The sequence below is a fragment of the Lelliottia sp. SL45 genome, assembly GCF_026672535.1.
Classification (GTDB): domain Bacteria; phylum Pseudomonadota; class Gammaproteobacteria; order Enterobacterales; family Enterobacteriaceae; genus Enterobacter; species Enterobacter nimipressuralis.
Window position 1 is genome coordinate 1,318,173 of the sequence record NZ_JAPPRH010000003.1, and the last position, 900,174, is coordinate 2,218,346.

A 900,174-nucleotide genomic window follows, 5' to 3' on the forward strand; every position below is an offset into this window, starting at 1 on the left:
CCAGTTTTCTGGTCTGAGTGGGGTGACGTTGTTGTCTGCTGCCCAAAGTGCGCGAGAGCCGGTGCAATTTGCCCAGCTTCTGGTGCTATTTGGTCAGTCATAAACCACAACGTATATTTAGTGAACTGCGGGTGCTGCAGTATCTTCATGAGCGGTTCCACCCCCGGCTTTTTGTCGCCAGACTCATAACTGCAAAAAGAACCATAAACGATTCCCGTCAAGTCGCTGAATTGCTTCCTGTTTAACCTTTCTGACTCTCTGATGAGTTTGATTTTTTCATGGATCTGTATTGACATAAAATCACCTATAGTTGAACATTATCACCTATCGTTGATTTAACTCATCGATAGGTGAATCATCATTTAGAGCAATTAAACCCCATTTAGAGCAATTAACCACACTAAAGGAGAATCGTAACAGATGAACAATCAGCTTGTAAGTAACACTGATGCGGTCCCGTATCAGGAATTCGCGCGTCTTATTGGCAAAACTCCTGCAGCTGTCAAAGGGATGATTGAGAAGGGCAAGCTGCCTGTGGTTGAAATGACCGATCCGCAGTCAACAAGCGGGAGAGCTGGGGAATATTGGGTATACCTGCCAGCATGGAACAAAGGCATGAAAATGGCCTATGACAGCCGCCCGAAAGAAATTCGCGACGGTTGGCTGATGTGGCTCGGCTTAGGGCAACCTTCACGGTAAATAGATTCATCTAATTCATTCACATTCAATCGAGAAATTGCATGTCAAAACCAATAAAGCATGGCTGCATTCGTCATATCACTAATGGTATGCGGGTGCTGATCGACTTAAAAAGCGTGGCCGCTATCCGTGAGCGCACTGAAACAGCCGACAAAGTTGAGGTGCATCTTACGTCTGGAGAAGTTTTTGAACTTGATGTTGCCTATGAGGAGATTGCAGGGCTGTATCTGGAATTTTTAGCAAAAGAACGTGGGGCTATGGCAAACCCCACCAGTATTTGAGCTTAGTTAATATCTAAAAAGCTTTTATGCGTGACAGGCATTTTAGATTGAATTGCCTCTCTCAACTGGACTGACAGTTTGTTGATTTCCTCAGCCTTCTCACGATTAGAGATCGCATCAGAGGAAGAATTAACCAATGAAATAGCTGAGTTTAGAATGGCAATTAATTCTTCATTTTGTTGATTAGTCATGAAATACCTCATGTGATTGGCTTGTTTTTGGCGATTCGATCCTATCACAAGGCCATGTGTCGGGCATGGTTAAAACCCGACTCCCTAAGGAGAAATTATGAAAGAGCCTCGCTGTATCGCACAGCTGCTACGTAGAGAAAGCCCTAACCAGATTAACTTCACCATCACTCACGGTCGCGGCCGCAAGGGCATCATCATCCGCACCCGAAAGCCGGGTGTTATCGAGAAGCTTCGCCATCTGGCTAAAAATAGAGGGTTCTGGTTATGACTGTTATGACACTTGATGTGATCCAGAAACAACCGACAGCGCTTCGCGGTCTGGTCTGCAAGTACCTGGCTCAACCTCGCTGGCAGGACACTTGCGATTTTTACAATCAGATGATGGAGCGGGAACGACTGACCGTTTGTTTTCACGCTCAGTTAAAGCAGCGTCATTCATTCATGCGTTTAGAGGAAATGGACGAAGCAGATCGCGAGCGTCTTGTCTGTGCTCTGGATGAACTGAGATTCGCATTCAGTCGGTTTCGCCAGCATGGCTCGACTAAGGCGACCTTCATCAGCCGTCTTACGGTTAGTCAAAGACGTTCTCTTTTCCGTCATGCCGGGCTTACGGATCAGGAGTTCAGTATGCCGCACTGGCGATTGAACGAAGAGGACTGCTACTGGCGCGACAAACTATTCCGCGCTTTGCGAGAGCTGTTTAGCCTTTTTGAGTACGCACCAACTATTTTAACCGCGGTAAAACCTGAGCAGTATTTACATTAATTAATCTGGATTCGTTTTATTACGCGCCTTACAGCGTGGGGACTCCTTTTGTCTGGAGATTGGAAAATGCAAAAACAAAATACAGCGCAGCGGGGTAGGTATTCGGTACTTCTGGCGCAGGCAGTAAGCGAAGCACAGCGCGAGACAGCGACCCGCTTCTCTTCTCAGTTTGACGGTCTTATCGCGCACATCAGTAAGTCAGAACTAAACCGCACCGAGATTATCGAGTTTTTAGGTCAGGAGTCGGAAAAGTTACACAACTCGATTTTTGGTAGAGCAGATTAACCACTTTTAACAGGAAGTAAAAATGAGCATACGCATCGAGATAAATAACCAGTACGTTATTACCAGCGACCGCTATCAATTTATTTTGCAGGAAAAGAAAACCGCTACATCTGGCAAGAATGAAGGTAAGGACTGGCTGGATGTAGTGGGTTACTACCCGACAATTTCTAAGCTCGTTTCCGGTCTTGTTTTGCATGACCTTTTAACGGGAGACGCCACTCGTTTCTCGGCGCTTGAAACTCAGATTGAGCGCGTAGCAAAGCAATGTCTGGACGCCTTCACTTCAAATGGCCGTTGAACCTCGGGGGCGTATTGCCCCCTCGCCACCGCCTCCTTTCTCGAAGCACACCGATGATACATTCGTCGGTGCTTATCCCTGGAATGCTCCACGCTCTGCAATTGGCCGTGACAGACCCCTTACACGTGGCGAATTCCGTCAGGTGCAAGGTGTTTTAGGTAAAGTTAATCGCCTGCCATACGTCTTAAAAACGTTGTTCAACTCTCGGTATGACTTTATCCGTCGTACTAAAAGCCCACTTCATGGTTTCTATTTCCTTAAGAACACCGTCGAGCAAAGGGTGGGGCCGCGTCTTGAGCGGGTCAATCAGCTTAATGGAATGAACGAGACCGCATCGCTAATCTTCATGAGCGAGCGAGAAAGCTATTCGCGTTTACCTGGTATGAGTGACAAGGCGCTCAAAAAGTTTGCAGCTCGTATCGCTTCGCAGCTCTATGTTGCTTATGAAGAATTAAGCGACGCTTGGGCAGATGCTCACGGCGGTAAAGAGACTCTTTTCACCGATGAGGCGCAGGCGCACTTATATGGTCACGTTGCCGGTGCAGCTCGCGCATTCAACATCACTCCGATGTTCTGGAAGAAATACCGCAAAGGGCAAATCACGATCCGCCAGGCATTTTCCGCTATCTCTCGTTTGATTAATGATGAATGGTGGATTAACCAGTTTAAGGCGCAGCGTATGCGCTGGCACGAGGCCTTGCTGATTGCCGCCGGTGAGGTGAACAAAGACCGCTCCCCATACGCCAGCAAAACGGCGATCCGCGACGTTCATTCTCGCCGCCTGGCTAATCTTGAATACCTCAAATCATGCGAACTGGAAAACAAAGTAACCGGCGAACGCATCGATCTCATCAGCAAAGTCATGGGCAGTATTTCAAACCCCGAAATTCGTCGTATGGAACTGATGAACACTATCGCCGGGATTGAGCGCTACGCGGCCGGTCAGGGTGACGTCGGTATGTTTATCACTATCACCACGCCATCGAAGTATCACCCGACACGTCAGGTCGGAAAGGGCGATAAAAAGACAGTGCAACTTAATCACGGCTGGAATGAAACCGCCTTTACGCCGAAGGATGGACAGCGGTATTTGTGCCGTATCTGGAGCCTGATGCGTACAGCTTTTAAAGATAACGATTTGCAGGTCTACGGGATGCGCGTTGTCGAGCCGCATCATGACGGAACGCCGCACTGGCACATGATGCTTTTTTGCAAACCAGAACAACGCAAACACATCACCGAAATCATGCGCCGTTATGCCTTAAAAGAAGATGGCGATGAAAAGGGGGCCGCAACACAGCGCTTTGAAGCGAAGCACCTCAATCAAGGTGGCGCAGCCGGTTACATCGCAAAATACATTGCGAAGAATATCGATGGTTACGCGCTCGATGGTCAGGTCGATCACGACACAGGCAAGCCTCTGACTGATACGGCCGCTGCTGTAACCGCATGGGCGTCAACGTGGCGCATCCCGCAATTCAAATCTATTGGCCTGCCAACGATGGGCGCATATCGCGAGCTGCGCAAACTGCCTCGCGGCGTAAGCATTGCTGATGAATTCGATGAGCGTGTCGAGGCGGCGAGGGCTGCAGCTGATGAAGGTGAATTTGACCTGTATATCGCAGCGCAGGGTGGGGCGAATGTTCCACGCGATAGCCAGACAGTCCGTGTGGCTCGTAACGTGACTGACGAGGTTAACGCCTACGAAGAGGACATAGAGAGAGTCGTGGGCATCTACGCGCCGCACTTGGGCTCTGAGCTGGTACACGTTACCCGCACAGCCGAATGGCGCATCGTTCCAAAGCTTTTAGCCGTTGAGCCTTTGACTTTAAAAAGCGGCATTGCCGCGCCTCGGAGTCCTGTCAATAACTGTGGAAAGCTCACCGGCGGTGGCGATCCAGTTATGACACCCACACCGTCTGAGCAAGCCGCAGCGGTGTTAAACCTGATTGATAAAAGGGTCATCGGATGGGATGACCCCGAAGTGATGAGGGTGCTCAGAGCTGCCTCAAAAGACGGCACGCCTCGCAAAAATCGTCAGCAAAGAAATGCGGCTCCGCTCAAAACGAGCGAGCAAGCGCCTTCAGCCAGGATGACCCATGCCGAAAGGGATCGCGTTGCAAAAATTCGTTGCGATTTAGCACAGGAAGGTATCACCCCGGAACGGTGGGAGCTTGACGCGCTGGCACGTGGGGCAACGGTGATTTATGGCGATAAAAAATTCAAGTATGCGGCTTTTAGTGAGTGGCCGGGTCATGCACATAAAATGGAGTGGGGTTTATGAAAGATTACATAATTCATACTTATTCTTATTGGTGTTCATTCACGATATCTTAACTGGTAAATCTGACCTGCCAGTTGAATTGAAACTACGTAACGTTGAGATTGAGGTGAAGGATAAATGAGCCACAAAAGTATGATGCCATTGCCGCCGATACATACTAGACAAAATATTAAACTGATGGCCGTCGTGCATCGGATACAGCAAATAATGGTTAACGAGAACCTGACACCTGCCGAGTTGGTCGGGTGTGCCAAAATAGTCAGAGATAATCACGGCAGGCTGTACGATATCAGCAATCCGAAAATGGAGGCGTTTACACCAGTGAAAGGCCCGATTATTCCGCCACCACGTCGACCATAGCAAACGCCGCCGGTGCTGAAACTTGCTTTCAGTGCTGGCGGGGTTGTACAACTCGCCTTGCGAGGCGTTAGCTTTAGTAAAATTGACTCTTAATTCAGGTAAGGGGTGGGCTGATGAGTGGTAACTTGTGGAGCACGGCTGGAATTCCGCACAAAGGGTGGTTGTGTGTTGAGGTAATCGATTTGCGTGCAGATGGTACGCCGTCAGAAGAAACTGATTATGCAGTGTGCCAAATGTGCGGAAATGAAAGGATTCGTTTTGTCCATGTTATGACGCATCCTGACCTGAGCGAAAGATTCGATGTCGGATGTGTATGTGCCGAGAAAATGAGTGACGACTATGAAGGGCCAAAGAGAAAAGAGTCAAGGCTTCGTAATCGTGCGGCCAGACGAGCTCGTTGGTTGCAGCGAGCTTGGCGCATATCGGCAAAAGGTAATAGCTTTCTTAACTTAGAAAACTACAACCTAGTTGTTTACCCTACGAAAACTCAGCGTTGGGGCTATAAGATTGGTGATAAATTTAGTCAAAAAACATATGCGACGGTTAATGAAGCTAAACTTGCGCTGTTTGATGATTTTTGGAGTGTAACGCAGGAAAACGAGAGTATGTGGTCATCCGATTAACGCACCCGCAAACCGGCACCCTGTATGCCGGTTTTTTTATGCCATTTTCCCGATTTTTTCCCGTTTTTTAGCTCTGCATGCATAAGCGCATCGAATCGCATGCATTTTCCTCCCTTGTCATGTGTAAGCGGCGCCAGTACTGGCGCCGCTCCGGCGTGTTCGTGCAACTGCATTAAAACCGACTCATAAAGCGGGCAGGCGTGGCGGGGAAAGCATTGCGCGCAGGTGAAAATGACAATTTCAATAAGATATAGTTGAAATCTAAAAAAAATGAGGGCAATATCATTCAAGCACTAGCGTTCCGCTTAGTATGTGGCAATCAACATATTTATATCGTCAGATTAAGCTTTTTTTTAAAGAAAAAAGCGTCCTTTATGGACCTATCGGTAAGGCCCCACCATCGCCACCCACGGCGATGCCGTAGCCGACGACATTGCGTACGGTCGAAAAGATAACACTGGCTGCTGCTGACGATTGTTGATGTAAACATCCTTGTTGTCCCACCCTTGAGCATGGGTAGACCGTACGTAACTTTGTTTGGTGAAATTATGGATAAATTAAAACCTTACAGCAAATCAAAAGCTCCTATCACCTCGCTCTCCAAGCTTGCGCAAACCCTGTCTGTCTCAGTCGATCAACTGAATGAAATAGCGGGACTTTCTGATGAAGAGAAGTATGTCTTGAAAGAACTCCCAAAGGCGGATGGAAGCAAGAGGATTGTGTATTCTCTTCATCCTAAAATGAGGCTATTACAATCTAGGGTGAATAAAAGAATTTTCAAGGAGTTGGTGGTTTTTCCTCGTTTTTTATTTGGTTCTGTTCCTGGAAAAAATGATGGCCTTAATAGCCATATCAAGCGTGATTATGTATCTTGCGCAAAAGCCCATTGTGGTGCAAAAACAGTATTAAAGGTTGATATAAGCAATTTCTTCGACAATATTCATAAAGATCTTGTAAGTGATGTTTTAGAGAATGTATTGAACATCAAAGATGAAGCGTTGAAGTATTTAACAACCTTATGTTGTAAAGGTGATTTTGTTGTTCAAGGGGCATTAACATCGAGTTACATTGCAACTCTTTGCCTCTATGAGCGAGAAGGTGATGTCGTTCAACGAGCCCTAAGAAAAAATTTAGTTTACACTCGGCTAGTCGATGACATTACTGTGTCATCGAAAATAAACGATTATGATTTTTCTCAAATATTAAATCATATTGAAAATATGCTTTCGGAACATGATTTGCCTATAAACAAACGAAAGACAAAAATATTTCATTGTTCATCCGAGCCAATAAAAATACATGGGTTGAGAATCGATTATAAATCTCCACGTCTACCAAGTGATGAAGTTAAAAGAATTAGAGCATCCTTGCATAACTTAAAGCAGTTATCAATAAAGAATAATACAAAGACAAGTGTTGCATACAGGAAGGAATTTAATCGTTGCATGGGGAGAGTTCATAAGCTTGGCCGCGTTGGTCACGAAAAGTATGAGCAATTTAAACAGCAACTTCTGGCTATCAAACCAATGCCATCAAAACGTGATGTGGCAGTGGTTGAGGCTGCAGTTAGCAGTCTAGAGACTTCGTTTGTGAACGGTAATAATGGTAAGCATTGGTATAAAAGAAAATACAATTTAACATTGTATAAGATGATTATTTTTACCCGTTCCGATGCATTTGATGAGGTAGTGAAAGGCTTTAGAGTTCGGTTAAGAAAGGTCCGTCCGATATGAATAATAAATTAAAAATTTTAATTTATGTGGTGATTATTTCCACCTCTGCCTTTATGGTTTTTTCTGCCATATCGGTCTATTTGACGATAGTAGAGCAAAAATTATTTGAAAACGATTTTTGCATAAGTAGTCAATGTCTGGATAATTTTGCAAAAAAAATGTCAGGAATTACTCTTTGGGCTCAAGCCTTTGGATGGTTAATGACGACCTTTGTAACTGTTTTTGGTGTTATAATAGCCTTGATGACTTATTATTCAGGAATTAAAAATAACAATAATAGTAATTACACAACTCACTTAACCATGTTCCGAGAGTTTGCAAGTGCTGAACTTTCCAAGCGAACGAGAATATACCCAGAGGGGGTAAATTTTTTTAGATGGTACAAAGTAATGTTCCCAATGGCGAAGAGAGGAGATATTTCGGTTTCCTCAAGTTATCTGAATGTGATAGCAAATATTCAGGCTGTGATTGAGGAGGCAAATTCACACATTACTGATGAGAACAAAGATTATAAATATAAAACACATCAAAGGAAAATGATAATAGCACTTGGTGAAATTGGTGTATGTATTAACAGTGGGCCAAAAAATATATTCATCGAAATTGAAGGTCAGGTGTTGGAATATATAGATACTATTAATTTGTCATTTGGCTATCAAATGGTTGAGTTAAGTAAAATCAAAAGAAGTTATACCTGATTAAGATGGGGTGGGGTTCCCCCACCACCCGGAAATGAATATGTTAACTAAAGTATGTAATCATTGAATTTTATAACCTCCATCCTTAACCAGTCGTTAATCTCTTTAAATCGCTCCTGCAGCGGCGTCAGCTCGTTACGGACAAACACCCGCGCCACCTTCTCAACATCTCCTAATGAGCCAATATTCTCGGGCTTGCCGCCCATCAGCTGGAACGGCACGCGGTGCGCATCGAGCAGGTCAGCAGCGCTCACTTTTTTGATATTGAAAAAATCATCCTTGGTGGCAACCTCACTCAGTGGAACGATTTTGATGCCGTCCGGTTTCCCGTTGGGCGCATAGAAAAACAGATTCTTAAAATTTCCCAGTCCCTTTGAATTACGCATCGCATCACGTAGCGACTCGACGTCGGTGCTGCTTTGCGCCGCGTCGGTCACGTACATGATGTACCCCGCGTGCGCGCCGTTCTGATAATACTTGCGACGAAACAGCGTGGCGGATTCATTCAGCCAGGCGGAATTGAGTGCGCTTAGGTATTCAGGCATCCCGTACAGCTCCTGATTAATATCAGGTTCAAGCAGGTGGAACACTGAGCCCGGCGCAAATTCGTGCGGGTGCGTGAAGCTCGATACGTACCAGTAAACACTATCCTCGACGCCACGGCGGGTGTATTTCGCAGGCGAGGTTTCCAGTTTCAGGAGTTGACCGGTGACGCTCATTCGCTTCTCAAGATACCCATTCGCAAAGACAAGATAATCAAGCACAAAGCGGCTGAAATCCTGACGCGACAGCAACGGGTGGGGGATGTAGGTGCTTGCCAGAATGTTACGCTTCACGTAAATCGGTGAGCTGTGGTGTACGGCGGCGCGCAGGCTTTTCGCCAGCCCCGAAAAATTGACCGGCGGCTCGTACCATTTCCCGTTATGAATACACTCGACATAGTCGAGGATGTCACGGCGATCCAGAACCGGAGAGGGCTCACCAAAAGTGAACGCCTCCATTTTTTGAGGTGTGCTGGCGGTCATGGTGACTGGTTTCTTCTGTCGTTTTTTCATCTTAGTTAATATCCAGAATTGAGGTTGAGTGCATCCCGCTACCGGCGGAAAGCGGTTCGTTTAACAGGGCGTGCATGGTCGCCCACGCGATATCCGCGTGGCTGGCCTCTTCGCTGCGACTCGCTTCATAGGTTGAGCTGCGACCGCTGCTGGTCATGGTTTTGCGGATAGCCATAAACGACTGCGTGATGTCGGTCGCACCGGCGTCGTATTCGAGACACCCGCGTCGAATGGTGTCTTTTGCTTTCAGCACCATCGCGGTCTTCATTTCCGGTGTGTAGCGGATGGCGCGCGCCGCCGGGAAGAACGAGCGCACGAGCTGGTAAACACCCTGGCCGATGCCGGTCGCATCGATGCCAATATAGTCGACGGTGTATTTTTCTGTCAGCGAGCGGATGGCCTCGGCCTGCGCCGCAAAGTCCATGCCTTTCCACTGGTGACGCTCAAGGATGCGGAACTTGCCACCGGCAACCAGTGGCGGAGCCAGTACCGCACAGCCTGCGCTGTCGCCGGTGTGTGACGGGTCATAGCCAATCCATACCGGGCGCCAGTTAAACGGACGGTCGGCATATTGTTCGAAGTCCTCCCATTCTTCCATCGCATCGACCATGCAGCGCTGCAGCTCCTCGAACGGGAACACCGAGGCCTTGTCGTCGACGAATTCGCACATAAACAGATTGCGGAAATCGTCGGCACTGTTTTCCTGTTTCAGCTGATCCAGATTGAACAGTGAGCAGCCCCCGGCGAGCGCGTCCTCGATGGTGACAATCTGCCGCCACTGCCCATCCGGGCACAGCACGCCACCGGCGAGCGCCTTGTGGCTGATATCGATGTCGACCCGTTCGTCGCGGTTGCTGCGCCCCCGATTAAACAGCTCGCCAGACCAGAACGGATACGCGCCGTGCGCCAGCGTGGACGGGGTCGAGAAATAGGTGGTGCGCAGGTGCGACTGTGACGCCATCCCCGACGCCACTTTGCGCAGCCGCTGGAAATTGGGTATCCAGAAAATTTCATCGACGTACAGGTCGCCGTTGTGGCTCTGCGCGGTGTTGGAGTTGGTCCCGAGGAAAATCAGCTCTGCGCCGTTGTTGCCGATGACAATCGGGTCGCCTGACAGGTCGACGTCGACCAGACGCGCAAAGGCGATGATGTATTTTCGAAACACGTATGCCTGCGTTTTACTCGCGGATAAAAATATCTGGTTTTGCCCGGTTTTCAGCGCGCGCAGAAGTGACTCACGCGCAAAGTAGAACGTCGCCCCAATCTGACGCGATTTAAGGATGTGGCGAATACGATGCTCAAGCCCGGCCCTGTGCCAGTTGAGCTGATACTCAAACGACTGGTCGAGGAAAATCTCTTCCAGCTTCCCGATAGCCTCCTCGCTGAAATAGTTACGTTTCGGTTTTTTGCGATCCCCTTTGTTACGGATCGCAATGTTGGGGTTTAAATCCACTTCATTTCCGGTCTGGCCGTAGCGGTTGATGCGTGCGAACCGTTCCATCTGGCGCGACAGAAAATCAGCGACCTTGAAATCATGTGGCGTCAGGTCAGGCTTCGCGTAAAGCTGAATCAGGCGCGCCTCTAATGTCGACTCGACACGATTAATCGGCGCGGTGTCTTCCCATCCGTCGCGCTGCTTCCAGCTCTGCACCGTCGGGCGCTTCACCTGCAGCATGTCGCAAATTTGCGGCACGGCGAACCCTTGCCAGTACAACAGGCGCGCCTGTCGTCGCGGGTCATTCAACAGTGATAAGTCGGTCGATATTGTCATTCTCACCTCGTTTTATAGGTACGAGGCAAGGCTAAGGAAATCATCGCGCGTATTCGCTAAGCCCCTGTTGTGTCAGATCTAATCGGATCGCAAGCGGTGGCTGATGCGGGTCGGAGTCGGGAAACTAACCCCGAACCGTAAACCCAACATCAGGACACCTGAACAATGGCAAAGAAAGTTTCTAAATGGTTTCGCATCGGCGTCGAGGGCGACACCTGCGATGGCCGTGTCATCAGCGGAGATGACATACAGGACATGGCCGACACCTTCGACCCGCGTGTCTATGGCTGTCGCATCAACCTCGAACACCTGCGCGGCATTCTTCCCGACAGTGTGCTCAAACGTTATGGCGACGTGACCGAAGTCAAAGCGGATATCATCAGCGATGACTCAGCCCTGAATGGCAAAAAAGCGCTGTTTGGCAAAATCGCGCCGCTTGACGAGCTGGTGAGCATGGTGCGTGCCGGTCAGAAGGTTTACACCTCGATGGAGATCCGCCCGAACTTTGCCAACAGCGGCAAATGTTACCTCGTGGGACTGGCGGTGACGGATGACCCGGCAAGCCTCGGCACCGAATACCTCGAATTCTGCAGCCGTGCCACGCAGAACCCGCTCGCCGGTAAAAAAGCTCACCCAGACGATCTCTTTTCCGTTGCCACGCTGGCGGAGCTGGAATTCGAGGACTTCCCCGACACCGTACTCAACAGCCTGACCGATAAAGTCAGAGCCATTTTCAGCCGCAAGCAGGTCAGCGACGATGCGCGTCTGGCGGATGTGCATGAAGCTGTCACCACCGTCACTGAGCAGGTGCAGACCAGCCTGACTGCTACTGATAAGCGCCTGGCTGATATGGAAACTGCATTTTCGCAGCTGCAGCAGGATGTGACCCGCCAGACCGAAGAAAACGCGCAGGCGTTTACCTCACTGAAAAGTTCCCTCGATAACACCGAAAGCCAGCGCCAGCCGCGCCGCGAACTCTCGAAGGGCGGAACCGGCGACGAGCTGCTGACCAACTGCTGATAACGCGCCGGGCGTGCCGCCCGGCCAGACACCTATTTTGAAAAACAGGAATAACGATGCGTAAAGAAACCCGCTTTAAATTCAATGCCTACCTGTCCCGCGTGGCGGAACTGAACGGGGTAGAAACCGATGACGTGGCGAAGAAATTCACCGTGGAGCCATCCGTGACGCAGACGCTGATGAACACCCTGCAGCTGTCATCCGCGTTTCTGACCAAAATCAACATCGTGCCGGTCGATGAGCTGAAAGGCGAAAAAGTCGGGGTAGGCGTAAACGGTACGATTGCGAGCACCGCCGATACTGCCGGGGATGACGAGCGTAAGACCGCTGATTTTTCGGCGCTTGAATCCAACAAGTACGAATGTGCGCAAATCAACTTCGATTTCCATATCCGATACAAACAGCTCGACCTGTGGGCGCGATTCCAGGACTTCCAGACCCGTATCCGTGACGCAATTATCAAGCGCCAGTCGCTCGACTTCATCATGGCCGGTTTCAACGGTATCGAGCGCGCGGAAACCTCAAACCGCAAAAACAATCCGATGCTGCAGGATGTCGCGGTGGGCTGGCTGCAGAAGTACCGCAATGAAGCACCGGCGCGCGTAATGTCAAAAATCACCGACGCAGACGGCAAGGTCATTTCTGATGTGATCCGCGTGGGGGAGATCGGCGACTATCAAAATCTCGACGCGCTGGTGATGGATGCCACGACCAACCTGATTGACGAGATTTATCAGGATGACCCTGAGCTCGTCGTCATCACCGGTCGTAAGCTGCTTGCCGACAAATATTTCCCGATCGTCAACAAAACGCAGGAAAACAGCGAGGCGCTGGCCGCTGACATCATCATCAGCCAGAAACGCATCGGCAACCTGCCTGCCGTGCGCGTGCCGTACTTCCCGGCAAATGCGCTGATGGTGACGCGCCTCGATAACCTGTCGATTTACTTCATGGACGACGCGCACCGCCGCGCCATCATCGAGGAGCCGAAGAAAGACCGCGTCGAAAACTACGAATCAATGAATATTGATTATGTGGTCGAGGCTTACGCCGCCGGTTGCCTGATTGAAAACATCACCCTCGGTAAGTTTGCTGCCCCGGTCGCTCCTGAAAGCACCTCTGCTCCGGTTGCTCCTGAAAGCACCTCGGCTCAGGTTGAATCTGAAAGCGCTGATGAGCCAGCAGACCAGAAAGACGGAGAGTAAGGCATGACGAGCCCCGCAGCGCTTCACATGATGCGGGTCTCGGCCTCTGAAACCGCGCGGCGGGGTGCTGCTCCGCTGCGCAATGCAACTGCCTATGAGCAGATGCTCGTTAAGCTGGCCGCAGACTGTCGCACGTTAAAACTAATCCGATCCAAAGAGCGCAAGGCAGACAAAAAGCGCGAGCTGCTGCCGTTCTATCTGCCGTGGGTGGCGGGTGTCCTTGCAAATGGCAAGGGCGCGCAGGATGACATTGTCATGACCGTTATGCTCTGGCGTCTCGATGCGGATGATATCGCCGGTGCGCTGGAAATCGCCCGTTACGCGATGACGTATGGCCTGACGATGCCGGTCGGCGGTCATCGCCGCAGCACGCCGTATCTGCTGGCCGAAGAGGTGGCTCTTGCCGCGCAGCGTCTGCGTGACGCTAAACAGTCACCTGAGCTGGCGCTGCTGCTTGATACCCTCGCACTGACTGAGCGTGCAGATATGCCCGACATCGTGCGCGCGAGGCTGCACAAAATCACCGGCTACGTGCTGCGTGACGCAGGGGAGCTGCCCGAGGCACTGGCGCACCTGCTGCGTGCGATCCAGTTAGAGCGAACTATCGGCGTGAAAAAGGATATCGAACAGCTTGAGCGTCAGCTAAAGCCGAAACCTGAACCCGCACCGAAAACGAATAAACCCCGCACGCGCAAACCCGCTGCTAAACCAGCGGCCCGGCGCGGACGTCCACCAAAGGCGGCAAAAGCTGCAGGTTAACCGAACGCTCCCCGAGCCGGGCGACACGCCGGTCAACGCGGGTATTGATTGCCCTGACTGCGACCGGCGTCCACCGCCCACCTATTTTTTGAGGTTGTCATGACGACACTGATTATTGAGCCCACAACAACGCCGCAGGACGTGCCGGGCGTGGTGATACCGCCACCGTGCGAGAGTGAGCCGGTGATTAAAAATACGGGCTTTTTTCCTGATGTCGACCCGCAGCGCCTGCGCGAAGAAATGCGACTGGAGCAGACTGTGTCCCCTGTGCGCCTGCGCCGGGCGATTAAGACCGCCATCGCGGAGACTAACGCGGAGCTGCGCGACTGGCGCGACCTGCAGCTCGACGCCGGTCACGCCACGCTCGCGGATGTTCCTTCCGACGAGCTCGACGGCGAAAGCGTGCGTTGCTTCCACTACTTTAACGCCGTGTGCTCGATGACGACCGCCACGCTGTATGAGCGTTATCGCGGCGTGGATGCAACCAGCAAGGGTGACAAAAAGGCCGACAGCATCGACAGCACCATCGATGAAATGTGGCGGGATATGCGCTGGTCAGTGGCGCGTATTCAGGACAAAGCGCGCTGCATCGTGGGGCAAATCTGATGAAGGTCTACGCGATGCAGGGCGACACCCTCGATGTGATTTGTGCGCGTTACTACGGGCGCACTGAGGGCGTCGTCGAGACGGTGCTGCAGGCGAATCCGGGGCTGTCTGAGCTGGGCGTCATTCTGCCGCACGGTACGGTGATAGAACTGCCCGAAACCGACAGCGCACCGAAAACCGAGACGGTGAATCTATGGGACTGAGCATGGAAAAAATCACGACGTTTGTCGCCTACTGGCTGGCCGTGGGGCTGGCGTATTTCGGGGCGATGTCGCCCGAGAAAATGGCGCTCTATGTGGGCGGCGGTTGCGCCATCTTTACCGCGCTGACCAATTACTGGTTTAAGCGCAAAACCTTTCGCTATCTGCAATCCCTCGGACTGGATAAGGGGGCGATGCGTGAGCTCAATCATTAAACGCTGCAGTGTGGCCGCTGTGCTGGCGCTGGCCGCACTGATGCCTGACTTTCGTCTGCTGAACACCTCGCCCGGGGGGCTGGCTTTACTAGCTGACCTCGAAGGATGTCGTCTGACGCCTTACCAGTGCAGCGCGGGAGTGTGGACGTCAGGCATCGGCCACACTGCCGGTGTCACCCCGAAAGGGGAAATCACCGGGCGACAGGCGGCGGCGAATCTTGTCGCGGATGTGCTGAACGTCGAGAGGCGTCTCGCGGTCTGCGTGCCGGTGGAAATGCCGCCGCGCGTGTATGACGCGCTGGTGAGCTTCTCATTCAACGTGGGAACCGGCGCGGCCTGTCGTTCGAAGCTGGTCTCGTTTATCAAGCGTCATCAGTGGTCGCAGGCGTGCGACCAGCTTACTCGCTGGGTGTACGTGAACGGTGTCAGAAACAAAGGGCTGGAAAACCGTCGCGCGCGGGAGCGAGCCTATTGCGTAAAGGGGATGCAATGAAAGTGCTGATGATTGTGCTGGCCGGACTGCTTGCCGGGGTCCTGTGGCTGCGCCACGATAACGAGAATCTGTCCCGCTCGTTTGAGCGAGCGAACCGGGTCGCCAGTGAGCAAAAGACCACTACCGGGATGCTGAAAAATCAGCTTTCGGTGTCGCAGGCAATTGCCAGGCGAAATGAAAACGCGCAGGTCAGGCTCAGTGACGAGCTGACCGCCGCCGGTGAGCTGGCGGCAAGGCGGGAACACACCATCACGAGGTTATTGAATGAAAACGAGGAATTACGCCGCTGGTATCGCGCTGATTTGCCTGATGCTGTGCGCCGGTTGCACACCCGAACGGCCTGCGCCTTCGCCGGTCATTGTTTACAACGCCTGCCCGAAGGTGAGCCTTTGCCCGATGCCGGGAAGTGAGCCCGTCACTAACGGCGACCTGAGCGCCGATATTCGCAGGCTTGAGGGCGCGCTGACAGCCTGCGCGCTCAAGGTTGAAACCGTCAAAAACTGTCAGGACAAACTCGATGAAGAAAGCTCACAGCCTGCGCCAGGCGCTCACTGACGCCGTACCGCAGATAAAAACGAATCCCGAAATGATGCGCATCTTTGTCGATGAGGGGAATATCGATGCGCGGCTTGCGGCATCGCTGTCCCATGAAAAGATTTACACGCTGAATGTGATTGTCTGTGATTTTGTCGGCGACCCGGATTTGATTTTCGTGCCGGTGGCCGCGTGGCTCAGGGAAAACCAGCCGGACATCTGCACGCTCGATGAGGGGCGCAAAAAGGGTTATCGATTCCAGATGGATTTAAACGACGGGGACAGTGTTGATATCAGTATCAGCCTGCAGCTTACTGAGCGCACGCTTGTCAGGGATGAAAAAGGCGCGCTGCACGTGAGCTATGCGCCTGAGCCAGCATTGCCCGAGCCGGTCACACGTCCGACTGAGCTGTATATCAATGGCGAACTGGTGAGCAAATGGGATGAATGAGTTAAAGCCATTTGACGACCAGCTTGCCGGGCTGATTGGTGCGCTGTCACCGGCGGGGCGGCGTAAGCTCGCCGCAGAGATTGCGAAAGAGCTGCGCAAATCGCAACAGCAACGGATTAAATTGCAAAAAGCGCCTGATGGCACGCCGTATCATGCGCGAAAGCGTCAGCCGCTTAGGGCAAAGTCGGGGCGAATCAAGCGCGCGATGTTTCAGAAACTGCGCTCCAGTCGCTACATGAAAGCCAATAGTCGCAGTGATGCTGCTGTGGTCGAGTTTACCGGCAAAGTGCAGCGTATCGCGCGGGTTCATCAATTAGGGCTAAAAGATAAGGCCAGTCAGCATTCTCAGGATGTGCAGTATCCTGAGCGTCGATTACTGGGATTGGGCTATGTTGAACAATGGCTTATTAATGAGTTAATTATTAAGCGATTATCCTGCTTTTCACTTTCAGGGCACTAAAAACGTAACAAGAAAGAGTTATATTTTCGCTAATGTTGTTTATAAGTAATGTAATGGCTATAGGTGTATAAATATAGGGATAAAAGTATAATTTCCATTAAAAGGGGTTGCCTTAGTTGCAACCCATTTTTAATGTTCACCCCCTCTAGGGAGAGAGGTTGAAATCACCTTGAGTTAATCATCAAGTGTGCTATCAAAAAAAGATTTGAAGTTATTCATGCATTTATTAGTTATGTCTAATATGGATGGCATGGTAACTCCTCCTTTATTCTCGAGTTGTAATATCCCCAAAATAACAATATAGGATACAATAAGCGCATAATATGCATGGGCATAAGTTTTCAGTGATGCTTTACTACTTCTGAAAGGGGAGAATACATCTCCGTGAAAGCGTTCATGCCTGTATGTCGAAATCATAAGCTCTAGGAGGGATTTTAGTTTCTCTTCTGGTGAAAGAAGATTACTTTGTATAGAGAGATTTAATATTGAACTCGAAGTATTAACCTTTGTCAATGCAGTGGTTTGTCGTAGTAAAAGACACATTAGTCGACCTGCATTTCTTCTTTTATTATATTCCAAGTTATAATATGTGCCTGGTATGCTCGGGTTCTCTATGAGATATGTTTTATAAAATTCTTTATAACGAAGCTTCCCTAAGCTACGGATTGCACGTTTTTTTATTCTGTCAGTATGGGGAGGGTTATTCTCTATATGGCAGTCAAGTATTCTAGATGCAATATAATCAGCTGTTTGTTGAGGTATATGCTCTGCCAAAATATTAGTTATGTTCGACCATTCATGTGGATTGCTTTTAAAGAGACTATCTACAAAATCACACATTGGCGAAGACTGCGTGTGATTATATTGCTTAAGATTTTGATCAATTACTCTGTAAAGGCTGTCAAATGCAGCATCAGGACGGTTTGGTAAAGAACCCAGGCAGTCTAAAATATGACCAATTGCAGCATTGAAAGGTTCATCTTTATCATTAGCGATTAGTGTTGTTGTAGCAAAGATCTGCTGAACATTATGTTTGGCCATCAAATCTAAAAATATTCGTTCACACTCAAATAGCTCCACAGCAGGCCAATTATTATGATTTGAAACGCGAATTGTACTTGTACTTTCATTCATATAATAACCCTCTCCTTTTCAAACGTTATAGATAGCAATGAATAAAATAATTTAAACGAACTTCGCTAGTAAATCACTTAAAAAATCGTTCATCTTATGTGGCCTTGTTCGAGAGCGGTTCTTTAGTGTGACTTAAGTTAAATTACATACCTAGAACTTGGGCAGTGTTCTATCCCAAAAGATAATGGCTCAAATGAAACTTCGGAACAGCAATAGCTCACGAATTGATTCTACTCTTGGTTAATTCGTCTTAATGGCGGAATGAGTTGCCGCCTGTTGTCTCAACTGCCATAGAACTCTTACAAATTGCCGCTGGCCTCGCCCGGCGGCATCCTTTCCGTATGAATAATTTAAATTCTCTGCAGGATATCGCACGCGCGATCCGCAACCTCATCCGTACCGGCATTGTGACCGATGTCAACCCCGTCGAGGGTCTTTGTCGTGTCCAGACCGGCGGGATGGAAACCACGTGGCTAAACTGGCTGACCTCTCGCGCCGGTCGCTCGCGTGTGTGGTGGGCTCCTTCTGTTGGCGAGCAGGTGCTGATTCTTGCCATCGGTGGCGAGCTCGACACCGCGTTTGTGCTGCCCTCCATTTTCTCTGATGACAATCCCGCGCCGTCTGCCTCGCCTGATGCGCTTCACATAGCCTTTCCCGACGGGGCGGTCATCGAGTACGAACCCGACAGCGGGGCGCTCACCGTGTCCGGTATCAAAACAGCCGACGTCACCGCGTCGGATTCCATTACCGCCACCGTGCCGGTGGTGCTGGTCAAAGCTGAAACCCGCATCACCCTCGATACACCCGAGGTGGTCTGTACCAACAAGCTCATCACCGGCTCACTTGAAGTGCAGAAGGGCGGAACGATGAAGGGCGATATCACGCACAGCGGCGGGAAATTTATCTCTAACGGCGTGCAGGCGGATGACCACGCACATGGCAATGTGCAGAGCGGCGGGAGCTGGACGAAGGAGACCAAATGACAGTGCGTTATCTGGGCATGAACAGCCAGACCGGGCTCAGTATTTCTGAGGCCGACCATATCAGGCAGAGCGTGCGCGACATTCTGGTCACGCCGGTTGGCTCGCGGGTGATGCGCCGCGAATACGGCTCGCTACTTTCAGCGCTGATTGACCAGCCGCAGACCCCGGCGTTGCGCCTGCAGATTATGGCCGCGTGTTACTCCGCGATCCAGAAGTGGGAGCCGCGCGTCACACTGTCGACCATTACCTTTGAGCGAGGCGAGGCTCACGGCGCGCTGTATGTCGATATTACCGGCACGCGCTCGACGACGACGAGCCAGCCCTTTTCACTCACCATTCCACTGAGTTAAACGCTATGGCTATTGTTGACCTGAGCCAGCTCGCCGCGCCCGATGTCGTGGAAGAGCTGGATTTTGAAACCATTCTGAGCGAACGAAAAGCGACGCTTGTCTCGCTTTATCCCGAAGACCAGCAGGAGGCGGTCGCGCGCACGCTGACGCTTGAATCTGAGCCGATTGTGAAGCTGCTGCAGGAGAACGCTTATCGTGAAGTCATCTGGCGTCAGCGCGTCAATGAGGCCGCGCGTGCGGTCATGCTGGCCTATGCCGCCGGTGCTGACCTCGACCAGATAGGGGCGAATTCCAGCGTTGAGCGCCTCGTAATTACGCCTGCAGACGAGACCACACTGCCGCCGACGCCTGCGGTGATGGAATCGGACACCGACTATCGCCTACGCATTCAGCAAGCCCCCGAGGGACTGAGTACCGCAGGATCTACCGGGGCATATCAGTTTCATGGCCGCAGCGCCGACGGGCGGGTCGCGGATATTTCCGTTATCAGCCCCGAGCCTGCCTGCGTCACCGTGTCGGTTTTGTCCCGCGAGAATAACGGCGCAGCGTCCGACGAGCTGCTGGCCGTGGTGCGTGCCGCGCTGAATGATGAGGATGTGCGGCCGGTCGCTGACCGCGTGACCGTCCAGTCAGCGACCATTGTCGACTACACCATCGACGCGGCGCTTTACCTTTACCCCGGCCCCGAAAGCGAGCCGGTGCTCAGTGCGGCAAAAGCGAAGCTGCAGACCTATATCAGCGCACAGCACCGGCTCGGGCGGGATATTCGCAAGTCAGCCATCTACGCCGCGCTCCACGTCGAGGGGGTGCAGCGTGTCGAGCTGGTAGCACCCGTGGCCGATATCGTGCTCGATGATACGCAGGCGTCTTATTGCACCGCGTACAGCGTGACGGTCGGGGGTAACGATGAGTAATAACCGACTGCTGCCGGTCGGCTCGTCACCGCTTGAGGTGGCGGCGGCGCGCGCCTGTGCGGATATCGAAAATACCCCCGTCCCGCTGCGCCGCCTGTGGAACGCCGACACCTGCCCGGCGAATTTGCTGCCGTGGCTTGCCTGGGCGTTTTCGGTTGACCGCTGGGATGAAAGCTGGCCGGAAGAAACGAAACGCGAGGTGATCCGCGCGGCGTGGTTTATCCATGCGCACAAAGGGACGATTGGTGCGGTGCGACGTGTGGTCGAGCCGCTCGGGTATCTGATTAACGTGACGGAATGGTGGGAAACGAACGACCCGCCCGGCACATTCCGCCTCGATATCGGCGTGTTAGAGACCGGTATCACCGAGGAAATGTATTACGAAATGGAGCGGCTGATTGCCGACGCCAAACCCGCGAGTCGCCATCTTATCGGTCTGAATATTATTCAGGATATTCCGGGTCATCTGTATTACGGCGCGCTGACCTATGACGGCGATATCACCACGGTTTACCCCGGATAAGTGAGAGCAAAATGACAGTAAAATATAAAACCGTTATCACCCGAGCCGGTGCGGAGAAACTGGCGGCGGCGAGCGTCCCGAACGGGAAAAAAGTTAATTTCGTGGCGATGTCCGTCGGGGATGGCGGCGGGAAACTGCCCGAACCGAACGCCAGTCAGACAAAGCTGGTCAATGAGGTCTGGCGTCATGCGCTGAATAAAATCAGCCAGGACAAAAAGCACAAAAACTATGTCGTCGCGGAGCTGGTGATTCCGCCAGAGACCGGCGGTTTCTGGCTGCGTGAAATGGGGCTTTACGATGACACCGGCACGCTGATTGCGGTCGGTAATATGGCAGAGAGCTACAAGCCCGAGCTGGCGGAAGGGTCGGGACGCGCGCAGACCCTGCGAATGGTTATCATGGTGAGCGATATCGACACGGTCGAGCTGTCCATCGATACCACACTGGTGATGGCAACGCAGGATTATGTCGACGATAAGCTCGCGGAGCATGAGCAATCCCGTCGCCATCCCGACGCCACACTGAAAGAAAAGGGTTTCACGCAGTTAAGCAATGCAACCGACAGCACGTCTGAGACGCTCGCCGCGACGCCGAAAGCGGTTAAGGCGGCGTATGACCTTGCTGATGGTAAATATACGGCTCAGGACGCCACCACAAAGCAGAAGGGCATTGTCCAGCTCAGTAGTGCGACCGACAGCACCTCGGAAGCGCTGGCGGCGACCCCAAAGGCGGTAAAGGGCGTTAATGATGACCTGACCAAAGTTAAGGAGAGCCTCGGAACGGCGGCAAAAGCAGATGTCGTCACGTCGATGACAGATACGACAGTCGGGCGAGTACCGGTGACGGGCTGGCACGGGCTGGGAGCTGTGGCACCCCGCACGCCTGCCGTAGCGAGTAACAATTACGACAATATCCCGACGGATTTACCTTCCGGTTTCTGGACGCACGCTGTCAGCGGTGGACCTTACGCCTATACCTTTACGCTTTATCAGGATGGTGGGGCGGCAAAGCAAAGTCGTCACCTGATTATTCCATCCGATCCAAAAGGCAAAATCGCGTTTCGATGGGATGGCGCAACGGGGACGGGTAGCAAGGATTATCAGTATTTTTACACCGATAAAAACAAGCCATCAGCGGCGGATGTTGACGCCGTTTCAGCATCGCAGGGCGGGACATTCCAGAAAGCCATAGCTGTTAAAGGCAATGGCGCAGCGGTAGCGCTGTGGCCGCTTGCTGCTGGTCAGTCAACTTATCTTCTGGGCAAGGATTACAACGGGGATAACGTATTTTATGTGGGGCGGGGAGGCGCAAATTATCATGTTTCGCTTTTTAACTATAAGGGCGGAACTGGATTAGTTTTGGGTGAAGATGGTTCTATTTCTGTAACCACAGCCAATGGCAGGGCCGTTAATTTGAGTGGCCCCATGAAAGCCACGGGTGAAATGCAAAGCTCAAGCGCTAATAGTTTCCGAATAGCTTACGGGAGTTACGGCACATTCTGGCGAAACGATGGCAACAGACTTTATCTGATGATGACAAACTCCGGTGATCAGTTCGGAGGCTATAACAACCTACGTCCATTTTACGTCGATATCTCTACCGGCGCAGTCACTATGGGGCATGGTCTTGCCGTGAATGGTGGAATCACTGGTAGCGGGAGATTTGTTCCGTCAGATTACGGTAACTTTGATTCACGTTATTACACGAAAGCGCAATCTGATGCGGGTTATATGGCTAAAACCGGAGCCTATACCAAAGCCGAAAGCGACGGGCGCTATCCGCTAAAAACAGCAACGGTGATCGATGTTCGTCAGGGAAGTCCTGGAACGATTGTACTGAAACGTAATGGCTGGAATTACGTTCCGGGCGGGTGTGCGTTTACGGGCTGGTATGTTGAAGGGGATGCGCCGGTTGATGACACTATTCAGTACAAGCCGATACAAATAAATATCAACGGTGCATGGCGAACCATTTCGGGGTAAATATGGAACTTAAAACACTCACGGCTTACGAGCCTGTCGTCAGAGAAGCTGACAATATTCTTTATCTGCAGGATGAGGACGGAAAAGACTGGTACGCCAGTCAGTCCCTGTTTTCAGCCACTAAGTTAAAAATTGCTTTTACCGATGACGGGATTATCCGCACGGCGGATTACGATGTTTCTGCGCTGTGGCCGGTCAATATGGCGGTGGCGGAAGTCACGAAAAAATCCGTGCCTGCAGGTTTCAATATCGATGGCGAATGGATGTATGACGGCAAAAAAATCATCCCCGCGCCGGTGGATCATGTGGCACGAGCAGAGGCAAAGAAGCAAAGCCTTTTGTCGGAGGTCTCGCAGATTATCTCGCCGCTGCAGGATGCGGCGGAGCTGGGGATTGCGACAGAGGAAGAATTAGCGCTCCTGACAGCGATGAAAACATACCGCGTCCTGTTAGGCCGGGTAGAACCCGCCAGCGCGCCAGATATTGACTGGCCGGTTAAACCAGAATGACCAGAGCCCTCCACCCGGAGGGCTTTTTGTTTGTTGTGTTATCCCTCCTCCAACGCCATTTCATCGCGCCAGTCGTGTACACAACAGAAAATAGTTGCACCCTTACACCACGGAGTTTAACGGATGAGCGACTATCATCACGGCGTGCAGGTCATCGAGATTAACGACGGCGTGCGCACCATTTCCACCGTCTCAACGGCCATCATCGGCATGGTCTGCACGGCCAGCGATGCTGACGAAAACGCATTCCCGCTCAATGAGCCGGTGCTGATTACCAGCGTGCAAACCGCTATCGGTAAAGCCGGTAAACAGGGCACGCTTTCACAATCCCTGCAGGCCATTGCCGACCAGTGCAAACCGGTCATTGTCGTCGTGCGCGTGGCTGAAGGTGTCGACGACCCCGACGACCCCGACGCGGCACAGAAAGAAACGATTTCGAACATCATCGGCACCACGGACGAAAACGGGAAATATACCGGCCTGAAAGCGCTGCTGACGGCGCAGACCGTCACCGGCGTTAAGCCGCGCATTCTCGGTGTGCCGGGGCTGGATACGCAGGAAGTGGCGACCGCGCTCGCGTCAACCTGTCAGAGTCTGCGCGCCTTTGGCTATATCAGTGCGTGGGGCTGCAAAACCATTTCTGATGCCATCGACTACCGCGAGAATTTCAGCCAGCGCGAGCTGATGGTCATCTTCCCTGATTTTCTGGCATGGGACACCACGGCGAACGCCACGACGAACGCCTGGGCGACGGCGCGCGCGCTGGGGCTGCGTGCCAGAATCGACCAGACGACCGGCTGGCACAAAACCCTGTCGAACGTCGGCGTGAATGGCGTCACCGGCGTTAGTGCCTCGGTGTCGTGGGATTTGCAGGAACCGGCGACCGACGCCAACCTGCTTAATCAGGCCGGTGTGACGACTCTGATCCGCAACGACGGCTTTAAGTTCTGGGGCAACCGCACCTGCTCGGATGACCCGCTTTTCCTGTTTGAGAACTACACCCGCACCGCGCAGGTGCTGGCCGACACGATGGCAGAGGCGCACGCGTGGGCGATGGATAAACCCATTACCCCGACGCTTATTCGCGACATCGTGGCCGGTATCAATGCCAAATTCCGCGAGCTGAAAAACAACGGCTATATCGTCGATGGCTCCTGCTGGTACGACCCGGAGTCGAACGACACCGCGACCCTGAAGGTAGGGAAACTGTATATCGATTACGACTATACCCCCGTCCCGCCGCTGGAACACCTGACCCTGCGCCAGCGCATCACTGATACCTATCTGGCGAACCTGTCGGACTCGGTCAACAGCTAAGGAGCTGCAAGCATGGCATTACCGCGCAAGCTTAAATATCTGAACATGTTCAACGACGGCCTGAGCTACATGGGCGTCGTGGAATCCGTCTCCCTGCCGAAGCTGACCCGCAAGCTCGAAAAATATCGCGGCGGCGGGATGCCGGGCTCGGTATCAATTGACCTCGGTCTCGATGACGACGCGCTGTCGCTTGAGTGGACGCTCGGCGGTCTGCCCGATGTCGACCTGTGGGCGCAGTACGCCTCGCCGGGTGCTGACAGCGTGCCGCTGCGCTTTACCGGCTCGTATCAGCGCGACGACACCGGCGCGATTTCTGCCGTTGAGGTGGTGATGCGGGGCCGTCACAAAGAGTACGACGGCGGCGAAAACAAACAGGGTGAAAGCGGGACGACCAAAATGTCGACCGAGTGCGCCTATTACCAGCTCACGATTGATGGCCGCGAAGTCATCGAGATTGACGTCATCAACATGGTGCTGAAAGTAGACGGCGTCGACCGTCTGGCTGAGCACCGCAAGGCCATCGGTCTGTAACCCCTGACCCGGTCAGCAATGCTGGCCGGTCACTTAACTTTGAAGAGAGAAACATCATGGAAAATATCAACGAAACCGCCACCACCGAAACCAAAAAACCGAACGTCGTGATCCTCGATACCCCACTGATGCGCGGCGAGCAGAAAATTGAGCAGATCACCCTGACCAAACCGAACGCGGGAACCCTGCGCGGTGTGTCGCTGGCATCACTGGCAAACTCTGACGTCGATGCCCTGATTAAGGTGCTGCCGCGCATGACCTATCCTGCGCTGACTGAGCACGAGGTCGCGCGTCTGGATGTGTCCGACCTGATTTCGCTCGCCGGTAAGGTGGTCGGTTTTTTGTCGCCTGTTTCGGAACACTAGAATTTCACGAAAACCTGTCGGTCGATGACCTGATGGCGGATATCGCGGTGGTTTTTCACTGGCCGCCATCAGAGCTGAATTCCCTGAGCGTGACCGAGCTCTTCACGTGGCGCGAGAAAGCGCTGCAGCGTAGCGGAAACCATCATGAGCAATAATGTCAGACTTGAGGTACTGCTGAACGCGGTCGACCGGGCAAGCCGACCGCTTAAGGCTATCCAGACCGCCAGCAAATCCCTTACCGGCGACATCCGCACTTCACAGAAAAGCCTGCGCGAGCTTAACGCGCAGGCATCCCGCATTGAGGGATTCAGGAAAGCCAGCGCGCAGCTTGCCGTCACCGGTCAGTCACTGGAAAAGGCAAAGCAGGAGGCGGCGGCTCTTGCCACGCAGTTTAAAAACACCGAGCGCCCGACGCGCGCGCAGGCACAGGTACTTGAATCCGCGAAGCGTGCAGCCGACGGGCTGCAAACAAAATACAACAGCCTCACCGAATCCATTAAACGCCAGCAACGCGAGCTCGGCGCGGTGGGGATTAATACCCGTAATCTGGCAAATGATGAGCGGGGGCTTAAGTCGCGCATCAGCGAGACCACTGCGCAGCTCAATCGTCAGCGTGATGCACTGGCGAAGGTCAGCGCACAGCAGGCAAAGCTCAACCGGGTGAAAGAGCGCTATCAGGCCGGTAAATCAATGGCCGGTAGTGCGGCGGCCGCAGGTGCTGCCGGGGTCGGTATTGCTACGGCGGGAACGCTGGCAGGTGTAAAACTGATGATGCCGGGCTTTGATTTTGCGCAGAAAAACTCTGAGCTGCAGGCGGTGCTCGGCGTTGAGAAACAATCGCCCGAAATGCAGGCGCTGCGTAAACAGGCGCGACAGCTCGGTGACAATACCGCTGCGTCTGCCGATGACGCGGCCAGTGCGCAAATCATCATTGCCAAAAGCGGCGGCGATGCGGCGGCCATTCAGGCGGCGACACCGGTCACGCTGAATATGGCGCTGTCGAATCAGCGCTCGATGGAAGAGAACGCCGCGCTGCTGACCGGGATGAAATCCGCGTTTCAGCTTTCCAACGACAAAGTCGCACACATTGGCGATGTGCTCTCGATGACGATGAACAAAACTGCCGCCGACTTTGACGGGCTAAGCGACGCGCTGACGTACGCCGCGCCGGTGGCGAAAAATGCCGGGGTCAGTATCGAGGAAACCGCCGCGATGGTGGGCGCGCTCCACGACTCCAAAATCACCGGCTCGATGGCGGGAACAGGAAGCCGTGCCGTGCTGAGTCGCCTGCAGGCACCGACCGGTAAAGCGTATGACGCCATCAAAGAGCTCGGGGTGAAAACGTCGGACAGCAAGGGAAACACGCGCCCGATATTTTCCATCCTGAAAGAAATGCAGCGCAGTTTTGAGAAGAACAATCTCGGCACCGGCCAGCGCGCCGAATACATGAAAACCATTTTCGGTGAGGAGGCCAGCTCGTCGGCGGCGGTACTGATGGCCGCCGCGTCGACCGGCAAACTCGACCAGCTTACCGCTGCGTTTAAAGCCTCGGACGGCAAGACCGAGGAGCTGGTTAAAGTCATGCAGGACAACCTCGGCGGCGACTTTAAAGAGTTTCAGTCGGCATATGAGGCGGTCGGGACTGACCTGTTTGACCAGCAGGAGGGCTCACTGCGCAGGCTGACGCAAACGGCGACGAAGTATGTGCTCAAACTCGATGGCTGGATCACAAAAAATAAGGGACTGGCGACCACTATCGGTGTGGTGGTCGGCGGCGCGCTGGCGCTGACTGGCGTAATGGGCGGGATTGGCCTCGTCGCCTGGCCGGTGGTGATGGGCATTAACGCCATCATTGCCGCTGCCGGTGTAATGGGCGTGGTATTCAGCACCGTCGGTGGGGCAATCGTCACGGCCATTGGTGCCATCAGTCTGCCGGTGGTGGCTGTGGTCGCAGCTATCGTGGCGGGTGCGCTGCTGATCCGTAAATATTGGGAACCGCTAGACGCCTTTTTCTCAGGAGTGGTGGAAGGGCTTAAAGCCGCCTTTGCGCCTGTCGGGGAAATGTTTGCCCCGCTCTCGCCGGTCTTTGACGCCATCGCGGAAAAGCTCGGTGTCGTCTGGAAGTGGTTTAAAGACCTGCTCGCGCCGGTGAAAGCCACGCAGGAAACGCTGGAGAGCTGCAAAAATGTCGGGGTTATGTTTGGTAAAGCCCTCGCCGATGCGCTGATGGCTCCGCTGAATATCTTCAACAGCCTGAGCGGGAAGGTCGGCTGGCTGCTGGAAAAGCTCGGGGTCATCAAAAAAGAGTCCGGTGACCTCGACCAGACTGCCGCGAAAGCGAATAAGGCCGCGCCGGGTGGCGGGTATATCCCGGCAACTGCGAGTTATGGCGGATATCAGGCGTATCAGCCGGTGACAGCTCCCGCTGGCCGGTCTTACATCGACCAGAGTAAAAGCGAATACAACATCACCCTGCAGGGTGGCGCTGTGCCGGGCAGCGACCTCGACCGTCAGCTGCGCGACGCCGTCGAGAAGGTCGACCGTGAGAAACGTGCGCGCCAGCGATCCAACATGAGACACGATTAAGGAAGGTGTAAACATGCTAATGGTGCTGGGTTTTTTTGTGTTTGAACGGCACACCCTGCCGTATCAGTCGATGCAGTATTCGAAAGATTATCGCTGGGCCTCAAACGACCGCATCGGCAAGCCACCGGCTTATCAGTTTCTCGGGGAGGGAGAAACCTCCCGCACCCTGTCGGGCACGCTTTACCCTGAAATCACCGGCGGTCGCCTGTCGCTGACAGCGGTCGAACTGATGGCTGATGAGGGGCGCGCATGGCCGCTGATTGACGGGACGGGCATGATCCTCGGGATGTATGTTATCGAGAAAGTGACCCATACCCACACCGAGCTTTTCAGCGACGGCCAGGCGCGAAAAATCGATTTCAGCCTGTCGCTGAAACGCGTTGATGACTCGCTCGCGGCGATTTACGGCGACCTGAAAACGCAGGCTGACAGTCTGGTCACATCAGCCGGTAACTGGCTGGGAGGACTGGCGGGATGATAACGGGAATGAATGTGCAGGCCGGGGCGAAGATAGCCCCGGCGTTTATGCTCAAGCTGGATAACGAGGATATCACGCAGGATTTTAGTGACCGCCTTATCAGCCTGACCATAACCGACAATCGCGGATTCGAGGCCGACCAGCTCGATATCGAGCTCGATGACACTGACGGCCAGATAGCAATGCCGCCGCGCGGAGCTACGTTGACGCTGTGGTTAGGATGGCAGGATTCCGCGCTGATAAAAAAAGGGACGTTCACGGTCGATGAAATTGAGCACCGGGGCGCGCCAGATACGCTGACCATCCGGGGGCGTAGTGCGGATTTTCGCGGGACGCTGAACTCACGCCGCGAGCAGTCATGGCATGACACCACGCTCGGGGTAATTGTCGATACCATCGCGCAGCGTAACAAACTCGCGGCCAGCGTCGCTGAGACCCTGAAAGCGATCGCCGTGCCGCATATCGACCAGTCACAGGAATCCGACGCGGCGTTTCTTTCCCGACTGGCTGACCGAAACGGTGCGTCGGTTTCTGTCAAAGCGGGAAAATTATTATTCCTGAAAGCCGGTAGCGCGGTAACGGCCAGCGGCAAGGCTATCCCGCAAATGACCGTCGAGCGCGGCGACGGCGACCGGCATCAGTTCGCCATTGCTGACCGCGAGGCGTACACCGGCGTCACGGCAAAATGGCTGCACACCAGAGACCCGAAACCGCAAAAGCAAAAGGTGAAGCTCAAACGCAAGCCGAAAAAGCAACATCTGCGCGCTCTGCAGCACCCGAAAGCCGTTAAAGCACCGACAAAGAGTCAGGCGAAAAAGGAGCAGGAAGCGCGCGAGGGCGAGTATATGGCCGGTGAGTCTGACAACGTGCTGGAGCTCACGACCATCTTTGCGACAAAGGCGCAGGCGATGCGCGCAGCTCAGGCGAAGTGGGACAAGATACAGCGCGGGGTGGCGGAGTTTTCGGTTACGCTCGCCACTGGCCGGGCAGATTTATTTCCTGAAACGCCGGTGGCGGTGAAAGGCTTTAAGCGCGTCATAGACGAGCAGGCGTGGATAATCAGCCGCGTGGTGCACAACCTTAACGGGAACGGTTACACGACGGGCTTAGAGCTTGAGGTGAAGGTTTCAGACGTTGAGTATGAGAGTGAGGAAATGGAATAGAGTTATCATTATATCTATTTGTTTTATATGAATAAAGTGAGTAAAATTAGCGCATCGGAATCGTTAAGAGGTGCTCACCATGTTTCACTGTCCAAAATGCCATCACGCCGCCCACGCGCGCACAAGTCGATATTTCTCTGATACCACGAAGGAGCGTTACCATCAGTGTACAAATATCAACTGCAGTTGCACCTTTGTCACGACCGAGACCCTTTCGCGTTTTATCGTTTCACCGGGTGAAGTCGTGCCAGCACCACCACACCCGGCAACGTCAGGACAGCATCAGATGCATTGGATGTGACAAATGAGAAAGCCCCACAATTGCGGGGGCTTCTTCGATTTGATAATTTAAGGTGTATGTTTTATTACAACGTGTGTAGTTAAGGTGTTTTGAAGGAAGTCATTTTAGGATAATCAGAAAATGATGTGAATTTTAACATGAGAAATTATATAACTTGGTAGCAATACAGAATATTGATAGTGTAAAGTATGTGTATTAAATTCTAGAACTTAATAAGGACAATTATGCTTCTGCCAAAACTAAACAAACAATCAAATAATCATCTGTTAATTGGAGAGAATGGAGCAGGTAAAAGTAGGCTCATGGCCGAATTAGCACAAGAAATAGCATATTCCGAACCATATGCCAATATTATCACTATTGCAAACACTATTCATAATAAATTCCCAACTTTACGTATTAAAAATTATTTTAGGCTACCATCAAATAAAATAAACCATGTAAGTGATGTAATGATAGATGCTTTGTCTTCTAAAAGATCACAGCTTGATAGTGGGAAGTCATTTGAGATCCTCCGGAGGGTGTTAGCTTATATTGGTTTCAATAGTAAGATCGAAGTGTCATTTAAATTAGTAAATAGCACGGACTCTCTGAAAAAAATAAACTCTTTGGAGTATACAAGATCTCTAGAGATATATGATATAATGAAAGTTAGATCTTTTTTGTCAAGAGTGCCGACAATTGAAACCGCACCAGGGTTATGGTCTAGCAATGAAAAAAACCCTAAGATCCAGATGGTAATAGATTTTGAATACCCAGGCATTGATTTGGAAACAGAATACCTACTTTCTGTCTTAAGATTGAAATATCATTTAACGAAGCTAAAAATTTTAAGTGATGTAAAGATCTCACTTTATAAACACGGTGAAAAAATAAATTTAAATGAAGCTAGTTCGGGCGAGTTAACTCTTTTAACTTCGTTGTCATGGATCTCGATGCACATAGATAAAAAGGCATATATTCTTATAGATGAGCCGGAGAATAGTTTGCACCCTAGATGGCAGCGTGAATATTTTAAAAATTTAAATGATTTGTTCTACCATTATAAACCAATCATTGTATGCGCTACCCATGCCCCTATGGTCATTTCAGGTGCACATAGTTCAGAATCTAAAGTTAGTATTTATAGGACTATAAATGGGAATATAAAAAAGCTTGCAGATCACCATTCAAAAAATATTGAAGAGATACTCACTGATGTATTTCAAATAATAACTCCTGAAAGTCGATATTTCAGCTATCTTATTAATAAACTAATAAATACTGCTTTAAAGAATAATATTGATGAAGCTGAACTGCATGAGCAATTAAAAAAGTTTAAAAAAATTACTGATGACCATAAACATCTTGAAATAATTGATTCAATACCAAATATTATCAAAGAGATTAAAAAGAATGGCTAAGTTTAAATATACTGAGGAAGAGGTGTTGGCAATACGCCGTTCGGTTGCTGAAGGCGGAAATATATGGTATAACAAAAAACTTATAAATGTAAAAAAAACTATAAAAAGCCATTACAGAGACAAATGCTTAAAATGCTGTTATTGTCAGCGATCTTTTAAAGGGGAATTTAATCTTGTCATTGATATAGAGCATATACTTCCTCAGTCACTCTATGCTAAGTTTATGTTTTCTCCAAAAAATTTAAGCATTGCTTGCAAGCGATGCAATATGCAAATAAAAAAAGCGAACATTGAATTTATAGTGGGTGGTTATCATAAAAAAAGAATTTTCAATAAGTCAACCTACAAATTTATACATCCTAATTTAGATGATTATAATAAGCACATTACGCGAATAAATATAGAAGTTGAAAACCTATCGATCACAAAATATATAGTCAAAAATAATAGCCTCAAAGGGTCTTACACATATAGATTTTTTAGGTTGTTTGATTTCGAATGTCAAGATTTTGATCTTGCACAAGGAATACCTATCATTGAGAGATACATTTAATTGTCATGCTTAAGTTAAAGTCATTGATGCTACAAACCATAATATCAGTAATTTGAATATTTCCGATTACACGAGACTGAGCTGTATAGATGTGAATACGTTGTTGATCATTGCGGGAGAGTGTTTGCACCTCTGAATGTGTACGATACTATTGTGTTAGAGCATATCGAAATAAACCCGCCTGAGCGGGTTTATTGTACCGATGTGGTCAACATGTGGACGTGACCTGAAATAAATCCTTTTATTTCATTGTGTTGAAGCGTTTCAAAAAGCTCCTGCGGGAGCCTTCCCCCCTCACCTCAAAACACTTTCTTGAACGGTCTGACGGTCACTTTCTCATAAACCCCTGCCGCGACGTACGGGTCTGCTTCGGCCCAGGACTGTGCAGCTTCCAGCGATTCAAACTCCGCAATGACCGTTGAGCCGCTAAAGCCAGCCGCACCGGGATCGTTGCTATCCACTGCGGGCATCGGGCCGGCGGTCAGTAATTTTCCTTCGTCATGTAACAGTTGCAGACGCGCGAGATGGGCAGGGCGCACGGAAAGTCGTTTTTCCAGAGAATCGGCAACATCTTCAGCGTAAATCACGTAAAGCACGGCGGAGCTCCTTAGCCATAAAAAGTGTCAATTACGTTATGTGAAAGCATCGATGACTGCAATGTAAAGATAACGACCTTGTTAAAACCATAACAAAGATGCGCCTTTTTTGGCCTCGCGAGCAGTTAAATCGCGAGAAGATGGAGTGCCTTATTGAATATGATTGCTATTTGCATTTAAAATCAGGGTCTGGTTTTTTAACTGTAACGATTATGACTTCGATGACCCTCGATTTACCTCGCCGCTTTCCCTGGCCGACGCTACTGTCCGTTGTGATCCACGGCGCTGTCGTGGCGGCGCTGCTCTACACTTCGGTTCATCAGGTTATTGAAATGCCAGCACCTGCGCAGCCGATTTCTGTGACGATGGTGTCGCCAGCAGACCTGGAGCCGCAGGTGGTTCCGCCTCCGCCGGAGCCGGTTGTCGAGCCTGAGCCAGAACCCGAACCTGAAATTGTTCCGGAACCGCCGAAAGAAGCGCCCGTGGTGATCCACAAGCCGGAGCCAAAACCTAAGCCGAAGCCAAAACCGAAGCCGGTGAAAAAGGTCGAGGAGCGTCCGAAGCGTGAAGAGCGTCCGGTCGAACCCCGCGCGGTGCAGTCAACCCAGAACACCGCACCCGCGAAACCGGTCATGAATAGTTCGCCGACGACGACGAAGCCGGTGGTGTCTGCTCCTTCTGGTCCGCGCGCGATGAGCCGCAATCAGCCGCAGTATCCTGCGCGTGCACAGGCCCTGCGTATTGAGGGACGTCTGCGTGTGAAGTTTGACGTGACCGCGGATGGCCGTGTCGATAACGTCGAAGTGCTCTCGGCGCAACCAGCAAACATGTTCGAGCGAGAAGTGAAAGCCGCGATGCGTAAATGGCGCTACGAGCCTGGCAAGCCGGGGAATGGACTTATCGTTAACATCGTCTTCCGCCTGAACGGCGGGGCGCAGATGGAATAAACAAGAAAGCCTCCAGATGGAGGCTTTTTTTATACCTGTGGCAGTGGGCGAGGTTTGCCCTGATTGTCCACCGCGACATAGATAAACAGCGCTTCAGTCGCCTTGTAGCGCTGGCCAATCGGCTCGGAAGAGACCTTCTTTACCCAGACTTCAATGTTGATCGATATCGACGTGTTACCGCGTTTGACGCAGCGTGCGTAGCAGCACACAACATCACCCACTGCGACCGGACGCAAAAACGTCATCCCGTCGACTCTGACCGTCACCACGCGGCCATGTGCGATCTCTTTTGCGAGGATCGCGCCTCCCATGTCCATCTGGGCCATTAACCACCCGCCAAAGATGTCACCGTTCGCATTGGTGTCGGCAGGCATAGCAAGTGTGCGTAAAACCAGTTCGCCCTGAGGGGCGTCATTCGTTATTGTCATTGTTTCTTAAGCTCGTTACGGAAGACGACAGGCGGGATGCTACTATGATTTACAGCTGGTGGGAAATACGAAAAGCAGACGGTCGGGAAGAGAAAAGGCCAGACAGCACGCTGCCTGGCCTTCAATTTTAGTGCTTATCGTCCTGAGGCATATGGCGATAGATATACACACCGCTGAGCAGCGTGAAAATCAGCGTCAACGCCGTCAGGCCAAAGACCTTGAAGTTGACCCAGATATTCTGCGGCAGCCAGAACGCAATGTAGATATTCGCCAGCCCGCAGAGGATAAAGAACAGCGCCCAGGCGATATTCAGGCGCGACCACACTTCCTGAGGAAGGGTGATCTCTTTGCCGAGCATGCGCTGAATCAGCGGTTTATTCATCACCCACTGGCTGAACACCAGCGCACCCGCGAACAGCGCGTAAATGACCGTCACTTTCCATTTGATAAATTCATCGTTATGGAAGAACAGGGTTAATCCCCCAAACACCGCCACCAGTACAAAGGTGATCAGCGCCATTTTTTCGACTTTACGATAACGCACCCAGCTGTAAATCAACACCACGGCCGTCGCGACGATTAACGCGGCTGTGCCGGCATAGATGTCGTAGAGCTTGTAAAACGCGAAAAACACGACCAGCGGTAAAAAATCAAGAAACTGCTTCATTCTTCGATTCCATTATCTGCTTTCAGGGAAACTATTGGCGAATCAACATATACAGGCGGAATAAATAGACCAGCAACACGGCTGAAATCAGGTTACTCAGCGTGTTTGCAACCACCGCACCGACGTTTGGCGTCAAGACCGCAAAGTTTGGTGCAAACAGCAGCAGCAGGGTTTTGGCCAGCAGCCAGCTGATCACCGCCGGGGCCACCAGGCGCATATTTGCCCATGCCAGTTTTGCACTGCTGCGCATGGCTGTAAATATTCCCATCTTGTCCTGCACCAGCATCACTGGGGCGAACGAGAGAATTATTGCCAGCAGTACACCCGGCACGACCACCAGCATCACCCCAATCTGCACCAGCATGGTGGTCAAAAAGATCAGGATGAACAGTTTAGGCAGTACAGGCGCGCTGGCACCGATGGCGCGCAGGGCGCTGACGCGATGTCCCGCAGAAATGAGCTGAACCATCAGCAAGACACCGCCCGCCAGAATCGCATTACCGATCAAGCCCGAGAAGGTCGATGCCGCAGAGGCGCGCAGCAAAATCTGCTGCTGTTCTGGCGTCATGTTCTGAACCAGATCAAACAACCCGCCGCTGCCGGCGAGATGATCGCCCTGGCTCAGGGTGGCAATTTGATCATCACTCGGCGAAAACGCATGGCCAAGCACCACCGTGATAAACGCGCAAAGCAAGGCGATCAGTAAAAAAGTAATGAACTGATTGCGGAAGAAATTCCCCGTGTCACGGTAGACGGACTTCGCCGTGATAGACATGCACTCTCCTTGAGTATTGCAGGTATTAATAAGCGGGCAATTGTACCCTGGATAACTCTGTCGTGGCAGCACCATGACTTGTATGGAAAAGCATATCTTTGTAAAGCCTCGGTCATTTTGCAAAATTGACCTGAGACGAGGATATGCGTGTCGGTTTGCACGGCAAAAATTAATCTGGATCAATGAATGTTAAATTACCAGACCAAGTGTGATCTGAGTTAGATCACTTGTTACTTATTTATGAGTATATTCACCGCGCCAATAAAACCACAACGATGGAGCGGATATGAAAAAGTTAGCAGTGGCAGCCCTGATCTTAAGCAGTATTTCTGGCGGTGCGTACGCACATGAAGCGGGCGAGTTCTTTATTCGTGCGGGTTCGGCAACGGTTCGCCCGACAGAGGGATCGGACAATGTGCTGGGGAGTCTGGGCGGCTTCAACGTCAGCAACAATACCCAACTGGGCCTGACGTTCACCTATATGGCAACGGAAAATGTCGGTATTGAACTTCTGGCGGCAACGCCATTCCGCCACAAAGTCGGCACCGGTCCGACGGGAAATATTGCAACGGTTCATCAGCTCCCGCCAACCCTGATGGCGCAGTGGTACTTTGGTGATGCCAGCAGCAAAGTGCGTCCGTATATCGGTGCAGGTGTGAACTACACCACCTTCTTCGACGAGAAGTTTAACGATACGGGTAAAGAGGCCGGTCTTTCCGATCTGAGTCTGAAAGATTCCTGGGGTGCTGCGGGGCAGGTCGGGCTGGATTATCTGATCGACCGCGACTGGCTGCTGAACATGTCCGTCTGGTATATGGATATCGACACCGACGTGCGCTTCAAGGCTGGCGGCGAACAGCAGAGCGTCCATACGCGCCTGGACCCATGGGTGTTTATGTTCTCGGCGGGTTATCGTTTCTGATCGCTTCAACGCTCGTAAAAAACTGGTCGTACTGCGGCCAGTTTTCATTGATCAACGCTATGCCACCAGCTCCGGCATATGCTTAAGTACAAATTCCAGCACCTTCTCACCGTCCAGTGAGGCAAACGGATAGCTTTCGATAACCGTGATCGGCTGGCCTTCACCAATCACTGCCCGTAATTCTTCAAGCTTATATTGAATGTGCGGCGCGACCAGGAAGGCGTCAAAAGCCGGGGCGACGCTGGCGAAATTATCCAGCCCGACGGCGCTTATCAGCAGTTTCATTCCGCGCGCATCAGCAGCATGCTGCATTTTCCTGGCAAGCGACTGGGCGGTATTGCCGAACAGACAACATATCAGTAACTTTTTCATCAGATTATCCTCATGGAAACTGTGGATACAGTATTCTTCGCGATAAAAAGAAAATGAGAGCTAACGCAACGTGTTGGTTGTTTTTTCATCGGCAAAGCGGAGGGAACAACGTTCCCGCTGGGGAACGTTGTGAGAGGGGCGTTACTTCTGAATCAAATAGCGAATGGTCGGGCCGTCCTGCTGAATATCCAACACGGTGTAGCCGTGATTTTTGGCATCCAGCGGAATGTTATTGATCGATTGAGGACAATCGCTCACCACCTCCAGAATTTCCCCTTTCTTCAATTGCGGCAGGGCTTCGAGGGTGGCGACGGCCGGGTACGGACAAGGTTCGCCAACCATATCGAGGCGATAATCAGGGACAATTTGCGTCATGCCACATTCTCCTGTGTTTCAGTGTTACGCGCGGTGCGACGAAAGAATCGTTTCTCCTGGGCGATAACCAGTAAAAAGGCGATCAACAGCAGGGCGTAGGTGACCAGCAGCCCGCCCAACGGACCAAAGGTGTTCAGCAGATTGACCTTATCCCAGCTGGTGGCGAGTGCAGGCGAGAGATCGTCCCAGTAATAGGCCAGAATAGTCGAGCCGATGACGTTGCCGAGACCCACCCACCAGTAGTGAACCTGTCCTTCCACGGCACGGTACATCCAGCCGGTTTCGCATCCACCCGCCAGCACAATACCGAAGCCAAACAGCAAACCGCCAATCACCGCATTCGGGCCGGCCCACATGATTTTTGGCTCCACGCCCAGCTGCACATAGCTGAAAATACCGATGGCGCTGACTGCCATTCCGGCAATGATCGCTTTTGCCATCATGGTGCGCCCGGTGATCCACATATCGCGGAACGCCGAGGTAAAGCAGATCTGCGCGCGCTCAATCAGCAGCCCAAAGCCAACGCCAAACAGCATCGCCAGCCCCAGTTTTGGCTGATTAAATGCGGTACACAGTGCCCACGCAATCATCGCGAAAAAGACCAGCATTCCCAGACGGAAACGGCGTTTCGCCTGATCCGGTTTTTGCGTGAGCGGGGAGGCGGCGCTGACTTTGGTCATTTTGACCGGAATGCGGAAGATAGGCAGCAGCGTGAAACGCGCGCCAAAGTAAGAACCGATGGCGGTCGCCACGGCGAAAAACCAGGCATGCAGGGAAAACTGAGGAATACCCGTGAAGAAGGCCGCCAGGTTGCACCCCATCGCCAGACGCGCGCCAAACCCGGCGATAATTCCGCCCGCGATGGCCTGCGCAATACGAATACGGCTGCGGGGCATACGCAGTTTGACGTTATTGGCCCATAGCGCCGCCGCAAAACAGCCGCCGAACATACCGATAATCATCATCCCGTCGATGCGGGTGAGCGGGGTGCCCTCCAGATGAATCAGCTTAAAATAACCCCACTCTTCGGCATGCACGCCCGCCAGCTGCAAAAGCTGTCCGCCCCAGCGGGTAAATTCACCCGTGACCGCCCAGAAGGTGCCGGTAATGCCGAAATAGTAGGTAGAGAGGATACCCGCAGCGATGACTGCAGGAACAGGGGACCAGAACTTAATCAGATAAGCCTGTTTGAAGTGTTGCCATGACATGTGTAAACCTCTGAACTCAGAAGGATTTAAAACGGCAGAGTGCCGAAAAGAAGGGGGATCATACTCTTACGATCCAATTTGAAAAGTGTCGTCCACCCAAAAGCTCGACCCGATCAATTTTGTCCTCACCCTTAAGTCGTAGAGGCTCTGCCGTTTGCCATCAGTTCATCACAAACACCGTGCGTTTTTTGCTGTCATCCTGTGACCATGCCTGAGCGACATCTTCCAGCCGTGCCCTGGTGGTGGCAATCGTGAATCCACCGGGAACCGCCCCCTGAAACATCTCACCCGTGGCCTGAATGAGCTGTGCCAGCGACAGGCTACCAATCCCGCTGCCCATTAACTGAATCGGAGAGGCGCGCAGTACCGCGCTCGGCAGCGCAATTTCCGCGCCGGAAAGTGAGCCGACCTGAACAAAACGCACCGGCGTCAGCCCTGGCGTATGCTTTGCCAGAGCGTTGAGAATAGCGAGCGCGCTCTGCCCCCACAGATAGTCGATCACCACATCAATCTGCTGGGCCGCCTGTTCAGCAAACGCCTGTGCGATGCGCGCGTTATCGTCGCTCAGCAGTATGCTCACATCCGCATTGAGGCGGGACAGTGCCTGCGGATTGCGGCCCGTGACGATGATCTTCCCGGCGCCACGGTAGCGGGCAATTTGCACCGCAAGCTGCCCGGCACTGCCCGTGGCCCCGTTGATGAGTACGGTCTCGCCTGGCTGAAACTGCGCGCGTGTCACCAGTGCGGCCCACGCCGACATCCCCGGATTCGCCATCGCGGCGGCGGTGGCATCGTCCAGCCCCTCAGGTAAGGGAATACAGAGATTCACATCGACTGGGGCAAACTCCGCCGTGCTGCCCCAGGGGGACGGCGGAAACGCAAAATAGACGCGCTGACCTGCTTCGGTGACGCCCGTTCCGTCGATCCCGGCGATAAAGGGCAGTGTGCCGTCAAAACTGTAGTGCTTACCGGAGGCCCGGCTTTTCACCACATGGCTGATTGCCGAGGCGGTAACGCGAACGAGGTGCTGGCCTGGCTCAATGTTGGGTGTTGCAAAATCGGCGTAAACCGGCCCAGCGAGCGGATCATAAACAACGGCTGCTTTCATACACTTTCTCCTGTTGTCAAATATGTGTAAAATGCACATATCTTTTAGAGCACTATACTCGCCAGGAAAATATATGCAATATGCACATAAATACGATGTCACGGATTTTCACGGCGCGCTGCTGGATATCATGGGCGTAATGAATCAGCCGCAACGCGACAACACCCTGCTGTCGGAGGCGGGCGTTTTGTTGGATCAAATTTTGTTCCCGTTGCTCATCACCATCGACCGCTACGGCCCGCTGGGCGTGGTCGAGCTTGCCGACAGGCTGGGGCGCGATTACACCACCGTCAGTCGCCAGGTTAAACGTCTGGAGGCACAAGCGCTGGTGCAGAAGAAGCCAGGCGCGACGGATAAACGGGTTTCCGAAGTATCCACCTCGGCGCAAGGAAAAGCGTTAACGATGAAAATCGCGCAGGCGCGTATGACGCTGATGAACCAGATTTTCAGCGACTGGCAGGAAGAAGATGTGGGGAGTCTGTTTCGGCTGGTGCGTAAATACGCGGACAGTATTAAAGGGGAATAACCGTCTGGCGGGTCGCCAGACGGTCAGAACACTCAGCCCTTGCGCGTCGCCGCTTTCATCGCAGCGACGAAGTCACGCAGTTCAGTCAGCATCTGCTCTGGCTTATCGACGTTGCGCTCGATAATTTTCACAATCGCGGATCCGGAGATAGCACCTGCGGCATTGGCATCAATCGCTGCGGTGACCTGCTCTGGTGATGAGATTCCGAAGCCCTGCAGAGGAGGGGCAGCGTGATACTCGGCCAGTTTTTCCACCAGATGATGCAGGGGAAGCGCTGCTTTGTTTTCCGCACCGGTAACGCCCGCGCGCGACAGCAGATAGGTATACCCGCGACCGTAAGAGGCAATCTGGCGCAGCAGTTCGTCATCGGCGTTTGGCGGGCAGATGAAGATCGGCGCGACGTTGTGACGCATCGCTGCCTGACGGAACGGTGCAGACTCTTCTACCGGCACATCGGCGACCAGCACTGAATCAACGCCCACGCGTGCACATTCGGCGTAGAAATTATCGATACCTTTGCTGAAGACCAGGTTGGCATACATCAGCAGGCCAATCGGAATGGTCGGATGCTTCTGGCGGATTGCCGCCAGCATCTCAAAGCACTGGGTCGGGGTCACGCCTGCGGCAAAGGCGCGCAGGGTGGCGTTCTGAATCGTCGGGCCATCCGCCAGCGGATCGGAGAACGGGATCCCCAGCTCCAGCGCATCGGCACCCGCAGCAATTAAGGTGTCGATAATTTTCAGCGACTGCTCCGGGCCTGGATCGCCCAGCGTGACGAAGGGAACAAACGCGCCTTCCTTGCGGGCTTTCAGTTCAGCAAATGCGTTATCGTAGCGTTCCATCAGATTTCCCCTCGTGCTTTCAGAATATCGTGAACGGTGAAGATATCTTTGTCACCGCGACCGGAAAGGTTAACCACCAGCAGCTGCTCTTTTTCCGGGTTTTCTTTAATCATCTTCAGCGCATGAGCCAGCGCGTGAGAAGACTCCAGCGCCGGGATAATCCCTTCGTTGCGGCACAGAGTTTTAAACGCTTCCAGCGCTTCGTCATCGGTAATCGAGACATAATCCGCGCGACCGATGCTGTTCAGATGCGCGTGCTGCGGCCCGACGGACGGGAAATCCAGCCCGGCGGAGATAGAGTAAGACTCCTCAATCTGGCCTTCGTCGGTTTGCATCATCGGCGACTTCATGCCGAAGTAAATCCCTACGCGACCATGTTTCAGCGGCGCACCGTGCTCGCCGGTTTCAATGCCGTGACCCGCAGGTTCGACACCGATCAGGCCCACACTTTCGTCATCAATAAAATCAGCAAACATGCCGATGGCGTTGGAACCACCACCGACGCAGGCGATAACCGCATCCGGCAGACGACCCTCTTTTTCGAGGATCTGCGCTTTGGTCTCTTCCCCGATCATGCGCTGGAATTCACGCACGATGGTCGGGAACGGGTGTGGGCCCGCAGCGGTACCAAGCATGTAGTGCGCGGTATCGTAGCTGCCAGACCAGTCGCGCAGCGCTTCGTTACAGGCATCTTTCAACGTGGCGGAGCCGCTGTGTACCGGGATCACTTCGGCACCCATCAGACGCATACGGAATACGTTCGGCGACTGACGCTCTACATCCTTCGCCCCCATGTAAATACGGCATTTCAGGCCGAGCAGGGCGCTGGCGAGCGCTGATGCCACGCCGTGCTGGCCTGCACCGGTCTCGGCGATGATTTCGGTTTTGCCCATCCGCTTGGCAAGCAGCGCCTGGCCCAGCACCTGGTTGGTTTTGTGCGCGCCGCCGTGGAGCAGATCTTCACGCTTGAGGTACAGGGTGGTTTTTGTGCCTTCGGTCAGGTTACGGCATTTGGTCAGCGCCGTCGGGCGACCCGCGTAGTTTTTCAGCAGGTCGGTGAATTCCGCCTGGAAGGCCGGATCTTTCTGCGCGCTGACAAACGCTTCTTCAAGCTGGCGCAGGGCAGGCATCAAAATCTGCGGCACGTACATGCCACCAAACTCACCAAAATAGGGATTTAATAAAGTTGTCATTTGCTCTTCCTTAATATGCACGCAGCGTCTTGAATACCGAGGCCAGCTTACTGGCATCTTTGATACCCGGCTGAGACTCCACGCCAGAATTGAAATCGAGACCCGCACAGCCTGCTTTCGCGGCTTCTACGCAGTTATCAGGGCTTAATCCACCCGCCAGCAGGACGTTGTCCAGCTTCTCACCGTTCAGCAGGGACCAGTCGAAGCGAACGCCGGTTCCGCCCTGGCCGTTATCCAGCACATATTTATCGACATGCTGGAGATCGCGTGGAGGCAGCGTGTCGCTCACGCTTTGCGCTTTCCAGATTTGCACCTGCGGTGCCAGTGCCTGGCGAAGTTCATTGATGTACGCCTGACCTTCGTTGCCGTGCAGCTGCACGGCAGTCAGCGATAAGTTTTCAGCTTTGGCGGCGACGTCCGAAACTGGCGCATCGCGGAACACGCCAACATAGCTCAGCGGAGCAGCGGCAATCACCTCGCGGGCCTGATCTTCCGTTACTACTCGCGCAGACGAGTCGACAAAAATCAGCCCGCCGTAGACGGCACCCGCCTCGAGGGCGGCGGCGGCGTCCTGAGGGCGCGTCAGCCCGCAGACTTTGTTCTCACCTAACAGCACGCGGCGGACAGCGGCATTCAGATCGTCGTGAGACATCAGCGCCGAGCCGATCAAAAAGCCGTTTGCGAAATGACTCAGCTCGCGAACCTGGGCATAAGTATTAATGCCCGACTCGCTAATAACGGTGACGCCAGCTCCGAGACGTGGCGCCAGCTGGCGCGTGCGGTTCAGGTCGATGGAGAGATCGCGCAGGTCGCGGTTATTGATGCCGACGACTTTGGCTTTCAGCGCAATGGCGCGTTCCAGCTCCTCTTCGTTGCTCACTTCCGTCAGCACACCCATATTCAGGCTGTGGGCGACGGCGGCCAGTTGTCGATACTGCTCGTCATCCAGCACGGAGAGCATCAGCAGGCAGGCATCGGCCTGATAAAAACGCGCGAGCCAGATTTGGTACGCATCAATAATGAAGTCTTTGCACAGAATCGGCTGCGGGGCAATCTGGCTGACAATCGGCAGAAAATCAAAACTGCCCTGGAAATATTTCTCATCCGTCAGCACCGAAATGGCTGACGCATGGTGTTTGTAGACCCCGGCAATACGCGCGGGATCGAAGTCGTCGCGGATCACGCCTTTCGATGGCGAGGCCTTTTTGCACTCCAGGATAAACGCGGTGCGCGCGCCCTGCAGGGCATCATAAAAACGGCGCTGACTGGGAACCACGTCATTCTGGAAACTGGCCAGCGGCTGCTGCTCTTTGCGCGCTTCTACCCAGATGGCCTTATCGGCGACGATTTTCGCTAAAACGGTCTGCATCATTTACCCTCTTGCCGCAAGTGCGGTAACGCGGTCGTAAGCTGCGCCGGAGCGCAATACGGCCATGACTTTTTGTGCGTTAGCCTGTAAGTCTTCTTCGCCGTGCAAACGCATCAACATTGCGACGTTGGCGGCGACAGCGGCCTCATGGGCGGCTTCACCTTTACCTTGTAGCAAGCGTGTCAGAATGTCACGGTTTTCTTCCGGGGTGCCGCCTGCCAGCTGTTCCTGATGATAGGGCGTCAGGCCAAAGTCGGCAGCGTCCAGCTGATAGCTCTGAATTTCGCCGTCGCGCAGCTCGGCAACCAGCGTTGGCGCATGGAGCGACACTTCATCCATTCCGCCGCTGTGGACCACGGCCGCACGCTGATAGCCCAGCACGCGCAGGGTTTCCGCAATCGGCAGTACCAGTTCCGGGCTGTAGACGCCAATCAAAGCCAGCGGCGGATGCGCCGGGTTGATCAACGGCCCCAGCACGTTAAACAGGGTGCGGGTTTTCAGCTGCTGACGGACCGGCATCGCGTGGCGGAAACCGGTGTGATATTTCGGCGCGAACAGGAAGCAGACACCCAGATCGTCCAGCGCTTCACGGGAACGTTCAGCATTCATGTCGAGGTTAATCCCGAACGCGGCCAGCAGATCGGAAGAGCCTGAGCGGCTGGAGACGCTGCGGTTACCGTGTTTCGCCACTTTCATGCCGCAGGCCGCCGCCACGAAGGCGCTGGCGGTAGAGATATTAATGCTGTTGCTGCCGTCACCGCCGGTGCCGACGATATCCGCGAACGCATAATCCGGACGCGGGAACGGGGCGGCGTTTTCCAGCAGGGCGGTCGCCGCACCGGCAATTTCCTGTGGCTGCTCACCGCGCACTTTCATGCTGACCAGCGCGGCGGCCAGCTGTTCTGGCTTCAGTTCACCGCGAACCACCGCAGAGAAAAGCTGGTGGCTCTCCTGCTGGGTCATCGTCTGGGCCTGATAGAGTTTTTCCAGAATCGGCTGCAGCGTGTTGGTTTGCTCCAGCTTCTGCAGCGCCCAGTTGAGCGTCTGCTCCAGCAGGCGTGCGCCGTTTGAGGTCAGAATCGATTCCGGATGGAACTGCAGGCCGCAGACGCGATCGGCGTCGTGACGCACGGCCATGACCATTCCTTCAAAAGAGGCGTTGATCGTCAACCCCGCCGGAATATTGCTGCCGACCAGCGAGTGATAACGCGCGACCGGCAGCGGGTTTGGCAGCCCGGCAAACATCGCCTGGCCGTCGTGTTCAATGCTGGAGGCTTTACCGTGCAGAATTTCACCCGCCTGGCCGACGTATCCGCCGTACGCTTCAACAATCGCCTGGTGCCCAAGGCAGATGCCGATAATTGGCAGTTTGCCGCGCATACGGGTCAGCAGCTCAGGCATACAGCCCGCTTCGCTCGGTGCACCCGGGCCAGGAGAGAGCATCAGCACCGGGTTTTGCATGGTTTCCAGGCGCTCAATCAGGGTTTGCGCCGGAACATGATTGCGGTAAATCACCACGTTGTGCCCGTTTGCACGCAGCTGGTCTGCCAGGTTGTAAGTAAAGGAGTCGATATTATCGAGCAGCAGAATGTCAGCCATCAGAAAATCTCCTGTGCGTGGTGTGCGGTGGCAATGGCGCGCAATACCGCGCGAGCTTTACTGCGAGTTTCGTCAGCTTCAGACTGCGGAACAGAATCGAGAACAATGCCTGCGCCAGCCTGGACGGTGGCAATGCCATCTTCCACGTAGGCGGAGCGGATGACGATACAGGTGTCCAGATCGCCGTGCGCGGTGAAGTATCCCACGGCACCGCCGTAGCTGCCGCGACGACGGCCTTCGGCTCCGGCAATCAGCTGCATTGCACGGACTTTCGGCGCGCCGCTCAGGGTGCCCATATTCATGCAGGCACGATAGGCGTGCAGCGCGTCGAGGTCATGGCGCAGCTCGCCAACCACACGAGACACCAGGTGCATCACGAAGGAGTAACGGTCGACTTTAGTCAGATCCGCGACATAACGAGTGCCTGGCGTACAAATGCGCGCCAGATCGTTACGGGCCAGGTCGACCAGCATCAGGTGTTCGGATAACTCTTTATGATCCGTACGCATCTCAAGCTCAATGCGGCTGTCGAGATCGCGATCTAAGGAGCCATCAGCACGGCGACCGCGTGGACGTGTACCGGCAATCGGATAAATTTCAATCTGGCGGCTAGGCGCGTCATATTTCAGCGAGCTTTCTGGCGACGCCCCGAACAGGGTGAAATCGTTGTCCTGCATAAAGAACATGTAAGGGCTTGGGTTGCTCTTCTTCAGCACGTCATACGCGGCCAGCGGAGACGGGCACGGCAGCGAGAAGCGGCGCGATGGCACCACCTGGAAAATCTCACCGGCGCGAATTGCTTTCTGCATCTGACGTACAACGGCACCGTACTGGTCATCTGTCTGGTTCGTTTCACACTGCATATGATCGATACGCTGGACCGGCAGCGCCGTCGGCTCTTCGGTCATCTGCTGCTGAAGCTGTTCGATACGCTGCGCCAGACGCTGTTTTTCCGAAACCGAAGGGGTGAACAGGCTCGCCTGAATGCGGGTGTACTTTTTCTGATGGTCAATCACCATCAGCGTTTCCGCCAGATAGAAGCAGTAATCCGGGCAGCGATTGCCTTGTTCGGTTTCAGGCAGATCTTCAAAACCGGCCACCAGGTCATAGGCAAACAGCCCGCCGAAGAACATCGCTTCGCGCTCATTCTCAGGCACTTCGACCAGGTTTTGCAGCAGGCGGAAGGCGTCAAATACGGAGAGGGAGCAGAGACGCGCGTCTTCGTCCAGCAGCTGGCTGACCGGCGGGAAATGCAAAATGCGTGTTTCCGGGCGCTGTTCGTTTTCGATACCCGCAGGCAGCGCCGCATCAAGCAGCGGGAGCAGGGCGGCACCGTTCTCAGACAGTGCTTTAATAGTGACAGTGTCACCTAATGCGGTAATGCGCAGTGCGCTATCAACCAGCAGCAGGCTTTTCAGATCGTCTTTGCTGTCGATGTCAGCAGACTCGAGCAGCAGGGTGGCCGGGCGTGCACCGCACACCTGGTGGAATAAGGCGGTAGGGTTGTGGCGATACACGGCTTCGCAGGTCAGCAACTCAAGGTGTGTTTTAGCGGTTTGCATATTGTTGTTCTCATTAATTCTGTTCATAAAAAAGCCCGCATCGTGGCGGGCCTGGTATCTGTTTGCAATTTGCAGACGAGTGACACTGCCCGAGGATCAGGAAGTGCGCCACCAACCGTGCAGAGAGAAATGTGCTTTCATTTTCAGATACCTTCTTGAGTGAACTTGCGTACTAGTTAACTAGTTCGATGGCGTATTGTCAACCCCTGATTTCAGAATTTGCGCTTAAGCCGTTATCATAGCCCTCTGTTATACGACAAACCTGTGATGGAAACCGCTTTGAGCGAGACAAAATACGCCGTGATTTATGATTTACACAGCCACACCCAGGCCTCTGATGGCCTGCTGACGCCCGAAGCGCTGGTTCACCGCGCGGTAGAAATGCGTGTAGGTACGCTGGCAATAACCGATCACGACACCACGGATGCTATTCCGGCGGCACGCGCGGAGATTGCCCGCAGCGCGCTGCCTTTGACGCTGGTATCCGGCGTAGAAATCTCCACGGTCTGGGAAAATCACGAAATTCATATTGTCGGCCTGAATATTGATATCGAACATCCGGCCCTGTGTGCGTTCCTCGAAGAGCAGAAAGCGCGCCGCAATCAACGCGCGGAACTGATTGGCGAGCGACTGGAGAAAGCGCAGATTCCCGGCGCGCTGGAAGGGGCACGACGCCTGGCTAACGGCGGTGCCGTGACGCGCGGCCACTTCGCCCGTTTTCTGGTCGAAGCGGGTAAAGCGAATAATTTTGCCGATGTCTTCAAAAAATATCTGGCACGCGGTAAAACCGGTTACGTTCCGCCACAGTGGTGTACAATAAAACAAGCTATTGATGTCATTCATCATTCTGGCGGCAAGGCGGTGCTGGCCCATCCAGGGCGGTATAACCTTTCGGCTAAGTGGCTGAAAAGACTGCTGGCGCACTTCGCCGAACAGGGTGGAGAAGCGATGGAAGTTTCCCAGTGCCAGCAGGCACCCAATGAGCGCAGTCAGCTGGCGACCTATGCGCGTCAGTATGGTCTGCTTGCGTCGCAAGGCTCGGATTTCCATCAGCCTTGTGCATGGATTGAGCTGGGGCGTAAGCTCTGGTTACCCGCAGGCGTGGAACCCGTCTGGGCACTTTGGGAGCAGCCGCAGCAACATATTGAAGAGAGGGAAGCATGAGTCAATTTTTCTATATTCACCCGGATAACCCGCAGGCGCGCCTGATCAATCAGGCGGTTGAGATCGTTCGCAAGGGCGGTGTGATTGTCTACCCGACCGATTCCGGCTATGCGCTGGGCTGCAAAATCGAAGACAAAGGGGCGATGGAGCGTATTTGCCGCATCCGTCATCTGCCGGACGGGCATAACTTTACCCTGATGTGCCGCGATCTTTCGGAAATTTCGACCTACGCCTACGTAGACAACGTCGCCTTCCGTTTAATCAAAAATAACACGCCGGGCAACTATACTTTCATTCTGAAAGGGACCAAGGAAGTACCGCGCCGTCTGTTGCAGGAAAAACGCAAAACGATCGGGATGCGCGTGCCGTCGAACCCGATTGCGCAAATGCTGCTTGAGACCCTCGGCGAACCGATGCTGTCGACCTCTCTGATGCTGCCGGGCAGCGATTTCACCGAGTCCGACCCGGAGGAGATCAAAGACCGTCTGGAGAAACAGGTAGACCTGATTATTCACGGTGGCTACCTCGGCCAGCAGCCGACGACGGTCGTTGATTTGACGGAAGATGCACCAGAAGTGATTCGTGAAGGCGTGGGTGACGTAAAGCCTTTCTTGTAAAGGTATAAGCGGCTATACTACGCGGCCATCAAAACAGCGGTAGACCGCTATTTTGACCCTAATTCGACGCCTGTGAAGGCGACACCTGAAGGATGCTCAATGAGCGAAAAATTACAGAAAGTGCTGGCGCGTGCTGGCCACGGTTCACGCCGTGAAATCGAAACGATTATCGAAGCGGGTCGCGTCAGCGTTGACGGCAAAATTGCCAAGCTGGGTGACCGCGTTGAAGTCGTTCCGGGGATGAAGATCCGTCTCGACGGTCATGTGATCTCCGTGAAAGAGTCTGCTGAACAGATTTGCCGCGTGCTGGCTTACTACAAGCCGGAAGGCGAGCTGTGTACACGTAACGACCCGGAAGGCCGCCCAACCGTCTTTGACCGTCTGCCAAAACTGCGCGGTGCGCGCTGGATTGCGGTAGGCCGTCTGGATGTGAACACCTGCGGTCTGCTGCTGTTCACCACCGACGGTGAACTGGCTAACCGCCTGATGCACCCAAGCCGTGAAGTGGAACGTGAATACGCTGTGCGTGTATTCGGCCAGGTTGATGAAAATAAACTGCGTGACCTGTCGCGCGGCGTTCAGCTTGAAGATGGTCCTGCGGCGTTCAAAACCATTAAATTCACCGGTGGTGAAGGGATCAACCAGTGGTATAACGTCACGCTGACGGAAGGTCGTAACCGTGAGGTTCGTCGTCTGTGGGAAGCGGTTGGCGTGCAGGTGAGTCGTCTGATTCGCGTGCGCTACGGTGACATTCTGCTGCCGAAGGGGATTCCGCGCGGTGGTTACACCGAACTGGATTTGACCCAGACTAACTACCTGCGTGAACTGGTGGAATTGCAGCCAGAAACCACGACCAAAGTGGCGGTTGAAAAAGACCGTCGTCGCGTGAAAGCGAATCAGATTCGCCGCGCGGTGAAACGCCACAGCCAGGTGAGCACCTCTCGCCGCTCTGGCAGCCGTAACAACAACGGCTAAACATAAACCCGGCGGCTGCCGGGTTTTTCTTTTCTAGTAGTCGATACCGATTTGCGCCTTTATTCCGGCGTCAAACGCATGTTTGACCGGGCGCAGTTCGCTGACCGTATCGGCCAGCTCTAGAATATCCCGATGGCAGCCGCGTCCGGTCACAATGACCGTCTGATGGACAGGGCGATTTTTCAACGCGTCCAGCACCTCTTCCAGCGGCAGATAGTCATACGCCACCATGTAGGTAATCTCATCGAGCAGGACCATATTCAGCGTCGGATCGGCCAGCATCCGTTTTGCGTGTTCCCACACGGCGAGGCAGGCGGCGGTGTCGCTTTCGCGGTTTTGCGTATCCCAGGTAAAACCGGTCGCCATGACCTGAAATTCCACGCCGTGCGGCTCCAGCAGATTACGCTCACCGTTTGGCCATTCGCCTTTGATGAACTGAATCACACCCACTTTCTGACCGTGGCCGACAGCGCGGGTGGCGGTGCCAAAGGCTGCCGTGGTTTTGCCTTTTCCGTTGCCGGTAAAGACAATAACAATGCCGCGTTCTTCCTGCGCGGCGGCGACTCGGGCATCGACCTGTTCTTTCAGACGCTGCTGGCGCTGCTGATGGCGTTCTTCACTCATTGCGAAATTCCTGGCTTACGGCCCGGCTGGGCATCAAATGTCATACCGGTTTTACGGCGGCTGTCGTCGCCCATCAGCCACAGATAGAGCGGCATAATCTCGGCGGGGGTTTTGAGCTTTTGCGGATCTTCCGTCGGGAACGCGCTGGCGCGCATGCCCGTGCGCGTGCCGCCTGGATTAATGCAGTTGACGCGCAGATGGCGGGTCTGATACTCCTCGGCCAGCACCTGCATCATCCCTTCGGTGGCAAACTTCGACGCGGCGTAAGCGCCCCAGTTAGCTCGCCCCTGACGCCCGACGCTGGACGAGGTAAAGACCAGCGATCCGGATTCAGATTTGAGTAATAAAGGAAGCAGCGCCTGGGTGAGGAAAAAGGTGCCGTTAACGTTAACCTGCATCACCTGCTGCCAGATCTGCGGGTCCTGCTCATCCATCGGACGCACTTCTCCGAGCAGACCGGCATTGTGCAGCACACCGTCCAGGCGCGGGTAGTGCGCGGCGATACGCTGTGCAAGCTCCGCGCAGGAGTCCGGCGTACAGGTCAGTAAATCGAGGATATACCAGCGCGGCGTCTCTCCGCTGGCGTCACTCATCTCTTGCGCCACGCGGCGCAGCTTTTCTTCATTCCGACCGAGTAGCATCACCTGCGCGCCGTGGCGGGAGTAGGTGAGTGCCGCTTCACGGCCAATGCCGTCGCTGGCACCGGTCACCAGGATGATGCGGTTTTGCAGTAGATCTTTTTGTGGTTGATAGTGCACGAATACTCCTGTGGCGCATGACGGGCCTGCGGCGCCTGCTTTTCTTTCACTTTTTGGCTTTATGCCCGAAACGGCGGGTGATTTCAATCAGTCTACAGGAGAGAAGGCTTCTGAATTAACAATTTGCAACGATTTCAGCCACAAGAAGACATTCTGGAAAGCGCCTCGCAGCGTTATTGTCGTATGCGAGACGCCTGGCAAAGGCTGTTGTACACTGGTCGTGAAAGATTCGTGGTTAAATCAAGGTGGAACACGTGGAATTACTTTCTGAGTACGGTCTGTTTTTGGCCAAAATCGCGACAGTGGTGATCGCTATAGCGGTGATTGCAGTGCTGATCGTGAACCTGACGCAGCGTAAGCGTCAGCGTGGTGAACTGCGCATTACCCGCTTAAGCGAGCAGTATAAGGAGATGCAGGAAGACATGTCGGTGGCGCTGCTGGATGGGCATCAGCAGAAACAGTGGCATAAGGCGCAAAAGAAAAAGCTAAAGCTTGAAGCCAAAGCGGCAAAAGCGAAGGCGAAACAGCATCATCAGGAATCAACGAAACCACGGGTCTATGTGCTGGATTTTAAAGGCAGTATGGATGCCCATGAAGTTACTTCACTTCGCGAAGAGGTCACGGCGGTACTGGCGGTCGCAAAACCTCAGGACCAGGTCGTTCTGCGCCTCGAAAGCCCGGGTGGAGTGGTGCATGGCTACGGTCTGGCCGCCTCTCAGCTGCAGCGCCTGCGTGAAAAACAGATTCCGCTGACGGTTGCGGTGGATAAAGTCGCAGCCAGCGGTGGCTATATGATGGCCTGTGTTGCCGATAAGATCGTAGCCGCGCCCTTTGCCATTCTCGGCTCGATCGGGGTGGTGGCGCAGATCCCTAACTTCAATCGTTTTCTAAAAAATAAAGAGATCGATATCGAGCTGCACACCGCCGGGCAGTATAAGCGTACCCTGACCCTGCTGGGCGAGAACACGGAAGAGGGACGACAGAAATTCCGTGAAGATCTCAACGAAACGCATCATCTGTTTAAGGACTTCGTTAAACGGATGCGTCCGTCGCTGGACATCGAGCAGGTAGCGACCGGTGAACACTGGTATGGCCTTCAGGCACAGGAAAAAGGGCTGGTAGATGAAGTGGGTACCAGCGATGACCTGCTGTTGAGCCTGATGGAGGGCCGTGAGCTAGTGGGCGTACGCTATACTCAACGTAAGAGAATGCTCGACCGCTTCACAAACAGCGCCGCCGAGAGCGCGGACCGCTTGCTGTTGCGTTGGCTACAACGCGGACAAAAACCGCTGCTGTAAACAAAAACGCGAGGCATCTGCCTCGCGTTTCGCGTTAATCGACCAGGTGATATTTCTCTGAGAGCGCATGGGCCAGGTATTTAAACATGTTAAATACCGCCGTGCTCTTAGGGGTGGGTAACCCTTGCTCATCGAGATAGTATTCGCCGCTGAACACCAGCACGCCGTTACGTTGCTCAACGCCGGTGGCTTCGATACCGGCCAGGGTATCTTCGTGTTCACGAATCAGTTTGTTGGCTTCGACAAGCAAAGTCTCACGATCGATAGGTTGGGTATTTTGCTGCATATTCCACTCCTTAAACAGTGGCAATAGTCTACGCCGGACGCGCACCCTGGGCAAATTTTCCCTGTTTTTCGCGGGGCTACGCGCCTGGTGCAAAGCTGGCACGATTTGCTTTTGCATGCTAATAAAGTTGCGTAACAGATTTTATCAGGTAGAGTGTGCGCTTTCGTCATTCTGGCAACAGAATTGCTTGACATTCGACCGAAAGCTCGTCGCATAGTCATTTTGATAAGAGTGAAATGCCCGATAACTCAATCACCTGGACAGGTTCTGCTGTTGTCCGGTAGGAAGAAAGGGGTTGATATCCCCTGGCGTCGTCGCAATATCAACAACGCGTCGCCAGCGGAAGGGAAATCAACATGCGGCGTATTCCTGGAAGAATTAAATTAGGTAAAGGTGAATATGGGTAAAGCTCTCGTCATCGTTGAGTCCCCGGCAAAAGCCAAAACGATCAATAAGTATCTGGGTAATGACTATGTGGTTAAATCCAGTGTTGGTCACATCCGCGATTTGCCGACCAGTGGCTCAGCCAGTAAAAAGAGCGCAGACTCTACCTCCACCAAAGGGGCTAAGAAGCCTAAAAAGGATGAACGTAGCGCGCTCGTCAACCGTATGGGTGTCGATCCCTGGCACGAGTGGGAAGCACAGTACGAAGTGCTGCCCGGCAAAGAGAAAGTCGTTAATGAGCTGAAGCAGCTCGCCGAAAAAGCTGACCACATCTATCTCGCAACCGACCTTGACCGCGAAGGGGAAGCCATTGCATGGCACCTGCGGGAAATCATTGGTGGTGATGAATCACGATACAGCCGTGTCGTGTTTAACGAGATTACAAAGAATGCGATTCGTCAGGCGTTTGAAAAGCCGGGCGAACTGAATATCGATCGTGTAAACGCTCAACAGGCGCGTCGTTTTATGGACCGCGTGGTGGGCTACATGGTTTCGCCACTGCTGTGGAAGAAAATCGCGCGTGGCCTTTCCGCTGGACGTGTTCAGTCCGTAGCGGTGCGTCTGGTCGTCGAGCGTGAGCGCGAAATCAAAGCGTTTGTGCCAGAAGAGTTCTGGGAAATCGACGCGAATGTCGCAACGCCAGGCGGCGATGCACTGCCGCTGCAGGTGACCCACGAAAAAGACAAACCGTTCCGTCCTGTTAATCGCGATCAAACCATGGCGGCGGTTGCGCTGCTGGAAAAAGCCCGTTATCAGGTGCTGGATCGTGAAGACAAACCGACGAGCAGCAAACCGGGCGCGCCTTTCATTACCTCCACGCTCCAGCAGGCGGCCAGTACGCGTCTGGGCTTTGGCGTGAAGAAAACCATGATGATGGCGCAGCGCTTGTATGAAGCGGGTTACATCACTTATATGCGTACCGACTCAACGAACCTGAGCCAGGACGCCGTAAGCATGGTGCGCGACTACATTAGCGATAATTTCGGCAAGAAATACCTGCCGGAAAGCGCTATCCAGTATGCGAGCAAAGAAAACTCTCAGGAAGCGCACGAAGCGATCCGTCCGTCCGATGTGGCTGTCGAATCCGAAGCCCTGAAAGACATGGAAACCGATGCCCAGAAGCTGTATCAGCTGATCTGGCGTCAGTTCGTGGCCTGCCAGATGAACCCGGCGAAATACGACTCTACAACACTGACCGTAGGCGCAGGCGATTTCCGTCTGAAAGCGCGCGGCCGTATCCTGCGCTTTGACGGCTGGACGAAAGTCATGCCAGCACTGCGTAAAGGTGATGAAGATCGTACGCTGCCAGCGGTGAACAAGGGCGATGAGCTTTCGCTGACGGAACTGATCCCGGCCCAGCACTTCACCAAGCCGCCTGCGCGTTTCAGCGAAGCGTCACTGGTGAAAGAGCTGGAAAAACGCGGTATCGGCCGCCCGTCCACCTATGCGTCGATCATCTCGACCATTCAGGATCGTGGCTACGTTCGCGCTGAGAACCGTCGTTTCTACGCTGAAAAAATGGGTGAGATCGTGACAGATCGTCTGGAAGATAACTTCCGCGAGCTGATGAACTACGATTTCACCGCGCAGATGGAAGACCGCCTCGACCAGGTGGCTAACCATCAAGCTGAATGGAAGAAGGTGCTCGACAGCTTCTTCGGCGATTTCACCCAACAACTGGAGAAAGCTGAAAAAGCGCCAGAAGAGGGCGGAATGCAGCCGAACCAGATGGTCCTGACCAGCATCGAATGCCCGACCTGTAGCCGCCAAATGGGTATCCGTACCGCGACTACCGGCGTGTTCCTCGGCTGTTCTGGCTATGCCTTAACGCCGAAAGAGCGCTGCAAAACCACCATCAACCTGGTGCCTGAGAACGAAGTTCTCAACGTGCTGGAAGGTGACGATGCAGAAACCAACGCGCTGCGTGCGAAACGCCGTTGCCAGAAGTGCGGTACGGCGATGGACAGCTACCTGATCGATCCGAAGCGTAAATTGCATGTCTGCGGTAACAACCCGACCTGCGATGGTTACGAAATCGAAGAGGGCGAGTTCCGCATCAAAGGCTATGACGGCCCGATTGTGGAGTGCGAGAAGTGTGGTTCTGAAATGCACCTGAAAATGGGGCGTTTCGGTAAGTACATGGCGTGTACCAACGACGAATGTAAGAACACGCGTAAGATCCTGCGTAACGGCGAAGTGGCTCCTCCTAAGGAAGATCCGGTTCCGTTGCCAGAACTGCCGTGTGAAAAGTCTGACGCATACTTCGTGCTGCGTGACGGTGCTGCGGGCGTGTTCCTCGCCGCCAACACCTTCCCGAAATCGCGTGAAACCCGTGCGCCGCTGGTGGAAGAGCTGTACCGCTTCCGCGACCGTCTGCCAGAGAAACTGCGTTATCTGGCCGATGCGCCGCAGCAGGATCCGGAAGGCAATAAGACCGTAGTCCGCTTTAGCCGTAAAACGAAGCAGCAGTACGTCGCTGCCGAGAAAGAGGGTAAAGCGACCGGCTGGTCTGCATTCTTCGTGGATGGTAAATGGGTTGAAGGTAAGAAATAATCTTTTCTTCCTGTGACTTACCTGAAAGGGCCGGACTTCCGGCCCTTTTTTATTGGTCGTTATTATTTTTTGTTCCGTACTATACACTCGGGCTATAAATGATATAGTGGTTATAGTTAACCCCTTTCTTATTATTAAATCGTCTTAAGCGATTATCCCTGTGCGCTAAATCGGATGGTCAGGCATGAAACTACAACAGCTTCGTTATATCGTTGAGGTGGTCAACCACAACCTTAACGTCTCTTCGACCGCAGAAGGTCTCTATACGTCTCAGCCCGGCATCAGTAAGCAGGTGCGTATGCTGGAAGATGAACTGGGTATTCAGATTTTTGCCCGCAGCGGTAAGCATCTGACGCAGGTCACTCCGGCCGGTCAGGAGATTATTCGTATCGCCCGCGAAGTGTTGTCGAAGGTTGATGCAATTAAATCCGTTGCCGGTGAACACACCTGGCCCGATAAAGGCTCGCTTTATATCGCCACCACCCATACGCAGGCACGTTACGCGCTGCCAGGGGTGATTAAGGGCTTTATCGAGCGTTACCCGCGCGTCTCGCTGCATATGCATCAGGGTTCGCCGACGCAAATCGCGGAAGCGGTCTCAAAAGGTAATGCCGACTTTGCGATTGCAACCGAAGCGCTGCACCTCTATGACGATCTGGTGATGTTGCCGTGCTACCACTGGAATCGTTCGATTGTAGTGACGCCGGAACATCCGCTGGCAGGAAAGGGATCGGTCACTATTGAAGAGTTGGCACAGTACCCGCTGGTGACTTACACCTTTGGCTTTACCGGACGTTCTGAGCTCGACACCGCGTTTAATCGTGCAGGGCTGACCCCGCGCATCGTCTTCACCGCCACCGACGCCGACGTTATCAAGACTTATGTGCGTCTGGGATTAGGCGTGGGGGTGATTGCGAGTATGGCCGTAGACCCGGTCTCTGACCCGGATCTGGTACGCCTTGACGCCCATGATGTCTTTAGCCACAGCACCACCAAAATCGGTTTCCGCCGCAGCACCTTCCTGCGCAGCTATATGTATGATTTCATTCAACGCTTCGCGCCACACTTAACCCGTGATGTGGTGGATACCGCGGTAGCGTTACGCTCGAATGAAGATATTGAAGCGATGTTCCAGGACATTAAACTTCCGGAAAAATAATCACACCCGGTATCTTTCCTTCCGGAAAGATACCGAAATAATGTCTTAAAGCTAAATTAGAATTATCATCATCCCCATTCTCTGCCGCATATAACCGCATAAACGTTATAAGTTTAGGGTTAAACTGTCGCAAATTTGCGACAAAAGTAGAAAGTAAATTCCCGCTACGCAAATTCCTCGTTTCAATTATTTATTTCTGGTCAAAAGATTAATTAATTCCCTGGAAACGATCGTAAATTCACTGGCTTTTCGACTAAAGTTTCTTTAGGATTTATCTCAACTCATGATTACTTGTACCGATTGTTTGGTATCGAAATGATAAGCGAAGTCGATTGTATGAGGTTAGCAATGCCGTCAGGAAGTGAAGATCCGCAAAGGGACCCAGCGCTTAAGCGTAAAGCCTGGCTGGCGGTATTTCTTGGCTCCGCCCTGTTCTGGGTGGTGGTAGCGTTACTGGTCTGGAAATATTGGGGATAGCGATGGCAGTTCACATGCGTACTGAACCGGTTAAAAAGATGTGTCAGCCAGGTGACAACGGCCATAAAGCACGTAAAGAGCCTGTAACGACCGTTCCGGCATCCTGGAAGCTCTCCGCACAGCAGCAAGCCTTTATTGATACGTTCGCAGAAGACGAACCCAAAAAACAATAATTGATAATACGGTTAGCCTGCGAATATCAGGTGAGAACCGTGTACTTTTGTACTCTTTAATAAATACACATCAGCAATAAAGAACGGGGAGCACCCCAAGTTACCACAGAAATATAAAGCCTGGTGTCAGATGATGAATACCCTACAAAACATGAAATACTGGTCCTGGATGGGGGCTTTTACCGTATCCGTCCTGTTCTGGGCGCAGCTAATCTGGCTGGCCTTAAACTAAATAGCAAAACCTCGCTCCGGCGAGGTTTTTTGTTTTCGTACCCCCTTCATCGATAATCCCGATTTATCAATTCGGGTTGTTATCAAAACGTTACGACATCTTTGTGTTATCTTTAATTACAGCCCCGATGATTGTCGGGGTATCCCTGTCATTAAGGAGGAGCTTATGTCGTTAACCCTACGCGAAGCCAGTAAGGACACGTTGCAAGCCGAGAATAAGACCTATCACTACTACAGCTTGCCGCTGGCCGCCAGGACACTTGGGGACATCGCGCGCTTACCCAAGTCACTGAAAGTTTTACTGGAAAATCTCTTACGCTGGCAGGATGACGAGTCTGTCACTGCCGATGATATCCACGCACTGGCGGGGTGGTTGAAAAACGCCCACGCCGACCGTGAAATCGCCTATCGTCCGGCGAGGGTGTTGATGCAGGACTTCACCGGCGTACCGGCGGTAGTGGATCTGGCGGCGATGCGCGAAGCCGTTAAACGTCTCGGCGGCGATACCGCCAAAGTGAACCCGCTTTCTCCCGTCGATCTGGTGATTGACCACTCTGTCACCGTAGACCATTTTGGCGATGACGACGCTTTCGAAGAGAACGTGCGTCTGGAGATGGAGCGCAACCACGAACGCTATGTATTTTTGAAATGGGGCCAGCAGGCCTTTAGCCGTTTCAGCGTCGTACCGCCCGGCACCGGGATTTGCCATCAGGTGAACCTGGAGTATCTGGGCAAAGCGGTGTGGAGCGAGCTGCAGGACAAAGAGTGGATCGCTTATCCCGACACGCTGGTCGGGACCGACTCGCACACCACGATGATTAACGGACTCGGGGTTCTGGGGTGGGGCGTCGGCGGGATTGAAGCCGAAGCCGCAATGCTTGGACAGCCCGTCTCGATGCTGATCCCAGATGTGGTGGGCTTTAAGCTGCTGGGCAAGTTGCGCGAGGGTATTACCGCTACAGACCTGGTGCTGACCGTCACCCAGATGCTGCGTAAACATGGCGTGGTCGGCAAGTTTGTTGAATTCTACGGCGACGGTCTGGACTCTCTACCGCTGGCCGATCGTGCGACCATCGCCAACATGGCACCTGAATATGGTGCGACGTGCGGCTTCTTCCCAATCGATGGCGTGACGCTGGAATATATGCGCCTGAGCGGGCGTAGCGACGAGCAAGTGGCGCTGGTCGAGGCCTATGCCAAAGCACAGGGGATGTGGCGCAATACGGGCGATGAGCCGGTCTTCACCAGCACGCTTGAACTGGACATGAATGAAGTCGAGGCGAGCCTCGCCGGGCCAAAACGCCCGCAGGATCGCGTCGCGCTGCAAAACGTGCCGAAAGCCTTTGCCGCCAGTAACGAGCTGGAACTTAATAACGCGCAAAAAGACCGCCACCCGGTCGATTATGTTATGAACGGGCATCAGTATCAGCTGCCTGACGGTGCCGTGGTGATTGCGGCCATTACCTCCTGTACCAACACCTCCAACCCGAGCGTGCTGATGGCGGCGGGTCTGCTGGCGAAAAAAGCAGTAATGATCGGGTTGAAACGTCAGCCGTGGGTTAAAGCGTCGTTAGCGCCGGGGTCGAAAGTTGTTTCGGACTATCTGGCGAAAGCCAAACTGACGCCTTATCTCGACGAGCTGGGCTTTAACCTGGTGGGATATGGATGCACGACCTGCATCGGTAACTCAGGACCACTGCCGGACCCCATCGAGCAGGCGATCAAGCAGGGCGATCTCACGGTGGGTGCCGTACTTTCGGGTAACCGTAACTTTGAAGGCCGTATTCATCCACTGGTGAAAACCAACTGGCTGGCCTCTCCGCCGCTGGTGGTCGCCTACGCCCTGGCGGGCAACATGAACATTAATCTGGCCAGCGATCCTCTCGGCCACGATCGGAAAGGCGATCCTGTGTATCTGAAAGATATCTGGCCATCGGCGCAAGAAATTGCCCGCGCCGTGGAGCAGGTTTCCACCGAGATGTTCCGCAAGGAGTATGCCGAGGTGTTTGAAGGTACGCCGGAGTGGAAAACCATCAAAGTGGAACGGTCTGACACCTACGGCTGGCAGAGTGACTCCACCTATATCCGACTGTCGCCATTCTTCGATGACATGGAAGCCCAGCCGAAACCGCTGGTCGACATCCAGGGCGCGCGCATTCTGGCGATGCTGGGGGACTCCGTCACCACCGACCACATCTCCCCGGCGGGCAGTATTAAACCCGACAGCCCGGCAGGGCGTTACCTGCAGGGACGTGGCGTTGAGCGTCGCGACTTTAACTCCTACGGCTCCCGTCGCGGCAACCACGAAGTGATGATGCGCGGTACGTTCGCCAATATTCGTATCCGAAACGAAATGGTGCCGGGTGTTGAGGGCGGAATGACGCGCCATCTTCCTGGTAGCGAAGTTGTGTCGATCTACGATGCAGCGATGAAATATCAGCAAGAAGGCACGCCGCTGGCGGTCATTGCCGGTAAAGAGTATGGCTCTGGCTCAAGCCGTGACTGGGCAGCGAAAGGGCCGCGTCTGCTGGGCGTGCGGGTGGTGATTTCGGAATCCTTTGAACGTATTCACCGCTCGAATCTGATTGGGATGGGGATCCTGCCGCTGGAGTTCCCGCAGGGCGTGACGCGTAAAACGCTGGGATTAACGGGGGAAGAGCGGATTGATGTTCGCGATCTGCAGAACCTGAAACCGGGGGCGACCGTTCCGGTACAGCTCACACGCGCGGACGGTAAAACCGAAGTGCTCGATTGCCGCTGTCGTATCGACACGGCGACGGAACTGACCTACTACCAGAATGACGGCATTCTGCACTATGTGATTCGTAATATGCTGAACTAACGGCGTTGGCCCGGCGTAAGCCGGGCCATATTTTTACTCGCTAAGAAGGTGACCCATCTTCGCGGCTTTAGTATCGAGGTAATGCGCATTTTTCGGGTTACGGCCCACAATCAGCGGCACACGTTCCACGATATTGATCCCGGCTTCGGTGAGGATCTCCACTTTGCGCGGGTTGTTCGTTAGCAGACGCACTTCGTCCACGCCCAGCAGTTTGAACATATCCGCACACAGGGTGAAATCGCGTTCATCAGCGGCAAAGCCAAGCTGATGGTTGGCTTCGACGGTATCGTAGCCCAGATCCTGTAGCGCATAGGCGCGGATTTTATTCAGCAGACCAATGTTACGACCTTCCTGGCGATGGTAGAGCAGCACGCCACGGCCTTCTTCGGCGATATGAGAAAGCGCCGCTTCGAGCTGGAAACCGCAATCACAGCGCAGGCTGAACAAGGCATCACCCGTCAGACACTCGGAATGGACACGAGCCAGTACCGGTGTTTGCCCTGAAATGTCGCCAAACACCAGTGCGACATGGTCCTGTCCGGTTGCCAGTTCTTCAAAACCCACCATCAGGAAATCGCCCCATGGGGTTGGCAGATTGGCTTCTGCCACGCGTTTAAGCTGCATGTGATTCTCCAGAGTATGCTGACACGTTTCGTGTCAGTCGCCCTTCGGCTTTAGTATCTCGCTATTTTGCCACAAGCCGACGGCGTTCACCTAGCTGAGGGCATACTATACGGACGTTAAACGCACAATCCGACATTTTCACGAATTGCGATAAATTCAGTTATGATTGTTGAGCTTAGCGAAAAAGGAGAGAACATGCTTTCAATTGCCCGCCGCACGGCTGCCGGTGCCGCCATTTTACTCATTATGCCCGTTGCGGTATGGATTTCGGGCTGGGCCTGGCAACCGGGACATAACAGCGCGTGGCTGAAAGCGCTGTACTGGCTGACGGAAACCGTTACCCAGCCGTGGGGGATCATTACCCACGGGATCCTCTGTGCGTGGTTTTTATGGTGCCTGCGTTTTCGGCTGCGTCCGGCGATCATGCTGTTTGTCATTCTGGGTGGGGCAATCGTCGTTGGCCAGGGAATAAAGTCATGGGTCAAAGATCACGTCCAGGAGCCGCGCCCCTTTGTGGTCTGGCTTGAAAAAACGCATCATATTCCGGTAGATACCTTCTACAATTTAAAGCGTAAAGAGCGCGGGCATCTGGTGAAAGATCAGCTGGCTGAAGCGCAGGAAATTCCGAAATTTTTACGCAAACACTGGCAAAAAGAGACCGGTTTCGCGTTCCCATCCGGGCATACCATGTTTGCGGCCAGTTGGGCGCTGTTAGCCGTCGGTTTACTCTGGCCGCGTCGTCGTACCGTGACCATTGCGATTTTACTGGTCTGGGCGACGGGCGTAATGGGCAGCCGTCTGCTGCTGGGGATGCACTGGCCGCGGGATCTGGTGGTGGCAACGCTTATCTCATGGCTGCTGGTGACGTTCGCGACCTGGCTTGCGCAACGGCTCTGTGGACCACTGACGCCACCGCCGGAAGAGAACAAAGAGATCGCGCAAAGAGAGCATGAAGAGGGCTGATGGTTGAAATTCGCCGTTTAGCCCACAAATCATCATGGACCCTATCACTTTTTCCGTTTCGCGCTTGCGGCTAAAATGGTAGTTTATAAGGCTGATTGCGGCGAGTTGAACAGACTTTATTCGCTTAAACCACATAACGGGACGTCATGTGAAATATCTACTCATATTCTTACTGGTGTTAGCGATTTTTGTTATTTCGGTCACGCTGGGTGCGCAAAACGATCAACTGGTGACATTCAACTACCTGCTGGCGCAGGGCGAGTATCGCGTATCGAGCTTGCTTGCTGTTTTATTCGCCGCGGGGTTTATCATCGGCTGGCTGGTTTGTGGCCTGTTCTGGCTGAAAGTTCGTGTTTCTCTGGCGCGCGCCGAACGTAAAATCAAACGTCTTGAAAATCAAATTGCGCCTGTGAGCGACGTGCCGGTAAATACTGGTGTGCCGGTCGTGAAGGAATAAACGAATATGCTGGAGTTGTTGTTTCTGCTTTTGCCTGTAGCCGCAGCCTATGGCTGGTATATGGGCCGCAGAAGTGCGCAACAAAATAAGCAGGACGAGGCAAACCGGCTTTCCCGTGACTATGTGGCGGGGGTTAACTTCCTTCTGAGCAACCAACAGGATAAAGCGGTAGACCTGTTCCTCGACATGTTAAAAGAGGACACCGGTACCGTTGAGGCGCATCTCACCCTCGGAAACCTGTTCCGCTCGCGTGGCGAGGTCGATCGCGCCATTCGCATCCACCAGACATTGATGGAAAGCGCCTCTCTCACCTACGATCAACGTCTGCTGGCAGTCCAACAGCTGGGCCGTGATTACATGGCCGCCGGCCTTTACGATCGCGCTGAAGACATGTTCAGTCAGCTGGTCGATGAAACCGATTTTCGCATCAGCGCTTTACAGCAACTCCTGCAAATTTATCAGGCAACCAGCGACTGGCAAAAAGCCATCGATACCGCAGAACGCCTGGTGAAGCTCGGGAAAGACAACCAACGCGTTGAAATCGCCCATTTCTACTGTGAGCTGGCCTTACAGCAGATGGGTAGCGATGATATGGACAAAGCCATGTCGCTGCTGAAAAAGGGCGCGTCTGCCGATCGTAACAGCGCACGTATCTCCATTATGATGGGGCGGGTGTTCATGGCGAAAGGCGAGTTTGGCAAAGCGGTCGAATGCCTTTTGCGGGTGATTGACCAGGATAAAGAGCTGGTCAGTGAAACTCTGGAAATGCTGCAAACCTGTTATCAGCAGCTTGGGCGTCCGGATGAGTGGGTGAGTTTCTTACGTCGCTGCGTCGAAGAGAACACCGGTGCGACGGCGGAGCTGATGCTGGCGGATGTCGTGGAGCAGCACGAAGGCAACGATACCGCCCAGGTCTATATCACCCGTCAGCTGCAGCGTCACCCGACCATGCGCGTCTTCCACAAGCTGATGGACTACCATCTGAACGATGCGGAAGAAGGGCGCGCGAAAGAGAGCCTGATGGTGCTGCGTGACATGGTTGGCGAACAGGTGCGCAGCAAGCCGCGCTATCGCTGCTCAAAATGCGGATTTACCGCCTACACGCTCTACTGGCATTGCCCTTCTTGCCGCGCCTGGTCAACCATTAAGCCGATACGCGGTCTGGACGGGCAGTAATTTTTTAAAACACTGCATGTTAGTTACAACATACTCTTTACGTTTTATGACCTGTTTAACTCCGTGCGGTCTGCCGTCATGCAGGACGGTAAATCGATTCTGTCAATTTCTGGCGCCGACAGGTAGAATGCTCGCCGTTTATCTATCCCGCGCCGCTGCGGCGCCCATAGACGAAAAGGGCTGGTCATGACGTCTGTTGCATCCTCTTCTTCCCGCGTAGTAACCGAATCTCCTGTTGTTGTTGCACTCGACTATAACAATCGCGACAGCGCACTCGCGTTTGTCGATCGCATCGACCCACGCGACTGCCGTCTGAAAGTCGGCAAAGAGATGTTCACCCTGTTTGGACCGCAAATCGTGCGTGATCTGCAACAGCGTGGCTTCGAGGTATTTCTCGACCTGAAATTCCATGACATCCCAAACACCACTGCCCACGCGGTAGCAGCTGCGGCTGAACTGGGCGTCTGGATGGTGAACGTGCATGCATCAGGCGGGGCGCGAATGATGACCGCCGCTCGCGAAGCGCTGGTGCCGTTTGGCAAAGACGCACCGCTGCTGATTGCCGTTACCGTACTCACCAGTATGGAAGCGAGTGATTTACGGGATCTTGGCGTGACGTTGTCACCGGCTGAGCACGCTGAACGCCTGGCGCGCCTGGCGCAAAATTGCGGGCTGGATGGCGTGGTCTGTTCCGCTCAGGAAGCCGTGCGTTTCAAGTCTGAGCTGGGGCAGGCATTCAAACTGGTTACTCCGGGCATTCGTCCTCAGGGCAGTGATGCGGGCGATCAGCGTCGTATCATGACGCCAGAGCAGGCGCTGGCGGCAGGCGTTGACTATATGGTGATTGGTCGTCCGGTCACGCAATCTGCCGATCCGGCGCTAACCTTAAAAGCAATTAATGCATCTCTGGGTAAGGGGGCGTAATGAGCGATTCTAACAGCCGTCTGGTCTATTCGACGGACAGTGGCCGTATCGATGAGCCAAAAGTGGCCGTGCAGCGTCCGAAGGGCGATGGCATTGTGCGTATCCAGCGTCAGACCAGTGGTCGCAAGGGCAAAGGTGTCTGCCTGATCACCGGCATTGACGAGGATGACGCAGCGCTGGCAAAACTGGCCGCAGAGCTGAAAAAGCGATGCGGATGCGGTGGCGCGGTCAAAGACGGCGTAATCGAAATTCAGGGCGACAACCGCGAGTTAATTAAAACCCTGCTCGAAGCCAAAGGGATGAAAGTCAAACTGGCAGGCGGCTAAAATAATAAGCCACGGTATTTACCGTGGCTTTTTTCTTGGTGCGTAAGTCAGAAAATTGCGTTCTGAATTAATCAAATCAAACAGTGGCTATTTAATATATCTTATTTACCGACCTGATGGCCGATAACACCACCTACGGCGGCACCACCTAATGTACCCAGCGTGCTACCATCGGTTAAGACTGCACCACCGAGAGCACCGGCACCTGCCCCGATCGCGGTGTTACGGTCACGTTTAGACCAGTTAGAACATGCGCTCAGAGACATTGCGAGGGTTACTGCCAAAACAGCTGCGGCTAATTTTTTGCTGGTTAAATTCATCATACTTTCTCCTGAATTATTGATTCACGGAAATAAGCTATCTGTAAGTATAGTCAAAAGAATACTTCAGCGTCATATTCCGTGAAACCTGGTCGCGCAGGTGTTACACAATCACGCAGGTGATAGTCACTTCCTGTTATATCGCTAATAGTAATTTTAAGTTTTTGGTATCGAAACGACAGGTAAATAATCTTAAAGGGATGTTCAGAATTATCTCAGATGCCAGAATAGGCTATGCGCCCGCAAAGACGGGCGCAGGAGAGGGTCAGCCAGAGTGTTTGACGATATCGACGGTCAAGCCGTCGCGCTGCAGTTGCTCGCGGTGCGCATTGCTCAGACGTTCATCGGTAATGACACGGCTAAAGCGGGAGATCGGCCCCATCATATAGGGATGCACCGCGCCAAATTTCGAGCTGTCTGTCAGCACAATGGCTTCACAGCCTTTTTCCAGAACCGCGTTTACCACATCGGAACGCATCATATCGCGGCCGGTAAAGCCGGTTTCCGGCTGCCAGCCGTCAATCCCGATAAAGGCCTTGCTGAAGTGAACCTGCTGAACATACTGACGCGTCAGCGGCCCGACCATGCTTTCGCTTTTTTTCTGGTAGATACCGCCCAGCAGAATCACCTCGCATCGCGTCTCTTTCAGCAGATGGGCGATATAGCTGCTCACGGTAATGATCGTGATGTCTTTCTGCTCCGCGAGCGTGCGGGCCAGCAGGGCGTTGCTGCTGCCGTTCTCGATAAACACGGTTTCACCGTTGTTGACCAGCGAGGCGGCAAACTCCGCCAGTTCACGTTTTAACGCGAAATTGGTCATCATGCGCGTTTCAACGTCTTCACTGTCCAGCGGTACGGCGTAACCGTGAGCACGACGCAGATAACTCTGTTTTTCAAGCAGATTCAGATCCTGACGAATAGTGACCTCTGAAACGCCGGTCGTTTTGGCCAGCTCGACGACACTCACGCGTCCTTTGTCGATCACCATCTGCAGAATGATTTGTTGTCGGGAATTCATAGCATCCATATAAACGCGGCGAACGCCGCGGGTTGAAAGTACGACAAAACGAAAAGGGGTAAAGGTTACACTTCCCAGGGGGCTTTAGACGGGTCGGGATCGGGCGAATGGCCCGTACCGTTCTGCGCCAGTAATTCAGATTTCAGGATCTCAAGATTACGGATCGCGGAGTGGTAATCGCCAGCGACCAGAATATCCAGCACCGTATCAATACGTTGTGCCACTCTCTGCGCGTCAACTTCAGACATCATCTCACCCTCAGAACGAAAAGTTAATAATTTCAATGATGCAGAAATTGCTTCCAAAAGAGAAGGGAAAAAATGCACTAACCAAATTACATAAATGAAAGTGATAAATTTATCCCTCCGCATACAGACGAGTTGGGTGGTGGATTAGTCTAAAACTGCGCGCAAGGCGCTTTTTTTATATGAGGAATTAGACTATGACAGTCATCAACCAAGCAACCTGCAAACTGTTCACCGATCCTGAACGTTTTACCCAACTCGCAGGCTATTACGAGGAGGAACGGCGCACTGTGTGGATGCTGCTACGCGCCCAGCCGCGTCCTTGCTTTAATCACGCATTAATTGAGGAGATCATGAATATGTCGTGGCTAGTGCGGCAATCCGGTTTTGCCGTCGACTTCTGGGTTACCGGCTCACTGGTTCCGGATATGTACAACACGGGAGGGGATTTACGCTTCTTTGTGAAGTGCATTCAAAACGGACGCCGCGAAGCGTTGCGCGCCTACGCTCGCGCCTGCGTCGATTGCGTTCACGCGGCGTCGCGCGGGTTTGATACAGGCGCTATCACGCTGGCGATGGTGGAGGGCAGCGCCCTTGGTGGGGGCTTTGAGGCCGCGCTGGCACACCATTTTGTGCTGGCGCAGCGCGATGCGCGTCTGGGCTTTCCGGAAATTGCTTTTAACCTGTTCCCCGGCATGGGCGGATATTCGCTGGTCGCTCGCCGCGCAGGTATGAAGCTGGCCGAGGAGTTGATCTACCGAGGTGAGTCGCACACGGCGGAGTGGCACGAGCAATTTGGTCTGGTGGATGTGTTGTTTGAGCCGGGGCAGGGATACGTATCGACACGCACGTTCATCGATACCTTACAGCCGAAGCTGAACGGCGTTCGGGCAATGCTTCGCGCCCGTCAGCGTGTGCTGCGGCTACCACGCAGTGAATTAATGGATATCACAGAGGACTGGGTGGATGCGGCGTTCTGCCTGGAGTCGAAAGACATTGCTTATATGGAACGTCTGGTGATGCTGCAAAACCGTCATAATGCGGCGGGCATGCGCAAAGCCAGTTAACGCATTTTCTTCGCCTGATAACGCTTGAGCCAGCGCTCGAATGCGGCAGCGGGCATCGGCTTAGCAAACAGAAAACCCTGCCGTTCGTTGACGCCGTTCTTGGTCAGAAAGGCGTCTTCTTTCGCGCTCTCCACACCTTCCGCGATGACCTGCAAATTCAGCGCCTGAGCCACGGCCACAATAGCGCGCACCAGCGACTGTGAAATCGACTGCTTATGGATATCGCGCACAAACACCTGGTCGAGCTTAATGGCGTCAATCGGGAAGCGGGCCAGCTGTGACAGGGAGGAATACCCGGTGCCGAAGTCATCGAGGTGAATTTGTGCCCCCAACTGACTGAACTGTTGGATCACCGACAGGGCCAGCTCCTCGTTTTCAATCAGGCAGCTTTCCGTCAGTTCCACATCAATCGGGCAGTATTCGAAATGAAGATCTTTCAGCGCCTGCTTGAGATCGCTGAATATCGTCTGGTCGGCGAGCTGTCGCGCAGAGACGTTCACCGCCACCCGCAGGTTGATACCTTTATCACGCCATTTCGCGACCTGACGCACCACGTCGAGCATGACCCAGCGCCCGAGGGGGACAATCAGCCCCGACTCTTCGGCGTAGGAGATAAACTCCAGCGGCGGGATCAGCCCGCGCTCTGGCGACTGCCAGCGCACCAGCGCCTCAAGGCTGCGCACTTCGCCGCGCCAGGTTATTTTCGGCTGGTAGTGAATCAGCAGCTGATCGTTATCCAGCGCTTTGCGCAGGTTCGTATCCAGCCACAGGTATTCGAATACCCGCTGGTTCATTTCTGGCGAGAAGACGCAGAACTTGCCGCGTCCGCTCTCTTTGGCCGTGTACATCGCCGTATCGGCGTTGCGAATAATGCTTTCGCGATCGGTGCCGTGCTGCGGCGCCAGGGAGATCCCCAGCGAACAGCCGGTGTAGATTTCGATAAGACCGATGCGGAAGGGCTGGCGCAGACGCGTCAGGATGCGCGAAGCCATCGCCTCAAGGGTGCTTTGTGAGGTGTTGGTCGCCAGCACGATAAACTCATCGCCGCCGAGACGCGCCAGCACCTGGCCCTCTTCCAGGCAGCTTAAAATCGCAAGGGCGACCGCCTGCAGCAGCTGATCGCCAAACATATGCCCGTAGGCATCGTTCACTTTTTTAAAGTTATCGAGATCGAGATACACCACGCCGACCTGAGCCTCGCCGCGCGTATCGATCGCGTCGCTGATCAGCTCATGAATGGCGTTGCGGTTGGGGAGGCCGGTAATGGTGTCGGTATTGGCCAGCACGCGCAGACGCTCCTGCGCGCGGCGTTCTTCAGTAATATCCGTGCCGGAACAGATAAGAAAAATTTCATTTTTCCCGCTGCCGCTGTGGACGAATTTGTTTCTGAACAGAAACAATCGTTGGCCTTTTCGGGTCTTGATCCAGCGCTCGACTTCGTAAGAACTGCCGTTACGGAAAAAACCGGAAATATTTCGTTTAGATGCTGCCGCTTCGCTGCGGCTCATGAACAGCTTAAAGACGTTTTGCCCGATCACTTCCTGCTCTTTCATGCCGGTATATTCTTCGCTCAGACGATTAAAGCGCTGAATATTGCCCTGCTGATCGAGGATCACAATTACCGAGTTAGCTTCAGAAACCACCTGTTCGGCAAAGGATAACCCCTGTACCAGGTCGCGAGCGACGGAAGGGGTGTCGTTCCAGGCAGAGGCCGTACCTGCCCACTCTTTTTTGTTGATTTTGCGCCCCACCAGATGGACGGGAACATCGGAGCCGTACAGGGAAAGGGTCAGGGTGATGCTGGAGGTAATAACGGTGAGCTGGCGAATCAGTTCTGCTTGATCGTCGCTTAAGGCGATGACCTGGGTCGTGTCCGAGTTTTCACTGGCGGCGAGATGGAGAGCATTACTGTCCGCTGTAAGACGCCACCAGGGGCTGTGTGTGCCCATGTAACGAAACAGCAAATTATGCTCCAGATCGTCAATCATGTTTTCTCCCGGACCTGCTCAATGGCGCAAAATTATGCATTTGCATTCGACTTTTCCGTAGTGACACAGCGGCATAACCGAGCTGAACTTATTGTTTTTCCCTACATTCTTATATTAAAACGAGAAGTGATAAAAAGGATACACGTGGATAAAAATTCCCGTAACCAAAGATGACGGTCTTCTTTTACTGTAGATAATTGTGATTGTTTTTGTGGGCTTCGAGAGGAATATATTAAGAAAAAGTGATGAATACACGATTTAGCAAGGGAAGAAAAATGTCGGCGTTCCCAAAAAGAAACCGCCGACATATTTAAGGCTTATCAGGCAACAGGGCGCGCGATAATACTGCGGGTTTCCATGCGCACTTCAGCAATATTGACATCAATCACATCGGTGACTTTGTAAACTGTCTCACCTTTGATCTGCACCGCGCCATTTTCCTGGCTGCAGGTCAGTTCATCGCGAACCGCATGCAGGAACGGGGCAGGGATAAAGGCAACGGCGCCATTGTCCACCAGACGCACGCGCATACCGCCGCGGCTAACGTCAATGATCTCTGCCGCAAAACGGGTCTCCGTTCCGGCTTTATCATTCAGGAAGCGTGCGTACAGCCAGTCACCGACATCGCGTTCAGCCATGCGGTTCAGGCGGCGTCGCTCTGCCATCTGGATGGTTGTCTCTTCCTGTGGACGGGCGATGGTTTCACCCTTGATGATCGCTTTCAGCAGACGGTGGTTCACCATGTCGCCGTATTTACGAATCGGTGAGGTCCAGGTCGCGTAAGCCTCGAGACCGAGGCCAAAGTGCGGGCCAGGCTCGGTGCTGATTTCGGCGAAGGACTGGAAGCGACGGATGCGGCTGTCAAGGAAACCAGACGGCTGCGCGTCCAGTTCACGGCGCAGTTTGCAGAAGCCATTCAGCGTCAGCACTTCCTGCGGATCGACGTGTACGTCATGCGTTTTCAGCAGGGCAGCCAGCGCTTCGGTGTTCGCCGGATCAAAACCGGTATGAACGTTGTAAATGCCAAAGCCTAATTTGTCGCGCAGCACACGGGCGGCACAAATGTTGGCGGCAATCATCGACTCTTCAACGATGCGGTTAGCGATACGACGCGGTTCAGCAACGATATCCAGCACTTCGCCTTTTTCGCCCAGTACAAAGCGGTAATCCGGACGATCTTTAAACACCAGCGCATGGGTTTTACGCCATTCGCCACGGCTCAGGCAGAGGCGCTGCAGCAGGGTAATTTGCTGAGCAATCGCTTCGCTTTCCGGCTTCCAGCTGCCGGTGTTCTCCAGCCAGTCGGAGACATCGTCATACGCCAGCTTCGCTTTGGATTCGATGGTCGCGGCGAAGAATTCGATATCGTCTTCAATCGTGCCGTCTGCGGCAACGGTCATGCGACAGGCGAGTACCGGACGGACTTCATTCGGACGTAGAGAGCAGAGATCGTCGGAGAGTTCACGCGGCAGCATCGGGATATTGAAGCCCGGCAGATAGTTCGTGAACGCGCGAATTTTCGCTGAGTCGTCCAGCTTGCTGCCTTCAGCAATCCAGGCGGTCGGATCGGCAATCGCGACGGTCAGGTGCAGTTTGTCGTCACTGCCTTCTTCGATATACAGCGCATCATCCATATCCTGGGTGCTGGCGCTGTCGATAGTGACAAAGTTCAGGGCGGTCAGATCGCGACGCGCCAGGCCTTCATCCATCATCTCGGTCGCAACGCCGTTTGGCGCCTCTTTTTCCAGATTATGACGGGCAAGCGTTACCCACCACGGCACGAAATGATCGTCGCTGTAGGTAATAAAATGAGTCAGTTCTGCGTAGAAACCGCGATCGCCTTTCAGCGGATGGCGACGCATCTGGGCAACGGCCCAGTCACCTTCTTTAAAATCGTGTTCAACGCCGCGTTCTGCGCGGCAAGGGATAGCATCTTTGAGCAGCGGATGGTCCGGCACAATAGACAGACGATCGTCTTTGCGATGCACTTTACCGACAAAACGGGTCAGGAAAGGTTCGATCAATTCTTCTGGCTCGGCGGATTCACGATCTTTTTCGGTGTGAATCACTGCCGTCACACGATCGCCGTGCATCACTTTTTTCATCTGCGGAGGCGGGATGAAATAGCTTTTCTGTGCATCGACTTCCAGGAAGCCAAAGCCCTTTTCCGTGGCTTTTACCACCCCTTCAGCGCGTGGCGTCTGGGAATGCAGTTGCTGTTTAAGCTGCGCTAGCAGCGGGTTGTCCTGAAGCATAGTGTTCTATTTTCGTGGCCATTGAGCGGCTGACAGTTTTACGCGAATCTCACTGCTACAGCAAGCGCATTTAGGGATTGTGCAGGGTTATTGGCCCTTGCTTAAGGCGATTTTCAGACGGTTGATCCAGCCCAAAAAAGCACTCCAGGTCAGTAAATGGATGGCGTCGGCGGCGGGAATACCCTCTTCAATAAGAGGGGAAAATTGCGCGGCGCTAAAGCGATCGGGAGAGCGGCTCAACAGTTCGGTCGCGGCAAGCACAGACGCCAGCGCGCCATAGCGCGAATTTGCCGTGTGCATATCGCTTTGCAGAAATTCCCCTACGCTTTCGAGCAGCGCCGGTTCGTGGCACAGAACTGGCGTTAATTCACGTAACAGCGGCTCTGCCTGCCAGCGGGAGAGCGATTCCAGCTGCTGAGCGGTGGCGTAGCGTAACTCCACGCCCGGGAAAATCGGCTCCCACGCATTCATATCCACATCAGGAATCAGCGCATGCGGCGGAATATGGTGCCCAGGCAGCCAGCGCACAGGGTGCCCCAGCAGTGCCTGAAATGCCGCTACCACGCGGGCCTGAAAACCGATAAAGCCAATAATCTGGTTGATGACAATAACGTCGTAGGTCGTCAGGCCGACCTCATCAAGCTGCAGCTGCGCTTTGCCATCGATAATATCCGGCGAACTGGCCAGCTGGCGGGCGTACTGGGTGATTTGGGCGAGGCGTTGATTACTTTCACGCGAGGAGTCAGGGCCGGGAAGTGGGGCGAGCAGGGCGGCATAGTGGTTACACAGTCGCTGAACACCACAGGCCTGCGCCACGGTCAACGCGGTGCTCAGGCGGTCATAGGCGCTGAGCGTGTGCAGGCGATTCACCGCGATATGCAACGGGAACAGTAAATCGCACAGCGCACGCGCCGGTTTCAGCCAGCTTTCGCACGGGGTCACAATCTCTGTGGGCAAGGCTAAATCGAGCAGAAAACGATCGTCGACATGAGCGGCCTCGGGAACCAACGGCAAAACATCATCCCGACAGTGATTTGTCTGGGTCTCGTGATACCAGTGGCCTTTGCCGGTAAAGCGGCGTTGTTCCATGTGCGTTCCTTGATCTCAAATGGCGATCAATATCCTGGCGCATGGCTTTCAGTGCGAAAAATATTGTTAGGTGATAACAAATAGCGGAACGGAATAACGACGGGAAAAAGGGCGGTTCTGGCGGGAGAAAAACTCTCTTCCCGTGCGGGAAGAGAGTGAAACACTTATTTGATTTCCAGCTCGTTCATTGCCGCGATGTTGAAACCGCCGTCAACGTGAACCACTTCGCCGGAAATACCCGCAGAGAGGTCAGAGCACAGGAAGGCTGCGGAGTTACCCACGTCTTCGATGGTGACGGTACGACGAATCGGCGTAACCGCTTCGCAATGCGCCAGCATTTTACGGAAATCTTTGATACCGGATGCCGCCAGCGTACGGATTGGGCCAGCAGAGATACCGTTAACACGCACGCCTTCAGGACCCATCGCGTTCGCCATGTAGCGCACGTTAGCTTCCAGAGAGGCTTTCGCCAGGCCCATCACGTTGTAGTTAGGGATAGCGCGCTCAGCACCCAGGTAGGACAGGGTCAGCAGAGCGGAGCCTGGGTTCAGCATGGTGCGGCAGGATTTAGCCATCGCCACAAAGCTGTAAGAGCTGATGTCGTGCGCGATTTTGAAGCCTTCACGGGTTACCGCATTCACGTAGTCGCCGTCCAGCTGATCGCCCGGTGCAAAACCGATTGAGTGAACGAAGCCGTCGAATTTCGGCCAGACTTTTGAAAGCTCAGCAAACATGCCATCGATGCTTTCGTCTTGTGCAACGTCGCATTCCAGAATGATGCTGGAACCCAGCTGCGCGGCGAACTCTTCAACGCGGCCTTTCAGCTTGTCGTTCTGGTAGGTGAACGCCAGCTCAGCGCCTTCGCGGTGCATAGCCTGTGCAATGCCGTAGGCGATGGACAGTTTGCTGGCAACGCCAGTCACCAGAATGCGCTTACCGGAAAGAAAACCCATAGCTTAGATCCTTATATTCATTGTTATGGCGAACGCCCTCTCATCGTGGCGATCGTCGTTAAAACGCGGCGATAATAGCACGTGTCGCGTTCAGAGTTAATCCGACCACTTTATATGGCCGGTGTCATTTATCCTTGCGCCAGGCATCAGCCGTCAGCGCCTCACCGAAATGCCCGGCGATCAGGCGCTTGGTCAGGTCGTGCAGCGGGGAGGCCAGCACATCGGCGGTGCTTCCGCGCTCCACCACTTCACCCTGATGCATCACCAGCACCTGGTCGCTAATGTGTTTCATCATTCCTAAATGCTGGGTCACATAGATATACGAAATACCCTGTTTCTCCTGCAATTCAAGCATCAGGTTGATGAGCTGTGAACGCATCGACATATCGAGTGATGCCAGCGCTTCGTCGGCGATAATCACCTTCGGGCGCAGGATCAACGCGCGCGCAAGCCCGAGACGCTGTTTCTGCCCCGGTGCCAGCATGTGCGGATAATAGCTGACGTGGTCGGGCAGAAGGCCGACCATGCGCAGCGTTTCGATAATACGTTTACGCCGCTCTTCTGGCTCCAGGTCGGTATTCAGTCGCAGCGGGAAATCCAGAATCTGCGAGATACGCTGACGCGGATTGAGCGACGTCGACGGGTCCTGGAAAATCATACGAATACGCTGACTGCGGAACGAATAGTCGCCAAACGACAGAAAATGGTCGTCGATCAACACATCACCCGCCGTCGGCTCGACCATCCCCGCCAGCATCTTCGCGAGCGTAGATTTCCCCGATCCGTTTTCGCCGATAATCGCCAGCGTCTGCTTCTCGCGCAGGGTAAAGCTGAGAGGCTTCACCGCTTCGACAGTTTGACGATGAAACAGCCCCGTGCGATAGCGAAAGGTCTTACTCAGGTTGCGAACTTCCAGCAACGTTTCGACCATTTACTCTCTCTCCATGTTCAGCGGGAAGTGACAGGCGTACAGATGGTTTTTCGCGCCGGTCAGACGAGGCGTTTCGATGCATTCGCGCTGGGCGTACGGGCAGCGAGGGCCAAGTCGGCAGCCAATGGGCAGCGACTCCAGCAGCGGGATGGCGCCCGGCAGGGTATTCAGTCGGCTTTTATGCGGCATCGCGCTGCCAAAATCCGGGATCGCGCGAATCAGCGCCTGGGTGTACGGATGGTGCGGCGTCGTCACTAAATCTTCGCTGATGGCCGTTTCTACCGTCTGACCGCAGTACATCACGTCGATCTTGTCCGCCCATTTGCTCAGCATCTGCAGGTCATGGCTGATGAGCAGAATGGTGGTGTTGTTGTTCTGATTCAGACGCGACAGCAGGCGGAAAATCTGCGCCTGGGTGGTCGGCTCCATGGCGTTGGTCGGCTCATCGGCGATCAGCAGGCGCGGCTGGTTGGCAAGCGCAATGGCGATCATCACCTTCTGGCACTCACCGTCCGTCAGCTCGTAAGGGAAACTGCGCATCGCATCTTTATGGTCTTTAATCCCCACGCGGTGCAGCAGCTCAATCGCGCGGCGTTTACGCCAGCCGACACGCTGCCACCAGCGGCCTTTATAGGTCCAGCCTGGGATATTTTGCATCAGCTGTTTCCCGACGCGTTCCGACGGATCGAGACACGACTGCGGCTCCTGGAAGATCATCGACACGTTATGACCCACCAGCTTGCGCCGTTCGCGAGGCGACAGGCGCAGGAGATCGATATCGTCGAAACGCATACGGTCTGCGGTCACGCGCCAGTTATCTTTGGCGACGCCACAGATCGCTTTCGCGATCAGGCTTTTACCTGAACCGGATTCGCCCACCAGCCCACGGATTTCACCCTCGGCCAGGGTAATACTGATGCGGTCGACCGCTTTCACCCAGCCTTCGCCGGTCTTAAATTCAATGGTCAGATTGCGGATATCAAGTAACGGCATTATTGCACCCCCGCATTAATGGCGCGGCGAATACCGTCGCCCAGCAGGTTGATCAGCAGCACGCTCACCATAATGGCGGCACCGGGCAGCATCACCGTCCACGGCGCGACATAGATCAGTTCGAGCGCATCACCGAGCATTGCCCCCCATTCAGGCGAGGGCAGCTGCGCGCCGAGATCGAGAAAACCGAGCGCGGCAATATCCAGAATCGCCATCGACAGGGCGCGGGTGATTTCGGTCACCAGCCCCGAGGCGATATTCGGCATCACCGCGAACCACAAAATATTCAGCGTAGTGGCGCCGTCAAGACGCGCCGCCACCACGTACTCTTTTTCCAGCTCATCATGCACCATGCTGTAAACCGAGCGCACCATGCGCGGCAGCAGCGCCAGCCAGACGGCAAACATCGCATGGGACAGGTGCGGCCCGGCGAACGCCACCACGATAATCGCCAGCAGCAGAGACGGGATCGACAGCAGGGTATCGAGAATATGGTTCAGCACCGCCGAACGCAGGCCGTGCGTGGCGCCCGCAAACACCCCGAGCGCCAGGCCAAAGAAGGTCGCGGCGAACGTGACGACGAACGCGCCGCCGACGGTCGGGGCCGCGCCACTTAACAGGCGACTCAGCACATCGCGACCTAAATCGTCCGTGCCCAGGAAGAACGACACTTCGCCGTAGCGCGACCACGACGGTGGTAACAACTGATAGCCGAGGAACTGCTGATCAAGCCCGTAAGGGGCAAACCAGCCGCCAAAAATACAGAGCAGCGCCAGGCCGCCACAGCCGTACAAACCGATCATCGCTGTGGTGTCGCCGTAGAATTTGCGCCATACGGTACGGACTACGCCGGGCGTGCGCTTCTCCCGGTATACGCTATCGTAAGGCATACGATTCCTTATGTTTCAGCGGGTTGGCCATGGCACCCAAAATGTCAGAAATCACGTTCACGATAATCACCAACGAACCGATCACCATCACACCGGCAGATATCGCCGCATAGTCTTGCTGACGAATGGCGTTGATCATCCAGCGGCCCAGACCCGGCCAGCTAAACACCATTTCGGTAATCATCGCCAGGGTCAGCATGGTGGAAAATTGCAGCCCCAGGCGCGGAATGACCGGCGGAAGGGCGTTATGCAGGACGTGACGACGTAAAACCGTCAGGCGAGAGAGGCCGCGAGTGGCAGCCGCTTTCACGTAGTTTTGCTCAAACACATCGATAGTGCTGGTGCGCATCAGGCGAATCACTTCCGTGGTTGGCGCGACCGCCAGCGTCAGCACCGGCAGCACCATGTGGCGCAGGGTACTGATGATCATTTCGTGACGCCAGACGGAGTCAGAAAGCCAGGCGTCGATAATCGCAAATCCGGTGACGGTTTTGACGGTATAAAGCAGATCAAAGCGACCTGAGACCGGCAGCCAGCCCAGGGTCAGAGAGAAGAACAGCGTCAGCAATAGCGCCAGCCAGAACACCGGAATCGAGAAGCCGAGCAGGGCGAGGGCGCTGATCAGCTTATCCTGCCATTTATTGCGAGTGATCCCCGCCAGCATCCCCACAGGAATGCCCACCAACAGGGCAAAACCAAAGGCCAGAATGCACAGCTCCATGGTCGCCGGGAACACCTCTTTTAACTGCTCAGAGATCAGCTGGCCGTTAATGCTGGAGACACCAAAGTCCCAGTGCAATACGCCGTTAAACCAGAACAGCCAGGCATCCCAGAAGGACGATCCCTGCAGCGGGGCATGGGGCGTGAAATAGCTCAGGCTAAAGCCGATAAAGGTCAGAAAAAACAGCGTCACTGCCAGCAGTAACAGACGGCGTAAGGTAAAAATAATCATGGTTTTTTCACCTCATCTTGTTTCTCACGCGACACGCCTGCGAACGAAGCGTTGCCGAATGGGCTGAGCACCAGACCTTTAATATCATAGCGATAGGCCTGCAATCGCAGAGAAGAGGCCAGCGGTAACACCGGCAGTTCGCGGGCCAGAATGTTTTGCGCTTCGTCGTAAGCCTCAATACGCGAGGCCAGTTGCTGGGACGACAACGCTTTTTGCAGCACCGTATCAAATTCACGGTTACACCAGTGAGCGTAGTTGGTCTGGGAACGAATAGCGGCACAGCTCAGCAGCGGGCGGAAGAAACTGTCGGGATCGTTACTGTCCGTCGACCAGCCAGAGAGCGTCAGATCGTGATTCATATCCATCAGGCGCGCCTCCTGGAAGCGGCCTTCGACGGGAACTATCACCACTTTCACACCGATCTGAGCCATATCCGCCTGGATCAGCTCCGCCGTTTTTAACGGACTCGGGTTCCACGCCTGCGAACTGGTCGGGACCCAAAGCTGCAACGTGAGGTTGGTCGCACCCAGCGCTTTAAGCTGCTCGCGCGCTTTAGCCGGATCGTATTCGGTAATTTTCGCTTCGTTGTCATAGGCCCAGGACGCACGCGGCAGAATCGACGCCGCCGTTTCAGCGGTACCGTAATAAATAGACTGCATCAGGCGCTGGTTATTGATCGCCAGTGCGAGGGCATGACGCACGGCGGGGTTATTCAGCGGCGGCTTGTCCGTATTAAAGGCCAAATAAGCGATATTCATGCCAGGGCGCAGGGTCAGACGTAAGCGCGGATCGTCGCGCAGTATCGTCAGCTGGCTGGCGGCAGGCCACGCGAGCACATCGCATTCGCCGGTCAGCAGCTTGGACAATCTGCCCGTCCCGCCGGAGCCGAGATCGACCACCACCTGCGGCATCAGCGGCGTACCGCGCCAGAAGTGTTCGTGACGTTGTAACCGAATATACTGACCAGCCCGGTATTCCGCCATCTGGAACGGGCCGGTGCCGACCGGCTGGCGGTCGAGCAGCTCCTGATGATCCACTTTTGTCAGCTTATCGGCATACTCGGCCGACATGACCGACGCATAGTGGGTAGCCAGGTGCCATAAGAAAGAGGCGTCAGGGCGCACCAGACGAAACTCCACCGTCCGGCTGTCCAGCTTACGCACGTCTTTAACCGTATCGGCAAACTGCAGGCTGTCGAAATAGGGGAAACTGCCGCCGTTGACGTTATGCCACGGGTGATTGCGGTTAAAAATACGCTGGAAGGTAAACACCACATCATCGGCGTTCAGCTTACGGGTCGGTTTAAACCACGGCGTCGACTGAAACGCCACATCGTCGCGCAGATGGAAACGGTAGGTTGCGCCGTTATCAAGCACTTCCCAGCTCTCGGCAAGCTCCGGCACCAGGCGGTAGGTGTAAGGGTCAACATCGAGCAGGCGATCGTAAAGCTGTGCGGCGAGGGTGTCGACAATCAGGCCGCTGCCTGCTTTTTGTGGGTTCAGGGTGTCGACTTGCCCGTTCACGCAATAGACAAAACCACTGTCGCGAATATCAGGAAGCGCAGTCTGTTCGGGCGCAGCAAAGACCAGGCGGCTAAACAGACCGAGTGCAATCAGGGACGATAAAACCAGACGCATAATTTTCAGGGTTTTAAGATTCGATCTGCAAAGTGTATCGCACTTACCCCTGATTCGTAAAAATGTCTGCAGGTAAGTGCCGATAATGTCAGCGCATTTGATGCTTTTTGAGCAATGCCCTTAATTGATGGTAGGTCAGACCCAGCAGTTCGGCTGCCTGCTTCTGGTTATATTTTGCCTCTTTCAGGCTCAGTTCGAGCAACTGGTGTTCCTGTTTGTGCTGAAACTGGCGCAAATCGAGCGGCAGAGAAGGGGTATCGGCATGCGGCGTCGGTTCTGGTTTCGTCGGCGCGGCGCGGTAAAAGGGATCGATAATAATGTTATCCAGCTCAGTCTCACTGCTGGCGTGGCGATACACGGAGCGCTCCACCACGTTTTTCAGCTCACGAATATTGCCCGGCCAGCGGTAGTCCAGCAGCGTTTCCCGCGCATAATCGCTAAAGCCGGGGAACAGCGGCATTCCCAGCTCGCGGCACATCTGAATGGCGAACTGCTCGGCCAGCAGCATGATATCGCTGCGGCGCTCGCGCAGGGGCGGGAGCTGCACCACGTCAAAGGCCAGACGATCGAGAAGATCCGCGCGGAATTTTTCCTCCGCCACCATTTCCGGCAAATTGGCATTGGTGGCGCACACCAGGCGCACATTCACCTGCAACGGCTGACTGCCGCCCACGCGCTCCAGCTCGCCGTACTCAATCACGCGCAGCAGTTTTTCCTGCACCAGCATCGGGGCGGTGGCCAGTTCATCAAGAAACAACGTCCCGCCGTCTGCACGCTCAAAACGTCCGGGGTGGCGTTTTTGCGCGCCGGTAAAGGCCCCCGCCTCATGGCCGAACAGCTCCGTATCAAGCAAATTCTCGTTCAGCGCCGCGCAGTTTAAGGAGATAAACGGCCCGTCCCATCGCCCGGACAGATAATGCAGACGGTTGGCGATAAGCTCCTTTCCGGTGCCGCGCTCACCGATTATCAGTACCGGCTTATTGAGCGGGGCCAGGCGCGAAACCTGCTCCAGCACCTCAAGAAAACTGTTCGCTTCGCCCAGTAAATTGTCTTTGTAATCAGCCATGATGAAATTAACCACTCGTTAGCGATATTCACCAGGTGAGAGTAGGATGTCCGTGGTGTAAAATCAACCACAATCATATAAATCAATAAGATAAAAACTTGGCACGGGAATTGTATTAGCTCATCAGCAGGGCATCGCCCGATAACAGAAATGTGAGGATTGAATTATGGGTATTTTTTCTCGTTTTGCCGACATCGTGAACGCCAACATCAACTCGCTGCTGGAGAAAGCGGAAGACCCGCAAAAGCTGGTGCGTCTGATGATTCAGGAAATGGAAGACACGCTGGTTGAAGTCCGTTCCACCTCTGCGCGTGCGCTGGCTGAAAAGAAACAGCTGTCACGTCGTATCGAGCAGGCTACCGCTCAACAGAGCGAGTGGCAGGAAAAAGCGGAATTGGCGCTGCGTAAAGATAAAGACGATCTGGCCCGTTCGGCGCTGATCGAAAAACAAAAGCTGACCGACATCGTTGCGACGCTGGAGCATGAAATCACGCTGGTGGATGAAACGCTCACCCGCATGAAAAAAGAGATCGCCGAGCTGGAAAACAAACTCAGCGAAACGCGTGCTCGCCAGCAAGCTCTGACGCTGCGCCACCAGGCGGCCAGCTCATCCCGCGACGTTCGCCGTCAACTGGATAGCGGTAAACTGGATGAGGCGATGGCGCGTTTCGAATCTTTTGAACGCCGCATCGACCATATGGAAGCCGAGGCCGAGAGCCACAGCTTTGGCAAACAGAAAACGCTGGATCAGCAGTTTGCCGATTTGAAAGCGGATGACGAAATCAGCGAGCAACTTGCGGTGCTGAAAGCCAAAATGAAGCAAGACAACCAATAATAATGAATGCGGCACTTCAACGTGCCGCAACGCATCGTAAGACAAGGAGACCCTATGAGTGCGCTGTTTCTGGCTATTCCCCTGACCATTTTCGTGCTTTTCGTTCTGCCGATCTGGTTATGGCTGCACTACAGCAACCGCTCTTCCCGGGGCGAGCTCTCGCAAAGCGAGCAGCAACGGCTGTTGCAGCTCACCGATGACGCGAAAAAAATGCGTGAACGCATCCAGGCGCTCGAATCCATTCTGGACGCTGAACATCCAAACTGGAGGGAGAATTAATGGGCGGACTGAATTTAAATAAAAAACTGTGGCGCATCCCCCAGCAGGGGATGGTGCGCGGCGTGTGCGCCGGGCTGGCGCGCTATCTGGATGTGCCAGTGAAACTGGTGCGTGTGGTCACCGTGCTGTCGATCTTCTTTGGTCTGGCATTCTTTACCCTGGTGGCTTACATCATTTTGTCCTTCGTGCTCGATCCGATGCCGGACAGCGCCATGTCATCGGAAGATGCGCCGACCAGCAGCGATTTGCTCGACTCGGTGGATGCCGAACTGGCCTCAGGCGAGAAGCGTCTGCGCGAAATGGAACGTTATGTCACGTCCGACACGTTCACGCTGAGAAGTCGTTTTCGTCAGCTTTAACAGAGAGATAAAAATATGAATCGCAACTGGCAGCAGGCCGGTCAGAAAATGAAACCGGGCCTTAAAATTGCAGGCAAATTCGTTTTATTGACCGCGCTACGTTATGGCCCGGCAGGTGTGGCGGGTTGGGCGGTGAAATCTGTTGCCCGGAAACCGATCAGAATGTTACTGGCCGTGGCACTGGAGCCGCTGCTCAAGAAGGTCGCAGGCCGTTTTTCCCGCCGTTATTTTTCCTGACACTTCCCTCATTTAATGCCTTCTCTCATCGCGAGAGAGGGCATCAGCCCCGTTTTGAATACCATTATCATTGTTTCATCCTTTCTTTGCGTTAGCTCACATTAATGAGCAGAGCCGCTTTTTATTTGCACTTTTGATCCCTGAGGTTCGTTGACAGAAATTTTTATGGGGAGTAGATTGCTTTCCGTGGGACCGCTACCATGGAAAACAACATGAACAATAAAATAACGCATTTAATTAATCTTATTTATGGCGATTCTTTTTCTTATAAGGATTTTAGTATTTTTCAGGAAAAGATAGGAAACGCACGTAAGGTTATTAGTCATCAGCGTAAGGCGAACTGGGATGAAAAGGATGTGGTATTAATTACCTATGCCGATCAGTTTCAAAATCGCAACGAAAAAGCGCTGCCTGTTTTTACGCGATTTTATAATCGCTGGCTTTCTGATTCATTTTCTCACGTCCATCTTTTGCCTTTTTATCCGTGGTCTTCGGACGACGGATTCTCGGTCGTCGATTATCACCGCGTTGCGCCAGAAACAGGTGAGTGGGGTGATGTGGCAGAGTTAAAAAAATCAACGAATCTGATGTTTGATTTTGTCTGCAACCATATGTCAGCCAAAAGTGAGTGGTTCAACAATTATTTAAACCAGGTTCCTGGCTTTGAAGAATTTTTTATCGCCGTAGACCCGGCAACGGATTTATCAGCCGTAACCCGTCCGCGCGCACTGCCGCTGTTAACACCGTTCTCAATGGCTGAGGGCACGGTGCGCCACCTGTGGACCACCTTCAGCGAAGACCAGGTTGACCTCAACTTTGCCAGCCCGCAGGTCCTTATCGCCATGGTCGATGTGCTTCTGAAATATCTGGCTGAAGGTGCCGATTACATCCGTCTGGATGCGGTCGGGTTTATGTGGAAAATTCCAGGAACGACCTGCATCCATCTGGAGCAAACTCACCGTCTGATTCAGCTGTTCCGCGCGATCACCGAAGAGGTTGCGCCCGGTACGGTCATCATCACTGAAACCAATGTCCCCCATAAAGACAACATTTCGTACTTCGGCGACGGTACCAACGAAGCGCAGATGGTCTATCAGTTTTCACTGCCGCCGCTGGTGCTTCACAGCGTGCATAGCCAAAACATTGAGGCCCTTTGCCAGTGGGCGCAGCAGCTGACGCTGCCTTCATCGAAGACCACCTGGTTTAACTTCCTCGCCTCCCACGACGGTATTGGCTTGAACCCGGTGCGTGGGATTATTCCTGAGAGCGATATTCTGGCACTGGTCGAAAAACTCCAGCATGAAGGCGCGCTGGTAAACTGGAAAAATAATCCGGACGGCAGCCGCAGCCCCTATGAAATTAATGTGACTTATCTGGATGCATTAAGTCGGCAAGACAGTACAGATGACGAACGTATTGCCCGATGCCTTCTGGCTCATGCCGTGTTATTAAGTTTTCCAGGCGTGCCCGCAATTTATATTCAAAGCATTATTGGCTCTCGTAACGATCATGATAACGTTGAGCGGCTGGGGTATAACCGGGCGATAAATCGGCGGAAATATCACGAGGGTGAAATTGATAACGAGCTGGAATGTCATAGTAGTCTCAGATACAAAATTTATACAGAATTAAAAAATATGCTTTCACTGCGCCGCCAGCAAAAAGCGTTTCATCCTGACAGCACAGCATTTTATGACGCACCGAATCAGCATGTTCTTAGAATCATTCGTGTCGCAGATAATGGTGAGCGGATCGCGGCGTTGTTTAACTTTAATGAACATGCGCAAATTATTTCCTCGGGAATTCACTCTGGGGTGGAATTACTTACGGGAACGCCTGTTAACGGAGATTCTGTAACCCTTAATCCGTGGCAGGTTATGTGGATTAAAGAAATCTAAAAGGACGATAAAAATGAAGATGCCTAAAATTGTGCTGTTATCAGCACTGGTTTCGTGCGCCCTGTTGTCAGGCTGTCGGGATGACAACAATAAAGTAGTCGCCATTGAATTCATGCACTCGTCGGTGGAGCAGGAGCGCCAGGCGGTAATCACTCAACTTATTGAACGCTTCGAGAAAGACAACCCGTCCATCAAGGTAAAACAGGTTCCGGTGGAAGAGGATGCCTATAACACCAAGGTGATTACGTTGGCCCGTACAGGCGCTTTGCCTGAGGTGATTGAAGTCAGTCACGACTACGCCAAAGTGATGGACAAAGAACAGCTGCTCGACCGCGATGCCATCAGCGCCGCGATTGGCGCTGTCGGTGAAAACACGTTCTACGACGGCATTCTGCGCGTGGTGCGCACGGAAGACGGTAAGGCGTGGACAGGTGTTCCGGTTAGCGCGTGGCTTTCCGGCGTCTGGTACCACAAATCGGTGCTGGCCGCTGCGGGGATTCAGGAGCCTGCAACCTGGGAGCAACTGCTGAAAGCCAGTCATTCCCTGAATCACCCCGAGAAAAAACAGTACGGTATCGCCTTACCGACGGCGGAAAGTGTCATGACCGAACAGGCATTCTCTCAGTTTGCGCTGTCGGGTGGTGCGAACGTCTTCGATGCGAAAGGGGATGTGGTCATCAATACGCCAGAGATGGCGAAAGCGCTGGCGTTCTATCGCGATCTGGCGGCTACCACCATGCCGGGCTCCAACGATGTGATGGAAATTAAAGACGCCTTTATGAACGGCTCCGCGCCAATGGCGATCTACTCCACCTATATCCTTCCTGCGGTATTTAAAGATGGCAATCCGGCCGATCTCGGGTTTGTTGTGCCGACGGAAAAATCCTCGGCGGTTTACGGCATGGTGACATCACTAACCATCACCAACGGGCAAACCGAGGAAGAAACCAAAGCGGCAGAAACCTTTGTCACCTGGATGGAGCAGGCTCAAAACGCAGCCGACTGGGTGATGATGTCGCCGGGTGCGGCGCTGCCGGTCAACAAACGGGTGGTGGATACCGCGTCGTGGAAAAACAACAACGTCATACAGGCGTTTGGTCAGCTTCCGTATGAGTTGATAGCCCAGTTTCCCAACGTTCAGGTCTTTGGTGCTGTCGGCGACAAAAACTTTACGCGTATGGGCGACGTCACCGGTTCGGGTGTGATCAGTTCGATGGTGCATGACGTGACGGTCGGGAAGAAAGATCTCTCCACCACGTTAAACGATAGCCAGAAGCGTCTGGCCGATCTGATTTCACAACGATAGGGGCGCACCGCGAAGGGAATTATGAAGAGGTTGTTTACTGGCCGTTCCGATCTGCCTTTCGCCATGCTGCTGTTGGCCCCCAGCCTGATATTGCTGGGGGGCCTGGTAGCCTGGCCGATGATTTCAAATGTCGAAATCAGTTTTTTACGCCTGCCGCTGAATCCGCGTATCAGCGCCACCTTTGTCGGTCTGGATAATTATATCCGGATTCTGGGGGATTCCGCGTTCTGGCACTCATTGTGGATGACCTTCTGGTATACGGCGCTGGTGGTGCTTGGCAGCACTGGCCTGGGTCTGGCCGTGGCGATTTTCTTCAATCGCGAGTTTCGCCTGCGTAAAACGGCGCGTTCACTGGTGATCCTCTCGTACGTCACACCGTCCATCTCGCTGGTGTTTGCATGGAAATACATGTTCAACAACGGCTATGGCATCGTGAACTATCTGGGCGTTGATGTGCTGCACCTTTACGACCAGGCACCGCTGTGGTTTGACAACCCCGGCAGCAGCTTTGTGCTGGTGGTGCTGTTCGCCATCTGGCGTTATTTCCCGTACGCATTTATCTCGTTTTTAGCGATTTTACAGACCATCGATAAATCGCTGTACGAGGCGGCAGAGATGGATGGTGCGAACGGCTGGCAGCGTTTTCGGATCGTGACGCTTCCCGCGATCATGCCGGTGCTGGCAACCGTACTGACGCTGCGGACCATCTGGATGTTCTACATGTTCGCGGACGTTTATCTGCTCACCACTAAGGTCGATATTCTCGGCGTCTATCTCTACAAAACGGCGTTTGCTTTTAACGATCTGGGAAAAGCGGCCGCCATCTCAGTGGTGCTGTTTGTGATTATTTTCGCCGTCATCCTGCTGACCAGAAAAAGGGTAAACCTCAATGGCAACAAGTAAACGCACCCTCAGTCGCGTCGGATTTTACGTCGGACTGGCGCTGTTTCTGCTCATCACGCTGTTTCCGTTCTTCGTGATGCTCATGACCTCGTTCAAAAGTGCCAAAGAGGCGATTTCACTGCATCCGACGATCCTGCCGCAGGCATGGACGTTGCAGCACTACATCGACATCTTTAACCCGCTGATTTTCCCGTTTGTGAACTATTTCAGGAACAGTTTGCTGGTCTCCCTGAGTTCGTCGGTTATTGCGGTATTCCTCGGGACGCTCGGGGCCTACGCGCTGTCGAAGCTTCGCTTTAAAGGGCGGGCCACTATCAATGCCAGCTTCTATAGCGTCTATATGTTCTCCGGGATTTTACTGGTGGTGCCGCTGTTCAAAATTATTACCGCGCTCGGCATTTACGACACCGAACTGGCGCTGATCATCACGATGGTGACTCAGACGCTACCGACGGCTGTTTTCATGCTCAGAAGCTATTTCGACACCATACCGGACGAAATTGAAGAAGCGGCGATGATGGATGGGCTAAACCGTCTGCAAATTATCTTCCGTATCACCGTCCCGCTTGCCATCTCCGGCCTGGTCTCGGTGTTTGTCTATTGCTTCATGGTGGCCTGGAACGACTACCTGTTTGCATCGATTTTCCTCTCAAGCGCCAGCAACTTCACATTGCCGGTCGGCCTGAACACGCTCTTCAGTACGCCGGACTATATCTGGGGCCGCATGATGGCCGCGTCGCTGGTGACGGCATTGCCGGTGGTTGTGATGTATGCGCTTTCTGAACGTTTCATTAAAAGTGGTTTGACCGCCGGTGGCGTAAAGGGCTGAGGCGGCCTGTTTTTAACAAGGAGTAGTCATGAAAAAATTAGTTGCGACAGCGCCGCGCGTAGCCGCGCTGGTCCAGTACGAAGATCGCCCTGTGGCGGCAAATGAAGTCAAGATCCGTGCCCGTTACGGCGCGCCAAAGCACGGAACAGAAGTGGTCGATTTCCGGGCGGCAAGCCCCTTTATTGACGAAGAGTTCAATGCTGAGTGGCAACTCTTCACACCGCGTGCTGAAGGCGCTGCGCGTGGTATCGAGTTCGGCAAATTCCAGCTGGGCAATATGATCGTCGGGGACATCATTGAATGCGGCTCAGAGGTCACGGATTACCAGATCGGGGATTCCGTTTGCTGCTACGGGCCGCTTCAGGAGACGGTAATCGTCAATGCCGTTAACAACTACAAGCTACGTAAAATGCCGCAGGGCGCATCCTGGAAAAACGCCGTCTGCTATGACCCGGCACAGTTCGCCATGAGCGGGGTACGTGATGCTAACGTTCGCGTCGGAGATTTTGTGGTGGTGGTAGGGTTAGGTGCCATCGGGCAGATCGCCATCCAGCTGGCAAAAAAAGCGGGTGCGTCCATAGTCATTGGCGTTGACCCTATCGAACACCGCTGCGACATCGCCCGTCGTCACGGCGCGGATTTCTGCATCAACCCGATCGGCAATGACGTTGGGCTGGAGATTAAACAGCTCACCGGAAAGCAGGGTGCCGACATCATTATCGAAACCAGCGGCTTCGCCGATGCGTTGCAATCCGCACTGCGCGGATTGGCTTACGGCGGAACCCTCTCTTATGTCGCATTCGCGAAACCCTTTGCCGAAGGATTCAACCTGGGCCGCGAAGCGCATTTCAATAACGCGAAGATCGTCTTTTCACGCGCCTGCAGCGAGCCGAACCCGGACTACCCGCGCTGGAGCCGTAAACGCATCGAAGAAACCTGCTGGGAGCTGCTGATGAATGGCTACCTCAACTGCGACGATCTGATCGATCCGATCGTGAGCTTCGAAACCAGTGCGGAAAGCTATATGACGTATGTCGATAAGCATCCGGAACTGAGCATCAAAATGGGCGTGACTTTTTAAGCAAGCGAGAACAAAAGATGAAAATTGCAACACAAAATCAGGCCTTTTTCCCGACCGATATTCTTGAAAAATTCCAGTACATCAAGGCAATGGGTTTTGATGGCTATGAAATCGACGGCAAGCTTTTGGTTGATAATCTGGCGGAGGTGAAAGCCGCCATAAAAGCCACCGGGTTGCCAGTGACCACCGCCTGTGGCGGCTACGACGGCTGGATCGGTGATTTTATCGAAGAGCGCCGTCTGAACGGTTTGCAGCAAATCGAACGTATTCTTGAAGCGCTGAGTGACGTGGGTGGAAAGGGCATTATCGTGCCTGCGGCCTGGGGGATGTTTACCTTCCGACTGCCGCCGATGACCTCGCCGCGCAGTCTGGATGGCGATCGCAAAGCGGTCAGTGCCTCCCTGCGCTGGTTAGATGACGTAGCGGCGCGTACCGGAACCCTCGTTTACCTTGAGCCGCTGAACCGCTATCAGGATCACATGATCAACACGCTGGCGGATGCGCGTCGCTATATCGAAGAAAATGCGCTCAAGCACGTGCAGATTATCGGCGATTTCTACCATATGAATATCGAAGAGGATTCTCTGACCGGCGCACTCCACGATAATCGTGACAGGCTCGGGCATGTTCATATCGCCGACAATCACCGTTATCAGCCTGGCAGCGGCACGCTCGATTTTGCTGCGCTGTTTGACCAGCTCCGCGCCGATGATTATCAAGGCTACGTTGTATATGAGTGCCGCGTGCGCGCGGAGGATCCGGCCAAAGCCTATCAGGCTTCGCTCAACTATTTACGTGACTGCTGAGGATGACGAGCGTGATGAGTGCTTCTACACCTTTGCCTCTGCGCGTCGCCATCCTTGGCGCCGGGCAGGTTGCAGACAAAGTGCATGCCTCGTATTACGCCACGCGCAGCGATCTGCAGATGGTGGCTGTCATGGACAGCCGCCTGGATCAGGCGCAGGCATTTGCTGAGCGCCACGCTATCGCAGGTGTGTATCAGGACGCGAGGTTGATGTTGCAGGAGGCAAAGCCTGACATCGTGAGCGTTTGCTCGCCGAATCGTTTTCACTATGAACATGTGATGGCGGCGCTGGAGGCGGGTTGCCACGTGATGTGCGAAAAGCCACCCGCTATGACCCCTGCGCAGGCAGACGAGATGCGTCTGGCGGCCCGGCATGCTGGAAAAGTGCTGGCCTACGATTTTCACCATCGTTTCGCGCTGGATGCGCAACTGCTGCGTGAAGCGGTCCAAAACGGCACCTTTGGCGAGATTTATGTCACCAGCGCGCAGGCGTTACGTCGTTGCGGTGTTCCCGGCTGGGGTGCCTTTACCAATAAGTCGCTACAAGGCGGTGGGCCATTGATTGATATCGGCATCCATATGCTCGATGTGGCGATGTACGTGTTGGGGTTCCCGGCGGTGAAACGCGTGACAGCACACAGTTTTCAAAAGCTGGGCACCACTAAGCATTGTGGACAGTTTGGTGAATGGGACCCCAAAGGCTATACCGTTGAAGATGCGCTGTTTGGCACTATTGAGTTTTGCAACGGGGGGATCTTACGTCTCGATACGTCGTTTGCCCTTAACATCCGCGAGAGATCGATCATGAACGTCTCATTTTGCGGTGAAAAAGCGGGCGCAACATTATTCCCGGCGCATATTTATGATGACGTGGGGGGCGAGTTACAGACGATTTTAAGCCGCGACGACGCGGACGATCAACGCCATTTACGCAGCATGGAAGCATTTGTGCGCCATGTGCTGGGCGAGCCGGTCATGATTGCCGATGCCGAGCAGGGGCTGGTGATCCAGCAGCTCGTGGCGGCGCTCTATGAATCGGCAGAAACACGGGAGAGCGTAGAATTATGCTGAACCTCTCTCGTCTTTCAGAACCCACGTTCAGCCCGCACAGTCTGAACAAGTACGCGTCGATCATGGCCTGTGGCAATGGCTATATGGGCATTCGCGCCAGTCATGAAGAGGACTATACGCAGCAAACGCGCGGCATGTATCTGGCGGGGGTTTACCACCGCGCAGGGCGCAACGAAACGAAGGAACTGGTGAACCTCCCGGATGTGCTGGGAATTGAACTGCAGCTGGACGGCGAGCATTTTTCGCTACTGGCAGGTGAGCTTCTCTGCTGGGAGCGTGAGTTAGCGTTCTCTAACGGCGAGCTACGCCGCAGCCTGGTCTGGCGTTCAACCAGGGGAAAACGCTTTCGCATCGACAGCCGCCGCTTTGTCTCACTGGATCAGCTGCCATTGGTGGCGCTGCAATTTTCCGTCACTCCCCTGGACGGCGCTGCGCGCATCAGCTTCTCGACGGGAATCGACGCGACGCAAACCAACAGCGGTCGACAGCATCTGGATGAAACCTCTGTTCAGGTATTTGATCAGCATTTCATGCAAGGCGTATATGAAACTCAGGATCGCTCGACTGACGTCGTGATCTCCGCGAGCTGTCAGCTGGATACCCCGAGTGAAAACTGTTTTACCGCCAAAAACCGGCGTCTGAACTGCCACCATACGCTGGAGGCAGAAGAGGGGCAGAAAGTTACGCTGGAGAAAATCGTCTGGATAACCCATCGCCACGATAAAGCACTTGAGCAGTCTGCCTTTGCACAAAAAGGCCTGGCCGAGCTAAAACGCTGCGCGGAGCAGGGCTACGACGCATTGCTGGAACAGTCTGCACTTGCCTGGGACATGCACTGGCAAACCAGCCGCGTTAGCGTGCAGTCCGACGATCCTCAGGATCAGCTCGCCCTCGACTACGCGGTCTGGCATTTGACGGCCATGACGCCTGCGCACAATGAGCGATGCAGTATCGCGGCGAAAGGGCTGACCGGCGAAGGCTATAAAGGCCACGTTTTCTGGGACACTGAGATCTTCCTGTTACCGTTCCACCTCTTTACGCGGCCGCAAACGGCCCGCAGCTTGCTGCGTTATCGCTGGCTGAACCTTGCCGGAGCCCGTGAGAAAGCACAGCGCAACGGCTGGGCGGGAGCGCTGTTTCCGTGGGAGAGCGCAGACAGCGGACAGGAGGAGACGCCTGAATACGCGGCCATCAATATTCGCACCGGCCTGCGGCAAAAAGTGGCGTCGGCGCTGGCGGAGCACCATATCGTCGCCGATATCGCCTGGGCCGTCGTGACCTACTGGCAAGCGACGCGCGACAGCGACTTCATGCGCAGTGAGGGGCTGGCGCTGCTCATGGAAACCGCGTCGTTCTGGATATCGCGGGCCACAGACGTGAATGGCCGGCTTGAGATCCATGACGTTATCGGCCCGGACGAGTATACCGAGCATGTGAACAACAATGCCTTTACCAACTATATGGCCTGGCAAAACGTCCATGATGCCCTGACGCTGATGGAACACTTTAATCGGCAGGACGATGCGTTTACAGAAGCGGCGCAGAAATTCCTGGCACGGCTGTGGCTGCCTTCCGCTGATGAGCAGGGGGTTATCCCGCAGGATGACACCTTTATGGCGAAACCTGCGATAGATCTTCGCCGTTATAAAGCGCAGGCCGGCAAGCAAACCATTCTGCTGGACTACTCCCGCGCGGAGGTCAATGAAATGCAGATCCTCAAGCAGGCGGACGTGGTGATGCTCAACTATCTGTTGCCAGATAAGTTCGACCGCAAACAATGTGCGGCGAATCTGGCCTTCTACGAGCCGCGCACGATCCACGACTCCTCATTGAGTCAGTCGATTCACGGCATTGTGGCTGCTCGCTGCGGTGATAATGCCCGCGCCTATGCGTTCTGGCGAGCGGGTGCGGCGATTGATCTGGGTGACGATCCTCACAGTTGCGACGATGGGATCCACGCCGCCGCAACGGGTGCAATCTGGTCGGGCGTCGTTCAGGGCTTTGCAGGGATGCAGATTATTGATGGCGAACTGCATCTGACGCCGCAACTGCCGACACACTGGCAGCGACTGCAATTCTCTCTTCAGTGGCGCGGTGCACGTCTTGATATTCTGGTTGAGGGCGCATCAGTGACGCTGCGTTCCAGTGCGCCGATAGCAGTGACGCTTTGGGGGAAAACACACCACCTTTTAGCCCATGAAACGCGCACTGTTGATTTACCTGAATTTGGGACCGCTACCACGGAGGGCGACAACAATGTTTAAGGCGGTGATTTTCGATCTAGACGGGGTGATTACCGACACGGCGCATCTGCACTTTCTGGCCTGGCAGAGCGTGGCGTCAGAGATAGGCATCCCGATTGATGAGGCGTTCAATGCCGGGCTGAAGGGTATTAGTCGGATGGACTCACTCGCCCGTATTTTGCGCCACGGTGGAATGGAAGAGGCGTTCAGCCAGAAAGAGTGCGAGCAACTGGCGCAGGCCAAAAATGCGCTGTACGTCGAATCACTTAAGGGGTTAACCCACGATTCACTTCTGCCGGGTATTGCGCAGCTACTGGCGGAAATCCGCGCGAACAAGGTGCGCATCGGGCTGGCGTCGGTCTCCCTTAACGCGCCCACGATCCTCCAGGCTCTGGGGATCGCCAGCGCTTTCGATTTTTGCGCCGACGCGTCGCGCATTCAGCTCTCGAAACCGCATCCTGACATTTTCCTGGCGGCCTGCGCAGGATTAGGCATCACACCGGAGCAGGCGATTGGGATTGAAGATGCGCAGGCGGGTATTGAGGCGATCAATGCCGCAGGCATGCTGTCGGTTGGGATCGGCGGCGAGTTATCTGGCGCAGATTTAACACTTTCTTCCACGGATGAACTGTCCTGGCCGCGTTTATCCGATTTCTGGCAGGCCATGCGCGGCCATAACGGGCATCACTTAAGGGGGCATAATGGCTCAGCTATCGCTTAAACATATTCAAAAAATCTACGCCAACCAGGTTCATGTGGTGAAGGATTTCAGCCTCGAAATCGCAGATAAAGAGTTTATCGTCTTTGTCGGTCCGTCGGGCTGTGGCAAATCGACAACTTTGCGCATGATTGCCGGGCTGGAGGAGATTAGCGCGGGTGAGCTGTTTATCGACGGGGTGCGGATGAACGATGTTCCGGCCAAATCGCGCGATATCGCAATGGTGTTCCAGAACTACGCCCTGTATCCGCATATGACCGTCTACGACAACATGGCGTTTGGTCTGAAGATGCAAAAAATAGCGCCAGCGGTCATTGAGGAAAGGGTCAGCTGGGCGGCGCAAATTTTGGGGCTGCGTGATTATCTGAAGCGAAAACCGGGGGCGTTGTCCGGTGGCCAGCGCCAGCGTGTGGCACTCGGAAGGGCGATTGTGCGCGAGGCGGGAGTCTTCCTGATGGATGAACCCCTGTCCAACCTCGATGCCAAGCTGCGTGTGCAGATGCGTGCAGAGATCAGCAAGCTGCACCAGAAACTGAACACCACCATGATTTACGTGACTCACGATCAAACGGAAGCCATGACCATGGCGACGAGAATTGTGATTCTCAAGGACGGTTATATTCAGCAGGTGGGCGCACCGAAGCAAGTCTATAACGAACCGGCCAATATGTTTGTTGCTGGTTTTATCGGATCACCGGCCATGAATTTTATTCGCGGGGCAATTGATGGCCGTTATTTCGTCACTGAAACGCTGCGTCTGGCGATCCCCGAAACGAAACTCGCTGTGCTGAATGCGATGGGGTATCAGCGCAAGGCAGTGGTCTTTGGCATCCGGCCCGAAGACATTCTCACGTCATCAGGCATCCCCATGGATATCACAGCCAAAGTCAGCGTGGCAGAACTCACCGGAGCAGAGTTTATGCTCTACGCCACAGTGGGGGGGCATGAGCTGGTTCTGCGCGCCGGCGCGGTCAACGATTACCGTGCCGGGAATAACCTGGCCATTCAGTTTGAAATGGATAAATGTCACTTCTTCGACGCTGATAGCGAAATAGCGCTGAGATAAAAGATTTCGTTGCCGGGAATTTTCTTTCCGGCTTTTTTAGTCGTTATTTTATAAAGGAATATACAAATGAGTACTCTACACAGAAGTGCTGCGCTTTTATTATGCGCAGGGGTAACGTGCGCCCAGGCGGCTGACAATCAAGAAAAATGGCACTTTAATATAGGTGCTATGTATGAGATTGAAAACGTCGAAGGGCAGGGCGAAGATAAAGATGGATTATATGAACCTTCCGTCTGGTTAAATGCCACCTGGGACGCATGGACTATTTCACTGGCCATGTATCAGGAAGGTCCGGTGGATTACAGCAGCATGACACGCGGGACCTATTTTGATCGCCCGGAATTTGAGCTGCGCTATCGTATTATCGGCAGCGACGATTTCACCCTCGGTTTGACCGGTGGCTTCCGCAATTATGGCTACCATTTTAAAGATGAACACGGCGCGAAAGACGGCACCGCCAATATGCAGCGCTATAAAATTCAGCCCGACTGGGATCTGAAACTGAGCGATGACTGGCGCTTTAGCGGCTGGTTTGCGATGTATCAGTTTGCCAACGATCTGGAAAAAACCGGTTATTCCGACAGCCGCGTAGAAACCGAAACCGGATTTACCTGGACCATTAACGAAACCTTTTCGGCGAAAGCCAATTACTATTTAGAGCGCGGCTTTAATATGGACGGCAGCCGAAATAACGGTGAGTTTTCCACGCAGGAAATTCGCGCCTATTTGCCGATCTCTCTGGGTAATACCACCTTAACGCCGTATACCCGCATTGGTCTGGATCGTTGGTCGAACTGGGACTGGCAGGACGATCCAGACCGCGAAGGGCATGATTTTAACCGCCTGGGTATGCTCTACGCGTACGATTTTATGAATGGATTATCCATGACGCTGGAATACGCGTACGAATGGGAAAATCACGACGAAGGCAAAAACGACCGCTTCCACTATGCGGGCGTCGGCGTGAACTACGCATTCTGACGGGGTGACTGCCAGGGGCTTTGACGCCCCTGGATTCAGCGAAGCGAGGGCGTTTCAGAGAGTGCCGTGTCAACAATGACCTGGCGTGGTGCCTCTTTTCCGGCGATACGTTTGAACAGGACATCGCAACTCTGTTCGCCCAACTGGCGGGTAGGGATTTCGAAGCCAGCCGGCGCAGGGGTCAATATCAACGACAGCAACGGATCCGTATAACCGGCGATCGCCAGCTGTTCCGGGATCATCAGGTTTAATTCATCCGCTGCGCGATACAGAGCGAGAAGTTTCATACTGTCCGTGGCGAAAACGGCACGCGGTGGGTGTGCTGAGGAGAGTAATTGACAGGCCGCGTCCAGCGCACTTTCGTGGGTATATCCGCCGTCGACAACCCAGTCAGCATTAAAGACAATGTTGTGTTTTTCGAGGCTGGCTTTATAACCCGCGAGACGGTCGATTGAGACGTGGTAATCAACGGGCGCATGCAGACAGGCGATTTTGCGATGGCCATTGCGAATAAACGTATCGGTTAACGTCATACTGCCGTGGAAATTATCCGTATCGACTGAATAGATATTCTGGAAATCGCCTTCGACTTTACCAATTACTACGACGGGAATGCCATAGGTATCAAGCCGTGGGAAAAAAGATTCATTGGCCGGGGAACTGAGCATAATAATTCCCTTAACCATTTTTTGCTTAATTTTATTTTCGCATTTCTGCAAATCATCTTCGCTACTTTTCGACGTTTGAAGAATAACGTCAAAACCTTCCTCTTCGGCTTTTTCCGTAATGGTATGTAACACGTCAGAGAAAAAAGGATTACCGGCTGTGGTCTTGGCTGAACGCGTGGAAATAACCATGATCGCGTCAAAACCTGAAGAGGTCAGGGCACGGGCCAGCTTGTTGGGTTGATAATTTAATTCATCAATCGCTTTTTGCACTTTTTCAAGTGCTTCCGGGGAGATATTTGTTTGCTTGTTTAGAACCCTGGACACGGTTGATTTTGATACGCCAGCAACACGTGCAATATCATAAATGGTGGGTGACATACACCTTACAACTCCATGATAGCGGTAGTGGGATTATATTACGGGAGAAAAAACGGGAATGACAGTGACAATGAATTGAAAATCAACGATCTGCCCCAATTTATTGTATTCTGAAGCTGATATCAGCGGTCTTCGGGGCAAAACAGGATGGCGATGAAGCGACTTAAAAACGAATTCAACTCACTGGTTAACCGTGGCGTAGACCGCCATTTGCGTCTGGCGGTGACGGGACTTAGCCGCAGCGGCAAAACTGCATTTATCACCGCGATGGTCAACCAGCTTCTCAATTTACACGCCGGAGCGCGCCTGCCGCTGCTGAGTGCCGCGCGCGAAGAGCGCCTGCTTGGCGTGAAGCGTGTACCGCAGCGCGACTTTGGCATCCCGCGTTTTACCTATGACGAAGGGCTGGCACAGCTGTACGGCACGCCACCCGCCTGGCCGACGCCGACGCGCGGTGTGAGCGAAATCCGTCTCGCGCTGCGCTTTCGTTCTAACGAATCCGTATTACGCCATTTTAAAGACACGTCCACGCTCTATCTGGAAATTGTCGATTATCCCGGCGAATGGTTGCTCGATTTGCCGATGCTGGCCCAGGACTACCTGAGCTGGTCGCGGCAAATGACCGGGCTTCTGCAGGGGCAGCGCGCGGAGTGGTCGGCAAAATGGCGCGAACTCTGCGCGGGGCTGGACCCGCTGGCACCGGCGGACGAAAACCGTCTGGCGGCGATTGCCCAGGCCTGGACTGATTATCTTCATCAATGCAAACAGCAGGGGCTGCACTTTATTCAGCCGGGCCGGTTTGTGCTGCCGGGCGAAATGGCGGGCGCGCCCGCGCTGCAATTCTTCCCGTGGCCGGACGTCGATGGCTGGGGCGAATCCAAACTGGCGATGGCGGATAAACACAGTAACGTCGGGATGCTGCGCGATCGCTTTAACTACTACTGCGAGAAAGTGGTGAAGGGGTTCTACAAAAATCACTTCCTGCGCTTTGACCGCCAGATTGTGCTGGTGGACTGCCTGCAGCCGCTCAACAGCGGGCCGCAGGCCTTCAACGATATGCGCCTGGCGCTCACCCAACTGATGCAAAGTTTCCACTACGGGCAGCGAACCCTGTTCCGCCGCCTGTTTTCGCCGGTGATCGATAAGCTGCTGTTTGCGGCGACCAAAGCCGATCATGTGACGGTCGATCAGCATGCGAACATGGTCTCGCTGCTGCAACAGCTGGTGCAGGACGCCTGGCAAAATGCGGCGTTTGAAGGGATTAGCACGGACTGTCTGGGGCTGGCCGCGGTGCAGGCGACGCAGAGCGGGCTGATTGATGTCAACGGTGAGAAAATTCCGGCCCTGCGCGGCAACCGTCTGAGCGACGGCGAGCCGCTGACCGTCTATCCTGGCGAAGTGCCCGCTCGTCTGCCGGGGCAGGCGTTCTGGCAAAATCAGGGTTTTCAGTTTGAGGCGTTTCGCCCTCAGGCAATGAATGTCGACCAGCCGTTGCCGCACATTCGCCTGGACGCGGCGCTGGAGTTTTTAATAGGAGATAAGCTGCGATGACCGAACCTTTAAAGCCACGCATCGATTTTACCGGCACGCTTGAGCAGGCGCGCGACGAAGCCTTTAAATCTGCCCAGGCTTTCAGTGGTCCGGAGGCCGAGAAATTCGCGCCTGTCGTCGCTGACGAACTGCTGTCGGACGAAGGGCCGGCAGAAGCGGTGGTCGAGGCGGCGCTGCGGCCCAAACGCAGCCTGTGGCGCAAAATGGTGATGGCCGGGCTGACGCTGTTTGGCGTGAGCGTGGTCGGACAGGGCGTTCAGTGGACGGTGAATGCCTGGCAAACTCAGGACTGGGTCGCCCTCGGCGGCTGCGCGGCAGGGGCGCTGATCGTCGGGGCGGGCGTTGGGTCGATTGCGACCGAATGGCGTCGTCTGTGGCGACTGCGCCAGCGCGCCCATGAGCGCGACGAAGCGCGCGATCTGTTACACAGTCATGCCACCGGAAAAGGGCGCGCATTCTGTGAAAAACTGGCGAGCCAGGCCGGGATTGACCAGTCCCATCCGGCTCTGCAGCGCTGGTATGCGGCGATCCATGAAACGCAAAACGACCGTGAAATCGTGAGTCTCTACGCGAGTATCGTTCAGCCCGTGCTCGATTCCCAGGCGCGGCGTGAGATTAGCCGCTCGGCGGCGGAGTCGACGCTGATGATTGCTGTCAGCCCGCTGGCGCTGGTGGATATGGCCTTTATCGCGTGGCGAAATCTGCGGCTTATCAATCGCATTGCCACGCTGTATGGCATCGAACTGGGCTATTACAGCCGTCTGCGCCTTTTCCGCCTGGTTCTGCTGAATATGGCCTTTGCCGGTGCCAGTGAACTGGTCCGTGAAGTGGGGATGGACTGGATGTCTCAGGATCTTGCCGCACGACTGTCCACCCGCGCGGCACAGGGGATCGGGGCGGGTCTGTTAACCGCGCGTCTGGGGATCAAAGCCATGGAATTATGCCGCCCCCTGCCATGGATGAATGACGATAAACCGCGTCTCGGGGATTTCCGTCGCGAACTGATTGGCCAGTTGAAAGAGACATTGAGCAAAAAACCGCAGTAAACGCTGAAGAATTCACCTCGCTGTCAATATTTGTTGACAGCGAGCTTCCAGCCAGACGATATCTGACATATCATTTTAAGGTTACTGGCTAAAGAGTGAATTTCCCATGCGTCTGGAAGTGTTCTGTCAGGACCGTATCGGCCTGACCCGCGAATTACTCGATCTCCTTGTTTTGCGTGACATTGATTTGCGCGGCATCGATATCGACCCTATCGGGCGAATTTATCTCAATTTTGCCGAAATCGAATTTAATACCTTTAGCAGCCTGATGGCGGAAATCCGCCGTATCGCTGGCGTTACGGATGTGCGTACCGTGCCGTGGATGCCGTCAGAGCGCGAGCATCTGGCGTTAAGTGCGCTGCTCGAAGCGATGCCTGAACCGTTTTTATCCCTCGATCTGAAAGGCAAAGTGGAGCGCACCAACCAGGCAAGCTGCCAGCTGTTCGGCCAGAGTCAGGAAAAACTGAGCAACCATCATGCGTCGCAGCTGATTGCCGGTTTCAATTTCCAGCGCTGGCTCGACAGCAATCCGCAGGGCACGCATAGCGAACATGTGGTGATCGGCGGCCAGAACTTCCTGATGGAGATCACCCCGGTGCATCTGCGCGGTGAGAATGACGTCAGCGTGCTGACCGGCGCGGTGATCATGCTGCGTTCGACCATCCGTATGGGGCGCCAGCTGCAGAATCTCTCCAACCAGGATGTCGGCGCGTTCAGTCAGATTATTGCCGTTAGCCCGAAAATGAAGCATGTGGTGGACCAGGCGCGTAAACTTGCGAATCTCACTGCGCCGCTGCTGATCACCGGCGAAACGGGAACTGGCAAGGATTTACTGGCACATGCGGTTCATACAGCCAGCCCACGCGCGGCAAAACCCTATCTGGCCCTGAACTGCGCGTCTATTCCGGAAGATGCCGTTGAGAGCGAGCTGTTCGGCCACGCGCCGGAAGGCAAAAAAGGCTTCTTCGAGCAGGCCAACGGCGGCTCGGTCTTGCTGGATGAGATTGGCGAGATGTCGCCGCGCATGCAGGCTAAACTGCTGCGCTTCCTCAACGACGGCACTTTCCGCCGCGTCGGGGAAGATCACGAGGTTCACGTTGATGTGCGCGTCATTTGCGCGACGCAGAAAAACCTCGTCGAACTGGTGCAAAAGGGCGTATTTCGGGAAGATCTCTATTATCGACTGAATGTACTGACCCTGAATATTCCGCCGCTGCGCGACTGTCCGCAGGACATTATGCCGCTGACCGAACTGTTCGTGGCGCGCTTTGCCGACGAGCAGGGCGTGCCGCGTCCGAAACTCTCGGCGGATTTGGGGTCGATGCTGACGCGCTACGGCTGGCCGGGCAACATCCGCCAGCTGAAAAACGCCGTCTACCGTGCGCTCACGCAGCTGGAAGGCTACGAGCTGCGCTCGCAGGACATTCTGTTGCCGGATTACGATGCGGGAACCGTGTCGGTTGGCGAAGAGGCGATGGAAGGCTCGCTGGATGACATCACCAGCCGTTTCGAGCGTTCTGTGCTGACCCAACTTTATCGCAACTATCCGAGCACCCGTAAACTGGCGAAACGCCTGGGCGTATCGCACACGGCCATCGCCAATAAGTTGCGTGAGTACGGTCTAAATCAGAAGAAAGCGGACGATCAGAACTGAGAAAATCCCGCGCGGGCGGGTTTTTTGCTATCCAAACATTAAGGCTTAACGTATGAGCAATGAAATACCTTTAAAGTTTTATGACATCGCGGATGAATATTCAAAGGAATCCGCAAAACCCGTCAGCGAAGCAGAGCGCGACGCGGTGGCCTATTATTTCCAGTCGCTGATCACGCGTTTAATGAATAACGAGGAGATCAGCGAAGAGGCGCAGAGTGAGATGGCCCGGGAAGCCGGAATCGATGAAACGCGGATCGATGAGATCGCAGAGTTTTTGAATACGTGGTGATGATCGCGTTCTGATATCGCCGTATTGAGTGCGATGTCCGCATGCTGCGCGACGCTGGCGTCGGACATCCGCATCTCGCTCAGGGGAGTTATCTCAATGAGCGAGATGCGGCTCAGAAAGATTTACATCCTCCTCAGATTTTATAACTCACGCCTTGCAAAACCGCATCCTGTTACCAAACGGATCATACCCTTCCAGAATTTTCCCCCACGCCTGCTCCATCGTTAAGTTCATCTCGCAACCGTTCGATAGTGTGCACAGGGACAAAGAGTATCGTTTCTGGGCAGACGTCAGACAAAAGAAAGCCCCGCATCAGCGAGGCTTTGAATATCTGAGCGCTGAGCGATGTCGTTACGCTTTCAGCACATCCAGCGCAGCGGTGTAGTCTGGCTCGTTGGTGATTTCGTTGACCAGCTCGCTGAAGATCACGGTGTCGTTTTCGTCGATCACCAGGACTGCACGGGCAGCCAGGCCTTTCAGTGGGCCTTCCGCGATACCTACGCCGTAGTTTTCGAGGAAATCAGGGCTACGCAGGGTAGAAAGCGTGATAACGTTGCTCAGACCTTCTGCGCCGCAGAAACGGGACTGGGCGAACGGCAGATCCGCGGAAATGCACAGCACCACGGTGTTGTCGACTTCGGTCGCCAGCTGGTTGAATTTACGCACGGACGCAGCGCAAACGCCGGTGTCGATGCTTGGGAAAATGTTCAGGACTTTGCGTTTACCGGCGAACTGACCCAGTGTTACGTCAGACAAATCTTTTGCCACGAGGGTAAAAGCCTGTGCTTTGCTGCCTGCCTGCGGAATGGAACCTGCAACAGAAACCGGGTTGCCCTGGAAATGAACGAGTTGTGACATAGATATCTTCCTGTTTACATATAGTTAACGTCGCGGCTAGTGTATGACAACAGCGGATAACACGGCAAACCTATTTTTCCCTACAGGAGTGAGTGATGAGAACCGTCAAGGTCTATGAAGAAGCGTGGCCACTGCATACCCCGTTTGTGATCTCTCGCGGTAGCCGTAGCGAAGCCAGCGTAGTCGTCGTCGAGATTGAAGAAGACGGTGTGAAGGGCGCGGGCGAATGCACACCTTATCCTCGCTACGGCGAGAGTCTCGCGTCGGTGATGGCGCAGATCATGACTATCGTTCCTGAACTGGAAAAGGGGCTGACACGCGAAGCGCTGCAACAGGCGCTCCCGGCGGGTGCGGCGCGTAATGCGGTCGACTGTGCGCTGTGGTCGCTGGAGGCGCATCGGCAGAATCATACGATCAGCGACTCGCTGGGCGTGGTACTGCCGCAGACCATTGTAACGGCGCAAACGGTGGTGATCGGCGAGCCTGCGCAGATGGCGTCAAGTGCTAAAGCGCTGTATGAGGCCGGGGCGCGGTTGCTGAAAGTGAAGCTTGACGATCATTTGATTAGCGAGCGGATGGTGGCGATCCGCAGCGCGGTTCCGGAAGCGACCCTCATTGTCGACGCCAACGAATCCTGGAAGAGTGAAGGGCTGGCCGCGCGCTGTCAGCTGCTGGCTGATTTGGGCGTGGCGATGCTGGAGCAGCCGCTGCCGTCGGCACAAGACGCCGCGCTGGAAAACTTTATCCACCCGTTGCCTATCTGCGCCGATGAGAGCTGCCACACGCGTGACAGCCTGGCCGGGCTGAAAGGGCGCTACGAGATGGTGAACATTAAACTTGATAAGACGGGTGGATTAACCGAAGCACTGGCGCTGGCTAAACAGGCGCGGGCTGACGGATTCGCGCTGATGCTTGGCTGTATGCTCTGCACCTCAAGAGCCATCAGCGCCGCACTGCCGCTGACAGAGCAGGTGAGCTACGCCGATCTTGATGGACCCACCTGGCTCGCCGTGGATGTCTCACCAGCGCTGAATTTTACCACCGGGACGCTTCACCTCTGAGATTGCCAGCGCAGCAGGCCGGTCATCGCTTTCAGGTATTTCTCGCTCGCTTCATCAGAGGAGACGGGCGGGAACTCGGCGGTAATGCAGTGCAGGCCGAGGTCTGCGCACCAGCTGCCAAACGAGCCTGGCGTTTCGTATCCGACGCTGGTGACCAGCGGCAGCGCGAAGGCGTCAGCCAGCCACTCGCCTAACTCCGTGTGGCGTGGATCTTCGATGCAGGCCAGCGGATCGTGAAACGACACCACCCACGCCGGTTGAAGATGATGAATGAGCTGGCACAGCCCCTGGGTTTCAGGCTCTGAGCCGGGTTTTTCACCGGTGAGGAGCACCACGTCACGCTCGTCCGCCGCGCTGTTCCAGCGATATACCGTCTCTCCCGCTCGCCAGTTGGCCGCAGGGAAATTGCGGTTCAGATCGACGCCGCGCGCGTTGGCCCGCAGCCCTAACTGGCAGCCGTCCGGATTAACCGTTAACACCACGTGATGACGACGCAGATCGGGCGCCAGCGTGCGCAGCGCGCAGGAGAGGGTGACGATGGAGGAGTTCTCATCCCCGTGCGTCCCGGCGATGATAAGCCCGCTGTGGCGGTCGGCCTGCGGGGCAGGAAACCAGATCAGCGGGGCACCCAGAAATGAGCGGCCATAATGTTCCGTTCCGGGCGGGAAAGCGCCACGTTCCGTTCTTGGGCGGGTAAGTGACATATGAAATCCTGATAGCGAGTTCTTTATAGCCAGTGTTGTGTAAAACACGCGCTTAATCAAATAGTTTCACGGGCCGGAGAAACTGATCCGATCTCAACTTTCCGCGCGAAGGTGTTTGCATTTCGCTGTTCTGAAACAAATAATTACGCATCTGCTTGTCACCCATCATTCCAAAGGGGATCTCATGAAGCATCCTGTTTCGCTGCTCTGTACTGCGCTGTGGCTGTGTGGACTCACTTCTGTTTCTTATGCAGCTGATATTCCTCAGGGAACGAAGCTGGCGGAAAAACAGGAACTGGTCCGCCATATCAAGGACGAACCCGCCTCGCTCGATCCGGCGAAAGCCGTCGGCTTACCGGAAATTCAGGTGATCCGCGATCTGTTCGAAGGGCTGGTGAATCAGAATGAAAAGGGCGAACTCGTCCCCGGTGTCGCGACGAAGTGGCAGAGCAATGACAACCGTATCTGGACATTTACCTTACGCGACAACGCGAAGTGGTCAGACGGTACGCCGGTAACGGCGCAAGATTTTGTCTACAGCTGGCAGCGCCTGGTAGACCCGAAAACGACGTCGCCATTTGCCTGGTTTGCGGCGCTGGCGGGGATCACTAATGCCCAGAGCATTATCGACGGCAAAGCCCAGCCCAATACGCTTGGAATCACGGCCGTGGATGCCAAAACCCTTCGCGTGCAGCTCGATAAACCGCTGCCCTGGTTCGCTAATCTGACCGCCAGCTTTGCTTTTTATCCTGTGCAGAAAGCCAACGTTGAGAGCGGAAAAGAGTGGACTCGCCCAGGCGCACTGGTGGGCAACGGTGCCTATGTTCTGAAAGATCGCGTGGTGAATGAGAAGCTGGTGGTTGAGCCGAATACGTCCTACTGGGACAACGCCCAGACGGTACTGAAAAAAGTGACTTTTATTCCAATCAACCAGGAGTCATCGGCCACTAAACGCTATCTGGCGGGGGATATTGATATCACCGAATCCTTCCCAAAAAATCTCTATCAGAAGCTGCTCAAAGATATTCCGGGGCAGGTTTATACGCCGCCGCAACTGGGCACCTATTACTACGCGTTTAACACTCAGAAAGGGCCCACGGCCGATCAGCGTGTGCGACTGGCCCTGAGCATGACCATCGATCGTCGGATTATGGCGGAGAAGGTGCTCGGAACGGGCGAGAAACCGGCGTGGCACTTTACGCCGGATGTGACTGCAGGCTTTACGCCAGAAAAGTCACCGTTCGAGCAGATGTCGCAGGCCGAGCTGAATGCGCAGGCCAAAATGCTGTTACAGGCTGCCGGATACGGCCCGCAGCGACCGCTGAAACTGACGCTGCTCTATAACACTTCAGAAAACCATCAGAAAATTGCGATTGCGGTGGCGTCGATGTGGAAGAAAAACCTCGGCGTGGATGTGAAGCTGCAGAATCAGGAGTGGAAAACCTATATTGATAGCCGCAATACCGGCAACTTCGACGTGATCCGCGCCTCCTGGGTGGGGGATTACAATGAGCCATCCACTTTCCTGTCACTGTTAACATCCACACACAGCGGCAACATTTCGCGCTTCAGCGATCCGGCGTACGACAAGATTATCAACCAGGCGACGCTGGAAACGACGGCGAAAGCGCGCAATGCGGATTACAACGCGGCTGAGAAAATCCTTGCCGAAAAGGCCCCGATCGCGCCGATTTATCAATATACCAACGGTCGCCTGATTAAGCCGTGGGTGAAAGGGTATCCGATAAATAACGCGGAAGATGTGGCGTATAGCCGGACGATGTATATCGAGAAGCATTAATATGAATAACAAGGCCCGTCTGAGAACGGGCCTTTTTTTGATTCGCCAGTCAGGGCGCGTCAATCGCCGGGTAGAGGCTGCTTTCCAGATACCCCACCAGGTGCCACATCTCACCGCTAAAAATAAACCATAAGCCAAATATAATAACGCTGAGAATAATTAGGATGAGTATGACTTCTGTTTTCCCCATAGCAAAAGTGACCCACCTGACCGCTGTTAATTCGAGGGGGCATTGTAGCGGGGCTTTAATCAATACTCCAGTTTTCAGGCGGCGAGCACTTTATTGCGGCCATTGTTTTTGGCGCGGTATAAGGCGTCGTCTACGCGTTTTAACAGATCGTCGATGCTCTCGTCCGGATTATGTCGCGCGACGCCAATACTCACGGTAAAGCGGGGCAGGCCGGGGATGACAATGCGCGCCACTTCGGCACGAATGGTTTCGGCCACCTGCATCGCAGCCTCAAGCGTGGTACGCGGCAGCAGGATCACAAACTCTTCGCCGCCCCAGCGGAACACAAAATCATCTTTACGGCTGCAGGCTTCGAGCATGCGCGACAGAGAAATCAGCACCTCGTCGCCCCTGGAATGGCCGAATACGTCATTAATATTCTTGAAATGATCCATGTCGACCAGTAACAGGCTGAACTGCTGCTGGGCGGGCAAATGGGACGGATGAGTCTGTTCAGTGATGAGATAAAACTGTCGACGATTTAGCAGGCCGGTCATGGAGTCCCGCAGGGCGGCGTGCTCCAGCTCGTGCTCAAGCCTTTTTTGCTCGGTGATATCGTGAACAATGCACAGCATTAATTTGTCGCCGTAAATCTCAATCGGACCCGCGTACGTTTGCACGTGGCGGGTGGAGCCATCGGCCAGCCGGTGGACAAAATTAAGGGGCTTATGCCCGCCGGGAAGACGGGCGATCTCCGTCATAATCGGCAAGATATCGCGCCCCAGGGTGTTAATTTCCCATGTGTGTTTTGTGCACATGTCATCGTGGCTGTAACCGTAAAAATTGAGGGCCGCCAGATTCGCGTCGACAATTTGCCCGTCACGCGCGGTATCTATGAGCAGCATGGGCGCGCTGTTAGTCTGGAAAAAGCGGGCGTAGAAACCCTGTTTTTTACGCTGGTAGTTGGCAGAGCGGCTCGCTTTCAGGCCGGAAGGGGCCTGGGAAATCAGCCCTTCAAACACAATGATTTCACCCGCACTTTCATGCTCGGTGAGGGACAGGCGACAGCTCAGGGTGGTTTCCTGATCGTTGCGCCAGACGGTCCAGATTTCGACAATTTCCAGCTCGGATTTGAGATCAGGAACGTACATTGCCAGCTGCTGCTGTGCACTGGCGGAATAAGCGCCCTGACGCATGTCATTCAGCGTTTTATTACGCATCATGTCGCTCGCCGCACTATTGGCGAAAATAACCTGCTCAGAGACGGGTGAGACTAACCAAACCGGTGTTTTGACGAAATTCAGCGCATCAAAGCTGTGTGGCAACATAGAGTCTTCCCAGTCATCGGCAGCCAACGCTCATGAAATTTGCGGTATCACGGTTATACACACGTGGGCATATTTCAAAACATACTCCACTTCATCACATCAGGCATGATTTTTTTGTGAATGAAGTGGGGGTTCTATTTGATTTTTACCAATTGGAATAATTTGTTTGTCAGATTTATTCTGTAATACCAGCCACGGCACCTGTTCTGCAGGAAGCGGGCGGGAAAAATAATAGCCCTGCAGATAATCACATCCCAGATTTGCCAGCATTTGCTGCTGTTGTTGGGTTTCAATACCTTCGGCGACCACCACCATATCCATGGTCCGGGCAACGTGGATAATGGTTTCGACAATCTTTTTGCTTTTATCGTTTTCCCGCATGCTATCAATAAAACTTTTATCTATTTTAAGCTCTTTAGCCGGAAGCACATTCAGCATCAGCAGGTTAGAGTATCCGGTGCCAAAGTCGTCGATGGAAACGGTAAAACCGGCGTGGTTAAACATATCTAATAATTCAATGCTGCGTTCCAGGTTTTTCAGGGCCGTGCTTTCGGTGACTTCGAGGATCAGTCGTGAAGGTTCGAGATTGTATTTCTGCATGGTGCCGGAAATCACCTCGAATATATCCTGTTGCTCAAACTGAATAGGGGACAAATTAAACGACAGCGTCCACTGGCTGAATCCCTGTTCCGTCCAGAAGCGCAGTTGTCTGCAGGCCTGATCAATGGCCCACACCCCCACCGGAATGATTAATCCTGTTTTTTCCAGCGATGGCAGGAATACGTTCGGCAGCAGCACACCCTGTTCAGGATGGTGCCAGCGCAACAAGGCTTCAAAGCCGTGAATCTCATTCACTGCGGCGTGGTAGGTGGGCTGATACCAAAGCTCAAACTGCTCGCGCTCCAGCGCCTGGGTGAGATCCTGCAGGAAAGACGGCTCTGCTGAGATGCTTTTCGACATCTCCGGGCGATAAATCGCCCAGCCGTTGCGCCCCTCCTGCTTAATGTGATGCATCGCGGCATCGGCTTTAAATTTCAGTTCGTGGAGGGTTTCACCGTGCTGAGGATAAAGGCTCACGCCAAGGCTTAAGGTGATATTCAGCGCGTGGCCGCCAATGGCGAAAGGGCGGCGAATATCGTCGAGCAGGGTCGTGGAGAGTTCGGTAATTTTCTCGTCATCGCAGTCGGGCAGCAGCAGGATAAACTCATCGCCGCCGAGCCTGGCGAGACTCATTCCCGGCGTCAGCCGGGCGGTAATGCGCTGCGCGACGCTTACCAGCAGTTCATCGCCAACCTGATGCCCCCAGGCGTCGTTCACTAGTTTGAAATGGTCGATATCCAGAAACATTACCGCAAACTGTTTTTTATTCAGCAGTGAGCCGTGCAGGCAATCCTGCAGGCTGAGATCCATCTGCGTGCGGTTGGCTAGCCCGGTAAGAGCGTCAAAGCGTGCTTTACGCTCCAGCTGGGTGTTGAGCTGGCGCAGGTTTTCCGTCAGGCGATGAGTGCGAAAATGGGAGTCCACCAGCGAGATAATCAGCATGATACCCAATAGCACGAGCGTGGTGGTGGAGACCCAAATTGACAGCCCTAACTCGCTCACTCCGCCCGGCATCATGTGCGCGGCGTGCTGAAAATTGGCTGCGCTCATTCCCGTGTAATGCATCGCGCAAATGGCAACGCCCATCACCACGGCCGCGGCGACGCGGTTGATAAACACGCCTTTGTGCCGCCGGCGCAGGTGAAAGGCAAGCCAGAGAGCGGCACCCGAGGCGACAATGGCGATTGCGACAGAGATCGTCACGAGGGTCATGTTCCAGCGAATGTCATCACTTAGCATCAGCGCCGCCATCCCGGTGTAGTGCATGGCCACGACGCCTGCGCTAAGGATCAGCGTGGAAAACAACCAGCGAAAAAAGGAGAGAGAATCACCCGGAACGGCAATATTAATGGCGCTGGTGGCCGCGACAATGGCGATGCCCAGTGAGCCGACGGTAAGCCAGACGTGATAACTCATGTCGATCGGCATTTTCATCGATAGCATACCGATGAAATGCATTGACCAGATACCTATCCCCAGCGTGACGCCCCCGGCCATGCGCCACCAGAGAGCGGCTTTGCGGCTGGCACCCGATATTTTGCCGGCGCTGTCGAGCGCCACAAATGAAGCGATAAACGCCACCAGGAATGAGATGGCAATGAGAACGGGGTCCCAGGACACATCGAGCATTATGCAATCCCACGCTAAAAAGTCGTTATTGAGTTCATCCGGTGCGTGACTCATCACCGCCGAGGCTTACTCTAACTAATTCCAAGATTAGTTGCTTATCAAAAATCAACAACAAACGCGTTATTTCTACGTGCAGGAACGCATCGAAGATATATTCTCTCATTAATGACTTAAGTAGCGCTACATGATTTTAATCAGCAGTAGCATTCGCTCTTAATAAACTTTGCGTTAATATTTAATCATCTGTTTGCTAACTATTGTTGTCACAAAGAAAATAGGGGTGAAAAGAATAAAGCGCTCATGGTTGAGGTTAAGCTGATTCTGTGTACTGACTTAAGGTAAATTTACGGCATCCGGAGGTGAATAATAAATGCCACTTAAAATGTGGTGGAAAAAGAAAATGCGAATGCTATAACCAATATACCTCCTCCGACTTGTTGTATGGGATCAATTATGCTTAGAAATATTAGCGTAAGAACCTTTATTATATATTTTCTGCTAGTCGTGCTTTTAATCATTGATGGTCTAGTTTGGACTTTATCGGAAAGTACAACGCTTTTTATCGCAGTAAATATTATTAATGTGCTTGCGGTCATGTTGCTGTGGTCCTACATGACAAAATATCTTGTGACGCCGATCAACACCGTGAAAAAAAGTATCGAAGAGGTCACCTCAGGCAATCTTGCCGTTTCTATCCCCGAGTTTGGCAACAACTGTGCGGGGCGTTTAATTCCGGGGATCAATAGCTTATCCAGTAACATCGCCACGCTGGTGCGGGAAATACGCGCCTCGTCGCAATCCGCGATGACCCTCTCAGAACAACTCTCCTCACGCAGCGCGGAATTGTCGGTGAAGACAGAGCAGCAATCCGCTTCGCTTATTCAGACCGCTGCCAGCATGGAGCAGATGGCGGCCAGCACCCGTAACAACGCCGATAACACCCGTCTTGCCAGCGAGCGTGCGAACCACGCGACGGTGCAGGCGCGCAAAGGGGGCGAGCTGATGGGGCAGGTGGCAAATAATATGCAGTCGATTACGGAATGCGCGCAGCAAATGACCGAGATCATCTCTCTGATCGACGGCATCGCGTTCCAGACCAATATTCTGGCGCTGAACGCGGCGGTCGAGGCGGCAAGGGCTGGCGATCACGGCAAAGGTTTCTCCGTGGTCGCCGGTGAAGTGCGTAATCTTGCCCATCGCAGTGCAGAGGCGGCGAAAAGCATTAAGTCGCTGATCGACGTGACGAGCAATAACGTGACGCAGGGCGTGACGGTGGTCGCGGAAGCCGAGAAAAATATGCACGAAATCGTCAACGGTTCCGGGCATGTCAGCAAACTGATGGATGAGATTTCGGCGAGTACCTCTGAACAGGAAAAAGGGATTTCGCAAATCACGCAGGCGCTGTCTGAGCTGGAGCGTGTGACGCAAAGTAACGTGGCGATGGTGGATGAACTGTCAGGCTCCTCCGATGTGCTGAAAAACCAGGTGATTGAGCTTCAGACGCGCACCCGGAATTTCAGGCTGGAGGGCGGCTCGCAACCTGACTGGCAGGAGAGTGTGCGCCAGGAGCACAGCGCCTTTCCCCGCCACGCAGAACACTCATACTGACTGATTGACTGGAAAAGCCTGGTTCGCCAGGCTTTATACTTTGTAGCGGTTACGTCCTGCCTGTTTCGCCTGATACAGCGCTTTGTCCGCCCTCGCTATCAGTTCCCGTGCGGTCACGCCGGGTTTCCATAACGCCAGCCCCTGGCTCACCGTCACGCGGTCGCTCACGGGAGAACCCGCGTGAGGAATATTCTGCGCCTGAAGCACCGCCGCAATATTCTGTGCAGCCGACTGTAACGCCTGCGAGTCCGCATCGGGCAGCAGCAAAACAAACTCCTCACCACCAAAACGCCCGACAATGCCGCTTGAGGTCAGCGCGGCGGATTCCAGCGCCCTGGCGATGGCCATCAGGCACAGGTCGCCTTTTTGATGCCCGTAATAATCGTTGTAAAGTTTAAAGTGATCGACATCGAGCATGATCAGCCCAAAGCTGTTTCCATCCTGCTGATGGCGCAGGATGGCCTGATCCATCTGCGTTTCAAATGACCGACGGTTCGCAATCCCGGTCAGCGGGTCGTTGTTGGCCAGCAGGCCCAGGCGTTGAATCAAATCCGAATTTTCCTGCTCGCGGCGCAGGGCGAGCAGAAACCAGCTGTTGAGAATACGTCGGCCTGATTCAATCAGTCCCGCCAGCAAAATCCACTGCAATCCATTCATGACCGTGAGGCCGTTGCGGTAAAAAAGTGAGGTAATCAGTATCGTCAGCCAGACCGGCAGAATAAAGCTCAGCAGGACTTTGGGATCAAAGTAGAGTGAGATCAGCGCGGTAAACAGCAGTAATGCGGCAGAAGGGAAGATGATGCGCAGATCGTTGCTGACGATCAGGACAAAGAAACAGCCCGCCCAGCACAGACTGAGGGCCACCACGGTCCACTTTGCTAACGTACCGAGCCACTGTGCGCTTTGCAGGGGGGCCATCCGCATGATGAATAACACGGCGGCGGAGAGGGTCAGGTCGGCCACCATCATGGTTTCCAGCACTGCCGCGGGGTGGTGGAAAAGGACCTCTGACTCGAAGGCGGAGAAATAGTTACGCCCCAGGATGAAAGAGGAGAACAACATATTTACCCACAGGAACCATGTCACACTGGTTTTAATGGCAATGGTCCGCATTTCTGCAAGACGAACATCGAAGGCCGCACAGGGCTTTTTCATCGTCACACTCGTAAAAGATACATTTAAAAACAAAATGGCAGCATTTCTGTAACTCTACTGTTTTGCATCTTTCTGTCCAGTGGTTAGAGTAGGATAAGGGTTAATTCATGAGCAAATTCAGCGCTATGCTGTCGGTAGATGTTGAATAACCTTTCGGGAAGGCTAGACTGACGATGTTCATGACAAAAAGGGGGAGTCACTGTGGAAGGCATTAAGGGATCGGACGTTAATGTTCCGGATGCGGTATTTGCGTGGCTGCTGGACGGTAAAGGCGGGGCGCGACCCCTTGAAGATGACGATATTATAGACAGCGAGCACCCCTGCTGGTTGCATCTGAACTACACCCATCCGGACAGTGCGCAGTGGCTGTCATCGACGCCGCTGCTACCAAACAGCGTGCGCGACGCGCTGGCCGGGGAGAGCCTGCGACCGCGCGTCAGCCGTCTCGGGGAGGGCACGCTGATTACGCTGCGCTGCATCAATGGCAGCACCGACGAGCGCCCGGATCAGCTGGTCGCCATGCGTCTTTATATGGATGAACGTCTGATTGTCTCCACCCGGCAGCGCAAAGTGCTGGCGCTGGATGATGTGGTCAACGATCTGAAAGAGGGGACCGGGCCGGTCGACTGCGGTGCGTGGCTGGTCGATGCCTGCGATGCGCTGACGGATCACGCCAGTGAATTTATCGAAGAGCTGCACGATAAAATTATCGATCTCGAAGATAACCTGCTCGATCAGCAAATTCCGCCGCGCGGTTATCTTGCTCTGCTGCGTAAACAGCTCATTGTGATGCGTCGCTACATGACCCCGCAGCGTGATGTCTACGCGCGGCTCGCCAGCGAACGTCTGCCGTGGATGAACGACGATCAGCGACGTCGCATGCAGGATATCGCCGATCGGCTCGGGCGCGGGCTGGATGAGATCGACTCCTGTATTGCGCGAACGGCGGTAATGACCGATGAAATCGCAACGGTGATGCAGGAGTCACTTTCGCGCCGGACGTACACCATGTCGTTAATGGCGATGGTCTTTTTACCCAGCACGTTTTTGACCGGGCTATTTGGTGTGAATCTCGGGGGCATACCAGGCGGGGCGTACCGGTTCGGCTTTTCCGCTTTTTGCATCATGTTAGTTGTTTTGATTGGTGGTGTTGCGTGGTGGTTGCATCGCAGTAAATGGCTGTAAATTTACACATTTTCAGGCGTTTTCTGGCTTCAAAACGCGTTTTTGTTTGAGCGAAGTCAATAAACGGCTACCCCGTTCGGTGCAGTATTACTCCCGCAGGTGAATGCAACGTCAAGCGATGGGCGTTGCGCTCCATATTGTCTTACTTCCTTTTTTGAATTACTGCATAGCACATATTGATTCGTACGACGCCGACTAAATTAGTCGGCTTTTTTTTGCCTCCAGAATCTCAGCGTCTACCCTAAAAGGGTCACCCCGATAAACTGGAGGGAAACATGAGCTATCTGCTTTCACTGCTTTACACGCAACTGTCGGTACCTGACTCGATACCCATCGATCCGGTGCCTGTCCCCGATCCGATCCCCCGACCGCAGCCAATGCCCGACCCGCCGCCGGATGAAGAACCGATTAAATTGTCGCATCGGTAGCGCAGATCTGCGAGGATACGCGCCAACTGACTGTGATTTTTTTACCTTGAGAGTACATTGTGACCGCTTTTTCTACGCTGAACGTTCTGCCTGCCGCCCAACTCGACAATCTTACCGAGTTGGGATATCTCTCGATGACCCCTGTACAAGCTGCCGCGCTTCCGGCGATTCTGGAAGGACGAGACGTTCGCGTGCAGGCTAAAACCGGCAGTGGAAAAACGGCCGCCTTTGGCCTGGGATTGCTCCAGCAGATTGATGCGGGCCTGTTCCAGACGCAGTCCCTGGTGCTCTGTCCGACGCGCGAGCTGGCGGATCAGGTGGCAGGGGAGTTACGTCGTCTGGCGCGCTTCCTGCCTAACACCAAAATTCTGACCCTCTGCGGCGGCCAGCCGTTTGGTGCGCAGCGCGACTCGCTGCAGCATCCGCCGCACATTATTGTCGCCACGCCTGGCCGTCTGCTCGATCACCTGCAAAAAGGCACCGTTTCGCTGGATGCCCTGCAAACGCTGGTGATGGATGAAGCGGATCGCATGCTGGATATGGGCTTTACCGATGCCATCAATGAAGTGATTCGTTTCGCGCCTGCGACGCGCCAGACACTGCTGTTTTCCGCAACCTGGCCAGAAGCGATTGCGGCAATCAGCGGACGGGTGCAGAACAACCCGGCTACCATTGAAATCGACGCGGTGGATGCGCTGCCGTCCATCGAACAGCAGTTCTACGAAACCTCGCAAAACGGCAAAATTCCGCTGCTGCAAAAGCTGCTGAGCAAACATCAGCCGGCCTCCTGCGTGGTGTTCTGTAATACGAAGAAAGATTGCCAGGCCGTCTGTGACGCGCTTGACGAGGCGGGGCAGAGTGCGCTCGCCCTGCATGGCGATCTGGAACAGCGCGACCGCGATCAGACGCTGGTGCGTTTCGCCAACGGCAGCGCACGCGTGCTGGTGGCAACGGACGTGGCAGCGCGCGGCCTGGACATCAAATCCCTGGAGCTGGTGGTTAACTACGAGCTGGCGTGGGACCCGGAAGTCCACGTTCACCGTATTGGTCGTACAGCGCGAGCGGGCAACAGCGGTCTGGCGATCAGCCTGTGCGCCCCGGAAGAGGCACAGCGCGCCAACATTCTGTCTGAAATGCTGCAGCTGAAACTCAACTGGATGCCCGCTTTGGGCAGTGTCAGTATCACGCCACTGGCCGCTGAAATGGCGACTCTGTGCATCGACGGCGGCAAAAAAGCCAAAATGCGTCCTGGGGATGTATTAGGCGCACTGACCGGGGATATCGGACTTGAGGGTGCGGATATCGGCAAAATTGTGGTGCATCCGGCACACGTCTATGTAGCGGTGCGTCAGAAAGTGGCGAACAAAGCGTGGAAACAGCTGCAGGGCGGGAAGATTAAAGGCAAAACCTGTAAGGTGCGTTTGCTCAAATAAGCCACAAAGAAAAGCGTCTCAGAGAGTCTCTGAGACGCCAGAGTATTACTTCACTTCCAGAACGTTCAGTCGCATTTCATCCAACTGAGACTCATCTTCTTCCGGCTGCCAGCCCGCAGGCTGCATCGGGATCTCTTCGCGGTCGAACGCCAGATCGCCACCGTTCACCACTTCCGCACCGTGCTTAATGCCTTTGAAATCGAACAGTTCAGTATCACACAGGTGAGAAGGCACAACGTTTTGCATCGCGCTGAACATGGTCTCAATGCGGCCCGGATAACGTTTATCCCAGTCGCGCAGCATATCGCCAATTACCTGACGCTGCAGGTTCGGCTGCGAGCCGCACAGGTTACAAGGGATGATTGGGTATTCGCGCGCCTGCGCAAAACGTTCGATATCTTTTTCACGACAGTAGGCCAGCGGGCGAATAACGATGTGTTTTCCGTCGTCGCTCATCAGCTTCGGCGGCATCCCTTTCATTTTGCCGCCGTAGAACATGTTCAGGAACAGGGTCTGCAGGATATCGTCGCGGTGATGGCCGAGAGCGATTTTCGTCGCGCCCAGCTCGGTGGCGGTGCGATACAGAATACCGCGGCGCAGACGCGAACACAGGGAGCAGGTGGTTTTCCCTTCCGGGATCTTTTCTTTGACGATGCCGTAGGTATTCTCTTCGACAATCTTATATTCGACGCCCTGTTGCTCAAGGTATTCCGGCAGGATGTGCTCCGGGAAGCCAGGCTGTTTCTGATCAAGATTGACCGCCACCAGGGAAAAGTTCACCGGTGCGCTTTGCTGCAGATTGCGAAGGATCTCCAGCATCGTGTAGCTGTCTTTACCGCCTGACAGGCAGACCATAATGCGGTCGCCTTCTTCAATCATGTTGAAGTCTGCAATGGCTTCACCGACGTTGCGGCGCAGGCGCTTTTGCAGTTTATTCAGGTTGTATTGTTCTTTCTTATTAACTGATTGATTATCTTGCATTTATACTTTACTCAAATATCAAATGGGGCACCAGTGGGACAAAACCATTTTAACGCGCCAGCGTCATGAGGCGCATTTCGACCTGCTCGCTGTTCACTACTTCTATCCATGAAGCATAGATTTCATACACCCTCTGCGCATTTTCGTGCCCCATCTGATTGGCAATAGAAGACGGGTTAGCGCCTGCTGATAGCAACCAGCATGCGAAAGTGTGCCGTGTATGGTACGGATTGCGGCGACGAATGCCAGCACGTTTTGCAGCAGAAGCGCATCGCGCTCCGATACGGCCCGTGAGGAGTGGGGTTTCTGAGTACCAGACCATACCAAACCTCAGGCCAAAAAAAGGCCTGCAGGCGTGCTTAACGCACAGCGGCAGGCCGATTATTTACCAACAAACGAATTTAGGGCTGCTGATCAGCAATCACCGTCAATTTTTCGTCAGTGGCTTTCTCTTCCTTGAGGGTTTCTTCCAGCAGCCTTGCCGCATCTTTGTATCCCAGCTTTTTAGCAAGAGCATGCAGTGTGCCGTAAGTGGCGATTTCATAGTGTTCCACTTTTTGGGCGGCGCCAATCAGACCCGCATCGCGGACCGGCCCCGCTTCGACGGAGTCGATGATTTCCTGCGCTTCTTCTGCCAGCCCTTCAAGGGCATGGCATTTCATGCGCTTGATTCGAACACCTTCTGTGCTTTCTACCAACTGATCTAGCCGTTCAATCTGGCCGCGGGTTTCTTCAAGGTGCTGATTAAATGCAGCAATCAGTTTGGGATCTGTCGCCGCCCGCGCCATTTTAGGTAACGCGCGGGTGATTTGTTTTTCTGCGCTGTAAATATCAGAAAGGTCATGAATGAATAAATCTTCGAGAGTCTTGATTGTCATTAAATACTCCTCTCACAATTCGACTTGTGAAAAAGTGATGCGCATCATTCACGCAGTCTTTAAGGGTAGCTGATATTTAGGGTAGGGGGCGCATAGAAAGGAATTAGCAATAAAATGAGAAACTTCCTGGCGGAGGCGTAAATTCAAAAACAGGAGAATGTTAAATATATTATATGCTAACGTTTGAGGGGGAAATACCTTGGATGAAATGACAATCTCTACCGGGATAATAAAGGCTGAATTAACAATCACTCAGAGGCTATCGACAGTGATAAATAAAACGTAAGCGCTGAACTCACATCAAATTGCTGGATCACGGGCATGTGTTTTAAGGCCATCACCATGAGCAGAAGCATAATGACGGCGTTATCCCCGCAAGTCTCATCAAGCCGGGCAGCGTTGCTTACCCCACCTGGCCTGATTTTGCCAGCAGTGCTAAAACTCTCTCCGTCACCTTATCTTCATATCCTTCCTGCTCGGGATGGTTGAACTTGACCAGTGGTGCCGAGCTTTTTTCCTCCTCGTATGAACTTGAAAGAAGGCCAGGATTGCCACTCATGTTATTAATTACCGAGGATAAAACAGTGATGGCAATCTTTGATGCGTGAAGGTCTATTTGTAGCTCATTAATTGTCTGCTCAAGGGTTTCAACGCGTTCGTTTAAGTCAGTCATTTGATCTCCTGATTATCGAGAAGGCCAGTGTTCAATTGAATTTGCGCATACACATTCAATTTTAGCCTAAGCGGAGAAAGAGACAGCCAATGTCTGATATCTATTAAAACTAACAATAAAAGGCGTGTTAATCCGCATCCAGTGCATGCAGTAATTCACTGAGATGACGCACGATATCGCCGAAATCAAAAATTAATGCCATCCACAGACAGGTTAGCAAAATCAGAGCAGCCAATGATAAGCGGGTAAGCACGGAAGAAATCCTTTCACGTGGATAGGGATAAGGCTCAGTATACGGTGATTTCCTTAAACTTCCCCTTTACGACGCCATCATAAAAGCGACCTTTTGACACGACCTGCAAAAAATCGTTATAGACGCGTACCGGAACCTGCTGATACCGCAGCGTCCGACGATCGAGAAAGCGGATTTCCAGCGTGGCGCTGCGTTCATCATAGCCAATGGAGGCGATACGTGAAGACCTTACAGGATGATGGACCATGATGATTTGTCCCATACAGCATAAAACAGGAGATTTATCATCTAACAGCAGGGGCGAGCGTGCAAGTGGGTGACGCGTAACACGGGGTGGAAAAATAATTACAGTGAATGTAATTCATTGAACTATATAAATTAAAAATTATTCTTTCCTGTTAGTTGACGGTAAACTTTAAACCGTTATATGCCTTTATGATTCTTCATCCGTTAATGCACTGAGAGTGTTTTACTGAGCTATCATCCAGAATTGACAGGATATGCCCGGAGCTGATGCTCCGGGCTTTTTTTTATCACTCGCTGGTCGATTTCTCGCCTTTTCCTGCCATCTGCGCCAGGAAGTCATAGCGTTTTTGCAGATCCGCCGCCGCGTCCTTCCACAATTGCTCGGCCACTTCTGGCTGCTGGGCATTGAGACGACGGAAGCGTTGCTCCTGCATCAACGTTTCTGCCAACGCATCAGACGGAGGACGTGAGTCCAGCGCCAGCGGCAGTTTCCCTTCATCGGCACGACGTGGGTCGAAGCGATAGAGTGGCCAGAACCCGGTCGCCGTCAGCTGGCGCATCTGATCGTGGCTGAGTGCCAGATCGTAACCGTGCTCTTCGCAAGGGCTGTAAGCGATGATCAGCGACGGCCCTGGATAGGCTTCCGCTTCCTGTATCGCTTTCACCGTCTGGTTGAGCTGCGCGCCAAGCGAAATCTGTGCGACATACACATGACCGTACATCATCATGCTGACGCCCAGGTCTTTACGCGCTTTGCGTTTACCGTGCTCACCAAACTTGGTGACGGCCCCCAGCGGGGTGGCTTTAGACGCCTGACCGCCGGTATTGGAATAACACTGAGTATCGAGCACCAGAATGTTCACGTTTTCCGTCAGGCTAAGAACATGATCCAGCCCGCCGAAACCAATGTCGTACGCCCAGCCATCACCACCAATCAGCCAGATCGATTTCTCGACCAGCGCGTCGGCGTCGGTTAACAGCTGCTGTGCGCCTTCCACGCCCTGAAGATGCTGACGCAGTTCTGCCACCTGCTCGCGACGCACCTCTGGTGTGGCGTCGCTGTGCAGCGCTGCATTTAATTCAGCAGGAAGCTTATCGGCAAACTGTTCCAGCAGACGCATCACGCGGGCGCGGTGCTGATCGACCGTTAGACGGAAGCCCAGTCCGAACTCGGCGTTATCTTCAAACAGAGAGTTTGCCCATGCCGGGCCTCGGCCATTGGCATCGGTAGTATACGGCGTAGAAGGCAGGTTACCGCCGTAGATAGACGAACAACCGGTGGCGTTCGCGATCAGCATGCGGTCGCCGTACAGCTGGGTGAGCAGCTTGATGTAGGGCGTTTCACCGCAGCCGGAGCAGGCGCCCGAGTATTCAAACAGCGGCGTAATCAGCTGGGAGGTACGGATATCGATACGTTCGAGCTTGCTGCGATCGATTTCCGGCAGGCCGAGGAAGAAGTCGTAATTCACTTTCTCTTCTTCGACGTGCTCCAGGCGCGACATCATATTGATGGCTTTGATTTCCGGATTTTGGCGATCTTTCGCCGGGCATACTTCCACGCACAGATTACAGCCTGTGCAGTCTTCCGGCGCGACCTGCAGCACGTACTTCTGCCCACGCATATCGCGGGATTTCACATCCAGCGAGTGCAGGCTGGCAGGGGCATTTTCCATCTCTTCTGGAGAAACCACTTTCGCGCGGATGGCCGAGTGTGGACAGGCCGCAACGCAATGGTTGCACTGCGTACAGAGATCTTCCTTCCAGATCGGGATCTCTTCGGCGATGTTGCGTTTTTCCCAGCGGGTGGTGCCCACCGGCCAGGTGCCGTCCGGCGGCAGGGCGGAGACGGGCAGGGCATCGCCTAGACCCGCCAGCATCGCGGCGGTTACGGTTTTAACAAAATCAGGCGCGGCGTCAGACACCACTGGTGGCCGGTTTGCACTGGCGGTATTCACCGGCTGAAGCGGGATCTCAGAAATAGATTCACGGGCCAGAGCCAGCGCTTGCCAGTTTCGCTCCACCAGATCCTGCCCTTTGCTGCTGTAGCTTTTGGCAATGGCACCCTGCAACGCGGTCAGCGCGCTGTCGCCCGGCAGAATATCCGTCAGGTGGAAGAAGGCCATCTGCATGACGGTGTTAATGCGTGCCGCCAGGCCGCATTCACGGGCAATTTTCGCCGCGTTGACGGTAAACAGACGGGCTTGTTTCTGATTCAGCACCGCCTGCACTTCCTGCGGCAGTCGCGACCACACTTCGTCAGCATTGTACGGCGTGTTAATCAGGAAAATTCCGCCCGGTTTCAGGCGTTCGGCCATCTGATATTTGTCGATAAACTGCAGCTGGTGACAGCCAACAAAATCGGCCTGCTCAACCAGATAGGCGGAACGAATCGGTTTTTCGCTGACGCGCAGGTGCGAGACGGTCAGGCCGCCCGCCTTTTTGGAGTCATAAACAAAATAACCCTGGGCATACCACGGCGTGGAGTTACCGATGATTTTGATATTGTTTTTGGTGGCAGAGACGCTACCGTCACTGCCCAGACCGTAAAACAGCGCTTCCAGCTTCGACGTCGACGGCAGGGTGTTTTCTGGCAGCAGCAGCGACAGGTTAGTCACATCGTCATAAATACCGACCGTAAAGCGCGGTTTCGGTTTTGCGGCGCTCAGCTCATTAAAGACTGCCAGCACGCAGTCAGGCCCGAACTCTTTCGACGACAAACCATAGCGTCCGCCGATGACGCGCGGCAGCGTTTCGCGCTCACCGCTGTTGAAGGCTTCGGCCAGGGCCGTCATCACATCCAGATAGAGGGGTTCTGCGTGCGCGCCCGGCTCTTTGGTGCGATCGAGTACCGCAACGGAACGGACGCTTTCCGGCAACACGGACAACAGATGCTTCGCAGAGAAGGGACGGTACAGACGCACTTTCAGCACGCCAACCTTTTCGCCGCGAGAAAGCAGCTCGTCGACGACCTCTTCACAGGTGCCAATCGCAGAGCCCATCAGCACGATAACGCGCTCGGCCTGCGGGTGGCCATAGTATTCAAACGGCTTATATTCACGCCCGGTGGCCGCCGAGAAATCACTCATCGCCTGCTCAACGTGATCATAAACCGCGTTGTACCAGGGGTTGGTGGCTTCACGGGACTGGAAATAGGTGTCGGGGTTTGCGGAAGTGCCGCGAATAACCGGATGCTCCGGATTCAGCGCGCGTGCGCGGTGGGCATCGATCTCGTCCTGCGGCATCAGCTCCAGAATCGTGTTGTCCGACAACGGGACGATTTTATTGATTTCGTGAGAAGTGCGGAAACCATCGAAGAAATGAATAAACGGCACCCGGCTTTTTAGCGTCACGATGTGGGAAATCAGCGCGAAGTCCTGGGCTTCCTGCACATTACTGGCACACAGCATTGCGCAGCCCGTCTGACGGACCGCCATCACATCCGAGTGGTCACCGAAAATCGACAGAGCATGGGTGGCAACGGTACGCGCTGCCACATGCAACACGAACGGCGTTAACTGCCCGGCGAGCTTATACAGCGTGGGGATCATCAGCAGCAGACCCTGCGATGAGGTGAACGACGTCGAGAGGGCACCTGTTTGCAGTGCGCCGTGAACCGCGCCGATAGCACCGGCTTCCGACTGCATCTCGACGACCCGGGGAACATCGCCCCAGACGTTTTTTAGCCCGTTGCCCGCCCAGGCATCAGCCTGTTCCGCCATGGTCGAACTTGGTGTAATGGGGTAGATGGCGATAACTTCGCTGGTGCGGAACGCGACGGACGCGGCCGCGCCATTACCGTCAATAGTGATCATGTGACACCCTTACATTGCGCAAAAAAGAGGGACCCGTGAAACGTCGACGAGTCCTGATAGTTATATCCCTATTTTAGCAAAGGTCAGGCTTTCCGATTTTCGCTTTTGTGTCCTGGCTATTCTTCGCATCAATGTGTAGATCAAGTTTCTGGCAAAAAAATCGCAAGAATTTGTTTCTCAGGTGCATAAATACGCAGTTCCGCTCTCGACGGGGCGGCGCAGGGTGCCTATTATGCTTAGATTTCGCAATTTGTATGGGGAAAAGAGAATGCGTTCAGCGTTTTGGGTAGGGTGTGCGGCGTTACTGTTGTCTGCGTGCAGCAATGAACCGGTTCAGCAGGCGACGGCGGCACATGTTTCACCGGGAATGAAAGCGGCAATGTCCAGCTCCGGGCAGGCCAGTTGCGCAATGGTGGGCGGATCGTTGTCTGTCGCTCGCCAGCTTGATGGCTCAGCTGTCGGGATGTGTGCGTTGCCTAATGGCAAACGCTGCAGTGAGCAGTCGCTTGCCGTAGGGTCATGCGGTAACTACTGATTAGTCTGCGCGTTTAAACATCAGCGTTTTATCTGCTGTCGCCAGCGTCAACTGATTTTCCGTCAGATCGACCTGCGCGCCTTTGCGCAGCATATTGCCTATCGTCGCATCCAGCTCGTTAAGCTGCTGATCGGTGCAGAGTTTGCGCGTCATCGCCATGGCTTTGACCTTCAGCTCGCCTTCCGATAATTTGCCTTCGCCGCTAAAGCGGTTACACATCACGCCGGAAACAGCCATTTTCTCGCCAAAGCGCATTTCCGGTGGCACCGCGGTGGGTTTGACCGCCGCGCCGTTTACGCTCTCCAGCACAAAACGGTGCCCTTCGAGTTGGTCTGCCTGAACAGACGCCTTTCCGGGATTAACACAACCTGCCAGCGCCAGGGTCACCAGGCTTAACGCCACGAGCTTTTTCATATTGCTTCTCAAACTATAAATCCGATAAATATATGTGAATATCTTTAACGATACCCTCCCGTTTGTCATGGGTGTTTATCTGAAAGTGCCGAAAGCCGGGCAGGGATATCCACCCGGCTATCAAAACGTTAGTGCGATTTAAAGCCTGCGGCAGTCATCAGGATGCGGAAGAACATCCCCACAGCAGCCAGTGCCAGCACGCTGCCTCCCCAAATAATGACTAACCACATCAGGCGTTTCCAGACCGGCTGTTGCATCAGTGATACCCCTCCCCATGTTGCACTTTTCCGCGAAACACGTAGTAGCTCCAGAACGTATAGACCAGAATAATCGGGATGATCAGCAGGGCGCCGACCAGCATAAAGCCCTGGCTTTGTGGCGGGGCCGCGGCCTGCCAGAGTGTGATGGACGGCGGAATAATGTACGGCCAGATGCTGATCCCAAGCCCGCTAAATCCGAGGAAAATCAGCCCCAGCGTCAGAACGAACGGTGCATTGTGGCTGTCGCTATCGTTCAGTTTTTTCCATGCCCAACCGCTCAGTGCGAGGACCAGCAAAGGCACCGGCAGCAGGAACCACAGATTGGGCAGGGTAAACCAGCGCTCGGCGATTGCCGGGTGCGCCAGCGGCGTCCACAGGCTGATGACCGCGATGACCGCTAACAGCGTCAGCAGCAGCTTTTTAGATACCCCGCGCATTTTCCCCTGAAGCGGATTTTCACTTTTCATCACCAGCCAGGTCGCGCCGAGCAGGGCGTACGCCACTGTCAGACCCACGCCACAGAACAGATTAAAGAGCGTAAACCAGTCAAATGGCCCGCCGCTGTAGGCGCGCTCGGTCACCGAAAAACCGTTAATCACCGCGCCAACCACCACGCCCTGGCTGAAGGTGGCAAGAATGGAGCCGCCAATAAAAGCTTTGTCCCAGAAAGGCCGGTGTGCGGGCGTCGCTTTAAAACGAAATTCAAAGGCCACGCCGCGGAAAATCAAGCCGATCAGCATCAACGTGAGTGGGATGGTCAGGGCATCAATAATCACTGCGTAAGCCAGCGGAAACGCACCGAAAAGCGCCGCCCCCCCGAGCACCAGCCAGGTTTCATTCCCGTCCCAGACCGGGGCGACGCTGTTAACCATCACGTCGCGATCGTCTGCGTCGCGGGTGGTAGGAAACAGAATGCCGATGCCTAAATCGAAGCCGTCCATGACGATATACATCAGCGTGGCGAATACGATAATCACAAACCAGATAATGGAAAGATCGATGCCCATTATGGTTTCTCCTTAATCACGAATTCAGTGCTGGCGGCAGAGAGCGGGCGAGCCGGACGGCCATCGTTTTCGGTCGGGAAGGATTCGTGTTCCTGCGGACCTTTTTTGATAAGCCGCACCATGTAGCTGTAGCCAACGCCGAACACCGAGGTATAGACGACAATAAAGGCCAGCAGGCTTACGCTCATATGCAGATCGCCATGGGCAGATACCGCATCTGACGTGCGTTGCAGACCATAAACGACCCATGGCTGACGACCCACTTCGGTGGTGACCCAACCGGCAAGGATGGCGATCAGACCGGACGGTCCCATCAGCAGAGCGAACCACAGGAAAGGACGCGAGGTATAAACGCGCTGCCTGTAGCGCAGCCAGACGGCGACAACGCCTAGCAGCAGCATCAGCATTCCCAGCCCCGCCATGATGCGGAATGACCAGAAGACGATGGTCGAGTTCGGGCGATCCTCTTTCGGGAAATCTTTCAGCGCTGGCACCTGTTTATCCAGGCTGTGCGTCAGAATCAGGCTGCCGAGCGCCGGGATTTCCAGCCCATAGCGGGTGCGCTCTTGCTCCATATCTGGCCAGCCAAACAACAACAACGGTGTCGGTTCACCGGGTGGGTTTTCCCAGTGACCTTCAATCGCCGCAATTTTGGCGGGCTGATGTTTTAACGTATTCAGGCCGTGCATATCACCGACCATCGCCTGAATTGGCGCGACAATCAGCGTCATCCACAGCGCCATGGAAAACATGTGACGAATAGCGGGCGTATTGTTACCGCGCAGAAGATGCCAGGCCGCAGATGCACCCACGAACAGGGCGCTGCTCAGGAATGCCGCAATGGACATATGGAACAGGCGATAGGGGAAGGAGGGGTTAAACACCACCGCGAACCAGTCGACCGGGACCACCACGCCGTTGACGATCTCATACCCCTGAGGGGTCTGCATCCAGCTGTTGGACGCCAGGATCCAGAAGGTCGAAATAATGGTGCCCAGCGCCACCATGCAGGTGGAAAAGAAGTGCAGCCCCGGCCCGACTTTGTTCCAGCCAAACAGCATCACCCCGAGGAAACCGGCTTCGAGGAAGAAGGCGGTCAGCACTTCGTAGGTCAGCAGCGGGCCGGTAATACTCCCCGCGAACTGCGAAAATCCGCTCCAGTTGGTCCCGAACTGGTAGGCCATCACCAGCCCGGACACCACGCCCATGCCAAAGTTGACGGCGAAAATTTTGGACCAGAAATGGTACAGCGAGCGCCAGACGGGGTTTTTGGTCTTGAGCCAAAGCCCTTCCAGCACCGCCAGATAGCTGGCGAGACCAATGGTGATCGCCGGGAAAATAATGTGGAAGGATACGGTAAAGGCAAACTGTATCCGCGCCAGATGAAAAGCATCTAAACCAAACATGCACAGCCTCAATGTCAATCGGTGTGGTGTTATGGTATAGGGGGCGGAATCGAACTATCAGAGGCAGAAATTTGAAATTTATGTATAACAGTTTGCGAAAACCATGGGCTTTAGTCATCTGATATAGTGAACAGTTAAGCACGACTAACGGATAAGGCCGTTAAACGTTCAGAGCATAAGAATTTTATTTTTATGAGTTTTCTTCATTAAAGGGGTTGTTTTGTTCTCTCACTCATGCGTTAATGGCTCCTCGGTTTGATACCCAAAAAAATATCTGACGTCGTTTCAAAGCATTTCTCATCACGTTGTGCCTCTCCGCAGCCTCTTGGGTCTTCTCTTTACACTCTGACACTCCGATTAGTTTTGTCTCAGACCATCATTGCCTTGAAAGGCCCAATTTGTCATTCACGTATTTACGTGTTCTGGAGATTCATATGGTTTCTTATATCCATTTTCGCTGCCCATGCTGTCATGGCTCGCAATACCGCACATCCGTTTTTGATGTGTCTGAAAAAAACCCACACGGTGCGAAATGCATTTTCTGCAAATCGTCCATGATGACCTTTGACCATCTGGCAACGTCCGCGCCATCTGAGCGTGCACACCTCAGTCATCGTCCGTCATAACACCGCATAAGCTATAACAGTTCATTAAAACTGCCAATTTTCTCCTGCTGATATACTATGGTGTGAAGCAAGGAGAGAACGATGAAAAAATACCAGCGCCTGGCGCAGCAAATCATTTCGCAAATCGAACTTGGCGTGTGGTTGCCGGGAGATAAACTACCGTCGTTGCGTGAGCAAGTTGCCAGCAGCGGCATGAGTTTCATGACTGTCGGTCATGCCTATCAAACGCTGGAAAGTCAGGGGCGAATCGTTGCTCGCCCACAGTCGGGATACTACGTTGCTCCACGCCCGATAAAGCAGCAGCCTGCGCCACCGGCGCAGGTGATGCGCGACGAAGTGGTCGATATCAATACCTATATTTTTGATGTCCTGCAGGCCAGCCGCGACCCCTCTGTTTTACCCTTTGCCTCCGCATTCCCCGATCCTCGGCTTTTCCCGCTTCAGCAGTTGAACCGCTCCCTTGCCAACGTCAGCAAAACCGCAACCGCCATGAGCGTGATTGAAAACCTGCCGCCGGGTAACGTCGATCTCCGCCACGCCATCGCCCGCCGCTACGCGCAGCAGGGGATGAATATTTCGCCGGAAGAGATTGTGATCACCGCCGGTGCGCTGGAAGCCCTCAATCTGAGTCTCCAGGCCGTGACCGAACCCGGTGACTGGGTGATTGTCGAAAACCCCTGTTTCTACGGTGCACTTCAGGCGCTGGAAAGGTTAAAACTCAAGGCGCTGTCGATCGCCACCGACGTGCGCGAAGGGATCGACCTCAACGCCCTCGAGCAGGCGCTGAACGACTATCCGGTGAAAGCCTGCTGGCTAATGACTAACAGCCAAAATCCCTTGGGCTTTACCCTCAGCGCCGAGAAAAAAGCCCATCTGGTGGCGCTACTGACGAAACATAACGTCACCTTGATCGAAGATGACGTCTACAGCGAGCTCTATTTTGGGCGCGAAAAACCGCTGCCCGCAAAAGCCTGGGACCGCCAGGATATGACTTTGCACTGCTCATCTTTCTCGAAATGTCTGGTCGCTGGTTTTCGTATCGGCTGGGTCGCAGCGGGCAAACATGCGCGCCGCATCCAGCAATTACAATTGATGAGCACGCTTTCGACCAGCTCCCCGATGCAGCTTGCTCTGGTGGATTATCTTGCCACCAAACGCTATGACGCCCATCTTCGCCGCCTGCGCCGCACGCTGGCCGAGCGTAAGCAGCAGGCGTGGCAATCGTTAATGCGCCATCTGCCGGCGGAAGTGAAAATTCACCACAACGACAGCGGCTATTTTTTGTGGCTGGAACTGCCTGCACAGCTGGACGCCGGGCTGCTCAGCGAGCAGGCGCTGGCGCACCATATCAGCATCGCGCCGGGCAAAATGTTTTCTACTTCCGACGTCTGGACACCGTTCTTTCGCTTTAATACCTCCTGGGCGTGGGGGGAGCGGGAAGAACAGGCTGTAATCCAGCTGGCGAAATTAATAAGCGTCATGCTGAAATAAGCGAAAAGGCTTATTTACCGCACGCGTAATATCCTCGTATAAATAAACAATGCTTATCCTGTGACCGGTGCCGGGTTTATTCCCGACTGCCGGTCATAGGAAATCTGCATACCGCCGCTCGCCGCTAACTCCTTGTCTATAATCCACTTAACAGGGAATGCGCCCTCTGTCACAACCTGATGAAATTTCCAAAGCCCGCAGGGTGCGGCGCATTTGCGCAGTCTACGTTTATTAAGGGAGATATTTTTACGGCACGGCTGCCGCCAAATTTCATTGCGACAGGAGTAAATCAAATGAGCAAAAAATTTGCCCGCAGCAGCCTGTGCGCGCTCGGCATGACCATCATGACCGCGCAAGCCGCAGAGCCGCCGAAAGAGATCGGCAAAGGCGAGGGAAGGCTGGATATCATCGCCTGGCCGGGATACATCGAACGCGGCCAGACGGATAAAAATTATGACTGGGTAACACAGTTTGAAAAAGAGACCGGCTGTGCGGTGAACGTCAAAACGGCAGCCACCTCCGATGAGATGGTCAGCCTGATGGCAAAAGGGGGCTATGACCTGGTCACCGCTTCCGGCGATGCCTCGTTACGTTTGATTATGGGGAAACGCGTCCAGCCCATTAATCCGGATCTGATCCCCAACTGGAAAACCCTTGATTCGCGCATCGTGAAAGGCGAATGGTTCAACGTTGGCGGCAAAGTCTACGGCACGCCGTATCAGTGGGGACCGAACCTGCTGATGTACAACACGAAAACCTTCCCGACACCGCCGGACAGCTGGGCGGTGGTCTTTAAAGAGCAAAATCTCCCGGACGGCAAAACCAACAAAGGCCGTGTACAGGCCTACGATGGCCCGATCTACATTGCGGATGCCGCGCTGTTCGTCAAAGCCACGCAGCCGCAGCTCGGCATTACTGACCCGTACCAGCTCACCGAGGCGCAATACGCAGCCGTACTGAAAGTGCTGCGTGACCAGCACGCGCTGATTCACCGTTACTGGCACGACACCACCGTTCAGATGAGCGACTTCAAAAACGAAGGCGTAGTGGCATCGAGCGCATGGCCTTATCAGGCTAACGCCCTGAAAGGGGAAAACCAGCCCATCGCCACTGTCTTCCCGAAAGAGGGGGTAACCGGCTGGGCAGACACCACCATGCTGCACGCCGAAGCCAAACATCCGATGTGCGCCTACAAGTGGATGAACTGGTCGCTGACACCAAAACTGCAGGGCGATCTGGCGGCGTGGTTTGGCTCTCTGCCGGTGGTGGCTGAGGGCTGTAAAGCCAGCACGCTGCTCGGCGAAAAAGGTTGCGAAACCAACGGCTATAACGAATTCGACAAAATCATGTTCTGGAAAACCCCAATTGCAGAAGGCGGAAAATATGTCCCGTACAGCCGCTGGACGCAGGATTACATCGCCATCATGGGTGGCCGTTAATCGCCCGGGAGCAGACCATGACGTACGCAGTTGAGTTTAACGACGTCTCCCGTCTGTACGGCGACGTACGGGCGGTGGACGGTGTCACCATACGCATTCGCGACGGCGAATTTTTCTCCATGCTGGGGCCTTCTGGCTCCGGCAAAACTACTTGTCTGCGCCTGATTGCCGGGTTCGAGCAGTTGAGCGGCGGGGCGATCAAAATCTTCGGCAAAGAGGCGAGCGAGCTACCGCCGTGGGAGCGCGATGTGAACACCGTGTTCCAGGATTACGCCCTGTTCCCGCATATGTCGATCATTGAAAACGTTGCCTACGGGCTGATGGTGAAAGGCGTCGATAAAAAGAAACGCCAGGCGCAGGCGCGTGACGCGCTGGAAAAAGTGGGATTAGGGTTTGCGGAAAAGCGTAAGCCCTCTCAGCTTTCCGGCGGGCAGCGCCAGCGTGTGGCTATCGCCCGCGCGCTGGTCAATGAGCCGCGTGTGCTCTTGCTCGACGAACCGCTCGGTGCGCTGGATCTGAAACTGCGCGAGCAGATGCAGTTCGAGCTGAAAAAACTGCAGCAGGAGCTGGGGATCACCTTTATTTTCGTTACCCACGATCAGGGCGAAGCGCTGTCGATGTCCGATCGCGTCGCCGTGTTTAACAACGGGCGAATTGAACAGGTCGATACGCCGCGCGAGCTCTATATGCGCCCGCGCACGCCGTTCGTCGCCAGCTTTGTCGGCACATCCAACGTGTTTGATGCCGCCGTGGCAAAACAGGTTTGCGGCATGGAGGGAATTTATTCGCTGCGACCGGAACATATTCGCCTCAATCAGAGCGGCGATGTTCAGGTACAGGGCGTGGTACAGGCGGTGCAATATCAGGGCGCGGCAACGCGGTTTGAGCTGCGTCTCGCCGATGGCGCAAAACTGCTGGTGAGCCAGGCCAATCTGAGCGGCGCGAATATCCCTGTGGATGTTGCCCCAGGCCAGCAGGTGCTGGCCTCCTGGTCGCGCGAGGCAATGGTGCCGCTGCATGAGGAAAGGTGAGATGGACATGAGCGTTTCTCCTGCACCATCCTCCCGTGGCCCGGTCAGCCGGATCACGACGCTGCTCTGGCGCAAACCGTCGCTAGGGCTGTTCCTGCTCCTGCTTGGGCCGCTGATGTGGTTCGGGATTGTCTATCTCGGCTCGCTGCTGACCCTGCTGTGGCAAGGTTTCTACACCTTCGACGATTTCACCATGTCGGTGACGCCGGATCTGACCTTTGCGAACATACTGGCACTTTTCAACCCTGCCAATTATGACATCATCCTGCGCACCTTGCTGATGGCCATTGCCGTCACGATTGCCAGCGCGATTCTGGCCTTTCCGATGGCGTGGTACATGGCGCGCTACACGCGCGGAAAATGGAAAGCTTTTCTCTATATCGCGGTGATGCTGCCGATGTGGGCGAGCTACATCGTTAAGGCCTACGCGTGGACGCTATTGCTGGCAAAAGATGGCGTCGCGCAGTGGTTTCTCGGTTATATGGGGCTGGAGCCGCTGCTGATGTCAGTGCTGACGCTGCCAGCGATTGGCGGTAACACGCTGTCGACGTCCGGCCTGGGGCGCTTCCTCGTCTTTGTCTATATCTGGTTGCCGTTTATGATCCTGCCCGTCCAGGCGGCGCTGGAACGCCTGCCGCCCTCGCTGTTACAGGCGTCAGCCGATCTGGGCGCGCGCCCGCGCCAGACTTTCCGCTACGTGGTGCTGCCGCTGGCCATTCCTGGCATTGCGGCCGGTTCGATTTTTACCTTCTCGCTAACGCTGGGGGATTTTATCGTGCCGCAGCTGGTCGGCCCGCCGGGTTATTTCATTGGCAACATGGTTTATGCGCAGCAGGGGGCGATCGGCAACATGCCTATGGCGGCGGCGTTTACCTTAGTGCCGATTGTGCTTATCTCACTCTATCTGGCGTTCGTGAAACGTCTGGGAGCGTTCGATGCACTCTGAACGCGCGAACGTGTTCCTGAAACTGGCGGCCTGGGGTGGTGTGATCTTCCTTCACTTCCCACTTCTGATTATCGCCATCTATGCTTTTAATACGGAAGATGGGGCGTTCAGCTTCCCCCCGAAAGGGCTGACCCTGAAGTGGTTTAGCGTGGCGGCATCAAGAAGCGATATTATCGATTCAGTGACGTTGTCACTTCAAATCGCGTCGCTCTCGACGGCCATTGCGCTGGTGCTGGGGACGTTGGCGGCGGCGGCACTCTGGCGCAGCGAGTTTTTCGGCAAAAACGCCATCTCGCTGCTGCTTCTGTTGCCGATTGCGCTTCCGGGGATCATCACCGGTCTGGCGCTACTGACGGCGTTTAAAACCATCAATCTCGAGCCGGGCTTTTTCACCATCGTTACCGGCCACGCGACCTTCTGCGTGGTGGTGGTGTTCAACAACGTCATCGCTCGCTTCCGGCGCACCTCGTGGAGCCTGGTCGAAGCGTCGATGGATTTAGGTGCCGACGGCTGGCAAACCTTCCGCTACGTCGTGCTGCCGAATTTAAGCTCTGCACTGCTGGCGGGAGGAATGCTGGCGTTTGCACTGTCGTTCGACGAAATCATCGTCACGACATTTACGGCGGGACATGAGCGTACGTTACCGCTGTGGTTACTCAATCAGCTTGGACGCCCGCGTGATGTGCCCGTCACTAACGTGGTTGCGCTGCTGGTGATGCTGGTAACGACCATTCCGATTCTGGGGGCCTGGTGGCTAACCCGCGACAACGAAAACGTGGTCGAAAGCGGGAAATAACGTTGATTTCAACAGGACAATGCTATGCAAACTCAACTGCTGATTAATGGTGAACTGGTCACCGGCGAAGGCGAAAACCAGCCGGTTTACAATCCTGCCACGGGCGAGGTACTGCTGGAGATCGCCGAAGCGTCTGCCGCACAGGTCGACGCTGCCGTGCGAGCCGCCGACCGCGCCTTTTCAGAATGGGGCCGAACCACGCCGAAAGCGCGTTCCGAATGCCTGCTGAAACTGGCCGATATGATTGAGGAACATGCCGACACATTCGCGCGCCTCGAATCGCAAAACTGCGGCAAGCCGCTGCACTGTGTCATCAACGACGAAATTCCCGCAGTCGTGGATGTGTTCCGTTTCTTTGCCGGTGCCGCTCGTACGCTGAATGGACTGGCGGCGGGAGAGTACCTCGACGGCCATACCTCCATGATTCGCCGCGATCCGGTGGGCGTAGTGGCGTCCATCGCGCCGTGGAACTATCCCCTGATGATGGCAGCGTGGAAGCTGGCTCCGGCGCTGGCCGCCGGTAACTGCGTGGTGATCAAACCTTCAGAAATCACGCCGCTGACCGCACTCAAATTGGGGGAACTGGCGAAAGGGATCTTCCCGGCAGGGGTATTAAATGTATTGTTCGGTCGCGGCAAAACCGTTGGCGACCCGCTGACGGGGCATGAAAAAGTACGCATGGTCTCCCTGACCGGATCGATTGCCACCGGCGAGCACATAATCGGCCACACGGCGTCGTCGATTAAACGCACCCACATGGAGCTCGGGGGTAAAGCGCCTGTCATCGTCTTTGACGACGCAGATCTCGACGCGGTTGTCGAGGGCGTGCGGACCTTCGGTTTCTATAACGCGGGCCAGGACTGTACCGCCGCATGCCGAATATACGCGCAAAAAGGGATTTACAACGCTCTTGTCGAAAAGCTTGGTGCGGCAGTGGCCACGCTGAAAACCGGCGCGCCGGATGATGAATCTACCGAACTGGGGCCGCTCAGTTCTGCGGCGCATCTGGCGCGGGTCTGCCAGGCAGTGGATGCAGCCAAAGCGCTCGGACACGTCAACGTGGTGACCGGGGGCAATAAAGTGGACGGCGCAGGGTATTACTTCCAGCCCACGCTGCTGGCGGGAGCAAAACAGGAAGACGCCATCGTCCAGCGCGAAGTGTTTGGCCCGGTGGTCAGCATGACGGAATTCAGCGATGAAGAGGAAGTTCTGGCCTGGGCCAATGACTCGCAGTATGGTCTGGCGTCATCGGTGTGGACGAAAGACGTGGGCCGCGCGCATCGACTCAGCGCTCAGCTGCAATACGGCTGCACCTGGGTGAATACCCATTTCATGCTGGTCAGCGAAATGCCGCACGGCGGCATGAAACTATCTGGTTACGGCAAAGATATGTCGGTGTATGGCCTGGAGGATTACACCGTGGTCAGGCACGTCATGATTAAACACTAGCGCTGTTTAACGCCCGGTAGCGCTGCGCTTACCGGGATTAAATCGTTGCCGGGTCAGGCGTCATCGCCACCCGGCAGTGTCTACCAGCCACAGACATCATGCTCATTTTCCGTGTCATACGCGCGCACGGTATTGACCAAATCTTTCACAACATCGGCTGCGACATCGGGAATTAACAGCTCCATTGGGGCCTGTGTCTCGTAATCGACCGACACGCCGTTGCTGTTATTCGTGACGGTGACGGTATACGTTGCCTTGCCCATTTTCTTACCCCTTATGTGTATTAACGACTTTTCCCAGGCCCGCGCCTTCAAGATTTGCCTGCGGATCGGCGAAGAAATCAATACTGAAGTAGGTATCGTCGGTCAGAAGCTCAATGCGGTGCCATTTTTGCGGTGGCGAAATGCCAAAAGAACCCGCTTCGATAATCAGTTCAAGATCGGGTTCAGTGGCTTGCGCATCCGGGAATCCATAATATTTCACCGCGCCCTGCATAACAGACAGGCGGCCATACACGCCCGCTTTGGTGTTGTGATGGGTGAACAGGGCCTTCGGTGCGGAGTCTTTGTTCCAGAATGGAGTGGCGCGGGTGTGAACAAAATTTTCAGGAATACGTAGCATAATAAGTTCCTTACGGGCGTTTAAATGCTCAAAGAGATTTCAAAACTTCCGGTTCAACAAAGAAATCGACGTTAAAAATCGTATCGTCAGTCATCGTTTCAATGTGATGCCATTTTTCAGGCGGAAACACGCCGAAATGGCCAGCCTTGATGATGAGTTCGCTGTCAGGGACCGGCGTGAACTCATCGGCATAACCTAAGTAACGTATCGCTCCCTGACTTACCGACAAACGGGGATAAACGCCCGGTCGCGTGCCTTTATCAAGATGGCGCTGGAAAATGCCAGCAGGGGCGGTGTCCTTGTTCCAGAAAGGGGTGGAACGGGTATGAATACAACTCTGCGGAATGCGTAACATAGTTTCTCCCTCTAAAGCCTGCTGTTATTACACCACTTTTCGGGCACAATCATTGTGCAAAATGTGCATATAGGATGCAACTTTAAAGGGGTAGGAAAAGGGGTAACTCAGGCGGGGAATTAACGTCTACGAAATACTTCATTGTTATTAACCATGTGATTTTAGTGGTTAATCTGTAACATTAAAACTTGATCTGTATCAATATATGACGCATATTGCGCGCGGTTATTTATCGATCGAGTGCACAGAATGACGCTTTATCAAAAGATGTTGGTGTTTTACGCAGTCATGGCAGCAATATGCGCCCTGATTACCTGGTTCCTGTCGAAAGACCGTAAACGCATTCGGTTTTTGAGCGCGTTTCTGGTGGGCTCGACCTGGCCGATGAGCTTTCCTGTGGCACTGTTAATCTCACTTTTCTGAAGCACGCTTCCAAAATTTAAAGACAAAATAGCATTCCGCTACGAGTGACTGTATAAATACACAGTGTGTCGACAAAGGAGTGCTTATGAACAGTTTTTACTCGCAGCAAGCCTGCTGCAATGTGCGCTGGCAGGACCTCCCTGGTTCTGGCGATCCCGTGGTCTTTATTCACGGCCTCGGCTGCGCCTCTTCGTATGAATATCCCCGCGTCGTCTGCGATCCGCAGTTTGGTGCGCGTCGGGCCATTCTTATCGACCTTCCCGGCAGTGGCTATAGCGACAAACCTGAACACTTTCTCTATCGCACCAGCGATCAGGCGAAGGTCGTTGTCGAACTACTGAACCATCTCAATATTGACGCATTCTGGCTCTATGGCCACAGCATGGGCGGCAGCATCGCTATCGAAACCGCCTGTCTTACCGAAAACCGAATTCGCGGGCTGATTGTCTCTGAACCCAATTTTCATGCGGGAGGAGGCATGTTCAGCCGCGCGATTGCCGCGCAGAGTGAGGCCTCATTTATTGAAACTGGCTATCACACTATGCTTGCCGCCGAAGCGTCTGCGTGGGCGGGGTGTCTGCGCAGTAATGCACCTTATGCCGTCTGGCGCGGTGCCGCGTCTCTGGTTGCGGGCGTTACCCCTGACTGGAGCGCACGCTTTTTGGCGCTGAAATGTCCGGTCACGCTGCTGTTTGGCGAACTCTCGCTGCCAGACGCCGAGGCCGAAGAGATGCGTCAGCAGGGTGTCCAGATTCTGGTGATCCCTGCCGCCGGGCATTCCATGTCGTGGGAAAATCCTTCCGCGCTGGCGCGCGCGCTTTCGGATTGTGTCTCAGAAGAGTGACAGCCCGCGCCTTTGCAGGCTGTCCTTAGGGTTAACGCAATATTGTTTGTAACGCCTGACGTGCGGCGGGCTGGATATCATGCGGGTGCTGATAGCCAATATTTTCAATCGCGCGGGTATAAAGCGCGACCAGCCAATCGTACACGTACACCGTGGCGGCGTGAACCGGCTGCTCACCCAGTTGCGTCAGTCTTGGCGTTGCGCTGCTGACGACAGGCGTCACGAAGATGGCCTGGCCTTTACGCACGCGGCTTGCGGGGCGAGTCGCCGCAGGTGTTTCAGCGTAGCCCAGCCAGCCGATGAAGTTACCGATGGCCGCATGCAGCTGTGCGGCACTGCTTTTATCGGCTTCTACGATGCGCTGTAACTGTTGCGGCAGATTCAGGCGATAGCTACTGATTACCAGCGTATCGGCAATCTGGGGGAGTGCAGCAACGTCCAGCCCCAGTCTGTTCGCGGCGGCTTCGTTACGGCTCCACTGGCGCAGATGGTTGATCCAGACTCGATGTGCCAGACGCGCTTTATCTTTGGTCTGGAAGACCTCATGGCCTTCGCTAGCGTTGTCGGCAAAGAGATCAATCGCGTCGGTGAACAAACCGTTAACCTGCTCTTCGCGGGGCTGCTGCACGGTAAGCAGCGTTTCGAAGGCTTTCAGCGGTGGCAGCAGCCCTTCAAGCAATTCGCCATGGCGGGCTGCGCTGGATTGTAGTGTGCGCACCATCGCTTCGGCCTGAGTGCGTTGTGCATCAGGCTCAACGGCCATCGGCGCGAGATAGCTTTGCATCAACGCACGAAGCTCGCGTTGCTGAGCGTTTTTCAGCGCTTGCAGGCGAGACTGGCGTTGCGTGGCAAGCGTCGCCTGCGACAGCCACTCCACCACGCGCTGCATGCTGTGCGTGTCGAGAGCCTGTAACGTTCCCCAGCGCTGGCCCGGTTTGCCGAGCAGGTGCTGCACCGCCTCATCCAGATTCTGTTTGGTGAGGAATCGCGCGTCGTGCGGCGTAATGGCCCATACCAGACCAGGCAGGGCGGACTCTTCCGTCGTCTGGGTATCTTTCACCCAGTTCAGCAAGGTTTTCGCCGTTTTTGCCGTTTGCTCGTGGCGGGCGGTAGCATTGCAAATCACCAGCACGTCGGGCTGCATCTGCTGGCGATAATGTTCCAGCAGCCATGTGCATTTGGCCTCTGCAAGCGGCGAGAGATCGGTCTCCGATGGCGCGGGAATATCAATAATATCGACGTTATCCAGCACACCGTTTTCAGCGGGCAGGACCAGTTCGCGTGTCAGGAATGCCAGCACGTCGACGGGAATGCTAATGGCATTCAACATCTCGCCATTATTCAGCGGGTGCAGCACGGCTTCCTGTGCGTCCGGCGCGGTGAACTCTGCGCGAGTGAGGAACCCTTCGCTGGGCAGGCCGAAATTATCGACCAGCAAACTCAGCGGTGCCGCCAGCTGGCGGGAGTGGCTGGTCTGATGCAGCACGTGGGCCAGTTTCAGCCACTGTTGGGTCAGTTCCTGCTGCTCACCCCACAGCAGCGACCAGACGCTGGCGCGAGTGCTTAAATCGAGGGAGGGGATCAGCTGCGCAAACTGATGCCACAGGCTATCGTCCATCTGCTGTTCAGAGGCGGGAACGGTGCTGCGCCAGTAGCGGGCAATGGTCGCCACTTCCTGGGCGGTGATCCCCGGAACGCCTTGCGGCTGGCGCAGGGCACGCCATTTTTCGACACGCGCTTCAATCACCGATTTTTCTACCGGGCGAATCAGCGTGTGCAGCGTGGTACGCGCAATAAACAGCTGGACCAGCTCGGCTTCCGTGACCAGGCTCAGGCGCAGCGGGAAGGCATCGTCGCTGACATCACTGGAGCGCGGCGTGAAACGTACGGCCATGTTCGTCAGGCCATGGCCGGGGTTGATATGGGAAAAATAGTCAAAGGTGCGCTGGCCGGGAGAAACATCCAGCCGACCGTTTCCGCTGCCGCACAGTGACGCCAGGAGATGCGCTTTGGCAGCCTGCGAATGGCCGTAAAGGCCAATGCTGCTGTGTCCGGTCAGGGCGCGGTCAAGCACCTGTCCGCGTGCCTGCGCGCAGGTGAGGCGGGCCAGCAGGGCGTCAGCATCGTTATCCAGCATCGGGGCATGCAGGCGCGTGTCGTTGATCCACTCGATTAACGCCTGAGAGGTGGCAGTCATCGCTGTCATTTGAGATATACGCTCCCGCTGTCGATCCAGTAGTGGCTTCCGCTATGACGGCGGTCGGCCAGGGTATTCAGTTTAAACGTTAAGGCGTCAGGCGGCACCGGTGTCCCGTCCTGGAGCCAGGCGTCGCTCAGCTCAAACGACTCCGGGCCTTCGTGTTTCGTTCCGCCGCGTAGCTGCAGGCGCACGTTCAGCACGCCGTCTCCGGCGATGGCTTTTGCCAGCTCTGCTGAGTTAATGCTCAGCGTATAGAGCGGTGTGGCGGGCCAGCGTGCGTTAGCCAACTGACGGAAGCCGAGCGTCACGTTACCGCGTAGCGGAAAGTGCAGTCGCGCATCCAGCTTCGCGCCCGGCTTATCGAGGTCGATGTCCTGATACCAGACGTTCTCTTCGCGCAGCGTGTTGACCGTATTATCCAGCACGCCGAGATAACGCACGGTGGAATAGGCACCGATGTCGGCAGCTTTGAAATTAAAGCGCGGCAAACGCAGGTCCAGGGCGAGGCTGCACAGCATCGCGCCGACGGCAGCCGTAGATTTTGGATTACCGATACGGCCCTGCTGGCTAAACGGATACCACTCATGTACGCGGTATTTATCCAGCCAGACGATGCGGTTGACCGGCACCGGCTGCAGGTGGCGAATCAGCGCTTGCACCCCAGGCAGACAGCCAGGGCGCCCGGTGATCAGCAAAATATCGCAGGCATAATGGGAAATCGCTTCGCACACGGCATGCAGCGGAGCGGCCAGCGTAAACTGGCCCGCCAGCATCGCGTCCTGCATTTCCTGGAAGTTCACATGCAGCGGAACCGCAAACAGATCGAACGCTGCCGAACCGGCGGGCAGCGCGTGGTCGATCGCCTGTTGCAGATAGTTCATCACGTTGCGGGTCGGCTGCTGTTTTAGCAGATCGCCGAAGGTGGCGTGTAAACCCGCCAGCGGATCGTCGATATCGCTGCTCTCCCAGGCGGCGAGGATCCCGTGCCCAATCGGCATAAACAGCTGCAGCGCCGTCTGCTGGCGTAGCACTGCCTGAGTATCAATGCGCCCGGAGTCGCCAAACAGCGAAGCCATCAGCAGAGAAGCATCGGCGATACCGGATTTTTGCAGCTGCGTTTGCAGGGCGGGCAGGACGTAGCGCTGGATCACGTCCAGCAGCGTGTCGTCGCCCGCCACTTTAAATCCTTCGCGGAACAGCAGCTGCGGGGTGATTTTGACATTGTTGCCAGAGCCGTCATCCAGCTGATAGTGGGTAATCGCCATATCAGTAGTGCCACCGCCAATATCGATGGAGGCCACGCGCAGCGAGCGCCCAGGCTGTGCGCCCGGCTCTACTTCGCGGTCCGGACAGGCGAGAGAGGCGAAGAACGCTTCTGTCTGGCCGCCGAAATGGGAAATGGCTTCGTTGTACAGCCACACGAGCTGTCCGCAGCTGGCTTCGTCCCACTCCATCTGGATAGCGGGAACCGGAACCACGCTCTTATCCTGCTGCTTGCGGCTGGCAAAATCGTCATCCTGCGGGTGCCAGCCCATCGCTTTCCAGACGATGGCGATGGCTTCAAACATGCGGCGGCGGAAAATCTCGCGCTCCTGTTTCGGCATCGCCGAGGGCAGGGTCAGGATCAGGGTACGCAACTGGCGTGGCGAGGCCGGGAAACCCAAACGCAGACGCGTGGCGACGCTGTTGATCTGGCCGAGAGCCTGAGCGAGGAGTTCGCACAGCATGTGCGTCATCAGCGTGCTGCGGCTGTACTGCGGTGAGAAGACCGGCAGACGTTCATCCGGCGGCAGGGTGAACAGCGGCTGCCCGTCATCGTTCATCAGGTTCATCAGCGGGAAGGCGGTTGCCAGCGGTTCCCGCTGGGTTTTGGCATTCATGCTGCTAAAGCGCCAGTCCTGAACTGTCGGGGTTTCATCCCACAGATAGCGACGCGGGCTGGAGATCCCGCTGTTGCCCTCAGTGCCCAGACGCTGCATCGCCAGTTTGCGCGCTTCATCGCCCACGCGCACGATTGAAGGCCAGACAAACGCATCTTCGCGGCCACTTTCAACGGAGAAGTGCTGCTTGCCAAAGCGGGCTTCAGAAAACTCAAGGCGGCTAGTAAATAGCGGCTCATTCAGGAACTGCGGTTCGCTTAAGGAGCGCACCTGCAGTTCGGCGGTCTGGCGTAAGCCGTCATTGGCATCGCCGTGATCTTCAATGATCACGCCGCAGGTGTGGGTGTTGCCGACATCGAGGATAAGATCGACCGGAATGGCGGGCGTACTCAGGGTGTGAGTAACAAATTTCACTTCCGGAACGGCGATCTGCTCGCCCAGCATAGTCATCAGGTTGAGCCAGTGGGCCTGATATTCAAAGCCGCGCATCGCCTGGTGCAGGTCGCGCTCGGAGCGGTTTTCGACGCTGGTGGCGTAGCCGCTGAATGCCTCCCGCAGCCAGCCGTCAATCCAGGTCTGATCGAGAAAACTCAGCACCTCGTCGTCGCGCCAGGCCAGCGCAAAACGGGTGCCGTTCAGAATATCGTTTTCGACCGGTGACAGGCCCGGCGTGGCGTGATCGGCTATCTGGCTGTCCAGCGCGAACGTGACACGGTGGGTGTTACCCGCGCTGTCCGGCGTCTCAAGCTTACGCACCTGCGCGCGCGCCCAGTTATCCGGGCCGTCAACAAAGGTACGCGGCGGATTAAAGCGTAAAAAAGGCACCGGAAGCCAGACGCCATCCAACACCGCCAGGGACTGATGCAGGGTAAACGTGCTTTCCGGTTTCACCACTTCAGGCTGACCGCCGCGTGCAGCGGGCAGGGTGTAGCGGCCATTGACCAGATCGTAATTGAGGCGCAGCAAAGGGCCATTGGCGGTTTTTCGCACGAACCGGCCCAGACTTGCCGTGTCCTGTGGCGTCAGGCCAAAATCAAGAAACTGTACGCCGCTGTTCGCAATCAGCGTGACGCTTTGTTTGTAGTCGCAAAGATTTACCAGCATAGGATCAGGCACCTGCTTTCTTGAACGTCAGCGGAACGACGGTTTTGGCATCATAACGGGCAGTACACTCCGCCACGTCGTTAGTCCCGGCTTTACAGGCGATTTCCGGCATCGGGTAGCGCGAACCGTCCGTACAGCGGGCATTGCCGCGGCTCTTAATCATCAGTTCGCCGTTGCTGTGAAGGCCCGAGAAAATGTCGCTTCGACAAATAACGTTATCGCCCTGAACCACACGAGCGGTCCCCTTGTTGTTCTGAATTTGATAACGCAGTGACGGTGCTTTCCCGGTGATCGGATCTTTCACGTCCAGCATGGCGCGCCAGGTGCCGTTGAGGAATTTCGTTGAGCCGGTTTTTACCTGAACGGCGTCCATCACCATGGCATCTTTTGGGATCGCGGAAATTATCACCGGTTCTGCGACCGGGGCCGGTGCAGGTTCTGCGGCTTTAACCGGCAGAATTTCGGCCTGATGCAGCGGCAGATTCATCGCCATCTCGACCGTTGGTTTTACCGGTTTCGGGGCAATAGCAATCGGTGCCGGAGCAGGCGTTGCGACAGGCTCGGCCGAAGGCGCCTGTTTTGGCCACAGCAGCGGAGTCGCGATGGCCGCGACAATCACGGCCGCCACAGGCAGAGACCAGAGCGGAACGCGGCGTTTTTTGCCTACAACCACAGGCGCAGGTTCTGCGGGCGCGGACACTTCAGGCATCACCACGGGCGCAGGCTCAGCGGAATAGAGGTCGTCCTCTGTCACACGAACCACAGGCGGTGGTGCGATGAGCGGCGCGTCGGCTTGCTCAAACACAATCGCCGGGGCGGGTTCTTCAGGCTCAGGCTCTTCAACTGGCGCAGGCATCGGCTCAGGCTTGAGGGATTCACGCAGGCAATCCAGAACATCCTCGCGCGCGTTTTCATTGAGATTCACAAAACCCCAGAACGCGATAACCGGCTTGCCGTCGACGAGGAACAGGAAATTTTCGCCGGGGAACTGGAATGCTTTTGAAAGCAGGGAACCAAACAGCTGTTGTGCGGTTTTAGGCGACTGGAGGCTCTTTTTGCTCAGCGATTCAACGCTTGAGAGGGTGTTCTCCAGATAGCGCAGGGCGCGAAAACGTGCGTCTTCATCGGCGGCATTCCAGCCCAGAACGTCACCGTCCACCGGTGAATACCAGTCGACACGGTCGCCGCCGTCGTTCACCTGCGGGATCGCCAGACAATCGACGATCGTCTGCTGTTTGCGCAGACGCAGCGCTTCACGGATTTGTAGTGCTGATTCAAATACGGCCTGTCCGCCGCCGCCAACGGCCTGAAAATCATCGAGATTGCCGCTGCGTAAAAGTGTTTTTGCCACGATTTGGTCCTGTAGACTTCTTCACCCCATTACTTTAACGAAATCGTTTTGCAAGCAAACGGACGAGGAGACGCTAAAAGCGGCGATTTCTTAGCGGATAGAAAGGTGCATTAGTGGTTGACGAAACAGCACACTTAAGGCAAATCACCGGGCGATGGCTGGCTGTTAAACCAGCGAAATTAATGGCTTTAGAATATCCTGATAGTGTTTCGTTATTTGCCACCCGCTCAGGGCTGTGCTGTTATTGACGTTCTATATATAAAAATCAAAAAGGCTTATAACCATGACCACAGGGAAAAAGCTGCTCGCGCTTGCGCTGAGTACACTCTTACCGGCAAGCGCTGCCTGGGCGGCAAACACAGATACGATCATTTACTGCTCTGAGGCGTCACCGGAGTCGTTCAACCCGCAAATCGCCAGCTCCGGCCCGTCATTCGTTGCCAGCTCTCAGGTGCTTTATAACCGTCTGATTAATTTTGATCCGGTCAAAAATACCCCGGTTCCGTCGCTGGCAGAATCCTGGACTATCTCTCCGGATGGCAAAACCTATACGTTTACGCTGCGTAAAGGCGTGAAATTTAACAGCAACAAATACTTCAAACCGACCCGTGATTTTAACGCCGACGACGTTATTTTCTCGGTGCTGCGTCAGAAAGACCCTAAGCATCCGTATCACAACGTCTCCCAGGGTAATTACGAATATTTCAATGACGTCGGACTGGATAAGCTGATCCAGGAAGTCAAAAAAGTCGATGATTACCATGTGCAGTTTGTGTTGAGTGAGCCGAACGCGGCGTTCCTCGCCGACTGGGGAATGGATTTCGCCTCGATCCTGTCAGCCGAATACGCAGACGCTATGCTCAAAAAAGGGACGCCGGAAAACGTCGACACCTGGCCAATTGGTACCGGCCCGTACGTGCTGCAGCAATATAAAGTTGATTCTCTGATCCGCTACGTTGCTAACCCGAATTACTGGGACGGCGAGGTGCCAACAAAGCATCTGATTTTCTCGATTACGCCGAACGTTGAAACGCGCCTCGCGAAGCTGCAAACCAACGAATGCCAGATTATCCCTGCGCCATCCCCGGTTCAGTTTGACGTGATTAAGAAGAATAAAGATCTGACGCTGCATTCCGTTGATGCGCTGAACGTCGGCTATCTGGCGTTTAACACCGAGAAAAAACCGTTTGATAACGTGCTGGTGCGTCAGGCGCTGAACTACGCGACGGATAAAACGGCCATTGTTAACGCCGTGTTTATGGGTTCCGGTACGGTCGCTAAATCACCGATTCCGCCGAACATGCTCGGTTTTAACAAAGATTTGAAAGACTACAGTTACGATCCGGAAAAAGCGAAAGCGCTGCTGAAGCAGGCGGGGCTGGAGAAGGGCGCAGAAGTGACCCTGTGGTCGATGCCGGTTCAGCGCCCTTACAACCCTAACTCCAAACGCATCGCGGAGATGATCCAGAGCGACTGGGCGAAGGTAGGCGTGAAGGCGAAAATTGTCTCTTACGAGTGGGGCGAGTACCTGTCCGGAATGCGTAAAGGCGAGCACGACAGCGCGCTGTTTGGCTGGATGTCTGATAACGGCGACCCGGACAACTTCGCCGATGTGCTGCTCGGCTGCAACAGCATCAAGACCGGCTCGAATGCCGCACGCTGGTGTGACAAAGGGTATAATGACCTGGTACAAAAAGCGAAGCTGACCAGCGAACCGGCGAAGCGTGCGGCGCTGTACAGCCAGGCGCAGGAGATTTTCTACCAACAGGCGCCGTGGATTGCGCTGGCAAACGGCAAAACGTTCTACGCCACGCGCAGTAATGTGACCGGGTATAGCGTTAGCCTGATGGGCAGTGATTTCTCCAAAGCGAAGCTGAACTAGCCAGATGCCCGGTGGCGTTGCGCTTATCGGGTCAACTGGACAGTGTATGTGTTAGCCGGGTAAGGCAATGCCGCCGCCCGGCGATATGACTCGATGACAAGGAGTGACAATGTCACATTTAGACGACGTGATTGCGCGCGTGGATGCCGCGGTGGAAGAGAGTGTCATCACTCACATGAATGAACTGCTCATCGAACTGAGCGAAGACAGCGAACTGAGCCGCGAAGATCGCTACGCTCAGCAGCAACGTCTGCGTAACACCATTGCGCACCACGGCAAGCAGCATAAAGAAGAGGCCGACGCCCGCCACGACCAGCTGACCAAAGGCGGCTCGATTCTGTAAACGTCAGAACTGGCGCCTGGCAACCAGCCAGGCGCCAATCACCAGCAGCACCGCACCGCAGACCGGGCCAATCAGCGCCCGCAGCGGGATCCCCTGGCTTTTCAGCACGTCCATCACCAGCCCGCCAATCAGCTGACTGGCGACCAGCACCGCAATCGTGGTGGCTGCACCGACATACTGATAACCGCTGATGCTGGCAAAGACAAAAAATGACCCCAGCAACCCAGGAATGAGCGTCCACCAGCGTATTGTGGACGCCAGCTCGCTGAAGCCCGCCACGCCGTTTTTAATCAGTAATATGCTGACAAACAAGACAATACCGACCAGTGAGTTCAGCAGCATGGCGATCAAAATCGTCGATGACGACTGGGTGATGCGCACCATCAGTGTGTTTTGCACCACCAGACCGATGCCGGCAGCCACCAGAAAGACCAGCGTCAGGGATTGGTTCATCCGATCGCGTCCGGTTCGTGGCGATCGTCGAGCTGGAGCTGCATAAAGGTCAGATCCAGCCAGCGGCCAAATTTGGTGCCCACCTGCGGCATCTGCCCGGTAATGACAAAACCGAGGGTATCATGCAGATGAATGGAGGCCTGATTTTGCGCTTCGATGCCCGCCACCATCACGTGTTTGCCGATGGCGCGCGCTTCAACGATCAGCGTTTTCATCAGTTCGCGGCCAATGCCTTTACCCTGATGGTCGGGATGAACGTAGACCGAATGCTCCACCGTATGGCGGAAACCGTCAAATGCGCGCCAGTCGCCGAAGGAAGCATAGCCTGTGACCACGCCGTTCTCTTCGCTGACCAGCACCGGATAGCCCATCAGCGTGCGCGCTTCAAACCAGGCAATACGGTTTTCCGTATCAACGGTGGTGTCGTTCCAGATTGCTGCAGTATGCAGCACCGCGTGGTTGTAAATCTCGCCGATGGCGGCGCAATCTTCTTTGCTGGCGTGACGGATAATCATCGGAACCTCGGGATCGGTTGTTCACTATAGTGGTACGTATTACTCACAATATTACACAAATGCCGCGCCAGACCGCTACGGCATAAGACATATTTTTTTGTTATGACAACGGCATTGAAATCGGGTCCATACACTATAGTATGACGTCATGAACACTATGCCAGACGATATGAATCAACGGATTAGCGCGCGAATTCGGGTGGAACGCGAATCGCGCGGTTGGTCGCTTAGCGAGCTTGCTGAGCGGGCAGGCGTGTCACGCGCCATGATCCACAAAATTGAACGCAGCGAAAGCAGCCCGACCGCAACACTTCTGGCGCGGCTGTCGGGGGCGTTCGGTATCAGCATGTCGACGCTCATCGCCCGCGCTGAGATGCAGGAAGGCAAGCTGCTGCGCTTTGCCAACCAGCCGGTGTGGCGCGATCCGCAAACGCATTATCTGCGCCGCCACGTTTCACCGCGTACCGATTTGCCAATCGATCTGGTTCAGGTCGAACTCCCCGGCGGCAGCGATGTGCCGATGCCTGCGTCATCCTACGCGCTGGCGCGTCAGCTTATCTGGTTGCAGTCCGGTGAACTGGTTTTTCAGGAGGGCGATACCCGCCATGAAATGCAGGCCGGAGATTGTCTGGAGCTGGGGCCACCTAACGACTGCCGCTTTATCAATGAGACGCAAAACCCCTGCGTGTATCTGGTGGTGCGCCTGAATCAGTCTGGCTCGTAATGATAAGGCAGTTGTCGGCAACAGGCGCTAGTCTCTAAGGACATTTGCGTAATAAGGAGCGATCCATGAGTCAATCTGCAAACACAAACCGCAGCCTTGTGCTGGCGTCTCGCCCACAGGGTGCGCCGGTCGCGGAAAATTTTCGTTTAGAAGAGCAACCGATCCCAACGCCTGCGGACGGGCAGGTTTTGCTGCGTACCGTCTGGCTGTCACTCGACCCGTACATGCGTGGCCGCATGAGCGATGCGCCGTCCTATTCGCCGCCGGTTGAAATTGGCGCGGTGATGGTGGGCGGCACGGTCAGCCGCGTTGAGCAGTCGAACCATCCGAAATTTAAAGCGGGCGAGTGGGTGCTGGGCTACAGCGGCTGGCAGGAGTATGAACTCTCTGACGGCACGGGCCTGGTCAAACTCGGCGATGAGGTGAAACAGCCATCCTGGGCACTCGGCGTGCTGGGAATGCCCGGTTTCACAGCCTACATGGGGCTGCTGGATATCGGCCAGCCGAAAGAGGGTGAGACGTTAGTGGTTGCAGCGGCAACCGGCCCGGTTGGGGCGACCGTCGGGCAGATCGGCAAAATCAAAGGCTGCTATGTGGTCGGCATTGCGGGTGGCGCGGAGAAATGCCGTCACGCGGTTGAGGTCCTCGGATTTGACAAGTGCCTGGATCATCGTGCAGACGATTTTGCCGAACAGCTGGCACAGGCCTGTCCGAAAGGCATCGATGTGTACTACGAAAATGTCGGCGGTAAAGTGTTCGACGCGGTACTGCCGCTGCTGAATACCTCGGCGCGCGTGCCGGTGTGTGGGCTGGTGAGCGGGTACAACGCCACCGGGCTGCCGGACGGGCCAGACCGTCTGCCTCTGCTGATGGCGACGCTGCTCAAGAAACGCATTCGCATGCAGGGCTTTATTATTGGCCAGGATTACGGCCATCGCATTCAGGAGTTTCAGGATGAGATGGGGCGCTGGATCAAAGAGGGCAAAATTCAGTATCGCGAGCAGGTGATCGACGGGCTGGAGAATGCACCTCAGGCGCTGATTGGCCTGCTGGAAGGCAAAAACTTTGGCAAAGTGGTGATACGCGTCGCGAAGGATAACTAATGGTACTCATTATGGCGGGAATCCCCGCCATAATATATTCTTAAAGTTTGACTATAATGTCTTTAATAATACCAGCATAGCTATCGGCCATACCGGATTCGGTGAGCCGAGGGCAAAAAAATGCATAAATTTTGGTTCTTGAATTTTTTAGCGTCATTCCAATACCAGTGTGAAGATACAGGATATATCGACAGGCACTCGTTCAGGTCAAAACGAGTGGATGAATAGCGCTTATTTTTTAAGCTGAAGGAAATGCACATGCTTGAATTGGAACATTTAGAAAAAGCACAACGCCTGAGCCTTACGATGCAAGTTGAGGTGAGCCTGAAAGGGGCGTTGATTGCCGGAGCGCTCAAACCTGGCGCCAGGCTTATTACCAAAGAGATTGCGGATAAATTAGGCACCAGTATTACTCCAGTTCGCGAAGCGCTTTTACGGCTGGTTTCCGCCGGAGCCCTGCATGCCACACCGGCACAGGCTTTTCTGGTACCGGAGATCACCCTCGATCGCTATACAGAAATAAACGCCATTCGTAAGCAATTAGAGTCAATGGCGGTTGCGGCAGCCTGTGAAAAAATGACAGACAGCAAGCTGCAGGAATTACGCGATCTGGCAGAGAAATTCCACGCTGCAATGCGTAACGGCGAGGCGCAGCGCGCCCTGCATGCCAATCGTGCGTTTCGCTTCAGGCTGTATGAATGCGCCCAGATGCCCACATTAACGGCGATGATTGAGCAACTTTGGGTGCGTATTGGCCCCTGCTTCAATTATCTCTACGAAGATGTACACGACATTTCAAAATACTCGTATCGCTACGATGAACTGCTGGATGCGCTTGAGCGCGGCGATGCAGTGGCCTGTGATAAAGCGATTGATAAACTCATTGACGGGTCGACGGCGCTTTTATTGCAGCAGTATTTTAGTTAAGTAATAGTTTAATCACTTTACACTTTTCTAATATAACTATTCCCTGCTTTAACTATTTCCCGGAAGAATTGCTCCTCCGGGAATGTTATTTTCCGTTCATTCTGGCTGTCCCGACAGAAAAAGAGACTGACTGGTTACGCTCTCTGATAAAAGGGGAGTGAATTGTACAACGGCGTCGAAAATACGCGTGCAAAAAAATCCCGCCCTGGTCAGGCGGGATTGGTTGCTATGCTCATTCATCGACGGATTGCGATTTTACTCAAAGCGATATGACACGGACATCCCCACGCCGTAATTACGCCCCGGAGCCGGTTCGTAGTAGCGGCCGTTGGATTCGTTAACGATGACCGATCCGACATACTCTTTGTCGAACAGGTTATCGACGCGCCCGAAGACGTCCATTCCCCAGTTGCCGTAGTTAAATTTGTAGCCCGTATTCAGGCCGACCACGGTGTAGGAAGGGGCTTTGGCGGTGTTTTCATCGTCCGCCATGATATCGCTCATATAGCGCACATCGGAGCCTGCGTACCAGCCTTCTTCCGGCTGCCAGCCCAACGACGCGTAGCCCATATTGCGGGCGATGCCCGGCATACGGTTACCGTTACAGTCGGCGTCGGAACAGACGTTGGTGCGGTACGTTGCATCCAGATACGTCCACGCCATTTTCAGCTTCCAGTTCTCGGCAAACTGCTGATCGAGGGAAAGCTCCACGCCCTGACGACGCGTTTTCCCGGCGTTTTTATAGCTGGTACGGCCGCCGGAACTGGCGTCTACCACAATCTCATCATCCGTATCGGTGCGGAAAAGCGCCGCCGTCAACAGACCATTGCCGACGCGGGTTTTGCTGCCCACTTCGTAAGTATTGTTGGTGGAGGGTTTCAGGCCGAAGTTCAGCCCGCTTTGATTCCCGGAACGGTAGGAGAGCTCGTTGATGGTCGGCGTTTCAAACCCACGGCCTGCCGCAGCGTAGACATTCCACCCATCGGTGATAGCGTATTTTAAAGAACTGGCAGGCAGCCATTTGTGGTAGCTTGCGTCGCCGCTGTCATCCCCGTTGGCGCCTTGCACGTAGTGATCGTTGGAGTCGAACCACACGGAACTGTAACGCACGCCTGCATCCAGGGAGAGTTTTTGCGTCAGTTGCCAGCTGGTCTGCAGATACGGGTCGACGTTCCACATCAGGTTACGTTCGTTGCGGCGTTTATCGCCTTTCACGCCGTACTCCGGCACGCCGTTGTTCATGACGAAGTTCTCGTAACCGCGACGATCTTCGCTCATGTTTTCGTAGTTCAGCCCGGTGGTGAAGGTCACGGGCACCAGCAGTTCGCCGCGATGCGTCCAGCGGGTGTCCACGCCCTGATAGTGGCGCTGCATATCGATCACACCGCCGGAGTGGGTCTCTTTCAGCTGCGGCTGATAGGGAATCGACTGATACTGAGTCATTTCACGCTCACCGGCGTACATCATCACGCTGAGATCGTCCTGCTCCGTCAGCTGGCGCTCGTAGCGCAGGCCAGCCTGGGTCTGCTTGATGGTTTTGCGCGTGTTGTACTGATCGGCACGCGGAGACTGACGCGGGTTATCGCGCCACTCCTGATAATCCAGTCCGCCCGGATCGTTAGCTTTCATGTCGACGCTGTTGAAAATCAGCGTCAGTTTGCTGGCGTCATCAATGCGCACGCCCAGTTTGGCGTTCGCCAGATTTTTACGCGCGCCGCTGTGGTCGCGATAGCCCTTCGTCGTGAAACGGGTCGTCGACACCGTGTAATCCACATCGCCCGCATGGGTGCCGTCACCCATTGCGCCGGTGGCTTTCAGGCCGTAGCGCCAGGTGCCGTAGCTGCCGTAATAGCTGCTCGCTTCAATGGTCGGCGGCTGCTGGCCGGTCTGGCTGGCGATATTGATCACGCCGCCGGAGGCATTGCCGTACAGGGCAGAGAACGGGCCGCGCAGCACTTCGACGCTGTCGATGCTGGAGAGATCGATATTTGAAGTCTGCCCCTGGCCGTCCGGCATGGTCGCCGGAATGCCGTCGACGTACATGCGAATACCGCGCACGCCGAAGGTGGAGCGGGCACCGAAGCCGCGCATGGAGAGCTGCAGGTCCTGAGCGTAGTTCTGCCGGTTCTGAATTTGTAAACCTGGCACGCTGCCGAGCGATTCAGAAAGGTTGATGCGCGGCGCAGCCTGACGCATGTCATCCCCGTTCACGACGCTAACCGCGGCAGGGGTATCGAGTTCAGAAACGGTCTGCGGCGTGGCGCTGACGATCATCGTTTGTTCTTGTGCAGCCAGTGCCGCTGCGGGGGCAAAGATCGTCGGCATCCACAACAGGGTGAGCGTGGCCTGACGGGCAGAAATGATTTTCATGAATAAAGAGCCGGTTGATGAAGAAAACGAACCAAATGGAACACATGTGCGTATGGTAAATCTTTTGTAAAGGTTTTGAAAACTTTAACAGCACGTTGCGTTAACAGAAGTGTAGATAAAAACGAAGCGGGGCGCGAAAGGGGAAACAAAGGCTCCACATTCAGGTGAATAATGATTACTATTCTCAACAATAAAACAGGATGAAGCGATGACTTCGTCTCAGGGAAGCAATGTCGGCATTACACATTTTTTTATCAAAGGGAGTCGTCATGTCATTACGTCATCTGTGCTCACCGCGTCTGCGTGGTTCTCTGCTGTTGGGTTCACTGCTGGTAGCGGGGTCGTTTAATGTTCATGCTGCAGAAGAGATGCTGCGAAAAGCGGTGGGTAAAGGGGCTTACGAAATGGCGGTCAGCCAGCAGGAAAATGCCCTGTGGGTTGCGACCACGCAAAGCCGCAAAACGGATAAAGGTGGCGTGGTTTACCGTCTTGATCCCGTCACACTTGAAGTGACGCAGGCCATTCATAACGATTTAAAACCGTTCGGCGCCACCATCAACAATGCCACTCAGACCCTGTGGTTTGGTAACACCACCAACAGCGCGATAACGGCTATCGACGCCAAAACCGGCGAAGTGAAAGGGCGCCTGGTGCTTGACGATCGCAAGCGCAGCGAAACCGTGAAGCCGCTGCAGCCGCGCGAGCTGGTGGCCGATGACACCACCAATACCGTCTATATCACCGGTATCGGCAAAGAGAGTGTGATTTGGGTAGTGGATGGCGAAACCCTGAAACTGAAAGAGACCATTGCTAACACCGGCGCATTCAGCACGGGTCTGGCGCTGGATGCGCAGGCAAAACGTCTTTACAGCACCAACGCCGACGGCGAGCTGATCACCATCGATACGACCACGCACAAAGTGCTGAGCCGCAAAAAAGTGCAGGACGACGGGAAAGAGCATTTCTACCTGAACCTGAGCCTGGATACCAAAGGGCAACGCGCGTTCCTGACCGACTCCAAACAACCGGAAGTGCTGGTGGTGAACCTGAAGGACGCAAGTGTGATCGAGAAAATCGCTGCGCCGGAATCGCTGGCGGTGCTGTTTAACCCGACGCGCAACGAAGCTTACGTGACGCACCGCGAAGCGGGCAAAGTCAGCGTGATCGACGCGAAAACCTACAAAGTAACGAAAACCATCGATACGCCAACCTTCCCGAACAGCCTGGCGCTGTCCGCTGACGGCAAAACGCTGTATGTGACGGTGAAACAGAAATCTACCCGTCAGCAGGAAGCCACCCAGCCTGACGACGTGATCCGTATCGCGCTGTAAAGCGAGTGTGGTAGCGCCGCGTAAATCTGGCGCTGTGGGGTAAAAAAAAAAGGAAGGCCCAGGCCTTCCTTGTTTATTGTTGCCGGGGAGCGTTGTCGCCTGGCCCGGCCTGTAAAATCTTAACGCGACGTCTCTTCGATCAACGGCGCGTCGTGCTGCACATCATCCGCCAGTACCGGCGCGGTGCTGTGGATTTCGTTTACACGCTTACGCACGCCAAACCAGCCAGCAACCAGCAGCACCGCCAGCAGCGGAATGGTGGCGATGGTGTAGGTGCCGTTTGGATAGTCAAACGCCATCAGCACCAGCACGCTCAACAGGAACAACAGGGTCAACCACGAGGTCACCGGTGCGCCCGGCATCTTGAAGCTCACATCCGCCGCTTTACCTTCCTTGATCGCTTTGCGCAGGCGCATCTGGCAGACCACGATAAACGCCCAGGAGGCGATAATGCCGATTGCCGCCACGTTCAGTACGATCTCAAACACCTGAGACGGGACCAGATAGTTCAGGAACACGCCAAAGACATACACCACCAGCGTTGCCAGAATCCCCGCGTACGGCACCTGCTGTTTGCTCATTTTCGACATGAACTTAGGCGCAGAACCGCCCATCGACATGGAGCGCAGGATACGGCCCGTGGAGTACAAACCGGAGTTCAGGCTCGAAAGCGCGGCGGTCAGTACCACGATATTCATGATGCTGCCCACGTAAGGCACGCCGAGCTTGGAGAAGAAGGTCACGAACGGGCTTTGACCCGCCTGATAGGCATTCCACGGCAGTAACAGCACCAGCAGTACCACCGAGCCAACATAGAACAGACCGATACGCCAGATGACGCTGTTGATCGCTTTTGGCACCATAGTCTGCGGATCTTTACATTCACCCGCGGCGGTCCCGACCAGTTCGATAGAGGCGAAGGCAAACACGACGCCCTGAACCAGCACCAGCGCAGGCAGCAGACCGTGCGGGAAGAAGCCGCCGTTATCGGTTATCAGATGGAAGCCGGTTGCGCCGCCGTCGAGCGGTTTACCGCTGCCGAGGAACACCGTACCGACCACCAGGAAGATCACAATCGCCAGAACTTTCACCAGCGCGAACCAGAACTCCATCTCGGCGAACCACTTCACGCCAATCATGTTCATGGTGCCGACAATCGCCAGCGCGCCAAGGGCAAACACCCACTGTGGTACATCGCCAAACGCGCCCCAGTAGTGCATATACAGCGCGACCGCGGTGATATCCACGATCCCGGTCATCGCCCAGTTGACGAAGTACATCCAGCCCGCCACATAGGCTGCTTTTTCGCCGAGAAACTCACGGGCATAGGAGACAAAGCTGCCGCTGGAAGGGCGGTGCAATACCAGCTCGCCGAGCGCACGCAGAATAAAGAAGGAGAAAATACCGCACACCAGATAGACCAGTGCGAGAGCCGGGCCAGCCATTTGCAGACGCGCGCCTGCACCTAAAAATAGCCCCGTACCGATAGCGCCGCCGATGGCGATCATCTGTACCTGACGGTTGCCCATCGCCTTGTGATAGCCCTCTTCGTGAGAGTTCAACCAGCGACGTTTCGCAGCGTGATGATCGGCTGCGTTTTTATTGCTTGTTTTCATTGAGATACCTGTTTACCTGTCTGAATCATCTTAGGGATGCCCGTACATGGCTGTCAGCAGACCAAACGATTGCTTCTGCGCAGCCAGATGTCGCCTTTCCAGTCATTCTGCGTATGGATAAGGCAAAACATGGCGAAGCATCCTACCCGCAATCCATAAGCGACGCAAAATATAACCGGTCTGAAAGTGATACGGATCGAATGAAATGGTGTGGTCAGAGCAGACGAGGATCACAACATGCTGAATAGTGACCAGTTTGCAGAGAAAATGACCCGTTAACTGCTGCTTTAATCATCAGGCGTGCTTAATAGTTGCGCAATGGCATTGATGAACTGAATTCATAAGCACAAGCTTTTCTGCGCTGTAGTGCTCATGAACCACTCCCTCTACAGTAAAAGCGTTAATCACGAAAACCCATGAGGAAAAGAGATGCAACAGCGACAACTCGGACAAAACGGTTTAACGGTTTCCGCACTGGGGCTGGGGTGTATGGGCTTAAGCTTCGGTTACGGCCCGGCGACGGACAAGGCGCAGGCCATTGCCCTCATCCGCGCAGCGGTAGATCGCGGCGTCACCTTTTTCGATACCGCCGAAGTTTATGGCCCGTATATTAACGAAGAGGTGGTCGGCGAAGCGCTGGCACCGGTGCGCGACAAAGTGGTGATTGCGACCAAATTTGGTTTTGACTGCGATCAGCCGGGCCAGGTACTTAACAGCCGCCCTGAACATATTCGCGCGGCGATTGAAGGATCGTTAAAACGCCTGAAAACAGAGGTGATTGACCTCTATTATCAGCACCGCGTCGATCCGGACGTGCCGGTGGAAGAGGTCGCGGGAACGATTGCCGATCTGATTGCCGAAGGTAAAGTAAAACACTTTGGCCTGTCAGAAGCGGGCGTCGACACCATTCGCCGCGCGCATGCGGTCTGCCCGGTCACCGCGCTGCAAAGCGAATATTCCCTGTGGTGGCGCGAGCCCGAGCAGGCAATTCTGCCGCTGCTGGAGGAGTTAAACATCGGTTTTGTTCCGTTCAGCCCGCTGGGTAAAGGGTTCCTGACAGGGGCGATCAACGCCCAAACCACCTTCGACAGCAGCGATTTCCGCAACGTGGTGCCGCGCTTTAGCGAAGCCTCACGGCAGGCTAACCAGCAGCTGGTGGATCTGGTGCAGCGCCTGGCTGCCGAGCAGGGCGTGACAGCGGCGCAAATCGCGCTGGCGTGGTTACTGGCGAAAGCGCCGTGGATTGTGCCGATTCCGGGTACCACCAAACTGCATCGTCTGGAGGAGAATCTGGGAAGCGTTAACGTGACACTGTCACCGGAAGCGCTCGCCCGTATTAATGAGGCGCTGGCGAGCATTGATGTGGTCGGCGATCGCTACCCGCAGCATTTGCAGGCGCGCGTCGGCAAGTAATTTAGGTCTTACGCAGGGCGTCGACCAGCAGCGAAAACGCGGTGGTGTGCTGGCGGCGGCTCGGGTAGTAAAGATGGTACCCGTCGAAATACGGGCACCATGCCTGCAGGGCCGGGATCAGTCGGCCCTTCGCAATGGCATCCTGCACCGTATCTTCCGGCACATACGCCAGCCCCAGACCTGCCTCGGCGGCATCAATCCGCTGCGGCAGGTTATTTAACGTCAACTGCCCCTCCACCCGCACGCGTATTTCTCGCCCGTCTTTTTCAAATTCCCAGGCATACAGCCCGCCGAGGGTAGGCAGGCGCATATTGATGCATGAATGGTTTGCCAGCTGCTCCGGCGTTTCTGGCATGCCGTGGCGCGCAAAATAGTCTGCCGAGCCCACCACCGTCATCCGCATATCCGGCGCGATGCGCACCGCAATCATGTCTTTGGCGATCTGTTCGCCGAGGCGCACGCCCGCATCAAAACGACCATCAACGATATCCGTCAGGCCGTTGTCGACGGTGACCTCAACGTGAATATCCGGGTATTGCAGCATAAAGGGTTTCAGCACCGGCCACAGCACTGCCGACATGGCGTGCTCACCGGCGGTAATGCGAATGTTCCCGGCGGGTTTGTCACGCATCTCGCGCAGGGCCGTCAGTTCCTGTTCGATCTCCAGCAGGTGTGGGCTTAAGCGCATAAAAAGCTGCTCGCCGGCTTCGGTCGGGGCCACGCTGCGGGTGGTGCGCGTGAGCAGGCGCATATCCAGACGCGCTTCAAGATTGCGCATTGCGTGGCTCAGTGCCGACTGCGACACGCCAAGCTGGGCAGCGGCGCGGGTAAAGCTCCGCTCGCGAGCGACTACCATAAACGACAACAAATCGTTGAAATTGTCTTTCAGCACGGCGAGGCTCCCGATATATGAATTTGGCTCATGGTTCCTTTCTGATTATGCAGTCTAATGCTGCTCACTGGTTTGCGCTACTGTTAACGCATCAGCAAAACAGGAGACAACATGAAAATTATCCGTAGTGGTTCGTTACCCTCAGCCCGTGGCCCGGAAGCGTGGTTTAGCGGAACCGTGCGCATTGATGCGCCGTTTCAGGCAACGGAACCTGCGTCCGTCGGCGGCGCGACGGTAACTTTCGAGCCGGGTGCGCGCACCGCCTGGCACACCCATCCGCTGGGACAGACTCTGATTGTGACGCAGGGACGCGGCTGGTTACAGGAGTGGGGCAAAGACGCCGAGGTGCTGAACCAGGGCGATATCGCCTGGATACCGCCTGGTGTAAAACACTGGCACGGGGCCAGTTCACAGACCGCGATGACCCATATTGCCATCGCCGAATCCGTGAACGGCAGCCCGGTGGAGTGGCTGGAAAAAGTGAGCGACGAGGAGTATCAGGGGCGTTAACCGCCAAATACCGCAATCGCCTGTTGCAGCCGTGTGGTGCGCTCCGTCAGGTGATTAGCGGCGCGGGTAACGTTATCGACCATCCCCGTATTGTTGTGGGTCATCACGCCGATACGGGAAATGGACTCGTTGATGAGCGTCAGGGCCAGCGTCTGTTCCTGCGTCGCATGGCCGATCTCTTTGATCAGCGACGTCACCTGTAACACATTGCAAATCATCGCCGTCAGATGGGTTTCGGTCTGTTCGACCATTGCCACACCGGCGTTGACGCTGGCGACGTTCTTCTCGATCAGCGTTTTGATCTCTTTCGCCGCCGAGGCCGAGTGCTGCGCCAGGTTGCGCACTTCGGCGGCCACGACCGCAAAACCACGGCCCGCTTCACCCGCGCGCGCCGCTTCTACGGCGGCGTTGAGCGCCAGAATATTGGTCTGGAAGGCGATTCGGTCGATCACACCAATAATATCGACAATCTGGCTGTTATCCTTCGACACTGACTGCATCATGCCGATGGTCTGCTTCATGGCGGTTTCGCCGCTGTGGGCGCTGCTGCTGGTGCGGTCGGCCATATGGATTGCTTCCCCGGCGGTTTGCGCGGTTTGCTCTACGGCGCTGGCGATCTCCTCCACGGCGGCAGCGGTTTGCTGCAAATCATCAGCCGTCTCTTCAGAGCGCGCCTGTAACGCAGCACCTTCTTTTGCCACCTGCTGGCTGATGGTGCTGATCCCGGCAATTTGCGTTCCGACGTCATCAACCAGAGAATTTAAATTCAGCCCCGACTGATTGACCAGGCGCATCATCATGCCCACGTCATCGACACGATCAAAATGAAAATAAGCGGGTTTTCGCCCGGAAACGACCTGTTGCATCTGGCGGACAATCTTTTTAAGAGGGCGGCAAACCTGCGCATTCAGATATAAGCCCAGCACAATAAAGAGCGCCATCAGCCCGGCGATTTGCATCACTCCTTTCGGTAATAAAAGGGATACCAGTAACGAAAGCATAGCGGTAACGGCAATACCGTAATTGACTCTTTTCGCCGTGCTTATTTTTTTAAAGAGAGAAAGAAAAGAGAATAACCCGCGACGAACCAGTAAGCCTTTATAAAAACGATGCCGGGTAAGCTGGTTATTTCTGACCCGCTGATAGAGATGTTCAGCGGCGTCTATCTCATCGCGCGGGGGGATATTTCGCACGGAAATATAACCGGTCAGCGTTTCGTTTTGATACACCGGCGTGACGTTGGCGCGCACCCAGTAGTGATCGCCGTTATGGCGGCGGTTCTTGACCAGCCCGGTCCAGCTCTGGCCCTGATGGAGCGTAAACCACATATCCCCAAAGGCGTCAGGCGGCATATCCGGATGGCGAATGACATTGTGCGGCTCGCCAATAAGATGTTCTTCTTTATAGCCGCTGGCTTCAATAAACGCAGAGTTGGCATAGGTAATATGGCTCTGCGTATTGGTGGTCGACATCAGCGTCGACCCTTCGTTAAGTAAATACTCGCTTTGTGTAACAGGAGTGTTATTTCTCATGAAAAACTCCATGGTGATGTCAAAAAAACAGAAAAGCCGCCCGAAAAATATTCAGGCAAGACAAAAGTTATTGTTGTGTTTATTACGGCCTGCGCATTCTTCCACAAAACAGGGTGAACAAGAAAGCACCTGAATTAACTATTTTTTATCTATTAAACATTGCTTATGTAATGAATTTGCAAAAAAAAGAGTGCCGCCATTTTTAATGGCGAATGAAATTCTCTCCTTAAGTTAAATATTAAGTGAAATATGAATAAACCACGGAAATTGAACTCCCGAAATACACTTTCGTTAACATGGACAGATCGCGGCGGCTAATCTGTTCTGCACGATAGGCTTATGAAGAGAAGGGGGATGCATTTCTGATTTCCGGCAAACTAAATGTAAATTAATTGTTTCTCAGAGGTGAAATCCCCCTTTAATAATGGCGACATGTTAAGTCAAACGAGAACACAACATGTCCTGGCGAATCAGCATTCTGGATAAAAGCCCTGTGGCGGTGAACGAAACGGCCGCCGACGCGCTGGCGCGTACCCTGAGTCTGGCAAAACAGGCCGAAGCGCTGGGTTTTCACCGCTTCTGGATTGCCGAACATCACAATACCGCGCAGCTGGCCAGCCCCTCGCCTGAGCTGCTCATTGCCTGGATTCTGGGACAAACCAAACACATCCGCGTCGGCTCTGGCGGCGTGATGCTGCAACATTACAGTCCGTACAAAGTGGCGGAAAACTTCAACGTGCTGGCGTCGATTGCCCCTGGCCGCGTCGATTTGGGCGTCGGGAAAGCGCCCGGCGGTTTGCCGCTCTCCACGCGCGCGCTGCAACAGGGGCTGCATCAGGACGAAAAGGGGAGTTTTGCCGATCAGCTGACCCAGCTCGATCGCTGGCTTACCCCATCAACTGACGTGCAGGACGACAGCGTCAAAGCCACGCCATTGCCCTCTGCGCCCGCGGAAAAATTCCTGCTCGGCGCAAGCGTTGAAAGCGCGCAGCTGGCGGCGAAACTCGGCTGGAATTTTGTCTTTGCCGCCCATCTCAACGGGGATGTGAATCTCCTGCGCGACGTGCTGGAAACCTGGCGCACTCACAGCGCGCTTAACGCCATCGTGGCGGTTCAGGCCATCGTCGCCCCGACTCAGGCGCAGGCCGATGCGCTGGCGGAAAAAGTGGAAGTGTGGGGCGTTGAGCTGGCGAACGGCCAGCGGGTAACGGTCGCCAGCGAAGAGCAGGCCTATGCCTTTGCGCGACAGGCCGAAAGCGAACCGCTGCGCATTGCCCGCCGCGCCCAGTCGCTGATCAAAGGCACGCCGGAATCGGTGCTCAATGAACTGGAAAACCTGCACCAGACATGGGGCATCGACGAATTTATTATTGATACGCCCGTGGCGGATGGAGTCGCCCGCACACAATCCCTGCGCTTACTGGCGCAGGCCAAATTTGCCGGGGAGGTGCTGGTATGAGCCTCGGACAACAGCTGATCGACTGGCGCCGTGAACTGCACCGCCATCCTGAACTGTCAGGGCAGGAAGTCGAAACCACCGCCCGTCTGCGCCAGTGGCTGTCGGGGGCCGGGATCACCGTGCTGCCGTACGATCTCCAGACCGGGATCGTCGCCGAAATTGGTCAGGGCCAGAAACAGATTGCCCTGCGCGCAGACATCGACGCGCTGCCGATTGAGGAGCGCAGCGGTGTGGAATTTAGCTCGCAAAATCCGGGCGTAATGCACGCCTGCGGTCACGATATTCACACCAGCGTGATTCTGGGCGCAGCGTTGCAACTCAAAGCCCGCGAAGCCACGCTGCCGGGGCGGGTGCGCATTCTGTTCCAGCCCGCCGAAGAGAATTTTGGCGGAGCGAAAAGCCTGGTCCGCGCCGGTGCGCTTCAGGATGTCAGCGCGATTTTCGGTATGCACAACGAACCCGGTTTACCGGTGGGGGCCTTCGCCACGCGCGGCGGGCCGTTTTACGCCAACGTCGACCGCTTTGTGATCCGCGTGACCGGTAAAGGGGCGCACGCCGCCCGTCCGCACGAAGGCTCCGACGCCATTCTGCTTGCCAGCCAGCTCGTCACCGCCCTGCAAAGTGTCGCCAGCCGTAACGTCAATACGCTGGATTCCGTGGTGCTGAGCGTGACGCGCATCGAAGGCGGCAACACCTGGAACGTACTGCCTGAGAGCGTGGAGCTGGAAGGGACGCTTCGCACCCATCGCATTGAAGTGCAGCAGAACGTCAAAGCCCGTGTCGGCGAAATCGCTGCCGGTTTTGCCAGCGCCTTTAACGCGCAGATTGATATCACCTGGTACGCCGGACCGACCGCGCTGGTGAACGATGAACGCTGGGCCGATTTCGCCACCTCCGTGGCGCGCGAAACGGGTTACGAAACGCAGCACGCAGAGCTGCACATGGGCGGTGAAGATTTTGCCGTCTATTTACAGCACATTCCCGGCGCGTTCGTCAGCATTGGCAGCAACAGTCCTTTCGGTTTGCACCATCCGGGTTTTAATCCGGACGAAGCCTTAATCGAACCCGCCGCGCACTATTTCTCGCAGCTTGCAGAAAAAGCATTACATCAAATTTAACCAGTAAGGGGTGACTATGTCTGCAACACGACAATTGCGTCTTGGGACCATATTGCATGGCGCATCGGGAAATATGTCCGCCTGGCGTCATCCGGCAGCCGTGGCTGATGCCAGCATTAATTTCAATTTCGTCAAAGAGACGGCGTTAAAAGCGGAAGAGGGGAAACTCGATTTTTTATTCGTCGCCGATGGACTTTATATTAATGAAAAGTCGATCCCGCATTTTCTGAATCGCTTTGAGCCGTTAACTGTTTTATCCGCTCTGGCGAGCATAACTTCGCGACTGGGGCTGGTCGGAACGCTGTCGACCTCTTACAGCGAGCCGTTTTCCGTCGCGCGGCAGTTTGCCAGCCTCGACCATCTGAGCAACGGGCGCGCGGGCTGGAACGTGGTGACCTCGCCGCTGGAAGGCTCAGCGAAAAACTTCTCCCGCGAAAAACACCCCGAGCACGCACTGCGCTATCGCATCGCCGATGAGTATCTCGACGTCGTGAAAGGGCTGTGGGACTCCTGGGAAGAGGACGCCTTTGTGCGCAATAAAGCGAGCGGGCAATTCTTTAATCCGCAGAAATTACACACGCTGGATCACCACGGTGATTTCTTCCAGGTCGCCGGGCCGCTGAATATTGGCCGCACACCGCAGGGCCGCCCGATTGTGTTTCAGGCGGGGGCCTCGGAAGACGGCAAAAAACTGGCGGCAAAACATGCCGACGCCATATTTACGCATCACGAGACCCTGGACGAAGCCAAAGCCTTTTATCGTGACGTGAAATCTCAGCTGGAATTAAACGGCCGCCGCGCTGATGAACTGCATATTTTCCAGGGCGTGAGTGTGATTGTCGGAAAAGATGCCGCAGACGTGGAAGAACAGTATCAAACCACCGCCGCGCTGGTATCGATAAACGACGCGCTGAATTATCTCGGACGCTATTTCGAGCATCACGATTTTAGCCAGTATCCTCTCGACGAACCTTTCCCGGATATCGGCGAATTAGGGCAAAACAGTTTCCGCAGTACCACCGATGAGATCAAACGTAACGCCCGCGAGCGGAACCTGACGCTGCGTCAGATGGCGCTGGAAGCAGCCTCCCCGCGCCCACGTTTTTCCGGCACCGCGGAAGAGGTGGCCGATGGCCTGCAGCAGTGGTTCGACGCCTACGCCGCAGACGGTTTCATTATTCAGGGCGGTACGCCAGACACCTTCCCGCGCTTTGTCGATCAGGTGGTGCCGCTCCTGCAGGCCCGCGGACTGTTCCGCACCGACTATCCGGGCACCACGCTTCGCGAAAGCCTGGGGTTAGACCAGCCAAAAAATCAGTTCACACAACAATAAGAGAAGACACGCTATGCAGAAAACCTCGCTCGTTCTGGCGCTCGCGCTGGCCTTTACCCCTGCCGTCTGGGCAGAAAATGTGAACATTAACGGCACCGGTGTGAGCATCGAGGCCAATAAAACGCCGGTGAATACCGTCAAAAACGGCGATGCCGTGGCGCAACTGCCGAAGGATTATCGCTTTGCGGTGCCGGGAAAATTCACCGTCGCCGTGGCGGGGCTGAACCAGCCGCCGCTTACCGTGTTCTCCGATGACAACAAAACCCTGCTGGGCAGCGAAGTGGACGTTGCGCGTCTGGTGGCTGACAGCCTCGGGCTGGAGCTGAACGTGGTGCCGACCTCCTGGGAGGACTGGCCACTCGGCGTGGCATCCGGAAAATATGACGCGGCGATCAGCAACATCACGGTGACCAAAGAGCGCAAAGAGAAGTTCGATTTTGCTACCTATCGAAAAGACTCCCTCGGTTTCTACGTCAAATCGACCAGCCCGATTAAATCCCTTGAGAAGGCTGAAGACATTGCCGGGCTGCGCATTATTGTCGGCTCCGGTACCAATCAGGAAGCGATCCTGCTGGCGTGGAACGCGGAAAACCTCAAAAAAGGGCTGAAGCCGTTCACCCCGGTCTACACCAAAGACGACGCGGCGCAAACGCTGGCGTTGCAGTCCGGGCGGGCTGATGCGTTCTTCGGGCCGAATGTGATTGGCGCGTGGAAAGCGGCCCTGACTGGCAAAACCAAACTGGTGGGCAGCGTGGATGGCGGCTGGCCGAAAGCGGCGCACATCGCCGTAACGCTGAAAAAAGGCTCCGGGCTGGTAGAACCGGTGCAAACGGCGCTCAACGGTGTGATTAAAAACGGGGATTACGACAAGGTGCTCAACCGCTGGGGCGAAGGTGTCGAGCGTATTCCGAGCTCAGAAGTGAACCCGGCCGGGCTGGGCGACTAAGGAGGTCACATGAGCGATCTGTTTCGCGACGTTTCGCCGGAAGATGCCGATCTTCAGCCCATCATTGACGGGCTGTTCGGAGAGTACGCCGCCCGTTACGGCGACTACTTTTCCAAAGACGCAGAAATCGAACTGACCGAGTGGTATCTGCCACCGCAGGGGCTTTTTATCGTGCTGGAGCGCGACGGCGAGATCATCGCCACCGGCGCGTACAAACCCTTTGACGCGCACACCGCCGAGATCAAACGCATCTGGACAAACAAAACGCTGCGCCAGCAGGGGCTGGCCGCGCGCGTGGTGCAGGAGCTGGAGCGCAGGGCGGTGCTGGCGGGGTACAGCGGTATCTATCTCACTACCGGTTTTCGTCAACCGGAAGCGGTGAGGCTCTATCTAAGCCAGGGCTACGCGCCGCAATTCGATCTCGAACGCGATCCGGAAGAGTACAGCCAGCCCCCCTTTGACGGGCGTCTGCGCTTCACCAAAACGCTGGTTCGCGAAGCGTTCAGTAAATCCGCATGAGGAACGACGATGAACAACAACGTTGAAACCATCAAAGTGGTCCCGGCGCGCTATCCCTGGCGCACCGTCGGAGCGATTGCCGCGCTGTTTGTGCTGGCGGTCGTCGTTCAGTCGGTGGCCTTTAATCCGCGCTGGGAGTGGGGCGTGTTTGCACGCTGGTTCTTCGATCCGGTGATTCTGGAAGGGGTCGGCCAAACCCTGCTGCTGACCTTAATCGGCACGGCGTTAAGCGTGGTGCTGGGCGGCATGTTAGCGCTGGCGCGACTCTCTTCGTCGTGGCTGTTAAGCACCCTGGCGTTTGGCTACATCTGGCTGTTCCGCTCGCTGCCGCTGATTGTGGTGCTGATCATCCTCTACAACTTCTCATATCTGTACGACACGCTCTCCCTCGGCGTGCCTTTTACTCAGATAACCTGGGGCACATTTGAGACCATCAACGTGCTGGGGCAGTTTTCTACCGCCGTGGTTGGCCTGACGCTGGTGCAGAGCGCTTACACCGCTGAAATCATTCGCGGCGGCTTTTTAGGCGTCGATCACGGCCAGTACGAAGCGGCTGCCGCGCTGGGCCTACCGGCCTGGCGCCGCACGGTGCGCATTATTCTGCCGCAGGCGCTTCGCACCATTTTGCCGTCCGGGTTTAATGAGATTATCAGCCTCGCCAAAGGCACCGCCATGGTGTACGTCCTGGCCATGCCGGAGCTGTTCTACACCATTCAGATGATCTACAACCGCACGCAGGAAGTGATCCCGCTACTGATGGTTGGCGCGGCCTGGTATCTGGTGATCACCACCGTGCTGTCGGTCATTCAGCATGTGGTGGAGCGCGGTCTTGCCCGCAGCGAGCGCCGCTCGGCGGTGAATCAGTCTCGCGCCAGTCAGCGCACTCGTTCCGTTACCCCATCACAGGAGCCTATCCATGCCAGCCTCTCCTGAAGGACATATTTCGATTACCGGCGTCAGTAAATTCTTTGGTCGCCATAAGGCGCTGGATAACGTCTCGCTGGAGATCCCGCCCGGTTCGGTGACGGTGATCCTCGGCCCGTCCGGCTCCGGTAAATCGACGCTGCTGCGCACCATTAACCACCTGGAGCGCGTCGATGAAGGCTTTATCCAGATCGACGGGGATTACATCGGCTATCGCCGTCAGGGCGACAAACTCTATGAGCTGAAAGAGAAAGAGATCCTCAAGCAGCGCGTCAACGTCGGCTACGTGTTCCAGAACTTTAACCTGTTCCCGCATCTCACGGTGCTGGAAAACCTGATTGAAGCGCCGATTGCGCATAAGCAGCTGAGTCGCAAAGCGGCGGTAGAGCGGGCATACGGCCTGCTGGATGTGGTCGGGCTTCGTGAAAAAGCCGACGCCTGGTCGCGTCATCTTTCCGGTGGCCAGCAGCAGCGCATCGCCATTGCCCGTGCGCTGGCCCTGCGCCCGCGGGTGATGCTGTTTGATGAGCCGACGTCGGCTCTCGACCCGGAACTGGTGGGCGAAGTGCTGGACGTGATCAAAAAACTGGCCCGGTCCGGCACCACGCTGGTGGTGGTGACGCATGAGATCGGTTTTGCCCGCGAAGTGGCGGATCAGGTGGTGTTCATGGTCGATGGCAAAATTGTCGAGCAGGGCAGTAGCGACGAGGTATTAAACCGTCCGTCCCACGCCCGAACGCGTCAGTTCCTGTCGAAAGTGCTGTAAGGAGAGGGTATGAAATACGGATTGCTGGCGCTGCTGGGCGTCGTTTCAGTGAGCCAGGCCAGCATTGATTTAAAGGCTAATGAACAGCCGCTGCCGGTGACGGTGGATCAGGCGGCGATCGCGAAGATCCCGCAGGGCTATAAATTTGTCGAGCCGGGTACGCTGACGGTCGCCATTTCTGCCCTTAATTCGCCGCCGCTGGCGCTGCTTGCCAGCGATAATCGCACCCGCATTGGCAGCGATCCGGATATCGCCCGGCTGCTGGCGGGGAGTCTGGGGTTAAAACTGAAACTGGTACCGACCGCCTGGGAAGACTGGCCGCTCGGGATCAGCTCCGGGCGTTACGACGTGGCGCTGGTGAACATTGCGGTGACAGAGCAGCGTAAAGAGAAGTTTGATTTTGCCACCTATCGCGTCGATTCACTGGCGTTTTCGGTGAAATCCACCAGCGACGTGCAGACAATTAAAAATGCAGAAGATCTGGCGGGTAAAAAGGTGATTGTCGGCTCCGGCACTAATCAGGAGCGCATTCTTCTCGGCTGGAACGAGGAGAACAAAAAGGCTGGGCGCGAGGCGGCGCTGCCGGTCTATCTGACGGATGACGCTTCCGGCAATTTGTATATTCAGTCCGGGCGCGCGGATGTGTTTTTCGGCCCGCAGTCAGTTTCCGCCTATAAAGCGGCGCTGACGGGCAAAACCCGGGTAGTGGGGCTTGGGCCGAAAAAAGCCTATGTTGCGACCACCACCAAAAAGGGGAATGAGCTGGTGTATGCCCTGCAGGCCGCGCTCGATGGGGCGATTCAGCGTGGGGAGTATCAGCAGGTGCTGGCGCGCTGGGGTGAGCAGGGCGAAGGCGTCGCGCGCTCCGAAGTCAATCCGCCGGGCATCACCTACTGATGTTCTACACTTAGAATTTGTTCTGAGTGGGGGCAGTATGATTAACGTGTATGGCGTACCCGGCTGGGGTTCGGCAATCAGCGAAGTGATGCTGACCCTGGCCGATATTCCCTATCGTTTTATCAACGTCGAAGGGTTTGATTCGCCAGGCCCGCAGCGCGCTCTGCTGGAGAAACTCAATCCGCTGTGCCAGGTGCCGACGCTTGAGCTGGAAAATGGCGCAGTGATGAGTGAAACGGCCGCCATCGGCCTGATGATTCTGGACCGTTGCCCGGAACTCGCCCCACCCGTGTGCCATCCCGACCGGGCGCAGTTTCAGCGCCTGCTGATCTGGCTGGTTGCCAATGTCTATCCTACGTTTACCTACGCCGATTACCCTGAACGCTGGGCGCCGGACGCACCGGAACAGCTGCGCGAAAATTGTATCGCCTGGCGAAAGTCGCTCTACCTGTGGCTGGATAATCATCTTAAAGCCGCGCCCTATGCGCTTGGCGAGCAGCTCACGCTCATTGACGTCTATGTTGCGGTGATGCGCACCTGGGGCCCGCGCCACGCGTGGTTTGCCGCCAATACGCCGCGTATCACCGCCATCGCCGATGCTGTCTGTCAGCGGCCAGAACTGCACAAGGTGTTAAAGGCGAATGAAATTATCTGATAAGTTGAAACGCTCACAACAACAGGAGCCTGCAATGCCACACGTTGATATCAAATGTTTTCCCCGCGATCTGAACGATGAACAAAAAACCGCCCTGGCGGCGGATATCGCGGAGGTGATTATTCGTCATTTTAACAGTAAAGACAGTTCAGTCTCTGTGGCCCTGAATCAGGTGCAGCAGGAAGACTGGAAAGCGCAGGTCTGGGATACGGAAATCGGACCGAAGCTGGATGAACTCATTAAAAAGCCTGGTTATTCGATGTAAGATTTAGGCCGGGTGGCGTCTCGCTTACCCGGCATGAAACGCTAGCCCATCACCCGCAACAACGTATCCAGCAGCCCCGGAAAGCGGGCATCCAGATCTTCTCTTCGAAGCGAAATCATATTCTCGCGCCCCTGCGGGCGCTGCCAGATCACGCCGCTATCGCGCAGCACGCGCCAGTGGTGGGTCATGGTTGATTTGGCAATGTCTTCCGGGCGCAGGGCGTTGCAGCTCAGTTCACTGCCATCGGCGAGCAGGCGGAGGACCTCCAGTCGCAGCGGGTTACCGAGGGCTAACAGCACATTTTCCAGCGTGATTTGTTCAGGTTCGGGGTGGTTGGCGATCATAGACTTCCTGGGTTAGCGGGAAGGTGAGCTATCTTAATGATAGGCCCATCCTTAAAAAAAATAGTTCGTATATACTCGTACAATAGGACTATTATAGCAGACGAACACACAGACGACCATTCCGGTCGTTCTACTCAAGTCAAACTGACTAAGGATTTATCATGCCCCGACCCATCCCTCTTGAGCGTTATCGCAACATCGGTATCTCCGCGCATATCGATGCCGGTAAAACGACCACCACCGAGCGCATTCTGTTTTACACCGGAATGAGCCACAAACTGGGTGAAGTTCACGATGGCGCGGCAACAACTGACTGGATGGCGCAGGAGCAAGAGCGCGGGATCACCATTACGTCCGCGGCGGTGAGCTGCTTCTGGCCCGGTATGGATCGTAATTTTGAACCGCACCGGATCAACATTATCGACACCCCAGGGCACGTGGATTTCACCATTGAAGTGGAACGATCCATGCGCGTGCTCGACGGTGCGGTGATGGTTTATGACTCCGTCGGTGGCGTCCAGCCGCAGTCGGAAACCGTCTGGCGCCAGGCGAACAAATACCACGTCCCGCGCCTGGCGTTCGTCAACAAAATGGACCGTCCGGGAGCCGATTTCTTCCGCGTGGTGCAGATGATGATTGATCGCCTGAAGGCCAATCCGGTGCCGATTGTCATCCCTGTTGGCGCGGAAGAGCACTTCAGCGGGGTGGTCGATCTCATCAAAATGCGCGCCATTTTGTGGGACGATGCCACCCAGGGCATGACCTTCAGCTATGCGCCGGTCCCGGACGATTTGCTGAGCACCGCCAAAATCTGGCGGGAAAAAATGGTCTCGGCCGCCGCGGAAGCCAGCGATGCGCTGATGGATAAATACCTGGAAACGGGCGATCTGGATGAAGCGGAAATCATCGACGGGCTGCGCATACGCACGGTCAAAGGTGAAATCCAGCCGATGCTGTGCGGCAGTGCCTTTAAAAATAAAGGGGTACAGCGCATGCTCGACGCGGTGATCGAACTGATGCCATCGCCCCTCGACGTGCCGGCTATTGATGGCGTGGATGATAAAGGGCAACCGGCGGAGCGTCACCCGAGCGACGACGAACCCTTCTCAGCGCTGGCGTTCAAGCTGATGACCGACCCGTACGTCGGCCAGCTGACCTTTATCCGTGTCTATTCCGGCGTGCTGAGAAAAGGCGATGCGGTGTACAACCCGGTGAAAGGGAAGAAAGAGCGTATCGGGCGTATTGTGCAGATGCATGCCAACGACCGTCATGAGGTCGATGAACTGCGTGCGGGTGATATCGCCGCCTGCGTGGGGCTGAAAGATGTCACGACGGGCGATACCCTGAGCGATCCGGATCACCTGATCACCCTGGAGCGTATGGAGTTCCCGGACCCGGTGATTTCTCTGGCGATTGAGCCGAAAACCAAGGCCGATCAGGAGAAAATGGGGATCGCGCTGCAGCGCCTGGCGGCAGAAGATCCGTCGTTCCGCCTGCACACGGACGAAGAATCCGGCCAGACGATTATCTCCGGGATGGGCGAGTTGCACCTGGAAATTATCGTCGACCGCATGAAACGCGAGTTTGGCGTTGAAGCGAACATTGGCCGTCCACAGGTCACCTACCGCGAAACCTTGCGTAAAGCGGTGAAAGAGATCGAGGGCAAATTTGTCCGTCAGTCCGGCGGTAAAGGGCAGTACGGCCACGTCGTGCTAAGCCTTGAACCGCTTGAGCCAGGCAGCGGCTTTAAATTTGAAGACGCCACCAAAGGCGGCGTTGTGCCGCGCGAGTACATTCCGTCCGTGGAAAAAGGCTTGCGTGAAGCCATGAACAGCGGCGTGCTGGCGGGTTATCCGGTGGTAGACGTGAAAGCGACCCTGACTTTTGGTTCGTATCATGACGTCGACTCCTCGGAAATGGCCTTCCGCATGGCGGCGATCTTCGGCTTTAAAGAGGGCGCGCGCAAAGCGGACCCGGCGATTCTGGAGCCGGTGATGCACGTGGAGGTGGAAACGCCGGAAGAGTACGCCGGGAACATTATGGGCGATCTCTCTTCCCGTCGCGGGATGGTGCAGGGCATGGAAGAGCGGTTCGGCAGCCAGATTATTCGCGCTGACGTTCCGCTGGCCGAGATGTTTGGTTACGCGACCACCCTGCGATCGATGTCGCAAGGGCGTGCAACCTACAGCATGGAGTTCCACCATTACGCCGAAGCGCCGCGCAACGTGGCCGATGACATTATTGCCAGTCGCGCGAAAGGCTAGCGCAGCCCGTTAAGCAGGAAAAATGCCCGGTGAACCGGGCCGACAAAATCAGCGCCGGAATTTATTCCGGCGCTTTTACGATCTTCCCACTCGTCACAAAAGTTCCCGCCCCCAGGTGATGCAGCGTATTGAGCTTATCCTCATCAAACTGCCAGCGTCCGGCGACAAACGCGCGTGAATCCGCTGCCGCAGCCACCACTTCGCCAAACAGCGTATCGTATTTTTCCGCCGCTGAGGTCGCAGGGAGTAAGCGACACTCCATCCACGCCAGACACCGCTCCTCTATCACCGGCAGGCCCAGCACCGGGCCGCTGACTGCCGGAATGCCATAGGCGTTAAATTTATCCTCATCGCGACCGCTGACGCTGCCCACGGCGTAGGTCCAGTTCGCGGCGGCGACGCCCGGAATAACGATACCAAACATGCCGCTGCGCTCGATCAGTTCGCGCGACCACGCGCTTTTATCCACCACAATCGCAATGCGCGGTGGCTCGAATTCGACGGGCATCGACCAGGCCGCGGCCATCACGTTGCGTCTGTCGATTTGCTCATCGCGGCTGGTGATAAGCACCGTCGGGCCGTGATTGAGAAGGCGGCTCGCATGTTTTAATTCAACGGGACGGACATGGTTCACAGGAACTCCTCATACAGGGGCAATACGGCATTAAACGGCTGAAACGCAGGTGAAATCAAGCTGCAACATGCGTGTCATGCGTTCGTCATACAGGCTCCCTACAGTGGCGAACACGAAATCCCAAAGAGGATAACAAGATGTACAGCACTATCACGCTCAACGGCGTGTCGTACGCGTTTGGTGCGAACACCGTGTTAAATCAACTCGATCTGCATATTGATGCGGGTAGCGTCGTCGCGCTGCTCGGCCCGTCTGGCTGTGGGAAAAGCACACTGCTGCGACTGCTCGCCGGGCTTGCACAGCCCGCACAGGGCGAAATCTTCTTTGGTGACAGACGGGTGGCGAAAGCAGGCTGGTCGCTGCCGCCGGAGGCCCGTGACATCGGCATGGTCTTCCAGGATTACGCCCTCTGGCCACACATGACGGTGGCCCAAAACGTGGCCTTCCCCCTGAAAATGCGCCACATCCCGCGCCGTGACATCGGCACGCGCGTGGCGCAGGCGCTGTCACGGGTTGGCTTAAGCGATTTTGCCGACCGCAAACCGGCGGGGTTATCCGGCGGCCAGCAGCAGCGGGTAGCACTCGCCCGGGCGATCGTCGCCGAGCCGCGCGTGCTGCTGTTCGACGAACCGCTCTCCAATCTCGATAGCGAACTGCGCGAATCACTGTGTCATGAGATGGCAACGCTTCTGCGCCAGCTCGGGACGACGGCCATCTATGTTACCCACGACCGCCGGGAGGCTGAACTTCTGGCCGATCGCATCGTGCATTTGTCTGCAGGCAGCGTCGCTGCCGATCGTTTGATTTCATCCTCAGGGGAGTTCGCATGAAAAGGTCATTTGCCGTTACTAAAGGAGTTTTTCTCGCCATGGCGCTATCTTCCGTCATGATGTCCAGCGCCCACGCGCTGACCGTCTACACCGCAGGGCCAGGATCGCTGGCCAAGAATCTGGCAACCGGGTTTGAAAAGAAAACCGGGGTGAAAGTGGATATTTTCCAGGCGACCACCGGCAAAGTCATGGCGCGTCTGGAGGCCGAACAGGCCAATCCGCAGGCGGATATTTTGATCTCCGCGTCCTGGGATACGGCAGAAGATCTGCACCAGCGCGGCTGGCTGTTACCGTACCAGAGCGCGAACGCGCAGCACGTGCCGGCTACGCTGAAATCCACGGATTATGTCGCCCAGGGCGTGTCGGCGCTTGGCATCGTCTGGAACACCAAAAGCGGCACCCCGGAGCCAAAAGAGTGGCAGGATCTGACCACCGATGCGTTCAAAGATAAAGTCACCACGCCCGATCCGGCGCTGTCAGGCGCGTCGCTGGACCTGCTGATCGGGCTGCAAAATGGCATGGGCGACAACGCCTGGACGCTGTTTGATAAGCTGAAAAAGAACGGCATGGTGGTCAGCGGCCCGAACGCGCAGGCGGTGACGCCGGTGATGCAGGGGGCGAAAGCGGCGGTATTTGGCGCGGTTGACTATGTCTCTTACGGCAATATCAATAAGGGCGAATCGCTTAAAGTCATTTTCCCGTCCAGCGGCACGGTGATCGCGCCGCGTCCGATGATGATCCTTAAATCCACCGCCCATGCCGACGACGCCAAAGCGTTCGTCGATTACGTGTTGTCGCCGGAAGGCCAGACGATGGTCGCCGATGCCTGGCTGATGCCCGCGCGCGACGATGTTCAGGCTAAACGTCCGCTGCTCAATGAGCTGAAAATCCTGCCGACCAAAAGCGAGGGTAGCAGCGAGCGCAGCGATATTCTCAAGCGCTTCAACACGCTTTTCTCCCTGTAATTCATTCGACGGGGGCAACCCCGTCTTCAGGATTGTCTCGTGAATCAACGATTTTTATCCGTGATGACGCTGGCGCTGCTGGTGATTCTGGTGGCGTTTCCGCTCGCGTTTATTCTCCTTCAGGCGGTATTTCCGCAGTTCAGTGCCGGATCGTTTTCCGGTGCGTTTGGCGGGGTCAAGGCGCTGTTAGCTGAGCCGCAGCTCCCCGGCATGCTCGGTGGCACGCTGCAGATTGCGCTCGGCGTGGCGCTGGTGAGCGCGCTGATCGGCTTTCCCCTCGGCGTGGCACGCGGGCTGTTTAATCTGCCGCTGCCGCGCCTGTGGGATTTGCTGTTTCTGATCCCGTTTTTAACGCCGCCCTATATCGCGGCGCTGTCGTGGATGCTGGTGCTTCAGACTAACGGCTATTTGCAGCAACTCACCGGGATTTCCCTGAACGATCTGCTGTTCAGTAAAACCGGGATTGTGCTGGTGATGGCGCTGAATATTTTCCCGGTGGTTTACTTCGCCGTTTCGCGCAGTCTGCTCGCCAGCGGGCAGCGTCTGGCGCGGGTCGCCCGCGTTCATGGCGCCAGCGCGGGCAGGGCGTTCTGGCACATCACTCTGCCGATGCTTTCCCCGTCCCTGGCAGCCGGGATGCTGCTGGCTTTTACCCTGGCGATTGAGGAGTTTGGCGTTCCGGCGGCGCTGGGAACGCGCGCGGGCGTAGTGATGCTGACCACCGACATCGAGAAAAAACTGGCCGACTGGCCAATCGATCTTTCGGGGGCGTCGATGCTGTCGGTGGTATTAGTCGCCATCGCCCTGTGCGCCTGGGGAGTGCAGAAAAAGCTGACCGGTCAGCATGATGTCACCAGTATCACCGGTAAACCGACGGAAAACATGGGCGCGGAGGCAGGGCGCTGGACGCTGCCGATGGTGGCATTCATGGCGCTGGTAGGAATAATTGCGGTGGTGTTGCCCGGCGCATCGATGGTGTTGTCGGGGATGTTGGGCACGTTATCGGGCGGCGTGACGCTCTCTAACGTGACGTTGTCACACTATGCCGCGCTGTTTAGCCAGCAGGGTGACGCCCTGGCGGCGCTGGGAACCAGCCTCTCCCTGGCATTCGGCGCGGCCTGCATCACCGGGCTGCTTGGCTTGCTGGCGTCGTGGCTGGTGGTGGTGCAGAAGATCACCGGGCGCGGCCTGATCGATGCGCTCTCTCTGATGCCTGCGGCGCTGCCCGGTGTGGTGGTCGGTGTCGGGTTGATCCTGCTGTGGAACCAGCCGTTCTGGGTAATTTCACCCTACAACAGCTGGGCGATCCTGTTGCTCTCCTACTGCTGTTTACTTCTGCCGTGGCCGGTGCGCTATGTCGGGAGCGCGCTGCGCCAGCTGGGCGGCAATCTTGAATCCGCTGCGCGCGTGCATGGTGCATCGGCGTTTCAGGCGCTGCGCTTTATCGTGCTGCCGCTGGTCTCCCCGGCGCTGCTGGCGGCGATGCTGATGGTCTTCGCCATTGCCTCGCGGGAGCTGGTAACGTCGCTGCTGCTTGCACCAGCTGGCACCCAAACCGTCTCGGTGTTTATCTGGCGTCAGTTTGAACAGGGCTCCGTGGGGCAAGGGATGGCGATGGCGACACTGACGCTAGTGACCGGGCTGGTGCTGATGCTCACGGCGCTTCGCATCATGCAGCGCGGCGCGGCCCGATAAAAAGCACTTTTACACCAGTGGGCAGGCAAAAATAGTTTATAAACAGGGAATATCTCTACAAGGAACTTCACTATGTCCCCATTTCTGAGCGCCTATTTTGCCCGCATCGGCTGGCAGCAGCCGGTTTCCGTGGATATCGACACCCTGCGGGCGCTGCATTTGAGTCACAACTGCGCGATCCCGTTTGAAAATATTGACGTGGTGATGCCGCGCGAAATCCAGCTCGACGATCAGAGCGTGGCAGACAAACTGGTTTCGGCGCGGCGCGGCGGGTACTGCTTTGAGCAGAACGGGCTGTTCGAGCGCGTGCTGCGCGAGGTCGGTTTTGAGGTGCGCAGCGTGCTGGGCCGCGTGGTGCTGGCGAATCCGCCGCAGATGCCGCCGCGCACCCACCGTTTGCTGCTGGTTGAACTCAACGGCGAGCGCTGGATTGCGGACGTCGGATTCGGTGGACAGACGCTGACGGCGCCGATTCGCCTGATCGCCGCAGAAGAGCAGGCCACGCCACACGGCGTCTATCGCCTGATGAACGAGAACAACGACTGGGTGTTGCAGTTCCGTCATCACGAGCACTGGCAGTCGATGTACCATTTTGACCTTGCGACGCAGTATTTCACCGATTACGTGATGGGCAATTTCTGGTCTGCTCACTGGCCTCAGTCGCACTTCCGCCACCACCTGCTGATGTGCCGACACCTGCCGGACGGCGGTAAATTGACACTGACCAATTACCACTTTACCCACTGGCAGGGCACGCGCGTGGCGGAGCAGATTAACCTGCCGGACGCCAAAGCGCTGTATACGCTGATGCAGGAGCGATTTGGGCTGGGCGTGGATGATCCGAAACACGGTTTTTCACTGACCGAACTGACGGCGGTGATGGCCGGGTTTGATACCCATCCCGATGCGGGGAAATAGAGTTGAAAGGGGCGAAAGCCCCTTTTTTTAATTGACGGCGAACGTTATTTCATTATCCAGGTAATATTTTCGTGCAGTCTATAATCCATATTTATTTTTAAATGACTTTAATGTGTTGGATTAAAAATAAAATTAAGGTATGTCTTTTATGTCATTGCGATGCAAATAAAGCATCACCGGTGCAATTTACACTGCCGCAGAATTAAAATAATATCCCCACTCAATGCAAGGGCGTGAATTTAAAGGCGACGTATCAGCCTATAGCACCATACATCCGCTGCTATAATTTAACGCTTATCCGTTGCTGTGCTGAGGATTCAGATGCGTCATCTGCCGAAAATTAATCAGCTAAAAAATCTTCGTGCGATTATTCAGCACGGGAGCATACGTTCGGCAGCGGAGGCGAATCATCAGACACAATCTGCGATGACCCGTAGCATACAGGAGCTGGAAAAAACCCTGGGTGTGGTACTGCTGGACAGAACCGCGCGCGGCGCTTTGCTTACCGAGGCTGGCCGCATTTTTGAACCGCGAATGAACCTCGTGCTCAACGAGCTGGAACGCGCCGTTGATGAGCTTCGCCAGCAGGAGAGTGCGGCCCAGGGCGTGGTGATGTTTGGTTGCTCACATCTGCCAGCCTTCGGGATCATGCCGGGTATCATTGAGCGATTTCAAACCCGTTACCCGCAGGCGACATTAACGGTGATCGAAGGGCAGCTGTCGGAGCTGTTGGCATCGCTGCGTCTGGGGCGGATGGACTTTTTTCTCGGTATCGTCACCCCCGATATTGCCCTGCAGGAGTTCAGCGAAGAGCTGCTGGGTAGGGCGAAATTTTGTGTTTTTGCCCACAGGGATCATCCCTTGTCACAGGCGCGGTCGCTTGCAGAACTGCGCAATGCGAAATGGTATCTCCCCATTGCCAGTGCCGGTTTTTTTAGCGCCATTGAGAGCGTGGTGTTTCCTGATGGCAAAGGCCCTGAAGCCTCTGTTCTGTATGGCGATTCCACCACTATTGCCGAACAGCTTATTTTGGGCGAGGGCTATCTTTCCGTGGGCCCGCAGGCCATGCTGGCGCTTCCGTGGTTGAAAGATAAGTTATGTCAGATAAATGTCGAGGAGATCCTGCCCGACGGAAAATACAGTTTGATCTACCGCCAACAGCAAACGCTCACACCCGTTGCAAAATTACTGATGAATGATATCCGTCACACATTTATAAAATATTTACCTGGTTAGCTATAATTACTTCTCCTGCTGGTGTTTTACACCAGCACACTAAAGGTCAGATTATGTTTATCTATTTTTCCCGTCCGCGGTGGGTTAATGCTGCTTCGCGCATGCCGACTATTATCTCTTTTTCGATAAACCTGCTTCTCCTGCTTATTATTATTCCGATATCGGTTTCTGTTCAGGCGATTGATAATATTACTGAAGGGCAAGTTATTACTGTTCCTGGCGATGCAGGCTCACCGGCGACGGCGCTTAATTTTCATATTAACGGAACGTTAAATATAGGCGTGAGCGGGGGCGAGACGGGCATTGTACAAAGTTATAGCGGCTTTGTGGCGTCAACTGCGGATTCAGAAGGTCACGTGGTGGTGACGGGCGACGGTTCTCACTGGGATAACACCAGTTTCCTCTATGTCGGGCATATGGGTCACGGAACCTTGCTCATTCGTGATGGCGGTTTGGTGACGAATCTCTCCACCGGTTTTATCGGTTTTAATGCTTTGTCATCGGGCACGGTCGAAGTCACCGGGCCGGGCTCCACCTGGAATACCGCCAATAGCCTGGGGATTGGCCGCGACGGAGCGGGTACCTTGATCGTCGCTGATGGGGGCGTCGTCAATGCCCGCACGGTCACGCTTGGGCAAAATGCGGGGTCAAGCGGGGTGCTGATTATCGGAGGAGAGGCCTCGCGCGCGCCGGGCAGCGTTGTCGGGGATCGGATTACTGCCGGAGAGGGTTCCGGCCACATTATTCTTAATCATAACGCCACGAACTACGTATTCGACAGCACCCTGAATGATGGGCTGGATAATGCTGAAGGCGCGGGCACCGGGTTGGTCGGGAATATCTCGATCGACGCTGTTAACGGCAGAACGCTGTTTAATCGCGATCACGGTGATTTTACCGGGCTGCTACAGGCTCAGGAAAATGGCGTGATAAGCGTCAACGGCGATATGTCTGGTGCGACGGTGTCCCTGCTGTCGGGCGGCACGTTGGAGGGCATCGGGCGTGTCGGGAGTACCACCAATGCAGGAACGATTTCGCCGGGCAACTCCATCGGCACCCTGACCATTGACGGGGACTATCACGGCGACGGTGGCAGAGTGCTGATGGAAAGTGTCCTCGGCGGCGATGATTCCCCCTCAGACCGGCTGCTTATTACCGGCAGCGCGTCGGGCAATACCACGGTTGAGATCGTGAATCTCGGTGGCGAAGGGGGATTCACGGAAAACGGTATACCCCTGATTTTTGCCGCGCAGCAATCGGACGGCGAGGCGTTTACGCTTCACGGTGATTTCACCACGACCGACGGTGAACAGGCGGTGGTGCATGGCGCGTATGCCTACACGTTTCGCACGCTGGAGTATGGGCAGGGGCGCTGGTGGTATTTGACCTCGGATCTCGCCGATCCACAGTCACCGGTCGCGCCGGTGCCTGAAGTGCCCAATCCCGAAACCCCTGTGCCCAACCCGGTCACGCCGGGATTACCGGTGTTCCCTGTCATCCCTGAAACGCCGGATGAAAATGTGCCGCAGCGTTACCATCCCGGGGCGGCCCTCTATGAACAGTATCCGCAGATCCTCGCGGAACTGAATCGCGTTCCTACCCTACAACAGCGCGTGGGGGATCGCTACTGGGTGGACGGCGTTGCGCCGCAAACAGAAAGTGCGCCTGGCGCCTGGGCGCGTATTGAAGGTACGCGTACGCACAGTGAGCCGGTCACATCCACGACCGACGCTCAGCGTACAACCACGCTCTGGAAACTACAGACCGGGCTGGATGTGCCAGTGCATGAAAACGCGCACGGATTGCTGACGGGCGGCGTGAACTTTAGCTATGGCAAGGCGGATGCGGATATTCGTGCTTACTCTGGCAAAGGCAGTATCAACACCACCGGTTACGGCCCTGGGATGACGCTGACCTGGTACGGCAATAACGGTTTTTATGTCGACGGGCAGCTGCAAATGATGTTTTTCGACAGCGATCTGGATTCCGACACGATCGGCAAACCGCTGACATCGTCCAATAAAGGGAACGGCTACGCAGGCTCCGTCGAAACGGGCTGGCGTCTCGATTCCGGCACCGGTTTTGCGGTTACGCCGCAGGCGCAGCTGATCTGGTCGCGCGTGGATTTCGACAGTTTTGAAGACAGGTTCGACAGCAAGGTGTCACTCAGCGAGGGGAACAGTCTGCTTGCGCGTCTGGGTGTCAGCGGCGATCGTCGCGACGAATGGCAGGCGCAGGACAAAACCCGGACACGCTCGTTGCTGCAAGTTACGCTTGATGTGTATCAGGAGCTGGGCGATGGCCGCTCTGTGGATGTCGCCGAGGTCAACTTCGCATCGCGCGATGCGCGGACGCAAATTGCGACGGGCGTTGGCGGCACGCTGGCGTGGAATGACGGGCGCTATGAGGTGTACGGCAACCTGGGCGTTCAGGCGAGTCCGCATAATCCATCCGATAACTACGGGGCCGGCGGGAATATTGGGGTGCGCGTCAAATGGTAACGTCCCCGCCTGGAGTGACGGGGAGGGTTTAGTTTACTCAGCGGCGCGATCTCACCACCTGATAGCGCCGCGTAAGGTACTCCACCGGCGCGCTCCAGACGTGAACCAGCCGGGTGAACGGGAACAGCAGGAAGATGGTCATTCCAAGCACCAGATGGACGCGGAAGATGTAGGCCACGCCGTCGAGATGCGCGGAAGCACCGCCGTGGAAGGTGACGACCGCCTGCGCCCAGTCGACCAGTTTCAGCATTTCGCTGCCGTCGGGGTGTTGTGCGGAGAACGGAATCGTCGCCAGACCGAGAATACACTGCACCAGCAGCACGCAGAGGATCAGGATATCCGCCGTGGACGAGGTCGCGCGGATACGCGGATTAGTGAGGCGGCGCACCAGCAGTCCCGCGCCGCCGACCAGCGTCAGCACGCCGCAGACGCCGCCGAGGATCATCGCCATCAGCTGTTTTTGCGACATCGGCAGGAACCACGAATAGACCCAGTGCGGCGTCAGCATCCCGAAGGCGTGGCCGAAAAAGATCCCCAGAATGCCGATATGGAACAGATTCGACCACAGCACCATGCCGCGCTTATCGAGCATCTGGCTGGATGACGCGCGCCAGGTGTACTGCCCGTAGTCGTAGCGCAGCCAGCTTCCCAGCAGGAACACCGTCCCGCACAGATACGGGTAGATATCGTAAAAGAAGACGTTCAGAAAGTGCATCATTTCGGGCCTCCGGCGCTGACGTCCACGTACTGAGGCGCGACGTCCTGGCTAAAGCGTCGCTGATATTGCTGCATCGGCGAGCTGTCGCACGCCGTGGCGTTGTCCTCAATAAACTTCACCTGTTCCTCTTCCCACACGGCATCCAGCGCCTGACGGGTGTCATCGCGCTGTTCTGTTGCCACCTGCTTGGTGACACTGTCACTTGTTAGTTTGCTGGCGGCGAGCTGAAGCAGGGCGTCGAACAGCTGATACTGCGGGACATCGCGCTGTTTTAGCCGCCCGCCGATCAGGGCCAGAATCGGCGCGACGTTTTGCAGCCCCTCGCGCGCTTCATCGTCAGGAATAAGACTCAGATACTCCAGATAGAGCGGCAGATAATCCGGCAGTTCGCGGCAGTCGAGCTGTAAACCGGCTTTCTCGTACTGGCTCATCAGATCGACCATCGCCTGACCGCGATCGCGGGATTCGGCGTGAACATGCTCGAACAGCAGCAGCGAGGTGGCCCGTCCGCGCTCAAACACTTCACACCACTGGGCCTGTTTATCCAGCAGCGCCGCGCCAAGATGCTGCTGCGCAAACGGCAGCAGCAGCGGGGCATCTTGTGCGATCAGAGAAAGGGCTTCATCGCGGCTCTCCCATAGCGCCTCGTCAGGGTATTCAATGAGCAGGGCGATAATTTTAAGAATTCGCATTACTCTCCCTCCCCGTGTTCACGCACCTCGGAGATATTAATGGCGTCGATGCGCTGGCTGTTGAACAGGTTGAATTTGGTGTCGGAGCCGTGACAGCCGTCGCCGAAGGTAAAGCCGCAGCCGTTTTTCTCCGGGAAGGCGTCACGCGCCATTTCACGGTGGCTGGTCGGGATCACGAAGCGGTCTTCGTAGTTGGCAATCGCCAGGTAGCGGTACATCTCCTCCACCTGTTCCACGCTCAGGCCCACTTCGTCGATGGCGCGCGTATCGGTCACCCCTTCGACGGTTTGCGAGCGTTTGTAGTGGCGCATCGCCATCATGCGTTTCAGGGCGCGCAGCACCGGGCCGGTATCGCCCGCGCTCAGCATATTCGCCAGATACTGCACCGGAATACGCAGGCTTTCGACGGCAGGCAGAATGCTGTCGGTCTGTGGCAGCCCCCCCGCATCGGCGTAGGACTGAATCGGTGACAGCGGCGGCACATACCAGACCATTGGCAGGGTACGGTATTCCGGGTGCAGCGGCAGGGCCAGTTTCCAGTCCATCGCCATTTTGTAGACCGGCGAGCGCTGCGCCGCGTCGATCACGTTCTGCGGAATGCCCTGTTTCAGCGCTTCCTCAATCACTGCCGGGTCGTTCGGGTTCAGGAACACGTCGCACTGACGCTCGTAAAGATCCGTTTCGTGCTCGGTGCTCGCCGCTTCTTCGATGCGGTCCGCGTCGTACAGCAGCACGCCAAGATAACGAATGCGGCCGACGCAGGTTTCCGAGCACACGGTCGGCTGGCCGGATTCGATACGCGGGTAGCAGAAGATGCATTTTTCAGACTTGCCGCTCTTCCAGTTGAAATAGATTTTTTTGTACGGACAGCCGCTGATGCACATGCGCCAGCCGCGGCATTTGTCCTGGTCGATCAGGACGATGCCGTCCTCTTCGCGTTTGTAGATGGCGCCGCTCGGACAGGTGGCGACACAGCTCGGGTTGAGGCAGTGTTCGCACAGGCGCGGGAGGTACATCATGAAGGTGTTTTCGAACTGGCCGTACATCTCCTTTTGCATCTTGTCGAAGTTACGGTCGCGGGCGCGTTTCTCGAATTCGCCGCCGAGCAGCTCCTCCCAGTTTGGGCCGCCGACGATTTTGTCCATCCGTTTGCCGCTGATCAGTGAGCGCGGGCGAGCGGTAGGGAGATGATCGCCCTCCGGCGCGCGGTGCAGATCCTGATAGTCAAAGGTGAAGGGTTCGTAATAGTCGTCAATGCCCGGCAGCGACGGGTTGGCGAAGATTTTCGACAGCACGCCCACGCGTCCACCGAGGCGCGGCGTGAGTTTTCCGGTGATGCCACGCACCCAGCCGCCTTGCCACTCCTCCTGATCTTCCCAGTTTTTCGGATAGCCAATGCCCGGTTTGGTTTTCGACGTTGTTAAACCACGCGTACTCCATCCCTTCGCGCCCGGTCCAGACGTTTTTGCACGTCACCGAGCAGGTATGACAGCCAATGCACTTGTCGAGATTCAGTACCATGCCGACCTGTGAGCGTATTTTCATTTTTTCGCCTCCTGTACCTGATCCCGACCTTCGCCATCCAGCCAGTTAATGTTTTTCATCTTGCGGATCATGATGAACTCGTCGCGGTTCGAGCCGACGGTGCCGTAGTAGTTAAAGCCGTAGGCCAGCTGTGCGTAGCCGCCAATCATGTGCGTGGGTTTTGGGCAGACGCGGGTGACGGAGTTGTGAATGCCGCCGCGACGCCCAGTCACTTCCGATCCCGGTATGTTCAGAATGCGCTCCTGGGCGTGATACATCATGGTCATCCCTGGCGGCACGCGCTGGCTCACCACCGCGCGGGCGGTGAGGGCGCCGTTGGCGTTGAAGGCTTCGATCCAGTCGTTGTCTTCAATGCCTAACTCTCTGGCGTCCGCTTCGCTGATCCAGACGATCGGCCCGCCGCGAGACAGGGTTTGCATCAGCAGGTTTTCGCTGTAGGTGGAGTGGATGCCCCATTTCTGGTGCGGCGTCAGGAAGTTCAGCGCTTTTTCCGGGAAGCCGTTTGGCGGAATTTCTCGCATGTGCGTCACGCTGCGGGTATCAATCGGCGGACGGTAGGCCACCAGGCTTTCACCAAAGGCGCGCATCCACTGATGATCCTGATACAGCTGCTGGCGACCAGAGAGGGTGCGCCACGGGATCAGCTCGTGAACGTTGGTGTACCCGGCATTGTAGGAGACGTGTTCGCTCTCAATGCCAGACCAGGTGGGGCTGGAGATGATTTTGCGCGGCTGGGCCTGGATATCGCGGAAACGAATTTTCTCGTCTTCTTTGTTGATCGCCAGATGTGTGTGAGTGCGCCCGGTAAATTCGCCGAGGGCTTTCCAGGCTTTTACCGCCACGTGGCCGTTGGTTTCCGGGGCCAGCGCGAGGATCACCTCCGAGGCATCAATGGCCGTATCAATCAGCGGTCGCCCTTTGGCCGGGCCGTCGAGCTTGACGTAGTTCAGCTTGCCGAGGAAATCGACTTCATCCTGGGTGTTCCACGAAATGCCTTTTCCGCCGTTGCCGAGTTTGTCCATTAATGGCCCCAGCGACGTAAAGCGCTCGTAGGTTTCCGGATAGTTGCGCTCAATGACGGCGATATTCGGCGCCGTTTTGCCAGGAATCAGATCGCATTCGCCTTTGCGCCAGTCCTGAATATCAAAGGGCTGGGACAGCTCCGCCGGGGAGTCGTGTTGCAGAGGCTGCAACACCACGTCGGTTTCGGTGCCCAGATGCCCGACGCAGACGTCGGAAAAGACTTTGGCGATCCCTTTGTAGATTTCCCAGTCGCTGCGGGACTCCCACGCCGGATCGACGGCGGCAGAAAGTGGATGAATAAACGGGTGCATATCCGACGTATTCATGTCGTCTTTTTCATACCAGGTGGCAGTCGGCAGGACGATATCCGAGAAAAGACAGGTGCTGGACATCCGGAAATCGAGGGTCACCAGCAGGTCGAGCTTGCCTTCGATGGCGGCCGTTTGCCACTCCACCTCCTCCGGTTTAACGTCGTCTGTGGAGCCAAGATCGTCGCCCTGAATCCCGCTTTCGGTGCCGAGCAGGTACTTGAGCATGTACTCGTGGCCTTTCCCGGAGGAGCCGAGCAGGTTCGAGCGCCAGACAAACAAATTGCGTGGATGGTTTTTACCGTTGTCCGGCTGTTCGCAGGCAAAGCGCAGATCGCCCGATTTTAGCGCCTGAACGGTGTAATCCTGCGCCGACATCCCGGCAGCATCGGCGCGCGCTTTGATGTGCAACGGGTTAAGCGAAAGCTGCGGTGCAGAGGGCAGCCAGCCCATCCGCTCGGCGCGCACGTTAAAGTCGATCAGGTGGCCGGTGAATTTGGCGCTATCCGCCAGCGGCGAGAGCAACTCCTGAGCGGTGAGTTTTTCATAACGCCACTGGCTGGCGTGGTTGTAGAAGAACGAAGTGCTGTTCATCTGACGCGGCGGGCGGTTCCAGTCGAGGGCAAACGCCAGCGGCAGCCAGCCGGTTTGCGGACGCAGCTTCTCCTGGCCGACATAGTGCGACCAGCCGCCGCCGCTTTTGCCGACACAGCCGCAGAAGACAAGCATATTGATCATCCCACGGTAGTTCATGTCCATGTGATACCAGTGGTTCACGCCCGCACCGAGAATGATCATCGACCGTCCATGGGTTTTATGAGCGGTATCGGCGAATTCACGGGCGATCTGTTCAATATGGCGACGCGGTACGCCGGTGATCTGCTCGCCCCAGGCTGGGGAGTAGGCTTTGATTTCGGCGTAATCTTTTACCGCGTTGTCATCTTCCAGCCCGCGATCCAGTCCGTAGTTCGCCAGGATCAGATCGTAAACGCTGGCGACCTGTTGCTGACGGCCATCGGCGAGGGTGAGGGTTTTCGACGGCACTTTGCGGATCAGCACCGGGTCCTGCTTCACGCTGCGAAAGTGCGGGTTTTCATTGCCGCCGAAGTAGGGGAACGCCACATTCGCGACCTGATCGTGGGTGATGAGCAGCGAGAGCGTCAGCTCCGTCTCCTGACCGGCAGCCAGCGGCTCCAGGTTCCATTTGCCTTTTTCACCCCAGCGGAAACCAATTGAGCCGTTAGGCGCTACCAGGCCACCGGCGATATCAAAGGCGACGGTTTTCCATTCCGGGTTATTTTCCTCACCCAGCCCGTCGGCCAGATCCGAGGCGCGCAGCATCCGGCCAGGGACCAGGCTGCCGTCGTCCCGCGCATCCAGCATCACCAGCATCGGCATGTCGGTGTAGCGGCGGCAGTAGTTGAGGAAATATTCGCTCGGGTTATCGAGGTGGAACTCTTTGAGGATCACATGGCCCATCGCCATTGCCAGAGCGCTGTCGGTGCCTTGCTTCGGTGCCAGCCATTGATCGCTCAGCTTGGCGACTTCCGAGAAGTCAGGGGTTATGGCGATGGTTTTGGTGCCTTTGTAACGCACTTCGGTGAAGAAGTGAGCGTCCGGTGTACGCGTCTGCGGCACGTTCGATCCCCAGGCGATGATGTAGCTGGAGTTGTACCAGTCGGCCGACTCCGGCACATCGGTCTGCTCGCCCCAGGTCATTGGCGAGGCGGGCGGCAAATCGCAGTACCAGTCGTAAAAACTCAGGCAGGTGCCGCCGAGGAGCGAAAGATACCGCGTACCGGCGGCGTAAGAGACCATCGACATCGCCGGGATCGGCGAGAATCCGGCGACGCGATCCGGGCCGTAATGTTTGATTGTCCAGACGTTCGCGGCGGCGATCAGCTGGTTGAGTTCTTTCCAGTTAGAGCGGATAAAACCGCCGTGGCCGCGCGCTTTTTTGTAGCTGCTGGTCTTTTGCGGATCGCTCATGATGGCATTCCACGCCAGCACCGGGTCGCTATGCTGGCCCAGCGCTTCGCGCCACAGTTCGATCAATTTCCGGCGCACCAGCGGGTATTTCAGGCGGTTGGCGCTGTAGAGATACCAGGAGTAACTCGCGCCGCGCGGGCAGCCGCGGGGTTCATGATTGGGCAGGTCAGGGCGGGTGCGGGGGTAGTCGGTCTGCTGCGTTTCCCAGGTCACCAGGCCGTTTTTGACATAGATTTTCCAGCTGCAGGAGCCGGTACAGTTAACGCCGTGGGTGGATCGCACGATTTTGTCGAACTGCCAGCGCTGGCGATAGCTGTCCTCCCAGTCGCGGTTGGTGTGCATCACCTGCCCATGGCCGTCGGCGAAGGTGTCGCCTTTTTGTTTGAAATAACGAAAGCGATCCAACAATTTACTCATGACGTTTCTCCTGACGGGGCGACGCCCACCCCGTGGTTACACTGCTCACAAAAGTGTTGAACGGAATAGTTATGATTTGACGTGTTTCTGCCGACGGCCATACACCAGCCAGGTGACAAACACGCAGACGATATAGAACACCAAAAAGACCTTCATTGCGCCGACGGGGGAACCGGTCATCGCCAGCGAAGTACCGAAGGCTTTAGGAATGAAAAAGCCGCCGACCGCACCGATGGCGGAGATAAACCCGAGCGCCGCCGCGGTATCTGACACCGCTTCCTGCTGGGCTTGCTCTTCCGTGCCGCCGCGCAGTTTGACGTTATAAATTGTGATCTGGCGGAAGATCACCGCGATCATCTGGAAGGTGGAGCCGCTGCCTAAACCGGCGGTCAGGAACAGGCCCATAAACACCAGATAGAAGGCGGTGAAATTGCCGGAACCGGAGCCGGGGAGCGTCAGGAACAGCAGGGCGCTGAAGGCGGCCATCAGGATAAAGTTCACCAGCGTTACGCGCACACCGCCGAGTTTGTCCGACACCACGCCACCCGCCGATCGCGCCAGCGCTCCGATCAACGGGCCAAAGAAGGCGAGGTGGAGAATGTTCACATCAGGGAACTGGGTTTTGGCGAGCATCGCAAAGCCTGCGGAGAAACCAATAAAAGAGCCAAACGTCGCCAGATAGAGCAGGCTTAGCAACCACAGGTGCGGCTGTTTCAGCACCGGCAACTGGCTGGCAATCGAGGCTTTCGAGCTGGCAATATCGTTCATGCCGAAAAAGGCGGCGAGAGTGGCAATAATCAGTAGCGGCACCCAGATCCACGCGGCGTTAGCCAGCGACAGCACAGAACCGTCATCCTGCGGTACGCCATGGACGCCGAGAAACGCAAACATCGGCAGGAAGATCACCGCCGGAGCCACCATTTGCATCACGCTGACGCCGAGATTACCCAGCCCCCCGTTAATGCCCAGCGCGCTGCCTTGTTTTGCTTTCGGGAAGAAAAAGCTGATGTTGCCCATGCTGGAGGCAAAGTTCGCGCCGGCAAATCCGCACAGCAGGGCGATGATGATAAACACCCAGTAGGGCGTGGCGCTATTCTGCACGGCGATCCCCAGCCACACGCAGGGAATAATCAGAATGACGGTGCTTAATATTGTCCAGTAACGTCCGCCAAATATCGGCACCATAAAGGAATAGGGCACGCGTAATATTGCACCAGAAAGAGAAGGTAAAGCGGTTAACATGAAAAGCTGATCGGTGGTGAAATTAAAGCCGACTTTATTGAGATTGACCGCAACCGCGCTGAATAACATCCACACGCAGAAGGCCAGTAGCAGACAAGCGACGGATATACAAAGATTTCGTCGCGCGATGTGTTTACCTTTATTCTCCCAAAATGCCGCGTTTTCCGGTTTCCAGTTATTTAAAAGATAATGATTATTCTTCTCACTTTGTTGTGACATATCGCCCTCGTACTTACCCGTAAAAACAGAAAAGAGAAGTGAAAACAGTCAGATGGATGACGTTATACGATTAAGGTTTTTGGAATTATTCAGATGCTTCTGAAAGGATAGATAAGAAAGCGAATCCCTGAGTTTACGAGAGGAGAGATGATTCGCTTTATGTGTTACTAATTGTAAAAAATCGCGGTTTTAAATACTCAATTAGGAGTATTAAAACAATTCCAAAGAAATTAATTTATCAAGATGTTTATTAAATGCGTCGTCATCCATTTCGGGCATATTTAACACGTAGATACCGTCCAGTCCGCAGACTAAACCTATCAATCGCCAGGCGATATTTTCGGGGCGGTCTGAGAGTGTAAATACCTTTTCTTCGGCGCCCTGACGGATAATGGCGACGGTATCCTGATGCCACATTTCCATGGTCATCACATAGGCGCTTTTAATGTCCGGATCGCGGCTCGCGAGGATCTGCGCTTCCCGCCACAGACGAATATAAGGCTCGAACAGACCCTCATCGCTGCCGAGCATGGCGCGCAGACGATGGCGACAGTCGCCCACCACCTCGGCATCGAGCAGTTCACGGATCAGACGCACGAAGGCCAATGCTTTCAGCTCTCCGGCGCTGGCGAAATGGTGATGGACCTGGCCGGAGGCAATTCCCGCTTCGCCTGCAATGCGCCGCACCGTCATGGCGCTGAACCCTTCGTTTAACGCGACGCGCATCGCGGCCTGCAAGATATCTTCCCGCCGTTCATCCTTGCTCAAATAGCTCATGTTCTCTCACTCTCAATGGCGACGAAACGAGTGTAACAAAAAGCTGGACACGCGTTCAACTTTCCGTAGGATCGCATCCTGGACACGTGTCCAGATTAGTGTGAAAGGGAAATTTATGTTTCAAAGGTGGTTAGCGTTAGTGATTATCGTGCTGGTGTATATTCCGGTCGCGATTGACGCAACGGTACTGCATGTGGCCGCGCCAACGCTGAGTATGACGCTCGGGGCCAGCGGTAACGAATTGCTGTGGATTATTGATATTTACTCGCTGGTGATGGCGGGCATGGTGCTGCCGATGGGCGCGCTCGGAGATCGTATCGGCTTTAAAAAGTTGCTGATGCTCGGCAGTATCCTGTTCGGACTGTCGTCACTGGCGGCCGCGTTTGCCCCGTCTGCGGCTTGGCTGATTGCGGCCCGCGCGACGCTGGCGATTGGTGCGGCGATGATTATCCCGGCAACGCTTGCAGGGATCCGCACGCTGTTTGTCGAGGCGCGTCATCGTAATATCGCGTTAGGTGTCTGGGCTGCGGTCGGTTCCGGCGGAGCGGCTTTTGGCCCGCTGGTGGGCGGCCTGCTGCTGGAGCACTTCTACTGGGGATCGGTATTTTTGATCAACGTGCCGATCGTGGTGATCGTGGTGGCACTGGCGGCGCGTTTTGTGCCGAAACAGCAGGGACGCCCGGAGCAGACGCTGAACATTTCGCACGCGTTAATGCTGATTGTGGCAATTCTGCTGCTGGTCTACAGCGCGAAAACAGCGCTGAAAGGCACACTTTCACCGGCTATCGTGGCGACAACGTTGCTCACCGGTGCGGTGATGCTGTTCATCTTCGTGCGTATTCAGCTGCGAGCCAGCAAACCGATGATCGACATGCGCCTGTTCTGCCATCGCATTATTTTGAGCGGCGTGGTGATGGCGATGACTGCGATGATCGCGCTGGTGGGCTTTGAACTGCTGATGGCGCAGGAGCTGCAGTTTGTGCACGGTTTTACGCCGTTTGAAGCGGGCATGTTTATGCTGCCGCTGATGGTCGCCAGCGGTTTCAGCGGGCCGATTGCGGGCGTGCTGGTCGGAAAACTCGGGTTGCGGCTGGTCGCGGCAGGCGGCATGGGGCTAAGCGCGGTGAGCTTTATCGGGCTGTCGATGCTCGATTTCAGCACTCAGCAGTGGCAGGCATGGAGCCTGATGGTGCTGCTCGGTTTTAGCGCCGCGAGTGCGCTGCTGGCATCGACTTCCGCGATCATGGCCGCCGCGCCGAAGGAAAAAGCGGCCGCGGCAGGGGCTATCGAAACAATGTCCTACGAGTTAGGCGCGGGTCTTGGGATCGCGATTTTTGGCCTGATGCTTACCCGCAGCTTCTCGGCCTCTATCGAGCTGCCGCAAGGGCTGAGCGCCACGCTTGCCGACAAAGCCTCTTCGTCGATTGGTGAAGCGGTCAAAGTTGCGCAAGAACTTACGCCGACGCTGGCAGACGCGACGATTGAAGCCGCTAAAGCCGCGTTTATCACCTCGCACAGCGTCGCCCTTGGCAGCGCCGGTGCCATGCTGATGATACTGGCGTGCGGGATATGGTTTAGTCTGGCGAGGGTGGAGCAGAAGTAAAAAACGCCCGGTAGCGTTGCGCTTACCGGGCATTTTTTTCGCGAATCATTTCTCCTGTGCCGCACTCAGTACACTGTGCAACAGGACATTCGCCCCTTTCTTAGACCACTCCGGCAGAATGTTTTCCGCTTCGTTGTGGCTGATGCCTTTTTCGCAGGGAATAAAGATCATGCTGGCCGGGGCGATTTTGCTGATGTAGCAGGTGTCGTGCCCGGCGCCGGAGACCATCGGTTTTGATGAATAGCCGAGGGCTTCGACCGCTTTTTCACTGCGCATAAGACACTGCTCGTCGAAGGCGATAGGCGCGTAGTCGAAGATTCGTTCGACCTTTGCCGTAACCCCTCGTGTGGCGAGACCTTGCGCCGCCTCACGCATCGCGGCTTCCATCGCTTCCAGCACGTCGCTTTGCGGATGGCGGAACTCCACGCTGCACACCACACGCGACGGGACGACGTTGCGCGAATTTGGGGTTATCTGCGCCATGCCGATGGTCGCGCGGCCGTCCGGTTTGTGCTGATAACCAATCTCTTCAACCATCAGCGCCAGTTCAGCGAAGGCGGTTAACGCATCGCGACGGCTGTGCATCGGCGTCGTCCCTGCGTGCGCGGCAAAACCGTCCAGCGTCAGGGTAAACCAGCGCTGGCCCATCGCGGCGCGCACCAGTCCGATATCGATAACCTCATCTTCCAGAATCGGTCCCTGTTCGATATGCAGTTCATAGCAGGCGTGAACCGGAAACGCGCGCGCAGGCAGGGTGCCGCGATAGCCGATAGCCTCCAGCGCTTCGCCTACGGTTATGCCTGCGTTATCCGTACGAGCGAGGGCGTATTCTTCGCTAAATTGCCCGGACCAGACGCCGGATGCCAGCATCGCCGGGGCGAAACGCGCGCCTTCTTCGTTCGTCCAGTTCACCAGCACGATGTCGCGCTCGGTTTCCACGTGATGATCGTTGAGGGTGCGCAGAACTTCCAGCCCGGCCAGCACGCCGTAGATCCCGTCGTAATTTCCGCCCAGCGGCTGGGAATCCACATGCGAGCCGGTCATCACCGGTGGCAGGGCGCGGTTTTTCCCGGCGCGGCGAATAAACATGTTGCCCATGCTGTCGACGTCGCAGGTAAAACCCGCTTCCCGCGCCCAGTCGCGCAGCAGGTTGCGGGCAATACGATCTTCATCGCTCAGCGCCAGACGCGTTACGCCACCGGCGGGCGTGCCGCCGATCTGCGCCATCATCCCGAGCGTGGACCAAAGCCGCTGCGCATCGATGTGGATCATGCTTTGTCCTTTTTCGTGTGGTAGCGGAAATCACAGCATTTTCCGCCCTGCATGATGGTGGTGGTGCGCGTCAGTTCGACGTCAGGCGCGTAGCCGACGATGAATTTCTCATCGCGGGCGCACGACAGCAGGTGACCGATCTCGCCCAGCCCCATTTCGTGATACATCTCGGCATACCGACAGCGGGTGACGTTATAGTTGTACTGCTGGTCGTCGGCGTCGATCACTTTCACGTCCAGCGCGTTGTCTTTCTCCCAGAGATATTGCAGGGCGATAAAACTCTTCACATCCGCGCCGTTCGGCTCCTGACGGGCAAAATGTGCCCCCGCGTCAATCGCCGCCTGTTCGATGGCTTCCCCAATTACCGCCTGGGCGCGGGCTTTCCCTATCTCGCGCACCAGGATTTCGTAAATAGGTTTAATAATTTCTGCTTCTATTTTGCGGCGGGCGAGAATGCCCAGCTCATTGTTATCACTCATCACATTGCCTCACTGCGTTACTTCGTTTTTGCGCCGCCCAGAACGGTTTGCGGCTGCCATTTGCCATCGACCACTTTGTAGACGGTAAAGGACGGGGATTTCAGATTGCCCTGTGCGTCAAAGGCGATCTGTCCGGTGACACCGGAATAGCTGATGGCGCGCAGGGCGGGCAGATATTCAGCCGGATCGACAGAGTTGGCTTTTTCCATGGCGGCAACCAGCACGCGGGTGGCGTCATAGGCGAACGGCGCATGCAGTTCGATATGGGTGTGGTAGCGCGACTGATATGCCTGCTCAAAGGCTTTACCGCCCGGCATCTGATCGACCGGCAGACCTGGCTCCAGCGCGACAACACCTTCGCCTTCTTTCTGTGCCAGCTGCAGGAACGTCTGGCTGACAAAACCGCCTGCGCCCATCAGCGTGGCGTTCATGCCCAGCTGTTTGATACGACGCGCCAGCGGAGCGGCCTGGCTATCGACACCGCCGAAGAACACCAGATCGGCGTTTTTGCTGCGAATGGCGGTTAAAACGGCGCTAAAGTCCACGGTTTTATCGTCAACGTACTGGCGGTCGACGATCTTCACACCCTGCGCGTCCAGCGATTTGATAAATTCATCCGCCAGCCCCTGGCCGAACGCGGTACGGTCGTCGATCACCGCAATGCGTTTGGCTTTCAGTGTTTTCACCGCGTATTCGCCGGCGAACTGACCACCGTCATCGTCGTGGCCCATCACGCGGAAACTGGTGTCAAAACCCTGTTTGGTATAGGCGTGGCCGGTGGCGACGGGCGCTACCTGGGCGATACCGGCGTCGTGATACACCCGCGCTGCGGGAATGCTGGTGCCGGTATTCCAGTGGCCGACTACGCCCGCGACGCCGCTATCGACCAGACGCTGAGCAACAGCCACCGCGGTGCGCGGATCGGACTGGTCATCTTCGGACTGCAGTTTAAAGGTCACGGCTTTGCCGCCGATGGTTGGATGCTGTTTGTTGATATCGTCAATCGCCAGCTGCGCGCCGTTCTCCAGATCTTTGCCGATACGTGCCGACGGGCCGGTGAGCGGGCCTGCAAGGCCGATGACCACGGTTTCGCTTTCCGCCGCCCATGACGCGGAAGAGGCAAAACCACTGAGCAGAAGAGCGGCGCTGAGCGCACTGATTTTTACGGTTTTCATTATATTTCCCTGGTGTTGGTTGGTGTGTTAAACGGGCATTTCGCCCAAATAAATTTGTGCAATCTGATCGTCATTGAGCATCGCTTTCGAGTCGCCGTGATGCACAATGCTGCCGCTGTCCATCACCCAGGCGCTATCCGTCACTTCCAGCGCCAGCCGGGCGTTTTGTTCGATCAGCAGCAGGGCCACGCCGCGCTCACGCAGCCCTTTGATTACCTGAAAAATATTTTCGACCATCTTCGGTGCCAGCCCCATGGACGGCTCATCGAGAATCAGCAGGCGCGGCTGGCTGAGCAGGGCGCGGTTCAGCGCCAGCAGCTGCTGTTCACCGCCCGAAAGCAGCCCGGCGAGCTGATGTTGACGCTCACCGAGGCGCGGGAAACGGTCGAAAATCTCGTCCATTTCGGCTTTCACATTGGCCGTGTCGCGCCGCAGCCAGGCTCCCATCTGTAAATTCTCCAGCACCGTCATGCGCGCAAAGATGCCGCGACCTTCCGGAACCATCACCAGCCCGTCGCGAAGCAGTGCTTCGGCTTTGCGTTTACGCACCGGCTGGCCGTTAAACGCAATAGTGCCGCCGAAGTTCTCCAGCCCGGTGATGGCGCGTACGGTTGAGCTTTTTCCCGCGCCGTTAGCGCCAATCAGCGTCGCTTGTTCGCCTTTTTGCAGGCTGAACGACACATCGCGTACCGCCTGAATCCCGCCGTAATGCACGTCCAGACGTTCGACTTTCAGTAACTCAGACATGGGCGTTGCCTCCAAGCCAGGCGGCGATCACCGCCGGGTCACGCCGAACGGTGTCGGGTGTGCCGACGGCCAGCGTTTTGCCGTAATCAAGCACCGTCAGGCGATCGCAGATACCCATCACCAGCTTCACGTCGTGCTCAATCATCAGCAGGGTTTTGCCATCGTCACGAATGCGGATGAGCAGTTCGCCAAGGGCGTTTTTCTCAGCCGCATTCATGCCAGCGGCCGGTTCGTCGAGGGCCAGCAGCAGCGGGTCGGTCGCCAGCGCGCGGGCGATTTCCAGCCGACGCTGATGCCCGTAGGCCAGATCGCAGGCGCGATAATGGGCGAATCTGGCGATACCGGTGTACTCCAGCCAGTGCCAGGCCAGCTCGCGGGTTTGCGCTTCTTCGGCGCGCGCCCGTTTGTGACGCGTAAGCGCGGCCCACAGGCCGTTGCGGGTGCGCACATGGCGCCCGACCATCACGTTTTCCAGTACCGACATCTCATTAAACAGACGCACGTTCTGGAACGTGCGGGCGATCCCGGCAGCCGTTACTTTGTCGATCTGCTTCGGAAAATAGGGCTTATCGGCAATCGAAAACTCGCCGCTGTCCGCCGGATACAGACCGGTAATGAGGTTAAAACAGGTGGTTTTCCCTGCGCCGTTAGGGCCAATCAAACCGTAGATTTCGCCCTGATTGATGGAGAGCGAAACATCGTCCACGGCGGTCAGGCCGCCAAAGCGTTTAGACATATTGCGAACGGTGAGCAGGCTCATGCCTTGACCTCCTTGTGGCGAACCGGCCAGATCCCAGACGGGCGCAGCAGCATCACCAGCACCAGCGCCAGGCCGTAGAACAGCTGACGCAGAATTTCCGGGTCGATCAGTACGGTGCCGAACAGCGCCTGCTGTACGGGCGCGGCCTGGCTGCGCAGGATCTCCGGCAGGGCGGTGAGCAGCACTGCGCCAAGGATCACGCCGGGGATGTGGCCCATCCCGCCGAGCACCACCATCGCCAGCACGGCAATGGATTCCTGAAGGGTGAAGGATTCCGGCGACACGAAGCCCTGGAATGCGCCAAACAGCGCTCCCGCCACGCCGCCAAAAGAGGCACCCATCGCAAAGGCCAGCAGTTTGTAGTTACGCACGTTGATGCCCATCGCGCGGGCCACGTCTTCGTCTTCACGAATGGCGTGCCATGCGCGGCCAATGCGCGAATGTTGCAGGCGCAGGCAGACAAAAATAATCAGCACGATCACCAGCATCAGTAGGTAATACCACAGCCACAGGGCCGGGACTTTCATGCCGAACCAGTGGTATACGCCGCTGAACTTCAGGCCAAACAGATTGAGCGTATCGACGCCGGTAATGCCTTTTGCACCGTTGGTGATGTTCACCGGGCGGTCGAGGTTACGCATCAGAATACGGATGATCTCCCCAAAACCGAGGGTGACAATCGCCAGATAATCGCCGCGCAATTTGAGCGTGGGCGCGCCCAAAATAATCCCGCACACCGCCGCGACCAGCGCCGCCAGCGGAATAATCAGCAGATAAGAGGTGTGCAGCCCGTCCGGGAACCAGACGGCGAGAAGAGGGAACGTCTCCAGCAGATGCGGGGACGCCAGCAGTGCTGCAAGATAGGCGCCGACGGCATAAAACGCGATGAAGCCCATATCCAGCAGGCCGGTGTAGCCCACGACGATGTTCAGCCCGAGCGCCAGCATGATGTACAGCAGAGCGAAGTCGATCACGCGCACCCAGTAGTTGCCGCCGAGCTGGCTTGCCACCACGGGAGCAATCAGCAGGGCGAGGACGAACAGGGTCATGCCGGACCAGAAGCGGCGCTCCGAGACGGGTGCCTGTAATGATGTTGTTGTCATAGTTTTCCCTACGCCCTGTGCGCCACGCGTTCGCCCAGCAGACCGGCCGGGCGGAACACCAGCACCAGAATCAGCACGATGAACGCAAAGACGTCCTGGTAGTTGCTGCCAAACACGCCGTGGGTGAGTTCACCCAGATAGCCCGCGCCCAGCGATTCAATGATCCCAAGCAGGATCCCGCCGATCATCGCACCGCGAATATTGCCGATGCCGCCCAGAACAGCGGCGGTGAACGCTTTAATGCCGGGCAAAAAGCCCATCGAGAAACTGGCGTTGCCGTAGTTACTCGCCATCATTACGCCTGCGAGCGCGGCGAAGATGCCGCCGATGGCGAAAGTCAGCGTGATAATGGCGTTGGGATTGACCCCCATCAGCGTGGCCACGCGCGGGTTTTCCGCCACCGCGCGCATCCCGCGCCCGAGACGGGTGTATTCCACAAGCAGCCACAGGCCGATCATCACCGCCAGTGCCAGCGATACCGTGACAATGCCGGTGACGGTAATGATCGCCGGGGGATGGTTCGCACTGCCGGAGGTGACGGCAATCGCGTCCATCGGCAGAATTTGCGGGAACATCAGCGGGTTGCGGCTCCAGATAATCATCGCCACGGTTTGCAGCAACACCGAAACGCCGATCCCGGAGATCAGCGGTGCCAGACGCGGCGCGTTGCGCAGGCGTCGATAGGCGAAGCGCTCCACGGCCATCGCCAGCAGGGCGCAGACCGCCATGGCGACAACCAGCGCGAAGCCGAGCTGTAGCAGCTGTGGCATATGCGGGAAGGTGCTGTTCAGCGCGTTCAGGGCCGACAGCGTGGTAAGCGCGCCGACCATCAAAATGTCGCCGTGGGCAAAGTTAATGATGCGCAAAATGCCATACACCATGGTATAGCCCAGCGCGATCAGCGCGTAGATGCTGCCCAGCATCACGCCATTAATCAGTTGTTGTATCAGTGTGTCCAACGTTATTACCCGACAGATTGCTCTTTCAGCGGGTAACATCCAATAATTGAATTAAATTGTAAAATACGCATATATTATTTCTTATGATAATTCGAGATTGATTTATCGCGATGATTTTAAAGAGAATAGTGAAACGTCATCTGAGCGAAATTACGGCCCTAAAATCAACATATGAATAAAACAGAACAATCACTGCAGCTGCCTGCTTATGCCGAAAGCCGTCTGGCGAACGATCCGCCCCTGCGTGCCGTGCGGGCCTTTGAGGCGATTGCCCGGCTGGGGAGCGTGACGCTGGCCGCGCAGGAGATGGCGATCTCGCCGTCTGCCGTTAGCCATCAGCTCAAGGTGCTGGAAGGGTATCTGCAAATGCCGCTCACAGAGCGCCAGGGGCGCAGGCTGGTCCTGAGCCAGCAGGGACGCGACTATTACCGCTCTATTCGTGCGGCGTTCAACGTGCTGCGTCAGGCGACGGAGCACCTGGTGGAGCAGGCCCAGACCCGTCAGGTGACCATCAGCCTGATTCCGCTGTTCGGCATGGGCTGGTTTATTCCGCGCCTGCCTGCGTTTATGCGCGCCAATCCGCAGACGGAAATTAACGTGGTGTATGCCAACCATCGCAACTATCTGAGCGATGCGTCGGATATGTCGATTCGCTTTGGTAACGGCCAGTGGGCGGGGTATCAGAGTGAAAAACTGATTTCAGGCCAGATGGTGCCGGTGTGCAGCCGGGCGTTTTTACGCGTGCACGGCCATATGGATACGCCGGAACAGCTGCTCCAGATGCCCCTGCTGCACGATGAAGAGCGCAGCACCTGGCAGCAGTGGTTTATCCAGCAGGGCGTTAAACGGCCTGCGCGCAAGAGCGGCCCGCTGTTTGAGGATGGCTTACTGACGCTGGCGGGTGTGCAGGCCGGACTGGGCTGCGCGTTGATGCGCGAGCCGCTGATCGCGCCCTATCTGGAGAGTGGCGAGCTGGTGAAAATCTTTGATGCGCCAATCGATGACGGGCGCGATTATTACCTGTGCGTCCGTCAGGATTCGGATATGACCGAAGATGGCAAGTTGCTGCAAGCCTGGCTCAGGCGCGCGGCGGTCAGCGCTACGGTGTAAACGAGCAGTTTTTATCCAGCGCTTCGATCTCGGTGCCGCTGAATCGGGCGTATTGTCCGGTGAGTCGCCAGAACGCGGGCTGCGTTTCGGTGTAGATCTCGGCGGCCAGAACCAGGCGACGACGCTCATCTTCACTCAGCTCGAGCAGCGTCCATGGGACAAAATAGCGGCCAGTGGGAGTAAGCTCAAACCACAGCGGGCAGCCGCAGCCGGGGCAGAACCAGCGTTCGCCGCGCACAGACGACGAGAAGTGCGAAGGGGAGATCGAACCGTCTTCCACGATGGGTTCGCCCTGAGTTTCCAGATACATCGCGATGCCCCCCGACCATTTCTGACACATCGTACAGTGACAGGCATAGACGTCGAGGGCCTCGATGTTGACGCTAAAGTGGCTCATTCCACACAGGCAGCGTCCGGTATAGAGGTGCATGGCGTACTCCTTTATCACGCCAGTGGACTGCGATAAAAAAAGCCAGCCACGAGGGCTGGCTTTTTTAACAGACAAACACTTAGAACTGGTAAGTCAGACCCAGTGCAACGATGTTGTCAGTGCTCACACCAGCAGCTTTGGTGAAGGCATTGTCGTCAACCAGGTTGATTTTGTAGTCAACGTAGGTGGACATGTTTTTGTTGAAGTAGTAAACGGTACCGACTTCAATGTATTTCACCAGATCCTGGTCACCGTAAGAACCGATGTCCTTACCTTTGGACTGCAGGTATGCCAGGGAAGGACGCAGACCGAAGTCGAACTGGTACTGAGCAACCGCTTCGAAGTTCTGAGTTTTGTTCGCAATGTAACCGTCACCGAAGTTGGTCATGTTGCGGGTTTCAGAGTAGGTGGTTGCCAGGTAGATGTTGTTCGCATCGTATTTCAGGCCAGCAGCCCAAACTTCTGCGTTTTCGCCGCCTGCGTTCAGGTTGCTTGCAGCGCGAACCTGGTTGTCAGTACGGTCAGATTTCGCATAGGTCGCACCCACGCCGAAACCGTCGATTTCATAGGTAGAAGACAGACCCCAGCCATCGCCGTTCGCGGTGGTGATATCACGGTCGTCGTTTTTACCCTGGTACTGTGCAGCAAAGTTCAGACCATCAACCAGACCGAAGAAGTCTGCGTTACGGTAGGTTGCAACACCGGTAGTACGGCCAGTCATGAAGCCGTCAGTCTGAGTCCAGGTGTCTCCGCCGTATTCTGGCAGAACGTCGGTCCATGCGCCGATGTCGTAGGCTACGCCGTAGTTACGACCGTAGTCGAAAGAACCAAATTCGTTGAATTTCAGGCCCGCGAACGCCAGACGAGTTTTGTTGCCTTTGTCGCCGTTGGATTCGTCGTTGTTGCCTTTGAACTCATATTCCCACTGACCGTAACCGGTCATCTGGTCGTTGATCTGAGTTTCGCCTTTGAAGCCCAGACGCACGTAAGTTTTGTCGCCGTCGTTGCCAGCGTCGTCAGAGAAGTAGTGCAGACCTGTTACTTTACCGTACAGATCCAGTTTGTTACCGTCTTTGTTAAAGACTTCAGCCGCGTTTACCGCGCCTGCTGCCAACAGAGTAGTCACTGCCACTGCAACTAATTTAAGTTTCATTTTAATAATCCTTATAATTTTCTTTTGGGCATTTCCTGAGCCATTAATAAACGATTTCTAAACGAGGTCGTTCGTCAATGGCATGCTATTTTTAGAAATGTTGTAGCCGCATTTCAATAATAAGTTTCAATTTATTGCTGATAATTTCAATTAGTGTGACCGGTGTCTGATAAAACGGCCAATATTCCGCAGATTTGATTATTTATTATTCGGTAATTGAGTATTTTCTAATATTTATAGTTATTGCCAATATAATTATCGATGGTTTTAATTTCATTGCGGAATTATAGATGAATTACCGCAATTTAATGAAGGGTGATAACGAAGAATCAAACAGTTATGAGACATTTGCTGTGAGAATAGGCGAGCATTACTGAAATATTCAGTCATAAACTATTGCGTGTTCGTCTATATCCAGGGCGATTAATAGCCATTTATTAATCCCAGAGGGGTGTCAGTTTATGTCAATAAGAATGTAAGAAGACGTTACGAGCGCGGGGAATATAAACAGAGATTAAATGTAAACACTATGTGAAAAATAGATAATCTGACGCAAGATCACATTTTATTTGTGCAGATAAAACAGAAGGGGGAGATTTCCCCCTAAATAGAATTATTTTCGGGTGGCGTACCAGCACAGCAGCGAGCCTGCGCAGACCATTAACGCCCCTTGCCAGAAGGAAAAAGAGAGCGGGGCGTTAAGCAGAACAGCCGCCAGCGCCGCGGACAGCACCGGGGTGAAATAAGAGACGGTGGCGAGCACAGAAACATTGCCATGCAGAATGCCGATATTCCACGCCGCATAGCCAAATCCGAGGGCAATTCCGCACATGAGCAGTTTGATCACCACCGGCACGCTGAATATCATTTCCGGCTGATCGCTGAACAGATATTTCAGCCACAGCGCCAGCGCGGTGAGTAACACGAACAGCGTAATGCCGTTCTGTCCTTTAGCGTATTTGCTGGTAACAGTGCAGTATGCCGCCCAGATAAACGCGCCAGCAAACGCCAGCCCATAGCTCAGCGGGTTGGAGATCACATTGGCGGTTATTTCGTCGATATGCAGACCCTTCTCACCGCCTAATACCCAGCAGACACCGAACAAGGCCAGCAATAATCCCGGCACAATCCACAGAGTCGATTTCTGCCCATTGAACAAAATGGCAAACACAATCGTCAGGCTCGGCCAGAGATAATTCACCATCCCCACTTCGATAGCCTGATGACGGTTACTGGCGTAGCCCAGCGAAAGGGCGAGACATATTTCATAGCTCACAAACAGCACGCTGCCGGCAATAAGATAGCGCGGTGAGAAGCGTCTGATAGTCGGGAATCCCACGGTGACTAAACAGAGTAAACCGCTGAGGGTGTAGATCATTGCCGCACCACCGACAGGCCCCAGTCCTTCGCTCACGCCGCGAATTAATCCCACCATGGTGCTCCACAGCACAATCGCGGCCAGCCCAATCAATGTTGCTCTTTTTCTGTCCATTGCTTTCCCAAACGCCAACGAAATTCAGGGGCAAATTTATAGCACTGTTTCCCGCGTTTTCGCGAATCAATCTACGAACCGCTAATCCCAAAGGGTTAAGCAAAGCCGCCAGAGCGGACTATTTAGGGGGCGAAGATCGAGGAGATTGATTTGACGCAAAAAAATCAGGGGCTTTGCTGCTAGTTTGCGGCGCGAAGTCTCCTACAGATAACGAGGACAGCAATGGACGTCAGCCGCAGAAAGTTTTTTAAAATCTGCGCGGGCGGTATGGCCGGAACAACAGCTGCTGCGTTGGGCTTTATGCCTAAACTCGCGCTGGCTCAGTCGCGTAACTATAAACTGCTGCGCGCTAAAGAGATCCGTAACACCTGCACATACTGCTCCGTGGGATGCGGGCTATTGATGTATAGCCTGGGCGATGGCGCGAAAAACGCCAAAGAAGCGATTTACCATATTGAAGGGGATCCGGATCATCCGGTGAGCCGTGGGGCACTTTGCCCGAAAGGCGCAGGCCTGCTGGATTATGTCCACAGCGACAACCGCCTGCGTTACCCGGAATACCGCGCGCCTGGCTCTGATAAATGGCAGCGCATATCCTGGGACGATGCCTTTACCCGCATCGCCAAATTAATGAAAGACGACCGTGACGCCAATTTCGTTGAAAAGAACGAGCAGGGCGTGACCGTGAACCGCTGGCTTTCCACCGGGATGCTCTGCGCATCTGCGGCAAGTAATGAAACCGGCATGCTGACGCAAAAATTTGTGCGCTCACTTGGCATGCTGGCCGTCGATAACCAGGCGCGCGTCTGACACGGACCAACGGTAGCAAGTCTTGCTCCAACATTTGGTCGCGGTGCGATGACCAACCACTGGGTTGATATCAAAAACGCCAACGTCGTGGTGGTGATGGGCGGTAATGCCGCTGAAGCCCATCCAGTGGGATTCCGCTGGGCGATGGAAGCGAAAAATAACAACGATGCGACGCTGATCGTCGTCGACCCGCGCTTTACGCGTACGGCATCGGTGGCGGATATCTATGCGCCGATTCGTTCCGGTACGGACATCACGTTCCTGTCTGGCGTGCTGCTGTATCTGATTGAAAACAACAAGATCAACGCCGAATACGTTAAACACTACACCAACGCGAATCTGCTGGTGCGGGACGACTTTGCCTTTGATGACGGGCTTTTCAGCGGCTATGACGCAGAAAAACGTCAGTACGACAAATCCTCCTGGAACTATCAGTTCGATGAAAACGGTTTTGCGAAACGCGATGAAACCCTCACCGATCCGCGCTGCGTGTGGAACTTGCTGAAACAGCACGTTTCTCGCTACACGCCGGACGTGGTGGAAAACATCTGCGGAACGCCGAAAGCGGACTTCCTGAAAGTGTGTGAAGTGCTGGCCTCAACCAGTGCGGCCGATCGCACCACCACGTTCCTGTATGCGCTGGGCTGGACGCAGCACACCGTTGGTGCGCAGAACATCCGTACCATGGCGATGATCCAGCTGTTGCTCGGCAACATGGGGATGGCGGGCGGCGGCGTGAATGCCTTGCGCGGACACTCCAATATTCAGGGGTTAACGGATCTGGGGCTGCTCTCCACCAGCCTGAGCGGCTATCTGACGCTGCCGTCGGAAAAACAGACCGATCTGCAGACCTATCTCGCGGCCAACACGCCAAAAGCGACACTGCCGGAGCAGGTGAACTACTGGAGTAATTATCCGAAGTTCTTCGTCAGCCTGATGAAGTCTTTCTACGGCGATGCGGCGCAGAAAGAGAACGACTGGGGCTTTGAGTGGTTGCCGAAATGGGACCAGGCCTACGACGTCATCAAGTATTTCAACATGATGGATAAGGGCAACGTCACAGGCTACATCTGCCAGGGCTTTAACCCGGTGGCCTCTTTCCCGGATAAAAACAAGGTTGTGCGCAGCCTCAGTAAGCTGAAGTACATGGTGGTGATCGATCCGCTGGTGACGGAAACCTCCAACTTCTGGCAGAACCATGGCGAGATGAACGACGTTGATACCGCGTCGATTCAGACCGAAGTCTTCCGTCTGCCGTCGACCTGTTTCGCGGAAGAAGATGGCTCCATCGCCAACTCTGGCCGCTGGCTGCAGTGGCACTGGAAAGGCCAGGATGCACCGGGCGAAGCGCGTAACGACGGCGAAATTCTGGCCGGTATTTACCATCGTCTGCGCGAGATGTACGCCCAACTGGGTGGTAAAGGGGCGATACCGCTGCTGAAAATGCGCTGGGATTACAAGCAGCCGGACCATCCGGAATCGGAAGAGGTGGCGAAAGAGAACAACGGCTATGCGCTGGAAGATCTGTATGACGCCAACGGCAATCTGCTGGCGAAAAAAGGTCAGCTGCTGAACAGCTTTGCGCTGCTGCGCGATGACGGTTCAACGGCCTCCTCCTGCTGGATCTACACAGGAAGCTGGACCGAGCAGGGCAACCAGATGGCCAACCGCGATAACGCCGATCCGTCAGGACTGGGCAATACGCTTGGCTGGGCCTGGGCGTGGCCGCTCAACCGTCGCGTGCTCTACAACCGTGCATCGGCGGATATTAACGGCAAGCCGTGGGATCCGAAACGCAAACTGATCGCGTGGAACGGTACGAAGTGGGCGGGGAACGATATCCCGGACTTCAACACCTCGCCGCCGGGCAGTGCGACCGGGCCGTTTATCATGCAGCCAGAAGGGCTGGGGCGTCTGTTTGCGCTCGATAAGCTGGCAGAAGGGCCATTCCCGGAGCACTACGAACCGATGGAAACGCCGCTCGGCACCAATCCGCTGCATCCGAACGTGGTTTCCAGCCCGGTGGTTCGCCTGTATGAAGACGACGCGCTGCGCCTGGGTAAGAAAGATAAGTTCCCGTACGTCGGGACCACCTATCGTCTGACCGAGCATTTCCACACCTGGACCAAACACGCGCGGCTCAACGCCATCGCGCAGCCGGAACAGTTTGTCGAAATCAGTGAAACCCTGGCGCGCTCGAAAGGCATCACCAACGGCGATCGCGTGAAGGTGAGCAGCAAACGCGGCTTTATTCGCGCGGTGGCGGTGGTTACGCGTCGTCTGCAGACGTTGCACGTCAACGGCCAGCAGGTCGAGACCGTGGGCATTCCGCTGCACTGGGGCTTTGAAGGGGTGGCGCAAAAAGGCTATCTCGCCAACACCCTGACGCCAAACGTCGGCGATTCCAACTCGCAAACGCCGGAATATAAAGCGTTTCTGGTCAACATCGAGAAAGCGTAAGGAGCGATTCAATGGCTATGGAAACACAAGACATTATCAAACGCTCCGCGACCAACGGCATGACTCCCGCGCCTCGTGCGCGGGACTATAAAGCAGAAGTCGCCAAGCTGATTGATGTCTCTTCCTGCGTGGGCTGCAAAGCCTGCCAGGTGGCCTGTTCGGAGTGGAACGACATCCGCGATGACGTCGGGCACTGCGTGGGCGTTTACGATAATCCGGCGGATCTCAGCGCCAAATCCTGGACGGTAATGCGTTTTAGCGAAACCGATCAGAACGGCAAGCTGGAGTGGTTGATTCGTAAAGACGGCTGTATGCACTGCGAGGATCCGGGCTGCCTGAAGGCATGCCCGTCCGCCGGGGCGATTATTCAGTACGCCAACGGGATCGTCGATTTTCAGCAGGATAACTGCATCGGCTGCGGCTACTGTATCGCCGGCTGTCCGTTCAACGTGCCGCGTCTGAACAAAGAGGATAACCGGGTATACAAATGCACCCTTTGCGTGGATCGGGTCAGCGTCGGGCAGGAGCCTGCCTGCGTGAAAACCTGTCCAACCGGGGCAATTCATTTCGGTACCAAGAAAGAGATGCTTGAGGTGGCGCAGGAACGCGTCGATAAGCTCAAAGCACGCGGATATGACCACGCGGGGATTTACAACCCGCAGGGCGTCGGCGGGACGCATGTGATGTACGTTCTGCATCACAACGACCAGCCAGAGCTGTATCACAATCTGCCTAAAGATCCGGCGATTGATACCTCCATCAACCTGTGGAAAGGAGCGCTCAAACCGCTCGCGGCGGCCGGATTTATCGCCACCTTTGCCGGTTTGATTTACCACTTACATCGGTATCGGGCCAAACAAAGAGGTGGATGACGACGAGGATGAACATCATGAGTAAGTCGAAGATGATTGTGCGCACCAAGTTTGTCGACCGCGCCTGTCACTGGACGGTGGTCATTTGCTTCTTTCTGGTGGCCGTGTCCGGGATCTCTTTCTTCTTCCCGACGCTGCAGTGGCTGACCGAAACCTTCGGGACGCCGCAGATGGGCCGAATTCTGCACCCGTTCTTTGGCGTGCTGATTTTCGTGGTGCTGATGTTTATGTTCGTGCGCTTTGTGCATCACAACATCCCGGATAAGCAGGATATTCCGTGGGTGAAGGGGATTGTTGAAGTGCTGAAAGGCAACGAGCACAAAGTCGCGAAAGTGGGCAAGTACAACGCCGGACAGAAAATGATGTTCTGGACCATCATGAGCATGATTTTTGTGCTGCTGGTGACCGGGGTGATTATCTGGCGTCCCTATTTTGCCCATTATTTCCCGATTCAGGTGATTCGCTACAGCCTGCTGATCCATGCAACCGTCGCCATCATTCTGATCCATGCCATCCTGATTCATATGTATATGGCTTTCTGGGTGAAAGGATCGATTAAAGGGATGATCGAAGGGAAGGTAAGCCGCCGCTGGGCGCAAAAACACCATCCGCGCTGGTATCGTGATGTCGAAAGACTGGAAGCGAAAAAAGAGAGCACGGAAGGGATGAAGTAACAGCATGCGCCGTCGGTATTTGCCGGCGGCGCTGCGTTTGTGCAGTCCTGGGGCAGGTGTTTTATCGGCTGCCCCAGGCGCTTTTCAGAACCGCTCCGCAATATAGCGGAACGGATAATCCGTCGGTTTTACTTTACCCACTTTACGCTTCGGCAGTTTTACCGGCTCAACGGGCAGGGTTTTGTAGGGGATTTGCGACAGCAAATGCGAGATGACATTCAGTCGCACCCGTTTTTTATCCTCAGAACGAGCGACAAACCACGGCGCCCAGGCGGTATCGGTGGCGGCAAACATCGCATCGCGCGCTTCGGTGTATTTATCCCACAGTCTGAACGATTTGATGTCCATCGGTGACAGCTTCCAGGTTTTGCGCCCGTCATCAATACGATCCCGCAGGCGGCGCTCCTGCTCTTTGGGCGTCACTTCGAGCCAGTATTTGATCAGAATGATCCCTGCATCCACCATCGCCCGTTCCATGGTCGGCGTGCCATCCAGAAACTTTTGCACCTGTTCAGGCGTACAAAAGCCCATGACGCGTTCAACGCCCGCACGGTTGTACCAGCTGCGATCGAAAATCACGATTTCTCCCGCCGAGGGCAGATGCGGCACGTAGCGCTGGAAATAGAGCTGACTTTTCTCTTTCTCTGTCGGCGCGGGCAGCGCAACGACGCGAAACACACGGGGGCTGACGCGCTCGGTGATGGCTTTAATCGTTCCGCCTTTACCTGCACCGTCGCGGCCTTCAAACACCACGCAGACTTTTAGCCCTTTACTGACAACCCACTGCTGAAGCTTGACCAGCTCAACGTGCAGACGCCGCAGCTCCTTTTCGTATGCCTTCTCTTTCAGCGGTTCGCGTTTCACATTTTCCGCCGGGCTTTTCGCTTTCTTGATGTTTCCCATGGCAATCCTCTTCGACAGAAGGGAGGGTAAGAACACTTTGAAGTGTAATCGTGCTCGCAAATCCTCGCGGGAATTATTTACACAACACCATGGGATCGGGTTAGAATACGGCATTACTGTATATAAACACAGGTGGTCGTAAAATGTTGACGCTGGACGGGGTAAGAATTGGCAAAAACCAGTTTACGGGCGAGAAAATTGAGAACGGGACATTTCGCCACTGCGACTTTTCCGGCGTCGATCTGACCGGCACGGAGTTTATCGGCTGTCAGTTTTACGATCGCGAAAGCCAGCAGGGCGGGAATTTTTCTCGCGCCACGCTGAAAGACGCCATTTTCAAAAATTGCGATTTAACGATGGCCGATTTCAGGAACGCCAGCGCGCTGGGGATTGAAATCCGCGAGTGTCGGGCGCAGGGCGCAGACTTTCGCGGCACCAGCTTTATGAACATGATCACCTCCCGCAGCTGGTTTTGCAGCGCGTACATCACCAAAAGCAATCTCAGCTACGCCAACTTTTCCAAAGTGGTGCTCGAAAAATGCGAGCTGTGGGAAAACCGCTGGAACGGCGCGCAGATCCTCGGCGCAACGTTTAGCGGCTCCGATCTGTCGGGCGGGGAGTTTTCGTCATTCGACTGGCGGGCGGTTAACGTCACCCATTGCGATCTGACCAATTCTGAACTCGGCGATCTGGACGTGCGCAGCGTCGATTTGCAGGGGGTGAAGCTCGATAGCTATCAGGTTGCGCAAATTATGGAACGCCTGGGCGTCGCGATTATCGGTTAAGGATATTCACAAGCCAGACCGAATGAATGGATTAACGTGTCAGAGCGCCAATTGGAACTGGCTCACCATACCCGTTTGTTCAATAATGGCTGTTGCAAATTTTTAACAAATGGCTGTGGTATGAATAAAACCGTTTTTTCACTGGCGCTGGGTACTTTTGGACTGGGCATGGCCGAGTTTGGCATCATGGGCGTGCTGACCGAGCTGGCGCACGATACCGGCATTTCGATCCCCTCTGCCGGGAGCATGATTTCGTACTACGCCTTTGGCGTGGTCATTGGCGCGCCGATCATCGCGCTGTTTTCAAATAAGTTCTCGCTAAAGACGGTTCTGCTTTTTCTGGTCGCCCTGTGCGTGGTCGGAAACGCCATTTTTACCTTCTCAACGTCCTATTTCTGGCTGGCCATCGGGCGGCTGGTGTCCGGCTTTCCGCACGGGGCCTTCTTCGGCGTCGGCGCGATCATTCTTTCAAAGATAGCACCGCCGGGAAAAGTCACCCTCGCCGTATCGGGGATGATTGCCGGAATGACGGTCGCCAATCTGGTGGGGGTTCCGCTCGGCACCTGGCTTGGGCATGAATATAACTGGCGCTACACCTTCTTTCTGATTGCGGCGTTTGACGCGCTGGTGATCCTGTCGGTCATTTTCTGGGTGCCGACTCTGTACGATAAAACCGAAACCCGACTCACGGAACAATTTCACTTTTTGAAGAAACCGGAACCCTGGCTGATTTTTGCCGCGACGATGTTCGGTAATGCCGGAGTCTTCGCATGGTTCAGTTTTGTGAAGCCGTTTATGGTCAACGTCTCCGGATTCTCCGCCGGGTTTATGACCGTTATCATGATGCTGATGGGGCTGGGCATGGTGCTGGGTAATCTGCTCAGCGGCAAACTTTCCGGTCGTTACAGCCCGCTGCGCATTGCGGCGACCACCGATCTGGTGATCGTGGTGTCGCTGTTGATGCTGTTTGCCTTCGGTGAAAATCAGGCTGCGTCTCTGGTGATGGGCTTTATCTGCTGCGCGGGGCTGTTCGCGCTGTCGGCACCGCTGCAAATTATGCTGCTGCAAAATGCGCAGGGTGGCGAGCTGCTGGGTGCGGCGGGCGGGCAGGTGGCCTTTAATCTTGGCAGTGCGATTGGGGCGTATTTCGGCGGGATGATGATCGTTCTCGGCTACAGCTGGAGCTACGTGACGTTACCGGCGGCGCTCCTCTCATTCGCCGCCATGTCATCGCTGCTGCTGTATGGCCGTCAGAAAGCCAAACGGGCGGAGGCTAACGCCAGCGCGTTAGCCTGATTTACGTTACGGAAGGTAAGGTTCGCCGAGGGTCAGCATTAAACGGTTGGCCCAGGCGAAGAACGCCGCAGATTGCACCAGATCGAGCTGTTCAAGCGTGTCCAGAGACTGCTTCTCCAGTGCCGCGAGATGCGCGGGTGTCACAGCGGGTGGCGTCACGGACAGCGCCGCCGCAAAATCAATTTCCGCCTGCCAGCGCGCCGATTGCCCCTCGCTCAGGGACTGCCCCGGCCGCACGGCCAGCAGCGCGTCTATGGCACTATCGTCCTTCGACAGTTGGCTCGCCTTACGCGCATGGACAGATGCGCAGTAAATGCAGCCGTTGATCTTGCTGGTCACCGTTGCCGCCAGTTCACGCTCCGCGCGCGGCAGGCCGCCTGGCGTGTAAAAAATCCCTTTATCGGTCAGCGTGCGCTGTTCCAGAACCGGCAAATTGCGCCCCAGCAGGCGGAAATAGTCTGAGTCCGTATGGCCAAATTTCGCAAGAATAGCCTGCTCGTCGGCGTTGAACTCTGCCAGCGGTTTTGACGCCAGCCACGGCTCCCAGCCCAGCTCCTGCTGCGTGAACTGTACCGGCGCCGGTTTGCCGCTTTTTGTCGCAGGCGTGCTGTGCCAGATCCCCGCCACCACCGGCGTGTCGCTTGCAGCCACGGTTTTGTCATTCAGCAGGCGCAACCCGGCGACGAGACGGCTCTGAAAACTCACGAACGCGATCAGCTGAGCCAGCGTCACAATGGCTTCTTTGCTCCATCCCGCTTGCGTCAGTGCGCTTAATGCGCCGGGCGTGGCCTCGACCGGGGAAAACGTCAGCAGACGCGCAAAGGTCAGCGCGGGCGTCAGCCGTGCGGAAGTCGGATCAGCCAGCCCAAAACCGGCGTAGTGGGCGGCCAGCGCATCGACGCGGTGCCATTTTGCCACTTTAGCGGCCACCGCCGCGCGTTCATCAAGGGGGAACGCCGCATCCTGCTGGCTAAAAAGTGTTTCATAGCTTCCCTGGGCATGACGGGTGGCGGCATCGCGCGTGGCGCGAGCCGTTGCCAGCGGCGAACCGGGGGCGATCTCCGCTAATTCGGCAACAATATCCTGACTTAAAGACATAGGGACTCCTTAAAGAATATGAGGGGCGATATGTTCAGCAATAAGCTCAATCGAACGTAAGGTGTCCCGATGGGACGGCTCAACGGAATGGACCTGGAATGAAATATCCGTCGCCCGTTTGAGGACGGAATCCTGAGCAAGGGAGTCCAGCACGGTGTGCGGCGCGCCGATATGGGCGTCGAACTGGCGAATATAATCTGTGACACTGTCACCGGTTACGGTATGACCCGCCGCTCGGTGCGCCTGTGCCTGCCGGGTTAACCCGGGCGTCGCGACGTTCAGAGCATACGCATCGCTGTCGGCCACAAACGCCGTGCGCGAGGCCAGAATTCGCGGCGCCACTCCCGAGGGCAGCGCGGCGAGATAGGCATCCACAATCGGGTTCTGAATCTGGTCGAGAGTAAGCTCTGGCTGGTCAGCCGGGCGAGGCTGAGTGCGGGAGAGCATCAGCCCGTGCCCCGCCCGGGCGGCGCGCACGGCGCCTTCAACGGAAAAGGTCGCAATCCACACGCGCTCTGCCAGCTGCGGCGCAGGTGGATAGAGATGGTTATCCGGATGCGTCAGGGAATCACCGCGCCAGGCGCTCTGAATCAGGTGCAGATGGTCGGCAAAGGTCGCGCCGCGCTCGTCGAACGTCAGGCCGAAAGGCAGAAACGAGGTCGGCGTACCGCCGGAGCCAAAACCAACTTCAAGGCGACCGTCCGCCAGCAGATCGAGGACCGCCGCGTCTTCCGCCACGCGCAGCGGGTTTTCCATCGGCAGGGTAATAATCGCCGTGCCCAGACGGATGCTTTGGGTCTGGGCCGCAACGTGAGCGAGGAACACCAGCGGCGACGGCAGGCCGCCTTCGCGCTCATGGAAATGGTGCTGAGCAATCCAGGCCGTATGAAAACCGTGGCGCTCGGCATGGCGGATCTGTTCTGTTGCCAGACGATAGCGCGCTTTCGCAGGCGCGTCGTCGAGCAGGCGGGTAAAGAATCCCAGGCGTTTACGCGTCATGCGTACTCCTTCGTAACGGGTGAAAAATGGGGGATGGCGTCGATCAGCTCGCGGGTATAGCTGCTCTGTGGCGAGGAGAAGAGCGCCTCCACCGTGCCATGTTCAACAACCTGACCGCTACGCAGCACTGTGACGCTGTGCGCAATGCGGCGAACGGTCGCCAGATCGTGGGTGATAAACAGATAGGTCAGCCCCAGCTGCTGCTGGAGTTGTTGAAGCAGGGCGAGGATTTGCGCCTGCACCGTGACATCCAGCGCCGAGGTCGCTTCGTCCAGTACCAGAATGGTTGGTTCCAGAATCAGCGCACGTGCGATGGCCACGCGTTGACGCTGACCGCCGGACAGCTCGCGAGCGGTACGACTCAGCAGCTCAAGCGGCAGGGCTACGCGGGTGGTCACCGCCTCGACGCGGGATTTGCGCTCCGCTCGGGCGAGCTTATTGAAGTTTTTCAGCGGCTCTTCGATGATCTCAAACAGCGTTTGCCGTGGGTCGAGGGAGGCAAACGGATTCTGGTAGACGAACTGAATTTTCTGCCGCAGCTGGCGGCGTGCCTCCACGCTGAGCCGGGTCGCATCGATATCATCGAGGGTGACGCGCCCGCTGTCCGCCTGCTCAAACCCCAGTAAAATGCGGGCCAGAGTGGTTTTCCCCGATCCCGACTCCCCGACCAGCGCGTGCGTGCTGCCGCGCTGCACATCAAAGCTGACGTTATCCAGCGCCTGTAAAGTGTGGCCTTTACTGAGAGTGAACTGCTTGCTGATGGCCTGAGCGCGAATGGCAGGAGAGGCCAGCCGAAGGCCTGAGACCGGCGCAATGGTCAAGCGCGAACCCTGCAAATCGCTCAGCAACTGGCGGGTATAGGCGTGCTGCGGGGCGCGCACCACGTCGGCGGTTGCCCCCTGTTCCTGAACTTCACCGTGCCGAAAGACCAGTAAGCGATCGGCACGCTGAGCGGCCAGGGCCAGATCGTGGGTGACGAACAGCACCGCCGTTCCCGATTCGCGGCGCAGGATATCCAGCAGGTCAAGAATGCGTTTTTGTACCGTCACATCCAGGGCACTGGTCGGTTCATCGGCGATGATCACATCCGGGCGCAACGCGATGGCGATGGCGATCAGTACCCGCTGCTTCATCCCGCCGGAAAGCTGATGCGGATATTGCTTCATCCGCTGTGCCGGGTGGCTTAGCCCGACTTTAGTCAGCAGCGCCAGCACCTGATTTTCTAGCTCGGTCTTTGTGATTTTGTGGTGAATATGCAGCACTTCGCCCACCTGGGCACCGATGGTTTTGACCGGATTCAGGGAGTTGCCAGGGTCCTGCGGCACCAGGCTGATACGCGCTCCGCGCAGGCTGTTGAGCCGTTTTGCTGACCACTGGCTGATCTCTTCGCCGTTCAGCACAATTTTGCCGCTGTCGCGACGGGCGTTGTCCGCCAGCAAGCCGATAATCGCCTGCGCAGTGGTGGTTTTCCCGGAGCCAGACTCGCCTACAAAGGCCAGCATTTCCCCGCGTTTCAGGGTGAAACTGACGTTGTGGACCACTTCACGCCACTGGCGACCGATGCGGTAGCTTAAAGTCAGATTTTCCACGGACAGAACGGTCATGAGCGGCCTCCGCTTAACTGTTGGCTGATACGGTTGGTGGCAAGCACCACGGCGATCACCACGATGCCGGGGAAGGTGGTCAGCCACCAGGCGGTGGAGAGATAGTTACGCCCTTCGGCAATCAGCAGCCCCCATTCCGGGACGGGCGGCGGGGTGCCGTAGCCGAGGAAACTTAACGTCGAAAGGGCGAGGATCGCCTGACCAAACTGCAGGGTCGCGAAGGCCAGCACCGCCGTCAGGGAGTTCGGCAAAATGTGACGCCACAGCACTGCCCAGAAGGTGCCGCCGCTGCCGTAGGCCGCTTCGACGTAATCTGCGTGACGAATACGCACCACTTCGCCGCGCGCCAGGCGGGCAAAACTGGCAATCGACGCCACACCGACGGCAATAGCCGCGTTCACCGTGCCGAAACCGAGCAAAATAATCACCGTCAGGGAGAGCAGCAGCGAGGGAATCGACAGCAGCACATCGACAAAACGCATCAGCACCGACTCCACGCGCCCGGCGAAGGCACCGGCGATAACCCCCATTGCCGTGCCAGCCACTAATCCCATCGCCACGGCCGCCAGGGCGGCGCTGAGTGAGTGGGATGCGCCATAGACAATGCGCGCGTAGACGTCGCGGCCAAGTTGATCGGTTCCCAGCCAGTGTCCCGCCTGGGGAGCTAAACGCTGTGCGCCTGCGATCCCTTCAATCGGGCTGTAGTGGGTGAGCAAACCCGGCGCCAGTGCGGCCAGAGCGGCAACGATAATCACGCCCCACGCCAGCCATAATCCGGGCTGAATGTCGACGGTGCGAAGGGCCGGGACGCGTTTTCGCGCCGCGGCGGCATAGTCCACCAGACTCATGATGCACCTCCGGTGACGGTTTGCAGACGAGGATCAAACAGCGGCATCAGCAGATCCACCAGCAGGTTAATCAGCACAAACCCCAGAGCCGAGATCATCACCACCGCCTGTAATACGGCGATATCCTGGTTGTTGACGGCCTGCTGCGTCAGCTGGCCCAGACCGCTACGGCCAAATACGGTTTCGGTAATCAGCGCCCCGGCAATCAGTTCGCCGAGCAAAATCCCGGCGATATTCAGCACCGGCAGCAGCGCATTGCCTGTGACGTGACGCCACAGCACGCCGGTTTCGCTCAGCCCTTTGGCGCGCGCGACGGCGACGAACGGCTGAGCGGACACCTGATCGAGACTGCGCATCAGAATTTGCGCCAGCGGGGCGGAGATCGGAATGGCGACAGTAACGATCGGCAGGATCAACCCCTGCAATGGCGACGGGTTAATCACCGGAATCAGCCGTAGCTGGAAGGAGAACAGCTGGATGAGCGCGATGCCGAGCCAGAAGGTCGGCAGCGAGATAAACAGTACCGGCACGGACTGAATGGCGTTACTCACCCAGCGCAGCCCCGGCAGACGTGCGGCAAACGCCAGCACGAAGGCCAGTATTACGGCCAGCGCGAATGCGGGCAGGGCAAGACTCAGGGTGTCCGGCAGATTGCTCGCGATCAGTTCGCTCACCGGCACGCCCGCCTGCAATGAAAAACCAAAATCGCCGCGCAGCATGGCAAACAGCGTGTGGAAATACTGCTGCCAGAGCGGGCTGTCTGCACCGTAGGCGACGCGCATCTCTTCGATTTGCGCCGGGCTTAAGCCCAGATCCGGGTTCTGAAATTTAATCAGCACCGCATCCCCCGGCAGCACCTGAAGCAGCACGAAGGAGAGGGTAAAGGCGGCCCACAGGACCAGCAGCCCCATTCCGGCCCGTCGCAGCAGATAATGGCTCATCATCGCCCCCTTAGAACCTATCCCAGAAGGGATTGTCAGAATGTCGTAACTGATAATTTCTGAAGGTGAAAAGATGACAGGCAGCAAATGGCGGATCAGCGATGAACTTTGGGAAAAAATGGCACCGCTTGCCCCCTGAGCACAAAACCTGCCATCCACTCGGTACGCACCGGAAACGCGTTGATAACCGCGCTGCCATGGACGCCATATTCTTCGTCCTCAGGACCGGTTGCCAGTGGAACGCCCTGAACGCCACCGGGATATGTTCATCGAGTTCTGCACACCGGCGCTTTCAGGAATGGCGCGATGCCGGAGTCTTCGAGCGCTTCTGGCAGAACGGTTTGCTTGCCTGCGGGCATCTGGACAGCATTGACTGGTCCTGGCTGTCAATGGACGGCTGTATGACCAAATCGCCGCTGTCAGGAACAAAAAAACAGGCCGTAACCCCACTGACAGAGGGAAACAAGGCGTAAAGCGCAGCCTTTTGACGGACGCCTGCGGGCTTCCTCTGTCGCTGGTTGTCTCAGCAGCGAACACGCACGACATCAAACTGGTTGCGGATACGCTCGATGCCCTTCAGACGGGTCGTCCGGGGCAAAAACTCAGACTCTGCCTGGACAAAGGTTACGATGCAGGCTGGCTGAAAACATATCTGCAGAGCCGCCGCTACGAGCCGCATATCCAGTCCCGTAAAGAAGAGTCAGATGCCAGTAAAAACACGGACTTCAAAGCCCATCGCTGGGTTGTCGAAAGAACTCATAGCTGGATGAATCGCTTTCGCCGGGTTCTGACACGATGGGAAAAGAAGACTGAAAATTACGAGGCCATGTTGCATTTTGCCTGTGGTCTTATTGTCTGGAATAAAGTCCTATTGAGATAGGCTCTTATTGTCTGGAATAAAGTCCTATTGAGATAGGCTCTTAGTGTTTATCGATCCATGCGCCATAGAACGATGGACGTCCTACCGCTTCGAAGTTCACCCCTTTCAGCCATGGCGCACCGGCGAAGACCTGCGGCTCTTCAAAAATCGGAATTACGTAGGCGTTATCCAGCAGATAGCGCTGGGCATCGCCCGTCAGCTGCAGGCGTTTTTGCGGATCGACTTCGGCGGAGATGTTCACCAGCAGTTCGTTGAGTTTGTCGTCGCGGAAGCTTTTCACCTTGTCGCTGGAGCCGCCTTTTTGCAGCAGCGCGTCGCGGTTGGCCGGATAGAACATGCTTTTCACCACATCCGGATCGGCGCGGCCGACTTCCGACACCGTCAGCGGCGTTTTCAGCGGGTCGAGGTTATCCAGCGTGCGACTGCCCGCATCACCCGCCTTGACGTTCAGCGCTACGCCGACCTGACGCCACTGTTGGGCCACCAGTTGCAGCACCTCTTTGTTTTGCGGCTGCGGCAGGGATTCATAGACCGTCAGCGCCAGTCGCAGTCCGTCTTTGGCACGGATACCGTCGCCGCCGGTTTTCCAGCCTGCATCATCGAGCAATGTGTTGGCTTTCGTCGCGTCAAAGGTCAGCTTGTCGCTGAGATCGACAAAGCCAGCGGCAGAATCGGCAATCACCGATTTCGCCTGCGGGTAATTCGGTGAGAAGAGGGTTTCGACGACCTGTTTCGCATTGGTGGCATGGAGCAGCGCCTGACGCACGCGAAGGTCAGACACCAGCGGGTTATCCGGGCGGAAGCTGATACTGTCGTTCACGCCGCGCGTTGGGGCAGCGTAGATTTTATAGCCCTGTTCGGTGGCCTGTTTTTCGTCGTAGGCCTGCACCTGACGGATAAAGTCAGCCTGGCCTGCCAGCAGCGCGCCGACGCGCACGCTGTCTTCCGGCGTGACGATAAATTTAATGCCATCCAGATTTGCCGGGCCTTGCTGGGCGAGATTTTTCGGGCCCCACTGGTACGCTTTGCGCGCCTCAAGGGTCACTTCCCGGCCCAGTTTTTCATCTTTCACCACGAACGGGCCGGAGCCGATGATGTGGCGCGCGTCGCCCAGCTCTTCAAAGCTGCGCTTCAGGGTGCTGAGTGACACCAGCCCAGAACCAATAGTGGCGGTGCCCTGTAAGAATCCTGGCGACGGTTTTTTGAAGTAGAACTTCACCGTCTGCGGATCGATCACTTCGCTGCGGTCGTAGTTGTTGATCACTTCGGAAACCGGCAGGCGCTGGGCTTTGTTGCCCAATCCATAGGTGTCGAAGTTTTTGGCCACCGCGTTGGCGTCGAGCGGCGTGCCGTCGGAGAACGTCACACCAGGGCGGATTTTAAAGGTGTATTCGGTTTTGTCGGCGTTGGTGGACCAGCTTTCGGCGATCCACGGCTCCACCTCCAGCGTTTTCGGGTTCTGCCAGGTGAGCTTGTCGGTGATCTGATTCAGAATGCCGCCGTTCGGATAGAAGCCGCCCGCCGGGGGATAAAGATTGGTGTGCGCCTGTTGTTCCAGATAGACAAGCGTGCCGCCTTTAACCGGTGTGTCGGCGGCGTGTGCAGCCGTCGCCGCGAGGATCAGCGCCGTCAGCAGCGGCAGGCGAAAAGGGGTTTGCATGGTGAATTCCTTTGTTATCTTCGTTTTAGCGTCGGATTCATCATCGGGCGCAGCTGAAAACAAAGGAACAAAGGAATTGAGATAAGGATTGCCGGAAATCGGAAATATACAAGCCGCCCTCGGTCAGGAGCGGATGAACTCTTTACACAAATTTCGCCAGCGGATCCGCTGCTGCAAAGGCAACTGCGCGATTGGCCGCGGGTGGATAGATCAGTTCGTTGGTGATGGCAATTTTGAGTTTTTTCGCCTCTTCACGGACCAGTTTCACCTCTTGCTCCCAGCCCTCGGTGTACACCGCGCCCCAGGCACCGAGATCGAGGCAAGTGACATAATTCACCTGGCGATACGGGTAGGGCTCGACGTTCAGCAGGCTGGCAGCGGCGTTGTGTCCGGCAAATTTTCCGAGCTGGATCGCATGCTGACAGGTCATCAGCGCCGTATTCCCCACATCATCCGTTTTCGCATGGGCGGTATCGCCGGTGGCGAAGACGTCCGGGTGCGCAGGGATTTGCAGCAGTTCATTCACCCGCAGACGCGCCTGAGCGTCGCGCTCGCCGTCAATCTGAGTCGTCAACGGATGAGCTTCCACGCCAGCGGTCCAGACCACGGTGGCAGCGTCAATGCGTTCGCCACTCTTCAGAATGACGCCTTGCGCATCGACCGCTTCGATTTCGCTGTTCAGACGCCACTCCACGCCCAGCTCTTCGCTGGCATTCGCAATCACATCGCGCAACGCTTCACTGTAACGACCGCCGATAACCGCACCGCGCTCAACTACGATGACTTTAGTCTGCGTATCTTCACCAAAGCGGGCACGCAAACGCGCCGGTAATTCGGTTGCCAGCTCAATGCCGGTAAACCCGCCCCCACAGACCACCACCGTGTTACGCGCCGGGGTAGAGGGCTGATGAACCAGGGCATCGAGGTGTTTTTCGAACACCTGAGCAGATTCAAGCTGATCGATATCAAAAGCAAATTCAGTCAGACCGGCCACCGCCGGGCGTTTGGCCTGGCTGCCGGTGGCCAGTACCAGGCGGTCATACGTTATGAGGGAAGTGTTGCCCTGGCTGTCGCGATACCACACGGCTTTCTCTTTGGTATCAATGCGTTCTGCGCTTCCCTGAATGTACTCAATGCTAAGCTCGGCAAACAGATCCGTCAGGGGAGCCACCAGTCCGGCGACGTTCTCTTCATAGAAACGCGGGCGAACGCGCAGCTCAGGTTGCGGAGCCAGCACGCTAATACGCAGATCGGTGCTCCCGTTCAGCGCCGCCAGGCGCGCTGCGCTCACCGCTGCCCACATACCGGAAAAACCACTGCCCACAATTAAAATATGCTTTTTCATTTTCGATCCTTTTGCTCATCAGGCTTTGTGTCTGACCTGACTGCAACTATACTTGTCGGAGTTAACTCCGACAACTTTTTTCTGAGTTAGCGAGCAAGCGCATGTGAGACGAGCTAAAAATCAGTGAGTTAACTGGGGAGGGAGTCATGGGCTATTTTTCCGCTCACGAACGCGGCTATAATAACCACGAATAATGAGAGCGGAGTTAATCATGGCCTTTTACAGTTCCGGTGTGGAGTACGCCATTCATAGTCTGATGTGCATGGTAGATGCCAAAGGCAACGAGCGAGAGTTGAGCGTCCGGGAGATGGCGGAACTGCAGGGTGTGCCTTACGACTATCTGGGCAAAATCTTTACTCGTCTTTCGCGGGCGGGGCTGGTCAACAGCACGGAAGGCAAGGGCGGCGGGTTTAAACTCGCGCGTCCGGCAGAACTCATTTCAGTGCTGGATGTGGTGCATGCCATTGATGGCGAGAAGAATATGTTTGAATGTCGGGAAGTGCGCCAGCGGTTGGCGGTGTTTGATGAAGCTCCACCGGCCTGGGTTTGCGACGGGCCATGCGGCGTGCGTTCGGTGATGGACAGCGCCCAACAGCGGATGGAAGAAGAACTGGCGCGCCACACCATTCTCGATCTGGCGCGCAAAATGTACCGTAAAGCACCCGATACATTCCTGATTGACGTACAGGACTGGATTACGGATCGCCGCAGCCCGTCCTGAATCCATTAAGAACGGAAATCAATCACCATACGGCCACGGATCTGGCCTTGTTCCATCTCTTTGAAAATCGCGTTGATGTCGCCGAGCGGTCGCATCGTGACTTTCGGTACCACTTTGCCTTCGGCGGCAAACTGGAAGGCTTCGACCAGATCCTGACGGGTCCCCACCAGCGAACCGACCACCTGAATTCCATCCAGTACCAGACGTGGAATATCCAGGCTCATGGCTTCTGGCGGCAGACCGACAGCCACCACACGGCCACCGGCACGCACCGCATCGACCGCAGAGTTAAACGCGGCTTTCGCCACCGCGGTGACGACCGCAGAATGCGCTCCGCCGGTTTTTTCCTGAATCACTTTCGCCGCATCTTCATTGCGGGAGTTGATCGTCAGATCGGCACCCATGTCGGCGGCCAGTTTCAGCTGCGCATCATTCACGTCGATGGCAATGACTTTGGCATTAAAGACGTTTTTCGCGTATTGCAGCGCCAGGTTGCCCAGCCCACCCAGACCGTAGATCGCAATCCACTGGCCCGGTTTGATGTGGGAAATTTTCACCGCTTTATAGGTGGTGACGCCAGCGCAGGTGATGCTGCTGGCCGCCGCGGATTCCAGGCCGTCCGGCACTTTTACCGCATAATCGGCGGTCACGATGCACTCTTCAGCCATCCCACCATCAACGGAATACCCGGCGTTTTTCACGTCGCGACACAGGGTTTCGTTGCCAGAGTTACAGTATTCACAATGACCGCAGCCCTGGAAGAACCAGGCCACGCTTGCGCGATCGCCCACTTTCAGAGAGGTGACGCCAGGACCGATTTGTTTGACGATGCCAATCCCTTCATGGCCGAGGATCACCCCGGTTTTATCGCCAAAATCGCCGTTCTTCACGTGAAGATCCGTGTGGCAGACGCCACAGCATTCCATCTTCAGCAGCGCTTCGCCGTGTTGCAGCGCGCGCAGGGTTTTATCGGTGACATTAACCTGATGATCTTGAGTAACGACAGCAGCCTTCATATGTATCTCCATGTTCATGTTCGGTATCTGCATAGCCAGTAAAAAAGATGAGAATCGTTCTTACTCCTTAAGGATTAATGCTTTGGCGGTTTTATACAAGGGCGGGGCAACATAATGTAATAATTTCGTTGTCATTCAGGCGATTAAAGCATCAATAAACCCTTCAAGCCCTGAATACAGGTGGGGATGAGGAACTGACAAAAAAACGTCATGGTTCTGTCATCTGGAAAACGTAACGTGTTGGCTTCCCAATAACCGAAGAGTTAAAAGACATGAAGCTGTTCAAAACCTTACTGGCCGTTAGCATTCTCCTTTCCGCCTCTGTGCAGGCGCAAAATATCCTGGAATTCCCACAGCCGGAAAATAATCCGGAAGAGTTTTATGCCGTCACCGAAATCCCGGCGGGCGGTATCATCAAATATGAAACCGATGCCAAAACCGGTTTTATTATTGCCGATCGTTTCCAGTCGATGCCGGTGGCTTATCCGGCTAACTATGGTTCCCTCACGCAGTCCCTTGCAGGGGATGGCGATCCGCTGGACGTGATTTTCTACACCCGCGCGCCAATGGCACCGGGTACGCTTATCAAACTGCGTGCGATTGGCGTGCTGAAAATGGTGGATGGCGGGGATAAAGACGACAAAATTGTGGCTGTCCCGGCGAGCAAAATCGACCCAACCTACGACGACATTAAAGAGCTGAGCGATCTGCCGAAAATCGAAGTGCAGCGCCTCGAATCCTTTTTCCGCGTCTATAAAGAGCTGCCGGAAGGGCGTAAAAAAGTGGATCTGAATGGCTTTAACGATGCCGCGACCGCGAAGCAGGAAATCAAACAGGCGTGGGACGCCTGGAAAGCAAAAAAACCGCAATAATAAACTGGCCCGGCTGAACGTGCAGCCGGGCGCAGGGTTACAGCTGTGCTTCTAGCCGGGCAATCTCCTCGCGCCACTGTTGCTGAAGCTGAGGTTTTTGATGCTTCGACTTACGCGCCATATCCTCAGCCAGCAGCGTCTCCAGCGCCACCAGTCTTTCGAGCAGATCGTCAAACTCTGTCGGCGCTGATTGCGCTGTATTGGCGGACACGTCAGGTGGGGTTAATCCGCTGCTTTCCCGCAGACGGGCAAACACCGCTTCGGCGTCATGCCATTCGCTGAGCCTGCCGTCCTCAATCAGCCAGAAGCGGTTACAGCTCTGGCTGATGAGCTGCCTGTCGTGACTCACCAGCAGCACGCCGCCTTCAAACTGTTGCAGCGTTTCGGCCAGCGCCTCTTTCCCTTCCATATCCAGGTGGTTGGTCGGCTCATCAAGCATCAGCAGGCTGTAACGGGCGAGCGTCAGGCCGACAAACAGCAGGCGAGAACGTTCGCCGCCGCTGAGGGTACTGACTTTCTGCCCGTGGCGCATCCACGGAAAACCGGCGCTGATGAGTGCCATTTTGCGCACCTGCGGGTCTGGCGCGAACGGCTCCAGCGCCTCCAGCAGCGGGGCATCGTCCGGCAGTTGGTGCAGCGTCTGGTCGTAGTAGCCCAGGGTCAAGCGGGGATGGATTTTCAGTTCATCCGTCGACTGTTCTGTGACAAATTGCCGCCAGATAAGCTTCATCAGCGAGGATTTCCCGCAGCCGTTACGGCCCATAATCGCCACGCGGTCGCCGCTCTTAAGCCTCGCGATATCCACGTCAAACAGCGCGGGCAAGCCGGGCACCGGAGGGACGGGAAGATGCGTCATCTCCAGCAACCGGTCGGCACGCAGCGCATCGCCACGCAGTGTTAACGTCCACGGACTGCCCGCCGTGAGATCGGTCTGGCTCTCTTTCAGGCGTTCGACCTGTTTTTCCATCTGTTTCGCTTTGCGGGCGAGATCTTCGTTGTCGTAGACCTTGCCCCAGGTCGCCAGCCGTTTGGCGCTGGCCGCAACGCGGTCGATCTCTTTTTGCTCGGCCTTATGCCGCTGGGCATCGCTTTCGTCTTTTGCGGCCAGCGCCTGACGGGCGGCGGAGCAAGGGAGGGCGAAGCTGTGCAGCGTTTTATCGCGCAGAATCCAGCTGCCGTTGGTGACGGCATCGAGCAGCTGTCGGTCATGGGACACCAGCACAAAGCTGCCGGACCAGTTCTGTAAAAACTGCTCCAGCCAGAGCATGGTTGGCAGATCGAGGTGGTTGCTGGGTTCATCCAGCAGGAGCAGGTCGGGATCGCTGATTAACGCCCGCGCCAGCAGCAGCCGTGTGTGCTGCCCGCCGCTCAGGGTCGACGACTGTAAGGCCATATCCTGCGCGGTAAAACCCATACCGCCAAGCAACGTTTCGGCGCGCCAGCGCAGGCTGTCGCGTTCCGCTGCGGGCAGTTGCGCCAGCACGGCGTCGAGCATTGACAGAGGATAAATCGATTCCGGCAGATGCTGCTCCACGCGTGCCATCAGGCAGTGGCCGGCGAGCGCTACCGTGCCGACAGAAGGGGACTCCGTGCCATCGAGGATCTTCAGCAGGGTACTTTTACCGCAGCCGTTATCGCCCAGCAGACCAATGCGGTCGCCTTTTTTCAGGGTAAAGGAGAGCGAGTCGAAAAGGGTGTTAAACGCTGTTTCAACGCGGAGAGATTGTGCAGTTAGTAATGTGCTCATTGTTGCTTACTCAAGTGTTACAGGCATGGAAATGCCTCGTCAAACATCGCTGACGATAACTCAGTAAGCCCGAGGGAAGGGATTCAGGTGTGGGTGTCTTCGCTCAAGCAGAAGTTATCGCAGCACGATACCGATAACGCTTGAGCTGGTGCGATCACCAAATGTATGTGAAACATTGAAAATTTCACTATACAGCATAATTAGCCTCCTTATTTATTCAGTGGGTTTATGGATGAAGGGAGTGTAGCGGGGTTTTACAGACCCGGCAAGCAGAGTGCCACCGGGCCTGGCGTTTGCCGGGTGGCGTTGTGCTACCCGGCGACTTACAGAGGGAAGGTTTAAATCGAGGTACGACGATAGTTCCGGTATTCCGGCATCCAGAAGTTGTCGTCGATGGCCTGCTGCAATGCATCGGCGGAGGTTTTCACCGCCACACCCTGTTGCTGCGCCATTTTGCCGACCGCAAAGGCAATCGCCCGCGATACGGTATGGATATCCTTCAGTTCTGGCAGCACCAGACCTTCGCCGTTGGTCACCAGCGGAGAGTGCTTGGCCAGGGTTTCGCTGGCAGACATCAGCATTTCGTCCGTAATGCGCGACGCACCGGATGCGATCACACCCAGACCAATTCCCGGGAAGATATAGGAGTTGTTGCACTGCGCGATGGGGTAGATTTTGTCCTTCCACACTACCGGATCAAACGGGCTGCCGGTCGCGACCAGCGCATTGCCTTCCGTCCATGCGATGATGTCCTGCGGCGTAGCTTCGACGCGAGAGGTCGGGTTAGAGAGCGGCATCACGATAGGGCGCGGGCAGTGTTTGTGCATTTCGCGGATGATCTCTTCCGTGAACAGCCCGGTTTGCCCCGAAACGCCGATCAGAATATCCGGCTTCACGTTGCGCACCACGTCCAGCAGGGAGAGCACTTCGTTATCCGTATCCCAGTTTTTCAGGTTTTCGCGTTTCTGCACCAGTTTGGTCTGGAACGGCAGCAGGTTAGGCATTCCGTCGGTCAGCAGACCGAAGCGATCGACCATAAACACCCGCGACCGGGCCAGCTCTTCGCTTAAGCCTTCGCGCTGGGTTTGCGCGATGATCTGTTCTGCGATCCCACAGCCGGCAGAGCCTGCACCGAGGAAAACAATTTTCTGGTAGCTCAGCTGGCTGCCAGCCGCGCGGCTGGCGGCGATCAGCGTGCCGACGGTCACCGCTGCGGTGCCCTGAATGTCATCGTTGAAAGAGCAGATCTCATCGCGATAGCGGTTGAGCAGCGGCATGGCGTTTTTCTGCGCGAAGTCTTCGAACTGCAGCAGCACGTCTGGCCAGCGGTGTTTTACGGCCTGGATGAAGTCGTCGACGAACTGATAATACTCATCGTCCGTTACGCGCGGATGGCGCCAGCCCATATACAGCGGATCGTTCAGCAGCTGTTGGTTATTGGTGCCGACATCCAGCACCACCGGCAGCGTATACGCCGGGCTGATGCCTCCGCAGGCGGTATAGAGCGAAAGTTTGCCGATAGGAATACCCATGCCGCCGATACCCTGGTCGCCGAGGCCCAGAATACGCTCGCCGTCCGTCACCACGATCACTTTGATGTTGTGGTTCGGCACGTTTTGCAGGATGTCATCCATGTTGTGGCGGTTCTGGTAGGAGATAAACACGCCGCGCGAACGACGGTAGATCTCGGAGAAGCGCTCACAGGCCGCCCCGACGGTCGGGGTGTAAATCACCGGCATCATCTCTTCGAGGTGATTTTGCACGAGACGGTAAAAGAGGGTTTCGTTGGTGTCCTGGATGTTACGCAGATAGATGTGTTTGTCGATTTCGGTTTTGAAGCCCTGGTACTGGATCCAGGCGCGTTCGGCTTGCTCTTCGATGGTTTCGACCACTTCCGGCAGCAGGCCAAGCAGGTTAAAACTGCTGCGCTCTTCCGCGCTGAAGGCGCTGCCTTTATTCAGCAGCGGGAACTCCAGCAGTACCGGCCCCGCGTAGGGGATATAAAGGGAACGATGATGTTTTGCTTTGTTGTCCATGTCACTCACTCGATTTTTTGAATATCCGTCCCTGGCACTGCGTATTGTCATCTTTCTGGCTTGCTGGCAGGGCGACGTCGACTGGCATTATAAAGGAGCTAAATGTTAATTACCGCAACACACAAACAAAAACACCATCGGTTTTGCCGATGGTGTCGTGATTCAGTGACGTGAATTATTTGTCTGCGTGGCGTTTTCTGCCGTGCGTGTGGGTGACTACCGTTTCGTTGCTGCCCTCGATCACCACTTTACGTTGGTTAGACAGCTTATAGTTCAGTCCCAGAATGTGACGTGCCTGACGGTTCGATTTCATGTTAACTCCTCAATCCTGTTGATAGTTTTAAGGACCAGTTTGCTTTCGCAAACGAAATGTAACCCCTTAGGTTGCAGATCCAGCATAGCAGGTATTTTACAGGGGGCGATGTTGACCACTCACAACGTAGTTAATGGTCTGCTGGTAGATATCACTGAGGATGTCATTATCTGAGGCCTCAACCCAGCGGGTGAGTTCCATTAAAATGTCATCTTCAGTGACCGCGCCATGCTCGGCGCGCAGGCCCTGTTCAATCGCATTCACCAGGGCCGGTTGTGCGGAATGAGTATTTGCTGAGTAATGTGTAAACATGCTGCCTCCGTGTCGTTATCTGTTTAATAATCCGGTACGCAATTCATAATTCACATTCAGAATGGCAAATATTCTTCCCGCTGTGGTTCAGATTCATCCTGGAAATAAAAATATCATATTTAACGTTTTTTTCGTTAACTCAGGGTTTCCAGCGACGCAGATTCGTATATTTTTCGTAGGGCATCGGGGACGGCCATGAAATCAATTCAACCACGCTTCCCCAGGGGGTTTTACCGTAGCAAAAGGCATTGCCTTCGCCACGTTCAGCGGGGAATGAAAGGGGTTTTGGCTCGGTAAACATCTCGCCGCCAGCAGCGGTAAAGCACGCTATGGCACGTGCAAAATCATCAACATAGACAGCGAAGTGTTGCAGGCCAAAATCACTGGGACGGGCAGCGGATTGCTGTTCTGGGCCGTGCATTTCAAACAGTTCAATACCTGGGCCATGAGGCATTGCCAGCATCCTGATAGCGCGGACTTTGGTCCCTGGAAATAGCCTCAAGGTATTTTCCTGGGCTTCGTCATCAATATTTTCACTGCCAGGATCTGCTGAACGATATATCACTTTTGATGCGAACGCTTTCTCAAAAAATAACGTGGCTTGTTCAATGTCAGGAACCGTAATACCAATGTGGTCAATTCCTCTTACTGAGGGTTGCATAATCATCTCCTGCTATAAAAAGAATAAATATAGCAGGAGACCGTTAGCCTGTTACCACTTCATTTCGCCGGTATTGACCTTCGCGCTCAATTCCAGGGAGCTGACTTCGGCAAGATCCGACCACTGTTTTTTCATGGTGTCGATCACGCCAGTTGACGCTTTATGCGCCGCCAGCGCCTGCTCAAATTGCTGCAGGTAGGTGCGGGTAAAATCGATGGCGGCGGTACCGGCAGGCGGGGTACCGAGGTAATGGCCTGGGATAACGCGCTCGGGTTTGTGCGCGGCCATTTCATCCAGGGTGTACAACCACTGCTGGCGGCTGGCTTTGGTTTGCGTGTCTGCCGTCCAGAGGTGAATGCCCGATGAGATGCCCGTACCGCCGAGAATGGCTTTGGCCGACGGGATCCATACGTAGGCGGCGTAGCTGTCTGCCTGCTCGATATCGATTTTCTCGCCGTCCACCATAAAGGTGGTTGATGCAATCACTTGCGGGACAATCAGTTCTGACGGCGCGCCGTCCTTCATCTGTGGCCCCCAGAAGGCCAGTTTGGCATCTTTGGTAGCCTTGATGTGATCCACCACCGCCTGGGTCGCCACCACTTTGGCATTCGGGAAGGCTTTCACCAGCGGCTGAAGGCCGAAGTAGAAATCCGGATCGCCGGAGGTAATCACAATCTTGCTGAGGGTTTTACCGCTGCGACGCACTTTCTCGACCAGCTGCTCGCCATCTTTGACGCTGAACTGCGCATCGAACAGCACGGCCTCTTTCGGCCCGGAAACCAGCGTCGAAGAGACGGCGAAGATACCTTTCTCCTGTGGGTTATAGGTATCCAGCGTTAAGGGCGCGGCAAAAACAGCGGGTGTGAAGAGGGCGCACAGTAGGGCAAGGCGATTGAGCTTCATCATTTTGTCTCGGTAGTGTCGGAAAGTCTCTATTGTACGGATCTCTCGATTTGCCAGAATTCCTGAAACAAGACATGCTTAGTTTCATAAATCGAGCAGATGGAGTCATAACAATGGATCGCGTGATTGCCGCCCAGGTCTATAACCGTATTTGCGAGCTGGGGAGTCTGAGCGCTGCGGCCCGCGCGCTGGGCATTTCTCGCCCGATGGTAAGCCGTTATCTGGAGCAAATGGAGAAATGGGCCGGAACGCGGCTGGTGCATCGCTCCACGCGTAAGCTCACCCTGACGCCTGCCGGGGAAAAGGTCTTGCAGAAAACCCGCAATCTCACACGGCTGTCGCAGGAGATTGAGGATCAGTCCTCCCGTGAAACGCCGTCCGGCACGCTGCGCGTAGCCTGCGCCCACTTCACGGCGATGCAGATTGTCGCCCCGATGCTGCCGGATTTTCTGACGCGTCATGCCAAAGTGCGCGTCGAAATGGACGTTAATAATCATCCCGTCAGCCTGGTGGGTGAGCGCATCGACGTGGCGATCCGCATTACCGACAACCCGGAACCTGGAATGATCGCCCGCCGTCTGGGTGAGTGCCGCTCGGTGCTTTGCGCCTCGCCAGAGTATCTGGCTGACCACGGCACGCCGCAAAGCCTTGAGGATCTCGCGCAACACAACTGCCTGCATTACAGCTTCTTTGCCGGACAGTCATGGAATTTTCTCACCGACGCGGGAGAGGTCGTTTCCGTTGCGGTGAGCGGCAATCTGAGCGCCAGTATTTCGTCGCTGCTGATGGAGGCCGCCATCCAGCACTGCGGGATCGCAATGCTGCCGGCGTGGGAAGCGCAGCCCGCGCTGGAGTGCGGCAAGCTGGTTCCCGTCCTCAGCGCATTCACGCCGAAACCGATCGGCATTTTTGGGATCTATCAGTCCAGGGATTATCAGCCTGCGGCCCAGCGCTTATTCCTGGATGCATTGAGCGAGTCGTTGATGACGAAGTGAGCAAACGCCTAAGAGTGTTCCGTGTTCCTCTCACATTGGTGTTGACGTTCTATACTTAATCCTTTGTAAGCCAAAAGGAGAGCAATAATGACGATTCATAAGCACGGTTCGGCACACTGGTCTGGCGATATTAAACGCGGCAAAGGAACGGTTTCTACGGAAAGCGGCGTCCTGAATCAACAACCTTACGGCTTTAATACCCGTTTCGAAGGCGAGAAAGGGACCAACCCGGAAGAGCTGATTGGCGCAGCGCATGCCGCCTGTTTCTCAATGGCGCTGTCACTGATGCTGGGAGAGGCGGGTTACACCGCGGATTCCATCGATACCACGGCGGATGTATCGCTGGATAAAACTGACGGCGGCTTTGCGATCACCAAAATCGCGCTGCAAAGCAAGGTAACCGTACCAGGCATTGAGCCACAGCAGTTCGACGGCATTATTCAGAAGGCGAAAGCCGGATGTCCGGTCTCTCAGGTTCTTAAAGCGGAAATCACGCTGGATTATAAACTGAACTAATCTCTGCAAAGCCGGGCGCTGCCCGGCTATTGTGCGTAGATGAGCGTTAACTGACCGCCGAGACGGCGGTTTTTTATTGGGCGCAGTCTGTCTCTTCGCGCAAGCGTGACGCTGTCACATTTCGTCAGGTCACAATATGGCTCTAACCACTCATCATGGGTGTCGTGCGTCAGGACATATCCCGCGAGCCTTTTGAGCGCACTACGGTTTTGCTGGGTGATATCCACCTGATTAGCTTTCGCAAAGCTTGCGATCATCACCAGCGGCTGAAGGGCATAGTGATGATAGGCCACGGCGCGTGGGCCGCGCTTTTGTTCGTTGGGTAATATGCCGTTCGCGGTAATCTGGCTTGCCGCGATGCGGTACTCTTTCAACGACCAGTCGAAGAGATCCCGGCGATCGAGCGCGACCGACGCCGCCATCACTGACCATGCGGCCCAGTAGCTGTGATTATTGGTTTTAGAAAGGGGTAGACCGTCCCAGTCCTCTTTCACCTGATCGGCAAGCAACGACAACCAGCGCGTCGTCGCACCATCGTCTTTTGCCGGTGCGTTCAGTTCAATCCAGCTGGTGGCGAGTGTCGCCAGCGCCCATTTACGCATCGACCGCCCGGTGTGGTTGGTTTGCGTCGAGGTTAACGCCCCGGCGTTTGCCCAGCTCGTAAAGCCATTCAGAACACACTCCCGCGTTTTCTCATCGCCGCTCTGTTTATAGCGCCAGACCATGTCGGCAATCCCGCGTTCAAAATCGGTTATGGCCTTTGTCTGGGCGCGAAAATCGCTTTCCGCCTGAGGGTTTAGCGTCGCGCGAGCGCTGTCCGACCCGTCGTATTTACTGCGAAACACAAGATTGCCGGTGTACGGCGCGGGGAGAGGAACACATTTGCCTTGCAGTCTGTGCGGCTGGGCTTTGACAAAACCGGGGGGCGGCACGAGCGGCGCCGAAAAAACAGACATGGGCAGAAGCAGCAGAACGAGTGTCAGACGCATCAAATGACTGTACGCCAGGATTGCACTTTTGGCATCGTGCGTTATCTCTTTTAAGATAGGTCCTTATTTTTTACAGAAAGAGAGACGGGAATGGCTAATCTGCCGTGGCGGATACGGGTGCGTATGTGGGCATTGATGAAACGTGCCGCTATGGTGCTGGGAATTGTGCTGATCGTGCTGCTGGCGGTGCGGGTCTATAAGACCGAAACCGGCCCGGCGCTGCATCCCTGGCATACTTGGACGGCGCACGAGATGTCTGTGCAGGAGGTTGATCGCGCCAGTTTCAATGATTATCTGACGCGCGAAACGGCGATTTTCCACGATCTGCAAACGGACGTGACGGACAAACTGGATAAAGCGGATCAGACGCCGCTGAACCGCTATTATCGTCACAGCCCTATGTGGCCGGGGCAGTTTCCCGATGACGGCAATCGTTCGTTTGTGCTGATGCCGGAAGGTAAACCGCAAGGCGCCGTTGTGCTGTTGCACGGGCTGACGGATTCGCCCTATAGCGTACGCAGTATCGCCGTTGATTATCAACAGCGCGGGTTTGTGGCCGTTGCGCCACGACTACCAGGACACGGTACGGCACCGGGTGCGCTAACCCATATCGACTGGGAAGCGTGGCTGGCCGTGGCGCGTATGGCGGTTCGCGAAGCCACGCGTCTTGCGGGCAGCGATGTGCCTCTGCATCTGGTGGGCTATTCCAACGGCGGGGCGCTGGCGATGAAATATGCTCTCGACGCCAATGACGATCCCCGTCTTCGCAAACCGCAACAGCTGATCCTGCTGTCTCCGATGATCCGCGTCCACGCGTTTGCGCGTTTTGCCGGTCTGGCGGGTTTACCCGCGCTGTTACCGTCGTTTGCCAAAGCGGCGTGGCTCAGCGTTCTGCCCGAATATAATCCGTTTAAATACAACTCCTTTCCGGTGAATGCCGCACGCCAGTCCTGGCAGTTAACCCAGGCTTTGCAAAAGCAGCTCAACAATCAGGTGCGCCAGAATAAACTGGCCTCGTTCCCGCCGGTGCTGGCATTCCAGTCGGTGATGGACTCCACTGTCAGCACGCGCGGGGTGGTCGATTCGCTGTTTAATCTGCTGCCGGAGAACGGGAGCGAGCTGGTCATATTCGATATCAACCAGGCGAGCACGCTGCGCCCGCTGTTCAGGCCGGGTTCGTATGTGGCGGTGAATGGACTGCTGCCGACTGCGCCGCGCCGCTTCGCGATCACGGTGGTGACCAATGCCTCTGCGCAGACGTTAAACACTGAAGCCCGCACCACGGCGCCCGGAGCGGTGAATGATACGGTTCAAACGCTCACGACGCCGTATCCACGCGATCTCTACTCCTTATCGCATGTGGCGATTCCGTTCCCGCCAACGGACGATCTGTACGGCAGCGAGCCTGTGAATCCGCACCATTACGGTATCAACCTGGGAAATTTCGCCCTGCGCGGCGAAACCTCGGTGCTGGTGGTAGGGATGGATTCGCTGATGCGCGTGACCTCAAATCCGTTTTATAGCTACATGCTGGAGAGGATTAATCAGCGAATTATCCCCGCAAAGGGATAAACGGGAAATATCCCCTGGCGGGGATAAAGAGGGCAAAGTGACAATTACTACATTTGGGCTGGTTATGTTTGTACTAAAAAATCTGAAAATGATTTGTTGAGGCAATATTATTAGTCGGCGGCTATAAATTATGATAAACAATCGCTTAAAGGCGAAATTATCATGGCGAGACTGACTTACCGTGCTGACTACACTCATTTATCGAAGCCAGTTAAATTCATCCTGTGAACCATTCGAACTCATTTCACTGGTCGAAAAAGCAAAACAGCGTAATGCCGGGCTAAACATTACCGGCATTCTGCTGTTTAACGGCGCGGAGTTTCTGCAAATCCTTGAGGGGAAAGAAGAGAACGTCGTTACGCTTTTCCAGAAAATCCGGGCTGACAAACGGCATAACGGCGTCGTGGAACTGATGCGCGATTACGGGCCACGCCGTCGCTTCGAAAACGTTGGCATGCTGCTGTTCGACCTGCAGGTAGATACGCCAAAATCCGTGCTGCAATCGGTGCTGCGCTACAGCAAACTCGAAAGCTACCTCACTTCTGAAGATCGAGTATTTAAATTCATTCAGCGCTTTATCACGCATAAAAAGCAGTCTGGTGCGAACGATGCATTTCGCCCCGAAAGCTGGAAACTGGAATCAGAACTGGCGCCTTTTGGACGAGGCGTCGAGGGGTTAATGACAAACCAGATATGCCAGTTTGCTTTCCAGCCGATTGTTGAGCCATCAGAGGGGAAAATCACCTCCCTGGAGGCGTTGATTCGCGGCAATGACGGGGGAAGCCCGGAGCGTTTCTTTAATGCCATTCATCCTGACAAACTCTATGAAATCGATCTTCAGACCAAAGCCTATGTCTTTGCGCTGGCAGAAAAAATCGGTATTGGCAGTCATAAGATCGCCATCAATCTGCTGCCAGGCTCACTAATCAATGTGCCCGATGCGGTAAGTTTCCTGCTGGAAAATATCGCGAAACACCATCTTTTGCCTGAGCAAGTGGTGGTGGAAGTGACGGAAAACGAGATGATTTCCGGCTTTAAACAGTTTAATAGCGCCATCAAACAACTGCGGGCAGCGGGGATCGGTCTGGCTATCGACGATTTCGGTTCGGGATATGCCGGGCTGTCGCTGCTCACCAAATTCCAGCCGGATAAGATCAAAATTGATCGGGAAATTGTCAGCGATATTCACCTCAGTGGCCCGAAGCAGGCGATCGTGAAATCGATTGTCAGCTGCTGTACCGATCTGGAAATTACGCTGGTGGCAGAAGGTATCGAGAAGATGGAAGAGTGGTGCTGGCTGGAATCGGCCGGGATCAGACGTTTCCAGGGCTTCCTGTTTTCCCGCCCGCAGCTCAACGGTGTCGGGGATATTCACTGGCCACTGATGACGCATTAACGCGCGATGAAATTTTTCTCTCCGCATATATAAACGCCTTGTTGTGAGAAGGGGACTGGCGATTATTGGTTCAGGAAAAAAGTGACAAAGACAAAACCTTACACACCAGGTAAGGGGATATCCATCGTTATGGTCTATTATCGGTGCGTCTTCTTTTTACAGGTGTGTTATGCGCAATCTTCTTCTTATGACCACATGGTTTATTCCCGCGCTGGCCATGGCAGCCAGCGATATTCCGCCGATTGTAAAGCAGTTTGGTGAGCAGCAGGGCATTCATAATATCAAAGAAATTGATGCTCCCGGCGGAGTAAAAAGCTGGATCGGGCAGTATCAGGACATGGGCGTCACGCTGTTTATGACGCCTGACGGGAAGCATATTATCTCTGGTTATCTTTATGATGATAAAGGTAAAAACATCAGCGAAGCCTATTTCCAGAAAGAGATTTACATCCCGTTAGGCCGTCAGATGTGGGATACGCTCAACAAAACGCAGTCGTTGAAAGAGGGCGCACAGACGGCTCCCCGGAAGGTGTATGTTTTTGCCGATCCGTTCTGCCCGTACTGCAAAAAATTCTGGGCCGAAGCCCAGCCGTGGGTAAAAGCCGGGAAAGTGCAGTTAAATACGCTGCTGGTGGCGTTTTTAAATCCGAAAAGTGGCCCAAATGCGACAGCCATTCTGAATGCAGCCGATCCGGTCGCGGCGTGGAAAGAGTATGAACTCTCCGGCGGTAAAATTCTGCCGGAGCTGAAGGGCACCTCATCGCGAGAGACCTTCAATTTGCTCCAGCAGCACCAGAAATTGATGGATGAGCTGGGCGCAAACGCTACGCCCGCAATCTATTACATGAATGACCGAAACGAGTTGCAGCAGGTGGTCGGAATGCCCGATCAGAAGCAATTACTGGAAATGTTCGGTCCAAAACCCGACTAGCCGGGGTTCACGAACCCCAGCGAGTTTTGATGTAGCTGACCGCTTCCTGCGCCTGCGGCTGGTTGAGATAGTCCTCTCTGAACAGAATCGTACCGTCGATGTGCGGTACCGATTCGTTCAAATCGAGCTGTTTTTTCAGCTCCGGCACACCGCCATTAACGGTCCAGTCTGGCTCATTTTTAGATCGTTCACCCACTTTATACAGCGCGACACCAATATAAAGGCGCGTGTTGGTCGGCTTAACGACGTCTGCCCACCATTTTGCCAGCACATCATAACGCGCGGCTTTGCGTGAGAAGGGCCAATATACCTGAGGCGCAATATAATCCAGGAGACCTTGCTTCACCCAAAGACGGGTATCGGCAAAGGCTTCGTCATAGGCTGCGGCACCGGACGTTTCGGATCCTAACGGATCGTGGGAGCGATTACGCCAGACGCCCGCAGGGCTGACGCCAAATTCGACGCCGGGATTCAGCTGCTTAATCGAGCGCGAAACTTGTTCAATGAGCTGTTGGGTGTTGTGTCGGCGCCAGTCGGCTTTTGACGCAAACCCGGCGCCATATTTCTGGAACGTCTGATAGTCATTGAGCGTCGAGCCGGGCGTTTCGGTGTAGAAATAGTCATCGAACTGCACACCATCGACCGGATAACGTGAAACGACTTCGGCCACAATACTGGTGATCCAGTCGCGGGCTTCAGGAATACCCGGGTCGAGCACGTAGCGATCGCTGGCGGTGCGGATCCAGTCGCGATGCAGAACAAACACGCTGGCCGGATTGAGTGAAATCGTGCGATTCAGTTCCGCGACTGTGCTCGGTTTAGTATTGGTCGTGACCCGGTAAGGGTTAAACCAGGCGTGGACTTTCATACCGCGTTTGTGCGCTTCGTCGAGCATAAACATCAGCGGGTCGTAGCCTGGATCTTGTCCGACGTGTCCGGTGAGCGTGTCAGACCAGGGTAAAATCTTTGACGGCCACAGCGCCGTGCCATCCGGTTTGACCTGGAAAAATACCGTGTTAATACCGAGGCTTTTCAGTTTATCGAGCTTATCGGTCAGCGCTTTTTGCTGCACGCTGTTGCGGGTAGCCGGGTTGCTGATATTCACGGAGGAGACCGGCGGCCAGTCGAGACGAGACACGGTCGCAAGCCAAATGCCGCGCATCGGGCCATGGTCACGTGATTTATCAGGCAGTGGATGTTTGGTCACCGGCGGAAGCGGGGTGACTAAGGAAACCGGCGGTTTGGATGAGCAGCTGGCGAGCAGCAGCGCGAGAAGAATAAGTGCGCCAGAACGTTTAACGTGTAAGGGCATCTGATATCAACTCTTTTTCAGTCGGCTGTTAGCCCAAGGGTCATTATGAAGCGGGTCAGATTCTTCAGGTGCCGCATCGTCCAGCGAGTCCAGATACAGGGCTTCAACTTCAGCACGCGCCCAGGGAGTGCGACGCAAAAACTTCAGACTCGATTTAACGCTAGGATCGCTTTTAAAACAGTTAATGTTGATCAGTTTGCCCAACTGAACCCAACCGTAACGGGCAACCAGTGCGTTGACTTGCATTTCAAGCGTTACGCCATGCAAAGGATCTTTGGAAATATGAGCTGCCATAGTGAAGTCCGGTTTCTGCTGTGAGTCGTCAAGGAGTGCAAGGGAAGGGTACAAGAAAGTCCGGTTATCGGCAAACAATCCAGGGGCTTTTCGCATTGGCGAAGCCGACGATTATGTTCGTTATCGCGTCTCGCGTTAAGACGCAATGACCTGTTTTTGTATCACACTGTATCAACGTCTCTGATACATACACAGGCTTGCAATAAAGGCCCATTCGTACATATCCGTTATACAAACCGATGTTGTTATATCCCCGTGAATCGTACTCAATCGGAGATAAGAACATGTTCAGCAAACTTGCATACTCAACTATTAAATCTCTCATTTAACATAATATACATTATGCGTACTATGCCGCTCCTGTGCGTAGATCCAAACATTGGTCGTCGTGTTCGTGACCGTCGGCAAATCTCCGCGCTCCAATCAACTTGGCCTTACGGTTTTAATGCACCTATTGCAGTTCGCTATTCGGGTGATGCTTTCTCTCGAATTGGCTGGTTATGGCCTGTCGATAAACTTGGCAAGCCTCTCAATGCACTCCCTTACTCCGCTGTTGGCTTCTATGTAGCTAAATACGTGAATAAGAAAGTGAATCTCGACATTATCAAAAAACATACTGGAGGTAATGAATGGAACAAATCCCTAAAGGAACGCCTCGACCTGATACCGGGCAAAGTCTTCCGCGTTCGGATGTCTCGCAATTTCGGGATGCAAACCCCATCGATGGACAATCTCAGCCTGGAATCTCTCGTCCAGATGACGCGACTATCATCGAGAACCACGCCGCTGCAGCTCGTCTTGAAGCAGAACGCCAGAAGGCAATTACGCAAGAGGCTGGCCGCTCTGTCTGTAAGCGATATTTTAACGGCGCGTCCACCGACGATAAATTTACTGAAGTTTTTGCGCAATTCGATGGTCAAGACACTCGACCCCAAGCTGCTGAATTTTACATCTATCGCGACCCCACGATTGGAAAGTTCGGATATTTCTGAAGAGGTTCGCCAGTGGCTCTATGACTCCGGTCTGACGTTTGCCCAGATTGGTGTTACTCCTTCTTTTGTTGCTGGAGGCAAGTAATGAATTTTGACTTATCAAAGCCTGAATCTTTGCGGTCTTACATTATGACTATGCAAACCATGTTTATACGTTTGGCTTCAATGCGTGAATGCTTTGATGATGATAAATGGCTGATGATGGCTTCTAATATGCTTCGTTGTTGGTTTACTTATGAAACTGAACACGTTGAATATAATCAATCGCTTATTAAGTTATTAACTGAGCGTAATTTACTCCCTGCTGATTTTAAGGATTACTTTAAATGAGTGATATTGAAATGAATACCGCTGATGTACGTTATGCAACTGCATTAGCTTCTATTCGTATGGTTTCTTCTGGTGCTGTACTTGATTTGTCTGAGGATGATTATACATTCCTTACCGCTAATAAATTATGGCTTGCTACTGACCGTAATCGTGCTCGCCGTTGTATTGAGGCCGCTGTATATGGTGCACTTGATTTTGTTGGTTTCCCTCGTTTCCCAGCTCCCGCTGAATTTATTGCCGCTACAATTGCATTTTACGTTCATAATGTAAATGTACAGTCTGCTTGCGCAATTATGGATGGCTGTGAGTTTTCTGAATATATTACTCAGGATATTGAGCAGCCCGTTTCTGCTCGCCAGTTATTTTCCTTTGTTCTTCGCATTCGTGGTGGCCTTCTTCGTGAGATTGAAGGTGTTGAGCGTAATGTTAAAACTCGTCTTCAGGTTGGTGCGTAATGGCTAAAGGTCGCGGTCGTTCTAAAGGTAAAGGTCGTCGCTCACCAAACCCGCGAGCTCTTCGCGGTGAAAAAACCAAAGGCGCTCGTCTCTGGTACGTTGGTGGCTTCCAGGCTTAATAATGAAGGGGGTCTCCCCCCTTCTCAACTTGATATAAGGTTTATTATATGACTCTTGAAATGAATCAGCCATCTCGTGAATTGCTTGATTTATCGCACTTTGTATTCTCGGCCAATGATATTGGTCGTTTAAAGGTTCTTTCCACTACAGTTGTTGCGGCTGGTGATTCTTTTGAATTAGATGCCCTTGGTGCGCTTCGCCTTTCCCCGTTACGTCGTGGTATGGCTATTGATAGTAATGTCGATTTCTTTACGTTCTATGTTCCTATGCGTCATGTTTATCGTGATACCTGGACTAATTTTATGCGTGCTGGTATGGCTGCCCAGCCTTTACAGCCTGAGTCTTGCTATCCTGAAATCTGGGGTAGTTCTTTCCTTGGCGTCCACCCTTCCAAGGATTACACGCTACCTAAATATTATTATCAGTCCTATCTTCAAATCTGGAATAATTTCTTCAAGGCCCCTTGGATGCCTGATGAGGTTCGTTCTTTAGCTGACCTGGATGAGGCTACTTGTCGCGGCGGTTTGCGTTGCTGTCATTTAAAAAATATTTGGTCTGCCCCGCTTCCTCCTAATACTCAGACTCACCGTAATTATAATGTTGAGGTTAATTCTGATTTTACTGGCGCTGTGGATATTATGGGATTGCAGGCTGTTTATGCTCAATTACATACTGAGCAGGAGCGTTCCTACTTTGCAACTCGCTATCGTGATGTTGTCGAGTCCTTTGGCGGCTCTACCACTATTGATGCTGATAATCGCCCAAAATTATTAATGCGTACTAATACCTGGGCCTCTGGTTATGATGTTGATGGCACAGACCAATCTTCTCTTGGCCAGTTCTCTGGTCGTGTGCAGCAGTCGTTTCATCATACTGTCCCCCGCTTTTTCGTTCCTGAGCATGGGGTTGTTATGACGCTCTGTTTAACTCGCTTCCCTCCGACATGTACATACGAGAACCCGCTCCTCGTTAATTTGCCGTCTATTGGCTATGACATGATTGCAGCCGACCCCGCTATTGTTGGTAACTCTGTCCCTGTTGAAACTTCATATAGTTCATTATTTCATCAGGGTAATTCTTCCATTAAGTGTAAAATTGCTCATTCTCAGTGGCTTCGCTATCAAAATTCTCATGTTGATTATAATTATCATGAGCTTCAGGGATTTCCTTTCATTTCTAAGTTTCCTAATCATTCGGATTTGCAGGGTAATATACTTGTTGAGCCTCAACAATATGATAAATGTTTTCAGTCAACTCAATTAGGCCACTATTCCATTCAGTCTAAATTTAATGCTCGTGTTTATCGTAATATGCCGACTGTACGCGATTCCATTATGACTTCTTGAATTGTGATGGTCGAATATTTTAATATTCGACCTGAGCAATTGGCCCGCGGCAGCGTTTAACTAACTTTAAGGATATTTAACATGCATCAATCATTCGTTTCCAAGCATAATTACGCACAGGTTTCCAACACTACAGGTCCAACTATTGTGCCTGCTAACCCGCCTTCTATTATGAATCTGAACTTCCCTTTATCACATTTTAATACATTCGTTAATGCCCAGGTTCTCGCTGATGTTAATGGTATGGTTGGTGTTGCCGTTGCTATGCAGCTCGATACCACTACTTCAGCTATGAAGATGCAGGTCGTTTCCTACTGCTTTAACATGGCTGCTTCCTCTAACGTATATCCACTTGTTGCACTCGGTATATACGACGCACCTGTTGACCATACTGGCGTTGCTGCTAACGTTCGTTATTATCCTATCAAGTTGTCTACATATAGCGCTGGCGCTTGCTCTGCTGAGGGCGCTATCACCGTTGATACTACTCCTGTTGAAACGTCCGGCAATCAGACGTATGCTGCGCTTGTATTCTTTTTCCGTGGTGTTCAGAAGGGCAATATTGACGGATTCTTTTCAATGAATCAGGTTCTTCGTGATGTCACATTCCTTCAACCTCTTAAATAAGGTTCTTAATTATGGCTATGATGGCTGGTATTGGTTCTGCTATCGGTTCTGTTCTTGGTTCCGTTGGTAGTTCTCTTTTCGGTGGCGGTGGTTCCGCCCCCGACCCATCTGGTATTATTAGCGACGCTTCGCTTAAAAATTCCATGTCTCAACCCGTTCCTCCCGTTCCATCTCCGTCTTCTATGGCTACTGGTGTTTCCAGTACCATGCAGGGTTCTAATCCCCCTCCTCCTGGCGCAACTCCCCAGCCCACACTATCGGGCTCTCAGGCCCCCAAGGATGACTTGCTTTCTTCTACGGCTAAAAATATGGCTAATGGTCTTCTTACGTCCGGCTCTCAGGAGGCTACTAATAAAATTATGCATTCGTTATTTCATAAAAATGATGCCGCTAAAGCTGGTTCCGATGCCCGTAAATATCTTTCTAATGCGTTTCCTGAATTAAATCCATGGGAGCGCTCTGGGGCTGGCGGTACTATGTCCGGCATTCAGGAGCAGCAGTTTTCCCAGCAAAAGCAGTTAACTAAAATGCAGCTGGATAATCAAAAGGATATTGCTCAAATGGAGATGGATAATCAGCTCAAAATAGCTGGTATCGGTTCTGTGACTTCTCGTCAAAATACTGCTGACCAGGTGTATGCCCAAAATTCTATGCTAATGAATAATCAGCGTGAATCTAACGCCCGTATCATGTCTATCATTGCAAATACTGAGTTGTCACAATCTCAAAAGGAAAATGCTATTGCTAATACTTTAAAGTCCTATGCTGAAACGCATAATATAAATTTATCTGCTGACCAGATTAAGGCGCAGACTAATAATATTCTCGCTGATACTGAAAATCTTAAAGGTGCTAAATCTTGGGCTGGTAAAGTTTGGTCCGATTTTAAAAACGAGGGTCCTTCTGCACCTAAATCTGCTTTTGATATTGCCTTTCCTTACTTTGATACTTCTCCAATCGGTACTATTTACAATAAATCGGCTGACATGTTTCGTAAGGCAACTGGCGTTCATGGCCCCATGTCTCGCAAATAGTTGTTACATTTTTCTTATTGTTTTATCTTGAATTTATGATTTAAATTGCCCTCCTCTTGTGGAGGGCTTTTTTATGGCTGAGATTGCATTTACTAAATTTTTTACTGTTGTTTTTGCTGTCATTTTTTGGTATTTCGCATTGTATCTTCCATTTCGTTTGCTTAAGGCGCTTATTGGTTGGCTTGAAAGGAATTAACTATGTTTACTCAGCCCATTTCTAGTTTTGACCCTATCTTTCAACCCGCCTTTCGTGAGTTGTTGGAGCCGTTCGTTTCTGCTGTGGGCTTTTCTACCCTTGTTCAGTCTCGTTCTCTCCAGATGCATCAGCAAGTCGAGAGCCGTTTAAAGCTCCTCTACGATATCCAGGTTGAATCCTTACGCCATTTTGAAGTTATCGACGACGATTTTTATTGCGATGGCCTCAAGCTCTCTAAGCAAGCCTCTATCGATTTTTTGACCTTATCCCTCGCCTTAGCCGAAGAAATCCAAGATGTTGAAGATGTCCGCGCTCAACTTGATATAAATAACACTATAGACCACATCCCCCACGGGGACGGTGAATGGTGGCTGTTTCATGATGAATCTGTCTCTACCTACTGGCGCAAGCTGGTCACTTCCAGACCATTGAAAGAGATACGTGAGTGTTATACTTCTCTGGGCATTTCCCCGCTTCTTCCAGCCCGAAAGGATGAGGCGTCGATATACTTGGAGAAGACTACAATGATGAGTAGACGTGCTTTGACTGTTCAACGCATACTTAACGCTATGCGTATTGGTCACACTAAGGGACATTTTTTTGTATTTGACACGCTTACCCTGTCTGATGATAGGCTACAGGCGTTTTATGATAATCCTAATGCGCTTCGCGACCATTTTCGTTCGGTAGGTCGTTCAGTTTTAGAGGCTGAGGGCCGCAAGATGACTGAGAGTTTTGAGGACTGTTTTCAATACTTTTGTGTGCCAGAATACGGCAGCACTACAGGTAGACTACACTTTCACATAGTATACATTATGCGCACCAATCATATAACCACTCAAATCTACCATCCACATCAGGCTGATTATGTACAACCGGAGTTCGCTCAATCCGGTCTTTTCCGCATCCCTCTGAAATCGATTCTCAGATTTTTGCCTGATTCACTCGCGCCGACAGCGCCTGGTGATTCTCTTTTCTTTCGCTGTACCTGTCGGACAGATAACCTGCGTGTCTTTTAAGAATCAGCGTGATTTTATAAAGCTCTTCTGTGACATCCACAATTCGATCGTACCAGGCTGACGGTTTCATCCGTCCTTCTTCATCAAACTCCTGCCACGCCTTGGGCACTGACGACTGATTTGGAATGGTGAACATTCGCATCCAGCGACCAAGGATTCGCATCTGGTTGACGGTATTGAATGATTGCGAGCCTCCGCAAACCTGCATCACGGCCAGCGTTTTTCCCTGGGACGGCCGAACCGCGCCTTCACTCAGCGGTATCCAGTCAATTTGCGCTTTCATCACCGAACTCATTGCGCCATGCCTTTCGGGAGAACTCCAGACCATCCCGTCACACCATCTGACCAGCGCCCGCAGTTCGAGCACTTTCGGATGGGTTTCCGGTGCGTCGTCCGGCAATGGCAGACCCGATGGATTAAATATCTTCACGTCGGCGCCCATTTCGGTCAATAACCGCCCCGCTTCTTCTGCGGCAAACCGGCTGTAGGAACGCTCCCGAATGGATCCGTAGAGAATCAGAATGCGTGGCGGCGTTGTTGGGTCACTGCCTGAAATTTTGCTGGTGACCGTATCATCAAAGAATTGTGGTTCGATGGCGGGTAAATGTTTCATGAAATGGCTCCGTTCTTAAACGCTGTACTTTTAAAGTTAACATATATGGATTACCATATGTGTTGTCAAATCTTATCGAGGTGCAACATGCTACAGCCTGTTCAGCTTTTTAAATTACTTTCTGATGAAACCCGTTCAACGATCGTGATGTTGCTCAGGGAGTCCGGAGAGCTTTGCGTATGCGATATCTGTGCAGCAACGACAGAGTCTCAGCCCAAAATTTCACGCCATATGGCGTTATTACGTGAGGCCGGGCTGGTTTCCGATCGTCGTGAAGGGAAATGGGTGCACTATCGCCTTTCGCCACATATGCCCGCGTGGGCGGCGGCGATTATTGACTCAGCCTGGAACTGTGAGCGTGAAAACATTCGCAACACCTTCAACAACGCTTCACCGGCTGCATGCTGAAATGCGTTTACATATTCGTCTGAATAGATATGAATGGAGTGACTGATGTTATTGGCCGGTGCAATTTTTCTGCTTACCCTCGTTCTGGTTATCTGGCAACCACGGGGTCTGGGCATTGGCTGGAGCGCCATGCTGGGTGCAGGTCTGGCTTTACTGACGGGGGTCGTTCATCCCGAAGATATCCCGGTGGTCTGGCAAATCGTCTGGAACGCCACCGCCACGTTTATCGCCGTGATCATCATCAGTCTTCTTCTTGATGAGTCCGGGTTCTTTGAATGGGCCGCGCTGCATGTTGCCCGCTGGGGCAATGGCCGTGGCCGCCTGCTGTTCACCTGGATTATCCTGCTGGGTGCGATGGTGGCCGCGCTGTTCGCCAACGACGGTGCCGCGCTAATTTTGACCCCGATTGTAATCGCGATGCTCCTCGCGCTGGGTTTCAGCAAAGGCGCCACACTGGCCTTTGTCATGGCGGCCGGATTTATCGCCGATACGGCCAGCCTGCCGCTGATCGTGTCAAACCTGGTGAATATCGTGTCGGCGGATTTCTTTAAACTGGGCTTTGCGCAATATGCCGCAGTGATGGTCCCAGTCAACCTCGCAGCGATTGCTACAACATTGGTTATGCTGCATGTGTTCTTTCGCAAAGAGATTCCCGCCGTTTATGACGTCTCTCTGTTGAAGCAACCGAAAATGGCCATTCGCGATGGCGCGACCTTTAAAATGGGCTGGCTGGTTCTGGTGCTGCTGTTAGTCGGATTCTTTGGTCTCGAGCCGCTCGGCGTGCCGGTGAGCCTGGTTGCTGCCGTCGGTGCGCTGCTTCTGTTTGCCGTCGCGAAAAAAGGGCATGCCATTAATACCGGCAACGTGCTGCGTGGCGCGCCCTGGCAGATCGTGATCTTTTCGTTGGGCATGTACCTCGTGGTCTACGGTTTGCGCAATGCGGGCCTGACGCACGCCCTCTCTGCTCTGCTCAACCAACTGGCCGATCACGGTTTGTGGGCTGCGACACTCGGGACCGGATTCCTGACGGCGTTTCTCTCCTCCGTAATGAACAATATGCCAAACGTTCTGGTGGGTGCCCTGTCGATCGATGGCAGTACCGCGACCGGCGTCATCAAAGAGGCGATGATCTATGCCAACGTTATCGGTAGCGATCTGGGCCCTAAAATCACCCCGATTGGTAGCCTGGCGACGCTGCTGTGGCTACATGTTCTGGCGCAGAAAAATATGACCATCACCTGGGGATATTACTTCCGGGTCGGGATCGTCATGACCATCCCGGTGCTATTTGTGACGCTGGTCGCGCTGGCGCTTCGCCTGTCTTTCACTGTGTAATGAGGTACTGATATGAGCAACATCACTATTTACCACAACCCAGCCTGCGGCACGTCGCGAAATACCCTTGAAATGATCCGCAACAGCGGGACGGAACCCAAGATTATCCTCTATCTGGATACCCCGCCCACGCGGAAAGAGCTGGTGAAACTGATTGCAGATATGGGGATCAGGGTTCGGGCGCTGTTACGCAAAAATGTCGAACCCTATGAGCAATTAGGGTTGGCAGACGACTCTTTCAGCGATGACCAGTTGATTGATTTCATGTTACAGCACCCTATTCTCATCAACCGGCCCATTGTCGTTACCCCTATGGGGACGCGTTTATGCAGGCCATCAGAGGTGGTGCTGGATATTTTGACGGAAGAGCAGCGCGGTGCGTTCACGAAAGAAGATGGTGAACCTGTTGTGGATGAACACGGAAAACAGATCAAGAAATAATGACTGTTCAAGGAAGCGCTCAGTTTTTCAGGCCCGTAGAGAATAACCTGAGCAACCTTCGCTTTTCACCGTCAGCCGTCTTATCAGGAAATACTCAATTTTTTGTGATAATCATTCTGACCTGTTGTTTACACTACACTTAACTCCCGGTTACTAAAAAGAAAGGAGTTCACATGAAACTATGGCCTGTGATGACGGGTATCGCTGTGGCGCTCACGCTGGTTGCATGTAAATCACCGACCCCACCAAAGGGCGTGAAACCTGTCAGCGACTTTAACGCCAGCCGTTACCTCGGTAAATGGTATGAAATCGCGCGCCTGGAAAACCGCTTTGAAAAAGGGATGGAACAGGTTACAGCGACGTACGGTCTGCGTAGCGACGGGGGGATTACCGTACTCAACCGTGGATATGATCCGATTAAGAACAGGTGGAAAGAAAGTGAAGGGAAAGCGTACTTCACCGGAGCGCCCACCACTGCAGCGCTGAAAGTCTCGTTCTTTGGCCCGTTTTACGGCGGCTATAACGTGATTAAACTGGATAAGGATTACCAGCACGCACTGGTCAGCGGCCCAAATCGCGACTATTTATGGATCCTCTCTCGCTCAACAACCCTTCCAGAGACGGTCAAGCAGGACTTCCTCGCGACGGCGCGTGAGCTGGGCTTCCCGGTGGAACAACTGGTCTGGGTCAAGCATTAAGGATTAGCAGATAGCGGGCGACAGAGAAAACCGCGCATAAAAAAAAGCCCCTGCAATGATGCAGGGGAAACACATGTCAGAGCTTATCGTTATTTTTTAGTTAAACACCATTCCGCCGTCAATCAGCAAAGACTGACCGGTCATGTAGTTAGAATCAGGCCCTGCGAGGTAAGAGACGCAGGCGGCGACATCTTCCGGTTCGGACAAGCGGCCAAGCGTGATGCGTTTGGCGAAGGTTTCAGTGCCGTAGCCCGCCGGTTTGCCTGCGGCATCGGAAATCTGACGGTCAATCTCTTCCCACATCGGCGTTTTCACAATACCCGGGCAGTAGGCGTTAACGGTGATGCCGAGCGGAGCCAGGTCTCGCGCGGCGGTCTGCGTTAAGCCGCGTACGGCAAATTTGCTGGAACTGTAGACCGCCAGTTCAGGATTTCCCGTATGGCCCGCCTGGGAGCAGGCGTTGATGATCTTACCGCCGTGCCCCTCTTTGCGAAAAGCGTCAATCGCGGCCTGAATCCCCCAGATCACCCCTTTCACGTTGATGTTATAAACCCTGTCGACAATCTCAGGCGTGATCGACTCGATAGGCGTAGACGGCGCGATCCCGGCGTTATTGACGATCACATCGAAGCCACCCAGCGCCGTTCGGGCTTTCTCTACTGCCGCAAACACCTGCTCACGGTTCGATACATCCACCTTCACGGCAATGGCTTTGCCACCGTTACGGATGATTTCATCGGCGACGGCTTTTGCTGTTTCGCCGTTGTAATCGGCAATAGCAACCGCAAAACCGTCCTTCACCAGGCGAAGCGCAATCGCTTTACCAATTCCCTGACCGGAGCCTGTTACGAGAGCAACTTTATGCATGTTTTTGTCCTTAAGTAGTTCACAAAATCTGACTGAGATGGAGCTGGCCCATCAGCAGCGGGTTGTCGCTATAGTCGACGGGAATGGCCACCACGGCAGGGCCGTCGACCTCCATCGCCGCACGTAGCGTGGGTTCCAGCGCGTCGGCACTCTCCACGGCAAAGCCTTTCGCGCCAAACGCATCGGCATAGGCTTTGAAATCCACCGGGCCGAAGTTCACGCCGGAAAGGCGCTGGTATTTTTTCTCTTCCTGGATAGCCACCATGTTGTAGCCGTTATCAACCCAGATAATGTGCAGAATGTTGGCTTTGAGGCGCACGGCGGTTTCCAGCTCCATGCTCGACTGCAGGAATCCCCCGTCACCGGACACCGAGACGACTTTGCGGCCAGGGTTGACCAGCCAGGCGCCAATCGCCCACGGCAGCGCAACGCCCATGGTCTGCTGACCGTTTGAAATCATCACCTGACGCGCGCGGAAGCTGTAGAGATAGCGGGCAATCCAGATGTGGAAACTGCCCATGTCGACGGTGAGCGTCACGTCGTTGTTAACGATGTCCTGCATGGCACGCACGATGCGCAGCGGATGCAGGGCAAACTGGTTAAGCGATGCGCCACGTCTGTCGAGCAAGTCACGCTGATGTCGGCGATCGAGGAGAACTTCAGTGGCGCGCGGGCTCAGCTCCAGCGTATGGCTGATCCGGCTGGCGAGCCGGTTTAGCGTGCCGGCAATATCCCCGACCAGTTCGAGGTCCGGAACGTAGTTACGCTCTTCATAGGCCGGAAGTACATCAATATGCACCAGAGTGGCGTCGCCGCTATTCCACATAGACGGCTCGTATTCCACCGGGCTGTATCCCACGCAAATAATCAGATCCGCCAGATGTAACAGCCTGTCGCCCGCCTGATTATTAAACAGGCCGACGCGTCCGGCGAAGCGGGTGAAGTGCTGTTGATTCACGGCTCCGGCCGCCTGATAGGTGCTGGTGACAGGAATACCGCTTTTCTCCAGTAGCGTATGCAGCGCCGCGCTGTTCGCGGGCTGGCTGGCCATCAGGCCCAGCAAAATGACCGGATTTTTGGCGTTTTCGATGAGCTTCGCGACGTCATTAATCGCCGCGTCAGGGGCCGGGCCCATGAGTGCCGATGTGCTGGCAGGCAAAATCGCGCCGGTGGCCGGCAGATCGACAATATCCTGCGGCAGGCTTACAAACGCCCCGCCCGGTCTGCCCTGCTCAGCGGCGCGAAAGGCATTGGATACCACCTCGGCAATGGCATCCGAAGAACTCACCTCCACGGCGTATTTGGTGACCGGGCTGAACATGCTGACGGTGTCCATGCTCTGATGGACCAGCTTGGCTTTATCTGCCCGTTTCACAGCCCCGCCCAGGGCAACAACGGGGTCACCTTCGCTGTTGGCCGTGGCGATACCGGTGATCAGGTTCGAACAGCCCGGACCGGAGGTGACAAGCGCCACACCGGCTTTACCGGTCAATCGCCCTACCGCTGCCGCCATAAACGCCGCATTCGCCTCGTGACGCACGGGAATGATGTTGATGGAAGAATCCAGCAGTGAATCAAAGACTTTATCGATTTTTGCGCCGGGAATACCAAAAACCTGTTTCACGCCCTGCGCTTCCAGCTGGCCGACGATCATATCGGCACCATGCGCCCACTGACGAGCCTGTTTATCACTGTTCACGATGATTCTCCTGTTAGTTTTCGACGGAACGGATCGCTGCATCGAGGTCGCCCGGGTGGAGATTAGCCTGCAAAAATGCGCTGTCGGCAGGCAGGTCAATCATCAGCTTGTGAATTTCACCGAACGTGAGTACGCCCTGCTCGAGCTGGTAATCGAGCAGATGCCCGCCGCCGCCCTGACGATCGTCAGTGATGAAGTGTTCGTGATAACCCGCCACGTTAATCCCCTGCATATGCTGCGGGGTACGGAATCCGACCAGAACCCCCTTGCGCTGGTTAAAACGGAACACCGGCTGGTCGTCGAGCACGTCGGTCATCGCGCGATAAGGCGGCGTCTGGCGAGGAACGGTACGGGTGTGTACGTGGCGGAAGTTGCCGTCGATACGCAGCGCGCAAAACAGATTATCCGATGGAATTTGCTGGTCTATCACGTCATGGATCTGCTGGCGGCTGACCGGTTCATCAAATGTTTTCTTATATTGCGGCTGGAACCAGGTCATCACGGCAAACGGTGTTTTTTGCTCCGGCTTTGCCGCGCGGGCGCTACCATCGGCACGCAGCTGGTAGACCTGGCTGCTAAAGGCAATCATTTCGCCATCCAGCTCGTTGAACGTGCCGAGGCCAAAATCGCCGTGCGAGAGCAGGCTGGCGATGGTGGTCTCCCCTTCATATACGCCGCTCAACAGGGCGCTCATTAGCGATGTCTGATAGATCACGTTGTCAGGGTGTTGCGCCGAGAATCCTCTAAGGGTTTCGCACAAACTCGCCTCACAATCGCATGCAGATGAATGCGTCATCATGCGTTTCCTCTTCAACTTTATTTATAAAGGTTAAATAAATGTTGACCCGATTCAGCAGAGAGTTCCAATATAGAAAGCATGCGGGTTTGAGACGTTTTTGATATGGAACTTCGTTATCTACGGTATTTTGTTGCGGTTGCGCGCGAACGACACTTCACCAAAGCGGCTAAAGCACTGGGGATGTCGCAGCCTCCCCTGAGCCAGCAGATCAAGCGGCTCGAGGAGGAAGTGGGCACCCCGCTGTTCAGGCGCCTGACGCGGGGCGTGGAACTCACCGAGGCGGGAGAAGCCTTCTATGAGGACGCCTGCAAAATCCTCGCGATGAGCGATGCCGCGCTGGAGAAAGCCAGGGGCATTGCGCGCGGGCTTAGCGGGAATTTGTCGATTGGGATCACCAGTTCAGATGCGTTTCATCCGCAGATCTTTGCGCTGATTCATCAGTATCAGCTTCAGAACCCGGCGGTGACGGTTCACCAGGTCGAAGCCAATATGTCCTCGCTGATGACGATGCTGGCAGAGGGGGAACTGGATATCGCCTTTGTGCGTTTACCGTGCGAGAGCAGCAAGCAATTTGAGCTGAAGTTACTCGACCGGGAACCGATGGTGGTGGCGTTACACCGTACGCATCCCCTTTCGGCGTGCGACGCGCTGGCGCTAGACCAGCTTCGGGATACGCCGATGATTTTATTCCCGCAGGAGGTTGCGCCAGCCCTGTTCGAGCGCGTTTACGGCTGCTGCGAGCGGGCCGGAATTGATATGCACCATACGCTGCAATCCTCGCAGCTTTCGTCCTCCCTGAGCATGGTCGCCGCAGGGGGCGGGTTCGCCCTGGTGCCACAGTCGATGGCCGCCATTTCGCCGACCGATGTGACCTATCATGCCCTGACCACACCGGAACTCTTTACGGATATCGCCCTCTGCTGGCGTCGTTTCGAACGCTCGCGGACGGTGAAACGTTTGTTAGGGATGCTGAAAGTGGATTGAGTTCCGGTATTCTGTTCAGCGGCTTTGCTCTAACGCTATCGCTTCACGCACTTTGACCAGTGCGGTGCGCAGATGCTCAATCGACACCGACCCCAGCGCGATGCGGATGGCCTGAGGGATGGTCTGCGCCGTACAGAACGGCTCAGCCGTTGAAACGGAGATATGGTTGTCCATCAGATCTTTTACCACCCGGTCGGCGCGCGCCTCTTCAGCCAGGGGAAGCCAGGCGAAATAGGAATTTGGATGAGTAATGCACGCCAGCTCGCCTAAGGAGTCCCTGAGTACCGCCTGCCGTTCGCGCGCATCGCGTCTTTTCAGCGTTTCAAAACGCGACACCGTACCGTCCTGAATCCAGTTACACACCAGGGTTGTCATGATGGATGGCGTATTCCAGCTGGTCGCCCGGACCGCGCGTTCCAGGGCCGGACGGTACGATTCAGGGCAAATCACCGCGCCCACCCGTAGCCCGGTTGCCACGTTCTTTGAAAATCCGGTGACGTAAACCGTGCGTTCCGGTGCATAAACCGCGACCGGCGGCGGTGGCCTGCCAATCAAATAGGCATACGCTGTGTCTTCAATAATGATGAGATCGTGGGCGCGGGCAATCCCGGCCAGCACTTGTCGCTGCTCGCGATTCATCACCCAGCCCAAAGGGTTGTGCAACGTGGGCATGGTGTACACCGCCCTAACAGGGCGTTTTTGGCAAATCTGCTGTAACGCGTTCAGGTCCGGGCCGTCAGCCAGCGACGGGACGGGGATCAGCTCCAGATGATATAACGTGGCCAGCGCTTTAAAACCGGAATAGGTCAACGCGTCCACGGCCACTACATCGCCGGGGCGCAGCAGCCCCATCACCGTGACGGTCAATCCGTGCTGGGCGCCATTGACGATGACGACATTGTCCGGCGCAGGGCGAAATCCCTGACAGGAGAAATGCCCGGCAATAATCTCGCGATCGGTCAGCCTCCCGGCATGGGGCTGATAGCGCAAGTGCGATTCGATATCACCGGCGTTCGATACTTGGCGTAACGCCTCGCGCAGCAGCTCTCCCTGCCCCGCTAACGCGGGATAGTTAAAGTTCAAATCCAGCACATCAGATGCCACGGCCTGTTGATCGACCCCGTGGCCGTGAGGAAGAGAAATCTCGCGGACAAACGTCCCTCGCCCGGTTTCGCCACTCACCAGCCCCATCGCTTCCAGCTCCGTATAGACGCGGGTCGCCGTCGCCAGGGAGATTTTTTCCCGCTGTGACAGATGGCGGTGGGTCGGCAGCCGGGTGCCAGGCGTGAGCGTCCCCGCCCGAATCAACGCTGCGAAGGTATCCACTATCGCTTTATACCGGGCTTTCATCGAATGTATCCATGACAATTTTTTGATTGTATCGGATTCATGAGACTACCATCGGCTTCACAGATGCTCAAGCCTGCGGGCGTGATGAAAATAAAGAGGTATATGTGGTCAATTCCGTAGTGCATAAAACGGATTCCAACGCGATGTCCGGCTGGCTGAACGGGCTGCTGGGCGTCATCATTTTCAGCGGTTCGCTACCCGCCACTCGTGTGGCGGTGCTGGATATGAATCCATTTTTCCTGACGTTCCTGCGGGCATCCATTGCCGGTCTTTTTGCCATGATGCTGATCGTCGGGTTTAAGGAAAAACGCCCGCAGTTGTCGCACATTTTGCCTCTCGTCGTGGTCGCGCTTGGGGTGGTGATCGGCTTTCCTCTACTGACGGCGCTGGCGCTTCAGCATGTCACCTCGGCGCACTCGATTGTTTTTCTCGGCCTGATGCCGCTCAGCACCGCGATTTTTGGCGTGCTGCGCGGCGGTGAACGGCCCAAAAAAGCCTTCTGGATGTTCTCTGTGCTGGGCAGCGTTCTGGTGATGGGCTTTGCCCTCTCACAAAGCGCGGCAGTTTCTCTTGTTGGCGATCTGCTGATGCTCGCTGCGGTGATCGTCTGCGGTCTGGGTTATGCCGAAGGCGCCAGGCTGACCCGTGTGCTCGGAGGCTGGCAGGTTATCAGCTGGGCGCTGTTGATTTCTCTGCCCTTTATGCTGACGGCCACAGTAATGACCCAGCCGGCCTCCTTCAGCCACATCGGATATTCCGCCTGGCTGGCGCTGGGATACGTCTCTCTTTTCAGCATGCTGATTGGCTTTATTTTCTGGTACAAAGGGCTTGCGCAGGGCGGGATCGCTGCCGTCGGTCAGCTGCAGTTGTTACAGCCGTTCTTCGGCCTGGGGCTGTCGGCGACGCTCCTGCACGAAAGCGTCAGTCCGTTGATGATCGTTATCACCGCAGGCGTCATTCTGTGCGTCATCGGTTCGCGGAAATGGGGCAAATGACGCGCTCCAGAATGTCCATGATGGAGGCATGGGACAGATCAACGAGCCGCGCCCTGTGCCGCTAACGACAGAAATGCGTTCACCGCGCCGCTTGTCTCCGTGTCACGGCTAATCAGCAGCAAATTGGCCGTTAACGCCGGGGCATTCAGACGGCGATAAACCAGGCCGGGAATATTCACCTGCTGCAGCGGTGCGGGAACCAGCGCAAGCCCCATTCCGGCGGCAGCGTGGGCCAGGACGCTCAGGGTGCTGTCAGAAAGGTGTGCGATCTGCAGCCTGCTTTGCAGCTGCTGGCTCAGCATGAGATACAGATTTTCATGCGTATCATGGGCGTCGTAGAGGATCAGCGGCTGCCCGGCAAGCATCTCGACGGTGAAGAGCGGACGCTCAGCCAGCGGATGTTCGTCCGACAATGCCACCAGAATGTCCCAGTCCCCTATCCTCTGCACTCTGATTCCGGCGGTCAGGGTTTTGCTGTGATCCGGCGTGTAGCCGATATCCTGCCGCCCGGCGAGAATGGCTTCCACCTGCTGCTGCGCCGGGACCTCCTGCAAAATCATCTCCACATCCGGATAGCGTTGGCGAAAATGACGCAAATCACGCATCAGTTTCCCGCTAAATACGGCATTCCCGGCAAACCCGATTCGCACCGTGCCGGTCTCTCCGCGCAGGGATCGCGCAACGGCGTGTCGGGCAAACTCGGCCTGCTCCAGCGTGCGTCGTGCCTCGGTCTGGAACAGTTTTCCCGCTTCGGTCAGCTCGACGCTTCGGCTGGTCCGAACCAACAACGCGCCGCCGAGTTCCTCCTCCAGCGCACGGATCTGCATACTCAACGCCGGCTGGACGATGTTCAGGCTCTGAGCGGCGCGGCCAAAATGCTTCTCTTCCGCCACGGCCAGAAAATAGCGTAACTGGCGTAAATCCATGTCGCACCTCCAGCAATCATTAAATCTGATTAATCTGTCATTTTATAGTATTGGATGTTATCGAACGCAGGGTGAATACTCCATGCATCTTTCATTAGCGGAGCACGAAAAATGGAAAACAGAACTGAAGATCGCCTGCAGATTACCGACCTGATCAACGGCTGGATCCACCGGGATTTGAACGAATGGGAACAGCTGCGTTCACTCTTTCACCCTGACGGCACTATCGAAGTCACCTGGTTTGAAGGGCTTTTCGGTGATTTTGTGACGGGTTCAGAGCGTATGGGGGCATCGGATATCCGCACCAAACATCTGATGGGCAGCCCGATTATTACCTTCAAGGGTGACAAAGCGATCGTGGAAACGAACGCCATTATTATCGCCGAAAACGTCAAACTGAACGTGGGCTGCAACGGACATAACCGTTTCTACGACCTGATGGAGAAACGCGACGGCGTCTGGAAATTGTTCCATCGTCAGAGCATTTACGACATGGGCACCTTTACGTTCCCGATGGGAATGGTGGAGATAGACGCGACGACTGCCGAGAAATACCCGCGTGAATACGCCGCTCTCGCCTACGTGCTGGAGAAGAGTGGGTTCCCGGTTAAACGTGTTTTTGCCACGCGCGGCAGTGAATTAGAGCGAAAAATGAAAGCTGACGGCCAGGCCTGGTTAAACGCCTGAACATAACCATCGCCAATCATCTACACTTGCTGAAACCCGCAAACTGGAGATGCGATGATGGCCGACTGGAACCCTTCTTTATATCTGCAATACGGCGCGGAACGCACCCGTCCCGCCGCCGAACTGCTGGCAAGAGTGGCGCTGAACGAGGTGACGGATGTGCTGGATTTGGGCTGTGGCCCGGCAAACAGCACCGCACTTTTGCATCAGCGCTGGCCATCGGCACACATTGTTGGCGTGGATAATTCACCGGCCATGCTGGAACAGGCGCGGGTGGCGTTGCCCGAATGCCAGTTTATTGAAGCCAATATTCAAACCTATCGTCCCGCGCATTCGGTTGATCTTATCTATGCCAACGCGTCCCTGCAGTGGATTTCCGATCACTACGAGCTGCTCCCGCACCTGGTTTCTCTGCTCAAAATGAACGGCGTGCTGGCGATTCAGATGCCTGATAATCGCGATGAGCCATCGCACGTTTTGATGCGTGAAGTGGCTTATGAGCAAGGTTTCCCGGACCGCAGCCGCGATCCGCTGCCCGGCGTTCATGCCTATTTTGATATTTTGACGGACGCGGGTTGCGACGTGGATATCTGGCGCACCACCTACTATCACAAGATGAGTTCGCATCAGGCGATCGTTGACTGGGTGAGTGCCACCGGATTGCGCCCCTGGTTGCAGGAGCTGAGCGAACATGAGCAGCGGAACTATCTGGATCGCTATCTTGAACTTCTGGAGCAGCAGTATCCGCTGCAGGAAAACGGGCAGATTTTGCTGGCTTTCCCGCGCCTGTTTATCGTTGCGCGTCGTGAACCTTAAAAGAACTTAAAGCGACAGGCGATAACGTACAAAATCGTCCGCTTCACTAAACTTGTCATACAGTTTTCGCGCAGGGTTGTTTTGACGCGTCACCCAGTACAGCGTTGACCACCCTTCGCGCTTTCCTTCCGCCTGGAGGGCCTCTATCAGCGCCTTTCCGGCACCGCTCCCACGCACATTTGCATCGACAAACAGATCTTCCAGATAGCATACGGGCGCGGTTGAAAATGTCCCTTCATGCAGCACACACAGGGCGAAACCCACGACTTTCCCGTCCATTTCCGCGACCCGACAGAGCAGTGCAGAATGCGGGCTCAGCGCCCTTTCCCATGTCGACGCGGTCACGGACTCATCGAGTTTGCATTCGTAAAACGCCGTGTAGCCATCCCACAGCGGCCGCCAGTCGGCATAATCCTCTGCACGCAACGCCCTTACGGTTATCGTCATAGGGTCTCCTCGCCGGTTAAATCGATCGTCATGTGAATACAACGCAGCTGCGCATCGGCCATTCTTGAATAATGAAATCCCTCGCTAACGGTTACAAAGCCTTGTTTCTGATAGAAAGTCTGCGCGTTGGGCGTTGAGGAGAGCGTTAATTGCGAAATACCGCGTGCGCGTGCCTCTGCTTTAATCGCCGCGATGATCCGCCCCGCCAGCCCTTTTCCGGCTGCGTCGGGGACGGTAAAGATCGCTTCCACGCTGCTGGCGGCCAGATCGAGATAGCCGCTTGCCACGATTTCTCCCTTCTCATCGTCGACCACGTAAAAGGGATTATCGATTATCACCTGACGGTAACTTTCCGGCATTGCCTCCGGCGTCCAGCGGGCGATCACGTCACTATCATAGCTACTCTGGCAGCCTGCACGGATAGCCAGATTGCGAACGAGCCAGAGTCTCTCGGCCTCTTCCGGTGCGGCCAGTCTTAACGTCATATTTTCCTCGGCTATTCAGTCACAGCAGAATGTGGTAATCATGAAAATAGCAGAAGGCAAACAAAAACATAACGACAAATAATGGAGATCCGAATCGTGAAAACGCCCACGTTAACCACTGAACGTCTGTTACTCAAACCGCTGGAAGCGGAAGATGCGCTGCAAATCCAGACATTATATCCGCGCTGGGAGATCGTGCGTTATATGGTGGCGAGCGTACCCTGGCCCTATCCGTCCGATGGCGCAGAAACATACGTGAACAACGTCGCCCTGCCGGATGTGGAAAATGGCGTGGCGTGGTTCTGGACGATTCGTTGCAAAGACAACCCCGATCAGCTGATTGGCCTGATCTGCCTGTACGACGTCGAGGATAACAATCGGGGATTCTGGCTGGCACCCGAATGGCAGGGTCAGGGCTATATGCGCGAAGCGAGCATTGCCGCGACGGACTTCTGGTTTAATACGCTGAACAAACCGCTTCTGCGTGCGCCAAAAGCCGCCGTCAATCAGCGCTCTCAGCGGATCTCTACCAGCAGTGGAATGCGCCTGGTAAGAACGGAAAAGAAAGCCTATGTCAGCGGCGAGCTGGATTCGGAGTTATGGGAAATCACCCGAGAGGAGTGGAACGCCTTGCAGCGTTCCTGAATGTTCATTACGTGAGCTGGTAATGCTTGTCCGGTAAGACGCGGGCGGGGATTTCCGGCTCATCGTTCATTTGCAGCAGATCGATCTCCATCGCATTGCAGATGGCATCCAGCGGCAGGTCGTTATTTTCCACGCCGAAGGGTTCTTCCAGCTCTTCAGCCAGCGCATCGAGGGAGATAAAGGTGTAAGAGATCAGCACCGAGACAAACGGCGTCATGTAGTGCAGATCGACCACCAGGGCGAACGGCAGCATAATGCAGAACAGATAGACCGTGCGGTGCAGAATCAGGGTGTAGGCAAACGGCACCGGCGTATTGGCAATCCGCTCGCATCCGGCTAACACCACGGACATGTCGTTCAGACGATTGTTGAGGCTGTGGAACAGAATATCTGACAGCTGCCCTTCCCGACGGCGCACCGCCAGCCACTCGCCCATGATCAGCAAAATACGGTTCGACGGCGAGTTTGAATCCATCACCGCGCGTAAATGTGACGCAGAAAGATAGCGTGAAAGCTGCTCCGCCTGCGGCTGGCGTCTGAGCGTCATGCGCAGGCAATGGGCGAAGGCGATCTGCAGACGCACGAACTCGCTGAGATGCGGATCGTCCGGGAGCGTGTTTTTCACCTCGCGAAATAGCGAGCGTGACGCTATCATCAGTTGCCCCCAAAGCTGGCGAGCCTCAACGTAGCGCGAATAACAGGCGTTATTGCGAAACCCGAGGAAGATAGCGATCGCCACGCCGAGAATGCTAAACGGCGCAACGGTCAGTTTGATCCCAAGGGAAGAGTACCAGGGTAACATCACGATAACAGCGATGGATAACAGGAAGTTAAGGAACAACCGGGTAAAGATTTTAGACAGGACGGAGCCGTGCCAGACAAAAATCAGGCGCAGCCAGTGCTGTTGAGGACGAACAATCATAGTCAGCTTCAGGTCAATAAAGAGCGCGACTATTAAACGTGATCGCCGTCACGGTTGCAAGCTTGTTACAGGATTGCTGCCCCTTTTTAACTGCGAGACAAAAAGCGCACGATGCCGAAGTGTGTTATAAAAAAACGGTGCATATAGTATGTTGTAACTAACGATGCTTTAAATAAAACCCGGCCGGAGCCGGGCGAGAGGATTAGCAGAGCGGTTTCACTGCCGCGCGCATCCCCTTCAGAAGAATCGCATCCAGATCGAGCGTAACCTGTTCTACCAATCCGCTCACTTTCGTCAGATCCTGCTCCCAGTGCTCGCTCACGCTGAGAACCGCTTTCACCAGTTCGCTGGTGCTGATCTGCTTGTCATGATGCTGCGCCCACAGCTGCTGATAGCGCTCCAGCCAGTGCAGATCGTCCTGCACCGGATAGTGTTCACCCTCACGCTCTGCACGATAAAACGCGATCAACGCGGCCAGCGCAAAGGTGAGACGCGCAGGTAATTTCCCGGTCGCCTTCTGCCCTGCCAGCAGCTGCGGCAGGATACGGGTACGGTATTTTGTCATCCCGTTCAGGGCAATCGACAGCAGCTGGTGTTTAATGTACGGGTTACGGAAACGCCCTGTCACCGCGCTGGCGAAGGATTCCAGCTCATCTTTTGGTAAATCCAGCACCGGGATGATCTCCTGGTAGATGGCCTTTTCCACAAATGCGCAGATTTCTGCGTCATTCATCGCGTCGCCGACGGTGTCCAGCCCCGCCTGGAAGGCCACCGGAACCAGTGCCGTGTGCGCGCCGTTAAGGATTGCGACTTTGCGCTCTTTATACGGTTTGATGTCGTCCACAATCAGGACGTTAAGCGGGAATTTATCGAGGCGCAGTTCGGCGGCCAGAGATTTAGGCCCCTGAATCACAAACAGATAGAAGTGTTCAGCGGTATCGAGGAAGCCATCGTGGTAGCCCAGTTCCGTTTCAAGCGCGGCCACTTCGTCACGCGGGTAGCCGGTGACAATGCGGTCCACGAGGGTGGAGCAGAAACTGTTGGCATCAACCAGCCACTGGGTGAATGCCGCTGGCAGCGCCCACTCCTGGGCATATTTCAGCACCAGTTCACGCAGCGCATCGCCGTTATAATCAATCAGTTCGCACGGAATAATCACCCAGCCTTTGTCGGCCGCGCCGTTGAAATGGCTGAAACGTTCGAACAGTAAACGGGTGAGTTTTGCCGGATAACTCACGGCAGGCGCATCGTCGAATTTGTCGTCGGCGTGATAGCTGATGCCCGCTTCGGTAGTGTTGGAGAACACAAAGCGCATATCCGGATTGTGTGCGAGTTTAAGGAATTCGTCGTACTGGCTGTAGACACTGATTTCGCGATTTACGGAACGGATCAGACGCGCGTCGCTCACAGCCTCGCCCTTCTCATTCAGGCCGCGAATGATCGTGGTGTACAGACCATCCTGAGTGCTCAGTGAAGGTGGGAAATCGCTCTGGATAGGACGAACAATCACCACCCCGGAATTCAGATCGGTGTGCTCATTCAGCAGGTCGATCTGCCAGTCGATGAACGCACGTAAAAAGTTACCTTCACCAAACTGGATGATACGTTCAGGATAGAGAGCACCGGGAAAATCACGACGATTGAGTGTGTTCACAAGGGGTTCCTTTTTAAATTAGTCATACAGCCCGATAAGATTGGTCCAATAACTTATCAAACTTTTCGACCATGAAACCCTGTTTTGATCAATTCATAAAGCAATTGTGAAAAATATTATAAAAACTTATAGAACACCGATGTCGCCGTCATTTCGCCGTCCGGCATCAGGGCGTAGCGCGGGATCTCACCGACCTTTTGCCAGCCCGCACGCTGATAGAACGTCTCAGCACCGCTGCCCGAAGCCGTATCCAGTACCAACACGGTTTTACCCTCTTCCACAGCCACCGCTTCCAGGGCTTCCATTAAGCGCATCGCCACACCGCGACGGCGGGCTTTTTCGTGGACCAGCAGCTTGGCTACATCCGCGCGGTGCGGCTGGTTCTCCGGTTGATCGGTGATGAGCTGCACGGTACCCAAAAATTCGCCACCTTCGTCTCGACAGGCCAGCACGGTGCGCTCCCGGCGGGCCACGCTTTCCGCCACGCCAAGCCAGAACTGACGCGCTTTTTCAGCCGAAAAAGGTAGCATAAAGCTCACCGACGCCCCGCCGTTAACGCAGTTTTCGAGGATGTCAGCCAGTGAGTCGAGATGCGAGAGAATATCGTCACGTGAAAGGGTGTGAATGTGCAGAGAGGCGGTCATGGGATTTCCTTGTGAAGAGACCGCCTCAGATTGCCTTTAACAATTATTTAACGCAAGCACGCCATTCATAGGCTTTTATTATGTCCGCTGTCTGCACTGTATCGCTGTTTCATGGCGAGGATTTTGTCGTGAGCGGTCTGTAGCCAGCGCTGCAAATCATCCTGCTGATGGTCGAATTCACAGATTCCCCAGGAGAATGTCAGGCTCCAGGGATGCAGCCCCCGCTGGTTGTATTCCGCGACCTGCTCATTGAGATACTGCATCGCAATCCAGGCCCCCTGCTCATCCGTATCGGCAAACAGAACCGCGAATTCATCGCTACCGTAACGCACCAGCAGATCCGCCTCACGGAACGAGGTGCGCATCAGCTCGGTCATGGCTTTCAGCGCCGCATCGCCTTCTGCTTGCCCGTAGCGTTCGTTGATTTGTCTGAAGCGGTCCAGATCCATCCAGGCGAGCGTCAATGGCTCTGCACGACGCCGGGCGCCGGATAAGGCAAACGCCGCTAACTGATTAAATCCACGCCGGTTAAACAGCCCCGTCAGCTCATCCGTCGTCGCCGCACAGGCGGCAGCGAACTCGTCTTCCGCCAGCGCTGCCAGGTCGCTCAGGGCGTTAAGATCGGCCGCAACAAAATCGCGGGGGACATAGTCCATCAAACACAGCGTGCCGACGATAGCGCCGTCGGGCAAGCGCAGCGGATACCCTGCGTAAAAACGTACGCCAGGCTGGCCTTTTACCAGCGGATTATCGGCAAAACGGGGATCATGTCGCGGGTCAGACACCACCAGCGGTGCGTTATTAAACAGCGTATGCCCACAGAAAGAGAGATTGCGCGGCAGAACGGCGGCCATGGCATTGTCTAAAGAGAGCGCCACCAGCGAACGTTCGTCGATCAGGTTCACCCTCGCCACCGGCACGGCAAACAGGCGTTTTGCCAGCCGGGTGATGCGATCGTAGGGTTGATGGTTGTTCGACTCCAAAAGCCTGGAATCACGCAGGGACAGCAGACGGTCTGATTCATTGGCAGGGATCGCGGGCGCTTTCATGATGTCTCCTGACACGCAGCTTTTTAATAGCTTAGCCTAAAGAAACGACTTGTCAGTGCGCAAAAATTCGATTTTTACCGCCGCGCTTAGCCTGGTAAAGGGCGGTGTCCGCCGCCTGCAGCCAGTCCGTTACGTTGGACATCTCGCGGGTTGCCCCCGCTATGCCAATACTGAGGGTGCAATTGACGGTTTCATGCGCCACATCTTGCATAATGGCGGCGGCCTCCATGATCCGCGACGCCACCACGTGCGCCTCATCGATGCTGGTATCCGGAAGCAGGATCACAAACTCATCGCCGCCCAGCCGCGCCGGGGTGTCTGTCTGACGTGTGGCAATGTGTAAAATCTCCGAGACCGAGGCGAGCAACGCATCCCCGACTTTATGCCCGAAACGATCGTTCACTTCTTTAAAATTATCGATATCAATGAACATCAGCGCCGATTCCCGGCAGGCCTGCTGAAGTTTATTCAGCTCGTGTTCGATGCGCTTTTCCAGCAGGCGCCGGTTCGCGATATCCAGCAGCGGATCCATCATCGCGATCCGCTCCAGCTCGCGGGATTTGATCCGCAGACGAATGGCAATACTGTCCGTCAGCACGCTAAGCGCAATGATGTAGATCGCAATCAGGGGCAAGGTGGCAAACATGGTCTGTTGCGAAACGGTGATAATAATCGCCATGCCCTGCAACAGCCAGGCAGCGAGAAACACCGCCAGCATGGCTATCGCCGCGCGCTTCATCAGGGCAAAACCGCCTGCGGACAGACGATCGGCCAGCAGGATCGTGGCAATCACCACCGAGGGCAGCGGATTCACGGCCATCATCGCGATCCAGAAGCCTCCTGCCCCTGCATCGATCACCAGATTTTGATGCTCTGCGGCCAGCGGCGTAGAAGACCGACTGGCGCGCAGCCAGGCGACGGTCGGCCAGACAAACGCGTTTAGCGCCAGCAAAAGCATTAGCCACACTGAACGTTGATGTTCAGTCAGGACAGAAAGAATAGGAATAAAGCAGAGAAAAGTGCCCAGGATACGCATCAGATACATACGTTTAACAAAACGACTCCCTGGTAAGCGATGGTTTTTACTCAGTTTATCAGTTCCGTTCATTACGCGATTTTTCCGATGTGTTATCACCGGTATCTTATTGAGCTTAAAAATACGTAGCAAGCAATTTATCAGCAAAGTGATAACATCAGGGCCGCATTCTGCCTGGGATGGATACGTTTACATCTGTTCCGTACTTTTTTGCGGTTCGACGACGCGCAGATCGTCTGGATGACGCGCACTGGTACGATTTCGCCCAGCTTTTTTCGAACGATAGAGATACTCGTCGGCTTCGGCTAACAGCTTATTAAAGACCTCCGTGAGTTGCCAGGATTCTGCTTTCGCACTCCCAAGCCCAATACTCACCGTCAAAAACAGCGTGTGCTGACCCCAGCTGAAGGGATGCGAAGCAACAGATTCTCTGATACGTTCTGCCAGCTCAACGCCCTGACGGGCATCAACGGTATTGGCCACGACCGCAAACTCTTCCCCGCCCATGCGCGCCACCAGCCCGTCCTCGCCCACCACCTGCTGCACCTGCCCGGCGAAAGAGGCCAGCACCCGGTCGCCACACTCATGACCATAGTTGTCATTAATACTTTTGAAGTAGTCGATATCGAGCAGCATCACGGTCAGAAAACGGGGATGACGATGGGACTCTTCGTGTTTCAGCGCTTCATACAAACCTGAGCGCGAATAGACGCGCGTCAGGAAGTCATAATCGGCGCGCAATGACACCTGATGAATCAGAGAGTTAATCGCCGCCACGCTCACGGAGACCATCACCGGGCAAATTGCCATGGTCGCGATGCCCAGACGCGCAGAGAACATCATCGGCGTCGAAAGCGGCGTCGCCACGGCAATATTAATAATCGAGTTCGCCACCAGGATGATCTCCACCCCGCCGGTGACAAAGGTCAGCAGACAGGTCGCGGGAAGCGAATAACGCACCGCACACCAGATCAGCGCCGGCAGCGGAAAGGCCAGGCTGCCCGCCCCGCCGATCACCACCGAGGCCAGGACAGAGACGATCAGTGCCACCACGGGCATAAAGTGTTCTACCCGCACCGGGTTCTTGATCTCAGGGATTTTAACGGTCAACAGGCACGGCAGAATCAGCACGCCAGTCGAGAACTGCTCGCTAAACCAGTCGGCAAACAGCGGCCAGAAAGTTTGACTGTCGATTCCGACGGAACCCATCGCCCCCACCAGTGCGCATAGCAGCGCGGCGATAAGGCAAAAGTTAAACAGGCGTAAGGCATTGATCGGGTCCGGAACCGTGCGGCCCCGACGTCTGTCCCGCGTCACCAGCAGCGCCACGGTCACGATAAACACCATATTGGAGAAGTTGATCACCACCGAGGCCATCCCCCAGTGGGTGGTCACCGCGTCGTACATCAGCATCGCGACATAGGACACCGCGTAATAGTGCAGGCGGTTAAGATACGCGTAACGGGCAAATACCCCGGCCATTACGCCATTCAGCGGCCAGAACAGTGAGAGCGCTTCCACCAGACGCAGTTCCGCACCAATAAAATAGAACAGCGTGGTCAGAATAAAAATACCGACCGCATTGCGAAGCGGATTATCGGGCAGAAAAGGCTTAAAGGATGTCAAAGAAGAAGGCATCAAATATCAATCCATATAATTGCTTAGCGCAATTATTTCGCGGTCATCAGCAGAATAATAAAAGATTAGCACGTATCTATAACATACATAGCCGGCATGCATAACCCATCAAGGTTGGGCGTTCATTTGCAGCACCAGCCAGTGGTGGATGACCGTCACAATGTAACGCTGCTGATCGGCATTTAACGCCTCGCCCCGGGGAATATGGTGCCATTTAGCGAGACAACCGCGACAGCAGGTTGCCGTAGCATGCTGGGCGATAAAGACCGGATGCCCGCGCATTGGGGTCTGCTTGCCGTCGTTGACGGGCATGGCCGCCGCCAGACGACGGGCAACAAAATCCGCGGCGTGTTGATCGATAGTTTCCGCCCCTTTGTCCCAGCAGTACTGCCGCTCTTTCGTGCCCAGTTTGAAGCGAGAACGAAAGGTTGAACGTGCCAGCCGGGCAAACAGATCGTCAAGGGTGTTCATCAGTAGACGGACCGCCCCAGCCGCTGGGTGAGTTTCTCCAGCACCGCCACGCCTGCCAGCGAGTTCCCGGCGTCATCCAGCTCCGGGCTCCAGACCGCAATCGCCATTTCGTGCGGCACAATCGCCACCACCCCGCCGCCGACGCCTGATTTAGCGGGCAGCCCGACGCGCCAGGCAAATTCCCCGGCGTTCTGATACATCCCGCTTGTCGCCATCAGCGCATTGACCTGACGCGCCTGCATCGGCGTCACAACTGCCTGATTATGTAGCGAGGAGAAGCCCTGATCGGCCAGAAACAGGAAAGTACGCGCGAGTTCCACACAGCTCATTTTCAGCGCGCAGTAGTGGAAATAGTTTTGCAGTACGGTAGCCACATCGTTATGGAAATTACCGAAAGACTTCATCAACCAGGCGATGGCGGCGTTTCGCGCCGAATGTTCAAACTCAGAGCGAGCAACGTTAGCGTCGTAACTCAGATCCGAAACGCCGCTCAGCTGGCGCACAATCTCCAGCATCCGCTGACGCGGCGCGCTAAGACGGCTTTGCAGCATGTCGCAGACCACCAGCGCACCGGCGTTGATAAAAGGATTGCGCGGTTTGCCCTGTTCGATTTCCAGCTGGAGCAGCGAGTTAAATGGCTGACCGGAAGGATCTTTCCCCACCCGCTGCCAGATCTCGTCTTCGTCATACTGACGCATCGCCGCAACCAGACTTAACACTTTGGAGATCGACTGAATCGAAAAGCGCTCGGCGGCATCGCCGGCCTGATAAAGCTCACCTTTCACGGTGCAAATGGCGATACCCAGCTTATTGCCACTGACGCACGCCAGCGCCGGAATGTAATCGGCAACCTTTCCCTGCCCGATTAACGGACGAACCTGCGCCAGAATCTCTTCCAGCATCTGATTATCGATGACCGCAGCCACATGTTGCTCCTTGCCTGGAGGCCAAAAACGGGCTGCGAGTATAACAGAGGCGAATGTGTCGCGTCAGGCGGGAAGACGAAAACGCGAAACCGCCTGCATCAGCAAATACGACTCATCGTGTAAGCGACGCGACGCCTGGGAGGCGGTGGTCACCAGTACATCCGTCTGTTGCGACACCTGATTCAGCGCCTGCAGCTGGCGCGTCATCTGATGAATACTCTCCCCCTGACTCATCGTGGCAGCAGAAATATCGTCAAGCAGACCGCTCAGATTTGCCACCAGCCCGGTCACCTGCTGCAGGTTGTTCTCAAGCTTCACCACCGCTTTCGATCCGTCTTCAATTCCCTGTAACGAGTGATTAATCAGCTCCTGAATGGTTTGCGTCGAGTGACTGCTTTTTCTCGCCAGCAATCCCACTTCACGCGCAACAACTGCAAACCCTCGCCCCTGATTGCCCGCATGGGCGGCTTCAATAGCGGCGTTCAGCGCCAGAATGTTGGTCTGAAATGCCACGCTGTCGATCATCGAGACGATCCCGCGCATCTCTGACGATCGTTCTACGATCGCCTGCATGGAAGCATTAACGGTCGACATCATGATATCGCCCCCCGCCGCCGTCTTGCGCGCCTCATCCGCACGCGAGCTGGCGAGCTTCGCGTACCCGGTATTGCCCTCCACGTGGGTTTCCAGCGTGGCGATGTGCGCCGTCACGTCGCTCAGTTCCTGTGCCTGACGCGCAGACTGCTGATACAGCTTCTGATTGCCTTCCGCCAGTTCGCCGATGTTTTCCACCATTGCGGTTGTGGCTTCACTCACCTGCGTCACCAGCTGCTGTAATCCGCGCTGCATGGTGCTAATACTGGCGCTCAACTGCCCGATTTCGCGGTTAAAATTGTTTACAGCCGGCGCGGTACCTGAGAGATCTCCGGCGGCGAGCTGGTTGATATGAGCGATAAGCCTGCGCAGCGGGGCAATCACCCAGCGCGACATCCCAAACCATACCGCCACCGCAATCAGCAGCAGGACCACTGGCGCCAGCAGGAACAGCGACTGCAAATCAGCGAGGCGATCCATCAGCGACTGGCGCCCTTCTCCTGCCCGTTGTTCGCTCAGTTGCTGATAGCGCGCGTAGTTATCATTAAAGTCGGTCTGAAACGCCTGGGCGGGGACGGCAAAAAAGGCGTCAATGGAGTGGGTCTTTACCAGCCCTTCCGCCTGCTCATTGATGGCGCCGTAGAATAACTGATAGCTATTAATCAGCGCCTCGTCTTTGAGCGGATTCAGCGCCAGCCAGCCCTTCCAGGCCTCCTGGGAAGCATTAAGCGCCTTTTGCGCTTCATCCATCAGACTGTTCCAGCTCCCTTCAGAGCCGGTCTCTTTATCCTGCATAAAATAGACGCCCGAGCGATTGAGCAGATCGCTTGCCGCCAGCAGGGAGACACGCGCCAGATCCAGTTTGCTTTGCTGCTGTTGCGTCAGCTGATTTTGTTGTTCATTGCGCTGGGCATCACGAAGCGAGGCGGTCAGGAGAATTGACGAGGAGAGCTGCAGGGCGGAGAAAAGCCCGATAATACAAAAGATGCCCGCCAGCAGACCAAACTGACGCTTCGCAATACGGCTGAAAATTTGCGTTAGGTTCATAATATTCTTCTGTAACAGTACGTTAGACGCGTGGGAGTCTACGAAACGCAAATGACAGAACCATGACACAAAAATGACAAAGGCCTTCGCGGTGAAGGCCTTTTAAGCAAGTTTAACAAGACCTACACGCGGTCTTTCCATACGGTCTGGATATTGCAGAACTCATGCAAACCGAAGTGAGACAACTCACGGCCAAAGCCGCTCTTCTTCACGCCGCCAAAGGCCACGCGCGCATCGCTGGCACTGTAGCCATTGATGAACACCCCGCCGCACTCCAGCTGGCGAGCAAACGCCTCGGCACGTTGCGCATCGGCGGTAAACACGGTCGCCGACAGACCAAAATCACTGTCGTTTGCAAGCATCAGGGCATGTTCCGCGTCTTTCGCCACGGTGATCGCGGCGACCGGCCCGAACAGCTCCTGACGAAACGCGGTCATCTCTGGGGTAACGTTGCCTAATACGGTCGCCGGATAGTAATTCCCCGCACCGGCCACTTTCTCTCCGCCGAGTAAAAGCGTTGCGCCCTCGTTAAGCGTCGCCTGTACCTGCTGATGCAGTTCATCACGCAGATCGAACCGCGCCATCGGCCCCAGATAGTTCTCTTCGTTATCGGGCGCGCCCATCTTCAGGGCCGCAGCAGCCGCGACAAAGCGTTCGGTAAACTGCTCTGCGATCCCCTCTTCGACAATAAAGCGTTTAGCGGCCGCACACACCTGTCCGGTATTCTGATAGCGTCCGGCGACGGCCGCTTTCACGGCCAGATCCAGATCCGCATCGTTCAGCACAATAAAGGGATCGGACCCACCCAGCTCCAGCACGCATTTTTTGAGAGCCGCAGCCGCCTGGGCGCCAATCGCCGCCCCGGCACGTACGCTCCCGGTGACGGTAATCGCAGCGATGCGACGATCGTTAATCGCCTGGCTGACGCCGTCGTTCGTGGCGTTGACCCAGCCAAACACCCCTGGCGCAAAACCGGCATCCGCGAACATCTCGCCGATAAGCGTCGCCGACCCCAGAACGTTCGGCGCGTGTTTAAGCAGATAGCTGTTACCGGCGAGCAGAATCGGTACCGCCCCGCGCAGCACCTGCCACAGCGGGAAGTTCCACGGCATCACTGCCAGCACCGGTCCCAGCGGGCGATACTCGATCACCGCTTTTTGATTTTCAACCTGCGTCGGATCCGCAGCCAGCATCGCCGGGCCGTGCTGGGCGTACCAGTCGCACAGACCGGCAGATTTCGTCACTTCGGCGCGTGCCTGCAAAATAGGTTTACCCATCTCACGGGACATCATTTGCGCCATCTCTTCTGCGCGCGCCCGCAGTGCGCTAGCAAGATCGCGCAGTTTCTGCGCCCGGTGAGTAACGCTTTCATTGCGCCACTGACGGAAACCGCGATCCGCCAGCGCGATTGCCTGCTCTAACTCGGCGGCGGTGGCCCACGGATAGGCCGCGAGGGTTTCGCCGTTAGCCGGATTAATTGACAGCGCATGGGTAGCCGGTGAATGAGTCATAGTCTTCTCCACGTAATAAGGGTTGATTGATTGTGGCTCACTCTGCTATTTCTTAAAAATGAATAATACTGACTCACTTATTCACGAATAGAGAATGCTATGGATTTAACTCAGCTCGAAATGTTTAACGCCGTCGCGCAGACCGGGAGCATCACCCAGGCGGCGCAAAAGGTGCATCGTGTTCCGTCCAACCTGACCACCCGAATCCGACAGCTGGAGGCGGATCTTGGCGTTGAGCTGTTTATCCGTGAAAACCAGCGTTTGCGCCTCTCTCCCGCCGGGCATAACTTTCTGCGCTACAGCAAGCAGATCCTCGCCTTGGTCGATGAGGCACGGATGGTGGTCGCCGGGGATGAACCGCAGGGGCTGTTCGCTCTGGGCGCGCTGGAGAGCACCGCCGCGGTGCGGATTCCTGAATCCCTTGCGCAGTTTAACCAGCGCTATCCGCGCATTCAGTTCGCCCTGTCCACCGGACCTTCCGGCACGATGATCGATGGCGTGCTGGAGGGCACGTTGAGCGCAGCGTTTGTCGACGGGCCGCTCTCGCATCCGGAGCTGGACGGGATGCCGGTCTATCAGGAAGAGATGATGCTGGTCGCCGCCGCCGGGCATGAAAAGGTGTCGCGCGCCACGCAGGTAAGCGGTCGGGACGTGTATGCGTTTCGCGCCAACTGCTCCTATAGACGGCATCTGGAGAGCTGGTTTCACGCAGACCGCGCCACGCCGGGGCGGATCCATGAGATGGAGTCGTACCACGGTATGCTGGCCTGTGTGATTGCGGGCGCAGGTATTGCGCTGATGCCCCGCTCGATGCTGGAGAGCATGCCGGGGCATCTTCAGGTGGAGGCGTGGCCGCTGGCAGAAAACTGGCGCTGGCTCACGACCTGGCTGGTGTGGCGACGCGGCGCAATGACGCGTCAGTTGGAAGCGTTTATAGCACTGCTAAACGAACGTCAGCCACCAGCACCTTCTCCATAAACAGGCTCAGCGGATCTTCGTCGTAGGGCGGAAACGCCGGGCGCGCCTGATAACCGCAGCGCTCATACAGCTGGATAGCCGCGTGCTGCTTGATACCGGTTTCGAGGCGCAACGTGTGGCAGTGGCGGCTCAGGGCTTCGTCTTCCAGCGCCGCCAGCAGTTTTTCCCCAAGCCTTTGTCCGCGATGGGTGGGATCGATATACACCCGTTTCATCTCCCCGCTGCCGTCGCCGTTGAGCACGATCGCCCCGCAGCCCACGGCATTCAGCTGGTTATCACGGATCACCATCATTAAAAGCGACCCCGCCGCCAGCTGGGTGAGATCGACCAGATGGTTGCTTTCCGCCGGGTAAAGCTCAGTTTGATAGCTGTCCAGGGCGGCGATCAGCGCCACAATATCCGGATGAGAGGCAGATTCAGAGGTAATGGAATACATGGCAGGCTCCTTTTGTTGTTTGTTATCAACATAGCTGCCACCTCGGTTCAGGTGTTCATACTTTTAACTTATCTCTGCACCTCGTTTGAGGATTGCCTGATAAAGGGTGCCAAAAATGCGGGGCACTGTAATTATATACAGTCATTATATTTAAACCGCGATAACCTCTCCCCCTACTGGCAGCATGCCCGCAGACTGCGGGCATGTAGACGGATAGGCGAACCCTATTGGCGCAGGAAGATTTTTCCTTTGAGATACAGCGTGGCTTGCCCGCCAATCAGCACCCGGTCGCCCAGCAGCTCACAGCGCAGATCCCCGCCTCTGGCCGACACCTGGCGCGCCTGCATCTGCGTTTTGCCGAGCTTTTCGCTCCAGTAGGGAATCAGCATACTGTGGGTGGAGCCTGTCACCGGATCTTCTGGCACGCCTTCGCCTGGGCAGAAGAAGCGGCTGACGAAATCCGCTTCGTCACCGGGGGCCGTAATACAGACCATTTTGTCGAGCGGGATCATGGATGAGATATCCGGGCTGATGGACTCAACCTGCTGCTGGTTTTCCAGCACCACCATATAGTCTCGCGCCACGCGAACCTCTTTCGCGCTGGTGATCCCAAGGGAGTAAAACAGCAGCGCCGGAGGATTATCGACGGACTCACTCGCCCACGCCGGGAAGTTGAGCGTCAGCCAGTCGCCGTTGCGCTTCACGGTCAGTTTGCCGACAAAACGGGTAGTGAAGGTAATTTCCGTATGCGGATAGTCGAGATATTCGAAGATCACATGCGACGCCGCCAGCGTGGCATGCCCGCACAGGTCAATCTCATCAAGTGTCGTAAACCAGCGCAGCTCAAAACCCTCGTCCGTACGCACGAAGAACGCCGTCTCCGACTGATTATGTTGCTTCGCCATGCTGAGCAACGTCTCGTCCGGAAGCCACTCCTCCAGCGGACACACTGCGGCGGCGTTGCCACCAAAGGCTTTATCGCTGAAGGCATCCACCAGATAAAAATCAATTTCTTGCATCGTCGTACCGCCTGTTTTTATTGTGCTGTTCTTTATATTCAAGGAAAACAACGTCCTTCGCTACAGGACGTATAAGCAAAATATTGAGATCTGCATCACATAATGATTGTCTTTTAGCCAGTTAAGGCTTTAAGATCGCCCTCTCATCTTTTCAGCAACGAACCCCAAATCTTATGCCTTCGAACACAGTTTCACGCAAGGTCGCGTGGCTACGTGTGGTCACGCTTGCCATTGCCGCGTTTATATTCAATACCACGGAATTTGTTCCCGTGGGTCTGCTTTCCGATATCGCTCAAAGTTTCCAGATGGAAACTGCGCAGGTCGGGATCATGCTGACCATCTACGCGTGGGTGGTAGCGCTGATGTCCCTGCCGTTTATGCTGCTGACCAGCCAGATGGAGCGACGCAAGCTGTTGATTGGCCTGTTTGTGCTGTTTATCGCCAGCCATGTGCTGTCGTTCCTCGCCTGGAACTTTACCGTGCTGGTGATAAGCCGCATCGGTATTGCGTTCGCTCACGCCATTTTCTGGTCGATTACCGCCTCGCTGGCCATTCGTCTGGCACCTGCAGGTAAACGCGCGCAGGCGCTGAGCCTGCTGGCGACCGGCACCGCGCTGGCGATGGTGCTCGGCCTGCCTATCGGGCGCATCGTCGGGCAGTATTTCGGCTGGAGAACCACCTTCTTTGCCATCGGTATGGGCGCGTTGATCACCCTGCTGTGCCTGATCAAACTCCTGCCGAAATTACCGAGTGAACACTCTGGCTCGCTTAAAAGCCTGCCGGTGCTGTTCCGCCGCCCGGCGCTGATGAGTATTTATCTGCTGACGGTCATTGTCGTTACCGCCCACTACACGGCCTACAGCTATATTGAACCTTTTGTGCAGGTTGTCGCGGGCTTTAGCGCTAATTTTGCAACGGTCTTGCTGCTGCTTCTCGGTGGGGCTGGCATTATCGGCAGTATCCTGTTTGGTAAACTGGGCAATCAGCACGCGTCGCTACTGGTGAGCGGCGCTATCGGTGCCCTGATGCTGTGTCTGGTGTTGCTGATGCCGGCGGCAGGCAGCGAAACAAATCTGGCGATACTGAGTATTTGCTGGGGCGTGGCGATGATGATTATCGGCCTCGGTATGCAGGTTAAAGTCCTGGCGCTGGCACCGGATGCCACCGATGTAGCGATGTCGCTCTTCTCCGGGATCTTCAATTTAGGCATCGGCGCGGGTGCGCTGGTGGGAAATCAGATCAGCCTGCATTTTTCTATGTCAGCAATTGGCTATCTGGGGGCGATTCCGGCGCTGGCGGCGTTGATCTGGTCGATTCTGATCTTCCGCAAGTGGCCGGTAGCGCTGGAAGAGCAGACACATCATGGGTGATGTCTGCCGAAGAAAGTAGCAATTGCCCGGGCCTACAGATTGTGTAGGCCCGGCTGTGTTAGTGGTAGGTCTTAATAATTTCCAGTACGCCGTTAATAATAAACTGCACACCCATACAGACCAGCAGGAAGCCCATCAGACGAGAAATCGCCTCGATACCGCCTTTACCCACCCAACGCATGATCGCGCCGGAACTGCGCAAACATCCCCACAAAATGACGCCGATTATGGCAAAGATCAGCGGTGGCGCCACCATGACGACCCACGCGGAGAAGGTTGTGCCATCACGTACCGTTGACGCGGAGCTGATAATCATCGCTATCGTCCCTGGCCCTGCCGTGCTTGGCATGGCGAGCGGTACAAATGCGATATTAGCGGAAGGCTCAGACTCCATCTCTTCCGATTTGCTTTTCGCTTCCGGCGATTCATGGGCTTTGTGCGCCGGGAACAGCATGCGGAAACCGATAAAGGCGACGATTAAGCCCCCTGCAATTCGTAACCCGGGAATCGAAATTCCGAAGGTATTCATCACCACCTGTCCGGCGTAATACGCCACCATCATGATGATGAAAACATACACCGATGCCATCAACGACTGGTGGTTACGTTCGGCGCTATTCATGTTGCCCGCCAGCCCTAAAAACAACGCCACGGTTGTTAACGGGTTCGCCAGCGGCAGCAGCACCACCAGCCCAAGTCCTATTGCCTGAATTAATTCCACCATAGTGCGTCGTCGTCCTTATCCATAATCAACACTGACAGTATACGGTGAAATGGCCTGACACAGCCATGCAGACAACGTAAGCAGTGTTTTCCGCTGAATTACGATAACCCAGCGTTATGTTTATGATTTAAAAGGACTCAAAAAAAGTTCATGAAACGTTTTAGCAAATCGTGGCATCGGCGGATACATTCGGTTGACTTATACTTGCCTGAGCAATAATATCTGCCGTGATTAAACTACTTGCCAGGGCAACCATTGTGAAAAGCACCAGTGATCTCTTTAACGAAATTATTCCACTGGGCCGTCTTATTCATATGGTGAACCAGAAAAAAGATCGCCTGCTCAACGACTATCTGTCTCCGATGGACATCACTGCGACCCAGTTCAAAGTGCTGTGCTCCATTCGCTGCGAAGTGTGCATCACCCCGGTTGAGCTGAAAAAGGTGCTCTCTGTCGACCTTGGCGCGCTCACGCGCATGCTCGATCGTCTTGTCTGCAAAGGATGGATTGAAAGGCGACCTAACCCCAATGACAAGCGCGGCGTACTGGTGCAGCTCACCAGCGATGGTGCGGCCATGTGCGAACGCTGTCATGAGTTAGTAGGACAAACACTGCACCAGGAACTAACAAAAAACTTAACGGCGGATGAAGTGGTCACTCTTGAGCATTTGCTGAAGAAAATCCTGCCGTAAACAGAAGAGGTATGACGATGTCCAGACGCAATAATGACGCCATCACTATTCATAGCATTTTGGACTGGATCGAAGATAACCTGGAATCGCCGCTCTCACTTGAGAAGGTGTCTGAGCGTTCAGGTTACTCAAAATGGCACCTGCAACGGATGTTCAAAAAAGAGACCGGTCATTCTTTAGGGCAATACATCCGCAGCCGTAAGCTGACGGAAATTGCGCAGAAACTGAAAGAGAGCAACGAGCCGATTCTGTATCTGGCTGAGCGTTATGGGTTTGAATCGCAACAAACCCTGACCCGCACGTTCAAGAACTATTTCGACGTGCCGCCGCACAAGTACCGAATCACCAGTATGCCCGGCGAATCCCGCTATCTGCATCCGCTAACACATTGTAATTGCTAATCGCCTGTAATAAGACGTAACCGAGGAAATCATGAAACGTATCGCCTCCGCCGCCCTCACCTTACTGGTGCTGGTCTCCGGCCAGACTTTTGCGGAGCAAACCACTCACGCTAATCAGCAGAACAGCCGCACCACGATGGTTCTGCCTACCGCACACGATCAATCACCGTTTGATTTCAATCATATGGGTGCGGGTAGCGACAAATCCGACGAATTAGGCGTGCCGTATTACAATCAGCACGACCTCTGATTCGTTTTTGCCCCGCGTTTGCGGGGCTTTTTTCATCCCCTGATGCGCGTCGCCCGACGCAGCCGCAATCCAAAGACATTGATGTACAGCCCCGCCATGATCAGCACCGCGCCGATCAGTTGCAGCATCGTCAGTTTTTCGCCCAGCAGAACTGCCGCACTCGCCAGCCCGACCACCGGCACCAGCAGTGACAACGGCGCCACGCGCCAGGTTTCATAACGCCCGAGCAGCGTTCCCCAGATGCCATACCCGACGATCGTCGCGACGAAGGCCAGATACACCAGCGACAAAATGGTGGTGAGATCGATCTCAATCAGGCTTTTCAGCATCAGCGCCGGGCCGTCAAACATCAGCGACGCCACCATAAACGGAATGACCGGGATCAGCGCGCTCCAGACCACCAGCGACATCACCGCCGGGCGCGCCTCGTGCTGCATAATGAGCTTGTTGAAGATATTTCCGCACGCCCAGCTCAGCCCTGCGGCCAGTGTGAGCATAAAGCCCAGCATCGCCACGTGCTGACCGTTCAGACTCGCTTCGGCGAGCACCAGCACGCCAAATACCGCAAGCGTAATCCCCGCCAGCTGTTTGCCCTGTAAACGCTCACCAAAGACAAACGCGCCAAGAATGATGGTGAAGAAAGCCTGCGCCTGTAACACCAGCGATGCCAGCCCGGCTGGCATCCCAAACTTGATGGCGCAGAACAGAAAGGCAAACTGACCAAAGCTGATGGTCAGGCCGTAGCCGAGCAGCAGACGAAACGGGATCTTTGGACGGGCGACAAAAAACAGCGCCGGGAAGGCCACCAGTAAAAAGCGCAAACCGGCGAGCATCAGCGGAGGCATATTGTGCAGCCCCACTTTAATCACCACAAAATTCAGTCCCCATACCACGACCACCAGCAACGCCAGCAGTCCGTCTTTGCGCGTCATACCCTGCCCCTGATTTATTAAATTTTTGTAAACAGATTCAAGGTAACGAAAAAAGCGAGTGAGGAAAAGATCATTAATTCTGGCAGTCAGACAAAGCGCTTACGGAAAAATTGGGTGGTATACAACTCCCCTTATGGCGTGATAATCATTGAGACATAAAAAAAGCATAAGCATATGTCGGGCAGGAAAATGAAATCATCACTCAGGCGCTCAACCGCAGCGTTGTTGGCATCGTCATTACTGTTAACCATCGGTCGGGGGGCCACGCTGCCCTTTATGACCATCTACCTCACGCGCGTTTACCAGATGAGCGTGGCGAATATCGGCTATGCCCTGACCATCGCCCTGACCATTGGCGTGGTGTTCAGCATGGGGTTTGGCATCCTGGCGGATAAGTTCGATAAAAAGCGCTACATGCTGCTGTCGATTCTGGCGTTTATCGCCGGTTTCGTGGCCATTCCGCTGGTGAATAATGTCACCCTGGTGGTGCTGTTCTTCGCGGTGATTAACTGCGCGTACTCTGTGTTCTCAACCGTACTCAAAGCCTGGTTTGCAGATGTACTGACGCCTGGCGAGAAAGCGCGCGTCTTCTCTCTCAACTACAGTTTTCTGAATATCGGCTGGACGGTCGGGCCGCCGATTGGCACTTTGCTGGTGATGTACAGCCTGCAACTGCCTTTCTGGCTGGCGGCCTTCTGCGCCGCACTGCCGCTGGTGTTTATTCAGGTGTATGTGCAAAAGAGTATTGCGGCAGACAGTGACAACGTCACCGTTCCGTGGCAACCCTCGGTGCTGCTTCGTGACCGGGCGCTGTTCTGGTATACGCTCTCTGGTCTGCTGGCCTCTTACGTCGGCGGCTCGTTCGCCAGCTGTATCTCCCAGTATGTGCTGGCGGCGGATTACACCAGTGAATTCGCAGAAAAAGTGGTCGCCGTGGTGCTGCCTGCCAACGCCGCGATGGTGGTCTCTCTGCAATATTTTATCGGTCGCAGGCTGAAGGCCAGCAATATTCGTCCGCTGATGGCGCTCGGGACACTCTTCTTCCTGCTCGGGCTGGGCGGGTTTATGCTCTCGGGCACCAATTTGATCTACTGGGGAATTGCCTCGGCGGTGTTTACCATCGGCGAGATTATCTATGCACCGGGTGAATATCTGCTGATCGATAACATCGCGCCGCCGGGGATGAAAGCGAGCTACTTCTCGGCGCAGGCGCTGGGCTGGCTGGGCGCGGCGGCGAACCCGATGATTACCGGACTCATTCTGACCCACCTGCCGCACTGGTCGCTGTTTGTGATTATGATGGTTGCGATTGTGGTGGCCTGGCTGATGATCCTGCGCGGGATGAGCGTGAAGCCCTGGGCTGAGCGAGTGGAAACGGCGTAGCGTGTTGCCGGGCTGCGTTGCGCGTGCCCGGCGTTTAACAACATAACTTGCGGTAACCTTAGTGGTGCAGCATCTCCTCCACCACCTGCTTTTTAAACATCTCATTCGGATAATAGGTCGGCCAGTTATCCATCTCTTTCAGCAGCGCCTCATGGGAGGTATTGCCCATAAAGAGATGGAAATGCGCCGAGGCACGCGGGCCGATAGTGTGGTCGCTGAACTGCACAAATTTTGGTGCTTTAGAGCTGGCGTCTTTACACTCAAACAGGTAACGCACGCCCTTCTTGCCTGACGCGTAGGTCAGGATCTTGAACCCGCTGTAGTCATAATGACAACTCGCCACCGTTTTGCCGGTGTGAAACTCCATCACGTTATTTTCAATGCCGATGGTGTCTACGTCCGTGGCGTATCCTTTGCGGTAGTAGGCTTTCACCTCGTCAAAGGATTTGCTTCCCTCTTTTTCCGCTTTCTTTTTGAAAACCGGATCCAGTGAACCGTCAACCAGGAAAGGATAAACGGACTGCCAGGTACCGTCCCAGTCGGAGAGCGTGCGGTCTTTAACGTCTTTATCCTCGAATACCCCGTTCGCCGCTTGTTGTTCCGCTTCGGTCATCTGGTGACCGTGCGAGTGGGCAAACAGATGGCCGCTGACCAGCAGCGCCCCCAGAGTCATTGCAAATTTTCCAATATGTGCTGCCAAAACGCGATCCTCACTCCATGTTATGAGAATGCGAATGTTATAATATAACATTTCAAAAAACAATAACCCTCAGATCGCCACTAAGCCGCGAACGCCCTCCTGCTCCATGTTCTCACCGCGCCCGCGCTGAATGATGCTTCCGCGCGACATCAGCAGGTAGTTATCCGCCAGTTCCGCGGCAAAATCATAGAACTGCTCCACCAGTAAAATCGCCATATCGCCCCGGCTGGCGAGCTGGCGGATCACCACGCCAATCTCTTTAATCACTGACGGCTGAATGCCTTCTGTTGGCTCATCGAGGATCAGCAGCTGCGGACGGCTTGCCAGCGCGCGGCCAATTGCCAGCTGCTGCTGTTGCCCGCCAGAGAGATCGCCCCCGCGACGGTGCTTCATCTCTTTGAGCACCGGAAACAGCTGCCAGATATCCTCCGGGACGCTTTTTGCCTCTCGTGCGGAAAAACGCGACATCCCCAGCAACAGGTTTTCCTCCACCGTCAGACGCGGAAAAATCTCACGCCCCTGCGGCACGTACGCCACGCCAGACTGAACGCGATGGTGCGGCCTGGCGTGAGTGATGGTTTTGCCCTGCCAGACAATCTCCCCGCTGCGCGCCGGAATCAGCCCCATCAGGCATTTGAGTAAGGTCGTTTTTCCCACGCCGTTGCGCCCGAGCAAACAGGTGACCTCCCCGCCAGGTGCATCAAAACTCACGCCGCGTAAAATGTGGCTGCCGCCGTAATATTGATTCAGTTCGTTTACCTGTAGCATGACGGCTCCTTTAGCGTCCCAGATAGACTTCAATCACCTGCTCGTTGGCCTGCACCTCGCGCAGCGAGCCTTCCGCCAGCACTCGCCCCTGATGCAGAACGGTGACGTGATCGGCGATGGTTTCAACAAAGCCCATGTCGTGCTCGACCACCATCAGGGAGTGCTTTCCGGCAAGCGTGCGAAACAGCTCTGCCGAATATTCGGTTTCTGCATCCGTCATCCCGGCGGCAGGCTCATCGAGCAGCAGCAAATGCGGCTCCTGCACCAGCAGCATGCCGATTTCCAGAAACTGCTTTTGCCCGTGAGAGAGCATCCCGGCGCGCCGGTCGCGCTCCGCGCTCAGGCGCAGCAGCGTTAACATCTCGTGGATACGGTCGCTCTGTTCTGACGTCAAACGCGCACGCAGACTGGCCCACACGGATTTATCGCCCTTCATCGCCAGCTCCAGGTTTTCCCACACCGTCAGGGCTTCGAACACGGTCGGTTTCTGGAATTTGCGCCCGATCCCCTGGCGTGCAATCGCCGCCGGATCGAGACCCGTTAAATCTATCGACTGATCGTAAATCGCCCGCCCGCTTTGTGGCCGCGTTTTGCCTGTAATCACGTCCATCAGCGTGGTTTTCCCCGCGCCGTTCGGCCCAATGACGCAACGCAATTCACCCACGCCAATGTTAAGCGACAGATCCGTCAGCGCCTGAAAACCGTCGAAATTGACGTTAATCGACTCCAGCTGGAGCACCGGGTCGGTCTGATCGCGAAAGCGGTCGCCGGGCAACTGCCGGGTAAAGAGTCCTTCGGCTGGTTGCATTATTTCTCTCCCTTACGAAAAAGCCCGTAGACGCCGCGCGGTAAAAAGAGCGTGACGGCGATAAAAATTCCGCCGAGAAACAGCTGCCAGTATTCCGGCATCGCCACGGTGAAATAGCTTTTCGCACCGTTGACCAGCGCCGCGCCAATCACCGGGCCGACCAGCGTTCCTCGCCCACCAAGAGCCACCCAAATCGCGGCTTCAATGGAGTTAGTTGGCGACATTTCGCCGGGATTGATAATACCCACCTGTGGGACGTACAGCGCCCCGGCAAGCCCACACAGCACCGCCGAAAGCGTCCAGACCAGCAGTTTAAAACCACGCGGATCGTAGCCGCAAAACGTCAGGCGGTTTTCCGCATCGCGCACCGCCGTCAGGATGCGGCCAAATTTGCTCTTCGCCAGCGCAAAACCGATGGCAAGCGAGGCCACCAGCAGGACAACGGTCGCCAGAAACAGGGCGATACGCGTGGTGGTTGCCGTCACCGAAAAGCCCAGCAGCGTGGTAAACCCGGTAAAGCCGTTGTTGCCACCAAAGCCGGTTTCATTGCGAAAGAACAGCAGCATGCCCGCGTAGGTCAGCGCCTGGGTCATGATCGAAAAATAGACCCCTTTGATTTTTGAGCGAAAGGCAAACCAGCCGAAGATCAGCGCCAGCAGGCCGGGGATCATCACCACCAGCAGCATCGCCCAGGCAAAATGCTGTGTGCCCCACCAGAACCACGGCAGTTCGCTCCAGGAGAGAAACGACATAAACGCCGGGAGGCTTTCGCCCGAGGCCTGACGCATCAGGTACATCCCCATCGCATACCCGCCGAGAGCAAAGAAAATACCGTGCCCCAGAGACAGCATTCCGGCATAACCCCAGACCAGGTCGAGGGCGACGGCAACGATCGCATAGCAGAGGATCTTCCCGACGAGCGTCAGCATCCAGGTGGAAACTGACAGCGGATGGCTGGCCGGCAGCAGCGCCAGAAACGGCAGGACCAGCAAAATGGCAAGTATCAGGCTGCCAAAAAGCGGGATAAAGCGTGGCGCTTTTCGCGCCAGGGTTAACGTCAGCGGCTGGCTCATCAGTCTGTCACCCTCCCTTTAAGTGCAAACAACCCCTGAGGACGTTTCTGAATAAACAGAATGATCGCCACCAGAATCAGGATTTTGCCGAGCACGGCACCCATTTGCGGTTCAAGAATTTTGTTGAAGATCCCGAGGCCAAATGCTGCCGCCACGCTGCCTGCCAGCTGGCCGACACCGCCCAGCACCACCACGAGGAACGAATCGATGATGTAACCCTGCCCGAGTTCCGGCCCGACGTTACCGAGCTGCGACAGCGCCACGCCTCCCAATCCCGCGATCCCCGATCCCAGACCAAACGCCAGCATATCGACGCGCCCGGTCGGCACGCCGCAGCAGGCGGCCATACTGCGGTTTTGCGTCACCGCCCTCACGTTTAGCCCCAGGCGGGTTTTGTTGAGGATAAGCCAAGTGAAGAACAGGACCAGCAGCACAAATCCCAGCACCACCAGACGGTTCCACGGCAGGATCAGATTGGCAAAAACCTGCACGCCCCCCGACAGCCACGCCGGGTTAGCCACTTCCAGGTTCTGCGCGCCAAAGGTCATGCGCACAATCTGGATAATCATCAGGCTGATACCCCAGGTCGCGAGCAGCGTTTCCAGCGGTCGACCGTAGAGATGGCGAATAATCGTGCGCTCCAGCGCCATACCGATCCCGGCAGTCACCAGGAAGGCCACCGGCAGCGCCACCACCGGGTAAAAAGCCAGCCACTGGGGCATAAACTGCGCCATCATTTGCTGAACCATCCACGTGCAGTAGGCGCCCAGCATCAGCATTTCGCCGTGCGCCATATTGATCACCCCCAGCAAGCCGTAGGTGATCGCAAGTCCCAGCGCCGCCAGCAGCAGTACGGACCCCAGCGACAGCCCCATAAAGGCCTGCCCCAGCAGATCGCTTATCAGCAGACGATGCTGGATTTTGCTCAGGCTGTTTTCCGCCGCCTCGCGCACGCGGGCGTCGGGTTCCGTTTGGGGCTGGGTATAAGGCAACAGACGGGTCTGGGTTTCCGGATCGGCTGAATGCCCCAGCAGCTCAACCGCCTGCAAACGCACCTCCGCCTGTGGGCTGACCAGCTGGAGATTTGCCAGCGCCACTTCCAGCGCCTGATGCACGCTGTCATCCTTCTCGACGAGCAGACGTTGCTGCAACATGTTCAGCATGTCCGGCGTGGCATCGCGCTGCAACTGAAGCGCGGCACGCGCTCTTTGCGTGACGTTGTCACTGGCGAGCAGGTGCGTGGACAGCGCCGTCGAGGCCAACACCCGCAGGCGGTTGGTCAGACGGACCGCTTTCGGCTCACCCGCCACCGTCGACGCTTCCCCCAGCGCGACCATCTCGCCATTGACACGGGCAAAAGCGTGCTTCTGCCCGTCAGCAAACAGGTTCTCTTTCTGCAGGGCCTGCAACAGTGGCAGGCGTTTGACATCCGGCGCGACGGCCCAGTGTTCCAGCAGTGCGGTTTGCTGGCTGCGGCTTGCGGCGACAAAGTTGTCCGCATCCGACGCCTGCGCCATCCCTGGCAGCAGACCGGCAAGCCAGACTATTGCGACGAACATTCGCATTACGCTCATGGCTTTTCTCCGTGCGATTAGGCTTAGTTACTGGCGGTTTTCATCGGCTGATCGGGCTTTTTATCATTGCCCTGAATGAACGGACTCCACGGCTGAGCGCGGACGGTTTTATCGGTCTGCCAGACGACGTTGAACTGGCCATCACCTTCGATTTCGCCAATCATTACCGGCTTATGCAGATGGTGGTTGGTTTCATCCATGGTCAGCGTAAAGCCTGACGGCGCTTTGAAGGATTGTCCGGCCATGGCGGCACGCACTTTGTCCACGTCGGTGGTTCCGGCTTTTTCCACCGCCTGCGCCCACATATGAATGCCCACGTAGGTGGCTTCCATCGGATCGTTAGTGACTACCGTATCGGCGTTCGGCAGTTTGTGCGCTTTGGCGTAGGCTTTATACGCGGCGACGAACGTCTGGTTGGTCGGGTTATCGACAGACTCGAAGTAGTTCCAGGCGGCGAGGTTACCCACCAGCGGTTTAGCGTCGATGCCGCGCAGCTCCTCTTCACCCACGGAGAACGCCACCACCGGCACATCCGTCGCTTTCACGCCCTGGTTTGCCAGTTCTTTATAGAATGGAACGTTGGAGTCGCCGTTGATGGTGGAGACCACCGCCGTTTTGCCGCCAGCGGAGAATTTCTTGATATTGGCGACGATAGTCTGGTAATCGCTGTGACCAAACGGGGTGTAGACCTCTTCAATGTCTTTATCCTGAACCCCTTTGGAATGCAGGAAAGCGCGCAGGATTTTATTGGTGGTGCGTGGGTAAACGTAGTCGGTCCCCAGCAGGAAGAAGCGTTTGGCACTCCCGCCATCCTCACCCATCAGATACTCGACAGCAGGAATGGCCTGCTGGTTGGGTGCCGCACCGGTATAAAACACGTTTGGCGACATCTCTTCGCCCTCATACTGCACCGGATAGAACAGCAGCCCGTTCAGCTCCTCGAAGACCGGTAATACCGATTTGCGCGACACAGAAGTCCAGCAGCCAAAGACCGCAGCGACTTTATCCTGGCTTAACAGCTGACGCGCTTTTTCCGCAAACAGCGGCCAGTTCGAGGCCGGGTCTACCACCACCGGTTCGAGCTTTTTACCCAGCACGCCGCCTTTGGCGTTGATTTCATCAATGGTCATCAGCGCCACGTCTTTCAACGGCGTCTCTGAGATCGCCATCGTGCCGGAGAGCGAGTGCATGATCCCGATTTTAATCGTATCGGCAGCCTGCACGCCGAAACTCATCCCCATTGCGACCACGGAAGCAGACAGTGCGAAAGCTTTGATTAAGGTACGACGGTGCATATTTTCACTCCTGAAAAACAAGCTGTGCGAAAACGTCCGGTACTATCTGGACGCAGAATCAAACGTGTCATTTTCAGGAGAGCAAAAAGGATGCCAGGATGGAAAATCGCGGAATTTCAGGGGGGTAAAAGTAGTAAACGGCGGGAAACGACTCAGAATGGCACAGCGCTGCATTAATAAAGTGCAACGCTGTGCCCGAAGCATTACCAGACTTCGTCAGCGATCTGCGTCACCAGACGCACTTTGTCCCACTGCTGGGTTTCCGTCAGGGTGTTGCCCTCTTCCGTGGAGGCAAAACCGCACTGCGGGCTGAGGCAAATCTGCTCTTTTGCCACGTATTGCGCCGCCTCTTCCAGGCGCGCTTTTACCCCTTCCGGGTTTTCCAGTTCGCCATTTTTGGTGGTGATCAGGCCCAGCACCACCTGCTGCTTGCCGGGACGAACAAAGCGTAACGGCGCGAAATCACCGCTGCGGTCGTTGTCATATTCGAGGAAGAACGCGTCCACGTTGACCGAACCAAACAGCACTTCGGCCACCGGCTCATAACCGCCTTCGGAGATCCAGGTGGAGCGGAAATTGCCGCGACAGACATGCAGACCGATGGTCAGATCGTCTGGTTTGCCTTCCAGCGCTTTGTTCAGCACGCGGGCATAGGTACGGGCCAGCTGATCCGCATCGTCCCCGCGCGCTTTGATCTGGCGGCGCTGATCGTCAGAACAGAGATAGGCCCAGACCGTGTCGTCCAGCTGCAGATACCGGCAGCCCGCTTCATAAAATGCATGGATCGCATCACGCCAGGTGGTCGCCAGATCGTCGAAATAGGCGTCCAGTTCCGGGTAAACCGTCGCGTCGATATCTTTACGCCCGCCACGGAAATGCAGCACGCTCGGGCTTGGAATGGTCATTTTCGGCTGGGCGTTGCCGCTGATGCTTTTCAGATAGCGGAAATCTTCCAGCATCGGATGGTCGCCAAAGCCCAGTTTGCCGGTAACGCGCACGCCGTGGGCCTTGGTCTGCACGCCGTTAAACTGGATACCCTGGTTTGAATCGTAGCGTTCCACGCCCTGTAAACCGTCGAAGAAATCAAAGTGCCACCAGGCGCGACGAAACTCACCGTCCGTCACCACGTGCAGGCCGCAGGCGCACTGCTGCTCTACCACCTGACGGATGGCGTCGTTTTCAACGGCACGCAGCTGACCGGCGTCAATCTCACCGCTGGCGAATTTCACTCGCGCCTCTTTAATCGCATCGGGACGTAAAAAACTGCCTACCACATCGGCACGGTACGGGGCGTGTTGTCGTTGCATGATTCTCTCCTTTGCTGCCAGCATTTGATTGCCAACAGTGATAATTCAGTAATTGAACTTTTAGACTTCTGGATGGCTATATGTCCAAAAAGATGTCATAACCCCTGCGTTGCAGCAAACGAGAAAATTTCATGGCAGATGAATTTTTTTCATCTTCAGGTCAATCATCCGTGGCAAAGGCGAAGTTTTCATCTTCCCAGCCAGTGATGCCGCCGATCATGATTTTGACCGGCAAGCTGAGGCGGGAAAGCTTCAGCGCCGCCCGATCTGCGCCGTTGCAGTGCGGTCCGGCGCAGTACACCACAAACAGGGTATCCTGCGGCCACTGCGCCATGGTTTCGGCGTTCATCGCCGACCAGGGCAAATGGATCGCCCCCGGCAGATGACGGCGGGCAAATTGCTCCGGGCGGCCCACGACGTGCAGCAATACAAAATCCTGCTGATGATGGGCTATGGCGTGGTGCACGTCGGCGCAGTCCGTTTCCACGCTCAGACGGCGCAGAAAATGGGCGACAGACTCTTGTGGGTCGGCGGCGGGAAACTCAGTGACATAACTCATGGTACTTTCTCCTGTATGGCGTTTGTGTTAACAGTACGTTATCCAAAAATTGAGTCAGTGAATGCCTGCGGTTATGCCAGAAAACAGCAAAATGATGACAAACTTACGACAGGTCCCGCGCCCGCGGGTGGTTGCCCTGGCGTACGACGGTCTGTGTACTTTCGAGTTTGGCGTGGCGGTCGAGATTTTCGGCCTCCCGCGCCCGGAAATGGGCGATGACTGGTATCGGTTTAGCGTGGCTTCCGTGGAGCAAGGCGAGCTGCGGGCAACGGGCGGGATCAGAATGGTGGCAGACGGTGATTTAACACTTCTGGAACAGGCCGACCTGATTATCGTTCCCGGTTGGCGCGGTGTGGAGGAAAACGTTCCGCCCGCACTGTGCGAGGCGCTTCGCCGTGCCCTCGCGCGCGGCTGCCATCTGCTCTCAATCTGTTCCGGCGTGTTCGTGCTGGCCGCTGCAGGCGTGCTTGACGGGCGAAAAGCCACCACGCACTGGCGCTATACAGAGACACTGAAAACGCGCTTTCCGGCAATTGAGGTGATTGAAGATGTGCTTTATCAGGACGAAGGGACAATTCTCACCTCGGCGGGCAGCGCCGCCGGAATCGATTTGTGCCTGCACGTCGTCCGGCGTGATTATGGCATGGACGCCGCGAACCGCGTGGCGCACCGTCTGGTGATTCAGCCACATCGCGATGGCGCACAAACGCAGCAGGTGAGCCGTCCGGTCGCGGTATTGCGGGAGAGCCAGCGATTCGGGCAGCTGTTTGATTTTCTGCATCAGCAGCTGACGGTGAACCACAGCGTGAGTTCCCTGGCGCGTCGTGTGGGAATGAGTGAGCGGACCTTTCTGCGCCGGTTTGCGAATGCCACGGGAACCACGCCCGCGCGCTGGCTACTGAACGAACGGCTGCTGCGGGCAAAGGAGTTTCTGGAAAATAGCCGCTTAAGTATCGACAGCATCGCAGAACAAACCGGGTTCGGCCATTCCGCTACCCTGCGCCACCATTTTCGCCAGCAGTATGATCTTTCGCCTGCGCAATACCGAAAACAGTATTTAGCCCGCCAGTGTCATGCCGATATTCGCTGAATTTAACGCAAAAAAAACCGCCATAATCTGGCGGTAAATGCTTGCATGGATAGATTTGTATTTTGGTATCTACGTCCGGTATTCCATAACCGGTAGCGGATCGCATAATAAACTACCATTCATTTCATAAACGAATATTAAACAAACGCCATCCGGCATTATCACGACTGGACATTATTCGCTGCTGTACTAATTTGCAGATATTTCATCAGCCCCTGACTGGCGCTTTGAATGGCGTTATCGTTAACCGCTTCAAGGTAAAATGCGCGTGATACGGCATAGGGCGCCTCTTCAGCAGGATAGACGTCATATTCGAAGTTTTTGCTTTTCGCCACGTTGTGGCACTCAAGATGCCACTGCTGGCCCTTCACCTGCGTGCTGTTGCAGGATACGCGGCCATAGTCACTGGTGAGATAAGAGCTGACTCGGGTTTCAGCGGCTTGCAGATAATCGGGTTTATCGTGGAAGTGCGCGTAACCCATATAGGCAGCGCCAACAATTGCGACAGCAATACCGATGGCGGAAAGAGAGGATGCTTTTGTCATTTGATCGACCTGGTCCATAGTCAAAAGCTTATTATATCGGAATCCTCCTAATCTTCTAGCACCTATTATTTGCAGGTTCTTCAACACGCTGAAATTCCCTTAAAAATGCTGGGTCCATTATTGGACTTGATACAAATTTGACGCTAAAAAACTGACAAATTCTTTTCGTTAGTTTGAATATCCGAATAATAACCCGACGCAACTATTGGCATAGTAGCCGCAAATATTACGCGGTGGTGATGAAATGGTTAAAACGTGTTTATCAATCGTACTGCTGACCTGCGCGTTGTTTTCGGGTCAGTTAATGGCGGGGCATAAAGGGCATGAATACCTGTTGGTACAGAATGCCGACCATCAGTTGCGTCATAGCGCGGACAGCGACGAACTGCGGTATGTGGCGGAGGAGTCTGCGGAGGGTTTGCGCGAGCACCATCACTGGCTAAAATCGCGCAAACCGGAGACCCATTTTCGCTGATTAAACCCCTTTACGCTTTGGCAGGGTTTTCATCAGATCTTCCGGGCTGACAGATGCCACCACGCTACCCGGCTGTGGCATCTTGAAGATGTGATTTTTCATCTTACCAATGACGTGCATTTCACACGGACGGCAGTCAAATTTCAGCGTTAACACTTCGTCACCGTTCACCAGCTGCATCGGCGTTGCTTTCCAGCTTTTGATGCTGCCTTTAGCCTGTTTCGGACACAGGTTAAAGGCGAAGCGCAGGCAGTGTTTAGTGATCATCACCGGCACATCGCCCTTCTCTTCATGCGCTTCATAGGCCGCGTCGATCAGCTGCACGCCATAGCGATGGTAGAACGCCCGCGCTTTGTGGTTGTAGACGTTAGCAAGGAAAGACAGGTGGGTGTCCGGATAGACCGGCGCAGGCACGGAAACTGCTTTACGGCTGCCGCGCGGATAGTTTGCCAGACGCGCGTCATCCAGCATCTCTGCCGTTTCGCGACGGAACGCGTTCAACAGGCTGTTCGGGACAAACAGCGCGGAGGGCAGGTTCACCTGAATATCCCGCGCGTAGTAGATTGTCTGCCCGAGCTTCGCCACGCCCTCTTTCAGGCTGTTCAGCGCTTTTTCGGCGTTATTCGCCTCTTCAAACTGACCGTCCAGTGTATGGGTCACGCTCACGCCATCTTCGCTGGTCATGGTCAGGATCAGCTGCTCTTCCCAGCCGCCCAGTTCGATATCCACGGCGATGCGACGTTCGCTGGAGGTTTTCAGCAACGCCTGCTGCCAGTTGTGGTCCAGGTTGCGATTGAGCGCCGCATTCGGACGCGCTTTATAGAGATCGGCAGGCATTTCATTTGGCCAGACGCGATACTGATTTTCGCCGGTTTTCTCTACCGTATTAGCGCGGAAACCGACAATTTCACGTTTGATCATCACATTCAGACCGTCGCCGTTGGCGAGCGTCTCGGTCACTTTCACGTCGAGATGGTCTTTCGCGACTTTTAGCACTTCTCCCACCGGCAGACCGATAAATTTCGGTGAATCGAACGCGCCGATATCGCCTTTTCGCGCATTCACGAAGTAGTCCGTGCTGCCACGGTGGAAGGTTTTATCCGTCGACGGAATAAAGAAATGCTCGGTACGCCCGGCAGACGCGCGCGCCAGATCGCCGCGATCGTCAATGATGGCATCCAGCATCTGGCGGTAGTGCGCGGTGATGTTTTTCACGTAGCTCATGTCTTTGTAGCGCCCTTCAATCTTGAAGGAGCGCACGCCTGCGTCGATCAGCGCCGCCAGGTTGGCGGTCTGGTCGTTGTCTTTCATCGACAGGAGATGTTTTTCGAACGCCACCACGCGCCCCTGATCGTCTTTCAGGGTGTACGGCAGACGGCACGCCTGAGAGCAGTCGCCGCGGTTCGCGCTGCGCCCGGTCTGCGCGTGGGAAATGTTGCACTGGCCGGAATAGGCCACGCACAGCGCGCCGTGGATAAAGAATTCAATGGTGGCGTCGGTGGCCTGGTGGATATCGCGGATCTGGTTCAGATTCAGCTCGCGCGCCAGCACGATCTGGGTAAAACCGACGTCAGAGAGAAACTTCGCTTTTTCGACAGTGCGGATATCGCATTGGGTGCTGGCATGCAATTCAATCGGCGGTATGTCCAGCTCGAGCACACCCATGTCCTGCACGATCAGGGCATCAACGCCGGTCTGGTACAGATCGGTAATCAGACGCTGGGCAGGCTCAAGTTCATCATCATGAAGAATGGTGTTCAGGGTCACGAACACTTTGGCACCGAAACGGTGGGCAAACGGCACCAGCTCGGCGATATCGCGCAGGCTGTTGCTGGCATTATGGCGAGCGCCAAAGCCCGGGCCGCCAATATAGACCGCGTCCGCACCGTGCAGGATCGCCTCACGCGCGATGGAGGCGTCACGGGCCGGGCTTAAGAGTTCAAGATGATGGGATTGCAGGCGCATACTTCGTCGTTATCCGTTATGGTCAAAATGGCGGCTATTGTAGTCAGAAGTCTACGACAGCGAAACCGTTTTGCGTACCTTTAACGGGGATAATGTATCAACGAATGAAAGTGCACGGTCTGCCCGCTGCTGTTGCGGTAGGCATGGGGTTTATCGCCCGCAAAACGCACGCCGGAATCAGGCAAAATCGTGCACCAGACGCCGTCGAGACACATCTCCAGTTCCCCACTGATCACCACCACATGTTCAATCACACCCGCTTCGTGCGGCGTCGATTCACTGATTGCGCCCGGCGCCAGAGTAATCGAAAAGTGGTCAAACTTTAGTGTCTCGTCCCACGGGAAAAGCGGCTTGACCACCATCGCCTGCTGCTGCGGGTCAAAGACGGGCTGCGGGTGCGTTTCCAGTGTAATAAAGGCGGAGAAAGGGACGTTCAGGCCGGTGGCGATTTTCCACAGGGTCGAGACCGTCGGGCTGGACTCGTTACGCTCGATTTGCCCGAGCATCGCTTTCGACACGCCTGTCTCGTCCGCCAGCTTCGACAGACTCCAGCCACGCGCCTGACGCTCGTTTTTCAGCGTTGACGCCAGATGTTGAGTGATATTCATAGATCCTCCCGTTGCCGGGAGTGTACCACTTGTACGCTATAGCGCACAGTGCTACATTCCCACGGACGCTATAACGCACAACGGAGTCTTTATGCGCCCTTCCTCCTCACTTTTTCCTGCGGTGCTGGCCGGTTTCGTCGCCGTGCTGGTGGGCTACGCCAGCTCTGCCGCCATCATCTGGCAGGCTGCGGCCGCAGCGGGCGCCACGCCCCAACAGATTGCAGGCTGGATGACCGCGCTCGGTATTGGGATGGGGGTAAGCACGCTCGCTCTCTCCCTGTGGTACAAATCGCCGGTGCTTACCGCCTGGTCCACGCCTGGCGCGGCGCTGCTGGCGACCAGCCTGCAGGGCGTCACCCTTGCCGAAACCATCGGCATTTTTATCTTCGCTAACGCGCTAATTCTGCTGTGCGGCGTGACGGGTCTGTTCGCCCGGCTGATGAAAATTATCCCACATACTCTTGCGGCGGCGATGCTCGCCGGTGTGCTGCTGCGCTTTGGCCTGCAGGCGTTCAGTCATCTTGAGGGCCATTTTCTGCTGTGTGGAAGCATGCTGCTGGCATGGCTTGTCGCAAAAGCCTTCGCGCCGCGCTATGCCATTGTCGCTACACTGCTGGTCGGAAGTGTGGCAGCCTGGGTGGGAGGTGACGTTGTCACGGATAATCATGCTTTTCGCGTGGTGCTTCCGGAATTTATCGCGCCGAAGTTTACCTTCACCACGCTCGTCAGCATCGGCCTGCCTTTCTTTCTCGTGACCATGGCGTCGCAAAACGCGCCGGGTTTCGCCACTATGAAAGCCTCCGGATATCCGGTCGCGGTTTCGCCGCTGATCATTTTCACCGGCGCACTGGCCCTGCTGTTCTCGCCGTTTGGCGTCTTTTCCATCTGCATCGCGGCAATCACCGCCGCCATTTGTCAAAGCCCGGACGCGCACCCGGACGCCAGCAAGCGCTGGCTGGCCGCGGCGGCTGCAGGCGTGTTTTATCTGCTGGCAGGCATTTTCGGCGGATCGATTACCGCGCTGATGGCGGCGCTGCCGCTCAGCTGGATCCAGACGCTGGCCGGGCTGGCGTTGCTGGGCACCATCAGTGGCAGTCTGTATCAGGCGTTACAGCATGAGGCGGAGCGCGATGCGGCCATCGTCACTTTTCTGGTGACTGCCAGCGGTGTAACACTGCTCGGGATTGGGTCGGCGTTCTGGGGGCTTATCGCGGGTGGGATCTGTTTTGTCGTGTTATCACGCTGTCGCCGCGCGTAGCTGCGAGGGGGTTAATCCGAGGGTCGCTTTAAAGCGATTGCTGAAATGGCTGGCCGAGCTAAACCCGCAGGCCAGCGCGATGTCGGTCAAAGGTTGCTGAGTGAACTGCACCAGATTCTTCGCCTTTTCCATACGCTGCTGCATGACGTACTGATGCGGCGCCATATTCATCGACTGGCGGAACATGCGGGCAAAGTGGTATTCGCTCAACGCCGCTACCGCAGCCAGCTCAGCCAGCGTTAACGCCTGGGAAAGATGGTTATTCACATACTCCAGTACGTTGCGCAGCACGTAGGGCGAGAGGCCGCCAGTGACGACGGGCAGTTTCCACTGCACGCTGGAATAGTTCTGGATCAGGTGGGTCAGCAACAAGGTGCTGGCAGTGCTGAGCGTCAGCTGGTTGGCCTGCTGCTGCCAGTCGCAGCCGAGCAAAAACTGGCGATAAAGCATCGCGATTTTAGGGTCGCTGGCGAAGGTTTTTTCATCCAGCGCGATCGCCGCCGGGCTTTTATCCCAGATCTTCTCACCCAGTTCGCGCAGGTGCTCGTCAGTGCAGTAGAGGTGCACAAAGGATAAATCGTCGCGGATGTCCCAGCTCGACTCGCTCTCTTTTGGCATCAGGCAAAAACGGTCCGGCCCGCCGCCGTTTTTCCAGCCGCTGGCCGTTTTGTGGTAACTCTCGTAGCCGTCCGCCACATACAGGCTCAGGGTATGGTGGTTACTTTTTACCGTCACCGTATCGTGCTTGTTGTACCACGCCGCCAGCTGGATGCCCGAATTGAGGGCGACCGTCTCCCGCAGCACGGCGTTCTGTTGGCGAAGGGTTTCAAAGGTGTCGTAAGCGTGAGACATAACCGTAACTGGCAAGTAAACAGATCGACAGTCTAAGAAGTGTTGCCCCGCGATACCAGTCATGGGGAAACAAAAAAGCGCAAGAATTTGCAAGTGAGCCGCAAGTGGCTGAAAGCGCGCCGGTTCAGTTCCGGTCACACTTCACTTTTACCCTTTGATAAGAGAGAACGATGAACGCACTTCTGTATGGGCTGGTGGTGGTGATCTGGGGGACGACCTGGATTGCGATTTTCCTGCAACAAGGACCGGTTGCCGCGCCGGTGTCCATTTTCTGGCGCTTTGCCGTGGCGAGCGCCGCGATGATGCTGGTCCTGCTGGCGCTGGGGCGTCTGCGTAAACTGGCGGTGCGCGATCATCTGTTCTGTATGGTTCAGGGCTGCTGCGTGTTTTGCTTCAACTTCTGGTGCTTTTACACGGCGGCGAAGTTTATCAATACCGGGCTGGAGTCAGTCATTTTCTCGATGGCGGTGCTGTATAACGCCATTAACAGCTTTATTTTCTTCGGCCAGCGTCCACCGGCGCGCTTCTGGGCCGCCGCGATCCTGGGGCTGCTCGGCATCATCACCCTCTTCTGGGACGATTTGCTGGCCAGCGGCTGGAGTCACGAACTGCTGCTGGGTATCGGCCTGTCAGCGCTTGGAACCTACGGTTTCTCGCTGGGCAATATGATCAGCCTTCGCCATCAGCGTAACGGCCTGGAAACCATGACCACCAACGCCTGGGCGATGACCTACGGTACGCTGGTGATGGGTGCGATTGCGCTGGTTCGCGGCGACAGTTTTGTCCCCGAGTGGACCATGAGCTACATCGGTGCGCTGCTGTATCTGGCGATCTTTGGATCTGTGATTGCCTTTGGCGCGTACTTCACCCTCGTCGGTCGCATCGGTGCAGGCAAAGCGGCCTACAGCACCCTGCTGTTCCCGCTGGTCGCGCTGTCGATTTCTACGGTGTATGAGGGCTACGTCTGGCACATGAACGCGGTGGCGGGATTATTGCTGATACTGACGGGGAACCTGGTGATGTTCACCCGACCGGAAACCTGGTTCAGGCGTCTGCGGATGGCATAAAAAAACCGGCGGTGTGAGGCCGCCGGTTTCAGATTATTTTTTGGTATTGTTCACATCAAACATGGTGGCATCCGTCGCCATGTCATCCACGACCTGTTTCAGCGTCGCCACGGTCATTGGTGAATTTTCGTTACTTAGCTCTTTCCCTTCGCCTTTACGAACCACTTTGATCACCGGTTTACCCGTTGACGCATCGATCAACTCACCTTCAAAGAAGAGATGGGTGTCCATCGTGCGGTGTCCTGTCGCCATTTGCGTACCTGCTACTACCAGCGCAACCGGCACCACTTCATAGAACTGCAGCCCTTCGCTCTTCGAACTCACACCCGTTACCGCACCGCGGAAGATCAGACTACGTGGCCCTGGTGTTGTCACCAGCGGTTTCGTCTGACCAATGGCCGCTTTCATTTTGGTATTGGTGTAGGCCAGCAGATCGTCCAGTAACTTTTGCCCTACCTGCGTGGTGGGTTTAGGCACCGGATAATAGGTGATTGGATTCCACACAATATTATCGTAATTAGACGGTTTGTAGGATGGATCTACCCAGCGCAGCGTCGGTTTTCCCGTTGCTGACGTTGTCTGCTGCAAGCCTGAATAATCTTTCAAAAAGCCCGAATATTGATCGGGTTGCGCCACTTTGGACGCGCAGCCCGCTAAAACCAGAAGGCCAGAGAGCGCTGCAACTTTAAAAAAAGTGTGAGTACGCATGGTTGTGAATCCCTGTTATGTGCAGATATGCATATGAAGTTATAGCAAAAGAATCAGGGGTTTGTTGTGACAAAAAGGGTGCTGGCGGCACAATTCAAAAAACAAACTGCCCGGAATAGTCACGGGCAGTGATTTATGGTTATTTAATATCCACTTGCCAGAAGAGATGTTTACCAAACGGATCGATTTCGTAACCCTTCACCTCTTTTCTCACCGGTTCGAAAATGGTGGAGTGCGCAATCATCACCGCAGGCATTTGATCGTGCATCATCTGCTGCGCCTCTTTGTACAGCGCCACGCGTTTCTCGTGATCGGTTATCGATTTCGCCTCGTTGATGATCTTATCAAACGGCTGATAGCACCATTTCGCCGAGTTCGAGCCGCCGTTGGCGGACGTACAGGTAAACAGCGGGCCGAAGAAGTTATCCGGGTCGCCCGTCGCCGTGGTCCAGCCCATCAGCGCCGCCTGGTGCTCACCGCCCTTCACACGCTTAAGGTATTCGCCCCACTCATAGGTGACGATTTTGGCCTGCACGCCGATTTTCGCCCAGTCAGCCTGAATCATTTCGGCCATCCGCCTGGCGTTCGGGTTATACGGGCGCTGCACCGGCATCGCCCACAGCTCGATACTCACGCCGTTGGCAAATCCCGCCTCTTTCAGCAGCGCTTTGGCCTTATCGGGGCTGTAATCGTAATCCTTCAGCTCGCTGTCGGCGCTCCAGATGCCCGGCGGCAGCAGGTTTTTCGCTGCGGTTCCCGTGCCATGGAACACCGCGTCAATGATCGCCGGTTTGTTGATCGCCATCGCCAGCGCCTGACGCACTTTCACGTTATCCAGCGGCGGCTTTTGGGTGTTAAACGCCAGGAATCCGGTGTTCAGCCCCGCTTTGCTCATCAGGTTGATATCGCTGTTGGCCTTCATGCGCGGCAGATCGGCAGGATTTGGGAACGGCATCACCTGGCATTCGTTTTTCTCGATTTTAGCAAAACGCACGGAGGCGTCCGGTGTGATGCTGAACACCAGTCGGTCGAGTTTTGATTTGCCCTGCCAGTAGTCCGGGAACGCGGTGAAGAGGATGCGCGAATCTTTCTGGTACTGCGTCAGTTTAAACGGCCCGGTGCCTATCGGGTCCATATCCACTTTTTCCGGCGTACCCGCTTTGAGCATCGCGTCGGCGTATTCCGCGGAGAGAATCGAGGCAAAATACCAGGCCAGATCGGCGACAAACGGCGCTTCCGGATGCGCCAGGGTAAAGCGCACGGTGTGGTCGTCCACCTTGTCGATGGCGGTTATCAGGCTGCCGAACTCCAGACTTTCAAAGTTGGAATAGCTGCCGTTGGAGACGTTGTGGTACGGGTGGTTAACGTCTTTCTGCCGCATGAAGGAGAAAATCACATCATCGGCGTTAAAATCGCGCGTCGGTTTATAGAATTTATTGCTCTGGAATTTAACGCCCTTGCGCAGATGGAAGGTGTAGACCTTGCCGTCCTCGCTGACACCCCAGCTTTCGGCCAGGCTTGGCACCAGCTCCGTCGTGCCGGGTTTAAAATCGACCAGTCGGTTATAGACCGGTACGGCACTGGCATCCACGCTGGTGCCAGAGGTGTATAACTGGGGATTAAAATTCTCCGGCGATCCTTCGGAGCAATACACCAGTGTCTTTGCCGCCACGGCGGAACTTACCGTTAATGCAGCAATTGCCAGGGTTAAGGTTGTCAGTTTGCTATTCATCGCATTTTCCTGTCTTTTTAATTCGACGGCTAATTAATTCTTTTGCCATTGCATAAATACCATTAAAGTGACAATGCAAACACCTGATAATACAAATAAAGAGAGAATCACTATGACGAATTCGCTTTCCAGTCAATTAACCCAACGCTTTTATCGCTACCTGGCCATCACCAGCCAGAGCGATCCGAAAAGCGCAACCCTCCCTTCCACACCAGGCCAGCACGAGATGGCGCGGGTGCTGGCAGAAGAGCTGGAATCACTGGGGTTGAGCGACATCGTGATCGACGAATTTGCCACGGTGACCGCCGTCAAAAAAGGCAATGTCAGCGGCGCTCCGCGCATTGGTTTTATTACCCATATTGATACGGTAGACGTGGGATTATCACCGGATATTCATCCGCAAATATTAACTTTTGCAGGAGAAGACCTCTGTCTAAATAAAGAGAAACAGATCTGGTTACGGGTGAATGAGCATCCGGAAATACTGGCTTATCCTGGCGAAGAGATTATTTTCAGCGACGGAACCAGCGTATTAGGCGCAGATAATAAAGCCGCGGTGACGGTGGTAATGACGGTTCTGGAAAACCTGACGGCAGAAGATCAGCACGGCGATATCGTGGTGGCGTTTGTGCCCGATGAAGAGATTGGCTTATGCGGGGCGAAAGCGCTTGATCTAAAACGTTTTGACGTTGATTTTGCCTGGACCATCGACTGCTGCGAAATTGGCGAGATTGTTTACGAGAACTTTAACGCGGCAGCGGCAGAAATCCGCTTTACCGGCGTAACCGCCCACCCCATGTCGGCGAAAGGCGTGCTGGTGAACCCGCTACTGATGGCGATGGACTACATCAGCCACTTCGACCGTCAGCAGACGCCGGAATGCACCGAGGGCCGCGAGGGGTATATCTGGTTTAACGGCATTCAGGCCGGGCAAAACGAGGCGGTACTGAAAGCCAATATCCGTGATTTCGACACAGCGAGTTTTGCCGCGCGCAAACAACAGATCGCTGACGTTGCCGGTAAAATCGCCGCGCAACACCCTACTGCCCGCGTCGAGCATCACATTGAAGACACTTACAGCAATATCAGCAATGCGATTGGGGAAGATCGTCGTGCTATCGACCTGATGTTTGAGGCGATGACGTCGCTCGGCATCACGCCAAAACCGACGCCGATGCGCGGAGGCACCGACGGTGCGGCCCTGTCGGCGAAAGGACTGTTGACCCCGAACTTCTTTACCGGCGCGCATAACTTCCACTCGAAGTTTGAGTTTTTGCCGCTGTCGTCGTTCGAGGCCTCTTACAAAACGGCCCTGCAACTCTGCCTGCTGGCGGCGCGTTAGGCCGGTTTGCGGGCAAGCAGTGTGGCGAAACGCAGTTTGATGCGGTTGCCATTGGCGTCGGTGCGGTGTAATTCACCGACGTCTTCATTATATTTCAGCAGTTCCCAGCCTTCGTAGTAGCGGCTCAGCTCGCCGCTTTTAAAGGCGAACGGGAAACCGACGGTGCACGGATAATCTTCCGTATCCATCGCCGCCACAATCAGGTTGTAACCGCCAGGCACGGTGCAGCGCTGCATGTTCGCAATCAGTCCTGGAATGGTTTTGGCTTCCAGGAACATCATCACCACGGTCGAGAGAATAAAATCGTACTCACCGTCAAAGCTCAGGCTGTTCAGATCCTGCACGGAAGCCTGCAGATTGACGATCCCTTCTTCCGCCTGGATGCGCGCGATGTTATCGATGCTCATCGGGTTTTTATCCCAGGCGGTTACGTCATAACCCTTCGCGGCCAGATACAGACTGTTGCGACCATTGCCGCAGCCCAGATCCAGGGTTTTGCCGGGTTTGACGATCCCGGCGCTGTAAACCACATCCGAGTGAGTACGGGTCAGGCCATATTTTTCCGTAAAATAGTTTTCATCAAAGTGAGTCATCTCTTTTCCTCAGCGTGCATAAGCGTGGCGTTATCTGAACGAACTAAAAGCTTTCCCTGCACCAGTAAAATGAAGGTGCGCACCAGTAAGAGCGCAATGATGCAGTTGGTAAAAATAAACAGCGGTACCGCAATGGCGTGGAAAAAGCCCGATGGACTGCTCTGCCCCAGATGCAGCCCGGTGGTAGCGAGCGCAGAAACGCCGAACGAGAAGCTCCAGAAGGAGGCGTTGAACGGCTGGGAGAGATACCAGGGCATCAGGCGCAGCATAAAGAGCAGCTGCAACAGCCCGTAGCCAAACAGCATTTTGGCGAAGGTATCTGCCTCGCCGCCGTTGACGCTAAACCAGGCGCTGCAGGCCACCAGCGCAGGCGCCAGCTGGATACCCAGAGAGGTGCGCAGCGCCGCCGGTAGCTCGCCAGAACTGCGCAGACGCTGCAATATCACTGGCTCAAGGCTCAACCAGGAGAAAACGCCGGCACCCAAAAATACCAGCCCGGCATCGTGGAAACCGAGCGCGCCGCAGGCCATCGCACTGATGAAATTATTGGCGACCGTCGGGAGATACAGGCCCGGCGTGGTGGCCTCTTCGGGGTGTTTCCCCCGCCACAGACCGGCACTTTGCCAGGCAGCATAGCTCAGCTGCACCACAACGCCGATACCAAACAGCACCAGCGAAACGGGTCGACACCAGGGGACAAACCCTATCGCCACCAGCAGTGTGGTGGCCGGAAACAGACTCACAAAACTGCTCATCAGTGGATGGCGCATCTCCGCAAGAACACTGTGCGGGAAGCGTACGGCGCGGGTAAGCATTGCCAGGGTCAGCAAAAACCAGATGAGGATCGCCACCAGCACCAGAATCTCACCCGGCCAACGGGAAACCGGCCAGATCGTGCTGGCATAGCGCCACGCGAAACCCATACCAATAGTCCCCAATACCATGCCAAAGTAACCGAATGGTAAGTTAAGAACCTGTTGGGATTTGTGCCTATTATGCATTCATTTTAAAGTATAAATTATATTTGAAATGCTAGTTTAAGGGGTTTCAGACGCGGTTGCCAGCACTTCAGAAGGCGTAAAGTTTGCTACGGTTAGTAAAGACCCTTAGCCGAGATCACGAGATGCAAAAATACCGACTCAGCGACGAAACCCGCCTCCACCACTGGCAGAACGGCGAAGCAAAAGCAGACGTAAAGCTCCGGCAAATCATCGCCACACGAGATTTCAGCGATGTGACCGCCGGGACAAAAGGCGGCTGGCTTGAGGATGAAAGCGCCTTGTCCCATGACGGTAACTGCTGGGTTTATGATGAAAACAGCGTAGTTTTCGCACAGGCGCAAATTCGCGATAACGCGCGAATCACCCAGCATTGTATGATCAGCCACGGCGCGAAAATCGCTGATAACAGCTGGGTCGACGGTTCACACATCAGCCATGGCGCACAGTTAAGTGACAACGTCACCGTTCAGTCTTCCGAAGTGCGCGGTATCTGCCATCTTTACGGCAATGCACGGATTCTGCATCAAAGCACGATCATTGCAGCCCTTGGCCTGACGCCGGATCGTGAACAGGTTCTGAAAATTTACGATAACGCCACCGTCAGCCAGTCCAGAATTGTCCATCAGGCGCAGATTTACGGGGAGGCGATGGTCAATTTCGCCTTTATCGAGCATCGGGCCGAAGTGTTCGAGAATGCGCTCATCGAAGGCAACGATCTGAATAACGTTTGGGTCTGCGATTGCGCAAAAGTGTATGGCAATGCCCGGCTGGTTGCCGGACGTGAAGACGATGCGATTCCGACGCTACGCTACAGTTCGCAGGTGGCTGAAAACGCCGTGGTCGAGGGGAACGTGATCATCAAACATCATGTGCTGATCGGCGGCCAGGCCTGGCTGCGCGGTGGCCCGATCCTGATTGATGACAAAGTGGTGATTCAGGGACGGGCGAGAATCAGCGGCGATGTGCTGATCGAGCATCGTATTGAAATCACCGACGATGCGGTGATTGAGGCATTCGGTGGCGATAACATCCATTTACGCGGTGAGAAGGTGATCAACGGAAAACAGCGCATCACCCGCACCCCGCTGCTCGGCGCGCTATAGACGAATGATTTTGGCGTAGCTGTTTACATCCTGGAACTCGCCGTTTAAAAATTCGGCTTCTTTCAGGCAGCCTTCCAGCTCAAAACCATTGCGCACGGCTACGCTGTTGCTTTGCGCATTCGCCACGCGGCATTTGATGACGAAACGGCGGACTTCCCCGCGCTCAGCGTAATAGCGCATAAATGCCTGCAACGCGTTTGACAAAATACCCTGCCCCTGGCTGCCTTTATCCAGCCAATAGCCGATGTAACCCGTCTTATTCGTCGGCTCAATCGAGTTGAATGACAGCACACCTTTCAGGGTCTGATCCTGAAAAATCAGGAACATTTTCGCGTAACCGCGCTGATGCAGCATGTGATTGCTGAGCACATTTTTGCGCGTGTCGTCTTCCGTTCCCACATACTGCGCCCAGTCAAAGGCGGTTTGTAGCCAGCTTTTGTTTTTGACCACCAGATTGTGCAGCTCAGCGGTATAGCGCTCGTCGATGGCCCGCAGTTCGATGCGGTCGGTAACAGGAATGATTTCAGGGGTGTTAGCCGTCATGGGTCCTCACTTTCCCTCTCCCGGTTTGGGAGAGGGAGTTCAGCGTTAGCGCATCACGCGATCGTCAACGTAGTTGCGTTTATCAGGCGCAGGCGGGAAATACTGATACAACCAGGTTTCACTGATCGCATCCCCCTGACAGCGCAGGAACATGCGCATTTCGACCGGATCGGTGGAATCGTCCGTTGGGTACCAGTCAAACAAAATACGGTAGCCGTCGAACGGTTCGACGTAGAGGATTTCGACCTGTTTCGCTTCGCCGTTAGAGAGCGTAATCACCGGCTCGATGCCTTTCGGCGCAGCGGCTTTCAGATCGCCCCCCACGAAGTCGATAGCAAAGCGACGTGCCCAGACTTTCGGGTAGTTTTCGCCTGGTGCCCAGCCTTCCGGGAAGCCGCCCATACCGGTGCGGGTGGCATAGACGTTCGCCAGCGGCGAGCGAACCGGCGGCTGTGCGCTCCAGTAGAGACGGTATTTGAAGTCCAGCTCATCGCCAGCTTTAACCGGTTTTTCCGGCTGCCAGAAGCAGACGACGTTATCCAGCGTTTCGCCGGTGGTAGGGATCTCCATCAGTCCGACGCTGCCTTTGCCCCACTGATTGCGCGGCTCAACCCACAGGCTCGGACGCTTGTTGTACCAGCCCATGATGTCCTGGTAGTGGGAGAAATCGCGATCAAGCTGCAGCAGGCCAAAGCCTTTCGGGTTTTTATCCTGGAAGGCGTTGAACTGCAGTTTTTGCGGGTTGTTCAGCGGACGACAGATCCACTCGCCGTTGCCCCGCCACATCGCCAGACGATCGGAGTCGTGGATTTGCGGATGGATAGTGTCACACATGCGGCGCTCGTTATTCCCGCAGCTGAACATGCTGGTCATTGGGGAAATGCCGAGCTGCTTGATGTCTTTACGGGCATACAGGTGGTTATCCACCTCCATGATCACCTGGCTCTTCTCGCAGTGGATCACGAACTTATAGGCACCGGTGATACTTGGGCTGTCGAGCAGCGCATAGACGGTAAACGTGGTGTCGTTCGGCTTGACGGTTTCAAACCAGAATGAGGTGAAGTCCGGGAACTCTTCCGGCGTATCGGTAAAGGTGTCTATCGCCAGACCGCGTGCAGACAGGCCGTACTGATAGGTATCATCCACGGCACGGAAATAACTCGCGCCCAGGAAGGAGACGATATCGCGACGCGCCAGTTCCGGCGCTTTAAAGGCGCGGAAACCGGCAAAGCCTAAATCGCTCTGCCCCTGCAGCTGTTGGGTGTCGACATCCGTATCGTTGTAGCTAAACAGCTCCGGGCGGAAGTGAATTTCACGCGCCTGGGATGTCGCAGAATCAAGCGAGAACATACGCACACGCCGGCGGAATCCCATTCCCATATGGAAGAACTGCACGTCGAGCTGGCGGTCTTCAATATTGTTCCACAGGGACTGTTTCTCGTCGTATTTGATGGCGTTGTACGCCTGCGGCGTCATGGTCGCCAGCGTATTGGGCAGCGGACGCGGCGCACCGCCCCACGCAGTTTGCGCCAGATCGTGCGCCATGGATTGCAGTACAGAGAAGTCAAAACGACGACTCTGACCGTCGGCAATATCCGATTCCGCGGCAAATGCCGCACGGGAAAACAGCGATGAGAGTCCAGCGGTACCGCTCAGCGCAGCCATTGCCAGCGAGCCTTGTAAAAAACGTCTGCGATTCATGCCTGAGAAAACGTCCTTATGGTCGTGTGAATGAGTTTCGCGGGCAGCGAAACGACGGCAAGAAAGAACGCACAGCCTAAACAAAAACGGTTAGAAATCCAATTGTTGAGCGGCGATATTCTGAGCAAAGCGAGAAATATTTTCTGTCGAGGGGAAAGGACTGAATTGACGGTAAAGTTATGTATAAATCGAAAATAAAAAGCCTCTGATGGACATCTGCATCAGAGGCGAAGAGGCGCAATATTATTATTTTACGCTGACATCAATGCCCGGGAAGTATTTCTTCGCAAGCTGGTCGATGGTGCCGTCAGCGCGGACTTTATCGATAGCCGCATCGAGCTGTTTTTTGGTGGCCTCGTCACCTTTGCGTAGCCCGAAACCGATCCCGCTGCCGAGGATAGTGTCATCCGACACCGGTTTGCCAATAAAGCCAAACCCTTTCCCCTGCGGCTTACTCAGGAAACCTGCCTGCCCGGCCGCGGACATCACCAGCGAGGCATCAATACGGCCATTCAGCAAATCACCCCAGGCCATATTCTGATCTTTATAAGACACCACGGTGACACCGTGCTTCTCCCAGTGCTCTTTCGCATAGGTTTCCTGAATGGAACCCTGCAACACACCGATGGTTTTACCTTTCAAACCTTCCGGCGTCGCGTCGACGCCACTCCCTTCTTTCCCGACCAGTTGGGAAGGAATACGGTAGATCGGCTGGGTGAAATCAATGCTCTGACGACGCTGCTCCGTAATGTTCATGGCCGAGTTGATGGCATCGAATTTCTTCGCCATTAACCCTGGGATCAACGCATCAAATGAAGTCTCGACCCAACTGCACTTTAGCTCAGCGGCTTTGCAAATCGCTTTGCCCAGATCGATATCAAAACCTTCCAGTTCACCCGACGCATTACGGCTTTCAAACGGCGGATATTCCGCTTCCAGGCCATAGCGCAGCTCGGTTGCAGCGAAGGAAGAAAAAGAACACAGCAATCCCATGCCGACAACTAACGCGTTAAATTTCATCTCAACACTCCTTAGCGTGGTTTAACCCGACACAGGGCCTGCGCACCTGCCCGTAATGTTGCCTCGTCTTTCGCAAAAGAGAGGCGGATCAATTTGTTATCTGTACCGTCTGTGTAAAACGCCGACAGCGGAATGGTCGCGACACCGGATTCAACGATTAGCCGTTTGACCATCTCACTGTCGCTTTCGTCGCTGAAGTGGCTGTAATCGGCCAGCAGGAAGAACGAACCTGCGCTCGGCAGCAAACGGAACGGCGACTCCGCCAGTAGATTTTGCAGTAAATCGCGTTTGCGCTGATAGAACGCCGACAGCGACAGCCAGGTCTGAGGATCGGCCATATGCTCTGCAAAGGCGTACTGCATAGGGGTATCGGCAGAAAACATCAGGAATTGATGCACTTTGCAGATTTCGTCCATCAGTTCAGCGGGAGCCACACAATACCCTACTCGCCAGCCGGTGACATGATAGGTTTTTCCAAATGATGAAATGATCACGCTACGCTCCGCCAGCTGCGGGTGCGTTGCCATGCCGTGATGCGGCTGGCCGTCAAACACGACGTGTTCGTACACTTCATCAGACAAAATAATGATATCCGTCTGGCGGGTAATCGCCGCCAGCTGTTCGAGGTCGTTCGCCGAGAAGACCTGACCGCTCGGGTTGTGCGGGGTATTAATGATGATCATGCGTGTGCGCGACGTCACCGCGGCGCGGACTTCATCCCAGTCGACGGCAAAATCAGGCACCGTCAGCTTAATCGCCACCGGTGTGGCGCCTTGTAAGCGCACAATCGGCGCGTAGCTGTCGAACGACGGCTCAAAATAGATCACCTCGTCGCCAGGATGCACCAGGCCGCTGATGGCCGAGTACAGCCCTTCGCTGGCACTGGCGGTAATCAGCACTTCGCTGCTGGCGTCATAACGGGTGCCATAGAGTGTGGCAATTTTATCGACGATGCGTTCTTTCAGCGGCTGCAGGCCGGTCATAGCCGCATACTGGTTATGCCCCGCCTCCATGGCGCGGGTTACGCCTGCAATGAGCTTAGGATCGCAGGAGAAGTTAGGTGCCCCCTGAGAAAGATTGATGGCGTTATGTTGAGCAGAAAGCTGCCCAATCACCGTAAAAATAGTCGTGCCAACGTCAGGCAGTTTCGAGCGGGTGTGCACGGGAGTACGCAGAGTCATCATCAATCCTTTCTCGTGGATATTGCATAACTATTCAACGCGAAGGCAGCTTTGGCGACAACCGAATTGTTGTCATAGTAGCCATGATGAAAACGCATGGCTGACCCATTTCGCCGGGCGCAATTCTGACAAAAACAGAGTTTTTATTTTTCCATTAAAAACTCATGCAGCGGTCACAATTATTAAATCACACTGGTGAAAACATAATAAACAAGACGAAATTTTCAGCACTGTTAATTAACAATTAATAACTCCCATCAATAAATAATAGTAATCCATCACTCATTATAATTGAGATTTCATTCCGTTACGGCGGAATTAATTCTTAACATTTTATAAGCGCATACTGTTTGCCGCCCTATTAAAAACAATATTAGGATTCGGGTGATTCTTGTAATGGGCAAAAGTTCATTTCAAATCATAATAAAAACCTTTCTAAGGAATGAAAAAAATGAATAGAAAAGTATTGGCACTTGTTATCCCGGCGCTTCTGGCAGCCGGTGCTGCTCACGCAGCAGAGATTTATAACAAAGACGGTAACAAACTGGATCTGTACGGTAAAGTTGATGGCCTGCACTATTTCTCTGATGATTCTGGTGTGGATGGCGATCAGAGCTACGTGCGTATTGGCTTCAAAGGCGAAACGCAGATCAACGACCAGTTGACCGGTTTTGGCCAGTGGGAATACAACGTTCAGGCGAACAACACTGAAGGTTCGTCTAACCAGTCCTGGACCCGTCTGGGCTTCGCAGGCCTGAAATTTGGTGACTACGGTTCATTCGACTACGGTCGTAACTACGGCGTACTGTACGACGTAGAAGGCTGGACCGACATGCTGCCAGAGTTTGGTGGCGATACCTGGGCACAGTCTGATGTCTACATGACCAGCCGCGCAAACGGCGTTGCAACCTACCGAAACAGCAACTTCTTCGGTGCAGTTGATGGCCTGAACTTCGCCCTGCAGTATCAGGGTAACAACGAAGGTGATGGCAACGGTAACGAAGGCACCAACAACGGCCGCGATATTCGTCATGAAAATGGCGACGGCTATGGTATGTCCACCACCTATGATTTCGGTATGGGCTTCAGCGCAGGTGCGGCGTATGCCTCTTCCGACCGTACTACCGACCAGGTTAACTCTGGTGGTGGCCGTTATGCTGGTGGCGATAGAGCCGAAGCATGGACTGCGGGTCTGAAATATGACGATCGCGATATTTACCTGGCGACCATGTATTCTGAAACCCGTAATATGACCATTTACGGTAACAGCGATGATGGCGGTATTGCGAACAAAACGCAGAACTTCGAAATTACTGCTCAGTACCAGTTCGATTTCGGTCTGCGCCCCTCTATTTCCTACCTGCAGTCTAAAGGTAAGGACCTGAGCTATAACGGCAACACCGATAAAGATCTGGTTAAATACGCTGATATTGGTGCGACCTATTACTTTAACAAAAATATGTCCACCTACGTTGACTATAAAATCAACCTGCTGGATGAAGATGATCAGTTCTATAAAGATTCTGGCATCTCTACTGATGATATCGTAGCCCTGGGTCTGGTTTACCAGTTCTAATTCTGCGCATAATCCAAAAACCCGCCACCCGGCGGGTTTTTTTTCGCTGATTGACAGGCACCTTAAGGTCAGGTGTTATGAACGACATGATAAAAACGCATACCTGGAGTGTTTATGTCGCGCCGTTCATTTCCGCACAATGCTGTGGACGCCTTTCTGGTCACCGCTCGTCATCTGAATCTCACCCACGCCGCGATAGAGCTGTGTCTCACTCAGGGTGCCGTCAGTCGTAAAATTGCCACACTGGAGTCCTGGTTCGGCTTTTCTCTTTTTGAACGTCATGCGCGCGGGCTGCGGCTTTCATCTCAGGGCAGCGCCCTGCTTCCGGATTTACAGGCCGCCTTCGAACACCTGCTGACCGTCGCGGAACAGGCGCGCGCGCAGCAAACGGTGGTGCGTCTGAAAGTCCCGACCTGCGCCATGCGCTGGCTGGTTCCACGCCTGCTTGAAGTGGAGCGCGATCAGCCTGAGCTGCAAATTGCCCTTACGACCACCACCGATCACACGGTGAATTTCAAAACCGAGTCTTACGATGCGGCTATCGTCTTCGGAACGCATCTCAGCGCGGGCGATCTGCTGTTCGAAGAGGCGCTCACGCCGGTGATGAGTCCATTACGAATGAGCGCCCCTCTGGAGTCGCTGACATTCCTGCACCCCACGCGGGATAAAACCGACTGGTCGTTGTGGCTGTCCAGGCAGGAAGAGCTCGCGCTGACAATGCAGCGAAATCAACACTTCGACACCATGGATTTGGCGATAACCGCCGCGATGCAGGGGCTGGGCGTGGCGATTGCGGACGAAACGCTGGTGAGAGAAGATATTCGCGCCGGGCGCCTGGCACGCCCCTTCAATACCAGCGTGAAAACCGGCGCCAGCTATCGGCTGGTGTTACGGGAATCACGCGCAAAAGCCGCCGGGCTGGCCGCGTTTCGCGCGTGTCTGCTCAATCCAGGCTCACGTGATGCTTCATCACCCGTTTAAACAGGCTCATTCTGGCGCGCATAAAGCGGTTTTCCAGGCGAAATCCTGCATGTTTATTCAAACCAATGCGTAACAGCACATCACGCCCTTTCCGGCAGGCTGGCCAGCGCGTCGGGCCATGTAGCGCATCACAGGTTCGGCTCGCGAAACGCGCAAAATTGACCCAATAATCTGCCACCTGCGCGGCAAAGGCCAAATCGCGCTCGTTCACATACTGGCTGGCAGGTTCCACCTTTCCGAGCGTGTCAAAGACATACGGCACTTCGTTGCCGTGCCACGCGCCGTTCTGATAGGTTTCGTGTTCCGCTTCCGCAACGTAATCAAACCAGTAGCGCCAGCAGGGTTCGCCGACCCGCTGCTGAGCCTGCATCACCACAAATCCCATGGTCGTAAAAGCCATATCACGACACACCTGCCGCCCCAGCTCTTCATCCCCCTTCACACCGGGATAAAGCAGCTTGATCAGCCCCAGGCCAAACCGACGTTCCCGACGCAGCTTCTGAATTTGCCCGGCAAGATCGATGCCAAATACCGCCATCACGCTGGCTTCGTCACTGTTGGAACCAATCATCACCGGAACCGGATGCTGGCGGGCCGAGAAAAACACATCCAGCATTGCTTCTGGCAGCACGCAGTCGCCGACAATCGGCGTCGGGGCAATATTAAGTGGCGCCGTCAGTGACCAGAACGCATCGGCGGGGATCGCCCGCAGCTGTTCAGCGGTCGCATTCTCAATGCCGAAATGCGCCGCCAGCGCCTCACCTTTTTGCAGTGCCTGCTCGCGCGGGGTATCAGGAAGGGTGTAACCGCTCTGCACGATCGCCTTGTGAAACAACCCTTTTGCCAGCGGCGAAGCCAGCAGTGACAGCACGCTTCGCGCCCCGGCGGATTCGCCAAACACGGTCACGTTATCCGCATCGCCGCCAAATGCAGCAATATTGTCCTGTACCCAGCGAAGCGCCGCGATTTGATCGTACAGCGCAAAATTATGCACCACATCTGCTTCCTCGCCGGCGAGCGCCGGGTGAGCGAAAAAGCCGAGATGGCCCAGACGGTAGTTAATGGTGACAACAATGACGTCGCGATGTGCCAGCGCTTTCCCCTGGTAAGGCGGTAATCCGCCCGCGCCAATGGTATACCCGCCGCCATGCAGCCAGACCATCACGGGAAGTGGCCCGGTCCGGTTTGCGGGAGCCCAGACGTTGAGATAGAGACAATCTTCCGAGAATCGCCCTGGGTCGCCCCCGCCCAGTTCCCGACAGTAGTCGATGTTTTGCCAGCTGGATGCCGAGAACGTACTGGCCGGGCGGATACCTTCCCAGGAGTCGGGTGGTTGCGGCGAGCGCCAGCGCAGCGCGCCAACGGGCGGCGCGGCATACGGAATACCGCACCAGACGTGCACATCATCATCAATAAAACCGCTTACTGCGCCCTGGCGGGTAGTCACTACTGGGGTCGTGGAATTTTCCATACTTGCCTTCTTTTTCCATCACACCCCAGCAGAGTAGCGATTTCAGAGCAAACCGCAACGCCGTTTACTGCGGTCTTCGGCCTGCTGATACAGCGCAAACTCGTCGTTTACCGGGCATCCCAGTGCGACTTCGAACGCTTCACGACTCGAATTTCCACGGCTGCGGGCCTGGGTTTCATTCCCCAAATTGGACTGGAAAATCCCCGCCGCACTCACCGGCAGAAAATCCTCATAAATAATCGGCTGCGCCACAACCCAGCCACGCTCAATGAGCGGCTGAGGATCGTCGCCCGGGCGGAACGCCTGTCGGTGCGCTTCGCCCGCAGGCGTCAGACGATAGCGGAAATAGGCCAACTCCTGACGGCGCAGGAACATTTCGCTGTCCGGGAAAGTCTGGAACACCTCTCGCAGATGCAGCTGATGCGTCAAATTATCCTTGCCGGTTCCGGCTTGATTCAGCAGACGGTCATACAGTTCGCGGCCTTTTGGCGTGAGCGCAACTCCGCGCTGTTCGATTTCGCCAAAGCGCGCCGTATGGGTGCCTTTATGCTCTCCGGCAAACAGCACCGGCTCCTCCAGCGCTTTAAAACTGGTCTGGCGCAGTAAAATCGGCACTTCACGACGCGGCGGCCCCTCAATCAGAATCTTCGGCTCAATGCCATATTTCGGCATCAGCTCCTGCACCCGGTCGATATCCAGGGTGCGCGGCGTAAGATGGTTGATATGACATCCCGGGAAACAGACCACATCGGCAATCAGACGGTGCTCATCGTGCAGCGCCTGATAGGTCTCCTGATCGACGGTGGCGTGGCGATGCCAGCGGAACGTCTCCAGTGCTTCTTGAACAAATTCGCGCGCCTGCGTATCAGTAAACTGCCCTTCTGACTCATGCAGCGCAATCAGTTCCAGGCAGCGCGGAGTAAAAATAGTACGTTGGGCGAGGATCTCAGCCGCGCGTTCGCGCAGGGCGACATTTTCGATAAGCTCCATGCGCAGCAACGACGTAAACACGCGGAACGGGTTGCGCGACAGCGCAGCGTCATCAATGGGACGAAACGCCGTAGAATGCACCGGGACGCCCGCCTGGGAAAGATCGTAATAGCTGACAGGATACATGCCCATAATGGCAAACATCCTGCGCAAGGTGGACAGCTCCTGAGCGCTCCCGACACGAATAGCCCCGTGGCGTTCGACGTTTAACCGCGCCAGCTCATCGGCGTTGGCCAGCTGTTCATGTAAGTGCGGATTGTTTTCCAGTACCGCCAGATTCACGTCCGCTACCAGTTCCAGCAGCGTGCCGTACTGCGGAACTTCCTGCTGGTACATCGCTGACATAGCCTGCGAAAAGTGTTCCCGAATATCATCAGCCGTGATGGTGTTCGCCATGATGTCATGCCTCCAGTGAATATTACCTGGAGTGTAGAGAAGGCCGCTGTCGTTGGGGGGAAGAATTTGCGATTTGTGATCCTGACAGACAAGTGGTTATTCCCTGCGCTTTTTCTCTTTCTGCGCGAAGAAAAAACCTCAGGAGAATCACCTCATCCCCGGGTGAAAAAATTCTTGTAACTCAAATAGATCAAATGTTAATAATATTTTGCTATCAAGTTATCAAAATTAAACATCTTCCCTTGTCACTCGCACGGCTCTGTTCTTAACATCGCATCATGGAAAAAAATGGTTTGTTTAGTCAGCGCATACGCTTGCGCCATCTGCACACTTTTGTGGCCGTCGCTCAACAGGGAACGCTGGGGCGTGCGGCTGAAACTCTTAATCTTAGCCAGCCAGCCCTCTCGAAAACCCTGAACGAACTGGAACAACTCACCGGCGCACGCCTGTTCGATCGCGGGCGTCTTGGCGCGCAGCTCACCTTAGTCGGCGAACAGTTTCTCACCCACGCCGTCAAAGTGCTGGATGCGCTCAATACCGCCGGTCAGGCGCTGAATCGTAAGGACGATCAGATCTCAGATGTGGTCCGCGTTGGCGCGTTGCCTACGGCGGCGCTCGGCATTCTGCCTTCGGCGATTGGTCAGTTTCACAAGCAGCAAAAAAACACCACGCTGCAGGTCGCCACGATGAATAACACCATGCTGCTGGCCGGGTTAAAGTCTGGCGAGCTGGATCTGGGCATTGGGCGAATGTCCGATCCAGAGTTGATGGGCGGTCTGAATTACGAGCTGCTGTTCCTGGAATCGCTGAAGCTGGTGGTTCGCCCGAATCACCCGCTGCTGCATGATACGGTCACCCTGAGCCGGGTCATGGAATGGCCGGTGGTGGTGTCTCCAAAAGGGACTGTTCCGCGCCATAACGCCGAAGTGATGCTGCAAATGCAGGGCTGCAAGCTGCCATCGGGGTGTATCGAAACCCTCTCGGCCTCCCTGTCGCGCCAGCTGACGGTAGATTATGACTATGTCTGGTTCGTGCCGTCCGGGGCGGTAAAAGAAGATCTCCGCCAGGGCACCCTGACCGCGCTGCCTGTTGCGTCGCCGGGCGCCGGTGAGCCGATTGGTATCCTGACCCGCGTAGACACCCCGCTCTCCTCGGGGGCGCAAGCGTTGCTGAGCGCCATCCGCAAGTCGATGCCGATTTAACCGTCTCCCTTCGCTTTCCAGCTGACCCGTCGTGATGACGGGTTTTTTATCGCTTTTAATCAAATAATGCGAAATTTTTTATTAACAATTGCAACAAACAATTTAACAGACTTATCATAGCCACGAATTCACCAAATGGTTCACACCCTATTTCATTCGGTGGATTTCAAAGCCGTATAAACGGTATTCATCGTATAAATCATCATTAAACCCGTATTCGGTTACCCATTTGGTACAGGCTCTGCGCCCGTGCCACCGGAGAAATACGAGGTCTTTAAGGAGATAGACATGGCATTTGGCAGCGCGCCACGCGGGGTTCCGAGACTCCTGCAGTGGCTCCTGGTCGTCCTGATGGCAATCATCGGACTGGCGGTCGGCGGGCTGGGCTTTAAGCTCGCCACCGTAGGCGGAAGCTGGTACTTCCTGATCATTGGCGTGATGATGGTTATCGCCGCCGTTTTAATCCTCATGAATCGCACCAGCGGCATCATTCTGTATGCCATCGCGTTTATCGCGTCGTTATTCTGGGCCGTCAGTGATGCAGGCTGGGATTTCTGGCCGCTCTTCTCGCGCCTGTTTACCCTCGCCGTGCTGGCCTTTTTATGTGCCATTGTCTGGCCGTTCCTGCGCGCAGCAAACGGCAACCAGGCCGTAAACAAAACCCCGGCGTTTACCCTTGCCGCCGTGCTAGCCGTGGCGATGCTGGTGAGCTTCGGCTGGATGTTTAAGCCGCAAACGCTGGTCACGGCTAACGAAGCGGTGCCGGTGAAACCCGTCGCCCCTGGCGAGCAGCAGAAAAACTGGGAACACTGGGGTAACACCACCCACGGGGACCGTTTTGCCGCGCTGGATCAGATTAACAAGCAAAACATCGGCGAGCTGAAAGTGGCCTGGACCGCGCACACGGGTGATATCCCGGTAAGCAACGGTTCTGGCGCAGAAGATCAGAACACGCCACTGCAGGTGGGCGACACCCTGTTTGTCTGCACGCCATACAGCAAAGTGCTGGCGCTGGACGTGGATTCCGGTAAAGAAAAATGGCGCTACGATTTCAAAGCCACCGCGCCAAACTGGCAGCGCTGCCGTGGCCTGGGCTTCTTTGAAGATCACAGCGTCGTGACAACGTCACAAACAGACACGCAACCGGCCGCCTGTGCCCGTCGTCTGTTCCTGCCAACCACCGATGCGCGCCTGATTGCCATCAACGCCGATACAGGCAAAGTCTGCGAAGACTTTGGCGATCACGGTATTGTTGACCTCAGCGTCGGCATGGGTGAAATCAAACCGGGCTACTATCAGCAAACCTCCACCCCGCTGGTGGCCGGTAATGTGGTGGTTGTCGGTGGTCGCGTGGCGGATAACTTCTCGACTGGCGAACCGCCGGGTGTGGTTCGTGCCTATGACGTGCACACCGGTAAACTGGCATGGGCCTGGGACCCCGGCAATCCGGAGCTGACCGGCCTGCCGCCAGAAGGCCAGACCTATACGCGCGGTACGCCGAACGTCTGGTCTGCCATGTCTTACGACGCAAAACTGAACCTGATCTATCTGCCAACCGGCAACGCAACGCCCGATTTCTATGCTGGCGAACGTACCGCGCTGGACGATAAATACAGTTCGTCAATTGTGGCGGTAGACGCGACTTCCGGTCAGGTGCGCTGGCATTTCCAGACCACACACCACGACCTGTGGGACTTCGACCTGCCTTCGCAGCCGCTGCTGTACGATCTTCCTGACGGTAAAGGTGGCACCACGCCGGTGCTGGTGCAGACCAGCAAACAGGGCATGATCTTTATGCTCAACCGCGAAACCGGCAAGCCGGTAGCCAAAGTGGAAGAGCGTCCGGTTCCGGCAGGTAATATTGAAGGCGAACGTTACTCCCCAACGCAGCCGTATTCCGTTGGCATGCCGATGATCGGCAACCAGACGCTGACCGAATCCGACATGTGGGGCGCAACGCCGGTCGATCTGCTGCTGTGCCGCATTCAGTTTAAAGAGATGCGTCACCAGGGCGTCTTTACCCCACCGGGTCTTGACCGCTCCCTGCAGTTCCCTGGCTCCCTCGGCGGGATGAACTGGGGCAGCGTCTCCGTTGATCCGAATAACGGTCTGATGTTCGTCAACGATATGCGTCTGGGTCTCGCGAACTATATGGTGCCGCGCGCGAACGTTGCCAAAAACGCCAGCGGGATCGAGATGGGTATTGTGCCGATGGACGGTACGCCGTTTGGCGCAATGCGCGAGCGCTTCCTCTCTCCGCTGGGCATTCCGTGCCAGAAACCACCGTTCGGCACCATGTCCGCTGTGGATCTGAAAAGCGGCAAGCTGGTGTGGCAGGTTCCGGTCGGTACCGTTGAAGATACCGGTCCGCTGGGCATTCGTATGCACATGCCGATCCCAATCGGGATGCCGACGCTGGGCGCATCGCTTTCCACCCAGTCTGGTCTGCTATTCTTCGCGGGCACTCAGGATTTCTACCTGCGCGCGTTTGATACCGCAACCGGGAAAGAGATCTGGAAAGACCGTCTGCCAGTGGGCAGCCAGTCAGGCCCGATGACCTACGTGTCGCCGAAAACCGGCAAACAGTACATCATCATTAACGCAGGTGGCGCGCGTCAGTCACCGGACCGTGGTGATTACATTATTGCCTACGCCCTGCCAGATAAAGCGTAAAAGCAGTAATGAAAAAGGGGCCGATTGGCCCCTTTTTTTATCGCCCGGCGACGTTTCACGTTTACGGACGTATGATGTTATCGATGGGGAAAGACATAGCAGCCCATCGATATGTCACCCACTCAGAATGTTTCCCAGTTATCCCCACCGTCAACCACCGCCTGACGCAATGGCGCAGGCTGGGTGGCCGGCGCCGCTTTATTCCCGCGACTGGCGGTTGTGCCGTTAAGACGGAACGCGCCCACGGCTTCGGTCAGACGAGCACCCTGTTCTTCCAGCGATGCCGCCGCCGCAGAGGCTTCCTCCACCAGCGAGGCGTTCTGCTGGGTTACTTTATCCATCTCAGAGATCGCCTGGCTCACCTGCACGATACCCCGGCTCTGTTCGTCGGAGGCTGCGGCGATCTCCAGCATGATATCGGTGACGCGTTTCACGGCTTCAACGATTTCATTCATGGTATTCCCCGCGGCAACCACTTCGCCGGAACCCTGGTCGATCAGGGTGACGGATTCATTAATCAGGCCTTCAATCTCTTTTGCCGCATTGGCGCTGCGGCTTGCCAGCGTACGCACTTCGCTGGCGACCACGGCAAATCCGCGCCCCTGCTCACCCGCACGGGCTGCTTCCACGGCGGCGTTAAGGGCCAGGATGTTGGTCTGGAAAGCGATGCTGTTGATCACCGCCGTGATTTCCGAGATTTTCTTCGAGCTGGTAGAGATATTGCTCATGGTTTTCACCACGCCAGAGACCATCTGGCCGCCACGGCTGGCTTTCCCGGAAGCGTCTTCCGCCAGTTTGCTCGCATGATGGGCGTTATCGGCGTTCTGTTTCACGGTCGCCGTCAGCTCTTCCATGCTGGCAGCGGTCTGTTCGATGGCCGCCGCCTGCTGTTCGGTGCGGGAAGAGAGATCGGTGTTACCGGCAGAAATCTCGCTGGTGCCACGGTAAATCTGCTCCGCGCCCTGGCGAACTGTCCCGACGGTATTCACCAGCGAGTGCTGCATGGTTTGCAGATCGCGGGTTAAACGCCCGATCTCGCTGCGACCGGTCAGGTCGTCCGCCATGGTCAAATCCCCCTTCGCAATCTGTTCGATGCGGCGGGCAGCGCGTTGCAGCGGATGAATCACCGTGCGGCGCAGTACCACGAAGGTCATCGCGGTCAGCACCAGCGCCAGCGCAAAGGCGCCGACCATAAACATCAGGCCAAGCTGAGTACGCTTGTGAGCGTCCGTCGTGAGGGCATTCGCGCGATCGGTACGGATCTTAATCGCCTTCAGCAGGATTTCGTTGTAGCCATCGTCCAGCGGGCGCGCAGATTCATTTTCGTGATTAATGATGGCTTCAAACATGCCGTTTTTGGCGTATTTCAACATCGGCTGCAGGCCGGTGATATAGGCATCAAAGCGGGTTTTCAGCTCGCCATCCAGCGCTTCGTCCGCAGGCGTGCGCACGGCACGATTCATATAGGCGGCGAAGCTCTCCTGCGACTGCTTAATACGCGTCTCGGCTTCAGCGATGTTTTGCTTCATCGCGTCCATCTCAGCGATACGGCTGGCCGCACCGGCATGGATCATATTGATGCGCGCCGTGCGTAAATGGTTCGAGCTATTCGACAGCCCCGTACGTACCTGGATTTCTGACGTGACATCCTGCAGATCCGTGTCAGCCTGCAGCAGGAAATACCCCGCCAGAGCCGAACTCAATGCGAATAACAAAATGATGCCACCGAGAATTGAGGAAAACAGCGGAACCAGCCGGATATGATGCAGGAAGCTCAGCGTTTGCGGGCTGCGCATCGTTTTTGTGTTGTCCATGACCGTCGACTCTCTTTATAGGTAAATGCGTGAAAAACACGCCTGTAAAATAGTCATCGGCACGGCAGGAAATTTGCTTATGGCTAAAAGCGCCAGACAGGTCACACTTTAGAGAAGAATATGCAGGAAGGGCCAGCGGCAAAAAACCGCTGGCAGAATAATTAGTTGCTGCCGAAATGTATGACGGTGCGGATCGACTTTCCTTCGTGCATCAGATCGAAGGCTTCGTTGATCTGCTCAAGCGGCAGACGGTGGGTAATGAACGGGTCGAGATTGATTTTCCCGGCCATTGCATCCTCGACCATCCCAGGCAGCTGGGTGCGCCCTTTTACGCCGCCAAATGCGGAGCCGCGCCAGACGCGCCCGGTCACCAGCTGGAATGGACGGGTTTTGATCTCCTGACCCGCCCCTGCCACGCCGATAATGATGCTCTCGCCCCAGCCTTTGTGGCAGCATTCCAGCGCAGAGCGCATGACATTCACGTTGCCGATACATTCAAAGCTGAAATCCACGCCGCCGTCAGTCAGTTCAACAATCACATCCTGAACCGGTTTGTCGTAGTCTTTCGGGTTGATGAAATCTGTTGCGCCCATTTCACCGGCCAGTTTGAATTTCTCCGGGTTGGTATCGACTGCGAGGATGCGCCCGGCTTTCGCCTGTACCGCGCCCTGAATCACCGCCAGACCGATCCCGCCGAGACCAAACACCGCCACGGTGTCGCCCTCTTTCACTTTCGCCGTGTTGTGTACCGCGCCGATACCGGTGGTCACGCCGCAGCCCAGCAGGCAGACTTTATCCAGCGGTGCCTGTGGATTCACTTTCGCCAGGGAAATCTCCGCACAAACGGTGTATTCGCTGAAGGTACTGGTGCCCATATAGTGATAAATCGGCTCACCGTTGTAAGAGAAACGCGTGGTGCCATCAGGCATCAGGCCTTTGCCCTGCGTGGCGCGAACGGCCTGACAGAGGTTGGTTTTACCGGATTTACAGAACTTACACTCGCCACATTCGGCGGTGTACAGAGGAATAACATGATCGCCCGGCTTCAGGCTGCTGACGCCTTCACCGACTTCCACTACCACGCCACCGCCTTCATGGCCTAATACCGCCGGGAAGACGCCTTCCGGATCGTCACCCGACAGGGTAAAGGCATCGGTGTGGCACACGCCCGTATGGGTGATTTTGATCAGCACTTCGCCCTTCTTCGGCGGCGCAACGTCAATTTCGACGATTTTCAACGGCTGGCCGGGGCCAAATGCGACAGCTGCACGTGATTTCATATTGCTTTCCTTTATGTGATGCCAGTGTTTTATTTTAGATAGGAGCGTAGCAAATGACCGACTTCCGCCATGCGAACCGCACGCTGGTCGGCGGTGGTTTCGCCCGTCACCAGCTCATCTTTAAGGTGAATTTCGACCATCTCGCCCATCAAACCGTTCGCCGCACCGCGAACCGCCGCGATTTGCTGCAGGATGGCAAGGCAGGGTTCGCCGGACTCCAGCGCACGTTCAAGGGCATCAACCTGCCCCCGAATGCGCCGCACGCGAGTCAGTACGCGTTTTTTGTCTTCGGGTGAATGAGGCATACGCCCTCCTCATGGATACTGTAGGGGGGTATAGTAACTACTTTCAGGTATCCATGTAAACAAGGGATTTGAGGCACTAAGCGATAGTAATACCAGGTGACTCATTAACGCGGTCCTTCATATTTCACTTAATCCTGAATGAAGCCTAAAATTTAAAACCGTAGAACGCCAACTAACATTATATCTGCAAATAGTTGATTTATTTTTATAACGTACACAAGTAATGGTTAACATCACTTAACCATGTATTACAAAATAATATTCGAAACAGGCGTAAAACATGACTCATTTCTTCTTCAATAATAAGGATATTGAAAATGATATGGTCTAAACACGTCGCAGTGACCTATGCTCGTCAGCAATAACACCTCCATAGTACGGGTTATTGCGCACGTGCAGTAGCCGCTGCAATTCGGGCAGGAGGAGTTAAGATTAATGGTGCCGATGCCATGTATTTCGGGCACTCACTTGAAATGGCTGGATTCAGTCAGGTGTACGGCACACCTATTGAGGGAGATGTTGCTGTCATTGACGCCCTCCCCGGGGAAAACCAGCACGGTCACGCATGTATTTATGATGGCTCTGGCACCTGGTACTCTGACTTTATCCAACATGGAATGTACCCCGGCCCACGCTATAGAGAATTAAAGCCAGCTTTCAAGCTTTACAGGCACTATTAACATGAAAAGTTTATTATCGCTGTTAATGATCACGACGTCAGTTCTCGCAAATACTCACGATGCGGCTACCCAGGCCGCTGCATTTAATAAATGGTATGTTACTCAGATTAGCGAAAATCACTTTCCTATCACTGACAATCATGAAATTGATCGTTATGTTACTGCATCCACAATGCAGAAACTACGTCATACGCAAGATCAAGATTATGATGATGAACCATTTTATGATGCAGACTTTTTTCTTAAAGCGCAGGATATTGGTGAAGATTGGCCCGATAATATTAACGTCGTTTCAGTAGACACCGATCCGATTTGCGTCAACATCTATATCGCGTTCGGCAAAAACAAGGCTCATACTATTATTGACTGCATGGTCAGAGAAAATGGGCGCTGGAAGGTGCAATCTGTTGCGGCTCGAGACATCAAATAATTCGACTTAAGTAAATTTTGTACTTTAGGAAGGCGTTGAAGAGCGCTCATTTGAAGTACCAGGGAAAATCCGGGAACCTGCCGACATCGGTCAGGTCCCGTAAACACACAGCACTGCAGATTTGGATACACCCTGTCCGTGGTGGATAGTGCATTTATAATCGTTCACCCTGCGTTTGTCATGGATATATTCATGACTGAAATACAACAGACTTAAAGCAAATCATTGGGTTAAAGCTCACCTTAAGAACGAATGTTTATTCGCTTAACTGGAATGGCTCTTTTTATGGATTGATGTCGGAAATAAACACAAAAAACCCGCTGACGAGAGCGGGTTTGGGACAGGCAGGAAAGATTATCAGGAACGCTTTTTCGGCATCATGCGCAGCAGCGTGTTGTCCTTCCAGTAATAGTGATGCAGCAACGCCGCAAAAGCGTGAATGCCGATGACGAAATAGCCGATATTCGCAAGCGTCACGTGCCACGCCTTCAGGCTGTCCACCAGATCGAAATTCGCTTCTGCCGCATGGGGCATCACCAGGCCAAAGGCCAGCCACGGGTTGCCGCGGTTGTACATCATCACCAGGCCAATTAATGGCAAAGCAATAAACAGTAGATACACCACCAGATGCCCCAGATGTGACATCCCGGTGATCATCGGTTTTGGCTTAGGCTGAATCGGCGGTGCCGGGAATTTCAGGCGTACCAGCAGACGCGCCACCATCAATACCAGGATCGAAATCCCGCAGGAAACATGAATCATATTAATTACCGGACGCGCGCTGCGTGGGAAGAATCCTCGCAGCTCCATCGCCGCGTAAGCCACGATAACCAGAAGAAACACCAGCCAGTGAATGCCAATTTGCAGGCCAGTATATTTATTACGCATATGATTTCCTGGAAAAGGTCGAACAAAGGGTCAACATAACGGGCTTTCCTTAAAAATTCATTAACTTTTCTTTATGGGTTTTCAAAAACTTCGCCTGCTCATGAATCATCTTCAATTGCCTCACCCGCCGACATGGTCTAAGCCTGGAGGAGTTTTCAAACTGTCGCATCGTTCAGTTCATACAGGAGTCAACCATGAGTAAAATTGGCATTAATGGTTTTGGTCGCATCGGACGCCTCGTCCTGCGCCGTCTGCTTGAAACTCAGGACAGCAACACCGTCGTCGCCATTAACGACCTCACCTCCCCCAAGGTGCTGGCGTATCTGCTAAAGCATGACTCGAATTACGGTCCCTTCCCCTGGAGCGTCGATTTCACCGAAGATTCCCTGATTGTGGATGGCAAATCCATCTCCGTGTACGCTGAAAAAGAGGCCAAACACATTCCATGGACCACGGCGGGCGTCGATCTTGTGGTTGAATGTACCGGTTTTTACACCTCGGAAGAAAAGTCCAAAGCCCACCTGGACGCCGGGGCGAAAAAAGTGCTCATCTCCGCGCCTGCAGGCGAGATGAAAACCATCGTCTTTAACGTCAACGACGACACGATTGACGCCAGCGACACCATTATCTCGGTGGCCTCCTGCACCACTAACTGCCTGGCGCCGATGGCGAAAGCACTGCACGACGCCTTTGGGATTAAAGTCGGGACTATGACCACCATCCACGCCTATACCGGCACTCAGGCCCTGGTCGACGGGCCGCGCGGGAAAGATCTGCGCGCCTCACGCGCGGCGGCGGAGAACATTATTCCGCACACCACCGGGGCGGCAAAAGCGATTGGGCTGGTGATCCCGGCGCTCAGCGGCAAGCTCAAAGGTCACGCCCAGCGCGTACCGGTGAAAACCGGATCGGTGACAGAACTGGTCTCGATTCTGGAGAAAAAAGTGACGGTAGATGAGATTCACGCCGCGCTAAAAAAAGCGACCGAAGGCAACGACTCTTTTGGGTATACGGACGAGGAGATCGTCTCTTCCGATGTGATCGGCTCGCACTTTGGCTCGATCTTTGATGCCACTCAGACAGAAGTGTCCGAGGCGGGCGACCTGCAGCTGGTAAAAACCGTCGCCTGGTATGACAACGAATACGGCTTCGTCACCCAGCTGGTGCGCACGCTGGATAAGTTCGCCGCACTCTGATTTACAGCGGGCAGCCAGGCTGCCCGCGTATCGCAAAATTACGACTGCAGATACACCACCTGGGTTTGCAGATATTCATGCAGGCCGTGTTTCCCGTCTGCCCCGCCGATACCCGATTTCCGCCAGCCCGCATGGAAGCCCTGCATCGCTTCAAAGTTCTCGCGGTTGATGTAGGTCTCGCCGAACTTCAGCCCTTTGATCGCTTGCATCGCTACATTCAGATTTTGCGTGTAAATGGACGAGGTCAGGCCATACTCACTGTCGTTAGCCATCGCCAGCGCCTCATCCAGAGAATCAAACGCCACCACCGGCAGTACCGGCCCGAAGGTCTCTTCATGCATGATGGTCATCTCCTGGCGCACATCCAGCAGCAGCGTCGGCGGATAAAAATAGCCTTTACCTTCCACCGCTTTGCCACCCAGCGCCACTCTGGCCCCTTCCTGCACCGCGCGCGCCACTTTTTGTTCCACACGCTCAAGGGCAGCGGCGTTAATCAGCGGGCCCATCGCAATATCATTCCGCTCGGCCGGATTGCCAAACTGCACCGCTTTCATCGCTTCACCCAGACGGTTCACGAAGCGGTCGTAAATGCCTTTTTGCACATACACGCGCTCAGCGCAATTACAGACCTGCCCGGTGTTAATGACGCGCGAATCGACAATCGCTTTCACCGCCAGCTCAAGATCAGCGTCATCCATCACGATAGCAGGCGCTTTGCCGCCCAGCTCCAGGCACACTTTGGTGATGTTTTTCGCCGCTGCGGTCATGATTTTCTCCCCGGCGGTGACGCTGCCGGTCATGCTCACCATCGCCACTTTCGGGTTGCCCGCCAGCTCCTGCCCGACGGTTTCGCCGCGCCCAAGCACCAGGTTAAAGACCCCTTTTGGCAGTCCGATGTCATCGACGATTTTGGCAAACGCAATCGCATTATTTGGCGTGAATTCGCTCGGTTTGATGACGATGGTGTTGCCCGTCAGCAGCGCAGGTGCCAGCTTGCGGGCAATCAGGAAGAACGGGAAATTCCACGGCAGGATGCCGGTCGTTACGCCCAGCGCACGTTTAAACACCAGAATGTTCTCGCCCGGACGGTCGCTCTGCAGAATCTCCCCTTCGTAGCGGCGCGCCCATTCGGCCATATAGTCGATGTAATCGGCGGTGAAACTGACCTCCACGTCGGCCAGCTGCTGAATTTTGCCACCTTCGGCCACGATCAGGGCGCTGATCTCACTGGCGCGCTCGCGAATACCGGCGGAAATTTTGCGCAGCCAGTTGGCGCGTTCAATCGCCGGGAGCGCTTCCCAGCCGGCCTGCGCGCGATCAGCTGCCTCTATCGCTTTGCGGGCGTCTTCGGCGCGCCCATCGGGAATACGGGAAATGACCTCTTCGGTGGCGGGATTAGTCACATCAATCCAGGTTTCACCTTGCCAGGCAACAAACTGTCCATCGATATACATAGGATGTTGTACGGGTACTGTCATGACCTGCTCCTGTAATTGCACTGTTTTTAACAAGTAAAATTAATGTTAAAAATTACAATCAGGCGTCAGGTTGCCTATCGTATCGCGCTGTTTTTGTGAGATATCTCAAAAAAGAAACGGGTCAGCAAAACAATGACATTACAGACCGGCAACATAAAATGCCCGTTTGCGACAGAGGGTTCGCAAACGGGCATCACTTACAGCAGAGAGCGACTGACCAGCGCGTCGGTGAGAGTGGTGTCGTGGCGCAAAATCTGCCACGCGGCTTCCACATCAGGCGGGATCTCGACGTGAGCGATAAAGTCCCGCCCCGCCGGGCCGTAGCCGTTCGCGTCGTCCCGCAGGCGCGGGAGTTCACCCAGCACCAACGACAGATAACGCTCAACCGGCCAAAGCCCCTCCCCGCCGCCACTAAACACCAGGCCGTTTTCGCTGTTTTGCAGATGCGGAGTGATCCCCGGATGGCTGATGAAGTGCGGCGACTCGCGCTCGTCACGGCACACTCTGGCAAAGGTCGCCATCGTGCGCCGCTGCATGGTCGGGTCCTGTACCACGAGAATGCGTTGCGGGATGGGTGCGTGCTGCTTCAGCAGGTTCCAGCTAAAGCGCGCATTTTCACCGCAGTTGGTGGACTGGTCGTCAATCAGAATACGGTCGTCAGGAATGTGCCAGAACTGACGTGCGATATCCGCCAGAATCGCCGCCTCGGCGCGTCCGGTGGTCGGCACCGTGTTATAGCGCGGGTGGCGCGCCGTCGCCGCGTACAGAAACGTCGTCGAGTGGCCGATACCGCCGCTAATTAGCAATGGGATCGCCTGTTCAGACGCGACCCGACAGGCGGCGTCAATGGTCGGGATCACCGCATTCCCGGCAAGGATCACTGCGTCAAAGGGCTGGTCGCGCGGGTTATCGTCCTGCGCCAGCCAGTTGCCCACCGTGTTAACCGCCGCCAGCGTGGTCTCGGGCAGGCAGGGAAAAAGTGTCAGCGTCATCGTTACCTCCTTACATCAGGTTACTTTCAGGGTAGCGCGTATGAGGTTGTGAAACAGAGGATCTCTCCGAAAGCCGCCCGCACGATACCGCAGTTGAGGGCAATCATATTTGATTTAATGAACTATTTCATATTCACTTGAATTATGATTTCTGCCACAGGTAGAATCCTTAGCCCACTAACTATTCAACTTTTCCAAAGGTAACCGACGTTATGCGCCTGCCTCAACGCGATCCTTATGCTCCTCGCGAGTGGCAGCCACATGAAAAACCCGCCCTGCTGGGGTCCCCTTCCACACCGCTGCACAGCACACCGAAAAGAGTGGCCTACGGCGTGGTCGGTTTACTGGTTTGCCTGACGGGAGCGCTTGGCAACGCGATGGTTGCCGCCAACCTGCAAAATCTGCAGGGGACATTCGCCGTCTGGTCGACGGAGATCGCCTGGCTCCCTGCCGTTTACGTGATGACCAACGTCTCGATCAATCTGCTATTGGTGAAGTTTCGCCAGCAGTTCGGGCTGCGCGCGTTTACGGAAGGGTTTCTGGTGCTGTATGTGCTGGTGACGTTTTTCCACCTGTTCGTTAACGATCTCAGCTCGGCGCTGATGGTGCGCGCCGCCCACGGCATGGTGGCCGCCGCCTTGAGTTCACTGGGGATTTACTATCAGATTCAGGCCTGGCCGGCGAAACATCGCCTGAAAGCGCTGACCATCGGTATCACCGGGTCGTCGCTGGCGATCCCCATTGCGCGACTGTTTTCGACGGAGCTGCTCCAGCTCGATGAATGGCGCGGGCTGTACTTTTTTGAACTCGGTCTGGCGCTGATTTCGCTCGGCTGCGTGATTGCGCTGAAACTCCCGCCGGGCGACCGCCGTAAAGTGTTCGAAAAGAAAGATTTCATCACCTTCTTCCTGCTGGCACCCGGTATGGCGCTGCTGTGCGCGGTGCTCTCGCTGGGGCGGCTCGACTGGTGGTTTGAAGCGCCGTGGATTGGCTGGTCGCTGGCTCTGTCGCTGGTGCTGATCCTCTCGGCCATCGTTTTCGAGCATAACCGCAGCAACCCCCTGCTCAATACCCGCTGGCTCTCCAGCGGCAGTATTCTGCGCCTGGGGTTGATTATGCTGCTCATCCGCATCGTGCTGGCGGAGCAAAACACCGGGGTGATCGGCTGGCTACAGTACGTCGGCCTGCAGAATGAACAGATGACGCATCTGGCCTGGTCGATCCTCGCCGGGATTGTCTGCGGCATAGTCGCCAGCTGCCTGACCATCAAACCCACCAGACTGGCCTGGCCGATAGTCACCTCGCTGGTACTGATGATTGTCGCGTCGCTGCTGGACAGCCAGTCGAACAATCTGACGCGCCCGAACCAGCTGATGCTGAGCCAGTTTTTGCTCGGCTTTGGCAGCGCATTTTTCCTCGCCCCGGCGATGCTGGCGGGTATTGGCGGTGTGATTGCCGATCCGCGCAATCTGGTCAGCTTCTCGGTGCTGTTTGGCATGAGCCAGAACGTCGGCGGCCTGCTGGGTTCCGCCATCCTCGGCACCTTTCAGACCTGGCGCGAGAAATACCATTCGAACTTACTGGCCGATCAACTCACCACGCTCAATCCGCTGGTCAACGAGCGGCTACAGATTTACACCCAGATGTATCAGAACCTGATTGGCGACAGCGCCCTGCTTAACACCCAGGCCGTCACGCAGCTGCAAACTGTCACGACGCTGGAAGCCAATATTCTGGCCTATAACGATACTTATCTGCTGACCGCAGGCATTGCCACCGCCACGCTGGTGTGGATTTTGTGGCGCTTGCTGCGCCTGAGAATCACCGCCCGTCTGGCGCTAAAACACGCCACGGGCACCAAATAATGGAAGAAAACCGAGAATGAACAGCGCATTACCTCCGGAGAGATTATGAGTCAGCAGGATGCCGCCAAAGAGCAGGCCACTACCCGCAATAATTTGCGCATTGTTTCCATTTTTACCGCAGCGGCGATAGGGATTGTCGGGGTGCTGGTGATCCTCTACGCCTGGCAACTGCCGCCCTTTACCCGCCACAGTCAGTTCACGGATAACGCCTATGTGCGCGGGCAGACCACCTTTATCAGCCCGCAGGTTAACGGCTATATCACCGAGGTAAAGGTGCAGGATTTCGTGCAGGTCAAAAAAGGCGATCTGCTGCTGCAAATTGATGACCGCATCTATCGCCAGCGCGTGCATCAGGCGCAGGCGCAGCTGGCAATGAAAATGGCGGCGCTGAACAATAATCTGCAACAGCGCAAAAGCGCCGAAGCGGTGATTGCCCGTAACGATGCGGCGCTAAAAAACGCGCGCGCCCAGAGTGTGAAAACGCAGGCGGATTTAAAGCGCGTTAACGATCTGACCGCCGACGGCTCCCTGTCGATTCGCGAACGCGATGCGGCGCTCGCCAGCGCTGCTCAGGGCAGCGCCGATATTGAGCAGGCCAAAGCGACGCTTGAGATGTCGCGTCAGGACCTGCAGACGGTCATCGTCAATCGCGGCTCGCTGGAGGCCGACGTCGAGAGCGCAAAAGCCGCGCTGGAGCTGGCGCAAATTGATTTGCAGAACACGCGGATTGTCGCCCCGCGCGACGGTCAGCTCGGGCAAATTGCCGTGCGACTCGGCGCCTACGTCACCGCCGGAACCCATCTCACTACCCTGGTGCCACCGCAGCACTGGGTGATCGCCAATATTAAAGAGACACAGCTCGCGGACCTGCGCGTTGGACAGCCCGTCACCTTTACCGTCGACGCCCTGAACGGCAAACGCTATCAGGGCCGCGTGCAGAGTATCTCTCCGGCGACCGGCGTCGAGTTCAGCGCCATCACGCCGGATAACGCCACGGGTAACTTTGTGAAAATTGCCCAGCGTATCCCGGTGCGCATCGAAGTGCTCGGCAAGCCCGAAGAGTCCGCCCTGCTGCGCCCTGGCATGTCCGTTCAGGTGAACATCGACACGCGGGAGGCGAAACAATGACGCTTCGCCCCGTCGTCTGCATGCTGGGTGCGCTGTGGCTGGCAGGTTGTCAGTCGGTGGATGTCGCGCCAGCCAAAAGCACGCTGCACATCCCCGCCGAGTGGCGCGAAACCCGTGGCCCGACCAGCCCAGCAGAGCAGCTGTGGTGGCGCAATTTTCACGATAATCATCTCAATCGCTACGTGGATCAGGCGCTGCAAAATAACAGCGACGTGCTGATCGCCCGCGAGCGGATCAACGAATATCAGGCGCAGGTCTATGCTGCCGACAGCAGTCTGTTCCCCTCCCTGGATGCGGGGGTAAGCGGCACCCGCGCCCGTGCCCAGTCAGCTGCGACCGGCCTGCCTGTCTACAGCACTTTGTATAAGGGAAGTCTCACTGCCAGCTACGATGTGGATATCTGGGGCGTCAATCGCAGCACCGCGAATGCCGCCGAGGCAACGCTGGAGGCGCAAAAAGCGGCGGCTGCCGCGGCGGATCTGACCGTCGCCTCGTCGGTGGCCTCGGGCTATGTCACCCTGCTTTCTCTTGATGAGCAGTTGCGCGTCACCCAGTCCACGGTGAAATCACGGGAAGATGCGCTGGCTCTGGCCAAACGCCAGTTCGAAACAGGCTACAGCTCGCGCCTGGAGCTCATGCAGTCGGATTCCGAGCTGCGTTCGACGCGCGCGCAGATCCCGCTGCTCCAGCATCAGATCGCCATGCAGGAAAACGCGCTCAGCCAGCTTCTGGGTGCGAATCCCGGTGCAGTGGCGCGCAGCGACAGTTTCAGCACGCTCACGCCGCTGCCGTTGCCGTCGCAGCTGCCGTCGACGTTACTCAATCGCCGCCCGGACATTGTGCAGGCGGAACGCCAGTTGATCGCCGCCGATGCCACGCTCGCCGCCTCCCGCGCCAGCCTGCTGCCGTCGATCAACCTCACCGCCACAGGATCGATACAGGATCGCACGCTGCCCGGTTTGCTCGACAACCCGCTGCAGCTCTGGAGTCTCGGCGGCAGCATCCTGGCACCGCTGCTGAACCGCCAGGCGCTGAACGCGCAGGTGGATATCTCTCAGTCCCAGCGTAATCAGGCGCTGTACAGCTATGAAAAAACCGTGCGCAATGCGTTCCGTGAAGTAAACGACAGTCTGGATGCGATCACGCGCTATCAGGAGCAGCTGACGGAGTTAATGGCGCAGCAGGATGTGGCCCAGGAGACGCTGCGCATCGCGCAAAACCGTTATCGCAACGGCTACTCCTCCTATCTGGACGTGCTGGACGCCCAGCGCACGCTGTTCTCGGTGCAAACGAATGTGGTACAGGTGAAAAATAATCTGCTGCTGGCGCAGATTGATTTGTATAAGGCGCTGGGCGGCGGGTGGTCTGAGAAAAACTAAGGGGTCAGTCTATGCAAAAAACGTGGTCTGCAGTAGATAACTATATGATTTCTTCTCTTATTCCCCAGGATAGCATGCTGGAAAGCGTTCTGGAAAATAACAAACGAGCCGGGCTGCCGGAGCATGACGTCGCGGCAAATCAGGGGCAGTTACTGGCTTTATTTGTCCAGATGACGCAGGCAAAGCGCATCCTGGAGATCGGCACTCTGGGTGCTTACAGTACGATCTGGATGGCGCGCGCGTTACAGCCTGACGGCAAAATTATCACCCTTGAGGCCGACCCTGTTCATGCCGAAACCGCCAGGCAGAATATCCGCCTTGCCGGGTTGCAGGCGCAGATTGAGCTTATCGAGGGGCCTGGATTGCAATCGCTTGAAGGTTTCGGCGATATCCCCCCTTTTGACCTGATCTTCATCGATGCCGATAAGCCGAATAATCCGGGCTATCTGGAGTGGGCGCTGCGCTACTCCCGCCCTGGCACCGTGATCATCGGGGATAACGTGGTGCGTGACGGCGAGGTAATCAATGAGCAAAGCAATGATGAGCGCGTACAGGGCGTACGGCGTTTTATCGATATGATCGGGGAAAACCCTCGCCTCACGGCCACCGCGCTGCAAACCGTGGGGGTAAAGGGTTGGGATGGATTTACCCTGGCAATGGTGAATAGCTGAACCGTGTTTAGCGCCCGGTAAGCATTGCGCCAACGGGAGATAAACACACACGTCTTACGACCCGCCGGGTGGCGGCGACGCCTAACCCGGCCTGCAAACTACCCCGTAATCTGCTCCATCGCCTGCAAAATACGCTTATCGGAGATCGGATACGGCGTGCCGAGCTGCTGCGCGAAGAAACTTACGCGCAGCTCCTCGATCATCCAGCGGATCTCCCGCACATCCTCGTCCTCACGGCGCGCCGGCGGCAGTTTGTTTAACCACTGCTGCCACGCCTGCTGAACACTCTCCACTTTCAGCATTTGCGCACGATCGCGATGCGGATCGACGGCCAGCTTCTCAAGACGTTTTTCAATCGCATTCAGATAACGCAGGGTATCGCCGAGGCGCTTGAAACCGTTGCCGGTGACAAACCCGCGATACACCAGCCCGCCCATCTGCGCTTTCACGTCAGACAGTGCCAACGCCATGGTCATATCCACGCGCCCTTTCAGGCGTTTGTTGATATTAAAGACCGCCGTCAGGATCTGCTCGACCTGTTTAGCGATGGTCACCACGGTGTCGTTCAGCCCGGCGCGCACTTTGTCGTGCAGGGCCGCAAAGCCCTCTTCCGTCCAGACCGGACCGCCCGCCTCGTCTATCAGCTTATCGACCCCACAGGAGATGCAGTCGTCAATCAGATCCAGCACCTTGCCGTACGGGTTGAAGTACAGTCCGAGCTTGGCTTTGTTCGGCAGTTTTTCATGCAGATATTTGATCGGCGACGGAATGTTCAGCAGCAGAAGGCGGCGCAGACCACGCCACATGGCCTGCTGTTGTTCCAGCGGATTATCAAACAGCTTGATCGCCACGCTGTCACGCTCATCCACCAGCGCCGGCCAGGCCTTCACTCTGTAGTTGCCGCGCTTCTGCTCGTAGTGATTCGGCAGATTGCCAAAACTCCAGATATGCAGCCCGCTCTGCTCGATACCGTCATCGGCAACCGCCGAGAGCGTCTCCTGCACTTTGCCTTTCAGCGCCTCTTTCAGCTCCGTCAGCGAACGGCCTTCGTTGAGCTTTTTGTTTTTATCATCCACCACCCGGAAGGTGATTTTCAGGTGATCGGGTACCTGATCCCAGTGCCAGGATTCGCGGTCAATGGTCACACCTGTCATGCGTCTAAGCTCTTTCTCAAGCGCATCCAGCAGCGGCAATTCCAGCGGCGTGACGCGGCCTAAAAAAGCTTCCGCGTAGTTCGGGGCCGGAACAAAATTACGGCGCACCGGTTTCGGCAGGGATTTGATCAGGGCAATCACCAGTTCGCGGCGCAGGCCGGGGATCTGCCACTCAAAGCCGCTCTCATCCACCTGATTCAGCAGCGGCAGCGGAATGTGCACCGTCACGCCGTCGGCGTCTGCCCCCGGTTCAAACTGGTAAGTCAGACGCAGCTTAAGGTTGCCCTGATGCCAGAAGTTCGGATAGTCGAGCTTGCTGACCTGCTCCGCGCCCTCTTTAATCAGCATGCTCTTTTCAAAGTTGAGCAGGTCCGGTGACTCTTTGCTGGCCTTTTTCCACCAGCTGTCGAAGTGACGCGCAGACACCACGTCATGGCTGATGCGCTGATCGTAGAATTCAAACAGCGCTTCGTCGTCCACGAGGATGTCGCGACGACGGGATTTGTGCTCCAGCTCTTCCACTTCGGCGCGCAGCTTAAGGTTTTCGCGGAAGAAGGCGTGGCGAGTCTGCCAGTCGCCTTCCACCAGCGCATGGCGGATAAACAGCTCGCGGGAGAGCGCCGGATCGATCAGGCTGTAGTTCACCTTACGCGCCGCCACGACCGGCAGGCCGTAAACGGTCACTTTTTCCGTCGCCATTACCGCGCCCTGCGCGCGCTCCCAGTGCGGTTCACTGTACGAGCGTTTCAGCAGGTGCTGCGCGACAGGTTCGACCCACTCAGGATCGATACGTGCCGCAATGCGTCCCCACAGACGGCTGGTTTCGACCAATTCGGCCACGATAGTCCATTTCGGCGGTTTCTTGAATAAACCGGAACCTGGGAAAATCGAGAAGCGGGCGTTGCGCGCGCCGGTATATTCCTGCTTATCGGCATCTTTCATACCGATGTGCGACAGCAGCCCGGTCAGCAGCGCCATGTGGATCTCGCGATACTCCGCCGGCTCACTGTTCACCGGAATGCCCAGCTCTTTCACCACCTGCCGCAGCTGGGTGTAGATATCCTGCCATTCGCGTACACGCAGATAGTTCAGATACTCGACCTTACACTGGCGGCGGAACTGGTTCGACGACAGCGCTTTTTGCTGCTCACCGAGATAATTCCACAGATTCACAAAAGCGAGGAAATCGGACTCTTTATCGTGGAAACGCTGATGCTTTTCATCGGACGCCTGCTTTTTGTCCATTGGCCGCTCGCGCGGGTCCTGAATCGACAGCGCCGAGGTAATGATCATCGCCTCGCGTACGCAGCCATGTTTCTGCGCTTCGAGCACCATGCGCGCCAGACGCGGGTCCACCGGTAGCTGGCTGAGCTGGCGGCCCAGCGGCGTCAGCTTATAGGCGTTCGCCTGTTCGTCGGTGGTGATCGCCCCCAGCTCTTCGAGCAGGCGCACGCCGTCCTGAATATTGCGTTTATCCGGCGCTTCGACAAACGGGAACGCTGCGATATCGCCAAGCCCGAGGGCGGTCATTTGCAGGATAACGGACGCCAGGTTGGTTCGCAGAATTTCGGGATCGGTAAATTCCGGGCGCGACAGGAAATCGTCTTCGGAATAGAGGCGAATACAGATCCCTTCCGACACACGTCCACAGCGGCCTTTACGCTGATTCGCCGACGCCTGTGAAACCGGCTCAATCGGCAGGCGCTGCACCTTGGTGCGATAGCTGTAGCGGCTGATGCGCGCCGTACCCGGATCGATCACATACTTAATGCCTGGCACGGTGAGTGAGGTTTCGGCAACGTTGGTCGCCAGCACAATCCGGCGGCCGCTGTGGGCCTGAAACACGCGGTTCTGCTCGCTGTTAGACAAGCGGGCATACAGCGGAAGGATCTCCGTGTGGCGCAGATCGCGCTTGCTCAACGCATCGGCGGTGTCGCGGATTTCGCGTTCACCGCTCATAAAGATCAGAATATCGCCGGGGCTTTCGCGGCCCAGCTCGTCAACGGCATCAAAAATGGCCTGCAGCTGGTCGCGATCCGTGTCGTCCGCCTCTTCCACAATCGGGCGATAGCGCACTTCCACCGGATAGGTGCGGCCAGAGACTTCAATGATTGGCGCGTTGTTGAAGTGGCGCGAGAAGCGCTCCGGATCGATCGTCGCGGAGGTAATGATGATTTTCAGATCCGGGCGGCGCGGCAGCAGCTCGCGCAGATACCCGAGCAGGAAATCAATATTCAGACTGCGCTCGTGGGCTTCATCGATAATGATGGTGTCGTACTGCATCAGCAGCCGGTCCTGCTGGATTTCAGCCAGCAGAATACCGTCGGTCATCAGTTTGACCATGGTGTTGTCACTGACGTGATCGCTGAAGCGCACCTTGTACCCGATGCAGCCACCCGGCTCGGTTTGCAGCTCTTCGGCGATACGGTTCGCCACCGTACGCGCCGCCAGACGACGCGGCTGGGTATGACCGATCAGGCCCTTGATCCCGCGGCCCAGCTCCATACAGATTTTTGGCAGCTGAGTGGTTTTACCGGAGCCAGTCTCCCCGGCGACAATCACCACCTGGTGATCGCGCACGGCTTCGAGAATTTCCTGTTTTTTCTGACTGACAGGCAAGTTTTCCGGGTATTCAATCGATGGTCGCGCCGCTTCGCGCAGCACGACTTTCCCTGCTGCCTGTTCAATCTCTTTCGCCATCTCCTGGTAAATGGCCTGTTGTGCATCAGGATTTTTAACCTTTTTAACGCCGTGCAGGCGACGCGCAAAGCGCTGCTTATCTCGCAGCATCAGCGTATCAAGCTGTTGCATCAGCATCGGGAAGGTTAATTTTAGTTGTTCTGTCATAGTGTTAGGGGGCAGTGCTCTGCCAGGCTAAATCTCACTTGAATGATTGCTATAGAGTACCACACCGCCGCTTTGACTGCCTTATTCAAAAAAAATCGAACATAGAATTCGATATATTGCGCTATCTCTGCGACAGGATTGTGAATAAAGTGTCAGCAAGCAACGGGGAAACCCCCAATCCAATACAATTTAAGGAATCACCCATGAGCAAAGTATTAGTTCTCAAATCCAGTATTCTGGCAGGGTACTCTCAGTCTGGTCAGCTGTCTGATTATTTCGTTGAACAGTGGCGTGAACAGCACAGCGCTGACGAAATCACCGTTCGCGATCTGGCTGCAAACCCGATTCCGGTACTGGATGGTGAGCTGGTTGGCGCGCTGCGTCCGAGCGATGCCCCACTGACCCCACGTCAGCAGGAAGCGCTGGCGCTGTCTGATGAGCTGATTGCTGAGCTGCAGGCGCACGACGTGATCGTGATCAACGCCCCGATGTACAACTTCAACATCCCGACGCAGCTGAAAAACTACTTCGACCTGGTCGCACGTGCTGGCGTAACCTTCCGTTACACCGAAAACGGTCCGGAAGGTCTGGTGAAAGGCAAACGCGCAATCGTGCTCTCCAGCCGTGGCGGTATCCACAAAGATACCCCAACTGACCTGGTTGCACCGTACCTGACCCTGTTCCTGGGCTTCATCGGTATCACCGACGTAAACTTTGTCTTTGCTGAAGGCATCGCTTACGGTCCGGAAGTGGCAACCAAAGCACAGACCGACGCGAAATCCGCTATCGACAGCCTGGTCGCTGCATAAGATTTTCCCCCTCTCACCGCCCGGTGGGAGGGTTTTTCCTCTCTCTTTATCCGCACCCTATTTCCACCACGCCATGACGCGCCCGCAAATAATTATACGGAATTATTCTGAAATATTTTTGGCAGGATTTTGATGCGAAGAGAAGTTAATTTTTTACAGCAGAAATGAATGCGAGCTATTTGAGGATGATACGTGTATGGTAGCAGGCCAATTACACAGGAAATGCCTATGTCCGATCGCAAAGATGGAAAAGCCCGCCGTAACTTTCTGATTAAATGCCCTTGCCCAAACTGCACTAAAGACTCTGAACACAGTTATACGCGCGTTCAAAAAGGGTCACTGCTCGTTTGCCCTTACTGCAGCACAATGTTCAAATCCAACCAAAAAGTCTGATTTGTTGATCCTCTGCGATTCTGACTACTGAGGCTTTCGCCGTCATCGTGGTTGCAGACTCGCAGAGATCAAAACAGGTTAGTCGCGCAGAACCACGTTAGCGGCAGCCGGGCCTTTCGCGCCAGCGCCCATCACGAACTCCACTTTCTGACCTTCAAACAGTGTGTTGAAATTATCGCCCTGCAACGCAGATAAATTGACAGAAACATCTTTGCTGCCGTCTACCGGAGAAATAAAGCCAAAGCCTTTATCTTCGTTAAACCACTTTACTAAACCAATAATTTTTGCAGACATATAAGGCTCCTTTATTCTGGCCTTTCGGCTGGCAAATTTGTTTAAATCGTAAACGCTGGGCATTAATGCACGGCAGGGCATAATAAGCAATGTTTATTTTAACCGTTCATCATCGATGCCCCTGAAAAGGCCGACGAAAATAATTTTGCCCTGACATAAACAGACAAATTTTATTTCTTTTGCGAGGATTTGGGGCGCAGGTTTTCATCAAAAACCAGACGCGTTCTGCCCGGCTCCACTTCCCGCAGCGGTTCTACCTGATGCAGGGTCATTTTGCAGCGCTCAACTAGCACCTGATATTCGCGCGTCCCCTGCTTTTTCCATTCGAGCTCCTGATCGCTCAGCTGACGAATGGCTTTTGCCGGGCTGCCGATAATCAAATAGTTGGCGGGCATTTCGGCTTTGGCTTTCACAAATGCCGCCGCGCCGACGATGCTGTTTTCGCCGATCACCGCGCCGTCCATCACCACCGCGTTCATGCCGACCAGCGCATTTTTACGGATCACGCAGCCGTGCAAAATGGCGCTGTGACCGATATGTCCGTGCTCTTCCACCACCGTATCTTGCTCAGGGAAGCCGTGCATCACACAGTTATCCTGAATGTTTGCACCGTCTTTTACCACAATCCGGCCAAAGTCGCCGCGCAGGCTGGCGTTCGGCCCGACGTAGACGCCTTTGCCCAAAATGACATCGCCAATCAGCACGGCGGTAGGATGAACGTAGCTCTCATCAGGCACGACAGGTGTAAGACCATCTATTTGATATACAGGCATTCTTCCTCCGTTATGGAATATTCAGGCCGCCAAAGCGCTGGAAATAGAGCGCCCCCGGTACCGGCAGCTCCCCGACCGAGGTTTCCCCTTTTTCACTGACAAACGCCAGGGCACCCGGTGCCACGCGCTGGTAGATGTTAATGCACAGCTGGCGGGCAGTTTGCCCGGCCCAGTGCGCGGGGAGTAGCTCCTCCGGCAGCAGCGGATCTTTCAGCACCACGCGGCGATAAAAATGGATCAGCAACAGCTGGATCTGGAAACAGCGCTCCGGCGTCAGCTCATCGGCTCTCGCCTCTTTCAGCAGAGGGAGTAAAGGCCGGAACGAGTCGATAAAGGTTTCGTACATCACGTTTTGTTCCGTGAGCTGCCAGCACTCTTCCACGCGGGAGCGCAGCGCCGCACGCGACAACGCCAGCGGAGAGTGCGCTTCAAAGCAGATCACGTTTTCGGCCACACCCGCTTCATGCAGCAGGGATTGCACATCGGCCATTTTCTGCGACGGTGAGGCCATCAGGCTGGAGGCCAGCGTGCCGAACCCCTGCCAGATGAGCTGTTTTTTCACATCGGCGAGGGTATTTTTATCCAGCCCTTCCGAGAGCAATAACAGCCATTTTCCGTCCCACGCCGGTAGTTCAGCGCGGTAAATTTTGTTCTCTGCGCGACGGGTTAACCGCAGCCCCTTATCGCTCAGACGATAAAAACTGCGCCTGCCAATTCGGGAGACATCCAGCCAGCCCTCTTTATTCAGGCGAAACAGCGCGGTACGCACAAAGCGCTCGCCAAATCCCATCCCTTCCAGCAGCGCAGCCAGGCTCCCGAGCCAGATTTCACCGCCACGGTGCGAGAGCGAATCGCCATATAAGGATGAAATCAGCGACGTTCCGCTGATGGGCACAGAGCTGACGGCGTGCTGAATAAAAGTATCGAGTTTACTCATCTGATTCATTCTGTTGTGATTTTTGTCCTGGATGAATCATAGCACACAGATACCGCGCAGCGCTGCGCTTGCCCGGCCTACGATAGTTTATAGGCCGGGCGGAGGGTTAACCGTTAGCCGCCACCTTGCGCAGATCAAACACCCGGCAGGCTTTGCCTTCGGAGCGTGGGATACTGCCGCAATTCACAATCGTCACGTCCGTCGAGATCCCGACCATCGATTTAATGCGATGACGCAGCTGATGACACACCTGGCAGCGCTGCTCGTGGCTCAGCACCAGGCTGCTCTCTTTCAGCTCGACTTTTACCGAAAGTGAATCAAGATGCCCGCGACGGTTCACTTCCAGCTGGTAGTGCGGCGACAGATGCTCAAACTTGACGATCTCCTCCTCCAGCTGTGACGGGAAGACGTTCACCCCGCGAATAATCAGCATGTCATCGCTGCGCCCGCTGATACGATCCATACGGCGCATGGTGCGCGCCGTCCCCGGCAGCAGTCGCGTCAGGTCGCGGGTGCGATAGCGGATCACCGGCAGCGCCTCTTTGGTCAGAGTGGTGAACAGCAGTTCGCCCTGCTCGCCGTCGGCCAGAGGTGTACCGTCGTTCGGGTTGACGATCTCCGGATAGAAGTGATCTTCCCAGATGGTCGGGCCGTCGGCGGTGTCGATGCACTCCATCGCCACGCCCGGTCCCATCACCTCTGACAGGCCGTAAATATCCAGCGCGGTAATCCCCAGTCGTCGCTCAATTTCATGGCGCATCGCCATCGTCCATGGCTCTGCGCCAAACACGCCGACGCGCAGAGAGCATTGGCTGGCGTCGCCACCCATCTGGCGCTCCAGCTCTTCAATCAGATTCAGGCAGTAGGACGGCGTTACCATGATCATATCCGGCTGGAAATCGCGGATCAGCTGCGCCTGTTTCTCCGTCTGCCCGCCGGACATCGGGATCACCGTCGCGCCTAACCGTTCAGCGCCATAGTGCGCACCCAGCCCGCCGGTAAATAAACCGTAGCCATAGGCCACGTGAATTTTGTCTTTCGCGGTGCCACCGGCCGCGCGCAGGGAACGGGCCACGATATTGGCCCAGTTGTCGATATCATTTTGGGTGTAGCCGACCACCGTCGGTTTACCGGTGGTGCCGGACGAGGCGTGAATGCGCACCACCTGCTCCATCGGCACCGCGAAGGTATCGAACGGGTAGTTATCCCGCAGATCCTGCTTGGTCGTGCAGGGGAATTTATTGAGATCGGACAGCTCTTTGAAATCGTCAGGATGCACGCACGCAGCGTCGAATTTGCGTTTGTACATAGGTACATTGTTATAAGCATGCTTCAGCGTCCACTTCAGGCGTTCAGTTTGCAGCGCCTGTAATTCGTCCACCGAGGCTGTTTCAATGGCATCAAGTTGTGTTGTTGTCGTTGTCATTTTGTAGGGTACTCGCAGGTAGTTTTGCTCAAACACGCTCCAGGATCAGGGCAATGCCCTGGCCCACACCGATGCACATCGTACAAAGCGCGTAGCGCCCGTTGCGTCGATGTAATTCATTGCTGGCCGCCAGCACCAGTCGTGCGCCGCTCATCCCCAGCGGATGGCCCAGGGCAATCGCGCCGCCGTTCGGGTTTACGTGCGCGGCATCATCCGCTAACCCCAGCTGACGCAACACGCCCAGAGCCTGCGATGCAAACGCTTCGTTCAGCTCAATCACGTCCATATCGTTAATGCTCAGACCCGCGCGCTCCAGCACTTTGCGTGTGGCCGGAACCGGGCCAAGCCCCATCAGTCGCGGTTCGACGCCGGCACTGGCCATCGCCACGATGCGCGCACGCGGGGTTAACCCCTGCTGCTGCGCCATCTCACGGCTGGCAATAATCAGCGCTGCCGCACCGTCGTTCACCCCCGATGCGTTCCCGGCCGTCACGACGCCGTTTTTACGAAACGGGGTTTTGAGGGCGGAAAGCTGCGCTAAGGTGGTGTCGGCGCGGGGATGTTCATCCACCCGCACTTCGGTGACAACGCCCTTTTTGCCCGCCACGCTCACCGGCACGATCTCCTGCGCCAGAATGCCGTTCTGCTGCGCCTGCGCGGTACGCTGTTGGCTGCGCAGTGCAAACGCGTCCTGATCAGCGCGGCTAATATTTAACAATTCAGCTACATTCTCTGCCGTTTCGGGCATGCTGTCAGTTCCGAATTGCTGATGCATGAGCGGATTCACAAATCGCCAGCCAATGGTGGTGTCGTACATTTCCGCCTGACGCTGGAAAGGCGTGGTGGCTTTGCCCATCACAAACGGTGCACGGGACATGGATTCAACGCCACCGGCGATCAGCAGATCCGCATCGCCCGCTTTAATTGCGCGCGCCGCAAACCCCACGGCGTCCAGTCCGGAACCGCACAGACGGTTGATGGTCGTGCCCGACACCGTCTGCGGTAAGCCCGCCAGCAGCGCGGCCATGCGCGCCACGTTGCGGTTATCTTCCCCGGCCTGGTTTGCGCAGCCGAAAATCACATCGTCAATACGTTCTGCATCCAGGTGCGGATAACGCGCCAGCAGCGCGCGCAGCGGGACGGCCGCCAGATCGTCTGCGCGCACGCCAGACAACGCACCGCCATAACGCCCCACCGGGGTACGAACACCATCACAGATAAATGCATCACGCATCAGGCTTCTCCTGTCACACTGCCGCCAATGCGGTGCGATTTACCGCGGAACAAGGCGACTGTTTTTTGTTGTTGGTTAGTAATTTCGATGTCGTACACGCCGGTCAGTTTGCCCTGATGTTTCACGCGGGCGCTGGCGGTCAGCTTGTCTCCGGCAAACCCAGGGCGCAGAAAATCAATGGAGCACGCCGAGGCCACCGCCGCCAGCCCCTGGCTGTTGCAGGCGTAGGCGAACGCCGTATCCGCCAGCGAGAACAGCTGGCCACCGTGGCAGGTTTTGTGGCCGTTGAGCATCTGCGGCGTGATGGTCATGGTCAGCACCGCGTAGCCCTCGTCCATCTCGATAATGTCGATCCCAAGCGCCTGGGCGCAGGCATCGTTTTCATACATGGCGCGGGCGTTGTGCCAGGCGTTATGACTCATAGCTACTCTCCAGAAGCGCACGCTGGCGCAGCAGTGAACAGGGGCGATAACGTTCTTCGCCGTAGTGGCGTTGCAGGTTTTCCAGCAGAATCAGCAGGCGCTGCCAGCCCAGACGTTCCCCCCAGGCAATAGGCCCGACGGGATAGTTCACGCCGAGGCGCATCGCGGTGTCGATATCCTGCTCGCTGGCCACCCCTTTCTGCAGGGCATCCAGCGCTTCGTTGATGATCATCGCCACGGTGCGCCAGATCAGCAGACCGGGATAATCCGCACTCTGCAAAACGCGTTTTCCCTGCTGCTGCAGGTGATAGATCGCTTTTTGCGTGGCGGAGTGCGGATTACTGGCCGCTGCGGCAATCACCACGGCGTCGCCGTCCATTCGATCGACCACCACCACCGGTGAATTAAGGCGCAGGGCGAGGCTTTGCGCGGTTTCGCCGGTGGTCTCCACCAGCAGCACTTCGTCGATTTCAGTGACACCGTCACTTCTTTTTGCGATGGTCGTCGGGCTAAAGGTCGCGCCGACCGGTTCCAGCCACTGGGCGGCTGGCCGCTCGCTGTGCCAGTCGTAAACCCCCTGCCCGGTTTTCTTGCCGAAACGTCCACCAAGCACCAGCTCCTGCTGAACCAACGACGGCAGAAAACGGCGCTCCTGCCAGAAAGCGTTAAACACTGAGCAGGTCACGGCAAAGTTCACGTCCTGCCCGATGAGATCCGTCAGCTCCAGCGGCCCCATCGGGAAACCGCCGCCTTCGCGCAGCGCAGCGTCGATGTCCTGCGCCGGGGCGACGTTCTCTTCCAGCGCGCGCCAGGCTTCGGAGTAGAACGGACGCGCCACGCGGTTGACGATAAATCCAGGCGTGGACTGGCAGCGCACCGGCTGTTTGCCCCAGTTCAGCGCCAGTTCGCACAGCAGATCCGCCACTTCGGTTGACGTCCCCAGCCCGCTCACCACTTCCACCAGCTTCATCACCGGCGCCGGGTTAAAGAAATGCAGCCCGGCGACGCGTTCCGGATGGCGCACCTCGGCAGCCACCGCAGTGATTGAAATCGACGAGGTGTTACTGGTGAGCAGCGTCTGCGGCGGGCAGATATCGCCCAGCTGTTTGAACAGCGCTTTTTTCACCTCAAGGCGCTCGGAGGCCGCTTCAATCACCAGATCGGCGGCGGCAAGCGCCTGGATATCGTTAACGGGGAGCAGACGCGCGACAATTTTTTCGCTGGCCTCGGAGGAGAGCTTTCCGCGCGCGACGCGGGATTCCAGCCGCGTGCGGATGCCTTCGACGGCGCGAACCACAGCGTCTGAGGCGATGTCGTACACCAGTACCTGATGTCCGTTGCTGGCGGCCACTTCCGCGATCCCGGCCCCCATGGTGCCGCTGCCGATCACGGCGACGGTGTGAATTCTCATCGTCATCTTATTTCCCCGTGAAATTCGGCGGGCGCTTGGCGAGAAACGCGCTCACGCCTTCGCGATAGTCGTCGCTGCGCCCGGCCAGTCGCTGATAATCACGCTCCAGATCGAGCTGTTCGTCCAGGGTGTTGGTTTCGGCGGCGTTCATCGCCTGTTTGATCAGCCCCAGACCCAAGGTCGGCTGAGAGGCAAAATGAATCGCCAGTTTCTGCGCGGTGGAAGAGAGTTCTTCATCGTCAACCACCTGCCAGATCATCCCCCAGGCGTGCGCCTGCTCTGCGCTCAGCTTATCGCCCAGCAGCGCCAGACCCATGGCCCGCGCACGTCCGGCGACGCGCGGCAGCAGCCAGGTGCCGCCGCAATCCGGCACCAGCCCGAGCTTGCTAAACGCCATCATGAAATTCACGGAACGCGCGGCGATCACCATGTCGCAGCCCAGCGCCAGCGTTGCACCTGCTCCCGCTGCCACACCGTTCACCGCCGCGATCACCGGTTTCGGCAGTTTTGCCAGGCGGCGTACCAGCGGGTTGTAGAAGGTTTCCACGGAGTAGCCGAGATCCGGCGCGGGGCCGTTCGGGTCGACGTTGCGGTCATTCAGATCCTGCCCGGCGCAAAAACCGCGTCCGGCACCGGTAATCAACAGGCAGCGGATAGTGTCATCCCGTTCGGCCTGCTTCAGGCACTCGGAAAGCTGCTGATGCATGACATCGTTAAAGCTGTTCAGACGCTCCGGGCGGTTCAGCGTAATGGTCATCACGCCCTGCTCAACATGACTCAGAATAAATTCCACAATTAGCGTCCTTTAAAGTCGGGGGTGCGTTTTTGTAAGAAAGCGGCGATGCCTTCCCGGCGGTCTTCCGTGGCAGACAGCAGCGTAAACAGCTGACGCTCCTGAGCCAGACCGGCCTGTAGCGGCACTTCCTGCGACTGGCGCAGCGCCTGTTTCGCGGCCTGCAACGCCAGCGGAGAATGACGCGCCATCAGTACGGCCTGCTTCAGGGCATATTCCAGCACCAGCGCCGACGGGAATACGTCGCTCACCAGCCCTGCCGACTGCGCCTGCTGCGCGCTAATGCTTTCGCCCGTCAGCACCATTTTGCTGGCGAGGGACTTGCCGACGCTGCGGATCAGACGCTGGGTACCGCCCGCGCCCGGCATAATGCCAAGCGTGATTTCCGGCAAACCAAAACGGGCGTTGTCTCCGGCGATCACCACGTCACACAGCAGTGCTAATTCGCAGCCTGCGCCGAGCGCAAAGCCGTTTACGGCGGCAATCAGCGGTTTGTTAAAAGCGTTAATGCGCGCCCAGAGCTGCGGGCGAACGTCGTTCAGCGTGGCGGGCAGATCTTTCTCCGCCATCTCGTTGAGGTCGGCCCCGGCGGCAAAGCAGCGCTCGTTGCCATAAATGACACAGGCGGAGATCTCGCCATCAACCGCAGCGGCTTCCAGCTCGTCCGCCAGTTGCGAAAGCAGCGCGTTGTTAAGTGCGTTGCGCGCCGCCGGACGGTTCAGCGTCAGCTGCAGCACGCGGCCATGACGGGTGACAATCAGCTCGCTCATGCCATCCCCTTCGCGTCAAAATCGACCACCACGTCGGCGGTCAGCGGCAGCGCCTGGCAGCTCAAGACATATCCCGCCGCCAGTTCGTCCGGCTCCAGGCTGTAGTTGGTCGCCATATCGACTTTTCCGCGCAGCACTTTGCATTTGCAGGTGGCGCAGACGCCGCCCTTGCAGGCATACGGAAGATCTGCGCCCTGACGCAGGGCCGCGTCGAGAATGCTTTCGTCATCAGCGGTGAGCGTGATTTCGCGGTCGCGGCCATCCTGACGGACAGTCACTTTCTGCCCCTGCGCCTGAATCGTCGTCGCGCGTTTCACGGCGCTCCCCGGCGTATTAAAGCGCTCAAGGTGTATAGTTTTCTCCGGCATCCCCAGCGCTTTCAGCGCCAGCTCGGCGTCGTCCATCATCGCCGAAGGGCCGCAGATAAAGGCTTCATCGAACAGGCTGAAATCGATCAGCGTTTTTCCCAGTTGCTGCAATTTTTCGCCGTCGATACGCCCGTGGAGCAGTTCACTGTCGAGGGTCTCCTGACTGAAAATATTCACCAGCTGCAGGCGCTGCGGCCAGGTGTCTTTCAGGTCCGCCAACGCCTGGCGGAACATCATGCTCTGGCTGCTGCGGTTGCCGTAAATCAGAGTGAAATGGCTCTGCGGCTCGACCCGCAGGGTGCTGGAGATAATCGCCAGCATCGGCGTGATCCCTGAACCGGCGGCAATCGCCAGATAGCGCCCGGTGCGTTCCGCCTGCGGCTGATAGCCAAAGTGGCCCTGAGGCACCATCACCTCCAGCGCCATGCCCTGTTTGATCTCATCGCGGGCATAGCGAGAAAAACGCCCGCCGTCGATGGCTTTCACCGCCACGCTGATTTCGCCCGGCGTCACGCTGCGACAAATGGAGTAGCAGCGGCGTAGCTCTTCGCCTGCCAGCTGCGCCTTGAGCGTCAAATGCTGACCGGGGCGGAAACGGTAGGCGTCCTGCAAAGTCTGTGGGATCGCGAAAGTAATGGTCACCGCATCGCGGGTTTCGGGTTCCACTTTTGCCACCGTTAAAGAATGAAACGTTGTCATGGCAACCTCAGATACATTTGAAATAGTCGAAAGGTTCACGGCAGGCGTTACAGCGATAGAGCGCTTTACAGGCCGTTGAACCAAATTCACTGATAACCGACGTGTCGGTGCTCGCGCAGCGCGGGCAGGCCACCTCGGCAGGGGCATGCGCATGGCAGCTGTGACCTACCGGTGGGCTGATGCCGTATTCACGCAGTCGCGCGCGGGCGTCGTCGGTCATCCAGTCGGTTGTCCAGGCCGGGTCAAGCTGCAGGACGATATGCACCGGCGTAAAACCGTGGGCGGTCATCGTCTCGCGAATGGCGCCGAGCAGATGCTCCGTCGCCGGACAGCCCGAATAGGTTGGCGTAAAGCCAATCACCCAGCCGCCCGCCTGTGCACAGACGCTGCGCACCATGCCTAAGTCGGTGATGGTAAGCACCGGCACTTCCGGGTCGGGGATCTGGCTTAACAGCGACCAGATTTGCGGGATTTCCGCCGGGGCGATCTCAGCGAGACGTTGCATAGCCACCTCCTCCTACCACTGCTGACCGGGATACATGCGCTGGAGATACTGCATCTCCGCCAGCATCGGTCCCAGATGTTCGGTGTGCAGCCCTTTTTTGCCGCCGGTGCGATACGCCGCCTCTTCCGGAATGTTCAGGCTGGCCTGCTTGAAACCGGCAAACACTTCCGCTTCCCACTCGGCGCGGAGTTCGCGCGGGTCGACGGCGATCCCCTCGGCAACAAGCTGCTCTTCCAGCGCATCGGCTTCGAACAGTTCGGCGGTAAAGCGCCACAGGGAATCGATCGCCTGCTGCATTTTTTGCGCCGACACCTCCGTGCCGTTGCCCAGACGCTCCAGCCAGCCGCGGCTAAAGCGCAGGTGGTAGCGCCCCTCTTTGATCGCTTTCGCGGCAATCGCGGCCAGCTGCGCGTCGCGGCTTTGGGTCAGACGGGTAAAGAGCGCCACGTGCCAGGCGTCGATGAAATACTGACGCACCAGGGTGTCGGCGAAGTTGCCGTTCGGCTGCTCCACCAGCAGCAGATTGCTGAACTGGCGCTCATCGCGGCCAAAGGCCAGCGTGTCTTCGTCGCCCTGTCCTTCCAGTTCGGCGGCGTAGGTTAAGAAATTGCGCGCCTGTCCGAGTAAATCCAGGCCGATATTGGCCAGCGCCAGATCGATCTCCAGCTCTGGCGCATGGCCGCACCACGCGCCGAGACGCTGCGACAGAACCAGACAGTTATCACCCAGACGCAGGGCATATTGCGTTGTTGCTTTCATATCCATCCTCACATGTGCTCGATGCCATCAGGGAGGGTGTAAAAGGTCGGATGACGGTAGACCTTGCTCTCTGCGGGGTCGAAAAATTCTCCGCGCTCTTCCGGCTGCGAGGCGACGATTTCGCTCGCTTTCACCACCCAGATCGAACAGCCTTCGCTGCGACGGGTGTAGGCATCGCGCGCATTTTCCAGCGCCATGCGGTCATCGGCGGCGTGCAGGCTGCCCACGTGACGGTGGGATAACCCCTGTTTGCTGCGAACAAACACTTCATATAACGGCCAGTAGACATTGCTCATGGTTAATTCCTCTTACGCGGCGGTGCGGGCGTGTTGTTTTTCTGCGTGCGCCAGTGCGGCTTCGCGCACCCACGCCCCCTCTTCCCAGGCTTTACGTTTCGCGGCGAGGCGCTCGTGGTTGCAGATGCCGCGTCCGTTAATCACTTCTTCAAATTCATGCCAGTCGATTTCACCAAAGCGGTAGTGGCCGCTCGCTTCATCGAAGTGCAGATTCGCATCCGGCACGGTCATGCCCAGCATCTCGACCTGCGCGACGGTGTTGTCGACAAAGCGCTGGCGCAGTTCGTCATTGCCGAAGCGTTTGATTTTCCACGCCAGGCTGCGGGCGCTGTTGGGGGAGTTGTCGTCGTTCGGTCCGAACATCATCAGCGCGGGCCACCAGAAACGGTTGATGGCGTCCTGCAGCATCTGGCGCTGAGATTCGCTGCCCTGCGCGAGTGCCATACAGGCTTCAAACCCCTGGCGCTGGTGGAAGCTCTCTTCTTTACAGATTTTCACCATTGCGCGGGCATACGGCCCGTAAGAGGTGCGGCACAGGGCCACCTGGTTAACGATGGCCGCGCCATCGACCAGCCAGCCAATCACGCCGATGTCGGCCCAGCTCAGGGTTGGGTAGTTGAAGATCGAGGAGTATTTCATCTTGCCGTCGAGCATCTTCTGGTAGATGTCTTCCCGCGCACAGCCCAGGGTCTCCGCCGCGCTGTAGAGATACAGCCCGTGCCCCGCCTCATCCTGTACTTTCGCCAGCAGAATCGCTTTGCGGCGCAGTGTTGGCGCGCGGGTGATCCAGTTTCCTTCCGGCAGCATGCCGACAATTTCGGAGTGCGCATGCTGACCAATCTGGCGGATCAGGGTTTTGCGGTAGGCGTCCGGCATCCAGTCTTGCGGCTCGATGGCTGTCTCCTGTGCGATGCGCTGTTCAAAGCGTTGTTCTTCCGTCACGTCGTCACCTTTATGATTCGTTAAATCGTCAATCATCGTTTAATGATGAATCACTTCGTTTCTTAAAAGTTACACAAAGGTTAAATATAACCCCAAGGAGTGTTTGTCTATTTTGTGATGTCGCTCGCAAGGCTTTTACTGCAAGCCGCTTATGGCGGGCGCTGTTCGCCTGAAGATTCATCCGACAAGATCACATTGTTAACAAATCATTAAAACATCACTTGCTTTTTATGATTCATAATCAAACTATCTATAGTGAAATTACGTAACATTTGGAGAAGAGAGATGCAGCAGTTAGCCAGCTTCTTGTCCGGCACCTGGCAGTCTGGCCGGGGCCGTGAGCGCAACATTCATCACGCCATCAGCGGCGAAGCCCTGTGGAGTGTGACCAGCGAAGGTCTGGATATGGCGGCAGCGCGTCGCTTTGCCATCGAACGCGGCGGTGAATCACTTCGCGCGATGACCTTTATCGAACGCGCGGCGATGCTGAAAGCGGTCGCCAAACATTTGCTGAGCCAGAAAGATCATTTTTATGCCCTGTCGGCTAAGACCGGCGCGACCCGCGCGGACAGCTGGGTGGATATCGAAGGCGGCATCGGCACGATGTTCACCTACGCCAGCCTCGGCAGTCGCGAACTGCCCGATGACACCCTGTGGCCAGAAGACGAGCTGATCCCCCTGTCGAAGGAAGGCGGTTTTGCCGCGCGCCACGTGCTGACATCCAAATCCGGTGTGGCGGTGCATATCAACGCCTTCAACTTCCCCTGCTGGGGGATGCTGGAAAAACTGGCGCCGACCTGGCTTGCCGGGATGCCCGCGATCATTAAACCGGCTACCGCTACCGCGCAGGTCACCCAGGCGATGGTCAAATCCATCATCGACAGCGGCCTGGTCCCGGTGGGGGCGATTAGCCTGATCTGCGGCGGTGCGGGCGACTTGCTGGATCATCTCGATTTCCAGGACGTAGTGACGTTTACCGGCTCCGCCTCCACCGGCCAGATGCTGCGTGTGCACCCGAATATCGTCGCCAAATCCATTCCGTTCACCATGGAAGCGGACTCGCTGAACTGCTGCGTGCTGGGGGAAGACGTGACGCCGGAGCAGCCGGAATTTGCGCTGTTTATCCGCGAAGTGGTGCGTGAGATGACCGCCAAAGCCGGGCAAAAATGTACCGCCATTCGCCGCATTATTGTTCCGCAACGGCAGACTGAAGCGGTCAGCCAGGCGCTGATCGCCCGTCTCGAAAAAGTGGTGGTCGGCGATCCGGCGCAGGAAGGGGTCAAAATGGGGGCGCTGGTCAACGCCGAACAGCGTGCCGATGTGCAGGAAAAAGTCGATCTGTTGGTGTCTGCGGGCTGCCAGATCCGTCTCGGCGGCAAAGCCGATCTACACGCTGCGGGCGCATTCTTCCCGCCGACGCTGCTCTTCTGTCCGCAGCCTGACGAGACCCCTGCCGTTCACGCGACGGAAGCCTTTGGTCCGGTCGCTACGCTGATGCCGTATCGTGACGCGGACCACGCCATGACTCTGGCCCGCGCCGGTGAAGGCAGCCTGGCCGGAACGCTGGTAACGGCAAATGCGAATATCGCCCGCCAGTTTATTTCCGGCGCGGCGCGGGCGCACGGGCGTATCCAGATCCTTAACAACGAGTCGGCGAAAGAGTCTACCGGCCACGGCTCCCCGCTGCCGCAGCTGGTTCACGGTGGGCCTGGGCGCGCGGGCGGCGGTGAAGAGCTGGGCGGGCTGCGTGCGGTGAAGCACTATCTGCAACGTACCGCCATTCAGGGCAGCCCGTCGATGCTCGCCGCCGTCAGCCAACAGTGGGTGCGCGGTGCGCAGGTGCAGGAAGATCGCGTACACCCGTTCCGCAAATACTTCGAAGAGCTGCAGCCTGGCGACAGCCTGCTGACTCCGCGCCGCACCCTGACCGAAACGGACATCGTCAATTTTGCCTGTCTGAGCGGCGATCATTTCTACGCCCACATGGACAAAATTGGCGCTGCGGAGTCTATCTTCGGCGAGCGCGTGGTACACGGTTACTTTGTGATTTCTGCGGCGGCGGGTCTGTTCGTTGATGCGGGCGTCGGGCCGGTTATCGCCAACTACGGCATGGAAAATCTGCGCTTTATCGAGCCGGTCAAACCGGGCGATACCATTCAGGTGCGTCTGATCTGTAAGCGCAAAACCCTGAAGAAACAGCGCACCGCAGACGAAAAACCAACCGGCGTGGTGGAATGGGCCGTCGAGGTCTTTAACCAGCACCAGCAGCCTGTCGCGCTTTACTCCATTCTGACCCTCGTGGCTCGCCAGCAGGGCGATTTCACCGACTGATGTGTCTTTTTACCGGGAAGGCCCCTTCCCGGTTTTTAATTTGGCAAGAGTGACAAATAACCTGGCAGGTGCAGGCAAACACTTTGCGCCCGCGCCTGTCAGGATAACGCTGCACAACACCAATAACACAATAATGATGAGGTCAACGATGGGAAGCCCTTCTTCTTTTTCTGCCCGTAAGACGGCACTGGCCGTGGCTGTCGCGTTGTTATGCGCCTGGCAATCTCCCGCGTTCGCCCATGGCGGCGAAGCGCATATGGTTCCGATGGATAAAACCCTCGCCGATTTTGGCGCCGATGTGCAATGGGACGATTACGCCCAGATGTTTACCATTGCCAAAGACGGTGCCTTTGTGAAGGTCAAACCGGGCGCGAATACCGCCATCGTCAACGGCAAGCCGCTTAAACTGCAGGTGCCGGTGGTGATGAAAGACAACAAGGCGTTCATCTCCGACACCTTCATCAACGATGTTTTCCAGTCGGGACTTGATCAGACCTTCCAGGTGGAAAAACGCCCGCATCCGCTCAACGCACTGACCGCAGACGAAATCAAACAGGCCGTCGAGATCGTGAAAACCGCGGCGGAGTTCAAACCCAATACCCGTTTCACCCAGATTGCGCTGGCCGAACCCGACAAAGCCAAAGTGTGGGATTTTGTCCTGAACGGCACGGCTGTCGATGCTCCGCGTCAGGCGAATGTCACCATGCTGGATGGTAAACACGTCATTGAGAGCGTCGTTGATCTGAAGGACAAAAAAGTCCTGAGCTGGACGCCGGTCAACGACGCCCACGGCATGGTGCTGCTGGATGATTTCACCGCCGTACAGCAGATCATCATGAGCAGCCCGGAATATGCGCAAGCGCTGAAAAAACACGGCGTGGACGACCCGCAGAAAGTGATCGGTACCCCGCTGACCGTCGGCTATTTTGACGGGAAAGACGGTCTGAAACAGGAAGAGCGCCTGCTGAAAGTGGTCAGCTATCTCGACACCGGCGACGGTAACTACTGGGCGCACCCGATTGAAAACCTGGTGGCGGTGGTCGATCTCGAGCAGAAAAAAATCCTCAAAATTGAAGAAGGTCCGGTGGTGCCGGTGCCAATGAATCCGCGTCCGTATGATGGCCGTGATCGTATCGCCACCGTCAAAAAACCGCTGGAGATTGTCGAGCCAGAGGGCAAGAACTACACCATTACGGGCGATATGATCCACTGGCAGAACTGGGACTTTCACCTGAGTCTCGACTCCCGCGTCGGGCCTGTCATCTCGACTGTGACCTATAACGACAACGGCAAAAAACGCCAGGTGATGTATCAGGGCTCGCTCGGCGGGATGATTGTTCCTTATGGCGACCCGGACGTGGGCTGGTACTTTAAAGCCTATCTCGATTCCGGTGATTACGGCATGGGCACCCTGACCTCGCCGCTGGTGCGTGGCAAAGATGCGCCGTCGAACGCGGTGATGCTCAACGAAACCATTCCGGATTACACCGGCACGCCGATGGAGATCCCCCGCGCGATTGCCGTGTTTGAACGCTACGCCGGGCCGGAATATAAGCACCAGGAGATGGGCAAACCGAACGTCAGCACCGAGCGCCGTGAACTGGTGGTGCGTTGGATCAGTACCGTCGGCAACTACGACTATATCTTTGACTGGATCTTCCACGAAAACGGCACCATTGGCATCGATGCAGGCGCAACGGGTATCGAAGCGGTAAAAGGTGTGCAGGCTAAAACCATGCATGACCCGAGCGCCAAAGACGATACCAAATATGGCACCCTGATCGACCACAACATCGTCGGTACCACCCACCAGCACATCTACAACTTCCGTCTGGATATGGACGTGGATGGCACCAACAACCGTCTGGTGGCGATGGACCCGGAGGTGAAACCGAACACCGCCGGTGGCCCGCGCACCAGCACCATGCAGGTGAATCAGTACAATATTGATACGGAGCAGCAGGCGGCGCAGAAGTTCGACCCCGGCACCATTCGACTCCTGAGCAACACCAGCAAAGAGAACCGCATGGGCAACCCGGTCTCGTACCAGATTATCCCTTACGCGGGCGGCACTCACCCGGTCGCGAGCGGCGCGAAATTCGCGCCAGACGAGTGGATCTACCATCGCCTGAGCTTTATGGATAAGCAGCTGTGGGTCACGCGTTATCATGCGAATGAGCGCTATCCGGAAGGCAAATTCCCGAACCGTTCGATTCACGACAGCGGTCTGGGGCAGTACAGCAAAGATAACGAATCCATCGATAATCAGGACGATGTGGTGTGGATGACCACCGGCACCACACACGTGGCGCGCGCCGAGGAGTGGCCGATCATGCCGACCGAGTGGGTTCATACCCTGCTCAAACCGTGGAACTTCTTCGACGAGACCCCCACGCTCGGCAAGAAGAAAGATGAGAAGTAGCAAATCTGGCCGGGCAAATGCCCGGCCTGTTTTTAACGGGATACCATTGAATTCTCGCCGGAAAGTGCCACGCTTTGTCTATTCCCGCCCTTTCTCAACGATGACGCGTAAATGACAGATAAGAGGCACACCCCGCAGCCCGAGTTAACCTCGTGGCCAACCCGCCAGGCGATGGTGTCTCGCGGTCTGACAATCAATATGCCGTGGCTGGCGTTTGCGCACGTCAGCTTTGCGCTGATGATTCTGCTGCGCAACACGCTAGTGCCCAGTTTCGATCCTGCACATATTTCAGGGCAGCAAATCGGGTTACTGGTGGATGCCGCAATGCTCGGGGTCATTGCCCTGTCGGCGGCGCTGGTGGTGATGAGCTGGCGACATATCGCCGGGATTAGCCTGGTGCTCTTTACCTCCGGCCTGCTGTGGGCGCTCTGCTGTTACTGGTTTATCGTTGACTGGCAGCTTCCTCACGCCTGGCCCCTGTGTACCATTCTGCTACTGACCGCCGTTACTGCGCTCTATTTCTATCCAGTGGGATTGCTCGCCTGCGTGCTGCCGCTGTGGTTGACCCTGCCGCTCGCAAGTGTCGTGCTTAATCATGGCCTGCCTGTCCGCTTTGCCGCGATGTGGACGGTGTTTACGCTGATCCTGATCTGCGGGCGTTTTATCCTGCTGCGCTGGTTCGACGAAGCCTGGCAGCGCAATCAACAAAACCAGCTGCTGATTGCCCGTCTCGACGCGCTGGCGCATCAGGACCCGCTAACGGAAACGGCCAACCGACGGGAGATGGAAAACGTGCTGGAGCGCGCGGTCAGTCAGGGAAAATCTTTCACGCTTATTATGCTGGATGTCGACTATTTCAAACTTTACAACGATGCGTATGGTCATCAGGCGGGCGATGAGTGTCTGGTGCGGGTGGCGCAGGCGCTGAAAGCGTCGGTTCGCTCGCCGGACGATCTGGTGTCACGCTATGGTGGCGAGGAGTTTTTGCTGATCCTCTTCGATTGCCCACCGGAAATGGCCGGTAAGGTTGCGAAACGTATTCAGGATAATTTGCGCGAGGCCGCGATTGCGCATAAGGCGTCGAAGGTGAGCGAGTATGTGACGGCAAGCATGGGGATCGCCGAAATGTCGGCGGGGCTGACCGCAGACGGCGTTGTCGCGCAGGCGGATGCGGCGCTCTATCGGGCGAAAGAAGGCGGGCGAAATCGTTGGTCGCAGTGATGATTTGTCGGGCAGCGTTGCCGCCACCCGACAAGGGCAATTAATACCGCACACACACCGACTTCGTTTCACACCAGCCATCCAGCCAGTCAGGACCAAAATCGCGGCCTGTGCCGGACTGCTTCATGCCGCCAAACGGCAGGTTGGCGTCGATCAGCGTATGGCTGTTCACCCACACGGTTCCCGCCTGTAAACGGTCCGTGTACTCCAGCGCTTTGCTGATATTTTGCGTCCAGACGCTGGCCGTCAGGCCATACTCCGTGTCGTTCGCCAGCTGGAGTGCCTCTTCCCCATCGGCCACTCGCACCAGATTTACCACCGGGCCAAACACCTCTTCGCGGGTCAGGCGCAGGCTGGCATCGGGGTTTACCACCAGCGTTGGCGCAACGTAATAGCCCTGTTTATCCGGGCCGCTGTTGCCGGTAATCAGCTCGGCACGGCTGAGCTGCGCCTCGTTGAGGAAGGTTTGTACTTTGTCGCAATGGGCGCGGGAGACCAGCGGGTTGATGTGTGCCGTGGGCGACATGCCTGGCCCGACGCTCAGGGATTTCACCGCCTGCTCAAAGTGGCTCACCAGGGTATCAAACAGCGGTGCTTCAATGTAAATGCGCGAACTGGCGGCACACACCTGCCCCTGGTTGAGGAAGCTGCCGGTCATTAGCCCTTCCACCACCCACGCTGGGTCGGCATCTTTCAGCACTATCGCCGGGTTTTTGCCGCCCAGCTCCAGGGTCACACCCGTTAAGGTATCGGCGGCGGTGCGTGCGATCTGTTTGCCGGTGGCCGTTGAGCCGGTAAAACTCACTTTGGCGATATGGGGATGCGAGGTTAATGCCGCGCCGCACACGGCACCGCTACCGGTGACGACGTTAAATACGCCATCGGGAACGCCCGCCTCGCTTGCCAGTTCGGCCACGCGCAGCAGGGTCAGTGGCGTGGTTTCCGACGGTTTGATCACGATAGAGCAGCCCGCAGCCAGCGCAGGCATCACCTTCCACATGCCAATCATCAGCGGGAAGTTCCAGGGGACAATTCCGGCCACCACGCCGACCGGCTCTTTACGGGTCCACGCCTGATAGCGCGCCCCTTGCGGCAGCGGAATGGAGAGATCGAGCGTTTTGCCCGCAATTTTGGTGGTCAGCCCGGCGGTGTAGCGCATCCAGTTCAGGGTGCAGCCCACTTCAAACGCGCGGGAGATGTTAATCGATTTGCCCTGCTCCAGGGTTTCGAGCTGCGCCAGCTCTTCCGTATGCTGCTCCACCAGATCGGCAAAACGCAGCAAAATGCGCTCGCGCTCGGCAGGCAGTTTCCCGGTCCAGCTGCGGGAGACAAAGGCGCGCCAGCCGGACATCACCGCGCGATCCACATCGTCCACACTCGCATCTGCCGTCGAGGCAATCACTTCACCCGTCGCCGGATTGAATATGTTCAGGCGCTTTTCACTTTCAGAGGCCGACGGGCGGCCCTCGATCCACAGGCCATGATGACGGTCTAAAAACTGTTGCACGCTTTGCAGGACGGCGGTCTGTGACTCAGACATAGGGTGCTCCTTCATTATTATTCGCAGGGTGTCATCGCAGTCTAAGATGGGTTTGCAAAACGCGCTTTTATCTCTGTGACATTCGTTTTGCCACCTGTGACAGCCCCCGCAAATCATGATAATTCCGGCTTATAACACTGTTATCAGCGAGTGTTCTTTCCTATAGTCAGCCCTGACCTCTGACAAAATGCAACACAAATGCAACAATGCAAAAACATTGACAGTGCAGCGAGATGAAAGATGGCGTGTGCAAGTGAGCAGGAAAAATATCAGCAGTGGCTGGCGCAAATTAACCAGGTGTGTGGCAGCTTTGCCGCGCGCCCGTTGCCGGGCCAGTTCATCGGTGAACTGGAAACCAGCTACGCCAGAAGCCTGAAGCTCAGCACCGTCACCGCCGCAGGCGTTAACCTGTTTCGCACCCGTCAGGAGATCAAAACCAGCAACGACGCCTGGTTTTACACTGTGTTTCAGCTCGAAGGTCAGGCTACGCTGGAGCAGGATGATAAGCAGATTGTGATCGACGCGGGTGACATTACGCTGATTGACGCCTCACGCCCCTGCTCGATCTACTGGCACGACAAATCGCGCCAGATTTCCCTGTTACTGCCGCGCCAGATTCTGGAACAGCAGTGCCGTTTCCAGGAGGTGAGCTGCGCCCATAAGCTGTCGCGCACGCTGCCCACCGTGCAGCTGAGCTATCGGCTGTTACAGGAGAGTATGGATAATGCGCAGCTGAGCGATATGGAGAGCGAAGCGGCGCTGGAAGCGATGGTGTGTCTGCTGCGCCCGGCGTTTCAGCAGCGCGAATCGGCGCCGCCGCGTAAAGAGCGTCAGTTCCAGAATGTGCTGTCGCTGATCGATTCCCATATTCAGTCGGAAGCGCTGCGACCGGAGTGGATTGCCACCGAGAGCGGGATGTCGGTGCGCAGCCTGTATCGCATGTTTGCCGATAAAGGGCTGGTGGTGGCGCAGTACATCAAAAACCGGCGGCTGGACCTGTGCGCGCAAGTGCTACGCGCCACAGGCGATGATGAAAAACTGGCGGGCATTGGCTATAGCTGGGGCTTTGCCGACCATAGCCATTTCTCTACGGCCTTCAAACAGCGCTTTGGCGTGTCGCCTGGCGAGTATCGCAAGCGCTACCGCTGATCACTTCTTCAGCCACTTTCCGTTGATACCCTTCACGTATTCGCCCGGCTGCGCGCGGGCCACCAGCTTTTGCCCGGCCATTTTCGCCACTTCATCCACCGGAATATTGTTGCTGTCCGCCAGTTTCTGGTAGCTTTCGGTACGCGCCGCGTTGATCTCGTTCACCAGCGCCAGCGTTTGTTTATCCTGGCGCAGCGGCGCGATATAGCCACTGAGCGTCTCGCCCACCAGCCCCTGCGCGCGCGCTTCGTTTAAGGTAATCGCCTGCGCCTGAGCGCTCATGCCCAGCGCCAGCAGACCGATTGCAAGAAGTCGTTTCATGGCATCCTCAGAACAGATCGCTGCGCGATTTCAGCAGGGTTTCGACGTCTTTATCCACTTTGATGTGGATTTCATGTTCGATTTTGACGTTCATATTGATGGTGATCGGCTCTTTCGGTGCCGCCACTTCGATGCGGGGCGTACAGCCTGATAGCATTGCGACCATGACCACGCCGAGCGCGCCTGTCAGCTTTTTCATTGTTGTTCCTCACATTCCTTGCCTGCCTGACAGCGGGCATCCGGTAACGCCGCGTGTTGCTCAAGCCATGCCTGTAAATTATCCCCATAGCGCAGGCTGCGCCACAGGGTAAAAAGATTCTCTTCGTGAGTGTAATTGAGGTTCACGGTGTTGCTTTTACCGTCGACGCGGCTGGTGCCGCTGATCGCCGCCTGCATGGTCAACACACCCAGATTATCTACATTGATTTTCGTCCACGAGCGAGAAATTTCCATATAGCGAAGCCAGTTAATCGCCACGCCCGCCGCCATGTTGTCTTTGACGATGGCATCTGCCGTGTCTTTATCCAGACGCAGCGTCATCGGGCCGGGGTTAGTCAGCCAGCCGTCTTTGATGATCCATTTTTCGTTCTCAAGCCAGAACGGCAGCGCCCCGCTCACCGGGCCGGACAGGGTAAACTGTTTCGGATTGACTGCACTGATAAGCTCGCTGGAGGAGATATTCTGCACCCGCAGCAGCGCCGGATCGTGCTGCGGCATCCGCAGCTGCTGCAGGGTGATTTTTCCGCCCAGCACGTCGGTGCTGACGTTGGTCAGCAGCAGCGGGTGGGATTCACTCCACGGGTAATCGCCCTGCAAATCGGCGGTAATATTGCGTGCGGTGACCTGGTTTATCACTTCGGCGATGCGCAGCGTGACCGGGCCGCGCGTGCCCAGAGACCAGGTGCCTTCGCTGAAGCGGAACGGCAGTACAAAATCGACGCCGTTGATCTGGTTGTCGGGCATCCAGACGCTGCCGCTTTTCACCACGCCATGACCACCCGCTTCGAATCCTTGCCCGGCGGCCGCTGAAAACGCCACCTGAGCGTACAGCTCGCCGTCGCGCAGATTCATTTTCCAGTCGGGCGGCACCAGCGGCTGGAAGACCGTCAGGGACTGTTTTGGCCACCAGGCCTGACCGCGCAGACGCTCCCCATCCCAGCGACCGTTCAACTGGACCGGGCCAATCGCCCCGGCGTGCAGATCGCCTTTAAACTGGAAGAACGTCGGATCGGTGCCATCGACGCTGAACTTGAGGGTCGACGGCGGTAACACGCTGCCGCCGGAGAACGACGTTTGCTCCGCATCCAGGGAGAGCGCGCCGCTAAAGTGCGGATTGTTTTCGCCACGCAGCCAGCGCACCGGCTGATCCAGCACCAGACGCGGCTTGCTCACCAGCATGGTGCCGTACTGCAGTTTATCGAAACCGGTCGAGAGCGCCGTCAGTTCGATGGCACTGTCGCGCCACTCTCCCTTCCCGGCCACATCCCAGCGGGCATTCATCGGCGTGAAGTGTCCCTCACCCCAGTAGCGCCACTGCCACAGGCCGCTGTCCGGCAGGAAGTCATTGGCTTGTCCGTCGAGGTGCAGCACGAAATCGCCCATGTCGTTTTCATGGGCTTTCAGAATCGCCTGCAGCCGACCATCCACCCCTTTTTGCGAGAGTTTAACGCCCGCCAGCGGCCAGCGGATTTCATCGATATTGAGCGAGTCGATAAGCCGACCGCGTGAACGCAACAGCGCGCCCGGCTCAAAGACGAGCTGCGGATCGGCGAGGCTGCCCGTCAGTTGGGCTGGCAGAATCGCGTACAGAATCAGGTCGCCCTGCTTGGCTTCGCCCGTCACCTGCAGCGGCATGGCGCTGTTTTCCATGCTCAGTTTGCCCGGTCCGAGGCTCAGCACGGCGTTACCTTTCCCGGCATCGCCCTGAGTCAGCACGTTCATACGACCGCTAAAGGTGGCGTTTTCCAGCCCCTGCTGCCAGTTGTCGACTTTCACGCCCACGCGGCCGCTCAGGGGCAGCCCTTCAAGATCCCAGTGCCAGCGTCCGTCGCTGACTATCAGCTGTTCAGCAGTGAGCTGCCACGGCAAATCCAGCAGCGGATCGGGGTTATCGCGGGCGGTCAGCACCAGCTGACCACGGTTTTCTTCCCAGTCGAGATCAGCGTCCACCGGTGATGAAAGCGGCGGCACCGTCAGAGTGGCCTCCGCATGGCCTTTCACCGGCACGCCGTCCGGCACCAGCGGCAGGGTAAATTCCCCTGCCAGCCTGATCGGCTGCGGGTAATCCGGCAGATGGACTTCAAACTCGCTGATGGTCAGGTTTTGCCCGCGAAGCTTGCCGCGCACCTTGACCTGTTCGCCCTGGTAGGTCACGTCCTGAACGGAGGGGGTTAAAGAGATGTTGAGTTTGCCCTGCCACTGCTGCCACGGAGAGAGCGTTAAGCGATCTATCGTCAGCCAGGTGTTCGGCAGCATCGACTGCCATTCGGCAAGGGTTTTGGGCGCGGTGTTAGCCTGTTCCGCCTGCGGCAGTTTGCTCAGGCAGGCGGTATTGAGATCGAGTGCACCGATATCCAGTTTCCAGCGGCTGGGGTGCGACAGCGTGGCGTTTTCCACGCGAGCGATTTCGCAGTCCTCCACCAGATAGCGAAGATCGGGGATAATAATTTGATTGCGGGTCAGACGCGGGCTTTTCTCGAAAGCAATGCGCGTCCCGACGGGGAGCCAGATTCCGGCAAGGGTTGGCACCCACTGGGCGAGCGTCATCAGCAGCGTCAGCGGCAGAAGAATGAACAACAGCAATAGCGCAATTGCGGCTTTGTATTTACCCCTCATGGGCAGTTAATATCCTGATTTAGCGAAAAAATAAGCCGACAGTGCCCGTCATTGTGGCATGTTTAGCCAGTCAGTTGAAGTCAACGCCATTTTTAAGGATAGTTGCTCTAGAATTATTCATAGAACTTATTGAATTCAATAATATTTTATAAATTGTAAGATTATTTTAATCATGCTAACGTGATGGTAAAATCACTGGAGAAAGTCTTATGAAACTCGCGGTATATAGCACAAAACAGTACGATAAAAAGTATCTGCAACATGTTAACGAGACTTACGGATTCGAACTCGAATTTTTTGACTTTCTGCTGACTGAAAAAACCGCCAAAACGGCGAACGGATGCGAAGCGGTGTGTATTTTCGTCAACGACGATGGCAGCCGTCCGGTGCTGGAAGAGCTGAAAAAGCACGGCGTGAAGTTCATCGCGCTGCGCTGCGCGGGCTTTAACAACGTCGATCTGGATGCGGCGAAAGAGCTGGGGTTAAAAGTGGTGCGCGTACCGGCCTACTCCCCGGAAGCCGTGGCTGAACATGCCATCGGTATGATGATGTCTCTGAACCGACGTATTCACCGTGCTTATCAGCGCACCCGTGATGCCAACTTCTCTCTCGAAGGTCTGACGGGCTTTACCATGTACGGTAAAACCGCAGGCGTCATCGGCACCGGTAAAATCGGCGTAGCGACGCTGCGTATTCTTAAAGGTTTCGGGATGCGTCTGCTGGCGTTCGATCCGTATCCAAGTGCTGCCGCGCTGGAGCTGGGCGTGGAGTATGTCGATCTGCCGACGCTGCTCTCTCAGTCGGACGTGATCTCCCTGCACTGTCCGCTGACCCCCGAGAACTATCACCTGCTCAATCAGAGCGCGTTTGACCAGATGAAAGACGGGGTGATGATTATCAACACCAGCCGTGGCGGTCTGATTGACTCTCAGGCGGCGATCGAAGCCCTCAAAACGCAGAAAATTGGCGCGCTGGGGATGGACGTGTATGAGAACGAACGCGATCTGTTCTTCGAAGACAAGTCTAACGATGTCATCCAGGACGACGTGTTCCGTCGCCTCTCCGCCTGCCACAACGTGCTGTTTACCGGCCACCAGGCGTTCCTGACCGCCGAAGCGCTGATCAGCATTTCAGAAACCACGCTGGGTAACCTGAAACAGCTGGAAAACGGCGAAGACTGTCCGAACGAAGTGGCCTGATGTTCCAGGCCGGGTGGCGTTGACGCGTACCCGGCCTCTATAAATCCCGCAGCATAAACACCGCCAAAAAGATGTGCGAATCAGGTTCTTCTTAGTCCCTCAGTCCGTAATAGATTTACTCATATTGATACCCGTCACCCCAAATCCGCTGGCTTCATAAATATGCTGAGCGCGAGCATTGTCCCCTGCCACACGCAATTTGATCTCTTTAATATCCTTCGCTCCTAAATACGCTTCGAAAGCAGCCAGCGACTGTTTACCCAATCCCATTCCCTGGCAGGCAGTGAGAATATGGAAATCGTAGATAAAAGCCGTACGCATAACCGGGTCGGGTTTGTACCAGAGATAACCGACATGGGCCGACTGCGCGATAATACACAACAGCACCTGGCCTGCGGTATTTACACCCTCGGGAAGCAATGCCGTTAATTCCTGTTTCGCTCTTGCCAGAGAATCCGGTTGCGATACGCGATAGTTTGATTCGATTTCATTGGCATAATCCTGAACAAAATATTCAAGATAAGCGGGATATTCATCTTCCGTCATTGCGCGGAATGTAATCACTTTTAACCTCTCAGGCCTAACCTTCTGATAGATAGCATAATAGTGATAAGCCCGTCGGCTTCACTCGTTAATGGAATTCACTGTTAACTACTGATTTGGGTGAGTTGGTTACGTAAAATGCGTTTTGATGACCTGCACCGGGTGCGGTGGGAATAATGTGTAAGGTTCTGGAGATGCTTTGAGCAAAAAACAGACGATGCTATCTTTGTCATTCTCTGAGCGTTGATAAGGTATCGACTGATATGGATTTGAAACTGTCAGGCGGATGTTTGTGCGGGTTTATCAGATTCACAGCGATTAACCCAGTTTCCACTCATTCCTGCTCCTGTGATATTTGCCAGAAGCATTCAGGTTGTCAGACCGCAGTATGGCTTGAATTCCACTCGGCGAATGTTGAATGGACGGGTGAAGGAGGCACACCTTCTTTATATCGCTCATCTAAAACCTCATCCAGAGCATTCTGCACCAGGTGTGGCAGTTCTTTAGGTGCGATTGATGACGCGCCGGGGACGGCTTTACTCAGCGGTGTTTTTGACCACAACGAAGCCGTCATTTTTTCGCCCCACTCCCACTCTTTTCAGGATATGAAACCTGACTGGTGGAGAAAAATCATGCCCGATACCGCTGGATAAAAAAGGACGTTTTGGGCAGTTTCTCAATATTACTCTTTGTTATTCGAAGCATTCGTTCTGCCTGAAGAAGCGGACCGCCGAAGCAGCGCGAGGTCCGCTGTGAGCGAAAAGCAGACGTTTCATAGCGCATATAGGCAGAGTTGGCGGGCAAGTTACTCCCTAAAATAGGGCAGTTGCATTATGTTAAACAAAACATCACAGTGGCAAACTCAATATCTATCGTTCCAGATCAATCAGAGCACGTTGCAGATGATGCTCTATAAAGTTCGTTTTTAATGCGCTATAACGATGTGCATCATTCTTACATAGCAATGCTGCTGTACGCTTTATCTCAGCGTAGTCACTTGCAATATCACTGTTTTTCCTCAGATAATCGCGGAAAGAAAGATGTTTTTGTATCTGAATGTCCCCTACTGAAAACGCATGCACTTGATGGCTACGCTGATCCCCTCCCTTAATGAAGTACCGGCGTCCTGCAATGCCGTTTTCACCGCGAGAAACATATCCGGCGTCGACCATTGCAGAGTTGCATTTATCCAGTTGGTTGATATCGGCAACTTCCAGAAGTATATCAATCACTGGCTTTGCTGAAAGGCCAGGCACTGACGTACTGCCAATATGATGAATCTTCCTAACCACGTCACCAAGCAATGCTTGTAGCAGAAAATTTTCAGCGTTAAACATAGCAGGCCATTTTTCATCGTATGGCGCCACAACGATTTCCCGCATGAATGCCCCTTCTTTTCCGTCAAATTATTAGCATAAGAGTAGCTAAAGTACATTGAGGCAACAACGTCCGCTCAGGCACGGAGCGGACGTGTCGTTCAGAAGGTCAGCTGTGAGCGAAAAGCAGACATTCGGCTCTCTGCTATATGCCATAATTAAGCGCACGCCTGAAATAAATGGATTGTGCTAGTGCGCCTTACTGTTTTGAAGAGATGTGACGTAAGTCATCGCTGCCGCCCCCAGCAGTAATAACCCACTCAAGCCGAAAGCACTTTGCCATCCCAGACTGTCGAATACCAATCCTCCTGCCGTTGAACCAAGTGCAATCGAAAGCTGGATCACCGCAACCATGAGACCACCACCCGCCTCTGCATCTTCAGGCAGCGCCCGTGCAATCCATGTCCACCATCCCGTTGGCGCCGCCGTGGCCAGTAACCCCCACAGGCTTAGCAAAACTGTAACCGCCCAGATGCTGTGTCCGAACAGCAATAATGTACCGGCTACCGTTGCCATAAGCAGGGGAATCATTATTAAAATTTGATACAACCTGGCATTCAGGAATATCGATACGGCTAATGTGCCGACAAAACCTGCTGCGCCTATTGCGAGCAAAATCAGTGAGAACCCAGCAGGACCTACGTTGGTCACGTTCTCAAGAAAGGGGCGCACATAGGTAAATAAGGCAAACTGCCCAATAAAGAAGAGCCCGCAGGCTAGCAGTCCTGTTAGTACAATGGCGTCGCTGAACAGACGAAGCAGAGTTCCCTCTAGCTTTTGTTTTTTATCGCTTTTCATAGTGGGCAGGCTGACCCATAGCCAGATGAACGCGGCTATCGCCAGGGGGACGATGCATAAAAAGGCCCCACGCCAGCCGACAGTTGTCCCCAGATAGCTACCAAGTGGCGCAGCCACAACGGTAGCCAGCGCGTTCCCACCATTAAAAATCGCCAGCGCACGGGGAACCTGATGCTGCGGTACGAGCCGAATGGCGGTTGCAGCTGAGAGTGACCAGAATCCACCGATGACGACGCCAATCAGGGCCCTACCCAGCATATAAACCGGATAGCTGGGTGCCACGGCGATAACCAATCCAGATATGGCCATCAGGACAGCTAGCCCCAGCAGAAGATATTTACGATTCAGATCTCCGGCGATATGGGAGATAGTCAGGCTGGTCAGTACCGCCAGCGCGCCAGATATTGCAATTCCCTGGCCTGCCAGGCCTTCCGTGATGTGCAGCTCGCGGGCAATAGGCGTCAATAGGCTGACCGGCATAAATTCGGAAGCGATTAGTACAAAAACGCAGAGCGTCATGGCAAACACGCCACCCCAGTGCGCATCTGTTTTTTTAGGTGATCTTTTAAGACTTACTATGGACATTATCAGCATCTCTTTATATGGACGCGGCGAGATTCAGAACAGCCGGGACAGACGCTATTCAGAGAATAACGAGAACATGTGGATGAGAATGGGGAGCGAACGATTAAAACCGCCTGCAATTAGCAGGCGGTTTCAGGTCGTTATCTTAAATTAGCTTTGAAAAACTGCTCAAATTTATCGAAAGGGATCTTGCCCGCAACGTTATCGTACAAATCAACGTGGTTTGCCCCCGGAACAATCACCAGTTCTTTCTCTTTACTGCCAATGGCCTTAAAGGCATCTTCGGCAAAATAGCGTGAGTGGGCTTTTTCGCCGGTCACAATAAGTGTAGGGATAGTGACTTCATTGGCGTAACTCAGAAGCGGCATATTCATAAATGACAGCGGCATCGTCGCATTCCAGGCCCCGGTTGAATTGACCGAACGCGCATGGAAACCACGCGGCATGCGATAATAATCAAAGAACTCTTTCAAAACAGGATGAGGATTAGCAGGTAACGTTTCCGGCAAAACACGATCCGATGCACTGACGTTACCCTTCTCATCAACATTAATGTCATGGCCGCCGGGCGCGTAAGTGCCATTTTCCGCATCTTTCCAACGCTGTGCGTTCAGATACTGTAGTACTGCGCGACGATCTTTAGTTGAATAGCGGTCTTTACCATCACCCACACCATGCCCCATCGCACGGCTCATGTCATACATCACGCTGGTCGCCACCGCTTTCACGCGGGTATCCATTGCGGCGTCGTTTAAGGCCATGCCGCCCCAGCCGCAAATACCGAGCAGCCCGATACGGTCGCGATCAACCTCTTTTTGCAGACCTAAGAAGTCAACTGCCGCGCTGAAATCCTCGGTATTAATATCCGGAGAGGCGACATTACGTGGAGAGCCACCGCTTTCTCCCGTATACGAAGGGTCAAACGCCAGGGTAACAAACCCCTGTTCTGCCAGCGTTTGTGCATACAGTCCGCTAGATTGCTCTTTCACTGCGCCGAAAGGCCCACTGACGGCAATGGCCGCCAGCTTACGCTCACCACGATCCTTCGGGATGTAGAGATCCCCCACTAGAGTGATCCCATAACGGTTCTGGAAGGTCACTTTACGGTGATCCACTTTCTTGCTTTCAGGGAATGTTTTGTCCCATTTTTCGACCAGCGAAACAGGCGCGTTCGGATTAGTTGTATCAGCATAACTCATGTTTGTGACTCCACTTAATGATGCACATAGCAGCATGGCGGGTATCGCAGTTGCCAGTTTTTGGGTGAAAACAGTCATCAAAACTCCCCTTATAAAACGTGATTGAAACAGGTTTCATACGGACAACACTGCTGTGCTTTGTAGCAATGCGCTCATTATAGTTAGCAGAAATAGTGCTGATTAGAGGGTGTTAAGTGCTAGGATTAATACCAAATTGTTCTAAATTAAGATGTGATTTTGGGAGCGGAATGATGGCGAAACGGGAAAACTATAACGATTTGTACCTGTTTATGCAGGTGGTACGGGAAGGGAGCTTTACAGCAGCAGCACATCGCCTTGGCCTGGCACAATCAGGAATAAGCCGTTCAGTTCGGGAACTTGAAGAACGACTGGGAGTTCAGCTCCTGGTGCGCACTACACGCAGATTATCGCTCACCCATGCCGGTGAAAAGCTCTACCGGACCATTGAAGCAGGATTCGACGCTTTAGATATGGGACTGGACACGCTGGCTCATTATCGCCAGTCCCCATCGGGGACGGTACGCATCAATGCCAGTCAGCATGCTATTGATAAATTGCTTCTGCCAAAGCTTGCGGTGTTTAAGAAGAGCTACCCGGATATCCGACTGGAACTCATTAGCGAAAGCCGATTTGTCGATATTATTGCCGAGAGGTTTGATGCGGGTGTTCGCCTGGGGCCTGAAGTAAGTAGTGGCATGGTTGCTGTGCGTATTTCCCCAGACATGGAGATGGCTGTTGTCGGCACGCCTGACCACTTTCGTCGCTATGGCTTTCCGCAAGCCCCCGCAGATTTAGCGGTTCATCCCTGCATAGCTTATCAGTTTGGCGACGGGAAACTGTACTCATGGGAACTTCACCATAACGGTAAAAAAATCACCCATCGGCCGCAGGGGCAGTGGGTTTTCGCGGACAGCTATATGGAGGCCAAAGCGGCCAGGCTGGGCCTGGGACTGGCTTATGTTCCGGAAGAGTTGGTATCTGAGGATTTAGAACAGGGTTCGCTCATCAGAGTTTTACAACGTTACAGCCAACGCCTGGAAGGCTCATTTCTATATTATCCGCACCGCAATGTGTCGCCTGCTCTACGAGCGGTTATCGATACATTGAGAATTTAGGACTGAGGACGAGCTTATACACATGTAAGGGTAAAAGGTCCGCTGTTGGCACACAGCAGCCGTTTTGACCGAACCTCGTCAAAAGAAGGGAGTTATGCAAATTTTGCCGACGATAGTGATGTGATTTGCAAACAGTCGCTATGTTTTGCGAGATGACAAAACCCAGCAGGAATGGCTGGAACCGCATTGTGCGTTGTCACACTGAGGCGTTAAAACTGCGTGACACCAGCCGTCCATTGAAAAACCGTCGCCTCGTAGGATTTGACGGTGTGATATCAGAATTAAATCTGCGCCATACCGCCGTCAACAAACAGCTCCATAGCATTGATAAAACTGGCGGCATCAGACGCCAGAAACGCAACGGCTTTGCCGACTTCCGCTGGCTCACCAATCCGGCCCAACGGAACCTGCGCCGCCAGCGCATCAAACAGGCCCTGACGCTGTTCCTCGGCAACCAGCCCCTCTAATCCAGGCGTTTTGACCGGACCCGGACTCACGACATTCACCCGAATACCCCGCCCCTGCAAGTCCAGCGCCCATGAGCGAGCAAAGTTTCTCACTGCGGCTTTACTGGCGCTATACACGCTAAAGTTAGCCGTCCCTTTTACCGAAACGGTGGAACCGGTGAGGATAATGGATGAACCGGCACCAAGCAGTGGCAGTGCTTTCTGGACGGTGAATAATACTCCGCGAACATTGGTCCCGAAAATTCGGTCATAATGTTCTTCCGTTATTTCACCCAGCGCCAGCATATCTCCGCCACCGGCGTTAGCAAACAGAATGTCCAGACGCCCCGACTCTTCTGCAATTTGTGCGTAAACATTATCCAGATCGCTAAGACGGGAGATATCGGCCCTAATCCCCTTAGCCGACGGGCCGATTAACGCTATAGCCGCATCCAGTTCCTGCTGACGACGTCCGGTGATGTAGACTTTTGCCCCCTGCGCCGCCAGTTCCTGAGCACTGGCAAGACCGATTCCTGTGCTGCCGCCCGTGACCAGGGCAATTTTGTCTGAAAGTGGTTTACTCATTATTCATATCCTCGGTTGTGGGTTCGAATGGGCCGTCATTCAGCCTGTGAACTCACACTAGCCGCAGAGAAATTATTGATAAATTAGCAAAAGTAGAAAACACTCTTTCTACAGGTGAATAATCAACTCCCTCACGGAGAGACAGAACTTGGATCAGTTAATGGCTATGCGTGCGTTTACGCGGGTGGTGGAAACTGGCAGTTTTACGCGGGCAGCGGATTCACTTAATCTGCCGAATGCCACATTAAGTAAGCTGGTTAAATCACTGGAGGCCCATCTCGGCGTGCGTCTTTTACATCGTACGACCCGGCGCGTCGTCGCAACGCCAGAGGGTCAGGACTATTATGAAAAAGCCTCGCGGGTACTCATTGATATTGAGGAGATAGACACGTCGTTTAGCGCCTTGCAGAGCAGACCTAAAGGGTATCTGCGTATTGATGTCGGCGGCTCTACCGCACGTGAAGTCCTGATCCCGGCGTTACCGGATTTTTTGCAGCGCTATCCGGAAATCAAAATCGATTTAGGCGTTTCCGATAGGCCGGTGGATCTTATTAGCGGAAATGTGGATTGTGTCATCCGTGGTGGCGCGCTCAATGACTCCTCGTTGATCGCCCGCCACATTGGTGATGCCCCAATGGTGACCTGCGCTACGCCGGGATACCTGAAAGCCGCTGGCGTACCTGCGTATCCGGATGAATTAAGAAATGGACATAAGCTGGTGAGCTATTTGTCTCCGCTGACGGGCAGAGCCTTTCCTTTTCGCTTTATCGTAGAAGGTGAAGAGCGGGAAATGAAGACACAGCATCACATCGGGGTTAACGAAAGTAATGCGCATTTGGCTGCGGCCTTGGCGGGAATGGGAATCATCCAGACCTTTTGCTATGCGACGAAAGATGAACTGAACAACGGCACACTGGTTGAGATCCTACAAGAATGGCGCCCCGCGAGTTATCCTTTTTATGTCGTCTATCCCCAGAACAGGCACATGACGCACCGGTTACGCGTGTTTATTGACTGGCTAACCGAGGTATTCCCAGCGGCACTACGCAGTTACCGGTAATCACACCTCTTACGATCCAGAAGGGCGCAAAAGATTCACCGATTCATCTTCTCTTGAGCCCTTCTCTAATGCCTGCCCTTGGGGTGATCTGCGCTGAGCGGAAGGTAAATTTTTGTCGGAATATGCCAACCGGAAACATCATCAATCAGGAAACATATCCTTTGAAATCTTCAATTCCCGGTGCTAAAACATGAAGAGCCGTTTTTAAGATTTGTTGTGTTTACTGATTCTCAACTCATAAGAGAATGCCGGAAAATGATTAAGCCAGCTCAGCCAGCGACAACCGTTACCACCACCGAAACCTTCGGCGGCGTGTGCGCATCTGTGACTGGCTCCTGACAAAACAGATTCTGACTCCCCGCCAAACCGGACGGGGAAGAAAATCTCTCCGTTCATGATTTACTGAATGGAGATACACCATGATTTCATCTGAAAATGCACTTTTAATTATCGATATGCAGCGGGGGCTTTTCCGTGGCCCCTCGTCACCCCATCTCGCAGACTCGGTTTTGTCAAACATTTGCCTGCTTTTACAAAAAGCCAGGCAAGCGCAAGTGCCAGTCTTTTTTGCCCGTCACACCGGTCCTGACGATTCCCCCTTCTCTGAGCAAAGTCCCTTCACACAGCTGATACCCGAAATGAGTGTGAATGCTGAGCAAGATGTCGTTTTTATTAAAAAGTACCCCAGCTGTTTCCGGGATACGAGCCTGCAGCTTCAGCTCGGCAAGCGGGGAATAAAACAACTTGTCATCGCTGGGATGAAAACAGAATTCTGTGTGGACACTACCTGCCGTGCAGCGCCGGAGTTGGGATTCAGGACTGTGCTGATTTCAGATGCGCACACGACAATGGATAACAGCTACCTGTCAGCTAATGAAATCATCAGCCATCACAACGCCACCCTTGCTGGCCCGTTTGTGACGCTCGCGACAGCAGCGGACTGGAACTTTTAATCTGAGAAATGAGATAAGACTGAGAGCCGCCCGCCAGGCTGCTGAAGTGCAAAAAGTCCGCTCCTGGCACAAAGTGGACTCCTATTTGGCTCAAACGAGAGTGCTAACGCAGAGTAGTTCTTGTGTCATTCACCCTGCCGCGCCGGGTAAATTTACGGCTCACTATAAAATCCGTCATCTACATTGCTAACGGATTTATAACGTTAAAAATCCGGAAGGGGCAAAATTATCTACTATCCTTAGTTCGTGGAATGCATTCCCAGTCTGATTTTTAAGTTTTGGTTTTTTAAGGTTTTACAGCTTTCCCTTTTATCTATGGCATTACCAGGCTCCTCAAGAGCCTTAATGTTGAAGGTGATAATGTTTCCTGTTTTTTCAATCAGTTCCTGGTTCCGAACGCAAAGATTAATCAAAGGACAACAGCTATGACTCACATTCACGAACACGCCTCCGTTAACACGACGTATCCTGATACGCGCCTGCCCGTGCCTGCCGCGAGCAGTAGCGCCGTCTCATGGGGCGCCATCTTTGCCGGTGCCGCAGCCGCAGCATCCCTCTCTTTGATATTGCTGATTCTGGGCGCAGGCCTGGGGCTTACGTCCGTGTCGCCATGGGAAAGCCGTGGGCTTGACGCGGGTACGGTGGGGATCGCTGCCATCGCCTGGCTGACGTTCACGCAAATTGTTGCGTCGGGTATGGGCGGCTATTTAGCCGGACGACTGCGCTCGAAGTGGGTCGATACCCACACCGATGAAGTTTACTTTCGCGACACTGCACACGGGTTTTTAGCCTGGGCTGTGGCAGCGCTGGTCTCCGCAGCACTGTTAACGAGCACGATGAGTGCCATCGTTGGCGGGGGCGCTAAAGTGGTGGGTACCGTTGCCGGAGGTGCTGCGGTGGCCACGGCGACGGGTGCAGCAAGTATGGCGAACGGATCGTCGGCTGTAGAGGGTTCGTCAATGAACTATTTCGTTAACTCACTGTTCAGGGCGAATAATCTTGGCACACCAGCAAACGGTGCAGCCGATCCCGCCTCTCCTGCCGCAGCGCCTGCTCCTGCAGCGCCCTCTCAGCAACACGTTTCACCAGCACAGTTAGGTGAAGTGACCGGCATATTTGCCAATAGCATAACCACCGGCGCTTTACCTCAGGAAGATCGTCAGTATGTCGCCCAGCTGATTGCTCAAAACACGGGTATCACTCAGCAAGAGGCTGAGCAGCGGGTACAGAGCACCTATGACAAAGCCCAGGCTAAATTAAAAGAAGCGAAGGAGAAAGCGCAGCAAGCTGCTGATACCGCACGCAAAACCACGAGCTATCTCATGCTGTGGACATTTATTTCTCTGCTGGCCGGTGCCTTTGTCGCCAGCCTGTGTGCGACCTTCGGTGGCCGTCAACGTGATTTATAATCTTTAATTAAGCGAGAGGTCTACAATGCGCTCATTATTACTGTTCTTCTTAGGTGTTCCTATTCCCATCATTATTCTGATTGCGCTGTTTTTCCATTAATGCGCTGGAATAACAGACTGGCTGTTTAATCAGTCATATCAGAATTATTGCCTGTAAAACATAAATGCCCGTAAGGGCATTTATGTTTTCGACTTTCCCTGATACTTAGATTTTAAGTGCCGCAACGATGGCGGCCTCCATTTTCTCCGGGGTGGAGATAGGGGCAAAACGCTTAAGGGGCTTGCCGTCGCGCCCAATCAGGAACTTTGTGAAGTTCCACTTGATTCGCCCACCCAGCACGCCGGGCAAGGCTTCTTTAAGGTAACGAAAAACCGGGTGCGCCGCGTCGCCGTTGACCTCCACTTTCTCGAACATCGGGAAACTCACCCCGTAGTTGATGCGGCAGGTCTGGGTAATGTCTTCAGCGCCGCCAGGCTCCTGCTTACCAAACTGGTTGCAGGGAAAACCCAGCACCACCAGCCCCTGGTCCGCGTACTTTTTGTAGAGCATTTCCAGGCCGGCGTACTGTGGTGTGAAGCCACAATGGCTGGCAGTATTTACCACCAGAACCAGCTTACCCGCATAGTCGGCCATAGAGATGAGCTGGCCTTGCAGGCTGGTGGCATTAAGTTGATGAAAAGTCGTCATGCGAAAACCTTATTCACTCAATCCACGGTTCAGGAGCATCGCTTCAATCTTCGGATCGTGCCCGCGCCACTGTCGATAAAGTTCAGCTAAATCACTGCTGTTCCCGCGCGACAAAATCGCTTCACGGAATTTCTGCCCGTTTTCACGCGTTAATCCGCCCTCCTCGACAAACCACTGATAGCCGTCGTCTGCCAGCATTTGTGTCCAAAGATAGGCGTAATAGCCTGCCGCATAACCGCCGCCAAAAATATGGGCAAAATAGCTGCTACGATAGCGCGGTGGCACGGCGGGCAGATCCAGCCCCTCTTTTTTCAGCGCGGCGGATTCAAACGCCTCAACATCGCTGACCGTTTCCTTCGCTCCAATTCCATGCCAATTCATGTCCAGCAACGCCGCACTCAGCAGCTCGGTCATGTCGTAGCCTTTATTGAATTGCGTCGCGCTGAGCATTTTCTCGCGCAAGGCGTCCGGCATCGGCTCGCCGGTCTGATAGTGACGGGCATAGTTCGCAAACACCTGCGGATGGCTGGCCCAGTGTTCATTAATTTGCGAAGGGAACTCCACAAAATCGCGCGGCGTGTTGGTGCCGGATAGCGTGGCAAAGCGCTGATCGGCAAACAGACCGTGCAGCGTGTGACCGAACTCGTGGAACAAGGTGATCACATCATCCCAGGAGAGCAGCGCCGCCTGGCCAGCGGCCGGTTTCTGGTAATTACAGACGTTGTAAATCACCGGGCGGGCGGAGAATTCATGGGATTGCTCAACGAAATTGCCCATCCACGCCCCGCCGCCTTTGGAATCACGTGCGAAGAAATCGCCGTAGAACAGCGCCATCCCTTCGCCGGTATGGTCGAAGATCTCCCACACGCGCACGTCCGGGTGATAGACAGGAATATCGAAACGTTCGACAAAACGGATGCCAAACAGCTGGCTGGCCGCCCAGAACACGCCATCGCGCAGGGCGTTATCAAGAGCGAAATAGGGTTTAATCTGCGATTCATCGAGAGCGTATTTATCAAGGCGTACGCGCTCCGCGTAATAGGCCCAGTCCCAGGCCTGCACGCTGAAATGCCCCTGCTCGCCATCGATCACTTTCTGAATGTCCGCCTGCTCGCGTTCGGCGCGCGCTCTCGCGGCTGGGACGATCCCGCGCATAAATTTCAGCGCTGCGTCAGGCGTTTTCGCCATCTGATCGGCAATGCTCCAGCTGGCATAACTCTCGAACCCCAGCAGTTGCGCGCGGCGTGCGCGCAGTTGTGCCAGGCGCAGCACAATCTCACGGGTGTCGTTTTCATCGCCTTTTTGCGTGCGCGTCCAGCCCGCCCTGAACAGTTTTTCCCGCGTCTGACGGTCGTGCAGCGCCGCAAGCGCCGGTTGTTGGGTGGTGTTGAGCAACGGAATCAGCCAGCGGTCGGCCAGCCCTTTCTCCGCAGCGGCACGCGCGGCCGTCGCGATCTCCTCGGCGCTCAGCCCCTCAAGCAGATGAACATCATCCACCACCAGCCCACCGGCTTTATCCGCCGCCAGAAGATGCTGATTAAACTGGCTGGTCAGGGACGCAGCCTCGGTATTCAGCGCTTTTAACTCGGCTTTTTGCTCGTCGGTTAGCTGCGCACCGGCCAAAATAAAGTGCTGATACGTCTCTTCCACCAGGCGACGGGACTCGGCATCCATCGACGCGGCCCCTTCCCGCACCGCCGCGACGCGTGAAAATAGCGTGTTATTCAGCCAGATATCGTTAGACAGTCCGGCCAGTTCGGTGGAAAAGGCTTCGTCCAGTTCCTGTAAAAAATCATTGGTATGCGCCGAGGTCATCGCGAAAAAGACACTGCTGACGCGGGAAAGCATCGCGCCGCTTTTTTCCAGCGCCAGAATGGTGTTGGTGAAATCGGGTGCGGCGGTGTTAGCAATGATGGCATCAATATCTGCGCGCTTCTGGCGCATCGCCTCGTCAAATGCCGGGCGGTAGTGGCTGTCTTCGATTACGTCGAATCGAGGCGCCTGGTAAGGCAATACGCTGACTTCAAAAAATGGATTGGAAACCGACATCGTTGACTCCTGGGCACATAGTTATCCTCCCAGAGTAGGACAGGCAGCAGTGAGCTGCAATCCCCATTAACGGCAGACTGCTTGCTGCCAGATATTCTGTTTCCGGGATGCTTAAGAAGCACGATAAGACCCGGTTTTGAATTCCAGGCGATATAAATGTATCGCTGTTATTTACTGATGACGTCACCTTTGTTGACGGAAAAGTCGATCATTTAGCGATACAAAAGTTGCCTTAACGGTGTGCCGGATGCCGTGCTATGGTTGTACAACACAAAAAGCGTTGAGGAACAGTGAGATGATCGTATTAGTTACCGGGGCAACGGCGGGTTTTGGTGAAAGCATCACGCGTCGCTTCGTCGCCAATGGGCATAAAGTGATTGCAACAGGCCGTCGTCAGGAGCGTTTACAGGAGCTGAAAGACGAGCTTGGCGATAGCATTCTGACGGCGCAGCTGGACGTGCGTAATCGCGCCGCCATTGAAGAGATGCTTGCGAATCTGCCTGCCGAATGGCGTGCCATTGATATTCTGGTGAACAACGCCGGTCTGGCGCTGGGTCTGGAGCCTGCGCACAAGGCCAGCGTAGAAGACTGGGAAAACATGATCGACACCAACAATAAAGGTCTGGTGTATATGACCCGCGCGGTGCTGCCTGGCATGGTCGAGCGCAACCGTGGGCATGTGATCAACATCGGCTCTACCGCCGGGAGCTGGCCTTACGCGGGCGGCAACGTTTACGGCGCAACCAAAGCCTTTGTGCGTCAGTTCAGCCTGAACCTGCGCACCGACCTGCACGGCACGGCAATCCGCGTGACGGATATCGAGCCAGGCCTGGTGGGCGGCACGGAATTTTCCAACGTGCGTTTCAAAGGTGATGATGCGAAAGCAGGCAAAACCTATGAGAACACCGAAGCCCTGACGCCGGAAGATGTGACCGAAACCGTCTGGTGGGTCGCGACGTTGCCAAAACACGTCAACATCAACACCGTCGAAATGATGCCTGTTAGTCAGAGTTTTGCGGGTTTAAGCGTACATCGCGGCTGATACTTCCCTGCCCGGCCTGCGGGTCGGGTATGGGATGCGCGGCAAAAGAATGGTAGTATTGAAGCGTTAACTCTCTGAGAAACCACATCCAATGGCCGCCGAATCGCAACTTAATCCTACCCAACCTGTTAATCAGCAAATCTACCGCATTTTGCGACGTGATATCGTCCATTGCCTGATTCCGCCTGGCACTCCGCTCTCTGAAAAAGAGGTATCGGTGCGTTTTGACGTGTCCCGCCAGCCGGTTCGCGAAGCTTTTATTAAGCTTGCGGAAAACGGGTTGATTCAGATTCGCCCGCAGCGCGGCAGCTACGTCAATAAGATTTCCCTCTCGCAGGTGCGCAACGGATGTTTCGTCCGTCAGGCGATTGAGTGCGCGGTTGTGCGTCGGGCGGCGTCGCTGGTCGACGAGCATCAATGTTATCTTCTGGAACAAAACCTCCACCAGCAGCGCATTGCGATTGAACGCACGCAGATCAACGATTTTTTCCAGCTCGATGATGAATTTCACCAGAAGCTGGCGCAAATTGCCGACTGTCAGCTGGCGTGGGATACCATTGAGAATATTAAAGCGACGATGGATCGCGTGCGCTATATGAGTCTCGATCACGTCTCCCCGCCGGAAATGCTGCTGCGTCAGCATCACGATATTTTTGCCGCGCTGGAAAAACGCGACGGAGACGCCATCGTCAAAGCGATGACCGTGCATTTGCAGGAAATTGGCGAGTCGGTTCAGCTTATTCGCCAGGAAAACAGCGACTGGTTTACGGAAGATTAATGAAAACCGCATCCCACGTAAATTCCTGGATGCGGCATACGATTTAACGTACCACTAATACCGGTATTTTGGCGTAGCGAATAACAGATTCCGCGTTCGAGCCAAGCAGATGGCTGGATAAACCGGGCGTCTTAGAGCCGATAACAATCACCTCATAATCGTCTTTATTGCTCATACTGATGATCTCATCGCGAACATTGCCAAAACGTACTTCGGTGTGAATATTCTCCGGCGCGATATCAAACAAACGTTTTAATTCATTCATCTTTTTCTCTGACTCGCTCACTATATAAGCCTCGAATTTTTTGATATCAGAGTTAAAGCCGCGCAGCAACGAGCGGCTGCTGATTGGCAGGATGTTCAGTAGCGTGATGGTGGCGTTATCCGCCTTCGCCAGGAACTCCGCGTGGCGTACCGCTTTATCGCTCAGATTCATTTCAAATACGTCCACAGGCATCAATATTTTCTTGTACATAAGCCCTTCCTTATCCAAATAAAAATAATTACTTATCTGTCTTCAGAGTGACATGCCTATTTGAAACAAAGGCTAAACCGTTCACTGAGGGAACTATCAATAAACGAAAACAATTGTCCGTTTTGTCAATTTACGTCTGAGCGGGGCTATGCGGATAAAATGCAGACAAAAAAGTGTGACCTTGATCAAAAACAAAAAAATGTTGCGGCAAGAGGCGTATTTATATTCTCCCGTCAGCGGCTGGAACTGTATATCGCCGTGATGTGTTGAGAAGAGGAGAAATAACCATGATGACTTACGACCGCAACCGCAACGCTATTACCACTGGCAGCCGTGTAATGATTAACGGTACTGGCCATATTGGGGTTATCCGCGCAATTCACGCCGAAGGGCTGGATGCGACCCAGGTACGCCGCAACAAAACGGTAGAAGTGGAAGGTTGTGAAGGCAAGTTCGAACCGATTGAACTGATTCGTCTGGGAATGCACTAACAGGTGCAATGACATGCCGCCGCACGCGGCGGCATGAGTCGTGATTATTTCTGAGAGACAGTCTGCGCCACGGTTGCTTTAGCGCCCTGCTCCAGCAACATTTTATATGCGTGCATTACCGCATCCACAAAACGCGCTTCCAGCGGCAGTTCATTGCCGAAAATCGCCTCAATTCCCAGCAGCGCTTTCACGCGGCTTTCGCCTTCGGCACTGCCCTTCACCGCAGCCTGAATCGTTGTCAGCAAGGGATCGCAGACTTCAATCGCGTTTCCACTTTCATCCACACCGCCGACATAACGCATCCAGCCTGCCACGCCCAGCGCCAGCAGCGGGAAGCTCTGCTGATGCACCAGATGCCAGCGCACGGAATCGAGCATACGCTGCGGTAACTTCTGACTGCCGTCCATCGCGATTTGCCAGGTGCGGTGACGCAGCGCCGGGTTACTGTAGCGCGCAATCAGCAGGTCAGCGTAGCGCCCCAGGTCGACCCCTTTTACCTTCAGAGTCGGTGCCTGTTCGTTGAGCATCAACGCATGGGCTGCACGGCGATAGTTTTCGTCTTCCATACAGTCGTTGATGTGCTGGTAGCCCGCCAGATAGCCGAGATAGGCAAGGAAAGAGTGGCTGCCGTTGAGCATACGCAGTTTCATCTCCTCGAACGGAATCACATCAGCCACCAGCTCTGCGCCTGCTTTTTCCCACTCAGGGCGCCCGGCGACAAAGTTGTCTTCAACTACCCACTGACGGAAAGGTTCACAGGCCACGCCTGCCGGATCGCGAACGCCGGTAATCTGTTCGATTTTATCCAGCGTCTCTGCCGTTACGGCCGGAACAATGCGATCGACCATCGTCGACGGGAACGTCACGTTCGCTTCAATCCAGTCTGCCAGCTCAGCGTTGACGGCACGGGCATACGCACAGGTGACGTTACGCATCACATGGCCGTTTTCCGGCATATTGTCGCAGGACATCACGCTGAACGCCGGTAAGCCCGCAGCTTTGCGGCGTGCCAGCGCTTCGACCACCACGCCCGGCGCGGATTTTGGCTGCTGCGGGTTTTGCAGATCGGCGGCAATCAGCGGGTGATCGAGCATCAGTTGCCCGGTCGCAGGTGCGTGGCAGTAGCCTTTTTCAGTGATAGTGAGTGAAACAATCGCCACCTGCGGCTCGCACATGGCAGCCAGCACGGTTTCCAGACTATCTACCTGCGCGTGAAGCGCGTTTTTCACCACGCCGACGACGCGAGCGGTCCAGGCATCGGCGGACATTTCCGCCACGGTGTAGAGATTATCCTGGGCTTTGAGATCGGCAATCTGCTGTTCGCCGCCAATCAGGTTGACTTCGGTGTAGCCCCAGTCGCTATGGTGCTCAGCCGCCAGGATATCGGTGTAAACGGCCTGATGGGCGCGGTGAAACGCACCGAAACCCAGGTGCACGATACGTGGTACCAGTGTGTTACGGTCATAAGCAGGAAGTGTCGCTTTGGCATTCAACAATTTATTATTCATGAGAAGGCTCATTTAGGTGAGAGGTCGTCGAATCTGAGGAGGTAGACCATCTCACGCAATTGGTATGACATCTTTGATTTTCATCAACTACCATACAAGAAGAGAAGAAAAGGCGGGATCACGCTCCCGCCCCATCAGATTACTGATTCACCGTATGCCCGAGAGGCACTGCCGAACCCGATTTTTCAGCGGCATCTTCCGCGAGGCTCAGATCGCGGTCGCGCACTTCCGGCATCAGGAAAGCAGACACCAGGCCAATCAGGGAGTAGACCACCATCATCGCCACAATCGGCCACCATGAGCCGGTCATGTTGCAGAAAATCCCCGCCAGCACCGGGCCAAAACCGACCGCCACCAGACCACCGGCCTCTTTTGAAATCGCCATCCGCGTGAAACGGTTACGCGAGCCAAACATCTCCGCCATGGTGATGTTTTCCAGCGCAAACAGCCCCAGCACCGCAAAGTTATGGATGATGATGATCGACAGCATGATCACCCCTGGGCTGTAGCTTTTATCGACGATAATCGACAGCATTGGGTACGCCAGAATAATGGCGGAAATATTGAGCAGAATGTACGGCAGACGACGCCCAACCTTATCGGAGAGCCAGCCCAGCAGCGGGATCGTGATAAACCCGAGAATGGAGCTGATCATCAGCGCGTCGGTCGGAATGCTTTTATTGAACAGCAGCGTCTGCACCAGATAGCCCGCGAGGAACGTCTGAATCAGACCGGAGTTCCCCGCCTGACCAAAGCGCAGGCCGGTTGCCAGCCAAAAGGATTTGCTTTTGAACATCGCACCCAGAGAGGTCTCTTCTGCCGTCACCACTGGGCTGCTCTCATCGTTGACCTTCTCAAACACCGGGCTTTCTTTGAGGTTCATTCGCAGCCAAATGGCGAAGATCATCACCACGACACTTGCAAGGAAAGGTACACGCCAGCCCCAGGCGACCAGCTCTTCACGGTCAAGGGCAAAGAACATTACCGCCCATATCGCCGTGGCGCTTAAGGTCCCGCAGTTGGTCCCCATTGCGACCAGCGATGAGATAATCCCGCGTTTCCCTTTCGGCGCGTATTCCGCAAGCATTGTCCCCGCACCCGAAATTTCCGCCCCGGCACCCAGCCCCTGGATAATACGCAGCGTCACCAGCAGAACCGGTGCAAAAATCCCGATCTGCGCGTAGGTTGGCAGTACGCCAATCAGCGTGGTACAGATCCCCATCATGGTGATGGTGATAAACAGCACCTTTTTACGCCCGATCCGGTCGCCCATTTTGCCGAAGATAAACGCCCCGACGATGCGCGCAATATAGCCCGCGCCGTAGGTCCCCATCGCCAGAATCAACGCCATCGCAGCGGACTGCTCCGGGAAGAATATTTCATGAAAGACCAGCGCCGCACCCAGCGAATAGAGCTGGAAGTCCATGAATTCCAGCGCGGTGCCAAGCCAGCCGGACACCGCCGCTTTCACCAGATCCGACGTCGTTCTTTGAGGTTGTGTCTGAGTCATAATGGCTATCTCTGAATGTAGGTAAGATGCGTACCACTTAACCGCGTGTGTTGTTATTGGCCGAACGTCAGCAAGACTTTGCAGCACTGCCGCTGGTCTTTCTCAAACAGTTCGATGGCGTCTGTCACATGGTGAAAGTCAAAAGTGTGGGTAATCAGTTTTTCTGGGTCGATCAGCCCCTTTTCCAGCCAGTCGATGACCACCGGGAATTTGTTGGCATTCAGGCGAGATGAGAATATCGACAGCTCTTTGCCGGTAATACCCTGCTGTGTTACCTGGCTCGGGTCGCTGGAGAAGCCCATCAATACGATGCGACCGCCCGGTGACGCGAGGGTGACCGCCTCCTGCAATATCGTCGGATGGCAGGCGGCATCGATGATTAACGTCGGTTTTATCCCCTTCTCATCCAGCGCCGCCTGCAGAGACTGTTCCGCGTTGTTGAACACCCAGTCTGCGCCGCTACGTTTAGCCATTTCAAGCCGTTCATCGATGCGATCGACGACGATAACCTGTTTCACGTTATAGACGCCTTTGAGCGCCTGAACGGTCACCAGCCCCATCGGACCGGCACCGTAAATCAGCGCGATGTCTTTGTCCGTCGGCTGAGCGTGCCCGGTGACGTTGGCCGCAATGGTGAAAGGCTCCACCATTACCGCGTGGCGATCGGAAATGGCATCCGGGATGGTCCACGCATTTTTCGCCGGAACCACGGCATATTCGCTGAACCCGCCGTCACGATGCACACCCAAAACCACCAGCGACGTGCAGACATTCGGTTTGCCGACTGAGCAAGGCCAACACTCTCCGCAGCTGATCACCGGGTCCACGGATACGCGTTGCCCGAGACGCGCTTTTTCCACGCCCTCTCCGACTGCGTCAATCACGCCAAAGAATTCGTGGCCAATGACACGTGGGTATTTCGCAAACGGGTTGTGACCGCGATAAATATGGCTGTCGGAGCCGCAAATCCCGGCTAAGGTGATTTTGACGCGGACTTCGCCCGGTGCCGGAACGGGCAACGGACGCTCTTCGATCAACAGCTCATTCGGTTTTTGAATAACGATGCTTTTCATGGTTGCTCCTGACCGATCCTTTTCTTACATAACGCGTTGTTATTAAGAAATTAATCAATCCTGTGTTTGACAATAAAGAGATAACACATCGCCCCAACAAAGGTGACGCAGGCCGCGACAACCAGGGCGAGATTAAAGGAATGCGTTTTATCGACGATCCAGCCGGTCACGACTGGCGCGAACGAGGCAAAAACAAAGCTGCCGAAGTTCTGGATGGCGGCAACGGAGGCGACTTTGCTTTCAGCGACCATCACCTGTACCAGGCCCCACGCGGAGGTTCCGGCAAAGTGGACGCAAAACAGGGCTAACGAAATAAAGGTGACGGCTTCCGCCGGGGACGACGATTGCACGACCAGCAAAGTGCCTAAAGCCGACAGGATCAACCCCACCACAATCGCCGTTTTGCGCGTTTTGGCGAGGTCATAGCCTCTTTTGGCAAGTGCATCGACCACCAGTCCGTTGACCCACATCCCGACGGCTGCCGCCAGGAACGGGATCGCCGAAACCCAGCCGGTCTTTGCCAGGCTAAAGCCCTGCTGGGCCTGCAGATAGCCGGGCAGCCAGGCGATATACAACCAGCCGGTGTAGTTCACGCCAGAGAACCCTAAAATCATTCCCCAGGTGGTGCGGCGTTTGAACAACGCACTCCATTCGCTAAAACGTAACGTTGGGCGCGGTTTTACCGGCGCGGAAAGGTATTCGCGTTCTTCCGGCTGGAAAGCGAACTGCGCGCGGTTGCGATACCAGGCGTACCAGCAAACGCCGACTATCACCCCCAGCAGACCAATGATCACGAACATGGCCCGCCAGCCCCACAGGATTTGCATTGTCACCAGTATCGGTGGCGCGATTGCCTGCCCAAGAACCGTGGAGGAGTTAAAAATCCCCAGCGCGGTCCCCCGCTCTTTTTGCACGTACCAGTCGGTGATGGATTTCACCCCGGCAGGCATAAAGGGCGCTTCGCCAATCCCTAAGCCAATACGCAGCAGGATAAAATGGCTAAAGGAGTTCACCATGCCCGTCAGGGCCTGCATCAATGACCAGAAGATCACGCCTGCGCCTAACACCAGTCGTGGCCCGTAGCGATCGAGCAATATGCCGGAAGGCAGTTGCGCCAGTCCGTACGAAAGTGAAAATGCGGAAAGCAAAAAGCCAAATTCTGTTGCCGACAGCCCCATGTCACCGCGAATGGCTTCACCGGCCACGCTCAGTGAGGAGCGGTCCAGAAAATTGACAATCCCTGCCAGGAATAACAGCACCAGAGTGAGGGTCTGGATTTTTTTAATCCGCGCAGGCTTGGTTAAACTTTCTGTATTGATAGTTTCAGTTGTCATACGGACTCCCGATCTCAACTTACCAGTTCCACAAGGTGCCATCTTCCAGGCGGGCGACCGGCAGATACGCCGGGTCGTACGGATATTTCGCGGCCAGTTTTTCATCAAACTCAATGCCGAGACCCGGCTTATCGCCCGGATGCATATAGCCGTTATCGAAGCTCCAGCTGTGCGGGAAGACCTCCAGCATTTGCTCGGAATAGCCCATGTACTCCTGAACGCCAAAGTTCGGCACCCACAGGTCGAAATGCAGCGCGGCGGCGTGGCAAATCGGCGACAGATCCGACGGGCCGTGCGAGCCGGTGCGCACCTGATAAAGCGAGGCGAAATCCGCAATCCGGCGCATCCCGGTGATCCCGCCCGCGTGGGTGATGGTGGTGCGGATGTAATCGATCAGCTGCTCTTCGATCAGCTGTTTGCAGTCCCAGATACTGTTGAACACCTCCCCGACGGCAATCGGTGTGACCGTGTGCTGGCGGATAAGGCGGAAGCACTCCTGGTTTTCGGCGGGCGTCGGATCTTCCATCCAGAACATGCGGTACTGTTCGATGCTCTTGCCAAAACGGGCCGCCTCAATGGGGGTCAGGCGGTGATGCATGTCATGCAGAAGATGCTCGTTAAAGCCGAACTGGTTACGCACGGCGTCGAACAGTTTAGGGGTGAAATCGAGGTATTTTTCCGTGGACCACAGCTGCTCTTCAGGCCAGTCGCCTTTGGTCGCCGGTTCGTAGGCCAGCCCTTTCCCTTTCGCCATGCCGTAGGTGGTTTTCATGCCCGGAACGCCGCACTGCACGCGGATCGCCTTGAAACCCATCTCTTTGTGACGCGCGTAATCTTCCAGCACATCATCGATGGTGTGCCCGGTAGTGTGGCAATAAACCATGACACCTTCGCGCGATGCACCGCCCAGCAGCTGATACAGCGGCATACCGGCGGCTTTGGCTTTGATATCCCACAGGGCCATATCGACAGCGGAAATCGCCGACATGGTGACTGGCCCGCGCCGCCAGTAGGCGCCTTTATAGAAGAACTGCCAGATATCTTCGATGCGGTGCGCATCGCGGCCAATCAGCTGTGGGCAAAGGTGATCTTTCAGATAGGAGGCAACAGAAAGCTCGCGTCCATTTAAGGTGGCATCACCCAGGCCGACGATCCCGTCGTCCGTGGTGATTTTAAGGGTGACAAAATTACGACCCGGGCAGGTGACAAAGACTTCGGCCCCGACAATTTTCATGATCCAGTTCCTTACATCGCTCAGTGTGATGCAAGGAATTTACTTAATTACGCAACTACCATACAAGTATAGCGATCAAAAAATCTTCCACAGATCACAAAACAAAGGCGCTTATGCGCGCCCCCAGCCTGCCACGATGATCAACATCCCACACAGTGCAATCAGCGCGCCAGCCCAGTCGTAGGCGCTGAGCTTCACACTATCGACCACCCGCAGCCAGACAAGCGCCGTGCAGACATAAACACCGCCGTAAGCGGCATATACGCGCCCGCTGGCCGCCGGGTGTAACGTCAATAGCCAGACAAACAGCGCCAGCGCGATCCCGGCCGGAAGTAATAGCAATACCGATGCCCCCCGTTTCAGCCACAGGTACGGCAGGAAGCAGCCGAGGATTTCGCACAGCGCGGTCGCAAAGAAAAGTAAGGTTGTTTTAATCATTTTGACGAGTGAGTGAGAATAGGTTTAACCATGATACGCGATAATGGCGCGACCATTACCCTGCCTGCCGCGTGGGTATGCCACCTTTTCAGATTGGTGTAGAATTGACCCTGGGTAAACCCACTACAAGGAATACGCAATGAGTACATTACGCAAACGCTTCTGTCTGGCGGCCATGCTCTCCCTGACGGCGTTCGCCTTTATGGCCCCCGCCTCCGCCAACACCAGCAAACTGATCATTGAGTCGGGTGACAGCGCGCAGAGCCGTCAGAATGCCGCAATGGATAAAGAACAATGGAATGACACCCGCAGCCTTCGCCAGAAAGTTAACAAACGCGTTGAAAAAGAGTGGGACAAAGATGATGTCGCTTTTGATATGCGTGATAAATGCCAGCAAAGCGCGAACGTGAATGCTTACTGGGAACCGAATACCCTGCGCTGCCTGGATCGTCGTACCGGTCGTTCGGTCGCGCCTTAATTTCGACAGCCAGAAAGGATGATTATGGCCAGCCCGTTAACGGTAAAACTCAGACCGCTGGAGCGCGAGGATTTGCGCTTCGTTCACCAGCTCGATAATAACGCCAGCGTCATGCGTTACTGGTTCGAAGAGCCTTACGAGGCGTTTGTTGAGCTGTCGGATCTGTACGATAAACATATTCACGACCAGAGCGAGCGCCGTTTCGTTGTCGAGTGCGACGGAGAAAAAGCCGGTCTGGTCGAACTGGTTGAGATTAACCACGTCCACCGCCGGGCGGAGTTTCAGATCATTATTTCGCCGGAATACCAGGGGAAAGGCCTTGCCACCCGGGCGGCGAAACTGGCGATGGATTACGGCTTTACGGTGCTCAACCTGTATAAGCTGTATCTGATCGTCGATAAAGAGAATGAAAAAGCCATCCATATTTACCGTAAACTCGGGTTTATGGTTGAAGGCGAACTGATTCATGAGTTCTTTATCAACGGCGAGTACCGCAACACCATTCGCATGTGTATTTTCCAGGATCGCTACCTGGCAGAACACAGAGCGACCGGAAGCCAGCTTCTGAAACCCACCGCACAGTGACGCGTTTTTACGCCGGGTAGCGGCTTCGCCCCACCCGGCTTACAAAACCTGCCTGTCAGTAATATTCAATACTGTTTTTAATGGTGTACTTGTGCGCCACCGCCGGTTTCACGCTGTCATCCACAATATGTAACTCGCAACTTACCGGGTTATTGTGGCGATCGTAATCACAGCTCTGTTTCACCGACCCTAGCGGTTTGTCGTTAAGCAGGCTGACCGCAGAGTAATCGAGTTTTTTGCGCTTATCGTTCGACGGGGTGGCTGACACCGACAGATGCTGATCGCCAGACACCGTGGTTTTACCCAGCGGATAGCCGTCAGCGTCGTAGCGGTACTTCACTTCCATCGCCTTGCCGTGTGCGGTGACAATAAATCCGTTATCGTCCGTATCCCATGTCACGCCCGCCGAGGGCAGCTCAGCCAGCTGGCATTTCCCCTGCAGCTTAATTTTTTGCTGCTGGGTTTCTACATCCAGATAAAAATTGGCGTCCAGCACCAGCGCCACGCCGGTGTTCGCGTCCAGATCGTGCAACTCCAGGGTATCGAAACACCCCTCCTGCGAGAGCGATCCTGTGACGCGTTTACTCACTTCCCCTTTCTCATTGAACAGCGTCTGGGTGAAGTCTTTTACCGGCCCGCGCAGGGGATCAAAATCAAATTCGTTCGAAAAGCTGGCCATCTCCGGCGTAAACGACAGCGGCGCGGAGGCGTTATCGCACCCCGCCAGCACGCCTGTCAGCGCAATCATTACTGCTAGTTTCTTCACATTCTCACCGATGCGTGAACATTATTACCTCACATAGTAGCAAATACAGAGGGTTACTTTTTAGCGAAACACAGCAGCAATGATGACATTTGTGAACCCGGCGACGCGTCAGGCCGGTACCGCCTCCACGATGGATAAATAGGACGGTGTGTGGATCACCCGGTTTATCTTCAGCCCGGCGTGACCTAACAAGTCTGCATACTCTCTTTCTCCGTACGAGCACGTCCACCGTCGAAACCCGACAGCAAGAGAAGATCAATTTCATACCTTCCCTGCTCGTTATCTTGCTCTTTGATCAGCGGCTCCAGAATTAATAAGCGGGAACTGGCTTTCATCGCTTTTCGACAGGTTTGTAATATCTGGCTGGCTTTTTCATCTGGCCAGTCCATCAAAATATATTTCAACATATAAATATCCGCCACCGGGCAGGCTTCGAAAAAACTCCCTGCAATGGTTTCCCAGCGGGATTTATTGCCTAGTAGATGCAAACTGTTTTCGCTAACCACGTTGTGGCGATCAAATAAAATACCGTGAAGAGTGGGATTGCGTCGCAAAACCGTCAATAAAAGATTCCCCAGCCCACCGGCTATATCAACGACCGTGGCATTTTCCGGGAAATGATAATTATCGGCCAGCATGTCGTTTTCGACGCTCGACATCGAGGCCATCCCGGCATGAAAACCGTCGTCGCCTGACGGTGTTTTTTTCGTTCCCCAGTACTCATAAAACGGCATACCAAATAATTCGTTAAAGACCGGCCTGCCTTTCACGATATCCGTCATCTCCCCGGCGGGCTGCCAGAGGGTTTTATCCGTTAACATCAGCACGGCTTCGCGCAAGGAGTACGGGGTGTCAGACCGCAAAAACTGTGCGGCGGGGGTCAGGGTAAACAGACCATCGTCAGTCATGCTAAATACCTCGCGAGAGGCCAGGGTTCGCATAACCCGATACAGATACCCGGCATCGACATTTAGCTCGTGCGCGAGCTGCTCTGCGGTTTTATCTTCGTCTTTAAGATGATCCGCAACGCGTAATAACGCAGCGGTACGCAGGGCAGCCTGCCAGACAAATCCCATGCACTGCTCTAGCACATACATTCCATCCTGACGCTCTTTTTCCGTCAAACTTTTTTGGCTTAACATTTTATTTCTCCTGTTCCGTAAAATTTAAAAGTACAGAATTAAAATGAAACGTCAGCCAATAAGCCTAACGGGCATGATTAAATAAGCCACTCGCTCAATTTTATTTTCATTGCCGACGCTGGAAATTAAAATCCACATTCAAAATAAATAATGTACAGGAAAATGGCCAACGAATGGATTTATTAGAAGGCTACTCATCGCTCGCTTAAATAATCACATCGCGCATTTAACCAGAATTAAATTCGCTCTCGGATTTTTCAGAAAATTTCGCGGCAATACAACTATTTACATTATGCCTGCTAAAATAAGACTCACACACAGAGAGAAGGAGCCACACATGAAACGGTTACCCTGGATTACCGCGCTGCTGTTAGCAGGCATTTCCCCTGCTGTTCTGGCCGCCCCCGACTCGTGCGAGCGCGTCAAAAGTGACATTCAGCAACGCATTATCAATAACGGCGTGCCTGAATCCGGTTTTAGCCTGAACATTGTGCCAAACGATCAGGCCGACCAGGCGGATGCGCAGGTGGTGGGACATTGCGCGAACGATACCTTTAAAATTCTCTACACCCGTACCGGCAGCAGCAGCGCACCTGCGGGTGGTGCGGGGACGCAAGACAATGCGCCGAACGAACCGCAGTAATTTATCTGCGGGAATTCCCTTAGCTTGATAAGGATTAATGTTTATTACCCCTGAATAGGTAAAACTCACTCCATCATTACCCGGTGCTTATCGCGGGTAAAACCCTACGCAATGACAAAGATGGAGTGAGTCATGTCCGATATCGAACATCACGGCGGGATCAGCCGTCGAACTCTCGTTAAATCCACTGCAATTGGCTCTCTGGCGCTCGCTGCCGGAGGGATTTCACTACCCTTCGGCCTGAAAAGTGCCGCCGCTGCCGTACAACAGGCGGTACAGCCTGCCGCGGATAAAGTGGTCTGGGGCGCCTGCTCAGTGAACTGTGGCAGCCGCTGCGCCCTGCGATTACACGTCCGCGACGACGAAGTTTACTGGGTTGAAACCGACAACACCGGCGAGGATGTCTACGGCAATCACCAGGTGCGCGCCTGTTTACGTGGCCGCTCGATTCGCCGCAGAATCAACCATCCCGACCGTCTTAACTACCCAATGAAGCGCGTCGGCAAGCGCGGTGAAGGCAAGTTTGAGCGTATCAGCTGGGATGAAGCCCTTGATACGATCACCCGCAGTCTGAAAGGCGTGGTGGAGAAATACGGCAACGAAGCCGTGTATATCAACTACTCCTCCGGCATCGTCGGCGGCAACATTACCCGCTCCTCGCCGTATGCCTCGCTGGTGGCGCGACTGATGAACTGCTACGGCGGATTTCTCAGCCACTACGGCACCTACAGCACCGCGCAAATCGCCTGCGCCATGCCTTACACCTACGGCTCCAATGACGGCAACAGCACCTCGGATATCGAAAACACCAAACTGGTGGTGATGTTTGGCAACAATCCGGCGGAAACACGTATGAGCGGCGGCGGGATCACCTATTTTCTGGAACAGGCGCGTGAACGCTCAAATGCGCGCATGATCGTCATCGATCCGCGCTACACCGATACCGCCGCAGGACGCGAAGATGAGTGGATTCCAATCCGCCCAGGCACCGACGCCGCGCTGGTCGCGGGTATCGCCTGGGTGTTAATCGACGAAAACCTGGTCGATCAGCCCTTCCTCGACACCTATTGCGTCGGCTACGACGAAAAAACGCTGCCCGCCGATGCGCCCGCAAACGGCCACTACAAAGCCTATATTCTCGGCCAGGGCGAAGACGGTACGGCCAAAACGCCGCAATGGGCGTCACGCATCACTGGTATTCCCGCTGACAGAATCATCAAACTCGCCCGGGAAATCGGTAGCACAAAACCGGCGTATATTTGCCAGGGATGGGGACCACAGCGTCAGGCCAACGGCGAACTGACATCCCGCGCCATCGCCATGCTGCCCATTCTAACCGGCAACGTCGGGATCAACGGCGGCAACAGCGGTGCCCGTGAATCCACCTACACCATCACCATTGAGCGGATGCCGCTCCCGGATAACCCGGTCAAAACCCAGATCTCCTGCTTCAGCTGGACCGATGCCATTGTGCGTGGCCCGGAGATGACCGCCACCCGCGACGGTGTGCGCGGCAAAGATAAGCTGGATGTGCCGATTAAATTCATCTGGAACTATGCCGGTAACACCATCACCAACCAGCATTCCGATATCAACAAAACCCACGATATTTTGCAGGACGAAAGCCTGTGCGAAACCATTGTGGTGATCGATAACTTTATGACCTCGTCGGCGAAATACGCCGATATTCTGCTGCCCGATCTGATGACCGTCGAACAGGAAGATATTATTCCTAACGACTACGCGGGTAACATGGGCTATCTGATTTTCCTCCAGCCCGTCACCGCGCCGAAATTTGAACGTAAACCGATCTACTGGATCATGAGCGAAGTGGCGAAGCGCCTGGGGCCGGATGTCTATCAGCAGTTCACCGAAGGGCGTACGCAGGAGGAGTGGTTAAAACTGCTGTACGCGAAAATGCTTGAGAAAGATCCACAGCTGCCGTCTTACGATGCCCTCAAAGAGATGGGCATTTACAAGCGCAAAGATCCGAACGGCCACTTTGTGGCGTACAAGCAATTCCGCGACGACCCGCAGGCCAATCCACTAAAAACACCGTCGGGCAAAATTGAGATCTACTCCAGCCAGCTGGCGAAAATTGCCAGCAGTTGGGAGCTGGAAAAAGACGAAACCATCAGTCCGTTGCCGGTGTACGCCTCAACCTTTGACGGCTGGGACGCTCCGGAGCGCAGCAAGTTCCCGCTGCAGTTGTTTGGTTTCCACTTTAAGGCTCGCACCCACTCCAGCTACGGCAATATTGATATCTTACAGGCCGCCTGCCGTCAGGAAGTGTGGCTTAACCCGGTCGATGCCGATCAGCGCGGCATTAAAAATGGCGATCTGGTGCGGGTGTTTAACGCCCGTGGCGAGGTGCGTATTCCGGTAAAAGTGACGCCGCGCATCATGCCTGGCGTCAGTGCGATGGGCCAGGGTGCATGGCACGATGCGAATATGAGCGGGGATCGTGTCGATCACGGTTCGTGCATCAACACCCTGACCACACACCGCCCGTCGCCACTGGCGAAAGGCAACCCGCAGCACACTAACCTGGTGCAGATCGAGAAGGTTTAAAGGAACGTTGTTATGAATGAAGTGTTACCGCGCGAATCTTTCGCACTGAGTGCCCGGGTGTTGGGAGCTTTATTTTATTTCTCACCCGACAGCGAGCAGGCCGCTCCGCTGGTGTCAGCGCTGACCACCAGCGACTGGCACCTGGACTGGCCGCTGGCGCAGGACGATTTACGGCCCATCGCTGAGACCTTGCGCGCCACCACCGACGAGCCGCTGACGGATGCCTGGCAGCGTCTGTTCATCGGCCCGTGGGCGTTGCCTGCGCCGCCGTGGGGTTCCGTGTGGCTCGATCGTGAATCGGTGCTGTTTGGCGATTCGACGCTGGCCCTGCGCCAGTGGATGCGGGAAAACGCCATCGCTTTCGAGGTACAGCAAAACGAGCCGGAAGACCATTTCGGCACGCTGCTGATGCTGGCCGCCTGGCTTGCCGAAAATGGACGCGACGCCGAGCGAGATCAACTCCTGGCATGGCATTTGCTGCCGTGGAGCCAGCGCTTTTTAACGGTATTCATTGAAGAAGCCGGTCATCCGTTTTATGTCGGCCTTGCTCAGCTTGCCCGCCAGACGCTGGCAAGCTGGCAATCCTCCCTGTTGATCCCGGTCGCCGACAAACCGTTGTATCGCTAATTGTCTCTTTGCACGGCACTTACCTGCCGTGCGAAACCCCTCATTTGTGACGGTGTCACTTCTTAAGTTTTACCTTTAGGACTATTCTGCCCGCATCCCCTGAGGCCTTACTCCATAAGGCGTAACACCCTGTTTACATTGCCATCTTCCCCGAACTGATTTTCTCTGCCGCTGGAACCCTTCCCAATCGCTTGCTATAGGTCATGTACCCCTGCCGAAACATGGCATAACAACAGGCAATCAATGGGTTGCTATAACGCATGCGCACAGGGAGACACACCGCAATGCACTCATCATTACTGACACGTACGCTGCTTTTCATCGGCGCGATTATTGCAGTTCTCGCTCTCCTCGCCTGGGGAATTGGGCTGGATACTATCAAAGCGCGCCAGGTTGACCTGCTGTATCTCGGTCAGCAGCACCTGATTTTAGTTTTCTCTTCCATGTTCTTTGCCCTGTTAGTCGGGATCCCGAGCGGAATATTACTGAGCCGCCCGGCAGCGCGTGGCACCGCCGAATACGTGATGCAAATCTTTAACGTCGGCAACACCCTGCCACCGCTGGCGGTTCTGGCCCTGGCGATGGTGGTACTCGGCATCGGTGACAAACCGGCGATTATCGCCCTGTTCCTGGCGTCGCTGCTGCCGATTGTGCGTAACACCTATGCCGGATTGTGCTCGGTTCCCGCCTCACTGCTCGAAGCCGCTAACGGTATCGGGATGACCAAATGGCAACGTCTGCGTCAGGTGGAGATCCCTAACGCCTGGCCGGTAATGCTCTCCGGCATCCGCATCGCCACGGCGATTAACGTCGGTACCGCACCGCTGGCCTTCCTGATCGGTGCCAGCAGCTACGGCGAGCTGATTTTCCCCGGCATCTATCTGAACGATTTCCCGACCCTGATTCTGGGTGCGGCGGCCACGGCGCTCTTCGCGCTGATTCTGGATACGCTTTTGGCTGCACTGGGCCGTCTGATGAGCCCACATATCGCACGATAACAATAACAAGGAGCAAGTATGAGACTGTCTTCACGCCTGGCGGCCCTGTTTACCGCCGCGCTGTTGGTCAGCCAGGCCCAGGCCGCACCGCTGATTCTGGCGACCAAGAGCTTTACCGAGCAGCATATTTTATCTGCCATGACCGTACAGTATCTGCAAAAGAAAGGGTTCCAGGTTCAGCCGCAAACCAATATCGCGACGGTCATTTCCCGTAATGCGATGATCAACAAGCAGATTGATATGACGTGGGAGTACACCGGGACGTCGCTGATTATCTTTAACCACATCAACAAACGCATGTCGCCGCAGGAGTCCTACGACACGGTGAAACGCCTGGACGCGAAACACGGCCTGGTGTGGCTCAAACCGGCGGACATGAACAACACCTACGCGTTCGCCATGCAACGTAAACGCGCCGAAGCCGAGCACATCAACACGATGTCCGAGATGGTGGCCAAAATTGAGCAGATCCGCAAAACCGATCCGGACAACAACTGGCTGCTGGGCTTAGACCTGGAATTCGCCGGGCGCAGCGATGGCATGAAGCCGCTGCAGGAAGCCTATCAGATGGAACTGGATCGTCCGCAAATTCGCCAGATGGACCCCGGCCTGGTGTATAACGCCGTGCGCGACGGTTTTGTCGATGCGGGCCTGATCTACACCACTGACGGGCGCGTAAAAGGTTTCGATCTGAAAGTGCTGGAAGATGATAAAGGCTTCTTCCCGAGCTATGCGGTCACGCCGGTGGTGCGCAAAGACACCCTCGCGGCCAACCCTGGTCTGGAAGAGGCGCTCAACACCCTTTCCGGCCAGCTTAATAACGACGTTATCACCGAGCTGAATAAAAAGGTTGATATCGACCATCAGTCACCGCAGCAGGTCGCCCGTGATTTCCTGCGTAGCAAGCAGCTGCTGTAAGGAGGCGCTATGGAGACAATTCACTACATTATTGATAACTGGGATTATTTATTAACCCTCACCTTTCAGCACCTGTGGCTGGTGGCATTAGCCGTCGGACTGGCGATTGTGACCGGCGTGCCGCTGGGCATTTTGATCGTGCGCCATAAATGGCTGGCGACGCCGGTGCTGGGCATCGCGACCATTGTTCTGACCATTCCGTCGATTGCCCTTTTCGGCCTGATGATTCCGCTCTTTTCGCTGATCGGTCAGGGTATTGGCGCCCTGCCCGCCGTTACCGCCGTATTCCTCTACTCGCTGCTGCCGATTGTGCGTAACACCCACACCGCGCTCGACAGCCTGCCGCCCGGTCTGCGTGAAGCCGGACGCGGAATCGGCATGACCTTCTGGCAGCGCCTGCGCTGGGTGGAGATCCCAATGGCCCTGCCGGTGATTTTCGGCGGCATTCGTACTGCCGTGGTGATGAATATCGGCGTCATGGCTATCGCCGCCGTGATTGGCGCGGGCGGCCTGGGGCTGCTGTTGCTGAACGGTATCGGCGGAAGCGACATTCGCATGTTGATTGCCGGTGCCTTAATGATTTGTCTTTTAGCTATTGTGCTCGACTGGCTGCTCCATCGCCTGCAGGTCGTGCTGACTCCGAAGGGGATTCGATAATGATAAAACTGGAAAACCTCACCAAACAATTTTCACAGAAAAATGGCCAGACCTTTAAGGCCGTCGACAACGTTAACCTGAACGTTCCTGAAGGGGAAATGTGTGTCCTGCTGGGGCCGTCAGGATGTGGTAAAACTACCACGCTGAAGATGATTAACCGCCTGATTACCCCGAGTAGCGGCACTATTCTGATTAACGGCGAAAATACCAACGAGATGGATACCGTCACCCTGCGCCGCAATATCGGTTACGTGATCCAGCAGATTGGTCTGTTCCCGAACATGACCATCGAAGAGAACATCACCGTGGTACCGCGCATGCTGGGCTGGAATAAGGCGCGCAGCAAAGCGCGTGCTGAAGAGCTGATGGATATGGTGGCGATGGACCCGCATAAATTCCTCAACCGCTATCCGCGCGAAATGTCCGGCGGCCAGCAGCAGCGTATCGGCGTGATTCGCGCCCTGGCGGCGGATCCTCCGGTACTGCTGATGGATGAACCTTTCGGTGCGGTAGACCCGATCAACCGTGAGGTGATCCAGAACCAGTTCCTGGAGATGCAGCGCAAACTGAAAAAGACGGTGATGCTGGTCAGCCATGACATTGACGAAGCGCTGAAGCTCGGCGACCGTATCGCCGTGTTCCGTCAGGGTCGTATCGTGCAGTGCGCCAGCCCCGATGAACTGCTGGCGAAACCGGCTAATGAATTTGTTGGCTCTTTCGTCGGCCAGGACCGCACCCTGAAACGCCTGCTGCTGGTGTCGGCGGGTGACGTTACGGATCAACAGCCGACGATCACCGTGCGCGAATCCACCTCCCTGCCGGAGGCGTTTGCCACCATGGATGACAACGACATCCGCGCCATCACCGTGGTGGATGGCAACGGCAAACCGCTGGGCTTTGTGAAGCGCCGCGAAGCGCGTCACGCCACTGGCTCCTGCGCAGACATGCTGCATCCGTTCCGAATGACGGGCAAAGCGGAAGACAATCTGCGCGTTGTTCTGTCGCGTCTGTATGAGAGCAACACCAGCTGGATGCCGATCGTAGATGAAGAGGGTCGTTATAACGGTGAGATTTCGCAGGATTATATTGCGGAGTATCTGAGTTCAGGACGAACCCGTCGTGCACTGAATATTCACAGCGACACGTAAATACTGCGGATAATAGCCGGGCAGTCAGGACTGCTGCCCGGTTTCGACGTTACGCGACGACCTTCTCAACGGAGAAGGTGCTGTCCAGCATCGACAGATCGATGTAACGCGCCAGATCGCGCTGCTCAGCGCGGGGCAGATACGGCAGTTCACCCACCAGCGGCCCCTGCAGTTTTTTGCTCAACACGTCGATGATTTCGGCGTAATGGGCAAGACCGGGGTTGATGCGGTTAGCGACCCAACCAATCAGCGGCAAACCATCGTTAGCAATGGCCTGTGCGGTCAGCAATGCGTGGTTAATGCACCCTTCCTGAATGCCGACAACCATCAGCACCGGCAATTGTTCCTGCACCACCCACTCCGATAACGGACGCAGATCGTTCATCAGGCTGCGCCAGCCGCCGGTGCCTTCGATCACCACGTGATCGACGCTATCGCTGAGGTTCGCCAGCCCGTTGGACAACAGGGAATAATTGATAAGACCGCTGTGTGCGACGCTACTTTCGTCTTCACTCAGCGCGATCGGGTTGATGGCCTGATAAGGCAGCTCAAGGCTTGAGACACTTTGCAGCACCAGCGCATCTTTATTGCGTAGTCCTTCTGGCGTCTCTTTACTTCCTTTCGCGACCGGTTTATACCCTGCCACACTTTTACCGCCTGCCGCCAGGGCCTGCAGCAAAGCGCGGGACACCACCGTCTTACCGACAGAAGTATCAGTACCCGTTACAAAGAAACGCTTAAGCATCACTCACTCCACCTTTTGGGCATATGCTTTGAAAATATAAACTAAGTAAATAATTCAGTGGAGTGAGTCTAAGGTATGCGCCGTCGGTCCAGATTGAGATAGCGCAATTTTTATGAGATCAGCGAAAAAGAGTTATCCCTGCAGCAGGCGGATCAATAGCGAACCGTTATACATGGCATCTTTCACCAGCGCGGCCCCGGCCATGGTGCCTTGATTGGAAAACTGCGTGCTCTCGACCACCATATTTTTACTGTAGGCCGGAAGGGATTGCTGACGAATGCAGTCAGAAATCGCCGGGAACAGGATCTCGGCGGCCTGATTCAGGGGCGAGCCAATCAGGATTTTTTGCGGATTAAAGAGATTCACCATAATCGCCAGAATACGCCCGACGTTATTGCCCACACCGGTAATGATGTCTTTCGCCAGCAGATCGCCCTGCCGCGCCGCGCCGCACAAAGACTCGACGGTCAGCGGCTGGCCGTGCAGCGACGAGCTCATCGACTGGCTAAGACGCAGCTGCGCCAGCTCCATCACGCTTTCGACGCTGGCGATGGTTTCGAGGCAGCCGTGATTGCCGCAGTAGCAACGCTTGCCGTAGGGATCGACCTGCGTGTGACCAATTTCCACCAGGCTGCTGCTCCCGGCATGTAACAAGCGGCCATCGGTAATCACGCCCGCCCCGACGTTATGATCAATCACCACCTGAATCACATCACGCGCGCCGCGAGAGGCGCCAAACAGCGCCTCAGCCATCGTCCAGGCGCTGATGTCATGCTGAATGTAGACCGGTACGCCGGTGTGATTCTCCAGAACTTCACCCAGCGGCATATCTTTGACGTCGTCATAAAACGGCATGCGGTGGACGATTCCATTTTCCGTATCAATAATTCCCGGCAGGGTGATCGCAATGGACGTCAACCGCTCCAGCTTTTGCTGGTGGCGAATAAAAAATTGATCGATATGAGCAATGATGCGTTCAAGCAGGGTTTGCTCTGACTGAAGCGGCAGTTCGAGACGGTCCTCGACCACCAGCTTGCTGCTCAGATCGCGCAGGGCAAGAATCACTTCCGCGCGGCTGATGCGAATCGACAGATAGTGCCAGGCTTCGGTTTCCACCACCAGCCCCACCGCCGGACGGCCACGGCTACCCGGTTCCTGGATTTCCGTCTCCTGAACCAGATGCGCTTCCAGCATTTCACGCACTATTTTGGTAATACTGGCTGGCGCCAACTGCGCCAGTCGGGAAAGATCGATACGCGAGACCGGGCCAAGCTGATCAATCAGGCGATACACCGCACCCGCATTGGTCTGCTTAATTTGATCAATATGTCCTGGCTGACTATCAGCAACCACCTCTTACATCCTTATTTTCGCGCTTCGAAATAAACTTTGGGCTATGGTGAAGCACTTCGCAGGCAATCGTCAAATTTAAACTTAGCCATGTGATTTGCCGCACATTTTTCGCCCTTTTTCAGGCCATTATTGGCCGCTTTGAGGCTGCAATCAGCTGGTTTTTGAAACGCTGTGCCGCATGGCTCTGTTCATGGTGTTTTGGCCACACCAGCCACATCTCAGAGACGGCATCCTCTTCAGCGATCGCCACCCAGCGCATTTCGCTGAGCTGCACACGTTTAAATGACGCCGGAAGAATCGATACCCCCAGCCCTGCCGCGACTAAACCGATTATCGTCATCGCCTCGCCCACCTCCTGGGTGATCACCGGCGCCTGCCCGTAGCGGCGCATCAGGCCCAGAATGTCGTCGTACAACCCGGTCCCGACATGAGGGTCGAAGAAGACAAAGGGTTCCTGCGCCAGCTGGGCAAGCGTTACCGAGTCCAGTTCGGCCAGCGGGTGATCGCGAGGAATCATCGCCAGCAGCGGCTCGCGCAGAATCACTTCCCAGGCCAGGGTATCGGGCAGATGGGTGTTGCGCATCAGCCCCAGATCCAGCGAACCTTCATTCAACGGGACAATTTGCTCCCGCGTATTGATCTCGCGCGTCTGAATGTGCACATCGGGATAATGGCGGCGAAACGACGACAGGGTATCCGACACCGCGCTGATAAACGGCGCCGACGAGGTGAATCCGATGCGCAGTTCGCCCGTTTCGCCCAGATGCAGACGTTCGGCGCGCGCGGCGGCGTCATCGACCAGACTCAGTATTTGTCGGCTGTCGGCCAGAAACTGCCTTCCCGCCTCCGTCAGGCTGACGCTGCGGTTGGTGCGGGCCAGCAAACGTGCGCCAACCTGCTGCTCAAGGATTTGGATCTGCTGGCTCAGGGGCGGCTGGGAGATGTTCAGCCGCGCGGCCGCCCGGCCAAAATGGAGTTCTTCAGCAACAGCGATAAAGTAGCGTAAATGGCGCAGCTCGATATTCATATGTTTAACGTATCATTTGAGATTATTAATATATTAGACAGAATATTTACAATTTCCTACTCTGAACTTGTGGTCATACCCGTCACCAGAAATCACGGGGATGTTTAAGCAAGGAATGAGTGTGAGTCGTACATCTACCGTTGATATCGCCCCGGCAAGCGACATTAATGATTTACCCGCAGCACCCGCGCCGAACCAGTTTATCAAACGTGGTACTTCCCAATTTATGCGCGTCACGCTGGCGCTATTTTCCGCCGGTCTCGCGACCTTCGCCCTGCTGTACTGCGTGCAGCCGATCCTGCCGGTTCTCTCTCATGAGTTTGGCGTCTCGCCCGCCAGCAGCAGTATTTCCCTGTCGATCTCAACCGGGATGCTGGCGGTCGGGTTGCTGTTTACCGGCCCGCTCTCCGACGCCATCGGACGCAAACCGGTAATGGTGACCGCGCTGCTGCTCGCGTCGGTGTGTACTTTGCTTTCGACAATGATGACCAGCTGGCACGGGATCCTGGTGATGCGCGCTCTGATTGGGCTGTCCCTGAGCGGCGTGGCGGCGGTCGGAATGACCTATCTCAGCGAAGAGATCCACCCGAGCTTTGTGGCCTTCTCGATGGGGTTGTACATCAGCGGGAACTCGATTGGCGGCATGAGCGGACGTCTGCTGAGCGGGGTGTTCACGGATCTGTTTAACTGGCGCATCGCGCTTGCGGTGATTGGCTGCTTTGCCCTGGCATCAGCGCTGATGTTCTGGCGTATCCTGCCGGCGTCACGCCATTTCCGCCCTACTTCCCTGCGGCCAAAAACGCTGTTTATCAACTTCCGCCTGCACTGGCGCGACCAGGGTCTGCCGCGTCTGTTTCTGATGGGCTTCCTGCTGATGGGGTCGTTCGTCACCCTGTTTAACTATATCGGTTATCGCCTGATGCTCTCGCCATGGCATCTGAGCCAGGCCTTTGTCGGCCTGCTCTCCGTGGCCTATCTCACCGGGACCTGGAGCTCGCCGAAAGCAGGCGCGATGACCGCACGCTTCGGTCGAGGGCCGGTGATGCTGGTCTCGACAGGGGTAATGCTCGCGGGCCTGCTGCTGACCCTGCTCTCTCCCCTGTGGGTCATTTTCGCCGGAATGCTGCTCTTCTCCGCTGGTTTCTTCGCCGCGCACTCCGTCGCCAGCAGCTGGATCGGCCCGCGCGCCCGTCGCGCCAAAGGCCAGGCGTCATCACTCTATCTGTTTAGCTACTACCTGGGCTCCAGCATCGCCGGGACTCTCGGCGGCGTGTTCTGGCACAACTATGGCTGGAATGGTGTTGGGGGATTTATTGCGTTGATGCTGTGCGCCGCGCTGCTGGTCGGGGCGAGCCTGCATAAACGTCTGCACTGACGGTTATGCTTCAAACGAGCGCGAAATGGGAAAGCTGAAACACCGCCACCAGCGCTGAGACATTCACAATCACACTGACGATGAACCTGGTTTTGAATGGCTGCTTTTGCGTTTTATGGCGGAAGAGTTGTTGGCCCGCCATCGCGCCGGGCCATCCTCCCACAAGGCCAAACACCAGCAATGTAGATTCCGGCACTCTGCGCCAGCCCTTGCGCGCCGCCGTTTTATCCACGCCATAGATCACCAGCGTAAGCACATTGGCGAGCAGGAGCCAGCTGGCAATGGTATGGGCGGTAAACATGCTTCCGATCGCTGAAACGATGAGGAGCAAGTAGCAGAAGCGATTGAGATTCATAGGCGCGGTCACGGTCGTTATTACGGTAAGTTGTGCGGCATTATACGGGGTCGCGCTGTCAGGGCGAAACGGATGTCATAAACCTGGAGCTGGCTGTTTAGCATCTTCTATAAAAGCCACGTCAATCATTACACCCGGCATCATTTCTTCAAGGCCGTCTGTCAGCATCTTCCCGGCTTCATGAAGCTTTTCCAGGGGCATCTGCGGCAGACTCTCCAGAATGAACCACATTTGCTGCGCGTCCACACTCAGGCGAGTTCTGATCCCCTGTCGCCAGTTCCAGCGGCGGCAGGTCACTCCGGCATCATCGCACCAGATAACTTCTCCCTGCGAAGGGTATTCAACTGCGGGTTCACCCTCTTTGACAGTATCAAAAGGTTCTGTGCCTTTTGCCACAACCAGCCGTGGCACCCCCTGATAGGCAGCGATATTTTCTCCCCCAACCGGAACGGCATACTTCAGACTGACGGCGTTATAGAGATCCACGACCGGATCAAGAGCGGGCATTGCGCCGTCGCGAAGAACGCGCTTACGCAGCGCATCAGCTGAGCACGGCGTGCGTTTTGGCCTGGCACCAAATCCCTGAAACACTTCTGCCCACGCGGCCAAATGTGCTTCGGCCCAGGCAGGGCTTCCAGCCAGAACGGCTTCGCAGGCTTCTTGCAGAGCGATTTCACCAACGCGCGGGTTACGTACCGGGGCGGCCTGTACACAGAGACTCAGAGCCCGGAAACCGGGGGCGATACCATAAACCTCTGGGGCAATTGACGGAGAGACAATGAACACGTGATAATCCTGTAATGACCAATTTATTCCATGATAATGACCAATGACCAAAAAAGTCAATTTAATGACCGACCCAAATGCGATTATGAATACCGTTAACGAAGCCGTATCGCAGCGGATTAAGCTGTACCGTAAGCAAAAGAAAATATCACTCGATGAGCTGTCCCGCCGGGCGGGCGTCAGTAAGGGCGCTCTGGTTGAGATTGAGGGGTGCAGGGCAAATCCCAGCATCGCCCTGCTATGCCGCCTGGCTGCTGCGATGGGCGTTTCAGTAGCGGATTTTGTTGATGTCAGTTCCAAACCGACCGTGCATCTCATCGCTGAAGATGAGATCCCTGAGCTTTGGAATGGCGAAAACGGGGGAAGAGCACGACTGCTCGCAGGATCCGGCGGCCCCGATATGACCGAGCTATGGATGTGGGAAATGCAGCCAGGGGAAAAATTTGCTTCACCCGGTCATCCGCAGGGAACGCTTGAACTGTTTTATGTACAAGAGGGGACGCTTACGCTTGGCGTACAGGAGCACCTGTATTCGGTGAATACCGGCTGTTCAGCAACGGCCAGAACCGACGTCCCGCATTTCTATGAGAACCGGGGTGAAAGTTCACTCACATTCATCATGACAGTACATGAAAAAGCATCCTAAGTGCTGCTCTGAGCACATAGCAGACTTTACTGTTCCGCGTCTAAACGTTCTTCGGCTCCGGGGTTCCCTGATGAAAAACTAACTTCCATTGCCCATTATCAGAACGCGCCCAGCACGATGAACGAAGGGAAACGCGACTACCCTCCGGATGAAACGTCCTGTAATGCAAGATGGCAAAATCCTCGCGAATGCTGATGAGGCGAAAGTCGTTGCTGAGAATGGCCGGGACACATTCTTCACCCATCAGAGACGCTATCGTCTCCTCACGAGTCACCAGGACGCCCGAACGTGTAATTTCCCTGAACTCAGGATGAAGTATGTGCTCAAGCCATTCAAGGTCGTTCCGTTTGATCCCATGAAGAGTGCATTCAAGTGCTTTTAGCTTTTCCAGCAGCATGGCGTTCATCCTCGTTGAAATTCCTGTCACCTGGTATTAAAGCTGCCAGAGTTAACGAATGCGATAACCTGATATCAACAATCTGATTAGTGCCCGTTGCTAAACATTTTTCAACCACTGACATCATTCGAACTTATTTATTAAGCACTTAGTCCAGTTATAGTTAACTCTCGCTAACGCCAACGCTCCCGAAACGTCGCCGAAATCGACCGTCTGATGCCGGACAAAAAACTCGCGCAGTTGCGTGGGTAAAAACGCTGCGCTATATCGCAACAGCGTGCTGTGCCAGAACGGTGCGGGCAAAGGGCTGCCCGTATGGCGCAGCAGCAGCTCATCTTTCCATTGGGAATCTAAAACGCTCTCGCAGAATGACTGGCGCAGGGCAATGGCGGGATCATCGGGGATACCAGCCAGCAGCAATTGACTGGGCAGTGCCACCAGCCTTAGATGCCGGATCACAATGTGCTTTCCCTGATATTTACGCCAGATATCGGTCAACTGCCCTGTTTTTTCAGGCAGCGGCTCCTTTTCTTCATACAGCGGCAGAGTCAGAGGCAGAAAGGTAAAATGGACGCTACTGACAGGAAGAACGTCGGCCAGTCGATCGCCCTCCGTGCGTTGCTCCAGTTCGCGAATGAGGCATACCACAGGCTCGGGCAATACCGGCTGTATGCCCGTTGCAAGCGCCAGTTTGTCAGGATCGTAGTAACGCTCTTTCCTGATTTCCCCGATAGCGGGGTTTTCCCGCCAGAGCGCGAGGGTTTTCTCATTCGTCACGCTGTACGCATTTTGCAGACGGGTGGCGTTCATAGCAGACCTGCCAGGGCGAGAGGGCTGAGTTCCCTTCACTGTACCCTCCTCTCTTCAGGCCGTCTCAGGATCTAACAGAGAGGTGCCATAGGAATTATCGATTGTACACAGCCAACGCTCATCCGTTTCCCGCCTGAAAACATAGGTCGCACGACGTGTGGTTTCGACCGTTCCCCCCTTGCCATCAGGAAAGCGAAGTACAGTTTCCATAATAACGAGCGCATTGCCGCCCCCTTCGATAACCTGCATCTCTCCCTGCTCAACAATAAGTTGATCCTGAAAATAATCAGAGATGGCAATAAACGCTTTGCGGATATTCTCTTTACCGGTGACGGTTAATCCCGGCTTCACCACCAGAGCAGCATCTTCAGCGTAATTCTGCATCAGAGAATCAAAGTCTTTAGCGGAAATTGCTCTGTCACAAGATTCAATAACCTGACGTAACGGATGTGAGTGCATAATGATTATCCTGTAAAGTATCCCACCTGTATTACCTGGTAACTCAGTGTATATGTATAGCTACTATATTTTATGAGTTGTTGAGATTAACACGTTATTTCAGGAGGCTTTGTGCGCACTCGCCCGTCATCCCGGTTGATCGTTATTTCGCCTGAGAATCGCGTTTTGCTCTTTTGCTTCTGCCATAACGATGACGCTCTGCGTGGAAAGACCTACTGGGCAACGCCCGGTGGAGGGCTTGAGCACAATGAATCTTTCGAGCAGGCTGCGTTGCGCGAATTACGTGAAGAGACAGGCCTGACAAGAGACTCAGCAGGTCCGCAGACAGCTTCCCGAACCTTCGAAATGATGCTGCCGAGTGGGGAGACTGTTCTCGCCGAAGAGCGTTTCTTTATTATTCATGCAGATCAATCAGATATCGACCGCTCAGGGTGGAGCAGCAATGAAAAGAACATCATTCGCGAGCACCACTGGTGGACAATCGAAGAGCTGAGACAGACCACTGAAATCATCCTTCCAGCCGATTTGATCATTGAAATACTTGAAGGTTCAGCTGTGTTTACTGCTGGAAAATGACGCTGATATCCGCGCCTGGCACCCGCAGCCAGGTCTGCGAAAAGTAAAATGCATGAAGTTATAAATGAAAAGCAGAGACAGATGACCACCTGGGATTATCCGTTTCGGCGTACTACATTCTCCCGCGTAGGTCCCTGAAAATAGAGGGTACTCACATGACAGCTTCGGGGCTGTAACAATACAAAACGTACCGCTTCCCAGATTGAACGCCCGTTCAACAACGCCTCACCCATTTTAACCGTGCCATTCGGCAGTTCATTTAAATCGGTCATTTCAAAATCGGGTGGATACAGACCGGTGACGCGAATATTCTCCTTCGCAAGCTGGTGTGACAGCGTCTGCGTAAAACCGCTCAGACCATGCTTACTCGCAAAAAATGCCGGATGTGCAATTGAATCTGTAAAGCCAGGAATACCACATGCTGAGATGATGGAAATAATATCAGCCGAGCTGGAACGTCTTAAGCAGGTAAGTAAAGCCTGAGTGAGTAAAATCGAGCCTGTAAGACCAGAGTTAATGGTAGTAACACATTCTGATGCGGGTTGATCCTCTAATTCCCCGGACAACCATTGTGCGGCGTTGAGAATAAGGATATCGACCGGTGCATCTGAATTTGTTATTAGCCCTGCGAACTCTTCTATGGATGCCACATGGGTTAAATCACAGACATAGCCCCTTGCCTTCCCGCCTTCTGCTGAGACGATACCGCAGGTTGTCTGAATATCTTCTGGCCGTCGCGCGCAAAATTCCACGTCAACCCCTTCGCGAGCCAGCCAGACCACCAATGCCTGACCAAACCCACTGCCACCTCCGGTGACAACCGCTCTTTTACCTCGCAACATTCAACCTGCTCCTGTATTGGCAATCCATGAAACGTTGACGGAGATAGTGCAGGTTAGTACAGCGAGACGTCTTCCCGTTTGTGCGATCTTATACAAAACAACATGTTAATTAACACATCCCCCTTTGAGGCCCTGTTCTACTGACGAGAAATAAAAACATGTCGCTTTTTCATGTTTCAATACAGATATAAAATATTAATTAACCGAAGATAAGGTTTATTTTAAATAATTTATAACGACAGCCCTGCCCCCGCCAGACAATATACTCCACAATTCAGCGCTGAAATTCATGAATACGCCATGAGATGAATATTCACTGTTGATTAACTCACCGTCGTGTCAGAAACGCGCATATCTGTTACATTGCCAGAACCATCGCCCGATTCCGACACGAGGACCTCATGAATAACTACAACTACCAACAACTCACCCGCACGTTCCAGCGTCTCTCCCGTTTCTCCCATCTCTCCTCCATCGCCAGTTGGGACATGTTCGCCATGATGCCGCCGGGCGGGAGCCAGGCGCGTGGGGAAGCACTGGCGGAAATGAGCGTGTTACAGCATCAAATCCTGACGGATAAAAAAGTGGGCGACTGGCTGGCCGCTGCCGAAAGTGAAGATCTTAATGACGTTGAACGCACCAACCTGCGCGAGATGACGCGCCATTTCCAGCAGGCCTCCCTGCTGCCGGAATCGCTGGTGGAAGCCAAGTCGCTGGCCGGGAGCAAATGTGAACACGCCTGGCGCACCCAGCGTCCGGCTAATGACTGGCAGGGTTTTTCAGCCAACCTGAAAGAGGTGGTGAAGTTCAGCCGTGAAGAGGCGCGTCTGCGTGCCGAAGCCAAGGGCTGCACCCCATACGATGCTCTGCTTGATATCTTCGAGCCAGACATGACCAGCGCCCGCCTCGACGTGCTGTTTGGCGATCTAAAATCCTGGCTGCCCGATCTGCTGTCACAAGTGGTAGAGAAGCAGTCACAAAAATCATTCGTTCCACCACAAGGTCCTTTCCCGACCGCCGTTCAGCGTGATCTGGGGCTGGAAGCGATGAAAATGCTGGGCTTCGATTTTAACGCCGGGCGTCTCGACGTCAGCGCCCATCCGTTCTGCGGCGGCGTGCCGGAAGATGTGCGCATCACCACGCGTTACGATGAAGACGAGCTGCTGAGCGCCCTGTTTGGTGTGGTGCACGAAACCGGCCATGCGCGCTATGAGCAAAATCTGCCGCGCAACTGGCTCGGCCAGCCCGTCGCACTGGCGCGCTCCACCGCCATCCATGAATCCCAAAGCCTGTTCTTCGAGATGCAGCTGGGCCGCAGCAATGCGTTCCTGAAACATCTGCTCCCGGCGGTACATGCCCGCTTTGGCAGTCAAGCGGCGTTTAGTGAAGAGAACTTCATCGCCTGGAACCAGCGCGTGAAACCGGGCTATATCCGTGTTGATGCGGATGAAGTGAGCTATCCGGCGCACGTGGTATTGCGTTACGAAATTGAACGCGCGCTGATCAACGGTGAAATCGAAGTGGACGACATCCCGGCCCTGTGGGACGAGAAAATGCAGGCGTGGCTTGGGTTGTCGACAAAAGATAACTACCGCAACGGCTGTATGCAGGATATCCACTGGACCGACGGCGGCTTTGGCTACTTCCCGTCATATACGCTGGGGGCGATGTATGCCGCACAGCTGTTCAGTGCGGCGAAAACGGCACTGCCGGGGCTGGAGTCCTCTGTTGCGGAGGGTGATTTCTCGGCGCTGTTTGACTGGCTGAACCAGAACATCTGGCAGCACGGCAGCCGCTTCACCACTTCGCAGCTGATTACCCAGGCCACGGGTGAAGATCTTAACAGCCGCTACTTCCGCGACCACCTCACCTCCCGCTATCTGTAATCCCCGGCGCCGGGGCGAGTACCCGGCGCTGTACATTCCGTTACACGCCGATACCAATGACTCACGGAAGCCTCGAATTCATAAGGATATAGTTATTTCAACGGCCCCGCAGTGGGGTTAAATGAGAAACCAAATTCGAGGGTATGAGAATGAAAAAAGTATTAGCTCTGGTTGTTGCCGCTGCTATGGGTCTGTCTTCTGCTGCGTTTGCTGCTGATGCTGCAACGTCTGCTACCCCAGCTCCGGCTGCTGCTGCGACCACGAAAGCGGCGCCAGCAAAAACTGTACACCACAAAAAACACAAGAAAGCCGCTGTAGAGCAGAAAGCTCAGGCCGCTAAAAAGCACCACAAAAAAGCAGCAACCAAACCAGCCGCCACTACCACTACGGCTGCGCCAACTGAGCAGAAAGCCCAGGCGGCAAAAAAACACCACAAGAAAGCCGCTGCTAAACCTGCTGTAGAGCAGAAAGCTCAGGCTGCTAAAAAGCATCACAAAAAAGCAGTAAAACACGAAGCGGCTAAACCAGCTGCACAGCCTGCTGCGTAATCGCACTCGCTAAACCGTGCCCCTCGTGGGCACGTTGCTAAACCGGCGCTGAGCTGTATTTATCGGCGCCGTTTTTTTATCCGGAGGGCGTATGCTGCGGCGCTATCGGTTTGAGTTCATTCTTATCACGCTTATTTTATGCGCGATTATCGCCAGCATGTTTTATCTTTCCTGATTGTAGCACGCTGATTTTACTCCCACTTTAACGCCGTCCCGTCTATAGTATTTTCATAGGGTTCAACTTTTTATAATCATAATTACCCCACCAGAGTGTGATATGCGGAAAACTGTTGTGTTGTTACTGGGAACGTTCTGTCTCTTTTCAGGCCTGGCACATGCAGACGATGGCGATGATAGCGCCATGGCTGCCAAAGAGATCAAAACGCTGTTCTTTGGTCATGATGACCGCACGCGTGTCACCGATCCGACCGGGGCGCCCTGGGATGCCATCGGGCAGCTGGAAACCGCCAGCGGCAACCTGTGTACCGCAACCCTGATCTCACCTCATCTGGCCCTGACCGCCGGGCACTGTTTACTGATCCCACCGAAAGGCAAGCCGGACAAAGCCGTTGCGCTGCGTTTTATCTCCCAAAAAGGTCTCTGGCGCTATGAGATCCACGGCATCGAAGGTCGTGTCGATCCGTCGTTAGGCAAACGCTTAAAGCCGGACGGCGACGGCTGGATTGTGCCGCCGGCGGCAGCCGAGTGGGATTTTGGTCTGATTGTTCTGCGCTATCCGCCCTCGGGGATCACTCCTCTGCCGCTGTTTGATGGCGACAAAGCGGCGCTGACGGCAGCCTTAAAAGCCGCCGACCGTAAAGTCACGCAGTCGGGTTATCCCGTCGATCACCTGGATTCGCTCTACACCCACACGGACTGCATCGTCACCGGCTGGGCGCAAAACAGCGTCTTATCCCACCAGTGCGATACGCTGCCGGGCGATAGCGGCTCTCCGCTGATGCTGAAAACCGACGGCGGCTGGCAGTTGATTGGCGTACAAAGTTCAGCGCCTGCCGCCAAAGACCGCTGGCGCGCCGATAACCGGGCGTTATCCGTGACCGGTTTTCGGGAAAAACTGGAAGCGCTGGCGCAGGAATAGCTCAGCCATATTTGATTTCACGTAATTCCATAATTGCCTCGATGGGCATCGGCTGGCTGAACCAGAACCCCTGCAACTGGTCGCAGCCCGCGAGGCGCAGCAGTTTCATCTGCTTTTCGTTTTCCACGCCTTCGGCCACCACCGCCATCCCCAGTGCACTGGCAATCCGCACGGTTCCGCTCACCAGCGCCGCCGCCTGTTCGTCGTTATCCACCAGCCCAGCCAGCGATTTGTCGATCTTGATGGTGTCGAAATTAAAACGGCGCAAATAACCGATGCTGGAGTAGCCCGTGCCAAAATCGTCCAGCGCGACGGCGATGCCCAGCGCTTTAAGATTCGAGATCGCCGCCCTGGCGCGCTCCGGGTTTTCCAGCACGTAGGTTTCCGTCACTTCCAGCTGCAGACGCGTGGCCGGGAAACGCGTCATTTCAATGACCTGCGCCACTTTGTCCTCAAATTCGGGATCGCGAAACTGCGCCGGAGAGATATTTACCGACAGCTTCAAATCACCAAAAGGCTCCAGATCCTGACAGGCGCGGCGCAGGACAAACTGCCCTAAACCATAAATCAGGCCGCTGGTTTCGGCGATACTGATAAACACATCCGGTCCCAGTTCCCCCGCCGGACGCCGTGGCCAGCGCAGCAGCGCCTCAACGCTGGTCATTTTCTGGCTACGCGCATCGATAATCGGCTGATACCAGATGTCGAACTCGTCGCGTTCCATGCCGCTGCGGATCTCATTTTCAATCGCCAGCTGCTGCTCGCGCACGCTGTTCAGTTCAGCGTCATACTGGGTGACGCGGCCCTTGCCGGTAATTTTCGAGTGATACATGGCGATATCGGCCCGGCGGAACAGCTCCGAGCTGGTGCATTCGATCAGCGTGCCGCTGGCAATTCCGATGCTGGCGCTGATGTGAATGGTGCGCTCTCCGAGGCGCAGGGGCGCACTCAGGAATTCAAGCACGTTACTGGCAAACGCCGCCGCCTGCGCCTGTGAATGGTCGCCGCCAATCAACATCGCAAATTCATCGCCCCCCATGCGGGCCAGCATGCCCCCTTCCGGCACCCGTTCACGCAGGGCGCCGGCCATCATGATGATCAGATCGTCGCCCACATCGTGACCGTAAATATCATTCACATCTTTAAAACCATCGAGATCGATAAAGACCACGCTTTTGACATCAATATCGCCGCGCAAACTCACCCGCTCCAGCTCCTCAATCAGGGCGCGGCGATTGGGCAGATGGCTCAGCCAGTCCGTCCGCGCCACTCGCCGGGCCTGATTTTCTCCGCGCGCCAGTTTGTACAGCCCGACGCTGCTCAGCAGAATAAACAGCAGGATCAGCCCCGCCGCCAGGGTCACAATTTGCGTGATGTCGTTCGACGCGGCGCTGGCCGCCTGCGCACCGGGCAGTCGCGGCTGCCAGTTGAGATAGCCCAGCAGCTCGCCCGCCGAGCTTTTCAGCGGAACGCTGGCTATGCTGGTGTGATTGACGGTGAAATTGAGATCTTCAATCTGAAAGGTATTGCCCAAATCGCTCAGAATTTGCGGATTCAGGTGGCGGGTGATCACCAGGTAACGGCGCACATCGTTGTGCACCTGCAGGCGGCCAATCATCGGGCGGATTAGCCCAATGCCGACAAACGCTACCCCCTGGCGCGTGCGGGTGATCCCAGCGTAGATATTTTTCTCAGCGCGCAGCGCGTCGGCGTTATCGCGAATCAGCGCCTTCAGGCCATTGCCAAAAAAATCGAGGTTTTTCTCGTGGAAGGCTTTGCTCTGAAACGACCCCCACAGCACGTTGAAATGCTCGTCCAGCACGAAGGTGCCGTCGTACAAATTATTGATTTTAAAGCCTGCCCCCCAGGTATTGTACAGCCACTCGGTGTTCAGCACCGGGGGATAAACCTCACGAACGGCATCATCCCAGACGGCATTATCAATCACCAGCGACCAGACGCGGTTGGCCGACGTCTGGATCGCCCCTTGTACGGAGAGCGCCGAACGGTGTTCATCTATTTCGTTGGTTTTACTGCTGATGAGGTGCAGGGAAAGGTAAAGCAGCGCGATGATGGAAACGATCAGGCCGATCCCGGCCATAAAAATCATGACAAACAGGGTTTTCGCGGTGGGAATATTGCGCCAGCTTAATGGGTTATACATTCGCCGCCCTCTCAAAAGCACTTCTTTCTAAGAGTAATACAGGTAGCGAATTTCGCTGCCCGTAAATACAGGCAGCGATCACATCAGGCCAGTTTTATCATGATCATGCCGGCGAGCAACAGGACCAGGCCAATCCAGCCTTTACGGTTCAGACGTTGGCCGAACAAAATCCAGCCCGCCGCCAGCGTTGCGGCGATACCGAAACCGCCCCACAGGGCGTAGGCCACGGAAAGATCGATCCCTTTCACCGCCTGGGACAGCGCGCTGAACGCCCCCAGCACTGCGGCGATTGACATCAGGCCGTAGACTTTACGGCGGAAGCCATCAGAAAATTTCAGGAATACGTTGGCGGCAATTTCCAGCACAATCGCCAGTGCCAGCCACGCCCCATGTACCCACTCAAACTGTTGCATGAGTTGGCTCCTGTGGCTGTTTTTTGCCTTTGCGGGTGCCCGATTTGATCAGCACAATGCCCGCGACCAGGGTGGTCAGACCGGCAATTTTCATCGTTGACAGGGTTTCATCAAATAACATCACGCTGAACAGCGTGATTAACAGAATACCGATCCCCTCCCACAACGCATACGCCACGCCGAGGGCGATTTTTTTAACCGCGAACGACAGGAAAATATACGAAAGGGAAATCATCACCAGCATTAAAATAAATCCGGTGTTGCCATCGCTGACGCTTGCCCATTTCATCGACAAGGTTCCGGTAATTTCAGCGACAATGGCCAGGGCTAACAATATCCAGTAAAACATGGTACTTCTCCTGCATGAGAATATAAATCACTGCAGCTTGTCGAAAACGACAAACCCAAAAATATGAAATAAATCAGATAGCCAGACGCATGGCGTCAGCTCAGGCAGAAGACGGGACTATAGCGCGTTGCGCCAGTGTTGCTCACCGGACAGCAGGCAGAGGGAGGTGGAAAATACAGCGGTGTTATTTGAAAAGTACGTCCTGAACAGATTGTCCATAATATTACAATTATCCGCGGTATTGCTTCTCGTCATTGCGGATGAAAATTGTCCTCGGTAGTTAAACACGCCTGATTTGTACCATAAGCTAAGGATTTACTCAAAACATTTTCAATTCTTTACCCTGCCCGTTTTATTTTCGTTCGCATATAAAATGCGCGTTGCCGTTATTATCATTATTATAAATAAAAAGCGTCACGCGGGAACTCACATGGCTAAGCCCATCATTACACTGAACGGACTGAAAATTGTCATCATGCTCGGCATGCTGGTGATCATTCTTGCGGGGGTACGTTTTGCCGCCGACATCATTGTGCCCTTTATTCTGGCGCTGTTTATCGCCGTGATCCTCAACCCGCTGGTGCAGCGCATGGTGCGCCTGCGCGTCCCGCGGGTGCTGGCGATTACGCTGCTTATCACGGTGATTATTCTGGCCATGGTGCTGCTGGTGGCGTATCTGGGCACCTCTCTGAACGAGCTGGCGCGCACTTTGCCGCAGTACCGTTCCTCGCTGGTCGTGCCGTTACAGCATCTCGAACCCTGGCTGCAGCGCGCCGGGATTGAAGTCTCCGTAGAAGAGTTGCTGAAGTACATCGACCCTAATGCCGCCATGACGCTGGTGACGGCGCTGCTGTCACAGCTTTCGAGCGCGATGACCTCGATTTTCCTGCTGCTGCTGACGGTGGTGTTTATGCTGATTGAAGTGCCGCAGCTGCCCGTGAAGTTGCAGCAGATGATGTCCCGCCCGGTTGAGGGGATGGAGGCGATTCAGAGGGCGTTGGACAGTGTTTCGCGCTACCTGGTGCTGAAAACGGCCATCAGTATTGTGACGGGTCTGGTGGCGTGGGCCATGCTTGCCGCGCTGGACGTGCGCTTCGCGTTTGTCTGGGGGCTGCTGGCCTTTGCGCTCAATTATATTCCCAACATTGGCTCGGTGCTGGCCGCCATACCCCCTATCGCTCAGGTGCTGGTATTTAGCGGACTGTACGATGCCCTGATCGTGCTGGCGGGTTACCTGGTGATAAATCTGGTGTTCGGCAATATTCTCGAACCGCGCATGATGGGGCGTGGGCTGGGGCTGTCCACGCTGGTGGTCTTTTTATCGTTAATCTTCTGGGGCTGGCTGCTCGGCCCGGTCGGGATGCTGCTCTCCGTGCCGCTGACCATTATCGTGAAGATTGCCCTCGAGCAGACGGTGGGCGGCCAGAGTATTGCCGTTTTGCTGAGCGACGTCAGCCATCGCTGATCGCAAACACCGGCTTCGCGATCCTGCCCGCCTCGCGGTAATACGCCAGCGCCGGACGCCACTCTGTAAGGGAAAACAGCGTGGCGTCGCCGCCGTGGCTGGCCTGCAGTTTCGGCCAGATTTCACGAAACTCCCCCTGCCACTCGGCCACGCTCATTCCGGCCAGGTAATTACGGATATGAAACCAGCGCACCTGCGGCTGTTGCCGGAACAACTTCCCGGACAGCAGACCGTAGCTGACAAACACGCCTGCCGCAGGCAGCGTATTCAGGATCTGCTCGGCCACCTCGCCACCCGTGGCGTCGAAGACAATATCCGTCTCTTTGGCGATGGCGTGGATCGCCGCCGTGTCATGGTGCGATATTGGCGTGATCCCCCGCGCTGCCAGCCGGTCGGCGTGAACCATTGAACGATGAATGCCGTACACGGATTCGGCCCCCGCCTGAAGCGCCCACAGCCCCAGCAGGAGCGCACAGTCCGATCCGGCGGCCGTCAGCAGCACGCGTTTTCCTCGTGGCGGAGAGTGTTTCAACATCAGCTGCGCGGCCAGCGGGTTGATGTACGCGCGCGCGGCAAGCACGGAATCGATAAAGTCGGGCACAGGAACCGCCAGATCCGCCGGGCAATCCACCACCTGCTGCCAGGTTCCTTGTCCGCGCAGCGGCAGCACACGTTTACCGGTCCAGTCGGGCGGCCCGTCAATCACCACCCCAACCCCCTCGTAACCTGCAATGGCAGGCAGCGGCGTGCGATGGCGATAAGCCCCGGTGATGGGAATCAGATCCGAGGCGTTGACCGGCGCGAACAGCATCTGCACCCGTAGCTGGCCGGGAGTCAGCGGCCCGCAGACGGAGGATTCCAGGTGCAGCACCGATTCCGGCTCACCAAAACGGCGATACATTAGCGCAACGTTGTTCATCAGCGGCCCCGAGCAGAGTTAAACCGCACGAGTTTACTGTCTCGCGCGACGAGGGAAACGACTATTTTGCCACAGGCAAATCGGCGTAGCGTGTCGTATACCCCGGCGACAGCATTTCGCGTTTCATCGCCCAGCTTTTCTGGCTGCCCTGACCGGCAAACCAGACCGTTCCGCGCCCGGAGAGATTGAGCCGATCGATAGTCTGCATCAGCGCCTGGCTGTTGTTTCGCGGCTGGTATTCATCAAACAAATTCAGCTGCGCGACCCCCTGGCTGAAAAAATCGCTCAGCATCACCCCCGCTTTCATATAGCGAAAACCGTCCTGCCAGATCCGCTCCAGCGCATGGCTGGCGACGCGGATGATATCGCGCGTGTCATTCGACGGGATCGCCAGACGACCGCTGGCCTGAGGGCCATAAAACACTTCATTTTCCGCGTGCGGGCTGGTGCGCATAAACACGCTGATCACGCAGCAGAACTGCTTTTCTGCCCGCAGCTTCTCGGCGGCACGTTCCGCGTAAGCGCACACCGCCTGCTGCATCTCGCGGTACTCCGTAATGCGGTGCCCAAAGGAGCGGCTACAGATGATCTGCTGTTTCGCTGGCGCGAATTCATCGATCTCCAGACAAGGCTCGCCGCGCAACTCACGCACCGTGCGCTCCAGTACCACATTGAAATGTTTACGGATCACCCAGGTTGAGCACTCCGCCAGCTGCAGCGCGTTTTCAATGCCCATCTGATTGAGTTTTTTGCCGATGCGCCGCCCCACGCCCCACACTTCGCCCACCGGCACCAGCGCGAGCAGCTTTTGCTGACGATCCGGATCGGACAGATCCACCACGCCATCGGTCTTGCGCCAGGTTTTGGCCGCAAAGTTGGCCAGCTTGGCGAGGGTTTTGGTCGGCGCGATACCGACGCCAACGGTCAGCCCGGTATTTTTCAGGATCTGCTCGCGGATCTGACGGCCAAACGTCTCAAGCGCGATGCAGTTGGCCACGCCGGAGACATTAATAAAGGCCTCATCGATGGAGTAGACTTCAATCGCAGGCGCCATCTCCGCCAGGATCGTCATCACGCGATGACTCAGGTCTGCATACAGGGCGTAGTTGGAGCTAAACACCGCCACTTTTTGCCGCCGCAGTTCGTCTTTAATCTTGAAGTAAGGCGCGCCCATCTTGATGCCGAGCTTTTTGGCTTCTGCCGAGCGGGAAATTATGCATCCGTCGTTGTTGGACACCACCACCACCGGTTTGCCCTGCAGATCGGGGCGAAACACCGTCTCACAGGAGGTGTAGAAGCTGTTGACGTCAACGAGCGCGAACATGTTTGTGCGATTTCACGGTGTGCGTTACCACGCCAAAGAGCTGCAGCTCGTCCTCTGACTGGAAAACGATGGGAGAATAGTGCTTGTTGTGCGGCAGCAGATGGAGGTACGGGCGGGTGCGCAGCTCTTTCACGGTGAACTCCCCCGCAATCGCCGCCACCACAATATCGCCATGTTCCGCCGTTAACGATCGGTCGATCACCAGCAGATCCCCGTCGCCAATCCCTGCGCCGATCATGGAATCTCCGCTCACTTTCACAAAATAGGTCGCACTGGGGTGTGCGATGAGCAGTTTGTTCAGATCGAGACGATCTTCGACATAATCCTGCGCGGGACTGGGAAACCCGCACGGGACGCGCTCCAGGAAAAGCGGTAATTCGATGATTTCTTTATGTTCACATGAAAAAACAGGATTCATGATAGCCAACCCGATAATAACTGTATATAAATACAGTATTATGCATTTAGCGATCAGATCAAGTCGATTCTGGCCCGCGAAAATGAAGCCGTTGAAGTCACACGGAATTTAAAAAGGAGAGATCATGCTGAAAGTCATCGCGGAAGATTTTATTAAACCGGAAGCCATTGAGACCGTACTCCCGCTCTACCGCGCGCTGGTGGAGGCCACCAAACGGGAGCCGCTGTGCATTGCCTACGATTTATATGTGGACGAGAAAGATGCCGGGCATTTTGTTTTTATCGAAGAGTGGCCGGATCGCGCCGCGCTGGATGCGCATTGCGCGAGCGAACACTTCAGACGGCTGGTGCCGATGATTAACCAGCACCAGCGAAAAGCGCCAACCTTTATTCTGATGGGCAGTTTCAGCCCTACAGTTTAAACGTGAAATCAGCGATATACCGCTCGCCGCCTTCGGCAATCGCCTTCGACAGCTTCTTGTAATAACGCTCAACGCCGTAGGCTTCGATGTGCTGGATTTGAGCGCGAACCGGCGCGCAAAACAGCTCGGGATTACCGGCCCCCACTCTTTTGCTGTTGGGCGGCAGCTCGGACGAAATCGCTTTAAACCAGGTGCGCACGGCGCTCTTCAGCGTGGCGGGCACTTTGGCGACGTCATCGATGCCCGTCAGCACCTGCACCGTGGGAAACTGGTTGGCCTCGACCGCTTTTTTGAGACGGTTAAAGAACTGGCTGAATAATTCAAATGAGCTTAAATCAGAAATCTTCTGTTTCGTGGAGCCACGGGTTTTGCTGGCCGCTTTCGCACCGCTTCTCCCGCGTTGAGGGCTTTCTTCGAGCTGCAAATCAAACAGCAGATTGCAGTGCTCCCGACGTTTTTTCACATCGGAGAACATCTCCAGAAACGTAGAGATAAACTGCGGCGTCATCAGATCGTGAAGCTCATGGTTCACCAGCCACTGGGAGCGCGCAAACGCGCCAGGTGTAATGAACCAGTCCGGTGTGTCGGTGAAGCGCCTTGACCGACCTTTGCTGTCAAATTCGACGAACTCTGCCCCGTTCGCAAAGGCGAAACGGCAGTTCTTCAGACTGATGATAGTGTGGTTCATGATCAACGCATCTTTGATAAATTTGGCTACCACCGCACTCATCACAAAAGCGGTGTGCTTATCATCACGGATGACATACTTCAGATCTTCGACAGACTTCACGCCGGGTTCAAGATTATCGAATTCCAAGAAAAGGTGATACATGCCGATGACTTCCTGATAGCGCCAATCCGCAAAGGATAACACAGATTAATAATGGGGTTGTTAATTGCCAGTATCCCTTTGCAGACACAACATACACTTCATGCACACTACAACAAAAAACATAGCACACTAACAAAAATAAAAATCATCACTTCACATAAAAAATAGACACTACAAACTCACTAAAATAAAACTTTTTCAGAATTTTATGCTGTTTTTACGCCCGCTCTTGCAACCGTTCTTTGCAGAAATGTTACATCTTTCACGCCCTCTCTCAGGCGCACTATCGGCGAAAAATGGGACTTTCCGATTTTTAAGTGCATAAAAAAGCATTTTATTGCATAGGTAAAGATCCCACGTTGAGGTGATGTTTAATTGTTTACATCCCTGTAATTCATTGAGCAGATTTATGATTAAGCCAGAAGCTCTCACGCAGGACCCCACCCCGAGAATGGAAGCGTTTACACACTATGCAAAACCGGATGATTATTTTCCGCTGTTTTGCACACTTTCCATACTCAAGCCTTTCCCCTTTCAAATGAAAATCAGCACAAAAACCAGGCGCGTTTTTAACGGATTTAATACAAATTAAACCGCAGTTTCAGAAAGTTGACTTGTAATCACTCTCCACGCATATTTCACAGCACGAATTAACAAGACAACGTTTGGAGGACTTGAGCAATGCCAAGCCGAGATTACCCGGACAAGCGTGTAGCACGCGGTACAGCAAAGGATGCTAACTTAAAAATGTTGAGCGCGAGGATTGAATCCACGCTGGTCGAATATGTCAGAGCCACAGCGTATGAAACGCGGCTGAGTAAGCAGGAAATTATCGCTGAGGCGCTAGAGCTGCACAGAAGAAGCCGAATGACGGAAGCGGCCACGGAATAAAGGCGTGGCCGCCGGTTTACCTGGACAGAAGGGGTTATTCCGCCAGCGCGTTCAAGGCAGCCAGGGCGTCATCCGGCAGCACCAGATCGCCAGCTGCCAGGTTTTCGCGCAGATGCGCCACCGACGACGTGCCAGGAATCAGCAGGATATTCGGCGAGCGTTTCAGCAGCCATGCCAGTGCAACCTGCATTGGCGTGGCACCCAGTGAATCAGCAACCACCTGAAGGCCGGACGATTGCAGCGGCGTGAATCCCCCCAGCGGGAAGAACGGCACATAGGCAATCCCCTGCTCCGCCAGCTCATCGATCAGCGCATCGTCGCTACGATTCACGATGTTGTAGAGATTCTGCACGCAGACAATCGGCGTGATGCGCTGCGCCTGCGCAATTTGCGTGGCAGTAACATTGCTCAGCCCAATGTGTCGTACCAGCCCCTGACGCTGTAATTCCACCAGCGTAGTTAAAGGTTCTTCGATCGATCCCTCTGCAGGGCCGTGAGCGCTAAACATAATGCGTAAATTCACCACATCCAGCACGTCCAGCTGCAGGTTTCGCAGGTTATCGTGCACCGCCTGCGTCAGCTCCTGCGCCGAAAAGGCCGGCAGCCAGGAGGCGTCAGTTCCGCGACGGGCGCCAATTTTCGTTACCAGCGTCAGATCGTCACGGTACGGGTGCAGTGCTTCCCGAATCAGCTGATTGGTCACATGCGGGCCGTAGAAATCACTGGTATCAATATGATTCACCCCAGCCGCCACCGCTTCGCGCAGCACTGCCAGCGCAGCCGCTTTGTCTTTTGGCGGACCAAATACACCGGGACCAGCAAGCTGCATCGCGCCATAGCCGAGTCGGTTAACCGTGCGAGTCCCTAACGTATAACTGCCACTTTTCTCAATACGGGTCATATGCGTCTACCTGTCTGACTGCCAATTAAGCAGTAGTAAAATTAAAGTTTAGCCCCACTACGTCGATAACAATGATGCAACTTCTGCACATCAAATGGGCTTCCGTCATGCTGAAAAATCTGCACGTTATTACCGGGATTGTCTTTGCTCTCACTATATTCTGCCTGTTGCAAGTCGTCACGGGGGGATTGTTTTATTCCGCTGTCAGCAATGACCGTCATAACTTCCAGAACTCAGGCAACCTGAATGCACAGCAGGAGAGCCTGAGCGACAGCGTCAACACGTTGGTCAAAACCCGCGTCACGGTGACGCGCGTCGCCATTCGTTATCTCAAAAATCAGCGCGACCCGGCCTCTCTGGCGGCGATCAATAAGCTGCTCGGTAACGCCAGCGATTCCCTGACCAAAGCGGAAAACTACTACAGCGCCTGGCAGGCCATGCCTCCGGTGAAGGGCCAGCGCCCGGAACTCACGGCTGAAATGCAAAAAGCCTACACCCAAATGCATGAGGTGATGCGCCTGTCGATTGAGTATCTGCGCGCGGATAACTATCAGGCGTATGGCGATCTCGACGCGCAGCTGGCGCAGGATGGAATGGAAGCCGTCTACACCCAATGGCGGGCGGAAAACAACACCCTGCTGAAAGCGGCGGCTAAAGAGAACCAGAACAGCTTTACCCATATGCAGTGGACGCTGGGCACCATTTTCCTGGTGGTAGTGGCGGTACTGATTGTGTTCTGGCAAGGATTACAGCACCTGTTGCTGAAACCTCTGCGCAGCGTGATGAATCATATCCGTACCATCGCCAGCGGCGATTTAACACAAGCTATTTCCATCGACAGCCGCAACGAGATGGGCCAGCTGGCGGCCGGGCTGCATGAGATGCAGACGTCGCTGGTTACGACCGTCAGCGCGGTGCGCGGCAGTACCGATTCTATCTACACCGGCGCGGGCGAAATCGCCGCGGGCAGCAATGACCTCTCGGCCCGTACCGAACAGCAGGCCTCTTCGCTGGAAGAGACGGCGGCGAGTATGGAAGAGCTGACGGCGACGGTTAAACAGAACTCAGACAACGCGCGCCAGGCGACGCTGCTCGCGAAGAACGCGTCGGAAACGGCGGATCGCGGCGGGCGTGTAGTGGATAACGTAATTCGCACGATGACCGAAATTGCCGACAGCTCCCAGCAAATTGCGCACATTACCAGCGTGATCGACAGCATCGCCTTCCAGACGAATATTCTGGCGCTGAACGCTGCGGTGGAAGCGGCGCGAGCCGGTGAACAAGGGCGCGGATTTGCCGTGGTCGCCGGGGAAGTTCGCACCCTGGCGAGCCGCAGCGCACAGGCGGCGAAGGAGATCAAAGCGCTAATCGAAAATTCCGTCAGCCGGGTGAATACCGGCTCCGGTCAGGTGAGTGAAGCCGGGGAAACCATGAAAGAGATCGTCGCAGCCGTCACCCGCGTAACCGATATTATGGGTGAAATCGCGTCGGCGTCCGATGAGCAGAGTCGCGGTATTGAGCAGGTGAGTCTGGCGGTTTCGCAGATGGATAGCGTAACGCAGCAAAACGCCGCGCTGGTGCAGGAGTCCGCTACGGCGGCAGCGGCGCTGGAGGATCAGGCGGAACAGCTGCGCCAGGCCGTCGCCGCATTTCGTCTGAACGTGCAAACGAAGACGATCTCCCCGCGCGCGGCAAACCTGAAAACACCGCAGGTATTACGCCCGGCGGCAGCCTCCGCCGGAGATGGCAACTGGGAAACTTTTTGATGCACTTAGCGGCTGCGCTTCGCGTGCCGCTCCCGGTTCTCCAGCTTAGCGTCGTCCGATTTTTGTAAGGCTACATAGCACGCACCGCTGCCGCCATGATGGGGCAGCGCAACGCAAACGGCCTGCACGGCGTCGAATTCCGCCAGCCAGCGCGCCAGGTAGCTGCGCACGATATTGGCATGCGAGCCCTCTTCACGGCCCTTGCCGTGGATGATAATCAGATTGCGTAAACTGTCCTGCTGCGCCTGCTGAATAAATGCAAACAGCATCTGACGGCACTGCTCCACCGGCTGGCGTAATAAGTTCAGGCTGGCCTGACGCGGGTATTTACCGGTGCGTAGCTTATCAATGACTCCCCGCTGAACGCCTTCGCGCTGAAACATCAGCGGTTCGGAAAGCGGCAGCACATCGAGGAAGCCGAGGGTGAGGAAGTTATCAAGTTGGGTAGTGTCGATACGCTGACGGGCACGCGGATTGCGGCTCGGTTGCCAGTTAATATCGGTGCTGCGCTTCAGCGGCTGGACATCATCCATGGCGTCAAGAAAAAGCGATTTGTCGTCAGGTTTCATGGTGCTCCTCCCGCTACATCTGAAGGCGTACTATACCTGCGCCCGGCGAGCGTCTCAATATCAGCCGAGCGCCCTGAAAAAATAATAACGCGCAGATATGTATTAAAAAAGCTAATAGATAATCATGAAGCCGCCTTAAAATAAATTTAACAGGTGATTAAGTGTACAGTTTAAGTTAAAAATAAGTTAAATCATGCACTCCGATCACTTTATTTTTAGAGGAAAGCTGTTATAACTAAATAAACCTGCAACACGGATAATAAGCGGGACTTGCACAAGGATGCACTGCTGTGTGTACTGTAGGGTCTGTCCGATGTCGGCAGGCTCTATTTTTTTATTTCTTTTCGTTGAACATTATTCCACGTGCGTGTCTTCTGAACTGCGTTATTAATGACGCCGTCAACGGTGTTTGTCGGGAATCACGTCTTTGGATTAAATAATAAGCGGCTTTGGGTAATATTTCTTCAACCGGCAACATCACCAGACGGTGCGCCAGCAGAGGGTCGCAGCCCAGCTCCTGCGGCAAAATGCTCAAAAAATCGCTTTGCGCCACCAGGCTAATACAGGACGAAAATGTTTCACACACTACGCCAATTTGCGGTATTTGTGAGCGATGGCGGAATATGTCTTCAAGTTGTTTGTAATAACTTCCGCGCGGCGTGGGCATCGTCCAGTTATAATTCATAAGCTCACTAATGGATTTTGCGCCAATCGCCGGATGACCTTGCCGACAAAATATGGCGAAGGGTTTTTCGAACAGTTTTTCAAAGGTAAATTCGTGATCGTAAGGTCCCTGATAATAGGTATTGATGGTGAAATCCAGCTCTCCCTGGCGTAATTCGTTGATCATCGACACCAGCTGCCCTTCCATAATTCGCACTTTCACCTGCGGATGCTGCTCGTGAAAACGGGTGATCACCGCAGGCATTAACGTCCGGGCCACGCTGGCTCCCATCCCGATATTGATCTGCCCGCCCTGCAACCCCTGACGCTGGCGAATATCATCCTGCGCGGCGCGCAGCTCTTCGAGGATCAGGTTGGCGTGCTGATAGAAACTCTCGCCGCATTCCGTCAGCGCCACGCCTTTACTGCGCCGCACAAACAGCTGCGCCGCCATCCCCTCTTCCAGCTCTTTGATGGATTTGGTTAACGCCGGTTGCGACAGATTCATCGCCCGGCTGGCACCACGAATACTGCCCTGACGCGCCACTTCGACGAACGCGCGGATCTGATGAAATTTGACCTGAAATGACATAGCCCGACCGATAACCGTTGTTTATCAGAGTAAAGAAATTGTCATCTACTTTAATGGAAATGGATGTGCGAGGGTAATTCCGGAACGGTTAAAACTGTGAAAAATTGGTTAGTGATAAGTAAAAACTATCACAGCGTGAAGCAGTTCACATATTTTCATGATGACAGGAAGAGAGATGGATTCATTGACACAATCCCTTCAAAAATTAATGCCTCAGCTGACAACATGGCGTCGTGATTTTCACCAGTATGCCGAATCCGGCTGGGTGGAGTTTCGCACCGCCGCAAAAGTCGCGGAGATCCTCGATAACCTGGGCTATACGCTGGCGATGGGCCGTGATGTGGTCGATGCCGACAGCCGAATGGGACTGCCCGACGCGGACACGCTGGCCGCGGAATTTGCCCGCGCCCGCCAGCAGGGCGCGCCAGAGAAATGGCTCAGCGCCTTTGAAGGCGGCTTCACCGGCATTGTCGCCACGCTGAACACCGGTCGTCCCGGGCCGACTCTCGCGTTTCGGGTGGACATGGATGCGCTGGATCTCAGCGAAGCCCTCGACGACAGCCATCGCCCGTTCCGCGACGGTTTTGCCTCCTGCAACCCTGGGATGATGCACGCCTGCGGCCACGATGGTCATACCACCATCGGCCTTGGGCTGGCGCATCTGCTGAAGCAGAACGAATCCCGGCTGAACGGCACCCTTAAACTTATCTTCCAGCCCGCTGAGGAAGGCACGCGCGGTGCACGCGCCATGGTGGCTGCCGGAGCGCTGGATGGCGTCGACTATTTTACCGCGATCCACATCGGCACCGGTGTCCCGACCGGAACCGTTATCTGTGGGAGCGATAATTTTATGGCGACCACCAAATTTGACGTCCGTTTCACGGGTGTGGCTGCCCACGCGGGCGGTAAACCGGAAGATGGCCGCAACGCCCTGCTCGCCGCCGCTCAGGCCGCACTGGCCCTGCACAGCATTGCTCCCCATAGCGAAGGGGCGTCACGCGTTAACGTCGGCGTTATGCAGGCGGGCAGCGGGCGTAACGTCGTTCCCGCCAGCGCGCTGTTAAAAGTGGAAACGCGCGGTGAAAGCGAGGCCATTAATCAGTACGTATTTGAACGTGCTCAGGCGGTGATCGACGGTGCCGCTGCGCTCTACGGCGTAAAAGCCGAAATGCGCCTGATGGGCGCCGCGACCTCTAGCGCCCCGTCACCGGCGTGGGTTGACTATCTGCGTGAACAGGCAAGCCAGGTGCCGGGCGTGCGCCAGGCCATCGACAAAGTGAAGGCCCCGGCGGGATCAGAGGACGCCACGCTGATGATGGCGCGGGTGCAGCAGAATGGCGGGATGGCCTCTTATATGGTGTTTGGCACCGATCTGAGCGCCGGTCATCACAATGAAAAGTTTGATTTTGACGAGCAGGTCATGGCGGTGGCGATTGAAACGCTGGCCCGTACTGCGCTCAATTTTCCGTGGACGCGAGGTGTGTGATGCAGGAGATCTACCGTTTTATTGACGATGCGATTGAAACCCGATGTCAGACCTTCACCGATATCGCGGATGAAATCTGGGATCACCCGGAAACGCGCTTTGAAGAGTTCTGGTCCGCCGAACGTCTGGCGAGCGCGCTGGAAGCCGAAGGTTTTGCCCTGACGCGCGATGCAGGCGGTATTCCGAATGCCTTTATCGCCAGCTTTGGCAGCGGCAAACCTGTAGTGGCCCTATTAGGCGAATTTGACGCACTGGCGGGTTTAAGCCAAACCGCGCACTGCGCCACGCCGCAATCAGATACACCCGGCGAGAACGGCCACGGCTGTGGACATAACCTGCTGGGAACGGCGGCGCTGGCAGGCGCAGTAGCCGTGAAAAGCTGGCTGGAAAAACACGGTGGCAGCGGCACGGTGCGTTTTTACGGCTGCCCGGGTGAGGAAGGCGGCTCCGGCAAAACCTTTATGGTGCGCGAGGGGCTGTTTGACGATGTGGATGCCGCCGTGACCTGGCATCCCGAAGCCTTTGCCGGGATGTTTAACGTCAGCACGCTGGCGAATATCCAGGCCTCGTGGCGCTTTCAGGGGATCGCCGCGCATGCCGCGAATTCGCCTCATCTCGGGCGCAGCGCGCTGGATGCCGTTACCCTAATGACCACCGGCACGAACTTCCTCAATGAGCACATCATCGAAAAAGCCCGCGTGCATTACGCCATCACCAACACCGGCGGGATTTCGCCGAACGTGGTGCAGGCTCAGGCCGAGGTGCTGTATCTGATCCGCGCCCCGGAGATGGCCGACGCCCAGCAGATCTACGAGCGTATTGAAAAGATCGCACAGGGCGCAGCGCTGATGACAGAAACCACCGTCGAACGCCGCTTTGATAAAGCCTGCTCCAGTTATCTACCGAACCGCACCCTTGAAGGAGCGATGTACAGCGCGTTGCAGCATTACGGTACGCCTGCGTGGACGGAAGAAGAGCGCGAATTTGCCGCTGAAATTCGTAAAACCCTCACGCCAAACGATCTGCAAAACAGCCTGAAAAATATCGCCGCTACGGGCGCAGACGAAGGTAAAGCCTTTGCCCGTCGACATCATGAGACGCTGCTGGTGGATGAGGTCGCGCCCTACGCCATCACCGATAATGTGCTGGCGGGTTCCACTGACGTGGGCGACGTAAGCTGGAAAATGCCGGTGGCGCAGTGCTTCAGCCCCTGCTTTACCGTCGGCACGCCGCTTCACACCTGGCAGCTGGTGGCGCAGGGTCGCACCTCTATTGCCCATAAAGGTATGCTGCTGGCGGGAAAAGTGATGGGCGCTACGGCGCTGAATCTGCTGCAGGACGCGTCGCTGCTGCAATCCTGCCGGAATGAGTTTGAACAACAGATAAAAGAACGACCGTACGAGTGTCCGATCCCACATAACGTGACACCGTCACCTTTAAAATAATAAAACACGCAAACAACAACACAACAGTCCCGAGGAACGCCCATGAGTATGTCTTCCATACCTTCGCATTCCCCATCCGGTAAGGTCTATGGCTGGGTTGAAAGGATCGGCAATAAAGTGCCGCACCCTTTCCTGCTTTTTATCTATTTGATTGTGATTCTGATGATCGCCACCGCCGTGCTGTCGGCTTTTGACGTTAACGTGCGCAGCCCGGCGGATGGCAGCATGGTGGCGGTGAAAAACCTGCTCAGCGTCGAAGGGCTGCACTGGTTTTTGCCGAATGTGATTAAAAACTTCAGCGGTTTTGCGCCGCTGGGGGCGATTCTGGCGCTGGTGCTGGGCGCGGGTCTGGCTGAACGTGTGGGGTTGTTACCGGCGCTGATGGTCAAAATGGCGTCGGTGGTGAACGCACGTTACGCCAGCTATATGGTGCTGTTTATCGCCTTTTTCAGCCACATTTCCTCTGACGCGGCGCTGGTGATTATGCCGCCGATGGGTGCACTGATTTTCCTCGCCGTGGGCCGTCATCCGGTGGCGGGTTTGCTCGCGGCCATCGCGGGCGTCGGGTGCGGCTTTACCGCCAATCTGCTGATCGTCACCACCGATGTGCTGCTCTCGGGGATCAGCACCGAAGCGGCGAAAACCATTGATACCGCCATGCACGTCAGCGTGATCGACAACTGGTACTTTATGGCAAGCTCAGTGATTGTGCTGACGATTGTGGGCGGCCTGATCACCGATAAGATCGTCGAGCCGCGTCTGGGTACATGGGAAGGCAGCCGTGATGAAAAGCTGGAGGCACTGAGTAAGGAACAGCGCCACGGCCTGCGCATCGCCGGCGTCGTCTCGCTGCTGTTTATCGCGGCAATAGCGCTGATGGTGGTGCCTGAAAACGGTGTCCTGCGCGATCCGGTAAAACACACGGTCCTGCCGTCGCCGTTTATTCAGGGCATTGTGCCGCTGATTATTCTGTTCTTCTTTATCGTTTCTCTCGCTTACGGCATTGCCACCGGCAAAATTCGCCGCCAGGGCGATCTGCCCCATCTGATGATCGAGCCGATGAAAGAGATGGCGGGTTTTATCGTGATGGTTTTCCCGCTGGCGCAGTTTGTGGCGATGTTCAACTGGAGCAACATGGGCAAGTTTATGGCCGTTGGCCTGACCGATGCCCTGGAGTCCGCCGGACTGAGCGGCGTACCGGCGTTTGTTGGGCTGGCGCTGCTGTCATCCCTGCTGTGTATGTTTATCGCCAGCGGGTCTGCCATCTGGTCGATTCTGGCGCCGATCTTTGTGCCGATGTTTATGCTGCTCGGCTTTCATCCGGCGTTCGCCCAGATCCTGTTCCGCGTGGCCGATTCGTCGGTAATCCCTCTCGCACCGGTGTCGCCGTTTGTGCCACTGTTCTTAGGCTTCCTGCAACGCTATAAGCCCGAGGCGAAACTGGGTACCTACTATTCGCTGGTGTTACCGTATCCGCTTATCTTTTTAGGGGTATGGCTGGTGATGTTAATCGCATGGTATCTTGTGGGGCTGCCAATTGGACCGGGGATTTACCCACGGCTTAATTAAGGGACAAAGGATGCTGAGATTACTCGAAGATAAGATTGCCACGCCGCTTGGCCCGCTGTGGATCATTGCCGATGAGCAGTTCAACCTGCGCGCGGTGGAGTGGGAAGAGCACAGCGACCGGATGGTGGAACTGCTGAATATCCACTATCGTGGCGGCTATGAGCGCATCAGCGCGACGAACCCCGGCGGGTTGAGCGCGAAAATGGCGGACTACTTCGAGGGCGATCTCGGCATCATTGATACCTTACCGACCGCCACGGCAGGCACGCCTTTCCAGCGCGAAGTGTGGCAGGTGTTGCGCTCCATTCCCTGCGGACAGATTATGCATTACGGTCAGCTCGCCGAGCAGTTAGGCCGCGCGGGTGCCGCGCGTGCCGTCGGTGCCGCCAACGGCTCAAACCCGGTCAGCATTGTGGTGCCCTGCCATCGCGTGATTGGCCGTAACGGCACCATGACCGGCTATGCCGGTGGTGTGCAGCGTAAAGAGTGGTTATTGCGCCACGAAGGCTATTTGCTGTTGTAGAAATCCAGGCTTTTAGTGCTTAATTTTCTATGATTTAGGTCATTATTCCACAATCAAGCTGTGGAATTTCAAGAAGATGGCGACACAATGTCGCCACTTGCCGCTATTGATGGTTTCCCAGGCTTACGCACACTCCAAAAAGATGTTAAAATTGACCAATATCAATTAAGGCTTGAGCAGACCTATGATCCCGGAAAAGCGAATTATACGACGCATTCAGTCTGGCGGTTGTGCTATCCATTGCCAGGATTGCAGCATTAGCCAGCTCTGTATCCCGTTTACCCTGAATGAGCATGAACTCGATCAGCTTGATAATATCATCGAGCGCAAAAAGCCTATTCAGAAAGGGCAAACGCTGTTTAAAGCGGGAGACGAACTGAAATCGCTCTATGCGATCCGCTCTGGCACCATTAAGAGCTACACCATCACCGAGCAAGGGGATGAGCAGATTACTGGCTTCCATCTGGCGGGCGATTTAGTGGGCTTTGACGCTATCGGCACCGGCCATCACCCGAGCTTCGCTCAGGCGCTGGAAACCTCCATGGTTTGCGAAATCCCGTTTGAAACGCTGGACGATCTGTCAGGCAAAATGCCTAACCTGCGTCAGCAGATGATGCGTCTGATGAGCGGTGAGATCAAAGGCGATCAGGACATGATCCTGCTGCTTTCCAAAAAGAATGCGGAAGAGCGTCTGGCAGCCTTTATCTATAACCTGTCGCGTCGCTTTGCTGAACGTGGTTTCTCCCCGCGTGAATTCCGCCTCACCATGACCCGTGGCGACATCGGTAACTACCTGGGCCTGACCGTTGAAACCATCAGCCGCCTGCTGGGTCGTTTTCAGAAAAGTGGCATGCTGGCGGTGAAAGGCAAATATATCACCATCGAAAACGGTGAAGCACTGGCGGTTCTCGCCGGTCACTCCCGCAACGTCGCTTAAGCCTCGCTTCTCTTCTGCCGGATCGATAAATTTTCGTGATTTATTGATCTGGCAAAACCTTATCCCCTGTTTCATTCAACATATATAGGTTACTCTTTTAATTACAGACTGTGGTGACAGTAGTAAGGAGACCTGTATGGCAAAGTATCAAAACATGCTGGTGGCCATCGATCCTAATCAGGACGATCAACCGGCGTTACGGCGAGCTGTCTATTTACATCAACGGATTGGCGGCAAAATCAAAGCGTTTTTGCCGATCTATGACTTCTCATATGAGATGACCACCCTTCTGTCGCCTGACGAGCGCACTGCTATGCGTCAGGGAGTGATCAGCCAGCGGACCGCGTGGATCCGCGAGCAGGCTAAATATTACATTGATGCGGGGATCCCCATCGACATCAAAGTCGTGTGGCATAACCGTCCTTTCGAAGCCATTATCCAGGAAGTGATCAGCGAAAAACACGACCTGCTGCTGAAAATGGCGCACCAGCACGACAAGCTGGAAGCAGTGATTTTTACCCCAACCGACTGGCACTTGCTGCGTAAATGCCCTTGCCCGGTGTGGATGGTGAAAGACCAGCCGTGGCCAGAAGGCGGTAAAGCGCTGGTGGCCGTAAACCTCGCCAGCGAAGAGAATTATCACAACGCGCTGAACGAAAAACTGGTTAAAGAGACAATCCAGCTTGCCGAACAGGTTAACCATACGGAAGTCCATCTGGTCGGTGCGTATCCGGTTACCCCTATCAATATCGCCATCGAACTGCCTGAATTTGACCCGAGCGTCTATAACGATGCTATTCGCGGTCAGCACCTGCTGGCCATGAAATCCCTGCGCCAGAAATTCAGTATCGACGAGAAAATGACGCACGTAGAAAAAGGGCTGCCTGAAGAGGTGATCCCGGATCTGTCGGAGCATTTGCAGGCGGGGATTGTGGTGCTTGGCACCGTTGGGCGCACCGGTATTTCCGCAGCCTTCCTCGGTAATACGGCGGAACAGGTGATCGACCATCTGCGCTGCGATCTGTTGGTCATCAAACCGGATCAGTATCAAACCCCGGTGGAGCTGGATGACGAAGAAGACGATTGAGAATTATTAAATAGAAAAAGCCGCCAACGATGGCGGCTTTTTTATGCCGGTTTGTCCGGCACTGAGGTTCGTCAAAGGCCCGGCAAGCATGTGCCGCCGGGCGATCGCGCGACTACAGCGCTTTCAGAATCGCGTCCACGCTGGCTTTCGCATCGCCAAACAGCATGTGGGTGTTCTCTTTGAAGAACAGCGGGTTTTGTACGCCAGCGTAACCGGTGTTCATCGAGCGTTTGAAGACGATTACGTTCTGCGCCTTCCACACTTCCAGAACCGGCATACCGGCAATCGGGCTGCCTGGATCATCCTGCGCCGCCGGGTTCACCGTATCGTTGGCGCCAATCACCAGTACCGTGTCGGTGTCGGCGAAATCATCGTTGATCTCGTCCATTTCCAGCACCACGTCATAAGGCACCTTGGCTTCCGCCAATAGCACGTTCATGTGACCAGGCAAGCGCCCTGCCACCGGGTGAATACCGAAACGCACTTTGATCCCACGCGCACGCAGCTTCTCGGTGATTTCCGCCACCGGATACTGCGCCTGCGCCACCGCCATGCCGTAGCCTGGGGTGATGATCACTGAATGGGAGTTTTTCAGCATATCCGCGGTGTCTTCCGCCGTGATTTCACGGTGCTCACCCACTTCTTCGTCACCGCTGGATGACGCGCCGTCCGTACCAAAACCACCGGCAATAACGCTGAAGAACGAACGGTTCATCGCCTTACACATAATGTAAGACAGAATCGCACCCGACGAGCCTACCAGTGCGCCGGTAACGATCAGCAGGTCGTTGCTGAGCATAAAGCCCGCCGCCGCCGCTGCCCAACCGGAGTAGGAGTTCAGCATCGATACCACGACAGGCATATCCGCCCCGCCGATAGAGGCCACCAGATGCCAGCCAAACGCAAGCGCGATAACAGTCATCACCAGCAGCGCGAGCACCTGCATGCCGGTGCTTTCGGTACGCACGAACACCACCAGCAGCAGGAAAGAGACCACCAGCGCCGCGAGGTTCATTTTGTGACGGTTTGGCAGCATCAGCGGCTTAGACGAGATTTTGCCGCGCAGTTTGCCAAAGGCCACGATTGAGCCAGTAAAGGTCACCGCACCGATGAAGATCCCGAGGAACACTTCGGTCAGATGGATATTGACCAGAATCGGTTCCATGCCCGGTTCGTGGTACAGATAGCTGTTAAAGCCGACCAGCACCGCCGCCAGACCGACAAAGCTGTGCAGAATCGCCACCAGCTCTGGCATTTCGGTCATTTCGACGCGTTTTGCCAGGCGAATACCAATCGCCCCACCGATAATCATCGCCACCAGGATCCACGCGACGTTGCCGGTATCCGGCCCGAAGATGGTGGCAATCAGCGCAATCGCCATCCCCGCGATACCGAAGTGGTTCCCGCGCTGCGACGTTTCGTGCTTGGAAAGCCCCGCCAGACTGCAAATAAACAGGATTGCGGCAACAATGTATGCAGCTGTTACTAATCCTCCAGACATATGCTACCCCTTAGCCTTTACGAAACATTTTCAGCATGCGCTGAGTCACGGTGAAACCACCGAAAATATTGATACTGGCGATAAGCACCGCGATGAAGCTCAGGAAGCTGATCCAGCCGCCGTGACCAATCTGCAGTAACGCCCCCACCACGATGATCCCTGAAATGGCGTTCGTTACCGACATTAAAGGCGTGTGCAGTGCGTGAGAGACGTTCCACACCACGTAGTAACCGACAACGCAGGAGAGCGCGAACACGGTGAAGTGGCCGAGGAACTCTTTCGGTGCCACGTCAGCGAGCCAGCCGAACAGAATAATCACCAGCGCCATCAGCGCGTATTTACGCCATGGAGAGATCGGTTTCGGCGGTTCTTTGGGTGCCGGTGCGGCTTTCTGCGCCGCCTGAGGCTGCGCGGAAACCTGAATTGGCGGAGCCGGCCAGGTGATTTCGCCGTCACGAATCACCGTCACGCCGCGCACTACCACATCGTCAAAATCAACGACCACGTTGCCATCTTTCTCTTTACACAGCAGCTTTAGCAGGTTCACAAGGTTCGTGCCGTACAGCTGGGAAGACTGCGTTGGCAGGCGGCCTGGCAGATCGGTGTAACCGATGATTTTCACGCCGTTGGCGGTGGTCATCACTTCGTTCGGTACGGTGTATTCACAGTTGCCGCCGTTCTGCGAGGCCAGGTCGACAATCACGCTCCCGGCTTTCATGGAATCGACCATTTCACGAGTGATCAGCTTCGGCGCGGGTTTGCCAGGGATCAGCGCCGTGGTGACGATGATATCGACCTCTTTCGCCTGCGCCGCGAAGAGTTCCATTTCCGCTTTGATGAACGCTTCGGACATCACCTTAGCGTAGCCATCTCCGCTGCCCGCCTCTTCCTTGAAGTCCAGCTCAAGGAACTCGGCGCCCATACTCTGCACCTGCTCTTTCACTTCAGGGCGCGTATCAAACGCACGCACGATCGCACCGAGGCTGTTCGCCGCACCGATTGCCGCAAGACCCGCGACACCCGCACCAATCACCATCACTTTTGCCGGTGGGACTTTCCCTGCCGCCGTGATTTGACCGGTAAAGAAGCGACCAAATTCATGGGCAGCCTCAACGATGGCACGATAGCCGGCGATGTTCGCCATGGAACTCAACGCATCCAGCGACTGCGCGCGGGAGATACGCGGCACGGAATCCATCGCCATAACGGTGACGCCACGCGCGGCCAGTTTCTCCATCAGCTCCGGATTTTGCGCAGGCCAGACGAAGCTCACAAGCGTGGTGCCCGGATTTAACAGGGCGATTTCGCTCTCGGTTGGCGCATTCACCTTCAGGATTACCGGTGCCTGCCAGATCTCAGACCCGCTCACCACCTCAGCGCCCGCCTGAATAAATGCCTCGTCATCGAAGCTCGCCAGTTTGCCCGCGCCGCTTTCAACCGCGACGGTAAAACCCAGTTTAAGCAGCTGCTCGACCGTTTTCGGCGTCGCAGCAACGCGGGTTTCATTGGCTAACCGTTCTTTTGGTACCCCAATACGCATAGTTTTCCCTTCCATCGGTTCTTGATGATGGTTTGTCGATAAATGACCGCGATTTGCATAAGCGTCGCCAGGGAGAGCCCTGACGGGTAAATAACCACGGAAAATAAAACAGTAACAAACTTTCTATAACCTACTGAAAATACCGCTTGTGATCTACAGCAAGAAAACACTATTTCTGACTTTATCTGTGAAAAATAAGTGATCGCGGTCTCTGACAGCGATATTTACCTTATTTTCCTCGCCAGGGCCGATAAATAGCTCAAGCGAAGCGGTAAAACATGATATAGCGCCGTATTAGAACAACCCATTAACATTAAATTAACTTGTAAAAGTCATATGCTTAATCAGTTTTACTGCTCAAACGCTTGTTTACTCGACATATCAGTAAATGTTATCGAATTTGATCCTGTCGTGAGCACAGGGAGTGAAAAATCGCGCAGACAGCGACGGGTTTTAAATGCCATAATCGGCGACGAATTCAAATTAACAACAACACCAGTACCTGGTTTGCGCAAGGCGAAGGATTATTTTTATGAAGCTTAAGAACACTCTCCTGGCGTCCGCACTCCTTTCTGCGATCGCCCTGTCCGCTAACGCCGCGACAGAGTTAACGCCGGAGCAAGCGGCAGCGTTGAAACCTTACGATCGTGTGACGGTTACCGGTCGTTTTAACGCCATTAGCGATGCAGTGCGAGCAGCGTCACTTCGCGCTGATAAAGAGGGTGCCGCCTCTTTTTATGTCGTTGATACATCTGATTACGGTAGCGGCGGCAACCTGCGCGTCGTGGTCGATCTCTACAAGCAAGATGCGAAAAAAGCGGATGCGCCGAAAAACCGCGTCATTAATGGCGTGATGGAGTTGCCAAAGGATCAGGCGATTGCGCTTGAGCCGTATGACACCGTGACCGTCCAGGGCTTCTACCGCAGCCAGCCTGAAGTGAACGATGCCATCACCAAAGCCGCGAAGGCGAAAGGGGCTGCCTCTTTCTATATCGTGCGCCAGATTGACGCTAACCAGGGCGGCAACCAGCGTATTACCGCTTTCCTGTACAAAGCCGATGCCAAAAAACGCGTTCTGCAAAGCCCGGATGTGATCCCGGCGGATTCTGAAGCCGGTCGCGCAGCGCTGGCGAAAGGCGGCGAAGAAGCGAAGAAAGTGGAAATCCCGGGCGTGGCAACCACCGCGACTCCAAGTGCTGACGTCGGTCGTTTCTTTGAAACTCAGACCACTAAGGGCGGCCGTTACACCGTCACCCTGCCGGACGGCACTAAAATTGAAGAGCTGAACAAGGCCACTGCCGCGCAGATGGTGCCTTTCGACAGCGTCAAATTCACCGGTAACTACGGCAACATGACCGAAGTATCCTACCAGGTGGCGAAGCGTGCAGCGAAGAAAGGTGCGAAGTATTACCACATCACCCGCCAGTGGCAGGAACGTGGTAACAACGTGACCATCAGCGCAGACCTGTACAAGTAAATCAGCAGGTGTGAAAAGGCGGCGCAATGCCGCCTTTTTTGTAACTTTTCTCTAATTTCTGCCTCACATCATTGCATGCCTGCAAGACACTCCGTAAAATCCCGCGCCTTAGTGTGATCCACCATTTTTATGCGCTTGTGCGAAATAATTATTCTGGATTTGGACCTTTCATAACAGGAAGCCAATGGAAAAGAAACTTGGCCTGAGCGCTTTAACTGCGCTCGTTTTAAGCTCCATGCTGGGTGCAGGCGTATTCAGTTTGCCGCAGAATATGGCGGAAGTCGCCAGCCCCGCGGCGTTGCTCATCGGCTGGGGGATCACCGGCGTCGGGATCCTGCTGCTGGCCTTTGCCATGTTATTGCTCACGCGCATCCGCCCGGATCTGGACGGCGGAATATTCACCTACGCCCGCGAAGGGTTCGGCGAGCTGATCGGCTTCTGCTCGGCCTGGGGCTACTGGCTCTGCGCGGTGATCGCCAACGTCTCCTATCTGGTGATCGTCTTCTCTGCCCTCAGTTTCTTTACCGATACGCCTGAACTGCGCTTCTTTGGCGACGGCAATACCTGGCAATCGATCGTCGGGGCGTCGGTGCTGCTGTGGTTAGTTCACTGGCTGGTACTGCGCGGCGTGCAGACGGCGGCGAGCATTAACCTGGTGGCGACGCTGGCTAAGCTGGTTCCGCTGGGCCTGTTTATCGTGCTGGCGTTTATCGCGTTTCGTCTTGATGTTTTCAGCCTCGATTTCAGCGGTGTCGCGCTTGGCGTACCGGTCTGGGAGCAGGTGAAAAACACCATGCTTATCACCCTGTGGGTGTTTATCGGCGTCGAAGGCGCGGTGGTGGTTTCAGCGCGCGCCCGTAATAAGCGCGACGTAGGCCGTGCCACGCTGCTGGCGGTACTGGCTGCGCTGAGCGTTTATCTGCTGGTGACGCTGCTCTCCATCGGCGTGGTGGCGCGCCCTGAGCTGGCTGAGATGCGTAACCCGTCGATGGCGGGCCTGATGGTCAGAATGATGGGGTCCTGGGGCGATGTAGTGATTGCGGCTGGGCTGATTGTTTCGGTCTGCGGCGCTTACCTGAGCTGGACCATTATGGCGGCAGAAGTGCCCTTCCTGGCCGCGACGCATAAGGCTTTCCCGCGCCTGTTTGCGCGTCAGAACAAAAACAGCGCACCGTCGGCGTCCCTGTGGCTGACCAACATCAGCGTGCAGGTCTGTCTGGTGCTGATCTGGCTCACAGGTTCTGACTATAACACCCTGCTGACCATTGCCTCCGAGATGATTCTGGTACCCTATTTCTTAGTCGGGGCTTATCTGTTAAAAATAGCCAGCCGCCCGGCACATTACATGGTCGGTGTTGGCGCTTGTCTCTACGGATTATGGTTACTTTATGCCTCAGGCCCCATGCATCTGCTGCTCTCTGTGGTGCTGTATGCGCCGGGCCTGCTGGTGTTTATCTACGCTCGCCGCACGCATCAGTTAGGTCACGCGCTCAAGCGTCGTGAAATGGCGTTGATTGGCATGTTACTGGTTGCTGCCGTACCGGCAACGTGGATGTTGATGGGATAAGCGCGATTTTTCCCATCGTTGAACTCTCAAGGAAAATACGATGGGAAATGCACCGCAACGCCCGATTCTGATTACTGGCGCTGGCCGACGCATCGGCCTCGCCCTTGCTCACCATTTTCTTAGCCAGCATCAGCCGGTGATCGTCAGTTACCGAACAGAATACGACGCTATTGAAGGACTGAGAAAAGCCGGTGCCGTCTGCATCCAGGCAGATTTCGCCACCGACGACGGCATTTTGGCGTTTGCCGACAAGGTAAAATCAACCACCGACAGTCTGCGCGCCATCGTGCATAACGCCAGTGCCTGGCTGGCGGAAACCCCGGAAACCTCGCTGAGCGAAACCCTCGCGGCGATGATGCAGATCCACGTCCACGCCCCCTATTTGCTCAACCACGCCCTGCAGGATTTGCTGTGCGGTCACGGTCACGCCGCGAGCGATATTATTCATTTCACCGACTATGTGGTGGAGCGCGGCAGCGACAAACATATTGCCTATGCGGCGAGTAAAGCGGCGCTGGACAACATGACGCGCTCGTTCGCCCGCAAGCTCGCGCCAGAGGTCAAGGTGAATGCTATCGCCCCGTCGCTGATTATGTTTAACGACCATGATGATGCGGAATACCGCCAAAAAGCGCTCAATAAATCACTGATGAAAATCGCGCCGGGCGAGAAAGAGGTGATCGATCTTATCGACTATCTGCTGACCAGCCGCTACGTCACAGGCCGTTCTTTTGGCGTAGATGGCGGCCGCCCGCTGAATTAGTGAAAGCGGCTCCAGAAGAAGATCAACACCCAGGCGCTGAGGCTCCAGCATACTACCGCCCCGCCCAGCGCCAGGGGTAAGCGCATCATGGTCGTGAAATACCACAGCGACAGAAGATAGATAAAATAGGGAATGATGGACCACATGCCAAACACGATGGTGGTGCGCAGCGCGTCAATGCCACGCTCTGACACCACGATATAGTGGGCAATGAGCGCAAAGGTCGGGAATAACGGAATCAGCCCGGCGATATAGTAATTTTTCGTCTTCGCTAAAATGCCAATCAGCACCACGACCAGCGCACCCAGCGCGGCTTTGATTAAGAGCGCCATTCTTTTCCCATAACAATCAACTAACAATACCGGTCAGAATAACGGAACTCAGGTTAATTTAGAAAGATTAATGGAAGGTTAAGGTTACGCGGTGTATGTTGGCTTTTTTCACGAAAACAGACGTTGTATGAATAAGATCGTTTTTGTTGAGGACGAACCCGAAGTCGGCCAGCTGATTGCCGCTTATCTGGGAAAACACGATATGGACGTTATCGTCGAGCCACGTGGTGACCGCGCTGAAGAGGTGGTGCTGCGCGAGAAACCGGACCTGGTCCTGCTCGACATCATGCTGCCCGGCAAAGACGGGATGACCGTGTGCCGCGATCTGCGCGCGCAATGGGACGGCCCGATAGTGCTGCTCACCTCCCTCGACAGCGACATGAACCATATTCTGTCGCTTGAGATGGGCGCGAACGATTATATTCTCAAAACCACGCCGCCTGCGGTGCTGCTGGCCCGTCTGCGCCTGCATCTGCGCCAGCGCGTTGCGACGGAAAACCAGACAGCCTCTGCCGCACTCACGCCCCACAAAGCCATGCGCTTTGGCACCCTGTCGATCGATCCCGTTAACCGCCAGGTGCTGCTTTCCGGGGTAGATATCGCGCTGTCGACCGCCGATTTTGACCTGCTATGGGAACTGGCCACTCATGCCGGGCAAATCATGGACCGTGATGCGCTGCTGAAAAACCTGCGCGGCGTCAGTTACGACGGTATGGACCGCAGCGTCGACGTCGCCATCTCGCGGCTGCGTAAAAAGCTGCTGGATAACGCCACCGAGCCGTACCGCATCAAAACTGTGCGTAACAAAGGCTATTTGTTTGCGCCACATGCCTGGGAAACCTGATAACCCGACACGCCCCGTTCGAGCGCTGAAATATCCCCGGACGACAACAGCGGCTGCAGTTCCATCAGCGTCTCTTCCGGCAGCTGATACAGATTCAGCGCCAGCAGCCGCGCAATATCCTCTTCCGGCAGTCGATATTTCAGTATTTTTGCCGGATTGCCACCGACCACGGCGTACGGCGGCACATCCTTGGTCACAACCGCTCCCGCCGCGACCACAGCCCCTTCGCCGATGGTGACGCCAGGCATGATCATGGCCCGCATTCCCAGCCAGCATCCATCCTGCAGCACCGTATCCCCACGCGGCTGATAGGCCTCTTTGATGGACTCCATAAACGGATAAAGGCTGAGCCAGTCCAGACGATGAGTGCTGTTCCCGCCCATCAGAATCACACACTCCGCACCGATACAGACAAAGTTGCCGATGAAGAGCTGGTCCAGTTCGCCGAGCGGTTCCCAGTTTCTGCTTACCTCATCGCCGAGCAGATACCGCACCACCGAGCGCTCAAAACCCTTGTCCCAGCAGTCGCTGTAATAACTGTGCGTGCCTTTGATGTGAATATTGGGGTTCGTCACCGTCTGGTGAAGATATTCCGTCCTCGACCAATGTTTATCTGACATATTTGACATCCTTTTCTGATGATATGAATGGCCTGATTATGCGCGATGGTGCTGTAACCGACTATCAACCACCCGCTACACAACGGAAATAAAAAACCGCCCGTAGGCGGTTAGTAGCAAGCTACCTGAGCGGTGGATCAACATCATCAGGTATGATGGGGTCAACGGGGTCAGTATCACCCGGCAGAGGGTCATCTACCGGTACAGGATCAACCCAATCTCGACGTTCAGTCACATTAACCTCCGACGAACGGTGTGTCAGGCACAGCCTGAGTCACTACTTTTTGCTTTTCTGCGGGCTCTTATCGTTGTCTTTCGGCGTATTATCCGGTTTTTTCGGCGTGTCTTTGTTGACTTGCGTAGAATAGTTTTTCACGGCTTACTCCAGTAGGATATGCAGCCATTCACTGCAGACTAAGTATAGGTCGGTGACCTCAATAAGCCATGCGAAGCGGCACTTCAGGCGGGTTCTGGCCCCTTCAAAAATCCCCCGCGCGGAGGGCGTTGATAAAAAAAAGCCACCCGCCGAAAGCAAGCAGCTTAACTGTTATCTGTGATGTGATGATGCTAAAAAGCGAGGAATAGCAAAGTCATGTCGCGTGGTCATCAAAGAAGATTGATCTTTACCTCGTAACCTTCCAGACCGATCATTGTTTCACGCTCAGTAAAATCTATGCCAGACACCTCTTTCCCGGTTTTTTTCCGAAGCTCTATGATTTTCTTTGAGATAAGTGCAGAAATCTCTTCCTCGGCTTTTCTTTTAAGATCATCAGCAGTCATAATTTCACCTCTTCTGTCCATCTACAGTGTCATACGCTAAATATGTGGGCAAATCCTGTCAGTTTCAAGTAACCCTCTAAAAATCATAGACTATTCTGCTCGAATTTTGCACGGCATCGCAGGAAAGAAGATGAACTCCGGCCTGCGAGCCGATAGGTTTCCTCAGAAACTAACATAGCTACGGCTGTTGATACGCCCTTTGTGCATTGAGAAAGAGAGAAATCCTAGTAATAGGTGATCGTGACATTCACCTTCGCGGTGAAGGCACCGGTAAACTCGTGATCGCTCGCATCGGTAACCTGTGGCGCAGTTTGTATGACCGCCGCCTGAAAATACGCCGTATTTTTCCCTTTTTGGGCAATCCCAACGCTTTGCTTCACGCCCATCCTGACCGCTTTACCCTCGCTGTTAAACATACCCACTTCTAACCCATTTAGCTTTTCGCCATTTTGATCGCTCACTGCCGAAATGGTCTCTCGTCCGGGCACAATGGTGTAGGGCTCATCAAAGGTAAACTCGACATTGTTGGTGTAGCTGCTGCAGGTAAAATCCATGCCAAAACGGGTCAGCTTCCCTTCACGCGGGAATGAACCGCTGCTGCTTTTGCGAAATTCCCCCAGGTCCACGGTCTGATGTTTGTTATCCAGCGAGCACGACGGCGCTGCCATATAGACGCCCGATCCGAGCGGTACGTCGACGCTTGAGGCGCCGCCAAGGCCGTCAATAGAGAACGTGAGGTGTGCCCCCGGCGGAATGACCGCTTCTGAGCGGTAATCCACCCACCCCAGTTTAATCAGCTCCACGCGCATCGATTCGATGGCGAAATTGTATTTGTTATCAAACCGGTACAGGGTTTTTCTGGCGTTGTACTGGGCACCAAACTGCACCAGCGTCGAGTCCTCTTTCCCGTTAATAATCGGGTATTCCACCCCGAGGCGTTTCCCCAGGACCATACGGGCAGACGGATAGCTGTCCGGCGGGGTCTCTTCGCTCAGCGACACCGCCTTGATGTACATCTTCATTTTGATGCCGTTGTTGGTGGTCTGCGCCTCCCCGGTCCAGTCCAGCGCCTTATCATTCACCGTGCTGAAGCTGAGGGTGATGTTGCCGTCAAAATTCGCCGGGGCGTCCAGGTCCTGACCGTCCGAGGTACAGGACAGGCGCATGTTGGGCAGAAACTGCGCGTAGTCCAGCGACAGCACGACGGTGTAGTCGGGGGTGTTTTCATCCACCGCAATCGGGTTTTCCCGGGTAAAGGGGGCGAACGGCAGCGCCCCCCCGGTGTCAATATCACAGTGCAACGCCCCTGCCCAACTGAAGGCAGGCAGCAGACACAACAGCAGGCCACACCAGAGTTTCATAATCAGTGTCCGTCAGAATGTCAGGGACTGATGCTGAACCGGGGATTCCCCCCCGAAATCATTCATCAGCGAATAATTCAGCGTGCCCGCTTTACCGCTCACCCCCGCCGGGAGTGCGTAACGCATTTCGCCTTTGGCCGGCACCATGCTCCTTTTATCCGCCACCGGCTGCGCGCTGCCTCCAGTCGTGACCGACAGCTCAGAGAAGCTGGCGTAATACTGCGTCGGGTTTTTCACTACCAGCCAGGCTTTGCCGCCGTCGTGGCTCACCTGCCACTGCAGTTTACTGACCGTCTCAGCCGGTTTTTCGGACAGCGTCGTCGGGCGCAGGAAGATTTTCAGACGCGTGCGCACCGCCACCTGCAGCTGGTTGCCTTTCACTTTGCTGACCGGCGGCACTTCCTGGATCCACAGCCAGTACACGGACTCCCGGTCCTGCGGAATGCGGCCCGGCAGGATAACCATACGCAGCTTCCCTTCACGCCCGGCACCGATTTTAAACAGCGGCGGCGTGAGGATGAGCGGCAGGTTTTTATCGCTGCCTTTCAGGTCTTCCACCCACGACTGAACCAGGTAGTCCTGGGTGGTGTCGTCGTTGAGTAGTTTGATGGAGGTTTCTTTATCACTTTCCAGGGCCACGACGCGGGTCAGCGCCGGGCGCACCGCCGCGGAGGCGGCATTCGTCAGTAACAGGAGGCTCATCAGAGCGGGAACGGCAAGTTTAGTGAGTTTCATGATGTTCTCTGCTTAGCGGCAAACCGCATTAATTTGCTGGTACCAGGGCTCAGAAGGGCCGCCGGCATCCGGTAATGTGAACTGGCACTGAGCGTGATTGCCCAGATCCACATGCAGCGTTGCGCTCCCGTCGGCCAGAATGCCGTTGAGGTACAACAGTCCGTTATCGGCCACCATGCCGACCTGCTCCTTCTCCTGCCACGCGCTGGCGCCAAACGGGGCGGGTTTGCCGTCCGGGAGTGATAACATCACGATCGCGCGGCGTCCTACTTTGGTCTGAAAACGGCGCACAACCACGGCGCCGTGGGTCGGAATGACGTTCTGCCCGGCATCAACCAGCTCGACGTTGTCGGCGGCGTGACGCGTGTCGAGCGACAGCGGGTTATCACGATAGGCCGACACCGACGGCACCACGGCACGGCCCCAGCGGTTGGTCGAGACCCCCGGCTGGCCTTCCACGCTGATGTCCCTGGCGCCCGGCGTTTCGATAATCGCGATGGTGTCCCCCAGCTGCTGCGAGAGCACGAGGCCGTCACCGTAGGCGACCACGCCGCCCGAGGCGCCTGCCGAGTACTGGCTGCTGCCCCGGCTGGTGCTGGCGCTGACGTTCATGTTGACCATGCTGTTGCGATACGCCATCGACGCGGCGGGCGAATACCCGCTGCTGTCGTGCTGGGCGGATAATGAATAGCTCAGGGCATTGTCCAGCTCCGTTCCGGACACCGTCGCCATCTGCGAGCCGCTGTCATGATTGCTGCTGTTGGTGCTCACGGACAGGGTGCGGCTGTTGCGGTCGCCCGCATCGAGCGGTATCGATAAGTTCAGCGAGAACTGGCGGTCATTATCACTATCGTCACCCGCGCCGGAATTTTTCTGATAGCTGTAGTTCAGACTGACGTTCACGAATTTAATCATGAAGCTGTAGCCCAGCGTCAGGGAGGTGTCGCGCGCATCCGAGTCGTAATAGCTGTCCTGTTGCAGGGTCAGATAGCCGTTACCGAAATCGCCCATCCCCTGGTTAAGGGTGGCCTGCACCTCGTTTTTGCGGTGACTGCGGGTGTTGCTGTCGCCCCAGCGCCAGCTGGCATAGTCCGGGAAATCCATAAAATCTTTGCTCTGGTAGCGAAAACCCATCACCTGCAACGAGGTATCGGTGCTGTCAAAACGCCGGGCGTACAACAGGCGCAGCGCGCGGCCGTTGTCGCTGATGTCTTCGTCACCAGTGTTGTCGCTGTCAGTTGCCGTCTGGTGACGCTCCAGCGCCCAGTCGAGCGACACGCTGCCCAGCACGCCGAGGTTGACCGCACTGCTCAGGGCCATGGACTGATACCCTTCCCCCGCCACAATCAAATCGCTCAGCGTGAACCGGTCCCAGCCGTACTGCAGGCTGCCCTGCGCCACGAGGGGCTGACAGGAAAGCCCGTCATCGCGGTAGCGCCCCGCGCTCAGGCTGTAGCGCCAGGTGCCGGGGCGCAGCATGTTCGGCAGCGCGGTGTACGGCACCGTGAACTGCTCCCAGCCCAGGTCAGATTTGTTAAACGTATCAAAGCTGTAGAAACGCCAGCTCCCGAGATTCACGCCGGAGTTCAGGCTCAGGTAGGCATTGTCGCTGCTGCCCGAACCTGAATCCTCACTGTGGTTGTCGGTGTGATACACGTAGCCGGAGTAGCCCAGACGCAGGGCATTGACCCCGTTATCCCACAGCGACGGGTCGATCATCTCAGTCTGCCCGGCCACGCTGGTCGCCGCCTGCGGGGCGCTGATGACCAACTGCTGCATCGACTCGTCGTAAGTGATCCGGGCGTCCGGCCATTTTTTGAGGAAGTCGTAACAGGTTTCATTCCGCGCTTTCGCCAGTTCGTCGAGATGCGTATCCAGCCCCGCCTGATGCAGCAGCGCCTGGGTCAGACAGGGCGTGGCGCTCTCCCCGGCCCGGGTGGCAATAAATTCGACTTTGGTTTTAAACAGAATATGGCCGTTGAGCACGATATCGGCGGTTTTGACCCCCGCGTCCACCTGATCCGGGTGATAAAATTGCTCAGGTATTTCCTGAGAATCTTTGCGCAGGAAGTCAGCGTCAAAGGCGCTGTCGTTTGCTGCTGCCTGAGAATAAGACGAAACTAAAGCAGACGCTAAAATGAAAACTTCCACTAATAAAGGATAATGATGACTTTTCAAAAGAGGCCTGCTTTTTTATGACACGTAATCAGCCAGTAATTAAAATTAAAAATTAATTATACGTAATATCGACAAAGGCTTTGGCTTTGACATTCCCGGCAGTGACGGCCGGTGTCGCCGTATTGGCTTTATAAGCCACTTTGAATTTAAGCTCGGTATTGCCCGCGCTTAACGCCTGAGATTTAGACGGAATACCGCCGTTAATATCAACCAGCGTGGCACCATCATTTTCTAAAATAGCGATACCCACGCCGGTCGCTGGCGCGTTGCTATCGATATTTAACAGAATAGCGTTATCGACGGTATCGGGTGTGCCGCTGAAAGATACGCGGGCATTTGTCATGGTGGTAATATCACAATCCTGCAGATCGATGGTGAAATCCTGCATGCCCGCGTAGCCGGCTGCAACGTCAAAAGAAGCCGGTGTCACATTCGCCAGTTCAATCAAGGATGACGTGGCGGCAACACCGTTAAACCCCTTCAGAGAACAGGTTGAAGCGGTGACTTTACCCGTAAATGTGATGTCGCCATCTGCAGCAAACAACGCAACAGGGCTAAGGCCCAGAAGAATAAAGGTGAGTACTTTAAGTTTCATAAAGTTAAATCCTACAAAATGAGTAAATGTTTGTCATAAGGCCAATTCAGTGGCTTTAGGGTGACGACGGGACAATTATAAGAAAATAACTTTATTTCTAAATGCGACATTTTTTATTTCGGAGTTAATAAAACATTAATAATTCACCTTGAATATCTTAAGAGATCTTTCTTGTTAACTAAGAAAAAGCAAGAACAACATTCGAATTAATTCATTAATAAATCAGCCATTGCTTTGACGCTAATACCTTTTACGATGATGATTACCTTATATAAAACAATTTTGGAGCATAACTCGCTATGGTGATCGCTTTACTTGACAACCGGGAGGAATATGAGCAGTGGTATATGCAAATTATTTGTTCCGAGGAAAATACCGAATATCCCAGTCTTCTCAATGCGCATGAAATTGAAACAGCACTGGGAGAAAACCTGCCTTTATCCTTTCCTTGCCTGGCATACCGACAGAAAAATGAGCTTAACTGTCTGGATGAAGAAATCGTGTACATCTATGAAGAAGAGTTTTCCAAATGGATAGATCGAATGGGAAAAGTCAAACGCCCTTCGTGACGCATAAGATGGCGTTACCTTCAACAAATGCTACTATGATTATTAACAAGGAATATCATTGAGCAGGTAATAAGGACTGGAAGTCAGCAAAATGAAACAGGAACGCATGGAGTCTCTTAAAATAAGGAAGTTTGATTTTAACCTGTTGGTGGTTTGAGATGCAGTGTCTACCACGGGTAGTGTGAAAAATGCGGCAACGCTGCTACATACCTCTTCTCCCAGCATTAGTCAGTCGCTACAAAAACTGAAGGATTATTTTGGTGACCCACTCTTTCTTCGCGACGGACAGAAATTACGTGCCACCACCATCGCTACGAAATTACATCTAAAAGTTAAAGACAGTCTGGAATCGTTGATCAGTAATGTTGAACATTTTGCAGACGATGAATACCATAACCAATTGGTTATTCAATGCCCAATTTATTTATCCATTAAAATTATTCCGATGATCAGCGCGTTTTTCGAGAAAGAAAAAATCACCTGCGAAATTATCCATCGGGTGAGCGACAACATGGTTGATAGTTTTAGCGATTCGTTATGGTTGCGCCAGGTTGACATGGTGTTTGGTGTCAATAAAAACCTGGGACTCTCAACGCAATCCTTCCTGATTGGTGAGGAAGACTTAGTCTTTATTTGCCGGAAAAACCATCCCAGACTGAAGACGACCTTTAGCGAAAAAGATGTGGAAAATGAGATGTTTTGCTATGTCCATACCGATGAACTGCCTGCCGTAATGACGCGTCAACGTGTTGAGAACAATCTGCGGTCCGACCGCAACTTTACGCTCAGAAGCCCGTCTTTTATCTCTATTCTCAGCTACATCGAATCATCAAACTCTGTCGCTATTGTCCCCCGCTGGCTGATGCAACGCTTCAAAGATGCCTTTAATATTAAAACGCTGGATACAAAAATTCCGCTGCCGGTAATAGAAATCGCCATGATTTATAATAAAACAAATCTTAATAAAAAAATGAACAGGCGTTTGTTCGCTTACCTGAATAAACGATTCTGAATAAAAATTCAAGACTGAATTCTAAAGTTAAAAGCGTAATTAGCAGATACCCTCGTAGCAGCTAACCAGGTTATACACAATGTCATTTACGCTCAGCCACCGAGAGTTATGAGCGCCTTTGATACTTTTACGACTCACAACGGAACGAGCAGATGAAACATCTTCCCAATGAAAATGCATTCAGAATGTGGTTCATAACTGAATATTTAGGCATTGACGGTAAATACCCTTCCATTTTCTCGCCTGCAGAGATTGAAATAGCCGTGCAGGATAAAATGCCTCAAGGATTTCCCTGTGTGGTTATTCTCATTCCTGATGGCGGTGTTTATCGATATGGTCAGGAGGAGATTCGTTATTTATATCGCCAGGACATTATCAAATTCGGGCACTATTTTGGTCTCGAATTCAAATAACACACCGTGTGAAAAGAGCGCCGTGAATCTTTAAGCCCGATGCGTTTGCATGTTGTCAGCCGGGGCAAACCCTGCTTTCATAGCCACTTACCTGGGGCATTGATGAACACAACGCAGACGCCCTGGTGCCCCAAAGGTAAAATCAGTTCGCTAACTCATTGTGTTAATGGTGTGATTTCATGAAAAAGCTGTTTGTGCAGTTTTATCTTTTGCTGTTTGTCTGTTTTCTGGTGATGACCATGCTGGTCGGGCTGGTTTACAAATTCACCGCCGAGCGCGCGGGCAGGCAGTCGCTTGATGACCTGATGAAAAGCTCGCTCTATCTGATGCGCAGCGAATTACGTGAAATTCCCCCGCACGACTGGGCGCGAACGCTGAAAGAGCTGGATCTGAATCTGTCGTTTAATATGCGCATCGAGCCGCTCAAGAACTACAATTTAGACCCCCAGACCACACAGCGCCTGCGCGATGGCGATATCGTGGCATTAGACGATCAGTACACCTTTATTCAGCGTATTCCGCGCAGCCATTACGTGCTGGCGGTCGGCCCGGTTCCTTATCTCTATTTTTTACATCAGATGCGCCTGCTGGATATCGCGCTGCTGGCGTTCATCGCCATCTCGCTGGCCTTTCCGGTATTAATCTGGATGCGGCCCCACTGGCAGGATATGTTGCGTCTGGAAGCAGCGGCCCAGCGTTTTGGCGACGGTCACTTTACCGAGCGCATCCACTTTGACAGCACCTCCAGCTTCGAGCGCCTGGGCGTGGCCTTTAACCAGATGGCCGATAACATCAATGCGCTGATCGCCAGTAAAAAAGCGCTGATTGACGGCATCGCCCACGAACTGCGCACGCCGCTGGTGCGTCTGCGTTATCGCCTGGAGATGAGCGAAAACCTGACGGAAACAGAATCCCTTGCGCTCAATCGCGATATTGGCCAGCTGGAAGCGTTGATCGAAGAGCTGCTCACCTATGCCCGTCTCGATCGCCCGCAGAATGAACTCAAGCTCAGCTCACCCGATCTGTCGGCGTGGATACGTAGCCATATTGACGATGTGCAGAGCGTGAATCCGCAGCGCACATTACTGCTCGATAACAGCCCCGGTGATTACGGCGCGCTGGATATGCGTCTGATGGAGCGCGTGCTGGATAACCTGGTGAATAACGCCCTGCGCTACAGCGAAAGCAGGCTTCGCATCAGCCTGCATCTGAACGGCAGCGAGGCCTGTTTAGCGGTGGAAGACGATGGCCCTGGTATCGCCGCCGCCGAGCGTGAACGGGTGTTTGAACCCTTTGTGCGTCTGGACCCCAGCCGCGACCGCGCCACCGGCGGCTGCGGGCTGGGGCTGGCGATTGTTCACTCTATCGCTCAGGCGATGGGCGGGCGCGTCAGCTGCGACGAAAGCGATCTCGGCGGTGCAAAGTTCAGCTTTAGCTGGCCGATCTATCACCACATCACCCTGCCTGTCACGGCCTGATGACGTTACTTCTCATCAGGTAACGCCTGTAAATGCCCATGCCGCACGCCGCGCTGGGCAATCACATCATCGGCGAAATGCTGAATGTCTCCCATATCGCCTTTTAACACCGCGATCTCCAGACAATCTTCGTGGCTGACATGGACATGCAGCGTAGCGACCGAAAGATCGTGGTGATGGTGCTGCGTCGAGACCAGACGCCGCGCCAGATCGCGTTTCTCGTGCTCATAGACGTAAGAAAGTACCGCGAATCCCTGCCTGCCATGCTCCTGGGTGGTCTCCTGCGCCAGCGTGCCGCGCAAAATATCACGGATGGCCTCTGAGCGGTTATTGTAACTACGGCGCTGACTAAGACTGTCCAGCATCTCCAGCAAATCATCATCAAGCGTAATTGTGACACGTTGCATCTGATATAACCTCAAAGTCTGGCGCGACGGCGCACGGGAAATGCGGGAAGAACCGCGTTTTGCAGTGTTTGTCCGGCGGCAGACGAAAAGGTTAATCGCTCACCGACGGTTTGCGTCTCCACGATGTTCCCCGCGTCCATCACCATGACCCGGTCGCAAAAGCGCTCGACCAGGCGTAGATCGTGAGTGATAAACAGGCAGGCAGTACCGAACTGCTGCTGGAGTTTTTTGAGCAGGCGAATCACGTTCGCCTGCAGCACCAGATCGAGATTCGACACGGCTTCATCAAGGATCAATAACCTTGGTTCAACGGCCATTGCCCGCGCCAGGCACACGCGCTGAAGCTGGCCGCCGCTTAGCTGCGGCGGGCGCTGAGTGAGTAGCGTGTCATCCAGCTCAACCGCGCGCAGCAGATCACGGGCGCGGGCCATCTGCTCTGCTTTAGACAGGGACAAAAGATGGCGCATCGGTTCACGCAGAATTTCACTCACCGTTTTACGCGGATTCACCGCGCTGATGGCATCCTGAAACACCATCTGAATTTCACGGCGAAACGTTTTTTGCCGGGATCGGTTGAGCTGTGAAAGCGGTGCGCCCTGCCAGAATACGTCGCCCTGGCTCGGGGATTCCAGCCCTACCAGCAGGCGCGCAAGCGTACTTTTCCCGCAGCCGCTGCGGCCCAGTAGCGCCACGGTTTCACCGGTTTTCAGACTCATGGCGACGTTGTTCAGCACCCACTCTGAGCGGGCGTATTGATGTGAAAGCGCAGAAACAGAAAGCAGTGTCATTGGGTCAACTCCATGCCATACAGGGCCAGATGTGCCGACACCAGCCCGCGCGTCACCGGATGCTGTGGCGCCCGAAACAGCGTCTCAACGTCGCCCTGCTCAACGATGACGCCGTTATCCATCACCGCCACGTCATCCGCGAGGCGCGCCACGACGCCCATATCGTGCGTCACCAGCAGCATACCGGGCGCGCGGGTGTGCATGATGTCATCCAGCAGATCCAGAATGCGCGACTGGGCCACGGCATCGAGATCGGTGGTCGGCTCGTCGGCGATGATAAACGGCGCATCGCACAGCACGGCCATGGCGATCATCATCCGTTGCAACATGCCGCCGCTCATCTCGAAGGGATAGAGCTTCAGCACGCGTTCCGCCTCGTCCAGCCCGACGGCGTTTAATGCGGTGATAAGCGCAGCGTCATCGGAATTTTTACCCAGCGCCTGACAGGTCTCCCTGGCGTGGGTAGCCATGGTATGCAGCGGATTAAAGGCGCTGCGCGGGTTTTGCATAATGGTCGCGATCTTAATCCCCCGCAGGGAGGCTGGCGCCACCATCTCGCCGTCGGCCAGAATCCGTCCTGCCGTCTGACGCACACCGGCAGGCAATACGCCGAGCGCAGCGGCACAGGTCAGGGATTTCCCGCTGCCGCTACTCCCCACCAGCGCCAGCACCCGCGCGCGTTTGAGCGTCAGCGAGACGCCGTTGACTAACGTGCGATCCGCCTCGAGCACGATATTCTGCAAATCAATCTGCTTTGGCATCAGTGGGCATGCTCCGTGACCAGATGAGGATCGAGGTGATCGCGCAGGGCGTCACCCACCAGATTAAACGCCATCACGCTGATAAACAGCGCCAGCCCCGGCCAGAACATCTGCAACGGCTGCGTCCAGATATACTGACGTGCATCGTTAATCATCACGCCCCACTCTGGCGTCGGGGCCGTCACGCCCAGTCCGAGAAATGACATCCCCGCGACGTGCAGCATCATATGACCGATATCAAGCGTCGCCAGCACCAGCAGTGACGGCAGCGCCGCCCCCGTCAGATGGTCGACAAAAATACGCACATGCCCGGCCCCCGACAGCCGCGACGCAAGGACAAACTCCCGCTGACGCAGCGCGATCACCAGGCTGCGCACCATCCGCGCGTACCAGGCCCAGTGGGAAAGCGCGATGGCGATGATGACGTTAGTCAGCCCCGTCCCCAGCACGCCCACGAGAAAGAACGACAGAATCGAGGTCGGAAAGGTCATGAACATATCTGCGATGCGCATGGTGAACTGATCCACGCGCCCGCCAAGCAACCCGGCCGCCCCGCCGATGGTCATTCCCAGAATCAGCACCAGCAGCAGACAGGCCATCACCGACCCCAGAGAGACGCGCGTTGCCGCCAGCAGACGCGAAAAGATATCGCGCCCCAGATGGTCGGTGCCGAGCCAGTGCTGGCTGTGGGGTGACAGAAGCCGCGACGGCAGATCAATCGCCTGCGGATCGTACGGCAGCCACCACTGGCTGGTGAGGGCAATCGCCGCCAGCAGGGCAATCATCATCATCGCCAGCCGGACAGGCCAGCGTGCAGAACGGTAAAAATTCACGCGTGCGCTCCTTCATGACGACGAATGCGCGGGTCAAGCGCCGCATTCAGAACATCCACTGCCAGATTGCAGAGGACAAAAACCACCACCATGATTAGCGTAAAACACTGAATGACCGGATAGTCGCGGTTAAAAATCGCCGAGACGGCGTAACGCCCAACGCCCGGCCAGGCGAAGATGTTCTCGATGATCATCGTCCCGCCGATCAGCTCGCCGATGTGCATTCCCACCGCCGTGATCATCGGCAGCGAGGCGTTGCGCAAAATATGGCGGCGCTCGGTCTGTTTATGGCTCAGGCCGCGCAGTCGCGCCCAGGTGACGTGCCGCTGCCCGGCAACATCCAGCATGCTGGCGCGCAGCAGCCGGGCGTTAATCGCCAGCGACATAAAGGCGATCGACACGGCGGGCAGAATCAGATGCTGCCAGTCGCCGTAGCCCATCGCCGGGAGCCATTTGAGATAAACCGAAAAGAACATCACCAGCAAAAACGCCAGCCAGAAGTTGGGCATAGAGACGCCCAAGAAAGAGATCACCCGGACGATGAAATCCGGCAGCCGATCGCGATGGCGCGCGGCCCAAATACCCAGAGGCACGGAGGTAAACAGGATCAGCACCAGCGCCGCACCGGCCAGCAGCAGCGTTGCGGGCAGAAAGTGCATCACGTCGTCCAGCACCGGGCGCTGGGTGGCGAAGGAGATGCCAAAATCCAGGTGCAACGCCCGCCACAGCCAGGTGCCGTACTGCACGATTAACGGCTGATCCAGGCCGAGCATCACGCGGGTAGAGGCCACCATCTCCGGCGTAGGCGGCAGATTAGAGAGACGCAGATAATCCAGCGCCGGATCGCCGGTGCCGAGTCTCAACATCAGAAAGATAATCACCGAAGCGGCGAACACCATCGGGATCAGCAGCAATATGCGCCGCAGTATATAGCGCCACATCAGGGTTTCACCGGCTGGATAAGTTCAAACGGAATGTCGGACGCAATGGGCGCAAACGGGATCACCCCAAGTTCAGGCTTCGCCACCACCATCATCGACACATAGCTAATCGGCAGATAGACCGCGTCGTTATGCAGGCGGGTCAAAATATCGCGGTACAACGCCTGACGCTGGGATTCATCGCGGGTGGAAAGCACTTCACCAATCTCTTTATCAATGACGGGCTTATCCGCGAGCCCCAGTTGCGCCTGATAATCGGCGTGGGACGGCACGCGCATCGAGCTCATAAAGGCATGCGGATCGTAAGGCGCGCCCCAGGTGCGGTTGAAAATCATGCCGAATCGACCGTCGCGCTGCCGGGCGTAGATACTGCTCTCCTCTTCCCCCACCAGCGCCACATCGACGCCCACCTGACGCATGTCGGCCTGAATGATTTCCGCCATCGATTTGCTCAGGGCGTCGGTGCCGATATAGGCGAGTTCTACCCGCAACGGTTGACCATTTTTCTCGCGGATGGCTTTACCGCTCACGGCCTTCCAGCCCGCCTGTTCCAGCAGCGTTGTGGCCTGCTTTGGATCGTACTCACGCGGCTTGAGACCGATGTTTGCATAAGGCACTGACGGTGCGAACAGCGTGTCCGCCACTTTTTGCGTGCCGTACAGGGCGTTATCGATCAGGGATTTTTTGTTCACCGCAGAGTTCAGCGCTTCGCGCACCACCAGATCGTCCGTCGGCGCTTTGGAGGAGTTCAGCGCCAGCATGACCGTTTCAACGGGCTGGGAAAGCTGGGTGCGGTAGTGTGCGCTTTGGCTGAAGCGGGCGAAGGTATCAAGAGGCAGCAGCCCTTCGTTACCATACAGCAGGTCAATATCACCTGTTTCAAACGCCACGGCGCGGGTCGTCGGGTCCGGGATCACCTTCACGGTGATCTGTCGGATGGCGGGCTTTTTACCCCAGTAGCGATCGTTGCGCACCAGCACGTCAACCTGATTAAGCCTGGACTCTTTCAACACCCACGGCCCGGTTCCGATTGGCGCGTTAATGCCGTTCATCGTTTCGTTATTTTTAAACTGCGACGGGGCGATAAAGCGGAACGGACGCGGCAGCGCGAGTTCCTGTAAGAACGGGTAATAGGCGCTTTTCAGGGTGATTTGCAGCTCAGAGTCGCTCAGGGCTTTAACATCCGTGATCTGCCGGGCCAGCTCCAGCCAGGCGTGGCGCTGGCGGTTATCGAGCACAGCGCGGAAGTTCTCGGCGGCGGCCTGCGCGTTAAAAGGTTCGCCGTTGGAAAACGTGACACCGTCACGAAGCGTAAATACCCAAGTTTTGCCATCCGCCGTGTGGGTCCAGCCTTTTGCAAGCCAGGGTATGACCGAACCATCGGCCTGAAACTTCACCAGCGGTTCGTAGACCATGCTCTGGGCAAACATTTGATTGGGTGTATAAAGATGGGGATTGAGCGGTCCTACATTGACGGGCCACGCGGTTGTCAGTTCGTCGGGGGCTGCTGCCTGTGCGAAGAACGACGCGCACGCCAGCAGCGCGCAGACAATACGGCCAGGTCTGGACAAGGATTGCCTCTTACCATTTAGGGGTAGATAAAACGTGTGACGATTTTAGGTTTTCATCATACTTTTTACCTGTTCTGGATCAACCGAGGGGCCGCAAGAGACGGGAAGTATACAAATTTCGTATATTTAACCCCCAATGGATAAGCATCCTGTGTCCCTGCCAGACCTATTCCGCACCGTAGCCTGACCCGGCGCACTGTGCTATATAATAAGTATGTTGTAACTACTGCGAGCGTTTTATGGCGACCTACGATCTTCTCGAGCGGCTGAACTCCACCTTTCACCAGATAGAACACGAACTGATGAGCCTGAGCGAACGGCTGAAAACCTGTCGGCTGCTGGCCGCGCGGGTTTTCAGCCTGCCGGACGTGGTGAAAGGCGCAGAGCACGATCCGCTGGATGTGATTGAGGTGAAACAGCACATCGGCAAGGAGGCGTTGGATCTGACGCTGGCGCATTATCGCCATCTGTTTATTCAGCAGCAGTCAGAAAACCGCAGCAGTAAAGCCGCCGTGCGCCTGCCGGGGGTGATTTGTCTCCAGTGCGACACGCCCCTGCGCGAACAGCTTGAAAGCCAGATTGCGCACATTAATACCCTCAAAGCCGCGTTTGAGAAGATCGTAACCGAAGAGTCGGGTCTGGCCCCTGCCGCGCGCTTTGAGTGGGTGCATCGCCAGTTGCCGGGCCTGATTACCCTCAACGCCTACCGCACGCTGACGCTGCTGCGTCATCCGGCGACCCTGCGCTTTGGCTGGGCGAACAAACATATCATCAAAAATTTCACCCGCAATGAGGTGCTGTCGCTGCTGGAGAAGAGCCTGAAATCGCCGCGCACCATGGCGCCCTGGTCGCGCGAACAGTGGATTGAGCGGTTAGAGCAGGAGTACGAGAATATTGCCGCGCTGCCTGCCGATGCGCGCCTTAAAATCAAACGTCCGGTGAAGGTGCAGCCGATTGCGCGCGTGTGGTATGCGGGAGAACAAAAGCAGGTGCAGTACGCCTGCCCGACGCCGCTGATTGCCTTGTACGACGCAGACCAGGGGGCGATGGTGCCAGACATTGGCGAACTACTGAATTACGATGCGGACAATATTCAGCATCGTTATAAACCTCAGGCGCAGCCGCTGCGCTTGATCATTCCACGGCTGCACCTGTATGTGGCGGAGTGATTACTTCAGGCTACCTACCATCTCTTCCGGGCGCACCCAGGTGTCAAACTCGGCCTCCGTCAGATAGCCCAGCGCCAGCGCTGAGGCTTTCAGCGTCAGCCCCTCTTTGTGCGCTTTTTTAGCGATTTCAGCCGCTTTGTCGTAGCCGATATGCGTGTTAAGCGCAGTCACCAGCATCAGCGACTCATTCAGTAGCTGGCTGATACGGTCGCGGTTTGGCTCGATGCCCGTCGCACAGTGCTCGTTGAAACTCTCCATGCCGTCCGCCAGCAGGCGCACCGATTGCAGGAAGTTATGGATCACCATCGGGCGATAGACGTTCAGCTCAAAGTTGCCTGACGCCCCGCCGAGATTCACCGCGACGTCGTTGCCGATCACCTGACAGCAGAGCATGGTCATGGCTTCGCACTGAGTCGGGTTCACTTTGCCCGGCATAATGGAGCTGCCCGGCTCGTTTTCCGGAATGCTGATTTCACCGATCCCGCAGCGCGGCCCGGAGGCCAGCCAGCGCACGTCGTTGGCGATTTTCATCAGCGAGGCCGCCAGCCCTTTCAGCGCACCGTGGGCGTGGACCAGCGCATCGCAGGTGCCGAGCGCTTCGAATTTATTCGGCGCGGTCACAAACGGCTGCCCGGTGATCGCGGCCAACTCTTTCGCCACGCGCACGGCATATTCCGGATGGGTGTTCAGCCCCGTCCCCACCGCCGTACCGCCCAGCGCCAGCTCCGAGAGGTGCGGCAGGCTATGGTCGATATGCTTGAGGTTGTGCTCCAGCATCGCCACCCAGCCGGAGATCTCCTGCCCGAGGGTCAGCGGCGTGGCGTCCTGCAGATGGGTACGACCAATTTTGACGATGTCAGCGAACGCCTGCGATTTTGCCGTCAGGGTCTGGGTCAGCACTTTCAGCTGCGGAATGAGATGCTCGCGCAGGCCGATGATTGCCGCCACGTGCATCGCGGTCGGGAATACATCGTTAGAACTTTGGCTTTTATTGACGTCATCGTTCGGGTGTACTTTGCGCTCCATCCCGCGTACGCCGCCCAGCAGTTCGCTCGCGCGGTTCGCCAGCACCTCGTTCATGTTCATGTTGCTTTGGGTGCCGGAGCCGGTCTGCCAGATGGCAAGGGGGAATTCGTCAGGGTGTTTATCGGCCAGCACTTCGTCGGCGGCGCTGATGATAGCGGTGGCTTTTTCGGCGGACAGCAGACCCAGATCCTGGTTGACCTTCGCGGCTGCGCGTTTGGTGAGCGCCAGGGCGTGGATCAGCGAGACGGGCATTTTCTCCGTCGAGATGCGGAAATGTTCCAGAGAGCGCTGAGTTTGCGCGCCCCATAGCTTGTCAGCCGGGACGTCGATTGCGCCCATGGAATCTTTCTCGCGGCGTTGCGTTGTCATTACTTTCTCCTTGATAACAATGAAATGGGGGACATTGCTCACATGCTGGATTAAGTATTGTTTGCTTCAGGAAAACGGTATGGCGCTTTGTGCGCTCTTGTGGTGAGTCGTGCCGGGTGAAGCGAAACCGCCACCCGGCACAAAAACTACTTAACGCACGCTGAACACTGGGACGACTGGATCTGTTTGAAGAAGTCGTTGCCTTTGTCATCCACGAGGATAAACGCCGGGAAATCTTCCACTTCAATTTTCCAGATGGCTTCCATCCCCAGTTCAGGATATTCCACGCACTCCAGGCTCTTAATACTGCCCTGTGCCAGCACCGCTGCCGGGCCGCCGATGCTGCCGAGATAGAATCCGCCGTGTTTGTGGCAGGCATCCGTCACCTGCTGGCTGCGGTTGCCTTTGGCCAGCATGATCATGCTCCCACCGTTGGCCTGCAGCTGATCCACGTAAGAGTCCATGCGCCCTGCCGTTGTCGGGCCGAGTGAACCAGAGGCATAACCTTCCGGGGTTTTCGCCGGGCCTGCGTAGTAGATCGGGTGGTCTTTCACGTACTGCGGCAGACCTTCGCCCTTATCCAGACGCTCCTGCAGTTTCGCGTGAGCGATGTCGCGGCCAACGATAATGGTGCCGTTCAGCGACAGACGCGTGGAGACCGGGTATTGCGACAGCTGGGCCAGGATTTCGCTCATCGGACGGTTGAGATCGACATGCACTGCTTCGCCTTCACCGGCCTGACGCAACTCCTGCGGAATGTATTTCCCCGGATTGTTTTCCAGTTTTTCGATCCAGATACCGTCGCGGTTGATCTTCGCTTTGATATTGCGATCCGCGGAGCAGGAGACGCCCATCCCGACCGGACAAGACGCACCATGGCGCGGCAGACGGATGACGCGGATATCGTGAGCAAAATATTTGCCGCCGAACTGAGCGCCTAAGCCTAAATTCTGCGCTTCTGTCAGCAACTCCTGTTCGAGCTGAACGTCGCGGAACGCCTGACCGTGTTCGTTCCCTTCCGTTGGCAGGCCGTCATAGTATTTGGTCGACGCCAGTTTGACGGTTTTCAGGGTGCTTTCCGCCGACGTCCCGCCGATAACAAACGCGATGTGGTACGGCGGACAGGCTGCCGTGCCAAGCGTGCGCATCTTCTCGACCAGGTAATTTTTCAGCTTGCCCGGCGAAAGCAGCGCTTTGGTTTCCTGGTACAGATAGGTTTTGTTCGCGGAGCCGCCGCCTTTGGCGATGCACAGGAATTTGTACTCGTCGCCGTCGACGCTGTAGAGGTCGATCTGCGCCGGCAGGTTAGTGCCGGTGTTCACCTCTTTATACATATCCAGCGCCGCGTTTTGCGAATAGCGCAGGTTATCTTCGATGTAGGTGTTATAGACACCGTGCGCCAGCGCCGCTTCGTCACCGCCGCCGGTCCAGACGCGCTGGCCTTTTTTGCCGGTGATGATCGCCGTGCCCGTGTCCTGACAGGTCGGCAGAATGCCTTTCGCAGCAATATCGGAGTTACGCAGGAACTGCAGCGCGACGTATTTGTCGTTTTCGCTGGCCTGCGGATCGCTCAGAATATCGGCAACCTGCTGCTGATGCGCGGGGCGCAGCATAAAGGAGGCATCGTGGAAGGCGTGCTGCGCCAGTAAAGTCAGCGCCTGCGGGTCAACTTTGAGGATCTCTTGCCCTTCGAATTCAGAGACAGAGACGTGATCGGATGTTAACAGATAGTATTCGGTTTGATCCTTTGCCAGCGGGAAAGGATCTTGATAATGAAAGGGTTTGTTCGACATTGTTCTCTCACTTACTGCTTCGGTCTGGTTATTTAAGAGCAGATGTTCCGCTGCCCTGCTTAAAAGCGAGTTTGCTTATCCTACACAATTTTTTAACAAAAACTGAGACTAGTACGACTTTTTACATGCGCAGGTTACTTCCGGGCGGTTTATTGCTTTAATACGCGAAGATAATTCCACATTTGAAACAGGGCTTGATAATGCAAAAACTCATCAACTCAGTGCAGAACTATGCCTGGGGAAGTCAAACTGCGTTAACGGATCTCTACGGTATCGCCAATCCTGACAACCTGCCGATGGCAGAGCTGTGGATGGGCGCGCATCCGAAGAGCAGCTCAAAAATTGAAGATGCCAGCGGCCAGGTACGCGCTCTGCGCGAGGTGATCGACGCGGACAAAGCGACGCTCCTGGGCGATGCCGTGGCCCAGCGTTTCGGCGAACTGCCGTTCCTGTTCAAGGTGCTTTGCGCCGCCCAGCCGCTCTCCATTCAGGTGCACCCGAACAAGAAAGCCTCTGAAATAGGTTTTGAGAAAGAGAATAAAGCCGGTATCCCACTGGATGCCGCCGAACGTAACTACAAAGATCCGAACCATAAGCCAGAGCTGGTGTTCGCGTTAACGCCGTTCCTGGCGATGAACGCCTTCCGCGAGTTCTCGGAGATTGTTTCGCTGCTGCAGCCGGTCGCGGGCGCCCATCATGCTATTGCCCATTTCCTCGAAAACCCGGACGCCGCAGGCTTAAGCCAGCTGTTTGCCAGCCTGCTGAATATGCAGGATGACGAGAAATCCCACGCGCTGGCGGTGCTGAAAGCCGCCCTCAATAATCAGCAGGGGGAACCCTGGCAGACCATTCGCCTGATTTCTGAGTTCTACCCGAACGACAGCGGCCTCTTCTCTCCGCTGCTGCTGAACGTGGTGAAACTGAATCCGGGCGAAGCGATGTTCCTGTTTGCGGAAACCCCGCATGCGTATCTGCAGGGGGTGGCGCTGGAAGTGATGGCGAACTCCGATAACGTACTTCGCGCCGGGCTGACGCCAAAATATATCGATATCCCGGAGCTGGTAGCGAACGTCAAATTCGTCGCCAAACCTGCCGCAGAGCTGCTGACTCAGCCGGTGAAAAACGGCGCAGAGCTGGACTTCCCGATTCCTGTCGACGACTTCGCTTTTGCGCTGCACGACCTGAGCGCGACGGAAACCGCGGTCTCACAGCAGAGCGCGGCAATCCTGTTCTGTGTTGAAGGCGAAGCGGTGCTGAGCAAAGGCGAACAGCGCCTGGTGCTCAAACCAGGTGAGTCGGCGTTTGTCGCGGCGAATGAGTCCCCGATCGCTATCAGCGGAAATGGCCGCCTGGCAAGGGTCTTCAATAAGCTATAAGTTTATCGACTCTCTTGCTAAGCTAGTGGAAGACTTAATCACCAGGCGGTTTTTACCGCCTGGTTTCATTTTATGGACAATCATGATGAAAAAATCGGTTATAGCGGTTGGTGTTGTTGTCGCATTAGGGGTGGTCTGGACGGGCGCCTCCTGGTTTACGGGCAAACAGCTGGAGAGTCGTCTGGCAGAGATGGTGGCGCAGGCTAACAGCGAAATCAAACGCACGGCGCCGGAAGCCGGGCTGGAATTAAGCTATCAGAACTATCAGCGCGGCGTCTTCAAAAGCCATATGCAACTGGTGGTTAAACCCGTTGCGGGCACCGAAAACGGCTGGCTGAAAGACGGTCACAGCGTGGTGCTGGACGAAGTTGTCGATCACGGTCCGTTCCCGCTGGCACAGCTGAAGCATTTCAATCTGATTCCGTCCATGGCGTCGGTAAAAACCACGTTGGTCAACAACGAAGCGTCTAAACCGCTGTTTGAACTGGCGAAAAATGAGTCGCCGTTTGTGGTGGAAACACGCATCAGCTACGCCGGCGATACAAGCTCCGATATCGCCCTGAAAGCGCTGAATTATGAAAAAGGCGACGAGAAAGTGGCCTTCAGCGGCGGCGATTTCAAACTCGACGCGGATCGCGACGGTAACGTGTTTACCCTGAGCGGCTCGGCGGAAAGTGGCCTGGTCAACGCGGTTAACGAATACAATCAGAAGGTTCAGCTGACCTTCAATAATCTCAAAGCCGACGGCAACAGCCGTATGACCACCTTTGGCGAGCGCATGGGCGACCAGCAAATCAGCCTGGGTAAAATGGCGATTGCCGTGGAAGGCAAAGAGATGGCCGTTCTGGAAGGGATGGAATTGGTCGGTAAATCCGATCTCTCCAAAGACGGTAAGAGCGTCAACAGCCAGCTGGATTACAGCCTGAATAGCCTCAAAGTGCAGAGCCAGGATCTGGGTTCCAGCAAACTGACCCTGAAACTCGGCAATATCGACGGCCAGGCGTGGCATCAGTTCAGTCAGCAGTATCGTGCGCAAAGCCAGGCGCTGCTGGCCGATAAAGAGCTGATGACCAAAAATCCTGAGCTGTATCAGCAAAAAGCGATGGATGCCCTGTTAAGCAACCTGCCGCTGCTGCTGAAAGGCGAGCCGGTGATCACGATCGCCCCACTGAGCTGGAAAAACAGCAAAGGCGAAACCAACTTCAACCTGTCCCTGTTCCTGAAAGATCCGGCCACCGCGACCGGTGAAGCGCAGACGCTGGCACAGGAAGTGGATCGCAGCGTGAAATCCATCGACAGCAAACTGACGATCCCGATGGATATGGCGACCGAGTTTATGACCCAGATTGCGAAGCTCGAAGGCTACAACGACGCCGATGCGGCTAAGCTCGCCAGCCAGCAGGTGAAAGGCATGGCGGCCATGGGCCAGATGTTCCGCATCACCACGCTTGAAGACAACGTGATTAGCACCAGCCTGCAGTATGCGAATGGTCAGGTGACGTTAAACGGTCAGAAAATGCCGCTGGAAGACTTTGTCGGTATGTTTGGTATGCCAACGCTTGGGATGCCGGAACCGGCTGAACCTGCGGCTCCAGCAGTACCGCAGCAGTAATACAGGTATCGCCCGGTCGTTGTTCGCCGGGCATTTACCTACCCGCCGGGTGCGCTGTGCCACCCGGCAGTTCTACGCAGAGAAATCCACCCCTTGCTGCCAGCGGTTTTCCCAGTGCGCAAGATACTCCGCCACCAGATCCGGCGCGTTGTGAATCACAATCACGTTTTCCGAATTCTTAAACTCCGCCGTTTTGGCAAAATTAAATGACCCGGTTTCGACCGTACTCCCGTCTACAATAATCACTTTATCGTGTTGAATACGGTAGTGATTATCCGTTCTGAGCTTAACACCGTTGTATGCCACATAGCGCATCGCCTGCAGGCTTTTCCCACTAACGTTGCCGTTCTGATCAATCACGATTTGCACATCGACGCCGCGCTTCTGCGCCGCCACCAGCGCGTTCATGATATCCGGGGCGCTAAACGAAAAGGCCATCATGCGGATCGATTTTGTCGCGTCATTGATGGTTTTGAGCACCAGCTCCTGGGCGCCCCCCTCCGGTGAAAAACCGACTTCTATATTGCTGGCGGCAAAGGAGATGGCGGGAACAAAGGCTAAAGCGAGCAGGGTTTTACAGAGTTGCATGGCGGTAATCGTTTTACAGAACTTAACAGGAGCGCAGAATATGCCTCGTAAGGCGGGCAAGGCTCTTGATCTGGATCACCGCCTCCTGATGCCCTCTGCCTAAAAGCGTGAAAAACAGGCGCCTGCCGGGCCGCATTTTTGTATACTGCGCGCTCTATTTTTCCTGGACAGCGGCACAGTCAGCTTTTAAGAATGAACATTAAAACACCATTACTGTTTTTGTCCCTGTTGGTGTTAGCTGGCTGTGGAAACAGTACGTTATCGCAAATGGATATGCCGGAACAAAAGAGTACCCGCGTTGTGATCGGATACTACGGTCGCGGGATCGACCCGATGATCCAGCAGTACATGCAAGAAAAAGAGGTGACCGGGATGAGTGTCGCCATTATTCAGCATAACGGCCCCACCGAATTTCACAGCTACGGCGTAACCGACGCAAAAAACCAGTACCCCGTCAGCCCGGATACCCTCTTTGCACTCGGCTCACTGAGCAAAGGTGTTACCGCCGAAGTCACGACCCTGCTGGTCAATGAGGGCAAACTCCGCTGGACGGATACGCTCGCGACCTTACTGCCCGAAGGCACACCCTTAAGTGCTGACGCGCAAAACATCACCCTGTTGCAGCTGGTCACTCACACCTCTGGCTTACCGCGCCAGCCGATGGATCTGTTGACTCTCGAAAATCTTGTGCGCTATTTCAGTACCGGCGAGAACTTCTATTCAGAACTCGACAGCGATAACGTGCTCAATTACCTGCGCGATTTCTCTGCGCCTGACTCACACGAACCGCAGTATTCAAACATCGGCTACGCCCTCCTCGGCTATATTCTGCACAGAAAGACGGGGGAATCGATCGAAGCCCTGGCCCAGCGGCTGATATTTCAGCCACTCGATATGCAAAACTCCAGCTATACGCCGGAAATACTGGCGTCATACCCGAGGCGTGCGCTCGGCCACGCAGGGGATCAACCCAAATTGATACGCCGTGGCGAACTGACGCCGGACTGGCATTTTCAGCACAACATGACCGCAGCGGCAAGCCTGTACAGTAGCGCCCGCGATCTGGCGGCCTACGCCCGGGCGCACGTCAGCGCGACGCAGGATAAGGCGATCAACCAGGCTTTCAAGGACGTCACCCGTACTTACTATTATCGGCACAAAGAGGCCGCCAATATCGCGTGGGTGAGTGATGAGACGGACGGCCAGAAAATGACCTATCAGGTGGGGTATATTGGCGGGTATTCCAGTTACATTGGCTTTGATAAACAGAATCAAAATGCGGTGATTGTGCTGCAAAACAGTTTCAACTGGAGTAATTACATCGGCCAGACGATTTTGACTCATCTGGCGAAAAAGCCGCAAAACCGTGCGGCACATTGATTCACATCGTTATTTCGTCGTTACCAGTCGCGCCGACACGATCTGATGCCCGGCCTGGACGTCTGATTTCTCAATTCGCTGCATCATGCGGTCTGCCAGGGTGTAACCCATCTCGCGCGCGGGCGTTGTCGCCCAGACAATAGGCAGATCGTCTAAAGCGTTTTCCCCGACATCCGCAAAAGCTCCCAGCGCCACCTGCTGGTCGAAGAAGGTCTCTACGCCACCCTCACCGCTCTGACGTCCGGCGCGGAGCAGGCCAAACCAGGCCCCCATGGCGATAATATCGTTGTAACAGATCACCGCGCTGATGGTGGGATTACTGCGCAGCAGCGCGCCCATCGCTTCGGCGGCTTTTTTCTGGCTCGATTCGCACTCAACCACCCACTCGCTGTGGAACGGCAGACCGTATTTGATCAGCGTCGAGCAGTAACCGCCCACGCGTTCGGCACGCGTAAGGGACGAACTCTTGCCGCCCAGCCAGGCGATGCGCTGATGCCCGCGACGAATCAGATGCTCGGTCAACATTTGTGCGGCCTGCATGTTATCGGGGCGCAGGGTATCGGCTTCATCGAGATAGCTGGCGCGTGAGGCAAATACCAGCGGAACGCCCTTCTGCGCCGCGCGCTCGCACAGCTCGCTCCCCACGCCAGACGCCCCCGCGATAATCACGCCGTCCACGCCCTGCGTCAGCAGCATATCCAGCCGGGAGAGCAGTTGATCCGCTTCGCGCCCGCCGTGGAGTAAAAAGACCATCCGCCCCTGCGCTTCCAGCGCTTCCGTTAGCCCGGCTGTGAGTTCTGCATAAAACGGCGACGTCAGATCGCGCACGATCAAGCCAATCACGCCGCTCTGCCCGCCGCGCAGAGACGCTGCCTGGCGATTACGCACAAACCCCAGTTGCTCAACCGCCTCGTTCACGCGCTGGCCCGTCGCGGGAGAAATGCGCCCTTTTCCGCTTAAGACCAGCGAAACGGTGCTGACTGATACCCCGGCCGCCAGCGCAACATCATTGATGGTGATCTTCTTCGCAACAGACATGTGAACGCGCAACTCCCTGATGTGCAGTCAGATAAAACGTTTTATCAATAGGTTCTATTTATACTGCTAATTAAAGCATGAGAATGTGATTCAGAGCGCACTAAAGTTTGGTAAAACGTTTTATCTTCTCGCCACAATGAAACAGATAAAACCCTTTTAACCATCAAGGAGTCGTTTTATGACGGCGAAAGCAGCACAAAAAATATCGCTGTGGGAGTTTTTCCAGCAACTGGGTAAAACCTTTATGTTGCCGGTGGCTCTGCTCTCTTTTTGCGGGATCATGCTCGGGATCGGCAGCTCACTCAGCAGCCATGATGTCATTACCCTGATCCCCTTCCTCGGCAACCCGGTGCTGCAGGCGATCTTCATCTGGATGAGTAAAGTCGGCTCCTTTGCCTTTAGCTTCCTGCCCGTCATGTTCTGTATCGCTATCCCGCTGGGGTTGGCGCGCGAGAACAAAGGCGTGGCGGCGTTTGCCGGTTTTGTCGGCTACGCGGTGATGAATCTGGCGGTGAATTTCTGGCTGACCGCTAAAGGTATTCTGCCCACCACCGACGCGGCAGTGCTGAAAGCGAACAACATTCAGAGCGTGCTGGGTATTCAGTCGATCGACACCGGGATCCTCGGTGCGGTTATTGCCGGTGTGATCATCTGGATGCTGCACGAGCGCTTCCACAATATCCGTCTGCCGGACGCCCTGGCCTTCTTCGGCGGTACCCGCTTTGTGCCGATTGTCACCCTGGTGGTCATGGGTCTGTTTGGTCTGGTGATCCCATTGATCTGGCCGGTCTTCGCGATGGGGATTACGGCGATTGGCCGCATCATCAACAGCGCAGGCGATTTCGGCCCGATGATTTTCGGTACCGGTGAACGTCTGTTGCTGCCGTTCGGTTTACAGCACATTCTGGTCGCGCTGATTCGCTTTACCGAAGCGGGCGGCACGATGGACGTGTGCGGCCACGACGTGAGTGGCGCGCTGACTATCTTCCAGGCGCAGCTGAGCTGCCCGACCACCCACGGCTTCTCTGAAAGTGCGACCCGCTTCCTGTCCCAGGGTAAAATGCCGGCCTTCTTAGGCGGCCTGCCGGGTGCGGCGCTGGCGATGTACCACTGCGCGCGCCCTGAAAACCGTCATAAAATTAAAGGCCTGCTGATCTCCGGCGTCATCGCCTGCGTGGTAGGCGGAACGACTGAGCCAATCGAGTTCCTGTTCCTGTTCGTTGCACCTGTGCTGTATCTCATTCACGCGGTACTGACCGGTCTGGGCTTCACCGTGATGGCGGTGCTGGGTGTGACCATCGGTAACACCGACGGCAACGTGATTGACTTCGTGGTGTTTGGCATCCTGCACGGTCTGTCGACCAAGTGGTATCTGGTGCCGGTTGTGGCGGCTATCTGGTTTGCGGTTTACTACGGTATCTTCCGCTTCGCCATCACCCGCTTTAATCTGAAAACACCGGGCCGCGATACCGATACCGCCAGCAGCGTGGAACAAGCCGTTGTGGGTACCGTTGGTAAATCCGGCTACAACACGCCAGCGATTCTGGCGGCACTGGGCGGCGCGGATAACATCACGTCTCTCGATAACTGCATCACCCGCCTGCGTCTGTCGGTGAACGATATGTCCAAGGTGGACACCAACGCCCTGAAGGCCAACCGGGCCATCGGCGTGGTACAGTTAAATCAGCATAATTTGCAGGTGGTGATTGGGCCGCAGGTCCAGTCGGTTAAAGATGAGCTATCGACGCTGATGCGTACGGTAGAAGCCTGACACCTCACCCCCTTCTGGCGAAGGGGGTTTTGACTTTAAGGACGAGCGCTATGTTTGATTTTTCAACCGTCGTCGATCGCCACGGGACCTGGTGTACCCAATGGGATTACGTTGCCGACCGCTTCGGTGCCGACGATCTGCTGCCCTTTACCATTTCCGATATGGATTTTGCCACCGCGCCGTGCATCATCGACGCGCTCAATCAGCGCATCAGTCACGGCGTGTTTGGCTACAGCCGCTGGAAAAACGACGAATTTCTCGCCGCCGTTGCGCACTGGTTCCAGCAGCGTTTTCACAGCCAGATTGATACGAACACCCTGGTGTACGGTCCGTCGGTCATTTATATGGTTTCCGAGCTGATCCGCGTGTGGTCGAAACCCGGCGACGGCATCGTGGTGCATACCCCCGCCTACGATGCGTTTTACAACGCCATCCAGGGCAACGATCGCAACGTCGTTCCGGTCGCAATGCAAAAAAACACAGCCGGCTGGGAGTGCGATATGGCCAGCCTGGAAGCCGCGCTGGCGAAACCGGAAAACACGATTTTATTGCTGTGCAGCCCGCAAAATCCGACCGGTAAAGTCTGGACGCGCGACGAGCTGAACACCATGGCCGAGCTGTGCGCGCGCTACGATGTGGCGGTGATCAGCGACGAAATCCACATGGATATGGTGTGGGGCGACCATCAGCATACGCCGTGGAACGAGGTGGCACGCAGAAAATGGGCGCTACTGACGTCGGGCTCCAAAAGCTTTAATATTCCGGCGCTTACCGGGGCGTATGGGCTGATTGGCGACGATGAAAGTCGCGCAAGCTATCTTAACGCCCTGAAGGGCCGCGACGGGCTTTCATCTCCGTCCGTGCTGGCACTGACGGCGCATATCGCCGCCTATCAGCAGGGCGAGCCGTGGCTGGATGCCCTGCGTGCCTATCTGGAGGCGAATTTGCGCTATGTGGCTGAGCAACTCAACGCTGCATTCCCGCAGCTGAACTGGCAGCCGCCGGAAGCGACCTATCTGGCATGGATTGATTTGAGTGCGCTCGGTATCGACGACAAAGCGCTACAGAACGTACTCATTGAGCAGCAAAAAGTCGCGATCATGCCAGGTTACACTTACGGCGTGGAGGGTAACGGGTATGTACGCCTGAATGCCGGATGTCCACGCAGTAAACTGGAACAGGGCGTTGAGCGGCTGATTGCGGGGATTCATTCTCTGCTCTGACAGGTTGCGCAATGGAATATTCCATTGCGCAAATAGCTTTTTACCCGCAAATGTTTTTATAATGTGGCGCACTTTAACCAGAAAATGAGTGCGACCATGATTGATACCCGCCTTCCCCTTACCGATATTCACCGTCACCTTGATGGCAACATTCGTGCCCAAACCATTCTCGATCTTGGCCGCCAGTTTAATTTGTCCCTGCCCGCTCAAACTATTGAGACACTCATTCCCCACGTCCAGGTGACGGCGAACGAACCGGATCTGGTGAGCTTCCTCAGCAAACTGGACTGGGGCGTGAAAGTGCTGGCGTCGCTAGATGCCTGCCGTCGCGTGGCGTTCGAAAATATCGAAGATGCGGCGCGCAATGGCCTGCATTATGTCGAACTGCGTTTTTCCCCAGGCTATATGGCGATGACCCACAATCTGCCCGTCGACGGCGTGGTGGAAGCGGTTATCGCAGGCGTGCGCGAAGGCTGTAAGGCGTTTAACGTACAGGCGAATCTGATTGGCATTATGAGCCGTACCTTCGGCGAAGCGGCCTGTCTGCAGGAGCTGGAAGCGCTGCTGGCCCATCGCGATCAGATCACCGCCGTCGATCTGGCGGGTGATGAACTTGGCTTCCCCGGCAGCCTGTTCCTCTCTCATTTCAACCGTGCGCGCGACGCGGGCTGGCATGTTACCGTTCATGCGGGCGAAGCGGCCGGTCCGGAAAGTATCTGGCAGGCAATTCGTGAGCTGGGTGCCGAGCGTATCGGCCACGGTGTGAAAGCCGTTGAAGACCGCGCGCTGATGGATTTCCTGGTCGAGCAGCGCATCGGCATCGAATCCTGTCTGACGTCTAACATTCAGACCAGCACCGTTGCGTCACTGGCGCAGCATCCGCTGAAGACGTTCCTCGCGCACGGCGTGCTGGCGACGCTGAACACCGACGATCCGGCAGTTCAGGGTGTCGATATTATTCATGAGTATAATGTTGCCGCGCCGCAGGCGGGACTGAGCCGCGAAGATATTCGACAGGCGCAGATCAACGGCCTGGAAATTGCGTTCTTGAGCGCAGCTGAAAAACAGGCCCTGCGCGATAAAGTCGCAGGCTAAGAAGTAAAAGGCCGGCAAATTTGCCGGCCTTTTTATTACGCCAGACAGAGCGTCGAGCGGTGTTTCGCTGATTCGATGCCCAGCTCAATCAGTTCCATAATCTGAATCGCCTGGCTTGCCGGAACCGGGTTTTCACCCGTGCCGTTCAGGGCATCGCGGATCGCCGCATAATAGGCCGGATAGTTCCCCGGCAGGGTCAGCCAGGTTTCCTGCACCTGCTCCTCCCCTTCGACACGCGTTAACACGCCGTCACGCATATCGTAGCCCCAGTCTTCCTGCGGCAGGCGTTCGCCGTTTTTCAGACGGTCTTCCTGCGGGTCCAGACCAAACTTCACGTAGCTCCCGCGCGTACCGTGCACGATATAGCGCGCAGATTCGGCCGCCGCCAGCATGGTGCCGTGCAGCACCACACGACGCTGCGGATAGGTCAAAATCGCGTGGAAATAGTCCGTGGCCTGTGCGCCCGGGCGCAGTTGCGCTAGATCGACCGTCACGCTGACCGGCAGACCAAACAGATTCACCGCTTGATCCAGCAAATGCGGGGCCAGATCGTACCAGATACCGCTGCCTGGACCGGCCTGCTCGCGCCAGCGGTTACGTACCTGTGGGCGGAAACGATCGAAATGGGATTCGAAGTACGCCACTTCACCCAGCGTCCCTTCGTTCATCAGCGCCTTAAGTGTGAGGAAATCACTGTCCCAGCGACGGTTGTGGAATACCGACAGCAGACGTCCCAGACTTTTTGCCAACGCGTCCAGCTCGCGTGCCTGAGACAGCGTCACGGTAAAGGGCTTATCCACCACCACATGCTTACCCGCTTCCAGCGCCGTTTTCGCCAGCGGGAAGTGGGTGTCGTTTGGCGTGGGGATGACGATTAAATCGATATTCGGATCGTTAAACAGGTGCTTAGGTTCAGACACTACCGGAACCGCAGGCCAGTCAGCATGCACTTTCGACGCATCGCTGCTTGAAACTGCCGCCAGCTCCATTCCAGGCGTACCGGCAATCAGCGGTGCGTGAAACGTCTTGCTCGCATAACCATAACCAATTAATCCGACGCGGATTTTGTCACTCATGTCGTTGCCTCTCGTCTTGTCTTTCACTCATTTCACACTATCAACAAGCCTGTCACAACCGTTTTGTAATGGATTACAAAAAGTAAAACAGCACGACTGACCAGCGGTCTTTGTTACAATTATATAACCTGCTGAATTCATACAGAGAAACCGTTCCCAAAGGACTTGCGATAGCGGAAATCGCGCTGTAACATTCTCAATCTGTATTTATGGATAAATCACAAACAAGAATCATGACGTCAATTATCAATCGAATCGTTGAATTAGCAGGATGGGTTGTCCTGGGTGTTTCCGTCATTTTACTCGGCGTTGCCAGCCATATTGATAACTACCAGCCACCAGAACCGGTTGCGGCGTCTCAGACCAAATAAGTTCTGCTGGCAAAAGAGTGACATATCCTGTCAGTTGCCGGTTGCCAGCCACGGTCATCAGAGTTAACCTTCTTCTGCAGGCGTCGTCCGACGCCTGAAACTTTCAAAGAAAACTCCTAATTTAGTCTTAACCCTTAAGTGGGTTGTTTACGTCTTTATTTATCCGTTTATTATTCGAGCGAATTACCCTACTGATAAAATTTACTTTTAAAAATGGAAGCTTATTAAATGACAGTTCAGGATTATTTATTAAAATTTCGCAAGATCAGTTCTCTCGAGAGCCTGGAAAAACTGTTTGATCATTTGAACTACACGCTGACCGATAATCAGGACATCATCAATATGTACCGCGCTGCCGATCATCGTCGCGCAGAGCTGGTTTCCGGCGGTCGTTTGTTCAATATCGGCGAAGTCCCTAAATCAGTTTGGCGCTACGTGCTGTAAGACGGTAGCCATCGGCGCGAAATGTTATATACTCACGCCCCGGTAAATTTGCCGGGTATCATTTCGTGCAGACTGAGGGAGATAACATGACCGCATCGCCTGGAGAAAAAATCGGAGGCTGGTTACTCGCCCCGCTCGCCTGGTTACTGGTGGCTTTGTTAAGCGCATCGCTTGCGCTGCTGCTGTATACAACGGCTCTCGTGACGCCGTATGCGCTTAAGAATCTGACCTCCCAGAGCACAATGAATATTGCGCTGTGGTTTATCTCCTTCGGTTTTGCCATTGCCATGTGGTATTACACCCTTTGGCTGACCATTGCGTTCTTTAAACGCCGTCAGAAAGTGCCTAAGCACTATATTATCTGGCTGCTGATCTCCGTGCTGTTGGCGATCAAGGCCTTTGCCTTTTCACCGGTTTCAGACTTACTGGCTGTGCGCCAGCTGCTGTTCCCGCTGCTGGCCGCTGCGCTCTTCGCGCCCTACTTCAGGCGTTCCGCACGGGTCAAAAAGACCTTCGTGAACCCGTAATAACCCTACAGTTATCCTGTTGTCGCCCGTTGTGGTTTATCCGATAATAGGCGGCTTTTTTATTTCAGGCTAAATAATGACCGATTACTTACTGCTCTTTGTCGGAACTGTGCTGGTGAATAACTTCGTGCTGGTGAAGTTCCTTGGCCTGTGCCCGTTCATGGGGGTTTCCAAAAAGCTGGAAACCGCAATGGGCATGGGACTGGCAACCACCTTCGTAATGACACTGGCCTCTATTTGCGCATGGTGGATTGATACCTGGATATTGATCCCCCTCGGCCTGATCTATCTGCGCACGCTGGCGTTTATTCTCGTGATTGCCTTTGTGGTGCAGTTTACGGAAATGGTGGTGCGCAAAACCAGCCCGGCGCTCTATCGCCTGCTCGGCATTTTCCTGCCGCTGATTACCACCAACTGCGCCGTGCTCGGCGTGGCGCTGCTCAACATCAACCTTGGCCATAATTTCCTGCAATCGGCCCTGTACGGTTTCTCCGCGGCGGTCGGTTTCTCGCTGGTCATGGTGCTGTTTGCCTCTATTCGTGAACGCATGGCCGCTGCCGATATTCCGGCGCCTTTTCGCGGTAACGCCATTGCACTGGTCACCGCGGGTTTGATGTCTCTGGCCTTTATGGGCTTCAGTGGTCTGGTGAAGTTGTAATGAATGCTATCTGGATTGCCATCGCCGCCATCAGCGTGTTGGGGCTGTTTTTTGGCATTATTCTGGGTTACGCCTCGCGCCGTTTTGCGGTTGAAGGCGATCCTGTCGTCGAAAAAATCGATGACCTCCTGCCGCAAAGCCAGTGTGGGCAATGCGGCTATCCTGGCTGCCGTCCCTATGCTGAGGCGGTAGGCAACGGTGAAAAAATTAACCGCTGTGCGCCGGGTGGCGAAGCCGTGATGTTAAAAATCGCGGCGCTGCTTAACGTCGATCCGCAGCCTGTTGATGGCGACGAGAGCGCGCAAGAGCCTGCGCGCGTGCTGGCGGTCATCGACGAAGAAAACTGCATCGGCTGTACCAAGTGTATTCAGGCCTGCCCGGTGGACGCCATTGTTGGCGCAACTCGCGCGATGCACACCGTGATGGCGGATCTCTGTACGGGCTGCAATCTTTGTGTGGCCCCCTGCCCGACGCAATGCATCGAGCTGCGTCCGGTCGAAACGACTCCCGACAGCTGGAAGTGGGATCTTCAAACCATTCCGGTTCGTATAATTCCTGTGGAACACCATGTTTAAGTTATTTTCTGCGTTCAGAAAAGAGAAGATTTGGGATTTCGACGGCGGGATTCATCCGCCAGAGATGAAAACCCAGTCCAGCGGCACGCCGCTGCGCCAGATCCCATTAGCAAACCGGTTCGTCATGCCGCTGAAACAGCACATCGGTGCGGAAGGCGAGCTGTGCGTGAAAGTCGGTGACAACGTGCTGCGCGGTCAGCAACTGACCTTTGGACGCGGACGTATGCTCCCGGTCCACGCACCGACCTCCGGGAAAGTGGTGGCGATTGCCCCTCACACGGTTCCCCACCCTTCGGCACTGGCCGAATTAAGCGTCATGATCGAGCCGGACGGTGAAGACCGCTGGATCGACCGTGACGGCTGGAGCGATTACCGCGCCCAGAGCCGCGAAGCCCTGATCGAGCGCATCCACCAGTTCGGCGTGGCCGGTCTTGGCGGCGCAGGCTTCCCGACCGGCACCAAACTGCGCGGTGGTGGCGATAAAATTCAGACCCTGATTATCAACGCCGCAGAGTGCGAGCCTTACATCACCGCTGATGACCGCCTGATGCAGGACTGCGCCGCGCAGGTCGTCGAAGGGATTCGCATCCTTGCCCATATTTTGCAGCCGCGCGAAGTGCTGATCGGCATTGAAGATAACAAGCCGCAGGCGATCTCCATGCTGCGTGCGGTGCTGGCGGGCAGCCACGACATTGGCCTGCGCGTTATTCCCACTAAATACCCGTCCGGCGGTGCAAAACAGCTGACGCAAATTCTGACCGGGAAACAGGTTCCGCACGGCGGCCGCTCTTCTGACATTGGCGTACTGATGCAAAACGTCGGTACGGCTTACGCGGTGAAACGCGCGGTGATCGACGGGGAACCGTTGACCGAACGCGTAGTGACGCTGACAGGCGAGTCCGTTTCGCAGCCGGGTAACGTCTGGGCGCGGCTGGGTACGCCGGTGCGTCATTTGCTGGAGCAGGCCGGCTTCTGTCCGGGCAGCGATCAAATGGTCATTATGGGCGGGCCGCTGATGGGCTTTACCCTGCCCTGGCTGGACGTTCCGGTCGTCAAAATCACCAACTGTCTGCTGGCCCCTTCTGCAAGTGAGATGGGCGAAGAGCAGGAAGAAAAAGGCTGTATCCGCTGTAGCGCCTGCGCCGACGCTTGTCCGGCCGATCTGCTGCCGCAGCAGTTGTACTGGTTCAGCAAAGGCCAGCTGCACGATAAAGCCACAGCCCACAATCTGGCCGACTGCATTGAGTGCGGGGCCTGCGCCTGGGTCTGCCCAAGCAGCATTCCGCTGGTGCAGTATTTCCGCCAGGAAAAAGCCGAGATCTACGCCATTTCGCTGGAAGACAAACGTGCCGCCGAAGCCAAAGCCCGCTTTGAAGCGCGTCAGGCGCGTCTTGAGCGTGAGAAACTGGCGCGTCAGGAACGTCACAAAAAGGCTGCCGTTCAGCCAGCCGAAAAAGATCAGGATGCCATTAACGCCGCGCTGGCGCGGGTTCGTGAGAAGAAAGCCTCTGCCGCACAGCCGGTGATCATACCGGCCGGTGAAAAACCAGACAACAGCGAAGCCATCGCCGCACGTGAAGCGCGCAAAGCGCAGGCCCGCGCCCGTCAGGCAGAAAAAGCCCAGGACGCACAGCCGAACGCTGAGAGCGATCCGCGTAAAGCAGCGGTTGAAGCGGCGATAGCTCGTGCCAAAGCGCGCAAAGCGGAGCAACAGGACAAGAGCGTCGAACAGGAACCGCCTGTCGATCCGCGCAAAGCCGCCGTTGAGGCCGCCATTGCCCGCGCCAAAGCGCGTAAAGCGGAGCAACAGGAAAAGAGCGTCGAGCAGGAACCGCCTGTCGATCCGCGCAAAGCCGCCGTTGAGGCCGCCATTGCTCGCGCCAAAGCGCGTAAAGCGGAGCAACAGGAAAAGAGCGTCGAGCAGGAAACCCCTGTCGATCCGCGCAAAGCGGCCGTTGAAGCCGCCATTGCTCGCGCCAAAGCGCGTAAAGCGGCCCAGCAGGGCCCCGAACCCGCCGCCAATGACGACCCACGCAAAGCCGCAGTCGCCGCCGCGATTGCACGCGTTCAGGCTAAGAAAGCCGCACAGCAGGCAGTAAACGAGGATTAAATGGTTTTCAGAATCGCAAGTTCCCCTTACACCCATAACCAGCGCCAGACGTCGCGCATTATGATGCTGGTTTGCCTGGCGGCCTTACCGGGCATTGCCGTGCAGCTCTGGTTTTTTGGCTGGGGGACGCTGTTTCAGATTGTCCTCGGCTGCGTCAGTGCGCTGGCCGCCGAAGCGCTGGTGCTTAAGCTTCGAAAAATGCCTGTTCCCCGCATTCTCGCCGATAACTCAGCCCTGCTCACCGGTCTGTTACTGGCGATCAGTATTCCGCCGTTTTCACCCTGGTGGATGGTGGTGCTGGGCACCGTTTTCGCGGTTATTATTGCCAAACAGCTGTACGGCGGCCTGGGGCATAACCCGTTTAACCCGGCGATGATCGGCTATGTGGTCTTGCTGATCTCCTTCCCGGTGCAGATGACCAGCTGGCTGCCGCCGCACGAGATTGCCGCGACGGTACCGGGATTTATGGATGCGCTTCAGGTGATCTTCACCGGCCACACGGCAACGGGTGGCGACATGACCACCCTGCGCATGGGCGTGGATGGTATCAGCCAGGCGACGCCGCTCGATACCTTTAAAACGTCGTTGCATGCCGGTCACAGCGTTGAGCAGATCATGGCGTACCCAATCTACAGCGGCGTGCTGGCGGGCGCTGGCTGGCAATGGGTTAATATCGCCTATCTGTTGGGCGGCGTGTTCCTGCTGTGGAAGAAGACGATTCGCTGGCACATTCCGGTGAGCTTCCTGGTGACGCTGACGATCTGTGCCACGCTCGGCTGGATGTTCTCGTCCGAGCCGCTGCCAAGCCCGCAGATGCATCTGCTCTCCGGCGCAACCATGCTGGGCGCCTTCTTTATTCTGACCGACCCGGTGACCGCATCGACCACCAACCGTGGACGCCTCATTTTTGGCGCGCTGGCGGGGCTGCTGGTCTGGCTGATCCGCAGTTTTGGCGGCTATCCGGATGGCGTAGCGTTCGCCGTACTGCTGGCCAATATCACGGTGCCGCTCATCGACTACTACACGCGTCCTCGCGTGTATGGCCACCGCTAAGGGATTCGCCATGCTGAAAACTATGCAAAAACACGGCGTGACGCTGGCGATCTTCGCCGCTGCCCTGACGGGGCTGACCGCGCTGGTGAATGAAATGACCAAAACGACGATTGATGAACAGGCATCGAAACAGCAAAAGGCGCTGTTCGATCAGGTGATCCCGTCAGATTTCTACGATAATGACCTGCAGAAAAGCTGCTTTATCGTGCAGGCGCCGCAGTTAGGCAAAGGTGAACACCGCGTTTTCATCGCCCGTAAAGGGGATACCGCCGTGGGTGCCGTGATGGAAGCGACCGCACCGGACGGCTACTCTGGCGCGATTCAACTGCTGGTCGGCACCGACTTCTCTGGTACGGTTCTCGGCACCCGTGTGACGCAGCACCACGAAACGCCAGGGCTGGGGGATAAAATCGAGCTTCGCCTCAGCGACTGGATTTTACATTTTGCCGGAAAAGTGATTCATGGTGAGAATGACACCGCCTTTGCAGTCAAAAAAGACGGCGGTGAGTTCGACCAGTTTACCGGCGCGACCATTACCCCACGCGCCGTGGTGAATGCGGTGAAACGCGCGGGGCTGTACGCCGAAACGCTGCCTGCGCAAATCAACAATCTTCCCGCCTGTGAGGAGTAATCATGAGCCAGGTTAAAGAGGTTATTGTCCAGGGTCTCTGGAAGAACAACTCCGCGCTGGTCCAGCTGCTGGGGATGTGCCCGCTGCTGGCGGTGACATCCACTGCCACGAACGCCCTCGGCCTTGGACTGGCGACCACGCTGGTGCTGACCCTGACCAACCTGTCGATCTCCGCCCTGCGTCGCTGGACGCCCTCAGAGATTCGTATTCCGATTTACGTGATGATCATCGCCTCGGTGGTGAGTATCGTGCAGATGCTGATCAACGCCTACGCGTTCGGCCTTTATCAGTCGCTGGGGATTTTTATTCCGCTGATTGTGACCAACTGTATCGTTGTGGGCCGCGCGGAAGCTTTCGCTGTGAAGAACGATCCGCTGATCTCGGCGCTGGATGGCTTTGCCATCGGTATGGGTGCCACCTGCGCGATGTTTGTGCTGGGCTCAATGCGTGAGATCCTCGGTAACGGTACCCTGTTTGACGGCGCTGACGCACTGCTGGGCGGCTGGGCGAAGGCCCTGCGTATTGAGGTCTTCCACACGGATACGCCGTTCCTGCTGGCGATGCTGCCACCGGGCGCATTTATTGGCCTTGGTATGATGCTGGCGTTAAAATACCTCATTGATGAGAAACGTAAACGCCGCGCCGCCGAGCGTAGCGTGCAGGAAGGACTCCCTGAGAAGGCTGTATGAATAAAGAGAAACGCATCACGATCCTGACTCGTCTGCGTGATAACGACCCGCATCCGACAACGGAGCTGAATTTCAACTCCCCTTTTGAGCTGCTGATCGCGGTGCTGCTCTCCGCCCAGGCCACCGACGTGAGCGTCAACAAAGCGACGGCGAAGCTCTACCCTGTCGCCAATACGCCGCAGGCGATGCTGGAGCTGGGCGTGGACGGCGTGAAGTCGTACATCAAAACCATTGGTCTGTTTAACAGCAAGGCCGAGAACGTGATTAAAACCTGCCGTATCCTGCTGGAACAGCATGGCGGCGAAGTGCCGGAAGACAGAGCCGCGCTGGAAGCGCTGCCTGGCGTGGGGCGTAAAACCGCCAACGTGGTGCTCAATACCGCTTTCGGCTGGCCGACCATTGCCGTGGATACGCATATTTTCCGCGTCTGTAACCGCACAAATTTCGCACCGGGTAAGAACGTCGAACAGGTCGAAGAAAAGCTGCTGAAGGTGGTGCCGGCGGAGTTTAAGGTGGATTGCCACCACTGGCTGATCCTGCACGGACGTTATACCTGTATCGCCCGTAAACCCCGCTGCGGTTCGTGTCTTATCGAAGATTTATGCGAATATAAAGAGAAAGTGTACGCCTGACTTTCCGTCACCTGCCTCCTCTGCTCAGTATATCAATCCCTTACTAAAGGAAGGTCTAACCGTAAACCTTCCTTTTGCCCATTTATTATCCGCTTCGTTCACTTTCAGACCTCTTGATTGTTCGGTTCATTAACACCCTGGCAGGTTAATTGTTTTTTCGTCAGCGAAATTTTCTATACATCTGTGATCGCGATCACTCTGATAACGTCATGTTGGATTTTTGTATATAAAAACCCACTAAGCCCTTGCGCGAACAAGCTATGACCGATCGTTCACAACAGATTAAACCAGTTGATTTTCAGAATATGGACCATATCACTACCACAATGACCATATAGCAGAACATATCGCCATACAGCCCTTTTTTACCGGTCTCAGTAGTGAAAAAAACCACCAATTCTCATGCTGAAAGATTTAACGCTAAATAACATTTGTCTGACCCGCGTATTATACCACTCTGGTTATATGTAACAGAGTATTACAAACACCTTGCCAGATGGGTCAGGATAGTGAACATTACCCGCCGTTTCCCCTCCCAATATAACTATAAGGCGAATGGACTCCGGTCAATTACGCTATGAACACCCCCGTTAATATGGGATGTAAAAAAAGAGGTATATGTGTCTACTGCAAACAATAAACCAACAGAAGAGAGCGTAAGTTTAAACGCTTTCAAACAGCCTAAGGCGTTCTATCTCATCTTCTCTATCGAGTTATGGGAGCGTTTTGGCTTTTACGGCCTGCAAGGGATTATGGCTGTTTACCTGGTTAAACAACTGGGTATGTCCGAAGCGGATTCCATCACGCTGTTCTCCTCTTTCAGTGCACTGGTTTACGGCCTGGTCGCCGTCGGCGGCTGGTTAGGCGATAAAGTTCTTGGCACCAAACGCGTGATCATGCTCGGCGCCATCGTTCTGGCTGTCGGCTATGCGCTGGTTGCGTGGTCCGGTCACGATGCTGCGGTTGTCTACATGGGTATGGCGACGATTGCCGTCGGTAACGGGCTTTTCAAAGCGAACCCGTCCTCCCTGCTTTCTACCTGCTACAGCAAAGATGACCCGCGTCTCGACGGTGCATTCACCATGTACTACATGTCGGTGAACATCGGTTCCTTCTTCTCTATGCTGGCAACACCGTGGCTGGCAGCGAAGTTCGGCTGGAGCGTAGCGTTCTCACTCTCCGTTGTCGGTATGCTGATCACCGTGGTTAACTTTGCCTTCTGCAAACGCTGGGTCAAAGACTACGGCTCTAAACCTGACTTCGAACCGGTTCACATGGGCAAACTGCTGGCGACTATCGTGGGCGTCGTGATCCTCGCCACCATCGCCACCTGGCTGCTGCACAACCAGGGCGTTGCTCGCGCGGTACTGGGCGTGGTTGCTCTGGGTATCATCTGCATCTTCGCGAAAGAAGCGTTCGCTATGCAGGGCGCTGCGCGTCGTAAGATGATTGTGGCCTTCATTCTGATGCTGCAGGCGATTGTCTTCTTCGTGCTGTACAGCCAGATGCCAACCTCCCTGAACTTCTTCGCCATTCGTAACGTTGAGCACGCCATTCTGGGTATCGCGTTCGAACCTGAGCAGTTCCAGGCTCTGAACCCGTTCTGGATCATGATTGGTAGCCCGATTCTGGCCGCTATCTACAACAAGATGGGCGACCGTCTGCCGATGCCGCACAAATTCGCCATCGGTATGGTGCTGTGCTCTGGCGCATTCCTGGTACTGCCGCTGGGTACCAAGTTCGCGACCGACGCGGGTATCGTGTCTGTTAACTGGCTGATTCTGAGCTACGCGCTGCAGTCTATCGGCGAGCTGATGATCTCAGGTCTGGGCCTGGCAATGGTTGCACAGCTGGTTCCACAGCGTCTGATGGGCTTCATCATGGGTAGCTGGTTCCTGACTACTGCGGGTGCCGCTATCATCGCAGGTAAAATTGCAAACCTGATGGCCGTTCCGGAAAACGTCACCGACCCTCTGGTCTCCCTGGAAGTGTACGGACGCGTATTCATGCAGATCGGTATCGCCACCGCAATTATCGCCGTGCTGATGCTGCTGACTGCACCTAAACTGAACCGTATGACCCAGGACGACGACAAAACCGCTAAAGCGACGGATACCGCTACCGCGTAATTGTCATCGGGAAACGACTGAAGAGAAGCCGCTAACTGTGCGTTAGCGGCTTTTTTTTTATTCTGCCGCGCATTACCATGACCCCAATCTCAGCAAAAAGGAGTTACCGATGAAACTGTTCTACAAACCAGGCGCATGCTCTCTTGCTTCACACATCACCCTGCGCGAGAGCGGCAAGGATTTCACGCTCGATAGCGTCGACCTGATGAAAAAGCGTCTGGAGAATGGCGAGGATTATTTCGCGATTAACCCGAAAGGACAGGTTCCGGCTCTGGCGCTGGACGACGGCACGTTGCTCACTGAAGGCGTCGCCATTATGCAGTTCCTGGCCGATTCAGTACCCGATCGCCATCTGCTGGCACCGACGGGCAGCATTTCCCGCTATAAAACCCTCGAGTGGCTGAACTACATCGCGACTGAGCTGCACAAAGGCTTCACGCCGCTGTTCCGTCCGGACACCCCTGAAGAGTACAAACCCACCGTTCGTGCCCTGCTGGAGAAAAAACTGCAGTACGTTAATGACGCCCTGAAAGACGATCAGTGGATTTGCGGCCAGCGCTTTACCATTGCTGACGCTTATCTGTTTACGGTACTGCGCTGGGCGCGGGCAGTGAAGCTGAATATGGAAGGATTAAGCCATATTGCGTCGTATATGGAACGCATGGCGGCACGTCCGGGCGTGGCGGCGGCGCTGAAAGCGGAAGGGTTGAACTAAGATATCTCTGCAGTGCCCGGCGGCGCTGCGCGCTTGCCGGGCACTGTTTTTAAAGCTGCGTCGCGCTAAAGTAGTGCTCCGGCTTCGCAATACGCTCCTGCGCCGCCACAACCTGCAACTCATACTCATCCATCTGTTTCGTCGCGATCATGATTTCATAGACCGCTGCGGTCACATGCTCCAGCGCGTCGCGCAGAGATGCGCCCTGCAACAGTTTCACCAGCAGTAAACCACTCGTCACATCACCCACGCCCACCGGCTGGCGAGCACCAAAGTCCACCAGCGGACGGCTGATATGCCAGGCGTCGTCTTTCGTCACCAGCAGCATTTCAAAGCGGTCCGGGCTAAACCCCGCGCGCGCCAGATGTTTTACCAGCACAATCTCCGGTCCCTGAGCTATCAGCTCACGTGACGCTGTCACGGCTTCTTCAATGCTGTTCACCGGATGCTCGCAGAGAATTTCCAGTTCGATGAGATTTGGCGCGATGATATCACTTGCCGGCATCGCATGGCGCACATGAAACTCCGCCACACCCGGCGCCACGATGCACCCTTTTTCCGGATGGCCCATCACCGGATCGCAGAAAAATTTGGCCGACGGGTTTGCCGCTTTAACCTGACGTACGATACCCAGGATATGCTCGCCCTGCTCCGCCGATCCCAGATAACCGCTTAAAACGGCGTCACAGCGCTTTAGCTGATCGATATCCGCGATACCCTGCACAATCTCCGTCAAATGCGATGCAGGCAGCACGCAGCCTGTCCATTTACCGTATTGTGTGTGATTGGAGAACTGAACGGTGTTGAGCGGCCAGACGTTGGCCCCAAGGCGACGCATCGGGAACTCTGCGGCGCTATTGCCGGCATGGCCAAATACAACGTGGGACTGAATGGCGAGGATGTTATTCATTTTTCTTACCACAACCCTGAAAAAATAAAGGGGCGTGGTTTCCCACGCCCCTCAAACACTTGTGATTACTTCCAGCAAACCAGACAGTAATTCTTCTTACCGCGACGCAGCAGGGTGTAGCGCCCGTACAGACGATCGCTTTCTGCGAAGGTGTATTCCGGATCGGCCTGCTTCTCACCGTTGATGGTGATGGCATTGGAGGCGATGGTCTTACGCGCCTGACCACGGGACGGCTGCAGCTCGGAATCGACCAGCGCCTGCATCAGATCGGCGCCCTTTTCCATCTCAACCATTGGCACGCCATCCTGCGCCAGCTGCTCGAAATCTTCCACGCTCAGATCGCTCAGGGTGCCGTTAAACAGACTGGCAGTAATGCGTTTCGCCGCCGCCAGACCGTCTTCACCGTGAACCAGGCTGGTGACCTGATCGGCCAGCACATACTGTGCGCGAGGCGCTTTACCGCTGTTCTTGTCTTCTTCTTCCAGAGCATTGATCTCTTCGATGTCCATGAAAGTGAAGAACTTCAGGAAGCGATAAACGTCCGCATCGGCGGTGTTGATCCAGAACTGGTAGAATTTGTACGGGCTGGTTTTCTTCGGATCCAGCCAGACTGCGCCGCCTTCGGTTTTACCAAACTTGGTGCCATCAGCTTTGGTGATAAGCGGTACGGTCAGACCGAATACCTGGTTCTGATGCAGACGACGCGTCAGGTCGATACCGGACGTGATGTTGCCCCACTGGTCAGAGCCACCAATCTGCAGCGCCACGCCGTGCAGTTTGTTCAGACAGGCGAAGTCATAACCCTGCAGCAGGTTGTAGGAGAACTCGGTAAAGGAGATGCCCTGATCGTCACGGTTCAGACGCTGCTTCACCGCTTCTTTGTTGATCATCTGATTAACGGAGAAGTGCTTGCCGATATCACGCAGGAAGGTCAGCACGTTCATGTTGCCAAACCAGTCGTAGTTGTTGGCAGCAATCGCAGAGTTTTCACCGCAATCGAAGTCGAGGAATGGCGCAACCTGCTTGCGAATTTTGTCCACCCACTCCTGCACGGTGTCTTCCGTATTCAGTTTACGCTCGGCGGCTTTAAAGCTTGGGTCACCAATCAGACCGGTTGCACCACCCACCAGCGCCACAGGCTTGTGGCCCATTTGCTGGAAGCGTTTCAGGCATAACAATGGAACAAGATGCCCCAAGTGCAAGCTGTCAGCGGTGGGATCGAAGCCGCAATAGAGCGCGATCGGGCCTTGCGCCAGTCGCTCTGCTAACGCTACTTCGTCCGTCACCTGGGCCACCAGGCCCCGCTCTTGCAATTGTTTAATCAAGTTACTGCTTGCCATCAAATTCTCCATGTATAAACGACTGCACCTCTGTCGGTACACGACTTTTCGCCTAGCGCGAAAGAGACATAGAATAAAGCGCCAGCCCATCCAGCGCTAGCGCTTAAAACAACAAATTTCGAGGATTACGGGGCCAGTCGGTCGATTTTCCACGCGTCGTTGTCGCGCTGGTATAAAAAGCGGTCATGCAGACGGTGTTCGCCGCCCTGCCAGAACTCCATCTGCTCAATGGGAACGCGGAAACCGCCCCAGAAGCTTGGCAAAGGCACTTCGCCCTGCTGGAATTTTTGTTTTAGCTCGAGGAATTTGCTCTCCAGCACGCCGCGTGCCGAAATGCGGCTCGATTGTTTCGAGACCCAGGCGCCAATCTGGCTGTCGCGAGGACGGCTGTGGAAATATTTCAGCACTTCGAGCGTTGAGAGGCGTTCGACTTTCCCTGTCACCATCACCTGACGCTCCAGCATATGCCACGGGAACAGCAGGCTGATGCGCGGATTGTTTTCCAGATGGTGAGCTTTACGGCTGCCGAGGTTGGTATAAAACACCAGCCCTTTTTCGTCGTAATGTTTCAGCAGGACGATACGCTGATAGGGCTGGCCGTTCTCATCGACGGTGGCGACGACCATCGCGGTCGGATCGGCCAGTTTGGCCTCACAGGCCTGTTTCAGCCAGCGCTCAAAAAGTACGAGGGGTTCAGCGGGAAGATCCTGGCGACGCAGGCCGCCTTTGGTGTACTCACGGCGCAGATGCGCAATTTGCTGCAATTCATCGTTATCTGACATGGCGTTAGCTGAAATTAGAATTGGGTGGCGCTATTGTGCGCCGCCCCTGTAAAAATCTCAACGCTTCGGATTTTGCAGCACACAGTTGTTGAGCACTACGCGGTCGCGTTTGTAGACGGTGGCATCGTCACCTTTGGACCAGAATACGTAGATCCCGTCCGTGTAGCGCGCGCCGGACGCGGACATACCCTGTTTCAGGTTCAGCATTTTATTGTCGTAGATGAAACTGGCTTCCTGACGCGGATTATTGAGCTTCACGGTCAGTGGTTTTTCATCACAGCGATACTCGAGGGTGTCGGTATTGAGGCGATCGACAACCTGGTTGTAGTAGCTACAGCCCGCGAGTAAGAGAGGGGCAAACGTAAGAAGAAGTTTTTTCATGAGCCTGTTCCGAAGACTATCCTGATCATGGAGGGTGAAGTCACCCTCCTGTATTCCTTTCGATTTTAACGGCAACGGGCAGGGCTGGAATTCAGTTAACTCTGATTATGCCGCGGATTGGCCGGAAAAATCGCGCCCAGCACGCTGGCTTCGCGCGCACCGGTAACGGAAGGCAGATTCCCCGGCAGACCGGCGACCGTGCGCCAGGCAAGCCAGGCGAAGGCCAGGGCTTCCATATCGTCGCCGCTGATGCCTGCCGCATCGGTAGTGGTCACCTCGGTGCCCGGTAACAGCCCGGCGAGGCGCGCCATTACCAGCGGATTTCGGCTGCCTCCGCCGCACACCAGCAGTCGCTCGCAGCCGCCGCTCAGCAGGACTTGCTCCGAAATCGAGATTGCCGTCAGCTCCACCAGCGTCGCCTGCACATCCTGCGGGGCCAGCGCCGGGAACTGCGCCAGCTGGCGCTCAAGCCAGCCGTAATTGAAATATTCGCGCCCCGTACTTTTTGGCGCAGGCGCGGCGAAATAAGGATCGCTCAGCATCGTTTGCAGCAGTGGAATAATGACTTTTCCCTCGCACGCCCACTGCGCGTCTTTGTCGTACGCTTTGCCACGCTGACGCCAGATCCAGGCGTCCATCAGCATATTGCCTGGCCCGGTATCGTAACCGCGCACCGGTCGCCCAGGAATGAGCATCGACAAATTGGCGATGCCACCAATGTTCAGTACCATGCGACGTTCATCCGGGTGCGCCAGCAATGCCTGGTGAAACGCCGGAACCAGCGGCGCGCCCTGCCCGCCAAGGGCGATGTCGCGACGGCGGAAATCCCCCACGACCGTTACACCTGTTTTGGCGACGATCTGGTTATTATCGCCAATTTGCATCGAATGCGGCGCGTCGCCAAGCGGTTCATGCCACACGGTTTGCCCATGACAGCCAATCGCCACGATGTCCTTTGGCTGAAGATTTTCCTGTTGCATGAGCGCCAGCACCGCATCGGCAAACAGCGATCCCAGCTGCACATCGAGCCGCCCCAGTTGCGAGAGAGTCAGTTGCTGTCCCTGGCAAATGCTCAGAATCGCTTCTTTCAGTTCTACAGGAATCGGCCAGCTCAGGCTTGCCTGCTGCGCCACCATGTTTTCATCAATTGCAGCAAGGACAACATCGACTCCGTCAAGACTGGTGCCTGACATGACACCGATATAACGACCCGATTTCATGCGCTTTCCTTAGGTTATCTGGGCTTGGGGTCACCACTCCACCATAAATGAAGGGGTATTTCTATGACCGGCTAATATTTTTTAACAATGTCCGATCTCAAGCACCCCGCCTCTTCCGTTTATGTCTCGTTAAGTCAAATTCAAGTACAATTTTCCTATTGTTAGTGCAAAGATATGATCTATGGCTCTCAATGCCATATAATTTAGCCATAACGGATGCTCAGTTTGGGCGTTGTTGGTGAACAGGAGATTCAAATGATTTTACGTGTACTGGGCGTTTCACTGATTGGTTTAACACTGGCTGGCTGCGTGAATAACGATTCCCTTTCGGGTGACGTTTACACCGCCTCCGAAGCCAAACAAGTTCAGAACGTCACTTACGGTACTGTTGTTAACGTTCGCCCGGTTCAGATCCAGGGTGGCGATGACAACAACGTGATTGGCGCGATTGGTGGTGCTGTGCTGGGTGGCTTCCTGGGTAACACCGTCGGTGGTGGCACCGGTCGTTCTCTGGCGACTGCCGCAGGTGCTGTTGCGGGTGGCGTAGCGGGTCAGGGTGTTCAGGGTTCAATGAACAAAACCCAGGGCGTTGAGCTGGAAATCCGTAAAGACGACGGCAACACCATCATGGTTGTGCAGAAACAGGGTAAAACCCAGTTTGCTAGCGGCCAACGTGTGGTCCTGGCAAGCAACGGTAGCCAGGTGACTGTATCCCCACGCTAATTCCATAATGGATGTGGCCTCAGGGTCACATCCATTACTCTTGAAAACATTCCGATTAATTAATCCCCTAAAACACATTCACCGCGTGAATTAATCACTTCCCCTTCTCTTGTTCCCGCGCAAAGTATTTTTTCTTTTATTACATTATCCTCCGCGTTCAGTTTCTTTTCTTAATAACGCATTATCTGTCAGTTAACAACCGTATGATCGTGATAAACCGATATCTGGGAAACCGCTACGTTTCCTTCTTGCTTGCCTGTCTGGTCTTTTATGGAATATTACATACTCTTTATTTAAAAACAGAGAGTATTATTCCGACCCTTTCGACATTAATTTTTCCTACGCTGACGATATTTCTTTTAGTCTTTCATCTGTTTATTGCCTTTTTTATGCTGATGAAATACTGGTGCGATAAAAACCGGATTTTCCTGCTCGCCATCGCCTTTGCCTTCGCGGGCTCCGCGGTGCTGATGCTGGGGACGCTGAGCAGCTTCCCGGCGTGGCTCACCTCGTTCGGCCTGCATCGCATTAATTATAACGACGCGATGATTTTCTTCATGTTCCGCAACGTGATGATGGCCTTCCTGATCACATGCGCGGCGGTACTTTATACCCTGCGCCATCATGGATTACCGCGCCGTGTACATGTAATAATTATTATCTGTTTATTTCTGTTTACCGTTTCAATGATTACTCTTGCGTGGATTTATTCGAGCCACAGTACATTACTTTCGATAGATCTTGTCAGTGATGACACCCGGCAGGTGACAATATTATGGAATCAAGTGATTAATCTCATTCTGATTATTTTCTGGATTGTCACTTTAATCACCATGCTGGTCATCACGCGTCTGCGCAATGAATTTTGGGTCAGCGGCAGCTTTTTGTGTGTCTGCTATATGATTACGCTGGTCACCCTGTTTGCTAGTGATTATGTGGGGGGATTTGCCTGGTACAGCTCGCGTCTGTTTGAAACGACCGCCACGTTGCTGATTATTTTTACCCTGCTGCACGATGTCTTCAGTCTCTACCGCGATTCCCATCTGAAATATCAGCAGTCTTATCAGAACTCGATTCGCGATGCCCTGACGCGTCTCTACAACCGCAGCTACTTCTACGAATCCTTGAACCATTTGCTCAGAACCACCAGCGCCAGTAAACCCGTGTCGGTGATTGTCAGCGATCTCGATCGCTTTAAGCGTATCAACGACACCTACGGTCACCTGCAAGGCGACAAAGTGCTGCAGTTTGTTGCCAATCTGCTGATGGATTCGGTCCGTCCTCAGGATATTGCCGCGCGCATCGGCGGTGAAGAGTTTGTCTTGCTGCTGGCGAATACCCCGTCAGAGGCGGCACGCCAGGTGGCCGAGCGGATCCGTATCCTGCTGAGCAGTTTCGATCGTGAAACCACCCACGGACAGCTTCCGGAGCCAATCACCATCAGCATGGGCGTGTACACCGCGACGTCATCTGCGGTTACAGCTGAAGAGTGCGTCGAGCGTGCGGATAAGGCGATGTATGAGGCTAAAGAGACGGGGCGCAACCGGGTGGTGGTGTACCGTTAAAAAGAAAGCCTTGCGATGCAAGGCTTTGTCATGACGTCAGTCGCGGGTTTGCAGTTCATTGATGTTTTGCTCAAGGCGAGCAATCATATCAATCAGCTGTTCCAGCTCGGCCGGTGAAATCCCGGAAAGGATCTCCCCCCGCGTTTTGCTGATCACCGCTTCCATCTCAGTGATGATAGGCGCTGCCTTTTCCGTCAGTTTAATGCGTTTAGCACGGCGATCGCTGGCGCAGGTTTGCCGGGAAATCAGCCCCTTCTCCTCCAGCTGATCGAGCGTACGCACCAGAGATGGCTGCTCAATGCCAATCGCTTTGGCCAGTTGAATTTGTGACTGATCGGGCGGCAACTGATGAATGTTATGCAGCGTGACCCAATGCGTCTGTGTCAATTCCAGAGGTTTCAGGCGATGGTCAATCAGAGCACGCCAGATGCGTACCAACCTTGCCAGATCAGAACCTAATGGCGATTCCAATTTCATCTCCTTATAATTAGCTTGCTAAGTTATTATACTGATTTTAGAATAGTGTGCAGCATTTATATTGGCAAAACAAATGCAATACTGCATTCATCAATTCCGAACGGATCATTTACACTTAATGAAGACACTTCATTGTGTTAACACTGGCCCCTCACCACTGCAAAGGATCTCTGCTCGTGAAGTTCTCTACTAGCTCCGCGGGGTTACCCCTTCAGGACCTGATTGTCGGTGCGTCTGTCTATTTTCCCCCAATTTTCAAAGCCGTTATGCTCGGCTTTCTGATCTGGCTTGTGGCTCACCGGCTGCTTCGCGACTGGATGTACTCCGGCGAAATCTGGCACCCCATGCTGATGGATCTTTCGCTGTTTACCCTTTCCGTCTGTCTCGCTCTGGCTCTGTTGATTGCGTGGTGAATATGTCGCTGAAAACCCTTAAATATTTCTCCAGCCTGTTGGTTCTGGCTCTGGCACTGGTCGCGGGCTGGTGGCTCTGGAATTTTTACATGCAGTCGCCGTGGACGCGCGATGGCAAAGTCCGCGCCGAGCAGGTCAGCATTACGCCGCAAGTCTCCGGGAGCATTACGTCTTTGCTGGTTAAGGATAACCAGCGGGTGAAGGCGGGAGACGTGCTCTTTCGCATCGATGAGACACCGTTTCATATCGCGGTACTGAACGCCCAGGCGCAGCTGGCAAAGGCGCAGTCCGATCTGGCGAAAGCCAACAATGAAGCCAATCGCCGCCGCCACCTGCCGCAAAATTTTATCTCTGCTGAAGATCTTGATACCGCGAATATCAACGTCAAAGCTATGCAGGCCAGCCTTGAGGTGGCAGAAGCCACGCTGAAACAAGCCCAGTGGCAGTTCACGCAAACGGTCGTTAAAGCACCCGTTGACGGATGGGTAACCAATCTTTCCACCCGCGAGGGGAACTACGCCACTCAGGGGCAGCCGGTCTTTGCGCTGGTAGACAGCCACTCGTTCTACGTTGTCGGCTATTTCGAAGAGACAAAGCTTCGTCATATCCAGGAAGGCGCACCGGCGCAGATCACGCTTTACAGCGGTTCCACCCGGTTACAGGGTCACGTCTCCAGCATTGGCCGCGCCATTTACGATCAGAGTGTCGAGACCGACTCCGGCCTTGTGCCCGACATCAAACCTAACGTGCCGTGGGTGCGCCTCGCCCAGCGCGTTCCGGTCCGCGTGGAGTTCGACAAACTCCCGGCAGACATCACGCTGGTCTCCGGCACAACCTGCACCGTCTCGATCGGAACGCGCTGATGGACCTCTCTGCTTTCTCCTGGCGCAAAATGCCGTGGTTCAAAGCAACCCCTGCGCAGTGGCGATATGCCCTGCGCAACGGCATCGCCATGTGTCTGGCCCTTTCGGTGGCTTATTATCTGAATCTGGATGAGCCTTACTGGGCGATGACCTCAGCGGCGGTGGTCAGTTTTCCTACCGTCGGAGGGGTGATCAGTAAAAGCCTCGGGCGCGTCGCGGGCAGCCTGCTGGGGGCCACGGCGGCACTGATTATCGCCGGGCACACGCTCAACGATCCCTGGCTCTTTTTGCTGAGCATGGCCGGCTGGCTGGGCTTGTGTACCTGGGCCTGCGCCCATTTTACCAACAACGTGGCCTACGCGTTCCAGCTCGCCGGTTATACGGCGGCGATCATCGCCTTTCCGGTAGTCAATATTCTGGATACCACCGAGCTGTGGGATATCGCTCAGGCACGCGTGTGCGAAGTGATTATCGGTATCCTCTGCGGCGGCGTGATGATGATGATTCTGCCCAGCACCTCGGACGGAACGACGCTTATCACCGCCCTGAAAACCATGCATGCTCGCCTGCTTGAGCACGCAAGTTTGCTCTGGCAGCCTGACTCCAGCGACGCGATCCGCCTTGCCCACGAGAAAGTCATCGGGCAGATCCTGACGATGAACCTGCTGCGTATTCAGGCGTTCTGGAGCCATTACCGTTTTCGTCGCCAGAACACGTTGCTGAACTATCTTCTTCACCAGCAGCTAAGGATGACCAGCGCCCTCTCCGGCCTGCGCAGGATGTTACTCAACTGGCCAAATCCGCCGGAAAACACGCGGGAAGTGATCGACCGTCTGCTGGCGGCGCTCGCTAACCCGCAAACCGATATCCTTACGGTGGCGCGGATTGTTGCCCCTCTCGCCCCGACGGATGAGTTTGACTACCGCCATCGCGCCTTCTGGCAGCGACTGCTCTATTTCTGTCGTTTATATCTGCGCAGCAGCCGCTGGATCAGAGCCGTTGAGGAAGCAACGCCAATAACCGAATTCGCGGTGCCGGGCAGCCCGGCGCTGACCCGTCATACGGATAATATCGAAGCGCTCTGGAGCGGATTTCGCACCTTTTGCGCCCTGATGCTGGTGGGCGCCTGGAGCATTACGACGCAGTGGGAATCCGGCTCGGCGGCGTTGACTCTGGCGGCAATCAGCTGCGTGCTTTACTCGGTGGCAGCTTCCCCCTTCAACTCCCTCACGCTGCTATTGCGCACGCTGGTGCTGCTCTCGCTGTTCAGTTTCGCGGTGAAATTCGGGCTGATGGTGCAGGTCACCGATCTGTGGCAGTTCCTGCTGTTCCTGTTTCCGCTGCTCACGACCATGCAGTTGCTGAAATTGCAGATGCCAAAACTCGCCGGATTGTGGGGGCAGCTGATCGTCTTTATGGGTTCGTTTATCTCTGTCACCAATCCACCGGTGTACGATTTCGCCGATTTTCTGAATGATAATCTGGCGAAAATCCTCGGCGTTGGTCTGGCCTGGCTGGCGTTTGCGGTCCTGCGTCCTGGCTCAGATGCGCGCAAAAGCCGACGCCACATTCGCGAGTTGCGCGCGGGATTTGTCGATCAGCTCAGCCGCAAACCCCATCTGAGTGAAAATGAGTACGAGTCGCTGGTTTATCATCACGTCAGCCAGCTGAACAACAGTCAGGACGAATTATCCCGCCGCTGGCTGCTGCGCTGGGGCGTGGTGCTGCTGAACTGCTCGCATGTGGTATGGCAATTGCGAGCGTGGGAAACGCGCTCAGATCCGCTGTCGCAGGTGCGCGACATCTGTATCTCTCTACTGAGAGATGTCATGAGCAAACGGGGCGTGCAGCAACGTCCGCTGGCGGTCACGCTTGCCGAGCTGCAGCGCATCAGTGAGACGCTCGCACGCCACCCCCTTCCGGCCGCGCGCGATTTAGCGTCTCTTGTCTGGCGTTTACACTGCTCCCTGTCGCAGCTGGAGCAGGCCCCGCCGCCAGGGACAATCAGCGATCAGATCACGCCGCAGGCGTAGCGTGCACCGCCACCGCCCAGCGGTTTAGGCTGATCGGACATGTTATCGCCGCCTACGTGGATCATCAGCGCCTTGCCTTTGATGTCATGAAGTTTTTTCAGACGCGGGGCCACAACGGGGTCGGTGGCTATTCCGTCGTTGTTCACCACCAGCACAGGCAGATCGCCCTCGTGGCCTAACCCTTCCGGACCTTCGTGTTTGCCCGTCTGATGGGGGTCAAAATGGCCGCCAGCGGCTTCTGCCGCAGAGGCTTTACCCTCTTTCAGTGCAGGCTGACAGCTGCCTTTAGCGTGAACGTGAAAACCATGTTCACCAGGAGGAAGTGCTTTGAGATCGGGCGCAAATTTCAGCCCTTTGTCGGTTTCGGAAATCGTCACCGTCCCGATGGACTGGCCGATCCCTTGTGAGGTAACGAGATTCATGTCGACGGTTTCGCTGGCTGCCTGCGCACCTGCGCACACAACCAGCGTCACGACTGCCAGAGCAAAACGCTTCATATGACCTCCTCGGGTTTAATTTGCCCCTAAAGTTTAGACCAGGGGCAACATTTTTACCGGAAAGTCAGGCTGATGCGCAGTTAAGGTACGTCGTAGCCCAGCGCGGCCTTGCGGATGCGGAACCACTGCTGGCGCGTCAACTGCAGCTCTTCTGCCGCAATCGCCGAGCGCACTCGCTCGATTTTGCCGGAGCCAATAATCGGCAGCGGCTGCGACGGCAGGCGCAGGATCCACGCATAAACGACTTGCTCAATGCTTTCGGCGTTTAGCTCGCGGGCCACGGTTTCCAGTTCATCTCGCAGCGGCTGGAAGGCCTCGTCGTTGAACAGACGACCACCGCCAAGGCAGGACCAGGCCATCGGACGAATGCGCAGCTGTTGCAGCTGATCGAGTGTTCCGTCGAGCAGCAGCGGCTGGTGAACCGGGGAGATTTCCACCTGGTTGGTCGCGAGCGTAAACGGCAGACGGGACTGGAGCAGCGCGAACTGCGCCGGTGTGAAGTTCGACACGCCGAAGTGGCGCACTTTCCCGCTCTGATGCAGCGACAGGAACGCCTGCGCCACGTCGTCCGCATCCATCAGGGGATCGGGACGGTGAATCAACAGCAAATCCAGATGGTCGGTGGCCAGATTGACCAGCGACTGCTCGGCGCTTTTGATGATGTGATCGCTGTCGGTGATGTAATGCCCCAGGGCATTTTCGGCGCGGGCGGTGGTGGCAATACCGCATTTGGTGACAATCTCCATGCGCTCACGCAGGTGTGGCGCAAGTTTCATGGCCTCGCCAAATGCCGCTTCGCACAGATAGCCGCCGTAGATATCGGCGTGGTCGACAGTGGTAATCCCGAGGTCGAGATGTTCCTCAATGAAACTGACCAGCTGGCGCGGGGACATATTCCAGTCCATCAGACGCCAGTAACCCATGACAAAACGCGAAAACTCTGGGCCCTGCGGGGCAAGGGCAATACGCTGAACCATAACAATTTCCTCAAGGAAGTGATGTCATGAGTATACGCATATCCGCCGCTAAAAAAGTGAAGGCTGCTGAGGTTCTTCCGTATCGGTCGGTTTGTTTGCGCGTAATTTGCGCAATAGACGCTGTCGGCACAGGCGTATGACGTCCTGTTTTTCCGCGTCGCTCATCTTTTGCCAGTTAAAACGCTCGTCGCGGCTGCGCATACAGCCGCGGCAAAAACCGCGTTCATCCGACTGACAAATTCCCCGGCACGGGCTCTGGATGGGGAAAAACTCCAGTTGCTCTGCCACACACACCTCCCGAAATCACTTAACACCTTCAGTGAAGACGCTAAACGCCGTGCCTGCAAGGGCTTTAGCACAGAAATGTGTCATTAAGGTTTCTCTAATCTTCGCTCCCTATACTCGCCTCATCAATATAACAAATGGTTTCTTAATGATGTGGTTCGCAAAAAAGTTACAGTGTAACGATATTAAATTTACCCTCGGTTGCGCCCTGTTCTTTACTCTCCTTAATGCCCTGTTTATTCAGCGCAGCTGGCAGATTATTGCCCCGTCGCATCTGCACGATTTTCTGTTTGCGGCGTCCGTGCCGCTGGTTCTGTTTTGTGGCTGGGTAATTATTTTCAGCCTGCTTAATATCCCCTTTATCCGTAAACCGCTGATGATTCTGTTGACCCTGGGCTGCGCCGGGGCCACGTACTTTATGTTCACCTATGGCGCTGTCATCGATCAGAACATGATGGTGAATATTTTCGAGACCAACTCGCAGGAAGCCACCGCGCTGGTCACGCCGCAAATGCTGCTGTGGATCGCGGCGATCGGGTTGATTCCCTCCATTGCACTGCTGTTTATTCGTATTCGTTCCGGGAAATGGTGGTACACGCTGCTTACGCGCGTCGCGGCCATTCTGGGTGCCCTGATGGTGATTATTCTGGTGGCCTCGGTCTTCTATAAGGATTACGCCTCGCTGTTTCGCAATAACAAAAGCATCGTCAAAATGGTGACGCCTGCTAACTACGTCAGCGCTATCGCCAAATACAGCAAAAACCGCTGGTTTGCAGGCGATCAAACGCTGGTACGCATCGGCCAGGACGCCCAGAAAGGGCCAGTCATTCTGGCGCAGAAGAAAAAGACGGTGCTGGTGCTGGTGATTGGCGAAGCCTCTCGCGCGGAAAATTACTCTCTCAACGGTTACGGGCGCGACACAAACCCGCAGCTCAAAAAAGAGAACATGATTAACTTCCCGCAGGCGTCTTCGTGCGGAACAGAAACGGCGGTTTCAGTGCCGTGCATGTTCTCCGGAATGCCGCGCAAAAAATATGATGCCGATCTGGCCCGTCATCAGGAAGGTTTACTGGATGTGCTGGCGCATGCAGGCATTAATCTGCTGTGGCGTGAAAACGACGGCGGCTGTAAGGGCGCCTGCGATCGCATTCCGCACACGGATATGACCCAGTGGAAACTGGATCAGTTCTGTAAAGACAAATCCTGTATCGATGACGTCAACCTGCACCGTCTGGACAACGTGCTCGATGGGCTGCAGCAGGACTCGGTTCTGGTGATCCACCTGATGGGTAGCCACGGCCCGGCCTATTACCAGCGCTATCCGAAAGCGTATCGCCAGTTTACCCCGACCTGCGACACCAACCAGATCCAGGACTGCGATCATCAGGCGCTGATGAATACCTACGACAACACGATCCTCTATACGGATAGCGTGGTCAGTAAAACCATTGATGCACTGAAAGCGCGTCAGACGACGATGAACACCGCGCTGATTTATCTCTCCGATCACGGCGAATCGCTCGGCGAAAACGGGCTGTATCTGCACGGCACGCCGTACATGCTGGCGCCGACACAGCAGACGCACATTCCGTTTATGTTCTGGCTCTCGCCGGATTACGTGAACAATTACAGTATCAACGAGCCGTGCTTACGCGATCGGGCGGCGAAAACAGAGGTGTCTCAGGATAATTTGTTCTCGACCGTGCTCGGGATGATGAACGTAAAATCAGCGGTTTATCATCCGCAGATGGATCTCATCAGTACCTGTCGAAAATCGTGATACTTGCATTAGACCGATTGGTCTATTACAGTGAGCGCCATGAGCAAAAATACTGAACACGATACACGCGAACATCTTCTGGCCACCGGCGAGCGTCTCTGTATGCACCGCGGGTTTACCGGAATGGGGCTGAGCGAGTTGTTAAAAACCGCTGAGGTGCCAAAGGGTTCGTTTTATCACTACTTCCGCTCCAAAGAAGCGTTTGGCGTGGCGATGCTGGAGCGGCACTATGCCAGTTACCACCAGCGTCTCGCCGCCCATTTTGCCAGCGGCGAAGGGTGCTACCGTGATCGTGTGCTCAACTACTATCAGGAAACGCTGAACCAGTTCTGTCAGCAGGGCATTATCAGCGGTTGCCTGACCGTTAAATTGTCCGCCGAAGTGTGCGATCTGTCAGAAGATATGCGCACCGCGATGGACAAAGGGGCCAGCGGCGTTATCGCCCTGCTGGCTCAGGCGCTGGAAAAAGGTCGCGCTGAAAAAACGCTAAACTTTAGCGGCGATCCTTTAACTCAGGCCCAGGTGTTGTACGCGCTGTGGTTAGGCGCAAATTTGCAGGCCAAAATTTCCCGCAGCGCCGTGCCGCTTGAAAGCGCGCTGGCGCATGTGAAGAACAGTATTACGACGCCTGGCGTTTAACAGGCGTTTTTATTTATTTATCTACTAGTCGACCGGTCTACTCAGGAGTCATGATGTCAACTGAAAAATTATTTACCCCACTGAAAATCGGTGCGGTTACCGCACCTAATCGCGTATTAATGGCCCCTCTCACCCGTCTGCGCAGCATTGAGCCGGGCGATATCCCAACGCCGCTGATGGGTGAATACTATCGCCAGCGCGCCAGCTCCGGCCTGATCATTTCCGAAGCGACCCAAATCTCCGCTCAGGCGAAAGGTTATGCGGGCGCACCGGGCCTGCACAGCCCAGAGCAGATCGCAGCATGGAAAAAAATCACCGCCGGTGTTCATGCCGATGATGGTCGCATCGCGGTCCAGCTGTGGCATACGGGCCGTATCTCCCACAACAGCATCCAGCCTGGCGGCCAGGCACCGGTTTCCGCGTCTGCCCTGAACGCCGGAACCCGCACCTCACTGCGTGATGAAAACGGCCATGCCATTCGCGTGGATACCTCTACCCCACGCGCGCTGGAACTCGATGAGATCCCAGGCATCGTCAATGATTTCCGTCAGGCCGTCGCGAATGCACGTGAAGCCGGTTTCGACCTGGTCGAGCTGCACTCTGCGCATGGTTACCTGCTGCACCAGTTCCTCTCCCCGTCGTCTAACCAGCGTACCGATCTGTACGGCGGCAGCGTGGAAAACCGCGCCCGTCTGGTGCTGGAAGTGGTGGATGCGGTGTGTCAGGAGTGGAGCCCGGACCGTATCGGTATCCGCGTTTCGCCAATTGGATCGTTCCAGAACGTGGACAACGGCCCGAACGAAGAAGCCGACGCGCTGTATCTGATCAAAGAGCTGGCGAAACGCGGCATCGCGTATCTGCACATGTCCGAGCCGGACTGGGCGGGCGGTCAGCCGTACTCTGAGGCATTCCGTGAGAAAGTGCGTGCGCGCTTCCAGGGCGTCATCATCGGTGCGGGTGCGTATACCCCAGAAAAAGCGGAAGATCTGATCGGCAAAGGTTTGATTGACGCCGTGGCCTTTGGTCGCGATTACATCGCCAACCCGGACCTGGTGGCACGTCTGCAGCGTAAAGCCGAGCTGAACCCACAGCGTCCAGAAAGCTTCTATGGCGGCGGCGCTGAAGGCTATACCGACTACCCTTCCCTGTAATTCCTCGGTTGTCCATTGATAGCGGCGATGATTCGCCGCTATACTAAAACATCGTTTCTGTTCAAAAAGATAAGCCATTGAGTTGGTCAAGAGGAAAATATGCGCCTACTTCATACCATGCTGCGCGTTGGCAACCTGCAACGTTCTATCGATTTCTACACTAACGTACTGGGCATGCAGCTGCTGCGCACCAGCGAAAACCCGGAATATAAATATTCCCTGGCGTTCGTCGGTTACGGCCCGGAAAGCGAGGAAGCAGTTATCGAGCTGACCTACAACTGGGATGTCGATAGCTACGAGCTGGGCACCGCTTACGGCCACATCGCGCTTGAAGTGGATAACGCGGCAGAAGCGTGCGAGCGCATTCGCAGCAACGGCGGCAACGTGACGCGCGAAGCGGGTCCGGTCAAAGGCGGCACCACCGTGATTGCCTTCGTGGAAGATCCTGACGGTTACAAAATCGAACTGATTGAAGCCAAAGACGCCGGTCGCGGTCTGGGCAATTGATCCCTCCGGGCGCGTTCTGCGCCCGTTGTTTTACTGCATCGCCTCGCAAAATTTGTCATAATACGCACTGCTTTTTTCCCTTGTAAGAGACCCTGATGTCCGATAACGCTCAACTTACCGGTCTGTGCGACCGTTTTCGTGGTTTTTATCCTGTTGTGATTGATGTAGAAACAGCCGGATTTAACGCTAAAACCGATGCGCTGCTTGAGATTGCAGCCATTACGCTGAAAATGGATGAACAGGGCTGGCTTACACCGGACACCACGCTGCATTTCCATGTTGAACCCTTTGAAGGCGCGAACCTGCAGCCAGAAGCGCTGGCCTTTAACGGCATCGATCCTACGAACCCACTGCGTGGCGCGGTGAGTGAATATGACGCCTTGCACGCCATTTTTAAAATGGTGCGCAAAGGCATGAAGGACAGCAACTGCAATCGCGCGATCATGGTGGCGCACAACGCCACGTTCGATCACAGCTTTATGATGGCTGCCGCCGAGCGCGCGTCGCTCAAGCGTAACCCGTTCCATCCGTTCGTGACCTTCGATACCGCCGCGCTGAGCGGGCTGGCACTGGGCCAGACCGTGCTCTCCAAAGCCTGTATTACTGCGGGCATCGATTTCGATGGTACTCAGGCGCACTCGGCGCTGTACGACACTGAGCGCACATCAGAACTGTTCTGTGAGATTGTGAACCGCTGGAAGCGTCTGGGTGGCTGGCCGCTGCCGATGGGCGACAGCGAAGAATAAAAAAAGCGACCGAAAGGTCGCTTTTTTTTTGCCTGATGCAAAAGAACTTATTCTGCGTCTGGCTCTTCGGTTTTGTACTTGGCAGCGGTTTCTTTGATCAGCTGCTGCAGTTCACCACGCTGATACATTTCGATCAGAATGTCGCAACCGCCGACCAGCTCACCATCAACCCACAGCTGCGGGAAGGTTGGCCAGTTAGCGTATTTCGGCAGCTCAGCGCGAATGTCCGGATTCTGCAGAATATCAACGTAAGCAAAACGCTCGCCACAGGCAGACAGCGCCTGCACGGCTTGTGCAGAGAAACCGCAGTTCGGCAGCTTCGGTGAACCTTTCATGTACAGCAGAATCGGGTTTTCAGCGATCTGGCGCTGGATTTTTTCAATAGTCGTGCTCATGTCTTGCTTCCTTTAACTTCTGTTACGGCGATCGTCTGACATTGTAGCGGGTCAGAGAGACATCGGAAAATAACATTTTCGTCACCTGCTTATATCTTAACGGTTGTCGGCTAAAGTTGCATTCCAAAGATAGCTTACCCCCTCACCCGGTGTGGTTTTGTTCAGGGAGTGAACAACGCGGCAACAATCTGACTTTTTTTTTTGCACTCGCTAACGAAACAGACTTTTAGACCGATAAATGCTATTAACTTCTCGCAGATTTTTAGATTAGAATCGACGGGCTTTGTAAATCATACGTGGGTACTATTGATGACCCACATCTAATTCAGGGGAATGCTCAGTGGCGCGGATAACAAAAATCTCGATCACGCTCTGTGCTTTACTGTTTACATCACTCGTTTTCACGCCAGCGGCTAACGCCTCGGAGCAGGCGCGGCACTCTGCCGTGCAGAAGTCACATCTGGCGAAAACCACAGAACGTAAGAAAAAAACACCTACCAGCACCCGTAAAAGCGAAAAGAAAAAAACCACTACCGCACGAAAGCAGTCCACCTCCAGTAAGGCCCTCACCAGTAAAACCCGCAGCAAACCCACCCGCACTGCCGCAAAAGTTGCAAAAGTGGCTCCGGAAAAATGCACCGTCCGGAAAGGCCACAAAACGAACTGCGTGAAAGTGGGTAAAACTGCGAAGCTCTCTGAGGTGCATAAAGTGCGCGTGCAGAAAGCGCAGAAAACCGCGATGAACAAGCTAATGGGGCAGATTGGCAAACCCTATCATTGGGGCGGTACCTCCCCGCGCACCGGTTTCGACTGCAGTGGTCTGGTCTATTACGCCTATAAAGATCTGGTGAAGTTCCGCATCCCGCGTACGGCGAATGAGATGTATCACCTGCGCGATGCAGCAGCCGTGAATCGCGGTGAGCTGGAGAGCGGAGATCTGGTCTTCTTCCGCACGCAAGGCCGCGGCACCGCCGATCACGTTGGCGTTTACGTTGGCAACGGCAAGTTTATCCAGTCGCCTCGCAGCGGCCAGGATATCCAAATCACCTCCCTGAGCGAAGATTACTGGGTTCGCCATTACGTTGGCGCCCGCCGCGTAATGACCCCGAAAACCATTCGCTAATCCCTGCCCTGCCGCACCGTCGGCAGGGTAAGTTCCTCTTTTGCATACCCTTTCAATTTGCTACTCTATCCTTGCACTCAATAGGGTTATTGCAGTGCAACACTATAATAAGGAGAGAAGCAATGTCGTTCGAATTACCTGCATTACCGTATGCAAAAGACGCCCTGGCTCCGCACATTTCGGCGGAAACCCTGGAATACCACTACGGCAAACACCATCAGACCTATGTCACTAACCTGAACAATCTGGTTAAGGGCACTGCGTTTGAAGGTAAAACGCTGGAAGAGATTGTGCGCAGTTCTGACGGTGGTGTGTTCAACAACGCCGCTCAGGTCTGGAACCACACGTTCTACTGGCACTGCCTGGCACCGAACGCCGGTGGCGAACCAACCGGTGAACTGGCGGCTGCCATTAACGCCGCATTCGGCAGCTTTGCAGATTTCAAAGCGAAGTTTACTGACGCTGCAATTAAGAACTTCGGCTCTGGCTGGACGTGGCTGGTCAAAGAGGCCGACGGCAAACTGGCTATCGTCTCAACGTCAAACGCGGGAACCCCACTGACCACCAGCGCGAAACCGCTGATGACCGTTGATGTGTGGGAACACGCGTATTATATCGACTACCGTAACGCTCGCCCGAACTACCTTGAGCACTTCTGGGCGCTGGTTAACTGGGAATTTGTGGCGAAGAACTTCGCGGCATAAATGAGACGCAGAAGGGGCAGCCCTTCTGCGTTTTTTGATTACTCTGTGACGCGAACAGGTTCCGGCTGTTTACGGCCCGATGTCAGGACCAGCAGCAGACCGAGCGCCGCAATAATCGCCCCCATCACCGGTACAAAAGCGTATCCCAGCCCGCCTGAAATCACCGCCCCACCCGCTGCCGCACCCAGCGCATTCCCGAGATTAAACGCACCGATATTCACGGAAGAAGACAGGCCCGGCGCATCGTGCGCCACACGCATGACGCGCATCTGCAATGGCGGAACCACGGCAAAGGTTGCAGCGCCCCACACCACCATCGCAATGGCCGCCCCAAACTCGTTGCGCGCAAGCCAGGGAATCGCGAGCATAATCACAATCAGCAGCGTTAAGAAGCCTTTCAGCGTCCCGGTGACCGAGCGATCCGCCAGTTTACCGCCGAGATAGTTGCCCAGTGAGAAACCGACGCCAATCAGCACAAGCATCGCCGTCACGAACAGCGGTGTGGCGTGGGTAATATCGTGCAGAACAGGTGAAATGTAGGTGTAGAGCGTAAACATCGCGCCCGCCCCGAGCACCGTGGTTAACAGCGCGGAGAGCACCTGTGGACGAACCAGCACCGACAGCTCTTTACGCACGTCCGGGCGCTCACCCGCCTCGCCTTTCGGAAGCGAGAAGAACAGGGCAATCATCGCCACTACGCCCAGCCCTGCGGTTGCCATAAACGACATCCGCCAGCCAATGACTTCACCAAGCCAGGTCGCCGCCGGTACACCGCCAATATTGGCGATGGTTAGCCCCATAAACATGGTTGCCACCGCGCTGGCCTGCTTGTGTTTTGGCACCACGCTCGCCGCCACCACTGAGCCTAAGCCAAAGAACGCGCCGTGGTTCAGGCTGGTCAGAATGCGTGACAGCAGCAGCGTGGTGTAATCCGGTGACAGCGCAGAGAGCACGTTACCGAGGGTAAAAATCGCCATCAGGAAGATCAGCGCATTGCGACGAGCACGATGCGACAACAGCAGCGTCATGAGCGGCGCACCAATCATCACGCCAATGGCGTAGGCGCTGATCAGCATACCTGCTGCCGGAATAGAGACATCTACCCCTTTTGCGATAACCGGCAACAGCCCCATCGGGGAAAACTCGGTGGTGCCGATGCCGAACGCGCCAATCGCCAGGGCCAGCAGGGGAAAATTGATTTTCATTGATTAACTCCGGATGCCGTGTCGTCGCGCGACACGGGACTAAGATGTCAAAAGCATGACATTAATCACAAAAAATGAGAAGTTAACAAATTAGCAAAAGATTTTTGCCGTGCGGGTAACAATCAGGGAACAGGCAGGAGACGAGGGAGAGAACTCTCCCCCGCTTGAATCAGTGCAGCGCAGCGGTCAGACCCGCAGCGACAATCAGAGCCAGAACAATAATGGTTGTCGTCAGCGAAAACTTCAGATCGGTACTCATCAATTTTTCTCCTTTTAATCACCCCACGAAAAGTGAGCTTGCTCATTTTTACACAGTTTACCCCAAAAATCTTCCTGGATTTAGGCTGATAACCGTTTTTGCTCTTCCCCTTTTCATCAAGATAAGACAAAATTCCACGCTAAATTTATAAGCGTACCGGCCACTGACCCCCTCCTGACGTTCTGAGTCGTTTTCCCGGCGTATCGCAATTCACATTGCGAGATAAGGGTGAGAGAAGGCAAACGTTTACCTTTAAGTATTTCAGGAGTTTAAGATATGGTCTGGAGTGACATGTAATGGCAACAATCAAAGATGTGGCGAAACGCGCAAACGTTTCCACTACAACCGTATCACATGTAATTAACAAAACGCGTTTCGTTGCGGAAGAGACGCGCAACGCCGTATGGGCCGCCATCAAAGAGCTGCACTACTCCCCGAGTGCCGTGGCGCGTAGCCTGAAGGTGAACCACACCAAATCGATCGGCCTGCTGGCGACCAGCAGCGAAGCCGCCTATTTTGCCGAGATCATCGAAGCGGTTGAGAAAAACTGCTTCCAGAAGGGCTACACCCTGATTCTCGGCAACGCATGGAACAGCCAGGAGAAACAGCGCGCTTACCTGTCGATGATGGCGCAAAAGCGCGTTGATGGCCTGCTGGTGATGTGTTCTGAATACCCGGAGTCCGTACTCTCCATGCTCGAAGAGTACCGCCACATTCCGATGGTGGTAATGGACTGGGGTGATACCCGCGCTGATTTTACCGATTCCGTCAACGATAACGCCGTTGAAGGCGGCTACATGGCAGGTCGCTACCTGATTGAGCGCGGTCACCGCGAAATCGGCGTCATTCCGGGTCCGCTGGAGCGCAACACCGGCGCAGGCCGTCTGGCAGGGTTCATGAAAGCGATGGAAGAAGCGCTGATTACGGTGCCAGAAAACTGGATCGTGCAGGGCGACTTCGAGCCGGAGTCCGGCTACCGCGCGATGCAGCAGATCGTCTCCCAGTCGCACCGCCCTACCGCGGTCTTTATCGGGGGTGACATTATGGCGATGGGCGCCCTTTGCGCAGCCGATGAGCTGGGGTTGCGCGTGCCGCAGGACATTTCAGTGATCGGATACGATAACGTGCGCAACGCACGCTACTTCACCCCGGCGCTGACGACCATTCACCAGCCGAAAGACTCGCTGGGCGAAACGGCGTTCAATATGCTGTTGGACCGCATCGTCAGCAAGCGTGAAGAGTCGCAGTCGATTGAAGTCCACCCGCGCCTGATTGAACGCCGTTCCGTGGCCGACGGTCCGTTCCGCGACTACCGCCGTTGATCTCCCGAGGGGCCGGTTATTCCGGCTCCCTCAGCCACTCTCTGTTTAGCGTTTCGCTGTCTCCCAGATAATCCAGCAGCCACGCCAGCGCCGGTGACATATCGTTTTGCTGCCACGTCAGGCAACAGGCCGCATCCGGGAACGGGTTTTCCAGCGTCAGCGCCACCCACTCACCGCGATCAATGCGTGGACGTGCAAAATGCACCGGCACCATTCCCACGCACAGCCCCGCAGAAAGACAGGTCGCCGACGTCTCCCAGTCCGGGGCGACCACACGCCGCTGGTTATCCAGTAACCAGGTAATCCGTTTTGGCAGCGATCGTGAGGTATCTTCCAGCACCAGCGACGGCCAATTGCGCAACGTATCATCGCTCAACGGGCCTGCAATGGCGGCCAGAGGATGATCGCGGGCGACAACGCAGGTCCAGCTCAGGGCTCCCATATCGCGAAAGGCATAGCGCCCGCCCACCGGGATCGCCTGGGTCGCGCCGATCGCCATCTCCACCCTGCCATCAGAGAGCGCATCCCACACGCCGTTGAACACCTCCTGCGAGACGCGCAGTTCTACATCAGAGAAGTGGCGGTAGAAATCGACCACCATCTGTCGGGTGCGTTCGGGTTTGACGATGTTATCGACCGCAATGGCGAGATGCCCGCGCCAGCCGTTCGCAATCTGCTGGCACTGCTCGCGAGTGATCATCATTTTTTTGATAACAGATCGCCCTTCTTTCAAAAACCAGACGCCCGCTGGCGTCAGAACAACGTCGCGGTGACGGCGCTCGAACAGCGGAACCGCCAGCCACTCTTCAAGCTGACGCACCGTATAGCTCACCGCAGAGGGGACGCGGTGGAGTTCCTGGGCCGCACCACTAAAGCTGCCGTTACGCGCGACCGCATCCACCACTTCTAACGAATATTCTGACCACATTTTCTGCCTGCAAAATTTTTGAATGCAATCACCAAATATTAGCGTTTCACAAGGCAGTTTGCACTCCCTACACTTTGCGCCAGTGATTACCTGCCCTCTTTAGGAAATAAAAAATAATGCAACCCAATAAAGGATTCCTGGTCTGGCTCGGCGGTTTAAGCGTGCTGGGCTTTTTGGCGACCGACATGTACCTGCCCGCGTTTGCCGCGATGCAGGCCGATTTACAGACCCCTGCTGCCGCCATCAGCGCCAGCCTGAGCCTGTTCCTCGCCGGTTTTGCTTTCGCGCAGCTGTTATGGGGTCCGCTCTCTGACCGTTACGGTCGCAAACCGATTCTGCTCCTCGGTCTGGCGATTTTTGCCGTCGGCTGCCTGGGGATGCTGTGGGTGCGTGATGCCACCTGGCTGCTGGTGCTGCGATTTATCCAGGCGTTCGGTGTGTGTGCCGCAGCCGTCACCTGGCAGGCGCTGGTGACGGACTATTATCCCGCGTCTCGCGTGAACCGCATTTTTGCCACCATTATGCCGCTGGTCGGGCTTTCTCCGGCGCTGGCTCCCCTGCTCGGTAGCTGGATCCTGGTGCATTTTGACTGGCAGGCGATTTTCGCCACCCTGTTTATCATCACGCTGGTGCTGATGTTACCGGCCTTCACGCTAAAACCTGCCCAGCCGAAACCGGCTGAAAACCACGATAATCGCGTCACTTTCCTGTCGCTGCTGCGTTCACGCGCGTATCGCGGCAACGTGCTGGTCTACGCCGCCTGTTCCGCCAGCTTCTTTGCGTGGCTGACCGGTTCGCCGTTTATTCTGCATGATATGGGCTACAGCCCGGCGGTGATCGGCCTGAGCTATGTTCCACAGACCATCGCGTTCCTGGTGGGGGGCTACGGCTGCCGCGCCGCGCTGCAAAAATGGCAGGGACAGCAGATGTTGCCTTGGCTGCTGGTGCTTTTCGCCGTAAGCGTCATCGCTACCTGGGCGGTTGGCTTTATTCCACACGTCGGGCTGACTGAAATTCTGATCCCGTTCTGTGTGATGGCCGTGGCAAACGGGGCGATTTACCCGATTGTGGTGGCTCAGGCACTGCGCCCGTTCCCTCATGCAACGGGCCGTGCGGCGGCGCTGCAAAACACCCTGCAGCTCGGTCTGTGCTTCCTCGCAAGCCTGATTGTCTCTGCGTTAATCGCTACGCCGCTGATGACCACCACCAGCGTGATGCTGGCTACCGTGGTTCTCGCCGCGCTGGGTTATCGCATGCAGGCCTCAGTGAAGACGCTGGCAGAGGACACTGCCGAAGCGAAATCGTCGCAGGCGTAATCGCGTGAGCAATTATGTTACATTTCAGTCATTAGGCTGCTAACAACTTTCAGTTGAATCGCTCTTTTTTGCGGCCTATACTAAATTTGGTTCATATAAATACGATAAATATTATGTGTTAACGGGAGCCGGAGTGCTCCCGTTTTACCATGGAAGGCCTTTCGGTAAGGGTTATCTCCCTTCCTCTGTTCTACGTCGGATATTAGCCTCACGGAAAAACCGTGGGATTTCTCACAAACCATAAAAAGCGGCTACGCTGTTTGAAGGTTCTGATCACACAACGTGATGGAGAAGCTATGAGTTCATCGTGTATAGAAGAAGTCAATGTTCGGGACAATAACTGGTTCCGGATCGTCAATGAATTACTGAGTCGGGCGGGCATCGCGATTAACGGGTCTGCTCCTTCAGATATTCAGGTAAAGCATCCCGATTTTTTCAAACGCGTGTTGCAGGAAGGTTCGCTGGGTTTAGGCGAGAGCTACATGGACGGCTGGTGGGAATGCGAGCGGCTGGATATGTTTTTCCATAACGTTCTGCGCGCCGGGCTGGAAAACCAGCTCCCCCACCACCTGAAGGATACGCTGCGGATCGCCTCTGCACGGTTGCTGAATCTGCAAAGTAAAAAACGGGCATGGATTGTCGGGAAAGAGCATTACGATCTTGGCAACGATCTTTTCAGCCGCATGCTTGACCCGTTGATGCAATATTCCTGCGCCTACTGGAAAGAGGCCACCACGCTCGAAGATGCACAGCAGGCTAAACTGCGTTTAATCTGCGAAAAACTGCAGCTTCAGCCCGGTATGCGGGTGCTGGATATCGGCTGCGGCTGGGGTGGGCTTGCCTGGTACATGGCGAAACACTACGGCGTGAGCGTCGTGGGCGTGACCATTTCGGCTGAACAGCAGAAACTGGCGCAAGAACGCTGCGCGGGGCTGGATGTGACCATTCTGCTGCAGGATTATCGCGATCTGGACGATCAGTTCGATCGTATCGTCTCCGTGGGAATGTTCGAGCACGTCGGGCCCAAAAATTACAACACCTATTTCACGGTTGCCGATCGTAACCTGAAACCGGAAGGTCTTTTCCTGCTACACACCATTGGTTCCAAAAAGACCGATCATTCGGTCGATCCCTGGATCAATAAATATATCTTCCCGAATGGCTGTTTACCTTCGGTTCGCCAGATAGCCGATGCCAGTGAGTCGCACTTTATTGTCGAAGACTGGCACAATTTCGGTGCCGACTACGATACGACACTGATGGCCTGGCACGAACGTTTTCTGGCGTCATGGACGGAAATTGCGGATAACTATTCTGAACGCTTCAAGCGGATGTTCGTCTATTACCTGAATGCCTGTGCGGGCGCGTTTCGTGCCCGGGATATTCAGCTCTGGCAGGTCGTGTTCAGTCGTGGCGTGGAGCATGGTTTGCGGGTCGCGCGATAAAAAATAAACCCCGGATATCCGGGGTTTATTTTATTCGTCTTCCGACGTCAGTTTACTCGCTAATTCTTTCGCCGCCAGCACCCGCTCTACGGTATCCACTACCGCCTGGGTCTGGGGATCAATTTCGATATTAATGCGATGGCCGAGTTTTTTCGCCCCCAGCGTCGTGCGCTGAAACGTTTCCGGAATTAAATGCACGCAGAAACGGGTTGGCGTCACTTCACCCACCGTCAGACTAATCCCATCCACGCCAATAAATCCTTTGTACAGGATGTATTTCATTAATGACGCGTCTTGTACCTTAAACCAGATCTGACGGTTATTTTCTGAGGTCAGGATTTTCGAAATCTCGGCGGTCGTCATAATATGACCCGACATTAAATGCCCGCCAATCTCATCGCTGAACTTCGCCGCGCGCTCAACGTTCACCATGTCGCCCACCACCAGCTCGCCGAGGTTGGTAATACGCAGCGTCTCTTTCATCAGATCAAAGCTAATACGGTTGCCGTTAATCTCTGTCACTGTCAGACAGCAGCCGTTGTGTGCCACCGATGCCCCGGTCTCCAGACCGTCGAGCATATATTCCGGCAGCTCGACCACATGGGTACGGAAATTAGGTTTTTCATCTATGGACACCAGTTTTGCAGTGCCCTGCACGATACCAGTAAACATGCTTACCACTCCTGTATTATCCCAACGGTAGTGACACCGTTTAATCGCAACACAATAACAGTTGGAAAAACAGGTTGCCAGCGGAGCGCATTTTCTGGCGATTTTTTCACTAGATAAATAGAGAAACCCCGCTACAATAGCTGGCATTCCCCCTGTTTTTTCTTCTTGCTGCCAGTTTCGGCGGGTTTTTTAGTCTCTCAAATAACAACAAAACAAAAGGTGTTCACGTGCAGAAGTACATGAATGAAGCGCGTCAGTTATTAGCGCTGGCAATACCGGTGATCATCGCGCAGGTCGCTCAAACCGCAATGGGATTTGTGGATACGGTTATGGCGGGTGGTTACAGCGCCACCGATATGGCCGCCGTTGCTATCGGTACCTCTATCTGGCTTCCGGCTATTCTGTTCGGCCACGGACTGCTGCTGGCCCTAACGCCGGTTATCGCCCAGCTTAACGGCTCAGGCCGACGCGATCGTATTGCCCATCAGGTACGTCAGGGCTTCTGGCTCGCCGGATGTGTCTCCGTTCTGATCATGATTGTGCTGTGGAACGCGGGCCATATTATTCGCTCGATGCACAATATCGACCCGGCCCTGGCCGATAAAGCCGTCGGCTATCTGCGTGCGCTGCTGTGGGGCGCGCCCGGTTACCTGTTCTTCCAGGTGGCGCGTAACCAGTGTGAAGGACTGGCGAAAACCAAACCCGGCATGGTAATTGGCTTTATCGGGCTGCTGGTAAACATCCCGGTGAACTATGTCTTTATCTACGGTCATTTCGGCATGCCAGAACTGGGCGGCGTGGGCTGTGGCGTCGCGACGGCGGCGGTGTACTGGGTCATGTTTGCCAGCATGCTCTCTTACGTCAAACGCGCGCGCTCAATGCGCGATATACGCAATGAGCCGGGTTTCGGCAAGCCAGATATGAGCGTGGTAAAACGTCTGGTGCAGCTCGGTCTGCCTATTGCGCTGGCGCTGTTCTTCGAAGTGACGCTGTTTGCGGTCGTCGCCCTGCTGGTCTCCCCGCTGGGGATTGTCGACGTGGCAGGCCACCAGATTGCGCTGAACTTTAGCTCGCTGATGTTCGTACTGCCGATGTCCCTTGCGGCAGCGGTAACGATCCGCGTCGGCTATCGTCTGGGGCAGGGTTCGACGCTCGATGCACAGACGGCGGCGCGTACCGGCCTGATGGTGGGCGTGTGCATGGCGGCCTGTACCGCCATCTTTACCGTGTTGCTGCGCGAGCAGATCGCCCTGCTTTATAACGACAATCCGGAAGTGGTGATCCTTGCCTCACAGCTGATGCTGCTGGCGGCGGTATATCAGATTTCCGATTCGATTCAGGTGATCGGCAGCGGTATTCTGCGTGGGTACAAAGATACGCGTTCGATCTTCTTTATCACTTTCACCGCCTACTGGGTGCTCGGGCTGCCGAGCGGTTACGTGCTGGCGCTGACGGATCTGGTGGTCGACAGAATGGGTCCGGCCGGTTTCTGGATGGGCTTTATTATCGGATTAACCTCCGCCGCGATCCTGATGATGCTGCGTATGCGCTTCCTGCAACGCCAGCCATCGAATGTGATTTTGCAACGCGCTGCGCGTTAATTACCCGCTAGCCGTCTACGGGCGGCTACTTTATCTTCATTTTGCGCGGGAATGAAGCAATCGCGTGAAATACGGAAGAAAATTGCATTTTCCCTCTTGCCTCATCCCGTCACTGTCGCTAATATTCGACCCCGTTGTCACAGACAACATGATGCGTCCGTAGCTCAGTTGGTTAGAGCACCACCTTGACATGGTGGGGGTCGGTGGTTCGAGTCCACTCGGACGCACCATCAAAAAAATCTGTACAGTGCGTCCGTAGCTCAGTTGGTTAGAGCACCACCTTGACATGGTGGGGGTCGGTGGTTCGAGTCCACTCGGACGCACCATTTCAGGTTACACCTCTTCAGCTTTACCTCCCTTTTCAACTTTCCAGAATATCCCTGATTAGCCCGTTAATAACAGGCATTGCGGCTCTCTCTCGACGACGTTTCCCATTTTACATTTTCACCGCTCAACCTTCTGCTTCTCTGCGCGAATCCTGTTTCATCCCCTGACGTAATGTGTCCCACAGGCGAGAACCTGACGGATAACGGCTTTCTGATAACGCTCCCGCTTCTGCTATAGAAATAGTGACAGCGTATATACTGTTTGATGTACGGGAAATCCGGCACTAAAAGCGGTGATGACTCAGAAATGGACGAGGGCAGACGGGCGAAAGGCGTTAACGCCCAGCGAAGTCGGTGCCCGGTTGCCCTCCAGGAATCAAACAATAATAACGGGTGAGAATGGATGAAACAGATTGCGATTATCGGTGCCGGCCCCACTGGCATTTATACCCTTTTCTCTCTGCTGAAAAATCAGACGCCACTGGCCGTGGATATCTATGAGCAGGGTGACGAGGCCGGTGTTGGCATGCCTTACAGCGATGAAGATAACTCGCGGATGATGCTCGCTAACATCGCCAGCATCGAAATTCCCCCGCTCTTTTCGACCTATCTCGACTGGCTGCTTACCCAGAGCAGCGAACACCTGGCACGCTACGGTGTGCAGAAATCCTCCCTTCATGACCGTCAGTTCCTGCCACGCATTTTGTTGGGCGAGTATTATCGCGACCAGTTTTTACAGCTGATCGCACAGGCGAAACAGCGCGGATTTACCGTCAAGGTGCAGGAGTCTTGCCAGGTTAAGGACCTGGAGGTGACGCCTCAGGGCGTCAAGATCTGGGTGGAGAACCGGTCAGAACCCGCGACGTACGATCTGGCGGTGATCGCCACCGGTCACGTCTGGCCGGACGAAGAGGAATCCACGCGCTCTTTCTTCCCCAGCCCCTGGTCGGGATTGATGGAAGCCACTATTCGCGCCTGTCGCGTTGGCATTATGGGCACCTCCCTCAGCGGGTTAGATGCGGCGATGGCGGTCGCCATTCAGCACGGTGAATTTATCGAGCCGGAAAATCAGCCCGTAGAATTCAGGCTCGACAAAGGGAGCGATGCGCTCGACATCGTGCTGATGTCCCGCTCGGGCATTCTGCCAGAAGCCGATTTTTACTGCCCTCTCCCCTACGAGCCGCTCACCCTCGTCACGGAACAGGCCATCGAAAAAGCGATCGCCGCAGGATCTGAGGGACTGCTCGATCGCGTGTTCACTCTGATGACGCAGGAACTTGAGCTGGCCGATCCACAGTGGAGCCACGCCATTGGCCTTGAAGCGCTGAACGTCGATACCTTCCACGACGCCTATTTTGCCGAGCGCCACAAACACGATCCCTTCAGCTGGGCGCAATCCAATCTCGATGAGGTCGAGCGCAACAAACGTGATAAACGCACGGTGCCCTGGCGCTACACCATTTTGCGGATGCATGAAGTGGTGCAGGAGATCGTCCCGCATCTGACGGATAAGGACCGCAAGCGTTTTGACGCCGGGCTGTCGCGCATTTTTATCGACAACTATGCGGCCATTCCCTCCCAGTCGATTCGTCGGCTGCTGGCGCTGCGCGAGGCCGGCATTATCAGCGTGCTGGCGCTGGGGGCAGATTATAAAAGGGATGTGCAGGACGACAGGACGATCATTATGGCGAAGGGAGAGCGTTATGAATTCGATCTCTTTATTGATGCCCGCGGGCAAAAACCACTGAAGACCAAAGATCTGCCGTTCCCGACGCTGCGCCAGCAGTTACAGGAAAACGGCGATGAGATCCCGGACGTCGGTGAGGATTATACCCTGCTGGCACCCGACAGCGTGCGCGGGCGCATCGCCTTTGGTGCTCTGCCGTATCTGATGCACGATCAGCCCTTTGTGCAGGGGCTGACCGTGTGTGCGGAGATTGGCGAGTCGATGGCGAAAGCGATCACCCAACGCGCTTCGCGCGCGCGTCGTCGCCTGCCATTCAGTGAGGAGTAAGGCCTGGCGGAGGGCCAGGCCAGGCTGCTGATTTAATCGCGCGTGCCCGAGGTGATTGCGTCAATCGCCTCAGGCCGCAGACGAATCTCCGCCGCGCGCCAGTGCCCCTGCATCCCTTCCGTGCGGCTCTGGCGTATCGCCGGTTCCGCAATCGCTGCAATCCCTTTGTCATCAATCCACTGATGGGTACAGATTTTCACATAGGCGCCCACCCACAGCCCGCCGGTGTAGCGCGCCGCCGCCATCGTCGGCAAGGTGTGGTTGGTCCCACAGCATTTGTCCGAAAACACCACGCTGGCGTTCTGGCCGATAAACAGCGAACCGTAGTTGCGGATCTTCGCCGCCGTGCCGTGCGGATCGCGGGTGTGCACCTGCAGATGCTCCGTCGCCATAAAATCGGCAAACGCGATCAGTTGCTCCTCGGTGTCACACAGCACGATTTCGCCCTGACGACGCCAGGCTTCACCCGCCGTGGCCGCCGTCGGCAGCGTGGTCAGCTGACGTTCGATCTCCATCAGCGTACCTTCGGCAATGGCGCGACTGGTGGTCGCCAGCCCGACGCGGGTATGGACGTCATGCTCAGCCTGCGCCAGCAGATCCGCCGCCAGAATACGCGGATCGGCGCTGTCATCGGCGACGGTGAAGATTTCACTTGGCCCGGCCAGGGCGTCAATCCCCACTTTGCCAAACACCTGACGCTTGGCTTCGTTCACAAAGGCGTTGCCCGGCCCGACGATTTTATCCACCGCCGGAACGCTGTCGGTTCCCCAAGCCATCGCCGCAATCGCCTGCGCCCCGCCGATTTTGAATATCCGATGTGCGCCCGCCAGATGGCAGACAGCAATCATCGCCGGATGAGCGGCGGGCGGCAGACAGGCAATAATCTGCTCGCAGCCCGCGACCGTTGCCGGAACAATCGACATCACCGGTGCCGAAAGGATCGGATAGCGCCCCCCCGGTACGTAGCAGCCGACGGTCTGCACGGGAATAATGCGGTGTCCGAGATGCACGCCCGGCAGGGTTTCCACCTCCAGCGGCTGCATGGTCGCCAGCTGCGCCTGGGCAAAACGGCGCACCTGCGCAATGGCGAACTCGCTGTCGCGCCGCGTCTGCGGATCCAGATCGTTCAGCGCGGTTTCAATCTCCTGCGCCGTCACTTCAAACTGCTCAGGCACCACGTTGTCGAACTGCTGCGAAAATGCCCGCAGCGCCGCATCGCCTTCCGTTTTGACGCGCTCGATGATGGCGCTGACTTTATCCGTTAATGTACGGTCGGCCTGCGCATCCTGCCCCTGCGGCCGCTTGATCCAGCTCACCTGTTCCGTAATCGCTTGTGCAGACATTACGCCTCCTCCATCTGGCCGAGTTTGATTTGCGCCAGCAGCGCCAGGTGGTCGTACACCACCCATTCATCGACGATTTTGCCGTTGACGATGTGGTAGTGGGACATGCCCATCACGAACAGACGCTCGCCCGTCGGTTTGCCCAGCGCGCCGTAGCCCAGGTGGTGGCCTTCGATAATCCAGCGCACCGCCACTTTCACCCCGCCCTCATCGCATGGATTCGAACAGATATGCTGCGGCAGCCATGCGCCATCAGGGATCATGCCGATCAGCGCCAGCGTCTGGTGCGTCACCGCCGCCGTGCCGTACAGCTCTTTCATTAACGGGCCGTGCCACTGCACGGTCGGGGCGTACACCTCTTTGATTTTGCCCAGCATCCGACGGTTATAGATTTCATGCAGCCAGCGCAGAAGCTGCTCTTCGGTGTCCGTGTGGGCGATAGAGACGTCACAGGCCACATCCGGCGGATACTGGCCGAGCATCCGGCCGTTCTCGCCAATATCGGTGACGCGAAAACCTTTATCGAACTGCTCTTTCGCCATGTTAAAGGCGATTTCATCGGTGTTCAGCCCAAGCTGCTTCATCAGCGACATGTTGTCGCTCACCACCCACTCACGGTAAATTTTGTTTTCGTGGATCATACAGTCGGCGACGGTACGGTTCACAAAGGTGCGATTGGTCGGTTTGCCCAGATGGCTGTACTGGGTGTGACGCCCGCTGCCGGTCACCAGATGCGAGGTATAGAAACCGTCCACGTCATTGCCGTTCCAGATAACCTGGGTCGCCATGCCGCGACGCTCCGGGAAAGCAATTAAGCGCTGGAGCGTATCCTGTACGACCTGCTCGCGGTTATAGAGGGTTCCCAACGCGTTATATAACACGCAGTTGTGGGTGTAATGGGTGTAAATTAATCCGACATCACGCTCATCCCATATTTTATGGGTACAGCGGACAATATAATCGACAATATCCGTATAGCAATCATCGAAGCCTCGCAATGATTGGGCACGCGGACGTTTTTCCGGAACGAGATCAATAAAGTCACGACGCTCGACCTGTAATACCGGCTCGTCTCGCGCGGGTTTGCTATTATTTTTCTCGGGTACTGCTGGAGCTTTATTGGTTGCTTCAGTTGAAGACATATGACCTCCTGCATTTCTTTTCAGACAAAAGGATCCCGCACCCGGAATGGATGGAGAAATTAACCGCAGAACCTAATACGGCGATGATATACAGCGTTAATAAAATAAGAATAGCGGGAGGCGAACCTCCCTTTTTATTTCACAATCTGATTTATTTCACAATCTGCGACCAGATCGCTAATTCATCGATACCCAAATATTCGCGAATAATTAAACCGTCACGTAATTCGAGCTGGGTAATACCGGTAATTGAAATGGGTTTACGGGTCGGCGCGCCAAATTTGCCGTAACCATCGTGCCAGGTCAGCAGAGACCAGCGCAGGGAGATGCGCACCGGCTCGTTCGGATCTTTGCGCACAATCAGGTGGTGCAATTGGGTTTCACTGTCCGCAAACGACGCGCGATAGCCCGACAGCCAGGCGCCGATCTCCTGCTCGCCCGTGGCCATGCAGTGCCCTGGCCCGCAGAGCGTCGCGGCAGGATGGTACAACCCCGGCACCGTGCCGCCGTTGCCGCCCGCCCACATGGTCAGATAGCGTTCCACCACTCCCGCCAGCGACCCGTCGATATCATCACCTTCCGGGCCACCCGCCCAGCGTGCGTCGAGGGTTTCGGCCGATTCCGGCTCAATGCCAAGCTGCTGCTGCGTGGCGGAAAGGCTGCGGGCGAACTCACGAATATCCAGCCCCAGCTGAGAGACAATCGCCGCCCGATCCTGGAGCAGCCACTCCTGGCGCACCGCGCCGTCGGCGCAAATGCGGTCTGCCCAGGTGCGCACCCAGACATTTTTCCCGGTCGGCGCACCGAAAAATCCCTCCCCCTGATGGCGAATCGACGCCACCGTGCGCTGCGCCGCATAATACTCCTCGCCCGGCGTGTGGCTGCACAGGATATCTTCCGTCAGCACGGAGCGTTGCGGGAAGCTGTGCATCGCCTCCAGGGTCAGGCGCATAAATTGCGACAGTTCGTTAAGCTGTTTTTCCGGCGTAATAAACACCACCGGCGTGGCGTAGAAATCCGCCAACTGACCGATATCCTTCTGCTCCCAGACCACGTGGGTCAGCGTCAGAATAAATTGCTGAATAGAGTCGAACTGGGGGCTGAAGCCCGGCAATCTGCTCATTTGACCTCCTGAGGCTGGAACAGAGATAAACCGTCTTTTTCGATGACTCCCGTGCGCGGGCGACGCGCCGAATGGCGAACCACCAGCATACCGGGCAGCGTAATTTGTTCAGGCTCGATGTTGCCGCTGTCGATCTGCTTCATCAGTAATTCCACCGTCGCTGTCACCATCGCCTCCACCGGCTGCGAGGCCGAGGTTAAGGCGTAGGACGGCCAGCCGGACGGCCCGATGTCGTCGTAGCCAATAATCGACACATCCTCCGGCACCCGCAGGCCAAATTCGTAGCGCGCCACGTCCATCACCATCACCGCCATATGATCGTTGGCGACAAAAATGGCATCTGGCGCAGGCGTCTTAGTGAAAAGCGAATACGCCGCGCGGGTGGTTTGCTGCGCGTCATAGTTACCGTTCACCACCTCTACGTCTGTGACGCCGTGCTCTGCGAGCGTATCGAGATACCCCCGCTGGCGGGCGATATTCACCGACGAATCTGCGACGCCGCCCACGTAGGCGAAGCGCTTGTGCTCTCCGGCGAGCAAGAATTCAGCAATCTGCCGCGCGGCGGCTTCGTTGTTGCTGTTGACGCTCGACGCCATTCCACTCTCTTCGCTGCGATTGAACAACACCACCGGAATTCCGGCGGCCAGACACTCCTGAGAGAGATCCAGCGACAGCGTCACCGACGCCAGCACAATGCCGTCGACGCGATACTGCATAATCTGGTCGAAAATGCGATCGACGTTGCCGTCCCTGTCGCCGACAAACAGCAGCAGGTGGTAGTTAAGCGTATCCAGCTTCTGCGCCAGCGCTTCCAGCACCTGCGGATAAAACTGGTTATCAAAATAGGAGATCACCACGCCGATAATGCGCGACCGGGCCGTGTTGAGCGAACGGGCAATCGCATTCGGGCGATAGCCCAGCTCACGCGCCGCCTTGAGCACTTTTTCACGCGTGGCGGGCGAAATGCTCGCCCCCGGCGTAAAGGTGCGGGATACCGCTGACTGCGACACCCCTGCCAGCTGTGCCACCTGCTGGCTGGTCACCGCCGCAAACGTCTTACGCTTCATTACCCTGGGTTCCTTATCCTGTCACTTCCACATTCAGGCCATGTGTTTCAAAGAGATAACATACCATCTTCGATAACCACCCCGTTAAAAGCGCCTCAGGAAGTGAGTGCTTTTTAGTCTTACACCACTTTTGCATGCGTATGCAACAGCCTAAATTATTTTTTTCACAATGGTGATATTGAACCTTTACAAAATTGAAACCTTTTCGTAACTTCAATTTTTGAATACGTATGCATGCCGTCAATTGTACCGGGAAAATTGGGATGTCATCAGAGGGACTGAGCCGGTAAACGTTGTACTTGATTGGTTATAACCCATTAATTTTTAAGAGGTTCACAACCATGTTTCGAGCACTGTTGCGCCGACCGGAAGCCCGGCTGTTTTTTATCATTAGCGTGTTGTTTTATATCTGTATTCACAGCATCGATGCGTTTCTGGCGCCCATGATGATCAATCAGGGCATCGAACCGCAGGTAATGGGCATCATCATGGGTGCCAGCGGTCTGGCGACGCTGATGATTCGTTTCCCGCTGGGGATCATCTCTGACGTGGTGAAGAGCCGCAAAATCTTTATCCAGATAGCGCTGGTGCTGCCAATCATCGCCTGGCCGATTGCCTGGCTTGAGCCGAATGCCATTACCCTGTATCTGGCGAAAGCCGCCGATGGCGTAACCGCCGCCACCTGGGTGCTGTATAACATTCTGTTTATTCGCTACTTTGATCGCAAAGAAGCCCCGGCGGCTGTCGCCCTGCTGGCGCTGGCTGGCCCCATCGGCGTGTTTCTCGGCAACTGCATCGGCGGCGTACTGATTCACTATTTTGCGAACAACATCGCATTTTTCGTCTCCTGTGTGTCTGCTCTTCTCGCCCTGTTCCTGACCACCCGCATTCGCGACGTCCACGATCCGGTGCAGGCACCGTCACTGAAAGCCTGTATCGCCGGGGCAAAACTTCAGCTCGCTGACCGCTCCGTCTGGCTGATCGGTATTCTGGCAACCATCGTGATTCTGGTTCCTTTTGCCACCCGGGACACCCTTACCCCCATCTACGCTGAACAACTCGGCGCCCGCGCCGGAATCCTGACGCTGCTGAGTAACATCCATCTGATCTTCTACGCCCTGGCGATTGCCCTGTGCAGCTCGGTGTTTTATCAGCGACTGGGGCTGGTCAAAACGGCGGTGCTGGGGATTTTGCTCCAGGTGATTTCGTCGTTTGGCATTCCGTTTACCAGCAATCTGTACCTGATTTATCTTCTGCAGGCGCTGGCCGGTTTCTCGTTTGGTATGGCGTTCGCGGCGTTCATGTCCCTGAGCGTGGTCAACACGACTTCCGATGAGCAGTCCACCCGCATGGGGTTATTCCAGACTATTTACTCCTGCGGCATGTTTGCCGGGCCGGTAATCATGGGCGTCATGATGCAACACATTAATCTCTCGTCCGGGTATCTGTTTATTGCCGGGCTTTCGATTATAGCGGCCATCGCCACCCCGCTTTCGGTGCGCTGGGTCTATTCCCGTAAAACCCGTCAGCCGGTGGAATTATCCACCAACCGTTCCCTCGCCTCCGCGCGAGAATAATTCCCGCTCATTATGTAATAACTATCCCGGTTCGCCGGGAGGGCATCTGTCATTTCGAGTATTAAAGGAGAACATTGTGGCTTATCAACTTAAATCCAGTAAACCGGTGCAGGAACGTCAGGAAGCGCAGCGACAAATACGGGAAACCGTTGAGCTGATTCTGGCGGATATTGAAAAACGCGGGAATAAAGCGATCCGTGAATTATCGATAAAATTCGATAACTACGACCGTCGGGATTATCGCCTGACGGACGCCGAAATTAATAGCTGCATGAAAAGACTCAGCCGCCAGGATATTCACGATATCGAATTCGCCCAGCAGCAGGTGTTTAATTTTGCCCGCGCACAAAAAGAGTGTCTGCGCGATCTGGAGATCGAAACGCGCCCCGGCGTTATTCTCGGCCATAAAAATATTCCGATTAACGCCGTCGGCTGTTATGTCCCGGGCGGTAAATATCCGCTGCTGGCATCGGCGCATATGTCGATAATCACCGCCAACGTCGCGGGCTGCTCACGCATTATCAGCTGTGCCCCGCCGTTTGGCGGTGAACCGGCGCCAGCGATTGTCGCGGCGCAGAAAATGGCGGGAGCAACGGAGATCTTCGCCCTCGGCGGCATTCAGGCGATTGGCGCGATGGCGCTCGGCACCGACACCCTCGCACCGGTTGATATGCTGGTGGGGCCGGGCAACGCCTTCGTCGCCGAAGCCAAGCGCCAGCTGTTTGGCCGCGTAGGAATCGATCTGTTCGCCGGTCCGACGGAAACCCTGGTGATCGCCGACGACACCGTCGATGCGGAAATGTGCGCCACCGACCTGCTGGGCCAGGCGGAGCACGGCGTTACAACACCGGCAATTCTGCTGACCAACTCGCTGACGCTGGCTAAAGAGACGCTGACGGAGATCGAGCGCCTGCTGGCAAAACTCCCGACCGCCGACGTCGCCCGTCAGTCCTGGCAGGATTACGGTGAAATTATCGTCTGCGACAGCTACGACGAGATGCTCGCCGAAGCGGATCGTATCGCCTCCGAGCACGTGCAGGTGATGACGGATCGCGACGACTGGTTCCTCAATAATCTCACCAACTTCGGTGCTCTGTTCCTCGGCCCGCGCACCAACGTGGCCTATGGCGACAAGGTCATCGGCACCAACCACACCCTGCCGACGCAAAAGGCGGCGCGCTACACGGGCGGCTTGTGGGTCGGCAAGTTCATGAAAACCTGCACCTGGCAGAAAGTCCTCAGTGACGAAGCCACCGCCGAAATCGGCAGCTACTGCTCGCGTCTGTCGCTGCTGGAAGGTTTTGCCGGGCACGCGGAGCAGGCCAACATTCGCGTTCGCCGTTACGGGAATACGGACGTGCCTTACGCCACGCCTGCGCCGGTTCGGGAAAAGGTGTCATCATGACCCTTCCCCAGACTCCCTCTTTTCATCTTACGGGAAAACGGGCGCTGGTCACGGGCGGCTCCAGGGGGCTGGGCTTCGCCTGCGCCGTGGCGCTCGCCCAGGCGGGTGCAGAGGTGTGGATTGCCGCCCGCGATCGACACACGCTGGAGCACGCCGCCGCGCTTGCGACTGAAGGCGGACTGACGCTGCATTCGCTGGCGCTGGATATCACCGATATCTCCCGCGTCGATGCGGCGCTCGCAGAGCTGCCCGCCTTCGATATTCTGGTCAACAGCGCCGGGCTGGCCCATCACGAGCCTTTCCTCGCCGTCAGCGAAACCCATTTTGACGCGGTGATGACCCTGAACCTGCGCGCCACGTTTTTCCTCAGCCAGCGGGTGGCGCAGCGGATGCGCGAGCACAACATGACAGGTTCCATCATCCATATCTCCTCGCAGATGGGCCATGTCGGCGGCCCGAATCGCAGCGTCTACTGCGCGTCAAAATTTGCACTTGAGGGGTTAAGCAAAACCATGGCGCTGGAGCTGGGTGGCGCGGGTATCCGGGTCAATACCCTGTGCCCGACCTTTATCGAAACCGAGCTGTCGCGCCAGTCCCTCGACGACCCGGATTTTCGCCGCTATGTGCTGGAGAACATCAAGCTGCGGCGTCTTGGACGCGTCGAGGATGTGATGGGACCGGTGGTGTTTTTGGCCTCCGATGCGGCGGCGATGATCACCGGCACTGCGCTGCTGGTCGACGGCGGCTGGACTGCCACATGAGAGGCCAAATGGACAAAACAGTGTGTGATAACACCGCGCTCCCGCTGGTGTTGATCGGCGGAACGCTCTGCACGGCGCGTCTGTGGCAACCGCTGATAGAGCGCCTGGCGCTCTCTTCCGTGATGTGCGTGAGCCTTACCGGGGCGGATTCCGCACCGCAGGCCGCGCAGCGCCTGCTGCAAAACCTGCCGCCGCGCTTTCTGCTGGCCGGGTTTTCCCTTGGGGCTATCGTGGCGCTACAAATAGCGGCCGATGCCCCGGAGCGGCTGGCCGGTCTTGCGCTTATGTCGGTGAATCCCCTTGCCGATGCGCCGGAAAATGCCGCCGCCCGACGCGAGGCCGTTCGCGCTGCGCGTGAGCAAGGGCTGGCGAACTGGCTGTCGGCCACCCTGTGGCAAAAGTATGTCGCCCCCGGGCGGCGCGCTGACGCGCCACTCCACGCGCTTGTCTGCCAGATGGCGCAGGAGAGCGGCCACGACACCTTTGCCAGCCAGACGGAGATCGCCCTCTCCCGGCAGGATAACCGCCGGGCCCTGAGTGCGCTCTCCTGCCCCATTCTTATCATTAACGGCGCGCACGATCCCATATGCACGCCCCACCATCACCAACTGGCCTCGGTAAGTGCGCCCCACGCCCAGCACATAACGGTTCCAACAGCCGGACATTTCGTGGTGCTCGAAGCGCCCGATGAGGTCGCCCCGCCGCTGCGCCAGTGGATTCAGGAGTCCCTTGATGCGACGCAATAAACTCAAACAATTGATTCAGGAACAGTCCCCCATCATCAACGGCTGGCTGGCGATCCCTTCCAGCTACAGCGCGGAGATCGTCGGTCATCAGGGCTACGACGCGGTGACGGTCGATTTACAGCACGGAATGATCGATTTCGCCAGCGCCCTGACGATGCTTCAGGCCCTGTCAGCCACGCCCGCGGTGCCGCTGGTACGCGTCCAGCATAACGATCCGGCGCAAATCATGCGCATGCTCGACGCCGGGGCCTACGGCATTATCTGCCCGATGATTTCTACCGCCGAACAGGCCGCGCGCTTCGTCGCCGCCTGCCGCTATCCGCCGTTTGGCGTGCGTTCGTTTGGCCCGGCGCGCGGGCTGCTGTACGGCGGAGCGGATTATCCGCAGCACGCCTGCCAGGAGATCCTGACGCTGGCGATGATTGAAACCCGCGAAGGGCTGGCGAATCTCGACGCCATTCTGGCAACCGACGGGCTGGACGGCGTGTTTATCGGCCCGAACGATCTGTCGTTAACCCTCACCGGCAGCGCCAGCGCGGAATCCCAGCACCCTGAGATGCTCGCCGCCGTCGAACGGGTGGTCAGCCGCTGTCGCCAGCAGCAAAAACTGGCCGGGATTTTTTGCACCTCCGGCGACGCCGCACGCCTGCGTATCGACCAGGGTTTTCAGTTTGTCACCCCCGCCAACGACGTGATGCAGCTTGGCCGCGCCGCGCGGGAAGCTATCGCCCTGGCGCGCGGTGCATCCGCTCCCACCACGGGCGCATCCGGTTACTAACAGGAGAAAAATTATGAAAGCACAACATATCACCCCGGCGCAGGCCAAAAGCCGCGTCATCACGCCCGATGAGATGGTGTCCTGCAATCTGGCGTTTATCGATTGCAAACTGCCCGGCTCGCACCTCAAGCAGAACTATTCATTCATCGGGCCGGGAGTCACCCAGTCATCGGCGCAGGTGGTCAATATTCCCGAACCGCACGGCTTTAATATCGGCGCAGCAGCGATGCCGAAAGGGGTGACCAATAACCTGCATCTACACTTTACCGCTGAGGTGTTTTTGATTCATGAAGGCACCTGGCGTTTTCGCTGGGGGGCGAACGGCGAAAACGAGGCTGAGTTCAGCGCGCCGGCCATTCTGTCGATTCCGACGTGGATTTTCCGTGGCTTTACCAACGTTAGCCCGCAAGAGACCTGCGGCATGGTCTACACGGTGCTTGGCGGGAATAACACCGGGGGGATCATCTGGCATCCGTCCATTCTGGCGGCGGCCAGCGAATACGGGCTGTATCTGAGCAAAGACAATATGCTGATCGACGTGAACGCGGGCGATACGCTGCCGGATGCCTCACAGCTGTTAACGCCGCTGCCGCCAGATGAGATCGCCGCCCTGCGCCACTATTCTGTCGAAGAGATGCGTCAGCGTGCCGTCACTGGCGACGATCGCCGCTGGTCAGCGGACGGCCTGCTGGATTCAGTTCTGCCGGGCCACGGCGGAGAGATCGCGCCGGTGATTGGTTTTGGTATGTCGCAGGACCGCCACTCGGCACCGGCGATTGTGAATCCGCACGGGTTTTCCGTCGAATGGCTGCGCCTCGCCGCTGAGCATGTGGTCGGGCGTCATCTCTGCCCGGACGTGCAGGTGATTATGGTGTTCAAAGGGTCGCTGAAGGTGACGTGGAATCAGGCGGGCGAAGAGGTGAGCGTGATCGCGCCGGAGCGCTCGGTGATTTCCGTTCCGGCCAACAGCTGGCGTCAGTATTGTGCGGTCGGGGGTGACGTGGAGTGCATTCTGACCACTCAGGGCGATCAGCGTAAACGCATTTACTGGGATAACGAGATTCTGGCGCAAGCCAAAGGCTATAACCGCTGTCTCGATCCGGACGGGTATGTGGCGGCGGTCGATTTGCTGCCAGTGACGGCGCGTAAGGCGGGTGTAAAACTGGAAGTGTTGCCGGGCTAACCGGCGATATAGGGCGGGTCTGTCCCGCCCTGAAAGCGTTATTCGAAGTAGACCTGAGGATTGTCAGACAGGGAGATAAAGGTTTTGCTCTCTTTATCCAGCGCGAGGATCTCGCCGCTTTCGATGTCATACACCCAGCCGTGCAGGCGGATGGCGTTATTGCGCAGCCCCACTGCCACCGATGGATGGGTTTTGATGTTGCTCAACTGGGCAAAGACGTTCTCCTGCACCATGCCATTCACTTTATCAGTCGGCGTGGCCCAGGTTTTCTTTTCCACCACGGCTTTGGCCGCATCGGAATAGCGCAGCCAGTGGGACACCGCCGGCATCGGGTCCAGATTCGCATTGTCGGCAATCGCCTTCATCGCACCGCAGTTGGAGTGGCCGCAAATCACAATATCGGTCACGCCCAGCGCTACCACCGCATACTCAATCGTCGCAGAGACACCGCCTGGCTCAGGGCCAAACGGCGGCACAATGTTGCCAGCATTTCGAATGACAAAGAGCTGTCCAGGTTCCTGCTGCGTCACCAGTTCGGGGACCAGACGGCTGTCTGAGCAGGAGATAAAAAGCGCTTTGGGATTCTGGCTGGACGCTAAACTGCGGAAGAGTTCTTTACGTTGCGGGAAAATCTCTTTTTGAAAGCTGAGAAAACCTTCAATGATATGTTGCATAGCAATGTCTCTTTTATCTGTTTTAGTTTAGGCATGATCGCGATCACGCTTGTGAAGTTTACCCACCGCGCTTTACTTCATACAAGAAATATATTTCTGCCCTGATTGCATGACGATGTCGTGTGCGTTTTCGGTGATGTTTTGTCCTTCAAAGGCGCCGTAGAGCCGCTGGAACGGGGCCTCCCGCAGTCGGTCGGTTATCGCACTGACCGCCGCCCCCGGCAGAGGAAGCATATTCGGGTAACTCCACATAAACGACACCCGGTCCGCGCCGGGCGTCACCTGTAAAATATCCCCGGCGAGCAGGACGCCGCTACCGCAATCCCAGTGCAGCACCGTTCCGCCCGCAAAATGGCCGCCCAGACGCAGCAGCCGGATACCAGGTAGCAGATCCTGAGTTTCCCCCTCCCAGAAGCGCAGCGCCGGGCTGTCGCGCATCACCCATTTCCGGTCGCTGGCATGGAGATAAACCGGCGCGTCAAACGCCGCCGCCCAGTCCTGCATGGTGGTGTAGTAATGGGGATGGGAGATCGCAATGGCGTGCAGCCCGCCCAACGCGTTAATCAGCGCGCGGGTGGCAGGGTCCAGCGTGGCGATGCAATCCCACAGGATATTGCCGTGCGGTGTGGTCAGCAGGATCGCACGCTGGTTGATGGCAAATTTGGGTACGGTTTTAAGGCTTAGCAGGCCTGGCTCAAGCTGCTGCCATTTGTTGGTGTGGCTGGTGACAACGGTGTCAAAATCCACCCACTGTTGCCCGCCAACGGGAACATACTGGCGCTCATCTTCACAAATCGCGCAGCGCTCCACGGCGCCCGTGGTGGTGTCATAGGATGTCCCGCAGGTTTTGCACAGTGTGATCATTTCCCCTCCTCTCAGCCGTCAGAGAAAGAGTATGGCAGGGATTGGCGTTACGTGCGGTGAGGTACTTTCACCGACTTTTTTATCCTATACTCTGCCAACAGCAAAACTGAACTCAGCAGGTGCATAATGGAAATTGATCTCGATAATCTGGTGTTTAACGGTCTGGAAGAGGCGCAAGAGCGCAACGCGGAACGTCTGGAAGATGCAGACAATAGAGCGCAGGCGGTTGTTGCCGACGATGATTGCGGCGATGCCTGCAAGATCTGACCGTCAACGCCGGGTGGCGGCTTCGCCCTACCCGGCTTTTTTAACGTCTACACCGTAGAGCGTTTGTTACTTTTTCACACTGTCCAGCGCCTGCTGTGCACAGGCTTCATCTAACTGACCGCCCGGCGCACCGCCGATACCGATTGCACCAATTACCTCGTCGCCCTCTTTCACCGGCAAACCACCTGCCAGCAATAAGAAACCTGGAACGTCACGCATATTCTGTGCGCCCGCGTTGCTTTGTGCGGCTTCCATCACCTTGCCGGAGGCATTTTTGGTGCTGAGCGCGGTAAACGCCTTCATCTCACTGGCTTTTACCGTATGCGGACCGGCGTTATCGGTGCGCTGCACGGCTTTCACCACGCCCGCACGATCCACTACCGTCACGCTGACCTGGTAATTTTTGGCGCTACAGGCCTGAATCGCCGCGCTCGCCAGGGCATTCGCCTGGGTCAGGGAGATATTTTTCTGCGCCAGGGTTTCTGCCTGCGCGGATACCGACATCATTCCTGCCACCAGCGCGGCTACCGTCATTAACGTTTTCATCGCAATTCCTCGAATGTGGGAGACACAGCGATGCTATCGGGATGCGCGGTTAAGCGGTATTCGGTTGATTACGCAGCCCACCTGGTAGTTATACGGATTGCAATTTGTCGTACTCACGGATGGCCTGCACCAGACTGCTCACGCCGAGCTTGACAAACAGTGCCGCGCGGTGCGCTTCAACGGTTCTGGGTGATAAATTCAGGCGCGCCGCCACCTCTTTATTGCTGCGCCCCTCCATCAGTTCGCAAAGCACTTCGTGCTCCCGCGCCGTCAATTGTTCAAACAGCGCTTTCACTCGCTTTACCTCCTGCCAGTGGGTCGTGCGGCGCTGGCTCTCCTCAAACGCGCGAGCGAGGGTTTCGATAAGCTTATCGGCATCGAGCGGCTTGGTGAAAAACTCGAAAACCCCTTGATGAAACGCCCGACGGCAGGCATCAACGGTGCCGTGCCCGGTCATGACGATCACCGGCAGCAGCGGCCACGGCCACGCCGCCTCTTCGAGCCAGGTCAGCCCACCTTTGCCCGGCATGCGCATATCCAGCAGCAGACAGCCCGCGAGCGCCCGGTCGCTGCTATACCTTTCGGTGAACGCCTCGATGCTGGCAAAGGTTTTCACCTCCCAGTGCATGCCCGAGAGAAGAAAGGCCATTGACTCTCTGATGGCGGCGTCGTCATCAATCAAATAGACCACATTACCCATGTGCGGCTCCGTTACCCGGTTCCAGTTGCAACACGATCTGCGCCCCGCCCTCTGGTGTGTTAGCGAGCGCAATCGTGCCATTCATGCGCATCATTAGCGATTCCGTGAGCGTCATCCCGAGACCAATCCCCTTTTCTCTGCCGCTGTAGAACGGCATAAACGCCTTCTCCAGCGCCTCCAGGCTGAACCCTGGCCCGCCGTCGGTCATGATAATTTCGATGACCCTGTTTTTACGCTGGCTGGTGATGTGTACCCAGCCGCGCGCGTTCTCCTGCTGGGCCTGAATCGCATTGCTGAGCAGATTGTGTAACACCTGCTCCAGCCACAGCCTGTCGGCCAGCACGGTGGCGGCGTCGGACGGGAAAGCGTGGCTGACGGTGATGTGCTCCGATTTGCGCTCATGCTCCAGCAAATTCACCACATGCTGCCAGCACTGGGCTAAATCTATCTCGCTCGGCGTGACTTTTTCCTGCACCACGTGTTCACGAAAGCGCGCCAGCAGTTCGCCGATGCGCTGAGTCTGAATCAGCGCCGCGCCGAGCGCATGGGCCACCGCCTGCGGATTCTCCTGCGCCAGCTGTCGCTGCGCCCCCTGAATCCAGGTCTGCGCCGCCGTCAGCGGCTGGTTGATTTCATGCACAATGCCGGCGGTGATCTCGCCGAGCGTATTCAGCCGCGCGTGCTGATAATACCAGGCTCGCTGCTCGGCGTTTTGCCGCTGCAAGCGTTGCCAGAGCACACCGCTCCCCGCCGCAACGATGGCCGCCCAGCCGACAAACAGCAGCGGGAACAGCGCCCAGGAGATTTGCAGCCAGTGCGGTTCAGCATCCGCCGTCAGGGTAAAGGGCTGCGTATGCTGAGGGAATGCCCGTTGCCAGTGCCAGAACGCCGTCGATGAGGGATGCGCATCGGCTGCTGACAGGCTGATAGAGAGATGGGAAAAACGGTGCGTGGCGGCGAGCAGCGGACGCAGATCGATCCGCACCCGGATCTGCCGCCACGGATTGTACAGCCAGTACTGGTCGTCACGGAGCGGCTCAACGCGAGCAGCATCCAGCGCACGGCCCGCTGTTTTTTCCAGAGCCAGAATGTGGGGGAATTTTTTGCGCAGCGCCGTCAGATCTTCATCGCCATTGAGCAGGGGCAAAACAGATTCGTTTTGCGTCAGCACCGCGCTGATGGCGGAAAAGAGCGCGGTAAATTCACGATCGCGCTCCCAGAACTGGCGGCGGATCTGTTCGGCATACAGCAGGACGCTGCTCAGCAGGCAGACAATTATCCACACCACCAGGGCACGCCGGATCAATTTTTGGCTGTTCATTCAGTCTTCAGGCGAGGTGATTTTTGCCTTAGACCTTAGCAGGTTGACGGATTAAGAACAAAAAAAAGCCGATACGTTCAGGTATCGGCTGCACAGCTCGTTCCAGTAGGTCATGCGCGTGTGGCGCAGCTCAGCGTGGTGTTTTGTCATGGAACCACTCCGGGTCGATGTTGGCGACGTCGACGCCGTACAGACTGGCGATCGGCAGCACCGATTCAATAACACGTTGCGCGCTGTTCTCCGTCTCTGAGTTGGCGACAAAAAACCGCCGTAACGTATTCAGCCAGTTTTGCATGGTCCCACTCCTCTCGATGGCGTCTGAACTCAGTTAACCCCCAAACTGGACTTAACGGAAATACCAATATCAGCTGACTATTTTCAGAATTCGCAAATACATCGCCTCTCGTCACTTACCCGTAACACGCTGTTCACTAATACCTTTTTGCATATAGCAAAGAACATTTTCTTATTTGGCGATAGATAACGCTTATGGGAGCGTATCCGGACAAAACAAAAACAACGGGATACTTGAGGGAACTATGGCTACACATAAAAAGCACTATCACACACTCGCACTGGCGCTCGGTTTACTGACCACAGGCGGCCTTTTATCGACCCAGGCGCAGGCCGATCAGCTGGCGGATATCAAAGCCGCTGGCGTGGTGAAAGTCGCCACGTTTGATGCCAACCCGCCGTTCGGCTCCATCGATGCCAAAACACACGATATCGTTGGCTATGACGTCGATTTCGCCAAAGCGCTGGCCAAAAAACTTGGCGTGAAACTGGAGCTGGTCGCCACGAATCCGGCGAACCGCATTCCACTGCTGCAGTCGGGGAAAGCCGATCTGATCGTCGCCGACATCACCATCACTCCGGAACGTGCTCAGGTGATTGATTTCTCCACGCCCTATTTCGTGACCGGTCAGCAGTTCCTGGTTCCGGCAAAATCGGCGGATAAACTGGATGATTACAGCAAAGCGCGCATCGGCGCGGTGAAAGGCACCACCGGCGAGCAGGCGCTGCACCAGCGTTTCCCGCAATCCCGCGTGCTCTCTTACGACGATATTCCGCTGGCGTTAACCGCCCTGCGCAACGGTAACGTGCAGGCGATTACCCAGGACAGTACCATTCTGGCCGGTTTACTGGCTCAGGCACCGGATAAAGCCGATTTTAAAATCCTGCCGGATTTGCTCAGTAAAGAGGAGATCGGCGTGGGGGTGAAGAAAGGCGAAACCGCGCTGTTGAACGTGGTGAATGACGAGCTGGTAAATCTTGAGAAAACCGGCGACGCCGCCAAAATTTATGACGTCTGGTTTGGCCCACAAACCGCCTCACCTCAGCCTCGCGCCTTTAAAATAGAAGCCCAGTAATATGCTCTCAGCGCTTTTTTCACGCTCCGCGGCCCGTGCCGCGGATTTTTCACATCTGGAGCAGGCAAGCGTTGAGTTCCGCGATGTGGTCAAACGCTACGGCGATCATCAGGTGCTGAAAGGCATTTCACTTCGCATTGATCCGGGGGAAGTGGTGGCGATTCTGGGGCCGTCCGGTTCCGGTAAGTCAACGCTGATTCGCCTCATCAATCAGCTGGAGTCCCTCAACGGCGGCGAGATCCTGATTGACGACAAACCTACCCGCAAGCTGACCGGCCCCGCCCTGCGCCAGCTTCGCAGCCGGGTGGGATTTGTGTTCCAGCAATTTAACCTTTACGCCCATCTGACCGCCAGCCAGAACATCAGTCTGGCGCTCGAGCATGTTCACGGCTGGAAAGCGCCGCAGGCGCAGGAGCGTGCCCTGACGCTGCTGGAGAAAGTTGGGATGGTGGAGAAAGCCAGCCACTACCCGGCCGAGCTTTCCGGCGGGCAGCAGCAGCGCGTGGCCATTGCCAGAGCGCTGGCCTCATCGCCGCAAATTATCCTGTTCGATGAGCCAACATCGGCCCTTGACCCGGAGATGATTGGTGAGGTCCTGCAGGTGATGAAGGCTCTCGCCCACAGCGGGATTACGATGATTGTGGTGACGCACGAGATGCAGTTTGCCCGCGAAATCGCCGACCGGGTGGTGTTCATTGACGGCGGACAGATTCTGGAGACCGCCCCGCCGGAGCAGTTTTTCCGTCATCCAGACCATCCTCGCGCCCGACAGTTCCTGCAAAAGGTGCTGAACCCGCTGCATCAGGAGCCATCCTGATGCCCGCCCTCGACTGGCAAGGGGTACTGACCGGACAGCCCTTGCAGTGGATGTTATCCGGTTTTCTGACCACCCTGTGGGTGACGCTCGCGGGGATGATCATCGCCAGCGTCTTCGCCATTCTGCTTTTGCTTCTCCGTCTGGCAGGCGGGAAAACGGGAAACGCTCTCGTGGCGGCGTGGGTCTCTCTGTTTCGCAACACGCCGTTACTGGTGCAGCTATTGTTCTGGTATTTCGCGGCCTGGAACGGGCTGCCGCAGGCACTTCGCAGTTTCATCAACGCCGATCACAGCTGGTCGATTCTGCCCGGGGACGTCTGGTGGTTTACACCGGAATTTCTCTGTTCCGCGTGGGGGCTGGGCGTGTTTACCTCCGCGTTCTTAATCGAGGAGATCGCCTCGGGATTGCAGGCGGTACCATCGGGGCAGCGACAGGCGGCGCTGGCGCAGGGGTTCTCCTCCTGGCGACTGTTCCGCTACATCCTGCTGCCTCAGGGGCTGGCAAACGCCTGGCAGCCGGTGGTCGGGCAGTATTTGAACTTAATGAAACTCTCCTCTCTTGCCAGCGGCATCGGCTTTGCCGAGCTGACCTATCAGGTGCGCCAGATTGAGAGCTATAACGCCCACGCGCTGGAAGCTTTTACCGTCGGCACCGTGCTGTATCTGCTGACGGGCGTGTTGCTGGGGCTGCTGCTGGTGAGGCTTGGGCCGTCCACTAAACGCCGCCCGCGTGCGCGTCATGCGGCTATCAACGCCGGGAGGGAACACGCATGATCGCCGGGCTGAATGTCATTATCGATAACCTGGATTATCTGCTCTGGGGACGGATGTCCGCCGGTCAACCTGGCGGGGTGTTGCTGACGCTGCTGATGGCGCTGGGAGCCGCGGTGCTGGCGCTGCCGGGCGGCATTGCACTCGCGGCGCTCGCCTGGCGGTTTCCGGGCCTCGTGCGCAACACGCTGTTTTTGTGGGCCGAGCTGATTCGCGGTATCCCGCTGATCTTCGTGATTTTCTGGATGTGGTATTTACTGCCGCTTTTAACGGGAGGCGATCTCCCCGGCGCGTTGACCGTAACCCTGGCGCTGGCGTGGTTTACTGCGGCCGCCGTGATGCACTCCGTGCTGGCCGGGTTGAGGGCATTGCCGGACGGGCAATTTGGGGCGGCGTTGACGCAGGGATTTGGTACGCAGCAGACGCTGTGGCTGATCCTGCTGCCGCAGGTGTTGCGCAATATACTGCCGTCTCTGTTGGGGATATTTATCAGTCTGCTGAAAGACACGTCGCTGGCTTTTATTGTCAACGTGCCGGAACTGACCACCGTTGCCGGCCAGGTGAACAACCGGGTGCAGATTTACCCGGCGGCCATTTTTATCTTTACCGGCGTGGTCTATTACCTGCTCTGCTGCTCGCTTGAGCAGATCGCTAAACGCTGGCGTTTCACCCCGCCAGCGCTTTAACCACCGTTTCCATCGCTTGCGTTGTCAGTTCACTGCGTTTCACGCGCTGGTTCGCCAGCGCGGTACGCAGCACGCCCGCAATGACGATATGCTTAGGCTCCTGCCCTAAATCCCGCATCTCAAGAACGACCTTCCCCACTACCCGGCACATTTCCTGATAAAGCGCGTCGTCTTTGGTCACATTGCCCATTGCTACCACTCCATTGCTTTAAAGGAGCAGCTTAAATGATTAACAGAATGGATACAAAAAAAGCCCGGCGATCGCTCGCCGGGCCTGGGTCTTATATCCAGGGATTAGTTGTTTACCGGGATCACAGCGCCTTTGTATTTGGTGCGGATCCAGTCCTGAATCTCTTTGGAGTGCAGCACGTCCACCAGCGCCACGATATCTTTCTTCTTCTCGTCGCCGCGATGTACGGTGATGATATTCGCATACGGGTTGTTCTCACCGCTCTCGACCGCGATCGGGTCGTGAACCGGGTCCAGACCTGCATCAATGGCGTAGTTGGCGTTAATCACGACCGCCGCGCCTTCGTCGTTGTTATACATCTGCGGCAGCAGAGAGGCTTCGACGTTCGGCGTGAACTGCAGTTTTTTCGGGTTTTCGACGATGTCGCTGATGCGCGCGGTCACTTTATCGATGCCTGGCTTCAGTTTGATCACGCCCTCTTTCTCGAAGATTGAGAGAATACGCCCCTCTTCGGAGACCGCATCACGCATGATGATTTTGCCGCCTTCCGGCAGATCTTTCAGGGATTTGTATTTTTTGGAGTAGATACCAATCGGCTCGATGTGAATCGCACCGGCACTGACGAAATCATAATCTTTGTCGCCCGCATGATCTTTCAGCACGCTGTTCAGGTAAGGAATGTGCTGGAAGTAGTTTGCGTCGATATCACGGCCTGCCAGCGCGGTGTTGGGCAGGATGTAGTCCTGGAAAGGTTTGATCTCCAAATCGATACCCTGTTTCGCCAGAATCGGCTTCGCCTGCTCCAGAATTTCAGCATGCGGGGTGTTGGACGCCCCTACGGTCAGTGTATCCGCCCAGGAGGCAAAGCTCAGGGCGCTCAGGGTTGCGGCGGCAATCAGTGTCAGTGTCTTTTTCATGATGTGGTTTCCTGTGTGTTTTATCGTTTATCTAACAGTGAAGTAATGACGTCGCCGCAGAACTGGATAATGAAAACGATGATCAAAATAGTCACCGTTGCCACCAGCGTGACATCACCGTGGTTGCGCTGGAATCCTTCCAGATAAGCCAAATTTCCCAAACCACCGGCGCCAATCACCCCCGCCATTGCGCTGTAGCTCACCAGTGCAATCAGCGTCACCGTAATGCCTGAGACCAGTGCAGGTGATGATTCCGGCAGTAAAACCCGAAGAATTAAGGTGCTCAGACGTGCGCCCATCGAACGCGTCGCCTCAATGACCCCTTTGTCCACTTCGCGCAGGGCGATCTCCACCAGACGCGCATAAAACGGTGCCGCGCCGACAATCAGCGCCGGGAGCGCGGCATTGGCCCCGAGAATCGTCCCGACGATGGTCTTGGTGAACGGGATCAGCAGGACAATCAAAATGATGAACGGAATCGAGCGGAAAACGTTCACCACAATCGAGATGACGCTGTAGACGGTGCGGTTGTGGAACAATCCGCCGCGCGCCGTCAGGAACAGCGCCAGCCCCAGGACAATCCCCAACACAAAGGTCGCGACGCCGGAGATCGCCGTCATGTAGAGCGTTTCCAGGGTGGCGGCCCATAGCTGGTCCCATTTCAGGTGCGGAAAAAGCGTCTCAGCCATGTTTAATTACCTCGCCATCAATATCGCTGTGCTTCAGGTCGGCGAGGATATTGTTCAGTTGCTCTTCGGATGCGACGACGTGCACCCATAATTGGCCGAAAACGCCGTGTGCCGTTTGCGTCATTTTGCCGTGTAGAATGTTAAACGGCAGGCCGTAACGCAGGGTCAGCTCCCCGACAATTGGCTTGTGGGTGCTGTGCCCGGTGAAGGTCAGGCGGATCACCGTGCCTTCCAGCTCGTTCGCCAGCTCCGGATTAAAAGCCTCTTCTTCGGTGTACTGGCTCACCTGGCGCACAAACTGCTGTGTGATCGGTTTTTGCGGATAGGTGAAAACGCCGAGGACATCGCCCTCTTCCACGACTTTGCCGTTTTCCATCACCGCCACGCGGTCGCAGATTTTGCGCACCACATGCATTTCGTGGGTGATCAGCACGATGGTGAGATTAAAACGACGGTTAATATCGAGCAGCAGATCGAGGATCTGATCCGTCGTTTGCGGGTCGAGGGCAGAGGTCGCTTCATCGCACAGCAGTACGTCCGGGTTATTTGCCAGCGCACGGGCAATGCCCACGCGCTGTTTCTGCCCGCCGCTGAGCTGCGACGGATAAGCATTCTCGCGGCCTTTCAGCCCCACCAGATCCACCAGCTCTGCAACGCGGGCGTTAATTTTGGCTTTCGGCACGCCCGCGATTTGCATTGAGAAGGCGATATTCTCCCTGACCGTACGCGACCAGAGCAGGTTGAAGTGCTGGAACACCATGCTAATTTTCAGGCGCGCCTGGCGCAGTGCTTCGCCTTTGGCCGAAGAGATCTCCTGGCCGCTGATGGTCACGCTGCCCGAGGTCGGCTTTTCCAGTCCGTTCAGCAGGCGAATCAGCGTACTTTTTCCGGCGCCGCTGTAGCCGATAATCCCGTAAATCTGCCCCTGTTCAATCGTCAAATTGACGTTATCAACGGCGGTAAGTGCCACTTTTCCGTTGTCAAAAACCTTCGAAATATTCCTGAGAACAATCATTATTTTTCGTTATCCGTTACGCATATAGCGGTTTAGCAGTATGGATGTCCAAACGATAGTAATCAGACGTTATGATGTTTTAAATGAACAAAATCGAATGTCTTATAACGCTGAGTAATATGTGGCGTGGCGACTGGGCGCAGGATGATTAGCTTATTTTCGGCAATGATTATCTGCACAATGCATATGTGGCAGCGTCTGGGGCGCAAAAACGGTCATTTTTGCCGCATTTTCTCCTTATATAGCCATCCTCACATCCAGAGCACTTTACGGCTTGCTGTCTTAACTGCCAAATTAGCCATTTATATTACTTTCCGTTCTAACAGGCAGTGAAACGTTCTTTCTTGAGGAAATTTCATAGTCCTATCATCCAGCCATGTCTCTGTTAAGGAAAAGACCATGGCGATTTATCACTCCGTGACTGAACTGATTGGCCGCACGCCGCTCATCCAGTTGCACAAGCTGGATACCGGCCTGTGCTCGCTGTTTTTAAAACTCGAAAACCAGAATCCTGGCGGCTCGATTAAGGACCGCGTGGCCCTGTCGATGATCAACGAAGCCGAGCGCAAAGGGCTGCTCGCACCGGGCGGCACCATTATTGAGGCTACGGCGGGCAATACCGGGCTGGGGCTGGCACTGATTGCGGCGCAAAAAGGCTATGCGCTGGTGCTGGTGGTACCGGACAAAATGAGCCGCGAGAAAATTTTTCATCTGCGCGCGCTGGGCGCTCAGGTGGTGCTGACGCGCTCCGACGTCAACAAAGGCCACCCGGCCTACTATCAGGACTACGCGAAGCGGCTGGCGCAGGAGATCCCTGGCAGCTTCTATATTGACCAGTTCAATAACGAGGCCAACCCGCTGGCGCACAGCACCTCTACTGCGCCCGAGCTGTTTGAACAGCTGGACGGCAGGATCGACGCGATTGTGGTTGGCGTAGGATCCGGCGGTACGCTCGGCGGGCTGCAGGCGTGGTTTGCGCAGCACTCTCCGCACACGGAGTTTGTGCTGGCCGACCCGGCGGGTTCAGTGCTGGCAGATCAGGTGGAGTCGGGCCGCCACCATGACGCGGGTTCGTGGCTGGTCGAGGGGATCGGCGAAGACTTCATTCCGCCTCTGGCGCACATCGAAGGCGTACATCAGGCCTATCGCGTCACCGACCGCGAAGCCTTCACCACCGCCCGCGACCTGCTAAAAACCGAAGGCATTCTGGCCGGCTCCTCCAGCGGCACCCTGCTGGCGGCGGCGCTGCGCTATTGCCAGGCGCAAACCATCCCGAAACGGGTGGTGACCTTTGCCTGCGACAGCGGGAATAAGTATCTGTCGAAAATGTTCAACGACGACTGGATGCGCCAGCAGGGGCTGATCTCCCGCCCGCAAACCGGCGATCTCTCTGATTATATCGCCCTGCGTCACGACGAAGGCGCGACCGTTACTGCCGCTCCGGATGACACCCTGGCGACCGTGCTGGCGCGTATGCGGCTGTACGATATCTCTCAGCTGCCGGTTTTAGAGAACGGTCAGGTGGTGGGCATTGTCGACGAATGGGATCTGGTCAGCCATATCGCGGGGGACGGCGAGCGTTTCGCCCTGCCCGTCACCGAGGCAATGACCCGCAACGTCGAGGTGCTCGACAAACATGCCTCTGAGAGCGCGCTGAAACCGATCTTTGACCGCGGTCTCGTGGCCGTGATTAACGACCGCGATCGCTTTCTGGGCCTGATAACGCGCAGCGATGTCCTCACCGTGTGGCGCAACCGTCTCCAACACTAAGGAACAATAATGATGAAAAACCTGGCAACCTTGAGCGTCCACAGCGGCGAGTTTAACGATCAGCACGGCGCGGTGATGCCGCCCATTTACGCCACCTCGACATTTGCGCAACCGTCTCCCGGCGAACATACGGGCTACGAGTATTCCCGCAGCGGTAATCCGACGCGCCATGCGCTGGAAACGGCGATTGCCGAGCTGGAGAGCGGAACGCGCGGCTATGCCTTTGCCTCCGGTCTGGCGGCGATCTCTACCGTGCTGGAGCTGCTGGATAAAGACAGCCACATCGTTGCCATCGACGATGTCTACGGCGGCACATATCGCCTGATTGAAAACGTGCGCAAACGCAGCACGGGATTGCAGGTGAGCTGGGTGAAACCTGGCGATTTATCGGCGCTTGAAGCGGCAATCCGCCCCGATACCAAAATGATCTGGGTGGAAACCCCGACTAACCCTTTGCTGAAACTGGTGGATCTCGCGGCTATCGCAGAGATTGCGCGTCGCCATCGCATCATTAGCGTGGCGGATAATACCTTTGCCTCTCCGGTGATCCATCGTCCGCTGGAGTTGGGTTTTGATATCGTCGTCCATTCCGCGACGAAATATCTCAACGGCCACTCTGACGTGGTGGCGGGCCTGGCGGTGGTGGGCGACAATCGCGAACTCGCTGACCAGCTGGGCTATCTGCAAAACGCCGTCGGCGGCGTGCTCGACCCGTTTAGCAGCTTCCTGACCCTGCGTGGCATGCGTACCCTCGCCCTGCGGGTGGAAAAACACAGCGCCAACGCGCTGGCGATTGCGCAATGGCTGGAGCAGCACCCGGCGGTCGAAAAAGTGTGGTTCCCTTGGCTGGAATCTCATCCGCATTACCAGCTGGCGCGCACGCAGATGGCCCTGCCGGGCGGGATGATTTCCGTGGTCGTCAAAGGTGATGCGCAACAGGCCACCGCAATTATCCGCAAGCTGAAACTCTTTACCCTCGCCGAGAGCCTGGGCGGCGTGGAAAGCCTGGTCAGCCAGCCCTACAGCATGACCCATGCGTCGATTCCGCTGGAGCAGCGGTTAGCCAACGGCATCGTTCCGCAGCTGATTCGTTTGTCCGTCGGGATTGAAGATACCCACGATCTGATCGCAGACCTCGAACAAGCGCTGAAAAATTAAGCGAAATGCGGCAGACGTTCCCTCTGCCGCAACAAGATAGCGTTTAGCCTTAACGCGTTGATAACAATCTTTTGTGAAACTGCACAGAATCTTTTTGAAACACCGTTTCCATTTTCCTTTTATCTGAAAATCAGCGTATAATGCGCGCCTAATCCCTGGGTGAATGGTTTCAGCGCTTGGAATACAAAAAACAACGTACAACTTCTCCTCTCCTTCGTTGGGCCAAGACTCAGGCACACTTTCTTCTGCACGCTCATTTGATGTCACCTATCCTTAGTGCGTGTCATTTAAAATTTCGCTACACAGGTTTGACTCTGCGGCAGTGCGCCCCCGGAGCGAGATTTCCATATCCTTCCCAACTTAAAGACTAAGACTGTCATGAAAAAGACGAAAATTGTTTGCACCATCGGCCCGAAAACCGAATCTGAAGAGATGCTGAGCAAAATGCTGGACGCCGGCATGAACGTAATGCGTCTGAACTTCTCTCACGGCGACTATGCTGAACACGGCCAACGTATTCAGAACTTGCGCAACGTGATGAGCAAGACCGGTAAAAAAGCAGCGATCCTGCTGGATACCAAAGGCCCGGAAATCCGTACCATCAAACTGGAAGGCGGCAACGACGTCTCCCTGAAAGCGGGTCAGACCTTCACCTTCACAACCGACAAATCCGTTGTAGGTAACAACGAAATCGTGGCTGTGACGTACGAAGGTTTCACCACCGACCTGTCCGTTGGCAACACCGTGCTGGTGGATGACGGCCTGATCGGTATGGAAGTGACCGCTATCGAAGGCAAAAACGTTGTTTGTAAAGTGCTGAACAACGGCGACCTGGGCGAGAACAAGGGCGTTAACCTGCCAGGCGTTTCCATCGCACTGCCAGCCCTGGCTGAAAAAGACAAACAAGACCTGATCTTCGGTTGCGAGCAAGGCGTTGATTTCGTTGCAGCGTCCTTTATCCGTAAACGTTCCGACGTGACCGAAATCCGTGAGCACCTGAAAGCCCACGGCGGCGAGAAGATCCAGATCATCTCCAAAATCGAAAACCAGGAAGGCCTGAACAACTTCGACGAAATCCTCGAAGCGTCTGACGGCATCATGGTTGCTCGTGGCGATCTGGGCGTTGAAATCCCGGTTGAAGAAGTGATCTTCGCGCAGAAGATGATGATCGAGAAGTGTGTGCGTGCACGTAAAGTGGTTATCACTGCCACGCAGATGCTCGACTCTATGATCAAAAACCCACGCCCTACCCGCGCAGAAGCCGGTGACGTGGCGAACGCCATCCTCGACGGTACCGATGCCGTGATGCTGTCTGGCGAATCCGCAAAAGGTAAATACCCGCTGGAAGCCGTGACCATCATGGCTACCATCTGCGAGCGTACGGACCGCGTCATGACCAGCCGTCTGGATAACAGCAACGACAGCCGTAAACTGCGTATCACCGAAGCCGTTTGCCGTGGTGCCGTTGAAACCGCTGAGAAACTGGATGCACCGCTGATCGTGGTGGCGACCCAGGGCGGTAAATCCGCTAAAGCCGTGCGTAAATACTTCCCGAACGCCACCATCCTGGCGCTGACCACCAACGAAACCACTGCTCGTCAGCTGGTTCTGAGCAAAGGCGTGATCCCACACCTGGTGAAAGAGATCGCGTCTACCGACGATTTCTACCGTCTGGGTAAAGAAGTGGCTCTGCAGCTGGTTGATTGTGGTCTGGCACGTAAAGGTGACGTTGTGGTGATGGTTTCTGGTGCGCTGGTACCAAGCGGAACGACCAATACGGCATCTGTTCACGTCCTGTAATCATTATCAAACGAATTGATTTGCTAAAAAAGCGCCTCCGGGCGCTTTTTTTATTTATGGCTTTAGCCATGTTTATTCAAAATGCAAATCGAGTTTTTCTATTTAAGAGCGATTTATCTAAGATGAATCCGATGAAAAATGTCTTTTTTAACATAGCTTTTTCGGCAAAAGGGGCAGATTCGTTGTTTCTTTGAGCGAACGATCAAAAATAGGTGTATTCCCATCAAAAAAATATTCTCAACATAAAAAACTTTGTGTAATACTTGTAACGCTACATGGAGATTAACTCAATCTAGAGGGTATTAATAATGAATCGTACTAAACTGGTACTGGGCGCGGTAATCCTGGCTTCTACTATGCTGGCTGGTTGTTCTAGCAATGCTAAAATCGACCAACTGTCTTCTGACGTTCAGACTCTGAACGCTAAAGTTGACCAGCTGAGCAACGACGTGAACGCAATCCGTTCTGACGTTCAGGCTGCTAAAGACGACGCAGCACGCGCTAACCAGCGTCTGGACAACCAGGCTACTAAATACCGTAAGTAATAGTACCTGTTAATAAAATGGCGCACATTGTGCGCCATTTTTTTTGCCTGTTATTCGCCCTACTGCATGACCACCTCTTTCTCGCCTTCAGACACCGCGTCTGATGAGCGACTGTTCTGCACCGACAGCACCGGATTCGCCACCGAGGCGGATGGGCCGTTTCCCGCAGAGACCGCAACCGGAATACCCGCTCGGCGCGACAGTGCTTTATCAATCAGCACTTTGTCATTACCCTCCAGCGACGCAAAGGACGCAAAGCCCGCGTTGTGCACGATTGGCGTGGTTTGCGGGTTCTCCCCTTCGACCTGAGCCAGCGGGCGATGTACTTCCACATAGCGTCTGCCATCGGGTTCAACGGAAAACTTCACCGGCTCGTTGATAATCTGCACGCGGGTCCCCACGCGCGCCTGAGCGAACAACGCTTTAATGTCCGGCGCATTCATGCGCATACAGCCGGAGCTGACGCGCAGACCGACACTGTCCGGCGCGCTGGTGCCATGAATCAGATACTCCCCGTTCCCTATCCCCAGACGCAGCGCAAAGCGCCCCAGCGGGTTGTTAGGCCCTGCCGGGACCACAGGCGGCAATTTGATACCTTGCGCCAGAGAACGCGCTCTGATGCCCGGTGTAGGCGTCCAGGTTGGATTCGGGATTTTCTGGCTCACGCGCGTGGTGCTGACCGGCGTCTCCAGCCCCAACTGGCCAATGCCTAAAGGATAAACCTGAACGATATTCTCCCCCGGCGGGAAGTAGTAGAGCCGCAGCTCGGCCAGGTTCACCACGATGCCCTCGCGCGGCGTATCCGGCAGCAGCATTTGCGACGGAATGGTAATCACCGTCCCGGGCGCGGGATAGACCGGTGCAATCGTATTATTGGTTTCGAGGATCAGTTGCGCCGCGGTATTAAATCGACGGGCAATCGCCTGCAAATTTTTGTCCCCTTCCTGGATAGCGTAGGTTTGATTTTGACCAATAAGGCGGCTGCCCGCTGGCGGCAACGGATAATCCATCGCGCTGGCAGAATTAAGGCCACCGAAAGTGCTGAGCAGTAAAAGTGTAATTATCGACGCGCGCTTCATGCTGAGATTCCTTATTCACTGACAGAACGCCAGAAAGCCGAAAAACCAGCGAGGTGGGAGCCACCTCGCGTAACAGAATGAATGCAGTCTTTTTAGTTTAGCTAATGTTGGACGCTTTGGAGCGGATTGCGCGGATCATCGCTTCCAGCCCCTGGGATCGGGAGGGGGTTAAATGTTGCGCCAGCGACATTTTTTCAAACCACGGGCGCACGTCAAAGGCCACAATGTCCTGAGCGGACATCTGGTGATACAGGATAAATACGACGGCAACCAGCCCTTTCACAATGGCAGCATCGCTGTCGCCCTGCAATTCAATCACGCCGTCGTCGGTCTGGCGCATCACAATCCAGACCTGGCTCTGACAGCCCTGGATAATGTTCTCCGGGCTGTGTGCTGCTTCGCTGAGCGCAGGTAAACGCTGTCCCAGCTCGATGATGTACAGGTATTTCTCTTCCCAGTTGGCGCAACGGGTAAAGTTACGCAACAGTTTGTCTCTGTCCGGCAACGCGGCCATGTCTTGCCTCTCTTAGCCCAGCAGGTGATGGATACGTTTCAGTCCTGTCACCAGCCTGTCGATCTCTTCCGTTGTGTTATACATCACCAGCGACGCGCGGCACATGGCCGGGACCTGGTAAAACGCCATCAGCGGCATCGCGCAGTGGTGCCCGGTGCGCACGGCCACGCCGTAGTTATCCAGGAAACTCCCCACGTCGTAGGCGTGATGTTGACCCAGATTAAAGGCAATGACCCCTTTACGCGAATCCGGTCCGTAGAGCGTCAGATCCGGCACGCTGGCCAGCTCCGCCAGCGCATAGCGCATCAGCGTCTGTTCGTACTCGGCAATCGCATCCAGCCCAATCGCTGATACGTACTCCACTGCCGCACCCAGTCCGATAATTCCGCCCGTGTTCGGCGTCCCGGCCTCAAAGCGCCACGGCGCTTTAGCGTAGGTCGTGCCCTGCGTCAGGCTGACGGTGGCGATCATCGACCCGCCCCCTTCCCACGGCGGCATCGCCTGCAGGATATCCTCTTTCACGTACAGCACGCCAATCCCGGTCGGACCATACAGTTTGTGGCCGGAGAAGACGTAAAAATCGCAGTCCAGCGCCTGTACGTCGGTAGCGTGATGCATCACCGCCTGCGCGCCATCCACCAACACTTTCGCACCGGCCTGATGCGCTTTGGCGATGATCTCGGCCACCGGGTTTTCGGTGCCAAGCACGTTGGAAATCTGGGTAATCGCCACCAGCCGCGTACGGTCGTCGAGCAGGGTATCCAGCAGCTCCAGCTGCAACGTCCCGTCCTGATTGAGCGGGATCACGCGCAGTTGTGCCCCCACACGCTCGCAGAGCATCTGCCACGGCACGATATTGGCGTGATGCTCCATCTGGGTGATGATGATGTTGTCACCCGCATGCACCTGCGCACTGCCCCAGCTGTTGGCCACCAGGTTGATGCCTTCAGTGGTGCCGCGCACGAACACCAGCTCTTCCGGTGAACGGGCGTTGAGGAAGGTCGCAAGGTGCGTGCGCACGTTTTCCATCCGCTGCGTCGCTTCGGCGCTAAGGGTATGAATACCGCGATGCACCGCCGCATAGCCGTGGCGATAAAACTCCGCCTCGGCGTCAATCACCTGATTCGGCTTCTGCGCGCTGGCCGCGCTGTCGAGATAGGCAAGCGGCAGACCGTTCACTTCACGGGTCAGGACGGGAAAATCCGCCCGCACTTTCTCTACGGGAAAACTCATGCTTCGCCTCCTGGCAAACGCTGACCAATGCGTGCCAGCACCTGCTGTTTCAGGGTTTCATCGCGCAGCGCTTCCGTCAGCTCCGCGGCGAACGCGTAGATGATCATCTTCTGCGCCGCCTGCTTGTTGATACCACGCGAGCGCAGATAGAACATCTGTTCATCGTCGATACGTCCAACCGTCGCCCCGTGGCTGCACTTGACGTCATCGGCATAAATTTCGAGCTGCGGCTTGGTGTCGACTTCCGCCAGACGGCCCAGCAGCAGATTGTTGTTCGTCATCTGCCCGTCGGTTTTGATGGCGTGTTGCGCCACGTTAATCAGGCCGTTAAACACCGCCCGCCCTTTGTCATTGGCGATGACTTTATGCATCTGGCGACTGTTACAGTAGCCTTTGTTGTGCTCAAGCCAGGTACGGGTATCGCACACTTCCGACTTCACCGGCATCGCCAGGCTGTTCATGCGCAACGTGGTGTTCTCGCCGTTAAGCTGCGTGCTGGTGTTGTGGCGCAGCACCGCCCCGCCGAGCAGGAAGCTGTGGCTGTACGCCGCCGCATCCGGGCCAATCAGCATGTCGTTGTGGGCAAAGTGATGGCTCACCGGGTTTTCAAACGCCAGCTTGATGTGATGCAGCTGGGCATTGGCCGCCACGTTCATCGTCAGGCGCGCGCCGGTAAAGTGTCTGGTCTCATTCAGGCTGACGTAATGTTCGATAAGGGTCGCTTCCGCCCCCTCAGCCAGGTCAAGATGATGACGATAGTGGGCCGTATTGACCTCTTCGCCCTCCAGCCCCTGCGTGATGTGTAAAAGCAGCAGCGGTTTCGCCGGGCGCTGATTACGCTTCACGCGGATATGCGTCACGCCTGACGCCAGGCTTTCGGTCAGATGCAGGAACACTTCCGGCTGCACCGGCGCAGGCAGAGACTGGCGCTGGTCATTGATCTCAACGTCAAACCCGCTGCCCTCAGTGCTGTCGCTCAGTTCCGGGTTATAACGCCCATCAACAAACACCAGACGTACGGCGTCAATATTCAGCGCCAGCGCATCGCGCTGGGCTGGCGTGACATCCGCCAGACGCGTGACAAACTGACTGTTGAGCAAGCCGTCCAGCGGCGTGTACTTCCAGTTTTCATGTTTGCGCGTCGGCAGACCGAGACGCAGCATCTGCTGCAGGTGCTGTTGCGCCTGTTCAGATCGCGTTTCGCCCTGGGTTTCAAACAGGCGATGCCACTGCTGCAGTGCGTTACTGCTGTTCGGTAAGCCAGCCATAGCCCTGCTCCTCCAGTTGTTTGACCAGAGTAAAATCGCCGGATTTAACGATGCGGCCCTGATACAGCACGTGGACGTAATCCGGTTTGATATAGTCAAGAATGCGCTGATAGTGGGTGACGATAATGAACGAACGTTTGCCGTCGCGCAGGGAGTTCACGCCGTCAGCAACAATTTTCAGCGCATCAATGTCCAGACCGGAGTCCGTTTCATCCAGAATACACAGCTCCGGCTCCAGCACCGCCATCTGCAAGATATCGTTACGTTTTTTCTCGCCACCGGAGAAGCCGACGTTCACAGAACGGGTCAGCAAATCTTCCGGCATTTTCAGCAGTTTGATCTTCTCTTCCATCAGATCCTGGAAGTCAAAGCGGTCCAGCTCCTCTTCTCCACGGTATTTGCGCACCGCGTTGAGGGAGGTTTGCAGGAAGAACTGGTTGCTGACGCCCGGGATTTCGACCGGATACTGGAAGGCCATAAAGATGCCTTCACCGGCGCGATCTTCCGGGGAGAGTTCCAGCAGATCTTTGCCCTTAAACTCGACGGACCCGCCGACCACTTCATAATCTTCACGCCCGGCCAGCGTCGCGGAGAGCGTACTTTTCCCGGAGCCGTTTGGCCCCATAATGGCGTGCACTTCACCCGGACGGACGTCAATATTCAGCCCACGCAGGATCGCTTTATCTTCCACACTGACCTGTAAATCTTTAATGCTTAACATGTTTTTTCCTTAACCGACGCTGTGCTCAAGGCTAATCGCGAGTAATTTTTGTGCTTCTACGGCAAATTCCAGCGGCAGCTCAGAGAACACGTCCTTGCAGAAGCCGTTTACAATCATCGAAATCGCATCTTCTTCGCTGATCCCGCGCTGCAGGCAGTAGAACAGCTGGTCTTCGCCGATGCGCGAAGTGGTGGCCTCGTGCTCAAGCTGGGCGCTGTTGTTGCGACACTCCACGTACGGGAAGGTGTGCGCCCCGCAGTCGGTGCCGATCAGCATCGAATCACACTGGGTGAAGTTACGGGCGTTGGTTGCCGTCGGCATGATTTTCACCAGGCCGCGATAGCTGTTCTGGCTGTGCCCGGCAGAAATGCCTTTCGAAATGATCGTCGATTTGGTGTTTTTACCGATGTGGATCATCTTGGTCCCGGTATCGGCCTGCTGATGGCCGCTGGTGAGCGCCACGGAGTAGAACTCACCGATCGAGTTATCGCCGCGCAGAATACAGCTCGGGTATTTCCAGGTGATCGCCGAACCGGTCTCGGACTGGGTCCAGGACATTTTGCTGTTTTCACCTTCGCACAGGGCGCGCTTGGTCACGAAGTTCAGGATGCCGCCCGTATTACCGTCACCAGGGAACCAGTTTTGCACCGTGGAGTATTTCACTTCGGCGTCTTTGTGAATGATCACCTCAACCACCGCCGCGTGCAGCTGATAGCTGTCGCGCACGGGCGCAGAACACCCTTCGATATAGCTCACGTAGCTGCCTTCGTCGGCCACCAGAATGGTGCGCTCGAACTGGCCGGTTTTTTCCGCGTTGATGCGGAAATAGGTCGACAGCTCCATCGGACAACGCACGCCTTTCGGCACATAGATAAAGGTGCCGTCGGAGGCGACCGCCGCGTTCAGCGCCGCAAAGAAGTTATCGTTGCTCGGCACCACGGTACCGATGTATTTCTTCACCAGTTCCGGGTGATCGTGAATGGCTTCGCCAAAGGAGCAGAAGATAATGCCCTGCTCGGCCAGCTTGCCTCGGTAGGTGGTGGCAACGGAAACGGAGTCAAAAATGGCGTCGACGGCCACTTCACGTCCTTCGCGCACCGGCACACCGAGCTGCTCGAAGGCCTCTTCCACCTCTTTGCTCAGGAACGTGTTGGCACCCGTCTGCTGTACGGCACCCGGCTGAGACGCGCAGGTGTCATCACAGCTGCCGCAGGATGGCGCGGAGTAGTAGCTGTAGTCCTGATAGTTGAGCTTATCGTAATGCGCTTTCAGCCAGTGGGGTTCTTCCATTTCCAGCCAGGCGCGAAACGCGCTCAGGCGAAATTCGAGCATCCACTCCGGCTCATTACGTTTGGCCGAAATCGCGCGCACCACCTCTTCGTTGATGCCTTTCGCCAGTTCGTCCGTTTGCAGGTGGGTGAAAAAGCCCTCTTTATAGTTGAGGTGCCCGCCACTCCAGGTGTTCACATCGTCAGTTGCTTCAGTATTACGAGACATAGTACCGCCTATACCCCAAAGCTTTCGCCGCAGCCGCATTCATTCTGCGCTTTCGGGTTATTGAATTTGAATAACTGGTTTAAGCCTTCGCGCACGTAATCGACTTCGGTGCCATCGATAAACGGCATCGCCTGCAGTGCGACAAACAGCTTCGCCCCGTCGGTTTCGAACACCAGATCGTCTTTTTCGGGCACGCTCACCGTGTCCAGCACGTAGCCGAATCCGGCGCAGCCAGTCTGTTTAACGCCGAGACGCAAGCCCACAATATCCGGCTTCTTCGCTATCAGCTCGTGAATATGCGCCGCCGCCGTGGGCGTCAGCGTCAAACCACGCCAGGCAAAATCAGCGGGATTAAAGGTTTCTGAATGCAATTCCATAGGTCCACCTCATCTGTTAAGCCACCAGGGGCATTACACCATGTTAGTGATAACGATTATCACTTCAACCCCCTGACAGCAGGGGCTTTCGGCTAAACCGCCCTTTTTGGCTACTTTTATTAAGCATAGACCTTGCGACGCAGGTTATTAGCCTATGAAAAAATTGTTTAATGCTTTGATGTATAACGCATTTGATGGGCTAAAACCGTGAGAACAGCGCAAGGGGAAAATATGTATCGGGAATACCTATTTATTTAATCGGTTTTAGAAAATCTTCAGAATCAAACGACTACCCGAAAATCAGGGCGTTATGTGATTTACGCAAACAAGGCATTCCAGGAAAACACCGAATCATCAGCGCGTCAGGGATAAGGGACTAAACTTTATGTGACACCAAAAGGAGATAAGTATGTCATCACATGATTTTGAGAATGAAGCCGATCGCCTGGCGAAAAAAGCCCTGAACAAAGCCGATGAATTTGCAGGCGAAGCGCAGTCCCAGTTTGGCGATGCGGTTGATTCACCGAAACATCAGCTGAAAGGCGCCGCACGCAAATACGCAGCACAAGCATCAGACGTCGCTTCAGAGGTCTCTGACAAAGTTCGTGATAATCCATTGACCGGGCTGATGGCGGCAGGCGCAATCGGGCTGATCATCGGTTTATTGGTCGGCAGGAAATAAGCCGCGAATAAGCAGCAAATATGACAGGCCCGAAAGGGCCTTTTTAGTCTTGTCAGGCGATTAGCCGTTGATAAATGAGACGGAAAAACCTTGTTCGCGCCAGTGATCTAACTGCTCCTGCTGACGCATTGACGGCGCATGGCCCGTCCAGACAAATATTTTTTGCCCCGGGAACAGCTCGGGTTTCGGCGAGTCGATCGGCTCAGCCAGCACATCAATATGCCAGCTCTGCTGCGACAGGCGCCCGGCTTCCAGCCATAAACGTGTACGATCGTCCGTGTCCCACCCAATCAGCAACGCTTCGTTGCCCGGTTTTTTGCGCGCTTCAGCCAGAAGCATCGCAATGAAATCGATCAGCACCCCATCCAGCAGGCTGGACATGTGTCGGGCGGTGTTGTGATCCAGGCTTAAACGCTGACGAACCGGAATGAAAATGTGATCGATGAGAACTTCTATGGCGTGGTCGCGACGGAATTCAGAAATTTTAAGTCGCAGTTTCGCGGGACTGGCAAACCGCAGCACCGTCATCATCTCTTCCTGAAGAGAGATCCAGTTGCTGTCCACCAGAGGAACGCCGACTTCCAATAACGCCTTTACCTTGCCAACCGAAATGCCGGTTTTCATGAGGCGTTTAATCTCCTCGATGCGCTGGATATCCTCTTCGTCAAACTGACGATGGCCCCCTTCACTGCGCTGCGGCTTCAACAAACCGTAGCGTCGCTGCCAGGCGCGCAGTGTGACGGGGTTGATTCCGCATCGTTCGGCGACTTCGCCGATACTGTATAAGGCCATTAACTCCCTCATGCTTAAACGCAATACTTCCATACCAAACCTGATCAACTTTAGCAGATTGTATAACCTGATTGTATAACTAACAATTGACCAGGGTACAAGTCGATTTTGTACAAGATGACGTGTACCTGGTCTGATTTGTACAACCTTTACGACGCTATCCCTGTTTTTTCTCCGGCCACGCCACGGCTGGAATCCCGCCAAAACGCGGGCTGGCAAACAGATGTCCCTGGAACTGGGAGATCCCCGCTGACTCAAGCCACATCCACTCTTCCGCCTTTTCGACACCCACGGCACACACCAGGATTTCAAGGGATGTACAGCATTTGATGATGGCCTGAATAATCGCCTGTCTCGGGCCGCTGCGATGGACATCCGCCACCAGATCGCGATTAATCTTGATTCGGTCTGGCTGGAACTGTGCCAGCAGTAATAGCCCGGCGAAACCCGCGCCAAAGTGATCGATTGCCACGCTGATACCGGCACTTTTGAGCTGCCGGACGGCGTCTTTAAATTCATCAAAGCGCGAAATCACTTCGCTCTCGGTGAACTCGACCACAATCTGCTCCGGCACCAGACCGTTGGCTTCAATCTCATTTAACAGAAATCCCACCGCGCCCGGCACATTTACCAGCGTCATTGGCAGCAGGTTGACGGATAAGGCCTGCTCCTGCAGGCGTAACTTGCCGGCCATGGCAAACGCCACTTTCTTACTCTGCAGATCCGCCTCGTAAATCTCGTTGCCAGAGAATTTTTTGAAGTAGGCATCCGGAGAGCCGCCGTCAGCGGTGCGGATCAGGGCCTCATAGGAGACCAGTTCCCGGGCAAAGGGATCGACAATCGGCTGAAAGGCAAAGCCGCAATCAGCCGATGCGTCGAGCGTCAGGGGTTCTGCCGGTGCAACATCGTCGTCCTGGATAAAGTCCCAGCTATCGCCGTCAGGAATTTCGTAGTAGTTGGCTTTTTCCGTCGCTTCAACGAAGGTACGGAAGAACTGCAATGCGCGATCGTTGTAGGTCAGCTGGTACTTGGTCGTCCCTTTATCAAGCACCTTCTGGAGCACTTCCTGGCGATCATAAGTGCGTAAATCAAACAGCTCCATTCCTGCTTTGCCAAAGCGTCGCGACGGCGCGTAATCGCACAGCAGCTCTACCAGGTTGTAGTGGCGCGGATCTTTGCAAATGTCGGCGTAAATGCGGAAAACGCTCTCTTCCGGCCCTTCCAGCAGCTGGAAAAAGTGCGTTCCATTAAACAGTAAAATCCCGGTGACGTCGGATTCCCCGTTTTTAATGTTCGCTCCCGCGACCATCTCTTCCAGCGCTTTCACCGGAACGTTTTCGCAGAGATGGCTGCGGTAGATTATTGTCGTGAGCATAGTCGTCCTGGTGAGTAGAAGGGTTACCCCCGCGGCGTGTCGCGAGGGTCAGGTCATTGTTATACCACATTAATTGATTAACAAATAATTCACATTTCAAACAGTTCAGCCGGATTCCACCGCCTCCCCGCGCGTTTGTACAGAAATTTCAGAGTGAAACATCTTGTACAATATATTCTGTACTGATATCGAATCAAACACATTGTAACTTACTGATAAAAAACAAATAGCACTTTTTGCTTAAAATTAAGGTAAAAAGTTGTACATCAAAAATGTACAACTTTTTAAAAAACGTATAACTTAAATCGTAACTTAGCTGACTACTTAATTTTACAGGAGTGATACATGCGTCAGAACAGCTACATTCCCGATAGCGGTAATGCGATTGTCCAGTACTTCGAGAAAGCTGCGCTACCTACTCAGCAAGAAACCCTGGGACAGATCGTAGTAGAGATCCTGAGCGATGGCCGTCATTTGAATCGCAAAAACCTGTGCACCAAGTTACTCAGCCGTCTTGATAAGGCGTCCGGTCCAGAAGAAGAGAGCCACTACCATGCATTGATTGGTTTGCTATTTGATCGTTGAGATCCAATAGCAAACCCATTTAACAGATCACCTGGTTTTTAAGTCAATTCTGACGAAGGAACGTTTCAGGCACAAAAAGACCTGGCAATCTTCAGCAGACCCCCTTAAAAGGGGATCTGACTTAATGCCGCACGGCGTGACGTCACCCTGCGGCAATCAGAGATGCAGTTATGAACAGAAGTGAAATAGAGCAATTAACAGATGAATTAATTGGAGAGGCGGTTTTATCTCTTCTGAAAGAGCACGGCCCTGTCAGCAAGCAGTCTCTCGTACGGAGACTGCGGGACATGGAGGCGAGTGAGGCCGACCCTCGCCGTCGCGAAGCCCTCGCGGCGGTGATAGCCGAAATCAGCGCCAGCGGTACGCCGTTCGCACAACGTAAGAGAGCCCGCCCTCAGAGGGATCTGAACGGTCTAAAAAGCGAGCAAAGCGATAATGTTTTCCCGCTGTTTGGCGATGGCAAGCCCAGCGGTTCAAAAAACATACACTAACAGCAACCGATCAATAACCCTTACGGTGAGAATAAATGAGACAAAATATTCAAGTTCAACCCGCTGCGTATACTGGTTTTCATGATACCGCGCTGTCTGAATATTTCCGTAATGCAGGCGACAGACTGGCCGATGAATCCGCGCTTTTCGCCTCTGCGGTGAGCTGTATCATGGCGTCAGAAGGGCATCTGACCAACAAAGCCATTATCCTGTGGCTGATTAACGCCCTTGAAACCACTGACGATGTGGTGATGGCAGACGTGATCCGCAAAACCCTCGAAATCGTGGTTGGCTATACCATGGACGATATCTAAAAAAACGATTTCGCCCCCGAAGGCCAGAAGAGCGTCGCACCCTGCTGCGTTTTCTCACTGGCCTTTTCTTTTGTCGACACTTTTGTCGAATGTCATGTCGAGCCTGGCGCTCAAAACCAGACAACTCCTGTTAAATCAATGAAATGAAATCTGGCACAGAACCTGCTAAGCGGTAATGTCAGATGACGCACATTCAACATATTGAATCGCATGCTGGTATTGCGGACCTCCGCATTACTATCAGTTCATTTCTTAACAGGTCTGTTATTGATGAAAAAAATCGCAAGCGTCTGCCCCTACTGTGGCGCAGGCTGTAAATTAAATCTCGTTGTAGAAAACAACCGTATCCTCCGTGCCGAAGCCGCTGAAGGCGTCACCAACCAGGGCACCCTGTGCCTGAAAGGCTTTTACGGCTGGGACTTTCTCAACGATACCCGTCTGCTCACCCCTCGCCTCACCCAGCCGATGATCCGCTATAACAAAGGAGACAAATTCACCCCTGTCACCTGGGAAGAGGCGATCCGCTACACCGCCAGCAAACTGAAAGCCATCAAAGAGCAGCACGGCCCACGCGCGATCATGACGACCGGATCGTCACGCGGTACTGGCAACGAAACCAACTACGTGATGCAGAAGTTTGCGCGCGGTGTGCTTAACACCAATAACGTGGATTGCTGCGCCCGCGTCTGCCACGGCCCGTCAGTGGCCGGTTTGCAGGAGACGCTCGGCAACGGCGCAATGAGTAACTCCATAAACGATATCGAGAACTCAACATGTCTGCTGGTGTTCGGCTATAACTGCGCCGATTCGCACCCGATCGTCGCCCGTCGGGTGCTCAAAGCCCGACAAAACGGTGCCAAAATCATCGTCTGCGATCCGCGTCGCATAGAAACTGCGCGCATCGCCGATCAGCATTTGCAGCTCAACAACGGCAGCAATATGGCGCTGGTCAATGCCTTTGGCTACGTTCTGCTGGAAGAGGAGTTGTACGACAAAAACTACGTCGCGCGCTTCACCGATGGCCTCGACGCCTATCGTAAAATCGTTGCGGATTACGCGCCTGAGAAGGTCGAACATCTGACCGGTATCCCGGCGCGCGACGTGCGTCAGGCGATGCGCACCTTCGCCGCCGCGCCGTCTGCCACGGTGATGTGGGGCATGGGCGTGACCCAGTTCGGCCAGGCCGTGGATGTGGTGAAAGGCCTGTCGAGCCTGGCGCTGCTGACCGGCAATCTCGGCCGCCCTGCCGTCGGCGTCGGCCCGGTTCGCGGGCAAAATAACGTACAGGGCGCGTGCGATATGGGCGTGCTGCCGAACATGTTCCCTGGCTATCAGGACGTGACAGATGCCGCCGTGCGCGCGAAGTTTGCTGACGCCTGGGGGATAGACGTCAACACCATGGACGACCAGGTCGGTACACGCATCACCGAAGTGCCGCACCTGGCGCTGGAAGGCAAAATCAAAGCCTACTACATCATGGGGGAAGACCCGCTCCAGACCGAAGCCGATCTGGGCCTGGTGCGTCGCGGCTTTGAGGCGCTCGATTTCGTGGTGGTGCAGGACATCTTCATGACCAAAACCGCCGAAGTCGCCGATGTGCTGTTACCTGCGACCTCCTGGGGTGAGCACGGCGGCGTGTTTACCTGTGCAGACCGCGGCTTCCAGCGCTTCGGTAAAGCAATCGAGGCCAGCGGCAACGTGAAACGCGACTGGGAGATCATCAGCCTGCTTGCCAGCGCGATGGGCTATCCGATGCATTACGACTCCAACCAGCAGATTTGGGACGAAATGCGCGAACTCTGCCCGCTGTTCTTCGGCGTCACCTACGAAAAAATGGGTGAGATGGGCCACGTGCAATGGCCATGTCCGACGCTGGATCACCCCGGCACGCCCTACCTGTACAAAGACAATCAGTTCGATACGCCCAACGGTAAAGGCCAGCTGTTTGCCGCTCCGTGGCGCGCGCCTGCAGAAGTGCCGGACGCAGACTATCCGTTAGTGCTGTGTACAGTACGCGAAGTCGGCCACTACTCCTGCCGTTCGATGACCGGCAATTGCGCCGCGCTGCAAAGCCTGGCCGATGAACCGGGTCGGGTGCAGATGAATCCGGTGGATGCCGACGCGCTGGGGGTAAGAGACGGACAGCTGGTGTGGGTGCGTTCGCGTCGCGGGAAAGTGATCACCCGGGCGAACGTCAGCGAGCGCATTAATCCGGGCGCGGTGTACATGACTTACCAGTGGTGGATCGGAGCCTGTAACGAACTGACTCAGGATAATCTGGACCCGACGTCGAAAACGCCGGAAACCAAATACTGCGCGGTTAAACTGGAGGCCATCGACGATCAGCGCTGGGCGGAAGATTATGCCGCCTCTGCCTATCAGTCGATGAAAACCCGGCTGATTGACGCGGTGAACGTTTAGCACCCCATCGCTTAACGGATAAAAACAAAAAAGGCCGCATGAGCGGCCTTTTAAACAAGCGGGAGTATTAATGGACGTGAACGCCTAACCGCCAGGCAAAGTAGATCTCTTCTTTCAGTTCGTTTGAAGAGAGCGCGAGCAGGTCGGCAAACTCCAGTTCAAGCTGTTTCAGCTTTTTCAGGTACTGCGCCGGGGACAGGTTGCTCTTATCGCGACGTAAAAACTCTACTGCCAGTTGGGTGGGGCTCATTTCGGTATCCATAACATCCTCTCTATGTACAAACCCTGACCAGTATAGCACGTTTGACTGACCATTTTTTGACCAAAAACAATTCCTCAAGGATGTTTACCTTTATTTAAACCACCGCTGTCGTCAGACGCGACGAACAGCACAGCCTCTCCTGCTCGTCGAAAATATCGATATGCCACACCTGATGACGACCGCCCGCATGGAGCGCGCGACAGACGCCGCGCACGCGCCCGCTGCGCACGGAGCGAATGTGGTTGGCATTCACTTCCAGCCCCACCACCTTTTGCACCCCGTCGGTACAGAGGTAACCCGCCACCGATCCCAGCGTCTCCGCCAGCACCACGGACGCGCCGCCGTGCAGAAGGCCAAACGGCTGATGCGTGCGGCTGTCCACCGGCATGGTGGCTTCAAGGACGTCTTCGCCGATACGGGTAAACTGAATATCGAGCAACCCGACCATATTCCCTTCGCCCATGGCATTGAGCACCTCAAGCGTCACGGTACGTTTCCAGATCATCCCATAATCTCCAGTAAAGCCTGCAATGGATGGCGAACGCCGCTTCCTTCAACGCGTTTCACCTGGCTGCGACAGGAGTAACCCGTCGCCAGACAGCGGTTTCGCGGCAAACGCTGCATGGCCTGATGCCATGACAACTCGTAGATACCCAGCGAATTCGCGTGGTTTTTCACTTCATGGCCGTAGGTCCCAGCCATCCCGCAGCAGCCGACGCTGACGTTTTCCAGCTTCGCGCCAAAGCGGGCAAAAATAGAGGCCCATTGCGCAGGCGCACCCGGCAGCGCGGTCACTTCCGTGCAGTGTCCAAAGAGATACCAGGCTTCACCGCTGACCTCTTTTGTCTCGGCAGAGTGCAGCGCCGCAGGCAGCCATTCATGCACCAGCATAACGCTGAAATCCCCGCGCTTGTCGCCCAGAGTCTGTTTGTACTCATCGCGATAACAGAGCACCAGCGCGGGATCGACGCCCACCATCGGCATGCCCAGCTGCGCGATACGGTTCAAAAAGTCCGACGTTTTCTGCGCCGTTTTCGCAAAGCGCGTCAGGAACCCTTTAATGTGCTGCGCTTTACCGTTCGGCGAGAATGGCAGCACCACCGGCTGATAGCCGACGCGCTCCACCAGCCGCACGAAATCGGCCACCACCTGCGCCTCGTAGTAGCTGGTAAACGGGTCCTGCACCACCAGCACGGTTTTCGCTTTTTGCTCGTCGCTCAGGGCCTCCAGCTGTTCCAGCGTCATATTGGCCGAACGGTGGCCCACCAGCTGGCGTTGCAGAGAAGGCGTGGAGAGCAGCGGCAGATCGACCATGCCGATATGTTTTTCGGAAAGTTTGCGCACCAGCGGCTGATTGATAAAGAAGTTGAACGTCTTCGGCGCGCGCGCCATCAGCGGGGCGTAGCTTTCGACCGTCGCCACCAGGTGATCGCGCACCGGGCGCAGATAGCGGGAGTGATACAGCTGCAGGAAGCGCGAGCGGAACTCCGGCACGTCGATCTTGATCGGACATTGCGTCGAGCAGGCTTTACACGCCAGGCAGCCGGACATCGCCTCTTTCACTTCATGGGAAAAATCATACTCACCTTTACTGGCGTGCCAGCTGTTCCTGGAACGCTCAATCAGCGTGCGCAGGCTGGCGCGTTTTTCCGGTAGATCGCTTTCGAGTTTCAGCGGGTCCACGCCGCGATCGGCCAGCAATCGCAGCCACTCGCGCACCAGCGTCGCTCGCCCTTTCGGGGAATGAATGCGGTTGCTGGTGATTTTCATCGACGGGCACATCGGGCTTTTCACGTCGAAGTTAAAGCACAGACCGTTGCCGTTACACTCCATCGCCCCGCGCCAGGAGGAACGCACCGCGATCGGGATCTGGCGATCATACGTGCCGCGCTTCACCGCGTCGACCTGCATCATCGGATCGTCCACACCCGCAGGCGGACAGATTTTGCCTGGGTTCAGGCGGTTATTCGGGTCAAATGCCGCTTTGATTTTGCGCAGTTCGCCGTACAGCTGCTCGCCGAAGAACGCCGGGCTGTACTGGGCGCGGAAACCTTTTCCGTGCTCGCCCCACAGCAGGCCGCCGTATTTTGCCGTCAGCGCGACCACGTCGTCGGAGATCTGCTTCATCAGCATCTCCTGCTGCGGGTCGCACATATCCAGCGCCGGACGCACGTGGAGCACACCGGCATCCACGTGACCAAACATGCCGTAGCTCAGGCCGTGGCTGTCGAGTAACGCGCGGAACTCCACAATGTAATCCGCCAGATGTTCCGGCGGCACGCAGGTATCTTCCGCAAACGGAATCGGTTTGGCCGCACCTTTCGCATTCCCCAGCAGGCCGACCGCTTTTTTACGCATCGCGTAAATGCGCTCAATGCCCGAGAGATCGTTGCACAGCTGCCAGCCAATCACGCCGCCCTCGCCCTGCGCGATCAGTTCGTCGAGTCGGGTACAGAGCATCTGCACCTGTGAGTCGATAAGCTCCGCATCATCGCCAGCAAATTCAACAATGTTCAGGCCCAGCATCTCTTTATCAGGCACATCGGTGATCAGCTCGCTGACCGAATGCCAGACGATATCTTCCCGCGCCAGATTGAGCACTTTCGAGTCGACGGTTTCCACCGACAGGGCGCGCGCCTCGACCATAAAGGGCGCGTTGCGCAGCGCCGCATCGAAGGAGTTGTATTTGACGTTCACCAGGCGGCGCACTTTCGGCAGCCGGGTGATATCCAGACGGGCTTCGGTGATAAAGGCCAGGGTGCCTTCCGAGCCGGTCAGAATACGGGTGAGATCGAACTCGCTCAGATCGTCATTAAAGACGTGGCGCAGATCGTAGCCCGTCAGGAAGCGGTTCAGTTTCGGGAATTTATCGACAATCAGCTGGCGGTTATCGCGACAGCTTTCGAGCACGCTGCGATAAATGCGCCCGACCGCCGTGTTGTCCTGCCCGAGGGTTTCAGCCAGCTGTACTGGAATCGCCTGGGTGTCGAGAATGTCCCCGCCCAGCAGCACCGCGCGCACGCCCAGGACGTGATCGGACGTTTTACCGTAAACCAGTGACCCCTGGCCGGAGGCATCCGTATTGATCATCCCGCCCAGCGTGGCGCGATTGCTGGTGGATAATTCCGGAGCAAAGAAGTAGCCGTAGGGTTTCAGGAACTGATTGAGCTGATCTTTAATCACCCCCGCTTCGACGCGCACCCAGCCCTCTTCCGGGTTGACCTCAATGATACGGTTCATATAGCGCGACATATCAATGATGATGCCCTGATTCAGGGCCTGCCCATTGGTGCCTGTCCCGCCACCGCGCGGGGTGAAGACCAGCGACGCAAATCGCTCCTGCGCGGCCAGACGGGAAAGCAACGCCACATCGGCGGTGGAACGGGGGAAAACGACCGCATCGGGAAGTAACTGATAGATACTGTTGTCGGTCGCCATCGTCAGCCTGTCGGCATAATTGGTGGCGGTATCACCTGTAAAACCCTGTTGCTCCAGTGCTTGCAAATAAGTCAGCACCAGCTGAACGACGCCAGGTGCCTGAGAAATCAATGGGATCATTACGGAAGACCCTAAATAGTGTTGTTGCCCTCTCGATAATCCGCGATGCGACAAGGCCGCAAGTGCGCGAATTATGACGGGGATAATCGTTTGCGTTGTGTTTGAATTGTTGTATCACATTTTTTTCTTATACGCCCATCAGTTTTACGGGCAGAATTCGCCTGTCAAAAATCGCTGAAATCACTAATGATTAAGGGATGCGATTTTCTGTTTCGGCCAGCCGGTCTGGTCTTCATGTAAGGTAAATTTCATTTATGGTCACTTCTCGTCAGCCCAGGGACGTTGCGCAAATACTGCTGTCGGTGCTGTTTTTAGCCATCATAATTGTTGCGTGTCTATGGATAGTTCGCCCCTTCGTCCTCGGTTTTGCGTGGGCAGGTACGGTGGTCGTTGCCACCTGGCCACTGTTATTACGTCTGCAGAAACTGTTTTTTGGTCGTCGTACTCCCGCCGTTCTGGTGATGACGCTGCTGCTGTTTCTGGTCTTTATCATTCCGATTGCGCTCCTGATTAACAGCCTTGTCGATACCAGCGGGCCGGTGATTCGTGGGATCACCAGCGGTGAGATGACCGTGCCGGATCTGGCGTGGCTTAACAGCATTCCGCTGGTCGGCACGAAGCTTTACAGCGGCTGGCACAGTCTGCTGGAGATGGGCGGCAGCGCGATCATGGCGAAAGTTCGGCCATATGTCGGCACCACGACCACCTGGTTTATCGCCCAGGCGGCCAATATCGGCCACTTTATGATGCACTGTACCCTGATGCTGCTTTTCAGCGCCCTGCTCTACTGGCGCGGTGAACAGGTGGCACAGGGCGTACGTCATTTTGCGACCCGTCTCGCAGGGACACGCGGTGACGCGGCGGTGCTGCTGGCAGCCCAGGCGGTTCGTGCGGTGGCGTTGGGTGTGGTTGTCACAGCGCTGGTGCAGGCGCTTCTCGGCGGGATTGGTCTGGCGATAAGCGGCGTGCCGTATGCGACCATTTTAACCGTCATCATGATCCTCACCTGTCTGGTCCAGCTTGGTCCGTTGCTGGTGCTGGTCCCTTGCATTATCTGGCTCTACTGGAGCGGTGATACTACCTGGGGTACGGTGCTCCTGGTGTGGAGCTGCGTGGTGGGCACCATGGATAACGTCATCCGTCCAATGCTTATTCGTATGGGCGCGGATTTGCCGTTGATTCTGATCCTCTCTGGCGTCATCGGCGGGTTGATTGCCTTTGGGATGATTGGGCTGTTTATTGGCCCTGTGCTGCTGGCCGTGACCTGGCGTCTGTTCTCCGCATGGGTGCATGAAATTCCACCGCCAGGTACCGACCCTGAAGTGGCGCTGCATAATCTCGAAGAGCTTGACGGCAAGAACAACCCGTAATGTATCGTCAGGCGAGGCCACTCGCCTGACACTTAAGCACGCCTAATATTTATTAAGACTTTTCTCAGGTTCATCCCGCTTCGTCTGGTCTCGCCCCGCGCTAAATCTTCATTGTTCTTAAACTATTGAGACGAATCTGATCGACGCTAAAACGTCGCATGTCCTACTATTAAGTCACGGTTATGAATCAACGCATTGATTTATAAGCATGGAAATCCCCTGAGTGAAACAACGAATTGCTGTGTGTAGTCTTTGCCCATCTCCCACGATGGGCTTTTTTTTGTCCTGCTTACGCTTGTTTTTACGCTCGTTCGATTTCACACGAACTCAGCATCCGCCACTTCTTCGGCAGTACCCGCGTCTCGCCAGTGACATTCACCGTCACCGCAGCGCGAATATCCGCCGAGGACAGCCCGACCTGCAGCTCAAATTCGCCTGGCTCAACCACTCTTTTACCGTCGCGGCGGGTGAAATTAAACATATCCACCGGCAGGCTGAAGGTGAGCGTCGCCTTTTCACCCGGTGAGAGCGTGACGCGCTGGAAGGCTTTAAGCTCCTGTAACGGTCGCACCATCGAGGCCACGCGGTCGCGCACATAGACCTGCACCACTTCGCTACCGCTACGCTCGCCGCTATTTTGCACCGTCACGCTCAGCGTCACCTCGCCCTCGACCGGGACAGACGTTTTCGCTAAACGCAGTGCATCGCAGGAAAATGTCGTCCAGCCGAGACCAAAACCGAAGGGATAGCGCGAGCCAAAGTGGAAGGCGAACGGCGTACCGCCGCTTTTCAGCTTGTGATTGTAATAGTACGGCATCGCACCCGCACTTTTCGGCACACTCACCACCAGCCGTCCCTGCGGTTCCGCGCGCCCGGTCAGCACATCGGCAATCGCCCAGCCGCCCTCCTGTCCTGGTGCCCAGGCCAGCAGCAGCGCCGCGACCTTGTCTTCCAGCCCCTGCAGGTTGTACGGACGCCCGCCCGTCATCACCACCACGACCGGCTTACCGGTTTCCACCAGCGCTTCCAGCAGTTGTTGCTGCACGCCGGGCAGGTTCAGGCTGTCGGTGTCGGAGCCTTCACCCACGGTACCGCTCTGGAATAATCCCGCCAGATCGCCCACGCAGGCGATGACGATATCGCTGTCCTGCGCCGCCCGTACCGCCTGTGGAATCAGACGGGTATCGAATGACACCGGCGATTGCTGCATCGGTTTGCCGCCGCTGTCACCAGGAAATACCGGCGCGCCCGCCATGCGGTGCTCAATGATGTGGCAGCCTTTGGCGTAACGCACCTGGGCATCGCCCAGATAGTGTTTCAGCGCGGCAAGCGGTGTGGTTACCTGCGACGTCTCTTCCACCATATCGCTGATGATCAGATGCACCGGGAAGCTGTAGCCGCTCAGCAGCGCCAGCGGATCGTCTGCGGTTGGCCCTACCACAGCCACACGCGGTTTACCCGCAAGCGGCAGCACGCCGTTGTTTTCCAGCAGCGTCAGCGAGCGGGTTGCCACGTCGCGCGCCACCTGTCGGGTTTGCGCATTTTGCAGATCGATATTCTCTTCGCGCGCATACGGCTGCTCAAACAGACCGAGGCGGAATTTTTCGCTCAGCACACGCGCGACAATTTCATCGATCTTATCCATCGAAATCAGCCCACGCTTCACGGCATCCGCCAGATGACGAGCGCAGTCGTCTTTCGGCAGCTCGACGTCCAGCCCGGCGTTGAACGCCAGCGCCGCAGACTCCGCCGCATCGTGGGAAATGCCATGATGCTGATGCAACAGGCTGACACCGCCGTAGTCGGCCACCACAATCCCGTCGAATCCCCACTGCTCGCGCAGCACCGTGGTGAGCAAGAAGGCATCGCTGTGGCCGGGCTGATTGTCGATATCATGATAGGCCGGCATCACGGAACCGGCGTTGGCCAGTTTGACTGCCATTTCAAACGGCAGCAGGAACGTATCATTCAGCTCGCAAAAACCGAGATGCACCGGGGCATGGTTACGCGCTCCCTCGCTGAAAGAGTGGCCGACATAGTGTTTGAGGGTCGCCAGCAGATCGCGTTTTTCGCCCTGCAATCCGTCGACATACGCGGTCGCCATGACCCCGACCAGCCACGGATCTTCACCGAAGGTCTCCTCGGTACGCCCCCAGCGCACGTCGCGAGAGACATCCAGCACCGGGGCAAGCCCCTGCTGACAGCCCACCGAGCGTGCCTCTGCGCCGATCTGCTGTGCCGCACGCTTCACCAGCTCCGGGTCCCAGGTCGAACCGTAGTTGAGGGAGGAGGGAAACAGCGTCGCGTCTTTACACAGCAGGCCGACCAGGCACTCCTCATGGAACAGCGCGGGGATACCCAGCCGGGTCTCTTCCATCATCATCCGCTGCAGACGGTTTGCCGCACGCACGCCGGTGTGCGCATCCACAATGTGCGTTCCCAGCGGACGGGTAATTTGCCCGACGCCCAGTTTGAGCCGCTCGCTCAACGCCGCCTGTTCGCTCACGCCTGCAAATTCGTCGCTAAGATCGCTGCGCTCACGGTGATTGCCGTCCTCATCCAGAACCAGCCAGTAGGCATGCATCTGCGCGAATTTCTCTTCCGGGGTCATACGTGCCAGCAGATCGGCGACACGCTCTTGCACGGGATATCCCGCATCCTTGTAGATGGCAGTCATGTTTTACTCCTGTGTAGCAGAATGAAATGCCGGGCTGGTTTGCCCCGCATCAGTGCGCGCTTCGCGCTTGCGGGCAAGCTCTTGTGCGATGGAATCCACCAGGCGGCTGTTCAGTTTGTAAATGGCGAGCAGCACCACCATGGCGATAAACAGCACGCACGGGATCAGGGTGAACAGCGCGTTGATCGTGGTCAGTACCTGCGGGCTTTGAATTGCCTGCCCGGGGACATAACTCACGATTCCCAGTACCCAACCTACCACCGCACCGCCGAGGGCGAGGCCGAATTTAATGGCGAACAGCGCAGTGGAAAAGACCAGCCCGTCCAGACGGCGACCACTGCGGTGCTCTTCGTAATCCACCACATCCGAGAACATGGTCCACTGCAGCGGCGTGGTGAGGTTCTGGATAAAGCTAAAGATGATGTTCAGGCCGAAAATCAGCCAGATTTGCGTCGGCGGCAGGAAGAAAATCATCGCGCCAAATATCACAAAGGAAATAATCGTCCACTGATAGGCACGCACCCGGTCAAATTTACCCAATAACCGTTCAGATAATAAGGCTCCGCTTAAAGAGGCCACCATTCCGGAAACGATAAAGGCAAAGACTAAATCCGGGCGTAGCAGCACATAATTGACGTAATACATCGTGGCGGAGCCGCGTGTGACGACTGCCGTCAGCAGTAAAATATTAAACACAAAAACAATGCGCCATTGGCTGTTGGCGGCCAGTAATTTTAAATCCGTGAGCATCGAGCCGGAGGTATCATTACGCGGAGAATAACGCTCGCGGGTCATAAAGAAGCAGATGAAGAATAAGATAATGCCTAACAGGCCCATTAGACTCATGGCATAGAAATAGCCTTTCTGCACATTTCCCTGGCCTAAATGGGAGACCAGCGGCAGGGCGATGACCGTGACGATCAGGCCGCCAATAAAGGACAGCCCAAAACGCCAGGATTGCAGGGAATGGCGCTCGCGCGGGTCCATCGTCAGGGCACCCGGCATCGCGCAGTACGGCACATTAATCGCGGAATAGATCAGGCTCAGCAAGGTGTAAGTCACACAGGCATAGGCAATTTTCGCCGTTGGCCCGACATCGGGGACATAAAAAGTAATCAGACAGCTTACGCCAAACGGAATGGCGAACCACAGCAGCCACGGACGGAAACGCCCGTGCCGGGTCTGGGTGCGATCCACCAGCGCGCCAATGCACGGGTCGACAAAGGCATCCACCACGCGCACCACCAGAAACATGGTACCCATGATCGCGGCGGGCAGGCCAAATACATCCGTATAGAAATATGCCAGAAATAAGGTAGCCGTTTGCCAGACCAGCGCGCTGGCCATATCACCCAGGCCGTAACCTATTTTATCTTTGGTACGTAATACAGAGGAGATTGTCATTGTTAATTGCCTTTTATCGGTTAAAACGTATTTCAACCAGTTGCGCAAGATGTAGGGTAATGCGCAGTAAGGCTCAATTATTAGCAGCGCTTCGCTGGCTAACAATTGTAGAAATTAACAGATTGATTACGATATTTGGTTAATTGCGCTAAGTGTGACGGGGAGCATAGTGGGGGAAAATAATGTCGCCGTCCCTTTGTGAATAAAAGGGACGGCGCGATCAATACTACTTATTCAGTTCAGCCAGGCTCAGCCAGGTTTGCACCACGGTGTCCGGGTTCAGGGACAGGCTATCGATCCCCTCTTCCATCAGCCATGCGGCAAAGTCTTCGTGGTCCGATGGACCCTGGCCACAAATCCCGACGTATTTACCCTGTTTCTTCGCGGCGCGGATGGACATCGACAGCAGCGCTTTCACCGCTTCGTTACGTTCATCGAACAGCTCAGACACCACGCCGGAGTCACGGTCCAGACCCAGCGTCAGCTGCGTCATATCGTTAGAGCCGATAGAGAAGCCGTCGAAGTGTTCCAGGAACTGCTCTGCCAAAAGGGCGTTAGACGGGATTTCACACATCATAATGATCTTCAGCCCGTTCTCGCCGCGCTTCAGCCCCTGACGCGCCAGCTCTTCGACTACCGCTTTCGCCTGATCCACGGTACGTACGAACGGGATCATGATTTCGACGTTAGTCAGCCCCATTTCGTTGCGCACACGTTTCACCGCGTCACATTCAAGGGCGAAGCAGTCGCGGAAGCTGTCCGCCACGTAGCGACCCGCGCCACGGAAGCCGAGCATTGGGTTCTCTTCTTCCGGTTCGTAGCGCTCGCCGCCCACCAGGTTGGCGTATTCGTTGGACTTGAAGTCCGACAGACGCACGATCACCCGCTTCGGATAGAATGCCGCACCCAGGGTGGCAATCCCTTCCGTCAGACGTCCGACGTAGAACTCTTTCGGTGAGTCGTAGCCCTTCATCATCTCGCGGATTTCGTTCTGCAGCTGAGGCGTCTGGTCGTCAAACTCCAGCAGCGCACGCGGGTGCACGCCGATCATGCGGTTAATGATAAATTCCAGACGCGCCAGGCCGACGCCTTCGTTCGGCAGACAGGCGAAATCAAACGCACGATCCGGGTTGCCGACGTTCATCATGATTTTCAGCGGCAGATCCGGCATGGTATCGACGCTGGAGCTTTTCACGCTGAAGTCGAGAATATCAGCGTAAACGTAGCCGGTGTCGCCCTCGGCGCAGGAGACGGTGACTTTCTCATCGTCTTTCATGCGTTCGGTGGCATCACCGCAGCCGACCACCGCCGGAATGCCCAGCTCGCGGGCGATGATCGCCGCGTGGCAGGTACGGCCACCACGGTTGGTCACAATCGCCGCCGCTTTCTTCATGATCGGTTCCCAGTCCGGGTCGGTCATATCTGTTACCAGCACATCACCCGGCTGAATACGGTTCATCTCGCTGATATCGTGGATCACTTTAACCGGGCCGGCACCGATGCGGTGACCAATCGCACGCCCTTCGGCGACAATTTTGCCCTGAGCATGCAGCGTGTAACGTTCCATCACCTGGCCGCGAGAACGCACGGTTTCCGGACGCGCCTGCACGATAAACAGTTTGCCGGTGTGGCCGTCTTTCGCCCATTCGATATCCATCGGACGTGCGTAGTGTTTTTCAATCTGAACGGCCTGTTTCGCCAGCTCCTGAACTTCCGCATCGGTCAGGGAGAAGCGGTCGCGTTGCTCCTGCGGCACGTCCTCGATTTCCACCTGTTTGCCGTGTTCCTGGCTTGGGGCGTAAATCATGCGGATTTTTTTAGAACCCATGGTGCGGCGCACAATCGACGGACGGTTGGCCGCCAGCGTCGGTTTGTGGACGTAGAATTCGTCAGGGTTAACCGCGCCCTGCACCACCATCTCACCCAGACCCCAGGCGGAAGTGATAAACACCACCTGATCGAAGCCAGATTCCGTATCGATGGAGAACATCACGCCGGAGGAGCCGATGTCGGAGCGCACCATGCGCTGCACGCCCGCAGAGAGCGCGACGCCGCGATGGTCATAGCCCTGATGCACGCGATAGGAGATCGCGCGGTCGTTGAACAGGGAAGCAAAGACATGCTTCACCGCCACCAGCACCGCGTCGTAGCCCTGAACGTTCAGGAAGGTTTCCTGCTGACCGGCAAAAGAGGCGTCCGGCATATCTTCTGCGGTGGCAGAGGAACGCACGGCGAATGACGCCTGCGCGTCGTCAGCAGAGAGTTGGTTATAAGCATCGTGAATCGCTTTTTCCAGCTCCGGCTGGAAAGGTGTGTCGATAATCCACTGGCGGATCTGCGCACCGGCTTTGGCAAGCGCGGTCACGTCATCAATATCCGTTTGGTCCAGCAGGTCGTAAATGCGCTGGTTAACACCGCTCTGGTCTAAAAAATAGTTAAACGCGTCGGCAGTTGTGGCAAACCCGTTCGGTACGGAAACACCCATACCCGACAGATTTGTAATCATTTCACCCAGGGAGGCATTTTTGCCTCCAACTCTGTCTACATCATTCATGCCGAGTTGGTTATACCAAAGCACCAGCGGTGACGAGCCATTGTTGGACATCGAAACAATCCTTTTGTGATATTTAAACGGAGTAAGTAACGCCTGACTTCGTATTTATACTGGCATATTTATTCCCGGCAAAAAAACGGTGAATCGTGTAAGCACTTTTATTTTTCAGTTTTTCGGACACTTTCCCATCATTCGCTAACCCGATGATTCCTATAGATTCGTGCTAAAACCCTTAAAACAAAGTGACTAATTTAAAAATGAAATCCACTTTTCAGTAAAATCAAAAACACCGTTTCATTTATAAATCAGACAAGTTCTTTGCTGTGTATTTTACTTTTTTAATTTATGCTTTCAGACAATTACGTACGATATTCAGGGTGGATAAAATGGATAATGCTGTGGATCGCCACGTTTTTTATATTTCTGATGGTACGGCGATCACCGCCGAAGTGCTGGGGCATGCAGTGATGTCGCAATTCCCCGTTGCGATTAACAGTATCACGCTGCCGTTTGTCGAAAACGAGAGCCGCGCAAAAGCGGTGAAAGAGCAGATCGATGCGATTTATCAGCAGACCGGCATTCGTCCGTTAGTCTTTTATTCCATCGTTATCCCCGAAATTCGCACCATTATTTTGCAAAGCGAAGGTTTCTGTCAGGACATCGTGCAGGCGCTGGTCGCTCCGCTGCAAAGCGAGCTAAAACTCGATCCGACACCCGTTGCCCATCGCACCCACGGCCTGAACCCCGGGAATCTGGTGAAGTATGACGCGCGTATCGCCGCCATCGATTACACCCTCGCCCACGACGACGGGATTTCGATGCGCAATCTCGATCAGGCGCAGGTGATTTTGCTCGGCGTGTCGCGCTGCGGCAAAACCCCGACCAGCCTCTATCTGGCGCTCCAGTTTGGTATTCGCGCCGCGAACTACCCGTTTATCGCCGATGATATGGACAACCTCGTGCTGCCCGCCGCACTGAAACCGCTGCAACATAAGCTGTTCGGTTTGACGATAAACCCCGAACGTCTGGCCGCCATTCGCGAGGAGCGTCGTGAAAACAGTCGTTATGCCTCGATGCGTCAGTGCCGCATGGAGGTCTCCGAAGTGGAAGCGTTGTACCGTAAAAACCAGATCCCATGGCTGAACAGCACCAACTATTCAGTGGAAGAGATCGCCACGAAAATCCTCGACATCATGGGGTTAAACCGCCGCATGTACTAATATGCTAGTACGATGGTTTATTTTCAGTTATCATCGCGTTCACGCTTCGGGGCAGAGTGGCCTCGAACTTGAATTCAGCAGGGATTGGTTTAAGGTGATGCCCATCACTTCCCGGTAGTCTGCCGATGAAGCAAAAAATTCTGAGAACTTCCATGAACAAAACTGACGAACTTCGCACAGCGCGTATCGAAAGTCTGGTGACGCCCGCCGAACTGGCGCAGCGCCATCCTGTCTCCGCAAGCGTGGCGGAACACGTGACAGCGTCACGTCGACGCATTGAAAAAATCCTCAACGGTGAAGACCGCCGTTTACTGGTGATTATTGGTCCCTGCTCCATTCACGATCTCGATGCGGCGATGGAGTATGCTCAGCGCCTGAAAGTGCTGCGCGATAAGCACCAGGATCGCCTTGAAATCGTGATGCGCACCTATTTTGAAAAGCCGCGCACCGTCGTGGGCTGGAAAGGTCTGATCTCCGATCCTGATCTGAACGGCAGCTACCGTGTGAACCACGGTATCGAGCTGGCGCGTAAACTGCTTTTGCAGGTCAACGAGCTGGGCGTGCCGACCGCGACCGAGTTTCTGGATATGGTGACCGGGCAGTTTATCGCCGATCTCATCAGTTGGGGGGCCATCGGGGCTCGCACCACGGAGAGCCAGATCCACCGCGAGATGGCTTCGGCGCTCTCCTGCCCGGTGGGCTTTAAGAATGGCACCGATGGCAATACGCACATCGCGGTAGACGCGATTCGCGCCTCGCGCGCCAGCCATATGTTCCTCTCGCCGGATAAAAACGGCCAGATGACCATCTACCAGACCAGCGGCAACCCGTACGGTCATATCATCATGCGCGGCGGTAAAAAACCGAACTACCACGCGGAAGATATCGCGGCGGCGTGCGATACGCTGCACGAGTTTGATCTGCCTGAGCATCTGGTGGTGGATTTCAGCCACGGCAACTGTCAGAAACAGCATCGTCGCCAGCTGGACGTGTGCGATGAGATTTGCCAGCAGATCCGCAGCGGGTCGACCGCAGTGGCCGGGATTATGGCCGAGAGCTTCCTGAAAGAAGGCACGCAGAAGGTGGTGGCCGGTCAGCCGATCGTTTACGGCCAGTCGATTACCGATCCGTGTCTGAGCTGGGAAGACAGCGCGTTGCTGCTGGAAAAACTGGCGGCAGCGGTCGATACCCGATTCTGATCTCCTGCCCCATTGTGCCGGGTGGCGCTCTGCTTACCCGGCCTCATCTCGTTTCTGCATAACGTCCTCAATCCGCAAGAATTGATCTCGTCACAAAATTTTCACAAAAACGCTTGCCGTGAAATTTCACTTTGTTGATAATGATTATCATTGTTACATTGATTGTTATTTATAAACACTATGTCACGCATTACTAACAGCACGGCAACGCGCGTACAAGAAGACACACAGCCAAAACCTGCTCCCCTGGAACGTCGCATCGACAGCAAGACTCTGCTGGGCGACGAGGGACGGGTCATTATTGAGCATGACGGCCAGCACTACCTGCTGCGCCAGACACATGCCGGAAAACTGATTCTCACTAAATAAACAATACCCAAACTATTCGCCAGCCACCCAGGTGATCCCCAGGCAGCCAGCGCTTTCGATTTCCAAATGGAGAGTTGCTATGCCATACCTGCATTCCGCGTCTTTGCGCCCCTCGCTGCTGGCGTTGGCCGTTGTCAGTGCCCTGCCGGGCGCTGCGTTTGCCGCCTCAGAAGAGATGACCGTCACCGCCACGGGTAACGCCCGGAGCACCTTTGAAGCGCCAATGATGGTCAGCGTGATCGACGCGACCTCCCCTGATAAACAGACCGCCAGCTCTGCCGCCGACCTGCTGCGCAATGTACCAGGCATTACGCTCGACGGCACAGGGCGCACCAACGGTCAGGACGTGAACCTGCGCGGGTACGATCGCCGTGGCGTGCTGGTGCTGGTGGATGGCGTGCGTCAGGGGACTGATACCGGCCACCTGAACAGCACCTTCCTCGATCCTGCGCTGATCAAACGTATTGAAGTGGTACGCGGCCCGTCTGCCCTGCTCTACGGCAGCGGCGCGATGGGCGGCGTGATCTCCTATGACACCGTCGATGCCAAAGATCTGCTCGAAAACGGTAAAAACAGTGGTTTCCGCGTCTTCGGCACCGGCGCCACGGGCGATCACAGCATTGGCATGGGTGCCAGCGCGTTTGGTCGTACCGATACGCTGGATGGCCTGGTGGCCTGGTCCAGCCGCGATCGCGGGGATTTACGTCAGAGCGACGGGTCCACCGCGCCTAACGACGAATCTATCAACAACATGCTGGCGAAAGGCAGCTGGAAAATCGACAGCGCCCAGACCCTGGGCGGTGCCCTGCGCTACTACAACAACGCCGCGCAGGAGCCTAAAAACCCGCAGACCCTCGATGCGGATGACAGCAGCAACCCGATGACCGACCGTTCCACCATCCAGCGCGACGCTCAGCTCTCATACGCTCTCGCGCCGGAGGGGAACGACTGGCTGAATGCCAACGCGAAAGTCTACTGGTCCGAGGCACGCATTAACGCCCAGAACGTCGACCGCACCGCTGAATTCCGCAAGCAGACGACCAAAGGCGGGAAAGTCGAGAACCGCACGCGCCTGTTCACCGACTCCTTCGCCTCGCACCTGCTGACCTACGGCGGGGAGTATTACCGTCAGGAGCAGAACCCAGGCGGATCTACCACCGGCTTCCCGGACGCGAAAATCGACTTCAGCTCCGGCTGGCTGCAGGACGAAATCACCCTGCGCGACCTGCCGGTGACCCTGCTCGGCGGTACGCGCTATGACAACTACCGTGGCAGCAGCGACGGTTACGAAGATGTGGATGCAGATAAATGGTCATCCCGCGCGGGCTTAACCGTGACGCCAGCCGACTGGCTGATGCTGTTCGGCTCCTACGCGCAGGCGTTCCGCGCACCGACGATGGGCGAGATGTATAACGATTCCAAACACTTCTCCATCGGCAGCTTCTACACCAACTACTGGGTGCCGAACCCGAATCTGCGCCCGGAAACCAACGAAACGCAGGAGTACGGTTTTGGCCTGCGCTTTGACGACCTGATGCTTGCCAACGATGAACTGGAGTTCAAAGCCAGCTACTTCGACACCAAGGCAAAAGATTACATCTCCACCACCGTCGACTTTGCGGCCGCCACCACCATGTCCTATAACGTACCCAACGCCAAAATCTGGGGCTGGGACGTGATGGCGAAATACTCGGCTGATCTGTTCAGCCTGGATATGGCCTACAACCGCACGCGCGGGAAAGACACCGATACGGGCGAATACATCTCCAGCATTAACCCGGATACCGTCACCAGCAAACTGAACGTACCGGTGGCGCAAAGCGGCTTCTCCGTGGGCTGGATCGGTACCTTCGTCGATCGCTCCACGCACATCAGCAGCTCATACAGCAAGCAGCCTGGCTACGCGGTGAATGACTTCTACGTCAGCTATCAGGGTCAGGAGCAGTTGAAAGGCGTCACCACCACGCTGGTGCTCGGCAACGCCTTTGACAAAGAGTACTGGTCCCCGCAGGGCATCCCGCAGGATGGACGCAACGGCAAGATTTTCGTCAGTTATCAGTGGTAATCACCTTGCCCCGGCTCGCCGGGGCGCTTATCTGGAAGGAAGAGACAATGAATCACTACACACGCTGGATTGAGCTAAAAGAACAAAACCCTGGCAAATACGCCCGCGACATCGCCGCCATGATGGGCATCAGCGAAGCCGAACTGACCTCCGCGCGCGTGGGCCACGACGCCTGGCGCCTGCACGGTGAAGTGCGTGAGATCCTCAGCGCGTTCGAAGCGGTAGGCGAAATCAAGTGCATTTGCCGCAACGAATACGCGGTACATGAGCAGATCGGCAGCTTTACCAATCAGCATCTCAGCGGCCACGCCGGGCTGGTGCTGAACCCAGGTGCGCTCGATCTGCGCCTGTTCCTGAATCAGTGGGCCTACGTGTTCCACATCAGCGAAGCCACCGCGCGCGCGGCGAGCGCCAGAGCATTCAGTTCTTTGACCATCAGGGCGATGCGCTACTGAAGGTCTACACCACCGACAACACCGATGTCTCTGCGTGGGGTGATGTTTTGACCCGTTTTATTTTTGCCGATAACCCGCCGCTGGCGCTGAAAGCCGCCGACGCAGTGGCTCACGCCGCTGAAGTGGACGGAAATACGGTGGACAGCGAATGGCGGGCGATGACCGACGTACATCAGTTCTTCAGCCTGCTGAAGCGCCATAACCTGAGCCGTCAGCAGGCGTTCCGCCTGGTCGGAGACGATCTGGCCTGCAAAGTGGATAACAGCGCACTGGGGCAACTGCTGGAAACTGCGCGTCAGGACGGCAACGAAATCATGGTCTTTGTCGGTAACCGTGGCTGCGTGCAGATCTTCACCGGCGCCGTGCAAAAACTGGTCCCGATGAAAGGCTGGCTGAACATCTTTAACCCGACCTTCACCCTGCATCTGCTGGAAGAGACCATCGCCGAGACCTGGGTCACGCGTAAACCGACCGCCGACGGGCACGTCACCAGTCTGGAGCTGTTTGCCGCAGATGGCACGCAAATCGCCCAGCTTTACGGCCAGCGCACCGAAGGCCAGCCGGAACAAACTCAGTGGCGCGCACAGATCGACGCGCTGGCGCCAAAAGGGCTGGCCGCATGAGAAAACTGCTTGCCCTGATTGTCGCGCTACCGCTGACGGCTTTTGCCGCAGCGCAGGAGAAAATTGTCTCGCTGGGCGGTGACGTGACGGAGATTGTCTACGCCCTGGGCGCAGAGTCATCGCTCGTCGCCCGCGACAGCACCAGCCAGTGGCCGCAACCGGCCACTGCGCTGCCGGACGTGGGCTATCTGCGTCAGCTGAACGCCGAAGGGATTCTGGCGATGCGCCCGACGCTGGTGCTGGCAAGTGCGCAGGCTCAGCCGTCGCTGGCGCTCAAACAGGTCGAGCAGAGCAACGTCCGGGTCGTCACTGTGCCGGGCAGTAACGATCTCAGCGTCATCGACGAAAAGGTGCGGGTGATTGCTGAAGCGACCCATCGCACTGAGCAGGGTGATGCTCTGCGTAAAAACCTGCGTCAGGCACTGGCGGCGCTGCCGTCGTCACCGCTTAATAAACGGGTGCTGTTCATCCTCAACCACGGCGGGATGACCGCCATGGCGGCGGGCCAGCAGACCGGCGCGGATGCGGCGATCCGCGCCGCCGGGTTGCAGAATGCGATGCAGGGTTTTGCGCGCTATCAACCGCTTTCGCAGGAGGGTGTAATTGCCAGCCAGCCGGATCTGGTGGTGATTTCGCAGGACGGCGTGAGCGCGATGGGTGGCGAAGACAATCTGTGGAAGCTGCCAGGTCTGGCGCAAACCCCGGCGGGCAAAAATAAGCAAGTGTTGCAGATTGACGATATGGCGCTGCTCGGGTTTAGCGTGCGCACGCCGCAGGCGATTCAGCAGCTGCGCGACAAAGCGGAGCAACTCCCCTGATGCCTCGCCGGATCACCCTCTCCCTGTGGGGACTGGCGTTGACGCTGGCGCTGATGACGCTGCTGGCAACCGGTTTTGGCGCGTTGCGCCTGCCGATCACCCTGCTGTGGAACGGCACCGATGACGCGCTACGCCAGATCTGGTTCACCATTCGCCTCCCCCGCGTGCTGCTGGCGCTGGTGATTGGCGGGTCGCTGGCGCTGGCAGGCTGTGTGATGCAGGGGCTGTTTCGTAACCCGCTCGCCGACCCCGGTCTGCTGGGTATCAGCAGTGGTGCGGCCTGCGCTGTGGCGCTGTGGGTGGTATTGCCCGTGACGCTGCCGGCGCTGCTGATGCTGTACGCTCCGATGCTGGCGGCGTTTCTCGGCGCGCTGGCGGCGACACTGGTCATTTTTCTGCTCAGCCAGCAGCGTGACAGCTCCCTGTCGCGGCTGCTGCTGGTAGGCATTGCCATCAACGCCCTGTGCGGTGCGGCGGTTGGCGTGTTGTCGTGGGTCAGCAATGATGCGCAGCTCCGCCAGTTGTCCCTGTGGGGGATGGGCAGTCTGGGGTCGGCGCAATGGTCGACGCTGCTGGCCGTCACCTCGCTGATGATCCCGACGGTGCTGATTATCTGGCGGTTAGCGGGTGCGCTGAATTTGCTGCAGCTGGGCGACGAAGAGGCGCACTACCTGGGGGTGGATGTCCGCGTGGTACAGCGTATTTTGCTGCTGTGTAGCGCGTTGCTGGTCGCCTCTGCGGTCTCCGTCAGCGGCGTAATCGGCTTTATCGGTCTGGTGGTTCCGCATCTGATGCGCATGTGGCTGGGATCGGATCATCGCGCGGTGATCCCCGGTTCGGTGCTGGCGGGCGCATTTTTACTGCTGATCGCCGACACTCTCGCCCGGACGGCCGTCGCCCCTGCGGAGATGCCGGTCGGCCTGCTGACCAGTCTCCTTGGCGCCCCCTGGTTCCTGTGGCTCATATTTCGTCGCGGAGGACAGCATGGCTGAACAATTTAGCGCGCGGGCACTGACTTACCGCACAGCAGAAAAGACCGTGATTCGTGAGGTCTCGCTCTCGCTGGAGCCGGGTGAACTGGTGGCGCTGATCGGCCCTAATGGCGCAGGGAAATCGACGCTGCTGCGTCTGCTGACCGGCTTTCTGAAACCCGCGTCGGGAGAGTGCGTGCTGAACGGGAGACCGCTGGCGGCCTGGAGTACGCAGACGCTGTCCCGCCATCGCGCGGTGATGCGCCAGCAGACCCAGCTGGGCTTCGACTGGCCGGTTGAAGCGGTCATCGGCATGGGACGTGCGCCCTGGACGCCGCAGCCGGAAGGCGCAGTGATCCATCAGGTGATGCAGATAACCGGCTGTCTGCCGCTGGCGGGAAGGCGTTACGCCTCCCTGTCGGGCGGTGAGCAGCAGCGGGTGCAACTTGCCCGCGCCCTGGCGCAGTTATGGTGCGACGGCGCGCCGCGCGGCTGGCTGTTTCTCGATGAACCGACTTCGGCGCTGGACCTTTATCACCAGCAGCATTTGCTGCGCCTGATGAAATCCTTAACCGCGCAGGGCGATCTGCACGTCTGCGTGGTGCTGCACGATCTCAATCTGGCCGCTCTGTGGGCCGACCGGATTGTGTTATTGCACGAAGGAGAGATTGTGTCGCAGGGGTCGCCGGAAAGCGTGTTGCGCGCCGGGGATCTGGCGCGCTGGTACGGGGCGCAGGTGCACGTGGGCCAGCATCCGGTGAATGCGGCCCCGCAGGTGTTTCTCGCGCCTTAGCTTGAACAACTCACTTCCAGCCGCTTGCCCCAGTCCGGTGGGCGGCTGACATAATCATCGCTGCGATCCGCAAACGGCGTGCGTAGGGCATCGTGCAGACGGTGCAGCTCTGCGTAATCCCCCTGCTCTGCTTGCTCAATCGCCCGCTGCGCCAGCCAGTTGCGCAGAACCATCGCCGGATTAACGGCTTTCATCTGCGCCTGACGGTCGTCGTCCTGAATTTCCTCGCGCTGCAAGCGCTCACGGTATGTGACAAACCAGCTGTCAAAGGCCGCTCTGTCGATAAACTCATCGCGCAGCGGCGAGGCGGCACTTTGCTGTTCCGTCTGACTCAGCATACGGAAAGTACGGGTGTAGTCGCTCCCCTCTCGGGCCATCAGCGCAAACAGCGCATTCAGAATATCGTTATCGCCCTTCTCCTGCGTCGTCAGCCCAAGCTTGCGGCGCATCAGCTTGCCGTATTCCTGCATCAGAACCTCCTGATAGAGATCCAGCGCATCGTTCAGGGCTTCCACATCAATAAACGGCGACAGAGACTGGGCGAGGCGCTGCAGATTCCACAGGCCTACCGCAGGCTGATTTTCAAAGCTGTAGCGCCCCTGATGATCTGAGTGATTGCAGATAAAATCTGGCTGATAGTCATCAAGGAAACCGTACGGGCCGTAATCCATGGTCAGGCCCAGGATCGACATGTTATCAGTGTTCATCACGCCGTGGGCAAAGCCGACGGTTTGCCAGCAGGCCATCAGCGACGCGGTGCGCGCCACGACATCACGGAACCACAGGATGTATTTGTCCGCGTCATCCTGCCACTGCGGCCAGTGATGACGAATGACAAAATCTGCCAGCTGGCGGACTTTTTCCGGCTCGCGGCGATAGTAATAGTGCTCGAAATGGCCGAAACGGACGTGGCTTTGCGCGATACGCATCAGCATCGCGCCCGGCTCGTAGGTTTCGCGGGCAATCTGCGTATCGCTGGTCACGATGGATAAGGCGCGCGTGGTGGGGATACCAAGCGCGTGCATCGCTTCTGAGGCGAGACTTTCGCGGATCGTCGAGCGCAGCACCGCGCGTCCGTCGCCCATGCGGGAATACGGCGTCAGCCCGGCCCCTTTCAGGTGCCAGTCGACGGTCTGGCCGTTCGCAAGTTGCTGTTCACCCAGCAGAATGCCGCGACCGTCGCCGAGCTGACCGGCCCAGACGCCAAACTGATGACCGCTGTAGACCTGTGCCAAAGGCTGCATGCCCGGAAGCAGCGCCTCGCCGCCCCAGACGCCAGCGCCAGTCGCGGGCTGGAATAGCGACGGCGGAATGCCTAACTCGCTGGCAAGGCTGTCGTTGTGCCAGATGAGCCGGGCGTTGGTCAGCGGCGTTGGATTAAGTGCGGTGTAGTAATCTGGCAGTTCATCGTGCCAGTGATCAGTAAAAGACAGGGTCATAAGTCCTCCTGCCTCTAGTGTAGAGGGTTTACCCGTGCTTAAACACGGGCGAATGGCAGGGTTATCGTTGAACGAGCGTGGTGACCTGACTCGCGGGGACTGCAGACCACAAATTCCCCTGCATGGCACTAAAACGGAAAGGCATCACCCGTCGCAGGACCTCTTCATCATCCACTCCCGCGATCATCACCGACAGGCAGTACGGCGAGATTTGTGCAAGGATCGCGCGCATAAAGGGCTCAAAGGAAAACTCCGCGACACGCTGCTGGATAAACCCTTTATCCAGCGCAACACGGGTAAACAGCCCGTCAAAAATGGCTTTATTCGACGCGGCACCGGCGCCGTAGTCGGCCAGCACCATCGGGAAATGGATCGCCATTCTCGCCAGCATAAGATCATCTTTGCCGTTATTTAAACCGGGATAATTCTCATTAACCGTGAACTCAAGAAAAGGATAACGATCTAATATTGCCCCGGCATTTCTGTCCGTTAAAAGATACTCACTAATGACCGGCGTAATATTTATCCATGCAATAAGCTGATGCTGCACAAAAAAAAGTTTGCAGGAATCCAGCAGATCGAGTTTCTCTTTAAACAGCGTTAACTCGTCTTCTGCAGTGAGATGAGGCTTCACCAGCTCAGTGGGGATGCGGACGTCAGACCCCACGCTAACAAAGTTAGCCAGGATCTCTAAACCCTGTAACTCCCCTGCGATATTGCGCGCCGGGAGTAATAACAGTTCAGATTGATAAGGATTATTCAGGGTGACAATCATAGAGCCTGCCCCGCGTTAACGACGATATCTTGCATCCTGGAGCAACGGCTAAAACAATTCAACTTTATTGATTTTAATAGAGTTAATTTCATTCTTTCCTTTTATATTTTAAGATTTTTCCCTCAATCTAAAAATAATCTTATCCTGGATATCAAATAATATCCAGTATTCACGAATACAGGGACTTACAGAATTAATTAATGTTACGTAATGTATCAAAAGTGCAATGAGTCAGAAAACAGCGCGACTTAACCAAAATCGCGCTTAAGAAAGAAGAGAGTGCGGCTATATACGGCGCGCCTGCCAGAAGTTTTTCCGCCAGTAAACGTTATCTAAGGAAGACCTCATCACACCGCGACTGGTCGAGGCGTGAATAAACTGGTTGTCGGTATCATAAATGCCAACATGTAAGCCACTTTCTCCCGACCCCGTTTTAAAGAATACCAGGTCACCGGGAAGCAGATCGTCTTTGTCTATTTCAGTGCCAATTTTGGCCTGCGTGCGTGTATCGCGCGGGAGTTGCAGATCGAATTTATCGCGGAATGTCATCAGCACAAAGCCAGAGCAATCCACCCCGCCCCGGCTCATGCCGCCATAGCGATAGGGTGTCCCGCGCCAGTTTTGCAACTGATCGTTCAGGTTGGCTATCACGGTTATTGAATCCGATAACCGCGGATTAGGGGGGGGCGCACGATGGCTACTGCATCCTGCAAGTAATAACATGCCCACGATCAGAAACCAGAATCGCATTTCCAGACGAATCCTCTGCTTTTTTTGTCCTTTCCGTAATTTAGCCTGTGATTACACAACCTTGCAAGAAACGCTTATTCCTGGACGGTAGAAATCAACATTCTGTGCCCTTCGATGTCCAGCCGCCGGAAAGGCATCCCGTATGCCGTCGCCAGATTGGGCGGTGTGAGCACGGTGTCACGCGGGCCGCTGGCGAGCAGTTTTCCGCGCGCCAAAAGCCACACGCGATGGGCGTGACGCAGCGTATGGTTCAGGTCATGGCTGCTCATCACCACGGCAATGCCCTTGCCAGACAGCAGGCTGAGCTGCTTATCCAGCGCCGCCTGCTGGGCGACGTCCAGACTGCTCATCGGCTCATCCAGCAGCAGCAGACTACCGTGTGGGTTTGCCGCCGGATGGATTTGCAGGATCACCGCCGCAAGCCGCACGCGCTGCCACTCCCCGCCAGAAAGCTGGTTGACGTTGCGCGTAAGCTTATCAGTCAGCCCAAGCGCCCCGGTGAGGTCATCGAGAAGTGATGACGAGGATTTATCATGCTGATGCAGCGCCAGATAGTGCCAGACAGGCATGGCGAAGGGCGGCATTTGCTGTTGCACCAGATAACTGCGCCGGTGCGCCAGCGACACAGGCGACCATTCATGAAGAGAATGCCCGTGTAAAATGATATCGCCCTCGCCGGACGTCAGCCCGGCCATCCGCGCGAGCAATGTGCTTTTCCCGGCACCGTTTGGCCCCACGAGATGCACGATCTCACCCGCGTGGATTTCCGCGCTGACCGGTTCCAGTCTTCCCTTCTCCGCGACGCCCGCGAGCTGCATCAGCTGAGTCATTACTTCGCCAGCGCCAGTTTGATGGACTCCATCACGATCGGATCTTCCGGCGTCATATCCGGTGCGAAGCGCTGCACCACCTGACCATCGCGGCCAATCAGGAATTTTTCGAAGTTCCACAAGATATCGTCTGGATAGAGCGGCGCACGCCCTTTGCTCGCCATCCGCTCGTAGAAACCGCTGCCTTCCGGCGCGACGGCAGCAGGCGCTGCGGCGACCAGTTTTTCATACAGCGGATGGCGGTTTTCGCCGTTGACGTCGATTTTGCTGAACATCGGGAACGTCACGCCATAAGTGGTGCTGCAAAAGGTTTTGATCTCGTCTTCGCTGCCCGGCTCCTGGCCCAGGAACTGGTTGCAGGGGAATCCGAGGACCACAAATCCGTCTTTTTCCCAGGCTTTCTGGATGTTCTCCAGCTGTTCGTACTGCGGCGTCAGACCACATTTCGAGGCGACGTTGACCACCAGCAGAACCTTACCTTTGTAACTTTCAAGCGTGGTGTTCTCGCCATCAATGGTTGTGACTTCGGTATTCAAAATATCGTACTGCATAGCGTCCCCTTAGATTGTCTTACGGTTGGGCGGATCTAACGTCCGGCCTTTAATAGTAGCCAGATAAATATGGGCGCGCCCAGTGTTGCGGTCACGACCCCAATCGGCAGCTCGGCGGCACTCATGGCCAGACGGGCAATAATATCGGCAATCAGCAGCGTTGCCGCGCCTGCAATGGCGGCGGCGGGCAGTAAAGTACGATGATCGGTAATCCCACCGAGGCGCAGCATATGGGGAATCACCAGGCCAATAAAACCTATGGCCCCGGCCAGCGCGACGCTGACACCAACCATCCAGCCGATAGCGACCACCAGCACATTGCGCCACAGGCCGATCGACAGGCCCAGCTGGCGGGCAGAGATCTCACCCAGCGCCAGCATGTTTAGCGGTTTCGCCTGGAAAGCGGCCCACAGAATCGCCGGCATCAGTATCGCCATCAGCCAGCCCTGCCGCCAGTCCACGCCGCCAAAACCGCCCATCATCCAGTACATCAGCTGGCGCAGGTCGAATGAGGTGGAGAAATAGACCGCCCAGGTCATTAAGGCGCTGCAGATAATCCCCAGCGCGACGCCGGCCAGCAGCAGACGGCTGGTCGATAAATGCCGTCTGGCGAAGCGCAGTAAAATCACGGTGATAAGCAGCGCACCGGCGATGGCGCTAAGGCTCACGCCCCAGCCAGAAAGGCTTCCACTGCCCAGCATCGTCGCGGCGATAAGGCCGACGCCTGCGCCATTGGAGACGCCGAGCAGCCCCGGTTCCGCCAGTGGGTTTTCAAATAAGGCCTGCATGATGGTGCCACACAGCCCCAGCGCCGCACCGACCAGCACGACAGCTACTGTGCGCGGCAGGCGAATTTGCCAGACAAACAGTTTGCCCTGATCGCTCAACCAGTGTTCTGGCCCGATCCACTGCTCTCCGGCGCACAGACTCACGGCAAAAATGGCGAGCAGAATTGTCATCAGTGCCAGCAGCCAGCGCAGATCGGAACGGTGTTGTTGACGGGCAAAATCGAGCATGGGTTCGGTTTTCGTGTGAGTGATGATGTTGATTTTACGGTGGGTATGCCTTCGCGCAAAGAAAAAAGGCCGCGATTGCGGCCTTTTTGGGTTAGTTCATATTACTCTGCTTTGGGCGTTGCGTTTTCGACACGGCTTTTTAACTTCTGGCCGGGTCTGAAGGTCACCACGCGGCGGGCTGTAATGGGAATATCTTCCCCCGTCTTCGGGTTACGACCCGGACGTTGGTTTTTGTCTCGCAAATCAAAATTGCCAAAACCGGAGAGTTTTACCTGCTCACCATTTTCCAGAGCACGACGGATCTCTTCGAAAAATAGCTCTACCAGCTCTTTGGCATCCCGTTTGCTAAGCCCAAGCTTATCAAACAGATATTCTGACATTTCAGCTTTTGTAAGCGCCATAGGTTCAATCCCTCAATGATGCCTGGAATCGCTCTTTTAATGCCTCTACACATCTGGCAACGGTAGCGGCAATCTCCTCTTCTTCGAGTGTACGGCTGGTATCCTGAAGGATAAGGCTAATAGCAAGGCTCTTAGAACCTTCTGCTACGCCCTTGCCGCGGTACACGTCAAATAAGTTTACGCCAACTACCTGATTTACGCCAACTTTCTTACATTCGGCCAAAATATCTGCTGCGGGCACATTTTCAGCGACCACAACGGCGATATCGCGGCGATTCGCCGGGAAGCGCGAAACGTCCTGAGCCTGAGGAACCACGCGGTCTGCGACCTTATTCCACTCCAGCTCAAACACCATGGTGCGGCCATTCAAGTCGAGTTTGCGTTCCAGCTCAGGATGAACAACACCAACGAAACCAACGCGTTCACCGTGTAAATAAATGGCAGCGCTCTGGCCCGGATGCAGGGCTGGAATGGCTTCTGCGCGGAACTCAATTTCAGAAAGTTTACCGGTCAGTTCGAGAACTGACTCCAGATCGCCTTTCACATCGTAGTAATCAACGCTGTTTTTGGTCAGATCCCAGTGCTCTTCATAGCGGTTGCCGCAGATAGCGCCAGCCAGCATCAGATCCTGACGGATACCAAGATTTGCCTGGGTATCAGGCACAAAGCGCAGACCAGTTTCGAAGATGCGCACGCGGCTCTGCTGACGATTCTGGTTATACACGATGGTGCCAAGCAGACCGGTCCACAGGGAGAGGCGCATCGCGGACATTTCGCTGGAGATCGGGCTTGGCAGGATCAGGGCTTCCTGGCCTGGGTGGATCAGCTGCTGCAGTTTCGGATCCACGAAGCTGTAGGTGATCACTTCCTGATAGCCTTTGTCATTCAGCATGGTTTTCACACGCTTCAGGGACAGATTGGCTTCGCGATGGGTGCCCATCATCAGGCCGGCCTGTACAGGCTCGTCAGGGATGTTGTTGTAGCCGTAAATACGAGCCACTTCTTCCACCAGGTCTTCTTCGATTTCCATATCGAAACGCCAGCTTGGTGCAACGGCCTGCCACTGGTCCTGGCCTTCGGTAACCTCACAGCCCAGACGGCGCAGGATATCGCTCACCTGCGCATCCGCAATGTGATGGCCAATCAGACGATCCAGCTTGCTACGACGCAGCGTGATGGTCGCACGCTGAGGCAGCGCAGACTCATTGGTCACATCAATCACTGGACCTGCTTCACCGCCGCAGATATCGATCAGCAGGCGAGTGGCACGTTCCATCGCTTTGTACTGCAGTGCCGGATCAACACCGCGCTCGTAGCGGTGAGAGGCATCAGTATGCAGACCGTGGCGACGCGCGCGGCCGGTAATGGACAGCGGGCTGAAGAATGCACACTCCAGCAGAACATTTTGCGTGTCGTCGTTAACGCCTGAGTGCTCGCCACCGAAGATGCCGCCCATAGCCAGCGCTTTGGTGTGGTCAGCAATGACCAGCGTATCGGCATTCAGTTTGGCTTCGCTGCCGTCCAGCAGAACCAGCGTTTCACCCTCTTTCGCCATACGCACGACGATCCCGCCTTCGATACGATCTTTATCGAAGGCGTGCATCGGCTGGCCGAGTTCAAGCAGAACGTAGTTAGTCACGTCAACCACCGCATCGATAGAACGAATTCCGCAGCGACGCAGTTTTTCTTTCATCCACAGCGGGGTTGGCGCTTTGACGTTGATGCCTTTAACCACACGACCAAGGTAGCGCGGGCAGGCGTCAGCGGCTTCGACCTGAATCGGCAGCGTGTCGGTAATGGTTGCCGCAACGGGTGCGATCTCCGGCACGTTCAGTTCGGTCTGGTTCAGCACCGCAACGTCGCGCGCCACGCCGATAATCCCTAAGCAATCGGCACGGTTTGGCGTCACGCTGATTTCAATGGTGTTGTCATCCAGCTTCAGGTATTCGCGGATGTCAGTGCCAATCGGCGCATCAACGGGCAGTTCGATAATGCCGTTGTGATCGTCGGAAATACCCAGCTCGGAGAACGAGCACAGCATGCCTTCTGACGGCTCGCCGCGCAGTTTGGCTGCTTTAATTTTGAAATCGCCCGGCAGAACCGCGCCGACAGTGGCGACAGCCACTTTCAGACCTTGTCGGCAGTTTGGTGCGCCGCAGACGATATCGAGCAGACGCTCGCCGCCAACGTTCACTTTTGTCACGCGCAGTTTGTCGGCGTTCGGGTGCTGGCCGCACTCGACCACTTCACCGACAACCACGCCATTGAATGCGCCGGAAACCGGCTCAACGCCGTCCACTTCAAGGCCAGCCATGGTGATTTGGTTAGAGAGCGCTTCGCTGTCGAGCGTGGTGTTCACCCATTCGCGTAACCACAGTTCACTGAATTTCATTGTTCTGTCCTGCCCTTATTTAAACTGTTTGAGGAAACGCAGATCGTTTTCGAAGAATGCGCGCAAATCGGTCACGCCGTAACGCAGCATGGTCAGACGCTCCATGCCCATACCGAAGGCGAAGCCGGAATAGACTTCCGGATCGATACCGACATTACGCAGGACGTTTGGATGGACCATGCCGCAGCCAAGCACTTCGAGCCATTTGCCGTTTTTACCCATCACGTCCACTTCAGCAGAAGGTTCGGTGAACGGGAAGTAGGACGGACGGAAACGAATCTGCAGATCTTCTTCAAAGAAGTTACGCAGGAAGTCGTGCAGCGTGCCTTTCAGGTTGGTAAAGCTGATGTTCTTATCAACGATCAAGCCTTCCATCTGATGGAACATCGGGGTGTGCGTCTGGTCGTAATCGTTACGATAGACGCGGCCCGGCGCGATAATGCGGATCGGCGGCTCTTGCTCTTTCATCGTGCGGATCTGCACGCCAGAGGTCTGGGTGCGCAGCAGACGGGTGGCATCAAACCAGAAAGTGTCGTGGTCAGCACGTGCCGGATGATGGCCAGGAATATTCAGGGCATCGAAGTTATGGTAGTCATCTTCGATTTCCGGGCCAGTCGCCACGGTAAAGCCGAGCTCACCGAAGAAACTTTCAATGCGGTCGATGGTGCGCGTGACCGGGTGCAGACCGCCATTCTCAATGCGACGACCCGGCAGGGAGACGTCAATGGTCTCTTCGGCCAGACGGGCATTCAGCGCGGCGCTTTCTAAATCGTATTTGCGCGCATTCAGTGCCTGTTGAACCTGCTCTTTGGCTTCGTTAATCACCGCACCCGCTGCCGGGCGCTCTTCTGGCGGCAATTCACGCAGGGTGGTCATTTGCAGGGTCAGATGCCCTTTCTTGCCCAGATATTCGACGCGGACATTGTCTAATGCGGCAACATCTGAGGCCTGATTAATGGCTGCCGTTGCACTGGCAACCAGCTCTGCGAGATGTGACATGGTTTTCCTCGTTATGTGGCGATATTCATAAGCGGTAGAAACAAAAAAAGCCTCCATCAGGAGGCTTTCTGGCGCTGTTTTTCGTTTCATCTTTCACGCGCAAGCCCCCTGAATTCAGGTGCTAAAGTAAAAGAAGAAGCGGAAAATAGCAGCATTCATGCTTGCGTTACCTTATGTGTTCATTCATCCCGAAGGGGGGGGAAATGAAAGAGGGAGCAAAGCCCCCTCTCTCAACTGGCTTATGCCAGTGCTGCTTTCGCTTTTTCGACCAGAGCGGTGAACGCTAATTTGTCGAATACTGCGATGTCAGCCAGGATCTTACGGTCGATTTCAACAGAGGCTTTTTTCAGGCCGTTGATGAATTTGCTGTAAGAAATACCGTTCTGACGTGCTGCTGCGTTGATACGCGCAATCCACAGTTGACGGAACTGACGCTTACGTTGACGACGGTCACGGTAAGCATACTGACCAGCTTTGATAACAGCCTGGAAGGCAACGCGGTATACGCGAGAACGCGCACCGTAGTAGCCTTTAGCTTGTTTCAAAATTTTCTTGTGACGTGCACGGGCAACTACACCACGTTTTACGCGAGCCATATGTGCTCTCCTGTATCTATTCTAAGTTAAAAAAGGTTAATAAACGTTTACGACTTATGCGTACGGCAGGCACGCGATTACCAGGCCCAGATCGCCTTTGGAAACCATGGCTTTAGGACGCAGGTGACGTTTACGCTTGGTAGCTTTTTTAGTCAGAATGTGACGCAGGTTAGCGTGCTTGTGCTTAAAACCACCTTTACCGGTTTTTTTGAAGCGCTTAGCAGCACCGCGTACGGTCTTAATTTTTGGCATTTTAATAACTTCCACTTCGCATTGTTAATAAACGAAACATAGGCGAACAAAACCTGCGAAGCCCGTAGGCTCCACAGGAATTGCTACTTGAAGGCCTTACTGTTTCTTCTTAGGAGCGAGCACCATGATCATCTGGCGGCCTTCGATCTTCGATGGGAAGGATTCGACCACTGCCAGTTCACTCAGATCGTCACGGACGCGATTAAGCACTTCCATACCGATCTGCTGGTGAGCCATCTCACGACCGCGGAAACGCAGCGTGATCTTAGCTTTATCACCCTCTTCCAGAAAGCGTACCAGGCTGCGGAGTTTTACCTGGTAATCGCCATCGTCGGTGCCAGGTCGGAATTTAATTTCCTTAACCTGAATAACTTTTTGCTTTTTCTTCTGTTCCTTAGAAGACTTGCTCTTTTCATAGAGGAATTTGCCGTAATCCATGATACGACAAACTGGCGGCTCGGCGTTAGGGCTGATTTCGACCAAGTCTACTCCGGATTCTTCAGCTTTTTCCAGAGCTTCTCTCAGACTCACAATACCAAGCTGCTCGCCTTCCAGACCTGTTAAGCGAACTTCTTGCGCGCGAATTTCGCTGTTGATACGATTCGGGCGCGCCGTTTGAACTCGTTTTCCGCCTTTAATACCTTATTCCTCCAGTTGTTGAAGACTGCGGCTGCGAATCTCTTGTCGCAGCTTCTCAATCACTTCACTTACGTCCAGGCTACCCAGGTCTTTACCACGGCGGGTGCGAACGGCAACTTTGCCTGCTTCCACCTCTTTATCACCACAGACCAACATGTAAGGTACCCGACGTAAAGTGTGCTCGCGGATTTTAAAGCCAATCTTCTCATTTCTCAAGTCCGCTTTTACGCGAATGCCCGCATTTTGCAGTTTCTGCGTCAATTCTTTAACGTAATCGGCCTGAGAATCGGTGATATTCATGACCACGACCTGCACCGGCGCGAGCCAGGTTGGGAAGAAGCCTGCAAACTCTTCAGTCAGAATGCCGATAAAGCGTTCGATAGACCCAAGAATTGCACGGTGAATCATTACCGGCACCTGACGCTCGTTGTCTTCGCCCACATAGGAGGCGCTTAAACGCTGCGGCAAGGAGAAGTCCAGCTGGACTGTTCCGCACTGCCATGCGCGATCGAGGCAGTCATACAGTGTAAATTCAATTTTCGGACCGTAGAATGCGCCTTCACCCACCTGATACTCAAACGGGATATTGTTCTCTTCCAGCGCAACTGCCAGATCCGCCTCTGCACGATCCCAGGTCTCGTCGCTACCGATACGTTTTTCCGGACGAGTTGAGAGTTTGACGACGATTTTCTCGAAGCCAAAGGTGCTATACATATCGTAGACCATACGAATACAGGCGTTGACTTCATCACGCACCTGATCTTCGGTACAGAAAATGTGCGCATCATCCTGAGTAAAGCCACGAACACGCATCAGACCATGCAGTGCGCCTGATGGCTCATTACGATGGCAGCTACCGAACTCCGCCATACGCAGCGGCAGATCGCGGTAGGATTTCAGACCCTGGTTGAAGATCTGAACGTGGCCCGGGCAGTTCATTGGCTTGATGCAGTATTCACGGTTCTCAGAAGAGGTGGTGAACATCGCATCTTTGTAGTTGTCCCAGTGGCCTGTTTTTTCCCACAGTACACGGTCCATCATGAACGGGCCTTTCACTTCCTGATACTGGTACTCTTTCAGCTTGGAGCGCACGAAAGTTTCCAGCTCACGGAAGATAGTCCAGCCGTCGTTATGCCAGAAGACCATACCCGGCGCTTCTTCCTGCATATGATACAGGTCGAGCTGCTTACCGATTTTACGGTGGTCGCGTTTTGCGGCCTCTTCCAGACGCTGCAGGTAGGCGCTCAGGGCCTTCTTATCTGCCCACGCGGTACCATAAATACGCTGCAACATCTTGTTGTTGCTGTCGCCGCGCCAGTAAGCGCCAGCGGTTTTCATCAGTTTGAAGTGATGACAGAAACGCATGTTCGGCACGTGCGGTCCACGGCACATGTCGACGTATTCTTCGTGATGATACAAGCCAGGCTTGTCATCATGCGCGATGTTCTCATCAAGAATAGAAACTTTATAGTTCTCGCCACGCTTCACGAAGGTTTCACGCGCTTCGTGCCAGCTGACTTTTTTCTTGATGACATCGTAGTTGGTCTCGGCGAGCTCGTGCATACGTTTTTCGAGCGCGTCGATATCTTCCTGGGTCAGGGTGTGGTCAAGGTCAACGTCATAATAGAAGCCGTTGTCGATCACCGGGCCGATCGCCATTTTGGTGTTTGGCCAGAGCTGTTTGATGGCATGGCCTAACAGGTGTGCACAAGAGTGACGAATGATCTCAAGACCTTCATCGTTCTTCGCAGTAATGATGGAGAGCTGAGCGTCGTTTTCAATCAGATCGGAGGCATCAACCAGTTCACCATTAACACGGCCAGCGATGGTCGCTTTTGCGAGTCCAGGACCAATGTCCAGGGCAACATCCATCGGGCTAACGGCGTGGTCGTAATGGCGTTGGCTGCCATCAGGAAGAGTAATTACAGGCATTTTATATCCTTATTTGCAGTGATGCCCCACACATAAGAGCATATACAAAGAAAATAATCGTATTTTATCAATAGATTGCAACACCATCTGACCAACAATCGTCAAATTGGCTCGCAGTCTGGAACAGTGACGAATCAGACAAAGGCTGATTTACGTTCTGCACCCTGATGGTAACACTAAAAAAAGGGTGAATGCACCCTCTGCGACCAGATTGATGTCTCTCATACATTTGTATGAGTTTTAGGGGGTAGCGCTCGCAATCCCGTTTTGCTGAGCTAATCTTGAACTGGTCCTGACAACGTAAGGGGCGTTACATGAATGTTTCCAGTAGAACTGTAGTGGTACTGAATATTGTTTCAGCAGCGGCGCTGGTCATGATCCTGGCTGATAAGTTTCACTGGTTTTGACCCCCAAGGCTGACACTGCATAACAGCTTTTGATAGACTCACGTTATCAACTGACGAGGGAACGGGTTATGCCAACAAAACGCTTTGCACAAAAACACTGGAAAATGGTGGTGGTATTAATCGCCATCTGCGGTGCGATGCTTTTATTACGCTGGGCAGCAATGATCTGGGGCGTGTAGTGTGCTGGGGTATTAATTCACGTTAGTGACGTGTAGTGAGTAACATGCAGTGGTGCGGCATTTATTAATATGACAGCAATATTGTCCATTCGCCTGTAAGCGCTGTTTCCGACATAAAATAATTTTCAGGTTCGCATAATGCGAAAAACCGGTACATCATCATCCGGTTTTTTCACTGCTGGTGTGATCCAATAATATTAAGACCACTCACCCGCAACCAGTTTGTGCACATCAAAGGCGTCATTCATTGACTGACCGGTAGACTGAGAGCCCGGCGCGATGTTAGAACCCGCTTCAACATCAGAAGCGCGGGTGATACCGATTTGATTGGTGGTGTCACTGGCAGGTTGGGTTACTGAATCAGCAGCAAATACACCAAATGACAGTGCGGAAAGCACCATTGCTGCTGCAGCATTTTTGATTTTATTCATAATGATTCTTCTCTATATCTGAATTAATGCAGTACAACGTGAGGCAATTAATGCCTGTACTCACAGTGTAGATCTGGATCACACTTTTGCCTAGTCAATTTATTTATCAAATCGTGTCAAATAAATTGAATGTATATCGCCGAGGGGAATTATGAAGAAATTATGGAGAATAACGCGGAGGTATTAATTTAAAACGCTGTTCAATATTTAATAGCACGCTTTGTTAAAATAAAAATACGGGCCGATAATATATCGGCCCGCGAATATTACATTTTATAGCCTAAAGAAACGGTCGTTCTGCGATCGGTATGTTCTGGTGCGGAAGCCGGTGGCTCCGAGTTCCAGGTCACGTTGTACGCCACTTTTAAACCAAAGTGTTCGTTGATCGCCACGTTCAGCGCGGTTTCAGAGTTCAGTGTCGTATCATCAGCCCCAAACACGGAGACGCCCTGGGTAAATTTAGCGTTATCGGTGAACTGCCAGGCATAAGTGCCGGATGCATAACCCAGCGGCTGCGTTTTGGTATCGCCGTCAGTGTACTCGTCGTAACGTACACCCGGACCGAATTCAAAACGGAAGCTGTGGACCGGGCCATTCAGGAACTGACGACCATAACCCGCAGTGAAGACGTCACGCTGGCGATAGCCATTGTAGCGGTCAGTTAACCAGCTTGCCTGGCCGAAAAGATAGTCATAATCCGTCATGTTGTAACGGCTACGGCCACCCACTGCATATTTCTCAGAGGAGCGCTCGTCATTAGATGAGGTGTTACTGGCGTTACCCCACAGGGACCAGGCGGTGGTATTGCCGTACCAGGTCATCGTGGTGTCTGCGGTCAGGGAGGAGCTTTTGGTGTTACCTGATTGCGCCAGATAGCCCGCGTTAAGGTTACCTTCAAACGGTTTCTGCGCAGTGGATGGGTCATCCATGACAGTAAAAACGGTATCGTCAGCGGCTGCGTACATCGAGGCAAACACGCCACCCGCCAGCATCAATGCGGCAGGTACTGTCTTCAAGAGCTTCATTTATAAAGGAGTCCGTACAACAAAAAAAGAGACCATCACGGTCTCGGAAACTTTCTTGAGGATCAATGACAAGGCATCCATAGAAAGGTAACAAATTATAAAAAGGCTCATATAACATAGCAATGATTTCTTATTTCATTTTTTGAATAAGAACGATCTCAAATCGTTAATTAATTCATATTAAAAACGCACAGAACGTCTAAACATTTATATTTAAAATCATACTGTTATTTACTTTCCCTTCTCGCCTTTTGTGCCATGCTTACCTGAGCCAATGCTAAAAGGAGGTCACAATGGTCAAGATTTATACACTGACGCTCTCCCCTTCCCTCGACAGCGCCACCCTCACGCCGCAGATTTATCCTGAAGGTAAACTCCGCTGTAGCACGCCCGTCTTCGAGCCTGGCGGCGGGGGGATTAATGTGGCGCGCGCCATTACCCATCTTGGTGGTCAAGCCACGGCGATCTTCCCGGCGGGCGGTGCCACCGGTGAACATCTGGTGGCGCTGCTGGCGGATGAACAGGTGGCCGTCGATACCGTCGACGCAAAAGACTGGACGCGTCAGAACCTGCATGTCCACGTCGAATCCAGCGGCGAGCAGTACCGTTTCGTCATGCCCGGCGCCATGCTGGATGACGATGAATTCCGCCAGCTGGAACAGAAAGTGCTCGCCATTGAAAGCGGTGCCCTGCTGGTGATTAGCGGCAGCCTGCCCCCTGGCGTGCAATGTGAAAAACTGACCCAGCTGATACGCGCGGCGAAAGAAAAAGGCCTGCGCTGCATCGTCGACAGTTCGGGCGATGCACTGACTGCCGCTCTGGAGTCCGGCGGTCTGGAACTGATCAAACCGAACCAAAAAGAGTTGAGCGCGCTGGTCAAGCGCCCGTTAACGCAGCCCGATGATGTTCGCTCCGCCGCCCAGGAGCTGGTGCGCAGCGGGAAAGCGCATCGCGTGGTGGTCTCATTGGGGCCGCAGGGTGCCCTCGCCGTCGATGAAACCGGTTCGGTGCAGGTCGTTCCACCGCCGATGAAAAGCCAGAGCACCGTCGGTGCCGGTGACAGTATGGTCGGTGCGATGACCTTAAAACTGGCGCAAGGCGCATCGCTGCTGGAGATGACGCGCTACGGCGTCGCGGCGGGTAGCGCGGCCACCATTAATCACGGCACGCGCCTGTGCTCCCTCGAAGACACGCAAAAAATCGTGAATTACCTTTCCCAGAGCTAAAAATGGCTTCCCTCCATAACGGAGGGAAGCGCATTAAGTCGCCAAACTGGCGCGATCGGCTATGCTAAGAAAACTTTCAAGATAACAAAGAGGTGAAATATGAGCAGTGGTGACATCACCCGCTACGTCGTGACCATCAAATTTCATGAAGACTCGCTGACAGAACTCAACGAGATCACTAACCACCTGACGCGTGGCGGCTTCCTGCTGACGCTGACGGATGACGAAGGCAACGTCCACGATCTGGGCACGAATACATTCGGGCTGATCAGTCCCCTCAGCGTTGATGAAGTGAAAGCGCTGGCAAACGGTCTGATTGAGAGTGCGATCGGTAAACAAGCAGACATCGACGTGAAAACCTGGGAAGAGTGGCAAAAAAGAGAACAATAAATGCCCTAAAGTGATCCTGACGGCTCAGGTGTGCGTTAGCTCGTATTATTGAACAGCGTTTATGCGCTAACTTTATGATCTGGCGGACAACATGGGAGAATCATCATGTGGCAGGCTATCAGTCATCTTTTAAACGAGCAACTGGGCGACGGGGAGATCGAGCAGCGTAACGAGCTGCCAGGCGGTGAGATCCACGCTGCATGGCATCTGCGCTTCGCGGGACGCGATTTCTTCGTGAAATGTGATGAACGGGAATTGCTTCCCATCTTCACCGCCGAAGCCGATCAGCTGGAATTACTGTCGCGCAGCAAAACCGTCTCCGTGCCGCAGGTCTGGGCGCTGGGCAGCGATCGCGATTACAGCTTTCTGGTGATGGATTATCTCCCTGCCCGTCCGCTGGACGCGCACAACGCCTTTTTATTAGGTCAACAGATTGCCCGCCTGCATCAGTGGAGCGATCAGCCACAGTTTGGTCTCGATTTTGACAATGACCTGTCGACGACCCCTCAGCCCAACGCCTGGCAGCGTCGCTGGTCCACCTTCTTTGCCGAGCAGCGCATCGGCTGGCAGCTGGAGCTTGCGGCGGAGAAAGGGCTCGAGTTTGGCAATATTGATGCGATTGTGGAGCATGTCCAGCAGCGCCTGGCTTCTCACCAGCCGCAACCGTCGCTGTTACATGGCGATCTGTGGTCAGAAAACTGTGCGCTGGGGCCGAACGGGCCTTATATCTTTGATCCTGCCTGCTACTGGGGCGACCGTGAATGCGATCTGGCTATGCTGCCGCTGCATCCGGAACAGCCTCCGCAAATCTACGACGGCTATCAGTCCGTTTCGCCTCTGCCGTCAGGCTTCCTCGAAAGACAGCCTCTCTACCAGCTCTATACCCTGTTGAACCGTGCGATATTGTTTGGCGGTGAACATCTGGTGAATGCGCAACGTGCGCTGGAGCGTGTTTTAGCGGCGTAACAGCGTATACGGGTGGCCAGGGCCACCCGCAGCGCGTTACAGAAAACCGAGTAACGAGAAGAAGAAGTAACCGCAGACGATGATAATCACCGGCAGTACGTATAGCGGGAAAATCTGCAGCAAAATGGTGTGATGCGGAACCACGATTCGCGATTCAATCTGCTCGCGGGTCAGCCCTTCAGTGCCCTTCGCCTGTTCCAGTATCAGCTGATCTTCCACCCCTTCACGCAAAAAACGCGTCTGACGGCTCATTCGTGCGCCAGAGGCCTGCAGGGCGAGCGCGATAAAGATCAGCGCAAAGATTATCCAGAACGCGATGTTCAGGCTTTGGTGAAAATCGGGCGTCGGCGAGTTGTACCAGAAGAAGTTAAGAAATGGCGTGTTAAAGCGCATCATCTCAATCATAACATGAGCAAAATCAAGCATAACCGCATTGATACCTGCCTGCTTTTCGCTGTGCTCGTACATGAATTTCAGCACGGAGATTAGCGTGGAAATCACCGCCGGAATAAAAATTACCCATCCGGCAATACGTTTTAGCACCGCGATGCGTCCAGCTTGTTGATACGTCATCAGTTCCCCTTCAGTAAGACGCTCACTTAGAGCCTAAGTTTACCTTCTGCTTACGAATTTCGCCCGTTCTTTAAGGCCAATTATGCTAAATTGCTGCTTAACTTTAGAGTGACTTTATGCTGAAAACGTATGAATGGAGATAGCGTTATGACGACCCCTCGCCAGATTGTTGCTGCCATTTTCGATATGGATGGATTGTTAATCGATTCCGAACCGCTTTGGGATCGTGCCGAACTGGATGTTATGGCCAGCATTGGCGTGGATATTAGCCGCCGTAACGAGCTGCCGGATACGCTGGGGCTGCGCATTGATATGGTTGTTGAGCTGTGGTTTGCCCACCAGCCGTGGAATGGCCCAAGCCGTCAGGACGTCACCGACCGCATTATCACCCGCGCCATCACCCTCGTTGAAGAGAGCCGCCCCCTGCTGCCGGGCGCGCGCGAAGCCGTCGCATTGTGTAAAGCTCAGGGCCTGAAAGTGGGCCTGGCGTCCGCATCACCGCTGCACATGCTGGAAAAAGTGCTGGAGATGTTCGACCTGCGCGACAGCTTCGACGCGCTGGCCTCGGCGGAAAAACTGCCCTACAGCAAGCCCCATCCGCAGGTTTATATGGACTGCGCTGCAAAACTGGGCGTCGACACACTCGCGTGCGTGGCGCTGGAAGATTCTGTTAACGGCATGATTGCCTCGAAAGCAGCCCGTATGCGCTCCATTGTGGTCCCTGCCGAAGAAGGCCAGCACGATCCACGCTTTGCACTGGCGGACGTCAAACTGGCCACCCTTGCCGATTTGACCGCAGAGCATTTGCGCGGGTAATCCCTTAGGTTCGGGCAACGCCCTGTTGCCCGAAAACATGACCACCATAATATTTTTGAAACATCATTTCATTTTTATTTGTAATTCCTGCCAGCGGCTCCTATTCTTATCTTCAGAATGACAATAACCCTACACTCTGAGGTTGATATGATACTGGATGCCTTTAATCTGGCGGGAAAAGTAGCCATCGTCACCGGCTGCGATACCGGTTTAGGCCAGGGAATGACGCTGGGACTGGCGCAGGCGGGATGTGACATCGTGGGGGTGAACCGTAAAATCCCCGAAGAGACCGCAAAAAAAGTCAAAGCCCTGGGCCGCCGCTTTATGGCGATTCAGGCCGATCTTAGCCAGAAGGACGCGATTGAAACGATTGTGACAAAAGCGGTCGCCGAAATGGGCCGTGTCGATATTCTGGTCAACAACGCCGGAACCATCCGTCGGGAAGATGCCCTGTCATTCAGCGAAAAAAACTGGGATGACGTAATGAACCTGAACCTGAAATCGGTCTTTTTCCTCTCTCAGGCGGTTGCGCGTCAGTTTATTGCTCAGGGCGAAGGCGGCAAAATTGTGAATATCGCCTCGATGCTCTCCTTCCAGGGCGGGATCCGCGTCCCGTCTTATACCTCCTCGAAAAGCGGTGTAGTAGGGATTACGCGCCTGCTGGCAAACGAGTGGGCAGCGCACGGGATCAATGTCAATGCGATTGCACCGGGGTACATGGCGACCAACAATACCCAAGAGTTACGTGACGACGACCAGCGCAGTAAAGAGATTCTGGATCGTATCCCTGCTGCGCGCTGGGGAAATCCTGAAGACCTGCAAGGCCCGGTGGTTTTCCTTGCCTCAAACGCCTCTGACTATATCAATGGCTATACGCTCGCCGTCGATGGGGGTTGGCTGGCGCGCTAGCGCCAGTTTGTGACAAAGAGTTACACCGTAACCTCTTCCGCCTACTGTACAAAAACCCTATACTGTATGAATTGACAGTTTCGTGGGTTTTATCATGACGGCGGAAGGCCACCTCCTTTTTTCTATTGCCTGCGCAGTGTTTGCCAAAAACGCTGAGCTTACACCTGTTCTGGCACAGGGCGACTGGTGGCATATTGTTCCTTCTGCGGTCCTCACCTGTTTACTGCCAGATATTGATCATCCCAAGTCATTTCTCGGCCAGCGCCTGAAATGGATCGCCAAACCCATCGCCAGAGCCTTCGGTCATCGCGGGTTCACCCATAGCCTGCTGGCGGTCTTTATTCTGCTGACCTTTTTCTATCTTAAGATCCCCGAAAGCTGGATTGTTCCCGCCGACGCGATTCAGGGGATGGTGCTCGGCTACCTAAGCCATATTCTGGCCGATATGTTAACCCCCGCCGGCGTTCCGCTGCTCTGGCCCTGCCGCTGGCGTTTCCGTTTTCCGATTCTGGCCCCGCAAAAAGGCAACCAGCTGGAGCGCGTCTTGTGCATGGCGCTCTTCGCCTATTCCGTCTGGATGCCTCAGACCCTGCCCGAAAATGGTGCAGTTCGCTGGTCTTCACACATGATCAATTCCCTGCAATTTCAGTTCAATCGCTTTATTCATCACCAGATTGAACAATAAACAGACAAAATAGTTGCATTTGTCATAATCCATTCCATTTGGATATAAGCGCCACATCACACTTCTGATAATCTTGCGCCAACATGATCGGAATATACCGGTCGGATTATAAATCAGGAGAACGGGGATGAATTTTCCACTTATCGCGAACATTGTGGTGTTCGTTGTCTTGCTATTGCTGCTGGCGCAGACGCGTCACAAGCAGTGGAGTCTGGCAAAAAAAGTACTCGTCGGTCTGGGAATGGGTGTGGTATTTGGTCTGGCACTGCAGGCGATCTACGGCTCTGATAACCCGGTTCTGAAAGATTCTATTCAGTGGTTTAACGTGGTCGGTAACGGCTATGTACAGCTGCTGCAAATGATCGTCATGCCGCTGGTCTTCGCCTCTATTCTGAGCGCGGTTGCCCGTCTGCATAACGCCTCTCAGCTGGGTAAAATCAGCTTCCTGACTATCGGCACTCTGCTGTTCACCACGCTTATTTCCGCGCTGGTCGGTGTGCTGGTCACCAATCTGTTTGGCCTGACTGCAGAAGGTCTGGTACAGGGCACCGCGGAAACCGCGCGCCTGGCCGCTATTCAGACCAACTACGCCGGTAAAGTGGCCGATCTGAGCGTGCCTCAGCTGCTGCTCTCCTTCGTGCCGAAAAACCCGTTTGCCGACCTGACAGGCGCAAATCCGACGTCCATTATTAGCGTCGTGATTTTTGCTGCCTTCCTGGGTGTGGCCGCGCTGAAACTGCTGAAAGACGATGCGCCAAAAGGCCAGCGCGTACTGACCGCCATCGACACCCTGCAGAGCTGGGTGATGAAGCTGGTGCGTCTGGTTATGCAGCTGACGCCGTACGGTGTGCTGGCTCTGATGACCAAAGTGGTTGCCGGTTCTAACCTGCAGGACATCATCAAACTGGGCAGCTTCGTGGTCGCTTCTTACCTCGGCCTGATGATCATGTTTGTCGTCCACGGCATTCTGCTGGGTGTGAACGGTGTTAGCCCACTGAAATTCTTCCGCAAAGTGTGGCCGGTGCTGACGTTTGCCTTCACCAGCCGCTCCAGCGCCGCGTCTATTCCGCTGAACGTTGAAGCGCAGACCCGTCGTCTGGGTGTACCAGAGTCAATCGCCAGCTTCTCCGCCTCATTTGGCGCGACCATTGGTCAGAACGGCTGTGCGGGTCTGTACCCGGCAATGCTGGCCGTCATGGTTGCTCCTACCGTCGGGATTAACCCGCTCGACCCAATGTGGATTGCAACGCTGGTCGGTATTGTCACCGTAAGCTCCGCCGGTGTGGCCGGTGTTGGCGGTGGTGCCACCTTCGCCGCGCTGATCGTGCTGCCTGCGATGGGCCTGCCGGTGACGCTGGTCGCGCTGCTGATCTCCGTCGAACCGCTGATCGACATGGGCCGTACCGCGCTCAATGTCAACGGTTCTATGACTGCCGGGACGCTCACCAGCCAGTGGCTGAAGCAGACCGACAAAGCTGTCCTCGATAGCGATGAGAACGCCGAACTGGCGCATCGTTAATCGTTTACCGCACCCAATAAAAAAACCGCCTCTGGCGGTTTTTTTATTGGGTGCGTTTACTCAATATCCCCATCCTGGCGGATTTGCATGGCCCAGCGCTGGGCCGATTCCGGAACCGTAAACGTCGGGGAACGGCGAAAATGCTCCCCCATCAGGACAAAGGCCACGTATTTTCCCCGCAGCTGCCAGACGTCGCGAAAACCATCCACTTTCAGGGCATGGTCTGGCGGCGCTGGTTCGACGCGGGGTACGTAGCTGATGACACGACGGTTTTGTTGACGAAATGGTTTCATAAGCACTGGTTCACTAAAGCAAATTCTGGAAGCAGGAAATTCCTATCATAGCCGATTCCCCCCTGACGCGTCGCGCTTTGGATGCGGTATGCCCGCTCTCGCGGTGCCTTTAACCCGAAAAGTCTCAGTCTGGCAGGTTGTTTGTCACATTGTTCTATAGTTAATGGGGCTTTTCGCCACAACGACCGTATTTCAGCAATGAAACCCAGGAGACGAGTGCAATGTCGCATCAAAAAGACAAGACCGATAAACATCATCAGTCACCGATCCATGGCGACGAAGAATCAAAACCCGGTATGGACTCGCTGGCCCCGGAAGATGGCTCCCATCGCCCTTCGCCGTCGCCGTCAGCCCCAGGAGAGCAACCTACCGCGCCGGGTAGCCTCAAATCCCCGGATACGGGCAACGAAAAACTGCATTCACTGGAGCCGCATCGCAAAGGCGGCGAGAGTTTCCCGCTCACCACCAATCAGGGCGTGCGCATCGCCGATGACCAGAACTCCCTGCGTGCAGGAAGCCGTGGCCCGACCCTACTGGAAGATTTTATCCTGCGGGAGAAAATCACCCACTTTGACCACGAGCGAATCCCGGAACGTATCGTTCACGCCCGCGGTTCTGCCGCCCATGGCTATTTCCAGCCCTACAAAAACCTGAGCGATATTACCAAAGCGGATTTCCTCTCCGACCCGGATAAAGTGACCCCGGTCTTCGTGCGATTCTCCACGGTACAGGGCGGCGCCGGTTCAGCCGACACCGTGCGCGATATCCGTGGTTTCGCCACCAAATTCTATACTGAAGAAGGTATTTTTGACCTTGTCGGCAACAATACCCCGGTGTTCTTCATTCAGGACGCCCACAAGTTCCCGGACTTCGTCCATGCGGTCAAACCTGAGCCGCACTGGGCTATTCCGCAGGGGCAAAGTGCCCACGACACCTTCTGGGACTATGTTTCGCTCCAGCCGGAAACCCTGCACAACGTGATTTGGGCGATGTCCGATCGCGGTATCCCCCGCAGCTACCGCACCATGGAAGGCTTCGGCATTCACACCTTCCGCCTGATTAACGCCGAAGGCAAAGCAACGTTCGTACGTTTCCACTGGAAGCCGGTAGCGGGTAAAGCCTCTCTGGTGTGGGACGAAGCGCAAAAGCTGACCGGGCGCGATCCCGATTTCCATCGTCGTGAACTGTGGGAAGCCATCGAAGCGGGCGATTTCCCGGAATACGAACTGGGGCTACAGCTGATTCCGGAAGAGGATGAGTTCAAGTTTGATTTTGATCTGCTCGACCCTACCAAACTGATCCCCGAAGAATTGGTGCCCGTGCAGCTGGTGGGCAAAATGGTGCTCAACCGCAATCCGGATAACTTCTTTGCGGAAAACGAACAGGTGGCGTTCCATCCAGGGCATATCGTCCCAGGGCTGGATTTCACCAACGATCCTCTGCTGCAGGGGCGTTTGTTCTCCTATACCGACACGCAAATCAGCCGTCTCGGTGGGCCGAACTTCCACGAAATTCCGATTAACCGCCCGACCTGTCCTTACCATAACTTCCAGCGCGACGGGATGCACCGCCAGGATATCGACACCAACCCGGCGAACTATGAACCGAACTCGATCAACGACAACTGGCCGCGCGAAACCCCGCCAGGGCCAAAACGCGGTGGCTTCGAGTCCTATCAGGAGCGGGTGGAAGGGACCAAAATCCGCGAGCGCAGTCCATCGTTTGCCGAGTATTACGCCCATCCTCGCCTGTTCTGGAACAGTCAGACGCCCGTTGAGCAGGAACATATCATCGGCAGCTTTAGCTTTGAGTTAAGCAAAGTGGTGCGTGAATACATTCGTGAACGGGTGGTCGATCACCTGGCGCATATCGACATTAAGCTCGCCCAGGGCGTGGCGGATAATTTAGGGCTAACCCTCACCGATGAGCAGCGCAATACGGCGCCGCCGAAAGAGGTTAACGGCCTGAAAAAAGATGCCTCCCTGAGCCTGTATGCGGTGCCGGGCGGAACGATTAAGGGCCGCGTGGTGGCGGTACTGCTTAACGACAAACCCATCGCCAAAGATGTGCTGGCGATCCTGAAAGCGCTGAAGTCGAAAGGCGTGCACGCGAAACTGCTCTACTCCCGCATGGGCGAAGTGAAGGCTGACGATGGCTCTGTCCTGCCCGTCGCCGCGACGTTCGCCGGATCACCGTCCCTCACCGTGGATGCCGTGATTGTGCCGGGCGGCGATATTAAGAGCCTGCTCACCAATGGCGATGCGGCCTACTATCTGCTGGAGGCCTATAAACACCTGAAACCTGTCGCGCTGGCGGGCGATGCGCGTCAGTTTAAATCGCTGCTGAAAGTGGCAGAAAAAGGTGAGGAAGGGATTGTCGAGGGAGATAAAGTCGGCGCACCGTTTATGGATCAGCTGTTCGATCTGATGGCGGCGCACCGGGTGTGGTCACGAAGCGCTAAAATTTCAGCGATTCCGGCATAACAAACTACCGGGTAGGCTGATGCCTACCCGGCTATTTTTACAAATCGCTAAATGTCCCTAAACGATACCCACGTTCCGCAATCGCATACTTCAGCGAGGGCGACGTCAGCACATCCAGTTCCGCCAGACGCGGCCAGCAATAGGCGCTTTTGTGCACCGTATTATCGACAAACGCCGGGTGCGTCATGATCTCCAGCGAACGTTCACCGCGCGAAGCCGAGCCATCCAGTACCTGCAACAGCAGCGCTTCGCTGATCGCATCGCCATAGAACTCGCTGCTGAAACCCTCGGTAGTCGGCGCACGGCCGAGCGGCAAATCGTGCAGGGCCAGCACCTGACGGTCCACACGCATCGCCACACCTTTACGCGCCGCAAATTCGGCCACCAACGGGAAAATCGCCGGGATCATATGCACATGATGATGGCTGTCGAGGTGCGTCGGTTCGCGGCCAAAGAGATCGACGAAGCGATTGAACTGACAATCCAGTTCGCGGGCGATTTCGTCGAGCGGCAGCGCGCCCTGCTCCGCCATCTCCCAAATCCATTTCCCCAGCACCCCGTCGCGCGTTAGCCCCGGCATGGGTGAGAGCGGCATCCCGAGCGTCAGCACGAAATGCATCCCTACGCCCAGCTTCGGCAGATCGCGGCTTAACGCTGCGGCATGTTCAATCGCCTCGCCGTTGACCAGCGCGGTGGTCGATGTGACCACCCCGTGGCGACAGGCTTCGATGATGCCGTAGTTTTGCCCTTTGGAGAGTCCAAAATCATCGGCATTCACGATCAACAGATTTTCCATCTCTGTTCCTCTCAGCGTTGTTTAAGCTTCTCAGCCGTGGCCGCAAAGTTTGGCAGCCATTTTTCATGGGCGAGAATCATTTCGCGGGCCAGGGATTCTGCGTCGCGGTCGGAGTGGACCAGCGGACTCAGGTTCAGGGCCAGCAACACGTCGTTAAATTCCCCGCTCAGCGCCGCATGGCTGGCTGCGATTTCGAAACCTTTGATGGTGTGAATCAGGCCCATCACTTTGTCGTCGAAATGGGTGATGCGAGAGTGCGGTTTCGCCCCGTCGCGCCCAAGAATACAGGTCATTTCAACCGCCCAGTCTGCCGGGATGTTGTCGATATGCCCGTGGTGCGGCACGTTCACGTAATGCTCAGCCTGTTTGTCATTGTAAATGGCGTTAATGACTTCACAGGCCGCATCGGAGTAATACGCCCCGCCGCGCTGCTCAAGCTCTTTCGGTTTGACGTTAAGATGAGGATCTTTATACAAATCAAAGAGCTGTTTTTCGACTTTCTGCACGACCTGCGCGCGAGCCCCGCCTTTATAATACTCGCCCATTTCGATGGCCAGCATCTCTTTCTGCTTGAAGTAGTAGAGCAGATACGAGCATGGCAGCAAATTCAGGGAGCGAATCAGCCCTTCGCTGAACGGCAGATCGAAGATGTTTTTCACCGAGCCGGCGGTCAGTCGGCCCGAGGCCACGCCGTCCAGCAGTTCGGCAAAGCGTGACTCTCCGTTGACGATCACATCTTTGATAAAGACCATGTGGTTCAGGCCGAACAGATCGATGGAGAGATCGTCGCTGTCGGTCAATTTCAGCACATCGCGGATAAACATTTTCATGCCAATCGGAATGTTGCACACGCCGATGAACCGTTTGAATCCGGTGTGGCGATAAACCGCTTCCGTGACCATCCCGGCCGGGTTGGTGAAGTTGATCACCCACGCCTGCGGGCAGATCTCTTCCACATCTTTGATGATGTCAAAAATCACCGGAATGGTGCGCAGGCCTTTAAACAGACCGCCCGCACCGTTGGTTTCCTGCCCCAGATAACCGTGGCTCAGCGGAATACGCTCATCCAGTTCGCGGGCTTTCAGCTGGCCCACGCGCAGCTGGGTGGTCACGAAGTCGGCATCTTTCAGCGCCTGACGACGATCTAACGTTTTATGTACGGTTAACGGGACACCGGCTTTCTGCACCATGCGCTGGCACAGCTCGAAAATAATATCGAGTTTCTCCTGCCCTTCTTCCACATCCACCAGCCATAATTCGCTGACCGGCAGTTCATGATAACGTTTCAGAAAACCTTCGAGCAATTCCGGGGTATAACTGCTGCCGCCGCCGATGGTTACGACTTTCAATTTCTTTTGCATAATATCTCCCTTAGCGTATCAGGTTAACCGCCTGCAAAGTATAGCGTGGCATTCCCGCTATTTTGGGCAAGCGTTTAAGTCAATATTCCTGGCGAGCTACTTCGCCGTGAGTCAATTAATTATTCATTACCGTTAAATTTTTACGGTAGCTGTTAGGCGTGAATGAAGTGAATTTCTTAAAGGTTTTAATAAACAGGCTCGGGCTACTGTAACCCGATTCATAAGCAATATCGGTGACCGAATAATTGGTTATTTCCAGCTGCTTTTTGGCGAAATTAATACGAATACCGTTAATGATTTGCACCGGTGTTTTTTGGTAATAACGCTGGGTGGCGCGGGTGAGATATTCCTGCGATTTACCCGACAGGGCAATCATGTTCTCCAGCGCATTATCGCCAAACTGATGTTTGTCGTGCATTAACTCTACGGTAGTCCGCAGCCACTGCGGAATATCATCGATCACCTGCTGCTCATCGCGATGGTGGCGCAGGCGGTTCATCACATAAAACGTGACCGTTTCAATAAACTCATCGAATTCGCTGTCCCGGAAGTTCAGCGAGGCGATAACCGTTTCGATCCAGGTCATAAACTCGTTTTTAATGCGATACACCTGCGATGCCACGAAGCAGAATGGCACCAGGGGTAAGTAGTGTTTCTCGAAGAAACGTCTGCTCACACCGACGTTCAGAATGCGCGTCGCCCCGAATTCATAAAAGCTCTGGTGATACGACCCCATCGGCAGAAAGACAAAGTCGCCGCGCTCCAGCAGCACGCGCTTGCCGTTGATCTCCTGGTAGTAGCGCCCGGTCAGAACAATCGTGAACTCGTAGTAGTCATGCTGATGCAGACCGCTCACGCTTTCCGTTTTGTTGTAGATAACCACGTGAAAATTCTTGCCGTTAAACAGTTGCTGCTCAAGTGCGGTTTTAATTTCCATCGTGTTTACCTCCGGCGGCCTGACTTATTGCATTTTCTCGTGAAGCTCAATGAGCTCAGCAACCAGCTCGCGAGCCAGCATTGAGGTCATCAAATGATCCTGGGCGTGAACCAGCACCAGACTCACCTTCATTTTACCTTCTCCCTGGTCGCCTTCAATCAGCTTAGTTTGTACCAGGTGTGCTTCGTTCAGCGCCGTGCGCGACTGATCCATCATGCGTTTCGCTGCGGCGAAATCGCCCTGCTTGGCTTGTTTGAGTGCGCCGTACGCCAGGCTGCGTGCCTGTCCGGAGTTAATGATAAGCCCCATCACTACTTCTTCAAGATCGTTCTCAACGGCCTCGTCTGCCACGATAGTATCCAAATCAAACATCATTTATCTCCTTTTACAGGCGCGGGTTTCCCCGCGCCGGACCTCTTAGAATTTCAGTGCGTTAGCGATGTCTTCTTCGCTTTCTTGCTCATCAATGACCGCCTGAGCCTTGTTCGACACCGCCACGAATGGCAGGTAAACCAGCGTCGATACACCCAGGTTGAACAGTGCCACGCAGAGTGCGGCGATACTGCCGTTACTGTTGAAGAAGGCGCCAAGACCGGTTGGCATCGTCCACGGTGCCAGGTTCGTTACCGGCGGGATAATACCCATCGAGTAAGCGGCCAGGGTAATGGCGGCCAGAATCGGCTGAATCAGAACGAACGGGATAAACATGACCGGGTTCATGATGATTGGCAAACCAAACAGAATCGGTTCGTTAATCTGGAAGATACCTGATGGCAGTGCCAGTTTCGCTACCTGACGATGATCCGCGCGACGTGAGCCGATGAAGATAGCGATAATCAGACCGAGCGTCGCCCCTGAACCACCCAGCAGGATGTAGGAATCCAGCATCGGTTTCGCCCAGAAGTGGAACTCTTTACCGGCAGCAATCGCCGCTTCTACGGAACCGTACTGGTTATACAGTGCGATGTTTTCCAGCGCCCATGGGGTCATGATGCCGTTATCCAGCGCGGTGAGCGCCAGTGAGCCGTGCACGCCGAAGAACCACAGCAGGGAGTTAAAGATAACGTAAGCCCAGCCCACTACGCTGCCCATTGATGCCAGCGGCGTGGAGATAGAGTCCATGATGATCTGGTGGAAGTTGCTGCCGTGGTTGGCCAGCAGCCAGGAGAGCACACCGAAAATGGACAGGATCAGGAAGCCTGGGATTAATGCCGAGAAAGAGCGCGATACGGAAGACGGCACGCTATCTGGCAGGGTAATGACCCAGTTGCGACGAATCACGAAGGTGAACATTTCCGCCACGATCAGGCCAATCACCATCCCGGAAATAATATTCTGACCGCCCAGCCAGTTTGCACCGACGGCATAGGCTTCACCAACGCTGTAAGGTGTTACAGTCATAAAGGCCGCCACCGCCAGCAGACCGGCTGCCATTGGGTCGACTTTACGCTCTTCCGCTAACGCAGAACCAATGAAAAAAGGCGCCATCAGCGACATAATGCCCAACGTACCGTTGTACACGTTGCCGCCGATGGCTTTAAAGCCATTCAGGGTTTCAATGGTGGAAGCGTCTAACCGAATGCCCATAGAATAGAAAAACGAGCCTTCGCCAAAACTTAAAAAGACGTTATTAATTAATACGAACATGGCGCCGGCCAGGGTCAATGGCATTAATTTAATAAAGCCATTTTTAATCGCATTAATGTGGGGCTGCTTTCCTATTTTAACAGCAAAAGGAAGGAGTACCTTTTCAAGAGAGCTAATAACTTGACTCATAGAAATTACCCTTAAATGCCGCAACAAATATTGCGGCGTAAGTGTGTGAAATAACTCTTTGACGGGAAAAATTTAAATTTTAATTAGCGGCAGCTTTTTTAATTGAGGCGACTGCAGCTTTAAGTACACCTAAACCATCAATTTTGCCGTACAGCACAGAATCGATCACTTCTACAGGTTTGTTCGGTAATAAACGCTGGATTTCTGGCAACATATACGCAATCTGTGGACCCAGTAAAATCACGTCCGCGGCCTGACCTTTTTCGCCTGCCAGCGTTTCGGGAAACGCTTCGATAACGACAGGAACTTCATACTTTTCTGCCTGCGCACGCATCTTGGAAACCAGTAGTGACGTTGACATGCCCGCAGAGCAGAACAGGTAGATATGTTTCTTTTCCATAGCAACTTCCCTCTTGTATGACCCTCACCATCGCCCTTCAGCCCGCTGGTGAGTGTTACTGTTGTTTGTCATTGAATGGAGTATACGGCAAGGCATAGGGAGCGGATAATTCAGCACGAGTCACAATTGTCTCTCCTTGACCTGTCGTTTTGACTGCCCTCACAGTTTAGGCAAATAATTCGCGCAAAGAAATAAGATTATTGCAGGCATAAAAAAACCGGCACATTGGCCGGTTTGTTACATCGCTCAGGCAAGCAGGTTATTGCGCCTTAGGTGCCTGTGGGTCGGTGTCGTACTCAGCACAGGTCTGATAACCTGAGTTGATCACGTGTCCTGTATCGTCCAGAGCCACAAAGTAGGTCTCTGCTTTACCATCACGTTGACCCAGAATATAGGTCTGGCAGGTCCCACGTGCGTGGATCATAGTGACTTCGGAAGAAGGTTTGCCAGCCACCTGCGCTACCTGCGCACGGCTCATCCCTTTCTTCACATCTTTAACTACCGGCTGTGTGAACTGATCGGTTGTACGATCGTAAGCTGTACAGCCCGCCAGCATAGTCAATACCGCCGCTGCACTTAAAATTCCCGCTACATTCTTGTTCATTTTCCGTCCTCTTGTTTATCAGCGTGTTATCTAAGCATGGGATAAAAAATTCGATTCTTCAACTTTGTCTGCGAAGCGGGATGTTTTTCGGAAAATTCTAATAAAACAACGATAACCTGCTAAATCGTCGCAATTTGCCTCACTCGAAACTGTGATCCTTGTCGTTTTACGCCCAAAGGGTTAGTTTTAACGGATACTCATTCTGCTTCGTTTTTGCTAATGGAGGGCGTAATGGCTCTGCAACAAGAGATTATTCATGCGCTTGGCGTAACGCCTGCGATAGATGCTCATCAAGAAATCCGCCGCAGCGTCGATTTTTTGAAATCCTATCTGAAAACGTATCCGTTCCTGAAGTCACTGGTACTTGGCATCAGCGGCGGTCAGGACTCTACCCTGACCGGTAAACTGTGCCAGCAGGCGATCTCAGAATTACGTCAGGAAACGGGTGACGACGCGCTGCAGTTTATCGCCGTGCGCCTGCCTTATGGCGTTCAGGCCGACGAGCAGGATTGCCAGGATGCAATCTCCTTTATCCAGCCCGATCGCGTGCTCACCGTGAACATCAAAGGCGCGGTATTAGCCAGCGAACAGGCGCTGCGCGAGGCCGGCATTGAGCTGAGCGATTTCATTCGCGGCAACGAAAAAGCCCGCGAGCGCATGAAAGCCCAGTACAGCATCGCCGGTATGACCAAAGGCGTGGTGGTCGGCACCGATCATGCGGCGGAAGCGGTCACCGGTTTCTTCACAAAATACGGCGATGGCGGTACCGATATCAACCCGATTTTCCGCCTCAATAAACGCCAGGGTAAGCAACTTCTTGCCGCGCTGGGCTGCCCGGAGCACCTCTATAAGAAAGCGCCGACCGCCGATCTGGAAGACGATCGCCCTTCCCTGCCGGATGAAGCGGCGCTGGGAGTGACGTACGACAATATCGACGATTATCTGGAAGGCAAAACGCTTGATGAGAGTATCGCCCGCACTATTGAAGGCTGGTATCTGAAAACCGAGCACAAGCGACGCACGCCGATTACCATCTTCGACGACTTCTGGAAACGCTGATTCCCCAAGCGCATTGCCGGGTGGCGCTACGCTTACCCGGCTGTTTTTATCCCTGCGATGGCCGTAAGCCCTACGCACACAGCCCGCCAGACGAAGCCGCCTCTTTTTTAACCACTCACTCTTTGCTACACTGTATGCCTGAACAGTATCAGGAGTCTTTTGTGAGCAGGCGTCAATCTGCCCCGCGTCTTGAATTTGAAGCGGGGGCTATCTACGAATATCCCGAACATCTTCGCCCCTGGCTTGAGGCACTGCCGAAACAGCCTGGCGTCTATTTCTTTCATGGCGAAAGCGAAGCGATGCCGCTCTATATCGGTAAAAGCGTCAATATCCGCAGCCGGGTGTTATCGCATTTACGCACGCCCGACGAGGCCGCGATGCTGCGCCAGTCGCGGCGCATCACCTGGACGCAAACCGCCGGGGAGCTGGGCGCGCTGCTGCTCGAAGCCCGGTTGATCAAAGAACAGCAGCCGCTGTTCAATAAACGCCTGCGCCGCAACCGCCAGCTGTGCTCGCTGCAAATCACCGACGGCAAACCGCAGGTGGTTTACGCCCGTGAGATTGATTTCTCCCACGCGCCGAATTTATACGGCCTGTTTGCCAACCGCCGTGCGGCGTTGCAGGCGCTGCAATCTCTCGCTGATGCAGAGAAACTTTGCTACGGGTTATTAGGTCTGGAGTCGCTTACGCGCGGGCGCGCCTGTTTTCGTTCCGCGCTGAAACGCTGCGCCGGGGCGTGCTGCGGCAAGGAGAGTGTGGAAGATCATCAGATGAGATTAAAGGCCGGGCTGGCGGCGATCAGCGTAACCTGCTGGCCGTGGCAAGGCGCCATTGCGCTGAAAGAGACCAGCAACGCCATCACCCACTACCACATTATTCACAACTGGCTGTGGCTGGGGGCCGTCGACACGTTAAACGACGCCGCGGCCCTGCTGCGCACGCCTGCCGGGTTTGATCAGGACGGCTACAAAATTCTCTGTAAGCCGCTGCTCTCCGGGCAGTATGAAATCATTGAACTGAGTGACCCGGCAGCCACGTAATCTCACTGAACAGCAGCGTTCCTTCTGATTCCAGTAAGCGCAGGGTGTGAATGCCATCCTGCCAGCTGGCGCCCTGATCGGCGGTGAGGAATTTGTCACCCAACTGCCAGGCACCGCTCAGAACGAACACCACACCGCCGCGCGAGGCGAAGGTGGTAAAGGTACGATCCGCCACCCGCACGTTGGCCTTGCAGCGATCGCGCTTCGTCATGATATTGAAATCCATCGACATCTGCCCTTCCGTGAGCTTCGCCTTCACCGGATGGTCGCCCGCAAAACTGAATGGCTGGTGACGCTTCAGGGTATGGCAAAAGGTCTGGCCCGCATCGAGGGTCACTTCGCCGCCCTCAATCAGGGTAATCACCCGATCGACGCCGGGAAAGAGAGAGAATTCGCCGTTGCTGGCGATAGAAGCAATACTGGCGCGCCAGTGAAAATCACGGGTCGCAGTGGGAAAGCAACAAATCTCACGGGTTTCACCCGCGCCATTACGCCAGAGATTCACCGGCATTTTGCGGATATCAAAAAACTCCATCACCACTCCTGAAAGGCGCAATCGCACCAGAGCGACAATATCAATAGCGTCGCTGTCTTGATTGTTATCGTTAGGTAATCACAGACGTATTATCGGCAGCAATGCAAAGGGGCCTTAGGCTCATGGTGAAAAAAACTCTAACGCCCTGACTCTGTTAAGCATTCTCTGAACCGACTACAGGAGCATACCGTGATGGCAGCGCGAGACAAGAGGGTGTGAAAGAAAAAACCGCCGGACCTGTCCACAGCGAATGCGCTTTTGTGAACAGGTTTCCGGCGGTCTTAATATGTTGTGCTGTTATTCAGCAGGCGGAGCCATTTTACCTTCTGGCGCCGGACGTTCTGTCAGACGCTTCTCAAAATTGGCATTAAATTGCTTTTTCTGTTCCGGGGTCAGAATGTTGTAGATCTTGTTCTGAGTTTCCATGCGGGCCAGCATACCGGCTTTGTGCTGCTCGGCCATTTTGTCGATCTGCGCTTCGGCTTTCGCTTTATCGAAGCTGTCGCTGGCAATGATGTCATGCATTGCGCGGCGTTCTTCCAGCGGCGGACGTTTCATCTGGTCGCGCTGACTTTTCATGATGTCACGCACTTGCTGTTTCTGTGCATCCGTCAGGTTCAGGTCTTTAAACATCATGTCGTGATGCATACCCGGCTTGCCTTTGTGATGCATCATCTTGCCTTCAGCAGGTGCTGCGGTCGTGGTCGCGGTATCCGCAGCGAACGCCATGCTGGTAGCGCCCAGAGCCAGGGTAGAAGCAACAAACAGTGCAGTTAATTTACGCATAATTGTTTTCCTTACTTTCAGTTATTCTTCGGCGCTATGCCGTGTTGACGAGATTAACTTTACGGGGTTTATCGTCAATTAGTCAGAGCAACGGTAAAACAATGAAAGTGTAAAAAACAATTTATAACCAAATGTGGAGGAATTAAGGATAAAGCGTGGAGAGTTGAAACAAAAATATTCAATTATCTGATTTTAAAGAGATTGTGAAAGAGTATAGCGAACTGGAGATTAATAATAAAGCAGGTATCCAGGAATAATCTGTAAACTTTACGCGATCGCCATAATAGATAATTTCCCGCCCCCCTGTCAGACGCGGGAAATTATGGCTCAGCCTATTTTTTCTAGCATCAATCCCGCCCGCAAACCAAAGGCCACAGACGGATTGGGGAACAGCACGTACTCCGTCGTTTTCTGCACCTCGTAGCGCTCATCGCCATCTTCTGCCAGCAAAATCCCCTGGCGGAACGGCGTGAAGTTTAGAGTATGCGCCGCCATGTGCAGCCGAAACGCGTCGCTGCGACGGGTGATTTGCTGCACCACCCGATAGCGCTCAACCGCTTCGGTATGCGGCTCAGGCTCAACGCCCGCGAGCAGCGCCCGCAGCGCCAGATGCGTCGGGGCAAATCGCGTCAGATCGTTATGGCCAAACGGCAGCGCTTTGCCCAGCTCCAGCGTGCAGGCCAGCGCGCCGAAATGCTCACAGGTGAAATGGGTAAAGGTGCCGCCCGGCGACTGATGGAACACCAGCGCTTCGAGTCCTGCATCGCCCAGCCATTGCAGGAACCGTTCATCCCAGGGCTGTTCGCGCTGGGGCAACACGCCAAAGCGCACGTGATACGACGCCCGAATAGCAGTGTGCAGATCCAGATGCCAGCGGTCCGGGCCGGCTGTCGCATAGAATTCCCTGACGGCGTTTTCCAGCACCGGCACGCGTGCCGTCTCCTCACAGGGTGCAAACTGCGCCGCGCGACCGCCAAACATCCGGTTGATATCACTCTCCAGATAGCGTTTGTTGTGCGCCAGCGCCGCAGGGTTCCCGAGCACCACGAGCACTCGGCAGCGCAGGGAAATATCCCCGTGATACAGCGCGCGGATCAGCAGATCGACAATCTCCACCGGTGCGGTTTCGTTGCCGTGAACACCTGCCGAGAGCACCAGCGCGCGGCCGCTCTCGTCAAACGGGGTCAGTTCCAGCAGCCCGCGCCCATGCCATTTCCAGTGAAACGACGCCCCTTCCCCCTCTTTTTCAGCGGGTGTTTCATCGGCCAGCGTCAGCGCCAGTAAATTCTCCATGCTCTCTCCTTAGCGCTGGAACGGATAAACCGAACCGAGCTGCAGGATCGTGGTCAGGGCGTCCAGCGCCTCGCGCCCTTCGCGCAGCAGCTGCGGATCAACCAGATCCGCCTGCGTCAGCTGGTCGCGGTAATAGCGGTCCACCCAGTTGTTCAGCGTGTTAAACAGCGCGTCATTCATCATTACTGCGGGGTTTACTGCCTGCATCTCTGCCTGTGTCAGGACGACGCGCAGACGCAAACAGGCTGGCCCTCCGCCGTTGGCCATACTTTCACGCAGATCGAAAACCTTCAGCTCGCTGATGGGATTATCAGCCTTCACCAGCTCGCTCAAATAGCGCCATACAACCTGATGGTTGTGCGACTCTTGCGGCAGCACCAGCATCATGCTGCCATCCTCACGGCTCAACAGCTGGCTGTTAAAGAGATAGGTTTCCACCGCATCCTGCACGCTCACGGCGTGCGTCGGAACCTGAATCGGCGTAAAGCCCGGAACGCGCTCCGCAAGATTTGCCAGCAATTTATCCTGCTGAGCAAACGCCTGTTCATGACAGAACAGCACCTGACGGTTCGACACGGCGATCACGTCATTGTGGAACACACCCTGATCGATCACCTGAGGATTCTGCTGGGCAAACACCACCTGGCCCGGATTCACCTGATTGAGCCGTGCCACCGCCTGGCTTGCCGCCAGCGTCTGCCGCGCCGGATAGCGCACGGGGGCATGGTGACCGCTCTCGTCGCGGCCATAGATAAACAGCTGCGTTGCCGGATCGCCATAATCGCCGCCCAGACGGTTATGGTTGGCCGCCCCTTCATCGCCAAACATGGCGACCTGCGGCAGTGCCTCGTGGACGCTAAAACGTTCCGCATCGCTGAAAATGGCGCGCAGCACGCGCTCGGTGGTCACCGCCTCCGTCGCGCGATGGAATTTGTTATTGAGGTTGGCGACGGTGAGATGCACTTTGCCATCCAGGGTATCCGCCGAGGGTGCGACGGTGGCCGCGTTAGCGACCCACATCGACGACGCCGAGCTGGCCGCCGAGAGCAGATGCGGCACCTGAGTACCGGCTTTTTCCACCACCTGTTCATCGCTGCCGCTAAACCCAAGCTGGCGCAGGACCTCGACGTTCGGGCGCTCCTGCGGCGGGATCACCGCCTGCGGGAAACCGGCATCGGCCAGGGCTTTCATCTTTTGCAGCCCCTGCTTCGCCGCAAGCTTTGGGTTCGACACCTGGAAGCGGTGTTTCGTCGAGGCTTCGTTACCAAACGACAGCCCGGCATAGTGGTGGGTCAGCCCCACCAGCCCATCAAAGTTGACCTCACGCGCTTTCATGGCCATCCCCTTTACTAAAATCAAGCCCCGGATTGAGGGTTTCTGGCAGAGTCAGCGCGGGAGTTTCGAGGCTCGCCATCGGCCACGCGCAGTAATCTGCCGCATACCAGGCGCTGGCGCGATGGTTGCCGGAGGCGCCCACGCCGCCAAACGGCGCAGTGCTCGCCGCACCGGTCAGGGGTTTATTCCAGTTCACAATTCCGGCGCGCGCTTCAATCAGCAGCGTGTCGAATTTCTCGCGATCCGGTGAAATCAGGCCGCTCGACAGGCCATAGCGCGTATTGTTCGCAAGCGCAATCGCGCTGTCGAAATCGTCATAGCGCCAGACGCACAGCAGCGGCCCAAAGGTCTCTTCATCCGGCACATCGCTCGCCGCGCTCATTTCCACAATCCCCGGCGTCAGTAGCGACGTGCCTGGCTGGATAAGCTTTGGCTCGAGCAGGCTTTTCCCGCCGCGCGCCACGTGATCGCGCCAGGCATTGACCACGTTCTGCGCCGCCTGTACGGAGATCAGGCCGCCGATAAACGGTTGCGGCTCGGCGTCCCACGCATCAGGTTTTAGCCGCGCGCTCACTTCCACTAAGCGCGCCAGAAACGCATCGCCCTGCGCGCCGCGTTTAACCAGCAGACGGCGCGCACAGGTGCAGCGCTGCCCGGCGGTGACAAACGCCGACTGGATAGCCAGATGCACGGCGGCGTCGATATCATCAGGATCTTCAACGATCAGCGGATTATTGCCGCCCATTTCCAGTGCCAGAATTTTTTCCGGCTGGCCCGCCAGCTGGCGATGCAGCTGATAGCCGGTCCCCGCGCTGCCGGTAAACAGCAGCCCGTCGATATCGCTCAGCGCGCTCAGCGCCTGACCGGTTTCACGCCCGCCCTGCACCAGGTTCAGCACGCCCGGCGGCAGACCCGCCTGTTCCCACAGTTTGACCACCGCTTCGCCACTCCAGGGCGTCAGCTCGCTCGGTTTGAAGATCACGGCGTTTCCCGCCAGCAGCGCAGGCACAATGTGGCCATTCGGCAGATGGCCGGGGAAATTATAGGGGCCGAAGACTGCCAGCACGCCGTGCGGGCGGTGGCGCAGAGTGGCCGCACCGTCGGCCATCTCCGTATGCTGCTCGCCGGTGCGGGTATGATACGCCTTCACCGAAATCGCGATTTTGTTGATCATCGCCGTGATTTCCGTCGCCGCTTCCCAGCGCGGTTTGCCGGTTTCACGGGCGATAATGCTGGTCAGTTCGACTTTATTGGTCTCCAGCAGTGACGCGAATTTCTCAACAACCGCCTGACGCAGGCTAAACGGCTGTTTGGCCCACGCCGGGAACGCAGCGCGTGCGGCTTTGCAGGCCTGTTCCACCTGCGCGGCGCTGGCATCTCCACCCGTCCACAGCGCCTCTTTACCCACCGGGTTGGTTTTCACGCGGCGTTCGCCTTCACCCGTCACCCAGTCGCCATTAATCCATAAACTCATGCTGTTTTCTCCTCGGGGCAGAGTCGCACCAGGCGCACTGTGTCGCCTGCGCTACATTTCAGGGCATCCAGCTGGGCTGCGGTCAGCACCAGTCGTTCACATTTTGGATTCGCGTGCACCAGCATGGCGCGAAAATGGTCGTATTGTTCATTCGCCACCAGGCAGGCTGGTAATTCACCTGGCGCTGGCTGCCCTTCGGCGACCGTCACCAGACGGCTTTTACGGATGGCGCGCACGCGATCGATATCGCACTCCAGCGTCGGGCCACCGTCAAAAATATCGACATAGTTCCGATAGCGGAAACCCTCTTTCTCCAGCACCGCGCGCGCGGGTGCCGTCTGCGGATGGACTTCGCCAATCACGGCCTGCGCTTCGGGGGGTGAGGAAATGGGTGTAGATCGGATGTTTCGGCATCAGCTCGGCGATAAACGCCTTCTGCCCGATGCCGCACAGATAGTCCGCGCGGCTGAACTCCATCGAGAAGAAGCGCTCGCCGAGGCTTTCCCAGAACGGGGAGTAGCCGGTTTCGTCGATCACGCCGCGCATCTCCGCCACCACTTTTTCATTAAAGCGGTCGCGGAAGGCAGCCATAAACATAAAGCGCGATTTAGAGAGCAGATAACCATTGCCCTCTTTGCGCCAGGCCGGATCGAGAAACAGGGTGCAGAGTTCGCTGCTGCCGGTGTGATCGTTGCTCAGTGAAAGCGTCGGCAGCGCGTTATAAATGTTCAGCTCTTTCGACGCGTGAACCAGCGTCCCCACGCGGTAGTTGTACCAGGGTTCATTCAGGCCGACCGCCACTTCAATGGCGCAAATCCCGGCCACGGTTCCTGTATCCGTCTCTTCCAGAACAAAGACGTATCCCTGTTCGCTTTTCGGCACCGTCCCTTGCCAGGTATGGATGGCGCGCTCGATGCGCGCCGACAGCGTTTTTTCGTCGGCAGGAAGCGAGGTCAGCCCGCCTCCCGTCTTACCGGCAAGCTGCATAAGTCCGGCGAGATCGCCGCGCTCAACGGGACGGATGACCATCATGATGACACCCCGGATTTCACCTGTTCACAGGCCAGCGCAAAGCGATCCAGACCGGTGGTGATCTCTTCTTCACTGACGATCAGCGCCGGGGCAAAACGCACCACGTTCGCGCCTGCAATCAGCACCATCACACCCGCTTTTGCTGCTTCCTGTGAAATAAGTTTAGCTTTTCCGGCAAATTCAGCGGTCAGTTCGCAGCCAATTAACAGCCCCAGCCCACGAATTTCTTTGAACATGCCGACCTTGCTGTTGATGGCATTCAGGCGCTCAACAAACCAGTCGTGACGCTGCTTCACGCCGTTTAACACCGCTGGCGTATTGATGATATCCAGCACCTGGCCCGCCACTGCGGATGCCAGCGGGTTACCGCCGTAAGTGGTGCCGTGGGTGCCGACGACCATCACGCTGGCACATTTATCGGTGGTGAGCAGCGCACCAATCGGGAAGCCGCCGCCCAGCGCTTTCGCCGTCGACAGCACATCCGGCGTGACGCCGTAGTGCATGTAGGCGTAAAGCTCGCCCGTACGGCCAACGCCCGTTTGCACTTCATCAAAAATCAGCAGCGCGTTGTGCTGGTCGCACAGCTCGCGAAGCCCCTGCAGGAATGCTTTATCTGCCGGAACCACACCGCCCTCGCCCTGCATCGGCTCGACGATCACCGCACAGGTGTCGTCATTAATCAGCGCTTTGGCAGACTGCAGATCGTTAAACACCGCATGGCGAATGTCCGGCGGTAACGGGGCAAAATCCTGGGAGTAAGCGGGCTGCCCACCGGCGCTGACGGTAAACAGCGTGCGCCCATGGAAGGCATTTTTGAACGCCACGATCCCGCTTTTCTGCGCGCCGAAATGGTCGTGGGCATATTTGCGCGCCAGCTTCAGGGCCGCTTCGTTGGCCTCAGCACCGGAGTTACAGAAGAAAATTTTCTCGGCAAAGGTCGCGTCGATCAGCTTTTTCGCCAGACGCAGCGCAGGCTCGTTGGTGTAGCCGTTACCGGTATGCCAGAACTTCGCCGCCTGATCGTTGAGGGTCTGGCGCAGCGCCGGGTGTGCGTGCCCTAGCGCGTTCACGGCAATACCGCCTGCAAAATCAATGTACTCTTTACCCTGCTGATCCCACAGGCGTGAGCCTTCCCCGCGTACCGGAATAAAAGCCGCCGGAGCGTAAACCGGCATCATCCATTCATCAAAATTTTCACGCGTAATTGACAGAGACATAGCGACCTCATCCGGTAAATAATAAGTTGTTTAAATGTTAAATATTTGAGTGTTTGCACTGTGAATGTAGATTGCAGAGTTCGTGCCAGCCAGCGATAAAAATGCATAAACGGATTGCCGGGACAGAATATCAATGAGTTAGGATATGGAGTTATTCACTGTTAATGCATATTAAGTGAATATTTTTACGATAAGCGGCGGTTCGCGGGACGAAAACGAGAAATATTATTCACAAGCAAAATATAATTCTGGAATTGTGATCGCTCGCGAAATTTATTGACCGTTTACGCCCCTTTTGAGGGCAAGGCGCGTCGAAATGGTGCAAAAATTGCACCGTCGGCAGGATCTGTTGCAGTTATTGGTCTAACCCGGTAACAGGCGGCGCAAATTCTGCTACCATCCATGCACTATCCACCTTGCACTGGCAGCGACTATGAAATTTGTCTCTTTTAATATCAACGGCCTGCGCGCCCGCCCTCACCAACTGGAAGCCATTGTTGAACAACATCAACCTGACGTGATCGGCCTGCAGGAGACAAAAGTTCACGACGATATGTTCCCGCTGGAAGACGTTGCGAAGCTGGGTTACAACGTCTTTTATCACGGTCAGAAAGGCCATTACGGCGTGGCGCTGTTAACCAAAGAGACGCCTGTCTCGGTCCGCCGCGGCTTCCCTGGCGATGACGGTGAAGCACAGCGCCGCATTATCATGGCCGAGATCCCATCTCCGCTGGGTAATATCACCGTTATCAATGGCTACTTCCCGCAGGGCGAAAGCCGCGACCACCCGACCAAATTCCCGGCAAAAGCGAAGTTCTATCAGGATCTGCAGGATTACCTGAACACCGAGCTGAACAAAGAGAATCCGGTATTGATTATGGGCGACGTGAATATCAGCCCGACGGACCTGGATATTGGCATTGGCGAAGATAACCGCAAGCGCTGGCTGCGCACCGGTAAATGCTCCTTCCTGCCGGAAGAGCGCGAGTGGATGGATCGCCTGATGAGTTGGGGCCTGGTCGATACCTTCCGCACCGCCAACCCGGAGACACAGGATCGCTTCTCATGGTTTGATTACCGCTCAAAAGGCTTCGACGATAACCGTGGCCTGCGCATCGACCTGCTGCTGGCAAGCCAGCCTCTGGCCGAGCGCTGCATCGAAACCGGGATCGACTACGATATTCGCAGCATGGAAAAACCGTCCGATCACGCGCCGGTCTGGGCGAAATTCAAGCTGTAAGTGCCGGTGAAAGCGTCAAAAATCCTCTTCCTGTGCGCCCTGTTGGGCGCATTTGCTTTGCTCATCACGCAACTGCCGCCGGGCTTTCTCTCCCTGGATGCGATCCGCGCCCATCGGCTGATGCTGCTGGATAACGTCGACCGCGCCCCGGTGCAAAGTGCCGCGCTCTATTTCGCCCTGTATGTGCTGATTTCCGCCTTTTCGATTCCTGGTGCGGCGCTGTTAACGCTGCTTGGTGGCGCATTATTCAGCTTCTGGGAGGGGATGATGCTGGTCTCTTTTGCCTCGACGCTGGGGGCGACACTGGCAATGCTCGCCAGCCGCTATGTGCTGCGCGACTGGGTGCAACGCCGCTTTGCGAAACCGATGCAGACGGTGAATGAAGGGGTGAAACGCGATGGCGCGTTTTATCTTTTTGCCCTGCGCCTGATGCCGGTGTTCCCTTTTTTTCTGGTCAATCTGCTCTGCGGGCTGACCTCTCTCGGCGTGGCGCGTTACTGGTGGGTTAGCCAGCTGGCGATGCTGCCCGCGACGGTGGTTTTCCTCAACGCCGGGCGCGAACTGGGGCAACTGACCTCTCTGCGCGATATTCTGTCGCCGGGAGTGCTGATCGCCTTTACACTGTTAGGGTTATTGCCGCTGATCGCTCGCTGGCTGTTTTCTCGCTTCACCCCTTCATCTCATTAACAGGGAGGCATTATGCGCCGTGTGCGTTATTGCGTGTTTCTGACCGGGCTGCTGCTGGCAACCCCGGCGCTCGCCGCCAGCGACTGGCAAACCGTTCAACAGGAAGCCAAAGGGCAGACCGTCTGGTTTAACGCCTGGGGTGGCGATCCGGCGGTGAATCGATATCTCGACTGGGTAAGCGATGAGATGAAAACTCACTACGCCATAACCCTCAACATTGTGCATCTGGCGGATGCCGCCGATGCGGTCAAACGTATCCAGACGGAATCCCGCGCCGGGCGGACCACCCAAGGTTCGGTCGATTTACTGTGGGTCAACGGCGAGAACTTCCGCACGCTGAAACAGGCGAATCTGCTGCAAAGCGGCTGGGCGCAAATGCTCCCCAACTGGCGGTATGTCGATACCACCAAACCGGTGACTGAGGATTTTGCCATCGCCACCGACGGCGCCGAATCCCCGTGGGGCGCGGCGCAACTGACGTTTATCTCGCGACAGACTTTGTTGCCTGAGCCACTGCGCGATCCTTCCGCCCTGCTCGGATACGCGAAACAGCATCCCGGTAAAGTGACCTATCCACGCCCGCCCGATTTTACTGGCACCGCGTTTCTGGAACAGCTGTTACTGAACCTGACGGCAACACCTGATGCGCTAAAAACCGCGCCCGATCCCCAAACATTTGACGCGGTAACCGCCCCTCTATGGCGCTATCTCGACCAGCTTCATCCCCTGCTTTGGCGCGAAGGCAAAGATTTCCCGCCGTCACCGGCACGAATGGATGCTCTACTCGCCAGCGGCAATCTGAATCTCTCCCTGACCTTTAACCCGGCGCATGCCCGGCAGAAGGTGGCCAGCGGCGAGTTACCTGCTGACAGCATAAGCTTCGGCTTTGCCAGCGGAATGATTGGCAATGTTCATTTCGTGGCGATTCCGGCCAACAGCAGCGCCAGCGCCGGAGCAAAAGTGGTGGCGAATTTCCTGCTGTCACCACCCGCGCAACGTCGCAAAGCCGACCCGAAAATCTGGGGCGATCCGAGCGTGCTGGACCCGCAAAAACTGCCCGCTGATCAGGCTCACGCCCTGCGCCAGTTTATCCCGGTCGGTTTACCCGCCATGCTGCCTGAGCCGCACGCGGCGTGGGTGAATGCTCTGGAGCAGGAATGGCTGCGTCGCTACGGCACCCGCTAGGCTGGCTGGTGTGGCTGGCAATGGCGGCCATTTACGCGCCGCTGTTTCCCGCCACCGCCATGCTCCTGTCCCCTGCATTTTCTGCCGCCGGGTGGCAATCCCTGTTTCGCGATCCGCAGCTGCCGCAGGCGCTGATCGCCACCCTGGTTTCAACGACCCTCGCCACCCTCGGTTCGCTTTTTATTGCGCTCTGTATCCTGTCTGCGCTCTGGCCCGGCAAGCGCTGGCAGCAGATGAATGGCCGCCTGCCATGGTTACTCGCCGTGCCGCATGTCGCCTTCGCCACCAGCGTGCTGCTGCTCTTTGCCGAAGGCGGTGCCGTTTATCAGCTTTGTAGCGCCTGTTCGCCAGTGTTTGATCCCTATGGAATAGGCCTTGGTGCGACAATGGCGGTGAAAGAGAGTGCCTTCGTGCTGTGGGCGATTTATGCAGTGCTGCCGGAAAAGATCCTGGCGCAGAAAATGGTGGTGCTGCAAAGCCTCGGTTATTCCCGCATTCAGGGGCTGTTCTGGCTGGTTCTGCCGACCATTGCTCCGGCGCTCGGCGCCGTGATGCTGGCGGTGGTAGCCTGGTCCCTGTCGGTGGTAGATATCGCCATCATTCTCGGGCCGGGCAATCCGCCGACACTGGCGGTGCTGGCCTGGCAGTGGCTGAGCCAGGGCGATGCGGAGCAGCAAATCAAAGGCACGCTGTTGTGTCTGGTTTTACTGCTCCTGCTGACGCTGTTTGCCGCGGTGGGGTCTGCGCTCTGGAAAGCCTGGCGACGCACGTTGCCCGCCACGTCCGGTCACCGCCACAACGCCGGTCCGCCCGTCACGGGAATGGCGCTTGGCTGGCTGCTGCCACTCAGCGGGCTGCTGTGTGCCGGAGCGCTGCTCCTGCTGGCGCAGTACCGTGAATTTGATCTCGCGCCGTTTCACGCCAGCCTCTCGTTTGCTCTGTTTTCCGCCCTGATTGCACTGGCGATTATTTTGCTCTGGCTGGAGTGGGGTCCGTCGCACGGAGCGGTCTGGCTGTGGCTGCCGCTGGCATTGCCCGCCCTGCCCCTCGTCGCCGGGCAATACCGTCTGGCGCTCGCGCTGGGCGTTGACGGCGGCTTTCTGGCGGTGCTGTGGGGGCATCTGCTGTGGGTAGTGCCCTGGACGCTGCTGGTGCTGCAGCCGGCCTGGCGCAGGCTCGATCCGCGCCTGATCCTGATCGCTAAAACCCTCGAGCTGTCGCGCAGTCAGCTGTTTTTTAAAATCAAATGCCCGCTGCTGGTGCGCCCGATCCTGATTGCTTTTGCCACCGGGTTTTCAGTGAGCATGGCGCAGTATTTGCCGACGCTGTGGCTCGGCGCTGGACGATTTGCCACGCTGACCACCGAAGCGGTGGCCCTTAGCAGCGGCGGCAGCAGCGCTATTCTGGCGAGCCAGGCCTTATGGCTTCTGGCGCTTACCGCCGCCGCGTTTGGGCTGGCGGCCGGTTTATCGCGGCTCGCTGGCTACTATCGACAGGGGTTACGGTAATGTTGACGGTCAAAAATCTCACCCTCGAACCGCTGCTGCGCAATGTCAGTTTCAGCGTTGAGCGCGGGGAAATTCTGACGCTGATGGGCCCCTCCGGCAGCGGAAAATCGACCCTTTTTGCCTGGCTGGTGGGCGCCCTCTCCACCGATTTTCACGCTCATGGCGAGCTGTGGCTTGACGATCAGCGGCTCGATATTCGCCCGGTTGAAAAACGCGGGATCGGCATTTTGTTCCAGGACGTGCTCTTGTTCGATCACTTTAGCGTCGGACAGAACCTGATGCTGGCGCTTCCCGCGCATATCCGCACGGCACGCCGTGAGCGGGTTGAACAGGCACTTGCCAGCGCCGGTCTGGCCGGGTTTTATGCCAGCGATCCGGCCACGCTGTCGGGCGGTGAACGCAGTCGCGTCAGTTTGCTGCGTGCCCTGCTGGCGCAGCCGCGCGCGCTATTGCTGGATGAGCCTTTTAGTCGTCTGGATAAATCCCTGCGCGTGACGTTTCGGGAGGGGGTATTCGCTGAGGTTCGTGCCCTGAATATTCCGGTAGTGCTGGTCACGCACGATGAAGAGGACATTCCGGCGGGCGGACGCGTGATTCAGCTGTCCGACTGGCAGTAAACCCTGTGCTAACGCAAAGAATTCTGGTTAAGGGGAGACGAAAATGACGCACCTTTTATATGATGTCAGGTTTTTCGATGAAACGTGTTTCTCAACTGACCGCGCTAGCGCTCTGTCTTGCCAGTGTTTCTCCTTTTGCCGCTAATATGGCCTCTTCTCTGACGCTGGCACAGCTGCAACAGCAGCACGGCGCGGTGATCGATACCCGCGCCAGCGCATTTTTTAACGGCTGGCCGCAAACCCTGTCTGGCACCTCCGGGCATGAGCCCGCCGCACTGAATCTGTCAGCCAGCTGGCTGAAGGTGATGAGCGATGAGCAGCTCAGCGACTGGGCAAAACAGCATAACCTCACCCCGACAACCGCTATCGCCCTGTACGGCAGCGATACCGACAACCAGGCCGTGAAAGCGCGCCTTGCCAAAGCCGGTTATTCACACATTTCAGTGCTTGGCGATGCGCTGCAAAGTGCCGATCGTCTGCAACGTCTTCCTCATTTCGAGCAACTGGTCTATCCCGAATGGCTGCACCAGCTGATGCAGGGCAAAAAGGTCGCAGCGGCGCCTGCGGGCAATTATAAAATTATCGAAGCCGCCTGGGGCGCACCGAAATTTTATCTGTTGAATCACATTCCGGGTGCGGGTTATATCGATACCAACGACGTCGAAAGCGAGCCGCTGTGGAATAAAGTCTCCGACGACAAACTGAAAGCGCTGCTGGCAAAACAGGGCATTCGCCACGACACCACCGTGATCCTCTACGGTCGCGACGTCTATGCGGCGGCGCGCGTCGCGCAGATCATGCTCTACGCAGGTGTGAAAGATGTGCGTCTGCTGGATGGCGGCTGGAAAACCTGGTCCGACGCCGGTCTGCCGGTCGAGCGCGGATTGCCTGTGAAAGAGACGCCAGCGAATGATTTCGGCGCACCGATCCCAGGGCAGCCGCAGCTGATGGTGGATATGGAACAGGCGCGCGGAATGTTGCATCGCCAGGATGCCTCGCTGGTGAGTATTCGTTCCTGGCCGGAGTTTATCGGCGAAACCAGCGGCTACAGCTACATCAAGCCAAAAGGTGAAATCGCAGGCGCGCGCTGGGGCCATGCGGGCAGCGATGCGACGCATATGGAAGATTTCCACAACCCGGACGGCACCATGCGCAGCGCCGATGATATCGCTGCGATGTGGAAAGCCTGGAACATCCTCCCGGATCAGCACGTCGCCTTCTACTGCGGTACCGGCTGGCGCGCGTCAGAAACCTTTATGTACGCCCGCGCCATGGGCTGGAAAAACGTCTCGGTTTACGACGGCGGCTGGTACGAGTGGAGCAGCCATCCACAAAATCCGATCACCACGGGTCCGCTGACACCGGAAAGCACGCTTTAAGATTTCAGGGTTTTCAGCGTCTGATACCCGCTCCAGATGCGCGTTGTGGTGGTGAGCCAGCACAACGCGCCAAAGATCCAGGCGAACAGCGCAAAGTGCGCCGGGAACAGGCAGCAGAGCACAAACAGCGCGATGGTCTCCGTCCCCTCCGTTAATCCCCCGATGTAATAAAACGACTTGTGCGCATAGCCTGGGTTGTCGATATTGTGTTTCGCCGCCAGCGCCGCAAACGCCAGAAAACTGCTCCCGGTACCGATAAACGCAAACAGCAGCCAGGCGGCGGCGAGCGCGTTTTCCATCGGTGCCGCCAGCGCAAAGCCAAAAGGGACCAGGGCATAGAACAGAAAATCGAGGGCGATATCGAGAAAACCGCCCGCGTCCGTCAGGCCGCGACGCCGCGCCAGTGCGCCGTCCAGCCCGTCAAACAGGCGGTTCAGCACAATCGCGACCAGCGCCGCCGGGTACCAGCCGAGCGCCAGAAACGGCAATGCCAGTACGCCGAGGGCAAAGCCCGCAAGCGTCACGCCATCCGGCGTGATGAATGGCTTATCGATGACCGCCACCAGGCGGTTGAGCGCAGGTTTAACGCGCGGATGCAGATGTCTGTCAAGCATGAGGCTGACCTTTGAAGGCGTCACAAAGCCCTTGTGACGGGATCTCCAGCGCAGCGTTAAAACGCGCCGAGAGATTCTGAAACGCAATCAGGGCCGTCATTTCGGTAATGGTTTCGTCGTTGTAAAAGCGCTTTAGTTCGGATTTGATCGCTTCCGTCACCTGCGGCGGCGTGGCCGTCGTCGCCTCGGCATAGTCCAGCGCGGCACGCTCTTCTGCCGTGAATAACGCGGATGTACGCCACTCGCTGACCGCCTGGACTTTATCCAGCGCGCCGCAGCGCTCGGCGAGGCGCAGGCTGTTAGCGTCGATACAAAATGCGCAGTGGCAAAGCTGCGAAATGCGGGTCATCAGCAGCGCGCGCAGGGCCGGGTTCAGGCGCGCTTTTTTTCTCTCCAGAAAACCGACAAACAGCGCCACCAGCCAGAAAAGACGCGGCATTCTTCCCCACCAGCGCGTGGGATTGAGCACCACGCCAAAGTGTTTTTTCTGCATGGCGGCGATGGGTTTCAGACTGGCGGGAAGGGATTCTACGGGCTGGACCCAGGCGGATGTTTCTTTCACCGGACTCTCCTGATGGCTGGACTCTTTGAAAGGCGACGATAATATGTCGTTTTTCAACTGTAATTATTGACGACCATGCTGAAAACTCTCGATGTTGTTGCCGCTATCCTTGAAAAGGATGGCAAAATTCTTCTCGCGCAACGCCCCACGCAGGCCGATCAAGCGGGAATGTGGGAGTTCGCCGGAGGTAAAGTCGAAGCCGGTGAGACGCAGCCCGAGGCGCTGATCCGCGAGCTGCGCGAAGAGCTGGGGATTGAGGCACTCCCTGTGCAGTATGTCGCCAGCCACCAACGCGAAGTGTCCGGGCGGCTGATTCATCTGCACGCGTGGTACGTTCCGTCCTTTAGCGGCGACGTGGTCGCGCACTATCACAGCCGGCTGGTGTGGTGTACGCCGCAGGAGGCGTTCGCCTATGAGTTAGCGCCCGCCGATATTCCCCTGCTGGAAGCCTTTATCCTTTTACGCGCCGCCACACCAGCGGGTTCGTGCTGATGGTTTTTTCATCGCGCTGACACTGCAGCAGCACGCCGTCGGCCTTCACCACCGCACCTTCCGAATAGTTTTGATCCTGATAGATGCAGCACTGATTGCAGGGCTGCGCGCGCTGACCGCCGGAGCTGAACACCTCTGGCGGCACATTGACCTCCACGTCCGGGCGAATACGATCAGCCTGGGCCCCTGTGGATAACAGAGCAAACAGAGCGGTTACTAGGTAGCGGTTCATAAAGATTCCTTTTATCTGCTGATCATGACTATACACAAAATCATTCAAGTTGCATCAGGCCAGCAAACCGGAGCATACCCAGGGCTGACTCGTGTAGGTGCCTGAAGGATGATCTGTATATAACGGTTGTTTGCCGCTGAATCTTTAGCGCATCATCGTTTTTAGTTATGACACAAGGCCGCTGATTAATTTCACTTTCCCGGTAAATTTTCCCTTGCCACGCAAAGCGGTACGGGTGGTATAGTCGAAAACGACCACAAATCACCCACACAACACACAAAATTAAAAAAATCGTCATAAGAGGCTCTTATCGCTATGGAACAGACACGCTCTCTGGAATCATTTCTTACCCATGTTCAACAACGCGACCCGCATCAGAGCGAGTTTGCACAGGCCGTTCGTGAAGTCATGACCACCCTGTGGCCATTCCTCGAAGAAAACCCGCGTTACCGTCAGATGTCTCTGCTTGAGCGTCTGGTTGAACCTGAACGTGTGATTCAGTTCCGCGTGGTGTGGGTGGATGACAAAAATCAGGTGCAGGTGAACCGCGCGTGGCGCGTACAGTTCAACTCCGCCATCGGCCCGTTCAAAGGCGGAATGCGTTTCCACCCTTCCGTGAACCTGTCGATCCTGAAGTTCCTTGGCTTTGAGCAGACCTTCAAAAACGCCCTTACCACCCTGCCGATGGGCGGGGGTAAAGGCGGCAGCGATTTTGATCCGAAAGGCAAAAGCGAAGGCGAAGTGATGCGTTTCTGCCAGGCGCTGATGACGGAACTGTATCGTCACCTTGGCCCTGATACGGATGTGCCTGCGGGCGATATCGGTGTGGGCGGGCGCGAAGTGGGCTTTATGGCCGGGATGATGAAAAAACTGTCCAACAACAGCGCCTGCGTGTTTACCGGCAAAGGGCTGTCCTTTGGCGGGAGTTTGATTCGCCCGGAAGCGACGGGTTACGGGCTGGTTTACTTCACTGAAGCGATGCTCAAACGCCACGGTCTGAGCTTTGAAGGGATGCGCGTGGCGGTGTCCGGCTCCGGTAACGTCGCGCAGTATGCCATTGAAAAAGCGATGCAGTTTGGCGCGCGCGTGGTGACAGCCTCGGACTCAAGCGGCACGGTGGTGGATGAGGCCGGTTTCACGGCGGAAAAACTGGCGCGTCTGTGCGAAATTAAAGCCAGCCGCGACGGTCGCGTCGCCGATTACGCCCGCGAGTTTGGCCTGACCTATCTGGAAGGCAAGCAGCCGTGGTCGGTGCCGGTGGACATTGCCCTGCCGTGCGCCACGCAGAACGAACTGGATGTGGACGCCGCCCGCACGCTTATCAAAAACGGCGTGAAAGCCGTGGCGGAAGGCGCGAATATGCCGACGACCATCGAAGCGACCGATCTGTTCCTGGAAGCCGGGGTGCTGTTTGCGCCAGGTAAAGCGGCCAACGCCGGTGGCGTGGCGACGTCTGGGTTAGAGATGGCGCAGAACGCCGCGCGTATGGGCTGGAAAGCTGAAAAAGTGGACGCCCGTCTGCACCACATCATGCTGGATATTCACCACGCCTGCGTGGAGTATGGCGGAGAAGCGGAGCAGACCAACTATGTACGCGGCGCGAATATCGCCGGGTTTGTGAAGGTCGCCGATGCAATGATCGGCCAAGGGGTGATTTAAGCCGTTGTTGGCCTGGTTGATAAAAGCAAAACGGCAACAATGTTGCCGTTTTTTTTATCTTCGCCCGCGCCTTGTGAGAGGGCGTCAGGCCGCACTCTTCTTCTTAAACTTTTTCTTCGCGTCCCCACCGCCTGGCGCCACCATTCCTCTGAAGGATTTCACCGGCGTATTGCGCGCCTGATTGATCAGCTCAAACAGCGTGCCGACCAGCGGCTGCATAAAGTCCTGATAGCGGCACTGCTTCTCGCTGATTTGGGTCAGGATAGATTCCCAGTGCGCCGTCATATCCGGTCGCGCAGCCAGCTCAGGCAGCGAGTGAATCAGCGCCCGGCCCGGATCCGTCGAGTGGATATAGCGCCCTTTTTTGACTAGGAAACCGCGCTTGAACAGCAGCTCAATAATCCCAGCGCGCGTCGCTTCCGTGCCTAATCCGTCGGTAGCACGCAGGATCTTTTTCAGATCTTTATCCTGCACAAAGCGGGCAATCCCGGTCATGGCAGAGAGCAGCGTGGCGTCCGTAAAGTGGCGCGGCGGCTGCGTTTGTCGCTCAATCACTTCGCCCTTTTCGCACAGCAGTTCGTCTTCTTTTGCGACCACGGGCAGCGGCGTGCCGTCGTTCTCTTCATCGCGCTCTTTATTGCCGAGCAGTGTGCGCCAGCCCGCTTCCGCCAGAAAACGCGCTTTGGCGACGAACTTACCTTTGGCGATCTCCAGCTCAATCACGCATTTGCGGAACACCGCGTCCGGGCAAAATTGCATCAGATACTGGCGCGCCACGAGGTTATACACCTTCGCTTCGTTCTCGCTCAGATTGACGTTGCTGGCGCGCGCCGTCGGGATAATCGCGTGGTGCGCGTCGACTTTTTTATCATCCCAGCAGCGGTTGCGCGTTTCCGGGTTCACGGCGGGCTGCGGGAGCAGGTCCGGGGCGTGAACGCCGATGGCATTCAGCACCGCATGTCGCCCGGCAAAATGCTCTTCCGGCAGGTAGCGGCTGTCTGAACGCGGATAGGTAATCAGCTTGTGGGTTTCGTATAGCTTCTGGCAGATATCGAGCACGTTCTGCGCGCTCATACCAAAGCGTTTAGCCGCTTCAATCTGTAACGACGACAGCGAAAACGGCAGCGGCGCGGGTTCTGATTCCCGTTTATCGTTATAGCTGGTGACCATCGCTGGCTGGCCGCTGATGCGGTTGACCACGTGATCCGCCAGCGGACGATGCAGCAACCGCCCCTCTTCGTCCTGGTAAGATTCACAGGCGTCGCTCGGCTGCCAGGTCGCGGTAAAACGTTCATCCTTCGGGGTGACGATATGCGCTTTAACCTCGAAGAAATCTTTGGCGACGAAGTTTTCGATCTCTTCGTCGCGACGCACCACCAGGCCCAGTACTGGCGTCTGAACGCGCCCGACTGAGAGCACGCCCTGATACCCGGCGTTACGCCCGAGAATGGTGTAGGCACGTGTCATGTTGATGCCATACAGCCAGTCGGCGCGGGCACGCGCCAGGGCAGACACGCACAGCGGGATGAACTCGCTGTTGGCGCGCAGACGCGTAATGGCGCGCTCCACCGCCTGCGGGTTAAGATCGTTAATCAGACAACGCTGCACCTGCTGACGCTTTTCCGGCGCCAGCTCAAGGTAGTCGAGCACTTCGTCCACCAGCAGTTGCCCTTCCCTGTCCGGGTCACCCGCGTGAACCACTTCTTGTGCGTCATGCAGAAAGCGTTTGATGACGTTGAGCTGTTTGGTGACCGAAGGACGTGGCTGCAGTTTCCACTTCTCCGGCACGATCGGCAGATCGTTGAGATTCCAGCGCGCATAGCGGCTGTCGTAGACATCCGGCTGCGCTTGTTCCAGCAGGTGACCGATACACCAGGTGACCACCTGCCCGTTACCGCATTCGATAAAGCCGTCGCCCTTGCGATGCGGCTTGGGCAGCACATCGGCAATGGCTCGGGCGAGACTCGGCTTTTCCGCAATAAACAAACGCATCGAATTAACGGATCTCAATCATCGGACGGCCGCCGCGCGCGCTGACCAGCTCGCCGATGGCGCTCAGGGTAATGCCAAACTCTGCGGCGGTGGCTTTGACCTCGGCTTCCGCCTCAGGCGTGACTGCCAGCAGCAGGCCGCCGGAGGTTTGTGGATCGCACAGCAGATCGCGCCACTCCGTCGGCATATCGCCCATCAGATGACCGTAGCTGGCAAAGTTACGCTGCGTACCGCCCGGAACCGCCCCCTGTGCGATGTACTCTTCCACGCCCGGCAGCTTTGGAATGTCCTGATACCAGAGCTGCGCCTGCACGCCCGCGCCCTGGCAAACTTCGCTCAGGTGGCCGAGCAGGCCAAAACCGGTGACGTCGGTCATCGCTTTTACGCCGTCGATATTCGCGAACGCCGCACCCGCCAGGTTCATCTGACACATCACGTCGGTGGCAAGACCGATATGCTCTGGCTTGAGCAGGGATTTTTTCTCAGCGGTGGTGAGCACGCCAATGCCCAACGGCTTAGTGAGGAACAGTTTGCACCCTTCCTGCGCGGTGCTGTTGCGCTTCACGCGTTCGGTCGGTACGACGCCGGTGACGGCGAGGCCGAAGATCGGTTCTGGCGCATCGATGGAGTGCCCACCCGCCAGAGCGATCCCCGCCTGCTGGCAGGCAAAGCGGCCGCCCTCGATGACGTCGCGGGCAATTTCCGGCGCCAGGGTGTTGATCGGCCAGCCGAGAATAGCAATCGCCATGATCGGTTTACCGCCCATCGCGAAGATGTCGCTGATGGCGTTGGTCGCCGCGATGCGCCCGAAATCAAACGGGTTATCGACAATCGGCATAAAGAAGTCGGTGGTGCTGATAATGCTGGTGCCGTTTCCTAAATCGTATACCGCTGCATCGTCACGCGTTTCGTTGCCGACAAGCAGGTTCGGGTCGACAAACTTCGCCTGTTCGCTGTGCAGAATGGTTTCCAGCACTTTAGGGGAAATTTTACAACCGCAACCCGCTCCGTGGCTGTATTGCGTTAAACGAATGGTTTGCTCGCTCATGGACATCTCCTGTCATTGCAATCGCGCTATGGTAGCGCTCATTCCGTGATGAGGTAAGTATGACTGTCTGAATTATGCGACGCTTGCTCATAATCCAGACAGTTTAGTGCGATTATCAGAAACGGGTGACGAACGGGGCGGTGTCAGGTGCTGTAATGGTGGTCGAGGCTTTCAGCTGCGGCGTGCCTAAGTAGAGGAAGCCAACGATTTTATCGTGCTCGGCGCAGGAAAGCCCTTCGCGCACCACCGGGCTGTCGGTCAGCGGGCCGGTGCGCCAGATGCCGTTAAAGCCCTGTGCCACAGCCGCCATTTGCATCGCCATCACCGCGCAGCCTGCAGACATCTCCTGCTCCCAGACCGGCACTTTATGTTCCGGCTGACATTTCGCCACCACCGCGATGATCATCGGCGCGCGAAACGGCGCATTGCGCGCTTTATCAATCGCTTTTTCATCCTGCTCGGCGGCCATCGCCCCATTCTCAAGCAAGGTGCTGAAACGGTCGCGCCCTTCGCCTTCAATAATAAAGAAGTGCCACGGCGAGAGCGTACCGTGATCCGGGGCGCGCATACCGGCGCGCAGAATGTTTTCCAGCTGTTCGCCCGCAGGCGCAGGTTCCGCCAGACGAGAAGCGCTACGACGGTTAACAAGCAGTTCAAGTGCGTCCATTGATTCACTCCTGTCTTCAAATTTGCTCACAAAATTAACACGACAGCAGAATTTGTTACAGCGCAGTGGGCGATTCCTGCTGACAAGTGACGGTTGGGTCATTACGATAACCCCACATTGCCGTCCAGTCGCGACGGAAACGGTCATTATCTGGTTTGGGAGAATACATGCGAACCCTTTGGCGAATTTTTGCCGGTTTCTTTAAATGGACGTGGCGGTTGCTCAATTTTGTCCGCGAACTGGTGATGAATATCTTCTTCATCTTCCTGATTCTGGTGTGTGTGGGCCTGTGGATGCACATCAGCAGCAGTAACCAGGCGCAGCATTCCGAGCGCGGCGCGCTGCTGCTCGACATCACCGGTGTGATTGTCGATAAGCCGTCCACCAGCAATCGTCTGGGCGTGATTGGCCGCCAGCTGCTTGGCTCCACCTCCGATCGTATGCAGGAAAACTCCCTGTTTGATATCGTCGACGCTATTCGTCAGGCGAAAGACGATCGCAATATTACCGGCATCGTGCTGGACCTGAAAAACTTCGCCGGGGGCGATCAGCCGTCGATGCAGTACATCGGTAAAGCGCTGCGTGAATTCCGCGACAGCGGTAAACCGGTGATTGCTGTGGGCGACAGCTACAGCCAGGGGCAATATTATCTGGCGAGCTTTGCCAACAAGATTTGGCTCTCCCCGCAGGGCACCGTCGATCTGCACGGTTTTGCCACCAACGGGCTGTACTACAAATCGCTGCTGGATAAGCTGAAAGTGACCACGCACGTGTTCCGCGTCGGGACCTATAAATCGGCGGTTGAGCCGTTTATTCGCGATGATATGTCCCCTGCCGCCCGTGAAGCGGACAGCCGCTGGATCGGCGAGCTGTGGCAGAACTATCTCGCCACCGTCGCCGCGAACCGTCAGATCACCCCTGAGCAGGTCTTCCCGGGTGCTCAGGCGATGCTGGATGGCCTGACTAAAGTCGGCGGCGATACGGCGAAATACGCGCTCGATAACAAGCTGGTCGACACCCTCGGCTCCAGCGCAGAGATCGAAAAAGCGCTGACCAAACAGTTTGGCTGGAGCAAAGAAGACAAGAACTACAGCGCCATCAGCCTCTACGATTACACGCCGAAAAAACCGAGCGAGACGGGTGACAGCGTGGCCGTGGTCTTTGCCAACGGTGCGATCATGGACGGTGAAGAGACGCCGGGGAACGTGGGCGGTGACACGACCGCGTCGCAGATCCGCGATGCGCGTCTGGACCCGAAAGTGAAAGCCATTGTCCTGCGCGTCAACAGCCCTGGCGGCAGCGTCAGCGCTTCGGAAGTGATCCGTGCGGAACTGGCCGCCGCGCGTGCTGCAGGCAAACCGGTGGTGGTGTCGATGGGCGGTATGGCGGCATCCGGTGGTTACTGGATCTCCACACCAGCGAACTACATCGTGGCGAACCCGAGTACGTTAACCGGCTCTATCGGTATCTTCGGCGTCATTAATACCGTTGAAAACAGCCTTGATTATCTGGGTGTGCATACGGATGGCGTTGCGACGTCACCACTCGCGGATGTGGCCGTGACCAAATCCCTGCCACCGGAAGTGTCGCAGATGATGCAGCTTAGCATTGAGAACGGTTATAAGCGCTTTATCACACTGGTGGCGGATTCCCGTAAATCCACGCCGGAGCAGGTGGATAAAATCGCGCAGGGCCATGTCTGGACCGGCCAGGATGCGAAGAACAATGGGCTGGTCGACAGCCTGGGCGACTTTGATGACGCCGTCGCGAAAGCCGCCGAACTGGCAAAACTGAAACAGTGGCACATTGCGTATTATCAGGATGAGCCGACGTTTGTGGATATGGTGATGAACAGCATGTCCGGCTCGGTGCGCGCGATGCTGCCTGCTGCGATTCAGGCCTATCTGCCTGCACCAGTGGCGAGCGCGGCAAGCGTTGTAAAAGCCGAGAGCGATAAGCTCGCCGCCTTTAACGATCCGCAAAACCGTTACGCGTTCTGCCTCACCTGCGCTAACGTTCGCTAAAAACCCTGTCCCCTCTTCTCGCGAAGGGGGGATTTTTCTTTGAAGCACAAGAACACACTATCATGCAGAAGAAATCGATTTATGTGGCGTATACCGGCGGGACCATCGGTATGCAGCGCTCTGAAAATGGCTATATTCCTGTCTCCGGTCATCTTCAGCGCCAGCTCGCGCTGATGCCTGAGTTCCACCGCCAGGAGATGCCAGACTTCACCATTCACGAGTACGATCCGCTGATGGACTCCTCAGATATGACGCCGGAAGACTGGCAGCATATCGCAGAAGATATCAAAGCCCATTACGACGAGTACGATGGCTTTGTGATCCTGCACGGCACCGACACCATGGCGTTTACCGCCTCTGCGCTCTCCTTCATGCTGGAGAACCTCGGCAAGCCGGTGATCGTGACCGGCTCGCAGATCCCGCTGGCGGAGCTGCGCTCCGACGGGCAGATCAATCTGCTCAACTCCCTGTATGTCGCCGCCAATTACCCGATCAATGAAGTGTCGCTGTTCTTCAACAACCGACTTTATCGCGGGAACCGTACCACCAAAGCACATGCCGACGGTTTTGATGCCTTTGCGTCGCCAAACCTGCAGCCGTTGCTGGAGGCGGGTATTCATATTCGTCGTCTGGGCACACCACCGGCACCGCACACCGCGGGCGAGCTGATTGTTCACCCGATCACCCCACAGCCGATTGGCGTGGTGACGATTTATCCGGGGATTTCTGCCGACGTGGTGCGCAACTTCCTGCGCCAGCCGGTGAAAGCGCTGATCCTGCGTTCCTACGGCGTGGGCAATGCGCCGCAGAACGGCGAGTTCCTGAAAGAGCTGCAGGAAGCGAGCGATCGCGGCATTCTGGTGGTTAACCTCACCCAGTGCATGTCCGGCAAAGTGAATATGGGGGGATATGCCACGGGCAACGCACTGGCGCATGCCGGGGTGATCAGCGGGTTCGATATGACGGTCGAGGCCACCCTGACTAAACTTCATTACTTACTCAGTCAGGATCTGGACGTGCAGTCGATGCGTACCGCGATGATGCAAAACCTGCGCGGCGAACTGACGCCGGACGAATAAGGAGAGTGTTATGAAGCAACGTGCCCTGCTGCTGGTCGATCTGCAAAATGATTTTTGCGCCGGTGGCGCGCTGGCGGTAGCCGGTGGTGATAGCACCGTGGATGTTGCCAATACGCTGATTGCGTGGTGTAAAGCGCGCGGTGAGGCGGTGGTGGCAAGCCAGGACTGGCATCCGGCGGATCACGGCAGCTTTGCCAGCCAGCACAATGTCGAGCCGTTTACCCAGGGCGAGCTGGACGGTCTGGCGCAAACCTTTTGGCCCGATCACTGCATTCAGCAGACCGAAGGGGCCGAACTGCATCCGCTGCTAAATCAAGCGGCCATCGACGCGGTGTTTCATAAAGGCGAAAATCCGAATATCGACAGTTATAGCGCCTTTTTCGACAACGACCATCGACAGAAAACCGCGCTCGATGAGTGGCTGCGCCATCATGAGATCGGCGAGCTGATCGTGATGGGGCTGGCGACGGATTACTGTGTGAAGTTCACCGTCCTCGATGCGCTAAAACTGGGGTATAACGTCAGCGTCATCACCGATGGCTGTCGCGGCGTGAATATTCAGGCGCAGGATAGCGCGCTGGCGTTTATGGAGATGTCGACGGCTGGTGCGACGCTGTACACCCTTTCCGACTGGCAAGAGACGCAGGCGTAAGCGCGGTTCCCATTTTTTATCTTATTCAGGAGGGCCACTCTTATGGCTTTTATCCCAAAAAACTATGCCCGGCTTGAAGTCGGTTACCGTGAAAAGGCACTGAAGCTTTTTCCGTGGGTATGCGGTCGCTGTAGCCGCGAATTTGTCTATTCCAACCTGCGTGAGCTGACGGTTCACCATATCGATCACGATCACTCCAATAACCCGGAAGACGGCAGCAACTGGGAGATGTTATGCCTGTTCTGCCACGATCATGAGCATTCCAAATACACGGAAGCCGACCTTTACGGTTCCACCGTCGTCGCGGGTGAAGATGCGCAGAAGAGCGTCGGGGAAGCGAAATACAACCCGTTTGCCAATCTGAAAGCGATGATTGATAAGAAGTAATCCTGCATTCCTGGCCGGGTATGACAATGCTGCCCGGCCAAATTTTTGACGCCTCACCGTTTTTCCCAAGCCTCACTCTAGCTTTGGGCTCGCCATTTCCGCTTCCGGACAGTTACGCGCTGCGGTGCCTGCCGTTAACAGCCTTTTGTTTCCGGTATAACAAAAATTCAACCTCTCTCGCAGTTTCAGCGAAGCGGCACTGCTATCCTCATTTGGCTATTTTTTGTCACATCCCTGATGTGACGTACTTTTTTTTAGTCAAAGAGGATACGTTATGAATCTATTGCCTGTGATGGCAGCCTTACCCCTGCTCTGCGCTCCTGCCCTTTTTGCGGCTGACCTGATGTCCGTAGGCTACTTCAACGGTGGCGGCGATGTGACTGCCGGGCCGGGAGGTGACATCGATAAGCTGGATGTTCGCCAGATTACCCACCTCAATTACTCGTTTGGTCTTATCTATAACAACGAAGCGGGTGAAACCAACGCCGCGCTGAAAGACGCCAGTAAGCTGCACCAAATCTGGCTCTCGCCGAAGGTAACCGCCGATCTGCATAAAATCCCTGAACTGCGTAAGCAAAACCCACAGCTTAAAGTCCTGCTCTCTGTTGGTGGCTGGGGGGCGCGCGGATTCTCCGGCGCCGCGGATAGCAAAGAGAGCCGCGCCGTGTTTATTCGCTCCGTGCAGGAGATCGTCACGACCTACGGGCTTGATGGCATCGATCTCGACTGGGAGTACCCGGTGAACGGTGCGTGGGGTCTGGTGGATAAGCAGCCCGCCGATAAAGACAACTTCACCGCCATGCTGAAGGAGATCCGCGAAGCGCTGCCGAAAGAAAAGCTGGTGACTGTCGCACTGGGGGCGAATGCCGAAAGCCCAAAAAGCTGGGTCGACGTCAAAGCGATCGCGCCGTATCTGAACTACATCAATCTGATGACCTACGATATGGCCTACGGCACGCAGTATTTTAACTCGAATTTGTATGACTCCACTAAGTGGCCGACTGTGGCCGCAGCGGACAAATACAGCGCTGATTTTGTGGTCAACAACTACCTCGCTGCCGGGCTGAAACCTGAGCAGATGAATTTAGGGATTGGTTTTTACGGGCGCGTGCCAAAACGCAGCGTGGAGCCAGGCATCGACTGGACAAAAACAGATGCTGAGAAAAACCCGGTGACACAGCCGTACTTCGGTGCGCAGGAGATCGGATTGTTCAAGGCGTTGGGCTATGACCTCACCAAAGATACCTACGTAAAGTACAACGATATTGTCAGCAAGCTGATTAACGATCCGCAAAAACGCTTTACCGAGCACTGGGACGATCAGGCGAAAGTGCCGTGGCTGTCGGTGAAATCGGCGGAGGGCAAGGAACTGTTCGCTCTGTCGTACGAAAACCCGCGTTCGGTCGACCTGAAGGCGCAGTACATCAAAGAGAAAGGTCTGGGTGGCGCGATGTTCTGGGAGTATGGCGCGGACGACCACAACCAGCTGGCGAAGCAGTTAGCAACGTCGTTAGGGATTAAGCACTAACTCCATTGCCGGGCAGCGTTAGCGCTTGCCCGGCCTGTGGTCACTGCATTTTCATCGTCGCAATCGGTTTTGGCGTGATGCCAAAATCTTCCTTCAGCTCGCGCTTACTCTTCATCACCATCTGGCCTTTCGTGTCGATGGTCATGTGCTGTGCGTCGCTGTTATTGCGCGCCTGCCACAGCATCACCAATTGCAGGCTGTTCTCTTTTTGCTCTGCCGTCAGCGCCACGCCATCTGGCCATTTCCCCAGTTCTACGGCTGTCACCAGACGCTGATACACGTCCGGCGTCATACTGTTAATCATGTCATCAATATTCATGAGAAATCCGCTGTGATGGAATAATTTGCTGAATCGGTTTTTCAACCTTTGGTCTGGTCGCCATTTTCGTCATCAGAGAAGCTCATCGACGCCGAATTTACACAGAAACGCTCACCCGTAGGCTGTGGTCCATCCGGGAAAACGTGTCCGAGATGAGCATCGCAGTTTCCGCAGCGGATTTCTGTGCGCTGCATACCGTGTGAAGAGTCCGTTAAATAGCGGATGGCCTCGTCGCTGACAGGCTCGTAAAAGCTCGGCCAGCCGCAGCCAGAATCATATTTTGACTGGGAATTAAACAGCGGTGCATCGCACACCAGACAGTGATAGACGCCATCGCGCTTATTGTGCAGCAAACGCCCGGTGAATGGGGGTTCAGTTCCGTGGTTCTGCGTCACGTAGAACTGCATTTCTGTTAGATTTTTTTTGAGTTCGTCAGGGTTACGTTGATTCGACATATGCTCAGATCTCGCTGTAGAAACAGATACCTTTCATCGCGAATTCTAACAAAACATTAACACTGAAGTGTGAACTTTTGTTCTAAACTTATGCGTTGCGGTACGGCAGTCAGGCAATTGTGATCTTGCTCACATATTTATCCTGATAGCCCTTTAAAATCCCGGGCGCAGCCCCCATGTGGTTGCTAGCTCAAAGGGAAAGTGAGGCTGTCAGTCGCACAAAGGTTATGCGCAGGATTGATTTGTCGCAATGATTGACACGATTCCGCTTGACGCTGCGTAAGGTTTTTGTAATTTTACAGGCAACCTTTTATTCACTAACAAATAGCTGGTGGAATATATGACTATCAAAGTAGGTATCAACGGTTTTGGCCGTATCGGCCGTATTGTTTTCCGTGCTGCTCAGGAACGTTCTGACATCGAAATCGTTGGTATCAACGATCTGTTGGACGCTGAATACATGGCGTACATGCTGAAGTACGACTCAACTCACGGTCGTTTCAATGGCACCGTTGAAGTGAAAGACGGCCACCTGGTTGTTAACGGCAAAACCATCCGTGTTACTGCTGAAAAAGATCCAGCTAACCTGAAGTGGAACGAAATCGGTGTTGATGTTGTTGCTGAAGCAACGGGTATCTTCCTGACCGACGAAACTGCGCGTAAACACATCACCGCTGGTGCGAAGAAAGTTGTTCTGACTGGTCCTTCCAAAGACAACACGCCTATGTTCGTTAAAGGCGCTAACTTTGACAAATACGAAGGCCAGGACATCGTTTCTAACGCATCCTGCACCACCAACTGCCTGGCTCCGCTGGCAAAAGTTATCAACGACAACTTCGGCATCATCGAAGGTCTGATGACCACTGTTCACGCGACCACCGCAACTCAGAAAACCGTTGATGGCCCGTCTCACAAAGACTGGCGCGGCGGCCGCGGCGCAGCTCAGAACATCATCCCATCCTCTACCGGTGCTGCTAAAGCAGTAGGTAAAGTACTGCCAGAACTGAATGGCAAACTGACTGGTATGGCGTTCCGCGTTCCTACTCCAAACGTATCCGTTGTTGACCTGACCGTTCGTCTGGAAAAAGCAGCGTCTTACGAAGAAATCAAGAAAGCTATCAAAGCCGCTTCTGAAGGCGCAATGAAAGGCGTTCTGGGTTACACCGAAGACGACGTTGTTTCTACCGACTTCAACGGCGAAGTGTGCACTTCTGTGTTCGATGCTAAAGCAGGTATCGCACTGAACGACAACTTCGTGAAACTGGTTTCCTGGTACGACAACGAAACTGGCTACTCTAACAAAGTACTGGACCTGATCGCTCACATCTCCAAATAAGTTGAGATGAGATACTGATCCAAAAAGGCGACCTCGGTCGCCTTTTTTTATGCTTAAAGACAGAGGATTGCGTAATGATTCACAAAATTTTTGCACTTCCAGTAGTCGAACAACTTACCCCTGTACTCTCCCGCCGCCAGATTGATGGCGCGGATATTATTGTCGTCGACCACCCGCGCGTGAAAGCCTCTGTGGCCCTCAATGGCGCCCACCTGCTCTCCTGGAAACCAGAAGGCGAAGAAGAAGGCCTGTGGCTGAGCGCGGCGACCTCTTTCAAGAAAGGGGCGGCAATTCGCGGTGGCGTACCTATCTGCTGGCCGTGGTTTGGCCCTGCCGCTGAAGCAGGCCTGCCAGCGCACGGATTTGCCCGTAACCAACAGTGGACGCTGAAAGCGCACAACGAAGATGATAACGGCGCCGTGCTGACCTTCGAACTGCAAAGCAATGACGAAACCCGCGCGCTGTGGCCGCATGACTTCACGCTGTATGCCCGTTTCAAACTGGGTCAAACCTGTGAAATTGAGCTGGAAGCGCACGGTGAGTTTGAAACCACCTCTGCACTGCACACCTATTTCAACGTCGGCGACATTGCGGATGTGAAAGTGAGCGGCTTTGGCGATCGCTTTATTGATAAAGTGGATAACGCGAAAGAAGGTAAACTGAGCGACGGCGTGCAGACCTTCCCGGATCGTACCGACCGCGTCTATCTGAACCCGGAAGCCTGCAGCGTGATACACGATGCGGCGCTCAACCGTGGTATTGAAGTGGTTCACCACCATCACAGCAATGTGGTGGGCTGGAACCCAGGCCCGGCGCTCTCTGTGAGCATGGCTGACGTACCGGACGACGGGTATAAAACCTTTGTCTGCGTCGAAACCGCGTGCGTCACCGCACCGCAGAAAACCAGCGCGGATAAACCTTCCCGCCTGGGTCAGACCATCAAAATCGTTAAACGCTAATCCTGTTTCCCCTCTCTGCGCGGAGAGGGGAAATTTCGTTACACCACGTCCAGTGCTGTTTTACGCCCCGGTGCCGGGAACGCTGCATCCAGCCGCGCAAGTTCTTCAGCCGAAAGCGTTAACGCCAACGCGCCTGCATTCTCTTTCACATGTTCAATCGACGCCGCTTTTGGAATGGCGATAACACCCTGATGGCTAATCACCCACGCAAGAAGCACCTGTGCGGCGCTGGCATGATGATGTTGCGCGATGTCATTCACAGCGGGATGATTGAGCAAGCCAGAGCGTAACCGTCCGGCTTGCGCCAGCGGGCAATAGGCCATCACCGGCATCGACTGCTGCTGACACCAGGGAAGCAGATCGTATTCAATGCCACGCGAGGCCAGATGATAAAGCACCTGATTGGCGGCACACTCCGCACCGCCGTCGACGCCCCACAGCTCCTGCATATCGTCATGGTCGAAATTAGACACACCCCAGCGGCCAATTTTGCCCTGCTGTTGCAATGTCTGCATCAGCTCAACGGTCTCGTCCAGACCGTAGTTTCCGCGCCAGTGCAGTAGGTAAAGGTCGATGTAGTCGGTGCCGAGACGACGGAGGCTGGCCTCGCAGGCCGCTATCCCCTTTTTCCCGCCCGCATTCCACGGATAGATCTTGGAGACCAGGAAGACGCGATCGCGCTGGCCTTTGATTGCCTCGCCCACCACCTCCTCGGCTCGGCCATCTGCATACATTTCGGCGGTATCGATAAGCGTCAGCCCCATATCGATGCCCGCTCGCAGTGCAGCCACTTCGTTTTGCCGCTGACCGGCGTTTTCACCCATATACCAGGTTCCCTGCCCCATCGCCGGCAAGGTAAAACGGTCAGCAAAAATCACGGTTTTATCTGACATGTTTCTCTCCTGTTTTCCTCCGCACCACGATAAAGCAAACGGGGCGCAAGCGCCCCGTTGTCATGCACAGAATGCACCGTAAAAGTGCACAATCAGAAACTGTAGGTCACGCCCGCAGAGAACAGACCGGCCCAGGACTTATCAACCATCGGGCTGTCTTTCACTTCATCGCTAAGACGGGTGTAACGGGTAGAGGCGTACAGATTCCAGTCGCTGGCAAACTTATAGCTTGCGGTCAGTTCCAGGTACGGGTTCCAGCCGTCATCCGCGTCATAGCTGTTCAGGCCACTACGTTTAGACTCTTTATGGGACACCCCATAATAGTAGTCATTGTAGTTTTCGCTGCTGTACTCCACACCGATACCCGGCGTCAGCGTGATGCCGCCGTTGGTGTAGCGGTACAACCAGGCCAGATCCCAGATAAACCCGTTGCTGTTGTCCAGCGTATCGCCCGCAAGCGCAGTGCGCAGGAAGCCATACTGGGTGTTGTGAACATAGGAAAGCCCCGCCATTACGGTGCTTCTGCGTTTATCGAGCTGACGCAGCGCATGGCTGTCACTGTCACCCGGTTTGAAGTGCATCGGGTTGTAGTACGCCATGATGGAGAGCTTATCTGTGTTGTCATTCCACAGGTAGTAACCGCCACCCAGGCCGCGGAACCAGAAATTATCGCCTTCATAAGTGATCACTGGCACCGGATAAACGTCGCGATCGTACTGTTTATACGGGCTGTTGATAACGCCGACGCCTGCGCCAACGGACCACTGATCGGCCGCGTGAGCGGTGCTAACGGACGTGGCGACAAGTACGCCCAATGCCAGAAGTTTGAGTTTGGTCACAATCCATTCTTTCCTGTAGTCAAATAATCAGCGAGTGAAGTGTAACCGCCCTGCCCACACATCCCAAAATTTTTTGCCCGCTAATGAGTTTAATTAACCGATTATTTTCATCATTTAAGATGACCGGAGGCTTTCATTTATGTGACGAGGCAGTGAAAGTCGACGTTTTATCCTGAATCTCGCCGCAGATTTTTTGGATGAGTTATTGATATGTCATTGAAATTAGATTCTGGAGGCATGCAAGTTTTGCAAATGCCATCTACGCTTAATTTTAGGAAGATGAATTGCTGTACGCCCGGCGGTTGAGAGCACAAGACCTGGCACACGGGTTGCTGCTCTGGTACTGAGGTGCGGGGGTGAAGACGCTTCCAGGAGCCTCCACTATTCATACGAACGGCTCTTTTCCTGTGCTAAAAAACGAAAGGACGGCATGCCATGAATATATTCGATCACTATCGCCAGCGCTATGAAGCTGCCAAGGACGAAGAGTTCACACTGCAGGAGTTTCTTGCTGTCTGTAAGCAAGATCGCAGTGCCTATGCCAATGCGGCAGAACGGCTATTGATGGCTATCGGTGAGCCAAACATGGTCGACACTGCCCTCGAACCACGGCTCTCCCGTCTCTTTTCGAATCGTGTGGTTGCACGATACCCCGCTTTTGAAGAATTTTATGGCATGGAAGACGCCATCGAGCAGATTGTTTCGTACCTGAAACACGCGGCTCAGGGTCTGGAAGAGAAGAAACAGATCCTTTACTTATTAGGTCCGGTCGGTGGCGGTAAATCGTCCCTGGCAGAACGCCTGAAATCACTGATGCAGCGCGTGCCGATCTATGTTCTTAGCGCCAACGGAGAACGCAGCCCGGTTAACGATCATCCGCTGTGCCTGTTCAATCCGCAAGAAGATGCCCAAATTCTGGATAAAGAGTTTGGCATCCCGAACCGCTATCTCGGCACGATCATGTCGCCGTGGGCGGCGAAGCGCCTGCATGAGTTTGGCGGCGACATCACCAAATTCCGCGTGGTAAAAGTCTGGCCATCCATTTTGCAGCAGATTGCGATTGCCAAGACCGAGCCGGGCGATGAGAACAACCAGGATATCTCCGCGCTGGTCGGTAAGGTCGATATCCGTAAACTGGAACACCACGCGCAAAACGATCCGGATGCCTATGGCTATTCCGGCGCGCTGTGCCGTGCCAACCAGGGTGTGATGGAGTTCGTGGAGATGTTTAAAGCGCCAATTAAGGTGCTGCATCCGCTGCTGACCGCCACCCAGGAAGGGAACTACAACGGGACGGAAGGTATTTCCGCCCTGCCGTTCAACGGGATCATTCTGGCGCACTCGAACGAATCAGAGTGGGTCACCTTCCGTAATAACAAAAACAACGAGGCGTTCCTTGACCGTGTGTACATCGTCAAAGTGCCTTATTGCCTGCGGATCTCCGAAGAGATCAAAATTTACGAAAAACTGCTTAACAACAGTGAGCTGGTGCATGCCCCTTGCGCGCCGGGAACCCTGGAAACGCTGTCGCGCTTCTCGATTCTGTCGCGTCTGAAAGAGCCAGAAAACTCCAGCATCTATTCGAAGATGCGCGTCTACGATGGCGAAAGTCTGAAAGATACCGATCCGAAAGCGAAGTCCTATCAGGAGTATCGCGATTACGCCGGTGTCGACGAAGGGATGAACGGCTTGTCCACGCGGTTCGCGTTTAAAATCCTCTCCCGCGTGTTCAACTTCGATCACGCCGAAGTGGCGGCCAACCCGGTACATCTGTTCTACGTTCTGGAGCAGCAGATTGAGCGCGAGCAGTTCCCGCAGGATCTGGCGGAACGGTATCTTGAGTTCCTCAAAGGCTATCTGATTCCGAAATACGCCGAGTTTATCGGCAAAGAGATCCAGACCGCCTACCTGGAATCCTATTCCGAATACGGGCAGAACATTTTCGACCGTTATGTCACCTATGCGGACTTCTGGATCCAGGATCAGGAATACCGCGACCCGGATACCGGCCAGCTGTTTGACCGTGAATCCCTGAACGCGGAACTGGAAAAAATTGAGAAGCCGGCCGGGATCAGTAATCCGAAAGACTTCCGTAACGAGATCGTGAACTTCGTGCTGCGCGCCAGAGCGCATAACAGCGGACGTAACCCGAACTGGACCAGCTACGAAAAACTGCGCACGGTTATTGAGAAGAAAATGTTCTCGAATACCGAAGAGCTGTTGCCGGTCATTTCGTTTAATGCCAAAACCTCAACCGACGAGCAGAAAAAGCACGACGATTTTGTCGACCGCATGATGGAGAAAGGCTATACCCGCAAGCAGGTTCGTCTGCTGTGCGAATGGTATTTGCGCGTACGTAAATCGTCTTAACAAAAGTGCCCGGTGGCTTTTCGCCATCGGGCCGACAACGACAACCTTCCGTTAGCCGAATAAGCGCAGCGCATCCGGCAAACAGGGAGTGCAAAAGTTGGCAATGCAGTACGGGGGGCATATGACCTGGTTTATTGACCGGCGTCTTAACGGCAAAAACAAGAGCACGGTGAACCGCCAGCGCTTCTTGCGCCGTTATAAAGCGCAAATTAAACAGTCGATCTCCGAGGCCATCAACAAACGTTCGGTGACCGATGTGGATAGCGGCGAGTCCGTCTCTATCCCGACGGATGATATTAGCGAACCGATGTTCCATCAGGGACGGGGCGGCTTGCGCCATCGCGTACACCCAGGTAACGACCATTTTGTGCAGAACGATCGCATTGAACGCCCGCAGGGCGGCGGCGGTGGTTCAGGAAGCGGTCAGGGGCAAGCAAGTCAGGACGGTGAAGGCCAGGATGAGTTCGTCTTCCAGATTTCCAAAGATGAGTATCTCGATCTGCTGTTCGAGGATTTGGCGCTGCCAAACCTGAAAAAAAATCAGCACCGTCAGCTAAACGAGTACAAAACCCACCGCGCCGGTTATACCGCCAACGGCGTTCCGGCGAATATTAGCGTAGTGCGTTCCCTGCAAAACTCGCTGGCCCGACGCACCGCGATGACGGCGGGTAAACGTCGTGAACTGCGCGAGCTTGAGGTCAGCCTTAAGACCGTTGAAAACAGCGAGCCTGCGCAACTGCTGGAGGAAGAACGGCTGCGCAAAGAGATTGCCGAACTACGGGCGAAAATCGAGCGCGTGCCGTTTATTGACACCTTTGACTTGCGTTACAAGAACTACGAGAAACGTCCGGAACCTTCCAGCCAGGCGGTTATGTTCTGCCTGATGGACGTCTCCGGCTCGATGGATCAAGCCACCAAAGATATGGCGAAGCGCTTTTATATTCTGCTCTACCTGTTCCTGAGCAGAACCTATAAGAACGTGGATGTCGTCTATATCCGCCACCACACGCAGGCTAAAGAGGTGGATGAGCACGAGTTCTTCTACTCTCAGGAAACCGGCGGGACCATTGTCTCCAGCGCCCTGAAGCTGATGGATGAAGTGGTGAAAGAGCGCTACGACCCGGCGCAGTGGAATATTTATGCCGCGCAGGCGTCCGATGGCGATAACTGGGCGGATGACTCCCCGCTCTGTCACGAAATTCTGGCGAAGAAAATTTTGCCGGTGGTGCGGTATTACAGCTACATCGAAATTACCCGGCGCGCGCATCAAACGCTCTGGCGGGAATATGAACACCTGCAGGCGATGTTCGATAACTTTGCCATGCAGCATATCCGCGATCAGGATGATATTTATCCGGTCTTCCGCGAACTGTTCCACACGCAAAGTACCAGTAACGCATAAACTCACAGCCAGCGCCCAAACGCTGGCTGTTTTATTTACTGGCTCACATTAATACAGTCGAGATTTTTACCCCTCGGCATAATGCACACCATTATTCCCGAGATAAGCGTCCTATCCGCCCTCTCACTCTTGCATAGCCCGTTAAATGTCCGTATCTGTCATTTCCCTGGTAAATATCGCGCAGTCGTAAAAATAGCCCACGCGTGGGCATTATCGGTTTCTTGAAATTAATGCTCTTAAAATACACTGTGCTAATGTAGTCGCACGACTTAACAACCCGAGGGAAATAACGATCATGTCAGACGAGATAAAAGGCACCGCCACCCACCAGCAGCTGATCGCGCTGTTATCTGACCAGGGCGCGCAATATCGCGTGGTGGAACATGCGGCGGTAGGAAAATGCGAAGCGGTGAGCGAGATTCGCGGCACGGCGCTTGGCCAGGGTGCGAAAGCGCTGGTCTGTAAAGTTAAGGGTAACGGGGTGAAAAAACATGTGCTGGCGATTCTGGCGGCGGATCAGCAGGCCGATTTGAGTCAATTAGCCAGCCATTTTGGCGGGAGCAAAGCTTCGCTTGCAAGCCCGGCAGAAGTGGACGTTTTAACCGCCTGCGTCTTCGGGGCAATTCCCCCGTTCAGCTTTCATCCGGACCTGACGCTGGTTGCCGATCCCCTGCTGTTCGAGCGTTACGATGAGATTGCCTTTAACGCCGGTCTGCTGGAAAAATCGGTCATTATGAATACCCATGACTACCTGCGCATCGCCCAGCCTGAGCTGGTGGCGTTTCGCCGCGCCTGAGCTTCCCGGCTGGCAGTTCTGTCAGCCGCGTTTTTCCAGAAACATCACTGAGGCCACCAGTATTATCGCAATGGTAAAAAACGACGACGAGATAATCAGCGTTTCAACAAACATGTGATCGTTCATGTTGATTCCCCTTTTGCTGCGTTCATCTCTTTTTAATCCCCACAGATGACAATGATATGACAGATTCAGGTCAGCCCGATGAATACGAATAAGCTGAAACGATTCTGGTGAAAATAATCCCCTCGCGATAAATACAACCCATATCACAATAATTTGTTACCGGTATCACGAAAAAGGATTTCCATAAGTCCATTGCCAAATCTCGTAATTGTTAACCCCCCCGGCCTGCTTAACACTGCATACAAGAACACCCGCAAATAAACCTTACACTGGCAAGGTGAATAACATGAGCAATACAATTTCCCGTAAAGAGAAAATCAGTTATGGGTTAGGTGATATGGCGAGCCATATTGGGCTGGATAACGTTATTATCTTTCTGACCTTTTATTATACGGACGTCGTCGGTCTGCCCGCCGCCTTTGTGGGAACCATGTTTCTGCTGGCAAGAACGGCAGATGCGATTATCGATCCGGCGATGGGCTATATTGCCGATCGCACCCGTACCCGCTGGGGTAAATTCCGCCCGTGGATGCTGTGGCTGGCCCTGCCGTTTGGTGCCAGCTGTCTGCTCACCTACGCCGTGCCGGAGTCGCTGGATCTTCACGGCAAAATGATTTTTGCCACCATCAGCTACACGGTGATGATGCTGATGTATACCGCCATTAATATCCCCTATTGCTCGATGGGCGCAGTGATTACCCCGGACAACGAAGCGCGTATTTCCCTTCAATCGTATCGCTTTTTCCTCGCCACCCTCGGCGGTGCGTTATCCACCTTCTTTATGATGCCCCTGGCTGAATTTCTCGGCGGCGACGATAAATTACTCGGTTATCGCTGGGCGATGGCAATAATGGCGACGATTGCGGTCATTATGTTCTGGATCTGTTTTGCAAATACCCGCGAGCGTATTAACGCCCCCGCGACGCACAATAATTATCTGGCTGAATTACGCGATTTATTGCGCAACGATCAGTGGCGCGTGGTTGCCGTTCTGGTATTAACCAATATTGGTTTTGGGGTTATTCGTCTAGGGGCGATGATGTATTTCGTCACCTATTATCTCGGCAGCGCCAGCTATTTTATGTGGATGCTCGGTGCGCATATTCTCGGCAAAGCGGCGGGCAGCGCGCTGGCAAAACGCCTGACGCGAAACTACAGCAAAGTACAGATGTTTGGCTACTGCGCGGTGCTGGCGGGCGTGCTGAGTATTGCCCTGTTCTTCGCGCCGAAAATGGTCGTGGTACTGGTACCGCTCACCTTCATTATTTCCACCCTATATCAGGCCACCACCACCTTAATGTGGGTGATGATGGCTGACGTCGCCGATTACGGCGAATGGAAACAGGGCAAACGCATGGACGGCGTGATCTTCTCGACCTTCCTCGCTGTGCTCAAACTGGGAATGGCCATCAGCGGTGCCATCGTCGGCTGGACGCTGGGCTTCAGCGGCTATGTGGCTAACGCGCCGGAGCAAACCTCCACCGCCATGTACTGCATCATCGCCCTCTTTACCGTGGTGCCGGGCATTCTCTCCCTGTGCGCATTTGCCACCCTGCGCTGGTACAAGCTCGACGACCGCACCATGCAATCCATCAACCTTGCCAAACACAGTCTTTCGTAAAAGGACGCATTAACCATGAGTGAACTCATTCAACATACCAACAGTATCGAGTGGCGCTTTGAGCGGCAGATCCTGCGCATCGAGCCGTGGGGTAAAAACAGCCTGCGCGTGAGAGCCACCTGCTCCCCGGACTTCAGCGAAGCGTTACAGGCACTTCTGCCCGCGGCTCCTTGCACCGCGGAGATCACCGCGGAGAACGAAAGCCTGACGCTGCGCAACGGCAACATCACCGCCACCCTGAATCTGAAAGGCCAGCTGGCATTCTATAACCAGCGCGGTGAGCTGCTGCTGGAGGAGATGTGGCGTCAGCGCTCAACGGTGGGGATTGGAGCCAGCGAAAAGAGCCAGGATAAATATGTCAGCGCCCTGAAACTCGACGGTCGCGAATTCAAACCGCTGGCGGGCGGCAAGTATCAGCTCACCGTGCGCTTTGAATCGCGCCCTGAGGAGCGGATTTACGGTATGGGTCAGTATCAGCAGCCCTGGCTGGATCTGAAAGGCTGTACCCTCGAACTGGCCCAGCGCAACTCTCAGGCCAGCGTGCCTTTTATGCAGTCGAATCTGGGCTACGGCGTGCTGTGGAATAATCCGGCGATTGGGGAAGTCAGCTTTGCCAAAAACCAGACCGAATGGCGCGCCCGCGTCACGGGGGAGATGGACTACTGGATCACCGCAGGCGACAGCATCGCGGAGATCACCCGCCAGTATGTCACCGCCACCGGCACTCCGCCGCCTGCCCCGGCCTTTATCAGCGGCCTGTGGCAGTGCAAATTGCGCTACCGCACCCAGCAGGAGGTACTGGAAGTGGCGCGCGAATATCGCCGTCGCAACCTGCCGCTCGCTGTGATGGTGATTGATTTCTTCCACTGGCCGAATCAGGGCACCTGGTGTTTCGACCCGGTCGACTGGCCCGATCCCAAAGCGATGGTGGATGAACTCACTGAGATGGGCATCGAGCTGATGGTCTCCGTCTGGCCGACCGTCGAAGCGCGCAGCCCACTGTTCCCGCAGATGAAAGCCAAAGGCTGGCTGGTCAGCAGCGAGCGCGGCGTGCAGGTGAATCTCGACTTTATGGGCAACACCACCTTTTTCGACGCGACCCATCCGCAGGCACGTGAGTTTGTCTGGGAGACCGTCAAGAAAAACTACTACGATCTGGGCATCAAACTGTTCTGGCTGGATGAAGCCGAGCCGGAGTATCGCGCCTACGATTTTGATAATTATCGCTATCACGCCGGCCCGGTGCTGGAGGTGGGCAACCGCTATCCACGCGATTTTGCGCAGGGCTTCTACGACGGCTTAACCGCTAACGGCGAGCGCGATATCGTCAATCTGGTGCGGTGTTCCTGGGCGGGCAGCCAGCGCTACGGCGTGCTGGCGTGGTCCGGCGATGTACATTCATCCTTCCACGCGTTTCGCAACCAGCTGGCCGCCGGGCTGAATATGGGGCTGGCGGGCATCCCGTGGTGGACCACGGACATCGGTGGATTCCAGGGCGGAAACGTCAACGATCCGGCATTCCACGAGCTGCTGATTCGCTGGTTCCAGTGGGCGGTCTTCTGTCCGGTACTGCGCATGCACGGCTATCGTGAGCCGCAAATCCAGCCGCCAGAGCGCTATCGCGACGGCATTCCTCAGTGCAACAGCGGCTCGCCCAACGAGCTGTGGAGCTACGGCGAAGCGAACTTCGCTATCATGCAGCACTGGCTGTCAGTGCGTGAAAAACTGCGCCCGTACATTGATGCTCTGTATGAGAATGCCCATCAGCACGGCGACCCGCTGATGCGCCCCCTGTTCTGGCACTATCCGCAGGAAAAACAGAGCTGGGAGACGGAAGATCAGTATCTGTTCGGCGAAGATCTGCTGGTTGCACCTGTGATGCACGCCGGGCAGCGCCAGCGTGACGTCTGGCTTCCCGCAGGAGATCACTGGATCGCTTTAAACGGCGAGCGATATCGCGGCGGCGAACGCGTGACGGTCGACGCGGCGCTGGAGACGATTCCGGTGTTTATTCGCGACAGTAGTCCGCTGGTGAAGGTGTTAGTGAGCTAGCCTCGGGCAGCTGCCCAAAAATGGGGGATTTGTCGATAAAAGCCTGTTTACGCTCGCCTTTGCGGGTAAAGTAAGCAGGCTTACTTTTTTCTGGCAAGGATACCCCTCATGTTTGACCCTACCCTGCTGATCCTGCTGGCGCTGGCTGCGCTGGGCTTTGTCAGCCACAACACCACGGTGGCCATTTCGATCCTGGTGTTAATTATCGTGCGCGTAACGCCGCTCAACACTTTCTTCCCGTGGATAGAAAAACAGGGCCTGACCATCGGGATCATCATTCTGACCATCGGGGTGATGGCTCCCATCGCCAGCGGTACGCTCCCGGCCTCGACACTTTTACACTCCTTTGTGAACTGGAAATCGCTAGTGGCCATCGCCGTGGGGGTGTTCGTCTCCTGGCTCGGCGGGCGCGGGGGTAACGCTGATGAGTTCGCAACCCTCTCTCGTCGCCGGTCTGCTGGTCGGAACGGTGCTCGGCGTGGCGCTGTTCCGCGGCGTGCCGGTCGGCCCGCTGATCGCCGCCGGGCTGGTGTCCCTGTTTATTGGGAAGTCGTAGACAGGCTGGCGATATAGCGCGCGGGTGTCTGCCCCAACCCTTTTTTGAACATCGTAATAAACGCGGTGGTGGAGTCATATCCCAGTGACTGCGCCGCCTGCTGGACCGATTTACCGCCGATCAACAGCTGTAGCGCGACGATTAACTGCAGCTGATGACGCCAGCGGCGAAAACTCAGGCCCGTCTCCTTCACCACCAGCCGCGCCAGATTGCGCTCGCTCATGGCAAAGTGGCTTGCCCACTGGGCCAGCGTCTGCCACTCGGCGGGTTGCTCAGCCATGGTTTCGCTCATCATGCGGATTTTAGGGTGCGGCGAAACCGGCAGCTGAAGCTGCTCCTGCGGCTGCTGCGGGACTTCATCAAACAGCACATCAACCAGCCGGGAGGTGGACGGGAGCAACAGCTGCTCGCGGGTTTTGCTCGCCAGCGTCAGGATCAGTTCGCGCACCAGCGGGGAGATTTTTAGCGTACAGCAGCGTTCCGGAAGCGTCACCGCGCCCGGCTCAATAAACAGAAAACAGAGCTGCGCGCCGGGCGTAGCTTTGTTGCTGTGAGGGATTTGGCCTGGGATCCACACCGCGTACTGCGGGGGCACCATCCACATGGCGTTTTCCACTTCGCAGGTGATGGCCCCGCGCAGGGCAAGGATCAGCTGACCTTTACGGTGCTGGTGGCGCGGGATGCGCTGTTCGTCTTCCACCACGCGGATGCGAAACGCCACGGCCGCATCGTGCTGGCTGTCGGGATCGTAGCCGTCAAGTCCGAGACCTTGCATAAAGTTGTCCGATATTAGCGATAAAGTGTCATTTTAGCTTGATTTAAACAGGGTGGAAAACGGGTATTGTGTGCCCTCGTTACGTTGTCAGAGAAAACCATGACTACTGCTATTCCCTCTTCCGGCAAAGATCGCCTGCTGTTGATTGCCGGTATTTTGATGATTGCCACCACTTTGCGCGTCACCTTTACTGGTGCGGCCCCTTTACTGGACATGATTCGTCACGACTACGGCCTGACGACTGCCCAGACTGGCCTGCTGACCACTCTGCCGCTGCTGGCCTTTGCGCTGATTTCCCCTCTCGCCGCCGGTGTGGCGCGGAAGATCGGCATGGAGCGCAGCCTGTTTTTCGCCATGCTGCTCATCTGCGCGGGCATTGGCCTTCGTTCGCTGCCCTCCGCTGCGCTACTGTTTATCGGCACCGGGGTGATTGGCTGCGGAATTGCGCTGGGTAACGTCCTGCTGCCCGGTCTGATTAAGCGTGATTTTCCAGGCCAGGTGGCAAAGCTTACCGGTGCCTACTCCCTGACCATGGGCGCGGCGGCAGCGCTGGGCTCAGCGATGATCGTACCACTGGCCCTGAGCGGCGCGGGCTGGCACGGCGCGCTGCTGATGCTGATGGTGTTCCCGCTGTTAGCCACGCTTCTGTGGCTGCCCCAGTGGCGACAAAAACATACCGCCTCCTTAAGCAATGCGCGGGCGCTACACAACCGTGGCATCTGGCGCTCGGCCCTCGCCTGGCAGGTGACGCTGTTTCTCGGCATTAACTCGCTGATTTACTACGTGATTATCGGCTGGCTGCCGGCAATTCTGCTCAGCCACGGCTACAGCGAAACCGAGGCCGGATCGATGCACGGTTTGCTGCAGCTGGCGACCGCAGCGCCGGGGCTTGCCGTGCCGCTGCTGCTGCATAAACTGAAAGACCAGCGCGGTATCGCCGGGTTATCGGCACTGATGTGCGCGGTGAGTCTCGCCGGGTTCTGGTTTGTGCCGGATCAGGCCGTGCTCTGGACGATTGTCTATGGATTTGGTTCCGGCGCGACGATGATTCTTGGCCTGACCTTTATCGGACTGCGTGCCAGCTCGGCGCACCAGGCGGCGGCACTTTCCGGAATGGCGCAGTCGGTCGGGTATCTGCTGGCGGCCTGTGGTCCACCGCTGATGGGGAAAATTCACGACACCGCGGGTGACTGGCGGATCCCGCTCATCACCTGTGCGCTGGCTGGCGTGGTGATGGCGGTCTGCGGTGTGCTTGCCGGGCGCGACCGCGAGATCACGCCCCACTGAGTCTGACGGCAGGCCGAATGGCCTGCCCGTTTAGCTGCGAGCGGCGTGCAGCATGGCCTGTACCAGCGGTACAGGACGCCCCGCCAGCGCACCGCGCTCGTGCTGGAACAGCGTGGCGACGAAGAACGGATGCGTTACCAGTTCTACCGCGCGGATCTCGCCTTGTTCATCCCAGCCCGTTACGCGCATATCGCCGCTTTCCAGCTCTTTCGCGAACGCCGGAGAAACGCCGTAGTTGCAGTGATACCCTTCTTCGATCTCTTCCCGGCCATAGGCTTTAGCGATAATCGTGTTAGCACGAAGTTCGATGGTATCGGTTTTCTCCACCAGCGAGCAGGTCAGAGGGGCAATCACCATTCTGCCGTCGGTATCGGTTTCCGCATGCGCCGCATCGCTCCAGCCCAGCACGTTTCGCGCATATTCAATAAGCGCATGCTGGAACCCGCCGCAGGTTCCTAGAAACGGAATACTGTTTTCACGCGCAAAACGCGCAGCAATAAACGCCCCGTCGACATTTTTATACGGACTTGCCGGCACCAGCCAGATCGCATCGTAGCCCACTAAATCTTCCGGGCTGGTCAGCTCGGTGGTGGCGATCCAGTCGTAATCCGCCGTTAAATCCAGCACGGCCGCCGCATCATCGATGGATAACGGAATGGCCTGGTGAGCAATGACATCAGGGTTGTAGTCACCAACAAGTGCAATGCGAAGTGTGTCTTTTACCGGGGAGAGTTCCATGAGAGGTTCCATATGCCAAAGAATTATCAGATAACATAAGGAACCTCAGCCTACCGATCTTTTGCAGGGTTCACAATACCTTAAATTGGAGGGGCAAAAATTCAGGTGGTATAGTGATAGCGTATTATCCCCCCTTATTTCGGGTAGTCTGAAACCTCATGAAAACCAAAATTCTGGTCAGCGCGTGTCTGATGGGCCACAAGGTTCGCTATAACGGCAGCGAGAAAGCGGCTATTTCTGACACCCTCAGGCGCTGGCAGCAAGAACAACGACTGGTGACGCACTGCCCGGAGCTGGCAGCAGGTCTGTCGATCCCACGTTTACCCGCAGAGATTGTCTCAGGCGGCGGAAATGAGGTGATGGCGGGCCGCGCGCGCATTCTGGAAAGTGACGGTCGCGATGTGACTGCGCATTATCAGCTTGCCGCCTGGCTTGCGCTACGTGCAGCCCAGGAGGGGAACTGCCGCGCCGCCCTGCTGACCGACGGCAGCCCTACCTGCGGCAGCGAGCTGATTTACGACGGCAGCTTTCGCGGGCAAAAACGCGCAGGGATGGGCGTCGCCGCCGCACTGTTACGTGAACACGGTATTCAGGTATTTTCCGATAACCAGCTTGCTGAGCTGATCGCCTGGGTTGAGGAGAGAGACAATGATTCAGTGTAAACGGGTGTATGACGCACCAGCCGAAAACGACGGCTATCGCATTCTGGTCGACCGGCTCTGGCCGCGCGGCGTCAAGAAAGAGGCGCTGGCTTTTGATGAGTGGTGCAAAGCCCTGACGCCCTCCGGCGAGTTACGCAAAGCCTTTCACAGCGAAACCATTGATTTCCCCGCTTTTCGCGAGGCCTATCTGCAGGAGCTGGCGCAGCATCAGGACGAAGGGCAACGTGTGGCTGCCCTGGCGAAAAACCAGACCCTGACGCTGCTCTACGGCGCGAAGAACACGCGGCAGAACCACGCTCTGGTTCTGGCCGACTGGCTGCGCCAGTTAGCTGAAGGTTAGTTCGTCGAGGATGTGTGACGCATCATCAGGCGTCAGCGGCAGCAGATGTTCCGGGCGCACAAAGGCAAAACCATGCTGATTATCAACGGCGTAAACATCGCCGGTGACCAGCCACAGGGCGCGATCGGCGCTGGCAGGCAGCTCGGTCATCACGCCGTTAACGGGGTTCAGGAAACGCAGGCCTGGCTTGCAGAGCGCAAAAAGCTCCACGGATTTGCCGATATTGCGCCGCCCGGCGGCAGTGCGGGCGCCGATGACCATGCACAGGCTGCCCGGTTTTAACTGAAACATACTTCTCTCGCGGTCTCTGTTATCAGCCACACGGACTGAGATAATTCTTAAAGAGAAGTGTATCGCAGTCGCTCCTGCCCTGTCACGCAGCAGGCGTAGGGTGATCGCGGCGGAACAACTCCCACTCATCAATCACTTCGCCGCCCGGCAGTTTGCACTCGGTGCGCACGCCCTGCGGACTTTGTACCGGAACGCGCTCTCCGCCCTTCTTCACACAGTACACGGCAGCAGGATTAGCCATACCGATTTGCGGAGGTTTCGGCGCGTCAGGTGGGGTCGAACAGGCGGCCAATGGCAGAGCCATCGCCAGCAGCAGGTATCGCATGGGGTTGTCCTTTCTGTTTGCAAAGTCTAAAGCGTACCGGGACTTCGCCGTTTTCTCCATGATTTCTCCATTAAACCTGCACTTTTTCACCCTATAGTGGCTGCGTTCTCAATGACCAGAGAACATCATTCCGTAATCAAGATGTCTTTGCCCCGCACGCCTGTGCGGGGCTTTTTTTCGCCTGCCCTGCCACGCGTACCGCGACAATATATAAAATTTCCTGTATTCGTGTTTTACTATGCCCCAGCCGAAAAATTCAGCACAACATGCAGATACTGGCGTCTTCTGCATGGGAGTTTACCCACGTCATGTCGGATATTATTCTTGCCCGTGTTTCAGAAACCCTTGCAACAGAACAATCCCTTGAAAGCCTGGTTCGACAGCTCCTGGAAATGCTGGAGATTGTCACCGAGATGGAATCGACCTATCTGACGAAAGTCGATATCAATGCGCGTTTGCAGCATATTCTTTACGCCCGCAACAGTAAGCAGATGCAGATCCCAGAAGGGCTGAGCGTGCCGTGGGGCGATACGCTGTGTAAGCGCGCCATCGATAGCAACTCTTTTTTCAGTAATGAGGTCGCGGAACGCTGGGCCGACTGCGACGCCGCCAAAGCGCTGGGCATCACAACCTACGTGAGTATTCCTATTCATCTTGCAGATGGTTCGCTGTACGGCACCCTCTGTGCGACCAGCACGCAAAAACAGACCTTAAGCGACCGGGCCGAGCAGGTTCTGCAGCTTTTTGCCGGGCTGATTGCGCAGTACATTCAAAAAGAGTCGCTGGTTATTCAGCTGCGCGAGGCGAACGCGGCGCTGATCGCGCATTCCTATACGGATGCGTTAACCGGTTTACCCAACCGCCGGGCGATTTTTGATAATCTCAATACCCTGTTCTCGCTGGCGCGCCACCTCAAGCGCAATGCCATCATCGCCTACATCGATCTTGATGATTTTAAGCTCATCAACGATCGCTACGGCCATGAGACGGGCGATCAGTTTTTGGTTGAGGTCGGTAAGCGATTGATCGACGGCCAAACCGAAGACGACATCGTCGGGCGGCTCGGCGGCGATGAGTTTTTAGTGGCCTGCCTGAGTAAGGGTGAAAAAGCGGTCGATAACGCGCAAATCAATATTCTGCGCACGCAGCTTGGCGCGTCGATTGCAGGAGAGTACTGGCTTGGAAACGTACACCTGGTCTACCCTGGCGCGAGCCTGGGCGTGGTGGCGGTGGATCCTGCCAGTACCGATGCAGACAGCGCGTTGCGCGCGGCGGATACGGCCATGTACCTGGATAAAAAAGGCAAAAGCAAAACACGCTTTCTCCCGGATGAGTAACCCCGTACACTTTGCGGGCAAGGAAACCTTAGAGGTGATGTGATGAGGATCGGAATTGTTTTCCCGGTCGTTATTTTTATAACGGCAGTGGTATTTTTAACGTGGTTTTTTGTCGGCGGTTACGCCGCGCCGGGGGCATAAATGCGTAAGACAACCATCATTATGTTGATCGTCGCGGTCGTGGCGGTAGCGGGTACCCAGTTCGGCTGGTGGTGAACCCGGAAAACTAAAAAGGCTGCCCTTTGGCAGCCTTTTTTGATGGTGAACGCTGTTAGCTTTTGATTTTTCTGTAGATAAACAGAACCACCAGCGCACCCACTACCGCAACAGCAAAGCTGCCGATATTGAAGCCATCGACTTTACCAAAACCGAACAGGGTGCTGATCCAGCCGCCGACCACGGCGCCCACGACCCCCAGTATTACTGTCACGAAGAACCCACCGCCATCTTTGCCCGGCATGATCCACTTCGCCAGAATCCCCGCAATAAGCCCAAAGATAATCCAGGATAAAATTCCCATAGCTTTCCTCTCTGTATGGTTTTTTGTCATTAAATCAACGACACAGAAAAGGATAGCACAGGATCACCAAAATGATATTTGTGATAGGGATCACGCTGCCTGTTTGCACATTTTATCAGCACTTAAAAAAATCACGCACCACACAAAAGATGGGGTTGCAACTTCAGTTGAGAAAGATTATCTTTCTCAACACTGAATAGTTGAGCAAATCACTCGGGTATTCAGTACGACATTGCTCACATTGCTTCCAGTATTTCTTGCCCACTTTTTAGTGGGCTTTTTTTTGCGCCGTTGCCCCTCACCTGGGATACGCATCCGGATCATCAAGTTTAAATATCGCGTTTCCCCTCAGAAAAAACAGTAAACATCATATTTTGGTTTTGGACTGATTTTGATGTTTCTCTCAATCAAGCCCCTTTTACCCCTGCCGATAACCCTTCCAACATTGATGGTATTTCGTTACAGGTTATAAAGGGGTTTACTGTGAAAAATATTAAAATCAGAGTCGGGCTGTTGATCGTTCTGACGACTTTTACGCTTATGCTCATTCTTTCCAGCGGGCTGGGACTCTATTTCCTCCACCGCAGCAATAATGATATTCAGACATTAAGTTATAACGCCGGAGAACAAAAAGCGCTCAACAACGTGCGTAATGCCATATTGCGCGCGCGGGTGATTATTGATTCAGCCTCGCAAGCGAAAACCCACGGCGATGATATTGATGAGCCTGCTATTCAGGCCAGTATCCGCAAAGAGATGCAGACCGCCGCTGAGCAATTCCAGCTGTTTGTGCAAATCCCGGGGCTTTCCACCATTCATCCGGAAGTGGGTGCAAGAATGAAAGACCGTTACGACCAGCAAATAGCCGTCATTGCTCACAACTCCGGCCTGCTGATTAATATTAATGATCCGCAGGAACTGAAACTGGCGCTCGCCAAATATCTCGACACCACCCTGCAGGTGCGTCAGGCCTGGGATGATGAATATCACTCTTATATTGATACCACGCAGCGTAATCTGGATGGCGTCATTAGTTACAGCAACAGTTCTTATCAATTTGCCCTTTACGTGATGATCGCCTTGCTGATTCTTGCCGCCGTGTTGTTCTTTGTTATCAACGCCTGGATGCGGAAAATGTTAATCCTGCCGCTGCAGGAAGTGGCTGAGCATTTTGAATTTATCGGTAAAGGCGATCTGACCGGAGATATTCACGTCGCTAACAATAATGAAATTGGCTTGCTGTTTGCCTCCTTACAAACCATGCAGGCTGAACTGAACTCGACGGTGGTCTCTATCCGTCAGGGCGTTGAGTCCATCAATATTGGCACGCAGGAGATTTCATCCGGCAACAACGATCTTTCTCGTCGTACCGAAGAGCAGGCCGCAGCCGTTGTGGAAACCGCGGCGAGCATGGAACAGATCACCTCCACGGTGAAAATGAATACCGATAATGCCCTTGAGGCGGCACAGATGGTGCAAAACGCCGCCGGAATTGCCAACGAAGGCGAAGAGCAGATGCGCGGCATGATGAAAAAGATGGACGCCATCAGTCAGAGCGCTCAAAAGATGGTTGAGATCATCAGCGTTATCGACAGCATTGCCTTCCAGACCAACATTCTGGCCCTGAACGCCGCGGTAGAAGCGGCGCGTGCAGGCCAGTCCGGGCGCGGTTTTGCCGTGGTCGCAGGCGAAGTCAGAAACCTCGCCCGTCGCTGTACGGACTCTGCAAAAGAGATCACCACGCTCATCAACGAATCGCGCCTGTATATTGAAGAAGGGGCTGAACTGGCCAATAAAACCAGCCAGACCATGCTGGATATCAGCGGAGCCGTCAGTAAGGTCAATGTGATGATGGAAAACATCGCGCTGGCGTCGGAAGAGCAAAGCCGTGGGGTGGAGCAAATTCGTATCGCAATCACCCAGATGGATCACGTCACGCAACAAAACGCCGCGTTAGTGGAAGAAGTGGCCACCACCGCGTCGGGGGTCAACGAGCAGGCAAACTTGCTGTCACACTCTGTGTCGCTTTTCAAAGTGAAAGAGGTTTACTAAGACGGGCTGTCCGGGAGCGGAAGCTCCCGGATCCAGCAAGAGACATCATGATGGATGATACGATGAGCAGAATATTGAAGCTCAGTGATGGTGAATTTCGCCATTGCTGTGCTTAGGCCCTATTCGTCCTGCTTCAATTAAGATTTCCTCAATTAACTCCTCAAGACACTCTCGCCCGTGATGATCGCAGACCAGGTGTACCTGTCGGGAAATCTCGTCAGTATTCATACCATCGCATAATGCCGATTTCAGCATTATCGATGCCCACCGTTTGGCTTCAGAATGAGTCAGCATAACCCCTCCCGATATCGGTTACCTGTTTAAGCGTAGCTAGCCGGGAGTGATTCACCAGGGTTTTTGATCAGTAAAATGCAACACGTTTTTACAGAGGGGTGGATGCAAGTCATTAACAGAGATATCGCCTAAAAACGGGGAGAAAAGAGAGGAATATGGCGATCGTTTTGGGGCAGATTTTACGGTGAATAAAAAAACGGGAGCCCATCGGCTCCCGCTTTCTTTTAACCCAGAATCTGGATTACATGTTCGCGATAATCGCGTCGCCAAACTCTGAGCATTTCAACAGCTTAGCGCCTTCCATCAGACGTTCGAAGTCATAGGTGACGGTTTTCGCGTTGATCGCGCCTTCCATACCTTTAACGATCAGGTCTGCGGCTTCGAACCATTCCATATGACGCAGCAGTATTTATTGGAAGGTTACTTTATTATTTGATAGATAAGGAGATATAAAAAAATATTGAGATTTTAGACGCATTTTTGCCACTCCTATCAGCCCCTGAATTTACTAGATCGATTTTGAGTTTTGATAACCACTTTTTCTCTATTCAGGACGCGAGCCGTATCCATCATTCAAGCTCAATGCTCAGGGTGAAACCCTGTTCAGAAAGCCGAAAATCAAGCGATGCTATTTTCCACTCTCGGTCCTCTACGCTACCGAAACCGCTGGTGGTTATCTTGCCTTCTGCGGTCATCGGCATCATTTCTGGTGTGGCTGGAAGCACCAGGGTCATTCCTGCCAGCTTTTTCTTGCTTTGGGCGCTACAGCCACCAGCAATGATTCTGGCTCCCTCGATGTCCTTCTGTGGGATCGGGTAATGAGTAACCGGCTCACCACTGCCAACCGCCAGCGTTTTTATTCTGCCGCTGTCGGCCATATCACGGTAACTCACAACTACAGTCCCCTTTCCTGATTTGCTGCTATCGGGATGATCACTGTTGTCGTGATAACGCCAGTCGCTGCACATATCTGGCCTGATCGTTGTAATTGGCAGCGGCTTCCCACTAACAGTAGTATCGGACCCGCGAGGTGTGAACACCCAGTAGTCATGCGTGACTTTACTCACCGCGCCATACCGTGCCGCAATGCGGGTCAGCAAGTTCATGTCGCTTTCGCCAACCTGGTCAATGTGCGAGATTTGTTGATTGACCAGTGTAGAATCGACCCTCGCAGTCAGACCATATTCAGAGGCGATCGTAGTCACCAGATCACCAAGAGTAATGCCACTATTGAACGAGCGCGTTTTTTGTGACTGCAATGTGCCGTGGCCACGCTCGTTTGTCTTTGAAAAAGCTTTGGCTGTAATCTCAATGATGCGGGGCTGCGATGAAGAACCACCAGAAGAACGGGAGTCCACAACAAAAGTCCCTTTATTGACCAGAGTATTCCCGAAGCCTAACGCGACTGAAATTTTCACCCCCTTGGCGGGTAACTTCATGTCAGGTGAAACAACGGAGAAAGTGATCTGATCGCTTTGCTTTGAGCCAGCACCATAGTCTTTCAACGTCAGATTGATGAGGTTTTCCCGAACAGAATCCGTAATATCATCACCCTCAACGATGATCGAGATGTTTGGCTGCCAAGGCATGCTGCCAGTGTCTATGTACGTCATATATTAATCCCACAATGAGTTTTCAATTTTTTTCTCTGATGGCTTCACTACTGGAAGCGAGAATGTGACGCCCGCATCAAATACCTCTACTGAGGTCAAATCGTAGTTGTTGACATCGTAAAGCACGGTTTCGAAGGTGTTGTTAACGGCAGCGTAGTGCCGGGCGCATATAATGTCTAAACGCTCGCCATTTTTGGTTGTATATTGCATATTTACTCCAAAAAGGTATTTGTGACATGTTTAAAATATCTGTATTTTCCACGTCATTGCTAATCCTGTTCATGAACTTTGCAAAAGCAGAAGAGATATCTTCGCTACAAATAAGCAGAGATTATGACCGTAACGCAATCGCAGCCGCCGATAAATATGAGAACAACCGTATAGATATTTCTGGAAGCATATATTCTATAGGTACTGACATTCGAAAGACCCCTATTGTTAGTTTGTATGGCAGAGATGATTTTAATTCTGTCAATATGGTTGTATCTAAAGACGACCCATATTTATTACAGATTTCAAAGTACGACTTTGTACACGCTACCTGTATTGTATATGGGTATACATTAGGGGATGTTATTCTGCGCGATTGCAAAATATCTGGATTTGAAAAGCCGCAGAATACCAAGGAGTAAAATTAAAGCGATGGGAGATCGAAAGTCTCCCCTCCGCCACTCGCACCTGACGCTTTCGGGATGCCGCTATTGAAGGCATCGTAAATCCCCTGACCAAACTCTTTGGGATCCTGACCAGGAAGCGTGCTTACTTCAATAGCTACATGGTTCGTCTGCTGCGGCGCCAGAGCCTTCAGCGAAGGCACCTTCACACCGAATGTACTATCGTCGAAAGTCGCGCTATCCGGCACCCTAGCCTGGCTATGTGCATCTTTCCAGTCTTGTTCCGCTCTCTGCCCGATAGAAAGCGCCTCCTGATAACTGAGACCAGCTGTCGATATGCCCCGGCTTTCAGCTTCGTTTTCCAGTGCCCTCTGTCTTGCCTCCTGAATCGTATCCATCTGCGCTGGAGCTCTTTCATCGTTGTCAGGCAAGATCGCACTAATCCAACCAGCAACGGTAGAAACAGCATCCCCAAATTTGACCAGGCCATCGACAACACGTTTCGGGCCACCGCCATTCACCCAATCGGTTATTTCGTTGGTGATTAGCTGTTTGTTATTGTGGATCCACTCCGTCGCCTGCTGTTCCCATGCTTTCAGCTGAGGTTCAAAGGCTTTACCGAGCTCACCGGCAATTCCCTGCAAGGCGGTTTCCGCCGACGTCCAGATGTTGCTGATTGTCTGACTCGATTCGACCGCCGCCCGCGCTTCATCCTCAGAAATATTGTTGAGCTGAGCAGCGTTATCCATCACCTCCCTGTAGGATTTGCCAGTGTTCGCGATGTAGGTCATCAGTTTGTTGGCCTCACCGCCCATCAACTGATCGGCAAGCGATTCGCCCTGCTGCGCGGACATGGATTTGTTCTTGATTGCGACACTGATCGCCTGCATGACCTGATCAAACTGCTGCTGTTTGGTCCCTTTCAGCTGCGTTTTGTTCATGCCGATTTGCGCCAGCATTGGGTTCAGCGTTTTCTCGTTGCCCTGCTCGCCCAGTTTGTTACTCAGCTCTTCAGACAGATCGCCGTAGTTCTCACCGTTCAGGCCCGCCTGCTCCGCGAGGATGCTGCCGGTTTTATAGTTCCGGTAAGACATGCCGTACTGCTTTGCCAGCCGATATTCTTCGGCGGTCTTCCTGTTCATCGCGATAACGGTACCAACCAAACCAGCGCCAGCAGCAATCCCTGTTTTGGCAATTGCTACAGGAGCCCCGATAACCGCTTTCGCCGCAGCGAATGGCAACCCACCAGCCATCGACAGACCAGACTCCAGCATGTTACCCGGTGCCGCTTTGGCTTTGCCCCAGGCTGTTTGCGCGGGTGAGAGGAAGGCATTTTTATACCGCTCGTTCCTGGCCTGCTTGCGCTGCTGTTTATCAGCCAGTTTGGTTTCGCGTTCATGCTGCGCATTCAGGCGAGAAAGAGCGTGTTCCGCGCGCCCGATTCCGGCGGCCACACGCTGATACTCGCTCGCCAGCTCAGAAACATCCTTCCCTGCCCGCACGCCATCGCGGATCTGCTTCTCCAGTGCAGCCTGCTTTTTGACGAGCGTCTCGGTGGCACGCTCCATGTTCTTGATCTGCGATGTGGTGCTGGCTGAACCGGCTTTCATCTGCCGCATCCAGGCGGTCTGCGTTTTTGCAGCCTTTTCTGACTCATCGCTGATATCGTCAATGCCACGCGTCAGCTGCTTCAGCGTGCGAGCCATAGACGGGTCGAGCGACGCCCCGAAATTAATCGAGGCGTTAAACTTCTGGGATTTCGACATTAGGCTTTGCTCTGCTTAATGGCCTGTTTCAGATAGCGCCGCCAGATGCTCACTGGCAGCCCGAGCTGCTCAGTGAAGGAGATGCGACACCAGTATGTGATCCCCGGCTGGTTGTTCAGGAACTGAGGTTCGAGCGCTCCGCCGGTGGCAACAAAAAATCGTTAAACGCCGTGGTGAGCTGCTCATAGTCATACGCCGGAAGCTGGTACAGATCGCCGGGATTAAGACCGCACAGACCAGCAATCATCGTGACCTCCTTTTCCAGGGCTGCGCCCTTGTTCTTCTCAAAGGCCAGCTTGTCGAACACGGTCGGTTCGCGCATCTGAATGGTTTCGACCTCTTGGCCATCCAGTTTGAATGGGCGGGACAGCGTGATCAGGGTGGTATTTGTCGGATAAGTCATAAATGCTCCAGTAGAAAAGAAAATGGCGCCACGTGGGCGCCAGATAAATGGTTTGGGATTGAGTTACATCAGCAGCGCGTCTTTCTCGTCCTGCAGGACGTTCACACCGTTCACACTGCGGATCATATTCGCCGGGTCAATCTCGTAGATTTCTTTGCCGTCGACCGTCAGTTTGTAATAGCTGAGGTTCATGGTGACGGCGTTCCCGACGCCTTCTTTGCTGTCCGTGCCTGCTTCATCCGGCGTAATGGTGCCGATGATGCCTTCCATTTCGTCCACAAAGGTATGCAGCGCGCCGTCTGTGTCGCGGTAGGTGCGGCGAACCTGCACCAGCGTGGAATTGCCGGGAATAAAGCCAAACATCGCCAGCACGTCCGTATCCGCACCCACCTTAAATTCGGTCTGCATCGGCTCCATGCCGGTATCAACTGGCGTGGCCATGTCCATCCAGGTGGTTTTGTAGTTGCCGATCGTCGCAGTGATGGCAGGCGGCGTAAGCGACAGCACTCCAGCCACACGGATGTTGTTGCCGATCCAGAGGCCGGACTTGGAATAAATAAAACCTGTGTTCATGATGATTCCTTATCAGGCCGCCAGATTGAATTCCTGGACGGTGTAGGTGTTGTCGATGGAGTACGTCGCGGTGATTTCTTCTGCCGGAGATTTCGGCCCGATCGCCACGTTGATATACACCTTGCCCGCCGCCAGCGATTCGGCGGTGTTGAGGTCAGGATCCAGCCAGCAGCGCCCGCCATTCAGCACGCCCGCTTTGGTCTGCTGGCGCAGATAGCTGTTAATCGAACCGACAATAGACGTGGCAAAGGCTTTATCAATCGGGCGGTCAACGTAGCTTTTGGTCACCATCAACTGGATGGAATCCTCGATGGCGTCCATCGTGCGGCGCACCGACTCAAAGCGGTACTGCGGATCATCAGTACACAGGCGGTTACCCCAGTGCTTGTATGAGTCGATCATGACGATGGTGCTGACGTTCGCCTGGTTGAGCTGGTTGGCAACGCAGGTTTCATCCCCGATGAGGAAGCTGTCGGTCTGCTCCAGCCCGGAGAAGCCGTACACCTCCTGATTGGATTTCGACCACCAGTAGCCGTAATCGTGGTCAATACGTACACGGTGCCCGGCGGCGGCTGCGGAATACGGGCGGCTGGTCGTTTTTCCGGTCACATCGCTGGTCACCATAATGCGCGGACGCAGAATTTCGACACGAGCGCCGTACATCTGCCCGCGCCGGGCAACGTCTTCCGGGGTCGCCATCGACGGCGAGTCCAGATACGTCACCGCGCGGCAAAGGTTCGCGGTGCTTTCCAGCGCTTTACCCACGCCATCGTCGGTGCTCCACTCCGGGGCAATGAGGATGCGCGGGTTATAGTTGAGCGTGGATTGCCCGAGCTTCAGCTTTTCAATCCCCTGAATAATCGCCGCGCGCTGCAGGTCTTCTGACGGAATATCAGGAACGCGAACCACTACCACCAGCGCACCGATCTGATTGAGAATGTCATACATATCGGCATACAGCGTGCCTGCATAGCCCAGTTTTTTTGCCGCGCTGCGGCTGCCTGAAATCAATGACGGGGTATACAGCGGGAATGGCTCATTCTGTCCGCCGGTAAGCGAGGTTTTTCCAAACGGAAGCATCACGCCCTGGCCGGTTGTGCCGTCCGGCAACGCTGCGGTGATGCTGAGCTCTGACAACTCAGGATCCAGCGCACCAACAGCATCAACCACATCTTCCGCCGTCGCGCTGATTGCCCCGGATTCATCTGTACCCAGGATGATCGTTAACAGGTCATCTTCAAAGAAGGCCACCGTTTCCGCACCACCGGAGGAATCCGCCTCGCCGGACATTGCCATCACCTTCAGCTGATTGCCGTCGGCGCCGACCTGGGTGGCGCTGAAAGTGATCTGGTTATTCAGGAGTGAGCTGCCCGTCGTGAGTGATGCAACAACACCACGCTCCGCCAAGGGTGCCGTCCCTACAATGCCGATCACCGACATATTGACGGTAGCGATCTGCTTGGTTGCGTTGTCCGTCTCTTTCGTTCGAACGCCGTGTAAATCCATAATAGTCTCCGGATAAAAGAAAACCCGCCGAAGCGGGTCTGGGTGGATTACTGTTTGCCGGTGGTTGCCGTACAGGTGCTGTCGCGCTTCAGGGCTTTGTCATTGCTGCACTGGACGTTGCCCTTGCTTTCGTCGTGCCGGACGTACGTGATGATGTTGGAACATGCCGCCATCACGCCGCACATCGTCAGCACCAGGCCGGTTAATACTGCTTTCTTCATTTTTTACTCGCTTTGCAGTCACCACCATCGGTGACGGTTACACTGTTTCCGAGACTTTCCACACTCACCACCGGCGCGCAGACCGTTTCGCGACCGTCGACACGATAGCTGACCATCGTTGCCTGGCACGCGCTGAGCGCCAGCGCCATGGACACCACAATCAGGAGCTTCATAGGCCGTAAATCTCCCGATCCAGCGCCGCCCACGTATCCTTTCCGCAAACGCCATCAACCTGCAGCAGATTTGCCGCCTGGAACAACATGACCGCATTCACAGTATCAGGGCCGGAGATACCGTCAGGGCTCAGCGCCAGCATCAGCTGGAGCTCGCGCACATCGTCGCCGCTGCTGCCGTCTCTCACTACGCTGCGGGCAATGCCGTCACCATGTGCCAGGTGCAGCGCATCCTCCACCTCAATGGCATAGGCCGCGATGGTCTGCGCTTTGTCGGTACCGTTGATGATGCGGCGCGCGTTGACATAGTCGGTCATGGTGTCGGTCAGGTAGTCACTGAGCTTTTTGCCCGTGAACCAACCTTCCGCCATGCCAACAATCGCCACCTGTGCTGCCACCCACGGTGTCATGGCTAAATCAGGCTGAGCCACCAGCGGCACGTCATGCTTCATCGTTCGGAAGTCCACCACTTCGTCCTGCGCTTTCTGGTAGTTGTCCTTCCAGGTGAGCTGGACATAACCGCGCCCGTCGTAGATTTGCCCGGTTTCGGGGTCCGGTTCCCCATACGGACGGCCCACCCCTTTCCCGTATTCCTCGATCGGCTCCATAGTCGCTGCCGTTTCGTGATAGGTGGTAGCGAGGATGTAGGCCAGCCAGCTGACCGGAACGTGGCGGCCCAGCACATTGTTGTAAATGAGATACGCAGCGGTGAATCCGGACAGGCAGTCAGCCTGAACATCACTCATACCACCGTTGAACCACACCGCATTCATGCGGGTCTGAAACGCGCGCAGGGAAAATCCTCGCATACGCGATTTATTATTTCTAAACATGGGAACTCCTAACTTAAGAAAAGTGAAGATTTAGACGTTAGGTGGAATAGGCCAGGAGATATTTGGGGCAGCACTGGTATCAACCCTGTTTACTTCAACCCTGTAATTTTTCCAGGCATTGAGTTGAGCGATTTCATCTTCAGTCGCAATGCCAAGATCTACGGCGTCTTGCAGTGGAGCGATAGCAATCGTAGCGTCGTTCAGGCGCTGCGCCTTTTCCGCATCCGCCTGGCCCACGTAATCGATCGGTGGTGGCACATACTCCGCAATTTTGCCAAATACTCCAGAGTGCGCCGCATCGTAGATAGCTCGCCCGTATTCTTCAACATCGTCTGGAGTGGCGGTAAACGGGATTGTCCCGTACTCATCTGAATCGATCGTAACGTTAATCGCCATATGCCCTGCATCAGCCCAAACGGGGGCGTAAATTTGCTGAAAGCTCATTATGAAATCCTATAGTAAAGAGTGGCACCAACGTCACTTCCTGACTGTGCAGGTTGATTACCGCAACATTTCCATGTACCTGCCATAGTCGAGCCTTGCTGAATGATTGATTTATCGCCCCAGCCTGAAGAACTTTTCTGGGCACCTACACCAGACGCAAAAAGAGAGCTCCCCGCCACAGTACTTCCGTTCGATTCTGCCGCATTGCAGCTTAAAAATGCATAAGTACCCACGCCCCCCCAGCCTGCATCATTAGGGCTTCGTGCGTAGCGAACATCAGACTGTGCGTGCGTGTAATATCGGGCATCAAAGTTGGTCCAATCGACTAGCCCTAGTTTTCCGATAGTTACAGCCCCGGTAGCCAAGTTGACGGCAAAGGGGCGGAGGCTGTTGTAATCTCCATATTGTTCGCCTGAATCGGTGAGCATTAAGTAAAAATTCGTGCCGTCATTGCGCCAAAAAACACCATAATTTCCATACACCGACCGGAAACTGTTGGAACTTGAGCTCGCAACCTCTATGCCTGATGTAATTCTGGTTTTACCACTTACCAATATTGTCCCATCAGCATTTAAATTAATGCTATTCCCACCGAGATAATTAGTAAATGAAGCAGTATCGGAGCCGTTATTCCCGTTACCAATGTACCATTTGTTAGTGTTATCTTGATTACGGGCTAAAAGGTAAAGCGCATTATCCTGAGTGGCATTTCTAATAACCAACGGGCTGGAATTACCAGTTATTGTGCCACCTGATGTGGTGATGACTTTTCTTATAACCTGTCTGGCGATACTACCATCGGTGTTTGTAATTTCGAGCCATTCAACTGTAAGGTCACCTGAATAATCAATAAACAAATTACCCGAGAGGGTTTTAGCATTATCGCCGCTATTTCCGTAATTCAGATGGATGCCAGTTCCGTAGCCTCCGAAATGGGAGGTTCCGCTACCGCCGCCCTGCTTAAACAACATTGAAATAAGACCGTTAATCGTGGCGAGGTTCGCATCGGTTACGGAAAGGGTCTGCCCTAACAAGCCGCCGTCACCCACTTTTAAAAGATGCCCCGCCGTCGGATCGCTCGTTGAATTGGTTATGTCATGGGTAGCGGCTGATTTAAGCCCCAAATTATCGCGCGCAGCCTGCTGCGCTACTGAGCCGAGGTCTTTAATTTCGGAGAACTGTTTATCCTGGCGTAAATAAATGGTGTTGCCCTGCGTTTCAGTCAACCAGGTGCCATCCTGAACAGTCAGCGTAATATCAATGGTATCCGAAACGGCCAGGTCCGCGAAAATTTGAAGTGAGGCCGCATAACCGCTCTCTGGTGCAGGCTTTTCCTGCTCTGCAAAATTACCGACGGCGTAAAGAGAACCATCATCGGCAAAAATACCGATTTCCCGGATGGTGTAACCGCCGCTGCTGGCCGGGATAATACACTCGGCCTCAAGCACTGAAACATCAGCGGGACTGACGGTTAGCGAACTGAGCGCATCGCGGAACGTCTCGTTCACCAGCGCAGTCTGTGCCGTGTCAGGCGTTACCGCTGAACCACCGCCATCACCGACTGCAAAATCAGTCAATTTAACCGGCACACCGCTGGCATGTGCAGCCGCCTCCAGCGCCTTCCCTGCGTCCGTTATCAATAAGTAGTAATCACTCATCACGTCTCGCCTTAATTGTGATTGTTTGCTGCACGATACTCGCGCCACCAAAATAGATATTGCCCGCGACCGACTGCTGTCCGATCTGGATATCGCTCATGTAGCTGCGGGCGTTCTTTGCATCAGCGACTTGCCGCGCGATGAGCTGGAGCTCTTCGGGCGTAACGGAATAGCCATTAACCAGGACACGGAAGGTATAAGCCGCTGCAACAGGGTTATCGTTGAACCACTCGACCACATCGATAGGTCGGCCTACCGCCTCCAGTGCGTGCTTTACCGCACCCACAGTACCGCGAGTTTTATTGACCTTCGGGGCGCTTTTGATAACGCTGCGCTTTTGCGCTTCCGTCCAGTTTTCATCCCAGTAAGTGATCGCGTATTCCCAGGCAAGCCAGGGGAGCAACTCAAGCGGGCAAAGATCGGGATTTTTGACGATACGGATATCGATGGGCAGGTCACTCATGTGGCCCATCACCTGCTCAAGTGCCTGCTCGCCCTGGGTGGCATTAAGAGGCAGGAGTGTCCGGTACATCGCTCCCCCTTTGAATCGTCAGATTGATAGCGGTACAGAAGGAAACCTGCCCGATGCCGATCGGGATAGTTGCCAGCGGCGAATCCAGTTGCACATCATCCACGCCGGGCTGTTTGAGCGCCCGGTAGACGCCTGCCAGCGAAACATCACTCTCAATAACGTGCACCGAGTCCGCATAGCGCTGCATGGCGGTGGCTGCTGCCTGCTCCACCGTATCAGCATCCGGGCCGTCACCGATCAGCAGCGTGGCACTCACCTCATAGGTGATGATTTCAGGTGCCAGCACGCTGACATAATCCGTGAGCGGGCGTGTGTATTCTGCGCTGAGCGCGTCCATTACCATTTGCAGCAACGCATCCGAAGGGGTGCCGTCGCCATCCGTGCTGAGCACATAAACATGAACGTGGCCGGGCTCAATGTCTTCCGACTCCTGGGGGCCGTAGGCTTTCGCATCCAGCACGCTGCCATCGGCTGACAGCGTGAAATACTCATAAGCCTGAATGGACCCGGCGGTGTTGCGCGCATACCAGGACAACCGAATACGACGACGGAACGCATCATCGCTTTCCATAACCGCGTCGGTTGGTGGGATCGTCGTATCGTCCGCTGGCGTGATGACAAGGCGGAAAACATCATAGTTGGCCCCAAGCTGGTCGAGGTCGCTGCCTTTGGCATAGGCCAACAGTACCGCGAGGATCCCGCTGTTAAACCGGGCGATGTTGACCATTTCCCTGTATACCAGAATCTCTAGCAGCTTCATCGCCGGGTCACTTTCCACCAGCGCATTAAAAGTGGGGTCAAGGGACTGAAGTTCTGCGAGACGCTTCGCCTTTTGCTCCCTGAATTTAGGCATCTCAAGTATGCGTGGCGGTGGCAACTGGCTTAAATCAATCGTGTTCATAAGCGAATATTCTCCAGCACGACCGCTCGTTGGTTTTCGGTGTCCGTCGCCCTGATCGTGATAGCGATCTCCCCTTCACCGGCCTTCAACACATTGACGCTGTTGATACTGATACGCGGCTCCCAGCGTGCAATCGCCACCGCCGTCGCCATCACTACGCGGATCGCCGTTACACGATCTGCCGGGTGATCAATCAGCCTGATCAGGTTGCTGCCATACTCAGGCAGCATCACCCTGGTGCCGAGCGGCGTACTCAGAATGTCATCAACGGATTGCCTGATATGGTCTGTCGCCGAGAGCGGCTTCCCGGTTTCCCGGTTCATTCCCTGCATAATTCCCCCATTAAAAAACCCGACTTACTGGTCGGGTTCTTCTTCATCGGTCGGCATAGTTGCCTGCATTTTCTGGTTCGGTGGATCTGTTACCCCGCCGCCGTCGCCATTTTCGTTGTGGTCGTGGAGATTATGCGTATCCCGCATCTGTTGCATGGAGCCGGTCTTATCTTTCACGTCCGTCGCGGTAAGCACGCCGTCTATATCCACGTTACCCTTCACTTTCATGCCGCCCGGCGTCACGATAACAATTGAGCCACCAGCAGGAAGATTCACAGCCATCGCATGAGCCTGTGTGTCATACGCCACCGACGCGCCATCACTGTATGCGGTGACATGCTGACCAGGCTCCGTTGCCGGTGGTGCCCGGTCGCCGGAAAAACCCGCAGGGAACACCAGACCGTTATCCGTCTCACCACCAGGGCTGAACACCATTACCTGCGCACCGACGGCGGGCATGCTCCAGTCGTTCACCTCTGAATCAGAACGGGTCGACCAGTTCAGCCAGTCGCTGATGTGCTCCTGGCCTGAAATCGGATCGGTACCGAACGTCACCCGGCACGACGGCGGGTCAGCCTGCACACTGTGGATATTGCCGTATTTCACCAGCTTCATCAGTCGCTGGTAGATATTAGCGGTATCAAAGTCAGCCATCGTTGTACTCGCTCAGAAAGGCGTTCATGCTGCTGACGGCCTCATTCGCTTCGGCGGTCGTCGGCGGTTCCACACTTTCACCCTGCTCATCAACACCGCTCAGGGAACTGCCAAAAAATTGCAAGGTGACGGTGATCTCCTGATGCCGAAATTCACCTGCACCGCGGAACTCGTCCACCGCCTGCTCCAGTTGCGTCATGACCCAAAAGCCCATCACCCTCCCGTAGCCAGTTACCAGCATCAAAGGCGTTCGGGTGTTAGCCTGGCGCCGCAGCCATTCAACCGGATCATTGTTTGCATCCTGCCAGACACCAACAGAGGTGATCATCGAGGAGAGGCCGGTGGTATCAACAAAATCGTCGTAGAGCTCACAGTCAAAACGGATTGTCGGGGCTTTCTTACCCGTGTATTGCAGACGGTCCTGCCGACCGATACGCCCTTGTGATGCCCAGGTCCAGGCATCGGACAAGCTCAGCTTTTTGAAGGCAAGTGTGGAAAGCTGAAAGATAAAATCGCCCCACATCAGCAGTGGTGGCAACTGATTTTCCAGCGTTTCTGTCTGTTGCCGCAGCTGTGATTCCAGTATTGCCAGCGGGTCAATAATCACATCAACATCTCCGTAATGCTGGCAGGAATGCGCTGTGCATCCACACCGAGGATCTTGCGCGTGCCCATGACAGGGTTGATTTCCAGCAGAGGCTGCACGCCATCCACCGACAGACGGTAGTAGTTCACCGTCATCGACATTTCCTGTCCAACGTTGAACTTGCTATCACTACCGTGCTCATCAGTCCGTATGGTGTCGATAAACCCTTCGAGCTCATCGTGCAAAAACAGGGTGACATCACCCAGACGGTAAACCCGGCGCACAGTAAGGCGCGCACGAAAACCCGGTACCAGCCCCAGAAAAAGAAACGCCGTGGGATCCATGCCCGCTATCTTGTAATGGGCGGTCATGGGCTTAATGCCCCGGTCAACGCCCACTGGCGTCGTCATGGCCCCGGCTTTGTACCAGGCGCGTTCTACGCCGATTTCAGGCGGGGTATAGGCCACGCTGTCAGAGAGTTTGAAGCTATTCAGGAATAGCGAACAACCGCGGTATGTCGCCATTAATCGCCTCCTGATTTCGCCAGCAAGGTGTAATCCTCTTTATGTTCTGGCCCTATATCCGGGAAGACACCGAGCCAGAACTCTTTCAGCCTCGGTAAATCGGGTTCCTCAAAAGGATCCCGCCCGACGGCCAGCAACTGGGTAAACGAGACGCTCCAGATAGCGTGATCTGCACCGCCTTCCGTGTTCTCCCAGGTCATAGGCTCGGCTGATTCCATCACAGCCGGTGAAGTGCCTGTGCCAAACTGCCGCCCTTCGACCCAATCCGACATCTTGAGCGCCGCGTTTCGCACCCGCGTCTCAGTGCTGCCGCGCAGTTCTTCATCCTCACCCTGAGCGGCCACAAAATGCCGCAGGATATAAAAGTGACACGTCAGGGACAGTGTAACGTTGCCACCAAGCTCCCGATCGGCCCGCTCCCAGCGCGCAACATCAAAAAAGATGGCCGGTGTCGGAAAGTCACTACCAATATCCGGATAAACACCCGTTGTTACGGCCCACGGGATTTTCGCGAGTTCAGCAACAACAGCATCCTGATAATCATCAAGCCATTCAACGCCATTCATAGGCTTTCACCTTACACTTTGCCTGCCACTCGCCCGCGCAGATCCTTCGTGAAATAGTCCATCAGTGTTTCGCTGGCGTGACTGAAAAGGTCGCTCTGTACCGCAGATACCATCGGGTTATAAACGGCGATCCGCGCCTCAGTGACGTGCCCGTTATCCTGCCGGATCCAGATGGAACGCTTCCCGCGAACGGTGGCGCCAAAGGAATTAAGGAAGGTAACGGGCGTGAGCTGGGCAGATTTCGGTGTGAACGTGGCACCGCGCGAGCCTTTCGCGGTAATAAACCGCCCTTTCGCATCACGCTGGCGCCGCAACGGTCGTGGGTTTTTGATGCGCCCTTTCAGCGTACTGACAGGCATATCATTCAGACCGAACCACACCTTCCCGGTACCGGGCTGATTACCGGAAACTTTCTTCGTGCTCTGCCGGATACGACGCTGCACGACCTTCCGATTTTTAGCCCCGGTTTCACTGAACATCATCGCGACCGATTCTTTATAAAGTCGGTTGACGGTTTGCCTGAGCGCCTTATGAAACGCTGCAACCATCTGCGATTCATTGGCCCCGAGCGCCGCCTTCACTGAACGCAGCGCAACTGTGTCAATGTAAAATCCGCTCATAATCTGCCACTGGGGAAGTCCATATCGGACTTTTGGTACTTCGAGAGAAACACCCGGGTTACACCGGAGCCATCCGGCTGCAGCGATTTCACATACCAGGTCACATCCACGATAAGCACCGGATCCTTTTTCTCAAGGCCGATGATGTCGCGGTCGTGAGCAGTGAAGGACGGATCAGATCCCTGTATCTGTCCACCGTCAGGGATGCCCGTCAGCAGAAAGGGGTTATCAAACACCCCTTCAATCTTCTGCGAACGGGCATCACCCGGCCACAACTCAACGCAGCCGTCGACATTGAAGGTGGAGATCAGGACGTCATCCGCCGCTGCCATCAGCGCATTGAAGTCGCTCATCAGTAACCCAGGCGCACCGGCGCGTCAGCATCACCCGTTTCGGCATCCGCCCAGGCGGTTCCGGCCACAATGGTGGCTTCGGTCGCCGTCACATTGCCGCTGGCATCGTCAAAATAAAGCGCAGCGCCAGCAGACCAGGTTTCAGCTTCGTCTTTGGGGAGTTGCAGCACGCCGCTCATGTGCAGTACACCGTCTTCACCATTGGCAATATCACCGTGGGCCACGCCAATCAGCGCGCCGACCACAACCGGATCACCGGAAGCCACATCCGCCCCGGTGCCGTTGGTCCAGTCCATGGTATTGCCGTCTTCTACATAATTTTTAGCCATTGCGTTTACTCGCTATGAAAAAGGCACCTCGCTGAGGTGCCTGGGTTTACGTTCAAAAAGGGATCAGGAAGATGCACCCGCAGATTTCAGCATGCCGCGATAATCCATCGGTGCCACACCGGCATCGATGCGCACTTTCATGGTCACGCCGTCGACGGTGAAGCCAGAGGTACTTTCAACGGTTGGTGCCGCATTTCCATCCAGATACGCCACCTCAATGGTGTCCGAACCTTTACGGGCAGCTAAATACCAGTCCTCTTCGCTTGCCTCATCCAGACGCGGCTCGGCAATAATCTCGGCCATATTCAGCACCGGGTTTTTAATGCCGGAGTTGTATTCCATGCCCGGTACCGAAGTGGAGTGCAGGATCTGATCCGCATAGGCCTCCAGCATGGTCGGTACCAGCAGGAAGGCCGGGGAAATGTTCAGCGTGCGATCACCTGATTTCTGGCGCTTCATCTGCGAACGAGCCGCCGCCAGATTGTCGACGTTCAGTTCCCCGGAGATGAAGTTATTACGATCCTCACTGAACAGATCGTCACCGTTAAAGGAAGGGTTGCCGGTCAGGGTCGCGTAAACCAGATCGCCGATGGTCGCTTTCGCCGCTCGGCCCATTGAGGCCGGGATGCGGGTGATGAAGGACATGTCATCGTTGATTATGGCTTGACGGTCAATGCTGAACAGCTCGCCGTAGGTCGCCAGGCGGATCACTGCGCCGGTATCACTGAGCGTCGCGTACTTGTACTCAGCGCCCGGGCGCACCTGACGCAGGCTCGGGAATGCCTCCAGACCGACTCGGTTGCCCGGTTTGAAGTCTGGCAGCTCGCCCGTGCGGGTCCATTTATCGAAGGTTTCCTCCGCATCATCCCAGCCCGCCAGCGCCGCTTTTGTCGCCGTATCCATCAGGATGTGGGAGAAGTCGCTGCTGCTGTGGGTAAACGCCATGCCGACAATTCCCATGCGATCCAGACCGGACACACCGATACTGCGACCGGTCAGGGAGGCGCGGGCCAGCTCCATCAGGCTCATGCCGTTAAACTGGTTGTCGGCCTGACGCTCGCCGAACCCGGCACGCACCATCACCACGTTGCGAACCGAGTCGCCGATGATATTGCCGTTGCCCGCATGGATGTGAACATAGCCATTTGCCCCCGGCGTAGTACCTTCCGCCAGCTTCGCCAGCAGCTTCTGCTGTGCGTCAGCGGCGGTGCAGAACTGATCGGTAACGCAGGAGGCCTGCAGCTCCGTCACGCCAGGATGGTTTGCAAAGGCGGTGAATACTGCGTTCACCGCTGTGCGGCGCTCCGTTTCCTGCGCCTGCATCTGCTGGCGCATCTGGGCCGCCAGTGCGTTGATGTCGATAGGGTCAGCAACAGGCTGTTGTGGCACTGCCGGAGGCTGCTGCTGTGCCACTGGTGGCTGAGCAGGTGGTTGCTGCGGCTGATTGGCGTTAGCATGAGGGGCGAAAAGCTGCCGGGCTGCCTTTGGCATTTTGGTGAACTCCTTCGTTACATTATCGTTAATACATGCCGCCATCTGCATTTCAGGCAGCAGCACATCAGCAAAACCCTTTTCCACCGCTTCCGCGCCGGTCATCCAGGTTTCTTCCTTCATCAGGGATTCGACTTCCTCTCGGGTAAGCCCGGTCTTCTGCGTATAGGCGTCAATCATGACCGCAGAGTTTTTATCGAGGAGGTCGGCGTAATCACGCAGATCGTTCGCGTCGCCCACCAGCCCGCCATACGGGTTGTGGACCATCATGAACGCGTTCGACGGCATGTGAACCGTCGCGCCGGGGAGCATTGCAATCACTGATGCCATCGAGGCTGCCAGCCCGTCGATGAAGATATTGACGGTACCGGTGAGGCGCTTCAGGGTGTTATAGATAGCGAAGCCATCCAGCACGCTGCCGCCGGGCGAGTGAATACGAATCTCCACCTGCGAGGCATTAAAAAGGCCAGCTTCGCTGACCTCTCGTAGAAACCGACTGGCTGAGATGCCCCAGCCGCCAATCTGATCGTACAGATGAATTTCGCCAGGCGCGTTATTGGCTGCCGCCTGGATTTCGTACCAGCGATTATTCATCGCCCTGATTTGACTGCTTGCGGCTGGAACCAGCAGCACCTGCTGTTTGCTCATTGGTTGTCGTTCCTTTGTCGTTAGCCGGATCGGTGTCAAAGACCAGCCCGTGCTCTTGGTTGAATTTGACTTCGCGCTGACGCTGCAGCTTGGTATTACGTGGACTGCCGCCGCGCGCCCTTACCCATTCGGCTTCGGTCGCGGCACCGCCACGGATCTGCGTCTTCCAGGCTTCGCCTTCTTTCACCGGGTCGATCCACGGCATAACCGGGGCCATATACGTCGCGTTGTAAAGCGTGGCCACATCCAGATCGGCAGGAATATCAACGCCGCTCAGCAGATACATGCGCAGCCATTCACGGTACATCGGGCGGACGGTTCGGGAAACAAACCAGTCCTGCAGCACGGCGTAACCTTCAAAGCTCTCCACCAATTCCTGACGCTGCGAGGAATAGGTGCCGTTGTAATCACGGGAGATTGAAGAGTAACCAGTGCGCGTACCGGCGGCGGCGGCCCGCAGCTGCCCGTTGCGAAACTCCGCCATATTGGAGTTGGGGCGGTTGGATTCCAGCATTTCCAGCTCTTCGCCGGGTGCCAGATCGTCGTAAATCATGCCCGCCGACATATCGAAGCTGCGGTACTTGTCCGCCGGACTCTCCCAATCGCTGCCGTCTTCGTAAACCGACCCGTCACCGCGCTTGATCCAAAAGCCGAGCATCGCCGCAATACGCGCTGCAACGCGCTCTGAATCTTCGTAGTCTTTCAAATCGGCCAGGCGCTGAATGACGTTGGCGAAGATGGTGATGCCGCGCAGCTGGTGCAGACGCTTGCGCATCGCCAGATGCAGCATGCTTTCTTTGCCGATCACTTTGGTCCGGGTGGTACCCAGCCCGCTCTGAGGATGTGCCAGATAAACGTTGTAGGAAAGCGGGCGGCCCCAGGCGTTAATGTTGATACCCTGGATGGTCGTCAGGCCATCGGTCACACCGGACAGATTCAGCGGCACAAAGTCGGCCTCGAGCATTTCAAAGGCAAACTGCACAGGGGTGGTGTACTCGATGCCCTTCACCGGACCGCGCACCAGCTGCGTGAACACCTCACCATCGCGCAGCGCACTGCGCAGCATCAGACGCTGGGCTTCCGCCAGGCTGAACATGCCGGTGACTTCCGGTGACTGTGCCCACTGTTCCCAGGCAGCAGACAGCTGCGCAGCGAAAGCTTCGTGGACTTCCCCCTGTAAATTAAGCGGATGCGGTTCAATCTGGATCCCGCGCGCGCCCACCACCCGTTCCTCCAGTTTATCGAGCATGCCCGATGCCAGGTCGTGGTTTTCGTCCAGCCAGCGCGCCTGCTCGCGCAGGGAAGCACCTGCGGCAAACACCGCCGTATTGGCGCTGTGCCGCTCGCGTCGGGCGGCATGTGTTCGTGACGGGCGCGCCGCTTCATAGGCTTTAATCTGATCCTGAGCCGCCATTCGCCGGAGCGCCCGCTGCGGGGCAATGACGCCGAGAATTTTTGTATACAGTCCCATCAGCGCCCCGTGAAGTTAACCAGTGAATAGGGTTGGCCCTTACCTTTCGAACGGGCCTTCCGGTATCGCCTGTCCCAGTAATCAAACTGCTCTTTAAGCTGGGCAATATCCTGCCGGGTCAGATTGCGCCCGTTCATACTGAGGCTCTTACCGTCCAGCGCATCGAGATAGGCTTTTTCAGCCCGGTCTCGCATGCGTTTTATTTCCGTGATGCGCATAGCGTCCTCAGATTTTTTTGACCTTTCGCGCAGGCTTTGGTGGAGGCTTTGTCGGTGCCGTTGGCTTTGCCTCAGCAGCGCTGCGTGTCGGTTTATTGGTTTCCGGAATGGTGGCGGCCACCGCCTTACTCAGGGTCTGCGGTCTGGCCCAGACTGGCGGGTTACTCCAGTCTTTGATTCGCTCATAGCCGCGCAGGATCGCCAGCGCGTGGCAATAGCACATCAGGTCGAGCGCTTCGTTCGCACCCTTGCCGGGCTTTTTCCACTTGCCATCCGGCCCGCGCTCCTCGTAGGTGAGCTCGTCGTAGAACCACTCGCCCAGCCAGTCGGGGAAATGAATGAAGTTAGGCCCAGGCTCCTCTCGCCGAAGCGCATTGTGGATCCTGTCTTTCAGTTGGTCGGTCTGGAGGAAATACAGTGGAACATCACCGCGCGAACCCGCCTTGCGATCTGAGCGATTGGTGTTGTCGGGATAGGTACGTGTGACCAGCTTTTTGCGGGCGGTGCTGTCCCCCTTGAACAGATACACACGCTTGCCCAGCCCATCTTTGCGACACTGCCGCCAGAATTTATAGGCGTTATCCGTCACCCCATCTTCGCCGCCGCTATCGACCGCCATACACATCACTGGCATGGTGCGGGAAGGATCGCCCGTCAGCCGGTACTCTTTGTTGAGCACATCGGTGATCAGCAGCTCCCAGTCCTCGATGTAGCCGCCGGGGTCGACCGGCAACGCCTCTCCCTCAGCGTTACAGCGCAGGGAGAACCGGATATTGTAACGGTCAATCACCCAGCGCTCGCCGTGCTGGCCGTAACCAATGATCTGCACGACAAAGCGGCGTTTTTTGCCAGCCTGTACGTCCACAGAAGCCACGAGGAAGCGCACCTTAGGAGGAACGAAACGCTTCTCTAACACTTCAGCGCGAGCCATCAGCTCTTCACCACGACGCTGATCCATAGCAGAACGCGGCAGGTACGGCTGGCCCCAGTCGGTGTTGATCACTGTCTTGAGGGTTTCCTCACTGCCTGTGGTGTCGTAGTCCTGCTCCGCTGTCAGCAGCTTATAGACCATCTGCGAGAGCGTCTGGTATGCCGCAGCCGGACCTTCCATCCAGAAGGACGCTATGCGCGAACGGCGCGGCTCGCCCCCCCGGGTGCCGTCTTTGCTGATTGTCTCTCCATCCCGAAGCCATACGCCACGGCTGTTCAGCTCGCGCTTCTGCGCACTTACAATCCGCCCGGCGCAATGTGGACACTCAACATAGGCCGCTTCGCTCGCCAGCACAGGATCCTCAATATCGCGGTAGCCCGCGACAGCATCACCAATCGGCTGGAAATATTCACCACAATGCGGGCACGGCCAGTACCAGCGGCGGCGATCGCCACGGTTATAGAGCGACATACCACCTGTGCAGGGTGGCGCTTCATGCAAAGAACGGCGGCGCCATTTGACGTCCGTAATATCACGCCCGGGTGAAGTCTCCACCAGCGTCATACCGGCTGACATAAAGGTGGTGGTACGCTTTGACGCCAGTGAGAAGGCATCACCTTCCCCGTCAATATCTTCATCAAAGCGATCGTAGTCGGTCAGCGCCACACATTTGTAGTCTGACGACGACATGATGTTGACTGATGGCCAGCCGAGTTTCAGATAGTTACCGGCGAGGAATGTCCGATCGTAGACGTTGTTGTCGTTGCGGTTTGGACTCAGGCGTTTTGCCACTTCTTCGCTGACACGAAACGTCCTCGCCAGGCGCTTTTTGGAGTGCTCGCGCGCTTTCTCTTCTGACACCTGGATAACCAGCATATCCGACGGGTCGCAGACAATGTTGTAGACCACCCAGCCATCAATCAGGCCAATGGTTTTACCTGTTCGGGCCGGACCGATAAACACCACCGCATCGTACTCACGCGAAGCCAGGCAGTTCATCGGCTCAATCACATACGGGGCCACAAGAGGATCCCACGGCACCGAGTTACCAGCCCCCATAGGGACACGCATAAATCGCTTAACGGCATCAGCCACCAGCATCCGGCGCGGCGCGCGGATAATTTCCGAGATATTTTTTCTCGCCCCCTTCGCCGTTGCCTGATTAAGCATTATTCCTCCTGCGGCTCTTCCTCCCCTTCTTCATCTGAATCTGCATCAAAAACACGCTGGGCCATCTGATCCCGCAGGTCATCAATGACGGACTGCACGCGGGCAACTGCCGCAGGCTGAAGTCCGCAGTCTCGCTCCAGAATATCCGGGAGCGTCTCCAGCACCTGGACGACCGCTTTCGCAATAGAGGAAAACTCGCGTGACACGTCACTCGACGGGATCAGTTGCGAAGTTTCCTGCTCAAACTTGAGCCGCTCTCGCTCAGACTGGAACCAGGCCTTGCGGTCCTGCGGTTGCAGTTTGTCGATATCAATCTGTGACGGGTCGGCGGTGCAGGTAAGTAAAACGGTCAGAATATCGAGAACCGAATAGAGCTTTAATTTCGGGTTGCTGCCGGGTGCCAGCGGCACGTTGCTCAGCCGCGCCGCCACGGTCTGACGATGCAGATCCGTCATCGCGGCGATCTGATTTATGTTGAGGCGAAAATTCCGGAGTTCATTATCCATGATGGTGAACACAAAATAGACAAACCATCATCATTGAAAAAACTGACCTTATAAAAATCAATCAATTACATACATGATGATGATGTCGATAAAATGCGAAAAACTAGCCTTTCCCCGCGAGTTAGCGCCCCCGTGGAGCTGCCACCCCGCCGGGAGTACCTTTGAAAAATCACGCTGAGGCAGCGGGCTGGCCCCGATGCAGGCGCCATGCCTGCCGCCGCTCGCGCCGAAGCGCGTTGTTCCATGGTCGCTCGACCGAGAGGCCGTCCTGATGGTCGACCAGCGACCAGCAGGGGTAGACGACCACGCCGCCCCAGGCATCACCGACCGCGTAATCAGCGGGCTTATGGCTCTCCCAGCGCTTTAGCACGTTACCGACATGTGCCTGTGGCACGCTGTAACACACACCATGGATAAGGCGCGGGAGCGTGATGTAGTCACTGTGAGTTTTGTCCGACTCAATCAGCTTCTCAGCGATTTTCGGCTGGTACTGCGGTGGCCTTCCGGTACCGAGGTAGAAACTAACAAGCGCATCAGGAAAGCGCTCAAGCCACGATCCAACAAGCGTTTCGAAACCATCAACGGGAAGCGCATCATCCTCCAGCACCACCACGCGCCCGTCCTGCTCAACAGCCCATTCCATCGCCATACGGTGGCCCCAGTTAGCTCCGCGACTGGCATAATCCATTATCAGATGAGCATCCAGACGTGATGCCAGCCAGACAGCCTGATCACGACGACGTGGATGCCCGAGCACAACAAACTTTACTTGTGGCGCCACCATGCCAACTCCTTTCCGATACCGTTGGATTTAAACACCGTATGCACCTGTGGCCCGGTCTGGACACGCTCACCAAACATCTTCGCCACAATGCCAAATGCCATCATGTCGCCGACAGCGTGACCGCCCTTCTCCATCTTCCAGAATCGCCAGCTCTCGATGCGGTAATACAGCCGGACAATGCCATGAGCAAATGCCATCACATCAGCACGACTCCCACCGAGCAGCCCGGCGTTAAGCATCACTTCCTGGCTGTGCTGGTCAATGAAGCCATCGTAAAGTGCTTCCGGGTGGGATTTGCGCGCCCAGGGATCGGAATACAACGTCGGCTCTGAACCGACATAAATACACCCCTGCTCCATGCCCTGCCATGGCTGGCGGAGCATTTCAACATCGGTGCCGTCGGTACACCAGACGTGTGTGTATTCGGGATGATCGCGCAGAAAGTGATAGATATGCAGCCAGCGCCGGAAGTAAGGGTTCATGTCCACATCATCGACGGCCACCAGACGCGCGCCGGATGGTGCAGCTTTCAGATCGTCAGCCAGCACAACCGCATCAGCACCTTTTACCGAACTTGCCCAGGTGGACAACATCGACGCATCGGCTTTCATACGCACACCGCGCTGCGGGTCTGGTCGGCTGGTCAGCAGTGTTGTCAGGACAAGATTTTTACAGGGCCGGTAATCAACAAACCCGGTGTAGCCCGAATCACGGCGCCCACTGTAAATGCCTGCATTACGTCTCACCAGCTGCGCACGATCAGATTGTGGCACCGACCGTTCCACAGCTTCATGTTCATCGAGGGAATAAATAAGACGCTCTGAACCAACCACGTCGGCAAAAGCCCACGTCGTCAGCCCGGCATTGTGGATCCGTAACGCCAGATCACCATGCTCGTACATGCCGCGCCCATACACCGGGTCGAAGCCGCCGACTCTCTCAATCGCGCTGCGGTGGTAATACAGCATGACACCACGCTGCCCGGTGTAAGCAATATGCTGCTCATCCCGGTGCAGTACGGTCATGTCTTTAAGCTTTTTCGGGCCAGCAAGGTCGAGAAACTGATAAGCAAGATGCGGCTCAGGCGATTCAACGTAAGGCATGTGCCAGCCATCGGCAACAGGCCAGGCATCGTCGTCCCACAAGAACAGATGCTCGCAACCGGCATCCATCAGTGCCAGCAGGCTGGCGTTTTTGGCGGCCACAATACCCAGCGACTGGTCGTGACGAACCAGCTGCACACCATCAGGCACCACAGCAGCAGGCTTTGAACCATCATCGATAACAACCACCAGCGCACCGGCGGGCAAGTGTTTCAGATGCTGATCGAGCGTACTTTTTAACACTTTCGCCCTGTTATGGGTTGAGACAGCAATGCCGATCCTGCCTGATGAACCACGCGCTGGCGCATACTGAATACCATCAATAGTGACCTGCATTCGAGTCGCTCCGGGGATTAATTGCTGGTTTGAGAGCAGATGATTTGTTGTAAAGCGGCGTCAGCTTCCCTTTGAGCCTGCTTTTTCGCGGCCAGATTGGCTGTTTCAGCTGCGGTAATAGCCGCTGAAGCAGCCAGTGTTTTCTCAGCACGCTCTTCCTGCCGATCCGCCTGCTGTTTCACATTGAGAGCCTGTCGTTGTGTTTTGTGCTCAGCCTTTGTCTGGTCGCTGGTACATGCAGACAAAAGGAGGCACAGCACCAGACCCGCTGGCGCGATAATTTTCGTATTCATAGGTTTATTCTTCCAGATAGGTGAAGTCAGATTCACGTCAAACTTTATTAGAAATGCCTGTTTTGATTCAGAATATTATTCCGCTCGATGATAAATTCATTCGCTCTGAAGTTACCCATACGTGACCTCAGAGCTTAATCAATTTTTCTCAGGAGAGTTTATGACCGAAAAAGAACAGGCGCTCATCGCTCAGATTGAACTTCAGAACCAGATGGTCGCTGAATTGAGAGCGCAAAATAATGCTCAGGCGATGTTGTTAACTGCCATTTATCAGGTATTCCCGGACGATTACAAAAACGCCATTAATGATGTGCTGGTTACAGCATTTTCATCACCGGCACCGACTGCGACCTTATCGATTCGAGCAGATATCCAAGAACATCTTTTTCTGATGTGTACTGGTTTAAAAGAGAAACTTTTGAACTCTTAAGCCACTCAACTAAACCAGCCTCTTCATCGGGGGTTGGTTTAGTAACTTCTCGGTTATAATTCTTTCGCATAATAACCTCTCTTTAAAGCCATCTTATTCATGCGCCCCGCAGGACGCATGGTAAGCACGCTTACTGGACTACATCGCCTTTCGGCAACTCGGTGCTGCCGTAGATCGGCTGACCGGGTGCTTCTTCCGCTTCAACCATGACCAGATCACTTTCATCAAACCACTGCGTCACTGCACGGCCATCGCCTGCTTTGTAGTGAACGTAATACCCGTTCTCTGAACCGTTGGCGTACTCTGCGCGCGCCTTAACAGCACCAAACTCACCGCTGACGTGGATTTCCACCAGCTGGTTCAGACCAAATTTAAAAGACATATAAACTCCATATAAAAGAAAACCCCGGCGAGTGCCGAGGCATGAGGGTTTGAGCCGTTACCTGTCAGCAGTCGGCCCGATTTCGTTAATCGTCTGGATAAACCGTTCAGTTTCCAGCTCTACGCCAATGACCTTACGCCCCAGCCGCAGGGCCGCCTTTACCGTCGACCCCGATCCCATGAAGAAATCAGCCACCACATCACCAGGCTTGCTGCTGGCGCCGATGATCTGTTCCAGCATATCGGCGGGTTTCTCACATGGATGTTTGCCTGGATAGAACGGTACCGGCTTATGCGTCCAGACGTCGGTGTACGGCACATCGACCGACACGGCGAAATAGCGACGCAGCGCTTTAAACTCCTGCATCAGCTCGCCATACGTCCGGTTCAGAACGTGGTATTTCTCCACCAGCTGGTGGTGCGGCTCGGCAAGCAGCTGCGCGGCGTGCTTCTCTCTGGCAATACGGTCAAACAGCACCTGCAGCTTTAGATAGTCGCTCTCACTGGGCAACTGCCACTGGCTGCCGCTGAACCAGTGCGAAACCATGTTCTTCTTACCCGTAGCGTCAGCTATCTGCTTTGACGTAACGCCCAGGGCTTCACGCGCATTACGGAAATAGTCGATAAGCGGTGTCATGATGTGCTGCTTGAGGTCGCTGCACTTCTCCGAGTAGCCGTCAGTTTTGCCCCGGTATGGCCCCTGATAGTGACTGGCGAACAGGATCCGCTCGGTTGCCGGGAAGTAAGTGCGCAAATCAGCTTTACAGCAGCCATTCCAGCGGCCAGATGGCTTTGCCCAGACGATATGGTTGAGAACGTCGAAGCGCCTGCGCATCATGATCTCGATATCAGATGCCAGCCGGTGGCCACAGAACAGGTACAGGCTGCCAGCAGGCTTCAGTACCCGCCAAAACTCCGCAAGGAAGCAGTCCAGCCAGTTTAGATAATCAGCATCACCGCCCCACTGGTTATCCCAGCCGTGCGGCTTGACTTTGAAATATGGCGGATCGGTACAAATGAGGTCGATGCTGTTATCAGGCAGCGTTTTGATGAATTGCAAGGAATCAGCGTTGACCAGCACAGGACTGGATAAATTTACAGTATTTTTCATAGATCAGTAAGCGGGTCTCTGGTAGGCTCACTGTGCTTTAGCGCTAAAGCGGTGGGCCTTGGTTCGCTTGTGACCTTCTAGCATGAGCGAATGGCTGGGCGGGTGCGTCAACACTCACCAGCCGCCCATTTCACAGCAAATTATCTCCAGCCATCAGGCGTGGAGGCGTATGTAACATCCAAAACGAAAATCAGATAACCCCGCCATCACCAGCTGCGTCAGTATCAACTGGCAGCGCTCTCGCGTCAGGTGTGTGTTCTGCGCAACCTCACCAACCGTCGCAGGTTCGGTGCTCAGTTCATCGAATACCGCCTTTGCCACTTCCGTCATTTCCTGCTGCTTCAACATGGTCAATTTCCAATCAGTTACCGTTGGCATACAGATAACTCTGGTTCGGGGCCGCCGCAAGGTGAAACCGGATATTGGCGGCTGACTGCGCGACAAGTGCGCTGATGGTGAACTCAAGGCAATAAAAAACCCCGCCGAAGCGAGGTCTAAAATTTTTATGTTAACGGTAGACATACAACGCCCATCGTTAAGAAAAAACTAACACATTTTCGGGAAAAGTAAACCGCTATCTGGTGACGGCCTGCAATATCACGTTCGCCTCGCTCTCTTCGATGCTCAACATAACAGCGAGGCTGTCATAGAATTTTTTAACGCTCTTCTTCCAGGTATCAAGCGTAATAGCGCTGGTGACTGCACAAATGGCACGGAATGCCTCAGTAGATGGCACACGCTCGTAGCCTCGCCCGCCGCAACGCTGGCAATCATCGAGAACTGGCACACCCTGAGCATCTGATTTCTCTTTGTTGATTGCCTTACCGCGCCCTCTACAGTCGTTGCAGGCAGCAGATACAATCCCCTTTCCCTTACAGGGTTTGCAGAGTACATGGACTACCTCCTTCACTTGCCGCTTTACTTCGAAGTCACTTGGCGACTGACGGAGATCTTTAGCCCACTGCGGCAATCGCATTGTGTAGTGCGATTTCATGGAGAAAACATCGGCCTCGATAAATCCCCTCCCATGGCAACAATCGCAGGTTTTAACACTGGCAGCACTCCGGGAATAATCTTCAAAAGCGAAGGTGGCGAGGATCCGCATAATCTCCGGCTTCACAGCATCATCCAGTTTACGCAACGCAGCCACGCTATCGCAGCGGGTGAGCGCATATTCAGCCAGAAGGCATATCGCCTTTTCACGGTCGCTGACGCTGATCCCGACCTTCCCCAGAAAAGCAGAAAAACCAAGTTCGGCCCGGCTTTGTACCATCCCCTGAGCCGCCATAACATCGGTAATTGTCAGTGCGTCGCTGCCTGTCGCTGGTGTGCTGTCGTCCAGTTTTGGCGATTTTGGTGAGTAAAACTTCGGTAAGGATTCTAAATTCATTGCTCAACACTCCATACAATTACGCTTTAACTATTACGCCAACTGCCAGCGCCCGATCCAGAAAACGAAATAGCAGCGCCAGCTGCGTACCGTGTTTCCTCTCGAACGCCGCAACATCGGCATGCAATTCGTCGTGACACTCTCTGCACAGAGGGAACACGAACAGGTCATGGGCTTTGGTGGCAGTGCCGCCCATCCCGTGACCGATAACATGATGCGGGTCGTCTGCCGGACGGCGGCAACATTCGCACGGCTGGCTTTTGACCCAGCGTGTGTATGTGGTGTTTTCCCATCGCCGGCGCTTGGGCCGCAGCATGAATGATTCCGGTGATTCTGGATCCGCACGCAACGCCAGCACCTCGGGTTTTTGCTCGGTAGCTGGCTGGTACTGCCTTGCGGGCTGCACTCTCTTCTGCAGAATGCTGGTGGCCGGAACCGTCGGCACAATATCGGCCTCTTTGAACACCTTGGGGATCGGCTCAACGGGCAGCATCAGCGCCTGTGTCGCCATATCTTCCGGGATGGCCTCCGCCACACCGACGTAAACCGCCCACCAGCACAGCTCCGCGAGCGATAATTCCCGATCCCGATTGAACCGTAGGGCCGCCAGCACAGTGTCGATTATCCAGCTGATGACGTTCTGCCGCGCCAGCATCGCCAGCCGCTCGGTGAATTGCTCGCGCAGCTGGTTTTCGCAGTGCCAGCACAGCATCAGCGCACCGGGGGCGTGGCGCATAGTGACCAGTTCATGGTGGTGGTAGTCAGAGTGCGGATACTGGCATTCACGCACGTTGCGCTCCAGCCAATATTCCAGCCCCGGCAATCCACCAGCAGCACGGATCACACGTTCATCGGTGAAGAAGCTGTGCAGCGTGCTGTCTTCCGCTAGCGGCTGACGGGCATCAGGCACGCGCCCGGTTTCCTGCAGGGCCATGCTCTGAGGTGCTTGCTCAACCAGCACTCGTCCGTTAGCAAACAGGTGCATCAGTTCTTTGCCTGGCTTAAGCAGTACCACGCCGAGGCGCGGTACAATTTCAGGGGTCAGCAGCGCCCTCATGCCACCTCCTGCTGCTGCGGCTTACATAGTTCAGGCAGATTCACCTGCACCAGCGCCCGGGCAAAAGGTGGGGGAACGGCATTACCGCAGCGAGCAATCTGTTTGTCTTTGGCATAGCGGTTACCGCGATAATCGCGATCGATAACATAGCCATCAGGGAAGCCCTGCGCCTTGTACAGCTCATGCGGCTGCAGCATGCGCATACCAATATCAACGATCTGATATTCAGCGCCATCAACCACAACCAGACCAAATCGATCGTTGGTGGTCACCGTACCCAGCGGTTCATCCAGAGACACACCACCCTTTTCATTGCCGTAATATTTCGTCAGAAATGCGCGCACCTCACCAACATGCATCCCGCCCGCCGTAATGGTGCGCATAGGCTGATCAACCTGATGACCGTCTTTGCAGGTACCGCGCAGATGAACAAGGTGAGAAGTGACAACAGCGTGATGATCCGTGGTTGTCACTGTGTGCGCCGGTGCATCCATGGCGGCCCCCGGCCCGGTGTAGTTCCCGCCAAAATGTTTGGCAAGGAAGGTAGTCACCAGTTGAGATTTTCCGCCACCGCCAGCGGTGACAGTCCCGTTTGGTTCATCAGCACCATGCCCTGTACTGTTGCCAAACTGACGGGCTATCATTGGCGCTACCAGGCATGCCCTGGATTCTTTCAACACAGTGTGGGCTGGTTTGTTGATTGCCCGTGGTTTTGCCTGGTATTCGCTTCCTCCGTTACCAGCGATAAAGGGTGTCACAACCGCATAACCGTGGGTTTTGGTGATGGTCTGCAGCGGGCTATCAAGCCCTTGCCCGCGAAAACAGTCGTAGGTCGTGCGATTGCTGGTGTGATTGCACTTCACAATAAACGGTGTCGGGTTGTTCAGCACGAAGCGCTCAATACCGCGAGCGATGCGCTTGAGCGTGTTTTCCGCCAGCGGTTTAGAGCGTTCGAAGATGCTCTGGCACGGAATTGACCAGTCGATACACTCCGCCGCAGTCCGCCACGGCGCCAGCTTGCCGCCCTGAACCTCCAGCGATTTCGGGTCGCCGTGCGTCGGCTCCGGCCAGTTGATTGCCTGCCCGTCACAGCGCATGACCATAAAGAAACGCTTGCGGATCGTCGGCGCACCAAAATCACAGGCCCGCAGCTCGCGATACTCAATGCTGTACCCCAGCCCGTTAACAAGCCGCTGCGCCTGCTCGCTGCCATCTGGAATGGACAGAAACTCGCATACCTCCGCCAGAGCAGGATGATCCGCCGGGATGCCAGTGGACAGCATACCGACGAAGGCCGCGAAGGTTTCGCCCGTGCGGGATGGATCCGGGCGCATTTCGTCAGCCAGCAGCGGCCCCCACGTTTTGAACTCCTCCACGTTCTCCAGCATCATGACCCGTGGGCGTTTCGCCAGCGCCCAGCGCACCACAACCCATGCAAGACCGCGTATCTCTTTCTTTACTGGCTTCGCTCCCTTTGCCTTTGAGAAATGGCGGCAATCAGGGCTAAACCACGCGAGACCGACCGGATTACCGCCGGTGGCCGCCAGTGGGTCCACGTCAAACACGGACTCGCAATAATGGAGTGTGTCCGGATGATTGGTCTTATGCATGGCGATCGCGTTCTCGTCGTGGTTGATGGCAATATCCACGCTGCGCCCGATCGCCAGCTCAATCCCGGTAGAGGCACCACCGCCACCAGCGAAGTTATCGACAATAATCTCACGCACAGGCCACCCCCTGCATGCTGCTGACCAGTCCACCAGCCACGGTAATGATTTCACTGGTCGGCATACGTTCGAGCCATAGCTGATTGATGTTGGCTTTCAGCTTGTTCTGCTGCGAAGCGTCCAGACCTTCGATACCTTCCACCTGATTGAACACCAGCCCAACCTCCAGCGGCCAGATTCGGGATTCAGTTTCCGGCAGCACTGCTGGTGGCTTAACCACAACAGGAGCAGGTACGACAGCTGGCTGTAATTTGACTGCCGCAAACTGCGCCAGCGACATAAACGCCTGCCCCTTAGCCTCCAGATCCACGCGACTGATATAGCTGAAGCGCTCTCCGCGCCAGGACTTATCGAACACCGCAATAGCACCAGCAAAAAAGGCGCTGGTGGGCTTCTGCTTCTCGTCTGCTGGTACAAACCAGTCAGGGAGATCAAACCCGATGCGACCGCGAATAAAGACGATATGATCAGCCCCTTCCGGCCACCATGTTTCGCTCGGTGTAGCTTTGATCAGGAAGACGTAGCGCCCGCCCTTCTCACGCATTGCTGCGGCGTGATTCATGATGTGCCTCATGCCCGTTATCGCCTGCTTTTCGTGATACTGCGAGCGGCTATAAGGTGGATTGCCAAACGCGGAGCCGCCCAGCTCAGCCAGACGTTCTGACCAGTCCTGCGCCAGCGCGTTATCTTCGGCGGTGTACCATGCCGGGCATTTCGCATTGTGATCATCAGCAAACAGATCCAACACCAGTGGGCCAAACAGCGCATTGATACCCCAGAACAGCAGATCCGGAGTGCGCCACTGATCGCCAACCTCTTTCAACTCATGCGCTGACTGGCCTCGCAGTTCCGCCAGCGCCTGGCAATATTTGTTGGTAGTCATCAGTATTGATCCCCGATAAAACGCCCTGAAAGCTCAAGACATCCGTTATTAACACCGCGCGAAAAACCAGAAAGGCACTCCACACGTCTGCGCATGTAGGTTTCGCGGTCAGCAGATTGTTTCGACTGGTCATAACATGCCAGCCACACTGTCGCAGCGCGGCGCCACATTCCCTTCTTCTGCAATTCCAGCGCACGTTCTTCCAGCGCCTTCAGTCGGGAATCACCGGCTTCAGCTGCTGACGATGGCACGATATACAGGAAGCAGCTCGACCCCTTGAATCGGTCAATCTGCCCGAAAATATACAGTCGCTGAACCGCGCCCAGCACCGTACTTTTGTTCAGATGCGGAAGCCCTCTGGCAGCCTCGATCGGCGCTGTGCCTTCGCGGTTTTTGATAAACTCAAATACCTGTTCCATCGTTGTTATCCTCTGAACCCCGGCGGTATCGTGTTGTCGACCTGGCTAATTGCGTTGACATCCCTTTCGCGGTTCTTATTCCACTCTTCACGCGGTAGCCGCCCCTTCTTCTCCCAACGGATGCCAGTTTGCAGGTAGCCCTCGAACTTCTTCGGCCCGAACAGGGTTTCAGGGCGCATGTACTGGTACTGCTCGTCGTTGCCGTTCCAGTGCTCATGTTTCAGGTCGATAACCAGTTTCAGGTCGCAAACGCTGTAACCCTCCCGCAGCCTGGCGCGGATGTTCTCCAGCGAGGTTTTTGATTTCTGGTAACGCGATCCGCTGATCAGATTCAGATGCTGTAAAACCTCGATCGCATTATCGGTAATCACCACTTCAGGGTCGGGTTGCGACGCAACCGGACAAGGGGTTTTTGGTTTAGATGATGGATCTGTAGTTGAATTTACTGACGGATCCCCGCCAGATTCTGGAGGGTGAAAACCGTCTGCACACCCTGATTTTGACGCGTCGAATTTTGACGGGTCAGTTTTTGATGCATCAGATTTTGACCCGTCAGAATCTGACAGGTGAGAAAACGCGGCAGCCTGAAGTTTTTCCACATTCAGCCGGTACACGTTGGACGCGTTGCGGTTGCCCTGTCGGCGAGATTTACGGGATAGCCAGCCTTCGGCTTCCAGCTTCGCGATTGCGGTGCGCACAGTGCTGATACCCGCCCCTAGCTGACGCGCTATTGTTTCGATAGAAGGCCAGCAGACCCCCTCGTCGTTGCTGAAGTCAGCCAGGCGCGCCATGATGGCCACACTTGACAACTTCATTCCAGACGATGCACAGCCATCCCAGACATATGCGGATAATTTAACGCTCACTTATCGATCCTCTTAAATCTTGACCTGAACAGGATCAGGGGTGCCGCGCATTCCCACTCGTATCCCGGGCGACGGAAAATCACCTTCTGGCTGACTTCTTCGTACCTGATGACGTGTACAACAATACCGTGGTGGTCTCTGTACAGCCGATCGAGGGTTTTAAATTGCGCGTCCACGTCAGCCTCCCATTAATTCTGAGGCGTAGCGTTCGGCAATCCATTGAACGCCGCGCGGGGTTACGCGGGTTTGGGTGTAGGCATGGCCGAAGTCTGATGTTCCGGTTTTAACGGTGAACAGGCCTTCGCGCTGGCGCAGGGCGTGTGGCAGCAAATTACCAGACTGGCGGAACAGCACCTTGTCGCGCAGCAATACGTCAATCATCGCCTTTTCAGGCATGTTGAGGATCTTAGCCGTCTCGCGGAGGCTTTTGGCGCCACCCGCTTCAACGTAGTGATTGACGAATGCTACCTTCGGAGCATCCTGCTGAACCTTGTGCTCAAGCTGGGCGTTCTGCTCTGCCATATCGGCGGCCAGTCGAAGCGCTTCGGGCAAGGTCTGGGGGACGCCTGACTTGCTCTCCAGCTCCTGCCAACGATCCACAACGGCAGCGGTAAACTCAGGAGACAGACGTGCGACAAGTACCAATGAGTCACGTTTATTGAAGCGGTATTCCTGATACACGTTGCCGTTATGCTCAAAATCGAACTGCGCCAACGGCGCGGTTAAAATTCCAGCAGAATTCAGGCGCTCAGCAGAGCGCTTAACATCACCATGTTTGCTGTGAACCAGAGCAGCAATTTCACGACTACTCATCGTCACGGTATTACCAACGAAAGGGATAACCGCTGCCGAAGTGGTTTGATTATTTGTCTGCTGCATTCTGCTGCCCTCCACGCGAAATAAAATCACCCACAGCCCACTCGGTGAAACTGTGGTTCACCTCAGCCCAGCCACCGGGTACTCTTACGAAATAGCAATACGCCACATCGCCCTTACCACCACGAACCGGTAGTGCGCGAAGTTGCGTTCGCTGATAATTTGCGGTTAAATTGCTCATGCGGATTTCTCCATACACAATGATTTATCTGCCACGGCGCCCGGAGCTGCACACTCGCGGGCGTCACTCTTTTCTGGCGAGCAAAACACGCGGTACAGCAGCGTGATGTGCTCCTGCCACTTCGCCATAACCTGATAGCTGTTCTCGTTTATCTCCTGCTTCTCTCGATCGTCGATCACACCATCAGCGATAAAGCCCCGGATCATTTGCGAGTGTCGGCCTATCCACTCCATCGTCTCCAGCAGGCGATCGTTAATGTCGGCATTATCGACACCGTCCAATTCCACCAGCGGTACAAAGACGCCGCCAGAATGACGCGCTACAGCATCAGCGACGTGGTGAGCTCCACCAGCTTGCTGAAGCACCATTGCCCACCCGAGTGGGAAAATCTGATCACCGCCAGTGCGCAGACGGTTGAACAGCGCATCCTCCGTCACACCCAACCAACCAGCAGCCTCGGCATAACCACCGGGCAGATCAGTAATCGTCTTCTTGATTGCGGCCACCAGCCAGGCTGGCTGACGTTCTACTTTCCAATGATGTTCATTCATTGCTACCTACCTCTGTTGGTGCCAAACCTTCCTTCAGTGATACTCTTCGTTTTCCACAACTCAGAACCGAAAGAGGTTTGACATGACTCAACAAAATGAAAATTTAATGACTGTTGGCGAGCTTCTCGATCAACTACAGCACTACCCACGAGATACCCTACTTTCTTTCAGCGGATTGGATTTCTATCGACTAAAATGGCGTGCCGAAAATCTGGTACAAGTTGAATTCAATCAAGCGGTTTATCGAGATTCTGATGGCCTTGTGATAGTTGAAAATCTCTCTCAGCCGGAGTAAGTAATCGCGGCGGCTCCAATCCCTGAATGATCGCAGCGGCAAACACAGCAGCCTTATCTTTGTTCACGGGCGCATATGAATCCTCGATGCGCCCGTTAATCTCTCTTGCGAAGCTAAAGCGGTCATTTTTAACTTCTATGATCCATCGTTCTTGGGAAACCTTATTACCCACGGTTAATTCCTCTTTTCTGTGGTGCAGCCTTAGCGCCATCCTGTGTAGGATTTACATAACGCTGCGGGTACAAAATCTGGAGTTCGTCGATCTGGCCCGAATAAAACTTCACTAGTCGTTCAGCTACATCGAGAGAAGCGATTTGCTGCCCCCGCTCAATCCGGCTTAAGTTGGCAGGATCAATGTCCACTAAGTTAGCGACATATGAGAGAGTTAGACCTTGCGATTTTCGCAAACTCCTTAACGGTGATTGCATAATGCCCCCTTTAATTGCGCAATACGCATATTAATGTGTACTTACAACTTGCGCAAGTTGCTTTGCATATCACGCAAAAACAACCTGTAATGGGAAGCATGAACATAGGAAACCGTATTCGTGAATTGCGCCTCGCGAGAGGCATGAAAATTTCTGACCTTGCTGATGCTGTTGGTATTGACGGTGCTAACGTTTCTCGCGTGGAAACCGGAAAGCAAAAGTCATTTACTGAACAATCGCTTAGCAAATACGCAACTGCGCTCGGCGTTGATGTTGCTGAACTCTTTACACCTTCCATAAATGAAACTACTGTATGCAAATCCAGTATAATTAATCCAGTTTATGGAGAGGGTGGCCCGGTGTTTAGAGTCGAAATGCTTGATGTCAGTGCAAGCGCTGGCATGGGTTTTGTACAAGGTAGTGATGTCATCGATGTAATCAGATCCATCGAATATAACAACGAACGAGCTGCAGCTCTGTTTGGTGGCAGGACACCAGATGCCGTTAAAGTGATTAACGTTCGCGGCGATAGTATGGCTGATACGATCGAGCCTGGTGACCTGATCTTTGTTGATGTTTCAATCAACGAATTTGATGGTGATGGTATTTATGTGTTTGGTTTTGACGAGAAAATTTATGTCAAACGGTTACAAATGATCCCCGACAAAATTCTGGTGATATCTGATAATCCCAAATACAGAGAGTGGTCGGTTGACCAATCGAACGAAGAACGTTTTTATGTGTTTGGGAAAGTTATGCTTAGCCAATCACAAGCAATGAAAAGACACGGATAACCCACCCTCAGCAAAGAGCCGCCGCTACATGGCGGCTTTTTTACGCCTTTAATATTGCGAATTACGCATTTTATTACTTGCGTAATTCGCAATATTCTTTTATCTTCATTCCATCAACAGCGAACAGGGCTTAACAGGAGAGAGATATGGGTGAGCAAAAAATCAGTGCTGAAGTGGTGAAAAGACAGGCGCACTAATAGCTTAGACACAACATGAAAGAACTCTGAATTGACGAAAATACCACGTCCCGATGTCCGGTTCTGGGCCAGAGTTCTTCCAGTTGTGGTAATCCGCGAAACGGCGCGGCGGTAAGTATGGCCAGGTGCCTCTCCTTCATCTGGTATAGGACACCGGGTTGCCAGGTTGACCATACGCCTGAGTGGCAGCCCCACCACAACCTCGTTCCATTGCTGTGTGTAGTTTGGCGGTACCAGTTTTCTCTCCATTATTTCTGGTACCGCCCTTTTTACACAACAGACAAGAGCATCACCGGGCGACGGGCTCATAACCCAATCCACCCGGGCGCAAAGGTAAAGGGCAGAACGGCGCGCAGGTGCTCTTCTCTGTTGTGTATGGAGAAACTTACGGCGGCGGCAGCCGCTTAATCAAGAGGTAACGCTATGAGCAATGATCGCATGACCGTAGTGCCAGATTTTCTGGGCGAACTGGATGCCGGTGTGTTCATGAACAAAATCGCCGCCGCGCTTAATACCACCGCGCTGGGCGTTCTGAATAACGGCAACAAAGGCAAAGTCACCCTAACTTTTGACCTCGATCGCATGAGCAACTCGACCGAAGAGAAGCGCGTGATGATCAAGCACAAATTGCAGTATTCCTGCCCTACTCCGCGCGGGAAAGCGTCTGAATAAGACACCACCGAAACACCAATGTACGTCAACCGTGGCGGCAAGCTCACCATCCTTCAGGAAGATCAGGGCAACCTGTTCACTCTTGGCGGGGATCCGGACGCAAAGCTTCGAGCGGCGCAGTAAGCCGCGATTAATTAACACGCAGTTAAATATTCATTCAGTTTATTAATAAGGAATTTTTATGTCTCAGCAATTAGACAGTAGCGCCATTCAGCAAGTTAAAGACCTCGTTCTTTCAGGCTATCACCTTGCTGATGTTCAGGGGCTTTCCTGCCCTACTGTTACGCTGCCAGATGGCACCTCAATTGAAAGCCTCGAACGTTTCTCCATTGAGCGTTACCGCTTCCGTGGCGCAATGGATACCACCAGTATCGATGACTTCGTGCGCTACGCCATTAGTTATGCAACCACCGAACTGAATGCGCGCTGCTTTATTGACGCCGAAAACATGCGGGCGCGCTCGATCTTCAACATCGGCACCCTGGACAATCCGGGCCATGCCGATAACGTCTCAACTATCCAACTGAAGAAAACAGCACCAGTCCGTGCGCTGCTGGCTATCAACGGCGACCGCCTGAACCAAAAGCAGATTGCCGAATGGCTGGAAGACTGGAGCGACTTCCTGACGGCGTTCGATGCCAGCGGCAATACCATGACCATCGCGCAGGCAGCTCAGGCTGTACGCCGCGTCAATATCAAACAGGTGTCGGAATCCGCGCACGAAGCCGAAGATTTCAGCGGCAAAAAGTCCCTTATGGAAAGCGTGGAGGCCAGCAGCAAAGACGTTATGCCGGTTGCCTTCGAGTTCAAATGCGTGCCGTATGAAGGGCTGACTGAGCGCCGTTTTAGCTTGCGCAACAGCTTGCTGAAAAGTGGTGAACCGATGTTCGTGCTTCGCGTTGTGCAGCTGGAAGCACAGGAAGAGGCCATCGCCAACGAGTTCCGCGATCTGCTGATCGAGAAATTCGACGGTAAGTCGGTAGAAACCTTTATCGGTAACTTCAAAGCGTAATTGCTCTGCCTTAATTGCCCTGCACATCGGGGCAATTAGTGAAGCGTAATTCCGTTATTTATCGCCATCTGGCGAGGGATTCGCACACCCGAAAACAGCCGCAGGTGCAGCTGCGAATATATGGAGAATATATGCCCTTTTTAAAAACCTACTCAGGCCAGCACATTGATTATCGCAATGTAACTGCCAGTCAGATTGTCACCGATGATATTGCGGTGGCCCTGTCCAATATCTGCCGCTTTGCCGGGCATGTGCCGGAGTTCTACAGCGTCGCCCAGCACGCAGTATTGTGTAGCCAGATTGTGCCAGCAGAGTTTTCCCTTGAAGCCCTGATGCACGATGCCGCCGAGGCATATTGCCAGGATATTCCTGCACCGCTGAAACGCCTGCTGCCGGACTACCAGCGTATCGAAGAAGCAGTGGACATTGTGATTCGCCAGAAGTACGGCCTGCCTGAAACCATGAGCACGCCGGTTAAATATGCGGATCTGATCATGCTGGCGACCGAACGTCGCGACCTCGATCTGGATGATGGTTCGATCTGGCCTGTTCTCGAAGGCATACCGCCATCAGAAGAAATTGCCATCATCCCTCTCAAACCCGGCCAGGCTTACGGCCTGTTTTTGAACCGCTTCGCAGAACTGACAGGAGAGCGCCTGTGAACGCCTCTATTCCCGATCTGGTGGCGGCAGGCCACCAGCTTTCAAAAAGACTCGGCGAGCCAGACGCAACAATGGTTAAGCAGCTGGCTACTCAGCTCGATGTTCAGGCCGCGCTGGTTAAAGAACACACCATCCCGCCGATGGATGATCACCTGCTGGCTATACTCGGCAGGCCAAATTTTCTGTGTGCAGGTCTGGCTGAATGCTTACGTGTAGACGGTTACGACATTCCCAGAAAGTCGGAGTGTGAGCAAGCTACGGTCATTCACTGGATGCTCAAGCTGTACCTGAAGCACGGCGCAAACTGGAGCAATGAGGCTAGCAACGAACTGGCGCGCATCAAAGCCGCTGCAGCTGATCAGCAGTCTACAAATAAGGAATAACTGACATGGCAAAAGAACTTACTTTTTATGGCGCCAGCGATGATCTGTTGGAGTGCGAAGGTGCCATTCGCGAAGAGATTGGCTGCTTCAACAGCCCCGGCATCTATCACCTCAAATCTACCGAGGGTGAAATGCAGGTGGTCGGTTATTACCTTGACTCCGGGGTGTGGAGTCTCGGCATCAGCCAAGTTGCAGAAGATATGCCACTGCCTGAATGGCCCGTCACTTACGCCGTGCATGAGCGTGGTTACAGTGCGCAGCTCACCATCACGGTGCCGGACGACACAATTCTGGTCTTGCCAGAGGAAGAAGATTAATGGCTACCAAAAAACCACCTTATAGCGCGAAAGCTAAAATCTGGCTGCCGACAATGACCGGCGAAGTCGAAGGGAAGCTGCTTGGTTGCGTCATTGAAATGTTCAGGTATTTGCCAGCGCCTGACAGGATGATGGCACTTAACAAGATGCAGGCTGCACATACTGAGCTGACCGCTCGTGAAGAGGAGCGTGCCAAAAATGACCAATAACAACCTAACAGACGATCGCCTGGCTGAAATGATTGCCCATGTAGATGGTTTGGTTGACTGCAACGTTTCATACAGTGAGCTTTCTGTCGTGCTGGCAGAGCTTCAGCAATACCGGAAAGCGGCAGGCGAACCTAAATACTGGCTTTCGGTTCATCGATATCAGTCATATCTAAAATTCACCAAAGCGGATGCGGAACGGGACGTTGCAGAGAATGGAGGTGTCTACGTCGTCCCTCTCTATACAGCCCCACAGCTTGATTATGTATTACCCTCCGAGTTGCTGGCATCAATGGAGGAAGTCATTCGCATATCAGACCGCGACCATGCGGCGTGGGATCGCGTAAAAGCGGGGATTTCCGCTTATCACACGGCCATGCTCCCAGCTATACCGAAGCAGGAGGAGCAATGAAAACCATTGTCATCACACTGGAAATTGACGTTCCCGATCACGCTACCGACAAAGATATTCATGATTGGGTGGATGTTGAGTACGGTCAGTGTAACGGGATGAAGTTGGACAACCCATGCCGTGGCGATGCCACTGAAATTATCAACCATTCTTGGAAATTTGAGAGCTAATAATGAACCATTTAATGATCGACCTCGAAACCATGGGCAATAAGCCTGCTGCGCCAATTGTCGCGATCGGTGCTGTGTTCTTCGATCCACAAAACGGTGAGTTGGGCGCTGAATTCTACACTGCCGTGAGCCTACCCAGCGCCATGGAGCAGGGTGCTGTTCCCGACGGCGATACCATCCTGTGGTGGCTGAAGCAGTCAGCAGAAGCACGAGCGGCAGTATGTACTGACGATGCACGCCATATAGCAGAAGCACTATCTGAATTGAGTGCGTTTATCAGCCGTAACTCTGACAACCCGCGCTATCTGAACGTCTGGGGTAACGGCGCGAACTTCGATAACGTCATTCTGCGGTCGGCATATGAGCGCGCCGGACACGTCTGCCCTTGGAAATTCTGGAATGACAGCGACGTGCGCACCATGGTGCTTCTTGGTCGCCAGATGGGCTTCGATCCGAAGCGTGATATGCCGTTCGATGGTGTGGCTCACAATGCGCTGGCTGATGCTCGCCACCAGGTGAAGTACGTTTCAGCCATCTGGCAGCGCCTGCTGCCGGCCAGTACCGAAGAATAAACCTGTAGGCCCGGGTGCAGCCGGGCCGTATGGAGGAAACACTATGCTTCAGATGCTGACTTTAGAAGAATGGGCCGCAGAGAAGTACCGGAGCAATCCCCCAAGCATGGACACATTGCGCCGATATGCAAAGCAAAGCATGTTCACACCACCAGCGCGTAAAGAAGGCAAGTTCTGGCGGGTACGAGAAGATGCGGAAATAACCGGAAATATAACTCAACCAGTGATTAATAAATCAGATTCGCCACTGCTTCAGAGGATATTATCCGATGGCTGCCAGACCTCGTAAGAATAACGTTAAGGTGCCAAACCTTTACCCATTATATAGCCGAAAAGTGAACAAAGTTTACTGGCGATATAAACACCCGATAACCGGGAAATTTCATAGCCTCGGAACAAATGAGGAAGAGGCTATATCCATTGCAATCGAAGCTAATTCCCGTTTAGCCGAACAGAGAACCAGACAAATATTAGCACTCAGCGACCGGATCGCCACCAGTAAAGGAAAAGCGATCACCACCATAACGTGGCTTGATCGTTACTGGAAAATACAAGAGGAACGTCTTGAAGCTGGCGATATAAAGCTGAACACCTATAAACAAAAATCCAAACCAGTATCACTACTTAAGGAGCGTGTAGGTATGAAGCTGATATCGGCAGTTGACGTTCGCGACGTTGCGCAGATCCTCGATGACTATATTGCCGCCGGGCAGCCGAGAATGGCGCAGGTGATCCGCTCTGTGCTGATCGACATTTTTAAGGAAGCCCAGCATTTTGGGGAGGTTCCTCCGGGTTATAACCCTGCCCTTGCGACGAAGCAGCCGCGACGCCGGATCGCCAGACAACGCCTCTCGCTGGAAGAATGGCAGAAAATATTCGACATTGCCGACGCTAATCATAGTTATATGGGGAATGCCATGCTGCTGGCGCTGGTCACTGGCCAGAGGCTTGGCGATATCTCGAATATGAAATTCACCGATGTCTGGGACGATCACCTCCATATCGTCCAGGAGAAAACCGGGAGCAAAATTGCAATTCCCCTTTCCCTGCGCCTGAATGCGATCGGCTGGAACCTACGGGATGTAATTGCCAGATGCCGGGATTATGCAGTCAGCCCATATATGGTTCACTTCTTCCGGGCAACATCACAGGCAGAACGCGGCGCACGCGTGAGGTCCAATACTATAACGATGAATTTCAGCAAGGCGCGGGATAAAGCGAACATTGAATGGGGGGATGGTACACCGGCAACGTTTCATGAACAGCGGTCACTGGCAGAACGCCTTTATGAAGCCCAGGGGATCGATACGCAGAAACTGCTCGGTCATAAATCACCGAACCAGACGGCTCGATACCACGACGATCGGGGCAAGGGATGGACCACTATTGCGGTCTGAATTGCGGGGGGTTTTGATAAATTATTTTGATAAAATTTTGATAACCGTTAGCAGGCTATCCAAAAACAACGGGAGCGTTAAGCTCCCGTTAATAGATTTAACAATTATCGCTATTACATGTTCGCGATTATCGCGTCACCAAACTCTGAACATTTCAGTAGCTTAGCGCCTTCCATTAGACGTTCGAAATCGTAAGTGACGGTTTTCGCATTGATAGCGCCTTCCATCCCTTTAACAATTAAGTCAGCCGCTTCGAACCATTCCATATGACGCAGCATCATTTCTGCGGAAAGGATGATGGAACCTGGGTTCACTTTATCCTGGCCTGCATACTTAGGTGCTGTACCGTGGGTTGCTTCGAACAGTGCGCACTCGTCACCGATGTTTGCGCCTGGGGCGATACCGATACCGCCAACCTGGGCTGCCAGGGCGTCGGAGATGTAGTCACCGTTCAGGTTCATACAGGCGATCACGTCGTATTCAGCTGGACGCAGCAGGATCTGCTGCAGGAACGCATCGGCGATCACGTCTTTGACCACGATCTCTTTGCCGGTATTTGGGTTCTTGATTTTCACCCATGGGCCGCCGTCGATCAGCTCACCGCCAAACTCTTCACGCGCTAACTGGTAACCCCAGTCTTTGAAAGCGCCTTCGGTGAACTTCATGATGTTGCCTTTGTGAACCAGGGTCACGGAATCACGATCGTTGGTGATAGCGTATTCGATGGCTGCACGAACCAGGCGTTTAGTGCCTTCTTCGGAGCACGGCTTGATGCCGATGCCGCAATGTTCAGGGAAACGAATCTTCGTCACGCCCATCTCATCACGCAGGAATTTGATCACTTTTTCAGCTTCGGCGCTGTCGGCTTTCCACTCGATGCCCGCATAGATGTCTTCGGAGTTTTCACGGAAGATAACCATGTTGGTCAGTTCAGGGTGTTTCACCGGGCTTGGCGTGCCTGCGTAGTAGCGCACCGGGCGCAAACATACGTACAGGTCAAGTTGCTGGCGCAGTGCCACGTTCAGGGAACGAATACCGCCACCGACCGGGGTAGTCAGCGGGCCTTTGATGGCAACGCGGTAATCACGAATCAGGTCCAGCGTTTCTTCTGGCAGCCAGACATCCTGGCCATACAGTTGGGTAGATTTTTCGCCGGTATAGATTTCCATCCAGGAAATTTTCCGCTCGCCCTTATAGGCTTTCTGTACGGCGGCATCCACCACTTTAATCATGGCTGGCGTCACATCCACACCGATACCATCACCTTCAATGAAAGGAATGATTGGATTGTGAGGGATGTTCAGTTTGCCATCTTGTAGGGTGATCTTCTTACCTTCCGCCGGAACGACTACTTTGCTTTCCATTAACCTCTCCTTCGAGCGCTTCTGGTTTTTTGTTAATGAGTTGTAATATGCGACCTCATACTACTCGAATATCTGGCTCGCGCCAATCACTCATGAATTTCCGTTATAATGCGTGAATACATTCATTCTGAAAACACTATGAACAAAACTTCTTTTAGAAATCACCAAGTTGAACGATTCAGCACCCGACGCAACGCCAAAAAAAAGCCTGACACTGGACCGAAGCGGCTGGTTATCTTCAATAAACCCTACGATGTGCTGCCGCAGTTCACAGACGAGGCGGGACGCAGCACGCTAAAAGATTACATCCCGTTACAAGGAATTTACGCCGCAGGCCGTCTGGACCGCGACAGCGAAGGGCTGCTGGTGCTCACCAATGACGGTCAGCTCCAGGCGCAGCTGACTCAGCCAGGCAAACGTACCGGCAAAATTTACTACGTGCAGGTGGAAGGCGAGCCGACGCAGGACGCGGTCGAGGCTCTGCGCAATGGCGTTACGCTCAATGACGGTCCCACCCTGCCCGCAGGCGTCGAACGGGTCGAGGAACCGCAGTGGCTGTGGCCGCGCAATCCGCCCGTTCGCGAGCGCAAAACTATCCCCACCAGCTGGTTGAAAATCACCTTATACGAAGGACGGAATCGACAGGTGCGACGCATGACAGCGCATGTCGGTTTCCCAACCTTGCGTCTGATACGCTATGCGATGGGTTCCCTGACGCTGGACACGCTGGCGTCCGGTGAGTGGCGAGAGATTCCGATCGATTCAATCTAAGGAGAACAGATGTTTAAACCACACGTTACCGTCGCCTGCGTAGTTCACGCCGAAGGAAAATTTCTGGTCGTAGAAGAGACCATCAACGGGAAAGCGCTGTGGAACCAGCCTGCAGGCCATCTCGAAGCCGACGAAACGCTGGTGCAGGCCGCCCGCCGTGAGCTGTGGGAAGAGACCGGCATTCATGCCGAGCCGCAGCACTTTGTTCGTCTGCATCAGTGGATCGCCCCCGATCGCACGCCCTTCCTGCGCTTTTTGTTCGTCGTCGAACTTAACGAAATGTGCGCCACTGAACCGCACGATGACGACATCGATCGTTGCCTGTGGGTCACTGCTGATGAAATCCTGAATGCCCCAAACCTGCGCTCACCGCTGGTTGCCGAAAGTATTCGTTGTTACCAGTCCGGCAGCCGCTTGCCGCTTGAGGTGATCGCGGAATTTAACTGGCCGTTTACAGAGGGTGCCAACACCGGGGGCGCGTGATAGAATACGCCGCCTTTAAGTTCAATGTCGTGAGTATTCCATGTCAGATAACAGCCAGAAAAAAGTAATCGTCGGCATGTCCGGCGGTGTCGATTCCTCCGTTTCCGCCTACCTGTTGCAACAGCAGGGTTATAAGGTGGAAGGCCTGTTCATGAAGAACTGGGAGGAAGATGATGGCGAGGAATATTGCACGGCTGCGGCGGATCTTGCGGATGCGCAGGCCGTGTGCGACAAACTCGGCATTGAGCTGCATACCGTAAACTTTGCTGCAGAGTACTGGGACAACGTGTTCGAACTCTTCCTCGAAGAGTACAAAGCGGGCCGCACTCCGAACCCGGATATCCTCTGCAACAAAGAGATCAAATTCAAGGCGTTCCTCGAATTCGCCGCCGAAGATCTGGGCGCGGACTTTATCGCGACCGGCCACTACGTGCGTCGTGCCGATGTGGATGGCAAAAGCCAGCTGCTGCGCGGTCTCGACGGTAACAAAGATCAGAGCTATTTCCTCTACACCCTGGGCCACGAGCAGATTGCGCAAAGCCTGTTCCCGGTCGGTGAACTGGAAAAACCGGAAGTGCGTAAAATCGCTGAAGATCTGGATCTGATTACCGCGAAGAAAAAAGACTCTACCGGCATCTGCTTTATCGGCGAACGTAAATTCCGCGAATTCCTCGGCCGCTATCTGCCTGCGCAGCCGGGCAAAATTATCACCGTTGACGGCGATGACGTCGGCGAGCATCAGGGGCTGATGTATCACACCCTCGGCCAGCGTAAAGGGCTGGGCATCGGCGGCACCAAAGACGGCAGCGAAGAGCCGTGGTACGTGGTCGATAAAGACGTTGAAAACAATATTCTGGTTGTGGCTCAGGGGCACGAACATCCGCGTCTGATGTCCGTCGGCCTTATTGCCCAGCAACTGCACTGGGTCGATCGCGAACCGTTCACCGGCACCCTGCGCTGCACGGTGAAAACCCGCTATCGTCAGACTGATATCCCCTGCACCGTAACGGCTATTGATGACGAACGCATCGAAGTGCGTTTCGACGAGCCTGTCTCTGCCGTTACCCCTGGCCAGTCCGCCGTCTTCTACAGCGGCGAAATCTGCCTCGGCGGCGGGATCATTGAACAGCGTCTCCCGCTGGCCGCTGTTTAAACCGATTGCACACCAAAAGGAGCCTGTGTGGCGAAGAATTATTATGACATCACCCTGGCACTGGCAGGAATTTGCCAGTCAGCCCGTCTGGTGCAACAGCTGGCGCATCAGGGTCATTGCGATGCTGACGCGCTGCACGTTTCGCTCAACAGCGTTATTGACCTTAACCCCGGCTCTACGCTCGGTGTGTTCGGTGGCAGTGAAACGAATCTTCGCCTCGGTCTCGAAACCCTGCTCGGCGTGCTCAATGCCAGCAACCGCCAGGGGCTGAATGCAGAACTGACCCGCTACACGTTGAGCCTGATGGTGCTGGAGCGTAAGCTCAACAGCGCGAAAGGGGCGATGGATACGCTCGGCAACCGCATCGCCGGGCTGCAGCGTCAGCTCGACCATTTTGATTTGCAGTCTGAAACCCTCCTGAGTGCGATGGCCGCGATTTATGTCGATGTCATCAGCCCGCTTGGGCCACGCATCCAGGTCACCGGCTCCCCTGCCGTGCTGCAAAGCCCACAGGTACAGGCGAAAGTTCGCGCCTCGCTGCTGGCCGGGATTCGTGCCGCCGTACTGTGGCAACAGGTTGGCGGTGGCCGACTGCAGTTAATGTTCTCTCGTAATCGCCTGACGACTCAGGCAAAACAAATTCTTGCTCATTGTTAACCTCCCGGAGTTGCGAATTATGGAATTATCCTCACTGACCGCCGTTTCCCCTGTCGATGGACGTTACGGCGATAAAGTCAGCGCGCTGCGCGGGATCTTCAGCGAATATGGTCTGCTGAAGTTCCGTGTACAGGTTGAAGTGCGCTGGCTGCAAAAGTTAGCTACCCAGGCAGCAATCAAGGAAGTTCCTGCTTTTGACGCCCAGGCAAACGATTACCTTGATAAAATCGTCGCGGAGTTCAGCGAAGAAGACGCGGCGCGTATTAAAACCATCGAGCGCACCACCAACCACGACGTAAAAGCGGTTGAATACTTCCTGAAAGAGAAAGTAGAAAGCGTTCCGGCGCTGCACGCGGTGTCTGAGTTCATCCACTTCGCCTGCACCTCAGAAGATATCAACAACCTGTCTCACGCGCTGATGCTCTCTACCGCGCGCCAGGACGTGGTGCTGCCTTACTGGCGCAAAATCATCGACGCGGTGAAAGACCTGGCCGTGCAATACCGTGATATTCCACTGCTCTCCCGTACCCACGGTCAGCCCGCCACACCGTCGACGATGGGCAAAGAGATGGCAAACGTGGCCTACCGCATGGAGCGCCAGTATCGTCAGCTGGAGCAGGTTGAGATCCTCGGTAAAATCAACGGCGCGGTTGGCAACTACAACGCCCACATCGCCGCGTACCCGGAAGTGGACTGGCACCAGTTCAGCGAAGAGTTCGTGACCTCTCTGGGCATTCAGTGGAACCCGTACACCACCCAGATCGAGCCGCACGACTACATCGCCGAGCTGTTTGACTGCATCGCGCGCTTCAACACCATCCTGATCGACTTCGATCGCGATGTGTGGGGCTACGTGGCGCTGAACCACTTCAAACAGAAAACCATCGCGGGCGAAATCGGCTCTTCCACCATGCCGCATAAAGTGAACCCGATTGACTTCGAAAACTCCGAAGGCAACCTGGGTCTGGCGAACGCCCTGCTGCAACACATGGCGAGCAAACTGCCGGTCTCCCGCTGGCAGCGTGACCTGACGGACTCCACCGTGCTGCGTAACCTCGGTGTCGGCATCGGTTATGCGCTGATCGCTTACCAGTCCACCCTGAAAGGTGTGAGCAAACTGGAAGTGAACCGTGACCGTCTGCTGGACGAACTGGATCACAACTGGGAAGTGCTGGCAGAGCCGATTCAGACCGTGATGCGTCGTTACGGCATTGAAAAACCTTACGAAAAACTGAAAGAGCTGACCCGCGGCAAGCGCGTGGACGCCGAAGGCATGAAGCAGTTTATCGACGGTCTGGATGTGCCAGAAGAAGAGAAAACGCGTCTGAAAGCAATGACGCCGGCGAACTACATCGGTCGCGCCATTGCTATGGTTGATGAGCTGAAGTAATTCCCCTCACCCTCTTTCCGCCCGGAAAGAGGGTTCCTTCCTCTGCGGTTTACTCAATGTTTATCCCCAAAACAACATAATCAGCGTTAAACTATTCATACCATTAATTTTAGGGAGAAGAGATGATGCGCGTATTGGTTGTTGAGGATAATGCATTGCTACGTCATCACCTGAAAGTTCAGCTTCAGGAAATGGGGCATCAGGTCGACGACGCGGAAGACGCAAAAGAGGCGGATTATTATCTCAATGAACACCTGCCCGATATTGCCATCGTCGATCTGGGGCTGCCGGACGAAGATGGTCTGTCGCTGATCCGTCGCTGGCGCAGCCATGATGTCTCCCTCCCGGTGCTGGTCTTAACCGCCCGCGAAGGCTGGCAGGATAAAGTCGAAGTGCTCAGCGCGGGCGCCGACGATTACGTGACCAAACCGTTCCATATCGAAGAAGTGTCTGCCCGTATGCAGGCCCTGATGCGCCGTAACAGCGGTCTGGCGTCACAGGTGATCTCTCTTCCTCCGTTCCAGGTCGATCTCTCGCGTCGCGAATTCTCCATCAATGACGAAGTCATTAAGCTGACCGCGTTTGAATACACCATTATGGAAACGCTGATCCGCAACAGCGGTAAAGTGGTGAGCAAAGATTCTTTAATGCTCCAGCTCTATCCTGACGCCGAACTGCGCGAGAGCCACACCATTGATGTGCTGATGGGGCGTTTACGTAAAAAAATCCAGGCGCAATATCCGCAGGATGTCATCACCACGGTCAGGGGTCAGGGATACCTGTTTGAACTACGCTAAATGAAGAAAATCCTTCGCCATTTACTGCCGCTGTCGCTGCGGGTCCGCTTTTTACTGGCTACCGCCGCGGTGGTGCTGATCCTCTCCCTCGCCTACGGCATGGTGGCGCTGGTTGGCTACAGCGTCAGCTTTGATAAAACCACCTTCCGCCTGCTGCGCGGCGAGAGCAATCTCTTCTACACTCTGGCCAAATGGGAAAATAATCGCATCAGCGTGGAGATGCCGGAAAACCTGGACCGGCAAAGCCCGACGATGGCGCTGATCTACGACGAGAAAGGCAAACTGCTGTGGGCGCAACGACATGTCCCGTGGCTGGAAAAAAGTATTCGTCCAGAGTGGCTAAAAACCAACGGCTTCCACGAAATTGAGGCCGACCTGAATTCCACCAGCTCCCTGCTCGGCAACGATGCCTCCATGCAGCGTCAGCTCGACGAAATCCGCGCGGATGACGACGATACAGAGATGACGCACTCGGTGGCGATCAATCTCTATCCGGCGACCATGGATATGCCGCAGCTCACGATTGTGGTGATCGACACCATTCCCGTTGAGCTGAAACGATCCTATATGGTCTGGAGCTGGTTCGTGTATGTTCTGGCAGCTAACCTGCTGCTGGTGATCCCGCTGCTGTGGATCGCCGCCTGGTGGAGCCTGCGCCCTATCGAATCGCTGGCGAAAGAGGTTCGCGAACTCGAAGAGCACAACCGGGATAAACTCAATCCGCAGACCACCCGCGAGTTGACAAGCCTTGTGCGCAACCTTAACCGCCTGCTGAAAAGTGAGCGTGAGCGTTACGATAAATACCGCACCACGCTGACGGATCTCACTCACAGTCTGAAAACGCCCCTTGCGGTGATGCAGAGCACGCTGCGATCCATGCGCAGCTCAAAGCTCAGCGTGGACGACGCCGAGCCGGTGATGCTGGAACAGATCAGCCGCATCTCCCAGCAGATTGGTTACTACCTGCACCGCGCCAGTATGCGCTCGGGCAGCCCGTTGCTCAGCCGCGAACTGCACCCCGTCGCCCCCCTGCTGGACAGCCTGACGTCAGCGCTGAATAAGGTCTATCAACGTAAAGGGGTGAACATTAGCCTCGATATTTCGCCTGAGATCAGTTTTGTCGGCGAGAAGAATGACTTTATGGAAGTGATGGGCAACCTGCTGGATAACGCCTGCAAATACTGCCTGGAGTTTGTCGAAGTTTCCGCCCATCAGACCGACGACGAGCTGCACATTATCGTCGAAGATGACGGCCCCGGCATTCCGCAGAACAAACGCGACGTGGTTTTTGATCGTGGCCAACGTGCCGACACGCTGCGTCCTGGTCAGGGTGTAGGGCTATCCGTCGCGCAGGAGATTGTCGATCAGTATGCCGGGCGCATCGAAACCAGCGATAGCCTGCTGGGCGGCGCGCGGATGGTGGCGATTTTTGGGCGTCAGCACCCCTCCTCTGACGATAGTTAGTACTGAATGTGAAAAAAGCGAGATTCTCGCGCGCAGGCTCTTACGCTTCCGTTATAATCCGAGTCAGTAAGAGCCTGCGGAAATATAATTATGGATTATCACTTAACACTTAACTGGCCCGAGTTTATCGAACGCTACTGGCAAAAACGCCCTGTCGTTCTGAAACGCGGGATCAGCAATTTTGTCGACCCCATCTCCCCGGATGAACTGGCCGGACTGGCCATGGAAAACGAAGTCGACAGCCGCCTGGTGAGCCACCAGGATGGAAAATGGCAGGTCAGCCACGGTCCTTTTGAGAGCTACGATCACCTCGGCGAGACCAACTGGTCACTGCTGGTGCAGGCCGTGAACCACTGGCATGAGCCGACCGCAGCCCTGATGCATCCGTTCCGCGCCCTGCCCGACTGGCGCATGGACGATCTGATGATCTCCTTCTCTGTTCCGGGTGGTGGCGTTGGCCCGCACCTCGATCAGTACGATGTGTTTATCATTCAGGGAACCGGCCGCCGTCGCTGGCGCGTGGGCGAGAAAGTGCCGATGAAACAGCACTGCCCGCACCCGGACCTGCTCCAGGTCGACCCGTTTGAAGGTATCATCGACGAAGAGATGGAGCCGGGCGATATCCTCTATATCCCGCCAGGATTCCCGCACGAAGGGTATTCCCTGGAAAACTCCCTTAACTACTCAGTGGGTTTCCGTGCGCCGAGCGGGCGCGAGATGATCAGCGGTTTTGCTGATTATGTTCTGCAGCGCGAACTGGGCAGCCATCGCTACAGCGATCCGGACGTTCCTGCGCGCGAGCACCCTGCCGACATTCTGCCGCAGGAGCTGGATAAACTGCGCGAGATGATGCTGGGCCTGATTAACGAGCCGGAGCATTTCCGTCAGTGGTTTGGGGAGTTTGTCAGCCAGTCGCGTCACGAGCTGGATGTCGCTCCCGCCGAGCCGCCTTATCAGCCAGATGAGATTTATGATGCCCTGCAACAGGGTGATTCGCTGGTCCGTTTGGGTGGGTTGCGCGTACTGCGCATTGGCGACGATATCTTCGTCAATGGCGAGAAGCTCGATTCCCCGCACCGTCCTGCGCTGGAAGCGCTGGCGAGCCATATGGTTCTGAATGCTGAGACCTTCGGCGATGCGCTGGAAGATCCGTCATTCCTCGCCATGCTGGCGGCGCTGGTGAATAGCGGGTACTGGTTCTTCGAGGACTGAGTGAACGAGTGCCCGGTAGCACTTTGCTTACCGGGCACTGCTTTTCTCACTGCTTCGCTGTCAGCTCCGCAATTCGCACAATCACTTTTACCGCTTTCTCCATCCCTTCCAGCGTCACAAACTCGTGCTTGCCGTGGTAGTTATAGCCGCCGGTAAACAGGTTCGGGCACGGCAATCCCATGAAGGAGAGCTGCGAGCCGTCGGTGCCGCCACGAATGGGTTTGAGCTGCGGTTCGATGTCGCAATCACGCATCGCCTGCTGGGCGATATCCAGGATGTGCGGATGCTCCATCACCTTCTCGCGCATATTGTAGTAGCTGTCCTCGATGATCAGCTCAATGTAGCAATCCGGGTGCAGCCCTTTGCCGACCTTTTTGGCGATCTCCATCATCTTACGCTTACGCGCGCTTCGAACGCCTTGCGATCAAAATCGCGAACGATGTAGTGCATCTGCGCACTGTCCACCGTGCCTTTAATACTGGTGAGATGATAGAAGCCTTCATAGCCTTCGGTCTGCTCCGGGCTCTCCTCAGCGGGAACTTCCGCATGAATCCGCGAGGCCAGCGACAGCGCGTTGACCATCACCCCTTTCGCCGAGCCCGGATGCACGTTGTTGCCGACAATTTTGATGGTTACCGAAGCCGCGTTAAAGTTTTCAAACTCCAGCTCTCCGACGCCGCCGCCGTCAACGGTGTAGGCCCACTTCGCGTTGAAAGCCTCAACGTCGAAATGTTTCGCCCCTTTGCCCACCTCTTCGTCTGGCGTGAAGGCCACACGGATATCACCGTGCGGAATGTTTTTGCCTTTCAGCACCGCCAGCGCCGTCATGATCTCCGCGACACCGGCTTTATCGTCGGCGCCCAGTAGCGTTTTACCGTCGGTGGTGATCAGCGTCTGGCCCAGCAGCTGATGGAGCACCGGGAACATCACCGGCGAGAGCACCTCATCACCGATACCAAGTGCGATATCGCCGCCACGGTAGTTTTCGACAATCTGCGGATTAACGTTCTTTCCGCTAAAATCAGGTGACGTATCGACGTGAGAAATAAAGCCAATCGCCGGAACCGAACCTTTTACGTTCGACGGCAGCGTCCCCATCACAGTGCCCTTTTCGCTTAAGGTCACATTGACCAGACCAAGCTCTTCCAGCTGATCCTTCAGCAGGTTTAAAAGCTTCCACTGGCCCTCGGTGCTCGGCACCTGTCGGACACCCGCTTTAGATTGGGTATCCAGCGAAACGTACTGTAAAAAACGCTCAAGTAATTTTTCCATGCAGTCACCCTCACTTTTTGTGACAACATTATCAGTAAGCATCAAAACCCAAATATTGCGTCAGGTCACTTTTATCCCGTAAACGAGAATATTTTCGATTTTGTCGTGATTCGTTAATAAATGTAGCTTATCAATCAGTCACAAGGATTGGTGATTTCAGTGGTTTGCCGTAGAATGACCGCCCTCATTAAGAGTCACCAAGGTGGTTACACACAAACCCCGCAGTCGGTAAACCCACCGACGCGTTTATATGGGACAGCGCCAAAAATTGAATACACAACCGGGAACACTGTCACCGCTGGTTCTTCTGTCGGGGATCAGCAAAAGTTTCGATGGTAAAACCGTCATTGACGATCTTAACCTGACTATCAATAACGGTGAGTTTCTCACGCTGCTAGGCCCCTCGGGCTGCGGCAAGACAACCGTTCTGCGCCTGATTGCCGGACTGGAAAGTGTCGACAACGGCCATATTCATCTCGAAAATCAGAACATCACCGATGTTCCCGCTGAACATCGTCACGTTAATACCGTCTTCCAGAGCTACGCCCTTTTCCCGCACATGACCGTGTTCGAAAACGTGGCATTCGGCCTGCGCATGCAGAAAACCCCTGCCGATCAGATTACCCCACGGGTGAACGACGCCCTGCGGATGGTTCAGCTCGACGAGTTCGCCCAGCGCAAACCGCATCAGCTCTCCGGTGGGCAGCAACAGCGCGTCGCCATTGCGCGCGCCGTGGTCAACAAACCCCGCCTGCTACTGCTGGATGAGTCCCTCTCCGCACTCGATTACAAGCTACGCAAACAGATGCAGAACGAGCTGAAGGCGTTGCAGCGTAAGCTCGGCATTACCTTTGTATTCGTCACCCACGATCAGGAAGAGGCTCTGACCATGTCGGACCGTATCGTGGTGATGCGCGACGGCAAGATCGAGCAGGATGGCACGCCGCGTGAAATCTACGAGGAGCCAAAAAACCTGTTTGTGGCCAGCTTCATTGGCGAGATCAATATCTTCGACGCAACGGTCATTGAGCGTCTCGACGAGCAGCGCGTGCGCGCCAGCGTCGAAGGTCGCGAGTGCAATATTTACGTTAATTTTGCGGTCGAAAAGGGCCAGAAACTCAACGTGATGCTGCGCCCGGAAGATCTGCGCGTCGATGAAATCCACGACACCGCGGAGGCGGAAGGCCTTATCGGCTACATCCGCGAGCGTAACTACAAAGGGATGACGCTGGAGTCGGTGGTTGAGCTGGAAAATGGCAAAATGGTGATGGTCAGCGAGTTCTTTAACGAGGACGATCCGGACTTTGACCATCCGCTCGATCAGAAAATGGTCGTTAATTGGGTAGAGAGCTGGGAGGTTGTGCTGGCCGATGAAGAACACCAGTAAATTCCAGAATGTGGTGATCGCCACGATCGTGGGTTGGCTTGTGTTGTTTGTTTTCCTCCCCAACCTGATGATCATTGGCACCAGCTTTTTGACCCGCGACGACGCCAGTTTCGTTAAGCTGGTCTTTACGCTGGATAACTACGCACGCCTGCTGGACCCGCTCTACTTTGAGGTCCTGCTACATTCACTCAACATGGCGCTGATTGCGACCCTCGCCTGCCTGGTGCTGGGCTATCCCTTCGCCTGGTTTCTGGCGCGGCTGCCGCAAAAAATCCGCCCGCTGCTGCTGTTTCTGCTGATTGTTCCCTTCTGGACCAATTCACTGATTCGCATCTACGGCCTGAAGATTTTTCTCAGTACCAAAGGCTATCTGAACGAGTTTCTGCTGTGGTTGGGGGTGATTGATACGCCGATCCGCATCATGTTTACCCCGAGCGCGGTGATTATCGGTCTGGTCTATATTCTGCTGCCGTTTATGGTGATGCCGCTCTATTCCAGTATCGAAAAGCTCGACAAACCGCTGCTCGAAGCGGCACGCGATCTGGGTGCCAGCAAACTGCAAACCTTCCTCAGGATCATCATTCCGCTGACCATGCCGGGCATTATTGCCGGCTGTCTGCTGGTGATGCTCCCGGCGATGGGGCTGTTTTACGTCTCCGATCTGATGGGAGGTGCGAAAAATCTGCTGATCGGCAACGTGATAAAAAGTCAGTTCCTGAACATTCGCGACTGGCCGTTCGGCTCTGCCACCAGCATTACGCTGACGGTGGTGATGGGCCTGATGCTGCTCGTCTACTGGCGCGCCTCCCGCTGGCTGAATAAACAGGGAGATCTCGAATGATCGGTCGTCTGCTGCGTGGCGGTTTCATGACCGCCATTTACGCCTATCTTTATATTCCGATTATCATTTTGATCGTGAACTCGTTTAACAGTTCACGTTTCGGGATCAACTGGCAAGGCTTTACCACCAACTGGTATAGCCTGCTGATGAACAACGACAGCCTGTTGCAGGCGGCACAGCACTCTCTGACGATGGCGATCGCGTCGGCGACCTTCGCCACGCTGATTGGCTCACTGACCGCCGTGGCGCTCTACCGCTACCGTTTTCGTGGTAAACCCTTCGTCAGCGGGATGCTGTTTGTGGTGATGATGTCGCCGGATATCGTGATGGCGATTTCACTGTTGGTGCTGTTTATGCTCATCGGCCTGCAGCTTGGCTTCTGGTCGCTGCTCTTTTCGCACATCACCTTCTGCCTGCCCTTTGTGGTGGTGACGGTTTACTCGCGTCTGAAGGGCTTTGACGTGCGAATGCTCGAAGCGGCGAAGGATCTGGGGGCGAGTGAGATGACCATTCTGCGCAAAATCATTCTGCCGCTGGCAATGCCGGCGGTCGCTGCCGGATGGCTTTTGAGCTTCACGCTGTCGATGGACGACGTGGTGGTCTCTTCCTTCGTCACCGGGCCGAGCTATGAAATTCTGCCATTGAAAATCTACTCAATGGTGAAAGTCGGTGTGTCACCGGAGGTGAACGCGCTGGCGACGATTCTGTTGGTGTTATCGCTGGTGATGGTGATTGCCAGCCAGATTATTGCTCGTGATACAACGAAATCTCAGGGGACGTTAAAATGAAAAAATGGTCACGCCACCTGCTCGCGGCAGGTGCTCTCGCAATCGGCATGAGCGCCGCGCACGCGGACGACAGTAAGACGCTCTACTTCTACAACTGGACCGAGTATGTGCCGCCAGGCCTGCTTGAACAGTTCACCAAAGAGACGGGGATCAAGGTGATCTATTCGACCTACGAGTCGAATGAAACCATGTACGCCAAGCTCAAAACCTACAAAGACGGCGCCTATGATGTAGTGGTGCCGTCCACCTATTTCGTCGACAAAATGCGCAAAGAGGGCATGATCCAGAAGATCGACAAGACGAAATTAACCCACTTCGGCAACCTCGATCCGCAGATGCTGAACAAGCCGTTCGACCCAAATAATGACTACTCTATCCCCTACATCTGGGGTGCAACCGCCATCGGCGTGAACAGCGACGAGATCGACCCGAAAACCGTCACCAGCTGGGCTGACCTGTGGAAACCGGAGTACAAAGGCAGCCTGCTGCTGACGGACGATGCGCGCGAAGTGTTCCAGATGGCGCTGCGCAAACTGGGCTATTCCGGTAACAGCACCGACCCGAAAGAGATCGAAGCGGCCTATAACGAGCTGAAAAAGCTGATGCCAAACGTAGCAGCGTTTAACTCCGATAACCCGGCTAACCCGTATATGGAAGGCGAAGTGAATCTGGGGATGGTGTGGAACGGTTCTGCGTACGTTGCGCGTCAGGCCGGTACGCCGCTTCAGGTCGTCTGGCCGAAAGAAGGCGGGATCTTCTGGATGGACAGCCTTTCGATTCCGTCTAACGCCAAAAACGTCGACGGTGCGATGAAGCTGATTAACTTCCTGCTGCGCCCTGAGGTGGCAAAACAGGTGGCGGAAACCATTGGCTATCCGACGCCAAATCTGGCGGCACGCAAGCTGCTCAGCCCTGAGGTAGCGAACGATAAATCACTGTATCCGGATGCGGAAACCGTGAAGAAAGGCGAATGGCAAAACGATGTGGGCGACGCAAGCCGCATTTATGAAGAGTATTATCAGAAGTTAAAAGCAGGCCGATAGCGTTAACCGGCCCTCTTCCCTACGAAGAGGGCCGGGAAAATTACAATCCCTTCAAGAGCTTTTCGACAAAATCTGGCACCACAACGCTCGCCAGACCATACTGTTTCTCTTCAAACTCGCTGCCGACCTGGCTCGGTTCCAGATTCAGCTCAACCGTGTGCGCACCGTGCAGCCGTGCTTCATGCACAAAACCTGCCGCCGGATAGACATGCCCTGACGTGCCAATCGCAATAAACACATCTGCCATTGCCAGCGCGCTGTAGATCTCGTCCATACCCAGCGGCATTTCGCCGAACCACACCACGTGTGGACGCAGAGGTGACGGGAACTGGCAGCAATGGCACTTGTCATCGAGCGTGATATCACCGGTCCAGTCGAGGACCTGACCGCTCCACGCGCAGCGCACTTTCAGCAGCTCGCCGTGCATGTGGATGATATTGTGATTCCCGGCGCGTTCATGCAGGTTATCGATATTCTGCGTCACCAGCAGGAAGCGGTCGCCCAGCGCCTCTTCCAGCTTCGCCAGCGCCAGATGCGCCGCATTGGGCGCAATCTCCGGCGACTGTAGCTGACGGCGGCGGTCATTATAGAACGTCTGCACCAGCTCAGGATTACGGGCAAAGCCTTCCGGCGTTGCTACGTCTTCGACGCGATGTTCTTCCCACAATCCATCCGTGGCGCGAAACGTCCGGATCCCGGACTCGGCAGAAATCCCCGCCCCGGTCAGTACCACGACTCTTGGCTTTTCCATACCTTCTGGCATCACCCTGTCTCTGAAAAAAATCCGCTGGCGCAAGCGCTCACGCAGGCGGCGTTTATTTTTGCGAAAACGGCTCAGTCGACCTAACCGACGCGACAGCATAAAAACCTCGTATAACTAGCGGGTGAGATGAAGGAATGCCGCACCGCGCATGCCTCCGGCATCCCCATGACGCGCACGTTCGATACGCGGTACGCGGGCGACCGGCAGCAAATGTCGGGGCAGTCGCCCGGACAAATGCTCCGTGATCGCCGAAAAGTTGGATAACCCGCCACCGATCACCAGTAAATCGGGATCGACAATGGTCAGAATATTGCCCAGACACACCGCCAGCAGATCAAGATAGCGCTCAACGTGTTCGCGGGCCTGTTCATCGCCCTGCTCCCACAAGGTGATGATTTCCGGCGCTTCACGTTTCTGATGATAGAAGTGTTCGTAAAGCCATGCAAACCCGCGACCGGAAAGATAATTCTCAATGCAACCGTGCTGCCCACAGCCGCAGCGGGTCAGGGGAAAATCACGCCCGACCACCTCCAGCGCATCCACCGGCAGGCGGATATGGCCGAACTCACCGGTAATATAACTGCGACCGGTAATCGGCTTGCCGTTAATGATAATCCCGCCGCCGACGCCCGTCCCCAGAATCAGTCCCATGACTAAAGGGTACTGACGGAACTCATCGTCCCAGGCTTCGGAGAGGGCAAAGCAGTTGGCATCGTTGTCGAGACGCACATCGCGTTCAAGGAGAGCAGAGAGATCGGCGCGCAACGGTTTACCGCTGGCGGCTGGCACGTTGGCGGCGTAGAGCGTACCGTCGTCGGTTTCCGGCATCCCCGGAATACCAATCCCCACGGAGCCTTTCACACCAAAACGGGTGTCTGCGTCGGTCACCAGGGCGGCGATCGCGTTCAGAAAATCGTCGTAACTGTCGCGTGGCGTGGGTACACGGGTTTCCCACTGCAATTTGAGCTGTTCATCAAATACGCCGAGCGCAATTTTAGTGCCGCCAATATCAAATCCATAATACATAACGCATTCCTCTTTCTGATTTGGCGGCCCGAAAACCGCTAAATCATGACGTAATTACTGGCCACTTAGCACCCTCGCCGGATCAATTCGGCTTGCGCGACGCGCTGGATACCAGCTTGCCAGCAGACTCAGTAAAAGTGCTGTAACCAGCACATAAATAACGTCCAGCCAGTGCAACTCAGACGGCAGGAAGTCAATAAAATAGATGTCACCCGACAGGAATTGATGTCCAATCAGCTTTTCAATGCCGTTGATAATCGGCGTCAGCTGCAGGGAAATCACCACGCCGATCACCACGCCGCAGAGGCTGCCAAACAGACCCGCCAGCAGACCATACCAGACGAAAATGGCACGAATAAGACCGTCTTTCGCGCCCAGCGTGCGCAGAACGGCAATGTCGCTGCTCTTGTCTTTAACGGCCATCACCAGCGTCGAGACGATGTTAAAACAGGCCACGCCAATCACCAGCACCATCGCCAGATACATAATGGCGCGGATCATCTGGATATCGCGATACATATAGCCGTAGGTGCCAATCCAGCTTTTGATATAGACATAGTTGTTGGTCACGCCACCGGCGTCGCGCACCAGTTTATTCGCATTGAAGACGTCGTTGACCTTAATGGCGATACCGGTGACGCTGTCGGCCATATCCAGGTACTGACGCGCATCGTCCAGCGGGACCATCGCAAAGCTATGATCGAGCTGACCGCTCAGGGCTAAAATCCCGGTCACGTGCAGACGCACGCGCTTCGGCTGCTGGAGTTTGTGATCGGCGCTGGCGTTCGGGATCATGATCGACACCCAGTCGCCCTGCTTCACCTTCAGCGCATCCGCGACACCTTTGCCGATGATAATCTGCTGCTCACCCGCTTTAAAGTTCGCCCACGCGCCGTTCTGCACAAACTGTGGCAACGCGCTCAAACGCGCTTCCTGCTGCGGATTCACCCCTTTCACCTGAATGGCGCGCAGATTCGCTCCGCTCTCCACCAGGCCGGTAAAGTTGATGTAGGGTGCTGCAGCCACAATGCCCGGCACGTTTTCCACTTTCGTGAGCGCCTCGCTCCAGTGGGTCCACGGCTGATTCACCGGTTCAATTTCGCCGTGCGGAACGACCGCCAGAATGCGGTTATTCAGCTCACGTTCAAAGCCGTTCATCGCGCTTAAGCCGACGATCAGCACCGCCACGCCGAGCGCGATACCCACGGTAGAGATCACGGAAATCAGCGACACCATGCCGCCGCGACGGCGGCCACGGCTAAAGCGCATACCGATCAATAAGGATAACGATGACGCCATTACTCGGCTCCCATCAGGGTCAGTTCCGCCGTCAGACGACCGTCACGCATCTCCAGCTGACGGCTCATGCGTCGCGCCAGCTGCAGATCGTGGGTCACCACCAGGAACGCCGTTCCCTGGGAGGCGTTCAGTTCGCCGAGGAGCTGGAAAATGCTGTCTGCGTTGCGCGCATCAAGGTTACCGGTCGGTTCGTCCGCCAGCACCAGACGCGGGTTATTCACCAGCGCACGGGCAATCGCCACACGCTGGCGTTCGCCACCGGAAAGTTCAGACGGACGATGGTTCCCGCGATGACCGAGGCCAACGGCTTTCAGCATGTCGCTGGCGCGGGTATTGATCTCTGCCGGTTTCTTTTTGCCAATCAGCAGCGGCATCGCGACGTTTTCCAGCGCGGTGAAATCAGGCAGCAGGTGGTGGAACTGGTAGATAAAGCCAAGAGACTGATTACGCAGATCGGCTTTCGCCGTCGACGTCATTTTGCTCATCGGCTGGCCGGAGAAGATCACATCGCCGGAGGTCGGCGTATCCAGCCCGCCCAGCAGGTGCAGCAAGGTACTTTTGCCCGAGCCGGAGCTACCGACAATCGCCATCATTTCGCCTTCGCCTACGCTGAAACTGACCTCATGCAGGACATCGGTCTGCACGGTGCCTTCCTGATAGCGTTTGGACAGGTTGTCGCATTGCAACAGGATCTTATTCATAACGTAAAGCCTCAGCGGGTTGAGTGGCGGCGGCGCGCCAGGAAGGATAAAGCGTAGAGAGCAGTGCAATGGCCATCGCGACCAGCGCAATACCCACGACCTGCAGCGGCTCGATCGCCACCGGCAGCGCGGCACCGTCGAGCAGAATACCGATAATCGGCATCAAATTATTGAGCTGGCTGGCCAGCAGCGCGCCCAGTACGGCACCCAGCAGCGCCCCGATAATCCCGGCGCTCGCTCCCTGAACCATAAACACCGCCATAATCTGGCGCGGCGTCAGTCCCTGGGTTTGCAGGATCGCCACTTCGCCCTGCTTTTCCATCACCATCAGGCCAAGCGACGTGATGATGTTAAACGCGGCAACGGCAACGATCAGGCTCAGCAGCAGGCCCATCATGTTCTTTTCCATGCGCACGGCCTGGAACAGCTCGCCTTTACGCTCGCGCCAGTCCTGCCATTTGGTGCCTTCCGGAAGTTTTTGCTCGCTCAGAACATCCACTTTCAGCGGTTCGTTGAGCCACAAACGCCAGCCGCTAATGTTACCCAACGGATAACGCATTAGGCGGGAGGCGTCCTGAATATTCACCAGCATTTGATAGCCGTCGACTTCGCTGTTAGCGGCGAAGGTGCCGATCACGTTGAACAGGCGCTGGCTCGGCAAGCGCCCCATCGGGGTGAACTGGCTGGCCGACGGCACCATCACGCGCAGCTGATCGCCACGGTTGACGCCAAGCTGTCCGGCGAGCTGCTCGCCGAGAATAACGTTGTATTTGCCTGGCTCAAGATCGGTCTGTTTGACGTTAACCAGATACGGAGTGAGCGGATCTTTCTGCGCCGGATCGATGCCCAGCATCACCCCCACCGACACGCTGCGCGCGCTTTGCAGCACCACGTCACCCGTTGTCAGCGGCGCAATACGGCTGACACCCTGTAACTTTACGGCGCTTTCGGGCAGCTGTTGCGGATTAATGGAGCCCTGAGAGGAAGAGAGAACCGCCTGCGGCATCAGTCCCAGGATGTTGTTTTGCAGCTCGCGCTCGAAGCCATTCATCACGGACAGAACCGTCACTAAAGCCATCACGCCAAGCGTAATGCCAATAGTGGAAAGCCAGGAGACAAAGCGACCGAAGCGGTCCGCGGCGCGCCCACGCATGTAACGTAAGCCTATAAAGAGTGCGACAGGTTGGTACATGAAATCCGTCTGGTTGCTGATAGCAGACCCACGAGTATATAAGCGAATCCGTTAAGCGTAAATGACTGAAACCGTAAGCTTTGGTAATGATTTTGGCGAAAAAACAAGAAAAATCATCAGGCTACTTGTCGATCGGCCTCTCATTACACCCACGCCCTTCTCCACCTTTTCTGAAAATCGTCCTGATACAGACTCTTACTGATTACATCTAACGCCGGTTCGCCCAGGATTAACGCCTTCTTTATGGCAAAACAGGTATCAAAGACCGATGAAACAAAAAGCATTATGGATTAATCAGATAAAAGGGCTGTGCATCTGCCTGGTGGTGATTTACCACTCGGTGATCACCTTTTATCCTCATCTAAGCGGGCTACAGCATCCGCTTTCCGGTCTGCTCGCCAAATGCTGGGTCTATTTTAATCTCTACCTCGCACCGTTTCGCATGCCGGTGTTTTTCTTCATTTCGGGCTATTTGATTCGTCGCTACATTGATGACGTCGGCTGGCGGGTCAGCTTCGACAAACGGATCTGGAGCATCGTCTGGGTACTGGCGCTATGGGGCGTGTTGCAGTGGCAGGCGCTGAGCCATATCAACGCCTGGCTTGCGCCGGAGCGTGAACTAGCCACCTCTTCCAACGCCGCCTACGCCGGTTCGATAAGCGAATTTATTCGCGGCATGCTCACCGCCAGCACCAGCCTCTGGTATCTGTATGCGCTGATCGTCTATTTCACCCTCTGTAAATTGCTCAGCCGCTGGAAACTGCCGGTGCTCGCAGTCCTGGCAAGCGTGGTGATCAACTTCCTGCCGCTGCCCTGGTGGGGAATGAACAGCGTGGTGCGTAACATGATCTACTACAGTCTCGGTGCCTGGTACGGCGCGCAGCTGATGGAGTGGATGAAAGGGATGGTGATACGCCGCTACTGGCTGCCGATAGTGGCGTTCGGTGGGATCTCCGTGGTGCTGTGGTTTGCCAACGTTCCCCTGCTGCTGTCGCTTCTGTCCATTCTGCTGATTATGAAACTGTTTTACAGCATCGAGCAGCGTTACGCCGTCCACCCGAATAATCTGCTGAACGTCGTCGGCTCGAACACCATTGCGATCTACACCACGCATCGCATTTTGATCGAAGGTTTTAGCCTGTTCCTGATTGGCGAACTTAACGGCGGCAACTGGCCGGTCTGGGCGGAACTGACCCTGATTCTGGTCTATCCGTTCGTCAGCCTGCTGGTCTGTACGCTGTTCGGACTGGGCGCGCGAAAAGTCTCCAGCGCGCTGTTTGGCGACCTTTTCTTTGCCCCTCCCGCCCGTCTCGCGCCGATTGAGGCGACCCGATAATGCTTCCCCTCGCCCTCATTCGAGGGCGAATTCACCCTGTGTGCGGTTCCGGTTTGCTAATGTAAAACGATCAAGGATAATAAAGACATTGCGTATCAGTGATATGCCCCAATACTGTGTTTAGGGTATATATCCATAAGAGATTCTGACAAAGCCATGCCTGAACAATACCGTTATTCCCTGCCCGGCAAAGCGGGTGACCAGCGCCAGCTAGGCGAACTGACGGGCGCCGCCTGCGCCACGCTGGTCGCAGAGATCGCTGAGCGCCACGCGGGCCCGGTGGTGCTGGTTGCCCCCGATATGCAAAACGCGCTCCGTCTGCACGACGAGATCCGCCAGTTTACCGACAGCCTGGTGTTTAACCTGGCCGACTGGGAAACCCTGCCCTACGACAGTTTTTCCCCCCATCAGGAGATTATCTCCTCGCGCCTCTCCACCCTCTATCAGCTGCCGTCGATGCAGCGCGGGGTGTTGATCGTGCCGGTGAATACCCTGATGCAGCGCGTATGTCCGCACAGCTACCTACACGGCCACGCGCTGGTGATGAAAAAAGGCCAGCGCCTGTCGCGCGATGCCCTGCGTGCGCAGCTCGACAGCGCAGGCTATCGCCACGTCGATCAGGTGATGGAGCACGGCGAATACGCCACGCGCGGCGCACTGCTGGATCTCTACCCGATGGGCAGCGATCAGCCGTACCGTCTGGATTTCTTTGATGATGAAATCGACAGCCTGCGGGTATTCGACCCGGACACCCAACGCACGCTGGAAGAGGTCGAGGCGATCAATTTACTGCCTGCCCACGAATTCCCGACGGACAAAACCGCCATCGAACTGTTCCGCAGCCAGTGGCGCGATAAGTTCGATGTGAAGCGTGACGCCGAGCATATCTATCAGCAGGTGAGCAAAGGCACCCTGCCCGCAGGCATTGAATACTGGCAGCCGCTGTTCTTTAGCGAGCCGCTTCCGGCCCTGTTCAGCTATTTCCCGGCCAAAACCCTGATCGTCAATACCGGCGATCTCGACGCCAGCGCCACCCGCTTTGAGAGCGAAACCCGCGCCCGTTTTGAAAACCGTGGCGTCGACCCGATGCGCCCGCTGTTGCCGCCGGAGCAGCTGTGGTTACGCACCGACGAGCTGTTTTCAGAGCTGAAAAAATGGCCGCGCGTACAGCTCAAAACGGAGAGTCTGCCGGACAAAGCGGCGAACACTAACCTGGCGTTTAAGACGCTGCCGGACCTGTCCGTTCAGGCGCAGCAAAAATCGCCGCTGGATAATCTACGCAAGTTCCTCGAATCCTTTACCGGCCCGGTGATTTTCTCGGTCGAAAGTGAAGGCCGTCGCGAGGCGCTGGGTGAACTACTGGCGCGCATCAAAGTGTCGCCAAAACGGATCTTGCGTCTCGACGAAGCTGCCGATAACGGCCGCTATCTGATGATTGGCTCTGCCGAGCACGGTTTTATCGATACCCTGAATAATCGGGCGCTGATCTGCGAAAGCGATCTCCTTGGCGAGCGCGTGGCGCGTCGTCGACAGGACAACCGACGCACCATTAACCCGGACACACTGATTCGCAACCTGGCCGAGCTGCACGTCGGCCAGCCGATTGTGCATCTGGAGCACGGCGTGGGGCGCTACGCGGGAATGACCACCCTCGAAGCGGGCGGGATCACTGCCGAATATCTGATGATCACCTATCTCGGTGACGCAAAACTTTATGTTCCGGTCTCCTCCCTGCATCTGATCAGCCGCTACGCCGGTGGCGCGGAAGAGAGTGCTCCGCTGCATAAACTGGGCAGCGACGCCTGGACCCGCGCGCGGCAGAAAGCCGCCGAAAAAGTGCGTGATGTGGCGGCCGAGCTGCTGGATATTTACGCCCAGCGCGCAGCGAAATCCGGCTATGCCTTCAAACACGATAAAGATCAGTATCAGCTGTTCTGCGACAGCTTCCCGTTTGAAACCACGCCGGATCAGGCTCAGGCCATCAACGCTGTCTTAAGCGATATGTGTCAGCCGCTGGCGATGGACCGTCTGGTGTGCGGCGACGTCGGCTTCGGCAAAACCGAAGTGGCGATGCGCGCGACCTTCCTCGCCGTCGAAAACAACAAACAGGTTGCTGTGCTGGTGCCCACCACGCTGCTGGCGCAACAGCACTACGACAACTTCCGCGACCGCTTTGCCAACTGGCCGGTGCGCATTGAGATGCTGTCGCGTTTTCGCAGCGCCAAAGAGCAGACGCAGATTCTGGAGCAGGCCAGCGAAGGTAAAATCGACATTCTTATCGGCACCCACAAGCTGCTGCAAAGCGACGTGAAGTGGAAAGATTTGGGCCTGCTGATTGTGGATGAAGAGCACCGCTTCGGCGTGCGTCACAAAGAGCGCATCAAAGCGATGCGCGCGGATGTCGATATCCTGACCCTCACCGCGACCCCGATCCCGCGTACGCTGAATATGGCGATGAGCGGGATGCGCGATCTGTCGATCATTGCCACTCCACCGGCCCGTCGTCTGGCGGTGAAAACTTTTGTCCGCGAGTACGACAGCCTGGTGGTGCGCGAGGCGATCCTGCGTGAAGTCCTGCGCGGCGGCCAGGTGTACTACCTCTATAACGACGTGGAAAATATCCAGAAAGCGGCGGATAAGCTGGCGGAACTGGTGCCAGAGGCGCGCATTGCCATCGGCCACGGCCAGATGCGCGAGCGCGAGCTGGAACGGGTGATGAACGATTTCCATCACCAGCGTTTTAACGTGCTGGTCTGTACCACCATTATTGAAACCGGGATCGACATTCCGACGGCGAATACCATCATTATCGAACGGGCCGATCACTTTGGCCTGGCACAGCTTCACCAGCTGCGCGGACGTGTCGGGCGTTCTCACCATCAGGCCTACGCCTGGCTGCTGACGCCGCACCCGAAAGCGATGACCACCGACGCGCAAAAGCGTCTGGAAGCCATCGCTTCGCTGGAAGATCTGGGTGCAGGTTTTGCACTGGCGACCCACGATCTGGAGATCCGCGGCGCAGGCGAGCTGCTCGGCGAAGACCAGAGCGGATCGATGGAAACCATCGGCTTCTCGCTTTACATGGAGCTGCTGGAAAACGCCGTCGATGCGCTGAAAGAGGGACGCGAACCATCGCTGGAAGATCTCACCAGCCAGCAAACGGAAGTCGAACTGCGGATGCCATCCCTGCTGCCGGACGATTTTATCCCGGACGTCAACACGCGGCTGTCATTCTACAAACGCATCGCCAGTGCTAAAAATGATGCGGAGCTTGAGGAGATCAAAGTCGAGCTGATCGACCGCTTTGGCCTGCTGCCGGATGCAGCGCGCAACCTGCTGGATATCGCGCGTCTGCGCCAGCTGGCTCAGAAACTGGGCATTCGCAAGCTGGAAGGCAATGATAAAGGCGGTGTGATTGAGTTTGCCGAGAAGAACCACGTCGACCCGATGTGGCTCATCGGCCTGCTGCAGAAGCAACCGCAACACTTCCGCCTTGATGGCCCGACGCGTCTGAAGTTCATGCAAGAACTGAGCGACCGCAAAACGCGGATGGAATGGGTCCGTAACTTTATGCGCCAGCTCGAAGAGAACGCGGCGGCATAACCTCGTGGCCGGGCGGCGATATCACCGCCCGGCCATTAATTTACAAACTCTTTGCACTTCTCCTGATTTCCCGACACGCCCCCTGGTCATAATCATCAATTAACTTTTGAATAACAATAACCTTAGTATTTCCATGGAATTGAGTGATGATGACTCTGCGTTTTACTCGCTGGATAACCCTGATTGCCCTCGCGGCGACCGTCGCCCTCGCCCTGCCCGCGCGTGCGAATACCTGGCCGCTGCCCCTTGCCGGAAGTCGTCTGGTGGGCGAAAACCGTTTTCACGTCGTAGAAAATGACGGCGGTTCGCTGGAGGCGATAGCCAAAAAATATAACGTCGGTTTTCTGGCGTTATTGCAGGCTAACCCGGGCGTTGATCCCTACGTGCCACGCCCTGGCAGCGTGCTGACTATCCCGTTGCAAACCCTGTTACCTGACGCGCCGCGCGAAGGTTTGGTGATTAACCTCGCCGAACTGCGCCTCTACTATTACCCGCCGGGTAAAAATGAGGTGACGGTCTACCCTATCGGAATTGGTCAGTTGGGCGGCGACACCTTAACGCCAACCATGGTGACCACCGTTTCGGATAAACGCGCCAACCCAACCTGGACGCCGACGGCCAATATCCGCGCGCGCTATAAAGCCCAGGGCATTGATCTGCCCGCTGTGGTTCCGGCAGGTCCGGATAACCCAATGGGCCATCACGCGATTCGCCTTGCGGCCTACGGCGGCGTCTATTTGCTGCATGGAACCAACGCGGACTTTGGCATCGGCATGCGCGTCAGCTCAGGCTGCATTCGCCTGCGCGACGGCGATATCGAGACGCTGTTCCGCGTGATTACTCCAGGCACGAAGGTCAATATCATCAATACGCCGATAAAAGTGTCGGAAGAGCCGGGCGGAAAACGTCTGGTGGAGGTCCATCAGCCGCTGTCGAAAAACATTGGCGACGATCCGCAAACGCTGCCGATTGTCCTGAACGCAGCGATGCAAAACTTCAAAGCGCGCGCGGACAGCGCGGTGATGGAAAAAGCGATGGACGTGCGCTCAGGTATGCCGGTGGATGTGACGCCGCATCACGACGTGGCTCAGCAAGCGCTTTAAAGCACAAGAGACAAAAAAGGCCCTGCGAAATCGCAGGGCCTTTTTTTTAGCAGTGGCTTTATGAGGGTTAAGCCAGGCTTATTTGTAGATAACCGCAGTACCGTGCAGGGTGTTCGGACCGGTCACAGAGGTGATGCGGAAAGATTTCGCGCCCATGGCGTCGGCTTTCTGCGCTAACTGGTCTTCCAGTGAGCTCAGGTTAGTCCCTGCGTTGGCAGAGATGGTGCCCACTTTCTGCTGGTCAGCAGGGGTGGATTGCACTTCGACAGCCGCGAAGCTGGCAAATGACAGAGAACTCAGTACAGCAGCAGCGATGAGGGTATTGATGGTTTTCATGATAATTAGCCTTTAACAGATGAATTTGGAAGGTCGTTAGTTATTTACTTAACGATCGATAGGTAAATGATAGATGTGATCCAGGTCACACGTCAACATAATTTTATAACGACCGTTAAATTAATTTTAAACCTCTTATTTTTCATAACCATATGATTAATTTATTTTTGTGAAATGAGTGCTGGTCGGCGCGGGCTATTATTTTTATAATGATCATTCAACAAACCAACACAGGTACAACGGCACATGACAACCGACGTCACGAGTTGCGCAAAAAAAAGCCGTGGCCGACCGAAAGTGTTCGACAGGGATGCGGCGCTCGATAAGGCCATGACACTCTTCTGGCAGCATGGGTATGAAGCCACCTCGCTCTCCGACCTGGTCGAAGCGACAGGTGCGAAAGCCCCCACGCTGTATGCAGAATTCACCAACAAAGAAGGCCTGTTCCGCGCAGTGCTGGATCGCTATATCGCGCGCTTTGCGGCCAAACATGAAGCTCAGCTGTTCTGCGAAGAGAAAACCGTTGAACAGGCTTTGCAGGATTATTTCGCGGCTATCTCCGCCTGCTTTACCAGCAAAGACACGCCTGCGGGCTGCTTTATGATTAACACCTCCGCCACGCTTGCCGCCGCATCGAAAGACATTGCGAATACCGTGAAATCGCGCCACGCCATGCAGGAAGAGACCCTAGGCGCGTTTTTAAGCCAACGCCAAAAGCGGGGTGAAATTCCGGCGCACTGCGATACCGTCGAACTGACGCAATTTTTAAGCTGCGTCCTGCAGGGGATGTCCATCAGCGCGCGTGAAGGCGCAAGCCTTGAAAAGCTGCAAAGCATTTCTCGCACCACGCTGCGCCTGTGGCCTGAACTGCTGAAACTCTGATTATCAGGGCGGGCAACCGCCCTTTTCTTTTTCCTTCCCCTTTTCCCCTCTCGTTTTCATGTTCTCACCTGTAAACCCTCTTATTTCAGCGGGTTGATAATGAGACTCTTTATCGGCAAAATTCGCGTTTACATTTGTTTCACAATGTTTCCATTGTGTGATTTGACCTGCCGATAACAAAGAGCAAAAGCTCAACAAGGAATGATGATGAAAAAGAGCCTCTGGGTGCTCAACCCTGTCCTGCTGGCCATCGCGATGCCGCTGTATGCAGAACAAAAGAACGAAGAAAATCTGGTTGTCAGCGCCAATCGCAGCCACCGCACCGTCGCCGAAATGGCGCAGACCACGTGGATCATTGAAGGTCAGGAGATTGAACAGCAGGTTCAGGGCGGGAAGGAGTTTAAAGATATTCTCGGCCAGCTGATCCCGGGGATGGACGTCAGCAGCCAGGGGCGCACCAACTATGGCATGAACATGCGCGGTCGTGCGATCGTCGTGCTGATTGACGGCGTACGGCTGAACTCCTCGCGTACCGACAGCCGCCAGCTCGATTCCATTGATCCGTTCAATATCGAACATATCGAAGTCATCTCCGGCTCGACGTCACTCTACGGCGGCGGGAGTACCGGCGGGCTGATCAATATCGTCACCAAAAAAGGTCAGCCGGAGACCCAGGTTGATCTGGAACTGGGCGGAAAAAGCGGCTTTAACAACAGTGACGATCGCGACGAGCGCGTGGCGGCGGCCGTCAGCGGCGGCAATGATAACGCCTCGGGCCGTCTGTCTGTGGCGTATCAGCGCTTCGGCGGCTGGTACGATGGCAATGGCGATGCGCTGACCTTCGACAACACCCAGACGGGTTTGCAGCACTCCGATCGTCTGGATGTGATGGGAACCGGCACCATTGAAATTGACGAGACCCGTCAGCTGCAGCTGGTGACCCAGTATTACAAAAGCCAGGGCGACGACGATTACGGGCTTTATCTGGACAAGAACATGAGCGCCGTGACCGGGAACGGCACGGCCCGCACGTCCAAAGGCTTTAGCTCAGATCGTATTCCTGGCACCGAGCGTCATCTCGTCAGCCTGCAATATTCCGATACGGATTTCTGGGGCCAGGAGCTGGTCGGGCAGATCTATTATCGCGACGAATCCCTGCGTTTTTACCCGTTCCCGACGGTGGCCAAAGGTGACATTACCAGTTTCTCCGCCTCCGAGCAGAACACGGATCAGTACGGCGCGAAGCTGACCTTAAACAGCACTCCGCTCGACGGCTGGCAGCTCACCTGGGGTATTGATGCCGACCATGAAACCTTCGATTCCAACCAGAAGTTCTTCGACCTCGCCGATTCCGTCCCTTCCGGCGGGATGAATAATCAGTCGGCCTACAGCACGGGGCGCTATCCGGGCTACAGCATCACCAATTTCGCTCCGTTCCTGCAAAACAGCTATGACATCAACGAGGTGTTTACCCTCAGCGGCGGCGTGCGCTATCAGTGGACGGAAAACCGCGTCGATGATTTCATCGGCTATACCCAGCAGCAGACCATTGCCAAAGGCGGCGCACGCTCTGCGGATGCTATTCCGGGCGGGAAAACGGATTACGATAATTTCCTGTTTAACGCCGGGATCCTGGCGCACCTGACCGAACGTCAGCAGGTCTGGTTTAACTTCTCTCAGGGCGTGGAACTGCCTGACCCGGGAAAATATTACGGTAACGGTAGCTATAGCAAACCTGATGCCCAGGGCCATCTGGCGCTGCTGAAAAGCGTTAACCCGAACGATGCGAAGCTTGAAGGGATTAAGGTCGATTCCTACGAGCTGGGCTGGCGTTTTACGGGCGATCAGCTGCGCACACAGATTGCGGCCTATTACTCCTTGTCGGATAAATCCATTGATATCAACCGCGCCGACATGACTATCGACGTGAATCCGCAGAAGCGGCGCATCTACGGTGTGGAAGGCGCAGTGGATTACTTCATTCCTGAGAGCGACTGGAGCCTCGGCGGGAATGTTAACGTCCTGAAGTCAGAGATTAAAACCCACGGTTCCTGGGAAAAATGGGATGTGACTCAGGCGTCGCCATCCAAAGCGACGGCCTACGTCGGCTGGGCACCGGAGCCGTGGGCGCTGCGCCTGCAAACGCAGCAAGCCTTTGATCTGAGCGATGCGGCGGGCAATAAGCTGAACGGTTATAACACCGTTGATTTCATCGGCAGCTACCAGCTTCCGCTCGGTAAACTGTCGTTTAGCGTCGAAAACCTGCTGGATAAAGAGTACACCACCGTCTGGGGACAGCGCGCTCCGCTGCTCTACAGCCCCACCTACGGGAATGCGGCGCTGTACGAGTATAAAGGCCGTGGACGCACCTTCGGTCTGAACTACGCCCTGACCTTCTGACGGGCAAAAAAAAGGCTCCTCAGCCTGAGCGTTTGAGGAGCCAAATTAATAATACCGCTTTTTTTACACCTTGTTATTCAGAACCAGCTGACCGTTACTGTCGAGTGGGATCTGCGTGCCAGGATCTTTATCCATGCGGATTTTCCCCTGCTGATCGCCAATCTTATAGGTCACATCGTAGCCGAGCATTTTTTCTGATTTGTCGTACACCGTTTTACAACGCTGCTGCGTCGTGGTGTAGGTGTCGTTGTCTTGCATCGCGCCCTGAACCTGGTGACCGGCATAGCCGCCACCCAGTGCGCCGACGACGGTCGCGACATCTTTCCCGCGTCCCCCACCGAACTGATGACCAATCACACCACCCGCAACCGCACCCAGCACTGAGCCTGCGATACGGTTTTCATCCTGTACCGGACGACGGTGAGTTACCGCCACGTTGCGGCACTCCTGACGAGGGGTTTTCACCGACTCGGTAATCGGGGTGGCAGAAACAACCTGAGCATACTGCGGGCCGCGTTCGAACACGTTCAGACTGGCCACTGCTGCCACGCCCAGCGCTGCAGCCACGCCAATCCCTATACCCGCCAACATAGATTTATTCACGGGGCTTCCTCCTTTGTTGCTATTGGTAACAATTTTGCAATCGAAGAGTGAGTTCGCCAATCGGAATAACGCTCAAAAAGAGAGAGGTAAAATGAAAAGGGACGCGTTTCAGAGAACTCTTAAGCACTCTGACGAAGATTGTCAGCAGGAAATGCTAAAAAGTCCCTCCGGGAGCCGGAGGGACTGAAAGATTAGTGCAGCTTGAGGCGAGGACGGATCACGCGGTTGATACTGCCTACCAGCATCATCAGCCCGGTCTTGAAGTAACCGTGCAGCGCCACCTGGTGCATACGGTACAGCGAGATGTAAACGAAGCGCGCGATACGCCCTTCAACCATCATCGAGCCGCGCATCAGGTTACCCATCAGACTGCCCACGGTGGAGAAGTTAGACAGGGAGACCAGCGAGCCATGGTCTTTATAGACGTAGGACTTCATCGCTTTGCCTTTGGTCTGCGCCAGAATGTTGTGCAGCGCCAGGCTTGCCATCTGGTGCGCGGCCTGCGCGCGAGGAGGCACGAATCCACCCTCAGGACGTGCGCAGGAGGCGCAGTCGCCGATGGCGAAAATGTCCGGATCGCGTGTGGTCTGAAGCGTCGGCTCTACCACCAACTGGTTGATACGGTTGGTTTCCAGCCCGCCAATCTCTTTCATGAAATCAGGTGCTTTAATACCCGCCGCCCAGACCATCAGATCGGCCTGAATATACTCGCCGTCTTTGGTGTGCAGGCCGCCGGTATCGGCGCTGGTGACCATGGTTTGCGTCAGAACGCGCACGCCCATTTTGGTCAGCTCGTTGTGCGCCGCGCCGGAAATACGCGGTGGCAGCGCAGGCAGAATGCGTTCACCCGCTTCGACCAGCGTCACGTTCAGCGCGTCGTTGGTCAGCCCTTTGTAACCGTAGCTGTGCAGCTGTTTCACCGCATTGTGCAGTTCCGCTGACAGCTCAACGCCCGTCGCCCCGCCGCCGACAATCGCGATGTTTACTTTGCCGCTCGCACCGAGGTTGTTGGAGTATTTCAGGAACAGGTTCAGCATTTCCTGATGGAAACGACGTGCCTGATGCGGGTTATCCAGGAAGATGCAGTTCTCTTTCACGTCTGGCGTGTTGAAGTCGTTCGAGGTGCTTCCCAGCGCCATCACCAGCGTGTCGTACGGCAGCTTGCGCTCAGGCACCAGCAGCTCGCCTTTCTCGTCACGCAGCTCGGCCAGGGTGATGGTTTTGCTTTCGCGGTTGATATCCATCACGGAGCCCAGCTGGAACTGGAAATCGTGATTACGCGCATGCGCCAGATAGCTCAGGGCATCAACACCTTCGTCCAGTGAACCGGTGGCCACTTCATGCAGCAACGGTTTCCACAGATGGCTGTGGTTACGATCGACCAGCGTAATTTTGGCTTTTTTGCCACGGCCCAGCTTTTTGCCGAGTTGCGTAGCCAGCTCCAGCCCACCTGCGCCGCCGCCTACAATTACTATCTTTTTCAATGGCGTAGTCAATGTGACCCCCTCAAATTATTAACCAATTGTTAATTAAAAGTTATGAGAATAACCCTTAATTAACAACAGGTTACAGCACTGAAACCATTCAGGTGCATTGAGAATAACACGCCAGGCGCATTGGTCATACCAAAATTGATATGAATCAAGTTTTGATGATTTAAATTTGTACAATTGTAGCAAAAGAGAAAGCCCGGCTCGCTTGCGCGGCCGGGCCTGGAGTCGATCAGAGGGGTTTAGCCCAGGGTCTTGAAAGCTTTGATGCGCTGAAGGTGCGGGGAGATATTTTTGAATTTGTGGGTCTGCTCTTCGTCCCAGACAATTTCATAATAGTGGTGCAGCAGCTCCGCCGCGCGGTGATTATCCAGCGCCTCGTCGTTGCGGGAGAGGATCGCCATGCAGCGGTCGCGGTTCTTCTCGCGGAAGTTACTGACGCATTTGGTGGCGATATCCACGTACTCTTCCGGGCGGTCGATCTTGCCTTCCATGTTCTCGTTAGGGAACAAATTCGGATTGAACACTACCTGGCGAATATCGCAGAGAAAGCCGATCCGCTCTGCCCAGTAGCCGCCGAGGCCCACACCGCAAATCAGCGGGCGATCGTCGACGTTGAGCTGCAGCATTTTGTCCACTTCTTTGAGCAGATGCGCCATATCGTGTTTCGGGTGGCGCGTGCTGTAGCTAATCAGCCGCACGTCCGGGTCGATGAACTGCAGTTGCAGCACTTTCTCATGATTACCAGGACTGTTCGAATCAAAACCGTGCAAATAAATGATCATTGTTTCCTCACCACACGACGCCTTCCAGGAGGGGTTTATTGACCTGCTTTGTGTGCCTGCCAGCGCTCATTGAGTGCTTCAAGCTCAGCGTTCACCGTCTTCCAGCGAGCCGAGTTCATCAGCTCCTGACGGCTAAATGAACCTTTATGATACAATTGTGTAACACGTTCAGCATTGATCGGCGACAGGTTATCTAACACGCTAACCGCCCCTTTACGATTATTGCAGACCAGGATCATATCGCAACCCGCATCCAGAGACGCCTGACCGCGCTCGGCATAGCTGCCCATAATCGCAGCGCCTTCCATCGACAGATCGTCGGAGAAAATTACGCCGTTAAAGCCCAGCTCCTGACGTAACACGGTTTTCAGCCAGTGCGCAGAGCCGCTGGCCGGACGCGGATCGACGTCGCTGTAAATCACATGCGCGGGCATGATGGCGTCGAGTTTGTTGTCAGTAATGAGCGAACGGAAAACGGACATATCGTTGGCGCGGATTTCCGCCTCAGGCCGCGGATCGCGCGGCGTCTCTTTGTGGGAATCCGCCGTCACAGCGCCGTGCCCCGGGAAGTGTTTCCCGGTGGTTTTCATACCGGCGTCGTGCATTCCGTCGATAAAACGTGTTGCCATCGCCAGGGCGATCTGCGGATCTTCATGGTAAGAACGCTCGCCAATCGCCGCGCTGATGTGCCCGACATCCAGCACCGGCGCAAAGCTGATATCAATATCCATGGCGATCATTTCGCTCGCCATCAGCCAGCCTGCATCCTGCGCCAGCTTGCCGCCCTGCTCCGTTCCCAGCAGTGCAGCAAAAGATTGCGCCGCCGGCAGACGGGTAAAGCCCTCGCGAAAACGCTGAACGCGTCCGCCTTCCTGATCGACCGCCACCACCAGATGGTTACGGGACGCCGCACGGATCTGACGCACCAGCTCGCGCAGCTGCGCGGGATCGTGATAGTTGCGGGTAAACAGAATGAGCCCACCCACCAGCGGATGCGCCAGAATATCGCGCTCTTCCGCATCCAGTTCATACCCTTCGACATCCAACATTACTGGACCCACACGAACCTCTCTTATCCTTTAGTTTGTAACTGACGCCAGACGTCATCTGCCAGCGCGATAAATTGTTTGTCAGCCGATTGCTGAAAGCGTAATTCGAACCACCCGGCCATCATCATCAGTACCCAGGGCCGCCAGCGCTGCACCTGCTTTTTCAGGTGATGCGCATCAATGTTCGCCGTTTTGGCGTAGACATCGATAAACTCCTGGCGGGCGTTTTCCGTCGGCATCCATATGGAAGCCAGCTCAAGCCCTACGTCGCCATCACCGACATATTCCCAGTCGATCAGCCGCTCGCCTGCTGGCGTATGTACAATGTTTCCGGCATGAACGTCCATATGCAGCGGCACCAGCCGCAGGGGCTGCGGTTCGCCGCGCTGACGCAGACGTTTTAGCGTAGCCAGCCAGAACGGCGTGCGTCTGGCGGGATCGGCCCCTTGCCAGTAAGCATCGAGCAACGGTAACAGGTTAATTCGCCAGCCCAGACGGGATTGCCGATGCAGATAATACAGCATGCCTGCGAGGGTTTGGGTATCCGGAAGCTCGCTTTTGATCTCGCCCACAAGATACTCCACTGCCATCCAGTCGCGATGAAAGCAGTGCGGCTTTGGCACCAGATCGGCAGGCAGACGGCGCAAGGCGTGGTACTGACGGCGAAAACAGAACGCGGGCCCGCTCGCATCGTGGCGCAGACGTAACACCAGACGGCGCTCGCCCTGTTCAATAATGCAACTCGCGCCGCTAAACCCGGCGTGGGTTTGCGGCGCGACAAGGCGATACTGAGGGAAGTAGCGCGAAACGATCGTTTCGCGCGTGACGTTATTGTTGTGTAACGGCACCTTTACCTGACCAGATAATCTCACCCGTTTGAACCAGCATCAGCTGCATTTGCAGGGCTGGCGTATTGACGTTGCCGGTGGCGTTGGAATAGAGCACATACTGCGCGCCAACGTTACGGGCGATACCAATCGCTTTGCTGCGCGAGCCCAGACTGTCCTGCGGTGAAAGGCCCAGTTGCTGCTTCGCAACCGACAGTTGCTGCACGGAGACCAGCGTAAACTTGCCGTTATTCGCCAGCGCATTGCGCAGGGTTTCGGTGGCTTCACCGGCATTCAGCGAACCGTTGGTGCGGTTGTTCACGCTGTCCACCAGCAGCACGCTGCCTGCGGTAACACCCTGTGCCTGCAGCATTTTGCCAACCATCGGCTGCATCGCGCCGTTCCAGTCATAGTGGCGAACGCGTGGCGCAGGCTGCGAGGTTTGATCCGGATGTTCAATCGGCCCTGGCTGTTCAGGAATGGTTGGCACGGACGGCACCGTTGGAACCGGCTCCGTCGGGGTCACTGGTTGTTCAGTGCCCGGTTTGGCCTCATCAACGGGCGCAGGTTGCTGTTCTGTACGGGTGATACATCCCGACAGGAAGAGCGCAAAAGCGGTAACGAGCGCGTAACGGCCCAAATTCTTAATCAAGGTTCACCCCTTACAAATAAAGATAAAGTCTGACCTTATGCGCACCCAGATAATTAGCGCTGCCATAAAGCGTGACCGACGAATTCGCCGGAATAACGACGCTGCGCGGCGCTTCAAGTGGATGCATCTCGAGGCCTCTTACGTCATACCAGTAAAACCGATAGTGGACGGTGACAGGCTCATGTCGTTCGTTATAGAGCGTAGAGGACGCCGACGGCTGAATTTCACTGACCGTCAGCGACGGTGCTTCTGCGGTGATGCCCGCAGCCAGTACCGACGACTCCATCACCAGCGTCTGTTCGTCGCTGACCGGGATCGCGGGACGCGAGCTACAGCCCGCCATTACCATCGCCAGGAGCAGAACAGCGATACGCCCTCTTTGCATGTTAAAGACCTTTATGCGCCAGCATCGGACCCAGCGGACGACCGCCCAGCAGATGCATGTGAATATGATAAACTTCCTGCCCACCATGACGATTGCAGTTCATGATCAGACGGTATCCGTCTTCGGCAATCCCTTCCTGCTCAGCAATTTTCGCTGCTACCGTCAGCATACGGCCTAATGCCACTTCATGCTCAGTTTTCACGTCATTAACGGTCGGAATCAGAATATTGGGGATAATAAGGATGTGTGTCGGAGCCTGAGGCGAAATGTCGCGGAAAGCAGTGACCAGTTCATCCTGATACACGATATCCGACGGGATTTCACGGCGGATAATTTTACTGAAAATGGTTTCTTCAGCCATGACGTTTTCCTTTTTGATTTAATCTGGCGTGGCGTGACCGGCAAAGGCAGACATACGGCAATTGCCCGTGACACAACACAAGAGTATGAGCGAGTTTCTCCTGTCCTTTCAACCTTATCCCGTTATTTCTTTCTTTAACGTCCAATGGATGGTCGCTGATTGACCATTCACCCCCCGGAATGAACTGAAACATAATTTCAGTGGCAATGGTTACATCTGTTTACACGGTTAAATCAAATGCGTATATTTCGCATTTGCATTTTCATGCGCATTTCCAACATAGAAATGACCTCCGACCGTTATCGGGACTGGGGCAAAAAATTACCATTCACTCAGAAAGGGTTTGATAATGTCTTTCATTAATCACACCAGGGATGGGCAACGTCAGTCTGTCGCAACACCTTCGTTGCTGGCAGCCTGTATTGCTATGGCATTGATGCCGACCGCAAGTTTCGCTGAAACGAATCCAGAAGATACCGTTGTCGTTGACGGGGCTGATAACGCGCAAGACCAGAATAGCGCGCAGGATAAGGATTACAGCGTCAAAACCACCACGACCGGCACCAAATTACTGCTGGTTCCGCGTGATATTCCCCAGTCGGTCAGCGTAATGAGCCAGCAGCGTATGCAGGATCAGGAGCTGAACACCATTGGCGCGGTGCTGGATAACACCGTCGGTGTGAGTGCGTCACGCATCGATACCAGCCGTACCAACTTCTATTCTCGCGGTTTCTTCATAAGCAACTTTGCCTATGAAGATATGCCCACTTTCCTCGATAACCGCTGGAATTTTGGTGATACCGCAGGCGACACGGCCATTTTCGACAAAATCGAAGTGGTGCGCGGCGCAGCCGGCCTGATGAGCGGAACGGGTAACCCCTCTGCCTACGTCAACATGGTGCGTAAACACGCCGACAGCAAAGAGTTCAAAGGCAACGTCTCCGCCACCTACGGCAGCTGGGACAAACAGCGTTACGTGATGGATCTGCAGGCGCCGCTGACGGAATCCGGCAATGTGCGCGGGCGCGTCATCGCCGGTTACGAAGACCGCGACTCCTGGGTTGAACGTAACCACTACCGTAAGAAATTTGTCTCCGGGATCCTCGACGCAGACATTACGGACTCCACCACCCTCTCCCTGGGCTATGACTACCAGGAGAGCGAAGAGGACAGCCCGACCTGGGGCGGTTTCCCGTCCATGTTCAGCGATGGCAGCAAAACCAATTTCCGTCGCGGCTTTAACACGGCGGCCGACTGGACCTACTCCAATAACGACTCTACCAAGGTCTTCGCTAACCTGACGCAGCGCTTTGATAACGGCTGGGAAGCCAAAGTTAACGCCATGCATGCGGAAACCAATTTTGACAGCAAACTGATGTACATCGACGGTTATCCGGATAAAACAACCGGCCTGTACGATGCCTCCAGCTGGTACGGCGCCTGGGGCGGCTGGAACCGGGGCGAACGTAAACAGGACTCTGTGGATGCGTTCGTGCGCGGCGGCTATGAGCTGCTGGGCCGTCAGCACGAAGTCATGTTTGGCGGCAGCTACAGCCGTCAGCGCAATAACTATGACAACTCCTATCCGGTTAACGATAACTATGGCCTGATGGATGTCGGCAGCATTTACGATTACAACGGCAAACTGGCTGATCCGAACTGGTCCGGCTTCTCGCTCTATCAGCGTGACGTCATCCGCCAGAAATCAGTCTATGGCGCCACCCGCCTGTCACTGGCCGATCCGCTGCACCTTATCCTCGGCGCGCGTTACACCGAGTGGAGCGCGAAGTACAACCTGGAGCGTCAACCGGACGAAATCCGCAACGCGAAGTTCGATGACGTCACGCCATACGCGGGCCTGATCTATGACATCGACGATACCTGGTCGGTCTACGGGAGCTATACCTCTATCTTCCAGCCAACGGGCCAGCGCGATATCAACAGCAAATTTATCGATCCGACCACCGGCAAGAGCTATGAAGCCGGTGTGAAAGGCGACTGGTTCAACACCCGTTTGACCGCGACGGTTGCTGTCTTCCGTATCGAGCAGGACAACGTGGCCGTTAACACCGGGACAACGATCCCAGGCTCCGGCGGCCAGTCGGCGTATAAATCTGTAGATGGTACTGTCAGTAAAGGTATCGAATTCGAACTGAACGGCGCGTTAACCGATAACTGGCAGCTGACCTTCGGTGGAAGCCGTTACATTGCAGATGATGAGAATGGCGCCGCAGTAAACCCAGGCCAGCCGCGTACATCACTGAAACTGTTTACGCGCTACCAGTTGCCAATGCTGCCTGAGCTGACCGTGGGCGGTGGCGCTCGCTGGCAGAACAAAACCTGGCAGGATATCGATAACGGCCCGAACGGCGTGAAGCAGATTACTCAGGATGGCTATACCGTGGTCGATCTCTTTACCCGCTATCAGGTCACCAAAAACTTCTCGGTTCAGGGCAACCTGAACAACGTGTTTGACGAAGAGTATTACGATTACCTGGGCACCTACGGTGTCTATGGCGCACCGCGTAACTTCTCTGTGAGCGGAAGCTACAGTTTCTAAGTTCGCCGTGATTTAGCCGTGAATACGAAGGGAGCCGAAAGGCTCCCTTTTTTTATTGGGATAAACGTTGGGTGGTGCTTACGCTTACCCGATCTACACATTCCTTCGACCGGTAAACGCAACGCCAGCTGGCCAATAAAAAAGGCAGCCATTCGGCTGCCTTAGTCTCCCCAGGTCACAACTTAGTTGCTGCGGATGTATTCATCCATTTCGGTTTTCAGGTTATCGGATTTAGTCCCGAAGATTGCCTGTACACCCGAACCTGCAACAACAACGCCCGCTGCGCCCAGTTTTTTCAGACCCTGCTGGTCAACTTTAGCCACGTCAGCAACGCTCACACGCAGACGAGTGATACACGCGTCCAGGTTAGTGATGTTTTCTTTGCCGCCGAATGCTGCAATCAGAGCAGGAGCCATTTCGCTGGTAGAGGTCGCTTTCGCATCGTCAGTAGAATCTTCACGACCTGGCGTTTTCAGGTCCAGTGCTTTGATCAGCACGCGGAAGATGGTGTAGTACGCCACTGCGTAGCACGCACCAACGATTGGGAACAGCCACAGTTTGCTGCTGTTACCGGACAGAACGATGAAGTCGATCAGACCGTGCGAGAAGGATGTACCGTCACGCATACCCAGCAGGATACAGATTGGGAATGCCAGGCCTGCCAGAATCGCGTGGATAACGTACAGGATCGGCGCAACGAACATGAAGGAGAACTCGATCGGCTCGGTGATACCGGTCAGGAACGAGGTCAGCGCTGCGGAGATCATGATACCGCCCACTTTTGCACGGTTCTCTGGTTTAGCAGAGTGCCAGATAGCAATCGCAGCAGCCGGCAGACCGTACATTTTGAACAGGAAGCCGCCAGACAGTTTGCCTGCAGTTGGGTCACCTGCCATGTAACGTGGGATATCACCGTGGAATACCTGACCTGCGGCGTTGGTGTATTCACCAATCTGCATCTGGAATGGAACGTTCCAGATGTGGTGCAGACCAAATGGTACCAGGCAGCGCTCAACGAAACCGTAGATACCGAACGCGACAACCGGGTTCTGGTAGGCAGCCCACTGAGAGAAGGTCTGGATAGCCGTACCAATCGGAGGCCAGATGAAGGACAGCACAACGCCCATGAAGATCGCAGCCAGACCAGAGATGATCGGTACGAAGCGCTTGCCCGCGAAGAAGCCCAGATACTCAGGCAGCTTGATGCGATAGAAGCGGTTAAACATGTAGGCTGCAATAGCACCGGAGATGATACCGCCGAGAACACCGGTATCCGCCAGGTGTTTCGCTGCGATCTCTTCAGCAGGTAAATGCAGAACCAGTGGCGCAACCACAGCCATGGTTTTCACCATGATGCCGTAAGCAACAACCGCAGCCAGAGCAGATACACCATCGTTATTGGTGAAGCCCAGAGCGACACCGATAGCGAAGATCAGCGGCATGTTAGCAAAAACAGAACCGCCTGCTTCGGCCATCACGTGTGAAACTACGGCTGGCAGCCAGCTGAAGTTTGCAGAACCGACGCCCAGCAGGATACCTGCGATAGGCAGTACGGATACTGGCAGCATCAGCGATTTACCGACCTTTTGCAGGTTAGCAAATGCATTCTTAAACATAATTGAGAGTGCTCCTGAGTATTTGTGCTTTTTTTACGCTTTCACGCATGGGCACGGGGGGAGAACCGCGCCGTGGACAGGACATCTAAGCGCCCTTTATTTATTACACAGAGTAAAATAAATCCCTGTGACTTTGTTTGACGGCTATCACGTTTCAGCCTCAGACGATCGAAAAACTTTCAGTAATTTACAAAAAGCATTTCCAGATATGTCTAAAAACACCGTCACCGCCCTAAATAAGGCGGTGAACTTTACTCGCTTTGTTTATTAATTACGAGCCTAAAAATAACAGGTGTTTCAAACAGATTGCAGGCGGGCGGGGGCGATGTGGAACAAATTAGCGAAGTTTTCCGTGGTGGCACGTGCCAACGCTTCGAGGCTGACGCCCTTCAGGACGGCCATGTACTCGGCCACATCTCTCGTCATGGCTGGCTGGTTCTCTTTACCGCGATGCGGCACCGGTGCCAGATAAGGAGAATCTGTTTCCACCAGAATGCGGTCGAGAGGCACATAACGCGCGGCATCACGCAGTTGTTCAGCATTACGGAACGTCACGATTCCGGAAAACGAGATATAAAACCCTAAATCAAGCAGCTTGCCCGCTGTTTCTCTGTCTTCTGTGAAACAGTGTAGTACGCCACCGCAATCCGTCACCTTTTCTTCCTGCAGGATCGCCAGCGTATCGGCGCGCGCATCGCGGGTATGGACGATAACCGGCTTGTTCAGCTCGCGTCCGATGCGGATGTGGTTGCGAAAGGACGCCTGCTGGCGGGATTTCGTTTCCGGCGTGTAAAAATAGTCCAGCCCGGTTTCGCCCATCGCGACCACGCCCTCTTCCGCTGCCATACGGCGCAGATCCTCAACGTTATACTCTTCATCCTGATTGAGCGGATGCACGCCGCAGGAAAAGGCCACGTTATCGCGCTCACCCACCAAATCGCGCATTGCGCGGTATCCCGGTAAAGTGGTGGCGACCGCCAGACAGAATTTCACATCGCGGGCGGCAGCTTTCGCCAGTACGTCGTCCACGTCTTTATGCAGTGATTGATAATCCAGGCCATCGAGATGGCAGTGTGAGTCGACTAAAAACATGATGTCTCTCTCAGAGATGGGAAGCAGGCAGCTGTGTGCCTGGTTGCAGGTAATGTTCCGTACGCAGTAACAAGTCCGTGAGTAACAGCTCGCGATTCACGCCGGTTACGGTTAAGAGTTGTTCGCGGCACACGCTGACGTCGTGGAAGATCGCACGCAGTATGGCCCCCGACAGCTGATTCGCCAGCGTATTGACCAGCGGCCAGACGTCGGTATTGCTCAGAAGCTGTGCGCCTTGCTGTAATTTGAGGGCGTCCAGTAGCAGGGATGCCAGCCAGTGCAGCCGCGCGGGCGCGTGTTCGTGGTTCAGCGCGCTTAACAGACTTAGCCAGTCCCGGCTCTCCAGCGTGCCGCTCAGGGCATCGCAAAGCTGTACTCGCTGTGCCCAGGTCTCTCTTTGCAGCAGTTCGAGGGCGGCGGCAGGTGCGCCACTGCTCAGACGCAGCGCGGTTAACGCTGCATCTTGTGACGCCGTCACTTCCCGTTCAAGCCAGCTTAACGCCCATGATTCCTGGGGTGCGGCGAGGTGATGAAGTCGGCAACGGCTGCGCAATGTGGCCAGTAATCGGCCCGGCTCACGGCAGGACATGAAGAACCAGGTGTTCACCGGTGGTTCTTCCAGCGTTTTGAGCAGCGCATTCGCGGCAGCTTCCGTCAGCAGCGCCGCATCCTTCAGCCAAACCACTTTCGCCCCGCCGAGACGGGCGTGCTCATACAGCTTTTCGCTGACTTCACGCACCGCATCGATCCCGAGTGAGCTTTTGCCCTTCTCCGGTTCCAGCGTGTAGTAGTCCGGGTGCGTCCCTGCCTGCATCAGCTGGCAGCCGCGGCATTTGCCACAGCTTTTACTGCCTTCCGGCTGCTGACACATCAGAAAACGCGTAATCGCATAAATCAGGGCGTCATCACCCATGCCGGGTAACGACTGAATCAGTAACGCATGATGCCCCCGACCGGACTGATAGCTGCTAATCAGCTGATCAAAGTGCGGACGCAGCCATGGGTACCATTTCATGCCTGCTGCTCCTGTACCCACGCAGTGACCGTTTCGCGAATCGAACGGGTGACATCCTCAAGGGATTGGGTCGCATCAATGGTACGAATCGAGCTGTCCTGCGCGGCCAGTTCGAGATAGCGTGCACGGGTGCGGTTAAAGAAATCCAGCGACTCTTGCTCAATACGATCCAGCTCACCGCGCGCGCGGGCGCGTTTCAGGCCCACGGCTGGGGTGACGTCCAGATACAACGTCAGATTGGGGCGGAAATCGCCCAGCACGGCATCGCGCAGCGTTGCAAGCATGGCCTGATCGATACCGCGTCCACCGCCCTGATAGGCCTGGGTCGAGAGATCGTGACGGTCACCAATTACCCAGCGCCCTTCTGCCAGCGCCGGTTTGATCACCGTTTCGACCAGCTGCACGCGGGCGGCGTAAAACATCAGCACTTCGGCTTTATCGCAAATCACTTCGTCCCCGACGGATTTGATGTCCAGCACCAGGCTTCTCAGCTTCTCGGCAAGCACAGTCCCGCCCGGCTCGCGGGTGAAAACCATCTCCCCTATGCCCAGCTCTTTCAGTGTGTCGACCACCACGTTACGTGCAGTGGTTTTCCCGGCGCCTTCCAGCCCCTCTATGACGATGTAATTACTGCGCATTTTTTTCCTTAAGTGCCTTCAGATAGTCCTGAACAGAGCGATTATGGCTGGCAAGGTTGGTGTTAAAGGTATGCCCCCCTTTTCCGTCAGCCACAAAATAGAGATACGGTGTGTGTGCCGGATGTGCGGCGGCATCAAGTGATGCCTGGCTCGGCGTCGCGATTGGGCCTGGCGGCAAACCGCTAATCACGTAGGTATTATACGCCGTTGGCGTTTCCAGATCCTTACGGCTTATCTTCCCGGCGTAGTTCTCACCCATTCCGTAAATCACCGTCGGGTCCGTTTGCAGCCGCATGCCGATACGCAGACGATTGATAAAGACCGACGCCACCTGATCGCGCTCGCTGGCGACGGCCGTCTCTTTTTCGACAATCGAGGCCATGGTGACAAACTGGTTTTGATCTTTATACGGCAGACCCTCCGCGCGCCCTTCCCACGCTTTCTCAACGGCGGTAACCATTTTTTTGTGTGCGCGCTTGAGAATGGCGACGTCGGTAGTGCCTGCGGTATACATCCAGGTATCAGGCCAGAACCAGCCTTCCACCCACTCGGGATGTTCGAGCTTCAGCACCTCGGCGACGGTCGCGTACTGGTCATCTTTTAGCGTATGACTGATGTAGGGCGCGTCGCGCAGCTGTTTGAGGTAGTCGCTCAGGCGCATGCCTTCGACGAATCGCAGCGGGAATTGCGCCTCTTTGCCGCTTTCCAGCAGTTCAAGCATTTCACGCACCGTCATGCCCGGCGTAAAGCGGTAGGTCCCGGCTTTAAAATGCGAAAGCTCCGGCTCAAGACGCAGCAGCCACTGGAATACCCGTGGGCGGTTAATGATTTTATCGCCGTAAAGCTGATCACCCAGCGCCAGGCGCCCGGTACCCGCTTTCAGCGTGAATATGGTCTCTTCTTTAATCAGAATGTGACTGTTCGCCATCTGACGAACTTTCCAGACTCCCACGCCGCCAGCGATAGCCATTACGACGATAAGGAGGAGGACAAAGCGCAACATTTTTTTCATGACTATCTTGTTTGCTCACACAGTGGGGCTAAAAACGAGTACAACTCACGCGACGACCATTGCTTTTGAGCATAAGCTCGAACCGGCACGACGGGCATTAACGCATTGCAGATGACCACCTCATCGGCATCCCGCAGTGCCTCTTCGCCTGCGTGAACTTCGACAACGCGAAAACCGGAGTGTGCCAGATGCTGCAAACAAAACTGTCGCATGATGCCATTCACACCGGCCTGATCCATCTTTGGCGTGAATACGTCATTACCCTGTCGCCACAGTAAATTGGCCGCACAGCATTCCGTAATGAGACCTTCGCTGTCAAGAACCAGCGCCTCATCGGCGTCTGACTGTTCAAGATGAGCGCGGATCAGCACCTGCTCAAGTCGGTTGAGATGTTTTATCCCTGCAAGCGAGGGGTTACGGCCCAGACGAACCGGGCTGAGCGCCAGGCTGATGCCGTCGCGGCGCCATACGTCATAGTGCGCGGGATAAGCTGAAACAGAGAGGATTCGAGTGGGGTTCAGGCAACTTGCCCCGCTATAGCCGCGTCCTCCCGCCCCCCGGCTGATAATCACTTTTAGCACGCCGCGAGGGTTGCCTTTAGCCAGGTCGATCATTTCACGCTGAAGCTCTGCCCAGTGAGTAAACGGGATCAGCAACTTTTCGCAGGCCATTTGCAGACGCTGAAGATGTGCGGCGAGCAGACAGACCTCGCCTTCAGCAATGCGTGCCGTAGTGAAGCAGCCGTCGCCAAACTGGGTCGCCCTGTCGCTGGCGGGAAGATAATCCTGCTGCTGGCCATTGATTAAGAACATGGAGGCTCCTTTTTCGTGACCCGATAGTTTGGCAGGATGAATAATGCAGGACAAGGGAAGAAAACCGAATAAAAAAGGCCCGACAAGCGGACCTTTTCATTTATCGCAACCGGGCAGCGGAACTTAGATCTTTTTAAAGATCAGAGAACCATTGGTACCACCGAAGCCGAAGGAGTTACACAGCGTGTACTCCAGACCGCTAACCTGGCGCGCTTCGTGTGGAACGAAGTCCAGATCGCAACCGTCATCCGGGTTATCCAGGTTGATGGTTGGCGGAACAGCCTGATCGCGCAGGGCCAGGATGGAGTAGATGGACTCTACTGCACCTGCAGCACCCAGCAGGTGACCGGTCATGGATTTGGTGGAACTGACCATAATACGGCTGGCAGCATCACCAAATACAGACTTAACGGCCTGAGCTTCTGCTTTATCGCCTGCAGGCGTCGAGGTGCCGTGGGCGTTAACATAGCCAATCTGGCCCGGCTCGAGACCCGCGTCGCGAATCGCGTTAACCATCGCCAGTGCCGCACCCGCGCCATCCTCCGGCGGAGAGGTCATGTGATAGGCATCGCTGCTCATGCCGAAACCAACGATTTCTGCATAGATTTTCGCGCCACGCTTTTTCGCGTGTTCGTACTCTTCAAGTACGATCATGCCAGCACCATCGCCCAGAACAAAACCATCACGGTCTTTGTCCCACGGACGGCTCGCAGCCTGAGGATTGTCGTTACGGGTAGACAGCGCGCGCGCCGCACCGAAACCACCAACGCCCAGCGGAGTACTGGCTTTTTCAGCACCACCGGCAACCATAGCGTCTGCATCACCATAAGCAATGATACGCGCGGCCTGACCGATGTTATGCACACCAGACGTACAGGCAGTTGCGATAGAAATGCTTGGGCCACGGAGGCCAAACATGATGGTCAAGTGACCAGCCACCATGTTAACAATCGTGGACGGAACGAAGAATGGGCTGATCTTACGCGGGCCACCATTCACCAGAGAGGTGTGGTTTTCCTCGATCAAGCCAAGGCCGCCAATCCCGGAGCCAATAGCGGCGCCAATGCGGGTTGCGTTCTCTTCCGTAATCTCAAGGCCAGAATCCTGCATGGCCTGAACGCCAGCGACAATTCCATATTGAATGAAGGCATCCATCTTGCGCTGTTCTTTGCGCGAGATGATCTCTTCACAGTTAAAATCCTTTACTAAGCCAGCAAATTTCGTTGCATAGGCGCTAGTATCGAAATGGTCGATTAGGCTGATGCCGCTCTGACCGGCAAGGAGAGCTTTCCAGGTGGACTCTACGGTATTGCCGACAGGAGACAACATGCCAAGTCCGGTCACAACTACACGACGCTTAGACACGTTTGTCCTCCAGGGAGGGATAAAAAAAAAGGATTCGTGGGACTAAAAAAGATAAAACTCAGGCGGTCGAATGACCGCCTGGAGATGTTCACTTACGCCTGGTGACCGTTGATGTAATCAATGGCAGCCTGAACGGTGGTGATTTTCTCAGCTTCTTCGTCCGGAATCTCAGTATCAAACTCTTCTTCCAGAGCCATTACCAGCTCAACGGTGTCAAGAGAATCTGCGCCCAGGTCTTCAACGAAGGATGCGGAGTTCACAACTTCTTCCTGCTTAACGCCCAGCTGCTCGCCGATAATTTTCTTAACGCGTTCTTCGATAGTGCTCATACTCTTAAATTTCCTATCAAAACTCGCTTTCGCGATGGTTTTCGTAGTGTATAAAATGTTGAAAAATTTGCAACTAAATCCCGGCAGGTCTTACCACGATTTTACGTTATTTTGAGGCCATTCGCCCTAATAACGCAAATATTTTCGATCGTGGTTAAACCATGTACATCCCGCCGTTGACGTGGAGAGTCTCACCAGTGATGTAACTCGCTTCGTCAGAGGCTAAAAATGCAACCGCGCTGGCGATTTCCTGAGCGCCACCGAGGCGACCCGCAGGAACCTGCGCCAGAATACCCGCACGCTGATCGTCAGATAGCGCACGCGTCATGTCCGTTTCAATAAAGCCCGGAGCAACAACGTTTACAGTAATCCCGCGTGACGCGATTTCGCGCGCCAGCGATTTACTGAACCCAATCAGACCTGCTTTCGCCGCAGCGTAGTTGGCCTGACCAGCATTTCCCATGGTACCAACCACAGAACCGATAGTGATAATACGGCCATGACGCTTTTTCATCATAGCTCGCATTACCGCTTTTGACAGACGGAATACAGATGACAGGTTGGTTTCGATGATATCGTCCCACTCGTCGTCTTTCATTCGCATCAGTAAGTTGTCGCGAGTGATACCGGCATTATTTACCAGAATATCCACTTCGCCAAACTCTGCGCGAATATTTTCCAGAACAGATTCGATAGATGCAGCATCGGTCACATTCAGCATCAGACCTTTACCGTTCGCACCTAAATAGTCGCTAATCGCCTGAGCGCCCTTCTCACTGGTCGCAGTACCAATGACTTTCGCGCCACGCGCGACCAGGGTCTCAGCAATTGCACGTCCGATACCGCGGCTTGCGCCCGTTACCAGCGCGATTTTTCCTTCAAAACTCATGGTAATCCTCTTTTATTGCGCGAGTGCCGCTGACAGGGCGTCTGGCTCATTAATGGCCGATGCCGTCAGGGTATCAACAATACGTTTGGTCAGACCGGTCAGGACTTTACCCGGGCCTGCTTCATACAGGTGCTCAACGCCCTGTGCGGCCATAAACTCAACGGTTTTGGTCCATTGCACTGGGCTGTAAAGCTGACGAACCAGCGCATCGCGAATCGCTTCCGGCGCCGTTTCGCATTTCACATCAACGTTGTTCACAACCGGAACCGTTGGTGCGTTAAAAGTGATATTTTGCAGCTCAGCCGCCAGTTTTTCAGCAGCGGGTTTCATCAATGCACAGTGAGACGGTACACTCACCGGCAGTGGCAGTGCGCGCTTCGCGCCCGCCGCTTTACAGGCTGCGCCTGCGCGCTCAACGGCCTCTTTGTTGCCCGCAATGACAACCTGGCCCGGTGAGTTGAAGTTCACCGGTGAAACGACCTGCCCTTCGGCTGATTCTTCGCACGCTTTGGCAATCGAAGCATCATCCAGACCAATAATGGCGGACATCGCACCAGTCCCTTCCGGAACCGCTTCCTGCATGAATTTGCCACGCATTTCGACCAGACGCACGGCATCGGCAAAACCAATGACGCCCGCACATACCAGTGCAGAATATTCACCCAGGCTATGGCCTGCCAGCATCGCAGGCGCTTTACCGCCCTGCTGCTGCCAGACACGCCACAACGCAACGGATGCGGTAAGCAATGCAGGCTGCGTCTGCCAGGTTTTATTCAGCTCTTCCGCCGGACCCTGCTGAGTCAGCGCCCAGAGATCGTAGCCCAGAGCGTCTGATGCTTCACGGAAAGTCGCTTCAATAATCGGGTACTGTGCCGCTAATTCAGACAACATCCCAACCGACTGAGAACCCTGACCCGGGAACACAAAAGCAAATTGCGTCATTTTTAATCCTTAATTAGAAACGAACCAGCGCGGAGCCCCAGGTGAAACCGCCACCAAAGGCTTCAAGCAAGACCAGTTGGCCTCGTTTAATTCGTCCATCGCGTACCGCTTCGTCAAACGCGCAGGGTACCGACGCCGCAGAGGTGTTGCCATGACGATCGAGGGTCACAACAACGTTATCCATGGACATGCCCAGCTTTTTAGCCGTGGCGCTGATAATGCGCAGGTTCGCCTGATGCGGCACCAGCCAGTCCAGCGCAGAGCGCTCCAGATTGTTTGCTTCCAGCGTCTCATCGACGATGTGCGCCAGTTCCGTGACCGCAACCTTGAATACTTCATTGCCTGCCATGGTCAGGTAAATGGAGCTGTCCGGGTTCACGCGATCGGCGTTAGGCAGCGTCAGCAGCTCGCCATAGCGACCATCGGCATGCAAATGCGTCGAGATAATGCCCGGCTCTTCTGACTGACCTAACAGTACAGCGCCTGCACCATCACCAAAAATAATGATCGTTCCGCGATCTTCCGGATTGCAGGTACGTGCCAGCACGTCTGCACCAATCACCAGCGCATATTTCACCGCGCCAGACTTCACGTACTGATCGGCAACGCTCAGCGCATAGGTAAAACCTGCGCAGGCAGCCGCAACGTCAAACGCCGGGCAGCCTTTAATGCCGAGCTTGGCCTGAATCTCACAGGCTGCGCTTGGGAAGGCGTTAGGTGCTGACGTAGTCGCGACCACAATCAGACCGATCTCGTCTTTATCAATACCTGCCATTTCCAGCGCGCGAAGGCCCGCTTCATAGCCCATCGTGGTTACTGTTTCATCTGGACCGGCGATACGGCGTTCACGAATACCTGTGCGGGTGACAATCCACTCGTCAGACGTATCGACCATTTTTTCCAGATCGGCGTTGGTTCGCACTTGTTCAGGCAGAAAACTGCCGGTACCTAAAATCTTCGTATACATGTACGCTCAGTCACTTTTAGCTAATACAGATTCCAGGCGAGCGGCAATCCGCTGAGGGACTTGTCGCTGCACCGCCTGCACTGCCTGTTCAATCGCGACGGTAAAGGCTCGCTGATTGGCCGCACCATGACTCTTAATCACCGTGCCGCGCAATCCTAACAGACAGGCGCCATTATACTGGTCGGGGTTGAGGTGACTGAATCGCCGCGCCAGGCTTTTTTGTAACCAACGCTTTAATAAAATCAGCCACCAGGACCTTTTTTTGCCTTCGCCCTGCGATTTGAGCAGGGAAAGGAACATTCGAACCACCCCTTCCATCGTCTTTAACGTTACGTTGCCGGTAAACCCGTCACACACCAGAACATCGGTCTTTCCGGTCAATAATTCATTAGCTTCAAGATAGCCAATATAGTTGATTGACGGCATGGATTTTAGCAATTCTGCGGCATCACGGATGCTATCAAGACCCTTGGTCTCTTCTTCACCGATATTCAGCAACGCAACGCGGGGATTCACGATCCCCACAACTTCTTCTGCCAGCACCGAGCCCATAATGGCAAACTGGGCCAGCATCGTACTATCGCAATCGACGTTAGCGCCCAGATCGAGCACCACCGTTTTGCCCTTCTGCTGATGCGGCAACACCGTCACCAGCGCAGGACGCTCAATCCCCTCAATGGGCTTGAGCATTAATTTCGCCAGTCCCATCAGCGCACCGGTATTTCCGGCGCTGACGCAGGCCTCAGCCCGCCCTTCTTTTACCAGTTCCAGCGCAATTCGCATTGAGCTTCCGCGACTGTTGCGGATCGCATGCGAGGGCCGGGCATCACTGGCAATAACTGACTGCGCAGGGATAATCTGCAGACGTGAACGTTGTTCAAAGTCAGCTTTTGCAAGTAATGGCGTGATGGTGTCGGGATTGCCGACTAAAAGAAGTGTGAGTTGCGAATTAGAATTCAGTGCCTGCAATGCTGCAGGCACTGTCACGGAAGGCCCGAAATCTCCTCCCATGACATCTAACGCCAGGGTTAGACGTGTCAAGGTATCTTCGCTGCCCGGTTCGGTGTATCCCCCGCTTTCGCGGGGAATGCCTCACTAAGCTTCATCACGTTTACTCTTCGTCTTTCACGATGCAGGCGTCCCGCACGGTAAAATTCGTTGAGTAGCGCGTGATTACTTAGTGATTACCTTGCGGCCACGGTAGAAACCGTCGGCAGTCATGTGGTGACGCAGGTGTTTCTCACCAGAAGTCTTGTCTACAGACAGGCTGGTAACTGCAGTCAGCGCGTCATGGGAACGACGCATGCCACGTTTGGAACGGGTTGGTTTATTCTGTTGTACGGCCATGGACCTTACTCCTTAATTACTTACGCTTTAAGCTGGCTAATACGGCAAATGGGTTTGGTTTTTGCGCTTCATCAGGCAGTTCCCCAAAGACCATGTCCGCGTCGGACACTTCACAGTGTTCAGAATCATGCACCGGAACTACCGGCAAGGCGAGGATGATTTCATCTTCAACCACTGCCAGCAGATCGATTTCACCGAATTCGTTAACCTCAATCGGCTCATACGCTTCCGGGAGTGCTTCAGCCTGTTCGTCAGAACGAACCGGACTGAAACAATACGTTGTGTGAACATGACGTGTGAACGGTTTCCCGCAACGCTGGCATTCGAGCGTTACCGTGACCTTTGCATCACCGTTCAGAACGGCCAGGCGCTGGTTATCGATAGCGAACGACATGGAGCATTCCACATCAGTGTCCACACTGACCACAAACTCGGCGATACGTTCAGCCTGATCGGCGGTATAAATACCTTCGTAATCGAGGCGTTTTTGAGCCGTACGAACCGGGTCAAGAGTCAGGGGTAATTTTACCTTTTGCATAGGGCGCGCATATTAACTTTGTAACGTCATAGAGTCAAAGAAAAAGGCAACCAGGGCTGCCTTTTGCCAATTATTCGCACACATTGCGGCCTGTAGTTTAAAATGGCTGGCATCGATACGCTATATCTGGTGAAAAAAATATGCCAAATCTCGTGCTTGCTTCCACTTCGTCATACCGCCGCGCGTTGCTTGAAAAGCTGGGGATCCCGTTTGAATGTGCCGCCCCCGTCGCTGACGAAACGCCGCATCACGCTGAATCTCCGCGTCATCTGGTGTTGCGTCTGGCACAGGAAAAAGCGCAAAGTCTGGCCGCTCGCTATCCCAACCATCTGATTATAGGCTCCGATCAGGTTTGCGTGCTCGACGGTGAAATTACGGGTAAACCTCACACCGAAGAGAACGCGCGCCTGCAGCTCATGAAAGCCCGAGGCACTATTGTTACCTTTTACACCGGCCTTGCGCTTTACAACTCCGCCACGGGCCATCTGCAAACGGAATGCGAACCCTTTGACGTCCACTTCCGCCACCTGAGCGATCAGGAGATTGAGGATTATGTGCGCAAAGAGCGCCCGCTTAATTGCGCAGGGAGCTTCAAAAGTGAAGGTCTGGGGATTGCGTTGTTTGAAAAACTGGACGGGCGCGACCCAAATACGCTGGTCGGTTTACCGTTGATTGCGTTATGCCAGATGCTCAGACGCGAGCACTTCAATCCGCTTTCTGCCTGACCGTAAACGGCCCTGTTTTGGTAAGCCGGGTAAGCACAGCGCCACCCGGCCTATATTTAACCGCGTAACACTTTCAGACAGCGTTTCAGCTGGTCATCCAGCGGCGCTTCGACGCGCATCACTTCACCTGTGCCAGGATGGGTGAATTTCAGCGCCGCAGCGTGCAGGAAGAGACGCGACAGCCCCGTTCCGGCCAGCTGTTTATCAAACTCACGATCGCCGTAGCGGTCATCAAACGCAATGGGATGTCCGGCATGTTGCGTATGCACGCGAATCTGGTGGGTACGGCCGGTCACCGGGCTACAACGCACCAGTGTCGCAAACGCGTAACGCTCTTCTACTTTAAAGCGAGTTTCAGACGGTTTACCTTCGCTGTTCACCCGCACAATGCGCTCACCGCTTTGCAGAATGTTTTTCAGCAACGGTGCCTGCACCACTTTCACATGAGACTGCCACTGACCGCGCACCAGCGCCAGATAGTCCTTCTGCATGCCCTTTTCGCGCAGCTGCTCGTGCAGCGAACGTAACGCCGAGCGCTTTTTGGCCACCAGCAGCACACCAGAGGTATCGCGATCCAGACGGTGAACCAGCTCGAGGAAACGTGCTTCCGGGCGCAGGGCGCGAAGGCCTTCGATCACGCCAAAGCTCAAACCGCTGCCGCCGTGCACCGCCGTGCCGGAGGGTTTATTCAGCACCAGGATATGATCGTCTTCATAAAGGATAGCGTCAGTCAGCGCGGCGACTTTTTGCAGATGCGGCGAAACCGCCTCTTCTTCACGTTCAGCGACGCGCACCGGCGGAATACGCACTTCATCGCCCGCTTCGAGCTTGTACTCAGGTTTTACGCGCTTTTTATTTACCCGCACCTCGCCTTTACGCAAGATGCGATAAATCATACTTTTTGGCACGCCTTTCAACTGGGTGCGTAAAAAGTTATCGATTCGTTGCCCCGCTTCATCATCGGCGATAGCAACCATTTTTACGGATGGAGTCTCTGTTTTCATGGTTGGCGATTCTAAATATCGATACGCATTAGCGCCACTCATTTTTCTATGCTTATATTTACTTTTGCCCGGGCAGGTTTGTTCACGCGCAATCGATTTGGTGGTTATTAAACCAATCCTCTCGTTGAAGTGGAGAAACTGTGAGTAACCGGGTGATAAATGGTAAAAGTCATCTTGCTATAACCGGGTTAGCAATGGAATAATGAATCCGTTTTCCGTGTTAAATCCTGGTTAAGTAAGGATGTCGACGGAATGACCCATTTTGTCTGACCGATCATCCACGCAGCAATGGCGTAAGACGTATTGATCTTTCAGACAGTTAGCGGGCTGCGGGTTGCAGTACTTACCGGTAAATGGAATCTTCTCTGGAGAGTGTTCCCAGGCTGTTCCCCTGATAATTGCGCTGTATTTCCGTATGAAATACAGGCAACCGACACTTTGCGCCTCTTAAGCGAGCGACAACCGTGAGGTTGGCGACGTCAATAGTCACGAGGCCATCGGTTCAAACCCCGGAAAGCGTCACCTTGCCCGCAGCTTAGTCGTCAATGTAAGAATAATGAGTAAGTTACGATGAAAAGAATGTTAATCAACGCAACTCAGCAAGAAGAGTTGCGTGTCGCCCTCGTGGATGGGCAGCGTCTGTACGATCTGGATATCGAAAGTCCTGGACACGAACAGAAAAAAGCGAACATTTACAAAGGCAAAATCACCCGCATTGAACCAAGCCTTGAGGCCGCATTCGTCGATTACGGCGCTGAGCGTCACGGTTTCCTTCCTCTTAAAGAAATTGCCCGCGAATACTTCCCTGCCAATTACAACTCCCACGGTCGTCCGAACATCAAAGATGTGCTGCGCGAAGGCCAGGAAGTTATCGTTCAGATTGATAAAGAAGAGCGCGGCAACAAAGGCGCTGCGCTGACCACCTTTATCAGCCTGGCAGGCAGCTATCTGGTTCTGATGCCGAACAACCCGCGTGCGGGCGGTATCTCTCGCCGCATCGAAGGCGACGACCGTACCGAGCTGAAAGAAGCGCTGGCAAGCCTCGAACTGCCTGATGGCATGGGCCTTATCGTTCGTACCGCAGGCGTAGGCAAATCTGCCGAAGCGCTGCAGTGGGACTTAGGCTTCCGTCTGAAGCACTGGGAAGCTATTCAGAAAGCCGCAGAAAGCCGCCCGGCTCCGTTCCTGATTCACCAGGAAAGTAACGTTATCGTCCGTGCTTTCCGCGATTATCTGCGTCAGGACATCGGCGAAATTCTGATTGATAACCCGAAAGTGCTTGAGCTGGCTCGCCAGCACATCGCAGCACTGGGTCGTCCAGATTTCACCAGCAAAATTAAACTGTACACCGGTGAAATTCCGCTGTTCAGCCACTATCAGATTGAATCCCAGATTGAGTCCGCCTTCCAGCGTGAAGTGCGTCTGCCGTCCGGTGGTTCTATCGTTATCGACTCCACCGAAGCGCTGACCGCCATCGACATCAACTCCGCACGCGCAACCCGCGGCGGCGATATCGAAGAGACCGCTTTCAACACCAACCTCGAAGCCGCAGATGAAATTGCCCGTCAGCTTCGTCTGCGTGACCTGGGCGGCCTGATCGTTATCGACTTCATCGACATGACTCCGGTTCGCCATCAGCGCGCCGTTGAGAACCGTCTGCGTGAAGCGGTGCGTCAGGATCGTGCACGTATTCAGATCAGCCATATTTCTCGCTTTGGCCTGCTGGAGATGTCTCGTCAGCGCCTGAGCCCGTCGCTGGGTGAATCAAGCCACCACGTCTGTCCGCGCTGTAGCGGTACGGGTACCGTGCGCGACAACGAATCTCTCTCCCTCTCTATTCTGCGCCTCATCGAAGAAGAAGCACTGAAAGAGAATACCAAAGAGGTTCACGCCATTGTTCCGGTGCCAATTGCCTCCTACCTGCTGAACGAAAAACGTGAAGCGGTGAGTGCCGTTGAAACCCGTCAGGGCGGCGTGCGCTGCATCATCGTACCAAACGATCAGATGCAGACCCCGCACTACTCCGTCCTGCGCGTGCGCAAAGGCGAAGAGACCAGCACCCTGAGCTACCTGCTGCCAAAACTGCATGAAGAAGAGATGGCGATGCCGTCTGATGCAGAACCGGCCGAGCGCAAGCTGCCAGAACAACCGGCGCTGGCGACCTTCATCATGCCAGAAGCCCCACCAGCTCCTGTTCAGGAAAAAGCGCCGGCAAAAACCGCTGTGCAGAAACCTGCTGAAACCAGTGATAAGCCTGCTGAACCAGGTCTGCTGGGCCGCTTCTTCAGTGCGCTGAAGAAAATGTTCGCCGGTGAAGAGCCTCAGCCGGAGCAGCCAAAAGTTGCGCCGAAAGAAGAGAAACAAGAGCGTCCGCAGGATCGTCGTAAACGTCAGAACAACCGCCGCGATCGTAACGATCGTGACCGTCGTGACAACCGCGATAATCGTGGCGACCGTGACAACCGTGGTGAACGCGATAACCGTTCCGACAACAACGAAGGTCGTGAAGCGCGCGAAGATAATCGTCGCAACCGTCGCGAGAAGCCACAGCAGCAGAATGTGGAAGATCGCGAAATTCGCCAGCAGGCGGGCGATGAGTCTGAAAAAACCAGACAGCGTGACGAGCAGCAGCCACGTCGCGAACGCAACCGCCGTCGCAATGACGATAAACGTCAGGCGCAGCAGGAAGCGAAAGTTGTCAACACCGAAGCACCTGTTGAACAGGATGCCGATCAGGAAGAACGCGTTCAGGTGATGCCGCGCCGTAAGCAGCGTCAACTGTCGCAGAAAGTTCGCTTTGCATCTGAACAGGCCGAAGTCGCTACCGTTGCCGCCGCTGAGCCGGTTGTTGAAACCGCTCAGAACACGCAGCTGGCAAAACTGGACCTGCCTGCGGTTGTCGATACGGTCGCTGAGCATGATGACAATGGCGAAGCGCGTGATAACAACGGTATGCCGCGCCGTTCCCGTCGCTCTCCGCGTCACCTGCGCGTAAGCGGTCAGCGTCGTCGTCGTTACCGTGACGAGCGTTACCCGACCCAGTCTCCGATGCCTCTGACTGTCGCCTGCGCGTCACCAGAAATGGCGTCCGGCAAAGTCTGGATCCGCTACCCGGTTGCCCGTCCTCAGGAGCAGCAGGTTGAAGAGCAAAACGTCACTGCAGAAACCGTTGAGCCAATCGTTGCACCTGTAGCCGCTACCGAAGCCGCCGCTGTGGTCGTTGAAGAAGCACCGCAGATCGTGGCCGAATCTCAGCCAGTTTTTGAAGCCGAGCCAGTCGCGGAACCTCAGCAGGTTGTTGAAACCGCTGAGATCGAGACAACTCATCCGGAAGTGATTGCCGCGCCTGTCGACGAGCAGCCTCAGTTCATCGCGCAAGAAGATGTTGTGGTGGCTGAACAGGTTGCAGAAGACGCAGAACCGGCAGCCGACGTGGTTGAAGAAGAGGTAGTGACTGAAGCGGTTGCTGAGCAACCTGTCGATGTTACTCCGGCTCCACAAGCACCGGTTCCCGCACCGGTTGTGAAACCAGAGCCTGCTGTCGTTGCTGAGCATCACCATGCAACCGCACCGATGACTCGCGCGCCAGCACCGGAATACGTGCCAGAAGCACCACGTCATAGCGACTGGGTACGCCCTGCGTTCGATTTCGACGGTCGTGGTTCTGCAGGTGGTCATAGCGCCACTCACCAGGCAACGGCTCCGGCGACTCGCCCGAATCCGGTTGAATAACCCGCCGTTCTGATGAAAAGCCGACCTTCGTGGTCGGCTTTTTTTTGACTTTTTTACGGGAGGGGTTTTCGCATTCCGACGATTTCTGGCATCACCTCACGCATCATTTCCAGAAAACGCCTCAATCGTGCCGGGTAATAGCGCGACCACGGATAAACCAGGTGCACCGGCAGCGCAGCAGGTTGCCAGCCCGGTAAAAGAGGCACCAGCCTTCCCTCGCGGATATCCTGTTCCACGGTCCAGCTCGAGACCACCGCCACGCCTAATCCATTCAACGCCATGGTGCGTGTCACATACAGGCTGTCGGTGCTCAGACGCGGCGAAATTGCCACTCGCGCAGGCTGCGGCGAAGCTCCGTCAAACAGCTCAATATGCTGATGATAAAAGGTGTTGAGTGCAATCCAGGGAAGCGCAGTGAGATCGTCGGGGACCTCAGGCATGGCATGACGAGCCAGTAGCTCGGGCGCCGCGACCACACAGCGCGGGACTTCGGCCAGCAGCACCGATACCGTATTAGGGTCGATCTCCGCCCCTACGCGGATCGCGCAGTCGATGTTATCACTCAGAAAATCCGCCGATCTGTCATATAGCATCCAGTCGACAGAAAGCTGCGGATAGCGCATCAAAAACTGGCTCAGTGGTGCCAGAAGTTGTTCCTGCCCGAACGCATGGGGCGCCCGCACACGCAAGGTGCCGACAGGTTCATCCTCCGACTGCCCCACCTCATCTTCGAGCGCGAGCCAGCTGTCGATCACTTTTCTGGCATGCTGATAGCAGCGCTCGCCGTCATCGGTGAGCTTGGTGGCGTGGGTGGTGCGTAACAGCAAACGCACGCCGAGGAGGGTTTCCAGCGACTGCAGGCGTCGGCTAACGGTCGCCTGCGTGGTCCCCAGCTGCCGCGCTGCGGCAGAGAGCGAACCCGATTCCACGATACGCGCAAAGGTGCGCATCAGTTCCACTCTGTCTATACGCTCTGTTCGCTTCATGATTATTCTGATCATACGTTTAACGTATAACCGTTTTACCATCCCGCTGGCTACCGCCTCAAGCCTGAATGCACAAAAATAGCCTCACTCCATGAATGAGGTACATCAAATGAACACTGCCCCCCTTACCCAGGCTACCAGCCGCTGGGTTATTTTTATCCTTGCCATTGGTGCCGGGTTTAGCGTTGCGTCCATCTATTATGCTCAACCGCTGTTGCCGTTAATGGGTGCCGATTTACACCTCAGTATCGAAGGGATGGGACTGGTGCCGACCCTGACGCAGACGGGCTATGCCCTTGGCATCCTTTTCCTGCTGCCGCTCGGCGACCGTCACGATCGCCGAACCTTAATTCTTGTTAAAAGCGCAGCACTGGCGCTCTTTTTGCTGGGCTGTAGCCTGACCGGGCAGCTTCACTCGTTACTGCTGGCCAGTCTGCTTATTGGTATGGCGGCAACCATGGCGCAGGACATCGTACCGGCAGCGGCTATTCTTGCTCCGGAAGGCAAACAGGGAAAAACCGTCGGGACGGTAATGACCGGCCTGCTGCTGGGTATTCTGCTGTCGCGTACTGTCAGCGGTGTGGTGGGTGAAGCGTTCGGCTGGCGGGTGATGTATCAACTTGCCGCCGTCAGCATCGCCATGATCGGTATGGTGATGTGGGCTGTGTTACCGCGTTTTGCGATTCACTCTACGCTCAGCTATCCGGCTCTGATGCGCTCGATGGAGCACCTGTGGCGACGCTACCCGGCCCTGCGTCGTGCGGCGCTGGCCCAGGGCTTTCTCTCTATTGCCTTTAGCGCGTTCTGGTCAACACTGGCGGTGATGCTGCTTGAACGCTATCACCTCGGTAGCGCGATTGCTGGTGGATTTGGGATTGCCGGTGCTGCAGGTGCGCTGGCCGCCCCGCTGGCCGGAGGCCTGGCGGATAAACTCGGTGCAGGCAGAGTGACCCAACTGGGTGCCGCGCTGGTGACAGTATCGTTTGCACTGATGTTTTTAATGCCCGCTTTGGGCACCCACGGGCAACTCGTTCTGATCGCGCTTTCCGCGATCGGTTTCGACCTGGGGCTGCAGTCCAGCCTGGTCGCCCATCAGAACCTGGTCTATAGCCTCGAACCCCAGGCGCGTGGGCGGCTCAATGCGCTGCTGTTTACGGTGGTATTTATTGGGATGGCGCTCGGCTCGGCGCTGGGGAGCAAAGTGTACGCCCTGGCGGGCTGGCAAGGCGTAGTGATGCTGGCAACGGTGTGTGGTGCGGCGGCAGTGCTGATCCGCTTAATAGAAAGCGCGCGGCTGGTCAGCGTGCAGGCGCAAAATCGCTAAAAAAAAAGCCCAATCCGGCACGCCGGGTTGGGCAGACAAAACATATCCAGTTTCAAGACATGTTCTAAAAGGTCAAAATGTTACTTGTTCAGCTGGAACAGAGACATCCCCTGCATATCACTGAACGCTTTATAAGAGGCCTGAAGTGCTGCTTGCTGCATGGTGTAAGACGAAATCGCCGCGTTCCAGTCCACGTCCACCAGATCACTCATCTGCTGAGTCTGACCCAGAGCGCGGTCATCACCCAGTGCATCCAGCTTATCGAGTTCGTTGAGTTTGGTACCCAGATCGGCACGCACGGTCAGTACGTTATCCAGGGAATTACTCAGTCCACGGTTGGCTTTATCGATATTTGCCACAAGTGCATCTGTCTTAGCCTGGTCGCCGCTTACCGGTGTGTTCAGCGCAGCGATGGCGTTATCCAGAATCTTAAACAGGTTAGTTTCCTGGGCACTGCCGTCAGGCTCTGGCTTGGCATTGCTGGTAAACTTTTCAAACACTTCCGAGCCAGTATGGCTAATCTGCATATCGCGTGCAGAGTCCACCTGCTGAGTGATCGCCGTACTGCCACCGTTATAGCTGCCGTCTGTCTGATCAAACGGTGCGGTGTCGGTCTTAAAGCCCGCAAAAATATAACGACCATTGCCGTCGGTGCTATTGGCCAGGTTGACCAGTTGATCGCGAATACCCTGCAGATCGGTTGCCACAGACGCCCGGTCGATATCACTCAGGGAGCCGTTGTTCGCATACACGATTTTATCCTGCGCAGACTGAATTGCCGTCGTCACCTGGCTTAACACGCTCTCTTCCAGCGACACGCGCTGAGTCGCAAACGTACGCGCGAGAGCAAACTGGCTATTCTGTGACTGGGCCTGAGACAGTACAACGGCCTGCGACGCGGCAATCGGATCGTCCGACGGACGGTTCACGCGTTTGCCGGTGGACATCTGCTCGCCATACCCCAGCCATTTGCTTTGGGACTCAGTGATCCCACGCATATTTTGCTGGTACATCATTTGGGTGCTAATACGCATCGTTCACCTCGGCCTTAGCGAATATTAATTAACGCATCAAAGAGCGTACTGGCAGTCTGCAGAACCTGCGCATTCGCAAGGTAATACTGCTGGAAACGCTGCAAGTTGCCATACTCTTCGTCGAGGTTAACCCCGGAGATAGACTGCTGCTGATTGCTCAGCTGTGTCACCACATTTGTTTTGGTCGCAGCGCTGGTTTTCAGTGAAGACGTGGTGCTGCCAACGGTACTGACCAGCGAGGCATAAGCATCGTTAAAGGTCTTATTGCCACCGACCACTTTGCTGCTTTGCAGATTCAGCAGCGCTTTCCCGTTAAGGTTATCACTCTCACCACCCGTCGCCGAACCCGCCATCGCCAGTTTGGATTCATCGCTGATCAGCAGATCCATGTTCACGATTGCGTCAACAACCGGTTTCACCGTAAAGCTGTCTTTCGTGGCTGCGCTACCGCTGACATTCACGGTAACACCGTCAAACGTCATGTTGCCGCTGGCATCTGGCGTAGCCGTAAATGAGGTTTTGTCAGCACTACGGGTGACGGTCCAGTCAGTGCCGTTAAATTCAAGCTTATAATCCGTCGCCTGAACTTTAGAGCTGTCCGCGATAGTGGCCGTGACGGCCGCACCTGGCACGCTGTTTTTGCTATTGCCGGTCACCGCTGGAGAGCCGATATCAAACAATTTACCGCCCGCGTCACCGTTGGCATCAAAGCCTTTCTCGTGCTGCTGGTTCATGGCGTCAGCAAACGAGAGCGCCAGCTGGTTCAGCGTATTACGCGCTTTATCCAGGTCTTCTGCGCGGAACGTTAACAGACCGCCCAGTGAGCCGGTGTTCAGCACCTTCTCGGGAATTTCGATATTACCGGCGAGGGAATCCACATACGCCACGGTGGTGCGCGCAGGATCGGCGCTCGACGGTACCGCCGCTAACTGGTTAGCCGTGCTGCCCTGAACCAGGGTGTAACCATTACCGAATGAGACGTTGTAGGTGCCGCCGTCCTGTACCGCGACTTCCACACCCACGATCTGATTCAGTTCGCTCACCAGCTGATCGCGCTGATCGAGCAGATTGTTTGGGGAAGCCCCTGCGCCCACGCCGGTCAGACGTGAAATCTGATCGTTCAGATTCGCAATCTGTTTGGCATAGGAGTTAATCTGATCCACGCTGGTCGCAACCGCAGTGTTTACCTGCTTATCCTGGTCGCGCAGGTACTGGTCGGTCGTTTTGAACTGATTGACCAGGCCATCCGCTTTGCCGAGAACAGTCTGGCGCGCAGCCGGATCTTCCGCGTTACTCACCAGCGTTTGCAGGCTGGTAAAGAAGCCCTGCAGCGTGGTGGACAGGGAGTTAGTGGTATCAGACAGCACATCGTCGATTTTCGACATCTGCTGATAACGCGTGGTCAGGCCGCTGCTCTGAGTCTGTGCTGCACGCAGCTGATTGGTGATGAACGCATCATATTCGCGCTGTACGCCCGAAACATAAACACCATTGCCAACCCAACCACCGCCGGTCAATGTACTGTTCGCTGCACCCAGCACCGTGGTCTGACGGGTATACCCGGCCACGTTGTAACTGGAAATATTGTTGCTGACGGTGTTCAGTGCCGACTGTGCCGCACTGAGGCCACTCATAGCGCTGTTAATCAAACTGGACATTGAGGTTCCTTTTTAAACTTTCAGACACGAGTCCTGATTAGGATTATCGACATCGCGCGCGCAAACTTGAGTCCTTAGAACAGATTTTCGATATCGGTACTGTAAGCCTTGCTGACTTTCTCACCCATCGCTTTAAGCTGTTGAATCATACCTGTCAGTTTGCGGGCATACTGCGGGTCGGTGGCGTAGCCTGCGTTCTGCAACGCCTGCGCCCCCTGCTCCGCCGTCGCGGCCTGCGTAACCGCAGCGTAGCGCGGATTGCGGCTCAACAACCCGACATAATCTGACAAGGCTTCAAGATAGGAGCTGTAAACGCGGAATTTTGCTTTGACCTTCACCGCCGCACCGTTTTCAAATTCGGTGGTGGTGATCTCCGTGGTCGGCCCTTTCCAGCCTGACGACGCTTTGACGCCAAAAATATTAAAGCTTGGTTCGCCGTTTTCACGGCGGATCTGACGCTGCCCCCAGCCGGATTCCAGCGCGGCCTGCGCCAGAATCAGGTGGTGAGGAACCCCACTCTGCTCACTGGCCAGACGCGCCGGGAGCGAAAGCTGAGCGAGGAAGTCTTTACTGTCGCCCGACAGCGGCTCATCGCTGCTGGCGGTCGGTTTCGGCATGGCTTTACGCACCATCTGCGTCAGCGCCTGGTTCTGATAACTGGTCACCGTTTCAAGATCAAACTTCATCGGCACCTGCTGGGTTTGCTCATCGGGCTGAACACCCTGCGCCGCCTGCATCTGTTTCACGATCATATCGGCGAGGCCAAGCCCCTTACCGGCGGTCATCTGCTGGGCAATCTGTTGGTCATACATGCTGGTGTAGAGTCGCGTCGAGTCGCTGCTGAACATGCCATCTTTCGGCAGCGCTTCACGCATGCTTTTCAGCATCATCTGCACAAACATCCCTTCCACCTGGCGGGCAACCGGGCGGAGGTTCGCCGCCGGATCGGTGCCTGCTTTGGCTTTCAGATCGTTGAGCGACTGGGCATCCCAGGCCGCACTTGCCATCAGTTTGCTATCGCCGAGCATTAGATGATTTCCAGTTTGGCGCGCAGGCATCCTGCACTTTGCATGGATTGCAGAATCGACATCAGATCCATCGGCGTCGCCCCCAGCGCGTTCAGCGCACGAACCACGTTGTTCAGGTTGGCGCTGGAGCGCACGCTTTGCAGCGAGCCGCCGCTCTGGCGCATGTCAATCTGCGTCTGTGGCGTCACTACCGTCTGGCCGCCACCAAACGGCGTATCCGGCTGGCTAACGTTAGCCGAGCGGTTGACGCTGATGGAGAGGTTGCCCTGCGCCACGGCACAGCTGTCCAGCGTCACTTCGCGGTTCATCACCACGGACCCGGTCCGGGAGTTGATGATCACTTTGGCATCCTGCAGCGGAACGTTGACTTCCATATTCTGGATATCCGCCAGCATGCGCACCTGGTTGCTGCTGCCCGTCGAGGTGCGGATCTGCACGGTACGTGCGTCGAGCGCCGTTGCGCTACCAAAACCACGGCTGCGGTTGATGGTATCGGCAATCTGCTGCGCCATAGTGAAGTCTTCATTATTCAGCTGCAGGTTGATGGTGTTCCCGGCGCCAAACTGCGTTGGCAGTTCACGCTCGATGATCGCCCCGTTAGTGATACGCCCGCCGTTCAGCTGGTTCACCTGCACGCTGCTGCCGCCCGCCGATGCACCCGCGCCACCGACCAGAATGTTACCCTGTGCAAGCGCGTAGACCTGGCTGTCCACCCCTTTTAACGGGGTCATCAGCAGCGTGCCGCCGCGCAGACTTTTGGCGTTACCCATTGACGAAACCACCACATCGATGGTTTGCCCCTGGCGCGCAAAGGCCGGGTAGGATGCGGTGATCATTACCGCCGCCACGTTTTTCAGCTGCATGTTGGTGCCCGTCGGGACGGTGATCCCGAGCTGGGACAGCATGTTGTTTAAACTCTGAGTGGTAAACGGCGTCTGGGTGGTCTGGTCGCCCGTTCCGTCCAGGCCAACCACCAGGCCATAGCCTATCAATGAGTTTTCACGTACGCCCTGTACACTGGTGAGATCGCGAATGCGGTCAGCCTGGGCGCATGTCGCCACCAGGACCAACACCATTGCGAAGAGGGATTTAAACATAGGTCACCTCGCTTACATCGGCGATAAATTAAGGAAGAAGCGTTGCAGCCAGCCCATATTCTGCGCTTCGTTGATGTAGCCGTTGCCGACGTACTCAATGCGCGCATCCGCCACCTGGGTGGACGGTACGGTGTTGGTGCCACTGATGGTGCGAGGGTTAACCACACCGGAGAAGCGAATGAATTCAGTGCCCTGATTGATGGCGATCTGTTTTTCACCCACTACGTGTAAATTGCCATTCACCAGAACCTGGTCAACGGTTACCGTCAGCGTACCGCTGAAGGTGTTGCTGGCATTGGCACCGCCTTTGCCGTTAAAGCTGTTACCGCCAGAGGCTTCCACATCGGCACGCGCATTGCCAAACAGGCCCTGCAGATAGCGCGGAACGGTATCGAAACCAAAGTTGGTTTTGCCGTCGCGGCTGGCATTCGCCGAGGAGCTTTTGCTCGCGCTGACGTTCTCCTGCAGCGCAATGGTCAGGGTATCGCCGACGTTACGCGGGCGACGGTCTTCGAACAGCGGTTGATAACCGTAGTTAATCGGCTGTGCGGACTGGAAAATGGAGCCGTTCACCACCGGCGTCGGGCCGGGAACGGGTTGGGCGGTAGTCGCACCCTCTACCAAAGGTTTTGACGGGATCAAGGCGCAACCGCTGAGGGTAACGGCCAGGACAGTCAGTATTGGATAACGAAACGCCGCGTTTTTTTGCATTGCCTTCATCTTCGAAAACAGGGAGCCGGTGCGGTTTACCGCACCGGGCTACACCTTAGAGTTGCGTCAGTTTTTGCAGCATCTGGTCGGTCGTCGACACTGCTTTACTGTTAATTTCATACGCGCGCTGAACCTGGATCATGTTCACCAGCTCTTCCGCCACGTTGACGTTAGAGGTTTCGACATAGCCCTGATACAGCAGCCCGGAACCGTTCAGGCCCGGCGTACTTTCATTCGGCGCACCGGAGGACTGGGTTTCGGTGTAGAGGTTCTCACCAATGCTTTCCAGACCGGTATCGTTCATGAACGTCGTCAGGTTCAGCTGTCCAACCTGAACAGGCGCGGCCTGCCCTTGCTGGGTCACGCTGACCACACCGTCACGTCCGATGGTAATGCTCAGGGCGTTAGCCGGAATGGTGATCGCAGGCTGAACCTGAAAACCACCGGCGGTCACCAGCTGACCATTCTGATCCACCTGGAACGAGCCATCGCGGGTATAGGCTGAGGTTCCGTCAGGCAGCTGCACCTGGAAGAAACCCTGGCCTTTGATTGCCACGTCTTTGCTGTTGTTGGTCTGGGACAGGTTGCCCTGGCTGTGCAGACGTTCGGTTGCAACCGGACGCACACCCGTACCGATCTGCAGCCCTGACGGCAGCGTGGTCTGCTCGGACGACTGCGCGCCCGGCTGACGAATGGTTTGATAAAGCAAATCTTCGAACACGGCACGCTGACGCTTAAAACCATTGGTGCTGACGTTCGCCAGGTTGTTGGCGATGACATCCATATTGGTTTGCTGCGCGTCGAGACCCGTTTTCGCGATCCATAAAGAGCTGATCATAAGAAATCCTGTTAACTCATAGACAGCAGTTGGTTAGCACGTCCGGCGTTTTCATCTACGCTTGTGATAACCTTCATTTGCATTTCGAAACGTCGGGCGCTGGCGATCATATCGGTCATGGCTGCAACCGGTTTGACGTTACTGCCTTCCAGCACACCGGACATCACGCGAATGCTTGGGTCAGCCTGCAAGGTCGGGCCACGCGTTGCCTGTGCTGCCTGGCTCAGACGGAACATCCCGTCATCGCCGCGTGTCACTTCATTGCCTTCCGCTTTGACCAGTTTCAGTCGACCGACCGGGGCAATGGTGTTCGCCGGATCACCGGGGTTCAGGGCCGAAATGGTCCCGTCCGCCGCGATGGTGATTTCCGAGCCTTCCGGCACCGTAATCGGACCCGCTTCGCCAATCACCGGATGCCCCTGAATGGTCATCTGACCGTTGGCATCCACCTGGATATTACCGTTGCGGGTATAGCCTTCTGAGCCATCAGCCGTTTGCACCGCCAGCCAACCGTCCTGCTGGAGTGCAACGTCCAGCGGACGCGAGGTGTAATCCATCTGACCAGGCGTCATATCGGCACCCGGCGTTGAGGCGATAACCAGCGTACGCGTTGGCAGCGACAGCCCTTCCACCGGCACGGCGCGCAGCGCATTCAGCTGCGCACGAAAGCCCGGTGTTGAGGCGTTCGCCAGGTTACTGGCGGTCACAGCCTGCTGATTCATCGTCTGGCTGGCTGCGCCCATCGCGGTATATATTGCGTGATCCATTACATCATCCCGTTAGACGATTAACGCAGGTTGACCAGCGTGTTGAGGATCTGGTCCTGAGTTTTGATGGTCTGCGCGTTCGACTGATAGTTACGCTGCGCGACAATCATGTTCACCAGTTCTTTACTCAGATCGACGTTGGATGCTTCCAGCGCGCCGTTGGTCAGCGTACCGAAGTTACCGGAACCGGCGGTGCCGAGCAGCGCCACGCCAGAGGACTGAGTGGAAGACCAGACGTTATCGCCTTCGGATTTCAGACCTTCGTTGTTAGCGAAGTTCGCCAGCACGATCTGGCCCAGAACCTGGGTCTGTTCGTTGGAGTAGTTACCCACGACAGTGCCGTCATCGTTGATCTGGTAGCTCACCAGGTCGCCCGGCTTGTAACCGTTCTGGTTAGTTGCCACGATGTTGTTCGCACCGGTGTTCTGCTGCATGGAGTTGGTGAAACTCATCGCGAAGGTTGCAGGGGTTGCGCCCGGCATGGTCGCGGTGGTGATGTTGACCTGGCCACCGCCTGTCAGCACGCCGCTGGCGTTAAAGGTCAGCGTAGTGGCCAGAGAGGGGGTGCTGCCCGCCACGCTGCCATCCTGCGCATAGACTTTCCAGCTGTTCGCAGCGGTGTCTTTGACGTAGAACAGGTTCATGTTGTGCGCATTACCCTGGCTGTCAAAGACCGTCACGGTCCCTTTTTTGTTATAAGAATCGACGTTTGTCGGGTCGAACGGTGTCACCGTCGGCGTCGCATCGGTGGAGTTCAGGTTGATCTGCTGAGACGCGGTGGTGGTGGACTTCGCCGCCATCAGCGTGTTCGGAATTGAGATCGCCTGCGGGTTCGCACCGGTCTGTACCGTAGGCGGTGTACCCGCAACCGGATAGCCCGTCAGCTGCAGACCCTGCATGTTGACCAGGTTACGGTTTTCGTCGAGTTTGAACTGACCGTTACGGCTGTAAAAAACAGAACCGTTTTCATCGACCATACGGAAGAAACCGTTCTGGCTGATGGCCACATCCAGCCCACGGCCGGTGTTAGTGGTGGTGCCATCGGTAAAGTCCTGGGTAATACCCGCAACTTTAACGCCCAGACCCACTTTGGAACCGGCGAACATATCTGCGAAAGATGCTGTGCCAGATTTAAAACCGTAGGTCGCGGAGTTGGCAATGTTGTTGCCAATGACGTCCAGGTTGGTGGCCGCAGCATTCAGGCCGCTGACCGCTTGAGAAAAGGCCATGACTTACTCCTGATAAGTGTTAAGGCTTAAATAATCTGCCGAACTTCGTCGAGCGTGGTGGTCCCAGAAGTACCCAAATCCAGTTTGTTACCATCAGAGCCGCGAATCACCCCCTGCACCAGAGCGAATTGCAGCGGCTGAGCCACCAGCTGAGTCGTCCCGTTGCTGGCAGAAATCGCCACTTTGTAAGAACCGTTCGGTGCCGTTGTGCCATCCGTCAGGCTGCCATCCCAGGTAAAGGTATGAACGCCCGCTTTCAGCTCACCAATGTCGATCGTGCGCACCACAACACCGTCTTTATTGGTGATGGTGGCGGTGACTTTATCGGCCGGTTGCTGCAACTCAACGCCAAATGGCGTGGTCGTGGTGGTACTGCTTCCGTCGGTGGTGCTGGTCCCTGCCAGGATAGTGGTCCCTGGGATCATCACACCGTGGCCGATAAGATTGGCGGCCTGCAAAGACTGGCTGTTGTCGATTTGACCGGAAACGGAACCCAGCGTGGTATTGAGCTTTTCGATGCCGCTCACGGTACTGATCTGCGCAAGCTGCGTGGTCAGTTCGTTGTTCTGCATCGGGTTCGTCGGGTCCTGGTTTTTCAGCTGCGCAACCAGTAACGTCAAAAAGCTGCCCTGTAGATCGGCAGCACTGTTACCGGTCAGCGAGCTGGAGCCAGTGGCCCCACTGGTGCTGGCGACGCCGGAGTTGGTCGGGTCATTCACATTGACGGCGATGGACATTCGTGTCTCCTTTACTGGCCGAGAGTGAGCGTTTTGAGCATCATGCTCTTCACGGTATTGAGCACTTCAACGTTCGCCTGATAGCTGCGCGACGCTGACATGGTGTTCACCATTTCGCCGACCACATCGACGTTTGGCATTTTCACGTAGCCGCTCGCATCCGCCAGCGGGTTGCCTGGCTCATACACCAGTTTGTCCGGGGCCTGGCTCTCAACCACATCGGCCACTTTCACACCGCCGGTTGCCGCGCCTGGCGCCGCATTGACCTGAAAGACCACCTGTTTGGCGCGATAGGGTTGACCGTCGGGTCCGGTCACGCTGTCGGCGTTCGCCATGTTACTGGCGGCGACGTTCAGACGCTGAGACTGCGCGGTCAGGGCTGAACCCGCGATATCAAAAATATTCAGTAAGGCCATGAATTAGTTGCCCCCCTGCAGGACGCTCTGCATGCTTTTAATCTGTCCACCGAGCACGGTTAGCCCCATCTGATACTGCAGGCTGTTATCGGCAAACTGGGTGCGCTCCCGGTCCATATCGACGGTGTTACCGTCCAGGGATGGCTGGTCAGGAATGCGATAAAGTAAATCGGTGGACGGCGCAGTCATCGCCTGAGCGGGAATGTGGCGTGAAGAGGTCAGCGCAAGGGCAACACCCGTCCCTTCGGCCCGACCACGCTCCATCACTTTTTTAAGCTCAGTAGAAAAATCAATATCGCGCGCCTGAAACCCTGGGGTGTCGGCATTCGCGATATTGGCGGCCAGGATCTCCTGCCGCTGGGCGCGCAGATTGAGCGCTTCCTGTTGAAAACGTAACGCGGCGTCGAGTTTATCGAGCATGTCTCCTCCGCTGATGGCGAAATTTCAGCATGTAGCTTAAATCTCAACCCGTCTTCCTTATCGAAGGAATAAACGCAAAATGCGTCGCTATTTGTTGCGTTGATGGGAAAGCCTTAGGGGTAAAATCCTGTTAAATCCAGGAACCGCGGGAAAGTGAGATGCTGACGTTCAAAAATGGCCTTGCCGTTACCTTACTGCTGTTCAGTACCCAGTCTTCAGCGCTGGGGCTGAATGTGTTGCTGACCGCTTTTTTTGCTGAGCGTCTGGCGGGGTTAAGCGATGAGGTCAAAGTCGATATTCGAACGCAGCCGAATCTCCTGCCCACTTGCGAACAACCCTCGTTCACCATCAGCGGCGGTACCCGGCTGTGGGGTAATGTGAACGTGCTGGCCCGCTGCAATAATGAGAAACGCTTTTTGCAGGTTATGGTTCAGGCGACAGGCAACTATGTTGTCGCCGCTCAGCCCATCGCACGCGGCAGCGTTTTACAGCCCGCTCATGTAGAATTAAAGCGCGGACGCCTGGATCAACTTCCGCCGCGCACCATGCTGGATATTAACCAGGCACAGGATTCGGTGAGCCTGCGCGATCTGGCGCCAGGTCAGGCCATCCAGCTATCTATGCTGCGCCAGGCGTGGCGCATTAAAGCCGGACAGCGCGTGATGGTGGTGGCGAACGGAGATGGCTTTAGCATTAATAGCGAAGGCCAGGCGCTGAACAACGCTGCCGTCGCCCAAAACGCACGCGTTAGGATGTCTTCAGGTCAGGTGGTTAGCGGAACCGTCGGTTCTGATGGGAATATTCTGATTAACCTATAATCTTTTTAAAGATATCGCGGCAGCTGCCGATAAATAATCATCAGATGATTATATCAGGCGCCAACGCCGCGAACCTCTATGAGGACAACACTATGAGCATTGATCGTACATCGCCCCTGAAGCCGGTTAGCACTGTACAACCTCGCGAAACGAACGACGCGCCAGCCCTTAAAGCGCGTCTGGAAAAATCGTCCACGGCCAACAGCACCAGCGTCACGTTAAGTGATGCACAGTCAAAACTGATGCAGCCAGGCACGAACGATATCAATATGGAACGCGTCGAAGCGCTGAAAACCGCGATTCGTAACGGCGAACTGAAAATGGACACCAGCAAAATTGCTGATGCGCTGATTAACGAAACGCAGAACTTCCTTCAGAGTAAATAACCGTATGAGTCGACTGTCAGAAATATTGGATCAAATGACGGTAGTCCTGAACGATCTGAAGACGGTGATGGATGCCGAGCAACAACAGTTATCCGCAGGCTATGTCAGCGGCAGCGCTCTGCAGCGCATTACTGAAGATAAAAGCTCGCTGCTGGCTACCCTGGACTATCTGGAGCAGCAGCGCCGCGCGGAGCAAGATCCACGTCGCAGCGCCAACGACGATATCGTTGAGCGCTGGCAGACCATCACAGAAAAAACGCAGCACCTTCGCGATCTCAACCAGCACAACGGCTGGCTGTTAGAGGGGCAAATTGAACGCAACCAGCAGGCGCTTGAGGTGTTAAAACCTCATCAGGAGCCGGGGCTGTATGGCGCCAATGGCCAGACATCCAGCTCACGCGGTGGCGGGAAGAAGATTTCGATTTAACGCTTCAGTGAAGAGATGAAGTGGGAAACGGGGAGCACCCTTTGGTGAACTCCCCTTTAGTCGTTTATGCCGTCCGGCGAGCGAACTCTTTCACCTTAAAGCCGAGCACCGCAAGTGTAGCGAAGTAGGCAATAATCCCCACGACCACAACAGCCATCAGGCGCAGCAGACGATACGGCATGGTGCCCAGGGACCATTCCGGCATCACATACATCATCCCGACCAGTGCCGCCGCCATCACCACCACCGCAATCACCAGACGGACCAGGAAACTCATCCAGCCCGGCTGCGGCGTGAAAATCTTCTGCTTACGCAGCTGCCAGTAGAGCAGCCCGGCGTTCAGGCAGGCCCCCAGACCGATCGACAGCGACAGACCCGCGTGCTTCAGTGGCCCGATAAACGCGAGGTTCATCAGCTGGGTCATCACCAGCGTCACAATCGCAATCTTGACCGGCGTTTTGATGTCCTGACGCGAATAAAAGCCCGGCGCCAGCACTTTCACCACAATCAGCCCCATCAGGCCGACGGAATACGCCACCAGTGCGCGCTGGGTCATTAATGCATCGAACGCGTTGAATTTGCCGTACTGGAACAATGAAACCGTTAAGGGTTTCGCCAGAATCCCCAGCGCCACGGCGCTTGGCAGCGCCAGCAGGAAGCACAGGCGTAAACCCCAGTCCATCAGGCGACAGTATTCATCATGATTGCCGCTGGCAAAGCTTCGCGACAACGACGGCAGCAGAATCGTCCCCAGCGCCACGCCCAGCACCCCGGACGGGAACTCCATCAAGCGGTCGGCGTAGTACATCCACGACACGGAACCTGACACCAGGAAGGAGGCGAAAATGGTGTTGATAATCAGGGAAATCTGGCTCACGGACACGCCGAGGATCGCCGGGCCCATCTGCTTGATCACGCGCATCGCACCCGCATCGCGGAAGTTGATGCGTGGAAGCACCAGCATGCCGATCTTTTTCAGATGCGGAAGCTGATAAGCCAGCTGCAACACACCGCCGACGGTGACTGCCCACGCCAGGGCCAGCACCGGCGGATGGAAGTGCGGTGCCGCAAACAGGGCAAAACCGATCATGCTGACGTTTAAAAACGTCGGTGCAAACGCCGGGACGGAGAAGCGGTTCCAGGTGTTGAGGATCGCCCCGACTAGCGACGCCAGCGAAATCAGCAGAATATAAGGAAAGGTAATGCGCAGAAGCTGCGTCGTCAGGGCGAATTTATCCGCCGTGTCGGCAAAGCCCGGCGCGGTCACCATAATCACCCACGGCGCGGCCAGCATCCCGACCACCGTGACAATCGCCAGAGCCAGTGTCAGCAGGCCCGAGACATAGGAGACAAACACGCGGGTCGCGTCTTCGCCCTGCTTGCTTTTGTATTCCGCCAGAATCGGCACGAACGCCTGGGAGAACGCCCCTTCGGCGAAAATTCGGCGCAGTAAGTTCGGCAGCTTGAACGCCACAAAGAAGGCGTCAGTCGCCATCCCCGCGCCAAACACTCTCGCCACAATCGCATCGCGCGCGAAACCCAGCACGCGAGAAAACATGGTCATCGAGCTGACTGCTGCCAGCGATTTTAATAAGTTCATTAACGTGAATTTCCACAACCACACGGCAAAACGCCTGCATAGCAGGCGTGAAAAGTGCGCTTAGTCTACCCGTATTTAAGCGAATTACTATCCGCAGATGTTACAGGGGTTAAACAGTTTCTACTCGCTCATCGCCTCGCGCCAGAGCTTTTCAATGACGCGTTGCGCCAGAATCGCCTGTTCGCCCGAAGTTTCAGGAACCGTCTGATTTTGCACGCACTCGATGAAGTGACGCGCACAACCGGCGAACCCGCGCTGCTCCAGCGTACTTTGCCAGCCAGGGATTGGCCGCGTCACCACCCCGCTCCCTTTTTCTTCACGCCATTCGCGCATATCGGTTACATCAATGAGTGCGCCGTCGGTGATCGCCTGCACGGATTCGCGCTGACTTCCCGCACGACGATGCATGCTGGTGGTCACCTGAATGGTGTCCACCGCGAAATGGTGTTCGGCATACACCATCTCCCCGTGATCGTTGGTTTGCAGGGTGCCGCTTTTCAGCTGTGCATTACCGTTGGTCAGCCACAGGGCCGTATCGACCACATGCAGATAATCATCCAGCAGCGTAAAGCGCAGATCGTTCGGGCCAATGCTGTCGGTGCGATGCTTATCCATACGCAGCGATGCCGCCGCGCCAAGCCGGGATTTGAGATCCTGATACAGCGGCGAGAACCGGCGATTGAACCCGACCATCAGCGTCAGATTTTTGCGCGCCGCCAGCTCAATCAGACGCTCGGCGTCATGCACATTCTCGGCCAGCGGTTTATCGACGCAAACGTGAACACCGGCATTGAGCAATTCGCTCACCACCTGATAGTGCGTCGCGGTCGAGGTATGAACGAATACCGCGTCACAGTCGCGCGCCAGATCCGCCATGGAGGCAGCATAAGGAATTCGCCAGGTGTCGCAGATTCGCTGCGCTTTTTCCCGCGTCGGGGACCATGCGGTTTGCAGCGTCCAGTCGGTCGCCGTGCCCAGAACCGGCAGCCAGGCTTTCTGCGCGATCCCGCCGAGGCCGACCACGCCAATGCGTAATGTTGTCACCGTTAGTCTCCTAAATGCGCCAGCAGGGAGTCGAGGCGCAGCTTGAGTTCCGCCACTTCGTTTTCCAGCGCGTCGACCCGCGCGGCAAGACTCTCGTCCTCGGCGGGCGAAACCGCTTCAACCACATTGATGAGGGTTTCAACGTCGCCACTGAAAAGATGCATGTAGCGGCTTTCGCGTTTGCCCGGCTCACGCGCCAGGCGTAGCACAAACGGGCCATCTTCGCGGGAAGCGAGATTTTCCAGCGTCTGCTCCACTTCCTGCATATCACTGAATTCATGCATTCGTGCGGCGCGGGAACGTAATTCACCCGGCGTTTGCGCCCCGCGCAGCAGCAAGGTGGTGATCACCGCCACTTCGGCGCTGTTCAGTTTCAGATCGCCAAATTCGGAATTGCAAAAACGTTGTTCATATTTAGTGACGCGATTGCCAAACCCACTGACGGTGCGCAGATAGTGGCGTTTAACCAGCGCATCCAGCTGCTCTTGTACCTCGTGCTCGCTCAGGTTGAGCACCGGCTCACGGTTGGTTTTCTGGTTACAGGCCAGCGTCACCGCATTGACCGACAGGGGATATTGCTCTGGCGTCGTGACCTGTTTTTCCAGCAGGCAGCCAATCACCCGCGCTTCTGTGGCAGTTAACTGATATTTCATGGGTGCTCCTTAGCGACCTGCGGTCCATTCTTTAGTGGTTAACGCCGTCAGCACGTGGTCGCGCCACTCGCCGTCGATCAACAGATAATCTTTTGCGTAGCCTTCTTTTTCAAACCCAAGCCGCGCCAGCAGATCGCCGCTACGCTGATTGTGCGGCATATAGTTGGCCATAATGCGGTGGATGTGCTGAGAGCGCTGCATATAGCGGATCGCGCTGGTCAGGGCTTCAAACATCAGCCCTTGTCCCTGCCATTTCTGGCCGATGGAGTAGCCGAGGTAACAGGCGTGAAACGATCCGCGTACCACGTTCGAGAAATTGGCGATCCCGATGATCTCTTTCTCTTCCGGGTCGAGCAACGCGAAATAATAGGCACTGCCCTGCTTGTGGAATTCGGCAATCATACTCAGGCGAGCCTGCCAGCCGGAGGGATAGCAGTGGCTTTCATCCCGAACGGGTTCCCAGGGCTTTAAAAACTGGCGATTCTCGGCGTAATAATCCGCCAGACGCCAGGCATCACGCTCATGCACCAGACGAACGACCAGTCTGTCTGTTGTCAGGCGCACTTTTGGCACGTTACTGCGATAGCCAAACATCGTTACCACTCCTTCCCGTTACTTCTGCTCTACCTGTTAGCTTTACTATACCTGCGCCGGTGCTTTCTGTGAAAACAGTGACATACCCTTTTTCACAGATTTCACAAAATTCGATTAAAAAGCTGAATCAAACCACCCTTTTGATAAAAAAATATTGTCGCTGGCGGTGTGGGAAAACGCCTCACAACCACGCAGAATATTAGCGTGCTCATCTTTCTCTACACTTAAGCCTTCAGACTGCCTTTTCGGGGCCGTCAGCAGGATGACGTGATTTTTCCCTGGAGGGAAAATGTCTCGCGTATCGCAAGCCCGGAGCCTGGGCAAATATTTTCTGCTCGTCGATAACATGCTGGTCGTGCTCGGCTTTTTTGTCGTCTTCCCCCTGATCTCCATTCGCTTTGTCGATCAAATGGGCTGGGCGGCATTAATGGTCGGTATCGCTTTGGGCTTGCGTCAGTTTGTCCAGCAGGGACTTGGCGTGTTTGGCGGCGCGATTGCCGACCGCTTCGGCGCAAAACCGATGATTGTCACCGGCATGCTGCTGCGGGCCGCCGGATTTGCCACCATGGGTATTGCGCACGATCCCTGGTTGCTGTGGTTCTCCTGTTTCCTCTCCGGGATTGGCGGCACGCTGTTTGATCCGCCGCGTACTGCGCTGGTCGTGAAACTGATTCGCCCACAGCATCGCGGGCGTTTTTTCTCACTGCTGATGATGCAGGACAGCGCCGGTGCGGTGGTTGGCGCCCTGCTCGGCAGCTGGCTGTTGCAGTATGATTTCCGTCTGGTGTGCGCAACCGGCGCGGTGCTGTTTATCCTCTGCGCGGCATTTAACGCCTGGCTGCTGCCCGCCTGGAAACTCTCGACGGTGAAAGCGCCCGTGCGTGAAGGGCTGGGCCGTGTGCTGGCCGATAAACGTTTCGTCACCTACGTACTGACGCTGACGGGCTATTACATGCTGGCGGTGCAGGTAATGCTGATGCTGCCCATTATGGTCAACGATATTGCCGGTTCGCCTGCGGCCGTCAAATGGATGTACGCCATCGAAGCCTGCCTGTCGCTGACCCTGCTCTACCCTATCGCGCGCTGGAGCGAAAAACGTTTTCGTCTTGAGCATCGCCTGATGGCGGGCCTGCTGCTGATGACGTTAAGCATGATGCCGATTGGTCTGGTCGGCACCTTGCAACAGCTCTTTATTCTGATCTGCACCTTCTACATTGGGTCGATCATTGCCGAACCGGCGCGTGAAACCCTCAGCGCCGGGCTTGCCGATCCGCGTGCGCGCGGCAGCTACATGGGCTTTAGCCGACTGGGGCTGGCCTTTGGCGGTGCGCTCGGATACGCCGGTGGCGGCTGGTTGTTCGATGCAGGGAAAGCGCTGAATCAACCGGAATTGCCGTGGGTAATGCTGGGCGTTGTAGGCTTTATCACCCTCATCGCCCTGTGGTGGCAGTTCAGCCCGAAACGCAGCGCGAATGGGATGCTCGAACCTGGGGCCTGATGGTCTGAGCACGTATTCCGACGGGCGGAAGGTCCACTTTCGCCCCCGAATATCAGGTTTTTCTGCTGGTAACTGGTATACCCCCCTGACATACTGAGGCGTCAGGACAAGAGCGCCGACATCATGTTGAGGAACCCCATGAAAAAGATTGTCATTGCTGCTGCGTTAGTTATCAGCGGCCTGCTGGTCGGTTGTAACCAGCTTACGCAATACAGCGTTAGTGAGCAGGAAATTAATCAGGCGCTGGAAAAACACAATAACTTCTCCAAAGATATCGGTGTGCCCGGCGTTGCCGATGCCCATATCGTACTCAATCAACTCGTCAGCCAGATTGGCCGCGAAGAGCCGAATAAAGTCACGCTCTCCGGCGACGCCAAACTGGATATGAACTCCCTGTTTGGCAGCCAGAAAGCGAACATTAAGCTGAAACTGAAAGCGCTGCCGGTCTTTAACAAAGAGAAAGGGGCCATCTATCTTCAGGAAATGGAGATCGTGGATGCCGAAGTGACGCCGGAGAAAATGAAACCGGTGCTGCAAACCCTGATGCCGTATCTGAACCAGTCGCTGCGGAACTATTTCAATCAGCAGCCTGCCTATGTGCTGAGCGAGGACAGAAGCAAAGGTGAAGCGCTGGCGAAGAAATACGCCAAGGGGATTGAAGTGAAACCGGGTGAAATTATCATCCCGTTTACGAATTAACCGAGAGGGCGCCGTGTGCGCCCTTTTTTTACACTGCTATTTAACGGAAATGTGTGCAAACGAAAACGTTTCCCCTTATGATTTGTGTCCGGCAAAAACAGCCATCCTTATGACTGATTCCTGATAAGCCGGAGCATATCAATGACTGCACATCCCCAGGTTCTGAAAATCCGCCGCCCTGACGACTGGCATATCCATCTGCGCGATGGCGACATGCTGAAAACCGTTGTCCCTTACACCAGCGAAATCTATGGCCGCGCGATTGTCATGCCTAACCTGGTTCCACCAGTCACCACCGTTGATGCCGCAATTGCCTACCGTCAGCGCATTCTCGATGCCGTTCCGGCAGGCCATGATTTTACCCCGCTGATGACCTGCTACCTCACCGATTCGCTCGACCCGAACGAAGTCGAACGCGGCTTTAATGAAGGCGTGTTTACTGCCGCCAAACTCTACCCGGCCAATGCCACCACCAACTCCAGCCACGGTGTGACCAGCACGGATGCCATTATGCCGGTCCTGGAACGCATGGAAAAACTGGGCATGCCGCTGCTTATCCACGGCGAAGTGACGCACCCCGATATCGATATTTTTGACCGCGAAGCGCGCTTTATCGAGACCGTGATGGAACCGCTGCGCCAGCGTCTGCAGGGGCTGAAAGTGGTCTTTGAGCACATCACCACCAAAGATGCTGCCGAGTATGTGCGCGACGGCAACGATCTGCTCGCCGCGACAATCACCCCTCAGCACCTGATGTTCAACCGTAACCACATGCTGGTCGGCGGTGTGCGCCCTCACCTGTACTGCCTGCCGATCCTCAAACGCAATATCCACCAGCAGGCGCTGCGTGAACTGGTCGCCAGCGGATTTACCCGCGCCTTCCTCGGAACGGACTCCGCCCCGCACGCGCGTCACCGTAAAGAGGCCAGCTGCGGCTGTGCGGGCTGTTTCAACGCCCCAACGGCGCTGGCCAGCTACGCCACGGTATTTGAAGAGATGGGCGCGCTGGAGCACTTCGAAGCCTTCTGTTCCCTGAACGGTCCGCGCTTCTACGGCCTACCGGTGAATGAAACCTTTATCGAGCTGGAACGCAAACAGAGCCAGGTCGTCGATACTATCGCCCTGACAGACGACACGCTGATCCCGTTCCTGGCCGGTGAAACCGTTAACTGGACGGTTAAACAGTAATTTTTTATCGCCCCCTGTTGTAAGTTCAATATAATGCCTGTATAAATACACAGTATATTACACAGGGGGCAATTATGCGTATCGAAGTGACTATCGCCAAAACAACCACTTTGCCTGCTGGCGCGCTGGATGCGCTGGCCGGAGAACTCTCCCGTCGCATCAACAGCACGTTCCCCGATCAGGAAGGGACTGTCACCGTCCGTTACGCCTCCGCGAACAATCTTTCCGTCCTCGGTGGGGCAAAAGAGGATAAAGATCGCATTAGCGAAATCCTGCAAGAAACCTGGGAAAGCGCCGACGACTGGTTCATCACCGATTAATTCAAACTCCCTCATTGTCATTTTTTGCCGGGTCGCCCCGGCTTTTTTTATGCCGGTTAAATAAGTTCAAATTAATTGCGTATCTTCTTAAAAAAACGTGAATAAGATGGCGTTTTATTGTTCAAACAATCCTAAAAAGCAGAAATTTAGGTTGCAGCCTGTTTATTTTTCCCTTCATATCCCTTATTTATTGATATACTGAAGTTGCTTCAGAAAAACACGCATTGAACCTCACAGTCGTTGTCTTCTCACACGTATTACGGGGGTTATGATGGAAAAGAATAATGAAGTCATCCAGACTCATCCACTTGTCGGATGGGACATCAGTACCGTAGACAGCTACGATGCGCTGATGCTGCGTTTGCACTACCAGACCCCGAATCAGCCTAGCCGTGAAGAAGCGGAAGTTGGACAGACACTGTGGCTGACCACAGATGTCGCCCGTCAGTTTATTTCTATTTTAGAGGCAGGCATTGCCAAAATAGAGTCTGGCGACTACCAGGAAAATGAGTATCGTCGGCATTAATTTTATGCCCTACATTCACTCAACAGGCACCTAAGGGGTGCCTCATTTATTTCTCCCTTGAATAAGCCTTTCATCTTATTTACTCTGCAAACTTAAGTCCTGGTTTAAGAGATTCTCATGAAATACGACTTGATTATTTTAGGCAGCGGCTCCGTCGGCTCTGCTGCGGGTTATTACGCAACCCTTGCTGGCCTGAACGTCCTGATGATTGATTCCCACATTCCTCCGCATGCTGAGGGGAGCCATCATGGCGACACCCGCCTAATCCGCCATGCCTATGGCGAAGGCGAGCGCTACGTTCCGCTGGTACTGCGGGCGCAACAACTCTGGGATGAATTATCAGCCCTGACCGAAGATAAAATTTTCGAGCGCACAGGCGTGGTGAATCTCGGTCCTGCGCACTCGGAATTCCTGGCGAACGTGGAGCACAGTGCCCGCGAATTCAATCTCGACGTGGAACGCCTCGACGCCGCAGCCGTCATGAAACGCTGGCCAGAGATCACCGTTCCCGAGGATTACATCGGACTCTTTGAAGCCAACTCCGGCGTACTGCATTGCGAAACCGCCATCAAAACCTGGGTCTCCCTCGCGGAAAAAGCAGGTTGCGCCCAGCTCTTTAACTGCCCGGTCACGGCAATCCAGCACAATGACGACGGTGTTACCGTTGAGACGCCGGAAGGGCCTTATACCGCCTCCCGCCTGCTGGTCAGTGCCGGGACATGGGTCACGAAACTGATGCCTGAGCTGCCGGTTCAGCCGGTGCGTAAAGTCTTCTCCTGGTTCCAGGCCGACGGGCGTTTCAGCACCCAGAATAAATTCCCGGCCTTTACCGGCGAGCTGCCGAATGGCGATCAGTTTTACGGCTTCCCGTCTGAAAAAGACGCGCTCAAGATTGGTAAGCATAACGGCGGGCAGATCATCTCCTCCCCGGAGGAGCGTGAAGCGTTCGGTGCTGTGCCGGGCGATGGTTCCGAGGCGTTCAACTTCCTGCGCAATGTGCTGCCAGGCGTCGGCGGGCTGCTGTACGGTGCCGCCTGTACGTACGACAACACTCCGGATGAAGATTTCATTATCGATACGCTTCCGGGCCACGACAATACGCTGCTGATCACCGGGCTAAGCGGACACGGGTTTAAATTCGCCTCTGTGCTGGGTGAAATCGCCGCGCAGTTTGCGCAGGGCATCACTCCGCAGTTTGATCTGGCCCCCTTCTCTCTCGCGCGTTTTGGCGGATAATCCTCTTTTCAGGCTCCGACCCGTCGGGGCCTTTCTCTTTATATCGTCGGACAGAGATAATGCGTAGGATCTTTGATTATCTGGTAAACAATATTCGCGAGCATTTGATGCTCTATATTTTTCTATGGTCAATGCTTGCCATCATCGATGTTATTTATATTGTATTTTTCTGAAAAGACACGCTGACGATAATTGACAATACTTTATATTACCTTAATTTGGCCGCAAATATTTTGATTGCCACACAACCCCAGAAAACCCTTTCCCACCTAAGAACAGCCACTTAAACACGAATGAATTGAATCAGAATCGCGTAACATAATCAAAAATATTGAAATAGAAAAATGAATATTCCTAATGCTTAAATATCAGTTGCAATAAACCTTTTCACAGGCCATTTTTACCCTTCAAATTAATTAGGGATGGTCATCATTATGCAACTGCGTAATTCTTCTGCACGCTATGGAATAATATCCATATGCTTGCACTGGTTAATTGCTCTCGCGGTTTATGGCATGTTCGGCTTAGGGTTGTGGATGGTGACGCTAAGCTATTACGACGGCTGGTATCACCAGGCGCCTGAACTGCACAAAAGCATTGGTATCCTGTTGATGATGAGCCTGGTGGTCCGTATCGTCTGGCGTCACATTTCCCCTCCTCCACCGGCGCTAAAAAGCTACAGCAAACTGACGCGACTGAGCGCCATCGCCGCTCACATCGCCCTGTATGGCCTGCTGTTTGCCATTTTAATTAGCGGGTATCTGATTTCGACCGCCGACGGTAAACCGATCAGCGTCTTTGGTCTCTTTGAGGTTCCGGCCACGCTGGCGGATGCCGGTTCCCAGGCCGATCTGGCGGGCCAGGTGCATCTCTGGCTTGCCTGGGGCGTCGTGATTTTATCTGTCCTGCACGGCCTTGCGGCCCTTAAACATCATTTCATCGATAAAGACGCCACGCTCAAGCGCATGCTGGGCCGATCGTCTGTAGACTCTGGAGCATAAAATGAAAAAACACCTGCTGGGTATCGCGTTAGGTTCTTTGGTATTTGTCACCGGCTCCGCCGTGGCCGCTGATTACAAAATTGATAAAGAGGGCCAGCACGCCTTCGTGAATTTCCGTATTCAGCATCTGGGCTACAGCTGGCTGTACGGCACCTTTAAAGATTTCGACGGCACTTTTACCTTTGACGAGAAAAATCCCGCCGCAGATAAAGTGAATGTGACCATCAATACCAACAGCCTGGACACCAACCACGCAGAGCGTGATAAACATCTGCGCAGCGCGGATTTCCTCAACGTGGCGAAATTCCCGCAGGCGACATTTACCTCAACGGAAGTGAAAAAGGACGGCGATGATCTGGATATCACCGGCAATCTGACCCTGAACGGCGTGACGAAACCTGTCACCCTCGATGCGAAACTCATTGGTCAGGGGGATGATCCGTGGGGCGGCAAACGCGCTGGCTTTGAGGCTGAGGGTAAAATCCGTCTGAAAGATTTCAACATCACCACCGATTTAGGCCCGGCATCGCAGGAAGTGGATCTGATTATTTCTGTGGAAGGCGTGCAGCAGAAGTCCTGATAAAAAAATCCCGGCCGCATTTTGCGCCGGGATTTCTCATTTATTCCGGGTCAGGGATGCCCAGTTTGGTATTCAGACGACCACGCGATTTATTGAAAATCTTGTTGCCGTTTTCTCTCCCTGCGCGACGACGACGTTGCTCTTCTTCAGGCAGTACGCTCTCTTCGCTACACAGCTCGCTACAGCAGCCTCTGAACTTCTCGGCACAGCTCGGACACTGAATAAACAGCAGATGGCAGCCGTCATTTTTGCAGTTGGTGTGGGTGTCACACGGCGTACCGCACTGATGACAGTGCGCGATCACATCTTCGGAGATGCGCTCGCCCATACGCTCGTCAAAGACGAAGTTCTTACCGATAAAACGCACCGGCAGGCCCTGCTCACGCGCGCGGCGGGCGTACTCAATAATCCCGCCTTCGATATGCCAGACTTTATTGAAACCGCTGTGTTTCATAAAGGCGCTGGCTTTTTCACAGCGAATTCCGCCGGTGCAGTACATCACAATTTTTTTATCTTTGTGTTCCTGCATCATCTCCACGGCTTTCGGCAGCTGCTCGCGGAATGTGTCTGCCGGGATTTCCAGCGCGTTTTCGAAATGGCCTACTTCATATTCGTAGTGGTTGCGCATATCGATAAACACGGCATCAGGATCGTCCAGCATGGCGTTCACTTCTGCCGCTTTCAGATATTCGCCGACATCAGCGGCGTTGAATGTCGGATCGTCGATGCCGTCGGCCACGATGCGCTCACGCACTTTCATGCGCAGCACCCAGAAGGATTTCCCGTCATCATCGAGGGCAACGTTCAGGCGCACGTTGTTGAGAGCGGGATCAAAACCATAAAGAAAATCGCGGAAGGCGTTTACTTTACTTTCTGGCACGCTGATCTGCGCGTTGATCCCTTCATGGGCCAGATAAACGCGGCCAAACACCTTTAGCGCTTCGAAGGCTTTATAGAGTGCGTCGCGGGTGACCTGCGGCTCTTCAATGGTAAAATATTTGTAGAATGAGATGGTTACACGCGCTTCGGTTTCCGCCAGCATGCGTGCTTTCAAGGTCTCATTCGAAATGCGGTTGTGTAACACTGGCATGGTGTACGGTTCCTGCAATCGTTAAGAGAAAGAAAATCGGCGGCATCATATAGCATACAATGAGAATTTACATCCCCACATTTTGCGCTACATTTCCCTCATCCAGAAAATAAAGTAGCAACAATTGCTGCAAAAGCGTTCATTTGGCGCCCTTTCGTTTTGGTTATGTATTTAAAAAATGCGAGAATGCTGGCATAAGGACGAAAAAGACAGGAAAGACATGACCCGATTACCTCAGTTTTCAACGGCGTTGCTTCATCCACGTTACTGGCCAACCTGGGCCGGCATCGGCCTTTTATGGTTGCTGGTGCAACTTCCCTATCCGGTGATCTATCGCATCGGTTGCGGTCTTGGTCATCTCGCTCAGCGCTTTATGAAACGACGCGTCAAGATTGCGAACCGCAATCTGGAACTTTGTTTTCCAGACATGGGCGAACAGGAGCGCGAGCGGATGCTGCGCAAGAATTTCGAATCTGTCGGCATGGGTCTGATGGAAACCGGAATGGCCTGGTTCTGGCCCGACAAACGCATGGCGCGCTGGTTTGACGTGACCGGAACGGGCATGGAGCCAGTGCATACCCTGCAGGCGGAAAAAACCGGCGTGCTGCTGATTGGCATTCACTTCCTGACGCTCGAAATAGGCGCAAGGATGTTTGGCATGCAGGCTCCCGGCATCGGCGTCTATCGCCCGAACGATAATCCGGTGATCGATCTTCTGCAAACCTGGGGCCGTATGCGCTCCAATAAGAGCATGATCGACCGTAAAGACCTCAAAGGGATGATCCGCGCGCTGAAAAACGGCGAAGTGATCTGGTATGCCCCTGACCACGATTACGGTAAGCAATCCAGCGTGTTCGTCCCTTTCTTTGCCGTTCAGGAAACGGCGACCACCACTGGTACCTGGATGCTGGCCCGTATGTCTAAAGCCGCCGTTGTGCCTTTTGTTCCGCGTCGTAAACCAGACGGAAAAGGCTACGAGCTGATGATGCTTGAGCCAGAGCGCACACCGCCGCTGGATGATGCAGAAACCACGGCCCGCTGGATGAACGGCATCATTGAGCAATGCATCATGCACGCGCCGGAGCAGTATATGTGGCTGCATCGCCGCTTCAAGACGCGCCCACAAGGCATGCCTTCCCGCTACTAACTAACCTCCATGCGGTCGTTCAGGCCGCATCACTTTTAGCTTTAAAAGCCCTTCGCATTGCAGCAATCATCCCCCAGGCGCATAATTAGCAAGCTTACTATCGTCTTTTATCGCAATGCGGAATGCTATGTCGCCCTCAGATGCCCCCATAAACTGGAAACGTAACCTCGTCGTGGCCTGGCTAGGCTGTTTTTTAACCGGAGCCGGATTTAGCCTGGTGATGCCTTTCCTGCCGCTGTATGTCGAGCAACTCGGCGTGACGGGCCATAGCGCACTGAATATGTGGTCCGGTCTGGTTTTCAGTATCACTTTCCTGTTCTCAGCCATTGCCTCCCCTTTCTGGGGCGGGCTTGCCGACCGCAAGGGGCGCAAGATCATGCTGCTGCGTTCTGCACTCGGTATGGCGATTATCATGGTGCTGATGGGGATGGCGCAGAATATCTGGCAGTTCCTGATCTTGCGAGCGCTGCTGGGCCTGTTAGGTGGATTTGTCCCTAACGCTAACGCCCTTATCGCCACACAAATTCCTCGCCATAAAAGCGGTTGGGCGCTCGGCACCTTATCGACCGGCGGCGTCAGCGGCGCACTGTTAGGCCCGCTCGCCGGGGGGCTGATGGCCGATACCTACGGATTGCGTCCCGTGTTTTTCATCACCGCCAGCGTGCTCTTTGCCTGCTTCCTGCTGACGGCGTTCTTTATTCGCGAAAACTTCACGCCGGTGTCGAAAAAAGAGATGCTGCATGCGCGCGATGTCATCGGCTCGCTGAAAAACCCGAAGCTGGTGTTGAGCCTGTTCGTGACGACGATGATTATCCAGGTGGCGACCGGATCGATCGCCCCGATTTTGACGCTGTACGTGCGCGAACTGGCCGGGAATGTCAGCAATATCGCGTTTATCAGCGGCATGATTGCCTCTGTGCCGGGCGTTGCGGCGCTGCTGAGCGCACCGCGTCTCGGGAAGCTCGGCGATCGTATCGGCCCGGAGAAGATCCTGATTGCCGCGCTGGTGATCTCGGTTCTGCTGCTGATCCCGATGTCCTTCGTCCAAACGCCGTGGCAACTCGGCGTACTGCGCTTTTTACTGGGTGCTGCTGACGGCGCACTGCTTCCGGCAGTGCAAACCCTGCTGGTCTACAATTCGACAAACCAAATTGCCGGGGCGAATCTTTAGCTATAACCAGTCGTTTCGCGATATTGGTAACGTCACCGGCCCACTGGTCGGCGCCGGGATCTCCGCCAGCTTTGGCTTCCGCGCGGTCTTTATTGTGACGGCAAGCGTCGTACTGTTTAACGCCATATACTCCTGGTGGAGCCTGGCCCGCGCCTCGCGGCCTGCCCTTAATGCATCCTCCTGACAACTTATTGCCCCATTCATACTTGCAAAATCAGAGAATCAGCTATTCTTTCCCTGAACACCACTGCGAATCACAGGGAGAAACCGATGACCATGTATGCCACGCTGGAAGAAGCGATTGATGCCGCCCGTGAAGAATTCCTCGCCGACAACACCAACGTCGAGGAAGAGGATGCGGACATTCAACAACTCAATTTCCAAAAATATGTCCTGCAGGATGGCGATATCATGTGGCAGGCCGAATTCTTTGCAGACGAGGGGGAAGACGGAGAATGCCTGCCCGTGCTGAGTGGTCAAGCAGCTCAGGCGGTGTTCGACGGTGATTATGAAGAGATCGAGCTGCGTCAGGAGTGGCAGGAAGAAAACACCCTCCATGAATGGGATGAGGGTGAGTTTCAGCTTGAGCCGCCGCTGGATACCGAAGAGGGGCAAACCGCAGCGGATGAGTGGGACGAGCGTTAATCAGCCCTATTCGTAAGGGCCGTGCTGGGCGTCGATGGGCAGTAACAGCGTGTCGAAGACCAGCGAGAACGGCAGATCGATAATCGTGACATAACGCCATGCGGAGTCACGAACGTCCCATTGCACACCGGGATAATACTGGTTGCCATGGCCCTGACCGGGAATGGTACGGCTGATAATGCTGCCGCAGCCGCTGAGCAGCAGCGCCATCATCACCACGATGAGTATTCGCATTCAAACCTCATATAAAAAAATACCGGCCTTGGCCGGTATTTTTATTTTCGTTCGGCTTACTTCGCCTTCAGGGCCAGCGGGTTCAGCTTTATCGTCGAGTAGTAGTTCACCCACGAAGAGTATCTCTCCGGAGAGGACCATACGCGGTAGTGCAAACGCGCCATTGTCACGGGATCGCTTAACAGCACCAGACGGCGGTCGCGGTTCAGTTTTTCCGGCGTTTCGTTGAGCGCCTGCTCGATGTGGCGATCGCGGGCGATCTCCAGCACCTGGCTTGCACGGTGACGCGCCGTTGCCATTGCGGTGGCCAGGGCGTTAAACGACGGGTTAAACACCGCGTGAATAAAGCCATCATCCAGCGAGCGGCTGCGGTTCATTGCCAGATACTTGTCGGTATCCACCAGCACCTGCGGCGGGGAGTACTCTTCCGGGATCAGGAACAGTTTCCAGCGTTTGGTACGTAACCCCACCGTAGAACGGCTGGAAATCACGGAGACAAACGGCGACAGGATCAGCGAGAAAACAATCGGCGCCAGCCAGAACAGGAAGCGTAAATCCAGCCACGCCATTCCGGCAGCCCACACCAGACCCAGCAGCATCTGCGAGCCATGACGCATAAAGGCTTCGCTCCACGGCGTGGAGTCATCATCACGCTGCGGCGAGTTCCAGACCACTTCCCAACCGAGGAACGCGCTGACCACAAACACCGTGTGGAACAACATACGTACCGGGGCCAGCAGCACGGAGAACAGCACTTCGAGCAGCAGGGAAAGCGTCACGCGACAGAAGCCACCAAACTCTTTCGAGCCTTTGCACCAGATAAGAATGATACTCAGCAGCTTAGGCAGGAACAGTAGCACCATGGTTGATGCAAACAGCGCAATCGCCAGTTCAGGACGCCACTGCGGCCACACCGGGAACAGCTGGCGCGGTTGCAGGAAGTACTGCGGTTCGGTCAGGGCATGAACAACCTGAAGTGCGGTCGACAGGGCCAGGAACATAAACCACAGCGGCGCAGACAGATAAGACATTACCCCCGTCAGGAACACGGCGCGGTGAACCGGGTGCATCCCTTTGACCAGGAACAGACGGAAGTTCATCAGGTTGCCGTGACACCAGCGGCGGTCACGCTTTAACTCATCCAGCAGGTTCGGCGGCAGCTCTTCATAGGAGCCAGGCAGATCGTAGGCAATCCACACGCCCCAGCCTGCTCGGCGCATCAGCGCAGCTTCCACGAAGTCGTGAGACAAAATGGAACCTGCAAACGAGCCTTCGCCCGGCAGCGGTGCCAGCGCACAGTGTTCGATGAACGGTTGTACACGAATAATGGCGTTGTGGCCCCAGTAGTGGGATTCACCTAACTGCCAGAAGTGCAGACCGGCGGTAAACAGCGGGCCGTATACGCGGGTGGCAAACTGCTGACAGCGCGCATACAGCGTGTCCATACCGGAGGCTTTCGGCGATGACTGAATGATCCCGGCGTTCGGGTTCGCTTCCATCAGACGCACCAGGCCAGTCAGACACTCACCGGTCATCACGGAGTCGGCGTCCAGCACCACCATGTAGCTGTACTGATTACCCCAGCGGCGGCAGAAGTCATCGATGTTACCGCTTTTACGCTTCACACGACGACGGCGGCGACGGTAGAAAATCTGCCCTTCGCCCTGCACTTCCGCGATGAGTTCCATCCACGCTTTTTGCTCAGCCACGCAGATGTCCGGGTTGTAGCTGTCGCTCAGGATGTAGACGTCGAAATGCTCGGCGTTGCCGGTCGCCTTTACAGACTCCCAGGTCGCGCGCAGGCCCGCGAATACGCGGTCAACGTCTTCGTTACAGATAGGCATGATCAGCGCAGTGCGGTGCTCGGGATTTAAGGCTTCATCCCCGACCGTCGACGCTGAAATGCTGTATTTGTCACGCCCCATCAGCAGTTGCAGGAAGCCCATCAGCGCGGTCCAGAAACCGGCGGAGACCCAGCAGAACAACACCGCAAACAGCAGGAGGATCCCACTTTGCAGAATGTACGGCAGGAGCTGCATGAAGGAGACCCACAGATCCTGTCCAACCATGTCGGCCGGATTGATCAGCGCCCAGCCCTGATAAGGCAGGATGGTTTTCATGTACCAGGTGGCGACCACGGTTTGCGCCAGGGTCAGAACCAGCAGGGTGTAGCGACGGAGGGTGCCGACGGTACGCCACTTCTGCTCAGACGCCTGCTGTTCTTTGGTCAGGCGAGACAAATAGCGCGGTGCCACATCGCGACCGCGAAGACGATCCCAGAAGCGGCCCACCGGGTTGGTGCGCCACGGGTCCGGGAACATGGAAGAGCGCGTCGCTTTCGGCATAGCCTGCAGCTGGGTGCGCCCTTCATCGTCTTTAACCAGCTGCCCTTCTGCCAGCGAATCCGGCCAGGCCTGCTCCAGACGCGCCTTGACGGATCCCAGTGGCGTATCGTCATCACGATTAAATTCGTGATGCTCGCCATCCAGCGCGGTATGAACCGCGCGGATGTCGCTCTTAGGCAGCGCCGCTTTCTCAATATCTGTCAGCGGCATGGCATCGATATATTCAGATGTATTATTCATTGGCAGGTAGCTGATAGCTCCAGGTTTCACTCAGCGGCTGATCGGCATTGACCAGCGCAGCGCGCATTTCAGTGGTCTGTTTAGGATCTTTCACTTTTACGCGCAGGGTTAAACGCCACCCTTTGGTTACCGGGTTGTAACGCACGGTGCTCTCAACGATTTCACCATTGTCACCGATGCTGGTTTGCGCCGTGACAGGCGTATCCGGCGTCAGTTTTTTCATATCCTGACCGGCGAAGTCGACCACAAATGCCACGGTGCCATCAGGCTGGCGAATGAGATTCGACTGCTTCACATCGCCCGTTGAGCGACGCGTCTGCATCACATACGCGTTGTCCGGCGCATGCAGTTTGTCTTCATCGCGGCTGAAGGTGATGGTGTACTTGAAGTTCATCTCTTTGCCGGCTTCCGGCAGCTGATCCGGCGTCCAGTAAGCGACGATGTTGTCGTTGGTTTCATCGTTGGTTGGAATTTCAACCAGCTCGACTTTCCCTTTACCCCAATCCCCTTTCGGCGTGACCCAGGCGCTTGGACGCAGATCGTAACGATCGTCGAGATCTTCAAAGCGAGAGAACTGACGACCGCGCTGGAGCAGACCAAAGCCCTGCGGGTTTTCCATCGCAAAGCTGCTGACCGCCAGGTGTTTCGGGTTGTTCAGCGGACGCCAGATCCACTCGCCGTTGCCCGCAAGAATAGACAGGCCGTTGGAGTCGTGCAGTTCCGGGCGGAAGTTGGTCGCAGGAGAGGGCTGGTTCGGCCCGAACAGGAACATACTGGTCAGTGGCGCAACGCCCAGTTTGCCCACTTTGTCGCGCAGGTAAACTTTGGACTGCACGTCGATAACCGAGTCACGACCTGGAATGATCACAAAACGGTAGGCACCGGTTGCACGCGGGGAGTCCAGCAGTGCGTAGATAGTCAGGCGTTTGTCCGTCGGTTTTGGACGCTCGATCCAGAACTCACGAAAACGCGGGAATTCTTCACCCGACGGCAGCGCCGTGTCGATTGCCAGACCACGCGCAGAGAGACCGTAAACCTGGCCGGAACCGATCACGCGGAAATAGCTGGCCCCCAGCATGCTGACAATTTCGTCGTTTTTATCTTTGCTGTTGATGGGGTAAAGCACTTTAAAGCCTGCAAATCCCAGGTCTTTAACGGTGTCTTTATCGTGTTTCACATCGCCAAAATTAAAATAATCCGGGTTGTACTTGATCTTACGCACCGCAGTGGCCGTCACCTCATTGATGGCAACCGGGGTGTCGAAATACATACCCTGATGATAAAACTCAAGCTTGAACGGGGTTTTAATGTTGTTCCAGTACGCTTTATCGTGATTGAACTGGATCTGCTGATAGTCCGCATATTTCATGTCGCGGAAAACGGAGGGCAGGTTACTTTTTGGCGCCTCATAGCCTTTGTCGGCCAGCGATTTTGCCTGTTTTGCGACATCATCGATGGAAAAAGACCATGCAGAAGAGGTATACAGTGACAACAATACTGCTGCACCTAACCAACGCATTTTCATCATTTGTGGTTTATGTTTCATAATAAGTAAGCACTTCCCCCTTTGTGTGCTTAATTCGATCCGATCCATTTTACTGGAAATTCAGGCAATCCGACAACATTATCACTGCTTTGTTCAGCGGCTGGCTCATGGATTAAGCAACGAGAAGAACCCACTCTTCACTTTGCGTGCTTATCCTGGAGACAGGGTGTCGGTCTTGGTGTAGGGTTGGCTTCGAATGTAACCACTATTAGCCTTATGGATAAGGCGAAAAGTCTGAGAATGCACAAAGTTATATGACCACTGTACCTGTACAACGTGAATATTTCCTCGACTCGATCCGGGCATGGCTGATGCTATTGGGGATCCCATTTCACATCTCACTGATTTACTCCAGCCACACCTGGCACGTTAACAGTATAGAGCCCTCATGGTGGCTGACACTGTTTAACGATTTTATTCACTCCTTCCGCATGCAGGTGTTCTTCGTCATTTCCGGCTATTTCTCCTACATGCTGTTTTTGCGCTATCCGATGAAGCGCTGGTGGAAAGTGCGCGTCGAGCGCGTCGGCATTCCGATGCTGACCGCCATCCCGCTGTTGACACTGCCCCAGTTCATCATGTTGCAGTACGTAAAAGGCAAAGCGGATAACTGGCAAAACCTGTCGCTGTATGAGAAATACAACACCCTGGTCTGGGAGCTGGTTTCGCACCTGTGGTTCCTGCTGGTACTGGTGGTGATGACGACCGTGAGCCTGTGGATTTTCAGCAAGTTGCGCCGCCATCTTAGCCGACATCACGAATCGCATTTCCCCCACCTCACCTATGGCAAGCTCTCTCTGCTCTTCCTGGTGCTGGGTATCGCTTACGGCGCGATTCGCCGTATTCTGTTTATGGTTTATCCGCCAGTACTGAGCGATGGGCTGTTTAACTTCGTCGTGATGCAAACCCTGTTCTACATCCCCTTCTTTATGCTGGGTGCGCTGGCGTTCATCTCGCCGAAGCTCAAAGCGCTGTTCACCACGCCCTCGCCGTGGTGCGCCGTCGGTTCAGCCCTCGCCTTTGCAGCCTATCTGCTCAATCAGCGTTATGGGAGTGGCGATGCGTGGATGTACGAAACAGAAAGCGTGATTACGATGCTGCTGGGGCTGTGGATGGTGAACGTGGTGTTTGCGCTGGGGCATCGCCTGCTGAACTTCAAATCCGCGCGGGTGACCTATTTCGTCAACGCGTCGCTGTTTATCTACCTGGTTCACCACCCGCTGACGCTCTTTTTTGGTGCATATATCACCCCGCACATTCGTTCTAATGCATTAGGCTTTTTCACCGGTCTGGTGTTTGTGGTGGGGATTGCCATCCTGCTGTACGAAATTCATCTGCGAATTCCCCTGCTGCGTTTCCTGTTTTCCGGTAAACCGCAAAACAAAGCGGACAGCGTTAAAGCCGCTTAACATCCTGTCGCGCCGGGCCTCCGGCGCGTCTACAGTAACCACTCCACCGGCAGCCACCAGGCGAGCCGCACCAGCACCCGCTGCCAGAAGCGCGTCTTCGGCTCTTTCTTGAGGACAATCTCCTCGCCCTCTTTTTGCTCCACCCAGTTTAAACGCCCGAATTTATCCAGCCGGATTTGCCACGCCTCATGCTGACGGCTTTTCAGAAAACGTCGGTGGATCAGGCGCGCCAAAGTTTCGCTTTCAATGACAAACCCCATTTCGGTGTTCAGCATCGTCGAGCGCGGATCGAAATTCAGCGAGCCGATAAACACTTTTTCGTTATCAATGCTGAAGGTTTTGGCATGTAAGCTTGACCCGGAATTCCCCGTCAGGCCGCGGTCCCGAAGGCCTGGGACAAAATCCTGCGTCGGTTTCAGTTCGTAGAGTTCAATCCCGTGACGCAGCAGTTTTTTGCGCCAGCGGGCATACCCCGCATGCACCACCGCCACGTCGTTTGCCGCCAGTGAATTGGTAAGAATCGCGATTTTGACGCCCTTGCGCACCATTTGCAGCAGTAGCGCGACGCCGGCGCGGGTCGGGACAAAATAGGACGAGATAATATCGATCTGTTCCACCGGCGAGCCCATAACATCCAGCAGACGCTGTGGCAGCAGGGAATGGCGCTTCGCCCGCCCTAGCCCCTTACGCGGATCATCGCTGAGCAGACGAGTTTTCGCCCAGATAAGCGGCAAATTGCGCGCTTCAAGCCGGGTGATGAACTGGCTGGACTCGAGTTTATCCAGGTACCGCTGGGTAATGTCATTCTGATACCACTCTTCCGGCGGATGGAGACGCATTTCAATCTCCTCCTCCGACAGCTCAAGCACCTGCTTCAGGGGCGAGACGCAGGCGCTGTTCCAGTAGCGTTCGAAATCGTCCGTGACATCCGCCACCACAGGCCCGATGGCCATCACATCCAGATCGGAAAAGAGCGGCGCCTCCCCTGCCCCAAAATAGGCATCCCCGACATTTCGGCCCCCCACAATGGTCGCTTCACCGTCGACGGTGAAACTTTTATTGTGCATTCGGCGGTTAAGTCGGGCGAAATCGGTGAGATAACCCAGCGCGCGCAGGGTGCGGAAAGAGAAAGGGTTAAACAGCCGGACGTCGATATTGGGATGGGAATCGAGCAAGCGCAGGATAGCATCCAGTCCCTGCGTATTGTTGTCGTCAAGCAAGAGCCTGACCCGCACGCCGCGCGAAGCCGCCGCGAGTAGCACGGAAAACAGCAGACGCCCCGACATATCGTCTTCCCAGATGTAGTACTGCACATCCAGCGTCTTCTCGGCCATTTCCGCAAGCCTGTAGCGGCAGGCAAACGCGTCCAGACTGTCATCCAGAGGAAGCAGCCCACACATCCCCGGATGTTCGGCATTGACGGGCGCGATAGCACGCCCGAGTCGCGTGTTATGCGTCGAGATCCTCTCCTCGCTGGGTAAGGAGTCGTTGGTAAAGTCGGGCATTTTCGTCATCATAGCAAACAAAGTATACCCGTTCCGGTAACGGCTTGCGGGTGAGATAGTCTGAAACCGTCGTCACCGCGATGGCCGCCGCAGCAGCCTTGGGAAAACCGTAGACACCGGTGCTGATCGCCGGGAAGGCGATAGTTTGATAGCCATTGGCGGCCGCCAGACGCAGACAATTCAGATAGGCATCTTCCAGGCTTCGCGCCTCATGATGCTCTCCGCCCTGCCAGATCGGGCCTACCGCATGAATAACTGCTTTGGCAGGCAGATCGCCTGCAATCGTAATCACCGCATGTCCTGGCGCTAACTCACCCTGCTGCTGACGAACAATTTTACAGGCTTCCAGCAGCTGTGGCCCGGCGGCGCGATGAATGGCACCGTCGACGCCGCCACCGCCCATCAGGGATGGATTGGCGGCATTGACAATGACATCAACGTGCTGCGTGGTGATGTCCCCGAGGACAACTTCAATGTGCGGTCTCATATCTAACCCTCTACTACCGATCTCTTTGTTAAGTGTATAGCAGCGGTCAGTTGGGAAGAAGTAATTGATAAGAAAAGCCCTCCGGTCGTGAAACGGGAGGGCTCTGGCCTAGCGATAGTTGACTAATAACACTGCCAACGTTTTTTCCGGATTGATATATTTCATACTTACCGTGGCGACATCTGGGTAAGGGTTATGTCCCCGCAGGGCATCACCGTAACTTACCTGGGTGGTTTGCACGCGTCCTTCGTGCGGGCATGACAACGCAAACTGATTATGCTGTGGTGAAATCTCACACGGGTCTTCCACAATCGACCCGTTAAAATGAATCACACCGCCGTTAACCGTGGTTGCAGCTAATGCTGGAGTCAGTGCCGATAAAACAACAATACCTGCTGAAATAATACTTTTTACTATGGACGCTGCCATGGTTGGCTCCTCAATGAGAAATCATCCTTGAGGGGTCACGCATTCCTTATTCAAATCATAGAAACATTCATTGGGAACCGCCAAATTATCCAATATCTTGATTTCGTGAATATTTCATTCAGAACCCGGCCATTGTTGCGATAAATGAAGCGATTGCCCGTCAGAGACATTAACGACAATTCTCACGGAATCTTTAGGGTTAATATTCAGACTCAGACGGGTTAAATCGATCGGTTGATTCGCGGGAATAGAGAGGGTGCTGCGCTGGCTAGACGTACTTTGTCCCCCAAGCCCTTCCCGAGAAGAAATAATTTGCACCTGACACACGCAGGGTTCAGTCAAAATAACCTGAGGAATGATGGTGGTCATATCCCCGTCGTGGGTGGTTTTAAAGGTGATCTGGCTCGAGAGCGCAGCAAGGAGTAATAAGGTGTGCATGATAAACTCCCGAAAAAAAACAGGGCAAATGCCCTGTTTTTTTGTAGTACAGATTCGAAATTAATACTGATGCGCAGTCGCGTTGTTGCCGAAGCCAACCTGATGCACAGTTACAGTTGACCCGGAAGCGGTCTGGTCCACTGCCGCGCCGTTGCCGCCGCCGAACTGTTTAACACTGATGGTGGAGTCTTTACTGTTCCACTGATCGAGGGTTGCGCTGTTACCAAAGCCTTTCTGCAGCAGGTCAATGGAACTGTCATCAGAACCTTGTCCTACATCAGCACCGTTACCGCCGCCGTGCTGAGTAATAGTCAGGTCAGAATTTTTAGCGTCAGTTTGCAAGGCAACAGCTGAGTTGCCGCCACCGTACTGGTAAATGCTCAGAGTTGAGTTCGGGCCGCTATTACCGCCACCCCAACCACCACCGCCGCCGCCATATTGTGGAACCGCACCAGCCAGAGCACTGCCAGAAACTACGATTGCTGCAATTGCTGCCACTTTGAAAAGTTTCATGGTAAACCCCCATCGGATTGATTTAAGTCGTCGTAAATAGTCAGCGTTGGATAACGCGAATTGCCATTTGCGACTGTCTCTGTACTACAACTGCTGTTTTTTGCGTACCATACTGGGTAATATTCGCTTTGTTACCCGAGCCTTTCTGGATAATCATCGCGGTATTACCAAAAGCCCCTTGCTTAATACTCGCATCATTGCCGTTACCGGACTGATCGATATAAGCGAGGTTATAAGTCCCTGATTGATCAACTTTCGCTCGGTTGTTCCCGCCATCCTGAGAAACAACGGACAGTAATTTAGAACCGCCCTGGCGAACGTCAGCATTATTACCTGAACCTTGTTGACCAATAATGGCTGCCTGATTATATGAAGACTTGCTTAATTCATTAATCGCGAAGTTATATTCCGAGACTGCCAAATCCGGACCTGCCGCGATCGCTAACCCAGGCGCACCCAGTAATGTAAACATCATAAATAACGTTCTGTTTTTCATGTTGTCACCTGGACCTGGTAATAAATAAATGGCTTGGTGTTAACGCGATTCGTTTTTTGTTAACGCCGCGTTACGATGAAGAGTATGTCTACCGAAACAATTTAAATATCTCACCCGCGAGTGTTATTTTTATTTAATGGGTCACCTCAAAGTATTAATTAATGCCAAAATTATCAGTCGGCAGCGTAAGTTAGTTTTTTAAATATTATTTTGATAACCTGTTTGCGCTTCGTTAAGGAAGCGCTTATCGCCCCCGTCGCGTCTGCCCTTCGCGCTTCGACGACAACATTCCGCGACACCTCTGTCACAAGACGTACGATTTCTTAAGAGCTTTCTGTTAGCATGCAAAGTCTTAGACTTCTCATCTCACTCATACCTGTTACGAGCAAACACAAAATAATCAATTGATAATAAAATCAACCAATTGCAATAATTTGTATGATTTTTAAAATGTGTGCAGCATTATTATCATGTACAACTTTTTTATCATTGCTGAACTTTTAAAGCACCTTAAATTCACAAATTAATATTGATTTTTACATCCTGTTACACCATTAACACTTGATTTAAAAATCGTAATAGCTAGATTGAAATCAGCAGTACGAATTATTTTTAATATTTACCTCCTCCTGGAGGTTATGGTCTGATTCTACACACAGCAGTGCAACATCTGTCAGTACTTCTGGTGTCCCCCGAATATATCGGGGGACAGCTGCCAGGTGTTATAAAAAAGTGGGGTTTCATCATGTTTAATGAAGTCCATAGTTTACATGGTCATACATTACTGTTGATCACAAAGCCTTCTTTACAAGCGACAGCCTTATTACAACATTTGAAGCAGTCTCTGTCATTGAACGGGAAATTGCACAATATTCAACGTTCTTATGATGATATTGCTCCTGGCAGCATCATTCTCTTCGATATGATGGAAGCTGACAAAAAGCTTATCCATTACTGGCAAGATAACTTAAGCAGGAAAAACAATAATATCCGCGTATTATTATTGAATACACCTGATGAGTATCCTTTCCGGGATATTGAAAGCTGGCCGCATATCAACGGCGTCTTTTACGTCACTGAAGACGAGACGCGTGTGGTGGAAGGGTTGCAGGGTATTTTGCGTGGAGAGTGTTACTTTTCACAGAAACTGGCCAGCTACCTCATCACTCACTCCGGAAATTATCGCTATAACAGTTCAGAGTCGGCTTTGCTGACCCATCGCGAAAAAGAGATTCTGAATAAATTACGCATTGGTTCTTCAAATATTGAAATCGCCCGTTCGTTATTTATCAGCGAAAATACAGTGAAGACACATCTCTATAATCTTTTCAAGAAGATAGCTGTTAAAAACAGGACTCAGGCTGTTTCATGGGCAAACGATAACCTCAGGCGTTAATAACATGAAACGCACGTCGAGTTGGATCGCGGCAGTCGGCTTTCTGCTCGCTGCCGGAAATCTTCACGCTGTTGAAGTGGAAGTGCCCGGATTATTAACTGACCACACCGTCTCATCTATCGGCCACGATTTTTATCGGGCATTTAGCGACAAATGGGAAAGTGATTATCCAGGCAATTTAACAATCAATGAGCGGCCCAGTGCTCGATGGGGAAGCTGGATCACCATAACGGTTAATCAGGACGTGGTGTACCAGACATTTTTATTCCCAACGAAAAGAGACTTTGACAAAAACATCAGTTTTGCACTGGCACAAACTGAAGAAGCGGTAAATCGTCTGCAAATCGATAAGGCTCTGCTGAGCACTGGCGATTTAGCAAAAGATGAATTCTAGCGATATTAATCTCCGGAGGCTGTAATGCGTCTCGCACACACAGTGATTTCGTTAATGCTGATTGCACCGTTAAGCTGGGCCGGGAATATGACTTTCCAGTTCCGTAACCCAAACTTTGGTGGCAATCCAAATAACGGGGCTTTTATGCTCAATGAAGCCCAGGCCCAAAACTCCTACAAAGACCCCAGCTATAACGATGACTTTGGTATTGAAACACCGTCTGCACTGGATAACTTCACGCAGGCTATTCAGTCGCAAATATTAGGTGGCTTGCTCACGAATATTAATACCGGCAAGCCTGGCCGCATGGTGACCAACGATTTTATTGTCGATATTGCCAATAAAGACGGGCAACTGCAGCTGAATGTGACCGACCGGAAAACGGGCAAAACGTCCACCATTCAGGTATCGGGTCTCGCAACCGATTCAACTGATTTTTAAACAACCACGAAATAAGGACAACAATCATGCAGCGCTTACTGATTCTTGTTGCAGTGTGCTTATTGAGCGGTTGTTTAACTGCTCCACCTAAAGAAGCCGCTAAACCCACGCTGATGCCCCGGGCGCAAAGCTATCGCGACCTGACACATCTGCCGGCGCCAACCGGTAAGATATTTGTCTCGGTTTATAACATTCAGGATGAAACGGGCCAGTTCAAACCATATCCGGCAAGTAACTTCTCGACGGCTGTTCCACAAAGTGCCACCGCCATGCTGGTGACTGCGCTCAAGGATTCACGCTGGTTTATTCCTCTGGAACGCCAGGGGCTGCAAAACCTGCTGAACGAACGCAAAATCATTCGTGCGGCTCAGGAAAACGGCACCGTTGAGGTTAATAACCGCGTACCGTTGCAGTCGCTGGTTGCCGCAAACGTCATGGTTGAAGGCTCGATTATCGGCTACGAAAGTAACGTGAAATCGGGCGGTGTCGGGGCGCGTTATTTCGGTATTGGGGCGGACACGCAGTACCAGCTCGACCAGATTGCCGTCAACCTGCGCGTGGTTAACGTGAGCACCGGTGAAGTGCTGTCATCGGTCACCACCAGCAAAACGATTCTCTCCTATGAAGTTCAGGCCGGTGTCTTCCGCTTCATCGACTACCAGCGTCTGCTGGAAGGTGAAATCGGCTACACCTCGAATGAACCGGTGATGATGTGTCTGATGTCGGCCATCGAAACAGGGGTTATTTTCCTGATTAACGACGGGATCGATCGTGGACTGTGGGATCTGCAGAATAAAAATGACGTGAAAAATGAGGTGCTGGTGAAATACCGCGAAATGTCGGTGCCTCCAGAATCCTGATTCAGAAAGCACAACGAAAAAGCGAGGCGCTAAGGCCTCGCTTTTTTATTTGCTTAATACCGTGCCGTTTTCCTGCGCCCGTTCTCGCCGGGCCGCCAGCCACAGTCCGCTGTTTTTCATCGCGTAGCCAAACACCAGTCCCAGAAGGAGCGACGGGATAATCATTTTCCAGTCGCCCTGCCCGGCAAAGGTCGCGCATGCGCCAATGAAAGTTCCAGGAACAAAAGAGAGCAGCAGGTGTTTTGCCTGAATGCACATCAAAAAAGCCACTACGCCGGTCATCATATAGCCGACGATCTCAAGATGCGGCGCAAGCGCGCTGCCGTGCATGATAATCAATGCCCAGACAACGCCGCTCATCATGGTGCAGCCCGAGATAAACAGCCCTTTCAGTCCGCCCTGCGGACAGGCGAAGTAGGCGGTACAGCCGAGGAAACCCGCCCAGCTGAGCAGTCCCAAAGACACGGCAACCCATCCCCAGATTCCGGAGAGGATCCCTGTCGTAATGGCAATGGAAAGTAATATATTCATGGCGCGCATCTTATCAGATACGCGCCAGTGAAATGAGATCACGAGCACATTTTGTTCAAATCAAAATGTATCGTTACATTGAATATGTGATTTAAATCACTCTTCGTTCTCTTCCTGTAATTCGTCCCACATGGCGGAGATCGCTTCACGGGTCAGCGGTGCCATGGTGCGCCAGAAAGGAGATGTGGCATGGGCTTCAATCTTACCGAGGAAAGCGCCGCACCAGGGGAGAATGTAATCCCCAAACAGCGTTTCCAGAGCTTCGCTTTCATCGTCACCGGCGTGATCTTCAATCCACGAGGCCGCCAGCAGCAGCGTGCCGATATGGTCGGCAGGCGCATCGCTCAGGGGCATACCGCGCTCGGAGAGGAACGCGCGCACTTCAGATTCCGTCGCCCCCTCTTCCCAGGAAGAGCGATACGGTGAAACGCGCCCCTCTTCGCCCACAAACAGGGCGTTGTAATCCGCCGAAATCTGCTGCATATCGCAGCTCTTTTGCAGGCGTTGCAGTAGCTCCTCCTGCTCCAGCGGCCAGTTGTCCGCGAGCTTACCTTCGCGAATCAGCGTAAAGAGCGGAACCAGCAGCGGATCTTGCGGCTGGCGATAGTACAAGGTGCCCAGTACGCGGCAAAGGATTGAAAACTCGTTCATTTATTTATTCCATGACTGTATTAAAGTTCAGCAAATTCAGCGATCGGTGGCATGCCACGCGATTCGAGGAAATCCAGCATCCGACGCGGGGTAACGTTAAGAATACGCTCTTCCGGGAACCCGACTTCATCTAACACTTTCCGGCACTCGCCAAATTCCCCCAGCGTAAAAGCGGTGTGGGAATCAGAGCCCAGCGCCACCATTCCGCCAGCATCACGCACCGCCGCCGCCACTGCGCGACAGTTGGCTTCGCTGCCAATGCGCGAGTGGGTAAAGGAGGAGTTATTGATTTCCAGCGCCACGCGGTGTTTTGCCGCCGCCTGGGCGACCGCCTGAATGTCGATTGGGAATTTCGGGTTGCCAGGGTGGCTGATAATGTGGACGTTGCCGCTGGCAATCGTCGCGATCATCGCCTGGGTGTGGGTCTCTTTATCCTGAGGAGCAAACACCGGCTCATGAAAACCGGCGATAATCAGATCCAGAGAGGTCAGCATCGGGCCAGTACAGTCGATCTCGCCGTCCGTATTTTTAATGTTCGCCTCGATGCCGCGCAGTATCCCCACGCCATCCACCAGACGAGGCCAGATGCGCATATTTACAAAGTGCCAGTAGTGCGGCGCATCAGCCATATCCGGGCCGTGATCGGTGATCGCAAAAAGCGTAATCCCTCTCAGTTTGGCTTGCGCGATGTAGTCATGAAGGGTGCTGTACGCGTGGGTGCTGGCGACGGTGTGCATATGCAGGTCTACGGGATACATCTCTCTCTCCTCTGATGTTTTACCCCAAGGATAGCAGGTATACCCGGCGAATATCAGCAAAAACCCGGCAAAAGCCGGGTTGCGGTTAGTAGCCTCGCTGCCTGTCGACCTGTCCGGTCGCGGCTTTCCCCTGCTCCAGCAGCGCTATGGTGCGGGCGATGTAATCCACGGCTTCTTCCGGGCGGGTGACAGCGGCAATATGCGGCGTCATCGCCACGCGCGGATGCGCCCACAGCGGGCTCTCTTCCGGCAACGGTTCACGGCTGTAGACATCCAGCATCGCCCCTTTCAGCTTACCGCTGTCGAGCGCGTTAAGCAGATCCGCTTCCACCAGATGCACGCCGCGCGCCAGGTTCATCACATAGCTTTGATCCGGCAGTTGGTTCAGCAGATCCTGATTGATAATGCCGACCGTCTCCGCCGTATTCGGCAGCAGGTTGATCAGCACGCGCGTCCCTTTCAGGAAGGCTGGCAGTTCGTCATGACCGGCAAAGCTCTCCACGCCAGGATACGTCTTGCGCGTGCGGCTCCAGCAGCGCAGCGGGAATCCCCAAGGCGCGAGGGCTTCCGCCACTTTTGAACCCAGCACGCCCGCACCCAACAGCCCGACGGTAAAATCTTCGCGCTGATAATCGGCTAACGGTTCCCAGCGCGATTGTTGCTTCAGCGCCTGATAGTCGTCAAAACGGCGGAACCAGTGCAGAACCTGGCTCACCGCGTATTCCTGCATTTGCTGGCCCATCCCGGTATCTTCGAGGCGGAACAGGGGAATATGTTCTGGCAACATTTCCGGATGCGCTTTTAATTTGCTCAGGATGGAATCCACGCCCGCGCCGAGGGCGAAGACCGCTTTCAGATTGCGCCCCTGCAACATCTCCACCGGCGGATGCCAGACGAGCGCATAATCCGCATGTTCGTTATCGCCCCGCTTCCATTCACGCACGCGCGCGCCCGGAATGGCTGTCGACAGCGCCTTAATCCAGTAAGGGGTATCAAACGTCGGATGGTAAAAGATGATATCCATAAATGACTCCTGCTTTTTATTGCGATGTTTTATATGTGTTTTCAAGAGGATTATCAGGATAACAAATATTGCGCAGGGTGTGTTGATGATAAAAAAAGCGCTTTCAGCACATTCAGGAATCACATTGCTGAAACTTTATCTAAACACGCCAAATAACTGAAAAAGTTGATTGACGGCGATGCCCCTTTTACTTACATTAGCGCCCGTCCCAGCAACAACGGGATGACAATACGGTGAGGTGTCCGAGTGGCTGAAGGAGCACGCCTGGAAAGTGTGTATACGGCAACGTATCGAGGGTTCGAACCCCTCTCTCACCGCCATATTTGAAGAAGAGCTCGCATGAAAATGCGGGCTTTTTTTTCGTCTGTCGTTTGGGTCTACTCCTCGACAATCCGCGCGTATTCTTCGGCCAGAAAATCCACCAGCGTGCGCACAGAAGGCAACAGTCCGCGCCGCGAAGGATACACGGCGTGAATGACTTCCCGCTGCGGCTCCCACTCGCTCAGTACCCTGACCAGCTCACCGCGCGCCAGCTGCTCCTTGACCATTAAAACGGGTAACTGGACCACGCCGACACCAGCCGATGCCGCTTCGCGCAGCGCCAGCATATCAGAGGTGATATAACGCGGCGTAAAGTGGATCTCCGCCTTCGCGCCCGCAGGCCCGGTCAGCGCCCATTTGTGAACCTGCTTGCCCGCCCCCATGCTCAGTCCGGGCCACTGGCTGAGTTCAGCAGGCGCTGTCGGTGTACCCAGCCGTTCAATCAGCTGCGGGCTCGCCACCAGACAGTGACCGCGATCGGCGAGCACACGCAAGACCAGATCGCTATCGTCAAAAGGCCGTGGCCTTACGCGAATTGCCACATCAATCCCCTCCGCCACCACATCCACGCGCCGGTTGGTGGCTTCCAGCTGCAGATTCACGCCCGGATAGCGGACCATAAATCGCGCCAGCATCGGGCCAATATGGACATGTAGCAGCGTAACCGGACAGGTTATGCGCACCATTCCGCGCGGCTCTGCCTGTAAAGCGGCAACAGCCTCCTGCGCCGCCTCCGCTTCCACCAGCATCGCTTTGCAGTGCTGATAAAAGGTATGGCCGATGTCGGTGACCGTAAACTGCCGCGTGGTGCGCTGTATTAATCGCACGCCCAGCCGCTCTTCAAGCTGCGCAATACGACGGCTGAGGCGGGATTTTGGTAAATCACAGGCCCGTCCTGCTGCGGCAAATCCGCCGTGGTCCACCACTTTCACAAACCACGCAAAATCATTGAGATCCTGCATTTCGCCTCCATCGTCCTGTTTATGGAACAGTGAGTATTAATTTCACACTCTACCGGGTTATTAATGTCGAATATAAGCTAATACACATCAACCGAACAGCAGGAGAAAAACATGAAACAGGTTACTGGCGTCTATACCGCACCGCGTCCCCACTGGGTGGGCGACGGTTTCCCGGTACGCTCAATGTTCTCTTACCAGACTCACGGCGAAGCCCTCAGCCCTTTCCTGCTGCTGGACTATGCAGGCCCGCACGTTTTCCCCGGCGACGGCGTGAAACGCGGTGTGGGTGAGCATCCCCATCGCGGCTTTGAAACGGTGACCATTGTCTATTCCGGCGACGTAGAGCATCGCGATTCAACCGGTAAAGGTGGCGTAATTGGTCCGGGCGATGTGCAATGGATGACCGCCGGTGCGGGCATTTTGCATGAAGAGTTTCACGCCGATGCCTTCTCGCGCCAGGGCGGTGAGCTGAAGATGATGCAGCTGTGGGTCAACCTTCCGGCGAAGCACAAAATGGCCACACCGGGCTACCAAAGCATCACCAAAGCGGCGATCCCGGTCGTGGCGCTGCCCGATAACAGCGGCGAGCTGCGGGTGATTGCCGGTCAGTATGGCGATGCACAAGGTACGGCGCACACCTTCTCGCCCCTGAACGTATGGGACATTGCCCTGCATCAGGGCGGCCATCTGAGCCTGAACCAGCCGGATGGCTGGAGCACGGCGCTGGTGGTGGTCGAAGGCAGTATCACAGTGAATGGCACCACCGAAGCCGGTGAAGCCCAGCTGGTGGTGCTGAGCCAGAGCGGGGATAAACTGCACCTTGAGGCCACCCGTGACGCAAAAGTGCTGCTGATGTCCGGCGAGCCGTTAAACGAGCCGATTGTTGGTTACGGTCCGTTCGTGATGAACACCAAAACCGAGATCGCAGAGGCGATCGGTGATTTTAATTCCGGTCGTTTTGGTCAGATGTGAGCGTAAACCGGCAGAGGTGATTATTGCTTAACCGAACAGCCACTCGGGCATAAAATTTGCTTGACCGTTTTAGCGCAACTCCCTATAGTAGCGCCCCGTTGCCCCCGAGAGGTCAGGCAGCGAAACAATACGGTGAGGTGTCCGAGTGGCTGAAGGAGCACGCCTGGAAAGTGTGTATACGGCAACGTATCGAGGGTTCGAACCCCTCTCTCACCGCCATATTTGAAGAAGAGCTCGCATGAAAATGCGGGCTTTTTTTTCGTCTGTCGTTTGGGTTCCCCAGAAAGCAAAGCCCGGTTGCCCGGGCTTTGTCATCAGCAGCAAATTCAGTCGTAAGCAAGCAGTGCGCGCTGGCACAGAACCGAGCGTACGCAATCATCTTTGTTGAAACGCACCACCCCAACCATGTCATCTTCCACAAAACGTGCCAGCGCATCGCTCAGGCCCGATTTGACACCCGACGGCAGGTCGCACTGGGTGATATCGCCGTTGACGATAACGGTCACGTTTTCCCCGAGGCGCGTTAAAAACATCTTCATTTGCGCTGCGGTCACGTTCTGAGCCTCGTCGAGAATGACGACCGCATTTTCAAATGTACGTCCGCGCATATAGGCGAACGGCGCGATTTCCACCTTACCAATCTCTGGTCGCAGGCAGTACTGCATAAAAGAAGCCCCCAGGCGTTTCACCAGCACGTCATAGACAGGCCGGAAATACGGGGCAAACTTCTCTGACATATCGCCGGGCAAGAAGCCGAGATCTTCATCGGCCTGCAATACCGGACGGGTGACGATAATTCTGTCCACATCCTTATGAATCAGAGCCTCCGCCGCCTTGGCAGCACTTATCCACGTTTTCCCGCATCCGGCTTCACCGGTTGCGAAGATCAGCTGTTTACTCTCGATAGCATTCAGGTAGTGCGCCTGAGCTTCATTGCGGGCGGCAATTGGGGAGTTATCACGGCTGTCTCGCGCCATGCCAATTGCTTCTACGCCGCCACTCATCTGCACAAGCGAGGTGACCGACTCTTCTTCACGCTGTTTATGGCTACGTGAATCCCGTCTCAGCACACGTTTTGCTTCGCGACGAGCTTTGATCACTGCTTTTTGTCTTCCCATGGATAGCACCTTGAGTTGTTGGTATTCATCACACGCGCCGTTGGCAGCGCGATTATGCGCACGAACATCTGAGGTTTGGCTTCCTTGTAAGCCCTTGCTTGCCTTTTGGAATGACGATGCAAAACGGCTACGCGCACCGTTCTGCACGCCGGATAAGTTCTTTTGAGGTATTGGGGAGGAGAATTTTGTGGTGAAGAAATCGCTGCCGGAGTCAGAGCCTCCGCGCCGGGTGCTGCGGTTGTTATGTTTAACTTGTCCAGTACAGGACCCAACCATTCGCGATCTCCATAGTGAATCGTTATCACTGCCGGGAACTACCGCTGTCTTATATTAAGTACATCAGGATTTATCACAAATGCAACATTTTTTTTACCTGAACGCAACTTTTTTCAGGCTCGCCCTGCAGCTGAGTTCAGTCTCATACAGAAATATGACAGAAATATAACAGTGAGGGTCATAGGAAAAAATAATCTCCCCGCGCGGGTGGCGGGGAGAATAATCAGGCTTCGATCAGCCCTTGTGCGAGATACGCGGTGTTATCGCGCACGCCCGGCAGAGCAAAGAAATACCCGCCGCCGATAGGTTTTATGTACTCTTCCAGCGCCTCGCCGTTTAACCGCTTCTGCACGGTTAAAAAGCCCTTCTCCAGATCGTGCTGATAGCAGACAAACAGCAGGCCCATATCCAGCTGCCCGGAGTTGGTCACCCCCAGCGAATAGCTGTAACCGCGACGCATCATCAGGCTGGACTCGGTTTCCGGCGTTCGCGGGTTCGCCAGACGAATATGGCTGTCGAGCGCGATGGTATCGCCGTCCGGATCTTTTGCGTAATCCGGTACATCGTGTTCGTTTTTCATGCCCAGCGGCGCACCGCTCTGCTTGTCACGACCGAAAATGGTTTGCTGCTCTTTCAGCGGCGTGCGATCCCAGAACTCCACGTGGAACTGGATAATGCGCACCGCCTGATAAGTGCCGCCCACCGCCCACGCCGGTTCGCCCTGATCCGCCGTGGTCCAGACCACGTTTTTCATCAGCGCCGCATCTCGGCTGTCCGGGTTGGCCGTTCCGTCTTTAAAGCCGAGCAGGTTGACCGGCGTCTCTTTTCCCTGGCTGCGCGCCGCGTGATCGGAGATAAACCCTTCCCGTTTCCAGCGCACGCTGAGCAGATCCGGCGTGTGCTTGATGATATCGCGCAGGGCGTGGATCACCGTATCCTGGGTATTGGCGCAGATCTGGATCAGCAGATCGCCATGACAGAGCGCGGCGTCGAGAGAATCATTTGGAAAACGCGTCATCTTTTGCAGCGTTTTCGGTTTCTGTTTCTCAAGCCCGTAGCGGGCGTCAAACAGCGACTCGCCAACGGAAACCGTGACCGTCAGATTATCCGGGGCGATAAACGGCCCCAGAATACCCGAATCCATCGGCGGCATCCGCGGATTCGGCGTTTCCGGCGCCGGGCCGCCTGCCGTCAGAAACGCAATCCGCTTCGTCAGCAAACGGAACAGACGTTCCAGATCCGCTTTATCGCTCGCCAGCGAATCAAACGCCACCACCATCATCGCCGCCTGCTGCGGCGTCAGGATCCCGGCCTGATGTTCACCGTAGAACGGCTGCGTCTCCATGCGTGCATTCGGGGAGAGTGTTCCCGGCGCGCTTTGCGGTTTGGCCGCATGCGCCACCGGGCACCCCCCCGCCAGAGCGAGCGCGCCGCCAAGCGCCCCCACCCCTTTTAACAATCGACGGCGCGACGGTTCTGCGACGTCGATTTCGTGATGTTTACTCATAATGCTTAGTCCAGACCCAGTACGCCACGCAGCTGTGCCAGATCTTCCGCCAGCGTCGTGATTGGCCCTTTCAGCGCATTCCGGTCGGCGTCCGTCAATTTGTCGTAAGTCTCATACCCGTCTTTGGTACGGTACTTCGCCAGAATGGTATTCACTTTCTTGAAGTTGGCATCCACTTTCGCCAGCAGTTCGCTGTTGTCTTTCTGCAGCTGCGGACGCAGCAGGTCTACAATCTTCTGCGCGCCATCAACGTTCGCCTGGAAGTCCCACAGGTCGGTGTGGCTGTAACGATCTTCTTCGCCACTGATTTTGCTGGCCGCCACTTCTTCAATCAGGCCAGCCGCGCCGCCCACCACTTTTGACGGCGGGAAAGCCAGCTCGCTAATGCGTTTTTGCAGATCCAGCACGTCGGTATTCAGCTGCTCCGCGTACTTCTCCATCCCTTTGGTGGAGTTATCGCCAAACAGCGCTTTCTCCAGACGGTGGAAGCCGGTGAATTTCGGATCGGCGGCTTTCTGCTCGTAATCATCTTCACGGGCGTCGATGCTGCCGTCGAGGTCAGAGAACAGCTCGGCAATCGGTTCGATACGCTCGTAGTGCTGGCGCGTTGGCGCGTACAGAGATTTGGCTTTCTCGATATCACCCGCTTTTACCGCGTCGGTAAAGGCTTTGGTACCGGCAACCAGGTCTGCGGTCTCTTTGGTCACGTAGGCTTTATAGGCGGTGATCGCCTCGCCCAGACTCAGCAGCGCTTCGCCTTTCGCCGCATCCGCCGTGGCTTCGCCTTTGACGATCAGCTTGCCTTTCGGGTTGGTCAGCAGGCCGCAGGTCATGTCATATTCGCCCGGCTGCAGGTTAGCCGTCATTTTCTGGGTAAAGCCCGGCGCGATGTTTTCACGCTCTTCCACCACCATCACGCCTTTGAGGATTTCCCACTCCAGCGCCTTCTGGCTATGGTTCTGAATGATAAACTGGGTTTTACCGCTGTTGACCGTGATGGTCATCGGCTCACACTGTTTATCGTTCACGGTGACTTTCACCTGAGGAACATCTGCCGCGCCCGCTGAGAATGCATATGCAAACAGCGCTGCCACACCTGCCTGTAATGCAGTACGTCGAAATTGAATTGCCATGACCCTTCCCTTTCTAAAAGTATGTATAAACAACACGAAGCACTTCAGGGCGCAGTACGCGACGGCTGAGTACTGGGGCGTGATGGCATAAAGAACAGCACCAGCGCCGGAATGAGATAGATGAAATACATCGCCACTTCGCTGACGCTCGGCGTTTCCTGATAGCCGAAGATGCCTTCGAGCAGGGTGCCGGTCAGAGAGTGGGTGGAGAGCGTATTACTGAAATCGAACGCAACGTCCTGGAAGTGGTTCCACAGGCCCGCCTCGTGGAAGGCGCGAATCGCCCCTGCCGCCAGCCCGGCGGCGACCAGCAGAATGAACAGGCTGGTCCATTTGAAGAACGCGCCAAGGTTCAGGCGAATGCCGCCCCAGTAGAGCATGAATCCCAGCACAATCGCGGTGGCGAGCCCCAGCATCGCGCCGAGCGGCGGCCAGATCCCTACGTCCTGCTGGAACGCCGCCAGCAGGAAGAAGACTGACTCCAGCCCTTCGCGGGCGACGGCGAAAAAGACCATCCCAATCAGCGCCCAGCCGTGGTGGTTGCCCTTTTGCAGCGCGTGATCGACCGCCTGCTCCAGCTGCACTTTGACGTTACGCGAGACTTTGCGCATCCAGAACACCATCCAGGTGAGAATCACCACGGCAATCACCGCCACGATCCCTTCGAACAGCTCCTGCTCTTTTTGCGGGAATTCACCGGTGGTTTCGTTAATCAGGATCCCGAGACCTAAACAGAGTGCGGCGGCGAGAATAACGCCAATCCACATCACACCAATCCAACGGCCGCGCTGGGTGCGCTTCAGGTAGCTTGCAATCAGACTGACAATTAAGGCCGCTTCAAGCCCTTCACGTAACATAATGAGAAATGGAACAAACATGCCGACACCTTAAATGTTTATCGCGGTCAACTGGTGCAAAGAAAGGTAAATAACTGTGATAGTGATTATCATTACGGCAGAAAGAAAAACAAGCGAATTGTGTCAGGTTTTGATGACCAGTTGTAAATCCATCGCCGGTTAATAGTTACGATCGTTACCGTTATGTATATAACTTATAACGTAAATGCCCATTTACGGTTCCCGTGCCCTATGGCTAAATAAGCGCTTCGTTTACCTGCTGAAAATTCAAAATGTATAACTTTGTTCATTTCCTGCTGGCGCTGGTCATTATTCTTGCGCTCGCCTGGCTGGTGAGTTTCGACCGCCGAAAAATTCGTATTCGTTATGTTTTACAGCTTATTGTGATTGAAATTGCGCTGGCGTTCTTTTTCCTGCACGCCGAAAGCGGCCTCTTCGTGATTCAATATGTCTCCGGTTTCTTTGAATCCCTGCTGAAATTTGCCGCGGAGGGCACCAATTTTGTCTTTGGCGGAATGGGTGAAAAAGGGCTGGCGTTCATTTTCCTCGGCGTGTTGTGTCCGATTATCTTTATTTCTGCCCTGATCGGTATTCTCCAGCACTGGCGTATTCTGCCGATTTTTATTCGTCTGATCGGCACCCTGCTGTCAAAACTGAATGGCATGGGCAAGCTGGAATCCTTTAACGCCGTCAGCTCATTGATTCTCGGCCAGTCGGAAAACTTCATTGCTTACAAAGGGGTGCTCGGCGATCTCTCGTCTCGTCGCCTGTTCACCATGTCGGCGACGGCGATGTCCACCGTTTCCCTGTCGATCGTCGGCGCTTATATGACCATGCTCGATGCGAAATTCGTGGTCGCGGCGCTGATCCTCAATATGTTCAGCACCTTTATTATTCTGTCGGTCATTAACCCGGCAAGCCCGGAAGCCGAGCCGGAAATCAAACTGGAAAAACTGCACGAATCCCAGAGCTTCTTTGAGATGCTGGGCGAGTATATTCTGGCCGGTTTTAAAGTGGCGATGATTATTCTGGCGATGCTGATTGGCTTTATTGCCCTTATTAGCGCCGTCAACGCCCTCTTCTCCAGCCTGTTTGGAATGAGCTTCCAGCAGATCCTTGGCTATGTTTTTTATCCGCTGGCGTGGCTGGTGGGCATTCCCCTGAGTGATGCGCTGAACGCGGGCAGTATTATGGCGACCAAACTGGTGGCGAATGAATTTGTGGCGATGATTGAGCTGCAAAAAATTGCCGGTCAAATGACACCGCGCGGGCTGGGCATTCTCTCTATCTTCCTGGTGTCGTTCGCCAACTTTGCCTCTATCGGCATCGTGGCCGGGGCGATCAAAGGGCTGAACGAGAAGCAAGGCAACGTGGTATCTCGCTTTGGTCTGCGTCTGGTGTACGGCGCGACGCTGGTGAGCTTGCTGTCGGCAAGTTTTGCGGGGCTGGTGCTTTAACACCGTTTGTCGAACAGATGATATGCAGGCCGGGTCAGCGTTAGCGCCACCCGGCTTTTTCTTGCAATAATAACAATGAGGATAGCGAACAATGACCATCAAAACAGGGCTTATGGTTGCCGCACTTTTCATGCTGGCCGGCTGCAACGCCCCCTCGCATACGGCTCCTGACGCCACCTGCAAAGTGGATAACCAGATGCAGCAAACCACGCTCTATTTCGGTCTGAATCGTCCGGCGGGTGCCCCCATCACCGGGCAGGAGTGGCAGCAGTTTGTCGATCAGGACGTAACGCCGCGTTTTCGCGATGGCTTAACGGTGTTTGATGCGCGCGGACAGTGGCTGGGCAATGACGGGAAAGTGGCGCGTGAGCCAAGCAAAGCGTTGATGCTGATCCACGGGAAAGATGCTCAGAGCGAGAGCAATATCGAAGCATTACGCGGGATCTACAAATCTCGGTTTGCGCAGGAGTCGGTGATGCGCGTTGATCAGCCGGTCTGCGTGCAGTTCTGACAAATAAAAAGCCGGGCGGCGATGACGCCTTACCCGGCTTTGAAAACCTGTTTATGCTTATTCAGGCTGTAACTTTACCGGCGGTGCCGTGTGGTAATGCGCATCCGCTTCGGCAAAACGTTCCTGCATAGCCGCCGACGGCGCTTTCCCCAGCAGGCTGAACACCACAATCCCGATGCTGCCGAAGATAAAGCCTGGAATGATTTCATACAGGCCCAGCCACGCGAACTGTTTCCAGACGATAACCGTCACCGCACCGATGATCATCCCCGCCAGCGCGCCGTTTCGGGTCATGCGTGACCAGAGTACAGAGAACAGCACCACCGGACCAAAGGCTGCACCGAAGCCCGCCCAGGCGTAGCTCACCAGTCCCAGCACGCGGTTTTCCGGGTTTGCGGCCAGCGCGATAGAGACCAGCGCCACCGCCAGCACCATAAAGCGTCCGACCCACACCAGCTCTTTCTGGCTCGCGCCTTTACGCAGGAAGGCCTTGTACAGATCTTCTGTAATGGCGCTTGAGCACACCAGCAGTTGACAGCTCAGGGTCGACATCACCGCCGCCAGAATCGCCGACAGTAAAATCCCGGCAATCCACGGGTTAAACAGAATCTGCACCAGCTCGATAAACACGCGCTCGGCGTTCTGGTTCACCGCCCCCGCCTGCGCCGGGTTGTTATTGAAGTACGCAATGCCGAAGAAGCCGACCGCAACCGCACCCGCCAGGCACAGGATCATCCACGTCATACTGATACGACGCGCATGCACGATGCTGTGGTGAGAATCCGCCGCCATGAAACGCGCCAGAATGTGCGGCTGGCCGAAGTAGCCCAGGCCCCAGCCCATCAGTGAGATGATGGCCACGAAGTTCAGCCCTTTGAGCATATCGATGTTTTCAATGCTCTTTTGCTTGATCACTTCCAGCGAATCGCCAAACCCGCCGACGGTGATAATTACAATCACCGGGGTGAGGATCAGGGCGAAAATCATCAGGCTCGCCTGCACGGTATCCGTCCAGCTCACGGCCAGGAAGCCACCGACGAAGGTATAAAGGATGGTGGCTGCAGCACCGGCCCACAGTGCGGTTTCATAGCTCATGCCGAAGGTGCTTTCGAACAGACGAGCCCCGGCGACAATCCCGGACGCACAGTAGATGGTGAAGAACAGCAGGATCACCAGCGCGGAGATAATACGCAGCACGCGGCTTTTATCTTCGAAACGGCTGGTGAAATAGTCCGGAAGCGTCAGCGCGTTGTTGTTCACTTCGGTGTGAACACGCAAACGACCGGCCACCAGTTTCCAGTTAATCCATGCCCCGATACACAGGCCGATGGCAATCCAGCTTTCGGAAATCCCGGAGATGAAAATCGCGCCCGGTAACCCCATCAGCAGCCAGCCGCTCATGTCGGAAGCGCCCGCTGACAGCGCGGTCACGAAGGGCCCTAAACTACGCCCACCTAAAATATAGTCGTCAAAGTTTTTGGTCGAACGCCATGCAATAAACCCTATCAGGATCATGCCAAAAATATAAACGAGAAATGTCACCAGCATCGGTGTGCTAATAGCCATTTAAAATCTCCAAAAATATCGAGCGACAGCCGTCCGGGCTGCCTTATTATTCGATTATCGGAACGTGATAATCATGAGTGTATTTCGGTTGGGCGCGCGTATCCTGCCGTAAGCGCTCCACATGCACAAATGATTTAACACTGCATTTACATCAAATTCATCCCTGGATTTATAGGTCTTTCGTATAGGTTGCACTCGCTCACGCTTTTACGGGTTGCACCTTTTAAAAGTGTTAAGTGCCGCATAAAAACTGGCTTCAAACGCAGAATCCCATCGTATTTACCAGCTTACTTATCGTTAACAATCCATTCATTTTTCAGCTTGCAGTCCAGGTCACATTTAACACGGTTGCACAAAGTTGCAACATGGTGGATATTTCACGCTAACGAACGAACATCACTAAAGATCAACAGGAGTTACTGGCATGGGCATGACCACCATGGGGGTTAAGCTGGATGACGCGACCCGCGAACGGATTAAGAGCGCTGCAACCCGCATTGACCGCACGCCGCACTGGCTGATTAAACAGGCCATTTTTAATTATCTGGAACGTCTGGAAAACGAAGACGACTTACCGGAACTGCCTGCCCTGCTGGCGGGTGCTGCCAACGAAAGCGAAGACGCCGCCGCCATCGCCGAAGAGAACCACCAGCCGTTCCTCGACTTTGCCGAGCAGATCCTGCCGCAGTCCGTGAGCCGCGCCGCGATCACCGCCGCGTATCGTCGCGCCGAAACCGACGCCGTGCCGATGCTGCTGGAGCAGGCCCGTCTGCCGGAGCCGATTGCGTCCCAGGCGCACAGCCTGGCGTATCAGCTCGCCGACAAACTGCGTAATCAGAAATCCGCCAGTGGTCGCGCCGGTATGGTGCAGGGGCTACTGCAGGAGTTCTCCCTCTCCTCGCTGGAAGGCGTGGCGCTGATGTGCCTCGCGGAAGCGCTGCTGCGTATTCCGGACAAAGCCACGCGCGATGCATTAATCCGCGACAAAATCAGCAACGGTAACTGGCACTCGCACATTGGCCGCAGCCCATCGCTGTTCGTCAACGCTGCCACCTGGGGCCTGCTGTTTACCGGCAAACTGGTCTCCACCCATAACGAAGCCAACCTTTCCCGCTCCCTGAACCGCATTATCGGTAAGAGCGGCGAACCGCTGATCCGCAAAGGCGTGGACATGGCGATGCGTCTGATGGGCGAGCAGTTCGTCACCGGTGAAACCATCTCCGAAGCGCTGGCCAACGCCCGCAAGCTGGAAGATAAAGGCTTCCGCTACTCTTACGACATGCTCGGTGAAGCGGCCCTGACCGCCGCCGATGCGCAGGCTTATATGGTCTCGTACCAGCAGGCGATCCACGCGATTGGTAAAGCCTCGAACGGTCGCGGCATTTACGAAGGGCCGGGGATTTCCATCAAGCTCTCCGCCCTGCACCCACGCTACAGCCGCGCTCAGTACGATCGCGTAATGGATGAACTCTACCCGCGCCTGAAATCCCTGACCCTGCTGGCGCGCCAGTACGATATCGGGATTAACATCGATGCCGAAGAGGCCGACCGCCTGGAGATCTCCCTCGATCTGCTGGAAAAACTGTGCTTCGAGCCAGAGCTGGCGGGCTGGAACGGTATCGGCTTCGTCATTCAGGCCTATCAGAAACGCTGTCCGTTTGTGATTGATTATCTGATTGACCTCGCCTCCCGCAGCCGCCGTCGACTGATGATCCGTCTGGTAAAAGGCGCGTACTGGGACAGCGAAATCAAGCGTGCGCAGATGGAGGGGCTGGAAGGCTATCCGGTCTACACCCGTAAGGTCTATACCGACGTTTCTTACCTCGCCTGTGCGAAAAAACTGCTTAACGTGCCGAACCTGATTTACCCGCAGTTCGCCACCCACAACGCCCATACGCTGGCGGCGATCTACAGCCTGGCCGGGCAAAACTACTATCCGGGCCAGTACGAGTTCCAGTGCCTGCACGGCATGGGTGAACCGCTGTACGAACAGGTCACCGGTAAAGTGGCAGAAGGCAAACTGAACCGACCGTGCCGTATCTATGCTCCGGTTGGCACACACGAAACGCTGCTTGCCTATCTGGTGCGTCGTCTGCTGGAAAACGGCGCGAACACCTCCTTCGTCAACCGTATTGCCGATACCACGCTGCCGCTCGATGAACTGGTTGCCGATCCGGTGCAGGCCGTGGAAAAAATGGCAGCCCAGGAGGGCCAGCTCGGCCTGCCGCATCCGAAAATTGCCCTGCCGCGTGAACTGTACGGCAGCGATCGCACCAACTCAGCGGGTCTGGATCTGGCAAACGAACACCGTCTGGCATCCCTGTCTTCCGCCCTGCTCAACAGCGCCCTGCAGAAATGGCAGGCGAAGCCGATTCTCGAACAGCCCGTTGACGCAGGCGACATGCAGCCGGTGATCAACCCGGCCGAACCGAAAGATATCGTCGGTTTTGCCCGCGAAGCCACCGCCCAGGAAGTCGAGCTGGCGCTGGAAAATGCCGTCAACAATGCGCCAATCTGGTTCGCAACGCCGCCACAGGAGCGTGCCGCGATCCTCGAGCGCGCCGCCGTGCTGATGGAAGACCAGATGCAACAGCTGATTGGCATCCTGGTGCGCGAAGCCGGGAAAACCTTCAGCAACGCCATCGCCGAAGTGCGCGAAGCGGTCGACTTCCTGCACTACTACGCCGGTCAGGTACGCAACGACTTCGATAATGAAACTCACCGCCCTCTGGGTCCGGTGGTCTGTATCAGCCCGTGGAACTTCCCGCTGGCGATCTTTACCGGCCAGATTGCTGCCGCGCTTGCCGCCGGTAACAGCGTGCTGGCGAAACCCGCTGAACAGACGCCGCTGATTGCCGCTCAGGGTATTCAGATCTTGCTCGAAGCCGGTGTTCCGGCAGGTGTGGTACAGCTTCTGCCGGGGCGCGGTGAAACCGTCGGCGCTCAGCTGACCTCTGACAACCGCGTGCGCGGTGTGATGTTTACCGGTTCCACGGAAGTGGCCACGCTGCTGCAACGCAACATCGCCACCCGTCTCGATCCGCAGGGGCGTCCGACGCCACTGATCGCCGAAACAGGCGGGATGAACGCGATGATCGTCGACTCCTCCGCCCTGACCGAGCAGGTGGTGGTGGACGTGCTGGCCTCGGCCTTTGATAGCGCCGGTCAACGTTGCTCCGCCCTGCGCGTGCTATGCCTGCAGGATGATATCGCCGACCACACGCTGAAAATGCTGCGCGGTGCGATGGCAGAATGCCGGATGGGTAACCCAGGCCGACTGACCACTGACATTGGCCCGGTGATTGACGCCGAAGCCAAAGCCAATATCGAACAGCACATTCAGGCGATGCGTGCCAAAGGCCGTCCGGTCTTCCAGGCGGTTCGCGAGAACAGCGAAGACGCACGCGAATGGAACACCGGAACCTTTATTGCGCCGACGCTGATTGAGCTTTCCAGCTTTGACGAGCTGAAAAAAGAGGTCTTCGGCCCGGTGCTGCACGTGGTGCGCTACAGCCGTAACAACCTCGAGGCGCTGGTCGATCAGATTAACGCCTCCGGCTACGGTCTGACCCTCGGCGTGCATACCCGTATCGACGAAACCATCGCTCAGGTGACGGGCAGCGCGAAAGTCGGCAACCTCTACGTCAACCGCAACATGGTGGGCGCGGTGGTCGGCGTGCAACCGTTCGGCGGCGAAGGCTTGTCGGGCACCGGTCCGAAAGCCGGTGGCCCGCTCTATCTCTATCGTCTGCTGGCGAACCGTCCGGAGAACGCCCTCGGCGTGACCCTGGCGCGTCAGGATGCGGAACGTCCGGTGGATGCGCAGCTGAAAACGCTGCTGACCCAGCCGCTGGAGGTGCTGACCAAATGGGCGGAAAAACGCCCGGAACTGCACGCCCTGTGCCAGCAGTATGGCGAACAGGCGCAGGCCGGTACTCAGCGTCTGCTGCCCGGCCCAACCGGTGAGCGCAACACCTGGACGCTGATGCCGCGCGAGCGCGTGCTGTGCATCGCCGACAACGAACAGGACGCGCTGGTCCAGCTGGCTGCCGCTGCGGCAACGGGCTGTGAAGTGCTGTGGCCGGAGGATGGTCTGCACCGCGATCTCGCTAAACAGCTGCCGAAAGAGGTGTCTGCGCGCATCACCTTCGCGAAACCGGACGTGATCACCACACAGGCCTTCGACGCCGTGATTTACCACGGCGATTCCGATCAGCTTCGTGAGCTGTGCGAGCAGGTGGCGGCGCGCGACGGCGCGATTGTGTCGGTGCAGGGCTTCGCACGCGGTGAAACCAATTTGCTGCTGGAGCGTCTGTACGTTGAGCACTCTCTTAGCGTCAACACGGCGGCCGCAGGCGGTAACGCCAGCCTGATGACAATCGGCTAATCGTATAGCTACAATGAACCCGTAGGCCGGATAAGCGTAGCGCGTCCGGCTTTTTTATACGGAGGGTAAAATGAAACGAGTATTGATTGCCGGCGCGGTATTGCTCTTCAGCGCTAACGCGCTGGCCGATGAGTGTGCCAGTGCGACCACCCAGACCGATCTGAACACCTGCACTGCCCAGCAATATCAGGCGGCAGATAAAAAACTGAATCAGACGTACCAGGCCGTGATGAAGCGTGCTGCCGCGCCCCAGCGTGATTTACTGAAAAAGGCCCAGCAGGCGTGGATTGGACTGCGTGATGCCGACTGTGCCTTTGCCGGTTCCGGCACCGAAGGCGGCAGCATCCAGCCAATGATCATTAATCAGTGCATGACGGAAAAAACCGTCGAGCGCGAGGCGTTTCTGGCCTCGCTGATGCAGTGCGAAGAAGGCGATTTAAGCTGCCCGCTGCCGCCAGGCAATTAACGCAGGCGAATCCCTTCAATAATCAGACGCTGCACGTTATCCACCGCACTCTGGAAAAACGCTTCATCCTGGAGCGTTTTTCCGGTCACGGCTTCAACCTGACTGGCAAAGTCAGCGTAATGTTGGGTCGAGGCCCAAATCATGAAAATCAGGTGCTGCGGATCGATTGGCGCCAGCTTTCCGCTCGCCACCCAACCCGCAATGATGGCCGATTTGTCGTCGATCAGCTGCTTTAAATCCCCCGTCAGTTCCGCCTGCAACAGCGGCGCACCTTGCAGCATCTCCATGCAGAACAGCTTCGACGCCTGCGGATGGTCGCGGGAGACCTCCAGCTTGAGGCGAATGTACTCTTTGATCGCCACCAGCGGCGTCAGTTCTTCGCGAAACGCTTTCAGCGGCGCCAGCCAGATATCGAGAATTTGCTGGAGAACGGCGACATAGAGCGCTTCTTTCGACGGGTAGTAGTAGAGCAGATTGGTTTTCGACACGCCGGACAGCTCCGCCACCTGCTCCAGACGCGTGCCATGAATGCCGAACCGGGAAAAGGTCTCCAGTGCGGCTTTCAGAATGGCCTGCTTCTTGGCGCTCACCGCCCGCGAACGTTTACCTGCTGTTTGCACTGCGCCTTGTGTCATGCCTGCTCTCCTTGTTGATGTGCGTTCAGCATAGCAAAACCCCTCGCTTCTCACGACATTCTGCACCTCAATCGCGCATAACCGCCTGATTTGTGTGCATCGCTTTTGACCAGTTAGTCCACTTTTACCGGCATCTTTTTAACAACCATCAGTTAACACACTAATAACAAAGCCATTTTCAAAACTGGCATTCCCTTTGCAAAACCACCATCACGAGGCTGAACAGGAAATGCAGGATGCAGCGCCACGTCTGACTTTCACCCCACACTGAGTTGAAGAGAGGTTCGTGATGAAAATTGGCGTATTCGTCCCTATCGGCAATAACGGCTGGCTAATCTCCTCCCACGCGCCGCAGTACATGCCGACCTTCGAACTGAACAAAGCCATTGTGCAAAAGGCGGAGCATTACCATTTCGATTTTGCGCTCTCGATGATCAAGCTGCGCGGTTTCGGCGGTAAAACCGAATTCTGGGATCACAATCTGGAGTCCTTCACCCTGATGGCGGGCCTGGCGGCGGTAACGTCGCGCATTCAGATTTACGCAACGGCCGCCACCCTCACCCTGCCCCCGGCGATTGTGGCGCGTATGGCGTCGACCATTGACTCTATCTCCGGCGGTCGTTTCGGCGTGAATCTGGTGACCGGCTGGCAAAAACCGGAATACGAGCAGATGGGGCTGTGGCCGGGCGATGAGTATTTCTCGCGCCGCTATGACTATCTCACCGAGTACGTGCAGGTACTGCGCGATCTGTGGGGCACCGGCAAGAGCGATTTCAAGGGCGATTACTTCACCATGAACGACTGCCGCGTCAGCCCGCAGCCCTCCACGCCGATGAAAGTGATCTGCGCCGGACAAAGCGACGCAGGCATGGCGTTCTCGGCGCAGCACGCAGATTTTAACTTCTGCTTCGGCAAAGGCGTCAACACCCCGGCCGCTTTCGCACCGACTGCAGCGCGGATGAAAGAAGCGGCGGAAGTGACCGGGCGCGAGGTCGGTTCTTATGTGCTGTTTATGGTGATCGCCGACGAAACCGACGAGGCCGCGCGAGCGAAATGGGAGCACTACAAAGCCGGAGCCGATGAAGAAGCCCTGAGCTGGTTGACGGAACAGAGCCAGAAAGACACGCGTTCCGGGTCGGACACCAACGTGCGCCAGATGGCAGACCCGACCTCCGCGGTCAACATCAACATGGGCACGCTGGTCGGCTCTTACGCCAATGTGGCGCGAATGCTCGATGAAGTTGCCAGCGTGCCCGGTGCCGAAGGCGTGTTGCTGACCTTTGACGATTTCCTTACCGGCGTGGAAACCTTTGGCGAGCGCATTCAGCCGCTAATGCAGTGCCGCGCACATATTCCCGCCGTCACCAGGGAGGTCGCGTAATGACGACGTTACACGCTCGCCCGGAAGCCATCACCTTTGCGCCTGAGCAGAGCGCGCTGATCGTGGTGGATATGCAAAACGCCTACGCAAGCCAGGGCGGTTATCTGGATCTGGCCGGATTTGACGTCTCGGCCACCCGCCCGGTGATCGACAATATCAACACCGCCGTTGCCGCCGCCCGCGCGGCGGGCATGTTGATTATCTGGTTCCAAAACGGCTGGGACGATCAGTACGTGGAAGCCGGTGGCCCCGGTTCGCCTAACTTCCACAAATCCAACGCGCTGAAAACCATGCGCAAGCAGCCGGAGCTACAGGGCAAACTGCTGGCAAAAGGTGGCTGGGATTACCAGCTGGTGGATGAACTGGTGCCGCAGCCCGGCGATATCGTGCTGCCCAAACCGCGTTACAGCGGCTTTTTCAACACCCCGCTCGACAGCCTGCTGCGCAGCCGTGGCATTCGCCATCTGATCTTTACCGGGATTGCCACCAACGTCTGCGTGGAATCGACCCTGCGCGACGGCTTTTTCCTGGAGTATTTCGGCGTGGTGCTGGCAGACGCAACGCACCAGGCCGGGCCGGAGTTCGCGCAGCAGGCCGCCCTGTTCAATATCGAAACCTTTTTTGGCTGGGTCAGCACCGTCGCCGAGTTTTGCGATGCCGTCTCCCCGCCATCGTTAGCCCGTATCGCCTGAGGAGCCACACTATGCCGAAATCCGTGATCATTCCCGCAGGCACCAGCACGCCGATTGCGCCCTTTGTACCCGGCACGCTCGCCGACGGCGTGGTGTATGTCTCCGGCACGCTGCCGTTTGATAAGCACAACAACGTGGTTTATCCCGACGACCCAAAGGCGCAAACCCGCCACGTTCTCGAGACCATCAGGAGCGTTATCGAAACGGCGGGTGGAACGATGGAGGACGTGACCTTCAACAGCATTTTTATCACCGACTGGAAAAACTACGCCGCGATTAACGAAATCTACGCCGAGTTTTTCCCCGGCGACAAACCGGCACGATTCTGCATCCAGTGCGGACTGGTAAAGCCCGAGGCGCTGGTCGAAATCGCCACCGTTGCGCATATCGGAAAATGAGGTTGCCATGAAAATATCCGTTTCACCGCCCCCGTACGCCGGTGCGCCGGTGGTGGTTCTCATTGCCGGGCTGGGTGGCGCGGGTGGCTACTGGCTGCCACAGCTGTCGGTGCTGGAGCAAGAGTATCAGGTGGTGTGCTACGACCAGCGTGGGACCGGGAATAATCCCGAGGCGTTGCCCGAGGGCTATTCTCTCGCGCAGATGGCGCAGGAGCTTTATCTGGCGCTGGCAGAGGCAGGCATTCCGCGCTTTTGCGTGGTAGGCCACGCGCTGGGGGCGCTGGTCGGCCTGCAGTTAGCTCTCGATCACCCTGAGGCGCTCACCGCGCTGGTGTCCATCAACGGCTGGCTAACGTTAAACGCCCATACCCGCCGCTGCTTTCAGATCCGCGAGCGTCTGCTGCATGCGGGCGGCGCGCAGGCCTGGGTGGAGGCGCAGCCCCTGTTTCTCTACCCCGCAGACTGGATGGCGGCCCGTGGCCCGCGCATGGAGGCCGAAGAGGCGCTGGCGCTCGCCCATTTCCAGGGGAAAGCGAATCTGCTGCGTCGGCTTAAGGCCCTGAAACAGGCGGATTTTAGCCGGGATGCGGCGCGGATTCGTTGCCCGGTGCAGGTGATCTGCTCCGCAGACGATCTGCTGGTGCCCGCCGTCTGTTCGTCTGCGCTGCACGCCGCGCTGCCCCACAGTGAAAAAGTGGTGATGCGCCAGGGCGGACATGCCTGCAACGTCACCGATCCCGATACGTTTAATACGCTGCTGCTGAACGGGCTTGCCAGCCTGCTGCATACGCGTGAAAAAGTGCTATAAGGAGCCGCCATGAGCGAAGCCATCAACCCGAGCGCGCTGAAAACCCTCTTTACCGACGCCCGAACGCACAACGGCTGGCAGGATATTCCGGTCAGCGATGAGACGCTGCGTGAGATTTACGACCTGATGAAATGGGGACCGACCTCCGCCAACTGTTCCCCTGCGCGGATCGTGTTTGTTCGCACGCCCGAAGGCAAAGAGAAACTGGCGCCGGCCCTCTCCAGCGGCAATCTGGCAAAAACCCTCGCCGCCCCCGTCACGGCGATCTTGGCCTGGGACAGCGAATTTTATGAGCGCTTGCCTGAACTGTTCCCCCACGGCGATGCCCGCAGCTGGTTTACCACCAGTCCGGAACTCGCTCAGGAGACGGCGTTTCGCAACAGCTCGCTGCAGGCGGCCTATCTGATTTTCGCCTGCCGCGCTCTGGGGCTGGATACCGGGCCAATGTCCGGCTTTGATCCGCAAAAAGTGGATGCAGCCTTTTTCACCGGCACCGGTCTGAAAAGCAATCTGCTGATCAATATCGGGTATGGCGATGCGAGCAAAGTCTATGCCCGACTGCCGCGTCTGACCTTTGAAGATGCCTGCGGGCTGGCGTAAGGAGCAAACATGAGCGTACCGGATCAACAAACCTTTCGCGACGCGATGGCCTGCGTCGGCGCGGCGGTGAATATCATTACCACCGATGGCCCTGCCGGACAGGCGGGATTTACCGCCAGCGCCGTGTGCAGCGTGACCGACTCACCGCCCACGCTGCTGGTGTGCCTGAATCGCGGCGCGTCCGTCTGGCCGACGTTTAGCGAAAACCGCACCTTGTGCGTCAATACCCTCTGCGCCGGACAAGAGCCGCTGTCTAACCTGTTCGGTGGGAAAACGCCGATGGCGGAACGCTTCGCGGCGGCAAACTGGCAGACCGGTGAAACGGGCTGCCCACGGCTGGAGGAGGCTCTGGCGTCGTTTGACTGCCGCATCAGCCAGGTGGTCAGCGTCGGTACCCACGACATTCTGTTTTGCGACATTGTCTCCATTACCCGCCACCCCGCGCCGCAGGGACTGGTGTGGTTTGACCGCGGCTATCACGCACTCCTGCGACCCGCCTGTTAACCCTCCTTAAGGAGACAGCTCATGGCCTTGTTCAGTTTTCCCCACTGGCAGTTAACCTCGACCTCCACTGAACGCGGCGTGGTCGCGCCGGATGAGAGGCTTCCCGTCCTACCCACCGTGGTGATGGGGGTTCAGCATGCGGTCGCTATGTTTGGCGCGACGGTGCTGATGCCCATTCTGATGGGGCTTGATCCGAATCTGTCGATCCTGATGTCTGGGATTGGCACGCTGCTGTTCTTTTTCATCACCGGCGGGCGCGTGCCGAGCTACCTTGGCTCAAGTGCCGCTTTTGTCGGTGTGGTGATCGCCGCCACGGGCTATAACGGCCAGGGCATCAACCCCAATCTCAGTATCGCCCTCGGCGGCATTATCGCCTGCGGGTTTATCTACACCCTGATTGGGCTGGTGGTGATGAAGGTCGGCACCCGCTGGATCGAACGCCTGATGCCGCCGGTCGTGACCGGGGCGGTGGTGATGGCGATTGGCCTGAATCTCGCGCCTATCGCGGTGAAAAGCGTCTCTGGCTCGTCTTTTGATAGCTGGATGGCGGCGGTGACGGTGCTGTGCATTGGTCTGGTCGCGGTATTTACCCGAGGAATGATTCAGCGGCTGTTGATCCTGGTGGGGCTGATCGCGGCCTGCCTGGTGTATGCCCTGATGACCAGCGTGCTGGGGCTGGGAAAACCGGTCGATTTTACGCTGGTGCAGAACGCCGCCTGGTTTGGTCTGCCGCACCTTACCTCCCCCACCTTTAGCGGGCAGGCGATGATGCTTATCGCGCCGGTCGCGGTGATTCTGGTGGCGGAAAACTTAGGTCATCTGAAAGCGGTCGCTGGAATGACCGGGCGTACCATGGACCCGTACATGGGGCGCGCCTTCGTGGGTGACGGGCTGGCCACGATGCTCTCTGGCGCCGTGGGCGGCAGCGGCGTGACGACATACGCGGAGAATATCGGCGTGATGGCGGTGACCAAGGTTTACTCCACGCTGGTATTTGTCGCCGCGGCGGTGATTGCCCTGCTGCTGGGCTTTTCTCCGAAATTCGGGGCGCTGATCCACACCATTCCGGCGCCGGTGATTGGCGGAGCGTCGATTGTGGTATTTGGTCTGATTGCCGTGGCAGGCGCCCGCATCTGGGTGCAGAACCGTGTGGATCTCAACCAGAACGGCAACCTGATAATGGTCGCCGTAACGCTGGTGCTCGGCGCAGGGGATTTCGCGCTGACGCTCGGCGGCTTTACTCTGGGCGGGATTGGGACGGCGACCTTTGGCGCAATTTTACTGAATGCGCTGCTGAGTCGGCACACGGCTGAAATTACTCAGGCTGAAGTGGTGCGTCAGGATTCCTGACAGAAGGTTTGTGCCGGGTAATGGCGCGTCGCCTTACCCGGCACAGGATAGCGCTGGCAGAGTGAATGGCCGCGCTTCAGGTGCAATACCGCGTTATTCGAGGGTCAGATCGGCCGCTTCTCGACGTCTCTTTTTTAGCTTTAACTCACTGACCAGCACACCCAGCACGATAAACGCCGCACCTAACAGCGCCAGCAGCGGCAAGCGTTCGCCCGCCAGACGGCCAAAAATACCGGCCCAGACCGGTTCACCGGTGTAGATGACGGTTGCGCGCGTGGGCGAAACGCTGCGCTGCGCCCAGTTCATTGTCACCTGAATAATGGCACTGAAAATCCCCAGACCGAGCGCCACAACCACCAGCCCGGTGGACATCGGCGGCACCGATTCGCCCGCAGGCACCATCGCGATAAAGGCCACTATTGAGGCCGTCGCCAGCTGCACGACGGTCACCCGTTTAACGTCGACCTTTCCGGCCCAGGCGCTGATCAGAATAATTTCTGCCGCGATCGCCACCGCGCCAATCAGCGTAATGATTTCGCCCGGTCCCATCGCCAGCAGGTTGTCACCCGGCCCTGCAAGCAGGATCAGGCCAATAAACGCCAGCACAATACCCACGCAGGACATCAGCCCCGGCATTCTGCCCAGACACAGCCACTGCAGCAGCGGCACCAGCGGAACATACATCGCGGTAATAAACGCCGATTTACTGCTCGGGATCGTCTGTAAACCCCAGGTTTGCAGGCTGTAGCCCATCGCGATAGCAACGCCAATCGCCACACCAGCCTGTAGCTCTTTCAGGGTCAGACCGCGCAGGGTTTTTAGTGAAATCAGCGCCACCGCAATCGCCGCCGTGGCAAAACGTAGCCCGACGAAGAAAAAGGGATCGCTGAGCGTCACCGCGTATTGCACCGCGAGGAACGTACCGCCCCAGAACATGGTGATCAGAATCAGGATCGCTTCCTGGGGTTTGATGGAAAAGGCGTAACGAGAGGAGGACATGAGCTACCTGCAACAAGAGTCAATCCGCTAGTGTGCGATGGCTTTGGTTACAGTTCAATGTCATGAAACGAAAAAACCGCCGGGAAACCCGGCGGCAGGGGGATATTTCAGGTTGGGTGACACTGAAATGGGGAGACGCTAACTCTTATTACTGCTCCCATGACTGTTTTTGCCCCCTTTTTTGCCAGCTTCAGATGCACGCTGCGGGTCATTCTTGAAGTTGCCCCCGCTCTGCTGGCCACCTTTACGACCTGCTTCTGATGCTCTGTCACGGTCTTCAGCGAAATTACCTGACCCACCACGATGGTTTGCCATCTCGAACCTCCAGAATATGAAACATTAGACATCATACTGCATTCAGTAAAAGAGGATTCTTTCACCTGACGACACAAGGTCAGTACCTTTGTCTGCGTCGCGTGAAACTAAGCTTAGTGGAATGAGCCGATCCGGCCAGTAAACGGTAATATTCTGCAACATGAAATCAGCCATTCGTGTGAGATCGCGAAAGCGAGACCAATAAGCTCCTCTTATCATTCAGGAAACGCGATTTCTTAAAAATGTTTCATTTTGCTACAAGGAATCGTCTTAGATATCTTGTTATAAATCAAAGAAATGGCTTTCAGGTTTGCAGTCTGGCCGTGGCGTCTTATCTTTAAAAGAACGCAGCGATTCGCTGCCAGAAACCACAATCGAGGAGTGATGCAAGATGGCAAAAGTTCTGGTGCTCTATTATTCCATGTATGGACACATTGAAACCATGGCTCATGCGGTGGCGGAAGGCGCAAGTAAAGTGGATGGTGTTGAGGTCGTGGTGAAACGCGTACCGGAAACCATGAACGCCGAGGCGTTTCTAAAAGCAGGCGGTAAAACACAGAATGCGCCGCAGGCAACCCCGCAAGAGCTGGCCGACTATGACGCCATCATCTTTGGTACCCCAACGCGCTTTGGCAACATGTCCGGGCAGATGCGTACCTTCCTGGATCAGACCGGTGGGCTGTGGGCGTCAGGCGCACTGTACGGCAAACTGGCCAGCGTCTTTAGCTCAACCGGGACCGGCGGCGGCCAGGAGCAGACGATCACCTCCACCTGGACTACCCTTGCCCATCACGGGATGGTGATTGTGCCGATTGGCTACGGTGCGCAAGAATTGTTTGATGTTTCACAGGTGCGCGGCGGGACACCGTACGGGGCGACCACCATTGCTGGCGGCGACGGTTCGCGTCAGCCAAGCCAGGAAGAGCTGGCCATCGCCCGTTATCAGGGTGAGCACGTCGCGGGCCTCGCGAAAAAACTGAACGGTTAACCTCAACAGGAGGACAAGCATGCCAACTCAACAATCCAAAGCTCATCACGTCGGTGAGTGGGCAAGTTTACGCAATACCTCTCCAGAAATTGCCGAGGCGATCTTTGAAGTCGCGGAATATGACGAGAAGCTGGCGGAGAAAATCTGGGAGGACGGGAGCGATGAAGTGCTGGTCCGTGCCTTCGACAAAACAGACAAAGACTCGCTCTTCTGGGGCGAGCAAACCATCGAACGTAAAAACGTCTGACCGTTGCCCCCCGCCGAAGCGGGGGGTTTTTACTTATTTCGCCGCGTCGTTCATCAGCGTATTAAATTTATCAATCGGGCAGAAACCGTTGGTATCCACCGGACAGTCTTTCAGTTCGAGCGTCACACGCTGCGCCGGAGATTTCAACGACAGCACATCGGCGTTTCGCAACTGCTCTGAGCTTTGATAGACATACTCAATTTTCATCAGGTCACGATTCGCACTCTTATCATGCCAGCGCTGGAAGACAATCTTCCCGCCAATCGGCGTGCGTTCGTGCTGGTCATGCAGCTGATAAGGTTTGAAATCCAGCGCCGTCAGCAGCGATGCGATGTTGGAGTCATGCCCCACCAGCACGGTGATTTTCGGTGCTTTCGCCTGATCGGTGACCAGTGCCTTATCGATATATTTCACCAGAGGTTTGGCGACGTTTCGCGCCACTTCCGTGGAGGTGAAAAGAGAATCCTGATAGCCATTTTTCAGCTGTGACAGGACGCGCCACTGCTGGTCCGTCTTGATTTCGCCCCACGCCACCTGATCCAGCGGGAAACCTTCGTAATACTGCAGCGTAAAGGCATCCACCAGCGAGTTGCCCACTTTAAGTGGACCAGAGACGCTCGGCTCTTTTTCATAATCGGCGGTGAAAGTGTCTTTAGCCTCGGTCAGAGAGCACTCTTTTTTCTCTTTGCAGGACGGGGAATCGGTGTATTTGGTGATCTGCTCCAGCAGCTTGTAGCTCTCATCCAGCTTCATGCCCTGGCGCTCGGTCTCCATCGCTTTGACCGCTTTTTCGCGGAACTCCGGCGAATTATCGGTGATCACCGGGTTAAAGGTCGGGTCCATGGTGCCCATTTTTTCCTGATGATGCACCGGCACATCACAGCCCGGGAAAGCCCCGGTGATAAAGAACTGCGCGGTCGCGACGGTACGTTGCAGACTGTTGGCATAGGTATAGACCGCGTCAGCCGGTGGGCATTCGCCAGTGGTCACCATCCCCTGCTCCGCCAGCCATTCACGCATGTAATGGCCCATATAGACTTCGAGCACGCCGCCTTTGGTGGTGAGCTGCCCGCCCGGCACCTCCCATTCCGGCCATTTGCCCGGCGTGGACTGCTCCAGCACGCTGCCGTTATTCGCCAGCGGCGCGCGCAGGTTGTGGCGGCTCATGATTAAAACCTGCTGCAACTGATAGCCTTCCGGGGCCGGTTGGGCCTGAACGCCAGAGGTCAGTGTTACGGTGCCAGCCACTGCAATAGCGAGTAGTGTTTTTCTCATCCCTTGTTCCTCACGTATTATTATCGTCGATGTGATTGTGACAGATTGATGACATATTTCCGGGAACCATTTCTCAAACTGATAGTTATCTCTTTTTACGCGGGCGAAAAAAGGTTTTATAATAAAACTATCAACCTCAGGAGTGACTGTGAAACGAACCCGTCTTGAAGAGAGTACCTGCCCCGTCGCCCGTTCGCTCGATATTATCGGCGACTGGTGGTCGCTGCTGATTGTGCGCGACGCCCTGCGCGGGCTGAAGCGCTTTGGGGAGTTCCAGAAAAGCCTCGGCATCGCCAAAAATATGCTTGCCACGCGCCTCAAGCTGCTGGTGGAAGAAGAGATTCTGGTGTTGCAGCCCGCCTCCGACGGCAGCGCCTGGCAGGAGTATGTCCTGACCGAAAAAGGCCGTGCCCTGCAGACAGTGCTGGTGGCGTTGTCCCAGTGGGGCAATGAATTTCTGTTCGCGGAAAACGAGCTGGGAAGCGTGCTGGTGGATGCCGAACACCGTCAGCCGCTGCGTAAGCTGGCGCTTATCGCGCACGATGGTCGCGAACTGACGCCGGACGAGGTGGTCCCAAAACTGCCTTAGCCCTTATTTTCAATACATTAGCCGTACCTTCGTCCTCCTTCTGACCGCAGAATAAAAATAATCTCCGCAAATTGGTTGCATTATAAAACCAAATATCTCACAGTTGATTCAGTTTCATATTGAAACCATTAACTCACTCCGCTTTGAGGTAACACGCAATGACAACTCAACACTCGACCGCGTTGATCACAGGGGCATCATCCGGTATTGGCGCGGTGTACGCCGATCGTTTCGCTGCGCGGGGCATCAACCTGGTGCTGGTCGCCCGCCGGGAAGATCGTCTGAACGCGCTGGCATCGCAACTGCGTGAACGCTATGGCGTTAACGTCGAGATTCTGGTTGCTGACCTGACACAAGAGACGGGGATCCGCGCCGTCGAGGAAGTACTGCACAGTAATACCGCCATCGACACGCTGGTCAATAATGCAGGCACGGCGCAAATGGCACCGTTCCTCGCCAGTGATGCCGCCTCGCATCAGGCCATCAATACTCTCAACACGACTGCGCTGATGCGTTTGACGCTCGCGGTTCTTCCACGTCTGGCGGAAAACCGTCGCGGTACGCTGATCAATATCGCCTCGGTGCTGTCGATCCACGCCCGTGCGGGCAGCGCGCTCTACAGCGCCACCAAAGCTTGGGTGCTCAACTTTACGCGCGGTTTGCAGGAAGAGTTTGCCGACAGCGGCGTGCGGATTCAGGCCGTGTTACCTGCCGCCACCGCGACTGAAATCTGGGAAATTTCGGGTGTCTCGATGAACGATCTGCCGGAAGGATCGGTGATGACCACCGACAATATGGTCGATGCGGCACTGGCCGGGCTGGATCAGGGTGAACTGATTACTATCCCGCCAATGCACGATGTGCAGCTGTGGGAGGACTATGAAGAGGCGCGTCTGGCCCTGTTCAACAGCGCGCGCACCGGCGTCCCGGCCCCACGTTATTTCAGTCGTTAAACTAGCGCTCCAGCTGGTCGCCGTACTCCCGCATCCAGGCGGCCAGCGGAGAGAGCGCGCTTTGCAACGTCAACCCTAACGCCGTGATCTGATACTCCACCCGCGGCGGGATTTCCGGATAAATGGTGCGCGACACCAGCCCACGCTGTTCAAATAATCGCAGCTGTTTGGTCAGCTCTTTTTGTGTGATGGGGGCGGCGGCGCGCAGCAAATCGCCAAAACGCACCGGGCTGTTCAGCACAATCAAACGATAGAGAATGGGGATTGCCCATTTGCCCGAAATCAAATTCACAAACTGCGTCATCGGACAGGATTCCGTCGCAGAATTTTTTTCGGAGGTTAGTTCGCCTGTTTGCGCCATAGCACACCCTTCGCCTCATTAGTATCCAAATGGTACCTGGTTTCTTTTGGATACTAACGTTTCTATAGTGCTTTCTCCAGTGACATTTCAGGAGATAACCATGGGTCGTTTAGCAGGTAAATATACGCTTATTACAGGGGGTACCAGCGGCATCGGTCTGGCGACAGCGCAGGCGTTCATCGCCGAAGGAGCACACGTCGCGGTGACCGGACGTAACCCGGACACTCTGGCCGAGGCCCAGCGCGTGCTGGGGGACCACGCCTGGGTGATCGCCACCGACGCCGGGAATATTGCGGAACAGAAACAGCTGGCAGATACCCTCTCCGCACGCTGGCCGCGACTGGATGCGGTGTTTATCAACGCCGGTGATGTGACGCACGGGCTGCTGGAAGAGTGGCGCGAAGAGGCGTGGGATCGGTTGATGGGCATTAACCTCAAAGGCCCGTTCTTTCTGGTGCAGGCCCTGCTGCCGCTGTTGAATAACCCTTCTTCGGTGATCCTGTGCGGATCGGTAAGCGCGCGGATCGGCTTACCCACCAGCAGCGTGTACGCGGCCAGTAAAGCAGGTCTGTTGTCGCTGGCGCGGACACTTTCTGCGGAACTTCTGCCACGTGGTATTCGCGTGAACGGCTTAAGCCCTGGTCCGGTAGAAACCCCGGCGCTGAACAAACTGGGGCTGAGCGCAGAGGCACAGAAAGCACTGCAGGGGGATATCGCAAGCCTGGTCCCACTTGGGCGTATGGGTACGCCGCAGGAACTGGCGAAAGCGGCGCTCTATCTCGCCTCCGATGAGTCCAGCTATACCGTGGGGATCGACCTGCTGGTGGATGGCGGAACCGGGAGTCTGTAATTTCACAGGCGCGATATAGCGGAATTCGTGCCGGTATATCGCGCTTGGTTTAATAAGCATTCAAATATAACTTCGCTGAATAATAGTCTGTTTCAATGTTATACTTACGAATAGTCTTAGGTGGTATTGCAAAGGAATTAACCTTCTTGTCACAACGTAAATATATCACTGCAACGATAATTATCATTGCCTGCACAACGTCAATATTCGCAACGTTAATTTCACATGAAGTAAAGAGTCTTCAGGGTTATATGGTTTACATTGCCGAGAACGGGAAATCGGCCCTTTTCCATGAAGAATTTATTAATGAGGATATCGCCTATCGTTTATCTCGCGCGTTTTCTAAACAAGCGGCCTCAGGCGTGAATACTAAAGAAAAAGCAAAATCGCTCTGCAAGAATGTTGAAACTGTTGGCGAGATCAAAGGCTTTAATCTGGTGGCGAGAACGACCATCCTTCTGGAGGGGACCCTTCAGACGCGAAATACCGCCTGCGAAGCCTGGGGTCAGGATGTGCCCGCCCTGCCTGTCATCAATATGACGGAGACTGTAGCCTCGTCAAAATACACTTTTTCCAACTACACGGGCTACGCGTTTAATAGCACCCGATATTATATTGACCTCGTAAACAACTATATTTACATCAACCATCTGGTGAACACGTTTGATTACACCTTTGGTAACTGGCTGGTGGCCGACGGGGAAAGAATCAATCTCGCAAATAACCCGACCACCATTACGATAGATGATAACGCGCTGGAAGATCTGATCCAGGGCGAAAATATTGTGACGCACATTTATAAAGATGCCTATACCAGGAGAAATATTATTAGCATGATCAAGCCCGTATTTTTTGATGGAAAAATAAAAGGCCTGCTGATCACCGACATTAATATTCACGATCTGGCCACATCGTTTATTACCCCTGACCGCCCAATATTGTGGAAATTCCTTTCCCTCTATGTCACGGATAATATCACGGGGGGGAATATCATTTTCCATAAGCCGATCCTTAGGTCGCTGGATCTGATTAATTATAAAGATGAAATGACGCAGTACTATACCCTGCACGTTAAGCTCGATGCGATTTACGTGGTGATTTTGACTTTCTGGCTGGTGCTGCTTTACGTCCTGGCTACCGTGATGCTGCTGCGCTATGCCCGCAAACAGTTTATCCGTCAGAAATTACTCTCCCGCGATAATATTACCGATGTGTTAACCGGGCTGTATAACCGCAAAGTGATCACGCCAGAACTCAACCAAAAAATTCAGCTACTGGTGGAGAGAAATATTCCGGTCACGGTGATGGCTATCGATAGCGATGGACTCAAAAGAATCAATGACACCTTAGGCCATCATATGGGCGATAAGGCGATTCAGTCCCTGGGGCTGGCGCTGGCTCAGTCGATTCGCAAAAGCGATTACGGAATCCGGCTCGGCGGCGATGAGTTTTGTTTAATTCTGATCGACAATAATATTGACCGCTCCCGGGATATGATTGCGCGCATACAAGGTTATTTGCAGACCATTGATACGGAAAAAATGGTGGCGTTCTCCTGGGGGAGCTACCAGATGCGCGAGGGTGATACTCTGGAGGAGGCAATGCTGAAGGCGGACGCACTGCTATATCAGCATAAACGGGCAAAATACGCAGATCGCCAGTAAGCGGATGATGTGGCTGGAAAACGTGTGATCCGCGTGAACGGCTAAAGCCCTCCGGGAGAAAACCCGGCGCTGATGCCGATCACCGCGCCGACATACAGCGCCGCCCAAACGGCGGCAGAGATCAGGCTCACCGCGTAAACCTTCCCGACATTCACTCTGAGCATCCCCGCTGCCAGCGGTACGATGTAGCGCAGCACCGCAAGAAAACGGGCGGTGAATAACACTGCCACGCTGTTTTTCTCTAACTGATGCTGGATGCGTAAAAAGCGAGCGGCATGTTTTGCGCTCAGGCGCATCATCATCCGCGTATTGCCCATGAGCTGCCCCAGATGGTAATTCAGCACTGAGCCGCACGTCGCGCCCGTCACCACGGCAAGCCAGGCCAGCACGGGCGAAAGCGTTGTCTGACTGACGGTAATCCCACCAAGCAACATCAGCGACGCGGGCGGAAGAATGGAGGAGACAAACACCGTTGATTTGCAGAACGCCATTACCGCCAGCAAGGCGAACAATTGCGCCGGATAGTGTGCAAAATGATTAAGCAAATTATTGAGCCATTCCATCGCAGCGCCTCTTTAGAAAGGGGAATCTGCTATTTAAAATGAAATGCATTAAATAAAACCTCAACGCGAATTAAATATATTTAACCTAAACCGTTCGTCAACATTATTGATATTTTAAAGCAGCATTTAAAAACTGGCGTATTATTCCTACCGCTTTACTACGATCTCGTTATGGCGAGGCTCCTGTACAAATACACGTTATCGCTCTGGTGGTTTCGAGAGAAACAACACAGGGTAAAACAGGCACTGTCGAATCAAGGCTTTGTCAGTATAACTTCCCTTCGGGGATACGGTGTACAGTGCTGAACCCAGGACGTGGGGATCTCCTCTTCGACATGCCCTGTCTTGCTCGCCCCTGAGAGATAATTATATTCAAAGGGAATTCACTATGTCTTACACCATCCATAATTCACTTCCGGCATTTAACGACAGCGCCATCGCGCAATATATGAATACGGATTTTATTGTCCTCGACGCGTCATTATGTGTCGCGCTGGCGCGTGAACATTTCTTCGCACAATTAAAAGATGACGATATTCCAACGCATATTTTTATTGAAAATAATGGCCGATTGGCTGGAATGATTTCGGTCAGAACGTTATTACAGGAAGCCAATACCGTTCAGGCCGTGAGCGCGCTGATGGTCTCTCAGTTTTTGCAGGTTAAACCCGACGATGAGCGTGCAGAAGTGGCTGCCCTGCTGAGCCATGCCGGTGTTGACGTGGTACCGGTGGTCACCCACGGGAAACTGGTGGGTTGTCTCACCGAGCGTGAAATTGCGCATTTGCTGGAAGATGACGTGACAGAAGATGCGCAGCGCCAGGGGGCAACGCTGCCGCTGGAGCGGCCTTACCTCGAAACCAGTGCCGTGCAGCTTTGGAAAAAACGTGCCGTATGGCTGCTGCTGCTGTTCGTCGCAGAGGCCTACACCAGCACCGTGCTTCAGCATTTTGAAGATGCCCTCGAATCCGCGATCGCCCTGGCGTTCTTTATTCCGTTGCTCATTGGCACCGGCGGCAATAGCGGCACGCAGATTACCTCCACGCTGGTCCGTGCGATGGCGCTGGGTGAAGTTGGGCTGAAAGACCTGGGACGCGTGCTGCGTAAAGAGATGACCACCTCGGTGATGATTGCCGTTACGCTCGGGCTGGCAGGCTGTGTGCGCGCCTGGATGATGGGCATTGGAATGGACATTACGCTTATCGTGAGCTTGACGCTGGTGTGCATCACCCTCTGGAGCGCCATTGTCTCGTCAGTGATCCCGATGGTGTTAAAACGCTGCGGCATTGATCCTGCCGTGGTATCCGCGCCGTTTATCGCCACCTTTATCGACGGAACAGGCCTGATTATCTATTTCAAAATCGCGCAGTACACGCTGGGACTGGAGTGACCGGCGCGTAGCCTGAACAAAAGCCTCGTGAGAGCCGGGAATGCGCCCCCGGCTCTCGCAACATCTTCGTCGTGTAGTGATCCACATTCCCATCATTCAACCACATCGGTAGCGTCCCGCCCTTCATCGGGCTAAAACTCCCCTTTCCGTGAGTTGCTGGCGACGACTGAACAGGCTATGGATTGAACCAAAGAAGATTCTGATGAAAAGAGAGCAAAAAAAAGGGGTTACCTTTCGGTAACCCCTTTTTTCGTATTTGGCGGAAGCGTAGAGATTCGAACTCTAGAACCCTTTCGGGTCGCCGGTTTTCAAGACCGATGACAATACCAATAAAATCAATTGGTTATATATTTACGTTGGTATAAACCTTTAACTTACGCCCTAGATAATTCAAGAACATAGGGAGAAATCAGAACTTAGTATACCAACACTTTTCACGTCTTAATGTCGAAATCGTCGACCGTCACAAACTCATCCTGCGCCTTTTGTTTGATCTCTTCTTCCGACATTTCTACCGGCTTCATCGCTGCGAAAAGCTTTTCCTTGCCGTAGGGGATCACGTAATCCTGCGCAATCCCAACAAACATTTTTCCGATATCAGTCTGCAAAAATGCAGCAATGTCTGTCAGTCCACTCATTTCAGTAACCCCCGGCAGATCGGATCATCCGCCATTTTGACGAAATTGAGGCGCGGCTTTCCTTTGTCGCGCCCCTTGCTTTGCGTACCTGAGCCGTAGCGGTCAGCGATGATCGGAAACGTGTTATAGCAGCGAATGGCAAATTCTTTATCGCGAGAGATACGGTCAAACAGCGTTCCCATAACCTCCTTCATCGGCTTGGGGATCGCCAGCCCGGCAACGCCGGAACTCATCTGCAGCCACAGGGCTTTAATCGGCGGAAAGGCCTGCTGCGCACCGCGCATTCTTCCGCCGGTGTTTGGCTCCGTGGTCAGCAGAACGTCGCGCATAGCGATGATGCCGGGGTTTTTCTCCCACACATCAAAGTACATCTGCGTTCCGCTCTGTGCTGCTTGAAAAAGTTGCTGCTTATTCATTCATCTTACGCTCCCAGCTGAAGGCCTTTCAGATCTACATCATCGTCTTCCGCTTTATCTTCGACGGCCGGTGGCGGTGTCGGGAAATCGATGGATGGGTACATATCATTCATTTTCACCTGGTGCGCCAGCGCTGCATCAAACAGACCGGTCAGAAATTCTTTCACCGACAGGTCATTACCACCAGGCTGCTTTCCCGTATCGCGGTTGTGCATGTGATAGCGCAGCTCGCTGAAAATCTGACGGTCTGACGGCTGGGTGTACCCGCGACTGCGCAGATCGTCTTCCAGTTTTTTCAGGTACTCGTCATCACACAGGATGTCATAGAGCTCCTGGCCTTCCAGCGTCAGGCCGGTGTAGTTGGTCGCATAGCGCGCCAGCAGTTTCGGCTCAAAGCGCTGAACGAGCATCATGTGATACATCTGGTCTTTGGAAAAACCGCTCATGTTCATGGCGCCTTTGGCGTCATATGCGATGTCCGGGTTTTCGATAATAAACAGAAGTGCAGCCTTAAGGCCGCCAAGCGTCAACATTGCCATGATTAGATCTCGCTCATGATAGTGATAATGGATCGCCAGCCTAAGGTTTACGATGGCGTCTATGATGAAGAACGGAGCGACAACGCCGCCCCGTGGTTTGGTATTAGCCAATGACCCAGGTGGAACCATTCCACACCAGAATCAGAGAGCTATTTGCTGCCGCCAGCGCACCAGCAGGGACAGCAGTTGCGCCATTCACGGTGAGGGCCGTGATACCACCCAGACAGGTGACGACGATATATGCCGGGCCGCCAGGTAATGGTGCGCTCAGGTTAATCGTGTATGCCGCAATAGCTGCCGGGTTAACCAGTGGCTGAATGACAACGGCACCGCTTACACCGACAATCGCCGTTGACCCACCGTTTACCGCAACAATCGCCGGGTATACGACAGGTGACGCCAGCAACGGCAGCACAGCCCCCGGCCCGCCAACTACAGCAGCCGGAGAGCTCTGCACCTGATTTTGAGCTGTGTTGTTATTGATATTCACAGGCATTTTCGTTACTCCGCAGGCGGGGCCGAAGCCCCGCAACTATCAGAACACGCTGTTATCAGCAGCGAACGTTTCGGTGTTGCTCAGCTGAGAGCCGTTGATCACACCACCGCCGTAACCGCGGCGACCACCATACAGCGGGGTTGTCTGGTTGCCGTACGGCTGGCCGAAGCGCAGCTCGTCCTCGCGCCAGCGAGCAGAAGTGGACGTGTTGTAGTTCAGCATCTGCTGCATATCGTTCAGCTGCTTCTGCTGGAAACCGGCCTGATAACCGACAGCGTCAGTTGCGCGGATATTGGTCACGAAGTGATCGTGCTGACGGTTGTGACCGTTCCAGATGGCCCAGATAACAACCAGGAAGGCAATAAACGCCACGATACCAACGGAGCCGCCCAGCGCGCCCATGCCGCCACCTGCAGAAGACTGCATTGGCATCTGGGAAGGCAGGGTGATGTTGGTTTCATGGGTGCTTGCCGGAGTAGCGGTAGAGTCCATGGAAATTTCCTCTTCGGAGAGTTGATTTTCAGCGTCACTAGTAACGCTTTCAGGGGTGCTGACAGGTTCGGGTACAGCAGGGGTTTCCGGCGGTACAGGTGCCACTTCAGCGGGTGCGCCAGGGTCGGCGGCTTCGTCTAATTCAGCCATGCGGCCTCCTTCAAAACTCCCGCTAATTTTACGCGCCATCAGACCCCGAATTTCGCCGCTCCCGAAATGTTACCGCTGCTGATTACTCTCCCTCTCCTCCCTCCTGCGCTTACGCATTACGCAGCGCTTGCGGCAGTAAATGTGCATCGAATTCTTTGGTACAAAAGACTCACCGCATTCCGGACAGACGGCGAAGCGCGTTCCGCACGCCCGGCAGATCACTATTTTTTTGCACATGGATTTTGCCCATAAAAAAACCCGCCGAAGCGGGTTTATGCTGGAACAGGAGGCCATTCAATATCTGGAGCCAGAGAGGTATCCACCCGGCTCAGCATGACGGTGTAAACCTCCCACTCCTCAAGCAGTTGCGTTTCCGCATCTGTTGCCATGCCGTACTTCACTGCGCGCTTAAGTGGGGCGATAGCGGCCTCAGCGGCGGCCATCAGCTGTGATTTTTGCTTTTCGGCCTGAGCGACGTAGTCAACCGGTACAGGAATGACCTCACTGCCGTCAAACATCCAGCATCCATCATTCGCACAACCGTCAGGTACGCTTTTCACTTCGGCAACACTCATGCCATCAGGAAAGAACATCGATACGGCAAACGTATTGCCCCGCTCGGGTACGGGCTTATCAATCAGGCCAACAATAACCCCTGCACTGTCGTACATGATTTTCACGGTATCATCAGCAAACAGCGACTGACATTCATACCAGTCCTGAGCATCCTCTGACATCAGGAACAGGGTCGGCGGAGTTCCCGGCTCCGAATAGAGTGCTGTAACTTCTTCGCCAGGCGTGTAAGGTCTAAAATTTTTGATGTTCTGCATAGTTATCCTGGAATGGTCACCCATTGGTTGTTAATTTGTCGCTGGATTGGCTTTGCTTTAAAGGCGTCAATTTGCGTGTCATAGTTACCGTTATGTGCAACAACCCCCACGAGCACATGACCCGCTGGCGCGGTGTAGCTCTCGGCATTCACCTGAATAACCGCGCCAAACTGAACACCAGTAACGTACCGCGCATCGGACTCTGTTTTTGTATAGGCATTTGATTTGCCCATATAACGCGCATCGAAGTTAGCATAAGAGCCTGGTATAACCTCGCCTGCAAAAGTCGCATTTTTAGACGTGTAGTCAATATTTAAAAGATTGGCTACATAAGCGCCCATGGGGTCATAGCAGTAGACAGACCAGCCACCTTTATACGGACCGAACGCCCAGCGCATTTTTCCACCGGCGTCATAGATGTTAACCATTGCATTGTAGGAGACATCCCCTACGTTGTGAGCGTAATCACCCCACGCCACTTGCCCCTTACTGGTAAGCCCCTGATTGAAGGTGACGCTCTTTTGGAATGTGCCGCCCTGCGATGCAGATACAGCGTCTACATCAGTTGCCGCAGGTTTATTCTCTGTCGTGTAATGAGCAGCCCAGGGGGTTGCAGAATCCAGCACATCAGCAGATGTTGAAAAACGTGAATAGAATTTCGTGTCACCACCAATGAATGCCTGCGCCCGGCGCTGTGGCGTATAAGCAGCTTGCCAGCCTGCGCCATTTAAGGGCACCTCAGGAGAAGCACCGGAGTACGCAAGAAACTGAGAAACTGAACCCATCTTAAATTCAGCGGATAAGCCCAATCCCTCCCATCCAGTGGTCAGCACCCTTCCCGCTGTTGTATCTGTAGGGGATGTGACGATGTCTCTAAATGCCGCCGTCCCCAGGCCAGCATAGATAGCACCAGGGTTAGAAACGTTAAAAAACGCCTTAGTCTTATCCAGAACGCAAACCAGGCCGACGTCTTTGAGGATGTCATTGGCTGTTAATTCTGCCCTGTTTCCCTTGTAGAGCTTAAACGTTCCTAGGGGTCTGCCCCCCATGGTCAGCTGCAGCGTTGAAGGGCCGGTGTTATTTGCGATGGGATAAACAACGAGGAGAGTGCGTAACTCCCAGGATGTCGAGCCATTCAAAAAATATGACGCAGGCAAATCCAGTGTTAATGCGTTTGCCGTTCCGCCCGCAACTCCCGATGTGTAATGCCCGCTCTGAAGGTGCTCAATCTGAACGAACTGGTTTTCTGATCCGCGTGTCGCAAAATTTGCCACCACATCATTAAGCGACCACCCCTTTGCCGTTGTCCCCTCCTGCCCCCTGGTCACAGTTAATATGTCATTGTTAACCGCAGTCAGGTGACAAACTTCGAACTCCGTTTCCCCGGCGTCAGTGAGAGTGATTTTTGCGTACACACGCAGATCGTTTGAGGCATTTTGATAATCGTAAGTCAGGAGTCTGGCAAAAGCCTCCCCCGCGCCTGGCATAACCTGAATCGTCGTCTGGTTGGCAGTAATATCTGCTGCCAGCGCAGAAACAACGTTATTACCGAATCCTGTAATCATTTCTCAACCACCGTTGTTGTGTAATTGTAAATAAATGGAAGCTTAACCAGCTGCTGGTCGATCGCCTCTTTAAGGAATTGACCAATCCCATTCCCGTACTCGGGAATTGCAATTGAAAACGTTCCGGCCTCCACGGTTACGCTGACATCAAAAGTATCCTGCAGCGGCGGATCAATCCCGTTGGTGCCGTGAATAAAACGCGCCACCCTGCGCTTCAGCCAGTCGATGCAAAAATGTGAACCGTCACCCTTATAAAAATTCCAGGTGAGGATCCGCTTAAAGTAATCATCCGGCACGTAAGAGGCAGAGCCAGGTGCGTAATTTTTTAACCCGGCATACGGTATGCGGTTGTACTCAATGGTGTTGTAAGCACCCTGCGCGATCGCCTCTTCGGATAGCTGCAGCAGTGGTCGCGTCTCGCCGTAAATACCCTGTGCAATCCAGTCCAGCAGAGGTCCCGTTATCGCGGGAGACGTCCAGCACGGCAAGCCCAGTTCGTTGAGGCTGTCGAGATACAGCTGAGCCATTTCGTTATAGGCATCAAAAAACGCAACCACGTTTTCATCATCCCGGTACTGCACAAACGGATAGGCCGGAATGATTTTTTTAATCAGTGCTGGCATATTTGCTTACCTGAACCTGAGAAGGCGATGTGCTGAAATAACCGTACGTGTCGCCGTAAATGAGGCTCGTATTGGCGACAGGCGGAACGATTGTTCCGTTGATGCCCACCTGTATATCTATCAGCGACACCATTGATCGCGGGATAATCCCCACCACCGAATTAAGAAAAATTTCCTGTATCTCGTAAACGTTGATTGGCTGCCCGACTGCAATGCCATTAACGTAATCAGAAACCGGCTTCTGCACCGCCTGAGAAACAGCGGTGGGATCAACATAGGTCGCCGATGCCGTGTTCCAGGTGACTAGCACCAGCACATTCTGAGATGAAGGCGAAACATACGGAATAACGTACTCGTCAGGGTATACCGACAGGGGAATTTGCTTCTTATCAACCGCCGCGCCGGACGGGTTGGAAACGTCACTGGTGAGTACGGAGATGTCGGGGATCGACTTGTAAATGGCGTATGCCACTTCATACGGATCACCGCCGCCGACGACCACCACCCATTTACCCAGCGCGGCCTGGCGATAAGAGATGAGGTTGACCTGCACGCCATCTACCTTCCCCAGAGTGGCGCGCAGGCAATCAGCGGTGCCCTGCACGCCAAACATTCCCAGGGTCATAACCTGGGCGCGGTACGCCGAATAGGACTGCTCACCGGCACCGGGAAGACCGGCCTTTATGTTTGTGCACGTTACGGGCTGCTCCTGCGGCACAGATGTGATTATCTGCGTAACTGAACCCTCGGGCACCGCCCATGACCCTGGGGATGTTGCCAGGCAATAAATCGGATCGGTCTGCCCTGACTCCGGTATGACCGCATCCCTTACAACCGCGTACTGGTGGTTGCCATCTGAAACTGTGAACCCCTTGGGTATCGGGAATCCCGGAAGCCCAATAAACGTCACGAAAACCGATGTGTTGGTTCCGAAGCCCTTTTCAGCCCCGTAGATGTCACCCAACTGCATCAATAGCGGAATATTGGCACCGTAAGGAGTGACTGAATTGATTAAATCAACTCTAGCCTGGTCAATAAGTGCTATCGCGCCTGTGGCTGTACCTGCCAGGTCAGCAATAAGGCCTGCGGGTAAATTTGCAGTATAACCAGGCACCTTATCCGAAACCCTTGTGATAAGATTCGACAGCAGTGTTTTTGGTGGCGTGGGCTGTGCCCCCGCCTCAGTCATAATTATCGGAAGATCTGACATAATATTTCCTGAGGTGCTTTAATGGATAAATTTGCAAACTGGTTTTATACATTCATAAACAAAGCAATTTGGATTGCCGCATTAATATTAATTACCGCGCTAACAATCAAACCCATTACTTTGATTGCAAGCAATCCCGAGGCATTTTCAAGCGGCAGCCTCAATTGCATGTATTATTTGGTTTGGATAATCACCTCTGTAATTGGCGTTTATTATGTTGCTAAAATCTTGTCAAATATTATTACTATCTCCGAACCTTTCTTTTATATTTCTGATGAAAGTGATGAGGAGAAAGTTAAATAGCCACATCCTGACGATAAGACACACCGTTAAAAAGCACGACATCAATTCTGTAGGTGGGGTTTTGCGCCCCACTTACTTTTGTGATCGCCAGTGATGCAAAATACCCGGAGAACTGCTGTTGCGTCATGTTGACGTAATAGTCCGGGTAAATCTGCTGCACGATAGATTGTTGTGCCGGGATGCCGTACTGCGCGTAAAAAGGTGATTCACCGAGCCCCAGCTTTAATGTCTGGATCAGCGTGGTCAGCCACCCGTAAGAAAAGTCCCCTGAATCGTCCTGCTCCACCAGCACCCATTTTTTATTGCCGCTTTTGTCGGCTACGCGTCCCCATGTTCTCATTGCTAACCTGCCTTCGGTTTCTCAGACTGAATGGTACTGCCACCGCTTTGAACGTTTTTAACGTCGTGCGGGTGGTTCATCAGGCTGACGCCACCAGCAGTAACGTCGTTCGTAACTGTGACCGGGCCGATGAACTCTGCTGCCGTTCCGCTCATCTCCCCGGCATCCTGAACGATCGGGCCATTGAGGTGAATGGTGCCGCCGCCCAGATAAATATCTTTCGCATTAAGATAAATGGCGTCAGCGCTTTCAGTGATTTTACCGGGTTCAACCGTAATGCTGCTGGCGCCGTCTGCGGTTTTCAGTATCCCGCCATCAGGTCCGTACAGAACGATTTTGTTCGCGTCCTCCTTTGTCCAGCCGGCGTTTGATAGCGGGACAAAAAACAACGGCACCAGCGAGAAGGTTATCGCCCGGTTTGCGATACCGGTGCCCAGCCCCGACACCCCGCGCAGGGAAACGTCGGCGGCCACTGTAACGCCCCGGTCACCTTTCTGTATTGGGTAGCGGATATATTCGAATGTCGCTATCGGGATTGTCACCTCAGGATAGCGCACGCCGTCTGGGAGCAGGTCGAACTGAACCGTTACGATTTGACCATCGACCGCTACAACATGACACGGAAGGGATCGGCCTGATGCCATATCCCTGTCCTCTGCCCCGGCCTGTATCGCGTTGTTAAACGCCTTCAGGAATGGAAGCTTTTGACCGTTACTCACTTTTAAGCCCCTCAGGCAGAACGAGCGCCTCGTAAATCGTCACCCATGAATTGCTGTTGTCAGCGCTGAGGTAGTCCCCGACATGACGAACTGAGTTAATCTGGAATTTGCCGGAAAAACTCACCTTATCCCTCATCGAGGAATATGATCTCTCAGAGTTGACGGCCAGCAGCTCACCCGGACCGGAAATGATGTTTGCTGGTAACTCAACCTCATCAGCAAGGCGCAGATCGGAGCGAAGCGGGCATTTAAACGAAATTGTGTTAATGCCGATCCAGGTGGGCTGCCCGATAAGCTCATGAGGCAGAATTTTAATTGCATTACCTTTCCCGCCAGTGTTATCGAACACCCGTATGGTATTGCCTTGCATAACCATCTGAACGCCGCTGTAGCTTTGATTATTGATTACTGCATAGGACTGGCTTCGCATTGAGGCGGCGAGCTGTGCCAGGCGCGGATAAACACCCTTACCATCCTCCTGAAGAACCAATTTATCGCTGATAGAAATCTCAATCTGGAACTTCGGGTATGCCGATTTCAACGCACGCATAAGCACATCACTGAACAGATCCCCCTTTTTTCCGTCGATCGTTATCGCAATCTCCTGGCCTTTGTCGTTAAGCACTGCGCTTGGGTTTACGATGAGATTTAAAGACTGGTGAGTGCCCATCCAGTTTCCGTACGGGTTGAAAATTACACCCTGAATGATGAGTCCTTGTTGATCCGGATTTGCCAGCGGCAGTCCACTGATAAATCCCGCAGTCAGGCTAAGTTGGTACCCGACAAGATTTGCGCTTTCGCGCAACATGGAGATTGGAACGCCATACAGCGCAATAGATGTCCCGCTACTCACCACATCATAACCTGTTATCAGCGCATCAAATTCGAGCTGCAGACCAGCACCAGGGGTTTTGCTGGTATCGAACGGACCTATCGGATTACCTTCGCCATCAACCGGCGTGTTACCGTTTTCGTCGGTTATCTCTAAGAGGTAGTATTTCATTACGTGGCCTCAAACTGGTTCTTACTTACCCGATACACCAGCGTGCCGGGCGAGCATGGGAGGGCCAGATTGATGTCAAAATTATCCGGGGATCCGACCAATGGCACATTTGATATCACGCGCCCCTGACCATCAGTAAGGCGTACATAGTAACGATTGGAGTAAAGGTTATAGAGAACGGAACCAAAAACCTTTACTCCACCAACGGAAGCCTGAAAGGTAAATGGAGTTTTTCCGTTCGGTCTGAATGGAATGTTCATACTCATAAAAACCTACGGGAATTTTGGGATGGCCGGAATAAGGTCGCCGTTTACAGTCCAGGAGAGGGTGTCCGCCTGAATTGGTGGCGGCATCCCAGATTCAAATTTGCTCATTAGCGATCCGAGCGCGGCATCAACCTGTGAGATCGAAAGCAATGGCTGCTCAAACTCAAACTGCCACGAATACTGGACCTGCTTGTTTTGGTCTGAAAAACCCGAGGTGTCTATTATCGACCTCAGCAGGCAGCCGGTGTAGATGAATGATGGCGTCATGACGATGTAGTAACCGCCAGTTTGATTGTGCTTATCCAGCGCCATCTTCAATGCTGCAAAGGTGATGCCCTTTATTGCATAGCCGCCATCCTGCGTGTACGCCGGGCGAAGCATCTGCATAACAACCCGGTTGGGTCTGCTCACCACAGAGTTTGCAGCTGTTACCATGTTAAAGAAATTAATAGTGCCAATATCCTGCTGCAGCAGGGTGGTTCCCGCCATGGGGGTGAAATGTGCTGTTGGTTTGTCGCCAATCTCACCATGCAGCAGGCCGTCGGCAACGCTAACCCCTTCGGTCAATACGGCAATGGGCATAATGCCGCCCGGTATTGAAGCTGCAATGCCATCCACCAGCAGAATAGGCGATATCTCAAAGGCCAGGCGAAATGCCTGTCCGAAGTAATTTAAAGCCACCTTTACCTCCTGGCTAAAGTAATACCTTTGACCTGCGCGGCGATATCGGAGCCAGGAACCTGGCTAATTTGCAGGTTAATGGTTGCCCGATCGTCTTTTCCACCACTTGCAAGCTTATCTCTCGCGTTGCCGAGTTGATTCATAATGCCTGGGTGTTGATCAAGCGCCCCCTGAACCTGAGGCAATATTTTGATCAGATAATCAACGGTTTCTTTCCTCAGGCTCAGGTTGCCTTCGGAGTCTATTTTTCCACCGTTGTAGCTGGTGAGCATTTTGGCAACATCACCACCATATCGCCTGTTAAGGTCATTCAGATACTTTCCCGCGGCAACAGTGGATTTATTGGGATCAAAAACATCACCCCCCTCCAGCCCATAGGCTTTAGCGGTTGATGGCATGAACTGGAAAAGCCCGGCGGCTCCACTGGACTTATTCAACGCAAGCGGGTTCCACGATGACTCTTTACCGGCGATTGCCGGCATCAAACCAGCGGGCAGATTGGCAGCTTTGTTCGCAGCTTCAACAAAGGTCTGAACGTTTGTTTTCAACGCATCAGGCATCTGATATTTGCTGGAAACGTCTTCTTCCTTAAAAAACTCGCCCGTATACTGGTTTGTCATCGGGTTGGCACCTGGCAATTTTCCACCAAGATATTTATTACCAAACGCAACATATGTTGGATTAGCGCCTTCAGGACCAACTCCAGCACCGTTAAGGTTCACACCGGGAACATTTCCAGCAATCCAATGAATGGCGTCACCAAGCGCTGTAACGATTGTTTTTACGCAGTCAGCAAAACTTTTCAGGTCTGACTGAAAGCTGTCACCGCCTATCCAGTCACCAAGCTGTTGAAGGCCGCTGGCAATTGTGTCAAAAAGCGCCTTTCCGTTACGTCCATTCAGGAACTTCTCGATGCTGGAAGTGAGATTGTCCGATAACTGACCGATGGGACCATTTAGTCTGGCGATCGCATTGATGAAAGAATTTCCGATGCGAGAGGCATTATCAGCAAATTTAGCAGACACATCCTGGTAGCTCGCCATCGTCTCCGGCCCCAGGGCGGCGTCAAGCCGCTGGGACTGCTCACCAAACTGCTGGTTCAGCTGCGGCAGACGATCGCTATTGGCTATGATCTGGTTAGCGGTCGCAACGTCGATGACGCCATCTAGCCCGTGGCCTTTCAGTGCCTGCTGCGATACGCCGGTGCCTTTGTACTGCTGTAGGATTTTCGAAACGCCCTGCAGGAACTGCGGAAGGTTTTGCGCAGCGCCTTTTTTCGGATCTATACCCATGTTTACCATGGCGGCGTACATCGGATTGCTGGGGTCGTTTTGAGCATTTGCCAGGGACTGAAGGATATTTTCCGCGCCGGTGATTCGACCACCATACACATTCCTGGCGGCCTGCTGCTGACCGGTGCTTATTCCAAGCCCCTGAGCACCAGCGTATTGCTCAGCAACCTTGCTGGCCATGTAATTGTAGCCAAAGGTGCCCCCAGCCCCGAGCGCCAGCACTCTCGCCCCCCAGGTGACAGTGTTTTTGAACAGCTTTTCTAGTGACGTCGTTGTGACCTTCAGGGACTTATCTATCTCGTCAAAGGTTTTCTTGGTCTGCTTGCCCTGCTTATTGAAGTCGTTAAAAAACTTATCGGTTTCGTTTTTTGCTGGGCTGTACTGCCTGGTAAACATCTTGCTAAAAAAACCAGGCTTTGACTGCTGTGCCGGGTCAGCAGGCACAGCAGCGGGAGTCTGGCCGGGAATAAACCTGCCCTTTTCATCTCGCTGCCTGATTGTGGTTGCCTGAGAAGGAGGTGATGTTGTCGGGCTGTCAGCTGGTTTATCCCTTCTGGTTGCGGCCTGACCGCCGCCAGGTGCCTGCTGAGAACTATTAACTGAAAAACCACCCGGCCCAATAGATAGCGCAGACCTGAACTTATCAGCGATCTCGTTCAGCCTTTTGATTTTTTCGTCGTCAAAATCCAGCTGTAAAACCGGAACCCCATTACCTGCCATCAGAAAATCCCTCCGCGAGGTTTAAATTTAAGCAGCTCACGTAACTGAGCTGCTGATTTGAGGTTTAGCCCGGTATTGAGCCAAATTTCCCGGAATCCTGCGCCGGATGTGTAGTCGAGGATGCTGCTGACGACGTGCTCTCCGTCTCGCCAGAACTGCCTTCTGTCTTCAACGTCGGCAATGAACGCATCCATTCCGTAAGCGTCAAGGACGAGGTTTGACTGTCCCACAGCCCACCGACCTGTTCCATCAGCTCTTTCGCCTGATCCGGTTTGTTTATCGACGAGACGCATGTAAAAAAAATCAGCTCGCCCATCACTTCATCCAGGTCGACAATATCGCGCTCAATGGCGACGTCCAGCGGCTTGGTGTCCCAGCCTTTGCCCTCCACTGGATAGACCAGGTTAGACAGGCGGATGATCTCGTTAACCAGGGTGTTCTTCACGCCGCCAGCGCCTTCCCACGCTTTCATTTCAAGACACATCCTCTCCAGCATGAGGTAGGCAATACGGGGCCCTGAAACGACGCCCAGCCCCTCGGAGAAGATCGCAGAGAAAACCTTCCCCAGGATGTAAAAATGTTCGCGATAAACTTCGCGCGATATTGGCGTGGCGTGGATCCATGCCTTACCCATCTCAGTTTCAACGGGAATAATCAGGTGCATGTCTCGGGAGATTTTCATTACAGCTCCCACATTTCAGAGTTGATGTAATAGGTTCCGGTGATGGTCAGGACCACACCTGGATCTCCACCAGCAAAGTTCATGTCCTGCACGCTGGTGATAGCGGTATTCATCAGCTCAAAATCACCAAAAACAGTGCTGTCGCTGTAGACCTTTGCGTCGCCGATCGCTGAATTCAGCTCCCACTGAGATTTGTACTGCTTTGCGAGGGACTGGCTGCGGAGAAGATGCACTCTGGCCTGCATAATCATGTACGGCTGAGGAGACTGCACCGCCCCGGTCATGGCCGGCAGAAAGTCAGTGAGGTTCCCCTGAAATGAGAGTTCCACCCCCTCTTTAGCGAGATAGGAGGCTGAGACATTAAGTTCTGGATGGTCGTTGAACTTCACGCTGGCGCGGACGCGGTTCAGAACGCCCGGGTTAATCATTGGGTTTGGCACGGTTCAACTCCTTATGGCAACTGCATGGTAACGTTAATGTTGAAGATAATTTCCACGAACCCGCGCATCGGCGTGTAACTCGCAGACAGGCCAGCGTAGCGGCCAATGCCGTAATCATTCGGGTTATTTTTGACGTAGGTTTTAAACGGTACCGCGCTGACCGGTGTCGGACCGTTAACGAGTCCGTAAGAAACGCCGGTGTTAAAAACGCCCTGCGCAGTCTGCTGAAGGCGATCAATGCCGTCCTGGTTGTAATACAGCGGGTTGATTGGGTTGTTGCTGCCGTTGATCACGGTATTCGCCAACATCATATCGACGTTAATCTGCACCCAGTCCACGCTGTACCAGTAGGTCATATCGTTACCGTCACTGGTAACACCCTTCACCAGAATGGTGTTGCTGATCCCCCCCTCTGCGCCGGTATCGACGTAGTTGATGTTCTGCTGGGCCATCGTCTTGAGGATGTTAGCTTTTGCGGCGTTGGCATTGACCGCCTTCAGGTAACGAAACGCCATTGGCGGCACTTTGTTGATTTCCGATGGTGATGCAGAGACAAAATTCCACATCGCGGCAGCGGCGGCATTTGTTACCGGGTACGTATCATCCGACGCGGCAATGATGGACTTAATGCCCGCGTACGGAGAGATGTAATTCGTGTCGTCCGGCGTATCTTCAAGTATGAAGAAATACTGCATGGCCTCATTGGCCGTGTAGAGCTTTGCCAGGGTGATGAAGTCAGGATCTGCCTTCCACGCCTCTGGTACCAGGTACGCATAAAAGCGTTTCAGCGGATCTTCGATATAGCCCTTGAGCGCAGCAACCTCTCCAGCAATAGCGTCATTCTTATAGCCAAGCTCCAGCAGGTAGGTGCCGACTGAGCGCCCCTGCGCAAAAAACGCATCCACGGCAGTAATCAGATCGTCACTACCGCCGATAGTGAACTGCCCCAGCATGGATGGCACGCCGTCCAGAATAGAGCCTGAAACCGTCCAGGTTAGCGTGTCGGGAGCGGAGATCGTCGCTGTGAAGGCTCCATTCCATGCGGAAGGACTACAACCGGTAATGGTGACCGGGATTTCACTTCCAACGTCGCGGTTGATCGCCTTTCCAGTGGGAAGAGTAAGGGTAAAATCAGAGCCAAAAGAAGATGCTTCTGCCACCAGAGACTGAACTGGTATTTTCACAATGTCGCTGATATCGGATTTCTGGGTGAGCAGCACAGGCTTCCCCGGTTCCTGCAGCGTTGCACCAAAAGAAAGAACAGCTGACATCTGCTGTAAATTCGACGGGATCGCACCAACCGTCTGGGAGACATTAACTGTTACGATGTTGAAGCTCATTATTTGACCTCATATTTAAAAATGACTTCTTTGATAAGTTGTTGCGAGATGTCCCGCGTCGTGGCCTGGTAGTAATTCACTTCAAAATCCACGGTTTTCTTTTTTGCCAGCGCGTTAATTTCCACCTGGTTAGATTTCGCATCAGTTACCACAGGGATGTTGGTAATGCCGAACTCCTCCCCTTCCAGTGCTTTTTCCACGACGAAATCGACGAAGTTAAGCGCCGTTTGATTGCTGAATCCGTAGAGGGTTAATCGCACCAAGTCCTGAGCAAACTGATATCGCTGACCGTCGCGATTGGCCGGTGCCAGCTGCAGTGGTGTGGTTGTCCTGATATCTGCGGCAATGTAGGGAGGCTTCAGGTTGGACGGAACCAGAAACGATGGGTAAACCGTCGCGAACTCCCTCAGGGACAACCAGATCGGAATGCTGTTTGAGAGAATCAGCTCCTCGCTGATATCCTCTGGTTTGTCGATAATCTGCGATCGCATGGTTGGCAGAATAGCCATTCCGCGATAATGAAAAATCCCCGCCTGGTTGTACCGGCTTTCCAGTCTGGAAAAAGCAAATTGCGTCCCTTCATATTCGCCAAGATAAATGGCCCCGGGATCCTCAATATTCAGGTTATCCACCTGCTCAATGGGCGTGAAAATGATGTTGTTCACATCCCGGGATAGCGTCTCAGTCTGCTCGCTGACGATCTGCTTATGCAGGCTGCCGGTGATTGTCACCTCCATATTCCTTTCATCAATGCCAGCCTGCGCGAGCTCGCCAGGAGAAAGAATTTTCGCGTTTATCCAGTAAACAAAACCGTCAACGGGAAGCACGCGGCGCACGTAAAGGCGAAAGGTAATGGACTGGCTGGAGGAGATGGTTTTTACTGCTGACTTGAGGACGCTGGATAACTGGGTGTTTGTGCTTTCGGCTAATTCATCAAGACTCGGCATCGTTATCTATCCACGCTATGAAATTTGCCTTAAACAGGCCGCCGTCGATAAAGGACGGTCGCCGGGGGCCGTAGCCTTTCTTCAGGCGTGAGTTTTTTCCCTGTTTTGCGGCCATCGTCGGCACACCTTCGACGCCCAGCCCGGCCATCTCCTCTGTTTCGAGAAATATATTGAACGCCTTCATCGTGTCGCCCAGCTGCTCCCCGCCCACCAGCGGGGCGCCATGCTGAATATGGTTTATGATCTGCCAGGCAACGGTCTCTCCCACCTCGGAGACGATGACGTTTTTATGTAGCTCCCAGAAGTGGGTAAATAGCTGGTAACTATTTTCCAGCTCTACGGCAACCTCATAGGTCGTAGCGCCCGGGTTGTCACCGTAGTCGTAGGGAACATCAATAACACCCAGACAAACCTTCATGGCGTATACCCCCAGAGAGAACCCATCTCCATCAGAACGGCGATTACCGCGCGCCCGTACGGGTCCTGCATCATCATCAAATCAGCCAGCGTCAGATTGCTGAGCGCATCACTGACGGTCATGGATCCGGATGTACCCTGGTCGGCTGCGGAATTAACCAGGCCGTAAACAGCGTCGTTCATGCCAAGCCTTTTACGCAAATCAGAAAAGTAGGTTCCAGGGGCCGTGTCGATGGCATAACGAAGCAGCAGGGAGCCGCCGGCGTTGTAGACAGTATTCGTGTAAATGATGGGGAGGCTTTCCAGCCCCATACCCTTCGGTATCAACTCCAGCGCTGACTGATAACAACACTCAAGCGTCGGATCGCTATCCGCTATAGCGGTGTCAGGTACGCCCATCACGCCACGAACGAAGCGGATAAATCCGTCAAGCGTTGGGCGTACGTTCATTATTTTTTAACCTGGACTTTTTTCTCAACCTTCGCCGGGTTTGGCTGATCCTGGTTGATGGCTTCGCCTTTAATTTCCATCTGGATGCCGTCTGACAGCGGAGTTTCACCGCTCTGAATCACGGCGTTATCGACGGCGTTGTTCAGAGAGATCGCGCTTGCCTCAAGAATTTTTTGAGACATATCGTCGAGGTTTTCGAGCTTTTGCTCTGAGTTTTCGAGGATCTCGCTGGATGTCACGACTTTTTCAATCGAGTAGCACAAGCCAGAGAAATCCTTATCAGCCTTGTTTTTTGGCTGGAATCCATACGGTTCGTGCTGGCGGATAATGTGCTCGATAATATCCTGCGGCTGCTCTATGACGTGCTGCTGTCCCGCTTTAATAGTGACGCCAAATGACTGGGTCTTTTCTGGCAATTTATAATTGAAGGTGTGCGCCTGGCGCGAGCAGTTGGCAATAAACAGTTTCATAAATACCTCAATAAATTGGGGGAGCATTTGCTCCCCCAGGTCTAACCGAAAAAATTAAGCGTACTTAGCAGACAGGAGCGTCACACCCTCAGGACGGAAGTTCCAGCCAGGTGTAGAGCGCATGGTATAGAGCGTTGTCAGGCCACCATCCGGCATAGGAGAAGGAATTTCAGTCGGCGCAGCCATGTCACAGAACATGACGTTTACCGCCTGCTGGTTCGGGGTCAGGGTGGCAAAGATATTGGTATTAAGGTCCTGGCGAGCCTCAGGCACCACCAGTTCAGGGTTGGTTACGATAATCAGATCTGTACCACCAGCACCTTTACCAATCAGCGTGTCATCCTGGCTGAAAATAACACTATCGCCGTTCGCGTCGCCGGCAATGGTTTTAACCATACCGCCAATGGTTTGCGTGCCGGCGCCCGGGCGCTGGTAACTGGTAAGCTCAACAACACCCGTCCATTCCAGCGCCTTCATGAATCGCTGCGGGCAGAGAATAACGGTCGTCAACGGCTGACCGAGAATCATCATTTTGGTTTTCTGATCGGCAATCAGACCCAGAATGAACTTCGACATTTCGCCGGCGTCCCAGGTGGTGTAGCTGTCGTTACCCTGACTATCACTCCCCAGGTTCAGGGTTGTGGCGCTCGGTGAGTTGGTGATCCCCTCGTTGTTGGATGCCTTCACGCCGTACAGCAGCATGTTACGCATTTGCTGTGCATGACCCTGGCGGTTTGCCAGACGCATACCGTCAACGAGTGAGTAACCCCAGCGGCTGGCCGCGTCAGTATCAAGATGGCTGTACTGGGAGCGCGTGGAAATGCGATAGGTCATCATCTGATCATAGCCACCGGTAATGGAAGCGGAAGGCAGCTGACCGGGAAGAGACTGACCAACGTGCGCCTGGGTGGTGGCGCGCAGGTACTTCTGATACACAACCAGATCGCTTGAACCGATTTTAACGGTAGGTGCAGATCCAGGGAGAATGTCAAAGGCACCGGAAGCCATGCTGTATTGCATGATAATTTCCGGCAGCATCATTGACGGCGATACTGTGGTAATCGCTGGTGCGAATGCGCTCATTAAATAGTCCTCAAATTAAAAACAGGCCGCACGGCTTATCAGTGTTCCAGGTGACATTTCCGCTGCTATCTTTTTCGACAGTCAGGTTGCCCTGCATGGAAACCATCAGCAGTTTGATCTCAACCTTTGGATTGCCTGATGTCCCGCTGGAGTAGACGTCAATGACGTTGTTCTGGATGTCCCATACGAAACCATCTGCCCCCACCAGCTCATCACCGCTATTCGCAAGGGCGGAAACAGCAGCGCTGATTGGCAGAGCAATGCGCGCGCCGGAACCGACACGGTAGTAGTGAACGGAGCCACCAGCCGGATAAAGCGGTACGGAATTCCCGGCAGTTGTGATGCCGTGGTACGCCTGATTCACTACCGTAAACGCGTTACAGGCGGACGCTGTCGCTTTTTTAATGGCAGAGCCGGAAACGTTCTGGTTTGGGTTGGCGATACACTCGATAACGCCCACGCCGCCCCAGACCGGAGAATCAACGCTGTCGTGTAACGCGCCAGAACACAACTGCAGGCGGATAGCAGGATCGTCCTGCGCATCGCCCTGCGTCAGGCCACGTGACTCAACGTTAAACATCCCTGCAAAAGAGCCCTGCGTTTTATATGGATCGAAATTAATGGCGGCCATTGTTCAGGCTCCCTTGTGTGTTGATTTTTGACATAACGCGAGGCTGAGTCTGGAAGGCAGACAGCCACGCGCGCGGATCGCCGTGATACTCGGTAATCTGGCGACCGGCTTCATCGCTGCGAACGCGCTTAAACAACTGACCCTGCGTGTTGCTCATCTCATCGTCGATCGCCTTTCTGGCATCGGCATAAATTGCCTTTTCCAGCACCGTAAGCACCGCGGCATCGGACACGGCGCGAATGTTCACGTCTTTGTTATCGGGCGAATATTTTTGCAGGTCGATAAGGGCGCGCTTACGATAATCCAGAGATTTTTCGCCACGGAACGGCTCAGGTGCGCGCTTTCCGCAGGCGGTATAGGCGCTATCGCAACGAACGCGGGCATCAGTCATGGCGGAGTCCTCGCGGGCCTGTTCTTCAGCGTCTTGCTTCGCACGCTCTTCAGCGTCAGCGGCGTCTTGCTTCGCTTTTTCTTCTTCCTCTTTTTTTCTGGCTTCAGCCTCTTCGGCGTCCTGGCGTTCTTTTTCCATTGCGTCCTGCTTGGCCTTTTCCTCTGCCTCAGCTGCATCCTGTTTGGCTTTTTCTTCTGCGTCCTGCTTGGCTTTCTCATCGGCATCCTGACGAGCCTTAATCCACTGTTCTTGCGAGTCCATTCGTGCGGACATGGTTTTGAGCTCATTGCTGACCCCACCCATCGCATCCGAAACGGCCTCGCGGAGCAGAGCTTTCATTTCATCTTTGTCCATCTCAATATCACCTTTGTTTGTTACCTCGATCCCCTCGGGGATGCCGTCTTTGTCCCAGACTCCGAGAGAGCCGTGGTCTTTCGTTACTACTGCAATGTGGTCAAGCAGGAACGGGATCCCCTCGATGAGGAAATTAGAATCCCCCTCACTTCGTTCAATGCATCCGGATTCACCGCCAAAAATTACCGCCGGGCTGGTCGAGGTTTCTTCTTTGACGATTTTCTCCACAACCTCCTTCACGTAAATCCGGACGATCGCCCAAACCTCATCGCCTTTTATGTAGGGGAGCATCACGCTACCGACACAGCGCTTTTTAAACTCCTCTTCGCTCATGGGCGCTTTTTTTGCGTGGTCGTACAAAACAGGAAGGCCATTGCAGCGGGCAAGGAATTCATCGTTCAGATAAATGGAAGGGTCGCGCCAGACAAATTCTTTAAGCCCGTAGCGGTAGGCAGCCCCTGTCCCGGTAATACGGAGATTCACCAGCCACATATTCGAAAACTTCACTGGCGATGCCAGTGTGCCGTCCCGGATGTACTGCGCGGCTTCAAACTCTGTTAAATTCACGTTTACCCTTCTCCGTTAAAAATTCGATGGGCAGCTTTTGAGGGGCGTATATAGGGAACACCTGGCAGCTGCAATAAACCTCCTCGCCCGCTGCGGTAATTTCGTCGTAATACCCGTTTACCGATTTGAGAAAGCCTTTCTCATCAGCCCACGATCCCCTTATCAGATAAATCAGATCGTCCCTTTCTTTGTGGTCAGGACGGTATTTATATCCGGGCCGCCGCCAGTTGGAGTGCCAGCGAAATGCAATTGCCCCGCTCTGGACTGATAGTAGGTACTTAACGTTGCTGGCGAGCTTGTGCCCCTGGTCGATGGCAACACGGCGGCTTATAAAGTCCATCTCAGCGACGGATTTTTTAAACTCCTGCTTTTTCGCGTTTTTATCGATTTCACTGACACCGTCTGGCGGTATTGATGTCACCCACCCCTGAAAGCGCTGCAGCGTCTTTTCAACAGCCTGTTCGCGGTTAAGGCGGATCAGATTGGCGCTGGCAAAGATGCGGCGATCAAGTTCGTCTCTTAGCTCTGGCTTTAGCTTTTGCAGCGTTACGCGCGTGGGGCCTTCGGGTGGCTGGTCTTTCAGCGCGCCGCCATCAATGACGAGGCGGCTATATATAGCGGTAAGGTGCTTGCGGGCAACGTCAGGTGATGGTGATTCACGCGTGGCAGCGACACGCAGTTTTCTGGACCATTCGAGCAATGACCGCTCAGAATCCCACCCTTTTTTGACGTAGTGATTTACCGCCTCGGTCAGCACCTCATAGAGGCTTTTAACTCTCCTCTTCTTCCCCGCCTGGTTTGTAGTTGCCATTTGGTTGCTCCTGAGGTGCTGGCGGGATGTATTTAGCCAGTGCTTCCACATCAATAATCAGCGGCAGATCGCCATAGGTCTGCGTGCCGTTGGCGACGCCCGCCACCCAGTCAGCCAGGGAGGCACGATTCTCCGGATCAAGCGTTGGGGAAAGCGCTGAGTAAACGGCCACCGCCTGTTGAATCACCTTACTGTCGGCCTCGCGGCGATTATCAGGGGATTCCTCCACCAGCTCCTGCCACTTAGCCGTAAACTCCCGACGCCAGCGGTAAAAAGTTGTGGTGTAGTTTTCATTTATGATGTCCGGGTAATCATTTTTCAGCGAAGTGTAAAAATCCTCGCTCCAGGCGATGTACTGAACCAGCTTTTCGAAGTAGTCCATCACTGGTTCAATCAGCTGACGAACCCCATCTATGTACTGACTGATCGCTTTGGAATCCTCGGAACCCTCACTCCACCCCTTTGAAAACGCCTCCTCCTTAATGAGGATTGCCGGCACGTCACTGCCAGAGGCGATATCCGAAATAATATTGTCGCGCGATGTGTTCAGGGCACTATCAATGTTCTGAAGGTTCAGGGACTCAATGCTCTCATCCGGCGCGATACTTAAAACCCCCTTATTTCTCGCCTCTTTGACGAACTCTCGTTTTTTACCCGTGGCGGCAGCCATGATCCCACTAATCTTCGAGCCATTCTGCTGAACCTTCGCCACCAGGACGCCAGCCTTCTGGCTCACGAGGTCGTTAGCAACCATCGTTCCGACGTAGGATTTCATCGAGTACAGCACGCGCTGAAATACGCTCCGCCCGGTAAAGCCAAACGCTGAATTCTGGTACTCCAGATAAATCGGCGTGCCGTTGAAGATTTTAAGCGTCCTGGAGTGATGCCAGTTTTTACTCGATATCTTCAGCGTCCTGTTCGCTTTCTGAAAATACGGGCTGTTGGGGTTCTGGTCTGTAACCATGGAGCCAGCCGCATTAAGCGGATCCCATACGTTGATATAAACCTCCTCCTCGCTCAGGCCGAACGTTGGTAGTGGCTCTTTGCAGGATGTGGTAGTGGTTCCAACGCCGATCGCGGCCGCCCCGTAGCATCGGCAGATGAAGAAGAAATTTTTTATTTTTTCATTCATCTCCAGGCGCTCCCAAACTTCCTGGAAGCGACGAACTACGCGCTCATCCGGGTCCGTTTCAACGCTGTAGTGTCGGGGTTTGCACATAGCCATCGAAATCGGCTTCTCAACGAGCTTTCCACCCAGCGGATGGAATTGCCATAACAGCTTGCAAGTCTCATAGCTGACGTCCTGCCCGGGCTGAATCTCTTCAGACTCCAGTATTTTTGTCAGCGCAGAGCCAAGAGCTGAGTCAATTTGAATCTCTGCCATGGGGCTTCCTGTTTACAGTGCATCGTAATTGCCGAACACGATGATCAAGCCGTACGTGTAGCAATCGAAAAGGTCGTCTGCGCGTTTATGCGCTTTGGGATCTGCCAGGTGGAAACTGGCGACTTGTTTCATGAGGTGATTGGCGGTGGCCTGTTTGAAATTCACCGTTTTTTCGTGGGCTTCGCGGGTAATTTTGCACTTGCCCAGATAGTGGTGGCCGGATGCCAGCACGCCGCGCTCGTCTTTGCCCTTACCTGTTAGCGTCGACTTGATGGGTTGCATATGCCACCCCTCAGTCTGAGCCTTCTGGTTAAGAATGGCACCCATAGCGGCGTCTTCCATGAAAACACCCTGACTACCCAGACGCGGACGGCATAACTTCGCCAGGCGCTCCAGGTTGCTGTAAACGCCCGGCATGTACTCCGGCAGCAGCGACGCCTGAATCTGGGTGCAGTCATAGTCGATGATGGTTAAGCGCGGCTCAGAATAAGTCTGCTCATAAGCGAAGTAGACGATGCCAGTGCCATCGTTCTCGGTGCCGCCTTTGAGGGCTGTATCCATCACCGCAAATATCATGTCGCAGGTGGTCGGCATTGCTACCGGCTTGCCATCCTCAAGCCACTTATCGATATCCAGCAGCGCGTCTTTAGACCAGTCCACAAACTCGGCCAGAAACTCCTGTTGGAATACGCGCGGGTCGTTGGCCTGGCGTTCTTTCTCCAGTTCGTCGGGAGGGACGTATGGGTTGCTGGACGTCGGCGCGTGATGCTCGTGAAAGCCCAGCGATTTGTCGTTGCATGCCGCGTAGAAGAAGTTTTTATCGTCGTTGCCGCTCGGTGTGGAGAAAACCCACGCACGACCGCGACGGGTCAGCAGCGTAGGCTTTATCGACTTAGGCCAGATTTCTTCCAGCATTTCTGGCGATTTGGTAAACGCCGCTTCGTCGATCAGCACCACGTCATATTCACGACCACGCCCGGCGAGCGGGTTGTTGTTCGTGACCCAGAAGTCGATGCGCCCCTTGTTCTTCAGGATGATTCGACCGTCACTGCGCGATTTGCTTTTGATCAGCGGCAGCAGTGCTTCTTCCAGATAGTCGAAGATTTCCTGCTGCTGGCGATACTCAGCCGTGAATATGCCTACCCTGCCACCCTGCAGGCGCTCGCCGCCCGTTTCCTTGAAGGACGATGTGGCGTATGAAATGGCAATGTTGCCGAGGATGGCAGTCTTACCCCAGCGACGACCGCATCGGACGACGTTGTACTGATGCTGGCTGCCTTCGGTCCATACTCGCGACTGAGCGGTGTGAAGCTTTTTGCAGAATATCTCCGCCATTATTCATCGCCCTCGTCGATATCCTCCTGCGTGGGCTGAATCGCGCCGGGAACCTGCAAGGCGTTGTGAACCACAATCAGGCTACTCTCTTTATCTCCGGTGCGTATGCGTTCAATTTCGGCCAGAATCTTCTCGTTACGCAGTCGCTTCCATTCCCGATCGTAATCGTCTTCACGATCACCGCCTGCTGCTCCTGCACCACCTGCAGGCTGTTTCCCTGTCGTTGCTTTGAGGTAGGCCAGCAGCTCTTTACGGGCCGCCTCAGGACTGGCGATTTTAACCTTCAGTCCATTCATGGTTTCCTCAACGCCGAGGTATGCCCAGCGCTCCGGACCATCAAGTTGCGTCGTGTCGGCGTAAAACGTATCCATCACACCTTCACCATTGCAGCGAGGGCATTCATCGTTCGGCACCATGACCTCTACAAAACCCACCCCTCCAGAAACATCAGGAGGGGGTTTGTTGTCAGCCTCAGCCCGCCTTTCTGCCTGCAATTGCTCTTCGATATCTCTCCACTGGTATTTATGCCCTTCCCCCCAGCAATAGCGGCAGTTAACCCGCCGAATTTGAGAGAAGGTGTTGGCGTCTATCGAGGCAATGGAGGACAACTGATGAATGATCTCTCTCTCAGTTAGTGCGAGGCGTTTTTGGTTTTTGTCGCGCAGCCAGCGAACGGCTCGTTGAACCTTAACATTCCTTAACATCCGTGATGCGGCAGCCCAAGCAACTTTACCCTCTCCTTCATAGTCGGCCAGTCGGTAAGCCTCTGCCAGAGTTTTGCCAGCGGCAACGTACTCAGCAAAATTTCCTTGCTGCGTGCTAAGCCCAAACATTTCTGGTTCGAATACGTCTTCAGGAATTTCAGATTCGATTGTCAGAGCTAGCTTTTCGAATAACTTTTCTTCGGTTTTTTGCTGCTTTTTGGACTGCGAATTCGCAGCTTTTTTTAAGGGCTTTTTCTGCGAATTCGCAGTTTGTTTTTTCTGCGAATTCGCAGTTTTATAACCTGCGATTTTTATGTAACGCTTGGCGCTTGCAAACTTTAGCCCCTGCTCGTCACACCAGTCTTTGGGGGTGATGCCGGATTTAGCATGATCGGCGAGGAACTGGTTTTGCAGCGCTCCCCAGTCCGGTTTTGCCATGGCTTTTACTCCCTGCGGAGGAACGCGTAACTGCTGATACCTTCGCGACCGAGATCGCTTTCTGTCGTGTTGTGCTCAACCAGCGAAAAGCCCTGGCGAGAAAACCAGTTAACAAGGCCAGCATGAGTCCAGTAATAGATATGCTCGCCTGGCTTGAAGTGTTTCGAAGCAAAAATATGGTCAAGGTCGCTGAATACCGGGATCGAGACAAACACCCACTTCTGCGCGCGGGCAACGGCTGTTTCTGGCTCGCTAAAATGCTCCAGCGCATCCCAGAACGTAAGCGCATCAAAGCTGCCGTGATGCAGGTCTGCCCACAGGCTCCTGTCTTTCAGCCAATCAATCCCGGCGGGGTTAACGTCGTAACCGGTGGTGTCTGGTCTGGATTCAACAAACTGCCCGGCCCCGATACCGACATCCAGGACGGGTCCATCATAATGACGGGCAACCATCTCAATACGAGTGCGGGTAAGCGCGCGCCCCATGTCCGTATCGGCCAGTGTTTGATAGTGCGCAAAGTAATCAGCGTTATACGTTTTATCCGCATCAGGAGACGGGTGTACCGCCATTCCGAGCGCGGGGATCCAAATCAGCTGACCACGCAGATCGTCACTTAACGATTTCATTCAACCATCCGTTTATTTTTTTATCGAAACTATCTATCGCTTTATCGCATACATGGCTGGCATCAATGCAGCGGCAATAATTTTTGGGGATCGCCCACCGGACGCTATCCAGAGGCATGGCAGGGTCTGTGACTATTTCCGGCGCATTATGGCCACCACGGCCACCAGCAACGACAAATAGAGGAGTCCTGTAGGCGATCGCCATCGGCAGCGAAAAGCCCACCGGTGACACAACGCAGGCGGCATTTTCATAGAGCGTGCACAGCTGCGTCAGGCTTAGCTCTCCGGAGTGGAGAACGAGATCTGCCTGTGGTGCCTCCCCCACCATCCACTCTGCGCCCTTTTCCAGATCTGCAACGCTGACGACGTAAAAGCCGCTCTTTTTAAGAGCAGCGGCTGCAGCATTGAGATAAACCGGATCCGGGTTCCGGCTTGCGCTTGTCCACTCAGACCTTACTGTTGCAGGCCGTATTACCGCCAGGCGGCGGGCAAAGGGAATTTTTTCATGGAAGTCGGAAAACGAGGGCAGATCAAACTGAAGCAGGCCGGAAACGTCAAACTGACGCCGGAACGCGTCAACAATTCCGCCGGAGGCCATGTCTTTTTGACCGTAGCCAATCCGCACACGCCTGGCATTGGCTGGCTCAACGAAAAACTGATAATCGGTATGGATTTCGTTTTTTCGCTGGGTGCGCAGCTGCGTGCCGGTCCTGATGCACTTAACATCCAGCCCTTTATAAATCTCGGGCCACGGGGTACGGAGGTACGCGCCGGGGTAATGGCGTAAAAAAGGCCTCTGGAAAATATTGTCCCCGAGGCCTGCCATTCCGTCAAAAATCACAGGTGTCAAATTTCAGCCTCCAGCGTGCTGAGCCTAAAGCAGGTGAGCGCGGTATGCCGTGACGCGTTGATGATTTCAACGCCGGGCAGCAGGTAAACCAAAGAAGAAAAATCGTCGTGCCAGCGCCCTACCTCCCGAGGTAACGGATTGTGCATCGTTGCAGGGTGGTGGCCGTGCCAGTGCGTGCCGTGCGCCAGGGTGCAGTCGTAACCAAGCAGGATCACCTTTTCAGCGCCCAGGTGAGCGGCAAGCTGAATGGCGCGCTGCCCCGAGTTGAACGGACCATTTTCTGACGGCCTGAACAGCTTTACACCATACCGGGCATTTGCACGCTTGCTTTGGGTCCACAGCTCAGCGCTGACAGTCAGTGAGTCGTGATACTGATCCCACCAGGAAAAGTCAGCTGCGTAAATATGCTGGCAGTCTGGCACTGCCCTCCAGCTCGAATTAACCGCAATAACCGGATAACCGGAGTCGGAGGCCAGTGCGCAGTCGTTCACCGTCAGCGAAGGGCCGCTGGCGATGCAGATAAACGTTTTCATCAGAATGGAGTTACAGCCAGCCTGCACGGCAGCGATGCACCCGCTTTGGCCCATACTTTTGTTGGAGGTGTGGCGGTGAATTCTGATCGTGAAGTATGCCCCTCAGTACCAACTGGAGGAACTGCATCAGCGACAACGTACTCAAGCAAACCAGACTTAACCTGAATAAACGAGGTCGTTGCACCGTCTGCTATCTGCTGCCATTCACCGCCGAGTGAAATGATTCGAGTGCCTACTGTCATGAATTACTCCGCGTTAACCTGGCGATAAATGCGCACAGATACTGATGTCAGGGTGATTGTCGTGCCACTGTCGTTTTGCAGGCCAACAATGACGCCCTCTGTTGTGAACGGGTCAGTCGCTCCGGACGTGTGTGACTCCAGCACAGAATCACGGTTATCAATGCTGTTCCCCGTGGTTTTGCTGGCGTCAGTAGAGGCGATAATGGTCGTTCCGTTTGTACGGCGCGTCTGGAACTTCCATTCACGAGCTGTACCGGATGATCCGCCGACCGTTCCGGTGATTCGAAACGAGAATGTCACGCCGGATGGTTTCGTTTTTGCAGGCAGCTTTGCCACGCCAGCAGCAACCGTTACGCCTGCTGTTCCACCCGCCTGCTGAGTAATACCAGCAAGGGAAAGGAAATTCAGAAACGCGGCGTTGGCTACAACCTGATTCCCTGACCAGTTGAAAATATCCAGCAGGAAGGTATCAACAATGGGGGCTGGGGTTCCGGGCTCACCCTGCGGGCCTACAGCCCCGGCAGCAGCGACATATGACCATCGGGTATCAGTCGCAAGACCAGTTGGTGGTGTATTTTGGTTATTCAATAAGGCAATAAATGAACCACCGAGGGGGACGTAGAATATTCCGTCACCCGATAAATACTGAACACCAATCGACCATTCCCCGCGCCAGTTGATCCCTTTATCGCCCGGCTCGCCCTTTTCTCCTGGGTTACCAGGTGCACCCTGAGCAGCAAGCAAAGCCCAGTAAGGGTCCCCGGGCAATTTAGTAGGGGCGTTGCCGGTGTTTTCTGCGATACAGAAATATGATGCGCCGTCGTAGCCTACCGCGTCGTCCACGATGTATGAGTCAGATGCATTCCACTGACCTCGCCACTCAAGACCAGCCGGACCAACGGGCGCTGGTGGACCGGGAGGCCCCTGAGGGCCGGGCGCACCAGCACCACCGCCGCCCATACCGCCGGGAATAATTGCCATAACAGAATAATCCTCTGAGAAATGAAGTTTTGCCGCGTGGTGATAAAACAGGATGTGCTGATAAACCGAAATTATTCAGATTATTGCTTCACTACATACCGCGGAATGATTGCGTGATGGCGTCTATGTCGTCGAGATACGTGGCAAATGGAAACCCCTCCATATCGCAGACCATCTTAGAAAAATGCAGATCGCTTCGCAGCTTGTCGAGCGTCGCCCGTCTGGCATCAAGCTCCATTGCCATCCTTTCTTGTGTGCTTAGCGGGGTAAATGCCGCGTCACTCCGCATGTAGGATGATGGTGTCAGATTGTAGTCATTTTCAGCTACATCATCTGCGGACACCCGGATAATGTTGTCGCCATCAATAAACTCAATCTCGGCCGCTGCCTTTCTTTTGTCGAACACGATGACACACGTCGGAATGGCGGTATCAACGAACGTGTTGCCGGGTATCGATGCAACCCGGTGTATGAACCCATTCTCAACCATCCACTGACGTATGCGACCCTCTCGCCCTCCGCGATATAGAACGCCGGGGTAACACAGTACAACCGCAAGGCCATCGTCAGAGAGATGCGACAGGATGTGCAGGAGGAACGCGAAGTCCGCCTTTGATGCTGACGGCACGCAAGGCGCGCATGAAAAGCGCTCATCGACTTCGTTTGGCGTCCACCTGACTGAAAACGGTGGGTTGGCGACAATCAGATCAAACTTCTCACCAGCGAACCCATCATCCACCAGCGTATCGCCAGCATAGCCGCGAAAGTTTTTTAATCTGCCCTCTGCAACAGCGAGCTGGCTGGCATCAATCTCCTGACCGAACTTTTCTACGTCATCAGGGAAGATCGAAAGTAGCGCGCCATCACCGCACGTCGGGTCATACACGCGCTTAGGCCTGAAATCAACGAAGGCGCTGAGCTTTAATGCAAGCTCAGGTGGTGTATAGAAAACCCCTCTGTCCTTGAAACCCTGTCGAATGGCTTTTATGTTGTGCGTCATTGGCTGTGAATCTCGTAGCGCAGTTAATCATTATCAAGCCCACCAGCAGGTGAGATTTGTAATGAAGAGCCGTTGTGAAAGTGGCTCTCTGCTTGTTTATGCCGCAAGGTGATGCTGTTCTTCTATGAGCGGCTGGCGATGATTGCGCTCGAACATGCCGCGCAGTACTTCTTTCCGCCGTTCAAAGTCCCAGCCCATGCTGATGAATACTGTATTGGCGCGCTGCAACTCAGTGATGCAGTGAATCTGCTCTGGAGTAAGGTAATCGCGGATCGGCTCTTTCTTACCGATTTCGTGATGCACTCGGAACTTGGCCGCCGTCATGCCCAGCGCCAGCCGGTTAATCAGGTCGGCTTCATTGCTGAAGTGATGCGGGGCAATCTGCTTACCTTGGGCCTCTCGCTCATGCTTGATGGCATCGGTCATTGGCTTGTACTCAAGCCGAGCGGAGTTGCGATCCATCTTCTTCTTCGCCAGCGCGCTACGCATAGTGAAGAATTCAGCGACCAGGCGCTTCTTGAATGCCCGGACAACTTCGTTGTTTCGCATGTAGGTGATCAGTAGCGTGGTTTGCTGTTCGTTTAGCAGCGCAATTTCCTGCTTTTGCATGCCACCATCCGTTTGAAAGGGTCGCATTTCAAATTCCACCCTTCCAAACTCTTCGAGGTCGCCTTTGTACTTCCTGATGAGTTGAATCACTGGCTTGTGATCCTTCATAACGCCACTGGCGATCACAGCCGAGTTGGTGACCAGTTCGAGTTTCTTGATTTCAACTAATTGCATAGCGTTTACCTTACTTTGGAATGAACCTTTGCCGCATAGGAAACCAGCCCGTCGAGGCTCGCCAGCACTAACTGGATTCCTCAAAGGCTAATTTCAAAGGGTTGGGCTCGACGTGGTTAGATGCGCTGCGGTGCGCGGTGATACTCAGGCGTAAAAAAGCCCCGCACGATGGCGAGGCTTGTTGGTGATGATGTCTTATCCGCGCCAGCGCGCTTTGGCCTGGCGAACGTCGATGTGCGTGAAGGTGCTGTAGCGCCCAACGCCGTAGCGGTCCGGGTATTTGCGTTCGAGGTAGTCGGCCACCAGCGCAGGCGTACGACCGGAAACAATGATGTCAGCAGCAATACCCTGGACGTGCTGGGAGTTCGGCACGCCGCCCACCTTCGCATTATGCTTTTCGCAGCGGCAGCCGCTGTTGATTTTCACCGGCGCGCCAAAGTGCATGCGCACATCTTCCAGCACAGTGATTAATTCAGGAGAGATGCTGTCGAATCCACAACCGCAACGACATGCAAACTCACTCCTGCTGAAGTGCGCGCTTAAATCACCCATCACTTAATAATCCTCTCCGCAGCATCCCGGATACGCATCTTCACGTAGTCCTCATTCTCAGGCTGCTCCGCAAACCCCACAGCCAGCATACCAATCATCGTCCCGAACTGAGGAGGGATAGCAGCAGCACATACCCATTTCACCCCCGCTTCGCGCGCCGTCTTTCCAACTACGGTATTTGCCACGTGAGGCCAGCATTTCGTTTTGCTGTTTATGAGCTCGATTATCTCAGCCGTAAGCTTTGACTGGGGGCGAAGGGCAAGGTCTCCCGTCCCCTCCTGATTTGTCAGGCGCTCATTACGCACACGCACGAATATCGCGCGACGCTGGTTGCTCTCAAGGTTGACCGACCACACCGCCGCACTGAGCGCAGTCGTATCAGCCATCAGCGATGTGACCTCAGGCTCTACGCGCTCCTCATCAATGCGTGGATTGCCAAAACTCGCCATCGCCCAGAAGGCAAGCTCGCGCCGGTAATCCCATACCGCATACCCGGATGCGCAGAACGTTACCAGCACCATAAAGATAATCAGCTTCTTCCAGGTGTTGACGTAGCGAATGACCGCCAGCGCACGGCCAGCCTCTTTTTGTGTTTCGTCCATAGGGTTCCGTTGTGCCTTACCGGCACTCCGGCGGCTGAAATAAAAAAGGTCGCCGAAGCGACCTGGGCTGCAGGAAAACTTAGCAGCTGGTTCGGATGGTGCACCATTGACCAGTTACCACATCCAGCTGTTGAATGGGGACGCAAATTACCATATTAGAATCGACGTCGATTCTTTTAATGACGTAGCCATCCGGAGCCTTGAAATCACCATTAAAAAGAAAGGCGGTTTCCTGACCATAACGAGCATTACCAGACAGGGCTGGCAGAGGTGGAATTGTAAACTTATTCATAAATTACCCTTTAATGCCGACTATTCAGCACCGGGAATTTATATGAGATTAAAAAAAATTATCTTGCCTATGAGTGCTTAAATTTCGGCTAGCCTCAACGATGATCCGTCAGTCTCTATGCGAGCCCAAATCAACTCACCTGACGCCTTAATCCCTACAACTACTTTATTGCCTGTGTCTTTCCACATATTAACCTCAGCATAGTTTAATGAATTGCCCGGTAACGGCGGGCCACCGCCGGCTGTGCCAGCAGCCAGACATCGGCAGGGTATTCAGGAAACAAAATATTGCTCTGTCGCGGGCATTGAGCCAACGCCCGCTGCACAGCACTATCTGTCGGGCTTGAACAGCGGCCATATCACAATGACCACCATCGCCACCAGCACGCCATCGGCAAGAACCGACATCAGCTTACTGGTGAAATCAACCATCACCACCAGGGCCAGCAGCAACGCTGCCAGCACCAGTCTTGCCTGATTAATCAAGGTACGTCTCCAGACGCAGGCCCAGACGGTTAGCGATTTCGTCCAGAACTTTCTTCTCAGCTTCCTGAATCGCACCATCCGCTTCGGCAATCGCAATAGCAGTCACCAGCACATCTTCTGCTTCACGCTGATCGCCTTTGCAGTCTTCAATCTCACGGTACGCTGCCAGTCGGCCCACTTTATAGTTAGCATCCAGCTGCGCGATGATGGTCTGGCTAATACCCTGAATTTCAGAAGTGAACGCGCCCAGCACCGGATTGGCGCGCAGAACCTGATCCACGGAGGCCTTTTCCACGTTAGAGCATTCACCATCGCCATAAGCCACCAGCCAGGCCGCATTGATCACCGCCTGAGCCAGATCGCGCTTCTCAAATTTCTTTACTTCAGCTACTGCCTTACGTGCTTTTTTACCAAAACCAAACATAGTGACTTCCTTTAGTGGTGAGCCTTACGCTCAGAGTGGACAGCCCGCAGATGTAGTCACACTGACCACTGCTAAGACTCACCCTGAAAGACTCTGCGGTTGATGTGCGCCGAGCGTGGCGCGGGAATAAAAAAGCCCCGGCGAATGCCAGGGCTGGGAATCAAATCAATGTACTGAGTGCCACCACTCTTTTTCGATAGCTTAATTTCGTTCAGACGTTATATTCCACGATGTGGAGCTTACACGACAACTTCGGACAAAATCAAGCTTTACGCTGATAAAATGCTAAATTTTGCTCACATCATCCGCGATGGTTGCCATCATGAAGGCCTGATCCGCCTTTCTTTCCTCCCTGTGGCATACATCCACCAGCGCCTCCAGGAATGGTTTCCAGTTGCGGGTCCACGTCCTGATGTGCAGGCCTGGCACGCGCTTCAGGATCACTTTGTATGCAGCCGTAGACGGGACCGCTGAAAATCCATGCCCGGAGCAGCGCTCACACGGCTTGAAAACGGGCGCCCCTCGCTCACAGGTGGCCTTGCGATCCAGAACCTCACCTTTTCCACCGCAACGGCACCGAGCCAACACCTCTCCCTTGCCGTTACATGCCACGCACACACGCCTCACCAGCTCATGTTTTATTTTCGGTGGTACGATTTCCATGCCGTCAGCATTGAACACACCAGGATGCTTGATCAGATCCTCATACTGAGAGGTTAATCCGCTGCCGCTGCAGCTGTGACACATCACGCTGGTAGATGCCGATCGGGAGTATTCAGCAAAGGCAAATCGCGCCATTACCAGCATGCACCACCCAAACTCACCAGCAGCAGCCTTACGCACGTTTTTTGGCGCGACCTCCATCGCATGATGCGCGAGAGCCTGAACAGCCAACTGCTCATCTGTTTTACTGATGCCCATTTTTCCAAAAAAAGCAGACAGGCCGAACCTGGCGCGATTGCTCGTAGTCCCGATCGCCGCCATAACATCAGTGCTGGTAAAGCGATCTGGAGAGGTGCATTTGACGCTGTCACCAATATGCATACCCTGCGGACTGAAGTGTTTTAACGATGATTCCAGCTTCATGCGGCCACCTTTCTTTTCAGTGCGCGCAGGTCCGCCAAAGCCTGCAGGCGAATGGATTTAAGTTCTTCGGGAGTCCAGCGGCGTGTGCTGTTGTCGTTCTCCAGATCCTGGACGGCGGATTCACCGTACTTTTTGACCAACCCTGCGCGATACGCCTCGAGGTTTCCTGACTTATGGACGTTGCAGGCATCGCACTGGAGGTTGATGTTGATGCGGGTGAAGCGAAGGTGCCCAGCTGCTGCTGTGGTTCGGTAATGCCCCGCATGCCAGGCGAAAGCCGTGCGCGTACCGCATGATATACAACCCTCTCCGGCAGCCAGGTCCGTTTCACGGCAGACATCGTTTACCGCGCGCTGAGTGAGATCAATCCAGTGCTTGAGGGGTTTGACGGCTTCTTTACGCTGGCGCCATTCAGCGCGCTCGAGCTTTGCCTTTGCTTTGGCCTGACGGGCCTCTGCCTGCTGCTCTCTGGTTTTGGTTTTAGTGACGTGGGCTTTGCCATATTCACAGGCACAGGCGTAGCTGCAGACGGTCTGTTCTGAACGGGCAGGCTCAAACCATTGGCGGCAGGCTTTGTTTGCGCATTTTCGACGGGCAGGCTTTTTGCTCATGCGGCACCGCCAGCATAAGCGAAAACACCGCAACGGTGTGCGGTGGAATTATTCAGAAAGGTACTGCTTTTGTGCGCCATCACATTACTCCAGTGATGGTGCGACAGATACGGGGTTCAGCCGTTGTGATTAGTATAAATCAATTGAAGGCTTCGCGGAAGAATCGCTTGTTCTCTTCATGCTCCTCTCTGGCAACCCACATTGCCCCCTCTGGAATCGGTATCGCTATAAAACTCTCATCATCCTGACAAATAACCTCACACCTGCCAACGCTACGGATAAATTCTACCAACTGCTGTGCGTCCATAATAAGCCTTATGTTGTCCATGGGTAATAGCGTGCCTCAAGGCAAACCAATTGATTTAAGCCCATGACAAAGATGTGTATTAATAGGTTTTATAGATCGAACTTGTGACATCGATCTGTTTTAACGATCAATTTACAACCTTATGATTTTGACACTGTTCTTAACGTGGCTTACGTGATTTAAATCACTAATAAATAAATATATTTAACTTACAAATGAAAGCCCATCCGATGAGTTTGCTGTAATGTTTGTTACAAAACAGGTTGTTCTCTCACGAGCCATTTCCTAATCCATGTTTATGAATTAATTGCAAAAACAGGGTGCTCCCTAAATGAAAAAACCCGCCGAAGCGGGTTAGTCTGTATGTATTTCCGTGTCTGCATGAAGCTCCCGGTTACGCCGCTCACAAATGCTCTGCCCGAACCTCTCACGCTGGTTGCCGCACATCCAGCAGCTGCACAGGCATGGTGTGCGCGCTGCCTTTCCGATGTGGGACGGTGTGTGTGCCCCGGCGGTGTGATAGCTCTTTCTGTTCTGCTTCATTCGACGGGCGTGGTGCCTGCGCTCAGGCCTTGTTCGGATCATCTCGCTCCACCTGCTGCGAGCATGGCCCGCCAGATGCGCCGACGGTTATCGTGGTGCAAGCACTCCTCCCCGTTATGATGCTCTTTGCAGCCATTCTCGGATAGCATGTCCCATGTCGGCTCTACCGGAACCATTACCCAACCATCCGGAATCACCGGAGAGTTGAGAGAATCGCGCTCTGCAAGGATTTTCTCGGCGTCGATTGCTATGCCAGCGTTACGTAAGGCTTCAACTCCATCGCTCAACTTGTAAGGCTGGCTTACAGGTTCGGCTTTACCCTGCATGGCGGCGCGCACTGCTCGTGCGATGCGCTCGCGAAGTTGTTGTGTTGCGTGATATTGAACAGCTATATCGCGCAACTCGTTTACCAGCTCGCGTATATGATGGTCTTTCATCGGTACCGGCGCTGGCGGGGCGATGCTCAGGAGCACGTAACCCGGCCTCAACTGGCCAAGTTCAGCGACGTGCGTTACGGTCACGCTGAGGTATTCCCCGGTGAATTCCTCCTCGTTCGGGTCCCACTCGCAAAGCTCAAGAGTATCGCCAGCCTGATAATCTCGGTCATTACAGCGCAGTTCTGCGCGCTTAAGGCCGTCGCGAACCGCTGCGAAGTATTCCGGCCAAATCTTCAGGTTATGCGTTTTACCTGTCTGCTCTTTGGTGATTGTGGTCATGCTGTCGCTCCTACCTCACGGAATAATACTGATTGTTGAAATCCCGTCAGGAACCAGATCCCATCAGCACGCAGACTCATTTCATACCAGTCCTCAGGATTCAGATCGGAAACGAGGTTATCACCGCATATGCAGGTATCAGGCCCGCGCTTTTCAGAGTCGTAGATTTCACCAGGGAGGAACCATTCCGGGTTCTCTGAATGTACACACGCCATTTTTTTTACGTTACCCATGTCACTCTCCTTTGGTGGTGATGCCAGCGACAAATCGCGATGGCGACCAGTCGCAGTAAGTGTCCGTTTCTACGTGTCCAAAGATGGCTTTACAGCGGCGGATGTGTTGGCAAATCCCGCAGGTCACCCCTACAGGCAGACGCATTTTGTCAGGGTCAGTGGGATCGTAGTTCAGCGCCTTTTTGTCGACTGCCTGCTTATTCGTTGTCATGCTGCATTCCTGTTGTATGAAAAACGCTTCAAATCAAAATCAATCGTAGCGCGCTGGTCGCGAAAAATGCCGCACCGACCGTGGCGAACCAGCTGGCCGCGCTCTGTAGCCATGCGCATGTACTTTTCAGCTGTGGAACGGTGAAGCCCGAACATCGCAATTACGTCTTTTGTCGTGATGCGGCCACGCTCATTCACCAGCTCGATGATTTTTCCGATCATCAGCGTGCGCTCCTCAAGTGATTTTTTTCTGCCCATCGGCGACACCCTCCACCAGCTCTTTCCATTTTTCGATTAATGCCGTCCGGGCAGACTGCTCACTGCCAGGCGGGAATGAAAACCCCTTGCTACGCCCTGCGCATCCGTTTGAACAACGCACCTGCGCAGAACCCCAGTTAATACCGCGACTACGGACAGTGATTGATGGCTGCATACCGCAGTCAGGGCAGCGAGGTAAGTTATGCATCGCGCAGACCCACCAGCAGGTTTTTATGGCGGCGCAGCTGCCGTACCACACCCTGAAGCTTTTGCAGGCTGGACAGCTTCGCTTTGGTGCGGCGAATCTCCTGGGAGATAAAGCGGGATGACGGGATCACCAGGTCATCGGCGCGTGCGGTGAATACCGGGATGTCCTGCACGATTTCGGCGGTGGTTTTGGCGGCCGTTTCCCGCTCGTCGTCCTCGACCTGTACCGCTCCTGCTGGCGCTGGTGACACTGGCGGCGCAGCGGCTTCCGTGTCGCTATCGACTGGCGCGGCAGTTGTCGTGGTGGCTGGCACCGAGTAGACAAACTTGCTCCCCACCTTCTCCCGGCTCACCTCCCCTTTCGTGACCAGATTGGTCAGCATCGTGGCGACGCCCTTCGCTGTGGCGCCGGTGATTTTTGCCAGCTGGTCGGCAGGCATTGGCCCTTTCTCCACCAGCATACCCTCCAGCTCAAACGCAGTGATGCGGACGGGCGGTGTGGCTTTCTGACCTTTTTCGGGCTTTGCCGGAGCATCGCCAGCCTGGGTGAACCACCAGTAGCCGTTGGCCTGTGCAACCTCAAATCGGTCTTCATGCTCGCGCAGCATGTCCAGCGCAGCAGCAGGTTCGATTTTCATGCGGGCGGCAATATCGCGCGCAGTGGCCTTTTTCATCGCTTTCAGTACGTCCAGAATATTTTCCATGTTGCTCTCCTGATTAAATTTTGTTTAATTCGTTTTTGACTTTTGCCGCGTCAATCATTTTCCTGATTGCCACCAGATTCTTTTGGTTTCGCTGTCTCTGCTCTGCGGTGAGACCCCTGCCAAATTTCAGAATCGTTCTCTCAAGAACCTGCTCGGTTTTCTTCATGCCTCACCTCAAACATCCGCGCCAGATGCATATCTCCTGGGGTTTTTCTGAGCCTGAGGCGTGATTGCGCAAGCCTCTCTCGCCTCGTCCTGGTCACATGGTTTGAAATGACCGTTTGTGAATCGTCTGTATGCCGTTCCCAGCTTGCCGTGGCGGTTTTTTGTCACAATTATTTCAGCGTAAGGTGCGGCGGCTGACTGCTCGTTGTAGACCGCATCCCGGTAGGTCATGAGGATAAAATCAGCATCCTGCTCAATACTCCCGGAGTCGCGCAGATCGCTGTTTGTCGGCCTCTTGTTGGCCCTGTCCTCAACCTTTCGTGAAAGCTGGCTCAGCAAAAGCACTGGCGTTCCGAGCGCCATGGCTGTTCTCTTCAGCGTGCCGGTAACATGTGCAACGGCAAGGTCATGGCGCTCGGTTTTAGGTAGCTCCATCAGCGTCAGGTAGTCGATAACAATCAGGGATAACCCTGGGTGGCGCTGCTTGTGTCGCGTTGCTATAGCCCTGACCTGCTCAACGGTCAGCCTGGAAATATCCACAACCCAGCAGTCAATACCCTGAAGCATGCCCACCCCCATAGAAACTCGCGCCCACTCCTCGTCACGCATCTTTGACGGATTGCGCAGCGTCGATACAGAGAGGTTTCCGGCATCAGCAATCTGGCGCTCGATGATTTGCTGTGCACTCATTTCCATCGAGAAAATCAACACTCCGCGTCGCTGATCCGCTGAAGCTCTCTGCTGTGCAACGCCCTGTGAAATCGACAAAGCGAGTTCCGTCTTGCCCATGCCAGGTCTTCCAGCCAGGACGATCAGCGAGTCTGGGTTAATCCCACCCATCAGGTCGTCCAGCTCTTCGATGCCCGTTTTCAGGTTGTAGTTATCCTCCTGGCGACTGCTGCGCTCATCCAGCAGCTCGACGTATGCGTCAAGAAGCTCAGACGTGTGCACAGGGCGAATTTCATCCCTTGGCGTCCTGATTGCCTGGATGCGACTCAGCATCTCGTCTATGGCCGTCTCAGCCACGAATATCGAGCCATCAGCAATGCGGCTATGCGTCTCGCTTATCGCGCTGAGGATCTGGCGGCGCTCATGGTTCGCCATAACCTGTCCGGCATAACCACGGAGGTTTGCTGCGCTTGGGCAGGCCCTGTATGTTTCCATCACCGTTGCGAAGAGTTCGTCACCGACACTCTCTGCCACCAGCATTGGGTCGATTAAATTTCTTGTTTTTGCCTGGCGCTGAATTTCCGTGAAAATTGTCCTGTACGCCGGAATCGAAAACGCATCCGGTGCCATCGTGCTGATCACGTCATCCGCATCAGGCGTCAGGCCGCCAATCAGCAAACCGCCGATAACGCTGGCTTCCAGATCCTGAACAATCATGCCTGCACCTCAGAATCACCAATTGACCCCTCACGCACCGCAACGAGGGTTTGTTCTTTCAGGATGTAATCAATATCAGCCCGCCAGCCGCGCTCGTTTTCGCCGAAGTAGAACGAGCGGGCCATTTTCGAGAACGCCTTCAGGTATGCCCTAAAGCCCTCGACATTCGCCGTTTTTAGCTTTGGCAGAAGGCGTTTCAGTGCCGCCCTGCGCTTGTCGGTGATCACCTTCGCCCATGGCAGTCGGTCGCCGAGGATTTCGTTATAGGTGTCGAAATACTCCTGGTAGTCGATGCGAGGCTGTTTTGTTTTTTGCTTTTCAGTTTTGCCAGGCAAATCGTCAGACTGCTTGTCAGGATGACTATAGTGTTTTGACTGATTAACTGACTGATTCAAAAGAGTGACTGATTCGGGTGCAACTCCTGCACCACCATCTGGTGAACCATTTGCACTAGCTGATGCACCGTTTGCACTACCTAGTGCAACTCCTGCACCACCATCTGGTGAACCATTTGCACTAGCTGATGCACCGTTTGCACTAGGTGCGTTTTTTTCCAAAGCTTTAGCAGGCTTGAAGCTCTCCAGCATCTCCGCCTTACCCTTTGCCAGGGTAAGGCGATAGACATTGCTGGCGTTCCCATTCAGCCCTTTGCGCGTTTCTTTACTGAGAAAACCACACGCACACAGCGCAGCGATATGACTCACGACGGAGCGGCGGCTAATCTCGCACTGATCGGCAATATGCTGATAACTAGGCCAGCACTCGCCCTTATCGCTGGCGTTATCGGCCAGCTTAAGCAGAACCAGTTTTCGCAATGGATTGCCGACCCTAACCTTCATGACTTGAACCATCAGTTCCATGCTCATAACAACTACCTCAGTGGAACAAATTACCGCCCGCCGGGCCGCTGCCCTGATGGCGGTCAATCATCGAAATAATCGCGCCAAAAATGGCTTCAATCTCGCTCTCTAAGCGCTTCGCACGCTGTGTCAGCTCATGCATTGGCTCGGATGAAAAACTCTGCATGTAAGCCAGCAGACGCGCGTTTTGGCTGTTCTTCAGCGCGTTCTCAATCGCCGGAAGTAACGACATGAGATTTTTTCGCTGATACGCTGTTTCGCCGTAAATCCACCCGCCAGGTGTGCGGAACAGTCGCTGCCTGTTTTTATCGCGCGAGCCTGGTTCTTCAGGGTCATAAAGCCTCGTTGAGCCTGGGTTAATGGCGTGCTCTTCAACTGCGATCAGTCGGGCAATTTCCTCTGGTTTGGTTTTTACCTTCCAGGCTTGCAGCGTTGCAGCGATGTGCTCGTGTTTGATTTCCATTAATCAGACTTTCCTTTGGCTTGCGGTGTAGCATTCTCTGGAATGCCGCTCATTGGTGTCGGGTGCAGATCCGGACGAAGCTCGTGAGGAGTGACCCCGGTCAGCTGGTAAATCTGAATAAGATGATCAGGCGGAACCCGGCCATTGAACTTATGAATCCAGCGATTTACGGAAGAACGAGAGAGACCAATATCGCGTGCAAGCTGAGCCTGACCACCGGCGCACTTGATTGCCTTGCTTAATCCTGACATGAAATAACCCTTTTGGTTGTCGTGTTGGCAACCATTGTTGACTTTTAATCAACACGTGTCAAGTGGGGGTGCGATTGAATTTGTTGTTCTCAGTATGAGACGACAATAACTCAGTCCGGTTGGCGCTGATTATTCTGGCCGATTTTGTAATCTGAGCATCATGTACACGATCCCACAGGAAATGGCGTGACGCTCAATACTCATCAGGTCAGTTATTACATGACTCAACGTAAAAAAGGTGTAACCCAGCATATCTCGGCCATGAAGGCCGGTATCTCTGTTCGCTCAGGTCGCAGGATCGAAAAAGATCAGTGGTCTAAAACCGGTAATCGTCACTGGCGCACACGTAAAGATCCGCTTGAGGCCGTCTGGGACAACGAGCTTGTTCCCCTGTTGAAGGAAAGGCCCGCCCTGATGCCCACGACCCTGCTTGAAATGCTGCAGGATAAATATCCCGGTCAGTACCCCAACAGCCTCCGCAGGACAATGCAGCGGCGGGTCCGCGAGTGGAAGCTGCAGTATGGTGCTGAGCAGGAAGTGATGTTCCGGCAACTTCATCAGCCCGGCCTGCGCGGCCTGTCGGACTTTACCGAGCTCAAAGGTATAGTTGTCACCATCAATGGCAAGTTATTGACGCATAAGCTGTACCACTTCCGCCTTGAGTGGAGCCACTGGAGCTGGATGCGGGTCGTGCTGGGTGGTGAGAGCTTCTCTGCCCTTGCTGAAGGCCTGCAGGAAGCCCTCGGGCAACTGGGAGGTGTACCAACAGAGCATAAAACGGACAGTCTGCGGGCAGCATGGAAACATCAGGGTGAAGACGGGCGCCGCGAGCTGACTGAGCGCTATGCTGCCCTCTGCCAGCACTATGGTATGCAGGGCGTGCACAATAATGCCGGTCGTGGCCACGAAAATGGTTCGGTTGAAAGCGCCCACGGACATCTGAAAAGACGCATCCACCAGGCGCTGATGCTGCGGGGCAGTAATGACTTCAGCACCGTGGAAGAATACCAGGCCTTCATCACCCAGCAGGTTATGCGTCACAACCGTAACAATCAGGATCTGGTAAAGGAGGAGCGCCTCCACCTGAAGCCACTGCCGCTGCGTCGTAGCGCCGACTACGACGAGTTGACGGTAAGGGTCAGTAGTAGCAGTACCATTAACGTCAAACTTGTCGTCTACAGCGTGCCTTCCCGGCTTGTTGGCCAGCTGTTACGGGTTCGGGTGTGGGATGATCGTCTGAGTTGTTACATCGGTAGTAACGAGGTTATGAGCTGCCCTCGCGTCAGACCAGAAAAGGGGAAAAGACGAGCCAGACGGATCGACTTCCGGCATGTGATCGACAGCCTGGCGAAAAAGCCCGGAGCCTTCTGCCATGCTACGCTGAGAAATGACATCCTGCCGGACGATGAATGGCGAAGACTGTGGCGTCGTCTGTGTAATCATCTGAAGCCTGAGATAGCAGGTCGTCTGATGGTGCACGCCCTGAAACTGGCTGCGGGCTATGACGATATCTCTATCGTGGCGCGGGGGATGGAGCAGATGCTGAATACTCCGGGTGAGCTGGATCTGCACCGCCTGATGCGGTTCCTGGGGATAAAGGAAAAGGAACTACCGGCGGTCAGTGTGGTTCAGCACAACCTGAGCAGTTATGAGCAGTTGCTGCGCGGAAAAGGAGGTCTGCAGTGAGCAATATCCACCTCCTTGAGCGTAGTCTGCGCAAACTGCGTCTGACCCGCGTCAGTGCGGAATGGCATGCGCTGGAGAAACGTGCGCTGGCGGAGGGCTGGACCCCGTCACGCTATCTGCTGACGCTGTGCAATGAAGAACTCCTGTGGCGCGAGAGCGAAAAGCTACGCCGCTATAAAAAGGAAGCCCGGTTGCCGGTGGCGAAAACGCTGGGTGAGTATGACTTCAGCCAGGTGCCGGAACTGAATAACGCTCAGTTCCGGCAGCTCTGCGAAACGACAGACTGGGTTGATGCCGGAGAAAACGTCCTGCTGTTCGGTGCCAGTGGTCTGGGAAAAAGCCATCTGGCAGCGGCGATCGTGGATGGCGTTATAGGGCTGGGCTACCGGGCCCGGTTCTACAGTGCCGGAGAGCTGCTGCAGGAGCTGCGTAAAGCGCGGACACAACTGAAACTGAACGAGCTTCTGCTGAAACTGGATCGCTACCGGGTGATAGTGATAGACGACCTCGGGTATGTCAAACGCGACAACGCGGAAACGGGTGTGCTGTTCGAGCTGATCGCACATCGTTATGAGCGTGGCAGTCTGGTCATCACCAGCAATCATCCGTTCAGCACGTGGGGCAGCATCTTCGTGGATGAAACGATGGCGGTGGCAGCAGCCGACCGGCTGATCCATCACGGATATATGTTCGAACTGAAGGGAGAAAGTTACAGGAAAAAGACAGCGAAGGCAGTAACCAACGTGGCGTAAAACCCCGCTCAATGGATGCGGCCAGAGTAGTTGGCGCAAGTCGGCAAAACTAGTTGACGTCTGATATTCTCAGGTTTACAATTCAGATATGAAAGAAGATAACGGCAACACAGCGATAGCTGAGCGACTGACCGCGCTCATGAAAAACAATCACCTTACGCAGTCAGATATGGCAAGGATTGCAGGGGTGAGTCGCTCTGCCGCGCATAGGTGGTTCTCTCGCGGCAGCATTAGCAAGGACTCTGCGGCAAAAATCGCAGCAGCCACCAACACATCTTTGAGTTGGATACTTACAGGGGATGAAGGAACTGGCGGTTCGCTCAACGAGGAAGAGCAGGCGCTACTTGAAACATTCAGAGGTCTCCCTCCAATTGAAAGGCGAAACATGCTCGCTGCATTCCAAATGCGGCTTCAACAGCTGAAGGAGTTTTACTCCACTTATGCCGATCCAGTAACAAGGCAAAAATAAATCAAATAAAAAATCAGACACATACCGCCTCAGGGCGGTTTTTTTTCGCCCTTTGTGTAGACCTGCGATTGACACGCGTTGCCATTTAATCAACAATGCATTCCATCAAGCACACAGGGTGCGACAGATAAACAGTTCCGCTGGTCCGGCGATACAGGGCTTAACAGGAGAGAAAATCATGCACAACCAAAACGAAGCAGCTGAGAAGAAAACCCCGATGGTTCTGGAAGACAATCCGGATGTGAAATTTGAGGGTTACGTGATTGATGAGTTTGGCGAGCAGCTGGCTGAGTTTTCTGGTGTGTTTGTGTTTTGATGCTGGGGATAAAACAGATGCCGACAACAAAAAGACTGGTGCTGGATATTGACACCAAAGAGCTTGAGTTTCGACTGCTGGCAGCAAAAGAGGTGCTCGGCCATACATCCGCCAGTCAGCAGGATATTGAAAACCTCATCTCCAGCATTTGCCAGCGGGCGACCCTGGACGGGTTCTATTCTGAAATTGATGAGTCTGGCACTCAGATTGTTCGCTGCAAGGCTGTGCTCAAACTGAGCTTTAATGAAGCCGTTTACGTGATGGTGGCAAATAACTTCAATGTGGACTTTTTGTATAAAGACCCTGAGGCGCTAATTAATGAGATCTGGCGTTTTAATGATGATCTGAACGCTGAAGGTACAAAAAAATGAGATGGCAATCGTACGTTTGGGGCTCAATACCTCATGGATGGGCCGTCGTCAGTAGCGGCACTTTCAAAAAGCGCCGCGTGGCAATGCATCTTGAGCATGCACTGATGATCAGGAATCGAATTGGATTTCTCGTACCCGGAAATCACCTTGGTCATGAGCTTGTTGGGCTAACAACTTTTCGCGAGAAGATATGGCCCCCAGCTCCGCCTTGTGTTCAGCGCTATACGCAGAAAGTTCATGCAGATGCCTTAGAAGCTTCTCCTTTTCTGTAGTCAGAATAAATATTCCGTGATCGCGGCACATAAAAATATTTTGCTGCTGGGACTGAATAGGCAGAATACCCGATTCGCTCAGGCATAGCGGACAAAAAGAAGTAATCATGTTTTTCCTTACTGGTTGTGTGAGAACTCCAGTATGCCACCGAGCCTGAAGTGGTGAAAAGACAGGCGCACTAATAGCTTAGGGAAAACACTATGACAGCAGACATAAGCATTGTGGTGGTAGAGGTTCCGGCGTTCTGCCCGGTAGTGGAGTGCAGCGAGTGTGATGACCATAGCTGCAAGCACAATCAGGGGAGAGAAAAACGAATAGCGGCAGCACTGGCAGAATACGAACAGGCTCAGCGCAACCTTCAGCAGAAAGAGACTGCATTAATCGCAGCAATTAAGGGGTAATCATGAATCTTATTGCGTATGCAGAGGCATTAGAAAATAAAAAAATCATCGCAGACTTTTTGGCTGAATCTTACGGTGATGTTTCAATGGTGAACTCAATGGCATTCACAGAGTGCGGCCCATACATTGTTGATTTTATTTACGGCAATTAAAAATGGGTGCGTCGTTTATGCTCATCATCACCCTGCTCACTCCCGACAATGGCGTCACAGAGGTTATTCTGGATGTGTATCAGTCATCAGGAGAATGCAATCGCGTGATTTATGAAGAGCGTATTTTCAACGGGTCATGCCAGCCAATTAATAAAAAAGATGCCGCAAGGGGATATTTTTTAATACAAGGTTAATTCAAGACTTAAATCTTACGCCATTTGTGGCGGGGATTAAAACACCTAAATAAAAGGAAAGCGTTATGGAAGTGGTTAATGTTAGCACTACGATTCCTCAGGTAAATGCAGATTTAGCTTTATTCAAAACGTCAGATATTGTTTCAGGCGTTGTACATATTAACGATAGCGGCACCACTACTATTGTTTTTGATGGTGGTTATGTTTTCGGTGAATTCCACTGCCCTGCGTGTGCCATCGAAAACCTGAACACACTGGTGTGCAATTACATCATTGCGCATCGCAACTGCGGAATTGAATACAGCGATTACAAGCGTCTTCATCGGAATTAATAATAAGAAAGTGTCGGTAGTTATTTTGTCGGTGTCAGGTTTTTGTATTCCTTACTGGCACCGACCTTTTTAGTGAATTCTGTAGTGCGGTGAATGCGGCCCTGCGCACGCGGCACAGCCAGAAATAATACCTGTCATTATGGGTTGGGAAGATTGTTGTCTCCTGTAATTGCTGGCTGGTTACAGGAACCGGGAGGCACCCGGCACCGCACTACAAAGTTCACTGGAGGAAATATGTCAAAGCGGAAATTGAAGAATAAAAAGCGAAATAAAAAAGCGCTTTCACCTGCTGAGTTATTTCAGCTTGAAGCAATAGCGGATTTTAAAACAAGTCAGCAACAAGAAGGGATATCAAAATGAAATTTGAAAAGGCCATGCGAAAGAAAGCGAAGCTGCGGCTCGCACTTACTGGTCCAAGCGGTTCTGGCAAGACATACAGCGCATTAACCATCGCAAAAGGGATGGGTGGCTCCATTGCCTTTATTGATACGGAAAAGGGCAGCGCGTCGCTCTATTCCAATGAGTTTGATTTTGACGTTCTGGAGCTTGAGCCCCCATTCACACCCGAAAGATTTATTGCGGCAATTGGGACTGCGGAGAGCGCTGGTTACGACATCGTCATCATCGACTCGATGTCTCACGAGTGGAACGGTGTCGGTGGCTGCCTTGAGGAGCTGGATGTCATTGCCAAGGCAAAATTCAAAAGCAACTCGCACGCCGCCTGGTCGGAGATAACGCCGCGACATCGCAAGTTCCTGGATTCCATCCTGAGGACAAAAATGCACGTCATAGCAACCATGCGCAGCAAAACAGAAACCGCACAAATGGAAGGCTCGCGGAAGGTTCAGAAGCTGGGACTTAAATCAGAGCAGCGTGATGGCGTGGAGTACGAGTTCACCACGGTTCTGGATATTAATCATGAAACCCATACTGCCGTAGCGTCAAAAGACCGCACGGGAATCTTCTCAAACTCAAATTACACAGAGCTTACTCCGGATGTTGGCGTGAAATTAATGGAGTGGCTGAGTGAGGGGCGCTCTAAGGCGGAGGTTGACCTCGAACACTTTGTTTTCGCAGCTGAATCAGCAAGAGATTTCGAATCATTAAAATCCGCCTTTGCTGAAGCATATAAAGCACTGCGTGACTCTCCAGACGAACAAAAGAAAGCAACTGACATTTACGATATCAGGAAGCATGAATTAACAGCACCAGGCGAGGAAGGCAATTAATGGAAGAGTCTATCAGGTGTGAAACATGCAGGTTTGTGCATGATAAATCAAAAATGCATTACAGCCCAAAAAAGGGAATATCCAGATATTACTGTCACAGTTGCAACGAAGAAAGAAAGAAATTTGCCGATCTCAGGGCCGCACAGCGTAATTTCAGGAATGCAGCACCAAGAAAAAGTACGACCAATTCTAAATACTCACTATTTTAAATCAAAAGGCCACATATGACTGTTGAATTAAAGGAATTTGGCGGTGCGTCATTAGTAAAAGACAAAGCACTGAAAAGAGATCCGGATTTAAAACCGTTGGCTATTAAAGTCAAAACCACAAACAAGGCCACAGCTGAGGCTATCATCGCCGGTAAGCTGGCAGAGCATTACCCGGCCAACATCGATGACTACTTCAAAGCAAAGGTATGGGAGCACCGGGACGGACTACCGCGCATCACCGCCGAGTATGGTGAGTTCTGTTCGGATTTTTTCAGCAAAATAGCTGCATGGAACTCTGAAGCTGGCGAGCCAGTGGCATTACCTGAGGATGACGGCGAAGAACGGCACGATGCAAAGGTACTTAAACTCGTCAGTACGCTGGACAAGGCCTCACGCGCAGCAGCCCTGGTGCTGTTTGGGCCTGTTACTGAAATCAGCCCCACGCAGTACGGTCAGATCGTTGATCTGATTAACGATGAAGATGGGCATTTTGATCGTGAGCTGGCGGAAGCCGTCAGTCGAGAATCCCGCGTGCTAGCGCTGGCTACAGAGCGTCAGATCGCACTGCTGGCCTGGGTGCGTGAAACAGCGAAAGAATCGGCTCAATGGACTGATTTAGTCAAACTACTGGCTAAGTGGCTGGATACTCCAGTTGATAAGCGCCCACAGGCCAGCACCAGCAATGATAATCGCACCGACTCCGGCGCAACGCTGGGCGGCGGCAACATCACTGATCGTGGTGGGGATTTTATTCACAGCCTCGCCACTCTGCGTATGGATACCTGTATGGGTGTTCTGTCTACTGCAATAGATTTCGACATCTACAGCCCTCCGACAGCCGTCAGCCAACGCGCCTGGAAAATGGACGAAGCAGGGACCGATCCACGCTTTTCAGCATGGTGGAAACAGTTCCGCCGCACACCTGGCATTCTGTATTATTCCCGAGCGGCCATTATCTCCCTGATTAAGACTGCTCCGGAGGACCTTTATCTTAAGCCGGTCGAGCTCAGAGAATATATCAATCACAACCTGGTTGAATCCGATCACGCTAACCCTTTGCCAGCAGTTGTTGATATTGCCTGCGGTCGTTCGTCCGCTCCACTGCCACAGAAACAGGAAAGTGCCGATGATGAAACCCAACCGCCTGTATCAGTCGAAACTGAAATACCAGCAGTCTGCCCGGTGCGCGTTGCGGAGCTCGACAAAGAACTCAATGCGGCATTTACCAGCAATCAGGAAGTGCCAACAGCATTGAGTGATCGTGAAATTGAGATTATGCATGCTCTGAATGATCTGCTGTCAGGGCGCACCAATAACATGCCACCTGAAGAATCTGATGATGCTGTATTCCTTATCGGTCATTCTGTTTCCGACCTCGCATTTCTCCTGATGGAAGATATATCCATCACAGAGTGCTACCTCTCACCCAGCCTTAGTGATGATGAAATTCACGTTGTTGCAGCTGATATTCTAAATGACTGGTCGAGCGATAAAAATCTTCGCCAGAAATTCGCACTTGATGCAATCGTTGAATATCGCAAACCAGCGCCGCCAAAGAGCGCAGCACCGGTAGGCGCCGCTCAGACCACTGATGACGCTGAACCTGAACAAATTACTGCGCCAGCGCTCAGCGGCCTTTCTTACCGCCAGCAGCTGACTATCGCAGCTTTGAATGGCCTGTGCGCCAACCCTGCTTATTGCCACGTTCGCCACGACCTGCCGCTGATGGCTATTGATTTGGCTAACGATGTAATTGATATGCAGGACGGCATCGATGCGGATTGAATTTATCGATAAAGGCGCTGTTGGCCACATGGTGATAAGCAGCCCTTTCTGGCGCACCAGGCGTCACTTTCGCGCGGTGGATGCCGCGCTTATCGAATCACCCTGCATCACCTGGCGCAACGAAGGAGGGTTCTGGGGGAAGCGCACAATACTGAGCGGGCCAATTTTTCCTATGTTCAGGGCGCATAAGGCAGCGTGGAGGGAGGTGAACCGCTGATGACCCTAACAGCGATAAGAGTTCCATCCTGGGTCCATGCGAAAGCGGTGGCCGTAATGGAGAAATATAAAAGGGGACAGCTGCATGCCCGGATGCATTACCAGCCTGGCCGTCTGAGCCTGAAAGTGACGCACCGCTGGCGCCTGCTCTCCAGAAACAACGGGCGTGACTGGGTGATTATCAGTCATGAGCGATACAACCGAATGAAAGATGGAGCGTGAATGAGTAAAGCAAAAGAGGTGATCGCCTGCGGGATGTGGGCGGAATTCCCTGATGTGCTGGTAACGCTCGAGCTGTGCCGGGTGTTTGCTCAGCGGGATAAGCGCAGCGTTCCGGCATCATTGCGGGGTTGCGCCAGGGCGCTGGCGGCCAGAGTTGAAAATGACAGGCTACAGGCCACGCTGCGAACAATGAGTAAAAGCCTTTTTCCGGAGACGCAGATAAGCCAGATACGCGACTGCATCAGGAAAATGGAAACGGCTGTGATAAGGGGTCTTCCGGATGCGATTGATAAACAGAAGCGTAAAAAACACTGACGAAGCTGCTGCGTGCAATGAAGCACTGCGGCAGCATGTCAGTCGATTCGGTGACTACGCCAGGCAGTACACACAGACCATGTACACGGTACAAGTCGGAAAAAAGAAAATTACCGTTGAGGTTATAACCCGCCGGAAAAGTTACGTCGCCAGGGCCATGAATGGTGCCAGGCGGCTTTACCGGCTATCAGGGGGTGATATGGAAGATTTGCTGGTTCCGTTAATTGTGATGTCCGTTCTCATTGTTGTTATAGCCGTTGCAGGTATTGCTGTGTGCGTTATGGATCGTCTGATTGATGACTAAATTTAGAGAAGAAAAAATGACCGAATTAACTGTAGTGAAAGATTTTGATTTCGATGGGCACGCCATTCGCACTATGAGCGATGGGATTGGTGAGGTGTGGTTTGTTGCAAAAGACGTGGCTGAAATTCTTGGTTATGGGCAAGCTACCGACATGACCCGTCGGCTGGATGACGATGAAAAGCAGACCCGCTTTGATCGCTGTTCCCAGAATAATCAGGTGCTTATAACTGAGTCTGGACTCTATAACGCCGTGCTGGGTTCGCAAAAGCCTGAAGCAAAGCGCTTTAAAAAATGGGTTACATCGGAAGTGCTGCCGACCATTCGTAAAACCGGCGGGTACAACCTGATACCGCAGACCTATTCTGACGCGCTCCTTGAGGCGGCCCAACAGGCCCGGCGGGCGGAGGATGCTGAAAAATTGCTGGAGAAAAAAGACGATCAATTCAAGTCTGTTCGCGGTTCTTACGGCAATCACGTCATGCAGCACAACAAATACAAGCACAGCAAAGGCGAAGGCTTCCGGCATGCCACCATCGCCCATGTAAAGGCGACGATTCCTGGCAAGTATCGCTGGCAGAACCTGGCTAACTACTGCAGCTATCACAATCTGCCAGTAGAGATCCTGACGCCACATTACCGGTCTGTTCCGCTGAACTCGTATCCAGCAGAGGCATGGATGGCGATTTATAACATCGATATTTCAGGGCTGTGAGCGCGACTGATTTTTGTTAATCAACCTGCGCCAGCTGCTGCGCGTATCCTGGTGGCTGGCCATAAAGAGAATGGCCGATGTACAAACTGACACTATCACCACAGGAAGTGGAAGAAATCACCGGTTACAGGCGCTACACGGCGCAACAGAACATGCTGCGATGCCACGGTATTCCGTTTGAGCCAGCCAGTAACAATCGTCCGATTGTCCTGCGCAAGCATGTTGCGGCCGCCGGTGCTCTTCCCCGGATTGATGAGTTTGTTTCCACCGAACCAGATTTTGGAGCACTGGAAAATGGGAAGACCACGCAAAGATCCAAAGGACAACCGGCTGCCTCCGCGCGTGCGGCCAAATAAATACAGCTACGTGTGGAAGCCGAAAGGCACTAAGCATAGCGTTACCCTGGCGCCGATCACCGGCACCAGCATGTCAAAACTCTGGCAGCGATACGAAGAAGAAAAAGCAAAACGCAACGACGTGATGACGGTAGCAAAGCTGTGGAATTTGTTTCTTGAATCACCGACGTTTACCGAGCTGGCGCCGCGTACACAGAAAGACTACCGGCAGCAGCAAAAAGCCCTGCTGGCTGTGTTCGGTAAAATGCGGGCGGATGACGTCAGGATCGAGCAGGTGCGGGTTTTTATGGATAAGCGCGGGATGGAGAGTAAGACGCAGGCCAATCACGAGCTGGCGAGTCTGAGCCGCGTTTATGGGTGGGGGTTTGAGCGTGGGTATGCGAAAGGAAATCCATGCAAAGGCGTGCGGAAATTTACGGCGGAGGCGCGGACGGTCTATATCACTGATGAGCAGTATGCGGCGATTTATGCCGAGGCGATCCCCGGCCTGCGGGTAGCGATGGAAATTTCTTATCTGTGCGCCGCGCGCCTGGGTGATGTTCTCGAGCTGCGCTGGAATGAGGTGATGGACAACGGGATCTACATCGAGCAGAACAAAACCGGCGCGAAGCAGATTAAAGAGTGGTCCCCTCGCCTGCGCAGCGCCCTGCAGCTGGCGCGTAATACGTTCGGCACCAGCGGAGATTGCGTGATCGCCACCAGCCAGGGCGGCAAAGTAACGCCAAAGACGCTGAACAATTGGTGGAACGCCGCAAAGCGCGCGGCAGAGCAGAAAGCTGGCGCACCGTTTGGCTGCACGTTCCACGATATCAAAGCGAAGGGGATTTCGGATTACGAGGGCAGCAGCCGGGATAAGCAACTTTTCTCCGGCCACAAAACGGAAAGTCAGGTGCTGGTCTATGACCGCAAGGTAAAAGTCACTCCGTCGCTAGATCTGCCAATGGTCGCAAAAAATTGACAAAAATTCTCGTCCGGGATTATAGTCCACCCACGCCAGCAAAATCTGGCGTCGGGATTTGCAACCCGGATGGATAGGCGACAACAGACGCGCCAGCGTCTTTTTTATTGTCGTTTGCTTTGCCACACCTTCGCATTATGGTGGGGCGTGCAGGGGCGGAGAGATCCGCGCCGGTCCTATTCCCGGTATTGCAAACCCTGTACGTCTCACCACCCAATCGAGATTTGCAACTCATCGGTGGTGATAACCTGTTCAGAATAGGATTATCTCATGAATACCGAACTCACATTTCGTACCCATACTTTCACGCCAGCCATCCGCGACAATAAGCTCTGGTTAACATCATCACAGATCGCAGAGGCACTCGAGTACTCCAGCACAAAATCCATAAGCAACCTTTATAACCAGAATGAAGACGAGTTTACACCGGAAATGACTCAGGTCACTGAATCAGTGACCTCAGGGAATTACAGAAAAAAGTCCGCATTTTCTCGCTGCGCGGCGCTCACCTGATCGCCATGTTCGCCAGAACGCCAGTTGCCAAAGAATTCCGCCGCTGGGTGCTGGACATACTGGATCGTGAAGTTGGTGAGCCTGTCGTTCAACCTGTTCGGTCGACACCATCGACAGAATGGACAGAGCGTCGCCCGGGCGAGATATATGCCTTCTGCGACGACTACGCCAACCGCGCTGAAATAATTTACTACCAGGATTTTAAGCCGATCTTCAGCAGGACACTTTCGAGTCGTGACATTGTGATCACGCCGGAAGGAATGATGGAGTGGCTGGAGATGCGCGGGCTGGTATTTTTTACGCGGGAAGAACTGAAAAAAATGACGATCGCGGATATTAATTTGCTGCTTTCGCAACACTGATTCACCGGGGATATACCAACAAAATATACCAACAGTATACCAACACCCCAAAAGCACAAGGGCTTACATTTCTGTAAGCCCTTGTTTTGTTTGGCGGAAGCGTAGAGATTCGAACTCTAGAACCCTTTCGGGTCGCCGGTTTTCAAGACCGGTGCCTTCAACCGCTCGGCCACGCTTCCGGTATGGGGCGCACTATAAACACCTCCGCACTTCGTGTAAAGCATCAATGTGTTCGTTTGCTTCAAAAATAGCCAAAACGGTGTTAATCGATTGAAATAACAACGCATTGACTATTTTGTCAGCACAAAATAGCCCATTTCCGGCTTAATGCTTTTTGATGTACATGTCCTTCGTGAAGTAATAACCCAGTTTATCCGGCGTAAATCCACCCACCCAAGGTTTAATTAAATGCGTACGGACGTAGTGATACACCGGAATAGCGGGCACATCCTGGCCCAACAGGTCTTCCGCCTGCTGGTAGAACTTGCCGCGCTCCTCGGTGGTTTTCGCTTTCGCCGCATCCACCAGCGCCTTGTCATAGGCCGGGTTGCTGTACTGGCTGGTATTTTCGCTGTCGCCGGTGCGGAAATTGTTCAGGAAGGTCGCGGCGTCATCGTAGTCGGCAATCCAGGCGTAGCGCACGGCATCAAAATTGTGCGTGTGCATGGTGTCCAGCATGGTTTTCCACTCCTGATTTTGCAGCTTCGCTTCCACGCCGAGATTTTTCTTCCACATTGAGCTGGCGGCGATGGCGATACGCTGATGGGATTCCGACGTGTTATAGAGCAGATTGAAACTGAGCGGATGGCTGTCGTTGAATCCCGCTTCGCTGAGCAGTTTTTTCGCCTCTGCGATGCGTTTGTCGATTGGCCAGCTCGCGTACTCCGGCGCCTTAAGTTTCACGCCGCCGATGTCCGGCTGACTGATCACCCATGCCGGGCGCTGTCCCTGCCCTAATACTTTCTCGGCAATAATGTCCTTATCCAGAGCCATGTTTAACGCTTTACGCACGCGCACGTCGTTGAACGGCGGTCGGGTGGTGTTGAATTCGTAGTAATAGGTGGCAAGCTGCGGGGAGACATCCAGCTCTGCGCCCAGCGTTTTCTTCAACTGGGCAAACTGGTTAATGGGCACCGTATAGACGATATCAATCTCACCCGCTTTGTAGCGGTTCACGTCCGAGGCTTCAGAAGTGATTGGCAGATACGTCACTTTATTGATCACCGTGTGGGCGTTATCCCAGTAGCGCGGGTTACGCTCAGCAACGATGCGTTCGTTGACCACCCACTGTGAGAGTTTGTACGCGCCGCTGCTGACAAAGTGCTCGGGTTTGGTCCACTTGTCGCCGAAGCGGCTTATCAGCACTTTATCGACCGGCACCAGCGACGGGTGCGCCAGCATGGCGAGGAACGCCGCATTCGGCTGTGTCAGCGTCACTTCGAGGGTGGTGTCGTTAATCGCCTTCACGCCCAGCGTGTCGGGCTTTTGCTTGCCCTGCGCGATATCGGTCGCATTCACAATATGCATGTTGCCAGGGTAACTGGCGTAGGGTGACGCGGTGTTAGGATCAACCAGACGCTGCCAGCTCCAGACAATATCCTGAGCGGTAATCGCAGAGCCGTCACTCCAGGTGATGCCAGGACGCAAGTGGAAGGTCCAGACGGTGTTGTCTTTATTTTCCCATTTCTCTGCCAGGCGCGGCTGAATTTCCCCCGCCGGTGAGACACTCACCAGCCCTTCGAACAAATCACTGATAATATTGAATTCGACATCGCTTTCGACTTTGTGGGGATCGAGCGATGCCGGCTCACTGCCGTTATTCCTGACCAGTTCCTGTTTCTCTGCCAGCTGCGTTCCTGCTGGTACACTGGCCGCCCAGGCCGTTGTGCTGGCGCACAAGATCCCTGCCGTCAGTAAAGAGAGTGTAAAGTGAGTGCGTGATGCTGATTTCATTGTTTCGCCTTATTGTGGGTTTTTGACGATGCGTATTCACTCTTAGCGCTCAAAGATAAATAAGGCAATATTTTTCAGTAACCTATAAGATGTTGATCTGATTAAATTCGTCAAACCGATATTCATTCTGTTGAAATGGATTTCTTTGAAACAAAGCACCAGCACAGGCCTTAAGGTGCTGAGTAAAGATGGGTAAAACCACTTTGTAACTGGCAAGACCTTTCTTATTCTTGCCGTTAATTACATCTGTCATAAGAGAGTGACTCATGGATCGTATTATTAGTTCTTCACGCGACCGCACATCGCTACTCAGCACCCACAAAGTGCTGCGCAATACCTATTTCATGCTCAGCCTGACCCTGGCGTTTTCCGCCATTACCGCAACGGCCAGCACCGTGCTGATGCTGCCGTCTCCGGGCCTGATTCTGACACTGGTGGGCATGTATGGTCTGATGTTCCTGACCTACAAAACCGCTGACAAACCGATTGGTATTCTGTCTGCGTTCGCTTTCACCGGCTTCCTGGGTTATATCCTGGGACCGATCCTCAACGCCTATCTGTCTGCGGGGATGGGTGATGTGATTGGCATGGCGCTGGGTGGTACGGCACTGGTGTTCTTCTGCTGCTCCGCTTACGTCCTGACGACCCGTAAAGACATGTCTTTCCTCGGCGGAATGCTGATGGCGGGTATCGTGATTGTACTGGTCGGCATGGTGGCAAACATCTTCCTGCAGCTGCCTGCCCTGCACCTGGCGATTAGCGCGGTGTTCATCCTGATCTCCTCCGGGGCGATCCTGTATGAAACCAGCAACATCATTCACGGCGGCGAAACGAACTACATTCGCGCTACCGTGAGCCTGTATGTGTCGCTGTACAACATCTTCGTCAGCCTGTTGAGCATCCTGGGCTTCGCCAGCCGCGATTAACAGACAGTGCGTCGAATCAAGCCCCGCTTATGCGGGGCTTTGTTTTTTGGTACACTGCGCGGGTTTTCGATTGACGTGTGAATGACTATGTTGAGCTTTGAAGGTAAAGAGATAGAAACCGATAACGACGGCTATCTGAAAGAGAGCAGCCTGTGGAGCGAAGGCCTTGCAGAGGTGATTGCCGAGAAAGAGGCTATTACCCTGACGCCGGAGCACTGGGAAGTAGTGCGCTTTGTGCGCGACTTTTATCTGGAATTCAACACCTCTCCCGCCATCCGTATGCTGGTGAAGGCGATGGCCAACAAGTTTGGCGAAGAGAAAGGCAATAGCCGCTATCTGTATCGCCTGTTCCCGAAAGGGCCAGCGAAACAGGCGACCAAAATCGCCGGTTTGCCCAAGCCCGTGAAGTGTATTTAATAGCGAATACCGAAATCCACATAGTCGCGGCCGGGTTGATGCGGTTCGGTTAATACCTTTTCAACCCGCGCGCTACGTGGCCCGCCCGCTTTCAGCCAGGCGACCAGTTTTTCGACTTGCTCAGCGTCGCCACAGGCCACCACCTCCACGCTGCCGTCATCCATATTGCGCGCATAGCCCGTCAGCCCAAGCTGTAACGCTTCGCGCTGCGTACTGTAGCGAAACCCGACGCCCTGAACGGTGCCGTGAACCCAGGCGATTGTGCAGACTTTTGACATCATCGTTCCCCTTAATCCTGTCTGGCGCGTTGCATTTCCCCACTGAACTCGGGAAAATGGCCGCCAATTCATTGAATCAACAGAATAGCAAATTATGAGTGTACGTTTAGTGTTAGCCAAAGGGCGCGAGAAATCATTATTGCGCCGTCATCCCTGGGTGTTTTCTGGTGCCGTTGCCCGCATGGAAGGGAAAGCCAGCCTCGGTGAAACCATCGATATTGTTGACCATCAGGGGAAATGGTTAGCGCGCGGCGCATACTCGCCTGCTTCACAGATCCGTGCGCGTGTCTGGAGCTTTGATAAAGACGAAACCATCGATATCGCCTTCTTCACCCGCCGTTTACAGCAGGCGCAGGAGTGGCGTGACTGGCTGGCGAAACGTGACGGGCTGGACAGCTATCGACTGATTGCCGGCGAGTCCGACGGTCTGCCGGGCGTGACCATCGACCGCTTCGGCAACTTCCTGGTGCTTCAGCTCCTGAGCGCAGGCGCAGAGTATCAGCGCGCCGCGTTAATCAGTGCCCTGCAGGGCCTTTACCCAGACTGCGCTATTTACGATCGCAGCGATGTCGCAGTGCGTAAAAAAGAGGGGATGGAGCTGACGCAAGGTCCGGTCACCGGTGAACTGCCGCCTGCCCTGCTGCCTATTGAAGAGCATGGTATGAAGCTGTACGTCGACATCCGGGGTGGCCATAAAACCGGCTATTACCTCGATCAGCGCGACAGCCGCCTGGCGACGCGCCAGTACGTTGCGAATAAACGCGTGCTGAACTGCTTCTCCTACACCGGCGGATTTGCCGTTTCGGCACTGATGGGCGGGTGCAGCCAGGTGGTCAGCGTCGACACCTCGCAGGAAGCGCTGGACGTGGCGAAACAGAACGTTGAGCTGAACAAGCTGGATCTGAGCAAAGCCGAATTTGTCCGCGATGACGTGTTCAAGCTGCTGCGCAAATACCGCGATCAGGGGGAGAAATTCGATGTCATCGTGATGGACCCGCCGAAGTTCGTGGAAAACAAAAGCCAGCTGATGGGCGCCTGCCGTGGCTATAAAGACATCAACATGCTTGCCATTCAGCTGCTCAATCCAGGCGGTATTTTGCTGACCTTCTCCTGCTCAGGCCTGATGACCACCGATTTATTTCAGAAACTGATCGCAGATGCCGCTGTAGATGCGGGCCGTGATGTACAATTTATAGAGCAGTTCCGTCAGGCGGCCGATCATCCGGTGATCGCTACCTACCCGGAAGGGCTGTATCTGAAAGGGTTTGCCTGTCGCGTCATGTAGCTTGAAAAGTGGAATGTTGCCCATACATCGGATGTAAGTAACATTTCCCGGGAGGTGACTATGATTGCCAGCAAATACGGTATCGGCCAGCAGGTGCGCCACTCCCTGTTAGGGTATCTGGGTGTGGTGGTGGATATTGACCCGGAATACTCCCTTGATGAACCGTCAGCGGATGAGCTGGCGGTAAACGCCGAGCTTCGCGCCGCACCCTGGTACCATGTGGTTATGGAAGACGACGATGGCGAGCCGGTTCACACTTATCTCGCCGAAGCGCAGTTAAGCAGTGAGCTGCAAAAGGAACATCCGGAGCAGCCTTCAATGGATGAACTGGCCCAGACCATCCGCAATCAGCTCCAGGCCCCGCGCCTGCGGAACTAACCTGAAAAAAGCCCGAATCGCTCGGGCTTTTTTTATTACTTCGCCAGACCCAGACGCGGAATATCAATCGCCGGGCAGCGATCCATCACCACGTTTAATCCCGCATCACGCGCCAGCACGGCCGCCTGTTCGTTAATCACGCCCAGCTGCATCCACAAGGTTTTCGCCCCAATGGCAATCGCTTCTTGCGCCACACCCCAGGCCGCCTCGGAGTTACGGAACACATCTACCATATCTACCTTTTCAGGCACATCCGCGAGAGTGGCATACCCCTGCTGCCCCAGCAGAGTTTTACCCGCGACTTTTGGTGACACGGGGATGACGTGATAGCCCTGGTCGAGAAGATATTTCATCACCCGATAGCTCGGGCGATCGGGTTTATCACTGGCGCCCACCAGCGCGATGGTATGGGTCGAGGTCAGAATGCCGACAATATCGTTCTCTTTCATAATGTTTCTCCTGGCTTTTTTCTAAGTGTACGTCAAAGCACATCAGGCAACCATTCATCCCATACATCTGTATGAGGGCAAAACCCGGGAATATGTCTATATGTTAGTAAACGTGTTTATCGAAAAATTTAGATACATTATTACGACGAAAGACTTTTCGACAGGAGCATCCTATGAAGACCGGCATTGCCTCTGCTGTGATTGCATTATTGATGCCGGTCTGCGTATATGCCACGACGCTGCGATTATCTACCGACATCGATCTGCTGGTGCTGGACGGTAAAAAAGTGTCCAGTTCGCTCCTGCGCGGTGCCGACAGCATTGAGCTGGATAACGGGCCGCACCAGATCGTCTTTCGCGTCGAAAAAAACATTCGCCTCTCCAACCACGAACAACGTCTCTATATCTCTCCGCCGCTGGTGGTGAGCTTCAACACTCAGAAGATCAGTCAAGTTAATTTTAATCTACCGCGGCTGGAAACGGAAAAAGAGTCCGACGCTTTTGAGGCCGCACCGAAACTGGAATTGCTCGATGGCGATGCGATGCCCATTCCGGTGAAACTGGATATTCTCGCCCTCACCAAAACGCCAAAGGGGCTGGATTACGAAGCGGATACGGAGCGCTATAACAAAGCGGGTAAAACGGCGTCACTGCCGAAATTTGCAACCATGATGGCGGATGACAGCACGCTGCTGTCCGGTGTTTCGGAGCTGGACGTTATTCCGCCGCAGTCGCAGACGCTTACCGAGCAGCGTCTCAAATTTTGGTTCCAGCAGGCCGATCCCGACACCCGCACGCGATTTTTACAGTGGGCAAAGCAACAACCTTCGTCTTAAGCCGCATTTTTTTGCCCTTTCTCTTGCAGCCTCAGGCGGTTCCCGTCATCGTGTAGCCAGTTAACCTGAACCTGACGGAAAGAGATTATGGAACTGACGACACGTACCCTGCCAGAGCGCAAACACATTGCTCTGGTCGCGCACGATCACTGCAAAAAAATGCTGCTGAACTGGGTTCAGCGCCACAAGGCCCTGCTTGAAAAGCACATCCTTTCGGCAACGGGCACCACCGGCAATCTGATCCAACGTGAAACCGGATTAAACGTGAACGCCATGCTGAGCGGCCCGATGGGTGGCGACCAGCAGGTGGGCGCGCAGATTTCGGAAGGGAAAATTGATGTGCTGATTTTCTTCTGGGACCCGCTGAACGCGGTGCCGCACGATCCGGATGTGAAGGCCTTGCTGCGCCTGGCCACCGTCTGGAATATCCCGGTCGCCACTAACCTCTCTACGGCGGACTTTATTATTGAGTCACCGCAGTTCAACGCGCCGATTGAGATCCTGATTCCGGATTATCCGCGCTATCTGGCTGAGCGCTTGAAGTAAGTGTTTGCCGGGCGGCGGCTCCGCCTGTCCCGGCTTTTATCCTTAAGGTTTCTTCGCCACCGGCACATCGATATTCTTCAGAATCTCCACGAAGCGTGAAGGTTCGTCTTTGTTAAACAGCAGCCAGACGCGATGCCGTGCGCGGGTGATGGCCACATACAGAAGACGTCGCTCTTCTGCATCCGGGAAATCCTCTACCACAGGCAACAGCGCCTGCTCCATCACTGATTCCCGAGCCGGTGCCGGGAAGCCGTCACTCCCCTCCTGCAGCCCCAGTACAATCACGTAATCTGCCTGTTGCCCTTTGCTGGCATGAATGGTCATGAAATCGAGCGTAAGTTTTGGCCAGCGCGTGGCGGCTTTCTCGAGGATCGCCGGTTTCAGGTGGTGATAGCGCGCCAGGACTAAAATCCGCTCCTCGGCTTTGACATACCCACTCATCTTATCAAGCAAGGGTTCCAGCTGATCCTGGGGCAACAGCGTCACCGCTTTTTTATCCCCGGCGGAGAGACTGTTCAGGGGTTTCACCAGCTGATGGGGGTTCTGCTGAATAAAGCGGTTGGCGATTTCGCCGATGCGCGAGTTAAAACGGTACGTGGTGTCGAGATCGCTGCGGTCACCCTCGCCAAAATAGTGGTGAAACGCCGTGGTCAGGGACAGCTGCGCGCCGCTAAAGCGATAAATTGCCTGCCAGTCATCGCCCACCGCGAAGAGTGAGGTGTGTTTGTTTTGCGCGCGCAGCGCCGCCAGCAGCGCCGCACGCTGTGGGGAGATATCCTGAAACTCGTCCACCAGAATATGCTTCCACGGACTCACGAAACGCCCCTTTTCGAGGATGATAATTGCCTGATGAATTAACCCCGAGAAATCCACAGCATTCTCTTCTTTCAGCGCTGATTTCCAGGCTTTGAGAAGCGGGGCTAGCAGTTTGACGCGTTTGGAAAACAGGGCCCGCACCTCTTCTGGCGCATTCTCAATCATCTCCGCTTGTGAGCCACCGTGCATGCGCATCAGGCTCACCCAGCGATCGAGGCGCGAACCGAGACGGCGCGCCAGTTTCTCATCCTGCCAGAAACTGCCTTCCGGCACAGTCCAGTTCAACTCTTCTTCCAGCCACTGCCGCCACCCTTTTGCCTGCGCCTTTTTCTCACTGCATTGCTGCTGCCATGTGGTGACAAACAGCGACAGCCTGGCCTGGGTGTCGTTTTCCAGCTGACTGATAACCGGCACTTTTTTGCTGCCCTGCTGGATAATATACAGCGCCAGCGCATGGAAGGTTCGCGCGCTGATATCACGCGTGTGCAAACGTTCCTGAATGCGCTCGTCCATCTCCTGCGCCGCCTTGCGGCCAAAGGCCAGGAGCAAAATCTGATCCGCCGTTGCTTCACCTCGGGCGAGCAACCATCCAGCTCGCGCCACCAGCACAGAGGTCTTACCGCTGCCCGCACCCGCAAGTACCAGCAGCGAGTGCTCTCCGTTCACCACCGCACGCGCCTGAGCCGGATTTAACGGCGACGATTCGATATTTTTGAAAAACTCAGCGTGCTGGGCCAGCATCTCATCCGTCCAGGCCTGGTTGTGCGCCAGTCGGCTTCGATCGATATCCGTCAGCCATGCTTTACATTTGCGCCACGGCTCGCGGCAGTTTTCAAACTCATCAAGACGAGAAACAGGCAGTGGCAGCGCGGTCAGCGCCTGCTGAATGCGCTGCTGCATCCCCGCCGTCTGGGCGCGGGTCAGCCATTTTTTTTGCTCCTGACTCTCCGCGATATCCGCCAAAACCTGCTGCAATACCTGCTCGGCCACCAGGCTCATCTCTGTGCTCCACTGCTGCCAGAGAGAATTCAGATGATGATGAAAGCGCTGAGTTTCAGCCCATTCCGTACCGTGCAGACGCACGACTTTATCGGCAGGCAGGACGAACTCCAGCTCGCCCCACACCAGGCCGCGCTTGCAGTGAATGGCCAGCAACTGATTGAATGGAATAAGATATTCGTGGCGTTCGCCGGAAACTTTCACCCCGGCGTTGAGTAGGACAACCTTGTCGTACGGATGTTGCGCCAGGCGCTTGCCTAATGATGTTGCTTTTAGTTCCATGTCCAGCCTGATCCACGAAGTGATAGTTTGCTCATTAGTTTAACCGCCAGTTTTCAGGTGCTCCAGCCTAAAAAAACGTTACAATCATCAGGCTTTAATCATATCGAAAGGAAGTGAGAGTTTATGCGTACCGTTCTGAATATTTTGAATTTTGTCCTTGGCGGTTTTGCCACCACTCTTTCCTGGCTTTTCGCCACTCTGGTCAGCATCGTGCTGATCTTCACGCTTCCCCTGACGCGTTCGTGCTGGGAGATCACCAAACTCTCGCTGGTGCCCTACGGAAATGAAGCGGTTCACGTTGATGAACTCAACCCGGACAGCAAAAGTGTGCTGATGAATACGGGCGGCACGCTGCTTAATATTTTATGGCTGATCTTCTTTGGCTGGTGGTTGTGCCTGATGCACATCGCGGTCGGGATTACCCAGTGTATTACGATTATTGGTATCCCGGTCGGTATCGCCAACTTCAAGATTGCCGCGATTGCGCTCTGGCCCGTCGGTCGCCGCGTGGTTCCCGTGGAAGTCGCCCAGGCCGCACGCGAAGCCAATGCCCGTCGTCGTTTTCAGTAAATAAGGATACGCCGCCTTTATGCTAAGCCCTTTGCTTCGCAGATACACATGGAACAGTGCCTGGCTCTATAACGTCAGGATTTTTATCGCGCTTTGCGGTGCGGCTGCCGTGCCGTGGTGGCTGGGTGAGATTAAGCTCACGATCCCTCTCACTCTGGGAGTGGTAGCCGGAGCACTGGCGGATCTGGACGATCGTCTGGCCGGGCGGCTGCGTAACCTGGTGATTACGCTGATCTGCTTTTTCATCGCCTCCGCGTCTGTAGAACTGCTCTTCCCGTGGCCCTGGCTTTTTGCCCTTGGGCTGATGATCTCCACCAGCGGTTTTATTTTGCTGGGCGGGCTGGGGCAGCGCTACGCCACCATTGCCTTTGGCGCGTTGCTGATTGCGATCTATACCATGCTGGGCGTTTCCCTCTACGACCAGTGGTACCAACAGCCCCTGCTGCTGTTGGTGGGCGCAATCTGGTATAACCTGCTCACCTTAACCGGGCACCTTATCTTTCCGATTCGCCCTTTGCAGGATAACCTCGCCCGCAGCTATGAACAGCTGGCGCACTACCTGGAACTTAAATCCAGGCTCTTCGATCCGGACATTGAAGAAGAGAGCCAGGCGCCGCTTTACGATCTGGCGCTGGCTAACGGCCAGTTGGTTACCACGCTGAATCAAACCAAAGCCTCTCTGCTGACGCGTCTTCGTGGCGATCGCGGCCAGCGCGGCACGCGGCAAACGCTGCATTACTACTTCGTCGCCCAGGATATACATGAACGCGCCAGCTCATCGCATATCCAGTACGCCGCGCTGCGCGAGAAGTTTCGCTATAGCGACGTGATGTTCCGCTTCCAGCGGATGCTGTCGATGCAGTCTCAGGCCTGCCAGCAACTTGCACGATCGATTCTGCTGCGTACCCCCTACCAGCACGATCCTCGCTTCGAGCGTGCGTTCAGCCATCTTGATGCGGCGCTCGATCGGGTGCAGGCCAGCGGCACATCGCCAGAACAGATGAAAGCGCTGGGGTTCTTGCTCAGCAATTTACGCGCCATCGATGCGCAGCTCGCGACAATTCAGTCTGAACAGGCGCTGTCAGTGCCGGGTAGTGAGGTCGAAAATCAGCTTGCCGATGACAGTCCGCACGGCTTCGCGGATATGTGGCTGCGGTTAAGCCGCAACTTCACACCGGAATCGGCGCTGTTCCGCCATGCCGTGAGAATGTCTGCCGTGCTGTGCGTCGGTTACGCCTTTATCCAGATAACCGGCCTGCATCACGGCTACTGGATTTTGCTCACCAGCCTGTTTGTTTGCCAGCCGAACTATAACGCCACCCGCCATCGACTCGCGCTACGCGTAATCGGCACGCTGGTCGGCGTCGCAATCGGCCTGCCCGTGCTGTACTTTGTTCCTTCCGTTGAAGGGCAACTCATCCTGATAGTCATTACGGGCGTGCTGTTCTTCGCCTTCCGAAATGTTCAGTATGCCCATGCCACCATGTTTATTACCCTGCTGGTGCTGCTGTGCTTTAACCTGCTGGGCGAAGGGTTCGAAGTCGCCCTGCCACGCGTGATCGATACGTTGATAGGCTGCGCGATTGCCTGGGCCGCGGTCAGTTTTATCTGGCCGGACTGGCGTTTTCGCAATCTGCCACGCGCCCTGGATCTCGCCATGAATGCGAACTGTCGCTATCTGGATGCGATCCTTGAGCAATATCATCAGGGCCGCGATAACCGTCTGGCGTATCGCATTGCCCGACGGGATGCCCATAACCGCGATGCAGAACTGGCGTCGGTGGTGTCAAACATGTCAACGGAGCCGCGTGCTACCGCAGAAATCCGGGAAGTCGCCTTTCGTCTGCTGTGTCTGAACCACACCTTCACCAGTTACATTTCAACGTTGGGCGCGCATCGTGAGCAGCTAACCGATCCAAACATCCTCGCACTGTTGGATGACGCGGTATGCTACGTTGACGATGCTCTCCATCATCGTCCCGCAGACGAACCGCGCGTGCAGAGTGCCATAGACGAACTGAGCCAGCGCATTGCGCATTGCGATCCTGGTTCGGATAACAAGGCGCCACTCATACTCCAACAAATCGGTCTGCTCATTGCACTTCTGCCCGAAATCTGCCGGTTGCAGCAGCAGATTGCTACCTATCGGAATGATTATCCGGGAGTAAAGGAAGCGCATTAAACCACTCCGTTAGCTCCCGGCGTCTGACCGTCGGGAGCGCAGCTTCATGCGTTCCTTCTATTGCCCCTGCCAGCGCAAACAACACTCTGATCCCCAGGTTCTTATTTCTGGCCCGGATTTTCAGCCAGCACTCCTCTGCCCCTAGCGCCCTCAGCATGGTTTCACTGGTGACGCCAGCTTCGCAGAGAAGCACTTCAATCTGAAACGTCAGGTTGGGCAAATCTTTAAGTCGCCGCCTCTGATGCCGTAGAGAGCGCTCCTGACGGGCGGCTTCAAGTGCAAAACTGGAAAGTTGCAATAACCTTTCCCTGTCCTGCCATAGCCCGTCATCCACCCGGTAATAGTTCAGTAGTACAGGCCTGCCCCGTTTTAATAGGGTTAAAAATGAAGAGGACTGTTTTACACAGTACTGAGCGCTTTGTTCACAGGCACGCAGGTAAAGCTCACCATCAGAGACCATCGCAAACACGGCTTCATTCACCGCCAGGGTATACCCGCCGAAAAGGGCACGATGATGGATTTCACCCAACGGAGAGAGGTATTCCTGGGACTTATAGATCCGTTCATAAGATATCTTTTTCATGATATTCACCATATAAATCAAACATTAACGATGTGTTTTTCTTACTACCGGATCCGTTAGCAGGAAAATAGAAAACTTATTGTCACTCGGCAAGATTATTTTGCAGGACACGCCAATATCGAACCAATTTTGCGAGACGCTTTCCGAAAATGAGGTTGATCTTTAGACGTACAGGGGTTACTGTATATTCATACAGTAACTACAGGGCTGGAATGATTATGCACACTTCAAACTATGCAAATCGCTTAACCTCTTTTTCTTCTTCCGCGGGTAATGGCGCGCAGAAAACCTCCGGGCGTGTGTCTACCGGTTTGATCAGTGAAATCGTATATCGCGAAGACCAGCCCTTGATGACGCAGCTGCTTTTATTGCCGCTTTTACAACAACTTGGTCAGCAGTCACGCTGGCAGCTGTGGTTAACCCCGCAGCAGAAATTGAGCCGCGAATGGGTGCAGTCGGCGGGTCTGCCGCTCACCAAAATGATGCAAAGCAGCCTGGTTTCGCCATGTCATACGGTTGATTCGATGGTTCGCGCTTTGCGCACCGGAAATTACAGTGTGGTAATCGGTTGGTTGTCAGAGGAATTGACGGAGGAAGAGCATTTTCGTCTGGCTGAAGCTGCTGAAGAAGGTGATGCGATCGGGTTCATTATGCGCCCAATTCGTCTTGATTCTCTCGGCAGAGGACACCTGTCCGGGCTAAAAATTCACTCTAATTTGTATCATTGAGTAAATTTAAGAGTATTCCTGGAACTTTTTTTGACAGTCGTAAGTGCAAATAGTTCCTTGACTAAAAACTTCGACAACGCTTGTCTGGCGCGGTTTCCGTTAATTTTACTGCATAAAATACTCGCAAAAAATGTTAAATATTTTGTATACGGAACTTTTTTTTTCATATGCCTGACAGAGTTCACACTTGTAAGTTTTCAACTACGTTGTAGACTTTACATCGCCAGGGGTGCTCGGTCTAAGCCGAAGATATCGGTAGAGTTACTAGTTTGAGCTCGCCCCCCGGTGAAGGATTTAACCGTGATTTCTCGACGAGATCTTCATGGCGATTTTTGGATGATAACGAGGCGCAAAAAATGAAAAAGACAGCTATCGCGATTGCAGTGGCACTGGCTGGCTTCGCTACCGTAGCGCAGGCCGCTCCGAAAGATAATACCTGGTATGCAGGTGGCAAACTGGGCTGGTCTCAGTTCCACGACACTGGCTGGTACAACAGCTCCCTGAACAACGATGGCCCAACTCACGAAAGCCAGCTCGGTGCAGGTGCGTTTGGTGGCTATCAGGTTAACCCGTATGTTGGCTTTGAAATGGGTTACGACTGGTTAGGTCGTATGCCATACAAAGGCGACACCGTTAACGGCGCATTCAAAGCTCAAGGCGTACAGCTGACCGCTAAACTGGGTTACCCAGTGACTGACGATCTGGACGTTTATACTCGTCTGGGCGGCATGGTATGGCGCGCTGACTCCAGCAACAGCGTTGCTGGCGACGACCACGACACTGGTGTTTCTCCAGTATTCGCTGGTGGCGTAGAGTGGGCAATGACCCGTGACATCGCTACCCGTCTGGAATACCAGTGGGTTAACAACATCGGCGACGGTAACACCGTTGGCGTTCGTCCTGACAACGGCATGCTGAGCGTAGGTGTTTCCTACCGTTTCGGCCAGCAGGAAGATGCAGCTCCGATCGTTGCTCCAGCTCCGGCTCCAGCTCCAGAAGTACAGACCAAGCACTTCACTCTGAAGTCTGACGTTCTGTTCAACTTCAACAAAGCAACTCTGAAACCAGAAGGTCAGCAGGCACTGGATCAGCTGTACACCCAGCTGAGCAACCTCGACCCTAAAGATGGTTCTGTAGTTGTTCTGGGCTTCACCGACCGTATCGGTTCTGACGCATACAACCAGAACCTGTCCGAGAAACGTGCTCAGTCTGTAGTTGATTACCTGGTATCTAAAGGTATCCCAGCTAACAAGATCTCCCCACGTGGTATGGGCGAATCTAACCCAGTGACTGGCAATACCTGTGACAACGTGAAAGCTCGCGCTGCACTGATCGACTGCCTGGCACCAGATCGTCGCGTTGAGATCGAAGTTAAAGGTATCAAAGACGTTGTAACTCAGCCTGCGGCATAAGTTATCGTCTTATAAAAAAACCCCGCTATGCGGGGTTTTTTATTGGCCAAAGAAAATGAGAAACTATTTTTTACCCAGCATCGCCTGAAGGTCATTTTTAAGCGTAGACATCTGGCTCGCGTATTTCTCTTTATGCTCCGCATCTTCAATGAGCTGGACGATCGTTTCCGATAAGGTTTTCCCGCGCCGTTGAGCAAGCCCCGCTAATCGCTGCCAGACCATAAACTCCAGGTCGATAGACTTCTTACGCGTGTGCTGATGCTCCGCGTTGAAATGGCGTTTGCGGCGCGCACGAATGGTCTGCTTCATGCGGTTTAGCAGAGCAGGATTGATGTGTTTCTCGATCCAGCCGTTGACCTGCACCGGCTCATTTTCGAGGGTCAGCAATAAATCTACCGCTTCTTTTGCAGCACTGGCTTCGATGTAGCAGGTGATCAGCTCGCCTTCTCGATGCTTTTTGACCAGATACTTCCATTTCCAGCCGCTTTCGAGATTTTCCAGTTGTTGATATTTCATCGCGATCTCAGTGTTACCTCGTAACTATGTTCAGAATATCAGTTTTTTGGCAATCTGCTGAAAAGAAATCATATCCTGTGACCCCTTACCGCGCATTCCCCGCCTGAAATCCCTAATACCACGTGGGAATGGGTCAAGGCTTGCGGTATAATCCACCGTTTTACATCTAACTAAAAAACATCAACTTTGACCATTACGAAACTAGCATGGCGTGACCTGGTTCCTGATACTGAGAGCTATCAGGAACTGTTTGCACAGCCAGACCTCGCAAAAGAACACGACTTCATCCTTAGCGATACGCAACCGCGTTTACATTACGCGCTTGAACAGACGTTAAGCCCATGGACAACCTCCCCCTTCATGTTACTGAAGGCGCCAGAAGAAGCTGAATACCTGGCTCTGATGGCCGATGCCGTGCGTCAATTGCAACCAGAAACGGACACCGTTTTTGGCGGACAATATCGTATCGTGGGAAGTGATGTCACTTTCGAACCCGCCACGCAGGCTGATGATAATTTTGCCGCTACCGGCGAGGTCATTACTGCCGAGTGGGCCGAAGCGGAGCAATTGTTTGGCTGTCTTCGTCACTTTAACGGTCAGCTCAGTATCCAGCCGGGCCTGGTGCACAAAGCCAACGGCGGTGTCCTGATCATCTCTCTGCGAACGCTGCTTGCACAGCCGCTGCTGTGGATGCGTCTGAAGAACATTGTGGCACATCAGCGTTTCGACTGGATTGCCTATGATGAGTCCCGCCCGCTGCCTGTCGCCATTCCATCGATGCCCCTGTCACTGAAAGTGATTTTGGCTGGCGATCGTGAGTCTCTGGCGGATTTCCAGGAGATGGAGCCGGAACTTGCCGATCAGGCCGTTTACACCGAATTTGAAGATAACATCCAGATCGCCGATGCAGACGACGTGACACAATGGTGCCAATGGGTGCTGACCGTCGCGGCACGTTATGCTCTTCCGATCCCTGCCGCAGATGCCTGGACAGGTCTTATTCGTGAAGCTGCACGTGACACGGGCGATCAGGAAACTCTGCCACTCTGTCCGCTGTGGATCAGCAAGCAACTGCGCGAAACAGGCGTCATTAGCGGGCCGGGTACTTTTACCCGTGAGCAGTTCGCCCAGATGCTGGCACAGCGCGAATGGCGGGAAGGATATCTCGCGGATCGTATGCAGGATGAAATCCTGCTGGAACAGATCCTCGTGGAAACCGAAGGCGAGCGTGTGGGGCAAATCAACGCCCTGTCCGTCATTGAGTTCCCTGGTCATCCGCGTGCCTTTGGCGAACCTTCACGTATCAGCTGCGTCATCCACATTGGCGACGGCGAATTTACTGACGTTGAGCGCAAAGCCGAGCTGGGCGGGAATATTCATGCTAAGGGCATGATGATTATGCAGGCCTTCCTGATGTCACAGCTTCAGCTGGAGCAACAGCTACCCTTCTCCGCCTCACTGACCTTTGAGCAGTCTTACAGTGAAGTGGACGGCGACAGCGCGTCTATGGCTGAGCTTTGTGCTGTTATCAGTGCGCTTGCGGATGTGCCGGTTAATCAAAGCATTGCTATCACCGGCTCTGTCGATCAGTTTGGTCGTGCTCAGCCGGTTGGCGGTCTGAATGAGAAAATCGAAGGCTTCTTCTCTATTTGCCAGCAGCGTGGATTGAGTGGCAAACAGGGCGTGATTATTCCTGCGCCAAACGCACGTCATCTGAGCCTGAGCCAGGCGGTACTGGATGCGGTGGATGCAGAGCAATTCAGTATCTGGGCCATCGACGATGTCACGGATGCGCTACCCTTACTGACAAATCAGGTCTGGGATGGCGAAGTGCAAACAACGCTGATGCAAACTATCCAGGAGCGTATCGCTCAGGCGATGCAACAGGATGCTCGTCATCGTTATCCATGGCCGTTACGCTGGTTAAGCTGGTTTAGCCCGAACTGATCGGACTTGTTCAGCGTACACGTGTTAGCTATCCTGCGTGCTTCACTAAAATAAGGCTTACTGAGAACATGGTAGATAAACGCGAATCCTATACAAAAGAAGATCTTCTTGCCTCTGGTCGTGGTGAACTGTTCGGCGCTAAAGGCCCGCAGTTACCGGCACCTAGCATGCTGATGATGGACCGTGTCGTGAAAATGACCGAAACCGGCGGCAACTTTGACAAGGGTTACGTGGAAGCGGAACTCGATATCAATCCAGACCTGTGGTTCTTCGGTTGCCACTTTATCGGCGATCCGGTAATGCCTGGCTGTTTAGGCCTGGATGCGATGTGGCAGCTGGTTGGCTTCTATCTCGGCTGGCTGGGCGGCGAAGGCAAAGGCCGCGCGCTGGGCGTAGGTGAAGTGAAATTCACCGGTCAGGTTCTGCCTTCCGCGAAGAAAGTTACCTACCGTATTCACTTCAAACGCATCGTGAACCGTCGTCTGGTGATGGGTCTGGCAGACGGTGAAGTGCTGGTTGATGGCCGTGTGATCTATACCGCCAGTGACCTGAAAGTCGGTCTGTTCCAGGACACTTCTGCGTTCTGATTTTGCTTAAGTAGTGCTTGAGCAACTAAGGCGAAACCTCCGCATGGCGGAGGTTTCTGTTTTTAAAGAGACGTTATCAAGCAAGAAGTACCCTGTCTCCGATGGCTTCTCGCCAGCCTCCCAGCCATTGTGACCTTTGATTTATCGTCTGATAAGGACACATTTCTTTTGAGCGTCCAGCGATGCCAGCCTGATAACCACGTTGATGAGCCCTTTCCAGGCGATCTCGTTTCTGTCTCTTCATGCCTCGTTTCCCTCATTCTTTGGTCTGGTGGAAAGAAAACAGTGTATGCAAAACGTGCAAACACAGATAACGAATAACCCGAATCACGCCATGCGTCAATGCGCAAAATTCACGCCAGTGTCATATTTGTGAGCTACACAGAAGATCATTTGTACAAAAATTGTGAGCTGGAACAAGTAACAGCCTGAACAAAAACCGAAAAAAAAGCCGCCATCAGCGAAACGCGGATGGCGGCTTAACATCATGAATTTTGCTTATGGCAGGCGAGAAATCTCCTGGGCGATGCTGGCAGATTCCTGTGCCCAGCCCTGGGCCAGGGCTTTCACCATAGCGTCGTAACCATCCTCCTGCTGTTTCAGCTCAAGATGGAACGGGCGCTTAATCAGCTGCCCCTGATGGTTTAGCAGCCACTCACCGCTGATCACCACTCTGCCATCGTAGCGTCCATGGAAACCCGTCACATTGACGTTGAGGGTATCCTGGTCGCTGCCCAGAGGCTGTGAGGCAACAACCCATCCGGGCAACTGGCTGCTCAGGTTCGCCACCAGCGTATTGCGCAGCTGTTGATCCAAGGGGCTGGCCCACAGATTGTTATTCGCAATCACATACTGCACGTCGCTGGTCTGATACACCACGCCGTTGCCGGCGAGGGAATCGGGGATCGTGACCTGCTCAACCCACAGCAGGCGATGTCCCTGGCTGGCGCTACTCTGCCCGCCCATCTGAGCCCCCATCGGCAGCTGGTAGTAACTCTTGGTATCGCTTCCTGAACTACAGGCCGTTAAAACCAGTGCTCCGACGATTAATAGCCATTTTTTCATTATTTTGCCCTCTTCGGCTCAGGATCTTTTTTGTCCTTCGCTTCAAATACCAGCGCGTTGCTCTTCTCATTCAGCGTTTTCAGAACCGGCTGCAATTCGCGCAGGACCTGATCCAGGCGCTGCATATCCGCCACCATTTTGTTGTACGCCGCCGAGCCTGGCTGGAAGCCTTGCATACTGCGGTTAAGCTCACGCAGCGTTTTCTGCATATCCTGCGGAAGCTGCTGCATCGACTGGTTAGCCGTAATTTTATTGATGTTATCCAGTGTGGTCTGCAGACGACGCATCGTGGCCTGGCTTTCCGTCAGACTGTTGGTCGCTTGCTCAAGCATCGGATTCAACGGCAGGTTGTTAATCTTATCCAGAGTCTCCATCAAGCGCTGCTGGATCTGCGCCAGACCGCTGCTGACGGTTGGGATAATGGTGTAGCCACCGAATTCACGCGCACCGGTAATCGCTGGCGCTTTCGGATAGAAGTCCATATCCACATACAGGGCGCCCGTCACCAGGTTGCCGGTTTTCAGCGAGCCACGTAACCCGCGACTCAACAGCTGATTAATATGCGTGCCGATATCCTGGTTCTGTCCAATCTGGGCCAGTAAGCGTTCTGGTTCAATGCGGATCAACACCGGGATACGATAGTCGTCATCCAGTACCTGATTCAGGCCCGGCACAAAGTACGGCACCTGACCTACTGTACCCAGGCGGATGCCACGGAATTCCACCGGCGCACCTGGTTGTAGGCCACGAACAGAGTCCTTGAAGAACATCAGATAGTCGACATGATCGGTATAGAGTGCATCCTGGATGCTTTTCTGATCGTCAAACAGTCTGAACGCGGTTTTTGGCGCGACCGGCTGCCCCAGATCCATCCCCTCAGGCACGTCAAAACTCACCCCGCCGCCAAACAGCGTGGTCAGAGAACCCATCTCTACGCGCATCCCCGCCGACGTCAGATCTACCGCGATACCGCTGTCTTTCCAGAAGCGTACGTTGCTGGTCACCAGACGGTCGTTTGGTGCATTGATAAACAGCTGATAGCTGATAGTACGTTTTTGCGCATCGAAGGTACTGGTTTCCACCGAGCCCACGCGGTAACCACGGAACAGCACCGGATCGCCAGGGCTGAGCTGCCCCGCTTTCTTGCTGTCGAGGGTCACCCGGATACCTTTCGCGTCTGGCGGCGCAAGCGGCGGTGCATCCAGCAGTTGATAATGCCCGGGCTGGCTGCCCTTCGCGCCGGGCTGAAGCTCAATGTAAGCCCCGGAAAGCAGCGTCCCCAGGCCGCTGATCCCTTCGCGTCCGACCTGCGGTTTAACCACCCAGAAGACGGAATCGCCATGCAGCAGCTTCTCCATGCCGGAATGAAGGCGCGCTTTGATTTCAACGTGTGTGAGATCGTCAGTCAGCGTCGCACTCTCGACGACACCCACGTCAACGCTGCGGCTCTTGATGGTGGTTTTGCCCCCTTCAATGCCTTCGGCGTTAGTCGTGATCAGCGTCACTTCCGGCCCTTGATGGCTGTAATGATAAAACAGGATCCAGGCTCCGATCAGCGCTGTGACGATGGGGAAGATCCACACCGGCGACCAGTTCTTGACCTTCTGCACTTTCGCCTCTCCACTCTTATTTTCCATGCTTTCACTCTTCCTCATGGCTTGACTCTGGCTCACGATCCCAGGATAAACGCGGGTCGAAAGTCAGGGCCGCAAACATCGTCATGACAACGACCAACGCAAACATCAGCGCGCCCATAGCGGGATAAATACTCATCAGTCCACCCATGCGCACCAGCGCGGAGAGAACGGCAATCACAAACACGTCGATCATTGACCAGCGGCCAACAAATTCGACGACTTCATAAATCAGATGCATGCGTTCGCTGTCGCGCTTTCCATGGCCTTTGGCATCCCAGCACAGCCAGGCAATCGCGATCATCTTTAAGGTGGGAACCATAATACTGGCAATGAAAATCACCATCGCCACCGGATAAGATCCCTCGCCCCACAGCAACACCACCCCGGCCAGGATCGTCGAGGGCATTTTATCTCCCAGCAGATCCGTGATCATGATGGGTAAAATATTGGCCGGCAGATAAAGCATGATGGAGGTGACCAGTAAGGCCATCGTCCATTGCAGACTGTTTTTGCGCCGCACATGCCCCTTCGTGCCACAACGCGGGCACTCTTCCACATCAGCAGGCAGAATGGCGGTACAGCACGTACAGGAGCGCAATCCCTGGCGAATTCCGGGCACGCCCACTTTTACGGTCTGGTTTAGCGTTGGCGCAGGTGCAATATCATCCCAGGTCCAGCGGCGGTCGACACACTGGAAGGCGCGCAGCTGTAGCATGCAGTACAGACACCAGGGAACAAAACTGCTGCCGATGCCGACGTCGCCATAGGCCATCAGCTTCACAAAACTGACCAAAATCCCCGCGAGGAAAATCTCCGCCATCCCCCAGCTTTTCAGCTGGAAAAGAATCCGGGCAAGCAGGATTTTGACTTTAATGGGCATCCGGACGCGGTTTACCAGCAGTAAAATCACGACCAGGCAAAACGCCGGAACGATTTGCACAAAGAGAAGAAAGAAGGTGCCAAGGCTGGCGTAATCTTCCGAGAACATGACGCCTGGGATCTCCAGCAAATTGACTTCGCTGGTCATCCCGCCAACTTTCATATAGATGAACGGAAAAAGATTCGAGAGCAGCAGCATAAACAGTGCCGCAAGCGCATAAGCAGTGGGACGCTGCCTTGGCGCGTCCCACTCTGTCGTCAGCGTTGCCCCACAACGGGGGCATGCCGCCTTATGTCCGTGACCCATCTCAGGCAGCGCCACGAGCATATCGCATTGCGAGCATAAAATATGCCGGTCGGCATGGTGCTGATCACACATCGGGTATCCCTGTTTATGCGCCGTTTTTGAGTGCCTCAAGGTACTCCCAGCGCTCAAATGCCTCTTCCAGCGCCTTTTCGGCCTGGGAAAGCTCTGCCAATATTTTCTGAGTATAGTCGTGTGGCTGGCTAAAGAAGGATGCATCAGCAACTTGAGCCTGTAATGATTCCAGTTGCGTTTCCAGCTCTTCAAGACGCTGCGGCAACCCTTCCAGTTCGCGCTGCAGGTTATAGCTCATTTTGACCGTCGGCTTTTTGACAGTTTCTGCTTTTGCGACAAGCGGTTGCGATCCCGTTTTAGATTTGGACTGTTTATGCGCTAAGGATTGCGCCTGTTGCCCACGCGCGTCTTGATAACCGCCCACATATTGACCAATACGACCTTCGCCTTCAAAAATCCAGCATTCGGTGACGGTGTTGTCCACAAACTGACGGTCGTGGCTCACCAGCATCACGGTGCCCTGATAGCCGTCGATCAGCTCTTCGAGCAGTTCCAGGGTTTCGACATCCAGATCGTTCGTCGGTTCATCGAGAATCAACAGGTTGCTGGGTTTCAGGAACAAACGCGCCAGCAGAAGTCGGTTACGTTCCCCACCGGAGAGCGCGCGAACAGGCGTCATGGCGCGTTTTGGATGGAAAAGGAAGTCCTGCAGATAGCCCAGCACATGGCGCGGTTTCCCGTTAACCATCACCTCTTGCTTGCCTTCTGCCAGGTTATCCATCACCGTTCTTTCAGGATCAAGCTCAGTACGGTGCTGATCGAAATAGGCCACTTCCAGTTTAGTCCCGCAGTGAACACGGCCGCTGTCAGCCTGTAGCTGGCCCAGCATCAGTTTCAGCAGCGTGGATTTACCGCAGCCGTTCGGGCCGATCAGTGCAATTTTATCGCCGCGCTGAACCTGCGCGGAGAAATCGGTCACCAGCACTTTGCCGTCGACCTGGTAGTTCACGTTTTCCATTTCGAAGACAATTTTGCCGGAACGAGAGGCCTCTTCGACCTGCATCTTCGCGCTGCCCATCACTTCACGGCGCTGGCTGCGTTCGTTACGCATCGCTTTCAGGGCACGCACGCGGCCTTCGTTACGGGTACGACGCGCTTTGATGCCCTGACGGATCCACACCTCTTCCTGCGCCAGTTTGCGGTCAAACTCGGCGTTTTGCAGCTCTTCAACGCGCAGGTTCTCTTCTTTTTCCAGCAGATAGGTGTCGTAATCGCCCGGATACGTGACCAGCTTGCCGCGATCGAGATCGACAATACGGGTGGCCATATTGCGGATAAATGAACGGTCGTGCGAGATAAAGATAATGGTGCCATTGAAGGTTTTCAGGAACCCTTCCAGCCAGTCGATGGTTTCGATATCCAGGTGGTTCGTCGGTTCATCGAGCAGCAGCACTTTTGGCCCGCAGACCAGTGCGCGGCCAAGCGCCGCTTTACGCAGCCAGCCACCAGACAGAGAAGCCAGCGCCATATCGGCCTCAAGGCCAAGCTGCTCCAGCACTTCATTGATGCGGTCTTCCAGCTGCCACAGGCCGTGGTGATCCAGCAAATCCTGCAGGCGCGCCATCTCGTTGAGGTTTTTTTCGCTCGGATCGGTCATCACCAGATGCGAAATATCGTGATAGCCTTTCAGGTATTCGGCCTGCTCGGAGATCCCTTCGGCGACAAAATCATAGACGCTGCCCGCGACGTTGCGCGGCGGATCCTGTTGCAGACGAGAAACGATCAGATCCTGCTCATAAACGATACGTCCATCGTCCAGACCCTGCTCACGGTTGAGGATCTTCATCAGCGTGGATTTACCCGCGCCGTTACGGCCCACCAAACAGACGCGTTCGTTGTCTTCGATGTGCAGTTCTGTATCGTCGAGAAGTGGCGCATCGCTGAAGGACAGCCATGCGCCGTGCATGCTAATTAATGACATTTAAATTTCCTTTCAGACTGCGGTAATCAACCAGCAGTTGTGAATTTGACGGTTACGGGCGAAGTCCTGAGACAGCGTTTTTTGACTGATTTCTTGTGCTTTCAGCCCCAGTTTTTCCAGCCCGTCATTGTCCATGCGGAAGCCGCGTTTGTTGTTCGAGAACATAATGGTGCCGCCTTTACGCAGCAGACGTTTCAGGTCGGTCATCAGACGCAGGTGATCGCGCTGAACGTCGAAGGTGTCTTCCATACGCTTGGAGTTGGAGAAGGTCGGCGGATCGATGAAGATCAGATCGAACTGTTCATCCGTATCGCGCAGCCAGCCCAGTACATCGGCCTGCAGCAGACGGTGCTGACGACCGGTCAGGCCGTTAAGACGCAGGTTGCGCTCCGCCCACTCCAGATAGGTACGCGACATGTCTACCGTGGTGGTGCTACGCGCACCGCCCAGACCCGCATGAACGCTGGCGCTGCCGGTATAAGCGAACAGGTTCAGGAAGTCTTTACCTTTGCTCATCTGGCCCAGCATACGACGCGCGATACGGTGATCGAGGAACAGACCGGTGTCCAGATAGTCTGTCAGGTTCACCCACAGGCGCGCATTGTATTCGCCCACCTCGATAAAGTCGCCCTTATCGCCCATTTTCTGATACTGATTGGTCCCTTTCTGACGCTCACGGGTCTTCAGGATCAGTTTGTTCGGCGCAATGCCCATCACGCCAATTGTCGCCGCGATGATGTCCAGCAAACGCTGGCGCGCTTTTTGGGCATCAATGGTTTTCGGCGCAGCGTATTCCTGCACCACGACCCAGTCCGCATAACGGTCTACCGCAACGTTATATTCCGGCAAATCGGCATCGTAAATGCGATAGCATTCAATGCCTTCCTGTTTCGCCCATTTTTCGAATTTCTTCAGATTCTTACGCAGACGGTTAGCGTAGTCTTCCGCCACTGTCGATGGCTTGCTGTCGCCATCTTTCTCGGTCAGATGGTAGTTTTTCTGTACGCAGTCCAGCGGGCCGTTTTTGGCTTTGAACTGACGCTCGGCGCGGAGTTGGAGGCAGCTCAGCAGCTCAGGAGAACCGCTAAACAGCGACAGATTCCAGCCGCCGAAATAATCTTTCATGGTGCGACCCAGCAGACTGTGCAGCGCAATCAGCGCCGGTTCGCTATCGAGACGTTCGCCGTACGGCGGGTTACTGATCACCGTACCGTAAGGGCCTTTCGGCAGCGGGTTGGTTAGCTGGGAGACGTCTTTCACCTCGAAGTCGATCAGTTCGCCGATACCGGCGCGGCGGGCGTTGCTGCGCGCGCGTTCAATTACGCGAGCGTCGCTGTCCGAGCCGTAGAAACGGGAGGTGTAATCAGCCAGGCCTTTACGCGCACGAACCTGTGCTTCGGCTTTGACCTCTTTCCAGATGGCGTCGTCATGCTGTGCCCAGCCGCTAAAGCCCCACTGCCCGCGATGCAATCCTGGCGCGCGGTCGGTGGCCAGCATGGCCGCTTCAATCAGCAAGGTGCCGGAACCGCACATTGGGTCGATCATCGGCGTGCCCGGCAGCCAGCCAGAGCGCATCACAATGGCCGCAGCCAGGTTTTCTTTGATCGGCGCAATACCGGCGCGATCGCGGTAACCGCGCTGGTGCAGGCCTTCGCCGCAGAGATCCAGAGAAATATTGGCGGTCTCTTTATTGAGCCACACGTTGATGCGCAGATCGGGATTTTCACGATCGACGTTCGGGCGTTCAAGATTTTTACGCGTGAAGCTGTCGACGATGGCGTCTTTCACCTTCAGTGCACCGTACTGGCTGTTACGGATTTCGTCGTTCAGACCGCTGAAATGCACGGCAAAGGTCGCACCCGGGGCGAAAATCTCTGTCCAGTCGATCGCTTGCACGCCGAGATACAGATCAAGGTCGCTGTAGACCTTGCAGGCACCCAGCGGCAACATGATGCGCGACGCCAGGCGACTCCACATCAGGCTCTGGTAAATAAGCCGTGTGTCGCCCTCAAAGTGGACACCACCCTGAACCACCTGACACTCAAGCGCGCCAAGGCTTTCCAGTTCAGTTTTTAACAGCTCTTCCAGCCCACGGGCCGTACTGGCAAACAGAGAATTCATATCGTCACTTATTACTCGTAGAAAATTGCTGCGCATTATAGCTAATATGCGCTCTATGTCATAAAGTTGAAGGCTTATTTTCAAATCGTTCGAGGGCGTGAACAGTGGCGACGTTATCCAGGCTTTTTATTCATCCGGTCAAATCCATGCGTGGTATTGGCCTGACCCATGCGCTTGCTGACGTCAGCGGCTTTGCCTTCGATCGCATATTTATGATTACCGAACCGGACGGCACCTTCATCACCGCCCGTCAGTTCCCGCAGATGGTGCGTTTTATCCCGGCTCCCCTGCACGACGGCCTGCATTTGACGGCGCCGGATGGCTCAAGCGTGATTGCACGCTTTACTGATTTTGCCCCCGTTGATGCCCCGACAGAAGTGTGGGGTAACCATTTCACCGCCCGCATCGCCCCGGATGAGATTAACACCTGGCTGAGCGGTTTCTTCTCCCGCGCGGTGCAGCTGCGCTGGGTCGGCCCGGAGCTTACGCGCCGCGTGAAGCGTTTCGAAGCCGTCCCCCTCTCCTTTGCCGACGGTTTTCCCTATCTGCTGACGAATGACGCCTCCCTGCGCGATCTGCAAAACCGCTGTTCCGCCAGCGTGCAGATGGAGCAGTTCCGCCCGAATCTGGTCGTGACGGGCGCACAGGCCTGGGAAGAAGATACCTGGAAAGTGATCCGTATCGGCAGCGTGATCTTTGATGTGGTGAAACCGTGCAGCCGTTGTATTTTCACCACCATCAGCCCGGAAAAAGGGCAAAAACACCCTTCCGGCGAGCCGCTGAAAACCTTACAGTCTTTCCGCACCGCACAGGATAACGGCGATGTCGATTTTGGTCAGAACCTGATCCCGCGCACCAGCGGCGTGATTCGCGTCGGCGACGAGATTGAGATCCTCGCAACGGGTCCTGCCCGAGTTTACGGCCCAGGGCCGGAAGAAGAAGCGCTTGAAGCTGAAACGCTGCCTGTCACAAAGGTGACGCTTCAGTGGGAGGGACAAACCTTACCGGGGAATAATCAGCAGGTACTGCTTGAACAGCTGGAACAAGCGGGGATCCGCGTGCCCTATTCGTGTCGTGCGGGGATCTGTGGAAGCTGTCGCATCACTCTGGTCGATGGCGAAGTGACGGCGCTGAAGAAATCAGCCGTAAGCGAAGATGGTACGATTCTGTGCTGTAGCTGCATTCCGAAAACGTCGTTGCAGCTAGAGCGCTAAACAGCCTGTTCGAGGCTAAAGGAATCCATACGCAGCTGCGGTTTAAGCCGGTCGTTCATCACTTTAATCGCATCACCCAGCTGCATTGTGCGCCCGGCAATCACCACGCCGGGTTGCGCCAGCAAACAGAGCGCGGCGTTTTCGCCCGGCTCAACCACTAACAAACTCACCTCTTCCGAAGTATCGCTGAGATTGACGCAGGCCGCATCGCCGGTGACCGGCGACCATGCTTGACCATGAGCGAGGAAGTGCCAGCTTTTTGGCATCTGCGGTTTCAGGAAGCGAATCGCCACCAGCGCATTCAGCACCAGCTCGGCACGCTGCTCTTTAGAGAGAATAAGATCGCGACATTTCTCTTCAAAAGAGAAAAACAGGGCTGCATCGTCAACACAAAAGCCTGACGGTGCAAACGCATCCGGGGTCAGCATTCGGCGAGCAAAACGAGAGCGAAATAACATACCATTGGCTAAATCGAGCATCATTCGATCGTGCTCTTCGCAAAAATACCAGCGCCAGTTATCGTCAGGTTTTATTCGCATTTTCCTCTCCTTCCCCACAACGTCCTGTTCTTAAAATGTCCAAATTATCGCTTCGTTTATAACATCAATAATAAAAGACCATAATGTCTAAATAAGCAACAAAGACGGAATATAAAACAACCAGGGCTGGAAATAAAGCCCTGGTTGTCTGATATGGAGAAAAGATTAGATATGATTAACGATTTCTTTAATCAATTGTGGGCCTTTAAAAATAAAGCCGGAATAGATTTGCACCAGTGAGGCACCTGCCGCCATCTTCTCGCGAGCCGCGATGACAGAGTCGATCCCGCCCACGCCGATGATCGGTAAGCGACCTTTTAATTCCGCCGACAAGGCACGAATAATTTCGGTGCTTTTTAATTGTACCGGACGACCACTTAAGCCACCCATTTCGTCGCAGTTTTTCATTCCCTGCACAAGGGCGCGATCGAGCGTAGTATTGGTGGCAATAACACCATCAATATTATGGCGAACCAAACTGTCGGCTACCTGGATCAATTCTTCGACAGAAAGATCCGGGGCGATCTTAACGGCGATCGGAACATATTTATGATGGGTCGCCTGGAGTTCATTCTGTTTATTTTTAATCGCACTTAACAGATCGTCCAGCGCTTCACCATATTGCAGCGTACGCAAGCCAGGGGTATTTGGCGAAGAGATATTTATCGCGATATAACCGGCATAGGCATAGACTTTTTCCATACAAATCAGATAGTCATCTTTACCCTGCTCAACCGGCGTATCTTTATTTTTGCCGATATTAATTCCCAGCACACCGTCAAAATGGGCTTTTTTAACGTTCTCCACCAGATGATCAACACCGTGGTTATTGAAGCCCATCCGGTTGATCAACCCTTCTGCTTCAACCAGGCGGAACAGGCGCGGCTTGTCGTTCCCGTCCTGCGCGCGCGGCGTCACGGTGCCCACTTCGATGGAGCCAAACCCCATCGCGCCAAGAGCGTCAATGCACTCACCATTTTTGTCGAGACCTGCTGCCAGACCCAGTGGGTTCTTAAACGTCAGGCCCATGCACTGGACAGGTTTTTCCTGCACTTTCTGGCGCACCAGCGCCTCAAGAGGCGTTCCTGTAATGCGGCGTAACTGCTGGAATGTCAATTCATGAGCGCGCTCTGGATCGAGCTGAAAAAGGGCTTTACGAACGAAGGGGTAGTACATGAACTCTCCTGGATTCCGGTATGCAAACCGGACACGGATTATCAGCGATCGCGCCAGGAAAGGGAATTGACCTGTGGCAAAAAATCATCGTAAAGCGCAATCGTTTTCCTTTCTGCCTCTTTCTTATGCAATTTTCGGCATTTTAATTTCAGATAAATCATTTAGTGGAATAACCGTGCAATGTCACACTCGTGAAAATTGTTATGAATGTTAGATAAAAGCAAACAAATAGTTATAAGGAGCAAACATGCGCGTCATCACGTTGGCCGGAAGTCCGCGTTTCCCTTCTCGCTCCAGCGCCCTGCTGGAATACGCCCGCGAACAGCTCAACTCGCTGAACGTCGAGGTGTGCCACTGGAACTTGCAAAACTTTGAGCCGGAAGATCTTCTTTATGCCCGCTTCGACAGCCCGGCATTACAGGCGCTGATCGAACAGCTCAAAGGAGCCGACGGGCTGATCGTGGCGACACCGATCTATAAAGCCTCTTTCTCAGGCGCGCTGAAAACCCTGCTCGATCTTCTGCCTGAACGTGCGCTGGAGGGAAAAGTGGTTCTCCCTCTGGCGACCGGCGGCACCGTTGCGCACATGCTGGCGGTGGATTACGCCCTCAAGCCAGTCCTGAATGCGCTCAAAGCCCAGGAGATCCTGCACGGGGTGTTTGCCGATGACTCTCAGGTGATCGATTACCAGCATAAACCGCAGTTCACCCCGAACCTGCACCTGCGCCTTGATAGCGCGCTGGAAACCTTCTGGCAGGCGTTGCATCGCCGCGATGTGCAAGCCCCCGCCTTTGGCCGTCTGAAAGGAGTCGCCCATGTTTAAATATCTTCTGACCGCCCTGTTCGCTGTTTCTGCACTTGCGCAGGCGGCTGAACCGGCGCCTGAAAGCCTGCGTATCGGATATCAAAAAGGCAGCGTCAGCATGGTGCTGGCGAAAAGCCATCAGCTGCTGGAGAAGCGCTATCCTGACACCAAATTCTCATGGATCGAGTTCCCGGCCGGGCCGCAGATGCTGGAGGCGTTGAACGTCGGCAGTATTGATTTGGGCAGTACCGGCGATATCCCTCCTATTTTTGCCCAAGCTGCCGGAGCGGATCTGGTTTATGTCGGCGTCGAGCCGCCAAAGCCGAAAGCGGAAGTGATTCTGGTGCCTGAAAACAGCCCGATCAAAACCGTCGCCGATCTGAAAGGCCACAAAGTCGCCTTCCAGAAAGGTTCAAGCTCCCACAACCTGCTCTTGCGCGCCCTTCAACAGGCGGGTCTGACGTTCAAGGATATTCAGCCTGTCTACTTAACCCCGGCAGACGCCCGCGCGGCGTTCCAGCAAAATAATGTTGATGCCTGGGCGATCTGGGACCCGTACTATTCTGCCGCCTTATTGCAGGGCGGCGTTCGGGTGCTGAAAGATGGCGAAACGCTGAAGCAGACCGGTTCGTTCTATCTTGCCGCGCGTCCGTATGCGGAAAAGAATGGCGACTTTGTTCAGGGTGTGCTGCAGACCTTTAGCGAGGCGGATGCGCTGACTCAGAGTCAGCGTCAGGAAAGCATCGTCCTGCTGGCCAAAACCATGGGCCTGCCGGAGCCGGTGATCGCTAGCTATCTGGATCATCGCCCGAAGACGGTAATTAAACCCGTCGACGCGAAAACCGCTGTCCTGCAGCAGCAAACCGCAGATCTGTTCTACGAGAACCGTCTCGTGCCGAAAAAAATCGATATTCGCGACCGTATCTGGCAACCCTCTGACAAAGAAGGATCGAAATCATGAGTCTGAATCTGTTCTGGTTTTTACCGACCCACGGTGATGGGCATTATCTTGGCACCGAAGAGGGTGCTCGCCCGGTAGACTACGGCTATCTGCAGCAAATCGCGCAGGCCGCCGACAGAATCGGTTTTACCGGCGTGCTGATCCCGACAGGGCGCTCCTGCGAGGATGCATGGCTGGTGGCCGCTTCGATGATACCGGTCACGCAGCGTCTGAAATTCCTGGTGGCCCTGCGACCGAGCGTGGTCTCCCCAACCGTTGCCGCCCGTCAGGCCGCGACGCTGGATCGTCTTTCCAATGGCCGCGCCCTGTTTAACCTGGTGACCGGCAGCGATCCGCAAGAGCTGGCCGCCGACGGCGTGTTCCTCGATCACACGGAACGTTACGAGGCCTCTGCGGAATTTACCCGCGTCTGGCGCCGTCTGCTGGAGGGCGAAACCGTCACCTACGAGGGCAAACATATCCACGTTCGCGATGCGAAGCTGCTGTTTGCGCCGGTGCAACAGCCGCGTCCCCCACTCTACTTTGGCGGATCGTCAGATGTCGCGCAGGATCTGGCTGCTGAACAGGTTGATCTCTATCTGACCTGGGGCGAACCGCCTGAGCTGGTGAAAGAGAAAATTGAGCAGGTGCGCGCCAAAGCCGCCGCGCATGGGCGCAAAGTGCGCTTCGGCATTCGCCTGCACGTCATCGTGCGAGAAACGAACGCCGAAGCCTGGCAGGCCGCCGACCGGCTGATTTCACATCTGGACGATGACACCATCGCCAAAGCGCAGGCAGCCTTTGCGAAGACTGATTCCGTAGGACAGCACCGAATGGCCTCCCTGCATAAAGGCAACAAGGACAATCTCGAAATCAGCCCGAATCTGTGGGCGGGTGTAGGCCTGGTTCGCGGCGGCGCGGGTACGGCGCTGGTGGGCGATGGTCCTACGGTCGCGGCGCGGATCAACGAGTATGCCGATCTGGGTATCGACAGCTTTATCTTGTCTGGCTATCCGCATCTGGAAGAAGCATACAACGTCGGCGAACTGCTGTTCCCGCATCTGGATGTGGCCATCCCGGAAATCCCGCAGCCGCGCGCGCTCCAGCTTCAGGGCGAAGCCGTAGCGAATGAGTTTATCCCGCGAAAAGTCTCGCAGAGCTAACGAGGTACGTATGGCAAATCCATCCCAAAAATGGCTGCTGCGTCTGGCCCCCTGGTTTCTGCCCGTCGGCATTGTGATTGTCTGGCAAATCGCCTCGTCCGTGGGATGGTTGTCGAGCCGTATTCTGCCCTCTCCTGAGGGCGTGGTGGAGGCGTTCTGGTCGCTCAGTTCGAGCGGTGAGCTGTGGCAGCATCTGGCGATCAGCTCCTGGCGTGCACTAATAGGCTTTTCCATTGGCGGCTCGATTGGCCTGACGCTGGGGCTTATCAGCGGCCTCTCCCGCTGGGGCGAGCGTTTGCTGGATACGTCAATTCAAATGCTGCGTAACGTCCCGCATTTAGCATTAATCCCGCTGGTGATTCTGTGGTTTGGCATCGACGAGAGCGCCAAGATTTTCCTGGTGGCCCTCGGCACGCTGTTCCCGATTTACATCAACACCTGGCACGGCATTCGTAATATCGACCGTGGCCTGGTGGAGATGGCGCGCAGTTACGGATTGTCCGGCTTTGCGCTGTTTGTCCA

The 900,174-nt window shown here is 55.1% G+C and carries 923 protein-coding genes, 5 tRNA genes, 1 other RNA gene, 17 pseudogenes, 1 riboswitch and 2 other annotated features (2 of these 949 running past the window's edge); of the genes and pseudogenes, 441 read left to right on the forward strand and 505 right to left on the reverse strand.

Annotated features, from left to right (window positions below; genetic code table 11):
* Positions 1–296: the 5' portion of a helix-turn-helix domain-containing protein gene (locus OVA10_RS12330; protein ID WP_181826460.1), read on the reverse strand. Its footprint begins 4 nt before the window's first position; the window shows 296 of its 300 coding nt (coding positions 1–296); the start codon lies at positions 294–296; its stop codon lies beyond the left edge, outside the window.
* A gap of 124 nt (positions 297–420) precedes the next feature.
* Here OVA10_RS12330 and OVA10_RS12335 point away from each other — a divergent pair, with 124 nt between their 5' ends.
* On the forward strand, positions 421–699 hold the full coding sequence (locus OVA10_RS12335; RefSeq protein WP_181826459.1) for a regulatory phage cox family protein: 279 nt from the start codon (positions 421–423) through the stop codon (positions 697–699).
* 41 nt (positions 700–740) lie between these two features.
* Positions 741–980, forward strand: coding sequence for a hypothetical protein (locus tag OVA10_RS12340; protein WP_181826458.1), 240 nt, complete (start codon positions 741–743; stop codon positions 978–980).
* 2 nt (positions 981–982) lie between these two features.
* On the opposite strand, the gene OVA10_RS12345 is transcribed toward OVA10_RS12340, so the two are convergent.
* Positions 983–1,171: a hypothetical protein gene (locus OVA10_RS12345; protein ID WP_181826457.1), complete on the reverse strand. Its 189-nt coding sequence runs from the start codon at positions 1,169–1,171 to the stop codon at positions 983–985.
* Between the two features lie 97 nt (positions 1,172–1,268).
* Here OVA10_RS12345 and OVA10_RS12350 point away from each other — a divergent pair, with 97 nt between their 5' ends.
* The 7 genes from OVA10_RS12350 to OVA10_RS12380 all read left to right on the forward strand — a co-directional run bounded on the left by OVA10_RS12350 (position 1,269) and on the right by OVA10_RS12380 (position 5,786).
* Positions 1,269–1,439: a hypothetical protein gene (locus tag OVA10_RS12350; protein ID WP_181826456.1), complete on the forward strand. Its 171-nt coding sequence runs from the start codon at positions 1,269–1,271 to the stop codon at positions 1,437–1,439.
* The gene (locus tag OVA10_RS12355) at positions 1,436–1,936 is read left to right on the forward strand and encodes a replication protein B (RefSeq protein ID WP_181826455.1); all 501 of its coding nucleotides are present in this window, start codon (positions 1,436–1,438) and stop codon (positions 1,934–1,936) included. Before OVA10_RS12350 ends, OVA10_RS12355 begins: the two co-directional genes overlap by 4 nt.
* A 66-nt stretch (positions 1,937–2,002) precedes the next feature.
* Positions 2,003–2,221 (forward strand): DUF2732 family protein, encoded by a 219-nt coding sequence (locus tag OVA10_RS12360; protein WP_268196033.1) that lies wholly within the window; start codon positions 2,003–2,005, stop codon positions 2,219–2,221.
* A gap of 22 nt (positions 2,222–2,243) precedes the next feature.
* Positions 2,244–2,519 carry a DUF5405 family protein gene (locus OVA10_RS12365; protein WP_181826453.1) on the forward strand — a complete coding sequence of 92 codons (276 nt, stop codon included), beginning with the start codon at positions 2,244–2,246 and terminating at the stop codon, positions 2,517–2,519.
* The gene (locus OVA10_RS12370) at positions 2,509–4,803 is read left to right on the forward strand and encodes a replication endonuclease (protein ID WP_268196034.1); all 2,295 of its coding nucleotides are present in this window, start codon (positions 2,509–2,511) and stop codon (positions 4,801–4,803) included. The genes OVA10_RS12365 and OVA10_RS12370 overlap by 11 nt, the downstream gene beginning before the upstream one ends.
* Before the next feature lie 132 nt (positions 4,804–4,935).
* Positions 4,936–5,163 carry a hypothetical protein gene (locus OVA10_RS12375; protein WP_268196889.1) on the forward strand — a complete coding sequence of 76 codons (228 nt, stop codon included), beginning with the start codon at positions 4,936–4,938 and terminating at the stop codon, positions 5,161–5,163.
* A gap of 113 nt (positions 5,164–5,276) precedes the next feature.
* Complete coding sequence (locus tag OVA10_RS12380; protein ID WP_268196035.1) at positions 5,277–5,786, forward strand: hypothetical protein; 510 nt, start codon at positions 5,277–5,279, stop codon at positions 5,784–5,786.
* Here the strand turns inward: OVA10_RS12380 and OVA10_RS12385 are convergent.
* Entirely contained in the window at positions 5,783–6,076 is a 294-nt protein-coding gene (locus OVA10_RS12385; RefSeq protein ID WP_268196036.1) for a hypothetical protein, read from the reverse strand. The genes OVA10_RS12380 and OVA10_RS12385 overlap by 4 nt on opposite strands.
* 258 nt (positions 6,077–6,334) lie before the next feature.
* Here OVA10_RS12385 and OVA10_RS12390 point away from each other — a divergent pair, with 258 nt between their 5' ends.
* Both OVA10_RS12390 and OVA10_RS12395 read left to right on the forward strand, forming a co-directional pair.
* A complete protein-coding gene (locus OVA10_RS12390; RefSeq protein WP_268196037.1) occupies positions 6,335–7,519 on the forward strand; it encodes a reverse transcriptase family protein in 1,185 nt (394 codons plus the stop codon).
* Complete coding sequence (locus OVA10_RS12395; protein ID WP_268196038.1) at positions 7,516–8,217, forward strand: retron Ec48 family effector membrane protein; 702 nt, start codon at positions 7,516–7,518, stop codon at positions 8,215–8,217. The genes OVA10_RS12390 and OVA10_RS12395 overlap by 4 nt, the downstream gene beginning before the upstream one ends.
* 47 nt (positions 8,218–8,264) lie before the next feature.
* On the opposite strand, the gene OVA10_RS12400 is transcribed toward OVA10_RS12395, so the two are convergent.
* Both OVA10_RS12400 and OVA10_RS12405 read right to left on the reverse strand, forming a co-directional pair.
* Entirely contained in the window at positions 8,265–9,272 is a 1,008-nt protein-coding gene (locus OVA10_RS12400; protein WP_268196039.1) for a phage portal protein, read from the reverse strand.
* 1 nt (position 9,273) lies between these two features.
* Positions 9,274–11,043, reverse strand: a complete 1,770-nt coding sequence (locus OVA10_RS12405; protein WP_268196040.1) for a terminase ATPase subunit family protein — start codon at positions 11,041–11,043, stop codon at positions 9,274–9,276.
* Between the two features lie 165 nt (positions 11,044–11,208).
* Here OVA10_RS12405 and OVA10_RS12410 point away from each other — a divergent pair, with 165 nt between their 5' ends.
* The 11 genes from OVA10_RS12410 (at position 11,209) to OVA10_RS12460 (ending at position 16,986) form a co-directional block, all read left to right on the forward strand.
* Entirely contained in the window at positions 11,209–12,063 is an 855-nt protein-coding gene (locus OVA10_RS12410; protein ID WP_268196041.1) for a GPO family capsid scaffolding protein, read from the forward strand.
* Between the two features lie 56 nt (positions 12,064–12,119).
* Positions 12,120–13,268 (forward strand): phage major capsid protein, P2 family, encoded by a 1,149-nt coding sequence (locus OVA10_RS12415; protein WP_268196042.1) that lies wholly within the window; start codon positions 12,120–12,122, stop codon positions 13,266–13,268.
* Positions 13,269–13,271: 3 nt separating this feature from the next.
* Positions 13,272–14,027, forward strand: a complete 756-nt coding sequence (locus tag OVA10_RS12420; RefSeq protein ID WP_268196043.1) for a phage terminase small subunit — start codon at positions 13,272–13,274, stop codon at positions 14,025–14,027.
* Between the two features lie 99 nt (positions 14,028–14,126).
* Positions 14,127–14,633 carry a head completion/stabilization protein gene (locus OVA10_RS12425; protein WP_268196044.1) on the forward strand — a complete coding sequence of 169 codons (507 nt, stop codon included), beginning with the start codon at positions 14,127–14,129 and terminating at the stop codon, positions 14,631–14,633.
* A complete protein-coding gene (locus tag OVA10_RS12430) occupies positions 14,633–14,836 on the forward strand; it encodes a tail protein X (protein ID WP_268196045.1) in 204 nt (67 codons plus the stop codon). The genes OVA10_RS12425 and OVA10_RS12430 overlap by 1 nt, the downstream gene beginning before the upstream one ends.
* Positions 14,827–15,048: a primosomal protein gene (locus tag OVA10_RS12435; protein ID WP_268196046.1), complete on the forward strand. Its 222-nt coding sequence runs from the start codon at positions 14,827–14,829 to the stop codon at positions 15,046–15,048. The genes OVA10_RS12430 and OVA10_RS12435 overlap by 10 nt, the downstream gene beginning before the upstream one ends.
* Positions 15,032–15,541 (forward strand): lysozyme, encoded by a 510-nt coding sequence (locus tag OVA10_RS12440; RefSeq protein WP_268196047.1) that lies wholly within the window; start codon positions 15,032–15,034, stop codon positions 15,539–15,541. Before OVA10_RS12435 ends, OVA10_RS12440 begins: the two co-directional genes overlap by 17 nt.
* Entirely contained in the window at positions 15,538–15,951 is a 414-nt protein-coding gene (gene lysB, locus OVA10_RS12445) for an Rz-like lysis system protein LysB (RefSeq protein ID WP_268196048.1), read from the forward strand. Before OVA10_RS12440 ends, lysB begins: the two co-directional genes overlap by 4 nt.
* Positions 15,851–16,096, forward strand: coding sequence for an Rz1-like lysis system protein LysC (lysC, locus tag OVA10_RS12450; RefSeq protein ID WP_268196049.1), 246 nt, complete (start codon positions 15,851–15,853; stop codon positions 16,094–16,096). The genes lysB and lysC overlap by 101 nt, the downstream gene beginning before the upstream one ends.
* Positions 16,059–16,526, forward strand: coding sequence for a phage tail protein (locus tag OVA10_RS12455; protein WP_268196050.1), 468 nt, complete (start codon positions 16,059–16,061; stop codon positions 16,524–16,526). The genes lysC and OVA10_RS12455 overlap by 38 nt, the downstream gene beginning before the upstream one ends.
* Positions 16,519–16,986 carry a phage virion morphogenesis protein gene (locus OVA10_RS12460; protein ID WP_268196051.1) on the forward strand — a complete coding sequence of 156 codons (468 nt, stop codon included), beginning with the start codon at positions 16,519–16,521 and terminating at the stop codon, positions 16,984–16,986. The genes OVA10_RS12455 and OVA10_RS12460 overlap by 8 nt, the downstream gene beginning before the upstream one ends.
* A gap of 174 nt (positions 16,987–17,160) precedes the next feature.
* On the opposite strand, the gene OVA10_RS12465 is transcribed toward OVA10_RS12460, so the two are convergent.
* Positions 17,161–18,120 (reverse strand): hypothetical protein, encoded by a 960-nt coding sequence (locus OVA10_RS12465; RefSeq protein ID WP_268196052.1) that lies wholly within the window; start codon positions 18,118–18,120, stop codon positions 17,161–17,163.
* Positions 18,121–18,461: 341 nt separating this feature from the next.
* Between OVA10_RS12465 and OVA10_RS12470 the strand changes: the two genes are divergently transcribed.
* The 16 genes from OVA10_RS12470 (at position 18,462) to OVA10_RS12545 (ending at position 32,078) form a co-directional block, all read left to right on the forward strand.
* Positions 18,462–19,103, forward strand: a complete 642-nt coding sequence (locus tag OVA10_RS12470) for a phage baseplate assembly protein V (RefSeq protein ID WP_268196053.1) — start codon at positions 18,462–18,464, stop codon at positions 19,101–19,103.
* Positions 19,100–19,453, forward strand: a complete 354-nt coding sequence (locus OVA10_RS12475) for a GPW/gp25 family protein (protein ID WP_268196054.1) — start codon at positions 19,100–19,102, stop codon at positions 19,451–19,453. The genes OVA10_RS12470 and OVA10_RS12475 overlap by 4 nt, the downstream gene beginning before the upstream one ends.
* Positions 19,454–19,458: 5 nt before the next feature.
* Positions 19,459–20,367, forward strand: a complete 909-nt coding sequence (locus OVA10_RS12480; RefSeq protein ID WP_268196055.1) for a baseplate assembly protein — start codon at positions 19,459–19,461, stop codon at positions 20,365–20,367.
* On the forward strand, positions 20,360–20,890 hold the full coding sequence (locus tag OVA10_RS12485; RefSeq protein ID WP_181826441.1) for a phage tail protein I: 531 nt from the start codon (positions 20,360–20,362) through the stop codon (positions 20,888–20,890). Before OVA10_RS12480 ends, OVA10_RS12485 begins: the two co-directional genes overlap by 8 nt.
* 11 nt (positions 20,891–20,901) lie before the next feature.
* Positions 20,902–22,872 (forward strand): phage tail protein, encoded by a 1,971-nt coding sequence (locus tag OVA10_RS12490; protein ID WP_268196056.1) that lies wholly within the window; start codon positions 20,902–20,904, stop codon positions 22,870–22,872.
* Positions 22,873–22,874: 2 nt separating this feature from the next.
* On the forward strand, positions 22,875–23,381 hold the full coding sequence (locus OVA10_RS12495) for a tail fiber assembly protein (RefSeq protein ID WP_268196057.1): 507 nt from the start codon (positions 22,875–22,877) through the stop codon (positions 23,379–23,381).
* A gap of 123 nt (positions 23,382–23,504) precedes the next feature.
* Positions 23,505–24,698: a phage tail sheath protein gene (locus OVA10_RS12500; RefSeq protein WP_268196058.1), complete on the forward strand. Its 1,194-nt coding sequence runs from the start codon at positions 23,505–23,507 to the stop codon at positions 24,696–24,698.
* A gap of 12 nt (positions 24,699–24,710) precedes the next feature.
* On the forward strand, positions 24,711–25,229 hold the full coding sequence (locus tag OVA10_RS12505; protein WP_268196059.1) for a phage major tail tube protein: 519 nt from the start codon (positions 24,711–24,713) through the stop codon (positions 25,227–25,229).
* A gap of 56 nt (positions 25,230–25,285) precedes the next feature.
* Complete coding sequence (locus tag OVA10_RS12510) at positions 25,286–25,594, forward strand: phage tail assembly protein (RefSeq protein ID WP_268196060.1); 309 nt, start codon at positions 25,286–25,288, stop codon at positions 25,592–25,594.
* Between the two features lie 32 nt (positions 25,595–25,626).
* Positions 25,627–25,749, forward strand: a complete 123-nt coding sequence (locus OVA10_RS12515) for a GpE family phage tail protein (protein WP_105475878.1) — start codon at positions 25,627–25,629, stop codon at positions 25,747–25,749.
* Entirely contained in the window at positions 25,739–28,180 is a 2,442-nt protein-coding gene (locus OVA10_RS12520; RefSeq protein WP_268196061.1) for a phage tail tape measure protein, read from the forward strand. The genes OVA10_RS12515 and OVA10_RS12520 overlap by 11 nt, the downstream gene beginning before the upstream one ends.
* Positions 28,181–28,193: 13 nt before the next feature.
* Positions 28,194–28,658, forward strand: a complete 465-nt coding sequence (locus tag OVA10_RS12525; RefSeq protein ID WP_268196062.1) for a phage tail protein — start codon at positions 28,194–28,196, stop codon at positions 28,656–28,658.
* Positions 28,655–29,821, forward strand: a complete 1,167-nt coding sequence (locus OVA10_RS12530) for a phage late control D family protein (RefSeq protein ID WP_268196063.1) — start codon at positions 28,655–28,657, stop codon at positions 29,819–29,821. The genes OVA10_RS12525 and OVA10_RS12530 overlap by 4 nt, the downstream gene beginning before the upstream one ends.
* A gap of 79 nt (positions 29,822–29,900) precedes the next feature.
* Positions 29,901–30,122 (forward strand): DNA-binding transcriptional regulator, encoded by a 222-nt coding sequence (locus OVA10_RS12535; protein ID WP_268196064.1) that lies wholly within the window; start codon positions 29,901–29,903, stop codon positions 30,120–30,122.
* Between the two features lie 302 nt (positions 30,123–30,424).
* Entirely contained in the window at positions 30,425–31,525 is a 1,101-nt protein-coding gene (locus tag OVA10_RS12540; RefSeq protein WP_326493394.1) for an AAA family ATPase, read from the forward strand.
* Entirely contained in the window at positions 31,518–32,078 is a 561-nt protein-coding gene (locus OVA10_RS12545) for an HNH endonuclease (protein ID WP_268196066.1), read from the forward strand. The genes OVA10_RS12540 and OVA10_RS12545 overlap by 8 nt, the downstream gene beginning before the upstream one ends.
* Positions 32,079–32,377: 299 nt before the next feature.
* On the opposite strand, the gene OVA10_RS12550 is transcribed toward OVA10_RS12545, so the two are convergent.
* Positions 32,378–32,674: a YciI family protein gene (locus OVA10_RS12550; RefSeq protein ID WP_100779949.1), complete on the reverse strand. Its 297-nt coding sequence runs from the start codon at positions 32,672–32,674 to the stop codon at positions 32,378–32,380.
* A 221-nt stretch (positions 32,675–32,895) separates the two neighbouring features.
* Between OVA10_RS12550 and tonB the strand changes: the two genes are divergently transcribed.
* Positions 32,896–33,621 (forward strand): TonB system transport protein TonB, encoded by a 726-nt coding sequence (tonB, locus tag OVA10_RS12555; protein WP_123427708.1) that lies wholly within the window; start codon positions 32,896–32,898, stop codon positions 33,619–33,621.
* A 29-nt stretch (positions 33,622–33,650) separates the two neighbouring features.
* Here tonB and yciA read toward each other — a convergent pair whose 3' ends face one another.
* From yciA to OVA10_RS12575, 4 genes and pseudogenes are all read right to left on the reverse strand, one after another.
* The gene (gene yciA / locus OVA10_RS12560; protein ID WP_268196067.1) at positions 33,651–34,049 is read right to left on the reverse strand and encodes an acyl-CoA thioester hydrolase YciA; all 399 of its coding nucleotides are present in this window, start codon (positions 34,047–34,049) and stop codon (positions 33,651–33,653) included.
* Positions 34,050–34,176: 127 nt separating this feature from the next.
* Complete coding sequence (locus OVA10_RS12565) at positions 34,177–34,716, reverse strand: septation protein A (protein WP_268196068.1); 540 nt, start codon at positions 34,714–34,716, stop codon at positions 34,177–34,179.
* Between the two features lie 31 nt (positions 34,717–34,747).
* Positions 34,748–35,491 carry a YciC family protein gene (locus tag OVA10_RS12570; protein ID WP_107703439.1) on the reverse strand — a complete coding sequence of 248 codons (744 nt, stop codon included), beginning with the start codon at positions 35,489–35,491 and terminating at the stop codon, positions 34,748–34,750.
* A gap of 25 nt (positions 35,492–35,516) precedes the next feature.
* Positions 35,517–35,603 (reverse strand): annotated as a pseudogene (locus tag OVA10_RS12575) (YkgJ family cysteine cluster protein); the annotation flags it as partial.
* Between the two features lie 174 nt (positions 35,604–35,777).
* On the opposite strand from OVA10_RS12575, the gene ompW reads away from it, so the two are divergent.
* Positions 35,778–36,413: an outer membrane protein OmpW gene (gene ompW, locus OVA10_RS12580; protein ID WP_123427710.1), complete on the forward strand. Its 636-nt coding sequence runs from the start codon at positions 35,778–35,780 to the stop codon at positions 36,411–36,413.
* A 57-nt stretch (positions 36,414–36,470) separates the two neighbouring features.
* On the opposite strand, the gene OVA10_RS12585 is transcribed toward ompW, so the two are convergent.
* From OVA10_RS12585 to OVA10_RS12600, 4 genes are all read right to left on the reverse strand, one after another.
* Positions 36,471–36,785: a PTS sugar transporter subunit IIB gene (locus OVA10_RS12585; protein WP_107703440.1), complete on the reverse strand. Its 315-nt coding sequence runs from the start codon at positions 36,783–36,785 to the stop codon at positions 36,471–36,473.
* Positions 36,786–36,926: 141 nt separating this feature from the next.
* On the reverse strand, positions 36,927–37,160 hold the full coding sequence (gene yedF / locus OVA10_RS12590; RefSeq protein ID WP_100779956.1) for a sulfurtransferase-like selenium metabolism protein YedF: 234 nt from the start codon (positions 37,158–37,160) through the stop codon (positions 36,927–36,929).
* Complete coding sequence (gene yedE, locus OVA10_RS12595; protein WP_181826430.1) at positions 37,157–38,368, reverse strand: selenium metabolism membrane protein YedE/FdhT; 1,212 nt, start codon at positions 38,366–38,368, stop codon at positions 37,157–37,159. Before yedE ends, yedF begins: the two co-directional genes overlap by 4 nt.
* Positions 38,369–38,528: 160 nt before the next feature.
* On the reverse strand, positions 38,529–39,476 hold the full coding sequence (locus OVA10_RS12600) for a quinone oxidoreductase family protein (protein ID WP_268196069.1): 948 nt from the start codon (positions 39,474–39,476) through the stop codon (positions 38,529–38,531).
* A gap of 73 nt (positions 39,477–39,549) precedes the next feature.
* On the opposite strand from OVA10_RS12600, the gene OVA10_RS12605 reads away from it, so the two are divergent.
* Entirely contained in the window at positions 39,550–40,002 is a 453-nt protein-coding gene (locus tag OVA10_RS12605) for a MarR family winged helix-turn-helix transcriptional regulator (protein WP_181826428.1), read from the forward strand.
* Between the two features lie 32 nt (positions 40,003–40,034).
* On the opposite strand, the gene trpA is transcribed toward OVA10_RS12605, so the two are convergent.
* The 6 genes from trpA to trpL all read right to left on the reverse strand — a co-directional run bounded on the left by trpA (position 40,035) and on the right by trpL (position 46,708).
* Entirely contained in the window at positions 40,035–40,844 is an 810-nt protein-coding gene (gene trpA, locus OVA10_RS12610) for a tryptophan synthase subunit alpha (RefSeq protein ID WP_268196070.1), read from the reverse strand.
* Positions 40,844–42,037, reverse strand: a complete 1,194-nt coding sequence (gene trpB / locus OVA10_RS12615; RefSeq protein ID WP_100779961.1) for a tryptophan synthase subunit beta — start codon at positions 42,035–42,037, stop codon at positions 40,844–40,846. The genes trpA and trpB overlap by 1 nt, the downstream gene beginning before the upstream one ends.
* A gap of 10 nt (positions 42,038–42,047) precedes the next feature.
* Positions 42,048–43,406 carry a bifunctional indole-3-glycerol-phosphate synthase TrpC/phosphoribosylanthranilate isomerase TrpF gene (trpCF, locus tag OVA10_RS12620; protein ID WP_123428160.1) on the reverse strand — a complete coding sequence of 453 codons (1,359 nt, stop codon included), beginning with the start codon at positions 43,404–43,406 and terminating at the stop codon, positions 42,048–42,050.
* Positions 43,407–43,409: 3 nt separating this feature from the next.
* Complete coding sequence (gene trpD / locus OVA10_RS12625) at positions 43,410–45,005, reverse strand: bifunctional anthranilate synthase glutamate amidotransferase component TrpG/anthranilate phosphoribosyltransferase TrpD (protein WP_100779962.1); 1,596 nt, start codon at positions 45,003–45,005, stop codon at positions 43,410–43,412.
* Positions 45,005–46,567 (reverse strand): anthranilate synthase component 1, encoded by a 1,563-nt coding sequence (locus OVA10_RS12630; protein WP_107703446.1) that lies wholly within the window; start codon positions 46,565–46,567, stop codon positions 45,005–45,007. Before OVA10_RS12630 ends, trpD begins: the two co-directional genes overlap by 1 nt.
* Before the next feature lie 25 nt (positions 46,568–46,592).
* Positions 46,593–46,687: a sequence feature (Trp leader region), on the reverse strand.
* A complete protein-coding gene (gene trpL / locus OVA10_RS26155; RefSeq protein ID WP_107704263.1) occupies positions 46,664–46,708 on the reverse strand; it encodes a trp operon leader peptide in 45 nt (14 codons plus the stop codon). Its footprint overlaps the feature before it by 24 nt.
* A 138-nt stretch (positions 46,709–46,846) precedes the next feature.
* Here trpL and rnm point away from each other — a divergent pair, with 138 nt between their 5' ends.
* The 3 genes from rnm to rluB all read left to right on the forward strand — a co-directional run bounded on the left by rnm (position 46,847) and on the right by rluB (position 49,323).
* The gene (rnm, locus tag OVA10_RS12635) at positions 46,847–47,731 is read left to right on the forward strand and encodes an RNase RNM (protein WP_184957372.1); all 885 of its coding nucleotides are present in this window, start codon (positions 46,847–46,849) and stop codon (positions 47,729–47,731) included.
* Positions 47,728–48,348 (forward strand): L-threonylcarbamoyladenylate synthase, encoded by a 621-nt coding sequence (locus tag OVA10_RS12640; protein ID WP_095282224.1) that lies wholly within the window; start codon positions 47,728–47,730, stop codon positions 48,346–48,348. The genes rnm and OVA10_RS12640 overlap by 4 nt, the downstream gene beginning before the upstream one ends.
* A 99-nt stretch (positions 48,349–48,447) precedes the next feature.
* Complete coding sequence (gene rluB / locus OVA10_RS12645; RefSeq protein ID WP_100779964.1) at positions 48,448–49,323, forward strand: 23S rRNA pseudouridine(2605) synthase RluB; 876 nt, start codon at positions 48,448–48,450, stop codon at positions 49,321–49,323.
* A gap of 33 nt (positions 49,324–49,356) precedes the next feature.
* Here rluB and cobO read toward each other — a convergent pair whose 3' ends face one another.
* Both cobO and OVA10_RS12655 read right to left on the reverse strand, forming a co-directional pair.
* Positions 49,357–49,947 carry a cob(I)yrinic acid a,c-diamide adenosyltransferase gene (gene cobO / locus OVA10_RS12650; protein WP_100779965.1) on the reverse strand — a complete coding sequence of 197 codons (591 nt, stop codon included), beginning with the start codon at positions 49,945–49,947 and terminating at the stop codon, positions 49,357–49,359.
* Complete coding sequence (locus tag OVA10_RS12655) at positions 49,944–50,705, reverse strand: YciK family oxidoreductase (protein ID WP_268196071.1); 762 nt, start codon at positions 50,703–50,705, stop codon at positions 49,944–49,946. Before OVA10_RS12655 ends, cobO begins: the two co-directional genes overlap by 4 nt.
* A 254-nt stretch (positions 50,706–50,959) precedes the next feature.
* On the opposite strand from OVA10_RS12655, the gene sohB reads away from it, so the two are divergent.
* Positions 50,960–52,003, forward strand: a complete 1,044-nt coding sequence (sohB, locus tag OVA10_RS12660; RefSeq protein WP_268196072.1) for a protease SohB — start codon at positions 50,960–50,962, stop codon at positions 52,001–52,003.
* A gap of 34 nt (positions 52,004–52,037) precedes the next feature.
* On the opposite strand, the gene OVA10_RS12665 is transcribed toward sohB, so the two are convergent.
* Complete coding sequence (locus OVA10_RS12665) at positions 52,038–52,289, reverse strand: YciN family protein (RefSeq protein ID WP_100779968.1); 252 nt, start codon at positions 52,287–52,289, stop codon at positions 52,038–52,040.
* 399 nt (positions 52,290–52,688) lie between these two features.
* On the opposite strand from OVA10_RS12665, the gene topA reads away from it, so the two are divergent.
* The 6 genes from topA to acnA all read left to right on the forward strand — a co-directional run bounded on the left by topA (position 52,689) and on the right by acnA (position 60,168).
* On the forward strand, positions 52,689–55,286 hold the full coding sequence (gene topA, locus OVA10_RS12670; RefSeq protein ID WP_100779969.1) for a type I DNA topoisomerase: 2,598 nt from the start codon (positions 52,689–52,691) through the stop codon (positions 55,284–55,286).
* Positions 55,287–55,470: 184 nt separating this feature from the next.
* Positions 55,471–56,445 (forward strand): HTH-type transcriptional regulator CysB, encoded by a 975-nt coding sequence (gene cysB / locus OVA10_RS12675; protein ID WP_095282217.1) that lies wholly within the window; start codon positions 55,471–55,473, stop codon positions 56,443–56,445.
* Between the two features lie 336 nt (positions 56,446–56,781).
* Positions 56,782–56,922 (forward strand): YmiA family putative membrane protein, encoded by a 141-nt coding sequence (locus OVA10_RS12680; RefSeq protein WP_213015984.1) that lies wholly within the window; start codon positions 56,782–56,784, stop codon positions 56,920–56,922.
* Between the two features lie 14 nt (positions 56,923–56,936).
* Positions 56,937–57,095: a hypothetical protein gene (locus tag OVA10_RS12685; protein ID WP_184957378.1), complete on the forward strand. Its 159-nt coding sequence runs from the start codon at positions 56,937–56,939 to the stop codon at positions 57,093–57,095.
* Between the two features lie 133 nt (positions 57,096–57,228).
* Positions 57,229–57,327: a small membrane protein YmiC gene (gene ymiC, locus OVA10_RS12690; protein ID WP_331251887.1), complete on the forward strand. Its 99-nt coding sequence runs from the start codon at positions 57,229–57,231 to the stop codon at positions 57,325–57,327.
* A gap of 165 nt (positions 57,328–57,492) precedes the next feature.
* Entirely contained in the window at positions 57,493–60,168 is a 2,676-nt protein-coding gene (gene acnA / locus OVA10_RS12695; RefSeq protein WP_268196073.1) for an aconitate hydratase AcnA, read from the forward strand.
* Positions 60,169–60,201: 33 nt separating this feature from the next.
* On the opposite strand, the gene ribA is transcribed toward acnA, so the two are convergent.
* Positions 60,202–60,792 (reverse strand): GTP cyclohydrolase II, encoded by a 591-nt coding sequence (ribA, locus tag OVA10_RS12700; protein ID WP_268196074.1) that lies wholly within the window; start codon positions 60,790–60,792, stop codon positions 60,202–60,204.
* Between the two features lie 195 nt (positions 60,793–60,987).
* On the opposite strand from ribA, the gene pgpB reads away from it, so the two are divergent.
* From pgpB to yciH, 5 genes are all read left to right on the forward strand, one after another.
* Positions 60,988–61,755, forward strand: coding sequence for a phosphatidylglycerophosphatase B (gene pgpB, locus OVA10_RS12705; RefSeq protein WP_248858575.1), 768 nt, complete (start codon positions 60,988–60,990; stop codon positions 61,753–61,755).
* 148 nt (positions 61,756–61,903) lie between these two features.
* A complete protein-coding gene (locus OVA10_RS12710) occupies positions 61,904–62,212 on the forward strand; it encodes a LapA family protein (protein ID WP_100779974.1) in 309 nt (102 codons plus the stop codon).
* Positions 62,213–62,218: 6 nt separating this feature from the next.
* Positions 62,219–63,388: a lipopolysaccharide assembly protein LapB gene (gene lapB / locus OVA10_RS12715; protein WP_100779975.1), complete on the forward strand. Its 1,170-nt coding sequence runs from the start codon at positions 62,219–62,221 to the stop codon at positions 63,386–63,388.
* A gap of 186 nt (positions 63,389–63,574) precedes the next feature.
* Positions 63,575–64,312, forward strand: a complete 738-nt coding sequence (gene pyrF, locus OVA10_RS12720) for an orotidine-5'-phosphate decarboxylase (protein WP_268196075.1) — start codon at positions 63,575–63,577, stop codon at positions 64,310–64,312.
* On the forward strand, positions 64,312–64,638 hold the full coding sequence (yciH, locus tag OVA10_RS12725) for a stress response translation initiation inhibitor YciH (RefSeq protein ID WP_123427728.1): 327 nt from the start codon (positions 64,312–64,314) through the stop codon (positions 64,636–64,638). Before pyrF ends, yciH begins: the two co-directional genes overlap by 1 nt.
* Positions 64,639–64,739: 101 nt before the next feature.
* On the opposite strand, the gene osmB is transcribed toward yciH, so the two are convergent.
* The 3 genes from osmB to OVA10_RS12740 all read right to left on the reverse strand — a co-directional run bounded on the left by osmB (position 64,740) and on the right by OVA10_RS12740 (position 66,224).
* A complete protein-coding gene (osmB, locus tag OVA10_RS12730; RefSeq protein ID WP_100780870.1) occupies positions 64,740–64,958 on the reverse strand; it encodes an osmotically-inducible lipoprotein OsmB in 219 nt (72 codons plus the stop codon).
* A 265-nt stretch (positions 64,959–65,223) separates the two neighbouring features.
* Entirely contained in the window at positions 65,224–65,976 is a 753-nt protein-coding gene (yciT, locus tag OVA10_RS12735; protein ID WP_181826424.1) for a DNA-binding transcriptional regulator YciT, read from the reverse strand.
* 65 nt (positions 65,977–66,041) lie between these two features.
* A complete protein-coding gene (locus tag OVA10_RS12740) occupies positions 66,042–66,224 on the reverse strand; it encodes a YciZ family protein (RefSeq protein ID WP_268196076.1) in 183 nt (60 codons plus the stop codon).
* Positions 66,225–66,418: 194 nt separating this feature from the next.
* On the opposite strand from OVA10_RS12740, the gene OVA10_RS12745 reads away from it, so the two are divergent.
* Positions 66,419–67,288, forward strand: a complete 870-nt coding sequence (locus tag OVA10_RS12745; RefSeq protein ID WP_268196077.1) for a crotonase/enoyl-CoA hydratase family protein — start codon at positions 66,419–66,421, stop codon at positions 67,286–67,288.
* On the opposite strand, the gene pdeR is transcribed toward OVA10_RS12745, so the two are convergent.
* The 10 genes from pdeR to pspF all read right to left on the reverse strand — a co-directional run bounded on the left by pdeR (position 67,285) and on the right by pspF (position 80,057).
* Positions 67,285–69,276 carry a cyclic di-GMP phosphodiesterase gene (pdeR, locus tag OVA10_RS12750; protein ID WP_123427732.1) on the reverse strand — a complete coding sequence of 664 codons (1,992 nt, stop codon included), beginning with the start codon at positions 69,274–69,276 and terminating at the stop codon, positions 67,285–67,287. The two genes, OVA10_RS12745 and pdeR, sit on opposite strands and share 4 nt — an antisense overlap.
* A 320-nt stretch (positions 69,277–69,596) precedes the next feature.
* The gene (locus OVA10_RS12755) at positions 69,597–71,531 is read right to left on the reverse strand and encodes an exoribonuclease II (protein ID WP_231275731.1); all 1,935 of its coding nucleotides are present in this window, start codon (positions 71,529–71,531) and stop codon (positions 69,597–69,599) included.
* A gap of 87 nt (positions 71,532–71,618) precedes the next feature.
* Positions 71,619–72,620, reverse strand: a complete 1,002-nt coding sequence (locus tag OVA10_RS12760; RefSeq protein ID WP_268196078.1) for a CMD domain-containing protein — start codon at positions 72,618–72,620, stop codon at positions 71,619–71,621.
* Between the two features lie 164 nt (positions 72,621–72,784).
* Positions 72,785–73,573, reverse strand: a complete 789-nt coding sequence (gene fabI, locus OVA10_RS12765; protein ID WP_100779984.1) for an enoyl-ACP reductase FabI — start codon at positions 73,571–73,573, stop codon at positions 72,785–72,787.
* Positions 73,574–73,697: 124 nt separating this feature from the next.
* Positions 73,698–74,504 (reverse strand): putrescine export ABC transporter ATP-binding protein SapF, encoded by an 807-nt coding sequence (sapF, locus tag OVA10_RS12770; RefSeq protein ID WP_100779985.1) that lies wholly within the window; start codon positions 74,502–74,504, stop codon positions 73,698–73,700.
* Positions 74,505–75,497, reverse strand: a complete 993-nt coding sequence (gene sapD / locus OVA10_RS12775) for a peptide ABC transporter ATP-binding protein SapD (protein WP_102103838.1) — start codon at positions 75,495–75,497, stop codon at positions 74,505–74,507.
* Positions 75,497–76,387: a putrescine export ABC transporter permease SapC gene (sapC, locus tag OVA10_RS12780; RefSeq protein ID WP_100779987.1), complete on the reverse strand. Its 891-nt coding sequence runs from the start codon at positions 76,385–76,387 to the stop codon at positions 75,497–75,499. The genes sapD and sapC overlap by 1 nt, the downstream gene beginning before the upstream one ends.
* On the reverse strand, positions 76,374–77,339 hold the full coding sequence (gene sapB, locus OVA10_RS12785; protein ID WP_107703459.1) for a putrescine export ABC transporter permease SapB: 966 nt from the start codon (positions 77,337–77,339) through the stop codon (positions 76,374–76,376). The genes sapC and sapB overlap by 14 nt, the downstream gene beginning before the upstream one ends.
* Positions 77,336–78,976 carry an ABC transporter substrate-binding protein SapA gene (gene sapA / locus OVA10_RS12790; RefSeq protein ID WP_100779989.1) on the reverse strand — a complete coding sequence of 547 codons (1,641 nt, stop codon included), beginning with the start codon at positions 78,974–78,976 and terminating at the stop codon, positions 77,336–77,338. The genes sapB and sapA overlap by 4 nt, the downstream gene beginning before the upstream one ends.
* Positions 78,977–79,064: 88 nt before the next feature.
* Positions 79,065–80,057 carry a phage shock protein operon transcriptional activator gene (pspF, locus tag OVA10_RS12795; protein WP_164971786.1) on the reverse strand — a complete coding sequence of 331 codons (993 nt, stop codon included), beginning with the start codon at positions 80,055–80,057 and terminating at the stop codon, positions 79,065–79,067.
* A gap of 151 nt (positions 80,058–80,208) precedes the next feature.
* Here pspF and pspA point away from each other — a divergent pair, with 151 nt between their 5' ends.
* The 15 genes from pspA to OVA10_RS12870 all read left to right on the forward strand — a co-directional run bounded on the left by pspA (position 80,209) and on the right by OVA10_RS12870 (position 94,653).
* A complete protein-coding gene (pspA, locus tag OVA10_RS12800; RefSeq protein ID WP_107703462.1) occupies positions 80,209–80,877 on the forward strand; it encodes a phage shock protein PspA in 669 nt (222 codons plus the stop codon).
* A gap of 54 nt (positions 80,878–80,931) precedes the next feature.
* The gene (gene pspB, locus OVA10_RS12805; RefSeq protein ID WP_100779992.1) at positions 80,932–81,156 is read left to right on the forward strand and encodes an envelope stress response membrane protein PspB; all 225 of its coding nucleotides are present in this window, start codon (positions 80,932–80,934) and stop codon (positions 81,154–81,156) included.
* Complete coding sequence (gene pspC / locus OVA10_RS12810; protein WP_100779993.1) at positions 81,156–81,515, forward strand: envelope stress response membrane protein PspC; 360 nt, start codon at positions 81,156–81,158, stop codon at positions 81,513–81,515. The genes pspB and pspC overlap by 1 nt, the downstream gene beginning before the upstream one ends.
* A 15-nt stretch (positions 81,516–81,530) precedes the next feature.
* On the forward strand, positions 81,531–81,752 hold the full coding sequence (gene pspD / locus OVA10_RS12815; protein ID WP_100779994.1) for a phage shock protein PspD: 222 nt from the start codon (positions 81,531–81,533) through the stop codon (positions 81,750–81,752).
* Between the two features lie 200 nt (positions 81,753–81,952).
* The gene (locus OVA10_RS12820) at positions 81,953–83,650 is read left to right on the forward strand and encodes a sugar phosphorylase (RefSeq protein WP_326493395.1); all 1,698 of its coding nucleotides are present in this window, start codon (positions 81,953–81,955) and stop codon (positions 83,648–83,650) included.
* 13 nt (positions 83,651–83,663) lie between these two features.
* Positions 83,664–84,956, forward strand: a complete 1,293-nt coding sequence (locus OVA10_RS12825) for an ABC transporter substrate-binding protein (RefSeq protein ID WP_268196080.1) — start codon at positions 83,664–83,666, stop codon at positions 84,954–84,956.
* Between the two features lie 21 nt (positions 84,957–84,977).
* Positions 84,978–85,859, forward strand: a complete 882-nt coding sequence (locus tag OVA10_RS12830; protein ID WP_123427745.1) for a carbohydrate ABC transporter permease — start codon at positions 84,978–84,980, stop codon at positions 85,857–85,859.
* On the forward strand, positions 85,846–86,688 hold the full coding sequence (locus OVA10_RS12835) for a carbohydrate ABC transporter permease (protein WP_107703464.1): 843 nt from the start codon (positions 85,846–85,848) through the stop codon (positions 86,686–86,688). Before OVA10_RS12830 ends, OVA10_RS12835 begins: the two co-directional genes overlap by 14 nt.
* A 28-nt stretch (positions 86,689–86,716) precedes the next feature.
* On the forward strand, positions 86,717–87,769 hold the full coding sequence (locus OVA10_RS12840) for a zinc-dependent alcohol dehydrogenase (RefSeq protein ID WP_268196081.1): 1,053 nt from the start codon (positions 86,717–86,719) through the stop codon (positions 87,767–87,769).
* Between the two features lie 17 nt (positions 87,770–87,786).
* The gene (locus OVA10_RS12845; protein WP_268196082.1) at positions 87,787–88,575 is read left to right on the forward strand and encodes a sugar phosphate isomerase/epimerase family protein; all 789 of its coding nucleotides are present in this window, start codon (positions 87,787–87,789) and stop codon (positions 88,573–88,575) included.
* An 11-nt stretch (positions 88,576–88,586) separates the two neighbouring features.
* The gene (locus OVA10_RS12850; RefSeq protein WP_268196083.1) at positions 88,587–89,645 is read left to right on the forward strand and encodes a Gfo/Idh/MocA family protein; all 1,059 of its coding nucleotides are present in this window, start codon (positions 88,587–88,589) and stop codon (positions 89,643–89,645) included.
* On the forward strand, positions 89,639–91,909 hold the full coding sequence (locus OVA10_RS12855; RefSeq protein WP_268196084.1) for a glycoside hydrolase family 65 protein: 2,271 nt from the start codon (positions 89,639–89,641) through the stop codon (positions 91,907–91,909). The genes OVA10_RS12850 and OVA10_RS12855 overlap by 7 nt, the downstream gene beginning before the upstream one ends.
* Complete coding sequence (pgmB, locus tag OVA10_RS12860; protein ID WP_268196085.1) at positions 91,902–92,609, forward strand: beta-phosphoglucomutase; 708 nt, start codon at positions 91,902–91,904, stop codon at positions 92,607–92,609. The genes OVA10_RS12855 and pgmB overlap by 8 nt, the downstream gene beginning before the upstream one ends.
* On the forward strand, positions 92,590–93,672 hold the full coding sequence (locus tag OVA10_RS12865; protein WP_268196086.1) for an ABC transporter ATP-binding protein: 1,083 nt from the start codon (positions 92,590–92,592) through the stop codon (positions 93,670–93,672). Before pgmB ends, OVA10_RS12865 begins: the two co-directional genes overlap by 20 nt.
* Before the next feature lie 66 nt (positions 93,673–93,738).
* The gene (locus OVA10_RS12870) at positions 93,739–94,653 is read left to right on the forward strand and encodes an OmpG family monomeric porin (RefSeq protein WP_268196087.1); all 915 of its coding nucleotides are present in this window, start codon (positions 93,739–93,741) and stop codon (positions 94,651–94,653) included.
* Positions 94,654–94,688: 35 nt separating this feature from the next.
* Here OVA10_RS12870 and OVA10_RS12875 read toward each other — a convergent pair whose 3' ends face one another.
* Entirely contained in the window at positions 94,689–95,699 is a 1,011-nt protein-coding gene (locus OVA10_RS12875; protein ID WP_248858561.1) for a LacI family DNA-binding transcriptional regulator, read from the reverse strand.
* Positions 95,700–95,852: 153 nt separating this feature from the next.
* On the opposite strand from OVA10_RS12875, the gene OVA10_RS12880 reads away from it, so the two are divergent.
* From OVA10_RS12880 to OVA10_RS12895, 4 genes are all read left to right on the forward strand, one after another.
* Entirely contained in the window at positions 95,853–97,250 is a 1,398-nt protein-coding gene (locus OVA10_RS12880) for a YcjX family protein (protein ID WP_268196088.1), read from the forward strand.
* Positions 97,247–98,296: a YcjF family protein gene (locus OVA10_RS12885; protein WP_268196089.1), complete on the forward strand. Its 1,050-nt coding sequence runs from the start codon at positions 97,247–97,249 to the stop codon at positions 98,294–98,296. The genes OVA10_RS12880 and OVA10_RS12885 overlap by 4 nt, the downstream gene beginning before the upstream one ends.
* A 106-nt stretch (positions 98,297–98,402) precedes the next feature.
* The gene (tyrR, locus tag OVA10_RS12890; protein WP_248858558.1) at positions 98,403–99,950 is read left to right on the forward strand and encodes a transcriptional regulator TyrR; all 1,548 of its coding nucleotides are present in this window, start codon (positions 98,403–98,405) and stop codon (positions 99,948–99,950) included.
* Positions 99,951–100,002: 52 nt separating this feature from the next.
* The gene (locus tag OVA10_RS12895) at positions 100,003–100,239 is read left to right on the forward strand and encodes a DUF2543 family protein (protein ID WP_102103823.1); all 237 of its coding nucleotides are present in this window, start codon (positions 100,003–100,005) and stop codon (positions 100,237–100,239) included.
* A gap of 351 nt (positions 100,240–100,590) precedes the next feature.
* Here the strand turns inward: OVA10_RS12895 and tpx are convergent, their stop codons facing one another.
* The gene (tpx, locus tag OVA10_RS12900; RefSeq protein WP_100780011.1) at positions 100,591–101,097 is read right to left on the reverse strand and encodes a thiol peroxidase; all 507 of its coding nucleotides are present in this window, start codon (positions 101,095–101,097) and stop codon (positions 100,591–100,593) included.
* A gap of 95 nt (positions 101,098–101,192) precedes the next feature.
* On the opposite strand from tpx, the gene ycjG reads away from it, so the two are divergent.
* Complete coding sequence (gene ycjG / locus OVA10_RS12905; protein WP_107703474.1) at positions 101,193–102,158, forward strand: L-Ala-D/L-Glu epimerase; 966 nt, start codon at positions 101,193–101,195, stop codon at positions 102,156–102,158.
* Here ycjG and mpaA read toward each other — a convergent pair.
* The gene (gene mpaA / locus OVA10_RS12910; protein ID WP_123427763.1) at positions 102,149–102,862 is read right to left on the reverse strand and encodes a murein tripeptide amidase MpaA; all 714 of its coding nucleotides are present in this window, start codon (positions 102,860–102,862) and stop codon (positions 102,149–102,151) included. The two genes, ycjG and mpaA, sit on opposite strands and share 10 nt — an antisense overlap.
* A gap of 184 nt (positions 102,863–103,046) precedes the next feature.
* On the opposite strand from mpaA, the gene OVA10_RS12915 reads away from it, so the two are divergent.
* Complete coding sequence (locus OVA10_RS12915) at positions 103,047–104,663, forward strand: peptide ABC transporter substrate-binding protein (RefSeq protein WP_100780014.1); 1,617 nt, start codon at positions 103,047–103,049, stop codon at positions 104,661–104,663.
* Between the two features lie 49 nt (positions 104,664–104,712).
* On the opposite strand, the gene OVA10_RS12920 is transcribed toward OVA10_RS12915, so the two are convergent.
* From OVA10_RS12920 to OVA10_RS12930, 3 genes are all read right to left on the reverse strand, one after another.
* Positions 104,713–104,853 (reverse strand): Ecr family regulatory small membrane protein, encoded by a 141-nt coding sequence (locus tag OVA10_RS12920; RefSeq protein WP_142503374.1) that lies wholly within the window; start codon positions 104,851–104,853, stop codon positions 104,713–104,715.
* Between the two features lie 74 nt (positions 104,854–104,927).
* On the reverse strand, positions 104,928–106,160 hold the full coding sequence (locus tag OVA10_RS12925; RefSeq protein ID WP_231275690.1) for a sensor domain-containing diguanylate cyclase: 1,233 nt from the start codon (positions 106,158–106,160) through the stop codon (positions 104,928–104,930).
* A gap of 99 nt (positions 106,161–106,259) precedes the next feature.
* Entirely contained in the window at positions 106,260–108,389 is a 2,130-nt protein-coding gene (locus tag OVA10_RS12930; protein WP_123427766.1) for a putative bifunctional diguanylate cyclase/phosphodiesterase, read from the reverse strand.
* Between the two features lie 453 nt (positions 108,390–108,842).
* Here OVA10_RS12930 and OVA10_RS12935 point away from each other — a divergent pair, with 453 nt between their 5' ends.
* Positions 108,843–109,997 (forward strand): methyl-accepting chemotaxis protein, encoded by a 1,155-nt coding sequence (locus OVA10_RS12935; RefSeq protein ID WP_268196090.1) that lies wholly within the window; start codon positions 108,843–108,845, stop codon positions 109,995–109,997.
* A 33-nt stretch (positions 109,998–110,030) separates the two neighbouring features.
* Here the strand turns inward: OVA10_RS12935 and OVA10_RS12940 are convergent, their stop codons facing one another.
* Positions 110,031–111,152: a GGDEF domain-containing protein gene (locus OVA10_RS12940; RefSeq protein ID WP_268196091.1), complete on the reverse strand. Its 1,122-nt coding sequence runs from the start codon at positions 111,150–111,152 to the stop codon at positions 110,031–110,033.
* A 201-nt stretch (positions 111,153–111,353) separates the two neighbouring features.
* Between OVA10_RS12940 and zntB the strand changes: the two genes are divergently transcribed.
* The 3 genes from zntB (at position 111,354) to dbpA (ending at position 114,198) form a co-directional block, all read left to right on the forward strand.
* Positions 111,354–112,337, forward strand: a complete 984-nt coding sequence (gene zntB, locus OVA10_RS12945) for a zinc transporter ZntB (protein WP_100780017.1) — start codon at positions 111,354–111,356, stop codon at positions 112,335–112,337.
* Positions 112,338–112,612: 275 nt separating this feature from the next.
* A complete protein-coding gene (ynaL, locus tag OVA10_RS12950; RefSeq protein WP_157809239.1) occupies positions 112,613–112,765 on the forward strand; it encodes a proline-rich small protein YnaL in 153 nt (50 codons plus the stop codon).
* A gap of 59 nt (positions 112,766–112,824) precedes the next feature.
* Entirely contained in the window at positions 112,825–114,198 is a 1,374-nt protein-coding gene (gene dbpA, locus OVA10_RS12955) for an ATP-dependent RNA helicase DbpA (protein WP_268196092.1), read from the forward strand.
* A 45-nt stretch (positions 114,199–114,243) separates the two neighbouring features.
* On the opposite strand, the gene ttcA is transcribed toward dbpA, so the two are convergent.
* The 7 genes and pseudogenes from ttcA to nifJ all read right to left on the reverse strand — a co-directional run bounded on the left by ttcA (position 114,244) and on the right by nifJ (position 121,041).
* On the reverse strand, positions 114,244–115,179 hold the full coding sequence (gene ttcA / locus OVA10_RS12960; protein ID WP_100780019.1) for a tRNA 2-thiocytidine(32) synthetase TtcA: 936 nt from the start codon (positions 115,177–115,179) through the stop codon (positions 114,244–114,246).
* A gap of 49 nt (positions 115,180–115,228) precedes the next feature.
* A pseudogene (locus OVA10_RS12965) lies at positions 115,229–115,503 on the reverse strand (tyrosine-type recombinase/integrase); the annotation flags it as partial.
* 77 nt (positions 115,504–115,580) lie between these two features.
* A complete protein-coding gene (locus tag OVA10_RS12970) occupies positions 115,581–116,057 on the reverse strand; it encodes a YciE/YciF ferroxidase family protein (protein ID WP_268196093.1) in 477 nt (158 codons plus the stop codon).
* A 403-nt stretch (positions 116,058–116,460) separates the two neighbouring features.
* A complete protein-coding gene (locus tag OVA10_RS12975; RefSeq protein ID WP_100780021.1) occupies positions 116,461–116,730 on the reverse strand; it encodes a hypothetical protein in 270 nt (89 codons plus the stop codon).
* A 127-nt stretch (positions 116,731–116,857) separates the two neighbouring features.
* Complete coding sequence (locus tag OVA10_RS12980) at positions 116,858–116,983, reverse strand: hypothetical protein (RefSeq protein WP_268196094.1); 126 nt, start codon at positions 116,981–116,983, stop codon at positions 116,858–116,860.
* Positions 116,984–117,017: 34 nt separating this feature from the next.
* Positions 117,018–117,230 carry a KTSC domain-containing protein gene (locus OVA10_RS12985; protein ID WP_100780022.1) on the reverse strand — a complete coding sequence of 71 codons (213 nt, stop codon included), beginning with the start codon at positions 117,228–117,230 and terminating at the stop codon, positions 117,018–117,020.
* Between the two features lie 286 nt (positions 117,231–117,516).
* A complete protein-coding gene (gene nifJ, locus OVA10_RS12990) occupies positions 117,517–121,041 on the reverse strand; it encodes a pyruvate:ferredoxin (flavodoxin) oxidoreductase (RefSeq protein WP_142503373.1) in 3,525 nt (1,174 codons plus the stop codon).
* Positions 121,042–121,309: 268 nt separating this feature from the next.
* Here nifJ and OVA10_RS12995 point away from each other — a divergent pair, with 268 nt between their 5' ends.
* Positions 121,310–121,576, forward strand: coding sequence for a putative hemolysin (locus tag OVA10_RS12995; protein ID WP_100780875.1), 267 nt, complete (start codon positions 121,310–121,312; stop codon positions 121,574–121,576).
* Here the strand turns inward: OVA10_RS12995 and hslJ are convergent, their stop codons facing one another.
* From hslJ to OVA10_RS13015, 4 genes are all read right to left on the reverse strand, one after another.
* Positions 121,577–121,990 (reverse strand): heat shock protein HslJ, encoded by a 414-nt coding sequence (hslJ, locus tag OVA10_RS13000; protein ID WP_268196095.1) that lies wholly within the window; start codon positions 121,988–121,990, stop codon positions 121,577–121,579.
* 128 nt (positions 121,991–122,118) lie between these two features.
* A complete protein-coding gene (locus OVA10_RS13005; RefSeq protein WP_107703485.1) occupies positions 122,119–122,247 on the reverse strand; it encodes a DUF2474 domain-containing protein in 129 nt (42 codons plus the stop codon).
* A complete protein-coding gene (gene cydB / locus OVA10_RS13010; RefSeq protein ID WP_123427774.1) occupies positions 122,247–123,257 on the reverse strand; it encodes a cytochrome d ubiquinol oxidase subunit II in 1,011 nt (336 codons plus the stop codon). Before cydB ends, OVA10_RS13005 begins: the two co-directional genes overlap by 1 nt.
* Positions 123,257–124,663, reverse strand: coding sequence for a cytochrome ubiquinol oxidase subunit I (locus OVA10_RS13015; RefSeq protein ID WP_100780027.1), 1,407 nt, complete (start codon positions 124,661–124,663; stop codon positions 123,257–123,259). Before OVA10_RS13015 ends, cydB begins: the two co-directional genes overlap by 1 nt.
* A gap of 434 nt (positions 124,664–125,097) precedes the next feature.
* Here OVA10_RS13015 and ymcF point away from each other — a divergent pair, with 434 nt between their 5' ends.
* The 7 genes from ymcF (at position 125,098) to patD (ending at position 132,441) form a co-directional block, all read left to right on the forward strand.
* Complete coding sequence (gene ymcF, locus OVA10_RS13020; protein WP_100780028.1) at positions 125,098–125,289, forward strand: cold shock small protein YmcF; 192 nt, start codon at positions 125,098–125,100, stop codon at positions 125,287–125,289.
* Positions 125,290–125,370: 81 nt separating this feature from the next.
* Positions 125,371–126,780 carry an aminotransferase-like domain-containing protein gene (locus tag OVA10_RS13025; RefSeq protein ID WP_100780029.1) on the forward strand — a complete coding sequence of 470 codons (1,410 nt, stop codon included), beginning with the start codon at positions 125,371–125,373 and terminating at the stop codon, positions 126,778–126,780.
* A 293-nt stretch (positions 126,781–127,073) separates the two neighbouring features.
* Positions 127,074–128,219 carry a putative ABC transporter substrate-binding protein YdcS gene (ydcS, locus tag OVA10_RS13030; RefSeq protein ID WP_181826403.1) on the forward strand — a complete coding sequence of 382 codons (1,146 nt, stop codon included), beginning with the start codon at positions 127,074–127,076 and terminating at the stop codon, positions 128,217–128,219.
* 17 nt (positions 128,220–128,236) lie between these two features.
* Complete coding sequence (locus OVA10_RS13035) at positions 128,237–129,250, forward strand: ABC transporter ATP-binding protein (RefSeq protein WP_268196096.1); 1,014 nt, start codon at positions 128,237–128,239, stop codon at positions 129,248–129,250.
* Positions 129,251–129,257: 7 nt separating this feature from the next.
* A complete protein-coding gene (locus tag OVA10_RS13040; RefSeq protein WP_416078922.1) occupies positions 129,258–130,196 on the forward strand; it encodes an ABC transporter permease in 939 nt (312 codons plus the stop codon).
* Positions 130,186–130,992 carry an ABC transporter permease gene (locus tag OVA10_RS13045; RefSeq protein WP_268196098.1) on the forward strand — a complete coding sequence of 269 codons (807 nt, stop codon included), beginning with the start codon at positions 130,186–130,188 and terminating at the stop codon, positions 130,990–130,992. Before OVA10_RS13040 ends, OVA10_RS13045 begins: the two co-directional genes overlap by 11 nt.
* Positions 130,993–131,016: 24 nt before the next feature.
* Complete coding sequence (gene patD / locus OVA10_RS13050) at positions 131,017–132,441, forward strand: aminobutyraldehyde dehydrogenase (RefSeq protein ID WP_123427784.1); 1,425 nt, start codon at positions 131,017–131,019, stop codon at positions 132,439–132,441.
* Between the two features lie 80 nt (positions 132,442–132,521).
* Here patD and OVA10_RS13055 read toward each other — a convergent pair whose 3' ends face one another.
* From OVA10_RS13055 to OVA10_RS13065, 3 genes are read right to left on the reverse strand one after another with little or no spacing between them, the layout of a single operon-like run.
* Positions 132,522–132,704, reverse strand: a complete 183-nt coding sequence (locus tag OVA10_RS13055; RefSeq protein WP_095282123.1) for a DUF1869 domain-containing protein — start codon at positions 132,702–132,704, stop codon at positions 132,522–132,524.
* Positions 132,705–132,708: 4 nt separating this feature from the next.
* Positions 132,709–133,062 carry a DUF1971 domain-containing protein gene (locus tag OVA10_RS13060; RefSeq protein ID WP_268196099.1) on the reverse strand — a complete coding sequence of 118 codons (354 nt, stop codon included), beginning with the start codon at positions 133,060–133,062 and terminating at the stop codon, positions 132,709–132,711.
* Positions 133,063–133,090: 28 nt separating this feature from the next.
* Positions 133,091–133,417: a DUF1971 domain-containing protein gene (locus OVA10_RS13065; protein ID WP_100780036.1), complete on the reverse strand. Its 327-nt coding sequence runs from the start codon at positions 133,415–133,417 to the stop codon at positions 133,091–133,093.
* Between the two features lie 249 nt (positions 133,418–133,666).
* Here OVA10_RS13065 and OVA10_RS13070 point away from each other — a divergent pair, with 249 nt between their 5' ends.
* Together OVA10_RS13070 and OVA10_RS13075 are read left to right on the forward strand one after the other, a co-directional pair.
* Positions 133,667–133,840, forward strand: a complete 174-nt coding sequence (locus OVA10_RS13070) for a GhoT/OrtT family toxin (RefSeq protein WP_095284283.1) — start codon at positions 133,667–133,669, stop codon at positions 133,838–133,840.
* A gap of 85 nt (positions 133,841–133,925) precedes the next feature.
* A complete protein-coding gene (locus tag OVA10_RS13075; protein WP_268196100.1) occupies positions 133,926–134,684 on the forward strand; it encodes an alpha/beta fold hydrolase in 759 nt (252 codons plus the stop codon).
* A gap of 31 nt (positions 134,685–134,715) precedes the next feature.
* Here the strand turns inward: OVA10_RS13075 and OVA10_RS13080 are convergent, their stop codons facing one another.
* From OVA10_RS13080 to OVA10_RS13090, 3 genes are read right to left on the reverse strand one after another with little or no spacing between them, the layout of a single operon-like run.
* On the reverse strand, positions 134,716–136,890 hold the full coding sequence (locus OVA10_RS13080) for a virulence factor SrfC family protein (RefSeq protein WP_268196101.1): 2,175 nt from the start codon (positions 136,888–136,890) through the stop codon (positions 134,716–134,718).
* Complete coding sequence (locus OVA10_RS13085; RefSeq protein WP_268196102.1) at positions 136,887–139,868, reverse strand: virulence factor SrfB; 2,982 nt, start codon at positions 139,866–139,868, stop codon at positions 136,887–136,889. Before OVA10_RS13085 ends, OVA10_RS13080 begins: the two co-directional genes overlap by 4 nt.
* 4 nt (positions 139,869–139,872) lie before the next feature.
* On the reverse strand, positions 139,873–141,219 hold the full coding sequence (locus OVA10_RS13090) for an SrfA family protein (protein ID WP_268196103.1): 1,347 nt from the start codon (positions 141,217–141,219) through the stop codon (positions 139,873–139,875).
* A 283-nt stretch (positions 141,220–141,502) separates the two neighbouring features.
* On the opposite strand from OVA10_RS13090, the gene OVA10_RS13095 reads away from it, so the two are divergent.
* Entirely contained in the window at positions 141,503–143,101 is a 1,599-nt protein-coding gene (locus OVA10_RS13095) for an ABC transporter substrate-binding protein (RefSeq protein WP_102103796.1), read from the forward strand.
* Between the two features lie 109 nt (positions 143,102–143,210).
* Positions 143,211–143,444, forward strand: a complete 234-nt coding sequence (locus OVA10_RS13100) for a YdcY family protein (RefSeq protein ID WP_102103795.1) — start codon at positions 143,211–143,213, stop codon at positions 143,442–143,444.
* A gap of 3 nt (positions 143,445–143,447) precedes the next feature.
* Here the strand turns inward: OVA10_RS13100 and OVA10_RS13105 are convergent, their stop codons facing one another.
* Positions 143,448–143,897: a DMT family transporter gene (locus OVA10_RS13105; RefSeq protein WP_102103794.1), complete on the reverse strand. Its 450-nt coding sequence runs from the start codon at positions 143,895–143,897 to the stop codon at positions 143,448–143,450.
* A complete protein-coding gene (locus OVA10_RS13110; protein ID WP_248858534.1) occupies positions 143,894–144,412 on the reverse strand; it encodes a GNAT family N-acetyltransferase in 519 nt (172 codons plus the stop codon). Before OVA10_RS13110 ends, OVA10_RS13105 begins: the two co-directional genes overlap by 4 nt.
* A 148-nt stretch (positions 144,413–144,560) precedes the next feature.
* On the opposite strand from OVA10_RS13110, the gene OVA10_RS13115 reads away from it, so the two are divergent.
* The 3 genes from OVA10_RS13115 to OVA10_RS13125 all read left to right on the forward strand — a co-directional run bounded on the left by OVA10_RS13115 (position 144,561) and on the right by OVA10_RS13125 (position 147,166).
* Positions 144,561–145,136: a helix-turn-helix domain-containing protein gene (locus tag OVA10_RS13115; RefSeq protein ID WP_100780044.1), complete on the forward strand. Its 576-nt coding sequence runs from the start codon at positions 144,561–144,563 to the stop codon at positions 145,134–145,136.
* Between the two features lie 65 nt (positions 145,137–145,201).
* Entirely contained in the window at positions 145,202–146,239 is a 1,038-nt protein-coding gene (locus OVA10_RS13120; RefSeq protein WP_268196104.1) for an NADP-dependent oxidoreductase, read from the forward strand.
* 258 nt (positions 146,240–146,497) lie between these two features.
* Entirely contained in the window at positions 146,498–147,166 is a 669-nt protein-coding gene (locus OVA10_RS13125; protein ID WP_100780046.1) for a GntR family transcriptional regulator, read from the forward strand.
* A 255-nt stretch (positions 147,167–147,421) separates the two neighbouring features.
* Here the strand turns inward: OVA10_RS13125 and pqqU are convergent, their stop codons facing one another.
* Positions 147,422–149,536: a TonB-dependent receptor PqqU gene (gene pqqU, locus OVA10_RS13130; RefSeq protein ID WP_268196105.1), complete on the reverse strand. Its 2,115-nt coding sequence runs from the start codon at positions 149,534–149,536 to the stop codon at positions 147,422–147,424.
* Between the two features lie 269 nt (positions 149,537–149,805).
* Between pqqU and yncE the strand changes: the two genes are divergently transcribed.
* Positions 149,806–150,867 (forward strand): 7-bladed beta-propeller protein YncE, encoded by a 1,062-nt coding sequence (gene yncE / locus OVA10_RS13135; protein WP_268196106.1) that lies wholly within the window; start codon positions 149,806–149,808, stop codon positions 150,865–150,867.
* A gap of 119 nt (positions 150,868–150,986) precedes the next feature.
* Here the strand turns inward: yncE and ansP are convergent, their stop codons facing one another.
* Positions 150,987–152,483 (reverse strand): L-asparagine permease, encoded by a 1,497-nt coding sequence (ansP, locus tag OVA10_RS13140; protein ID WP_100780049.1) that lies wholly within the window; start codon positions 152,481–152,483, stop codon positions 150,987–150,989.
* 429 nt (positions 152,484–152,912) lie between these two features.
* On the opposite strand from ansP, the gene OVA10_RS13145 reads away from it, so the two are divergent.
* On the forward strand, positions 152,913–153,896 hold the full coding sequence (locus OVA10_RS13145) for an aldo/keto reductase (protein WP_123427808.1): 984 nt from the start codon (positions 152,913–152,915) through the stop codon (positions 153,894–153,896).
* A 1-nt stretch (position 153,897) separates the two neighbouring features.
* On the opposite strand, the gene OVA10_RS13150 is transcribed toward OVA10_RS13145, so the two are convergent.
* A complete protein-coding gene (locus OVA10_RS13150) occupies positions 153,898–154,788 on the reverse strand; it encodes a LysR family transcriptional regulator (RefSeq protein WP_100780051.1) in 891 nt (296 codons plus the stop codon).
* Between the two features lie 111 nt (positions 154,789–154,899).
* Between OVA10_RS13150 and OVA10_RS13155 the strand changes: the two genes are divergently transcribed.
* Positions 154,900–155,298 carry a (R)-mandelonitrile lyase gene (locus OVA10_RS13155; RefSeq protein WP_194512391.1) on the forward strand — a complete coding sequence of 133 codons (399 nt, stop codon included), beginning with the start codon at positions 154,900–154,902 and terminating at the stop codon, positions 155,296–155,298.
* Here the strand turns inward: OVA10_RS13155 and OVA10_RS13160 are convergent.
* The gene (locus OVA10_RS13160; protein ID WP_268196107.1) at positions 155,295–156,830 is read right to left on the reverse strand and encodes a methyl-accepting chemotaxis protein; all 1,536 of its coding nucleotides are present in this window, start codon (positions 156,828–156,830) and stop codon (positions 155,295–155,297) included. The two genes, OVA10_RS13155 and OVA10_RS13160, sit on opposite strands and share 4 nt — an antisense overlap.
* On the opposite strand from OVA10_RS13160, the gene OVA10_RS13165 reads away from it, so the two are divergent.
* The 10 genes and pseudogenes from OVA10_RS13165 to pptA all read left to right on the forward strand — a co-directional run bounded on the left by OVA10_RS13165 (position 156,829) and on the right by pptA (position 165,712).
* Complete coding sequence (locus tag OVA10_RS13165; RefSeq protein ID WP_255409570.1) at positions 156,829–156,963, forward strand: hypothetical protein; 135 nt, start codon at positions 156,829–156,831, stop codon at positions 156,961–156,963. The genes OVA10_RS13160 and OVA10_RS13165 overlap by 2 nt on opposite strands.
* Before the next feature lie 324 nt (positions 156,964–157,287).
* Positions 157,288–158,289, forward strand: coding sequence for an LLM class flavin-dependent oxidoreductase (locus OVA10_RS13170; protein ID WP_268196108.1), 1,002 nt, complete (start codon positions 157,288–157,290; stop codon positions 158,287–158,289).
* A complete protein-coding gene (locus tag OVA10_RS13175) occupies positions 158,286–159,407 on the forward strand; it encodes a M20 peptidase aminoacylase family protein (protein WP_102103784.1) in 1,122 nt (373 codons plus the stop codon). The genes OVA10_RS13170 and OVA10_RS13175 overlap by 4 nt, the downstream gene beginning before the upstream one ends.
* 16 nt (positions 159,408–159,423) lie before the next feature.
* Positions 159,424–161,686: pseudogene (locus tag OVA10_RS13180) on the forward strand (NtaA/DmoA family FMN-dependent monooxygenase).
* A gap of 9 nt (positions 161,687–161,695) precedes the next feature.
* Positions 161,696–162,205 carry a GNAT family N-acetyltransferase gene (locus tag OVA10_RS13185; RefSeq protein WP_123427816.1) on the forward strand — a complete coding sequence of 170 codons (510 nt, stop codon included), beginning with the start codon at positions 161,696–161,698 and terminating at the stop codon, positions 162,203–162,205.
* Positions 162,206–162,214: 9 nt separating this feature from the next.
* The gene (locus OVA10_RS13190) at positions 162,215–163,138 is read left to right on the forward strand and encodes an amino acid ABC transporter permease (RefSeq protein WP_129035256.1); all 924 of its coding nucleotides are present in this window, start codon (positions 162,215–162,217) and stop codon (positions 163,136–163,138) included.
* Entirely contained in the window at positions 163,122–163,895 is a 774-nt protein-coding gene (locus tag OVA10_RS13195; protein WP_100780060.1) for an amino acid ABC transporter ATP-binding protein, read from the forward strand. Before OVA10_RS13190 ends, OVA10_RS13195 begins: the two co-directional genes overlap by 17 nt.
* A 9-nt stretch (positions 163,896–163,904) precedes the next feature.
* Positions 163,905–164,792: an ABC transporter substrate-binding protein gene (locus OVA10_RS13200; protein ID WP_107703506.1), complete on the forward strand. Its 888-nt coding sequence runs from the start codon at positions 163,905–163,907 to the stop codon at positions 164,790–164,792.
* Positions 164,793–164,829: 37 nt separating this feature from the next.
* Positions 164,830–165,447: a glutathione S-transferase family protein gene (locus tag OVA10_RS13205; RefSeq protein WP_268196109.1), complete on the forward strand. Its 618-nt coding sequence runs from the start codon at positions 164,830–164,832 to the stop codon at positions 165,445–165,447.
* 34 nt (positions 165,448–165,481) lie between these two features.
* Entirely contained in the window at positions 165,482–165,712 is a 231-nt protein-coding gene (gene pptA / locus OVA10_RS13210) for a tautomerase PptA (protein ID WP_012017474.1), read from the forward strand.
* Between the two features lie 41 nt (positions 165,713–165,753).
* On the opposite strand, the gene OVA10_RS13215 is transcribed toward pptA, so the two are convergent.
* On the reverse strand, positions 165,754–166,056 hold the full coding sequence (locus tag OVA10_RS13215; protein ID WP_123427826.1) for an ArsR/SmtB family transcription factor: 303 nt from the start codon (positions 166,054–166,056) through the stop codon (positions 165,754–165,756).
* Positions 166,057–166,217: 161 nt separating this feature from the next.
* On the opposite strand from OVA10_RS13215, the gene fusA reads away from it, so the two are divergent.
* Complete coding sequence (gene fusA, locus OVA10_RS13220) at positions 166,218–168,320, forward strand: elongation factor G (protein ID WP_107703509.1); 2,103 nt, start codon at positions 166,218–166,220, stop codon at positions 168,318–168,320.
* A gap of 61 nt (positions 168,321–168,381) precedes the next feature.
* Here the strand turns inward: fusA and OVA10_RS13225 are convergent, their stop codons facing one another.
* Complete coding sequence (locus OVA10_RS13225; protein ID WP_268196110.1) at positions 168,382–168,954, reverse strand: flavin reductase family protein; 573 nt, start codon at positions 168,952–168,954, stop codon at positions 168,382–168,384.
* 137 nt (positions 168,955–169,091) lie between these two features.
* On the opposite strand from OVA10_RS13225, the gene OVA10_RS13230 reads away from it, so the two are divergent.
* From OVA10_RS13230 to OVA10_RS13255, 6 genes are all read left to right on the forward strand, one after another.
* On the forward strand, positions 169,092–169,784 hold the full coding sequence (locus tag OVA10_RS13230) for an ABC transporter ATP-binding protein (protein ID WP_248858525.1): 693 nt from the start codon (positions 169,092–169,094) through the stop codon (positions 169,782–169,784).
* On the forward strand, positions 169,781–170,749 hold the full coding sequence (locus OVA10_RS13235; protein WP_268196111.1) for an ABC transporter substrate-binding protein: 969 nt from the start codon (positions 169,781–169,783) through the stop codon (positions 170,747–170,749). Before OVA10_RS13230 ends, OVA10_RS13235 begins: the two co-directional genes overlap by 4 nt.
* 39 nt (positions 170,750–170,788) lie before the next feature.
* Positions 170,789–172,444: an ABC transporter permease gene (locus OVA10_RS13240; protein ID WP_268196112.1), complete on the forward strand. Its 1,656-nt coding sequence runs from the start codon at positions 170,789–170,791 to the stop codon at positions 172,442–172,444.
* 72 nt (positions 172,445–172,516) lie between these two features.
* On the forward strand, positions 172,517–173,362 hold the full coding sequence (nhoA, locus tag OVA10_RS13245) for an N-hydroxyarylamine O-acetyltransferase (protein WP_100780069.1): 846 nt from the start codon (positions 172,517–172,519) through the stop codon (positions 173,360–173,362).
* Positions 173,363–173,683: 321 nt separating this feature from the next.
* On the forward strand, positions 173,684–174,598 hold the full coding sequence (locus OVA10_RS13250; protein WP_268196113.1) for a LysR substrate-binding domain-containing protein: 915 nt from the start codon (positions 173,684–173,686) through the stop codon (positions 174,596–174,598).
* Positions 174,599–174,699: 101 nt separating this feature from the next.
* Entirely contained in the window at positions 174,700–177,099 is a 2,400-nt protein-coding gene (locus OVA10_RS13255) for an autotransporter family protein (RefSeq protein ID WP_268196114.1), read from the forward strand.
* Between the two features lie 37 nt (positions 177,100–177,136).
* Here the strand turns inward: OVA10_RS13255 and narI are convergent, their stop codons facing one another.
* The 6 genes and pseudogenes from narI to OVA10_RS13285 all read right to left on the reverse strand — a co-directional run bounded on the left by narI (position 177,137) and on the right by OVA10_RS13285 (position 186,029).
* On the reverse strand, positions 177,137–177,817 hold the full coding sequence (gene narI / locus OVA10_RS13260) for a respiratory nitrate reductase subunit gamma (RefSeq protein WP_268196115.1): 681 nt from the start codon (positions 177,815–177,817) through the stop codon (positions 177,137–177,139).
* Complete coding sequence (narW, locus tag OVA10_RS13265; protein WP_123427844.1) at positions 177,814–178,509, reverse strand: nitrate reductase molybdenum cofactor assembly chaperone; 696 nt, start codon at positions 178,507–178,509, stop codon at positions 177,814–177,816. Before narW ends, narI begins: the two co-directional genes overlap by 4 nt.
* Positions 178,509–180,054, reverse strand: a pseudogene (gene narH / locus OVA10_RS13270) (nitrate reductase subunit beta). The gene narW and the pseudogene narH overlap by 1 nt, the downstream one beginning before the upstream one ends.
* Positions 180,051–183,791 carry a nitrate reductase subunit alpha gene (locus tag OVA10_RS13275; RefSeq protein ID WP_268196116.1) on the reverse strand — a complete coding sequence of 1,247 codons (3,741 nt, stop codon included), beginning with the start codon at positions 183,789–183,791 and terminating at the stop codon, positions 180,051–180,053. Before OVA10_RS13275 ends, narH begins: the two are co-directional and overlap by 4 nt.
* 69 nt (positions 183,792–183,860) lie before the next feature.
* Positions 183,861–185,252 (reverse strand): NarK family nitrate/nitrite MFS transporter, encoded by a 1,392-nt coding sequence (locus OVA10_RS13280; RefSeq protein ID WP_107703520.1) that lies wholly within the window; start codon positions 185,250–185,252, stop codon positions 183,861–183,863.
* A gap of 210 nt (positions 185,253–185,462) precedes the next feature.
* Positions 185,463–186,029 (reverse strand): TetR family transcriptional regulator, encoded by a 567-nt coding sequence (locus OVA10_RS13285; RefSeq protein ID WP_102103768.1) that lies wholly within the window; start codon positions 186,027–186,029, stop codon positions 185,463–185,465.
* Positions 186,030–186,144: 115 nt separating this feature from the next.
* Between OVA10_RS13285 and OVA10_RS13290 the strand changes: the two genes are divergently transcribed.
* Positions 186,145–187,632, forward strand: a complete 1,488-nt coding sequence (locus tag OVA10_RS13290) for an MFS transporter (RefSeq protein WP_123427850.1) — start codon at positions 186,145–186,147, stop codon at positions 187,630–187,632.
* 45 nt (positions 187,633–187,677) lie between these two features.
* Here OVA10_RS13290 and OVA10_RS13295 read toward each other — a convergent pair whose 3' ends face one another.
* The 7 genes from OVA10_RS13295 to OVA10_RS13325 are packed head-to-tail and all read right to left on the reverse strand — an operon-like array spanning position 187,678 to position 194,127.
* On the reverse strand, positions 187,678–188,904 hold the full coding sequence (locus tag OVA10_RS13295; RefSeq protein WP_268196117.1) for a Zn-dependent hydrolase: 1,227 nt from the start codon (positions 188,902–188,904) through the stop codon (positions 187,678–187,680).
* Positions 188,901–189,383 (reverse strand): L-2-amino-thiazoline-4-carboxylic acid hydrolase, encoded by a 483-nt coding sequence (locus OVA10_RS13300; protein ID WP_100780087.1) that lies wholly within the window; start codon positions 189,381–189,383, stop codon positions 188,901–188,903. Before OVA10_RS13300 ends, OVA10_RS13295 begins: the two co-directional genes overlap by 4 nt.
* A 17-nt stretch (positions 189,384–189,400) precedes the next feature.
* On the reverse strand, positions 189,401–190,558 hold the full coding sequence (locus OVA10_RS13305; protein WP_102103765.1) for a branched-chain amino acid ABC transporter substrate-binding protein: 1,158 nt from the start codon (positions 190,556–190,558) through the stop codon (positions 189,401–189,403).
* 27 nt (positions 190,559–190,585) lie between these two features.
* Positions 190,586–191,305: an ABC transporter ATP-binding protein gene (locus OVA10_RS13310; RefSeq protein WP_123427855.1), complete on the reverse strand. Its 720-nt coding sequence runs from the start codon at positions 191,303–191,305 to the stop codon at positions 190,586–190,588.
* On the reverse strand, positions 191,298–192,065 hold the full coding sequence (locus OVA10_RS13315; protein ID WP_100780091.1) for an ABC transporter ATP-binding protein: 768 nt from the start codon (positions 192,063–192,065) through the stop codon (positions 191,298–191,300). Before OVA10_RS13315 ends, OVA10_RS13310 begins: the two co-directional genes overlap by 8 nt.
* Positions 192,062–193,168, reverse strand: coding sequence for a branched-chain amino acid ABC transporter permease (locus OVA10_RS13320; protein ID WP_268196118.1), 1,107 nt, complete (start codon positions 193,166–193,168; stop codon positions 192,062–192,064). The genes OVA10_RS13315 and OVA10_RS13320 overlap by 4 nt, the downstream gene beginning before the upstream one ends.
* An 8-nt stretch (positions 193,169–193,176) precedes the next feature.
* The gene (locus OVA10_RS13325) at positions 193,177–194,127 is read right to left on the reverse strand and encodes a branched-chain amino acid ABC transporter permease (protein ID WP_107703530.1); all 951 of its coding nucleotides are present in this window, start codon (positions 194,125–194,127) and stop codon (positions 193,177–193,179) included.
* Positions 194,128–194,298: 171 nt separating this feature from the next.
* On the opposite strand from OVA10_RS13325, the gene OVA10_RS13330 reads away from it, so the two are divergent.
* Positions 194,299–195,237 (forward strand): LysR substrate-binding domain-containing protein, encoded by a 939-nt coding sequence (locus tag OVA10_RS13330; RefSeq protein ID WP_100780093.1) that lies wholly within the window; start codon positions 194,299–194,301, stop codon positions 195,235–195,237.
* Here OVA10_RS13330 and OVA10_RS13335 read toward each other — a convergent pair.
* The 3 genes from OVA10_RS13335 to yddG form a co-directional block, all read right to left on the reverse strand.
* Complete coding sequence (locus OVA10_RS13335) at positions 195,227–195,667, reverse strand: GFA family protein (RefSeq protein ID WP_100780095.1); 441 nt, start codon at positions 195,665–195,667, stop codon at positions 195,227–195,229. The two genes, OVA10_RS13330 and OVA10_RS13335, sit on opposite strands and share 11 nt — an antisense overlap.
* 79 nt (positions 195,668–195,746) lie before the next feature.
* Positions 195,747–196,820: a porin OmpC gene (gene ompC / locus OVA10_RS13340; RefSeq protein ID WP_100780096.1), complete on the reverse strand. Its 1,074-nt coding sequence runs from the start codon at positions 196,818–196,820 to the stop codon at positions 195,747–195,749.
* Positions 196,821–197,433: 613 nt separating this feature from the next.
* Positions 197,434–198,312 carry an aromatic amino acid DMT transporter YddG gene (gene yddG, locus OVA10_RS13345; RefSeq protein WP_123427861.1) on the reverse strand — a complete coding sequence of 293 codons (879 nt, stop codon included), beginning with the start codon at positions 198,310–198,312 and terminating at the stop codon, positions 197,434–197,436.
* 222 nt (positions 198,313–198,534) lie between these two features.
* Here yddG and fdnG point away from each other — a divergent pair, with 222 nt between their 5' ends.
* From fdnG to fdnI, 3 genes and pseudogenes are all read left to right on the forward strand, one after another.
* Positions 198,535–201,582, forward strand: coding sequence for a formate dehydrogenase-N subunit alpha (gene fdnG, locus OVA10_RS13350; RefSeq protein ID WP_268196119.1), 3,048 nt, complete (start codon positions 198,535–198,537; stop codon positions 201,580–201,582).
* 11 nt (positions 201,583–201,593) lie between these two features.
* Positions 201,594–202,479, forward strand: a pseudogene (gene fdxH, locus OVA10_RS13355) (formate dehydrogenase subunit beta).
* The gene (gene fdnI / locus OVA10_RS13360; RefSeq protein WP_100780102.1) at positions 202,472–203,128 is read left to right on the forward strand and encodes a formate dehydrogenase-N subunit gamma; all 657 of its coding nucleotides are present in this window, start codon (positions 202,472–202,474) and stop codon (positions 203,126–203,128) included. The pseudogene fdxH and the gene fdnI overlap by 8 nt, the downstream one beginning before the upstream one ends.
* Before the next feature lie 84 nt (positions 203,129–203,212).
* Here the strand turns inward: fdnI and ppk2 are convergent, their stop codons facing one another.
* Complete coding sequence (gene ppk2 / locus OVA10_RS13365) at positions 203,213–204,031, reverse strand: polyphosphate kinase 2 (RefSeq protein ID WP_107703536.1); 819 nt, start codon at positions 204,029–204,031, stop codon at positions 203,213–203,215.
* 143 nt (positions 204,032–204,174) lie between these two features.
* Between ppk2 and OVA10_RS13370 the strand changes: the two genes are divergently transcribed.
* Together OVA10_RS13370 and araJ are read left to right on the forward strand one after the other, a co-directional pair.
* Positions 204,175–204,816: a Qnr family pentapeptide repeat protein gene (locus tag OVA10_RS13370; protein WP_268196120.1), complete on the forward strand. Its 642-nt coding sequence runs from the start codon at positions 204,175–204,177 to the stop codon at positions 204,814–204,816.
* 120 nt (positions 204,817–204,936) lie between these two features.
* On the forward strand, positions 204,937–206,112 hold the full coding sequence (gene araJ, locus OVA10_RS13375) for an MFS transporter AraJ (RefSeq protein ID WP_268196121.1): 1,176 nt from the start codon (positions 204,937–204,939) through the stop codon (positions 206,110–206,112).
* Between the two features lie 6 nt (positions 206,113–206,118).
* On the opposite strand, the gene OVA10_RS13380 is transcribed toward araJ, so the two are convergent.
* Genes OVA10_RS13380 through OVA10_RS13400 form a run of 5 tightly spaced genes read right to left on the reverse strand, consistent with a single transcriptional unit; the run spans position 206,119 to position 211,602 of the window.
* Positions 206,119–207,210: an alkylhydroperoxidase domain protein gene (locus OVA10_RS13380; protein ID WP_268196122.1), complete on the reverse strand. Its 1,092-nt coding sequence runs from the start codon at positions 207,208–207,210 to the stop codon at positions 206,119–206,121.
* Between the two features lie 9 nt (positions 207,211–207,219).
* Positions 207,220–208,209 carry a putative FMN-dependent luciferase-like monooxygenase gene (locus OVA10_RS13385; protein ID WP_268196123.1) on the reverse strand — a complete coding sequence of 330 codons (990 nt, stop codon included), beginning with the start codon at positions 208,207–208,209 and terminating at the stop codon, positions 207,220–207,222.
* Positions 208,206–209,813 (reverse strand): dipeptide ABC transporter ATP-binding protein, encoded by a 1,608-nt coding sequence (locus OVA10_RS13390; RefSeq protein ID WP_268196124.1) that lies wholly within the window; start codon positions 209,811–209,813, stop codon positions 208,206–208,208. Before OVA10_RS13390 ends, OVA10_RS13385 begins: the two co-directional genes overlap by 4 nt.
* Entirely contained in the window at positions 209,810–210,661 is an 852-nt protein-coding gene (locus tag OVA10_RS13395; RefSeq protein ID WP_100780110.1) for an ABC transporter permease, read from the reverse strand. Before OVA10_RS13395 ends, OVA10_RS13390 begins: the two co-directional genes overlap by 4 nt.
* Complete coding sequence (locus OVA10_RS13400; RefSeq protein ID WP_268196125.1) at positions 210,658–211,602, reverse strand: ABC transporter permease; 945 nt, start codon at positions 211,600–211,602, stop codon at positions 210,658–210,660. The genes OVA10_RS13395 and OVA10_RS13400 overlap by 4 nt, the downstream gene beginning before the upstream one ends.
* Before the next feature lie 73 nt (positions 211,603–211,675).
* Between OVA10_RS13400 and OVA10_RS13405 the strand changes: the two are divergent.
* Positions 211,676–212,482 (forward strand): annotated as a pseudogene (locus OVA10_RS13405) (IS5 family transposase).
* 40 nt (positions 212,483–212,522) lie between these two features.
* On the opposite strand, the gene OVA10_RS13410 reads toward OVA10_RS13405, so the two are convergent.
* Both OVA10_RS13410 and OVA10_RS13415 read right to left on the reverse strand, forming a co-directional pair.
* Positions 212,523–214,142: a TIGR04028 family ABC transporter substrate-binding protein gene (locus OVA10_RS13410; protein ID WP_268196126.1), complete on the reverse strand. Its 1,620-nt coding sequence runs from the start codon at positions 214,140–214,142 to the stop codon at positions 212,523–212,525.
* A gap of 142 nt (positions 214,143–214,284) precedes the next feature.
* On the reverse strand, positions 214,285–215,487 hold the full coding sequence (locus tag OVA10_RS13415; RefSeq protein ID WP_123427879.1) for an NAD(P)/FAD-dependent oxidoreductase: 1,203 nt from the start codon (positions 215,485–215,487) through the stop codon (positions 214,285–214,287).
* Positions 215,488–215,698: 211 nt separating this feature from the next.
* On the opposite strand from OVA10_RS13415, the gene OVA10_RS13420 reads away from it, so the two are divergent.
* Positions 215,699–216,208, forward strand: coding sequence for an RrF2 family transcriptional regulator (locus tag OVA10_RS13420; protein ID WP_129035283.1), 510 nt, complete (start codon positions 215,699–215,701; stop codon positions 216,206–216,208).
* Between the two features lie 5 nt (positions 216,209–216,213).
* Here OVA10_RS13420 and adhP read toward each other — a convergent pair whose 3' ends face one another.
* Positions 216,214–217,224: an alcohol dehydrogenase AdhP gene (adhP, locus tag OVA10_RS13425; protein WP_100780117.1), complete on the reverse strand. Its 1,011-nt coding sequence runs from the start codon at positions 217,222–217,224 to the stop codon at positions 216,214–216,216.
* 272 nt (positions 217,225–217,496) lie between these two features.
* Between adhP and OVA10_RS13430 the strand changes: the two genes are divergently transcribed.
* On the forward strand, positions 217,497–218,096 hold the full coding sequence (locus tag OVA10_RS13430) for an inorganic diphosphatase (RefSeq protein ID WP_268196127.1): 600 nt from the start codon (positions 217,497–217,499) through the stop codon (positions 218,094–218,096).
* 37 nt (positions 218,097–218,133) lie between these two features.
* Here OVA10_RS13430 and OVA10_RS13435 read toward each other — a convergent pair whose 3' ends face one another.
* The 6 genes from OVA10_RS13435 to OVA10_RS13460 form a co-directional block, all read right to left on the reverse strand.
* On the reverse strand, positions 218,134–219,843 hold the full coding sequence (locus OVA10_RS13435; protein ID WP_268196128.1) for an ABC-F family ATP-binding cassette domain-containing protein: 1,710 nt from the start codon (positions 219,841–219,843) through the stop codon (positions 218,134–218,136).
* A gap of 338 nt (positions 219,844–220,181) precedes the next feature.
* Positions 220,182–221,879 carry an NAD-dependent malic enzyme gene (locus OVA10_RS13440; protein WP_102103746.1) on the reverse strand — a complete coding sequence of 566 codons (1,698 nt, stop codon included), beginning with the start codon at positions 221,877–221,879 and terminating at the stop codon, positions 220,182–220,184.
* A gap of 175 nt (positions 221,880–222,054) precedes the next feature.
* Positions 222,055–222,192 (reverse strand): stationary-phase-induced ribosome-associated protein, encoded by a 138-nt coding sequence (gene sra / locus OVA10_RS13445; protein WP_102103745.1) that lies wholly within the window; start codon positions 222,190–222,192, stop codon positions 222,055–222,057.
* A 96-nt stretch (positions 222,193–222,288) separates the two neighbouring features.
* Positions 222,289–222,504 (reverse strand): biofilm-dependent modulation protein, encoded by a 216-nt coding sequence (gene bdm / locus OVA10_RS13450; RefSeq protein WP_100780123.1) that lies wholly within the window; start codon positions 222,502–222,504, stop codon positions 222,289–222,291.
* A 139-nt stretch (positions 222,505–222,643) separates the two neighbouring features.
* A complete protein-coding gene (locus OVA10_RS13455) occupies positions 222,644–223,165 on the reverse strand; it encodes a VOC family protein (protein WP_268196129.1) in 522 nt (173 codons plus the stop codon).
* 51 nt (positions 223,166–223,216) lie between these two features.
* Complete coding sequence (locus OVA10_RS13460; RefSeq protein ID WP_268196890.1) at positions 223,217–224,068, reverse strand: Vmh family MBL fold metallo-hydrolase; 852 nt, start codon at positions 224,066–224,068, stop codon at positions 223,217–223,219.
* A 113-nt stretch (positions 224,069–224,181) separates the two neighbouring features.
* Here OVA10_RS13460 and OVA10_RS13465 point away from each other — a divergent pair, with 113 nt between their 5' ends.
* Together OVA10_RS13465 and OVA10_RS13470 are read left to right on the forward strand one after the other, a co-directional pair.
* Positions 224,182–225,063, forward strand: coding sequence for a LysR family transcriptional regulator (locus OVA10_RS13465; RefSeq protein WP_268196130.1), 882 nt, complete (start codon positions 224,182–224,184; stop codon positions 225,061–225,063).
* An 87-nt stretch (positions 225,064–225,150) separates the two neighbouring features.
* A complete protein-coding gene (locus OVA10_RS13470; RefSeq protein WP_100780129.1) occupies positions 225,151–225,579 on the forward strand; it encodes an OsmC family protein in 429 nt (142 codons plus the stop codon).
* A 26-nt stretch (positions 225,580–225,605) separates the two neighbouring features.
* Here the strand turns inward: OVA10_RS13470 and OVA10_RS13475 are convergent, their stop codons facing one another.
* Positions 225,606–226,424, reverse strand: coding sequence for a mannuronate-specific alginate lyase (locus OVA10_RS13475; protein ID WP_268196131.1), 819 nt, complete (start codon positions 226,422–226,424; stop codon positions 225,606–225,608).
* Positions 226,425–226,658: 234 nt separating this feature from the next.
* On the opposite strand from OVA10_RS13475, the gene OVA10_RS13480 reads away from it, so the two are divergent.
* From OVA10_RS13480 to dsbG, 3 genes are all read left to right on the forward strand, one after another.
* Entirely contained in the window at positions 226,659–228,140 is a 1,482-nt protein-coding gene (locus tag OVA10_RS13480) for an alpha/beta hydrolase (RefSeq protein ID WP_268196132.1), read from the forward strand.
* A 181-nt stretch (positions 228,141–228,321) separates the two neighbouring features.
* The gene (locus OVA10_RS13485; protein WP_268196133.1) at positions 228,322–229,536 is read left to right on the forward strand and encodes a diguanylate phosphodiesterase; all 1,215 of its coding nucleotides are present in this window, start codon (positions 228,322–228,324) and stop codon (positions 229,534–229,536) included.
* A 169-nt stretch (positions 229,537–229,705) separates the two neighbouring features.
* The gene (gene dsbG / locus OVA10_RS13490; protein WP_268196134.1) at positions 229,706–230,467 is read left to right on the forward strand and encodes a thiol:disulfide interchange protein DsbG; all 762 of its coding nucleotides are present in this window, start codon (positions 229,706–229,708) and stop codon (positions 230,465–230,467) included.
* Between the two features lie 7 nt (positions 230,468–230,474).
* On the opposite strand, the gene OVA10_RS13495 is transcribed toward dsbG, so the two are convergent.
* A complete protein-coding gene (locus tag OVA10_RS13495) occupies positions 230,475–231,779 on the reverse strand; it encodes a glycoside hydrolase family 10 protein (protein ID WP_181827891.1) in 1,305 nt (434 codons plus the stop codon).
* A 6-nt stretch (positions 231,780–231,785) separates the two neighbouring features.
* Complete coding sequence (locus OVA10_RS13500; RefSeq protein WP_268196135.1) at positions 231,786–232,073, reverse strand: VF530 family protein; 288 nt, start codon at positions 232,071–232,073, stop codon at positions 231,786–231,788.
* 342 nt (positions 232,074–232,415) lie between these two features.
* On the opposite strand from OVA10_RS13500, the gene OVA10_RS13505 reads away from it, so the two are divergent.
* The 8 genes from OVA10_RS13505 (at position 232,416) to OVA10_RS13540 (ending at position 238,192) form a co-directional block, all read left to right on the forward strand.
* Entirely contained in the window at positions 232,416–233,150 is a 735-nt protein-coding gene (locus OVA10_RS13505; protein ID WP_268196136.1) for a replication endonuclease, read from the forward strand.
* The gene (locus OVA10_RS13510; protein WP_268196137.1) at positions 233,150–233,395 is read left to right on the forward strand and encodes a phage DNA packaging protein C; all 246 of its coding nucleotides are present in this window, start codon (positions 233,150–233,152) and stop codon (positions 233,393–233,395) included. Before OVA10_RS13505 ends, OVA10_RS13510 begins: the two co-directional genes overlap by 1 nt.
* Positions 233,392–233,850 (forward strand): external scaffolding protein D, encoded by a 459-nt coding sequence (locus tag OVA10_RS13515; RefSeq protein WP_442787456.1) that lies wholly within the window; start codon positions 233,392–233,394, stop codon positions 233,848–233,850. The genes OVA10_RS13510 and OVA10_RS13515 overlap by 4 nt, the downstream gene beginning before the upstream one ends.
* Entirely contained in the window at positions 233,850–233,969 is a 120-nt protein-coding gene (locus OVA10_RS13520; protein ID WP_268196138.1) for a phage DNA packaging protein J, read from the forward strand. The genes OVA10_RS13515 and OVA10_RS13520 overlap by 1 nt, the downstream gene beginning before the upstream one ends.
* 48 nt (positions 233,970–234,017) lie before the next feature.
* Positions 234,018–235,316, forward strand: coding sequence for a major capsid protein (locus OVA10_RS13525; RefSeq protein ID WP_268196139.1), 1,299 nt, complete (start codon positions 234,018–234,020; stop codon positions 235,314–235,316).
* A gap of 81 nt (positions 235,317–235,397) precedes the next feature.
* On the forward strand, positions 235,398–235,943 hold the full coding sequence (locus OVA10_RS13530) for a hypothetical protein (protein ID WP_268196140.1): 546 nt from the start codon (positions 235,398–235,400) through the stop codon (positions 235,941–235,943).
* Between the two features lie 11 nt (positions 235,944–235,954).
* Complete coding sequence (locus OVA10_RS13535; RefSeq protein ID WP_268196141.1) at positions 235,955–236,977, forward strand: hypothetical protein; 1,023 nt, start codon at positions 235,955–235,957, stop codon at positions 236,975–236,977.
* 198 nt (positions 236,978–237,175) lie between these two features.
* The gene (locus OVA10_RS13540) at positions 237,176–238,192 is read left to right on the forward strand and encodes a replication endonuclease (RefSeq protein WP_268196142.1); all 1,017 of its coding nucleotides are present in this window, start codon (positions 237,176–237,178) and stop codon (positions 238,190–238,192) included.
* On the opposite strand, the gene arsH is transcribed toward OVA10_RS13540, so the two are convergent.
* The gene (gene arsH, locus OVA10_RS13545) at positions 238,098–238,805 is read right to left on the reverse strand and encodes an arsenical resistance protein ArsH (protein WP_181827882.1); all 708 of its coding nucleotides are present in this window, start codon (positions 238,803–238,805) and stop codon (positions 238,098–238,100) included. The genes OVA10_RS13540 and arsH overlap by 95 nt on opposite strands.
* Positions 238,806–238,892: 87 nt before the next feature.
* Between arsH and OVA10_RS13550 the strand changes: the two genes are divergently transcribed.
* From OVA10_RS13550 to OVA10_RS13565, 4 genes are all read left to right on the forward strand, one after another.
* A complete protein-coding gene (locus OVA10_RS13550) occupies positions 238,893–239,213 on the forward strand; it encodes a metalloregulator ArsR/SmtB family transcription factor (RefSeq protein ID WP_268196143.1) in 321 nt (106 codons plus the stop codon).
* 45 nt (positions 239,214–239,258) lie between these two features.
* Positions 239,259–240,548 (forward strand): arsenic transporter, encoded by a 1,290-nt coding sequence (locus OVA10_RS13555; RefSeq protein WP_268196144.1) that lies wholly within the window; start codon positions 239,259–239,261, stop codon positions 240,546–240,548.
* Positions 240,549–240,560: 12 nt separating this feature from the next.
* Positions 240,561–240,989: a glutaredoxin-dependent arsenate reductase gene (arsC, locus tag OVA10_RS13560; RefSeq protein ID WP_181827880.1), complete on the forward strand. Its 429-nt coding sequence runs from the start codon at positions 240,561–240,563 to the stop codon at positions 240,987–240,989.
* A gap of 173 nt (positions 240,990–241,162) precedes the next feature.
* Entirely contained in the window at positions 241,163–241,687 is a 525-nt protein-coding gene (locus OVA10_RS13565; protein ID WP_102103728.1) for a lipocalin family protein, read from the forward strand.
* Between the two features lie 96 nt (positions 241,688–241,783).
* Here OVA10_RS13565 and OVA10_RS13570 read toward each other — a convergent pair whose 3' ends face one another.
* From OVA10_RS13570 to budA, 3 genes are read right to left on the reverse strand one after another with little or no spacing between them, the layout of a single operon-like run.
* Positions 241,784–242,554, reverse strand: a complete 771-nt coding sequence (locus OVA10_RS13570; RefSeq protein WP_268196145.1) for a (S)-acetoin forming diacetyl reductase — start codon at positions 242,552–242,554, stop codon at positions 241,784–241,786.
* Between the two features lie 19 nt (positions 242,555–242,573).
* Positions 242,574–244,253, reverse strand: a complete 1,680-nt coding sequence (gene alsS / locus OVA10_RS13575; protein WP_409256711.1) for an acetolactate synthase AlsS — start codon at positions 244,251–244,253, stop codon at positions 242,574–242,576.
* A gap of 13 nt (positions 244,254–244,266) precedes the next feature.
* Positions 244,267–245,049, reverse strand: coding sequence for an acetolactate decarboxylase (gene budA / locus OVA10_RS13580; RefSeq protein ID WP_268196892.1), 783 nt, complete (start codon positions 245,047–245,049; stop codon positions 244,267–244,269).
* 105 nt (positions 245,050–245,154) lie between these two features.
* On the opposite strand from budA, the gene OVA10_RS13585 reads away from it, so the two are divergent.
* Positions 245,155–246,036 carry a LysR family transcriptional regulator gene (locus tag OVA10_RS13585; protein WP_268196146.1) on the forward strand — a complete coding sequence of 294 codons (882 nt, stop codon included), beginning with the start codon at positions 245,155–245,157 and terminating at the stop codon, positions 246,034–246,036.
* A gap of 15 nt (positions 246,037–246,051) precedes the next feature.
* Here OVA10_RS13585 and OVA10_RS13590 read toward each other — a convergent pair whose 3' ends face one another.
* Positions 246,052–247,386, reverse strand: a complete 1,335-nt coding sequence (locus tag OVA10_RS13590; protein WP_268196147.1) for an aminotransferase-like domain-containing protein — start codon at positions 247,384–247,386, stop codon at positions 246,052–246,054.
* A gap of 104 nt (positions 247,387–247,490) precedes the next feature.
* Here OVA10_RS13590 and OVA10_RS13595 point away from each other — a divergent pair, with 104 nt between their 5' ends.
* Positions 247,491–248,381: a DMT family transporter gene (locus tag OVA10_RS13595; protein ID WP_268196148.1), complete on the forward strand. Its 891-nt coding sequence runs from the start codon at positions 247,491–247,493 to the stop codon at positions 248,379–248,381.
* 38 nt (positions 248,382–248,419) lie between these two features.
* Here the strand turns inward: OVA10_RS13595 and OVA10_RS13600 are convergent, their stop codons facing one another.
* Positions 248,420–249,307 carry a LysR substrate-binding domain-containing protein gene (locus OVA10_RS13600; RefSeq protein WP_268196149.1) on the reverse strand — a complete coding sequence of 296 codons (888 nt, stop codon included), beginning with the start codon at positions 249,305–249,307 and terminating at the stop codon, positions 248,420–248,422.
* Between the two features lie 111 nt (positions 249,308–249,418).
* Here OVA10_RS13600 and OVA10_RS13605 point away from each other — a divergent pair, with 111 nt between their 5' ends.
* Together OVA10_RS13605 and tam are read left to right on the forward strand one after the other, a co-directional pair.
* Complete coding sequence (locus OVA10_RS13605; protein ID WP_102103721.1) at positions 249,419–249,994, forward strand: nuclear transport factor 2 family protein; 576 nt, start codon at positions 249,419–249,421, stop codon at positions 249,992–249,994.
* A gap of 57 nt (positions 249,995–250,051) precedes the next feature.
* Positions 250,052–250,810: a trans-aconitate 2-methyltransferase gene (gene tam / locus OVA10_RS13610; RefSeq protein WP_268196893.1), complete on the forward strand. Its 759-nt coding sequence runs from the start codon at positions 250,052–250,054 to the stop codon at positions 250,808–250,810.
* 6 nt (positions 250,811–250,816) lie between these two features.
* On the opposite strand, the gene OVA10_RS13615 is transcribed toward tam, so the two are convergent.
* Positions 250,817–251,257, reverse strand: a complete 441-nt coding sequence (locus tag OVA10_RS13615; protein ID WP_102103720.1) for a GNAT family N-acetyltransferase — start codon at positions 251,255–251,257, stop codon at positions 250,817–250,819.
* Positions 251,254–251,742 (reverse strand): GNAT family N-acetyltransferase, encoded by a 489-nt coding sequence (locus OVA10_RS13620; protein ID WP_181827872.1) that lies wholly within the window; start codon positions 251,740–251,742, stop codon positions 251,254–251,256. The genes OVA10_RS13615 and OVA10_RS13620 overlap by 4 nt, the downstream gene beginning before the upstream one ends.
* Positions 251,743–251,838: 96 nt before the next feature.
* Between OVA10_RS13620 and OVA10_RS13625 the strand changes: the two genes are divergently transcribed.
* A complete protein-coding gene (locus tag OVA10_RS13625; RefSeq protein ID WP_100780878.1) occupies positions 251,839–252,387 on the forward strand; it encodes a GNAT family N-acetyltransferase in 549 nt (182 codons plus the stop codon).
* 7 nt (positions 252,388–252,394) lie between these two features.
* Here the strand turns inward: OVA10_RS13625 and OVA10_RS13630 are convergent, their stop codons facing one another.
* The 10 genes from OVA10_RS13630 to sad form a co-directional block, all read right to left on the reverse strand.
* Positions 252,395–253,309 carry a bestrophin family protein gene (locus OVA10_RS13630; protein ID WP_100780169.1) on the reverse strand — a complete coding sequence of 305 codons (915 nt, stop codon included), beginning with the start codon at positions 253,307–253,309 and terminating at the stop codon, positions 252,395–252,397.
* 202 nt (positions 253,310–253,511) lie between these two features.
* The gene (locus OVA10_RS13635; RefSeq protein ID WP_268196150.1) at positions 253,512–254,963 is read right to left on the reverse strand and encodes a tagaturonate reductase; all 1,452 of its coding nucleotides are present in this window, start codon (positions 254,961–254,963) and stop codon (positions 253,512–253,514) included.
* A gap of 116 nt (positions 254,964–255,079) precedes the next feature.
* The gene (locus OVA10_RS13640) at positions 255,080–255,607 is read right to left on the reverse strand and encodes a GNAT family N-acetyltransferase (protein ID WP_123427930.1); all 528 of its coding nucleotides are present in this window, start codon (positions 255,605–255,607) and stop codon (positions 255,080–255,082) included.
* Positions 255,608–255,672: 65 nt separating this feature from the next.
* Positions 255,673–256,656 (reverse strand): sensor domain-containing diguanylate cyclase, encoded by a 984-nt coding sequence (locus OVA10_RS13645; protein WP_181827870.1) that lies wholly within the window; start codon positions 256,654–256,656, stop codon positions 255,673–255,675.
* Positions 256,657–256,708: 52 nt separating this feature from the next.
* Positions 256,709–257,701: a diguanylate cyclase gene (locus OVA10_RS13650; protein WP_248860277.1), complete on the reverse strand. Its 993-nt coding sequence runs from the start codon at positions 257,699–257,701 to the stop codon at positions 256,709–256,711.
* A 180-nt stretch (positions 257,702–257,881) separates the two neighbouring features.
* Complete coding sequence (locus tag OVA10_RS13655; protein WP_268196151.1) at positions 257,882–259,330, reverse strand: GGDEF domain-containing protein; 1,449 nt, start codon at positions 259,328–259,330, stop codon at positions 257,882–257,884.
* Between the two features lie 108 nt (positions 259,331–259,438).
* Positions 259,439–259,801: a DUF4186 domain-containing protein gene (locus OVA10_RS13660; RefSeq protein WP_181827867.1), complete on the reverse strand. Its 363-nt coding sequence runs from the start codon at positions 259,799–259,801 to the stop codon at positions 259,439–259,441.
* Positions 259,801–260,727 (reverse strand): glutaminase B, encoded by a 927-nt coding sequence (gene glsB / locus OVA10_RS13665; protein WP_107703578.1) that lies wholly within the window; start codon positions 260,725–260,727, stop codon positions 259,801–259,803. The genes OVA10_RS13660 and glsB overlap by 1 nt, the downstream gene beginning before the upstream one ends.
* 63 nt (positions 260,728–260,790) lie before the next feature.
* Positions 260,791–262,368, reverse strand: coding sequence for a methyl-accepting chemotaxis protein (locus OVA10_RS13670; RefSeq protein ID WP_268196152.1), 1,578 nt, complete (start codon positions 262,366–262,368; stop codon positions 260,791–260,793).
* A 122-nt stretch (positions 262,369–262,490) separates the two neighbouring features.
* Positions 262,491–263,879 (reverse strand): succinate-semialdehyde dehydrogenase, encoded by a 1,389-nt coding sequence (gene sad, locus OVA10_RS13675; protein ID WP_268196153.1) that lies wholly within the window; start codon positions 263,877–263,879, stop codon positions 262,491–262,493.
* 99 nt (positions 263,880–263,978) lie between these two features.
* Here sad and ptrR point away from each other — a divergent pair, with 99 nt between their 5' ends.
* Positions 263,979–264,857 (forward strand): putrescine utilization regulator PtrR, encoded by an 879-nt coding sequence (gene ptrR, locus OVA10_RS13680; RefSeq protein WP_102103712.1) that lies wholly within the window; start codon positions 263,979–263,981, stop codon positions 264,855–264,857.
* Here the strand turns inward: ptrR and OVA10_RS13685 are convergent.
* Positions 264,811–265,293: a GNAT family N-acetyltransferase gene (locus OVA10_RS13685; protein WP_123427944.1), complete on the reverse strand. Its 483-nt coding sequence runs from the start codon at positions 265,291–265,293 to the stop codon at positions 264,811–264,813. The two genes, ptrR and OVA10_RS13685, sit on opposite strands and share 47 nt — an antisense overlap.
* 224 nt (positions 265,294–265,517) lie before the next feature.
* Complete coding sequence (locus tag OVA10_RS13690) at positions 265,518–266,312, reverse strand: PhzF family phenazine biosynthesis protein (protein ID WP_268196154.1); 795 nt, start codon at positions 266,310–266,312, stop codon at positions 265,518–265,520.
* A gap of 173 nt (positions 266,313–266,485) precedes the next feature.
* Here OVA10_RS13690 and OVA10_RS13695 point away from each other — a divergent pair, with 173 nt between their 5' ends.
* Positions 266,486–267,682 (forward strand): sugar transporter, encoded by a 1,197-nt coding sequence (locus tag OVA10_RS13695; protein WP_107703584.1) that lies wholly within the window; start codon positions 266,486–266,488, stop codon positions 267,680–267,682.
* Between the two features lie 58 nt (positions 267,683–267,740).
* Here OVA10_RS13695 and OVA10_RS13700 read toward each other — a convergent pair whose 3' ends face one another.
* The gene (locus OVA10_RS13700; RefSeq protein ID WP_100780182.1) at positions 267,741–268,406 is read right to left on the reverse strand and encodes a MarC family NAAT transporter; all 666 of its coding nucleotides are present in this window, start codon (positions 268,404–268,406) and stop codon (positions 267,741–267,743) included.
* 257 nt (positions 268,407–268,663) lie between these two features.
* Between OVA10_RS13700 and marR the strand changes: the two genes are divergently transcribed.
* From marR to marB, 3 genes are read left to right on the forward strand one after another with little or no spacing between them, the layout of a single operon-like run.
* Positions 268,664–269,098, forward strand: a complete 435-nt coding sequence (gene marR, locus OVA10_RS13705; protein ID WP_100780183.1) for a multiple antibiotic resistance transcriptional regulator MarR — start codon at positions 268,664–268,666, stop codon at positions 269,096–269,098.
* Between the two features lie 17 nt (positions 269,099–269,115).
* A complete protein-coding gene (marA, locus tag OVA10_RS13710) occupies positions 269,116–269,499 on the forward strand; it encodes an MDR efflux pump AcrAB transcriptional activator MarA (RefSeq protein WP_142503360.1) in 384 nt (127 codons plus the stop codon).
* 31 nt (positions 269,500–269,530) lie between these two features.
* Positions 269,531–269,749, forward strand: coding sequence for a multiple antibiotic resistance protein MarB (gene marB / locus OVA10_RS13715; protein WP_100780185.1), 219 nt, complete (start codon positions 269,531–269,533; stop codon positions 269,747–269,749).
* A 32-nt stretch (positions 269,750–269,781) separates the two neighbouring features.
* Here the strand turns inward: marB and eamA are convergent, their stop codons facing one another.
* Complete coding sequence (eamA, locus tag OVA10_RS13720) at positions 269,782–270,681, reverse strand: O-acetylserine/cysteine exporter (RefSeq protein WP_107703585.1); 900 nt, start codon at positions 270,679–270,681, stop codon at positions 269,782–269,784.
* A 189-nt stretch (positions 270,682–270,870) separates the two neighbouring features.
* Here eamA and ydeE point away from each other — a divergent pair, with 189 nt between their 5' ends.
* Positions 270,871–272,064 (forward strand): efflux MFS transporter YdeE, encoded by a 1,194-nt coding sequence (gene ydeE, locus OVA10_RS13725; RefSeq protein WP_123427951.1) that lies wholly within the window; start codon positions 270,871–270,873, stop codon positions 272,062–272,064.
* A 58-nt stretch (positions 272,065–272,122) separates the two neighbouring features.
* Here ydeE and zinT read toward each other — a convergent pair whose 3' ends face one another.
* From zinT to OVA10_RS13765, 8 genes are all read right to left on the reverse strand, one after another.
* Positions 272,123–272,764 carry a metal-binding protein ZinT gene (gene zinT / locus OVA10_RS13730; RefSeq protein ID WP_268196155.1) on the reverse strand — a complete coding sequence of 214 codons (642 nt, stop codon included), beginning with the start codon at positions 272,762–272,764 and terminating at the stop codon, positions 272,123–272,125.
* 69 nt (positions 272,765–272,833) lie between these two features.
* Positions 272,834–273,532, reverse strand: coding sequence for an urea ABC transporter ATP-binding subunit UrtE (gene urtE / locus OVA10_RS13735; RefSeq protein WP_100780189.1), 699 nt, complete (start codon positions 273,530–273,532; stop codon positions 272,834–272,836).
* A 10-nt stretch (positions 273,533–273,542) separates the two neighbouring features.
* Positions 273,543–274,340, reverse strand: coding sequence for an urea ABC transporter ATP-binding protein UrtD (gene urtD / locus OVA10_RS13740; RefSeq protein WP_107703587.1), 798 nt, complete (start codon positions 274,338–274,340; stop codon positions 273,543–273,545).
* Complete coding sequence (gene urtC, locus OVA10_RS13745; RefSeq protein WP_123427957.1) at positions 274,340–275,413, reverse strand: urea ABC transporter permease subunit UrtC; 1,074 nt, start codon at positions 275,411–275,413, stop codon at positions 274,340–274,342. Before urtC ends, urtD begins: the two co-directional genes overlap by 1 nt.
* A complete protein-coding gene (gene urtB / locus OVA10_RS13750; RefSeq protein WP_123427959.1) occupies positions 275,413–276,987 on the reverse strand; it encodes an urea ABC transporter permease subunit UrtB in 1,575 nt (524 codons plus the stop codon). Before urtB ends, urtC begins: the two co-directional genes overlap by 1 nt.
* 23 nt (positions 276,988–277,010) lie before the next feature.
* The gene (urtA, locus tag OVA10_RS13755; protein WP_100780193.1) at positions 277,011–278,282 is read right to left on the reverse strand and encodes an urea ABC transporter substrate-binding protein; all 1,272 of its coding nucleotides are present in this window, start codon (positions 278,280–278,282) and stop codon (positions 277,011–277,013) included.
* 203 nt (positions 278,283–278,485) lie between these two features.
* Positions 278,486–279,589, reverse strand: coding sequence for a cobalamin-independent methionine synthase II family protein (locus OVA10_RS13760; protein ID WP_142503358.1), 1,104 nt, complete (start codon positions 279,587–279,589; stop codon positions 278,486–278,488).
* Positions 279,590–279,749: 160 nt separating this feature from the next.
* Positions 279,750–280,148, reverse strand: coding sequence for a rhodanese-like domain-containing protein (locus tag OVA10_RS13765; RefSeq protein ID WP_181827856.1), 399 nt, complete (start codon positions 280,146–280,148; stop codon positions 279,750–279,752).
* 73 nt (positions 280,149–280,221) lie between these two features.
* Here OVA10_RS13765 and ftrA point away from each other — a divergent pair, with 73 nt between their 5' ends.
* On the forward strand, positions 280,222–281,238 hold the full coding sequence (gene ftrA, locus OVA10_RS13770) for a transcriptional regulator FtrA (protein ID WP_268196894.1): 1,017 nt from the start codon (positions 280,222–280,224) through the stop codon (positions 281,236–281,238).
* A gap of 161 nt (positions 281,239–281,399) precedes the next feature.
* Here ftrA and OVA10_RS13775 read toward each other — a convergent pair whose 3' ends face one another.
* On the reverse strand, positions 281,400–281,783 hold the full coding sequence (locus OVA10_RS13775; RefSeq protein WP_123428175.1) for a hypothetical protein: 384 nt from the start codon (positions 281,781–281,783) through the stop codon (positions 281,400–281,402).
* Between the two features lie 244 nt (positions 281,784–282,027).
* On the opposite strand from OVA10_RS13775, the gene OVA10_RS13780 reads away from it, so the two are divergent.
* Positions 282,028–282,258, forward strand: coding sequence for a DUF2554 family protein (locus OVA10_RS13780; RefSeq protein WP_123427967.1), 231 nt, complete (start codon positions 282,028–282,030; stop codon positions 282,256–282,258).
* Here OVA10_RS13780 and OVA10_RS13785 read toward each other — a convergent pair whose 3' ends face one another.
* Both OVA10_RS13785 and OVA10_RS13790 read right to left on the reverse strand, forming a co-directional pair.
* Positions 282,259–284,223, reverse strand: a complete 1,965-nt coding sequence (locus tag OVA10_RS13785) for a peptidase U32 family protein (RefSeq protein ID WP_123427969.1) — start codon at positions 284,221–284,223, stop codon at positions 282,259–282,261.
* A gap of 80 nt (positions 284,224–284,303) precedes the next feature.
* Entirely contained in the window at positions 284,304–284,831 is a 528-nt protein-coding gene (locus OVA10_RS13790) for a helix-turn-helix domain-containing protein (RefSeq protein WP_268196156.1), read from the reverse strand.
* Positions 284,832–284,901: 70 nt separating this feature from the next.
* Here OVA10_RS13790 and OVA10_RS13795 point away from each other — a divergent pair, with 70 nt between their 5' ends.
* Complete coding sequence (locus OVA10_RS13795) at positions 284,902–286,089, forward strand: benzoate/H(+) symporter BenE family transporter (protein WP_268196895.1); 1,188 nt, start codon at positions 284,902–284,904, stop codon at positions 286,087–286,089.
* Here the strand turns inward: OVA10_RS13795 and OVA10_RS13800 are convergent.
* Positions 286,069–286,941, reverse strand: coding sequence for a helix-turn-helix transcriptional regulator (locus tag OVA10_RS13800; protein ID WP_123427976.1), 873 nt, complete (start codon positions 286,939–286,941; stop codon positions 286,069–286,071). The two genes, OVA10_RS13795 and OVA10_RS13800, sit on opposite strands and share 21 nt — an antisense overlap.
* A gap of 170 nt (positions 286,942–287,111) precedes the next feature.
* Between OVA10_RS13800 and OVA10_RS13805 the strand changes: the two genes are divergently transcribed.
* Complete coding sequence (locus tag OVA10_RS13805) at positions 287,112–288,008, forward strand: DMT family transporter (protein WP_107703592.1); 897 nt, start codon at positions 287,112–287,114, stop codon at positions 288,006–288,008.
* Between the two features lie 33 nt (positions 288,009–288,041).
* Here the strand turns inward: OVA10_RS13805 and OVA10_RS13810 are convergent, their stop codons facing one another.
* Positions 288,042–288,716: a DUF3313 domain-containing protein gene (locus OVA10_RS13810; RefSeq protein WP_268196157.1), complete on the reverse strand. Its 675-nt coding sequence runs from the start codon at positions 288,714–288,716 to the stop codon at positions 288,042–288,044.
* A 139-nt stretch (positions 288,717–288,855) separates the two neighbouring features.
* Positions 288,856–290,448, reverse strand: coding sequence for an ABC transporter substrate-binding protein (locus tag OVA10_RS13815; protein WP_268196158.1), 1,593 nt, complete (start codon positions 290,446–290,448; stop codon positions 288,856–288,858).
* Positions 290,449–290,560: 112 nt separating this feature from the next.
* Here OVA10_RS13815 and pepT (OVA10_RS13820) point away from each other — a divergent pair, with 112 nt between their 5' ends.
* Complete coding sequence (gene pepT / locus OVA10_RS13820) at positions 290,561–291,790, forward strand: peptidase T (RefSeq protein WP_107703595.1); 1,230 nt, start codon at positions 290,561–290,563, stop codon at positions 291,788–291,790.
* Here the strand turns inward: pepT (OVA10_RS13820) and tehB are convergent.
* Both tehB and tehA read right to left on the reverse strand, forming a co-directional pair.
* On the reverse strand, positions 291,787–292,383 hold the full coding sequence (tehB, locus tag OVA10_RS13825) for a tellurite resistance methyltransferase TehB (RefSeq protein WP_123427984.1): 597 nt from the start codon (positions 292,381–292,383) through the stop codon (positions 291,787–291,789). The two genes, pepT (OVA10_RS13820) and tehB, sit on opposite strands and share 4 nt — an antisense overlap.
* Positions 292,380–293,384: a dicarboxylate transporter/tellurite-resistance protein TehA gene (tehA, locus tag OVA10_RS13830; protein ID WP_268196159.1), complete on the reverse strand. Its 1,005-nt coding sequence runs from the start codon at positions 293,382–293,384 to the stop codon at positions 292,380–292,382. Before tehA ends, tehB begins: the two co-directional genes overlap by 4 nt.
* Before the next feature lie 122 nt (positions 293,385–293,506).
* On the opposite strand from tehA, the gene ydcK reads away from it, so the two are divergent.
* Entirely contained in the window at positions 293,507–294,487 is a 981-nt protein-coding gene (ydcK, locus tag OVA10_RS13835; RefSeq protein WP_123427988.1) for a YdcK family protein, read from the forward strand.
* Here the strand turns inward: ydcK and rimL are convergent.
* From rimL to OVA10_RS13855, 4 genes are all read right to left on the reverse strand, one after another.
* On the reverse strand, positions 294,482–295,030 hold the full coding sequence (gene rimL / locus OVA10_RS13840) for a 50S ribosomal protein L7/L12-serine acetyltransferase (RefSeq protein WP_107703599.1): 549 nt from the start codon (positions 295,028–295,030) through the stop codon (positions 294,482–294,484). The two genes, ydcK and rimL, sit on opposite strands and share 6 nt — an antisense overlap.
* A gap of 45 nt (positions 295,031–295,075) precedes the next feature.
* The gene (locus OVA10_RS13845) at positions 295,076–296,731 is read right to left on the reverse strand and encodes a glucan biosynthesis protein D (protein WP_102103689.1); all 1,656 of its coding nucleotides are present in this window, start codon (positions 296,729–296,731) and stop codon (positions 295,076–295,078) included.
* 246 nt (positions 296,732–296,977) lie between these two features.
* A complete protein-coding gene (locus OVA10_RS13850) occupies positions 296,978–297,751 on the reverse strand; it encodes an ABC transporter substrate-binding protein (protein WP_268196160.1) in 774 nt (257 codons plus the stop codon).
* A gap of 11 nt (positions 297,752–297,762) precedes the next feature.
* On the reverse strand, positions 297,763–298,932 hold the full coding sequence (locus OVA10_RS13855) for a pyridoxal phosphate-dependent aminotransferase (protein WP_107703600.1): 1,170 nt from the start codon (positions 298,930–298,932) through the stop codon (positions 297,763–297,765).
* 451 nt (positions 298,933–299,383) lie between these two features.
* Here OVA10_RS13855 and ompC (OVA10_RS13860) point away from each other — a divergent pair, with 451 nt between their 5' ends.
* Positions 299,384–300,508, forward strand: a complete 1,125-nt coding sequence (gene ompC, locus OVA10_RS13860) for a porin OmpC (protein ID WP_123427994.1) — start codon at positions 299,384–299,386, stop codon at positions 300,506–300,508.
* A 114-nt stretch (positions 300,509–300,622) separates the two neighbouring features.
* A complete protein-coding gene (locus OVA10_RS13865; protein ID WP_248860222.1) occupies positions 300,623–301,489 on the forward strand; it encodes a LysR substrate-binding domain-containing protein in 867 nt (288 codons plus the stop codon).
* Here the strand turns inward: OVA10_RS13865 and OVA10_RS13870 are convergent.
* Positions 301,452–302,960 (reverse strand): carboxylesterase/lipase family protein, encoded by a 1,509-nt coding sequence (locus tag OVA10_RS13870; protein ID WP_268196161.1) that lies wholly within the window; start codon positions 302,958–302,960, stop codon positions 301,452–301,454. The genes OVA10_RS13865 and OVA10_RS13870 overlap by 38 nt on opposite strands.
* 42 nt (positions 302,961–303,002) lie before the next feature.
* On the reverse strand, positions 303,003–304,346 hold the full coding sequence (gene hglS / locus OVA10_RS13875; RefSeq protein WP_268196162.1) for a 2-oxoadipate dioxygenase/decarboxylase HglS: 1,344 nt from the start codon (positions 304,344–304,346) through the stop codon (positions 303,003–303,005).
* Between the two features lie 278 nt (positions 304,347–304,624).
* On the opposite strand from hglS, the gene OVA10_RS13880 reads away from it, so the two are divergent.
* Both OVA10_RS13880 and OVA10_RS13885 read left to right on the forward strand, forming a co-directional pair.
* The gene (locus OVA10_RS13880) at positions 304,625–305,548 is read left to right on the forward strand and encodes a LysR substrate-binding domain-containing protein (protein ID WP_100780215.1); all 924 of its coding nucleotides are present in this window, start codon (positions 304,625–304,627) and stop codon (positions 305,546–305,548) included.
* 288 nt (positions 305,549–305,836) lie between these two features.
* On the forward strand, positions 305,837–308,221 hold the full coding sequence (locus OVA10_RS13885; protein WP_268196163.1) for a glucose/quinate/shikimate family membrane-bound PQQ-dependent dehydrogenase: 2,385 nt from the start codon (positions 305,837–305,839) through the stop codon (positions 308,219–308,221).
* Positions 308,222–308,343: 122 nt separating this feature from the next.
* Here OVA10_RS13885 and OVA10_RS13890 read toward each other — a convergent pair whose 3' ends face one another.
* From OVA10_RS13890 to OVA10_RS13900, 3 genes are all read right to left on the reverse strand, one after another.
* On the reverse strand, positions 308,344–310,035 hold the full coding sequence (locus OVA10_RS13890; protein WP_129034880.1) for a methyl-accepting chemotaxis protein: 1,692 nt from the start codon (positions 310,033–310,035) through the stop codon (positions 308,344–308,346).
* A gap of 161 nt (positions 310,036–310,196) precedes the next feature.
* The gene (locus tag OVA10_RS13895; RefSeq protein ID WP_268196164.1) at positions 310,197–311,315 is read right to left on the reverse strand and encodes an S-(hydroxymethyl)glutathione dehydrogenase/class III alcohol dehydrogenase; all 1,119 of its coding nucleotides are present in this window, start codon (positions 311,313–311,315) and stop codon (positions 310,197–310,199) included.
* Between the two features lie 29 nt (positions 311,316–311,344).
* Positions 311,345–311,620 (reverse strand): metal/formaldehyde-sensitive transcriptional repressor, encoded by a 276-nt coding sequence (locus OVA10_RS13900; protein ID WP_032610935.1) that lies wholly within the window; start codon positions 311,618–311,620, stop codon positions 311,345–311,347.
* A gap of 681 nt (positions 311,621–312,301) precedes the next feature.
* Here OVA10_RS13900 and OVA10_RS13910 point away from each other — a divergent pair.
* The gene (locus OVA10_RS13910; protein ID WP_248860216.1) at positions 312,302–312,730 is read left to right on the forward strand and encodes a DUF3828 domain-containing protein; all 429 of its coding nucleotides are present in this window, start codon (positions 312,302–312,304) and stop codon (positions 312,728–312,730) included.
* Positions 312,731–313,087: 357 nt separating this feature from the next.
* Here OVA10_RS13910 and cybB read toward each other — a convergent pair whose 3' ends face one another.
* On the reverse strand, positions 313,088–313,618 hold the full coding sequence (gene cybB, locus OVA10_RS13915; RefSeq protein WP_100780220.1) for a cytochrome b561: 531 nt from the start codon (positions 313,616–313,618) through the stop codon (positions 313,088–313,090).
* Positions 313,619–313,812: 194 nt separating this feature from the next.
* Between cybB and gap the strand changes: the two genes are divergently transcribed.
* Positions 313,813–314,814 (forward strand): type I glyceraldehyde-3-phosphate dehydrogenase, encoded by a 1,002-nt coding sequence (gene gap, locus OVA10_RS13920; RefSeq protein WP_100780221.1) that lies wholly within the window; start codon positions 313,813–313,815, stop codon positions 314,812–314,814.
* Between the two features lie 38 nt (positions 314,815–314,852).
* Here the strand turns inward: gap and aldA are convergent, their stop codons facing one another.
* Together aldA and OVA10_RS13930 are read right to left on the reverse strand one after the other, a co-directional pair.
* Positions 314,853–316,292 (reverse strand): aldehyde dehydrogenase, encoded by a 1,440-nt coding sequence (gene aldA / locus OVA10_RS13925; RefSeq protein ID WP_142503355.1) that lies wholly within the window; start codon positions 316,290–316,292, stop codon positions 314,853–314,855.
* 197 nt (positions 316,293–316,489) lie between these two features.
* Complete coding sequence (locus OVA10_RS13930; RefSeq protein WP_102103678.1) at positions 316,490–317,284, reverse strand: YdcF family protein; 795 nt, start codon at positions 317,282–317,284, stop codon at positions 316,490–316,492.
* Between the two features lie 212 nt (positions 317,285–317,496).
* Here OVA10_RS13930 and OVA10_RS13935 point away from each other — a divergent pair, with 212 nt between their 5' ends.
* From OVA10_RS13935 to OVA10_RS13950, 4 genes are read left to right on the forward strand one after another with little or no spacing between them, the layout of a single operon-like run.
* Positions 317,497–319,149 (forward strand): MFS transporter, encoded by a 1,653-nt coding sequence (locus OVA10_RS13935; RefSeq protein WP_371923376.1) that lies wholly within the window; start codon positions 317,497–317,499, stop codon positions 319,147–319,149.
* A gap of 45 nt (positions 319,150–319,194) precedes the next feature.
* Positions 319,195–320,277 (forward strand): HlyD family secretion protein, encoded by a 1,083-nt coding sequence (locus OVA10_RS13940; protein WP_123428011.1) that lies wholly within the window; start codon positions 319,195–319,197, stop codon positions 320,275–320,277.
* Positions 320,274–321,656 carry an efflux transporter outer membrane subunit gene (locus tag OVA10_RS13945; protein ID WP_268196165.1) on the forward strand — a complete coding sequence of 461 codons (1,383 nt, stop codon included), beginning with the start codon at positions 320,274–320,276 and terminating at the stop codon, positions 321,654–321,656. Before OVA10_RS13940 ends, OVA10_RS13945 begins: the two co-directional genes overlap by 4 nt.
* Positions 321,657–321,667: 11 nt before the next feature.
* The gene (locus OVA10_RS13950) at positions 321,668–322,327 is read left to right on the forward strand and encodes an O-methyltransferase (RefSeq protein WP_268196166.1); all 660 of its coding nucleotides are present in this window, start codon (positions 321,668–321,670) and stop codon (positions 322,325–322,327) included.
* 98 nt (positions 322,328–322,425) lie between these two features.
* On the opposite strand, the gene hrpA is transcribed toward OVA10_RS13950, so the two are convergent.
* The gene (hrpA, locus tag OVA10_RS13955) at positions 322,426–326,328 is read right to left on the reverse strand and encodes an ATP-dependent RNA helicase HrpA (protein ID WP_142503354.1); all 3,903 of its coding nucleotides are present in this window, start codon (positions 326,326–326,328) and stop codon (positions 322,426–322,428) included.
* Between the two features lie 203 nt (positions 326,329–326,531).
* Here hrpA and azoR point away from each other — a divergent pair, with 203 nt between their 5' ends.
* Together azoR and OVA10_RS13965 are read left to right on the forward strand one after the other, a co-directional pair.
* Entirely contained in the window at positions 326,532–327,137 is a 606-nt protein-coding gene (gene azoR / locus OVA10_RS13960) for an FMN-dependent NADH-azoreductase (RefSeq protein ID WP_095281956.1), read from the forward strand.
* A gap of 228 nt (positions 327,138–327,365) precedes the next feature.
* Entirely contained in the window at positions 327,366–327,530 is a 165-nt protein-coding gene (locus OVA10_RS13965; RefSeq protein WP_215628781.1) for a YnfU family zinc-binding protein, read from the forward strand.
* A gap of 78 nt (positions 327,531–327,608) precedes the next feature.
* On the opposite strand, the gene OVA10_RS13970 is transcribed toward OVA10_RS13965, so the two are convergent.
* The 14 genes from OVA10_RS13970 to paaA all read right to left on the reverse strand — a co-directional run bounded on the left by OVA10_RS13970 (position 327,609) and on the right by paaA (position 339,159).
* Positions 327,609–327,824 carry a cold shock domain-containing protein gene (locus OVA10_RS13970; protein WP_100780228.1) on the reverse strand — a complete coding sequence of 72 codons (216 nt, stop codon included), beginning with the start codon at positions 327,822–327,824 and terminating at the stop codon, positions 327,609–327,611.
* A gap of 170 nt (positions 327,825–327,994) precedes the next feature.
* Positions 327,995–328,597 carry a phenylacetic acid degradation protein PaaY gene (gene paaY / locus OVA10_RS13975; protein WP_268196167.1) on the reverse strand — a complete coding sequence of 201 codons (603 nt, stop codon included), beginning with the start codon at positions 328,595–328,597 and terminating at the stop codon, positions 327,995–327,997.
* Positions 328,598–328,607: 10 nt separating this feature from the next.
* Positions 328,608–329,543 (reverse strand): phenylacetic acid degradation operon negative regulatory protein PaaX, encoded by a 936-nt coding sequence (gene paaX / locus OVA10_RS13980; protein WP_100780230.1) that lies wholly within the window; start codon positions 329,541–329,543, stop codon positions 328,608–328,610.
* 97 nt (positions 329,544–329,640) lie between these two features.
* Positions 329,641–330,960: a phenylacetate--CoA ligase PaaK gene (paaK, locus tag OVA10_RS13985; RefSeq protein ID WP_268196168.1), complete on the reverse strand. Its 1,320-nt coding sequence runs from the start codon at positions 330,958–330,960 to the stop codon at positions 329,641–329,643.
* Positions 330,961–330,988: 28 nt separating this feature from the next.
* Positions 330,989–332,194 carry a 3-oxoadipyl-CoA thiolase gene (pcaF, locus tag OVA10_RS13990; protein ID WP_181827843.1) on the reverse strand — a complete coding sequence of 402 codons (1,206 nt, stop codon included), beginning with the start codon at positions 332,192–332,194 and terminating at the stop codon, positions 330,989–330,991.
* Positions 332,194–332,616, reverse strand: a complete 423-nt coding sequence (gene paaI, locus OVA10_RS13995; RefSeq protein WP_100780232.1) for a hydroxyphenylacetyl-CoA thioesterase PaaI — start codon at positions 332,614–332,616, stop codon at positions 332,194–332,196. Before paaI ends, pcaF begins: the two co-directional genes overlap by 1 nt.
* Complete coding sequence (gene paaH / locus OVA10_RS14000; protein WP_268196169.1) at positions 332,606–334,033, reverse strand: 3-hydroxyacyl-CoA dehydrogenase PaaH; 1,428 nt, start codon at positions 334,031–334,033, stop codon at positions 332,606–332,608. Before paaH ends, paaI begins: the two co-directional genes overlap by 11 nt.
* Position 334,034: 1 nt before the next feature.
* Positions 334,035–334,823, reverse strand: a complete 789-nt coding sequence (gene paaG, locus OVA10_RS14005; RefSeq protein ID WP_100780234.1) for a 2-(1,2-epoxy-1,2-dihydrophenyl)acetyl-CoA isomerase PaaG — start codon at positions 334,821–334,823, stop codon at positions 334,035–334,037.
* Positions 334,823–335,590, reverse strand: a complete 768-nt coding sequence (gene paaF, locus OVA10_RS14010; RefSeq protein WP_181827841.1) for a 2,3-dehydroadipyl-CoA hydratase PaaF — start codon at positions 335,588–335,590, stop codon at positions 334,823–334,825. The genes paaG and paaF overlap by 1 nt, the downstream gene beginning before the upstream one ends.
* Positions 335,587–336,657, reverse strand: a complete 1,071-nt coding sequence (paaE, locus tag OVA10_RS14015; RefSeq protein WP_268196170.1) for a 1,2-phenylacetyl-CoA epoxidase subunit PaaE — start codon at positions 336,655–336,657, stop codon at positions 335,587–335,589. Before paaE ends, paaF begins: the two co-directional genes overlap by 4 nt.
* Before the next feature lie 7 nt (positions 336,658–336,664).
* Entirely contained in the window at positions 336,665–337,162 is a 498-nt protein-coding gene (gene paaD / locus OVA10_RS14020; RefSeq protein WP_107703620.1) for a 1,2-phenylacetyl-CoA epoxidase subunit PaaD, read from the reverse strand.
* Between the two features lie 12 nt (positions 337,163–337,174).
* On the reverse strand, positions 337,175–337,921 hold the full coding sequence (paaC, locus tag OVA10_RS14025; RefSeq protein ID WP_268196171.1) for a 1,2-phenylacetyl-CoA epoxidase subunit PaaC: 747 nt from the start codon (positions 337,919–337,921) through the stop codon (positions 337,175–337,177).
* 8 nt (positions 337,922–337,929) lie between these two features.
* Positions 337,930–338,217, reverse strand: coding sequence for a 1,2-phenylacetyl-CoA epoxidase subunit PaaB (gene paaB, locus OVA10_RS14030; protein ID WP_100780238.1), 288 nt, complete (start codon positions 338,215–338,217; stop codon positions 337,930–337,932).
* A 12-nt stretch (positions 338,218–338,229) separates the two neighbouring features.
* A complete protein-coding gene (gene paaA, locus OVA10_RS14035) occupies positions 338,230–339,159 on the reverse strand; it encodes a 1,2-phenylacetyl-CoA epoxidase subunit PaaA (protein ID WP_181827839.1) in 930 nt (309 codons plus the stop codon).
* Positions 339,160–339,444: 285 nt separating this feature from the next.
* Between paaA and paaZ the strand changes: the two genes are divergently transcribed.
* The 3 genes from paaZ to OVA10_RS14050 all read left to right on the forward strand — a co-directional run bounded on the left by paaZ (position 339,445) and on the right by OVA10_RS14050 (position 345,133).
* Positions 339,445–341,490: a phenylacetic acid degradation bifunctional protein PaaZ gene (gene paaZ / locus OVA10_RS14040; RefSeq protein ID WP_268196172.1), complete on the forward strand. Its 2,046-nt coding sequence runs from the start codon at positions 339,445–339,447 to the stop codon at positions 341,488–341,490.
* Between the two features lie 148 nt (positions 341,491–341,638).
* Positions 341,639–343,912, forward strand: a complete 2,274-nt coding sequence (gene tynA, locus OVA10_RS14045; RefSeq protein WP_123428032.1) for a primary-amine oxidase — start codon at positions 341,639–341,641, stop codon at positions 343,910–343,912.
* 111 nt (positions 343,913–344,023) lie between these two features.
* On the forward strand, positions 344,024–345,133 hold the full coding sequence (locus OVA10_RS14050) for a GGDEF domain-containing protein (protein ID WP_268196173.1): 1,110 nt from the start codon (positions 344,024–344,026) through the stop codon (positions 345,131–345,133).
* Between the two features lie 40 nt (positions 345,134–345,173).
* Here OVA10_RS14050 and OVA10_RS14055 read toward each other — a convergent pair whose 3' ends face one another.
* Positions 345,174–346,673, reverse strand: coding sequence for an aldehyde dehydrogenase family protein (locus OVA10_RS14055; RefSeq protein ID WP_248860189.1), 1,500 nt, complete (start codon positions 346,671–346,673; stop codon positions 345,174–345,176).
* A 240-nt stretch (positions 346,674–346,913) separates the two neighbouring features.
* On the opposite strand from OVA10_RS14055, the gene feaR reads away from it, so the two are divergent.
* Entirely contained in the window at positions 346,914–347,822 is a 909-nt protein-coding gene (gene feaR, locus OVA10_RS14060) for a transcriptional regulator FeaR (protein WP_102103662.1), read from the forward strand.
* On the opposite strand, the gene OVA10_RS14065 is transcribed toward feaR, so the two are convergent.
* Genes OVA10_RS14065 through OVA10_RS14075 form a run of 3 tightly spaced genes read right to left on the reverse strand, consistent with a single transcriptional unit; the run spans position 347,823 to position 350,978 of the window.
* Positions 347,823–348,143: a YdbL family protein gene (locus OVA10_RS14065; RefSeq protein ID WP_107703625.1), complete on the reverse strand. Its 321-nt coding sequence runs from the start codon at positions 348,141–348,143 to the stop codon at positions 347,823–347,825.
* A 7-nt stretch (positions 348,144–348,150) separates the two neighbouring features.
* Positions 348,151–348,342 carry a YnbE family lipoprotein gene (locus OVA10_RS14070; RefSeq protein ID WP_100780245.1) on the reverse strand — a complete coding sequence of 64 codons (192 nt, stop codon included), beginning with the start codon at positions 348,340–348,342 and terminating at the stop codon, positions 348,151–348,153.
* Positions 348,339–350,978 (reverse strand): YdbH family protein, encoded by a 2,640-nt coding sequence (locus tag OVA10_RS14075; protein WP_268196174.1) that lies wholly within the window; start codon positions 350,976–350,978, stop codon positions 348,339–348,341. The genes OVA10_RS14070 and OVA10_RS14075 overlap by 4 nt, the downstream gene beginning before the upstream one ends.
* Before the next feature lie 209 nt (positions 350,979–351,187).
* On the opposite strand from OVA10_RS14075, the gene OVA10_RS14080 reads away from it, so the two are divergent.
* Complete coding sequence (locus tag OVA10_RS14080) at positions 351,188–352,177, forward strand: 2-hydroxyacid dehydrogenase (RefSeq protein WP_100780247.1); 990 nt, start codon at positions 351,188–351,190, stop codon at positions 352,175–352,177.
* 99 nt (positions 352,178–352,276) lie between these two features.
* On the opposite strand, the gene OVA10_RS14085 is transcribed toward OVA10_RS14080, so the two are convergent.
* Positions 352,277–352,741 carry a GNAT family N-acetyltransferase gene (locus OVA10_RS14085; RefSeq protein WP_248860184.1) on the reverse strand — a complete coding sequence of 155 codons (465 nt, stop codon included), beginning with the start codon at positions 352,739–352,741 and terminating at the stop codon, positions 352,277–352,279.
* Between the two features lie 242 nt (positions 352,742–352,983).
* On the opposite strand from OVA10_RS14085, the gene OVA10_RS14090 reads away from it, so the two are divergent.
* Positions 352,984–353,373 (forward strand): GFA family protein, encoded by a 390-nt coding sequence (locus OVA10_RS14090; protein ID WP_248860182.1) that lies wholly within the window; start codon positions 352,984–352,986, stop codon positions 353,371–353,373.
* A gap of 216 nt (positions 353,374–353,589) precedes the next feature.
* On the opposite strand, the gene OVA10_RS14095 is transcribed toward OVA10_RS14090, so the two are convergent.
* The 3 genes from OVA10_RS14095 to OVA10_RS14105 form a co-directional block, all read right to left on the reverse strand.
* On the reverse strand, positions 353,590–354,102 hold the full coding sequence (locus OVA10_RS14095; RefSeq protein ID WP_107703739.1) for a GrpB family protein: 513 nt from the start codon (positions 354,100–354,102) through the stop codon (positions 353,590–353,592).
* A 183-nt stretch (positions 354,103–354,285) separates the two neighbouring features.
* The gene (locus tag OVA10_RS14100; protein ID WP_268196175.1) at positions 354,286–355,479 is read right to left on the reverse strand and encodes an MFS transporter; all 1,194 of its coding nucleotides are present in this window, start codon (positions 355,477–355,479) and stop codon (positions 354,286–354,288) included.
* Between the two features lie 140 nt (positions 355,480–355,619).
* A complete protein-coding gene (locus OVA10_RS14105) occupies positions 355,620–356,756 on the reverse strand; it encodes an alpha/beta hydrolase (protein ID WP_268196176.1) in 1,137 nt (378 codons plus the stop codon).
* 173 nt (positions 356,757–356,929) lie between these two features.
* Here OVA10_RS14105 and OVA10_RS14110 point away from each other — a divergent pair, with 173 nt between their 5' ends.
* Positions 356,930–357,814 (forward strand): LysR family transcriptional regulator, encoded by an 885-nt coding sequence (locus tag OVA10_RS14110; RefSeq protein ID WP_268196896.1) that lies wholly within the window; start codon positions 356,930–356,932, stop codon positions 357,812–357,814.
* Positions 357,815–358,095: 281 nt separating this feature from the next.
* On the opposite strand, the gene OVA10_RS14115 is transcribed toward OVA10_RS14110, so the two are convergent.
* Complete coding sequence (locus tag OVA10_RS14115) at positions 358,096–358,845, reverse strand: SDR family NAD(P)-dependent oxidoreductase (RefSeq protein ID WP_268196177.1); 750 nt, start codon at positions 358,843–358,845, stop codon at positions 358,096–358,098.
* A gap of 148 nt (positions 358,846–358,993) precedes the next feature.
* Here OVA10_RS14115 and OVA10_RS14120 point away from each other — a divergent pair, with 148 nt between their 5' ends.
* From OVA10_RS14120 to OVA10_RS14130, 3 genes are all read left to right on the forward strand, one after another.
* The gene (locus OVA10_RS14120) at positions 358,994–359,905 is read left to right on the forward strand and encodes a LysR family transcriptional regulator (RefSeq protein WP_248860173.1); all 912 of its coding nucleotides are present in this window, start codon (positions 358,994–358,996) and stop codon (positions 359,903–359,905) included.
* Positions 359,906–360,324: 419 nt separating this feature from the next.
* Complete coding sequence (locus OVA10_RS14125) at positions 360,325–360,858, forward strand: cysteine hydrolase family protein (RefSeq protein ID WP_268196178.1); 534 nt, start codon at positions 360,325–360,327, stop codon at positions 360,856–360,858.
* 425 nt (positions 360,859–361,283) lie between these two features.
* Positions 361,284–362,267: a hypothetical protein gene (locus tag OVA10_RS14130; RefSeq protein WP_123428051.1), complete on the forward strand. Its 984-nt coding sequence runs from the start codon at positions 361,284–361,286 to the stop codon at positions 362,265–362,267.
* A 205-nt stretch (positions 362,268–362,472) separates the two neighbouring features.
* Here the strand turns inward: OVA10_RS14130 and OVA10_RS14135 are convergent, their stop codons facing one another.
* Both OVA10_RS14135 and dcp read right to left on the reverse strand, forming a co-directional pair.
* Entirely contained in the window at positions 362,473–362,955 is a 483-nt protein-coding gene (locus OVA10_RS14135) for a glutathione peroxidase (RefSeq protein WP_248860169.1), read from the reverse strand.
* A gap of 9 nt (positions 362,956–362,964) precedes the next feature.
* Entirely contained in the window at positions 362,965–365,004 is a 2,040-nt protein-coding gene (gene dcp, locus OVA10_RS14140; protein WP_268196179.1) for a peptidyl-dipeptidase Dcp, read from the reverse strand.
* 295 nt (positions 365,005–365,299) lie between these two features.
* Between dcp and ydfG the strand changes: the two genes are divergently transcribed.
* Complete coding sequence (gene ydfG / locus OVA10_RS14145) at positions 365,300–366,046, forward strand: bifunctional NADP-dependent 3-hydroxy acid dehydrogenase/3-hydroxypropionate dehydrogenase YdfG (RefSeq protein ID WP_102103648.1); 747 nt, start codon at positions 365,300–365,302, stop codon at positions 366,044–366,046.
* A gap of 91 nt (positions 366,047–366,137) precedes the next feature.
* Positions 366,138–366,824, forward strand: coding sequence for a GntR family transcriptional regulator (locus OVA10_RS14150; RefSeq protein WP_100780265.1), 687 nt, complete (start codon positions 366,138–366,140; stop codon positions 366,822–366,824).
* Between the two features lie 43 nt (positions 366,825–366,867).
* Here OVA10_RS14150 and OVA10_RS14155 read toward each other — a convergent pair whose 3' ends face one another.
* A complete protein-coding gene (locus OVA10_RS14155) occupies positions 366,868–367,299 on the reverse strand; it encodes a universal stress protein (protein ID WP_268196180.1) in 432 nt (143 codons plus the stop codon).
* Between the two features lie 287 nt (positions 367,300–367,586).
* Between OVA10_RS14155 and ydfZ the strand changes: the two genes are divergently transcribed.
* Positions 367,587–367,790, forward strand: a complete 204-nt coding sequence (gene ydfZ / locus OVA10_RS14160) for a putative selenium delivery protein YdfZ (protein WP_100780267.1) — start codon at positions 367,587–367,589, stop codon at positions 367,788–367,790.
* A gap of 44 nt (positions 367,791–367,834) precedes the next feature.
* Here ydfZ and OVA10_RS14165 read toward each other — a convergent pair whose 3' ends face one another.
* The 6 genes from OVA10_RS14165 to OVA10_RS14190 all read right to left on the reverse strand — a co-directional run bounded on the left by OVA10_RS14165 (position 367,835) and on the right by OVA10_RS14190 (position 374,887).
* Complete coding sequence (locus OVA10_RS14165; RefSeq protein ID WP_268196181.1) at positions 367,835–369,298, reverse strand: mannitol dehydrogenase family protein; 1,464 nt, start codon at positions 369,296–369,298, stop codon at positions 367,835–367,837.
* Positions 369,299–369,437: 139 nt separating this feature from the next.
* The gene (locus tag OVA10_RS14170; RefSeq protein WP_123428061.1) at positions 369,438–370,808 is read right to left on the reverse strand and encodes an MFS transporter; all 1,371 of its coding nucleotides are present in this window, start codon (positions 370,806–370,808) and stop codon (positions 369,438–369,440) included.
* A 53-nt stretch (positions 370,809–370,861) separates the two neighbouring features.
* Positions 370,862–371,881, reverse strand: a complete 1,020-nt coding sequence (locus OVA10_RS14175) for a Zn-dependent oxidoreductase (RefSeq protein ID WP_268196182.1) — start codon at positions 371,879–371,881, stop codon at positions 370,862–370,864.
* Between the two features lie 50 nt (positions 371,882–371,931).
* Complete coding sequence (locus OVA10_RS14180) at positions 371,932–373,215, reverse strand: MFS transporter (protein ID WP_268196183.1); 1,284 nt, start codon at positions 373,213–373,215, stop codon at positions 371,932–371,934.
* A gap of 19 nt (positions 373,216–373,234) precedes the next feature.
* Complete coding sequence (gene rspA, locus OVA10_RS14185) at positions 373,235–374,449, reverse strand: starvation-sensing protein RspA (RefSeq protein ID WP_102103644.1); 1,215 nt, start codon at positions 374,447–374,449, stop codon at positions 373,235–373,237.
* Between the two features lie 111 nt (positions 374,450–374,560).
* Positions 374,561–374,887: a YnfA family protein gene (locus OVA10_RS14190; RefSeq protein WP_181827826.1), complete on the reverse strand. Its 327-nt coding sequence runs from the start codon at positions 374,885–374,887 to the stop codon at positions 374,561–374,563.
* A 139-nt stretch (positions 374,888–375,026) separates the two neighbouring features.
* Between OVA10_RS14190 and OVA10_RS14195 the strand changes: the two genes are divergently transcribed.
* Both OVA10_RS14195 and speG read left to right on the forward strand, forming a co-directional pair.
* Positions 375,027–375,365 (forward strand): DUF1283 family protein, encoded by a 339-nt coding sequence (locus tag OVA10_RS14195; protein WP_268196184.1) that lies wholly within the window; start codon positions 375,027–375,029, stop codon positions 375,363–375,365.
* Between the two features lie 24 nt (positions 375,366–375,389).
* Positions 375,390–375,950 carry a spermidine N1-acetyltransferase gene (speG, locus tag OVA10_RS14200; RefSeq protein ID WP_100780275.1) on the forward strand — a complete coding sequence of 187 codons (561 nt, stop codon included), beginning with the start codon at positions 375,390–375,392 and terminating at the stop codon, positions 375,948–375,950.
* Between the two features lie 55 nt (positions 375,951–376,005).
* On the opposite strand, the gene OVA10_RS14205 is transcribed toward speG, so the two are convergent.
* Together OVA10_RS14205 and OVA10_RS14210 are read right to left on the reverse strand one after the other, a co-directional pair.
* Complete coding sequence (locus OVA10_RS14205; RefSeq protein ID WP_268196185.1) at positions 376,006–376,716, reverse strand: YnfC family lipoprotein; 711 nt, start codon at positions 376,714–376,716, stop codon at positions 376,006–376,008.
* Positions 376,717–376,824: 108 nt separating this feature from the next.
* Positions 376,825–377,858, reverse strand: a pseudogene (locus tag OVA10_RS14210) (methyltransferase).
* A gap of 337 nt (positions 377,859–378,195) precedes the next feature.
* Here OVA10_RS14210 and OVA10_RS14215 point away from each other — a divergent pair.
* The 7 genes from OVA10_RS14215 (at position 378,196) to osmV (ending at position 385,420) form a co-directional block, all read left to right on the forward strand.
* On the forward strand, positions 378,196–378,501 hold the full coding sequence (locus tag OVA10_RS14215; RefSeq protein WP_100780278.1) for a DUF1161 domain-containing protein: 306 nt from the start codon (positions 378,196–378,198) through the stop codon (positions 378,499–378,501).
* Between the two features lie 132 nt (positions 378,502–378,633).
* Positions 378,634–381,072 (forward strand): selenate/tellurate reductase subunit YnfE, encoded by a 2,439-nt coding sequence (ynfE, locus tag OVA10_RS14220; protein WP_268196186.1) that lies wholly within the window; start codon positions 378,634–378,636, stop codon positions 381,070–381,072.
* A gap of 12 nt (positions 381,073–381,084) precedes the next feature.
* Complete coding sequence (dmsD, locus tag OVA10_RS14225; RefSeq protein WP_123428073.1) at positions 381,085–381,699, forward strand: Tat proofreading chaperone DmsD; 615 nt, start codon at positions 381,085–381,087, stop codon at positions 381,697–381,699.
* 284 nt (positions 381,700–381,983) lie between these two features.
* Complete coding sequence (gene osmY, locus OVA10_RS14230) at positions 381,984–382,697, forward strand: osmoprotectant ABC transporter permease OsmY (protein ID WP_100780281.1); 714 nt, start codon at positions 381,984–381,986, stop codon at positions 382,695–382,697.
* Positions 382,698–382,715: 18 nt separating this feature from the next.
* Positions 382,716–383,615, forward strand: a complete 900-nt coding sequence (gene osmX, locus OVA10_RS14235; protein ID WP_102103640.1) for an osmoprotectant ABC transporter substrate-binding protein OsmX — start codon at positions 382,716–382,718, stop codon at positions 383,613–383,615.
* A gap of 9 nt (positions 383,616–383,624) precedes the next feature.
* The gene (osmW, locus tag OVA10_RS14240) at positions 383,625–384,272 is read left to right on the forward strand and encodes an osmoprotectant ABC transporter permease OsmW (RefSeq protein ID WP_100780283.1); all 648 of its coding nucleotides are present in this window, start codon (positions 383,625–383,627) and stop codon (positions 384,270–384,272) included.
* Positions 384,272–385,420 carry an osmoprotectant ABC transporter ATP-binding protein OsmV gene (gene osmV, locus OVA10_RS14245; RefSeq protein WP_268196187.1) on the forward strand — a complete coding sequence of 383 codons (1,149 nt, stop codon included), beginning with the start codon at positions 384,272–384,274 and terminating at the stop codon, positions 385,418–385,420. Before osmW ends, osmV begins: the two co-directional genes overlap by 1 nt.
* Positions 385,421–385,469: 49 nt before the next feature.
* On the opposite strand, the gene bioD is transcribed toward osmV, so the two are convergent.
* The 3 genes from bioD to OVA10_RS14260 all read right to left on the reverse strand — a co-directional run bounded on the left by bioD (position 385,470) and on the right by OVA10_RS14260 (position 388,545).
* Positions 385,470–386,165: a dethiobiotin synthase gene (gene bioD / locus OVA10_RS14250; protein ID WP_100780285.1), complete on the reverse strand. Its 696-nt coding sequence runs from the start codon at positions 386,163–386,165 to the stop codon at positions 385,470–385,472.
* A gap of 132 nt (positions 386,166–386,297) precedes the next feature.
* Positions 386,298–387,518: a sugar metabolism global transcriptional regulator Mlc gene (gene mlc, locus OVA10_RS14255; RefSeq protein ID WP_100780286.1), complete on the reverse strand. Its 1,221-nt coding sequence runs from the start codon at positions 387,516–387,518 to the stop codon at positions 386,298–386,300.
* 118 nt (positions 387,519–387,636) lie between these two features.
* On the reverse strand, positions 387,637–388,545 hold the full coding sequence (locus tag OVA10_RS14260) for a LysR family transcriptional regulator (RefSeq protein ID WP_100780287.1): 909 nt from the start codon (positions 388,543–388,545) through the stop codon (positions 387,637–387,639).
* A gap of 121 nt (positions 388,546–388,666) precedes the next feature.
* Here OVA10_RS14260 and OVA10_RS14265 point away from each other — a divergent pair, with 121 nt between their 5' ends.
* Entirely contained in the window at positions 388,667–389,920 is a 1,254-nt protein-coding gene (locus tag OVA10_RS14265; protein WP_268196188.1) for an MFS transporter, read from the forward strand.
* A gap of 10 nt (positions 389,921–389,930) precedes the next feature.
* Here the strand turns inward: OVA10_RS14265 and OVA10_RS14270 are convergent, their stop codons facing one another.
* Positions 389,931–390,275, reverse strand: a complete 345-nt coding sequence (locus tag OVA10_RS14270) for a DUF1294 domain-containing protein (RefSeq protein WP_268196189.1) — start codon at positions 390,273–390,275, stop codon at positions 389,931–389,933.
* A 75-nt stretch (positions 390,276–390,350) separates the two neighbouring features.
* Positions 390,351–391,061, reverse strand: coding sequence for a B3/B4 domain-containing protein (locus OVA10_RS14275; RefSeq protein WP_248860147.1), 711 nt, complete (start codon positions 391,059–391,061; stop codon positions 390,351–390,353).
* A gap of 43 nt (positions 391,062–391,104) precedes the next feature.
* Here OVA10_RS14275 and OVA10_RS14280 point away from each other — a divergent pair, with 43 nt between their 5' ends.
* Positions 391,105–391,707 (forward strand): helix-turn-helix domain-containing protein, encoded by a 603-nt coding sequence (locus tag OVA10_RS14280; protein ID WP_123428085.1) that lies wholly within the window; start codon positions 391,105–391,107, stop codon positions 391,705–391,707.
* 40 nt (positions 391,708–391,747) lie between these two features.
* Here OVA10_RS14280 and OVA10_RS14285 read toward each other — a convergent pair whose 3' ends face one another.
* The 3 genes from OVA10_RS14285 to OVA10_RS14295 form a co-directional block, all read right to left on the reverse strand.
* Positions 391,748–392,113 carry a nuclear transport factor 2 family protein gene (locus OVA10_RS14285; protein ID WP_326493396.1) on the reverse strand — a complete coding sequence of 122 codons (366 nt, stop codon included), beginning with the start codon at positions 392,111–392,113 and terminating at the stop codon, positions 391,748–391,750.
* A 114-nt stretch (positions 392,114–392,227) separates the two neighbouring features.
* Positions 392,228–392,914 carry a hypothetical protein gene (locus tag OVA10_RS14290; RefSeq protein WP_268196190.1) on the reverse strand — a complete coding sequence of 229 codons (687 nt, stop codon included), beginning with the start codon at positions 392,912–392,914 and terminating at the stop codon, positions 392,228–392,230.
* A 54-nt stretch (positions 392,915–392,968) separates the two neighbouring features.
* Positions 392,969–393,373, reverse strand: a complete 405-nt coding sequence (locus OVA10_RS14295) for a YybH family protein (protein WP_123428089.1) — start codon at positions 393,371–393,373, stop codon at positions 392,969–392,971.
* Between the two features lie 111 nt (positions 393,374–393,484).
* Between OVA10_RS14295 and OVA10_RS14300 the strand changes: the two genes are divergently transcribed.
* Positions 393,485–393,949, forward strand: coding sequence for an NUDIX hydrolase (locus tag OVA10_RS14300; RefSeq protein ID WP_268196191.1), 465 nt, complete (start codon positions 393,485–393,487; stop codon positions 393,947–393,949).
* A gap of 95 nt (positions 393,950–394,044) precedes the next feature.
* Here the strand turns inward: OVA10_RS14300 and OVA10_RS14305 are convergent, their stop codons facing one another.
* Positions 394,045–394,791 carry an SDR family oxidoreductase gene (locus OVA10_RS14305; RefSeq protein ID WP_181827814.1) on the reverse strand — a complete coding sequence of 249 codons (747 nt, stop codon included), beginning with the start codon at positions 394,789–394,791 and terminating at the stop codon, positions 394,045–394,047.
* A gap of 401 nt (positions 394,792–395,192) precedes the next feature.
* On the opposite strand from OVA10_RS14305, the gene OVA10_RS14310 reads away from it, so the two are divergent.
* The 3 genes from OVA10_RS14310 (at position 395,193) to OVA10_RS14320 (ending at position 398,324) form a co-directional block, all read left to right on the forward strand.
* Positions 395,193–396,677 (forward strand): carboxypeptidase M32, encoded by a 1,485-nt coding sequence (locus tag OVA10_RS14310; protein ID WP_268196192.1) that lies wholly within the window; start codon positions 395,193–395,195, stop codon positions 396,675–396,677.
* Positions 396,678–396,826: 149 nt separating this feature from the next.
* The gene (gene asr / locus OVA10_RS14315; RefSeq protein WP_095281884.1) at positions 396,827–397,225 is read left to right on the forward strand and encodes an acid resistance repetitive basic protein Asr; all 399 of its coding nucleotides are present in this window, start codon (positions 396,827–396,829) and stop codon (positions 397,223–397,225) included.
* Between the two features lie 277 nt (positions 397,226–397,502).
* Positions 397,503–398,324, forward strand: coding sequence for a trypsin-like serine peptidase (locus OVA10_RS14320; protein ID WP_100780326.1), 822 nt, complete (start codon positions 397,503–397,505; stop codon positions 398,322–398,324).
* A gap of 1 nt (position 398,325) precedes the next feature.
* Here the strand turns inward: OVA10_RS14320 and OVA10_RS14325 are convergent, their stop codons facing one another.
* From OVA10_RS14325 to OVA10_RS26160, 4 genes are all read right to left on the reverse strand, one after another.
* Positions 398,326–400,488 (reverse strand): bifunctional diguanylate cyclase/phosphodiesterase, encoded by a 2,163-nt coding sequence (locus OVA10_RS14325; RefSeq protein WP_268196193.1) that lies wholly within the window; start codon positions 400,486–400,488, stop codon positions 398,326–398,328.
* Between the two features lie 83 nt (positions 400,489–400,571).
* Positions 400,572–400,901 (reverse strand): multidrug/spermidine efflux SMR transporter subunit MdtI, encoded by a 330-nt coding sequence (mdtI, locus tag OVA10_RS14330; protein WP_100780328.1) that lies wholly within the window; start codon positions 400,899–400,901, stop codon positions 400,572–400,574.
* Positions 400,888–401,250, reverse strand: a complete 363-nt coding sequence (mdtJ, locus tag OVA10_RS14335; RefSeq protein WP_123428101.1) for a multidrug/spermidine efflux SMR transporter subunit MdtJ — start codon at positions 401,248–401,250, stop codon at positions 400,888–400,890. The genes mdtI and mdtJ overlap by 14 nt, the downstream gene beginning before the upstream one ends.
* 117 nt (positions 401,251–401,367) lie before the next feature.
* Positions 401,368–401,538: a protein YdgV gene (locus tag OVA10_RS26160; RefSeq protein WP_095281878.1), complete on the reverse strand. Its 171-nt coding sequence runs from the start codon at positions 401,536–401,538 to the stop codon at positions 401,368–401,370.
* Positions 401,539–401,680: 142 nt separating this feature from the next.
* Between OVA10_RS26160 and OVA10_RS14340 the strand changes: the two genes are divergently transcribed.
* Entirely contained in the window at positions 401,681–402,715 is a 1,035-nt protein-coding gene (locus tag OVA10_RS14340; protein ID WP_100780330.1) for an AI-2E family transporter, read from the forward strand.
* Here the strand turns inward: OVA10_RS14340 and OVA10_RS14345 are convergent.
* From OVA10_RS14345 to umuD, 3 genes are all read right to left on the reverse strand, one after another.
* Positions 402,702–403,634 (reverse strand): zinc-dependent alcohol dehydrogenase family protein, encoded by a 933-nt coding sequence (locus tag OVA10_RS14345; RefSeq protein ID WP_268196194.1) that lies wholly within the window; start codon positions 403,632–403,634, stop codon positions 402,702–402,704. The genes OVA10_RS14340 and OVA10_RS14345 overlap by 14 nt on opposite strands.
* Positions 403,635–403,695: 61 nt before the next feature.
* The gene (gene umuC / locus OVA10_RS14350; protein WP_100780332.1) at positions 403,696–404,958 is read right to left on the reverse strand and encodes a translesion error-prone DNA polymerase V subunit UmuC; all 1,263 of its coding nucleotides are present in this window, start codon (positions 404,956–404,958) and stop codon (positions 403,696–403,698) included.
* Positions 404,942–405,376 (reverse strand): translesion error-prone DNA polymerase V autoproteolytic subunit, encoded by a 435-nt coding sequence (gene umuD / locus OVA10_RS14355; RefSeq protein WP_100780333.1) that lies wholly within the window; start codon positions 405,374–405,376, stop codon positions 404,942–404,944. The genes umuC and umuD overlap by 17 nt, the downstream gene beginning before the upstream one ends.
* Positions 405,377–405,500: 124 nt before the next feature.
* Here umuD and OVA10_RS14360 point away from each other — a divergent pair, with 124 nt between their 5' ends.
* Entirely contained in the window at positions 405,501–405,797 is a 297-nt protein-coding gene (locus OVA10_RS14360) for a putative quinol monooxygenase (protein ID WP_107703664.1), read from the forward strand.
* Here the strand turns inward: OVA10_RS14360 and OVA10_RS14365 are convergent.
* Together OVA10_RS14365 and OVA10_RS14370 are read right to left on the reverse strand one after the other, a co-directional pair.
* On the reverse strand, positions 405,787–406,629 hold the full coding sequence (locus OVA10_RS14365) for a hypothetical protein (protein ID WP_268196195.1): 843 nt from the start codon (positions 406,627–406,629) through the stop codon (positions 405,787–405,789). The two genes, OVA10_RS14360 and OVA10_RS14365, sit on opposite strands and share 11 nt — an antisense overlap.
* Positions 406,630–407,554: 925 nt before the next feature.
* The gene (locus OVA10_RS14370; RefSeq protein WP_268196196.1) at positions 407,555–408,421 is read right to left on the reverse strand and encodes an aldo/keto reductase family oxidoreductase; all 867 of its coding nucleotides are present in this window, start codon (positions 408,419–408,421) and stop codon (positions 407,555–407,557) included.
* A 107-nt stretch (positions 408,422–408,528) separates the two neighbouring features.
* Here OVA10_RS14370 and tcp point away from each other — a divergent pair, with 107 nt between their 5' ends.
* A complete protein-coding gene (tcp, locus tag OVA10_RS14375) occupies positions 408,529–410,187 on the forward strand; it encodes a methyl-accepting chemotaxis citrate transducer (protein ID WP_268196197.1) in 1,659 nt (552 codons plus the stop codon).
* A gap of 5 nt (positions 410,188–410,192) precedes the next feature.
* Here tcp and smrA read toward each other — a convergent pair whose 3' ends face one another.
* Both smrA and OVA10_RS14385 read right to left on the reverse strand, forming a co-directional pair.
* On the reverse strand, positions 410,193–410,756 hold the full coding sequence (smrA, locus tag OVA10_RS14380; RefSeq protein WP_100780340.1) for a DNA endonuclease SmrA: 564 nt from the start codon (positions 410,754–410,756) through the stop codon (positions 410,193–410,195).
* A 334-nt stretch (positions 410,757–411,090) separates the two neighbouring features.
* On the reverse strand, positions 411,091–412,011 hold the full coding sequence (locus tag OVA10_RS14385; protein ID WP_268196198.1) for a LysR family transcriptional regulator: 921 nt from the start codon (positions 412,009–412,011) through the stop codon (positions 411,091–411,093).
* 175 nt (positions 412,012–412,186) lie between these two features.
* Here OVA10_RS14385 and OVA10_RS14390 point away from each other — a divergent pair, with 175 nt between their 5' ends.
* The 6 genes from OVA10_RS14390 to uspE all read left to right on the forward strand — a co-directional run bounded on the left by OVA10_RS14390 (position 412,187) and on the right by uspE (position 419,058).
* On the forward strand, positions 412,187–413,497 hold the full coding sequence (locus tag OVA10_RS14390) for a M20 family metallo-hydrolase (protein WP_268196199.1): 1,311 nt from the start codon (positions 412,187–412,189) through the stop codon (positions 413,495–413,497).
* Complete coding sequence (locus tag OVA10_RS14395) at positions 413,497–414,942, forward strand: M20 family metallopeptidase (protein WP_268196200.1); 1,446 nt, start codon at positions 413,497–413,499, stop codon at positions 414,940–414,942. Before OVA10_RS14390 ends, OVA10_RS14395 begins: the two co-directional genes overlap by 1 nt.
* A 42-nt stretch (positions 414,943–414,984) precedes the next feature.
* The gene (abgT, locus tag OVA10_RS14400; protein WP_268196201.1) at positions 414,985–416,511 is read left to right on the forward strand and encodes a p-aminobenzoyl-glutamate transporter; all 1,527 of its coding nucleotides are present in this window, start codon (positions 414,985–414,987) and stop codon (positions 416,509–416,511) included.
* A gap of 10 nt (positions 416,512–416,521) precedes the next feature.
* Positions 416,522–417,034 carry a methylated-DNA--[protein]-cysteine S-methyltransferase gene (gene ogt, locus OVA10_RS14405; protein WP_123428120.1) on the forward strand — a complete coding sequence of 171 codons (513 nt, stop codon included), beginning with the start codon at positions 416,522–416,524 and terminating at the stop codon, positions 417,032–417,034.
* 184 nt (positions 417,035–417,218) lie between these two features.
* Positions 417,219–417,971, forward strand: a complete 753-nt coding sequence (gene fnr / locus OVA10_RS14410) for a fumarate/nitrate reduction transcriptional regulator Fnr (protein WP_014070017.1) — start codon at positions 417,219–417,221, stop codon at positions 417,969–417,971.
* Positions 417,972–418,107: 136 nt separating this feature from the next.
* Positions 418,108–419,058 carry a universal stress protein UspE gene (uspE, locus tag OVA10_RS14415; protein WP_100780346.1) on the forward strand — a complete coding sequence of 317 codons (951 nt, stop codon included), beginning with the start codon at positions 418,108–418,110 and terminating at the stop codon, positions 419,056–419,058.
* A 112-nt stretch (positions 419,059–419,170) separates the two neighbouring features.
* On the opposite strand, the gene pntB is transcribed toward uspE, so the two are convergent.
* Together pntB and pntA are read right to left on the reverse strand one after the other, a co-directional pair.
* Positions 419,171–420,559, reverse strand: a complete 1,389-nt coding sequence (pntB, locus tag OVA10_RS14420) for a Re/Si-specific NAD(P)(+) transhydrogenase subunit beta (RefSeq protein WP_100780347.1) — start codon at positions 420,557–420,559, stop codon at positions 419,171–419,173.
* 10 nt (positions 420,560–420,569) lie between these two features.
* Positions 420,570–422,099, reverse strand: coding sequence for a Re/Si-specific NAD(P)(+) transhydrogenase subunit alpha (gene pntA, locus OVA10_RS14425; protein WP_248860127.1), 1,530 nt, complete (start codon positions 422,097–422,099; stop codon positions 420,570–420,572).
* Between the two features lie 532 nt (positions 422,100–422,631).
* On the opposite strand from pntA, the gene ydgH reads away from it, so the two are divergent.
* From ydgH to folM, 3 genes are all read left to right on the forward strand, one after another.
* A complete protein-coding gene (ydgH, locus tag OVA10_RS14430; protein ID WP_100780349.1) occupies positions 422,632–423,576 on the forward strand; it encodes a DUF1471 family protein YdgH in 945 nt (314 codons plus the stop codon).
* A gap of 184 nt (positions 423,577–423,760) precedes the next feature.
* Complete coding sequence (locus tag OVA10_RS14435; protein WP_100780351.1) at positions 423,761–425,143, forward strand: amino acid permease; 1,383 nt, start codon at positions 423,761–423,763, stop codon at positions 425,141–425,143.
* Between the two features lie 40 nt (positions 425,144–425,183).
* Entirely contained in the window at positions 425,184–425,906 is a 723-nt protein-coding gene (gene folM / locus OVA10_RS14440) for a dihydromonapterin reductase (RefSeq protein WP_268196202.1), read from the forward strand.
* On the opposite strand, the gene OVA10_RS14445 is transcribed toward folM, so the two are convergent.
* The gene (locus OVA10_RS14445; protein WP_268196203.1) at positions 425,903–426,238 is read right to left on the reverse strand and encodes a GlpM family protein; all 336 of its coding nucleotides are present in this window, start codon (positions 426,236–426,238) and stop codon (positions 425,903–425,905) included. The genes folM and OVA10_RS14445 overlap by 4 nt on opposite strands.
* A 127-nt stretch (positions 426,239–426,365) precedes the next feature.
* Here OVA10_RS14445 and rstA point away from each other — a divergent pair, with 127 nt between their 5' ends.
* Entirely contained in the window at positions 426,366–427,082 is a 717-nt protein-coding gene (gene rstA / locus OVA10_RS14450) for a two-component system response regulator RstA (RefSeq protein ID WP_100780354.1), read from the forward strand.
* Here rstA and OVA10_RS14455 read toward each other — a convergent pair.
* The 6 genes from OVA10_RS14455 to OVA10_RS14480 form a co-directional block, all read right to left on the reverse strand.
* Positions 427,049–427,702 (reverse strand): CatB-related O-acetyltransferase, encoded by a 654-nt coding sequence (locus OVA10_RS14455; protein ID WP_102103590.1) that lies wholly within the window; start codon positions 427,700–427,702, stop codon positions 427,049–427,051. The two genes, rstA and OVA10_RS14455, sit on opposite strands and share 34 nt — an antisense overlap.
* 606 nt (positions 427,703–428,308) lie before the next feature.
* Positions 428,309–428,482, reverse strand: a complete 174-nt coding sequence (locus OVA10_RS14460) for a GnsA/GnsB family addiction module toxin (RefSeq protein ID WP_129034817.1) — start codon at positions 428,480–428,482, stop codon at positions 428,309–428,311.
* 224 nt (positions 428,483–428,706) lie between these two features.
* Positions 428,707–429,843, reverse strand: a complete 1,137-nt coding sequence (locus OVA10_RS14465; protein WP_268196204.1) for a fimbrial protein — start codon at positions 429,841–429,843, stop codon at positions 428,707–428,709.
* Between the two features lie 12 nt (positions 429,844–429,855).
* Entirely contained in the window at positions 429,856–430,578 is a 723-nt protein-coding gene (locus OVA10_RS14470; RefSeq protein WP_252152570.1) for a fimbrial biogenesis chaperone, read from the reverse strand.
* A gap of 12 nt (positions 430,579–430,590) precedes the next feature.
* On the reverse strand, positions 430,591–432,756 hold the full coding sequence (locus tag OVA10_RS14475; protein ID WP_268196205.1) for a fimbria/pilus outer membrane usher protein: 2,166 nt from the start codon (positions 432,754–432,756) through the stop codon (positions 430,591–430,593).
* A 52-nt stretch (positions 432,757–432,808) separates the two neighbouring features.
* Positions 432,809–433,351, reverse strand: a complete 543-nt coding sequence (locus OVA10_RS14480) for a fimbrial protein (RefSeq protein WP_268196206.1) — start codon at positions 433,349–433,351, stop codon at positions 432,809–432,811.
* Between the two features lie 299 nt (positions 433,352–433,650).
* Between OVA10_RS14480 and OVA10_RS14485 the strand changes: the two genes are divergently transcribed.
* From OVA10_RS14485 to rstB, 4 genes are all read left to right on the forward strand, one after another.
* Positions 433,651–433,920, forward strand: a complete 270-nt coding sequence (locus tag OVA10_RS14485) for a hypothetical protein (protein WP_123428903.1) — start codon at positions 433,651–433,653, stop codon at positions 433,918–433,920.
* A 163-nt stretch (positions 433,921–434,083) separates the two neighbouring features.
* On the forward strand, positions 434,084–434,932 hold the full coding sequence (locus OVA10_RS14490) for a LysR family transcriptional regulator (protein WP_268196207.1): 849 nt from the start codon (positions 434,084–434,086) through the stop codon (positions 434,930–434,932).
* Between the two features lie 152 nt (positions 434,933–435,084).
* A complete protein-coding gene (locus OVA10_RS14495; protein ID WP_268196208.1) occupies positions 435,085–435,345 on the forward strand; it encodes a hypothetical protein in 261 nt (86 codons plus the stop codon).
* 179 nt (positions 435,346–435,524) lie between these two features.
* A complete protein-coding gene (gene rstB / locus OVA10_RS14500; RefSeq protein ID WP_268196209.1) occupies positions 435,525–436,823 on the forward strand; it encodes a two-component system sensor histidine kinase RstB in 1,299 nt (432 codons plus the stop codon).
* A gap of 5 nt (positions 436,824–436,828) precedes the next feature.
* Here the strand turns inward: rstB and nikR are convergent, their stop codons facing one another.
* Genes nikR through nikA form a run of 6 tightly spaced genes read right to left on the reverse strand, consistent with a single transcriptional unit; the run spans position 436,829 to position 442,124 of the window.
* Positions 436,829–437,230 carry a nickel-responsive transcriptional regulator NikR gene (gene nikR, locus OVA10_RS14505; RefSeq protein WP_100780361.1) on the reverse strand — a complete coding sequence of 134 codons (402 nt, stop codon included), beginning with the start codon at positions 437,228–437,230 and terminating at the stop codon, positions 436,829–436,831.
* An 11-nt stretch (positions 437,231–437,241) separates the two neighbouring features.
* Positions 437,242–438,018 carry a nickel import ATP-binding protein NikE gene (nikE, locus tag OVA10_RS14510; protein ID WP_268196210.1) on the reverse strand — a complete coding sequence of 259 codons (777 nt, stop codon included), beginning with the start codon at positions 438,016–438,018 and terminating at the stop codon, positions 437,242–437,244.
* The gene (gene nikD / locus OVA10_RS14515; protein ID WP_268196211.1) at positions 438,015–438,779 is read right to left on the reverse strand and encodes a nickel import ATP-binding protein NikD; all 765 of its coding nucleotides are present in this window, start codon (positions 438,777–438,779) and stop codon (positions 438,015–438,017) included. The genes nikE and nikD overlap by 4 nt, the downstream gene beginning before the upstream one ends.
* The gene (nikC, locus tag OVA10_RS14520) at positions 438,779–439,612 is read right to left on the reverse strand and encodes a nickel ABC transporter permease subunit NikC (protein WP_268196212.1); all 834 of its coding nucleotides are present in this window, start codon (positions 439,610–439,612) and stop codon (positions 438,779–438,781) included. The genes nikD and nikC overlap by 1 nt, the downstream gene beginning before the upstream one ends.
* Positions 439,609–440,553, reverse strand: a complete 945-nt coding sequence (nikB, locus tag OVA10_RS14525) for a nickel ABC transporter permease subunit NikB (RefSeq protein ID WP_181827801.1) — start codon at positions 440,551–440,553, stop codon at positions 439,609–439,611. Before nikB ends, nikC begins: the two co-directional genes overlap by 4 nt.
* A complete protein-coding gene (gene nikA, locus OVA10_RS14530) occupies positions 440,553–442,124 on the reverse strand; it encodes a nickel ABC transporter substrate-binding protein (RefSeq protein ID WP_268196213.1) in 1,572 nt (523 codons plus the stop codon). Before nikA ends, nikB begins: the two co-directional genes overlap by 1 nt.
* Before the next feature lie 239 nt (positions 442,125–442,363).
* Between nikA and tus the strand changes: the two genes are divergently transcribed.
* A complete protein-coding gene (gene tus, locus OVA10_RS14535) occupies positions 442,364–443,293 on the forward strand; it encodes a DNA replication terminus site-binding protein (RefSeq protein WP_268196214.1) in 930 nt (309 codons plus the stop codon).
* Here tus and fumC read toward each other — a convergent pair whose 3' ends face one another.
* A complete protein-coding gene (fumC, locus tag OVA10_RS14540) occupies positions 443,294–444,688 on the reverse strand; it encodes a class II fumarate hydratase (RefSeq protein ID WP_102103583.1) in 1,395 nt (464 codons plus the stop codon).
* Between the two features lie 146 nt (positions 444,689–444,834).
* Positions 444,835–446,481 carry a class I fumarate hydratase FumA gene (gene fumA, locus OVA10_RS14545; RefSeq protein WP_100780369.1) on the reverse strand — a complete coding sequence of 549 codons (1,647 nt, stop codon included), beginning with the start codon at positions 446,479–446,481 and terminating at the stop codon, positions 444,835–444,837.
* A 200-nt stretch (positions 446,482–446,681) separates the two neighbouring features.
* Between fumA and manA the strand changes: the two genes are divergently transcribed.
* On the forward strand, positions 446,682–447,857 hold the full coding sequence (gene manA, locus OVA10_RS14550; protein ID WP_102103582.1) for a mannose-6-phosphate isomerase: 1,176 nt from the start codon (positions 446,682–446,684) through the stop codon (positions 447,855–447,857).
* A gap of 85 nt (positions 447,858–447,942) precedes the next feature.
* Positions 447,943–449,469, forward strand: a complete 1,527-nt coding sequence (locus OVA10_RS14555; protein WP_268196897.1) for a YdgA family protein — start codon at positions 447,943–447,945, stop codon at positions 449,467–449,469.
* Between the two features lie 72 nt (positions 449,470–449,541).
* Here the strand turns inward: OVA10_RS14555 and OVA10_RS14560 are convergent, their stop codons facing one another.
* On the reverse strand, positions 449,542–450,057 hold the full coding sequence (locus OVA10_RS14560) for a phospholipase D family nuclease (RefSeq protein WP_268196215.1): 516 nt from the start codon (positions 450,055–450,057) through the stop codon (positions 449,542–449,544).
* Positions 450,058–450,330: 273 nt separating this feature from the next.
* Here OVA10_RS14560 and OVA10_RS14565 point away from each other — a divergent pair, with 273 nt between their 5' ends.
* Positions 450,331–451,437: a serine hydrolase domain-containing protein gene (locus tag OVA10_RS14565; protein ID WP_416079783.1), complete on the forward strand. Its 1,107-nt coding sequence runs from the start codon at positions 450,331–450,333 to the stop codon at positions 451,435–451,437.
* 9 nt (positions 451,438–451,446) lie between these two features.
* Here the strand turns inward: OVA10_RS14565 and OVA10_RS14570 are convergent, their stop codons facing one another.
* On the reverse strand, positions 451,447–452,475 hold the full coding sequence (locus OVA10_RS14570) for a Mal regulon transcriptional regulator MalI (RefSeq protein WP_100780374.1): 1,029 nt from the start codon (positions 452,473–452,475) through the stop codon (positions 451,447–451,449).
* A 178-nt stretch (positions 452,476–452,653) separates the two neighbouring features.
* Here OVA10_RS14570 and malX point away from each other — a divergent pair, with 178 nt between their 5' ends.
* The 3 genes from malX to add all read left to right on the forward strand — a co-directional run bounded on the left by malX (position 452,654) and on the right by add (position 456,564).
* The gene (gene malX / locus OVA10_RS14575; protein WP_100780375.1) at positions 452,654–454,246 is read left to right on the forward strand and encodes a maltose/glucose-specific PTS transporter subunit IIBC; all 1,593 of its coding nucleotides are present in this window, start codon (positions 452,654–452,656) and stop codon (positions 454,244–454,246) included.
* 50 nt (positions 454,247–454,296) lie between these two features.
* Positions 454,297–455,469 (forward strand): MalY/PatB family protein, encoded by a 1,173-nt coding sequence (locus OVA10_RS14580; protein ID WP_181827796.1) that lies wholly within the window; start codon positions 454,297–454,299, stop codon positions 455,467–455,469.
* Positions 455,470–455,565: 96 nt separating this feature from the next.
* A complete protein-coding gene (gene add, locus OVA10_RS14585) occupies positions 455,566–456,564 on the forward strand; it encodes an adenosine deaminase (protein ID WP_268196216.1) in 999 nt (332 codons plus the stop codon).
* Positions 456,565–456,599: 35 nt separating this feature from the next.
* Here the strand turns inward: add and OVA10_RS14590 are convergent, their stop codons facing one another.
* Positions 456,600–457,640, reverse strand: coding sequence for an oxidoreductase (locus tag OVA10_RS14590; RefSeq protein ID WP_268196217.1), 1,041 nt, complete (start codon positions 457,638–457,640; stop codon positions 456,600–456,602).
* Positions 457,641–457,885: 245 nt separating this feature from the next.
* Between OVA10_RS14590 and blr the strand changes: the two genes are divergently transcribed.
* From blr to gstA, 12 genes are all read left to right on the forward strand, one after another.
* Positions 457,886–458,011 carry a division septum protein Blr gene (blr, locus tag OVA10_RS14595; RefSeq protein WP_181827939.1) on the forward strand — a complete coding sequence of 42 codons (126 nt, stop codon included), beginning with the start codon at positions 457,886–457,888 and terminating at the stop codon, positions 458,009–458,011.
* Positions 458,012–458,239: 228 nt separating this feature from the next.
* Positions 458,240–458,455 carry a transcription modulator YdgT gene (gene ydgT / locus OVA10_RS14600; protein ID WP_064325909.1) on the forward strand — a complete coding sequence of 72 codons (216 nt, stop codon included), beginning with the start codon at positions 458,240–458,242 and terminating at the stop codon, positions 458,453–458,455.
* An 86-nt stretch (positions 458,456–458,541) separates the two neighbouring features.
* The gene (locus OVA10_RS14605) at positions 458,542–458,982 is read left to right on the forward strand and encodes a DUF2569 domain-containing protein (protein WP_100780380.1); all 441 of its coding nucleotides are present in this window, start codon (positions 458,542–458,544) and stop codon (positions 458,980–458,982) included.
* 76 nt (positions 458,983–459,058) lie between these two features.
* The gene (rsxA, locus tag OVA10_RS14610; protein WP_100780381.1) at positions 459,059–459,640 is read left to right on the forward strand and encodes an electron transport complex subunit RsxA; all 582 of its coding nucleotides are present in this window, start codon (positions 459,059–459,061) and stop codon (positions 459,638–459,640) included.
* Positions 459,640–460,215 carry an electron transport complex subunit RsxB gene (gene rsxB, locus OVA10_RS14615; RefSeq protein ID WP_100780382.1) on the forward strand — a complete coding sequence of 192 codons (576 nt, stop codon included), beginning with the start codon at positions 459,640–459,642 and terminating at the stop codon, positions 460,213–460,215. Before rsxA ends, rsxB begins: the two co-directional genes overlap by 1 nt.
* On the forward strand, positions 460,208–462,325 hold the full coding sequence (gene rsxC, locus OVA10_RS14620) for an electron transport complex subunit RsxC (RefSeq protein WP_268196218.1): 2,118 nt from the start codon (positions 460,208–460,210) through the stop codon (positions 462,323–462,325). The genes rsxB and rsxC overlap by 8 nt, the downstream gene beginning before the upstream one ends.
* Positions 462,326–463,378, forward strand: a complete 1,053-nt coding sequence (rsxD, locus tag OVA10_RS14625) for an electron transport complex subunit RsxD (RefSeq protein WP_107703690.1) — start codon at positions 462,326–462,328, stop codon at positions 463,376–463,378.
* A gap of 10 nt (positions 463,379–463,388) precedes the next feature.
* Positions 463,389–464,009, forward strand: coding sequence for an electron transport complex subunit RsxG (gene rsxG, locus OVA10_RS14630; protein ID WP_100780385.1), 621 nt, complete (start codon positions 463,389–463,391; stop codon positions 464,007–464,009).
* A gap of 2 nt (positions 464,010–464,011) precedes the next feature.
* On the forward strand, positions 464,012–464,698 hold the full coding sequence (locus tag OVA10_RS14635) for an electron transport complex subunit E (protein WP_100780386.1): 687 nt from the start codon (positions 464,012–464,014) through the stop codon (positions 464,696–464,698).
* Positions 464,695–465,330 carry an endonuclease III gene (gene nth, locus OVA10_RS14640; RefSeq protein WP_107703691.1) on the forward strand — a complete coding sequence of 212 codons (636 nt, stop codon included), beginning with the start codon at positions 464,695–464,697 and terminating at the stop codon, positions 465,328–465,330. The genes OVA10_RS14635 and nth overlap by 4 nt, the downstream gene beginning before the upstream one ends.
* A 620-nt stretch (positions 465,331–465,950) precedes the next feature.
* Positions 465,951–467,459, forward strand: coding sequence for a dipeptide/tripeptide permease DtpA (gene dtpA / locus OVA10_RS14645; protein ID WP_100780388.1), 1,509 nt, complete (start codon positions 465,951–465,953; stop codon positions 467,457–467,459).
* A 109-nt stretch (positions 467,460–467,568) separates the two neighbouring features.
* Entirely contained in the window at positions 467,569–468,174 is a 606-nt protein-coding gene (gstA, locus tag OVA10_RS14650) for a glutathione transferase GstA (protein WP_100780389.1), read from the forward strand.
* A gap of 49 nt (positions 468,175–468,223) precedes the next feature.
* Here gstA and pdxY read toward each other — a convergent pair whose 3' ends face one another.
* From pdxY to anmK, 5 genes are all read right to left on the reverse strand, one after another.
* Entirely contained in the window at positions 468,224–469,084 is an 861-nt protein-coding gene (gene pdxY / locus OVA10_RS14655) for a pyridoxal kinase PdxY (RefSeq protein ID WP_181827793.1), read from the reverse strand.
* A gap of 65 nt (positions 469,085–469,149) precedes the next feature.
* Positions 469,150–470,424, reverse strand: coding sequence for a tyrosine--tRNA ligase (gene tyrS / locus OVA10_RS14660; protein ID WP_107703692.1), 1,275 nt, complete (start codon positions 470,422–470,424; stop codon positions 469,150–469,152).
* Positions 470,425–470,549: 125 nt separating this feature from the next.
* Positions 470,550–471,206: a pyridoxamine 5'-phosphate oxidase gene (gene pdxH, locus OVA10_RS14665; protein WP_100780392.1), complete on the reverse strand. Its 657-nt coding sequence runs from the start codon at positions 471,204–471,206 to the stop codon at positions 470,550–470,552.
* 57 nt (positions 471,207–471,263) lie between these two features.
* Positions 471,264–471,587 (reverse strand): C-type lysozyme inhibitor, encoded by a 324-nt coding sequence (mliC, locus tag OVA10_RS14670; RefSeq protein ID WP_100780393.1) that lies wholly within the window; start codon positions 471,585–471,587, stop codon positions 471,264–471,266.
* 95 nt (positions 471,588–471,682) lie between these two features.
* A complete protein-coding gene (anmK, locus tag OVA10_RS14675; RefSeq protein WP_100780394.1) occupies positions 471,683–472,807 on the reverse strand; it encodes an anhydro-N-acetylmuramic acid kinase in 1,125 nt (374 codons plus the stop codon).
* Between the two features lie 255 nt (positions 472,808–473,062).
* Between anmK and slyB the strand changes: the two genes are divergently transcribed.
* Together slyB and OVA10_RS14685 are read left to right on the forward strand one after the other, a co-directional pair.
* Positions 473,063–473,530: an outer membrane lipoprotein SlyB gene (slyB, locus tag OVA10_RS14680; RefSeq protein WP_100780395.1), complete on the forward strand. Its 468-nt coding sequence runs from the start codon at positions 473,063–473,065 to the stop codon at positions 473,528–473,530.
* Between the two features lie 203 nt (positions 473,531–473,733).
* Positions 473,734–475,095 carry a sensor domain-containing diguanylate cyclase gene (locus OVA10_RS14685; RefSeq protein WP_268196219.1) on the forward strand — a complete coding sequence of 454 codons (1,362 nt, stop codon included), beginning with the start codon at positions 473,734–473,736 and terminating at the stop codon, positions 475,093–475,095.
* A 36-nt stretch (positions 475,096–475,131) separates the two neighbouring features.
* On the opposite strand, the gene slyA is transcribed toward OVA10_RS14685, so the two are convergent.
* On the reverse strand, positions 475,132–475,572 hold the full coding sequence (gene slyA, locus OVA10_RS14690; protein ID WP_100780397.1) for a transcriptional regulator SlyA: 441 nt from the start codon (positions 475,570–475,572) through the stop codon (positions 475,132–475,134).
* 176 nt (positions 475,573–475,748) lie between these two features.
* On the opposite strand from slyA, the gene OVA10_RS14695 reads away from it, so the two are divergent.
* From OVA10_RS14695 to OVA10_RS14705, 3 genes are read left to right on the forward strand one after another with little or no spacing between them, the layout of a single operon-like run.
* On the forward strand, positions 475,749–475,985 hold the full coding sequence (locus OVA10_RS14695) for a DUF1656 domain-containing protein (RefSeq protein ID WP_100780398.1): 237 nt from the start codon (positions 475,749–475,751) through the stop codon (positions 475,983–475,985).
* A gap of 2 nt (positions 475,986–475,987) precedes the next feature.
* The gene (locus tag OVA10_RS14700) at positions 475,988–476,848 is read left to right on the forward strand and encodes an efflux RND transporter periplasmic adaptor subunit (protein WP_123428943.1); all 861 of its coding nucleotides are present in this window, start codon (positions 475,988–475,990) and stop codon (positions 476,846–476,848) included.
* A complete protein-coding gene (locus OVA10_RS14705; RefSeq protein ID WP_181827791.1) occupies positions 476,848–478,881 on the forward strand; it encodes an FUSC family protein in 2,034 nt (677 codons plus the stop codon). Before OVA10_RS14700 ends, OVA10_RS14705 begins: the two co-directional genes overlap by 1 nt.
* On the opposite strand, the gene sodC is transcribed toward OVA10_RS14705, so the two are convergent.
* From sodC to OVA10_RS14720, 3 genes are all read right to left on the reverse strand, one after another.
* Positions 478,860–479,378 carry a superoxide dismutase [Cu-Zn] SodC gene (gene sodC, locus OVA10_RS14710; RefSeq protein ID WP_268196220.1) on the reverse strand — a complete coding sequence of 173 codons (519 nt, stop codon included), beginning with the start codon at positions 479,376–479,378 and terminating at the stop codon, positions 478,860–478,862. The two genes, OVA10_RS14705 and sodC, sit on opposite strands and share 22 nt — an antisense overlap.
* Positions 479,379–479,458: 80 nt before the next feature.
* Positions 479,459–480,355 (reverse strand): aldo/keto reductase, encoded by an 897-nt coding sequence (locus OVA10_RS14715; RefSeq protein WP_181827789.1) that lies wholly within the window; start codon positions 480,353–480,355, stop codon positions 479,459–479,461.
* Between the two features lie 48 nt (positions 480,356–480,403).
* The gene (locus OVA10_RS14720) at positions 480,404–480,643 is read right to left on the reverse strand and encodes a DUF1289 domain-containing protein (protein ID WP_100780403.1); all 240 of its coding nucleotides are present in this window, start codon (positions 480,641–480,643) and stop codon (positions 480,404–480,406) included.
* A gap of 148 nt (positions 480,644–480,791) precedes the next feature.
* Here OVA10_RS14720 and eptA point away from each other — a divergent pair, with 148 nt between their 5' ends.
* The 5 genes from eptA to rnt all read left to right on the forward strand — a co-directional run bounded on the left by eptA (position 480,792) and on the right by rnt (position 485,463).
* The gene (eptA, locus tag OVA10_RS14725) at positions 480,792–482,420 is read left to right on the forward strand and encodes a phosphoethanolamine transferase EptA (protein WP_268196899.1); all 1,629 of its coding nucleotides are present in this window, start codon (positions 480,792–480,794) and stop codon (positions 482,418–482,420) included.
* A 39-nt stretch (positions 482,421–482,459) separates the two neighbouring features.
* Positions 482,460–483,059 (forward strand): TetR/AcrR family transcriptional regulator, encoded by a 600-nt coding sequence (locus OVA10_RS14730; protein ID WP_102103566.1) that lies wholly within the window; start codon positions 482,460–482,462, stop codon positions 483,057–483,059.
* A gap of 53 nt (positions 483,060–483,112) precedes the next feature.
* Positions 483,113–484,210 (forward strand): alkene reductase, encoded by a 1,098-nt coding sequence (locus OVA10_RS14735; RefSeq protein ID WP_268196221.1) that lies wholly within the window; start codon positions 483,113–483,115, stop codon positions 484,208–484,210.
* A 99-nt stretch (positions 484,211–484,309) separates the two neighbouring features.
* On the forward strand, positions 484,310–484,717 hold the full coding sequence (gene gloA / locus OVA10_RS14740; RefSeq protein ID WP_100780406.1) for a lactoylglutathione lyase: 408 nt from the start codon (positions 484,310–484,312) through the stop codon (positions 484,715–484,717).
* 95 nt (positions 484,718–484,812) lie between these two features.
* The gene (gene rnt / locus OVA10_RS14745) at positions 484,813–485,463 is read left to right on the forward strand and encodes a ribonuclease T (protein ID WP_100780407.1); all 651 of its coding nucleotides are present in this window, start codon (positions 484,813–484,815) and stop codon (positions 485,461–485,463) included.
* A 47-nt stretch (positions 485,464–485,510) separates the two neighbouring features.
* Here the strand turns inward: rnt and grxD are convergent, their stop codons facing one another.
* Positions 485,511–485,858, reverse strand: coding sequence for a monothiol glutaredoxin 4 (grxD, locus tag OVA10_RS14750; RefSeq protein WP_095281803.1), 348 nt, complete (start codon positions 485,856–485,858; stop codon positions 485,511–485,513).
* A gap of 340 nt (positions 485,859–486,198) precedes the next feature.
* Here grxD and OVA10_RS14755 point away from each other — a divergent pair, with 340 nt between their 5' ends.
* Both OVA10_RS14755 and sodB read left to right on the forward strand, forming a co-directional pair.
* Entirely contained in the window at positions 486,199–486,981 is a 783-nt protein-coding gene (locus OVA10_RS14755; protein WP_100780408.1) for a C40 family peptidase, read from the forward strand.
* 122 nt (positions 486,982–487,103) lie between these two features.
* Complete coding sequence (gene sodB, locus OVA10_RS14760; protein ID WP_100780409.1) at positions 487,104–487,685, forward strand: superoxide dismutase [Fe]; 582 nt, start codon at positions 487,104–487,106, stop codon at positions 487,683–487,685.
* A 38-nt stretch (positions 487,686–487,723) separates the two neighbouring features.
* Here sodB and OVA10_RS14765 read toward each other — a convergent pair whose 3' ends face one another.
* A complete protein-coding gene (locus OVA10_RS14765) occupies positions 487,724–488,890 on the reverse strand; it encodes an MFS transporter (protein WP_268196222.1) in 1,167 nt (388 codons plus the stop codon).
* Between the two features lie 169 nt (positions 488,891–489,059).
* Positions 489,060–489,149 carry a cytochrome bd-I oxidase subunit CydH gene (gene cydH / locus OVA10_RS14770; RefSeq protein ID WP_100780411.1) on the reverse strand — a complete coding sequence of 30 codons (90 nt, stop codon included), beginning with the start codon at positions 489,147–489,149 and terminating at the stop codon, positions 489,060–489,062.
* A 296-nt stretch (positions 489,150–489,445) separates the two neighbouring features.
* Here cydH and purR point away from each other — a divergent pair, with 296 nt between their 5' ends.
* The gene (gene purR, locus OVA10_RS14775) at positions 489,446–490,471 is read left to right on the forward strand and encodes an HTH-type transcriptional repressor PurR (protein WP_268196223.1); all 1,026 of its coding nucleotides are present in this window, start codon (positions 489,446–489,448) and stop codon (positions 490,469–490,471) included.
* Positions 490,472–490,487: 16 nt separating this feature from the next.
* Here purR and punR read toward each other — a convergent pair whose 3' ends face one another.
* Complete coding sequence (gene punR / locus OVA10_RS14780; protein WP_100780413.1) at positions 490,488–491,399, reverse strand: DNA-binding transcriptional activator PunR; 912 nt, start codon at positions 491,397–491,399, stop codon at positions 490,488–490,490.
* Between the two features lie 116 nt (positions 491,400–491,515).
* On the opposite strand from punR, the gene punC reads away from it, so the two are divergent.
* Positions 491,516–492,715: a purine nucleoside transporter PunC gene (gene punC / locus OVA10_RS14785; RefSeq protein WP_268196224.1), complete on the forward strand. Its 1,200-nt coding sequence runs from the start codon at positions 491,516–491,518 to the stop codon at positions 492,713–492,715.
* A 296-nt stretch (positions 492,716–493,011) separates the two neighbouring features.
* Positions 493,012–494,160 carry a cyclopropane fatty acyl phospholipid synthase gene (cfa, locus tag OVA10_RS14790; RefSeq protein WP_268196225.1) on the forward strand — a complete coding sequence of 383 codons (1,149 nt, stop codon included), beginning with the start codon at positions 493,012–493,014 and terminating at the stop codon, positions 494,158–494,160.
* Positions 494,161–494,190: 30 nt separating this feature from the next.
* On the opposite strand, the gene OVA10_RS14795 is transcribed toward cfa, so the two are convergent.
* Positions 494,191–494,832: a riboflavin synthase subunit alpha gene (locus OVA10_RS14795; protein WP_268196226.1), complete on the reverse strand. Its 642-nt coding sequence runs from the start codon at positions 494,830–494,832 to the stop codon at positions 494,191–494,193.
* 227 nt (positions 494,833–495,059) lie between these two features.
* Between OVA10_RS14795 and mdtK the strand changes: the two genes are divergently transcribed.
* From mdtK to OVA10_RS14815, 4 genes are all read left to right on the forward strand, one after another.
* Entirely contained in the window at positions 495,060–496,433 is a 1,374-nt protein-coding gene (gene mdtK / locus OVA10_RS14800) for an MdtK family multidrug efflux MATE transporter (RefSeq protein ID WP_102103557.1), read from the forward strand.
* 153 nt (positions 496,434–496,586) lie between these two features.
* A tRNA-Val gene (locus tag OVA10_RS14805) sits at positions 496,587–496,663 on the forward strand.
* Between the two features lie 19 nt (positions 496,664–496,682).
* A tRNA-Val gene (locus OVA10_RS14810) sits at positions 496,683–496,759 on the forward strand.
* 403 nt (positions 496,760–497,162) lie between these two features.
* Positions 497,163–498,773, forward strand: a complete 1,611-nt coding sequence (locus tag OVA10_RS14815) for an FAD-NAD(P)-binding protein (protein WP_268196227.1) — start codon at positions 497,163–497,165, stop codon at positions 498,771–498,773.
* A 32-nt stretch (positions 498,774–498,805) separates the two neighbouring features.
* On the opposite strand, the gene hisD (OVA10_RS14820) is transcribed toward OVA10_RS14815, so the two are convergent.
* The 4 genes from hisD (OVA10_RS14820) to OVA10_RS14835 all read right to left on the reverse strand — a co-directional run bounded on the left by hisD (OVA10_RS14820) (position 498,806) and on the right by OVA10_RS14835 (position 503,448).
* The gene (gene hisD / locus OVA10_RS14820; protein ID WP_268196228.1) at positions 498,806–500,116 is read right to left on the reverse strand and encodes a histidinol dehydrogenase; all 1,311 of its coding nucleotides are present in this window, start codon (positions 500,114–500,116) and stop codon (positions 498,806–498,808) included.
* Positions 500,116–501,258 carry a nuclear transport factor 2 family protein gene (locus tag OVA10_RS14825; protein ID WP_102103554.1) on the reverse strand — a complete coding sequence of 381 codons (1,143 nt, stop codon included), beginning with the start codon at positions 501,256–501,258 and terminating at the stop codon, positions 500,116–500,118. The genes hisD (OVA10_RS14820) and OVA10_RS14825 overlap by 1 nt, the downstream gene beginning before the upstream one ends.
* A gap of 151 nt (positions 501,259–501,409) precedes the next feature.
* On the reverse strand, positions 501,410–502,381 hold the full coding sequence (locus OVA10_RS14830; RefSeq protein ID WP_268196229.1) for a nuclear transport factor 2 family protein: 972 nt from the start codon (positions 502,379–502,381) through the stop codon (positions 501,410–501,412).
* A complete protein-coding gene (locus tag OVA10_RS14835) occupies positions 502,378–503,448 on the reverse strand; it encodes a LacI family DNA-binding transcriptional regulator (protein WP_107703704.1) in 1,071 nt (356 codons plus the stop codon). Before OVA10_RS14835 ends, OVA10_RS14830 begins: the two co-directional genes overlap by 4 nt.
* 341 nt (positions 503,449–503,789) lie before the next feature.
* On the opposite strand from OVA10_RS14835, the gene OVA10_RS14840 reads away from it, so the two are divergent.
* The 6 genes from OVA10_RS14840 to OVA10_RS14865 all read left to right on the forward strand — a co-directional run bounded on the left by OVA10_RS14840 (position 503,790) and on the right by OVA10_RS14865 (position 509,898).
* Complete coding sequence (locus OVA10_RS14840) at positions 503,790–505,025, forward strand: MFS transporter (RefSeq protein WP_149044974.1); 1,236 nt, start codon at positions 503,790–503,792, stop codon at positions 505,023–505,025.
* Positions 505,026–505,101: 76 nt separating this feature from the next.
* The gene (gene hisD, locus OVA10_RS14845; protein ID WP_268196230.1) at positions 505,102–506,430 is read left to right on the forward strand and encodes a histidinol dehydrogenase; all 1,329 of its coding nucleotides are present in this window, start codon (positions 505,102–505,104) and stop codon (positions 506,428–506,430) included.
* Positions 506,427–507,191 carry an SDR family NAD(P)-dependent oxidoreductase gene (locus OVA10_RS14850; RefSeq protein ID WP_268196231.1) on the forward strand — a complete coding sequence of 255 codons (765 nt, stop codon included), beginning with the start codon at positions 506,427–506,429 and terminating at the stop codon, positions 507,189–507,191. Before hisD (OVA10_RS14845) ends, OVA10_RS14850 begins: the two co-directional genes overlap by 4 nt.
* An 8-nt stretch (positions 507,192–507,199) precedes the next feature.
* Positions 507,200–507,937, forward strand: coding sequence for an alpha/beta fold hydrolase (locus tag OVA10_RS14855; protein ID WP_268196232.1), 738 nt, complete (start codon positions 507,200–507,202; stop codon positions 507,935–507,937).
* The gene (locus OVA10_RS14860; RefSeq protein WP_123428973.1) at positions 507,924–508,715 is read left to right on the forward strand and encodes an HpcH/HpaI aldolase family protein; all 792 of its coding nucleotides are present in this window, start codon (positions 507,924–507,926) and stop codon (positions 508,713–508,715) included. Before OVA10_RS14855 ends, OVA10_RS14860 begins: the two co-directional genes overlap by 14 nt.
* Before the next feature lie 13 nt (positions 508,716–508,728).
* On the forward strand, positions 508,729–509,898 hold the full coding sequence (locus OVA10_RS14865; protein WP_268196233.1) for a cupin: 1,170 nt from the start codon (positions 508,729–508,731) through the stop codon (positions 509,896–509,898).
* Between the two features lie 38 nt (positions 509,899–509,936).
* Here the strand turns inward: OVA10_RS14865 and OVA10_RS14870 are convergent, their stop codons facing one another.
* Both OVA10_RS14870 and OVA10_RS14875 read right to left on the reverse strand, forming a co-directional pair.
* Entirely contained in the window at positions 509,937–510,572 is a 636-nt protein-coding gene (locus OVA10_RS14870; RefSeq protein WP_100780429.1) for a carbonic anhydrase, read from the reverse strand.
* Between the two features lie 72 nt (positions 510,573–510,644).
* Positions 510,645–511,436, reverse strand: coding sequence for an MBL fold metallo-hydrolase (locus OVA10_RS14875; protein WP_268196234.1), 792 nt, complete (start codon positions 511,434–511,436; stop codon positions 510,645–510,647).
* 126 nt (positions 511,437–511,562) lie between these two features.
* On the opposite strand from OVA10_RS14875, the gene OVA10_RS14880 reads away from it, so the two are divergent.
* Positions 511,563–511,703 carry a hypothetical protein gene (locus OVA10_RS14880; protein ID WP_268196235.1) on the forward strand — a complete coding sequence of 47 codons (141 nt, stop codon included), beginning with the start codon at positions 511,563–511,565 and terminating at the stop codon, positions 511,701–511,703.
* Between the two features lie 66 nt (positions 511,704–511,769).
* Here OVA10_RS14880 and OVA10_RS14885 read toward each other — a convergent pair whose 3' ends face one another.
* The 4 genes from OVA10_RS14885 to OVA10_RS14900 form a co-directional block, all read right to left on the reverse strand.
* Positions 511,770–512,249: a GlcG/HbpS family heme-binding protein gene (locus OVA10_RS14885; protein ID WP_100780431.1), complete on the reverse strand. Its 480-nt coding sequence runs from the start codon at positions 512,247–512,249 to the stop codon at positions 511,770–511,772.
* Positions 512,250–512,337: 88 nt separating this feature from the next.
* Complete coding sequence (locus tag OVA10_RS14890) at positions 512,338–512,949, reverse strand: response regulator transcription factor (protein WP_268196236.1); 612 nt, start codon at positions 512,947–512,949, stop codon at positions 512,338–512,340.
* The gene (locus tag OVA10_RS14895) at positions 512,942–514,270 is read right to left on the reverse strand and encodes a sensor histidine kinase (RefSeq protein WP_142503438.1); all 1,329 of its coding nucleotides are present in this window, start codon (positions 514,268–514,270) and stop codon (positions 512,942–512,944) included. The genes OVA10_RS14890 and OVA10_RS14895 overlap by 8 nt, the downstream gene beginning before the upstream one ends.
* 130 nt (positions 514,271–514,400) lie before the next feature.
* Positions 514,401–514,565 (reverse strand): hypothetical protein, encoded by a 165-nt coding sequence (locus OVA10_RS14900; RefSeq protein ID WP_268196237.1) that lies wholly within the window; start codon positions 514,563–514,565, stop codon positions 514,401–514,403.
* Between the two features lie 244 nt (positions 514,566–514,809).
* Between OVA10_RS14900 and OVA10_RS14905 the strand changes: the two genes are divergently transcribed.
* Genes OVA10_RS14905 through OVA10_RS14920 form a run of 4 tightly spaced genes read left to right on the forward strand, consistent with a single transcriptional unit; the run spans position 514,810 to position 517,913 of the window.
* A complete protein-coding gene (locus OVA10_RS14905) occupies positions 514,810–515,640 on the forward strand; it encodes an ABC transporter substrate-binding protein (protein ID WP_107703714.1) in 831 nt (276 codons plus the stop codon).
* A gap of 1 nt (position 515,641) precedes the next feature.
* The gene (locus OVA10_RS14910) at positions 515,642–516,457 is read left to right on the forward strand and encodes an amino acid ABC transporter ATP-binding protein (protein WP_268196238.1); all 816 of its coding nucleotides are present in this window, start codon (positions 515,642–515,644) and stop codon (positions 516,455–516,457) included.
* Positions 516,457–517,230, forward strand: coding sequence for an amino acid ABC transporter permease (locus OVA10_RS14915; RefSeq protein WP_248860077.1), 774 nt, complete (start codon positions 516,457–516,459; stop codon positions 517,228–517,230). The genes OVA10_RS14910 and OVA10_RS14915 overlap by 1 nt, the downstream gene beginning before the upstream one ends.
* Entirely contained in the window at positions 517,227–517,913 is a 687-nt protein-coding gene (locus tag OVA10_RS14920; protein WP_268196239.1) for an amino acid ABC transporter permease, read from the forward strand. Before OVA10_RS14915 ends, OVA10_RS14920 begins: the two co-directional genes overlap by 4 nt.
* On the opposite strand, the gene fumD is transcribed toward OVA10_RS14920, so the two are convergent.
* The 4 genes from fumD to OVA10_RS14940 all read right to left on the reverse strand — a co-directional run bounded on the left by fumD (position 517,894) and on the right by OVA10_RS14940 (position 520,724).
* Positions 517,894–518,103 carry a fumarate hydratase FumD gene (fumD, locus tag OVA10_RS14925; protein WP_014069945.1) on the reverse strand — a complete coding sequence of 70 codons (210 nt, stop codon included), beginning with the start codon at positions 518,101–518,103 and terminating at the stop codon, positions 517,894–517,896. The two genes, OVA10_RS14920 and fumD, sit on opposite strands and share 20 nt — an antisense overlap.
* 104 nt (positions 518,104–518,207) lie before the next feature.
* On the reverse strand, positions 518,208–519,020 hold the full coding sequence (locus OVA10_RS14930; RefSeq protein WP_006174916.1) for a MetQ/NlpA family ABC transporter substrate-binding protein: 813 nt from the start codon (positions 519,018–519,020) through the stop codon (positions 518,208–518,210).
* 20 nt (positions 519,021–519,040) lie between these two features.
* Positions 519,041–519,709, reverse strand: coding sequence for a methionine ABC transporter permease (locus OVA10_RS14935; RefSeq protein WP_181827773.1), 669 nt, complete (start codon positions 519,707–519,709; stop codon positions 519,041–519,043).
* The gene (locus OVA10_RS14940; RefSeq protein ID WP_268196240.1) at positions 519,702–520,724 is read right to left on the reverse strand and encodes a methionine ABC transporter ATP-binding protein; all 1,023 of its coding nucleotides are present in this window, start codon (positions 520,722–520,724) and stop codon (positions 519,702–519,704) included. The genes OVA10_RS14935 and OVA10_RS14940 overlap by 8 nt, the downstream gene beginning before the upstream one ends.
* Before the next feature lie 399 nt (positions 520,725–521,123).
* Between OVA10_RS14940 and OVA10_RS14945 the strand changes: the two genes are divergently transcribed.
* From OVA10_RS14945 to OVA10_RS14960, 5 genes are all read left to right on the forward strand, one after another.
* Positions 521,124–522,494 carry a cystathionine beta-synthase gene (locus OVA10_RS14945; RefSeq protein ID WP_268196241.1) on the forward strand — a complete coding sequence of 457 codons (1,371 nt, stop codon included), beginning with the start codon at positions 521,124–521,126 and terminating at the stop codon, positions 522,492–522,494.
* A 12-nt stretch (positions 522,495–522,506) separates the two neighbouring features.
* On the forward strand, positions 522,507–523,652 hold the full coding sequence (locus tag OVA10_RS14950) for a trans-sulfuration enzyme family protein (RefSeq protein WP_268196900.1): 1,146 nt from the start codon (positions 522,507–522,509) through the stop codon (positions 523,650–523,652).
* A gap of 176 nt (positions 523,653–523,828) precedes the next feature.
* Positions 523,829–524,023 carry a protein YnhH gene (ynhH, locus tag OVA10_RS26165; RefSeq protein ID WP_429208668.1) on the forward strand — a complete coding sequence of 65 codons (195 nt, stop codon included), beginning with the start codon at positions 523,829–523,831 and terminating at the stop codon, positions 524,021–524,023.
* A gap of 7 nt (positions 524,024–524,030) precedes the next feature.
* Entirely contained in the window at positions 524,031–525,452 is a 1,422-nt protein-coding gene (gene pykF, locus OVA10_RS14955; protein WP_100780441.1) for a pyruvate kinase PykF, read from the forward strand.
* 308 nt (positions 525,453–525,760) lie between these two features.
* Complete coding sequence (locus tag OVA10_RS14960) at positions 525,761–525,997, forward strand: major outer membrane lipoprotein (RefSeq protein WP_095281761.1); 237 nt, start codon at positions 525,761–525,763, stop codon at positions 525,995–525,997.
* Positions 525,998–526,056: 59 nt separating this feature from the next.
* Here OVA10_RS14960 and ldtE read toward each other — a convergent pair whose 3' ends face one another.
* From ldtE to sufA, 7 genes are all read right to left on the reverse strand, one after another.
* Positions 526,057–527,076 carry a L,D-transpeptidase LdtE gene (gene ldtE / locus OVA10_RS14965; RefSeq protein ID WP_181827771.1) on the reverse strand — a complete coding sequence of 340 codons (1,020 nt, stop codon included), beginning with the start codon at positions 527,074–527,076 and terminating at the stop codon, positions 526,057–526,059.
* A gap of 97 nt (positions 527,077–527,173) precedes the next feature.
* The gene (gene sufE / locus OVA10_RS14970; RefSeq protein ID WP_100780443.1) at positions 527,174–527,590 is read right to left on the reverse strand and encodes a cysteine desulfuration protein SufE; all 417 of its coding nucleotides are present in this window, start codon (positions 527,588–527,590) and stop codon (positions 527,174–527,176) included.
* A gap of 12 nt (positions 527,591–527,602) precedes the next feature.
* Entirely contained in the window at positions 527,603–528,823 is a 1,221-nt protein-coding gene (gene sufS / locus OVA10_RS14975) for a cysteine desulfurase SufS (RefSeq protein ID WP_181827770.1), read from the reverse strand.
* On the reverse strand, positions 528,820–530,091 hold the full coding sequence (sufD, locus tag OVA10_RS14980; RefSeq protein WP_102103531.1) for a Fe-S cluster assembly protein SufD: 1,272 nt from the start codon (positions 530,089–530,091) through the stop codon (positions 528,820–528,822). The genes sufS and sufD overlap by 4 nt, the downstream gene beginning before the upstream one ends.
* The gene (sufC, locus tag OVA10_RS14985; protein ID WP_095281756.1) at positions 530,066–530,812 is read right to left on the reverse strand and encodes a Fe-S cluster assembly ATPase SufC; all 747 of its coding nucleotides are present in this window, start codon (positions 530,810–530,812) and stop codon (positions 530,066–530,068) included. Before sufC ends, sufD begins: the two co-directional genes overlap by 26 nt.
* 9 nt (positions 530,813–530,821) lie before the next feature.
* Positions 530,822–532,309 carry a Fe-S cluster assembly protein SufB gene (gene sufB, locus OVA10_RS14990; RefSeq protein ID WP_129034433.1) on the reverse strand — a complete coding sequence of 496 codons (1,488 nt, stop codon included), beginning with the start codon at positions 532,307–532,309 and terminating at the stop codon, positions 530,822–530,824.
* An 8-nt stretch (positions 532,310–532,317) separates the two neighbouring features.
* A complete protein-coding gene (gene sufA, locus OVA10_RS14995; protein WP_095281754.1) occupies positions 532,318–532,686 on the reverse strand; it encodes a Fe-S cluster assembly scaffold SufA in 369 nt (122 codons plus the stop codon).
* 409 nt (positions 532,687–533,095) lie between these two features.
* On the opposite strand from sufA, the gene OVA10_RS15000 reads away from it, so the two are divergent.
* Positions 533,096–533,368: a DUF883 family protein gene (locus OVA10_RS15000; protein ID WP_102103529.1), complete on the forward strand. Its 273-nt coding sequence runs from the start codon at positions 533,096–533,098 to the stop codon at positions 533,366–533,368.
* A 60-nt stretch (positions 533,369–533,428) separates the two neighbouring features.
* Here OVA10_RS15000 and OVA10_RS15005 read toward each other — a convergent pair whose 3' ends face one another.
* Complete coding sequence (locus tag OVA10_RS15005) at positions 533,429–534,160, reverse strand: MerR family transcriptional regulator (RefSeq protein ID WP_268196242.1); 732 nt, start codon at positions 534,158–534,160, stop codon at positions 533,429–533,431.
* 157 nt (positions 534,161–534,317) lie between these two features.
* Positions 534,318–535,535, reverse strand: coding sequence for a diguanylate phosphodiesterase (locus OVA10_RS15010; RefSeq protein WP_268196243.1), 1,218 nt, complete (start codon positions 535,533–535,535; stop codon positions 534,318–534,320).
* A gap of 345 nt (positions 535,536–535,880) precedes the next feature.
* Here OVA10_RS15010 and ycgZ point away from each other — a divergent pair, with 345 nt between their 5' ends.
* The 4 genes from ycgZ (at position 535,881) to fdhF (ending at position 539,346) form a co-directional block, all read left to right on the forward strand.
* On the forward strand, positions 535,881–536,120 hold the full coding sequence (gene ycgZ / locus OVA10_RS15015) for a regulatory protein YcgZ (RefSeq protein WP_100780450.1): 240 nt from the start codon (positions 535,881–535,883) through the stop codon (positions 536,118–536,120).
* 170 nt (positions 536,121–536,290) lie between these two features.
* Positions 536,291–536,611: a hypothetical protein gene (locus tag OVA10_RS15020; protein WP_100780451.1), complete on the forward strand. Its 321-nt coding sequence runs from the start codon at positions 536,291–536,293 to the stop codon at positions 536,609–536,611.
* A gap of 35 nt (positions 536,612–536,646) precedes the next feature.
* Positions 536,647–536,925, forward strand: coding sequence for a biofilm development regulator YmgB/AriR family protein (locus OVA10_RS15025; protein WP_100780452.1), 279 nt, complete (start codon positions 536,647–536,649; stop codon positions 536,923–536,925).
* A 270-nt stretch (positions 536,926–537,195) separates the two neighbouring features.
* The gene (fdhF, locus tag OVA10_RS15030) at positions 537,196–539,346 is read left to right on the forward strand and encodes a formate dehydrogenase subunit alpha (protein WP_268196244.1); all 2,151 of its coding nucleotides are present in this window, start codon (positions 537,196–537,198) and stop codon (positions 539,344–539,346) included.
* A 67-nt stretch (positions 539,347–539,413) separates the two neighbouring features.
* On the opposite strand, the gene OVA10_RS15035 is transcribed toward fdhF, so the two are convergent.
* The 3 genes from OVA10_RS15035 to ydiJ form a co-directional block, all read right to left on the reverse strand.
* Positions 539,414–539,608, reverse strand: a complete 195-nt coding sequence (locus tag OVA10_RS15035; protein WP_100780454.1) for a YdiH family protein — start codon at positions 539,606–539,608, stop codon at positions 539,414–539,416.
* Between the two features lie 94 nt (positions 539,609–539,702).
* Entirely contained in the window at positions 539,703–540,113 is a 411-nt protein-coding gene (gene menI / locus OVA10_RS15040; protein WP_268196245.1) for a 1,4-dihydroxy-2-naphthoyl-CoA hydrolase, read from the reverse strand.
* Positions 540,110–543,166 carry a D-2-hydroxyglutarate dehydrogenase YdiJ gene (gene ydiJ, locus OVA10_RS15045; protein WP_181827765.1) on the reverse strand — a complete coding sequence of 1,019 codons (3,057 nt, stop codon included), beginning with the start codon at positions 543,164–543,166 and terminating at the stop codon, positions 540,110–540,112. Before ydiJ ends, menI begins: the two co-directional genes overlap by 4 nt.
* Before the next feature lie 254 nt (positions 543,167–543,420).
* Between ydiJ and ydiK the strand changes: the two genes are divergently transcribed.
* Together ydiK and rprA are read left to right on the forward strand one after the other, a co-directional pair.
* Positions 543,421–544,536 (forward strand): AI-2E family transporter YdiK, encoded by a 1,116-nt coding sequence (gene ydiK / locus OVA10_RS15050; protein WP_123428988.1) that lies wholly within the window; start codon positions 543,421–543,423, stop codon positions 544,534–544,536.
* A gap of 176 nt (positions 544,537–544,712) precedes the next feature.
* Positions 544,713–544,820: antisense sRNA RprA (gene rprA / locus OVA10_RS15055), an RNA gene on the forward strand.
* Positions 544,821–544,837: 17 nt separating this feature from the next.
* Here the strand turns inward: rprA and OVA10_RS15060 are convergent.
* The 3 genes from OVA10_RS15060 to ppsA form a co-directional block, all read right to left on the reverse strand.
* Complete coding sequence (locus tag OVA10_RS15060; RefSeq protein ID WP_268196246.1) at positions 544,838–547,213, reverse strand: glycoside hydrolase family 3 N-terminal domain-containing protein; 2,376 nt, start codon at positions 547,211–547,213, stop codon at positions 544,838–544,840.
* A gap of 3 nt (positions 547,214–547,216) precedes the next feature.
* Entirely contained in the window at positions 547,217–548,617 is a 1,401-nt protein-coding gene (locus OVA10_RS15065) for an MFS transporter (RefSeq protein WP_102103523.1), read from the reverse strand.
* Between the two features lie 226 nt (positions 548,618–548,843).
* A complete protein-coding gene (ppsA, locus tag OVA10_RS15070; protein WP_100780460.1) occupies positions 548,844–551,222 on the reverse strand; it encodes a phosphoenolpyruvate synthase in 2,379 nt (792 codons plus the stop codon).
* A 335-nt stretch (positions 551,223–551,557) separates the two neighbouring features.
* Here ppsA and ppsR point away from each other — a divergent pair, with 335 nt between their 5' ends.
* From ppsR to OVA10_RS15110, 8 genes and pseudogenes are all read left to right on the forward strand, one after another.
* Complete coding sequence (gene ppsR, locus OVA10_RS15075) at positions 551,558–552,391, forward strand: posphoenolpyruvate synthetase regulatory kinase/phosphorylase PpsR (RefSeq protein WP_100780461.1); 834 nt, start codon at positions 551,558–551,560, stop codon at positions 552,389–552,391.
* 152 nt (positions 552,392–552,543) lie between these two features.
* Positions 552,544–553,590, forward strand: coding sequence for a 3-deoxy-7-phosphoheptulonate synthase AroH (aroH, locus tag OVA10_RS15080; protein ID WP_102103852.1), 1,047 nt, complete (start codon positions 552,544–552,546; stop codon positions 553,588–553,590).
* A gap of 180 nt (positions 553,591–553,770) precedes the next feature.
* Positions 553,771–553,959 carry a hemin uptake protein HemP gene (gene hemP, locus OVA10_RS15085; protein ID WP_100780463.1) on the forward strand — a complete coding sequence of 63 codons (189 nt, stop codon included), beginning with the start codon at positions 553,771–553,773 and terminating at the stop codon, positions 553,957–553,959.
* 79 nt (positions 553,960–554,038) lie between these two features.
* Positions 554,039–556,024: a TonB-dependent hemoglobin/transferrin/lactoferrin family receptor gene (locus OVA10_RS15090; RefSeq protein ID WP_102103522.1), complete on the forward strand. Its 1,986-nt coding sequence runs from the start codon at positions 554,039–554,041 to the stop codon at positions 556,022–556,024.
* 47 nt (positions 556,025–556,071) lie between these two features.
* Positions 556,072–557,102: pseudogene (locus tag OVA10_RS15095) on the forward strand (hemin-degrading factor).
* Entirely contained in the window at positions 557,099–557,920 is an 822-nt protein-coding gene (locus tag OVA10_RS15100) for a heme/hemin ABC transporter substrate-binding protein (RefSeq protein WP_268196247.1), read from the forward strand. The pseudogene OVA10_RS15095 and the gene OVA10_RS15100 overlap by 4 nt, the downstream one beginning before the upstream one ends.
* Positions 557,920–558,912, forward strand: coding sequence for a FecCD family ABC transporter permease (locus tag OVA10_RS15105; RefSeq protein WP_268196248.1), 993 nt, complete (start codon positions 557,920–557,922; stop codon positions 558,910–558,912). Before OVA10_RS15100 ends, OVA10_RS15105 begins: the two co-directional genes overlap by 1 nt.
* On the forward strand, positions 558,905–559,684 hold the full coding sequence (locus tag OVA10_RS15110) for a heme ABC transporter ATP-binding protein (RefSeq protein WP_268196249.1): 780 nt from the start codon (positions 558,905–558,907) through the stop codon (positions 559,682–559,684). The genes OVA10_RS15105 and OVA10_RS15110 overlap by 8 nt, the downstream gene beginning before the upstream one ends.
* Here OVA10_RS15110 and selO read toward each other — a convergent pair.
* The 14 genes from selO to thrS all read right to left on the reverse strand — a co-directional run bounded on the left by selO (position 559,681) and on the right by thrS (position 572,256).
* Positions 559,681–561,123 carry a protein adenylyltransferase SelO gene (selO, locus tag OVA10_RS15115; RefSeq protein ID WP_268196250.1) on the reverse strand — a complete coding sequence of 481 codons (1,443 nt, stop codon included), beginning with the start codon at positions 561,121–561,123 and terminating at the stop codon, positions 559,681–559,683. The two genes, OVA10_RS15110 and selO, sit on opposite strands and share 4 nt — an antisense overlap.
* 61 nt (positions 561,124–561,184) lie before the next feature.
* A complete protein-coding gene (locus tag OVA10_RS15120; protein WP_100780470.1) occupies positions 561,185–561,898 on the reverse strand; it encodes an EAL domain-containing protein in 714 nt (237 codons plus the stop codon).
* 285 nt (positions 561,899–562,183) lie between these two features.
* Positions 562,184–562,648, reverse strand: a complete 465-nt coding sequence (locus OVA10_RS15125) for a C40 family peptidase (protein ID WP_100780471.1) — start codon at positions 562,646–562,648, stop codon at positions 562,184–562,186.
* A gap of 74 nt (positions 562,649–562,722) precedes the next feature.
* Positions 562,723–563,478 (reverse strand): vitamin B12 ABC transporter ATP-binding protein BtuD, encoded by a 756-nt coding sequence (gene btuD / locus OVA10_RS15130; protein ID WP_268196251.1) that lies wholly within the window; start codon positions 563,476–563,478, stop codon positions 562,723–562,725.
* Positions 563,478–564,029, reverse strand: a complete 552-nt coding sequence (locus OVA10_RS15135) for a glutathione peroxidase (RefSeq protein ID WP_100780473.1) — start codon at positions 564,027–564,029, stop codon at positions 563,478–563,480. Before OVA10_RS15135 ends, btuD begins: the two co-directional genes overlap by 1 nt.
* A gap of 35 nt (positions 564,030–564,064) precedes the next feature.
* The gene (btuC, locus tag OVA10_RS15140) at positions 564,065–565,045 is read right to left on the reverse strand and encodes a vitamin B12 ABC transporter permease BtuC (protein WP_268196252.1); all 981 of its coding nucleotides are present in this window, start codon (positions 565,043–565,045) and stop codon (positions 564,065–564,067) included.
* Positions 565,046–565,146: 101 nt separating this feature from the next.
* Positions 565,147–565,446 carry an integration host factor subunit alpha gene (gene ihfA / locus OVA10_RS15145; RefSeq protein ID WP_003857805.1) on the reverse strand — a complete coding sequence of 100 codons (300 nt, stop codon included), beginning with the start codon at positions 565,444–565,446 and terminating at the stop codon, positions 565,147–565,149.
* Between the two features lie 4 nt (positions 565,447–565,450).
* On the reverse strand, positions 565,451–567,838 hold the full coding sequence (pheT, locus tag OVA10_RS15150) for a phenylalanine--tRNA ligase subunit beta (RefSeq protein ID WP_123429046.1): 2,388 nt from the start codon (positions 567,836–567,838) through the stop codon (positions 565,451–565,453).
* Positions 567,839–567,853: 15 nt separating this feature from the next.
* Positions 567,854–568,837 (reverse strand): phenylalanine--tRNA ligase subunit alpha, encoded by a 984-nt coding sequence (gene pheS / locus OVA10_RS15155; RefSeq protein ID WP_100780476.1) that lies wholly within the window; start codon positions 568,835–568,837, stop codon positions 567,854–567,856.
* 40 nt (positions 568,838–568,877) lie between these two features.
* Positions 568,878–569,001, reverse strand: a sequence feature (Phe leader region).
* Positions 568,952–568,996 (reverse strand): pheST operon leader peptide PheM, encoded by a 45-nt coding sequence (pheM, locus tag OVA10_RS15160; RefSeq protein ID WP_001386830.1) that lies wholly within the window; start codon positions 568,994–568,996, stop codon positions 568,952–568,954. (Overlaps the previous feature by 45 nt.)
* A gap of 75 nt (positions 569,002–569,076) precedes the next feature.
* The gene (gene rplT / locus OVA10_RS15165; protein WP_012017122.1) at positions 569,077–569,433 is read right to left on the reverse strand and encodes a 50S ribosomal protein L20; all 357 of its coding nucleotides are present in this window, start codon (positions 569,431–569,433) and stop codon (positions 569,077–569,079) included.
* Positions 569,434–569,487: 54 nt separating this feature from the next.
* Entirely contained in the window at positions 569,488–569,685 is a 198-nt protein-coding gene (rpmI, locus tag OVA10_RS15170) for a 50S ribosomal protein L35 (RefSeq protein ID WP_001124225.1), read from the reverse strand.
* Between the two features lie 96 nt (positions 569,686–569,781).
* Positions 569,782–570,324, reverse strand: coding sequence for a translation initiation factor IF-3 (infC, locus tag OVA10_RS15175; protein ID WP_071818735.1), 543 nt, complete (start codon positions 570,322–570,324; stop codon positions 569,782–569,784).
* Between the two features lie 3 nt (positions 570,325–570,327).
* Positions 570,328–572,256 (reverse strand): threonine--tRNA ligase, encoded by a 1,929-nt coding sequence (thrS, locus tag OVA10_RS15180; RefSeq protein ID WP_100780477.1) that lies wholly within the window; start codon positions 572,254–572,256, stop codon positions 570,328–570,330.
* Positions 572,257–572,570: 314 nt separating this feature from the next.
* Between thrS and yncL the strand changes: the two genes are divergently transcribed.
* Both yncL and yniD read left to right on the forward strand, forming a co-directional pair.
* Positions 572,571–572,663, forward strand: coding sequence for a stress response membrane protein YncL (gene yncL / locus OVA10_RS15185; protein ID WP_102103511.1), 93 nt, complete (start codon positions 572,571–572,573; stop codon positions 572,661–572,663).
* Positions 572,664–572,731: 68 nt separating this feature from the next.
* Positions 572,732–572,842 (forward strand): small membrane protein YniD, encoded by a 111-nt coding sequence (gene yniD, locus OVA10_RS15190; protein ID WP_100780479.1) that lies wholly within the window; start codon positions 572,732–572,734, stop codon positions 572,840–572,842.
* Positions 572,843–573,039: 197 nt separating this feature from the next.
* Here yniD and OVA10_RS15195 read toward each other — a convergent pair whose 3' ends face one another.
* A complete protein-coding gene (locus tag OVA10_RS15195) occupies positions 573,040–573,273 on the reverse strand; it encodes a hypothetical protein (protein ID WP_100780480.1) in 234 nt (77 codons plus the stop codon).
* A gap of 266 nt (positions 573,274–573,539) precedes the next feature.
* The gene (locus OVA10_RS15200; RefSeq protein ID WP_100780481.1) at positions 573,540–574,298 is read right to left on the reverse strand and encodes a DUF481 domain-containing protein; all 759 of its coding nucleotides are present in this window, start codon (positions 574,296–574,298) and stop codon (positions 573,540–573,542) included.
* Positions 574,299–574,591: 293 nt separating this feature from the next.
* Between OVA10_RS15200 and pfkB the strand changes: the two genes are divergently transcribed.
* From pfkB to OVA10_RS15215, 3 genes are all read left to right on the forward strand, one after another.
* A complete protein-coding gene (pfkB, locus tag OVA10_RS15205; protein WP_268196253.1) occupies positions 574,592–575,524 on the forward strand; it encodes a 6-phosphofructokinase II in 933 nt (310 codons plus the stop codon).
* A gap of 99 nt (positions 575,525–575,623) precedes the next feature.
* Complete coding sequence (gene ghoS / locus OVA10_RS15210) at positions 575,624–575,914, forward strand: type V toxin-antitoxin system endoribonuclease antitoxin GhoS (RefSeq protein ID WP_268196254.1); 291 nt, start codon at positions 575,624–575,626, stop codon at positions 575,912–575,914.
* Between the two features lie 105 nt (positions 575,915–576,019).
* Positions 576,020–576,880, forward strand: a complete 861-nt coding sequence (locus tag OVA10_RS15215) for a fructosamine kinase family protein (protein WP_107703791.1) — start codon at positions 576,020–576,022, stop codon at positions 576,878–576,880.
* Between the two features lie 36 nt (positions 576,881–576,916).
* Here OVA10_RS15215 and OVA10_RS15220 read toward each other — a convergent pair whose 3' ends face one another.
* On the reverse strand, positions 576,917–577,453 hold the full coding sequence (locus OVA10_RS15220) for a YniB family protein (RefSeq protein ID WP_123429050.1): 537 nt from the start codon (positions 577,451–577,453) through the stop codon (positions 576,917–576,919).
* Positions 577,454–577,600: 147 nt separating this feature from the next.
* Between OVA10_RS15220 and hxpB the strand changes: the two genes are divergently transcribed.
* From hxpB to OVA10_RS15240, 4 genes are all read left to right on the forward strand, one after another.
* Positions 577,601–578,269 carry a hexitol phosphatase HxpB gene (gene hxpB / locus OVA10_RS15225; RefSeq protein ID WP_123429051.1) on the forward strand — a complete coding sequence of 223 codons (669 nt, stop codon included), beginning with the start codon at positions 577,601–577,603 and terminating at the stop codon, positions 578,267–578,269.
* A 147-nt stretch (positions 578,270–578,416) separates the two neighbouring features.
* Complete coding sequence (gene kduD / locus OVA10_RS15230) at positions 578,417–579,178, forward strand: 2-dehydro-3-deoxy-D-gluconate 5-dehydrogenase KduD (protein WP_248859994.1); 762 nt, start codon at positions 578,417–578,419, stop codon at positions 579,176–579,178.
* Between the two features lie 94 nt (positions 579,179–579,272).
* Entirely contained in the window at positions 579,273–579,863 is a 591-nt protein-coding gene (locus OVA10_RS15235) for a metal-dependent hydrolase (protein ID WP_100780488.1), read from the forward strand.
* A 127-nt stretch (positions 579,864–579,990) separates the two neighbouring features.
* Positions 579,991–581,382 carry an L-cystine transporter gene (locus tag OVA10_RS15240; protein WP_100780489.1) on the forward strand — a complete coding sequence of 464 codons (1,392 nt, stop codon included), beginning with the start codon at positions 579,991–579,993 and terminating at the stop codon, positions 581,380–581,382.
* A 56-nt stretch (positions 581,383–581,438) separates the two neighbouring features.
* Here OVA10_RS15240 and cedA read toward each other — a convergent pair whose 3' ends face one another.
* Positions 581,439–581,675: a cell division activator CedA gene (gene cedA / locus OVA10_RS15245; protein WP_123429053.1), complete on the reverse strand. Its 237-nt coding sequence runs from the start codon at positions 581,673–581,675 to the stop codon at positions 581,439–581,441.
* A 221-nt stretch (positions 581,676–581,896) separates the two neighbouring features.
* Here cedA and katE point away from each other — a divergent pair, with 221 nt between their 5' ends.
* Complete coding sequence (gene katE / locus OVA10_RS15250; RefSeq protein WP_268196255.1) at positions 581,897–584,158, forward strand: catalase HPII; 2,262 nt, start codon at positions 581,897–581,899, stop codon at positions 584,156–584,158.
* A 37-nt stretch (positions 584,159–584,195) separates the two neighbouring features.
* Here katE and chbG read toward each other — a convergent pair whose 3' ends face one another.
* The 7 genes and pseudogenes from chbG to osmE form a co-directional block, all read right to left on the reverse strand.
* The gene (gene chbG, locus OVA10_RS15255) at positions 584,196–584,954 is read right to left on the reverse strand and encodes a chitin disaccharide deacetylase (RefSeq protein WP_268196256.1); all 759 of its coding nucleotides are present in this window, start codon (positions 584,952–584,954) and stop codon (positions 584,196–584,198) included.
* Between the two features lie 11 nt (positions 584,955–584,965).
* On the reverse strand, positions 584,966–586,315 hold the full coding sequence (locus OVA10_RS15260) for a 6-phospho-beta-glucosidase (RefSeq protein WP_123429056.1): 1,350 nt from the start codon (positions 586,313–586,315) through the stop codon (positions 584,966–584,968).
* A gap of 115 nt (positions 586,316–586,430) precedes the next feature.
* Positions 586,431–587,264 (reverse strand): annotated as a pseudogene (gene chbR, locus OVA10_RS15265) (transcriptional regulator ChbR); the annotation flags it as partial.
* 12 nt (positions 587,265–587,276) lie between these two features.
* The gene (gene chbA, locus OVA10_RS15270; protein ID WP_100780495.1) at positions 587,277–587,624 is read right to left on the reverse strand and encodes a PTS N,N'-diacetylchitobiose transporter subunit IIA; all 348 of its coding nucleotides are present in this window, start codon (positions 587,622–587,624) and stop codon (positions 587,277–587,279) included.
* A 45-nt stretch (positions 587,625–587,669) separates the two neighbouring features.
* The gene (gene chbC / locus OVA10_RS15275) at positions 587,670–589,028 is read right to left on the reverse strand and encodes a PTS N,N'-diacetylchitobiose transporter subunit IIC (RefSeq protein WP_100780496.1); all 1,359 of its coding nucleotides are present in this window, start codon (positions 589,026–589,028) and stop codon (positions 587,670–587,672) included.
* A gap of 79 nt (positions 589,029–589,107) precedes the next feature.
* Positions 589,108–589,428: a PTS N,N'-diacetylchitobiose transporter subunit IIB gene (chbB, locus tag OVA10_RS15280; protein WP_100780497.1), complete on the reverse strand. Its 321-nt coding sequence runs from the start codon at positions 589,426–589,428 to the stop codon at positions 589,108–589,110.
* A 259-nt stretch (positions 589,429–589,687) separates the two neighbouring features.
* Positions 589,688–590,032: an osmotically-inducible lipoprotein OsmE gene (gene osmE / locus OVA10_RS15285; RefSeq protein WP_100780498.1), complete on the reverse strand. Its 345-nt coding sequence runs from the start codon at positions 590,030–590,032 to the stop codon at positions 589,688–589,690.
* 231 nt (positions 590,033–590,263) lie between these two features.
* On the opposite strand from osmE, the gene nadE reads away from it, so the two are divergent.
* Both nadE and cho read left to right on the forward strand, forming a co-directional pair.
* The gene (nadE, locus tag OVA10_RS15290) at positions 590,264–591,091 is read left to right on the forward strand and encodes an ammonia-dependent NAD(+) synthetase (RefSeq protein WP_100780499.1); all 828 of its coding nucleotides are present in this window, start codon (positions 590,264–590,266) and stop codon (positions 591,089–591,091) included.
* A 134-nt stretch (positions 591,092–591,225) separates the two neighbouring features.
* Positions 591,226–592,131, forward strand: coding sequence for an excinuclease Cho (gene cho, locus OVA10_RS15295; protein ID WP_100780895.1), 906 nt, complete (start codon positions 591,226–591,228; stop codon positions 592,129–592,131).
* On the opposite strand, the gene ves is transcribed toward cho, so the two are convergent.
* From ves to astC, 7 genes and pseudogenes are all read right to left on the reverse strand, one after another.
* Positions 592,100–592,666: an environmental stress-induced protein Ves gene (gene ves, locus OVA10_RS15300; RefSeq protein WP_123429059.1), complete on the reverse strand. Its 567-nt coding sequence runs from the start codon at positions 592,664–592,666 to the stop codon at positions 592,100–592,102. The two genes, cho and ves, sit on opposite strands and share 32 nt — an antisense overlap.
* A 297-nt stretch (positions 592,667–592,963) precedes the next feature.
* Positions 592,964–593,452: an ATP-independent periplasmic protein-refolding chaperone Spy gene (spy, locus tag OVA10_RS15305; protein WP_123429060.1), complete on the reverse strand. Its 489-nt coding sequence runs from the start codon at positions 593,450–593,452 to the stop codon at positions 592,964–592,966.
* A 327-nt stretch (positions 593,453–593,779) separates the two neighbouring features.
* Positions 593,780–594,745, reverse strand: coding sequence for a succinylglutamate desuccinylase (astE, locus tag OVA10_RS15310; protein WP_268196257.1), 966 nt, complete (start codon positions 594,743–594,745; stop codon positions 593,780–593,782).
* A gap of 9 nt (positions 594,746–594,754) precedes the next feature.
* Positions 594,755–596,080 carry an N-succinylarginine dihydrolase gene (gene astB, locus OVA10_RS15315; protein ID WP_268196258.1) on the reverse strand — a complete coding sequence of 442 codons (1,326 nt, stop codon included), beginning with the start codon at positions 596,078–596,080 and terminating at the stop codon, positions 594,755–594,757.
* Positions 596,067–597,554 carry a succinylglutamate-semialdehyde dehydrogenase gene (gene astD / locus OVA10_RS15320; protein WP_268196259.1) on the reverse strand — a complete coding sequence of 496 codons (1,488 nt, stop codon included), beginning with the start codon at positions 597,552–597,554 and terminating at the stop codon, positions 596,067–596,069. Before astD ends, astB begins: the two co-directional genes overlap by 14 nt.
* Positions 597,551–598,586: pseudogene (astA, locus tag OVA10_RS15325) on the reverse strand (arginine N-succinyltransferase). Before astA ends, astD begins: the two are co-directional and overlap by 4 nt.
* Positions 598,583–599,803, reverse strand: coding sequence for a succinylornithine/acetylornithine transaminase (astC, locus tag OVA10_RS15330; RefSeq protein WP_268196260.1), 1,221 nt, complete (start codon positions 599,801–599,803; stop codon positions 598,583–598,585). The pseudogene astA and the gene astC overlap by 4 nt, the downstream one beginning before the upstream one ends.
* 433 nt (positions 599,804–600,236) lie before the next feature.
* Here astC and xthA point away from each other — a divergent pair, with 433 nt between their 5' ends.
* From xthA to OVA10_RS15360, 6 genes are all read left to right on the forward strand, one after another.
* Positions 600,237–601,043 (forward strand): exodeoxyribonuclease III, encoded by an 807-nt coding sequence (gene xthA / locus OVA10_RS15335; RefSeq protein WP_123429066.1) that lies wholly within the window; start codon positions 600,237–600,239, stop codon positions 601,041–601,043.
* Between the two features lie 6 nt (positions 601,044–601,049).
* The gene (locus OVA10_RS15340; RefSeq protein ID WP_268196261.1) at positions 601,050–601,730 is read left to right on the forward strand and encodes a TVP38/TMEM64 family protein; all 681 of its coding nucleotides are present in this window, start codon (positions 601,050–601,052) and stop codon (positions 601,728–601,730) included.
* Between the two features lie 21 nt (positions 601,731–601,751).
* On the forward strand, positions 601,752–602,915 hold the full coding sequence (locus OVA10_RS15345) for an ABC transporter substrate-binding protein (protein WP_268196901.1): 1,164 nt from the start codon (positions 601,752–601,754) through the stop codon (positions 602,913–602,915).
* Positions 602,888–604,423, forward strand: coding sequence for a thiamine ABC transporter permease (locus OVA10_RS15350; protein WP_268196262.1), 1,536 nt, complete (start codon positions 602,888–602,890; stop codon positions 604,421–604,423). The genes OVA10_RS15345 and OVA10_RS15350 overlap by 28 nt, the downstream gene beginning before the upstream one ends.
* Positions 604,423–605,040: an ATP-binding cassette domain-containing protein gene (locus OVA10_RS15355; protein ID WP_268196263.1), complete on the forward strand. Its 618-nt coding sequence runs from the start codon at positions 604,423–604,425 to the stop codon at positions 605,038–605,040. The genes OVA10_RS15350 and OVA10_RS15355 overlap by 1 nt, the downstream gene beginning before the upstream one ends.
* A gap of 77 nt (positions 605,041–605,117) precedes the next feature.
* Positions 605,118–606,419, forward strand: coding sequence for a sulfurtransferase (locus tag OVA10_RS15360; RefSeq protein ID WP_268196264.1), 1,302 nt, complete (start codon positions 605,118–605,120; stop codon positions 606,417–606,419).
* Here OVA10_RS15360 and OVA10_RS15365 read toward each other — a convergent pair.
* Together OVA10_RS15365 and OVA10_RS15370 are read right to left on the reverse strand one after the other, a co-directional pair.
* A complete protein-coding gene (locus tag OVA10_RS15365; protein ID WP_107703807.1) occupies positions 606,416–607,033 on the reverse strand; it encodes a CDP-alcohol phosphatidyltransferase family protein in 618 nt (205 codons plus the stop codon). The two genes, OVA10_RS15360 and OVA10_RS15365, sit on opposite strands and share 4 nt — an antisense overlap.
* On the reverse strand, positions 607,026–607,595 hold the full coding sequence (locus OVA10_RS15370) for a carboxymuconolactone decarboxylase family protein (protein WP_100780513.1): 570 nt from the start codon (positions 607,593–607,595) through the stop codon (positions 607,026–607,028). The genes OVA10_RS15365 and OVA10_RS15370 overlap by 8 nt, the downstream gene beginning before the upstream one ends.
* 75 nt (positions 607,596–607,670) lie before the next feature.
* Between OVA10_RS15370 and OVA10_RS15375 the strand changes: the two genes are divergently transcribed.
* Entirely contained in the window at positions 607,671–608,087 is a 417-nt protein-coding gene (locus OVA10_RS15375) for a pyrimidine (deoxy)nucleoside triphosphate diphosphatase (protein WP_326493397.1), read from the forward strand.
* On the opposite strand, the gene OVA10_RS15380 is transcribed toward OVA10_RS15375, so the two are convergent.
* Positions 608,047–608,319 carry a YnjH family protein gene (locus tag OVA10_RS15380; RefSeq protein WP_100780514.1) on the reverse strand — a complete coding sequence of 91 codons (273 nt, stop codon included), beginning with the start codon at positions 608,317–608,319 and terminating at the stop codon, positions 608,047–608,049. The two genes, OVA10_RS15375 and OVA10_RS15380, sit on opposite strands and share 41 nt — an antisense overlap.
* 315 nt (positions 608,320–608,634) lie before the next feature.
* Between OVA10_RS15380 and gdhA the strand changes: the two genes are divergently transcribed.
* Positions 608,635–609,978 (forward strand): NADP-specific glutamate dehydrogenase, encoded by a 1,344-nt coding sequence (gene gdhA, locus OVA10_RS15385; protein WP_123429072.1) that lies wholly within the window; start codon positions 608,635–608,637, stop codon positions 609,976–609,978.
* A gap of 84 nt (positions 609,979–610,062) precedes the next feature.
* Here gdhA and OVA10_RS15390 read toward each other — a convergent pair whose 3' ends face one another.
* The 3 genes from OVA10_RS15390 to OVA10_RS15400 form a co-directional block, all read right to left on the reverse strand.
* A complete protein-coding gene (locus OVA10_RS15390; RefSeq protein WP_268196265.1) occupies positions 610,063–611,970 on the reverse strand; it encodes a DNA topoisomerase III in 1,908 nt (635 codons plus the stop codon).
* Between the two features lie 4 nt (positions 611,971–611,974).
* A complete protein-coding gene (gene selD, locus OVA10_RS15395; protein WP_100780517.1) occupies positions 611,975–613,018 on the reverse strand; it encodes a selenide, water dikinase SelD in 1,044 nt (347 codons plus the stop codon).
* Positions 613,019–613,133: 115 nt separating this feature from the next.
* Entirely contained in the window at positions 613,134–613,685 is a 552-nt protein-coding gene (locus OVA10_RS15400; protein WP_268196266.1) for an NAD(P)H nitroreductase, read from the reverse strand.
* A 167-nt stretch (positions 613,686–613,852) separates the two neighbouring features.
* Here OVA10_RS15400 and sppA point away from each other — a divergent pair, with 167 nt between their 5' ends.
* The 5 genes from sppA (at position 613,853) to OVA10_RS15425 (ending at position 619,355) form a co-directional block, all read left to right on the forward strand.
* On the forward strand, positions 613,853–615,709 hold the full coding sequence (gene sppA, locus OVA10_RS15405) for a signal peptide peptidase SppA (protein WP_102103485.1): 1,857 nt from the start codon (positions 613,853–613,855) through the stop codon (positions 615,707–615,709).
* Positions 615,710–615,771: 62 nt separating this feature from the next.
* On the forward strand, positions 615,772–616,788 hold the full coding sequence (gene ansA / locus OVA10_RS15410) for an asparaginase (protein ID WP_100780520.1): 1,017 nt from the start codon (positions 615,772–615,774) through the stop codon (positions 616,786–616,788).
* A 10-nt stretch (positions 616,789–616,798) separates the two neighbouring features.
* Positions 616,799–617,440 carry a bifunctional nicotinamidase/pyrazinamidase gene (gene pncA, locus OVA10_RS15415; RefSeq protein ID WP_268196267.1) on the forward strand — a complete coding sequence of 214 codons (642 nt, stop codon included), beginning with the start codon at positions 616,799–616,801 and terminating at the stop codon, positions 617,438–617,440.
* Positions 617,441–617,482: 42 nt separating this feature from the next.
* Complete coding sequence (yajD, locus tag OVA10_RS15420; protein WP_100780522.1) at positions 617,483–617,827, forward strand: HNH nuclease YajD; 345 nt, start codon at positions 617,483–617,485, stop codon at positions 617,825–617,827.
* A 274-nt stretch (positions 617,828–618,101) separates the two neighbouring features.
* Positions 618,102–619,355, forward strand: coding sequence for a glycoside hydrolase family 18 protein (locus OVA10_RS15425; RefSeq protein ID WP_268196268.1), 1,254 nt, complete (start codon positions 618,102–618,104; stop codon positions 619,353–619,355).
* A 40-nt stretch (positions 619,356–619,395) separates the two neighbouring features.
* Here the strand turns inward: OVA10_RS15425 and OVA10_RS15430 are convergent, their stop codons facing one another.
* Both OVA10_RS15430 and msrB read right to left on the reverse strand, forming a co-directional pair.
* Positions 619,396–619,674, reverse strand: a complete 279-nt coding sequence (locus tag OVA10_RS15430; protein ID WP_100780524.1) for a YeaC family protein — start codon at positions 619,672–619,674, stop codon at positions 619,396–619,398.
* A 41-nt stretch (positions 619,675–619,715) separates the two neighbouring features.
* The gene (gene msrB, locus OVA10_RS15435) at positions 619,716–620,129 is read right to left on the reverse strand and encodes a peptide-methionine (R)-S-oxide reductase MsrB (RefSeq protein ID WP_100780525.1); all 414 of its coding nucleotides are present in this window, start codon (positions 620,127–620,129) and stop codon (positions 619,716–619,718) included.
* 340 nt (positions 620,130–620,469) lie between these two features.
* Between msrB and gapA the strand changes: the two genes are divergently transcribed.
* Together gapA and OVA10_RS15445 are read left to right on the forward strand one after the other, a co-directional pair.
* Complete coding sequence (gene gapA / locus OVA10_RS15440) at positions 620,470–621,465, forward strand: glyceraldehyde-3-phosphate dehydrogenase (protein ID WP_100780526.1); 996 nt, start codon at positions 620,470–620,472, stop codon at positions 621,463–621,465.
* Between the two features lie 74 nt (positions 621,466–621,539).
* A complete protein-coding gene (locus OVA10_RS15445) occupies positions 621,540–622,424 on the forward strand; it encodes a D-hexose-6-phosphate mutarotase (protein ID WP_100780527.1) in 885 nt (294 codons plus the stop codon).
* Positions 622,425–622,462: 38 nt separating this feature from the next.
* Here the strand turns inward: OVA10_RS15445 and OVA10_RS15450 are convergent, their stop codons facing one another.
* Both OVA10_RS15450 and OVA10_RS15455 read right to left on the reverse strand, forming a co-directional pair.
* Complete coding sequence (locus tag OVA10_RS15450) at positions 622,463–623,317, reverse strand: aldo/keto reductase (protein ID WP_268196269.1); 855 nt, start codon at positions 623,315–623,317, stop codon at positions 622,463–622,465.
* A gap of 92 nt (positions 623,318–623,409) precedes the next feature.
* The gene (locus OVA10_RS15455; RefSeq protein WP_107703848.1) at positions 623,410–624,156 is read right to left on the reverse strand and encodes a MipA/OmpV family protein; all 747 of its coding nucleotides are present in this window, start codon (positions 624,154–624,156) and stop codon (positions 623,410–623,412) included.
* A gap of 435 nt (positions 624,157–624,591) precedes the next feature.
* Here OVA10_RS15455 and yeaG point away from each other — a divergent pair, with 435 nt between their 5' ends.
* The 3 genes from yeaG to OVA10_RS15470 all read left to right on the forward strand — a co-directional run bounded on the left by yeaG (position 624,592) and on the right by OVA10_RS15470 (position 628,724).
* Positions 624,592–626,526 carry a protein kinase YeaG gene (gene yeaG, locus OVA10_RS15460; protein ID WP_100780530.1) on the forward strand — a complete coding sequence of 645 codons (1,935 nt, stop codon included), beginning with the start codon at positions 624,592–624,594 and terminating at the stop codon, positions 626,524–626,526.
* Between the two features lie 121 nt (positions 626,527–626,647).
* Positions 626,648–627,928: a YeaH/YhbH family protein gene (locus OVA10_RS15465; protein ID WP_102103479.1), complete on the forward strand. Its 1,281-nt coding sequence runs from the start codon at positions 626,648–626,650 to the stop codon at positions 627,926–627,928.
* Between the two features lie 295 nt (positions 627,929–628,223).
* A complete protein-coding gene (locus OVA10_RS15470; RefSeq protein ID WP_129034396.1) occupies positions 628,224–628,724 on the forward strand; it encodes a YbaK/prolyl-tRNA synthetase associated domain-containing protein in 501 nt (166 codons plus the stop codon).
* Positions 628,725–628,745: 21 nt separating this feature from the next.
* On the opposite strand, the gene yoaI is transcribed toward OVA10_RS15470, so the two are convergent.
* Entirely contained in the window at positions 628,746–628,850 is a 105-nt protein-coding gene (yoaI, locus tag OVA10_RS15475) for a small membrane protein YoaI (RefSeq protein ID WP_228483420.1), read from the reverse strand.
* 286 nt (positions 628,851–629,136) lie between these two features.
* On the opposite strand from yoaI, the gene OVA10_RS15480 reads away from it, so the two are divergent.
* From OVA10_RS15480 to OVA10_RS15490, 3 genes and pseudogenes are all read left to right on the forward strand, one after another.
* Entirely contained in the window at positions 629,137–630,471 is a 1,335-nt protein-coding gene (locus tag OVA10_RS15480; protein ID WP_107703850.1) for a glycoside-pentoside-hexuronide (GPH):cation symporter, read from the forward strand.
* Between the two features lie 15 nt (positions 630,472–630,486).
* Complete coding sequence (locus OVA10_RS15485; protein ID WP_268196270.1) at positions 630,487–632,523, forward strand: glycoside hydrolase family 31 protein; 2,037 nt, start codon at positions 630,487–630,489, stop codon at positions 632,521–632,523.
* A gap of 108 nt (positions 632,524–632,631) precedes the next feature.
* Positions 632,632–633,079, forward strand: a pseudogene (locus tag OVA10_RS15490) (DUF441 domain-containing protein).
* Here OVA10_RS15490 and OVA10_RS15495 read toward each other — a convergent pair.
* Positions 633,063–633,854 carry an AraC family transcriptional regulator gene (locus OVA10_RS15495; protein ID WP_100780535.1) on the reverse strand — a complete coding sequence of 264 codons (792 nt, stop codon included), beginning with the start codon at positions 633,852–633,854 and terminating at the stop codon, positions 633,063–633,065. The pseudogene OVA10_RS15490 and the gene OVA10_RS15495 sit on opposite strands and share 17 nt — an antisense overlap.
* Before the next feature lie 99 nt (positions 633,855–633,953).
* Between OVA10_RS15495 and OVA10_RS15500 the strand changes: the two genes are divergently transcribed.
* On the forward strand, positions 633,954–635,141 hold the full coding sequence (locus tag OVA10_RS15500) for a CynX/NimT family MFS transporter (RefSeq protein ID WP_268196271.1): 1,188 nt from the start codon (positions 633,954–633,956) through the stop codon (positions 635,139–635,141).
* Positions 635,142–635,171: 30 nt separating this feature from the next.
* On the opposite strand, the gene OVA10_RS15505 is transcribed toward OVA10_RS15500, so the two are convergent.
* Positions 635,172–635,879: a CTP synthase C-terminal region-related (seleno)protein gene (locus tag OVA10_RS15505; protein WP_123429086.1), complete on the reverse strand. Its 708-nt coding sequence runs from the start codon at positions 635,877–635,879 to the stop codon at positions 635,172–635,174.
* Positions 635,880–636,037: 158 nt separating this feature from the next.
* On the opposite strand from OVA10_RS15505, the gene OVA10_RS15510 reads away from it, so the two are divergent.
* On the forward strand, positions 636,038–636,541 hold the full coding sequence (locus OVA10_RS15510) for a DUF523 domain-containing protein (RefSeq protein WP_123429087.1): 504 nt from the start codon (positions 636,038–636,040) through the stop codon (positions 636,539–636,541).
* Entirely contained in the window at positions 636,528–636,881 is a 354-nt protein-coding gene (locus OVA10_RS15515; RefSeq protein ID WP_268196272.1) for a DUF488 domain-containing protein, read from the forward strand. The genes OVA10_RS15510 and OVA10_RS15515 overlap by 14 nt, the downstream gene beginning before the upstream one ends.
* On the opposite strand, the gene OVA10_RS15520 is transcribed toward OVA10_RS15515, so the two are convergent.
* Both OVA10_RS15520 and OVA10_RS15525 read right to left on the reverse strand, forming a co-directional pair.
* Complete coding sequence (locus tag OVA10_RS15520; protein ID WP_100780540.1) at positions 636,867–637,172, reverse strand: hypothetical protein; 306 nt, start codon at positions 637,170–637,172, stop codon at positions 636,867–636,869. The two genes, OVA10_RS15515 and OVA10_RS15520, sit on opposite strands and share 15 nt — an antisense overlap.
* An 82-nt stretch (positions 637,173–637,254) precedes the next feature.
* Complete coding sequence (locus OVA10_RS15525; RefSeq protein ID WP_100780541.1) at positions 637,255–637,497, reverse strand: putative hemolysin; 243 nt, start codon at positions 637,495–637,497, stop codon at positions 637,255–637,257.
* A 308-nt stretch (positions 637,498–637,805) separates the two neighbouring features.
* On the opposite strand from OVA10_RS15525, the gene OVA10_RS15530 reads away from it, so the two are divergent.
* The 3 genes from OVA10_RS15530 to yoaJ are packed head-to-tail and all read left to right on the forward strand — an operon-like array spanning position 637,806 to position 639,050.
* Positions 637,806–638,834 (forward strand): sensor domain-containing diguanylate cyclase, encoded by a 1,029-nt coding sequence (locus OVA10_RS15530; protein WP_268196273.1) that lies wholly within the window; start codon positions 637,806–637,808, stop codon positions 638,832–638,834.
* Between the two features lie 42 nt (positions 638,835–638,876).
* Entirely contained in the window at positions 638,877–638,975 is a 99-nt protein-coding gene (locus tag OVA10_RS15535; protein WP_041689378.1) for a YoaK family small membrane protein, read from the forward strand.
* Positions 638,976–639,050 carry a protein YoaJ gene (yoaJ, locus tag OVA10_RS26170; protein ID WP_100780899.1) on the forward strand — a complete coding sequence of 25 codons (75 nt, stop codon included), beginning with the start codon at positions 638,976–638,978 and terminating at the stop codon, positions 639,048–639,050. It abuts the gene before it with no gap.
* A 55-nt stretch (positions 639,051–639,105) separates the two neighbouring features.
* Here yoaJ and OVA10_RS15540 read toward each other — a convergent pair whose 3' ends face one another.
* Positions 639,106–639,354 carry a GlsB/YeaQ/YmgE family stress response membrane protein gene (locus OVA10_RS15540; RefSeq protein ID WP_100780542.1) on the reverse strand — a complete coding sequence of 83 codons (249 nt, stop codon included), beginning with the start codon at positions 639,352–639,354 and terminating at the stop codon, positions 639,106–639,108.
* Between the two features lie 483 nt (positions 639,355–639,837).
* On the opposite strand from OVA10_RS15540, the gene OVA10_RS15545 reads away from it, so the two are divergent.
* A complete protein-coding gene (locus OVA10_RS15545) occupies positions 639,838–641,406 on the forward strand; it encodes a methyl-accepting chemotaxis protein (protein ID WP_233446104.1) in 1,569 nt (522 codons plus the stop codon).
* Between the two features lie 535 nt (positions 641,407–641,941).
* Here OVA10_RS15545 and OVA10_RS15550 read toward each other — a convergent pair.
* The 3 genes and pseudogenes from OVA10_RS15550 to OVA10_RS15560 form a co-directional block, all read right to left on the reverse strand.
* Positions 641,942–642,109: pseudogene (locus tag OVA10_RS15550) on the reverse strand (NADP-dependent isocitrate dehydrogenase); the annotation flags it as partial.
* 160 nt (positions 642,110–642,269) lie between these two features.
* On the reverse strand, positions 642,270–643,313 hold the full coding sequence (locus OVA10_RS15555; protein WP_268196274.1) for a phage late control D family protein: 1,044 nt from the start codon (positions 643,311–643,313) through the stop codon (positions 642,270–642,272).
* A gap of 3 nt (positions 643,314–643,316) precedes the next feature.
* Positions 643,317–643,523, reverse strand: coding sequence for a tail protein X (locus OVA10_RS15560; protein WP_268196275.1), 207 nt, complete (start codon positions 643,521–643,523; stop codon positions 643,317–643,319).
* A 26-nt stretch (positions 643,524–643,549) separates the two neighbouring features.
* Between OVA10_RS15560 and OVA10_RS15565 the strand changes: the two genes are divergently transcribed.
* Positions 643,550–643,945, forward strand: a complete 396-nt coding sequence (locus tag OVA10_RS15565; RefSeq protein WP_268196276.1) for an OB-fold protein — start codon at positions 643,550–643,552, stop codon at positions 643,943–643,945.
* A gap of 2 nt (positions 643,946–643,947) precedes the next feature.
* Here OVA10_RS15565 and OVA10_RS15570 read toward each other — a convergent pair whose 3' ends face one another.
* From OVA10_RS15570 to OVA10_RS15700, 27 genes are all read right to left on the reverse strand, one after another.
* The gene (locus tag OVA10_RS15570; RefSeq protein ID WP_268196277.1) at positions 643,948–645,693 is read right to left on the reverse strand and encodes a hypothetical protein; all 1,746 of its coding nucleotides are present in this window, start codon (positions 645,691–645,693) and stop codon (positions 643,948–643,950) included.
* A 115-nt stretch (positions 645,694–645,808) separates the two neighbouring features.
* Positions 645,809–646,096: a phage tail assembly protein gene (locus OVA10_RS15575; RefSeq protein WP_268196278.1), complete on the reverse strand. Its 288-nt coding sequence runs from the start codon at positions 646,094–646,096 to the stop codon at positions 645,809–645,811.
* Positions 646,097–646,159: 63 nt separating this feature from the next.
* Positions 646,160–646,669 (reverse strand): phage major tail tube protein, encoded by a 510-nt coding sequence (locus OVA10_RS15580; RefSeq protein ID WP_268196279.1) that lies wholly within the window; start codon positions 646,667–646,669, stop codon positions 646,160–646,162.
* A gap of 12 nt (positions 646,670–646,681) precedes the next feature.
* Positions 646,682–648,175, reverse strand: a complete 1,494-nt coding sequence (locus tag OVA10_RS15585) for a phage tail sheath family protein (protein ID WP_268196280.1) — start codon at positions 648,173–648,175, stop codon at positions 646,682–646,684.
* Positions 648,176–648,222: 47 nt separating this feature from the next.
* Positions 648,223–648,396, reverse strand: a complete 174-nt coding sequence (locus tag OVA10_RS15590; protein WP_202712818.1) for a hypothetical protein — start codon at positions 648,394–648,396, stop codon at positions 648,223–648,225.
* Entirely contained in the window at positions 648,393–648,569 is a 177-nt protein-coding gene (locus tag OVA10_RS15595; RefSeq protein WP_268196282.1) for a hypothetical protein, read from the reverse strand. The genes OVA10_RS15590 and OVA10_RS15595 overlap by 4 nt, the downstream gene beginning before the upstream one ends.
* A complete protein-coding gene (locus OVA10_RS15600; protein WP_268196284.1) occupies positions 648,566–649,402 on the reverse strand; it encodes a peptidoglycan-binding protein in 837 nt (278 codons plus the stop codon). The genes OVA10_RS15595 and OVA10_RS15600 overlap by 4 nt, the downstream gene beginning before the upstream one ends.
* Positions 649,403–649,432: 30 nt before the next feature.
* A complete protein-coding gene (locus OVA10_RS15605; RefSeq protein WP_202712815.1) occupies positions 649,433–649,846 on the reverse strand; it encodes a tail fiber assembly protein in 414 nt (137 codons plus the stop codon).
* Positions 649,846–651,504, reverse strand: a complete 1,659-nt coding sequence (locus OVA10_RS15610) for a phage tail-collar fiber domain-containing protein (protein WP_268196286.1) — start codon at positions 651,502–651,504, stop codon at positions 649,846–649,848. Before OVA10_RS15610 ends, OVA10_RS15605 begins: the two co-directional genes overlap by 1 nt.
* Positions 651,497–652,036, reverse strand: coding sequence for a phage tail protein I (locus OVA10_RS15615; RefSeq protein WP_268196287.1), 540 nt, complete (start codon positions 652,034–652,036; stop codon positions 651,497–651,499). The genes OVA10_RS15610 and OVA10_RS15615 overlap by 8 nt, the downstream gene beginning before the upstream one ends.
* Complete coding sequence (locus OVA10_RS15620) at positions 652,011–652,889, reverse strand: baseplate assembly protein (protein WP_268196288.1); 879 nt, start codon at positions 652,887–652,889, stop codon at positions 652,011–652,013. Before OVA10_RS15620 ends, OVA10_RS15615 begins: the two co-directional genes overlap by 26 nt.
* Positions 652,890–652,933: 44 nt before the next feature.
* Positions 652,934–653,269 carry a GPW/gp25 family protein gene (locus tag OVA10_RS15625; protein ID WP_268196289.1) on the reverse strand — a complete coding sequence of 112 codons (336 nt, stop codon included), beginning with the start codon at positions 653,267–653,269 and terminating at the stop codon, positions 652,934–652,936.
* A gap of 24 nt (positions 653,270–653,293) precedes the next feature.
* Positions 653,294–653,923, reverse strand: coding sequence for a phage baseplate assembly protein V (locus tag OVA10_RS15630; protein ID WP_268196290.1), 630 nt, complete (start codon positions 653,921–653,923; stop codon positions 653,294–653,296).
* On the reverse strand, positions 653,916–654,530 hold the full coding sequence (locus OVA10_RS15635) for a phage tail protein (RefSeq protein WP_268196291.1): 615 nt from the start codon (positions 654,528–654,530) through the stop codon (positions 653,916–653,918). Before OVA10_RS15635 ends, OVA10_RS15630 begins: the two co-directional genes overlap by 8 nt.
* Complete coding sequence (locus OVA10_RS15640) at positions 654,527–655,033, reverse strand: phage major tail tube protein (protein WP_268196292.1); 507 nt, start codon at positions 655,031–655,033, stop codon at positions 654,527–654,529. The genes OVA10_RS15635 and OVA10_RS15640 overlap by 4 nt, the downstream gene beginning before the upstream one ends.
* Positions 655,033–655,599, reverse strand: coding sequence for a hypothetical protein (locus tag OVA10_RS15645; RefSeq protein ID WP_268196293.1), 567 nt, complete (start codon positions 655,597–655,599; stop codon positions 655,033–655,035). Before OVA10_RS15645 ends, OVA10_RS15640 begins: the two co-directional genes overlap by 1 nt.
* Before the next feature lie 11 nt (positions 655,600–655,610).
* Positions 655,611–656,219, reverse strand: coding sequence for a hypothetical protein (locus tag OVA10_RS15650; RefSeq protein WP_268196294.1), 609 nt, complete (start codon positions 656,217–656,219; stop codon positions 655,611–655,613).
* Positions 656,216–656,572: a head-tail joining protein gene (locus OVA10_RS15655; protein ID WP_268196295.1), complete on the reverse strand. Its 357-nt coding sequence runs from the start codon at positions 656,570–656,572 to the stop codon at positions 656,216–656,218. Before OVA10_RS15655 ends, OVA10_RS15650 begins: the two co-directional genes overlap by 4 nt.
* Positions 656,572–656,901 (reverse strand): DUF2190 family protein, encoded by a 330-nt coding sequence (locus OVA10_RS15660; protein ID WP_268196296.1) that lies wholly within the window; start codon positions 656,899–656,901, stop codon positions 656,572–656,574. Before OVA10_RS15660 ends, OVA10_RS15655 begins: the two co-directional genes overlap by 1 nt.
* 63 nt (positions 656,902–656,964) lie before the next feature.
* On the reverse strand, positions 656,965–659,040 hold the full coding sequence (locus OVA10_RS15665; protein ID WP_268196297.1) for a ClpP-like prohead protease/major capsid protein fusion protein: 2,076 nt from the start codon (positions 659,038–659,040) through the stop codon (positions 656,965–656,967).
* Complete coding sequence (locus OVA10_RS15670; protein ID WP_268196298.1) at positions 658,979–660,511, reverse strand: phage portal protein; 1,533 nt, start codon at positions 660,509–660,511, stop codon at positions 658,979–658,981. Before OVA10_RS15670 ends, OVA10_RS15665 begins: the two co-directional genes overlap by 62 nt.
* The gene (locus tag OVA10_RS15675; protein WP_268196299.1) at positions 660,511–660,729 is read right to left on the reverse strand and encodes a hypothetical protein; all 219 of its coding nucleotides are present in this window, start codon (positions 660,727–660,729) and stop codon (positions 660,511–660,513) included. The genes OVA10_RS15670 and OVA10_RS15675 overlap by 1 nt, the downstream gene beginning before the upstream one ends.
* A gap of 7 nt (positions 660,730–660,736) precedes the next feature.
* Positions 660,737–662,830 carry a phage terminase large subunit family protein gene (locus OVA10_RS15680; protein WP_268196300.1) on the reverse strand — a complete coding sequence of 698 codons (2,094 nt, stop codon included), beginning with the start codon at positions 662,828–662,830 and terminating at the stop codon, positions 660,737–660,739.
* Positions 662,830–663,336, reverse strand: coding sequence for a DUF1441 family protein (locus tag OVA10_RS15685; protein ID WP_268196301.1), 507 nt, complete (start codon positions 663,334–663,336; stop codon positions 662,830–662,832). Before OVA10_RS15685 ends, OVA10_RS15680 begins: the two co-directional genes overlap by 1 nt.
* 169 nt (positions 663,337–663,505) lie before the next feature.
* Entirely contained in the window at positions 663,506–664,120 is a 615-nt protein-coding gene (locus tag OVA10_RS15690; RefSeq protein ID WP_268196302.1) for a hypothetical protein, read from the reverse strand.
* On the reverse strand, positions 664,102–665,559 hold the full coding sequence (locus OVA10_RS15695; protein WP_268196303.1) for a glycosyltransferase family 2 protein: 1,458 nt from the start codon (positions 665,557–665,559) through the stop codon (positions 664,102–664,104). The genes OVA10_RS15690 and OVA10_RS15695 overlap by 19 nt, the downstream gene beginning before the upstream one ends.
* Positions 665,560–665,576: 17 nt before the next feature.
* The gene (locus OVA10_RS15700; protein WP_268196304.1) at positions 665,577–665,852 is read right to left on the reverse strand and encodes a hypothetical protein; all 276 of its coding nucleotides are present in this window, start codon (positions 665,850–665,852) and stop codon (positions 665,577–665,579) included.
* Between the two features lie 160 nt (positions 665,853–666,012).
* On the opposite strand from OVA10_RS15700, the gene OVA10_RS15705 reads away from it, so the two are divergent.
* A complete protein-coding gene (locus tag OVA10_RS15705) occupies positions 666,013–666,282 on the forward strand; it encodes a hypothetical protein (RefSeq protein ID WP_268196305.1) in 270 nt (89 codons plus the stop codon).
* Between the two features lie 130 nt (positions 666,283–666,412).
* Here OVA10_RS15705 and OVA10_RS15710 read toward each other — a convergent pair whose 3' ends face one another.
* From OVA10_RS15710 to OVA10_RS15770, 13 genes are all read right to left on the reverse strand, one after another.
* Positions 666,413–666,664: a hypothetical protein gene (locus OVA10_RS15710; RefSeq protein ID WP_268196306.1), complete on the reverse strand. Its 252-nt coding sequence runs from the start codon at positions 666,662–666,664 to the stop codon at positions 666,413–666,415.
* 57 nt (positions 666,665–666,721) lie between these two features.
* Positions 666,722–667,774, reverse strand: coding sequence for a DNA-methyltransferase (locus tag OVA10_RS15715; RefSeq protein ID WP_268196307.1), 1,053 nt, complete (start codon positions 667,772–667,774; stop codon positions 666,722–666,724).
* A 153-nt stretch (positions 667,775–667,927) separates the two neighbouring features.
* Complete coding sequence (locus OVA10_RS15720) at positions 667,928–668,152, reverse strand: TrmB family transcriptional regulator (RefSeq protein ID WP_326493405.1); 225 nt, start codon at positions 668,150–668,152, stop codon at positions 667,928–667,930.
* 196 nt (positions 668,153–668,348) lie between these two features.
* Positions 668,349–669,164: an antitermination protein gene (locus tag OVA10_RS15725; RefSeq protein ID WP_268196309.1), complete on the reverse strand. Its 816-nt coding sequence runs from the start codon at positions 669,162–669,164 to the stop codon at positions 668,349–668,351.
* Positions 669,165–669,183: 19 nt separating this feature from the next.
* Positions 669,184–670,221, reverse strand: coding sequence for a DUF968 domain-containing protein (locus tag OVA10_RS15730; RefSeq protein ID WP_268196310.1), 1,038 nt, complete (start codon positions 670,219–670,221; stop codon positions 669,184–669,186).
* Complete coding sequence (locus tag OVA10_RS15735; protein WP_268196311.1) at positions 670,218–671,948, reverse strand: DNA cytosine methyltransferase; 1,731 nt, start codon at positions 671,946–671,948, stop codon at positions 670,218–670,220. The genes OVA10_RS15730 and OVA10_RS15735 overlap by 4 nt, the downstream gene beginning before the upstream one ends.
* Positions 671,941–672,831: a phage N-6-adenine-methyltransferase gene (locus OVA10_RS15740; protein WP_268196312.1), complete on the reverse strand. Its 891-nt coding sequence runs from the start codon at positions 672,829–672,831 to the stop codon at positions 671,941–671,943. Before OVA10_RS15740 ends, OVA10_RS15735 begins: the two co-directional genes overlap by 8 nt.
* The gene (locus OVA10_RS15745) at positions 672,831–673,250 is read right to left on the reverse strand and encodes a PerC family transcriptional regulator (protein ID WP_268196313.1); all 420 of its coding nucleotides are present in this window, start codon (positions 673,248–673,250) and stop codon (positions 672,831–672,833) included. The genes OVA10_RS15740 and OVA10_RS15745 overlap by 1 nt, the downstream gene beginning before the upstream one ends.
* Positions 673,251–673,255: 5 nt before the next feature.
* The gene (locus OVA10_RS15750; RefSeq protein ID WP_268196314.1) at positions 673,256–674,116 is read right to left on the reverse strand and encodes a conserved phage C-terminal domain-containing protein; all 861 of its coding nucleotides are present in this window, start codon (positions 674,114–674,116) and stop codon (positions 673,256–673,258) included.
* Complete coding sequence (locus OVA10_RS15755) at positions 674,113–674,292, reverse strand: DUF4222 domain-containing protein (protein WP_268196316.1); 180 nt, start codon at positions 674,290–674,292, stop codon at positions 674,113–674,115. The genes OVA10_RS15750 and OVA10_RS15755 overlap by 4 nt, the downstream gene beginning before the upstream one ends.
* Position 674,293: 1 nt before the next feature.
* Positions 674,294–674,995, reverse strand: coding sequence for a phage antirepressor KilAC domain-containing protein (locus OVA10_RS15760; RefSeq protein WP_268196317.1), 702 nt, complete (start codon positions 674,993–674,995; stop codon positions 674,294–674,296).
* Positions 674,979–675,173: a hypothetical protein gene (locus OVA10_RS15765; RefSeq protein ID WP_326493398.1), complete on the reverse strand. Its 195-nt coding sequence runs from the start codon at positions 675,171–675,173 to the stop codon at positions 674,979–674,981. The genes OVA10_RS15760 and OVA10_RS15765 overlap by 17 nt, the downstream gene beginning before the upstream one ends.
* On the reverse strand, positions 675,170–675,724 hold the full coding sequence (locus OVA10_RS15770; RefSeq protein ID WP_268196318.1) for a YmfL family putative regulatory protein: 555 nt from the start codon (positions 675,722–675,724) through the stop codon (positions 675,170–675,172). Before OVA10_RS15770 ends, OVA10_RS15765 begins: the two co-directional genes overlap by 4 nt.
* Before the next feature lie 82 nt (positions 675,725–675,806).
* Here OVA10_RS15770 and OVA10_RS15775 point away from each other — a divergent pair, with 82 nt between their 5' ends.
* Positions 675,807–676,019, forward strand: a complete 213-nt coding sequence (locus OVA10_RS15775; RefSeq protein WP_268196319.1) for a hypothetical protein — start codon at positions 675,807–675,809, stop codon at positions 676,017–676,019.
* 164 nt (positions 676,020–676,183) lie between these two features.
* Here the strand turns inward: OVA10_RS15775 and OVA10_RS15780 are convergent, their stop codons facing one another.
* Entirely contained in the window at positions 676,184–676,447 is a 264-nt protein-coding gene (locus OVA10_RS15780) for a helix-turn-helix domain-containing protein (RefSeq protein ID WP_268196320.1), read from the reverse strand.
* A 98-nt stretch (positions 676,448–676,545) separates the two neighbouring features.
* Between OVA10_RS15780 and OVA10_RS15785 the strand changes: the two genes are divergently transcribed.
* The 12 genes and pseudogenes from OVA10_RS15785 (at position 676,546) to OVA10_RS15840 (ending at position 683,241) form a co-directional block, all read left to right on the forward strand.
* Positions 676,546–677,241 carry an XRE family transcriptional regulator gene (locus tag OVA10_RS15785; RefSeq protein ID WP_268196903.1) on the forward strand — a complete coding sequence of 232 codons (696 nt, stop codon included), beginning with the start codon at positions 676,546–676,548 and terminating at the stop codon, positions 677,239–677,241.
* Positions 677,242–677,861: 620 nt separating this feature from the next.
* Positions 677,862–678,233, forward strand: a pseudogene (locus OVA10_RS15790) (hypothetical protein).
* A gap of 58 nt (positions 678,234–678,291) precedes the next feature.
* Positions 678,292–679,122, forward strand: a complete 831-nt coding sequence (locus OVA10_RS15795) for a YfdQ family protein (protein ID WP_268196321.1) — start codon at positions 678,292–678,294, stop codon at positions 679,120–679,122.
* A gap of 131 nt (positions 679,123–679,253) precedes the next feature.
* The gene (locus OVA10_RS15800; protein WP_268196322.1) at positions 679,254–679,784 is read left to right on the forward strand and encodes an HD family hydrolase; all 531 of its coding nucleotides are present in this window, start codon (positions 679,254–679,256) and stop codon (positions 679,782–679,784) included.
* Positions 679,781–680,167 carry a hypothetical protein gene (locus OVA10_RS15805; protein ID WP_268196323.1) on the forward strand — a complete coding sequence of 129 codons (387 nt, stop codon included), beginning with the start codon at positions 679,781–679,783 and terminating at the stop codon, positions 680,165–680,167. The genes OVA10_RS15800 and OVA10_RS15805 overlap by 4 nt, the downstream gene beginning before the upstream one ends.
* Before the next feature lie 5 nt (positions 680,168–680,172).
* The gene (locus tag OVA10_RS15810; protein ID WP_268196324.1) at positions 680,173–680,484 is read left to right on the forward strand and encodes a hypothetical protein; all 312 of its coding nucleotides are present in this window, start codon (positions 680,173–680,175) and stop codon (positions 680,482–680,484) included.
* Positions 680,484–680,693, forward strand: coding sequence for a hypothetical protein (locus tag OVA10_RS15815; RefSeq protein WP_268196325.1), 210 nt, complete (start codon positions 680,484–680,486; stop codon positions 680,691–680,693). Before OVA10_RS15810 ends, OVA10_RS15815 begins: the two co-directional genes overlap by 1 nt.
* Complete coding sequence (locus OVA10_RS15820; RefSeq protein WP_268196326.1) at positions 680,683–681,102, forward strand: hypothetical protein; 420 nt, start codon at positions 680,683–680,685, stop codon at positions 681,100–681,102. The genes OVA10_RS15815 and OVA10_RS15820 overlap by 11 nt, the downstream gene beginning before the upstream one ends.
* Positions 681,099–681,272: a hypothetical protein gene (locus OVA10_RS15825; protein WP_268196327.1), complete on the forward strand. Its 174-nt coding sequence runs from the start codon at positions 681,099–681,101 to the stop codon at positions 681,270–681,272. Before OVA10_RS15820 ends, OVA10_RS15825 begins: the two co-directional genes overlap by 4 nt.
* Positions 681,273–681,274: 2 nt before the next feature.
* Positions 681,275–681,844 carry a 3'-5' exonuclease gene (locus tag OVA10_RS15830; RefSeq protein ID WP_268196328.1) on the forward strand — a complete coding sequence of 190 codons (570 nt, stop codon included), beginning with the start codon at positions 681,275–681,277 and terminating at the stop codon, positions 681,842–681,844.
* A gap of 43 nt (positions 681,845–681,887) precedes the next feature.
* The gene (locus OVA10_RS15835) at positions 681,888–682,133 is read left to right on the forward strand and encodes an excisionase (protein WP_268196329.1); all 246 of its coding nucleotides are present in this window, start codon (positions 681,888–681,890) and stop codon (positions 682,131–682,133) included.
* A complete protein-coding gene (locus OVA10_RS15840; protein WP_268196330.1) occupies positions 682,114–683,241 on the forward strand; it encodes a site-specific integrase in 1,128 nt (375 codons plus the stop codon). Before OVA10_RS15835 ends, OVA10_RS15840 begins: the two co-directional genes overlap by 20 nt.
* A 113-nt stretch (positions 683,242–683,354) precedes the next feature.
* Here OVA10_RS15840 and icd read toward each other — a convergent pair whose 3' ends face one another.
* Complete coding sequence (icd, locus tag OVA10_RS15845; protein WP_102103468.1) at positions 683,355–684,605, reverse strand: NADP-dependent isocitrate dehydrogenase; 1,251 nt, start codon at positions 684,603–684,605, stop codon at positions 683,355–683,357.
* Between the two features lie 108 nt (positions 684,606–684,713).
* Here icd and rluE point away from each other — a divergent pair, with 108 nt between their 5' ends.
* The 8 genes from rluE to OVA10_RS15885 all read left to right on the forward strand — a co-directional run bounded on the left by rluE (position 684,714) and on the right by OVA10_RS15885 (position 692,532).
* A complete protein-coding gene (rluE, locus tag OVA10_RS15850) occupies positions 684,714–685,376 on the forward strand; it encodes a 23S rRNA pseudouridine(2457) synthase RluE (RefSeq protein WP_100780545.1) in 663 nt (220 codons plus the stop codon).
* 9 nt (positions 685,377–685,385) lie between these two features.
* Positions 685,386–685,859: an NUDIX hydrolase gene (locus tag OVA10_RS15855; protein WP_268196332.1), complete on the forward strand. Its 474-nt coding sequence runs from the start codon at positions 685,386–685,388 to the stop codon at positions 685,857–685,859.
* Between the two features lie 40 nt (positions 685,860–685,899).
* Positions 685,900–687,012 (forward strand): tRNA 2-thiouridine(34) synthase MnmA, encoded by a 1,113-nt coding sequence (mnmA, locus tag OVA10_RS15860; protein WP_100780547.1) that lies wholly within the window; start codon positions 685,900–685,902, stop codon positions 687,010–687,012.
* 27 nt (positions 687,013–687,039) lie between these two features.
* The gene (gene hflD, locus OVA10_RS15865; protein WP_100780548.1) at positions 687,040–687,669 is read left to right on the forward strand and encodes a high frequency lysogenization protein HflD; all 630 of its coding nucleotides are present in this window, start codon (positions 687,040–687,042) and stop codon (positions 687,667–687,669) included.
* A gap of 19 nt (positions 687,670–687,688) precedes the next feature.
* On the forward strand, positions 687,689–689,059 hold the full coding sequence (purB, locus tag OVA10_RS15870) for an adenylosuccinate lyase (protein WP_102103465.1): 1,371 nt from the start codon (positions 687,689–687,691) through the stop codon (positions 689,057–689,059).
* Between the two features lie 125 nt (positions 689,060–689,184).
* Entirely contained in the window at positions 689,185–689,856 is a 672-nt protein-coding gene (gene phoP / locus OVA10_RS15875) for a two-component system response regulator PhoP (protein ID WP_100780550.1), read from the forward strand.
* On the forward strand, positions 689,857–691,320 hold the full coding sequence (gene phoQ, locus OVA10_RS15880) for a two-component system sensor histidine kinase PhoQ (RefSeq protein WP_102103464.1): 1,464 nt from the start codon (positions 689,857–689,859) through the stop codon (positions 691,318–691,320).
* A gap of 90 nt (positions 691,321–691,410) precedes the next feature.
* On the forward strand, positions 691,411–692,532 hold the full coding sequence (locus tag OVA10_RS15885) for a ribosomal protein uL16 3-hydroxylase (protein WP_100780552.1): 1,122 nt from the start codon (positions 691,411–691,413) through the stop codon (positions 692,530–692,532).
* A gap of 46 nt (positions 692,533–692,578) precedes the next feature.
* Here the strand turns inward: OVA10_RS15885 and pepT (OVA10_RS15890) are convergent.
* Positions 692,579–693,804: pseudogene (pepT, locus tag OVA10_RS15890) on the reverse strand (peptidase T).
* Between the two features lie 250 nt (positions 693,805–694,054).
* Here pepT (OVA10_RS15890) and potA point away from each other — a divergent pair.
* The 4 genes from potA to potD are packed head-to-tail and all read left to right on the forward strand — an operon-like array spanning position 694,055 to position 697,863.
* On the forward strand, positions 694,055–695,191 hold the full coding sequence (potA, locus tag OVA10_RS15895; protein ID WP_102103463.1) for a spermidine/putrescine ABC transporter ATP-binding protein PotA: 1,137 nt from the start codon (positions 694,055–694,057) through the stop codon (positions 695,189–695,191).
* Entirely contained in the window at positions 695,175–696,032 is an 858-nt protein-coding gene (potB, locus tag OVA10_RS15900; protein ID WP_268196333.1) for a spermidine/putrescine ABC transporter permease PotB, read from the forward strand. The genes potA and potB overlap by 17 nt, the downstream gene beginning before the upstream one ends.
* Positions 696,029–696,820, forward strand: coding sequence for a spermidine/putrescine ABC transporter permease PotC (gene potC, locus OVA10_RS15905; protein ID WP_100780556.1), 792 nt, complete (start codon positions 696,029–696,031; stop codon positions 696,818–696,820). The genes potB and potC overlap by 4 nt, the downstream gene beginning before the upstream one ends.
* Positions 696,817–697,863, forward strand: coding sequence for a spermidine/putrescine ABC transporter substrate-binding protein PotD (potD, locus tag OVA10_RS15910; RefSeq protein ID WP_268196334.1), 1,047 nt, complete (start codon positions 696,817–696,819; stop codon positions 697,861–697,863). Before potC ends, potD begins: the two co-directional genes overlap by 4 nt.
* 40 nt (positions 697,864–697,903) lie before the next feature.
* Here potD and cobB read toward each other — a convergent pair whose 3' ends face one another.
* Genes cobB through lolC form a run of 5 tightly spaced genes read right to left on the reverse strand, consistent with a single transcriptional unit; the run spans position 697,904 to position 702,844 of the window.
* A complete protein-coding gene (cobB, locus tag OVA10_RS15915; RefSeq protein WP_102103460.1) occupies positions 697,904–698,725 on the reverse strand; it encodes a Sir2 family NAD+-dependent deacetylase in 822 nt (273 codons plus the stop codon).
* A gap of 15 nt (positions 698,726–698,740) precedes the next feature.
* Positions 698,741–699,652, reverse strand: coding sequence for an N-acetylglucosamine kinase (nagK, locus tag OVA10_RS15920; protein WP_123429091.1), 912 nt, complete (start codon positions 699,650–699,652; stop codon positions 698,741–698,743).
* A 54-nt stretch (positions 699,653–699,706) separates the two neighbouring features.
* The gene (gene lolE / locus OVA10_RS15925; protein WP_123429092.1) at positions 699,707–700,951 is read right to left on the reverse strand and encodes a lipoprotein-releasing ABC transporter permease subunit LolE; all 1,245 of its coding nucleotides are present in this window, start codon (positions 700,949–700,951) and stop codon (positions 699,707–699,709) included.
* A complete protein-coding gene (lolD, locus tag OVA10_RS15930; RefSeq protein ID WP_100780561.1) occupies positions 700,951–701,652 on the reverse strand; it encodes a lipoprotein-releasing ABC transporter ATP-binding protein LolD in 702 nt (233 codons plus the stop codon). Before lolD ends, lolE begins: the two co-directional genes overlap by 1 nt.
* Positions 701,645–702,844: a lipoprotein-releasing ABC transporter permease subunit LolC gene (gene lolC / locus OVA10_RS15935; protein ID WP_100780562.1), complete on the reverse strand. Its 1,200-nt coding sequence runs from the start codon at positions 702,842–702,844 to the stop codon at positions 701,645–701,647. Before lolC ends, lolD begins: the two co-directional genes overlap by 8 nt.
* 268 nt (positions 702,845–703,112) lie before the next feature.
* On the opposite strand from lolC, the gene OVA10_RS15940 reads away from it, so the two are divergent.
* From OVA10_RS15940 to ldtC, 3 genes are all read left to right on the forward strand, one after another.
* The gene (locus OVA10_RS15940) at positions 703,113–704,180 is read left to right on the forward strand and encodes an acyltransferase family protein (protein WP_268196335.1); all 1,068 of its coding nucleotides are present in this window, start codon (positions 703,113–703,115) and stop codon (positions 704,178–704,180) included.
* Positions 704,181–704,336: 156 nt separating this feature from the next.
* Positions 704,337–707,783, forward strand: coding sequence for a transcription-repair coupling factor (gene mfd, locus OVA10_RS15945; RefSeq protein WP_268196336.1), 3,447 nt, complete (start codon positions 704,337–704,339; stop codon positions 707,781–707,783).
* 143 nt (positions 707,784–707,926) lie between these two features.
* Positions 707,927–708,886: a L,D-transpeptidase LdtC gene (gene ldtC, locus OVA10_RS15950; protein ID WP_248859964.1), complete on the forward strand. Its 960-nt coding sequence runs from the start codon at positions 707,927–707,929 to the stop codon at positions 708,884–708,886.
* Between the two features lie 78 nt (positions 708,887–708,964).
* Here ldtC and bhsA read toward each other — a convergent pair whose 3' ends face one another.
* A complete protein-coding gene (bhsA, locus tag OVA10_RS15955; RefSeq protein ID WP_100780566.1) occupies positions 708,965–709,222 on the reverse strand; it encodes a multiple stress resistance protein BhsA in 258 nt (85 codons plus the stop codon).
* Between the two features lie 246 nt (positions 709,223–709,468).
* On the opposite strand from bhsA, the gene comR reads away from it, so the two are divergent.
* Together comR and OVA10_RS15965 are read left to right on the forward strand one after the other, a co-directional pair.
* Entirely contained in the window at positions 709,469–710,104 is a 636-nt protein-coding gene (comR, locus tag OVA10_RS15960) for a TetR family copper-responsive transcriptional repressor ComR (protein WP_100780567.1), read from the forward strand.
* A gap of 207 nt (positions 710,105–710,311) precedes the next feature.
* Positions 710,312–712,504, forward strand: a complete 2,193-nt coding sequence (locus tag OVA10_RS15965; RefSeq protein ID WP_268196337.1) for a TonB-dependent siderophore receptor — start codon at positions 710,312–710,314, stop codon at positions 712,502–712,504.
* A gap of 63 nt (positions 712,505–712,567) precedes the next feature.
* Here the strand turns inward: OVA10_RS15965 and OVA10_RS15970 are convergent, their stop codons facing one another.
* From OVA10_RS15970 to hinT, 8 genes are all read right to left on the reverse strand, one after another.
* Complete coding sequence (locus OVA10_RS15970) at positions 712,568–713,107, reverse strand: glycine zipper 2TM domain-containing protein (protein WP_100780569.1); 540 nt, start codon at positions 713,105–713,107, stop codon at positions 712,568–712,570.
* A gap of 191 nt (positions 713,108–713,298) precedes the next feature.
* On the reverse strand, positions 713,299–714,603 hold the full coding sequence (locus OVA10_RS15975; protein ID WP_268196338.1) for an NAD(P)/FAD-dependent oxidoreductase: 1,305 nt from the start codon (positions 714,601–714,603) through the stop codon (positions 713,299–713,301).
* Positions 714,604–714,839: 236 nt separating this feature from the next.
* A complete protein-coding gene (gene ycfP, locus OVA10_RS15980) occupies positions 714,840–715,382 on the reverse strand; it encodes an alpha/beta hydrolase YcfP (protein WP_100780571.1) in 543 nt (180 codons plus the stop codon).
* Positions 715,383–715,417: 35 nt separating this feature from the next.
* Positions 715,418–716,443, reverse strand: a complete 1,026-nt coding sequence (gene nagZ, locus OVA10_RS15985; protein WP_268196339.1) for a beta-N-acetylhexosaminidase — start codon at positions 716,441–716,443, stop codon at positions 715,418–715,420.
* An 11-nt stretch (positions 716,444–716,454) separates the two neighbouring features.
* Positions 716,455–717,279, reverse strand: coding sequence for a thiamine kinase (gene thiK, locus OVA10_RS15990; protein ID WP_268196340.1), 825 nt, complete (start codon positions 717,277–717,279; stop codon positions 716,455–716,457).
* Positions 717,260–717,910, reverse strand: coding sequence for a penicillin-binding protein activator LpoB (lpoB, locus tag OVA10_RS15995; protein WP_100780574.1), 651 nt, complete (start codon positions 717,908–717,910; stop codon positions 717,260–717,262). The genes thiK and lpoB overlap by 20 nt, the downstream gene beginning before the upstream one ends.
* 10 nt (positions 717,911–717,920) lie before the next feature.
* Entirely contained in the window at positions 717,921–718,295 is a 375-nt protein-coding gene (locus tag OVA10_RS16000; RefSeq protein WP_100780575.1) for a YcfL family protein, read from the reverse strand.
* A gap of 1 nt (position 718,296) precedes the next feature.
* A complete protein-coding gene (gene hinT, locus OVA10_RS16005; protein ID WP_006809243.1) occupies positions 718,297–718,656 on the reverse strand; it encodes a purine nucleoside phosphoramidase in 360 nt (119 codons plus the stop codon).
* A 349-nt stretch (positions 718,657–719,005) separates the two neighbouring features.
* Between hinT and fhuE the strand changes: the two genes are divergently transcribed.
* The gene (gene fhuE / locus OVA10_RS16010) at positions 719,006–721,216 is read left to right on the forward strand and encodes a ferric-rhodotorulic acid/ferric-coprogen receptor FhuE (RefSeq protein ID WP_268196342.1); all 2,211 of its coding nucleotides are present in this window, start codon (positions 719,006–719,008) and stop codon (positions 721,214–721,216) included.
* A 182-nt stretch (positions 721,217–721,398) separates the two neighbouring features.
* Here the strand turns inward: fhuE and ptsG are convergent, their stop codons facing one another.
* From ptsG to yceD, 14 genes are all read right to left on the reverse strand, one after another.
* Positions 721,399–722,832 carry a PTS glucose transporter subunit IIBC gene (ptsG, locus tag OVA10_RS16015; RefSeq protein ID WP_100780577.1) on the reverse strand — a complete coding sequence of 478 codons (1,434 nt, stop codon included), beginning with the start codon at positions 722,830–722,832 and terminating at the stop codon, positions 721,399–721,401.
* 297 nt (positions 722,833–723,129) lie between these two features.
* Positions 723,130–723,924: a metal-dependent hydrolase gene (locus tag OVA10_RS16020; protein WP_123429098.1), complete on the reverse strand. Its 795-nt coding sequence runs from the start codon at positions 723,922–723,924 to the stop codon at positions 723,130–723,132.
* Between the two features lie 10 nt (positions 723,925–723,934).
* Positions 723,935–724,939 (reverse strand): DNA polymerase III subunit delta', encoded by a 1,005-nt coding sequence (gene holB, locus OVA10_RS16025; protein ID WP_268196343.1) that lies wholly within the window; start codon positions 724,937–724,939, stop codon positions 723,935–723,937.
* Positions 724,936–725,577, reverse strand: a complete 642-nt coding sequence (gene tmk, locus OVA10_RS16030) for a dTMP kinase (protein WP_100780580.1) — start codon at positions 725,575–725,577, stop codon at positions 724,936–724,938. Before tmk ends, holB begins: the two co-directional genes overlap by 4 nt.
* Entirely contained in the window at positions 725,567–726,589 is a 1,023-nt protein-coding gene (gene yceG, locus OVA10_RS16035) for a cell division protein YceG (protein WP_268196344.1), read from the reverse strand. The genes tmk and yceG overlap by 11 nt, the downstream gene beginning before the upstream one ends.
* A gap of 2 nt (positions 726,590–726,591) precedes the next feature.
* Complete coding sequence (pabC, locus tag OVA10_RS16040) at positions 726,592–727,401, reverse strand: aminodeoxychorismate lyase (RefSeq protein WP_268196345.1); 810 nt, start codon at positions 727,399–727,401, stop codon at positions 726,592–726,594.
* Between the two features lie 123 nt (positions 727,402–727,524).
* Entirely contained in the window at positions 727,525–728,766 is a 1,242-nt protein-coding gene (gene fabF / locus OVA10_RS16045; RefSeq protein WP_100780583.1) for a beta-ketoacyl-ACP synthase II, read from the reverse strand.
* Between the two features lie 92 nt (positions 728,767–728,858).
* Positions 728,859–729,095, reverse strand: a complete 237-nt coding sequence (acpP, locus tag OVA10_RS16050; RefSeq protein WP_003857954.1) for an acyl carrier protein — start codon at positions 729,093–729,095, stop codon at positions 728,859–728,861.
* A gap of 154 nt (positions 729,096–729,249) precedes the next feature.
* Positions 729,250–729,984, reverse strand: coding sequence for a 3-oxoacyl-ACP reductase FabG (gene fabG / locus OVA10_RS16055; protein WP_100780584.1), 735 nt, complete (start codon positions 729,982–729,984; stop codon positions 729,250–729,252).
* Between the two features lie 12 nt (positions 729,985–729,996).
* Positions 729,997–730,926, reverse strand: coding sequence for an ACP S-malonyltransferase (fabD, locus tag OVA10_RS16060; protein WP_268196346.1), 930 nt, complete (start codon positions 730,924–730,926; stop codon positions 729,997–729,999).
* A gap of 13 nt (positions 730,927–730,939) precedes the next feature.
* Positions 730,940–731,893 (reverse strand): beta-ketoacyl-ACP synthase III, encoded by a 954-nt coding sequence (locus OVA10_RS16065; protein WP_102105540.1) that lies wholly within the window; start codon positions 731,891–731,893, stop codon positions 730,940–730,942.
* 6 nt (positions 731,894–731,899) lie between these two features.
* Positions 731,900–732,934 carry a phosphate acyltransferase PlsX gene (gene plsX, locus OVA10_RS16070; RefSeq protein ID WP_206732569.1) on the reverse strand — a complete coding sequence of 345 codons (1,035 nt, stop codon included), beginning with the start codon at positions 732,932–732,934 and terminating at the stop codon, positions 731,900–731,902.
* Between the two features lie 132 nt (positions 732,935–733,066).
* A complete protein-coding gene (gene rpmF, locus OVA10_RS16075; protein WP_071844907.1) occupies positions 733,067–733,240 on the reverse strand; it encodes a 50S ribosomal protein L32 in 174 nt (57 codons plus the stop codon).
* Between the two features lie 16 nt (positions 733,241–733,256).
* Complete coding sequence (yceD, locus tag OVA10_RS16080; protein WP_100780588.1) at positions 733,257–733,778, reverse strand: 23S rRNA accumulation protein YceD; 522 nt, start codon at positions 733,776–733,778, stop codon at positions 733,257–733,259.
* Between the two features lie 140 nt (positions 733,779–733,918).
* Here yceD and OVA10_RS16085 point away from each other — a divergent pair, with 140 nt between their 5' ends.
* Entirely contained in the window at positions 733,919–734,503 is a 585-nt protein-coding gene (locus tag OVA10_RS16085) for a Maf family protein (protein ID WP_100780589.1), read from the forward strand.
* 56 nt (positions 734,504–734,559) lie between these two features.
* On the opposite strand, the gene rluC is transcribed toward OVA10_RS16085, so the two are convergent.
* Complete coding sequence (gene rluC / locus OVA10_RS16090; protein ID WP_181827608.1) at positions 734,560–735,507, reverse strand: 23S rRNA pseudouridine(955/2504/2580) synthase RluC; 948 nt, start codon at positions 735,505–735,507, stop codon at positions 734,560–734,562.
* A 570-nt stretch (positions 735,508–736,077) separates the two neighbouring features.
* Between rluC and rne the strand changes: the two genes are divergently transcribed.
* Complete coding sequence (gene rne / locus OVA10_RS16095) at positions 736,078–739,239, forward strand: ribonuclease E (protein WP_268196347.1); 3,162 nt, start codon at positions 736,078–736,080, stop codon at positions 739,237–739,239.
* Between the two features lie 53 nt (positions 739,240–739,292).
* Here the strand turns inward: rne and OVA10_RS16100 are convergent, their stop codons facing one another.
* Positions 739,293–740,267, reverse strand: coding sequence for a LysR family transcriptional regulator (locus tag OVA10_RS16100; RefSeq protein ID WP_416079206.1), 975 nt, complete (start codon positions 740,265–740,267; stop codon positions 739,293–739,295).
* A gap of 67 nt (positions 740,268–740,334) precedes the next feature.
* Between OVA10_RS16100 and OVA10_RS16105 the strand changes: the two genes are divergently transcribed.
* Positions 740,335–741,549 (forward strand): MFS transporter, encoded by a 1,215-nt coding sequence (locus OVA10_RS16105; RefSeq protein WP_268196349.1) that lies wholly within the window; start codon positions 740,335–740,337, stop codon positions 741,547–741,549.
* Between the two features lie 80 nt (positions 741,550–741,629).
* On the opposite strand, the gene flgL is transcribed toward OVA10_RS16105, so the two are convergent.
* The 11 genes from flgL to flgB all read right to left on the reverse strand — a co-directional run bounded on the left by flgL (position 741,630) and on the right by flgB (position 751,484).
* Complete coding sequence (gene flgL / locus OVA10_RS16110) at positions 741,630–742,583, reverse strand: flagellar hook-associated protein FlgL (protein WP_102105544.1); 954 nt, start codon at positions 742,581–742,583, stop codon at positions 741,630–741,632.
* A gap of 14 nt (positions 742,584–742,597) precedes the next feature.
* Positions 742,598–744,241 carry a flagellar hook-associated protein FlgK gene (gene flgK / locus OVA10_RS16115; RefSeq protein ID WP_268196350.1) on the reverse strand — a complete coding sequence of 548 codons (1,644 nt, stop codon included), beginning with the start codon at positions 744,239–744,241 and terminating at the stop codon, positions 742,598–742,600.
* Between the two features lie 74 nt (positions 744,242–744,315).
* Complete coding sequence (gene flgJ, locus OVA10_RS16120; protein WP_100780596.1) at positions 744,316–745,269, reverse strand: flagellar assembly peptidoglycan hydrolase FlgJ; 954 nt, start codon at positions 745,267–745,269, stop codon at positions 744,316–744,318.
* Complete coding sequence (locus OVA10_RS16125) at positions 745,269–746,366, reverse strand: flagellar basal body P-ring protein FlgI (RefSeq protein WP_100780597.1); 1,098 nt, start codon at positions 746,364–746,366, stop codon at positions 745,269–745,271. The genes flgJ and OVA10_RS16125 overlap by 1 nt, the downstream gene beginning before the upstream one ends.
* 12 nt (positions 746,367–746,378) lie before the next feature.
* Positions 746,379–747,077: a flagellar basal body L-ring protein FlgH gene (flgH, locus tag OVA10_RS16130; RefSeq protein ID WP_100780598.1), complete on the reverse strand. Its 699-nt coding sequence runs from the start codon at positions 747,075–747,077 to the stop codon at positions 746,379–746,381.
* Between the two features lie 55 nt (positions 747,078–747,132).
* On the reverse strand, positions 747,133–747,915 hold the full coding sequence (gene flgG / locus OVA10_RS16135) for a flagellar basal-body rod protein FlgG (RefSeq protein ID WP_064325681.1): 783 nt from the start codon (positions 747,913–747,915) through the stop codon (positions 747,133–747,135).
* Positions 747,916–747,926: 11 nt separating this feature from the next.
* Positions 747,927–748,682: a flagellar basal body rod protein FlgF gene (locus OVA10_RS16140; RefSeq protein ID WP_100780599.1), complete on the reverse strand. Its 756-nt coding sequence runs from the start codon at positions 748,680–748,682 to the stop codon at positions 747,927–747,929.
* Between the two features lie 20 nt (positions 748,683–748,702).
* On the reverse strand, positions 748,703–749,911 hold the full coding sequence (flgE, locus tag OVA10_RS16145; RefSeq protein ID WP_100780600.1) for a flagellar hook protein FlgE: 1,209 nt from the start codon (positions 749,909–749,911) through the stop codon (positions 748,703–748,705).
* Between the two features lie 26 nt (positions 749,912–749,937).
* Positions 749,938–750,648, reverse strand: a complete 711-nt coding sequence (gene flgD / locus OVA10_RS16150; RefSeq protein WP_100780601.1) for a flagellar hook assembly protein FlgD — start codon at positions 750,646–750,648, stop codon at positions 749,938–749,940.
* Between the two features lie 11 nt (positions 750,649–750,659).
* The gene (flgC, locus tag OVA10_RS16155) at positions 750,660–751,064 is read right to left on the reverse strand and encodes a flagellar basal body rod protein FlgC (RefSeq protein ID WP_100780602.1); all 405 of its coding nucleotides are present in this window, start codon (positions 751,062–751,064) and stop codon (positions 750,660–750,662) included.
* Positions 751,065–751,067: 3 nt separating this feature from the next.
* Positions 751,068–751,484: a flagellar basal body rod protein FlgB gene (gene flgB / locus OVA10_RS16160; RefSeq protein WP_100780603.1), complete on the reverse strand. Its 417-nt coding sequence runs from the start codon at positions 751,482–751,484 to the stop codon at positions 751,068–751,070.
* Between the two features lie 158 nt (positions 751,485–751,642).
* On the opposite strand from flgB, the gene flgA reads away from it, so the two are divergent.
* The 3 genes from flgA (at position 751,643) to flgN (ending at position 753,115) form a co-directional block, all read left to right on the forward strand.
* Positions 751,643–752,302 carry a flagellar basal body P-ring formation chaperone FlgA gene (gene flgA, locus OVA10_RS16165; RefSeq protein WP_181827604.1) on the forward strand — a complete coding sequence of 220 codons (660 nt, stop codon included), beginning with the start codon at positions 751,643–751,645 and terminating at the stop codon, positions 752,300–752,302.
* Positions 752,303–752,394: 92 nt separating this feature from the next.
* Positions 752,395–752,688, forward strand: coding sequence for a flagellar biosynthesis anti-sigma factor FlgM (gene flgM / locus OVA10_RS16170; RefSeq protein ID WP_100780605.1), 294 nt, complete (start codon positions 752,395–752,397; stop codon positions 752,686–752,688).
* A 4-nt stretch (positions 752,689–752,692) separates the two neighbouring features.
* Positions 752,693–753,115, forward strand: a complete 423-nt coding sequence (gene flgN, locus OVA10_RS16175; RefSeq protein WP_100780606.1) for a flagella biosynthesis chaperone FlgN — start codon at positions 752,693–752,695, stop codon at positions 753,113–753,115.
* 64 nt (positions 753,116–753,179) lie between these two features.
* Here the strand turns inward: flgN and murJ are convergent, their stop codons facing one another.
* The 4 genes from murJ to rimJ form a co-directional block, all read right to left on the reverse strand.
* Positions 753,180–754,715, reverse strand: coding sequence for a murein biosynthesis integral membrane protein MurJ (murJ, locus tag OVA10_RS16180; RefSeq protein ID WP_100780607.1), 1,536 nt, complete (start codon positions 754,713–754,715; stop codon positions 753,180–753,182).
* A gap of 120 nt (positions 754,716–754,835) precedes the next feature.
* Complete coding sequence (locus OVA10_RS16185; protein ID WP_268196351.1) at positions 754,836–755,759, reverse strand: Gfo/Idh/MocA family protein; 924 nt, start codon at positions 755,757–755,759, stop codon at positions 754,836–754,838.
* Positions 755,760–755,761: 2 nt separating this feature from the next.
* Positions 755,762–756,412 (reverse strand): YceH family protein, encoded by a 651-nt coding sequence (locus tag OVA10_RS16190; RefSeq protein ID WP_181827602.1) that lies wholly within the window; start codon positions 756,410–756,412, stop codon positions 755,762–755,764.
* 9 nt (positions 756,413–756,421) lie between these two features.
* Positions 756,422–757,006, reverse strand: a complete 585-nt coding sequence (gene rimJ / locus OVA10_RS16195) for a ribosomal protein S5-alanine N-acetyltransferase (RefSeq protein ID WP_100780610.1) — start codon at positions 757,004–757,006, stop codon at positions 756,422–756,424.
* 289 nt (positions 757,007–757,295) lie between these two features.
* Between rimJ and mdtH the strand changes: the two genes are divergently transcribed.
* The 9 genes from mdtH to OVA10_RS16240 all read left to right on the forward strand — a co-directional run bounded on the left by mdtH (position 757,296) and on the right by OVA10_RS16240 (position 764,054).
* Positions 757,296–758,504 carry a multidrug efflux MFS transporter MdtH gene (mdtH, locus tag OVA10_RS16200; RefSeq protein WP_268196352.1) on the forward strand — a complete coding sequence of 403 codons (1,209 nt, stop codon included), beginning with the start codon at positions 757,296–757,298 and terminating at the stop codon, positions 758,502–758,504.
* Positions 758,505–758,642: 138 nt separating this feature from the next.
* Entirely contained in the window at positions 758,643–759,203 is a 561-nt protein-coding gene (locus OVA10_RS16205; protein ID WP_100780612.1) for a lipoprotein, read from the forward strand.
* Positions 759,204–759,344: 141 nt separating this feature from the next.
* A complete protein-coding gene (pyrC, locus tag OVA10_RS16210) occupies positions 759,345–760,391 on the forward strand; it encodes a dihydroorotase (RefSeq protein WP_102105549.1) in 1,047 nt (348 codons plus the stop codon).
* A 74-nt stretch (positions 760,392–760,465) separates the two neighbouring features.
* Positions 760,466–760,711 (forward strand): DNA damage-inducible protein I, encoded by a 246-nt coding sequence (gene dinI / locus OVA10_RS16215; RefSeq protein WP_268196353.1) that lies wholly within the window; start codon positions 760,466–760,468, stop codon positions 760,709–760,711.
* Between the two features lie 271 nt (positions 760,712–760,982).
* Positions 760,983–761,237: a biofilm formation regulator BssS gene (gene bssS / locus OVA10_RS16220; RefSeq protein ID WP_095281565.1), complete on the forward strand. Its 255-nt coding sequence runs from the start codon at positions 760,983–760,985 to the stop codon at positions 761,235–761,237.
* A 117-nt stretch (positions 761,238–761,354) separates the two neighbouring features.
* On the forward strand, positions 761,355–762,473 hold the full coding sequence (solA, locus tag OVA10_RS16225) for an N-methyl-L-tryptophan oxidase (RefSeq protein WP_181827600.1): 1,119 nt from the start codon (positions 761,355–761,357) through the stop codon (positions 762,471–762,473).
* 59 nt (positions 762,474–762,532) lie between these two features.
* On the forward strand, positions 762,533–762,646 hold the full coding sequence (locus OVA10_RS16230; protein ID WP_100780616.1) for a YceO family protein: 114 nt from the start codon (positions 762,533–762,535) through the stop codon (positions 762,644–762,646).
* 261 nt (positions 762,647–762,907) lie between these two features.
* Positions 762,908–763,474 carry a cytochrome b gene (locus OVA10_RS16235; RefSeq protein ID WP_100780902.1) on the forward strand — a complete coding sequence of 189 codons (567 nt, stop codon included), beginning with the start codon at positions 762,908–762,910 and terminating at the stop codon, positions 763,472–763,474.
* Position 763,475: 1 nt separating this feature from the next.
* Complete coding sequence (locus OVA10_RS16240; RefSeq protein WP_102105551.1) at positions 763,476–764,054, forward strand: YceI family protein; 579 nt, start codon at positions 763,476–763,478, stop codon at positions 764,052–764,054.
* A gap of 40 nt (positions 764,055–764,094) precedes the next feature.
* Here OVA10_RS16240 and trhO read toward each other — a convergent pair whose 3' ends face one another.
* Complete coding sequence (trhO, locus tag OVA10_RS16245; protein WP_100780618.1) at positions 764,095–765,144, reverse strand: oxygen-dependent tRNA uridine(34) hydroxylase TrhO; 1,050 nt, start codon at positions 765,142–765,144, stop codon at positions 764,095–764,097.
* A gap of 220 nt (positions 765,145–765,364) precedes the next feature.
* Between trhO and OVA10_RS16250 the strand changes: the two genes are divergently transcribed.
* The 3 genes and pseudogenes from OVA10_RS16250 to OVA10_RS16260 all read left to right on the forward strand — a co-directional run bounded on the left by OVA10_RS16250 (position 765,365) and on the right by OVA10_RS16260 (position 768,107).
* Positions 765,365–766,291 (forward strand): Kdo(2)-lipid IV(A) acyltransferase, encoded by a 927-nt coding sequence (locus tag OVA10_RS16250; protein WP_102105553.1) that lies wholly within the window; start codon positions 765,365–765,367, stop codon positions 766,289–766,291.
* Positions 766,292–766,418: 127 nt separating this feature from the next.
* Positions 766,419–767,646, forward strand: a pseudogene (gene mdtG / locus OVA10_RS16255) (multidrug efflux MFS transporter MdtG).
* An 86-nt stretch (positions 767,647–767,732) separates the two neighbouring features.
* On the forward strand, positions 767,733–768,107 hold the full coding sequence (locus tag OVA10_RS16260) for a MysB family protein (protein WP_268196354.1): 375 nt from the start codon (positions 767,733–767,735) through the stop codon (positions 768,105–768,107).
* 6 nt (positions 768,108–768,113) lie between these two features.
* Here the strand turns inward: OVA10_RS16260 and OVA10_RS16265 are convergent, their stop codons facing one another.
* From OVA10_RS16265 to mdoG, 3 genes are read right to left on the reverse strand one after another with little or no spacing between them, the layout of a single operon-like run.
* The gene (locus OVA10_RS16265; protein WP_100780622.1) at positions 768,114–768,341 is read right to left on the reverse strand and encodes a YceK/YidQ family lipoprotein; all 228 of its coding nucleotides are present in this window, start codon (positions 768,339–768,341) and stop codon (positions 768,114–768,116) included.
* A 56-nt stretch (positions 768,342–768,397) separates the two neighbouring features.
* Complete coding sequence (gene mdoH / locus OVA10_RS16270) at positions 768,398–770,926, reverse strand: glucans biosynthesis glucosyltransferase MdoH (RefSeq protein WP_123429114.1); 2,529 nt, start codon at positions 770,924–770,926, stop codon at positions 768,398–768,400.
* Positions 770,919–772,454, reverse strand: a complete 1,536-nt coding sequence (gene mdoG / locus OVA10_RS16275; protein ID WP_100780903.1) for a glucans biosynthesis protein MdoG — start codon at positions 772,452–772,454, stop codon at positions 770,919–770,921. Before mdoG ends, mdoH begins: the two co-directional genes overlap by 8 nt.
* A gap of 272 nt (positions 772,455–772,726) precedes the next feature.
* Here mdoG and mdoC point away from each other — a divergent pair, with 272 nt between their 5' ends.
* On the forward strand, positions 772,727–773,881 hold the full coding sequence (gene mdoC, locus OVA10_RS16280; protein WP_268196355.1) for a glucans biosynthesis protein MdoC: 1,155 nt from the start codon (positions 772,727–772,729) through the stop codon (positions 773,879–773,881).
* Between the two features lie 29 nt (positions 773,882–773,910).
* Here mdoC and OVA10_RS16285 read toward each other — a convergent pair whose 3' ends face one another.
* The 6 genes from OVA10_RS16285 to csgB all read right to left on the reverse strand — a co-directional run bounded on the left by OVA10_RS16285 (position 773,911) and on the right by csgB (position 777,749).
* A complete protein-coding gene (locus tag OVA10_RS16285) occupies positions 773,911–775,395 on the reverse strand; it encodes a phospholipase D family protein (RefSeq protein WP_198520758.1) in 1,485 nt (494 codons plus the stop codon).
* Positions 775,331–775,873 (reverse strand): O-acetyl-ADP-ribose deacetylase, encoded by a 543-nt coding sequence (ymdB, locus tag OVA10_RS16290; protein WP_100780626.1) that lies wholly within the window; start codon positions 775,871–775,873, stop codon positions 775,331–775,333. The genes OVA10_RS16285 and ymdB overlap by 65 nt, the downstream gene beginning before the upstream one ends.
* A 108-nt stretch (positions 775,874–775,981) precedes the next feature.
* On the reverse strand, positions 775,982–776,302 hold the full coding sequence (locus tag OVA10_RS16295) for a type 1 fimbrial protein (RefSeq protein WP_100780627.1): 321 nt from the start codon (positions 776,300–776,302) through the stop codon (positions 775,982–775,984).
* A 114-nt stretch (positions 776,303–776,416) separates the two neighbouring features.
* Positions 776,417–776,740 (reverse strand): curli assembly chaperone CsgC, encoded by a 324-nt coding sequence (gene csgC, locus OVA10_RS16300; RefSeq protein WP_100780628.1) that lies wholly within the window; start codon positions 776,738–776,740, stop codon positions 776,417–776,419.
* A gap of 60 nt (positions 776,741–776,800) precedes the next feature.
* Positions 776,801–777,253 (reverse strand): curli major subunit CsgA, encoded by a 453-nt coding sequence (gene csgA / locus OVA10_RS16305; protein ID WP_100780629.1) that lies wholly within the window; start codon positions 777,251–777,253, stop codon positions 776,801–776,803.
* 40 nt (positions 777,254–777,293) lie between these two features.
* Positions 777,294–777,749, reverse strand: a complete 456-nt coding sequence (gene csgB / locus OVA10_RS16310; protein ID WP_100780630.1) for a curli minor subunit CsgB — start codon at positions 777,747–777,749, stop codon at positions 777,294–777,296.
* 745 nt (positions 777,750–778,494) lie between these two features.
* Between csgB and csgD the strand changes: the two genes are divergently transcribed.
* The 4 genes from csgD to csgG are packed head-to-tail and all read left to right on the forward strand — an operon-like array spanning position 778,495 to position 780,840.
* Positions 778,495–779,145, forward strand: a complete 651-nt coding sequence (csgD, locus tag OVA10_RS16315) for a biofilm master transcriptional regulator CsgD (protein WP_100780631.1) — start codon at positions 778,495–778,497, stop codon at positions 779,143–779,145.
* A 4-nt stretch (positions 779,146–779,149) separates the two neighbouring features.
* Complete coding sequence (gene csgE, locus OVA10_RS16320) at positions 779,150–779,539, forward strand: curli production assembly/transport protein CsgE (protein WP_100780632.1); 390 nt, start codon at positions 779,150–779,152, stop codon at positions 779,537–779,539.
* Between the two features lie 24 nt (positions 779,540–779,563).
* Positions 779,564–779,980, forward strand: coding sequence for a curli production assembly/transport protein CsgF (csgF, locus tag OVA10_RS16325; RefSeq protein ID WP_102105558.1), 417 nt, complete (start codon positions 779,564–779,566; stop codon positions 779,978–779,980).
* 26 nt (positions 779,981–780,006) lie between these two features.
* Entirely contained in the window at positions 780,007–780,840 is an 834-nt protein-coding gene (gene csgG / locus OVA10_RS16330; RefSeq protein ID WP_100780634.1) for a curli production assembly/transport protein CsgG, read from the forward strand.
* A gap of 45 nt (positions 780,841–780,885) precedes the next feature.
* Here the strand turns inward: csgG and OVA10_RS16335 are convergent, their stop codons facing one another.
* The 4 genes from OVA10_RS16335 to ghrA all read right to left on the reverse strand — a co-directional run bounded on the left by OVA10_RS16335 (position 780,886) and on the right by ghrA (position 783,804).
* Positions 780,886–781,371, reverse strand: a complete 486-nt coding sequence (locus OVA10_RS16335) for a DUF1097 domain-containing protein (protein ID WP_206732568.1) — start codon at positions 781,369–781,371, stop codon at positions 780,886–780,888.
* 96 nt (positions 781,372–781,467) lie between these two features.
* The gene (locus OVA10_RS16340) at positions 781,468–782,022 is read right to left on the reverse strand and encodes a TorD/DmsD family molecular chaperone (RefSeq protein ID WP_268196357.1); all 555 of its coding nucleotides are present in this window, start codon (positions 782,020–782,022) and stop codon (positions 781,468–781,470) included.
* A 20-nt stretch (positions 782,023–782,042) separates the two neighbouring features.
* A complete protein-coding gene (locus tag OVA10_RS16345) occupies positions 782,043–782,780 on the reverse strand; it encodes a phosphatase (protein WP_100780637.1) in 738 nt (245 codons plus the stop codon).
* 85 nt (positions 782,781–782,865) lie between these two features.
* The gene (ghrA, locus tag OVA10_RS16350) at positions 782,866–783,804 is read right to left on the reverse strand and encodes a glyoxylate/hydroxypyruvate reductase GhrA (protein WP_268196358.1); all 939 of its coding nucleotides are present in this window, start codon (positions 783,802–783,804) and stop codon (positions 782,866–782,868) included.
* A 232-nt stretch (positions 783,805–784,036) separates the two neighbouring features.
* Between ghrA and OVA10_RS16355 the strand changes: the two genes are divergently transcribed.
* Positions 784,037–784,124: transfer RNA gene (locus OVA10_RS16355), tRNA-Ser, on the forward strand.
* A gap of 57 nt (positions 784,125–784,181) precedes the next feature.
* On the opposite strand, the gene OVA10_RS16360 is transcribed toward OVA10_RS16355, so the two are convergent.
* The gene (locus OVA10_RS16360; RefSeq protein ID WP_107703893.1) at positions 784,182–785,087 is read right to left on the reverse strand and encodes a LysR family transcriptional regulator; all 906 of its coding nucleotides are present in this window, start codon (positions 785,085–785,087) and stop codon (positions 784,182–784,184) included.
* 111 nt (positions 785,088–785,198) lie between these two features.
* Between OVA10_RS16360 and OVA10_RS16365 the strand changes: the two genes are divergently transcribed.
* Both OVA10_RS16365 and OVA10_RS16370 read left to right on the forward strand, forming a co-directional pair.
* Positions 785,199–786,059: a pirin family protein gene (locus tag OVA10_RS16365; RefSeq protein WP_268196359.1), complete on the forward strand. Its 861-nt coding sequence runs from the start codon at positions 785,199–785,201 to the stop codon at positions 786,057–786,059.
* Positions 786,060–786,190: 131 nt separating this feature from the next.
* Positions 786,191–786,278 (forward strand) — tRNA-Ser (locus tag OVA10_RS16370).
* 107 nt (positions 786,279–786,385) lie between these two features.
* Here the strand turns inward: OVA10_RS16370 and phoH are convergent.
* The 4 genes from phoH to efeU all read right to left on the reverse strand — a co-directional run bounded on the left by phoH (position 786,386) and on the right by efeU (position 790,971).
* The gene (phoH, locus tag OVA10_RS16375) at positions 786,386–787,177 is read right to left on the reverse strand and encodes a phosphate starvation-inducible protein PhoH (RefSeq protein WP_174348619.1); all 792 of its coding nucleotides are present in this window, start codon (positions 787,175–787,177) and stop codon (positions 786,386–786,388) included.
* Between the two features lie 499 nt (positions 787,178–787,676).
* Entirely contained in the window at positions 787,677–788,960 is a 1,284-nt protein-coding gene (gene efeB, locus OVA10_RS16380; RefSeq protein ID WP_194513309.1) for an iron uptake transporter deferrochelatase/peroxidase subunit, read from the reverse strand.
* A 5-nt stretch (positions 788,961–788,965) separates the two neighbouring features.
* Complete coding sequence (gene efeO, locus OVA10_RS16385; RefSeq protein ID WP_100780643.1) at positions 788,966–790,093, reverse strand: iron uptake system protein EfeO; 1,128 nt, start codon at positions 790,091–790,093, stop codon at positions 788,966–788,968.
* Positions 790,094–790,137: 44 nt separating this feature from the next.
* Positions 790,138–790,971 carry an iron uptake transporter permease EfeU gene (gene efeU, locus OVA10_RS16390; RefSeq protein ID WP_100780644.1) on the reverse strand — a complete coding sequence of 278 codons (834 nt, stop codon included), beginning with the start codon at positions 790,969–790,971 and terminating at the stop codon, positions 790,138–790,140.
* Between the two features lie 251 nt (positions 790,972–791,222).
* Here efeU and OVA10_RS16395 point away from each other — a divergent pair, with 251 nt between their 5' ends.
* Complete coding sequence (locus OVA10_RS16395; RefSeq protein WP_268196360.1) at positions 791,223–792,407, forward strand: NupC/NupG family nucleoside CNT transporter; 1,185 nt, start codon at positions 791,223–791,225, stop codon at positions 792,405–792,407.
* A gap of 91 nt (positions 792,408–792,498) precedes the next feature.
* Positions 792,499–792,918, forward strand: coding sequence for a DUF3574 domain-containing protein (locus OVA10_RS16400; protein ID WP_268196361.1), 420 nt, complete (start codon positions 792,499–792,501; stop codon positions 792,916–792,918).
* A 57-nt stretch (positions 792,919–792,975) separates the two neighbouring features.
* Here OVA10_RS16400 and putP read toward each other — a convergent pair whose 3' ends face one another.
* Entirely contained in the window at positions 792,976–794,484 is a 1,509-nt protein-coding gene (putP, locus tag OVA10_RS16405; protein WP_268196363.1) for a sodium/proline symporter PutP, read from the reverse strand.
* A gap of 424 nt (positions 794,485–794,908) precedes the next feature.
* Between putP and putA the strand changes: the two genes are divergently transcribed.
* Positions 794,909–798,871, forward strand: a complete 3,963-nt coding sequence (gene putA / locus OVA10_RS16410; protein WP_268196364.1) for a trifunctional transcriptional regulator/proline dehydrogenase/L-glutamate gamma-semialdehyde dehydrogenase — start codon at positions 794,909–794,911, stop codon at positions 798,869–798,871.
* Between the two features lie 70 nt (positions 798,872–798,941).
* Positions 798,942–799,337: a lysozyme inhibitor LprI family protein gene (locus OVA10_RS16415; protein WP_123429126.1), complete on the forward strand. Its 396-nt coding sequence runs from the start codon at positions 798,942–798,944 to the stop codon at positions 799,335–799,337.
* On the opposite strand, the gene rutR is transcribed toward OVA10_RS16415, so the two are convergent.
* On the reverse strand, positions 799,334–799,972 hold the full coding sequence (gene rutR / locus OVA10_RS16420; RefSeq protein ID WP_100780650.1) for an HTH-type transcriptional regulator RutR: 639 nt from the start codon (positions 799,970–799,972) through the stop codon (positions 799,334–799,336). The genes OVA10_RS16415 and rutR overlap by 4 nt on opposite strands.
* A gap of 289 nt (positions 799,973–800,261) precedes the next feature.
* On the opposite strand from rutR, the gene rutA reads away from it, so the two are divergent.
* The 7 genes from rutA to rutG are packed head-to-tail and all read left to right on the forward strand — an operon-like array spanning position 800,262 to position 805,705.
* Entirely contained in the window at positions 800,262–801,353 is a 1,092-nt protein-coding gene (gene rutA / locus OVA10_RS16425; RefSeq protein ID WP_102105570.1) for a pyrimidine utilization protein A, read from the forward strand.
* The gene (rutB, locus tag OVA10_RS16430) at positions 801,353–802,045 is read left to right on the forward strand and encodes a pyrimidine utilization protein B (protein ID WP_123429128.1); all 693 of its coding nucleotides are present in this window, start codon (positions 801,353–801,355) and stop codon (positions 802,043–802,045) included. Before rutA ends, rutB begins: the two co-directional genes overlap by 1 nt.
* Before the next feature lie 11 nt (positions 802,046–802,056).
* Positions 802,057–802,443: a pyrimidine utilization protein C gene (rutC, locus tag OVA10_RS16435; RefSeq protein ID WP_100780653.1), complete on the forward strand. Its 387-nt coding sequence runs from the start codon at positions 802,057–802,059 to the stop codon at positions 802,441–802,443.
* Between the two features lie 7 nt (positions 802,444–802,450).
* Positions 802,451–803,251 carry a pyrimidine utilization protein D gene (rutD, locus tag OVA10_RS16440; protein ID WP_268196366.1) on the forward strand — a complete coding sequence of 267 codons (801 nt, stop codon included), beginning with the start codon at positions 802,451–802,453 and terminating at the stop codon, positions 803,249–803,251.
* Positions 803,252–803,260: 9 nt separating this feature from the next.
* Positions 803,261–803,851, forward strand: coding sequence for a malonic semialdehyde reductase (locus tag OVA10_RS16445; protein ID WP_123429130.1), 591 nt, complete (start codon positions 803,261–803,263; stop codon positions 803,849–803,851).
* Between the two features lie 9 nt (positions 803,852–803,860).
* On the forward strand, positions 803,861–804,355 hold the full coding sequence (rutF, locus tag OVA10_RS16450; RefSeq protein WP_100780656.1) for an NADH-dependent FMN reductase RutF: 495 nt from the start codon (positions 803,861–803,863) through the stop codon (positions 804,353–804,355).
* A 21-nt stretch (positions 804,356–804,376) separates the two neighbouring features.
* Positions 804,377–805,705, forward strand: coding sequence for a pyrimidine utilization transport protein G (gene rutG / locus OVA10_RS16455; protein WP_268196367.1), 1,329 nt, complete (start codon positions 804,377–804,379; stop codon positions 805,703–805,705).
* Positions 805,706–805,798: 93 nt separating this feature from the next.
* On the opposite strand, the gene OVA10_RS16460 is transcribed toward rutG, so the two are convergent.
* On the reverse strand, positions 805,799–806,704 hold the full coding sequence (locus OVA10_RS16460; protein WP_102105576.1) for a DMT family transporter: 906 nt from the start codon (positions 806,702–806,704) through the stop codon (positions 805,799–805,801).
* Between the two features lie 138 nt (positions 806,705–806,842).
* Positions 806,843–807,019, reverse strand: a complete 177-nt coding sequence (locus tag OVA10_RS16465; RefSeq protein ID WP_100780659.1) for a general stress protein — start codon at positions 807,017–807,019, stop codon at positions 806,843–806,845.
* A gap of 391 nt (positions 807,020–807,410) precedes the next feature.
* On the opposite strand from OVA10_RS16465, the gene wrbA reads away from it, so the two are divergent.
* Entirely contained in the window at positions 807,411–808,007 is a 597-nt protein-coding gene (gene wrbA, locus OVA10_RS16470; protein WP_100780660.1) for an NAD(P)H:quinone oxidoreductase, read from the forward strand.
* Positions 808,008–808,026: 19 nt separating this feature from the next.
* Positions 808,027–808,254: a YccJ family protein gene (locus OVA10_RS16475; RefSeq protein WP_100780661.1), complete on the forward strand. Its 228-nt coding sequence runs from the start codon at positions 808,027–808,029 to the stop codon at positions 808,252–808,254.
* A 33-nt stretch (positions 808,255–808,287) separates the two neighbouring features.
* Here the strand turns inward: OVA10_RS16475 and agp are convergent, their stop codons facing one another.
* Positions 808,288–809,529, reverse strand: coding sequence for a bifunctional glucose-1-phosphatase/inositol phosphatase (agp, locus tag OVA10_RS16480; RefSeq protein ID WP_102105577.1), 1,242 nt, complete (start codon positions 809,527–809,529; stop codon positions 808,288–808,290).
* A gap of 148 nt (positions 809,530–809,677) precedes the next feature.
* Here agp and OVA10_RS16485 point away from each other — a divergent pair, with 148 nt between their 5' ends.
* Positions 809,678–810,118, forward strand: coding sequence for a winged helix-turn-helix transcriptional regulator (locus OVA10_RS16485; protein ID WP_100780663.1), 441 nt, complete (start codon positions 809,678–809,680; stop codon positions 810,116–810,118).
* 158 nt (positions 810,119–810,276) lie between these two features.
* Positions 810,277–811,071, forward strand: a complete 795-nt coding sequence (locus tag OVA10_RS16490) for an SDR family NAD(P)-dependent oxidoreductase (RefSeq protein ID WP_123429133.1) — start codon at positions 810,277–810,279, stop codon at positions 811,069–811,071.
* 1 nt (position 811,072) lies between these two features.
* On the opposite strand, the gene OVA10_RS16495 is transcribed toward OVA10_RS16490, so the two are convergent.
* A complete protein-coding gene (locus OVA10_RS16495; RefSeq protein WP_268196368.1) occupies positions 811,073–811,432 on the reverse strand; it encodes a winged helix-turn-helix transcriptional regulator in 360 nt (119 codons plus the stop codon).
* Between the two features lie 100 nt (positions 811,433–811,532).
* Between OVA10_RS16495 and OVA10_RS16500 the strand changes: the two genes are divergently transcribed.
* Both OVA10_RS16500 and dgcJ read left to right on the forward strand, forming a co-directional pair.
* Positions 811,533–812,282: an SDR family oxidoreductase gene (locus tag OVA10_RS16500; RefSeq protein WP_181827587.1), complete on the forward strand. Its 750-nt coding sequence runs from the start codon at positions 811,533–811,535 to the stop codon at positions 812,280–812,282.
* Between the two features lie 95 nt (positions 812,283–812,377).
* Entirely contained in the window at positions 812,378–813,946 is a 1,569-nt protein-coding gene (gene dgcJ / locus OVA10_RS16505; RefSeq protein WP_268196369.1) for a diguanylate cyclase DgcJ, read from the forward strand.
* Between the two features lie 41 nt (positions 813,947–813,987).
* On the opposite strand, the gene OVA10_RS16510 is transcribed toward dgcJ, so the two are convergent.
* Entirely contained in the window at positions 813,988–814,509 is a 522-nt protein-coding gene (locus tag OVA10_RS16510; RefSeq protein ID WP_268196370.1) for a DedA family protein, read from the reverse strand.
* A gap of 158 nt (positions 814,510–814,667) precedes the next feature.
* Positions 814,668–814,837: riboswitch (M-box (ykoK) riboswitch) on the forward strand.
* A 60-nt stretch (positions 814,838–814,897) separates the two neighbouring features.
* Here OVA10_RS16510 and OVA10_RS16515 point away from each other — a divergent pair.
* Positions 814,898–815,899: a magnesium transporter gene (locus tag OVA10_RS16515; RefSeq protein WP_102105583.1), complete on the forward strand. Its 1,002-nt coding sequence runs from the start codon at positions 814,898–814,900 to the stop codon at positions 815,897–815,899.
* Between the two features lie 434 nt (positions 815,900–816,333).
* On the opposite strand, the gene OVA10_RS16520 is transcribed toward OVA10_RS16515, so the two are convergent.
* The 9 genes from OVA10_RS16520 to OVA10_RS16560 all read right to left on the reverse strand — a co-directional run bounded on the left by OVA10_RS16520 (position 816,334) and on the right by OVA10_RS16560 (position 822,858).
* Positions 816,334–816,537, reverse strand: a complete 204-nt coding sequence (locus tag OVA10_RS16520) for a hypothetical protein (protein ID WP_268196371.1) — start codon at positions 816,535–816,537, stop codon at positions 816,334–816,336.
* The gene (locus OVA10_RS16525) at positions 816,534–816,908 is read right to left on the reverse strand and encodes a hypothetical protein (RefSeq protein ID WP_268196372.1); all 375 of its coding nucleotides are present in this window, start codon (positions 816,906–816,908) and stop codon (positions 816,534–816,536) included. Before OVA10_RS16525 ends, OVA10_RS16520 begins: the two co-directional genes overlap by 4 nt.
* Before the next feature lie 50 nt (positions 816,909–816,958).
* A complete protein-coding gene (locus OVA10_RS16530; RefSeq protein WP_268196373.1) occupies positions 816,959–817,492 on the reverse strand; it encodes a hypothetical protein in 534 nt (177 codons plus the stop codon).
* Positions 817,493–817,595: 103 nt separating this feature from the next.
* Entirely contained in the window at positions 817,596–817,988 is a 393-nt protein-coding gene (locus OVA10_RS16535) for a hypothetical protein (RefSeq protein WP_268196374.1), read from the reverse strand.
* Positions 817,989–818,027: 39 nt separating this feature from the next.
* A complete protein-coding gene (locus OVA10_RS16540; protein ID WP_268196375.1) occupies positions 818,028–818,630 on the reverse strand; it encodes a hypothetical protein in 603 nt (200 codons plus the stop codon).
* Positions 818,631–818,902: 272 nt separating this feature from the next.
* Positions 818,903–819,460 (reverse strand): tail fiber assembly protein, encoded by a 558-nt coding sequence (locus tag OVA10_RS16545; protein WP_268196376.1) that lies wholly within the window; start codon positions 819,458–819,460, stop codon positions 818,903–818,905.
* A 2-nt stretch (positions 819,461–819,462) separates the two neighbouring features.
* On the reverse strand, positions 819,463–821,025 hold the full coding sequence (locus OVA10_RS16550) for a hypothetical protein (protein WP_268196377.1): 1,563 nt from the start codon (positions 821,023–821,025) through the stop codon (positions 819,463–819,465).
* Complete coding sequence (locus OVA10_RS16555) at positions 821,022–821,648, reverse strand: hypothetical protein (protein ID WP_268196378.1); 627 nt, start codon at positions 821,646–821,648, stop codon at positions 821,022–821,024. The genes OVA10_RS16550 and OVA10_RS16555 overlap by 4 nt, the downstream gene beginning before the upstream one ends.
* On the reverse strand, positions 821,632–822,858 hold the full coding sequence (locus tag OVA10_RS16560; protein ID WP_268196379.1) for a baseplate J/gp47 family protein: 1,227 nt from the start codon (positions 822,856–822,858) through the stop codon (positions 821,632–821,634). Before OVA10_RS16560 ends, OVA10_RS16555 begins: the two co-directional genes overlap by 17 nt.
* 21 nt (positions 822,859–822,879) lie before the next feature.
* Between OVA10_RS16560 and OVA10_RS16565 the strand changes: the two genes are divergently transcribed.
* Positions 822,880–823,161: a hypothetical protein gene (locus tag OVA10_RS16565; protein ID WP_268196380.1), complete on the forward strand. Its 282-nt coding sequence runs from the start codon at positions 822,880–822,882 to the stop codon at positions 823,159–823,161.
* Here OVA10_RS16565 and OVA10_RS16570 read toward each other — a convergent pair.
* From OVA10_RS16570 to OVA10_RS16785, 43 genes are all read right to left on the reverse strand, one after another.
* Positions 823,154–823,501, reverse strand: a complete 348-nt coding sequence (locus OVA10_RS16570) for a hypothetical protein (RefSeq protein ID WP_268196381.1) — start codon at positions 823,499–823,501, stop codon at positions 823,154–823,156. The two genes, OVA10_RS16565 and OVA10_RS16570, sit on opposite strands and share 8 nt — an antisense overlap.
* A 2-nt stretch (positions 823,502–823,503) precedes the next feature.
* Positions 823,504–824,145 (reverse strand): phage baseplate protein, encoded by a 642-nt coding sequence (locus OVA10_RS16575; RefSeq protein ID WP_268196382.1) that lies wholly within the window; start codon positions 824,143–824,145, stop codon positions 823,504–823,506.
* A 67-nt stretch (positions 824,146–824,212) separates the two neighbouring features.
* Positions 824,213–825,223: a hypothetical protein gene (locus OVA10_RS16580; RefSeq protein WP_268196383.1), complete on the reverse strand. Its 1,011-nt coding sequence runs from the start codon at positions 825,221–825,223 to the stop codon at positions 824,213–824,215.
* Between the two features lie 272 nt (positions 825,224–825,495).
* Complete coding sequence (locus OVA10_RS16585) at positions 825,496–826,170, reverse strand: hypothetical protein (protein WP_268196384.1); 675 nt, start codon at positions 826,168–826,170, stop codon at positions 825,496–825,498.
* 2 nt (positions 826,171–826,172) lie between these two features.
* Positions 826,173–828,182 carry a lytic transglycosylase domain-containing protein gene (locus OVA10_RS16590; protein ID WP_268196386.1) on the reverse strand — a complete coding sequence of 670 codons (2,010 nt, stop codon included), beginning with the start codon at positions 828,180–828,182 and terminating at the stop codon, positions 826,173–826,175.
* 64 nt (positions 828,183–828,246) lie between these two features.
* A complete protein-coding gene (locus tag OVA10_RS16595; protein WP_268196388.1) occupies positions 828,247–828,864 on the reverse strand; it encodes a hypothetical protein in 618 nt (205 codons plus the stop codon).
* Positions 828,864–829,292, reverse strand: a complete 429-nt coding sequence (locus OVA10_RS16600) for a hypothetical protein (protein ID WP_268196904.1) — start codon at positions 829,290–829,292, stop codon at positions 828,864–828,866. Before OVA10_RS16600 ends, OVA10_RS16595 begins: the two co-directional genes overlap by 1 nt.
* 23 nt (positions 829,293–829,315) lie before the next feature.
* A complete protein-coding gene (locus tag OVA10_RS16605) occupies positions 829,316–830,644 on the reverse strand; it encodes a hypothetical protein (RefSeq protein ID WP_268196390.1) in 1,329 nt (442 codons plus the stop codon).
* Positions 830,644–831,591 carry a hypothetical protein gene (locus OVA10_RS16610; RefSeq protein WP_268196392.1) on the reverse strand — a complete coding sequence of 316 codons (948 nt, stop codon included), beginning with the start codon at positions 831,589–831,591 and terminating at the stop codon, positions 830,644–830,646. The genes OVA10_RS16605 and OVA10_RS16610 overlap by 1 nt, the downstream gene beginning before the upstream one ends.
* Entirely contained in the window at positions 831,578–832,009 is a 432-nt protein-coding gene (locus OVA10_RS16615; protein WP_268196394.1) for a hypothetical protein, read from the reverse strand. Before OVA10_RS16615 ends, OVA10_RS16610 begins: the two co-directional genes overlap by 14 nt.
* A complete protein-coding gene (locus tag OVA10_RS16620; protein ID WP_268196396.1) occupies positions 832,006–832,458 on the reverse strand; it encodes a hypothetical protein in 453 nt (150 codons plus the stop codon). The genes OVA10_RS16615 and OVA10_RS16620 overlap by 4 nt, the downstream gene beginning before the upstream one ends.
* Positions 832,458–832,928 carry a hypothetical protein gene (locus tag OVA10_RS16625; RefSeq protein ID WP_268196398.1) on the reverse strand — a complete coding sequence of 157 codons (471 nt, stop codon included), beginning with the start codon at positions 832,926–832,928 and terminating at the stop codon, positions 832,458–832,460. Before OVA10_RS16625 ends, OVA10_RS16620 begins: the two co-directional genes overlap by 1 nt.
* Positions 832,929–832,982: 54 nt before the next feature.
* On the reverse strand, positions 832,983–834,011 hold the full coding sequence (locus tag OVA10_RS16630; protein WP_268196399.1) for a hypothetical protein: 1,029 nt from the start codon (positions 834,009–834,011) through the stop codon (positions 832,983–832,985).
* A 10-nt stretch (positions 834,012–834,021) separates the two neighbouring features.
* Positions 834,022–834,642: a hypothetical protein gene (locus OVA10_RS16635; RefSeq protein WP_268196401.1), complete on the reverse strand. Its 621-nt coding sequence runs from the start codon at positions 834,640–834,642 to the stop codon at positions 834,022–834,024.
* Positions 834,629–835,879 (reverse strand): cell envelope integrity protein TolA, encoded by a 1,251-nt coding sequence (locus OVA10_RS16640; protein ID WP_268196403.1) that lies wholly within the window; start codon positions 835,877–835,879, stop codon positions 834,629–834,631. The genes OVA10_RS16635 and OVA10_RS16640 overlap by 14 nt, the downstream gene beginning before the upstream one ends.
* A gap of 55 nt (positions 835,880–835,934) precedes the next feature.
* Positions 835,935–836,765: a hypothetical protein gene (locus OVA10_RS16645; protein ID WP_268196405.1), complete on the reverse strand. Its 831-nt coding sequence runs from the start codon at positions 836,763–836,765 to the stop codon at positions 835,935–835,937.
* Positions 836,725–838,149: an anti-CBASS protein Acb1 family protein gene (locus tag OVA10_RS16650; protein ID WP_268196407.1), complete on the reverse strand. Its 1,425-nt coding sequence runs from the start codon at positions 838,147–838,149 to the stop codon at positions 836,725–836,727. The genes OVA10_RS16645 and OVA10_RS16650 overlap by 41 nt, the downstream gene beginning before the upstream one ends.
* 12 nt (positions 838,150–838,161) lie before the next feature.
* Positions 838,162–839,484, reverse strand: a complete 1,323-nt coding sequence (locus OVA10_RS16655; protein WP_268196440.1) for a terminase — start codon at positions 839,482–839,484, stop codon at positions 838,162–838,164.
* Positions 839,484–840,626 carry a terminase small subunit gene (locus tag OVA10_RS16660; RefSeq protein ID WP_268196442.1) on the reverse strand — a complete coding sequence of 381 codons (1,143 nt, stop codon included), beginning with the start codon at positions 840,624–840,626 and terminating at the stop codon, positions 839,484–839,486. The genes OVA10_RS16655 and OVA10_RS16660 overlap by 1 nt, the downstream gene beginning before the upstream one ends.
* A gap of 5 nt (positions 840,627–840,631) precedes the next feature.
* Entirely contained in the window at positions 840,632–841,252 is a 621-nt protein-coding gene (locus OVA10_RS16665; protein ID WP_268196444.1) for a methyltransferase domain-containing protein, read from the reverse strand.
* Positions 841,236–842,093, reverse strand: coding sequence for a hypothetical protein (locus OVA10_RS16670; protein WP_268196905.1), 858 nt, complete (start codon positions 842,091–842,093; stop codon positions 841,236–841,238). The genes OVA10_RS16665 and OVA10_RS16670 overlap by 17 nt, the downstream gene beginning before the upstream one ends.
* A 5-nt stretch (positions 842,094–842,098) precedes the next feature.
* Positions 842,099–842,635, reverse strand: coding sequence for a hypothetical protein (locus tag OVA10_RS16675; protein WP_268196446.1), 537 nt, complete (start codon positions 842,633–842,635; stop codon positions 842,099–842,101).
* Complete coding sequence (locus OVA10_RS16680; RefSeq protein WP_268196448.1) at positions 842,635–842,877, reverse strand: hypothetical protein; 243 nt, start codon at positions 842,875–842,877, stop codon at positions 842,635–842,637. Before OVA10_RS16680 ends, OVA10_RS16675 begins: the two co-directional genes overlap by 1 nt.
* Before the next feature lie 3 nt (positions 842,878–842,880).
* Positions 842,881–843,858 carry a hypothetical protein gene (locus OVA10_RS16685; protein ID WP_268196450.1) on the reverse strand — a complete coding sequence of 326 codons (978 nt, stop codon included), beginning with the start codon at positions 843,856–843,858 and terminating at the stop codon, positions 842,881–842,883.
* A gap of 91 nt (positions 843,859–843,949) precedes the next feature.
* Positions 843,950–844,858: an N-6 DNA methylase gene (locus tag OVA10_RS16690; RefSeq protein WP_268196451.1), complete on the reverse strand. Its 909-nt coding sequence runs from the start codon at positions 844,856–844,858 to the stop codon at positions 843,950–843,952.
* Between the two features lie 96 nt (positions 844,859–844,954).
* Positions 844,955–845,641, reverse strand: coding sequence for a Rha family transcriptional regulator (locus OVA10_RS16695; protein ID WP_268196453.1), 687 nt, complete (start codon positions 845,639–845,641; stop codon positions 844,955–844,957).
* 195 nt (positions 845,642–845,836) lie between these two features.
* Positions 845,837–846,193: a D-Ala-D-Ala carboxypeptidase family metallohydrolase gene (locus OVA10_RS16700; protein WP_268196906.1), complete on the reverse strand. Its 357-nt coding sequence runs from the start codon at positions 846,191–846,193 to the stop codon at positions 845,837–845,839.
* Complete coding sequence (locus OVA10_RS16705) at positions 846,193–846,795, reverse strand: hypothetical protein (RefSeq protein WP_268196455.1); 603 nt, start codon at positions 846,793–846,795, stop codon at positions 846,193–846,195. Before OVA10_RS16705 ends, OVA10_RS16700 begins: the two co-directional genes overlap by 1 nt.
* A 79-nt stretch (positions 846,796–846,874) precedes the next feature.
* Positions 846,875–847,087 carry a hypothetical protein gene (locus OVA10_RS16710; RefSeq protein ID WP_268196457.1) on the reverse strand — a complete coding sequence of 71 codons (213 nt, stop codon included), beginning with the start codon at positions 847,085–847,087 and terminating at the stop codon, positions 846,875–846,877.
* 329 nt (positions 847,088–847,416) lie between these two features.
* Positions 847,417–847,569: a DUF3927 family protein gene (locus tag OVA10_RS26175; RefSeq protein ID WP_442787955.1), complete on the reverse strand. Its 153-nt coding sequence runs from the start codon at positions 847,567–847,569 to the stop codon at positions 847,417–847,419.
* The gene (locus OVA10_RS16725; protein ID WP_268196459.1) at positions 847,565–847,996 is read right to left on the reverse strand and encodes a tellurite resistance TerB family protein; all 432 of its coding nucleotides are present in this window, start codon (positions 847,994–847,996) and stop codon (positions 847,565–847,567) included. The genes OVA10_RS26175 and OVA10_RS16725 overlap by 5 nt, the downstream gene beginning before the upstream one ends.
* 285 nt (positions 847,997–848,281) lie before the next feature.
* Positions 848,282–849,082 carry an antitermination protein gene (locus OVA10_RS16730; protein ID WP_268196461.1) on the reverse strand — a complete coding sequence of 267 codons (801 nt, stop codon included), beginning with the start codon at positions 849,080–849,082 and terminating at the stop codon, positions 848,282–848,284.
* Positions 849,079–849,693: a recombination protein NinG gene (locus OVA10_RS16735; protein WP_268196463.1), complete on the reverse strand. Its 615-nt coding sequence runs from the start codon at positions 849,691–849,693 to the stop codon at positions 849,079–849,081. The genes OVA10_RS16730 and OVA10_RS16735 overlap by 4 nt, the downstream gene beginning before the upstream one ends.
* An 888-nt stretch (positions 849,694–850,581) precedes the next feature.
* Complete coding sequence (locus OVA10_RS16740) at positions 850,582–851,259, reverse strand: ASCH/PUA domain-containing protein (RefSeq protein ID WP_268195942.1); 678 nt, start codon at positions 851,257–851,259, stop codon at positions 850,582–850,584.
* A complete protein-coding gene (locus OVA10_RS16745; RefSeq protein ID WP_268195941.1) occupies positions 851,256–851,492 on the reverse strand; it encodes a hypothetical protein in 237 nt (78 codons plus the stop codon). The genes OVA10_RS16740 and OVA10_RS16745 overlap by 4 nt, the downstream gene beginning before the upstream one ends.
* Position 851,493: 1 nt before the next feature.
* Positions 851,494–851,703: a hypothetical protein gene (locus OVA10_RS16750; RefSeq protein ID WP_187212571.1), complete on the reverse strand. Its 210-nt coding sequence runs from the start codon at positions 851,701–851,703 to the stop codon at positions 851,494–851,496.
* A complete protein-coding gene (locus OVA10_RS16755) occupies positions 851,700–851,960 on the reverse strand; it encodes a DUF977 family protein (RefSeq protein WP_268195940.1) in 261 nt (86 codons plus the stop codon). The genes OVA10_RS16750 and OVA10_RS16755 overlap by 4 nt, the downstream gene beginning before the upstream one ends.
* 200 nt (positions 851,961–852,160) lie before the next feature.
* Positions 852,161–852,871, reverse strand: a complete 711-nt coding sequence (locus OVA10_RS16760) for a DUF1627 domain-containing protein (RefSeq protein ID WP_268196465.1) — start codon at positions 852,869–852,871, stop codon at positions 852,161–852,163.
* Positions 852,872–852,884: 13 nt separating this feature from the next.
* Positions 852,885–853,037: a hypothetical protein gene (locus tag OVA10_RS16765; RefSeq protein WP_202713330.1), complete on the reverse strand. Its 153-nt coding sequence runs from the start codon at positions 853,035–853,037 to the stop codon at positions 852,885–852,887.
* Positions 853,038–853,045: 8 nt separating this feature from the next.
* Positions 853,046–854,419 (reverse strand): replicative DNA helicase, encoded by a 1,374-nt coding sequence (locus tag OVA10_RS16770; RefSeq protein ID WP_268196886.1) that lies wholly within the window; start codon positions 854,417–854,419, stop codon positions 853,046–853,048.
* Positions 854,419–855,288 carry a helix-turn-helix domain-containing protein gene (locus tag OVA10_RS16775; RefSeq protein WP_268195938.1) on the reverse strand — a complete coding sequence of 290 codons (870 nt, stop codon included), beginning with the start codon at positions 855,286–855,288 and terminating at the stop codon, positions 854,419–854,421. Before OVA10_RS16775 ends, OVA10_RS16770 begins: the two co-directional genes overlap by 1 nt.
* 10 nt (positions 855,289–855,298) lie before the next feature.
* A complete protein-coding gene (locus tag OVA10_RS16780) occupies positions 855,299–855,745 on the reverse strand; it encodes a toxin YdaT family protein (RefSeq protein ID WP_268196467.1) in 447 nt (148 codons plus the stop codon).
* Positions 855,745–855,996, reverse strand: a complete 252-nt coding sequence (locus tag OVA10_RS16785) for a transcriptional regulator (protein ID WP_268196469.1) — start codon at positions 855,994–855,996, stop codon at positions 855,745–855,747. The genes OVA10_RS16780 and OVA10_RS16785 overlap by 1 nt, the downstream gene beginning before the upstream one ends.
* A 186-nt stretch (positions 855,997–856,182) precedes the next feature.
* On the opposite strand from OVA10_RS16785, the gene istA reads away from it, so the two are divergent.
* From istA to OVA10_RS16810, 5 genes are all read left to right on the forward strand, one after another.
* Positions 856,183–857,682, forward strand: a complete 1,500-nt coding sequence (istA, locus tag OVA10_RS16790; RefSeq protein ID WP_268195033.1) for an IS21 family transposase — start codon at positions 856,183–856,185, stop codon at positions 857,680–857,682.
* A complete protein-coding gene (gene istB / locus OVA10_RS16795; protein WP_174340113.1) occupies positions 857,679–858,434 on the forward strand; it encodes an IS21-like element ISEc10 family helper ATPase IstB in 756 nt (251 codons plus the stop codon). Before istA ends, istB begins: the two co-directional genes overlap by 4 nt.
* 88 nt (positions 858,435–858,522) lie before the next feature.
* Entirely contained in the window at positions 858,523–858,903 is a 381-nt protein-coding gene (locus tag OVA10_RS16800) for a helix-turn-helix domain-containing protein (RefSeq protein WP_202713334.1), read from the forward strand.
* Positions 858,904–859,081: 178 nt separating this feature from the next.
* On the forward strand, positions 859,082–859,219 hold the full coding sequence (locus OVA10_RS16805) for a hypothetical protein (protein ID WP_268196472.1): 138 nt from the start codon (positions 859,082–859,084) through the stop codon (positions 859,217–859,219).
* A gap of 17 nt (positions 859,220–859,236) precedes the next feature.
* Positions 859,237–859,590, forward strand: a complete 354-nt coding sequence (locus OVA10_RS16810; RefSeq protein WP_268196474.1) for a hypothetical protein — start codon at positions 859,237–859,239, stop codon at positions 859,588–859,590.
* Positions 859,591–859,698: 108 nt separating this feature from the next.
* Here OVA10_RS16810 and OVA10_RS16815 read toward each other — a convergent pair whose 3' ends face one another.
* Positions 859,699–859,971: a hypothetical protein gene (locus OVA10_RS16815; protein WP_268196475.1), complete on the reverse strand. Its 273-nt coding sequence runs from the start codon at positions 859,969–859,971 to the stop codon at positions 859,699–859,701.
* A 92-nt stretch (positions 859,972–860,063) separates the two neighbouring features.
* Between OVA10_RS16815 and OVA10_RS16820 the strand changes: the two genes are divergently transcribed.
* The 14 genes and pseudogenes from OVA10_RS16820 to OVA10_RS16885 form a co-directional block, all read left to right on the forward strand.
* The gene (locus tag OVA10_RS16820; protein WP_268196476.1) at positions 860,064–860,264 is read left to right on the forward strand and encodes a hypothetical protein; all 201 of its coding nucleotides are present in this window, start codon (positions 860,064–860,066) and stop codon (positions 860,262–860,264) included.
* A gap of 2 nt (positions 860,265–860,266) precedes the next feature.
* Positions 860,267–860,416: a hypothetical protein gene (locus OVA10_RS16825; protein WP_268196477.1), complete on the forward strand. Its 150-nt coding sequence runs from the start codon at positions 860,267–860,269 to the stop codon at positions 860,414–860,416.
* A 17-nt stretch (positions 860,417–860,433) separates the two neighbouring features.
* Positions 860,434–860,610, forward strand: coding sequence for a DUF1482 family protein (locus OVA10_RS16830; RefSeq protein ID WP_268196478.1), 177 nt, complete (start codon positions 860,434–860,436; stop codon positions 860,608–860,610).
* 65 nt (positions 860,611–860,675) lie between these two features.
* The gene (locus tag OVA10_RS16835) at positions 860,676–860,942 is read left to right on the forward strand and encodes a hypothetical protein (protein ID WP_268196479.1); all 267 of its coding nucleotides are present in this window, start codon (positions 860,676–860,678) and stop codon (positions 860,940–860,942) included.
* 234 nt (positions 860,943–861,176) lie between these two features.
* Complete coding sequence (locus OVA10_RS16840) at positions 861,177–861,302, forward strand: hypothetical protein (RefSeq protein ID WP_268196480.1); 126 nt, start codon at positions 861,177–861,179, stop codon at positions 861,300–861,302.
* On the forward strand, positions 861,299–862,171 hold the full coding sequence (locus OVA10_RS16845; RefSeq protein WP_268196481.1) for an ATP-binding protein: 873 nt from the start codon (positions 861,299–861,301) through the stop codon (positions 862,169–862,171). Before OVA10_RS16840 ends, OVA10_RS16845 begins: the two co-directional genes overlap by 4 nt.
* 224 nt (positions 862,172–862,395) lie before the next feature.
* Positions 862,396–864,165: an exodeoxyribonuclease VIII gene (locus OVA10_RS16850; protein WP_268196482.1), complete on the forward strand. Its 1,770-nt coding sequence runs from the start codon at positions 862,396–862,398 to the stop codon at positions 864,163–864,165.
* 216 nt (positions 864,166–864,381) lie between these two features.
* Entirely contained in the window at positions 864,382–864,603 is a 222-nt protein-coding gene (locus OVA10_RS16855; protein WP_442787618.1) for a ParE family toxin-like protein, read from the forward strand.
* Complete coding sequence (locus tag OVA10_RS16860; protein WP_268196484.1) at positions 864,604–864,918, forward strand: DUF7740 domain-containing protein; 315 nt, start codon at positions 864,604–864,606, stop codon at positions 864,916–864,918. It begins immediately after the preceding gene.
* Positions 864,884–865,048 (forward strand): annotated as a pseudogene (locus tag OVA10_RS16865) (DUF4060 family protein); the annotation flags it as partial. The gene OVA10_RS16860 and the pseudogene OVA10_RS16865, both read left to right, overlap by 35 nt.
* A 166-nt stretch (positions 865,049–865,214) precedes the next feature.
* On the forward strand, positions 865,215–865,934 hold the full coding sequence (locus OVA10_RS16870; RefSeq protein WP_268196885.1) for a BRO-N domain-containing protein: 720 nt from the start codon (positions 865,215–865,217) through the stop codon (positions 865,932–865,934).
* Positions 865,935–866,011: 77 nt separating this feature from the next.
* The gene (locus OVA10_RS16875) at positions 866,012–866,290 is read left to right on the forward strand and encodes a DUF4224 domain-containing protein (RefSeq protein WP_268196485.1); all 279 of its coding nucleotides are present in this window, start codon (positions 866,012–866,014) and stop codon (positions 866,288–866,290) included.
* Positions 866,229–867,248 carry a tyrosine-type recombinase/integrase gene (locus OVA10_RS16880; protein WP_268196486.1) on the forward strand — a complete coding sequence of 340 codons (1,020 nt, stop codon included), beginning with the start codon at positions 866,229–866,231 and terminating at the stop codon, positions 867,246–867,248. Before OVA10_RS16875 ends, OVA10_RS16880 begins: the two co-directional genes overlap by 62 nt.
* 270 nt (positions 867,249–867,518) lie before the next feature.
* A pseudogene (locus OVA10_RS16885) lies at positions 867,519–867,835 on the forward strand (BRO-N domain-containing protein); the annotation flags it as partial.
* A gap of 379 nt (positions 867,836–868,214) precedes the next feature.
* Here OVA10_RS16885 and OVA10_RS16890 read toward each other — a convergent pair.
* A tRNA-Ser gene (locus tag OVA10_RS16890) sits at positions 868,215–868,302 on the reverse strand.
* Positions 868,303–868,447: 145 nt separating this feature from the next.
* On the reverse strand, positions 868,448–870,076 hold the full coding sequence (locus tag OVA10_RS16895) for an ABC transporter substrate-binding protein (RefSeq protein WP_107703911.1): 1,629 nt from the start codon (positions 870,074–870,076) through the stop codon (positions 868,448–868,450).
* Between the two features lie 266 nt (positions 870,077–870,342).
* On the opposite strand from OVA10_RS16895, the gene yccA reads away from it, so the two are divergent.
* Both yccA and tusE read left to right on the forward strand, forming a co-directional pair.
* Positions 870,343–871,002, forward strand: a complete 660-nt coding sequence (gene yccA, locus OVA10_RS16900; protein ID WP_100780672.1) for an FtsH protease modulator YccA — start codon at positions 870,343–870,345, stop codon at positions 871,000–871,002.
* Between the two features lie 87 nt (positions 871,003–871,089).
* Positions 871,090–871,419, forward strand: a complete 330-nt coding sequence (tusE, locus tag OVA10_RS16905) for a sulfurtransferase TusE (RefSeq protein WP_268196907.1) — start codon at positions 871,090–871,092, stop codon at positions 871,417–871,419.
* Here tusE and yccX read toward each other — a convergent pair.
* Positions 871,416–871,697: an acylphosphatase gene (gene yccX / locus OVA10_RS16910; protein ID WP_100780674.1), complete on the reverse strand. Its 282-nt coding sequence runs from the start codon at positions 871,695–871,697 to the stop codon at positions 871,416–871,418. The genes tusE and yccX overlap by 4 nt on opposite strands.
* A 94-nt stretch (positions 871,698–871,791) precedes the next feature.
* Here yccX and rlmI point away from each other — a divergent pair, with 94 nt between their 5' ends.
* On the forward strand, positions 871,792–872,982 hold the full coding sequence (rlmI, locus tag OVA10_RS16915; protein ID WP_268196487.1) for a 23S rRNA (cytosine(1962)-C(5))-methyltransferase RlmI: 1,191 nt from the start codon (positions 871,792–871,794) through the stop codon (positions 872,980–872,982).
* 60 nt (positions 872,983–873,042) lie between these two features.
* Entirely contained in the window at positions 873,043–873,360 is a 318-nt protein-coding gene (hspQ, locus tag OVA10_RS16920) for a heat shock protein HspQ (protein WP_268196488.1), read from the forward strand.
* A 35-nt stretch (positions 873,361–873,395) separates the two neighbouring features.
* Here the strand turns inward: hspQ and OVA10_RS16925 are convergent, their stop codons facing one another.
* On the reverse strand, positions 873,396–873,809 hold the full coding sequence (locus OVA10_RS16925; RefSeq protein ID WP_100780677.1) for a CoA-binding protein: 414 nt from the start codon (positions 873,807–873,809) through the stop codon (positions 873,396–873,398).
* A gap of 173 nt (positions 873,810–873,982) precedes the next feature.
* Here OVA10_RS16925 and csgI point away from each other — a divergent pair, with 173 nt between their 5' ends.
* On the forward strand, positions 873,983–874,645 hold the full coding sequence (gene csgI, locus OVA10_RS16930) for a curli synthesis inhibitor (protein ID WP_100780678.1): 663 nt from the start codon (positions 873,983–873,985) through the stop codon (positions 874,643–874,645).
* 87 nt (positions 874,646–874,732) lie between these two features.
* Positions 874,733–875,191 carry a methylglyoxal synthase gene (gene mgsA, locus OVA10_RS16935; protein ID WP_268196489.1) on the forward strand — a complete coding sequence of 153 codons (459 nt, stop codon included), beginning with the start codon at positions 874,733–874,735 and terminating at the stop codon, positions 875,189–875,191.
* A 42-nt stretch (positions 875,192–875,233) separates the two neighbouring features.
* Here the strand turns inward: mgsA and helD are convergent, their stop codons facing one another.
* Complete coding sequence (gene helD / locus OVA10_RS16940; protein ID WP_248859933.1) at positions 875,234–877,288, reverse strand: DNA helicase IV; 2,055 nt, start codon at positions 877,286–877,288, stop codon at positions 875,234–875,236.
* Positions 877,289–877,411: 123 nt separating this feature from the next.
* On the opposite strand from helD, the gene OVA10_RS16945 reads away from it, so the two are divergent.
* Together OVA10_RS16945 and yccS are read left to right on the forward strand one after the other, a co-directional pair.
* Complete coding sequence (locus tag OVA10_RS16945) at positions 877,412–877,858, forward strand: YccF domain-containing protein (RefSeq protein WP_100780681.1); 447 nt, start codon at positions 877,412–877,414, stop codon at positions 877,856–877,858.
* 19 nt (positions 877,859–877,877) lie between these two features.
* The gene (gene yccS / locus OVA10_RS16950; protein WP_268196490.1) at positions 877,878–880,040 is read left to right on the forward strand and encodes a YccS family putative transporter; all 2,163 of its coding nucleotides are present in this window, start codon (positions 877,878–877,880) and stop codon (positions 880,038–880,040) included.
* Here yccS and OVA10_RS16955 read toward each other — a convergent pair.
* Positions 879,997–880,623, reverse strand: coding sequence for a TfoX/Sxy family DNA transformation protein (locus OVA10_RS16955; RefSeq protein WP_248859929.1), 627 nt, complete (start codon positions 880,621–880,623; stop codon positions 879,997–879,999). The genes yccS and OVA10_RS16955 overlap by 44 nt on opposite strands.
* A gap of 218 nt (positions 880,624–880,841) precedes the next feature.
* On the opposite strand from OVA10_RS16955, the gene sulA reads away from it, so the two are divergent.
* Both sulA and ompA read left to right on the forward strand, forming a co-directional pair.
* Entirely contained in the window at positions 880,842–881,351 is a 510-nt protein-coding gene (sulA, locus tag OVA10_RS16960; protein WP_181827581.1) for an SOS-induced cell division inhibitor SulA, read from the forward strand.
* Between the two features lie 356 nt (positions 881,352–881,707).
* Positions 881,708–882,763 (forward strand): porin OmpA, encoded by a 1,056-nt coding sequence (ompA, locus tag OVA10_RS16965; RefSeq protein WP_181827580.1) that lies wholly within the window; start codon positions 881,708–881,710, stop codon positions 882,761–882,763.
* 63 nt (positions 882,764–882,826) lie between these two features.
* On the opposite strand, the gene matP is transcribed toward ompA, so the two are convergent.
* Positions 882,827–883,279 carry a macrodomain Ter protein MatP gene (gene matP / locus OVA10_RS16970; RefSeq protein ID WP_100780685.1) on the reverse strand — a complete coding sequence of 151 codons (453 nt, stop codon included), beginning with the start codon at positions 883,277–883,279 and terminating at the stop codon, positions 882,827–882,829.
* 186 nt (positions 883,280–883,465) lie between these two features.
* On the opposite strand from matP, the gene OVA10_RS16975 reads away from it, so the two are divergent.
* Positions 883,466–885,226, forward strand: coding sequence for a Lon protease family protein (locus OVA10_RS16975; RefSeq protein ID WP_268196491.1), 1,761 nt, complete (start codon positions 883,466–883,468; stop codon positions 885,224–885,226).
* Positions 885,227–885,294: 68 nt separating this feature from the next.
* Positions 885,295–885,813 (forward strand): bifunctional 3-hydroxydecanoyl-ACP dehydratase/trans-2-decenoyl-ACP isomerase, encoded by a 519-nt coding sequence (fabA, locus tag OVA10_RS16980; protein WP_064325594.1) that lies wholly within the window; start codon positions 885,295–885,297, stop codon positions 885,811–885,813.
* 76 nt (positions 885,814–885,889) lie between these two features.
* On the opposite strand, the gene rmf is transcribed toward fabA, so the two are convergent.
* From rmf to rlmKL, 6 genes are all read right to left on the reverse strand, one after another.
* Positions 885,890–886,057: a ribosome modulation factor gene (gene rmf / locus OVA10_RS16985; RefSeq protein WP_100780687.1), complete on the reverse strand. Its 168-nt coding sequence runs from the start codon at positions 886,055–886,057 to the stop codon at positions 885,890–885,892.
* A 254-nt stretch (positions 886,058–886,311) separates the two neighbouring features.
* The gene (pqiC, locus tag OVA10_RS16990; RefSeq protein ID WP_100780688.1) at positions 886,312–886,878 is read right to left on the reverse strand and encodes a membrane integrity-associated transporter subunit PqiC; all 567 of its coding nucleotides are present in this window, start codon (positions 886,876–886,878) and stop codon (positions 886,312–886,314) included.
* A complete protein-coding gene (gene pqiB, locus OVA10_RS16995) occupies positions 886,878–888,515 on the reverse strand; it encodes an intermembrane transport protein PqiB (RefSeq protein ID WP_100780689.1) in 1,638 nt (545 codons plus the stop codon). The genes pqiC and pqiB overlap by 1 nt, the downstream gene beginning before the upstream one ends.
* A gap of 4 nt (positions 888,516–888,519) precedes the next feature.
* Positions 888,520–889,773 (reverse strand): membrane integrity-associated transporter subunit PqiA, encoded by a 1,254-nt coding sequence (pqiA, locus tag OVA10_RS17000; protein ID WP_268196492.1) that lies wholly within the window; start codon positions 889,771–889,773, stop codon positions 888,520–888,522.
* 13 nt (positions 889,774–889,786) lie between these two features.
* Positions 889,787–891,694 carry an ABC transporter ATP-binding protein gene (locus OVA10_RS17005; RefSeq protein WP_102105593.1) on the reverse strand — a complete coding sequence of 636 codons (1,908 nt, stop codon included), beginning with the start codon at positions 891,692–891,694 and terminating at the stop codon, positions 889,787–889,789.
* Positions 891,695–891,706: 12 nt separating this feature from the next.
* Positions 891,707–893,815 (reverse strand): bifunctional 23S rRNA (guanine(2069)-N(7))-methyltransferase RlmK/23S rRNA (guanine(2445)-N(2))-methyltransferase RlmL, encoded by a 2,109-nt coding sequence (rlmKL, locus tag OVA10_RS17010; protein WP_102105594.1) that lies wholly within the window; start codon positions 893,813–893,815, stop codon positions 891,707–891,709.
* 104 nt (positions 893,816–893,919) lie between these two features.
* Here rlmKL and OVA10_RS17015 point away from each other — a divergent pair, with 104 nt between their 5' ends.
* Positions 893,920–895,029 carry a YcbX family protein gene (locus tag OVA10_RS17015; RefSeq protein WP_123429143.1) on the forward strand — a complete coding sequence of 370 codons (1,110 nt, stop codon included), beginning with the start codon at positions 893,920–893,922 and terminating at the stop codon, positions 895,027–895,029.
* Here the strand turns inward: OVA10_RS17015 and zapC are convergent.
* Positions 895,026–895,568, reverse strand: coding sequence for a cell division protein ZapC (gene zapC / locus OVA10_RS17020; protein WP_100780694.1), 543 nt, complete (start codon positions 895,566–895,568; stop codon positions 895,026–895,028). The genes OVA10_RS17015 and zapC overlap by 4 nt on opposite strands.
* A gap of 165 nt (positions 895,569–895,733) precedes the next feature.
* Complete coding sequence (pyrD, locus tag OVA10_RS17025; protein WP_102105596.1) at positions 895,734–896,744, reverse strand: quinone-dependent dihydroorotate dehydrogenase; 1,011 nt, start codon at positions 896,742–896,744, stop codon at positions 895,734–895,736.
* A gap of 247 nt (positions 896,745–896,991) precedes the next feature.
* Here pyrD and ssuE point away from each other — a divergent pair, with 247 nt between their 5' ends.
* The 4 genes in view from ssuE to ssuC are tightly spaced (at most 10 nt apart) and all read left to right on the forward strand, a layout consistent with a single transcriptional unit that may run on beyond the window.
* On the forward strand, positions 896,992–897,567 hold the full coding sequence (gene ssuE / locus OVA10_RS17030) for an NADPH-dependent FMN reductase (RefSeq protein ID WP_100780696.1): 576 nt from the start codon (positions 896,992–896,994) through the stop codon (positions 897,565–897,567).
* A complete protein-coding gene (locus tag OVA10_RS17035) occupies positions 897,560–898,510 on the forward strand; it encodes a sulfonate ABC transporter substrate-binding protein (protein WP_268196493.1) in 951 nt (316 codons plus the stop codon). Before ssuE ends, OVA10_RS17035 begins: the two co-directional genes overlap by 8 nt.
* Positions 898,507–899,652 (forward strand): FMNH2-dependent alkanesulfonate monooxygenase, encoded by a 1,146-nt coding sequence (gene ssuD / locus OVA10_RS17040; protein WP_142503529.1) that lies wholly within the window; start codon positions 898,507–898,509, stop codon positions 899,650–899,652. The genes OVA10_RS17035 and ssuD overlap by 4 nt, the downstream gene beginning before the upstream one ends.
* A 10-nt stretch (positions 899,653–899,662) precedes the next feature.
* Positions 899,663–900,174, forward strand: partial view of an aliphatic sulfonate ABC transporter permease SsuC gene (ssuC, locus tag OVA10_RS17045; RefSeq protein ID WP_100780699.1) — the 5' portion only. It continues 280 nt past the right edge of the window; the window shows 512 of its 792 coding nt (coding positions 1–512); it begins with the start codon at positions 899,663–899,665; the stop codon falls past the right edge of the window.

What these genes read in the sequence shown, in the direction of transcription:
- ompC (WP_100780096.1), bottom strand. Translation starts at nt 196,820, where the DNA reads ATGAAACTTAAATTAGTTGCAGTGGCAGTGACTACTCTGTTGGCAGCA.
- OVA10_RS16955 (WP_248859929.1), bottom strand. Translation starts at nt 880,623, where the DNA reads ATGAAAAAGATATCTTATGAACGGATCTATAAGTCCCAGGAATACCTC.
- ppsR (WP_100780461.1), top strand. Translation starts at nt 551,558, where the DNA reads ATGGATAATGCTGTGGATCGCCACGTTTTTTATATTTCTGATGGTACG.
- OVA10_RS17035 (WP_268196493.1), top strand. Translation starts at nt 897,560, where the DNA reads ATGTTTAAATATCTTCTGACCGCCCTGTTCGCTGTTTCTGCACTTGCG.
- OVA10_RS14885 (WP_100780431.1), bottom strand. Translation starts at nt 512,249, where the DNA reads ATGAAAACGTTAATGACGGTAGCCGCGCTGGTGGCAGGAATGATGTCG.
- OVA10_RS15600 (WP_268196284.1), bottom strand. Translation starts at nt 649,402, where the DNA reads ATGTTTAGAAATAATAAATCGCGTATGCGAGGATTTTCCCTGCGCGCG.
- OVA10_RS13200 (WP_107703506.1), top strand. Translation starts at nt 163,905, where the DNA reads ATGAAATACGGATTGCTGGCGCTGCTGGGCGTCGTTTCAGTGAGCCAG.
- hxpB (WP_123429051.1), top strand. Translation starts at nt 577,601, where the DNA reads ATGACGACCCCTCGCCAGATTGTTGCTGCCATTTTCGATATGGATGGA.
- sapB (WP_107703459.1), bottom strand. Translation starts at nt 77,339, where the DNA reads ATGATTATTTTTACCTTACGCCGTCTGTTACTGCTGGCAGTGACGCTG.
- OVA10_RS13865 (WP_248860222.1), top strand. Translation starts at nt 300,623, where the DNA reads ATGTCGCGCCGTTCATTTCCGCACAATGCTGTGGACGCCTTTCTGGTC.
- pheT (WP_123429046.1), bottom strand. Translation starts at nt 567,838, where the DNA reads ATGAAATTCAGTGAACTGTGGTTACGCGAATGGGTGAACACCACGCTC.
- OVA10_RS14905 (WP_107703714.1), top strand. Translation starts at nt 514,810, where the DNA reads ATGGCTACACATAAAAAGCACTATCACACACTCGCACTGGCGCTCGGT.
- rluC (WP_181827608.1), bottom strand. Translation starts at nt 735,507, where the DNA reads ATGAAAACAGAGACTCCATCCGTAAAAATGGTTGCTATCGCCGATGAT.
- rimL (WP_107703599.1), bottom strand. Translation starts at nt 295,030, where the DNA reads ATGACGGCTAACACCCCTGAAATCATTCCTGTTACCGACCGCATCGAA.
- OVA10_RS12930 (WP_123427766.1), bottom strand. Translation starts at nt 108,389, where the DNA reads ATGCTCGATGTGTCCTGGGACCCCGTTCTCATTGCCATCTCATTCCTG.
- rmf (WP_100780687.1), bottom strand. Translation starts at nt 886,057, where the DNA reads ATGAAGAGACAGAAACGAGATCGCCTGGAAAGGGCTCATCAACGTGGT.
- OVA10_RS16495 (WP_268196368.1), bottom strand. Translation starts at nt 811,432, where the DNA reads ATGGCGCAAACAGGCGAACTAACCTCCGAAAAAAATTCTGCGACGGAA.
- phoP (WP_100780550.1), top strand. Translation starts at nt 689,185, where the DNA reads ATGCGCGTATTGGTTGTTGAGGATAATGCATTGCTACGTCATCACCTG.
- OVA10_RS13550 (WP_268196143.1), top strand. Translation starts at nt 238,893, where the DNA reads ATGCTACAGCCTGTTCAGCTTTTTAAATTACTTTCTGATGAAACCCGT.
- OVA10_RS16665 (WP_268196444.1), bottom strand. Translation starts at nt 841,252, where the DNA reads ATGAAATCGTTAAGTGACGATCTGCGTGGTCAGCTGATTTGGATCCCC.
- OVA10_RS12920 (WP_142503374.1), bottom strand. Translation starts at nt 104,853, where the DNA reads ATGGGGAAAACAGAAGTCATACTCATCCTAATTATTCTCAGCGTTATT.
- OVA10_RS12520 (WP_268196061.1), top strand. Translation starts at nt 25,739, where the DNA reads ATGAGCAATAATGTCAGACTTGAGGTACTGCTGAACGCGGTCGACCGG.
- asr (WP_095281884.1), top strand. Translation starts at nt 396,827, where the DNA reads ATGAAAAAAGTATTAGCTCTGGTTGTTGCCGCTGCTATGGGTCTGTCT.
- paaH (WP_268196169.1), bottom strand. Translation starts at nt 334,033, where the DNA reads ATGACGATGAGAATTCACACCGTCGCCGTGATCGGCAGCGGCACCATG.
- kduD (WP_248859994.1), top strand. Translation starts at nt 578,417, where the DNA reads ATGATACTGGATGCCTTTAATCTGGCGGGAAAAGTAGCCATCGTCACC.
- OVA10_RS12475 (WP_268196054.1), top strand. Translation starts at nt 19,100, where the DNA reads ATGACAGTGCGTTATCTGGGCATGAACAGCCAGACCGGGCTCAGTATT.
- ppk2 (WP_107703536.1), bottom strand. Translation starts at nt 204,031, where the DNA reads ATGGGAAACATCAAGAAAGCGAAAAGCCCGGCGGAAAATGTGAAACGC.
- OVA10_RS15680 (WP_268196300.1), bottom strand. Translation starts at nt 662,830, where the DNA reads ATGCTTAATCAGGCAACGGCGAAGGGGGCGAGAAAAAATATCTCGGAA.
- OVA10_RS16880 (WP_268196486.1), top strand. Translation starts at nt 866,229, where the DNA reads ATGGGAAGACCACGCAAAGATCCAAAGGACAACCGGCTGCCTCCGCGC.
- OVA10_RS16335 (WP_206732568.1), bottom strand. Translation starts at nt 781,371, where the DNA reads ATGAATATATTACTTTCCATTGCCATTACGACAGGGATCCTCTCCGGA.
- OVA10_RS16730 (WP_268196461.1), bottom strand. Translation starts at nt 849,082, where the DNA reads ATGAAGCTGGAATCATCGTTAAAACACTTCAGTCCGCAGGGTATGCAT.
- csgD (WP_100780631.1), top strand. Translation starts at nt 778,495, where the DNA reads ATGTTTAATGAAGTCCATAGTTTACATGGTCATACATTACTGTTGATC.
- OVA10_RS14570 (WP_100780374.1), bottom strand. Translation starts at nt 452,475, where the DNA reads ATGTCTGTTGCGAAGAAGATCACCATCAATGATGTTGCGCTGGCGGCC.
- OVA10_RS14590 (WP_268196217.1), bottom strand. Translation starts at nt 457,640, where the DNA reads ATGAGTGACAAAATCCGCGTCGGATTAATTGGTTATGGTTATGCGAGC.
- cobB (WP_102103460.1), bottom strand. Translation starts at nt 698,725, where the DNA reads ATGCTGTCGCGTCGGTTAGGTCGACTGAGCCGTTTTCGCAAAAATAAA.
- OVA10_RS15575 (WP_268196278.1), bottom strand. Translation starts at nt 646,096, where the DNA reads ATGACTTATCCGACAAATACCACCCTGATCACGCTGTCCCGCCCATTC.
- OVA10_RS16835 (WP_268196479.1), top strand. Translation starts at nt 860,676, where the DNA reads ATGGAAGTGGTTAATGTTAGCACTACGATTCCTCAGGTAAATGCAGAT.
- pgmB (WP_268196085.1), top strand. Translation starts at nt 91,902, where the DNA reads ATGTTTAAGGCGGTGATTTTCGATCTAGACGGGGTGATTACCGACACG.
- OVA10_RS16560 (WP_268196379.1), bottom strand. Translation starts at nt 822,858, where the DNA reads ATGTCAGATCTTCCGATAATTATGACTGAGGCGGGGGCACAGCCCACG.
- azoR (WP_095281956.1), top strand. Translation starts at nt 326,532, where the DNA reads ATGAGCAAAGTATTAGTTCTCAAATCCAGTATTCTGGCAGGGTACTCT.
- OVA10_RS13070 (WP_095284283.1), top strand. Translation starts at nt 133,667, where the DNA reads ATGACGCTTTATCAAAAGATGTTGGTGTTTTACGCAGTCATGGCAGCA.
- rsxA (WP_100780381.1), top strand. Translation starts at nt 459,059, where the DNA reads ATGACCGATTACTTACTGCTCTTTGTCGGAACTGTGCTGGTGAATAAC.
- csgC (WP_100780628.1), bottom strand. Translation starts at nt 776,740, where the DNA reads ATGCACACCTTATTACTCCTTGCTGCGCTCTCGAGCCAGATCACCTTT.
- pyrD (WP_102105596.1), bottom strand. Translation starts at nt 896,744, where the DNA reads ATGTACTACCCCTTCGTTCGTAAAGCCCTTTTTCAGCTCGATCCAGAG.
- OVA10_RS15105 (WP_268196248.1), top strand. Translation starts at nt 557,920, where the DNA reads ATGCCTCGCCGGATCACCCTCTCCCTGTGGGGACTGGCGTTGACGCTG.
- folM (WP_268196202.1), top strand. Translation starts at nt 425,184, where the DNA reads ATGGGAAATGCACCGCAACGCCCGATTCTGATTACTGGCGCTGGCCGA.
- tcp (WP_268196197.1), top strand. Translation starts at nt 408,529, where the DNA reads ATGCTGAAAAATCTGCACGTTATTACCGGGATTGTCTTTGCTCTCACT.
- fabD (WP_268196346.1), bottom strand. Translation starts at nt 730,926, where the DNA reads ATGACGCAATTTGCTTTTGTGTTCCCGGGTCAGGGTTCTCAGTCGGTT.
- OVA10_RS15580 (WP_268196279.1), bottom strand. Translation starts at nt 646,669, where the DNA reads ATGAACACAGGTTTTATTTATTCCAAGTCCGGCCTCTGGATCGGCAAC.
- OVA10_RS14365 (WP_268196195.1), bottom strand. Translation starts at nt 406,629, where the DNA reads ATGTATCACCTTTTCTTGGAATTCGATAATCTTGAACCCGGCGTGAAG.
- OVA10_RS16250 (WP_102105553.1), top strand. Translation starts at nt 765,365, where the DNA reads ATGACCCGATTACCTCAGTTTTCAACGGCGTTGCTTCATCCACGTTAC.
- OVA10_RS15390 (WP_268196265.1), bottom strand. Translation starts at nt 611,970, where the DNA reads ATGCGTTTGTTTATTGCGGAAAAGCCGAGTCTCGCCCGAGCCATTGCC.
- OVA10_RS13870 (WP_268196161.1), bottom strand. Translation starts at nt 302,960, where the DNA reads ATGGAAAATTCCACGACCCCAGTAGTGACTACCCGCCAGGGCGCAGTA.
- OVA10_RS16340 (WP_268196357.1), bottom strand. Translation starts at nt 782,022, where the DNA reads ATGAACGAGTTTTCAATCCTTTGCCGCGTACTGGGCACCTTGTACTAT.
- OVA10_RS13765 (WP_181827856.1), bottom strand. Translation starts at nt 280,148, where the DNA reads ATGAGTTATGTCACTGAGTTTCCCGCCGCCGACCCACAAGAGTCTGTC.
- OVA10_RS15035 (WP_100780454.1), bottom strand. Translation starts at nt 539,608, where the DNA reads ATGGATACCGAAATGAGCCCCACCCAACTGGCAGTAGAGTTTTTACGT.
- sapC (WP_100779987.1), bottom strand. Translation starts at nt 76,387, where the DNA reads ATGCCTTACGATAGCGTATACCGGGAGAAGCGCACGCCCGGCGTAGTC.
- OVA10_RS15535 (WP_041689378.1), top strand. Translation starts at nt 638,877, where the DNA reads ATGAGGATCGGAATTGTTTTCCCGGTCGTTATTTTTATAACGGCAGTG.
- OVA10_RS13230 (WP_248858525.1), top strand. Translation starts at nt 169,092, where the DNA reads ATGTACAGCACTATCACGCTCAACGGCGTGTCGTACGCGTTTGGTGCG.
- OVA10_RS12565 (WP_268196068.1), bottom strand. Translation starts at nt 34,716, where the DNA reads ATGAAGCAGTTTCTTGATTTTTTACCGCTGGTCGTGTTTTTCGCGTTT.
- thrS (WP_100780477.1), bottom strand. Translation starts at nt 572,256, where the DNA reads ATGCCTGTAATTACTCTTCCTGATGGCAGCCAACGCCATTACGACCAC.
- pdxY (WP_181827793.1), bottom strand. Translation starts at nt 469,084, where the DNA reads ATGAATAACATCCTCGCCATTCAGTCCCACGTTGTATTTGGCCATGCC.
- OVA10_RS15700 (WP_268196304.1), bottom strand. Translation starts at nt 665,852, where the DNA reads ATGAATACGAAAATTATCGCGCCAGCGGGTCTGGTGCTGTGCCTCCTT.
- OVA10_RS16675 (WP_268196446.1), bottom strand. Translation starts at nt 842,635, where the DNA reads ATGAAAACGTTTATCTGCATCGCCAGCGGCCCTTCGCTGACGGTGAAC.
- OVA10_RS16510 (WP_268196370.1), bottom strand. Translation starts at nt 814,509, where the DNA reads ATGGAATGGCTCAATAATTTGCTTAATCATTTTGCACACTATCCGGCG.
- ves (WP_123429059.1), bottom strand. Translation starts at nt 592,666, where the DNA reads ATGGAGTTTTTTGATATCCGCAAAATGCCGGTGAATCTCTGGCGTAAT.
- OVA10_RS12435 (WP_268196046.1), top strand. Translation starts at nt 14,827, where the DNA reads ATGGGACTGAGCATGGAAAAAATCACGACGTTTGTCGCCTACTGGCTG.
- fabI (WP_100779984.1), bottom strand. Translation starts at nt 73,573, where the DNA reads ATGGGTTTTCTTTCCGGTAAGCGCATTCTGGTGACTGGCGTTGCCAGC.
- OVA10_RS14180 (WP_268196183.1), bottom strand. Translation starts at nt 373,215, where the DNA reads ATGACAACTGAAACTATCAATACAGAAAGTTTAACCAAGCCTGCGCGG.
- OVA10_RS12365 (WP_181826453.1), top strand. Translation starts at nt 2,244, where the DNA reads ATGAGCATACGCATCGAGATAAATAACCAGTACGTTATTACCAGCGAC.
- holB (WP_268196343.1), bottom strand. Translation starts at nt 724,939, where the DNA reads ATGAAATGGTACCCATGGCTGCGTCCGCACTTTGATCAGCTGATTAGC.
- OVA10_RS14115 (WP_268196177.1), bottom strand. Translation starts at nt 358,845, where the DNA reads ATGAGTAAACCACTTTCAGACAAAATTGCCCTGGTCACGGGCGGCAGC.
- OVA10_RS12375 (WP_268196889.1), top strand. Translation starts at nt 4,936, where the DNA reads ATGATGCCATTGCCGCCGATACATACTAGACAAAATATTAAACTGATG.
- OVA10_RS13400 (WP_268196125.1), bottom strand. Translation starts at nt 211,602, where the DNA reads ATGAGCCATTATCTGCTGCGACGGGCCGGAATGGGGCTGCTGGTCCTG.
- smrA (WP_100780340.1), bottom strand. Translation starts at nt 410,756, where the DNA reads ATGAAACCTGACGACAAATCGCTTTTTCTTGACGCCATGGATGATGTC.
- OVA10_RS13460 (WP_268196890.1), bottom strand. Translation starts at nt 224,068, where the DNA reads ATGAAGCTCAATCGCCTTGCCCTACTGTGCGCCCTCTTCACACCCGCT.
- rutA (WP_102105570.1), top strand. Translation starts at nt 800,262, where the DNA reads ATGAAAATTGGCGTATTCGTCCCTATCGGCAATAACGGCTGGCTAATC.
- OVA10_RS13600 (WP_268196149.1), bottom strand. Translation starts at nt 249,307, where the DNA reads ATGGATTTACGCCAGTTACGCTATTTTCTGGCCGTGGCGGAAGAGAAG.
- OVA10_RS14050 (WP_268196173.1), top strand. Translation starts at nt 344,024, where the DNA reads ATGACAGATAAGAGGCACACCCCGCAGCCCGAGTTAACCTCGTGGCCA.
- tyrS (WP_107703692.1), bottom strand. Translation starts at nt 470,424, where the DNA reads ATGGCAAGCAGTAACTTGATTAAACAATTGCAAGAGCGGGGCCTGGTG.
- OVA10_RS14280 (WP_123428085.1), top strand. Translation starts at nt 391,105, where the DNA reads ATGACCAAAAAAGTCAATTTAATGACCGACCCAAATGCGATTATGAAT.
- OVA10_RS13165 (WP_255409570.1), top strand. Translation starts at nt 156,829, where the DNA reads ATGAAAAACTCCATGGTGATGTCAAAAAAACAGAAAAGCCGCCCGAAA.
- OVA10_RS14215 (WP_100780278.1), top strand. Translation starts at nt 378,196, where the DNA reads ATGAAACGGTTACCCTGGATTACCGCGCTGCTGTTAGCAGGCATTTCC.
- OVA10_RS15365 (WP_107703807.1), bottom strand. Translation starts at nt 607,033, where the DNA reads ATGCTTGACAGACATCTGCATCCGCGCGTTAAACCTGCGCTCAACCGC.
- OVA10_RS14095 (WP_107703739.1), bottom strand. Translation starts at nt 354,102, where the DNA reads ATGCGGGAAATCGTTGTGGCGCCATACGATGAAAAATGGCCTGCTATG.
- OVA10_RS16830 (WP_268196478.1), top strand. Translation starts at nt 860,434, where the DNA reads ATGCTCATCATCACCCTGCTCACTCCCGACAATGGCGTCACAGAGGTT.
- OVA10_RS13335 (WP_100780095.1), bottom strand. Translation starts at nt 195,667, where the DNA reads ATGCACCTCTATACCGGACGCTGCCTGTGTGGAATGAGCCACTTTAGC.
- flgB (WP_100780603.1), bottom strand. Translation starts at nt 751,484, where the DNA reads ATGCTCGATAAACTCGACGCCGCGTTACGTTTTCAACAGGAAGCGCTC.
- OVA10_RS16345 (WP_100780637.1), bottom strand. Translation starts at nt 782,780, where the DNA reads ATGTATCCCGTAGACCTGCATATGCACACCGTCGCCAGCACCCACGCG.
- OVA10_RS13950 (WP_268196166.1), top strand. Translation starts at nt 321,668, where the DNA reads ATGCAAAAAACGTGGTCTGCAGTAGATAACTATATGATTTCTTCTCTT.
- OVA10_RS15785 (WP_268196903.1), top strand. Translation starts at nt 676,546, where the DNA reads ATGAACATAGGAAACCGTATTCGTGAATTGCGCCTCGCGAGAGGCATG.
- OVA10_RS16265 (WP_100780622.1), bottom strand. Translation starts at nt 768,341, where the DNA reads ATGCGAATACTCATCGTGGTGATGATGGCGCTGCTGCTCAGCGGCTGC.
- rutG (WP_268196367.1), top strand. Translation starts at nt 804,377, where the DNA reads ATGGCCTTGTTCAGTTTTCCCCACTGGCAGTTAACCTCGACCTCCACT.
- OVA10_RS16640 (WP_268196403.1), bottom strand. Translation starts at nt 835,879, where the DNA reads ATGTGGCTGGTGAATCTCCGTATTACCGGGACAGGGGCTGCCTACCGC.
- OVA10_RS15005 (WP_268196242.1), bottom strand. Translation starts at nt 534,160, where the DNA reads ATGGCCTTATACAGTATCGGCGAAGTCGCCGAACGATGCGGAATCAAC.
- rutD (WP_268196366.1), top strand. Translation starts at nt 802,451, where the DNA reads ATGAAAATATCCGTTTCACCGCCCCCGTACGCCGGTGCGCCGGTGGTG.
- OVA10_RS15445 (WP_100780527.1), top strand. Translation starts at nt 621,540, where the DNA reads ATGATTCACAAAATTTTTGCACTTCCAGTAGTCGAACAACTTACCCCT.
- OVA10_RS13850 (WP_268196160.1), bottom strand. Translation starts at nt 297,751, where the DNA reads ATGAAATTTAACGCGTTAGTTGTCGGCATGGGATTGCTGTGTTCTTTT.
- rnt (WP_100780407.1), top strand. Translation starts at nt 484,813, where the DNA reads ATGTCCGATAACGCTCAACTTACCGGTCTGTGCGACCGTTTTCGTGGT.
- OVA10_RS14900 (WP_268196237.1), bottom strand. Translation starts at nt 514,565, where the DNA reads ATGCAAAACTGGCTGAATACGTTACGGCGGTTTTTTGTCGCCAACTCA.
- yciT (WP_181826424.1), bottom strand. Translation starts at nt 65,976, where the DNA reads ATGAATTCCCGACAACAAATCATTCTGCAGATGGTGATCGACAAAGGA.
- OVA10_RS16065 (WP_102105540.1), bottom strand. Translation starts at nt 731,893, where the DNA reads ATGTATACGAAGATTTTAGGTACCGGCAGTTTTCTGCCTGAACAAGTG.
- rne (WP_268196347.1), top strand. Translation starts at nt 736,078, where the DNA reads ATGAAAAGAATGTTAATCAACGCAACTCAGCAAGAAGAGTTGCGTGTC.
- OVA10_RS14435 (WP_100780351.1), top strand. Translation starts at nt 423,761, where the DNA reads ATGGAAAAGAAACTTGGCCTGAGCGCTTTAACTGCGCTCGTTTTAAGC.
- rimJ (WP_100780610.1), bottom strand. Translation starts at nt 757,006, where the DNA reads ATGTTTGGCTATCGCAGTAACGTGCCAAAAGTGCGCCTGACAACAGAC.
- OVA10_RS14825 (WP_102103554.1), bottom strand. Translation starts at nt 501,258, where the DNA reads ATGTCTTCAACTGAAGCAACCAATAAAGCTCCAGCAGTACCCGAGAAA.
- OVA10_RS13965 (WP_215628781.1), top strand. Translation starts at nt 327,366, where the DNA reads ATGTCCGATCGCAAAGATGGAAAAGCCCGCCGTAACTTTCTGATTAAA.
- OVA10_RS16875 (WP_268196485.1), top strand. Translation starts at nt 866,012, where the DNA reads ATGTACAAACTGACACTATCACCACAGGAAGTGGAAGAAATCACCGGT.
- menI (WP_268196245.1), bottom strand. Translation starts at nt 540,113, where the DNA reads ATGATCTGGAAACGTACCGTGACGCTTGAGGTGCTCAATGCCATGGGC.
- sulA (WP_181827581.1), top strand. Translation starts at nt 880,842, where the DNA reads ATGCACACTTCAAACTATGCAAATCGCTTAACCTCTTTTTCTTCTTCC.
- sapD (WP_102103838.1), bottom strand. Translation starts at nt 75,497, where the DNA reads ATGCCGTTACTTGATATCCGCAATCTGACCATTGAATTTAAGACCGGC.
- yeaG (WP_100780530.1), top strand. Translation starts at nt 624,592, where the DNA reads ATGAATATATTCGATCACTATCGCCAGCGCTATGAAGCTGCCAAGGAC.
- ydiJ (WP_181827765.1), bottom strand. Translation starts at nt 543,166, where the DNA reads ATGATCCCATTGATTTCTCAGGCACCTGGCGTCGTTCAGCTGGTGCTG.
- OVA10_RS13690 (WP_268196154.1), bottom strand. Translation starts at nt 266,312, where the DNA reads ATGCAAGAAATTGATTTTTATCTGGTGGATGCCTTCAGCGATAAAGCC.
- ydcS (WP_181826403.1), top strand. Translation starts at nt 127,074, where the DNA reads ATGAGCAAAAAATTTGCCCGCAGCAGCCTGTGCGCGCTCGGCATGACC.
- dinI (WP_268196353.1), top strand. Translation starts at nt 760,466, where the DNA reads ATGCGTATCGAAGTGACTATCGCCAAAACAACCACTTTGCCTGCTGGC.
- OVA10_RS14950 (WP_268196900.1), top strand. Translation starts at nt 522,507, where the DNA reads ATGAAAAACCTGGCAACCTTGAGCGTCCACAGCGGCGAGTTTAACGAT.
- msrB (WP_100780525.1), bottom strand. Translation starts at nt 620,129, where the DNA reads ATGTCGAATCAACGTAACCCTGACGAACTCAAAAAAAATCTAACAGAA.
- ymiC (WP_331251887.1), top strand. Translation starts at nt 57,229, where the DNA reads ATGAATACCCTACAAAACATGAAATACTGGTCCTGGATGGGGGCTTTT.
- OVA10_RS13790 (WP_268196156.1), bottom strand. Translation starts at nt 284,831, where the DNA reads ATGAATATCACTCAACATCTGGCGTCAACGCTGAAAAACGAGCGTCAG.
- OVA10_RS16625 (WP_268196398.1), bottom strand. Translation starts at nt 832,928, where the DNA reads ATGAAACTGTTTATTGCCAACTGCTCGCGCCAGGCGCACACCTTCAAT.
- OVA10_RS14555 (WP_268196897.1), top strand. Translation starts at nt 447,943, where the DNA reads ATGAAAAAATCGGTTATAGCGGTTGGTGTTGTTGTCGCATTAGGGGTG.
- paaY (WP_268196167.1), bottom strand. Translation starts at nt 328,597, where the DNA reads ATGCCTGTATATCAAATAGATGGTCTTACACCTGTCGTGCCTGATGAG.
- fhuE (WP_268196342.1), top strand. Translation starts at nt 719,006, where the DNA reads ATGTCTTTCATTAATCACACCAGGGATGGGCAACGTCAGTCTGTCGCA.
- ydgH (WP_100780349.1), top strand. Translation starts at nt 422,632, where the DNA reads ATGAAGCTTAAGAACACTCTCCTGGCGTCCGCACTCCTTTCTGCGATC.
- fabA (WP_064325594.1), top strand. Translation starts at nt 885,295, where the DNA reads ATGGTAGATAAACGCGAATCCTATACAAAAGAAGATCTTCTTGCCTCT.
- OVA10_RS16840 (WP_268196480.1), top strand. Translation starts at nt 861,177, where the DNA reads ATGTCAAAGCGGAAATTGAAGAATAAAAAGCGAAATAAAAAAGCGCTT.
- OVA10_RS13125 (WP_100780046.1), top strand. Translation starts at nt 146,498, where the DNA reads ATGCTTGAATTGGAACATTTAGAAAAAGCACAACGCCTGAGCCTTACG.
- OVA10_RS15655 (WP_268196295.1), bottom strand. Translation starts at nt 656,572, where the DNA reads ATGAGCGACTTCAATGCGCTGATGGCAGCGGCGGATGACGTCCTGATC.
- OVA10_RS13660 (WP_181827867.1), bottom strand. Translation starts at nt 259,801, where the DNA reads ATGAACACCCTTGACGATCTGTTTGCCCGGCTGGCACGTTCAACCTTT.
- OVA10_RS15560 (WP_268196275.1), bottom strand. Translation starts at nt 643,523, where the DNA reads ATGCAATATACAACCAAAAATGGCGAGCGTTTAGACATTATATGCGCC.
- OVA10_RS13510 (WP_268196137.1), top strand. Translation starts at nt 233,150, where the DNA reads ATGAATTTTGACTTATCAAAGCCTGAATCTTTGCGGTCTTACATTATG.
- OVA10_RS16445 (WP_123429130.1), top strand. Translation starts at nt 803,261, where the DNA reads ATGAGCGAAGCCATCAACCCGAGCGCGCTGAAAACCCTCTTTACCGAC.
- OVA10_RS12880 (WP_268196088.1), top strand. Translation starts at nt 95,853, where the DNA reads ATGAAGCGACTTAAAAACGAATTCAACTCACTGGTTAACCGTGGCGTA.
- OVA10_RS16800 (WP_202713334.1), top strand. Translation starts at nt 858,523, where the DNA reads ATGAAAGAAGATAACGGCAACACAGCGATAGCTGAGCGACTGACCGCG.
- OVA10_RS14870 (WP_100780429.1), bottom strand. Translation starts at nt 510,572, where the DNA reads ATGCAACATATCATTGAAGGTTTTCTCAGCTTTCAAAAAGAGATTTTC.
- OVA10_RS13530 (WP_268196140.1), top strand. Translation starts at nt 235,398, where the DNA reads ATGCATCAATCATTCGTTTCCAAGCATAATTACGCACAGGTTTCCAAC.
- OVA10_RS16525 (WP_268196372.1), bottom strand. Translation starts at nt 816,908, where the DNA reads ATGTACTTTGATGTGTGGGAGAAAAACCCCGGCATCATCGCTATGCGC.
- OVA10_RS16855 (WP_442787618.1), top strand. Translation starts at nt 864,382, where the DNA reads ATGACCCTAACAGCGATAAGAGTTCCATCCTGGGTCCATGCGAAAGCG.
- cysB (WP_095282217.1), top strand. Translation starts at nt 55,471, where the DNA reads ATGAAACTACAACAGCTTCGTTATATCGTTGAGGTGGTCAACCACAAC.
- OVA10_RS15485 (WP_268196270.1), top strand. Translation starts at nt 630,487, where the DNA reads ATGAGTGAACTCATTCAACATACCAACAGTATCGAGTGGCGCTTTGAG.
- OVA10_RS14170 (WP_123428061.1), bottom strand. Translation starts at nt 370,808, where the DNA reads ATGACTCAGACACAACCTCAAAGAACGACGTCGGATCTGGTGAAAGCG.
- OVA10_RS13095 (WP_102103796.1), top strand. Translation starts at nt 141,503, where the DNA reads ATGACCACAGGGAAAAAGCTGCTCGCGCTTGCGCTGAGTACACTCTTA.
- csgF (WP_102105558.1), top strand. Translation starts at nt 779,564, where the DNA reads ATGCGTCTCGCACACACAGTGATTTCGTTAATGCTGATTGCACCGTTA.
- OVA10_RS12605 (WP_181826428.1), top strand. Translation starts at nt 39,550, where the DNA reads ATGCAATATGCACATAAATACGATGTCACGGATTTTCACGGCGCGCTG.
- cybB (WP_100780220.1), bottom strand. Translation starts at nt 313,618, where the DNA reads ATGCGTAATAAATATACTGGCCTGCAAATTGGCATTCACTGGCTGGTG.
- eptA (WP_268196899.1), top strand. Translation starts at nt 480,792, where the DNA reads ATGTGGTTCGCAAAAAAGTTACAGTGTAACGATATTAAATTTACCCTC.
- OVA10_RS15400 (WP_268196266.1), bottom strand. Translation starts at nt 613,685, where the DNA reads ATGGACGCACTTGAACTGCTTGTTAACCGTCGTAGCGCTTCTCGTCTG.
- rluE (WP_100780545.1), top strand. Translation starts at nt 684,714, where the DNA reads ATGCGTGAATACATTCATTCTGAAAACACTATGAACAAAACTTCTTTT.
- OVA10_RS16630 (WP_268196399.1), bottom strand. Translation starts at nt 834,011, where the DNA reads ATGAGCGCATTCGCACCAGCGATTACCACAGTATCGCCGTCAATGATG.
- marB (WP_100780185.1), top strand. Translation starts at nt 269,531, where the DNA reads ATGAAACGTATCGCCTCCGCCGCCCTCACCTTACTGGTGCTGGTCTCC.
- OVA10_RS15640 (WP_268196292.1), bottom strand. Translation starts at nt 655,033, where the DNA reads ATGGCGACATACCGCGGTTGTTCGCTATTCCTGAATAGCTTCAAACTC.
- OVA10_RS14155 (WP_268196180.1), bottom strand. Translation starts at nt 367,299, where the DNA reads ATGTACAAGAAAATATTGATGCCTGTGGACGTATTTGAAATGAATCTG.
- OVA10_RS15470 (WP_129034396.1), top strand. Translation starts at nt 628,224, where the DNA reads ATGTCAGACGAGATAAAAGGCACCGCCACCCACCAGCAGCTGATCGCG.
- OVA10_RS14075 (WP_268196174.1), bottom strand. Translation starts at nt 350,978, where the DNA reads ATGAGGGGTAAATACAAAGCCGCAATTGCGCTATTGCTGTTGTTCATT.
- OVA10_RS13170 (WP_268196108.1), top strand. Translation starts at nt 157,288, where the DNA reads ATGTCCTGGCGAATCAGCATTCTGGATAAAAGCCCTGTGGCGGTGAAC.
- rsxC (WP_268196218.1), top strand. Translation starts at nt 460,208, where the DNA reads ATGTTTAAGTTATTTTCTGCGTTCAGAAAAGAGAAGATTTGGGATTTC.
- matP (WP_100780685.1), bottom strand. Translation starts at nt 883,279, where the DNA reads ATGAAATATCAACAACTGGAAAATCTCGAAAGCGGCTGGAAATGGAAG.
- OVA10_RS13060 (WP_268196099.1), bottom strand. Translation starts at nt 133,062, where the DNA reads ATGCTACGTATTCCTGAAAATTTTGTTCACACCCGCGCCACTCCATTC.
- sapF (WP_100779985.1), bottom strand. Translation starts at nt 74,504, where the DNA reads ATGGTCGAAACGTTGCTGGAAGTTCGCAACCTGAGTAAGACCTTTCGC.
- OVA10_RS14920 (WP_268196239.1), top strand. Translation starts at nt 517,227, where the DNA reads ATGATCGCCGGGCTGAATGTCATTATCGATAACCTGGATTATCTGCTC.
- OVA10_RS15625 (WP_268196289.1), bottom strand. Translation starts at nt 653,269, where the DNA reads ATGCAGGGAATGAACCGGGAAACCGGGAAGCCGCTCTCGGCGACAGAC.
- gapA (WP_100780526.1), top strand. Translation starts at nt 620,470, where the DNA reads ATGACTATCAAAGTAGGTATCAACGGTTTTGGCCGTATCGGCCGTATT.
- OVA10_RS13310 (WP_123427855.1), bottom strand. Translation starts at nt 191,305, where the DNA reads ATGTCTGAGTTACTGAAAGTCGAACGTCTGGACGTGCATTACGGCGGG.
- rpmI (WP_001124225.1), bottom strand. Translation starts at nt 569,685, where the DNA reads ATGCCAAAAATTAAGACCGTACGCGGTGCTGCTAAGCGCTTCAAAAAA.
- OVA10_RS15010 (WP_268196243.1), bottom strand. Translation starts at nt 535,535, where the DNA reads ATGCTCACGACAATAATCTACCGCAGCCATCTCTGCGAAAACGTTCCG.
- pheS (WP_100780476.1), bottom strand. Translation starts at nt 568,837, where the DNA reads ATGTCACATCTCGCAGAGCTGGTTGCCAGTGCAACGGCAGCCATTAAT.
- OVA10_RS15775 (WP_268196319.1), top strand. Translation starts at nt 675,807, where the DNA reads ATGACTCAACAAAATGAAAATTTAATGACTGTTGGCGAGCTTCTCGAT.
- OVA10_RS16580 (WP_268196383.1), bottom strand. Translation starts at nt 825,223, where the DNA reads ATGAAATACTACCTCTTAGAGATAACCGACGAAAACGGTAACACGCCG.
- pptA (WP_012017474.1), top strand. Translation starts at nt 165,482, where the DNA reads ATGCCACACGTTGATATCAAATGTTTTCCCCGCGATCTGAACGATGAA.
- OVA10_RS13535 (WP_268196141.1), top strand. Translation starts at nt 235,955, where the DNA reads ATGGCTATGATGGCTGGTATTGGTTCTGCTATCGGTTCTGTTCTTGGT.
- OVA10_RS13670 (WP_268196152.1), bottom strand. Translation starts at nt 262,368, where the DNA reads ATGAACCTAACGCAAATTTTCAGCCGTATTGCGAAGCGTCAGTTTGGT.
- OVA10_RS12410 (WP_268196041.1), top strand. Translation starts at nt 11,209, where the DNA reads ATGGCAAAGAAAGTTTCTAAATGGTTTCGCATCGGCGTCGAGGGCGAC.
- ogt (WP_123428120.1), top strand. Translation starts at nt 416,522, where the DNA reads ATGCTGAGATTACTCGAAGATAAGATTGCCACGCCGCTTGGCCCGCTG.
- OVA10_RS14290 (WP_268196190.1), bottom strand. Translation starts at nt 392,914, where the DNA reads ATGAACGCCACCCGTCTGCAAAATGCGTACAGCGTGACGAATGAGAAA.
- OVA10_RS12510 (WP_268196060.1), top strand. Translation starts at nt 25,286, where the DNA reads ATGGAAAATATCAACGAAACCGCCACCACCGAAACCAAAAAACCGAAC.
- OVA10_RS15110 (WP_268196249.1), top strand. Translation starts at nt 558,905, where the DNA reads ATGGCTGAACAATTTAGCGCGCGGGCACTGACTTACCGCACAGCAGAA.
- OVA10_RS16780 (WP_268196467.1), bottom strand. Translation starts at nt 855,745, where the DNA reads ATGGAAATCAAACACGAGCACATCGCTGCAACGCTGCAAGCCTGGAAG.
- uspE (WP_100780346.1), top strand. Translation starts at nt 418,108, where the DNA reads ATGGCAAAGTATCAAAACATGCTGGTGGCCATCGATCCTAATCAGGAC.
- yciA (WP_268196067.1), bottom strand. Translation starts at nt 34,049, where the DNA reads ATGACAATAACGAATGACGCCCCTCAGGGCGAACTGGTTTTACGCACA.
- ycgZ (WP_100780450.1), top strand. Translation starts at nt 535,881, where the DNA reads ATGCGTCAGAACAGCTACATTCCCGATAGCGGTAATGCGATTGTCCAG.
- nagK (WP_123429091.1), bottom strand. Translation starts at nt 699,652, where the DNA reads ATGTATTATGGATTTGATATTGGCGGCACTAAAATTGCGCTCGGCGTA.
- arsH (WP_181827882.1), bottom strand. Translation starts at nt 238,805, where the DNA reads ATGAAACATTTACCCGCCATCGAACCACAATTCTTTGATGATACGGTC.
- dcp (WP_268196179.1), bottom strand. Translation starts at nt 365,004, where the DNA reads ATGTCGGTTTCCAATCCATTTTTTGAAGTCAGCGTATTGCCTTACCAG.
- rutB (WP_123429128.1), top strand. Translation starts at nt 801,353, where the DNA reads ATGACGACGTTACACGCTCGCCCGGAAGCCATCACCTTTGCGCCTGAG.
- OVA10_RS15675 (WP_268196299.1), bottom strand. Translation starts at nt 660,729, where the DNA reads ATGCGCATCACGGAAATAAAACGCATGCGAGACCGGGCTGAAAAAGCC.
- OVA10_RS15885 (WP_100780552.1), top strand. Translation starts at nt 691,411, where the DNA reads ATGGATTATCACTTAACACTTAACTGGCCCGAGTTTATCGAACGCTAC.
- OVA10_RS13700 (WP_100780182.1), bottom strand. Translation starts at nt 268,406, where the DNA reads ATGGTGGAATTAATTCAGGCAATAGGACTTGGGCTGGTGGTGCTGCTG.
- rpmF (WP_071844907.1), bottom strand. Translation starts at nt 733,240, where the DNA reads ATGGCCGTACAACAGAATAAACCAACCCGTTCCAAACGTGGCATGCGT.
- OVA10_RS12885 (WP_268196089.1), top strand. Translation starts at nt 97,247, where the DNA reads ATGACCGAACCTTTAAAGCCACGCATCGATTTTACCGGCACGCTTGAG.
- araJ (WP_268196121.1), top strand. Translation starts at nt 204,937, where the DNA reads ATGAATAAAACCGTTTTTTCACTGGCGCTGGGTACTTTTGGACTGGGC.
- OVA10_RS15685 (WP_268196301.1), bottom strand. Translation starts at nt 663,336, where the DNA reads ATGGATAATGAACTCCGGAATTTTCGCCTCAACATAAATCAGATCGCC.
- OVA10_RS16615 (WP_268196394.1), bottom strand. Translation starts at nt 832,009, where the DNA reads ATGAAGGTTTGTCTGGGTGTTATTGATGTTCCCTACGACTACGGTGAC.
- cedA (WP_123429053.1), bottom strand. Translation starts at nt 581,675, where the DNA reads ATGAAACCATTTCGTCAACAAAACCGTCGTGTCATCAGCTACGTACCC.
- pdxH (WP_100780392.1), bottom strand. Translation starts at nt 471,206, where the DNA reads ATGTCAGATAACGATGAATTGCAGCAAATTGCGCATCTGCGCCGTGAG.
- nth (WP_107703691.1), top strand. Translation starts at nt 464,695, where the DNA reads ATGAATAAAGAGAAACGCATCACGATCCTGACTCGTCTGCGTGATAAC.
- OVA10_RS15730 (WP_268196310.1), bottom strand. Translation starts at nt 670,221, where the DNA reads ATGAGGGCGCTGCTGACCCCTGAAATTGTACCGCGCCTCGGCGTGGTA.
- csgA (WP_100780629.1), bottom strand. Translation starts at nt 777,253, where the DNA reads ATGAAACTTTTCAAAGTGGCAGCAATTGCAGCAATCGTAGTTTCTGGC.
- OVA10_RS16635 (WP_268196401.1), bottom strand. Translation starts at nt 834,642, where the DNA reads ATGGCCGCCATTAATTTCGATCCATATAAAACGCAGGGCTCTTTTGCA.
- lapB (WP_100779975.1), top strand. Translation starts at nt 62,219, where the DNA reads ATGCTGGAGTTGTTGTTTCTGCTTTTGCCTGTAGCCGCAGCCTATGGC.
- OVA10_RS13285 (WP_102103768.1), bottom strand. Translation starts at nt 186,029, where the DNA reads ATGAGCTATTTGAGCAAGGATGAACGGCGGGAAGATATCTTGCAGGCC.
- slyA (WP_100780397.1), bottom strand. Translation starts at nt 475,572, where the DNA reads ATGAAATTGGAATCGCCATTAGGTTCTGATCTGGCAAGGTTGGTACGC.
- OVA10_RS16235 (WP_100780902.1), top strand. Translation starts at nt 762,908, where the DNA reads ATGCAACTGCGTAATTCTTCTGCACGCTATGGAATAATATCCATATGC.
- aldA (WP_142503355.1), bottom strand. Translation starts at nt 316,292, where the DNA reads ATGACAGTACCCGTACAACATCCTATGTATATCGATGGACAGTTTGTT.
- OVA10_RS13570 (WP_268196145.1), bottom strand. Translation starts at nt 242,554, where the DNA reads ATGCATAAAGTTGCTCTCGTAACAGGCTCCGGTCAGGGAATTGGTAAA.
- OVA10_RS13440 (WP_102103746.1), bottom strand. Translation starts at nt 221,879, where the DNA reads ATGGACAACAAAGCAAAACATCATCGTTCCCTTTATATCCCCTACGCG.
- OVA10_RS13655 (WP_268196151.1), bottom strand. Translation starts at nt 259,330, where the DNA reads ATGCCTTCTTCTTTGACATCCTTTAAGCCTTTTCTGCCCGATAATCCG.
- OVA10_RS12985 (WP_100780022.1), bottom strand. Translation starts at nt 117,230, where the DNA reads ATGGTCCATCATCCTGTAAGGTCTTCACGTATCGCCTCCATTGGCTAT.
- OVA10_RS14930 (WP_006174916.1), bottom strand. Translation starts at nt 519,020, where the DNA reads ATGAAAAAGACACTGACACTGATTGCCGCCGCAACCCTGAGCGCCCTG.
- yciH (WP_123427728.1), top strand. Translation starts at nt 64,312, where the DNA reads ATGAGCGATTCTAACAGCCGTCTGGTCTATTCGACGGACAGTGGCCGT.
- OVA10_RS13805 (WP_107703592.1), top strand. Translation starts at nt 287,112, where the DNA reads ATGAACGCACTTCTGTATGGGCTGGTGGTGGTGATCTGGGGGACGACC.
- selD (WP_100780517.1), bottom strand. Translation starts at nt 613,018, where the DNA reads ATGAGCGAGCAAACCATTCGTTTAACGCAATACAGCCACGGAGCGGGT.
- OVA10_RS15745 (WP_268196313.1), bottom strand. Translation starts at nt 673,250, where the DNA reads ATGGAACAGGTATTTGAGTTTATCAAAAACCGCGAAGGCACAGCGCCG.
- OVA10_RS14830 (WP_268196229.1), bottom strand. Translation starts at nt 502,381, where the DNA reads ATGAGCAGATTGCCGGGCTTCAGCCCCCAGTTCGACTCTATTCAGCAA.
- pfkB (WP_268196253.1), top strand. Translation starts at nt 574,592, where the DNA reads ATGGTCAAGATTTATACACTGACGCTCTCCCCTTCCCTCGACAGCGCC.
- OVA10_RS13910 (WP_248860216.1), top strand. Translation starts at nt 312,302, where the DNA reads ATGAAAAGTTTATTATCGCTGTTAATGATCACGACGTCAGTTCTCGCA.
- ydiK (WP_123428988.1), top strand. Translation starts at nt 543,421, where the DNA reads ATGGTCACTTCTCGTCAGCCCAGGGACGTTGCGCAAATACTGCTGTCG.
- OVA10_RS15020 (WP_100780451.1), top strand. Translation starts at nt 536,291, where the DNA reads ATGAACAGAAGTGAAATAGAGCAATTAACAGATGAATTAATTGGAGAG.
- OVA10_RS15200 (WP_100780481.1), bottom strand. Translation starts at nt 574,298, where the DNA reads ATGAAGCTCTTGAAGACAGTACCTGCCGCATTGATGCTGGCGGGTGGC.
- OVA10_RS12570 (WP_107703439.1), bottom strand. Translation starts at nt 35,491, where the DNA reads ATGTCTATCACGGCGAAGTCCGTCTACCGTGACACGGGGAATTTCTTC.
- chbA (WP_100780495.1), bottom strand. Translation starts at nt 587,624, where the DNA reads ATGTTTGATTTGGATACTATCGTGGCAGACGAGGCCGTTGAGAACGAT.
- OVA10_RS12395 (WP_268196038.1), top strand. Translation starts at nt 7,516, where the DNA reads ATGAATAATAAATTAAAAATTTTAATTTATGTGGTGATTATTTCCACC.
- OVA10_RS15720 (WP_326493405.1), bottom strand. Translation starts at nt 668,152, where the DNA reads ATGCCAACGGTAACTGATTGGAAATTGACCATGTTGAAGCAGCAGGAA.
- OVA10_RS15650 (WP_268196294.1), bottom strand. Translation starts at nt 656,219, where the DNA reads ATGAGCGGATTTTACATTGACACAGTTGCGCTGCGTTCAGTGAAGGCG.
- OVA10_RS17005 (WP_102105593.1), bottom strand. Translation starts at nt 891,694, where the DNA reads ATGTCATTAATTAGCATGCACGGCGCATGGCTGTCCTTCAGCGATGCG.
- OVA10_RS12995 (WP_100780875.1), top strand. Translation starts at nt 121,310, where the DNA reads ATGCGTTCAGCGTTTTGGGTAGGGTGTGCGGCGTTACTGTTGTCTGCG.
- OVA10_RS16610 (WP_268196392.1), bottom strand. Translation starts at nt 831,591, where the DNA reads ATGCCGAGTCTTGATGAATTAGCCGAAAGCACAAACACCCAGTTATCC.
- OVA10_RS13885 (WP_268196163.1), top strand. Translation starts at nt 305,837, where the DNA reads ATGGCATTTGGCAGCGCGCCACGCGGGGTTCCGAGACTCCTGCAGTGG.
- OVA10_RS14860 (WP_123428973.1), top strand. Translation starts at nt 507,924, where the DNA reads ATGCGACGCAATAAACTCAAACAATTGATTCAGGAACAGTCCCCCATC.
- hisD (WP_268196228.1), bottom strand. Translation starts at nt 500,116, where the DNA reads ATGTCTGCACAAGCGATTACGGAACAGGTGAGCTGGATCAAGCGGCCG.
- OVA10_RS12355 (WP_181826455.1), top strand. Translation starts at nt 1,436, where the DNA reads ATGACTGTTATGACACTTGATGTGATCCAGAAACAACCGACAGCGCTT.
- murJ (WP_100780607.1), bottom strand. Translation starts at nt 754,715, where the DNA reads ATGAACTTATTAAAATCGCTGGCAGCAGTCAGCTCGATGACCATGTTT.
- OVA10_RS16125 (WP_100780597.1), bottom strand. Translation starts at nt 746,366, where the DNA reads ATGTTTAAATCCCTCTTCGCAATGGTGTTGGTCCTGGTGGCGACATGC.
- OVA10_RS14360 (WP_107703664.1), top strand. Translation starts at nt 405,501, where the DNA reads ATGCTGAAAGTCATCGCGGAAGATTTTATTAAACCGGAAGCCATTGAG.
- paaX (WP_100780230.1), bottom strand. Translation starts at nt 329,543, where the DNA reads ATGAATCAGATGAGTAAACTCGATACTTTTATTCAGCACGCCGTCAGC.
- sodC (WP_268196220.1), bottom strand. Translation starts at nt 479,378, where the DNA reads ATGAAGCGTTTTGCTCTGGCAGTCGTGACGCTGGTTGTGTGCGCAGGT.
- OVA10_RS14305 (WP_181827814.1), bottom strand. Translation starts at nt 394,791, where the DNA reads ATGTTGCGAGGTAAAAGAGCGGTTGTCACCGGAGGTGGCAGTGGGTTT.
- zapC (WP_100780694.1), bottom strand. Translation starts at nt 895,568, where the DNA reads ATGCGAATAAAACCTGACGATAACTGGCGCTGGTATTTTTGCGAAGAG.
- mgsA (WP_268196489.1), top strand. Translation starts at nt 874,733, where the DNA reads ATGGAACTGACGACACGTACCCTGCCAGAGCGCAAACACATTGCTCTG.
- OVA10_RS13105 (WP_102103794.1), bottom strand. Translation starts at nt 143,897, where the DNA reads ATGAACCAATCCCTGACGCTGGTCTTTCTGGTGGCTGCCGGCATCGGT.
- pspB (WP_100779992.1), top strand. Translation starts at nt 80,932, where the DNA reads ATGAGTGCGCTGTTTCTGGCTATTCCCCTGACCATTTTCGTGCTTTTC.
- OVA10_RS13290 (WP_123427850.1), top strand. Translation starts at nt 186,145, where the DNA reads ATGTTTCAAAGGTGGTTAGCGTTAGTGATTATCGTGCTGGTGTATATT.
- efeU (WP_100780644.1), bottom strand. Translation starts at nt 790,971, where the DNA reads ATGTTTGTTCCATTTCTCATTATGTTACGTGAAGGGCTTGAAGCGGCC.
- gdhA (WP_123429072.1), top strand. Translation starts at nt 608,635, where the DNA reads ATGGAACAGACACGCTCTCTGGAATCATTTCTTACCCATGTTCAACAA.
- OVA10_RS15500 (WP_268196271.1), top strand. Translation starts at nt 633,954, where the DNA reads ATGACTACTGCTATTCCCTCTTCCGGCAAAGATCGCCTGCTGTTGATT.
- yceD (WP_100780588.1), bottom strand. Translation starts at nt 733,778, where the DNA reads ATGCAAAAGGTAAAATTACCCCTGACTCTTGACCCGGTTCGTACGGCT.
- dgcJ (WP_268196369.1), top strand. Translation starts at nt 812,378, where the DNA reads ATGTTATACTTACGAATAGTCTTAGGTGGTATTGCAAAGGAATTAACC.
- sra (WP_102103745.1), bottom strand. Translation starts at nt 222,192, where the DNA reads ATGAAATCGAACCGTCAGGCACGTCACATTCTGGGACTGAACTATAAG.
- OVA10_RS12465 (WP_268196052.1), bottom strand. Translation starts at nt 18,120, where the DNA reads ATGAATGAAAGTACAAGTACAATTCGCGTTTCAAATCATAATAATTGG.
- OVA10_RS13760 (WP_142503358.1), bottom strand. Translation starts at nt 279,589, where the DNA reads ATGCAACGACAACACGCCCCGTACCGTGCCGATGTGGTAGGCAGTTTT.
- nikR (WP_100780361.1), bottom strand. Translation starts at nt 437,230, where the DNA reads ATGCAACGTGTCACAATTACGCTTGATGATGATTTGCTGGAGATGCTG.
- OVA10_RS12875 (WP_248858561.1), bottom strand. Translation starts at nt 95,699, where the DNA reads ATGTCACCCACCATTTATGATATTGCACGTGTTGCTGGCGTATCAAAA.
- OVA10_RS12845 (WP_268196082.1), top strand. Translation starts at nt 87,787, where the DNA reads ATGAAAATTGCAACACAAAATCAGGCCTTTTTCCCGACCGATATTCTT.
- flgE (WP_100780600.1), bottom strand. Translation starts at nt 749,911, where the DNA reads ATGGCCTTTTCTCAAGCGGTCAGCGGCCTGAATGCTGCGGCCACCAAC.
- rlmI (WP_268196487.1), top strand. Translation starts at nt 871,792, where the DNA reads ATGAGTGTACGTTTAGTGTTAGCCAAAGGGCGCGAGAAATCATTATTG.
- OVA10_RS16230 (WP_100780616.1), top strand. Translation starts at nt 762,533, where the DNA reads ATGCGTAGGATCTTTGATTATCTGGTAAACAATATTCGCGAGCATTTG.
- OVA10_RS13045 (WP_268196098.1), top strand. Translation starts at nt 130,186, where the DNA reads ATGCACTCTGAACGCGCGAACGTGTTCCTGAAACTGGCGGCCTGGGGT.
- sufE (WP_100780443.1), bottom strand. Translation starts at nt 527,590, where the DNA reads ATGGCCGCGTTGCCGGACAGAGACAAACTGTTGCGTAACTTTACCCGT.
- mpaA (WP_123427763.1), bottom strand. Translation starts at nt 102,862, where the DNA reads ATGTCACTTACCCGCCCAAGAACGGAACGTGGCGCTTTCCCGCCCGGA.
- rstA (WP_100780354.1), top strand. Translation starts at nt 426,366, where the DNA reads ATGAATAAGATCGTTTTTGTTGAGGACGAACCCGAAGTCGGCCAGCTG.
- csgI (WP_100780678.1), top strand. Translation starts at nt 873,983, where the DNA reads ATGAAGACCGGCATTGCCTCTGCTGTGATTGCATTATTGATGCCGGTC.
- OVA10_RS15090 (WP_102103522.1), top strand. Translation starts at nt 554,039, where the DNA reads ATGCCATACCTGCATTCCGCGTCTTTGCGCCCCTCGCTGCTGGCGTTG.
- comR (WP_100780567.1), top strand. Translation starts at nt 709,469, where the DNA reads ATGACAACCGACGTCACGAGTTGCGCAAAAAAAAGCCGTGGCCGACCG.
- mnmA (WP_100780547.1), top strand. Translation starts at nt 685,900, where the DNA reads ATGTCAGATAACAGCCAGAAAAAAGTAATCGTCGGCATGTCCGGCGGT.
- OVA10_RS12460 (WP_268196051.1), top strand. Translation starts at nt 16,519, where the DNA reads ATGAATGAGTTAAAGCCATTTGACGACCAGCTTGCCGGGCTGATTGGT.
- hrpA (WP_142503354.1), bottom strand. Translation starts at nt 326,328, where the DNA reads ATGACAGAACAACTAAAATTAACCTTCCCGATGCTGATGCAACAGCTT.
- OVA10_RS12665 (WP_100779968.1), bottom strand. Translation starts at nt 52,289, where the DNA reads ATGCAGCAAAATACCCAACCTATCGATCGTGAGACTTTGCTTGTCGAA.
- mdtJ (WP_123428101.1), bottom strand. Translation starts at nt 401,250, where the DNA reads ATGTTTTACTGGATATTGTTAGCCCTGGCCATTGTCGCTGAAATTACC.
- OVA10_RS14605 (WP_100780380.1), top strand. Translation starts at nt 458,542, where the DNA reads ATGACCGCATCGCCTGGAGAAAAAATCGGAGGCTGGTTACTCGCCCCG.
- OVA10_RS16845 (WP_268196481.1), top strand. Translation starts at nt 861,299, where the DNA reads ATGAAATTTGAAAAGGCCATGCGAAAGAAAGCGAAGCTGCGGCTCGCA.
- OVA10_RS16100 (WP_416079206.1), bottom strand. Translation starts at nt 740,267, where the DNA reads ATGGTAAAACGGTTATACGTTAAACGTATGATCAGAATAATCATGAAG.
- OVA10_RS13385 (WP_268196123.1), bottom strand. Translation starts at nt 208,209, where the DNA reads ATGACGCGTAAACGCCTGGGATTCTTTACCCGCCTGCTCGACGACGCG.
- OVA10_RS13480 (WP_268196132.1), top strand. Translation starts at nt 226,659, where the DNA reads ATGGCTAATCTGCCGTGGCGGATACGGGTGCGTATGTGGGCATTGATG.
- nikB (WP_181827801.1), bottom strand. Translation starts at nt 440,553, where the DNA reads ATGTGGCGCTATATACTGCGGCGCATATTGCTGCTGATCCCGATGGTG.
- OVA10_RS12400 (WP_268196039.1), bottom strand. Translation starts at nt 9,272, where the DNA reads ATGAAAAAACGACAGAAGAAACCAGTCACCATGACCGCCAGCACACCT.
- OVA10_RS13800 (WP_123427976.1), bottom strand. Translation starts at nt 286,941, where the DNA reads ATGTCTCACGCTTACGACACCTTTGAAACCCTTCGCCAACAGAACGCC.
- OVA10_RS13695 (WP_107703584.1), top strand. Translation starts at nt 266,486, where the DNA reads ATGCCTTCGAACACAGTTTCACGCAAGGTCGCGTGGCTACGTGTGGTC.
- ldtE (WP_181827771.1), bottom strand. Translation starts at nt 527,076, where the DNA reads ATGAAGCGCGCGTCGATAATTACACTTTTACTGCTCAGCACTTTCGGT.
- mdtI (WP_100780328.1), bottom strand. Translation starts at nt 400,901, where the DNA reads ATGCAACAGTTTGAGTGGGTACATGGGGCGTGGCTGGCACTGGCGATT.
- ydgT (WP_064325909.1), top strand. Translation starts at nt 458,240, where the DNA reads ATGACAGTTCAGGATTATTTATTAAAATTTCGCAAGATCAGTTCTCTC.
- OVA10_RS12390 (WP_268196037.1), top strand. Translation starts at nt 6,335, where the DNA reads ATGGATAAATTAAAACCTTACAGCAAATCAAAAGCTCCTATCACCTCG.
- OVA10_RS13380 (WP_268196122.1), bottom strand. Translation starts at nt 207,210, where the DNA reads ATGTCTTTAAGTCAGGATATTGTTGCCGAATTAGCGGAGATCGCCCCC.
- OVA10_RS13275 (WP_268196116.1), bottom strand. Translation starts at nt 183,791, where the DNA reads ATGAGTAAATTGTTGGATCGCTTTCGTTATTTCAAACAAAAAGGCGAC.
- OVA10_RS14765 (WP_268196222.1), bottom strand. Translation starts at nt 488,890, where the DNA reads ATGAAAATCAATTTTCCCCTGCTGGCCCTGGCGATTGGCGCGTTCGGC.
- flgM (WP_100780605.1), top strand. Translation starts at nt 752,395, where the DNA reads ATGAGCATTGATCGTACATCGCCCCTGAAGCCGGTTAGCACTGTACAA.
- ptrR (WP_102103712.1), top strand. Translation starts at nt 263,979, where the DNA reads ATGGATTTAACTCAGCTCGAAATGTTTAACGCCGTCGCGCAGACCGGG.
- OVA10_RS15260 (WP_123429056.1), bottom strand. Translation starts at nt 586,315, where the DNA reads ATGCAAAAGAAATTGAAAGTCGTAACCATCGGCGGCGGCAGCAGTTAT.
- OVA10_RS15665 (WP_268196297.1), bottom strand. Translation starts at nt 659,040, where the DNA reads ATGAGCAAACAGCAGGTGCTGCTGGTTCCAGCCGCAAGCAGTCAAATC.
- malX (WP_100780375.1), top strand. Translation starts at nt 452,654, where the DNA reads ATGACGGCGAAAGCAGCACAAAAAATATCGCTGTGGGAGTTTTTCCAG.
- yncE (WP_268196106.1), top strand. Translation starts at nt 149,806, where the DNA reads ATGTCATTACGTCATCTGTGCTCACCGCGTCTGCGTGGTTCTCTGCTG.
- OVA10_RS16820 (WP_268196476.1), top strand. Translation starts at nt 860,064, where the DNA reads ATGACAGCAGACATAAGCATTGTGGTGGTAGAGGTTCCGGCGTTCTGC.
- OVA10_RS13780 (WP_123427967.1), top strand. Translation starts at nt 282,028, where the DNA reads ATGGTTAAAACGTGTTTATCAATCGTACTGCTGACCTGCGCGTTGTTT.
- OVA10_RS13465 (WP_268196130.1), top strand. Translation starts at nt 224,182, where the DNA reads ATGGATCGCGTGATTGCCGCCCAGGTCTATAACCGTATTTGCGAGCTG.
- xthA (WP_123429066.1), top strand. Translation starts at nt 600,237, where the DNA reads ATGAAATTTGTCTCTTTTAATATCAACGGCCTGCGCGCCCGCCCTCAC.
- ribA (WP_268196074.1), bottom strand. Translation starts at nt 60,792, where the DNA reads ATGCAGCTTAAACGCGTGGCAGAAGCCAATCTGCCAACCCCATGGGGC.
- OVA10_RS14320 (WP_100780326.1), top strand. Translation starts at nt 397,503, where the DNA reads ATGCGGAAAACTGTTGTGTTGTTACTGGGAACGTTCTGTCTCTTTTCA.
- OVA10_RS16655 (WP_268196440.1), bottom strand. Translation starts at nt 839,484, where the DNA reads ATGGCGGAGATATTCTGCAAAAAGCTTCACACCGCTCAGTCGCGAGTA.
- OVA10_RS14125 (WP_268196178.1), top strand. Translation starts at nt 360,325, where the DNA reads ATGATTTCATCTGAAAATGCACTTTTAATTATCGATATGCAGCGGGGG.
- OVA10_RS14135 (WP_248860169.1), bottom strand. Translation starts at nt 362,955, where the DNA reads ATGACGACTTTTCATCAACTTAATGCCACCAGCCTGCAAGGCCAGCTC.
- OVA10_RS13935 (WP_371923376.1), top strand. Translation starts at nt 317,497, where the DNA reads ATGCGCCTGCCTCAACGCGATCCTTATGCTCCTCGCGAGTGGCAGCCA.
- OVA10_RS15740 (WP_268196312.1), bottom strand. Translation starts at nt 672,831, where the DNA reads ATGACTACCAACAAATATTGCCAGGCGCTGGCGGAACTGCGAGGCCAG.
- OVA10_RS16360 (WP_107703893.1), bottom strand. Translation starts at nt 785,087, where the DNA reads ATGCAGGATCTCAATGATTTTGCGTGGTTTGTGAAAGTGGTGGACCAC.
- pspD (WP_100779994.1), top strand. Translation starts at nt 81,531, where the DNA reads ATGAATCGCAACTGGCAGCAGGCCGGTCAGAAAATGAAACCGGGCCTT.
- OVA10_RS12740 (WP_268196076.1), bottom strand. Translation starts at nt 66,224, where the DNA reads ATGTCTGAAGTTGACGCGCAGAGAGTGGCACAACGTATTGATACGGTG.
- OVA10_RS12505 (WP_268196059.1), top strand. Translation starts at nt 24,711, where the DNA reads ATGGCATTACCGCGCAAGCTTAAATATCTGAACATGTTCAACGACGGC.
- OVA10_RS14390 (WP_268196199.1), top strand. Translation starts at nt 412,187, where the DNA reads ATGGATTCATTGACACAATCCCTTCAAAAATTAATGCCTCAGCTGACA.
- OVA10_RS13785 (WP_123427969.1), bottom strand. Translation starts at nt 284,223, where the DNA reads ATGCGCCTGCAATCCCATCATCTTGAACTCTTAAGCCCGGCCCGTGAC.
- osmX (WP_102103640.1), top strand. Translation starts at nt 382,716, where the DNA reads ATGAGACTGTCTTCACGCCTGGCGGCCCTGTTTACCGCCGCGCTGTTG.
- sad (WP_268196153.1), bottom strand. Translation starts at nt 263,879, where the DNA reads ATGACTCATTCACCGGCTACCCATGCGCTGTCAATTAATCCGGCTAAC.
- OVA10_RS14455 (WP_102103590.1), bottom strand. Translation starts at nt 427,702, where the DNA reads ATGTCAGATAAACATTGGTCGAGGACGGAATATCTTCACCAGACGGTG.
- OVA10_RS15630 (WP_268196290.1), bottom strand. Translation starts at nt 653,923, where the DNA reads ATGGCTGACTTTGATACCGCTAATATCTACCAGCGACTGATGAAGCTG.
- OVA10_RS15480 (WP_107703850.1), top strand. Translation starts at nt 629,137, where the DNA reads ATGAGCAATACAATTTCCCGTAAAGAGAAAATCAGTTATGGGTTAGGT.
- mdtH (WP_268196352.1), top strand. Translation starts at nt 757,296, where the DNA reads ATGTCTCGCGTATCGCAAGCCCGGAGCCTGGGCAAATATTTTCTGCTC.
- OVA10_RS13195 (WP_100780060.1), top strand. Translation starts at nt 163,122, where the DNA reads ATGCCAGCCTCTCCTGAAGGACATATTTCGATTACCGGCGTCAGTAAA.
- OVA10_RS13250 (WP_268196113.1), top strand. Translation starts at nt 173,684, where the DNA reads ATGCGTCATCTGCCGAAAATTAATCAGCTAAAAAATCTTCGTGCGATT.
- flgL (WP_102105544.1), bottom strand. Translation starts at nt 742,583, where the DNA reads ATGCGTATTAGCACCCAAATGATGTACCAGCAAAATATGCGTGGGATC.
- OVA10_RS12350 (WP_181826456.1), top strand. Translation starts at nt 1,269, where the DNA reads ATGAAAGAGCCTCGCTGTATCGCACAGCTGCTACGTAGAGAAAGCCCT.
- katE (WP_268196255.1), top strand. Translation starts at nt 581,897, where the DNA reads ATGTCGCATCAAAAAGACAAGACCGATAAACATCATCAGTCACCGATC.
- OVA10_RS13300 (WP_100780087.1), bottom strand. Translation starts at nt 189,383, where the DNA reads ATGAGTGATAACAATGAGCTGGGCATTCTCGCCCGCCGCAAAATAGAA.
- ydfG (WP_102103648.1), top strand. Translation starts at nt 365,300, where the DNA reads ATGATCGTATTAGTTACCGGGGCAACGGCGGGTTTTGGTGAAAGCATC.
- ppsA (WP_100780460.1), bottom strand. Translation starts at nt 551,222, where the DNA reads ATGTCCAACAATGGCTCGTCACCGCTGGTGCTTTGGTATAACCAACTC.
- OVA10_RS16925 (WP_100780677.1), bottom strand. Translation starts at nt 873,809, where the DNA reads ATGAAAGAGAACGATATTGTCGGCATTCTGACCTCGACCCATACCATC.
- OVA10_RS16515 (WP_102105583.1), top strand. Translation starts at nt 814,898, where the DNA reads ATGTCTTACACCATCCATAATTCACTTCCGGCATTTAACGACAGCGCC.
- urtA (WP_100780193.1), bottom strand. Translation starts at nt 278,282, where the DNA reads ATGCACCGTCGTACCTTAATCAAAGCTTTCGCACTGTCTGCTTCCGTG.
- fumD (WP_014069945.1), bottom strand. Translation starts at nt 518,103, where the DNA reads ATGGGCAATGTGACCAAAGACGACGCGCTTTATCAGGAAATGTGCCGG.
- OVA10_RS16815 (WP_268196475.1), bottom strand. Translation starts at nt 859,971, where the DNA reads ATGATTACTTCTTTTTGTCCGCTATGCCTGAGCGAATCGGGTATTCTG.
- fusA (WP_107703509.1), top strand. Translation starts at nt 166,218, where the DNA reads ATGCCCCGACCCATCCCTCTTGAGCGTTATCGCAACATCGGTATCTCC.
- marA (WP_142503360.1), top strand. Translation starts at nt 269,116, where the DNA reads ATGTCCAGACGCAATAATGACGCCATCACTATTCATAGCATTTTGGAC.
- OVA10_RS16755 (WP_268195940.1), bottom strand. Translation starts at nt 851,960, where the DNA reads ATGGGCAGAAAAAAATCACTTGAGGAGCGCACGCTGATGATCGGAAAA.
- OVA10_RS16645 (WP_268196405.1), bottom strand. Translation starts at nt 836,765, where the DNA reads ATGGCAACTACAAACCAGGCGGGGAAGAAGAGGAGAGTTAAAAGCCTC.
- tusE (WP_268196907.1), top strand. Translation starts at nt 871,090, where the DNA reads ATGTTGAGCTTTGAAGGTAAAGAGATAGAAACCGATAACGACGGCTAT.
- OVA10_RS16295 (WP_100780627.1), bottom strand. Translation starts at nt 776,302, where the DNA reads ATGGCAGCGTCCATAGTAAAAAGTATTATTTCAGCAGGTATTGTTGTT.
- OVA10_RS12430 (WP_268196045.1), top strand. Translation starts at nt 14,633, where the DNA reads ATGAAGGTCTACGCGATGCAGGGCGACACCCTCGATGTGATTTGTGCG.
- OVA10_RS14345 (WP_268196194.1), bottom strand. Translation starts at nt 403,634, where the DNA reads ATGAACAACGTTGCGCTAATGTATCGCCGTTTTGGTGAGCCGGAATCG.
- OVA10_RS16660 (WP_268196442.1), bottom strand. Translation starts at nt 840,626, where the DNA reads ATGGCAAAACCGGACTGGGGAGCGCTGCAAAACCAGTTCCTCGCCGAT.
- OVA10_RS13320 (WP_268196118.1), bottom strand. Translation starts at nt 193,168, where the DNA reads ATGACAACAACATCATTACAGGCACCCGTCTCGGAGCGCCGCTTCTGG.
- OVA10_RS14495 (WP_268196208.1), top strand. Translation starts at nt 435,085, where the DNA reads ATGAAACATCTTCCCAATGAAAATGCATTCAGAATGTGGTTCATAACT.
- OVA10_RS12470 (WP_268196053.1), top strand. Translation starts at nt 18,462, where the DNA reads ATGAATAATTTAAATTCTCTGCAGGATATCGCACGCGCGATCCGCAAC.
- OVA10_RS13945 (WP_268196165.1), top strand. Translation starts at nt 320,274, where the DNA reads ATGACGCTTCGCCCCGTCGTCTGCATGCTGGGTGCGCTGTGGCTGGCA.
- OVA10_RS15810 (WP_268196324.1), top strand. Translation starts at nt 680,173, where the DNA reads ATGGCAAAAGAACTTACTTTTTATGGCGCCAGCGATGATCTGTTGGAG.
- rutF (WP_100780656.1), top strand. Translation starts at nt 803,861, where the DNA reads ATGAGCGTACCGGATCAACAAACCTTTCGCGACGCGATGGCCTGCGTC.
- abgT (WP_268196201.1), top strand. Translation starts at nt 414,985, where the DNA reads ATGAGTATGTCTTCCATACCTTCGCATTCCCCATCCGGTAAGGTCTAT.
- OVA10_RS12535 (WP_268196064.1), top strand. Translation starts at nt 29,901, where the DNA reads ATGTTTCACTGTCCAAAATGCCATCACGCCGCCCACGCGCGCACAAGT.
- trpCF (WP_123428160.1), bottom strand. Translation starts at nt 43,406, where the DNA reads ATGCAGACCGTTTTAGCGAAAATCGTCGCCGATAAGGCCATCTGGGTA.
- OVA10_RS13370 (WP_268196120.1), top strand. Translation starts at nt 204,175, where the DNA reads ATGTTGACGCTGGACGGGGTAAGAATTGGCAAAAACCAGTTTACGGGC.
- OVA10_RS12680 (WP_213015984.1), top strand. Translation starts at nt 56,782, where the DNA reads ATGAGGTTAGCAATGCCGTCAGGAAGTGAAGATCCGCAAAGGGACCCA.
- OVA10_RS14850 (WP_268196231.1), top strand. Translation starts at nt 506,427, where the DNA reads ATGACCCTTCCCCAGACTCCCTCTTTTCATCTTACGGGAAAACGGGCG.
- OVA10_RS16570 (WP_268196381.1), bottom strand. Translation starts at nt 823,501, where the DNA reads ATGAGAACATGGGGACGCGTAGCCGACAAAAGCGGCAATAAAAAATGG.
- fdnI (WP_100780102.1), top strand. Translation starts at nt 202,472, where the DNA reads ATGAGTAAGTCGAAGATGATTGTGCGCACCAAGTTTGTCGACCGCGCC.
- OVA10_RS14370 (WP_268196196.1), bottom strand. Translation starts at nt 408,421, where the DNA reads ATGACCCGTATTGAGAAAAGTGGCAGTTATACGTTAGGGACTCGCACG.
- osmB (WP_100780870.1), bottom strand. Translation starts at nt 64,958, where the DNA reads ATGAATTTAACCAGCAAAAAATTAGCCGCAGCTGTTTTGGCAGTAACC.
- OVA10_RS16735 (WP_268196463.1), bottom strand. Translation starts at nt 849,693, where the DNA reads ATGAGCAAAAAGCCTGCCCGTCGAAAATGCGCAAACAAAGCCTGCCGC.
- OVA10_RS15715 (WP_268196307.1), bottom strand. Translation starts at nt 667,774, where the DNA reads ATGAAAAATACTGTAAATTTATCCAGTCCTGTGCTGGTCAACGCTGAT.
- pspA (WP_107703462.1), top strand. Translation starts at nt 80,209, where the DNA reads ATGGGTATTTTTTCTCGTTTTGCCGACATCGTGAACGCCAACATCAAC.
- rsxD (WP_107703690.1), top strand. Translation starts at nt 462,326, where the DNA reads ATGGTTTTCAGAATCGCAAGTTCCCCTTACACCCATAACCAGCGCCAG.
- manA (WP_102103582.1), top strand. Translation starts at nt 446,682, where the DNA reads ATGCAAAAACTCATCAACTCAGTGCAGAACTATGCCTGGGGAAGTCAA.
- urtE (WP_100780189.1), bottom strand. Translation starts at nt 273,532, where the DNA reads ATGCTACAGGTAAACGAACTGAATCAATATTACGGCGGCAGCCACATT.
- pgpB (WP_248858575.1), top strand. Translation starts at nt 60,988, where the DNA reads ATGCTTTCAATTGCCCGCCGCACGGCTGCCGGTGCCGCCATTTTACTC.
- OVA10_RS15540 (WP_100780542.1), bottom strand. Translation starts at nt 639,354, where the DNA reads ATGGGAATTTTATCCTGGATTATCTTTGGGCTTATTGCGGGGATTCTG.
- potA (WP_102103463.1), top strand. Translation starts at nt 694,055, where the DNA reads ATGGGACAGCGCCAAAAATTGAATACACAACCGGGAACACTGTCACCG.
- OVA10_RS16550 (WP_268196377.1), bottom strand. Translation starts at nt 821,025, where the DNA reads ATGATTACAGGATTCGGTAATAACGTTGTTTCTGCGCTGGCAGCAGAT.
- agp (WP_102105577.1), bottom strand. Translation starts at nt 809,529, where the DNA reads ATGAGAAAAACACTACTCGCTATTGCAGTGGCTGGCACCGTAACACTG.
- helD (WP_248859933.1), bottom strand. Translation starts at nt 877,288, where the DNA reads ATGGAACTAAAAGCAACATCATTAGGCAAGCGCCTGGCGCAACATCCG.
- csgE (WP_100780632.1), top strand. Translation starts at nt 779,150, where the DNA reads ATGAAACGCACGTCGAGTTGGATCGCGGCAGTCGGCTTTCTGCTCGCT.
- OVA10_RS15695 (WP_268196303.1), bottom strand. Translation starts at nt 665,559, where the DNA reads ATGCAGGTCACTATTGATGGTATTCAGTATGCGCCAGCGCGTGGTTCA.
- rspA (WP_102103644.1), bottom strand. Translation starts at nt 374,449, where the DNA reads ATGAAAATTGTCGGGGCCGAAGTCTTTGTCACCTGCCCGGGTCGTAAT.
- pdeR (WP_123427732.1), bottom strand. Translation starts at nt 69,276, where the DNA reads ATGATTGACGATCTGGAGCATAATTTGCTGTTTCGTTACATGGGCACA.
- purB (WP_102103465.1), top strand. Translation starts at nt 687,689, where the DNA reads ATGGAATTATCCTCACTGACCGCCGTTTCCCCTGTCGATGGACGTTAC.
- OVA10_RS14915 (WP_248860077.1), top strand. Translation starts at nt 516,457, where the DNA reads ATGCCCGCCCTCGACTGGCAAGGGGTACTGACCGGACAGCCCTTGCAG.
- pspC (WP_100779993.1), top strand. Translation starts at nt 81,156, where the DNA reads ATGGGCGGACTGAATTTAAATAAAAAACTGTGGCGCATCCCCCAGCAG.
- hspQ (WP_268196488.1), top strand. Translation starts at nt 873,043, where the DNA reads ATGATTGCCAGCAAATACGGTATCGGCCAGCAGGTGCGCCACTCCCTG.
- budA (WP_268196892.1), bottom strand. Translation starts at nt 245,049, where the DNA reads ATGACGCATTCATCTGCATGCGATTGTGAGGCGAGTTTGTGCGAAACC.
- sppA (WP_102103485.1), top strand. Translation starts at nt 613,853, where the DNA reads ATGCGAACCCTTTGGCGAATTTTTGCCGGTTTCTTTAAATGGACGTGG.
- OVA10_RS16710 (WP_268196457.1), bottom strand. Translation starts at nt 847,087, where the DNA reads ATGAATAAGTTTACAATTCCACCTCTGCCAGCCCTGTCTGGTAATGCT.
- fumA (WP_100780369.1), bottom strand. Translation starts at nt 446,481, where the DNA reads ATGTCGAACAAACCCTTTCATTATCAAGATCCTTTCCCGCTGGCAAAG.
- nikE (WP_268196210.1), bottom strand. Translation starts at nt 438,018, where the DNA reads ATGACACTGCTTTCTGTTTCTGCGCTTTCACATCAATACGCCCGCTCA.
- rutC (WP_100780653.1), top strand. Translation starts at nt 802,057, where the DNA reads ATGCCGAAATCCGTGATCATTCCCGCAGGCACCAGCACGCCGATTGCG.
- OVA10_RS13810 (WP_268196157.1), bottom strand. Translation starts at nt 288,716, where the DNA reads ATGCGTACTCACACTTTTTTTAAAGTTGCAGCGCTCTCTGGCCTTCTG.
- ptsG (WP_100780577.1), bottom strand. Translation starts at nt 722,832, where the DNA reads ATGTTTAAGAATGCATTTGCTAACCTGCAAAAGGTCGGTAAATCGCTG.
- OVA10_RS14385 (WP_268196198.1), bottom strand. Translation starts at nt 412,011, where the DNA reads ATGTCATTTCAGGTCAAATTTCATCAGATCCGCGCGTTCGTCGAAGTG.
- potD (WP_268196334.1), top strand. Translation starts at nt 696,817, where the DNA reads ATGAAAAAATGGTCACGCCACCTGCTCGCGGCAGGTGCTCTCGCAATC.
- dsbG (WP_268196134.1), top strand. Translation starts at nt 229,706, where the DNA reads ATGCGCAATCTTCTTCTTATGACCACATGGTTTATTCCCGCGCTGGCC.
- nifJ (WP_142503373.1), bottom strand. Translation starts at nt 121,041, where the DNA reads ATGATCACTATTGACGGTAATGGCGCGGCCGCGTCCGTCGCGTTCCGC.
- yccS (WP_268196490.1), top strand. Translation starts at nt 877,878, where the DNA reads ATGCTAAGCCCTTTGCTTCGCAGATACACATGGAACAGTGCCTGGCTC.
- OVA10_RS16700 (WP_268196906.1), bottom strand. Translation starts at nt 846,193, where the DNA reads ATGGGTGATTTAAGCGCGCACTTCAGCAGGAGTGAGTTTGCATGTCGT.
- aroH (WP_102103852.1), top strand. Translation starts at nt 552,544, where the DNA reads ATGAACAAAACTGACGAACTTCGCACAGCGCGTATCGAAAGTCTGGTG.
- OVA10_RS14795 (WP_268196226.1), bottom strand. Translation starts at nt 494,832, where the DNA reads ATGTTTACTGGTATCGTGCAGGGCACTGCAAAACTGGTGTCCATAGAT.
- OVA10_RS13145 (WP_123427808.1), top strand. Translation starts at nt 152,913, where the DNA reads ATGCAACAGCGACAACTCGGACAAAACGGTTTAACGGTTTCCGCACTG.
- OVA10_RS13455 (WP_268196129.1), bottom strand. Translation starts at nt 223,165, where the DNA reads ATGCAACCCTCAGTAAGAGGAATTGACCACATTGGTATTACGGTTCCT.
- OVA10_RS13500 (WP_268196135.1), bottom strand. Translation starts at nt 232,073, where the DNA reads ATGGCAGCTCATATTTCCAAAGATCCTTTGCATGGCGTAACGCTTGAA.
- OVA10_RS14635 (WP_100780386.1), top strand. Translation starts at nt 464,012, where the DNA reads ATGAGCCAGGTTAAAGAGGTTATTGTCCAGGGTCTCTGGAAGAACAAC.
- tpx (WP_100780011.1), bottom strand. Translation starts at nt 101,097, where the DNA reads ATGTCACAACTCGTTCATTTCCAGGGCAACCCGGTTTCTGTTGCAGGT.
- OVA10_RS13305 (WP_102103765.1), bottom strand. Translation starts at nt 190,558, where the DNA reads ATGAAAACCGTAAAAATCAGTGCGCTCAGCGCCGCTCTTCTGCTCAGT.
- OVA10_RS15965 (WP_268196337.1), top strand. Translation starts at nt 710,312, where the DNA reads ATGAAAAAGAGCCTCTGGGTGCTCAACCCTGTCCTGCTGGCCATCGCG.
- OVA10_RS14735 (WP_268196221.1), top strand. Translation starts at nt 483,113, where the DNA reads ATGTCAACTGAAAAATTATTTACCCCACTGAAAATCGGTGCGGTTACC.
- osmW (WP_100780283.1), top strand. Translation starts at nt 383,625, where the DNA reads ATGGAGACAATTCACTACATTATTGATAACTGGGATTATTTATTAACC.
- icd (WP_102103468.1), bottom strand. Translation starts at nt 684,605, where the DNA reads ATGGAAAGCAAAGTAGTCGTTCCGGCGGAAGGTAAGAAGATCACCCTA.
- OVA10_RS12755 (WP_231275731.1), bottom strand. Translation starts at nt 71,531, where the DNA reads ATGCTTCAGGACAACCCGCTGCTAGCGCAGCTTAAACAGCAACTGCAT.
- OVA10_RS16650 (WP_268196407.1), bottom strand. Translation starts at nt 838,149, where the DNA reads ATGGCAGAGATTCAAATTGACTCAGCTCTTGGCTCTGCGCTGACAAAA.
- sodB (WP_100780409.1), top strand. Translation starts at nt 487,104, where the DNA reads ATGTCGTTCGAATTACCTGCATTACCGTATGCAAAAGACGCCCTGGCT.
- OVA10_RS12975 (WP_100780021.1), bottom strand. Translation starts at nt 116,730, where the DNA reads ATGACTGACTTAAACGAACGCGTTGAAACCCTTGAGCAGACAATTAAT.
- OVA10_RS16785 (WP_268196469.1), bottom strand. Translation starts at nt 855,996, where the DNA reads ATGTCAGGATTAAGCAAGGCAATCAAGTGCGCCGGTGGTCAGGCTCAG.
- pcaF (WP_181827843.1), bottom strand. Translation starts at nt 332,194, where the DNA reads ATGCGTGATGCATTTATCTGTGATGGTGTTCGTACCCCGGTGGGGCGT.
- OVA10_RS13640 (WP_123427930.1), bottom strand. Translation starts at nt 255,607, where the DNA reads ATGACCGCCTCTCTGCACATTCACACCCTTTCACGTGACGATATTCTC.
- OVA10_RS15450 (WP_268196269.1), bottom strand. Translation starts at nt 623,317, where the DNA reads ATGTCAGATAAAACCGTGATTTTTGCTGACCGTTTTACCTTGCCGGCG.
- rsxG (WP_100780385.1), top strand. Translation starts at nt 463,389, where the DNA reads ATGCTGAAAACTATGCAAAAACACGGCGTGACGCTGGCGATCTTCGCC.
- OVA10_RS14460 (WP_129034817.1), bottom strand. Translation starts at nt 428,482, where the DNA reads ATGACTGCTGATGATCTTAAAAGAAAAGCCGAGGAAGAGATTTCTGCA.
- putA (WP_268196364.1), top strand. Translation starts at nt 794,909, where the DNA reads ATGGGCATGACCACCATGGGGGTTAAGCTGGATGACGCGACCCGCGAA.
- OVA10_RS13900 (WP_032610935.1), bottom strand. Translation starts at nt 311,620, where the DNA reads ATGCCTCATTCACCCGAAGACAAAAAACGCGTACTGACTCGCGTGCGG.
- hglS (WP_268196162.1), bottom strand. Translation starts at nt 304,346, where the DNA reads ATGGCGAACACCATCACGGCTGATGATATTCGGGAACACTTTTCGCAG.
- OVA10_RS15825 (WP_268196327.1), top strand. Translation starts at nt 681,099, where the DNA reads ATGAAAACCATTGTCATCACACTGGAAATTGACGTTCCCGATCACGCT.
- OVA10_RS15510 (WP_123429087.1), top strand. Translation starts at nt 636,038, where the DNA reads ATGAAAACCAAAATTCTGGTCAGCGCGTGTCTGATGGGCCACAAGGTT.
- paaF (WP_181827841.1), bottom strand. Translation starts at nt 335,590, where the DNA reads ATGAGCGAGCTGATTGTCACCCGTCATGGCCGCGTGCTGCAGCTGACG.
- OVA10_RS16810 (WP_268196474.1), top strand. Translation starts at nt 859,237, where the DNA reads ATGCCGACAACAAAAAGACTGGTGCTGGATATTGACACCAAAGAGCTT.
- OVA10_RS15465 (WP_102103479.1), top strand. Translation starts at nt 626,648, where the DNA reads ATGACCTGGTTTATTGACCGGCGTCTTAACGGCAAAAACAAGAGCACG.
- OVA10_RS13590 (WP_268196147.1), bottom strand. Translation starts at nt 247,386, where the DNA reads ATGAAAGCCCGGTATAAAGCGATAGTGGATACCTTCGCAGCGTTGATT.
- OVA10_RS15065 (WP_102103523.1), bottom strand. Translation starts at nt 548,617, where the DNA reads ATGACAATCTCCTCTGTATTACGTACCAAAGATAAAATAGGTTACGGC.
- pqiC (WP_100780688.1), bottom strand. Translation starts at nt 886,878, where the DNA reads ATGAAAAAATGGCTATTAATCGTCGGAGCACTGGTTTTAACGGCCTGT.
- OVA10_RS15555 (WP_268196274.1), bottom strand. Translation starts at nt 643,313, where the DNA reads ATGACGTACATAGACACTGGCAGCATGCCTTGGCAGCCAAACATCTCG.
- OVA10_RS13100 (WP_102103795.1), top strand. Translation starts at nt 143,211, where the DNA reads ATGTCACATTTAGACGACGTGATTGCGCGCGTGGATGCCGCGGTGGAA.
- OVA10_RS16690 (WP_268196451.1), bottom strand. Translation starts at nt 844,858, where the DNA reads ATGACGCACAACATAAAAGCCATTCGACAGGGTTTCAAGGACAGAGGG.
- ycjG (WP_107703474.1), top strand. Translation starts at nt 101,193, where the DNA reads ATGAGAACCGTCAAGGTCTATGAAGAAGCGTGGCCACTGCATACCCCG.
- tam (WP_268196893.1), top strand. Translation starts at nt 250,052, where the DNA reads ATGGCCGACTGGAACCCTTCTTTATATCTGCAATACGGCGCGGAACGC.
- cydB (WP_123427774.1), bottom strand. Translation starts at nt 123,257, where the DNA reads ATGGGCATCGATCTTTCCATTATCTGGTTTGTGATTATCGTATTCGCC.
- grxD (WP_095281803.1), bottom strand. Translation starts at nt 485,858, where the DNA reads ATGAGCACGACTATTGAAAAAATCCAGCGCCAGATCGCTGAAAACCCG.
- slyB (WP_100780395.1), top strand. Translation starts at nt 473,063, where the DNA reads ATGATTTTACGTGTACTGGGCGTTTCACTGATTGGTTTAACACTGGCT.
- OVA10_RS13815 (WP_268196158.1), bottom strand. Translation starts at nt 290,448, where the DNA reads ATGAATAGCAAACTGACAACCTTAACCCTGGCAATTGCTGCATTAACG.
- ansA (WP_100780520.1), top strand. Translation starts at nt 615,772, where the DNA reads ATGCAGAAGAAATCGATTTATGTGGCGTATACCGGCGGGACCATCGGT.
- OVA10_RS13605 (WP_102103721.1), top strand. Translation starts at nt 249,419, where the DNA reads ATGGAAAACAGAACTGAAGATCGCCTGCAGATTACCGACCTGATCAAC.
- OVA10_RS12970 (WP_268196093.1), bottom strand. Translation starts at nt 116,057, where the DNA reads ATGACAATCAAGACTCTCGAAGATTTATTCATTCATGACCTTTCTGAT.
- add (WP_268196216.1), top strand. Translation starts at nt 455,566, where the DNA reads ATGATTGATACCCGCCTTCCCCTTACCGATATTCACCGTCACCTTGAT.
- OVA10_RS14260 (WP_100780287.1), bottom strand. Translation starts at nt 388,545, where the DNA reads ATGAATATCGAGCTGCGCCATTTACGCTACTTTATCGCTGTTGCTGAA.
- OVA10_RS14165 (WP_268196181.1), bottom strand. Translation starts at nt 369,298, where the DNA reads ATGAATAATAAATTGTTGAATGCCAAAGCGACACTTCCTGCTTATGAC.
- OVA10_RS16140 (WP_100780599.1), bottom strand. Translation starts at nt 748,682, where the DNA reads ATGGATCACGCAATATATACCGCGATGGGCGCAGCCAGCCAGACGATG.
- ycfP (WP_100780571.1), bottom strand. Translation starts at nt 715,382, where the DNA reads ATGATCATTTATTTGCACGGTTTTGATTCGAACAGTCCTGGTAATCAT.
- OVA10_RS13525 (WP_268196139.1), top strand. Translation starts at nt 234,018, where the DNA reads ATGACTCTTGAAATGAATCAGCCATCTCGTGAATTGCTTGATTTATCG.
- gloA (WP_100780406.1), top strand. Translation starts at nt 484,310, where the DNA reads ATGCGCCTACTTCATACCATGCTGCGCGTTGGCAACCTGCAACGTTCT.
- OVA10_RS15375 (WP_326493397.1), top strand. Translation starts at nt 607,671, where the DNA reads ATGCTGAAAACTCTCGATGTTGTTGCCGCTATCCTTGAAAAGGATGGC.
- OVA10_RS15705 (WP_268196305.1), top strand. Translation starts at nt 666,013, where the DNA reads ATGACCGAAAAAGAACAGGCGCTCATCGCTCAGATTGAACTTCAGAAC.
- OVA10_RS16685 (WP_268196450.1), bottom strand. Translation starts at nt 843,858, where the DNA reads ATGGCAATTATTCCCGGCGGTATGGGCGGCGGTGGTGCTGGTGCGCCC.
- OVA10_RS15100 (WP_268196247.1), top strand. Translation starts at nt 557,099, where the DNA reads ATGAGAAAACTGCTTGCCCTGATTGTCGCGCTACCGCTGACGGCTTTT.
- nhoA (WP_100780069.1), top strand. Translation starts at nt 172,517, where the DNA reads ATGTCCCCATTTCTGAGCGCCTATTTTGCCCGCATCGGCTGGCAGCAG.
- yncL (WP_102103511.1), top strand. Translation starts at nt 572,571, where the DNA reads ATGAATGTTTCCAGTAGAACTGTAGTGGTACTGAATATTGTTTCAGCA.
- OVA10_RS12360 (WP_268196033.1), top strand. Translation starts at nt 2,003, where the DNA reads ATGCAAAAACAAAATACAGCGCAGCGGGGTAGGTATTCGGTACTTCTG.
- OVA10_RS13880 (WP_100780215.1), top strand. Translation starts at nt 304,625, where the DNA reads ATGGAAAAAAATGGTTTGTTTAGTCAGCGCATACGCTTGCGCCATCTG.
- OVA10_RS12380 (WP_268196035.1), top strand. Translation starts at nt 5,277, where the DNA reads ATGAGTGGTAACTTGTGGAGCACGGCTGGAATTCCGCACAAAGGGTGG.
- OVA10_RS14940 (WP_268196240.1), bottom strand. Translation starts at nt 520,724, where the DNA reads ATGATTGTTCTCAGGAATATTTCGAAGGTTTTTGACAACGGAAAAGTG.
- OVA10_RS15530 (WP_268196273.1), top strand. Translation starts at nt 637,806, where the DNA reads ATGTCGGATATTATTCTTGCCCGTGTTTCAGAAACCCTTGCAACAGAA.
- OVA10_RS16285 (WP_198520758.1), bottom strand. Translation starts at nt 775,395, where the DNA reads ATGACGAAAATGCCCGACTTTACCAACGACTCCTTACCCAGCGAGGAG.
- ghoS (WP_268196254.1), top strand. Translation starts at nt 575,624, where the DNA reads ATGAGCAGTGGTGACATCACCCGCTACGTCGTGACCATCAAATTTCAT.
- lolE (WP_123429092.1), bottom strand. Translation starts at nt 700,951, where the DNA reads ATGGCGTCATCGTTATCCTTATTGATCGGTATGCGCTTTAGCCGTGGC.
- OVA10_RS12855 (WP_268196084.1), top strand. Translation starts at nt 89,639, where the DNA reads ATGCTGAACCTCTCTCGTCTTTCAGAACCCACGTTCAGCCCGCACAGT.
- OVA10_RS13190 (WP_129035256.1), top strand. Translation starts at nt 162,215, where the DNA reads ATGAACAACAACGTTGAAACCATCAAAGTGGTCCCGGCGCGCTATCCC.
- pqiB (WP_100780689.1), bottom strand. Translation starts at nt 888,515, where the DNA reads ATGGAAAATAAGAGTGGAGAGGCGAAAGTGCAGAAGGTCAAGAACTGG.
- OVA10_RS14340 (WP_100780330.1), top strand. Translation starts at nt 401,681, where the DNA reads ATGGCTAAGCCCATCATTACACTGAACGGACTGAAAATTGTCATCATG.
- tonB (WP_123427708.1), top strand. Translation starts at nt 32,896, where the DNA reads ATGACCCTCGATTTACCTCGCCGCTTTCCCTGGCCGACGCTACTGTCC.
- OVA10_RS13515 (WP_442787456.1), top strand. Translation starts at nt 233,392, where the DNA reads ATGAGTGATATTGAAATGAATACCGCTGATGTACGTTATGCAACTGCA.
- rlmKL (WP_102105594.1), bottom strand. Translation starts at nt 893,815, where the DNA reads ATGAATTCTCTGTTTGCCAGTACGGCCCGTGGGCTGGAAGAGCTGTTA.
- OVA10_RS14110 (WP_268196896.1), top strand. Translation starts at nt 356,930, where the DNA reads ATGGCGAAACGGGAAAACTATAACGATTTGTACCTGTTTATGCAGGTG.
- OVA10_RS16460 (WP_102105576.1), bottom strand. Translation starts at nt 806,704, where the DNA reads ATGTCCTCCTCTCGTTACGCCTTTTCCATCAAACCCCAGGAAGCGATC.
- OVA10_RS12540 (WP_326493394.1), top strand. Translation starts at nt 30,425, where the DNA reads ATGGCCGAATTAGCACAAGAAATAGCATATTCCGAACCATATGCCAAT.
- OVA10_RS15380 (WP_100780514.1), bottom strand. Translation starts at nt 608,319, where the DNA reads ATGAACCGCTACCTAGTAACCGCTCTGTTTGCTCTGTTATCCACAGGG.
- OVA10_RS12925 (WP_231275690.1), bottom strand. Translation starts at nt 106,160, where the DNA reads ATGTTGCCACACAGCTTTGATGCGCTGAATTTCGTCAAAACACCGGTT.
- OVA10_RS12545 (WP_268196066.1), top strand. Translation starts at nt 31,518, where the DNA reads ATGGCTAAGTTTAAATATACTGAGGAAGAGGTGTTGGCAATACGCCGT.
- fabG (WP_100780584.1), bottom strand. Translation starts at nt 729,984, where the DNA reads ATGAGTTTTGAAGGAAAAATCGCGCTGGTAACGGGCGCAAGCCGCGGT.
- sufC (WP_095281756.1), bottom strand. Translation starts at nt 530,812, where the DNA reads ATGTTAAGCATTAAAGATTTACAGGTCAGTGTGGAAGATAAAGCGATC.
- OVA10_RS14560 (WP_268196215.1), bottom strand. Translation starts at nt 450,057, where the DNA reads ATGCAACTCTGTAAAACCCTGCTCGCTTTAGCCTTTGTTCCCGCCATC.
- OVA10_RS13390 (WP_268196124.1), bottom strand. Translation starts at nt 209,813, where the DNA reads ATGACCGTTCTGTCCGTGGAAAATCTGACTTTAAGCTACCGCATCGGT.
- trhO (WP_100780618.1), bottom strand. Translation starts at nt 765,144, where the DNA reads ATGCCAGTGTTACACAACCGCATTTCGAATGAGACCTTGAAAGCACGC.
- osmV (WP_268196187.1), top strand. Translation starts at nt 384,272, where the DNA reads ATGATAAAACTGGAAAACCTCACCAAACAATTTTCACAGAAAAATGGC.
- trpB (WP_100779961.1), bottom strand. Translation starts at nt 42,037, where the DNA reads ATGACAACTTTATTAAATCCCTATTTTGGTGAGTTTGGTGGCATGTAC.
- OVA10_RS14685 (WP_268196219.1), top strand. Translation starts at nt 473,734, where the DNA reads ATGATCGTGATAAACCGATATCTGGGAAACCGCTACGTTTCCTTCTTG.
- OVA10_RS15495 (WP_100780535.1), bottom strand. Translation starts at nt 633,854, where the DNA reads ATGCAAGGTCTCGGACTTGACGGCTACGATCCCGACAGCCAGCACGAT.
- OVA10_RS15120 (WP_100780470.1), bottom strand. Translation starts at nt 561,898, where the DNA reads ATGATTGTCACCCTGAATAATCCTTATCAATCTGAACTGTTATTACTC.
- OVA10_RS16725 (WP_268196459.1), bottom strand. Translation starts at nt 847,996, where the DNA reads ATGTTTGGTTTTGGTAAAAAAGCACGTAAGGCAGTAGCTGAAGTAAAG.
- flgN (WP_100780606.1), top strand. Translation starts at nt 752,693, where the DNA reads ATGAGTCGACTGTCAGAAATATTGGATCAAATGACGGTAGTCCTGAAC.
- OVA10_RS14105 (WP_268196176.1), bottom strand. Translation starts at nt 356,756, where the DNA reads ATGACTGTTTTCACCCAAAAACTGGCAACTGCGATACCCGCCATGCTG.
- OVA10_RS16805 (WP_268196472.1), top strand. Translation starts at nt 859,082, where the DNA reads ATGCACAACCAAAACGAAGCAGCTGAGAAGAAAACCCCGATGGTTCTG.
- OVA10_RS16870 (WP_268196885.1), top strand. Translation starts at nt 865,215, where the DNA reads ATGACTAAATTTAGAGAAGAAAAAATGACCGAATTAACTGTAGTGAAA.
- OVA10_RS14875 (WP_268196234.1), bottom strand. Translation starts at nt 511,436, where the DNA reads ATGATCACACTGTGCAAAACCTGCGGGACATCCTATGACACCACCACG.
- paaE (WP_268196170.1), bottom strand. Translation starts at nt 336,657, where the DNA reads ATGACAACGTTTCATTCTTTAACGGTGGCAAAAGTGGAACCCGAAACC.
- ydfZ (WP_100780267.1), top strand. Translation starts at nt 367,587, where the DNA reads ATGATGACTTACGACCGCAACCGCAACGCTATTACCACTGGCAGCCGT.
- OVA10_RS15645 (WP_268196293.1), bottom strand. Translation starts at nt 655,599, where the DNA reads ATGAATGGCGTTGAATGGCTTGATGATTATCAGGATGCTGTTGTTGCT.
- OVA10_RS14910 (WP_268196238.1), top strand. Translation starts at nt 515,642, where the DNA reads ATGCTCTCAGCGCTTTTTTCACGCTCCGCGGCCCGTGCCGCGGATTTT.
- ynfE (WP_268196186.1), top strand. Translation starts at nt 378,634, where the DNA reads ATGTCCGATATCGAACATCACGGCGGGATCAGCCGTCGAACTCTCGTT.
- OVA10_RS15240 (WP_100780489.1), top strand. Translation starts at nt 579,991, where the DNA reads ATGAATTTTCCACTTATCGCGAACATTGTGGTGTTCGTTGTCTTGCTA.
- OVA10_RS15565 (WP_268196276.1), top strand. Translation starts at nt 643,550, where the DNA reads ATGTTTAAAATATCTGTATTTTCCACGTCATTGCTAATCCTGTTCATG.
- nikD (WP_268196211.1), bottom strand. Translation starts at nt 438,779, where the DNA reads ATGCCAAAGCAGATTGATTTGCAGAATATCGTGCTCGAGGCGGATCGC.
- efeO (WP_100780643.1), bottom strand. Translation starts at nt 790,093, where the DNA reads ATGGCAATTCAATTTCGACGTACTGCATTACAGGCAGGTGTGGCAGCG.
- osmE (WP_100780498.1), bottom strand. Translation starts at nt 590,032, where the DNA reads ATGAACAAGAATGTAGCGGGAATTTTAAGTGCAGCGGCGGTATTGACT.
- OVA10_RS14580 (WP_181827796.1), top strand. Translation starts at nt 454,297, where the DNA reads ATGTTTGATTTTTCAACCGTCGTCGATCGCCACGGGACCTGGTGTACC.
- OVA10_RS15220 (WP_123429050.1), bottom strand. Translation starts at nt 577,453, where the DNA reads ATGACGTATCAACAAGCTGGACGCATCGCGGTGCTAAAACGTATTGCC.
- tehA (WP_268196159.1), bottom strand. Translation starts at nt 293,384, where the DNA reads ATGCATAATAGGCACAAATCCCAACAGGTTCTTAACTTACCATTCGGT.
- OVA10_RS13685 (WP_123427944.1), bottom strand. Translation starts at nt 265,293, where the DNA reads ATGTATTCCATTACCTCTGAATCTGCCTCTCATCCGGATATTGTGGCG.
- hinT (WP_006809243.1), bottom strand. Translation starts at nt 718,656, where the DNA reads ATGGCTGAAGAAACCATTTTCAGTAAAATTATCCGCCGTGAAATCCCG.
- yajD (WP_100780522.1), top strand. Translation starts at nt 617,483, where the DNA reads ATGGCTTTTATCCCAAAAAACTATGCCCGGCTTGAAGTCGGTTACCGT.
- narI (WP_268196115.1), bottom strand. Translation starts at nt 177,817, where the DNA reads ATGATGCACTTTCTGAACGTCTTCTTTTACGATATCTACCCGTATCTG.
- OVA10_RS15360 (WP_268196264.1), top strand. Translation starts at nt 605,118, where the DNA reads ATGAAACGTGTTTCTCAACTGACCGCGCTAGCGCTCTGTCTTGCCAGT.
- OVA10_RS16500 (WP_181827587.1), top strand. Translation starts at nt 811,533, where the DNA reads ATGGGTCGTTTAGCAGGTAAATATACGCTTATTACAGGGGGTACCAGC.
- OVA10_RS13175 (WP_102103784.1), top strand. Translation starts at nt 158,286, where the DNA reads ATGAGCCTCGGACAACAGCTGATCGACTGGCGCCGTGAACTGCACCGC.
- OVA10_RS14935 (WP_181827773.1), bottom strand. Translation starts at nt 519,709, where the DNA reads ATGGCTGAGACGCTTTTTCCGCACCTGAAATGGGACCAGCTATGGGCC.
- OVA10_RS13205 (WP_268196109.1), top strand. Translation starts at nt 164,830, where the DNA reads ATGATTAACGTGTATGGCGTACCCGGCTGGGGTTCGGCAATCAGCGAA.
- OVA10_RS12485 (WP_181826441.1), top strand. Translation starts at nt 20,360, where the DNA reads ATGAGTAATAACCGACTGCTGCCGGTCGGCTCGTCACCGCTTGAGGTG.
- csgB (WP_100780630.1), bottom strand. Translation starts at nt 777,749, where the DNA reads ATGAAAAACAGAACGTTATTTATGATGTTTACATTACTGGGTGCGCCT.
- ynaL (WP_157809239.1), top strand. Translation starts at nt 112,613, where the DNA reads ATGAGCTATCTGCTTTCACTGCTTTACACGCAACTGTCGGTACCTGAC.
- rutR (WP_100780650.1), bottom strand. Translation starts at nt 799,972, where the DNA reads ATGACACAAGGCGCAGTGCAAACAGCAGGTAAACGTTCGCGGGCGGTG.
- OVA10_RS12495 (WP_268196057.1), top strand. Translation starts at nt 22,875, where the DNA reads ATGGAACTTAAAACACTCACGGCTTACGAGCCTGTCGTCAGAGAAGCT.
- OVA10_RS16540 (WP_268196375.1), bottom strand. Translation starts at nt 818,630, where the DNA reads ATGGCTGAATTAGACGAAGCCGCCGACCCTGGCGCACCCGCTGAAGTG.
- fumC (WP_102103583.1), bottom strand. Translation starts at nt 444,688, where the DNA reads ATGACAACGCAACGCCGCGAGAAAGATTCCATGGGCGCAATCGACGTC.
- OVA10_RS14325 (WP_268196193.1), bottom strand. Translation starts at nt 400,488, where the DNA reads ATGTATAACCCATTAAGCTGGCGCAATATTCCCACCGCGAAAACCCTG.
- OVA10_RS13185 (WP_123427816.1), top strand. Translation starts at nt 161,696, where the DNA reads ATGAGCGATCTGTTTCGCGACGTTTCGCCGGAAGATGCCGATCTTCAG.
- acpP (WP_003857954.1), bottom strand. Translation starts at nt 729,095, where the DNA reads ATGAGCACTATCGAAGAACGCGTTAAGAAAATTATCGGCGAGCAGCTG.
- OVA10_RS15940 (WP_268196335.1), top strand. Translation starts at nt 703,113, where the DNA reads ATGAAACAAAAAGCATTATGGATTAATCAGATAAAAGGGCTGTGCATC.
- OVA10_RS12480 (WP_268196055.1), top strand. Translation starts at nt 19,459, where the DNA reads ATGGCTATTGTTGACCTGAGCCAGCTCGCCGCGCCCGATGTCGTGGAA.
- pyrF (WP_268196075.1), top strand. Translation starts at nt 63,575, where the DNA reads ATGACGTCTGTTGCATCCTCTTCTTCCCGCGTAGTAACCGAATCTCCT.
- rstB (WP_268196209.1), top strand. Translation starts at nt 435,525, where the DNA reads ATGAAAAAGCTGTTTGTGCAGTTTTATCTTTTGCTGTTTGTCTGTTTT.
- hslJ (WP_268196095.1), bottom strand. Translation starts at nt 121,990, where the DNA reads ATGAAAAAGCTCGTGGCGTTAAGCCTGGTGACCCTGGCGCTGGCAGGT.
- OVA10_RS15595 (WP_268196282.1), bottom strand. Translation starts at nt 648,569, where the DNA reads ATGAAGCTCCTGATTGTGGTGTCCATGGCGCTGGCGCTCAGCGCGTGC.
- flgG (WP_064325681.1), bottom strand. Translation starts at nt 747,915, where the DNA reads ATGATCAGCTCTTTATGGATCGCGAAAACGGGTCTCGACGCGCAGCAA.
- OVA10_RS15350 (WP_268196262.1), top strand. Translation starts at nt 602,888, where the DNA reads ATGGCTGCGTCGCTACGGCACCCGCTAGGCTGGCTGGTGTGGCTGGCA.
- OVA10_RS12405 (WP_268196040.1), bottom strand. Translation starts at nt 11,043, where the DNA reads ATGACAATATCGACCGACTTATCACTGTTGAATGACCCGCGACGACAG.
- cfa (WP_268196225.1), top strand. Translation starts at nt 493,012, where the DNA reads ATGAGTTCATCGTGTATAGAAGAAGTCAATGTTCGGGACAATAACTGG.
- acnA (WP_268196073.1), top strand. Translation starts at nt 57,493, where the DNA reads ATGTCGTTAACCCTACGCGAAGCCAGTAAGGACACGTTGCAAGCCGAG.
- lolD (WP_100780561.1), bottom strand. Translation starts at nt 701,652, where the DNA reads ATGAATAAGATCCTGTTGCAATGCGACAACCTGTCCAAACGCTATCAG.
- lysB (WP_268196048.1), top strand. Translation starts at nt 15,538, where the DNA reads ATGAAAGTGCTGATGATTGTGCTGGCCGGACTGCTTGCCGGGGTCCTG.
- OVA10_RS16895 (WP_107703911.1), bottom strand. Translation starts at nt 870,076, where the DNA reads ATGAAATCAGCATCACGCACTCACTTTACACTCTCTTTACTGACGGCA.
- OVA10_RS14065 (WP_107703625.1), bottom strand. Translation starts at nt 348,143, where the DNA reads ATGAAACGACTTCTTGCAATCGGTCTGCTGGCGCTGGGCATGAGCGCT.
- mdoC (WP_268196355.1), top strand. Translation starts at nt 772,727, where the DNA reads ATGACCACTGTACCTGTACAACGTGAATATTTCCTCGACTCGATCCGG.
- OVA10_RS12345 (WP_181826457.1), bottom strand. Translation starts at nt 1,171, where the DNA reads ATGACTAATCAACAAAATGAAGAATTAATTGCCATTCTAAACTCAGCT.
- OVA10_RS15820 (WP_268196326.1), top strand. Translation starts at nt 680,683, where the DNA reads ATGACCAATAACAACCTAACAGACGATCGCCTGGCTGAAATGATTGCC.
- OVA10_RS15760 (WP_268196317.1), bottom strand. Translation starts at nt 674,995, where the DNA reads ATGCAGCAGACAAATAATCAAACCACTTCGGCAGCGGTTATCCCTTTC.
- phoQ (WP_102103464.1), top strand. Translation starts at nt 689,857, where the DNA reads ATGAAGAAAATCCTTCGCCATTTACTGCCGCTGTCGCTGCGGGTCCGC.
- ihfA (WP_003857805.1), bottom strand. Translation starts at nt 565,446, where the DNA reads ATGGCGCTTACAAAAGCTGAAATGTCAGAATATCTGTTTGATAAGCTT.
- OVA10_RS14070 (WP_100780245.1), bottom strand. Translation starts at nt 348,342, where the DNA reads ATGAAAAAGCTGACAGGCGCGCTCGGCGTGGTCATGGTCGCAATGCTA.
- tmk (WP_100780580.1), bottom strand. Translation starts at nt 725,577, where the DNA reads ATGCGCAGTAATTACATCGTCATAGAGGGGCTGGAAGGCGCCGGGAAA.
- cho (WP_100780895.1), top strand. Translation starts at nt 591,226, where the DNA reads ATGCCTGAACAGTATCAGGAGTCTTTTGTGAGCAGGCGTCAATCTGCC.
- OVA10_RS13845 (WP_102103689.1), bottom strand. Translation starts at nt 296,731, where the DNA reads ATGAATCGCAGACGTTTTTTACAAGGCTCGCTGGCAATGGCTGCGCTG.
- yoaI (WP_228483420.1), bottom strand. Translation starts at nt 628,850, where the DNA reads ATGAACGATCACATGTTTGTTGAAACGCTGATTATCTCGTCGTCGTTT.
- OVA10_RS13855 (WP_107703600.1), bottom strand. Translation starts at nt 298,932, where the DNA reads ATGACTCTGCGTACTCCCGTGCACACCCGCTCGAAACTGCCTGACGTT.
- OVA10_RS16520 (WP_268196371.1), bottom strand. Translation starts at nt 816,537, where the DNA reads ATGAGTGGACTGACAGACATTGCTGCATTTTTGCAGACTGATATCGGA.
- sufB (WP_129034433.1), bottom strand. Translation starts at nt 532,309, where the DNA reads ATGTCTCGTAATACTGAAGCAACTGACGATGTGAACACCTGGAGTGGC.
- OVA10_RS13645 (WP_181827870.1), bottom strand. Translation starts at nt 256,656, where the DNA reads ATGAAAGCGCCCGCGATCCCTGCCAATGAATCAGACCGTCTGCTGTCC.
- flgC (WP_100780602.1), bottom strand. Translation starts at nt 751,064, where the DNA reads ATGGCCTTACTGAATATTTTTGATATCGCGGGTTCAGCCCTGACCGCG.
- lolC (WP_100780562.1), bottom strand. Translation starts at nt 702,844, where the DNA reads ATGTACCAACCTGTCGCACTCTTTATAGGCTTACGTTACATGCGTGGG.
- btuD (WP_268196251.1), bottom strand. Translation starts at nt 563,478, where the DNA reads ATGACTCAGCTGATGCAGCTCGCGGGCGTCGCGGAGAAGGGAAGACTG.
- OVA10_RS16705 (WP_268196455.1), bottom strand. Translation starts at nt 846,795, where the DNA reads ATGGACGAAACACAAAAAGAGGCTGGCCGTGCGCTGGCGGTCATTCGC.
- OVA10_RS14270 (WP_268196189.1), bottom strand. Translation starts at nt 390,275, where the DNA reads ATGAATCTCAATCGCTTCTGCTACTTGCTCCTCATCGTTTCAGCGATC.
- OVA10_RS14865 (WP_268196233.1), top strand. Translation starts at nt 508,729, where the DNA reads ATGAAAGCACAACATATCACCCCGGCGCAGGCCAAAAGCCGCGTCATC.
- pepT (WP_107703595.1), top strand. Translation starts at nt 290,561, where the DNA reads ATGACGAATTCGCTTTCCAGTCAATTAACCCAACGCTTTTATCGCTAC.
- OVA10_RS15125 (WP_100780471.1), bottom strand. Translation starts at nt 562,648, where the DNA reads ATGCGATTCTGGTTTCTGATCGTGGGCATGTTATTACTTGCAGGATGC.
- OVA10_RS12335 (WP_181826459.1), top strand. Translation starts at nt 421, where the DNA reads ATGAACAATCAGCTTGTAAGTAACACTGATGCGGTCCCGTATCAGGAA.
- OVA10_RS15505 (WP_123429086.1), bottom strand. Translation starts at nt 635,879, where the DNA reads ATGGAACTCTCCCCGGTAAAAGACACACTTCGCATTGCACTTGTTGGT.
- OVA10_RS13620 (WP_181827872.1), bottom strand. Translation starts at nt 251,742, where the DNA reads ATGACGTTAAGACTGGCCGCACCGGAAGAGGCCGAGAGACTCTGGCTC.
- OVA10_RS12685 (WP_184957378.1), top strand. Translation starts at nt 56,937, where the DNA reads ATGCGTACTGAACCGGTTAAAAAGATGTGTCAGCCAGGTGACAACGGC.
- flgJ (WP_100780596.1), bottom strand. Translation starts at nt 745,269, where the DNA reads ATGCTCGGCGATAGCAAACTGATGGCAAGTGCGGCCTGGGATGCCCAG.
- OVA10_RS13085 (WP_268196102.1), bottom strand. Translation starts at nt 139,868, where the DNA reads ATGCTGGTAAATCTTTGCGACTACAAACAAAGCGTCACGCTGATTGCG.
- ssuD (WP_142503529.1), top strand. Translation starts at nt 898,507, where the DNA reads ATGAGTCTGAATCTGTTCTGGTTTTTACCGACCCACGGTGATGGGCAT.
- OVA10_RS16695 (WP_268196453.1), bottom strand. Translation starts at nt 845,641, where the DNA reads ATGCAATTAGTTGAAATCAAGAAACTCGAACTGGTCACCAACTCGGCT.
- nadE (WP_100780499.1), top strand. Translation starts at nt 590,264, where the DNA reads ATGGCTCTGCAACAAGAGATTATTCATGCGCTTGGCGTAACGCCTGCG.
- patD (WP_123427784.1), top strand. Translation starts at nt 131,017, where the DNA reads ATGCAAACTCAACTGCTGATTAATGGTGAACTGGTCACCGGCGAAGGC.
- OVA10_RS15135 (WP_100780473.1), bottom strand. Translation starts at nt 564,029, where the DNA reads ATGCAGTACGATATTTTGAATACCGAAGTCACAACCATTGATGGCGAG.
- ftrA (WP_268196894.1), top strand. Translation starts at nt 280,222, where the DNA reads ATGCCAGAAAACAGCAAAATGATGACAAACTTACGACAGGTCCCGCGC.
- OVA10_RS14700 (WP_123428943.1), top strand. Translation starts at nt 475,988, where the DNA reads ATGTCGCTGAAAACCCTTAAATATTTCTCCAGCCTGTTGGTTCTGGCT.
- selO (WP_268196250.1), bottom strand. Translation starts at nt 561,123, where the DNA reads ATGACCCTGTCTTTTACTGATCACTGGCACGATGAACTGCCAGATTAC.
- OVA10_RS13075 (WP_268196100.1), top strand. Translation starts at nt 133,926, where the DNA reads ATGAACAGTTTTTACTCGCAGCAAGCCTGCTGCAATGTGCGCTGGCAG.
- bhsA (WP_100780566.1), bottom strand. Translation starts at nt 709,222, where the DNA reads ATGAAAACCATCAATACCCTCATCGCTGCTGCTGTACTGAGTTCTCTG.
- anmK (WP_100780394.1), bottom strand. Translation starts at nt 472,807, where the DNA reads ATGAAATCGGGTCGTTATATCGGTGTCATGTCAGGCACCAGTCTTGAC.
- rluB (WP_100779964.1), top strand. Translation starts at nt 48,448, where the DNA reads ATGAGCGAAAAATTACAGAAAGTGCTGGCGCGTGCTGGCCACGGTTCA.
- OVA10_RS12825 (WP_268196080.1), top strand. Translation starts at nt 83,664, where the DNA reads ATGAAGATGCCTAAAATTGTGCTGTTATCAGCACTGGTTTCGTGCGCC.
- OVA10_RS14855 (WP_268196232.1), top strand. Translation starts at nt 507,200, where the DNA reads ATGGACAAAACAGTGTGTGATAACACCGCGCTCCCGCTGGTGTTGATC.
- mdoG (WP_100780903.1), bottom strand. Translation starts at nt 772,454, where the DNA reads ATGATGAAAATGCGTTGGTTAGGTGCAGCAGTATTGTTGTCACTGTAT.
- OVA10_RS14815 (WP_268196227.1), top strand. Translation starts at nt 497,163, where the DNA reads ATGAAACAGATTGCGATTATCGGTGCCGGCCCCACTGGCATTTATACC.
- mliC (WP_100780393.1), bottom strand. Translation starts at nt 471,587, where the DNA reads ATGAAAAAACTTCTTCTTACGTTTGCCCCTCTCTTACTCGCGGGCTGT.
- OVA10_RS14840 (WP_149044974.1), top strand. Translation starts at nt 503,790, where the DNA reads ATGTTTCGAGCACTGTTGCGCCGACCGGAAGCCCGGCTGTTTTTTATC.
- OVA10_RS14715 (WP_181827789.1), bottom strand. Translation starts at nt 480,355, where the DNA reads ATGGTTCAGCGTATTGCCCTTGCCCCGCAGGGCCCAGAGTTTTCGCGT.
- OVA10_RS14705 (WP_181827791.1), top strand. Translation starts at nt 476,848, where the DNA reads ATGGACCTCTCTGCTTTCTCCTGGCGCAAAATGCCGTGGTTCAAAGCA.
- OVA10_RS13035 (WP_268196096.1), top strand. Translation starts at nt 128,237, where the DNA reads ATGACGTACGCAGTTGAGTTTAACGACGTCTCCCGTCTGTACGGCGAC.
- sufA (WP_095281754.1), bottom strand. Translation starts at nt 532,686, where the DNA reads ATGGAATTGCATTCAGAAACCTTTAATCCCGCTGATTTTGCCTGGCGT.
- urtD (WP_107703587.1), bottom strand. Translation starts at nt 274,340, where the DNA reads ATGCAACCAGCCGAAGGACTCTTTACCCGGCAGTTGCCCGGCGACCGC.
- OVA10_RS13505 (WP_268196136.1), top strand. Translation starts at nt 232,416, where the DNA reads ATGCGTACTATGCCGCTCCTGTGCGTAGATCCAAACATTGGTCGTCGT.
- ompW (WP_123427710.1), top strand. Translation starts at nt 35,778, where the DNA reads ATGAAAAAGTTAGCAGTGGCAGCCCTGATCTTAAGCAGTATTTCTGGC.
- OVA10_RS13110 (WP_248858534.1), bottom strand. Translation starts at nt 144,412, where the DNA reads ATGATTATCCGTCACGCCAGCAAAGAAGATTGCGCCGCCATCGGCGAG.
- flgH (WP_100780598.1), bottom strand. Translation starts at nt 747,077, where the DNA reads ATGCAAAAAAACGCGGCGTTTCGTTATCCAATACTGACTGTCCTGGCC.
- OVA10_RS13895 (WP_268196164.1), bottom strand. Translation starts at nt 311,315, where the DNA reads ATGAAATCACGTGCAGCTGTCGCATTTGGCCCCGGCCAGCCGTTGAAA.
- OVA10_RS14945 (WP_268196241.1), top strand. Translation starts at nt 521,124, where the DNA reads ATGGCGATTTATCACTCCGTGACTGAACTGATTGGCCGCACGCCGCTC.
- umuD (WP_100780333.1), bottom strand. Translation starts at nt 405,376, where the DNA reads ATGAATCCTGTTTTTTCATGTGAACATAAAGAAATCATCGAATTACCG.
- OVA10_RS12760 (WP_268196078.1), bottom strand. Translation starts at nt 72,620, where the DNA reads ATGGAACAACGCCGCTTTACCGGCAAAGGCCACTGGTATCACGAGACC.
- OVA10_RS14730 (WP_102103566.1), top strand. Translation starts at nt 482,460, where the DNA reads ATGAGCAAAAATACTGAACACGATACACGCGAACATCTTCTGGCCACC.
- OVA10_RS13065 (WP_100780036.1), bottom strand. Translation starts at nt 133,417, where the DNA reads ATGTTACGCATTCCGCAGAGTTGTATTCATACCCGTTCCACCCCTTTC.
- OVA10_RS15570 (WP_268196277.1), bottom strand. Translation starts at nt 645,693, where the DNA reads ATGTCGAAATCCCAGAAGTTTAACGCCTCGATTAATTTCGGGGCGTCG.
- ghrA (WP_268196358.1), bottom strand. Translation starts at nt 783,804, where the DNA reads ATGGATATCATCTTTTACCATCCGACGTTTGATACCCCTTACTGGATT.
- gstA (WP_100780389.1), top strand. Translation starts at nt 467,569, where the DNA reads ATGAAACTGTTCTACAAACCAGGCGCATGCTCTCTTGCTTCACACATC.
- paaD (WP_107703620.1), bottom strand. Translation starts at nt 337,162, where the DNA reads ATGCAACGTCTCGCTGAGATCGCCCCGGCGGAAATCCCGCAAATCTGG.
- pyrC (WP_102105549.1), top strand. Translation starts at nt 759,345, where the DNA reads ATGACTGCACATCCCCAGGTTCTGAAAATCCGCCGCCCTGACGACTGG.
- OVA10_RS12820 (WP_326493395.1), top strand. Translation starts at nt 81,953, where the DNA reads ATGGAAAACAACATGAACAATAAAATAACGCATTTAATTAATCTTATT.
- OVA10_RS15765 (WP_326493398.1), bottom strand. Translation starts at nt 675,173, where the DNA reads ATGAGCAATTTAACCGCAAATTATCAGCGAACGCAACTTCGCGCACTA.
- OVA10_RS13420 (WP_129035283.1), top strand. Translation starts at nt 215,699, where the DNA reads ATGGCCTTTTACAGTTCCGGTGTGGAGTACGCCATTCATAGTCTGATG.
- OVA10_RS16000 (WP_100780575.1), bottom strand. Translation starts at nt 718,295, where the DNA reads ATGCAAAGAGGGCGTATCGCTGTTCTGCTCCTGGCGATGGTAATGGCG.
- OVA10_RS13255 (WP_268196114.1), top strand. Translation starts at nt 174,700, where the DNA reads ATGCCGACTATTATCTCTTTTTCGATAAACCTGCTTCTCCTGCTTATT.
- astE (WP_268196257.1), bottom strand. Translation starts at nt 594,745, where the DNA reads ATGGAGAATTTACTGGCGCTGACGCTGGCCGATGAAACACCCGCTGAA.
- OVA10_RS13155 (WP_194512391.1), top strand. Translation starts at nt 154,900, where the DNA reads ATGAAAATTATCCGTAGTGGTTCGTTACCCTCAGCCCGTGGCCCGGAA.
- OVA10_RS16545 (WP_268196376.1), bottom strand. Translation starts at nt 819,460, where the DNA reads ATGCAGAACATCAAAAATTTTAGACCTTACACGCCTGGCGAAGAAGTT.
- OVA10_RS13970 (WP_100780228.1), bottom strand. Translation starts at nt 327,824, where the DNA reads ATGTCTGCAAAAATTATTGGTTTAGTAAAGTGGTTTAACGAAGATAAA.
- OVA10_RS14395 (WP_268196200.1), top strand. Translation starts at nt 413,497, where the DNA reads ATGCAGGAGATCTACCGTTTTATTGACGATGCGATTGAAACCCGATGT.
- ymcF (WP_100780028.1), top strand. Translation starts at nt 125,098, where the DNA reads ATGGTTTCTTATATCCATTTTCGCTGCCCATGCTGTCATGGCTCGCAA.
- OVA10_RS12630 (WP_107703446.1), bottom strand. Translation starts at nt 46,567, where the DNA reads ATGCAAACCGCTAAAACACACCTTGAGTTGCTGACCTGCGAAGCCGTG.
- OVA10_RS14470 (WP_252152570.1), bottom strand. Translation starts at nt 430,578, where the DNA reads ATGAAACTCACTAAACTTGCCGTTCCCGCTCTGATGAGCCTCCTGTTA.
- pqqU (WP_268196105.1), bottom strand. Translation starts at nt 149,536, where the DNA reads ATGAAAATCATTTCTGCCCGTCAGGCCACGCTCACCCTGTTGTGGATG.
- OVA10_RS13315 (WP_100780091.1), bottom strand. Translation starts at nt 192,065, where the DNA reads ATGAGCCTGCTCACCGTTCGCAATATGTCTAAACGCTTTGGCGGCCTG.
- OVA10_RS13555 (WP_268196144.1), top strand. Translation starts at nt 239,259, where the DNA reads ATGTTATTGGCCGGTGCAATTTTTCTGCTTACCCTCGTTCTGGTTATC.
- pntA (WP_248860127.1), bottom strand. Translation starts at nt 422,099, where the DNA reads ATGCGTATTGGGGTACCAAAAGAACGGTTAGCCAATGAAACCCGCGTT.
- OVA10_RS12455 (WP_268196050.1), top strand. Translation starts at nt 16,059, where the DNA reads ATGAAGAAAGCTCACAGCCTGCGCCAGGCGCTCACTGACGCCGTACCG.
- OVA10_RS12415 (WP_268196042.1), top strand. Translation starts at nt 12,120, where the DNA reads ATGCGTAAAGAAACCCGCTTTAAATTCAATGCCTACCTGTCCCGCGTG.
- astD (WP_268196259.1), bottom strand. Translation starts at nt 597,554, where the DNA reads ATGAGTTTATGGATTAATGGCGACTGGGTGACGGGTGAAGGCGAACGC.
- paaK (WP_268196168.1), bottom strand. Translation starts at nt 330,960, where the DNA reads ATGACAACGACAACAACACAACTTGATGCCATTGAAACAGCCTCGGTG.
- OVA10_RS13565 (WP_102103728.1), top strand. Translation starts at nt 241,163, where the DNA reads ATGAAACTATGGCCTGTGATGACGGGTATCGCTGTGGCGCTCACGCTG.
- OVA10_RS13215 (WP_123427826.1), bottom strand. Translation starts at nt 166,056, where the DNA reads ATGATCGCCAACCACCCCGAACCTGAACAAATCACGCTGGAAAATGTG.
- OVA10_RS13330 (WP_100780093.1), top strand. Translation starts at nt 194,299, where the DNA reads ATGAATAAAACAGAACAATCACTGCAGCTGCCTGCTTATGCCGAAAGC.
- OVA10_RS14130 (WP_123428051.1), top strand. Translation starts at nt 361,284, where the DNA reads ATGACTCACATTCACGAACACGCCTCCGTTAACACGACGTATCCTGAT.
- OVA10_RS13615 (WP_102103720.1), bottom strand. Translation starts at nt 251,257, where the DNA reads ATGACGATAACCGTAAGGGCGTTGCGTGCAGAGGATTATGCCGACTGG.
- OVA10_RS16465 (WP_100780659.1), bottom strand. Translation starts at nt 807,019, where the DNA reads ATGGCAAACCATCGTGGTGGGTCAGGTAATTTCGCTGAAGACCGTGAC.
- fnr (WP_014070017.1), top strand. Translation starts at nt 417,219, where the DNA reads ATGATCCCGGAAAAGCGAATTATACGACGCATTCAGTCTGGCGGTTGT.
- osmY (WP_100780281.1), top strand. Translation starts at nt 381,984, where the DNA reads ATGCACTCATCATTACTGACACGTACGCTGCTTTTCATCGGCGCGATT.
- OVA10_RS15855 (WP_268196332.1), top strand. Translation starts at nt 685,386, where the DNA reads ATGTTTAAACCACACGTTACCGTCGCCTGCGTAGTTCACGCCGAAGGA.
- topA (WP_100779969.1), top strand. Translation starts at nt 52,689, where the DNA reads ATGGGTAAAGCTCTCGTCATCGTTGAGTCCCCGGCAAAAGCCAAAACG.
- flgA (WP_181827604.1), top strand. Translation starts at nt 751,643, where the DNA reads ATGCTGACGTTCAAAAATGGCCTTGCCGTTACCTTACTGCTGTTCAGT.
- yniD (WP_100780479.1), top strand. Translation starts at nt 572,732, where the DNA reads ATGCCAACAAAACGCTTTGCACAAAAACACTGGAAAATGGTGGTGGTA.
- OVA10_RS12830 (WP_123427745.1), top strand. Translation starts at nt 84,978, where the DNA reads ATGAAGAGGTTGTTTACTGGCCGTTCCGATCTGCCTTTCGCCATGCTG.
- OVA10_RS16760 (WP_268196465.1), bottom strand. Translation starts at nt 852,871, where the DNA reads ATGGAAAATATTCTGGACGTACTGAAAGCGATGAAAAAGGCCACTGCG.
- ydcK (WP_123427988.1), top strand. Translation starts at nt 293,507, where the DNA reads ATGCAAAAATACCGACTCAGCGACGAAACCCGCCTCCACCACTGGCAG.
- OVA10_RS16620 (WP_268196396.1), bottom strand. Translation starts at nt 832,458, where the DNA reads ATGAACGTACGCCCAACGCTTGACGGATTTATCCGCTTCGTTCGTGGC.
- potC (WP_100780556.1), top strand. Translation starts at nt 696,029, where the DNA reads ATGATCGGTCGTCTGCTGCGTGGCGGTTTCATGACCGCCATTTACGCC.
- yedE (WP_181826430.1), bottom strand. Translation starts at nt 38,368, where the DNA reads ATGTCATGGCAACACTTCAAACAGGCTTATCTGATTAAGTTCTGGTCC.
- OVA10_RS13520 (WP_268196138.1), top strand. Translation starts at nt 233,850, where the DNA reads ATGGCTAAAGGTCGCGGTCGTTCTAAAGGTAAAGGTCGTCGCTCACCA.
- OVA10_RS12600 (WP_268196069.1), bottom strand. Translation starts at nt 39,476, where the DNA reads ATGAAAGCAGCCGTTGTTTATGATCCGCTCGCTGGGCCGGTTTACGCC.
- OVA10_RS15195 (WP_100780480.1), bottom strand. Translation starts at nt 573,273, where the DNA reads ATGAATAAAATCAAAAATGCTGCAGCAGCAATGGTGCTTTCCGCACTG.
- OVA10_RS16595 (WP_268196388.1), bottom strand. Translation starts at nt 828,864, where the DNA reads ATGAAAATCTCCCGAGACATGCACCTGATTATTCCCGTTGAAACTGAG.
- purR (WP_268196223.1), top strand. Translation starts at nt 489,446, where the DNA reads ATGGCAACAATCAAAGATGTGGCGAAACGCGCAAACGTTTCCACTACA.
- cobO (WP_100779965.1), bottom strand. Translation starts at nt 49,947, where the DNA reads ATGAGTGAAGAACGCCATCAGCAGCGCCAGCAGCGTCTGAAAGAACAG.
- sapA (WP_100779989.1), bottom strand. Translation starts at nt 78,976, where the DNA reads ATGCGTCTGGTTTTATCGTCCCTGATTGCACTCGGTCTGTTTAGCCGC.
- paaC (WP_268196171.1), bottom strand. Translation starts at nt 337,921, where the DNA reads ATGAAAGCAACAACGCAATATGCCCTGCGTCTGGGTGATAACTGTCTG.
- OVA10_RS16240 (WP_102105551.1), top strand. Translation starts at nt 763,476, where the DNA reads ATGAAAAAACACCTGCTGGGTATCGCGTTAGGTTCTTTGGTATTTGTC.
- OVA10_RS12340 (WP_181826458.1), top strand. Translation starts at nt 741, where the DNA reads ATGTCAAAACCAATAAAGCATGGCTGCATTCGTCATATCACTAATGGT.
- OVA10_RS13410 (WP_268196126.1), bottom strand. Translation starts at nt 214,142, where the DNA reads ATGCAAACCCCTTTTCGCCTGCCGCTGCTGACGGCGCTGATCCTCGCG.
- OVA10_RS14480 (WP_268196206.1), bottom strand. Translation starts at nt 433,351, where the DNA reads ATGAAACTTAAAGTACTCACCTTTATTCTTCTGGGCCTTAGCCCTGTT.
- OVA10_RS13120 (WP_268196104.1), top strand. Translation starts at nt 145,202, where the DNA reads ATGAGTCAATCTGCAAACACAAACCGCAGCCTTGTGCTGGCGTCTCGC.
- gap (WP_100780221.1), top strand. Translation starts at nt 313,813, where the DNA reads ATGAGTAAAATTGGCATTAATGGTTTTGGTCGCATCGGACGCCTCGTC.
- OVA10_RS13005 (WP_107703485.1), bottom strand. Translation starts at nt 122,247, where the DNA reads ATGCAACAGCCGGTCTGGAAACGCCTGATGTGGTTAGTCATTATTTGG.
- OVA10_RS16555 (WP_268196378.1), bottom strand. Translation starts at nt 821,648, where the DNA reads ATGCCAGCACTGATTAAAAAAATCATTCCGGCCTATCCGTTTGTGCAG.
- OVA10_RS14195 (WP_268196184.1), top strand. Translation starts at nt 375,027, where the DNA reads ATGAGTACATTACGCAAACGCTTCTGTCTGGCGGCCATGCTCTCCCTG.
- punC (WP_268196224.1), top strand. Translation starts at nt 491,516, where the DNA reads ATGCAACCCAATAAAGGATTCCTGGTCTGGCTCGGCGGTTTAAGCGTG.
- astC (WP_268196260.1), bottom strand. Translation starts at nt 599,803, where the DNA reads ATGTCTCTGTCAATTACGCGTGAAAATTTTGATGAATGGATGATGCCG.
- yddG (WP_123427861.1), bottom strand. Translation starts at nt 198,312, where the DNA reads ATGGACAGAAAAAGAGCAACATTGATTGGGCTGGCCGCGATTGTGCTG.
- OVA10_RS13585 (WP_268196146.1), top strand. Translation starts at nt 245,155, where the DNA reads ATGGAACTTCGTTATCTACGGTATTTTGTTGCGGTTGCGCGCGAACGA.
- urtC (WP_123427957.1), bottom strand. Translation starts at nt 275,413, where the DNA reads ATGAGCCAGCCGCTGACGTTAACCCTGGCGCGAAAAGCGCCACGCTTT.
- rplT (WP_012017122.1), bottom strand. Translation starts at nt 569,433, where the DNA reads ATGGCTCGCGTAAAACGTGGTGTAGTTGCCCGTGCACGTCACAAGAAA.
- OVA10_RS16590 (WP_268196386.1), bottom strand. Translation starts at nt 828,182, where the DNA reads ATGGCAGGTAATGGGGTTCCGGTTTTACAGCTGGATTTTGACGACGAA.
- pqiA (WP_268196492.1), bottom strand. Translation starts at nt 889,773, where the DNA reads ATGTGTGATCAGCACCATGCCGACCGGCATATTTTATGCTCGCAATGC.
- OVA10_RS14445 (WP_268196203.1), bottom strand. Translation starts at nt 426,238, where the DNA reads ATGGCGCTCTTAATCAAAGCCGCGCTGGGTGCGCTGGTCGTGGTGCTG.
- OVA10_RS16945 (WP_100780681.1), top strand. Translation starts at nt 877,412, where the DNA reads ATGCGTACCGTTCTGAATATTTTGAATTTTGTCCTTGGCGGTTTTGCC.
- OVA10_RS12490 (WP_268196056.1), top strand. Translation starts at nt 20,902, where the DNA reads ATGACAGTAAAATATAAAACCGTTATCACCCGAGCCGGTGCGGAGAAA.
- wrbA (WP_100780660.1), top strand. Translation starts at nt 807,411, where the DNA reads ATGGCAAAAGTTCTGGTGCTCTATTATTCCATGTATGGACACATTGAA.
- OVA10_RS16395 (WP_268196360.1), top strand. Translation starts at nt 791,223, where the DNA reads ATGTATAACTTTGTTCATTTCCTGCTGGCGCTGGTCATTATTCTTGCG.
- OVA10_RS12425 (WP_268196044.1), top strand. Translation starts at nt 14,127, where the DNA reads ATGACGACACTGATTATTGAGCCCACAACAACGCCGCAGGACGTGCCG.
- OVA10_RS16605 (WP_268196390.1), bottom strand. Translation starts at nt 830,644, where the DNA reads ATGAGCTTCAACATCGTAACAGTTAATGTCTCCCAGACGGTTGGTGCG.
- flgD (WP_100780601.1), bottom strand. Translation starts at nt 750,648, where the DNA reads ATGTCCATCGCCGTCAATGTGAATGACCCGACCAACTCCGGCGTCGCC.
- yccX (WP_100780674.1), bottom strand. Translation starts at nt 871,697, where the DNA reads ATGTCAAAAGTCTGCACAATCGCCTGGGTTCACGGCACCGTTCAGGGC.
- OVA10_RS15835 (WP_268196329.1), top strand. Translation starts at nt 681,888, where the DNA reads ATGCTTCAGATGCTGACTTTAGAAGAATGGGCCGCAGAGAAGTACCGG.
- trpD (WP_100779962.1), bottom strand. Translation starts at nt 45,005, where the DNA reads ATGGCTGACATTCTGCTGCTCGATAATATCGACTCCTTTACTTACAAC.
- OVA10_RS16565 (WP_268196380.1), top strand. Translation starts at nt 822,880, where the DNA reads ATGGATAAATTTGCAAACTGGTTTTATACATTCATAAACAAAGCAATT.
- OVA10_RS13395 (WP_100780110.1), bottom strand. Translation starts at nt 210,661, where the DNA reads ATGAGTCTGGTGGACTATGCCGCCGCGGCGCGAAAACGCGTCCCGGCC.
- ansP (WP_100780049.1), bottom strand. Translation starts at nt 152,483, where the DNA reads ATGAAAACAAGCAATAAAAACGCAGCCGATCATCACGCTGCGAAACGT.
- OVA10_RS14055 (WP_248860189.1), bottom strand. Translation starts at nt 346,673, where the DNA reads ATGTCTGAGTCACAGACCGCCGTCCTGCAAAGCGTGCAACAGTTTTTA.
- paaB (WP_100780238.1), bottom strand. Translation starts at nt 338,217, where the DNA reads ATGAGCAATGTCTACTGGCCGTTATATGAAGTGTTTGTTCGCAGCAAA.
- pntB (WP_100780347.1), bottom strand. Translation starts at nt 420,559, where the DNA reads ATGTCTGGAGGATTAGTAACAGCTGCATACATTGTTGCCGCAATCCTG.
- OVA10_RS15800 (WP_268196322.1), top strand. Translation starts at nt 679,254, where the DNA reads ATGCCCTTTTTAAAAACCTACTCAGGCCAGCACATTGATTATCGCAAT.
- paaI (WP_100780232.1), bottom strand. Translation starts at nt 332,616, where the DNA reads ATGAGTCATAACGCCTGGCACAACGCCCGCGCCATGTATGAAAACGAT.
- OVA10_RS14310 (WP_268196192.1), top strand. Translation starts at nt 395,193, where the DNA reads ATGAATAACTACAACTACCAACAACTCACCCGCACGTTCCAGCGTCTC.
- OVA10_RS14835 (WP_107703704.1), bottom strand. Translation starts at nt 503,448, where the DNA reads ATGAAGCGTAAGACGTTTGCGGCGGTGACCAGCCAGCAGGTGGCACAG.
- urtB (WP_123427959.1), bottom strand. Translation starts at nt 276,987, where the DNA reads ATGAGCGTAATGCGAATGTTCGTCGCAATAGTCTGGCTTGCCGGTCTG.
- OVA10_RS13890 (WP_129034880.1), bottom strand. Translation starts at nt 310,035, where the DNA reads ATGGACAACACAAAAACGATGCGCAGCCCGCAAACGCTGAGCTTCCTG.
- OVA10_RS13040 (WP_416078922.1), top strand. Translation starts at nt 129,258, where the DNA reads ATGAGCGTTTCTCCTGCACCATCCTCCCGTGGCCCGGTCAGCCGGATC.
- eamA (WP_107703585.1), bottom strand. Translation starts at nt 270,681, where the DNA reads ATGACGCGCAAAGACGGACTGCTGGCGTTGCTGGTGGTCGTGGTATGG.
- OVA10_RS12935 (WP_268196090.1), top strand. Translation starts at nt 108,843, where the DNA reads ATGCTTAGAAATATTAGCGTAAGAACCTTTATTATATATTTTCTGCTA.
- OVA10_RS15605 (WP_202712815.1), bottom strand. Translation starts at nt 649,846, where the DNA reads ATGAGCTTTCAGCAAATTTACGCCCCCGTTTGGGCTGATGCAGGGCAT.
- phoH (WP_174348619.1), bottom strand. Translation starts at nt 787,177, where the DNA reads ATGGGAAGACAAAAAGCAGTGATCAAAGCTCGTCGCGAAGCAAAACGT.
- OVA10_RS14890 (WP_268196236.1), bottom strand. Translation starts at nt 512,949, where the DNA reads ATGGGTAATGTGGTCTATTTGATTGATGACGACGCCGCCATCAGAGAG.
- OVA10_RS16600 (WP_268196904.1), bottom strand. Translation starts at nt 829,292, where the DNA reads ATGATTAACCCGGGCGTTCTGAACCGCGTCCGCGCCAGCGTGAAGTTC.
- OVA10_RS12895 (WP_102103823.1), top strand. Translation starts at nt 100,003, where the DNA reads ATGAGCAATGAAATACCTTTAAAGTTTTATGACATCGCGGATGAATAT.
- OVA10_RS12840 (WP_268196081.1), top strand. Translation starts at nt 86,717, where the DNA reads ATGAAAAAATTAGTTGCGACAGCGCCGCGCGTAGCCGCGCTGGTCCAG.
- OVA10_RS15660 (WP_268196296.1), bottom strand. Translation starts at nt 656,901, where the DNA reads ATGGCTAAAAATTATGTAGAAGACGGCAATACCATGGACTGGACCAAC.
- OVA10_RS15620 (WP_268196288.1), bottom strand. Translation starts at nt 652,889, where the DNA reads ATGCCTAAATTCAGGGAGCAAAAGGCGAAGCGTCTCGCAGAACTTCAG.
- OVA10_RS16490 (WP_123429133.1), top strand. Translation starts at nt 810,277, where the DNA reads ATGACAACTCAACACTCGACCGCGTTGATCACAGGGGCATCATCCGGT.
- mfd (WP_268196336.1), top strand. Translation starts at nt 704,337, where the DNA reads ATGCCTGAACAATACCGTTATTCCCTGCCCGGCAAAGCGGGTGACCAG.
- OVA10_RS15060 (WP_268196246.1), bottom strand. Translation starts at nt 547,213, where the DNA reads ATGACTGCCATCTACAAGGATGCGGGATATCCCGTGCAAGAGCGTGTC.
- OVA10_RS16745 (WP_268195941.1), bottom strand. Translation starts at nt 851,492, where the DNA reads ATGGGTAACGTAAAAAAAATGGCGTGTGTACATTCAGAGAACCCGGAA.
- OVA10_RS14485 (WP_123428903.1), top strand. Translation starts at nt 433,651, where the DNA reads ATGGTGATCGCTTTACTTGACAACCGGGAGGAATATGAGCAGTGGTAT.
- OVA10_RS16535 (WP_268196374.1), bottom strand. Translation starts at nt 817,988, where the DNA reads ATGCCTGTGAATATCAATAACAACACAGCTCAAAATCAGGTGCAGAGC.
- OVA10_RS12870 (WP_268196087.1), top strand. Translation starts at nt 93,739, where the DNA reads ATGAGTACTCTACACAGAAGTGCTGCGCTTTTATTATGCGCAGGGGTA.
- yedF (WP_100779956.1), bottom strand. Translation starts at nt 37,160, where the DNA reads ATGACGCAAATTGTCCCTGATTATCGCCTCGATATGGTTGGCGAACCT.
- putP (WP_268196363.1), bottom strand. Translation starts at nt 794,484, where the DNA reads ATGGCTATTAGCACACCGATGCTGGTGACATTTCTCGTTTATATTTTT.
- OVA10_RS14880 (WP_268196235.1), top strand. Translation starts at nt 511,563, where the DNA reads ATGGAAATTGATCTCGATAATCTGGTGTTTAACGGTCTGGAAGAGGCG.
- OVA10_RS14465 (WP_268196204.1), bottom strand. Translation starts at nt 429,843, where the DNA reads ATGAAACTCTGGTGTGGCCTGCTGTTGTGTCTGCTGCCTGCCTTCAGT.
- OVA10_RS13495 (WP_181827891.1), bottom strand. Translation starts at nt 231,779, where the DNA reads ATGCCCTTACACGTTAAACGTTCTGGCGCACTTATTCTTCTCGCGCTG.
- ydeE (WP_123427951.1), top strand. Translation starts at nt 270,871, where the DNA reads ATGAAATCATCACTCAGGCGCTCAACCGCAGCGTTGTTGGCATCGTCA.
- dmsD (WP_123428073.1), top strand. Translation starts at nt 381,085, where the DNA reads ATGAATGAAGTGTTACCGCGCGAATCTTTCGCACTGAGTGCCCGGGTG.
- feaR (WP_102103662.1), top strand. Translation starts at nt 346,914, where the DNA reads ATGGCGTGTGCAAGTGAGCAGGAAAAATATCAGCAGTGGCTGGCGCAA.
- mdoH (WP_123429114.1), bottom strand. Translation starts at nt 770,926, where the DNA reads ATGAATAATACATCTGAATATATCGATGCCATGCCGCTGACAGATATT.
- OVA10_RS16020 (WP_123429098.1), bottom strand. Translation starts at nt 723,924, where the DNA reads ATGTTTTTAGTCGACTCACACTGCCATCTCGATGGCCTGGATTATCAA.
- speG (WP_100780275.1), top strand. Translation starts at nt 375,390, where the DNA reads ATGGCCAGCCCGTTAACGGTAAAACTCAGACCGCTGGAGCGCGAGGAT.
- OVA10_RS15770 (WP_268196318.1), bottom strand. Translation starts at nt 675,724, where the DNA reads ATGAATGAACATCATTGGAAAGTAGAACGTCAGCCAGCCTGGCTGGTG.
- OVA10_RS16205 (WP_100780612.1), top strand. Translation starts at nt 758,643, where the DNA reads ATGAAAAAGATTGTCATTGCTGCTGCGTTAGTTATCAGCGGCCTGCTG.
- OVA10_RS16530 (WP_268196373.1), bottom strand. Translation starts at nt 817,492, where the DNA reads ATGGCAATGTTGACGCTTGGCGGCCTTAAGGCTGCACTTCTGTTTATT.
- OVA10_RS14960 (WP_095281761.1), top strand. Translation starts at nt 525,761, where the DNA reads ATGAATCGTACTAAACTGGTACTGGGCGCGGTAATCCTGGCTTCTACT.
- OVA10_RS13630 (WP_100780169.1), bottom strand. Translation starts at nt 253,309, where the DNA reads ATGATTGTTCGTCCTCAACAGCACTGGCTGCGCCTGATTTTTGTCTGG.
- OVA10_RS16400 (WP_268196361.1), top strand. Translation starts at nt 792,499, where the DNA reads ATGACCATCAAAACAGGGCTTATGGTTGCCGCACTTTTCATGCTGGCC.
- OVA10_RS15690 (WP_268196302.1), bottom strand. Translation starts at nt 664,120, where the DNA reads ATGGTGGCGCCACAAGTAAAGTTTGTTGTGCTCGGGCATCCACGTCGT.
- OVA10_RS15840 (WP_268196330.1), top strand. Translation starts at nt 682,114, where the DNA reads ATGGCTGCCAGACCTCGTAAGAATAACGTTAAGGTGCCAAACCTTTAC.
- OVA10_RS15515 (WP_268196272.1), top strand. Translation starts at nt 636,528, where the DNA reads ATGATTCAGTGTAAACGGGTGTATGACGCACCAGCCGAAAACGACGGC.
- OVA10_RS12585 (WP_107703440.1), bottom strand. Translation starts at nt 36,785, where the DNA reads ATGAAAAAGTTACTGATATGTTGTCTGTTCGGCAATACCGCCCAGTCG.
- OVA10_RS13650 (WP_248860277.1), bottom strand. Translation starts at nt 257,701, where the DNA reads ATGTATCTGATGCGTATCCTGGGCACTTTTCTCTGCTTTATTCCTATT.
- OVA10_RS15830 (WP_268196328.1), top strand. Translation starts at nt 681,275, where the DNA reads ATGAACCATTTAATGATCGACCTCGAAACCATGGGCAATAAGCCTGCT.
- OVA10_RS14175 (WP_268196182.1), bottom strand. Translation starts at nt 371,881, where the DNA reads ATGAAAAGCATCGTTATTCAAAAACCGAATGAGCTGTTGATCGAAGAG.
- umuC (WP_100780332.1), bottom strand. Translation starts at nt 404,958, where the DNA reads ATGTTCGCGCTCGTTGACGTCAACAGCTTCTACACCTCCTGTGAGACG.
- bioD (WP_100780285.1), bottom strand. Translation starts at nt 386,165, where the DNA reads ATGCTTAAGCGTTTCTTTGTAACGGGTACTGATACTTCTGTCGGTAAG.
- OVA10_RS12865 (WP_268196086.1), top strand. Translation starts at nt 92,590, where the DNA reads ATGGCTCAGCTATCGCTTAAACATATTCAAAAAATCTACGCCAACCAG.
- OVA10_RS14285 (WP_326493396.1), bottom strand. Translation starts at nt 392,113, where the DNA reads ATGAACGCCATGCTGCTGGAAAAGCTAAAAGCACTTGAATGCACTCTT.
- OVA10_RS12515 (WP_105475878.1), top strand. Translation starts at nt 25,627, where the DNA reads ATGGCGGATATCGCGGTGGTTTTTCACTGGCCGCCATCAGAGCTGAAT.
- OVA10_RS13055 (WP_095282123.1), bottom strand. Translation starts at nt 132,704, where the DNA reads ATGGGCAAGGCAACGTATACCGTCACCGTCACGAATAACAGCAACGGC.
- OVA10_RS12940 (WP_268196091.1), bottom strand. Translation starts at nt 111,152, where the DNA reads ATGAAAAAGCCCTGTGCGGCCTTCGATGTTCGTCTTGCAGAAATGCGG.
- OVA10_RS15795 (WP_268196321.1), top strand. Translation starts at nt 678,292, where the DNA reads ATGTCTCAGCAATTAGACAGTAGCGCCATTCAGCAAGTTAAAGACCTC.
- OVA10_RS15585 (WP_268196280.1), bottom strand. Translation starts at nt 648,175, where the DNA reads ATGGATTTACACGGCGTTCGAACGAAAGAGACGGACAACGCAACCAAG.
- ttcA (WP_100780019.1), bottom strand. Translation starts at nt 115,179, where the DNA reads ATGCAAGATAATCAATCAGTTAATAAGAAAGAACAATACAACCTGAAT.
- OVA10_RS13025 (WP_100780029.1), top strand. Translation starts at nt 125,371, where the DNA reads ATGAAAAAATACCAGCGCCTGGCGCAGCAAATCATTTCGCAAATCGAA.
- OVA10_RS12525 (WP_268196062.1), top strand. Translation starts at nt 28,194, where the DNA reads ATGCTAATGGTGCTGGGTTTTTTTGTGTTTGAACGGCACACCCTGCCG.
- OVA10_RS15235 (WP_100780488.1), top strand. Translation starts at nt 579,273, where the DNA reads ATGACGGCGGAAGGCCACCTCCTTTTTTCTATTGCCTGCGCAGTGTTT.
- OVA10_RS15670 (WP_268196298.1), bottom strand. Translation starts at nt 660,511, where the DNA reads ATGGGACTGTATACAAAAATTCTCGGCGTCATTGCCCCGCAGCGGGCG.
- pabC (WP_268196345.1), bottom strand. Translation starts at nt 727,401, where the DNA reads ATGTTCTTAATCAATGGCCAGCAGCAGGATTATCTTCCCGCCAGCGAC.
- OVA10_RS16680 (WP_268196448.1), bottom strand. Translation starts at nt 842,877, where the DNA reads ATGACAGTAGGCACTCGAATCATTTCACTCGGCGGTGAATGGCAGCAG.
- hemP (WP_100780463.1), top strand. Translation starts at nt 553,771, where the DNA reads ATGTCACGCATTACTAACAGCACGGCAACGCGCGTACAAGAAGACACA.
- narW (WP_123427844.1), bottom strand. Translation starts at nt 178,509, where the DNA reads ATGCGAATTCTTAAAATTATCGCCCTGCTCATTGAATACCCTGACGAG.
- cydH (WP_100780411.1), bottom strand. Translation starts at nt 489,149, where the DNA reads ATGAGTACCGATCTGAAGTTTTCGCTGACGACAACCATTATTGTTCTG.
- OVA10_RS12370 (WP_268196034.1), top strand. Translation starts at nt 2,509, where the DNA reads ATGGCCGTTGAACCTCGGGGGCGTATTGCCCCCTCGCCACCGCCTCCT.
- lysC (WP_268196049.1), top strand. Translation starts at nt 15,851, where the DNA reads ATGCTGTGCGCCGGTTGCACACCCGAACGGCCTGCGCCTTCGCCGGTC.
- adhP (WP_100780117.1), bottom strand. Translation starts at nt 217,224, where the DNA reads ATGAAGGCTGCTGTCGTTACTCAAGATCATCAGGTTAATGTCACCGAT.
- OVA10_RS13295 (WP_268196117.1), bottom strand. Translation starts at nt 188,904, where the DNA reads ATGATCCACATCGATGCGCAGCGGCTTTGGTCCACGCTCGGGATGATG.
- OVA10_RS15025 (WP_100780452.1), top strand. Translation starts at nt 536,647, where the DNA reads ATGAGACAAAATATTCAAGTTCAACCCGCTGCGTATACTGGTTTTCAT.
- OVA10_RS15590 (WP_202712818.1), bottom strand. Translation starts at nt 648,396, where the DNA reads ATGAAGAAAGCAGTATTAACCGGCCTGGTGCTGACGATGTGCGGCGTG.
- btuC (WP_268196252.1), bottom strand. Translation starts at nt 565,045, where the DNA reads ATGCTCGATTTTGCCCGTCAACAACACCGTTCCGATCTGCGCTGGCTG.
- punR (WP_100780413.1), bottom strand. Translation starts at nt 491,399, where the DNA reads ATGTGGTCAGAATATTCGTTAGAAGTGGTGGATGCGGTCGCGCGTAAC.
- ymdB (WP_100780626.1), bottom strand. Translation starts at nt 775,873, where the DNA reads ATGAGACCGCACATTGAAGTTGTCCTCGGGGACATCACCACGCAGCAC.
- OVA10_RS15780 (WP_268196320.1), bottom strand. Translation starts at nt 676,447, where the DNA reads ATGCAATCACCGTTAAGGAGTTTGCGAAAATCGCAAGGTCTAACTCTC.
- tehB (WP_123427984.1), bottom strand. Translation starts at nt 292,383, where the DNA reads ATGACTCACTTTGATGAAAACTATTTTACGGAAAAATATGGCCTGACC.
- OVA10_RS13115 (WP_100780044.1), top strand. Translation starts at nt 144,561, where the DNA reads ATGAACACTATGCCAGACGATATGAATCAACGGATTAGCGCGCGAATT.
- efeB (WP_194513309.1), bottom strand. Translation starts at nt 788,960, where the DNA reads ATGAGTAAACATCACGAAATCGACGTCGCAGAACCGTCGCGCCGTCGA.
- bssS (WP_095281565.1), top strand. Translation starts at nt 760,983, where the DNA reads ATGGAAAAGAATAATGAAGTCATCCAGACTCATCCACTTGTCGGATGG.
- OVA10_RS16750 (WP_187212571.1), bottom strand. Translation starts at nt 851,703, where the DNA reads ATGACAACGAATAAGCAGGCAGTCGACAAAAAGGCGCTGAACTACGAT.
- OVA10_RS16190 (WP_181827602.1), bottom strand. Translation starts at nt 756,412, where the DNA reads ATGAAATATCAGTTAACTGCCACAGAAGCGCGGGTGATTGGCTGCCTG.
- OVA10_RS16105 (WP_268196349.1), top strand. Translation starts at nt 740,335, where the DNA reads ATGAACACTGCCCCCCTTACCCAGGCTACCAGCCGCTGGGTTATTTTT.
- ompC (WP_123427994.1), top strand. Translation starts at nt 299,384, where the DNA reads ATGAATAGAAAAGTATTGGCACTTGTTATCCCGGCGCTTCTGGCAGCC.
- OVA10_RS13235 (WP_268196111.1), top strand. Translation starts at nt 169,781, where the DNA reads ATGAAAAGGTCATTTGCCGTTACTAAAGGAGTTTTTCTCGCCATGGCG.
- OVA10_RS15215 (WP_107703791.1), top strand. Translation starts at nt 576,020, where the DNA reads ATGTGGCAGGCTATCAGTCATCTTTTAAACGAGCAACTGGGCGACGGG.
- tyrR (WP_248858558.1), top strand. Translation starts at nt 98,403, where the DNA reads ATGCGTCTGGAAGTGTTCTGTCAGGACCGTATCGGCCTGACCCGCGAA.
- pncA (WP_268196267.1), top strand. Translation starts at nt 616,799, where the DNA reads ATGAAGCAACGTGCCCTGCTGCTGGTCGATCTGCAAAATGATTTTTGC.
- OVA10_RS16085 (WP_100780589.1), top strand. Translation starts at nt 733,919, where the DNA reads ATGCCAAATCTCGTGCTTGCTTCCACTTCGTCATACCGCCGCGCGTTG.
- OVA10_RS13775 (WP_123428175.1), bottom strand. Translation starts at nt 281,783, where the DNA reads ATGACAAAAGCATCCTCTCTTTCCGCCATCGGTATTGCTGTCGCAATT.
- OVA10_RS15710 (WP_268196306.1), bottom strand. Translation starts at nt 666,664, where the DNA reads ATGTCTTTTAAATTTGGTCTGAACCAGCTGGTGGAAATCCACGTCAGC.
- OVA10_RS12835 (WP_107703464.1), top strand. Translation starts at nt 85,846, where the DNA reads ATGGCAACAAGTAAACGCACCCTCAGTCGCGTCGGATTTTACGTCGGA.
- ompA (WP_181827580.1), top strand. Translation starts at nt 881,708, where the DNA reads ATGAAAAAGACAGCTATCGCGATTGCAGTGGCACTGGCTGGCTTCGCT.
- OVA10_RS12420 (WP_268196043.1), top strand. Translation starts at nt 13,272, where the DNA reads ATGACGAGCCCCGCAGCGCTTCACATGATGCGGGTCTCGGCCTCTGAA.
- chbB (WP_100780497.1), bottom strand. Translation starts at nt 589,428, where the DNA reads ATGGAAAAGAAACATATCTACCTGTTCTGCTCTGCGGGCATGTCAACG.
- OVA10_RS13015 (WP_100780027.1), bottom strand. Translation starts at nt 124,663, where the DNA reads ATGTTTGGTTTAGATGCTTTTCATCTGGCGCGGATACAGTTTGCCTTT.
- OVA10_RS14565 (WP_416079783.1), top strand. Translation starts at nt 450,331, where the DNA reads ATGCCGGAACAAAAGAGTACCCGCGTTGTGATCGGATACTACGGTCGC.
- OVA10_RS15355 (WP_268196263.1), top strand. Translation starts at nt 604,423, where the DNA reads ATGTTGACGGTCAAAAATCTCACCCTCGAACCGCTGCTGCGCAATGTC.
- OVA10_RS14150 (WP_100780265.1), top strand. Translation starts at nt 366,138, where the DNA reads ATGGCCGCCGAATCGCAACTTAATCCTACCCAACCTGTTAATCAGCAA.
- OVA10_RS13160 (WP_268196107.1), bottom strand. Translation starts at nt 156,830, where the DNA reads ATGAGAAATAACACTCCTGTTACACAAAGCGAGTATTTACTTAACGAA.
- OVA10_RS12915 (WP_100780014.1), top strand. Translation starts at nt 103,047, where the DNA reads ATGAAGCATCCTGTTTCGCTGCTCTGTACTGCGCTGTGGCTGTGTGGA.
- tus (WP_268196214.1), top strand. Translation starts at nt 442,364, where the DNA reads ATGGCGACCTACGATCTTCTCGAGCGGCTGAACTCCACCTTTCACCAG.
- OVA10_RS12640 (WP_095282224.1), top strand. Translation starts at nt 47,728, where the DNA reads ATGAGTCAATTTTTCTATATTCACCCGGATAACCCGCAGGCGCGCCTG.
- OVA10_RS15000 (WP_102103529.1), top strand. Translation starts at nt 533,096, where the DNA reads ATGTCATCACATGATTTTGAGAATGAAGCCGATCGCCTGGCGAAAAAA.
- OVA10_RS15610 (WP_268196286.1), bottom strand. Translation starts at nt 651,504, where the DNA reads ATGAGTGATTACTACTTATTGATAACGGACGCAGGGAAGGCGCTGGAG.
- OVA10_RS15725 (WP_268196309.1), bottom strand. Translation starts at nt 669,164, where the DNA reads ATGAATTTAGAATCCTTACCGAAGTTTTACTCACCAAAATCGCCAAAA.
- OVA10_RS13080 (WP_268196101.1), bottom strand. Translation starts at nt 136,890, where the DNA reads ATGACAGCGATGACTGCCACCTCTCAGGCGTTAATCGAGTGGATCAAC.
- OVA10_RS14080 (WP_100780247.1), top strand. Translation starts at nt 351,188, where the DNA reads ATGAAACTCGCGGTATATAGCACAAAACAGTACGATAAAAAGTATCTG.
- yccA (WP_100780672.1), top strand. Translation starts at nt 870,343, where the DNA reads ATGGATCGTATTATTAGTTCTTCACGCGACCGCACATCGCTACTCAGC.
- OVA10_RS16740 (WP_268195942.1), bottom strand. Translation starts at nt 851,259, where the DNA reads ATGACCACAATCACCAAAGAGCAGACAGGTAAAACGCATAACCTGAAG.
- OVA10_RS15430 (WP_100780524.1), bottom strand. Translation starts at nt 619,674, where the DNA reads ATGAATATTGATGACATGATTAACAGTATGACGCCGGACGTGTATCAG.
- OVA10_RS16415 (WP_123429126.1), top strand. Translation starts at nt 798,942, where the DNA reads ATGAAACGAGTATTGATTGCCGGCGCGGTATTGCTCTTCAGCGCTAAC.
- bdm (WP_100780123.1), bottom strand. Translation starts at nt 222,504, where the DNA reads ATGTTTACACATTACTCAGCAAATACTCATTCCGCACAACCGGCCCTG.
- OVA10_RS14100 (WP_268196175.1), bottom strand. Translation starts at nt 355,479, where the DNA reads ATGTCCATAGTAAGTCTTAAAAGATCACCTAAAAAAACAGATGCGCAC.
- OVA10_RS13930 (WP_102103678.1), bottom strand. Translation starts at nt 317,284, where the DNA reads ATGACGCTGACACTTTTTCCCTGCCTGCCCGAGACCACGCTGGCGGCG.
- paaZ (WP_268196172.1), top strand. Translation starts at nt 339,445, where the DNA reads ATGCAGCAGTTAGCCAGCTTCTTGTCCGGCACCTGGCAGTCTGGCCGG.
- OVA10_RS16365 (WP_268196359.1), top strand. Translation starts at nt 785,199, where the DNA reads ATGAAACAGGTTACTGGCGTCTATACCGCACCGCGTCCCCACTGGGTG.
- spy (WP_123429060.1), bottom strand. Translation starts at nt 593,452, where the DNA reads ATGCGTAAATTAACTGCACTGTTTGTTGCTTCTACCCTGGCTCTGGGC.
- OVA10_RS13415 (WP_123427879.1), bottom strand. Translation starts at nt 215,487, where the DNA reads ATGAAAAAGCATATTTTAATTGTGGGCAGTGGTTTTTCCGGTATGTGG.
- OVA10_RS13540 (WP_268196142.1), top strand. Translation starts at nt 237,176, where the DNA reads ATGTTTACTCAGCCCATTTCTAGTTTTGACCCTATCTTTCAACCCGCC.
- OVA10_RS16775 (WP_268195938.1), bottom strand. Translation starts at nt 855,288, where the DNA reads ATGAGCATGGAACTGATGGTTCAAGTCATGAAGGTTAGGGTCGGCAAT.
- trpA (WP_268196070.1), bottom strand. Translation starts at nt 40,844, where the DNA reads ATGGAACGCTACGATAACGCATTTGCTGAACTGAAAGCCCGCAAGGAA.
- chbG (WP_268196256.1), bottom strand. Translation starts at nt 584,954, where the DNA reads ATGGAAAATCTGTTGATCGTGAATGCCGATGATTTTGGACTCTCCAAA.
- OVA10_RS16475 (WP_100780661.1), top strand. Translation starts at nt 808,027, where the DNA reads ATGCCAACTCAACAATCCAAAGCTCATCACGTCGGTGAGTGGGCAAGT.
- potB (WP_268196333.1), top strand. Translation starts at nt 695,175, where the DNA reads ATGAAGAACACCAGTAAATTCCAGAATGTGGTGATCGCCACGATCGTG.
- ssuE (WP_100780696.1), top strand. Translation starts at nt 896,992, where the DNA reads ATGCGCGTCATCACGTTGGCCGGAAGTCCGCGTTTCCCTTCTCGCTCC.
- OVA10_RS16850 (WP_268196482.1), top strand. Translation starts at nt 862,396, where the DNA reads ATGACTGTTGAATTAAAGGAATTTGGCGGTGCGTCATTAGTAAAAGAC.
- rsxB (WP_100780382.1), top strand. Translation starts at nt 459,640, where the DNA reads ATGAATGCTATCTGGATTGCCATCGCCGCCATCAGCGTGTTGGGGCTG.
- chbC (WP_100780496.1), bottom strand. Translation starts at nt 589,028, where the DNA reads ATGAGTCAAGTTATTAGCTCTCTTGAAAAGGTACTCCTTCCTTTTGCT.
- OVA10_RS13940 (WP_123428011.1), top strand. Translation starts at nt 319,195, where the DNA reads ATGAGTCAGCAGGATGCCGCCAAAGAGCAGGCCACTACCCGCAATAAT.
- OVA10_RS15525 (WP_100780541.1), bottom strand. Translation starts at nt 637,497, where the DNA reads ATGCGATACCTGCTGCTGGCGATGGCTCTGCCATTGGCCGCCTGTTCG.
- OVA10_RS13280 (WP_107703520.1), bottom strand. Translation starts at nt 185,252, where the DNA reads ATGTCACAACAAAGTGAGAAGAATAATCATTATCTTTTAAATAACTGG.
- OVA10_RS16575 (WP_268196382.1), bottom strand. Translation starts at nt 824,145, where the DNA reads ATGGCATCAGGCCGATCCCTTCCGTGTCATGTTGTAGCGGTCGATGGT.
- sufD (WP_102103531.1), bottom strand. Translation starts at nt 530,091, where the DNA reads ATGGCTGGCTTACCGAACAGCAGTAACGCACTGCAGCAGTGGCATCGC.
- fdhF (WP_268196244.1), top strand. Translation starts at nt 537,196, where the DNA reads ATGAAAAAAATCGCAAGCGTCTGCCCCTACTGTGGCGCAGGCTGTAAA.
- sufS (WP_181827770.1), bottom strand. Translation starts at nt 528,823, where the DNA reads ATGAGTTTTCCCGTAGAGAAAGTGCGGGCGGATTTTCCCGTCCTGACC.
- OVA10_RS15615 (WP_268196287.1), bottom strand. Translation starts at nt 652,036, where the DNA reads ATGTACCGGACACTCCTGCCTCTTAATGCCACCCAGGGCGAGCAGGCA.
- solA (WP_181827600.1), top strand. Translation starts at nt 761,355, where the DNA reads ATGAAATACGACTTGATTATTTTAGGCAGCGGCTCCGTCGGCTCTGCT.
- yceG (WP_268196344.1), bottom strand. Translation starts at nt 726,589, where the DNA reads ATGAAAAAAATGTTGCGCTTTGTCCTCCTCCTTATCGTCGTAATGGCT.
- arsC (WP_181827880.1), top strand. Translation starts at nt 240,561, where the DNA reads ATGAGCAACATCACTATTTACCACAACCCAGCCTGCGGCACGTCGCGA.
- OVA10_RS13430 (WP_268196127.1), top strand. Translation starts at nt 217,497, where the DNA reads ATGAAGCTGTTCAAAACCTTACTGGCCGTTAGCATTCTCCTTTCCGCC.
- OVA10_RS14190 (WP_181827826.1), bottom strand. Translation starts at nt 374,887, where the DNA reads ATGATTAAAACAACCTTACTTTTCTTTGCGACCGCGCTGTGCGAAATC.
- OVA10_RS14090 (WP_248860182.1), top strand. Translation starts at nt 352,984, where the DNA reads ATGGATTTGAAACTGTCAGGCGGATGTTTGTGCGGGTTTATCAGATTC.
- OVA10_RS14895 (WP_142503438.1), bottom strand. Translation starts at nt 514,270, where the DNA reads ATGAACAGCCAAAAATTGATCCGGCGTGCCCTGGTGGTGTGGATAATT.
- OVA10_RS16765 (WP_202713330.1), bottom strand. Translation starts at nt 853,037, where the DNA reads ATGAAGAAAACCGAGCAGGTTCTTGAGAGAACGATTCTGAAATTTGGC.
- OVA10_RS12745 (WP_268196077.1), top strand. Translation starts at nt 66,419, where the DNA reads ATGACAGTCATCAACCAAGCAACCTGCAAACTGTTCACCGATCCTGAA.
- tynA (WP_123428032.1), top strand. Translation starts at nt 341,639, where the DNA reads ATGGGAAGCCCTTCTTCTTTTTCTGCCCGTAAGACGGCACTGGCCGTG.
- OVA10_RS16260 (WP_268196354.1), top strand. Translation starts at nt 767,733, where the DNA reads ATGACCATGTATGCCACGCTGGAAGAAGCGATTGATGCCGCCCGTGAA.
- OVA10_RS13435 (WP_268196128.1), bottom strand. Translation starts at nt 219,843, where the DNA reads ATGAGCACATTACTAACTGCACAATCTCTCCGCGTTGAAACAGCGTTT.
- pykF (WP_100780441.1), top strand. Translation starts at nt 524,031, where the DNA reads ATGAAAAAGACGAAAATTGTTTGCACCATCGGCCCGAAAACCGAATCT.
- OVA10_RS13470 (WP_100780129.1), top strand. Translation starts at nt 225,151, where the DNA reads ATGACGATTCATAAGCACGGTTCGGCACACTGGTCTGGCGATATTAAA.
- OVA10_RS15425 (WP_268196268.1), top strand. Translation starts at nt 618,102, where the DNA reads ATGAATCTATTGCCTGTGATGGCAGCCTTACCCCTGCTCTGCGCTCCT.
- OVA10_RS16825 (WP_268196477.1), top strand. Translation starts at nt 860,267, where the DNA reads ATGAATCTTATTGCGTATGCAGAGGCATTAGAAAATAAAAAAATCATC.
- OVA10_RS14295 (WP_123428089.1), bottom strand. Translation starts at nt 393,373, where the DNA reads ATGCACTCACATCCGTTACGTCAGGTTATTGAATCTTGTGACAGAGCA.
- flgK (WP_268196350.1), bottom strand. Translation starts at nt 744,241, where the DNA reads ATGTCCAGTTTGATTAACAGCGCTATGAGTGGCCTCAGTGCGGCACAG.
- OVA10_RS15520 (WP_100780540.1), bottom strand. Translation starts at nt 637,172, where the DNA reads ATGTTTCAGTTAAAACCGGGCAGCCTGTGCATGGTCATCGGCGCCCGC.
- OVA10_RS12530 (WP_268196063.1), top strand. Translation starts at nt 28,655, where the DNA reads ATGATAACGGGAATGAATGTGCAGGCCGGGGCGAAGATAGCCCCGGCG.
- csgG (WP_100780634.1), top strand. Translation starts at nt 780,007, where the DNA reads ATGCAGCGCTTACTGATTCTTGTTGCAGTGTGCTTATTGAGCGGTTGT.
- OVA10_RS16860 (WP_268196484.1), top strand. Translation starts at nt 864,604, where the DNA reads ATGAGTAAAGCAAAAGAGGTGATCGCCTGCGGGATGTGGGCGGAATTC.
- astB (WP_268196258.1), bottom strand. Translation starts at nt 596,080, where the DNA reads ATGAAAGCGCGTGAGGTCAACTTTGATGGGCTGGTGGGGCTGACCCAC.
- OVA10_RS15815 (WP_268196325.1), top strand. Translation starts at nt 680,484, where the DNA reads ATGGCTACCAAAAAACCACCTTATAGCGCGAAAGCTAAAATCTGGCTG.
- OVA10_RS12500 (WP_268196058.1), top strand. Translation starts at nt 23,505, where the DNA reads ATGAGCGACTATCATCACGGCGTGCAGGTCATCGAGATTAACGACGGC.